This window comes from Ancylobacter sp. WKF20, from assembly GCF_029760895.1.
GTDB lineage: Bacteria > Pseudomonadota > Alphaproteobacteria > Rhizobiales > Xanthobacteraceae > Ancylobacter.
Window position 1 is genome coordinate 3,915,220 of the sequence record NZ_CP121679.1, and the last position, 715,018, is coordinate 4,630,237.

The window sequence follows — 715,018 nt, forward strand, 5'->3', positions numbered from 1 at the left end:
GTATCGACAAGCTGGACGCTCCTCGATGCTGTCAACGGATGATCCTTGGGGGCAACAATCATAAGCGTGTCGCGTCGATAAATCCTCGTTTCCAGGCCGGAATGTGATACATGTCCAGAGAAAACGGCGATATCTGCTGCGCCATTGGCGACGGCTTCTACATTCTTTGTACTGATCTCCTCCCTTAGGTCGATCCGAACATCTGGGCGGCCTCGTAGAAAATCGGCGATATCTTCGGGAATAAACTGCGTAACCGAGGAGGTGTTGGCGAAGATGCGCACAAGCCCCTTCGACCCACTGGAATACTCGCTGACCTCAGCATCCAGTCGGTTCAGGACCTCGCAGAGCTCCCGGACACGTCGGTAAAGTGCCTGCCCCGCCGGCGTTGGTTCAACACCGTCACGCCGCCTGTAAAGCAGCATGGTGCCGGTGCCAAATTCCAGATCCGAGATCCGTTTACTCACGGCAGACGCCGCGATGTTATTCGTCCTGGCCGCGTGAGCGATGTTCCCGAGCTCGACCGCCGAGGCGAACAGTTTCAGAGACAGGAGGTCGTGATCGCTCATGCGCACATTCCATCAAGCTCGCAGGCACGCTTCCTTCCGAAGCATCGGTAGCCTGGCGAAGGGGTCTTGACACCGACGCGACCCGCTCGGGCCATCGTCCAGCATCCTGCCAGCCATCGCGGCTGACGATGGCCACGGTACTGAATCAACAGTTCCGCCCTCTGGCAAGTCATCCAATATGGACACGACAACAACCATAAATCAGCCTGGGGGAAACGATGAAAACCACATTACTCGCCGCCGTTTCAGCCGCCATGATTGCGGCGCTGGGTATCTGCGCGGGCGATGCCCTGGCGCAGAACTATCCGACCAAGCCTGTCACCATCATCGTGCCGTCTGCGCCCGGCGGCACAACCGACATCGCCGCGCGGCTGGTCGCCGAAGGGCTGTCGAAGCACTACGGCAAGTCGTTCGTTGTGGAGAACAAGGGTGGTGCCAGCGGTAATATAGGTATCACCGAGGCATCGCGCGCGCGGCCTGATGGCTACACGCTCCTTCTGACCTATTCAGGATATCAGGTTAACAATCCGGCGCTCTTCAAGAGCCTTGCCTGGGATCCCATCAAGAGCTTTGTGCCGGTCGCGCTGGTACTGAAAGCTCCGCACGTTATCTTGGTAAGCAAGGATCTGCCCGTCAATACACTGCAGGAATTCGTCGCTTACGCCAAATCAAAGAACGGCTCCGTTACTTACGCCTCGTCGGGGCCTGGTTCGATCCAGCATATCGGTGGCGAGCAGCTCGCGCAGCTGACGGGCATCAAGATGATCCACGTGCCCTATAAGGGGGCAGGCCCGGCGCTGACGGATCTGTTGGCGGGCTCGGTGAACCTCTTCATCACCACGCCCCCCTCGGCGGTCGGGCACATCAGCTCCGGCGCCGTGAAGGGGCTCGCCATAGCGGCCCCGGAACGGCATCCGCTGCTGCCGAACGTTCCGACCACGGCCGAAGCCGGTGTCCCCGGTCTTGAGCTCACGGCCTGGTTCGCGATGTATGCACCCGCCGGTACGCCAAAGGCGATCGTCGACGACCTGTCAGCACAGATCAAAACCTTGGTCGAAAGCGAGGACTTCAAGGCGCAGGCCGCCAAGCAGGGCGCCTATGCTGTCTTTTTGGGGGCGGACGAGCTTGGGGAATTCACGCAGCAGGAGCTGAAGGTCTGGGGCGAGGTGATCCGCAAGGCCAATATCACGCTCGAATAGATGCTTCCGTGAAGATGCCTTCCTGAAGTGGAGGTCTGCATCGACGCTCGCCGATGAGGCGAGCTGGCGTCACATGCCATGTCGGGAGCTCAGCATGCACCTGCGAAACACCAAGAACTTGGTCGGCGGACTTGGCCTCGTAGCCATCGCGGTAGTATTCTGGCTGCAAATGGGGTCGCTGCCGCTGCTGCGCGGCACAAGTCTCGGTTCTGGCGGCCTGCCCAAACTCAGCGCGGCCGTCCTTGCACTATTCGGCATTTGGTTCTGCTACCGCGCCTTTGTTGATGCTGCAGATGAGGCCCAAGGGCCGCTGGCCCTGCGGGGCATGGCCGCGATAGGCGTGGCCGTCCTGGTCTTCGCCTTCGGTCTCGAAACCTTCGGACTGTTCGCCACCGGCGCCGCAGCCACCTTCATCGCCGGTCTCGCCGCGACGGACTGCAAGGCGTGGGAACTGGTGACGTTCCCCTTCATCCTGTCGGGACTTTGCGTTCTTATCTTCGTGAAGCTGCTCGGCATCTCCGCGCCGATCTGGCCGATGTTCTGAGGGACCGTCATGGATCTCCTTCACAATCTCGGCGTCGGTTTCTCTGTCGCCCTTTCTCTGAACAATCTCGGCTTTTGCCTCATCGGCGTGCTGTTGGGCACTCTGGTCGGGGTGCTGCCCGGACTGGGCACGACGGCGACGATCGCCATCCTGCTGCCGCTGACCTTCCAGCTAGATTCCACCGGCTCCCTGATCATGCTGGCGGGCATCTACTACGGCGCGCAGTATGGTGGTTCCACCACTGCGATCCTGGTGAACATGCCCGGCGAAGGCACGTCAGTCATGACGGCGGTCGATGGCTACCAGATGGCGCGGCGCGGACGGGCAGGTGCCGCACTCGCCACCGCGGCGCTGGCGTCTTTTGCGGCGGGAACGCTCGCGACCCTCGTCATCAGTCTGTTCGGGCCCTTGCTCGCGCGGGCCGCCCTTTCCTTCGGGCCGCCGGAATATTTTTCCCTCATGGTGTTCGGCTTCACCATGGCGATCGTAGTCGCCGCCGGCAGCCTCATGAAAGCCGGTGCCATGGTGTTCCTTGGCCTGCTGCTTGGCGCTGTCGGAACCGATATCGAGACTGGGGCCGAGCGGATGACCTTCGGCTTGATAGATCTTTATGACGGTGTCGAGTTTGCCGTCGTCGCGGTGGGGCTCTATGGCATCGCGGAGATTCTTGCCAATGTGGCCACCCCGGAAAAGCGCACCGTGCTCGCGGGCAAGCTCAGCAATCTGTGGCCCTCGCACGATGATTTCCGTCGGGGGACTCCGGCAGCCCTGCGAGGCTCTGTCATAGGATCGATCCTCGGGATACTTCCCGGCAACGGAGCGGTCCTGGCGCCCTTCGTTTCCTACGCCACAGAGAAATCGTTCTCCAAGCAGAAGCGGGAGTTTGGCCAGGGGGCCGTCGAAGGTGTCGCCGGGCCGGAGGCTGCCAATAATGCCGCCGCGCAGACCGCGTTCATCCCCATGCTCACACTGGGGCTTCCGCCCAACGCCGTCATGGCGGTGATGATCGGGGCGATGATGATACAAGGGATCACCCCCGGTCCCCAGGTGATGACAGCGCGGCCCGATCTGTTCTGGGGTCTCATCGCCAGCATGTGGATCGGCAACCTGCTCCTGCTCGTTATCAATCTGCCGCTGATCGGCATCTGGGTGCAGTTGTTGCGGGTGCCGTTCCGCATGCTTTTCCCGTCGATCATACTGATCTGCTTTATCGGTGTGTATTCGCTAAGAAACTCCACCTTTGACGTTCTGATGGTCGGTGTATTCGGGCTTCTCGGCTACGCCATGGTCAAGCTCCAGTTCGAGCGGACGCCGTTCGTCATCGCGTTCATATTGGGCGATATGATGGAGGAGAAGCTGCGCCAGTCCCTCCTCATCGGACAGGGAGACGTGACGGTCTTTTTCACTCGGCCGCTCAGCCTGATTATGCTTCTCGCATCGGTGGGATTGATCGTTCTCGCGCTGCTGCCGGCAATCCGTAAGAGGCGCGACGAGGCCTTCGTCGACGAAGATTAACAAGCCCGGTCCTGCCGCACCGGCCAAACAGATTGGACCACAGAGATGGCTGTGAAACTGAGCCGCATCGACCATTTCGTGCTGACTGTCGCAGATATCGACGCCTCCTGCGCCTTCTATTCAATGGCACTCGGCATGGATGTTGTCACATTCGGACAAGGCCGCAAGGCACTACAGTTCGGCCAACAGAAGATCAACCTTCATCAGGCCGGCAAGGAATTCGAGCCCAAGGCGGCCAAACCTACTCAAGGGTCCGGCGACTTTTGCCTCATTTCCGAGACGTCCGTCGCGGAGATTGCTGCCCATCTGGTCCGGAGCGGCATCGCAATCGAAGAGGGGCCAGTGACGCGTACCGGCGCGACGGGTCCAATCATCTCGATCTACATCAGGGATCCCGATCAGAATCTTGTCGAGGTGTCGAACTATCTGGCGTGAGTTCGTCGCCTGTCAGTGTGACAGGCCAACGCGCTGACTGGATTGGCTAACGTCGTGCATCGCGACGGCCGCTATCGTGAAGCGTGGCTTCATGCTGTTGCGGGAGTGGGGCAATATTCCAATACAGCCATCTGCTGTGGCCGAGAAATGCCGTCCAATAATTCTTTCATTGGTGTCGTGCTGGTATGTAATCTTCGAATAGATAGAAATAGAGACATCATAAAATTAATGTTCGACCGTACGTCGACGGTTGCGCGTAATTGCTTGCGCGGAGCGGGAGAGGGTTAACGATATGACCATAAGCAGAGAGGGCGGCGGCGCCGCCTCGGGGCCTCTTGCCGGAATGACTGTCCTTGAGCTCGGCTGCTACATTGCTGGCCCGTTCGCGGCGCGCCTGCTCGCCGATCTCGGTGCAACCGTTATCAAGATTGAGACGCCAGACGGCGGCGATCCGGTTCGCACCTGGGGGGAGATGCAGGGAGGAAAGTCAATCTGGTGGTCGGTTCATGGTCGTAACAAAAAGAGCGTCACCATCAATGTAAAGACGCCGGAGGGACGTGGTCTGGTGCTTGATCTCGTTAAGCACGCCCGGATCATCGTCGAGAACTTCAAGCCGGGCCAGATCGAAAGGTGGGGCATTGGCCCGGACGAGATGGTCAAGGCCAACCCCACCGCCGTGTTGGTGCGTATCTCCGGCTACGGCCAGACCGGCCCCATCGCTCAGAATCCCTGTTTTGGAGTGATCGGCGAGGCTATCGGTGGCCTTCGTCACCTCACCGATCAGCCGCCTGGCACGCATGAATTGCCGCCGGTCCGCACGGGCGTGAGCCTCGGCGATAGTCTTGCGGGCGTCTATGCGGCGATGGCGGCGCTGGCGGCGGTCCACGAACAGGACAACAGCGAGAGCCCCGTATTTCGCACCGTCGACGTGTCGCTGACGGAGTCGGTCTTGAGCCTTCTTGAAGGCTGCGTGCCGGAATACGGGCTGCTGGGTAAAATTCGCCAGCCGACCGGCTCCACGCTGCCGACCAACGCGCCGTCGAACGCCTATCCGACCAAGGATGGCGCATGGATGCTGATCGCTGCCAATTCCAACCCGCTGTGGGCCAAACTCGCTGGCCTGATGGGTAGGCCGGAGCTCGCGGATACGCCGGCTTATCGAACTAACGTCGAGCGTGTGCAGAACGTTCGTCAGCTTGATGCCATGATCGCTGACTGGACGAGGACGATCGACAGCGCCGACCTGGCGCTAAGGCTCGAGGCAGCCAAGATACCCTCGTCCAAGATCTACACGGTGGAGGACATCTGCTCCGATGCACAGTACCGCGCCCGCGACATGATCGCCCCAGTCGACGATCCCAACTTCGGCCAAGTGCTTCATCCCGGAGTCGTACCTGTCATATCCGGCTTCGACCGCCGGTCCGCGATACGCTGGCCGGGCCCCGACCTGGGCGCCCATACCCGTGAGGTGCTCCAGCATCTAGTTGGCTTGTCGCCGGAAAGCATCGCCGAACTCGAACAGCAGGGTGTCGTATGATGGATCGCGTTACGCTGTGCGAGGTCGCCCCGCGCGATGGGTTCCAACCCGTTCGGACATTTATCCCAACGGAAAGCAAGATCGAGACGGTGAAGCGCTTGGCCGCGTCGGGTCTCGACCGCATCGAGATCGGCGCTTTTGTGAGCCCGAAGGCTATTCCGCAGATGGCGGACATCCGCGAGGTATGGGCTGCAACGAGAGACCAAGACACGTTCCGCCCGTCGGTCCTCGTTCCGAACGCGAAGGGCGCGGAACTGGCGCTTGAACAGGGTCTCAAGGAGATCGTCTTTGTGCTGTCGGTCTCCGAGAGCCACAACCGCTCCAATGTAGCACGGTCAGTCGCGGAATCGATGGGTGAACTCAGGGCGTTGATTGAACGTCTCGACGAGGTTCAGGGCGGGTTTCTTCGCGTCAACCTAGCGACCTGTTTCGATTGTCCCTTTGAAGGCACAATTGCACGTGAGCGCGTCACGGCTTTGGTTGCCGCCATCTCTCCGTTGCGGGCGCAGATTGAATACGGCATTTGCGACACCACGGGTCGGGCCAATCCGGCGCAGGTCGCGGCCCTGTTCGCCGCGCTCGTTCCCGTCGTTGGCGCGGCAGGGCAGGATCTTGCCTTCCATGGCCACGACACATTCGGTCTCGGTGTCGCGAATGCGCTCTACGCATATCAGGCCGGTGTGCGCATCTTCGACGCGGCGGCTGGAGGTCTCGGCGGATGCCCCTTTGCGCCGGGCGCTTCCGGCAATACGGCAACCGAAGATCTCATCTTCGCGTTCGAGAACATGGGCATAGCGACCGGCGTCAATCTCAATGCCCTTCTCGACGCGGCCGGATATGTGGCGTCCCTTGACCCTCCGTCGTCGGGAGGACATCTCACCCGGGTGCCCCGCGGCCGGGCGCTCGGGCCGGCCCACAAGTCCCCGACCGAAATCGTTGACTGCTCTGCTGGTTAGCTATTCTCAGTAGCTTATTCCTGCATACAATATCGGCGACCGCGGCCGATTAAGCGCGAATCCGGAACGCTGGGCAGTTAGTTACGTCGGCCAGATAGCTAGATCATTGCAGACGAACTCCGTTTCGTGGACATTTTTGACGTCGGAAAACTCGGCATAAGCTAACTGGTGGCGCATCTCTTCTGTAGCGATAACAGCCGTCTTCGATGTTCGACTTAGCTGAAGCATTTGGCTTCAGTGCCCAAGATTCGTCCAACGCGCCGGAGCCCGGATGGCTGCGCCGTTTTCACCTTCGATCGAATTGCGCCACCTGCGCTATTTCGTGGCGGCCGCCGAGCACGGAAGCTTCCGAAGAGCCGGAGTAGCACTCGATGTCAAGGAATCGTCCATCAGCCGGAGTGTTCGCGATCTTGAAGACGAGATCGGCGTCTCGCTGTTCATCCGGCACTCAAGCGGGGTGAACCTCACTCTGGCGGGGCAGCGCTTTCTGAACCGCACGCGCCAAGCGCTCGATCAAATCCGTGAGGCAACCGTGGAGGCGGCCGCGCTCGGGCGGGCCGAGGAAGGCCATCTTAAAATTGGCCTGTTCTCCAATCTGTCGTCCGGCTTTCTGCGCGACCTGTTCCAGACCTATGACAGCCGCTATTCGGGCGTTCACATCGACTTTGTCGAAGCGTCGGCCGAAAGCCACGCGGCCGCGATGCGGCGGTTTGATCTCGACGCCGCATTCGTGCTGGGCCGGCAAAGCTGGCCGGACTGTGATGCGATTTCCGCGTGGAGCGAACCACTACTGTTCGCGCTGCCGCGGCTTCATCCTTTGGTCCAGAGGGATGTGCTGTCCTGGCGCGATCTCGTGGATGAGACCTTTCTTGTCCGCACCGAAGGCTCCGGCAATGAGGTGCGCGGTTTTCTTGAGCGGAAGTTTCGGGAACTCGACATTTCGCCGCGCATCAGCACGCAGCAGGTCGCGCGCTATAGCCTTCTCGGTCTCGTCGCCACGGGGCGTGGAATCGTGCCGGTGCTTGAGTCGGAAACGGTCATCGGTCTGCCTGAGGTGGTATTTCGGCCTCTCGCTCGCGAGGTGATCCCGTTTTCAATGATCTACTCGCCTCGCAACGACAATCCGGCGGTGCGCACTTTGCTCAGCCTCACACGGAAGATGGCACAGGACCGGGCTGCGACGCGCTGATGCTCGTAGCGTCGGCAGCCTGGCGCCGCGCCTTGGCGAATTCGCGATCGGTGGCGATGAAACGCTCCAGCATGGGCACGATAAGCTTCACGGGATCCGGGGCCGGCTCGCCGGTTTCCCGCGCGAGCACCTCGGCATAGGCAACAAGATCGCGGTGCAGTGCGCCGGGTAGTGACAGAGCCACCCTCAGCGGCTTGTCGTTCGTGATGGGTCCGAGTTTGAGCTTCGCCATGGTCAGTACCTGTAGGCTTCGAGGACGAGGTCACGGGTGACCATGACCCGCACCGGAAATCCCGGTCGGATCGTCAGGGTCGGCGCGACGTTTAACTGCCGACGGATGATCTCCTGGCCGACATCGTTGATGGTGTCCTGCGCCCCGCTCTGCAGCGCCTCGATCACTTCGTCCTCATCATCCATAGCGAGCTCGGCGCTGACGGAGAGCAGCGTCGAGAGACCGACCGCCTTAGCGAGATCCCACCCGTGCATGTCGACGCCATCCTCAAGGCCGGCATAGCCCTGCGCATCCGTGCCTGGCTGGCGCTCGAGTACGATGGAGCGGCCATTGGGGAAGATCAGCCGGTTCCAGACCAGCAGGATGCGGCGTTGGCCGAAGCCGACGCCATTGTCATATTGGCCCAGCAGCCGCGTACCCTGGGGGATGAGCAGGATGCGGCCGGTGGGACTGTCATAGACGTTCTCGGTTACCTGCGCGGTAATCGGGCCCGGAAGGTCGGAACGTATGCCGGTGATCAGCGCGGCGGGGATGACGGCACCCGCCTGCAGCACATAAGGCGATGCCGGTGCCATGACGCGATCGGTCGCGACGACGCGCCGATCCACAGTGGCATTGAGGAAGTCAAGCTGGCGATCCTGGGGTGAGGACGTGCCGCCCGGCCCGACGGTGCCAAGGCCGCTGAAGTCGGAAGCACTCGCCACTGACGACGCCGGCGCGCGTGCCTGCACCGCCTGGAAAAAGACGCGGCTGGTCCGCGCGGCTTCCTGTTCGGCAAGACGCCGCTGCTGCTCGGGATCGACCTGTGGCGCCGTCAGTGTCGGCGGCACGACGGGCTGGCCGCGGCTCTGCGCCTCAAGGATCGGCCGGCCGAGATCGCCCGGCAGCGGCGGACCCAGGATCGGCCCGGTGTAGTCCCGCGGCAGGCCGGCAAGGCCATCGGCCGTGGAGCGGTTCTGGGTGGAGTAGAGCTCCTCGCCGCTAGTGCCCTTGTCGCGACCCTGCAGCGCATAGATCAGGGCGCCGCCTATGCCGAGGCTGACAACCAGCCCGGCGCCAGCGAGGACCTTGCGCGAGAGACGCGTGACGCGCGGCGGTTCGGGACGCAGCCGCATCGCCGCGGCGTGATCGGTGGTCGGAGCGCCGAGGTCCGCCGCGAGGTCATGATTGTCGGGGCTGCTCATGATGCTGGCCTCCCGTCCGTCCGCTCGACCCGCACCTTCTGCGGACGCTCACCGCCGCCGAGGCGGAGCTCTGCCGCACCGAATAGCCGGTCGACAATCAGGATATTCTGGTGGATGCGGCTATTGACGATCTGGGCTTCACCATCCGCGCCAATGACGAAGATCGGCGGCATCTCGCCCTGCACTATGCCACGCGGGAACTCGACATAGACCTTACGCCCATCGTCATAGACGGCCATCGGCCGCCAGGGTGGCGTGTCTCCAGAGAGCGCGTAGCGGTAGTTGCGAGCCGTGAAACTGGGGATTACAGGCGTCGGCGGAACACTGGCGCGCTGCGCTCCCGGACCCTGCGGATAGGCCCAGGCGACGGCCGGCATATAGGGCGTCTCGCCGGCGCGCAGCTCGATCATGTAGCTGCGCCGGTCGGTGGTGATGACGAGATTGGTGGAGATGTCCGCCCGCGTCGGCTTCACCAGCACATGCACGCGCCGGCTTGCACCTTCGCCGCTCTCGGTGTCCCCGATGATCCAGCGGGCGGTGTCGCCCGCCGCTATGGGGCCGGCGCCGGTCAGGCTCTCGCCCGGCTCCAGCGCGATATTGGTGATCTGCCCGGGCGCGGCATAGACCTGATAGAGTGCACCCTCGCTCCAGGGATAGATCTGGATGGCGTTGTAATAGCCCTCGCGGCGCGGCTCGACGCGGGCCGCCGCATTGGCGTTCTCCACACGGGCGATGGGCGTTTTGGCGTCCGTGCCGCCCTTGGCCGGCGTCCAGGCGGGCGGCGTGTGGAGCGGGCGCGGCCGGTCATCCGCAACCACTGTCGGCACCGTCGGCAGCGCCGGCACGTCACTGTCATAGCTGATCTGGGGCGGCTTCGGTGCCGAGGCGCAGCCGCCCAGCGCGGTGGCCGACAGCAGGAGAATCGCAAAGGCGGATTGGCGGAAAGCCGGAGATGCGGGTTTACGGAAGGACGTTTTCACGGGCTCATCTCCCGCGACCAGCTGATGGCGTTCACATAGATGCCGAGGGGATTGGTGCGCAGCCGCTCGGCATCGCGCGGCGGCTGAATCACCAGGGTCAGGATCGCGCTCCAGCGCTCGGTGGCGGCGAGCTGGCCGTCCTCATAGCGCCGCTCGACCCAGGCGAGACGGAAGGAATCCGGCGAGGCGCGGATCACGCTGGAGACCTCGACGGCGATCTGCTGCTTGCCGACCCGCGTGAAGGGATCATTGGCCCGGGCATAATCGTTGAGCGCGGCGGCTCCGCGATCAGTGGTGAACTCATAGGCCTGAAGCCAGTTCTGCCTGACGATCACAGGATCCGCCGGCAGGCTGCGCACCTGCTCGATGAAGCGGGCGAGATGCCAGGCGATCTGCGGATCGGTTGGGCGATAATCGCCGGTGGCGGGTCCAACGGCCTGCGTCTGGCCGAGACGATCGACCTCGACCACCCAAGGCACAACGCTGCCCCTCGTCGATTGCCAGATCAGCACGGATGCAAAGCCGACTGAGAGGAACAAGCTACCAAAGGCCATTAGCCGCCAGTTCTTGGCCTGCACCCGGGCCGAACCGATGCGCTCGTCCCAGACCTGGGCTGCCTTCTGATAGGGTGTGACCGGCTCGGGCGAGGTGCCGTAATGGGTGGCGGGTCGCTTGAAGAGGCTCATGAGCGGTCGCTCTCACTGAGGGAGACGGAAGAGCCGCCGGCAGGGCTGTCGCCGGAGCGCACAGCATGGGCGGCGGCGGAGACGCCATGGCGAAGGGACTGGCCGCGCTTCATGCGCTTGGCCCAATCGGGGACCTCGCCGGCCGAGGAAGCCGAGGCCGTGCCGCTGACGGCGTTCGCGAGCGGTGACACGGCGGCGGAGCCTGCGGCCCGCGCGACGCCACCGATACCTGAGGCGACACCCGCTATGCCGGACTGGCCGGCCGCACCGATGCTATAGGCCGTCGCGCCTCCGCGCGCCGCAGCCGCCGTCGCCGAGAGCGCGGCCCCGCCGCCTCGGGCGGCGAGGCTGGCGGCACCGCCAGCGGCCAGTATGGCACCACCTGCGGCGAGGCCCGTGCCGACAGCGGCCCCCGCGCTCAGCTGCGGACCACCGGAAACAAGGCCGGCGGCAATGCCGGGACCGAAAATGCCGAGGCCGAGCAGGGACAGCGCGGCCAGCACGATGGCCATCGCATCGTCGATGGTCGGCGTCTGTCCACCAAATCCCGCGGTGAACTGACCGAACAGGGTGGAGCCGATGCCGATAATGACAGCGAGCACCATGACCTTGATGCCGGAGGATACGACATTCCCCAGCACCCGTTCGGCCATGAAGGCGGTCTTGCCGAACAGGCCGAAGGGGATCAGCACGAAGCCGGCGAGCGTCGTCAGCTTGAACTCGATCAGGGTGACGAAGAGCTGGACGGCAAGGATGAAGAAGGAGAGCAGCACCAGCGCCCAGGCAAAAAGCAGGCAGGCGATCTGGATGAAGTTCTCGAAGAAGGCGACCCAGCCCATCAGGTCCGAGATCGACTCGAGCAAGGGACGGCCGGCATCCAGCCCGGTCTGCGCCACCTTGCCCGGACGCATCAGATCGCTGACGGAAAATGCCGTTCCTGAGCCCTTGAGCCCGAGCCCGGCAAAGCTCTCGAAGACGATGCGGGCGAGGGTGTTCCAGTTGCCGATGATGTAGGCGAAGACGCCAACGAACAGCGTCTTCTTGATGAGCCGGGCGATGACGTCGTCATCCGCGCCCCACGACCAGAACAGCGCCGCCAGCGTCACGTCGATGACGATGAGCGTGGTGGCGATGAAGGCGACCTCGCCGCCGAGCAGGCCGAAGCCGCTGTCGATATAGGAGGTGAAGACCCCGAGGAAGTTGTCGATGACGCCGGTGCCGCCCATCTTAGCGGCCTTCGTTCGACACGGGACGCCCGAGGAACCGGTCTCGCGTCTGCGCCCAGACCTTCAGGCACGCGGTGTCCTGTGCGGCGACCTCTCCCAATTGCTGACACCGCCGCTGCTCATCGCGCAAAGGATCGCGCGTCGCCTCGACCGTCCGAAGGGGCGAAGGCTCCGGCGTCTTCTCCTCCCGGCTCATCTCCACGACCGCCACCGTGCCGGCGATGGCCACGAAGATTACCGCCCCGAGCCGGGCCAGCAGGACTGCGTCCATGTCGGCCTCCCTCAGTTGCTGAACATGCGGGCATTGCCGGCCTGATAGCCGGCGCCCGGCGTGAGGAAGCGCCGGCGCTGCTCGCGGCCCTGCTCGGCGGCGGTCGCGCGTTCCGCCTCGGACAGCGCCGCGGCGCGCCCATTGGCGGACATCACCGCGATCAGGTCGGAGAGCTGTTGCGACTGCAAGGCGAGCAACTGGTTGCCAGCCTGCGTGGCCTGAAGCGCGCCCGTGGCGCCCTGGCTCTGACTGAGAAGGGTCGCCATCTCGGCCTTGTTGGCGTCGACATTGCCAACGACGCCGGCCTGCACGCGCAGTGCATCCTGCAGCCCCCCAACCGTGGTCTGCCAGCGCACGCGCGCCCCGGCGACGAGTTCGGCATCGGAGGCCGAGAGCGGGATAGTGCCATAGCGCTGCTGGAAGACCTGATCGATCTGGCCAACATCGAAAGCGAGGCTCTGCGCCTGTCCCAGCAGCTGCTGGGTACGCTGGACCGATTGCAGGATCTGCTGCAGCGAGGAATGCGGCAGGCTGGCGAGATTGCGCGCCTGGTTGATCAGCATCTGCGCTTCGTTCTGCAGCGAGGTGATCTGATGGTTGATCTGCTCCAGGGCGCGCGCCGCCGCCAATATGTTCTGCGTGTAGTTCCAGGGGTCATGGACGATGTCCAAGGCCACAGCCGGCGTTATGAGGAGCGGCGTGATGAGGGGCGGCGCGACGATGGGCGCCGCAAGTAGCAGGGCGACATACGCCGCTCGGCAGGTTTGCGCAGGCCGTGCCCTCATTGACGGGCCTCCTCGGTGCTGTACGTGACGATGGTGAGGTTGGGAAGGAGGTCGGCGGCCCAGCCGAGGCCGCGATGACGCAGCCAGGCGTCCAGGAAGCCGTCGCGACCCTGATCCGCGACGATCTTGCTGATGGCCTGTTGGTCGGTCTTGGAGGACGCCGCGCATAGCGCCAGCGCAACGTCGGAGAGACCCAGCTCGAACAGACGGTTGCCCCGCCGCGACTGGCAGTAATAGTCGCGCTTGGGGGTCGCCCGCGCGAGGATCTCGATCTGGCGGTCGTTCAGGCCGAAGCGGCGATAGATGGCGGTGATCTGTGGCTCGATGGCCCGTTCATTGGGCAGCAGAAGACGTGTCGGGCAGCTCTCGATAATCGCCGGGGCAATGGCGCTGCCATCAATGTCGGACAGCGACTGCGTGGCGAAGATCACGCTGGCGTTCTTCTTGCGCAGCGTCTTCAGCCATTCGCGCAGCTGACCGGCGAAGGCCTCATCGTCCAGCGCCAGCCAGCCTTCATCGATGATGATGAGGGTTGGCGATCCATCGAGCCGATCCTCGATCCGGTGGAACAGATAAGCCAGCACCGCCGGCGCGGCCTCCGTGCCGATCAGCCCCTCGGTCTCGAAGGCTTGGACCGTGGCCGCGCCCAGATGCTCGCTCTCCGCATCCAGCAGCCGCCCCCAGGCGCCACCCAGGCAGTAGGGACGCAGAGCCTGTTTGAGATCGTTGGACGGCAGGAGGACGCAGAGCCCTGTCAGCGTGCGCTCGTCGACCGGCGCCGAGGCGAGCGAGGTCAACGCCGTCCAGATATGCTCCTTCACCTGCGGCGTGATGGAAACACCTTCGCGGGTGAGGATCGCGTTCAGCCAGTCGGCGGCCCAGGCGCGCTCGGCAGCCTCATCAATGCGCGCCAGCGGCTGGAGCGCGACAGTCTCCGCGCTCCCCTCGCTAACCCCGCCGCCGAGATCGTGCCAGTCCGCTCCACAAGCCAGCGCCGCGGCCCGGATCGAGCCGCCGAAATCAAAGGCGAACACCAGGGCACCGGCGTAGCGCCGGAACTGCAAGGCCATCAGCGCCAGTAGCACGGACTTGCCCGCCCCGGTCGGTCCGACAACGAGGGTATGGCCGACATCGCCCACATGGAGGCAGAACCGGAACGGGGTCGAGCCCTCGGTCTTGCCGAACAGCAGCGGCGGTGCATCGAAATGCGCATCGCGGCTCTCGCCGGCCCACACCGCTGACAGCGGGATCATGTGGGCGAGATTGAGCGTCGAGATCGGCGGCTGGCGGACATTGGCGTACACGTGGCCCGGCAAAGATCCGAGCCAGGCGTCCACGGCGTTGATGGTCTCGGTCATCACCGTGAAGTCGCGGCCTTGGATGACCTTCTCGATCCGCCGCAGCTTCTCGTCGGCGATGCGGGGATCGGCGTCCCACACCGTCACCGTCGCGGTGACATAGGCGACGCCGGCGTGGTCCGCGCCGAGCTCTTGAAGCGCGAGGTCGGCATCTTCAGCCTTGTTGGCGGCATCCGAGTCCACGAGGACGGAGGCCTCGTTGGTCATCACCTCCTTCAGGATGGCGGCAATGGATTTGCGCTTGGCGAACCACTGGCGGCGGATCCTGGTGAGCAGTCGGACCGCATCCGTCTTGTCGAGCAGGATCGCCCGGGTGGACCAGCGATAGGGAAAGGCCAGCCGGTTGAGGTCATCCAGAAGACCCGGCGTCGTCGCCGTCGGAAAGCCGGTGATGGTCAGGACACGCAGATGCTGGTCGCCAAGGCGCGGTTCCAGCCCGCCGGTGAGCGGCTGATCGGCGAGAAGGGCGTCGAGATAGATTGGTGTCTCTGGAACGCGGACACGGTGCCGCTGTGTCGAGACACAACCATGCAGGTAGGTCAGCGTCTCGCCGTCATCGAGCCAGCGGCATTCCGGCATGAAGGCGTCGATAAGGTTGAGGAGCCGATCGGTTCGGTCGGCAAAGCCACGCAACGTCTCATGGGGATCAAGCCCCGCCTTGTCCCGCCCTTCATAAAGCCAGCCTTCGGTGCGCGCGGCATCCTCGGCCGGCGGGAGGAAGGTGAAGGTCAGGAAGTAGCTCGACTCGAAATGGCTGCCCGCCTGCTCGAAATCAGCACGCCGCTCGGCATCGACCAGAGCGGAGGCGGCATCGGGGAAGGTGCTCGCCGGATAGGTCGCGGCGGCATGGCGCTGCGCCTCCACAAAGATCGCCCATCCCGAGCCGAGACGGCGGAAGGCGTTGTTCAGCCTCCCGGCGACCGCGACGAGTTCGGCGGGCACGGCGCTGTCGAGGTCCGGCCCCCGAAAACGCGCCGTGCGCTGGAACGAGCCGTCCTTGTTCAACACGATGCCGGACGCGACCAGCGCCGCCCAGGGCAGGAAATCGGCAAGGCGCCGGTTTTGGCGGCGATACTCGGAAAGGTTCATCATCTCGGCACCCCGCTCAGACGGAGAGGTGCGCGGGGATGCGGAGATGCCGGCGCACCACCTCGACGAAAAGCGGATCGCGCTTCGCCGCCCACATCGCCGCGACATGGCCGATCATCCCGATGGCGAGACCGACCAGCCAGAGACGCAGGCCGAGACCCACGGCCCCGGCAAGCGTGCCATTGACGATGGCGATGGCACGCGGCGCGCCACCGAGCAGGATCGGCTCGGTCAGCGCCCGATGGAGCGGCACGCTGAAGCCGGGGACCTCAATCGGCTCCGCCATCACACCAGCGCCCCACCGCCGAAGGAGAAAAAGGACAGGAAGAAGCTCGAGGCGGCGAAGGCGATCGAAAGGCCGAACACGATCTGGATCAGCCGACGGAAGCCACCCGACGTGTCGCCAAAGGCCAGCGCGAGGCCGGTCGAGATGATGACGATGACGGCGACGATCTTGGCGACCGGCCCCTCGATCGACTGAAGGATGGATTCGAGCGGCGCCTCCCACGGCATGGAGGAACCGGCCGCCTGCGCACGGACCGCCACGCTGAGGTTGAGGCTGGTGGCCAAAGTGATTAGGCCGGTCATGTGGTGAAGACGACGCGATCGCATCATCAGGGATCTCCGTTGAGGATCGGGGTGACGCGGTAATCGCCATCGGGGCCCAGGCCATCGACCGAGGCGAGCTCAATGAGCCGCCGGGCCGATCCACGGCCCGCAAGGACGGCCACGACATTGATGGTCTCGGCGATCAGCGCCCGCGGGACGGTGACGACGGCTTCCTGAATGAGCTGCTCCATCCGCCGCAGGGCGCCCATGGCACTGCCGGCATGGAGGGTGCCAATGCCGCCGGGATGGCCGGTGCCCCAGGCTTTCAGGAGGTCGAGCGCCTCGGCGCCGCGCACCTCGCCAATGGCGATGCGGTCCGGACGCAGCCGCAGCGCCGATCGCACAAGGTCTCCGAGCAAAGCAACACCATCCTTGGTCCGTAGCGCCACGAGGTTCGGCGCGTCGCATTGCAGCTCGCGCGTATCCTCGATGAGGACGACGCGATCGTCTGTCTTGGCGACTTCGGCGAGCAGCGCATTGGTCAGCGTGGTCTTGCCCGTCGAGGTGCCGCCCGCGACGAGGATATTGGCGCGAGAGGCGACACCCTGGCGCAGCGCGTCGGCCTGTCCTGCGGACATGATCCCAGCGCGGACATAGTCTTCGAGCGTGAAGACCGCGACGGCGGGTTTGCGGATGGAGAACGTCGGGGCCGCCACGACCGGCGGCAACAATCCCTCGAACCGTTCTCCCGTCTCGGGTAGTTCGGCTGAAACGCGCGGGGTGCCAGCGTGAACCTCGGCGCCGACATGGTGCGCGACGAGCCGAACAATGCGCTCGCCGTCAGCGGGCGAGAGCCGTCCACCCGTGTCTGACAGTCCCTCCGAGAGCCGGTCGATCCACAGCCGCCCGTCCGGGTTCAGCATCACTTCGACAACGGACGGGTCTTCCAGATGCCGGGCGATCGCCGGACCCAGCGCCGTGCGCAGCATCCGCGCGCCGCGGGCAAAACCCTGATGATGATGTGATGCCGCCATGCGAACCCCGACGTGCCGGGGTTCTGACGATCTCACCCCGGGTGGGGATGATTAAAAGAGCCCGATATTGGGCCGGTTCAACAGGTTTCCATCCGCGTCGCAGCGTGGCGTGCAATGACAGGCGAAGGGCGGAGGTGCTATGCGGTGATCGGAAGCGGCACAGGGAGCCTCCGCTTCACGGCTTGAAACAAGGCTCCCTGTGCCCGCACAGACAATGAGAATATAGCCGCTCGATCAGTCGGGGGGAGTGATAGCGTGGCTCTGCCGTGAGCGATAGGATGACTATCTATCAATCACATATTCGCTATTATATGAGCTATAGAGAGGGCTTCTATCGCTCATGGTGTGGAACTGGACGCAGCACAGCTGGCCGTATTTTGCTTATGATCCGGTCGCCCTCGAACCGCTGGAGCGGCGGTTTCTGCTGCTCACCGGCGAGGTGATCGGTGCGGTCCGGCATGTCAGCGAGGGCGAGCGGGACCTGCTGCGGATCGAACTCCTCAGCGATGAGGCGGTCAAGACCAGCGCGATCGAAGGGGAGACCCTGGATCGCCTCAGCGTGCAATCCTCCCTGCGCCGTCAGCTCGGCCTCGACACCGACAATCGCAACGTGAGGCCGAAGGAACGGGGCATCGCGGAGATGATGGTCGATCTCTATCGGAGCTGGGCCGATCCCCTCGACGCCGATACGCTATTCCGCTGGCACCGCATGCTGATGGCGGATAGCCGGCATCTGGAAACGATCGGCGGCTACCGTCGCCATGAAGAGGCGATGCAGATCGTGTCCGGCCGCCAGGATCGGCCTATCGTGCATTTCGAGGCGCCGCCATCCTCCCGGGTTCCGGAAGAGATGGCTGCCTATCTAACGTGGTTCAATGGCTCGGCCCCGGGCGGTGAGACGCCCTTGCCGGCACTTACCCGGGCCGGGATCGGGCATCTCTATTTCGAGAGCATCCATCCCTTCGAGGACGGCAATGGCCGCATCGGCCGAACCCTCGCTGAAAAATCGCTTGCCCAGAACATCGGGCAGCCGACCCTGATCGCACTCGCCCATACCATCGAGCAGCATCGCAAGGCCTATTATGACCAGCTCGAAATTCACCAGCGGACGCTCGATGTCACTGCTTGGCTGCTCTATTTCGCCGAAACGATCATCGCGGCCCAGAAGACCACGCTCGGCCGCGTCGCCTTCCTCATCGCCAAGGCGCATTTCTACGATCGCTTCCGCGACAAGATGAACGAACGGCAGGAGAAGGTGATCGCCCGCCTGTTCCGCGAGGGCCCCGGTGGCTTCACGGGCGGCCTGAGCGCGGAAAACTACCTCGCGATCACAGGCACCTCACGCCCCACCGCCACGCGCGACCTGCACGATCTGGTCGAGAAAGGCGCCCTGACGCGCACCGGCGAGCGCCGCTACACACGCTACTACCTGAACCTGCAGGGTGTGGCTGGATAGTTACGGGCGGCAACGTCAGTGGCGCAACCGTTCTGTCCTTTCGATCGCCCAGGGGGCATCCACTTCAACCTGCAGGATGCGCCATAAGCGGAAGGCCGCTGCGGCTATCGCGAATAGCCGGTTTGGGGCCGTAAACTGACTGGCGGGTTCGCAAGAGGAAGTCCAGAAAAGCAGACAACGTCCGAAACAGACAATTCGTCCGACGCTGATCGGGCGCGCCGACAGAGCGGCGACGCCGGTCTCGAAGGCTTCGCAGAGCTGCTTGAGACGGGATTCGGACTCCCTCAACATGGAACTGCGTAAATGGCGGGAGGAGCCGCAACGAGGCTAGGCAGCTACAGTCTGGGGAGGCCCGCCGGCGCGCGCACCGGACAGGCACCGCCCTGTGGCGCGCCGCCCCCGCGACTCAGGCGGCGGTAAAGCCATTGTCGACGAAGAGGTGGGTGCCAGTGACGAAGCTCGCCTCGTCACTGGCGAGGAACAGCGCGGCGCGCGCCACCTCTTCCGGCTCGCCGATGCGCCCCTGCTGCATCGCCAGCGTGGCCTCGGAGACATCCACCCCGAGCCGGGAGAGCTCCTCCACCTCGCGCAGGCCGTGCGGCGTGCGGATGAAGCCCGGACAGACCGCGTTGCAGCGGATGCCCCGGTCGCGGAACTCAACCGCGATGGCGCGGGCGAACTGGTGGCAGGCGCCCTTGGTGGTGTCGTACAGCACCTCCATGGGCGTTGCCGCCACGGCCGAGATGGAGGACGTGCAGACGATGGACCCGCCGCCGGCCGCGATCATCTGCGGCAGCACCGCGCGGGTCATGAGGAACATCGACCGCACATTCACCGCGTGCAACCACTCCCACTCCTCCAGCGTCGTCTCAAGGAACGGCTTGATGACGATCGAACCGGCATGGTTGAACAGCACCGTCACGGCGCCGTGACGCTCGGTGGCGGTCGCGACCGCCTCCTTCACCTGTGTCTCGTCCGAGACATCCGCGGCGATGAAGCTCGCCGTGCCTCCGGCGGCGAGGATATCGCCCACCGTCGCCTCGCCCGCCGCCACATTGCGGTCGATGACGCAGACCTTCGCGCCTTCCGCGGCGAACAGCCGGGAGGCGGCGCCCCCCATGCCGGTCGCCCCGCCGGAAATGATCGCGACCTTGCCTGCCAGTTTCCCAGCCATGAAACGCTCCCATTGAATGTCGGCTGAAAAAGCGGCGCGGCGGCCAGCGCCGCACCGGAGGATGTGTCGCGGGGTACCGCGGTTGTGGCGCGCACTACTCGCCGAGTGGGCGGCCGCGCGTGCCGCCGGAGACCGCGAACTCCTCCTCGGGCGAGAGCACAAGGCGGTGGCGGCGGTAGAAGGCGAAATAGGCGAGGCCGATCAGGTACCAGGCCGCCGCGGCGACCGCCGCCCAGCGGTAGAGCGGATCGAGGAACTGATAGGCCAGGGTAACCACACAGATCAGGATCGTCACATATGCGCCGAAGCGGCCGAACGGGCTCACGAAAGGCCGGGCAATGCTGGGATAGAGCGTGCGCAGGCGCAGGAAGGAAAAGCTCTGCAGGATGTAGGACACCATGCCGGCGAACACGATCATGCTCACCAGGAAGCCGCCCATGAAGGCGACATTGTCCTTGCCGCCGAGGAACCACACCAGCAGCAGCATGCCCAGCGCCATGGCGGAACCCGCCGCGAGCGCGAGGTTCGGCGTCTGGGTGCGGGCGCTCGTTACCGACAGGCCCGTCGGCAGATAGCCGGCGCGCGATAGCGAGTAGACGTTGCGGCCCGAGGCGAAGGAGCCCGCGAAGAAGCTCGCTGCCAGACCCAGCACCGCGATGGCAGCGAACAGCTTGGCCCAGCCATCGCCGAAGATGTGGCGGAAGCCGTCGAGCAGCGGCTCGCCGGAGCTGCCGAGCGCATGGGCCCCCGGCAGGGTGGCGGCGCCGAAGAACAGCACGCCGAGCGCCAGCAGGATGAGCGTGACAATGGAGAGGATCAGCGCGCGCGGCATGTCGCGCGTGGGGTTCTTCGCCTCCTCGGCCGTGAGCGGCAGCTGTTCGACCGCCAGGAACATGTAGACGGCGAAAGGCAGGGATAGCATGACCCCGGTGAAACCGAAGGGTAGCCACGGGCCGTTGCCGCCCTCGATGAGCGCCCCGTCCGGCGCGATGTTGAGCGCGTTGCGCGCGACATCCACATGAGGAATGGCGACGAGGAAGAAGAAGGCCAGCACCAGCATGGCCGCGACCGTCACCCACACCACCACGCGCATGGAGAGTTCCAGCCCACGGATGGACAGGCCCAGCATGGCGGCATAGCCCAGCACCCACCACAGTGGCAGCCAGCTGTCCGGCGTGCCGAAGATGGCACTGAGATAGGCGCTCATGAAGAACATATTGGCGGCGGGCGCGAGGACGAACTCGATGTTCTCGGCGAGGCCGGTGGTGAAGCCGCCCCAGGGCCCGAGCGCGGTGCGCGCGAAGGAGTAGGCGCCTCCCGTGTGCGGCAGGGCCGCGCTCATCTCGCCGATGGAGGAGCACAGGCAGATATAGAGGAAACCGATGATGGCGGTGGCGATCAGCATGCCGCCGAAGCCGCCCTGCGCGAGGCCGATGTTCCAGCCGGAATATTCGCCCGCGATCACCGCGCCGACGCCCATCATCCACAGGGTGAAGAGCCCTGCATGGCGCTTGAGTTGGCGCTTCTCGAAATAGCCGTCGCCGACCGGCTGGTAGGTCACCCCGCCGGCCGATGGGGCAGCGCTCACCGCGTCCGTTGTCATGTGTGTTCCCCGGATGGAAGGGCTTGCCTTGCAGCCCGATTTATTGGCACGCTTATCTTCCCGGCAGTTCCGGACGTCGCCCATATCCCCAAAGAGGTAGGTCGCGCACCCTCGGCGCGTCCGGCCGCTCCATCCATGCAAGGCAAATGACGGCCCTGGCTTCCTCCCCCGACACCTGGAACGCCATGGCGCCGGAGCTGGTGGCGCGCATCGGTACGCCCGATTTCGCGCCGGGTCTGGCGGTAGCGCTGGGCTCGCTCGCGCCGTTCGATCTCGATTGCGTCTTCGCCTATCCCGGCCAGGACCGACCGCGCCTGCTGCATGACGGACTGAAGGGTATTTCCTCGGCGCCGGTGATGCAGAACTATATGGACGGCACCTACCTGCTCGACGCGGTCTACACGTCCTGCCTGCGCCGGGTGCCGACGGGTGTCTATCGCTTGGCAGACCTGGCGCCCGACGATTTCTTCGAGGGGGAATATTACAACTCGCCCGACGTGCATCCCTGCATATCGATGGAGAGCGGGGCTCTGGCGGAGGAAGTGGTCTTCCTCGTGCCCGTCGGCAGCCGGGTCTATCTCGCCTATTCGCTGATGCGGCAGAACGCCAGCGGGCCGTTCTCGGACGAGGCCTTCGGCCGCCTCATAACCACCGCCCCGTTGGTCACGGCAATGATGGCGAGCCACTGGCGGCAGGTGGGTGAGGCCGAGGAGCGCTCGGCCGCGAGCCCGCCTCCCGCCACGGAGGAAGCGATGGAACTCGCCTTCCGCACCTTTCTGCCGACCCGCCTCACACCGCGCGAGCAGACCATCGTCAGTCTGGTGCTGCGCGGCCATTCAAGCCTGTCGATCGGCAACCTCCTCGACATTGCCGAGGGCACGGTGAAGATCCACCGCAAGAACCTCTATGCCAAGCTCGGCATTTCCAGCCAGACCGAACTGTTCAATCTGTTCCTGAAGCACATTCTGAAGGAAGGTGCCGGATCGTCGAAGCGGTAGGCGGCTTCTATCGACGCGCCGTTTCGTCAGGGTGCCGCGAGCCGGTTTGCGTCGTCTACGCCTCGTCCTCGGCGAAGACCTTGTCGCGCTTGCCGCGAATGCTGGGCAGAGCCGCCACCGCCAGGATAACCACGCCTATGCCGAGGAGCACGGCGGAGATCGGGTTCTGGACGAAGACTGACGGATCGCCGTGAGCGATGATAAGCGCGCGGCGCAGGTGCTCCTCCAGCAGGCCGCCAAGGACGAAGCCGAGCAACAGCGGAGCGGGCTCGCAGCCGCATCGGATAAGGGCGTAGCCGAGCACGCCGAAGACGATCACAGCGTAGACGTCGAACGGGTTGCTGTTGATCGAGTAGCAGCCGATGGCGGCGAAGGTGACGATGGCGGGAAACAGGGCGCGGTAAGGCACGGATAGCAGCTTCACCCACACCCCGATCAGCGGCAGGTTGAGCACCACCAGCATGACGTTGCCGATCCACATCGAGGCGACGATGCCCCAGAAGAGTTCCGGCTGGGAGGAGATCACCTTGGGGCCGGGCACGATGCCCTGCAGGATGAAGGCGCCCAGGATCAGCGCCATCACCGGATGGGCGGGAATGCCCAGCGTCAGCAGCGGAATGAAGGAGGTCTGGGCGGCGGCGTTATTGGCGCTCTCCGGGCCCGCCACGCCCTCAATGGCGCCATGACCGAACTGCTCGGGGTGCTTCGACGTGTTCTTCTCCACCGCGTAGCTGGCGAAGGAGGCGAGTACATGCCCGCCGCCCGGCAGGATGCCGAGGATGGAGCCGAGGACGGTGCCGCGCAGGACGGGTGCCGCGATCTGGCCAAACTCCTTCCGGCTGAGCCACAGATGGGTGACGTGCTTGATCCCCACTTCGCGACCGCGCTCGTCCTCCAGGTTGCGGAAGATCTCCGCCACGCCGAACACGCCGACGGCGATCGAGACGAAGTTGATGCCGCCATAGAGCTCAAGCTGGCCCAGCGTGAAGCGCGGCGTGCCCGTGTAGGCGTCCTGCCCGACGGTCGCGAGCACCAGACCGAGGACGATCATGCCCAGCGCCTTCAGCACGGAGCCATGCGCTAGCGAGATCGAGACCAGCAGTCCGAGGACGATCAGCGCGAAATATTCCGGCGACCCGAAGCGGATCGCCACGCTGGCCAGCGGCGGCGCCGCCATGGCGAGCAGAAGAGTGGCGACACTGCCGGCGAAGAACGAGCCCAGCGCCGCCGTGGCCAGCGCCTGCCCTGCCCGTCCCCGCCGCGCCATCTGGTAGCCATCAACCGCGGTCACGGCGGACGAACTCTCGCCCGGCAGGTTGATCAAAATGGCGGTGGTGGAGCCACCATACTGCGCGCCGTAATAGATGCCCGAGAGCATGATGAGCGCCGTCACCGGCGAGAAGGTGAAGGTGATGGGCAGCAGCATGGCGATGGTGGCCGTCGGGCCGATGCCCGGCAGCACGCCCACCAGTGTTCCCAGCAGCACGCCGACGAAACACCAGATGATGTTGACCGGCGAGAACGCGGTCTCAAAGCCCAGCGCCAGATTCGACAGAAGTTCCATCACTCACCTCACCGTCCGAAGACCGGGCCGAAGCTCGGCAGGTTGATGCCAAGGCCCAGCTTGAACACCGCGAAACACAGGAGGCTCATGACGGCGGCGATGGCGAGAGCAGCGGCGAGCGAGTTCTGTGTGGACGAGAGGGCGGTCAGTGCGGTGCAGAGGAAGACGACAGGCACGAGGCCGAGATCATCGCTGGCATAGCCGAACAGGAACAGCGACAGGCAGACAAGGACGATCGCCCGCCACGGTACCGCCCTAGCGTGGTGCTCGGCATGTGAGCTCCAGTACTGGAGCCCGATGGCGGCCCCGAGGGCAAACAGCAGCACCGATAGCACCACCGGGAAAAGCCCCGGACCCACCTGACCGCCGGCGCCGAGGTCGTAATGCCGCGCCTCGCTGCCAAAGAAGAGGGCCAGGGTGATGAATATCGCCCCGACATAGAGGTCGTTGCGCGATCGTTGCTTGTCAGTCGTCGACATGGAGTGCCTCTCGGCTGGGCGCGTTTCGGGCAGCTTGCGGACTTTGCCGCCATGGAGGCATGGCGAGTGGCAGGCCGCCCAGGAGCCGAATGCCGGGCAGGCGGAGGAGCGCCCGCCCGGTATCCATAAGCTGCGGTCAGTTGGAGGATTTGAGCAGGGCCTCGAGCCGTGCGGTCTCCGCCTTGAAATGCGCATCGAGGGCCGCAGGGGTTGCCTCGTTCGGCTCGACGGGAACCGTGCCCAGCGCAGCGAAGCGCTCAATGACCAGAGGATCCTTCAGTGCCGCCTGAAGCGCCTGCGACAGCCGGACACGGGCCGCCTCGGGTGTGCCCTTTGGCGCCCAGACCGCATGCCAGGCGGTGATCTCGAAATCCTTCAGGCCGCTCTCGCTCAGTGTCGGAAGGTCCGGCAGAACGGCGATGCGCTTGGGCGTGGTCACGCCGAACGCCTTGATCTCGCCGCCCTTGATCTGGTTGGTTGTGTTGGTGGTCTGGTCGCACATGAGGTCGATGCGCTTGCCGATCAGATCGGTCATCGCCGGCCCGGATCCGGGATAGGGAACCTTGGTGAGCTTGGCGCCCGTGGCCTGCTCCAGCATCTGGGCGCACAGGTGCGAGACCGCGCCCACGCCCGCGGTGCCGATGGTCAGCGACGTGCCCGGCTGCTTCATGAGCGTGAGCAGCTCGGCCATGTTGTTCGCCTTGAGATCGCTCCGGCCGACAAGCGTCATCGGCACTTCGGTCACGAGGCCGACGGAGGTGAGCTCGGAGGGCTTGTAGGGCAGTGCCGGATAGAGCGCGGCAAAGGTCGAGACGCCGATATGATAGAGCAGCAGCGTGTAGCCGTCGGGTGCCGCCTTGGCGACCTGGCCCGTGCCGAGCGAGCCGCCCGCGCCGCCCTTGTTCTCGATCAGCACCTGCTGGCCGAGATTGGCGCTCATCGCCTGGCCGACCAGCCGCGCGACGGTGTCGCTGGGCCCGCCGGCTGCGGCCGGGACGAGAATGGTCACGGGCTTGGTGGGGAACGCATCCTGCGCCAGGGCGAGGTGCGCGGGCGCGGCCAGCGTGGCGAGCAGGGCGCCGGTAGCGAGCATGTGGCGTATCATGGTGAACCTCCCTTATTTTCGTTGGTTCGCGTGCAGTCCTGTTAGCAAGCACGTCGTCGGATGGCACCCGGGCGGAGATCCCCTCTCCGTCCGAGCACCAGAACTGTCGCGCGGTCAGGCGTTGGCGGCCTGAATGGCCTCGATCACGCCGGCGGTGACATCCGCCGTGCGGGCGGTGCCGCCAAGGTCGGGCGTGTGGAAGCGCGTATCGCCGGTGACGCGTTCAATGGCGTTCATCAGTCGGTCAGCCGCGGGCTTCTCGCCCAGATGCTCCAGCATCATCACCGACGACCAGAAGGTGCCAACCGGATTGGCGATGCCCCTGCCGGTGATGTCGAAGGCCGAGCCGTGGATCGGCTCGAACATGGAGGGGAAATTCCTCTCGGGATTGAGATTGGCCGTCGGCGCGATGCCGAGCGAGCCAGCCAGGGCGGCGGCGAGGTCCGACAGGATGTCGGCGTGCAGATTGGTGGCGACGATGGTGTCGAGGCTCTCCGGCTTCATCACCATGCGCACGGTCATGGCATCGACCAGCATCTTGTCCCAGGTCACATCCGGGAACTCGGCGGCCACTTCGGTCGCCACGTCATCCCACATCACCATGGCATGGCGCTGGGCGTTCGACTTGGTGACGACGGTGAGATGCTTGCGCGGACGCGAGCGGGCGAGCTGGAAAGCGAAGCGGATGATGCGCTCGACGCCGCCACGGGTGAACATCGCCACATCCGTGGCCACTTCCAGCGCCTGCCCGCGATGGACGCGCCCGCCGACGCCGGCATATTCGCCCTCCGAGTTCTCGCGGATGATGACCCAGTCCAGTTCCGGGCCCTGCACCGTGCGTAGCGGCGAGGTGATGCCGGGCAGGATGCGGGTCGGGCGCACATTGGCATATTGGTCGAAGGGCTGGCAGATGTTGAGCCGCAGGCCCCAGAGCGTGATGTGGTCGGGGATTTCGGGATGGCCGGCCGAGCCGAACAGAATCGCGTCATGATGACGGATCAGGTCGCGGCCGTTCCCCGGCATCATCACGCCATGCCGCTTATAGTACTCGCCGCCCCAGTCGAAATGATCGAATTGGAAGGCGAAGCTGCCCTCGCGGGCGGCGGTGGCGTGCAGAACCTCCACACCGGCCGAAATCACCTCGCCGCCGATGCCGTCGCCGGGAATGGCCGCGATCTTGTAGGTCTTCATCGAAGGTTCTCCAGAACACTAGGTAAAATCAGCGGTCGAGACGGCACACCGCAGGTGCGGGCCCTTTCGCCAAGAGCGCGGCCGCCGCGCGCCATCAAGGCCGGCGCCTTGCCGCGCGCGTTGCGCCGGCGTGTCGGAAGGTGTGGAGGGAGCAACCGGTACCGGCTGCGAAGGGGCGTGCATCGGCACGCCCGCGCCTGTGCGCGGCATCTCATCGTCCTCCCCAGGTCGTCATCGGCGCTTGTAAGCGCGCCTGTTGCACCAATCCTAGGGCGGTCGAACGTGTCCTTTAATCAGGCCTGGATTATATAATTTATTGAAATAATCTGAGCCGCACGAGATGGGGCAGGCCATGGATCTTCATCAGCTCAGATGCTTCGTTGCTGTCGCCGACGAGCTCCATTTCGGCCGTGCCGCGCGGCGGATGGACTTGATGCCGGCAGCTTTCGGTCGCCACGTGCAACTGCTGGAGGAATCACTGGGCACTCGCCTTTTCGTCCGCACCACGCGCAGCGTCGCACTCACCGATGATGGAATGTCTCTGCTGACGGACGCGCGCACCCTGCTGCAAGCGGCCGACACGATGGCACTCCGGTTCCGCGAGCGGGTGCGGCTAAATGCGACGACGCTGCGCCTCGGGGCGGTGGATACCGCCGCAGCTGGCCTGGTGCCGATGCTTCTGCATGATTTCCGCGCCCAAAGACCTGACGTCGTCGTCGAGCTTGTGGAGGACAAGACGATTGGCCTGCTGCCGCGCCTGCTGTCCGGTCGGCTTGATCTCGCCCTTATCCGGCCGCCGACCCAGCTCGCCCGCCAAATTGAGCTGCGACATCTGCTGCGCGAAAGCGTGGTCGTGGCCGTTCAGAGCGACCATGCCCTCGCAGGGCGTGCATGCGTCACTGTTCACGAGCTGGCGGACGAGCCGCTGATCGTGCCCAATCGGCGCCTGCGCCCGCACAGTCACGATCTCACCATCAAGCTGTTCGCGCAGGAGGGGCTAAGGCCCATTATCACGCAAGTCGCCGGTGAGAAGCAGACGATTGTTGGGCTCGTCGCCGCCGGCCTCGGCGTTGCGTTGGTCCCGCGATGGACTTCGCGCATGGGCGTCGCCGGCGTGGCTTACGTGCCGCTCTCCTTCTCCGGGTCGGAAGAGCTGAACGTCCTGCCTTTGGCCGCTGCCTGGATGGGTGGCTCTCGCGACCCCATCCGCGATGAGATGCTGCAATTGCTGAGCGACAATCTCAGCCGCTACCGGGCCGAGGCTTAGGATGACTGCGGCTCATGTGCCTCCGCCATTCTCCACTATTCTCCGTGCCGGGTGACCACGAGCGCGCGCAGCGCGGTGACGGTGGCATCGGGCGCCGGCTCTGCGACAAGTCTGGGCGACTGCTGTGTGAGGCTTTGCGATGGAGAACTGACTAAGGACGATGACATCGCAATGGCTCATGCGTGCCGCAGCGGTCGCCACGCATGCATCATGGCCGGCGCCGTCACTGGCTTTATCCGCCGCTGTGCTCGAGCGAGACGTGCTGGCAGGTGTATCATCGACGGCCTACGTCGGCGGTTTCGTCGATGCCGCCGGCTTCATGGCGCGGGCCGGCCTGTTCGCCTCCCATGTCACCGGCAGATTCGTGCTAATCGGCGAGCAGCGTGCCACCGGCACTGACGGCGGCGGCACGCTGCTCGCCGCTGACGATCTTCGCGCAGGCGAGTGTCGACGCCGTCGACATCTGGCTCGGCACGAAGGTTGATCAAGGCAACCCGGCCAAGGGGCGCCTATGGTGCATGGCTGAGGCCGTCGGCAGCTTCTCCCTCGGGGCGCTCGCGGGCGCCGTAGGCTTCGCGCTCTTCGTCATCGCGTGCATCGCGATGCCGATCTTGGTGCTGCTCAATCTCTTCGCGCTGCTCGGACCAGAGACTGCCGGCAAGACGCGGGGCTTGAAGGCACAATCATCAAGCGCGCTTGTTCTTAAATCGAGGGCTGGTTGCAGCGAAAAGCTAGTGTCCGTTTGGGTTGAGGTCAGTTGGGCGTCAGAAGCGGAAGTTCACCACGGCGATGACGAATGGCCGGTTTGGGTGATATTCGGGATGGCGGCAGAGAAGAGCAAATGACCGCAATGGGGCCGAGAGCGGACTGTCCGGTTTGGGATGCCGCTTTGCAGATAGCAGCCGTTCTGCATCCGACCCCATCCCGGTCGTTCAGCGGCTCGTGAGTAGTCCCTGAAAGCTGCCAATCGTCTTGACTTCGCCTCTGGCACAGTTGGAGCCGAGAGCGGCATGTTCGCTTCTAATGACATGCTGCGTTCTACTTGGACGTCTCCGCTCCTTAGCCTGACTGTGTATCTGCCGCTTAAAGTCAACATTTTCATGTTAGCTCAGCTTAGGAGCCAGTGTGATTAGGCACAATTTTCTGTAATTCTCGGCAAGATTGCATCGCATCAATGGGGGTAAGATGTTGGACGACGAAAACCGCCGCCTCATAATGGATCGGCTTGGCGGGGCGGTGGATGATCTCGTAGCGGACTTGTACTCAGACACCGCAGGCGGTGTCAGTGTGGTGCAGGAAGCCGAGATCACGTCGCGATTGTGCCAGCGCCTGGAAGACAGGTTGGATAACTCGCAGGCAGGAGAATATATCTTTCGAGTAATAGCCCAGTCATTGCCGGATCGCGGCCCAAACTCGATGGAAAAGCTTTTCGGCGCGGACCTCTTCCTGTCGATCTCGCTCGATGGGGCTGACGGCTTTGACAAAGGCATTTTTATCCAGGCGAAGTATGACCGCAACATCAACCGCACCGAACTGAAAGATGCTTGCCGCCGTATGGAGGCAATAGCAGAACGCCAAGGCGTTTACGTCTGGGTGTATGAACCTGATGGCGTCAAAGTGCTGTCATCGCACCAGGTGGGTCAGATGAAGCAAAACTCTCTCGCCGGAATCCAACCACGGACGATGACCGGCTTCACTGGGCGCATCTTGGATTGTTATGCGGGCAGTCGAGCCTGGGGGATTCCGTCTATTGGAGACCGGCGCAAATTAGTAGCTGAACGCCTACTTGAAGCGAGAGCGAGCAATCTCCTGGACATCAAACTGAAAAAGGATCGAGGCTAACGACCGAAACGCCTGGTCGTCGTGACGGATAAACCCCATGCTTGTCGATATTTTTGCTCGCCGATACGAAGGAGTTCAGCTTCGTGCAGCGTTTGAAGAGCGGGACAGTCGCCTGCTTGTCCAATCGTTCCGTATCCTGGCGGAAGACCTGGCGCCTTATTATCTGGATGGTCAGGAGAACTCTGCATCCGTCAGTTTCTGGACGACGCTTGAAAGCAGCCTGTCACGCGAACTTGGCGTGAAAGAGCTTTCCCAACACTGGTCATATTATACCACCAACGGGCGATTTCAGACGTTCAAAAGTACCCTGCTTTCGGTCTGCGAGAAGTGGCTGACCCAGCCCCCTGCCGGTTCACCAGATACCCACTTAAAGGAGCGGTTGAGCCTCATCGAACTTGGCTTCCGCGCCAAGGAAGCCGATATTGCAGCAATGAATGCTAGGGATGTAACGGATGGCGAGAAGCTACTTGCCTCGCTCACCCGCCCAGGACTGAGAGTGCCTGGAAATCCAGAAGACGGTGCCCGCGCTCGACGCGCTATGCGAACAAAGGCATTTCAAACCGCTGTAGACGAATTGAACACTCGCTTCCGACAAGCCAGATATCCTTTGAATTACCATAACGGCTTCATTCAGATAGTGACCGACGATCTGGTGCAGATCGAGGTTGAGACCCCCTTTTGGTCTCTCCTAGCAGCCCCACAATGGCAAAACGTTGATATCGACATGAAAGAGGCGCTCGACCTCCGCGACAGCGACGGCAGGGACCCTGCTTTTTATGCGGCACGAGCGTTGGAAAGCACGATCAAAATCATCTCCGACACCAAAGGGTGGACGCACGGAAAAGAGAGGGGCGCCCACAATTATATTGATAACCTCTGCTCTAAGACAAATGCCTTCATAGTCCCTTGGGAAAGCGCCTCGATCAAAGACTTCTTCACCCACGTTCGAAATCCATTCGGGCATGGGGCTGGTAGCTCAACCATGCCGTCGCTGACGAGACCACAAACAGAATGGGCAATCGAGTTCAGTATGAGCTGGATAAAGAACCTAATCCGGCGCATGTAGTGGTGCTTGTCGGCTTCCGTATCTTCGCAATTGGCGCTTTCCTGAAAGGAAACGGCGGCTCTCAGGCGATGACACCTATTGCTTCAATGGCGGACATGAGGGCGCGCTGCTATCACACTACAGCATACTCCAACGTCGCCTTTTGCACGGATGCCGTCCAATACCGAACAGTCTCCTTCCCACCCCCAGCCGGTCATCGCAGCGGGAGATCCTCATCATCAGCGCAACGGCGCAATCGGGGCCGGGAGCTGACTGGCCGGTTTTGGCTGCCGTTGTGCATACAGCCTGAACCGCCCCGCGTTTTCTAGACGCCCTCGGCTTTGGCTTTGTACTGCCGTTCGAACTCGATGGGCGACAGCATCCCATTCCGTGCGTGCTTGCGGGTGGGGTTGTAGAACATCTCGATGTAATCGAACACGTCCCCGCGTGCCTCGTCGCGCGTGCGGTAGACCTTGCGGCGGATACGCTCGCGCTTGAGCAGGTTGAAAAAGCTCTCGGCGACGGCGTTGTCATGGCAGTTGCCGCGACGGCTCATCGACGGCTGCAGATCGTGGTGTTTCAGGAACGAAGCCCACTCCATGCTGGTGAACTGGCTTCCCTGGTCCGAATGCACCAACACACGCTCCTTCGGCTTACGTCGCCAGACGGCAGCCAGCAGCGCCTGAAGCACGACGTTGGTCGTCTGCCGGGCCTGCATGGACCAGCCGACGACGCGGCGGGAGAAAAGATCGATCACGACCGCCAGATAGGCGAAGCCCTCATGGGTGCGGATATAGGTGATGTCGGTCACCCAGGCCTTGTCAGGCGCCTCCACGTCGAACCGGCGATCGAGCGTGTTGTCGACGGCCAGGGACGGCTTGCCGGCATAGTGGCCGGGGCGGCGCTTGTAGCCGATCTGCGCCCGGATGCCGGCAAGTCGCGTCAGCCGCGCAACCCGGTTTGGGCAGCAGCTCTCGCCCATGTCCGCCAGATCGTCGTGAAGCTTACGATAGCCATAGACCTTGCCGCTCTCGCTCCATGCCGCGCGGATCAGCTCGATCTGTCGTTGGTCCTCCCGAGCGCGCCTGCTCAGCGGATCCTTCAGCCAGGCGTAAAAGCCGCTGGGCTGGACACGCAGGCACCGACACATGGCGCGGATCGAAAACTGCAGGCGATGCGCGGCGATGAACGCGTACTTCACTTTGCATCCTTGGCGAAGTACGCGGCCGCTTTTTTTAGGATGTCGCGCTCCTCCGTCACGCGCTGCAACTCGCGCTTCAGCCGGCGGACCTCGGCAGCCTGATCGTCATCGCGGGCCACGGCGGCAGGCTTGCCGTACCGTTTCCTCCACTCGTAGAGCGAGTACTTGCTGATCCCTAGCCGCGCCGCCACCTCCGCAACCGGATAGCCCCGCTCGGTGATCTGAAGGACCGCGTCGCGTTTGAAGTCCTCGGTGAAGTTCGCTTTGCCCATCGGGGCCTCCTTGCCTCAAAATTTAGGGAAGAAGGCGTCCAGGAATCTAGGGGCGGTTCATGCCGCTATCCGGCGACGATCCAGTTTCTGCTCTTGGCGCAACGTCGAAGGTCATACTGGCCGAGCGTTTAGTCCCAGCGTCACGGCGGCGGCCGCAAGGGTTGGAAGGGTGAAGCGATCGAGAAGCCATCCCGCGTACGGACGCGCCTCATGAGGTGAAAGGCGGCGTGTTCGATGGCTTGCGGGTCGGCAGTTGGCCCGATCACGAGTTGGCGAATACCGAGATAGATGTCTTCGACTGCAGGCAGGTCAAAGTTGACATAGGGGATTACTTTCGTCCCGGCCGGCCGGTCTAGGATCTGGCGTCCCCCCCCTAAGACGCCGCGAGGTTGCTCGACCGTGACGCAGCGCCACTCGACCTCCTCCGAGAATGCCGGGTGCTTGATGAATGCTGCTACCTCGGCGATCCAACGGTCAATAGCCGAAGTTTGACGACCGGAAATCAACATCCCCCTCACTTCTTCACCAAGCGTCTCGTCCTCTGAGTCAAGCTCTAGCTGCGCCGCTTGCTCAAGACGCGTGGGCAGCTCCCGGCAGCGCTCCCTGAGCCAAGACGAAAACCGTTCGTCCTCAGGCCGGCCGTACGCTTCGGCCCAGTAGTAGTGGACTCGGCCGCATACGAAGGCCTGTTCGCGAGCCCGCTCCATTAGGTGTTTGAGATCGAAGCCAATCGCGATTGCGCCGTCTCGTCGGCCATATGCTCGCCACTGTGAGAGCACGTTCCCCTTCCGGCAGAAGGACGCGGAGAGGACGTACCAAGTCCCGTGGCCGCGTATCATCATCGCGATCGATATCAGCACCCTCTGCCGGAGGTCTTCCGACCAGGTCTCCGTTCCCTCTCCGTAAGCTAGCACCATCTCCAGGATCTCAAGGCCGAAGGTGAACTCCGTCCGATCATTGAGGAAGCGGTAATCCGAAGCCCAGACCCCCTCACTTTCGATGATGCCACGAAGGCCGGAAAGATCGGTATAGTGATACACGAGGCGGTCTGAGATTCTGTTGTACTCGAGGCCAAGCCCGTCGAGTTGGACGAGGGCGAGGTGCCTCTCAAGAGCATCGTGTGCAGTGAGAGCGGTTACGGGACCTGTCGATCTCGGTAAGAGCATGCTTCCGATGTTCCAAGCGAAGGGATTGTGTTGTCTTAGGACTCAGACCGTCTTAACCCGGCGATCAACTGCACGTCAGACTCAGATGATGGATGATAACACGCGCGGTTTCATGTCCACGTTGCCGGCGCGATCGAATCTGGAAAAGACGGCGGTGGACGCACGCCGAATGCCTGCTTTCTGGCTCTCATCCAAGGTCGGCTTCTGGCGCAACCATGACCTCCAGAGCAGTAAACGAAACGTCTGCTTTCGGGAAATCGCAAGTCCGATCTCTGCGGCCGAGATGGCGGCGCGTTGCTGAACGAAGCCTCGCCCCTCTCGGCACAGTCTGATGCTGCCCCGTCGCAATGAACACAATCCTCAGCCCCCACTTATCAACGCACCGCCCTTACAATAGGGTGGCAACGTGGGGTGCTCATGGCCGCGTTTGATCTGGCAGAACTCAGAGACGATAGCTTCGTCATCCATTTCGGCGGAGAGGCGCACGACCTCGATGCTGAGACGTTCAGCAATACGCTGCTGGCATTGGCGGCAACCGTTGAAGCCATCAACTCCATTATCAATCCGGGCTTTTCCGCTGAACTCCGCGTCGAAGAAGTCGGTCCTGGCAGCTTCCGGGTACGCCTCCGGAAGACAACAGCATCGCTAAAGAATCTGTTTTCAGACCGGCGCGTCGAAGCCATCATTCTCTCGCTTGTTGCCAGCTTACTATACGATGCATTAAAGGGAGGCGCGCCGCCGCCCGTCATTGTCGTGAACACGAACGAGGTGATCGTCGAGTATCAAGGCAATACGGTCGTGGTGCCGCGGGTTGTGTATGAAGCGAAGGCAAAGGTCGAGAAATCTACTGAAGTACGACGAGGTTTGACGCGTACCATTGAAGCCGTTGAGAAGGATCCAAGGGTTTATTCATTTGGCATTACGGCCGACCTGTCAGACCCCGTTCCGCTTATTGAGATCCCTCGCGCCAAATTCCTACAGGTGAAAGAGCACCTGCAACCTCTGCCTGACACGGAACGCCGCTTCGTCGATGAGGAAACTAGGGTTGTCGTGCACAAAGCGGTGTTTGAGAAGTCCGGTCGGAAGTGGGAATTCATATGGCAAGGAAGACGAATTTCCGCGCCCATCAGCGATATGGCATTTTTCGATAGCCTGAAGTCGCGTACAATTTCCATTGCTCAGGGCGATACGTTTGATGCTGTGCTGCGCATCTACCAGTCACGAGATCCATTCTCGGGCGTATGGATGCACGATAGCTACGAGATCGTGCGAATGGGCACCAAGGTCGCCTCAGCCGATCCGACTGTAAAGCTTGATATCTGACTTCACTGCTGCCGGCCATTGACTGACCGCGATGGGCGTCCTCGCACGTAACTTCAAGGAGCCTCGCGGCGGGCTCTCTCAACCACCAGCAGCGGCGAGCGGGTCGTGTTTCGCATGTCGCAGCCGCAGGTCTCAATGGCCGCATCGACCTAGGGTGTAGGTCAAGACGTGTCACCGGCGGTCGAACTGGGGGCGTGTCCGCTATTGGGGTGCGCGGCTGCACGGCAAACGTCTGAAATCGGGGCGCTTTCCTGACAGATGGCTTCGGAGCCGATTGCGGTCTTTCCGGTTCCACCGCAAAAACGGAAAAAGCCCGACATGCTGCGTTTGACCGCATTGCGGCCGTCCACGCCCTGCCGAAGCCATGGCAGCTTCGACCGGCAGCGGTCGCTCGTTGAGTGAAAGCGGAGTGGCCGCTACCTCATCCAGCTTCGCCGCTTATCCTGCTCCTCTAGCATCGTTGAGTCGTTGATAAGGATGAGAGTCAAGGTTTCGTCGGGACCGGATCGCATGGTTTGTTCTTGCACCTCGAACCGATCAGCGTCCCTGCGATCAAACCATGCATCGGCTCCAATCTTCCGCGGAATGGAATCATCCTGATTCTCACCGAATTGAACGCCGAAGGCGAAGCTCTCTGCATGGAGGAAGTCTTGTGGGAACCACTTCTGTGGCACGCTGGGGGCGCGGGTGAACCATTTCCGGCCTTTGGGGCCGTGACAGACGAGGAGGGCGGGAGAGTGGTCGCTCTCGACGAGACGGATCGCGGTTGCGGGGCGGCTGGTTTTGAACATATCGGCGAGCGCGTTGACCGCCTTGAAGGTGAGCTTTCCCTGCTGACGGGCAAGCGGCTTGAAGAGGTAATGGGGCATCAGAAGATCGGCGGCGTAGCCGTCGGCCGCCCGTTCCGGCGACAGCGCGTCGCGCGGCCGGTACTCCTCAAGGCGGCAGGCAAGGCACTTGCCGCGATGATGGTGCCAATGCCCCAATTCGTGCGCGATCGAGAATCGCTTGCGCCGATAGGCGCTGTTGGCGTTGACGGTGATGATCGCCTCGTCGCCATGGCCGATGATCCTAGCCTCGCAGCCATCGAGCGGGCGAAACCGGACCCTTGCATTGACATGGTAGGCAATCGCCTCAAGGTCGATCTCGTCCGGTTCGGTGATCCCTAACTCCTGAAGGAGCCGTTCGGCATGCGAGACCGCCATCAGGGCTTTCCGCCCTGGTCGTCGGGAGGAAGGGCCCCAAGCTCCCGCAGGTCGTCGAGCATTCCGAGAATGTCGTGGTCGGAAAGCTCGCTCTCTTTCCGCGCGGCGAGCGTCACCCGCTGGGGGATGCCTGGCGTATTCGCGACGGCGCGCAGCCGCATACGCGCCGCCTCCATGTCGATCGGGCCGGACGACGCGACCGGCACCGGACTGCGGCTCGCGGCGGCACCTGCCTTGGCGGCGGCGAGGCGCTTCTTGTTAGCGACTAGGACGCTCTTATCGAAGAGCTCGCGCATTTCGGCCGCGTGGCGATCGGGATCGCCGTGCGTGTCACGGAGTTCGGCCAGAATGTCCTCGTCGGACGTGTTGAGAATGTCATCGACAAGGGCATCGGCCAGCCGGTTGAGCGCATTACGCTCCTTTTTGTCGTTGCCGGTCATGGCTTCCATCCCTCGGGGTACTGCTTGTCAATCCTGCGGCGGATCAGCTTGCGCTTGCTGTCGTAGGCGGTCTTGTCGAGACCGGACAACTCGCGCAACTCCTCCGCATTCATCTCCTCCATCATGCCTTCGACCATGATCTGGGCGACCGGATCATCGTCGAAATTGGCGAGAATATTCCGGCGAAGAAGACCGGCCTCCTCCTCGTCAATCAACCAGTCCTCGGCGGAGAGCGCCGGATCGGGATAGTTCACGGCTTTCGGCAAGGCCTCGCCGGTCTTGGCGACGATCGAAACCAGCGGCAGCCGGTGTTCGACCTTTTCACCCTCGCCATCGGCGATGCTGCGCATGGCCTCGGCAAGGAACTTCACTACATCGACGTGGGCCGGACAGGTGCGGCCATCAAGGGCGCGGACGAACGCCTCCTGTAGGAGGTCTTTCGGCCCGATCTGGGGCCGTGCGTAGTAATTGGCGACTTTCCGCAGGCGCGCCCAATCGGCGGACGTGAGGGTGCGGATCGCGTCGGCGATCTCGTCACGGTTGCGATGGGTGGCGACCTGGCCTGAATTCACGCCATGGCACTCCTTTCGATTTTAGTATGCGGGAAGAAAACCGTCGCGCGGACATGCGCGGCGATGTCCGCGACCGGCTCCGGCTTCCGCATAGGGAGTCAGGACGCAATTCCGGCCTTGCCCGGCCCAGCGTCGAAACCGGTCAAGGAGACCCATATGATCTATGCAATCAACTACGATCTGAAGCGTCCGGGCCAGAATTATGACGCGTTATACGACGCGATCAAGAACTGCGGCTCGTCGTGGTGGCATTTTCTCGGATCGACCTGGCTGGTCGATACCGGCCTCGATGCCAAGGGCGTCTGGGACCGCATCGCGCCGCACGTCGACAAGAACGACTTCTTCCTCGTGATCGGCGTGACCCGCGAATACCAAGGCTGGCTGCCGCCGGAAGCCTGGAACTGGATCAATAGCCGCCAGCTGAAGATGGCGGCGTGAGGAGACCAACATGCGCGTTCAAGGTGCCGTAATCCGCGAGCAAGGGCAGACCTTCGCCGTCGTCATCGTCAAGCCGCACGTCGTCCAGAACCGTGCGGCGGCGGCCGATGCCATTCAGGGCTTCACGCCGGTCTTCGGCGTACCCGTCGTTTTGATGGCGCAGGATGGGCGTGGCCGTCCGACCTTCTACGGTCGCTCCGACATCGCCAAGTTCATGTCCGGGGTGCCGCTGCATGCAATCCCATGGCGGGAGTACACGATCAACTGACTAGTGGCATACTGCCATTTTTGGCGGTGGGCATACTCGTAGACGGCCCACCGCAATTCCAATCTACCAATTGATATATTCGTGCGCGTTACCCTTGCTCCCATTCTCTCCGTCTGATGCCAGAGGCTAAGAATCCGTTTCTGGGCTCTGAACAAAGCCCAAGCAAGGAGAGTCGACTTCCGCTTTGAGCGTCGCACGACCGCCAGCGGTGGGTCTGCGATGTCCGCTTCCGGGAAGCGTCAGCGTCAGCTTTAGCGACTGACACCGGGGCGCAAAGCAGACGTCGCTGACGGGGCCCTTAATGGGCGCTATAGGTCAACTTCGGCCTCCTCCGTCTCTCTCTGTGCCTACAACATCCTCCTCGATCTCCTGCCGCAGCTGTGGCCCTTTCGCCAGGCGCCGGCCGAGCGCGCGGGTGTATGCTGCGTAGCGCTCGGAGAGCTTAGCCCGCGCGGCCTGGGCCGCGGGTTCGGGCAGCGCGGGGGTGGTGGCGAGCCAGAAGCGGATGAAGGTGGCGAAAGCCTCGGTCGAGATGCCGAGATCCCGCTCCAGCCGCGCGAGACGACGATCGATCTGACCGAGGCGCCGAGCAAGAGCGGCCTCTTGGCGCTCGGCGCTGTCGGGTGACAGGAAGGAGGCGATCGCGGCCTGAGCGATCAGGGACATGGACTGGTCGCGCTGGGCGGCGTAGTGGGCCAGCATGTCCATGATGTCGGGCTCGAGATAGACGGAGATCTGCGCTTTCTTCGTGCGACCTGCCATGGCGATCACAGCTCCATGCCGTCATTGGGATTGAGGCTGACCTGTCTGGCCACGCCTTGCATGAGGCCGGTCATGCGCCGGTTGCGAGTGGCGATGTCCTCCATCTCGTCGTCGCGATCCGTGTCGAACTCGAACTCGAACTCGTTCTCGATGGGCTGGCTTTTCTCGACAGGCTTCACGCGGCTGAGCTCGGGCTGATGCCGGTGCTCGGAGCCGGTCGGATCATCGTCTCGACTTTCGACGGCGGCGCTCTTGCCGGCGCCGCTCCGGGGGCTGGGCACCGGAAGCGCAGTCCAGTCATCGTTTTGGACGGTCGAACTGCGAGAGCGCGTTGGCGGCGGCAGGAGCCGGTCCCGGAGGCGCGCGTCCTCGTAGTAGCGGGCCTTCTTTGCTCGGATAGGCGGGGTGCCGGCGACCATGACGATCTCGTCCGTGGGCGGCAGCTGCATGATCTCGCCGGGGGTGAGCAGCGGGCGGGCGGTCTCCGAGCGGGACACCATGAGATGGCCGAGCCAGGGCGAGAGACGGTGGCCGGCATAGTTCTTCATCGCCTTCATCTCGGTGGCGGTGCCGAGCGCATCGGAGACGCGTTTGGCGGTGCGCTCGTCGTTCGTGGCGAAGCTCACGCGGACATGGCAGTTGTCGAGGATCGAGTTGTTCGGCCCATAGGCCTTCTCGATTTGGTTCAGCGACTGGGCGATGAGGAAGGCTTTCAGGCCATAGCCGGCCATGAAGGCCAGCGCGGACTCAAAGAAGTCGAGGCGGCCGAGCGCGGGAAACTCGTCAAGCATGAGCAGCAGCCGATGGCGTCCGCCCTTGGCCTGCAGGTCTTCGGTGAGGCGCCGGCCGATCTGGTTGAGGAGGAGGCGGATCAGCGGCTTGGTGCGGTTGATGTCGGAAGGTGGCACCACGAGGTAGAGCGTTGTCGGGACCTTACCGCCGACGATATCGGCGATGCGCCAGTCGCAGCGCCGCGTCACCTCGGCAATCACCGGATCGCGGTAGAGGCCGAGAAAGGACATGGCGGTGGAGAGCACGCCCGAGCGTTCATTGTCGGACTTGTTCAGCAGTTCGCGGGCGGCGCTGGCGATGACGGGATGAGGACCCGCCTCGCCGAGATGGGCCGTCTTCATCATGGCGTCGAGCGTGGTCTCGATCGGCCGCTTCGGATCGGAGAGGAAGGCGGCGACGCCGGCGAGCGTCTTGTCCGTCTCGGCATAGAGCACGTGGAGGATGGCACCGACGAGCAGCGCGTGGCTGGTCTTTTCCCAGTGGTTCCGCTTTTCCAGCGAGCCTTCAGGGTCCACCAAGATGTCGGCGATGTTCTGGACGTCACGCACTTCCCATTCGCCGCGGCGCACCTCGAGCAGCGGGTTGTAGGCGGCGGACCTGGCGTTGGTCGGATCGAACAGCAGCACGCGGCCATGCCGGGCGCGGAAGCCGGCGGTGAGGTGCCAGTTCTCGCCCTTGATGTCATGGACGATCGCCGATCCCGGCCAGGTCAGCAGCGAAGGCACAACCAGGCCGACACCCTTGCCGGAGCGGGTCGGCGCGAAGCACAGCACATGCTCGGGCCCGTCATGGCGCAGATAGTCCCGTTCATACCGGCCGAGGACGACGCCATCGGTGCCGAGGAGCCCGGCAGCGCGAACCTCCGCCTTTTCTGCCCAGCGCGCCGAACCATAGGTCTCGACCTTTGAGGCCTCCCGCGCCCGCCACACCGACAGGGCAATGGCAACCGTGATGGAGAGGAAGCCGCCGGAGGCGGCGATCAGTGCGCCTCGGAAGAACACGTCCGGTGCATAGGCGTCGAAAAAGTACCACCACCAGAAGAAGGCCGGCGGATAGTAGACCGTCAACCCGAGCCACTCGAACCATGGCGCACCCAGCTGCGCCTGAAAGCCAAGGGTCCAAGCCACATATTGTGTAGCGCCCCAGATGGCCGCCAGCACGATGAGCAGGACGGCGAGGATCTGCCCCCAGAGGATTTTCGTCGCCGACATGGTGATGGTCCTTCTCTCGGGTCAGAGGCCAAGGCCGCGCTTGCGGCCGAAACTCCAGTCCACGCCACCATCGTCACGGGCGACGCCGGAGACATGCTTGCCGAGCTGGCGTTCCAGCGAGGGCGACCAGGGCACGAGCTGGAATCCGAGCCCGTCATCGAGCATGGCGAAGCGACCGGACGCGAGCACAAGGCGCTGGCGGTAGGTGCCGGCGACATACTCGCCGGTGCCGGACTTATTGAACGGCAGGCCGGTCTCTGCGGCGAGCTTCTCTCCCACGGCCTCCAGTTCCCGGCGGCGGAGCGTGTCGATGAGATTACGGACGAAGACGATCCGCCGTCCCTGCCGTTCGGCCAGACCCTCGCGGATGAGATGCTCGGCGCGTCGGTCGAGTGCCTGGCTCACCTCGGCGCCGAAGCCGCCATCCGACAGAGCGATGGGGTCACGCGCAATGGCCTGTCGGTCGAGCCAGGTGGCGCCGGTGGCCGTGACCTGGTGGGCGAGATCCAGATCGGAGCGCACTGCGAGCGCCACGCGCCGTTTGCCGTGCGCGTCGTCGAATGTGCGCAGATCGACGATGGAGCCCGGCGCGCCATCGCCAGCGGCATCAAGGTCGGGCAGCCGGATGTGATGGGACCGCCCGTCCACGCCATCGACGATGGCATAGGCAGAGGCGTGGAGTTCATCATCGAGACCGCGCGCGACCAGCCGGCCGATGACGGGCACGTCGAGGCTCTCGGCGGCGAGGACATAGCTCGCGGTGCCGCGCTCGATCCCCCGCTCGGTCAGGGCGCGGTGCATGCGCTTGATGATGTCGCCGCGCTCACCGAACGCGCGTAGGGTGGCCTCGGCTTCCGGCTCCATCATCCATTGGGCGTTGCCGATCTCCTTGGCGAGGCCGAGCGTCTCGAGTTTGCGAAGGCGCCCGATCTTCAGCGCATGGTGTTCGTCCGGCTGTCGCCCGGGGACGGGCGCCATGTCCATGATGCCGCTTTCCCGGGTCTCGCGGAGAAGGTGGCGGTCGAGCTCTGTCCAGCGCTCGGCCTCGATCTGGCGTTCCAAACTTCGGTGGATATCGAGTTCGGTGCGGGGGCCGAGCTCCTGGGTTATCAGGTCACGGGCGCGATCGCGCATACCCTCCTTAATGTAGTCGCGGGAGATCACGAGGTCCTGGCCGTCGTCGCGGCGACCCCGGACGATCAGATGGACATGGGGATGCTCGGTGTTCCAGTGATCGACGGCGACCCAGTCGAGACCGGTGCCGAGGTCCTTCTCCATCTGACGGGCGAGATCGCGGGTGAAGGCCCGCAGGTCCTCCATCTCCAACGCATCGTCAGGCGAGACGATGAATCGGAAATGGTGGCGGTCCTCGCGGCAGCGCTCGGTGAAGGCGTCGACATCCACGCTCTCGATCTCGGGACCGAACATTTGCGCCTTTTCACCGTCACGGGTCACGCCCTCGCGGCGGAGATAGGTGAGGTGCTGGCCCAGCGAGCCGGCACGGGCTGCGTGTCTGACGACGCGTGCCTTCATCACGGCGCCGCGTGAGCGCGACGTGATCCGTCGGCTGGCCTGAAGGCTGGCGACCTGTCCGCTGCCGAAACGCAAGCGGTTGCCGGAGGTGACCTTGCCGAAGCGAGAGACCCCGCCGCCGGCCTTCCGGGCTGCGGCGAGCGCTTGGGCGACGAAGGGGCGGGCCTGCTGGGCGCTGGTCGAGCGGATGCGGCCGGGACGGACGCGGAACTCGCGGTCATCGCTCATGGCGAAGCCTCGCAATGTGCAGAATATCGTTGATGCAGTGCCATTTGCGGCACGCGCAAACCTTGTGGTTCGGCTCCGCAAGGTGCCGAAGTCGCAGAAAAGACGTGCAGAAACAACACCCCGACCGCCGCGCAATGTGCGCTCTTTTATCCTGCCATCGTGCGGTCGTGATTCCTGTTCCACGCCTCCTCCCCCTCCATGGAGCGCCAGAGCCCGACAGGGCGCGAAAGTGGGTCAGCCTCGTCATGGCGCGCTCCGTGATGGCAACGGTGTAACGAAGAGCGCTCCGGATCGCGGCGCGAGGAGCGTGGCATTGGCTGGATCGCTGCGCGCGGGCGGCGCGGCGAACAGCGGCGCCTCGCGCCAGCTTTGCGCCATTGGCCGCCCCAATTCGGTGGCGCCAGCTGCAGACTCTTTGTCGATGATCGGCGCCAGAGCCGCGATGTACGTGCGTGTCTCCGGCGGGAGCGGCTTGCCGGCAAGCGACGCCTCATAGCGCGCAGGCCCGGCATTATAGGCTGCGAGCATGGCGCGGATGCTGCCATAGCGGTCATGGAGCTGGCGCAGATAGGCGGCGCCGGCGAGTATGTTGTCGCGCGGGTCGAACGGATCAGCGCCGAGACCGTGATGGACGCGAAGCTCGTTCCAGGTCGTGGGCATGATCTGCATCAGCCCCATGGCACCGGCCGATGAGACGGCGCGCGGATCGCCGCCGCTCTCGGCTTGCATGACCGCACGGATCCAGCCGGCCGGAAGCTCGAAGCGCTGCGCAGCCTCGTCGATATGGGCGGCGTAGGACGTGACGGAGTACGCCGCAGTTGGCGTCAAAGGTTGCGCGCTGGCAGAGCCAGGCGATGCACCGCCGGTCAACAGTCCGGATGCGAGAAAGAGCGCAGCGCGACGCATGTCAGCGCACCGCCGCGCGCCAGATGAAGTCACTGTTGCCGGCTTCATCCGTGAGGAGTGGCATTGCACGGCCGATGACGGTGCCGTCTGAAATCGGCCCGAAATACCGTCCGTCGAGACTGTCGCTGACGTCCGGGTTCATCAGGAATAGATGTCCGGGAGCGATACGCCGGCAGCCCTGCCAGACCGGCAGGTCTCGGCCCACGCGATCGCGCCGACGGGCTTCGCCGAGTGGCACGCCATCGACGGTGATGGCGTTGCCGAGGCGACAGACATCCTGTCCCGGAAGCCCCATCACGCGCTTCAACATAGGCGTGCCTTCGCCGATATAGCCGCGCCCGATGAGGAACGCGGCGAGCGGCGATGGCGGCATCACCGCGACCAGATCGGTGATCTCGAGAGCATCGGCCGGGTGGAGAGAATAGAGTCCGACAGGAACGCTCGCCGAGACATTCCAGATCAGCTTGAGCGGCGTCGGCAGCGTGGCGGCATAGGCCATACCGACGCTGGCGACCGTCGTCATGATCACATAGGCGGCGCGGTTCATTGTCCGCACTCCCGCCGTTTCAGCCACGCCTGATGACGCTCTATCGTGTAGGCGCGTGGCTCGAAGCCGACGCTGATGCGATGGGCGACATGCCCCCAGTGATCAGGGGCGACGGTTGCTGCATCGATGCCGATCGCCTCGATGGCGTCGATGTGCTGCAGGATTTTCTCGACCTTCGGCCAGCCATCCACCCGCAGCAGAATCTCGCCGCCGGGACGCACGAAGGGCAGCGTCTGGTAGCCCTCGCCCGGCGCCACGCAGCGCACGATGTCGAGGCGGGAGGCGACGGTGCCGAAGTCGTTCGACGCCCACCGGACAAAGGCGAAGATGCAGCCGGGAGGGAAGGAGAGCATGCGCCGGCGGCGATCTAATAGCTGCTCATGCGCGTGATGGCCGAAGCGGATCCAGTTCTCGATGCGCTTCTCGATATGGGTCAGCTCGACATGGGGCATGGCATCGGATGGGGGCACAGGAGCGAATGCCGTGCTTGCCGCAGGGGATGCAAACGCCGCGCTCATGGCTGGTCTCCTGGTGTGGGAGGGAATTCGCGCGCGAGCAGGTCGCGCAGCATCTCGGCGACGGTGACGCCGCGGCGGAAGGCGGCGACCTTGATCCGCCCGCGCAGGTCGGGCGTCACATCGATGGTGAGGCGCGCGGTGAACGGGGCGCCGGGCCGGTGTTCGGTTGAGACATCGGCCGCCTTGATCCAGTGCTCGGGATCAGCCGGTCGGGAGGCAAAGTCGCTGCGGATCGGGCGCTCGCTCATGGCGCGCGCCTCCCGAGGTCGAGACCATTGATCTCGGCGGCGAGCGCAGCGATCTCGCGCGTGGCTGGCCCCGCATCGTCGCGCTCGAAGACGAGACGGCCGGATAGCGCGGCCGCCGCAAAGGCGATGCGCTGACCGATGGTGCTGGCGAGCACCGGGGGATCATGGTCAGCCAGCGTCCGTGCGGTCTCGCGGGCGAGAACGGTACGCGCGCCGCAGCGGTTCAGGACGAACCGGACCAACAGCGCCGGGCGGTAGATGCGCGCCTCGCGGATCAGCGCCAGCATCTCGGCCGAGGCCCATCCATCGAAGGGCGAGGGCTGCACGGGGATCAGCACCAGATCGGCAGCGAGCAACGCCGAGCGCATCAGCCCGGCGACGCGGGGCGGTCCATCGATGACGATGTGATCGGCGCCACGCGCAAGCTCGGGCGCCTCCCGGTGCAGGGTGTCGCGGGCGAGCCCAACGACACCGAACAGCCGTGGCAATGCCTCACGGCTGCGCTGCTGCGACCAGTCAAGGCTGGAGCCCTGTGGATCGGCGTCGATCAGGGTTATCCGCTGTCCCTGCCGAGCCCATTGCCCGGCGAGATGCAACGCCAGCGTCGTCTTGCCGACCCCGCCTTTCTGGTTGAGGAGCGCGACGATCATGGCGCGCTCCGCACGTTCAGCGGCGACACACGCGTCGTAGTAGAATGGCGTAGTTCCGTTAGAAGGATTCCGAAGGAATCCGGGTTAGAGAAGTTACTGACGCCGGAAGCCTCTGATTCAGAAGACTGAATCGTCGATTCTGGTCCCCGATAGCACGAGGATCCGGTCCCTGATGGCACGAAGGTGCTGGTCCCCGATAGCACGAGATGATTCACAGCTTGTCCCCAGATCGGATGGCTGCGACACGGCGGCGGGTTGGCAGGGCAAGGCGTCCAGTGTCGATCTCGGCGAAGGACAGGAGGTCGGCACCGTCCGTCTGGCGGCGCATGCCGAGCCGGTAGCCGGGCAGCGCCTGGCGGTCGACGATCGCGCGCAGGTCATAGGCGAAGTGCTTGAGGGGCGAGAGGCTGCCGGATTTGGCGTGGAGGTGAGCGACGTCGAAGCTCCAGCCGTGGTCCTGGTGCCCGCCATGCTTGCGCACCAGGCGGTAGAGCCAGCGCTCCAGCCCGCCCGTCAGCCCGAAATAAGCGCGGTCGATGGTAAGCACGAGCGCATCGTCGAGCACGGCGCGGTAGAACCAGTCCGGCAGGATGAGGTCGACACCATCCGGCCGGCCGCTGCGGTCGGTGCGCTCCTGCCATTCATTGATCCAGGAGAAGCGGTGGCGGCGTCCCTCCGCCGGCTGGCGGATGGTGGTCGAGACCGTCGTGGACTGGAGACGGTCGAGCGCGGCCTTGAGGCGCTGATAATCCCGCAGCGAGGTGCCTCGCCCGACAAAGGTGAGGATCTCATAGGGCGTCGCCGCCATCAGGCGCGAGGTGCGAAGCCCCGCGTCGCGCGCCTCGACGATCTGGCTGGCGGCCCAGATGAGGATGTCGGCGTCCCAGATCGTCGCCATGCCCTGGTCGGGCACGGCCTCGACGCGGATGGCGACAGGACCGGCCCGGAAATCGATCGGCGCGACGCGCGGCGTCTTGGAGAGGGAGAAGAAGGGATAGGCCATGAGATCCTGCGCGTCGCGGGGGGCGACATCGCCGGGCCGAGAGCGGAACAGATCGAGCTGTTCGCGCTCCGAGGGGGAACTGGGCGATAGCGCCATGGCGCATCACCGGGACACAGAGCCGGCCGAGGCGGCGGCAGGGCCGGCGTGCCGCTTGGCCGGCAAGACGGTGCCGCGCGGATCGGAGGTCGAGGTGACCGTGCCGCGCTCGGTCCAAGCCTGGAGGTCGTCGATGGAATAAACGACGCGCCCGCCCAGCTTGCGATAGGCGGGACCGGTGCCATAGGTGCGGTGCTTCTCAAGCGTGCGGGCCGACAGGCTTAGGAACGCGGCGGCTTCCTTGGTACGCAGGTAGCGCGGCGGGAGGGTGGCGAGATCGGGTCGCATGGAGCGGGCCTCCGTGGGCGTGGCGGGAGCCGCCGGAGTGCGGCGGCGGACGGTGACCACGGTGGCGGAGGAGGAATGTCGGGAGGGATGGGGAAGATTGGGGGGCTAAAATCCCCACCCCTTCACGCCCGGCGACGACGACGGAACAGCCGCAGATAGCCGCCGGCGATGAGGCCGGTGCCGCCTTCCACGAGGCCTATGACGCGGTCGCGCAGGGGAGACGTCTTCCAGGGATCAGCCAAGACACGCTCTGTGCCCAACAGGGCAATGGCGATGTCACGGTAGCTCGCGCCCCGGTTCCGTCCGTCGCAGGCCTGAAGCATCAGCCGCAGGCGTCCGCGCTGCTGGCGGGTCATACGGGTGTCGGGTGGCACGGGCTTCCCACGGTGCGCATGCCAGAGGCGGTTCAGGGCCTCAATGCGGCCAGACAGGTCATCATCGAAGGGGATCAGAGCGGCGATCGGCGCGCCAGCTGCTACGCCGGAAAGCAGAAGGTGCGGCGGGACCGCATGATCAGGTGGTTCGGCAGGCACTGCTTAAGGCACTGTCCCGGGGCGCAGCAGTTGGTCGGGAAGCGCGGTAAGGATGGTGACGGCCGGGTTGATCCGCGGGGACCAGTGGACGGGCTGACGGGTCGCGGGGAGCGAGGGATTGGCCGCGAAATCGTAGCCCCCAGCGATGCTCGACCTCTGCGGGGAGAGGTGCAGTTGCCCTGTCGGCATTTACAAGGTCTCGATAGGCCTGCTGGTAGGATGGGTCCCGCCTCAGGCATTCCCAGGCCAGTCCCTCCACCGAGAGATCATCGAAATAGTCGTAGGTCCGACTGTCTCGCCAGCGCGACGTATCGGGCTTCATGAGCGACTCCCAAACGGTGCATGCCGTTGGGATCAGCAATTAAGGATTGCATCACGAGGCGAAACTCACCGCACGCGCAACAGGTGATGCTGCGCGCGCATCACCTGGACCGGGGCGCTTCAGTTGACGCGATGTGGGAGCAGATCGCGATAGCCTGTCTGGGCCAGCCAGCGGGCGCGCTCGAGATGGCTATCATGGACCGCGCGGGCGCGGGCAGGTTCCTGCGCCGGATCAATCCCGAACAGGACGACCACCACTTCCTGCCAGTCGGCCCCCTCGGCGGTCGCGTCGAGCAGGCGCATATAGAGCTTGATATGGGTGCGGTCATAGGCGGTCAGTTTCTGACCCGACGGCGCCCTATCCTCAAACGCCTTGGCCACGTCCATGCCCCGCAGGCTGCCGTTTCTTCTGTCGCAAGCCAAGCCGTCGGCGACGGTGTGAGGTTGCGTTTGGAAACATTCTACCATGCGCACTCGCAAAGCCGAACGCCGGTTCACCGGTTAGGACACCTGATCCACTGTCCCTTTAATGCGGAGGACGAGAGGGGCGAAGGGACCCCTGAAACACGGCGGTCCAAGCTATGTAGAGAATACTCCGTGGTGAAATACTCATCAAGCGACTGCTCTCTCGGTCATGGAGATCCGAGAGGTGTTCGCGCGCAATCTGAAGGCCTTGCGGCTGGCCAAAGGGCTGTCGCAGGAGGAGCTTGCGCACCTCGCGGATATCGATCGCACCTATATCAGTTCGCTCGAGCGGTGCGTCTACAACGCCAGCATCGATGTGGTGGAGCGGCTCGCCTCGGTTCTCGGCGTCGAGGCCTCCGACCTGCTCCTGCGTCGGCCGAAAGAGCCGGCCGTGATCGATCCTGAGGATGACAAGTAGGGCTCGATTTTAGCCGTCTCGATATTCGCTACTTGCCGATGGAGCGCGTCCCCGGCCTTGGTGCCGGGGACGCGATCTGCGCTTCAGTCACCACGCCGTCCGTTGGGGCGCGACCAGATCAGCGAGAAGCCTTCACCGTCCTCGTCGTCGAACAGGTTGGCGTAGATCGGAGCGGTGAAGCTCGGGTCGTCGAGCTTGAGGCCCAGATAGTCGCGACCTTCGGTGGAGCGCTTGGACCAGGCGGCGCCGATCTCGGCGCGGCCGACCAGCACCCGGTGGCTGGGGGCGTTCTCGCCGGTGGCGCGGGTATCGGGGATGATGCGCACGCCCCGGGCCTGCACGCTGAGGGTGACGATGTCGCCGGTGAACTCGTTGGTGCCGGTCTTCTTGAAGGTGCCGATGGTGGCCATGTTCCGTCTCCGTCCTGTCTCCTGAGCCCGCACCATTGCGGCCTCGATGGCGATCGGGAGGCCGGAGGCGAGCGACGCCACATCGCCTCGGGGTCCCCGTCGCGCTGGCGCGATGGGGTGAGGATTGCGACCGCAGCGCAGCGGAGGACGGCGCAGGCGCGACTTTGTTGCTGCGCGAGGAATGACGGCGATCCGGGGTCCCCGCGCAGCGCGCGGGGTGGGCGTCGGCAGGGGAAGAAAGTCGAGCCCAGCCGTTGTGGCATAGGCGCTCGAGGCGCAGCCGTCCTTCGGCCAGATCAGGCCATTGAAGAGGCCGTTTGGAGCGGGCACGGACGGATGGATGAGGAGACGGTTTGGCCTCGGGCCGGATATCGAGACCCGACCAGCCTGCATCGGCGGAAGATACCCTGAGCTTGGCCAAGCTGCGCATTCCCCGTCCCGCCAACGTCGCGAATGCTCTGCCCCGAGGGGGCTTTCGACTGCGACGCGGCCGCGTCCTCCCCGCGCACCAATCTTGCCGCATCGTAGGGCGAAGCCGGCGCGCCGGATCTCCGCTCCCTCCCGGCCCGACCGATTGACGCGGACCCTAACCCATTCGCCGTCTGGTGCGCCGAGCGGCTATCGCGGTGTCAGGGAGGGGAGCTGTGTCCGTCAGAAGGGCCGAACGCTTTCGTGTCAGTGATGCGGACGAAGGCGACGATGCCGACCACGCCGGCTCCGATGATCGAAAGCACCATCTGCCACAGCTGGGAGGGCATGGTGTACTTAACGATGCCATGGGTGGCGTGGAAGCCTGCCGCCACGGCCGGGACGACGAACACGGCAGCGATGATCAGACGCGCCCAGATCGGGCGGACGATCGCGAATAGGAACTGACCGAGGGCGTAAGTCAGGCCAGCGGCGGCAAGGCCGACCACAACGCCGAGCCATCCGGCGCCGGTGCCATAGGCCCATGTGCCCGCCGTTATGCCCGAAAACAGTGGTAACGCGAATACCGCCAGCGTGAAGAGCAGCCAGCAGAAGAATGCGATTGTCACCATGCTGAGGAGAATGCCGATGAAGATCATGGGAGCGGCTCCATAAAATCAGATCGAAGCGCCTCCACCACCACGATGGACCGGCGGGATTGGCGTCGGCGGCAGAGCACGACCGCACGCCACTTCCGCTGATCACGGCCGCCTGTTTGGCTCTCAGGAGGCGAAGGGGTCGATTTCGCGGACGATGGCGGCTTCATCGCCGTCATATTCGGCCGCCGGGGTAACGGAGAGCGTGCCGTCGCCGGCGCGGAAGATGACGACGGTGGCCATCAGGGTGGTGGCGAGGCTGAAGGCGAAGGCGTGAGCGATCTGGGCGGACATCGACCTGGCTCCTGAGCGAGCGGAGGTCCATCCCCGCTGACAGGCGCCCGAAAGGGCCGGTCGCTGGCCGCAATCACCGCGTGAGGCGCAGCCGGAGCGGCGGCACGCGCAGCGTAGTCCGACCCTTCATGGGTTGATGGCGTCAGGCCATCGGCTGGACCCAAGGATCAGCGTCGTAAAGCGGGGGTGGTCGTCCGGTCAGGAGACCGTGATGGCGGGTTGCCGCGCTGGCAGGTCGTCAGCGTTCCACGTTCCACGGATTGATGACCGCCACACCGGCGGCGTCGAATGCGCTGGTATCGCGCGTGGCCACAGCAAAGCCCCGAGAGGCTGCGATCGCCGCGATATAGCCGTCGGGCGTCGGAAAGCCCTTGCCGGTCGCACGCGCCTTCACGGCGAGGTCGGCATAGCGTCGTGCGGCAGCGACATCGAACGGCAGGACACGGTCGGCGAACAGCTCCATCACCCCGTCCAGGGCCTCCGTGAGCCTGTCCTTGCGCTTGCCCGCGGGCAGCGCACCGATGCCGTACAACAGTTCGGCGATGGTGACGCTGGAGAGATAGAGCGTCTCGGCCGCCTGATCGTCGAGCCACGCCCGCACGGTGTCGTCGGGCGTGGGCTTCATCGCCTCCGAGATGACATTGGTGTCGAGAAGGATCATTCGAAGCTCATGGGCTCGGCAGGCGTCCTGTCGCGCGCCGGGTTGAGGGCGTCGATGTCCTCATTGGTCAGGCCGAGGCGGCGGGTGCGCTCCGCGAGCTCCGTCCCGAGCCGGAGGCGCGTGTCAGGGCGAACGGCGCTCTCCAGGATGTCGCGCATCTCAGCTTCGGTGCTGCGGCCATGCTGGGCCGCGCGCACCTTCAAGGCGCGGTGCGTTGCCTCGGATAGGTTGCGGATCGTCACTGCGGGCATGATGGCGCCTCCAGTAAGGCTGATAGCGTTGATAGCAAAATAGAGAGTTTGCCATCACATTCAAGGCGCCGTGGTTGGCGGCGCTTATGCGCCACCAGACCCGAACCGATAGACCGGAATGCCCATCTTACGGGCCTTGTCGGCCAGATTGTCCTGAATGCCCGTGCCGGGAAAGATCACGACCCCGATCGGCACGACGTTCAGCATCTGGTCGTTGCGCTTGAAGGGCGCCGCCTTGGCGTGCTTCGTCCAGTCAGGCTTGAAGGCCACCTGTGACACCTTGCGGCTGTCGGCCCAGAGGGACGCGATCTTTTCGGCGCCCTTTGGCGAGCCGCCATGCAGCAGCACCATGTCCGGGTGCTTGGCGTGGATCTGATCGAGCTTGGCCCAGATCTGCCTGTGATCGGCGGTGTCGCCACCCGAGAAGGCGATCTTCGGGCCGACGGGCACAAGCACCTCGTTATCCGCGCGCCGCCGGGCGGCGAGGAAATCCCGGCTATCGATCAGCGACGCGGTGAGATGGCGATGGTTGACCCGTGATCCGGCCCGTGGCGTCCAGGGCGAGCCGGTGGCGATGCGATAGCGGTCGGCGGCGGCCTCGCGGAAGGTTTCCATGCCATCGCGCCGGCCGATCAGGTTCATGCCGATGTCGATCAGGCGCTCGAGCTCTAGGGACTTCACTTCGGAGCCGTCCTGTTCACGCTGAAGCTGCTTCTGGGTCTGCTCGTTGTCGTCGAGCTTCTGTTCGATCCGGTCCACGGCGCGGTGGAACATGTTGACGGTCGACCAGAGGAGATCGGGAAGGTCAGCATCGAGGCTGGTGTCGGTAATCGTGGCGGCGAGGGCATCGAAGATGTCGGCAATGGCGCCTTCGATGAGACGGTCCTCCGGTGGCGGGCGCTGGTCGCGTTCGTCCTCGGAAGGACGGTAACCGTGGAGCTGCATTTCCTGGATCAGGTGGTCGGTCGGAGATGACACGTGGTCCGGCTCGTGGCCGTCATGCGCGCTCATGGGATGCTCCGTCGGCTTGGACCGCTTGCCGTGGCGGCCTTCATGGCGACGAAGCCGTCGGGCGGGACGGACCTGCACCCGGAGCGCGGGCATGGTCCCCGAAAGTGGGAACCGGTTTCGGGACAAGACCATGCCGGAAAAGCGCACAGGGCCGCAGCGGCAGCGGAGGATGGCGACAAGCCGGCGATTTTGCTTCGCGATGGAAAGCGGCCTGAAGGCCGCGCCGGAAAATCGTCGGCGGCAGCCATTGCCGATCCGTCCCGGCTGACGGCCGATCGCCCTCTCGAAGGCGCAAGGCGCGGTCCTCTTGCCGTGACTGACGCATCCTTGCGGGTATGGCAGCCACGTCTCGCGGTTCAGCCCGTTCCGGTTATGGGGCCAGGCTCATGAAGCGCGCCACGTCCTCCGGGGCGAGTTGCATCCGAACACACGCCCGCAGCGCATCCCTACCGAGCCGCTGGAGATCCTCGTTGAAGTCCCCGAGCACTGGCGACAATGGGATGGCCTCGATGCCTTCGGCTTTCGCCCGTTCGATCAACGTGTCCCGCGCGGCGTCACCGGCAGGATCGTTGTCGCGGACGATATAGAGCCGACTCAAGGCAGGCGGGAAGAGGATGGCGGCCAGATGCGCGGCCGAGAGCGCTGGCATAATCGGCATATCGGGAAGGATCTGCCGCAGCGAAAGCATGGTCTCGATGCCTTCGCCCGCCGCCATCACGCTGTCGGGCACGCCGATGCGAACGGTGGACCCAAGCAAATCCCCCATCGCCTTGCGCGGCGTGTCGACCGGAGCCTTATCCGAGCCTTCGGGCGCGAGCCAGGTGCGGTGTGCGCCGGTGATCCTGCCGGAGAGATCGGTGACGGCGGCGATCATGGCGGGCCAGGTCTCGGTCGGGCCGCCGTCAGGCTTGTAGTAGCAGCGTGGATGAAAGCGCAGATTTCCGGTTCCGTGCAGAAGCGTAATGCCGCGTCGGCGCAGATACGTCTCTGCAAGCGTCCCGGCGAGGGGCTGCGATATGGCGAATAGCCGGCGCGCGGCTTCGATGGCCCCTGATCGACCCGACATGACATGGCGGCGTGGTGCTGCGGGCTCCGGTCCGGGATGCGGCAGGCTGAGGAATGTCCGCGCTTCCTCGGCAACGTCAGCAAAGTCGAGGAGTCCCAGCGATCCGCGGATGACGTCGAGGAGATCGCCGTGCTCGCCGGTGGCGGCATCGGTCCATTTGCCCGCCGGGCCCTTTGCGGATGCCTGGAGGCGGACAAAGAGCGAGCGGCCGGGCGTGTTTCTGATATCGCCGACCAGCCAGTAGCGGCCCTCCCGGCGCCCATTGGAGAGATAGTGACGGCACACGGCCTCGGCCCGATCGGCGAGCCGGCGCGACAGATCGTGAGCAATCCCGGGCATGGCGAGCTTTTCAAAAGCAAAGGCCCGCCGACAGAGCCGGCGGGCCGAGGTTCAGGATCGTGTTGAGGCTTACTCCGCCGCCACGGCAGGGGGGATGTCCGTGGTGTCTTCAGTATCCTCAACACCCTCGTCTTCGCCCACGGCCGTTGTGCCGTCCTGCGCCGCCGTTTCTTCGCCTTCCGCCGGTTCGGCTCCGCGCAGCGGTTCCGGCAGCCAGCCGGTGTCAGCCAGCAGCGTTTCGGCCTCGCGGGCCATGTCGCCCTTCTTCAAGTGCGCGATGCGCTCCGCCGCGCGCGGCCCCTTGGCCTCGCTCACCGCCTGCAGAATGCGGGCCTTGGTGACCCGGCCGAGAAAATTGTCCACGGTGGGCTTCCACCCGGCGATCGCCATGTCGAGATCGACAGCGCGTGCGAGCTGATCAGCATGGCTGAGCGCGCGCGGGCGCCGGTTCCAGGCTTCATGGACGGCGTTCACCGACAGGCTCACGACATGGGCGAACAGGCCGGAGCGGCTGTCGCTGTCCCAATCCCGCAGCGCCTCCCAGAGATCGGCCGAGTCCTTCGGCAGAACCTTGGCCCAGCCTTCATGCCGGGCGTGGATCGCCGCGGCCGAGGCGCTGTCGTTCAGCCCCGGTCCCTGCGCGCTGAACGCGACGCTCTTCAGGTCGAGCTCGAGGCAGCTATCCGAGCCGTAACGGTAGAAGCTCTTCAGCGTCAGGGCATGCAGGGCCGCGAGGAAGGCGACGTCCGGCCGTTCGCCCAGCGCCTGGCGCAGGCCGAGCGTGCGATGCGAGGTCAGCTCGGTCATCAGCCGGTCCGAGAGCGCAGACAGCCCTTCGTCCTCCTCGGGTTCGGGCATCGGGGCATCTGCGATGACGGCCTCGCCGGTACGCATGGCCGCAGTTGCGGCAAGGCGCGGCCCGCCGTCTTCCGCGACGACTTCGGGCTCCACCGGTAGTTCGTCCTCAGGCCGGACATAGCCGCGCTCAATGCGCACCGTGCCATCATGGGCGATGCTGACGAAGGCGCCGGCGCGCGCCATCTCCGCCGGATCGAGGGTGATCGGACGCGCCTCGAAGGCTTCGATCGCCGTCTCGATCTCGCCGAGCCGCACATCGACATCGTCCGGCAACTCGTCCGCCTCGGCGTATTCCGTGGAGAGGCGATCATATTCTGCCTGCAGGGCGTCGCGGCCGGCTTCTTCTTCGGCGGTGAGCGGGATGGTCTCACCACGCAGTTGGCGCAGGCCGTAGGTGTGGCCATAGGCGAAGTCGGGGGCCATCTCGACCCACTTCCACCCCTCAGTGGTGACAGCGTCCGCCTCGGCCTTGAGCTTCTCGGTCACCAGCCGGTCGACGAGCGCGACATCCTGCAACCAGCCGCCGTCATCGCCCTGGAACAGGTCGCGCAGGATAGTGCCGCCGGCCTCGACATAGGCCTCAAGGCCGATGAACTGGGCGCGCTTGTCGCACGCGCGAACCACCCCTTCGGTCAGCATGCGGCGGATGGCATAGGGCTGCTTATCATAGGAGGTCTTCAGCCGCTCGAAGACCTGCTCCTGACGCGCATGGTCGCCGGAGACGGTGAGGGCCATAAGCTGGTCGAGCGTCAGGCCGTCCTCGGCATAGACCTCCAGCAGAACCGGCGAGACCGAGGCGAGCTTCAGGCGCTGCTTGACCACGCCGACGGAGACGAAGAAGGCGGCGGCGATCTCTTCCTCGGACTGCCCCTTCTCGCGCAGGGCGAGGAAGGCGCGGAACTGGTCGAGCGGATGCAGCGGTGCGCGCTGGACGTTCTCGGCGAGCGAATCCTCCTCGGCGATGCCGCCCTCCCGGATGACGCAGGGCACCGGCGCAGTCTTGGCGAGCCGCTTCTGCTTCACCAGCAATTCCAACGCCCGATAGCGCCGCCCGCCGGCCGGGATCTCGAACATGCCGGTCTCTACGCCGGCATCATTGACGACAGGCCGGACGCTGAGGCCCTGCAGCAGGCCACGACGGGCGATATCCTCGGCCAGTTCCTCGATCGAAACCCCGGCCTTGATGCGCCGGACGTTCGACTGGCTGAGCAGGAGCTTGTTGAAGGGGATGTCACGCGAGGGCGAGAGCGTGATCTTCTGAACATTGGTCGCCATGGAAGGCACCTCCGCAACGGGCGGCCGGAGCCTCTCTCTCGGCCTCTAACCCGTCACGCAGCGCAGCGCCGCCCTCTCACTCTGGAGGGCGACGCCGCAGAACCGCAGATCCGCACTAGCGGAAAGCCAGAGACAGGGATCTCCGCATCTCCGGCTTTCCGGAAATCAGGTCGCCCGATCGAGCAGCTTCTTGGCCCGGCCCTCAAGGTCGAGCCGCGCATCCTGGTGGGGCTTGTCGCGTGCGACCGCCGTGATGCCCTGGACGAAGTCGAAGATGCTCTCGGGCTTGCGCCCTTCCTCGGCCAGTACCGTGTCGATGATCTTGGCCGTCTCGGCCCTGGAGAAGCCCCGGTTGCGCAGGAAGTCGCTGCGGTCCTCGTCGGTGCGCGCGACGATCTTCTCGCGTGCCGCCTTGATGCCGTTGACGAAGGGCATGGGCGAGGAATTGGCGAAGCGGGTCAGCGCCGGTGCCGCCTCATTGGCGAAGCGCGAGGCCGCGTATTTGGAGTGGCGGATGGTGATTTCCTGGAAGTCCTCGACGCCCCAGAGATTACGGTTCTGGCACACGGCACGCAGATAGAAGCTCGCGATGCCGAGCGTCTTGGCGCCGACCTCCGAGTTCCAGCAATAGAAGCCCCGGAAATAGAGGTCCGGCGAGCCGTCGGGCAGCCGCCCGGCCTCGATCGGGTTGAGATCATCCACTAGGAACACGAACACGTCGCGGTCGGAAGCGTAGAGCGTCGTCGTATCCTTGGTGATGTCGACACGCGGATTATAGACGCCCGTCGACCAGTCGAGCGCGCCCGGCACCTTCCACCGTGTGTCGCCGGTGCCGTTGCCGGCAATGCGCTGCGCCGCTTCGACCAGCTCGTGATCATAGATCCGGCCGTAGTCCGGGCCGGTCACCGCGCGCAGCTCGACGCGGCCATTGTCGCTCTCATAGGTCTTGATCTGCTCTGCGCGGTGCGCGGTCAGCCCATATTGCAGATTGATGCCGGCCAGCGCAGCGGGAAGCTGGCGCAGATAGGCGGCTGGCGCGCCGATCTGAGCCGCGAGCTGGCCGAAGGACCAATGGTTCGGCTCGACGGGGGCATCCGCCCCGGGCAGCACCAGCGCCAACCGCTCGGCATTGGAGCGGCTCGCCTCCACATGGATGCGGGACGTCTCCACAAGGCGCGACCGGCTGTGATCGGCCCTGCCCCGCACCATCGCGGCCAGTTCGCCGAGTGACAGGAACCGCTCATCATCCGGCCGGGAGAACCACTCCGACGACACGCGCCCGACCCGCTCGCCGCGCGTTACCTCCACCTTGTAGCCGCCACTGGTGTCGCGACCGGCATCCAGAACCTGCATGTTCATGGGGATCAACCTCCATGACGGGCGCCGGAAGCCTCTCTCCCGACCCTCAACCCGTCACGGAATCTCGTCCACCCTCTGACTCTAGGGGCCGTATCGCATTGATCCTCTGCCTGAACACGAGTGAAAGTGATGACCGCATCTAAACGCAGGCCGTAGACGAGGTTCTCAGCCCCACTTCATCTCGCCGGTGGCGACCTTCGAGCCGATGTCGAGCGCGACGCCCATGCCGAGACCGGGGAAGCGGGCGATCATCGCGGACTTGAGCGCGGCGGAGTCCTGGGCCTTGGCGAGTTCTTCCTCGAAGGCGAGGAGATAGGCCTTGGTGTATTCGATACCCGAAAGATCGGTGGCGGCGCCCGGCACCATGTGACCGGGCACGACGACAGCCGGCTTGAGGGCCGCGATCTTGTCCAGATTGGCGATCCAAGCGGCGCGCTGTTCCTTGGTCGGCGTGTCGGCGGTCCAGACATACACGCCGGAGAAGATCATTACCCCGCCCAACACCGCATTCAGCGACGGCACGAAGAGATAACGGCGGTTGGCCAGCCCTTCCGCCGGCACGATCTCGACGGTCTCGCCGTCGACGGTGAGCGAGGGGCCATCGAACACCTCGGGGATGATGACGTCGGCCAGTGTCTGCGGGCCGTTCTCCTTGAGCTGGGGTCCCCACACCGCGAGCTTCTTCTCCACGCTCGCCTTAATAGCGGCGACCGTCTCGGATGCGGCGATTACCTTCGCGTTCGGGAAAGCCTCCTTGATCGGCTTGAGACTGAAGTAATAATCGGGATCGGACTGGCTGACATAGATGGCGGTGAGCGTCTTGCCGCTGGCCTTGATCGCCTCGGCCACCGCCCGCCCGTCGGGATAGGAGAAGCCGCCGTCGATCAGCAGCGCCTCGGTGGCGCCGGTGATGAGTACGGGCGCGCGATAGAAGCCTTTTTCCCCGGCGGCGAAATGCTTCCAGGACAACCCGCCAGCGGCATGGCCGAGACCTGCGGGAGCAAAGGCAGCGGCGGCGCCAGCGGCGAGGGTGGTTTTCATGAGGGATCTCCGGGTGAGCATGGGTGCCTCCAGATCGGGCGATGGAATGGAAAAATGCGGGGCAGAGGGGCGCCCCGCCGATGGCGCGGGCTCAGGCCGCCTTCAGTTCGGCGACCAGCATGTCCATGCTGCCGAACAGGGCGCTGGCCCGCACGAGCCGGCGGCGGTCTCCCGCACCGACAATGATGGCCGGAACGCCCTCGGCACCGAGCCGGCGCATCTCGCCGCGTGCGGTCTCGACGCGTGAGCGATACGCCGCCATCACCGCCTCGTCGGGCGTTTCAAGACGGTCGGCGATCTCCGGCATGTCCAGGCTCCGCAGCACCTGTGCGAGGACGGTGACGTCGGTGATGTCGCGGCCCTCCACATACCGGGCGTGCTGGATGGCCTTGAGTGCTTCGAACACCCGCTCCGGGGCGGTGATGGCAACCGCGATGACCGCCAGCGTCGCCGGGCCGGAATCGAACAGGCGTGTGCGGTCTGCCAACACCTTGTGACGATAGGCGTCGCTGAAGGGCAAGCCGGTCAGCCGGGCTATGCGCTGGTCATTGCTCCACGCATAATCCGCGAAGCCCGCATCCATCGGGCGGGCGCCGGTCCCGGCGAAGAGGCCGGTTGGCGCCAGCTCAACACCCAGATCCGGCTCGCGGATCAGGGTTTCCAGCGTCGCGGATGCGCCGTAGCACCAGCCACAGAGCGGATCGAACAGATAGGTGATGCGAGTCTGCTTGGTCATGGCCGTCTCCTCCGCCAAGGAAATGGCACGGGGAGACTGGCCATGAAAGACCAACAAAAATGACACTCTGTGTGCTAATAACAAACAGTTATGCCAACCGATCGCGTGCAATCATAAACCTCAACCGCTTGGCCTATTTTACCGCAGTCGTTGACACCGGCTCGTTCACCCGCGCCGCCGAGCGGCTCGGCATCACCAAGGCGGTGGTGAGCCAGCAGGTCGCGCAGTTGGAACGGGATTTGGGGACCAGTCTGCTGGTGCGCACGACGCGGCAGGTTCGGCCCACCGAGGCCGGCAGGATGTTTCACGCGCGTTGCGTGATGATCCTGCGCGACGCGGAAGACGCGTTTGATGAACAGGCTCAGGCCGCGACGGCGCCGACGGGCACGCTGCGCATCACCGCCCCGAACGACTACGGCACGGCCCTTGTCGCCCCGCTCGCCTCGGCCTTCACCGCCCACTTTCCGGCCTGCCGGGTGGAGTTGACGCTGAGCGACGACACGGTTGATCTCGTTTCCGGCCGCATCGATCTGGCCATCCGTGTCGGCTGGCTGGTGGATTCCAGTCTTCAGGCGCGCAAAATCGGTTCCTTCGACCAGTTGCTGGTCGCGAGCCCCGTCTTCGCAGATCGCATCGCACCGCTGCGCGCACCGGAAGATCTGGGTTCCTTGCCCTTCATCGCCAATCTCGCCCTGCGCGAACCCTTGCTCTGGTCCTTCACGCGTAGTGACCTCGATCGGCAGACCGCACGCCTGCAGGCGACCATTGCCATCGACACGACACCCGGCGTGCTCGCGGCGGTGAAGGCCGGCGGTGGGCTTTCCATCCTGCCGGATTTTCTCGTGGCGGAGGATCTGGCAGCCGGGCGACTGATCCATGTGCTGCCCGCGTGGCAACTGCCGTCCGGCGGCATCCACACGGTCTATCCCACCGCACGATTCCGCCCGCCCAAGGTGACAGCCTTCGTTGATATGCTCGTGGCGGCGCAGAAGGAGAGGTTCTTCGTCACAGTGCCGCTGGAGTAGCTGCGTGGGTTCGCAAGGCACGTGTGTTGATTTCCGTTGAGAAGTGACCCTGGATCTCCACTGAAAGGTGCCCCAGGTTAATGGTGGTCTGGGTGGCACCGTGACCCTTCTTGAGCGACAGTCCCGGCTGGCTGCGGTCGAGCGCCTGGAGCTGCGATTTCTCGTCGATGCTCAGCGTCAAAGCATGGGCCGGCGGGCTGAGATAGAGCCCGCCCACATCGTGCAATTTCTCGACAAAGGCGGGATCGTTTGAGAGCTTGAACTTCCGCCAACGACGCGGGGCCAGGCCATGGCCCTTCCAAATCTTCTGCACCATGGAGACCGCCAGTCCCGCCAACTTGGCCATGGCCCGCGCGGTCCAGGGGGGCCGTCGCGCATGCGCGAGTGGAGCACACCAGGGCGCCAAACGGAAACCACCAACGGACTTCTTCGTCTCGGTCCATCCACTATGCTCAGGACTCAGCAATCAGAGCCAGAAGATGACGGTGTCGGCGATACAAATTGCCGAGAAGAAGCTGTGAGCGCAACGGTCGTAGTGAACCGCCCCTAGATTCCTGGACGCCTTCTTCCCTAAATTTTGAGGCAAGGAGGCCCCGATGGGCAAAGCGAACTTCACCGAGGACTTCAAACGCGACGCGGTCCTTCAGATCACCGAGCGGGGCTATCCGGTTGCGGAGGTGGCGGCGCGGCTAGGGATCAGCAAGTACTCGCTCTACGAGTGGAGGAAACGGTACGGCAAGCCTGCCGCCGTGGCCCGCGATGACGATCAGGCTGCCGAGGTCCGCCGGCTGAAGCGCGAGTTGCAGCGCGTGACGGAGGAGCGCGACATCCTAAAAAAAGCGGCCGCGTACTTCGCCAAGGATGCAAAGTGAAGTACGCGTTCATCGCCGCGCATCGCCTGCAGTTTTCGATCCGCGCCATGTGTCGGTGCCTGCGTGTCCAGCCCAGCGGCTTTTACGCCTGGCTGAAGGATCCGCTGAGCAGGCGCGCTCGGGAGGACCAACGACAGATCGAGCTGATCCGCGCGGCATGGAGCGAGAGCGGCAAGGTCTATGGCTATCGTAAGCTTCACGACGATCTGGCGGACATGGGCGAGAGCTGCTGCCCAAACCGGGTTGCGCGGCTGACGCGACTTGCCGGCATCCGGGCGCAGATCGGCTACAAGCGCCGCCCCGGCCACTATGCCGGCAAGCCGTCCCTGGCCGTCGACAACACGCTCGATCGCCGGTTCGACGTGGAGGCGCCTGACAAGGCCTGGGTGACCGACATCACCTATATCCGCACCCATGAGGGCTTCGCCTATCTGGCGGTCGTGATCGATCTTTTCTCCCGCCGCGTCGTCGGCTGGTCCATGCAGGCCCGGCAGACGACCAACGTCGTGCTTCAGGCGCTGCTGGCTGCCGTCTGGCGACGTAAGCCGAAGGAGCGTGTGTTGGTGCATTCGGACCAGGGAAGCCAGTTCACCAGCATGGAGTGGGCTTCGTTCCTGAAACACCACGATCTGCAGCCGTCGATGAGCCGTCGCGGCAACTGCCATGACAACGCCGTCGCCGAGAGCTTTTTCAACCTGCTCAAGCGCGAGCGTATCCGCCGCAAGGTCTACCGCACGCGCGACGAGGCACGCGGGGACGTGTTCGATTACATCGAGATGTTCTACAACCCCACCCGCAAGCACGCACGGAATGGGATGCTGTCGCCCATCGAGTTCGAACGGCAGTACAAAGCCAAAGCCGAGGGCGTCTAGAAAACGCGGGGCGGTTCATAGCGTGTGGCGATGCGGCGCCATGCTGCCAAGGATCAGGCCGGCGTTCGCGCGGCTGTCGACCGTGCGAGCAGGATACCCGCGAAGCCCGCCAGCACTGAGCCGAGCACGATCATCCCGACGGTGGTGGACCCATGGCCGAGAGCACCCACCAGCAGGGTCATCACCGCGCCTACAGTCATCTGGATCGTTCCAAACAGACTGGAAGCGGCACCGACCGCGGTCCGGTCTACGCCAATGGCGAGCGTCGCGGCACCCGGTACGGCGAAGCCGCCGGAGCAGGTCAGCAGGAAGAGCGGTAGGACGAGGCTTGCCAGACTGTCTGGCATCAGCAGCCGGCCGGTCAGGAACAGCAGGGCGCCCGCGACTGTGCCGAGCGATCCCGCGAGGGCGAGACGTTCCGACGGCAAGCGCCGCGCCGCAGAGCGCGCAGCCAGCGCGCCCATCACCGAGCCGGCGACGACCGTGAGGTAGATCAGGCCGATCTTCGAGGCGGCGCGCGGAAGCTCCTCCGGCAGCAGGAAGGGCAGGGCGGTGTAGAAGGCGTAGACGCTGACGGTGGCGGTGGCGCCGCCCAGGCTGTAGCCGATGAAGGCGGGCTGGCCAGCGAGCCGCAGCAACACGCGGCCGATCGCGCGCAGGTCGAGCGCGGCGCGTGGGCCCTGGTGGGTCTCGGGCAGGTCGCGGTAGATCATTAGGGTGATCAGCCCGCCCGCCGCCAACAAAGCGAGGAAGGCGGCGCGCCAGCCCGCGAGCGCCTGGAGATAGGTGCCCGCCAGCGGCGCCAGCGCGGAGGAGAGCGTGATCGCCAGCGTCAGCAGCGCCAGCGAGCCGGCGGCCTGCGCGGCCGGAAGAGTCTCGCGCACCACGGCGCGCCCGACCACCAGCGCGGCGCAGCCGCCGACGGCCTGAAGGACGCGCCCGACCAGCAGCATCGGCAGGGTCGACGCCACAAGGGCGATCAACACGCCGAGGAGGTACATGGCGAGGCCGCCGAGCAGCACGGGACGCCGGCCGAAACGGTCCGAGAGCGGCCCGTGAACCAGTTGCCCTAGGGCCAGCCCGATCAGGTACAGCGTGATCGAGAGCTGGATCTCGGCCGTGCCGACGCCGAGCGCCAGTGCCGCCGCCGGCAGAGCCGGCACGAAGACGTGCATCGAGAAGGTCGGCAGTGCCGTCGCGACGGCCAGCAGGCGGATGTCGGCAGGGGGCACGGCCGAGCCGCCCCCGGCGTCAGCCACGGCGCCGCGTCACGAACTTGTCGCGCAGATAGGCCTGAAGCCCCTCCGTGCCACCCTCGGCGCCGAAGCCGCTGTCCTTGAAGCCGCCGAACGGCACCTCGGCCATGGCGTGGCCGAAATGGTTGATCGAGATGGTGCCGGCCTCCAGCTCGTCGCCAATCCGCTCGGCTTCCTCCAGATCGCGCGTGAAGGCATAGGCGCCGAGCGCGTAAGGCAGGCGGTTGGCCTCCGCGAGGGCGGCGTCGAGCCCCGCCACACGGTTGACGACGGCGATCGGGCCGAACGGTTCCTCATTCATGATCCGGGCGCCGAGCGGAACGTCGGCCAGCAGGGTCGGTGCATAGAAGAAGCCCTGATTACCCAGTCGCTCGCCACCCGTGACAACCCGCGCGCCATGTTTGCGGGCGTCCTGCACGAAGGCGTCGATCGCCTCGACCCGCCGCGCATGGGCGAGCGGGCCCATCTGCGTGCCGGCGGTGGCGCCGGGGCCGACATTGAGGGCTGAGGCGCGGCTGGAGAAGCCGTCGATGAACGCCTCGAACACCGCCTCATCCACCAGAAAGCGGGTCGGCGAGGCGCAGACTTGCCCGGCATTACGGAATTTGGTGACGGCGGCAAGCGTCGCGGCTCCGGCGACATCGGCCTTTGCCGTCACGATAAAGGGGGCGTGGCCGCCCAGTTCCATGGTGGACCGCTTGAGATGGCGCGCGACGAGCGCGGCAAGATGCCGGCCGACCGGGACCGAGCCGGTGAAGGAGACCTTCTGGATCACCGGGGAGGCGATGAGATGCTCGGAAATCTCCGCCGGCACGCCGAAGAGCAGGTTGACGACGCCGGTCGGCACGCCCGCCTCCTCGAAGCAGCGCACCAGCTCGATGGCCGAGGTCGGTGTCTCTTCCGGCGCCTTGGCGATGATCGAGCAGCCCGCTGCCAGCGCGCTGGCAATCTTGCGCACCAACTGGTTCACTGGGAAGTTCCAGGGGCTGAACGCCGCGACCGGGCCGACCGGTTCTTTCTTGACGAGCTGGGTCACCTCCGGCGCGCGGGCGGGAATGAGGCGGCCATAGGCGCGCCGGCCTTCCTCGGCATTCCATTCAATGTGTTCGACGGCGGCGAGGGCTTCCATCCGGGCTTCCGCCAGCGGCTTGCCCTGCTCGGCGGTGATGGCGGCGGCGATGATCTCCGCCCGTTCGCGCACCAGCGCGGCGGCGCGCCGCAGGATGGCCGAGCGCTCATAGGCGCTGACCTTCTTCCATACCGCAAAGCCCCGCTCCGCCGCCGCGAGCGCGCGCTCAAGATCGGCCACCTCGGCGAAGGCGACCTCGCCCGTCGCAAGGCCTGTCGCCGGGTCGAGCACGGTGCCGCGGCGCGAACCGGATCCGGCGGTCCAGGCGCCGTCGATGAAGAGAGAGGCGGTCATGTGGGGAGTTCCGGCAAAAGGCGCGGGTCGCCGCTACGAAGGGCGGCGGTGGCGCGAGGAAGAGCTGGCGTGAAAATCGCCGCTCTCCCGCCGGTTAGCTTTGCAAATCGCGCCAGATTGATTGCTGAATGCGCCAGTCTGGGCGTGCGAGGGGGGCTGTCAGCCGGTGCGAACGCGGCGCATCTGTTTGGCGTAGCCGCTGGGCGCGGAGCCGGTCCAGCTCTTGAACGCGCGCGAGAGCACCGCACCGTCGGCATAGCCCGCGCTCATGGCGATCGAGGTGAGCGAGCCGCGCTTGCTATGTCCCAGCAAGGTCTCGGCGACGCGGCGGCGCTGCGCCTTGACCAGATCGCGGAAGCTCACCCCTTCCTCCGCGAGGCGGCGTTGGAGGCTGCGCGAGGACAGCCCGAGCTCGCGCGCGACGACCGTGACCGTCACTGGCCGGGTGCCGAGGCAGCGGGCGATGACGAGGGCGGCATCCTGTGCGATCCCGCTTTCGCCGCGCATCGCCTCGGTCACGTCCCGCAGATGGCTTTCGATGAGCGGCATCAGCGCGAAATTCAGCCGCGCGGCCTTCTGATCGAGATCGGCATGGCGGATGACGATCTTGCTGACGGGCTGTTCGAAGAACACCGGCGCGCGGAAGATCGCCTCGTACTGGCGGCGCTGCGCCTTGGCGCCGTGCTCGAAATGCACCTCGAGCGGTGCCCAGCCCATGCCCATGCGCAGGCGGATCAGGCCGCAAATATTGGCCAGGGAGTGTTCGATATCCTGCCGGGCGCTCGAGGCGTCCGGGATGTCCAGCCGGTAGATATAATCCGCGCCGATGTCGCCGGCGGCGAGCTGGATGGTCCAGCCCTCCTGCATGGCGCGCGCCCAGGCCGAGAAGGCGGCGAGCGCGGCCCCCAGCGTCGGCGAGGTCGTCATCATCAGGTTGAGCGAGCCGAGCTGGTCCGGCCGCAACTCCGCCCCCAGCCGGAGGCCGAGGGCGCAATCGCCCACGAGATCTGCCGCCTCTTCGCAGAAGGCGATGAAGTCGCTGAGCGGCACCCGCCGATAGGCGTCCTCGAGATCGGCGGGGTTGAGATTATGGCGCGCCAGAACGGGCGCGGCGTCGATGCCGCGGTGCCGGATCGCTTCGGCGAAGGGCGTCAGAAGATAGGAGCGGATTCGGGCCGGCGACGCGGCCTTGGTCGCCCGCCGTCCCAGGGTGGCCGTGTCGGGAAGCATCTCGGACATGAACGTGCGACAGGCAAGAATCGCGCCGTCTTTCAGCGTTCATGGCGTCATCTGCAATAAAGCTGGCGCGCTTTGCAAAGAAAGGCGGGCGAGCGGCGGCAATTATGATCTCACCGATTGGGTGATCGACGCCCGATCGTCGCCAAGAGGACCGCGGCTTCCGCCATGCTCAATGCCAATTCGCCTTACCTTCGCGACATCCGCTTCCACCTGCACACGCAGACCGATGCGCGCGTGCATGAAGAAACCGGGCCGTTCATCGCCCGCCAGGGTGACGGTGTCTTCATCATCGACCCGGAAGGCAACCGGCTGCTGGAAGGCATGGCAGGCCTGTGGTGCACCTCGCTCGGCTTCAGCGAGAAGCGCCTCGCCGACGCCGCCTATGCCCAGATGTTGCGCATGCCCTATCACCAGAACTTCGCGCATCGCTCCAGCGATCCGGTGATCGACCTCGCCGAGGCGCTGATCGCCCGCGCGCCGCAGCCCATGTCCAAGGTCATGTTCCTCGGCTCCGGCTCCGAGGCGGTGGATACCGCGATCAAGGTCGCGTGGTACTACAACGCCGCGCGCGGCAAGACCCAGAAGCGCAAGATCATCGGCCGCATGCGCGGCTATCATGGCTCGACCATCGGCTCGGCGAGCCTGACGGGCCTGCCCAATATGCATCAGGGCTGGGGCCTGCCGCTGCCGGGCTTCTTCCACGTTTCCTGCCCGCATTTCTACCGCGAAGGCCTGCCGGGGGAGACCGAGGAGGCCTTTGCCACCCGCCTCGCCAACGAGCTGGACGCGCTCATCGAACGCGAGGGAGCGGACACCGTCGCGGCTTTCTTTGCCGAGCCGGTAATGGGCACGGGTGGCGTCATCATCCCGCCGGCCACCTATTTCGAGAAGATCCAGGCCGTCCTGAAGAAGCACGACGTGCTGCTGGTCGCCGATGAGGTGATCTGCGGTTTCGGACGCACCGGCACCTATTGGGGCTGCGACACATTCGCGATCACGCCGGATATGGTGACCTGCGCCAAGGGGCTGTCCTCGGCCTATCTGCCGATCTCCGGCCTGATGCTATCGGACGCGATCTATCAGGTCATCGCCGACCAAACCCATGCGCTGGGCGGCTTCGGCCATGGCTTCACCTATGGCGGCCATCCGGTCTCTGCCGCGGTCGCGTTGGAGACGCTGAAGCTTTATGACGAATACGACATCCTCGCCAATGTCCAGGCGCAGGGCGCTCGGCTGGCGGCGGGGCTGGCAGCGCTGGGCGACCATCCGCTGGTGGGCGAAGTCCGCGCCATCGGGCTGATGGCGGCGATCGAGATCGTCGCGGACAAGCAGAGCCGTGCCTCGTTCCCGCTGCCGGCCAAGGTGCCGGTGCGGCTCGGCGAGCTGGTGAAGAAGCGCGGCGTGCTGCTGCGTCCGCTCGGCCAGTCGCTGTGTTTCGCGCCGCCGCTGATCGTCAAGGAGACTGAAATCGCGATGATCATCAAGGCTGTAGCGGAGTCGCTCGACGAGCTCGCCGGCGAGCTGCGCGCCGAGGGCACCTGGCCTTCGACGCGATCCTCGGCCACGAACTGAGGCGCGCCATGACCGATACGCCGCCCATCGTCGCTTTCGACAAGGTCAGCAAGACCTATGACGAGAAGAGCTGGATCGTCGACAATCTGTCGCTCGATATCCGGGCGGGCGAGTTCCTGACCCTGCTCGGGCCCTCGGGCTCGGGCAAGACGACGACCCTGATGATGCTGGCCGGGTTCGAGACCCCCGACCATGGCCGCATCCTGATGGACGGGCGGGACATCGTCCCGCTCGCTCCCCACAAGCGCGACATGGGCGTGGTCTTCCAGAGCTACGCCCTGTTCCCGCATATGAGCGTGGACGAGAATATCGAATTTCCCCTTGTGGCACGAGGAGTTGCGGCCGGTGAGCGGCGGCGCCGTGTGGCCGAGGCGCTCGATCTCGTCCAGCTCGGGGCGCTGGGCGGCCGGCGGCCGGGCCAGCTCTCCGGCGGCCAGCAGCAGCGCATCGCGCTCGCCCGCGCGCTGGTCTACCGCCCGCGCCTCGTGCTGATGGACGAGCCGCTGGGCGCCCTCGACAAGGCGCTTCGCCTGCATATGCAGACCGAAATAAAGCAGCTTCATCAGCAGCTTGGACTCACCTTCGTCTATGTCACCCATGACCAGGACGAGGCGCTCACCATGTCCGACCGCATCGCGATCTTCCATCAGGGCAAGATCGCGCAGCTGGGCGGGCCGGAGGAACTCTATAACCGGCCGCGCGACGTGTTCGTCGCCGGCTTCCTCGGCCAGACAAATCTGCTGACCGGTCGGTACGATGGGGTGGACGATCAGTGCAGTGTGATCCGTCTTGCGGATGGCACGGCGCTGCGCGCGCAGCGCCCCGAGGAGGGCGCCTTCACCCTCGGCCAGACGGTCAACGCCGCCATCCGCCCCGAGCGCATCCGCCTCGCGCCGGCGGGGGCGGCGGGGCCGGCGGCGGACGGCGCGGTCCTTGCCGGGCCGGTCACCTCCTGCGTGTTCCATGGCGACCACCTGACCCTTCATGTCGACATTCTCGGCCGCGACGTCGTGGCCAAGATCAATCCTGGCGAGACCGGCGCGCTGCCCGTTCCCGGCGAGATCGTGCGCCTGCTGCTGCCCAGCCGCGTCACCCTCGCCCTCGCCTGACCTTTCCGCCGACCACCCCGATCAACACCCCCCGGAGGTTCCTCATGTCGCGTTGCCTGCGTCTTTCCACCCTCCTGGCCACCGGCGTCCTCGCCGGGGCGCTGCTGTCCCCGCCCGGCGCCGCGCAGGCGCGGGATCTCACCGTGATCTCCTGGGGCGGCACCTTTCAGGACGCCCAGCGGGATCTCTTCTTCACCCCCTTTGCCACCGCGACCGGCAACAAGGTTGTCGACGATAGCTGGGATGGCGGCATCGGCATCCTGCGCACCAAGACCGCCAATGGCGATGGCGGCTGGGATTTGGTCGAGGTCGAGTCCGAGGAACTGGAGCTGGGCTGCCAGGAAGGTATCTTCCAGAAGCTCGACGTGACCCGCATCGGCGGCAAGGACGCCTATCTGCCGGGCACGGTCAGCGAGTGCGGCGTCGGCGCGGTGATCTACAATTTCGTGCTCGGCTACGACAAGAACGCGGTCAAGGGCACGCCGTCCGGCTGGGGCGACTTCTTCGACCTCGCCAAATTCCCCGGCAAGCGCGCGCTGCGCCAGGGGCCGAAGGGCAATCTGGAGATCGCCCTCATGGCCGACGGCGTCGCTCCCGCCGATGTCTACAAGGTGCTGGGCACGCCCGAGGGCGTCGACCGCGCGTTCAAGAAGCTCGACAGCATCAAGCCGCAGCTCGTCTTCTGGAAGTCCGGCGCGCAGCCCGGCCAGATGATGTCGTCGGGCGACGTGGTGATGACCTCCTCCTATAATGGCCGCCTCACCAACGCGATCAACAAGGACAAGAAGCCCTTCGGCATCGTCTGGAACGAGTCGCTGCAGACCGTCGACAGCTGGGTGATCCTTTCCACCTCGCCCCATGTCGATGAGGCCTACAAGCTGCTGGCCTTCCTCGGCACGCCGGAGCGGCAGGCGAAGCTGCCGGCCTATCAGCCGATCGGCGTCACTGCTGTCGCCGCCATTCCGCTGGTCGATCCGGTCCTTGCAAAGGATCTGCCGAGCACGCCGGCCAATGCCAGCAACGTGCTGAAGATCGACGACGCCTTCTGGATCGACCATGTTGACGGCCTCGGCGAGCGCTGGACCGTCTGGTCGGCGCAGAAGTGAACGCCCGCGAGAGATGAGACGACGCGCGTGACCACGACCCCGCCGCTGCGCAAGCGCCGCAACCGCGCCGATACGATCCGGGCCTATGCCCTGATCGCACCGCTGATGCTGTTGCTGATCGGAACCTTCCTGATCCCGCTCGGCTTCGTGGTCGCGCGCAGCGTGCTCGACACCGAGCTCGACGCCGCCCTGCCGGCGACGAGCCGCGTGCTCGCCGCCTGGGACGGGCGCGACCTGCCGCCGCCCGTCGTCTTCGACGCGCTGGCACAGGATCTGAAGGCGGTGCCCGTCACCGCCCTCAATGAGGTCTCGCGCCGCCTCTCCTATGAGAATGCCGGCTTCCGTGCCCTGCTGGCGGGCGCGCGGCGCGCGCTCGGCACGCCCACAGCCTTCACGGATCCGCGCTGGAAGGAGACGGCCACCTGGCAGGCGATGAAGCGCGCCACCGGCCCGGCCAATGCCTTCTACCTGCTGACCGCGCTCGATCTGCGCCGCGACTTCGACGCCGGACCGCCGGGCGTGGCGCAGACGCCCTCGGGCGGGGTCTATCGCGATATCCTGATACGGACCCTATCCATCGCTACGGTCACGACGCTGATCTGCGTGGTGCTGGCCTTCCCGCTCTGCGCCTTTCTCGCCCGGCGCTCGGAGCGCACGCGCAACCTCCTGCTATTTCTCGTGCTGCTGCCGTTCTGGACGGCGACGCTGGTGCGCACCACCGCCTGGATGGTGCTGCTGCAGGATCGCGGCGTGGTGAACCAGATGCTGCTGGCGCTCGGCGCCATCTCCGAGCCGCTCCACCTCATGTACAACCGCCTGGGCGTCATCGTCGCCATGGTGCATGTGATGTTGCCCTTCATGATCTTCCCGCTGCTCGCCTCGATGCGCGCGGTCGATGCCCGGCTCATGCGCGCCGCCGCCTCGCTCGGTGCCGGGCCGTGGCACAGCTTCCGCCGGGTCTACCTGCCGCAGGTGCTGCCGGGGCTGATGGCCGGGAGCCTGATGGTGTTCATCGTCACGCTCGGCTTCTACATCACGCCCACGCTGCTCGGCGGGCCGGGCGACCAGATGATCAGCTTCTACATCGCGCAATTCACCACCGGGACGCTCAACTGGGGCCTGGCGGCTGCGCTGAGCGTTATCCTGCTGATCGTCACCGGCGGTCTCTACGCGCTGCAGACCAGCCTCAATCGCCGCTATGGAGGTGCCCGATGAGCGATGTGGTTCGCCATACCGGCCATCGCTCCCGCAAGCGGTTGTTCGGCGCCCTGAACGGGCTGCTGGCGGCGTTCGTGCTCGCCTTCCTGATCGCCCCGGTGCTGGTGGTGCTGCCGCTGTCCTTCAGCGCCGATCGCTATCTGGCCTTCCCCATCACCGGGCTGACGACGGGCTGGTACGCCGAGTTCTTCGGTTCCGAGCGCTGGCTCACCGCGCTCGGCAACAGCGTCGGCATCGCGGTTATCTCGACCGTGCTGTCGGTGACGCTCGGTTCCATGGCCGCGCTCGGCCTCTCCCATCCGGGCCTTCCGGGCCGGCGCACCATCGAGTTCCTCCTGGTGGCGCCGATGATCCTGCCGGCGGTGATCGTCGGCGTCGGCATGTATTTCGTGTTCGCCCAGCTGGGGCTGACGTCGACCTATCCCGGCCTCATCCTCGCGCACACGACGCTGGCCGTGCCCTTCGTCGTGGTGGCGGTAGGGGCGGCGATGGCGGGTTTCGACCGCCGGCTGCTCTGGGCCGCCGCCAGCCTCGGGGCGCCGCCCTGGATGCGCTTCCGCCGGGTGACGCTGCCGATCATCCTGCCCGGCATGTTTTCCGGCGCGCTGTTCGCCTTCTCAACCTCGATCGACGAGGTGGTGGTGACGCTGTTCATCGCCGGCCCCGGCCAGCGCACGTTGCCGCGCGAGATGTTCACCGCCACGCGCGAGCAGCTCACGCCCACCTTGCTCGCCGCTGCCGGCCTGTTGATGCTCATCGCCTCGCTGCTCCTCTTCGCCTCCACCTGGGTGAGCGGGTCGAAGCGCAGGGGGTAGGCAGGCACCGATCCTCCCCCGGTTTTGTGGACACCCATCTTCGCTTTTGCGAGCTGCGCAGGAAAGTTCTGTGGGCACACAGCGCCAGCGTTCCCAGAGGCGTTCTAGCAGGAGACCGTTGACTGGGTGACCTCCAGCGACCTTTTCCGCCTGGCAGGTGGCACAGCAACGGGGGCTGCACGAGACAGTGCTGCGCAGGCGGGTGAGAGACTTCGCCCCACAGGTGCCGGGGCGGACGCCGGCCGACCCCACGGCGGAAAAACGCCCGTTTCAGATGAGAGAATGAGCGCCTGCGGATGGAGCGCGACATCGGAAATAAGAGGCCGCGCTCATCTTCGGAGCGGCCTGCCGATGAAGTTCGGGTTCGTCGAGGAGCATCGCGATGCGTGGCCGGTCCGTGCGATGTGCGCCATTCTTACCCGATCGCTCCCAACAGGCTCGCGGCAATCATGGCAACGGCCCCACACCCGCTCTGGGTTGCGGACATCACCTGCGCCCCCACAGGCGAAGGTTGGTTCTAACTCGCCGACGTGCTCGACATGCACAACCGCAACCTTGCCACCGGCCAACACGATCCGGAAGCTGTTTGCGTGTTTGAAATTCGCATGATATATCATGCGCCATGACAGGGTGCTGTCAGCTCCCATAATCCATCCAGGGAAGGTCGACGATGTCGCGCAGCGGAAAACACTATATCGAGAGTCTCCGGGACGGTCGCGAAATCTACATCAACGGTGAGTTGGTCTCGAACCATGTCGATCATCCCGCTTTCCGTGGGGCGATCCGGTCGGCCGCGAAGCTCTATGATTACCAGGCCGCAAATCCGGATGAGATGACGTTCACCACGCCCACCGGCAAGCAGGTGAACCGCTCCTGGGAGCTGCCGGACAGTCGTGAAAAGCTGGTAAAGCGCGGGCTTGCCGCGCAGGCTTGGGCGCGCGAGACCTGTGGCTGGCTTGGCCGCTCGCCGGACCATGTCCCGGCGGCGCTCACCGGCATGATCACGCATATCGACGTTTTCGAAAATTACGACAAGAAGCGCGCCGACGCCCTGCGGGGCTATTACGAATATGCGCGCGACCGCGATTTGGCGATGACCTATACCATCGTCAACCCGCAGGGGGACCGCTCCAAGCTCGCCGGCGAGCACGATGACAAGTACCACAGCCTCGGCGTGGTGGATGAGGATGCCGAGGGCATCACGGTGCGCGGCGCCAAGATGCTGGGCACCTCCGCCCCGCTCGCTGAGGAGGTGCTGGTCGGTGTCCAGAATCCGCTGAAGGAAGGCGTCGACGACATCTACGCGCTGTCCTTCGCCATGCCGCTGGCCACCAAGGGGATCAAGATCCTCTCGCGCAAATCCTACGAGTTCGATGCGCACTCCGAATTCGACAACCCGCTGGCCTCGCATTTCGACGAGAACGACGCCGTCATTTATTTCGACGACGTGAAGGTGCCGTGGGAGCGCGTGTTCATCTACAAGAAGACCTCCATGTGCCGGGCGCAGTTCCATGCCACGGCCGCCGAAATCCTGATGAACACGCAGAGCCAGGCCCGCTATACGGTCAAGCTCAAGTTCCTCGCCGGCCTCGCCAGCCGCATCGCCGAGACCACCGGCGTCATCAACTTTCCGGCCATCCAGCAGGAGCTCGGCAACCTTGCCTCTCAAGCGATGATCGTCGACGGCATGTTCCGCTCGCTGATCCACGATCCCATCGAGCGCAATGGCTACTTCTTCCCGCGGCAACTGCAGATCTACACCACCCAGTGCTACGGCCAGGATCTCTATCCGGGCTTCGTCACCGCGATCCGTAAGCTGGCGGGCGGCGGGGTGATCATGCTGCCCTCGGGCGTCGAGGACTTCGACAATCCCGAGCTTGCCCGGCTGATCGGCAAGACGCAGTATTCTTCGGTTCGCAGTCCGGAAGAGCGCGTGAAGGTGATGAAGCTCGCCTGGGATGCGCTCGGCTCGGAGTTCGGCTCGCGCCACACCCAGTATGAGATGTTCTACAACGGGCCGCACTTTGCCGCTCAGCTGCGCGTCTTCGGCGCCTTCGACTGGAAGGACGCCGGCGGCATGGTCGACAATCTTCTCGGCAGCTATTCGCGGGAAAGCAGCCAGCGCGAGGCGGCGGAATGAGCGGCGGCACTCCTGTGCCAGTGGCTGAGGCTCCGCCTGAGGGCGGGGCGATCAGCTTCGACAATTTTCGAAAGGGTATGCGTCGGTTGGTGGGCGCGGTCAACGTCATCACCACCGCGCATGAGGGGCGGCTGCATGGCCTGACTGCGACGGCGGTGTGCTCGCTCTCTGGCGAGCCGCCGCGCCTGCTCGCCTGCGTCAACGTCGTCGGCAAGACGTTCGAGTACATCCTGCAATCGCGACGCATGGGCGTGAACGTACTTGGCCATCGCCATGTCGAGCTGGCGCGGCGTTTCGCCAACATGACCGACATTGGCCCGGAACAGCGCTTCGCCGATGCTCACTGGATCACGCCCCATTCCGGCGCACCGGTGCTGGCCGATGCATTGGTCGGCTTCGACTGCAAGGTCGACGAGATTTTCGTCACACCGTCTCACGGCGTGATCATCGGCGAAATCAAACATGTGACTTTTGGTCCGGACGGGCCGCCGCTGCTCTACGCCGGCGGCAGCTTCACCACTGTACATCCCGATAACGTCGCCTGAGTTCAGCTTCCGAGAGGTTCACCTCCATGAACATTCAAATCCGTCCCGCTGCGGCGGACATCCTCGTCTCGCTCGGCCTGAAGGATGTGAATCCGGGCGCCTGCCACGGCCCGGACGGCTGGTCCGCCGCTGACCCGGCAAATGCTTTTGCTTCAATCAATCCTGCCACCGAGCAGCCCATTGCCCTGATCACCCCCGCCACCCAGGCGGAGATGACCAGGGCAATCGATGTGGCTGCCGAGACCTTCAAGAGCTGGCGGATGGTGCCCGCGCCCAAGCGTGGCGAGTTGATTGGGCGGATCGGCGAACTGCTGCACGCCAACAAGGACGCGCTCGGCGCGCTGCTGGCACTCGAGACCGGCAAGTCGCTGACAGAAGGGAAGGGCGAGATCGGCGAGATGGTCGACATGGCGAAGTTCGCCGTCGGCCAGTCGCGCATGCTCTACGGCTTTACCATGCAGTCGCAGCGCGACGAGCACCGCATGTATGACCAGTGGCTGCCGCTCGGGGTGGTCGGCATCATCACCGCCTATAATTTCCCGGCCGCGCCATGGTCGTGGAACGCTTTGGTCGCGGCAATCTGCGGCAACACCGTGGTGTGGAAGCCGAGCCCGAAGGTGGCACTCCCCGCCATTGCCATCCAGCATCTGTGCAACCAGGCGATGGCGGAACTCGGCTATCCCGGCGTGTTCTCGCTGGTGATCCCCTCCGACGAGACGATCTCGGAGTCGCTGGTGCGCGACAAGCGCGTGTCGCTCGTCTCCTTTACCGGCTCCAGCGGTATCGGCCGCAAGGTGGCCCAGATCGTCAGCGGCGATCTCGGCCGCCGCCACCTGCTCGAATGCTCCGGCAACAATGGTTGCATCCTCGACGAGACCGCCGATCTCGACCTCTCGATCGCCGCCATCACCTTTGGTGCACTGGGCACTACAGGCCAGCGTTGCACCAGCACGCGCCGTCTCATCGTCCACAAGAGCCGCACCAAGGAAGTCGTGGAGCGCCTGAAGCGGGCCTATGACAAGGTCAAGGTGGGTGACCCCTTCACGCCCGGCACTCTCATTGGCCCGATCATCGACAAGCCTGCCGTGGCCGCGTTCGAGAAGGCGGTGGCCGAGGCCAAGGCGCTGGGCGGCGAGGTGGTCTATGGAGGCAACATCATTCCCGGACCCGGCTATTTCGTCGAGCCAACCATCATCCTCGCCAAAAACGAGTGGCCCTGCGTCCAGCACGAGACCTTCGCTCCCATCCTCTATGTCATCGAGTATGAGACGTTCGACGAGGCGCTCGACATCCATAACAGCGTGCCGCAGGGGCTCGCCTCCGGCATCCAGAGCACCGATATCCGCCACATCGAGGCCTTCCTCTCCGCGCGGGGCTCCGACTGCGGCATTGCCAAGGTGAACATGGGCACCACCGGTGCTGACATCGGGGCCGCCTTCGGTGGCGAGAAGGAAACCGGTGGAGGGCGCGCCTCGGGCTCGGAGTCCTGGAAGGCCTACATGCGGCGCCAGAGCGTGGCTATCAACTGGGGCAGTGAGACGCCCTGGCGCAAGCTGCTGCAAGACTGACACGAGACGGGGATGGAGATGCCGACCGATCCGCCCACCGGCCCAGTCGCCGACTATCTATCCCCGACCCGCCTCGACGAAGCGCTGACTATTCTCGCCGGCGGCTCGGCTCGTCCGCTTGCTGGCGGGGTGGAATGGGCACGGCGCGCCGGAACGGGCGAGGCGCTTGGTACGCTGGTCGATCTCGGCGGCATCGCCGAGCTCGACCGGCTGTTTGCCCACCCCAAGATCGGTCTCAGCATCGGCGCGAGCGTGAGACTGCGCGCGCTTGGCGCGGATATCTGGGTTGCCAAACGCTGGGCGGCTCTGCACGAGGCGGTGGAGCAGATCGTGCCGCCACAACTCCACAACATGGCGACGGTGGTCGGCAATTTGTGCGCGGCTGATCCCTGCTACGACCTTCCCGTGGCGCTCGCCACGCATCGGGCGTGGCTGCGGATCGAGGCGGCCCGCGCCGCCCCGCGCGAGGTCGCCATCACCGACTTCTATCCTTCGCCCGGTTTGAGTGTGCTGCGCCCGGGCGAGCTCGTCACCGCTATCCTCGCACCGCGTCCGAGCCCGGACGCCGGCAGCGCCTTCCGCAAGATTGGCGCGGGATCGGACAAGGTGTGTGCGGCCGCCTATGTGGCACTCGACACCGTGAACGACCGCATCGTCGAGGTCAGTCTCGCTGTCAGCGGCGCGACCGGGCCGATCCGGCTCCTCGCGGTTGAGGCCGCAATGCCTGGCCTGGCGGATGCTTCCGGAACCTATGCGGAAGCGGCGGCCCATGCGATGGAAGCCCTTGACGGGGCCGGTGCCGCGCCCGCCGACACGGTGCGCCGTCGCTGGCTGCAGGTGCTGATGCGTGACGCCCTCGAACAGGCGGCCAGCCGCGCCCGCTCGCGCCACGATCCATTTGACGACCATGCCTCGCTGATGGAGGAACGTTGATGACGGACGCCATCCTGCAGCTCACCGTCAATGGCACGACCCACCGATGTGTGGCTCGGCCCGGCGACCTTCTCAGCACCGTGCTGGTGCGTGAACTGGGGCTCACCTCGGTGCGTCCGGAGCCCGACAGCGGCGCGATCGGCACCAGTACGGTGCTGCTGGACGGCGCGCCCGTGCTCGCCTCGCTCATGCTGGCCCGGCAGGCGAAGGGGCGCACGATAACCACGGCCGAAGGCTTGCACGGCGAGGGGGGAGGCGAGCACCCGCTACGGCGCAGCTTCCACGCCCATGGGGTCGATACGCTCGATGGCGCGCCGGGACTGCTGGTCGCCGCTGCGGCGTTGCTGGCGGCCAATCCACGCCCGACGGTGGAGGATGTCCGCCGCGGACTCGCGGGCAATTTGTGCGGTGGCACGGGCTATCGCCACATCGTCGCCGCGGTCCAGGAGGCTGCGGGCGATATCGTCAATGCACGCGAGGTGCAGTCATGAACAAGACGGCAGGTCTCGCGGCAACACGGATCGCCGAGCAGAAGCGGGTCGCTTGCTTCACAGAGGCGAGTCGGGCGGTCGACGCAGCCGCGCGTGACGCCCAGCGATCGCCGCTCGAACACAGGCAGGTGCAGGGCGGCAGTGATGCACTGATCGCCTGCCTCGCCACCAGGGAGCTGTGCCACGGCTGGGAAGAGGCCCGTGGGAGGCCACACATTGTTGACCGCCGCTACCGTCGCGGTATCGGGCTGGCAAGCGCCGCCGACGGCGGCAGCGATGTGCCGCTGGTCGTTCTCGTTGAGGCCGTCGTGGATATGGACACCGGAGTGGCCAGCGTGCTGCGCCTGACGCTCGCCTTTGCCACGCCAGCGGGAGCAGGCACTGCGCCGCTGCGACGCGCGGTGGAAGCTGGAGTCGTACAGGGGCTGGTGCATGCGCTGCGCGCCAGCGGGGAGGAGCCGGCGACCTGGCACGGTTGCGGTCTTGCCGGCGCCGAACTGCTCCCCTCGGTCTACGACATGCCGCACATGGAGATGGTCGAGGTGCCCCTGGCGGGTCCGCCCCTCATGCCGGAAGATGTGCGGGACGCGGCGATGAACGTTGCCGCCGCAGCGCTCACCGCCGCGCTTCGTGAGGCTACCGGGCTCGACAGCCTGATGCCGCCGGTGCTGCCGGCCGTGCTTCTGGCCCACATAATGGCGGGTGCCGGCACGGTGGATGCTTCATATGTCTAGACAGTTGTTCTGATATATCATAATGTCATTAGGTTGCCTTTGGAGGTCGCTTTACCCATGACTCGCATTCGGCTGGAAGAGGTCGCCTACACCGCCTATCAGGTTCCTGACCTCGATCTGATGGAGCGTTTCCTCATCGACTTCGGCATGATGCGTTCGGCCCGGACCGAGGACGCGCTCTATATGCGCGGTACCGGAGCGGCGCATCACATCCATGTCTCCTACAAAGGGCCGGAGAACAAGTTCATCGGCGGCGGCTGGAATGTGGGCAGCCTGGATGAGTTGAACAAGGCGACGCAGATTCCCGGCGCTTCCGGCGTCGAGCCCATCAACGGCCCTGGCGGGGGCTGGCGCGTAACGCTGAAAACGCCGTCTGGCCATAATATCTGGCTCGAATACGGCGTGGCGAGCGTGGTCGAGCTGCCGGCGCGGCGCTCCTACCGCATGAACGTCTTTTCCGAGCATCTGCGCTTCAACAGCGCTGTCCGCCAGCGTGCCGAGCCAACTCCGGTGCTGCGCGTGGGTCATTTCGTGCTCTGGGTGCCGGACGCGAAGACGGAGATCGACTGGTTCGTCAAATATTTCGAACTCATCCCCTCTGATCATCTTTGCGCCCCGGGCGATCCTGACCCGATCGTCATGGGGAGCTTCCTGCGCCATGATCGCGGGCAGGAGTTCGTCGAGCATCATTGCATTCTCATCAGCCAGTCGAAGAATTTCGGCTGCCACCACACTTCATTCGAGGTCTTGGACCTCGACGCTGTGGTCGCCGGGCACGAATATCTCGTCCAGAATGGCTGGACACTGGATGCGGGCTATGGCCGCCACTATCTCGGTAGCCTGATCTACGACTACTGGCTGGATCCGTTCGGTAACCGCATCGAGCACTATACCGATACGGATTTGGTGAATGACGATTATAATCCGGTGTTCTTTGTCGGCACGGCCGATGAAACCACCCAATGGGGCATGGCTCCTCCGCCGTCTTTCTTCGACTGAGCGCACCGAAACAACCCGACCGACATGTGCTGCCCCAGACAACGGGGGCAGTTATGGACGACTTTTATCGTCTGAGGAGAGACATCGATGACCCTGGAAGTCTTGATCGACACCACCACCCTTGACCCCGATAAGTGGATCGATTTCCCGGAATATGGCTTCCGTCAGTATTTTCTCTGGAAGCATCCCACGACAGGCGCCAGCATCGCGCTTCTTGATTTCGCCGCTGGCGGCGGGATTCCGGTGAAGCACTCTCATGCCTCGAACCAGTTCATGTACTGCCTTGAAGGTGAATACAGCTACACGGATTCGGCGATGGTTCTGCAGCCGGGAAGTTTCTACATGAATCCGAAGGACCATCCGCATGGGCCGACGACAGCACTTAAGCGGTCGTTGTTGGTGGAGGTCTATGACGGTCCTCACTATTATGAGAAGCCTGTATTCCACACCGATGAAACGATCGGTGATTTCCTCGCCAAGGCGTGAAGTAGCGCGCGTCCAGATCGGAAAAGAATGAGCACCATTCGACGCATTGTGGCGCCCTCGGTGACCGAGGCGAAGCCCGGATTGTGGTCCAACTGCTTGGCGGTTGGTTCTATCGCCTATATTTCTGGGCTGACAGCCCGCGGCAAAGACTTTAACGTCATTGCCGATACTGATGAGTACGAGCAAAGTCGCATTATCTTCGAGAAGATGAAGGCACTGGTCGAGGCAGCAGGTGGTCGTATGGCGGACATCGTCAAGCTGACGATTTTCGTTACCAACATTGCCGAGCGCGAGAAAGTCTGGGCGGCGCGCCGAGAGTTCTTTACCGGCGATTTCCCATGCGCATCACTCGTGCAGGTTGCTGCACTGGCGAGCCCGGAAATTCTTGTCGAGATCGAAGCCATCGCCCATCTCGGAGCCAGTGCCGGCTGAGCCTCCGTCTACCATCGGTCCGCCCGGGGGGAGAGTGATCTGGATTGTCGCATCCATGTGTGCAATATGCTGAAATATTATGCGCACATCTTCAATCAGATACGAGGTTGGTAAATGGCTGCCGCTCTAGTCGCGACCGGGGAAAACCGGCAGGCCTCGGCTCCGCGCAAGCGCAGGGCGTCGGCCCCGAAAGGGGGCTCTCTCACGGAGCATGCCTATCAGCTGATCAAGGAGCGAATCATCTCGGCCAAATACGTGCCGGGTCAATTTCTCCAGGAGGCACGCATCTGCGCCGACCTGAAGCTCGGCCGTACGCCGGTGCATCAAGCTCTGCACCGGTTGCATCAAGAGGGCCTGCTGGACATCATTCCGCGTAAGGGCATCCTCATACGCACCGAGTCATTGGCCGAGATATTCATGGCGCTCGAGGCGCGTATGCTGATCGAGCCCTATTTCGCCGAGCAGTGTGCCGAACGAGCGTCCACCGCGGAGATGGCCGAGATTGAGTCATTGATGGCGCAGTATCGCAAACTACAGAAGGACGGCGACAAAGCGCCGATGATGGAAGTCGATCGACGCTTCCACGCCGCCATCGCCCAAGTCGGCGGCAATTCGCTGCTTGTGGAGTTTCTGCGTCCCATACAGGAGAGGATGTCGCGCATGTGGTTCCTGCCTCATTGGCAGGCGCGCGACTACAGCGTGACCGAGGCGGAGCATGACAAGCTGATGCAGGCGCTGAAGAGCCGTGACGGGAAGGCGGCCGCCGATGCCATGCGCGAGCACATTGAATCGCTTCGGCGGCGAATTATGTCGGCCAAGATCTAGTCGGCGCGTTCGCGCGGGGGCGTCCGCGAGCACGATGACGATGTTTTACGCGGTTACGTGCCGCATCACGGAGGGTGGATCATGACGGCGTATTTCATTGCCCACGGAACGGTCAAGGATCCGGAGAAGCTGCAGCTATACATCGAGCGAGCGGGGCCCTATGTCGCCGCCGCTGGAGGGGAGTTCGTGTCAACTGGCGAACTCGCCGATGTTCTTATTGGCGAGCATACGCATAAGCGTATCTCCATCTTCCGCTTTCCGGACGCCAAGGCAGCGCGTAGCTGGTTCGACACCGAGGAATATCAAGGCCTGCGTCACCTGCGTAACGAAGCCGCCGATTTCACCTTCCTCGTCTTCGAAGAAACCTTCGGGCCGAACTGATCTGGTGCTGTGGCTTCTGGTTGCCGGAAGGGCCTTTCATTCATGATTCTCTACGAAGTGGCCGGAGCGGACGACCGTCGGCTTTCGCCCTATTGCTGGCGCGTTAAATGGGCGCTGGCCCACAAGGGCCTGGCGTTCGAGACGGCGCCGCTCGCCTACACCCAGATCGCAACCGTCGGCGACGGCAGTTTTACCCGCGTGCCCATACTCGACACTGGCGGTGAATGGTGGATCGAGAGTTTCGATATCGCGCGCCGTCTCGATGCGGCCTATCCGGATCGGCCATCCTTGATGCGCGGCGAGTCGGGGCTGTCCTTTGCGCGGTTCCTCGACGGGTGGACTGAGTCAATGATCCATAACCCGACCTTCGGGATGGTCGCCGCCGACATGTGGGGGCGCCTGCAAGAGGTCGACAAGCCCTATTTCCGGCGGTCTCGGGAGAGCTTTCTCGGCGTGCCGCTGGAGGTCGCAGAGGAGGGGAGGGCGGAACGTCTTCCCGCTTTTCACGAAGGGTTGGCGCCGCTCGCCACGCTGCTTGCCGGTCAGCCTTTTCTCGGTGGTGACGGTCCCGATTATGGCGACTACATCGTCGCGAGCGCCTTCCGTTGGCTGGCCGTCGTGAGTGATCTCAACCTCCTGCCGTCGGCAGGTCCGATCCCTGCCTGGCTCGCCCGGCTTGCGGGCCGGTGCGGCTAAGCTTGATGGCCTTCTCGACGAACATCCAAGGCATGTACTCCCACGTCCCAGCCGATTGGCGCCAGCACCTCGCGCGCGTAGGAAAGGGGCGTCTCCTCTAGCGCCGTTCCCATAATGGCGTTCCACGTGGTGAGGAAGCTCATCATGGCCATCAGCGCCGTCAAGGTGAGGAGGGCGGGCTGGTCGAAATGGACGGAGAGCGCGGCGAAGGCTGCCCCGTCCACACTGCCGGGAGTGGTGGCGGCTGCGGCGCAGAAGGAGAGTAGAGTTCTCTCGCGCGCATCGTAGATATCGCTGTCTGGTGCGAAGATGCTGACGACCTTCACGCGTGGGATGCCATGGCGTTCGGCGTTCAGCGCACAATGCGCGGCGCTGTAGGGTGCTCGCCGATACATGGTGAAGGCGTAAGCGGCAAAGTCGCGGACGGCAGGGTCGAGCGTGGGCGCATACCAGGCCGCCTCGTGCATCAGCCCGACAGCGGTGAGCAGCCCCGCGTCGCGCCCTAACATGAACAGGCTGCGCGAGACATAGCCCTGATCCTGCTCGAGCGTTGCGAAGACATGTTCAAACTCGGGCATGTCTTCCCGCGATCGGCGCTGCAGTCGTTCGCCCATGGCTCATCTCTCGGTTAGTCGGGATATCGCATCGGTGGCAAGAGCCGCGCGCGTCACGGTGCATTCGCTTGAACGGCGGCTTTAATCTTGACGATCTTTCGCTGAACGCAGCCATCGTTCGACCTTCCCGATTCAGGGGGAATGCACGATTTTTCATAGGGATAGGCTACGTTCGTGAAGTGCGCGGGATCGTGCGTTGCCTCGTTGACAAGGCGAGAGACCTTGATACTATCATGATATATCAAATGCACTAGAGGGGTGCTTATAATGAATATCACTGTCAAGCTGGGTCGTTTCTGCTTGGGGGTCGCAATGGCCGCGAGCGCCCTGGTCGTCATGGCGCCTGGGTTGCGTGCTGATACGGCAGGCTGGAGCTTCCCTGTGCTCGTGCAGGATCCGCCGCGCAAGACGGGCGTCGAGCCGTTCGTTGGCAAGCCGGTGGACTATCAGGCGCTGTCGCCCAAGGATGTGACCAAGAAGTGGAACATCTGCTATCTGGTGCCGCACACCACCAACGACATCATGCGCGCTTATCTGTATGGTGCGGTCGAAGAGGCCAAGCGTCTTGGCGCCAAACTGACCATCTATGATGCTGGCGGCTATGGCAATGTCGACAAGCAACTCGCCCAGTTCGACGATTGTGTAACGCTCGGTGCCGATGCGATCATCGTCTTCGCCGTGTCGACCAGTGGCCTCAGCCAGAAGATCCGTGAGGCCCGTGCCAAGGGCGTCGTGGTGGTCGACAACAATGTCGGCGTCGACACCGAGGCCGATGCGCGCGTCGTCGTGAGCTACACCGGCGTCGGTGAGAAGATCGGTAAGGTTCTGGCAGAGAAGCATCCCGCCGGTTCCGGCAAGGTCTCCGTGGTCGTGATGCCCGGGCCGGCCGGAATTCCATGGGCTGAAGACTCCGTTATCGGCTTCAAGCAGGCAGTGAAAGGCTCCGACGTCGTGATCGAAAAGGTGGTCTACGGTCAGGCCGGCCGTCTCGACCAGCAGCCGCTCGTCGAAGATGTGCTCGTTACCTATCCCAAGCTGAATTACATCATCGGAATGGGTAGCTCGACCGAAGCCGCCATCAACAGTCTGCGCGAACAGGGGCGCGTGGGTGAGGTCGGCCTCTATGCCACCTTCCTCACGCCCGATCTGATGCCGTCGATCCGCAAGGGCGACGTCGCCGGCGTCGTCGTCGAGAACTCGGTCATCATCGACAAGCTGTTGATCGACATGACGGTGCGGGCGCTCGAAAAGAAGCTGACTTACAAGGATGCGATCCCCGACGTGACGCTGGTCGACAAGTCAACGCTCGACAAGGCTATCGAAGCCAATGTCGCTCCGTCGACCTGGAAGGTGCAGTTCAAGGTCGACTGAGTGAGGGCTAAAGGGGAGGGAAGGCTTCGGTGTTCCCTCCCATCAGAAGCATCGCCTAAACGACGTTGAAAAGGAACTGAGATGGCCAGGATCGAGCCACTGATGCGCGAAGATCTTCCTGAATTCGAGCCTATCTTCCAGGGGATGATCGATTCCATCGGTTATATTCCCAACAGTTTTCTGACCATGGCGCGTGATCCCGCGATCCTGAAGGCGGCGGGTGCCCTGTCCGACGCCTCATGGTATCCCGATACGGTGAGCGAGCCGGTGCGCCGCCTCGTTACCTGGGCCTATAGCCAGTTTGCCGGGGTGCCCTACAGCTCTGCTCACTGTGCCTGCGGTGCGCCGGAACTCGGTCTGTCGCTGGAGAAGATCCTAGCGATCCAGGACTACGAGACCTCGCCCCTCTATGACAGTGCCGAGCGGGCTCTGCTTCGGCTGTGCCGTCATGCGGCGCGCACGCCCTCGGAAGTCACCGATGCCGATGTCAAAGATGTCGTGACGCATTTCGGCGAGAAGCGCACGCTCTTCATCGTCGGGCTTATTTGCTACATGGCCTACCTCAACAAGTGGAATGAGATTCTCGCCACCACTCTTGAGGATCAGCCGCTGGCCTGGGCGCGCGAGCATCTCGCACCCATTGGCTGGCGTCTCGACCAGTAAGATGCCGCGTATAGCGCCCGCCCGGCCCGAGGATCTTCCCGCGTTTCGGGACGTCATCGCCGCGGTTCTTGCCGATCACGGCTACATCCCGAACAGCTTCCTGACCATGGGTCGCGAACCGGCTATCCTACGGGGCATCGGGATCTGCGCCGACGCCTTCATGTATGTGGACACGCCGCCGGATTCGATCCGGCGCCTCGTCTCCTTCGCCTACAGCTTCTTTGCTGGCGCAATGTACAGTACGGCTCATACCGGGTGCAGCGCCGCGCAGTTCGGCGTACCGCCGGAGAAGTTGCGGGCCGTGCCGAATTTCGAGACCAGCCCACTCTTCGATGAGGCGGAGCGGGCGGCGCTGCGCCTCTGCCGCGCCGCCGCTCGCAAGCCCGCGGAGGTCACCGACCGGCACCTCGATGAACTCGGGCGCCATTTCAACGGCTCAGACCTTCTGCGCATCGTCGGCATCATCGCCTGGCATGCGTTTCTCAATAGCTGGAACGATATTTGCGGTACGGCGCTCGAGCCGCAGCCGCGCGCCTTTGCCGAGGCCGAGCTGGCCGCCATTGGGTGGCACATTTGCATTCATGACTGAGGAAAACAGGCCGCGATGAGTACCGCCTTGCAACGTCTTGACGACATGTCGGCCGGCTCAACGGCGGACGCATCCGATGGCGCCCCACCGCCTCGCCTGCGCATGGCCGGCGTTAGCAAGTCCTTCGGCAATGTCCACGCGCTGCGCGGCATGGACTTCGAACTGCGTGCCGGCGAAGTCCACATGCTGTTTGGCGAGAACGGCGCCGGCAAGTCGACGCTGATCAACGTGATCTGCGGTGCACTGCGCCCGGACCGCGGCACTGTCACTCTCGACGGCGAGGAACTGAGTTTCCGCGACGTGCATGATGCGCGCCGCCATGGCATCTCCGCGATGTTTCAGGAGTTCAGCCTCGCCCCCTCGCTGACCGTTGAGGAGAATCTCTTTCTTGGCAGCGAGCCGCGCTGGTGCGGCCCCTTCATCCGCATGGGCGCAAGACGGCGCAAGGCGTGGGAAATCTTCCAGCGCTTCGGTCTTACGTTGGATCCCAGGGCGCTGGTGCATCACCTGTCGCGCGCCGAGCAGCAGATGGTCGAGCTTGCCAAGGCGCTGCTCACCAACCCGAGGATCCTCATCCTCGACGAACCGACCGCCTCTCTGTCCGAACGTGAGACCGAACTCCTGTTCGAGCTTGTGAGGCGGCTGCGGGGGGAAGGGGTGGGTATCGTCTACATTACCCACCGCCTGTCCGAGATCCGCGAAATTGGCGACCGCATCACGGTGATGCGCGACGGCCAGCTCATCGCCACCGTGCCCGCGGACATCGACCATGAGCGGCTGGTCGAGCTGATGACAGGCCGTCCGGTCGAGCAGTTCTATCCGCACATCGAGACGACGTCCGGCGCCCGGCTGCTGGAAGTGAGTGGCCTCGCCACCACCGACGGCACCGTGCAGGAGGCCTCGATCGAGGCGCGCGCGGGCGAGATCGTCGGGCTTGCCGGCCTCGTGGGCTGCGGCAAGTCCGAGATCGGCCGCGCAGTGTTCGGCTTGTGCGAGATCGCCGCCGGCCGCGTGATGCTGGACGGCCAGCCGGTGGCGCGGCCGAACCCGCGCGCCATGCTGAATGCCGGCCTGTGCTACATTACTTCGGATCGGCGCAGCGAGGGTCTGATGCTTCTGCGCTCGACGCAGGAGAACATCACACTCTCCAGCCTCGCCAAGCCCGAGCTGTCGCGCATGGGATGGCTGCGGCTCGGTGCCGAAAAGCGCCTCGCCAGCGAGATGGGCGGGCGCATGAGCGTGCGGCCCTTCGACCTCCGGCGTCATGTCGGTACCTACTCCGGTGGCAACCAGCAAAAGATCCTCATCGCTCGGGCGCTCGCCCGCTCCGCCCGCGTTTTCATCTTCGACGAGCCGACGGTGGGCATTGATGTCTCGGCGCGTGTCGAAGTCTACGGCTTCATGAAGCAGCTCGTGGAAGAGGGCGCAGCGGTGATCATCATTAGTTCGGATCTTCCCGAGGTGATGCACATGAGCCAGCGCCTCTATGTCGTGCGGGCCGGCTACGTCGTCGACCACATGAAAAGGTCCGAGATCAACGAAAAGCGAATCCTCGCCGGGTTCTTCGACACGCAAGGAAACTGACATGAGCGTTCATACGCAACCGGTCGCGACCGGTACGACGCCCGGCGTCAGCCTCAAGGCAAGCACGCGCTGGATCTTCGTCAATCTCGGCATTCTGCCGATCCTGCTGATCGCCGCCATGCTGTTCTTCGCGCTGCAGGAGGAGCGTTTCCTCTCCAGCGGCAACCTGTTCAATGTCGGACGGCAGTCGACCTTCCTGATCATTCTCGCCATGGGGCAGATGATCGTGATCCTCACCGCCGGACTTGATCTCTCCGCAGGCTCAACGGTCGGCTTTTCCGGCGTGGTCTCGGCGCTGGTGCTGCTCGCGGTGCTGCGCGGTCATCCCGATGCCATCGTGCTGGCAGCGCTCGCCTCGGTTGCGGCCGGCCTGGCGGCGGGCCTTCTGGTTGGAGCGGTAAACGGGTTCGGGGTCGCGGTGCTCGGCGTCTCGCCCTTCATGATGACGCTCGGCACCAGCACGAGCCTGGTCGGCATCGCGCTGACCCTGACGCAGGGCCTGCCAGTGACTGGCGTTCCCGACGATTTCATGCGCGTGTTCGGCTATGGCCGCTTCGTCGGCCTTGCCCCGCCGATGATCGCCACGCTCGTGCTGTTCGTGGTGGTGTGGGTGCTACTCAACCGCACTACGGTCGGGCGCTATTTCTACGCTGTCGGCTCCAACATGCGCTCGGCGCAGCTTTCGGGCATCGCCACCAAGCGCCAGCTCTTCCTCGCCTACATCCTCTCCAGCCTGATGGCGGCCGTGGTCGGCATCCTGTTCGTCGCCCGCTCCGGCTCGGCGGAGGCGCTGAACGGCCAGCCCTTCACCTTGCAGGCGGTGGCGGCGTGCGTGATCGGCGGCATCTCGCTCTTCGGTGGCGTCGGGCGGGTGCGCGACGTGGTGCTCGGCGCGCTGTTCATCACGTTGCTGACCAATGGCATGAACCTCATCCGCGTCGAATCCTATGTTCAGCAGATCGTGCTCGGCGCGGTGCTGATCCTGTCGCTGGTCGCGGACCAGATTCGCATCAAATTCTTCGCCTGATCCGGCACAGCCGGACACCATTGGGAGCCACTAGAATGGGCAGCGGGTACTGGGTCGATCTCATCGGCCGTCTGGGAATTGCCTTCTATTTTATCTGGGCCACCTGGTTCAACTACACGTCCTGGGGACACCATATCTCCGAGTTCAACCGCATCGGCGTAGGCCCGGCGGCCCCTGCTTTGGTGCTGGGGCTCATCGCGTCGTTCGTCGGGGCCGTGCTGCTGCTCATACCCGGTACGGTTGTCTATGGCGCAGCGATCCTCATCGTCTTCACCGCACTCGCCGATGCGTTGTTCCACCGCTACTGGACCTACCCCGATCCGCACGAGCAAGTCATTCACAAGTTCTTCTTGTTCGAGCACGTCGCATTGATCGGCGGCTTGCTGGCGGTCATCGCCCCACGCCTCGGCTGAGGTCCCCTATCGACCGCCAATGAAAAACCCGCGACGGGCGTCCGTCGCGGGTTTTCTTGTTCGGGTCGGTGGCGGGCCGCGTCAGGCGGCGGCCGCACTCGCCGAGCGAGTGGCCTTGATGTGGTCCGCCGTCATAAGGGCGGCGGCGACGGTTGTGAAGGTTGGGTTGGCGCCGCTCGGCACGGCGAGGGTGGCGTTACCCGCCGCATACAGGTTGTCGTAGTTCCAGAAGCGGCCGTTGCGGTCGACGACGCTGGTGCCATCCGGCTTCGGGCCCATGCGGCACGAGCCCATGAGATGGGCGGAGCCACCGGCTTTGTAGAGGACAGGGAACCAGCCCTGGCGTGTGTCCGACACGGCGGCACTGACGAGGTAGTTTTCAGCGGCAGCGGCGGCGATGCGGCGTTGGTCCGCCTCGGAGTGCACCAGCGTGACCGCAACCTCCGGCAGGCCAAATCCATCCGAGGCGGTCGCAGAAAACTGTATCCGATTGTCCGGATTCACCTCCATCGCGACAAAGGTGGCCACATCGGCGCCGTCCTCGTCGCGCGTGCCGGCCGGTGGCGTCTGCGGGAAGCGGAACACTTCGTTCTGGAACGGATGGTCCTTGCTGAATGGCACCCACACCGAGAACAGCGGATCATTGGCGGGAACCTCGGCGACAATCTCCGGCTTCAGCAGAACGCGGGTAGAGATGATCGGGTGGTCGAGAATGTAGCGGCCGAGCGCCGGACCGGCATCCACCTTCGAGGCGGCGACGATCTGCGGGGTCGCTATAGGCCCGGCGGCGATCACGACCGCATCGGCGTTGACGGTGATTTCCTCGCCGCCAGCCGCCGGGGCGATGACGAGCCCGGTCGCACGACTTCCAGTGGCCTCGATGCGGCGCACGACATGATCGGTGATGAGGGTGAGGTTGTCCGGGTTATACTCGCCGGCGAGCAGGTCGTCGGCGCCGGTGAATTTGAGGCCCGTCGGCGTCTCGCGCACGGCGATCGGCATGTGCTGCACCGGCCGGCCGGTGAGGTCACGGCCGATGGCGGCAGTCACGCGGTCGAGGATGCGGCCGGCGCGCACGCCGCGCCCGAAGATGTCGGCATTGGCGTGAAGCAGCGCCGCAGAGCGGGTGAGATAGGGTGTCCATTCGTCAACACTCATCCACTCGGGCAATTCAGCAACGTCCGGGTAGGGCAGGTTCGAGCAGAAGATCGAAAACATGCCGCCCACGCCGTGAGACACCCATAGCCCGTCGAGCCCCTTGATCGGACCGTTCGCCTTGCAGGGGTAGACCCATTCCTTGGCGATGATCTTGCCGAAATCGGCCAGTGCCGCCTCCGAGGTGTCGAGGTTGCGGCCGTGCAGGCCCGGCGCACCGAACCGAACCGGACCGGCCTCGACGACAACCACGCGCGCTCCGGCGCGCAGAAGTTCGCCCGCTACCGTCGCTCCGCCGGCACCAGAACCCGCGATAACGACATCTGCATCGATGCGCTTGCTCATCAATCCACTCCTTCGCACCCAGCTAAAACATCATGTGCATGTCGCGGCCCCGCCGGATTGACGGCGCCGTTGCAGACGCTCGTGCCGGCCGATCATTGGCCCTCACCATCTGGCGCCAAGCGTGCCCGGAACTCACTTGCCCTGACATGCGTCTAGATATATTACATGAGTATCACTGGAGTGGAAGTGGTCTCAACTTCCCGTATTATCTGAATGTATCGAGCTGGGGGAACTGATGAAGCTGTTGCGCCATGGTCCGGCCGGACAGGAGAAGCCCGGGCTCCTCGATGCGACCGGCGCCATTCGTGATCTGTCCGGCTTTGTCGCCGACATTAACGGCGCTTCACTCGCGCCCGACGCCCTTGCCTGGCTCGCAGCCCTTGATCCGGCAACGCTGCCGCTGGTGCCGGGCCGGCCGCGTTTGGGCGCCTGTGTCGGGGCGGTGCGGAAGTTTGTCTGCATTGGTCTCAACTATGCCGACCATGCCGCCGAAACCGGCAAGAGTGTGCCATCGGAGCCGGTGATCTTCCTGAAGGCCACCACAGCGATCTGCGGCCCGGATGATCCCTATGAAATTCCGCGCGGCAGCACCAAGACCGACTGGGAGGTCGAGCTCGGCATCGTCATCGGCACCCGAGCCAAGTACGTTTCCGAAGCGCAGGCATTGGACCACGTCGCTGGCTATTGCCTGGTCAATGACGGCTCAGAACGAGCCTTCCAATCCGAGCGGCAAGGGCAGTGGACCAAGGGCAAGAGCCATGACAGCTTTGGCCCCATCGGGCCCTGGATGGTCACGCGGGACGAGATTCCCGACCCTCACGAACTCGGCATCTGGTGTGAGGTCGATGGCCACCGCTATCAGGATGGCAACACCCGCACCATGGTGTTTCAGGTTGCCTATCTGGTTTCCTATCTCAGCCAGTTCATGACGCTCGAACCCGGCGATATCATTGCCACTGGCACGCCGCCCGGGGTCGGCCTTGGTCTGCGCCCGCAGGTCTTTCTGAAAGCCGGCCAGACGGTGCGCCTCGGCATTGACGGGCTCGGCGTGCAAGAGCACGTCACCGTCCAGGCCTGATGCTCCGTGCGTCTTCCCACCCTCGCGACCATGAGCCCTCCATGACCGCCACCTCGTCGACCGATGTGCCGCCGACCACGATCTCCGAGCAGACCATCGCGCTCCTGAAGACCGTCAACGTCTCGACGCTGACCAACTGCCTGCTGCGCCGCGGTTTCCGTAACCAGTTTCTGCACGGGGTAGCGCCGCTCGATCCGGCGCTGCCAAACATGGTCGGCCCGGCCTTCACCTTGCGCTTCATTCCCTCGCGCGAGGATCTCGACACAATGGCGAACTACCAGCTCGATACGCATGTGCAGCGGCGTGCCATCGAGGAGTGTCCCTCCGGCGCCGTACTGGTGGTGGATAGTCGGGGCGATTCTCGCGCCGCCTCGGCCGGCGATCTGCTCATCGCCCGGCTGAAGGCTCGTGGCTGTGCCGGCATCGTTACCGATGGTGGCTATCGCGACCTGCCGGGTATCCGACGGACCGGGCTGCCGTCCTATCAGGCCCAGACGGCCTCTCCCGCGACACCGATCACTCTGCACCCGGCCGATCTCAACTTGCCGATCGGCTGCGCGGGCGTGGCCGTCTATCCCGGAGATATCGTGGTGGGCGATGCCGAGGGCGTGGTGATCGTTCCCGCCCATGTCGCCGCAGAAGTGGCGGAGGAGGCTGCGGCCGTCGTCGCTTATGAGGAGTTCGCCGAGGAGAAGATCAACGAGGGACGCTCGATCTTCGGCCTGTTTCCGGCGACCGAGGCCAGCCGCCGCGAATACGACGCGTGGAAGGCCACGCGGTCCTGAAGGTGAAAGAGAGTTCGATCATGTATGTGGTTGCGGGGGTATCCGGTCAGACCGGGAAAGCGACGGCAGAGGCTGTGCTGGCCGCCGGACTGAAGTTGCGCGTCGTCGTCCGTTCCGACGAGCGTGGCAAGGTCTGGGCGGCGAGGGGCGCCGAGGTCGCCGTAGCTGACCTGACCAATCCGGCGGCGCTGACCGCGGCTCTGAATGGCGCGGAGGCCGCCTATTTGCTGAACCCCCCGGCCTATGGCGAGGCTGATCCGTTCGGACGCGCGGTCGCCGTCGCTGATGCCGTCGCCACAGCCGTCGAAGCCTCCGACCTGAAGAAGCTCATCTTCCTGTCGTCCATTTCAGCGCACCTGCCGGCTGGCAATGGCATGATCCACTCAAATCATCTCATCGAGCAGCATCTGAAAGGCCTGTCGCGCCCCGTCGCCTTCCTGCGTCCGGGCTATTTCATGGAGAACTGGCTACACGTGATGGCGCCGGTGCGGGATGCAGGCGTGCTTCCATCCATGCTCGCACTTGATCGTCCCGTCCCTATGGTGACTGTGGCGGATATTGGCGCGATGGCGGCGAAGATGCTCACGGAGACCTGGATGGGTCGCCGGATCGTCGAACTCGCCGGCCCAACCAACCTGGCGCCCGAGGCGTTGGCCCGCCTGCTCGCGGCTGAGCTCGGCCGCCCGGTAACCCCGATCTCGGTGCCACGCGAGCAATGGTCGGCGATCTTTGCCGCCAGCGGAATGAGCCCGCGCACCGTGGCGGCCTTCATCGAGATGTTCGATGGCTTCAACAGCGGGCATATCCGCTTCGAGGGCGCGCAGCCGCGGCGGGGGCAGGAGACACCGGCTAAAGCGGCCGCAGCGCTCGTCGCCTCCACAACTCACTAGGAAAACCACTATGACCGCAGTCAACAAGGCGCTCGTCGCGTCGTTCTACGATGCGTTCAATCGCGAGGACGCAGCGCTGTTCCGCACTATCCTCTCTTCGGACTGGAAAGATCATCCGGAGGCTCCCGGACAGAAGCCGGGACCCGACGGACTCATCGATGTCGTTGCCGCCTTTCGCGGAGCCTTTGAAGGGCTGGTCATCACGCCCGAGCAGGTGGTTGCGGAAGACGATCACGTCGTGGTGCGCATCCGGCTTGAGGGCCGGCATGTGAAGCCGTTCTTCGGCCATTCCCCCTCTGGTCGCCAGGTGACGTTTTCAGGAATGGACATGCATCGGCTGCGCGACGGCCGTATCGCGGAAACGTGGCACTTCGAACATTTCGATGTGACGTCGGTCTAACGTCTGCTCTTCCATTCTGTTGGTATGGGCTTGGAGCGCTGGCCACAAATCAAGTAACCACAATGCGCGCGGTGGCCCATTGACCATCGAGTGGGCGGTATCGCTGACGATCTAGAGGAACGGCGGGAGAGCGGGTGAATGTCGCGGTGCTTGCGCGCCCGTAGGTCTCAGCACACGCGCATGACTGCACCAGTGTCGAGCCGTTTCACGTAATCCACCACGCGGCCGTTCCAATGATAAGCGAAATGCGCGCCCTGCGTCGGAATCGGCACGACATCGGGCCAGAACACGGCGATGCAGTGTCCATGGGAATATCGTACGCTTGGCCACGTGACACCGTTCGACCCCTCGGTCCGCCGAGCGGCACCAAATACCTGGGACGCCGTGTAATCATTCGGGTCCAGCAAGTCGGTCCTGCCTGCTGCGTCGTCCAACTCGGCATCGACCGAGCCGATCAACTCCCGGAACTGTGACGTCCACCCGGGCGGCTCGTCGGTGGCGAGCATCATTCGCCTATGGTGGTGAATGGTCTCAGCGATAGCCACTTCGGTGCAGTCGCCTGCGTAATAGATGCCGAATGAGCCGTCAGTGAAGCGGCCCGGCCGTAGGGGTGAGCAGTGGACGAAGGGCGCCATGACCCAACTGGCGCCGGGCCCGGTTATTCGGCGGGCCGCGGGTACCTTGGCGAGATCGCCGATGCTCTCGCGGATGCGCGGGTTGAACTTGGCTTCAGCTGAGGCGAGCGCCTCCCAGTCGGCCGGATCCGCAATATCCTCGAACAGATCGATGGGCGGATGAATCGAACGTATGATGCGGACAGTACGTGGCCAGACCACGCGGCGGACGCGCACGGTCACCATGCACCGCGCTCAGCGTCGAGATAGGCCCGCAGGTCGATCAGATCGGTAATCTCGCCACGCATCATGATGTCGAGCGCGCTTCGCCCGTCGAAGTTTGTATTCGGCTTGCGAATCCAAACATAGCCCCGCATCGGATCGCTGAAGAGGTAACGAAGCCCCTTATGGATGCCCATCAGGATGGCCATGCGGGCGCGCAAGTCGCGGTCGATCCGCCCGATACTGCCCTCCTTCCAGCGAGCCCAGGTGCGCTGAGCCATATCGCCTAGCAGGGTTCGGGCCTCAATGTCGCTCAGTTGCCACGCCCGAAACAGGTTCACCGTCGCGCGAGCAAGAGCGGCGGCTTCCGCATCAGTGATCGCGGGGATGTCGGGTCGGGAAGCGGTTGGCTGGATCGTGGCAAACTGCATGGCGAAACCTAATTGGCATAAAAATAATCATTAAATGCCATTTGGCAAGAGGCGGTGATTGAAGGTTCGCAAGCCACAGTCACGCCGCTATGCGGGAGGCTGCTATTGCTCGCGGCGCCGCCCCCGGACCGAGCCGGGAGCGAACTGTCTGATCCTTGCAGGTCAGTTCGCCAATCGATCCGAACATCGTGTCGCTGATCGCCTGCTGTTGGGTCCGAGGATGATGCTCAAGCAGCTTGTGCCGAGAAATGTAGCCGGCATTCACCCCCGGAATGGCGTGGTTCATCAACAAGCGGGCGTCAAACTCGGATACTCCAGCTGATGAAACGAGCGTCCGGAAGGTCTGACGTAGATCGTTACCCCACTTCGCCAGAACGCGCCGTGCCTCCTTCTGCTCGGCGAGATGTCCACTGTCACTCTCTGCTGGGAACAGCCATTGCGTGGCCTCACGCGGATAGAGATGCCGACCAAACGCATCAACCGCAGAAGGCACAAAACCATCTGCCGCAACAATGGTACATCAAACGCTCGGTCCGCACCGCCTTTCGGCCGTGGGATATGAAGCACTCGGCGGCGAAGGTCGAGATGGTGCGGTTTAGCCTCCATGAGTGCCGCCGTCGGCCGGCTGCCCGACAACAGCGAGAACATGTGGAATTCGCGACGAATGGGATTGGGCAGCGCTGCGACCTGCTGAAACCACTGCGGCAGGTCATTCAGTCCCATTGCTGTGCTGCGGCGCTGCTCCGAGTTCCAGTAAACGGCGCTGGCGGGGTTGTCTGTCGGTAGATAGCGATGCGCCTTGCGCGCGTGGTTATAGACGGCTCGCAGCGTCCGCATGCTGCCGTTTGCAATGTAAGGGCCATGCTCCGCCGTTATCTCATCGTGCCGTGCAATGACCTTGCTGGGATCGTCGGCGAGGACTTTCAATGGAAGATCAAGCCAATCCTTGAAGAGACGCTCTATGTGATCGCGGTAACCTTCGATCGTTCCTGCGCTCCGACCCTTTCGGACAAGGTGCGCATCACGATAGCGCTCCCAAGCCTCCTGAAGGGTAACCCCTTGGGGAATTGCATCACGCTGCCCAATAAAATCGATCCCAAGAGATGCGCGTGCCGGTGACGTTGCCCGGAATGGGGCGATCTCAGTTCACTTACTGACCTGTCGTTGAGGAGAATACGTATGTCGGCCATAGCGCAATCCCAGCGAATCCAATGCTTGGCCTTTCGGGCGCGCCATTTCACTGTCAACATCAACGGCTTGAACCACACCGCGTGAGCGGTTTCCGTCGCGCGACGGTCGCGGCATGCGCCGCCCGAGGCGCGGACCCGGCGCGCTATTGCCGTTCCAACAGATCGCGTCCAGCAGCAAGGCCCGGCGCTGAGACGCCGGCCTCGTCGAGTTGGGCGATCATGTGGTTCACGAGATTGATGCCGCCAGGCGAGAGGCGCGGGTGTTTGTAGAACAGCCCGACGCGGATCTCGGCCAGTGGCGGGAAGCCGTCGGCCTCGGCCAGCACGCGCATCCCCGGCAGCAGGGTGTAGCGCGTGAGGGCGCTGACGCCGAGACCGCTCACCACCGCGTTCTGCAGCCCGGCAATGCCCGCGCCTGAATAGGCCACCCGCCAGCGCAGCCGTGCTGCATCGAGTGCCTGGATCATCCGCGCGCGGTAGACGCAGCCTTCGGGATGGGCCGCCAGGGGAATGCCACGGCTGGTGTCGAGCCGCGCGTCGTCCGCCGCTGCCCAGATCGGCCGCTCGACCCAGGAGCGGGAGAGGTGGCGCGTATCCTCATTGTTGACCATAGCGACCGCGAGATCGAGCTCGTCGGCGCGCAGGCGATCGAGAATCTCGGCGGACCAGCCGCAATGCAGCTCCAGCATGAGCTCGGGGTGCTGGCGTGTGTAATCGGTAATGACGCCCTGCAGAAAGGCGACGGCATAGTCGTTCGGCAGGCCGACGCGGATCACGCCGGACATCGTCGTCCGGTTGAAATAGGACGCCGCTTCGTCATTGAGCCGCAGGATCTCGCGCGCATAGGTGAGCAGCACCTCCCCCTCGCCGGTGAGCTGCAGGTTGCGGCCGACCTGCCGGATCAGCGGGGCGCCGACCAGTTCCTCGAGCCGGCGGATCTGCAGCGAGATGGCGGGCTGGGTGCGGCCGAGCGCCTCGCCGGCGCGGGTGTAGGCGCCGAGATCGACGACGCAGACAAAGGCGCGCAGGAGATCAGTCTGGAAGTTGGTGATGGCGCGCATTCATATCCATCGCTGATGGATGGGGGATACGCATAAGCCTTTCATATCGCCGGGGCGGCGACAATTGCTGTCGGGCTGGAGGTCGGGAGCGGCCGACCCGGTGGTCGCCGCTCCCCATCCTCAGTTGCGGATGATGTTGTGCTCGGGGCCGAAGGGGAAGCCGGTGATGTTCTCCGCGCCATCCTCGGTGACGATGAGGATGTCGTGCTCGCGATAGCCGCCGGCGCCGGGCAGGCCCTGCGGCAGCATCACCATCGGCTCCATCGAGACGACCATGCCGGGCTTGAGCTCGGTGTGGATGTCCTCGCGCAGTTCCACGCCGGCCTCGCGGCCATAATAGTGGCTGAGCACGCCGAAGGAGTGGCCATAGCCGAAGGAGCGGTACTTCAGCAGATCCCACTGCCGGTACATGTGGTTGAGCTCCAGCGCGATCTCGCTGCACTTGGCGCCCGGCTTGATGAGGTCGAGGCCGCGCCGGTGAACGGCGACGTTCTTCTCCCAGATGTCGAGGCTCACATCGTCGACATGGTCGCAGAACAGCGTGCGCTCCAGCGCGGTGTAGTAGCCGAAGATCATTGGGAAGGTGTTGAGCGAAAGGATGTCGCCGGACTGTACGACCCGGTTGGTCACCGGGTTATGGGCGCCGTCGGTGTTGATGCCGGACTGGAACCACGTCCAGCTGTCCATCAGTTCGACGAAGGGGAAGGACTTGGCGATCTCGCGCACCATGGCGCCGGTCGCGGTGAGCGCCACCTCATGCTCGGGAACGCCGGCCTTCACCGCCGCCACGCAGGCCGCCCCGCCGACATCGGCGATGCGGGCGCCTTCGCGGATGAGTTTCTGCTCTTCCGCCGACTTGATGGTGCGCATCCACATGGAGGGCTGGCTGATGTCGACGAATGCCACGCCGGGCAGCGCTTCCTCGAGCTGCCGCAGGAAATCGAGGCTCACCTGATCGAACTCGATGCCGATGCGGCGCGCGCCCGGGGTGAGCTGGCGCACCGCGCGGTAGAAATTGTCCCGCCGCCAGTCGGTGTAGGTGATGTTGTCGCTGGCGCTGCGCCGCCAGGGCTGGCCGCCGTCGATGCCGGCGGAGATCGTCGTCGCCTTGTCGTGGTCGATCACCATGCCGTAGCGCCGACCGAACGAGCAGTAGAGCCAGCCGGAATAGTAGTTGATGCCGTGATATGAGGTGAACAGCGCCGCATCGACATCGTTCTCCGCCATCCAGCCGCGCACGGCTGACTGCCGACGCTTCATTTCGGCATCGGAGAAGGGGGAGAATTCCTTCTCGCCATTATGCCATTGCATCACATGCAGCATGTCGTCGGTCATTGCAGCGCTCCAGCCTGGACGGGGTGTTGCGCGACGCTAACGGCGGACCGGGCATAGGGGTAATTTATTGGAGCAATAGGAGTATTTCGGAAATTTATACCGCAGCCCGATCGGGCTGTGTCTGATCCTATGTGCCTCGTTTCGGCACGGCCGATGGCGCTCACTGCGTTGGCGCGCTTTGCCATGTTTTTGTTGCATTGCACCTAAACGAAAGTTCGATTCTTTCGGATTTTTGCCCGTTGCGGCTGCGTGAGGTTTCAGTTAGCGTCAATATGAAGATAAAAACGAAAGCGCTCCTGACCTAAAGGAGCCAGGCCTTGGGAGACGCCGCGTGGACGCTCGCACGCTCGATCCGCTTTATGACCTTGCCATCATCGGTGGCGGGATCAATGGCTGCGGCATTGCCCGCGACGCGGCCGGCCGCGGCGCGTCTGTCGTGCTGTTCGAGAAGGGCGATTTCGCCGGCGCGACCTCTTCCGCCTCGACCAAGTTGATCCATGGCGGCCTGCGCTATCTCGAGCATTACGAGTTCCGTCTGGTGCGCGAGGCGCTGATGGAACGCGAAGTGCTCTGGAAGATCGCGCCGCACATCATCTGGCCGCTGCGCTTCGTGCTGCCGCATCATAAGGGCCTGCGCCCGGCCTGGCTGCTGCGCCTCGGCCTGTTCATCTATGACCATCTGGGCGGCCGCAAGCTGCTGCCGGCCACCCGCACGCTGGACCTGACGCGCGACCCGACCGGCAAGCCGCTGCGCGAGGGCTATAGCCGCGGTTTCGAATATTCCGACTGCTGGGTCGAGGACAGCCGGCTCGTCGTGCTCAACGCGCTTGATGCCGCCGAGCGTGGCGCGGACATCCGGCCGCGCTGCCGGGTCGTCGGCGCGACGCGGGGCGCCGACCACTGGCAGATCGAGGTCGAGCAGGATGGCGAGCGCTCCACCGTCCGGGCGCGCGTTCTGGTGAACGCCGCCGGGCCGTGGGTGCATGAGGTGCTGGCGCAGGTCGTGCGGGTGAACTCGCCGGCCAATGTCCGCCTCGTGCAGGGCAGCCACATCGTGGTGCCCAAGCTCTATGACCATGACCGCGCCTATATTTTCCAGAACGCGGACGGCCGTATCATCTTCGCCGTGCCCTATGAGCACGACTTCACGCTGATCGGCACGACGGATCGCGATTTCGGCCAGACCCCGGCCCAGCCGGTCGCCAGCGCGGAGGAGATTTCCTATCTCTGCGCCGCCGCCAGCGAGTATTTCCGCGCGCCGATCACCCCGGAACAGGTGGTGTGGACCTATTCCGGCGTGCGCCCGCTCTATGATGACGGTGCCTCCAAGGCGCAGGAAGCCACCCGCGACTATGTGCTGGAGATGGAAGAGGGCGAGGGGCGCCCGCCCTTGCTGTCCGTCTTCGGCGGCAAGATCACCACCTATCGCCGCCTCGCCGAACACGCGCTGGAAAAGCTCGGGGCCTTCCTGCCCGGCGCCTCCAAAGTGTCCTGGACCGGCAAGGAGCCGCTGCCTGGCGGCGATTTCCCGGTGGGTGAGCCGGTGCGCATCGTCGCACAGATCAAGCGCGCCCATCCCTGGCTCGACGAACGTCTGGCTCGCCGTCTGGTCGTTGCCTATGGCACGCGTGCCCTGCGTCTGCTTGACGGGACGCGCAGCGCGGCCGATCTCGGCCGGGTGTTCGGCGCCGATCTCACCGAGGCGGAGGTGCTTTACCTGATGCGTGAGGAATGGGCTCGCACCGCCGAGGATGTGCTCTGGCGCCGCTCCAAGCTGGGCCTGCGCTTCTCGGCCGAACAGATCGCCGCGCTCGATGAGTTCATGCGCGAGAAGGCGTCGCAGCGCCCGATGACGGTCGCGGTGCAGGGAGGCCAGTCGTGACGCTTCAGCTCGAGAATGTCAGCCGCGTCGTCGGCGGCGTCACCCATATCCGCGATGTGTCGCTCAAGCTGGAGCGCGGCAGCCTCAATGTGCTGCTCGGCGCCACGCTGTCCGGCAAGACCAGCCTGATGCGCCTGATGGCCGGCCTCGATGCGCCGACCTCGGGCCGCGTGCTGGTCGATGGTAAGGACGTCACCGGCTTCACCGTGAAGAAGCGCTCGGTGGCGATGGTCTACCAGCAGTTCATCAACTACCCCGCCTTGACGGTGTATGAGAACATCGCCTCGCCGCTGCGCGTGGCCGGCCTGCCCAAGGCGGAAATCGAGTCGCGTGTCGCCGAGGCGGCTCGGCTCCTGAAGCTCACGCCCTATCTGCAGCGCCGCCCGCTGGAAATGTCCGGCGGCCAGCAGCAGCGCTGTGCCATTGCCCGCGCGCTGGTGAAGCGCGCTGATCTCGTGTTGCTCGACGAGCCGCTGGCCAATCTCGACTATAAGCTCCGCGAGGAACTGCGCGAAGAACTGCCGCGCATCTTCGCCTCGACCGGTGCGGTCTTCGTCTACGCGACGACTGAACCCATGGAAGCGCTGCTGCTTGGCGGCAGCACGGCGACGCTGCTGGAGGGGCGCCTCACCCAGTTCGGCCTGACCGCCGAGGTCTATCGCCGTCCGAGCGACCTCGCCACTGCCGGCGTCTTCTCCGATCCGCCGCTGAACACACTCACCGCCACCAAAAGCGCGGGCGTGGTGCAGCTGGAGACCGGCGCGTCCATCCCGGTCACCGGTGCCTTCGCCGAGGTGCCCGACGGCCGCTACACGATCGGCGTGCGCGCGCATCATCTGCAGGTTGAGGCGGGCGGCGAACATGACGGGCACGCGCAGAGCGCCGCCGCGGCGCCGGGCGCGCGCTTCCGCCTGCGCGCGGGCGTTACCGTCGCCGAGATCACCGGCTCGGAGACCTATCTGCACATGGAGATGGGGCAGACGCCGCTGATCGCGCTTCTGCCGGGTATCCGGTCGCTGGAGCCGGGAGCGGCGGTCGATGTGCTCGTCGATCCCAACGAAATCCTTCTGTTCGATTCCACCGGCGCGCGCGCCGGCCGCGCTCTCGACGCGGCAGCCTGACGGAGACGCGCGATGGCCAGCATCACCCTCGACCATCTCGCCCATGCCTACCGGCCCAATCCGCAGGGCCCGCAGGACTATGCGCTGAAGGAAATCAATCACGTCTGGCGACAGGGCGGCGCCTATGCGCTGCTCGGGCCCTCGGGCTGCGGCAAGACCACGCTGCTCAACATCATCTCCGGGCTGGTGACGCCGACGAACGGGCGCATCCTGTTCGACGGGCGCGACGTGACTCATCTGCCGACCGAGGCGCGCAACATCGCTCAGGTGTTCCAGTTCCCCGTCGTCTACGACACGATGACGGTGCGCCAGAACCTTGCCTTTCCGCTCAAGAACCGCGGCGTGCCGCGTGCCGACATCGACCGGCGTGTCGAGGAAATCGCCAGCCGGCTCGACATGAGCGCCGTGCTCGACCGCAAGGCGCAGAACCTCACCGCCGACGCCAAGCAGAAGATCTCGCTCGGCCGTGGCCTCGTCCGCTCGGACGTCGCCGCCATCCTGTTCGACGAGCCGCTGACGGTCATCGACCCGCATCTGAAGTGGCAGCTGCGCTCCTCGCTGAAGGAACTGCACCGCGCGCTCGACCTCACCATGATCTACGTCACCCACGACCAGACGGAGGCGCTGACCTTCGCCGATACGGTGGTGGTGATGCATGATGGCGCGGTGGTGCAGACCGGCACGCCGGAAGAACTGTTCATCCGCCCCGCCCACACCTTCGTCGGCCACTTCATTGGCTCGCCTGGCATGAATGTGTTGGCGGCCTCCGTCGAGGGCCGCACCGCCCGCATCGGTGGGGCGCAGGGCGTCACCGTCGATCTCGCCCGTGCCTACCCGGCCCTGCCGGTGGGGGCGAAGATCGAGCTCGGCGTGCGGCCGGAATTCGCCCATCTCGCCCCGGCGGGGACGGGTCTGCCGGTCAGCGTGACGCGCATCGACGATCTCGGCCGCACGCGCATCGCCCGTGTGGAGATCGCCGGCCTTCCCGCTGCCGTGCGGGTGCCGGAGGGCGTGAGCCCCACCGGCGCGGAAGCCGGGCTCATTCTCGATCCGCAGCAGGTCCACATCTATGCCGACGGCGCTCTGGTCGCGGGCGAAGGGGGCGCATGATGGAAAAGCCGCTGAACAACCGCGCCTGGCTGCTGGTCGCGCCAGTTTTCCTGATCGTCGCCTTCTCGGCCATCCTGCCGCTGATGACGGTCGTGAACTACTCCGTGCAGGATACGTTCGGGAACAACCAGTTCTTCTGGAACGGGCTCGGCTGGTTCCAGGAGCTGCTCGATCCTTCGACCGAGCTGGGCGGGCGCTTCTTCGACGCGCTGTGGCGCAACTTGCTGTTCTCCGCCGTCATTCTCGCCATCGAGGTGCCGCTCGGCATCCTCGTCGCGCTTTCCATGCCGCGCGATGGCTGGAAGGTTGCCGCGACGCTGGTGCTGATGGCGCTGCCGCTGCTTATCCCGTGGAACGTGGTCGGCACGATCTGGCAGGTCTTCGCCCGCGCCGATATCGGCCTCGCCGGCTGGGCGCTCAACGCGCTGGGCATCCCCTATAATTACACGGGCGACGTGCTCTCGGCCTGGCTCACCCTTGTGGTGATGGATGTCTGGCACTGGACCAGCCTCGTGGCGCTGCTGTGCTATGCCGGCCTGAAGTCGATCCCCGACGCCTATTACCAGGCCGCCCGCATCGACGGCGCCTCGCGCTGGGCGGTCTTCACCACCATCCAGCTGCCGAAGATGAAGCGGGTGCTGCTGATCGCCGTGCTGCTGCGCTTCATGGACAGCTTCATGATCTACACCGAGCCCTTCGTCCTCACCGGCGGCGGACCGGGCAACGCCACGACCTTCCTGTCCATCGACCTCGTCAAGCTCGCCCTGGGTCAGTTCGACCTCGGCAAGGCGGCGGCGATGTCCCTCGTCTACAACCTCATCGTGCTCGCCGTGTGCTGGGTCTTCTACACCGTGATGACCCACGCCGGCACCGAGCGCCCGGCCAAGGAGATCGCGTCGTGAACTCCTCCTCGCGCGGCGGCACCGTCGTGATGGTGCTCTATCTCGTCTTCCTCATGTTGCCGATCTACTGGTTGGTCAACATGAGCCTGAAGACCAATTACGAGATCAACACCACGGTCTCGCTCTGGCCGCAGGCCATCACCTTCGAGCACTACATCAAGATCTTCACCGATTCGAGCTGGTATTCGGGCTACATCAACTCGCTGACCTATGTGGTGCTGAACACCATCATCTCGATCAGCCTTGCCCTGCCCGCCGCCTACGCCTTCTCGCGCTACACCTTCGTGGGCGACAAGCACCTGTTCTTCTGGCTGCTGTCGAACCGCATGGCGCCGCCGGCGGTGTTCGCGCTACCCTTCTTCAATCTCTATTCCGCCATCGGCCTGTTCGACACGCCCTGGGCGGTGGCGCTGGCGCATTGCCTGTTCAACGTGCCGCTGGCGGTGTGGATCCTCGAAGGCTTCATGTCCGGCGTGCCACGCGAGATCGACGAGACGGCGGCGATCGACGGCTACTCGTTCCCGCGCTTCTTCGTGAAGATCTTCATGCCGCTGATCGCGAGCGGCATCGGCGTCGCGGCGTTCTTCTGCTTCATGTTCTCCTGGGTGGAACTGCTGCTCGCCCGCACGCTCACCGCCACCAACGCCAAGCCCATCGCGGTGACGATGACCCGCACCGTCTCGGCGGCCGGCATGGATTGGGGCCTGCTCGCGGCAGCGGGGGTGCTCACCATCATCCCGGGCGCGCTGGTGATCTGGTTCGTGCGCAACTACATCGCCAAGGGCTTCGCCCTCGGGCGGGTGTGAGGAGGCCGGCATGGACGATTTCAGCACCCGCCTCACTGAAAACACCGCCTGGATGGCGTGGACCTGGCAAACCGGCGTGTTCTTCGCGCTGATCGCCACGGTGCTCATCATCTTCACCGTGATCGCGGTGTGGCGGCCGGAGCGTGCCCGTGTCGGCGTGCTCCGCATTCCCACCACGCGCGGCGACCGGCTGTTCATCACGCTGCTCGGCAGCGCCTTCATCAATCTCGCCTGGCTCGCCCTGGTGGGGCCCGAACTCGGCTGGGCGCTCGCGCTCTGCCTTGTCTACGCACTGGCGGTGTTCCGCCTCGTGTGACGCTCGCAAAGCGGCGGTAGGCCGCGACATTCTCGAATGAGACGGGAGGAAGCCATGAAGACGAAGACACGCCGAACGAGACTGATGGTGGCGGCCAGCGCGCTGGCGCTGCTGGCCTTTGCCGCGCCGGTGCTTGTGTCATCCGCGCGTGCGGATGAGGCGGCGGCGAAGAAGTGGATCGATGCGGAATTCCAGCCCTCGACGCTGTCCAAGGACGAGCAGCTGAAGGAACTCCAGTGGTTCATCAAGGCTGCCGAGCCCTTCAAGGGCATGGAGATCAACGTCGTCTCCGAGACCATCACCACGCATGAATACGAGGCCAAGGTCCTCGCCAAGGCGTTCTCCGAGATCACCGGGATCAAGCTCACCCACGACCTCATCCAGGAAGGTGACGTGGTCGAGAAGATCCAGACCCAGATGCAGTCGGGCAAGAACATCTACGATGCGTGGGTGAACGATTCCGACCTCATCGGCACGCATTTCCGCTACAAGCAGGCCGTGCCGCTGACCGACTGGATGGCTGGCGAGGGCAAGGACGTCACCTCCCCGACGCTCGACCTCAAGGACTTCATCGGCCTCAGCTTCACCACGGCGCCGGACGGCAAGCTCTACCAGCTGCCCGACCAGCAGTTCGCCAACCTCTACTGGTTCCGCTACGACTGGTTCACCAACCCGGACTACAAGGCCCGCTTCAAGGCCAAGTACGGCTATGAGCTCGGCGTGCCGGTGAACTGGTCGGCCTATGAGGACATCGCCGACTTCTTCACCAACGATGTGAAGGAGATCGACGGCGTCAAGGTCTATGGCAACATGGACTACGGCAAGAAGGACCCCTCGCTCGGCTGGCGCTTCACCGATGCGTGGCTGTCCATGGCCGGCAATGGCGATCGCGGCCTGCCGAACGGCAAGCCGGTCGACGAATGGGGCATCCGCATGGAAGGCTGCCGCCCGACCGGCTCCTCGGTGGAGCGCGGTGGCGACACCAACGGCCCGGCGGCGGTCTATTCGATCGTCAAGTATATCGAGTGGCTGAAGAAGTACACGCCGCCACAGGCGCTCGGCATGACCTTCTCCGAGGCCGGCCCGGTGCCGGCGCAGGGCACCATCGCCCAGCAGATGTTCTGGTACACCGCCTTCACCGCCGACATGGTGAAGCCCGGCCTGCCGGTGATGAACGCCGACGGCACGCCGAAGTGGCGCATGGCCCCCTCGCCGAAGGGCGCCTACTGGAAGGACGGCATGAAGCTCGGCTACCAGGATGTGGGTTCCTGGACGCTGCTCAAGTCCACCCCGGTGGACCGGCGCAAGGCGGCCTGGCTCTATGCGCAGTTCGTGACGTCGAAGACCGTGTCGCTGAAGAAGAGCATGGTGGGCCTGACCTTCATCCGCGAGAGCGATATCTGGTCGCCGGCGATGACCGAGCGGGCGCCCAAGCTCGGCGGCCTCGTCGAGTTCTACCGCTCGCCGGCCCGCGTGCAGTGGTCGCCGACCGGCTCGAACGTGCCGGACTACCCCAAGCTCGCGCAGCTCTGGTGGCAGAACATCGGTGACGCGTCCTCGGGTGCCAAGACCCCGCAGGCGGCGATGGACGCGCTGGCGGCGGCGCAGGACTCGGTGATGGAGCGCCTGGAGCGTTCCGGCGTGCAGGGCGAGTGCGGCCCGAAGCTGAACGCCAAGAAGCCGATGGAGTACTGGGTCGAGCTCGCCAAGAAGGAAGGCAACCTCGCCCCGCAGCCCAAGCTCGCCAACGAAAAGCCCAAGGGCGAGACCATCGACTACGACGCCCTCATCAAGTCCTGGCCCGCAACACCCCCGACCAAGAACTGAGCGTCCTGACGTGACGTACGCCCTCTCCCCGCATGGGGAGAGGGCGCTGCCTTTTAGGGCAGGCTCTCCCGCGACTTTTCCTTCCGATCATGGCAGATGGTGCCGCCCTGCGTGCCGGCCCGCTTGCTGCCGCCCCTTGAGCGCCGGCAGGCGCCGGGCTCCGATGCGCCCGCAGCCTTCGAGGTGACGTCATGAGTTCCTATCTGCTTGCGATCGACCAGGGCACCACCTCCTCGCGTGCCATCCTGTTTCGGCCCGACACCTCCATCGCCGCCATGGCGCAGCAGGAGTTTCCCCAGCATTTCCCGGCCTCTGGCTGGGTCGAGCATGAGGCGGAGGATCTCTGGCAGACCACACTCGCCACCTGCCGCGAGGCCATCGCCAAGGCGGGCGCCAGCGCCGCCGACATCGCCTCCATCGGCATCACCAATCAGCGCGAGACCACCGTTGTGTGGGACCGCCGCACCGGCACGGCGATCTACCGCGCCATTGTCTGGCAGGACCGCCGCACCGCCGAACTCTGCGCCAAGCTGCGCGCCGAAGGGCATGAGCCCATGGTGAGCGAGCGCACCGGCCTCATCCTCGATCCCTATTTCTCCGGCACTAAGATCAGCTGGATCCTCGACCATGTGCCGGGCGCGCGTGCGCGCGCTGAGCGGGGCGAGCTCGCTTTCGGCACGGTTGATTCCTGGCTCTTGTGGAAGCTCACCGGCGGCGAGGTCCACGCGACCGATGCGACCAATGCCGCGCGCACGCTGCTGTTCAACATCCGCACCGGGGAGTGGGACGAGGACATGCTGGCGCTCTTGCGTGTGCCGCGTTCCATCCTGCCGGAGGTGAAGGATTCCGCCGCCGCCTTCGGCACCACGCGGCCGGAATTCTTCGGCGGCGCCATCGCCATTGGCGGCATCGCCGGCGACCAGCAGGCGGCGACCGTCGGTCAGGCCTGTTTCCAGCCGGGCATGATCAAGTCGACCTATGGCACGGGCTGCTTCGTGCTGCTCAACACCGGCGACACGCCGGTCGCCTCGTCCAACCGGCTGCTCACCACCATCGCCTATCAGATCGCCGGCAAGCGGACCTATGCCCTTGAAGGATCTATCTTTGTTGCCGGCGCGGCGGTGCAGTGGCTGCGCGATGGGCTCGGCATCATCGGCACCTCGGCCGAGAGCGAGGCGCTGGCCGAGACTGCCGATCCGGCGCAGCAGATCTATCTCGTGCCGGCCTTTGTCGGCCTCGGCGCGCCGCACTGGAATCCGGATGTGCGCGGCGCGATCTTCGGCCTGACGCGCGCCACCACGCGGGCGGAGTTTGCGCTCGCGGCGCTGGAAAGTGTTTGTTATCAGACCTCTGACCTGCTGGAAGCGATGCGCGCCGACTGGAAACAGGCGAGCGGCAAGGCGTCGGCGCGGGCGACCGTGCTGCGCGTCGATGGCGGGATGGCGGCCTCAAATCTCGCCATGCAGCGCCTCTCCGACCTGCTCGCGGCGCCGGTCGACCGGCCGGTGGTGCGCGAGACGACGGCGCTGGGCGCGGCCTATCTCGCTGGTTTTCAAGCCGGAATCCTGCCGGCGCCGGAGCGCTTCGCCGATAGCTGGCGGCTCGACCGGCGTTTCATGCCGACCATGGCGCCGGAGACCCGCACCGCCAAGCTCGCCGGCTGGCAGGACGCGGTGCGCCGCCTGACGATGCCCTGATGACGGGTTTTCACCGCCCACGGGGCGGTGGAGTGTCAGTGCAGTGAGGTGGAGTGTCAGGCCAGTGTGTGCGGATGCGGCCGCGCTGTCTGGCGCGTCGCGCCGACGGCATGCGGGCTGGCGGTTGCGGCGCGGCTTGGCTATTGCAAGGGCGGATTGACGTCCGCCGCCCTTGCCCGAATCCCTGCCGACCCCTGCCAAGGAATCCCCCCGCCCGTGCCCGACCTCGCCCAGACCGTCCGTGAGATCGCTGAGGAGATGCGCGCCCGCCCTGATCGCGGCGAGGTGGCGACCTATATCCCCGAGCTCGCCACTGTCGATCCCGCGGCCTTCGGCATCGCCGTGGTGGACGCGGATGGGCAGGTTGCGGCGGGCGGCGATTGCGACGTGCCGTTCTCCATCCAGAGTGTCTCCAAGGTCTTCACCCTCACCTTGGCGCTGGGCAAGATCGGCGACCGGCTGTGGCGGCGGGTCGGGCGCGAGCCGTCGGGCAGCCCGTTCAACTCTATCGTCCAGCTCGAGGCCGAGCACGGCGTGCCGCGCAACCCCTTCATCAATGCCGGCGCTATCGCCGTCACCGACGCCATCCTCTCCGGCCACCAGCCGCGCGAGGCGCTGGGCGAGATCCTGCGCTTCCTGCATTTCGTGGCGGAGGACACCAACATCTCCATCGACGACAAGGTGGCGGCGTCCGAGCAGCGCACCGGCTTCCGCAACCGGGCGCTGGCCAATTACATGAAGGCCTTCGGTGTTCTGGAGAATCCGGTCGACTACACGTTGGGCGTGTATTTCCATCATTGCGCGATCGCGATGACCTGCCGCCAGCTCGCCATGGCCGGGCGGTTCCTCGCCCATGGCGGGCGCAACCCGTCGACCGGCTATTCGGTGGTGTCGCCGGAGCGGGCGCGGCGCATCAATGCGGTGATGCTGACCTGCGGCCATTATGACGGCTCGGGCGAGTTCGCCTATCGCGTCGGCCTGCCGGGCAAGAGCGGGGTGGGCGGGGGCATTCTGGCGGTGGCGCCGCGCCGGGCATCGATCGCGGTATGGTCGCCGGGGCTGGACGCCAGCGGCAATTCCCATCTCGGGCGCATCGCGCTGGAATTGCTGACGCAGCGCATGGGCTGGTCGATCTTCGGCTGAGCCGTTCGGTGGCCGCCGTCATCACACGGCGCGTCAGAAACCACGGCACGTCAGAAACAAAGAGGGCCGGACGTCAGGTCGCCGGCCCTCTGGGAATCGCTGCTGGTGAACGCGGTGCGCGTTGCTGTCTCATGAGGGGCACGCGGACCGATGTCAGTTCTTGCGCCCCGTATCTTCCTTGATCGCGTCCTCATGATACCAGCTGCCGAAGCAGATGGCCGGCACCTGGGCGGCTTCGCGCCGCGCGCGGTCGTCCGCGGAGCGGCTGGTTGCGCCGGCCCGCCCGCCGACCGGGAACTGGTAGATCGTCGCACTCTCGCGATGAACGCTGGCACTCATCCTGTTTTCTCCTTGTTCGGCTGCGCGTTCCCGCATCAGCCCTTGGCGGCATAATAGCACGTTCGGCATGGCGTAGGTACTAAATGCACAATTTGCGATCACAAGAAGATCATAAATTGTGCAGCGCCGAGATGGTCGGTCCTCGTGCCATCGACTAACGGCGTCCTTGGCAGTTTGGTTGCGCAGGCTTTCGCGAGGCTGGCGGTTTCCGGGTGCTATCTTGCGGAGGCGAGGCGTGTTTTGCCGGTGGCCGGTTCCGCGCGCCCGTCCGCGGGCGGATCTGGCGCTCCCCCGTCGCGTGCTCGTGAAGCTTCTGGCGGCTCATCGTGGCGCGTGCTGGCCGGAGTTGGCACGCGTCCTGCTTGTAGTTGGCAGCCGTTGGCGGTCGACCGACTTCTCGCGCGGCCGGCGAAGTGACCGGGGGGCCTGCGGCACCGGTCTTAAGCTTGTGAGAGATACGCAATGACGAAGTACAAACTCGAGTACATCTGGCTCGACGGCTACAAGCCGACGCCGAACCTGCGTGGCAAGACGCAGATCAAGGAATTCGACCACTTCCCCTCGCTCGAGGAACTCCCGCTGTGGGGCTTTGACGGCTCGTCGACCCAGCAGGCCGAAGGCCACAGCTCGGATTGCGTGCTCAAGCCGGTCGCGGTCTACCCGGATCCGGCCCGCAAGAACGGCGCCCTGGTGATGTGCGAAGTGATGATGCCCGATGGCGTTACCCCGCACGCGACCAACACCCGCGCCACCATTCTTGACGATGAAGGCGCATGGTTCGGCTTCGAGCAGGAATACTTCTTCTACAAGGACGGCCGTCCGCTCGGCTTCCCCGAGCATGGCTATCCCGCGCCGCAGGGCCCGTACTACACCGGCGTCGGCTACAAGAATGTCGGCGACGTCGCCCGCGAGATCGTGGAAGAGCATCTCGAGCTCTGCCTCGAGGCCGGCATCAACCACGAAGGCATCAACGCGGAAGTCGCGAAGGGCCAGTGGGAATTCCAGATTTTCGGCAAGGGCTCCAAGAAGGCCGCTGACGAGGTGTGGATCGCCCGTTACCTGCTGCTCCGCCTGACCGAACAGTATGGCGTGGACATCGAGTTCCACTGCAAGCCGCTCGGCGACACCGACTGGAACGGCTCGGGCATGCACGCCAACTTCTCCACGAAGTATCTGCGTGAAGTCGGCGGCAAGGAGTACTTCGAGGCTCTGATGGCTGCCTTCGCCAAGAACTGGAAGGAGCACATCGACGTCTACGGTCCGGACAACCACCTGCGTCTGACCGGCAAGCACGAGACCGCCCCGTGGAACAAGTTCTCCTACGGTGTGGCCGATCGTGGCGCGTCGATCCGCGTTCCGCACAGCTTCGTGCGCAATGACTACAAGGGCTATCTCGAGGATCGCCGCCCGAACTCCCAGGGCGACCCCTATGCCATCGCCTCGCAGATCCTGAAGACCATTTCGGAAGTCCCCACCGCGGCCGTCGCGGCGGCGTGATCCTGAGGAAGGCGCCCGGCCATCGCCCGGGCGCCTTTCTTCCGGCGGACTTCAGGAGCCCTCGCGGGCTCCGACAAGCTCCCGAGACGCAGCGCGTCTCCCCTCAAGCCAGCCCTTCGGGGCTGGCTTTTTGTTTTTGATCCGGTGGTTCGCTGCCGCCCGGTGCGCTGCCGGCGGCCTCAGAGATAGGGCGAGGCGAGCCAGATGGCGCGGTTGCGCAGGCGCTTGAGGAAGGGGCGCTCGCGCAGGGTTGCGAGTGTCTCCGGCGTCGCCGCCGCCATCATCGCCCCGATGCGCGCTTCCACCGCCCCGGCGATGGCGGTGTGGTACAGCTCGAGATCCAGCTCGAAATTGAGCCTGAGGCTGCGCGGGTCCAGATTGGACGAGCCGACATAGGCCCAGGTGCCGTCCACCGCCATCAGCTTGGAATGGTCGAACATGCCGCCGGCGCGCCAGACCCGGCATTCGCCTTCCAGCACCTGGTCGAGCTGCGCGGTCATCGCGTAATCGACGAGCTTGAGGTTGTTGGCGGAGGGGATGACGATATCCACCTCCACGCCGCGCCGCCCGGCCACCGCGAGCGCGCCAATGAGCTGCTGATCGGGCAGGAAATAGGGCGAGCAGATGCGCACCCGGCTCTGCGCCATGGCGAGCGCGCCCATGATGATGTTGTGGGCGCAGGCGATGTTACGGTCGGGCCCCGAAGGCACCACGCGCACCGCCACCTCGCCGCGCGGCGGGCCTTCCGGCGCCTCCGCCCAGGCGGCGCCGTCGAGCACCTCGCCGGTGGTGAAGGACCAGTCCTGGCAGAACACGGTCAGCAGCTGCTCGACCGCCGGACCCTCGATGCGGAAATGCGTGTCGCGCGCGGGATCGTCGCCGGCATAGCGGCTGGTGAACTGCGCGCGGATGTTCATGCCGCCGGTGAAGCCGAGTTCGCCGTCGACGATCAGCATCTTTCGGTGGCTGCGCAGATTGGCGTAGGGCAGGCGCAAGCCGATGAGATTGCCCATGAAAAGCGCCGTGGTCACGCCGCCCTGGTGCAGCCGGCCGACGATGGAGGGGCGCGAATAGCGCGCGCCGATGGCGTCGATCAGCACCCGCACGGCGACGCCGCGGCGCTGGGCGGCGATGAGGGCATCGGCGACCTCAACGCCGACGGCGTCATTGTCGAAGATGTAGGTCGACATGGCGATGTGGCGCCGGGCCGTGCGGATCGCCGCCAGCATGTCTGGGTAAGCCTCGTCGCCGCTGTCGAGCAGGCGCACCGCATTGCCGGTGGTGAGCGGATGGGTGCTCACCCGGTCGCCCAGCCGCTTCATCGCCGAGAGGCCGGGCGAGAGCGAGATGGCGATGGGCGGGCGCTCGTGATGATGGCGCCGGTGCTGGCTGGCGCGCCGCCGCCCGGCCGCCGTCTTGCGGATCCGGTTGATACCGGCAACGAGATAGAGGAAGGCGCCGATCACCGGCGAGAGCAGGATCACGCCGACCCAGCCAATGGCGGCGCGCACATCGTCCTTGGTCATGGCGGCATGGATCGCCGCGACGACGCCGATCAGGGTCGAGACGACCAGGAAGATGTGCGGCCAGTAGGTCGACCAGAAGGTGTACATGCGCGATCCCGGTGCGGCGGTGGAAGCGTGCGGAGCCCGCCGCTTCTAGGCTGTAGCCGGTAAGTTCCGCGCCGTCATCTGGGCGGTAAGGGGCCGCCGCGTCGGGCGGCCCCTCTCATATCCAGACGCGCGCCTCAGCTCGCCGCGCGCAGCGGCTCGCCGGCCGTGGTGTCCGCCGCCGGCTCCAGCGCGTTGGCGATGGCCTCGTCGACGCGCTCCAGCCAGATGAACTCCAGCCGCTCGCGGGCATCCGTGGGGATGTCGTCATAGTCGCGCCGGTTGCGGGCCGGCAGCATGACGCGGGTGAGGCCGGCGCGTGCGGCGGCGACCACCTTCTCCTTGATGCCGCCGACCGGCAGGACGAGACCGCGCAACGAGATCTCGCCCGTCATCGCCGTGTCCTTGCGCACGGTGCGGCCGGAGAGCAGCGAGACCAGCGCGGTGAACATCGCGACGCCCGCGCTCGGCCCGTCCTTCGGGGTCGCCCCCGCCGGCACATGCACGTGGACGTCGTTGCTGGCGAACACCGCCGGGTCGATGCCGAACTCGGCGGCGCGGCTTTTCACCAGGCTCATCGCCGCCTGCGCGCTCTCCTTCATCACGTCGCCGAGCTGCCCGGTGAGGATCAGCCCGCCCCGGCCGGGCACCTTGGTCGCCTCGATGAACAGGATGTCGCCGCCCACCGGCGTCCAGGCGAGGCCCGTGGCGACGCCGGGGGTGGAGACGCGCAGCGCCACCTCGTCCTCGAAGACCGGCGGGCCGATCAGTTCGGGCAGCCGATCCGCGGTGATCTCGGCGTGATCCGCCGTGCCCTCGGCGATGTCGACGGCGACATGGCGCACGACGCGCCCCACCTCGCGCTCGAGATTGCGCACGCCCGCTTCCCGCGTATAGGCGCGGATGAGGGCGCGCAGCGCGTCGTCCTCGATCTCCACCTGTTCCGGCGTGACGCCATTGGCTTCGAGCTGGCGGCGCACGAGGTAGCGGCGGGCGATCTCCAGCTTCTCGCTGTCGGTGTAGCCCGACAAAGTGATGATCTCCATGCGGTCGCGCAGCGGGCCGGGAATGGTGTCCAGCATGTTGGCGGTGGCGATGAAGACGACGCGCGACAGGTCAAAGGGCACACCGAGATAATTGTCGCGGAACGTGCCGTTCTGCTCGGGGTCGAGCACCTCCAGCATGGCGGCCGAGGGGTCGCCCTGGATGCCGGAACCCATCTTGTCGATCTCGTCCAGCATCATCACGCAGTCGCGGGTGCCCGCCTTGCGGATGCCCTGGATGATGTTGCCGGGCAGCGCGCCGACATAGGTGCGCCGGTGGCCGCGAATCTCCGCCTCGTCATGCACGCCGCCGAGCGAGACGCGGACGAATTTGCGGCCCATGGCGCGGGCAATGGACTGGCCAAGCGAGGTCTTGCCGACGCCGGGCGGACCGGCGAAGCACAGGATCGGCGCCTTGCCGTTCGGCGCGAGCTTGCGCACGGCGAGATATTCGACGATGCGGCGCTTGATCTTGTCGAGGCCGAAATGGTCGGCGTCGAGCACGCGGCGCGCCTCGGCGATGTCGATCGGCGGGGTCTCCGGCAGCTTCCACGGCAGGGCGATCAGCCAGTCGAGATAGGTGCGGATCATGCCGTATTCGGCGCTGGCGTCCTGCATGCGGCGCAGCCGGCCGAGCTCCTTGCGGGCCATCTGCTCGACATCCGCCGGCATGCCGGCCTCGGTGATGGCGGCGTCGAGATCGGCGATCTCCTGGCTGTTGCCGCCATCCTCGCCGAGCTGCTTCTGGATCGCCGCCATCTGCTCGCGCAGCAGCACCTCGCGCTGGCGTTCATCCAGCGACGCCTTGGTCTGCTTGCTGATCTCCTGCGACAGCCGGAGCACCTCGATGCGGTGGGCGAGCAGGCGCGAGACCTTGTTCATGCGGGCGACGATGTCGACCGTCTCCAGCATCTCCTGCTTCTCGTCCGGCGAGATGTCGAGATAGGCGGCGACGAGGTCGGCAAGGCCCGAGGGCGAGTTCGCCCCGCGCACGGCGGCCATCAGCTCCGGCGGCACCTGCGGCAGCAGTTCCAGCGCCTCGCTGGCCTGGGTCTGGAGATGGACGAAGCGCGCCTCGATCTCCGAGCTCGGCTCGACGGCCTCGTCGATCCGCGTCACCCGCGCGGTGATGAAGGGCTTTTCGCGCACGAACTCGTCGACGCGGAAGCGCTGCTCACCCTGGCAGACCAGATGATGCGTGCCGTCCGGCGCGGTGACGTAGCGCAGGATGTTGGCGACGACGCCCATGCGGTGCAGCTCGGTCGGGCCGGGCTCTTCGGTCGCCGCGTCGCGCTGCATGAGGATGCCGACCGGCCGGCCCTCGCGGGCGGCCTGCTGGGCGGCGGCGATGGAGGCGGGGCGGGCTACCGCGACCGGCATCACCACGCCGGGAAACAGCACGAGGCTGCGCACCGGCAGGATGATGAGCTGGTCGGCCGGCACGGTGGCGCCATTGGCGCCGTTGGCGCTGGCGGCCGTGCCGCCATTGCTGGCGCCGGAGCCACCGGCCGTCTCGGCCATGCGCAGGGGGACGTTCCTGAAGTCGGGATGTCTCATGATCTCTCCCCCTCTCACAGCTTGCGCAGCACGATGGCGAGGCAGCCATTGACGACGCGCGGACGCGCGACCTCGTACCGCCCGGCGGGCAGGCCGAGATGGCGCTCGAAGCGGCCCTGCGGCAGCTCCATGCGGTGAATGGTGGCGCGGTGGAACTCGGCCGGCAGGATGCGCTCGCCGGCAATGGTCAGCACGCCGTTCTGAATGGTGGCGGTCATCCGCTCGGGATCGACGCCGGGGAGGGCGGCGAGCACGATAAGCTCGCGCTCGGTCTCCAGCACGTCGACCGGCGGCTCCCAGCAGGGCGCGCGGTGGCGCACCGGCGCCTCCGCCAGCCGCGCCGGCTGGAACATCTCGCGGTGCATGCGTTCGGCGCGATTGAGCATCTCGATCGCGTCCGACCACATCCAGGCGCGGGGGTCAGATTTCGTCATGGGGTTCTCCTGGGCGGTCCCGTCGCAAGTCCCTTGGGGGCCGCCTCTGCGCTGATATGGGATCGGATCGCGCCGCCGCCAGAGAAAGGCACGCCGCCGCCACGGCGGGCCTTCGCGGGGCGGCATATCGGCAATTCACGCCAGCGTGAGCGGGTCCGCGCGAGTTATGACGCCGGCGCGGCTGGGCCGCGCCAGTTATGGCAACTCGGCGGCAGAGCTGCGCGTGCTCCGCATGGCAGCCAACTGTGCCGAGCGGTAGTCGGCGCGGCATTGCCGCTGGGGCATTAATGAAATATTACCCAAACAGTTCTAGCCTTGGCGTGATCAGCGTCCCGCAAGGTCGATGGCCGACACGGGCGGGGGCTGTTCGCGACCGTGGATGACCTGTACAGTCCGGGTGTGACCCGGGCCGGGCCTGCTCGTCGCCTGTATCGCCATGTGAGTAGAGACGCCTGATGCGGCTTGTCGGAACTTTCATCCTTGGCTCGGCCAGCCTCGTCGCCGTGGCGGTGGCTGCCGCCTGGGTGTCCAGCGCTTTCGTGCCGACCCCGGCCGATGCGGCGCGCGCCGAGCCCGAGCTGCGGATGCAGCAGGCGGCTCCCGCGCCTTTCGCGGTCGAGGTTGAGGATGTGCCGGTGGCGGCGCCGCTTTTCAGCGTGACCGACATCCGCAATTTCTATTCGTCCGGCGAGATCGCCCAGCCCAAGGACTGGCTGTTCCGCCATGAGATCATGCCGGTGCGCCCGACCGTGATGGCCGCGCTGCCGGTGCCGGCGCCGGATGCCCCCTCCGCCGCGGCGCCGAGTGTCGAGACCGTCGTCACTGTGCCGCTGCCGCCGACCAAGCCGCTCTTCGCCGGCGGCGTGACGCCCGGTGATTCGACCGAAGACGCGCTGACCCTCGCCCCGCTGCCGCCCAAGAAGCCGGACGCGCCGGCGCAGATGGCCATGCTGCCGCCCTCGCTGCCCGAGGACGAGGCGCCGGAAGCCGCGCCCGAGACCCCGGCCGAGACGCAGCCGCTGGCCAAGGACGAGCTGCGCTACCCGACCCCCGAGGACCGGTTCGCCATCTACGACATCAAGGCGCGCAAGCTCTATCTGCCGAACGGCAAGAAGCTTGAGGCGCATTCGGGCTATGGCGACAAGTTCGACGACGTGCGCTACGTCCACGTGAAGATGTACGGGCCGACCCCGCCCAACCGCTACAAGCTGCGGATGCGCGAGGCGCTGTTCCACGGTACCGAGGCGGTGCGCCTGCTGCCGGTGGGCGACGGCAAGATGTATGGCCGCACCGGCTTCCTGCTGCACCCCTATCTGCTCGGGCCGCGCGGCGATTCCAATGGCTGCATCTCGCTCGCCGATTACGACGCCTTCCTCGCCGCCTTCAAGAAGGGCGAGGTGCAGGAAGTGATCGTGGTCGAGGCGATGCCGAAGTCGGCCGAGCCGACGAGCCCGCTGATTTCCTGGCTGACCGGCAAGAAGAGCTGATTTCCTCGCCGTCTTGGCGTCCACGCCGACACCCCCGGTCGCGCGGCTCGGTACTGCGGCGCCGCGCGTTTTGGCTCGCGTCTTTGGTCGAATCAGGAATCGCTTCGCCGGCTCTTGAAAGCGGCCCCCTGCTGCTGCGATGCTTGTGCAATGCAGCAAGGAGGCCGAGCCGTGAGCGAACCCGATTTCAGCGAAGGCGCCGCCTATGTGCGCGGCCGCTTCGTGCCTCTGGCGCAGGCGGCGGTGCCGGTGACCGACTGGGGCTTCAGCCGCTCCGACGTGGTCTATGACGTCGTCCATGTCTATCGCGGCGGCTTTTTTCGCCTTTCCGACCATCTCGATCGCTTCCATCGCGCCATGGCGGCGCGCCAGCTCGCCCCGGCCGAGAGCCGGGAGGAGATGGAGACGGTGCTGCACCGCTGCGTCGCGCTCGCCGGGCTCGACGATGCCTATGTCTCGATGATGACGCTGCGCGGGCGCCCGCGCGTGCGCGGCTCGCGTCGCCCGGCCGATTGCGACAATCATTTCATGGCCTATGCCGCGCCCTGGATCGACGTGATCCCACCGGAGGTGCAGGCGCGCGGCGCGCATCTGATGATCGCCTCCAACCCGCGCATCCCCGATGCCAGCGTCGATCCGACGGTGAAGAACTTCCAGTGGAGCGACCTCACCACCAGCGTGCTGGAGGCCCATGCGCATAATTACGACACCTCGGTGCTGTGCGACGCGGACGGCTTCGTCACCGAGGGGCCGGGCTTCAACGTGTTCATCGTGCAGGACGGGCGGATCGTCACGCCGGACCGTGGCAGCCTGCAGGGCATCACCCGCCGCTCGGTGCTGGATATCTGCGCCGAGCTCGGCATCGAGGCGGCGATCGCCCCGGTGACCCGCGCCATGCTGGAGAATGCCGACGAGGTGTTCGCCGCCACCACGGCGGGCGGCGTCATGCCGGTCGCCCGGATCGGCACGGCTTCGGGCGTGCGTATCCTCGGCAATGACCGGCCCGGCCCGATCTCGGCGCTGATCCGCGAGGAATACTGGAAGCGCCACGAGGCCGGCTGGCACATGACGCCGGTGCGGCGGGAACTCGCCGCCCCGTTCACCGGCGATCCCGATCCGCTCGCCGACCTGCCGGCGACGCTGTAGAACGGGCGCGGTACACCGCCGCACAGGGTTTTCGCATGTCCACGCTTCACGCCGGCTACTTCACCGACGGCCTCGCCGCCGATCCCGAACTCGCGGCCGCCATCAATGGCGAACTGGCCCGCCAGCGCGATGGCATCGAGCTGATCGCCTCCGAGAACATCGTCTCCCGCCTGGTGCTGGAGGCGCAGGGCTCGGTGCTGACCAACAAGACGGTCGAGGGGCTGGCCTATGCGCGCTATTATGGCGGGGCGGAATTCGCCGACGCCATCGAGGCGCTGGCGCTGGAACGGGCCAAGCGCCTGTTCGGCGCGCGCTTCGCCAATGTGCAGCCGCATTCCGGCTCCAACGCCAATGCCGGCGTGTTTCTCGGCCTCTTGAAGCTCGGCGACACCATCCTGTCGATGGACACGGCGGCGGGCGGGCATATCAGCCATGGCCACCCGGCGACGCTGACCGGGCGCGACTACACCATCGTGCGCTACGGGGTGAGCCGGGAGAGCGAGCGGATCGAACTCGACGCGCTGCGCCAGCTGGCGCTGGACCACCGGCCGAAAATGATCGTCGCCGGCGGCTCGGCCTACCCCTTTGCGCTGGATTTCAAGGGGATGCGCGCCATTGCCGACGAGGTGGGCGCGCTGTTCATGGTCGATATGGCCCATTTCGCCGGACTGGTGGCGAGCGGGCTCTACCCCGACCCGCTGCCGCACGCCCATGTGGTGACCTCGACCACCTATAAGTCGCTGCGCGGCGCGCGCGGCGGGCTGGTGCTGTGGAACGATCCCGAGCTGTCCGACCGGATCAATTACGGCATTTTCCCCGGCGTGCAGGGCTCGGTGATGATGCATGCGGTGGCCGGCAAGGCCGCCTGTTTCGGCGAGGCGCTGCGGCCGGAATTCACCGCCTATAACCGCGCCGTGCTGGAGAATGCCCGCACGCTCGCCGCCACGCTGGCGCAGGCCGGGCTGCGGATCGTCGGCGGTGGCACCGATTGCGGGCTGATGCTGGTCGATCTTTCCCCGCTCGGCGTCACCGGCGATGTCGCGGCCAAGGCGCTGGAAAAGGCGGGGCTGGCGGTCAACAAGAACCTCATCCCGTTCGACACGCGCCCGCCCGAGGCGCCCTCGGGGCTGCGGCTCTCGTCCAATGCCGGCACGGCGCGCGGCTTCGGCACGGCCGAATTCGCCACCATCGCCGGCTGGATCGCCGCCATCTGCCGCGCCCCGCAGGACACGGCGCTGCTCGAGCGCCTGCACGACGAGGTGCGCGCGCTCTGCGCCCGCTTCCCCATCTATTAAGGGTCAGTCCCGCGCCAGCGCCACCACCGGGTCGAGCTTGGAGGCGCTGCGCGCCGGCAGGAAGCCGAACACGATGCCGATCAGGCTCGAACAGGCCACCGCCGCGACGATGGAGGTGGTGGAGTAGATCAGGCTGAAGCCGAGCCCGGCGAAGCTGAAGGCCAGCCCAAAGGCGAGCGCCAGCGCGATGCCGAGCACGCCGCCGAGCAGGCACACCACCACCGCCTCGGTGAGGAATTGCTGGAGGATGTTGCTCTGGCGCGCTCCCACCGCCATGCGCACGCCGATCTCGCCGACCCGCTCGGAGACTGAGACCAGCATGATGTTCATCACCCCGATGCCGCCGACGATGAGCGAGATCACCGCGATGGCGGCGATCAGCAAGGTGAGCGCCTGCGTGGTCGCGGTGATGGTGCGGCGGATGTCGTCGGTGTTGATGATGAAGAAGTCCTTGGTGCCGTGGCGCTGGGTGAGGAAGGTGGTCACCGCCTGCTCGGCATAGGCGCTCTCCACCTCGTCGCGCACCTTCAGCGTGATCGAGCGCAGCGAGGTCGAGCCGAGAAAGCGCGTCTGCACGCTGGTATAGGGCAGATAGAGCGAGAGGTTCTGGCTGGAGCCGAAGCCGCCCTGCTGGGTCTGGGTGACGCCGACCACCCGCGCCGGCACGGTGCCGATGAAGATCACCTGCCCGAGCGGCGACAGGCCCAGCTCGTCGAACAGCGCCTTGCGGGTGTTCTCGTCGATGACGACATCGAGCGCCCGCTCGGCCACGCTCTGCGCGTCGAAGAAGCGGCCGGTGGCGAGCTTGGTGCCCTTGGCGGCGAAATACTGCTCGCTCACCCCGTTGACCAGCGCGCTCGCCTCCTTGGCGCCGAAGCGCACGGTGCTGGAGGTCGAGACGGTGGGCGTTGCCGCCGCGACATAGGGCTGGCGCGCGAGTTCGCGCGCATCCGCCACCACCAGCGTGGTGATCTTGCCCGAGCGCGTGTCGCCGAAATCCTTGCCGGCGAAGATCTCGATCGTGTTGGTGCCGAGCCCGGCAATGTTGGACAGCACCACCTGCCGCGAGCCCTCGCCGAGCGCGACGACGCACACCACCGAGGCGATGCCGATGATGATGCCGAGCATGGTCAGCGCCGTGCGCAGGCGGTGCGCGTTCATCGAGCGCAGCGCCATGCGGAACGCTTCGCCGAACTGGCCGAAGGCGCTGCGCCACGACAGGGAAGCGCGCGGCACCCGTGCCGGCGGCGCGGCCGGGTGCTCAATGGGGGCATCGGGCCGGGTGCGGCGGTCGGCGATGATCGCCCCGTCGCTGATCTCGATGATGCGCTCGGCGCGGTTGGCGACGCTCATGTCGTGGGTGACGATGATGACGGTGCGGCCCTCGGCGTGCAGCTCGCCGAGGATCTTCAGCACTTCCTCGCCGCTCTGCCGGTCGAGCGCGCCGGTCGGCTCGTCGGCGAGGATGACGTCGGCGCCGTTCATCAGCGCGCGGGCGATGGAGACGCGCTGCTGCTGTCCGCCGGAAAGCTGGCCCGGCCGGTGCCGCAGCCGGTCGCCCATGCCGAGCCGGCCGAGCAGGGCGCTGGCGCGCTCCTGCCGCTGCTGCGCCGAGCGGCCGGCATAGATGGCGGGCATCTCGACATTACCCAGCGCGGTCAGCTCGGACAGCAGCTGGTAGCGCTGGAAGATGAAGCCGAAATGCTCGCGCCGCAGTGCCGCCAGCTCGTCCGCACCGAGGCTCGATGTCTCCGTGCCGCCGATGCGGTAGCGCCCGGCGCTCGCCCGGTCGAGGCAGCCGAGAATGTTCATCAGCGTCGACTTGCCGGAGCCCGAGGCGCCGACGATGGCGACCATCTCGCCGGCGCGGATGGCGAGGTTGATGTCCTTGAGCACGGTGATCGTGCCCTCGCCGGCCTGGAAGTCGCGGCGCAACCCCTCAAGCACGATCAGCGGCTCGCCCGGCGCTGGCGCACCGTCGGGCGCGGCTCCTTGGGGGGTATCGTTCAGTAGCTTTCCCATGGCGATCTCACATGCCGCCGCCAGGCGGCGGGCCGGGCATGCGCGCCGTAGCCACCGGCAGGTTCGCCGTGTCGCCGGTGACCACGCGTTCGCCCTCGTTGAGGCCCGAGCGCACCTCGGCGAAGGTCTTGTCGTTGAGGCCGATGGCAACCTGCCGCGTCTCGACCTGCCCGGCCGAGGTGAGCACGCGCACCGCATAGAGCCCGTCCGCCCCGCGCGCGCCGAGCGCCATGGCGGGAACCAGCAGCGCGCCCTTGGCCGCGCCGGTGACGATGTGGACCTCGGCGGTCATGTAAGTGCGCAGCCGCCCGTCCGGGTTCGGCACTTCCAGCACGCCATTGTAATAGATGGCCGAGGACGAGGAGCTGGACGAGCTTGAGGAGGAGGTGCTGCTGGTGGTCGAACTGCTGAAGCTCTCATCGCTCTTGATCGAGACCGGCGCCGGCTCGATGGACAGCAAATCCGCCTCGTAGCGCCGGTCGCGGTCGCCGAGAATGGTGAACCAGGCCCGCTGGCCGGGGGCGGTCTGTACGACGTCCGCCTCGGAGATTTCCGCCCGCACCAGCATCCGGTCGAGCTGGCCGAGCACCACGATGGTGGGGGCGGACTGGCTGGCATTCACCGTCTGGCCCTGCTGGCTGACGATGGCGAGCACGGTGCCGTCGCTCGGCGCGGTGATGCGGGTATAGCCGAGATTGGCCTGCGCGGTTTCCACCGCGACTTCCGCCTCGACGATCTGCGCCTTCAGCGCCTCGATCTGCGCCAGCGTCGCCTTCACATCCGCGTCCGCCGCCTCGTAATCGGCCTGCGAGACGATCTTGGAGGTGACCATCTCGCTCTGGCGCTTGAGGATCATCTGGTTGCGGTAGAGCACCGCTTCCTTCTCGGCGAGCTGGGCCCGCACATCGGCGAGCGAGGCCTGCGAGGTGCGCAGCGAGTTGATCTGGGTGACCGAGTCGATCTCGGCCAGCAAGTCCCCCGCCTTCACCGTGTCGCCGAGCTTGACCAGCACGCGGGTGATGCGGCCGGACGCCTGCGCGCCGACGGCGACGAGGTTCGCCGGCTTCAGCGTGCCGCTGGCCAGCACCGCCACCTCGATGTCGCCGCGCGTGACGGGCGCCGTCACCAGGCTCGCCGCCGGATCGCGTGCCGTGTAGCGCGAGGCGATATAGCCACCGGCGAGCAGGGCCAGGACGAGGGCGGCGAGGAGAATCTTCGAGGGGCGGGACATGAGGTTGCGTCGTCTCTCCGGTCGGTCACGAGCCGAACAGATAGGCACGATGCGTGTCTCGCGTAGTTCCCATCATGGATGTGTGTTCGCGCCGGAGGCGATATTATTTCCGAAGGTTGCGATCGCGGCGCTGGCAATGCTGGTTTGCGAAATTCTCCGGCAATGGCCGACACGTCCGGCTACAGAGGGGCCATGACGGACATGAACAGAGCCGATGCCGAGACCGGCCCGCACATTCTCGTGGTCGATGACGACCAGGAGATCCGCAAGCTTCTCGGACGCTATCTCACCGGCCAGGCGTTCCGCGTGACGCTGGCCGAGACCGGGCGCGAGGCCGAGCGCCAGCTCGCCAATGGGCGTTTCGATCTCGTGGTGCTCGACCTGATGCTGCCGGACACGTCCGGCCTCGATCTGTGCCGCTCCTTCCGCACACAGTCCAACATCCCCATCATCCTGCTCACCGCGCTGAAGGAGGATGTGGACCGCATCATCGGGCTGGAGATCGGCGCGGATGACTATCTCGGCAAGCCGTTCAACCCGCGCGAGCTGGTGGCGCGCATCCGCGCCGTGCTTCGGCGCACCCATCTGCGCGAGGAAGCCACCAGCGAGCCCCGGCCCGGCCGGCTGCGCTTCGCCGGCTTCACCGCCGACCCGACGCTGCGCCGGGTGTGGGACAGCGAAGGCGCGGAGATCGTGTTCACCGGCGCCGAGTTCGACCTGCTGCTCGCCTTCATCGAGCGGCCCGGCCGGATGCTTTCGCGCGAGCAGCTGCTCGACATCACCCAGGGGCGCGGCTCCAGCGGCTTCGACCGCTCGATCGACGTGCTGATCAGCCGGCTGCGCCGCAAGCTGGGTGACGCCGGCAATTTCCAGATCATCAAGACCCTGCGCAATGGCGGCTACCAGCTCGCCGCGCGGGTGGAGATCGTCGCCGGCGAGGATGGCGAGGCGGAATGACCAGTTTCCGCACCCGCGTCACCGCGCTGCTGGTCGGCGCGGTGCTGATCGTGGTGGCGCTGGCCACCGGCCTCTCCCTCGCTTTGCTGCCGCCGCCGCCCTTCCGCGAATTCGACGACGCCGTCGCCGGGCAGATCGCGCTGCTGATGGATCTCGCCGCGCGCACCCCCGACGCCATGCCGGACCTTGGCAATGCCCGCCTCGCCGACGCCCCGGTCGCGGGGCCGCAGGTGCCGGGCCCGCCCGACGGCATCGCCGCCGCCCTGGCGCGGCGCGGCATTGCCACCGACATACGGGTGAGCGATGTACCGGGCGAGACCTGGCCCGTCCTCTCCGCGCGCCTGCCCACCGGGCGCTGGGTCGTGATGTCCCTGCCCATGCCGCCCCCGCATGGCGGCAATGAATGGGTCTTCGTCGGCTGGGTGCTGATCATCGCGCTCGGCACCACGCTGGTCGTCGTCGCGGCGGTGCGCCGGCTCACCCGGCCGCTCGCCTTGTTACAGGAGGCCGCCGCCGCCATCGGCCCAGATGGCGAGCTGGCGCCGCTGAAGGAGAAGGGCCCGAGCGAGGTGCGCGCCGCCGCCACCGCGATCAACCGCCTCTCCGCCCGGCTGAAGGAGGCGATGGAGAGCCGCATGCGCCTCGTCGCGGCCGCCGGGCACGATCTGCGCACGCCGATGACGCGGATGCGCCTGCGCGCCGAGTTCCTGCCCGATCACGAGCGCGCCGCCTGGATCGCGGACCTTGATGAGCTCGACCGCATTGCCGACAGCGCCATCCGCCTCGTGCGCGAGGAGGTGGCCGGCGGCGCGGGCGAGGAAGTCCGGCTCGACACGCTGGTGTCGGAGGTGACGACCGAACTCGCCGTGCTCGGGATGAAGGTGACACTCGCCGCGCAGGTGCCGGGGAGCATCACCGGCCGGCCGCTGGCGCTGCGGCGGGCGCTGCGCAACCTCATCATCAACGCCGCCACCCACGGGCAGGGCGCGACGGTGCGCCTGCATGTCGACACCGCCCAGGCGGTGGTCGAGGTGGAGGATCGCGGGCCGGGCATTCCCGAGGCGCTGCTGCCGCGCGTCTTCGAGCCGTTCTTCCGCATCGACCCCGCCCGCAGCGCGCCCACACCCGGTGCCGGCCTTGGCCTTGCCATCGCCCATGAGATCGTCGCCCGCCACGGCGGCACGCTCAGCTTGCGCAATCTCAGCCCGGGCCTGCTTCAGACGGCGGTCTTTCCGCTGCGCACCGAGGCGTGAGCGGGACGGGCGCGGCGGAGATTGTGCGGGGCGCGCGGGGCGGCTAGAGGATCAGGCGTCCTCTCCGTCCCGCCGAAAGAGCCTGCCGCATGAACGAGAACAGCCCGGCCGCCGGTGTCGCCGCGCAGCTTGCCGCGCGCATCGAGGCCAAGAGCGCCGTGATCGGCATCATCGGCCTCGGCTATGTCGGCCTGCCGCTGGCGCTGGTGGCTGTGGAAGCGGGCTTCCCGGTCATCGGCCTCGACATCAACCCGCGCCGGGTCGCCGAGATCGCCGCCGGCCGGCAGGTCATCAAATACATCCCCGCCGCGCGGATGGAGAGCGCGCTCGCCACCGGCCGCTTCACCGCGACGACCGATTTCGACCGCCTCGCCGAGTGCGACGCCATCATCATCTGCGTGCCGACGCCGCTGACCCGCCAGCGCGAGCCGGACCTGTCTTTTGTGGCCGACACTGCCCGCGCCATTGCTCGCACCCTGCGGCCGGGCCAGCTCGTGGTGCTGGAATCGACGACCTGGCCCGGCACGACGGTGGAGGTGGTGAAGCCGATCCTCGAGGCGGGCGGGCTGGTCTCCGGCCGCGATGTCTTCCTCGCCTTCTCGCCCGAGCGCGAGGATCCCGGCAATGCCAGCTTCTCCACCGCCACCATCCCGAAGGTGGTGGGCGGCGACGGGGCGGTGGCCGGCGGGCTGGCGCAGGCGCTGTACCGTCCGCTGGTGAGCAAGGTGGTGCCGGTCTCGTCGACGCAGGTGGCCGAGGCCGCCAAGCTGACCGAGAACATCTTCCGCTCGGTCAACATCGCGCTGGTGAACGAGCTCAAGAGCGTCTACGGCGCCATGGGCATCGACATCTGGGAGGTGATGGAGGCGGCGGCGACCAAGCCGTTCGGCTTCATGCCGTTCTATCCCGGTCCCGGTCTGGGCGGGCACTGCATCCCTATCGACCCGTTCTATTTGACCTGGAAGGCGCGCGAATTCGACATCGAGACGCGCTTCATCGAGTTGGCCGGGCAGATCAACACGCGCATGCCCTACATCGTCGTCGACCGTCTCGCCGAGGCGCTGGACCGCCATGCCGGGCGCGGGCTCGCCGGGGCGCGCATCCTCGTGCTCGGCGCCGCCTACAAGAAGAATGTCGACGACGTCCGCGAAAGCCCGGCGCTCAAGCTGATGGAGCTGATCGACGAGCGCGGCGGCCTCTGCGAATTTCATGACCCCTTCGTCGCCGCCCTGCCGCCGACCCGCCGCCACGCGCAGCTCAACGGCAAGGCCTCGCAGCCGCTGACCGTCGATCTCGTCAAGGGCGTCGATGCGGTGCTGGTCGCCACCGATCATGACGAGGTGGACTATGCGCTGGTGGCCCAGCACGCGCGCGTCATTGTCGACACGCGCAACGTCTTCACCCGCCTGAACCTGGCCCCGGCGGTGCTGGTCAAGGCGTAAGCGCGCGGCTCACTGGGCCTTGGCGGTCACTTCACCTTGGCGCAGGTCTCGCTCGACGCGACATCGGTGCAGGCCGGGCCGCGGCGGAACTCATCGTAATAGATGCGCCAGATATTATCCCGACCCGCCCGGTAGGGGCCGAATTTGAAATACAAGTGCTCGCCGAGCTGCGGGCCCTCATGGCCGATCTTGCCGGTGATGGTGGCGATCCACTGGCCGTTGACGACGATTTCGATGCGCCCATCACCCTGCGGGCCGGGTTTCACCAGAAAGACGAAATCCACCCAGCCCGAGGCAAGTGCGGGCAGGGTGCCGCCGCGCGGGGTCACGATGAGGTCGGGCGTGCAGCCGCCAAAGCCGCCGGCGACCGCGTCGGGGCCGCCCGGCTCGATGGCGACCAGCGCGCGGAACTGGTTGTACTCGTCCGGCGCGGTGGTGACCGCCTCGCCCGGACGGCACCCCGAGGGGCGCTCGGCCGTGCCGCGCGCGGCATAGGCGCCGGTATCGGTGTCGATGGTGATGGCGAGCTTGCCCTCCATCAGGCGCAGCGCCAGCAGCGGGCTGTAATCGCCCATGGCGCCGGGATCGATCTCGCGCTTCCACTGCGCCATGACATAGCGGTGGCGCTCGGGCGGGATCGGCTCCGCCATCTTCATCGAGAAGGCGTACCAGACCGGGTCGCCATAGCGCACGAGGATGTCGGGCTTCTCCCAGACCTCGGCGCGCTCGCTGCACAGCTCATTGTCCGGCGGGCATTGCGGGCGCACCGACAGGTCGATGGCGCCTTTGCCGGAACGCACGACCTCGGACTGGAATGTGTGGGTGCCGGCGCCCTGCTCGCGATTGTTCTTGTAATAGAGGCCGCCGCCGGGCGCGAAGTCGCTGCCCTCGAAGCCGTCATAGAGGATGATGTTCTGCCCGTCCGCCCCGGCGGCCCTGCCGGCGGAGGAAAGGGATACCGAACCCAGCATGGCCAGTGCGACGAGACCGGCGAGAGGGCGGCGGGATGAGCGAAAACCGAGCGGGCGCAGGGACTTCATGCTAGCCTGTCATCATTTCGTGATGGCGCGTGCGCTTGTCAGCAGGGCTGACTATTTATGACGGTCGGAATCTTAAGCTCTCCCTAGGAAAGGCGTAAAGGCCTTGGCCGGTAACTTCTTCCGTTACGTCTGGCGGCACAGCCGGCGCGAGCAATTGATCGTGCTGATGTTCGTGCTCGTCTCGCTGCCCTTCTATTGGTGGTCGCTCGACGTTCCCAAGCGCATCGTCAACGAAGCCATTCAGGGCGACGTCTTCGCCCATGGCGAGACCTCCGCTCGCCTGTTCGACATCACCCTGTCGCTGCCCGATTTCCTCGGCGGCTGGAGCTGGCACGTCACCGACGGGGTGATGCTCGCCCAGGTGCCCTATCTGTTCGCGCTGAGCATGGTTTTCCTCGTGCTCACGCTGATCAATGGCTGGTTCAAATACGTCATCAACATCCGCAAGGGCGTGCTCGGCGAGCGGATGCTGCGGCGGCTGCGCTTCGAGCTGTTCGCCCTCGCCATGCGCTTCCGCCCGGAGGATGTGCGCACCACCAAATCGGCCGAGGTCACCTCGATGATCAAGGACGAGGTGGAGCCGATCGGCGGGTTCTTCGGCGAGGCCTTCATCACCCCGGCCTTTCTCGGCACGCAGGCACTGACCGCCATGGCGTTCATCCTGACGCAGAATCTGTGGCTGGGAACGCTGGCGCTGGCGCTTATCCTCGTGCAGGGCATTGTCATCCCGCATCTGCGGCGCGAGCAGATCCGCCTCGGGCGGATGCGCCAGCTTGAATCGCGCGTGCTCGCCGGGCGCATCGGCGAGATGGTGGAGGCCGCGCCAGCCCTGCATGTCTACGGCGTCACCGGCTACACCGCCTCGGAGATCGGCAAGCGTCTCGGCACGCTGTTCGACATCCGCCTGCGGCTCTACCGCCGCAAATTCGCGGTGAAGTACCTCAACAACCTGCTGGCGCAGCTCACGCCCTTCATCTTCTACACGCTGGGCGGCTATCTCGCGCTGCAGGGCAAGCTCGACATCGGCCAGCTGGTCGCCGTTATCGCCGCCTATCGCGACCTGCCGACCCCGATCAAGGAACTGATCGACTGGGACCAGCAGCGCGCCGACGTGACGGTGAAATATGAGCAGGTGGTCGGGGCCTTCTCCAAGGAATTCCTGATGCCGAAGGAGCCGGCCGAGCCGCCGGCGCCGATCCCAGCCGACGCCCCGATCACGCTGGTCGGCCTGCGCGTCGTCAACGGGCGCGGCATCGTGCAGGTGGACCGCATGTCCGCCGCCATCGCCCGCCCGGCGCGTGTCGCGCTGGTCGGGCCCACGGGGAGCGCCCGGGACGTGATCCCCAAGGTGCTCGGCCGGCAGGTCACCGACTATCAGGGCAGCGCCACCCTCGGCAGCCACGAGATCGGCACGATGAACGACGCCGAGGCGAGCTCGGCGCTGCTCTATGTCTCCGGCGAGCCCTACATCATGTCCGGCACCATCCGGGACAATCTATGCCTCGCCTTGCGCCGCGCGACGCCGCCGGAGGAGGAGCCGAAGGACAGCTGGGCGCGCTACTGGCGCGACGAGGCGCGGATGACGGAGAACCCCACCGTCTCCCCGGAGGCCGACTGGATCGACTATCGCGGCTTCGGCATCGAGGGGCCGGAGGCGCTCAACGCCGCCATCGTCGCCGCGCTGCGCGTGGTGCGCGGCTATGACGACATCTTCCGCGTCGGCATGAGCAGCCGGCTCGGCGACGAACTCGACCCGGCGGTGGCGGCGCGGCTGCTGGAGGCGCGCGGGGCGATCCTCGCGCGTGTCGAGGCCAAGGGCATGGGCGGCTTTGTCGAGACCTTCATGCCCGACCACTTCAACACCAGTGCTTCGATCGGCGTGAACCTGCTGTTCGGCGTGTCCATCGGCTCGCGTTTTGCGCCGGAGAACCTGGCGCATGACCCGTTCGTGCGCTCGATCATCGCCGCCGAGGCGCTGGTCGGTCCGCTGACCGCTATCGGGCTGAAAATGGTGGAGACGGTGGCGGAAGCCTTCCAGGGCCTCGCCGCCAACAACCCGCTGCGCGAGCGCTACTCCTTCATCGACGAAGCTGAGCTGGGCGAATTGTGGCCGCAGCTCCAGCAGACCTGGCAGCGCGGCCAGCGCCGGCAGTTCTCGCCGGAGCTGCGCGACAAGCTGATCGGCTACGCGCTGATGTATGTCGAGCCGCAGCACCGGCTGAACCTGATCGACGACCAACTCGTCGCCCGCGTGCTGCGGGCGCGGGCGAGCTTCCGCGAATTCCTGCCGGCGGCCGATGCCGACCAGATCGAGTTCTACGATCCCGGCCGGCTGATGCCGTCGGCCTCGATCCGCGACAATTTGCTGTTCGGCCGCATCCGCTACGGCAAGGTGCATATGCGCGAGAAGATCGTCGCTGCCGCCGCGCAGGTGCTGGACGAGCTGGATCTCGAGACCTTCGTGGTCTCGCGCGGCCTCGATCAGGAGGCGGGACCGGGCGGGCGCCTGCTCTCGCCGCAGCAGCGCGTGACGGTGCAACTCGCCCGCGCCATGCTGCGCCGGCCGGATATTCTCATCCTCGACGGCGCCCTCTCTAGCTTCGGAGCCGGAGAGGCGCATATGATCATGGAGAATATTTTTGCGGCGATGTCCGGGAAAACCGTCATTGCCACGCAGTCGAACGATGATGAACTTGGTGCGTTCGATATGGTGATGACGTTCGAGGGAGCGAAACTCACCGGCATCGAACGCAAGGGAGGTGCCGAGGCGGCATCGCCCGAGGAGAGGGAGTCGGCGCCGCAGGCGGCGTCCGTTCCCAAGGAGGCTGTGAAATGACCATCGAGGACGAGGTCCGGTCCCTCCAGAAGTTCCGGATGTTCCACAATGTCGAGACCGCCAAGCTCAAGCTGATGGCGATGATCGCCGACCGGGTGGTGTTCCATCCCGGTGAGGTGATCTATGCGCAGGGCGATGCCTCGGACGCGGTCTACATCGTGCTGGACGGCCAGTTCAAAGTGTCGCTCAACACCAGCGCCGGCGTGATCGACTTCGCCGAGCATGTGCGCGGCGCGCTGCTGGGCGAGGCGGGCGTGCTGTGCGACCAGGTGCGCATGGCCACCATCACCGCCGAGACGACGGTGACGGCGCTGCGCATCGACCGCGAGCCCTTCCTGCAGCTGCTGCACGAATCCCAGCCCTTCAACCATGCGGTGATGCGCGAGCTCGGCCGGCAGATCATGGACCTCAACAACATCTGCGCCCAGCTGGTCCAGCGCCTGCCCAAGGGCACGCCGGCGGCCGATGCGGGGCGCCACATCGCCGCTCCACCGACATCGCCGGTGCATTGACCGCTCCATGGCGCTGACCTCGACCACTCCCCCAGCCGAGGCGGCGATTGGAACGCGCGGGGATCTGCGCGATCTTCCCTGGGCGTGCATGGCGCGGCTGTGGTCCGGCATCGTGCTGTTCGTCTTCGTGCTGACGCACCTGTTGAACCACGCTGTCGGCATCTTCGGCGTCGGGGCAATGGAATATGCCCAGCAATGGCGCTGGCTGCTCTGGCAGTCCTGGCCGGGCACGGTGCTGCTCTATGGCTCGGTCGCCATCCACATGGTGCTGTCCGCCTACCGCATCACGCTGCGGCGCACCTGGCGGATGCCGAAGGACGAGGCATGGCAGATCGTCTCCGGCCTCGCCATTCCGTTCCTGATCGTCGGCCACATCGTGAACACCCGCGTCGCCGGCTCCTGGTTCGGCGCCGATATCGGCTATCAGGGCGTGCTCGTTCGCATGTTCCCGGCGGCGGTGTTCTCGCAGTCCATGCTGCTCATCATGTCGTGGAGCCATGGGGTGATCGGCCTGCACCACGCGCTGCGCTACCAGCACTGGTATCGCAGCGCGCGGGTTGCCGGGCTCGTGCTGGCGGTGCTGATCCCCTTCCTCGCCATGGCGGGCTTCATCGCCGCCGGGCGCGAGGCAGCGCAGGCCGGCCCGCCGGCGCCGCGCACGCCCGAGCAGCAGGCCGGTCTCGACCGCATCGACATGATGCTGACCAGCGGCGTCGCCGGCTTCGCGCTCGGCTTTGTCGGGCTGATGGGCGTGTTCTACATCCGCCGCCGCGTCGGCAACACCATCACCATCACCTATCGCGGCTACGGCCCGGTGGACGTGCCCTCCGGCACCTCGGTGCTGGAGGCGAGCCGGATGCACCACATCCCGCACCCCTCGACCTGCCGCGGCCGCGGGCGCTGCTCGACCTGCCGGGTGCAGATCCTCGCCGGCGCCGATGAGCTTCCCGAGCCCTTCGGCGCCGAGCGCGCGGTGCTGGCGAGCATCGGCGCGCCCAGCTCGGTGCGCCTCGCCTGCCAGATCCGCCCGGCGCACAGCCTGTCGGTGCGCGTGCTGATGCCGGTGCTCGGCCATCGCTTTGGCGGCGATCTCGACGCGGAAGCGCGCGAATGGGCGATGGAGCGCGATGCCACCGTGCTGGTGCTCGATGTGCGCGCCTTCACCACGCTTACCCATAACCGCCTGCCCTATGAGATCGCCGTTCTGGTCAACCGCTTCTCCGCCGAGATGACGCAGACGGTGGAGAGCCATGGCGGGCGCGTCGACCAGATGTTCGGCGACGGGCTGATGGCGGTGTTCGACGCCTCGGACAAGCCGGCAAGCGGCGCCCGCGCCGCGCTGCGCGCCGCCCGCGACATGGCGCGGGTGCTCGATCTGCTGAACTCGGAAATGCGCGGCGTGCTGCCGATCCCGATCCGTGCCGGCATCGGCGTGCATACCGGCTCCATCGTGCTGGCCCGCGTCGGCGACGGGCTGGATGACAATCTCATCCGCGCCATCGGTAATACAGTGGCGGTGTCCTTCGCGCTGGAAGCGGCCTCGAAGGAGTTCCTGGCCGATTACGTGATCTCGGCCGAGACGGCCAAGGCATCGGGTTTCGATTTCTCGCAGCTGCAGCCGCGTGAGGTGACGGTGGATTCCAACGGCATGAGCGTGACCGCCTATGCGGTGCCGGACGCGGCGACGCTCGACGCGGTCATGGCCGGCGGGGTAATGCTCGGTATGCTCGGAGCGGCGAGGGGCTAGCGCGTGGCAAGGCCGGGAGAAGAGGACAAGGTGATGCCATCCTCGGGGGCGGGCACGGATGTGCTGCGCATCGAGGATCTGAGGATTTCCTTCGTCACCCATGGCCAGCTCACCGAGGTGGTCAAGGGCGTGTCGCTGCGCGTGCCGGCCGGCAAGACCGTGGCGCTGGTCGGCGAGAGCGGATCGGGCAAGACCGTGATCTCGCAGGCCATCATGGGCCTGCTGCCGCGCAACGGCGTGGTCGAGGGCGGGCGCATCCTGTTCGCCGATCCCGCCCCCGGCGGCAAGACGCTGGACATCGCCACCCTCTCGCGCGACGGGCGGACCATCCGCAAGCTGCGCGGTGGGCGCATCGGCATGATTTTCCAGGAGCCGATGTCCTCGCTCTCGCCGGTCCACACCATCGGCAACCAGATCGAGGAGGCGCTCCAGCTTCACCGGCCGCATCCGCGCCGCGACGCGCGGGCGGTGACGGAGAAGATGCTGGGGCTGGTGGGCTTTCGCGACCCGCACCGCTCCTATGACCAGTACCCATTCGAGCTGTCCGGCGGCCTGCGCCAGCGCGCCATGCTGGCCATGGCGCTGATCTGCCAGCCGGCGCTGCTCATCGCCGACGAACCGACCACGGCGCTCGATGTCACCATCCAGGCGCAGGTGCTCAAGCTGATGAAGGATCTCCAGGCCGAAATGGGCATGGCGATCCTCCTCATCACCCATGACCTCGGCGTCGTCGCCAACATGGCCGACGAGGTGGTGGTGGTCTATCGCGGGCAGGTGATGGAAGCCGGCACGGTGGATGACGTGTTCCGCCACCCGGAGCACCCCTATCTCAAGGCGCTGCTGAAGGCCTCGCCGGATTTCGACATGAAGCCGGGCGAGCGGCTGGTGGCGCTGCGCGAGGTGGCCCCCGTCCTGCCCAAGGGCTTCGGTCGCCGGGAGACCAACGCCAACACACCGGCGCTGCTCACCGTGCGCAACCTGCGCAAGAGCTATGGCGCGAAGAACAACCGCGTCGTCGCGGTGGAGGATGTCAGCTTCGACGTGGCGCGCGGCCAGTGCCTCGGGCTGGTCGGCGAGAGCGGCTCGGGCAAGACCACGGTCGGCCACATGATCATGCGCTCGCGCAGCGCCGATGGCGGCTCGGTCGTGTTCAATGACGGGTCCGGGCCGGTGGATGTGCTGGCGCTGAACGAAGCGCAGCTGCGCGATTTCCGCCCGCGCATGCAGATGATCTTCCAGGATCCGGTGTCCTCGCTCTCCCCGCGCATGACCGTGCTCGACATCATCCGCGAGCCGCTGATCATCCAGAACCGCGGCACTGAGGCCGAGCAGAAGCGCCGGGCGGTGGAGCTGATGGAATGCGTCGGGCTCGATCCGCGCTTTCTCAGCCGCTACCCGCACAGCTTCTCCGGCGGCCAGCGCCAGCGCATCGGCATCGCCCGCGCCCTCGCGCTCAACCCGGACCTCATCATCTGCGACGAGCCGGTCTCGGCGCTCGACGTCTCCGTGCAGGCGCAGGTGCTGAACCTGCTGAAAGACCTTCAGGCCTCGCTCGGCCTCACCTATTTCTTCATCTCGCATAATCTCGCGGTGGTGCACTACATGGCGGCGCGCATCGCGGTGATGGCGCGCGGGCGCCTCGTCGAGATCGGCCCGCGCGAGGCGATCTTCCACCGCCCGGCGCATCCCTATACGCGCACCCTGCTCAAGGCCGTGCCGCTGCCCGATCTCGACCGGCGGCTGGATTTCGCCACCTGCGTGCCCACCGGCGGCGCGTCCGACCCGGCCAGCTGGCCGGAGGAGTTCCGCCCGGCGGGGGCGGGGCGGCTCGGGCTGATCGACCTCGGCGGCGGCCATTGCGTGCTGGCCGACCAGGACTGCACCGCCCGCGACCTGACGGCGGCGTGAGGGCGACATGCGGCGGTGCCTTCCCCTGAGCCTGTTACTCGCTTTTCTCGCGGCGCTGACGAGCGTGCGGGCAGAGGCGCGCGGGCGCGACCTCTCCAAGGAGCCGCCGGTCTTCGTGCGCGCCATTCTGGAAGGGCAGCTTCCCCCGCTGGCCGAGCGCCTGCCGGAAAACCCGCGCGTGATCGACCTGCCCGCCCTGGGCCGCACGCCCGGCCACTATGGCGGCACGCTGCGCATGCTGATGGGCGACCAGAAGGACATCCGCTTCGTCACCATTTACGGCTATGCCCGGCTCGTGGTGTTCGACACCCAGGGCAACCTCGTGCCGGACATTCTCGACAGCGTGGACGTGCAGGAGGGCCGGATCTTCACCCTGCATCTGCGCAAGGGCCATCGCTGGTCGGACGGCGAGCCCTTCACGGCGGAGGACTTCCGCTACTGGTGGGAGGATGTCGCCAATAATGACCGGCTCAGCCCCGGCGGGCCGCCTATGCAGATGGTGGTGCAGGGCGAGGCCGCCCGCTTCGAGGTGATCGACGCCACCACGGTGCGCTACAGCTGGTCGATGCCCAATCCGGGCTTCCTGCCGGCGCTGGCGGGCGCGCAGCCGCTCGTCATCGCCATGCCCGCCCATTACATGGAGCAGTTCCACCAGAAATACGCCGATCCGCTTAAGCTCTCGGCGCTGATCAAGCTGGAGCGGGTGAAGGACTGGACGGCGCTGCATGACCGCATGGCGCGCGCTTACCGGCCGGAGAACCCGGATCTGCCGCTGCTCGGACCGTGGGTCCCGAAGACCGAACCGCCGGCGGAGTTCTTCATCTTCAAGCGCAACCCGTTCTACCACCGGGTGGATGAGGAGGGCCGGCAGCTGCCCTATATCGACGAGATCACCATGTCGATCGGCACCTCCTCGCTGATCCCGGCCAAGGTGACGGCGGGCGGAGCGGACCTGCAGGCGCGCTACATCTCCTTCGCCGATTACACCTTCCTCAAGGCCGCCGAGGCGCGCGGCCATTACAAGGTGCGGCTCTGGGAGCGCGGCGAGGGCGCCTTCGTGGCGCTGGCGCCCAATCTCAATGTGAAGGACGCGACGTGGCGCGCGCTGCTGCGCAATGTCGATGTGCGCCGCGCGCTCTCCGTGGCGATCAACCGGCACGACATCAACCAGGTGATCTTCTTCGGCCTCGGCCATGAAGGCGCCAACACGGTCATCCCCGGCAGCCCGCTCTACAAGGAGAGCTACGACCAGGCCTGGTCGCAATATGACCCGGCGCTCGCCAACAAGCTGCTCGACGCCGCCGGCCTCGACAAGCGCGACAGCGACGGCTTCCGCCTGCTGCCCGACGGGCGGCGGGCGGAGATCACCGTGGAGACCTCCGGCGACAACATGGAGGAGACCGACATCCTCGAACTGGTCGCCCATGACTGGTACAAGGTCGGCATCCGCCTCTTCGTGCGCGGCACCCAGCGCGACCTGCTGCGCCGCGGCGTCATCGCCGGCAATGTGATGATGGCGGTGTGGCCCGGCATGGACAACGCCATTCCCGGCCCGGACATGTCGCCCGACGCGCTGGCGCCGACCAATTCCATGCAGTTCCAGTGGCCGCTCTGGGGCCAATATGTCGACAGCAGCGGCCGCGAGGGCGAGAAGCCCGCTCTGCCGGCGGCGCAGGAACTGATCGACCTCGCGAAGAAGTGGCGCCAGTCCATCACCAGCGCGGAGCGCGCCGCCATCTGGACGCGGATGCTGGAGATCAATGCCGACGAGGTGTTCACCATCGGCATCGTCAACCGCATCTCCCAGCCGGTGATCGTCAGCGACAAGCTGCGCAACGTGCCCGATGTCGGCATCTACAGCTTCGAGCCGGGCGCCTATTTCGGCATGTACATGCCCGACACCTTCTGGTTCGACGACGGAACCTCCACGCTCGACGTGACCAGGGATTGAGCCATGCTGCTGCGCTACATCCTCCGCCGCGTGCTCATCATGATCCCGACGCTGCTGGTCACCAGCGCGCTGATCTTCACCGTGATGGAGCTGCCGCCGAGCGACTATTTCGAGACCTATGTCGCGGAAATGGCGGCGCAGGGCGAGAAGGCGGACACCAGCCGCATCGAGTTCCTCAAGCGCGAATATGGCTTCGACAAGCCCGCCATCGAGCGCTACTTCCTCTGGGTCACCGGCTTCGTGCAGGGCGATTTCGGCTACTCCTTCGAGTACGAAATGCCGGTGCGCGACGTGGTCGGCGAGCGCCTGGCCCTCACCGTGCTGGTCTCGGTCTGCACCATCCTGATGACCTGGGCCGTCGCCTTCCCGATCGGCATCTATTCGGCCACCCACCAATATAGCTGGGGCGATTACGGGCTGACCTTCCTCGGCCTGCTCGGCATCGCCGTGCCGCACTTCCTGCTGGCGCTGATCTTCATGTATTTCGCCAATGTGTGGTTCGGCCTCTCCATTGGCGGGCTGATGGACCCGGTCTATTTCAACCAGCCGATGAGCTGGGCGAAGGCGCAGTCGATCCTCGCCCATCTCTGGATTCCCGTCATCATCATCGGCGCCGGCGGCACCGGGACGATGGTGCGCGCCATCCGCGCCAATCTGCTCGACGAGCTGCAGAAGCAGTATTACGTGACCGCCAAGGCCAAGGGCCTGCCGCCGGGCAAGGCGCTGCGCAAATACCCGCTGCGCATGTCGCTCAACTTCTTCGTCTCGCACATTGGCGACGTGCTGCCGAGCATCGTCTCCGGCTCGGAGCTGACCGCCGTCGTGCTCTCGCTGCAGACCACCGGGCCGCTGCTGCTGCGCGCGCTGCAGAGCCAGGACATGTATCTGGCCGGCTCCTTCCTCTTGTTCCTGTCCTGCCTCACGGTCGTCGGCGTGCTGATCTCCGACATCGCGCTCGCCTTCCTGGATCCGCGCATCCGGCTTCAGGGGGGCAGCACGAAATGAGCGCGCCCGCCGCCCCCGATCTCGCGTCCGCCTTGCCGCCGGCCGGCGCGCCGCTGCCGCATTACGTCGCTACCGGCGCCTTCGACCCCAAGGCGATGGAGCCGATGACCCCTGAGCAGGAGCGGGTCACCCTCGCCTCCCAGCTCACGCTGATGTGGTGGAAGTTCAAGCGCCACCGGCTGGCGCTCGCTTCCGGCATCTTCCTCGCCGTGCTCTATGCGGCGATCCTGATCTGCGAATTCCTCGCGCCCTATAACTACCAGGAGCGCCATACCGACTTCATCCGCAGCCCGCCGCAGGCTATCCACCTGTTCCATGAAGGCAGCTTCATCGGGCCGTTCACCTATGGGCTGAAATACAAGCTCGACATGGACACGCTGCGCCGGACCTACACCGAGGACACCAGCCGCGTGTACCCGGTGCGGTTCTTCTGCCGGGGCGACCGCTACCAGTTCTGGGGGCTCATCGAAGGCAACCGGCACCTGATGTGTCCGGGCGAGGGCGGCACGCTGTTCCTGCTCGGCACCGACCGGCTGGGCCGCGACATGCTCTCGCGCCTCATCTATGGCGCGCGCATCTCGCTGACCATCGGCCTCATCGGCATCGCCGTGAGCTTCACGCTCGGCGTCGTGATCGGCGGTCTCGCCGGCTATTATGGCGGGCTGTTCGATCTTCTGGTGCAGCGGGTGATCGAGGTCGTGCAGTCGCTGCCGCATATCCCGCTCTGGCTGGCGCTCTCTTCCATCATGCCGCCAAGCTGGAGCCCGATCGTGGTCTATTTCGGCATCACCGTCATCCTCGGCCTGATGGACTGGACCGGGCTCGCCCGCGCCGTGCGCTCCAAGCTTCTGTCGCTGCGCGAGGATGATTATGTCGTCGCCGCCCAGCTCATGGGCGCGCGCACGCCGCGCATCGTGTTCCGCCATCTCGTGCCCGGCTTCATGAGCCACCTCATCGCCATGGCGACCATCGCCATTCCCTCGATGATCCTCGGCGAGACCGCGCTGTCCTTCCTCGGCCTCGGCCTGCGCCCGCCGATCACAAGCTGGGGGGTGATGCTGAACGAGGCGCAGAACATCAACATCGTCGTGCTCTATCCCTGGCTGATCCTGCCGGTGGTGCCGGTGATCGCGGTGATCCTCGCCTTCAACTTCCTCGGCGACGGCCTGCGCGACGCGGCCGACCCCTATCGCTGAGTTGGGAAACCGCATGTCCGAAATCTCGACGTCTGGCCTGTCGCGCCTTGAGAAGACGCTGTTCCGGCTGGAGGCGCAGCATGCCTGCCTTGGCTATGCCTTTGACGCCATCGCCACTCTCCCCGGCCCGGTGGTGGAATTCGGCCTCGGCCTCGGTCGCACCTTCGATCACCTGCGCCGCCATCTGCCGGACCGGGAGATCTACGTCTTCGACCGGGTGAACAAGGCCTATTCCGACTGCCAGCCGGACCCGGCGCATCTCATCCTCGGCGAGATCGAGGAAACGCTGCCCCCGCTCGCCCTGCGCCTTGCCGGGAGAGTGGTGCTGGCCAATGCGGATCTCGGCTCGTTCGATCGCGAGAGCAACCGGGCGGTGGCGGCGATGTCCGCCCGCCTGCTGCCGCCGCTCATCGCGCCGGGCGGGTTCATCATGTCCGACCTGCCGCTGGAACTGCCCGGTTTCGAGACAGTGCCGCTGCCGGCCGGGGCGCGCGAGGGGCGCTATTATCTCTACCGGCGTCCGGTCTCAAGCTGATCGCCCAGCGCGACGAAGCGCGCGGCGCCTGAATCCAGCAGCCGGCCGATCATCGTGTCGAGGAAGCGGTCGATCCAGCCATCATGCACGAGGTGGTGGGTGAGCAGGCCGATAGGCTCCAGCGTGCCCGGCGGTGATGCCAGTTCCTCGGTGATGAGGCCGGCCATCAGGTCGATCAGCCCGGCCTCGTCGGCGAGTCCGCCGCCGCCCTTCCAGTCGATCGGATCCCAATGGGTGTTGAGCGCGACCAGCCCCGGCGCAGCCTCGCGCGTCGTGCGGCGCTTGAAGGTGGAGAGCGCGGCATAGCCCTCATTCGCCAGCATGGGCAGGAGCGCCGGCGCGATGCGGTTCCAGGGCGGCACGAAGACCGGCAGCGCCTGCGCGCCGAACGTCGCCTCGATCCGTTCGCGGGCGCTGTGGGCTTCGACGGCCATCACCTCGGCAAGGCGATGCGCGCCGAATTCGGCCTTCTTCTGATCGGCCGGGGCGTGGTTTTCATGGGCGAGACCGTGCACGAGCACGTCGACGCGCCGCTCCTCCCGCAGCCGTGCGGCCAGCGCCGGGGTGGCGCGGGCGGGGATGACGGCGAGCGAGAGCGGCACCTGCCAGCGGGCGGCGCGGGCGAGCAGCGCGTCGAGCGCCGGGGTTGGAGCCACAGCGTCATCGTCGCGCCACCAGAAATCGAGGATGCGCCCGGCCGCGCGGGCTTGCGCGAGCACAGCATCCAGCCGCTGCCATGCGGCCTCCACCCGGTCGCGGTGGGCGAGAAGGTCGCTCAGCACGGTCGCGGTGCGGGAGGCGCCGTCGCGGCCGATGGCGGACCAGTCGGGCCGGGGGGCGGCGAGGAGATCGCGAGCGGCTTCGGTCAATGCCGGCGCCGTCAGCGTCTCCAGCGCCAGCACGCGGGCAAGGCCGCGCCGGGCGAGTTCGCCGGCGCGCAGGGTCTGTTCCTTCTCCGCCCCCTCCGCGAAGGGCACGAGAATGGCGCGCGCATTGGCGGCGGCAAGGTCCAGCACCGTGTTGTAGCCGGCCTGACTGATCGACAGCGCCGCGCGGGCGAGCAGCGCCGGAAAGTCCGGTCGCGCCCGCTCCACCACCATATTGAGCGGGGCAAGCGTGGCGAGCGCATCGAAGGCTTCCGGCGAGACACCCGCGCCGATCAGCAGGCGCCAGCGCCGCTCCGGCATCAGGCGGGCCGCCTCCACCGTCAGCCGGGCAAGCGGCAGGCCGGCCGCCGAGCCGCCACCGGAGACGAGAATCTCGTCGGTGCCGTCAGGACCGGTCGCCTCTGCCGCCCGCGCGCCGTCATGCACATAGCCGGTCTCGATCAGCCGCCGTTCCAGCGCCGGCGTGCTCGGCCAGGAGGCGCTGAGCGGCACGACACCGGCGGCGCCGTGGAACAGCACGCCGTCATAGAAGGCCCCTAACTTGGCGAGGGCCTGTTCCGCCCGGTGCGGCCGCGAGGGCGGGTTCAGCACGTCGCGGATCGAGCCGAGGATGAGCGGGCGCGGCGTCTGGTTCTGGGCATGGGCGAGCAGGGCGTCGAACTCCGACGCCAGCGAGCGGCGGCCGAGCGGGTAGAGCTCGGTGATGAGCACATCGGGTGCCGCCGCATCGAAGGCGGCCAACAGCGCCCCGCGCCGCGCGGCGAAGTGGCCTGCATCCGCCAGCACGCCCGGCGCCGCATAGAGCGTGGCGAAATCCGTGCCGACGCAATGGACCGGGGGAAGCTGGACGAGGGTGCAGCCTTGCGTGTTGACGGTCGCGGCCGGGCGCCCGCCCGAGACCAGCGTGACCGCCCATCCCGCGCCGGCTAGCGCGCGTCCCACCGCCGCCATGCGGGCGAGATGGCCGACGCCGAGCAGATGCGTCACGGCGATCAAGAGGCGCGGGCGGCGGGATGAATCTGTCATGGGGCTCATTCTGCACAGCCCTGCGGCAAGGCGATGTCACAGGCGCCAAATGCCGCCTTCAGGGTCGCTGCCGCCTTGGGCAGGTCACGCTCGGCGGCGATGAAGCGGGCGGCGGCCTCGCCCATGGCGCGCCGGCGCGCCGGGGTGGTGATGAGGTCGATCAGCGCCGCGCGGAAGGCGGGGATGTCGCCGGCGGGAGTGATGAGGCCGGTCGTGCCGGGGAGCATCGTGTCGGCGATGCCGCCATAGCCGCTGGCGAGGCAGGGCAGGCCATGCGCCTGCGCTTCCAGATACACCGCGCCGAACGCCTCGTTCACACCCGGCCAGACGAAGACATCGGACGCATGGAACAGGGCGCCGAGCGCCGCGCGATCGGTGATTGCGCCATGGAAGCGCACGCGGCCCCCGAAACGCACGAAGGCGGTCTCGACCTCGGCGCGCGCCGGGCCGTCGCCGATGATGTCGAGCGTCCAGGGCGCCTCGACGCCGGCCAGCGCCTGCGCCAGCTGGCGGTAGGAGGCGAGCTTGTCGCCCGGCCGCATCATGGCCAGCGTGACGAGGCGGGTCGGCCCGGCGTCGCGTGGTTCGGCAGCCGCCCCGGCCAGGGGCCAGTCGGCAAGATCGAGGAAGGGCTTGAGATCGATGACACGCTGATGCAGGGGGCGCAGCCGGTCCAGCACCTCGCGGTCGGCGGCTGTGGGCGTGAGGATGAGCGTCGCCGCGTCCATCGCCGCCTCCGCCCGTGCGTGGCCTTCCGCGAAGGGGCCCGTCGCGCGCTTCGGGGCGCGCGAAGCTTCCGCGATCACATAGGGCACGCCGAGTTGTGCCGCGAGGGCGGGGCCGATCAGGTCCGGCGCCTTGTAATAGACGTGGTAGGTGAAGACGCAGGCGATCTCCGCCGGCCGGGTGGCGGCGAGGATGCGCTCCACCTCCTGCGCCGCTTCCCGCTCCAGCGCCGCCCAGTCCACCCGTGCCGGATCGGTATGGAAGCTGCGGAAGGGGGAGGCCAGCTCCGCCTCATAGCCGCTATGGCGCAGCAGCTTGAGGAACAGCCGCGCCATGGTCCTGTCGCCCGAGGGCACCGGGTGGTCCGGCGATTTCAGCGGCGCGAGGAACAGGCAGCGCATGGCTCAGGCGCGGGCCGGGGCGGAAGGCGCGTCGGCCGACTGCCGCATCCGGGTCTCCAGCCGGTCTATGCCTGCCTCGAAGGTGAAATCGGCGACGAGCCGCGCCCGCGCCGCCTCTCCGAGTTCGCGTCGCCGGTCGGGAGCGGCGATCAGCGCTGCCAGCGCCGCCGCCAGCGCTGGCGCGTCGGCCGGCGGCACCAGAAGGCCGTTCTCGCCATCGGTGACGAATTCCGGCACGCCGGCAAAGCGGGTGGAGACGATGGGCAGCGCCTGCGTGGCGGCTTCCATGATGACATTGGGCAGGCCGTCGCGGTCGCCATCCTCGCCCGGCTGGCTCGGCAGCACGAAGAGATCGGCTTCGCGCAGCGCGGCGATCACCGCCGTCTGCGCCTGACTGCCGCGCCACTCGATGCGTCCGGCAATGCCGAGCCGCTCCGCCTGCTCCTTCAGCGGCGCGATGAGCGGGCCTGTGCCGATATGCACCAGCCGCCAGTTGAGCGCGGGCGGAAGGCTGCCGAGCGCGGTGAGCAGCGTGTCGAAGCCCTTCTTGGCGACGGCGCGCCCGACCGCGACCAGCCGCACCGGGTCGGCGGGGTCGCTGCCATCCGCTTGCCGATCGCGCACGGGCGGGGCGGGGAAGCGGTCGAGATCGAGGCCATGATAGACCAGCTCGACCTTTCGGGCCGATGTGCCCGCGACGCGGGTGAGCTCGCGCCAGCCATCGGCGGTGCAGGTCACGCCCCAGGCGGCATCCGCGATCTTCTCGCGCCGTTCCCATTCCGGGGTGGTCCAGATGTCCTTGGCATGGGCGGAGAAGGAGAAGCTGCGCCCGGTCAGCAGCGCCGCGTAGCGCGTCACCGAGCCCGGCGTGTGCAGAAAATGCACATGCAGATGGCTAATAGCGGGATCCAGCTCGCGGGCGAGCACGCAGGCCTGCCCGAGCCGCCGCATCCGGTTCGGCGTCGGGTCGCGGGCGAGATCGCGCAGGAAGACCCGCATCAGCTCGCGAAAGCGCAGGCGGCGCACCGCATGGACAAAGCCCTTGAGGACGCGGCGCGGATCGTCCTTCAGATATTCCGGCAAATAGAGCAGCCGCGCGCTGATCGCCTCATGCATCGGGTGCCGGTAGCGATCGGTCGGGCGGCGCAGCGACCAGATGTCGAAGGCGAAGCCCCGCCGCTCCAGCTCCAGGATTTCCTGGGCGATGAAGGTCTCGGACAGGCGCGGATAGCCCTTCAGCACGATGGCAAGGCGCGGGCCGGGCGGGGCATCCGGGGCAGGCTCGGTGGGCCGGGCGCCCTCCGGGCGCGCCGTTCCCGGCGGGGAACGCTCGAGCAAGTCAGCCCCCGACGCCGAGCGACGCGGCACGCTGCGCCTGCGCCCCCAGATGCGGGCCGAGATGGTCGGCGATGCGGGTGAGGCCGTCCAGCACGCCGGGCATATTGGCCTGCGAGGGGGCGGGCTGGCCGCGCAGGGCGGTGAGCGCCTGCGCCATCACCAGCGGGTCGCGCTCGGCCTCGCCGGCTTCCACCGGATCGACCAGCATGCGCACGAGGCCGAGCTTTTCGGCGCGCGTGGCGCGGATGAGCTGTTCTTGGCGCGGGCGCGAGCGCGGCACCAGCAGCGCCGGCTTGTCGAAGGAGAGGATCTCGCAAAACGTGTTGTAGCCGCCCATGGCGACCACGGCGGTGGCCCGGCTCATCAGCCGCTCGATCTTGGGATCGAAGGTGATGGCGTCGACCTTGGGCAGCCGCTCGATGCGCTCCATGAACTGCCCGCGCTGCTTGTTCGACAGGAAGGGGCCGAAGGTGATGACGGCGGGCAGCGGAATGTCCGGCGCCGCCTCATAGGCGGAGATCACCCAGTCGATCAGGCCGGCGCCGTCGGCACCGCCACCGGTGGTGACGAGGATGAAGGGGCCCTTGGTGGCGCGCGGGTAGCGCATCGCGGCGGCCCCGCCCGGCACGGAGCGGCGCAGATAGCCGGTATAGACGATGCGCGAATGCAAATCGGCCGGCATGGGGATGCCCTCGAGCGGGCGGTAGAACTCCTCGGCGCCATAGACCAGCACGTCGTCGTAATAATCGGTCATGGCGCGGATGGCGCCCTTGTCGTGCCACTCGGCGCGAATGACGTCCGGGCTGTCCAGCACGTCGCGAATGCCGATGATGCGGCGCGTGCCCATGCTGCCCATCAGCTTCAGGCTCGGCAGCAGCTCGCCGCGAAAGCCGGCGGGCTCCTTGTCGGCGATGAAGATGTCCGGCCGGAAGGATTCCGCCGTCTGGCGGATCAGCGCCTCGCGGATGGCGGTGACCTCGGCGACGTCGAGCCGGAGATTGGCGCTGGCGTAGCTGCCATTCTCGCTCTTGGCGACGCCCGGCACATGCACGAAGTCGATGCCCGGCGCGAAATTGAAGCTGCCGGCGAGCGAGGAGCCGGAGATGATGAGCACCGAGAGGTCACCATGGGCCGCGACCAGCGCATTGGCGATGGCGCGCGAGCGGCGGATGTGCCCCAGCCCATAGGTGTCGTGGCTGTACATCAGGATGCGCGGCGTCCCGCGGCCCGGCCGGGAGAGCTCAGGCTGGGGAGCGGGGACGGGTGCGCGTTCCATCAAGATACCCAATAGAGGATCGTCGCGGCTGCCCGGCCTGCACCCAGCGAGACGGCGACAATCCATTCCGAGATTAAGAATGATCGTAAGACGAGGGGCGTGCCGCTGTCGAGACTATCGGGAAACCGCGCCTTGCATAACTGCTAAACATTTTATCAGCGTGTCCGCGCGGCACTGCACAGCGGCGTCAGCGAAGCCGCACGGCAGTACGATAACCGCCCGCCGCGCGGGTGCATGCCGACGTTTCGACTTCGCACGGCGACGGTTGCTTTTCCCCGCGCGGGCGGCGATCGATGTGTGCAGACAGGATCACACAGCAAGGAGACAGCCGGATGAAGCTCGTTCGCTACGGTGAGGTCGGCCGGGAAAAGCCGGGCCTGGTGGATGGCGCCGGCGTGCTGCGCGATCTCTCCGACTACATTGCCGACATCACCGGCGAGGCGCTGCTGCCGGAGAGCCTCGCCCGCCTTGCCGCGCTCGATCCGGCCGAATTGCCGGCGGTGGAGGGCTCCCCGCGCCTTGGGGCGCCGGTGGGCGGCATCGGCAAGTTCGTCTGCGTCGGCCTCAATTATTCCGACCATGCCGAGGAGGCCGGCATGCCCATCCCCACCGAGCCGGTGCTGTTCATGAAGCCGACGAGCTGCATCGTCGGGCCGAATGACGATGTGGAAATCCCGCGCGGCTCGGAAAAGACCGACTGGGAGGTCGAGCTCGGCATCATCATCGGCAAGCCCGCAAAATATGTGGCGGTCGAGGACGCCTATGCCCATGTCGCCGGCTACTGCATCGTCAATGACGTCTCCGAGCGCGCCTTCCAGCTGGAGCGCGGCGGGCAGTGGGACAAGGGCAAGGGCTGTGACACTTTCGGACCTATCGGCCCATGGCTGGTCACGACCGACGAGATCCCCGACCCGCACGTGCTCGATATGTGGCTGGAGGTGGACGGCAGGCGCTTCCAGAGCGGCTCGACGCGCACGATGATCTTCAGCGTGCCGTTCATCGTCTCCTATATCAGCCAGTTCATGAGCCTCCAGCCGGGCGACATCATCACCACCGGCACGCCGCCGGGTGTCGGGCTCGGCCACAAGCCGCCGGTCTATCTCAAGGCCGGACAGACCATGCACCTGTTCATTGCCGGCCTTGGCGAGCAGCGCCAGCGGGCGGTGCCGGCGCGCTGAACGCTCGCTCACGCGGCGGCCGGCCTCAGGCCGAGCCGCGGGGCGAGGAGATGGTCGAGCGAAAACCGGCCCGGCCCATAAGCGAGGATGATGAGCAGGCAGGCGGCCCAGGTGCCGTGGGTCGGCCAGGCGCCGGGATAGACGAGGAGCTGGATCACCAGCGTCATGCCGAGCAGCGCCAGGGCTGAGAGCCGGCTGGCGAGGCCGAGTACCAGCAGCACCGGGAACAGGTGCTCGGCCAGCGCCGCGAGATGCGCGGCGATGACGGGGCTGACGAGGGGGAGCTGGTACTCGGTCTCGAACAGGAAGACCGCGCTGTCGGTCACCATGAAGCCGTCCACCTTGGTCTGGCCGGACTGCCAGAACACGCCGGCGATGGAGAGCCGGGCGATGAGCGCGATGAGATCATCAGGGATTCGCCCGGCGAGGGCGCGGCCGGTCAGGAGCAGGCGGGCAATCTCAGTCATGGGACGCTCCGGTGAAAGCCCCGCTGGCGAGGGTGAGCGCGAGCGTGGCGGACAGATCAAAAGCGGCGGTGGCCTGCGCTCCCAGCGCGACAGCGTCCGAGAGCGTGAGGCCCTCAGTCAGCGCGGCGATGAAGGCGCTAGCGCCTGCCGGCAGGCGGTGGATCTCGACGGTGAGATGGGGGCGGGTGACGAGCGCGTCCTCGCCCTGCCAATGCTCGATCGGGGCGGGCGTGATCTCCCCGGCATTCATCGCCCAGATCGTCACCACCGGATGGTGGGAGCGCAGAAGGGCGAGTGCGGGGTGCGGGGTGAAGCGCAGCCCCGCCACCTGCTCCGGCGCCAGCCCGGCAAGCATCGCCGGATCGAGCGGGGCGGCGTCGGCGGCGTGGTAAGCGCGGCTACGGGCCTCTTCCAGCCGGGCGACATCCGGCAGATAGGGCAGGCTCTCCGCCGGCTCGAAACCGTTGAGAAAATCCGCGAACTCACCGCCATAGGTCATCATCAGCGGCGAGCGCGGGGGATGGGCGCCGACATAGAGCCGGGCGAGGGCGGCGAAGAAATCGTCGCCGACAATGGCTTTCACCGCCGGATAGCGGGCGCCGAGCGCCTCCATCAGGCTGACGGTGACATTGTTGCGGTAGACCGCGAAGCGCCGCGCAGGCGTGCCGCCATGCCACGCGGCCAGGCCGTCGGGCACTGGCTGCGCCGGGTCGGCGAGGGCGGCGGCAAAGGCGGTCTGCGTCGCGGCGGGGTCGAGGTTCATGGCCGCCTCACGCCGCCTGCCGCCGGGTTCGCGCGAGCAGGGCGTCTGCCGCTTCCGCTTCGGCCCGCAGTACCGGCCAGTCCGGCACGTCATTGTCCCATTCGATGAGGGTGGCGATGGGGCCGGTGCGGGCGATCACCTCGGCATAGAGCGCCCAGACCTCGTCCGTCACCGGTGTATCATGGCTGTCGATCAAGAGCGGCGCGCCATGGTCGTCCACCGTCGCGGCATGGCCGCTGAGATGGATCTCGCGCACCTCGGCCAGTGGAAAGCGCGCGAGATAAGCGCGCGGGTCGAGATGATGGTTGGTGGCGGCGACAAGCACATTGTTCACGTCGAGCAGCAGCCCGCAGCCGGTGCGCCGCGCGAGCTGAGCGAGGAAATCGGTCTCCTCGATGGTGCTGGCGGCGAAGCTCACATAGGTCGCCGGGTTCTCCAGCAGCATGGGGCGGCCGAGCGTTTCCTGCACGAGGTCGATGTGATCGGCGACGCGTTCCAGAGTCTCGCGCGTATAGGGCAGAGGCAGCAGGTCGTTGAGGAACACGCTGTCATGGCTCGACCAGGCGAGATGCTCGGAAAAGCTCTCGGGCTCGTAGCGGGCGCACAGCGTGCGCAGCCGGCTAAGATGATCCCGGTCCAACGGCTGCATCGAGCCGATGGAGAGGCCCACGCCGTGGATCGACAGGGCGTAATCGGCCCTGAGGCGTGTGAGCTGGGCGTGGGGCGGGCCGCCCGCGCCCATGTAATTCTCCGCATGAACCTCGAAGAAGCCGAGTGGCTGGCGCTCGGCAGTGATGGCGGCGAAGTGCTCCGGCTTGAAGCCGACGCCGGGACGCGGGGGAAGGATGCTCGGGATCATGGCGGTTCGCTCGCGTGAGTGGGACGCGGCGCGGCATTGTCGCCACTGGACAAGGCCGCGCCGCCGGGTGTGCGGGCTGAGCGGGGCGCGACCTCAGGTCGGGGCCGGGCCGGCCGTCAGCGAACCCATGCCGTTCGGGGTCTTCATGGTCGTGCAGGTGCCGGCGGGAACCAGCTTCCAGGCGTTCTTCTGGTAGTCGACCTTGGAGGTGCCGGCGCAGGTGGTGCCGGGGCCGGCGGCGCAGTCATTCTGCCCCTTCAGGGCGACGCCGAAGCACTTTTCCTTGTCGGCGGCATGGGCGGCGGGCGCGGCAAGGGTGGCGATGGCGGTGGCGAGCGAACCCGCCAGCGCCAGGGTGGCGACGCTGTTCTTCATGGGATGATCTCCGTTGGGATCGGCCATGGCGGGCCGACACCACAGCTACGCGGGCCCCCCATCCGTCGTTACACTGGCACCGCGAATCTTTTTTCAGCGCGTGGGATCGGGCGCCCTGCCGGCTCCTGCCGGGAGCCCGCGGCCTCGGCTCCACATAAAGTTCATGGGCCTGTAACAATGTGCCGCCCGCCCGCGTAATGGGGATGACGTGACGCAAGCGAGCCGGGAAGCGGAGTGGGCCGAATGGATGCGCCGGGCAAACGCCGGTGACAGCCACGCCTATCGCTGTTTCCTCGCAGCGGTGACGCCGCATCTGCGCGCCATTGCCCGCCGCCGCTGCCGGGCGTTCGGCGCCTCGGAGAGTGACGTCGAGGATGTCGTGCAGGAGGTGCTGCTGGCGGTGCACCTCAAGCGCGGGACGTGGGATCCCGCGCGCCCGATCGGGCCGTGGCTCTCGACCATCGTGCGCAACAAGCTGATCGACAGCCTGCGGCGGCGCGGCCGGGAGGCGACGACGCCGATCGATGACGTCATGGAGATATTGGAAGCCGAGCCGGCCGCCGATCCCGGCGACCGGATCGACGTGGAACAGCTGCTGGAGCAGCTCAAGGATCCGCAGCGCGACATCGTGCGCTCCATCTCGCTCAAGGGCGAGGGGGTGCGCGAGACGGCGGCGCGGTTGCAGATGAGCGAGGGCGCCGTGCGCGTGGCGCTGCACCGCGCCTTGAAGACGCTGGCGCGGCTTTACCGGAGTGAGGAAGCGTGAAAACCGACGAGCTGATCAGCCTGCTGGCGCAGGATGCCCCGGTGAGGGGACGCCTCGGCGCGGTCCTCGCGCTCGCCCTCGCAGGCGGGGCGGCGGCGGCGCTGGCGCTTCTGGGAGGGACGATCGGGCTACGGCCGGACCTTGCCAGTGCGCTGGAGACCAGCCGTGTCCTGTTCAAGATCAGCTTCACGCTGCTGCTCGCGGTTCTCGCGGGCTGGGTATTGTTCCGTGTCGGGCGGCCGGGCCTGAAGCTGCGCCCGCGCCTGCGGCTTCTGTTTCTGCCGCTCGGCCTGCTGCTTCTGGCCGTGTCGGCCGAGCTCGTGGCGTTACCCCGCGCGCGCTGGATGGAGGGCTTGGAAGGGCTGCACGCCAGTTTCTGCCTTGTCTTCATCCCGCTCGTATCGGTCGCGCCTCTGGTCGCGATCCTCTGGGCGCTGCGGGCCTCCGCGCCGTCCGATCCCGGCTTTGCCGGCGCGGCGGCCGGGCTGGCGGCGGGTGCCATCGGTGCGGCGGTCTATGCGCTGCATTGCCCGGATGACAGCCCGCTTTTCGTCGCCACTTGGTACAGCCTCGCCATCCTGATCGTCAGCGCCGCCGGCTATGTGGCCGGCCGTCGCCTGCTGCGCTGGTAGACGCAGAAAGGCCGGCCCCAGGGGCCGGCCTTTCGTCATCGCGGGGGCGGGGGTCAGCCCTTGATGAAGGCGAGGATGTCCGGGTTGACGACATCGGCATGGGTTGTGAGCATGCCGTGCGGGAAGCCCGGATAGATCTTGAGCGTCGGGTTCGGCAGCAGCTTCGCCTGCAGTTCGGCGGCCTCCTTGTAGGGCACGATCTGGTCGTCATCGCCCTGCAGCACGAGGGTCGGCACGGTCATCGCCTTGAGGTCGGCCGTCTGGTCGGTCTCGGAGAAGGCCTTGATGCCATCGTAATGCGCCTTGGCGGCGCCCATCATGCCCTGGCGCCACCAATTATTGATCACGCCCTGCGAGACCTTCGCGCCTTCGCGGTTGAAGCCGTAGAACGGCCCGGCGGCGACATCGAGGAAGAACTGCGCGCGGTTGGCGGCGAGCGCGGCGCGGAAGCCGTCGAACACCTCGATCGGCAGGCCACCCGGATAGGCCTCGGTCTTCAGCATGATCGGCGGCACGGCGGCGACCAGCACAGCCTTGGCGACGCGGCCCTGCGGAATGCCGTACTTCGCCACATAGCGCGCGACCTGCCCGCCGCCGGTGGAATGGCCGATATGGACGGCGTTCTTCAGGTCGAGATGCTCGACCACGGCCGAGACGTCGGCGGCGTAGTGGTCCATGTCATGACCGTCGCTGACCTGCGACGAGCGGCCATGGCCGCGGCGGTCGCTGGCGACCACGCGGTAGCCATTGGCCAGGAAGAACATCATCTGCGTGTCCCAGTCGTCCGCCGAGAGCGGCCAGCCGTGGTGGAAGACGATGGGCTGGGCGTTCTTCGGACCCCAGTCCTTGTAGAAGATTTCGACGCCGTCCTTGGTGGTGACGTAACCCATGGTCGTGGTCCTTTCAGCGGAAGAGGAAGAGGTGGACGCCGTGGTGGCGGCGAAGGCCGGCAGGCTCGGCAGGGCCGCAAGGGCGGCGGCGCTGGCACCGAGCGCGAGAACGTCGCGGCGGGAGGCGGCGGGCAGGGCAAGGTGCGGATCGGTCACGGTTCGGCTCCCGGTGCGGGTCTGTGGAAGAGGTCGCGGAACGGGCCGGGTGATGGGACGCCAAGGTAGGGCGCGGGCCGCGGCCGGCAATCCGGCGAAAGGTGCGGCGGCGGTACACCTGAGGATGAGGATACCATCCTCAGGTATGAGGCCGGTTCAGCCGCGGCCGCGATTGGCCGCGCGCCACTGATAGGGCGTATCGCCGACGAAACGGCGGAACACGGTGGTGAAGTGCGCCTGCGTCTGGAAGCCGACCGCCAGGGCGATCTCCACCAGCGGGTCGCGGGTCTCCACCAGCATCTGCTGGGCGCGCTCGATGCGCTGGCGCAGCAGATATTCATGCGGGCGCAGCCCGGTCAGCACACGGAATTGGGCGGCGAAATGCATCCGGCTGAGCCCGGCGGCGTTGGCCATGTCGGCCAGCGTGATGCTCGTGCCCAGATGCTCCTCGACATAGGCGGCCACCCGCTTGAAACGCCATTTCGGCAGGCCGGATTTCGGCCGGCGCGGTTCGCGGATGGGGGCCTCGGCGTCGACCTGCGGCTCGGGGGCGACGAAGAGGGGGGCGCCCGACAGGTCTTCGGCATCGCTGCCCGCGAGGCGGGCGACGATGGCTAGGCGCAGCGCATCGGCGTAGAGCCCGCCGAAGCCGCCGGCGGATGCGGCCGGATCGCTCCCGATCTCGTCCAGCGCGCGGGACAGACGGCGCACCACCGGGTCGCTGGCGCTTGCCAGTCCGGCGCGCTCGCCGTCGGTGAACAGGCCGAGATAGCGGTCGAAGGCGGCCGGCGGCACTTCGAGGCGGAGCCTGGCGTCATCCGCCGGCTCGCGCCGGGCGCCGGGCGTGGAGATCGCCACCACGACGCCCATATGGCCGAGCTCGACCGACAGGCGATCGCGGCCGGGACGCGCGGCTGCGTGGGACGGATAGGTGGCGAGAGGCAGCGGCGCGGGCGGCGGGGGCGCGACGTGGAGTGACATGGCGGGAACTCCTTGATCCTCATGCGGTGTGATCAGAGAGTATTTCCCGGGGCCAGAAGCTCCATTCTACGGTGGGTTCCGCCGCCTATATGATGAGTGTGACGTACAGATACCTTGGTATGAAAAAAGGTATTCAGTTACTTATTCAGCGCGGAGTCAGCGGCCCTTTGGGTGCCGCGCCCATGAAGGCGACGACCAGCAGGCCGGCCAGCGCCGCCCAATAACTGACGCGGAATCCGTCGATATAGGCGAGCACATTGGCCTCGCGCGCCACCAGTTGGGCGAGTGTGCCGATGCCGCGCGCGGTGGCGAGCTGGCTCGACCCGCCCGCGCCGCTGAAGCTGCCGGCGAGCCCCTGCACTGCCCCGTCCACCGTCCCGCTCGACGCCGAGACGTGGAGGCCGAGGAGATAGGAGTGCAGCTGCTCGCGCTGGCGCAGCAGCGTCGCCATCAGGCTCAGCCCCATCTCCGCCCCGCCGAGCCGGAGCACCTGCACATGGGCGGCGACCGAGGTGGAGAGCTTCGGGTCGGAATTGGCGAGGATGTAGACGACGGCGGCGAGGAAGGTGAAGGCCTGCCCGACGGACTGGATCAGCAGGATGGGCAGGAAGGTCCAGGGCGACCATTCATGGGTGATCGTCGTGCCCAGCTCGCCCGCCACCGCGAAGGCGGCGAAGCCGATGAGGAGGCTGAGGCGGGCGTCGAACCGCCTGATCGCCATTACCGCCACCGGCATGAGCAGGACCAGCGGCACCGCCGTGCCCAACACCAGCGGTCTGCCGATCTCCTCCGGCCGCAACCCGGCGACCGCCACGAGGAAGTTCGGCACCAGATAGCTGTTGGAGATGCTGGCGACGTCGAAGCAGAGGATGGCGAGGAAGGCCAGCAGCACGTTGCGGCTGGCGATCACCGTGTGGCTGGCCCAGGGATTGGCCACCAGCTGCTCATTGATGAAAAAGCCGATGACCAGCGCGGCGCCCGCCGCCAGCAGCGTCAGGATGAGGCCCGATTGCAGCCAGTCGAGCCGGTTACCCTGGTCGAGGGCGATATAGATCAGCGCCCAGCCGGTGCCGAGCAGCGCCATGCCGCCCCAGTCCGCCCGCTCCAGCAGGCCGATGTCGATGCGGGCCGGCGGCGTCCCCGCACGGATCAGCAGGCCGATGAGCGGGGCGAGGATCACGTCCTGCCAGTACACCCACTGCCAGCCGAGATGCTCGACATAGAACCCGACCAGGGCGACGCCCACGCTCTGCGAGAAGGCGAGGCGGAAGCAGTAGATGGCGATGGCCGGCACCCACCAGCTGATCGGCAGCCGGCGGAAGATGATCATGATGGTGGCGGGTATGAACACGCCGAGCAGCAGCCCGCGCAGCGCATGCAGCACGACCAGCATCTCGAAGCCCTGCGCCGACGGGATGATCAAGCAAAGCAGCGCATAGGCGAGGCTCGGCCAGAACAGCACGCGCCCGACGCCGAAGGTGGCGGCGAGCCAGGGCACAGCGGGCGCGATGAAGATTTGCGGCGCGGTGGCAACCGTGCTCAGCCAGGCGCCCTGGTCGAAGCTCAGCTCGAAGGCGCCGCGCAGATCCGGCAGGCCGATGGAAAAGAGCCGCGTGTCGAAGCCGACGATGAAGGAGCCGAGCAGCACCGCCGCCGCCGCCAGCACCGGCTGGATCAGCGGCTTGGCGTCAGGGGACAGCAAGGGGCCGCTGATGATCAGCCCGGTGCGGCCGGTGAGCCGCCCCCACAGCACGGTCAAGGGGCGAGCGGCGGCGCTCATGGCGCAGCCGGCGTGGCCGAGGCGACGTGCTCCTCGACATGGATGCGCGCCTCCACCGACATGCCGGCGCGCAGGCGCGCCACCAGCGGCTGGCCGGGATCGAAGGCGATGCGCACGGGGATGCGCTGCACCACCTTGGTGAAATTGCCCGTGGCATTGTCGGGCGGCAGCAGGGCGAAGACCGCGCCGCTGGCCGGGGAGACGCGCTCCACATGGCCGGCGAGGGTCTGGCCGGGGAAAGTGTCCACCGTCACGTCCACCCGCTGACCGGGCGCCACATGGGTCAGCTGGGTCTCCTTGAAGTTCGCGCGGACATAGACGTTGGGGATCGGCACGGCGGCGATCAGGTTGGTGCCGACGTTCACATAATCGCCCACCTGCACCAGCCGTGCGCTAACCGTGCCGTCGAACGGCGCGACCACCGTGGTGTAGCCGAGCTTGAGCTGGGCTGTCTGCAGGTTGGCCTTCGCGCCGTCGAGCGTTGCGTGCAGCGCGCCTTCCTCACCGATGAGCACGTCGAGCTGGCGCTTCTGCGCCTCGATAGCGGCTTCCGCCTCGCGGACATCGGCATTCGCCTTGGCGAGATTGGCGGTGGCCTGCTGGAGACGCTGCTGCGTGCCGGCGATGCCGCCATCGACGAGGGCCTGCTGGCGGTTGAACTCCTCCTCCATCTCGGTGGCGACGGCCTTGGCCGAGACGAACTGCGCCTGTGCCTGCACGATGAGGGCGCGCTGGAGTTCTTCCTGATTGGCGAGGTTGGCAAGCGCCGCCGCCGCGCCGTCGACGCTCGCCTGCGCGCCGGCAAGGCTCGCCTGATAGTCGGCGGGATCGATCTCGACGAGCGGCTGGCCGGCCTTCACCGTCTGGTAGTCGTCGACCAGAACCTTCAGCACATTGCCGGTGATGCGGGCGCTCAGCGTGGAGACGTCGGCCTCGACATAGGCGTCGTCCGTGGTTTGCGTCGGCCGATTGCTCGCCCATTGCGCCCAGTTGCCATTGGCGAAGGCCAGCAGCGCGCCGACGAGGAGAATGGCGAGCAGCGGGATGGCGAGCCGCTTCAGCCCGGCCCCCACGACATTCGCAGGCTCCGGCGCGGGCGGGCTGGGGGACGGTGTCTCGCGAAGGGTCGTGTCGGCGGCAGGCATGGCAGCAGGTCCGTTCACATGACGAGGGCCGGACCACCCGGCCCGGCCCTCGCATTATGACGACCTCGCCGGATGACCCTTCCGGGATGCCACTTCGCCGGCGCGCCGTGCGGGCGGAAAATCGCCCGGTCTCACCGGGCGTGGCGGACGACGACCTGCCAGAGCTGGATCGCCGCACCGATGGCGGCGAAGGCGAGGCCGGCGAGGCTGACCAGTTCCCAGCCGCCGCGCTGCCAGGCAAGCGTCGCCACTGCCGAGCCGATCGCGCCGCCGAGGAACATCGAGCCCATCAGCACGGTGTTGAGCCGGGCCCGCGCGGCCGGGCGCAGGGCGAAGACGATGTGCTGGTTGGAGACCAGCGCGCCCTGCAGGCCGAAATCGAGCAGCACGACGCCGACGATTAGTCCGGCGAGCGAGCCCCAGAGGCCGAACACGATCCACGACGCCAGCGTGATGACCGCACCGGCGACGACGGCATGCGTCGGGCCGTGCCGGTCGGCGAAACGGCCGGCGAGGGGGGCGGCGAGGACGCCGGCGGCGCCGATCAGGCCGAACAGGCCGGCGACATCCGCGCCGAGACCGAATTCCGGCTGCTCCAGACGGAAGGCGAGGATGGTCCAGAAGGCGGTGAAGGAAGCGAACAGGGCGGCCTGGGTCAAGGCGGCGAGGCGCAGCGCGGGGAATTCGACCCAGAGATGGCCGATGGAGCGCAGCAGGCGGCCGTAGCTCAGCGTTGAATCCGGCGCGCTGTGCGGCAGGATCATCGCCATGAGCCCGGCGGCGGCGAGCGCCAGCGGCACGGCCAGCCAGAACATGTCGCGCCAGCCTGCATGGGTGGCGACCAGCCCGGCCAGCGTGCGGCTGAGCAGGATGCCGGTGAGCAGCCCCGCCATCACCGTGCCGACGGTGGCACCCCGGCGTTCCGGCGCGGCCAGATGCGCGGCGAGCGGGACGATCTGCTGCGCCACCGTCGCGCCAACGCCGACGGCGAAGGAGGCGGCGAGGATGAGTCCGGCGCTCGGGGCCATGGCCACGAGGGCAAGGGCGAGGGCGATGAGGACGAACTGGCCGACGATGAGGCTGCGGCGTTCGATCAGGTCGCCGAGCGGCACGATGAGGAACAGGCCGGCGGCATAGCCGAGCTGCGTCGCCGTCGGGATCGCGGCGGTCAGCGCGCCCGGCAGGTCTTGCTCGATAACCGCGAGCATGGGCTGGTTGTAATAGATGTTGGCGACCGCGAGGCCGGCGGCGGCCGCCATGGCGAAGGTGGTGCCGGTGCCGAGGGTCGCCTCGCCAGCGGAGGCCGGGGTGGGCGCCATCTCGTGGGCGGTGTTCGGGGTGGACATGGGTTTCTCCTAGGCCGGGCGCCGGGGATGGGGAATCCCGCGCGGCGCCGTCGCTGTTTCGGCCATGGAGATAGAGCTAGCGCGCCCGGCGTTATAGTGTCTTGTTCAGATACACGACTATAACGGATTGCGTTACACGCCGTTTGAACGGGTCAGGGGATGCTGGATCTCGCCGCCGTCACGTTGCTGGTCGAGCTTGCCGCTGCCGGGAGTCTGGCGGGCGCGGCGCGGCGGCTGCATCTCTCGCCCATGGCGGCGAGCCGCCTGCTGGCCAAGCTCGAGCAGGAGCTGGGTGTGCGGCTGGTGCAGCGCACGACCCGCTCGCTCTCCTTCACCGATGACGGCCTTGCCTTCCTGCCGCATGCCCAGACTTTGGTGGAGGATCAGGCGGCGGCGCTCGCCAGCCTGCGCGGGCGTAGCGCGGCCCCGAGCGGGCTCTTGCGCGTCAGCGCCTCGCTGGCCTTCGGGCGCAAGGTGCTGGCCCCGCTTGTCGTCGAGTTCATGCAGGCCCATCCGCGCATCGAGGTGGAACTGCAACTCAGCGATAAGGTGGTCGACATCGTCGCCGAGGGGCTCGATATCGGCATCCGCATCGCCGATCTCCCCGACACCAGCCTCATCGCCCGCAAGGTCGCCGACAGCCCGCGCCTCTTGCTCGCGGCGCCCGCTTATCTCGCCCGCGCCGGCGCCCCGCAGCGGCTCGACGATCTTGCCGCCCATACCTGCCTCACCTCCAGCATCATCCCGCACTGGGTGTTCCGGACCGAGAGCGGGCGACGGCGGATGAGCGTGCGCGGCCGCTTCTCGGCCAATTCGCTCGATGCGGTGCAGGAAGCCTGCGTCGGGGGGCTCGGCATCGCCTATCTGTCGCATTGGCACGCCCGCGAGGAACTGGCGAGCGGGCGGCTGACCGACATTGCGCTCGTGGATGCGCAGACCGAGCCGCTGACCATCTGGGCGGTCTACCCGACACGGCGGCTGGTCCCGGCCAAGGTGCGTCTGTTCATCGACGCGCTCGGCGCCTGGCTGGCGCGGCAAGGCTGATCTATTCGGCGAGGCCCGCAACCAGTGCCGGTAGCCGGATCGCCACGCGCCCGCCGCCGTCCGTCTCGTCCGCCGGGATGATGACGATCTCGCCGTCATGCGCACCAATGATGGTGCGGCACATGGCGAGGCCCAGCCCCATGCCGTTGGCCTTGGTGGTGAAGAACGGCTCAAAGGCCTTGGCGGCAGCCTCGCTGGTGAAGCCCGGGCCGGTGTCGCTCACCTCGATGGCGATGCCGCGCGCCGTGCGGCTGGTGGTGAGCCGGATCTGCCGTTCGGCGCTGCCGCTGCCGGCCATGGCCTGCGCGGCATTGACCATGAGATTGATCAGCACCTGCTGCAGCAGGATGCGGTCGCCGCGCACCAGCGTGCCGGGGGCGGCAAGCGTGGGCTGCAGCGTCACGGCATGGGCCGCGAGCTCCGGCTGCACGAGATGGATCGCTTCCTCGATCAGCGGGTCGAGGTCGAGCGGCACGCGGTCGGGCTCCACCTTGCTCATGAAGGAGCGCACCCGGCGCACCACCTCGGAGGCGCGGCGCGCGGCGATGGCCGCCTCGCGGATCGAGGCCCGCACCTCGTCGAGATCGGGCGGGTTGCGGTCCATCCAGCGGCTGGCCGCGTCCGCGTGAAGCGTGATGGCGGCGAGCGGCTGGTTGATCTCATGGGCGATGGAGGCCGAGACCTCGCCGATGGTCGCTGCGCGCCGCGTATGGTCGAGCTGGTCGCGCGTGCGCTGGAGCGTCTCCTGCACTCGCACGCGCTCGGTGATGTTGAGGACGCTGGCCTGCACGCAGTCCAGCGCGCCGTCCGGCGGGAAGTTGAAGGCGACAATGACGCGCAGCAGATCGCCGGCGCGGGTGCGCAGCGTGGCCTCCGCCTCCCAGGTCGGCACATTGGCGTCGAGCGCGATGAGGAAGCCGGCGAAGCGGGCGACGTCGTCTTCGAGGAATTCATGCAGCGAGGTGAAGAACTCCTCCTTGGAGCCCACACCCATCATGCGCAGCGCCGTGGTGTTCACGTCGATGATGCGCACGGAATTGCGCATGCGCCGCACGAAGTCGGGATTGTCCGCCAGATAGGCCGGCAGATCGTCAACGCCATTGGCGCGGAGCGCCTCCAGCTCCGCCTTCATCGGGCGCAGATCGTGCTCCCAGATCGCCACGGCGAGATTCTCGAAGATGGTGCGGTAGCGCCGCTCGCTGCGGCGCAGCGCCTCCTCGGCGGTCGTGCGGGTGGTGATGTCGGTGTTGCTCTCCAGCGTGCGCCCGCCGCGTCGGCCGATATCGGCGCGGCGCAGCCAGCGGCTGAGCGCCCGGACCTCGCGCCCTTCGCGTGTCGTCTGGGTGATCTCGCCTTCCCACGCCCCGGTGAGGGCAAGGCTGGCCTCGATCTCCTCGCGGGGCTGGGGAAAGCGCGTGGCGAGCAGCTCATGCGCGTCACGCCCGTGAACCTCGTCGAAGCTCCAGCCATAGAGCCGTTCCGCGCCGCGATTCCAGTAGATCACCCGTCCCGCCGCGTCGCTGAGGCAGATCGCGTCATGGGTGACGTCGAGCAGCTCCGCCTGGCCTTCCAGCGCCCGCTGGTCGGCATGGCGCGACAGCATGAGGAAGCTGGTGGCGATAAGCGCGGCGAGGCTGATGAGCAGGCGGAGCGAGGCATCGAGATGGCCATGCAGGCCGTGCATGAAGGCGAAGCTGGAGAGCGTCAGGATCGCGCAGAGCGCCGCGGACGTGAGAATGGCACGGCGCGAGCCGCCTTCGCCGACGATGATGAGCACGAGCACATAGAGCACCGCCACCGCGCTGCCGAGCGTGGTGAAGGTGTCGATGGCGAAGATCGTGCCTGCCAGCAGAAAGGCACCTGCATAGCGGCATCGTGCGGCGCGCGAGTCCGGCGTCGTCCCCCGTCGCATGCTGATCGATCGGTCCCAATTGCAGCGTGCGCGATAATAACGCGTCCGCGCACGCCGTCATGCTCTGCCCGCGGATGGTTTCTCTATCTCAAAGTATAGGTTTCCCGAAGGAGAGCCAGCGTCGGCCTGTCCGGTCAGGCGGTTGCGCGGGCGACCGCGCGCAGCAGGTCGACGAGGATGTCGACCTCGCGCGGCCCGTCATAGCGTTCGCCGTTGATGAACAGGCTCGGCGTGCCGTTCACGCCGCTGCGCACGCCGCCGATGAAGTCGCGGCGCACGGCCGCGTCATGGCTGCCCTCCAGCGTCGCGCGGATGCTGGCGGCGTCGAGGCCGACGGCGGCGCCGTAGCGGGCGAGACTGGCAGTGTCGAGCGCATCCTGGTGCTCATAGAGCAGGTCGTGCATCGGCCAGAACTGGCCGATGCCGGCCGCCGCTTCCGCCATGCCGGCCGCCTGCACCGCGTGCGGATGGGCCTCGGCCAGCGGGAAGTTGCGGAAGACGAAGCGCAGCTCGTCGCCCATCAGGCGCTGCACTTCCTTGAGGACCGGGTAGGCCTCGCCGCAATAGGGGCATTCATAGTCGCCATATTCGACAAGGGTCACCGGGGCGTCGGCGGGGCCCTGCGCGTGGTCATGCGGGCCGACCGGCGGGGTGAGGGTGCCATGGGCGATGTTTCCCTGCGCGCTCATGTTGTGGTCTCCTTCTGTGGCGCGAGGGCCTCGAGGGCGGTGAGGATGCCGTCGGCGCCGGGGTTCAGCCCGACGGGAGAGACGTAGCTCCAGCGGATGACGCCGGCGCCGTCGATGACGAACAACGCGCGTTCGCTGGTGCCCTCATGGGGGCGATAGACGCCATAGCTCTGCGCCACGCCGCCCTTCGGCTCGAAATCGGCGAGCAGCGGGAAATGCAGGCCGCGATCATGGGCGAAGGCGGCGTGGCACCAAACGCCATCGGTCGAGATGCCCACGAGATGCGCGCCATGGCGACGGAATTCGGGGAGGATCTCGTTATAGAGGCCCATCTGGTCGCCGCAGACCGGGCTCCAGTCCGCCGGGTAGAAAGCGAGGATGACCGGGGAGCCGGCGAGGTCCGACAGGGACAGCATCTGGTCCGGCGTCGAGGGCAAGGTGAAGTCGGGGGCCGCGACGCCGGCGGCGAGCGCGGTGGCGCCGTGCGTGTGGAGCGCAGTCATGCACGCCTCCTATGCGGTGGTGCGGACTCTTGGGTGGTGCGGTGTCGCCCGCGGGATGAGGGGACGGGGCGGCCGGGACCGGCCGCCCCGGTCAGTGATTGGAGCGCGTGGTCTCGTAGAGGAACCAGCTGCGGCGCTCGGCCTCGTCGATCCAGACCTCGATCAGGCTGGTGGAGGCGACGTCGTTATATTCCTCGCACACCGCATGGGCCGCGCGCAGGAAGCCGGTGAGCCGGCGGTTGTCCTCGGCGAGCTCGGCCAGCATGTCCGGCGCGGTAACGTAATCGGCGTCATTGTCCGACAGGCGCTGCAGGCGGGAGATGTGGCCGATGGAGCGCAGCGTGGTGCCGCCGACCTTGCGGGCCCGTTCGGCCAGCGCATCGGTGGTGGCGAAGATCTGGTCGCCCTGCTCGTCCAGCATCAGGTGGTAGTCGCGGAAATGCGGGCCGGACAGGTGCCAGTGGAAGTTCTTCGTCTTGAGATAGAGCGCGAACATGTCGGCGAGCACGCCGGTGAGGGCGGCGGCGATGTCGCGCGTGGCATCCGCGCCGAGATCGGTGGGGGTGCGCAGCGGCGCCATCTGGCGGGTCTTTGCCGTGTCGGTCATGGGTCTTACTCCGGGAGCGGATCGTGCGGCGCCGGGTGGCGGATGACACCGCCCCGGCCCTGACACGACACAGGCTAGGCGCCCTGCCGGCGGCCCGAAATCGGCTCTAGGGGTGCCGGTCTCATACTTGGGTGTGCCCGGCACCCGCTCGTTGAGCCGCAGAAACAAAAACGCCGGCACACGGTGCCGGCGTGAGGTGGACGGGAGGAGGAGAGAGGGGTCAGTGCGTGCCGAGCGCCGCGTCGAGGCAGGCGATCATCTCGCTGCCGTCAAAGGGCTTGGCGAGGAACCCGACCGCGCCGGCCTCGGTGACCTGACGGCGGATGCGGTCCTCGGGGAAGGCGGTGATGAAGATCAGCGGCGTCGACCGGCCGCGGGCGCGCAGCGTCGCCTGCAGCTCCACGCCGCTCATGCCAGGCATCTGCACGTCGGTGATGACGCAATCGGGCGCTTCCTCGGCCTCGGCGCGCAGGAAATCCTCGGCGGAGGCAAAGGTCCGGGAGAGCAGGCCCAGCGATCGGACGAGGCTGGCGGTCGCCACGCGAACCGACTCGTCGTCATCAATGATCGCGACCATCGGGAATTGGCGCACGATGAAATCCTTTCAGCCCGGCGCTCGATGACCCACGGTCTCGTGCCGAACCTTCGTCTTTATGGCGCCCCCGCCCGTGGAAGGAAATCATATCAAGGTTTGCCGGTGTTATCTTTTCGCCCCCGAGAGCCCCAGCGTTTCCGCCATGCGCACGAGATCGGCCAGCGAGCGGGCGCCCATCTTGCGCATCACATGGCCGCGGTGAATCTTCACGGTGATCTCACTCAGCCCGATCTCGCCGGCGACCTGCTTGTTCATGAGGCCCGAGGTGACGAGCGCCATCACCTCCTTCTCGCGCGACGTCAGCGTTTCATAAAGCTGCTGCACGCCCGCCACCGCCTGATCGGCCTGCCGGCGGGCCTTGTCCTGCTCGATGGCGGCCGCGACCGCATCGAGAATGTCCTGGTCGCGGAACGGCTTGGTGAGGAAGTCCACGGCCCCCGCCTTCATCGCCCGCACGGTCATCGGGATATCGCCATAGCCGGTCATGAAGATCACCGGCATGTGCATGCCCGAGCGGACGAGCTGCGACTGGAAGTCGAGGCCGCTGACGCCGGGCAGGCGGATGTCCAGCACGAGGCAGCGCGGCACGTCGGGGAGGGCGGCGGCGAGGAATTCGGCCGCCGAGCCGAACAGCTCGACCTTCAGGCCGATGGAGCGGAACAGGCTGGAAAGCGCCTCGCGCAGGCCCGCATCATCGTCGACGACGATCACCAGCGGATCAGCGGATGCGGGGCGGGGGCTGCGCGGGGGAGGGGTCAGGCTCACGCGCGGGGCTCCTTCACTGCGGGCAGGACAATGGCGAATGTCATGCCGCGCTCGGCGTTTCGGGTGGCGTCGATGCGCCCGCCATGGGTCTCGATGAGCGAGCGGCTGATCGACAGGCCAAGGCCCATGCCATCGGGCTTGGAGGTGTAGAACGGCTCGAACAGATGCGTCAGCCCGTCATCGTCGACGCCGGTCCCATTATCGGTCAACGCGACCCGCACCACCGGGCCGTCGAGGCCGGCGTCGAGACCGGAGCGCAGCAGCAGCCGACGCGGGCGCGGCGTGCCCTCCATCGCCTGCGCGGCATTGATCGCGAGGTTGATGATCACCTGCTGCAGCTGCACCCGGTCGCCGGACACGGCGGGCAGGCCCTCGGTGAGATCCAGGGTGACGGTGACTTTATGGCGCGCCAGCTCGCGCTCGATGAGGGCGAGGCTTTCGGTGACGAGGGCGTTGAGATCGAGCAGCTCATGCCGCCCGGACTGCCGGCGGGAGAGGGCGCGCAGCCGCGCCACCACATCGCCGGCGCGGCGGCCATTGGCGATCATCCGCTCCACCGAGGCCAGCGCCTCGCCGACATCCGGCTCCGGCCGGCGCAGCCAGCGCAGGCACGCTTCGCCATTGGTGACGATGGCGGCGAGTGGCTGGTTCACCTCATGGGCGATGGAGGCGGTGAGCTGGCCGAGCGTCGCCATGCGGGTCACATGGGTCAGTTCGCCCTGCGCCTTGTCCAGCCGGTCCTGCGCGGCCTTGCGCGCGGTGATGTCGTTATTGGTCTCCATGATCGCCTGCGCCCGGCCCTGCGGGTCGCGGTGCAGCGCCCAGCGGCTGGCGACGATCACGCGCGAGCCATCCTTGCGGGCGTGGCGCAGCTCGCCCTCCCAGCGCCCGTCGCGTTCCAGCTCGGCGACGGCCGCTTCGAGCGAGACCGGAAAGCCGGTGCGCAGCAGCTCGGCCGCGCGGTGGCCGATCGCTTCCGCGGCGGTCCAGCCATAAAGCTCCTCGGCGCCGCGGTTCCAGTACAGGATGGTGTCCCCGGCATCGCGCACCAGGATCGCGTCATGCGTCAGGTCGAGCAAGGCGGCTTGGTCGCGCAGCGCGTCGCCGGCGCGCCGGTTGCGCAGCGAGAGCAGCGTGGTGACGACGATGGCGGAGATGGCGACGCAGGCCCGCGCCACCGCCTCCGGCTCGAACCGGACATTATGGACGGTGAGGAAGCTGATCGAGGTGAGGACGATGCACAGACCGCCCACGGCGAGGATGCCGCGCGTGTTGAGTACATCCGCCAGCAGCATCACCACGGCGACATACAGCACCGCCACCGCCATATCGAGCGGGGTCAGCGTGTCCACGAGGAAGATGGCAAGACCCAGCAGCCCGGCGAGCAGCGGAATCAAAGCCGACCGGGCGCCGTGCTGGAGGGCGAGCGGCGTCATGCGCACGTTCTCGCCGCGCGTGCGGGATCGTGGGCGGCGGCGGGGCGGGGGTGAACGCGCAAGCACATGGCGCCAGTCTACCAGCTTCCCCGGGCGCGCTGCGTATACATAGGTATGTCACTCTTGGATGAACGTATCGCTCATCTGCCCCAGGTTGAATTGAACCCAGCGCCGAAACCGTCAGAGTGGGGGGCACAGAGGCAGGTGGGCGCCTTTCCTCCGAGACGGGCGCTCGGTTCAACGAGGTGAAAACATGGCCGCCAACGTCGCCGATCTCATCGTCTCCACGCTTCACCAGACCGGGGTCCGACGCATCTATGGCGTCGTCGGGGACAGCCTGAACGGGCTCACCGAAGCCATCCGCGAGACCGGCGCGCTGGACTGGGTGCATGTGCGCCATGAGGAGACGGCGGCCTTCGCGGCCTCCGCCGAGGCTCAGCTCACCGGGCAGCTCGCGGTCTGCGCCGGCTCCTGCGGGCCGGGCAATCTCCATCTCATCAACGGCCTGTTCGATGCCCAGCGCAGCCGCACGCCGGTGCTCGCTATCGCCGCGCAGATCCCCTCGCAGGAAATTGGCGGCGGCTATTTCCAGGAAACTCACCCGCAGAACCTGTTCCAGGAATGCAGCGTCTATTGCGAGCTGGTCTCCAGCCCCGAGCAGATGCCCTATGTGCTGGAAAACGCCATCCGCGCCGCTGTCGGCAAGCGGGGCGTTGCGGTGGTGGTCATCCCCGGCGATGTGGCGCTGAAGCCGGCGCCGGCCCGCAAGAGCGCGCCCAATGCCGGCCTGCTGCCGCCCGCGCCGCGCGTGGTGCCGGCCGAGGGCGAGATCGATGCGCTGGCGCATCTGCTCAACAATGCGGGCAGCGTCACCCTGTTCTGCGGGCGCGGCTGCGCCGGTGCGCATGAGCCGCTGATGGCGCTGGCCGAAAAGCTCAAGAGCCCCATCGTCCATGCGCTCGGCGGCAAGGAATTCGTCGAGTACGACAATCCCTATGATGTCGGCATGACCGGCTTCATCGGCTTCTCCTCCGGCTATGAGGCGATGCACGATTGCGACGTGCTGCTGCTCTTGGGGACCGACTTCCCCTACAAGCAGTTCTTCCCCTCCGATATTACCATCGCGCAGATCGACGTGCGGCCCGAGCAGCTCGGGCGGCGCTGCAAGCTCGACCTCGGCCTCGTCGGCGATGTCGGGCTGACCATCGACGCGCTGCTGCCGAAGCTCCAGGCCAAGGCCGACCGCACCCATCTCGACACGATGGTGGAAAAATACCGCAAGGTACGGGCCGGCCTCGATGACCTCGCCACCGGCACGGCCGGGCGCCCGCCGATCCACCCGCAATATCTCGCGCGGCTGGTCAGCGAGGCGGCGGCGGAGGACGCGGTGTTCACCTTCGATGTCGGCACCCCGACCATCTGGGCCGCGCGCTACCTCAAGATGAACGGCAAGCGCCGTCTTCTCGGCTCGCTGGCGCACGGTTCCATGGCCAATGCGATGCCGCACGCCATCGGCGCGCAGGCGGCCTATCCCGGCCGGCAGGTGGTGTCGCTCTCCGGCGATGGCGGCTTCACCATGCTGATGGGCGACCTCATCACGCTGACCCAGCAGAAGCTGCCGGTGAAGGTGGTCATCTTCAACAACGGCACGCTCGGCTTCGTCGCGCTGGAGATGAAGGCCAACGGCTTCGTCGAGATCGGCACCAATCTCGACAATCCCGACTTCGGGGCCATGGCCCGCGCCATGGGCATTCACGGGGTGCGGGTGGAAGACCCCGGCGACCTGCCGGCCGCCGTCAAGGAGGTGCTGGCGCATGACGGGCCGGCGGTGCTCGATGTCGTCACCGCCACGCAGGAGCTCTCCATGCCGCCGACCATCGGGCTGGAGCAGGCCAAGGGCTTCGGCCTGTGGATGATCCGGGCGGTGATGAGCGGGCGCGGCGACGAGGTGCTCGACCTCGCGCGCACCAATCTGCTGCCCCGTTGAGGGTGCGCCGGAACCCGCGCCGCCGCGCGCGGGTTCTTCCTACGAGGAGGATTGCACCATGACCCATATTCGCTACGAGATCGTCGAACATGACGGCGGCTGGGCCTACAAGCTCGGCGATGTCTTCTCCGAAACGCACCCGACCCATGAAGGTGCGCTGAACGCCGCCCGCGACGCCGCTGCCCGCCAGTCCATGCCCGGCGAGACGCGCCCGATCCTCTATCAGGATGCACACGGCGCCTGGCATGAGGAGACCGCGCAGGGCTTCGACCGACCGGAAACCGAGGTCTCCGACACCGAACCGAACGGGGCCGCCAAGGCCTGACAGCGCTCGCCTCATGGCGGGTTGATGCAGGTATATTGATACTAGTAGGTGGGGGCTTCGGGCCCCGTTTTCATGAGCGTCGTCAGCTGCGGGCGAGGGCGAGCAGCCGGTCGAGCGCGGGCCCGTCGCCGAGCGCTGCCGCCTTCTCGCGCGGGGTGAGCAGGCGCAGCGCCTCGTCGAGGCGGCTGGCATCCGCCACCTTGGCGCGGGCAACGAGGCGTTCGGGCGCGTAGTCGCCCGCCGGGCGTTCGGCTGCCGGCAGCATTCGCCGATGCGCGGCGAGCAGAACCGGGTCGCCCGCGAGCCGCTGAACGGCTTCCCCTTCGCCCGCCTCGGCCGCAAGCTGCCGGGCGAGCACGAAGGCGCGGGTCAGCACCGGCGGCGGGGCGCGCTCCTCCGGTGTCGTCAATATGGCGCGGAAGACGAGCGGCCAGCGCGTGCTGGTCCACACCACCAGTGGCACGGCGAGCACGAGGCCGAGCACCACGGGCAGCATCCACAGGAACAGCGGCAGCGAGATCGCCAGCGCCGCCCCGCCGAGCGCCATGCCGAACAGGGTGTGCGGCAGGAAATGGCGCAGCGTCGGGCCGAGCGCCACCGTGCCGTCATCGCGCCGCTGCGGATTCCAGCCACCATCGCGGCCGGCGAGAATGGTCGCCACCGCCGAGGACTGGGCGAGCATCATGACCGGCGCGGCAAGGCCGGCGATCAGCGTCTCGCCGATCATGCCGAAAAAGGCGAGGATGCCGCCGCCAAAGGCGCGGCGGGTCGGCCCATCGGTCAGCATGACGAGGTAGGCGATCACCTTCGGCAGCAGCAGCACACCCATCGTGCCGACGAACACCCAGGCGGCGCGGATCGGGTCCTGCGCCGGCCAGTTGGGGAACAGCGAGAATTCCGAGGGGAAATAGTCCGGCGGCACGAAGCGCGCCTGCAGCGCGGTGAGCAGGCCGGCGATCAGCATGATGAGCCAGAGCGGAGCGGTAATATAAGACCCGATGCCGGTCAGCAGATGGATGCGGCTCACCGGGTGAAGCCCGCGCGCCGGCAGCACGGCGGTGTGCTGGAGATTGCCCTGGCACCAGCGCCGGTCGCGCACGGCGAGATCGGTGAGGGCGGGCGGGCCTTCCTCATAGGAGCCCTTCAGCCAGGGCACCATATGCACTGCCCAGCCGCCGCGCCGGATCAGCGCCGCCTCGATGAAATCATGGCTGAGAATGTGCCCGCCAAAGGGTTTGCGGCCCTTCAGATGCGGCAGGCCGGCGCTGCCGGCGAAGGCGCGGGTGCGGATGATGGCGTTGTGGCCCCAGTAATTGCTGTCCGGCCCATGCCACCAGGCGAGGCCCTCCGCCAGCATCGGCCCATAGAGCCGCCCGGCGAATTGCTGCATGCGGGAAAACAGCGTGCGCCCGCCGACGATGACCGGCAGCGTCTGGATCAGCCCGACATGGGGGTGGCGTTCCATGGCGCCGGCGATGGCGAGGATGCAGTCCCCGGTCATCACGCTATCGGCGTCGAGCACCAGCATGGCCTCATAGGCCCCGCCGAAGCGCGTGACCCATTCGCCGATATTGCCGGCCTTGCGGTCGATGTTTTTCGGGCGGCGGCGGTAAAATATGCGGGAATGGCCGCCGGTGCGTTCGCGCAAGGCGAGGAAGGCGGCTTCCTCGGCGATCCACACATCGGCATCGGTGGTGTCGCTGAGGATGAAGAAGTCGAAAGCGTCGATGGCGCCGGTCGCCTCCACCGATTCATAGGTCGCCTGCAGCCCGGCGAAGATGCGCGCGGGCGCCTCATTATAGGTCGGCATGAGAATGGCGGTGCGCTGCGTCAGCGGGCCGGGCGTCGCCGTGGCGATGCCGAGCGGGTCAACGCGCCGGCCGAGCATGGCGATGGCGCCGGCCAAGGCATTGGTGAAGGAGAAGCCGATCCAGGCGAACAGCACGACGAACAGCGCCAGCACCACGCCTTCCAGCACCGTCAGCCCGCCGACATCGAGCACGAGATACATCTCATGCGCGGCGAACATCGTCAGGACGGCGGCGCCGAGGAACACGAAGGCCCGGCGCAGCCACAAGGCGAGCCGCGGTCCCGGCGGATGGGACGCGCGCGGCGCCTGCCAGAGCGATTGGACGGGCATGGCGAGCGGTGCCTCGGGGGGCAGGGCATCCGTAAGGGCGGCCGGGGCGTCGTGGCCGAGCGCCGGCGCGCGCTCCAGCGTCACGCCGTCCATCGGTAGACCCAGCTTTCGGCCATCTTCTCCTCGCCGCGCAGCATTTCCGCGCGCAGCTCGGACAGATCCGCGCCCTTCGGCTCGAAGGTGAAGGCGATGCGCCAGCCTTCAATGTCCGGGTGACGCTGGAGCACGACATTGGAGACCGTGCCAGTGCCAGCGGTGACGCGGGCCGAGAGGCCTTCCGGCGGCAGGTTCTTGATACTGTCGCCCACGAGATCGAGCACGAACTGGCGGCGCTCGGCATTGCCGCCGACGCGGGTGAGTCCGAAGCGGCCGAGTTCCGGCCGGTCCGGGCTGTCCCAGCCCCAATGCAGGCGGTAGGTATAAAAATACTCCCGCCCCTTGCGCAGCGGCTCCTTGGGCCGCCAATAGGTGACGATGTTGTCGTGGACTTCCTCCGGGGTGGGGATTTCCACCAGATGCACGGCGCCCTCGCCCCAATCGCCGATCGGCTCGACCCAGACGCTCGGGCGCCGCTCATAGCGTGCTTCCAGATCCTGATAGTCGAAGAAGGAGCGCTGCCGCTGCATCAGCCCGAAGCCGCGGATATTCGTTGATTCAAAAGAGGAAATCTGCAGCCGCTTGGGGTTGGAGAGCGGGCGCCACAGCCGCTCGCCATTGCCGGTGACGATGGCGAGACCATCGGCGTCGCACACCATCGGGCGGAAATCGTCGATGCCGTCGCGGTCATTCGGCCCGAACATGAACATGCTGGTGAGCGAGGCGAGTCCCGCCTTGTCGACATCAGTGCGGGGATACAGCGTCATCTCCACCGTCATCACGGTCGAGGTGCCCGGCCGGATGGTGAAGCGGTGCGCGGCGGCGCAGCTCGGGCTGTCGAGCAGGGCGTGGACGACGATGGAATCGACGCCCGCGCGGGGTTCCTCGATCCAGAACGCCTTGAAAATGGGGAATTCCTCGCCCGAGGAATCCGCTGTCTTGATGGCGAGGCCGCGCGCCGAGGTGCCGTAGACCTGATCCTTGCCGAGGGCGCGGAAATAGCTCGCCCCTTGGAACACCGCGACCTCGTCCAGATAATCCGGCCGGTTGATCGGGCTGTGCAGGCGAAAGCCTGAGAAATCGAGGTCCAGCTTGGGGTCGGGCGGCTGCAGCCCATGCTCGAAGCGGAACAGGCCGGGCACGTACTCGACGCGCCGCGCCTCGCCCTGGGTGACCGTGTAGATCTCGACCTTGTCGCGGAACAGGAAGCCGCGATGCAGCAGCTGCGCCTCGAACGGCGTGCCCTGGCCGCGCCACAGCGACCGATCCGGGTTGAAGCGGATATTGCGGTACTGGTCGTAGCTGAGGTCGTTGAGTTCCTTGGGCAATTGCCGGTCGGGACTGGCATAGGGGCGCGCCGCCAGCTCGCGCGCGAGCTGGCGCACGGTCTGGGCGTCGAAGCGGCTGGGCTTGTCGGCCTGCGCCTCCGCGTCTTCGCGGGTCGCGGGCCAGATGCCCGAGCCTGTTACCGCCAGAATGGCCGCTCCCAGAAGAACGTCGCGCCGCCGCATACTCACCCTCGTTCGCTGCCCGCGCACCGTTGGTGCGGTGCAACCTCGACAAGCCGCAAGACGGTGCCCGGTTCCATCGCCCACCGGCTTTATGCGGCGAGGGTTGCGCGCGCGGCGGCGGTGGGATCAGCCTTTGTGAAGGATCACAAGGGGATAGAGGGCATCGCGGGGGATCGGGGCGGTGCCGGGCTCCAGCGCCATGCCCTCCAGCGTGCGCCAGCCGGGCTCCGCCGGGGCGGGGAGGGCGAGGGCATCGGCGGCCTCCGGCGGCAGGCGGGTGGGCACGATGACCCGCACCGCCTGATCGCCCTGGCGCCGCTCGAAGCCGAACCAGCCCCAATCGGAGGCTGGCAGGTCGAGCGGGCGATAGTCGCCTTCCGTCAGCGCGCGGTTGGCGCGGCGCAGATTAAGCAGGAGGTGTGAAAATACCAGCTTCTCGGCATCGGCATCGCTCTCGTCGCGTGCGCCGGCTTCGAGCGCGGCGCTGCGGCGCTCCCAATCGACGGGGCGGCGATTATCCGGGTCGACCAGCGAGAAATCGCGGAATTCCGTTCCCTGATAGATATCTGGCGTGCCCGGCAAGGTGAGCTGGAGCGCGGTCTGGGCTAGGCTGACGAGGCGGGTGGCGGGGGCGAGCGCCTCCACCAGCGCTTCCAGCGCCTGCCGCACCGGGGCGCCGCGTTCCTCGGTGAGAATGGCGGCGCTGAACGCCTTGGCGGCGCCCTCATAGGCCTCGTCCGGCGTCTCCCAGTTGGAGTGCCGCTTGGCCTCGCGCAGCGCCTTGGTGAGGTAGCCGTCCATGCGCTCCGGCGAGATCGGCCAGGCCGACAAAAGCGTTTGCAGGATAAGCACTTGGTCGATGGCGTCGGGCATCACCCGCCCGTCCTCGGTTACCACCAGATTGCCGAGCACCGGCTCCTGCGTCGCCAGGAAGTTCAGCCACAGCGACGGGCGCTGGCTGAGCGCGTCGAGCCTAGCGCGGGTGTCGGGGCCGCGCTTGGTGTCGTGCGTCGCTAGTGGATTGAGATCGCGACGCTTTTCCACCGCGCGGGCGGTGAAGATGGCGTGCACCTCCTGCGGCGAACGGGCGGGGTGGTCGAGGCTGGAGCCGACCTCATTGACGGAGAGCAGGATCGGCGTGCGGTAGAGTTCGGTATCTTCATACCCCTTCGCCATGGCCGGCCCGCCGAGCTGCTGGAAGCGCACGCGGAATTGCCGGTCGCTGTCGTTCTGCGGCGCGGCCATGCGATCGAGCAGCACCTGCGCGGCCGCCGTGGTCAGCGGGTCTTCCGCCGCCGCGACGGCCGCGCCGATCTTCTGCCAAATGGCTGAATCTTCAGGAGAATAATCGTCCGTGGCATAGGAGCGGTAGACCGGGCAATGCACCAGCAGAGCGACCACGGCGTTGCGGATCGCGGTCTCGGTCAGGTCGCCCGCCTTCATCTCCGTGTCGAGCCCGTCGCGGGCGAGGGTGGTCAGCGTCTCCACTTCCGTGGAAAGGCTCGCCTCCAGTACCTGCTTCTTGGCGCTGGCGAGGCGGGTGGTGGCGGTGCCGGTAACAAGATGCCGCTCGCGCAGCGCCTCCTCGAAGGCAGCGTAGCCTTCGGAGGCGACGAACAGGCCATTGATGTCGTTCAGCCGTTCATAGCCGGTGGTGCCGTCGATCGGCCAGTCGCGCAGGCTCTCGCCCGGCTCGAGGATCTTCTCGATGACGATGAGCACGTCCGGTCCGACGGCCTTTCGCAAGCGATCGCAATAGGTTGCGGGGTCAACGAGGCCGTCGATATGGTCGACGCGCAGGCCATGGACGAGGCCGCGGCGGACGAGATCGAGCGGCAGGCGGTGAACCAGCTCGAACACTTCGGGGTCTTCGACGCGCACGCCGGCGAGATCGGTGATGTTGAAGAAGCGCCGGTAATTCAGGTCATGCGCCGCCGTGCGCCACCAGGCGAGGCGCCAGTGCTGGGCTTCGAGCAGGGAGGTAATATCTGCTTCCGCCAGCACCGTGTCGAAGGCCAGCCGGGTCACCGGATCGAGCCCGGACAGGTCGATCCGGCCCCCCTGAAACCGCGTGGAGGATGAGTGCAGTGTGGTGGACGATGAGGCCAATCTGTCCAGCGCATTGGCCGATCTGTCCGATGTGTCCGGGCTCTCCGCCGCGGCCGCGATGTGGACGGCGGCCGGCAGGCGGGCGACCAGTTCGGCGATGCTCTCCTGCCGCAGCGGGAAGCGCTGCTCGCCATAGACCACTACGTCGATGCCGCCGCGTGCCTCATTGACCGCGAGGGTGATCTGCCCGGCCTCGATGGTCGCCTGCAAGGGATCGCCGAGCACGGGTAGCACCAGCCGGCCCTTGTCCCAGGCGACGTCGAAAATGCGGGCGGCGGGGCTGTCGGGGCCGCCTTCCAGCATGTTGAGCCAGAACGGGTTCTGGGTGGAGGCGGCCATGTGGTTCGGCACGATGTCGATGATGAGCCCCATGCCGTGCCGCTTGAGCGCCGCGCACAGGCTGAGCAGCCCGTCCTCGCCGCCTAGCTCCGGGTTCACCCTTGTGGGGTCGGCGACGTCATAGCCATGGGTCGAGCCCGCCACCGCGAGGGTGATCGGCGAGGCGTAGAGGTGGCTGATGCCGAGCCGGGCGAGATAGGGCACCAGCGCCTCGGCCTTGCTGAACGGGAAGTCGCGGTGGAACTGCAGCCGGTAGGTGGCCGAGAGGGAGGGCATCGGGGCGGGCGTCATCGTCATCGGGCGGGCAAGCTCCAGAAGGCGGCGGCGACGGGGCCGAGGGCGAGCCGGCCGGGGGCGGGCTGGGCCATCGAGCCGACGCGGGCATCCGGCGGCTCGGAAGGGGCGTGAATGGTGCTGCGGCTGTCCTGAAGGTTGAGCGCCATGACGAGCTCGCCGCCCTCATAGCGCCAGCGGGCGAGCAGGGCGTCGCCGCTGCGCTCGACTTCCGATCCGCGATAGGCGGTGGCGGTGATCGGCCACACGAGGCGGCGGCGAGTCTCCGCGAGGCTCGCGAAGGCCGCCAGTTCCGCCCGTGCCTTCTCGGACGCCAGCGCCTCATCGGTGATGACGGCGGAGCGGAAGGTCGCCTCGTCCAGCGGGTCGGGGAATTCCGCCTCGCCATGGGCTTTGAAGAAGTCGCCGAACTCGGCCTTGCGCCCCTTGCGCACCGCGTCGGCCAGCTCGCCCTCGAAGTCGCAGAAGAACGGGAAGGGCGTCGGCAGCAGGGCTTCCTCGCCTTGGAACAGCATGGGGATTTCCGGCGACAGCATCAGCACGAAGCGCAGCACGGCAAGGCGTTCGGCCGCCAGCGAGCCGGCGAGCCGGTCGCCCAGCGGGCGGTTGCCGATATGGTCGTGGTTCTGCACGAAGCTGACGAAGGCATCGGGCGGCAGGTGATCGGACTTCGTGCCGCGCGGATGGCCGTCCGCGTCCGGGTACGGGTCGCCCTGATAGACGAAGCCCTGCCCAAGCGCGCGCGCGGCGGCCTCGGTGGCGTCCTTCGCATAGGGCGCGTAATAGCCGGTGGTCTCGCCCGAGCCGAGCACATGCAGCGCGTGGTGCCAGTCGTCGTTCCACTGCGCGGTGTAGAGCGTGTCCTCGCGGATCAGCCATTCGGCGATGTTGTCGTGGTTCTCCAGCACGAGGAAGGCGTCGGGCCGCACCGCGCGACAGGCCATTGCCAGTTCGCGCAGGAAGGTTTCCGCGCCATCGGTGGCGAGGGCGTGGACGGCGTCGAAGCGCAGGCCATCGAAGCCGAAATCGGCCAGCCAATAGGCGGCGTTCTGGCTGAAGAAGTCCCGCACCAGCGGGTTCTCAAGATCGATCGCCGGACCCCAGGGGGTGGAGATGTCCTCCCGGAAGAAGCTCTTGGCGTAGAGCGGCAGGTAATTCCCGCTCGGGCCGAAATGGTTGTAGACCACGTCCAGCATCACGCCGAGGCCGCGCGCATGGGCGGCGTCGATCAGCGCGCGCAGGTCATCCGGCGTGCCATAGGCGCGGTCCGGCGCGTAAAGCAGCACCCCGTCATAGCCCCAGTTGCGCCGGCCGGGGAAATCGTTGACCGGCATCAGCTCGATCACGGTGAAGCCGGCGTCGCGGTAATGGTCGAGCCGCTCGATGAGGCCGAGAAACGTGCCGGCCGGGGTGGCCGTTCCCACATGCACCTCGGCGATCACCGCCTCATGCCAGGGCTTCGACCAGTCGCGGGGAAGGTTCGCGGGCGGGGCAACCAGCACGCTCCAGCCATCGGCGTCCTCCGCCTGCATGCGCGAGGCCGGATCCGGCACCGGCTGATCACCGATGCGGAAACGGTAGCGCGCGCCGGGGGCGAGGCCGTCTACTTCGCCGGCAAAAAATCCGTCATCCGTGCGGGTGAGGGCGAGGGGCGCCCGCCCCTCGATCTCCACTTCGACCCCCGGCACGTCCGGCGCTAAGAGGCGGAAGCGGGCGCCCGAAGCGGTCAGCTCCGGGCCGAAGTGGCGAGAGGTGTGGCGGCGCGGGGTGTCGTTCATTCCCGCCATTCCCAGACCAGCAGGGTGCGCGCCGGCAGGGTGAAGCTCTGCCCGCCGCCGAGCCTGCCACCTTCAAGATCGTCGCCCGTGGCGAGAACGGCCTCCCAGCCGCCGGACTGCACCGGCGGGGAGACGACCTCGACATCGACATGCGAGGAATTCAGCATGATGGCCAGCGAGGGCTCGTCGGGCATCACCGGGGCGAGGCGCACGGTGATGCATTTGGAGTGCGGGTTGGCCCAGTCCTCCTCGCGCATCCGCTCGCCGGCCGTGTTGAACCAGGCGACATCCGGCTGGCCCATCTCATTGCGCGCGCCGGTGAGGAACTCCGGGCGCGACAGCGAGGAGTGGCGCTTGCGCAGATCGGCAAGGCGGGCGACGAAGGCCGGCAGCTCCGGGTCGTCATTCGACCAGTCGACCCAGCCGATCTCGTTGTCCTGGCAATAGGCGTTGTTGTTGCCGCCCTGCGAGTTGGAGCGCTCATCGCCCGCCAGCAGCATGGGCACGCCCTGGCTGAGGAACAGTGTGGCGATCAGATTGCGCTTCTGGCGGCGGCGCAGCGCGTTGATGCCCTCATCCTCGGTCTCGCCCTCGACGCCGCAATTCCAGCTCTTGTTGTCGTCGTGACCGTCGCGGTTGCCCTCGCCATTCGCCTCATTGTGCTTGTCGTTGTAGGTGACGAGGTCGTGCAGGGTGAAGCCGTCATGGGCGGTGATGAAGTTCACGCTCGACCACGGCCGGCGGCGGCCTTCCGAGAAGATGTCCTGCGAGGCGGCGAAGCGCGTGGCGAAGGCGCCGATCAGCCCTTCCGAGCCGCACCAGAACTCGCGGACCTTGTCGCGGTAGTCGCCGTTCCACTCCGAGAAGCCGGGCGGGAAGGCGCCGAGCTGGTAGCCGCCGGGGCCGATATCCCACGGCTCGGCGATCAGCTTCAGGCCGCCGAGGGTGGGATCCTGAAGGATGGCGTTGAAGAAGGCGTGGCCGGGATCGAAGCCGGTCGGGCGGCGCCCGAGCGTGGTGGCGAGATCGAAGCGGAAGCCATCAATGCCATAGGTGCCGGCCCACATGCGCAGTGAGTCCATCACCATCTGCAGCACGCGCGGATGATCGGTGTTCAGCGAATTGCCGCAGCCGGTCATGTCGTCATAGTAGCGGGGATTGCCGGGCAGGGTCCGGTAGTAGGAGGCGTTGTCGATGCCCTTGAAGGAGAGCATCGGCCCGAGATGATTGCCCTCGCAGCTGTGGTTGTAGACCACGTCGAGAATGATCTCGATGCCGGCCTGGTGCAGCCGGTCGACCGCCTCGCCGATCGCTTCCAGCCCGTCCTCGCCGAGATAGCGCGGCTCCGGCGCGAAGAAGTTCAGCGTGTTGTAGCCCCAGTAATTGGACAGGCCGGAATCGACGAGGTGGCGGTCCTGCGCGAAGGCGTGGACCGGCAGCAGTTCCACGGCGGTGACCCCGAGGCCGGCGATGTAGTCGACGAATTCCGGCTGGCCGAGCGCGGTGAAGGTGCCGCGGATCGATTCCGGGATCATCGGGTGGCGCATGGTGAGGCCGCGCACATGGCCTTCATAGATGACGGTCTTGGCCCAGGAGACGCGCGGATGGCCGGTCGAGGCCATCGGCGTGCCGGCGACCACGCGGGCCTTGGGCATGAAGGGCGCGCTGTCGCGCTCGTCCATCACGAGGTCGGCGTCGTCGCCCGCGCCGATCGTGTAGCCATAGAGCGCATCATCCCATTTGATGTTGCCGACCAGCATCCGCGCATAGGGGTCGAGCAGCAGCTTGTTGGCGTTGAAGCGGTGGCCGGCCTCCGGCGCCCAGGGGCCATGAACGCGCCAGCCATAGACCTGCCCGCGCCCGACGCCCGGCAGATGGCAGTGCCAGACGCCGTTGGTGCATTCATGCAGGTCGATCCGCTCGACCTCGGTCTCGCCATAGCGGTCGAACAGGCAGAGCGTGACGCCGGTCGCGTTGTCGGAGAACAGGGCGAAATTGGTGCCCGTGCTGTCAACCGTGACACCGAGCGGAAAGGCGGAGCCGGGCAGGACCGTGCGCATGCGGGGGCGGTACTCGTTTCAGGTTGAGGGTGCCTGTAAACGACGCCGCCCCGCCCCGCGTTCCTCCCCGTGGCTCCAGAATTTTCGCCGCGTCCGCCGGGCGGCTCAGCCCTTCGCGTCGTCCCGCGCCGTGCGGGTGCGCTCGAGGAAGCTGACCAGCGAGGCGCAGGCGCCGAGAATATGCTCGCGCGTGAGGCGCGCGGCAGTGTCGGCGTCGCGGGCGATGCAGGCGTCCAATATGCCCTCATGCTCGCGGCGGGCGCGGGCCATGCCGTCTGTCAGCACCAGCTGGGCGCGCAGATAGCGGTCCACGCGGTCGAGCGCGGTGCGGATGGTCTGCAGGTAATAGGGCCGCCCTGCCGCCTCATAGAGCGTGTAGTGGAACTGCCGGTTCAGCTCGCCCCAATGCGAGGAATCCGGCTCGGTGGAGAAGGCGTGGGCGTAGCTTTTCGCCGTCTCCAGCCCGGCGGCGGAGATGCGCTCGACCGAATAGCGCAGGATTTCCGGCTCCAGCAGCGCGCGGAACTCGAAGATTTCGCGGATCTCGTCGATGGACAGGGTGGTGACGACGGCGCCGCGGTAGCGCTGGGTCGAGACGAGGCCCTGTTCCTCGAGCCGGGTCAGCGCCTCGCGCACCGGGATGCGGCTGACGTTGAACATCTTGGCGATGTGGTCCTGGCGGAGCGTCTGGCCCTCGGTGATGTCGCCCTTGGCGATGGCCTCGCGCAGCGCGTCGAAGATCACGTCCGAGGCGGATGCCATCTGGGCGATGTCCGTTGCCTTGACCTTCACCTGATCCCCTCCGGCCTGCGCCGCGCGTCTGTCTGCGGGCCGCGATTCGAGCGGCCCTTCTGATTGTACCCACACTGCAATTTCGCCCGCAGCGAGGCCAGAGCCTCACCGGCAGGCATGGAGGCGCCGTGCCCAAGAAATTCGCAGCGTATGCTGTAAAAAGGATATTGCAACTTGGATCCAAAAATTGGAAGCTCCCTCCGCCGCCGCTGACGAGCCCGGGACGCAGCCATCGGGAAGAGCCCCGAAGGTCGCGTTCCACCCGCCGAGGGCGGCCCAGAATCACGGGACACCTTCCAAAAGGAGAGCCGTCATGGCCAAGGCATTCGGCGCACTCGCCGCCGCGGTACTCACGCTCGCTTGCGCGCTCCCCGCGCAGGCCGACAAGCTCGACGACATCATCGCTTCCGGCACGCTGCGCTGCGCGGTGGTGCTCGACTTCCCGCCCATGGGCTCGCGCGACGCCAGCAACAACCCGATCGGCTTCGACGTCGATTACTGCAACGACCTCGCCAAGGCGCTGGGCGTGAAGGCCGAGGTCGTCGAGACCCCGTTCCCCGACCGCATTCCCGCGCTGGTCTCCGGCCGCGTCGATGTCGGCGTCGCCTCGACCTCCGACACGCTGGAGCGCGCCAAGACCGCCGGCTTCACCATTCCCTACTTCGCCTTCAAGATGGTGGTGCTGACCAAGGACGGTCTCGGCATCAAGGATTACGCCGACCTGAAGGGCAAGAAGACCGGCTCGGTCTCCGGCACCTTCGAGGCGCTGGCGCTGGAGAAAGACGTGAAGGCCTGGGGCGCCGGCACCACCTTCCGCGCCTACCAGAACCAGGCCGACGTGTTCCTCGCGTTGGCGCAGGGCCAGATCGACGCCACGGTGGTCACCTCCACCGTCGCCGCCGCCACCGTGAAGGACGGCAAGTTCAAGGGCCTGATGATGGGCGGCGATGCGCCCTATGACATCGACTATGTCGCGCTGATCGCCCTGCGCAACGAGCAGGGCCTCATCAACTACCTGAACCTGTTCATCAACCAGCAGGTCCGCACCGGCCGCTACAAGGCGCTCTACGACAAGTGGATCGGCCTCGGCACCGCACCCGACCTGACCGTGCCCGGCGTCTATCGCTGAGCGCCGCCTAACGTCATCCCGGACGGCCGGCAGGCCGATCCGGGATCGTCCGCAGGATTTGCGAGCGATCCCGGCTCTCCGCTTCGCGGAGCTTGCCCTTGGGCTTGCCAAAGGCAAGACCCGAGGGGCCAGGATGACGAACTGAGATCCTCCTTGCAGATCCCGATCGAGCCGGACTGACAAGAACCATGAACTACACCTTTCACTGGCTGCCGGCGTTCCGTGCGCTGCCCGACATGCTGTGGGGCGCGCTGGTGACGCTTGAGGTCGCCGTGCTCTCCATGCTGCTCGGCGTGTTCTTCGCCGTGCTGCTGGCGCTGGGCTCGGGCTCGAAGTACCGCGTGCTGCGGGGCCTCGCCACGAGCTGGATCGAGCTGGCCCGCAACACGCCGGCGCTGTTCCAGATCTACATGGCCTATTTCGGCCTCGGCTCGCTCGGCATCCATCTCGACAGCTTCCCGGCGCTGCTCGCCGGCATCACCTTCAACAATGCCGGCTATCTCGCCGAGACCTTCCGCGGCGGCCTGCGCGCCGTGCCGCCGACGCAAGTGCGCGCCGCCCGCTCGCTCGGCATGGGGCAGATCCAGGCCTTCCGGCTGATCGTGCTGCCGCAGATGTTCCGCGTGGTGTTCTACCCGCTGACCAACCAGATGGTGTGGGCGATCCTGATGACCTCGCTCGGCGTCATCGTCGGGCTGAACAACGACCTCACCGGCGTGACGCAGGAGCTGAATGTCCGCTCCTTCCGTACCTTCGAATATTTCGCGCTGGCGGCGGTGATTTATTACCTGCTCGCCAAGCTCGTCACCCTCTCCGCCCGCCTTCTGGCGTGGCGCCTGTTCCGCTACTGAGGAGATCCGCCGATGTTCTCCTCCATCTCCACGTTCGTCGCCTCGCTGTTCGACACCTCCTTCTCGCTGAACGACCTGATGTTCATGCTGAAGGGCGCCGGGGTGACGCTGGCGCTCACCTTCTGGGCGGTGCTGGGCGGCACGCTGCTCGGCATCGTGTTCGGCGTCATCCGCGCCATCGCGCCCTGGTGGGTAAACCTGCCCATCGGCATCGTGCTCGACGTGTTCCGCTCCATCCCGCTGCTGATCCAGCTGGTGCTGGCCAACTCGTTCAAGACCATCATCGGCATTCGCTGGGATTCCTTCACCGTCGGCTGCGTGGTACTGGCGCTCTACACCTGCGCCTACTGCACGGAGATCGTGCGCTCGGGCTTCCTCGCCGTGCCGCCGACCACCCGGCGCGCCGCCCGCTCGCTCGGCCTGAGCTGGACGCAGGATCTCACCGCCATCGTCTTCCCGATCGCGCTGCGCGTCGCCCTGCCGAGCTGGATCGGCCTGACGCTCGGCGTGATGAAGGACACCGCCATGGTGTGGTGGATCGGCGTGGTCGAGCTCCTGCGCTCCTCGCAGGTCATCGTCACCCGCATCCAGGAGCCGCTCTTCGTGCTCTCCATCGCCGGGCTGATCTATTTCCTGATGAGCTTCCCCATCGCCCGCCTCGGGGCGCGGCTGGAGAAGCGCTGGCGCGAAAACGACTGAGAAAACCCATGTCGATCGAGATCAAGGACGTTCACAAATCCTTCGGCGCGCTGGACGTGGTCAAGGGCGTCACCATGACCGTCGAGAAGGGCGAGGTCGTCTCCGTCATCGGCGGGTCGGGCTCGGGCAAGTCGACCCTGCTCATGTGCATCAACGGGCTGGAGCCGATCAATGCGGGTCACATCCTCGTCGACGGCACCGATGTCCATGCCCGCGGCACCGACCTCAACAAGCTGCGCCGCAAGATCGGCATCGTCTTCCAGCAGTGGAACGCGTTCCCTCATCTGACCGTGCTGGAAAACGTGATGCTGGCCCCGCGAAAAGTGCTCGGCAAGTCACGCGCCGAGGCCGAGGCCATCGCGGTGGAAAAGCTCTCCCATGTCGGCCTGGCCGAGAAGCTGAAGGTCTATCCCTCCCGGCTTTCCGGCGGCCAGCAGCAGCGCATGGCGATTGCCCGCGCGCTCGCCATGTCGCCCGACTACATGCTGTTCGACGAGGTGACCTCGGCTCTCGACCCGCAGCTGGTCGGCGAGGTATTGGACACGATGAGGCTCCTGTCTTCCGAGGGCATGACGATGATCGTGGTGACCCATGAGATCGCCTTTGCCCGCGAGGTCTCGAACCGCGTGGCCTTCTTCCACAAGGGCCGGATCCACGAGATCGGCCCGCCGGCGCAGGTGATCGGCGCTCCCCGCGAGCCCGAGACCGTCGCCTTCCTCAAATCCGTCCTCTGAGAACCCGGACGATCCCTTTCAACGATTCAGGAGTGCTTCCCATGTGGCAGGGCGTCTTTCCCGCCGTAACCGCCAAGTTCAACGCCGACGACACGCTCGACCATGCCGAGATGGAGCGCTGCTTCGCGTTCCAGATCGCCTCCGGCGTTGACGGCATCATCGTCAATGGCTCGCTCGGCGAAGGCCCGATGCTCTCCCATGACGAGCGCCTGGCCGTGCTGAAGACCGCCAAGTCCGTGGCGGGCGGCAAGCCGGTGCTGATGACCATTGCGGATGCCGCGACGCGCGACTGCGCGAGCCTTGCCAAGCGCGCCGCCAGCGCCGGGGCGGACGGGCTGATGATCGTGCCGAGCCTCGTCTACCACACCAACCCGAAGGAGACGGTGGGCACGCTCTCGGCGATCGCTCAGGCCGCCGACCTGCCGGTGATGATCTATTCCAACCGCGTCGCCTATCGGGTGGATGTCACGGTCGAGATCATGGCTGAGCTCGCCAAGGACAAGCGCTTCGTCGCGGTGAAGGAATCCTCCGACGACATCCGCCGCACCATCGACCTGCAGAACGCCTTTGGCGACCGCTTCGACATCTTCACCGGCGTCGACAACCTCGCTTATGAGGCGCTAGCCGTCGGCGCGGTCGGCTGGGTCGCCGGCCTCGTGGTGGCCTTCCCGGAAGAGACCGTCGCGCTCTACCGGCTGATGAAGCAGAAGCGCTATGACGAGGCGCTGGTGCTTTATCGCTGGTTCCGCCCGCTGCTCGACCTCGATGTGTCCAGCTACCTCGTGCAGAACCTGAAGCTCGTCGAGGCGATCGTGACCGGCACGACTGAGCGCGTGCGCGCCCCGCGCCTGCCGCTCGAAGGCGCCCAGCGTGCGCTCGTCGAGAAGATCGTCGCGGACGCGCTGGCGAACCGCCCGGCGCTCGCCAAGGCGGCGTGAGGGAGCGTCGCCTCCGGCCGGGATCACGTCATCCCGGCCAAGGCGAAGCCGAAGAGCCGGGATCGCCACCCGGATTATGACGCGATCCCGGATACGGCCTGTGGCCGTTCCGGGATGACGACCTCCAGCGCGGTAATGAGCGTGCCCTCATCTTCCCCTCCGAACGACATCGCCGTCATCGGCGCCGGCATTGTCGGCCTCGCCTGCGCCTTTCATCTGCAGGCGGCCGGTTGCTCGGTCGTGCTGGTGGAACGCGGCGGCATTGCCGAGGGGGCGAGCTTCGGCAATGCCGGCGCCTTCGCCTTCACCGACATCTTGCCGCTGGCCTCGCCGGGAATTCTGCGCAAGGCACCGGGGTGGCTCATCGACCCGCTCGGGCCGCTCGCCATTCCGCCCGCCTATGCGCTGAACATCGCGCCGTGGCTGCTGCGCTTCTGGCGCGCCAGCTTGCCGGACCGTTACGCCCATTCGCTGAGCGTGCAGAGCGCGATGATGCGCCTTGCCGCCAGCGCAATGGCGGAGATGGTGGCGGGCGCCGGGCTCGCCTCGCATGTGCGCGCCGATGGCAATCTCCAGCTCTATGAGAGCGAGGCCGAGCTTGCCGCCGCGCAGCCGGGCTGGGACGCACGGGCGAAGGAGGGCATCGCCTTCGAGCATGTGCGCGGCGAACGCCTCGCGCAGCTTCAGCCGGGCCTTGCCCCGCGCTTTGTCGCCGGCACCTTCACGCCGAACTGGAAGACGGTGGCGGACCCCTATCATTTCGCCCTCGCTCTGTTCGAGCAGGTGATGGCGCGCGGCGCCCGCATCGTCAGCGGGGAGGTGGTGGCCATCGAGCCGCAGACCGCCGGCGTGAGCCTGCGCCTCACGGACGGTACGACGATCAACGCCGCGCAGGCGGTGCTTGCCGGCGGCGCCTGGTCGCGCCCGCTCGCCGCGGCGCTGGGGGACCGCGTGCCGCTGGAGACCGAGCGCGGCTACAACACAACCTTGCCGCCCGGTGCCTTCGATGTGCGGCGCCAGCTCACCTTTGGCGGGCACGGCTTCGTCGTCACCCCGCTCTCCACCGGCATCCGCGTCGGCGGGGCGGTGGAGCTGGGCGGGCTGAAGGCGCCGCCGAACTACAAGCGCTCGCAGGCCATGCTGACCAAGGCCGCCGCCTTCCTGCCGGGGCTGAAGACGACGGGCGGCACGCAATGGATGGGCTTTCGCCCCTCGCTGCCGGATTCGCTCCCCGTCATCGGCCGGGCGAGCGCCGATCCGCGCATCATCCACGCCTTCGGCCATGGCCATCTCGGCCTGACCCAGAGCGCGGCGACCGGCCGGCTGGTGGCCGAGCTTGCCACCGGGCGACCGCTATCGCTTGATCTCTCCCCCTTCCGCCCGACACGCTTCTGACGAGACCCACATGGCGCGACACAGCTTCTTCTGCATAGACGGCCACACCTGCGGCAATCCCGTGCGTCTGGTGGCGGGCGGCGGGCCGAACCTCACCGGTTCGACCATGATCGAGAAGCGCGCCCATTTCCTGAGGGAGTTCGACTGGATCCGCACCGGGCTGATGTTCGAGCCGCGCGGCCACGACATGATGTCGGGCTCGATCCTCTACCCGCCGACGCGGCCCGATTGCGATGTCGCCATCCTGTTCATCGAGACCTCGGGCTGCCTGCCCATGTGCGGCCACGGCACCATCGGCACGGTGACGATGGCGATCGAGCACGGCCTCGTCACGCCGAAGACGCCGGGCGTCCTGATGCTCGACACCCCCGCCGGCGTGGTGAAGGCCGAGTACACGCAGGTCGGCCAATATGTGGAGGAGGTGCGCATCACCAATGTGCCCGGCTTCCTCTACGCGCAGGGCCTGACCGCCGAATGCCCGGAGATCGGCGAGGTGACGGTGGATGTCGCCTATGGCGGCAATTTCTACGCCATCGTCGAGCCGCAGCCCGCCTTCCGCGACATGGCCGATTTCACCGCCGGCCAGCTCGTCGGCATGAGCCCCGGCCTGCGCAAGGCGCTGAACGCGAAGTACGACTTCGTCCATCCCGAGAAGCCGGAGATCCGCGGCCTCTCGCACATCCTGTGGACCGGCGCTGCCCGCCACCCGGAAGCGCAGGCGCGCAACGCGGTGTTCTATGGCGACAAGGCGATCGACCGCTCGCCCTGCGGCACCGGCACCTCCGCGCGCATGGCGCAGCTCGCCGCCCTCGGCCAGCTCCGCGTCGGCGATGATTTCGTGCATGAGAGCATCATCGGCTCACTGTTCAAGGGCCGCGTCGAGGCTGCCGTCAAGGTGGGCGAGCGCGACGCGATCATCCCCTCCATCGGCGGCTGGGCGCGGATGACCGGCTACAACACCATCTTCATCGACGACCGCGACCCCTTCGCCCACGGCTTCGTCGTGGTGTGAGGAAAGGTGCGGGCGCTCCGCGCGCGGCAACGGCAGAAACGGAAACCACCATGAAGATCACCGGCATCAAGGCCTACAAGGTCGGGCTCCCGCTCCGGGAAGGCCGCTACAACTGGTCGAACGGCAATTTCATCGAGGTGTTCGATTCCACCGTCGTCGCCGTGGAGACCGATGCCGGCATCACCGGCTATGCCGAATGCTGCCCGCTCGGCTCGGCCTATCTGCCGGCCTATGCCCATGGCGTGCGCGCCGGCCTCGAGGAACTCGGCCCCAAGGTGATCGGCCTCGACCCGACCGATCTCAACGTGCTGAACCGCCACATGGACGCGGTGCTGCGCGGCCACCCCTATGTGAAGGCGCCGATCGACATCGCCTGCTGGGACATTCTCGGCAAGGCGACCGGGCTGCCGGTCTACAAGCTGCTGGGCGGCGCGGCGCAGGAAAAGATCGCCCTCTACCGCGCCATCTCGCAGGAGGCGCCGGAGGTGATGGCGAAGAAGATCGCCGGCTACAAGGCCGAGGGCTACACCAAGTTCCAGCTGAAAGTGGGCGGCGATGCCGATCAGGACATCGACCGCATCCGCGCCACCCGCGAAATCCTGGACCCCACCGACATTCTGGTCGCCGATGCCAATACCGGCTGGACGCGGGCGGAAGCCGCGCGCATCTGCGCCGAGGTGGCGGACCTCGATGTCTATATCGAGCAGCCCTGCCCGACCTATGAGGAGTGCCTGTCGGTGCGCGCCCGCACCGCGCGGCCCTTCGTACTCGACGAGGTGATCGACGGCGTCGGTACGCTGATGAAGGCGCTGGCGGACGACGCCATGGACATCATCAATCTGAAGATCTCCAAGGTCGGCGGCCTCACCAAGGCGCGGCTGATGCGCGACATCTGCGTCGCCTCGGGCACGCCGATGACCATCGAGGACACCTGGGGCGGCGACATCGTCACCGCCACCATCGCCCATCTCGCCCGCTCGACGCCGGAGGAGTTCTGCTTCTCGGCGACCGATTTCAACAGCTACGGCACGGTCGACATCGCCCAAGGCGCGCCCAAGCGCGACCACGGCTTCATGACCGCATCCGACGCGCCGGGCCTCGGCATCGAGCCCATCTTCGCCGCGCTCGGCGAGCCGGTGGTGGTGATCGGCTGAAAACTTTCGCTCCCTCTCCCCGACGGGGAGAGGGTCGGGGTGAGGGGTCTTCGACGCTCCGCAATCGTGGCGCCCCTCACCGACCCGCTTCGCGGGCCACCTCTCCCCGACGTGGAGAGGGTTAAGTTGTCGCTCCCGCCCACCCACGAGGCCCGCCATGCGCTCATCCAAGGTCATCCATGTCGTCGGCTGTCATGCGGAAGGCGAGGTGGGCGATGTCATTGTCGGCGGTGTCGCGCCGCCGCCGGGCGATACCGTGTGGGCGCAGTCGCGTTTTATCGCCAGCGACAACACGCTGCGCAATTTCGTGCTGCAGGAACCGCGCGGCGGGGTGTTCCGCCATGTGAACCTCTTGGTGCCGCCGAAGAACCCGCAGGCGGTGGCGGCCTTCATCATCATGGAGCCGGAAGACACCCCGCCCATGTCCGGCTCGAACTCGATCTGCGTCGCCACCGTGCTGCTCGACACCGGCATCGTGCCGATGGTCGAGCCGGAAACCCATATGGTGCTGGAGGCGCCGGGCGGGCTGATCGAGGCGACCGCCTATTGCCGGGACGGCAAGGCCGAGCGGATCAAGGTGACCAACCATCCCTCCTTCGCCGACAAGCTCGACGCGCAGCTGGAGGTGGAGGGGCTCGGCACGCTCACCGTCGACACCGCCTATGGCGGCGACAGCTTCGTCATCGTCGACGCTCATGCGCTCGGCTTCTCCATCCGGCCCGACGAGGCGAAGGATCTCGCCGAGACCGGCATGAAGATCGTCAAGGCCGCGAACCGCCAGCTGGGGTTCAGGCACCCGGAGAATGCCGACTGGAACCACATCTCGTTCTGCAAGTTCGCCGCGCCGGTCGAGGTGGTCGACGGGGTGAAGCAGGGGGCGAACGCGGTGGCGATCCGGCCCGGCAAGATCGACCGCTCGCCCACCGGCACCGGCTGCTCGGCCCGCATGGCGGTGCTGCACGCCAAGGGGCAGCTCGGCGTCGGAGAGACCTTCATCGGCCGCTCGATCATCGATTCCCGCTTCGATTGCCGGATCGAGGCCACGACCACGCTGGGCGGGCGCCCGGCGATCATCCCCTCCATCATGGGGCGGGCCTTCGTCACGCACCTGTCGCAGCTCATGCTCGATCCTGCCGACCCCTGGCCGACCGGCTATCGCCTCGCCGATACCTGGCCGGTCTGGACGCAGGATTGAACGCGTGAGCGACCAGCCGACCCAAGCCGACCCCGTCCGCCTCTCGCTCGAAGAGGTCCACGCCTTCTGCGAGGGCACACTGCGCGCGGCGGGTCTCAGCGAGCCTCATGCGCAGGCCATCGCCCGCTCGATCACCCGCGCCGAGGCGGATGAGTGCCGCTCGCACGGGCTTTACCGGCTGATCGGCTATGTCGCCTCGGTGCGCAGCGGCAAGGCCGCGCGCGAGGCGCTGCCGGAACTCGTCACGGCGGCGCCGGCGGTGCTGCGCGTCGAGGCGCGGCGCGGCTTCGCCCCGCTGGCGGTCGAGACCGGCGTGCCCGCGCTGATCGCCGCCGCCCGGCGCACCGGCATCGCCGCTCTGGCGATCCATGAGTGCTACCACTTCTCCGCGCTGTGGGCGGATATCGAGCCGGTGGTGGAGGCGGGGCTGGCGGCCTGGTGCTTCACCATCGGCCAGTGCTGCGTCGCCCCGCCGGGCGGCACCACGGCGCTGCTTGGCACCAACCCGCTGGCCTTTGGCTGGCCGGGCCCGCAGCGCCGGCCGTTTATCTTCGATTTCGCCACCAGCGCCGCGGCGCGCGGCGAGGTGGAGCTGAAGCACCGGGCGGGCGAGGCGATCCCGCAGGGCTGGGCCATCGGCCCGGACGGGGCGCCGACCACCGATCCGGCGGCGGCGCTGGCCGGCGCACTGCTGCCCTTTGGCGGCCATAAGGGCTTCGCGCTCTCGCTGATGGTGGAGCTGGTCGCCGGCCCGCTGATCGGCGATCTCACCAGCCGGCAGGCGCGGGCGGTGGAGAATGGCGATGGTGGCCCCCCGCTTGGCGGCGAGTTGCTGATCGCGCTCGATCCGGCGGTGTTCGGGGTGGAGGATCTGCCGGCCCGCCTCGGCGTGGCGCGGGAGATCTTTTCGCTCGCCAAGGCCCAGCCCGGCGTGCGCCTGCCGGCCGAGCGGCGCTATGCGGCGCGGGCGCGCACGCGGGAGGAGGGCGTCACTGTCCCGGCCGCGCTCTACCGCGAGCTTCTCGACCTGCGCGGCTGAAAGATCAGGGGCGCGGTTCCAACCCCTTGGCGATGAGGGTGAAGGCGCGGCGCAGATAAACCCGCCAGTCCGGGAAGGCCGGCCATTCCCAGTCATGACCGGCCGCGCCGGCGAGCGGGCTGAAGCCTGTGTCCAGCAGCACCCGCGCGGCGACCGGCGCATCGGTGTTCGCCACCCGCCCCAGCGCCTGCTGGCGCTTCAGCCAGGCGACGAGCATGGCATGGGCGGAATCGCGCCCGCGCGTCTCCACCAGCGCGCGCAGCTCCGGGAAAGCCACGCCATCCACCATGATCGCGCGCACGAAGGCGATGCGGGCGCGGTTTTCCTCGTCGCTGATATCGACGCGGAAGACGCGCTCCAGCGCCTCGACCAGCGGCAGCGCGTCCCATTCCGGGCGGGTGTCGATCATCGACTGGCGGTGCGCGTCGATGATCGCGCCGGTCAGCTCCAGCTTGCTGGGGAACAGGCGGTACAGTGTCTTCTTGGATATTCGGCAACGCGCGGCCACCTCGTCCATGTTCATGCCGCTGTAACCGCGGTCGCAGAACAGGTCGAACGCCTGCGCGACGATCCTCTCCTTTTGTTGATCGTCGGGAATGACTTTCGGTCGGCCGCGAAGTTTGACTGAAGATGGAGGGAGGGCGCCGAGTGTCATTTTTCGTCTCTGCTATGCATCCTGGAAACGTAGGGCAACGCTCGGAAATGGAAACGCTAGTTTGACAGCACCGCCGTTCTTAAATATAGATACTCTTAAGTTTCTTAAATAGCGAGGGCTCCTGTGGCCTCCCCGAACCGCGTTTCGTCCACCGTGCCTTTCGCCGCTTCCTGCTCCCCGGCGTGCCGCCGCCGCCTGCTGGCCGGGCTGTGGGTCGGCCTCATCGCCACCACGCTCCTCGCCGGCTGCGACGGCCAGCAGCAGGCCGGTTCCGGGCCGGGCGGTCCGGGCACGCAGGGGCGTCCGCAGGTCGGCGTGGTGACGGTGCACCCGCAATCGGTGGCGATCACCGCCGAGATGCCTGGCCGGACGGTGGCCTCGCTGGTCGCCGAGGTGCGCCCGCAGGTCGGCGGCATCATCAAGGAGCGGCTCTTCGAGGAGGGCGCCGAGGTCAAGGCGGGCGACGGGCTCTACCAGATCGACCCGGCGAGCTATCAGGCGACCTATGACAGCGCGGTCGCCAGCCAGCAGAAGGCCGAGGCGGCGGTGCCCAGCGCCCAGTCCAAGGTCGACCGCTATGAGGGGCTGATCAAGCAGAACGCCGTCAGCAAACAGGATTATGACGACGCCATCGCCTCGCTCGCCCAGGCCAAGGCCGAGGTGGCCGGGGCCAAGGCCGATGTCGACACCGCCCGCATCAACCTGAACTACACCCGGATCACCGCCCCCATCGGCGGGCGCATCGACAAGTCGACCCTGACCCCCGGCGCGCTGGTGACGGCGAGCCAGGACACCGCGCTCACCACCATCCGCACGCTCGACCCGATCAATGTCGACGTCACCCAGTCGAGCACCAATCTGCTCAACCTGCGGCAGGCGATCCGCGACGGGCGCATCAAGATCAGCGGCGACAGCGTGCAGGTGCGGCTCATGCTCGACAATGGCCAGCTCTACCCGCTGCCGGGCACGCTGGAATTCACCTCCGCCTATGTCGACACGACGACCGGCACCTATGGCGTGCGCGCGCAGTTCCCCAACCCGGACCGGCTGCTGCTGCCCGGCATGTATGTGCGCGCCATCATCGAGGAAGGCGTCGCGCCCAACAGCTACCTCGTTCCCCAGCGCGGCGTGACGCGCAACACCAAGGGCGAGCCGGTGGCGCTGGTGGTCAATGCCGATAACAAGGTCGAGCAGCGCGTGCTCAGCGTCGGGCGCAGCGTCGGCAATAACTGGCTGGTCGATACCGGCGTCAAGGATGGCGACCGCGTCATCGTCGAGGGCAGCCAGTTCGCCCGCCCCGGCCAGGACGTGACACCGGTTGACGTGGTGGTCGACGAGACCACCGGCGAGGTGCGCGAGCGCGGCCAGCAGAGTGCCGCCCCGGCCGCCAGCGAAGCCGTCGCGCAAGGCGAGGCCCGCACGGGCGCCGCCGGCGCCGGCACCTCCACGGCGAACTGAAAGCGCGCTCCATGTCCCGTTTCTTCATCGACCGCCCGGTCTTCGCCTGGGTCATCGCGCTGCTGATCATGCTCGGCGGCGTGCTGGCGCTGAACACCCTGCCGATCGCGCAATACCCGCAGATCGCCCCGACCACGGTGAGCGTCACCGCCTCCTATCCCGGCGCCGACGCGCAGACCGTCGAGAACTCGGTGACCAAGGTCATCGAGCAGGGCATGACCGGCATCGACAATCTCGACTACATGTCGGCGACCTCGACCTCGACGGGTCAGGCGACGATCACGCTCACCTTCACCAACGCCGCCGATCCCGACATCGCGCAGATGCAGGTGCAGAACAAGCTGCAGCTGGTCACGGCGCAGTTGCCGAGCGTGGTGCAGACCAATGGCATCTCGGTCGAGAAGGCCTCGGACGGCTTCCTGCTGGTCATCGGCTTCGTGTCGACCGACGGGCGCCTGTCGTCCACCGACGTGTCGGACTATGTCGACTCGACCCTCAACGACACGCTGAAGCGCATCGAGGGCGTCGGCTCCACCACGCTGTTCGGCTCCTCCTACGCCATGCGCATCTGGCTCGACCCGGAGAAGTTGTCCAAGTACCAGCTCATGCCGGGCGACGTGACGAGCGCCATCGAGGCGCAGAACACGCAGGTCTCGGCTGGCCAGCTCGGCGGCCTGCCGGCCCGCAGCGGCCAGCAGCTCAACGCCACCGTCACCGCGCGCTCGCGCCTGCAGACCCCCGAGCAGTTCCGCAACATCATCCTCAAGAGCACCACGGACGGCTCGCTGGTGCGCATCAACGATGTCGCGGATGTCGAGCTGGCGGCGGAGAGCTTCACCACCTCCTCGCGCTACAATGGCAAGCCGGCCGGCGGCCTCGCCATCAACCTCGGCACCGGCGCCAACGCCATCGCCACCGCCGAGCGGGTCAAGGCGGCGCTGGAGCGGATGAAGCCGACCTTCCCGGAAGGCGTCGAGGTCGTCTATCCCTACGACACCACGCCCTTCGTCGTGCTCTCCATCGAGGAAGTGGTGCGCACGCTGGCCGAGGCCATCGTCCTCGTCTTCATCGTGATGTTCGTCTTCCTGCAGAGCTTCCGGGCGACGCTCATCCCCTCGCTCGCCGTGCCGGTCGTGCTGCTCGGCACCTTCGGCGTGCTGGCGCTGTTCGGCTACTCGATCAACACGCTCACCATGTTCGCCATGGTGCTGGCCATCGGCCTGCTCGTCGACGACGCCATCGTCGTGGTCGAGAATGTCGAGCGCGTGATGGAGGAGGAGGGGCTATCCCCCAAGGAGGCCACCCGCAAGTCGATGGGCGAGATCACCGGCGCGCTGGTCGGCATCGCCACCGTGCTCTCGGCGGTGTTCATCCCCATGGCCTTCTTCGGCGGGTCGGTGGGCGTGATCTACCGCCAGTTCTCCGTCACCATCGTCTCGGCGATGATCCTGTCGGTGCTGGTGGCGCTGATCCTCACCCCCGCGCTCTGCGCCACGCTGTTGCGCCCGGTGCAGCACGGGGCCAAGCAGACCGGGTTTGCGGGCTGGTTCAACCGCAATTTCGAGCGCGGCACGCGGGCCTATCGCACCGGCACGGCCGGTGTGGTGGCGCGCAGCGGGCGCTTCCTCGTGCTGTTCCTCGCCATCGCCGTGGCGATGGGCTGGATGTTCGTGCGGCTGCCCTCCTCCTTCCTGCCGGAAGAGGACCAGGGCATCCTCATCACCATGGTGCAACTGCCGGCCGGCGCCACCTCGGACCGTACCGAGAAGGTGCTGGACACGGTGCGCCGCCACTTTCTCGAGGATGAGAAGGACGCGGTCGAAGGCGTGTTCAGCGTCAACGGCTTCGGCTTCAGCGGCCAGGGCCAGAATCTCGGCATCGCCTTCGTGCGGCTGAAGCCGTTCGATGAGCGCAAGTCGCCCACCCTGTCCTCGCAGGCGGTCGCCGGGCGCGCCATGGCCAAGCTGCATGTGCGCGACGCCATGGTGTTCACCCTCATGCCCCCGGCCATTCAGGGCATGGGCAATACGGGCGGCTTCAGCGTCTATCTCCAGGACATCACCGGCGGCGGCCATGAGAAGCTGATGGCCGCGCGCAACCAGGTGCTGGGCATGGCGGCGCAGGACCACCGCCTTGTCGCCACCCGCCCGAACGGGCTGGAGGACGAGCCGCAATTCGTCGTCGACATCGACCAGGAGAAGGCGAGCGCGCTCGGCGTCTCGCTGGCCGACATCAACGACACGCTCTCCACCGCCTGGGGCAGCAGCTATGTGAACGACTTCCTCGACCGTGGCCGCGTGAAGAAGGTCTATCTCCAGTCGGCGGCCGCCTTCCGCATGCAGCCGGAAGACCTCGCCAAATGGGAGGTGCGCAACGCCTCCGGGACCATGGTGCCGTTCTCCGCCTTCGCCTCGACCCACTGGACCTATGGCTCGCCTCGTCTGGAGCGCTTCAACGGCTCCTCGGCGGTGGAGATCCAGGGCCAGGCGGCGCCCGGCATTTCCTCGGGCGATGCCATGACGGCGATGGACGACATCATCGGCCGGCTGCCGGCGGGCTATGGCCATGAATGGACCGGCCTGTCGCATCAGGAGCGGCTTTCGGCCAACCAGGCGACGGCGCTCTACACCATCTCGCTGCTGGTCGTCTTCCTCTGCCTCGCCGCGCTCTATGAGAGTTGGTCGATCCCCTTCGCGGTGCTGATGTCGGTGCCGATCGGCATCTTCGGCGCGCTGCTTGCCGCGACGATGTTCGGCCAGACCAACGACGTCTATTTCAAGGTCGGCCTGCTCACCACCATCGGCCTCGCGGCGAAGAACGCCATTCTCATCGTCGAGTTCGCCATTGAGCGGCAGGCGCATGGGATGGGGCTGGTCGAGGCGACGCTCGACGCGGCGCGCCAGCGCCTGCGCCCAATCCTGATGACCTCGCTCGCCTTCATCCTCGGCGTGACGCCGCTCGCCATCGCCAGCGGCGCCGGCTCGGGCGCGCAGAATGCCATCGGCATCGGCGTGATGGGCGGCATGATCGCCGCCACCGTGCTCGGCGTGTTCTTCGTGCCGCTGCTCTTCGTCGTGGTGCGCCGCATCTTCCCCGGCAAGAAGCCGGAGACGACCGAGGGGGCCGCGCCCGATGGCGGCGCGGCGAGCCCGCCCCCGGCCGGGGAGGCGCGCGATGCCCATGCGAGCTGATCTTTCGCGGGTTGATCCGTCTCCTCTCTCTCCCGGGTCGGCCACTCGGCCGGCCGCCCCCTCCCGTCCCGCGCTGTTCTCCCGCCTGTCAGGTGTGCCGATGACGATCCCGACCGCCTCCCGTCCCCTTCAGGCGTCGCGCCTTGCCGGCGCGCTGCTCGTCGCCGGCCTGCTCGGCGGCTGCGCCGTCGGCCCGGACTACAGCGCACCGTCCCTCCAGCTCCCGGCCAAATGGGGTTCGGCGAAGCAGGCGGTTTCTGTCACCGGTAACGAGGCCGACAACAAGCCGCCGCAGCTCGGCCGCTGGTGGGAAAAGCTCGGCGACAAGACGCTGAACGGGCTGGTCGATCAGGCGGTCGCCGGCAATCTCGACGTCGCCACCGCCAAGGCCCGCGTGCGGCAGGCCCGCGCTACCCGCCAGCAGGCGATGGCCGCGCTCGCCCCGACGCTGACCGGCTCGGGCAGCTACAGCCGCGCCGACAATGGCAGCAACGTCTCCGACACCGGCGACGTGACGGTCTCCGGCCCGTTCGACACCTTCAACCTCGGCGCCAATGCGAGCTGGGAGCTCGACCTGTTCGGCGAGAACCGCCGCGCCGCCGAGGCGGCGACCTATGGGCTCGACGCCTCCGAGGAGACGCTGCGCAACACGCTGCTGACGCTGATCGGCGATGTCGCAACCTATTATGTCGAGGCGCGCGGCTATCAGGCGCGGGCGGAACTCGCCCGCCGCACCGCCGCCTCGCAGCGCGAGACCGCCGCGCTCACCCGCACCAAGCTGCAAGTCGGCTCCGCCTCGGCGGTCGATGTCGCCAATGCCGAGGGACAGGCCGCGAGCACCGAGGCGAATATTCCCGAGCTGGAGTCGAGCTACCAGCAGACCGTGCACCAGCTCGCCATCTTGCTCGGCCAGCCGCCGAGCGCGCTCAACGACGTGATGAAGCGCAGCGCGCCGATCCCGACGCCGGCCAATGCCGTGCCGCGCGGCGTGCCGGCCAATGTGCTGCTGTCGCGCCCCGATGTGCGCCTCGCCGAGCGGCAATATGCGCAATACACCGCCAAGATCGGCCAGGCCGAGGCGGCGCGCTATCCCGATGTCAGCCTCACGGGCGAGGTATCGACCTCGGCCGCCAAGGTCGGCGACCTCGCCAAGAGCTCGTCGATCAGCTGGAGCTTCGGCCCGAGCGTGAGCATCCCGATCTTCAACGCCGGCCAGCTCAAGGCGGCGGTGGACTATGCGCAGGCCCAGCGCGACGAGTACTTCCTGACCTACCGCGCGGCGGTGCTGACCGCGCTGCAGGACGTCGAGAACGCCAGCGTCTCGCTGCAGCAGGAGCGCATCAAGTACCGGAGCCTCGATTCCTCGGCGAAGTCCTACCGCGAGGCGGCCTCGCTCTCGCGCACGCTCTATCAGAGCGGCTCGTCGAGCTTCCTCGACGTGCTGACCGCCGAGCGCTCCTCCTACTCGGCCGACGACACGCTGCTGCAAAGCCGCGTCGCCATCGCGACCGACTATGTCTCGCTCAACAAGGCGCTGGGCGGCGGCTGGCCGGGCACGGTGGATGACCGCACGCCGGTCATCGTCGACAAGGACATGGCCCCGCGCCTCGTCTCGCTCGACAAGACCGGCCTCAAGCCGCGCGATCCCGAGAACCAGGGTTTCGACCAGGCCTTCGCGCATTGAGGCTGTTCGCGCCCTAGAGGCCGTTTGTCCCTCAAGGCGCGGCGGGTCAGTCCTGCCGCGCCCAGACGATGCCGTCGGGATGGTCCAGCGCCGCATCCAGTGGCATCGGGCGGCCGGTGAGAAAGCCCTGCACATGGTCGCCGCCGAGGCTTTCAAAGGCGGCGAGCACGTCGGGCGCCTCGACCCCCTCGCCAATGACCGACATGCCCAGCGCATGGGCAAGGTCCACCATGACCGCGACGATCTTGCGCGCGCGGGGCTTGGTCGCCAGCTCGACCATGAAGGACCGGTCGATCTTCAGCACATCGGCCGGCAGGTGCTGGAGATAGCTGAACGAGGAATAACCCGTTCCGAAATCGTCGATGGCGACGTGGCAGCCGATTTCCTTGAGCTGCTGGATCTTCTGCGCGGCGACGTCGGGCTGGGCCAGCAGCGTGCTTTCGGTCAGTTCCAGATGCAGCATCGTGCCGGGCACGCCATGGCGCGCGAGCAGGGCGGCGATCCGCTCGGCAAGGTCAGGCACGGTGAGCTGCGAGGCGGCGAGGTTGACCGCGACGAAGCGCGGCGGCTGGCCGGCGGCCTGGCGCATGGCGTTCCACTGCGCGCAGGCGGCAAGGGCCTGGTCGAGAATGCGTTCGCCCACCTGGTCGATCAGGCCGGCGGTCTCGGCCAGCGGGATGAAGTCGGTCGGTGCCACCGGCCCCAGACGCGGATGGCGCCAGCGGGCCAGCGCCTCGAAACCGACAACGCGGCCGCTGCGGCTCTCCACCACCGGCTGGAACATCGGGTGTATGTCGCCGTCACTCGCCGCCAGCGCCTCGCGCAGTGCGACCTCCATGGCGAGGCGCTGCTGGTGATCGGCGCGCAGCGAGCGGTCGAAGATCTGGAACGGGCCATCGAGGGACGTGCCCTCGGCGCATGACGCCATTTCCGCGTCACGCAGCACCTGGTCGGCCGGGCCGGGGCCGGCGGCCAACCCCATGCGGGCGTGCAGGAAAAAACGCCGCCCCTCTACCTCCACGGGCGCCTGCAGCAGCGCGGCCATCTCCTCGGCCAGCGGCTCGGGCAGCACGCCGGCGTTGACGACGATGGCGAACTCGCTCTCGCTCGTGCGGGCGAGTGTCGCGTTTCCCGGCAGTTGCGGGAGCAGCCGGTCCGCGATGGCGCGGATCAGCTGCCGGATGAAGTCGTCCCCGAGCGAGGCTCGCAGAATGGCGAGTTCCGGCAGACGCAGCACCAGGGCGCCGGCGACGGCCTCACCATCATCGCGCACCCGTTTGAGCAACCCGGCTCGGTTCGGCAGGCCGGTCAGCGTGTCGGTATAGGCGAGGCGTTCGAGCGCCTCGCGCGCGCGGATGCGATCGGAGATGTTACGCACATAGGCGGTAAACAGCCGGCGGTGGCCGGCCTTGATTTCGGTGATGGCGAGTTCGATGGGGAAAATCCGCCCCTCGCGATCAATGGCGTCGACCTCGATGCGGCGGCCGAGAATCTGCGACTGCCCGCTGGCGAGATAGCGGGTCATGCCGGCCCGGTGGGCCGCACGCGCTGCCGGCGGAACGATGGTCTCGCCAAGCGGGCGGCCCATCACCTCCTCCCTGCGAAAGCCGAACATGGCTTCCGCCGCCGGGTTGAAGTCGACGATCTGCCCGGCTTCGTCGATGGTGACGATGCCGTCGAGCGCCGCCGCCAGCATGGCAAGCCGCGTCGCCTCGCTGAGCGAGCTTTGGCCGCGCGATCGGTCCACCGCGAGGGCAATGAGTTCGGTAAGCGCCTGCAAACCGGCGCGTTCCTCGCTCGTCCAGACGCGCGCGGGGTCATCGGAGCTGATGCAGAAATGCCCCCACCAGCGCCCGTCCACCATCACCGGCACGCTGTAGAAGCTGACGACCTCCGCCGCCTGGAAGAAGGCGCGCAGATAGCCGGTGAGATCGTCCGTGCGGCCCTCGATCATCTCGCCGCGCGTGCGCCGCTCCGCCCAGTCGCGCTGGAGCGCGTCGGCCTCGTCCGGCCGTATGGGCGGGTGGGTGTTGCCGGCGAGCAGGGGAAGCCCCGCGCGGGCCCAGTCGATCCGGCAGGTGACGCCGAGCCCGGCCGTCTGGCCGCTATGGACCTCGAACAGCGCGGCGCGGCTCAGCGCGAGGTCGGCGCCGAGGCGGGCGAGCAGCGGGGCGAGATCGTCTTCCCAGGGGCGGTGATGGGACAGGCCGGCAATGAATCCGCTCATGAACGAGAGCAGGCCGCTGGCGGTGGTCCCGCCCGCCGCTGCGGCTCCGCCTGCCCCGCCCGGCGCATCGATTGCCGCGTCCACGCCGCGATACTCCCGCCCCTGCCAACCGCGCCCCGCGGTCGGCAGGGATCATTAGGTACACGTCATACGCGGTATTGCTATACAAAGGTTCTCGCCATCAGCCGCGCAGCATCGCCTCGGCCTCGTCCAGCGCTTTGGTGCAGGCGGCGCTGTCACCGGACCGGTCGGCTTGCTTGGCGCGGCTCATCGCATCGCTGAGCATGCCGGCGTTGGACGCCTGGCCCTGTGCCGCGGTGCCGCTGCCGGCGGTCTGCGCCCGCACATCGGCGGGGGAGGCGGCGCGGGTGCCGAGCGTCTCGTTCATGCCGGAGGTGCCGCCGGTGCCCGGCGCCTCGCCGGCCTTGGGCACGCCGGCATCGGGCGCGGTGGTGGCGGCGGGGCTCGCGCCGGTCGGGCCCGAGCCGGCATCCTTGGCCGAGAGCTGCTTGTCGAGCGTGGCGATGCGCTCGGTGCAGGGGCCGGCGAGCGCGCCAGTGGCGCCGCCGAGCAGGGAGAGGGCGAGCAGGCCGGCGCCGGCGGCGCGCAGGCGGGACGGGGATGTGATGGCGGTCATATTGGTCATGGCGATCCTCCTGGGCATGGAATGACGGGCCGTTCGTCGCGGCCTTTATGGGCATCGCGCGTCAGTGCGCGGCAGGAGGACAACGGCGCCAGGGCAGGCACGTTCCGTTACGGTAGCCGGCTGGCGGCGGCCACTCAGTGGGCCGGGCGCCGGCCGGCGATTTTGGAACGTCCACCGGCGGTGGGGCTTAACCCCGTGACCCACGACACATGACCTTCCCGGAGTGCCCGATGCCCGCCCGTTTGCGTCCCGTCTCGTCCCGTCTCACCCCGCCGCTGCTTGCCGGCGCCTGCCTGCTCGCCCTCGCCGCCTGCAGCGAGGCGCCGAGCGTGCCCGAGAGCGCCGAATACGGGCCGAACCCCACCCTGCCTGAGCCGCACAGCTCGCTCATTCCGACGCTGAAGGTCGCCGAGGCGGTGGGCTGGCCCGAGGGAGCTGCGCCGACGCCGGCGGCTGGCTTTACCGTCACCGCCTTCGCGCGCGGCCTTGATCATCCGCGCTGGCTCTATGAGCTGCCGAATGGCGACGTGCTGGTGGCCGAGAGCAATGCCCCGCCCAAGCCCGAGGGCAAGACCGGCGGCATTCGCGGCTGGGTGCAGGGCATCGTGATGGGCTGGGCCGGCGCGAAAGTGCCGAGCGCCAACCGAATCTCGCTGCTGCGCGATGCCGATGGCGACGGCACGGCGGAAATGAAGACGGTCTTCCTCTCCGGCCTGACCTCGCCCTTCGGCATGGCGCTGGTCGGCGACCAGTTCTATGTCGCCAATGCCGATGCGGTGGTGCGCTTCCCCTATAGGGAAGGCGAGACACAGATCACCGCTCCCGCCACCAAGGTCGCGGACCTGCCCGCCGGGCGCAACCATCACTGGACCAAGAGCCTGGTCGCCAGCGAGGATGGCTCGAAGCTCTATGTCGGCGTCGGCTCCAATTCCAACGCGGCCGAGAACGGCATGCCGGAGGAGGAGAACCGCGCGGCCGTGCTGGAGATCGACACGGCGAGCGGCCAGAGCCGCGTCTTCGCCGGCGGCCTGCGCAACCCGGTCGGCATCGACTGGAACCCGGCCACCGGCCAGCTCTGGGTGTCGGTGAATGAGCGCGACGAGATCGGCGATCATCTCGTGCCCGACTACATGACCAGTGTGCGCGAGGGCGGCTTCTATGGCTGGCCCTATTCCTATTACGGCCAGAACGTGGATGAGCGCGTGCAGCCGCAGCGCCCCGAACTCGTCGCGAGCGCCCTCAAGCCGGATTACGCGCTGGGCGCCCACACCGCCTCGCTCGGCCTGACCTTCGTTGACAACCCGGCCTTTGGCGAGCGTTTCCAGAACGGCGCCATCATCGGCCAGCACGGCTCATGGAACCGCTCCGAGCGTGCCGGTTACCGGGTGATCTTCGTGCCCTTCGCCGATGGCAAGCCGTCCGGCATGCCGCAGGAATTGCTGACCGGCTTCCTCAACACCGATGGCGAGGCGCAGGGCCGTCCGGTCGGCGTCCGCGTCGACCAGCGTGGCGGGCTGCTGGTCGCCGATGATGTCGGCAATGTCATCTGGCGCCTGACCCCGCAGCAGGGACAGGCCGCCGGCGCGGTACCGGCCGCGGGCGGCTAGTTGCGCAGCCCCGGCGCTTCCTGGCCTGTGCGGGCGACATATTCGGTGTAGCCGCCGCCATATTGGTGGATGCCGTCCGGTGTGATCTCCAGCACGCGGTTCGACAGCGCGGCGAGGAAGTGCCGGTCATGGCTGACGAACAGCATGGTGCCTTCATAGTCAGCCAGCGCGGCGATCAGCATTTCCTTGGTGCCGATGTCGAGATGGTTGGTCGGCTCGTCGAGCACGAGGAAGTTCGGCGGGTCGTAGAGCATGCGCGCCATGGCGAGGCGCGCCTTCTCGCCGCCCGACAGCACCCGGCACTTCTTCTCGACGTCGTCGCCGGAAAAGCCGAAGCAGCCGGCAAGTGAGCGCAGGGAGCCCTGTCCGGCCTGCGGGAAGGCGTCTTCCAGCGTTTCGAACACGGTGCGCTCGCCTTCCAGCACCTCCATGGCGTGCTGGGCGAAATAGCCCATCTTCACGCTGCCACCGACCGCGACGGTGCCGGCGTCCGGCGTCGTCTCGCCGGCGATGAGCTTGAGCAAGGTGGACTTGCCCGCGCCGTTCACCCCCATCACCGCCCAGCGCTCGCGCCGGCGCACATGGAAGTCCAGCCCGTCATAGATGCGGCGGGCACCATAGGCCTTGTGGATGTTCTTCAGGCTCGCCACGTCCTCGCCCGAGCGCGGCGGCGGCTGGAAATCGAAGGCGACCGACTGGCGCCGGCGCGGGGGCTCGACGCGCTCGATCTTGTCGAGCTTCTTAACCCGGCTCTGCACCTGCGCGGCATGCGAGGCGCGGGCCTTGAAGCGCTCGATGAAGGCGATCTCCTTGGCGAGCATCGCCTGCTGGCGCTCGAACTGCGCCTGCTGCTGCTTTTCGGCCAGCGCGCGCTGCTGGGCATAGAAATCATAATTGCCGGAATAGGAGATGAGCGCGCCGCCCTCGATCTCGACGACCTTGGTGACGATGCGGTTCATGAAGGCGCGGTCATGCGAGGTCATCATCAGCGCGCCGTCGAAATTCTTCAGGAACGCCTCCAGCCAGATCAGGCTCTCAATGTCGAGATGGTTGGAGGGTTCGTCGAGCAGCATCACGTCCGGCCGCATGAGCAGGATGCGGGCGAGCGCGACGCGCATCTTCCAGCCGCCGGAGAGGCGGCCGACATCGCCATCGATCATCTCCTGCGAGAAGCCGAGACCCGCCAGCACTTCCGCCGCGCGGCCTTCCAGCGAATAGCCGTCCAGCTCCTCGAAGCGCGCCTGCACCTCGCCATAGCGCTCGATGACGGCGTCCATCTCGTCCGCCCGGTCGGGATCGACCATGGCGGCTTCCAGCTCGCGCAGCTCGGCGGCAATAGCGCTCACCGGGCCGGCGCCGTCCATCACCTCGGCGAGCACCGAGCGGCCGGCCATCTCGCCGACATCCTGGCTGAAATAGCCGATGGTGGTGCCGCGATCGACCGAGACCTGACCCTCATCGGGGGCTTCCTGCCCGGTGACGAGGCGGAACAGCGTGGTCTTGCCGGCGCCGTTGGGGCCGACGAGGCCGATCTTCTCGCCCTTGAGCAGCGAGGCGGAGGCCTCGATGAAGACGATCTGCTTGCCGTTCTGCTTGCCGATGGAGTCGAGGCGGATCATGTCGCGGGGGCGTCCTGATAAAATGCTGCCGCGCGATTAGGGCATTTGGCTCTCTAAGGAAAGCGCGGGCACGCCGGACCATGCTATCGCATGGCTCCATGACCTTGCTGTTGCGCCTTCTTCGCCTGCCGCTCGACATTCTCCTGACGCTCCTCGTCCTCATCGACGAGGCCGCGCGCCCGCTCTACCGGCCACTGCTGCGCTGGGTCGCCGGGCTGCGCATCATGCAGCGCTTCGAGCGCTGGGTTGGGGGGCTGCCGCGCCTTGCCATCCTCATCCTGCTCGCTATCCCCTTCTGCTTCGCCGAGCCGCTGAAATTCGTCGCGCTGTTCTGGATGGCGGAGGGGCACGCCCGCACGGGTCTGGTAACGCTGGTGCTGGCCTATCTCGCGAGCTTCGTCATTGTCGAGCGCATCTACCGCGCCGGCGAGGCCAAGCTGATGACCTATGGCTGGTTCGCCTTCGTCATGGAGCGGCTCATCGCCATCCGCGCCACCCTCATCGCCTGGGCGCGGGCGACGGCCATCTTCCGGCTGGTGGAGCGTGCGCGCCAGCGCGTGCGCGGCTGGTTCGGGCGCTGAGCGGCTGGACAGGCGCCCCCGCCCTCCGCGAAGCTGCGCGCCCCACGCGGCACAGGAGAGGCGACATGGCGACGGTACGGCTGATGAGCGACGAGGAGGCCGCGGCGAACCCGGCGGTGGCGGCGGTGTTCGACGACATCCGCGCCACCCGCAACTCCGACTTCATCAATAATTTCTGGCGGGCGCTGGCGCATGATCCGGCCGCGCTCGCGCGGACCTGGGCGAGCCTCAAGGCGATCATGGTGGCGGACGGCCCGCTCGACCCGCTGACGCGCGAGCTGATCTACATCGCCGTCTCCACCGCCAATGGCTGCTCCTACTGCATCCACTCCCACACCGCCGCCGCCAAGGCCAAGGGCATGAGCGACGCGCAGCACCATCACCTCCTCGCCATCATCGGCATGGCGGCGCAGACCAACGCGCTGGTGACCGCGCTCCAGGTGCCGGTGGACGCGGCGTTTCAGGTGGGGTGAGGGTCCGGCGATTGCCGGCAAGAACCCACGTGTCCGAAGGTTGCGCAAAGCGCATGGCGCGACTTCCGCAGCGTCACGGGGTGACCTACGATGTTGCTGCGGCACCTCCGCAGGAAGCGGAAGACCGCAGCATGTTGGGGGCGTGGCATGATGCGCGGAACGGTGGGGTGTCTGATCGTCGGCCTGTGCGCTACCGCGTTCGGGCCGGCCGGGGCACAGGACTCCGCGTCCATACCGCTGCATCAGTTCTACAAGACCGCGCATCCTGACGAGATCAGCTACAATCCCTATTATTATGCCAATGTCGCGATCGGGAATCCTGGCAACAGCGTCAATCATGTGCTCGTGGATACGGGGTCGACCGGGCTCTACATACTGGAATCCGATCTCGACCTGGGCAGCTACACGGCAACAAGCACGCGCTTCGACTATTCCTACTCGAGCGGCAACCGCTTCAAGGGGTATATGGGCTACGGCACCGTTTACTTCCTTGGAGTGAAGGACGCGGACGGGCACGACATCACCCTCGGCACCAGCGCGCCGATCGCGTTCGGCGTGATCACCGATTCCACCTGCAAGGACAGCAAGCCAGACTGCGGCGGCCTGCGGGCGATTTCTGCCGCCACTAACCCGAACAATTACGGCTGGAACGTCAATCAGGCCGGCACGATGGGCATCGCCTATCAGGGCGGGCAGGACATTTTCAACCCGCTCGGCCAGTTGCCCGGCACCTATGCCAACGGCTTCATCTTCGCGGCCAATGAGGCGACCAGCAGCGCGCAGCCAGTGCTGGTGGTCGGGCTCAACAGCGACAATACCGCAGGCTACGTCTTCACGCCCTTCCAGTCGCAGGGCTTGACCGGCGGCAATATCGGCCTGCCCGCCTGGAACACCAAGAGCGTCCTCACCTGCTTCACCGCGCAAGGCTCGACGGGTTGCTTGCAGAGCGTGTTCGATTCGGGTGCCGACAAGGCGACCTTCGAGACCGAGGCGACGGGTGGGCCTAACTCTTCCTATTCCGGCTGGGTCACCGGGCCGGTGACGATCGGCGTCAACGGGCTGCTGTCCTTCACCTCCGATCTCGGCTCATACAAATATGAGAACGAGCACGGCTCGACGCCGGGCTACAACACGGGTAACGAGGTCTTCCTCTACTACACCGTCGCCTATGACTATCTGAACGGGCGCATCGGTTTCCGCCCGGTCAGCGTCATCGCCGCCGGACAAACCCAGTTCACCGATGACAGTGAACTCGGCCTGCCCGGTACGGCGGTGATGGTGCTGGGCGAGATGGAACTTGGACCTGGCTTCGTCTCGGACCGTGCCATCAACCTCGCGCGGTCGAGCTATCTCGATCTCGGTGCTCCCGTTCTGCGGATCAACGGCTCGGCGACGCTCAACGGCTCGCTCTCGTCCGATGGCAGCGGTGAGGTGGTGCTGGACGGCGTGTCCGATCAGGCGAACACGCTGACGCTGAACGGTGTGAGCCTGTTCGATCGCGAGACCCCGATCACCGTCAAGAATCTCGCCCTCTCCGTGAACGGCATCCTGCCGGGCGCGCTGAGTGTAGCCCAGCACGCCTCGCTCGGCGGCACCGGCATCATCGTTGGCAGCCTCGATGTGGGGAACGGGGCCATTGTCGCCCCCGGCAATTCCATCGGCACGCTGACCGTTGTCGGCGATGTGACGATGCGGGCGAACTCCACCTTGTCCATCGAACTCGGCGCGCCCGGCGTGAGCGACCGGCTGGTGGTATTCGGCGACGTGAATTTCGAGGACATCAGCCTGAACTTCACCAAGATGCCCAACACGACGCTGGGCATCGGCAATTACACCATCGTCTCCGCCACCGGCACCGTCACCGGCGGGTTCGGCAGCATCACCGGGCCGAGCTTCGGCTCGCTCAGCGCGGAATTCCCGTTCCTGCTGGCCTCGCTCTCGACCTCGGCCTCCTCCTTCGCCATCGACCTCACCCGCAGCTCGGTGAGCTACACCAGCGCCGCGCTGACGCCGAACGAAATGGCGGTGGCAACGGTGGCCGACGGGCTCTCCGCCGACAGCCCGGTGAATGTCGCCCTCTCGGGCCTCGATCTCTCCACCGCGCCCGCCGCGCTCAACAGCCTCGCCGGCGAGATCCACGCCTCGCTGCAATCGAGCCTGCAGCAGCAATCCTTCTATCTGCGCGATGCCGCGCTCTTGCGCCTGCGCCAGAGCTTCGCCGCACCGGGCGAGCCGGCCGGTACGCCCGCCCCGGCGCAGCCGCTGCTGCCGGGCTCGCAGGCGACCGTCTGGGGGCAGGCCTTCGGGGCCTGGGGCGATACGGATGGCGACGGCAACGCCGCCCCCGTCTCGCGCTCGCTCGACGGCTTCATCTTCGGCGTCGACCGTCCGGTGGATTTCGGCGGCTGGCAGACGCGTATCGGCCTCGTCGGCGGCTATGAGAATGCCGATATCGACGTCGACGACGTCGCCTCCTCCGCCTCGGTCGACAGCTATGATGTCGGCATCTATGGCGGCGCGCGGCTCGGCGATCTCGGCCTGCGCGTCGGTGCGAGCTATAGCTGGCACGACATCGCCACCAGCCGCACCGTCGCCTTCGGCAATCTCGTGAACGGCCTCACCGCCGATTATGACGGCGCCACCACCCAGGTCTTCGGCGAGGTCGGCTACGACATCCATCTCGGCGCGACGACGCTGCAACCCTTCGTCAGCCTCGCCTATGTCCATCTCGACACGGACAGCTTCACCGAGACCGGTGGCGCCGCGGCGCTGCTGGGCGAGGCGGAGACCTTCGCCACCAGCTATGGCGTGCTCGGTCTGCGGCTCAACCACCTGTTCACACTGGCCAATGGCAGGCCGCTAGCGGTGACGGCGGCGCTCGGCTGGCAGCGCGCCTTTGGCGACCTCACCCCGGAGGCCACGGCGGCCTTCGCGGGCAGCGACGCCTTCACCGTGGCCGGCGCGCCCATCGCGGAGAATGCGGCGCTGATCGACCTCGGCGTCGCCTACAAGCCGAGCGAGAATTTCAGCCTCGGCCTGTCCTATGTCGGCCAGCTCGCCTCCTCCGCCACCGACAACGCCATCAAGGGCTCGCTGACCATCCGCTTCTGAGGGGAGAGGGGCCGGTCACGCCGGCTCCTCCTCCTCCATCTCCGGCGGGATTTCCTGCACCGCTTCGCGCGTCGGCTGGTGGGTGAAGCCGCGGATCGGCGCGGTGGGCTGGAAGTCGCGGGTGATCTCGACCGGGCTCTGCACATAGGCGGTCACCAGCTCGGCCAGCGAGCGCAGCGCGTGCATGTGAATGCGCTCATAGCCATGCGAGGCATCAACGCCGAAGGTGATGAGCGCCGTGCGCACATCCGCCCCCGCCACCACGGCGCTGGCCGAATCCGAGCGGTAATAGCGGAACACGTCCTTCTGGTAGCGAATGTCGTTGGCGCGGCAGAGCTCGGTGAGTTTCCTCGTGAGGTGGTAGTCGAACGGGCCGCTCTGGTCGGCGGCGGCGATGGTGACGCCGAACTCGTCGGAATTCTGGCCAGGCGCCGTGGTGCCATTGTCGAGGACGACGAGCGAGGCGACATCCGGCGTCAGCAGCGCCGAAGCGCCGACGCCGACTTCCTCCGCAATCGAGAACAGCCAGTGAATGTCCACCGGCGTCTGCGCGCCTTCCTCGGTCAGCGCCTTCAGCGCCGCCAGCATCACCGCGACGCCGGCCTTGTCGTCGAGATGGCGCGAGACGATGAAGCCGCTGTCGAGGAATTCCGGCTGCGGGTCGATGGCGATGATGTCGCCGACCTCGAAGCCGAGCCGGGCGAGGTCGCCCTCATTGCGGGCGCGCGCGTCGACCCGCATCTCCACATAGTCCCAGCCAATGGGAAGCTGGTCCACTTCCTCATTGAAGGTGTGGCCGGAGGCCTTGAGCGGCAGGATGGTGCCGCGATAGCCGCCCTTCTCGGTGAAGACCGTGCCGCGCGCGCCCTCCGCGAAGCGAGCGGACCAGGTGCCGATGGGCACCACCGCGAGGCGGCCATTCGGCTTCAGGCTCTTGACCTGCGCGCCCAATGTGTCGACGTGCGCGACCAGCGCCCGCGCGCCGAGCGGCGTCCCGCCCGGCCGGATCGCCCGGATGGCGCCGCGGCGGGTGAGCTCGACCTCAAGTCCGAAGCCGGCGAGTTCCTTCGCCACGAAGCGGGCGATGGTGTCGATATAGCCGGTGGGGCTCGGGATGCTCAGCAGCCTGCGCAGCACCTTGGCGAGATAGTCGGCGTCGATCTTCAGCCGGCTCATCAATCAGCCCGCCCCGTGGGCGCCTCCAGCACCTGCCGCACGCCGGCGGGAATGGCGAGCGGGAACAGCAGGTCGATGAAGCGTTCGGCCGTCGGTTGCGGTTCGTGATTGGCGAGGCCCGGCCGCTCATTGGCCTCGATGAAGGCATAGTCCGGTTCGCTCGGCGAGACGACCATGAGATCGACGCCGACCACGGGGATGTCGATGGCGCGGGCCACCTTGATGGCCGCTTCCACCAGCTGGGGATGCACCATGTCGGTCACGTCATGGATGGTGCCGCCGGTGTGCAGATTGGCGGTGCGGCGGACCTTCAGCTCCTGCCCGGCATCGAGGACGGCGTCGAAGCTGTGTCCGGTGTCGCGCACGATGCGCTCGGTCTCTGCATCGAGCGGGATGCGCGATTCCCCGCCCGTCGCGGCGGCGCGGCGGCGGCTCTGCGTCTCGATCAGCGCGCGGATGGTGCTGCGCCCATCGCCCACCACCAGAGCCGGGCGGCGGATGGCGGCGGCCACCACGCGGTAATTGATGACGACGAGGCGCAGATCCTCGCCCTCGACGCATTGCTCGATCAGCACCTCCTCGGAGATGGTCCGGGCTTCGCTGATGGCGGCTTCCATCGCGTCGAGCGAGGTGATGCCGACACTGACGCCGCGCCCCTGCTCGCCGCGCGCCGGCTTCACCACGAGCCGCCCATGGCGTTTGAGGAAGGCGACGATCTCCTCCATCGGCGCGCTCGTGCTGAGCTGCTCGGGCACTCGCACGCCCGCTTCCGCCACCACGCGGCGGGTCACGCTCTTGTCGTCGCAGATCGACATGGCGACCGCCGAAGTGAGGTCCGACAGGCTCTCCCGGCAGCGCACCGAACGGGCGCCGAAGGTCAGCCGGAAGAAGCCGGTCGCCGGGTCGGTTGCCTCGACGAGGATGCCGCGCCGGCGCGCCTCGTTGATGATGATCTGGGCGTAGGGGTTGAAGCCCTCCGACGGGTCGGGCCCGGCAAACAGGCGCTCATTGATCGGGTTCTTGCGCTTCACCGTGAAATAGGGCGCGCGCGCGAAGCCGAGCTTCTCATAAAGCGCGATGGCCTGGGCGTTGTCGTGCATCACGGTGAGGTCGAGAAAGGCCGCGCCTTCCTCCGCCATGTGGTCGGCGAGCCGGCGCACCAGCGCCTCGCCAATGCCAGGCTGACGCGCCTGCGGATCGACCGCAAGGCACCAGAGCGAGGCGCCGCGCTCGGCATCGCCAAAGGCGCGGGCGTGATCGACACCCGTCACCGTGCCGATGATGCGCCCGCTCGCCTCGTCCTCGGCGACGAGATAGGTCAGCGGGTCGGGATCGCGCGCGGCGCGGAAGAATTCGAGCGGCGCTGTCACCATGCCGCGCGCGGCATAGATGCGGTTCACCGCCTGCGCATCCATGTCGGAGGCGAGGGCGCGGATGGTGAAGCCGGAGATGGTCCGCTCGGCCGCCGGGGGCGCGGCGAGATCGAGCCGGTAGGTGTGGGAAGGGTCGAGGAACACCTCCTGCGGCGCCTGCGCCAGCAGCACGTGCGGGTCCTGCACATAGACCGCGATGTCGCGCCGGTCCGGCCCTTCCTCGCGCAGCGTGGCGATGAGGTCGGGCATATCGGTGAAGGTCTGGCCGAAGATCAGCCGTCCCCAGCCCATGTCGAAGGCGCAGGCGGGGAGAGTCCCGGTGGCGGCGTCACCCGGCAGCGAAAAGGTGTGCGTGGCGTTCATCATGGAGGCACCCGTCATGGTTTCATCGCGCATCGGTTCAGACCCCGTGCGACTGGAGCCACATCTCCAGCAGCGAGACCTGCCAGAGCTCGGAGCCGCGCAGCGGCGTGATGTGGGAGACCGGGTCGGCGAGCAGCGTGTCGAGATAGTCCGGCCGGAACAGGCCGCGCTCGCGCGCCGCCTGCGAGCCGAGCACGTCGCGGACCATGTCGAGATAGGGGCCGGAAATGTATTTGAGCTGCGGCACCGGGAAATAGCCCTTGGGCCGGTCGATCACCTCATGCGGCACGACAAGACGGGCGGCTTCCTTCAGCACACCCTTGCCGCCCTGCGCGAGCTTGAACTCCGGCGGAATGGTCGCGGCGAGTTCGGCCAGCTCATGGTCGAGGAAGGGCACGCGCGCTTCCAGCCCCCAGGCCATGGTCATGCTGTCGACGCGCTTGACGGGGTCGTCGACCAGCATGACCTGGCTGTCGAGGCGCAGCGCCCGGTCCACCGGGGTGTCGGCGCCCTCGGCCATCAGATGGGCGGCGACCAGATCGCGGCTGGCATCGGTCTCGGCCATCCAGTCTGGGGAAAGCTGGCGGGCCAGCGTGGCGTGGTCGCGATCGAAGAACAGCCGGGCGTAATCGCCGACGACATCGGCGCTGTCGGCGAGCGGCGGGTACCAGTGATAGCCGGCGAACACCTCGTCGGCGCCCTGGCCCGACTGAACCACCTTGATCGACTTCGAGACCTCGCGCGAGAGCAGGTAGAAGCCGATATTGTCGTAGGAGACCATGGGCTCGGACATGGCGTGGATGGTGTCCGGCAGCGCGCCCATCAGGTCGGAGGACGGCACGAAGATCTTGTGGTGGTCGGTGCCGAAGGTCTTGGCGATGAGGTCGGAATAGACGAACTCGTCGCCCTTCTCGCCATTGGCCTCCTCGAAGCCGATCGAATAGGTGGCAAGGTTCGCCTGACCTTCCTGCGCCAGCAGCCCGACGATGATAGAGGAATCCACGCCGCCCGAGAGCAGCACGCCCACCGGCACATCCGCCACCATGCGCCGACGCACGGCGGTACGCAGCGCGTCCAGCACGCGGTCGCGCCAGTCCTGCATGATGAGGCCGGCATCCCCCTCGCGCCGTTGATGCGGCGGGCGCCAATAGACGCGCTCGGTGAAGGAGCCGTCCGGCGCGTAGCGCCGCAGCGTGGCCGGCGGCAATTTGCGAACGCCATTGAGAATGGTGCGCGGCGGCGGCACCACGGCGTGGAAGCTCATATAGTTGTGCAGCGCCGCCCGGTCGATGGATCTGTCGATGTCGCCCGCCGCCAGCAGCGCCGGCAGGCTTGAGGCGATGCGCAGGCGCTTGTCGCCTTCGGCATAATAGAGCGGCTTGATGCCGAAACGGTCGCGCGCCAGCGTCACCGTCCCACTCGCATGGTCGTGAATGGCAAAGGCGAACATGCCGTGGAAGCGCGCGACGCAGGTTTCGCCCCAGGCGTGGAAGGCCTTGAGGATCACCTCGGTGTCGCCCGACGAGGTGAAGCGGTAGCCGTGCCCTTCCAGCTCGGCACGCAGCTCCGGGTAATTATAGATGCAGCCATTGAAGGTGAGGGTGAGGCCCAGCTCCTCATCCACCATGGGCTGCGCGGCCTTGTCGGAAAGGTCGATGATCTTGAGCCGCCGATGGCCGAAGGCAACGCGGCCGCGCGCCTCAAGTCCCGCGCCATCCGGCCCGCGCGGGGCCAGCACATCCATCATGGACGCGACGGCGCGTGTGTCGGCGGGGCCACCATCGAAGCGAATGTCACCGGCGATTCCACACATGCTGGGTTCGGTCTCCTGTGGGGAGCACCCAAGGTCGGCACAGCCGTACCGCGTCGGGCGCGCATCGGTGGAGACAACACCCCGATCCGTGGATCGTTCAGAAAAAGGTACTATTAAACCTTATCGGGCGTATCAGGCCGCAAACGCAAACGGCCCGGTCCTTGCGGGCCGGGCCGTTTTTTCATCGCGTGAGCGCGGGGAGAGGCGTCACTCCGCCGGGGCGGGAGCCGCGTGCGGGGGCAGGGCGCGCTCATCCTCGGCGGCGAGGTCGGAGACGTCCTCCGGCAGCTTGCCGGCCAGCGCCGCCTTGAAGCGGGCCGCATCGAACTCGCCTTCCCAGCGGGCGACGACGACGGTGGCGACCGCGTTGCCGATGAAGTTGGTCACCGCGCGGCATTCCGACATGAAGCGGTCGATGCCGAGGATCAGCGCCATGCCGGCCACCGGCACGGCGGGGACGACGGAAAGCGTCGCCGCCAGCGTGATGAAGCCGGCGCCGGTGATGCCCGCCGCCCCCTTGGAGGAGAGCATAGCGACCAGCAGCAGGAGGATCTGCTCCTCGAGCGAGAGCGGGATGTCCATCGCCTGCGCGATGAACAGCGCCGCCAGCGTCATGTAGATGTTGGTGCCATCGAGGTTGAAGGAATAGCCGGTGGGGACCACGAGGCCGACGACCGAGCGCTTGCAGCCCGCCGCTTCCATCTTCTCCATCAGGCTCGGCAGCGCGGCCTCCGAGGAGGAAGTGCCGATGACGAGGAGGATCTCCTCCTTGATGTAGCGGATCAGCGCGAGGATCGAGAAGCCGTTGTAGCGGCAGACCGCGCCGAGCACGACGAGGATGAACACCGCCGCCGTGAGATAGAAGGTGGCGATCAGCATGGCGAGGTTCGCCACCGAGCCGATGCCGTATTTGCCGATGGTGAAGGCCATCGCGCCGAAGGCGCCGATGGGGGCGGCCTTCATCAGGATCGCCACCAGCTTGAACACCGGGGCGGTGAGGTTCTGCAGGAAGTCGGTGACCGGCTTGCCGCGCTCGCCGACCATGGCCAGCGCCGTGCCGAACAGCACGGAGAAGAACAGCACCTGCAGGATGTCGCCGGAGGCGAAGGCGCCGACCACCGTGTCCGGGATGATGTTCTGCAGGAAGCCGACAATGGTCGTGTCATGCGCCTTGGCGGCGTAGGTCTGCACCGCCTTGGTGTCGAGCGTCGCCGGGTCGATATGCAGGCCCGTGCCGGGCTGGATGACATTGCCGATGATGAGGCCGACGATCAGCGCCAGCGTCGAGAAGCACAGGAAGTACAGCATCGCCTTGCCGGCGACACGCCCGACCTTGTGCATGTCGCTCATGCCGGCAATGCCGGTGGCGACGGTGAGGAAGATCACCGGGGCGATGATCATCTTCACCAGCTTGATGAAGGCATCGCCGAGCGGCTTCAGCGCCGCGCCGGTGTCCGGCCAGAAATGCCCGACCGTCATGCCGAGCGCGATGGCGAGTAGCACCTGGAAATAGAGCTGCTGGTAGAACTTCTTCGGGGCGGCGGGTGCGGGATGGGTTCCGGCGGCAGCCGGCTGCAGAATGAGCGCCATGGGTGTCCTCCAAGACAGGGTGTGTTTTTGCTTTTGGCGAAAATGCGCATCCCCGTTCGCAACCCGCGTGCCAGTCCGATTTTGTGAAATAGAAGTCAGTAAAATCAATAATTTGAAGAGATTTTTAGCGGTGGCCTCAGGAGGAGTTGTGCGGAAATCCGCACATGACCTGCTTGATCAATGCGGGAATTCGCGCAAGATGGGGCATGGCCGATGCCCTCCCGCCTGCCGATCCCGATGCCCCGCTGACCGGCGCGAGCGAGCCGCCCGCGCGCTGGCCATGGCTGGTCTTCGCGGCGATCGCGCTGGCTCTGGTCGCGGTGGCGCTGGTGAGCGCGGCCAATCTCGGGCGCAGCCGCGCCGTGGCCGGTGTGCGCGCGCAGGCCGAGAATGCGGCGACACTGGCGATCGCCGTGCTGCGCGGCGAGCTGGAGAAGCAGCGCGCCGTCCCGCTGATCCTCGCCCGCGACCCGGATGTACGGCGCGCGCTGGCGGGGGGCGATCCCCATGCGCTCGATACCAAGTTTTCCGCGATCGCCCGCGAGACCCGCGCCTCCGTCATCTACCTGCTCGACACGCGCGGCGTCGCCATCGCCGCCTCGAACTGGGACGAGCCGGCGAGCTTCGTCGGCAGCGACTATTCCTTCCGCGACTATTACCGCAAGGCCATGGCGGAGGGTGGGGCCGAGCAGTTCGCGCTCGGCACGGTCAGCAACCGGCCCGGCCTCTACATCACCAGCCGCGTCGACGGCGCGGCGGGTCCGCTCGGCGTCCTCGTGGTCAAGGTCGAGTTCCCCCAGGTCGAGGCCGACTGGAAGGCGCTGGGCGGGCAGATCTATGTCACCGACCGCCGGGGTGTCGTGCTGCTCTCGACCGTCGAGGCCTGGCGCTTCCATGTCGAGCAGCCACTCCCGCCGGCGGAGGTCGCGGAGATTCGCCGCTCGCTGCAATTCGGCGCCGCCCCGCTCGCCCCGCTGCCCTTCACCCGGCGCGGCGATCTCGTGGAGGCGACGGGCCTCGGCGGGCGCTTTGTCGAGGCCCGCACGGCCGTGCCGACCACCGGGTGGACGCTTGACGTGCTGCTGCCGGTCGACCGCGCTATCGCCACGGAGCGGGCCGGGCTCCAGCTCATCGCCGCGCTGCTGCTGATGCCCGGCCTCGGCCTCGCCGCCGAGCTGATGCGCCGCCGCCGCCGGGCGCAGGCGCGCCGCCTTGCCGATGCCCGCGTCAAGGCCGAGTTGGAGCAGCGGGTGGAAGCTCGCACGGCTGAGCTCGCCGGTGCCAATGCGCGGCTGATGGAGGAAATGGCCGAGCGCGCCCGTGCCCAGGAGCGCCTGTCGGATGCCCGCGAGGAACTGGCCAAGGCGAACCGGCTGGCAACGCTCGGCCAGGTTTCCGCTGGCGTCGCTCATGAGATCAACCAGCCGCTCGCCGCCATCCGCACCTATGCGGAGAATGCCCGCGCCTTTCTGAAGCGCGGCGCGCCGGAAGGGGCGGAAGGGGCGCTCGGACGCATCGTCGGACTCACGGAGAGGGTCGGGGCGATCACCGACACGCTGCGCGGTTTCGCCCGGCGCGGCGATGGCGCGGTGGAGCCGACCCCGCTCGCCGACGCGATTTCCGGCGCGCTGATGATCCTCGACGCGCCGCTCCGCCAGTCCGGCATCCGCCCGGTCGTCACCGCGATCCCGGCGGAACTGAGGGTGATGGGCCGGCGGGTGGAGCTGGAACAGGTGCTGGTGAATCTGATGCGCAACGCCATCGAGGCGCTGGCGGGTGCGCCGCCGGCTCATTCGGCCGCGCCGGCCCTGTCGCTCGGCGTGCGGATGGAGGGGCATGAGGTGGTCATCACCGTCACGGATAACGGGCCGGGCATGAGCGAGGCGCAAGTGGCCGGGCTGTTCACGCCGTTCCGCTCCTCCAAGGCCAAGGGCCTCGGGCTCGGCCTTGTCATCTGCCAGGACATCGTCGCCCGTTTTGGGGGGACGCTCACGGCGGCCTGCCGGCCCGGCGAGGGCTGCGTCTTCACCATCGTGCTGCGGAGGGCCCCCTGATGAGCGTGATCGACCTGTCCGCCGTCGATGTTGCTTTTGTCGATGATGACGAGGATCTGCGCGACGCCAATGTGCAGGCGCTGCAGCTCGCGGGCCTGCGCGCCGCGCCCTTCGCCGCCGCGGCTGACCTCCTGGACCGGCTCACCCCGGATTTTCCCGGCGTCGTCGTCACCGATGTGCGCATGCCCGGCATGAACGGCATCGAGCTGTTCCGCCATATCCGTGCGCTCGATGCGGACATTCCCGTGGTGGTGATCTCCGGCCATGCCGATATCGCCATGGCGGTGGAGGCGATGAGCGAGGGCGCCTACGACTTCATCGCCAAGCCCTATGCCGGCGAGCGCCTCGCCGAGACGCTGCGCCGGGCGCTGGAGAAGCGGGCGCTGGTGATGGAGAACCGCCGCCTGCGGGCTCTCGCCGCCGCCGACGAAGGGGACAGCGCGCTGATCGGCGAGACGCCTTCCATGCAGCGCCTGCGCCAGATGATCCGCGACCTTGCCGATGTCGATGTCGATGTTCTGGTGCTGGGCGAGACCGGCACCGGCAAGGAGGTGGTGGCGAATTTGCTGCACCGGCTCGGCCGTCGCGGCACCCGGCCCTTCGTCGCGCTCAATTGCGGTGGCCTGCCGGAGACGGTGATCGAGAGCGAATTGTTCGGCTATGAGGCCGGTGCCTTCACCGGGGCGCAGAAGAAGCGCATCGGCCGCATCGAGCATTCCAGCGGCGGCACGCTGTTCCTCGACGAGCTGGAGAGCATGGCGGTCAGCGCGCAGGTGAAGCTGCTGCGCGTGCTGGAAACCCGCGAGATCGCCCCGCTCGGCTCCAACGAGCTGCGCCCGGTCGATCTGCGCGTGGTGGCGGCGACCAAGATCGACCTCGCCGACCCGCAGGCACGCGGCGATTTCCGCGCCGACCTGTTCTACCGGCTCAATGTCGTGACGCTGCGCATTCCGCCCTTGCGCGAGCGCCGGCGCGACGTGCCGCTGCTCTTTGCCCAGTTCCTCGCCCGCGCCGCCCGCAAATATGGCCGCGAGGTGCCGAAGCTCGGCCGTGCGGTGGAGCGCCATCTGGTCGAGAACGACTGGGCGGGCAATGTGCGCGAGCTCGTGCATTTCGCCGAGCGCGTGGCGCTGGGCCTCGACGAGGCGACCCCGCCCGCCAGTGCCGCGACCGGGCGGCCCGGCCAGAGCCTGCCGGAGCGGCTCGGCACGATCGAGGCGAACCTCATCCGTGAGGCGCTGGAGCGCCATGGCGGGGATGTGCGCGCAACCATCGAGGCGCTCGGCATTCCCCGCAAGACGTTCTACGACAAGCTCGCCCGCTACGGTATCGCGCGCGCGGCCTATGAGAGCGAGCGTTAGGGGCCGGCGGCGGCGTGAACCTTGCTAGGCGAAGGCTCCCTCGCAGGAGTGCCGACGCGTGAAATACTGCCCGCAGCGGGAGCCGAGCCCGCTCCCTTTTTCGCCCTTCAAGAGCTGCACCGTGCCGCGCCCCATCGGCTGGCTGTCCAGCGTCAGCCGGTCAGGTGTCGAGAACATCGCGCCCTACAGCCAGTGGCAGAACCTGACCTTCGACCCGCCCATGGTGATGTTCTCGGCCAACCAGTACCCGGACGGACGGCGCAAGGACACGGTGGTCAATGCCGAGGAGACCGGCTGGTTCGTCTGGAACATGGCGACCTACGCGCTGCGCGAGGCGGTGAATATCAGCGCCATGGCGCTGCCGCCGGAGGAGAGCGAGTTCGACCGGCTCAGCGTCACTCGCGACTATGCCGACAATGCGCCGATCCCGATGGTGCGGGAGAGCCCGGTGAAGTTCGAGTGCCGCTATCTCAGCACGCACCGGCTGAAGGGCAACTCGCCGGTCGGCAGTATCGACATCGTCTTCGCGCAGGTGGAGACCATCCATATCGACGACAGCGTGATCCTGCCCGACGGGCGGCTGGATATCGCCTCGATCCAGCCGATCGCCCGGCTGGGCTATTTCGACTACACGGTGGTTCGCGACATTTTCGAAATGCGCGTGCCCGGCTCCGATGCTGATGCGCAGGCGGGCCTGGAGGGGCGGGCGACGCTCTGATCCCGGCCTGGGCGTGCTTCAGTCGGCCAGCAGCGCGGCGAGGAGGAGGCGGACGGCCTGGGCGAAATCCTCGATCCGCATCGCCTCGTCGGGATTGTGGCTACCATTCTGGTTGCGCACGAAAATGAGCGCGGCCGGCACGCCGCGATTGGCGAAGACGGAGGTGTCGTGCCCGGCCCCGCTCGGCATCTCCACCGCGCCGATGCCTTCGCTGGCGGCGGCCGCCACCAACTGGCTCCGCAGCGCGGCGTCGAGCATCGCTGGCGCGCTTCCCGTCTTCTGGCCGAAATCGAAACGCACGCCGCGCCGCTGCGCGATCACCGCTGCATGGGCCATCAGCTCGTCGTGAAGGCGCGCCAGCACGGCGGGGCTCTCGCTGCGCACATCGAGGCAGAAGCCGATCTCACCGGGCACCTTGGAGAAGGCGTGCTGCGCCGTGTCGGTGCCGACCTCGCCAAAGGTGAGGGTGGCGCGCAGCCCGTCGCGCTCCAGTCCGTCCCAGCTCGTCTCCAGCGCGGCGACGAGATCGGCGAAGGCGACCACCGAGTCCTGCCGGTAGGCGCGCGGCACCGCCCCGGAATGGCCGTAAGCGCCGAGGCAGCGCGCCTTGCGGTAGCGGAACGAGCCGGCAATGCCGGTGACGAGGCCGAGGGGCACGTCCTCCCTCTCCAGAACCGGCCCCTGCTCGATATGCACCTCGATGAAGCCGTGGATATAAGCGGGATCGAGATAGGCCGTCCCGGCTTCCACCGCCTCGGGATCAAAGCCGAGCGCCGCCATATGGGCGCGCAAGGTTTGGCCAGTATCGGCGCGCACCGTCTCCAGCGCCTCGGGCGGCAGCAGGCCGAAGGCGGCGCGGCTGCCGAGATAGGACACTGGAAACCAGGTGCTCTCCTCGGCGCGGATCACCATCACCGTGAGATCGCGCACCGGCGTCCGACCCGTATCGCGCAGCGCTTTCACCACGGCGAGCCCCGCCAGCACCCCGGCGGCGCCGTCGTAATTGCCGCCATGCGGCACGCTGTCGATATGCGAGCCGATGATCCAGCGGGGCAGCGACGGGTCGGTGCCGGGAAGGGTGAGATAGAGGTTGCCGGCAGCGTCCACCGCTTCGCTCAATCCAAGCTCGGCGCCGACGCGCCTTACCAGCGCATGGGCGAATTCCTCGCCCTCGCCATAGGCGGCGCGGGTGATGCCGGGTGCGTCGGTGGTGTGGGCGCGCAGTTCCTCGAACAGCGCCTCGGCGAGGCGGATGGCGTGGGCGATCATGCGCCGGGCCCGGCGGGGGCGTGCTGCCACGCTTCGGGGTTCACCAGATGCGGCGGGCGCTGGCCGGCGAGCACATCCACCACCTGCCGCGCCAGCGCCGTCGCCGTGCGCCGCAGCGCCGCCTCGCTGGAGCCAGCGACATGCGGGGTGAGCACGACATTGTCGAGCCCGATCAGCGGCGAGGAAGGTGGCAGGGGCTCCCGCGCGAACACGTCGAGCCCGGCGCCACCGATGCGGCGGGCGATCAGCGCTTCGGCCAGCGCCGCCTCGTCGATCACCGCGCCGCGCGCGGTGTTGATGAGGAAGGCGGTCGGCTTCATGCGGGCGAGCTCGGCCCGACCGATCAGCCCGCGCGTGCCCGCGCCGCCGGGCAGGTGCAGCGAGACGATGTCGGCCTGCTCCAGCATGCGGCCGAGATCGGCGACATGGAGGAAGCCGGCCTCCGCCACCGCCGGATCGTCCGCCCGTCGGGTCCAGACCACCACCTCCATGCCAAGCGCGCGGGCAAGGCGCGCGGTCTCGCGGCCGATGGCGCCGAAGCCGACGACGCCAAAGGTGGCGCCTTCCAGCTCCATGAAGCTCGTGCGGTATTTGAACGTGCCGTCGCTGGCGCGTGCCGCGCTATCGCCCGGCCCGATCTGCTTCGCCAGATGAAACGCGAGCGCCAGCGTGTGCTCGGCTACCGAGCGCGCATTGGCGCCGGGCGTGTTGACCACGGCGATGCCGCGCGCGGTGGCGGCCGCAAGGTCGATCCCGTCCACCCCCACGCCATGCACGCCGATGACCTTGAGGCCCGGCGCCGCATCCATCAGCCCGGCGTCGATCGGCGCGTCGCGGGTGATGAGCGCCGCAACGCCGCGGACATCCTCCACAAGCGCCGCCCGCTCCAGCGAGGTGGCGAGCCGCACCTGATGCCCGGCCGCCGCCATGAGATCGGGGCCGGCGGCGTGGATGCGCTGGAGGATCAGGCAGGAGGCGCTCATGGGATCTTTCGGTCAGATGCCGCGGATCGCGCCGCCATCGACCCGCACGGTCGAGCCGGTGACGTAACTGGCGCGGGCGCTGGCGAGGAACGTCACCACATCGGCGAATTCCTGCGGCGTGCCGTAGCGGCCCATCGGGATGGTGCCACGCGAGGCGGCGGCCACCTCGTCCACGCTCTTTCCGGTGCGCCCGGCGGCCGCGGCGTCGAGCTCGTCCACCCGCTGGGTATGGATGCGGCCCGGCAGGACGGAGTTCACCGTCACCCCGTCGGCGGCGACTTCGGCGGCAAGCGTCTTGGCCCAGCCGACGATGGAGGCGCGCAGCGCGTTGGAAATGCCGAGATTGGGGATGGGCTGGGCGACGCCGGACGAGACGATGTTGACGATGCGCCCGAAGCCCCGCGCCCGCATGCCCGGCAGGAGCCGCGCGGTGACGAGGAAAATGGCATTCACCATCGTCTCGAACTGCGCGCTCCAGACCTGCGGCGCGACGCCGGCGACCGGGCCGGGCGGCGGGCCGCCGGAATTATTGACGAGGATGTCGATGGGCTCGCTGGCGAGAAGGTCCAGCGCCGTCTCCAGCGCCGCCCGGTCGGCGAGGTCGAGCTGGAGCACCCGCGCGTTGCCGCCGCTCGCGCGGATGCCGGCGGCGGCCTCTTCCAGCGCCACCACATTGCGCCCGGCGAGGATGACGCTCGCCCCCTCGGCGGCAAGTGTCTGCGCGCTGGCAAGGCCAAGCCCCCGGCTGGCGCCGAGCACCAGCGCGGTGCGTCCGTGAAGTCCGAGATCCATGATGCCCTCCCGATCAGCCGTGCAGCTTGCGCTGGAGGCGGGCCATCAGCTCGCCCAGCTCCTGATGGTCGCGCGCCGTCAGCTTCGGGCCGGGATGGCGGGTGTCGGAACAGGCGATGATGCCGCGCCGCTTCAGCACTTCCTTGCGCACGGCGAGGCCGAAGCCGAGCTGCTGCTCATGGCGCAGGATCGGCAGATAGAGGTCGAACAGGTCTTCCGCACCTTCCACGTCGCCGGCATGGAACTTCTCGACCACGCCCACCAGCATCTCGGGATAGGCGAAGCCCGTCATCGCCCCATCGGCGCCGCGGCGCAGCTCCTGCGGGAGATAGAGCCCGCCATTGCCGACGAGGATGGAGACGCGCCGGCCCTCGCCCTTGTCGGAGCGCTCGCGCATCTTGGTGATCTTGGACAGGCCCGAGCCCTCTTCATGCTTGAGCATGACGAAGTTCGGGAAGGCGTCGATCAGCCGGTGCAGAACGGCGACCGAGCTCACCGTGTTGCTGGTCTGCGGGTAGTCCTGATAGCAGACCGGCACATCCGGCCCGAGGCGGGTGAGCACCTCCGACCAATAGCCGAAGACCTGGTCGTCGGTCTTGAGGAAGGGCTGCGGCGCGATCATCAGGCCGGCGGCGCCGAGGTCCATCGCCTCCCTGGCGAAGCGCACGAGATTGTCGGTGCCGGGGTTCGAGGCGCCGACCACGATGGGCTTGCGGCCATCGACGCGCTTCATGACATGGGTCAGGAACGCCTTCGCCTCGGTCGGAGCCAGCTTGAACGCCTCGCCAAGCACGCCGAGGATGGTGATGCCGGTGACGCCGCATTCCAGATAGAAGTCGATCAGCGAGTCCGTGCTGTCGAAGTCGATGTCCCCCGTCGGCGTGAACGGGGTCGGAGCGATGATGTAGACGCCCCGCGTGGTCTCGTTGATCGTTTCGACCGCCATGATCGTTCCTCAGATGGCGCGGAGCTTCTCGATGATGCTCAGCTTTACGTTTTCGATATGGGTATGGACGCCGGCGCGGGCCGCCTCGCGGTCCTCGCGGCGCAGCGCGTCGATGATGGCAATATGCTCGCGGTGGCCAATCTCGAAGCGCTCGGGCACACGATCCAGATTGAACATGTGCGTTTTCAGGCGCAGGTCCTGAATCTGTTTGGCCAGCACCGCATTGCCGCTGCGGCTGGCGAACAGGCCGTGCAGCCGGCTGTCCAGCGCCCAATCGGCTTCCGCGCTCGGGATGGGGTCGTCGAGAAGCGCGCGGATATCGGCCTCCAGCGTGTCGAGCTCCGCCAGCGGAACGCGGCCGGTTGCGAGGCCGACCGCTTCCATCTCCAGGATCTGGCGCACATGCAGCGTCTCGATCAGCTCGCGGGTGGAGAATTCCTTGACCACCAGCACGCCGCCGGGCTTGCGGGTGATGAAACCCTCGCTCTCCAGCCGGTTCAGCGCGTCGCGCACCGGGGTGCGGGAAATCGCCAGTGCCTCGGCGAGGCGACGCTCCTGCAGCACCGAGCCGACGGGAATCTCGCGGCGGATCAGCCGGTCGAGCAGGTCGTTATAGGCTTTCTGGCCGAGGCTTTCCTCGCGCGGATCGGCGACGGGCGTCGGGCGGGCGGTCAGGGGCATGGACGACTCTGCGGCACGGCCGGGGCTTTTGGCGGGGGGCGCCCGGCCGGGAAGGGGACCGGCCGGGCGCAGGCACGAAGGGCGATCAGAACTGGGTCTTGATCGGGTCCTTCGGCGCAGGCGAGTAGCCGATCAAGGGCGTGGTGAGCTTGGCATAAGTACCGTCGGCGATCATGTCCGCCAGCGCCTTGTTCACCGCCTTCACGAGGTTCGGCTTGCCCTTCTTGAAGGGGAAGCCCTTCTGGATGTGGCTGAGATAGTCCGGCACCAGCACCAGCGGCAGCTTGGAGGCCTCGATGGCGTAGGCGGCGGCGATGGAGTCGGTGATGACCGCGTCGATCTGGCCGTTCACCAGATCCTGGATGGCGTCGGATTCGGCCTTGTAGCTCTTGGCCACGGCGCCGCGTTCCTCGGCCAGCTTCAGCCAGGTGGAGGAAACCAGCACGCCCACCGTCTTGCCCTTGATGTCGGCAGGCGTCTTGATGGTGGAGTCCTTCTTCACCACCACGCGGCCGCCCGATTCCAGCCAGCCATCGGCGAACATGACCTGCTTCTGGCGTTCGGCGGTGATGTCCATGGCGTCGGAGGCGAAGTCGTACTGGTCGGCGGCGAGGCCGACGAGCAGCGCCTCCCACTTGATGATGACCGGCTCATATTTGAGGTTCAGCCGGCGGGCGATTTCCTTGCCGACGCGGATCTCGAGCCCGTCCAGCTCGCCATCTGGGGCGCGCATGGAGAAGGGCGGGTAGGTGCCTTCGGTGGCGATGAGCAGCGTGCCGGGCTTGATCAGCTCCAGCTCCTGCGCGCCGGCCGGCGTGGTGAGGCTGCCGGCAAGGAGGCCGCCGACGAGAGCGGCGGCAAGCACGGGAAGAAGTGTCAGACGCATTGTTTTATCCCCTCTGTCGTCTGCTGTCGGTCGTCAACGGCGCGCGGGTGCGCAGCCGGTCCGCTCGAGGCGGGGGTGAGCCCGCCCGATTTCACGTCCGCCCGGCTGTCATGTCCGGGCGACACCGGCCGCGCGCAGCGCCAGCAGCTCGGCCATGACGGTGGCCGCAAGCAGCGCGGTGGTCTGGGCCGGCTGGTCATAGGGCGGGCACAGCTCCACCACGTCGGCGCCGACGAGGTTCACGCCCTCGATGCGGCGCAACAGGTCGAGCGCCTCGCGCGCGCTGGGCCCCCCGGCTTCCGGCGTCTGCACGGCCGGGGCGAAGGCGGGGTCGACGAAGTCGAGATCGAAGGTGAGATAGGCCGGCGCGCCGGCGGTGCGCTCCGCGATGCGGGCGGCGAGCGCGGGAATGCCCATGGCGAACATCTCGTCGGTGGTCACGACCTCATAGCCGAGCTCGACCGACTGGCTGACGTCGTCCGCCTTGAACAGCGAGCCGCGCATGCCGATCTGGATCGAGCGGGAGGGATCGACGATGCCTTCCTCCACCGCGCGGCGGAACGGCGTGCCGGCGCTGTAGCGCTTGCCGGCGAAATACTTGTCCCAGGTGTCGGAATGCGAGTCGAACTGGATCAGCGCCAGCGGCCCGTGGGTGGCGGCGACGGCACGCAGCGCCGCCAGCGTTACCGAATGATCGCCGCCAATGCCGAAGGGCGTCACGCCCGCCTCGACCACCGCGCGCACGGCGAGCTCCAGCCGCTCCAGCGATTCTTCCTCATAGCCCGGCACGACGGCGGCATCCCCCGCATCGGCGCAGGCCAGCGTCTCGAACACGTTAATGTTCCGATAGGGGTTGATCGGGCGTAGCATGATCGACATCGCCCGCACCGCATTGGGTGCGAAGCGCGCGCCGGTGCGGAACGGCGCCCCGGAATCCGAGGGCAGGCCGAGAATGGCGGCGTCGAGACCCTTCAGTGTCGTCGCCTGCGGCAGCCGCATGAAGGTCGGCACGCCGCAGAAGCGCGGGGTTTCCAGCGAGTCGATGGGCAGCACGCTCATCTTGAATGTCCTTTCACAGCGAGCGGGCGTAATGCCGCTCGAGCCGAGCCGCGGCCTGCGAGATGAGGGTGGTCATCACGAGGTAAATAACCGCGGTGGCGATGTAGAACTCGAACGGGCGGAAGGTCGTGGCGATGATGGTCTGCGAGTAGAGCGTGAGCTCGACGACGGTGATGGTGGAGAGCAGCGAGGTGTTCTTCACCATGGTGATCGCCTCGTTGGTCACGGGCGGCAGGATCACGCGGAAGACCTGGGGCAGGATGATACGGCTCATCATCTGCCAGCGGCCCATGCCGAGCGCCTGCGCGGACTCGGTCTGCCCCTTCGGGATGGCCGAGAGGCCAGCGCGGACGATCTCCGCGACATAGGCCCCCCCATTGACGCCGAGCGCGATCACGCCGGCGGTGAAGGGCGAGAGGCGCAGGCCAAGCTGCGGCAGGCCGAAATAGATGATGAAAATCTGGATCAGCGTCGGCGTGCCGCGAATGAACCAGATGTAGAAGCCGCTCGCCTCGCGCAGCGCCCGAAACCGGGAGACCTTGCCGAGCGCGGCGAGGAGGCCGCATAGCCAGCTCACCAGGATCGCCAGAATGGAGAGCACCAGCACGATCCAGCTCGCGCTGAGGAAGCCGGGAACATAGGGCGCGAAGCCTTCCCACCAGGTCGCGATCATGGCCGGGCTCCCTGCACCGTCGCCGGCGCGGCATAGGCATCCTCATGCAGCACGCGGCGCAGGAACTGCTGCAACCGCTCGCTCTTGGGCTGGCGCAGCACCTCGCGCGGCGGCCCGTCCTCGGCGATCACGCCCTGGTCGAAGAAGATCACGCGGTTGGAGACCTCGCGGGCAAAGCCGATCTCATGGGTGACGAGCAGCATGGTCATGCCCTCGCCGGCGAGGCTCGCCATCAAGGCCAGCACCTCGCCGACCAGCTCCGGGTCGAGCGCGGAGGTCACCTCGTCGAACAGCATCAGGCGCGGCTGCATGGCGAGCGCGCGGACGATGGCGACGCGCTGCTGCTGGCCGCCGGAGAGTTTTGAGGGGTAGGCGTGGCGCTTCTCGGCGAGGCCGATGCGGGCGAGCAAAGCTTCCGCCTTGGCGACGGCTTCCGCGCGCGGCTCGCCCTTCACTCGGATGGGGGCCTCGATGACGTTTTCCAGCACTGTCATATGCGGCCAGAGATTGTAGCTTTGGAACACCATGCCGATGCGCGCCCGCAGATCACGCAGCTGCGCGGCATTGGGGGCGCGGCGGGCGCCCGGCTCATAGTCGAAATGGACGTCGCCGAAATCCATCGTGCCGCCGCTCGGCGTTTCCAGCACGTTGATGCAGCGCAGGAAGGTGCTCTTGCCGGAGCCGGAGGCGCCGATGATCGACACCACCTCGCCGGCATGCACATCCAGCGAGACGCCTTTCAGCACCTGATGCGCGCCGAAGCTCTTGGTGAGGTCGCGGATGCGGATGAGCGGTTCACCGGCCATCAGGCGCTCCCCGCCGGAGAAAAGATGTCGATCAGGCAGTCGCGCGGCGTGCGGTCCTCGCCATTGATCGGGGTGATGTCCTGCGGGCAGCAGGAGAAGGCCATGATGATGTCGGCCTCGGCTTGCAGCACGAGGTAGGAGCCGGGTTTGGAGGCCGGAAGCAGCCTGTCGAGCGAGCCGTCGGCCCGCACATCCACGCACATGAAGAAATTGGCCGGTGCCGGCGTGACGGGGAAGCTGATGCCGAGTTCGGCCAGCCCCTCATGCAGATTGTCGGCGCAGGAGCGGTGATAGCCGGTGACGCCGAGCTGGCGGTAGATGTCGGCATTGCAGGCGCAGAGCAGCGTGTCGTGGCGGCCCGAGGAGGTGTCCTCGACGATGGACACCAGCGGCCGGCGCTTCGTGCTGACCAGCGGCGTGTTGCTTGTGACATGCACGGTCGAATGGACGGACCGGAAATTGTCCATCGAGGTGAACTCGTAAATGTCGGCCTGAGTGAAGGCCCAGAAGTCGATGGCCTGCGTGCCGAAAGGGTTGGTCAGCTTCAGCCGCTGCCCCGCGCGCATCCGCACCGCCTTGCCGGTGCCGGCGGCGAGGACGAGGGAGTCGTCGAGCCGATAGTCCATCGCATCCTCACGCTTCACGCCGTCCGCCGAGGGGCAGGGCGCGCCTTGACCCAGCGTTGCCCGCTATAGTCATCTAACGCATTGATATTTTTGGGTATACCGATGGAATGCAAGCGGCATTTTTAATCAGCTCATGCCTCAAAGCTGAGCATTGCGGCGCCGCCGGCGCGAGGGGAGCCAGCGTGCCGCCGCACCCGAGCGGGGCTTCGAGGGAGCCGCAACCCTCTGCCGCCGCTGCCGTTTGAGCGGGTCCACCGACCCGCCTTCTGCCCGGCCTTGGCGGCTTGGCACATATCTGGAAAAGAGGGGCGCTCGCTCCCGCCCGCTGACGGAAGAACGTGCATGATGACGACAGCCACCCCTCTCGCCCCCGAGGCCCCCCGCCTGCTCGATGCCGGCGAGAGCGGGCTCGTCATCGAGTTCGGCGATGCCATCGACGAGGACGTGAACCGGCGGGTCATCGCGCTGGCGGCGGCGCTGGAGGCGCTTTGCCTGCCGGGCCTGCGCGAGGTGGTGCCGACCTATCGCTCGGCCCTCGTCCTGTTCGACCCGCTCCTTCTGCCGCGCCACGAACTGCGGGCGGCGGTGCTGGAGCTCGCAACGCAGGACCATGCCGCCGAAGCGACAGGCACGGTGTGGCGCGTGCCGGTGCTTTATGGCGGCGCCCATGGGGTCGATCTCGACGCGGTGGCGCGGCTGCACGGGTTCACGACCGATGAGGTGATCGGTCTGCACAGTGGCGCCAACTACCGGGTCTATATGATCGGCTTCGCGCCCGGCTTCGCCTATCTCGGGGGCCTGCCCGAGCCTATCCACACCAGCCGGCGCACCGATCCGCGGCTGAAGACCCCGCCGCGCAGCATCTCCATTGGCGGGCGGCAGGCGGCCATCTCCCCGCCGCTGGAAATCCCCAGCGGCTGGCACCTGCTCGGCCAGACGCCGGTGCGCTCCTATGACCCGGCCCGCACGGAGCGCCCCTTTCTCTTCGCCGCCGGGGACACGATCCGCTTCGTCCCCATTGCGGCGGCCGAGTACGACGCGCTCTGCCGCGCGGCGGAACAGGGCGCGCTCATCGCCGAGGCGGAGGCGGCGTGATGGCTGCTTTGCGCATCGACCGGCCGGGCCTGTTCTCCAGCCTCCAGGACATGGGGCGCTTCGGCTATCAGCGCTTCGGCATTTCCGCCTCGGGGGCGATGGACACGCTCGCGCTGCAGGCGGCGAACCTGCTCGTGGGCAATCCGCGCGGCAGGGCGGCGGTGGAACTCACCATGCTCGGCCTCTCCGCCGTGGTGGAGGAGGGGCCCGTGCGCTTCGCATTGGCGGGCGCCGACATGACCCTCCGCATCAATGATTGCCCGGCGGAGAGCTGGCAGTCGCATGCTTTGTCCCCCGGTGACCGTCTCGACATCGGCGCCGCGCGCACGGGAATGCGCGCCTATCTCGCCATTGCCGGCGGCTTTGATGTTCCCCCGACGCTCGGCAGCCTCTCGACCCATTCGCGTTCCGCTATCGGCGGGCTGGAAGGGCGCGCGCTGCGCACGGGCGATCTTCTGCCGCTGAACGGCGTGCCGGCCGGCCCGTTGCTCATGCTAGCGGACGCCCATCGCCCGCGCGCCCACGGCCCGATCCGCGTCGTTCTCGGCCCGCAGGACGATTTCTTCACTCCCGCCGGCATCGCCACCTTCCTCGGTTCGGAGTACCGCGTCACTGACAAGGCCGACCGCATGGGTGCGCAGCTCGACGGTCCCGCCATCGAGCACGCGGCCGGATTCAACATCGTCTCCGACGGCATCATGAATGGCTCGATCCAGGTGCCCGGCAATGGCCGCCCGCTGGTGCTGCTGGCCGACCGGCAGAGCACCGGTGGCTACCCGAAGATCGCCACTGTCATTGGCCCCGACCTCTGGCGGCTCGGCCAGGCCCGCCCCGGCGACACGTTGCGCTTTGCCGCGATCAGCCCCGATGAGGCGCAGGCGGCGGCTGAGGCGCAGGAACGGCTCATCGCGGGCCTGCCCGCCGCCATGAGCGAGCCGCCCCCGCCGGGCGCGGAGCTTTCCAGCGAACGTCTTCTCGCCCACAACCTCATCGGCGGCGTCTGCTCGGCGCTCGATCCGCTGCCCCTCTGACGGAGCCTGCCATGACCAAGATCGACCTCAATTGCGACATGGGCGAAGGTTTCGGAGTCTATTCACTGGGCGACGACGCGGCGATGCTGGAGATCGTCACCTCCGCCAACATCGCCTGCGGCTTCCACGCCGGTGACCCGCTGGTGATGGCCGACACGCTCGCCGGCGCCAAGGCGCGCGGCGTTGGCTGCGGCGCCCATCCGAGTTTCATGGATCTTTGGGGGTTTGGCCGTCGGCCTATCCTCGGGCAGAGCCCGGCCGATATCGAGAAGCAGCTCATCTACCAGATCGGCGCGCTACAGGCATTGGCTGCGGCGCAGGGCCAGCGGCTCACCCATGTGAAAACCCATGGCTCGCTCGGCAACATGGCCAATGAGGACATCGACCTCGCCCGCGCCGTCGCCCGCGCCATCCGGGCGGTGGACCGCGATTTCATCTTCGTGGTGATGCCGGGCCTTCCGACCGAGCGGGCCGGCGAGGCAGCGGGTTTGAGGCTCGCCCGCGAGATCTATGCCGACCGCGCCTATGCCGCGAACGGCAACCTCGCCTCCCGCAAGCTCCCCGGCGCCGTGCTGCACGATGCCGAGGCTGCCGCCGCGCGCATCCTCGCCATCGTCGAGACCGGCGAAGTGACCGCGCTCGACGGCACCCGCATCAAGGTCCGCGCCGACACGGTCTGCGTCCATGGCGACACCGCCGACGCCGTGGCGATGGCACGCGCGGTCAAGACCCGTCTGATCGGCGCGGGCTATGAGGTGCGGCCCATGGGCGAGTGGCTGTAGCGGGGAAGGGGAACGCTGCGATCATTCAGCCACCAGCCAGCGGGCCACCGGATGCAAGTCGGGACGTGTATGGTTTGGGACTAGATGGCGGAGGGAGCGTCCGAAATACTACGTGTCGCCTCAATTCGCCTGAGTTCGTAAAGCCGTTGAAATATCGATATTTATTCCCGCGCCATGCTACCAGAGTTCGTCGCCGTTCGCTAGAATGACGATCTGTGGGTGGGGTAGGGGGTGGGGTAGCGATGGCCAAGGCGACTAACAAGCTGTCGGCTCGATCCGTGACGGCAATCACCGATCCCGGTCGTCATTCAGATGGCGGCGGACTCTATCTTCAGGTCGCTCCGACTGGTGCAAAGTCCTGGCTGTTCATGTTCAAGCGGGAGGGCAAACGCTCGGAGTTGGGGCTGGGCTCCGTACGTGACGTGTCGCTGGCCGAAGCCCGCCAGAAGGCTGCCGATGCTCGCAAGATCGTTGATGCCGGAAAAAGCCCACTGGAAGAGCGCCGTGCCGTTGAGGCCGCCCGAAAGGCACAGGTGGACAAGCCGACCTTTGGAGAGGTGGCAGATCGTCTGATCGAGAGCATCGCTCCGGGGTTTCGGAATGCCAAGCATCTCGATCAATGGCGAATGACGCTCGGTCCCACCTATTGCTCCTCGATACGCGGCACTCCGGTAGATGCCATCACTACCGAGGATATTTTGGCCTTACTGATGCCGATCTGGACGAAGAAGGCCGAGACCGCCTCCCGCATCCGTGGCCGGATCGAGCGGGTGCTTGATGCCGCCAGGGCGAAGGGCCTGCGTTCAGGAGAGAACCCGGCACTGTGGCGCGGCCATCTCGATAGCCTGCTGCCAAAGCGCCAGAAGCTACAGCGGGGTCATCATGCGGCGATGCCCTATGCAGAGATGCCGGCCTTCATCGCAACCCTTCAAGACAGTGAGGGCGTGACCGCCCGTGCTCTTGAATTCCTGATCCTGACAGCCGCCCGCTCCGGTGAGGCTAGAGAGGTGCGATGGCGAGAGATCGATCTGAAGGCAAAGATATGGACGGTCCCCGCCCATCGCATGAAGGCGGGACGTGAGCACCGAGTGCCGCTCTCGGATCGGGCCGCCAGACTCCTGACCGGAATGAAGCTGCCGGGCTCTGAAGCCGATGCCTTTGTGTTTCCGGGAGCCCGAAAGGCTAAACCCTTATCCGTCATGGCTTTCGATATGCAATTGCGACGAATGGATTGCGACTGCACCGTTCACGGTTTCCGTTCGACATTCCGCGATTGGGTTGGCGAAGAGACCGCCTTCCCACGTGAGGTTGCCGAAGCCGCATTGGCCCACACGGTAGGCGATGAGGTCGAGCGCGCCTATCGCCGTGGGGATGCATTGGAGAAGCGGCGCAAGCTCATGGAGGCTTGGGCCTCCCATTGTGCGGGTGAGGATGCTCAGCAAGACACACGATTGAGCGAAGACGTTGCGGATCTCATCATTTTTTCAGGGGAACAAGGGGAACGGGGGGTACAGAACTGATATTGTTATCGAAAACTTGTTCCCCATGGATTTTCCGACTTGGGTAACGAGGGGAACAACCTCTTTGGCGGGATCACGAGGTAGACGCGGAGCGGAAAGCGCTCAACGGATATGGCCAAGTGCGTGTCTGAAAGTCCGGTGTGGGGCCGTATCCGGAATGGCGGCTTTTGGCGTCAGACCAGTCAAGACCGGCCGTCGTGGTTAGCTGACGTGGCATTCTGAGCTGACTCATCTCGCCAGTTGGGAACGTCCGTTGTCGGGAGGGGTGTCACTCCCTAGGGGAGCGGATTAATCGTCTTATATCAGTACTTTAGACAGCCCAACCTGATGCTTCCTGTTCGTTGAAGCGCCAGGTTATTTTGCGGGATTTCCCAACCTGTCTCGCTCGGCAATATCCGCGAAGGCATATTGACGAATGAGCTGCGCCCTGTCTGTTCGATAAGCAGACGCAGGAAGAGAAGGTGAAGTTGTGACTGAAGGAGCCGCTCAATATAAACGCGCGATGCCTATATTCAGTGACGTCTCCACTGAAAGCCCATGACCGTCCGCGTCGACAATATCAGACGGTCGTGGAGCATGAATAAACCAAGCGCTAGCTGCCACTTAGATGGACCGCAAAGCTCTCCGAGTTACGTTCATGGAACCTTACCTTGGGGATCGTCAAATACAATCCGAGTTCCATAGCGCGCGTCTGCGCCGAACGTATTCAATTCCGCATCAGTAATCAATTCGTCCCGCGTTTTCCAGGCGTAACGAAATACGTCTCCGTCGGGTCCATTGATATTGTCCGACTGACCTCGGTATAGCGTTATATTTTCTGTCGCCGTAGATACGATCATTATTTTTATAACCGCATGATCTCTATTATAAAAAGTGCTTCTCATCAGTGCAACTCGCTATTTGTTGTAACTACATGCAGCTGCGGCATTAGATATTCGAAGGTCCGCCAAGTTAGTTCATAAGTCAAGCTCTCGGACGACTTATGAAAGTGATCATAGCTACCTGTGTCACCGTTCCAGTGCTTGTCAGTGATGATTGCGGAGCCCTCAAACGTTGTCACACGCACCGTCCCTGCCCGCGCCGAACACTTGTACCCCGCCTCCTGCGACGGCGAAAGCGAGAGCTTGGAAAAATCGCGCGAATGATTGGATCGAGAAATGGGAGAAGTCGTATTTCATTATGAATCGCATTCCACCGCACAGGCATATCCAAAAGATGCGGCGTGCAACGGATATTATCAACTGAAATTACCTTAGGAGTTGTATTCCTTTGGATATCGGTAGCCGCGTCGGGGCGCGCGTAGCTTTCTCGAATGGTCGTCCACAACTCTTTGTGGATACTGCGAGGATGATGCGAAAGCCGGATAGTAGGGCTGTTGAGTGGTTTCCCGAGAAATTCCCGAGTTCCATTGAGGTCCAGGATCTAACCTGGTGGAAAAAATCAAGATCGCACTGCGGCGATCCGCCTTCTAAGCGGCAGATCGCTGGTTCGAGTCTAGCCGCGGTCGCCAACTAAGTTATTGATATTGTAGCTATGTTTGCCACGGTAGAAGTTGCTGAGTGTGGAGCAAGACGAGCACGAGTACGCTGCATTTTCAGGCTGCGTGACATAGAGCCCCGAGAACGTCCCGAGCAGTAGGCTGGGCGGCTAAGCGTCTCGGGAGCGCGAGTGGGCCTGGCAGGGCGACTTGTCTGGGGGGGGGGGCGTGGGTTCGAGTTCCGGCACTCCGACCATCTAACTGCTTGGTATTTAAAGAGAACATCCCCTGATGAGTGCACTGCCCGCGGCAGCAAAAATGAAACCGTTGGGCAACAAATGTCCCATAACGGCGCCGAGTCTCCCGAAAAAAGTCCCGAAGTGCTCCGCATATGACGGGATTGCCTGCGCTGATGCCGCTCATGTCGACGGCCTGCGCAGAACATCGTAGGTGGGCTGTAATGCGGAGCGCGAGAGAAGCCATTCCTGATCCCGAGGAAATCGCGATGATGATCGCTGCCTCAGAGGCACTGCTCGCACGGGAGCCCGAACGCATCGGCTCCGCCAGGAGCACTATGCATCTCATCCGAATCAGGTTGGTGATGGACGGTGCCGCCGATGCATCAGTGACGGCGCTGAACCGCTACATCGCCCGACTCGACGCTCACCTCCGTCGGGGTCTCCATGCGACTCTGCATCTCGTGAGCGACCATATCGAGTAGATAGACGAGGTCGGTCCATCCGTGAGCCTCGCAAATGTAACGGATGTCCCGCACCCGGTCGCAGACCTCGGCCTTGATATCGCACTGCCCTGCCACTCCCGACATCGCTGCTCTCCTAGGCTATGCGACCGCGCCATATTCAGAAATATTGGCACAAACTGTGAAATATAAAACGATCATCTGCATAGCTGCGTACAATCCCGGGCCGTGTCTGCCGCTCTCCCACCCATCTCTGGTTCCGCGCGCCGTTGAGCGTGGCGAGGGCGGTGCAGCCGCTGTCCCGGAAGATGCTTTCCAGATCGTGTCTAGGCCGACCGCAGTACCTAATCTACGAGTCCTTGCGTCGCGCGTTGAGCCCACCCGTACGGTGTAAGCAGTCCCAGCCATTGCTCTCGTCAGTGTCGGCAAATACGAAGGGTCCGGTCGGACCACGCTTGCCACACCGCTGGCACTTCACCTTTGCCTTAGATCATGGATGGTCTCACCCGGCCGCGCGAGCAGACCCATCATCGCTTCGCGCATATAAACCGTCCTGTGCCCACAGGAGCGCTGTAAGCCAACAAGTGGGGATTCGGCGGTTCGCATGAACATAAAATGAACGTGGACGACGTGCGGTCCACGGCAATGGCATGTCGCGCCGGATCTCTGATCGGCAGTTGGGGTGGGGGCTTCGATCGTCCGAGAGTTATCAGAAGTGCAACCTCGGTGGCTTCATCGGGACCGCAGGGAGGATCCGTCGCGTCTCTGGCGCATCATTGATCACCACGACGCGGGGCAGCCCCTCGGACCGTAGGAATAATCCCGCCTATTGCCGCTGCGGAAGATGCTGGTTCCTCGCTGACTACAGAGCGCTGGGATGGTAGCAGTCTTGGCGGAACATCACGGCCAGGTTCGTCCGGCATTTCCAGGCCTTAGAGGAGCGGTATGAAGATCAGCGGCTTTCCCGAATTCTGGAGCCTGCTTTCTCGCACGCGGCGGCGCGAGTTCGTCGTGCTGCTGGGCCTCCAGTTCATTCTCAGCGTGCTTGAATTCTTCGCGGTAGGCGCGGTGCCCGCCTATGTCCTGCTGATTAGCCGATCAGAAGAGATAATGGCCATGCCTCGTGTCAGCGGGTGGCTGAATGTCGTAGGCATCGACGACGTAACGACTCTACTTTATGTTGGCGGGCTAGGACTCATTGCACTTTTTTTGCTCCGAGGCCTATTCAATCTGATTGTTCTAAAAGTACAATCACGCTTTATGGCTAGTATTGGGGGTGACGTTTCACTTCAGTTGTTTACGGCCTATTTGCATGCGCCCTACCTGTTTCACCTCACGCGCAACTCAGCTCACTTTGTTCACTTAGTAATCAATGAAACTGTTCGTATGGGTGGAAACTATCTCCTGCCGTTGCTGACAGCAGCGCAGGCGCTATTCATCATAATCGCACTGACATTGCTCGTCTTGGTGGCGGATCCGATGCTCGCGCTGGTGCTTGGCGTTACGGCAGGAGGGGCCTGCTTCCTTTTTGTTCGCACCAAGCGTGAGACGCTTGGCCGAGTCGGTGCAGAGGTTAGCCTGCGCAATCGCCTATTGACACAGACGCTGAATGAGGGTCTGGGCTCATTCAAACACACTCGCCTACGGGCACTTGAAGGAGATGTCCGGCAAGAGTTCGAGCACCATGCCGAAGTACGCGAGGAAGCTCAGCGGACCATGCGTTTCAACCAAGGCCTGTCCAAGCCGGTCTTTGAGACGGTCGGCTTGACAGCGTTGATTCTGCTGGTCTTCGTCATGCTGCTGCAGGGGCGTTCGCCTGATCTAGTCGTGCCTACGCTGGCACTAATGGGATCGGTGGCAGTGAGGATGTTGCCTACACTCAACCAACTAGCGGTTGGCCTCAATACGATGCGCTCTAACACCGCAACATTGGTCAATCTGGTCAATGAATATAGGGTGCTGGGCATCGGGCCCGATGAGCCTTCTTTCGACGCGGCGGCGACCACCAAGCCCCTAGCAATGGGCGACATCGTCTTCACCGACGTGACCTATCGATACCCCGGCCAGAACCACGACGCGCTGCAGAGTCTGTCACTAACCATCCCCGCTGGCAGCTCGGTGGCCTTTGTCGGGCCGACGGGCTCGGGCAAAACCACGGCCATCGACGTGATGTTGGGATTCCTTGCCTATAGCGGCGGCGACATCACCGTCGGCGGCCGCTCCATCAGAGAGAACATGGCTGGCTGGCAGCGGCTCATCGGCTATATCCCGCAGGCCATCTACCTCACCGATGCCTCGATCCGCCGCAACGTCGCGCTCGGCGTGCCGGAGGACGAAATCGACGATGCCGCCATCTGGCGCGCGCTGGAGGCGGCGCAGCTCGCCGATTATATCCGGGGGCTGCCCGAGGGGCTTCAGACCAATGTCGGCGAGCGCGGCGTGCGGCTCTCCGGTGGCCAGCGCCAGCGTGTCGGCATCGCCCGCGCGCTGTACTTCGCTCCGGAAGTTCTGATCCTCGACGAGGCCACAGCGGCTCTCGACAACGCCACCGAGCGTCGCTTGATGGCGGCGATCGAAAAGGCCAAGAGCGGCCGCACGCTAGTGATGATTGCTCACCGCCTGTCGACCGTGCGCAATTGCGACCGCATCTTCTTTATCAAGGCGGGCCTCGTCGCTGCGACCGGCACGTATGACGAGCTAATCGAGAACTGCCCAGAATTTCGAGATATGGCTTATTCAGGCAATTCCGTCAGTGTAGAAGGCGATCTGCTCGACAATCAACGCCAATGATGTCGATGGGAGACTCCGCTTTCCGGGCGAGCTAGCTTCTTCTGATCTGGCGCATTAGCTTGTTTTTCAAGCGAGCCCAGACGCTTGGATGCGCCATGACACGTCCGAGGGGCGAGCTTTGGACAATAAAATCTGCGTAGATTTCACCAAAGTTCCAATCTTGATTCAGTGTTGCTCTAAGCAAGTCGGGCCGATAGATGTGTTGATGCCCATCTAGGTCGGACACAGGTACAAAAGTGGACAAAAGTATCCGCCAAAAATCTGCAGATAGAAGATTTGTCCCGCACGACATGAAATCACCAACTGCGGAGGTGTCGTTTCTATAGAGTGGAGCCACGAATGGCTTATGTAAGTATGTCACGTTTTTGCCAAAGTACTTGGCCTCTACGCCTACGCTAGAGCTTACGGTAATTACATCGCTTAGATTGGGGTCCGAAAGAAGAGAGTATACGTTTGCGCTCGTCTCATATGTATTCGCGCACCTGTTTTTAACCTTTTCAAACACCTCTGCGGATCGTTTCAGAGGGTGGTGCTTGAACGCAACGACGTCGTCGGGTTTATAGAGCGCGACCAATTTCTCCCCGATCCAGTCTTGAGAGACTATTGCGCCATCGCGGAATAAGCTCCTATCGTCGTGGGTCTGTGCTGCAAAAAGCCGAAAATCGGCCCTGTCGGCCGACCGGCGACGACTCGCAAAATAAGCAGTGATAAACCCTGCATGCTCAAAGCAGATAGCCTCGCGCATGCAGAGCTTAGCCAAGCCCTGGTGGATGCCAGATATGTTCGTGCTCACAGCAAAAGCGATGTCATCCAAGAACCGGACGGGGTGCGTTAGGATGCAGATATAAGGGACGTCCCATTCGGTAAGTGCCGCGCACATCGCATTCGACAACTCGAAACCAACGACAATCTTCCCCTGAAAAAGGGAGGCATAGCGCTCGGACACATTCTTGGGAAAGGCAGCAGAGAGCTCCGCCCAAGCTGATAGTGAAGGACGGAGACCGGCTGCATCATAGATATCACTGCACTTCAGTGGACTATTGTCGTGCCTTAAAAGTCCGGGGTATGTACCTGTCGCCGCAAAGATTGGGAACTTTAATAGAGCGTGAAGCCAACTGATATTCCTGTCTTGGTTTCCACTACCTCCACCCGCTGATAGTCGAAAAATATCTCCCGTAACTATAACTTCTTTCACCGGCGCGCCCCCGCTAAATGGATTGGTCAAGCCTTTGCCACCGCGTCAAACGCCTGAAGGCGGGCGATGAGTGCCTCGAACTGGTTCAGCGGCACCATGTTCGGCCCGTCGGACGGTGCCTTGTCCGGGTCGGGGTGGGTTTCGATGAACAGGCCGGCGACGCCGACCGCCACCGCTGCCCGCGCCAGCACCGGCACGAATTCGCGCTGCCCACCGGAGGAGGTGCCCTGGCCGCCCGGCTGCTGCACGGAGTGGGTGGCGTCGAAGATCACCGGCGCGCCGGTCTGCTCGGCCATGATGGGCAGCGAACGCATGTCGGTGACCAGCGTGTTGTAGCCGAAGGAGGCGCCGCGCTCGGTCACCAGCACGTTCGGGTTGCCCGAATCGGTGAGCTTGGCGACCACGTTCTTCATGTCCCAGGGGGCGAGGAACTGGCCCTTCTTCACATTCACCACCTTGCCGGTCGCAGCCGCGGCGATGAGCAGGTCGGTCTGGCGGCACAGGAAGGCGGGAATCTGCAGCACGTCGACCACTTCCGCCACCGGGGCGCATTGGTCGTCATCATGCACGTCGGTCAGCACCGGCATGCCGTAGCGCTCGCGAATCTCGGCGAAGATCGGCAGCGCCGCCTTCATGCCCATGCCGCGCGCGCCCTTGATCGAGGTGCGGTTGGCCTTGTCGAAGGAGGTCTTGAACACCACGCCGATGCCGCGGCGCGTGGCGATCTCCTTGATCGCGGCGGCGCATTCCAGCGCGTGCTCGCGGCTCTCCATCTGGCACGGGCCGGCGATCAGCGCGATCGGCAGATCATTGCCGAAGCGCACCTCGCCGAGGGTGACGATGGCATTGGCGGAAACGCCGCTCATGGGAAGTCCTCGCGAAAATGGGCGGGCAGGGTCAGATGACGCCGGCGCGCAGGAGATCGTGAATGTGCAGGATGCCGACCGGCACGCCGTCGCGCACCGCGAAGAGCACGGTGATCTGCGTGCGGCTCATAAGGCCCAACGCGGCGCTGGCCAGCTCATCCGGCGCGACGGTGAGCGGGGAGGCCGTCATCACCGTCTCGACCGGATGGCTCAGCAGGTCACCGCTCATGTGGCGGCGCAGATCGCCATCCGTCACCACTCCCACAAGCACCCCGTCTGCCGTCACGCCGCAGCAGCCGAAGCGCTTGCCGGTGATTTCGATCAGCGCGGCGCTCATCGGCGTGCCCCGCGCGACCAGCGGGACGCTGTCCTCGCCATGCATGAGGTCGGCGACCTTGAGCAGGCGCGCGCCGAGCTTGCCGCCGGGGTGGAAGACGCGGAAATCGGAGGCTGAGAAGCCGCGCCGCTCCAGTAGCGTAACGGCCAGCGCATCGCCGGCGGCGAGCTGGAGCAGAGTGGAGGTGGTGGGCGCGAGCCCGTTCGGGCAGGCTTCCTCGACCTTGGGCAGCGCCAGCACGACATCGGCGGCGCGCCCGAGCGTGCTGTCGGCATTGCAGGTGATGGCGATCAGCGGCACGGCGAAGCGGCGCGCATAATGCACGATGTCGCTCAGCTCGGCCGTCTCGCCGGACCAGGAAAGGGCGAGCAGCACGTCGTCCGGCGTCACCATGCCGAGATCGCCATGGCTCGCCTCGGCGGCGTGCATGAACAGTGAGGGGGTGCCGGTGGAGGCAAAGGTCGCGGCGAGCTTGCGGCCGATATGTCCGCTCTTGCCCATACCGGTGACGATGACGCGGCCACGGGAGGCCTCGATGGAGCGGATCGCGCGCTCCATCCCGTCGCCAAGTTGGCCGGTGATAGCTTCGGCCATTGCCTTCAAGCCATTGGCTTCGATGGCCCATGTACGCCTGAAGCTAGAGCGCAAGACAGCCGATTCTGCCTGTTCTTTCTGCAACAATGCCCGCCCCTTTTGACCCTACGGCTGAAAACGGCCGCTGCTGCCCGCCACTACCGTATCGCAGCAAATACCCTGCCACTTGCCTCTTGGAAATAGCCCGTTACCTTGTAATGGACATGACGAGCCCCAAGCGAGCCTCCTGGGAAGCAGTCCTATTGAAATGGTTATCGCATTCCGGACCACAACGATGATCTGTTCAAATCCGAGTTGCGGCGAAGGATTTCTAATCAAAGAGCGAATCGTTGATGTGGGCGGGAAGCGTTATGACCTTATACTTTGCCCATATTGTCGGCATTTCAATGGTGAATACCGCACAAACGGGTTCATAACGACGCGGCGAGTGGATAGCGTACTCGCGACTAACTCGAATAACTGATGCCCTCTCATCGAGATCGTTTTGTGAATATTATCTTGATTCCGGCCCGCATGGCCTCGACCAGGCTACCCGGCAAGCCGCTGGCCGATGTCGGCGGCCGCCCCATGATCGTCGAGGTGGCGCGACGTTCCGCTGCAGCATGTGTCGGGCGCGTTGTGGTCGCCACCGACGATGCGGCGGTGTTCGCGGCTGTGGATGCCGCCGGATTCGAGGTGGTGATGACCCGCGCCGATCACGCGTCGGGCTCGGACCGAATCTTCGAGGCGCTCACCGCCATCGACCCCGAGGGCCGGGCCGGGCGCATCGTCAATGTGCAGGGCGACCTGCCGACCATCGACCCGGCGCTGATCCGCGCGGCGGTGGATCTGCTCGACGACGACGCCGTCGATATAGGCACGCTGACCGCCGAGATTACCGACCCGCATGAGCGCACCAACCCGAATGTGGTGAAGGTGGTCGGCAGCGCGCTGACCCCTGACCGGCTGCGCGCGCTCTATTTCACCCGCGCCACTGCCCCTCATGGCGAGGGCCCGCTGTTCCACCATATCGGCCTCTACGCCTATCGCCGCGCCGCGCTGGAGCGCTTCGTCAGTCTGCCGCCCTCGCCGCTGGAAAGCCGCGAGAAGCTGGAGCAGCTGCGCGCGCTTGAGGCCGGCATGCGCATCGATGTCGCCATCGTCGACACGGTGCCGCTCGGCGTCGATACGCCGGAGGATCTCGTCAAGGCGCGTGAGGTGATTGCAAACGTGCTTCGATAGGGGGATATCTCGCATCGCGTGTGCGGCCGAGCTTCGGAGGCGGAATGTTCTGGTGGAAATCGCGAATGGAGCGTTTGTTAAATGAGGTGCTCCCCTCAGAGCTGTTCGATATTCGGAGAGATGGCATCGGGTCAATCGAATTGGCTGGCCGAAGGCTCGATCTTGATCTGTCTCATGTTCACGAGCGCCGATATCTTGTTGATTACTTATTCAAGCGCTATAATCCAGACGTCGCGCTGCTTTCTGCGCTGATCAATACCGTAACTATAGCAGGTGATAGTGTCCTTGACGTAGGCGCCAACATAGGGCTTACGGCGTTGCTTTTTTTGGGGGGCGGTGCTCGGTCCGTAACAGCGGTAGAGCCAAAGCCTGACCTTTTCGAGAGGTTAAAGCGACTTGACCCGGCTGTAAGTGTTATTCCCTCTGCCCTAAACAATACGTCGGGCACGGTTCAACTTGCTGTGGCTGCTCACAACAACGAAACTCATACATTGATGAGTGGCCCTAGCCGGCCTCGTCCACCGGCTGCTGTTTCTGAGTATATCCCTGTAAGTGCAATGACTCTGGATGATGTTTGTCCAGAAGAGCATTTCAATATCTGGAAATTGTCAGTTGAAGGCGCGGAGGTGCGTATCCTTGATGGAGCTCGTGGCTCCTTTTATGCACGTCCTCCTCGGTGTATTATTGTCACTTCAGATCAAGATCGTATCCGTAAAATTGCAAAAATGTTGGCCCCGACTCACCCCTATCAGTATCGAGCGTTGTTGAGGTCTGATGCATGCTCACTGACCTTCGTCCCTGTGAGCCTTCCGCACGCGCACGTAACATTTGAACCAACCAAACAGATATTCGTGTTCATGTCGATCAGTGCCGATTCGAATCTATTGTTCCGATGACAAAAAGCCCCGCGCGCGCTCTTGCGAACGGCGGGGTAAGTCTCTGCGGCCAATTCGAGCGTGCCCGGACAGGTGGGCGCACCGCAGGTGCAGGGATCGGTTCCGGCGGCCATCCGCACGGTCGCGAGGATCTCTCAGAGTCCCTGTCGCTCCAGATGATCGAGGAAGTGTGCCGGACCGGTCGGCGGCGCGGCCTTCCGGACGCGGCGCACCTCCCGCAGAATAAGCCTGGCGCGCTCCTCCCACTGGTCTGGCGTGCCGATGCCAGACCAGCCCGGCCCGCTTATGAGCAGGCGGTCGACGGGGCCGTGATACGCTGCGCTGAAACCGGCGAGCTCAGTGGTCAACTGATCCTTAGCCAATGCCGCACCCAATTGACTGCGAGATCGCCCGCATAGACAAGCACCCCGCCGATCGACATCCCGCCCATGGCGACGAGCGCGAGGAATCCCACCCCGATCGCCTTCATGCGCTTGAATTCGTCGGTCTGCGGCTTGATGTCGTCGGCAAGGGCCCGCTCGATGGTATCGAACCGCGCTTCGCTCTTGTCCCGGTGCTGCGCTGAGACGGCCACGTCGACCGCGACGGCGGTCTTCAACCCGGACACTTCGTCGCGAAGCACCTCTTGAGCCCGTAGCACATCGCGCAGCAGGCCGATCACCTGGTCGTTGCTGTCGCCCATCAGCGTGCGCCCTCATAGCCAATCTTAACCTCGCCATACCAAGCGCGGCCCTGTTCAAGCCGCCCGTTCGCCAGAGCGAGGGCGCTATAGGTCCGCGCTAGCGCGACGCGTGCATCCATGCCGGCGGCGATCTTGGGCGAGGTGACAGGCGCCAGCCATTCGGGCACGGCGGGGAGCGTGACCGGCGTGGGCTTAGGGCTTGCCGCCGAGCACGCCGCGCAGGTCAGCAGCAGAGAGAGCGCAGCGGCTATCCGCAGGGCGCGCGGCAAGTTCGGCCTCATAGGCGTCGATCCTGTGCTGGTTGGCTTCGAGGGTTTCGTCGAGGATCGCAGCCCGGCGCGAGGCGTCGGAAGCGGCCTCGGTGACGGCAGCGAGGTCGCGCTTGACCGCAGCGAGCTCCTGCCGCAGCGCATCGGCCTCACACGCCGCCTGCGCGCCGGCATAGCCGCCGAGATAGCAGGCGTAGCCGATTAGGCCGCCCGGCTCTTTCCCTTCAAACCCGGATGCCCCGATGAAACTCACCCTCGAACGCGCCCCCTTCCTCGCCGCCTCGCCGCGCTCGGCCGCGCCTCGCGGGTCGTCGAGCGGCGCAACACCATCCCGATACTGGCAAACCTCCGCCTCAAGGCGGAAGGCAGCCGGCTCATCATCACCGCCACGGATCTCGACATCGAGATCACCCAGAGTCTGTGGGAGGAGGCGGTGCAGGTCGCCACGCTGGGCGAGATCACCGCGCCCGCCCACACGCTGCACGAGATCGTCAAGAAGCTGCCCGAGGGCGCGCAGATCCAGCTTGAAGTCACCGGCGACCGCAGCACCCTCACGGTGCGCGCCGGCCGCTCGCGGTTCTCGCTGCAGACCCTGCCGGTGACCGACTTCCCGGACCTCACCGCCGCGCCCGCGGGCGCGAAGCTAGCCTTGCCCGGCAAAGCCTTCGCCGAGGCGCTCGGCCGGGTGGAGTTCGCCATCTCCACCGAGGAGACGCGCTACTACCTCAATGGCATCTTCATCCACCGGGCCGCGCTGCCGGAAGGCGATCACCGGCTGACGCTGGTGGCGACGGATGGGCACCGCCTCTCGCTGGTGCGCCTGCCGGGCGACGCCGCCCCGATCCCCGAGGAGATGCCGGGCGTAATCCTGCCGCGCAAGGCCGTCGGCGAGGTGAAGCGGCTGGCGGAGGAGGCGGGCGCGGACCCGCTGCACATCGAGGTGTCCGCCACCAAGCTCGCGGCCGAACATGGCGGCGTGCGCGTCGTCACCAAGCTGATCGACGGCACCTTCCCCGATTATGGCCGCGTCATCCCGTTCGGCAACGCCAGGCTCGCCACCGCCGCGCGCGCGGAGCTCGCCGCCGCCGCCGACCGCGTCGGCACCCTGTCGCGCGATCGCGGCAAGGCCGTGAAGTTCATCTTCGGCTCCGGCGGCCTTGTGCTGGAAGCCACCAACCCAGAATCCGGCTCGGCGCGCGACGAGATCGACTGCGCCTTCACCGATGACGAAATCATCATCGGTTTCAACGGCCGCTATGTCGGCGATGTGCTCAAGGCCGACGACGCCCCGCAGGTCGAGATCGCGCTGAACGATCCCGGCAGCCCCACCATCTTCCGCCGCCCCGGCTCCACCGACGCCCTGTGCGTCCTCATGCCGATGAGGGTCTGATGATGAACCAGACCTGCAACAGCTGCATTTGGTGGCACCCGAACGATGCCACGCGCGAGCAGGGCGCCTGCCGCCGCCGCGAGCCGCGCCTCGTGCTCTCCCGCCAGTCCGATGCCCGCAGCGCCGTCTGGCCGCCCGTGGCGGCCGACGCCTGGTGCGGCGAGTACCGCCACAACCCCAACACCCCGCAGCCGGAGGGCCGCGCCGATGTCTGACACCGAACGCCTGTGCTGGGCCGCCTTCGTTGCCGACGAGATCATGCCGACGGGCCTTGCGCACCCCGACAAATGGATTGCCGGGCGCTGTGAGGCCGGGTGGATCATCGGCCCCAAGGCCCGGCGGGAGCGTATCGATTATGGCTGCATGATCGTGCAGCCGGGCGCCGAGGTTCTGTTCATGTGGCATGAGCCGCGCGGCGCGCGCGACATGCTCGTCAAGGGCGATGGCACGTACCGCCTTGTCGGCTTCGATCCCGGCGACTGGACGGGCGTCTATGATGCGGCCGCCCTTGAGAACCTCGCTGACACGCTGGAGGAGTTCGCGCGCGGCTGCGTCGATCTCTATGAGATCGCGCCCGATGACGAGATCGCCGTCGAGGCCCGGTTCAGCAAATGGACCGAGGAGCGTTTCTGGCTCGAAGTGAGGGATAACACGCCGCGCTTCGTTACCGTGGCCCCCAAGGGCGCCATGGTCAGCGCCGCGCCGGAGGGCCCGGCCTGAACCTCCTGGCTCGTTGCCGTCGAAGGTGTTCTCAATGTTTCGCTATATCGTAGCCCCCGCCTTTGCCGCTCTTCTGCTCACCACTCCGGGAGCGGCTGACATCTATGTGCTGGACGGCGATACCATTGTCGTCGACCGGGAGCACATTCGCCTGGTGGGGTTCAATGCGCCCGAGACGCGTAACGCGCAGTGCGAGGCGGAGCGCGAGCTCGGCTATCACGCCAAGGCGCGGCTGCACGAACTGCTCACCGCCGCCTGCGGCCCGCTGGCGCGCGCACCGGCCGCGTGCCTCAGGCTCGAACGGCTGCCAGCGCCTGATCGCTACGGCCGCTCGCTCGCCCGCCTCATCGTGCAGGGCAGGGACGTAGCAACAATCCTCGTCAGTGAGGGGGTGGCGGAACCCTATGACTGTCCCGCCGGCCATTGTCCCCGCCGGCGCAACTGGTGTGGAGGGTAGGATGGTTGAACCCCGCGCGCGTCGCGCTGAGATCCTTCCTCCGTCGCTACCGCCGCGCGGGCTCTCCCGTGTCGTCGCCGCGGCATACATCGGCATCTCCCCACCCCTGTTCGATGAGATGGTGCGGGATGGGCGCATGCCCTCGCCAAAGCTGATCAACTCACGCATCGTGTGGGACCGGGTGGCACTCGATCGCGCCTTCGAGGCGCTGCCCCAGCGCGATTCCGGTTGTGATCCGGATTCCGATGGATGGGCGGACTACCAGTGACCGCGCTGCGCCTGAAATACGTCGACCGTTTCGTCGACCGGAACGGAATAGCCCGACACTATTTCCGCCGGCCAGGAGGCAAACGCACGCCCCTGCCGGGCCTGCCAGGCTCTGCCGAGTTCATGGAAGCTTATCGCCTCGCTCTGGCTGACGACACGCCGGAACCGAAGAAGCAGCGCGGCGCTGAGGGATCGCTCGACCGCCTCCTGGGCGAGTATTTCGCCAGCCCGGATTATCTGCGTCTCGCCTCTTCGACCCGCAGCGCCTATCGCCGGGTGATGGAGCGTTGGCTGGTCGATGAGAAGATCGGCCATCGCCCCGCGCGCGGGCTGCAGCGCGAACATGTGCTGAAGATGATCGCGAAGCGGGTTGAGACGCCCGGTGCGGCGAACGATCTGCTGAAAAAGATTCGTGTTCTCATGCGATTCGCCATCGATCTTAAATGGCGACGTGATGATCCCACGGTGCGCGTGAAGCGCTACGCTAGCTCGGAGTTCCACACATGGACCGAGCCGCAGATTGCCGCCTATGAGAAGAAGTGGGCGGTCGGCACCAAGGAGCGGCTTGCTTTCGCGTTGTTGCTCTACACCGGTCAGCGGCGGAGCGACGTGCCGCGCATGTCCTGGCGCGACATAGACGACGGCCTTATCCGCGTCGTGCAGCAAAAGACGGGCGCAAAGCTCTGGATCCCGATCCATGCCCAGCTGCGCGCGGTGCTCGCGGCGCAGCCGAAAGAGCACGTTTCCATCCTGGTGACGGAATACGGCAAGCCGTTCAGCACGGCCGGCTTCGGCAACTGGATGGCCGAGCGAATCGAGAAGGCTGGTTTGCCGACGGAGTGCGTCCCGCACGGCTTACGAAAAGCCGCGGCACGCCGCCTGGCCGAAGCCGGCTGTTCGGCGAACGAAATCGCCTCGATAACCGGCCACAAGACGCTGGCCGAGGTCGAGCGCTACACCCGAGAAGCGGACCAGAAACGCCTTGCAAAGGCCGCGATGCACCGGCTTGCGGAACAGGATCGGAACAGAAATTCCCAAACGGAGGTCGACGATTTGGGAAAAACCCGAAATTCGCGAGATTAATCAACGCGAAAAATCAAGGGTGGCTGCGCCCTAGGGGAGTCGAACGCCGCTCTAACCTGAATCTTCGCTTCCGTAGGGAAAGACCGAGTTTCGACAAAGACGGCGCGCCATTGGCGAACGGTAGAAAGCGCGGGCTTGTGGACCTTGGCTGTTCCGATACCGACGATCTCTCCCTACATTCATCGCCAATGTCGAAAACCAGACCCTCCACGCCCAAGGTGAAAGCGCCGCGAATGCTTGCGACTGGCGGCGGCAACGCGACTGCGTCCGGCGTGAACTTCCAGCAGAGCCTTGGTGGGCTGTTCGGGCTCTGGATGCTGACTGAGACGCCGATCGACCCGCGCCTTCAACTCGGCAGCGCCATCGTCACCAGCATTCGCATGGAAACCGAGGCGCCCCTGGACGACACCTTCGCCGCGACGAGCGACGGCGGTGTCATTTGTGGCCAAGCCAAGAACACCCTCTCTCTGTCCGAGATCCTCGAAAGCGAGTTCGGAAAGACGGTCGATCAGATCGTGCGTCAGTTCCGGCTCTGCCGTGACGGTAAAGGCGACCTCGGATGGAACCGGCCGCTCGACCCGTCCAAAGATCGATTGCTGATCGCCGTCGGGCCCGGCTCGCCGGCGACCACCCGCGTCAACCTGGCGAAGGGCCTGGAGGCCCGACGGCAGCCCGGCGCACCGGTGCTCACGGCTGGCGAGACCACGGCGCTCGCGCAGTTCGACACCTGCGTCCGCCTCGCCTGGGCCATCGCCGCGCCGGGCGAACCGCTGACTGAAGACGTCCTCCTTTCGATTTCGCGCCTCACCTATGTCTATACGATCGACCCTGAAGGTTCCGACCGAACCGCTTGGGCCGCCGCCTTGGGGTCAGTCCTGAAGGCGCCGGCGGACGCCCCGACGGTTATCAACTTGCTGGAGCGGGTCGCAGGAGACCTGATGGCTGCGCGCGGCGGCCGAACCCTTCACGCACTCCGCACCGACCTGATGGCCCGCGGCGCCCAGCTCGCGGCTCGGCCCGACTATCGCAAAGATATCGCAGCGCTTACGGCCTACTCGCTGCAAACCGAACAGACCTTAGCCGGTTTGGAGGTCGTTGAAGCCGAGACGGGTATGCCCGTCGGCATTGCTCGCCACTGCCAGGCTGCGGTCAATGCGGCGGCACTCAGCGGCGACCTGTTGCTGATCGGTGAGCCCGGCGCCGGCAAAAGCGCGGTGATTAACGCCCTCGGGCGTGCCCTTCGCGCGAAGGGCAACGACGTGGTCCAGATGGCGGTCGACCGGTTCTCAGTCGAGTCGCTGGAAGGTCTGTCTCGCGCCCTCGGTCTGGAGCATGATCTGCCGGCGGTGCTGGGTGCGTGGGACGGGCCGGAACCCGCCTTCCTCTTGATCGACGCGCTGGACGCGAGTCGCGGCGGATCGGGGGAGGCGGCGTTCAAGCGGCTCGTCGAGTCCGTCGTGGAACTGGGCGGGCGATGGACCGTGATCGCTTCCATTCGGACGTTCGATCTGCGGCTGGGACAGAATTTCCGAAGCCTCTTCGGGGGAACACCCCCTGACAGAGCCCTCCAAGGTGACGGGTTCGCCAACGTGCGGCACGTTCAGGTGCCGCCCTGGTCCGAAAGCGAATTCGCGGAATTGCTCGCCAGGGCGCCGCGGCTGGCGGACGTGCTCCAGAACAGCACCGCCAAGCTGCGGGAGCTGGCCATGGTGCCGTTCAACACCCGCCTTCTCGCCGATCTGGTCGCGACCGGCACCATCAGCCAAGACTTTTGGGCCATCGACTCCCAGATCACGCTGCTGAACCTCTATTGGGACCGCCGCGTGCGGGACCACGGGGTCGCAGCCGAGGTTTGCCTGCGTTCGGTCGTCGAGGACATGGTCGCCAACCGCGCCTTGAGGGCTCAGCGGGTTAAGGTGGCCGCCGCCAACCCCGCCATCCTGGACACCTTGACCGGCGAGGGCGTGCTGGTCGTCACCAACGGCGAGCGATCGGTCCAATTCCGGCACCATCTTCTGTTTGACTACGTCGCCAGCCGCGTGTTCCTCGACCCCGATGGCGTCGTTGACGGCAGCGCGACCTTCCCCAAGGCGGAAGGGCTTGGTCTCGTCCTCGCCCCCGCCATGGGCTTTCTGCTTCAGTCACTCTGGGCTGAAGACGCCGATCACAATCGGTTCTGGACCGCGGTCAGCAACCTCTTGGGCCGCGCGGACTGCGATCCGGTGATCCGCAGCATCGCCGCTCGAATGGCGGCCGAACTGCCGACGACCACCGGCGACATCGATGCCTTCGCAAAGGCGATCGGCGCGGAAGTGGCTCCCGCCGTCGCCGCCCTTCCCCACGTCGCCGGTGCCATGGCGGTTCGGCTTGAGGATGAGCCCGGGATTCCCCTGGCGCCGTGGGTTCATCTCCAGCTTCAGCTGTCAAGGAGGCCAGGGTCAAACGCCGGCGTGCTGCGAATGATGGCGTACATGCTGACCGAGCGCGTTCAAGATCCGGCCTTGCGGGCGGATATGGGATCGGCGGTCAGGGCGCTCCTAGCCCACGGCTACACCTTGGACGACACGCAAAGCTTAGCCACCCCCGCGATCGGCTTCGTGGCTGATACCATCGCGACAGACGTGGACGCATCCGTGGCCTTGCTGCGTGCGGCGCTGACCGATGATCGCTTCGACCGATTTGCGCCCCAGGAACTGCCCGCGCTGGCGCGGAAGATCGACGCCATCGCCAAGGCCTCGCCGGCATTCGCGGCGGAAATCTACGAGAGCGCCTTCGCGCGCCAGGTAAGCGACGACCGTAAAACCTCCATGGGCAGCGGTCGAATTCTCAACCTGACCTCCAACGCCCGGCAGGACTTCGAGTCATCGCGGTGGTCACTCAAGGAATACTTCCCTCGGTTCCTAGACGCGTCGCCGGTCGCGGCGACCCAAGCTTTGCTGGTAGCGCTCGCTGGTTACGTTGCGCGCGCGCACTCCCTTTCAGAAGGGGTGAACCCGCTCCAAGTCAATGTCGCTGGTGATGTGGTGCATCTCCGGCAGGACCTCAGTTACATCTGGGCCCATGAGGTCCACCCTAAACACGCCCACGACGCCGACGCCCTGTTGTCGCAATTCGAGACCTGGCTCGAGACCGGCGACGAGGCGGGGGTTTTGGCATCGGTCGAACATGCTGTGCGCGAAGGCAGTCTCGCCGTCATGTGGTCGCGACTCTTCATGGCGGCTACGGCCCGGGGCGGCGCCCTGGCTGAACGGCTACTTCCGTATGCAGCGCGACCCGAGTTCTTGATCACACCCGACACGCGCAAGGACTCCATCGACCTCTTGGCGGCTCAATATGATGGGCTATTGGTCGAAGCGCGCGAAGCGCTTGAGGGCGAGCTCGTCGATCACCCCTTCGACGATTTTCTCCACCCGAAGGCCGCGAAAGAGGGGTTTCTCCGGCGTCTCTTCGCCACCATCGGCGCTGAACGCCTGACGACTCAAGCAGCCCGCGACATCCTGGCCGCGGCTCCTGAGACCGAGATTGCCAACAACCGGCTCCACAAAGTCGAGGTCAGCTGGGGCAAGGCCGACGACGATTTCTACTGGCTCAGCGAGGAGAACAAGGCGAACCCAATCGTACGCGAGACCGGCGCAGAGCTTGACCGGGCTCGCCGCGCACTGGGCTTGGAAGGCGACCGCAAGGGTCCCGTCGAGTCCGTGACCGAAGCACTCGCAGCGCTGACGGCGCTCAAGGCCCGCTTGGACAGCGGCGCCATCCCAGACGACTCCCTAGTGCACCGAGCGGAGGGCACGTTCGCGGAAGGCGTTCATAAGGTGGTCAACTCCAGCCACGTGTCGGCTGACACGCCGGCGGAGTTGATCGACCAACTCCTGAGCTGGATCGAGTACGCCAGCCATCTCAAAAATCCGGAGGTCGAGGACGATACCGAGGCCAAGTTCGAGGAATTTTCGAGTTGGGGTTCGCCCTCGGCGAGGCTTGAGGCGGCGGAAGCGGCGCTCGACCTTTGCCTGAAACGGCCTGAGGTTTACCCAGGGCTGGAGCCGGTGATTGACCGCGTCTTAGCCGATCCCCATCCCGCCGTTCGCTTGAGCGCCGCCCTTCATTTGATCCGTATCTGGGAGATGGATCGCGCGGGATTCTGGGCGCGAGCGACCCGTCTGGTCGAGGTCGAGGAAAATCGGAGCGTTCTGGATAGCTACGTCTGCAACTGCTTGAGCAACATCCAATGGCAGGAAGCAGCGCGTCCGGTTGCCGACCTCATCATGATTTTGATTGAGCGGTGCCCGGCAAGCGACCGGCGCAACGCGACGATCCGCGGACATTTGGTTCAGATGACACTCCAGTTTTGGCTGCGGTTCGGCTTCACGGACGCCGAGGAGCATGTCCGAGGCTGGTTTGCACAGACGGTCGACAACGTAGAAGAGGTCCGCGATGCGATTCAGTGGATGCGGGCGGCCTACACGGCCGGCTTGCGGGGCCCGGAGGATCCAGACCCGGCTCGAGATCGAGCGACGGCCATCGAGTTGACCATCCAGGCGGTTTCTCAGGCGGGCGACTTCCTGACCCACTATGCCACGCTCTCAGCTCCCACCGAGGCGGAGATTGAGCGCGCCCGGAGCGCGATGAATATCATCGATACCGTCTGCCAGCAGCTCTACTTCAGCTCGGGCGCGTTCCAACATGGGGACCGGACCCCCCCACCGACAACAGTGGAAGGCTCCGCTGTTTTCCTTCACGAGACGGCGCCCATCCTGCGCCAGCCCGGCGAACACGGCGGGCCGCACACGGTCTACTATCTGATCCAGTTGCTGGCGCACCTGGTCGAAGCCGATCCCGCCGGCGTGTTCGATCTCATCGCCTTCGCCGTTCTCAAGGGCGGGCAGCAAACCGGCTACCAATTCGAGAGCTTGGCGGCGGACCTCATGGTGAAGCTGGTCGGGCGCTACCTCGCCGACCACAAGGAAATCTTCGACGATCCGCAACGACGAACCGCGCTCGTCGACACGCTGGAAGTGTTCGTTGCGGCCGGCTGGCCATCAATCCGTCGGCTCTTCTATCGGCTTCCAGAGCTGCTGCAGTAGACGATTATCGTTCATCACACTGCGCTGAGATTGGGATAACGGCCACACACTGTGCGGCCCTAGTTGCGGGCTCGCATGGCGCGAATGTCCGGTTAGCGGCTTATTCCCAAAGACCGCTTCTGGCGCATCCATGACCTGTACAGCGGTAAGCAGCAGCGTCTGCTTTCAGGAAATCGCAGGTCCGATCTCTACGGCCGAGATGGTGGCGCGTTAGGGTCGACGCGCAACGGCGACTTGAACTGCAGCTATCTCGGAAGCGCTGACTAGAGGCGGACGGTCAGTTCCCCACCCCCAGGCGGTCATTGCCGCGGGAGATCGCTTTCACAAGCGCGACGGCGCAATCGGGGCCGGGAGGAGACTGTCAGCTTTTAGGAATAGGGCGCGGGAAAGTAGACATAACGCGCGCGTTCAACACGATCTTGATTTCGAGTCTTGCTCGGTGGGCCGCGTCCGACGATGATGATCACTACGTCTACGCTATAGCACGCTAACGCCGCACGTTTCCCGGATTAGCCAAAAAAGAGGCCGTATTGCTGATGAGCGGATAGGGTGGTTTCGGCACCGCCTCGAATAGCAAATTTTGCGAGAAGCCATAGCGCTCGAGAAAAGAAGTAAATTATGACGTAATCGCAGGCATGATTGACTTCCTGCCTTTTGCCTCCGCTTGCGTCAGCTCCGTCGTGTGTCTGATTTTGAACAAGCCCGTATCGCAGACTTCGTCGGCGCGGCGCGGGTCACCGTCGGCTTAGCTGGTTCTGTCGTAGCTATCCCTTCTGCGAAAGCTCGCGATGCAGGAAATCATTCAGGCGTTCGACCGCCACGGTTGGCGCGGTCGGATTTCGCAATATGCCGATCTCCAGATCGTCCAACGCTGGAAGCCCTTCCTTGTCGCCAATGATGCGCAGTGATGGGGGCACGCTGCACAGCGCAAGGCCGGCGACCGCAAGACCAGCCTGCACAACCGCGACAAGTCCAAGCAGACTGGCACTGGAATAGGTGCTGCGATAGGCGCGCCCGTTGTCCCCAAGCGTCTTCAGAAGTTTGATCCTGGCCGTGCAGCCGGATTCGAACAATGCCACCGGAAGAGGATCGACCTCCCAGGGCGCATGGTTTGGCGAGGCAACCCAGACGAACCGCTCCTGCCGGACGACCTTCACCGGCTGATCGGGAAGCCGGGTTACGATCGCGAGATCCACCCGTCCATTCTCGACGGCCTTCGTCAATGCAGCCGATGGCTCGCAGACCAATTCCACCGTGACCAAAGGATGCTCAGCCCCGAATCTTGCCAGCACAGGCGGGAGCAGGAAGGCCGCATAATCGTCGGGAACACCGAGGCGGACGCACCCGGTTTCTTCCGGGCGGCTGATGCTGGTCCAGGCCTCGTCCGAGAGTTTCAACAACCGGCGGGCATAGATCAGAAGGTCCGCGCCGGCTGTGTTCGGGACGACCGCTTTCGGACCCCGGACGAGGAGTTGTTTGCCGACAGCCTGCTCCAGCCGCTGCATCTGCATGCTCACGGCGGACTGGCTGCGTCCGATCCTTGGAGCGGCATTGGAGAAGCTCCCCGTTTCAGCGACGGCGATAAAAGTCTTCAGGAGATCAAGATCGAGGGGCGATGGCATAACGCTATCAGTATATCGAATAGGGATGGACAAATCTATTCGTTTGATTGGAGGCGGCCATATCGCGCAATACTCCTTTTGCTTCAAGAAAGGGGTTCCATGGGACAAACGGCGACAGTCCGATTTCCAGCAGCCAGTCTGGCATTGGCCATGGCCATCATCGGGACCGTTGGGGCCTTTGCGACGGAGGCGGGTCTCGATCCGATTACGACCGTCTTCTGGCGCTGCGCATTCGGGGCCGCGTTTCTTGGAATTTGGTGTCTGTGGCGCGGCGACCTTCCGGATCGCAGCCTTTCCTTCACAAGACTGGCCATCGCAGCGCTCGGCGGCGTCTGCATGGTGTTGAGCTGGACGGCTTTCTTCGCCGGCTTTGCCATGACCTCAATCGCCACGACAACCATAGTCTACCATATCCAGCCGTTCTTCGTGGTTCTGATCGGCGTCCTCTTCCTCAAAGAGCGGATCACGCTCGACCAGATACTCTGGATGGCCGGCGCTTTCGGCGGCGTCGTGTTGGCCAGCGGATTTGTGGTCTCGCCCGCACCGATCAGCCAAACATGGGCGCTCGGGATCGGACTGACACTGGGAGCCGCGCTGCTCTACGCCATCGCAACAATTCTCGCCAAAGGACTCGGCGAACAACGGCCGGAGATCACGACGCTTTGCCAGACTGTCGTCGGCATCGTGCTGCTTGCGCCATTTGCCGATCTTGTCCGGCCTGTCTCCCTGTCCTCCTGGGGGTGGCTGGCAGGAATCGGCGTCCTGCACACGGGCATCGCCTATGTGCTGATGTACTCCGCCTATCCCCGGCTGACGACGCCGGTCATTGGCGTGCTGACTTTCATCTATCCGTTGGTCGCCATCGTCATTGATTGGGCCATCTACGATCACCCGCTCGGGGTCGCGCAGGCAGCGGGCATGATCCTGATCGCGCTCGGAACCTTGGGCGTCCGACTGGGCTGGCGCTTACCGATCCGCAACGCTTCGTCAGCCTCAAGGCCTCGGTAAATCTCTACCCCCGATCGAAAAACGGGGCCTCGCGATCAGTCCTGTCGTCGTCGCATCGACGTTCTTAACGACACTTCGCGTTAACGCTAACGGAACGTCATCGAAGGCGTGCAGGACGCAATGAAGGTGGTCCATGCAGCAATCGCGCGCAATATCGCACTATGGCGTCGAATCGACGGGGCTGGCGGGCCGCGAACAATAAAGATGGGAACTACGTCTACGCCATAGCCACCTGAGACGCGCTACGGCTCTCTAATGCGGTGGGTTGGCCGTGCCGGAATGGATGGAATTGGACGAAGATAAGGTCGGCTCTCAATCCTAGCGATGGCATGGACGGGCCGTCTACGGTCCGGCGCTTCTAAGCGGTGAAGCTTGGAAGCCATCGTTGCAGAGCCGGTTCAAGCCCAGACGCTACCTTCGCTGGGCATAGCATAGGTACCGCTCGCAACGTTGCACGTGCCGTAGCAATCCGGCACGAGACGCGAATGTTATCGGAAACAGCGATTTGTCTGGTAGCTTGACGATGGCATCCATCCTCATTCGGCATTGAGCGACGGGCACTTGCAATCTTGCAGGATTTCGTGCCGGTAAGCCTGTCGCAAAGGGGGCTTCATGTTCGATATCGCAGCAGGCTGGATGGCGCGGCTAGGGTCGGCGATCATTCCCGACAAAAGCAAGGAGCCCGGATGGATCGTCGACAGCCAAGTCGACCAGGCGTTTGTGGAGCCAACACTCAAGATCTTGCAGGGTGATCCCACCACCGCCCGTATCTTGATCATCGCAGCGCCCGGCGCAGTGGGCAAGAGCACCTATGCCCGCTCCATCGGCGCCCGCGCGAATGCCGTACTCGTCGATCTCGCTCAGACCGAACCGCTGGGTGGCAACTTCTTCGTGGGCGGTATCGCCAATGCATTCGGCTACGAGGCGTTGGCCGACGTCGCCAACGGCCGGATTGCCCTTGTGGTGGATGCCCTCGACGAGGCTCAGTTGCGCTCGGGCAGCGAGGGGTTTTCTGCTGGCCTGCTCGATCTGTGCAAGATCGTTCAAAATTCCTCGGCCCTGCCGGCTACCCTTCTCGGCCGCGCGGCAGCGGCGGAAGAGGCGTGGCTGATTTTGAGCGAAGCCGGGCTCGATCCGTGCCTACTGCAGATAGACTATTTCGACGAAGAGCAGTCCAAGCAGGTCATCAGACGCCGGCTGCCAGTGATCGCTGACACCCGCGACGCGATGCGGACGGCTTTCGGCAAACATGAAGAGAAGTTCGTCGAACTCGCGCTCGCAACCCGCGAGAAGTTGACGAGCACGCCAAGCGGCAACGAACAGCGGTTCGCGGGATATGCGCCCGTTCTGGATGCCATCTGCACTTATGCGCTCGGCGAGGGCGACTTGAACCCTAGCACGCGACTATCGAACCTCGCCGCCGAGAGCGCAATCAACCTCATCGTCCAGATCGCGACCAGCATCCTGGAACGCGAGCAGACCAAACTCACCTCGCAGATCGAACCGCCGCCGGCGGGCATAGACCTGTCATCACTGTACACTCCGGACGAGCAGCTACGTAGGATTGCCGCGATCCTGCTTGGCTCTGATGCGCCTGCGGGCCTCTCGATCTCAGATGCTGCCTTCAGGCAGGTCTACGAAGGCATGGTCGCCGAGTTCACGCCTCAGCACCCGTTCCTCGATCCACGCGGCGGCCCCTCAAACGCGGCGTTCGCCGCTTATCTGCTCGTCTGGGCCATCACCACGGGAAGCGCAAAGCCGGATGCCCGACGGATGCTGGCATCGAATCCGACGTTCGGGTCCGGCCTGTTCTTCGAGATGTACATGAGCTGGCTCGGGCGTTCGGCCGAGAACCTGCTGGCGCTCGAGGATGTGGGGTCGCTCTACGGCTCGTTCGCGAGCCAGGCTGCACAGGGCGAGCGCCCAACGCTCGACGTGAGCGCCGAACCGGGCGACGCGACCGCCGACGTCGAGTTCGAGATGACACCTCCGGCTGACAGCTCGGTCGACGTCGGTAGGAGCTACGGACCCTACACAAGCGCAATCGACGGCATCCTCGAATTCAAGGGGCCTGTCGGCGGACTGCGAATAATGGCCCCCGTCTCGGTCATCATAGGCGACGGTCGCACGGCAAGCATCACCAGCCCGGTCGAAATCGACGTGGAAGGTTTCGAGATCGATGCGCGCGAGCTTCGCGTGTTCAAGTCGACCGTCGGCGATGATGTCGGGCTCGGGCGGGTGACGTTGGAGGCGCTCGATGCCTCCGTAGGACGTGTCGAACGCATCTTTCTTCATGGAGCGCAGTTGCAAGCCACCTTCCCCGGTGCCCGCGCTCATCCTTGGGCGGACTATGCCGTCAATAAGCAGGTGGCGCCAAACCCGAGGATCGCCTCCCTCAGGCGGCGCGCGCGCAAGGTACTCACTTCGTTCCGTTCGCACAGCAAGGGCGCTATGGTCCGCCTAGCCGCGAAGATCGAGCACGCGAGGATGATGAAGGAAGGGCAGGACGGGCCCCAACTACTTCAGCGGCTGCGCGATGACGGCATCTTGACGACGTTCGATGCCGGAAAATTCTACGTCTTGCATCCTGACAAGCTCGCCCAGCACTTCAATATGGATTACCAGGCGCTGCATCTTCAGCGCTGGACAGACGAGGCGGACGCCTATCTCTCATCGATCGGCGGGTAATGGTCGCCAAGACTGGGCGCGCGACATCGAGACGCTCCGCCCCGCTTGCGGGACGAACGCGGGAAACCAGCGCGGCGCTGCAATGCGCCGCGTGCGCAAGGGTATCTGCCGGATCGGAGGGGATTCGAACCCCTACATTGAAATTGTCTTTCGGCGTTTGGCGCGGCCATAAGCAATGTCCGTTTTCAGGAAGTCCCATTATTACGCGAACGACCGACATGGCGGCGCTTTGCTGACAAATCGAACCGTGTTCTCAATCTTGGAGTATCTTCGTCCTCCGCATTGTATCGCGGGCCACGTTGAAGAGCTTGCTAGCGCCCGCACGGTCGGTCGGCTTGTTGCTCAACCGGGCGATGAGCTCGGCTCGCGCTTCTATGACCCTGCTATCAGGGGCCACGCACCGTGCGGCGTGCATGAGCAGGTCGAAAGCACTCCTGACATCTGTCGCGCTTGGGAGCTCATCCAGGGCTTCCAGAGCCGCTACGGTGTCATCGAGGGCTCTTCGCTCAAGCCAGCTAGCCAAGGGGGCGTTGAGCTCACCGGAAGCTGACATCATCCTCGCGTGCCGGAGCAGGAGCTCTTTTGCCTGCCGCTCATACGTGGTGTGGAGAGCGAGGCGCAGATCCGCCGCCGCAGCCACAACCGAGGCATGCCACTCAGCATGCAGCGCCCGGTCGACCAAATCCCGCGCCTGATGTCGCCCAACAAGCGCTGCAACCCCAACAACTGACCCGAGAATCAAGGCGCCGGCGGGGCCGATGGCAATGAGGCCGATCAGGCTGCCGCCCAGCTTGCCCGCGGCGGCCAGGCCGCTGCGGATCGACAGGTCAATCAGCAGCCAGGAGGGAAGGTCGTTCAGCGGGATCTCGCCCTTCGCGGCTTTGATCCCGCCACGGCCGAGGCCGACGATGGCGGCGAAAAGGGGAAGGTCCGGCGACGCCAGCGCCTCGGCGGCGACAAGCGTTCTAGACACGAGTTCCTCCACCGTTCCCAGATCAAACCCGTCGACCGTGGTGACGCGATCGGCCCACCACTTGCCGCCAGCCACAGCCATCGCGGCCAGCTCGTTATCCGCAATGACGGGGATGTCCGGATAGGTCGCAAAATGGTGCTCGAGTAGCGACAGGCTGGTCCCGCATTTTACCTGCACCGGTAAGCCATCCACGATCAGGTCAAAGCCTGGCATTGTGCTGTTCGCGGCAAGTTCGACTGCGTGGCCCTCATCAATAAGCCGGGCCATGACGACCTGCTCTGCGGTGTAGCCCCTCAGTTGGATCCTAGCGCCGCTGGACATGAACGCGGAGACGTGGGCGGCCAAGTCGAGTGGACAGGTGAGCTCCAGCGTCCGCACGAAGTCGGCGGCTGAAAGCACCGTCGGATCGATCGCCGCCGCGTGGAACAACATGTCACCCGCCGTGAGTCCGCCGAGCACGACCTCATCGATCTCAGGTGCGCCTTTCCTCGGCTCCAGCATCTGGCCCCAGGATCCTGGGGGCGCCTGATGTGCCGGTGGAAGCGGCCTTCCGAGCTTCTGTTCAACTGCCTGGTGTTTTGCCCGGAGGTCGGTCAGCTGCTGGCGTGAAAGGTGCGGCAGCTCGGATGGGGTTAACCGAGGTAGGGCACGGAAAGCTGAAACCAGGTCGGCCATGCCGGCTTGGCGGTCCTGGAAGCCCCTGAGGGCGAGAAGCACCACCAGGCGGCTGGCCACCGTCGCCCGCACCGATATGGCCTGCCGTCCAAGCATGTACACGCCGGCGGCGCCTCCCGCCGCGAGGGTGACGGGATTGGCCATGACGGCAAGGAAGGACACCAGCGCAGGGCCGCTCACGAAGGGCAGGAATGCGGAGAGCTGTGCCGCAAGGATATACGGCGCAAAACCCGTCGCTCCAACCGTAGCCGCCGCGGCTGCCCAGCCGCCTCCCGCCGTAACCGCGGCGGCCATGCCTGTCTGGCCGGACTGAATGGCCGCAACAATAGCGGGGTCAGATATTGTCGCTGGCGAAATCGCAGCCAAGCCGCCCAATATCGCCTTCATTTCAACCGCGACTACGTCGGGGAAGGAGGGGGCCTTGTCAACGCGACTGCCGGTTAGTCCGCGTGCCAGATCAGCGACGCCGTCCCAGAGGCGGCGTGCAGAGGTCCGTTCATCTTGGCTTTGCTCTTCAGGGGACACACGCCCCAGCCGTTCCGCCGCGAGCACCCCCATGGCGGATGCGGCCTCGCGGGTCCGGCGGACCGAAAGCGGCAGGGGCACTGTGGCGCCGAGGGCGTCGCCAAACTCCATCCAAAGCCGATGCCGGAGGGCATCTGTCGGGGTGGGGCTTTCGCTCAGGCTTTCGGCGATCTGTGTCACCCGGACACTCGCTTCCGCGGTGTCGATGCCCAGTCTGCGCGTCACATCCGCCAACGTTCCTCGGGCAAGCTGGATGGCGCTGGTTACCTCCAAAATGGCGAGCAGTCCGCAGATTTCTTTTCGATCGGCGAGCCCCAAGCCTGCTGCAAAGCAGTCGGGGCTGATGGCAGGGGTCGCTCCATCCGAGATTGCATGCGTCATCGCCTGAGGGTGCCACAGTCCAGTGTGTAGAGCCTAATCCTAGATTGGAGCTGCGGGACAATTGCAGTCGCAGATTGCGGCCGCTCTCAGCGCGGAGCTCGGCGCATTGCCACATTGTCGACGGTTGTCGTCCCGATAGCTCCGCAATTCCTCCAGGCGCATGCCAGCCGCCCCGATTCCGTCGTCTTTGCTGACATCTAACGGCAGACGAAGGAAGGAAAGACGGTTGTTCCGTTCGAGAACCGTAACTTTCTGTGTCGTCTTGAGTATCAAGAGCCGCGGCCGCTTTCCGGCCTCGTCTGGCCCGACTGCCGCTGCAGCCAGGCGCGATTGATCAACGAAGGCGTGCCTAATCTTGGCGGTCAAGGTTGCGGTGGTTGCCCAGTGCCCCGAGCTGGTGACGGCTCTTCACGAGAGCATCGCACCTGAAATTTCGGAGATGAATCGTCAGCGCAGCCGCGGCGGCCCCGAGCGCTGATCGCGTCCCGGAGGTTGGCCGGACGGGCGTTGGCCAGTCAATCAAGGGGCGCTGGACGAACAGGTCGGGGTGTGATTGGGGATAGCCATGAGTTCGGCACACCCTACCTCATCCGAACCGCAGCGATCGCCTTCGCCGGAAGACGTCGTCGACCGCGTCATCCGCCATTCGCGTGCGATCCTTGCCTGTGATCCGACCGAGGCTGACGCGGCCCACCGCGCACTGACCCTCATTCGCGCGGATCTGGCTGCACGGGGGGCGACCGGTTCGCAGCTGGAGGAACTCGACGCCTTCCTGCACGGTCTTCGGCAACAGCCGGGCCCGCTGCATTCATGAAAGCCGAGATGACCTCCTGTTCGGCCATCGCCATCAGGTAGGCGGCAACACCCCAAGCCGGTGCCTTGACGGCGTGGTCCTGGATTGCGGTTCTCAGTTCCGAGACCCTTCGCAGAAGTTCCTGCGGTTCCATGTCGTTTTCCCCCTGGTTTAGTCGTGCTTTCATGCGGCGGCGCTACCGAGGGCGAGGGGGCATCGCGGTTTCAGCGACAAGGTGAGGGCCGGCGGCACCAGTGTGATGGACGGCTTCGGAGCGTCAGGTGGCGCCCGCATCAGTACGTCGGCCTCGAAGGCCGCCGCGAGTTCGAGCGCGATGACCTGAAGCTCGAGCATGGCCATGCCCAGGCCGACACAGGCCCGCGGTCCCGCCCCAAATGGAATATAAGCCCGGCTGGTCGGTTGCCTTGAGGGATCAAAGCGCTCGGGCTCCGGCCAGAAGCGGGCGTCGCGGTGCATGTGCCACGGGCTGATCAGGAGAGAAGTCCCGCGCCGGAAGGTATGACCGGCAATCTGAACCTTGCTGGCCTTAACCTCCCGCGAGAACCACCAGGCCGCCGGATAGAGCCGGAGCACTTCGCGGACCACGCCCAGGCTGACCGAGGCTGTCGGCAGGTCGCTGGCACGGAGCTCACCGCCGGGACCGGTGCAGCGTGCGGCTTCTTCGGCAAGAGACCGTGCCAATTCGGCATCGGCGGCAACATGGTAGAGCAGCCAGGCCGCCACGCTGCCGGTCGTGTGGTGTCCCGCGAGCAGGATCATCAACACCTCGTCCTCGAGGTCGCGATCCGACAGGCCGAGCCCGTTCAGTGACGCGAGCAGGCTGCTCGCGGTGGCTCTTGCCCGGGTCCGCCGCACCACGGATGCCATGATGGTCCGCGCCGTGCGCAGCCGCCGGCGGTTGCTGATCCAGGTCCAGGGCGCCGGTGGACCAATCCGGAACATGCCTTCGGCGAGATCGTCCTCGACCAGCTTCACGGCGTTGAGCAGGGCCGCTTCATCGCTGCTCGACAGCACGCCCTCGCCGAACAGCACATTGGCGATGATGCGGAGGGCCAGCGCGGCGCTGACCTGATGGGCGTCGAAACTGTCCTCGCGCAGCAGCCGCGCGAAGGTCCCGCGCACCAGAGCCGATATCTGCGGCACATAGGTGGACGCGGTCCCCCGGGCGATCTGCCTGTGCAGCGTCGCCCGACGTTCTTTCTGGTCCGGCCCGCTCGTGGTTAGCGAGCTCTTTCCGACGATGGCGCGAAGCTTGTAGATGAGGCGACCCTTGTCGATGTCGGTCCCATCCATCTTCAAGATGGGCTTCACTAGATCGGGGTCCGTGACCAGATAGACCGGGAAGGGGGCAAGGCGCAGTCGCACGAAGGGTCCCTTGGCGTTGCGTCCCCTCTCGTCCAGCAGGCCAAGTGCGTCACGCCGGAATGCTTGCAGATCTGAGAACCAGTGTTGCATCGGCTATGTCCACCGTGTGGTTGCAGATGAGAAACCGGTCGAGGACGTCCGGATCCTGATCGCCTATCGGGATCTCGCCGGCGACCGCCTCGATGGAGCGGCCATGGATGGTGACGCCGATCTGCTGGGGCGGGCCGTAGCGCCGTGTCCGGATCCCCAGCCGGCGCAGGAGGCGCTCATGGGCGGTGTCGACGACCGCCACCAGGGCCCGGGCGCGTTGCTGGCGGGCGAAATGGAACATGAGTCCATAGGTCAGCGCCTGGTGCCGCGTGCCACCCAGGCGCGTCACCTCCCATGCATCCGGCCGCCGTGGATAGCTCGCCAGCGTGGCGAGCTGCGGAAAGACGGTCAGGCCGAGATAGGGGCGTTCCGTCGGTAGTGCCCTAAAGCCACCGATGACCTCATTCTCTTCGAAAAGGACGCAGTAGACGGCTTCACCGCCATCGAACTCATCTCGTTCGTAACCGTCGTCAGTCTGAAGGGGCCAGCCCAACTGTTCGACAAAATAGAAATGCCGGAAGCGGCTGAATGCCTGAAAACTTCCCGGGTCGTCATTCTCCATAAAGATCGCAGCGTGTAATCTTCGGACCGGACATTGCATATCGGCACCTGCCCCCTGATGCTTCAATGCGGGACAAGGTGCTGGACACTCCGAAAGCGGGCAATCACGGGAATCCGTGAGTTTGGGCACTTCATGCACATTGAAGAGAGCATCAGTGCGATCGAGGCGTGCGAGAGCTATGATGAACTTCGCACGACGCTGCAGACGATAATCGAGAACTACGGCTTTGCGGCTTTTAATTTCATGGACACAGGCCATCCGCACCTGGATATGCCGTTTACCGACGGCACCTCAGGGCATGCCTGGGAGGCCGACTATCAGGGCAATCGTTTCGTTCATTCCGATCTGTGGGTCGCCAACGCGCGCCGAAGCAACATGCCGTTCTCCTGGGGCTCGCTGGCGCTCCCTCCGCAGCTCGGTGTCAGAAAGCCCGGCGCGGTCAAGCTCATGGAGGCTGCCGCCGATCATCGTTGGTCGGAAGGGCTGGTCATTCCGTTCCATTTCACTGACGAGATCGGCCGCCTCTACTCCTGCCTGGTCGTTCTGTTCTGGAAGGACCGGCTGCAGCGGTTCATGACGACGTTCACGCTCAAGCGCCACGAGCTCCACGTGGTGATGATCTATTGGATGCAGCGGGCCGTGGAGCTGAAGCGGGCCGACTTTCGGCCGCGCTCGTCGACTTTCGGGGGCAGCGCGGTGCGGAGCGCGACCGAAGCGGCGCCCCTGTCCGACAAGGAGCGGGAGGTGGTTGCCTGGGCGGCCCGCGGCAAGACGACCTCCGGCACTGCGGACATCATGGGCGTCTCGGAGGCGACGGCGGAGACGCATATGCGAAATGCCATGCGCAAGCTCGGCGCGGAGAACCGGACCCACGCGGTCGCCATCGCAATCTATCGCGGATTGATCGACATCTGACCCATGGGGCGGCACGCTTTGGCCTTCGAGGAGCCCAGCGTGTTTCACGCGGTGACAAGCGCTAAAGTCGCTCTCGCAGCTCATGGAGGCGTCCATGGCTGACATCACCCTTCGCCACAGTGCCGGCGTCGACGATTTGGAATTCCGCTTCATCGTTTCCAGGCGGCGGATCGAGCCGGAATGCTTATTCTCGCAGATCGAGATGCAGTTCGAATGGCTCGCGGGCGAGAATAGCGATGGCTTTGATGCAGCGAGGCGTTTGACTTTCGACGAAATTCTGAGACTCAAGCGGATGATCGACGCTGCGCTTGATGAGCGGGTCAAGCTCCGGGCGGCGAGCTGAAGCGATGCATTAGGCGCTCCAATCCTATATTCACGACTTGGAGCGCCATCCGTCCCGATCACGCAAGGCTCAGTCGTCTATGTCTGATGAAAAGAAGAAGAATATGATCCGACCTACTTTGCCCGATGCGCCCGATGTTTCTCTTTCGGCGGCACTGGAGTACGCCCTCTATCGCGACCCAGACGAAGTCGAGCGTGTTGACGAGAGATCTTTCTATCGGGCTCTCAACGCGGCGGCGCGAGGTGGAAAGGTCAGATTCTGGGGCTTCAAACATGAAAATCTCGCCTTCGAACTCGAGTTCGGCCCCAAGAATATCGTCCCTAGAGAAATCGATCCGACTTATTTCGCGGCAGACGACAGCGCTGCCATGAGAGGATTTGACCCAGAATACAATCGCATCAATGCGTTTTGTTTCACCGAATCCGCCGAAATTCTTCAAAAAATTCTCGATGAAATCGCTGAATCTGATCCGAGAGGGTACGAATCATACTCCAATGTTCGTGTAAAGAGAGACGGATTCGTTATGTTTGTAGAAAGTATAGAGGCCGGCGCTGGTATGAGAGTGGTATCAGATATTCTCATGCCCGAGATTTCATATGCAGGCGTTGTGTATCCAAATATGCCAAGCGCGCAGTCAAATAAAATTCGCAACGCAATTTTTGCGTTGTGGGGAGCGTCGGCACTGATACCAGACGAAAAGCCGAAGAAAGAAATAAAAAGCGATATTATTGAACATATTAACAATAAAAAAGGGGAGGGCGATGTGAATTTTTCTGCTGACGACAAAACCATAAGAAATACTATTAAATTAATGCGTGAAGCGGAGGGCTGAGGCATCCATCTTTGCTTCCCCCCCCCCTGGTTGGCGTTTCGGTCGTGCAGTGGGGGCGGGGCATCCCCTTCTTTCCCTGCATTTCCCCAACATTCCCCAGCGATTCTAGCCCACCCTCTGCATCGTTCCCTGCGAACCGGCGCGTATCCAGCCGGCTCGCCAACGATGCGAGACAGACATGACGGTTTCTCTTTCGATCCCCGAGGCGGTAAAGGCCAGCGGTATCGGCCGCACGACGATCTTCGACATGATCAAATCTGGGCGATTGCCGGCCAAGAAGCTCGGCGCACGCACGATCATCCTTCATAGTGACCTTGAAGCATTCGTCGCCAATCTTCCCTCCCGCGTCCCGAGCAAGTGACGGGAGGCGGGCATGGAGAAAAGAGCGAAACACCGTCAGCGCTGCAACGCTGACTGTACCAATCAAGATGATCTTAGCCGATACATCTGCTCAGAATTCATCCCCACCGTTAAATGCCTGCATGACGCTGGGCTTGATGATCGCTTCGGCGCTTTGATTCCTCAGGTCACCCCTAAGCTTTGGTGGTCGATGGCGCTCTGCATGCCGCCTGCCAATCAGGGGGATCAGATCTACTGGGGGGGCGGATTTCTTGGGAAGGGCTCGTCCGGATACGGCGACGGCTCTTTCAAGGATGCGATATGCGCAGCCTTCAATAAGGTTGATTACTACGCAACCAAGAACATAGCAGTGGGTGTGCAAGTCCATCTGCCAATGACTAGCAAGCTCGATCCGAATTTGAGGGCCGTGACGGTGTTGCCCGTAGCGAGCAATTATTGGTCTGCGTTCACGATGACGAAGACGAGTGGTTGGCAGCCAATCGTGGAACGCATGACGCGAGCGGTGGCCTTTAAAGAGGCTGACGAATTCACCGAGTTCGCCGGATTTAACGGTTTCATCACCGTGTACCCTCCGCCCGTCGCTCAGCCTTAGCGCCAGTGGCCGGGTTCGCCTGGCCACTCCCCTCTTCCTTTCTGCTCTCGGCCTACGCCAATCGCTACGGGCCACTCAAAGGCATATCTAAATGACTACCACGACATGCGGGCCACTCCAGCAGGATGACATCCTCCAGCGACGGCGGAATGTCTGGGCGAACGGTTTCCGCCCGGTTCCTGTCAGAACTGGCGAGAAGGTGCCGGCGGAAGCGAAGTGGCCCGATCGCGCCCGGCTGAACCCACCGGCGTGCGTTGGGCCTGATGCCGCCATATCGGATGCCGCGCTCAATACCGGCATTCTCGCTGACGGGCTCTCCGCAATTGATGCCGATATTGACGACGAGGCAACTGCCGAAGCTGTGTGGCGGCTGGCAACGGACATGTTGGGTGAAGCGCCCGTGCGCTTTCGGGACGACAGCCATAGGTTCCTCCTTTTGTATCGGGCGGCAGAGGGCGAACCTCGCAAGCTGGTGATCCGGGGTGAGGACGGTGCCGTCGAGGTGCTGGGGCGCGGACAACAGTTCGTTGCCTTTGGCTGGCACCCGAGCGGCGCCGAGTATCGGTGGTCCGCGGACTCGCCGGAAACTCGGCACCGCGATAAGCTTATGCCCGTCACGGAGCAACAGGTCGCCGAGTTCTTGGCCGCTTGCGCTCCCATCATCGACGCTCAGCCCTTCGATGCCACGCCTTCGACTGTCTCCGTTTCCACATCGACCATCGCTGCTCCTTCAGGGGTAACCACGGCCTGGGGTCGAGCGGCGATGGATGCCGAATGCGATCGCATCGCTTGCGCCGCGCCCGGCACTCAGTCGGACACATTGGCGAGCGCCGCTTACAAAGTCGGCCAGCGTATCGCCTCAGGCGAAATCGTTCGCGATGATGCGGAGCGCGCCCTGCTCGCAGCCGGGATGCAGATGACCAACGGCAATCCGAAGCGACGTTGGTCCCAGCGAGGCGTGCTGGACGTCATAAAGCGCCAGATCGATGCTGGCTTTGGAAGCCCGATAGGGCCGGATCGCATTGCAGATCGTGTTTTCGTAGATCTGGACGGGAGCTTTGACCGGAAGCCCGAGCCCGCCGATAGCAAGCCCGCCTCCATGCCGACCAGGGTGCCGATTGTTCCAGTGCCTGCCGATGCGCCGGTCATGGGGTTCAAGCATCCCAAATGGGGCGAACCGCAGTGGACTTGGCCCTATCGCGATGCCGCCGGGCAGCTTGTGGGCTATGTCGTCCGCTGGTCAGCGTCCGATGTCGATCCGGAGCACGTCGCGCACATCACTTATTGTGATCTGGGGCCGGGCAAGCGCGCGGCATGGCGCATGAAGCCGATGCCGGCGCCTCGGCCAATGTTCAACTTGCCGGCGATCCTATCGCGTCCTGATGCACCGGTGCTGATCTGCCCCGACGAATGGTCGGTTGAGGCGGCGACGATGCTGATGCCGGATATGGTGGCGACCACGACGGCGCACGATACCAAGTCGCCCGCATTGACGGACTTCAGTCCTATCATCGGCAGGTCGATCATCCTGGTGCCGACGATTGGCCGCGAGGGCCAGGCTTGGGCTGACATGATCGCCGATCAATCCGCCAGGGCTGGGGCGGGCAATGTGAAGGCGCTCGATCTCACCCGCGTTGCTGGCGGCATTTTGGGGGATGCGCCTCCCCCTGACGACGGGTGGGGTATCGTCGATGCTGTCGATGCGGGAGTGACCGCAGAGGTATTGGCCGACCTGATAAAGACTGATGCTGAAGTGATCAGTTTTCACCTAGACGAGCGGCAGAAGCGGAATGTCGATGCCGTGTTGAACCCTGAATTGGTGCTCGCTGCCGAGGAGGTATTACCTTTATTCAAGTCGGACTCGACAGGCGTCTTCAAGCTCTGCGAATTTAAAGAGATGGGCGAGTCGCGGCGTGAATATCGCTGGTTCTGCTCGCCATTGACCGTTGTTGCTCAGACGCGTGACGCGGATGGCCGGAATTGGGGTCGACTTCTGCGCGTTCTCGACCGCGATGGTCGCTCCAGCGAATGGGCAATGCCCATGGAGTTGTTGGCGGGTGATGGTTCGGAGTATCGGCGCGAATTGCTGCGCATGGGATTGATCCCGGCGCCCGGCAACAAAGCGCGAGAGCACCTTCACGAGTTTATCTGTACCCAGCGCCCGAAGCAGAAGGCCCGGTGCGTGTCGCGCACCGGCTGGCACGGTCGGACCTATGTCACTGTTGACCAGGCGATAGACTCTGGCTCCGCCAGCGAACAGTTGCTGTTGCAGACGGCCGTGCCGCCCGATCATCCGTTCCGCACAGCCGGAAGTCTCTCGCACTGGCAACAAGACGTCGCCCGGTACGCGGTCGGTAACTCTCGCCTCGGGCTGGCCATCTCGGCGGCGCTCGCCGCGCCGCTACTTTATCCGCTCGATGCTGAGGGAGGCGGCTTCCATCTGCGCGGTGGATCCTCAACCGGAAAGAGCACCGCGCTCGTTGTCGGCGGATCGGTTTGGGGAGGTGGTGGCCTCAACGGATTTTTGCGCACATGGCGCGCTACCACGAACGGTCTCGAAGGCGTTGCCGCGCTTCATTGCGATGCGCTGCTCTGCCTCGACGAGATGGGCCAAGTCGATGGTCGTGAGGCTGGCTCGATCGCCTACATGCTGGCAAATGGCACGGGGAAGTCGCGGGCTGGACGATCCGGCGAAGCGCGGTCTGCCGCGAGTTGGCGCGTCCTGTTCCTGTCAAGCGGCGAGGTCAGCCTTGCCGATAAACTCGCTGAAGATGGCCGCGCCCGGCGTGCGGCTGCCGGCCAGGAGGTGAGGATCGTCGACATCCCTGCCGATGCCGGCGGCGGTCTCGGGCTGTTCGAGGATCTGCACGGCTTCGACACTGCCGACGGCTTCTCCCGTCATTTGAAGACCGCCGCCGCCCGACATTATGGCCACGCCAGTCGTGCCTTCCTAAAGATGGTCGTGGAGCGCTTCGACGATGTGCAGCGAGATGCGCGTGCCTTCTGTGATCAATTTGTCCGCGATCATTGTCCTGATGGAGCGGATGGACAGATCAGTCGGGTCGCAGCTCGGTTCGGCCTGGTCGCTGCCGCTGGTGAAATCGCGCGAGAAGCAGGCACCCTGCCTTGGCCGGAAGGCGAGGCTATGCGGGCGGCGGCGCAGTGCTTCCACAACTGGCTGGCACAGCGAGGCGGTATTGAGCCAGCGGAAGAGCGGAACGCCATCGCACAGGTGCGCCACTTCATCGAACAGCACGGCGCCTCGCGGTTCGAACCGATCGGGGATGTGCGAGACCATGCCGAAACGCGCGTGATCAATCGGGTGGGATTTCGGGTCGGTGATGCCAGCAATGGCTACGAGTACATCGTCCTGCCAGAGGCATGGAAAACCGACATCTGCGCCGGAATGGACGCGTCTTTTGTCACCAAAGTCCTGGCAAAGCGCGGATTTCTCAAGGTTGGAAGCGACGGGAAGGCCCAAACCAAGTACCGGCTACCGGGATTTAAGCAGTCTGTACGCTGCTACGTGCTCAGCTCGACAATCATTGAAGGCGCGGAGTCGTAGGCGCGCAGGCGCTAGCAAGCGGCGTCTTGCCGTCATCCAATTTGTTCCCCTTGTTCCCCAAGTCGGAAATGCGGGGGGAACAGAAATTCGACAACGATATCAGTTGTGTACCCCTTGTTCCCCCTGTTCCTCGCGAAAACACGATATAAGTGAGACGTCTCATGACCCGCAGCAGTTTGACGGCCAAGCAGCAGCGTTTCGCTGAAGAGTATCTCGTTGATCTCAATGCCACCCAGGCGGCACGCCGGGCCGGCTACAGCCCAAACACGGCGGCGGATATTGGACGGCAGCTCATCCGAAAAACTCCGGTTGCAGTGCGGATTCAGGCCGCCATGGCGGAGCGGTCGGCTCGTACCGAGATCACTCAGGACCGAGTGCTGAAGGAAGTCGCTCGCCTCGCCTTTCTCGACATCCGCAAGGCGTTCAACGCGGACGGCACGATGAAGCCGCTCCACGAGATGGACGACGACACAGCCGCCGCCCTGGCTGGCCTTGATGCGATCGAGCAGCGTGAAGATGGTGCGCTGGTTGGGACCATCAAGAAGCTGAAGCTCTCCGACAAGAAGGGCGCCCTCGAACTGCTGATGCGCCACATGGGTATGCTGAACGACAAGATGCGTGTGCAGGGCGACACGGAGAACCCCATCGCTCTGCTCGTGAAGCAGTGCCAGGGCAGCGCGCTTCCCGTCGTCGCCAATCCCCCACCGGACGACGACGAATGATGGTCAGCGCCATAATCACACCAGACAACAGGGCGGAGGCCACGGGCTAGCCGCCCTTTCTATTCGCGGGCGTTCGCCCCAATTCGCTGCAATGCCTGTCGACGGGTGGGGTATGCGGTGGGGTAAGTGAAATTTACGATCTGAAATATCCTGATATTTTAAGATATTAGAGAAAAATTTTGGCGGAGGGAGCGGGATTCGAACCCGCGATACGGTTTCCCGTATACACACTTTCCAGGCGTGCGCCTTCAACCACTCGGCCACCCCTCCGTCGGCGGGCATAGGGCCCGGCGTCTCTTGGGCGGCGCTTGCGTCGCCCGCTGAGAAGGCGCGGAATATAGCGAAGAGTGTCGCTCTGGCAAGCGGGCGCCAGTGTAAAGCGTGGGACGGCCCCGCCTTTTCCGCAACTTCGCGAGGGCGCGCATCCGGGACGTCTACCGGCGCAAGGGCGCGGGTCAGCCCGAACCGCGTCGCGGCCCGGATCGCGTCCCGCTCAGTTGCCGGCCGGCGTGGTCGCCGTGATCGTGCAGGTCGCCGCGTCGGCGCTCGCACCCATCAGGTGAACCTGATCCTGGCCCTTGTCGCCCGGCACGATGTTGAAGATCGTCGTGCTGGCCGAGCCGGCGGCCTTGCCCTTGGCGGTGAAGGCGCAGGTCACCACGGCCGAGCCGATGGTGGCGTTGGTGCCGTTGGTGATCGATACCCCCATCACCGAGCCCACCGGATCGGTGAAGATGTCGCCCTGGTGGAGCTTGAGCGCGGGGTCGGCGGCGTGCGCGGGCAGCGCGGCCAGTGTGAAAAACAGGGCGGCCCCGAGGGCCAGGGTGGCGCGGATAGGGGCGGCGGGGGTCGTCATGCGGGCTCCCTTGCACGGCAAATCAGGTGACGGAGGTCGGCGGCGCCGGCGGCGCCGGGCGGCCGCCCGTGGACCGGTCGCCCCGGCTGCGTCAACGGCCACTCCTTACCAGTACAACCCGCGCGCCTCGCCGCCTAGTCGGTCGTTGCGCGCCCGGTCGCCTCCAGTCGGGCGAGTTGGTCGCGCGTATAGAAGCGGTCGGGGATGCGACACGACCATCGGCGCGGCTGAGTCGGGCGGAACGCGGCCGCTCCACAGCTCGCTCCTCGCGGTTTCTGTGACGGTAAGACTACGCTCGTCTGAGGGATTTACTAGGTTGTCGTAGAATAATCGTACAACTAGACAAGCCTAATGCGACCGGTATATTTCTGCCGTCGAGTGTGGGCTCGCGAGGGGAATGTGATGATCTCGGCTATGCGTCTGTCGGTGCCAGCGGCCAGGATGGCCGGCATCCTCGGTGTGGCGGCGCTCGCCGGGCTCCTAGGGGCCTGTACGGAAGAGAACAAATATGTTCCCCCGCCGCCGGCCAAGGTCAGCGTGGTGCAGCCGCTGAAGCAGGCGGTCACTCGCTACCTCGAATTCACCGGCAATACCGCCGCCATCAACAGCGTCGATCTCGTCGCCCGCGTCGAGGGCTTCCTGATGTCGATCGACTATCAGGACGGCAAGGTGGTCAAGAAGGGCGACCGGCTCTTCCTGATCCAGCAGGACACCTATCAGGCCGATCTCGACCAGGCGAAGGCGCAGCTCGCCTCCGCCAATGCCCAGCTCATCAACGCCAAGGCCGAGTACAGCCGCCAGTCGACGCTCGGCCAGCAGGACTTCGCCTCGCAGGCGGTGGTCGACAAGGCCCGCGCGGCGATGGATCAGGCGCAGGCCTCGGTCGATGCCGCCAAGGCCAATATCGAGATCGCGCAGATCAATCTCGGCTACACCACCGTCACGGCGCCCTTCGACGGCATCGTCACCCGGCATCTGGCCGATGTCGGCCAGCTGGTCGGACACGGCCAGCCGACGACGCTTGCCACCATCGTGCAGATGGACCCGATCTACGCCTATTTCAACATTGGCGAGAACCAGGTCCTGCGCATCAAGGAGGCGCTGGCCGCGCGCGGGCGCACCATCGAGGACGTCAAGCAAGTCGAGGTCGATATCGGCCTGCAGAACGAGGGCGACGCCTACCCGCACAAGGGCCGGCTCGACTATGTCGCGCCCGAGGTCGATCCCTCCACCGGCACGCTGCTGGTGCGCGGCCTGTTCGACAACAAGGATCTGAGCCTGCTGCCCGGCCTGTTCATCCGCGTGCGCGTGCCGGCCCAGCAGATCCCGGACGCGCTGCTGGTCGACGACACCGCCGTCGGCACGGCGCAGCAGGGCAGCTATGTGCTGGTCGTCAACAAGGACAATGTGGTCGAGCAGAAGATCGTCACCACCGGCCAGCAGATGGGCCAGTACCGGGTAATCGAGTCGGGCCTCTCGGCCGATGACCGGGTGGTGGTGGGCGGCATCCAGCGCGCCATTCCCGGCGCCAAGGTCGATCCGCAGCTGACGCAGGCCGCGCCCATCGCGGCGACGGTGAATCCCGCGGCGCCCGCGGCCAGCCCGGCCGCCACCCCTGCGCCTGCGGCCAAGCCCGCGCCGTGAGCCCGTTCCGCGCCGGCGGCCTCGCCCCCGGCGCGCATCCCGATCACGCCTGACGCCGCCGATACCTGACGCTGCTCCGTCCCGACCGAACCCAAGGCCCGCGCCATGATCTCACGCTTCTTCATCGAACGGCCGGTTCTCGCCAACGTGCTGGCGCTGGTCTTCGTGCTGATCGGTAGCGTGGCGCTGCTGACGCTGCCGGTGGCGCAATATCCCAACGTCGTCCCGCCGACCGTGCAGGTGACGACGCTCTATCCGGGCGCCAGCGCCCGCACGCTGGTGGACACGGTGGCCCTGCCGATCGAGCAGCAGGTTAACGGCGTCCAGGGCATGCTCTACATGCAGTCGACCAGCGCGTCGGACGGCACCTACACGCTGACCGTGACCTTCGCGATCGGCACGGACCCGGACTTCGCGCAGGTTCTCGTCCAGAACCGTGTCGCCATCGCCATGTCCTCGCTGCCGCAGGCGGTGCAGTTGCAGGGCGTGACGACGCAGAAGAAGTCGACGGCGATCCTGCAATTCGTCACGCTCTACTCGCCGAACAACACCTATGACAGCCTGTTCCTGGCGAATTTCGGCATCATCAACCTGCAGGACGAAATCGCCCGCCTCAACGGCGTCGGCAATGTCAACGTGTTCGGCGCCGGCCAGTACGCCATGCGCATGTGGCTCGACCCGAACCAGCTTCAGGCGCGCGGGCTGACGCCGCAGGACGTCGTCAACGCCGTGCAGCAGCAGAGCCAGGAGGTCGCCTCGGGCGTCGTCGGCATGCCGCCGGTGCCGAAGGGCCAGAACTTCCAGTACACGATGAACATCGCCGGCCGGCTGAACGATGCCGCCGATTACGAGAACATCATCGTCAAGGTCAGCAATGCCGATGGCGGCCGCATCACCCGGCTGCGCGACGTGGCGCGGGTTGAGCTCGGCGCGCAGACCTACAGTCAGGTCTTCACCTTCAACGGCCAGCCGGCGGCGGCGCTCGGCATCTACCAGCTTCCCGAGGCCAACTCGCTGCAGGTGGCGACGGAAGTCCGCGCCAAGATGGTCGAGCTGTCCAAGACCTTCCCGCCGGACCTCGCCTATCAGGTACCGTTCGACACCACGGTGTTCGTCAACGCCTCGGTGAAGGAGGTCTACAAGACGCTGTTCGAGGCCGGCATCCTCGTGCTCATCGTCATCCTGGTCTTCCTGCAGGACTGGCGCGCGACGCTGGTGCCGGCGACCACGGTGCCGGTCACCATCATCGGCACCTTCGCCGCCATGTCGGCGATGGGCTTCACGGTGAACCTGTCGACCCTGTTCGCCATCGTGCTCGCCATCGGCATCGTGGTGGACGACGCCATCGTCATCGTCGAAGGCGTGGCGCGCCACATCGAGAAGGGACTGCCCGGCCGCCTCGCCGCCGAGAAGGCGATGGACGAGCTGTTCGGGCCGATCATCGGCATCACGCTGGTGCTGATGTCGGTGTTCATCCCGGCTGCCTTCATGCCGGGCCTTACCGGCCAGCTCTACCAGCAATTCGCCCTCGTCATCGCCGCCACCGCCTTCATCTCGGCGATCAACGCGATGACGCTGAAGCCGACCCAGTGCGCCCTGTGGTTGCGTCCGCCGGTGCCGCCGGAAAAGCGCAATGCGTTCTACCGCGGCTTCAACGCGGTCTATGACAGGGCCGAGCACTGGTATGCCGGCCTCATCCGCCACATGGTGAAGGTGAGCTACCTCACCACCGCCGTCGCCCTCGTGCTGATCGGCGTCGCCATCTGGGGCCTCACCCGCGTGCCCACCGGCTTCCTGCCGACCGAGGACCAGGGCTATGTGCTGATCGGTGCGCAGCTCCCCGACGCCGCCTCGCTCCAGCGCACGACCGAGGTGATGGAGAAGATCTCCGCCATCGCCGGCAAGACGCCGGGCGTGGAGAACGTCATCTCGATCTCCGGCGTGTCGGTGCTCGACAACAACGCCACCCTGCCCAATGCCGGCGTCGCCTATGTGATGCTCAAGGACTGGGACGTGCGCGACAAGGCGGGCCAGGGCCTGCTCTACATCTATGAGACACTGAACCGCGAGCTGCAGCAGATCGACGAAGCCGCGACCTTCGTGCTGGTGCCGCCGCCCATTCAAGGCATCGGCAATGCCTCCGGTTTCACCATGATGGTGGAATCGAAGAATGGCAGCTTCGATTTCATGGAGCTGCAGAGCCTGACGCAGGCGATCGTGCAGAACGCCTCGTCGCAGTCCTCGCTGCAGCGTCTCAGCACTTCGTTCCGCGCCAATGTGCCCCAGCTCTTCCTGCAGATCGACCGCGTGAAGGCGGAGACGCTGGGCGTCACCGTCGGCCAGGTGTTCTCCACCGTGCAGGGCTATGTCGGCTCGACCTATGTCACGCAGTTCAACCAGTTCGGCCAGACCTTCCAGGCCTATATCCAGGCCGAGGCCGATTTCCGCCGCACGCCGGAAGAGATCCTGAACCTCAAGATCCGCACGCCCTCGGGCGAGATGGTGCCGCTTGGCACGCTGGCCAAGGTGGAGCCGGCCTTCGGCCCGCCGCTGATCACGCTCTATAACCTCTACCCGGCCTCCACCATCGTCGGCGCGGCAGCCACCGGCTTCAGCTCCGGCCAGGCGCTCGACGTGATGGGGCAGGTGGCGAGCCAGACCCTGCCGCCGGGCACGGGCTATGAGTGGAGCGCCATGTCCTATCAGGAGGAAGTGGTCGGCAACGAGGTCTATTACGTCTTCGGCCTCGCCATCCTGCTGGTCTATTTCGTGCTCGCCGGTCAGTACGAAAGCTGGATCCTGCCGCTCTCCGTGCTGCTCGCCGTGCCGCTGGCGCTGCTCGGCACGGTCGGCGCGCTCACCGGCCTCGGCGTCGCCAACAACCTCTACACCCAGATCGGCCTCATCCTGCTGATCGCCCTCTCCGCGAAGAACGCGATCCTCATCGTCGAATTCGCCCGCGAGAAACGGGCGGAGGGCATGGAGATCATGGAGGCGGCGGTGGAGGCGGCACGGCTGCGTTTCCGCCCGATCCTGATGACCTCCTTCGCCTTCATCCTCGGCGTGCTGCCGCTGGTGCTGGCGACCGGCGCGGGCGCCAATTCGCGCAAGTCGATCGGCATCGCGGTGTTCTCCGGCATGCTCGCCTCGACCTGCCTCGCGGTTCTGTTCGTGCCGTCCTTCTACGCGGTGCTGCAGCGCTTCGAGGAGTGGCGCAGCCGGGGCAAGGGCACGGCGCCGGCCGGCCATGAGCCGCCCTCTGGCGAGCCCCCCGCCGCGCCCCACCCGGCCACTTGATATGGCCAGCGCCTCATTAAGCGGCAGGGAACTGACGCTTCATGAGGCGGTTGCCGATCTGCGCCGCTGCCGCGGGCGATCATCGCTGCGGCGCGTCGCGACGCTGCGCTATCCTTGGCCTCGCCCGCCCATACGGCATGATTCCTGCGTCCTTCAGGCCGGAGGCGTCGTGCCGCTTGTCGGGCGCGAGGCTTTTCGCTCCGGCGCCCCGGCGCCGGTCAAGCGCCGCGTGCGGGTCCGCTGTTCAGTTGGGTGCCTATGACAATCTTCGCCAGCCTGCATCACGTCACCGCCTATAAATACGACCAGCCGGTGACCCTCGGCCCCCAGATCATCCGGCTGCGTCCCGCGCCGCATTGCCGAACGCCGGTGAAGAGCTATTCGCTCAAGGTCACGCCCTCCAACCACTTCGTGAACTGGCAGCAGGATCCGTTCGGCAACTGGATGGCGCGCTACGTCTTCCCGGAGCCGACCACCGAGTTCCGCGTCGAGGTCGACCTCATCGCGGACATGACGGTCTACAACCCGTTCGACTTCTTCGTGGAGGAGTTCGCGGAGACGCTTCCCTTCACCTACCCGCCGGCGCTGGCCAAGGAGCTGATCCCCTATCTCGAGCCGGAAGCCGGTGGCCCGGAACTCGACGCCTATGTCGAGTCTGTACGGCCGAAGGGCGAGGTGGCGACGGTCGACTTCCTCGTCGAGCTCAACCAGAAGCTCCAGCAGCGCGTCGGCTATGTCATTCGCATGGAGCCGGGCGTGCAGACGCCGGACGAGACGCTGGCGCTCGCCGCGGGCTCCTGCCGCGACTCCGGCTGGCTGCTGGTGCAGATCCTGCGCCGCCTCGGCCTCGCCGCGCGCTTCGTCTCCGGCTACCTCATCCAGTTGAAGCCGGATGTAAAGGCGCTGGATGGCCCGACCGGCACGGAGGTCGATTTCACCGACCTGCACGCCTGGTGCGAAGTCTACCTGCCCGGCGCCGGCTGGATCGGCTTCGACCCGACCTCGGGCCTGCTCTGCGGCGAGAGCCATCTGCCGCTCTGCGCGACGCCCAATTATGTCTCCGCCGCCGCGATCACTGGCGGCTTCACCGCGCCCGAGGGCACGCAGACCGCCTTCGAGTTCGACATGCGGGTCACCCGCGTCGCCGAGAAGCCGCGCGTGACGCTGCCCTTCTCCGACGAGGCCTGGGCCGCGCTCGACGCGCTCGGCGACAAGGTGGATGCCGATCTTGCCGCGCAGGATGTCCGCCTCACCATGGGCGGCGAGCCGACCTTCATCTCCATTGACGACTATCAGGGCGCCGAGTGGAACACCTCCGCCGTCGGCCCGACCAAGCGGATGCGCGCGGATGACCTGATCCGCCGCCTGCGCAAGCGCTTCGCGCCGGGCGGCATGCTGCATTACGGCCAAGGCAAGTGGTATCCCGGCGAGAGCCTGCCGCGCTGGACCTTCTCGCTCTACTGGCGCAAGGACGGCAAGCCGATCTGGCGCGACCCGGCGCTGGTGGCGACCGAGAACATTTCCGGTGCGACGGTCGATGAGGCGCGGGGCTTCACCGAGAACCTCGCCACCCGTCTCGGCCTCGGCACCGACTTTGTCGAGCCCGCCTTCGAGGATCCCGGCCACTGGATTCTCAAGGAAGGCGACCTGCCGGAAAATGTCACCACGGGGGATTCCAAGCTCGACGATCCGGAAGAGCGTTCGCGCATCGCCCGCGTCTTCGAGCGCGGCCTCGGCCGGCCCACCGGCTATGTGCTGCCGGTGCAGCGCTGGCAGGCGCGCTCCTCGCGCGGCTGGGTCAGCGAGAAGTGGCGCTTCCGACGCGGCAAGCTGTTCCTGGTGCCCGGCGACAGCCCGGTCGGCTTCCGCCTGCCGCTCGCCGCGCTGCCCTGGGTGCCGCCGGCCGCCTATCCTTATGTTCATCCGGCCGATCCGATGGCGATCACCGGCGACCTGCCGGACGCTGAATCGCTGCACCAGCTCTACCGCCGCATGACGGTCGATGAGGGCCAGCAGGACAAGGTGAACCAGGTGCTCACCGGCACCGGCTCGGTCCGCACCGCCATCGCCATCGAGCCGCGCGACGGGCGGCTCTGCGTGTTCATGCCGCCGACCGAGCGGCTGGAGGACTATCTGGAGCTGCTCGCCGCCGTCGAGGTCACCGCAGCCGAGCTAAAGCTGCCGGTGCATATCGAGGGCTACACGCCCCCGGTCGATCCGCGGCTCAACGTCATTCGCGTCGCGCCCGATCCGGGCGTGATCGAGGTGAACGTCCACCCGGCCAGCAACTGGAAGACCTGCGTCGAGATCACCCGCGATCTCTATGAGGAGGCCCGCCTCTCCCGCCTCGGCACCGAGAAGTTCATGGTGGATGGGCGCCACACCGGTACGGGCGGCGGCAACCATGTGGTGGTCGGCGGCGCCACTCCGGCGGACAGTCCGTTCCTGCGCCGGCCGGACTTGCTCAAGAGCCTCGTCACCTATTGGCAGCGCCACCCCTCGCTGTCCTACCTGTTCTCCGGCCTGTTCATCGGCCCGACCAGCCAGGCCCCGCGCATCGACGAGGCGCGGCACGATTCGCTCTATGAGCTGGAAATCGCCATGGCGAACGTGCCGACCCCCGGCAAGGGGCCGACACCGCCGCCCTGGCTGGTCGACCGGCTGTTCCGCAACCTGCTGACCGATGTGACGGGCAACACCCACCGCTCGGAAATCTGCATCGACAAGCTGTTCTCGCCGGACGGCCCGACCGGCCGCCTCGGCCTCGTCGAGTTCCGCTCCTTCGAGATGCCGCCGGACTGGCGCATGAGCCTTGCCCAGCAACTTCTGCTGCGCGCGCTCATCGCCTGGTTCTGGCGCGAGCCGCAGGAGGGCCCGCTCGCCCGCTGGGGTACGGCGCTCGCCGACCGCTTCATGCTGGAGCACTTCGTCTGGGCCGATTTCATGGACGTGATCCACGATCTCGGCCGCGCCGGCTACCGCATCGACCCGCTCTGGTTCGAGGCGCAGCGCGAGTTCCGCTTCCCCTATTTCGGGCAGGTCGAGCATGGCGGCGTCTCGCTGGAGCTGCGACAGGCGCTGGAGCCCTGGCATGTGCTCGGCGAGGAGGGCGCGGTCGGCGGCACGGTGCGCTTCGTCGATTCCTCGGTGGAGCGGCTTCAGGCCCGCGTGCAGGGGCTGAACCCGATCCGCCACGTCGTCACCTGCAATGGACGGCGCCTGCCGCTGTTGCCGACGGGCCGTTTCGGCGAATATGTCGCCGGCGTGCGCTTCAAGGCGTGGCAGCCGGCGTCGGGCCTGCATCCGACCATTCCCGTCCACGCGCCGCTGACCTTCGACATCGTCGATCTGTGGTCCAACCGCTCGCTGGGCGGCTGCGTGTATCATGTGGCGCATCCGGGCGGACGCAACTACGATACCTTCCCGGTGAACTCCTATGAGGCACAGGCGCGCCGCCTCGCGCGCTTCCAGGATTTCGGCCACACGCCCGGTTATCTGTTCGTGCCGCCGGAAGAGCCTTCGGGCGAATTCCCCGCGACACTCGACCTCAGGCGCCCGCCGCGCCTGTGAGTGCGGGCCGGCCTGCCGCCGGCCCGGTTGCCTTTCTGTGGTGAAGCCTCGCCTCGCCACCGCCGTCGGCTTGCCTCGAGCAAGCTCGGGCGCGCATAGAGGAGCCCATGCCCAGACGTAGTGACCCGCAGGCGCTCACCCGCCGCTTCGAGGAGGAAGCGGTCGACGCGTTGCTGGCGGGATACAAGCCGCTCCCCGGTGTCCACGACGAACTCGTCGGTGCCGACGGGCGCCCGCGCGCGCATTGGCACGCGCTGCTGGCGGCGCTGGCGGAAATGGGCGTCGAGGAAGTGCAGCGCCGCTTCCAGGCGGCCGACCGGCACCTCTACCGCTCCGGCGTGTTCTACCGCGTCTATGACGATCCCAATGGCGGCGAGCGCCCCTGGCCGATCTCGCACCTGCCGCTGGTGATCGACGGCGCGGAATGGCGCGCCATCGAGCGCGGCATCATCCAGCGCGCGCAGCTTCTCGAAAGCGTACTCGCCGACATTTACGGGCCGGGCAATCTCGTCCAGTCCGGCGCGCTGCCGGCGGCGGCGATCATGGGCAGTCCGGATTTCCTGCGCCCGCTGGTCGGGGTCGATCCGCATGGCGGCAGCTTCCTGCGCATCTATGCCGCCGATATCGGCCGCGGCCCGGACGGGCAATGGTGGGTGATTTCCGACCGTACCCAGTCGCCCTCGGGCGCCGGCTACGCGCTGGAGAACCGCATCGCCATCTCCCGCGCTTTGCCGGACCTGTCGCGCTCGCTCAATGTCGTGCGCCTCGCCGGCTACTTCCAGGCGCTGCGCGCCGGGCTGACCCGGCTCGACCGCTCGGGCGAGGGCAGGGTGGGGCTGCTCACTCCCGGCCCGCTGAACGAGACCTATTTCGAGCACGCCTATCTCGCGCGCTATCTCGGCTTCGTGCTGCTGGAAGGTGAAGACCTCACCGTCCGCGACAACCTCGTCTATGTGCGCACCGTCGCCGGGCTGAAGCGCGTCGACGTTCTGCTGCGCCGCCTCGATTCCGACTATGCCGACCCGCTGGAGCTGAACCCGCGCTCCCGGCTCGGCATTCCCGGCCTCGTGCAGGCGATCCGCTCGGGCGGCGTCGCGGTGGCCAATGCCGTCGGCGCGGGCGTCGTCGAGGCCAATGCGCTGATGGGCTTCATGCCGCGCCTCGGCAAGCGCGTGCTGGGCGAGAACCTGCTGCTGCCGAACGTTGCCACCTGGTGGTGCGGGCAGGAGGCCGAGCGCGAGCGCGTGCTCGACGAACTGGACGATCTGGTCATCTCCCCGGCCTTCCGGCGCACGCTGCCCGGCGTGCTCGACCAGGGCTCGACCATCGGCGCCGATCTCGACAAGCAAGGCCGCGCCAAGCTGGAGGCGGCGATACGCGCGCGCGGCGTCGATTTCGTCGGCCAGGAGGCGGCGCGCCTGTCCACCATGCCGGTCTGGCACGATGGCAAGCTGGAGCCGCGCCCGTTCATTCTGCGCATCTTCGCGGCGGCGACGGAGCACGGCTGGAAGGTCATGCCCGGCGGCTTCTGCCGCGTCTCAGACACTCTCGACGCTCGCGCCGTCACCATGCAGGGCGGCGGCCGCTCGGCCGATGTGTGGGTGCTCGACGACACGCCGGTGGAGCAGACCACGCTTCTGCCGGCGGTGGACCGCGTCGAGATCAAGCGCCAGACCGGCCCGCTGCCCAGCCGCGCGGCGGATAATTTCTTCTGGCTGGGGCGCTATGTCGAACGCGCCGAGATGACGCTGCGCCTGCTGCGCACGCTGGTCGGCCGGCTGTCCTCCTCGGCCGAGGGCGGCGGCTCCTCGGTCGCCAAGCTCATGGCGCTGCTGCAGTCCTGGGGCGCGGTGCCGGACGAACTCGGCCGCGTGCGCCCCGCCCGCCATGCGCTCGCCGCGCTCACCCGCCGCGACCTGCCGGGCGCGGTGCCGAACCTCATCGAAGCCGCCCGGCAGTCGGCCTCCGTCATCCGCGACCGGTTGTCGCCGGATGCGTGGCGCACGCTGGCGGACCTCGTCGTGCTCATCAATGAGCGCCTCTCCGCCGCCGAGCCGGACACCTATGAGCGGGCCGACCGGGCGCTGCGGGCGCTCGCCGCCTTCTCCGGTCTCGCCTCGGAAAACATGAACCGACTGGCGGGCTGGCGCTTTCTCGATCTTGGCCGCCGCATCGAGCGCGCCATCGCCACCTGCCGCTTCGCCCGCGCGCTGGGCGAGGAGCCGACCGCCGGCACGCTCGACGTGCTGCTGGAACTCTGCGACAGCCAGATCACCTACCGCTCACGCTATGTGATGGTGGAAAGCCGCGCCCCGGTGCTCGATCTCGTGCTGCTGGAGCCGGTGAACCCGCGCTCGCTCGCCTACCAGATCGACGCCATCATGGCCCATCTCGACCAGTTGCCCGGCCATCTCGGCGACGAGCCGCCCCCGCCCGAGGAGCGCCTCGCCGCGCGCCTTGCCGCCTCGATGAAGGCGTTCGACGCCATCGAGTTCGACGACGCCCGGCTGCGCGAGGTGGAGGCGCATCTGATGGAGCTCTCCAACGAGGTGGCCGAGCGTTATTTCATCCATCGCCTGCCGGTCGAGACGCCCTGGGATCTCCTGGCGTAAGATTTGGCGTAGGATCGGGCCATGTTCTACGACATCCACCAGACCACGACCTATTCCTATGCCTTCCCGGTGCCGGTCGCCCGCCATGTCGTGCGCATGGTGCCGGTGGACCGGCTGGGCCAGCGCGTGGTGGCGAGCCATTTCACCGTCGAGCCCGAGCCGGTGGAGTGGACCGACACGCGCGACTTCTTCGGCAACCATGTCGTGCATATCCGCATCGAGACGCCGCACACCGATTTCAAGGTGCACACCCGCGCCCGCGTCGAGGTGACCCCCGCCACCTGCTGGGACGAGGACGCCTCGCCGGAATGGGAGGATGTGCGCAGCGCCTCAGGCGCCGTGCTGGATGTCTCGCCGGCCTCGCCGGCGCATTTCATCTTCCCCAGCCTGCTGGTGCCGCTGAGCCCGCCCATCACCGATTGGGCGGCCGAGAGCTTCCCGGCCGGGCGCCCGATGCTGGCTGGCGCGGTCGAGCTGATGAACCGGCTCTATGACGAGTTCACCTATGATTCGCGCGCCACGGATGTCTCCACCCCGGCGCTGGAGGCTTTCACCATCCGGCGCGGCGTCTGCCAGGACTTCGCCCATATCATGATCGCCGGCCTGCGCGGGCTCGGCCTGCCCGCCGCCTATGTCTCCGGCTTTCTGCGGACCGAGCCGCCGCCCGGCAAGGAGCGCCTGCAGGGGGCGGACGCCACCCATGCCTGGGTCGCAGTGTGGTGCGGCGCGGCTATCGGCTGGGTTGGGCTCGACCCGACCAACGCGCTGCGCGTCTCGACCGACCATGTCGTGCTGGCGGTGGGGCGCGACTATGCCGATGTCGCGCCGATCGGCGGCGTGCTGCTCGGCTCGGGCCGGCAGAGGCTGAGCGTGGCGGTGGATGTGATCCCGGTGCCGGACAAGCCCGCCGTGGCGACCCCGCCCGCCGCGCCGGAGGCGTGAGGGGCGCGCGCGACAGCGTTCCCCTTCCGCGCTAGAGAGGATACCCGGCCCGGGGCGAATCGGGCGGTTCGACGGATGCGCCATCGCCATGACCGACGCTGCCCGCCACCCGGCCGGCCCACCCAATGCTGCTGATCCACCCGCGACCGGCGTGCTCGCCGGCCTTGCCGTCTATCTGCGCCCGCGCGTCATCGCCATTCTGCTGCTCGGCTTCTCCTCCGGCCTGCCGCTGGCGCTTTCCGGCTCGACGCTGCTGATCTGGATGCGCGAGGCGGGGGTTGACCTCACCACCATCGGCCTGTTCGCGCTGGTCGGCACGCCCTATGCCATCAAGTTCCTCTGGGCGCCGGTGGTCGACGCGCTGCCCGTTCCGCTGCTCTCGCGCTGGCTCGGGCGGCGGCGCGGCTGGATGGTGTTCGCCCAGCTGCTGCTCGCTGGCGCCATCTGCCTGCTGGCGAGCGTCGATCCGCGCGCCGCGCCGTGGCTGGTCGCCTTCGCCGCGCTGCTGGTCGCCGCTGCCTCGGCGACGCAGGACATCGTGATCGACGCCTACCGCGTCGAGCGCCTCGACCTCTCCGAGCAGGCCGCCGGCATGGCCGCCTATGTCTTCGCCTACCGGGTGGGGATGCTGGTCTCGACTGCCGGTGCGCTGTTCCTCGTGACCTTTATCCAGGACGGTTTCGGGCTCGACGCCGCGGCCGCGTGGCGCTGGGGCTACCTCGCCATGGCCGGTTGCGTCGGCATCGGTCTTGTCACCACGCTCTGCTCGGGCGAGCCCACCTCGACGGCGGGGCGCGAGACGGCGGCGCAGGCCGCCGAGTCGCCGGTGAAGCGCGTGCTGCGCGCGGCGATCAGCGCCTTCACCGAATTCCTCGGCCAGCCGCTCGCCCTCGCCATCCTCGCCTTCGTGGTGCTCTACAAATTTTGCGACGCCTTTGCCGGCGCCATGACCGCGCCCTTCGTCATCGACCTCGGCTTCACCCGCACCGATTACGCGGCCATCGTGAAGGGCCTCGGCCTCGGCGCGACGCTGGTCGGCGGCATTGTCGGCGGCATGGCGGCGCGGGCCCTCCCGCTTCCCACCATGCTGTGGATCGGCGCCATCCTGCAGAGCGCCTCGAACCTCTCCTTCGCCTGGCTGGCGACGCAGGGGCATGACTACACCGCCCTGTCGATCGCCATCGTCGCGGAGAACTTCACCGGCGCCATCGGCACGGTGATCTTCGTCGCCTATCTCTCGGGCCTCTGCCGCAACCCGCTGCACACGGCGACGCAATACGCGCTGCTCACCGCGCTGGCGGCGACCGGGCGGACCTATCTCGCCGCCTCGGCCGGCTATGTGGCGACGGAGCTCGGCTGGTTCTGGTTCTTCGCCGGCTCGCTCATCGCCGCCGTGCCGAGCCTCATCCTGCTCGCCTATCTGCAGGCGCGCGGGCATTTCCGCACGCTGGCGGCGGCGTCCTAGAGGCTGGTGCGGGCGCGGATGGCGGCCGAGAGCGTGCCCTCGTCGAGATAATCGAGTTCGCCGCCCACCGGCACGCCCTGCGCGAGGCGGGTGACCTTCACCCCGCTCTCGCGCAGCAGCTCGGTGACGTAATGGGCGGTGGTCTGCGCATCCACCGTGGCGCCGAGCGCCAGCAGCACCTCGCTGACCTCCCCGCCTTGCACGCGCGCCATCAGCGTCGTGAGGTTCAGCTCGTCCGGCCCAATGCCGTCGAGCGGGGAGAGCGTGCCGCCCAGCACATGGTAGCGGGCATTGAGCGCGCCCGCCCGCTCCAGCGCCCACAGGTCGGCGACATCCGCCACCACGATCAGCAGCGTCGGGTCGCGGGTTTCGTCGGTGCAGACCGAACAAGGGTCGCGTACGTCGAGATTGCCGCAGACCCGGCAGGTGGCGATCTTGCCGAGCACGTCCTGCATCGCACCGGCAAGCGGGCTCATCAACTGCTCGCGCTTCTTGATGAGCTGCAGCGCCGCGCGCCGGGCCGAGCGCGGCCCGAGGCCGGGCACGCGGGCGAGCAGCTGGATGAGGCGTTCGATCTCGGGTCCGGCGACGGCGCGGGGCATGGGATCCTCATCGCCGCGGATCGGCGCGGCAGGGGTGGGCACGGCTCACCTCTAGCGCAGGCCGGTCACCCCCGCCAACCCGCCGCGCACGCCCCGTCGGCGGCTCTGCGCCCCGGCAGCGCGCGTGATCACATCGGCACCAGCGAAATCCGGTTTCGCTCGACACCAGGGGAGGGCGTTGCTAACCGGGGGATCACTTCATTCAAGCCGCAGGGAAGACCGATGCCGACGACGAAAGCCGCCGCCACCGCCGCCTTGTCCGCCGCCCTCCTGTTCGTGGGCGCGGCGCCCGCCCTCGCCGCACCGGGCGCGGGCATCGAAGGCGCCACCCTGCCGCTGCTCTGGGGCATTCCCTTTGTCGGGATGCTGCTCTCCATCGCCATTCTGCCGCTGCTGGCCGGCCATTTCTGGCACCATCATTACGGCAAGGTCGCGCTGTTCTGGGGGCTCGCCTTCCTCGTGCCCTTCGTCGCGGTCTATGGCACGGGGCTGGCGACCTATGAGGTCGTCCACGCCGCGACGCTGGAATACATCCCCTTCATCATCCTCTTGTTCTCGCTCTTCACCATTTCCGGCGGCATCCTGCTCACCGGCAATCTGCGTGGCAGCCCGGCGGTGAATACCGGCCTTCTTGCCACCGGCATGGTGCTGGCGAGCTTCATCGGCACGACCGGCGCCTCCATGGTGCTGATCCGCCCGCTGCTGCGCGCCAATGACGACCGGCGCTACAACGTCCACATCGTCGTGTTCTTCATTTTCCTCGTATCGAACATTGGCGGCTCGCTGACGCCGCTGGGTGATCCGCCGCTGTTCCTCGGCTTCCTCAAGGGCGTCGACTTCTTCTGGACGACCCGGCACCTGTTCCACGACACGGCGGTGATCGGGGCGATCCTGCTCGTCGCCTTCTTCCTGCTCGACCGCTATTTCTACGCGCGCGAGGAGAAGCTGCCGCCCAAGGCCGATCCGACCCCGGAGACGGAGAGCCTCGGCCTGCGCGGCAAGCGCAACATCCCGCTGCTCGGCGGCGTGATCGCGGCGATCCTGATGAGCGCGCTGTGGAAGCCCGGCATCGAGTTCGACATTCTCGGCACCCATGTGGCGCTGCCCTCCATCGTGCGCGATGTCACGCTGGTCGCGCTTGCCGGCGTGTCGCTCTGGATCACCCCGGCCTTCATCCGCGAGCGCAACGGCTTCGACTGGGAGCCGATCCGCGAGGTGGCCAAGCTCTTCGCCGCGATCTTCCTCACCATCATTCCGGTGATCGCCATCCTGAAGGCTGGCTCGAACGGCGCGCTGGCCCCGCTGGTCGCCCTCGTCACCGATCCGGCGGGCGAGCCGGTGAATGCCGGCTATTTCTGGATGACCGGTCTGCTCTCCGGCTTCCTCGACAACGCGCCGACCTATCTCGTCTTCTTCAACCTCGCCGGCGGCGACCCGCAGCTCTTGATGACGAAATATGCGGTGACGCTGGAGGCGATCTCGGCTGGCGCGGTGTTCATGGGCGCGCTCACCTATATCGGCAACGCGCCGAACTTCATGGTGCTCGCCATCGCCAAAAGCCGCGGCGTCGCCATGCCGAGCTTCTTCGGCTACATGGCGTGGTCCTTCATCTTTCTGATGCCCTGCTTCGCGCTGCTGACCTGGCTCTATTTCCTCTGAGCCGGGCGGCCGTCCTCAACCCTGTGCGCCTGTCGCCAGATAGGGGCGCAGGGTGGTGGTGAACCAGCGCGTGAGCAGCGCCTTCTCGAAGCGCAGCGGATCAACCGAGCGCACCGCCACCGGGTCCATCAGATAGTTCAGGCTGCGGATGGTCTCCTCGCCGCGCGCGAGCACGCGCCCGTCCCGGCGCAGCGTGTAGGCGAGCTTGATCGACGGCCAGGTATCCTCGCGCATCACCCGCAGCGTGCCGGTGCGTGAGGCGAGCGGGTTGATCATGCCGGCGAGGTCGAGATTGAGAACGCTCACCTCCAGCGTGTCGCCGGGCGGCAGCCGCGTGGCGGCGAGCCGCTCGATGATGCGGGTAAGCCCTTCCAGCGTGAGGCGCTGGTCGACCGGCGCCCAGCCGAGATTGCCGTCCGTGTAGTTCTGCGGCGCGACAAAGGTGATGCGCGCCGTGCCCGCCTGCGCTGATGCGGGGATGAACCCCGCAAGGGCAGTGCCGAGGGCAGCAGCGAGAATGAGGGCACGGGCGGCGTGGCGCATGGTGGGCCTCCATGGCGGGAGGCCCATGCTGCCATCATTCGGCGGCGATGGCCAAGCTTGGCTGAGCGCCGCGCACCTCGTCATCGACCAGGCCCTCGAAGCGGGCGAAATTGTTGCTGAAGCGGATGACGAGCTGGCGCGCGGTCTTGGCGTAGTCCATGCGGCTCGCCCAGCTGCGGGCGGGGTCGAGCAGCCGGGCATCGACGCCCTCGACCGCCTTCGGGACCATGAAGCCGAAATGCGGATCGGTGCGCCATTCGCCGGCCTCCAGCGTGCCATCGAGCGCGGCGGCGACCAGACGGCGGCTGGTCTCCAGCGGCACGCGCCGCCCGGTGCCGGCCTTGCCGCCGACCCAGCCGGTATTCACCAGCCAGCAGCTCAGCCCTTCCTGCGCGACCAGCGGGCGCAGCAGCGCGCTGCTGCGGGCCGGGTGCGTGGCGAGGAAGGGGGCGCCGAAGCCGGCGGCGAAGGCGGCCTGCGCTTCCTCGACGCCGGCCGCGCTCTCGGGCAGGCGGGCGCTGTAGCCGGACAGAAAATGATAGATCGCCTGCGCCGGGGTCAGCCGGGCGATGGGCGGGAGGATGCCGGTCGTGTCGCAGCTGAGCAGGAACAGCGCGCGCGGCGCGCGCCCCGTGGAGGCGGCGGCGCCGATCGCGGCGAGCGGGAAGGCGGCGCGGGGATTTTCCGTCGGGCTGTCGGCTCCGAGCAGCGGCGCGCGGCTCTCCGGGTCGAGCGGGACGTTCTCGAGCACGGTGCCGAAGCGCGCGAGGCCGGCAAACAGCGCCGGGTCATCCTCGGCGCTGAGGTGATCGGCCCGCACATAGGCGCCGCTCTCCAGCGCGCGAATGCCTTCCGCGCGCCAGCCGAGCCCGCCATCGGCGATCAGCACGCGGCCATCCGCGCTGGCGAGCGCGGTCTTGCCGGTGCCGGGAAGGCCGACGAACAGCGCCGTCTCGCCCGCTTCATCCACGCTCGCGGCGGCGCAGAGCGGCAGCGTGCCGCTGTCGGGCAGCATGTGGCCGAGCGCGGTGAGCAGGGCGGCGCGGATCTCGCCGGCATGGGCGGTGCCGGCGATCAGCACCAGACCAGCGGCGAGATCGGCGGCGATGACGGTCGCGCTGCGCACGCCGTATTTCTCCGGCTCGGCCTTGAAGCTCGGCACGCAGAGGAGCGTGAGGCGCGGCGTGGCGCTGGTAATGGCGTCGGCCTCGAGCGGGCGCAGCAGGTTGCGCAGGGTGAGCGCGTGCCAGGCGTGCTCGGTCAGCACCCGTACCGGCACGTCGTCTGCCAGCACATCCTGCGCGAACAGCGTGCGCGTGCTCGCATGGGCGAGGAAATCAGTCTTGAAAGTGTCGAAGGCGTCGCGGGTGAGGGCGTTGGCGCTCTCCCAGTCCACGCTCTCCTCGGTGTCGGCTTCGCGCACGATGTAGCGGTCGGCCTCGCTCAGATGGCGGTGGGCGCCGCTGTCGGCGACCAGCGCCCCGGTCGCCGAAAGGCGCGTCTCGCCGCGGGCGATGGAGCGCTCATAAAGGGCGGCCTCGGTGAGGTTCCAGAACAGCTTGCCGGTGCCGTCCAGCCCAAGGGCTTCAAGGCCATGCTGCTCGTTACGCGTGCCAGACTGTTGCAAGGTCGGCTCCTCCTGACGCGGGACATACAGGGGCACCGGGTGCTCCCAGGCGCGTTTTTCGCCGATCTTCCGGGTCGATTGTGTGACGAAACCGGGCCCAAGCGATGGTCATAGGTTAAGGCCGGGCCCGGCGCGCCCGCCTATTGGGGCGAATCCACCGGGGCGCCACGGGCCTTGGTGGCCAGTTCCACAAGGATTTCCCGCATCGCGCGGGCCGTGGTGGCGCGGCGGGGAAAATCGAGCCGGCGCACTTCCGTGCCGGACATCAGGTCGCAGCCGGCGGGGTCGATGCCGATCATCCGCCAGTCGCCCGGCCCGGTGCCGATGAGGTGCATGGCATAGAGAGTGATGGCGTCGCGGTGGTCCTCGTTCATATGGGCGACCGCGCTCTCCTCCGCCGCCAGCATCTCGCCCGCGTCCGAGGTGTCGAGGATGAGGTCGTCGCGGCTGACATCGGTGATGCGGCCGAAGCCGGCGACGAGGTGCGCGCTCGTCACCTCCACCCGGTAAAAGGCGAAATCGGCGAAGCCGGCGAACATCGCCGCGTCGGGGTGGCGGGCGAGGAAGCGGCGCCGCGCCATCTCGATCTCATCGGTCTCACTTAGCCTGACTGCACACCCCATCACACCGGCGCGCGCGCCCTGAAGCTCGTCGCCGGAGCGCCGTTCATCGAGCAGAAGCGACACCCGGCCATCGGCGAGGATATTGCGCGTATGCCGCGCCAGGGTGGACAGGAGCAGGATCGGCGTGCCGTCTGGCAATGTCGCGACCTGCACCAGCGACGCATAGGGGCCGCCCTCGGTGTCGAGCGTCGCCAGCGCGCCGATCCGTGCCTCGCGCAGCAACCGGCGCGTGGCGGCGGGTCCGTCGAAGGACGGGGCGGGATTGGGGGTAGCTGGGATAACGGGCGCGGCGGCGGCCATGAAATTCCTCCATTGCCATAGGCGGTTGGCGGGGCGGGGGAGAGTCGTGCTCCCGCAGCTTCCCGTTCGTCAAGCCAAGCTCGCGGCATCGTGCGGCACGGATATGCGGGAGCCGTGGACCGCGCGATTGGCTATATGGCGTGAAACGCGCTATTTCTGTTGAATCAGTTTGCCTGTCACATTATGGCCACGGCGGCACGGTTCACCCGCAGGCTGCTTCAACTACCGCCGCCGAACAGGAAAGTGTTCCGATGCCGACCATCGCTCTCGTCGACGACGATCGCAACATCCTCACCTCCGTGTCGATCGCCCTCGAGTCGGAAGGCTACCGCATCCAGACCTATACCGATGGCGCCACCGCGCTGGACGGCTTCAAGACCAGCCCGCCGGACCTCGCCATCTTCGATATCAAGATGCCGCGCATGGACGGCATGGAGCTGCTGCGCCGCCTGCGCCAGAAGAGCGACATGCCGGTGATCTTCCTCACCTCCAAGGATGACGAGATTGACGAGCTGTTCGGCCTCAAGATGGGTGCCGACGACTTCATCAAGAAGCCCTTCTCCCAGCGCCTGCTGGTCGAGCGGGTGAAGGCGGTGCTGCGCCGCGTTTCGCCCAAGGACGGCACGCTGCCGCGCGAGACCGACAGCGCCAAGGTGCTGGAGCGCGGCCAGCTGCGCATGGATCCCGAGCGCCACACCTGCACCTGGAAGGGCGAGAACGTCACGCTGACCGTCACCGAGTTCCTGATCCTTCAGGCGCTGGCGACCCGGCCGGGCGTGGTCAAGAGCCGCAACGCGCTGATGGACGCGGCCTATGATGATCAGGTCTATGTCGACGACCGCACCATCGACAGCCACATCAAGCGCCTGCGCAAGAAGTTCAAGGTGGTCGACGACAATTTCGAGATGATCGAGACGCTCTACGGCGTCGGCTACCGCTTCAAGGAGTAGCGGCCTCTTGCTCGATCCCGCATCCAACCGGCCCCCGGCCGAGGACGAGGATCCGCGCGACGGCATCGAGGGCCCGGACGACGACGCGCCGCGCAAGGGGCGGGTTGCCGGCCTCATCGGCGCCGCCGGGCGGCTGCGCAATTTCGTCGCCTTCCAGAGCTTCTCCAGCCTCACCCGCCGCATCGTCCTGCTGAATCTCGTCGGCATGTGCGCGCTGGTGTCGGGCATCCTTTATCTGTCGGAGTTCCGCGCCGGGCTGATCGACGCGCGGGTGCAGAGCCTGCTGGTGCAGGGCGAGATCATTGCCGCCGCCATCGCCGGCTCCGCCCAGGTCGAGACCAACGCCATCACTATCGACCCCGAACGGCTTTTGGAGCTGCGGGCCGGCGAGAGCTATGGTCCCGGCGAGGACGGCTTCGCGCCGCTGGAATTCCCCATCAATCCCGAGCGCGTCGCCCCGGTGCTGAAGCGCCTCGTCGAGCCGACCGGCACGAGCGCGCGCATCTATGACCGCGATGGCGGCCTGCTGCTCGATTCCCGCTCGCTCTATTCCAAGGGCGAGATCCTGCGCTTCGAGATGTCGGCGCCGACCGAGCGGCGGCCGAACTGGTTCGAGAAGACCTGGAACCGGCTCAAGCTCTGGTTCGAGCGCGGGGATCTGCCGCTCTACAAGGATCTCGGCCCCAATAACGGCAAGGGTTATGCGGAAGTCGCCGCCGCGCTCGAGGGCCGCAATGCCTATGCGGTGCAGGTGAATGACCGCGGCCAGGTCATCGTCTCGGTCGCCGTGCCGGTGCAGCGCTTCCGGGCCGTTCTGGGCGCGCTGCTGCTCTCGACCCAGAGCGAGGAGATCGAGCAGGCGGTTGCCGCCGAGCGGCTCGTCATCGTGCGCGTCTTCCTCGTCGCCATGGCGGTGATGGTCGTGGTTTCGCTGCTGCTCGCCAGCACCATCGCAGGCCCGGTGCGCAAGCTGGCGGATGCCGCCGAGCGGGTGCGCCGGCGTACCCGCTCGCGCGTCGAGATCCCGGACTTCACCCGCCGCTCCGACGAGATCGGCCATCTGTCCGGCGCGCTGCGCGACATGACGGATGCGCTCTATTCGCGCATCGAGGCGATCGAGAGCTTCGCGGCCGACGTCTCGCACGAGCTGAAGAACCCGCTGACCTCCCTGCGCTCCGCCGTGGAGACGCTGCCGCTGGCTAAGAGCGACACGTCGCGCGCGCGGCTGCTCGAGGTCATCCAGCACGATGTGAAGCGGCTCGACCGGCTCATCACCGATATCTCCGATGCCTCGCGGCTCGACGCCGAGTTGCAGCGTCAGGAGGCCGAGCCGGTCGATCTCACCCGCCTGCTGACCACCGTCACCAGCGTGCACAACGATGTGAGGCGGGGCGACGGGGTGAGCGTCAAGCTCACCTTCGAGCCGGCAGCCGGCGTCACGGGCGGCTTCATCGTGCTCGGCCACGATTCCCGCCTCGGCCAGGTCATCAACAACCTCATCGACAATGCCCGCTCCTTCTCGCCCAAGGGCGGCGAGGTGCGGGTGACCTGCCGGCGGCTCAGGGACGCGGTGGAGATCATCGTCGACGATGACGGGCCGGGCATTCCACCCCACGCCCTCGCGCGCATCTTCGAGCGCTTTTACACGGATCGTCCCGAGGAGCAGGGCTTCGGGCAGAATTCCGGCTTGGGCCTGTCGATCTCCAAGCAGATCGTCGATGCCCATGCCGGCCGCATCTGGGCCGAGAACCGGGCGGCGACCTCGGGCGAGGCGACGGGCAAGGCCAAGCCCAAGGGCCGCGCCCGAAAGCCGGCGGTCGAGGTTGCCGATGATGGGGCGGGGCCACGGCCGGCCGGCGCCCGCTTCATCGTCCATCTGCCGGCGGCCTGACCATGGACAGCCCGACGCTCCACGCCTCCTGCGTCAGCGTCGGCGGGCGCGGTGTGTTGATCCGGGGCGCCTCCGGGGCGGGCAAGTCGCATCTCGCCTTCGCCCTCATCCTCGCCGGCGGTTCGGGCCGGGTGCCACCGACCGAGCTCGTGGCGGATGATCGCGTGCATGTGAACGCGCTCGACGGGCGGCTGGTCGCTACCGCGCCGCACGCTCTGGCCGGGCTCATCGAAATTCGCGGCGCGGGCCTGCGCCGATTGCCGCATGTCGCTGAGGTGTCTCTCCATCTCGTGGTCGATCTCGACGCGCCCGACGCGGCCCGCCTGCCGGCGCCGGAAGCTTGCCGTTGCGTGATTTCCGGCATCGAACTGGCGCGCCTACCGGTGCTGCGCGCGGGGGACGCCCTCCAGCAGGTTCTTGCGTGCCTGCTCACCGATCCGGCGCCGGGCTAGGTCGCTCACCGGAATATGCTTCGAGTTTCTGCCCTTACGCCCTTGCCATTCGTGTGCGCTGCAACGATGATGAGCGCCCCATGAAGAGGGGTGCTTCTGAATTGATCATTCAGGAGGTCCCGCGCAGAGATGCACTTGTGCCGTAGGCGGGCGCGGCGGAGCAGAATGATAGGTCTCGTACTCGTAACGCACGGACGCCTGGCCAGCGAATTCCGTTCAGCTCTTGAACACGTCATGGGACCGCAATCCCAGCTTGAGACGATCACGATCGGCCCTGACGACGACATCGAGCAGCGCCGCAACGACATTGTCGGCGCGGTCGAGGCGGTGAACAGCGGCGGTGGCGTGGTCATTCTCACCGACATGTTCGGCGGCACGCCCTCCAACCTTGCCATTTCCGTCATGACCTCGCCCGATATCGAGGTCGTCGCCGGTATCAACCTGCCCATGCTGGTCAAGCTCGCCACCGTGCGCGGAGAGGTGCCGATGGCCGAGGCGGTGGTGCAGGCGCAGGATGCCGGGCGCAAATACATCAACATCGCCAGCCGGGTGCTTGCGGGCAAATGATGGACACGTCGGTCGCCCTCACGCGTGAGCTGTCCATCGTCAACAAGCGCGGCCTGCATGCGCGCGCCTCCGCCAAATTCGTCCAGACCGTCGAGCGCTTCGACGCCGATGTGCGCGTCACGCGCTGCGGCGAGACGGTTGGCGGCACGTCCATCATGGGCCTGATGATGCTGGCCGCCGCGCCGGGCACCTCCATCGAGGTCGCCGCCTCCGGGCGGGAGGCGCAGGCCGTGATCGAGGCGCTGACCCATCTCATCGCCGACCGCTTCGGCGAAGACGAGTAGCAGCCAGCCGCCGGGCCGGGCCGCGGCGCCCTTCCCCCGCCTCCATCGCCAATCCCTCCAGACTGGAAGCGTCTCGCATGGCGCGGGCATCGTCGTGCCGGTAAAACCGGGATCGATCCCATGGGTTCGTCACGCGACATAAAGACATCTTTATGTCGTTATTGCTATGCCAGGCTGTAGCTGGTAAACCGCATGCCGAACCCGTCACCCGTCAGGAAGAGCTTTCATGGCCCTCGCCAGCGAATACATCGTCAAGGACATCGGCCTCGCCGATTTCGGCCGTAAGGAAATCGATCTGGCCGAGACCGAGATGCCGGGCCTCATGGCCATCCGTGCGGAATATGGTCCGTCGCAGCCGCTCAAGGGCGCGCGCATCGCCGGCTCCCTGCACATGACCATCCAGACCGCCGTGCTGATCGAGACGCTGAAGGCGCTCGGCGCGGATGTGCGCTGGGTCTCGTGCAACATCTTCTCGACCCAGGACCACGCCGCGGCCGCCATCGCCGCCGCCGGCACGCCGGTCTTCGCCTTCAAGGGCGAGACGCTGGTCGAGTACTGGGACTTCACCGCCAAGCTGTTCGACTGGCATGATGGCGGCGTGCCGAACATGATCCTCGACGATGGCGGGGATGCCACCATGCTGGTGCATCACGGCCTGCGCGCCGAGAATGGCGACACCGCCTTCCTCGACCAGGCCGAATCCGAGGAAGAGGTGATCTTCTTCGCCCTCATCAAGAAGCTGCTGGCCGAGAAGCCGAAGGGCTGGTTCGCGCAGGTCGCCGCTTCCATCAAGGGCGTCTCGGAAGAGACCACCACGGGCGTGCACCGCCTCTACAAGCTCGCCGAGCAGGGCAAGCTGCTGTTCCCGGCGATCAACGTCAATGACAGCGTCACCAAGTCGAAGTTCGACAACCTCTATGGCTGCCGCGAGTCGCTGGTCGACGCCATCCGTCGCGGCACCGACGTGATGCTGGCCGGCAAGGTCGCCTTCGTCGCCGGCTTCGGCGATGTCGGCAAGGGCTCGGCCGCTTCGCTGCGCCAGGCCGGCGCGCGCGTCATCGTCTCCGAGGTCGATCCGATCTGCGCCCTGCAGGCGTCGATGGAAGGCTATGAGGTGGCGACCATCGAGGACGCCTTCTCCCGCGCCGACATCTATGTCACCGCGACCGGCAACCGCGACATCATCACCGTCGATCACATGCGGCAGATGAAGGACCGGGCCATCGTCTGCAACATCGGCCACTTCGACAATGAGATCCAGGTCGCGGGTCTCAAGAACTTCAAGTGGAACAACATCAAGCCCCAGGTCGACGAGATCGAGTTCCCGTCGGGCAACCGCATCATCCTGCTGTCGGAAGGCCGTCTGGTGAACCTTGGCAACGCCATGGGCCACCCGTCCTTCGTGATGTCGTCCTCCTTCGCCAACCAGACGCTGGCGCAGATCGAACTCTGGGCCAACCCGGGCAAGTACGAGAAGAAGGTCTACACCCTGCCGAAGTTCCTCGACGAGAAGGTCGCCGCGCTGCACCTCGAGAAGCTCGGCGTGAAGCTTACCAAGCTGCGCCCCGAGCAGGCCGACTATATCGGCGTGCCCGTCGAGGGCCCCTTCAAGCCGGACCACTACCGCTACTGATCGGCCGTTCTCGGCTGGACATGAAAAGGGCGCCGCGAGGCGCCCTTTTTTATGCCGGTTGAGCCGGAGTAATCGGGGCGAGATGCGTGTAGCGCGCGCCGAGGCGGATCGCGACCAGTTCCCATATCTGCCGCAGGCGATGGACGTGCAGGTCATCCACCATGACTTCGAAGAGGTGAATGAGGTCCGCGTCCCCAAGGCGGCTCGTTGCCGCCGTAGTGCGCGCGGGCGAGGGGCGGGGTACGCCATCGGGTGCTGCTGGGCCGGCAGCAACCGCGGGGGCAGCGGCATCTGCGGGGCCTGCCGCTTGGTTCTGCTGTTGTCCTGCACCGTTTGCGGCGGCACGCGGATCTTCGGGTTCGGCGAAACGCTCGGATGACCATTTGAAGATGACCTGAGCCAGATCGCGGCGGATTGCCGGGGTCGCTCGCGGGTCAATGGTGGCCCGCTCGAGATCGAAGATGGTGCGAATGTTGCGCGAGCGGAGCGCGACGAAGCCCTCGGCGCCGACGATGGTGCAAAGCTGCGCCTGCGCCACCCAGTCGATCGCCTCATAGAAGCCGAAGGGCGTCTCGACGTGCAACATGATGGGGTTGAACGTCGCAAGGTTCTGCACGTCGAAGATCTGCTGGTCCTGCAGCCGGAAGGCGATCGCGGAGTCGATGCCGTCGATCATTTCGAGTGGTACGACGGGTGTCTTTTCCAGTAGATCGCTGCGATAGCCCTTCAGGGGCAGAGACAGTTTGGAAACCAGCAGGCGCAGGCCCAGATCGGGCAGGAAGCCGATCAGGAAGGCGATGCCGTACCAGAGTCCGCTCGCCGCGGACATGCTCGGCACCGCGGGCGCGATGCGCCAGAGCGCGACCACGCAGACCACGGCGAACAGCATGTTCATTGTGACGCGAAGAAAGGTCTGCGGTCCCAGCTCGAAATTCGTGACCGCACGCAGCAGGTAGGTCAGCGAGAAAAGAATGGCGCCGGCAAAGGTGAACGCGACCACGGTGAGACTGCGCACCATCTGGCAGGAGGTCATGTCATAGGGGCAAGGCTCCGGGGCGACCACGCTCGCCTCATCCGTGCCATTTGTCGGGGCTGAGGCAAGGTTCTGAGGCGCCGGAGCCGGCGGCGCTGCACCGGCCTGCGCCTGAACAACGCCAGCGGCAGATGCGGATGGTGTGACCGGCTTGCCATCCTGCGCCCCTGTGCAGTCGGGCCAGCAGCTAAGCCCATCGGCGAGAAGGAGGATTGGGCCGATCTTCGGGGCCTGGTCTTTCGTCACCACGTCGCTCAGCGGTGTGAAGATGACGGAGAGACCTATCGTCGAGAGGACGACATAGGGGATAGCGCTGAGATAGATCTGCCAGGAGGAAAACTCCAGACTTCTTCCATCATACTTGGACTTCACAAACTCGAAGGACGGCGATGTATCGGTCTCGAATCCGAAGGCCTGTGCGATTTCCTGCACCAGTGAATAGCGTTCGCGCCGGAGGTTGTTCCTGATCTTGATGACGATGAATGGCAGAACCAGTGCAACGAGCAAGGCAACGATCTGGTCGTATGTTGCATCCAGCGGATTCATGACAGGGCGCCCCTTCCCAACCAAGGCCCCATGCTAGACGCGTTATAGTCAAATATGCAACTTAAAGTTTAACTTAGATAAGTCACAACCCTCGTTGCATGAACACCAGATCGAGCCTCTGGCCGAACTTGGTGCCGATGCCGGGCATCCGGCCCGTTTCCACGAAGCCGAGGCGGGTGTGCAAGGCGAGGGAGGCGGTGTTGCCGCCGGTGATGCCGCCGATCATCACCTTCTTGCCGATGGCGCGGGCGGGCTCGAACAGCGCTTCCACCAGCTTGCCGCCAAGGCCACGTCCGCGCGCGTGCTCGGCGACATAGACCGAGTGCTCGACGCTGATGCGGAAGCCGTCAAAGGGGCGGAAATCGCCGAAGCTCGCATATCCCAGCACCTCGTCGCCCTCGGCCGCGACGATGACCGGGTAGGATTTGGCGCGGCGGTCGGCCAGCCAGGCGCTGCGGTTGGCGAGGTCGGTCGGCGTGTCGTTCCAGATCGCCGTCGAGTGCAGCACGGCATGGTTGTAGATGGCGAGAATGCCCGGCAGGTCGTGGGCGGTGGCGTCACGCAGGATCATCATGTCTCTCCCGGCGCGGGCGGCGCCTGCCGCAGGGTCATCGCGGATGCGCCCGATTCCGGCCTCGGTGGGAATCTATAGGATGGACGCTGGAATGTCGGCCATCGGCCCCCATATCCGGGAAAAGTGGCAGTACCGCCCAGGAGGAAAGACCAAAAGGATGAACTCGAGCGATCCCTTCGACCGTATGCGCTTCACCGTCCGGCGGGTGAGCTGGTGGCAGGTGGCCGTGGTCGTCGCCGTGGCTCTGGCCGTCGGCATTGCGCTGGCGCTGGTGGCGGCGAGCGTGTTCCTCGTGGTCTTCCCGATCATTGCCATCGCCGGCATTGCTTACCGCCTGTTCGGCGGTCGCAAGCGCCCGGCGGGCGGCGCCACGGTGATCGACGCGGAATACCGCATCCTCTCGCCGGAGGAGGCCGCCCGCGAGCGCGAGGCGGCGTGGGATCCGAACCGGCGCCTGCGCTGAGCGGACGCCGGTCCCGGCACTCACGTCTCGGCGCAGGTCACGTCTCGGCGCAGGTCACGTCTCGGCGCAGGTCACTTCTCGACGAAGGCCTTCTCGATCACGAAGTCGCCCGGCTCCGTGGTCGAGCCTTCCTCGAAGCCGCGCTCCTTGAGGATGACGCGCATGTCGTCGAGCAGCTGCGGGCTGCCGCACAGCATGACGCGGTCGTCTTCCTTGTCGAGCGGCGGCAGGCCGAGATCCTCGAACAGCTTGCCCGAGGTGATCAGGTCGGTGATGCGGCCCTGGTTGCGATAGGGCTCGCGCGTCACGGTCGGGTAATAGACCAGCTTCTCGCGCACCAGCTCGCCGAAGAACTCATTGTCCGGCAGCTCGTTTTCGATGAAGTCCTGATAGGCGAGCTCGCCCACGGTGCGCACGCCGTGCACCAGGATCACCTTCTCGTAAGCCTCGTAGGTCTCCGGATCCTTGATCAGGCTCATGAAGGGCGCGAGGCCCGTGCCGGTGGAGAGCAGATAGAGCCGGCGGCCGGGGACGAGATAATCCACCAGCAGCGTGCCGGTCGGCTTGCGCCCGACAATCACCTCGTCACCCACCTTGAGGTGCTGGAGACGCGAGGTCAGCGGGCCGTTCTGCACCTTGATGGAGAAGAACTCGAGGGTCTCCTCGTAATTGGCGCTGGCGATGGAATAGGCGCGCAGCAGCGGCTTGCCGTCGACCGGCAGCCCGATCATCACGAATTGCCCGTTCTTGAAGCGCAGCGCCGGGTCGCGCGTCGTGGTGAAGGTGAACAGATTGTCCGTCCAGTGATGCACCGACAGGACGCGTTCGTGATGCAGGTTGCTCATTTACAAACCGTCTAAGTGAAAACTTCCAAACAAACCGGAAGTCCATGTAATTCCCTGGCGCACCCTTTACTGCGCAATCGCCGGCCTGTCGACCCTTCTGAACGCAGGCCTTGCCGGCGGAGAGCGGGCGCGCCACATCACCCTGGCCGCCTTCTGCGCCCCTTCCATGAGTCAGGTCAATGTTCAGTCACATCATCCTCGGTGCCCGCGACCTCCCCCTTCTCACCGGCTTCTACGACAAGGTGCTGGCACCGCTCGGGCTCACGCGCGTGGATGAGCCCTCCGATGGCGGGCCGGATGGCGCCATGTGGGTGATGCCGGGCAGCCGCTGGCCACAATTCTTCGTGCAACTGCCGTTCAACGGGCTGCCCGCCACCTGGGGCAATGGCACGCAGGTCAGCTTCGCCGCCCCGTCCCCGGCGGCGGTCGATGCGGCCTGGCAGGCAGCGATCGAGGCGGGCGGGGTCGACGAGGGCAAGCCGGGCCTGCGCCCGAACTATGCGCCCGACTATTACGGTGCCTATTTCCGCGATCCCGAGGGCAACAAGATCTGCGTGGTGCATCTGGCCGCGCTGGAGCACCTCACCATCCGCGCCTGAAGCCGGACCTCAGGCGTCGGGCGGCGCGACGCCCGGCCCGCGCTTGTGCTCATACATGGCGAAGTCGGCGCGCTTGACCACCTGCTCCAGCCGCTCGCCGGCCATGCTGGTCGCCATGCCCATCGAGACCGAAAGGGTGGTGGCGGAATAGAACTGGTTGTTGAGCTCGATCAGCTTGCCGATGTTCTCGATCACGCCCTGACCGCCCGCCGCATCGACGCCCGGCAGGAGGATGGCGAACTCGTCGCCGCCGATGCGGGCGGCGCAGCTCGGGCGATCCACCGCCTTGGCGAGCACCTCGCCGGCCCGGCGCAGCAGCGTGTCGCCGGCGGCATGTCCGAGCTGGTCGTTGACCAGCTTCAGATTGTTCAGGTCCACCATGATGATGGTGACCGGGAAGGGGCCCTTGCGCTCCAGCCGGTTCAGCTCGTCGGCATAGAAGGAGCGGTTGTAGAGCTTGGTCAGCACGTCGTGCTGGCCGAGATATTCGAGATAGGCCTCGGCCTTCTTGCGCGCGGTGATGTCGGTGAGCGCGACCTGCACCAGCGACCAGTCCTGCTCGCGCCCCGGCAGCACCGAGAATTGCAGGTGCACATGCAGCTCGTCGCCGCCGAGCGTGTAGTTCACCACCTCGCGCTGGTGGAACAGCTTGCCGTTCCACAGTTCGATGAGCTGCTCGCGGAAATGCCGGTGCATCTCGTCGCGGAAGACGGCGCCCATACGCGCGATCAGGTCGGCCTTCGTCGCCGCGCCGAACATGTCGAGCGTGTGCTGGTTCACGTCGAGGACGCGCACCTCGCTGATGCAGCGCTCGACGAATTCGGGGTGGACATCCGTGAAGACGCGCAGATCGGTAATGCCGCGCTGGCGCACGTCGTCGAGCAGGTTCTTGATGCTGGAGAAGTCCTCCACCCAGAGCGAGACCGGCGAGTGCTCGAACAGGCCGCGCGCGTAGATTTCCGCTTGCGCCGCCTGCCGGCGCGCGGTTTCGCGGCTGCTCACATCCTCCACCGCGAGAAGCACCCGTTCCAGGCTCTCCTCATAGCCGGGCAGAACCTGGCCCTTGAGCTGGATGTCGAGGCGTTGGCCCGACAGGGTGTAGTTCACCGTGTGGCTGGCGAAGCTGCGATGCCCGTCCCAGAGCTGCGACAGCTCCTCGATGTGCGTCTTCAGCATGTCGTAGCGGAACACCTGGTCGAGATGGGCGACGAGGTGATCGAGGCTTCTCGCCTCGAACAGGTCGAGCGTGCGCTGGTTCACCTTGAGCACACGGATACGCCGTGAGCACTCCGCCACCCGGTCCGGCCGCCCGCGCAGATGCTCGCGCAGCGAGGTCACGCCCTCGGCCCGCCATTGCTCGAACAACGTCTTCACCGCGCTGAAATCCTCAAGCCAGAGCGAGATCGGCGCGAGGTCGAACATCATGGCATCGGTGCGGGCATCGGTCGTGTCGGCGGTCGCCATATCGGGAGAGAATTTCAGCATCAGCGACCATCATGCGTGCCGGCAGATACGTGCCGGTGTTCAGCGATGACCCGCAGATATAACCAATGTCCGCGCGAAATCGGCACTACCGAGGCACCGCAGCCGCATCTTGATAGGCGTTACCTATGCTCCAGCGCCCGCTATCGGCGCTGATGGACGGGCAAAGGGGCGCCGCGCTATAGGCAGATGACCAGCGAGGGCAGGTTCATGAGCGACATCGTCTGTATTTCCCCGATCGACGGCACCGAACTGGCCCGCCGCCCGGCCGCCAACGATTCCGCCACTGCCGCAGCGTTGGAGGCGGCCCGCACCGCCCAGCGCGACTGGCGGCAGGTGCCGATCGCCGAGCGCTCCGCCTATGTGCTGCGTTTCCTCGATGCCATGCTAGCGATGAATCAGGAGATCGTGCCCGAACTCGCCCAGCAGATGGGCCGGCCGGTGCGCAATGGCGGCGAGTTTCGCGGCTTCGAGGAGCGTGTGCGCTATGTGGTGGAAATGGCCGCGCGTGGCGCGCTGGATCCCGTCGTGCCGCACGATGCGCGCGAGGGCTTCCGCCGCTATGTGAAGCGCGACCCGCTCGGCATCGTGCTGGTCGTCGCGCCGTGGAACTACCCCTATCTCACTGCGGTGAACACCATTGCCCCGGCGCTCATCGCCGGCAATGCGGTGCTGCTGAAGCACGCGGCGCAGACCATTCTGGTCGGCGAGCGCTTCCAGATGGCGATGGACCGCGCCGGCCTGCCCAAGGGCCTGTTCACCAATCTCGTGCTGACCCACGACCAGACCTCGCGCCTCATCGGCTCGGGTGCGGTCGATTTCGTCAATTTCACCGGCTCGGTGGAGGGCGGGCGCGCCATCGAGCGCGCGGCGGCGGGCACGTTCACGCCGCTGGGGCTTGAGCTCGGCGGCAAGGATCCCGCCTATGTGCGCGCCGATGCCGACCTCGCCTTCGCGGTGGAGAACCTTGTCGACGGCGCGTTCTACAATTCCGGCCAGTGCTGCTGCGGCATCGAGCGCATCTATGTGCATGAGAGCCTCTATGACCGCTTCGTCGAGGGCTTCGTCGATCTCACCGCCGGCTATGTGCTCGGCAACCCGCTGGACGAGGCGACCACGCTCGGCCCCATGGCGCAGGGCCGCTTCGCCGACCTGATCCGCGGCCAGATCGCCGAGGCCGTCGGCAAGGGCGCGACCGCCCATATCGACCCCGCCCGCTTCCCCGCCAACCGCGCGGGCACGCCCTATCTCGCCCCGCAGGTGCTCACCGGCGTCGATCATTCCATGTCGGTGATGACGCAGGAGAGCTTCGGCCCGGTGGTCGGAATCATGAAGGTGGCGGACGACGCCGAGGCGCTGACGCTGATGAATGACAGCGTCTACGGCCTCACCGCCTCGATCTGGACGGCGGATGTCGAGGCCGCCGAGGCGCTCGGCAACGAGATCGAGACCGGCACCGTGTTCATGAACCGCTGCGACTATCTCGATCCTGGCCTCGCCTGGACCGGGGTGAAGGACACCGGGCGCGGCGCCACGCTCTCGCGCATCGGCTTCGAGATGCTCACCCGGCCGAAGTCATTTCACCTGCGCCACGGCTGAGCCGCCGTATCGCCGCGCGGCCTCGATGGCGAGGCCGGTGCCGACCGAGCCGAACGTGTCGCCCTCCACCACCCGCGCGTCCGGCAGGGCGGCGGTGATGGCGGTGCGCACATGGGCGAGGCGCGTCGAGCCGCCGGTGAGGAACAGCGCGTCGATATCGTCGCCCGTGAGGCGAGCCTGCGACAGGCACAGCGCGATGCGCCCAGCGATGCGCTCGGCCAGCGCGCTGGTATGCGCCTCCAGCTCCTCCGGCGTGATGCCGAGCGAGAGGCCGGCCTCCAGCCAGCCGAGCTCGATCTCGGCGCGCGGCGCGTCGGTGAGGGCGATCTTGGCCTCTTCCGCCGCCATGGCGAGCGTATGGCCGCGTTGCTCTTCGACCACGCGGATCAGCCGCTCGACCAGCGCCGGGTTGGCCGCCTCGCGCCGCACTTCGGTCAGCTCGCGCAGGGTCTTGGCGGTGTAGAGCCGGTTGATGCTCGACCAGGTGGCGAGCTCGTGGAAATAGCCGCTCGGGACATCCCGGCCCGCCCGCTTCATCGGGCTGCGGAAGCCGAGCAGCGGCATCAGCGTGCCGAGCGAGAGGTAGCGGTCGAAATCCGTGCCGCCGATGCGCACGCCGTCATTGGCGAGAATGTCGTCGTCCCGCTCGGCCTGGCGCGCCCGAGCGGGCCCAAGGCGGACGATGGAAAAATCCGAGGTGCCGCCGCCAATATCGGCGATCAGCGCGATCTGCTCGTCGCCCACCTGCTGCTCATAGTCGAGCGCGGCAGCGATGGGCTCGAACTGGGTGGAGATGGCCGAAAAACCCGCGCCCTCCGCGATGGCGCGCAGCGCCTCCTCGGCCTTGCGGTTGGCGGCCGCATCGTCATCGACGAAGAACACCGGCCGGCCGAGCACCACCTGTTCGAGAGCGGTCCCCGTGCTCGCCTCCGCGCGGGCCTTCACCGTCTTCAAGAAATCCCCGATGACATCGCGGAAGCCGATGGCGCGGCGGCCGATCTGCGTCTTCTCCTCAATCAGCGGGCTGCCGAGCACCGCCTTGAGGCTGCGCATCAGCCGGCCATTCTCGCCGGCGACATAGCGCGCCATGGCGTCGCGGCCGATGGAGAGCGTGCCGGCGGGATCGTAGAACACCGCGCTCGGCACCGTCACCTTGCCATCCTCCAGCGGGGCAAGCGTCGGCGCGCCGGCCCGCCACAGGCCGAGCGTGGTGTTGGAGGTGCCGAAATCGAGGCCGCAGAACGCCATGGGAACTCCTGAGCTGCAGATGCGGGCATGGCGGCCGCGCGGGTGGTCGGTGAGGGCAGCCTCGCTAGCTGCTTCGGAGCGATTGATCAATTGACGTCAGGTTGAGGAGGCGGCACACCGGGGGCGGAAAAGGGAGCGTGCCATGACGATGCATCAATGGACCATGAAGCACTCGATCGCCGCCGTGGTGATCCTGCTGGTGGCGGTCGGCGCCTTCCTGTTCAGCTGGACCTGACGTCGGCGGAAATTGCGCCGGCCTTCTGGTGCACGTCACAATCGGCGCCTATCTGAAGCCGACGTGGAGCCCGGTGATCGGGCATCCGTGAGGAGTTGGTTCGCCTTGCCCAGCGATTTCTCGTCCGACGACACGACGGTGCGCGACCCCGTGCCGGCAACGGCGGACGGTTCCGCGGAGGCGACGGACGATACCGTCCGCCTGTCGGATGTGCTGAGCCGCATCGCCAACGATACCAGCCGCGAGCGCATCGCGGTGGGCGATCTGCTGCACGCGATGCAGGAACGCGCCTTCGGGCCGCTGATGCTGATCTTCGCGCTGCCGAATGTGCTGCCGACCCCGCCGGGAACCTCGACCATTCTCGGCGCGCCGCTGATCTTCCTCACCGCGCAGCTCGCGCTCGGCATGCAGCCCTGGCTGCCGGGGGTGATCGCCGGGCGCTCCATCGCGCGTAGTGACTTCGCCAGCTTCATCGACAAGGCCGTGCCCTGGCTCGCCAAGGCGGAGCGCTTGCTTCAGCCGCGCTTCGGTGCGCTGGCGCATCCGCCGGCCGAATATGTGATCGGCATCATGTGTTTCGTGCTGGCGATCGTGCTGGTGCTGCCGATCCCGCTCGGCAACATGCTGCCGGCGCTCGCCATCTGCATTCTCGCGCTCGGCATATTGGAGCGCGACGGCATCTGGATCCTCGCCGGCATGGCGCTGGCCTTCGGATCGCTGGGCGTTGTGTCCGGCGTCATCTGGGCGTTCCTGCAGACCGCCCTTTATCTCATCAAGAGCTTCCTCGTCTGAGGCTCAGCCGCTCAGGCGGGCGCTCTCCAGAGCGCGGGCGAGCATCAGCATGCATTCCTCCGCCTGCTCCTGCCCGGTGACGTCACCGCGCAGCCGCTGGGCGATGTCGCGCAGGTCGCGAATGGCCACGTCCACGGCGGTGAACAGGTCGATGTCGAAGTCGTCGGGCTCGGGCTCACGGACGCGGGCCGGGAAGGGAATGACGTTACTCATACGAAACTCGTGCGGGGCGAATCGACCATTCGATGCCCACCAAGATTCGCCGCAATTGGTTAACGTCGCCCTTGCGGTAGCGGATGCGGGCCATCCATACATGGCCTAATTGACTGTAAATTGAATGCATAAATGTTTGCAGTCATTCATTGACTTGATGGCGTCCCGCGCGCATTTCCAAGGCGGCGCCGATGGGACGCGCCGCCGCCCATGACGGGAGAGACCAGCATGTCCGCGCGCGAATGGCCGAGGCTGTCGCCCTTTGAGACCGGTGTGAAGGGGCGCTGCCCCCGTTGCGGGCAGGGGCATCTGTTCGACGGCTTCCTGGCCCTGGCGCCGCGCTGCGAGGTCTGCGAGCTCGATTATTCCTTCGCCGATCCGGCGGATGGGCCGGCCTTCTTCGTCATCTGCTTTGTCTGCATCCCGGCCGTGCTGTTCGGCATCTGGCTGGAGGTCGCCTATCAGGTGCCCTATTGGGTCCACCTTTTCACCACCCTGCCGGTGCTGTTGCTGACTTGCATCCCGCCCCTGCGCCCGCTCAAGGGCTGGCTGGTGGCGAGCCAATATTATTACAAGGCCGAGGAGGGCCGCCTCGCCCCCGCCGACCGGCCCGAGGTGGTGGGAGATGCCGCGCCGGAAGCGCCGGGTCGCTGAACCTCAGCGCCCGCCGGTCTCCCGGAAGCGCGCCGGCCGAACCCCGGCGGCGGCGAGATCCTCGGCGCATTCCGCCGAGGCGAGATAGGCCAGCTCGTGCTCGCGCGGCTCCAGCAGCGGGTCGAGGCGGCGCAGTTCCTCATCGACCGTGCCGGGATGGCAGTGCACCAGCACCCGCTCGCCCGGCCCCTGCAGCGCCGCGCGGAAGACGGTGCGGAAGCCGGGCTCCGGCCCGAAATCATACAGGCCCCGGAAACTGTCATTGGTCGCGATGCCGGCGGTGGCGGCGCGCCGGGCGGTGCCGGCGGTCAACGTGCCGATGAGCAGCGCCTTGCGCCAGCCATGCCCGCGCCGCCGCGCCCAGGCCGCCGGTTCGCGGCAATTGCGCAGCCAGACATCCCTGCCGCCATAGCGGCGCGAAAGTTCTTCCACCACGATCTCGCGGATGCCCGGCAGGCCATGGGCGTGCTGGTGGCCGTCGAGAAAATCGGGCGGCGCCCCCCATTCATCCTCGAAAGCGTCGAGCTGGGCGCGCAGTTCGTCGTGAATGGCGGCGCGTGGCAGCGTGCCGGCGAAGGCGCGCAGGATCAGTGATCCGATTTCCGGCAGGCGCCCGTCCCGCGCCAGCCCCCGCGCCAAGGTGAGCGGGCGCTGGCCGGTGAGGGTGAAATGCAGGCCGACATCGGCCGGGTGCTGGCGGATGAGCGCGCGGAAATCGCCCGCGCGGGCCCGCCAGCCCGCCATGCCGGTCATCGCCCCGGTCGCGGAAAGCCGCCGCTGCGCAATCAGGCGCTCAATTGCATCGCAAACGCCCATGCTCAAACCGTAATCATCGGCGCAAACTACTATTGCCGTGCCGTCATCATCCATGGGTTTCGTCACGCCTAACAAACTTCACAATCCGATTTTACGTCTTCGCAAGCTTCAGAACAGCCAAAACTGCTCTAAAGAATTGACAGGTGGCCTTCCCTGACGGTAGGCGTCAAGTAAAACCAGCGACGAAAACATGCCGGACATGCACCCTGCGGAAGCTCGCCTGATCTCCATCGTCGTCCCCGTGTACAATGAGGCGAGCTGCCTGCGCGCGCTCCATGCCCGGCTCTGCGCCGTGCTGGATGCCGAGCCCGGCATCGCGCGCGAGCTGATCTTCGTCGATGACGGCAGCCGCGACGACAGCTTCGCCACGCTGATCGAACTCGGCCGCGCCGACCCCACCGTGAAGGCGATGCGCTTCGCCCGCAATTTCGGCAAGGAGGCGGCGATGGCCGCCGGCTTGCGCGCCGCGGTCGGCGACATGGTCGTGCTGATGGACTCCGATCTCCAGCACCCGCCCGAGGTCATCCCGCAGATGATCGCCCGCTGGCGCGCTGGCGCCCAGATGGTGATCGCCGTGCGCCGCTCGCGCGACACCGATCCCTTCTCCCGCCGCCTGCTGACGCGCGGCTTCTACCATTTCTTCCACGCCCTCTCCGAGGTCGACATCCCCGAGGGCGCCGGCGACTTCCGCCTGTTCGACCGCCGCGTGGTCGATGCGATCAACGCGCTGCCCGAGCGCAACCGCTTCATGAAGGGCATCACCAGCTGGGTCGGCTTCCGCCAGGAAGAGATCGAGTTCGAAGTGGCCGAGCGCGCCGGCGGCGTCAGCTCGTTCAACCTCATCCGCCTGCTGCGCTACGCCTTTGACGGGCTGTCCTCCTTCTCCATGGTGCCGCTGCGCGTCTGGTCCTTCATCGGCGTGCTGCTGGCCGGCCTGTCGGGCCTCTACGGGATCTATCTCATCGGCGAGGCGCTGGTGTTCGGCGTGCGCACGCCGGGCTTCCCGACCATCATGGTCAGCATGCTCTTCGTCTCGGGCGTGCAGCTCATCAGCCTCGGCGTGATGGGCGAGTATATCGGGCGCATCTTCACCGAGGTGAAGCGCCGTCCGCTCTACCTGATCGCCGACGAGATCGGCTTCACGCCGGCGGCACTGGGCTCCACCGCGCTGACGTCACCCGCCTTTGCTCATGCTGCCGCTGATCACGGTGCGCAGACTCCCTCGCTCGTGCCGGACGGTCGTATCTCGTGAGTGTTTCCCCGTCCTTTCCGTCGGCCGCGGCCGAGAGGCCGCGCCTTGCGCCGGTGCGTTCCAGGCTGGCGCGCCTGTGGCGCTCGGCCACCCTGACGCGCGTGGCGAGCCTCACCGTCTTCGCGGGCATCGCCGCCTTCATCCTGCTGACCTTCCGCGATTACGGGATTAGCAATGACGAGCCGGTGCAGCACGCCTATGGGCAGCTTCTGCTCAACTGGTACGCCAGCGGCTTCTCCGACGAGAGCGCCTTCCACTACATCAACCTCTACCTCTATGGCGGGCTGTTCGACCTGATCGCCGCCGGGCTCCAGCCCTATGTGCCGCTTCCGCTCTATGAGTGGCGGCATCTGCTCTCGGCCAGCTTCGGCTTTGTCGGGCTGATCGGCGTGTGGCGCCTCGCCCGCCTGCTGGCCGGGGAGAAGGCCGGCATCCTCGCCGTGCTGATGCTCGGCGTGACCGGCATGTATGGCGGGGCGATGTTCACCCACACCAAGGACGTGCCCTTCGCGGCGATGATGGTGTGGAGCCTCTACTGCATCGCCGCGCTCGGCGCGCGCCTGCCGGAGCTGCCGAGCTGGCGGCTGGTGGTCGGCCTCGGCGTCTCGGTCGGCTGCGCGCTCGGCCTGCGCGTCGGCGGTGTCTTCGCCGTGTTCTACCTGATGGTGACGATTGCCGTCGGCACCGCGCTGCTGCGCGACCTGTGGCTGCCAGTGCGCCTGCTGCCGCGCCTCATCGTCTCCGGCCTGATCGCGCTCGCCATCATGGCGGTGACCTGGCCGTGGTCGGTGCTGCCGCCGAGCAACTTCTTCACGGCGATGGGCGCCTTCAACAATTTCGCCTTCGACCTGAAGACGCTGTTCAATGGCGAGACGCTGCCGATCGACCAGCTGCCGCCGACCTATATGTCGGAATATCTGCTGATCAAGCTGCCCGAGATCACGCTGATGGGCCTCGTCGCCGCGCTGGCCATGGCGGGCGTCGCGCTGCTGCGCCTCGCGCGCGAGGTGCGCCGCGAGGGGACGGCGAACCTGCTGGCGCGCCACCCGCGCCGCCTGCTCGCTCTGCTGCCGGTGATGCTGGCGGTGGCTGTGCCGGTGCTGTTCACCCTCATCGACCATCCCCCGCTCTATAACGGCATCCGGCATTTCCTCTTCGTCCTGCCGCCGGTCACCGTGCTCGCCGCCTTCGGCCTCACGGCGGCCTGGCGGATGCTGGCGGCGGCCGGCCCGCTGCCGGGTATCGCCTTCGCGACTCTCGCCGTGGGCCTGTTCGGCTTCAACGCCGACACCTTCGCGCGACTGCATCCCTATCAGTATGTCGGCTACAACCAGCTCGTCGGCGGCACCGCCGGCGCCTGGGGCCGCTTCGAGGGCGACTATTGGGGCGCAAGCCTGGAGGAGGCGAGCGTCACCCTGCTGCACGGCCTCGCGCAGGAAGCGGCCGCCGCGCCGGGCAAGGCGCCGCTGCACTACAAGGTCGCGGTCTGCGCCGAGGACGTGCAGGTCTCGACCCATCTCGGCCCGGAATTCGAGATGGTCGAGGACTGGGACGACGCCGATTTCGTCATCTCCGCCCGCAATGTCGGCTGCGACAACGTGCCGGGCCTGACCTACGCCACGATCAGCCGGATGGGCGTGCCGATGGCGAGCGTGTTCGACGTGCGCGGCAAGAACCCGCCCATCGAACTGCCGGTGCAGATCCCGGACGATGACGGCTGGGGCATCGATTTCAACGCGCCCGCCGTGTCGATGCAGGAGGCGGTTGGCCCGCAGGTGGCCAAGGCCAAACCGTGAGCGGGGCGCTACCGCAGGGAGTGACGACGCGCGCGGCGCTCTTGGCCCGCGCCCGCCACATCCTGCTCTTCGCCGCGCTGGGCGCGCTCGGCACGCTCGCTCATTACGCGGTGCTGATCGGTCTCGTGCAGGGCGGCCTTACCGGTCCCGTGCTCGGTTCCACCGCCGGTTTCCTGACCGGCGGGCTGGTGAACTACCAGCTCAGCCGGCGCGTCATCTTCCGGTCCAGCAAGGGGCATGTCGAGGCAGCCGGCAAGTTCTTCACCGTGGCCGGCCTCGGCCTCGTCATCAATGCCGCGCTGATGGCGCTGCTGACCGGCCCGCTCGGCGCGCCCTATCTGCCGGCCCAGATCCTCGTCACCGGCCTTCTCGTGCTCTGGCACTATGCCGGCAACGCCATCTGGACCTTCCGCGAGAGCGGCCGGGCCGCCCCGCCTTCGTCTTAAGGCAGCCTCCCCACGCGAAGCCTGTCGCGCGCGCCCGATTTGATGCTAGACGGGAGCAAAGCCGGGCGCCATTCAGCCGCGCCCGATCAACAGGTGAGGAGAGCGCACATGGCCGGCCGTTTCGACGACTGGGACAAGGACGACAAGGGCCATCTCAAGGTGTGGCCGATGCAGGCCTTCACCACCGCCCTGTTCGGCACGGAAAAGGTGGGGCTGCGCATCGAGATCGGCACCAGCGCGCCCAAGCCCGGCGAACCGGTGCCGGCCCTCCAGCTCGTGCTCGATCCCGCGCAGGTGCGCCAGCTCGCCGAAGCCCTTGCGGAAGCCGAGGCACGCCTTGCCGACGCACATTTCACCGCGCTCGCGACCTCCCGGCCGGGCAATGCGTGACGCCTGAACGGGCCGGCGGGCGAATCCCGCCGGGCCCTCACTCCGTCGGCCTCAGGCCGCCAGGAACTGCGCGTCGGCCTGATCGAGGCGGCGGCGGATCTGGGTGACGATCATCTGATCGTCCGGCACGCAATTGTCGTAGGTCAGCCGCTCGCCCTTGCGCACCGGCTTTACCACGCGGGCGCGCTCGGCGAGGCCGAGGGGCAGAGCGAGGCTGTCGCGCGCGTCGCGCCAACCCATCGTGTAGCCGCGATAATCATACTCGCCGATTCGCCCGAGCACGTCGCCGGGGGCGAGGTCGCGCTTGGCGAGCGCGGTGCATTCGGCCACGGGATGGTCGAGCACCTCCATGTCGGGCGCCCGGTGCATCACCGCGCGCATCGCCGAGAGCGGCACTTCGAGGCTGGTGAGGTGATAGGGACGGATCAGCGCGAAGCACGGGCCGGGGCCGACCTTGAGGTCCGCCATGCGCTCCATCACGCGCGGGTGGCGCGGCTTGACGATGCAGAACACGCCGGGCGCCACGCCCTTGCCGAGGGTGAAGTCGACGACGCCCGAGCGAGAGAGGATGCCGCCATCCTCCTTGGTGCAGAGCACCTGCGCCAGCACATCGCGATCCGCCGCCGGGCCATGCATGCCCGGCACATCCGGCACGAGGCCGGTGGCGTTGGCGAGCGCGGCCATCTCCACCATGGTCTTGGAGCCGTCGACGAACTCGACCAGCATGCGCGGGTTCATGTTCCGGGCCTTCGCCTCTTCCTCGAACTCGTCGGGAATGGCGTCGGGCTTGAAGGCGTTGTTCTTCGCCTTGCCGGCGCAGACGATCTCGAAGCCGAGCGACTGGGCGAAGCCGATCAGTTCCACCGTGGCGGCGGGCTCGTCGCCGGCGGCGCCGGTGAGCACCACGCCGGCCTTGCGCGCTTCCTGCTTGAGGAAGCGGCCAATGGTGATGTCGGCCTCGACGCTGAGCAGCACCACATGCTTGCCGTTGCGGATCGCCTCCAGCGAGACGATGGTGCCGATATTCGGGCTGCCGGTGGCGTCAATCACCACGTCGATATGCCCGGCCGCGCACATGGCACGGTAGTCGTCGGTGATGGCGAACTTGCCGGTCTCGATGGCGCGGTCGATCTGCCCGCTGGTGCCGACGGAGACGATGTCCTCGCGGGCATGGCCGGCCATCAGCGCGGCGTCGATCGCGGTCTGTGCGTTGAGTTCGACCACGGCGCCGATGCGCACACCCGGCATCAGCGCGGCCTGCACGATGAGGTCGGTGCCCATCTGCCCGGCGCCGGCGAGCCCGATGGTCACCGGCCCGTGCTTGGCGGTCCACTGTTCCAGTTCGGCGGCGAAGCCCGACCGTACGATGCCGCTAGCCCCGAGCATACGCTCAACCCTTCCTTCCGGCCCTGCCGCCGGCCAGGCCGGCGCACAGCAGTCTTGGTATTCGACAATGGTCTTCGGTACTCGACATTTCGCCGGAGGCAAATAGGCCGAGCGCAAGATGGATCAGTCTTCTGGACCCGTCGTCCCGATCAGTCCTCCGCGCCCACCGCCTTCAGAACGGCGGCGGCTGTCACCTCGTCGGTGATGAAGACGGTGGGGCGCAGCATGCGCAGCGCGCCGAGCACCGCCGCCGTCTTGCCCGGCCCGCCGGAGGTGAGGATGCGCTCGGGCGTTGCCTGCAGCGTCTCGATCGGGATCGACATGACCCGGCTGTTTACCGGGTGGTCGACGGGGCGCCCGTCAATGTCGATGAAATTGTAGACCACGTCGCCCACCGCGCCGGCGGCGATCAGCGATGCCCAGTCGGCCTGCGAGAAGAAGCCGAAGCGCAGCGAGGTGCTCTCCGTCTCCATCTCGCCGACGCTCAGCACCACCGCGTCCATCTCGCGCGCGAGATTATAGACGGTGCCGAGGCCGCAGCGCTCGATCAGCGCCTTCTTGGTCTCGATGCTGTCGACAATGGCCGGGGCGGCGATGAGGTGGCAGTCGGCCTGGAAGATGCGCGAGAGCTGCCAGGCGAATTCCGAGGGGTTGTACTGGCGGGCCTTGGTGATGCCGCCGAGCAGCGAGATCACCTGCAGGTTCGACACCGCCTTCTCGTCGATGAAGCCGAGCGCGCGCATCAAGGTGCGCCCCCAGCCGAAGCCGATCTTCATGTCGGGGCGGATGAGGTCGGAGATCACCTGTCCGGTGGCGGCACCGATGGCGCTGGTCGGGTCGGCGAGCGGGCCGGAGAGCGGGGCAACCACCGCCTCGCGCAGGCCGAACGCCTTCTGCAGGCCCATTTCCAGCCGCGGCAGCTCGGCGATCTCGCGGCTGAGCGAGATCTTCACCTCGTTGAGCTGGCGGGCATCGGCGAGCAGGCGCACCACGGTGACGCGGCCAATGTCCAGCGCGTCGGCGATGGCGCTCTGCGTCATGCCCTCGACATAATACATCCAGGCGGCGCGCAGCCGCAGCCGGGCCGAGCGGCGCCCGGTGACGCTGAGATCGCCGGCGGCGGGTTCGGCCAAGCCGGTCGGCTTGGTCGTGGCAGCCCCTCCCGACATTCGCATTCCCCCGGAGACATGAGTTCACCCTGCTATAGAGGACGGCGCGCCCTTCATCAAATGGCCTGCCACAATCGGGGCGCCGTCAAACCGCCGCAGCGTTACGCAGAATCCCGCTTGTGGTTGCATCGTGCGCGAGGCACGCTGCCATGCACGTTCGCCGCACCCGGCGAAGAGGTCTCCGGTCGCCGATGTCCAACGACGAAACATTGAAGCTCGATCATTTCCTCTGCTTTGCGGTCTATTCGGCGAACCACGCCTTCAACCGCGTCTACAAGCCGATCCTCGACCGGCTGGGCCTGACCTACCCGCAGTTCATCGCCATGGTGACGCTGTGGACCGAGGATGGCCTGACCGTCGGCCAGATCGGCGAGCGGGTGCTGCTGGAGACCAACACGCTGACCCCGCTGCTGAAGCGGCTGGAGAGCGCCGGCCATGTCCGCCGCGTGCGCGACGCCGCCGATGAGCGGCAGGTGCGCATCTTCCTCACCGACAAGGGCCGCGCGCTGCGCGCGGAGGCGGAGGGCGTGCCGACCGAGATCGGCATCTGCCTCGATCGCGACCCCGCCGCCATCGCCGACCTGACCGGCGAGCTGACGCGGATGCGCAACACGCTGCTGGCGCGCGTCAAGCCGTAAGGCCGGCCGCCTCCGGCAACTCGGCCTGATGCCCGGCGCCGCCTTCGATGAAGCGGCGGTGCCGGCCGATTTCCACCGCGAGAAAGTCTAGAAAGGCCCGCACGCGCGGCGAATGGCGCAGATCCGGGTGGGTCAGCAGCCAGAGATCCGCCGCATAATCGTCATTGGGCGGGCCGAGCCGCACCAGGGCAGGGCGGGCGTCGCCGATGAGGCAGGGCAGGTGGCCGATGCCGACCCCGCTTTCCACCGCCTCCGCCAGCCCAAGCACGCTGTTGATCTTGTAGGCGACGCGGTCGGGGGCGACGTTTTCCTGCACGAACTTCACCGCCTTCAGCGTGCCGAGCGTGTCGCCGAGCGAGACCCAGTCGCGCGCTGCCAGCTCCTCCAGCTTCACCGCTGCCGGATCGGGGAAGTCGCTCGCCCGGCCATAGAGCGCCCACGCGATGCGGGCGACGCGGCGGCCGACGAGGTTCTCCGGCGGGTGGTCGGTGGCGCGTACCGCGACATCGGCGTCGCGCTTGGAGAGGTTGAGCGGCTGGTTGCTCAGCACGATGTCGAGCCGCACTTCCGGGTAGCGCTCGCGGAAGGTCGCCAGCATCGGCATCAGCAGGTGGATCAGTAGCGAATCCGGCGTCGTCACCCGCAACTCGCCCGAGGGCGCCGGCTCGCGCCCGGCGAGCTTGCGGCCGACCGAGGTGATCTCCTCGTCGAGCCGGTTGGCGAGCGCCACAAGTTCCTCGCCGGCCGGGGTCAGGGCGTAGCCGGTGCGGTGGCGCTCGAACAGCAGCGCGCCGAGCTGCTCCTCGATCTGCTTCAGCCGGCGGAACACGGTGGAATGGTTCACGCCGATGGAGGCGGCCGCCGCCGGCAGGCCCTTGGCGTCCGCCACCGCCTTGATGAGGCGGAAATCGTCCCAGGCCAGGTTCTTGAATGGCTCGGCCATGGGCCCCTCCGTCCGTGCGGCAGCTCGGCTCCCTGCCCGCAAAGCGTTGCGAGCTAAGGAAAAACGACAATTCAGCGTGGGGACACCATAGCAGCCAAGTCGTCATTGCGTCAACGCAAACGAAAGTAGATGGCATTGCGTCGCTGCCGGTTTATCTCTTGTCCCAACAGAGCGCGGTTGGCGCTCCCTGAGAGGGCAAGATCATGAACCGCAATGGCATCCATCATGTTACGGCGATCGCCGGCAATGCGCGCCGCAATGTCGAATTCTACACCCGCACGCTCGGCCTGCGCCTGGTTAAGAAGACCGTCAATTTCGACGATCCCGGCACCTATCACTTCTATTATGGCGACGAGGCGGGTTCGCCCGGCACCATCCTCACCTTCTTCCCGTGGGACCATGTGGCGCCCGGCCGGCTCGGCGTCGGCGAGACGCAGGAGACCGCGTTCCGCGTGCCGGCCGCCTCGATCGGCTACTGGACGCACCGCTTTGTCGAGAATGGCGTCGCCCATAGCGCGCCCGTCAAGCGCTTCGGCGAGACCGTGCTGTCCTTCAAGGATCCGCACGGCATGCGGCTCGCGCTGGTCGGTGTCACCGGCGCCGAGAATGAGCCGGCCTGGCTCGGCACGGACGTGCCGGCCGAGCACGCCATTCGCGGCTTCCACTCGGTGAACCTCCTGCTCGCCGAGGCCGCGCCCACCGGCGCCATCCTCACCGACATCTTCGGCTTCACCGAGATCGGCCGGGAGGGCTCGCTGGTGCGCTTCAAGGCCGAGGGCACGGAAATCGGCGGCATCGTCGATATCCACGAGGCCGGCGGCTTCCTCCCCGCCCGCATGGGTGGCGGCTCGGTGCATCACATCGCCTTCCGCGCGGCGGATGATGCGGCCGAATTCGCCATGGTGAAGAAGCTGCAGGAGAACCACGGCATCCGCACCACGGAGCAGAAGGACCGCAACTACTTCCGGTCCGTCTACTTCCGCGAGCCCGGCCATGTGCTGTTCGAGATCGCGACCGACGTTCCCGGCTTCGCCGCCGACGAGCCGGCCGCCCAGCTCGGCCAGGCGCTGAAGCTCCCCGATTTCCTGGAGAGCCGCCGCGCCCAGATCGAGGCCGTGCTGCCGGAGATCGCCTGATCCCGACCTCTACCCGCCCGCCATTTCCGGCGGGCGGGACCTCTTTCCCGCCAGGAGGCCGTCATGAGCGTCAACGCTCCGCTGTCCCGTGCATCCGCCAATGCCGAACTCTCCTTTCTCCACCGCTTCGAGCCGGGCGGCGATCCCGCCGCCACGCCGCTGCTGCTGCTGCACGGCACGGGCGGCGACGAGAACGACCTGATCCAGCTCGGCCGGATGATCGCGCCCGACGCGCCGCTCGTCTCCCCGCGCGGCAAGGTGATGGAAGGCGGCATGCCGCGCTTCTTCCGTCGCCTGCGCGAGGGTGTGTTCGACGAGGCGGATGTGCGCCGGCGCGCGGGTGAACTCGCCGCCTTCGTCGCGGAAGCCCGCGCCGCCTATGGGCTGGCCGCGCCCATCGCGGTCGGCTTTTCCAACGGCGCCAACATCGCCGCCGCGACGCTCCTCACCCAGCCGGGCGTGCTCGCGGGTGCGGTGCTCTTGCGCGCCATGGTGCCGCTGGCCGAGCCGCCCGCGGCGGACCTCGCCGGCACGTCGGTCCTGCTGCTCTCCGGCGGCATGGACCCGATCGTGCCGGAGGAGAACGCCGCCCGCCTCGCTGGCCAGCTCACAACGGCCGGCGCGCGGCTCGATCACCGCACGCTTCCCGTCGGCCATGGCCTGTCGCAGGCGGACCTGACGCTCGCCCGGGACTGGCTTGCCGCTCTCGGCAAGCCGCGCGGCTGACACGATCCGGCGGTTCTCGACGGAACCGCCGGCCTTCCCGCGCATTGCCGCCACGGCGCGTGCATCACCATCGCACCGCGCCGTGGTGTTTTGCGGGAGGGATGGCCATGCGGTGGGAAGATTTCCGGCGCAGCAGCAATGTGGAAGACCGGCGCGGCAGCGGAGGCTTCAGCGGCGGCGGCTTGCCGGGTGGTCGCGGCGGGCTCGGCATTGGCGGGTTGATCATTGTCGGCCTCATCGCCTGGGCCACCGGCATCAACCCGGCCGTGCTGATCGGCGGCGCGGAAATCCTCATGGGTGGCGGCGAGACGAGCCAGAGCGCGCCGCAGCAGCCATCGGCGAGCCGCACCCCGCCGCAAGACCAACAGGGCCAGTTCGTCAGCGCCGTGCTCGCGCAGACCGAGGATGTGTGGACCCAGCAGTTCAAGGCGCAGGGCGGGACCTACCGCCCGCCCGGCCTCGTGCTGTTCACGAACGGCACCCGCTCGGCCTGCGGCACCGCCCAGTCGGCCATGGGCCCGTTCTACTGCCCCACCGACCGGAAGGTGTATATCGACCTCGCCTTTTTCGAGGAGATGAAGCGCCGCTTCCGCGCGCCCGGCGATTTCGCGCAGGCCTATGTCATCGCCCATGAGGTCGGCCATCACGTCGAGAACCAGCTTGGCATTCTCGGCGAGGTGCAGCAGCGCCAGCGCCAGCTCTCGCGCACCGAGGCGAACGCGCTCTCCGTCCGCGTCGAGCTGATGGCCGATTGCCTCGCCGGCGTGTGGGCGCATCACGCGAACGCGCAGTGGCGCATTCTCGAGGACGGCGATATTGAGGAGGCGCTGAACGCCGCTTCCGCCATCGGCGACGACCGGTTGCAGAAGCAGGCGCAGGGCTATGCCGTGCCCGACAGCTTCACCCACGGCACCTCCGCCCAGCGCGCGCGCTGGTTTAAGCGGGGGCTGGACACCGGCTCGATGACGCAGTGCAACGCCATCGAGAGCCGCAGCATCTGAGGATCAGGCCGCATGAGCGCCGCGAGCGAGACGTCCGACAAGGCCCTTTCCGAGAAAGCCTTCATCCCGCTCGCCATCGCGGTGCTCACCATCTCCGATACCCGCACGCTCGCCGATGACCGCTCGGGCAACACGCTGGTGGAGCGGCTGGAGGGCGCCGGCCATCGCCTCGCCGCCCGGACCATCGTGACGGATGACGTGGACGCCATTCGCGGGCAGGTGGCGGCGTGGATCGCCGATCCGGCCATCGACGTGGTCATCACCACCGGCGGCACCGGCTTCACCGGCCGCGACGTGACGCCGGAGGCGGTGGAACCCTTGTTCGAGAAGCGCATGGAGGGCTTCTCGACCGTGTTCCACATGATCTCCTTCCAGAAGATCGGCACCTCGACGCTGCAAAGTCGCGCCACCGCCGGCACGGCGAACGCGACCTACATTTTCTGCCTGCCCGGCTCGCCCGGCGCCTGCCGCGACGGCTGGGACGGCATCCTCGCCCAGCAGCTCGACATCCGTCACAAGCCCTGCAATTTCGTGGAAATCCTGCCCCGGCTGGACGAGCACCTGAAGCGCGGCAAGCTGCGCGCCTCCTGAGACCTGCCCGGAAGCTCAGCCTTCCGGCAGCAGCATCTGCGAGCGCAGCAGCACGAGCCGGCCGCGCCCGATGCGGGCGGCGAGCCGGCGCGGGGACTGCGCGCCCGCCTCATGCTCGCCCAGCGCCTCATAGAAGCGGCGATGGATCAGCAGGCCCTGCTCGGGCCGCGCCCGGCCGGTCAGCGCGTAACGCGCCACCGCCGCCGCTTCCTTCAGCCGGGGGGCGACGCCGAAACCATCGAGCGCCAGCCGGAAGGTCGCCGCGCGGCGGTCCATGGCGCCCATGCGCTCGACCTGGTCGATGAAGCCGCGCACCTCGCGCGTCCAGCCTTCCTGCACGAGGCCGGCCGGCTGGAGGAACATCAGCCAGGGCGTGCGCGCCGTCGCCGCGCCAAGGCGCAGGCGTGCGCCGAGATCGGCCGGGCCGCGCAGATATTCGCAGCCTGCCGCGTCCGCGATCTCCGCCACATCCGCCGATTCGCGCCCATCCACCAGCAGAACCTCGCGCACCACGCCAGTGGCGGCGCCCGGTACCAGTGCGGCGAGGGTCGGGATGAGGAAGCTGGCGGTTTCGGTCGTGGGAATGACGATCGAGATCACGCGGCAGAGCACCTCGACGGAACGCGCTATGGATTGGCGCATAAGGGTTTTGGGCGAGCGACGTTCTGCCTATAGCACCACATTCCCAGCGTATAGCGCCCTCCGTCACTTTTCGACATATGTTCTTGATATGTTCTCATGGGGGGACTAAAAATCACTCATGGAACAGCGCACCTCCTCCCCCTCTCCGGACCGTCCGGTGGCCGTTACCGCCGGCGCGCCGCCCGCCCGCAAGCCCCGCGCCACGCCGCGTCGTCTCGGGCGGCTGGTGGAGGAGCGCGAGGCCGCTGAGCGGGCCGCCCGCGAGGCGGCAGGGCGCGACCTCACGGGCCTTTCCGAGATCGATATCGTGCCCCCCGTGCCGCCGCAGGCCCGCTTTGTCGAGGGCGAGCGCCGGCGCGGGCGCGGCGCGCTCTCCAACGCCGCCGGCCGCTTCGAGCCGACGGCGCGCGAGGCCTTCGACGATGGCTGGCAGAGCCTCGATGATTTGCCGGCCTTCCGCACCAGCGTGACGGTGGAGAAGCCGCGCACCATCATCACCCGCAACGATTCGCCCGATGTCGGCTTTGATCGCTCGATCAACCCTTATCGCGGCTGCGAGCATGGCTGCGTCTACTGCTTTGCCCGGCCGACCCATGCCTATCAGGGCCTGTCCGCCGGGCTGGATTTCGAGACCAAGCTGTTCGCCAAGCCGGACGCGCCCGAGCTGCTGGCCAAGGAACTGGCGAAGCCCGGCTATGAGCCGCGTACCATCGCGCTCGGCATCAACACCGATGGCTACCAGCCGATCGAGAAGGAATGGCGCCTCACCCGCCGCATCCTCGAAGTGCTCCGCGATTTCGGCCATCCGGTCGGCATTGTCACGAAATCCGCGCTGGTGCTGCGCGATCTGGATATTCTCGCGCCCATGGCGGAACGCGGGCTGGTCAAGGTCGCGCTGTCCATCACCACGCTCGACCACAAGCTCGCCCGCATCATGGAACCGCGCGCCGCGACGCCGCAGCGGCGCCTCGAGGCGGTGCGCCGGCTCAGCGAGGCGGGAGTGCCGACCGCTGTTCTGGTCGCGCCGGTCATTCCCGCCGTGACCGATGCCGAGATGGAGCGCATCCTCGACGCCGCGGTGGCGGCGGGGGCGCAGGAGGCTGGCTATGTCATGCTGCGCGTGCCGCTCGAGATCCGCGACCTGTTCAAGGAATGGCTGCTCGCCCATTTCCCGGATCGCTACCGCCATGTGCTGTCGCTGCTCAAGGAGCTGCATGGCGGCAAGGAGTATGATTCCGCCTTCGGCCAGCGCATGACCGGCAGCGGGCCCTATGCCTGGACGCTTGCCCGCCGCTTCGAGATCGCCAGCGAGCGGCTCGGCCTCAACCGGCGCCATCTGCGGCTGACCACGCGCCATTTCCACCGCCCGCCGCAGAAGGGCGAGCAATTGTCGCTGTTTGGAGAAAGCGCATGATCGGCGCGGCGATGCAGGGGCTGAAGGTCGCGGCGCTCAAGGCGACCGAGGGGGCCACGGTGGGGGCGGGCATGGCGCGTGCCGTGCCGCCGCTGGCACTCTCGCTGGTGACGCTCGGCGTCGCCGAACTCGCCCGCGCCATCGCCTTCTACGAGGCGCTGGGCCTTGAGCGGCGGGTCCGGCAGGCCGAGGGCGTCGCCTTCTTCGCCTGCGGCACGGTGATGCTCTCGCTCTACCCGCGCCACGAGCTCGCCACCGATGCCGGCATGCTCGCCGGGCGCGCCGGCCAGTTCGGCGGCGTGGTGCTGGCCTGCAACCGGGCGAGCCGCGCCGAGGTGGACACGACGCTGATCCGCGCGGTGGCCGCCGGCGGGCGCGCGCTGCGCCCCGCGCAGGCGACCTTCTGGGGCGGCTATGCCGGCTATGTCGCCGACCCCGACGGCCACCCCTGGGAGATCGCCCACAATCCCGGCTTCGCCCTCGGCTCCGACGGACGGCTTACCTTGCCGGAGTAGGGCGGGCCGCGATGCAAAAAGCCCGGCGCTGAGGCCGGGCTTTTCAAAGAGCGGGGTGCCGGGCGGCGTGCCTTGTCCTGCCGGATGAGGCGCCGGGCTCAGCTCGGCGTCCGCGTCACTGCGCCAGCAGCGGGGCGAGTTCCTTGTCGAGCTGTTCCGGGCTCATCGCGCCGGAAACCTTCTTGCCGTTGATGAAGAAGGTCGGCGTCGAATCGATGCCGAAATCCTTCGCCCCGCGCTCGGCGATCTTGTTGATGTTGTCGGCCAGCGCCTGGTCGGAGAGGCAGGCGTTGAACTGCTGCTCGGTCATGCCGCTCTGCTTGGCGATGGCGAGCAGTGCCTGCGCCGGGTTGTTGGTGAAGGCCCAGCTCTTCTGGGTCTCGAACAGCGTGTCGGTCATCGGGTAGTACTTCCCGTCGCCGGCGCAGCGCGCGAGCATGAAGGCGGCCTTGGCGACGATGTCGAGCGGGAATTCGCGCAGGATGAACTTCACCTTGCCGGTGTCGATGTATTTCTCCTTGAGCACCGGATAGGTGGTCTCGTGGAAATGCGCGCAGTGGCCGCAGGTCATCGAGGCGTATTCGACGATGGTCACCGGCGCGTCGGCCTTGCCGAGCACATTGTCGGGCAGGGCGCCCGGCGCCATCAGCTGCGCGGTGTCGACCGTCTGCGCCTCGGCGCGACCGATGAAGGAGAAGCGCTCGGCGCCGAGGCTTTCCGGGCTCGCCAGCGCCACCAGCGCGGCGGTGGTGAGGGCGGCGGCACCCAGCCCTTCGAGGAGGCGGCGGCGATCAATCATGGAGGGTCTCCGAAGGGAAGGCCGGCCCTCTCGGCCGGCGTTGAGCTCTAGCGCCTACAGGCAGCGCGCGATCATGGCAACGGTACGGCAGGCGGGCGCCTTGTCACCGCTGCGTGAAGATTGGCCGCACCCCCGGCGCCGGGGACGTGGGCGGCGCCGCGCGCCGGCGGGCGACCAGCGCGCCGAGCCGGGCGAGGGCCTCGGCCAGCGCGGGATCCTCAAACGTGCCGAGCTTTCCCGCCACCGCCGCGCATTCGGCGGCGCCGGGCTCGACGAAGCGCGGGCGCACGGGGCGGCGCACCGGCACTGGCCCCTGGCGCAGCGCCAGCCGGCCGATGCAGCGCCAGCCGAAATAGCGGTTCACCCGCTCGATCACGACGGGCGCATCGTGCTGCAATTCGATGGCATAGCCGCCCTCGACCCGGATGTGCAGCACGCCCGGCTCGGGGCTGTCCTGCCGGCTCGGCCAGGCGAGCTTGATCGGCACGGCGCGGGCGGCGAGCGCCTCCCCGACGATGTCGGCCCAGCGCGTGACGATTTCCACCGAGGCGAGGCCGCGCTGCCGGCAGCTCTCGGCGATGGTCGCGTCGATCAGGTCGGCAAGCGGTTGAGGTGCGCGGCGCGGGGGCATGAGGGCGATCGGTCAGTGAGGGCGGCGGGACATCAATTCAAGGGACGGCGGTCCGGCGGGGCTTGCCGGGCGTATCGGCACGGCCCACCTTGGCGCCGCCGGAACCCAACATCGCATGCCCGCCCGTCCCGATAAAGCCACCCGCCGCCGCACCGCCGCCCCCTTCGTCGAGCCAGCCCCCGCGGCGCGGCCCGATCCCGCCTTGCTGCTCGCCTGGTATGACCGGCACCGGCGCACGCTGCCCTGGCGCGCCGCCCCGGGCCTGCGGCAGGATCCCTACCGGGTGTTTCTCTCCGAGATCATGCTGCAGCAGACCACGGTGGTGACGGTGCGGCCCTATTACGAGGCCTTCCTCGTCCGCTGGCCGACGGTGGCGGATCTTGCCGCCGCGCCGCTCGAGGAGGTGCTCTCCGCCTGGGCGGGGCTCGGCTATTACGCCCGCGCCCGCAATCTGCACGCCTGCGCCCGCGCAGTGGCCGAGCACTATAATGGGCGCTTCCCGGACACGGAGGCGGCGCTGCTCGAACTGCCGGGCATCGGCCCCTATACGGCAGCCGCTATCGCCTCCATCGCCTATGAGCGCCCGGCCGCGCCGGTGGATGGCAATTGGGAGCGCGTCATCGCCCGCCTCTTCGCGGTGGAGGCGCCGCTGCCCAAGGCGAAGCCCCGCCTGCGCGCGCTCGGCCTGACGCTGCTGCCCGAGGCCCGCTTCGGCGATTTCGCGCAGGCGATGATGGATCTCGGCGCCACCATCTGCACCCCGCGCAAGCCCGCCTGCGCGCTCTGCCCATGGCGCGAGCCCTGCGCGGCGCGGGCGGAAGGCGAGCCGGAGCGCTACCCGCTGAAGCTGGCCAAGGCCGCGCGCCCCACCCGGCAGGGCGTCGCCTTCCTTGCCGTGCGGGCGGATGGCGCGGTGCTCACGCGCTCGCGCCCGCCGCAAGGACTGCTCGGCGGCATGAGCGAGGTGCCCTCGACGCCGTGGGAGGCGGAGAGCCCGGCCAACCCGTCCACCGACGCGCCGCTGCGGGCGGACTGGCGGGTGCTGAACGCGCCCGTGACCCACGTCTTCAGCCATTTCGCGCTGGAATTGACAGTCTGGCGGGCCGATCTGCCGGCCGGCACGCCGGCGCCTGCCGGCCATCGTTGGGTGGCGCCGGCGGGGTTCGACGCGGAGGCGTTTCCGAGCGTGATGCGCAAGGTGCTCGACCGGCTCTGAGCCCGGCCCGCCAATGACATACCTGTGATCAGCGCAACCCGCGCCCGTCCGCCGCGTTATCCCGACGACCGCAACATGCGGAAGAAACAGGAGAACGCATCATGGGTAGCACCGCTGACAAGGCGAAGGGCATGGCCAATGAGGCCATCGGCAACGTGAAGCAGGGCGTCGGCAAGGCCACGGGCAATGATCGCCTGCGCGTCGAAGGCGCGGCCCAGGAGCTCAAGGGCGAGGGCCAGCAGGCCAAGGGCGAGATCAAGGATGCGGTGAAGAAGGCCGGCAATCTCTGAGCCGCGACGCATCCTGGAAACGACGAGGCCGCCCCACCGGGCGGCCTTTTTGTTGGTTCAGTCCATCAGCCCGATATGGCCGGGCAGGGCGGCGATGCGGGCGAGCCAGGCCTGCACGCCGTGGAAGCCGGCGAGGTCATAGCCGCCTTCCTCCGCCGTGTGCGTGTAGGCATAGAGCGCGATATCGGCGACGCTGAAGGCGTTGCCCGCCAGCCAGTCGGCGCCGGCGAGCCGCGTTTCCATTACGCCCAGCGCGCGGTTGCCGGCCTCCAGAAGCTGCGCCAGCCGCTCGGGTGTCGCCAGATGCGCCCGCTCCTCATAGGTCAGCAGCGCCCGCCGCACGGCCAGCGCCGGCTCATGGCTGTACTGCTCGAAGAACATCCACTCATAAACCTTACCGCGCCCGTAGCGGTCCGCCGGCACGAGCGGGCTGCCCTCGGCGAGGTAGAGCAGGATGGCGTTTGATTCGGCGAGAAAGCGGCCATCCTCCAGTTCCACCGTCGGCAGCTTGCCGATGGGGTTCTTGGCGAGGAAATCCGGGTGGCGGGCCGAGCCGTCGCGCGCGGACATGGTGACGCGCTTCAGCGCCACGCCCAGATGCGCGGCGGCGAGCCGGACCTTGTAGCTGTTGCCGGAATCCGGCACGTCATAGAGCGTGATCACCCCGCTCACTCCGCCGCCATCGCCATTTCCGAGCGCACGGCGGCGCGCAGCGAATCGATCGGGCGCAGCCCTTCGCGGGTCTCGATGTGCCAGTAGGTCCAGCCATTGCAGGCTTCCAGCCCCTGCGCGATGGCGCCGGCGCGGTGGATCGAGCCGACCTGGCCGAGGCCGGGCGCGGTCTCCAGCGACAGCATGCCGTCGGCGCGCACCAGCGCCCGCACCCGGTGCTTGGCGTCGGTGAGGAAGGTGCCGGGCGCCAGCATGCCGCGCTCGATCAGCGCATTGAAGGCGATGCGCGGCGCCTCGCGGGCGGAGGGTGCCGGGGCGAGCGCGGCCTCGGGCAGCGGCTCCACCGCGTCGATGCGCACCTGCGCGGCATCCGCATAGGTCGCATCGCGCTCAATGCCGATGAAGCGGCGGCCGAGGCGCTTGGCCACCGCCGCCGTGGTGCCCGAGCCGAGGAACGGGTCGAGGATCACGTCGCCGGGCTTTGACGCGGCGAGCATCACCCGCGCGAGCAGCGCCTCGGGCTTCTGCGTCGGGTGCACCTTGTGGCCGGTCTCGTCCTTCAGCCGCTCATGGCCCGAGCAGATCGGGAACAGCCAGTCGGAGCGCATCTGCACATCCTCATTGGCCGCCTTCAGCGCCTCGTAATTGAAGGTGTAGCCCTTGCCGCCGGGGTCGCGCGCGGCCCAGATCAGCGTCTCATGCGCGTTGGTGAAGCGCCGGCCGCGGAAGTTCGGCATCGGGTTGGTCTTGCGCCAGACGATGTCGTTGAGGATCCAGAAGTCGAGATCCTGCAGCATCGCCCCGACGCGGAAGATGTTGTGATAGGAGCCGATCACCCAGAGCGTGCCGGTGGGCTTGAGCACGCGGCGCGCCGCCAAGAGCCAGGCGCGGGTGAAGGCGTCATAGGCGGCGAAGCTCTCGAACTTGTCCCAGTCGTCATCCACCGCATCGACCCGGCTCTCGTCCGGGCGCTTCAGCTCGCCGCCGAGCTGGAGATTGTAGGGCGGGTCGGCGAAGATCATGTCGACCGAGCGCGGCGGCAGCTTTGCCAGCTCCGCGACACAGTCGCCGCGCAGGATGGTGTCGAGGGGCAAACCGCCGGCGTTGGCGCCACCCGCCGGGGCGGAATGGACGAGACTGACGCGGGATGCCCGGCGGGCCTCCCCATTTCGAACCACCTTCATGGACGGCTACCCGACGCTCGATGACGCAACAGAACTGATTTCCACAATCTCCGCTGGTCAGGGTAAAGACGGGGTAAAGCGCCACCTGAACTTTCTCCCTGTCCCGTCCATAAAGCGTCAACCACGCTCGCCGGAGTCCGCCGCTTGGCCGAAACCGCGCTTCCCGCCGCCCCATCCCCCGCTACCCCCCTCGCGCCCCCGGTGCTCCCTCCGCCCGGCCGCTGGCATGGTGATGGGCTGATCTCCCGCTCGGTGCGCTTCGCCCTGACCGTGATGGCGCCGGTGGCGCTCGGCCTGCTGATCGGCCTCAATGTCTGGCTGATCTACGCCATGGTCACCTGCATCCTCGCCTTCACTCTGGATACGGGCGGGCCGGCCCGCGAGCGGCTGGTGTGGATGGCGATCGCCGGCGCGGTGGTGCTGGCGGGGAGCGGGCTCGGCACGCTGGTGGCCGGCCATATGGCACTCACCGTGATCGCCTTCGCGGCCGTGGGGGTGATCTATGCGCTGGTGGAGAGCCTGCACCAGAGCGCCGCCTTCGCCGCGCGCTTTGCCTGCCTGACGCTGGCCATCGGCGCGCTTTACGCCCCGCTTCAGCTCGTCGATGTCGGCGCGGTCGTCGCCTTCGCGCTCTATGCGTGGGTCGTCTCGCTCGCCTGGGACGTGGTCGTCGGCGTCTGGCGCCCTTCCGCCGCGCCGACGCTGCGCCACTTGATGGTGCGGTTGCGGGCGACCGAGCGGCGGCGCTGGATTTTTGCCGCGGCGGTGGCGATCGCCGTGCCCGGCGCCTTCCTCACCAGCCTCGCCCTCGGGCTGCACCGGCCCTATTGGGCGCTGATCGCGGTGGTTCTGGTGCTGCGGGCGGACGCGATGGCGAGCCGACGGCTGATGGCGCAGATGCTGGCCGGCACCGCGCTCGGCGTCCTCGCGGCGCTCGGCTTTGGCTGGGCCTTCCCGTCCCACACCGCCGCGCTGCTCGGCATGGTGGTGGCGGCGCTGGTGCGCTGGCCGGCGCATCAGTATCACGGCGCGCTGGGCAATGCCGCGCTCACCGTCTTCATCATGCTGCTCCTGGAATTCGTCGCTGGCGGCGTCACCGGCGCGGCGCATGACATCATCGAGCGGCTGATCGACATGGGGATCGGCTGCGTCTTCGCCCTGCTCGCGCTGGGCCTCGACCGGCTGGCGCTGCGGGCCCTCAAGCCTCGCGCCCGCCGGCCCGTCTGACGGTGGCCGTCAGGGCACCAGCCAGAGCACCGGCAGCCAGCCCTGAGCCTGCGCCATCTCGATGCCCTCGGCGAGCGGGATGGCGGCGAGGAACACGCAGGCATCGAGGAAGGTGCGCACCACCAGGTGCGTGTTGATTTCCAGCGTGCTGACATTCTGCCAGAGCCGGAAATTCGGGATGAAGCGCGGCACTCGCGCCTTGTAGGCGAGATAGGGCTCGCCGAATTTCGCGCTGAGGAAGCGCTCCTCCTTGCGCACCACGATGGAGAAGACCAGCACGGTCAGCAGCGTGGCGGCCAGCGCCGCCGTGAGATTGCCGAACTGCGCGCCGGCGCCGGCCGCGCCGATGAAGGAGAAGACATAAAGCGGGTTGCGGCAGATCGAGTAGGGGCCGACCGCCACCACCTCGCTCTTCTTGCGCCCGCCAATATAGAGCGAGCTCCAGGTGCGGCCGATGATGGCGACCAGCAGCAGCCCGAAGCCGATGGTCTCGATGATCTCGTGCAGGCCGTCCTCACTGGCGTCCGGCCAGAGCGAGTGGCTGAACAGCAGCACGCTGAACGACGCGGCCCCGAGACCGAACAGCACGAGCTTGCGTATGTGCTGGACGGCGCCGATGTCGAGAAGCGGCGCGGCCTTGGGTGTGTCACTCATCTGTCGCCAATCAGGTTTAGAGTCTTTCCAAACCTATCATGGCGCATGCCGGCTTTTTTCAGGCGGCAGGTGCGATTTTACGCCACGCGCGATGCCGGGTTGTAGAGCTGAGCCGGTAGCCGTCGGTCGCGCAGCGCCAGGCCCCCCAGCACCAGCGCGAAGCCCAGCGCGTGATAGAGGTGCAGCGCCTCGCCGAGCACCCCGACCGCCAGCCCCGCGCCGAACACCGGCATGAGCTGGAGGAACTGGCCCGCCCGCGTCGGGCCGAGCACGGCGACCCCCTTCGCCCACAGCACGAAACCGAGCGTCGGCAGGCTCGCCACATAGAGGATGAGCAGCCCGGCCGTCCCGGCTTCCCGCGCGTCGACGGCGAGCGGCGTGGTCGCCAGTTCCCAGGCGGCGACCGGGGCGAGGGCGATGAGGCCGAAGGGAATGCTCACGGTGAGCGCCGCCGCCGCCGACAGGCCGACGGGGAAGCGTTTCAGCAGCACCGCATAGAGCGCGAAGGCGCTGATGCCGAGGAACAGCACGAGATCGCCGCCGTGGAAATCCAGCCGCGCCAGCGTGCCAATATCCCCGCGCAGCACGATGAAGGCGACGCCGGCGCTGGAGACGGCCAGCGCCAGGCGCGAGCGGGCGCTGGTGCGCTCGCCGAGGATCAGCCAGCCGAACAGCCCGACCACGATGGGCGCGGCCGAGCCGATGATCGAGCCATTGACCAGGCTGGTATGGGCAAGGCCGGCATAGATCAGCACGGTGAAGACGGCGATGTTGAGCACCCCCGCCGCCAGCCAGAGCGGCCAGCGGCGCAGGATCTCCGCCCGCTGCCCGGCGATCTCGCGGAAGGTGAAGGGGGCGAGCAGGGCCAGCGCCAGCAGCCAGCGCGCGGCGGAAAAGGTCGCCGGCGGCAGGATGTCGGCGGCGAGGCGCCCGGCGAGGAAATTGCCCGACCACAGCAGCGCGGCGCCGGCCAGCGCCAATGTCGCGAGAGTGGTGGGGGAGGCGGAAAGCTGCCGGCGCACCGGGCGGGCGGTGCGGGACACCAGAGGCGTGAGCGTGTCTGCGACGAAGGCCATGACGCGTCTCCCGGGTGGTGAAGGACAATCAGCCGAACTAGGTCAGTGTAGTTGACCTAATGCGGCATGTCCTTGCGTTCTCGGGAGGCGGCGCAGCCTCGCGCGGCAGAATCTGCCGTCAGGGCCGCTTTTTTGCGCTCGCGCTTTCGCTGCTCGTTTTCTCGGCAGGGTTTTCCGGCGCGGCGGGGAGGGCGCGCAGATGGTCGAGCGGCAGTCGGGCGCGCTCCTTCACCCGCTTCAGCGCCAGCGAGGAGCGCACGCCGCGCACGCCGGGCAGGCCCATGAGGATGGCGTGGGCGAAATGGGCGAAGCCTTCCAGATCCTCGCAGACCACATGCAGCATGTAGTCGCTGTCGCCGGTCACGCTGTAGCAGGCGACGACCTGCGGCAGCGCCAGCACCGCCGCCTCGAAATCGCGCGCCGCCTCCTCGACCTGCCGTTCCAGATGCACATGGATGAAGGCCATCACCCCGAGCCCGAGCTTTGAGGCATCAAGCCGCGCCTCATAGCCGGCGATCAACCCTTCCTCCTCCAGCCGGCGGGTGCGCCTCAGGCACGGCGAGGGCGAGAGGCCGATGCGCTCGGAGAGTTCCTGATTGGTCAGGCGCCCATCCTCCTGCAATTCACGGAGAATGCGCAGATCGAACATATCCAGCGTCGGTACGCGCATGCTCTGCCTCCCGTTGCGTCATCAGCGGCAGGATCGGTCGCCAGAGGGGAGAATGGCGGCAGGGCATGGCGCGGCGCAACTCAACTTTGGTCAGGGAGGCTGACTTAATAACCTTTGATCTGCCGTCATCCCGGCCCCTCGGGTCTTGCCCTGGCAAGCCCAAGGGCAAGCTTCTCGAAGCCGCAGAGCCGGGATCGTCTGGCATCTTGGTCGCGATCCCGGATCGGCCTGCGGCCGTCCGGGATGACGGAAAAGCCTCCAAAAATCCCAACATCTCGTGGATCGCTTCTCCCGAAACACTTGAACTTGTGGGTGCCGCGCGGCACGCTGGAGGCATGAAATTCACCCGGCTGCGTGTCACCGGCTTCAAGACCTTCGTGGAGCCGACCGAGATGCTCATCGAGCCCGGCCTGACGGGCGTGGTGGGCCCGAATGGCTGTGGCAAGTCGAACCTCGTCGAGGCGCTACGCTGGGTGATGGGCGAAAGCTCCTACAAGGCGATGCGCGCCGAAGGCATGGATGACGTCATCTTTGGCGGCTCCACCACGCGGCCCGCGCGCAACTCCGCCGAGGTGGTGCTCACCGTCGATAATGGCGACCGCTCCGCCCCCGCCGTGTTCAACGACGCGGACCTGCTCGAGATCTCCCGCCGCATCGAGCGCGAATCCGGCTCGGCCTACCGCATCAATGGGCGCGAGGTGCGCGCGCGCGACGTGCAGATCCTGTTCGCCGACGCCTCTTCCGGCTCGCGCTCGCCCTCCATGGTGCGGCAGGGGCAGATCGGCGAGATCGTCGGCGCCAAGCCCGCCGCCCGCCGCCGCCTGCTGGAAGAAGCGGCGGGCGTCGCCGGGCTTCATGCCCGCCGGCACGAGGCGGAGACGCGCCTGCGCGCCGCCGAGACCAACCTCACCCGGCTCGACGACGTGATCGGCCAGATCACCGGTCAGCTCGACGCGCTGCGCCGCCAGTCGCGCCAGGCGAGCCGCTACCGCGTGGTCTCCGGCGACATCCGCAAGGCCGAGGCGACGCTGCTCTGGCTGCGCTGGCGGGAAGCCGTCGGCGCGTTGGAGGAGGCCGCCCGCACCCATGATCTCGCGGTGCGCGAGGTGGCGGAGGCCACCCGCCTGCAGGGCGAGGCCGCGCGCGCCGCTGCCGTCGCCGCCCATGAGCTCCCGCCGCTGCGCGAGGCCGATGCGGTGTCCGCCGCGACGCTCCAGCGCCTCACCCTCGCGCGCGGCGAACTGGAGCGCGAGGAAGCCCGCGCCGGCCAGCGCCGCGAGGAACTCGACCGGCGCCTTGCCCAGCTTGCCGGCGACATGGAGCGCGAGCGGTCCCTTGCCGCCGACGCGCAAGGGGTGCTCGCCCGCCTGACCGACGAGGCGGAGGAACTGGCGGCAGCGCAGGAAGCCGTTGCCATCGAGGATGAGGAAGCGGTCTATGCCCGCGAGGAGGCCGCCGCCGCGCTCGCCGCCTCCGAGCGTGCCTTCGCCGAAGCGACCGCCGCCCATGCCGAGCAGGCCGCCCGGCGCGGCGCGCTGGAGCGGGCGCGGCGCGAGGCCGGCGAGCGCCTCGCGCGCCTCACCCGCGACGTCGCCACGCTCACGGAGCAGCACCGCCAAGTCGAAAGCCTCGCCGGCGCCGAGCGGCTCGACGAGCTGCGCGAGCGCGCCGAGATGGCGCAGGAAGCCTTCACAGAGGCGGAGATCGCCGCGCAGGAGGCGGAGGTCGCCCATAGCGAGGCCCGCGCCGCGCTCGATCATGCCCGCCGCCCGCTGGCCGAGGCCGAGCGCGCCGCCCAGCGGCTCGACACCGAGGCCCGCACGCTGGCCAAGCTCCTCGATGTCGGCACGCCCCGCCGCTGGGCGCCGGTGCTCGATTCGATCCGCGCCGCGCGCGGCTATGAGGCGGCGCTGGGGGCGGCGCTCGGCGATGATCTCGATGCGCCGGCCGACCCGTCCTCGCCGGTCCATTGGGCGCTGGTGCCGTCGGACGGCGATGCCCCGCTGCCCGCGGGTGTCTCCCCGCTCGCCGCCCATGTCGAGGCGCCCGCCGTGCTCGCCCGCCGCCTCGCGCAGATTGGCGTGGTCGCGCGGGAGGAGGGCGCGGCGCTTGCCGCCGAGCTGCGGCCCGGCCAGCGCCTCGTCTCCCGCGAGGGCGACCTCTGGCGCTGGGACGGGCTGACCGCCGCCGCCGACGCGCCCACCGCCGCCGCCCGGCGCCTCGCCGAGCGCAACCGCCTCGCCGATATCGAGGCCGAGCTGATCGGCGCCCGCGCCGAGGTGGCGAGCCGCCGCAAGGCGCTGGAGGCGGTGGAAGCCGCCCTGCGCGCCGCCGGATCGCGCGAGAACGCCGCCCGCGAGGCCCGACGCCAGTCGCTCCGCGCCATGGAGACAACGCGCGAGGAACTCGCCCGCGCCGAGCGGCAGGCGTCCGAGCAGGCGGCCAGGCTTTCCGCGCTCGCCGCCAATCTGGAGCGGGCCGAGATCGAGCGCGAGGCGGCGCTGAGCGCGGGTGAGGAGATCGAGGCGCAGCTCACCGAGGTCGCCCCGCCAGTGGAGAGCGAGGCGGCGCTGGCCGAGGCCCGCGCCCGCGTGGCTCAGGATCGTGCCGTGCTGGCCGAGCTGCGCGCCCGCGCGGACGGCCTCGCCCGCGAGCGCGAGCAGCGCACCCGGCGCCTTGCCGCCATCGCCGAGGAGCAGCGCGGCTGGCGCGCCCGCGCCGAGGGCACCGGCGAGCGTGTCGCGGCGCTGGAAGCGCGCATCGAGGAAGTGGCCTTTGAGTGCGAGGATCTGGAGGAGGCGCCCGCGCGCTTCGCCGCCCGCCGCCGGGCGCTGCTGGACGAAATCGCCAAAGCCGAGGCCGCGCGGCGCGAATCGGGCGACCGCCTCGCCGCCGCCGAGAGCGCGCAGGCGGAGAGCGACCGGGCCGCGCGTGCCGCGCTCGATGCTCTCGCTGGTGCCCGCGAGGCCAGCGCCCGCGCCGAGGCGCGCATCGAGGCGACCCGCCAGCGCCGCGAGGATCTGGTGCGCGAGATCGCCGACATGCTGGACGGCCCGCCCGAGAGCGCCCGCGATATCGCCGGGCTCAACGGTGATTCGCCGCTGCCGGAGGCTTCGGGTGTCGAGGCCGATCTCGACCGGCTGAAGCGCGAGCGCGAGCGGCTGGGCGCAGTCAATCTGCGGGCCGAGGAGGAATTGTCGGAGGTGGAGAGCCGCCAGCAGGGCCTCGCCGCCGAGCGCGAGGACCTGACCGAGGCGATCAAGCGGCTGCGTCAGGGCATTTACAGCCTCAATCGCGAGGCCCGCGAGCGGCTTCAGGCCAGCTTCACCGTGGTCGACGGCCATTTCCGCCAGCTGTTCGGCACGCTGTTCGGCGGCGGCGAGGCGCAGCTGATTCTCACCGATTCGGACGATCCGCTGGAGGCCGGGCTCGACATCATCGCCAAGCCGCCCGGCAAGAAGCCGCAATCGCTCTCGCTGCTCTCCGGCGGCGAGCAGGCGCTGACCGCCATGGCGCTGATCTTCGCGGTGTTCCTCACCAATCCGGCGCCGATCTGCGTGCTGGATGAGGTGGATGCGCCGCTCGACGACGCCAATGTCGAGCGATTCTGCAACCTTCTGGACGAGATGCAGCGCCTCACCGAGACGCGCTTCCTCACCATCACCCACAACCCGATCACCATGAGCCGCATGAACCGGCTGTTCGGCGTCACCATGGCCGAGCGCGGCATCTCCAAGCTGGTCTCGGTCGATCTCGCCACCGCCGAGAGCTTCCGCGAGGCGAGCTGAGGCGGCGCCACGGGGCACGCCACGCCGCCGTGGACAGCGCGGGCGCTGCGGCGATTGCCGTATTGGGTTCCGCGCTCTGGTATGCCAAACACCACAAGACGGCTTCCCTTGGTGCGCCGCGGCATGGGATTGCCTGCGACAGAGCGTCCACCTTTCCGATTTTCGTTGTGTTTACAGACACTTAAAAGATGACTTCACATCCTTGACACCCCTAGGGCCGAACACTATGGTGCGCCCGGTTTCGGGGATGGGAAATCCTTCTCCGGCAAAGCCCGAGCGCAGATCAATGGACGACCGACGCAAAACGGACGGCCAGAAGAACTCGGGGGAGCCGGACCTCTCCGATGCCGAGCTCTCCGGCAGGCTGAGCGGACTTGGCAGCGCCATCGACAAGGTGCGCGCCGAACGCCGGGCTGAGGAGAAGGCGGCGACGCCCGATCGGACGTCGGCGACGGCGGGCATGACATTGGCCTTCCGCCTGGGGGCTGAGTTCGTGGCCGGTGTACTGGTCGGTGCCGGCCTCGGCTGGGGCGTCGACTATCTCTTCGGCACCGCGCCGTGGGGCATGATCGTGTTGCTGCTGTTCGGCTTCGGTGCCGGCATTTTCAACATGATGCGCGCCGCTGGCGAGACGGGCCGCAAAAAGCCGCCTCAAGGCGGTTGACGGGTTTCGGGCGATCGGCCATCCGGCGGATCGGCAGCATATTTCGACGGTGCCGGCCTTGCGGACGGTGCCTTTAGGCGGGGACGGGCGCTTCTGAGGCGCCGTGTTGAGGGCAGCGACCGGCATGGCCAGTGGCAGCGTGATTGATCCGATCCATCAGTTCCAGATCATCAAGATCGTGGATCTGGGGGCGCCGGGCGGCGTGCAGCTCGCCTTCACCAACTCCGCGGCCTTCATGTTCGGCATCGTGGCGCTGGTGTTCTTCTTCCTCACCTTCGCGACGCGCGGGCGCACTCTGGTGCCGAGCCGGCTGCAGTCTCTGGCGGAAGTCTCCTACGAATTCGTGGCCTCGATGGTCCGGTCCACGGCCGGCAATGAGGGCATGAAGTTCTTCCCGCTGGTCTTCTCGCTCTTCATGTTCGTGCTGGTCGCCAACTTCGTTGGCATGATCCCGTACACCTTCACGGTCACCAGCCATCTCGTCGTCACCGCCATGCTGGCGCTGATCGTCATCCTGACGGTCATCATCTACGGCTTCGTGCGGCACGGCACCCACTTCCTCCACCTCTTCGTGCCGTCGGGCGTTCCGGCCTTCCTGCTGCCCTTCATGGTCGTGATCGAGGTCATCTCCTTCCTCTCGCGCCCGATCAGCCTGTCGCTGCGTCTGTTCGCCAACATGCTGGCGGGCCACATCGCCATGAAGGTGTTCGCCGGCTTCATCGTGATGATGAGCGCCACGGGCGTCGCCGGCATCCTCGGCGCGACCCTGCCGCTCGCCATGGTGGTGGCGCTGACCGCGCTCGAATTCCTCGTCGCTTTCCTGCAGGCCTACGTCTTCGCGGTGCTGACCTGCATCTATCTCAACGACGCGCTCCATCCCGGTCACTGACCGGCGCGTCGCGGGACACTCATCCAGCCTTCAACTCAATCTTGCGAATTCAATAGGAGAAGACCATGGATCCGATCGCCGCCAAGTTCCTCGGTGCCGGTCTCGCCTGTCTCGGCATGGGCCTCGCCGCCATCGGCGTCGGTAACATCTTCGGCAACTTCCTGTCGGGCGCCCTGCGCAACCCGTCGGCGGCCGATGGCCAGTTCGCCCGCGCCTTCATCGGCGCGGCGCTCGCGGAAGGTCTCGGCATCTTCGCGCTCGTCGTCGCCCTCGTCCTGCTCTTCGTGGTCTGACGCATCCTGCGGTTGGTTGCGGGCGCGCCCACCCGGCGCGCCCCGTCCGTTTTGATCGAGGAAGCCTGAACCATGTCCGAGACCCAGGGTCCGGCCGGCACCTTCGTCATCGCCCAGGCGGAAACGCCGGCGGCGCATGGCGCGGCGTCCGGTCACGGCGTCGAAATCCAGGTTCCGCCGGGCGAGGCGCACGGTGGGGGCTTCCCGCCCTTCGACGCCCATACCTTCCCCTCGCAGATCATCTGGCTGGCGATCGCCTTCGGCGCGCTCTACCTGCTGATGAGCCGCATCGCCCTGCCGCGCATCGCCACCATCCTGGAAGAGCGTCACGATCGCATCGCTGACGACCTCGAGGAGGCCGGCAAGCTGAAGGGCGAGAGCGAGGCGGCGGCCACGGCCTATGAGCAGGCGCTCGCCAGCGCCCGCAACAAGGCCCACGGCATCGCCACCGAAACCCGCGATTCGCTCGCGGCGGAGGCCGAGACGCGCCGCAAGGCGCTCGAGGCCGAGCTCGCCGCCAAGCTGGCGGCGGCCGAGGCGCAGATCGCGGCCACCAAGACGTCGGCCATGGCCAATGTCCGCGGCATCGCCGTCGACGCGGCCGGCGCCATCGTCCACCAGCTGATCGGCACCGTCCCCGCCCCGCAGGCGGTTGAGGCGGCGGTCGATCAGGCCACCAAGAGCTGAGGTCGCGGAAATGGGTACAGCGGAACTCTGGGTCGCCGTCGCCTTCGTGATCTTCATGGGGCTCGTGATCCGCGCCGGCGCCTTCTCCGGCATGGCCGCGAAGCTTGACGCCCGTGGCGAACGCATCCGCCAGGAGCTCGAGGAAGCCCGCCGGCTGAAGGAAGAGGCGCAGAAGCTCGTCGCCGAGTATAAGCGCCGCCAGCGCGAGGCCGAGGCGGAGGCGGAAGCCATCGTCACCACGGCGCGCGCCGAGGCCGAGCGTCTCGCCACCGAGGCGAAGCAGAAGCTCGACGACCTCATCACCCGCCGCACCAAGATGGCCGAGCAGAAGATCGCCCAGGCCGAGGCGCAGGCGCTGGCCGATGTGAAGGCCGCGGCCGCCGAGGCGGCGGTGAAGGCGGCGGAAACGCTGCTCACCGCCCAGCTCGTCGGCGACGCCGCCGAGCGCGTGACCGCCGAGGCGCTGGGCGAGGTCAAGTCCAAGCTCAACTGAGCCGGGCTCCGCTTCCTCACCACGACACGATCAATGCCCGGCCTCGCGCCGGGCATTTTCGTTTGGGGCTGAGCCCGGTCTCCACGGCCACCGTGGTTTCCCCGTCATCCCGGACGGCCAAAGGCCGATCCGGGATCGCGTGCCGCTACCGCGAGCCACCGTTCACGCGCGTCGACCCTTCCCATCTTGCCGCGTCACGCTGGCCGTCGGGAAGTCGTGGATCCCTGGGCCAAGCCCAGGGATGACGTTGTCTCTGGCGGTTCGCGGTCTGTGGCGGGTTCCTGCCTCTGGGGGGTCGGGGCATCCGAAGTGGATGGCCTCAACGACGTGTCGCCCGGCTCCCGCGCCATCTGGAGCATCGTCCCGTCTGGAACACCGTCATGGCCGGGCTTGACCCGGCCATCCACGACTTCGGTTCCGCCGGCCACTGGCCCCGCCGCGCCGCTTTCCCACCGCCCGCGCCGTGCCGGCGCCGTATCCCTGCGCCGCCATCCCGGACGGCCAAAGGCCGATCCGGGATCGCGTGCCGGCACGTCGCACGGCCGTTGACGCCGCGCGTGGCCGTTGAAGTGCGCAACCGATCCCGGCTCTGCGCTGCGCTCCGGCCGGGATGACGACGGCGGAAAGGTGCCGGGCCCGCCGCGCGCTGTGTTCCGGCCGGGATGACGATGAGGGCAGGGCGCGGCGGTTGGGTTCACACCCCCGCACCCACCACCCCTCGCGCCCGCTCAGCTCGTCCAGCGGCGGGGGCGGTAGAAGGTGTGCTCGCCGATGCGGTCGAGCTTGCGCATCTCGCTCAGCCAGTTCGGGCGCACCGACTGGGCGTGGTAATGCGTGGCGCGGCCGACCTTGTCGTCCCAGACCAGCCCATCCAGCATCTCGGCGGCGATTTCCTGCGCCTGCTTCCATAGGCGCGGCTCGGTCACCACGTCCTTGATGTTGTCGCAGGCGAAGGTGAATTGGCAGGCCAACTTGCGGTTGGCGTTCTGGTAGACCGCGCGGCAGATGTCGGCGGGGTAATACCCGGAGAACACCCGGTTGATCACCACCTGCGCCACCGCCACCTGGCCCCGGCGCGGCTCGCCCCGGCTCTCGAAATAGACCGCTTCCGCCAGGCACTTCTCCGAACGCTCGCGGCGCTTGCCGGTGAGGCCGAGCCGTTCGGCCGGGCTCGGGCCACTGGCGAGGCGTGAGCCGTCCGCGCCCTCGCTCTTGGCCGCCGTGGTGGTGCCGCCGGGTGGGGCGGGCGGGGCCGGCGGGCTGAGCGGCAAGGCGAGGCCGTCCTGATGCAGGAAGGGCTGCGGCGGTAGCGCGGCGGTGTCGTAGCCGAACACATAGGAGGCCTGCCGGTAGAGCGGCAGGGCGGCGTCGGCGGCGACCGCCTCGTCGATGTCGAGGCCACCGGACAGGTCGCGCCCGAGTTCGCCAGCGGCGAGGTCGCCGAGGCTGCCGCCCATCCCCTCATCCAGGCCGGTGCGGGTGGCTGGCGCGTCGGCGGCGAGCGCGCGCTCCAACTGGCTCGGGTCGCCGGTCGGATCGCCGGCGGAGAGCGAATCGACGCCGGCATGGTCGAGCGCGGCGAGATCGCGCGGGGTGCTCGCCTCTTCCGTCTCGGCCGGGTCGGTGCCGAGCCCGGCAAGGGTGGTGATGGGAAGGCCGGTGCCCGTGCCGACGCCGCTGCCGGTGGTCGCCAGCAACTCGGTGCCGGTCCCGGTGCCCGTGCCGCTGCCGACAAGGCCCGGCCCGGTGGACTGGCCAGCGCTGGCGAAGGGGTCGGCCGGGTCGGTGATCTCGACCGGCAGGCGGTCGCCCTTGTGGCCGCGCTCCACCACCAGCGCCAGCGGCGCCTCGGGCGGCGGCTCGGCGATGGCCGAACCGGTGAGGAGCGAGGAGCGGGCGGGCCAGGCGAAGGCGGCGGCCTTCAGCGTGTGCACCGGCCCAGCGAGAATGGAGAGGCGCGCGCGCTCGGCAACGCCGGGCTGGTGGGCGAGGCGGCCGGCAATGTCCTGCAGCCCGATGGCACTGCTGCCGCCCGCCACCATCAGCCCCGCCAGCAGGGCGCAGCGCAGCCCGGACCGGAGAGGACCGTGGAGAGACCGGCGACGACCGATGGAACCCGACATGAGCAACGCCTACGCAAACCTCGGACGCGTGACCGCCCTGCCACAGGCAAGCCGGCGCGGCCGCATGCTTATGGTTGTCGCGTATTAACCTTGCTCGACGGTTAATTCCGGAGAGTCAGCCGCTCTGCGTTGGGCTCGACGCCGGCCTCAGCGCGGGGCGGCGGCGCGGCGCAGCCGGTCGGCGATGGCCTCGCCCAGCCCATGGCCGGGCAGGGTGACAACCGCGATGCCCGCCGCGCCGCTGGCATCCAGCACGCGCAGCAAAGCGAAGAGCGAGGCGGCGGCCTCGGTGAGATCGCCGGAGGGGCTGAGATCGGCCACGGCGACCGCCCCCTCGCTCCCCGGAGGCCGGGCGCCGGCGAAGGTGAGCAGCGCCTCGCCGGGGCGCACATCACCAGCGTCGAGCCGCACGCGAGCATTCGGCGCGTAATGCGAGGCGAGCATCCCCGGCGCCAGCGGGGCGTCCTCGTCCTCCGCCACTGGCGCGCGGGCGGCGAGCGGGGCACCGAGCGCTTCCTCGATGGCCTCGCGCGCGAGCCCGCCCGGTCGCAGCATCACCGGCACGTCGCCGGTGCAGTCGAGAATGGTCGATTCGACGCCGACCCGGCTCGCTCCGGCATCGAGCACGAGATCGATCCGCCCGTCGAGATCGGCCATCACATGGTCGGCCGAGGTCGGCGAAACATGGCCGGAGCGGTTGGCGCTCGGCGCGGCGATGGGACGCCCGGCCGCCCGCAGCACCGCCTGCGCGACGGGGTGGGCCGGCACGCGGATGGCGACGCTGGTGAGGCCGGCGCGCGCCAGTTCGCTCGTCGCCTCGGGGATGGCCGGCACCACCAGCGTCAGCGGCCCCGGCCAGAAGCGGGCGGCGAGCGCCTCGGCGGCGGGCGTGAGATGGCCGACGCGGCGGGCGGCCGCGACATCCGGCACATGGGCGATGAGCGGGTTGAAGGAGGGCCGGCCCTTGGCGGCGTAGAGGCTGGCGACGGCGCGCGGGTCGGTGGCGTCGCAGGCGAGGCCATAGACCGTCTCCGTCGGCAGCGCGACCAGCCCGCCGTCGCGCAGCACGCGCGCGGCCTCGGCGATGCCGGCGGCATCGGCGGGCAAATGGCGGGTCGGGCGCGGGGGCGTGGTCATAATCTCTCCGGTCTGGCGGGCTCGATAGGCCCGCGCCGGGTCGCGGTCAACGGCGCGCTGAACGGGGAGGGCGGCGCGGAGAGGCGAGGCGCGGGCGGGAAAAATCGGCGGGCGGCCCCTTGCCCCGCTGGTCGCGGCTGCCGACGTGGCATATCGTCCACCATCATTGGAACTGGAATGAGCTCATTCCCGGCCGGACCGTCACCGACAAGAAGCCGACGCCAAACGGCAACGCGACCCAAGGAATGCCATGACCACGCTGCTGATCGCGCATGATGCCTGCCTCGACCATCTCACCCCCGCCGGCCATCCCGAGCGGCCGGACCGCGTGCGGGTGCTGAACCGCGTCTTCGAGGCCGAGGCCTTCGCCACGCTTGCCCGCGAGCAGGCGCCGCTCGGCGCGCGCGAGGACATCATCCGCGTCCACCCGGAGGATTTCGTCGAGGCGCTGGAAGCCGCCGTGCCGACCGAGGGGCTGGTGCGCATCGACGGCGACACGGTGATGTCGCCCGGCACCTTCGAGGCGATCTCGCGCGGCGTCGGCGGCGCGGTGCTGGCGGTCGATGAGGTGCTGTCGGGCAAGGTGTCGAACGCCTTCGTCTCCATGCGCCCGCCCGGCCACCATGCCGAGACGCGCACGCCCATGGGCTTCTGCCTGTTCAACAATGTCGCCATCGCCGCCCGCCACGCGCAGAAGGTGCACGGCCTCGGGCGCGTCGCCATCGTCGATTTCGACGTGCATCACGGCAATGGCACGCAGGAGATCTTCTTCTCCGATCCGAGCGTGATGTACGCCTCGACCCACCAGATGCCGCTGTTTCCCGGCACCGGCTCGGTCGGCGAGCGCGGCACCACGGACAACATCGTCAACGCGCCGCTGCGCTCGGGCGATGGCGGCGAGGCGTTCCGCGAGGCGTTCGAGAGCCGCATCTTGCCGCGCCTCACGGCGTTCGGGCCGGAACTCATCATCCTCTCCGCCGGCTTCGACGCCCATACGCGCGACCCGCTGGCCAACATCAACCTGCTGGAAGACGATTTCAGCTGGGTCACCAAGAAGCTGATGGACGTGGCCGACAAGCAGTGCGGCGGCAAGCTGGTCTCGGTGCTGGAGGGCGGCTACGACCTCGAAGGCCTCGCCCGCTCGGCCTCGGCGCACGTTATGGCGCTCATGCGGGGCTAACGCCCCTCCCGGCGGCGCCCGCCGGGGGTGAGTTGGCGGGCGCGAGCCTGTATAAGTGGCCGACTCACGGATCACAGGAGGCTCGGATGAGCGCAGCGACCACCCCGGACCTCGCCGATGTCAGCGGGCTGAGCTTCGAGCGGGCGCTGGCCGAGCTCGAATCCATCGTCGGCAAGCTGGAGAAGGGCGACGTTCCGCTTGAGGAATCCATCGCCCTCTATGCGCGCGGCGAGGCGCTGAAGGCCCGTTGCGACGCGCTCCTGAAGGACGCCGAGGCGCGGGTCGAGAAGATCACGCAGGGCTCCGACGGCCGCGCCACCGGCACCGTGCCGCTCGACGGCGAGTGAGCCCAGGCGGCCCGCTGAGCGGCGCATGATCCGGCTCCGCGCCCATCATCTGCTGTGCCTGCTCACCTATGTCGGGCGGGGCTACACCCCCGCTTTCGTCGCCCAGTACAGCGCCATCGTCGCTCGGCTGAATGCGGGGGAGGGCGCGGTGCTGGTCGAGGGGCCGGACGACATCTGCGCGCCCATGCTCGACAGCGGCCATCATTGCCGTGAACCGCGCATCACCACGCGCGATGCGCTGGCCCGCGAGGCGGTCGCCGCCGCGCTCGGGCAGGCCGTCGCGCCGGGCGACACGATCCCGCTCGATGCCGCAACCGTCGCTCGCCTGCGCGAAAACTTCGCCGCCGGGACGATACGCGCGGCCTGCGCCGCCTGCCAATGGGACGGGCTGTGCTCAAACATCGCCGCGGGCGGTTTTTCCCGCACGCGGCTGACGGGTGCGCCCGCCTAGCTTGCGGCGCGCGCCCGGCAGTCCGGGTTGAACACCCGCACGGTGGAGGCCGGGTTGCGCGCTAGCGGGCCCGGCGGGCGCACCGGGCGGCGCACCAGCTCGCCGCCGCAATTGGGGCAGACGCCGCCGAGCACATCGCCCGCGCAGTCCACGCAGAAGGTGCACTCGAAGGTGCAGATCATCGCCTCCCGCGTATCCGCCGGCAGGTCGCGGTCGCAGCACTCGCAGTTCGGACGCAGTTCCAGCACGGCGCTCTCCCGATCAGTAGACACCCGGCAGCAGGCGGGCGGTCCGCGCGCTATAGGCGCGGTATTCCTCGCCGAAGGTGTCCAGCATCATCTGCTCTTCGCGCCCGACGCGGAAGAGGTAGAGGATGCCGAAACCGATCACCCCGGCCGGGCCGGCGATGACATTCGGGATCAGGATGAGCTGGGCGATCGCCCACAGGAAGAAGGCGGAATACATCGGGTGGCGCACATAGCGGTAGACGCCGCCGGTGATCAGCTTGTGGCTGTCCTTGATCTCCAGCGTCACCGACCAGTTCTTGCCGAGATCCTTGTGGGTGCGGCGGAACAGCCAGAGCGCGGCGATGAAGGCGAGCGTGCCGAGCGCGAACTGCACCGGCGAATAAGGGTAGTTGGCGCCATCGAACACATGCGAGGTCGCCCAGAACAGCGGGACGATGCCGAGCCCCAGCGTCGAGCAGGAGAGCAGGATCAGCTCGCGCAGCCGGTCGCGCGCATCGACCACGCGCTCGCGCTTCACCTTGCGCTCGAAAGGAAGGCGGATGACGTACCAGCCGATCACACCGATGGCCCAGACGATCTTGGCGGCGAGGATGAGGTTCATGGAGTTCCCGTCATTCAGGCGATCAGCGCGCCATCGATCAGGCTACCGTCTTGGGCGAAGCGGCCCAGCGGTCCTTCGGCGCGCGCGGTGAGGTCGGCAAAGGCCAGCGGGCCGAGCGCGACCATGAAATAGTCGTAGGAGGCCTGCCGCTCATTGGCCAGCAGGAACTGGTAGTGCACCCGCATCGGCCGCTTGCGCACGCGCTTCAGCTTTTCCGGCGAGAGCATGTGCTTGATGTTGGCGTTGCGCAGCAAGGGCTGGCTGCCCTCGATCCGCTCGAAGCCGGCGGTGCGCAGCGTCACCGGGTGGAATTTGTAGAAATTGATCGCGTCGTGCCGGCCCTGATACTCGACCCAAATGAGGCCGTGCGTGTTGGCTACGCGAGCCGCCTGCCGGCGCACTTTTTCGCCGCGCGCGTGCAGAGCAAGCTTGGGAATGGTGGCGCCACAGGTCATCAGGCACAGCCGCGCCGGCCCGTCGGCCAGATGCGGGTCGCGGTCGAGCGCCCGGTCGAGCACGCCGAGCATCAAGGTCGCCCCGAGGCTGTGGCCGACGAGCACGATCTCGTCATAGGCGCCGGTCTGCGCCGCCGTCACCAGCACGCCGGCGAAGTCGTCGAGCCGGGCATCGACGCTCGGCGTCGCGTCATGCAGGTAGTTGCGGGCGAGATCCCAGTCGTCGAGCGCCTGATGCAGCCGCCAGTAGCGGCCCGGCCAGCGGAACAGGCCGAAAAACGTCGCCACCCCCGCTCCCACGCCGGCCAGTGCGGCCAGCACCGCGCCGAGTGTGCCGGCCAGCAGCCAATAGGCAAGACCCCCGGCGACCAGCCCGCCCAGCGCGAACAGCCAGACCATCACATAGGGAAAGAAGAAGAAGAAGCCGTAGCGCGGGCTGGCGCGGAAATAGCCGCGCGCGGCGCCCCCGAACAGAAAATCGGTCAGCCCGCCAAGCCCGCGCCACAGCCGCACCGGGTCCGGCCGGTCGTCGAGCGCGCGCACGATGTCGTCCCAGCACAGGATGCGGTAATCGGTCTGGCTGCGCCAGTTCGGCCCTTCGGTCGTCACGTCCCAGCGGGCGAAGGGGCGGGTGCCGTCATCGCCGCGCGGGGCGACCTCCACCTTGAACGACCACAGCTTGGCGAAGCGCCCCGCCTGGTTGGCGAAACGTCCATGGTGATAATCCATCGGCGTCGGGTCATGGCCGGGCAGGAACAGCACGAGGCGGCGCGTGCCGACGCGCGGCGCCGGGCCGCCTGCGGCCCTCGCCCCGGATGCCGCCCGGTCCGCCGCTCCGTCTGCCGCTTCGTTAACCACGTCGTTCATGCGTCCCGGTTCTAGCCGAACCGTTCGGTCCGATCCAACATTTGTGACGGGACGCCGTTTCGTCTCCACACTCTTGCTCGGCTTTGCCGTGTAACGATCGCACGGCGCCGCGGGCCAGAGCCCGCCCATTCCCGTATAATGCCGATGAGCGCCGGCATAGCTTCCGGGCGCCGCGCGTTGCGCCTGCTGGGGGCTTTGTGTATGCCCTTGAACTTCGTCCATGGCATCGCATCTGCCTTGGATGAGCCGTTACCGGAGACGTCCTTGACCCGTCCTTCCACGCCGCTTCTCGACACCGTCCGCCTGCCGGCCGATCTGCGCCGTCTGCCGGACGACAAGCTGCCGCAGCTTGCGGCCGAGCTGAGGGCGGAGATGATCGACGCGGTCTCGGTCACCGGCGGTCATCTGGGCGCCGGCCTTGGCGTGGTCGAGCTCACCGTGGCGCTGCATCACGTCTTCGATACGCCCAATGACCGGCTGATCTGGGATGTCGGCCACCAGTGCTACCCGCACAAGATTCTCACCGGCCGGCGCGAGCGCATCCGCACGCTGCGGCAGGGCGGCGGGCTCTCCGGCTTCACCAACCGCAGCGAGAGCGAGTACGACCCCTTCGGCGCGGGCCATTCCTCCACCTCGATCTCCGCCGGCCTCGGCATGGCCGTGGCGCGCGATCTCGAGGCGGCGAAGGCTTTGGGCGCCGCCCCGCGCAATGTGGTCGCCGTCATCGGCGACGGCGCCATGTCGGCGGGCATGGCCTATGAGGCGATGAACAATGCCGGCGCCATGGATTCCCGCCTCATCGTCATCCTCAACGACAATGACATGTCGATCGCGCCCCCGGTCGGCGCCATGTCGGCCTATCTCGCCCGGCTGATTTCCGGGCGCACCTACCGCTCGCTGCGCGAGACCGCCAAGCAGCTCGCCAGCAACCTGCCGAAATTCTTCGGCCGGCAGGCGGCGCGGGCGGAGGAGTTCGCGCGCGGCTTCTGGACCGGCGGCACGCTGTTCGAGGAACTCGGCTTCTACTATGTCGGGCCGATTGACGGGCACAATCTCGACCATCTCCTCCCCGTGCTGCGCAATGCGCGCGACAGCGAGACTGGGCCGATCCTGGTCCATGTCGTCACCCAGAAGGGCAAGGGCTACGCCCCCGCCGAAGCCTCGGCCGACAAATATCACGGCGTGCAGCGCTTCGATGTCGCCACCGGCACGCAGCGCAAGGCGGTCTCCAACGCCCCGACCTATACCAGCGTCTTCGCCGAGAGCCTGATCAGCGAGGCCAGGCGCGACGACAAGATCGTCGCCATCAACGCCGCCATGCCGGCCGGCACCGGGCTCGATCTGTTCGGTCAGGCCTTCCCCGAGCGCAGCTTCGATGTCGGCATCGCCGAGCAGCATGCCGTCACCTTCGCCGCCGGTCTGGCGACGGAAGGCTACAAGCCATTCTGCGCGATCTACTCCACCTTCCTGCAGCGCGCCTATGACCAGATCGTGCATGACGTGGCGATCCAGCGCCTGCCGGTGCGCTTCGCCATCGACCGCGCCGGGCTGGTTGGCGCGGATGGCGCGACCCATGTCGGCGCCTTCGACGTGCCGATGCTCGCCTGCCTGCCGGGCATGGTGGTGATGGCCGCCGCCGACGAGGCGGAACTGGTGCATATGGTCGCCACCGCCGCCGCCTATGATGAGGGCCCCATCGCCTTCCGCTACCCGCGCGGTGAGGGCGTTGGCGTCGAGCGGCCCGAGCGCGGCATTCCGCTGGAGATCGGCCGGGGCCGCGTGCTGCGCGAGGGCTCCAAGATCGCGCTGCTCTCGCTCGGCACCCGGCTTGCCGCCTGCCTCAACGCCGCCGAGCAGCTTGCCGGCTTCGGCCTGTCCGCCACCGTCGCGGATGCCCGCTTCGCCAAGCCGATCGACCGCGACCTCGTGCTGCGCCTCGCGCGGGAGCATGAGGTGCTGATGGTGGTGGAAGAGGGCGCCATTGGCGGCTTCGGCAGCCATGTGCTGACCCTGCTGGCGGAAGCCGGCGCGCTCGACCGGGGGCTGAAGGTGCGCACCCTCGCTCTGCCGGACCTGTTCATCGACCATGATTCGCCGGCCGTTCAGATGAAGCAGGCCGGGCTCGACGCGGACGGCATCATTCGCGGCGTCTTCGCGGCGCTCGGGGCCGATGAGGAAGCCCGCCTCACTCTGCTGCGCGGCTGAGCGCCAATGTCCGCGCAGGAGCCGCCCGCCGCGCCCACCCGCGACCGGGCCGACCGGGTGCTGGTGGCGCGCGGCCTGTTCGACAGCCGCGCCCGCGCCCAGGCCGCCATCGCCGCCGGGCTCGTGCGGGTCGCCGGCCGCGTCCTCGCCAAGCCCTCCGAGACCATTGCCAGCGACGCGGTGATCGAGGCGCAGGAAGCCTATGAATGGGTCTCCCGCGCCGGCCTCAAGCTCGTCGCCGCGCTCGATGCCGCCGGGCTCGACGTGACCGGGCGGGAGGCGCTGGATGTCGGCGCCTCGACCGGCGGCTTCACGCAGGTGCTGCTGGCGCGCGGCGCCGCCCGCGTGCACGCCGTGGATGTCGGGCGCGACCAGATTCATAGCCGGCTACGCGATGATCCCCGCGTCGTCTCGCGCGAGGCGACGGATATTCGCGACCTCGCCCCCGGCGATCTGCCGGCGGCGGGCATCATCACCATCGACGTCAGCTTCATCTCGCTCGAGGCCGTGCTGCCGGCCGCGCTCGCCCATGCCCAGCCCGGCGCCGATCTCGTCGCGCTGGTGAAGCCGCAATTCGAGGTCGGCCGCGACAAGCTCTCCAAGGGCGGCATCGTGAAGGATGCGCAGGCCCGGCAGGCGGCAGTCGAGCGGATCGAGGCGCGGCTGACCGGGCTCGGCTGGCGGGTGAGTCACAAGCTCGCCTCGCCGATTCTCGGCGGCGACGGCAATGAGGAATTCCTCCTCGTGGCCAGTCATCTCGTGGCCCGGCAGGGGGAGAGCTGAGCCATGGCGCGCGGCACGCGACACACACTGGCCTCACCGGCCACCGAACCCGCACACACTGCACCGACTGTTCACCTCACTGCACTGACCATCCACCATCTCGGTCAGCGCGGCGACGGTGTCGCGCAGACCGAAAATGGCCCGGTCTATGTGCCGCTGGCGCTGCCCGGCGAGGTGGTGGAGGCGGAGGTGAGCGGGGATCGCGGCAAGCTCCTTTCCATCCTCCAGCCGAGCCCGGAGCGGGTCGCGCCGGTGTGCCGCCATGTCGGCCAGTGCGGCGGCTGCGCGCTCCAGCACTGGGAGGTGTCAAAATACCACGCATGGAAGCGCGGGCTGGTGGAAGAGGCGCTCATCCGCGCCGGATTGTCCACGGATATCAAGGAATTAATCCCCGCCCATGGCGAGGGCCGGCGCCGCGCCGTGTTCCATGCCCGCTCCACTGGCGGCAGCGCGGCGCGCGGTAACGATATACTGGCGGTGGGCTTTGCCGGGCGGCGCAGCCACGCCATCGTCGCCATCGATGCCTGCCCGATCCTCGCCCCCGGCCTCGACGGCGCGCTGCCGGCGGCCTGGGCGGTGGCGCAACTTCTGGCCCCGCTCGCCAAGCCGCTCGACATTCAGGTGACGGCGACGGAAACCGGCCTCGACATGGATGTGCGCGGCAGCGGCCCCTTGAAGACGGCGCTGGTCGCGCGCCTCGCCGATATCGCCGGCCAGCACCGCCTCGCCCGTCTCACCCGCCATGGCGAACTCGTGCTCCAGCGGGAACCTCCCATGATTTCAATGGGTTCGGCCCGCGTGACGCTGCCGCCCGGCTCTTTCCTGCAGGCCACCGCCGCCGGCGAGGAGACGCTGGCGGGGCTGGTTCTGGAGGCCACCAAGGGCGCGGCTCGGGTGGCGGACCTGTTCAGCGGCGTCGGCACCTTCGCGTTGCGGCTCGCCCGCAAGGCACGGGTGAGCGCCTATGAATATTCCGAGCCTGCCATTGATGCCCTTAATCGCGCCACGCGCGGCGTCTCCGGCCTGAAGCCGGTGACCGGCGAGGTGCGCGACCTGTTCCGCCGCCCGCTTTATCCGTTGGAACTCAAGAACTTCGACGCCGTGGTGTTCGACCCGCCGCGCCAGGGCGCGGAGGCGCAGGCCCAGCAGCTCGCCCAGAGCAAGGTGCCGCTGGTGGTGGGCGTGTCCTGCGATCCCGTGAGCTTCGCCCGCGATGCCAAGATCTTGACCGACAAGGGGTTTCGGCTGGAAAGCGTCACCCCGGTCGACCAGTTCCTCTATTCCACTCATGTGGAGCTGGTCGGGGTGTTTCGGCGCTGACGGTGTTTTAATACCTTAATTGCCCCAGCGCTCCATCCACATGCGCTCGCCAATGGTGCAGGACACCCGCTTCTGGTCCGCCGCGCGGTGGATCATCTGCGGTTTCGGCGGCACCACGCCGGCGACTTCCAGCACCAGCTTGGTCTTGATCGCGTCGGCGAATTCATGCGTGCCGCGCACCGGAATGACGAAGGCGCCGGGCCCGCCGATCACGCAGTCCTCGTAATAGATATCGAGCTGGCCGATATCGAGCATGGAGCCGGCCGGCTCCTTCAGCATCAGCGGTAACCCGTTAATGGTGATGCCGCGCTTCACCACCGCGTCGCGCGTCGGCTCGACCATTGGTCCCTGATTGTTGGTGCCGTCGCCGGAAATGTCGATGACCCGGCGCAAACCCTTGAATCTGTTGCGGTCCAGCAGGTCGGCGCTGAACTCCATGGCGCCGGAAATCGAGGTGCGGTAGACCCGTCGCAACGGCGCCGCGCGGATCGCCTCGGCAAAGCGCGCGGCATCCGCGGCACCGCCGACCACCATCCAGTCGACCACCAGCTTCTGCTCCTCCGCCCCCGCCCATTCGACATAGGCCAGGGCCACGCGGCCATGCGGGCCGAGCTTGAGCGCGTTGAGGAATTCCGGCGAGGTGACCGCGCGGCTGTAGCCGTCGCGCTGGAGCGCGAGCTCGTCGAGGTCCATCGAGTAGGAGATGTCGACGGCGAGTACCAGCTCGACATCCACCGGCTCCACGGCGGAACCCTGCGCCCGCGCCGGAGCGCCGACGCACACACTCAAGGCGAGCGCGCAGGCCAGCCCAACCGTCGCCGTCCACAACCTCACGCACGACATCGCGACCTCCGTCCATGACGGGAACACGACGTGTCAGAGACGCGTCAGCGAAAGGGTGACACGGGTCGGGGGCGGCCCAAAGCTGAAATTTCAGGCCCTTACCGCCCCAAGCGATGCCATTCGCGTGAGCGGGCTCAGGCGTCCAGTACCTCGGTGCCGGTGATCTCGATGCCGAAGCCGGCGACGCCGACATAGGTGCGCGCGCGGGACGCCAGCAACCGTATCGAGGAAATGCCGAGATCGCGCAGGATCTGCGCCCCGAGCCCGACCTCGCGCCAGCTCTCGTCGCGCAGCCGCGCGCTGTCGGCGGCGTTGCCATCCGGCCCCACCGAGTTCACCGGAACGCCCGTGGTGCCGTCGCGCAGATAGACCAGCACGCCGCGTCCCTCGGCCTTGATGCGCTCCAGCGAGGCGCGGATCGCCTTGCCGCCGGTGAACACGTCGCCAATCGGGTCCGCGCGGTGCAATCGTACCAGCACGTCGCGCCCGTCGCCGATCTTGCCGTGGACGAGGGCGATATGGTTCACCGGCTCGAAGGGCGTGACATAGGAGATGGCGTGCATGTCGCCGACCACGGTCGGCGCGCTGAATTCCGCCGCCCGGCTCACCAGCTTCTCGCGCATCTGGCGGTAGGCAATGAGATCGGCCACCGAAATGCGGGTGAGGTTGTGCTGGGCGGCGAAGTCGGTGACCTTTGGCCCCCGCATCACCGTACCATCGTCATTCACCAGCTCGCAGATGACGCCGACCGGTTCGAGATCGGCGAGTCGGCACAGATCGACCGCCGCCTCGGTATGGCCCGAGCGCATCAGCACCCCGCCTTCCTTGGCGATCAGCGGGAAGATGTGGCCCGGCCGCACGAAATCCGCCGCGCCGGCATTGGGGTTGGCGAGGCCGCGCACCGTGGCGGTGCGGTCCTCGGCGGAGATGCCGGTGGTGGTGCCGTGCTTGTAATCGACGGAAATGGTGAAGGCGGTGGCGTGCGGCGCGTCATTGTCCGTCACCATCGGGTTCAGCCGCAGCCGCTTGGCGTGCTCGGCCGGCAGCGGGGTGCAGACGATGCCGGAGGTGTGGCGCACGATGAAGGCGAGCTTTTCCGGGGTGGCGTGAACCGCCGCGACGATGAGGTCGCCCTCATTCTCGCGGTCGTCATCATCCGTCACCACCAGCATCTCGCCGCGCGCGAACGCCTCGATTGCCGCCTGAACGCGGGCCTGCAGATTGTCGCTCATCATTGCCATCTCGACGCTATCGATCCCGAGAAAGTCGTTGGGGGTGACCGCGCCGCCGGTGATGGCGGCGATCCGGCTTCCCACGTCACGGGAGACCCAGGCTTGCTGGTCGTTGCACAGGGCGGTGATGCTGGCCGGCGACAGGCCGACGCTGCGCGCGAAGGCGCTACGCGTCGTTCCTGTCATGGCGAGCCAATCCGCAAGCTTCATGCAGCAAGCATAGGCGCGGCGAAATTCACTGGCAATGAAAAAGCGAGCCCCTTTCAGTCATACTGAAGGGTTGCCGTCGCCTCAGCGCGGAAAGGGCCATACAGGCGGCGTGCCGACCTGGGCGCGGGCGCGCAACAGGTGGTCGGCCAGCACGCAGGCGACCATCGCCTCGCCCACCGGCACGGCGCGAATGCCGACGCAGGGGTCGTGCCGGCCCTTGGTCACGATATCGGCGTCGTCGCCGTATCGTGTTACCGTCTTGCGCGGCGTGAGGATGGACGAGGTCGGCTTCACCGCGAAGCGCACCACCACCGGCTGGCCGGTCGAGATGCCGCCGAGAATGCCGCCGGCATGGTTGGCGAGGAAGACCGGCCTGCCGTCATTGCCCATGCGCATCTCGTCGGCATTGTCCTCGCCGGTGAGGGTGGCGCTCGCGAAGCCCTCGCCGATCTCGACGCCCTTCACCGCGTTGATGCTCATCAGCGCCCCCGCCAGATCCGCGTCCAGCTTGCCATAGAGCGGCGCGCCGAGGCCGGGCGGCACGCCTTCGGCGATCACCTCGATGACGGCGCCGACCGAGGAGCCGCTTTTGCGGATGCCGTCGAGATAGGTCTCCATCCGCGCGGCAGCCTGCGCATCCGGGCAGAAGAACGGGTTGCGGCCGATCTCGGCGCTGTCCCAATTGGCGCGGTCGATGGTGATCTCGCCCATCTGCACCAGCGCGCCAGTGACGGTGACGCCCTCCAGCACCTTGGCGGCCAGCGCGCCGGCGGCGACGCGCACGGCGGTCTCGCGGGCGGAGGAGCGCCCGCCGCCGCGATGGTCGCGCAGACCGTATTTCACGTCATAGGCATAGTCGGCATGGCCGGGCCGGTAGCTCTCGGCGATCTGCGCATAGTCCTTGGAGCGCTGGTCGACATTCTCGATCAGCAGGGCGATGGGCGTGCCGGTGGTAATATGAGACCCGTCTTCCTGCGGCAGCGTGCCGGAGAGCACCTTCACCTCGTCCGGCTCGCGGCGCTGGGTGGTGAAGCGCGACTGGCCGGGACGGCGCTTGTCCAGCGCTTCCTGGATTTCCTCCAGCCGGAAGCGGATGCCGGGCGGGCAGCCATCCACCACCCCGCCGATCGCCGGCCCGTGGCTTTCGCCGAAGGTGGTGACACGAAACAGCTGGCCGAAGGTGTTGAACGACATGGACGGGGCCCGGACTGGGAGGGGGTGAGGGCTTCTAGGCCCAGCGCGCGCGGGCGTCAAACCGCGTCATCCGCACGGCCGGGCACGGGAAATTCGGGCGGCGCCATGGTCAAGGCGGCGGCGCTGCCCCATAATAGGCGCACAGTTCACCCTCACGGACCCAATGCCTCTCTTTGAAATCGCCGTCGTTGTCCTGCTTGTGCTGATCAACGGCGTCCTCGCCATGGCCGAGCTCTCAGTGGTCTCGGCCCGTCCCGCCCGTTTGCGGGCCATGGCGGATAAAGGCTCGCGCGGTGCCCGCATCGCGCTGTCCCTCGCCGCCGATCCCGGCCGCTTCCTCTCCACCGTCCAGATCGGCATCACGCTGATCGGCATCCTCGCCGGCGCCTTCTCCGGCGCCACGCTGGGCGGCCGGCTCGGCGAATGGCTGCGCGAGCTCGGCCTGTCGCCCGGTCTCGCCGATGGCCTCGGCTATTCGCTGGTGGTGGCCGCCATCACCTATATCTCGCTGATCCTCGGCGAGCTGATCCCCAAGCGCCTCGCCTTGCAGAGCCCGGAGAAGCTGGCGACCCTCGTCGCCCCCGGTATGATGTTACTGTCGCGCGTCGCCGCGCCGGCGGTGTGGCTGCTCGATATCTCCTCACGCGCCGTGTTGCGGCTGTTGGGCGAACAGAGCAAGGGCGAGGACGGTAACGTCACCGACGAGGAAATCCGCGCCATCGTCGCCGAGGCGGAGAGCGCCGGCGTGATCGACCCGGATGAGCGCCGGATGATCGCGGGCGTCATGCGCCTCGCCGATCGCCCGGTCCGCGCGGTGATGACGCCTCGCACCGAGGTCGACTGGATCGACCTGACGGACGACCCGGAGGCGGTGCGCCAGACCATTCGCGAGACCCGCCACACCCGCATGCCCGCCTGCGAGGGCACGCCGGAAGAGCCCACCGGCGTCATCGACATTCGCGACCTGCTGGAAGCCTATCTGAACGGCGAAACCCCGGACCCGCGCCATTATGTGAAGCCGGGGGCGGTGCTGGTGGAGACCGCCGGCGCGCTCGACGCGATGAAGTTGCTGCGCCACGCGGAATCCCCGCTGGCGCTGGTAGTCGACGAATATGGTTCGATGGTCGGCGTGCTGACCCCGGCGGACCTGCTCGACACCATCGCCGGCTCGGTTGTGTTCGATGAGGGCGGGCAGGTGAAGCCCGACGTGGTCGAGCGCGCCGATGGCAGCTATCTGGTGGCGGGATCGACGCCGGTGGACGAGCTGGCGGAGGTGCTGGGCATCCGGCTGCCGCAGGAGGCCGGCTTTCATACGGCGGCGGGCTTCGTGCTGCACGAGCTCAAGAGGCTGCCGCAGGAAGGCGCCGTGTTCGAGACGCTGGGCTGGCGCTTCGAGGTGGTGGATATGGACGGGCGGCGGGTGGACAAGATCCTTGTCGGCCGTGCCGTGGTGCCGCGCCGGCGGGCGCCGGTGATGGGCTGACGCCTCAGCGCGCCGCCCGGTCGATGGTTATCGTGGCGGCGGCATTCGCCTCCCCGCCATAGCGGGCGCTGAGCCCGGCCACCACCGTGACGATGGCGATGGCGAGTGCGGCGGCGATCAGCCCGTATTCCAGGCCGGTGCTGTGCCCGCGGCGGGCAACCGCAGCGCGCCGCCGCATGTCGCGACCGATCAGCTCCCTGTCAACCAGCTCTCTCATGGGCCTACTCTGCTTGCGCTGTCTTTGCCGATATCTGTCTTCGGACAGATTTTGTTGTGGGCTTAGCCTGCGCCGCAGATGTTGACCGCGCGTTAAATCGCTCGCTCCATGCCGTTTGGCGGGGCGGTTACTGCCTCCGTGGTTAATGCTTTGCAGCCGTTTCGTTGAGGATTCGATGCAACGCGCCCCGCTCGCTGCGCGTCAGCTATGTCGGGTCAGCTGCGCGGTTTGGCGCGGCGCGTCGGCTCGGCATTGGCCGGGTCGTCCGGCCAGGGATGGCGGGGGTAGCGCCCGCGCATGTCGGCGCGCACGTCACGCCAGGAGCCGGCCCAGAAGGCCGGCAGGTCGCGCGTGAGCTGGATCGGCCGGTGCGCCGGTGAGAGCAGCGCCAGCGTCAGCGGCACGCGGCCCTGCGCGAGGCTCGGATGGGTCTTGAGGCCAAAAAGTTCCTGCACCCGCACGCTCAGCATCGGCCCGCCCTCGGCGGCGTAGTCGACGGGTATTTTGCTACCCGTTGGCACCTCGATATGGGTCGGCGCCTCCGCGTCGAGCCGGGCGGCGAGATCCCACGGCAGCAGCGCGGTCAGCGCCTGACCGAGGCGGCTGGCGTCGATCTGCGTGAGGCTGGTCGCCCCGTCGAGCTGCGGGGCCAGCCAGTCCTCCACCGTCTCCGCCATCTGCTCCCAGGACAGGTCCGGCCAGGTCTCCGGCAGGCGGGCATGGAGGAAGCGCACCCGGTCGAGCCATTGACGCTGGTGATCCGACCAGCCGAGCCGTTCCAGCCCCCGCGCCTGCGCCGCCTGCGCGAGTGCCCGCGCCGTCTCCGGCCCGGCCTTCACCGCTGCCGGGCGCTCGGCGAGCACCAGCCCGCCGAGGCGGCGCAGCTGCCGGGCCCGTAGCGCGCCGGCGGCGGTGTCGAAGCTGGTCTCGACGGCCTGCGTGATGGCGTCGCCGAACTCGGCTTCCAGCTCCGCCTCGGTGAGCTCCGCCGCCAGCAGGATGCGCGCCTCATCCGCCGTGCCGGTCAGCTCCGCCACGGCGAGATAGGGCGCGCGGGCCAGCGCCGCGGCGGTGTCGATCGCGGCGCCGCGCCCATTGGCCAGCACGAAGCGCCGCCCGTCGCCGCGCGCCCGCGCCACGCGGTCGGGAAAGGCCAGCGCCAGCAGGGCAGCGGGGGAGGGTGAGGTATCATGATGCTGCGCGCGGCTGGCGAGGCCCTCGGCCTCCCGGGCCCAGCGCTCGGCGAGGCGTCGCGCTTCCTCCGTCCGCCGTCCGTTGTCGCGCGCGAAGCCGTCCAGCCGGTGGGCGAGGTCGACGCCATCCCCGCCCAGCCCGCGTTCCGACACGATGGCGGCAATGCGGCCCGCCAAGAGCCCGGCGCCCCGCGCGGCGCCGTCGATCACCATGCGGGCGAGGCGCGGCTCCAGTGGCAGGCGCGCCATGGCCCGGCCGCGCTCGCTCGCCTGCCCGTGGGCATCGAGCGCGCCGAGCGTGCGCAGCAGCGTCTGCGCCTCCCGCCAGGCCGCGTCGGGCGGCGGATCGAGAAAGGCCAGCGCCCCCGGCTCGCGCACGCCCCAGACGGCGAGGTCGAGCACGAGGCGGGAGAGGTCGGCGGCGAGGATTTCCGGCGCGGCGAAGGCCGGCAGGCTCGCCGTTTCCGGCTCGTTCCAGAGCCGCAGGCACACGCCGGGCGCCGTGCGTCCGGCGCGACCCCGGCGCTGGTCGGCGGCGGCGCGTGAGACCCGCACCGTCTCCAGCCGCGTCAGCCCGACGCCCGGCTCGAAGCGCGGCACGCGGGCAAACCCGCTGTCGATGACGACCCGCACGCCCTCTATGGTCAGGCTGGTCTCGGCGATGGAGGTCGCCAGCACCACCTTGCGCCGCCCGGCCGGCGAGGGCGCGATGGCAAGGTCCTGCTCGCGCGGGTCGAGCGCGCCGTAGAGCGGGGCGATGTCCACCGACGGGTCGCGGATCGCCTCGCGCAGCAGGCGCTCGGTGCGGCGGATCTCGCCGGCGCCGGGCAGGAAGGCGAGGATGGAGCCGGCCTCGCTGGCGAGCGCGCGCTGCACCGCCTCCGCGATCTGCCGGTCGATGGGCGCGCGCGGGTCGCGGCCGAGATAGCGGGTCTCGACCGGAAAGGCGCGGCCGAGGCTCTCGATCACCGGCGCGTCGGCTCCGAGCAGGCGGGCGACACGGGCGCCGTCCAGCGTCGCGGACATGACCAGAAGCCGCAAATCCTCGCGCAGCGCCCCCTGGGCGTCGAGGGCGAGGGCAAGGCCGAGATCGGCGTCGAGGCTGCGCTCGTGGAACTCGTCGAACAGCACGGCGGCGACGCCGGACAGCTCCGGGTCGTCCAGCATCATGCGGGTGAAGATGCCCTCGGTGATGACCTCGATGCGGGTCGCGCGGCCGACCTTGGAACCGAAGCGGGCGCGGTAGCCGACCGTCTGGCCCGCGCTCTCGCCCAGCGTCGCGGCCATGCGCTCGGCGGCGGCGCGGGCGGCGATGCGGCGGGGCTCCAGCACGAGGATCTTGCGGCCTTCGACCCACGGCTCGTCGAGCAAGGCGAGCGGCACGCGCGTCGTCTTGCCGGCGCCGGGCGGGGCGACCAGCACGGCGGCGTTGCGCGCGCGCAGGGCGGCGGTCAGTCCGGGCAGGGCGTCGTCAATGGGGAGGGGCAGGTCGAAGGCGCGCATGGCGCCCGCTCATAGCAGAAATATGCGCCGGCCGTCGCTGCGTCCGGGTCATCCAATAAACGTCATCCCGGAATGGCCGTCGGCCATATCCGGGATCGCGTGAGAGGGGCCGCAGAACGATCCCGGCTCGCGCTCGGCGCGGCCGGGATGACCTCCTCATAGAGGGCCGGGATGACGTGAAGGCCTGCCGGCCTTACATCACCGCGTCGATGGTCCGGCCGATCTTCTCGACCAGTTCACCCACCTGCGACTCGCTGATGATGAGCGGCGGGCTCACCGCGATGGTGTCGCCGGTGACGCGGAACATCACGTCCTGCTCGTGGAAGCCGTGCTCCATCGCCTCATAGCCGCGCTTGCCGGGGGTCTCGGGCTTGGGGGCCATGTCGAAGGCGGCGACCAGGCCGACGGTGCGGATGTCGAGCACGCCGGGCTTGCCCTTCAGGCTCATCACCGCGTCGGCGAAGATCGGCTCCATGGCGCGGGAGCGCTCGAACAGGGCTTCGTCGCGGTAGACGTCCAACGTCGCCAGCGAGGCGGCGCAGGCCAGCGGATGGCCGGAATAGGTGTAGCCGTGGAACAGCTCGATCACATGCTCCGGGCCGTTCATGAAGGTGTCGTAGATGTGCTTGCGCACGATCACGCCGCCCATCGGCACCGCGCCGGAGGTCACGCCCTTGGCGAAGGTGATCATGTCCGGCACCACGCCGTAGCGCTCGGCGGCGAAGGGGAAGCCGAGGCGGCCGAAGCCGGTGATGACTTCGTCGAAGATCAGCAGGATGCCGTACTTGTCGCAGATCTCGCGCAGGCGCTTGAGATAGCCCTTGGGCGCGGGCAGGCCGCCGGTGGAGCCGGCCATCGGCTCGACGATGACGGCGGCGATGGTCTGCGCGTCATGCAGGGCGACGATGCCCTCCAGCGCCTCGGCGCGCTCGGCGCCCCATTCCGGCTCGCCCTTGGAGAAGGCCTGCTTCTCGCGGTCATAGGTGTGCGGCAGGTGGTCGGCGCCGGCCAGCAGGCTGCCGAAGAAGCGGCGGTTCGGCGAGATGCCGCCGACCGTGATGCCGCCGAAGCCGACGCCGTGATAGCCGCGCTCGCGGCCGATGAGGCGGGTGCGGGTGCCCTTGCCGGTCACGGCATGGAAGGCCAGCGCGATCTTCAGCGCGGTGTCGCCGGCTTCGGAGCCGGAGTTGCAGAAGAACACATGATCGAGATCGCCCGGCGCCAGCTCGGCAATGCGCGAGGCCGCCTTGAAGGCCAGCGGGTGGCCGAACTGGAAGGTCGGGGCGAAGTCCATCTCCGCCGCCTGCTTCTGGATCGCGGCGACGATGGGCGCGCGGTTGTGGCCGGCATTGGAGCACCACAGGCCGGCGGAACCGTCGAGGATCGCCCGGCCCTCCGGCGTGTAATAGTGCATGTCCTTCGCCTTGGACACCATGCGCGGGCGGCGCTTGAAGGCGCGGTTCGCGGTGAAGCCCATCCAGAACGCCTCGAGGTCGTTCGGGGTGGTGGTGGCGAGATCGTAATCATAGGCGACGGACATGATGAGCTCCGGTAGACGGTCCATAGGTGGGGGCCGCGCTTTTCATCATGTATAATGCGTGAGCACGCTCGCGCTCACGAGAAATAATTATGATGTGATCACTTTCCTTTCTGGCGTGGCGCCCAAGCGCCCCCTGGCACCGGTCGCGCACCCGTTCCGCGCCTTGTTTCACGCCGGGCGGAGGCGTGCGGCAGGGGTGGTCATGAACTTGCCGCACAGCGCGTTACAGTCACCCTGCGTCACGTTATTTGGTCGACAAGCGCATCCCGCTGGCCTACCGGGAGCGTGCATTCCGTTCACAGGACAGCCCGATGTCCGATAGCCCCACAGCCGATAGCGCGGCCACACCGGTGGCCGCCGGCGGCGACGCGCCGATCGAGCCGCCGCCTGAGGCGGTGCGCCGGGCTTTGGCGCAGGTGCTGGAGTCGGAAGAGCTGCGCTCCTCGCCGCAGCTCTCCACCATCCTGCGCTTCATCGTCGAGGCGACGCTGCAGGGCCGGGCCGACGCCATCAAGGGCTACACGATCGCGGTCGAGGCGCTGGGCCGCGACGCCTCCTTCGACCCGCAGACCGATCCCATCGTCCGCGTCGAGGCCACCCGGCTGCGCCGGGCGCTGGAGCGCTACTACGCCGGCGCGGGGGCGGGCGACGAGATCGAGATCGCTGTTCCTCGCGGTAGTTATGTACCTCAATTCATTCTCCGACGCGGTAGCGAGGCGCCGCTCGCGCCTGAGACCGAGCCGGCCGGCGAGGCGGAGGATGGGTCTCCGCCGGACGCACCCCTCCCTCCCGCGCTGCCCGAAAGCGGTCGCACACCGGCCGCCCGCCGCCGCCTGCCGCGGCTGGTCGCCCTCGGCACGCTTTTCCTGCTCGCCGTTCTCATCGTCACCGCCTTCACCGTCGACATGGTCGATCCGGTCGGCTGGCGCGCGCTGGTCTCCAGCGCCGCGCTGAAGCCGGTGGAGCGCGCCAACCGGCTGGGCATGCCGATGATCGAGGTGCGGGCCTTCGATTCCACCGGCGGCAAGCCGCTGCCGCCGAGCGAGATCACCGGCTCGGCCGGCGTCGTCACCAGCGGCGACTTCACCGCCCGCGCGCTGGAGGTGCGGGTGCGCGACGCGCTCGCCCATTTCGACCTGCTCGACGTGCTGGCGAGCCCGGATGTGCGCCCCGCGCTCGATTGCGGGCCGGGCAGCAACTCGCCGCATTCGGTGTTCGCGCTGGGCGGGCTGGTGGAGAACCATGACGATGGCAGCATCTCGCTACTGCTGCGGCTTTCCGACATGTGCGACGGCACCATCGTCTGGTCGCGCGAGTTCGACAGCCTGAAGCGCGGCGGCGACGCCACCGCTTCGGAAATCGCGCTGGTGCGCGACATCATGGCGGCGATCGCCGAGCCCTACGGCATCATCCAGGCGCGGGCGCGGGCGCAGGTGATGGCGGCCGGCGGCGTGGCCAATGCCGGCCCCTATGGCTGCGTGCTGCTGGCCTATTCCTACTGGCGCTCCTATCGGCCGGAGGAGCATGAGCGGGCGCGCACCTGCCTTGAAGCCGCCGTGGCGGCCGATCGCGGCTTCGCGCTGGGCTATGCGCTGCTGGCCGAGCTGACGCTCGACGAGATCCGCAACGGCGCCGCGGCGGCCTCGCCCAAGCCCGCCGCGAACCGCGCGCTGGCCGCCGCCGAGCAGGCGGTGGAGCTCGCGCCGACCAGCGCGCTTGCCCAGCGTGCGCTGATGCATGTGCATTTCTTCCGGGGCGAGCGGGGCGGGGTGCTGGCCGCCGGCGAGGCGGCGCTGGCGCTCAATCCGTATGACGTCGACGTGCTGGCCGATTTCGGCGGGCAGCTCATCCTGTTCGGCGAGGTCGAGCGGGGCGAAGCGATGCTGGCGAGCGCCACCAAGATCGCGCCGGGCATGCCGCCGGCGGTGGATTATTACCAGGTGATCGCCGCCTATCTGCGCGGCGACGCGCCGGCCGCGGCGGCTGCCGCCGACCAGCTGATGGGCGAGGGCTATGCGCCGGGCCTGCTTGCCCGCGCGCTTGCCGCCCATCTCGCCGGCGAGGAAGAAGCGGCCCGCGCCGATATCCGCCGGCTCACAGAAGTCGTGCCGCTCTGGGCCACCGACCCGGACGCCATGGTCGCCCGCTTCTTTCCGCGCGCCGAGATCGCCCGGCAGGTGCGCGAGGATCTGATCGCGCTTGGCCTGCCCATGCGTAAGACCTCCGCTGCCGCCAACTGAACCTGCAAGGTTCGGCCTTGGTCGCGTAGCGCGCCGGCGGCGAACGCGCTATGAGGCTGTTCCCACCTCCTGCCTTCCCCGTTGCCGCCTTTCCCTTTGCAGCTCTGCCGGATGCTTCCCATGTCGCACAGCTATGATCTCGCCATTGTCGGCGCGGGAGTCGTTGGTCTGGGTCACGCGATCGCGGCGCTGCGGCGCGGGCTCAAGGTGGTGGTGATCGACCGTGACGCGCAGGCTAATGGCGCCTCGATCCGCAATTTCGGTTTCGTCACCGTCACCGGCCAGCAGCGCGGCGAATGCTGGCGTCGCGCGGTGCGCTCGCGCGACATCTGGGCCGAGATCGCGCCCCAGGCCGGCATCGAGGTCATCCATCGCGGCCTGCTGGTCGCCGGGCGCCGGCCCGAGGCGATGCCGGTGCTGGAAGCCTTCCGGGCGACGGAAATGGGCGAGGGCTGCGAGCTGCTCACGCCCGACGAGGCCCGCGCACGCCTTCCGGCACTCACCGGCGAGCTTTCCGGCGCGCTGTGGAGCCCGCACGACATGCGGGTGGAATCGCGCCACGCCATCCCCAAACTCGCCGCGTGGCTTGCCGGGCAGGGCGTCACCTTCCGCCGCGAGACTGCAGTAACCGGCGTCGAGCCCGGCAAGGTCCACACCTCCGGCGGCACCGTCACCGCGGCGCGCATCGTTGTCGCGCCGGGCGATGATTTTCACACGCTGTTCGAGGATCGCTTCAAGCTCTACGGCGTCACCCGCTGCAAGCTGCACATGCTGCGCGTCAGCGATCCCGCGCTTGGCACGCTGCCCGGCTCGGTGATGACCGACCTCTCGCTCGGCCGCTATCTGGGCTATGCGGAACTGCCCGAGGCCGAGCCGCTGAAGCGCCGCCTGGCCGTTGAGCAGGCCGCGCATCTGGAGCATGGCGTTCATCTCATCGTCGTGCAGTCGGCCGATGGTTCACTGGTGGTGGGTGACAGTCATCATTATGGCGCCACGCCCGATCCCTTCGCGCCGGAGTTCGTCGATGAGCTGATCCTGGACGAATATGCCGCGCTGTTCGGGCGCCGGCCGCACGTCACGGAACGCTGGATCGGCACCTATGCCTCGGCGAGCGACCGGCTCGCCTTCATCGACCGGCCGCATGACGACATCCGCCTCGTGGTGGTGACCAGCGGCACCGGCGCTTCCACCGGCTTTGCCATCGCCGAGGAAGCGGTGGCGGAGCTGTTCGGCTGATCGTCTCACCTTTTGAGGACTGGACCATGCTCAAGGCGCTGATTCTGGACTGGGCCGGCACGGCCGTTGATTTCGGCTCGCGCGCCCCGATGGGCGCCTTTGTCGAAGCCTTCGCGCGCTTCGGCGTGACGGTCTCCATCGAGGAGGCGCGTGGGCCGATGGGCCTGCCCAAGCGCGACCATGTGGCGAGCCTGATCTACAGCCCGGCCATCGCGCCGCGCTGGCAGGAGGCGCACGGCGCTGCCCCGACCGAGGCCGATGTCGATCGTGTGCTCGCCGTGTTCGAGCCGCTCAATGTCGAAGTCATTCCGCGCCATGCCGACCTCATTCCCGGCCTGCTCGACGTGGTCGCGGAAGCCCGCCGGCGCGGCATGAAGATCGGCTCCACCACGGGCTATACCCGCCCGATCATGGAAAAGCTGATGCCGCTCGCCGCCAGCGCCGGCTATGCGCCGGACAATGTGGTCTGCGCCGGCGATCTCGCGGCGGGGCGGCCGAGCCCGTTGATGATGTACCGCACCTTCGCCGATATCGGCGTGTGGCCGCCGAGCGCCTGCGTGAAGCTCGACGATACCGAGCCGGGCATCGCCGAAGGGCTGGCGGCCGGCACCTGGACGGTGGGTCTGGCTTTGTCCGGTAATGCCGCCGGCCTCTCCAAGGCCGAGCTCGACCGGCTCTCGCCGGATGAGCGCGCCGCGCTGCGCAAGCGCGCGACCGACAAGCTCGCGGGTGCGGGCGCGCATTTCGTCATCGACACGGTGGCGGACCTGCTGCCGGTGCTCGACGCCATCGAGGCACGCCTTGCCGCCGGGCTGCGGCCCTGATCCTCAGGCCAGCGCGCCCGACACCAGCACGCCCGCCAGCGCGGCGGTGAGCATCAGCCCGTCATGGGCGGCGAGTTGCAGGCGGGTCGGGCGACCCGCCTCATGCAGCATCAGCGTCGCCCCGCACATGGCGAGCGACCAGCCGGCGCCGACGCACAGAAAGGCCGTCCCGATGCCGAGCGCATCGGGTGCAATTCGCACCATCCCGGCCGCACCGAGGCAGAGGGTGAGCGCGAGAGCAGCCAGCCGCGCTGCGCCGAGCCGGCCGGCCAGCGCGCCGCCGGCCAGCGCCGGGGCGTACATCGCCACCACATGCCAGGCGACGAGGCCGGAGACCAGCGGCACGCCGACGCCGCAGCCGACCAGCGCCAGCGGCGCGCCGGCCATGGCGGAGGTCATCGCCCCCCAGGCCAGCGCCCCGATCAGCGTCGGCAGGGCGAGCGCGCGCCAGGCCAAGGGCGCGGGCACCGCGCGTGCGGCGGTGGCCTCGACGGTGAAGTCGGCATGGGAAAACCGCGCCTCCGGCAGCATCACAGCGAAGGCGAGCGCGCCGAGCTGGGCGAGGGCGGCGAGGATCAGCGTGCCGGCGAAGCTGTAGGGCACGAACAAAGCTTCCGCCCGCTCGGCCAGCAGCGGGCCGGCAAGGCCCGCCAGCGCGCCGGCACCGATCAGCCGGGCGACCGCTCCCGGCCGGCCGGCCGCTTCCGCGCCGAAGGCGGCGGCGTGGCGGTAGAACATGCCGAAGCCTTGAGCGGCGCCGAGCCAGAAGGCGCCGACGACCAGCAGCGGAAAGGCCGCCGCCATCACCGCATAGGCGCAGATGAGCCCGCCGGCTATGCCGAGGCTCGCCCCCAGCGCGAAGCCGGCGCGGCGGCCAAAGCCATCGAGCAGCAGGCTGGCGGGAAGGCTCGCCAGCGCCGCCCCGGCGAGGAAGGCGGCGAGCGGCAGGCCGGCGGCGGGGATCAGCCCGCCCAGCGCATGGGTGGGCGCCAGCATGGCGCCGGCCAGCGGCAGTGCGCCCAGCGTCAGCGCCTGCGCCAGCACCACGAGGGCGAAGCCGGCGGCAAGCGGCAGCGCCCCGGCGCGGCGGCGCAGCGCCAGCGGCGCGTCCTCAGGGCAGGCGCAGCCAAGCCGGCCGGCGCGCAGCCCCTCCGCCTCGGCGCCGAACAGGTCGCCCGCGCTCATGGCCGCCTCGGGCCTTGGGCCGGCGGGGCGAGGTCGTCATCGTTCAGCACCCGCAGCGCGGCGCCGTCGAGATCGTCATATTGCCCGCTGCGCAGCGACCACAGGAAGGCGAGCAGGCCGAGAAGCCCGAGGCCGAGGGCGGCGGGGACCAGATAGAGCAGGATGGTCATCGGGCCCCCTTGATGCCGATGCGGGCGCGCAGCGCATTGAGCGTGACGATCACCGAGGAGCCGGACATGGCGAGCGCGGCGATGAGCGGCGTCACCAGCCCGGAAATGGCGAGCGGCACGGCGATGAGATTGTAGACGACCGCGATCAACAGGTTCTCGCGCATCAGCGCCCGCGCCTTGGCGGCGACCGCCAGCGCGGTTTCGACCGGGGCGAGCCGGTCACCGAGGAACACGGCGTCGGCATGGGCGCGGGTCACATCCGCCGCGGTGATCGGCGAGAGCGAGACATGGGCGCTGGCCAGCGAAGGCGCGTCATTCAGGCCGTCGCCGACCATCAGCACGCGGTGGCCCTCGCTGGCGAGGGTGTCGAGCACGGCGATCTTGCCGGCGGGGCGGGTCTGCGACCACCAGTCGGTGACGCCGAGCGTGGCGGCGACGGGGGCGACGGCTTCCTCGCGGTCGCCTGAGAGCAGCACGACATGGAGGCCGGTGCCGCGCGGCCCACCGGAGGTCTTCAGGCGGCTCACCACGGCCTGCGCATCCGGCCGCAGCGCCTGGCGGATCTCCAGTACCGCCGTGCGCTCGCCGAGCCGCACCGCCACCAGCGAGGTGTCCGCCGCGTGCGGGGCATCGTCGGCGCAGCCGCAGAAGGCCGGGCTGCCGAGCCGCGCGACGCGCCCGTTGATCGTCGCCTCAAGGCCGAAGCCTGAGGTCTCGCGCGCCGCCGCCACCGGCACGGCGTCCGGCCGCAGGGCGGCAATGGCGCGGGCGAGCGGGTGGGTGCTGGCGAGCGCCAGCCGCGCGGCGGCATCCATCAGATCGGGAGGGATGGCGGCGGCGTTGGCGACGCTCGGCTCCGGCAGAGTGAGCGTGCCCGTCTTGTCGAAGGCGACGGTATCGACCTCGGCCAGCCGCTCGAAAGCGTCGCCGGAATTGAGCAGGATGCCGTGGCGCATCAGCGTGCCGGCGGCGACCACCTGCACGGCGGGCACCGCCAGCGCCAGCGCACAGGGGCAGGTGATGATGAGCACGGCGACGGCGATCAGCACCGCCTGATGCAGCGAGGCACCGGCGATCAGCCAGCCGATCAGCGAGAAAAGCGCGGTTGCGTGGACCACCGGCGCGTAGAGCCGCGCGGCCCGGTCGGCGAGGCGCACATAGCGCCCGCGCGCCGTCGCCGCCTTGTCGAGCAGCCGCTCGATCTCGTCGAGAAACGTGTCCTCGCCTGCTGCCGTGGTGCGCAGCCGCAGCGCGCCATCCTGCACGAGGCTGCCGGCATGGACCATGGCGCCGGCCTCCACCGGGCGGGGCAGCGTCTCGCCGGTGACGAGGCTCTCATCCACCGCTGCGCGGCCGGAGACCACGATGCCGTCCACCGGTGCCCGCTCGCCCGCGCTCACCATCACCTCGTCACCCGCCACCACGGCGGCGGCGGGAACGGTGACGAGGCTGCCATCGGGCGCGAAGCGGCGCGCGCTCACCGCCTTCAGCGCGGCGAGATTGCCGGCCTCGGCCCGCGTCTTGCGGCGCATGGCATGGTCGAGATAGCGGCCGGTCAGCAGGAAGAAGAGCAGCATCACGGCGGAATCGAAATAGGCGTGCTCGGCATGGTTCAGCGTCTCGAAGACCGAGACGCCGAGAGCCAGCATGACGCCGAGCGTGATCGGCACGTCCATGTTGAGCGAGCGCGACTTCAGCGCCCGCAGTGCGCTCTGGAAGAAGGGCTGTCCGGCATAGGCGGCGGCCGGCAGCGCGATCACCGCCGACAGCCAATGGAACAGGTCGCGCGTCTCCGGGGTGATGTCGGTGGCGTTGCCCGACCAGATCGAGACCGAGAGCAGCATGATGTTCATCGCCGCGAAGCCCGCGACCGCGAGGCAGCGTAGCAAATGCCGGGCATTGGCGTGCTCGATGGCTTCCAGCCGGTCCGCCTCGAACGGGTAGGCGCGGTAGCCGATCCGCCCGAGCGCGTCGAGTACCGCTTCGGGGCGTGCTTTCTCGCGCGCCGCCCAGCCGACGGTGAGGCGGTGGGCGGTGTAGTTCAGCCGGGCGCGGGCGACACCGTCCAGCGCCTCGGCCGCGTCCTCGATCTCGTCGATGCAGGCGGCGCAGTCGATGCCTTCGATGGCGAACGCCATCTCCGCCCCGCCACCGGCCTCCTCGCGCAGGAACAGCGAGAAATCGCGCGGCGCTTCAGCCGGCGTCGGCGCAGCGATGGCCGGTGCCGGCTCGGCCGCACGGGGAAAGGCGATCACCTGCGCGCCCATGCGAGTGCCCTAGCGCACGATGATGCGGTTCATCGAGCGGTAGACCCGCTCGCCGCCGCGCGTGAAGTCGATCACCAGCTCCCACTGGCCGGCCGGAATATCGCTAGGCGCGCTCCACTGGCCCGCGGCGAGCTCGCTTGGCGTCAGCACCATGTCGAGTTTGCGGTTGGTCGGGTGATGCAGCTCCACGGCGAGATCGACGCCGTCGAGCGGCAGGCCCATCGCGTCGCGCGCGCTCACTACTACGCGGGACGGCTCGACATGGGCGTCGACCTGCCAGCGCAGCTGGGCCTGCGCTGCCGCGGCCTCGCTGTCGCGGCGGAAGTCGAGCCCGGCCTTATAGGAGCTTTCTGTTTCCACGCCGCCGAAGCTGGTCACCGCCGCACGCACCAGGAAGAAATTGGCGGCGAAGACGATGCCGAAGAAGCCGAGGAAGATGGCGAGCACAGTGCGCCCGGTGATCTGGCGCCCGGTGATCGGACGGCCGGCGGGCCCGGCGGCATCGGTGACGTCATAGGCCATGGCGGTTCTCCTCAGGGGCCCTTGAAGTGGTCGGGGGCCGTGCTCGCCTGGCCGGCGGCGACGTCGGTGATGGTGAAGGTCGCGGGAAGCGAGGCGTTGGCCGGCAGCTTGGCGTGGGTCGAGACCAGCACGCGCAGCTCATAGGTCTGGTCCGGTCCGACCTCGACCACCGGCTGGTCATTGACCATCGTGCTCACCCCGCCGGCGACTTCGAGCCGGGCGTCCGGCACGCCGGCCACCGAAATGGCGAAGCGGCGCGGCTGGTTCAGCTTGTTGACGATGCGCAGCGTGTAGGCGTTGCGGATCGAGCCATCCGAGAGCTGGACGAAGAGCGGGTTGCGGTCATGCAGCACCGAGACGCTCTCCGTGGTCCGCGCGGCGAGCGTGTAGAGCATGATGCCGCCGATCAGCGCGATCAGCGCGAGATAGAGCACGGTGCGCGCGCGGAAGATGCGGGTGATCGGCGCCTGCCCCTTGATGCGGCGCTGCACGTTCATCTCGGTGTCGTAGGCGATCAGCGCCGTGGGGCGGCCGACCTTCTTCATCACCGTGTCGCAGGCGTCGATGCACAGGCCGCACTGGATGCAGGCGAGCTGGCTGCCGAGGCGAATGTCGACGCCCGTCGGGCAGGCGGAGACGCACTGCCGGCAGTCGATGCAGTCGCCGGCCGGCAGGCCCTCGCGCTTCAGCGCCTCGGTCTTCTTGAAGGAGCCGCGCGGCTCGCCCCGGTCATAGCGATAGGTGACGTTGAGCGCGTATTCGTCGGTCAGCGCCGCCTGGATGCGCGGCCACGGGCACATATAGGTGCACACCTGCTCGCGCATGTGGCCGGCGAGCACATAGGTGGTGAAGGTGAGGATGCCGATCCACAGATAGGCGACGGCCGGGCCCTGGCCCTTGAGGAGCTGCAGGGTCAGCGTCGGCGCGTCGGCGAAATAAAGCACCCAGGCGCCGCCGGTCCACCACGCGACCATCAGCCAGAGGAAATGCTTGGACGCGGCCTCAAAGGCGCGCTGGGCGCGCGAGGCGTGCTTGAGCTTCTCGCGGCGCTGGCGCGGATCGCCCTCGACCATGCGCTCGATGGCCTGGAACAGGTCGGTCCACACGGTCTGCGGGCACAGATAGCCGCACCACAGCCGGCCGGCGACGGCGTTCATCAGGAACAGCACCAGCGCGGCGAGGATCAGCAGCCCGGTGACGTAATAAATTTCCTGCGGCCAGATCTCGATGAAGAAGAAGTAGAAGCGGCCATTGACCAGATCGACCAGCACCGCCTGGGAGGGGGCGTTCGGGCCGCGGTCCCAGCGCAGGAAGGGCAGCAGGTAATAAATGCCGAGCGTGATGACGAGCAGCATCCACTTGATGCGGCGGAACGTGCCGTGGACGGCGATCGGGTAGATCTTGCGGCGCGCCTCATAGAGCGGTCCGTCGATCTCGGTGTCCACGGTCTGCGGTTTTGTTGCCACGTTCATCGTCTTCCCCGGGCACGGCGACAGCTTCTTTTAGGGCTTCGAAGCTACGCCTTTGATCCGGTCGATGACGGGCGGGAAAATGCTTATGCGGCGGCACGCCACGGTCCGCCACGACGTGCCAGGCTTCCCTCACGCCGTCATCCCGGACGGTCCGCTGGACCGATCCGGGAGAGGTGTCGGGCCGCGCGCGCCCTTCAGCGCGCGCCGGCATGCCGGTCTCCGATCAGGCGTCGCCACCGGATCGGAAAGGGTTCTTACTGGCCGCCACCTAGCGCGTGGACATAGACGGTCAGCGCCTTGATGGTCGTCGGGTCGAGGCGCGTGCCCCAGGCCGGCATGATGCCGCCGCGGCCATTGGTCAGCGTGGCTATCACGCTGTCGCGGCCGGAGCCATACAGCCAGATGCCGTCGGTGAGGTTCGGCGCGCCGAGCTCGATATTGCCCTTGGCGTCGGCGCCGTGGCAGGCGGCGCAGTTCGCCTCGAACACTTCCTTGCCCTTGGCGAGGTCGGGGGTGACACCCGCCGGCACCGGCAGGTTGCTGAGCGAGCGGACATAATCCGCCACCGCGACGATCTCCGGGCGCTGCAGGATGCCGTCGCGGCCGAAGGCGGGCATGTCGCCGACATGCGCGTCCGGGTCCGCCGAGCGGATGCCGTGCAGCAGGGTCTGCTGGATCTGCTCCAGCGAGCCGCCCCACATCCAGTCGTCGTCATTCAGGTTCGGGTAGCCCTTGGCACCGCCGCCGCCCGCGCCATGGCAGGGCGCGCAATTATTGGCGAAGGCCGCGCGGCCCTGCGCCCGGGCGAAGGAGAGCAGCTCCGGCGTGCTTTCGATCTGCTCCAGCGAGGCGGCCGCCAGCTTGTCGGCGAAGACGGCGCGCTGCGCGGTGAGGTCGGCAAGCTGCACCTGCACCGCATCGCGCGACTTCCAGCCGAGCACGCCGCTCGTATAGGAGCTGACCAGCGGCCAGGCCGGGTACACGATCCAATAGCCCACCGCCCAGACGATGGTGAGGTAGAAGACCCACAGCCACCAGCGCGGCAGGGGGGTGTTCAGCTCGCGGATGCCGTCCCACTCGTGGCCGGTCGTCGCGACGCCGCTGATGGCGTCCACATCGGGTTTGTGAATATCGGCCATGATGTCAGTCCTCGCTCAGAGGCAGGCGGGCGGCGTGGTCGAACTGCGCCTTGCGCGAGGGCGAGAGCGCATAGACCAGCACGCAGAGGAAAAGGCCCACGAAGTAGAGAAGCCCCCAGGTCTGGGCGAATTCGGCGAGGGCGCGATAGGTCTCGTTCATGTCCATCTCCCTCAGCGAATATTCGCCTTGTCGTCATAGAGCTTGAAGTCGACCATGGTGCCGAGCGCCTGGAGATAGGCGATCAGCGCGTCGGCTTCGGTGATTTCCTTCGGGTTGCCGTCGAAGTCGCGGACATGGGCGCCGGGGTAGCGCTTCTGCAGCTCCGCCGCGTCGCCATCCAGGGTCGCCTGGAGGCGCAGGTCGGCGATCGCCTTTTCCTTCATCTCGTCCGTGTAGGGCACGCCGAGGATGGCGTTGACCGCGACGTCCTCGCCGATGTTCTCGTATTTCAGCGGCGTCTTTTCCAGGAACGGGTAGCCCGGCATGATCGAGCCCGGCACCACCGAGCGCGGATCGGCGAGGTGCTGGCGCTGCCACTCGTCGGAATACTTCTCACCGACGCGGGCAAGGTCCGGCCCGGTGCGCTTGGAGCCCCACTGGAACGGGTGGTCATACATGCTCTCGGCCGCCAGCGAGTAGTGGCCGTAGCGTTCCACCTCGTCGCGCAGCGGGCGGATCATCTGCGAGTGGCAGTTGTAGCAGCCCTCGCGGACATAGATGTTGCGCCCGGCGAGCTCGAGCGGCGTGTAGGGGCGCACGCCGGAGACGGTCTCGATCGTGCTCTTGAGGTAGAAGAGCGGTACGATCTCGACGAGCCCGCCGACCGAGATCACCAGCAGGATGCCGATGATCAGCCAGATCGAGTTCTTCTCGAAGAAGGCGTGCTTGGCCCAGAAGGACTTCTTGGGGGATGCGGCCAGTTCAGCCATGTGTCTGTCCTCACTCAGCCGGCACGAGGGACGGGGTCCGCACGCCGGTGTCGGCTTCGACGGTTCCCGGCTGGCGGATGGTCATGAAGATGTTGAAGGCCATCAGCAGGGCGCCGATCAGGAACAGCACGCCGCCCAGCGCCCGGATGATGTAGAAGGGGTGCATCGCCTCGACGGTCTCGATGAAGGAGTATTCGAGGAAGCCGAGCGAGGTGTAGGCGCGCCACATCAAGCCCTGCAGGATGCCCGCCACCCACATCGACGAGATGTAGAAGACGATGCCGATGGTGGAGATCCAGAAGTGCCAGTTGACGAGGCGCAGCGAGTAGAGCTCGCGCTTCTGCCAGAGCCACGGCACCAGGCAGTAGATCGCGCCGAAGGAGATGTAGGCGACCCAGCCCAGCGCGCCGGAATGGACGTGGCCGATGGTCCAGTCGGTGTAGTGGCTGAGCGAGTTCACCGCCTTCACCGACATCAGCGGACCCTCGAAGGTCGACATGCCGTAGAAGGCGACCGAGACCACCATCAGGCGCAGCACCGGGTCGGTGCGCAGCTTGTCCCAGGCGCCGGAGAGGGTCATCAGGCCGTTGATCATGCCGCCCCAGGAGGGCATCCACAGCATGATCGAGAAGGTCATGCCCAGCGTCTGCGCCCAGTCGGGCAGGGCGGTGTAGTGCAGGTGATGCGGGCCGGCCCAGATATAGAGGAAGATGATCGCCCAGAAATGCACGATCGACAGCCGGTAGGAGTAGACCGGCCGCTCGGCGCGCTTGGGGATGAAGTAGTACATGATGGCGAGGAAGCCGGCGGTCAGGAAGAAGCCGACCGCGTTATGGCCGTACCACCACTGCACCATCGCATCCTGCACGCCCGCCCAGACGATGTAGGACTTGGGCGAGAACACCGAGATCGGGATGCTGGCATTGTTGCCGAGATGCAGCACGGCGATGGTGACGATGAAGGCGAGGTAGAACCAGTTCGCCACATAGATATGCGGCTCCTGCCGGCGCCACAGCGTGGCGAGGAAGACCAGCAGATAGGTCACCCACACGACGGTCAGCCACAGGTCGGCGTACCATTCCGGCTCGGCGTATTCCTTGCCCTGGGTGATGCCGAGCAGATAGCCCGTGCCGGCGATGACGATGAAGAAGTTGTAGCCGAGCACGACGAACCACGGCGCCAGATAGCCGGCGAGCCGGGCGCGCGAGGTGCGCTGCACCACATAGAAAGAGGTCGCCAGCAGCACATTGCCGCCGAAGGCGAAGATCACCGCCGAGGTGTGCAGCGGCCGCAGCCGTCCGAAGGCGGTCCAGGGCAGGTCGAAATTCAGCACCGGAAAGGCAAGTTGGAAGGCGATGACGACGCCGACCAGGAAGCCGGCAATGCCCCAGAACACCGCCGCGATGGTTGCGAACTTCACAGGCCCGAAATTGTAGTTCGGCTTGCCGTCGATGGTCAGCGCCGGCAGCTCGGCCGGGCGGTCCATGTAGCGGTTGAGGATGACGAACACCGTCGCCAGGCTCGCAAAGGCCGACAGATAGGCGTGGAAGGCATAGGCGCTGTCCTGCGCCTTCGCCGCCACGGTGATGGTTGAGAGGGCGAGAAGGGCGAAGACGACGGCAAGGCCACCCTCGCCGAATGTCAGACTCTTCTTTGCGCCCCCGGCGACGCTGCTTTGCTGCGACATCAGACCCTCCTCGCCCGGATCCTGGTGGCGTGCCCACATCAGACCTGGAACGACTCCATTTTTCCGGCTGGAGCTTTCGCGCTGCGGGAAGGTCGCGGCCTTGATGCAGGTCAAGGCTAGGTGTCTTCACGGACGCGCGAGGCGGCGGCGCAATGCCGCGCCGCAGCAGGGCTTTCACAGTGTCGCCCGCCATGGGGTTGCCCGCGCCCGGCGCGGGCGTCTAAGAGGGGGCGGCGCGCATATGGGTGCGCGGGGCTCTGGGGCGATGAGGTCGACGTGCTGCGCATGATCCGCTTCCTGCTGCGCTTTCTCGGCATCTGGCTGATGGCCGGCGGCTTCGTCGCGCTGGTGCTGGACGGGGTGCGCTCCATCGCCTCGGCCGAGCTGGTCGCCACCCCGCTCGGCGTCACCTGGCTCGCCACCCATGAGGAGAGCCTCGCCGCCTTCCAGCAATGGATCGGCGACAGGCTGCCGGCGGGCACATGGGATCTGGTGGTCGCGCCGATCCTTCAGGCCCCGCTCTTTCTCGTGCTGGCGGTGATCGGCCTCGTGCTCATGCTGCTGGGCCGTCCGCGCGCCGACTGACGCGGTTCGCGAGGGGGTCGCGCGGCCTCGACCCTCGCAAAAATCGCTCGCGATACTTACATTGGCGCCATCCAACGCGAGGACGCGCCATGTTCTTCTTCAAGAAGAGTCCCGAAATGCCGACCCCCGCCGAGGCGCTGCCCGGCCGGTCGCGCCCGCTTCCCACCGCCACCCACCATTTCGTCAACAAGCGCCCGCTCAAGGGGCCCTATCCCGAGGGTCTGGAGACCGCGATCTTTGGCCTCGGCTGCTTCTGGGGCGCCGAGCGCAAGTTCTGGCAGACGCCCGGCGTCTGGGTCACCGCCGTCGGCTACATCAACGGCATCACCCCGAACCCGACCTATGAGGAGACCTGCACCGGCCTCACCGGCCATGCCGAGGCGGTGCTGGTGGTCTTCGATCCCGCGCAGGTGAGCTATGAGCAGCTTCTCAAGCTGTTCTGGGAGATCCACGACCCGACGCAGGGCATGCGCCAGGGCAATGATGTCGGCACCACCTACCGCTCGGGCATCTACGCTACCTCGCCCGCGCAGAAGGCCGCCGCCGAGGCGAGCCGCGCCGCCTATGACGTGGCGCTGAAGGCCAATGGCTACCCGCCGATCACCACCGAGATCGTCGAGGCGCCGGTGTTCTATTTCGCCGAGGAGTACCACCAGCAGTACCTCGCCAAGAACCCGAACGGCTATTGCGCGCTCAGCGGCACCGGCGTCTCCTGCCCGATCGGCACCGGCGTCACCGCCTGAAGCCTGCGGGCGGGGGCGTACCCGCCGCCCGATCTTCCCGTGTGGGGGTGTCGATTGTTGATCGCATCGCCGGCGGCACCTTCCGCCGGGCGGGGCGGCGGACGTAGTCTCGGGCCATCGTAGCCACCCGCGAGGGACCGCCGTGACCGCCCGCCTGACACCCCGCTTCTTCCTCGCCGCCCTCGTGGCGGCGCTCCCCTTCGCCGTGCCGAGCGTACAGGCCCAGTCGCCCGCGCCGCCGGTGCCGCAACTACCCGCGACGCTGCGCGATGCGCGCTATTGCGAGATCGTGCCGGTTCATGTGACCCGCGAGGGGCTGCGCGCCTCGGTCTACAACACGCTCGGCTTCGACGACTGCCCGGCCGACAAATGGGAGGCGCTCACCCGTCTCCAGCTGTTCCGCCAGTTCGATACGCTCGCCGTGGTGATGAACGGGCCGCGCCATTTCATCATGGACGGCATCAGCGCCACCGGTGCCACCAAGACCGGCGAGGTCATCACAATCGGCGGCATCACGCTGGCCAAGCGCGCCGAGGTGGGCCTGTCCCTGCATCAGGTGATGGGGCCGGCCTATACCGAGCAAACCATAGAGCGCGACACCACCTACCGCTTCGATGCCGGCAAGCCGGTCTTCACCCTCACCGCGCCGGACGGGGCGGTCTATGTGATGCAGTCCTACGCCCAGATCGTCGACCCGGCGCTCACCTATGCCGACTTGCCGGCGCTTGGCGCCAAGCTGAAGCTGCCCGCCGGCTGGAGCTATGGCACGCGCACGCCCGACGCCGACCTGCTGCTCACCGCCAGCGGCACGGCAACGGTGGTTCAGGACGACCTGAAGAACACCTACCAGAAGATGCCGCCGCGCTGAGCGCGGGGCTCCGAGACGCGGCGCCGGCCCGATGGAAGGCCGGCGTTCGCCTAGGGGCCTTGCCGCCGGGCGGGCGCCGTGTCACCCCTTCGCAGTCGCGAAAGGGAGTGGACCCGCCCCATGCAGAAGCTTATCGAACGCTTCATCTTCATCAGCCGCTGGATCATGGCGCCGTTCTATATCGGGCTTGTCATTGCGCTGCTGGTGCTGCTGTTCAAGTTCGGCCATGAGCTGTTCCACTTTGTCACCCATGCCTATGCCTCGGATGAGGCCGACATCATCCTCGGCCTGCTCGCGCTGATCGACCTCACCTTCACTGGCAGCCTGGTCATCATCGTGATCTTCTCGGGTTATGAGAATTTCGTCTCGCGCATTGATGCCGAGGGCCATGAAAACTGGCCGGAATGGATGACCAAGGTGGACTTTGCCGGGCTGAAGCAGAAGCTGCTCGCCTCCATCGTCGCCATCTCCGCCATTGCCCTGCTCAAGGCCTTCATGAATCTCGACAAGGGCGTGGACGAGAAGCAGCTCATGTGGCTGGTCATCATCCACATGGTGTTCGTCGTCTCCGGCGTGGTGCTGGCCTGGACCGACCGGCTGTCGGAAAAGGGGCACTGAATTTACCGGACGATACACGTTTATTGATTTCAATGGACGTAAAGTCTGTGTAATAAGCGCCATTCCCTACGCGAGCCCGACCGACCCGCCATGAGCACCGATACGCCGCCGCCCGCCCCGTCCCGCCGCGCCGCCCCGAATGGGGCGCGCATGGCGCCGCTGGCGCGCCTGCCGGTGTTCTTCACGCTGGAGGGGCGGCGCGTCGTGCTGGCCGGCGGCTCGGAAGCTGCCGCCTGGAAGGCCGAACTGCTCGCCGCCGCCGGCGCCGACCTTCTCGTCTATGCCGCCGAGTTCTGCGAGGATCTGCACGCGCTGGCCAGCGCCCCGCCCGCCGGCGCGATCACGCTCATCGCCCGCGACTGGGCGCCGGACGATCTGGCCGGCGCGGCGCTCGCCATCGGCGCGCTGGAGGAAGAGGACGACTGCGCCCGCTTCCGCGCCGCCGCGCAGGCCGCCGGGGTGCCGGTGAACGTGGTCGACAAGCCCGCCTATTGCGATTTCGCCTTCGGCGCCATCGTCAACCGCTCGCCGCTGGTGGTCGGCATCTCCACCGACGGTGCCGCCCCGGTGTTCGGCCAGGCGGTGCGTGCCAAGATCGAGGCGGTGATCCCGCAGGGCTTCAAGCGCTGGGCCGAGGCGGCGCGCCAGTGGCGCCCGGCGGTGCAGGCGCTGGAGCTGTCCTATCAGGGCCGCCGCCGCTTCTGGGAGCGTTTCACCGGCGCGGCGCTGGAAGCGCCCGAGGAGGAGCCCTCCGAGGCGCTCAAGGCGGAACTGCTTGCTGACGCGCAGACCGGGCGCAGCGATTCCCCGCGCGGCTCGGTCGCGCTGGTCGGCGCCGGGCCGGGCGACCCGGAGCTGCTGACGCTGAAGGCCGTCCGCGTGCTGCAATCGGCCGATGTCGTGCTCTATGACGATCTCGTCGCCCCGGCGGTGCTGGATGTCGCCCGGCGCGAGGCGCGCAAGATGCTGGTCGGCAAGACCGGCTACAAGCCCTCCTGCAAGCAGGACGACATCAATGCGCTGATGGTGGCGCTGGCGAAGCAAGGCAAGCGCGTGGTCCGCCTCAAGGGCGGCGACCCGATGGTGTTCGGGCGCGCCGGCGAGGAGATCACGGAGGCCCGCAAGGCCGGCCTGCCGGTCGAGGTGGTGCCCGGCATCACCGCCGCGCAGGGCGCTGCGAGCCGGCTCGCCACCTCGCTCACCCATCGCGACCATGCCCGCCGGCTGCAATTCGTCACCGCCCATGCGCGCGACGGCAAGCTGCCGCGCGATCTCGACTGGGGCGCGCTGGCGGACCCGGCCGCGACCACGGTGGTCTACATGCCCCAGCGCACCTGGGGGGAACTCGCGGCCAAGGCCATGGCGGCCGGGCTCGATCCGGCGACGCCGGCCATCGCCATCTTCGCCGCCACCCGCCCGCAGGAGCGGCAGGTGCCGGCGACGGTGGGCACGCTGGCCGGGGCGCTTGAGCAGGCGGTTGCCGACGGCGCCACCGGCCCCTGCCTCGTCCTGTTCGGCCACGCGCTCGGCGAAGCCCCCGCCTTCGCCGCGCTGGACGCCACGACCGACGCGCAGGCCGCGCAGGGCTGACGCGCCGTCTGCGTCATCCCGGACGGCCGGAGGCCGATCCGGGATCGCATGCCCCGTGAGCACTGTCATGAGCGACGTCATCCCCGGGCTTGGCCCGGGGATCCACGACTTTGGCTGGGCGCGACAGTCGGGAAGTCGTGGATGGCCGGGCCAAGCCCGGCCATGACGCCGTGAGACGGTTCACGACAGGCGGGACGTGTGCTCCCGCCGTTCCGTCAGCCGATCCGCGCTTCCAGCTTCGCGTAGAGCGGGTTTTCGGCCGCGAAGACATAGTCGAGCGGGCCGACTGATACCGTCGACGCCCCCTTCTCGCGCAGGAACACGGCGAGGCCGTGCAGCGTGTCGGGCGGGCAGTGCAGCGTAACCATGCCGGACGAGGTCGGCGCGCCGAAGGGCGCGGTGCAGCGGAAGCGGCGCACCGCCTCGCTCACCACCACGCTGTCGCAGGCGGTGAAGCGCGTCTTCACCTCGCGCATGGTGGCCGCGCGCTTTGCCGCCGTCACCCGGTCGAGCAGCGCCCGCGCCGCCGCCCGCGCGCCCGCGTTCCAGTCGGCCGAGAGCGAGGCAACCAGATTGGCCTCGGAGCGCAGGATCACCCCGTCATCCACCACCTTCAGCGCGTTCGCCGCCAGCGTCGAGCCGGTGGTGGTGATGTCGACGATCAGCTCCGCCGTGCCGGCCGCCGGCGTGCCTTCGGTGGCGCCCAGGCTTTCGACGATGCGGTAATCGACGATGCCGTGCCGGGCGAAGAAGGCGCGGGTGAGGGTGAGATATTTGGTCGCCACCCGCATGCGCCGGCCACGGCTGGCGTGGAAATGCGTCGCCACATCGTCGAGGTCGCGCATGGTGCGCACGTCGATCCAGGCCTGCGGCACCGCCACCACGACATTGGCGTGGCCGAAGCCGAGGCCCTCCACCAGCAGCACCTTGGAATCGGCGTCGGGAATGCTCTCGCGCACCAGATCCTCGCCGGTGACGCCGAGATGCACGGCGCCCGCCGCGAGCTGGCTGGCGATCTCGGAGGCGGAGAGATAGGCGACCTCCACCCCCTCGACGCCCGATAGCGTGCCGCGATAGTCGCGCGCCCCGCGCGACTGGTTCAGCGTCATGCCGGCGCGGCCGAAGAAGCCGGTGGCGTTTTCCTGCAGCCGGCCCTTGGAGGGAACGGCGACGATAAGGGGCGATGTCATTGGCGCGCCTCCACGGCGTCGAGGCGGTCGAGCCAGACGGCGAAACCGACCGCCGGCACGGGCTCCGGCGCGCCGAGCCGGGCGAGCAGCCCGTCATAGCGCCCGCCGGCGACCAGTGGCGCGCCGTTTCCATTCTCGTGCAGCTCGAACACCATGCCGCTGTAATAGTCGAGCGGCCGGCCGAAGGCGGCGGCGAAGGACAGGCGCTCGGGCTCGATGCCCTGCGCGGCGATGAAATTGGTGCGGCTCTCGAAGCTGTCGAGCGCGGCGGCAAGGTCCAGCCCCGCCTCGTCGGCCAGCGCCCGCAGCGCGCCGGCGGCGGCGTCGGGATTGCCCTGAATGGCGAGATAGCGCTCGAGCACCGCGACCTTCTCGGGCGCCAGCCCCTCCGCGTCACCGGGGGCGGCCTGCTCCAGGAAGCGCTCGGCGATTTCTGAGACGGTGCGGCCGGCCACCGTGGTGATGCCGGCGATGGACAGCAGGTCCGCCACCAGCGCGCGGGCGGCGGCGGGGTCGGAGCCGGCCAGCGCCGAGAGCACGCCGGCATGGGCGGAAACGCCGCCGGCTTCCGGGCGCTGCTTCAGCGCCTCGAGATCGGCGCGCAGATCGCCGGAGCGGGCGAAATCCTTCATCAGCCGGCGCCGCCAGCCGGGCGGCAGGTCAAGCGCGTCGAGCAGGGCGGCGAACAGCCCGGCATCGCCGAGGCGGATGGTCGGGTCGATCACGCCCCAGAGCGCGGCCGTCTCCAGCCCCAGCGCCAGAAGCTCGGCATCGGCGGCTTCGCGATCCGTGCGGCCGAAGGATTCCACACCCGCCTGCAACAGCTCGCCCTGCGCCACATCCGAGCGGAACACCGGGCCGAGATAGGCGAAATCGCGCGGCTGGGCGGCACCGTCGGCGATGTAGAGGCGGCACACGGGCAAAGTGAGGTCCGGCCGCAGGCAGAGCTCGCGCCCCTCCGGGTCGGTGGTGATGAACATGGTCCGCCGCATTTCCTCGCCGGAGAGGTCGAGAAAGGCGTCGGCCGGCTGGAGCACCGGCGGCTCGACACGCGCGAATCCGGCCCGCGCATAGAGCGCGAGCAAGTCGTCGGCGTGGCTCATTTCGGCGGGCATGGGGCTCTGGTCCGCTGCGATCAGTCGAGGAGCGCCCGGCGGGCGCGCCGCGCGCTTCTAGCAAAGGGGGCGGGCCCGGTCCATGCACGGCACATGACATGGTTGCCGCACGGGGGCGTTCCCCATTCCTCCCACCGTCATCCCGGACGGCCGAAGGCCGATCCGGGATCGGGGGGCGCCTCGTTCGGGCGGCCTCCCACCCCTCACGCCGTCATCCCCGGGCTTGGCCCGGGGATCCACGACTTTGGGCCGGCGCAGCGGCGGGAAGTCGTGGATGGCCGGGCCAAGCCCGGCCATGACGGCGTGAGGGTGTAGGGCGCCGCGCCAGAGTTGAATGGAAGCCGTCCCCCGGCTCACGTCCGGGGCCGGGATGCCGCCCCCCGTGACGCCGGCCCCTTTGTGAAGCGTCATCCCGGACGGCCGAAGGCCGAGCCGGGATCGCGTGCCGCCAGTCGGTCCCGCAAACGCACCCGCACCAAAACCGCCCCTCCCTCCGCCCACACCAAAACCCCCGCGCCGCGTCGCGGCCGGGGTTCTGCGTCAGGCACCGACAGCCCAAAGAAGGGCGCGCGGGGCACCGGGGCGGACGCCAACGGCGGCCGCCTGCACCTTTGTTTTAAAAGGTGGTGCAAGCCTTCACTCAGCCAACCGACGCGCCGCTCCCGGCGCCCCGCACGCGGTGTTTTATGGCTTGCTCCGAATGGCCCCTGGAGGAGTCAGACTTGTTATCCTCCACTGAAGGCGGCGCCCACGCGCTTGAAGGCGCGTAGCATCCCGCCCGTGAACGGCGCTACGCCGCACGGGAACACCCGACTTGGGCCGCGACGCCTTCGGGTGCGTTAAGCCCGCCGACGCCGCCACCGCCCCCATCCCCCACGCCGGCCGCTCCGGACGCTCCGGACGCTCCGGACGCTCCGGACGCTCCGGACGCACCCCTCGGTGGGGACAGGTACGGGTAGGATGACGGAGATTGGGGTGAATGTCTAGGTTTTTTTTCCTACAAGCCTTGTTTGCCGTCGTCTCTGTTTCCGTCATCCCGGACGGCCAAAGGCCGAGCCGGGATCGCGCTCCGACTTGATCACGCGGTTCCCGCCCTCACGCCGTCATCCCCGGGCTTGGCCCGGGGATCCACGACTTCGGTCGGGCGCCACGAGAGGCAAGTCGTGGATGGCCGGGTCAAGCCCGGCCATGACGCCGTGCAGGTGGTGATGATGCGCTCTATGAGCCCCTTCGGCCCGCGATCCCGGCTCTCCGCTACGCTGCGGCCGGGATGACGATGGGATGGGGGATGGCGGCAACCTATAGCCGTCATCCCGGACGGCCAAAGGCCGATCCGGGATCGCGTGCCGCCTTCGCTCACGCGGTCCCCACCCTCACGCCGTCATCCCCGGGCTTGGGCCGGGGATCCACGACTTGGGCCGGGCGCGACAGCGGCAAGTCGTGGATGGCCGGGTCAAGCCCGGCCATGACGCTGTGCAGGTGGTGATGATGCGCCCGATGAGCCCCATCGGCCCGCGATCCCGGCTCTCCGCTACGCTGCGGCCGGGATGACGATGGGATGGGGGATGGCGGCAACCTATAGCCGTCATCCCGGACGGCCAAAGGCCGATCCGGGATCGCGTGCCGCCTTCGCTCACGCGGCTCCCACCCTTACGCCGTCATCCCCGGGCTTGGCCCGGGGATCCACGACTTGGGCCGGGCGCGACGAGGAAGTCGTGGATGGCCGGGTCAAGCCCGGTCCTGACGCTGTGCCGGGGGAGGCAGCGTCGCTTCCGAGGTTGCGTGCCCGCGGGCCGCGCCTTTCCCGGCCGTCCCGCTTGCCGCCGGCCGTAGCGGGAACGCGGACCTCGTCCCTCTGGCAACGCCCCGAGGTGGCGCCTATCTCACCGCCGCACGCATTTCCCATGAGGACGGTTCATCATGAAAGGCGCCATCAAAGAGCTCTCCAGCTGGTTCGAGGCCCATGGTCTCAACCCCGCCGATTTCCGCCTGCGGCTGGAGGCGCGCAGCATTGCCGCGCAGCGCGACGCGCTGAAGGCCTTCAAGGCGGATGTGGAGCCGCATCTCGCTCCGCCCGCCGCGCCGCACCGCAAGGGCACGCTGGAGGGGGTGGAGATCTCCGTCGAGGGGCCGCTGCACGGCTTCTGAGACGCGCCACCTACTCGCCCCGCCTACTCGCCCCGCCGTCGGGCGTTCAGCCGGTTGAGGACGTCGAGGAACACCGAGATAAAGAAGAACGAGGCGAGGAACATCAGGATCGCGTAGAGCGCGAAGCTCTCCGCGATCGCGGGGTAGCGCGCTTCGAGCGAGGCGGTGGCGAGGAAGCCGGCGCCGGCGCCCAAGCCGCCGGCGAGCGCGCTGGTGGCGCGGGAGCTGAGCGGGAACAGCGCCATGGCCCGCCCCTTTAGCCCAGCGCCGCGCCGTGCGGCACGCCGTGATGGTCGAGCACCTCGATCACCTTGGCCACCAGTTCGGCCTCGGCACAGGAAAACTGCGCCGGGCGGCTCTCGCGCCATTCCGCATTGTCGGTGATGGCGGCGGCGGCCTTGGCGCCCTCGATCAGATCCTTGATCTGCACCGTGCCGGCGGCCCGCTCGTCTGAGCCCTGGATGACCACGCAGGGCGAGTTGCGCCGGTCGGCATATTTGAACTGGTTGCCGAGATTCTTCGGGTTGCCGAGATACATCTCGGCGCGGATGCCGCTGTTACGCAACTGCGCCACGAGGCCCATATAATGGGCCGTCTGGTCGCGATCCATGACCACCACCACGACCGGGCCGAACTCGGGTTTGGCTTCCGTTTTCAGATAGGAGAGCGCGGAAGCGAGGCGCGAGACGCCGATGGAGAAACCGGTCGCTGGCACCGCCTCGCCGCGGAAGCGGCCGACCAGCCCGTCATAGCGCCCGCCGCCGCCGACCGAGCCAAAGCGCACCGGGCGGCCCTTCTCGTCCGAGACGGTAAAGGTCAGCTCGGCCTCGAAGACCGGGCCGGTGTAATATTCAAGGCCGCGGACGACGGAGGGGTCGATGCGGATTCGCTCTTGATAGCCGGCTCCGTTCACCAGCGCCTCGATCTCGTCCAGTTCGCGGCGTCCGTCGAGATAGGTCGCGCTGGCCGGAACAAATTCGCCACCGCCGGGGGTGAGCATGGACAGGACAACCTGCGTCTGCCCCTCATCCAGCCCCGCGCCCTTGGTGAAATCCCCGCTCTTGGCCTCGGGGTTCTCCCAGCGGCCGGGGCCGAGCAGGTCGCGCACGCCGTCAATGCCGACCTTGTCAAACTTGTCGATGGCGCGCAGCACGGTGAGGCGGCGGCCGGCATTTTCCTCGCCGCCGAGGCCGATGGCCTCCAGCACGCCGTCCAGCACTTTGCGGTTATTGACCTTGATGACGAACTGGCCCTTGAGGCCCAGCGCTTCCAGCGTGTCGGCCATCATCATGCAGATCTCGGCATCCGCCGCGACGGTGGGGGCGCCCACCGTGTCGGCGTCGAACTGCATGAACTGGCGGAAGCGGCCGGGGCCGGGCTTCTCGTTGCGGAACACCCAGCCGGCCCGGTAGGAGCGGAAGGGTTTGGGCAGCTTGTCGAAATTCTCCGCCACATGGCGGGCGAGCGGGGCGGTCAGGTCGTAGCGCAGCGACAGCCACTGCTCGTCATCGTCCTGGAAGGAGAACACGCCCTCATTCGGCCGGTCCTGATCGGGCAGGAATTTGCCGAGCGCGTCGGTGTATTCGATGAAGGGAGTTTCCAGCGCCTCGAAGCCGTAGAGCTCATAGACCTTGCGGATGGTCTCCAGCATGGCGCGCGTGGCGCCGAGCTCGGCCGGCCCGCGATCGGCAAAGCCGCGCGGCATCCGCGCCTTGAGTTTGCTGGGCTTGTCCTTGGCCATGGCACCGTCCTTCAAGAGTATCGGCGCGGTTTAGAGGAAGGGGCGCAACCCGGCAAGACGCGGGGTGTTGTGTGGGCGCGCGGGCGGGTGCTCACGGGCCGGCATGGGGGCCGGGGCCATCTTGACGCTCGGGTGCATTTTATGTAAGTGATCGTTCACTAACAAAATGCGGGAGGCTCCGCCTTGTTCACCCGGCTGATGACGTCACGGCGCTTCGCGCCGCTTTTCTGGTGCCAGTTCTTCTCCGCCTTCAACGACAATTTCGTGAAGAACGCCATGGCGCTCCTCATCCTCTACGGCCTCGCCTCGACGGCGGAGACCGGCGGGGCGCTGGTGACGCTGGCGGGCGGCGTGTTCATCCTGCCCTTCTTCCTGTTCTCCAGCCTCGGCGGGCAACTGGCCGACCGCTACGACAAGGCGCTGATCGCCCGCCGGCTGAAATTCGCCGAGATCTGGATCGTGCTCGTCGCCTCCTCCGGCTTCGTGCTCGGCTCGCTGCCGCTGCTGTTCATCGGCCTGTTCCTGATGGGCACGCTGAGCGCGCTGTTCGGGCCGGTGAAATACGGCATCCTGCCCGACCATCTCGCCCGCGATGAGCTGGTCTCCGGCAATGCGCTGGTGGAGATGGCGACCTTCGCCGCCATTCTCGGCGGCACGGTCGGCGGCGCCATCGCCGTCACCCATACGCATGACTGGGCGGTGGCCGGCTTCACCTTCGTCTTCGCGGTGATCTGCTGGCTGAGCGCGCGGGCCATTCCGCACACGGCGGAAGGCGCGCCCGATCTCAAGATCGACGCCAACATCTGGCGCAGCACGGTGGCGCTGATTTCCGAGCTGCGCGCCACCCCCGCCATCTGGCGCGGCACGCTCATCGTCTCCTGGTTCTGGCTGGTCGGCGCTGTGGTGCTGGCGCTGCTGCCGACGCTGGTGAAGGAAGATGTCGGCGGCACGGAAGGCGTCGTCACGCTGTTCCTGCTGCTGTTCACTGTCGGCGTTGCCATCGGCTCCACGCTGGCGGCCAAGCTCTCCGAAGGGCGCATATTGCTGGCGCTGGTGCCGTTCGCCGGCTTCGTCATGGCGGGCTTCGCGCTGTTCCTCGGCGCGCATTTCGCCGCGCTGACGCCCGCCGCCGAGCCGATCGGCTGGTATGATTTCCTCACCTCGGATGTCGGCCTGCTGGCCGCGCTCGGACTTGTCGGCCTCGCCGCCGCGGGCGGCGCCTTCGTGGTGCCGACCTTCGCCTTCGTGCAGGCGGAAGCGGGCGAGGATCGCCGCGCCCGCGTCATCGCCGGCAATAACGTGCTGAACGCCGCCTTCATGACGGTGGGCGCGGTGGTGGTCGCCGGTCTTCAGGCCGCCGGCGTCGGCGCGCCGGCGCTGCTGGCGCTTATCGGCGTGACGACGCTCGTCGCCGCCTTCCTGACGGCGCGGGCCTTCCGCGGCCATGTGCTGCGCGACCTGATCCGCCTCGTTTTCCGCGTCGCCTTCCGCGTGGAGGTGAAGGGCGCCGAGCATCTGAAGGCCGCCGGGCCCGGCTCGGTCATCGCCATCAACCATGTGAGCTTCCTCGACGCGCCGCTCATCATGGCGCTGCTCGACCACGACCCGATCTTCGCGGTCGATGCGGGCATCGCCGAGCGGTGGTGGATCAAGCCGTTCCTCAAGCTGGTCCGCGCCTTCCCGCTCGACCCCACTCGCCCGCTGGCGACGCGCGACCTCATCCGCCTCGTCCAGCAGGGCGAGCGGCTGGTGATCTTCCCGGAGGGGCGCATCACCGTCACCGGCTCGATCATGAAGATCTATGACGGCTCGGCGCTGGTGGCCGACAAGGCGAAGGCGCCGGTGGTGCCGGTGCGCATCGAGGGGCTGGAGCAGACCTATTTCTCGCGCCTCACCCCGGACCAGACGCGCAAGCGCCTGTTCCCCAAGGTGCGCGTCACCATCCTGCCGCCGCAGCGCATCGAGCTCGACCCGGAGCTGTTCGGCCGCAAGCGCCGGCGCGCGGCGGGCGCGGCGCTCTACGACATCATGTCGGACCTAATCTTCGAGACCTCGCACACCGACCAGACCATCTATCAGGCGGTGAAGGAGGCGGGCGAGCGGCTCGGCATGGGGCGCCTCGTGGTGGAAGATCCGCTCGGCACCGCGCTCACCTACCGCAAGCTGGTGCTCGGCGCGCGCATCCTCGGCGACAAGCTGGCAGAGGTCACCGAACGTGGCGAGAAGGTCGGCGTGCTGCTGCCCAACGCAGCGGGCATCGCCGTCGTGCTGATGGGCCTGTCCCGCCATGGCCGCGTGCCGGTGATGCTGAACTACACCGCCGGCGCCGTGAACCTCGTCGCGGCCTGCAAGGCGGCTCAGGTGAAGATCGTCGTCGCCTCCCAGGCCTTCATCGACAAGGCGCGGCTGGAGGCGGAGGTGGCCGAGCTGTCGAAGCATGTGCGCGTGCTGCTCACCGAGGATCTGCGCGCCCAGGTCACCGGCGCCGACAAGTTCAAGGCGTTGCTGCCGCTGCCCGACCCCAAGCCCGCCCACCCGGACGAGCCGGCCTTCATCCTGTTCACCTCGGGCTCGGAAGGCAGTCCCAAGGGCGTCGTGCTCTCCCACCGCAACATCCTGACCAATGTGGCGCAGGTGGCGGCGCGGATCGACTTCTCGCCGGCCGACATCATGTTCAACGTGCTGCCGGTGTTCCATTCCTTCGGCCTCACCGGCGGGCTGATCCTGCCGATGGTGTCGGGCCTCAAGACCTATCTCTACCCCTCGCCGCTGCACTACCGGATCATCCCGGAACTGGTCTACGCCACCAACGCCACCGCCATTGTCGGCACCGACACCTTCCTCATGGGCTATGCCCGCACGGCCAACCCCTATGATTTCCGCTCGCTGCGCTTCGTGGTGGCCGGCGCCGAGCCGGTGAAGACGGAGACGCGGCGTGTGTGGATGGAGAAGTTCGGCCACCGCATTCTGGAGGGTTATGGCGTGACCGAATGCGCGCCGGTGCTGGCGGTGAACACGCCGATGTTCAACCGCGCCGGCACGGTGGGCCGGATGCTGCCGGGCATCGAGCATGTGCTGGAGCCGATGACGGGGATCGAGGAAGGCGGGCGGCTGCGCGTGCGCGGGCCGAACATCATGCTCGGCTATATCCGCGCCGAGGCGCCGGGCGTCCTCGAGCCACCGGAGGAGGGCTGGTACGACACCGGCGACATCGTCGCGCTGGACGAGGAGGGCTTCGTCGCCATTCGCGGCCGGGTCAAGCGCTTCGCCAAGATCGCCGGCGAGATGATCTCGCTCGCTGCCATCGACGCCATGGTGGCCGCGCTGCGGCCGGATGCGGAGCATGTCGCGGTCGCCATTCCCGACGCCAAGCGCGGCGAGCGTATCCTCCTGCTCACCACCGCCACCGACCTCACCCGCGCGGCCCTGCAGGCGCACGGGCGCGAGATTGGCGTGACCGAGCTGATGATCCCGGCCGAGATCCTGCCCATGGACAGCCTGCCGCTGCTCGGCACCGGCAAGGTGGACTTCACCAAGGCGCGCGTCATGGCGCTGGAGATGATCGCCGCCCGCAACGTCACGGCGGGCGGGGCTGGAGGCCCGGCATGAGCCTTCGCCCCGCGCGCCCCGTGGCCCGAGCCGCCTCCACCGCGCCCCGGCGCGGCCGGGACGGGACGGAGACGCGCGCGCGGATTGAGGCGGAGGCGCTGGCTCTGTTCGCGGCCAAGGGCGTGGACGGCACTTCGGTGCGCGACATCGCGCAGGCGGCCGGCCTGTCGGAAGGGGCGCTCTACCGCCACTTCCCCTCCAAGGAGGAACTGGCGCGCGAGCTATTCCTGTCCCGCTACGCCACGCTCGCCCGCGACATCAGCGCGGTCGATGCGGGCGGTGGCACGCTGGCGGAGAAGATCGCCACGGTGGTGGGGCTCGCCTGCCGGCTGTTCGATGCCGAGCCGGCGCTGTTCGCCTACCTGCTCATCCACCAGCACGACCATCTGCGCTACGTGCCGGACACGCCGGAGGGCAATGTGGTGGAAGCGGTGGCGCGCCTGATGCGCGGCGCGGGATTGTCCGGCGAGGGCGCGACGCTCACCGCCGCCATGGCGCTGGGCTGCGTGGTGCAGCCGGCGGTGTTCGCGCTCTATGGCCGCCTCGACGGCCCGCTCGCCCCCCGCGCCGGCGAGATCGCCAGCGCCGTCATGGCGCTGGTGGAGCGGGCCAAGGCCGGCTGACGCGCCGGCTTGTCCCGACGCTTCACATCATGATCGCGAGGCGCCGGCCTGGCCGGCGCGCGCTTCTCAGAACAGCTTCATGCCGGGCGGGATCGGCAGGCCGGCGGTGAGCGCCTGCGTCTTCTCCTGGATCAGCCGCTCGCCCTTGGCGCGGGCTTCCGCGTGGGCGGCGACGATGAGGTCTTCGAGAATCTCGGCCTCGTCGGGATTAAGCAGGCTCGGGTCGATGCGGATCGCCTTCAGCGCGCCCTTGGCGGTGAGGCGCACCGTGACCATGCCGCCGCCCGAGGCGCCGTCCACCTCGATGCTTTCCAGTTCGGCCTGCATCTGTTCCATGCGGGCCTGCATCTCCTTCACCTTGGACATCATGCCGAGAAGGTCTTTCATGCGAGGCTCCCTTTAAAAATCCAGATCATCGTCCGGGCCGGCATCGTCGCGCGCGGCCATCATTTCGTAATCGTCGAGCGAGCCCGGCGGCGGGCCCTCATCGGCGACCTGCGTGCGCACATCCACCACCGAGGCGCCGGGGAAGCGGGCGAGCACGGCGGCTACCAGCGGGTCGGCGCGCACATCGGTGAGCAGCGTTTCGCGGGCGGACTTGGCCTGCTCGGCCAGCGTCGCCTCACCCTCCTCGCGGGAGAGCGCGACCAGCCAGCGCTTGCCGGTCCAGTCGGAAATCTTGGTCTGAAGCTCCTGCACCAGCGCCATGGAGGCACCCGGCGCGAGGGAGAATTCCAGCTTGCCGTCCTCGAAGGAGACCGGGCGCACCTGGTTCTCCAGCGCGAACTTGGCCTTGAGGTCGCGCTTCTGCGTCGCGAGCACCACGAGATCGGCGAGGGTGTTGACCCCGACGCTGGGCTTGGCTTCCGTCCGCCCTGCGGGCTGCGGCGTGCCGCGCGCGGCAACCGACAGATGGCTCGCCGCCACGGGCGCCGAGGATGGCGCGGCGCTTGGGGCGGCGCTCGGGGCGGCAAAGCGCGGGGCCGCCATGGCGGTGGCCGCCGAGCCGCCGGAAGATGAACCACCCGACGATCCCCCACCCGACGATCCGCCGCCACCGGAGGGCGGGCGGGCGGGCGCATCGTCCGCGCTGTCGCGCAGGCGGCGCAGCGCCTCGTCGGGGGTCGGCAGGTCGCTGGCATAGGCGAGGCGCACCAGCACCATTTCCGCCGCCTGCATGGGCTTGGCCGCCTGCTGCACCTCGGCGAGGCCGCGATTGAGCATCTGCCACGCCCGCGAGAGCACCCGCATGGACAGGCCATTGGCGAACTCGCGCCCCCGCGTGCGCTCGGCCTCGATCAGCGAGGGATCGTCCGCCGTCTGCGGCAGGATCTTCAGCTTGGTGACGAGATGGGTGAACTCGGCGAGGTCGGTCAGCACCACCGCCGGGTCGGCGCCGCTGTCATATTGCTCGCGCAGCTCGGTCAGCGCCTGGCCGATATCGCCCTTCATCAGCGCCTCGAACAGGTCGATGACCCGCCCGCGATCGGCGAGGCCGAGCAGGGAGCGCACCTGTTCGCCATGCACGGACCCGCCGGCATGGGCGATGGCCTGATCGAGCAGCGAGAGCGCGTCGCGCACCGAGCCTTCCGCCGCGCGGGCGACGAGGCTCAGCGCCTCCACATCAATGCCGACGCCTTCCGCGTCGCAGATGCCGCGCAGGTGCCGCGCCATCGTCCCGGCATCGACACGGCGCAGGTCGAAGCGCTGCGTGCGCGAGAGCACGGTCACCGGCACCTTGCGGATTTCCGTGGTGGCGAAGATGAACTTCACATGCTCGGGCGGCTCCTCCAACGTCTTCAACAGGCCGTTGAAGGCGGCGGTGGAGAGCATGTGCACTTCGTCGATGATGAAGACCTTGTAGCGCGCCAGCACCGGCTTGTAGCGGGCAGCCTCGATGATCTCGCGGATGTCGCCAATGCCGGTGTTGGACGCCGCGTCCATCTCCTGCACGTCGACATGCCGGCTTTCGATGATGTCGCGGCAATGCCGGCCGAGCACGGGCATGTCGAGCGTCGGAGCGCCCCCCCCGGCGGGACCGTCCGCCGGCTCGTAATTCAGCGCCCGGGCCAGGATGCGGGCGGTGGTGGTCTTGCCGACGCCGCGCACGCCCGTGAGGATATAGGCCTGCGCGATGCGGCCCGAGCTGAAGGCGTTCTTCAGCGTGCGGACCATCGCCTCCTGGCCGATCAAGTCGGCGAAGGTCTGCGGCCGGTATTTGCGGGCGAGCACGCGATAGGGCGTCACCGCGCCGCGCACGCTCTGCGGGGCCTCGCCGAGATCGAAACCGGGGGAGGCATCGACGTCTTCGGCTGCCGGAAGATCGTGGCTGTCCGCGCTCATGGTCCCTCGCTGCTGGCCCCTTCATATCATCGCGGGGAGCCGATAGGGCAACCGGGCCGGCGCCGGGGTGGGGAAAAATCGGTGGGGCTGGCGAGCGCCGGCGCTCAGCCACTGACGGACGCGCGGCGGGACAGCCGCCACAGCGCATAGGCGCCGCCGAGCGACAGCGCGGCGATGGCGGTCACGATCACGCCGTCGAGGAAGGTGTCATGCGGCAGCCGTGTCACGGCGGCGAGGCCGGTGAGCAGCACCACGGCGATGCCGCCGCGCGCCGCGCCAAGGCCATTGCGGCGCTCCGAGATACGCTCGCCGCTCGCCATGGCCGCTTCATCCGTCCTGCGGGAAAGGGTGGGAGGCTGGACAGAGACCCGAGACCGGGCTCGTTGGGGCTGCTTCCTTCCGGACCTGACCCGGTTGGCGAGTGGCTCGTCCACCGCCAACCTCCCGGCGCCTATATCGGGCAGATGGGAGCGGGATGCAAGGGGCGCTCGGTTGCACACCACGGTCTTGGGTCGTTCCTACGCTCTAATCTGCGCACCTCGATTCTGATAGTCTTGATACCTTCGCGCCAACCGATAGAGACGACTTGGTCTGCCGTGCCCTCTTCCAACCCGCCCTTTGTGACTCTCTATTATTTCAGCAAGCTTAACATTAAACAATGGAATTAGTAAAATGTCTGAAGTGTCGGGAGACATCTTAAGATCATTTGATGTTTCTCTCAGATAATCATTAAAACTTTCAATTTTTGTACGAATTAAATCTCCATCAAAAAAACCAATGCAGTCTTTTATCTTTTGTATTGAATTAATATTCATTATTTTTAATTGATCAAATAAATGTCCAGAGTTCAGGGATGGCGTGTTTATTTGGAAGTTTTCTTTCAATTTTGTAACAAAATCATGTATGTCTGCAAATGGGCCTTCATTTTGTTCAGTTCTCTTTTCAAAAGCTGAAATAAGACGCGATATGAATTCGTCTCCTAAACGAACATTTTGTCCGAGTGCGCGCAATAAAAATCTTTCATCTTCAGATGGACTGCCAATTGTTGGCTTGTAAACAATATCGTGCTCGATCTCATTCCATACGTGGGATATCATTGTGCATATTTGTATTTCGCAACTAATATCATCCAAGTTATCGTAAATTCCAATCAATTCATCATCTGGCAAATAAACTTGTGAATGTATTGATCGATAAAAATTATTAGAATTAGTTAAATTTTTATCTTTATTTTCGGTTCTTATCGATCTTTCAATTTCATCACTAAATGATTTTTTTAACAAGCTTTCTACCAGTGCGCAATCTTCAAATCTATAAGTTGCCACTCGTACTCCAGCTAAGTCGCTGATGCTATCAAATATTTCATCGACTGTTTGGTAGTTTCGCGTGTCTTGCAAAGAAAAGCGTCGCAACTTCCCTTCAAATGATTTTACGGTTTTTGATCTGAATGTGACCTGTGCGCGAATGGCGTTCTCTTCGCATATGTCTGTTCTACAAATTTCAGCAACGCGTTCTGCAAGCTTAGAGTATCGATCGCGCTCTCGCTGATATCTCTTCACTGCGACATCGATCAGTGCTTCGGAAAATGGCATGGAAAGTCCATATTTAAAGCGTTACATATTTGATGTTCAGTGAATTTATATCACGTTGCAAGTCAAGTGTTCACCTCCCCCCAAACCCGTCCGTCGCCCGTATCAGCCGATCGAGGATGCCCGGCTCGCAATAGGCGTGGCCGGCGCCCTCGATGAGGTGGAACTCGGCCTGCGGCCAGGCCTTGTGCAGCTCCCAGGCGTAGCGGGCGGGGCAGGGCATGTCGTAGCGGCCATGCACGATGACGCCGGGAATGCCGGCGAGCTTGTGCGCATTGTTGAGGAGCTGGCGGTCCTCCAGCCAGGCATCGTGGAAGAAATAGTGGTTCTCGATGCGCGAGAAGGCGAGCGCGAAATGCCCGTCATGCCAGGGCGCGGTGAAGGCGGGGTTGGGCAGCAGCGTGATGGTCTCGCCCTCCCAGATCGCCCAGGCCTTGGCGGCCTCGATCTTCACCGCCTCGTCCTCGCTGGTGAGCAAGGCGCGGTAAGCGCGGATCGGGTCGGCGCGCTCGGCGTCGGTCTTCAGCGGCGCGAGGAAGCGTTCCCATTTGTCGGGGAACATTTCGGAGACGCCGAAGCGGTAGTACCAGTCGAGTTCCGGGCGGGTGACGGTGTAGATGCCGCGCAGGATGAGTTCGGAGACCCGCTCGGGGTGCGTCTCGGCGTAGGCGAGCGCCAGCGTCGAGCCCCAGGAGCCGCCGAACACCTGCCATGTGGCGAAGCCGAATTTCTCCCGCAGCCGCTCGATATCGGCGACGAGATGCCAGGTCGTGTTGTTGGTGAGGTCGGCATAGGGCGTCGAGCGCCCGCAGCCCCGCTGGTCGAACAGCACGACCTCGTAGCGCGCGGGATCGAACAGCCGGCGATAATCCGGGGAGATGCCGGCGCCCGGCCCGCCATGCAGGAACACGGCGGGCTTGCCGCCCTTGGTGCCGACGCGCTCGTAATAGATCGCGTGCCCGTCGCCGACATCGAGCATCCCGCTCTCGAAGGGTTCGATGGCGGGGTAGAGGGTGCGCAGTTCGCTCATGACGGCCTTCGGGATGGTGTCGGGGTGGGGGAATCAGCCGACCCTAGTGTAGCGGCAGGTCGGCGGAGACGTTAAATTACTATAATACCAACAAACTCATCCTTTCGCCGTGGCATCGCCCGGCCGGCGCGGCTATAGCTCCCCGGCCGGCTCGGGCGTGCGCCGGCAGGGCTCGCCAGAGCGAGCGGATGAGGGCAGGGCATGAGCGAGGCATCCGGGTTCGGGCTTGATCCACGGCTGGAGGCCGACACGTTTCCGGTCGGCGATCTCAGCCTTTGTACCGTGCGGCTGATGAATGATGCGCGCTTTCCCTGGCTGATCCTCGTGCCGCGCCAGCCGGACCTTGCCGAGCTGATCGACCTCGACGACGCGGCGCGGGCCCAGCTCACCACGGAGATCGACGCGGCGAGCCGGGTGCTGAAGGCGGCGACCGGCTGCGACAAGCTGAATGTCGCGGCGCTCGGCAATATGGTGCGCCAGCTCCACATCCATGTGATCGCCCGCTTCACCTCGGACGCCGCCTGGCCCGGCCCGGTCTGGGGCGTGGGGCAGCGCAAGGACTATGCGGCGCCGCAGGCCATGGTGCTGGCCGGCCGGCTGCGCCGCGAATTGGGGTGTGCCTGATGGCGACGCACAGTCTCGGCCTCTGGCCGCATCTCGGCTATGTCGGCAACCGGCTCAACCGCGCCAGCGAGCGGCGCAGCGAGGCGCCGACCCTGTTGCGCGACGAGCGCAGCCGGGTGTGCCTGATCTCCGGCGAGAGCATCGTGCTCCGGCGCCGCCCCGAGGCGGGGGAAGGCGCAGGCGCTTATGACGCGCTGTTCGGCATCAGCCACGCCATCTCGCTCGGCGGCAGGCTGAGCGAGGCGTGCCTGCTGGGTCTTGCCGATGACGTGCCGCATTTCGTGCTGCCGCTGCACCCGGCGGCGCTCGACCAGCTCACCACGCGCGACGATCTCCTGGTGACCGATCTGCGCAGCATCGCGGTGCAGGATCTCGTCTCGCAGGAGCAGCTTGGGGAGCTTGCCTGCGCCAAGTCGATGCTGGCCTGGCACGCGCGGCGGACCTTCTGTTCCAATTGCGGCCATACGCTCGATGTGGTCGAGGGCGGCTGGCGGCGCGAATGCCCGAATTGCGGCGCGCAGCACTTTCCGCGCACCGACCCGGTGGTCATCATGCTGGTGGTGGATGGCGACGCGTGCCTGCTCGGCCGCTCCGCCCGCTTCGCGCCGGGCATGTGGTCCTGCCTCGCCGGCTTTGTCGAGCCGGGCGAGACCTTCGAGCAGGCGGTGCAGCGTGAGACGCTGGAGGAAGCGGGCATCCACACCCGCGCGGTGCGCTATCTCGCCTCCCAGCCCTGGCCCTTCCCGATGTCGGTGATGATCGGCATGCACGCGCAGGCCCTGTCGCGCGAGATCACCATCGATCCGAACGAGCTGGAAGCCGCGCGCTGGTTCCACCGCGATGAGGCCGCGCAGCTGCTGACCCGCACCCATCCGGACGGCCTCACCGCCCCGCCGGCCATGGCGATCGCCCACCACCTCATCCGCGCTTTCGTGGAAGGTCGCGACCCGCCGCTGGGGTGAGCCTCAGAGCTTCGCGAGGGCGGCGACGTCCCACCTCTCGCGCGGTCACAGCAAGAGCCCTCTACCTCGTCATCCCGGACGGCCAAAGGCCGATCCGGGATCGCGTGCCGCATTCTTCACGCGGTCAGCGCCTTCACGCCGTCATCCCCGGGCAGGTGTTAACCGATGCCGACACACCCTTCTGAGCGAGATCTGAGGCCGGTCGACTCCCGGGAGATGCAGCCGGTTCGGACGGCGTCGACTAGTATTCGCCGATCAGGGCCATGTTCTGCCGCCTCATGGCATGCATGCGGGCGTCGTCCATTCCCGCGTGATCGAGACCAGTTTGACGCCGTTCTTCGCCAGCTTGCGGACGTAAAACTCCAGCTTGGTATGATCACCGAAGAAGCGGCCGATGCGGCCGGCCCCACATAGGTCTCGACCAGCCGATAGCCGCGCGCAGGGCAATACGCCTCGTCCTTCCGCTTCTGGCCGGCGATCGAGACATCATCATCCGTCTGGCGCGCGCAGGGTCGGTTCGGGACGCCGCTCGGTTTCCGGTTGCATGCCGCGGATCGCCCGCCGGGCGTCGCCGGGCGCGGCTTCTGCCGCCAGCTCCGGATTTCCCAATGAACGCGGCGCGACGTAGTCGTTGCCGCCCCTATTGCGTCCAGACCCGCCGATCCAGGCGGCGCGCAGCTCCAGCTGGTCCGCCTCAGAACCTGAGGGAGAACTGCGCCCAGAAGGCGTTCTGGCTGGCCTGCGAGGCAAGCTGCCCGGAATAGTTCACCTGGATGGAGGCGAGGTCCGAGAGAGCATAGGCAATCCCTGCTCCCACCACGAAGGTATCCTCGGCGAGAGGAACGCCCTGCGTGGTGAAGAGCGTCGCGCCATCCAGGAAGCGCATGTTGGCGGTGGGGGTCGTGTCGCCAAAAGCATGCTGCCAGCCCAGGGTCACGCTCGGGGTGAGGGCGCGCCCGCCCATAAGGAAGCTTGTCGCCACCCGCGCGCCCAGCGTTGTGTAGAGCGTGCTCATGCTCTCCACATTGATCGCCAGACCCGCTCCATTGGTGCCGCTCTCATTGGTCGAGCCGCTGGAGACGTTGACATAAGCCAGACCCGCAAAGGGCTCGAACTCATAGGCCCCGAAAGCCAGCCGGTAGCTGGCCTCGCCGAACACCTGTGTCGTGCCCAGTGTGTAGCTTCCGCTCTCCGTTCCAGAGAAGCCGGTGAAGGCGACGGTGCGCGTCACGTCGATGTCGTGCCAGCTATAGGATGCGCCGCCTCGCAGCCCGAGCGCGCCGAACTGGCCACCGAGATAGACGCCCACATCGTAGCTATCCATCGAGCCGAAGGACGAGGCCGCATCGACATCGAACTGGGTCTCGCTGAAGCCCGCCACAATGCCCGCCCGCACATTGCCGCCAATGTCCGCGTCGACACCGGCCAGGAAGCCGCCCATGGACGAGGAGATGGTCGAGGCATTGCCATCACCGTAGGCATCGCCCCAAGCCCCGTAGCCCTGTGCCCACAGGATCGGGGTGAGATCCTTGCCAAGGGCCGCCGTGGCCGGCCCGGCGGCCTTCGCCGCATAGGAGAGGGCGCCAGTCTCGTCATCCGTCGCGGACTGGCGCAACCGCGCACCCACGGCATCGCGCAGATAGATGCTCTCCTGCTGGATGACCGTGCTCACCGAGGGATAGATCTCGCCCGAGAGCTGGTTCAGCGCCGGCGCCACCTGCGAATCCGTGAGGCCATAGAGGGCCTCGAGCACCGGATTGGTATCGCTCAGTTGCTGCGCCGCCACCGCCACATTGATCTCGTTGGCGGTCTGCGCATAGTCCACCAGCTGCATGCCGTTATAGACGAAGCTCAGATAGACGTTCTGCGCATCATAAGTGAGGGACGGCGTCAGGAAGGCATAATTGGAGGTCACACTTCCAAACGTGCCCGTCAGCGTTCCCGCCGTGCTCAGGATCGTCACCTGCCCGCTACGGGCATAGCTGCCCTCGGTCGCATTCACGACGACGCTGGCCCCGGAGGACACGGTCACATCGCCGGTGGCGACGATGAGGTCGTGGGCGCCTTCCGGCGTCAGGTCCACCGCGTAGACGGACCCCGCATTGAAAGCGACGGTTCCGTTCACCGTGAGCGTGCCCGGTGAATAGCCCGGCGCCGCCGTGCCCCCGCTATTGACCGTGAGCCCGCCAATGGTCGCCGTGCCGCTCAGAACGCCGCCGCTATTGACCGTGAAGGGCGAGGTGGTGGTTGTGCCCGAGCTCAACTCGACGGTGCTGCCGTCCACCGCGACCGCCCCGGTATAGGGCGCCGAGAACTCCACCGTGCCCCCGGCGAAGATCACCGCACCCGAGCCGGTGATGCTTCCCGTGAACGCGTAACTGTCGGACCGGTTGAACACCAGGATACCGTCGTTGACGATGTTGCCGATGATGGAGCCAGTCGTCCCGCCATCGCCGATCTGGAGCGTGCCCGCCGTTATGCTGGTCGTTCCCGTATAGGTGTTCGTGCCAGTCAGGATGAGCGTTCCGGTGCCGGTCTTGTCCAGATTGCCGCCACCGGAGATCACGCCCGAGAGAATGAGCGTCTCGGCCGCATCCACCGCGATGGCCGCATCGGAGGGCGCGGACACCACGTCGGCGAGCAGCACATTGTTGGCGAGGGTGAAGCTGCCGCTCGCGCGCAGGGTGGCGCCCCGGTCGATGGTCACGGCGCCCGTACCCAGCGCCTGCCCGGATGCGATGCGCAGCGTGCCCGCGCCTACGGTGGTCCCGCCGGAATAGGTGTTCACGCCCGTCAGGGCGAGTTCACCGCTACCCAGCTGCGTGACCGAGCCGGTGCCCGAGATCACGCCGTCGAAACTCGTCGTGTCCGACCGGTTGAAAACGAGCGCGGCGTTGTTCACCACATCGCCCAGGATCGCGCCCGACGCGCCGCCCGCGCCGATCTGGAGCGTACCGCCGGAAATGGTGGTGCCGCCCGTATAGGTGTTGGCTCCCGACAGGATCAGCGTTCCGAGATCCGTCTTCTCAAAGCCCGCGGAGCCGGCGAGGACGCTTTCGATGGTCGCTTCCGTGGCGGCGCCCGCCTCGGTGCCGTCGCCCACGCGGATCGTCGCGCGGCCCGTGCCGGTGAGCGTGATCGCGGCGCCCGTCACCAGATAGCCGCTGTCCACGAACTGCATGCCGCTGGCGGTGACCGCCCCGTTGCTGGCGTCCACCGTGACAGTGCCCGAAATGCCCTGGAACACGGCGAAATTGCCGTTCCAGTCCTGCGCTATGGTGCCGGAGGCATTGGTCCAGTTGGTCTGGCTGGCCGCCGTCCATGTGCCGGTGCCGCCTTCCACGGTCTGGGTGGCGGTGGTGTAGGGGCCGTTCCAGAACAGGGTGGGGCTGCCCGTGGTCTCGACCACCAGGTTCACCTGTCCCGCCACAGAGGTCTGCACGCCGCCGAGCAGGCCATCCGAAAGGGAGGCCACATCGAGCCCGTTGTCGGTCAGGCTGCCGGTGTAACTGGCGAGGCGATAGATGCCGGCGCCGAAGCTCGGGGCCTGGGTCACGTTCAGCGTGCCGTCCAGCGTCACATTGCCGTTCACCGTGAACACGCCGCTGCCGGAGGGGGCGCCGAGCGTGACGTTCAGGTTTGACCCCGACTGCATATCGAGCCCGCCCATGGTCAGGCCCGTGGGCTGTCCGCCCTCCAGCGTGCCGCCATAGAGCAGGTGGACGGTCTGCGCCACGCTGCCCGTACCGGAAAGGCTCGCGCCATCCCCCACCGAGACGTCGCCCGCCACGCTGCCGGTGAGGGCGACCGTGCCGCCGCTGAGGGTGGTCGTGCCCGTATAGGTGTTCTCACCGCTCAGGGTGAGCGTGCCGGAGCCGACCTTGGTGAGGCCGCCAGTTCCGGACAGGATACCCGAGAAGGTACCGGAGCTGTTGTCAGCGCCCACGGACAGCGTCGCCGCGTTCATCTGCACGGTGCCGCCGCCGCTGATCGCGCCGAGTTCCTTGGTGCCGGTCATCTGGAGGTCGAGGGTCGCTCCGCTCGCCACCGATATGGCGCTGAAGTCCGCCAGCGCGGCATTGCCCTGCGCCACCAGCGTCCCGGCGGAGACCGTGGTCGTGCCCGTAGAGGTGTTGGTCCCGCTCAAGGTAAGCGTGCCAGCGCCCGTCTTGGTCAGGCCCCCCGTGCCGGAGAGCGTGCCGGAGAAGCTGGAACTGGTGCCGTCGCCACCCGCGGTGAGGGTGTGGCTGCCCAGCGCGACAGTGCCCGCGCCGGCGAGGGAGCCGACAGTCTCATCTGCATCGTCGAGCGACAGGGTCGCGCCCGCGCCGACGGTCAGGCGCGCGCCATCGGCCAGCGAGGCGCCGCCGCTGATGGCCAGCGTTCCGGCAGAGACCGTGGTCGCCCCGGTGAAGCTGTTGGTTCCCGTGAGCGTCAGGGTGCCCGCGCCCTGCTTGGTCAGCGTGCCCGTGCCGGAAATGGCGTCGGCATAGGTGAGGTTGTCGGACCGATCGAAGACCAGCGCGGCATTGTTCAGGATGGGGCCGGCCAGCGCGCCGGAGGTGCCGCCGTCACCCAGTTGGAGCGTGCCCGCCGCAATCGTCGTGGTGCCCGTGAAGCTGCTGGTCCCCGTCAGGATAAGCGTGCCCGAGCCCGCCTGGGTGAGGTCGCCGTCACCGGAAATGACCCCGCTGAAGGTAAGGCTGTCCGTGCGGTTGAAGGCGAGCGTTGCACCCGAGGCCACCGCCACATCGCCGAGAATGCTGCCGGTGCTGCCGCCATCGCCGATCTGCAGCGTGCCGGCCGAGACGGTGGTATCGCCCGTATAGGTATTGGTCGCCGTCAGGACCAGGGTGCCGAGGTCCGTCTTCTCGAGGCCGGTGGTGCCCTCGAGCACCGAACCGATGGTCGCCACATAGCTGGCCCCATCGGCGCTGCCGTCGCCCACCCGGATCTGCGTCTGGCCGCTGGCGGCGGCGAGCGTAATCGTGCCGGAGGTGAGCGAATAGCCGTCCACCATGAACTGCATGCCGGTGGCGGAAACCGTGCCGGAAACAGTCACCTGCCCCGCCGTGCCGGCAAACGCCGCGAACTCGCTGTTCCACGCCACCGACTGGTTGAGCGGAGAGGTCAGCCAGTTGGTCGCGGCGAGGCTGGAGGACCAGGTGCCACTGCCGCCATGGATCGTTCCATCCGGCGTCGTGGTTGTGCCGTTCCAGTAGAGCAGGTCGCCATCGAGCACGTTAAGGTTCACGTGGTTGGGCACCACGCTGATGGAATAGGCATAATTCGACGGTGTGGAGCCAAGCTCAAGACCGTTATCGGCGACCATCGTCGTGTAGTCGATGAGGCGGTACACGCCGAGTGCAATAGCCCCGGTGTTGCTGATGTTCAGCACGCCATCCAGCGTCAGGCTGGTGGCCTGGAGCACGCCGACACCGGTATTGGCGCCAAGCACCACATCGACATTGGCGCTGTCCGACAAGGTCAGCGCGGTCATGGACAGGCCGTAGAGGCCGGGCGTGCTGGTGGGCGCGGCGCGGATCGTGCCGCCATCCTGCACGCTCACCGTGCCGTTGACCGCGGCGCCGGCGGTGCCGCTCGTCTCGCCCTGCAACGTGGCGCCGCTGGCGACGGTGATGTTGCTGGCGAGGGAAACGCCGCTCAGGATTTCCAGCGTGCCGGCGGAGACGGTGGTGCCGCCGGCCGCGCTGTTCGCGCCGGTCAGGGTCAGCTTGCCGCTGCCCTGCTGCACGAGAGACCCGCTGCCGGTGATGGCCCCGGCGGCGACCACATCGTCCGAGCGGTTGAACGCCACCGTCCCGCTATTGGCGATGGCGCCCGCGATCGACCCGGTGGTTCCGCCATCGCCAATCTGCAGCGTGCCGGTAGAGACGGTAGTTGCACCCGTATAGGTGTTGTCCCCGCTGAGGATCACCGTACCGGAACCGGCCTGTGTCAGCGCGCCGCTGCCGGACAGCACGCCGGATAAGGTGACGCTATCCGAGCGATTGATGACCAGCGTGCCGTTATTGGCGATGTCGCCGCCGATGCTGCCGCTCACGCCGCCATCGCCGATCTGGAGCGTGCCCGCCGAAATGGTGGTTCCGCCGGTATAGGTGCCAGGGGCGGTCACGATCAGCGTGCCGGCGCCGGTCTTGTTCAGGCCCGCGTTGCCCGCGAGGGTCGAGCTGATGGTGGCCGAGAGGCCGCTTTCCACCAGGATGGAGGGGACCGCGCCGGCGGCAAAGGCCGCAAGCTCGATCGAGCTGCCGGTCACCTCATAGCCATTCACCAGGAATTCCAGCCCCGCCACTTGCGGCGAGCTGCTGCCGCTCACGATGACCATGCCGCCCGTGCCGGCGAACACCGCGAGCCCACCCTGGCCCCAGGCGTCCGCGCTGGAGCCGGCCTCGTTCGTCCAGTTGGTGGTGGCCGCGGCCACGTCCCACGTGCCGGAGCCACCCACCACGGCGGAACCGCCGGAGGTTGTCGTGCTCCCGTTCCACCACTGCCCCGCCGCGACGACCAGGTTCACCTGCCCGCTGGTGGACGTGTCCACCGCGTAGAGGCTGTGCGCGGGGGCTGTTCCCACTTCGAGCCCGTTATCAGTGAGGGTGCTGCCATAGTTGATCAGGCGGTAAGTGCCGGTGGCGAAGCCGGCGCCCGCCGTGATGTCGAGCACGCCGTCCAGCGTCAGGCTGCCGCCCAGCCCCACCGCGGCCGTGGTGGTGGGCGCGCCCGCGGTGAAGGCAAACGTCGACGTGGCGCCGAGCGTCAGGGCGCCCGCCGTGAAGAGATTGCCGCTCGCGCCGGTCAGTGTGGCGCCGTCCGCAACGGTGAGCGTCCCGCTGACGATGCCGGAGCTGGTGCTGGCAAAGGTGGCGCCGGCGTTGACGGTGATATCGCCGGACACGACGCCCGTCAGCGACAGCGTGCCGGCGGTCACGGTGGTCGGCCCGGTGCTGGAATTGGTGCCGGTGAACGTCAGCGTCCCGGCCCCCGCCTTCTCCATGGAGCCCGTTCCGGTAATGGTCCCGGAATAGGAGAGGTCGTCAGAGCGGTTGAAGATCAGCGCGGCATTATTGGTGATGTTGCCGGAAAGGGAGCCGGTGGCGCCGCCATTGCCGATCTGCAGTGTGCCATCGGAGATGGTGGTGCCGCCGGTGATGCCTGCCGCGCCGGTGAGGATGAGCGTACCCGCGCCGGTCTTCTCCAGCCCGTCGCTTCCGGAGAGGTCGGAGCCGATGGTGGCCGTGAGCCCGGTGCCCACAAGAATGGCGGGAACCGTGCCCGGCGCGAAGGCGGTGACGGTGATCTGGCCGCCAGTAACGGTATAGCCGTCGGTCAAGAACTGAATGCCCGCCACTTGCGGCGCCGTGGCGCCGCTGACGGTAACGGTGCCCGCCGTACCGGCGAACAGTGCTAGACCGACCTGCCCCCAGGCATCGGCGCTCGAGCCTGCCGCATTGGTCCAGTTGGTGGTGGCCGCCGCCACATCCCACGTCCCGTTCCCCCCAGCCACGGAGGAACCGCCGGCTGTCGTCACCGAGCCGTTCCACCACTGGCCCACGGCGACGGCCAGGTTCACCTGTCCGCTGGTGGCAGTGTCGAGATAGTACAGGCTGTCCGACGAGGTGGTGCCCAGCGTCAGACCGTTATTGGTGAGGGTGCCGCCATACGTGATGACGCGGTAGGTGCCGCTGGCAAAGCCGGTGCCCGCGCTGACGTCCAGCGTGCCACCGAGGACGAGGTTGCCGGTCACGCTCACCGCTGCGGTGGTCGGGGGAGTACCGGCGGTGAAATCGATTGTTGAGCCGGACGCGAGCGACAGCCCCCCGACGGTAAACAGGTTGCCGCTCGTGGCCGCCAGCGTCCCGCCGCTCTCGATGGTGAGCGTGCCGGCGACGAGGCCGGTGCTTGTGCCGACGAAGGTGGCGCCGGAACTGACGGTGACATTGCCGGCCATCCCGCCCGTGAGCGCCAGCGTGCCGGCTGAAACGGTGGTGAGCCCGGTGCTTGAGTTGGTGCCGGCGAACGTCAGCGTGCCGGCCCCAGCCTTCTGCAGGGTGCCGGTGCCGGAAATGGTCCCGGAATAGGAAATGTCGTCGGAGCGGTTGAAGATCAGCGCGGCATTGTTGGTGATGTTCCCGGAGATCGACCCCGTTGTCCCACCATTGCCGAGTTGGAGCGTGCCACCCGAGATGGTGGTGCCGCCGCTGTAACTGCTGTCCCCGGTCAGGGTGAAGGTGCCGGTGCCGGCCTTGGTAAGACCGAGGCTGTCACCCTGGCCCGGCGCGGACAGTGTGCCGGAGAAGGTGGTGCTGGTATTGTTCCCGCCGGCCGTCAGGACACGGCTGCCCCCCGTGGCGATGACGCTGCCCGCGCCGCTCAGGGAGCCGATGGTCTCGGACGCCGCAAGCGTCAGTGTGGCCCCCGAATCCACCGTGACCAAAGCGGTATCTGCGATCGCCGCTCCTCCGGAAACGGTCAGGGAGCCGCCGGAGACCCGATAGGTGCCAGTGGAGCTGTTCGTGCCCGCCAGCGTGAGCGTGCCGGTTCCCACCTTGGTGAGGGTTCCACTCCCGGTGATACTGCCCGAGAATGTGCCGCTACCGTCCCCAAGACCGATGGTGAGTTGCGTCGCGCCCAGCTGCAGAAATGCGGTGCCGGTCCCTCCGACCCCGTCATTGAGCACCTTGATGCTCTTGCTGCCGCTGCCGCTGAAGGTCAGTTGCGTGCCGGCGCTGAGATTGACGGAGGATGCAGAAGCGATCGATCCCGTCGTGTTCACCAGCAGGGTGCCGCTCTGAAGGTTGAGAGCCCCCGTGAACGTGTTCGCGCCGCTGAGCGTTAGCGTGCCGCTGCCCGCCTTGCTGAAGGCCCCGTCGCCGGAGAGGATTCCGGAGAACGTGGTGGAGTTGTTGTTGCCACCTGCCGTGAGCGTCTGGCTTGACGCCAAGGACACGGCACCGGCTCCCGCCAGCGAGCCGATGGTCTCATTGCCCGTGACCGACAGCGTGCCCCCGGTCGCCACCGTGACCGCGCTGGAATCACCGATGGCAGAGCCGCCCGAGGCCACGAGCGTGCCGCCCGTGATGCTGGTCCCGCCGCTATAGGTGTTGGTGCCGGAGAGCGTCAGCGTGCCGGTTCCGGACACGGTGAGCCCGCCCGCGCCGGTGATGTTGCCGGAGAGCGTCTGCGCGGCGGAGGAGCCGTAATCGAACGTGGTGCCCGAGGCGAGGGAGAGGGCACCGGCATAGCTGCCCGTGCCGAGGGTGCCCGCGCCGGAAACCGTCAGCGTTCCCGCCGTGAGGGTGGTGTCGCCCGTATAGGTGTTGGCTCCGGACAGAACCAGCGCGCCGTCGCCGATCTTCTCCAGACCATTGGAACCCGCCAGCGGGGCGGAGATGGTAGCCGTGGTGCTCGAGCCGACCACATTGACCTGCGGCGTGGTGGAGCCGTTCAGGAGGGTGAGCGCATCACCGGCAATCGTATAGCCCGATGTCTCGAACTTCAGCCCCTTGGCGGAGACCGCGCCGGACGTGGCGTCCACCGTCACCGTCCCCGCCGTGCCGGCGAAGATGGCGGTGAGGGTGGGGTCGGACACCACACGCGTCGTGCCGGATGAGTTCGTCCAGTTGGTGACGCCGCTCGCCGCCGCCGTCCAAGTGCCGTCGCCGCCGACGATCGGGCCGGAACTGCCTGTGGTGGTGGTGCCGTTCCAGTAGATCTCGGTTAGTGCATTGCCCGTGACGATCAGAAACACCTGCCCGGGGAAGGTGTTGGTGTCGATCGAGTACTGGAATTCGCTCGGCGCGGCGCCGATGGTGAGGCCGCTGCCCAGCAGACTGTTGGCATAGCTGACAATCACATAGGCGCCGGCATCCATGCCGCCGCCATTTATGATGTTCAGCGTGCCGTTGAGGGTCACAGACCCGTTCTGCAGCGCGATGAGTTCCGGCAGTCCCGTCGACGAGCCGAGGGTCAGGTTCAGCGTGCTGCCCGTGTTCAGCACCAGATCAGACTGTCCGGAAAGGGCGAAGGAGCTGGTGGTCTGAGCAACCGAAAGCTGGCCACCACTATTGACCGTGATCGTGCCCCCCACGGTTGCCGTGTGCGAGCTGTTGGTCGGGGTCGCCAGGATGCCACCGCTCTCCACCGTGACGGCGCCCGGAATCGTGCCAAGAGTGCTGGCACTGCCGAGTTGGAGAGTGCCGCTCTTGACCGTCCAGTTCGTCTGGGGCGAGGAGCCGGTGACTCCAGGCCCGTTGGTCAGGATCCAGGTGCCGGTCGTGTCCACCGCAAATTCGGTGAAGCCGGAGTAGGAGTAGGTGGATGTGACGCTACCGCCCAGATCGATCTGGCCGAGGTCGAAGACGCCGCCCGCGCCGCCCCATCTCAGCGTGTTGACGGTCTGATTTGCGGTTGTTGCCACCACATTTCCGGTGATGGTCGCGTAGGTGGAGCCCGACGAGCCCCCGCTCCCGAGCAGGACCAGCGTGTTCGTGGTTGGAGTGTTGTCACCGTTTTCGAGGTAGATGGCGTCGGCACGCACGCCATTGCCATCGAGGCCGCCGGCAATCGTCGCTGCGACATCGAGAGTGATGGTCGTGGAGTTGACGGGGTCGTAGAAATAGCCCTCCAGCCCCCTGCCGCCGAGGCCGGCCGTGCCAGTACCGTTCCCGCCGAGGATTTGCCCGGAGAGGACGGTGATGTCCGAGACACCGCCACCCAGCACGAGGCCGGCGCCGCCGCCCATGCTGGCACCGTTGGTAGCGGTCCCTGCATCGCCGCCCTTGACGGTGGCGCCGGCCTGGATGGTCATGACAAGGTTGTTGGCGAGAATGCCGTAGCCGCCCAAGGAATAGCTCGTGGTCGAGGCATCGCCCGAATTGCCGCCTGTCACAGTGCCGTTGACAACAATATTGCCGGATTCGCCGATGAACATACCGTAGCCGCCCGAGCCGCTCGGTCCTGCCGCGTTGCTGCCTCCGTTGCCGCCCGTGACGGCCCCATCAATTGTAATTGTGCCGGTCAAGATGTTGGCTTCAATGCCGCGGCCACCGTCGGCGCCCTGGGACAATGCCGTCGCATCGGCTCCGGCGCCGCCGGTCACAAAGGCATTGAGGGTCAGGTCCAGGGTAGCGCCCAGAATCGCTGTGCCACCGGGACCGGCATTGCTGTTGGTCTTTAATGACGCTCCACCCTGACCACCAAAGACGGCTCCATTGATGGTGGCCGTCGCGGTGGTTCCGGTCGCGAACTCGATGCCGGAGCCGCCGATTCCGCCGTTCGCGCCACTTCCGCCGGCTCCGCCTGTGATGACCAGATTGACTGAAGAGGTGAAGGTGATGTCCTGACCGAAATAAAGGCCGACACCTCCTGAGCCGCCTCCGCCCGCGACATCCGCGGTGGAACCTGCGCCACCCGCGCCACCCGCGCCACCCGTGAGTGTGAAGGTTGCCGCGGACCAGTCGAGTAAGCCCGCGTTGTTGCCGAGAATGAGGGCTGCGGCAGCGCCGGCGCCGCCACCCCCGCCAAAGGATCCCGCGGTCCCGTCGCTACCATTGCCGCCGGTTAGACTCGTCGCGACGCCGCTGCCGTCACCGACATAGGTATGGCTGCCGCCGGCGCCGCCATCGCCACCGGTGCCGGCGCCTGACCCGCCCGCCCCGCCGGTAGCGCCGGCACCGCCGCCACCGCCGCTGCCATTTCCGCCGCCCGCGCCGCCAGCTCCGCCGGTTCCACCGGCCTGATAATTGTCGAAGCCTCTCGTGCCGGCCGTTGCGCCGCTGCCCCCTGCACCTTCGCCACCGCTACCGCTAGCGAGCGCCGGATGAGCCAACAGCGACACGGCGAGGAGTGGCACGAGGGCGGACGTGCGCATCAGGGTCTTGCGCAAACGGTCGCGTCCAGGTCCAGAATCACGCGAACCGAAACTTGAATGCGATCCCGCCACCACGACGCCCACCCCGAAACAAAAAGTCGAAACCGGCTTTCCCCAAGCCCGGTTCGTATTCATCGCGCACTTGCTCTGCGCGCTCCTGTGGCCCGACGAGATGGTCTGTCTTCAGGCGCGCATCTTCGGCAATGTCCGGAAAGATAACGGGTCGATGGTATTTATCAACCATCGACGCGCACGTGCGGGCTTCCGAACCAGAGCTCTTGCCTGAGTTTGTCCGAGCAACGGGCGCGCAGCCGTCGGCATGTGATCGAGCACCTAAGCCCTTGATATTGAAGATGTATCAGGGTTGACGTGAAATTGGGCGGCGAGCGGTGCGCAGAATGTCCCATGCGCGGGTATGATTATGCTGTCCACAAGAACCCGCGCGCCTATGGAAGGCGCACCATGTTGTCCGGCCTGATGTTCTGCGGATGCTGTGACCAGCCCTATGTCCTCCGGGCCAGGACCGCTCTTGCTGCACCAGCCACCTCATGGGCACTGGCTGCACCAACAGCCGGACCGTCACACGAGACAAGCTTGACGCGCGCGTGGCAACGGCCTGACGAACCGGCTCATGGCGCCTGACAAGGCGGCCGAGGCGATGCGGGCCTTCGCCGAAGAGACCAACCGCCTCAACCGGGAGCGTCGGACTTCCTGCGAATCTGACCGGCATGAGCTGAGCCAGATCGAAGCGTCCATCCGCTAGATCGTCGCCGTCATCGAGCAGGGCCGCGTCCAACGGGCGCTGCTGGACCGACTGACGGCTCTGGAGGCCAAGCAGGCCGAACTCCAGGAGCGGCTCGCCAAGGCTCCGGTCGACGTCCCGGACCTCTATCCCACCATCGCCGAGCTCTATCGCCGCAAGGTCGAGAGGCTAACCGAGGCCCTCGACCATCCGCAGGACCGCTACGAGGCGATTGACGCCATCCGCCAACGCGTCACCCGTGTCGTGCTCACACCGGGTGCAAAGCGTGGGGAAGTGCAAGCCGTGCGGCATGGTGACATCGTCGCCATTGCGGACTGGGTATCGCAGGAAGCAGACACACCGCGCAAAACTGGTCACCGCACCCATCGCGCCCGCACTCTCGCACGAGTATCGGAACCGGTGCTGACGGTGCGGGCATGGCGGAAGGAGCGCCAAGCGATCCCGGCTCTCCGGCTTCGCGGAGCCTGCCCTTGGGCCTGCCGAAGGCAAGACCCGAGGGGCCGGGATGACGGCAGTGCGGGCGTGTACGGCAGGGCGGGATGTGAGGGCCGTATGAAAAGGCCGGATAACGGAGCTGCCCCGCGTCAGTCGCGCGTCCAGGGCAGGAAGTGCTTGGAGAGTTTCAGCCCCTGCGCCTGATAATTCGAGCCGAGAGCCTCGCCATAGAGGGTGCGGGGGCGCTCGATCATGCGCTCATAGACGAGGCGGCCGACGATCTGGCCGTCTTCCAGGATGAACGGCACCTCGCGCGAGCGCACCTCCAGCACGGCGCGCGCGCCATTATGCGGGCTGTTGTGGCCCCCGGCGGCGTCATGGCCGAATCCGGGATCGAAGAAGCCGGCATAGTGCACGCGGAACTCGCCGACCAGCGGGTCGAACGGCACCATCTCGGCGGCATGGCTCGGCGGCACATGCACGGCTTCCTTGGAGGCGAGGATGTAGAAGGCGTCGGGGTCGAGCACCAGCTCGCGCCGGCCGCGCGTCACCAGCGGCTCCCAGAAATCCTCGACCTCGCAGGCGGCGCGCCTGTCCACGTCGATCACCGCCGTGTGCCGCTTGGCGCGGAAGCCGAGCAGACCGCCAAAGCCAGCACCGGACAGATCGACGCTCACCGCGATGCCGCCGCCCGCCGTGTCGGGCGTCGCGCTGTCAACCAGCCGGTCAGCGGTGTTGAGGGCGGCGAGCGCGGCCTCGTCGAGGCGCGCATCGCCCCGCCGGAAGCGGATCTGCGACAGGCGCGAGCCGCGCCGCACCAGGATGGGGAAGGTGCGCGGGCTGATCTCCAGATAGAGCTTGCCCTCATAGCCGGCCGGCACCACGTCGAAGGCGCGCGAGCGGTCGGCGATGACGCGGGTGAACACGTCGAGCCGGCCGGTGGAGCTTTTCGGATTGGCCGAGGCGGCGATGTCGGAGGGCAGCGCCAGCGCTTCTTCCAGTTCGACCAGATAGACGCAGCCCGTCTCCAGCACTTCGCCCTCGGTGAGGTCGAGCCTGTGCAAAGCGAGCCGGGCCAGCCGGTCCGCCACCGTCTCGCTCGGGCCGGGCAGGAAGCTCGCGCGGATGCGCCAGGCGGTCGGGCCGAGGCGCAGATCGAGGCTGGCGGGCTGGACCTGGTCGCTGTCGAACGGGCGCGCGAGGTGGATGGCGCCGCGCGCGGCCAGAGCCTCGATGGCATGGCCAGGCAGGATGCCCTCGCCGATCAGACCCGAATGCGCCACGTCGCCCGCTCCACTCAGCTGCCGCGCGCGGTCCAGCCTCGCGCAAGTTCCGTTCGGTTTAACGGACGCGCCCCTTGACGCCAAGCCGGGTGCGGGAGTAATCCCGCCGGGAACGTGGTCATTTGAGCCGGCCGGCTTGCCGCCACGCTAAATAAGGTTGCTAAAAAGGTCGGGGCCGCGCAGCGCATGCGCGTGGGCGTTCCCGGTCTGTCGAGAGATAGCGGAGCCGCCCGATGAGCCAGAACGACAAGCTTTCCCCCGCCGAGATCGCCCAGCTTCGTCCCGATACCCGCCTCGTGCAGGGCGGCATCCTGCGCTCGCCCTTCGGCGAGACCGCCGAGGCGCTCTACCTGACGCAGGGCTATGTCTACGACACCGCCGAGCAGGCGGAGGCGCGCTTCAAGGGCGATGATCCCGGCTTCATCTACACGCGCTATTCCAACCCGACGGCGGCTATGTTCGAGACCCGCCTCGCGCTGCTCGAAGGCGCCGAGGTGGCGCGCGCCACGGCATCCGGCATGGCGGCGGTGACCGCCTCGCTGCTGTGCCAGCTCAAGGCTGGCGACCATGTGGTGGCGGCCCGCGCGCTGTTCGGCTCCTGCCGCTATGTGATCGAGGAATTGCTGCCGCGCTTCGGCGTCGCCACCACGCTGGTCGATGGCACGGACCTCTCCGCCTGGCAGGCGGCGGTGCGGCCGGAGACCAAGGTGTTCTTCCTGGAGAGCCCGACCAACCCGACGCTGGAACTGGTCGATATCGCCGGCGTCGCGGCGATCTCCAAGGCGGCGGGCGCCTGCCTCATCGTCGACAACGTGTTCGCCACGCCCATGCTGCAGAGCCCGCTGACGCTCGGCGCGGATGTCGTCGTCTATTCCGCCACCAAGCACATTGACGGGCAGGGCCGGTGCCTTGCCGGCGTCGTGCTGTGCTCGGAGAAATTCCTCACCGACCATCTCCAGACCTTCCTGCGCCAGACCGGCCCCTCCGTCTCGCCCTTCAATGCCTGGGTGATGCTGAAGGGGCTGGAGACGCTGCCGCTGCGGGTCGAGCGGTCGCAGGCGACGGCGGGCGCGCTGGCCGACCGGCTGGCCGCGCAGGGCAAGATCGGCAAGGTGATCTACCCCTACCGCGCCGATCACCCGCAGCATGAGCTGGCCAAGCGCCAGATGCGCGGTGGCGGCACGCTGGTGACCTTCGAGGTCGCGGGCGGCAAGGCCGGCGCCTTCCGCTTCCTCAACGCGCTGAAGGTGGTGCGCATCTCCAACAATCTGGGCGACGCCAAGAGCCTCGTCACCCACCCGGCGACCACGACGCACCAGCGCTTCTCCCCCGAGGCGCGGGCCGAGATGGGGATTTCCGACGGCATGGTGCGCCTGTCGGTCGGCCTCGAACATGTGGACGACCTCTCCGAGGATGTCATCCGGGCGCTCGCCGCCGTCTGATACCCTGGCAAAAGGCCGCGGCCGACCAATTCGTGACCGGCCGCGGCTTGTCTTGCCTGGGCTCCGCCTTTCATAAAGAAACGACAACAGCGGAGGATCGGCATGTATCGGGCGACGACGAGAGGCGTTCAGGTAACGGTGACGCCGCGCTTCGCCCCGGAGCGTTCCGATCCGGAGCGTGGCCAGTATTTCTGGGCCTATACAGTGGATATCCTCAATCTCGGGGTGGAGACCGTGCAGCTGCGTGCCCGGCGCTGGATCATCACCGATGCGCTCGGCCGGGTGCAGGAAGTGCGCGGCGCGGGGGTCGTCGGCGAGCAGCCGGTGCTGCCGCCCGGCGGTCATTTCGAATATACGAGCGGCGTGCCGCTGCCGACCGCCACCGGCATCATGGAAGGCAGCTACGATATGGTGACGCAGGCCGGCGATGCCTTCGACGCCGCCGTGCCGCCCTTCTCGCTCGACCTGCCCGGTCTCGCCCGCACGCTCAACTGAGTTGTGCCCCCGGCGCGGCGCTGCTTCCGGCGGGCCGGCGAAGCGGCTATGGTGCGGATAGAGTGACGGCTTACCTGTCGCCGAGCCGCCCACCAGCCCCGCTTTCGCCGCCGAGCCCTTCCGCCTTGAGCAACGGTCTGCCCCACTCGTGATCGACCTGCGCCCGATCGCCGCCATTCTGGGCGTCCTGCTCGCCGTGCTGGGCACGACCATGATGATCCCCGCTCTGGTGGATCTCATCGCCGGGGAGCGGGATTTTCTCGTCTACGCCGCCACCGCCGTCATTACCGCCTTTGTCGGCCTCTCCCTCTGGCTCGCCGGCCGCTCCGGTGAGGTCGAACGGCTCAGCATCCGCCAGGCCTTCGTGCTGACGGCGGCGAGCTGGGTGGTGCTCTCCGCCTTCGCCGCGGTCCCGTTCATGTGGGCGGAGACGGATCTGAGCTTCACCGACGCCTATTTCGAGGCGATGAGCGGGCTCACCACCACGGGCGCGACGGTGATCTCCGGTCTCGATGACCGCCCGCCCGGCGTGCTGATCTGGCGCGCCTTCCTGCACTGGTATGGCGGCATCGGCATCATCGTCATGGCGATGGCGCTTCTGCCCATGCTGCGCATCGGCGGCATGCAGCTGTTTCGCGCCGAATCCTCCGACAAGTCCGAGAAGGTGCTGCCGCGCGCGGCGCAGATGGCCAAGGGCATTCTCGGCAGCTACCTGCTGCTCACCTTCGCCTGCGCGCTGACCTATGCCTTTCTCGGCATGAGCGTGTTCGACGCGGTGGCGCACGCCATGGCGACGATCTCGACCGGCGGCTTCTCTACCCACGACGCCTCCATCGGCTTCTTCAAGAGCCCGGCCATCGACTATGCGGCGATCGTCTTCATGATCTCCGGCTCGCTGCCCTTCGTGCTCTATGTGCGGGTGCTGGCCGGTGACTTCAGCCGCATCTTCGCCAATGCCGAGGTGCGGCTGTTCTTCGCGCTGGTGGCGGTGTTCACGCTGATCTCGACGGTCCAGCAGGTGAACGGCGGCATCGCGGTGGGCGAGACGGCGCTGCGCCAGGCGCTGTTCACGGTGGTGTCGCTGATGTCGACCACCGGCTTCGTCGCGGTGGACTACACCCATTGGGGCCCACTGAGCGACGCGCTGTTTTTCACCGTGCTGTTCCTCGGCGCCTGCACCGGCTCCACCGCCGGCGGCATGAAGACCTTCCGCATCGCCATTCTCGGCTCGGCGCTGGTGCAGCATCTCAAGCGCATCATCTACCCGAGCGGCGTTTTTCCGGCGCGCTATGGCGGCAAGCCGATCGGCGATGATGTGGTGGCGTCGGTGCTGTCCTTCGCCTTCCTTTATCTGACGAGCTTCCTCGTCATCGGCATCGCCATCAACATTCTCGGCTTCGATCTCATCACGGCCTTTTCCGCCAGCATCACCGCGCTGGCCAATGCCGGCCCCGGCCTCGGGCCCATCGTCGGGCCGGCGATGAACTTCGCCGGTCTGCCGGACAGCGTGATCTGGCTGCTCTCCTTCGCCATGCTGCTCGGGCGGCTGGAATTGTTCACCGTTCTCGTGCTGATCCTGCCGAGTTTCTGGCGGCGCTAGTTGGGCGGTGCAGCAAAGCCCTTTATGCTGGCGACCTGACCGCGACGGGGACCGCCTTATGCTTGCCGCACGAACGACGACCGAGGAACTGCTCGCCTACCTCGTCGCCTTCGACACCACGAGCCGCAACTCCAACCTCGCGCTGATCGACTTCGTGCGCGACTACCTCGCCGCCTATGGCGTGGAGAGCGTCATCATTCCCGATGCGAGCGGGCAGAAGGCCAGCCTCTTCGCCACCATCGGACCGAAGGGCGTGGGCGGCGTCTGCCTCTCCGGCCATTCCGACGTGGTGCCGGTGGACGGCCAGCCCTGGACCACCGATCCGTTCACGCTCACGCCGAAGGACGACCGGGTCTATGGCCGGGGCTCCTGCGACATGAAGGGCTTCATCGCCACCTGCCTCGCCATGGTGCCGCAGATGACGGCGGCAAAGCTGGCGACGCCGATCCATCTTCTGGTGTCCTATGACGAGGAGATCGGCTGCACCGGCGTGGTTCCGGCGGTGCGCCGGCTCGGCGTCGATCTGCCGCTGCCCCGCGCCTGCATCGTCGGCGAGCCGACCTCGATGCGGGTGGTGGACGCGCACAAATCGGGCATCGCCTATATGACGACGGTGACCGGGCGCGAGGCGCATTCCTCCATGCCGCAGCTCGGCGCCAATGCGATCTTCGCCGCCGCCGAGCTGATCGGCGAACTCGACCGCACCCGCGCGGAGCTGATCGCCGCCGGCGATGCCAGCGGGCGCTTCGACCCGCCCAACACCACGCTGCAGGTCACGGTGATCGAGGGCGGCACCGCCGGCAACATCGTGCCGCGCCAATGCGCCATCCGCTGGAATGTGCGCGGCCTGCCCGATTTCGACGAGGAGGCGCTGCTCGCGCGCTTCACCGCCTTCGCGGAAGGCACGGTGCTGCCGAAGCTGCGTGCCTCGGCGCCCGAGGCCAGCATCACCACCGATTTCATCTACAGGGTGCCGCCGCTGGCGCCGCAGACCGGCTCGGAGGCCGAGCTTCTGGCGCTGCGCCTCGCCGGGCAGAACCGCACCTACACCGTCGCCTATGGCACGGAGGGCGGTCATTTCCAGGCGCAGGGCATCCCGACCGTGATCTGCGGACCGGGCTCCATCGACCAGGCGCACAAGCCCGACGAGTTCATCGAGGTGAGCCAGCTGCGCGCCTGCGAGCGGTTCCTCAGCGGGCTGATCGCCGAGTGCGTGGGGTAGAGCCTTCCAGGGTCACGTCATCCCGGACGGCCGGAGGCGAAGGTCGGCGGGCATGGCGCCTCATACGCCGTCATCCCGGACGGCCGGAGGCCGATCCGGGATCGCGTGCCGTGTTGAGCGCATAAGGTGGAGCGGAAGACGATCCCGGCTCTCCGGCTTCGCCTGCGGCCGGGATGACGCCTCATGAGGGAGAGGTGACGATCCCGGCTCAGCACCCCGCGGGGTTCCGGCCGGGATGACGCCAGGTCGCGTCCGCGGGGGAACACTCGGCCTTGCCGTCAGTTCCCCGCGGCGGCCTCGCCGGTCTCGTCCGGCCCCACCACTTCCTCCGCCGTGAAGCCGTAGTTCCGGCCGCAGAACTCGCAGGTGACGGTGATGCGGCCGTCCTCGACCAGACTCTCCCGCTCCTCATGGGAGAAGCTGGCGAGCACGTTCTTCACGCGCTCCTGCGAGCAGGAGCATTTGGCGACGACGTCCTCGGCGTCGAAGACGCGCACGCCGCGCTCATGGAACAGGCGATAAAGCAGCCGCTCGCTGGAGAGGTCGCTGTCGACCAGCTCGATATCCTCCAGCGTGGCGACCAGCGACTGCGCCTCCATCCAGGCATCGTCGTCGTCTCTCTCCGGCAGTTCGGTGCCTTCCGGCGCGTCGCCCGGATGCAGATCGACCGGGCGCAGGCGCCCGCCCTCGGTCGGCAGGAACTGCACCATCAGCCCACCGGCGCGCCAGGAGGAGGCGGCCCCGCCGGGGCGCATCTCCTCGGCGACCGCGAGGCGCACGCGGGTGGGAATCTGCTCGGACTGGGTGAAATACTGGTGCGCGGCCGCCTCCAGTCCCGCGCCTTCCAGCGCCACCACGCCCTGATAGCGGTTGACGCTCAGGCCCTGGTCGATCGTCATGGCCAGATGGCCGTGGCCGAGCAGCGCGCCGCTGTCCATGCCGAGGCCCGCCGCCTGAAGCGCGGCGAGGCGCTCGGCGTCGAAGCGGGCATAGGCGCGCACATCCTGCGGCGCGGTGAAGTCCACCACCAGCAGGTCGACCGGCCCGTCCGTGCGGGTCTGCAGGATGAAGCGGCCGGAGATCTTCAGCGTCGAGCCGAGCAGCACGGTGAGGGCCACGGCTTCGCCCAGCAGGCGCTTCACCACGGACGGGTAATCGTGATGGGCGAGCACGGCGTCGAGCGTCGCACCCAGGCGCACGACACGCCCGCGCACGTCGAGCCCGTCGACGTGGAAGGGGGTCACGCGGTCGTCCACCGCCTCGGCGGAGGGCGGGCGGGAGGGAAAGTCGATATGTTCTGTCATGTCGCCCGCCCATATGGGTGCGAGGTGGGATTTTCGCGAGGGCCCGCGCGAGAAGGGCGTGCGCAGCGCTTATCCCGGATCGCCGTGAGGCTGATCCGGGATCCGGTGAAGTCAGCCATGGCCCGGAGGGCGGGCCTTCAGGCGGCCGCGCCCTCGAGGCACCAGGCGAGGATGCCCTTCTGCGCGTGCAGCCGGTTCTCCGCCTCGTCGAACACCACCGATTGCGGGCCGTCCATCACCTCGTCGGTGACTTCCTCGCCGCGATGGGCGGGAAGGCAGTGCATGAAGATGGCGTCCTTGGCGGCGCGCCGCATCAGCGCGCCATTGACCTGGAACGGCTTCAGCAGATTGTGCCGACGCTCGGCCTCGGCATCGCCCATCGACACCCAGGTGTCGGTGACGACGCAGTCCGCGCCTTCCACCGCCGCCTCGGCCTGGTGGCCGAAGTTCACCTTCGCGCCGGTCTTCTTCACCCACTCGACCAGCGCCGGGCGCGGGGCGAGCTCGGGCGGGGTCGCGACGTTGAGCGCGAAGTCGAAGCGCTCGGCCGCGTGGACCCAGGAGGTCAGCACATTGTTGGCGTCGCCGGTCCATGCGACGGTGCGCCCGCTGATCGGGCCCTTGTGCTCCTCGAAGGTCATCACATCCGCCATGATCTGGCAGGGATGGCTCTCGCGGGTGAGGCCGTTGATGACCGGCACGCTGGCATGGGCCGCCAGTTCCTCAAGCGCCTTGTGGTCGAGGATGCGGATCATGATGGCGTCGACATAGCGCGAGAGCACCTTGGCCGTGTCGGCGATGGTCTCGCCGCGGCCGAGCTGCATTTCCGCGCCGGTGAGCATGATGGTCTCGCCGCCGAGCTGGCGCATCGCGACATCGAAGGAGATGCGCGTGCGCGTCGAGGGCTGGTCGAACACCATGGCCAGTACCTTGCCGGCGAAAGGCTTCTCGGCGGCGACCTCGCGGCGGCGGCTCTTGAGGTCGTGCGAGAAGCGCATCAGCGCCCGCAGTTCGTCGGCCGAGAGGACGTCGAGGTCGAGAAAATGCTTCACGGCGCTGGCCGTGCTTCCATTCGTGCCGCTCATGCTGCCGCTCCCTTCACGGCGCCGGCCTCAAGGCCGCTTTCGATCTTCGTGCAGGCGGCGTCGAGCCGCGTGAAGGCCGCGTCGATTTCCGCCGCGCCGATGGTGAGCGGGGGCAGAAGGCGGACCACATTGTCGCTCGCCGCCGGCACCAGCATGCCCTCTTCGCGCAGCGCGGCGATGAGGTCGGTGTTCGGCACATGGGTGCGAATGCCCAGCAGCAGGCCCTCGCCGCGGATCTCGTCGATCACGCGCGGGTGGCGGTCCTTCAGCTCGGCGAGCTTCTGGCGCAGCCGCCCGGCGGTGTCCTGCACCTGGTCGAGGAAGCCATCGGCCAGCACCACGTCGAGCACCGCATTGGCGACCGACATGGCGAGCGGGTTGCCGCCATAGGTCGAGCCATGGGTGCCGGCCGTCATGCCGCGCGCGGCTTCTTCCGTCGCGAGGCACGCGCCGACCGGGAAGCCTCCGCCAATGCCCTTGGCCACCGCCATGATGTCCGGCGTGATGCCGGCCCATTCATGAGCGAACAGCCGGCCGGTGCGCCCGACGCCGCACTGCACCTCGTCGAGGATCAGCAGGATGCCATGGGCGCCGCACAGCGCGCGCAGCTCGCGCAGGAAGCCCCAAGAGGCCGAGCGCACGCCGCCCTCGCCCTGCACCGGCTCGATGAGGATGCCGGCGGTCTCCGGCGTGATCGCGGCCTTCACCGCGTCGAGATCACCGAAGGGCACATGGTCGAAGCCGGGCATCTCGGGGCCGAAGCCTTCGAGATATTTGGCGTTGCCGGCGGCGGCGATGGTCGCGAGCGTGCGGCCATGGAAGGCGCCGTTGAAGGCGATGATGCGGTTACGCTCACCATGGCCACCGGCGAAATGGTACTTGCGCGCCATCTTGATGGCGCACTCCAGCGCTTCCGCACCGGAATTGGTGAAGAACATGGTGTCGGCGAAGGTCGCTTGCGTGAGCCGCTGGGCGAGGCGTTCGCCACCCTCGATGCGGAACACGTTGGAGATGTGCCAGAGCTTGCCGGCCTGCTCGGTGAGCGCGGCGACGAGATGCGGGTGGGCGTGGCCCAGCACATTCACGGCGATGCCGGCGGTGAAGTCGAGATATCGCTGCCCGTCGCGCGTGAACAGCCAGGCGCCTTCGCCCCGCTCGAATACGAGGTTCACACGGTTATAGGTCGGCAGGACGGGGTCGATCACCACTCCCCTCCATCTCTTCTTCAAATGCCCCAGCGATCAGACAGGGGCAGGCCCAAAACGAAACGTGCCGCCCTTGCGGGGGCGGCACCCGAGAGCGCAGATTTTATAGAAGAACCCTTGAGGGTCAATATTGCGACGGGGACTCGCGGCCTCAAGGGGGCAGGAAAGGGCGGGTCCGGCGCGCGGACCCGCTTTTCGCTCACTCCTGCTCGGCCTCGAAGATCCACAGCTCCAGCGTCGGCTGCGGCTTGCCGGGAATGTCGGTCATGCCGAGAAAGGCCGGGATCCGGCGCTTCTGCTCTTCGCTGAGCGCGGCGACCAGCGGCTTGGCGGCGCTGATGACGGACTTGAGGTCCGCCGCCCGCGCGGCTTCCGCGTCGGCGACGCGCTCCAGCACGTCGAGGAAGTTCTGCGCCGGCTCCGCCTTGGCGCGGGCAACCGCCCGGTCATTGGCATTCTTGGCGGCCTGGCGCAGGGCGGCCTCGACCGGCGTCCAGAGCTTTTCCTGGTCCGGCTTGAGGCCGATCACCGTCTTCAGCGCGATCAGCCGGGCGTCGAGCGCGGCCTGGGCGTCGGCCTCGCTGTAGATGTCGACCATGGTGATCGCCGGTTCCGCCGGCGGCGTTGCCTGCGCGGCCGCCGGCAGCGCGAAGGCGAGCGACAGAGCGGCGCCCGCCAGCAGGCGGGTCGTGAGGGGGGCAGTACGTGTCATGATGGCTTCTCCGCGCGGATGATCAGGGACGGTAGCCGCCATCGGGCAGCGGGCCGTGATACGGCGTGTCGCGGCAATGGCCCCAGGGACCGCGCCAGAAGCCGGGCGGGCAGCCATTGCCGTAATAGACCGGCGCGCCGGCCGGGCCGGCAAAGCCGCCGCCGGGCAGGGGACCGTGATAGGGGGTGTCGCGGCACCCGCCCCATGGGCCACGCCAGAAGCCGGGGCCGCAGCCCTGTGCCACCGGAATGATCTCGGCCTGGGGTGTCGGGAGGGAGGGGGCAAGCGGGGCGGCGCCAGCGGGAACCGCCGTGAACGCGGCCAGGGCGGCACCCGCAAGGGCGCCGAGGAGCGGCTTCATCTGAAACTCCATCAAGGGACGGGCACGACGGGCCATCCATGCGCGCCGCCCGGCGCAAGCACAACAAGCCGAGGCGGTTCTGGGTTCATTTCGGAGCCGTTCTAGACTACGGAAGGTGCAAACCGGGGATTGTGCGGATCAAAATACCGGCGGGGTGGCGAGAGCGCCCGACTCAAGTTATTGATCCGACTCATATCCTTTCCCGAGTGTTGCGGCGCGGACTCTCAACTGGGGAAAACGATCGTTTCGGACGTGAACCTACTGTCCGCGAGTCTGCGCATATTGTAGCCTTCTCCTCGTCAGATACGACATCTCGTGCGGCGGCATTCCCAGTGGCGTTATGCGGCGTTTCTTCCCGGCCGGGGTTCTCGGCCGGAAGGCCACGGGATTCCGCCTGCTGGGCGGCGAGCGAAGGAGGCACAGCGATGAACTGGACGGATGAGCGCGTCGAGCTGCTCAAGAAACTCTGGTCCGAGGGCCTCTCGGCCAGTCAGATCGCCGCGGAGCTCGGGGGCGTCACCCGTAACGCCGTCATCGGCAAGGTTCACCGGCTCGGCCTGTCGGGCCGCGCCAAGGCAGTGGCCGCGCCGGCCGCCCGTCCGCGCAAGCCGCGCCCGACCACCAGCGCCCCGGCGGCCCGCCCGATGGTTCAGGGCAACACGGCTCTCGCCCCGGTCCTGCACCCGGTGATCGAGCCCGAGCCGGTCGAAATGCCCGATCCGGTTGCCAATGTCGTGCCGATGGCCGACCGCTGCACCATTCTGAACCTCACCGAATTCACCTGCCGCTGGCCGGTGGGCGATCCGGGCAAGGCGGACTTCTTCTATTGCGGCAGCCGCACCAAGACCGGCTTGCCCTATTGCGCCTATCACGCGCGCATCGCCTACCAGCCGGTCCAGGACCGCAACCGCCGCCGCGTGGCGCGCTGAACGTCACGCGCTGATCGCAGCGCGTTGGTCTTTTAGCCGCTGCGGAATGCACCGTGGCGGCAAAACCTGGCTGACGCCCGGCCCGCAGGGCGCCATAATGGCGCCCGGATTTCCCGGCCCGGTGGACTGATGCTCTTCCGCCCTGCGCAGCCTCCCGCCCCGAAACGCGCCCCGCCGCGGGCCACCCGTCCTGTCGTGGTGGAGCCCGCGAGCTTCCGCGTGCGGGTCGGCGTCGAGGAAATCCCCGTCACGCTGCGCCGCAATCCCCGCGCCCGCCGCTACACGCTGCGTGTGCGGGCGGCGACGCGCGACGTGGTGCTGACCCTGCCGGCGCGCGGCACGCTGAACGAGGCCTATGATTTCGCCCGCCGCCATGCCGGCTGGATCAAGGTGCGGCTGGACAAGCTGCCGCAAACCGTCGCCTTCGCGCCCGGCGCGGTGATCCCGCTGCGCGGCGTGTCCCACCGCATCGTTCATGCGCCGGCCGCGCGCGGCACGGTGTGGACCGGCGAGGCGGAAGGCGGGCCGGCGCTCATGGTCGCCGGCGAGGCGGCCCACGTCGCCCGGCGCGTCACCGATTTTCTCAAGCGCGAGGCCAAGCGCGATCTCATCGAGGCGTCCCGCCGCCATGCCGCCGAGCTGGGGGTGACGATCACCCGCGTCACGCTGCGCGACACGGCCAGCCGCTGGGGCTCTTGCTCGGCGCAGGGCGCGCTGTCCTATTCCTGGCGGCTGATCTTTGCCCCGCCGGAGGTGCTCGACTATCTCGCCGCCCATGAGGTGGCGCACCGGCGCGAGATGAACCATGGCCCGCGCTTCTGGGCGACGGTCGACCGGCTGTTTCCGGCGCGCGAGCGGGCGGAAGCGTGGCTGAAGGCGCATGGCGCGGAACTTCACCGCTACGGCGCGGAAGACTGAGCCTGCCTCGGCCGAGGGTCAGCTTCGACCGAACAGCTTTTCCATCAGCCAGTTGTCGAGGCCCGGCTTCGGCGCGCTGCGCGTGGCGGGCTGCGGGCCGCCGGTGACCACCGGTTCGTCCGGCACCTCGCCCGGCGGAACCGTGCCACCCGGCAGATAGGTGCCCGCGCCGGGCAGGGCGACGGGCGGCATGTCCTTGTGCGCCGCTTTCATCACCTGGCTCCAGATGTCGACCGGCAGGCCGGAGCCGCCGGCCTTCTTGGTCGGCGAGGCATCGTCATTGCCGAGCCACACGCCGGCGACGAAGCGGCCGGTATAGCCGAGGAACCAGGCGTCGCGGTAATCCTGGCTGGTGCCGGTCTTGCCCGCCGCCGGCCAGCCCGGCAGGTCCGCCCGCCGCGCCGTGCCGACCACCAGCACGTCCTGCATCATGCGGTTCATCATCGCCACATGCGGCGGCGCCATCACCATGCCGCGGCTCGGCTGGGCATAGGCGTGGAGCACCGTGCCGGACTTGTCGCGCACCCGTTCGATGACATGGGGCGTGATGCCGATGCCGCCATTGGCGAAGGGCGCATAGGCGCTCGCCATCTCCAAGAGCGAGACTTCCGACGTGCCGAGCGCGATGGAGGCGTTGGGCTCGAGCTTGGAGGTGATGCCGAGCCGGTGCGCGGTCTTGATGACCTCTTCGGGCCCGACTTCCAGCGCGAGGCGCACGGCGACGGTGTTGAGCGAGAAGGCGAGCGCCGTCTTCAGCTCCACCGGGCCGCGATAATCCTTGGAGAAATTCTCCGGCTTCCAGCCCTTGATCTGGATCGGCGCGTCCTCGCGCACGCTCTCGGGCGTGAGCCCGCGCTCCATGGCGGTGAGGTAGACGAAGGGCTTGAAGGAGGAGCCCGGCTGGCGTTTCGCCGTGATGGCGCGGTTGAACTGGCTCTCCTCATAGGAGCGCCCGCCGACCAGCGCCCGCACGCCGCCATCGGTGTCCATCACCACCACGGCGCCCTGCTCGACGCCGAACTTCTTGCCGCTCTTGGCCAGCGTGTCCTTCAGCGCCCGGTCCGCCGCCGCCTGCAGGCTCGGCTCGATGGTGGTCTGGACGATGATGTCCTGCGTGATCGGCCCGACGATGGATTTGAGCTGCTCCATCACCCAGTCGGCGACATAGCCGGTGGAATCCGGTCCCTGGCCCTTGGCCAGTGTCGCCGGGCGGGCGAGCGCGGCCTGCTGCATCTCGCCCGAGATGAAGCCCGCGTCACGCATCGCCGCCAGCACCACCTCGGCGCGGGCCTGCGCGCCATCGAGATTCCGGGTCGGGGCGAGGGAGGAGGGGGATTTGACGAGGCCGGCCAGCATCGCCGCTTCCGACAGCGTGACCTGCCGCGCGGACTTGCCGAAATAGCGCTGCGCGGCGGCCTCGACGCCATAGGCGCCCGCGCCGAAATAGACGCGGTTCATATAGAGTTCGAGGATCTCGTTCTTCGAGTATTTGGTCTCCAGCCAGATCGACAGGATCAGTTCCTGGATCTTGCGCGAGAGGGTGCGCTCCTGTGTCAGGAACAGGTTCTTGGCGAGCTGCTGGGTCAGCGTCGAGCCGCCCTCGCGCAGCCGGCCGGCGGTGAGGTTGACCACCACGGCGCGGGCAAGGCCCAGCGGGTCGAGGCCGAAATGCGCATAGAAGCGCCGGTCCTCGATGGCGACGAAAGCCTGCGGCAGATAGGGCGGCAGCGCGCGCAGCGGCACATTCGCCCCGCCCATCTCGCCGCGCGTGGCGATCGCCTTGCCGTCCGCGCCCTGGATGATGACCGTGGGCGGCCGCTCGGGAATGGCGAGGTTCTGGATGGGCGGGAGCTGGCTCGCCTCATAGAAGATGAGGCCGCCCACCGCGATCACGCCCCAGAGGCCGAGGACCACGCCCCAATAGAGCAGCCGACTGATGAGCCCGCGCTTGCGGCCCCGCCCGCGCCCGCCGCCGGAGGCGCCGCGCGCGCGGCCTTTGCTGCTGCCGGCGCTGTCCTTGGCGTCCCCCTTGCGGGCCTTGCCGCTGGAGGCGCGCTCGCGGGCGAGGGGCGCGGAGGCCACCGTCGGGCGGTCGTCGGCGGTCAGGCGCAGGTCGCCGTCGAAGCCGGGCGTGCCCAGCACCGGCTCCCGCCGCTCGATCTGACCGCGCCGTCCGAACATGAAACGCAACACCCCCAAGCCCCACCGGTAAACGAACCCTAAATGACGGCGTTTAAAGGGGGGTTAAGCGGAGAGATTGCGGCGTGGGGGGCCGGCTCGCGCCTCAGCCGGCCGGCAGGCGCAGCAGGGCTTCGGCGTTGCGGCGGCAGACCTTGTCGCGCACCGTCTCGTCGATCGCCGCGTTCTCGATGAAGCGGGCGGCGGTGGCGGAGTCCTCATAGGGGTAGTCGATGGAGAACAGCACCCGGTCCTCGCCCAGCGCCGAGAGCGCGGCGATGAGCGGCACGTCGGCGCATTGGCCGGAGGTGGTGACGTAGACATTGCTGCGCAGATAATGCGAGGGCGGCGCGGCGAGCGGGCGGTTGCCGGTGGTCAGCGCCGCCCGGCTGTCGAGGCGCCAGAGCACATAGGGCAGGGTCTCGCCCATATGGCCGAGAATGAGCCTGGCGCGCGGGTAGCGGTCGAACACCCCGGCAAAGACCAGCCGCAGCGCGTGCGAGGCGGTCTCGAAGGTCCATTCCCAGGTCGGCTTCAGCAGCTCGTCGCAGCCTTCCAGCACATAGGGCTTCACGAAGCTGTCGTCGGGATGCAAATAGAGCGGCACGTCGAGCGCCTCGAGCCGCTCCCAGAACGGGGCGAAGCGCGGGTCGTCGAGATAGACGCCGAGCGTGTGGCCATTGACCATGGCGCCGACGAAACCGAGCTCGCGCACGCAGCGTTCCAGCTCGTCGGCGGCGCCCAGGGGATCCTGCAGAGCGAGATGCGCGAAGCCGGCATAGCGGTCCGGCCGGCGCTGAATCTCCGTGGCGAGGAGGTCGTTCGCCAGCCGCGCGCCGCGCAGCGCGACGGCGGTGTCGCGCTCGATCTGCACCCCCGGACCGGAGAGCGAGAGCACCGCCCGGCCGACCCCCGCCGCGTCCATGGCGGCGAGCCGCCGCTCGCCGAAATCCGAGAGCTGGGCGACGATGTCGGCATAGACCCCCGGTGTCACCTTCGGCATGGCGTGGGCGAGATAGTCGAGGAAAGCCGGGAAGACGACGTGTTCTTCAAGCGCGATCTTCATGGGGTCGTCTCCGGGAGGGGAAAGGGTCAGAAGCCCGCGATCAGCGTCCACCAGCCGAAGGCGGTGAGCATGGAGAGCGGCACGCCGATGCCGATCAGCGCGGCGATCAGGTCGGGTTCGAGATCGTTGTCCATGGCGATGACGCTGGCGCCGAGCATGGGCGGCATGGCCATTTCCAGCATGGCGATTTTCGCCACCGGGTCCGAGGTGTCGCCGAGCGCGGCATACATCCCGATGAGCAGCGCCGGGGCGAGGAGCAGCCGGTGCGTGAGCCCCACGCTGAGCGGCGCCAGATGGTGCTTCAGCCGGTCGATGCGCAGCGCGTAGCCCACGGCGGCGAGTGCCAGCGGCGTGAGCGTGGCAGCCAGCGCGGTGACGATCTGGTCGAGCCAGTCCGGCCGGTCGAGATGGTTGGTGGCGAAGGCGATGAGGATGGCGATGAAGGGCGGGAAGGTGGCGATGCGCTTGCCCACGGCCTTCAGGTCCAGCCGGCCCTCGCTCGCCACCGCCGCGATGGCAAGGCCCAGCGTCGAGAGCGCGAGATAGGAGCCGAACAGGTCGATGACGATGCCGAGGCCCAGCCACTGGCTGCCCGCGAAGGCGGCGATCATCGGCAGGCCGACAAAGGAGGTGTTGCCCCAGCCCGCGCCGAGGATCAGCGCCCCGGTGCGCCCGCGCGACCAGCCGAGCGCCCGGCACAGCGGCACCAGCACGGCGATGGCGACAGCCACGCCCAGCCACGGCGTCGCCGCCGCCAGCCACCAGTCGGGATGGACGGTGAGCTTGTGAAAACTCTCCAGCGCCGCCGCCGGCAGCGCGACATTGATCACCCAGCCGGACAGCACCTTGCCGGCATTGTCCGGCAGCCGCCCGCTCCAGCGCAGCACCACGCCCAAGGCGAGGCACACCAATATCAGCGCGATCTCATGCACGCGGCAGCTCCCGGAAGGGTCGACGGGATGTCGATACCGCGCCGGGCGCGCCGGTGCCAGCGGGCTTTACGCCGCGTTCGCCTCGTCGTCCGCGTCGAGCACCGCGAGGAGGGCGCGGCGGATGGCGGAGTGGCGGGCGGCGCCCATGATCTTCGCGCCCATCAGGTCGGTGACGTAGAACACGTCGACCGCCCGCTCGCCGAAGGTCGCCACATGCGCCGAGGCGATGTTGAGGTTGAGGCGCGAGAGCGTCTGGGTGAGGCCGTAGAGCAGGCCCGGCCGGTCGAGGCCGGAGACCTCCACCACCGTGTGCTTGTTCGACCACGAATTGTTCAGCGTCACCTCGGGCTCGACGGTGAAGGCGCGCGGGCGCTTGGTGAGCTTCTTCGCCACCACCTCGGGCAGCCGGATCTCGCCCGACAGCGCCTTCTCGATGGCGCCGGCGATGCGGTCGGCGCGGCGCAGCTCGTCCTCGTCGCGCTCGAAGGCGCGGGTGAGCGAGATGGTGTCGAGCGCCCGCCCATCCGTCGTGGTGCTGATCTGCGCGTCGACGATATGCGCCCCGGCGCTGGCGCAGGCGCCAGCGATGACGGCCAGCAGCTTGGGATGGTCCGGCGCGAAGACGGTGAGCTCGGTGATGCCGCGCGCCGGGTCGGTCTTGGTCGCGGTGGCGAGCGCGCGGCCCGCCGTCTCGGCCTCGACGATGAAGCGGGCATGGGCGACCTGCTGGTCGCGGTCGGTCTGCAGCCAGTAGGACGGGTAGTGACGCGCGGCATAGGCCTCGAGCGCCGGCGCCTCCCAGTCCTTCATGGCGGCGCGGAACTCGGCCTGCGCGCGGCCGACGCGCTGGGAGCGGTTGCTCTCCGAGAAGCCGCCGGTGACCACCGGCTCGGTCTCGTAATAGAGCGTGCGCAGGAGCTGGGATTTCCAGTTGTTCCACACGCCCGGCCCGACCGCGGCAATGTCGGCGGTGGTGAGGATTTCCAGGAGCCGCATCCGTTCGAGGCTCTGCACCACGGCGGCGAAGTTCTCGATGGTCTTGCGGTCGGAGAGATCGCGCGACTGCGCGATGGTGGACATGGTGAGGTGCTGCTCGATCAGCCAGGCCACCGTGTCCGTGTCGCTCGGCGACAGGCCGAAGCGCGGGCACAGCTTGCGGGCGACGCGGGCGCCGGCGACCGAGTGGTCCTCCGGCCGGCCCTTGGCGATGTCGTGCAGGAAGGTCGCGACATAGAGCAGCTGGCGGTTCTTGATCTGCTGCATCAGCTCGTTGGCGAGGCCGAAATCCGGCCGGTCGCCCTGCTCGATGCGCGCGAGCACGCCGATGGAGCGGATGAGATGCTCGTCCACCGTGTAGGAGTGGTACATGTTGAACTGCATCATCGCGACGACGCGGCCGAATTCCGGCACGAAGCGGCCGAGCACGCCGGTCTCGTTCATCCGCCGCAGCACGATCTCGGCGCTGTCGCGCGAGCACAGGATTTCCAGAAATAGCCGGTTGGCTTCGGGGTGCTCGCGCACCCGCGCGTCGATCAGCTTCAGCGAGCGGGTGGCGAGGCGCATCGCGTCCGGGTGGAAGGCGAGGCCGTGCTTGCCGGCGAGGTGAAAGATGCGGATCAGGTTGACCGGATCACGGCCGAAAGCGCTGGAATCGGCGACATTGATGCGGTCATTGTCGACGATGAAATCCGTCGTTTCCTTGAAGTTGCGGCGCGGCGAGCGGCGCAGCCGGGCGATCATCCGGTTGAGGCGCGGCACCGGCTTGTCGTGGCGGTCCTCCAGCGCGGCGGAGACGATGGCGGTGAGGTCGCCGACATCCTTCGCCACGAGGAAATAGTGCTTCATGAAGCGTTCGACGTCGCGCATGCCGGGATGCGAGACATAGCCGAGGCGCTCGGCCATTTCCCGCTGCACGTCGAAGGACAGGCGCTCTTCCGCCTTGCCGGTGACGAAGTGAAGATGGCAGCGCACCGACCAGAGGAAATCCTCGCAGCGGCGGAAGATGCGGGCTTCCTCATCGGTGAACACGCCCTTGGCGACGAGTTCGCGCGTCTCGTGGACGCGGTAGACATATTTGGCGATCCAGAACAGCGTGTGCAGGTCGCGCAGGCCGCCCTTGCCGTCCTTCACATTGGGCTCGACCACATAGCGCGACTGGCCGCCGCGCTTCAGCCGGTCCTCGCGCTCGGTGAGCTTGGCGGCGACGAATTCGGCGGCCGTGCCCTGCACCACTTCCGCATCGAAGCGCGAGGTGAGCTCGTTGAACAGGGCCCGCTCGCCGAGCAGCAGCCGCGCCTCGAGAATGCCGGTGCGGATCGTCATGTCGGCGCGGGCCTGGCGGATGCACTCGTCGACCGAGCGCGTGGCGTGGCCGACCTTCAGCCCCATGTCCCAGAGCACATAGAGCATGGCCTCGGCGACGCTCTCGCCCCAGGCGGTCTGCTTGTAGGGCAGGAGGAACAGGATGTCGGTGTCCGAGCCCGGCGCCATCAGCCCGCGTCCATAACCGCCGACGGCGATGATCGCCATGCGCTCGGAGGTCGACGGGTTGTCGGAGGGGTAGAGGTAGCGCACGACCAGCTCATGTACGAGCTGGATGATCTCGTCCTGCAGCCGCGACAGCCGCTCGGCGCAGCGCCGGCCGGAGCCTTCCTCCATCAGCCAGCGCTCGGCGGTCTTGTGGCCCTGCTGGTAGGCGAGCTTGAGCCGGCGGGCCAGCTGGCCGCGCAGCTCGATCTCGCGGCCCGAGGCGGGCCCCTGCATGACGGAGGCGGCGAGGGCGGAGAGTTCCACCCGCATCGCGTCGAGATCGAAGAGCTCGCGGAAGGGATGGTCGGCGCGGCGGCGGCGGGGCTCGGTCATGTCGGGGTCCGGCTGGTCACCCCCCGCTTTACCCGATCCGCGCGGCCGCGTCATCGGGCGCCGCATCCTCCCTCGCCAGGTGGCCGGGCAGGGCGGAAACGCCAACTGGGAAACGCGACATGCCCGGCCACCTCACACGGGATGGCCGGGCATGTCCGTCCTGACGGGCGCGGCGGGCGCGGCCGTCGCTAGACGAGATCCCCGGCGCCAGGCCGGGGATCGGTAGGTGATGCGCGAGGTCAGTTGGTGGTCGCGGGAGCGGCGGTGCCGGTCGTGCTGGAGGCTTCGCTGCGATTGTCGTCCAGCGACTTGAACTCGGGTGCCGAGTTCAGCTCTTCCTTGGTCAGGGCGACGACGATCTTCTGGCCGTTGTCGGTCGGGGTCGGGGTCAGCGAGTCGAAGGAGACCGCGACCGGCTTGGCGCCGATGCCAAGGAAGCCGCCGACATCGATCACCGCCGCGACGATGGAGCCGTCACGGTCGATCACCACGTCGCTGATCGAGCCGAGCGACTCGTCATTGGAGGTGACGACGGCGGTGCCCATCAGGTCCGAGCCGAGCCACTGGCCGCTGGACTGGGTGCTGACGAACTTCGGCGTCGCCGGAACCGTGGTCTGGGCGGCGCTCGACGTGCCAGACGGGGCGGCGCTGTTGTTCATGGTGCCGGTCGGGGAGTTCGGCATCTCGGAGGCGGGCGCCTGCGGGGTGCCGGCGTCGGGGGCGACCGGGGAAGCGGCGGGCGGGGTCGTGCTGCCGGGCGTCGCGCTCTGCGCGAAGGCCACCGCGGGAGCCAGCGACAGGGCGGCGACGGCCGTGAGGGTCACGAACTTGTTGGTCATCGTCTTTCTCCTGTACGTAATATCGAGGAAGGCGCGGCCATTTCGGCTGCTTGCAAAGTAAACGTTGAAGCTTTACGTTTGTTCCTTCGTGAGTATTACGTTGCGTCAGAAGACAATATTACCAATCATCTCGGCCGATGCGACGCAAATGGTCAGGTCTTCGGTCGCGAGGCTGGAACGAGTGGGGCCGAGGGCCGAAACGCAGCCTTTCGGCGGGCGCGCGGCGCGGGCAGGCTGAAGCTCCGGGGCGTTCTGCGCGGTCGCCGCGCCATTGGCGCCGACGGAGGAGAGAGCGGGCGCGCCCGGCAGCACGTTCTTCGCCATCATGGAGCTGCCGACCGGCGCCGGCGGGATGCGCAGATCAAGCCGCGCGCCTTTGGTGGAGCGGTTCACCATTTGCGCCTGCGTCGGCAGTTCGCGCGGTCCCTGAACCATCGCCGCGTTCACCGTTGCGGCCGTCACCGCATGGGACGCGGTGCTGGACCCCAGCGCCACCGCGGCGACCGGGATCGCCAGCGCGAAGCCGCAGACGGCGCCGATGAGATAGGAGGGGGACTTTCCGGCGGCACGGACAAAGGCGTTCATGGTGCTTCTCCACCCCGATGCCCGGAACGGCGGCCATGACGGGCCTCACCGTGCGCGGCCCGTGGCCCCGCCGGATCGTCGTCCGCGAGCAGTGATCCTGAAAAAATGTGGGAGAGAGCTAAGCAGCGTCCCCCGTATCGAATGGTTAACGCGCGTAAAACGCCGCGAGTTCCCGCGCCGGAAATAGGGCGCGGCTTTTTTCAAGCGATGGGGCGGAAAAGGGCTGGGGTGTTGGTCTGCGTCGCCGCCGGCGGGAGTCAGCGACTGGCGGTGACGTGCGGTTCGGGTACGGTCACATGGCAGGAAAGGCCGCTCGGGGCGAAGTCCAGCTCAACGGTGCCGTCGAGCGCGCGCGCGAGGTTGCGCTCGATGACCAGCGAGCCGAAACCGCGCCCGCGCGGCTGCTCCACAGGCGGGCCGCCGCTTTCCGTCCAGGACAGTTCGAACCCGCCGCCCGCGTCGGCCGGGCGCCGCGCCCAGACAATGGAGACATGGCCGGTCGGCACCGACAGCGCGCCATATTTCGCCGCGTTGGTGGAGAGTTCGTGCAGCGCGAGGCCGATATTCTGCGCCGCCTCGGGCTTGAGGAAGATGTCCGGCCCCTCGACCGACACCTGGCTGTTCTCGCGGTCGATGTGATGGCCGAGCTGCGAGCGCACCATGTCGGTGAGCGAGGCGCCGTGCCAGCCTTCCTGCACCAGCAGGTCATGCGAGCGGGCGAGCGCCTGCAGGCGGGCGCTGAAGATCTCGACGAAATCGTCGATCGAGCCGGCATGGCGGGCGGTTTGCCGCGCCATGGCCTGGATGACGGCGAGCAGGTTCTTCGAGCGATGCGTCAGCTCGCGCATGAGCAGGCGCAGATGCTGCTCATTCTCCTTGCGGTCGGTGACATCCACCACCGCGCCGGTGAGGCCGACCGTGACGCCGGAAAGGTCGCGCAGCGGCTCGACATGCACGTCGTACCAGCGCTTGGCTCCGTCCTCGTCGACCTCGGCCTCGCCCTTGCGCGGCTCGGTTGCGCCGAGCGCCTCGCGCTTCAGCAGCGAAATCGCCTGCGCCTGCGCCTCGCCCAGCAGATCCGCATCGGTTGCGCCGACCGCCATGTCGACGGGATGGCCGAAGAGCGGCTTGCTTACCGAGGTGTAGCGAAGGTTCCGGTCCTGGGTGAAGATCGCGACATTGGAGCCGCGCAGCGCCATCTCATAGCGCTGCAGCACCGTGGCGAGCTCCAGCGTCAGACGGCGCTGCTCTTGCGCCACCCGCGCGGGGGTCGGCAGATCGGCGAGCGCACGCAGATTGAGCCACAGCGCCACGGCACCGACAGCATTGACCAGCGCGAGGCCGGTGCGGACGATGGTCTGCATCCCCTGCGGCACGCGGCTGTCCCACGTCACCATCAGCGTCAACAGCCCGACCAGCAGCAGAAGCACGCCGAACAGGCAGCCAAGCAGTTTCATGCGCCCGGACAAATCCCGGCGCAGGATCATCAGATAGAAAATGCCGGCCGACATCGCGAAGCACGACAGGATCGTCGTCCACCGCGAAACGATGTCGATAAGGCTCAGATCGAGCGACATGAATGAACCGGGTCAGGCGGTGGCGCGCTGCTCCCGCGGGCGAGCCTTGCGCTCGAAGAACAGCGCCTGGCTGATCACGGCGGCGACGGTGGAGGGCTGGAACGGCTTGGCGATGAGGAAGGCCGGTTCCGGCCGCACGCCGGTGAGGAAGCGCTCGGGATAGGCGGTGATGAAGATCACCGGCACTTCCACGCCCTCGATCAGCTCATTCACCGCTTCGAGCCCCGACGAGCCGTCGGCGAGCTGGATGTCGGCGAGGATCAGGCCCGGCGCCTTGCGGCGGGCGAGGCTGACAGCTTCCGAATGGGTGCGGGCGATGCCGCTGACGCGGTGGCCGAGGCCCTCGACGAGACCTTCGAGGTCCAGCGCGATGAAGGGTTCGTCCTCGATGATCAGCACCTCGGTGGCGATCTCGGCGGCGAGCTCACGGCCGGCATCCTCGACGAGGTTGCGCAGCGTGGGCACGTCGATGTCCAGCACGGAGGAGGCGTCTTCCTCGCTGAAGCCCTCCAGCGACACCAGAAGGAACGCCTGCCGCACCATCGGCGTTATATGGCCAAGGCGGCGCTCGCCCTGAACTTCGGCGGAGGCCGGGTCGATCTCGGCGTTGATGGCGACCGAGTTCCACAGGCGGGTCAGCAGACGGTAGAGCGCCACGCGCGGCTCGACCTGACGGTCCAGCGTCGAGGGATCGGCGATCAGCGTTTCCAGCATGGCGGTGACATAGGCGTCGCCAGCCGACTGGTTGCCGCTGAGCGCGCGGGCATAGCGGCGCAGGAACGGCAAATGCTGCGCGACAAGTTGCGAGGTGCTCACACGCGTCTCCCCAAAGTGCGAAAAGGCAAGCGACGGTTAACGCCATATGAGGGGCATGGTTCCATACTGCCGCAAGAATAAAATTTAAATTTGCATCGGCTCTGGAACCAGTCGCCTCGACCGCCGTTATGCCGGGGTAGCGAGCGACGGAGCCGACCTCCCCTTTCCGCTTTTGGTGGCTCAATGTCGGGAAAACACAAGATGAATGACGAGCAGTCCGGGGGACATGCGGTCAGCGCGGAAGCGCTGGGCAAGACCCCTATGGCAGGGGGCGCGGGCAGCGCTCTCGGCACCGACATCCAGGGCAAGATCGGCCAGCATCTGCGCGCCATGTATGACGACGTGGTGCGGCAGGGCGTGCCCGATCGTTTCCTCGACCTTCTTTCGCAGCTCGATCAGCCGGCCAAGGATCCCAAGGCCGGTGAGGGCGGAGGCGAGAAGTGAGCCAGTTCGATCCCGTGCTGCGCGATGAGATCATCGCGGCCATTCCGAATCTGCGCGCGTTCGCCATTTCGCTGAGCGGCAATGTCGACCGCGCCGACGATCTGGTGCAGGAGACGCTGCTGCGGGCCTTCGCCAACATCAACAGCTTCCGCACCGGGACCAACCTGCCGGCGTGGCTGTTCACCATCCTGCGCAACCTGTTCCGTTCGGAATACCGCAAGCGCCGCCGCGAGGTGCCCGATTCCGACGGCGCCTTCGCCGCGACGCTGACCACCAATCCCGACCAGAACACCCATCTGGATTTCGAGGATTTCCGCACGGCGCTCGACAAGCTGCCGCCGGACCAGCGCGAGGCGCTCGTGCTCGTGGGTGCCTCTGGCTTCTCCTATGAGGAAGCCGCTGAGATCTGCCAATGCGCGGTCGGCACCATCAAGAGCCGCGTGAACCGGGCGCGCAAGCGTCTGGGCGAATTGCTCGCGATCGAAGATGCCGGGGATTTCGGCCCCGACAAGACGACCCAGGCCATCATGGCGGCCAGCGACCGGCTCTGAGCCGGACCCTCTCCTCTTCCCTCCATCCCCGATCCCGACCCGACCTGCCATCGCGGGAGCGTGGAACTGTGCCCGGCGTTCACCGTCCGGCCCGGTTCCGCGCTCCCGCCGCCTGCGTTTGGGGTGCGTCGCTCGATACAAGAACGCCCCCGGTTGTGGCCGGGGGCGTTTCACAGTGTCGGGCCGTGAGGGACGATCAGGGCGCCCGGCTCGAGCGGCCGCGGAGCATGCCGACCACGGCGGAAACCAGGAACAGGATGATCGCCACGAAGAAGATGATCTTGGCGATTTCGATCGCCGTGCCGGCGATGCCGCCGAAGCCGAGAACCGCCGCGATCAGCGCGACGACGAGGAAGGTCAGAGCCCAACCCAGCATGGTGTGCCTCCAGATGTGAGGCGGCGTCGTCGCCGCCGTGCAAGCTGCGGCAGATGCCGCGTCGCCCTGACAACTTGGAGAGAGGCACCAGGTTCCCGTCGGGTCGGCGTCGCGCCTTAGATGCGGCCGGTCAGCGCCGGGGCCACCGCCTTGGCCTCCGCCACCAGCGCGGTGACGATCGGCGTCATCGGCTCGCGGTCGAGCACCACGAGGCCCATCTGGTGCGAAACTTCCGGCGAGACGATGGGAATGGAGCGGATGCTGGCCGGAAAGGCGAACACATCCGCCAGCGTCTTGGCGACGACGCTCGCCCATTTGCCGGTGCGTACATGCGAGAGCAGGGCGATGGTGGAGTTGGCCTCCAGCATCGGCGTGACGGTGTGTCCGGCCTCCGCCAGCTGCTTGTCGACGATGCGGCGGTTCTGCATGTCGGGGGTGAGCAGGCAGAGCGGCACCTGGCCGATCTCCGCCCAGGTCACGCTCGTCCGGTCGCCCAGCGGGGAATCGACCGAGGTGAGGAAGCGATAGCCTTCCTTGTAGAGCGGGACCGTCTTCAGCCGGCCGACGGGATCATTGTCGAGATAGGTGATGCCAGCATCGGCCTCGAGATTCTCGATGAGCCGCAGCACCTCGTTCGAGCTCGCCGACATCAGCGTGAAGCGCACATCGGCATGCTTCTCGTGGAAGGGCGTGGTGAGCTCGGAGAGCATGGGCATGGCGGTCGGGATGGCGGCGATGCGCAGATGGCCGGACAGGCCCTTGCGCATGCCGGCGATTTCCTGGCGCATGGCGCGCACATCGCCGATGACGCGGCGCGCCCATTGCAGCGCGCGCTCACCCTCCGGCGTGAAGCCGATGAAGCGCGAGCCGCGCTCGACGAGGCGCACGCCGAGCTGTTCCTCGAGCTGCTTGAGGCCGGCGGAGAGGGTCGGCTGGGTGACGCCGCACGCTTCGGCGGCGCGGCCGAAATGGCGCTCCTTGGCGAGCGCCAGCAGAAGTTCAAACCGATCGATCACGCAACGCTTCCTGACGGGTACGATAGAACGTTTCTATCAGACTATCAGATTCCGCTTCAGATACGAATTCGACCGATTACAGACGCTGGGGAAACTCACAGGCAAGCGGGGGCGGTGCGACCCTGAGCGCGTCATCCCCGGGCTTGGCCCGGGGATCCATGACTTGGGCCGGGCGCGAAGGGGAAGGCGTGGATGGCCGGGCCAAGCCCGGCCATGACGGCGCATGGGGACGGTCGCCGCCTATGGCCGAGGCGGGACGACGCGCGGGAGAGCGGCGCGCCTTACTCCGCCGCGCCGCGGATCTGTCGCAGGCCCTCGCCCATGGGGAGTGGCGGCGTCTCGGCGGGGATGGGCTCGCCGTCGAATTCGAGCTGCTCGATGCGCGCGCCGCGCTTGGCGATCTTGTCGGCGGAGGTCAGCGCCTGCGACACGTCGTCGGTCACCTGGCCGAAATGCTTCTGCAGATTGCCCACCCGGTCCCGCAGCCGCATCACGTCGGCGACCAGCTTGCCGCATTCGGCGCGGATGAGGTCGGCCTGCTCGCGCATCCGCGCATCCTTGCAGATCGCCTGCACCACCTGCACCGCCAGCATCAGCAGCGAGGGCGAGACGAGGATGACGCGGGCGCGGAAGGCCTGCTGGATCACGTCGTCGAAATGCTCGTGCAGTTCGCCATAGACGGACTCCGACGGCACGAACATCATGGCGATGTCCTGCGTCTCGCCGCTGATGAGGTAGCGCTCGGCGATGTCCTTCACATGCTTGCCGACATCGGCCTTGAGCCGCGTCTCGGCCTGCTTGCGCGCTTCCGCCGTCGGCGCCTCGCGATAGGCGGTGACGGCCTCCAGCGGGAATTTGGAATCGACCAGTAGCGGGCGCTTGTCGCCGGGCAGGAAGATCGCGCAGTCGGCGCGCCGTCCATTGCCCAGCGTGTGCTGGAAGGCGAAGCTGTCGCGCGGCAGGCCGTCGGCGATGATCGCCTGCAGCCGGCCCTCGCCGAAGGCGCCGCGCGCCTGCTTGTTGGACAGCGTCTCGCGCAGGCTCATCACCTGCCCGGAGAGTTCGCCAAGGCTCGCCCGCGCCTGATCGACAAGGGCGAGGCGCTCATTGAGCTTGGCGAGGTTCTCATGCGTCGCCTCGGCCGAGCGCGCGAGGCTTTCGCCGACCCGGTGCGAGGAGGCGTCCAGCCGCTCGGCCACCGCGCGGGCGAGCTCGCCCTGGCGCTGCGCCAGCACCTCGGCCATCGACTGCACGCGCCCGACGGTCTCCGCCTGCGTGCGCGCGAGCTCGATCAGCCGCGTTTCCAGGTCTTCCGCCCGGCGGGCCTGCTCGTCCGCTTCCTCGGCGCTGTGCCGTGCCGCGCGCGAGACCGCCCGCAGAACGGCGAGCAGCAGCAGGAAGCCGAGCGCCGCGCCGGCGATCAGCGCATGGGCGAGGGTCACGGGCTGCGTGCCGATAACAAAGAGAAGCTGATCCATCGCGCGCTTTTAGCAGATTCTCGTCAAAGTGCGAACGGAGAGTGAACATCCATCCCCATCCGCGCACCGCCTCCGTTGACCGGAAAACGGCCAGCCCTTATCTGGACGCCATGTCGATACGCTCCTTGGTCATTCTCCCCGATTCCCGCCTGCGGCTCATCTCCGATCCGGTGACGCGCGTGGATGCGCGCGTGCGCGCGATCGTCGAGGACATGTTCGAGACCATGTATGACGCGCCGGGCATCGGCCTTGCCGCCATCCAGGTTGGCATTCCCGAGCGCATCGTCACCGTCGATGTCGGCCGGCGCGAGCGCGAGGATGATAGCGAGGACGCCAAGAACCCGATCGCGCTGATCAATCCCGAGATCATCGGCGCCTCCGAGGAACTGTCGGTCTATCAGGAAGGCTGCCTGTCGATCCCGGAATATTATGCCGATGTCGAGCGCCCGGCGCGGGTGAAGGTCCGCTACATGGACCTGAACGGCGAGACGCGCGAGATCGACGCCGAGGGTCTGCTCGCCACCTGCGTGCAGCACGAGATCGACCATCTCAACGGTGTGCTGTTCATCGACCACATCTCCAAGCTGAAGCGGGATCGGGTGATGACCAAATTCACCAAGCTCGCCAAGCAGAAGGAACGCGACGGCGACTGAGCCCGTCCGCGGTCCGCGCATCATCACCGGGGGCACTCATGCGCATCGTCTTCATGGGCACGCCCGATTTCGCGGTGTCGACGCTCGCCGAGATCGTCGGCACCGGCCATGAGGTCGTCGCCTGCTACACGCGCGCCCCGGCGGCGGGCGGGCGGCGCGGTCTCGATCTCGTGCCCTCGCCCGTGCACCGCGCGGCGGAAAAGCTCGGCGTGCCCGTGCTGACGCCCGCGAGCTTGCGCACGCCCGAGGCGGCGGAGACCTTCGCCGCCCATGAGGCCGATGTCGCCGTGGTCGTCGCCTATGGCCGCATCTTGCCGCAGAACATTCTCGACCTGCCCACGCTCGGCTGCCTGAACCTGCACGCCTCGCTGCTGCCGCGCTGGCGCGGCGCGGCGCCGATCCAGCGCGCCATCATGGCGGGGGATGCCGAGAGCGGCGTCGCGGTGATGAAGATGGAAGCCGGGCTCGATACCGGCCCGGTCGGCCTCGTCGAGCGCGTCGCCATCGGCCCGGACATGACGGCGGGCGAGCTGCACGACCGGCTGATGATCGTCGGCGCGGACCTGATGGGCCGGGCGCTGGCAGCGCTGGAGCGCGGCGGTCTCGACTTCCGTCCGCAGCCGGCGGAGGGCGTGACCTATGCCGCCAAGATCGACAAAAGCGAGACCCGCATCGACTGGAGCCGCCCGGCCAAGGCGGTGCACGACCATATTCGCGGCCTGTCGCCCTTTCCCGGTGCGTGGTTCGAGCTGGACGGCGCGCGGGTGAAGGTGCTGCGCTCGACGCTGGCAGCAGGGGCCGGCGCGCCGGGCACGGTGCTGGGCGATGATCTCACCATCGCCTGCGGCGAGGGCGAAGGGGCGGGCGCGGTGCGCCTCACCGAGGTTCAGAAGGCCGGCAGCCGCGCCCTGCCGGCGGACGAGTTTCTGCGCGGCGCGGCGTTGGAAAAGGGCAGGGTACTCGCATGAGCAAGGCAGGCATCACCATCCGTCCACTGGTGGCGGAGGACTACGCCGTGTGGGCGCCGCTCTGGCAGGCCTATCTCACCTTCTATGAGGCGAGCCTGCCGGAGGAGACGAGCCGCACCAGCTTCGCCCGCCTGACCGATCCGGCCGAGCCGATGTGGGGCGCGCTGGCTTTCGAGGGCGAGACGCCGCTCGGCCTCGTCCATGCGCTGTCCCATCGCTCGACCTGGAGCGTGCAGGATTATTGCTATCTGAACGACCTGTTCGTCAGCCCCGCCGCGCGCGGCAAGGGCGTGGGCCGGACGCTGATCGAGCATGTCTATGCCGAGGCGGCCCGGCGGGGCTGCGCGGATGTGTATTGGCTCACGCATGAGACCAACAGCACCGCGCAGCGCCTCTACAACACGCTGGCCGACCGGCCGGGCTTCATCGAGTACCGCAAGAAGCTCGGCTGAACCAAGCTCGCCTGAACCAAGCTCGGTTGATCGGCCAGATGCGGTGTCATCTGGGCCCTACTCCGACGTCATCCCCGGGCTTGACCCGGGGATCCACGACGTTTCCGGCCGCTACAGGTCAAAGGCGTGGATGGCCGGGCCAAGCCCGGCCATGACGGTCCATGGGTGGACCATGGCGGTCCCCTGCCCAATGTCCTCCCGGCTTGATCCGGGAATCCACGACGCCTTCGGCACGGCGGGGTGGAGCCGTGCCTCACAGCGCGGCGAGGGCCGGGGTGTTGGCGGCGAGCCACTCCGCGAAGGACCGCGGCTGGCGGCCGGTCAGGCGGACAAAGTCGCCGGTGATCTCGGCGACCCGGCCGGCCGCGGTGTTCGTATCGAAGGACGCGAACACCCGCGCCAGCGGCTCGGGCAGGCCGGCATGGACCATGCCCTGCACCAGCCCTTCGAGCGGCACCTGCACCACCGCGATCGGCTTGCCGATGGCCGCGCTCACCGCGCTGGCGATCTCCGCCTTGGTCAGCGCCTGCGGGCCGGAGAGCGTGTAGGTCGCCTTGCCGCTCTCGCTGCCGGCCAGAACCTTGGCGGCGGCGAAGGCGAGGTCGTCGCGGGCGATGTCGGCGCTGCCCTGGCCTTCATCGGCCGTGTACCAGCTGCCCGACGCGATGGCCGCCGGCAGGAAGGCGAACAGGTTCTCGAAGTACCAATGGTTGCGCAGCACGGTCCAGCCGGGGAGGGCGCTGGCCGCGAGGGCCTTTTCCGTGCCCTCATGGTCGGGCGCGAGCAGCAGCGGCGAGTTCTCCGGCTTCGGCGCGGAGATGTAGACGACGTGGCTCACGCCCGCCGCTTCCAGCCCGGCGATGGCCGCCTGATGCTGGGCGAGGCGGCGGCCCGGCCGGTCGAGCGCATCGGTGCTGATGAGCAGGGCGCGGCCGACGCCGGCAAAGGCGGGGGCAAAGGTGCTGGCGTCCTCGAAATCCAGCGCGCGCACATGGACGCCCTTGGCGGCCCAGTCGGCGAGCTTGGCGGGATCGCGCGTGCCCGCGACGATGCGGGAGGGGGCGACGCCCAGCTCCTGAGTCAGATGAGCCAGAACGAGCTGGCCGAACTGGCCGGAGGCCCCGGTCACCAGAAGTAGATCAGTCATGTCAGCCTCAACGCGTGGTGAACTTGATGCGCGGCACGCTAGCGTCCATACTCTCTAATGGAAAGTACGCACCTTTTGGTTAGTATGGCCGGTGCGGGGAAGGTAAGGACGCGATGAGCCTGGATCGGGAAACCTTCAAGGAGCGGGTCCGGCGCGGCGAGCTGCGCGCGACCGACTGCCCCTCGCGCGAGGTGCTCAAGCATGTGAGCAGCCTGTGGGGCACGCTGTGCCTGCTCATCCTGCGCGACGGCACGATGCGCTTCAGCGAGCTGCGCCGCATGGCGGCGGGGGTGAGCGAGAAGATGCTGGCGCAGACGCTGCGCCTTCTGGAGGAGGACGGCTTCGTCGTGCGCCGCTCCTTCCCTGTCGTGCCGCCGCATGTCGAATACAGCCTGACGCCGATGGGCCGGGAGGTCGCCGATCATCTGGGCACGCTGACCGACTGGATCGAGGGCAATGTCCACCGCATCCTCGGGCACCGCCAGTCGGCGGAGGCGGCGGGAACGGCCGGGGAAAGCCCCCGGCCGTGAGCGGCGATGCGCGGCAAGGACGGACGCCCGCGCCGGGCGTCGCGCCGCGTCTTGCGCCTTACTTGCCCGGCTGGGGCACCACGCGCAGATAGGGCTTCAGCGTCTTCCAGCCGCCGGGGAACTTCTCCTTGGCTGCCTCGTCGCTAACCGCCGGCACGATGATGACGTCGTCGCCATCCTTCCAGTTCGCCGGCGTGGCGACCGAGTGCTGGGCGGTGAGCTGGAGCGAATCGATCACCCGCAGGATCTCGTCGAAGTTGCGCCCCGCGCTCGCCGGGTAGGTGAGCGAGAGCTTCAGCTTCTTGTCCGGCCCGACGATGAACACCGAGCGCACCGTCATCGTGTCGGAGGCGTTGGGGTGGATCATGTCGTAGAGGCCGGAGACTGTGCGGTCCTGATCGGCGATCAGCGGGAAGTTCGGCGCGAAGCCCTGCGTCTCGGCGATGTCGTCGGCCCATTTGGCGTGCGCGTCGAGCGGATCGACCGACAGGCCGATGACCTTCACATTGCGCCGGTCGAATTCCGGCTTCAGCCGCGCCACCTGGCCGAGTTCGGTGGTGCAGACCGGGGTGAAGTTCTTCGGGTGCGAGAACAGCACGCCCCAGGACGAGCCGAGCCACTCATGGAAGCGGATCGGACCTTCGGTCGTCTGGGCTTCAAAATCGGGAACCACGTCTCCCAGGCGGATGGTCATCGCTCTCTCCATAAGTTGGCCGAGCCGGAGGGCTCCGTGCCTTAAGTGCGATTAGTATATGTAGTAACTATGATAATCGGCATTTCCATCCGTAGGAACCCCGTTCGCGCCCTCACACGGTACTTTTGGAACCGGTCCTAGCCTCGTGCGTTGAAGGGGGCGATTGTTGACGGGCGGCCTTCGGGCAGGCCCGACAGGACAGGGCCCAGTCTGGAGAGGGAAATCATGTTCAAGGTCATTGCCATCTGCGCCATCGCGCTCAGCGCGGCCGCCTGCACCACCACAGAGCGCCGCACCGCGGGCGGCGCGCTGATCGGCGGCGGCACCGGTGCCGTCATTGGCGGCATCGCCGGCGGCGGCACGGGCGCGGCGATCGGTGGCGCCATCGGCGCGGGCACCGGCGCCGTGATCGGCGCGGCGACCTCGCCGGGCGACTGCTACGCCCGCGATGCCTATGGCCGCACCGTGAGCGTGCCCTGCCGCTACTGACCGAGCCCTTGAGGCGCGACGGAATCGGCCCCTGCGGGGGCCGTTTCTATGTGGATGGCCCGCCTGTGGATAAGCGGCTACTGGCTGGCCCAGAGCACGCGCGCGATCCAGGCGATCTCGCCTTCCGTGAAGCTGCGGTCGGGGTGCTCCGGGTTGAGCGAGCGCAGTTCCACTGTGCGCGTGGTGCGGCGCTTCAGTTCCTTGGCCAGCACCTCGCCCTCGCGCGTCTTCACGATCACCCGGTCGCCCCGCCGCACCGGCGCCGCCGGGGAGACCACCACGACATCGCCGTCGCGGTAGAGCGGCAGCATGGAATCGCCGGCGATCTCCAGCGCATAGGCGTGCTCGTCGCCCACATTGGGAAAGGCGATCTCGTCCCACGAGCCACCGACCGGAAAGCCGGCATCGTCGAAATAGCCGCCCGCGCCCGCCTGCGCGAAGCCGATGAGCGGGATCGCCCGGCGCCCCGCCGTCGCCCCTTCGATGAGTGCCATGAAGTCATCGAGGCTGGTCGCGGTCGCCGCGAGGATCTTGGCGATGCTCTCGGTCGAGGGCCAGCGCAGATGCCCGTCAGCCGTGGTGCGCTTGGAGCGGTTGAAGGTGGTCGCGTCGAGGCCGGCGCGCTTGGCCAGCGCCGAGGGGCTCAGCCCATGGCGCTCGGCCAGCCGGTCAATGGCCCGCCAGATCTGCGGATGAGTCAGCACAATGCACCGCCGCCGGAATTTTGTCGGATGAATAGGAATTATACCCTATTCTCGCCAAAGTCCAGCCGCCTCGCGCGCCATGCGTGCGCACGACTTCGCCGTTGCCAGCTCACCAGAGCGGGGCTAGAGCGGGCGCGACCCCGCCGCAGCAGGATGAAGTCCCGTGAGTCAGCCCCCCGCTCTCGTCTACAAGATCGTGCCGCGCGCGCTGTGGCAGCCGGCGGAAGAGGCCGGGCGCTTTGACGGCGCGCCGGTGGACCTTGCCGACGGCTTCATCCATTTCTCGACGGAAGCGCAGGTGGCCGAGACCGCCGCCCGCCATTTCGCTGGGCAGGACGATCTGCTGCTGGTGGCCATCCGCACCGAACGGCTCGATCCCGCCGCGCTGCGCTTCGAGCCTTCGCGCGGCGGCGATCTGTTTCCCCATCTCTACGCCCCGCTCGATCTCGCGGCCGTCGCCTGGGTGCGCGACCTGCCGTTGGGCGAGCATGGGCGCCACCTCTTTCCCGCGTTCGAGGGCTGAATCATGCGTGCGCTGCTCGATCTCGCGCTTCCCTTCGCCCGGCTGATCGACCCGGAAACCGCGCATGGCCTTGCCATAAGCGCGCTCTCCCGCCTGCCGGCCGGCCCCGCCCCGGCGGATGATCCGCGCCTCGCGGTGGACGCTTTCGGCCTGCGCTTCCCGAACCCGGTGGGCCTCGCCGCCGGCTTCGACAAGGAGGCCGAGGTGCCGGACGCGATGCTCGGCGCCGGCTTCGGCTTCGTCGAGGTGGGCACCATCACGCCGCGCCCGCAGCCCGGCAATCCGCGCCCACGCAATTTCCGCCTCGTCGAGGACCGCGCGGTCATCAACCGCTATGGCTTCAACAGCGGCGGCCATGGCCCGGCGAAAGCGCGGCTCGCCGCGCGGCGCGGCCGGGCGGGGATCGTCGGCGTCAATGTCGGGGCGAACAAGGACAGCAGCGACCGCGCCGCCGACTATGTCTCGGGCATCCGCGCCTTTGCCGGCCTCGCCAGCTATTTCACCGCCAACGTCTCCTCCCCCAACACACCGGGTCTGCGCGACCTGCAGGAGGAGAGCGCGCTGGATGATCTGCTTGCCCGCGTTATCGCCGCGCGCGACGAGGCGGCGCCGGGCATCCCGCTGCTCCTGAAGATCGCCCCCGATCTCGCGCTAGCCCATCTCGACGGGGTGGTGGAGGTGGCGAGACGCCGGCGGATCGACGGGCTGATCGTCTCCAACACCACCATTTCTCGCCCGCCCACCCTGCGCGCGGCGGCGAAAAGCGAGACCGGCGGGCTCTCCGGCCGCCCGCTCTTTGCGCTCTCCACCCGGATGCTGGCGGAGACCTATCTGCGCGTCGATGGCGCCTTCCCGCTGATCGGCGTCGGCGGCATTGACAGCCCGCAGACCGCGCTCGCCAAGATCGAGGCCGGGGCGAGCCTGATCCAGCTCTATTCGAGCCTCGTCTATGAAGGGCTGGGGCTGGCCGAGCGGATCAAGGCGGGGCTTGTCGCGCATCTTGCCCGCGAGAAGACGACGCTTGCCGCGCTGACCGGCCGCAACGCCGCCGCTCTGGCGCGCGAGCCGTTCCCCGGCTGAGGCTGGCGAGGCTCGGCGCGCCTACCCCATGCCGGCGTTCAGCCCATGCAGGCATTTTCCTGCGCGCTGTAGCCGGCGGGGCGGGGGGCGTTCTTCTGCGGCTGGCCGCGCCCGAGCGCGCCGTCCGAGCGGGCCCGCAGATAGATGAAGATGGCGTCGAGATAGCACATCACATTGGGGTTGGTGCCGAAGGCGGGCATGACCAGATCCTGGCTCACGCTGACATTCTGCTTGCCGTTCACCACCGTGTCGCGAAAGGCGTCATAGTCGAGCGCCTTCAGCGCATCGACCAGCGAGGGCGCGAAGCTGGAGCCCAGCCCGTCCGGCCCGTGGCATTGCAGGCAGTTGGCGGCGTAGCGGATGTAGCCGACCGAGGTGTACCAGTCGACCGTGCCGTCGGGTTCGATCTTGAAGGTCGGGTTGCCGGCCTTGTCGCTATATTCCCCGTCGCTGACGCTGGCCGGCGTCGGGTCGCCTGAGCCATCCGCCGCGAGCGGTGAGGCGAGGGCGAGAAGCAGGGCGGCCGCCGCCCCGAAGGCGGCGCCGGTGCGTGGCGTGGTCATGATCACTCCCTCATCCCCGGCTTCTTGCCGTCCGGGGATCACGGAGCCTCCCGCCGCGCGGGCGGGCCGTCAAGCCGGGCGGGTCAGCGGCCGCGATTGGCGAGGCGCATGATGATCCACAGCGGGATGACGATCACCGCGCCGAGCACGAAATAGCGCCACAGCCGTTCCACCGCCTCGAAGCTGAAATGGAACAGATGCCGCACCAGGCTTTCCAGGCTGGCGAAGATGTTCATCGGGTCGAGGCCGAGGGCGGAGAGGATGACGCCGACCACCAGCGAGAGCAGCAGCAGCCGGATGAGCACCCAGAGCGGCGAGCCGCCCATCCAGCGGGCGAGCTGATTATCGGCCATGATCTACGCTCCTTCGGCAGTCGTTGGCGCCTTCCCTAGCACGCCGGCGGCGGGGTTGGGAGCGGCGCGGCGGGGGGCGCTGCCCTCCTCGCCGATCATCGCTTCCAGCGTCGCTAGCCGGTCGGCCTCGCCCGGCGGCTTGTCCCAGCGCAGCCGGGCGATGCGGGGGAAGCGCATGGCAAGGCCCGAGCGGTGGCGGGTCGAGCGCGCCAGCCCCTCAAAGGCGACTTCGACCACCAGCCCCTCGCTGGCGGTATGCACCACCTCGCGCACCGGGCCGAAGCGGTTCACCGTGTGGCGGCGCACGAAGCGGTCGATCTCGATCAACTCGGCATCGGTGAAGCCGAAATAGGCCTTGCCGACCGGCACCAACTCGCCCTCGCCGGAACGCTCCCCGGTCCACACCCCGAAGGTGTAGTCGGAATAATAGGAGGAGCGTTTGCCATGGCCGCGCTGGGCGTACATCAGCACGGCATCGACGCTGTGCGGGTCACGCTTCCATTTCCACCACGGGCCCTTGGGACGTCCGGGCAGATAAGGCGTATCGGCGCGCTTCAGCATCACGCCCTCCACCGCTTCCGCATCCTCCCCCGCGCCATGGGAGGCCGGGTCGGCACGGGCGCTCGCCAGCTCGTCCCAGCTCGCGAAGGGCACGAGGGGGGAGAGGTCGAGACGGCCTTCGGCGGGGTGCGTGGCGATCAGCGCGGCGAGCCGGGCGCGGCGCGCCTCGAAGGGCAGGTCGCGCAAATCCTCCCCCGCCTCGACCAGGAGATCATAGGCGCGGATATGGGCGGGGAACTCCGCGATCAGTTTGGCGGAGACCACCTTCCGGTTCAGCCGCTGCTGCAACACGTTGAAGGACTGCACCCGCCCCTCGCGCAGGATCAGCAATTCGCCATCCACCGCGCCGTCAAAGGCCAGCGCCTCGGCAAGGTCCGGGAAGGCGCCGGAAATATCCTCGCCGGTGCGGCTGTAGAGCCGGGTGACATGCCGGCCATCCGGCCCGGCGGACCGCACCGCCTGCACGCGGATGCCGTCCCATTTCCATTCGGCGCGGAAAGCGGCGGGGTCGAGCGCGGCGAAATCGGCATCCTCGATGGGGTGGGAAAGCATCACCGGGCGGAACGGGGCGGGGTCCTCGGTCTCGGGCTTCTCGCCGTGCCCCTCCGCCCAGGCGAACAGCGCCTCATAGGGCGGGGCGAGGCCCGGCCAGACCAGCTCGATCTCGTCCGGCGTGCGTTCGCCCAGCGCCGCCACCGCGGTCTTGGCGAGGCGCGCGGACACGCCGATGCGCAGCCCGCCGGTGATGAGCTTCAACAGCGCCCAGCGCCCGGTCTCGTCCAGCCGGTCGAGCAGCGAGGCCAGCACCGCGGGCATCTCCGCCCGGCCCATATGGGTGAAGGTGTGGACGATGGCGGAGAGCGGCGGCGGCTCGGTGTCGTTGCGGCCGTGCGGCGCTGGCCACATCAGCGCGACGGTCTCGGAGAGGTCGCCGACATAATCATAGGACAGCGCGAACAGCACCGGGTCGGTGCGCTCCATGATGAGCTGGCGGATCAGCCCCGGCTTGGCGTTGCGGAACGACAGCGCCCCGGTGAGCGCGGCCAGCGCCCAGCCGCGCTCGGGGTCCGGCGTGTGGCGGAAATAATCGGCGATGAGCCGGATCTTCCCGTTGCGGCGCGGCTCATAAACGAGGCGGTCGAGAAGCGCGGCGAAGCGGTTCATGCCGTGCCATCCGCGATCGCGGTGGCCTCGGCGGCGGCGTTCTCCGCCTCTTCCTCGCCATAACCGACCATGTGCAGCGGGCGGGCGCGCAGGCCGGCAAGCCCGGCCCAATGCACCAGCGCGTCCTCCTGCCCATGGGTGACCCAGAGCTCCTCGCAGCCCGTGGCGAGGATGGAGGCCTGAAGATCGTCCCAGTCGGCGTGGTCGGAAATGATCAGAGGCAGCTCGACGCCGTTCTGCCGGGCGCGGGCGCGGATGCGCATCCAGCCCGAGGCGAAGGCGGTGACGGGGTCGGGGAAACGCCGCGACCACACATCGGTGAGCGAACTTGGCGGGCAGAGCACCACCGCGCCGGCGAGCTCCGCCCCCTTCAGCCCGCGCGCCGGGCAAACCGCGCCGAGGTCGATACCCTCGGCCTGATAATAGGCGGTGAGCTTTTCCATCGCGCCATGCAGCAGGATCGGCCGCTCATGCCCGGCGGCGCGCAGCAGCGCCATCACCCGCTGCGCCTTGCCGAGCGCATAGGCGCCGACGAGATGCGCCCGCTCCGGGAACAGCGCGAGCGATTGCATCAGCTTGGCGATCTCGTCGGCCGGCTCGGGATGTCGGAACACCGGCAGGCCGAAAGTCGCCTCGGAGATGAAGACATGGCAGCGCACCGGCTCGAAGGGCAAAGCGGTCGGGTCGGCGCCCGGCTTGTAGTCCCCGGAGGCGACGATGCGGCAGCCGTCCTTTTCCAGCAGGATCTGCGCCGAGCCGAGAATATGCCCGGCCGGGTAAAAGGTGACGGTCACGCCGTTGACGCGCGTGCTCTCGCCATAGGCGGCCGCCTGTGTCGAGCCGGCGAAGGTCTCGCCATAGCGGATCGCCATGATGTCGAGCGTCTGCCGCGTCGCCAGCACGGCGCCGTGGCCGGCGCGGGCATGGTCGGAATGGCCATGGGTGATGAGCGCCCGCGGCACGGGGCGGGTCGGGTCGATGAAGAAATCGCCGGCCGGCGAATAGAGGCCTTGGGGCGTGGAGTGGAGAAGCTCTTCCGGGCGCATCGCCAACGATATATAGGGCGGCGCCGCGACTTTCCGCGAGCCCCCTGAAAGAACCTCTCATGAGCGCCGCCCGGCTGATCCTCTCTTCCGGTGACCCTCTGGTCGACCGCCGGATGGACTGGGCGCGCGCCCTCATAGTCGAGGGCAATCCGGGCGATGCCGCCGCCCTGCTCGACGAGGCCTTGCAGCGCGCCGACCACTACGCGCCCGGCTGGTTCCTGCTCGGCGAGGCGCGCGAGGCGATGGGCGAGTTTGAGGCGGCGCGGGCCGCCTATGAGCGCGCGCTCGATCTCGACCCTGCCGACACGCTGGGTGCGGGCCTGCATGTTGTGCGCCTCGGCGGCACGCTGCCGGAGGCAGGCGGGGCGGGAACGGGTTTCGGCATGAGTGAAGCCTATGTGCGCACCCTGTTCGACCAGTATGCCGACCGCTTCGACGCCGCGCTGGCCCGGCTCGGCTATCGCGGGCCGGAGCTGATCGACGCGGCCCTTTCCGACGCCTGCGCCGCGCTCGCGCGGCCCTATGCCTTCGGGCGCGGGCTGGATCTCGGCTGCGGCACTGGGCTGGTGGCGGCGCGGCTTGCCGATCATGTCGGCGCGCTGGAAGGCGTCGATCTCTCGCCCAACATGATCGCGCTGGCGCAGCGCCGCGGCGTCTATGAGCGCGCGGTGGCGGGCGAGATGGTCGCCTTCCTCGCGGCCCGCCCGGCGCAGGAGGTGGACCTCATCTTCGCTGGCGACGCCTTCTGCTATCTTGATGATCTCGGCCCCATCCTCACCGAGAGCGCCCGCGTGCTGGAGCCCGGCGGGCTGCTGGCCTTCACCGTCGAGACCCATGACGGCGCCGGCATCCTGCTGCGCGACACGCTGCGCTTCGCCCATGCCGAGATTTACGTGCGCGCGGCGCTGGCCGAGGCTGGCCTCGCGCTGATCTCCTGCGCCGGGCAGTCGACGCGGACGGAGAAGGAGCAACCGGTGCCGGGGCTGGTGGTGGTGGCGGTGAAAGCCGTCTAGTCGTCATCCCGGCCGGAGGCGAAGCCGGAGAGCCGGGATCGCGTGCCGAAAGCGCTCATCATCGGACAACGATCCCGGATATTGCCTGCGGCAATTCCGGGATGACGCTTTCAATCGAAGCAGCGTCATGGCCGGGCTTGTCCCGGTCCTCCGGGCCTTTCGCTCCGTCCACACACCCGGGAAGTCGTGGATGCCCGGGCCAAGCCCGGGCATGACGGTGTGCGAGGCGGCAGGTGCTCCGGCACGCGCCCCCCTCGCAATTCCCTCCCGGCGCATTAGCTTTGCGCGGTGCCCTCACGCGATTCCGCCCCTGACGATCTTCTGCCCGAAAGCTTCCGCCGCTGGTTCGCCGGGCGGGGCTGGGCGCCGCGTGCGCATCAGCTGGAACTGCTGGAGAAGGCGCGCGACGGGCGCTCCACCCTGCTGATCGCCCCCACCGGCGCCGGCAAGACGCTGGCGGGCTTTCTGCCGACCCTCGTCGATCTCGCCCAGCGCCCGGTGGTGCGCAACAGCGTGCGCCCGCCCGGCATCCACACGCTCTACATCTCCCCGCTGAAGGCGCTGGCGGTGGATGTCGCCCGCAATCTGGAGCGGCCGGCGGAGGAAATGCGCCTGCCGATCCGCATCGAATCGCGCACCGGCGACACCCCGGCCTCGCGCCGCCAGCGCCAGCGCCGCGACCCGCCGGATATCCTGCTCACCACGCCCGAGCAGATCGCCCTGCTGCTTGCCTCCGCCGACGCCGAGCCGTTGTTCGGCGACCTCAAGCGCATCGTGCTGGACGAACTCCACGCCCTCGCCGGCTCCAAGCGGGGCGACCTGCTGAGCCTCGGCCTCGCCCGGCTGCGGGCGCTCGCCCCGTTGGCGCAGACGGTCGGCCTTTCCGCCACGGTGGCCGATCCCGACACGCTGCGCCGCTGGCTGGTGCCGCAGACCGGCGGTCAGGAGATGGGCGACATGGTGGTGGCGGAGGCCGGCGCGGCGCCGGATCTCTCCATGCTGGAGAGCGCCGCCCATGTGCCCTGGGCCGGGCACACCGCCCGCCACGCGCTGAAGGAAATCTACCGGCTCATCACCGCCAACACGACGACGCTGGTCTTCGTCAACACGCGCATGCAGGCCGAGCTGCTGTTCCAGGAGCTCTGGCACATCAATGACGACAATCTGCCGATCGCCCTGCATCACGGCTCGCTCGACGTCGCCCAGCGCCGCAAGGTGGAGGCGGCGATGGGCGAGGGGCGGCTGAAGGCGGTGGTCTGCACCTCCTCGCTCGATCTCGGCATTGACTGGGGCGCGGTCGATCTCGTCATCAATGTCGGCGCGCCCAAGGGCTCCTCGCGCCTCATGCAGCGCATCGGCCGGGCCAATCACCGGTTGGATGAGCCCTCTCGCGCCGTGCTGGTGCCGGCGAACCGCTTCGAGGTTCTGGAATGCCGCGCCGCGCTGGAGGCGGTGCGCGCGGGGGCGCAGGACAGCGCGGTGATCCGCTCCGGGGCGCTCGATGTGCTCGCCCAGCATATTCTCGGCATGTGCTGCGCCGGGCCGGTGAGCGCGGATGATCTCTACCGCGAGGTCGTCTCCGCCGAGCCCTATGCGGAGCTGACCCGCACGGATTTCGACGACACGCTCGATTTCGTCGCCACCGGCGGCTATGCGCTGCGCGCCTATGAGCGTTTCGCCCGCATCCGCCGCATGAAGGATGGCCGCTGGCGCGTCGCCAACCCGCAAATGGCGCAGCAATACCGGCTCAACGTCGGCACCATCGTCGAATCCACCATGCTCAAGGTCCGCCTTGCGGGAGCCAAGGCGCGCTATGGCGGGCGGGTGCTGGGCGAGGTGGAGGAATATTTCGCCGAGCAGCTCAGCCCCGGCGACACCTTTGTCTTCGCCGGCGAGGTGCTGGCCTTCCTGACCATTGCCGAGAACGAGGTGCGCGTCACCCGCACGCAGGCGACCGACCCCCGCGTGCCCTCCTATGCCGGCGGCAAGTTCCCGCTCTCCACCTTCCTCGCCGCCCGCGTGCGCGCGCTGCTGGCCGAGCCCGCGCGCTGGGCGAGCCTGCCCGACCAGGTGCGCGACTGGCTGGAGCTGCAGAAATGGCGCTCGCGCCTGCCGGGTCGCGAGGATCTGCTGATCGAGACCTTTCCACGCGGCGGGCGGCATTACCTCGTCGCCTACCCCTTTGAGGGCCGGCTCGCCCACCAGACGCTCGGCATGCTGCTCACCCGCCGGCTCGACCGCGCGCGGCTGAACCCGCTCGGCTTCATGGCCAATGACTATGCCATCGCCATTTACGGCATGTCCGATCTCTCGCTGGCCATTGCCGATGGGCGGCTCTCGCTGGACGGCCTGTTCGACGCCGACATGCTCGGCGACGATCTCGAGGACTGGCTGGCGGAATCCTCGCTGATGAAGCGCACCTTCCGGCAATGCGCGGTCATTGGCGGGCTGATCGAGCGGCGCTTTCCCGGCCAGGAGAAGAACTCCCGGCAGGTCACCATGTCCACCGACCTCATTTATGACGTGCTCCGCCGGCATGAGCCCGGCCATGTGCTCTTGCGCGCGGCGCGGGCGGACGCGGCGACCGGTCTTCTGGACATTCGCCGCCTCTCCGACATGCTGATGCGCATTCGCGGGCGAATCGATCATGTGCCGCTGGCGCGCGTCTCCCCGCTCGCCGTGCCGGTCATGCTGGAGATCGGCCGCGAGCGCGTGGCGGGCGAGGCGTCTGAAGCCCTGCTCGCCGAGGCCGAGGACGAACTGATCCGGGAGGCGATGAGTGGCGCAGGTGGTCGCGCAGACGGCGGATGAGGCGGTGGGCGCGGGCGACGAGTTCGCCCTCGCCGGCGCGCGCCTCGTGCTCGACTGCGCCGGCGCGCTGTACTGGCCTGCCGAGCGGATGCTGATCGCCGCCGACCTGCATCTGGAGAAGGGCTCGTCCTTCGCCGCGCGCGGCGTGCCGCTGCCGCCCTATGACACCCGCGCCACGCTCGCTCTGCTCAGCGAGATCGTCGGGCGCTGGAACCCACGCCGCCTCGTCCTGCTCGGCGACAGCTTTCACGACCGGCGCGGTGCCGAACGGCTCGGCCCGCTGGAGCGCGGGCAGCTCGCCGACCTCATGCGCGGGCGCGAAGTGGTGTGGGTCGCCGGCAATCACGATCCCGATCCCATGCCCGGCCTCGGCGGCACGCCGGCGGAGGAACTGCGCGTCGGTCCGCTCGTCTTACGCCATGAGCCTTCCGCCCATCCGGTGACCGGCGAAATCGCCGGCCATCTGCACCCGGTGGCGCGGCTCGTGGTGCGCGGGCGCGCGCTGCGGCGGCGCTGTTTCGCGAGCGACGGGGCGCGCCTCGTCATGCCGGCGCTCGGCGCCTATGCGGGGGGATTGAACATTCGCGATGCGGCGGTGGCCGGGCTGTTCGCCGGGGATTTCGCCGCCCATCTGGTCGGGGGCGCGCGCATCTACCGCTTCGCCCACCATGCCTGCCTGCCGGATCGCTAGGCGCTCGCTCGCCCGCGATCAGCGCGAGGCGGTCTTCTTCGGGGTCGTGCCGTCGGCGGTCCAGTCCGAGCCATTGGCCTTGGCATCGACCAGGGTCGGCGTCCATTTGGCGATGGCGGCACGGGCGCTCGCCAGCGCCTTGGCGTCGATCTTGCCGGCGATCTCGTCGCGCTTCACCGCCGCTTCCGCGTCGCCCGCCGCCGCCGCCAGCGAGAACCAGCGCCAGGCCTGCGGCAGGTCCACCGCGACGCCGAAGCCGCGCGCATAGAGCACGGCGAGATTATACTGGCTGTCGCGCACGCCGCGCTCGGCGGCGCGGGCGAACCACTGGGCGGCCGTGCGGTAATCGGGCTGGCCATCGACACCGGCGGCGAGCAGCACGCCGAGATTATGCATGGCCCGCACATTGCCGGCATTGGCGGCCTGCTCATAGAGCTGGCGGGCGCGGGCGACATCGCGCGCCACCCCGTCGAGGCCCTTCTCATAGATCGCGCCGAGCCGGTAGGCGGCCGGCACCGAGCCATTGGCGGCGGCGAACTCGAACCATTCGGCGGCGCGGGCGGGGCTGGCGGTCACGCCGATCCCGTCGAGGAAGCGGTGGCCGATCTCATAGCCGGCGGCCGGGTCGCCCGCGAGCGCAGCCGAGCGCAGGCCCTGCCCGCCAATCGCGGCCGGCAGGTCCGAGGGCACGAACAGGCTGGAAGACGGGCCGGGCAGCGGCGTCGGCGCCTCGCTCGGGGTCGCCTCGGGCGCGGGGGCGGGCGCCGGGATCACCTGCGGCGTCACGCTGCGCGGCGCGCCGATGGAGCCGGTGATGTCGTCGGGCGACGGCTGCGAGCCGGGCGCGGCCGTGGGCGCCGCCGGGCGGGCGACATTGGTCGGTGCCGCCACCGGCGCCCGGGCGCGCAGCTGCGCCTCGCGCATGGTGGTGAGCAGGTGCCAGGAGCCATAGGCCATGGCCGAGCCGCACATGCCGATCAGCAGCATGGCGCGGATGCGGGCGAGCCAGCGCCGGCTCGCGGAGACCGGCCGGGGCCGCTGAAGACGGTCGCCGATGCGGCTGTGCATTTCCGGCAGCACGACGGAGGCGGGCTGCGTCGCCCGGCGGGCCTGGGCGATGAACTGGGTGCGGCTCGGCGCGCCGGTCCCCCGCGCCTCGGTCTCCTCATCCTCGCTCACGCGGGCGTTGGCGTCATAGGCGTAGTCATCGCCCAGCGCGCCGATCAGCGCCCCCTCATCCGGCTCGAAGGCGGGGGATGCGGGCGCGGCGGCGACGGGAGCGGCGACATGAGCGGGGGCGACCGGCGCCGGCGCGGCTTCTGGCGCCATTTGCGGCGTGACGAAGGCGGCGGCGACTTCGGGGGAGCGCGAGAGCTCCTCCAGCGCCGCGCGCATGAGCTGCGGCTCGAAGGGCTTGGGGATTGAGGCCGGCGGCGGGGTGAAGATGGGCTGCGGCTCGGCCGCCACAGACGGGGCCGGGGCGTGCGGGGGCGCGGCGGGCGCCTCCATGGAGGCCACCGGCGCGGCAGCGGGAGCGCTTGCGGCCGCGCGGTTCGCCTCGATGGCGGCGATCTCGCGCTTCAGCAATTGCCCGCCCGTGCCGCCGCCGCGCGGCCGGTGGCCGGCATTGGCGAGGATGGTGGCGCGGGTCTCTTCCATCTGGATGAACAGGTCGTTCACCGCGCGTTCGATGGTGGCGAGCTGGCCGCCGATCTTCGCCGCCGGGTCGCCAGCGGAATCGAGCTTCTCGGCGATGGCGGCGACCTGCCGGCTCAGCGCATCGAAGCGCGGGCCGTGATCGGGCATCGCCACCGGGCGCTCGATGCGCTCGATGCGATCCGCGAGGCCCCGGATCAGCGGCTCGACCTCAGCCGGCACCTCGCGGCGCACGCTGGCGAGGCCGTTCTGGATCGAATCGAGGCGGCTGAAAATGTCGCCGAGCGGGATGGTGGGCGCCGGCTGGTTGCCGATCCGGTCGGCGAGATGGTCGATGCGGCGCTCGATCTGGCCGACGGCGGAGCGGATCATCGCCTCGTCCACCACCGGCATCTGGCTCACCTTGGCGGCGAGCAGCGCCACCTGCTCGGCGAGCAGGCGCAGCGCGTCGGTCGACAGCGCGCGGCCGAGAAGGTCGCGGATCTCGCTCGCCTGCGCCTGAAGGCGGGCGATGGCGGCGCCGTCGACGCTCTTGGCGTTGACGATGTCGATCTTGCGCTCAAGCGTCTCGATGCGGCCGATCAGCACCGCCGGGTGCTCCGGCAGCTTGAGCGAGCCGATCATCTCGCGCATCGCGCCAAGGCTGGCGCGCATGTCCTCATCGCCGAGCTGGGCGCGTTCGGCGCGCTCGGCGAGGCGGGTTACGGTGCGCTGGAGGTCGTCCACCGCGCGGCGCGGGGCGAGTTCGCCGACGCTCGCGCGCATCTCGCCAAGCTCGCGCTGCAGCGCGCCGATCTGCTCATTGATGAGCAGGGGACGCGGCGCGGCGGCGCCGGCGGGCGGCGTCATCGGGGCCGAGGGCGGGGAGGGGATGCGGCGCTCGCGGCCAGCCTCGCCGCGTATATCGCGGGAATAGTCGTGGCTCGCCTCGCGGGCCGGCTCGCGCAGCGTCTCGCGGGAAGCGTCGAGCTCGTTCTGGCGCGCGGCGATCTCCGCTACCGCCGCCTCGATCGCCGCCGGGCCGGGCACGGTATCGGCGAAACGGGCGAGCGGATCGGTCAGCCGGGCGCTGCTCGCGAGCGGCGCGCTGACGGACGGGGCGCTGGCGAGGGGCTGGCCGGCGCGGGCCAGCGTCTCGGCGGTGCGCACGATCTCGTTCGCGCGCCGGTCGAAATACTGGTTGGACGCGCTCGCCATCGGAGCGCTCGCCATCCCCGCCGACGCGGCGGCGCGCTGGCGCGGGGCGTTCATCGAATCGAGGCGCTCATTGATCTGGCGCAGCGCGGCATCGAGCCGGTTCTCGGCGGAAGGTGCCGGCGGCGCGGGGCGCGCGGTCGCCATCCCCGTGGTCGCCGTCGCATAGCTGTCCATGCGCAGCGCCTCGCGGCGCGGCTCGACGGGGCGGGCCTCGACGGGGTGGGGGTCGGTGAGCCCGGCGGACACGCTTGCCGGGGCGGCGCTGACCAGACGGTCGATCACGCCGGACAGCTCCTGCACACGGCGCTGGAGATCATCCACCGTGCCGCCGACGGCGTTCGCCGTCTGCATCGCCCCGGCATTGGAGGCGAGAAGCTGGTCCTTCAGCCACTGGTCGAGCGGCAGGCCGGCCTGGCGTGCGGCCTCGCTCATCGCTCGCCATGCTTCGGGCGCGATGTGGCCCGTCGTCGAAGGGGCGCCTTGCCTCACCTGGGGTCTCCGTCGCATCGGCGCGGGCGGGGCGAGAATCGCCACCTCCAGCGCTGGAGCTCATGCGACCGACTGTTCAATTTCTTGGTAAATGTCGCGTTAATGCGCTACCGGCGATTAACCACGACGTGGCGACGCCCCTGAAAAACCGGCCGAGCCGTCGCCTCGCTCCGCTTTTGAGCGTCGCGGCGGGCCGCATCATGCCAGCGCGTGACCCACGGACTTCGCGAATGAGTCGGCGGCCGGTGCCTTTCCCCGCATTGCCCCCATGTCCGAAGGTAAACTCGACGCCCCTTACACCGCTTAACGCTGCGGTTTTGGCGCGCGCCGCATTCTCGCCGTAATCCGAAAAGGCGATTGGTAACAGGCTGTTGAGGGTCCGTTTAACAGTAAGTTGCCCTAAGGGAGGGTGCGACTTTCTCCCCTAGCGGAAGCCGGTCTGCGAGACTGCGTCAACTTCACTGACGTGTCCCCGTCAAAACCCCCTGGAGTCGCCCCGATGGATTTCTCCTCTTTTGAAGCCGATCGCGCCGTCGATGCCTCGCTCACCAGCAGCGAGACCCAGTACTTCACCATTGGCGATCTCGCCCGTGAGTTCGATGTGACGCTGCGCGCCCTGCGCTTCTATGAGGACAAGGGCCTCCTGTCGCCGCGCCGCGAGGGCCTGACCCGCCTTTACACCGCCGCCGAGCGCGCCCGCCTCGCCATCATCCTCAAGGGCAAGAAGCTCGGCTTCACCCTCGCCGAGATCAAGGCGATGGTCGCCCTGCGCGAAGGTTCGGCCATGCCGAATGGTGGCCTGGCGCTCACCCGCGAGAAGTGCGCCGAGCAGCTCGCCCTTCTCGAGCAGCAGAAGGTCGAGATCGACGAGGCCATCGACGAGCTCCGCCAGATGGTTGCCGCCTTCCCGGCCCGCGTCGCCGCCTGATTTCGGGCGCTTACGCTTCTCTCCTCGATTGTCCGTTCGGCGGCGCTCCCTCGTGGGGCGCCGCTGGCGTTTTGAGGGGGTGCTTTGCGCGGGAGCGGGCGGTGCTTTAGCGTTCGCGGCATGATTCCGGCGCCCGCCTGAGCGCCGCAGCCCGAGGCGCCCATGTCCACCTCCGCTTCCACCTCCCGTTCCATCGACTATTATTTCTCCACCCAGAGCCCCTGGGCCTTCATCGGCTTTCCGCTGTTCCTCGACATTGCCGCCCGCCACGGCGCCCGGATCAATTTCAAGCCGGTGCTGCTCGGCGAGCTGTTCGCTGAAACCGGTGGCCTGCCGCTGCCCAAGCGCCACCCGGCGCGCCAGCGCTACCGGTTTCTGGAGCTGAAGCGCTGGCGCCTGGCGCGCGGCCTCGATTTCCATATCAGCCCGGCGCACTGGCCGTTCGACCCGAACCTCGCCGACCGGCTCATCATCGCCGCCCAGCTTGCCGGGCATGACCCGGCCCCGCTGGTCGCCCGCCTCGGCGCCGGAATCTGGCAGCGTCAGGAGAACATGGCCGATGCGGCGACGCTGTCCGCCGTGCTCGCCGAGCTCGGCCTGCCTGCGAGCCTGATCGAGAGCGCGCAGGGCGAGCGCACGCTGACCATCTACAAGGGCAATCACGATGCCGCGGTGGAGGCTGACGTCTTCGGCTCGCCTTCCTATGTCCTAGATGGTGAGGTGTTCTGGGGACAGGACCGGCTCGATCTGCTTGACGCCGCCCTCGCCAGCGGCCGCGCGCCGTTCACGCCCTGACCAAGCGCCATCGCTGGTGGCGCCCTGCACGACGGAGGACCACCATGAAGGCGCTTCGCCACCTCGCCGCCCTTGCCGCCGTCGCCGCGCTCCCTTGTCTCGCGGTGGCGTCGCCGGCCCTCGCCCAGGCGGGCGCCACGACGGCCACCCCCGGCACGACGCCTGGCGCAGCGGCGCCCGCGCCATCCGGCCCTGCCGCTCCCGCGCCGGGCTTCAGCCTGCAGGCGGTCGAGGGCGGCGTGTTGAAGCTCGACACGCGCTCGGGCGCCCTGTCCTTCTGCTCGGCCAAAGCGGGCGCTTATGTCTGCGAGGCGGTGCCGGAGGATCGCGCGGCGCTGGAGGCGGAGATCAGCCGCCTTCAGGCCCGGATCGCCGAGCTGGAGAAGGGTCGCGCCGGCGTGCCGGACATCATGGCTCAGCCCAAGGACGGCGCGCCGGACGCGCCGATGACCGAGGAAGCCCGCAAGCGGCTCGACGAGGCGCTCGATGTCGCCGAAATCGCCTTCCGCCGCTTCATGGAGATGGTGAACCGCCTGCGCGGCGAGCAGGCCGGGCAGGGCGAGAAGCTCTGAACTCGCCCCACGCCTTCAGCAGGCGCTGATGAAGGCGTGGCTGCGTGCCAGCGCCTGATCGGCCAGCGTGCCGGGAAAGCCGATGAACACATGGCAGCCGCCGGGATAGACGGCGAGCTCGGCCGCATTGCCCGCCGCCAGCCAGCGCGGCGCGAGGAACAGCGTGTCGTCGAGCAATGCGTCACGCGTGCCCACGGTGAACAGCGCCGGCGGCAGGCCCTTGAGATCGGCGTGCAGCGGGGAGATGTCGGGATCGGCGATGTTGCCGCCCTCGCGCAGATAGTGGCCGACGAAGACGTTGATATCGCGGGTGTTGAGCACCAGGGGCTCGTCGCCCCACTGCCGCGCGCTCGGCGTCAGGCCGAGGTCGTAGCAGCCGGCGGTGAGATTGGCCGCCCGGAAGGGGGTGAGCCCGTGCCGGTCGCGCAGCCGCAGCAGTGTCGCCACCGCGAGATTGCCGCCCGCCGATTCGCCGCCAATGGCGAAGCGCTCGGTGCCGAAGCGCCCCAGGCCCTCGCGCACCAGCCAGAGCGCCGCCGCCTCGCAATCATCCGGCGCCGCCGGCCAGGGTTGCTCGGGGGCAAGGCCATAATCGGCGGAGACCACGGCAAAGCCGGTGCGCTCGACGAAGCGGTGATTGATGCCGTCATTCTCCCGCGCCGAGCCGAGGCACCAGCCGCCGCCATGGATGTGCAGATAGACGCCCTTGGGCGGCGTCGGCGGGGTGAGGATGCGCAGCGCCACCGGCCCGCGCTTGCCCTCGATCTCAATCACCTGCGCATAGGGGCTCTCCGGCGCGAGGGGGAACGGACCCTTGCCCTCCAGCCGCAGTTTGCGCAGCATCGCCATGGGAAACACCCAGCGGTCTGGCACGGCGCTGAGCGCCTTGACGATGGCCGCATTGAGCGCGCGCGTATCGGAGGCGATGGCGGCCGGGTCGAACACCGACGGATCGAGCGTCAGCGCGGCGGCATTACGGGCCGTGGAAGTGTCGGCGAGGGCGGACGACATGAACGAGGCGCGCTCCGTGAACGGGAGTGGATTGGGTCTGTCACCGGGGGCTGAACGGGCCTATCCAAACCCAGCCGGGCACGTTCGTCCAGCTTACCTTAAGGCAAGGAGGTATCCCCATGAGCCGCATCCGCGCCGGCGAGATCCGCGAAACCCTTGTCACGCGCCGGGTCTCGACCGTTCTGAGCGTCGACACGAAGGGCCGCTCCTTCACCGAGGTGACGGGGGCGGTCAGCCAGTTTCTCGCCACGATTGGCGCCGGCGACGGGGAGGTGAGCCTGTTCTGCCGGCACACCTCGGCCTCGCTCACCATCCAGGAGAATGCCAGCCCCGAGGTGCAGCTGGATCTTCTCACCGCGCTCGACCGCCTCGCCCCGGAACATGCCGGCTGGGTGCATGATCTCGAAGGCCCGGATGACATGCCCGCCCATGTGAAGAGCGTGCTAACCGGCATCCATCTAGCCATTCCCGTGATGAGTGGGCGCATGGCGCTCGGCACCTGGCAGGGCATCTACCTCATCGAGCACCGCGCGCGGGCGCATCGGCGCGACTTGGTGGTGGCGTTTGTCGGCGATGGTGGGTGACGGCCGTTCCGCCGGCCTCGCGCCTCAGGGCGCCGCCGCCTCCGGCCGTATAAAAACAATGACGCCGCCGACCGTGATCTCGCGGTAGCCCGCCGCCCGCAGCGCGTCGAGATAACGTTTGGCCCAGACTGGCACGCGGGAGATGTCCGTGCCGTTCACCGCCCAGTCATAGATGATAACCACCGGCGTTCTGGCGCTCAGCGTCTTCGCGATGGTCCGGTCGATCCAGCCGGGATCGGTCAGCAGGAAGCTGTCATCGGCGTAGAACTCGCGCAGCAGCATGCGCCGGTCGCTGATGAAGGCGACGCCCGGGCAGAAGGGCAGGCAGACGATGCGCTCGCCCGGCGCGGAATGGGCCTCGATGAGGGTTTTCAGTTCGCCCAGCAGGGCCTTGTCCTCGGCGGGCACATAGCGCGTCTCGCCCGTCGCGATCGTGAAGGGCTGGTCAGCGCCATAGGAGCGGGTGATCGCGCCGGTGCCGGGCAGGGTGAGGCCGATGCCGCCATAGACCGCCAGCGAGGCGATGATGACGAGCGCGAAAAGCCAGCCGACCAGCCGCAGCCAGAGCCGCCGCGCCCGGCCATAGCGCTGCCCGGTCAGGATGTCGCCGCCGCTCACCTGCCAGGCGAAGATGGCCATCAGCGCGATGTAGCCCGGCATGAAATTGGCGACATGCGGCAGGTCCGGCCGGAACAGCATGTAATGGGGAAACGAGGCCAGCGGCACGACGAACAGCGCGGCCGCCAGCACCAGATGGTCGAAGCCCCGCGCCGGCGAGGCGAAGGCGCGCAGGGCCGCGCCGCCAAGCTGGATCAGCACGAAGGCAGCGAGGCCGACCACCGGCGCATAGACCGCGAAGGCGTAGCCGGCGGCCTCCCAGGAGCCTTCCCAGATCGTCGCGACCGGCGGGCGCTGCATCAGCGTGCCCGCATCCGCCGGCACGGCGTCCGGGTTCGTTTCCGAACTCGGCAGCAGGAACTGCGCCATGGTGCGAGGATAGGCCAGCACGTCGTCGACCATGAGGCCGAGATAGCCGCCCTTGAGGGCCATGACGGCCACGGGCAGCAGCACGATCGCCAGGGTTGCCAGCGCGATCGCCGCCAGCCTCAGCAGGCGTTGGCGCCCCTGCACGATCCCGGTCAGCACCAGCAGGCCGATGAAGGGCAGGCTGAAGGCGTAGCCGAAGTCCGGCCGGATGAGGAAGGTGAGGGCCAGGGCGACCGCCGCCGGCACCACCTCCCGCCCCGAAAGCGCGCGCCAGTGCAGCGCCATGCCCGCGAGCGTGAAGAGATTGATGAGGGTGCAGAAGCCGTAGAACGCCGTCGGGGGAAAATTCGGCACCAGCGCCGCCAGCAGGCCGGCAAGCACGCCGGCGATCCAGCTTTGGGTGACCCGATGAACCGCAGCGAAGACAAACGCTGCCGTCAGCGCCATGAAGGCAAAGAACACCAGCTGAGCCAGTAGAAAGCTCGGGCCGAATAGCGCAAACAGCCACTCGCCGATCTTGTACCAGAACAGCCCGTAGCCGTAGCGGATATCGTGCGGCGATGTACCTGTGAGAAGTTCCTTGGCAACCTGCGCGAAGTTGCCGTCATCGCCGATATTTAGCGAATAGCTAATGTATTGAGCATAATATGAATAAGAGAAAATGAGAATAAAGCAAAAACCAATCACCGTAAGGAGATTTTTGTGCACTATGGATCTATAATCATTGGGCATGTGGCGTACACACTTGTGATCCAGTGTCTATTTTCGTAATCAATACGAGTTAAATCGTGGAAAAATCAAAGAAATTATCAAAAGCGCGTCAATCAAAAGATTGCCAATGATATGCCGGTTGTTTATGGTTATTTCTGAAAATCGTCAAGTTTGTTGTTGCCGCCGATGCCGCTGAACACTCATTCCTCTCCGGGAGCCGGCACGGGTTCCACGCATCGCTTCGGCTATGAATGGGGCCATTACAGCGAGATGCGTCCCCTCTATGAGACGCAGTTCCGGCGCTGGACCCCGTTCATGGCGCCCGAGGACTGGGTGGGGAAGACGTTCATCGATGTCGGCTGTGGCATGGGCCGCAACAGCTACTGGCCGATGACCTATGGCGCGGCCGGCGGGCTCGCGATCGACCTCGACGAGAACAGCCTCGCCTCCGCCCGCCGCAACCTCGCGCCCTTCCCGACCCTCGCTGTGGAGCGGTGCAGCGCCTATGAGCTGGACGGGCGCTCCAGCTACGACATCGCCTTTTCCATCGGTGTCATTCATCATGTCGAGGATCCCGACCTCGCCCTCGCCAATATGGTGCGGTCGGTGAAACCGGGTGGCCTCGTGATGATCTGGGTGTATGGGCTGGAGAATAACCGCTGGATCGTCCACTTCTTCTCGCCCTTGCGGCGCCTTCTCTTCAGCCGCCTGCCCATCGGCGTGACGCATGCCATGTCCGTGGTGCCGGCGGCGCTGCTCTGGCTGGCCTTGCGGCTTGGCCTCAGCCGGATCGAGTATTTCCGGCTCATCCGCCAGTTCGATTTCGCGCACCTGCGCTCCATCGTGTTCGACCAGATGCTGCCGGAGATCGCCCATTACTGGTCGCGCGACGAGGTCGAGGCGCTCATGCGGCGCGCCGGGCTCGCGGATGTCGAATTGTCCTGGGTCAATGAAATGTCCTGGGCGGCGAAGGGGCGGCGGCCCGTCGGCGGGCCGGGTTGAGGCCAATGACGCGCGGACCGGCGGGGCCGGGGGCGTCCGGCGCGGCGCCGGAGCGTCTCCTGCTCATCAACCACGAATACCCGCCGATCGGCGGCGGCGCCGGCAACGCGACGGAAAATCTCGCGCGCGAGCTCGCCGGGCTCGGGGCCGAGGTGCGGGTGATCACCGCGCGTTACGGCGGCCTTCCAGCCCGCGAGACGACGGCCGAGGGGGTGGAGGTCATCCGCATCCCGGCGTTGCGCCGCCGGCGCGAGCGCAGCTCCATCCTGGAAATGCTGAGCTTCATGGCGAGCTCGCTGGTCTATGTCCCCCTTCATGCCGCCCGGTGGCGGCCTTCCGCGACCATCGCTTTTTTCGGTCTGCCGGCCGGCCCGTCCGCCTGGCTGGCGCGGTGGGTGAGCGGGGCGCCCTATATCGTCTCGCTGCGCGGCGGCGACGTGCCGGGTTTCCAATACAGCGGCATCGGCGTCTATCACCGGCTGACCGGGCCGGTGATCGGTTTCCTATGGCGGCGGGCGGCGGCGGTGGTCGCCAATAGCGAGGGGCTGGCGGACCTCGCCCGGCGCTTTGCGCCCGATGTCGCCATCTCCCTCATCCCCAACGGGGTCGACGCCGGCCGCTTCGTGCCGGCGCCGGCCTCGGCGCCGGGGGAGGCGATGCGGCTGGTCATCGTCGGCCGCCTCGTCCACCAGAAGGGCATCGACAGCCTGCTCACCGCCATGGCGCGGGCCGGCGTGCCGCTCACCCTTGAGATCGTCGGCGATGGCGAGGCGCGGGCGGAGCTCGAGGCGCAGCCCGCCGCCCTCGGCATTGCCGGGCGTGTCACCTTCACCGGCTGGCTCGACCGCGCGCATCTGCCGGCGGTCTATGCCGGGGCTGATCTGTTCGTCTTCCCCTCGCGCGACGAGGGCATGCCCAATGTCGTGCTGGAGGCGATGGCCGCGGGGCTGCCGGTCATCGGCAGCGACATCGCGGGCAACCGCGATCTCATCGTCCCGGAGGAGACGGGGCTGCTCGTGCCGGTGGACGATCCCGACGCTCTGGCGCGGGCGCTGGCGCGGCTGCAGGGCGATCCGGCCCGCCGCCGGCGGATGGGCGCGGCCGGGCGCGCGCGGGTGGAAGCGCATTTTTCGTGGCGCGAGGCCGCGCGGCGCTATTGCGCGCTGGTGAGCGGGATGCGTGCGGCTAACGCCGCGCGCGATTGACAGGGCATCGCCATGACGTCCAAGTGCAACGCATATCAGGAGTAGGCCAGGTGGGCGCCGAGTTGCACAATCGAGAGGAAAGCTCCCCTCAGGACCGCTCCCCCCAGGACCGCGCCATCGCCTTCGATTTCGGCGAGAACTGGAGCGATTATTCGCGCGACGTGCTCGATTCCGGCCGTCTCGACGCCGCCGCCGCCAGCATGGCGGAACTGATCGGCGCGGACGCCATCCTTGGCAAGCGCCTGTGCGATGTCGGCTCGGGCTCCGGCCTGTTCAGCCTCGCCGCCGCGCGTCTCGGCGCCGCCTCGGTGATCGGCTTCGACATCAACGCCCGCGCGGTCGAGGTGGCCCGCGCCAATCTCCAGCGCCTGATCCCCGAAGCGGCCGGGACGGTCTCCTTCGTCCAGGGCTCGGCCCTCGATGCCGGCTTCATCGACGGTCTCGGCCGGTTCGACACGGTCTATGCCTGGGGCTCGCTGCACCATACCGGGCAGATGTGGCCGGCGATCACCAATGCGAGCCGGCTCGTCGGCCCCGACGGCACCTTCGTGCTGGCGATCTATAACCGGCACTGGACCTCGCCGATCTGGACGCCGATCAAGATCCTCTACAATGTCGCGCCGCGTTTCCTGAAGTCGCTCGCCAATGTGCTGTTCGGCGGTCTGATCTATCTGGCCGTGCTGCTGAAAACGCGGTCCTCGCCGCTGCGCAAGGAGCGCGGCATGGATTTCTGGTACGACGTCATCGACTGGCTGGGTGGCTATCCCTACGAATATGCGGGCATCGCCGAAGTGCAGGCGCGGGTGGAATTTCTCGGCTTCCGTCTGGAAAAGGTCGTGCCGCCGCGTGTGCCCACGGGCTGCAACGAGTTTGTGTTTCGCCGAGTTGATCTTGCGCAGGGTGACGGAAAATGACTGAGGCGGTATCCGGTCCCGGCGACGTCGATTACGACCAGAACTGGGACACGCGCTGGAACGACATGCGCCGCTTCGGCCCCACCGGCCGGCATCTGCGCAACATCGTGCGCACCCTCATCGAGGATCTTCCCTATGAGACCGTGCTGGATGTCGGCTGCGGCCAGGGCTCGATGCTGCAAAGCCTGATGCCGCTGCGCCCCGCCGCGCGCTACACCGGCATCGACTTCTCCGAGGGCGCGCTCAAGGTTGCCCGCGAGCGCGCGCCGGGGGCGGAATTCATGGCGTTCGATGTGCTCAACGGTACGCTCGACCGGCGCCATGATCTCGTTCTCTGCACCGATGTCGTCGAGCATATCGAGGACGACGTCACCGCCATCCGCAACATCGCGGCGATGACTGGCAAATACCTGCTCGTCTCCACGCTTCAGGGCACGATGCGGCCTTATGAGTACAAGGTCGGGCACTACCGCAATTACGCGCATGGCGAGCTTCAGGCAAAGATCGAGGCCAATGGCCTCAAGGTCCGCCGCGTGGTGCAGTGGGGCTTTCCGTTCTTCTCGCCGCTCTACCGCGACCTGTTCCGCGCCACCGGCCTCAATGTGACGCAGGGCACCTATGGCCCCGTGCGCCGGCTGCTGTCGCTGGTGCTCTACGGTGTTTTCAGCCTGAATTCGTGGCGCAAGGGCGACTATATCTTCGTGCTGGCCGAGCGGCCGTAAACGGGCGCTAGAGCTTTGACGCATTTTCTTCACGCGAACCGGAATCCACTTCGCTCGAAAATGCTCTACCGCCCCCGCGCGTGGCCCCAGAAATTGGGGTAGAGCGGCATCGGGAAATAGTTTGACGCGCGCAGGATGACGAGCCCGGTCCAGCCCAGCGTCTGGCGCACATGGTCGCGCTTGAACGCGGTGTCCAGGCTGTTGCGCTCGATGATGATCTCCGCGAAGCCGGCCCTCCGCAACAGCCGCCGCAGGCTCCCATAGGTCTGTAGCGAGCAATGCTCGGTGAACATCCAGCGCAGCTTTTCGCGGGTGAACAGGCGCAGCGCGATGATCCAGTAGGGCACGTCGATGACGATGTTCGGCGTCTGGAACACCAGCAGCCCGCCCGGCCGCAGAAGGGTTTTCACCTTCGTCATATAGCCGTCGATGTCCTTGATGTGCTCGATGACGTCGAACATGGTGATGACGTCGAACGTCCCGGCCTCGAACGGCAGGCGGTCGCCGTCATAGGCAGTCAGCCGCCCCTTCAGCGCGGGATAGGCGGCCTCGCCCTCGATGATGGCGTCGGCATCGACATCGAGCCCGGCGACGTCCTCATAGCCACGGCGCCGCAGGTTCTCGAGAAAGCTGCCATGCCGGCAGCCAATATCGAGCAGGCGGGCATTGCGCGGCACACCCAGCGTCTCGAAATAGGTGACGCAGGACGCCGTGTCGCCGCGCTCATGGGGAAGGCACGCGATCTCCATGGTCCGCCCCTCAGTTGCGCTTGCGCAGGTGGAGGACGATCGGCGTCTCCCACCGCAGATGCCGCGCCGCCCACAGGACGAGATCGAGCGCGCCGACGCGGTGGATCAGCCGGGCGATCCGCTTCACGCTGCGCAGCGAGGCCCATTCGGAGAATTCGAGCGTGCGCAGCCGCCGCTCGAACACGTCCCAGCCCCAGCCCAGAATCTCGATCTCGTCCCGGTGCGGGCGCAGCCAGGCTTCGATCTTGCGGTGCGACACCAGATTGAGCGTGTCGATATAGGCGGGATCGCGCCCGAGCGCGCGGACATAGAGCTTGGCCATGCCAGGGGTCATGTGCGGCAACCAGGGCAGGCCGTAATGACCCTCCCACCACGAGCCGTAATTCGGCACCACGAAGAGCAGATGGCCACCCGGCTTCAGCACGCGCAAAGATTCGCTGAGCACCGCCTGCGGGTCGCGCACATGCTCCAGCACGTTGGACGAATAGACGAGATCGAAGCTGGCGTCGGGATAGGGATTCTCCTCGCCGGCGGCATCGAGGATCAGCTCGTCCGGCAGGCCGTAATGCGCCAGCAGCGCGCGGGAGACGGCGAAGATGGAGCTGTACTCGGCCGAGCTCGGCTCGATGCCCCAGATGTCCAGCCCATGGGCGACGCGCCCGCGCGCCACCACGAGGCCGGTGCCGGAGCCGACCTCGAGGATGCGCTTGCCGGCAAGGTCGCCCGTGCGCCGCATCTCGGCGATCTGCTCATCCGCCCGCGAGGGCGAGAGCATGTCGGCCACCACGGTTTCCACCGGGATGCGGGTGACGCCGCCGGCAAAACCCGTCGCGATATAGCCCTGCGCGAGGATCTGGCCGAGCGCGTCCCAGTCCGGCTCGCCGGGGGCCTGTGCCGCGCTCATGCCTGCGCCTGCTTCACGGCGCGCACCACGAAGATCGTCGCGCTCTTCATGCGGCCGAGCCGGTCCTGGATGCAGCTCGCCTCGAACCCGTTGCGCCGGAACAGATCGAGGATTTCCTCGATCGAATAGAAGGTCTTGTAGGGCGGGTAATACCAGTCATCGACCTGCGCCTGTATCGAGACATTGTCGTCGCGGCGGTTGATCTCCTGCCCGCGCAGCCGGCAGACCAGATTGGTCAGCCCGGCGAAGAAATCGAGCACCAGCTTCTTGCGGCGCGGCGTGTTCATGAAGCGCCGGCAGAAATGCCGCACACCCTGATGCACCGGGGAGAGCCAGGTTTTCAGGTAAAGCCCGAGATAGACCGTGCCGCCGGGTGCGGTGGCGCGCATCAGATTGTGCATCACCTTCATCGGGTCGGGCGCCATCATCGCGACGCCCCAGCACCAGACGAGATCGAAGGCGCGGAATTCGGGCGCCAGCGTCTGAAGATCCTGATGGTGGAAGCTGATATTGCCGCGCCCGAAGCGGGCGGCCTGCTCGCGCGCGGTGGCGAGGCTGTCGGTCGACAGGTCCACCGCCGTTACCGTGTCGGCGAGCTCCGAGAGCACGACGCTGCAGATGCCATGCCCGCAGCCGGCATCGAGGGCGCGCCCGACCTGCCGCTCGGTGATCGTCTCCAGCATGTAGGCCTTGGTCTTCTCATAGATCGGCACATGCTTCGGCCAGAATTCGTCGTAGAATTCCTTGGTATCAAGATCGATCACGCCCATCCTCCCCGGCATCCCTGTTGTCTAGAAAATCGGCTCTTCCTGAACGGGAAGGACCGGTGCGCGGTCGGGCTCGAAATTGAGTTTCGACTTGATGGGGTAGTGCGCCTCATGCTGGAGGCCGAAATAGACGCGGACCAGCAGCTCCGCCAGCAGCCCCATCAGCGTGCACATGACGCCGGTGATGAAGCTCAGCGTCACCAGCAGCGGCAGCGGCGTCTGCACGAGCGAAATCTCATGCGCGAATTTGAGATAGATCGCGTAGATCCCTGCCAGAACGGCGAGCACCATGAAGGCGAGGCCGATGAGGCCGAAGACGTAGATCGGCTTGGTCGCGTACTGGGTCAGGAACTTCACCACCATCAGGTCCAAAAGGACTTTCAGGATACGGTTCAGCCCGTATTTCGACTGGCCGAACCGGCGCGGATGATGCGCCACCGGAATCTCGGTGATGCGCCCGCCCTGCCAATGGGCGTAGATCGGCACGAAGCGGTGCATCTCGCCATAGAGCCGGAAGCCCTGGAGAACCTCGCGGCGGTAGGCCTTCAGCGTGCAGCCATAGTCGCGCAGCTTCACGCCCGAGACCTTGGAGATCAGCCAGTTGGCGATGCGGCTGGGGAAGGTGCGGCGCACGAAATTGTCCTGCCGCGCCTGCCGCCAGCCGGACACGACGTCGTAGCCGTCGCTCAGCTTGGCGACCAGCCGCGCGATGTCCTTGGGGTCGTTCTGCAGGTCGCCGTCCATCGGGACGATGATCGCCCCGCGCGCATGGTCGATCCCCGCCATGGTGGCGGCGGTCTGGCCGAGATTGCGCCGGAAATTGATCACGCGCACCCGCGCATCCCCGGCGGCGACCGCGCTCAGCTTGGCTTCCGTGCCATCGCGCGAGCCATCATTGACGAAGATGACCTCAAACGGTTTGCCCAGCGCCTCAAGCGCCGGTTGCAGCGCCTGCCAGAGCGGGAAAATGTTCTCGTCCTCGTTGAAGACGGGGATGAGCACCGAAATATACACCGCCTCGCGCATCAGCCGCGCCTCGTCCCGCAGGAGGCCGGCACGCTGCTGTCATGGCGCTCACGCGCGGGGCCTGTGACGGCGCGGCGCGTCCGGCCTCGCCGCAAGGTAACGGCAGATGCGGGCGGGTTGTTCATCCGGCCTTCCGCAGAGGCTGTCATCGCGGCGCGCGGCGGTCGCGCGCCAGAACCAGAAGATCGCATGACAGTCCGATACCCCCGAAGATGATCTGGACGCCGAGCAGCGCCAGGCCCAGAGCCAAAGCGGCTTCGGAGCCGACGCCGAACATGTCGAGCAGCCCGATCAGCGACGCTTCGCGTAACCCCAGCCCGGCCAGGGCGACAGGCGCCAGAAGAATGATGGTCAGGGCGCCGAGAATGACGCACCAGGCGAGGAAGCCCAGCTCGATACCCAGTCCACGCGCGAGCATCAACGTGCCCGCGACGGACAGAAATTGTGCGATCAGCCCCCATGCCAGCGACAGAAACACCAAGCCGGGACGTTTCACAAGGTCCTGCCAGTTTCTCAGGAAGTCGATCAGGTGACGGCCAAGTCGAGCGCGCCAGCCTGTTGTCGGGTCTTTCAGCACATAGGCGACGAGCGGGCGGAGCAGCCGCCGCGAGCCCATCATCGCGGCGAGGGCGGCGAGGGCACTGATGCCGATCAAGGCCGCCAGCATGAGCCCGACGCCGCGGCCGAGCGGCAGGGCGGTGAGCCCGGCGAGCAGCATCACCAGCACGCTGGCCAGGCCGGTCACCTTGTCGAAGGTGACCGAGGAGGCGGCGCGGCTGAAGCCCGTGCCGGGCGCGCGCCCGAGGCGGAAGGCCTTCACCGCGTCGCCAGCGAGCTGGCCCGGCAACATCAGCGCATAGGCCTGCGCCAGCAGCGTGAAGCCGAGAAGTTGCCACAGGCTCCTTTGCGGCAGGAGGACGCGCAGCTTGGCGGCGTTGCTCAGGTGCACGAGAAAATACAGGCCGAGCGCGGCGAGGCCATGAACCGGCTCAAGGCTCCCCAACCGTGCCAGCGTGCCCGGCAGATCCACGGTCATCAGCAGGAGGACGAGGATGATGACGCTGACGGCGGCTTGTAAGCGCAGGAGCATGACGGGCCGCTTCAATGGGTCGGACCAAGCGGCGGTCTGCGGACACTTTACGGCTCGCCCGCGCGCACTCGACACATGCTGAGTACCGCCATATGCGTGAGTCGGCAACGTGCGGTTACAAAGCGAAAGCCCTGCGCCGCGGGTGACACGCCGCGCCGTGGCGGTCTCATGGGGATCCGGTGCCCGGCGCGATTCGCGCCGGTGCATGGGGAGGTGGAGAGCGGGCATGTGTGGGATCGCCGGTTTTGTGGGGCCGGGCACGGGCGCGGACCTGCGCGCCATGACCGATGCGCTGCAGCACCGGGGACCGGACGACAGCGGCACCTATGAGGATCGCAGCCTGCCCGGCGCGCCAGTACAACTGGGCTTCCGGCGGCTCGCCATTGTCGATCTGGAGGGCGGGCGCCAGCCCATGCAGACCGCCGATGGCGCGCTGGTCGTCGTCTTCAATGGCGAGATCTACAATCATGTCGAGCTGCGCGCCGCGCTGGAGCAGAGCGGCCACCGCTTCGAGACCGATCATTCCGACACCGAGGTGCTGCTCCATGGCTATCGCCAGTGGGGGGAGGGGCTGGTCGAGCGCCTGAGCGGCATGTTCGCCTTCTGCGTCTATGACCGCCGGGCCGGGCGCCTGCTGCTGGCGCGCGATCATTTCGGCAAGAAGCCGCTGTTCTACGCCCGCACGCGGGAGGGGTTCGTCTTCGCCTCGGAGGCGACGGCGCTGCTGCGGCACCCGTCGGTGTCGGACGCGGTCGATGCCGAGGCGGTGCTGAAATATTTCGCCTATGGCTTCGTGCCGGCGCCCCGCTCGATCTACCGCGACATCGCCAAGCTGCCCGGCGGCTGCCTGATGAGCGTCGATCTCGCCACCGGGCAGATGCAGACCCGCCGCTATTGGGAATACCGCATGGCGGTGGACGATCCCCCGCCCGGCAGCATTGAGGATTGGGCCGAGGAACTGCGCCATCTGCTCGGCCAGGCCGTCGAGCGCCGCCTCGCCGCCGATGTGCCGCTCGGCTTCTTCCTCTCGGGCGGCATCGACAGCACGGCGGTGGTCGCGCTGGCGGCGGCGCGCCGCGATCCGGCGAGCATGAAGACCTACACGATCGGCTTCAACGAGCCGAGCTATGATGAATCGGCGATCGCCGCCGCCATGGCCCGCCATTACGGCACCGACCATCACGCCACCACGCTCGACCTCGATCTGGCGGCCCGGATGATGCCGCAGCTGCTGCGCGGGCTCGACGACCCGATCGCCGATGCCTCGATCCTGCCGACGCATCTGCTGTGCGGCTTCGCCCGGCGGGACGTGACGGTCGCGCTCAGCGGCGACGGGGGCGACGAGCTGTTCGCCGGCTACGACACCTTCGCCGCCCTGCGCACCGCGCGGGCCTATCACCGCCTGGTGCCCGGCTGGGCGCATCGCGGCATCAGCGCCGCCGCCGAGTATCTGCCGCGCTCGGACGCCAATATGAGCCTCGATTTCAAGATCCGCCGGGCGCTGCGCGGGCTCGGCCACGCGCCGGCGCACTGGATGCCGTCCTGGCTCGGGCCCGCCAGCCTTGAGGACATGGCGCGCCTGTTCGGCACCACGCTCGATCCGCACGCGCTCTATGAGGAGGCGGAGGCGCTGTGGGCGAGCGGCGCCAGCCCGCACGATGTCGACCGCTCGCTGGAATATTACGGCCGCTTCTATTTGGGCGAGAACCTGCTCATCAAGGCCGACCGCGCCAGCATGCTGGCCTCGCTCGAGGTGCGCTCGCCCTTCCTCGATCGCGATCTCGTCGCCTTCGCCAGCCGCCTGCCGGCCTCGGTGAAGATGCGGGGCGGGGTGCGCAAATGGATCCTCAAAAAGGCCATGGCGCCGCTCGTGCCCGCGCAGATTCTCGACCGGCCGAAAAAGGGCTTCGGCATTCCGGTCTCGCGCTGGCTGCGCCACATGGAGCTACCCTCGCGCGACGCCAGCGCCCGCCTCGGGCTCGATCACGCGACGCTGGAGGGCTACTGGAGCGACCACCGCAAGGGCCGGGCCGACCATCGAGGTTTGCTCTGGGCCGCCGTCGTGCTCGCCACCATGCTGGACCGGCCCTGATGATGGGCTGACGACGCGCGGCCTCGACCATAAACCGTCTCAGGGCGCCCCCGGAGCCTCAGGCCGCACATAGACCGTCACATTATCAACGGTGATCGCCCGGTAGCCCGCCGCCAGCAGCGCGTCGAGATAACGTTTGGCCCAGACCGGCACACGCGAGATGTCGGTGGCGTTCACCGCCCAGTCGTAGACCACCACCACCGGCGTCCTGGCGCTCAGCGTCTTCGCGATGGTCCGGTCGATCCAGCCGGGATCGGTCAGCAGGAAGCTGTCATCGGCATAGAATTCGCGCAGCAGCATGCGCCGGTCGCTGATGAAGGCAATGCCGGGGCAGAAGGGCAGGCAGACGATACGCTCGCCCGGCGCGGAATGGGCCTCCACGAGGGCTTTCACCTGGCTGAGCAGGGCCTTGTCCGCCGGCGTGACATAGCGGGTTTCCCCCGTGGCGATCTGGAACGGTTGGTCAGCGCCATAGGACCGGGTGATCGCGCCGGTGCCGGGCAGGATCAGCCCGATGGCGCCGTAAAGCGCCAGGGAAGCGCCGATGACGAGCGCGAAAAGCCAGCCGATCAGTCGCAGCCAGAGCCGCCGCGCCCGGCCATAGCGCTGCCCGGTGAGTATGTCGCCGCCGCTCACCTGCCAGGCGAAGATGGCCATCAGCGCGATGTAGCCAGGCATGAAATTGGCGACATGCGGCAGGTCCGGGCGGAACAGCATGTAATGGGGAAACGAGGCCAGCGGCACGACGAACAGCGCGGCCGCCAGCACCAGATGGTCGAAGGCGCGGGCCGGCGAGGCGAGGGCAAGCGCCGCCGCACGGCCGACCTGCACCAGCGCGAAAGCAGCGAGGCCGACCACCGGCGCATAGACCGCGAAGGCGTAGCCGGCGGCCTCCCAGGAGCCTTCCCAGATCGTTGCGACCGGCGGGCGCTGCAGCAGGGTGCCCGCCCCCTCGGGCACGTCGACCGGCGTGGCGGTGGAACTGCGGAACAACAATTGCGCGATGGTGCGGGAATAGCTGAGCACATCGTCCACGACGAGCCCGAGATAACCGCCCTGCGCCGCCACGACGGCAAACGGCAACACCACAAGCGCCATAGTTATCACGGCGATGGCCGCAAGCCGCAGCAGCCGCCATCCACCCTGCACGAAGCCGGTCAGCACCAGCAGGCCGAGAAAGGGCAGGCTGAAGGCGTAGCCGAAATCCGCCCGCATGAGAAAGGTGATTGCCAGCGCCGCCGCCGCTGGAGCGACCTCCCGCCCTGACAGGCGCCGCCAGCGCAGCGCCATACCGGTCAGGGTGTAGAAGTTGATGAGCGTGCAGAAGCCGTAAAACGCCGCGGGCGGAAAATTCGGCACCAGCGCCGCCAGCAGGCCGGCAAGGGTGGCCAGCATGCCGTTATGGGTGATGCGATGAACGCCCGCGAAGACAAATGCGGCGGTCAGCGCCATGAAGGCAAAGAAGACAACCTGACCGATGAGGAAGGCCGGACCGAAGAGAGCCGTGAGAAACTCGCCGATCTTGTACCAGAACAGCCCATAAATGTACCATATGTCGCCCGGTGGGGTGCCGGACATAAGCTCTTTGATGACCTGTACGTAATTGCCATCATCGGCGATATTCAAATAATGGAAAATATACTGTGAATAATAGGCGGCGGCGAACGCGCAGATAAAGAGAAAACCAATGGCTCTTATGGAGCCTTCTGTCAGTCGTTTCGAGTTTGCAGGGATCATTGAATGTCTGGTCTTTGATCGCTTGAACACCGGATGAGCAGGATTAGAGCGGCCGGAAAATCGAAATAAGTAGGGAAATGAACGTTCATATACGCTTACATTCTGCAATCTATTGAAGATTTTTCGCCAGGGCTGTCAAGTTTGTTAGGGAACCTCGCCCGGTCGGCTCGGGGCCGTTACGGGAGGGCCGTGGCGGCGTGAGGGGCGGGGCGGTGACGGCCTTGTCGCGGTGGATCGCCTGTACCGGGCGCATCGGCGCGAATTGGTAGTGGCGTTTGTCGGCGATGCTCACTAAACGTCGGTGAAATGGGCTCCTGCACGCGACCCGCGCAAGACGGGCAAGGGCGGGGTCTGACCATGATCGCGGCGCGGCCTGCCGAGAGGGCGGGGCGCGCAGGTTGAAGGGGCCTCTGCGAAGTGGATATGACGACGAGTTTCCGGCTGGTGATCGCCGACGACCACCCGCTGTTCCGTGGCGCGCTGCGCGAGGCGGTCTGCCGCCAGTTTCCCGCTGTCGAGCTGTTCGAGGCCGGCGGCTTCGAGGATCTTCAGGGCCTTCTGGAGCGCGAGAGCGACATCGACCTCGTGCTGCTCGATCTCTCCATGCCCGGCGTGCGCGGCTTTTCCGGCCTGATGTATTTGCGCGCGCAATATCCCGGCGTGCCGGTGGTGGTGGTTTCCGCCCATGAGGAGGCCGGCGTCATCCGCTCCTGCATGGAGTTCGGCGCCTCCGGCTTCATCCCCAAGACCGCCTCGGTGGACACGATGCGCGCGGCGGTCGCCGCCGTGCTGGAGGGGCGCACCTGGACGCCGCCGGACATCGACCTGTCGGGCGCCACCGACAAGGAGGGGCAGGCCCTCGTCGCCCGCCTCGCCACCCTCACGCCGCAGCAGGTGCGGGTGCTGATGATGCTGTCCGAGGGGCTGCTCAACAAGCAGATCGCCTATGAGCTCGGCGTCTCCGAGGCCACGGTTAAGGCGCATGTCTCTGCCATCCTGCAGAAACTCGGCGTCGAGAGCCGCACCCAGGCGGTGATCGCCGCCGCCAAGATCGAAGGCGGCAACTGGGCGCAGGCGACCGGCTGAGGCCGCCGCGCCCGCCCGGCGCCCGGCAAGGCAGTGGACAGCGGCACGGAGAGTGGCCCCTTGACCATCGACGTGCACGAAGGGATCGCGGCCATCCAGGCCGTCAATGCCATCCCCGCCATCCTTCAGGTGGTGTGCGAGACCACCGGCCTCGGCTTCGCCGCCGTCGCCTGCGTGACCGAACAGCGCTGGGTGGCCGGGGCGGTGCGCGATGGCGTCGGCTTCGGCATGAAGCCGGGTGACGAACTGCCCATCGCCACCACCTTCTGCGACCGCGTGCGAAGCTCGCATGTGGAAGTGGTGTTCGACGATGCGGCGAACGACCCCGCCTATTGCGGCGATCCGATCACCCAGCTCTACGGCATCGCCAGCTACATCTCGGTGCCGATCGTGCTGGCCGATGGTCGCTTCTTCGGCACGCTCTGCGCGCTCGACAGCCGCCCGGCGCAGCTGACCACAGGCCCCACCGTGCCGATGTTCCGGCTCTTCGCCCAGCTCATCGCCCGCCATGTCGAGGATCAGATGCTGGTGGTCGCGAGCCGCGCCGAGCTCGCCGAACTGCACGAGACCCATGAGCTGCGCGAGCAGTTCATTGCCGTGCTCGGCCATGATCTGCGCAGCCCCATCGCCGCCATTCAGGGCGCGGCGCGCCTGCTGGCGCGCGAGCCGCAGAGCGCGCGGGCGCTGACGGTGATCGAGCTGCTGCAGCAGACCAGCGGGCGCATGGCGCGCCTCGTCGATCACCTGCTCGATCTGGCGCGTGGCCGCCTCGCCGGCGGGCTCGACCTCACCCAGGATGCCAGCCGCCCGCTGGCCGCGACGCTCGACCAAGTGGTCGCCGAGACGCGCGCGGCCTATCCCGGCCGCGAGATCCGCGCGCTCTGCACGCTCGATCGGCCGGTGCTGGTGGACCATGCGCGCCTCGCGCAGCTTCTCGCCAACCTGCTCAACAATGCCGTCATCCATGGCGCCGAGGACCAGCCGATCGAGGTCCGCGCCGGGCTTGATGAGGAGGGCGCCTTCCGCCTCAGCGTCGCCAATGGCGGCGCGCCGATCCCGGTGGATGTGCAGACGCAGCTCTTCCGGCCCTATTATCGCGGAAGGGGCGGCAGCAATCAGGGTCTCGGCCTCGGCCTCTACATCGCCGCGCAGATCGCCCAGGCCCATGGCGGCACGCTCACCGTCGCCTCCGACGCGCACGCCACCCGCTTCACCTTCCGCCTGCCGCTGGCGGGGTGAGGGGCCGTCGCTTCACAGCGCGATGCTTGCGCCGCTGGGCGATGAGGGTTGTCAGTACCCTCTCGAATAGGAGTAGATTTAGATGGCCGTCATTGCCCGCTGTGCCTACGCACTGCTGTATCCGCGTCAGATGCGTCACTGATATTGACCAGTTCGGCAAGCTTGGCCGCGACCTCTGCCATCGTGTCCTCTGTCGTACTAAGCCCGCTGCGCGAGCCGAGTAAGGGGCTTTCCTCGCGGAGGGCCTCGAAGGTTGTGCCGTGAACAATGGGGACGAGCTGATCACGCGCCAGAAGTGCCGACAGCTCCTTGTCTGCGATGCTTTCCCCTTTTATGCGGCGCAGAAAGTTGGAAGTAACTAGTACGATGCCAACCCTCGATTTTGCCAATCCCTTGTCTATCTCTCGAAGCAAGGATGTGCCCAATTGCACATCTTTTTCACTGAACCAGACGGAAACGCCACGTAGCTCGAGTTGATCATGCAATTCCTTTGCTGGTCCAAATCGGTCATCCCATGCATGGCAAAGGAAGAAGTCTCGAAGATCAGGTACTGTTGCTCGACTCTCAACATTACGTCGGACGGGTTCCAGAGCCCTAACTTCCGCAGGCGTATAATATACCCCCGAACTCGCCCTAGCCCACCTCGGACGGGAACTGCGCGCTGAACCGCCTCCACTAATCCGACCACTTCCGTTGCTGGATGACGATCCATACGATGAGTAAGAAGGTGAACTGTAAGCATAGCTGCCGTAACTGCCGCGGCCCCATCCTCCACCTCGACATGCAGGGCACTTCGATGCTGCGTATGACGAGCTATGGCCTCTTACTGGTGCGGTGCATCTAGCCATCTTTGGATTTCACCTCTGTAAGGTCGATTCCTTGAATTATAGCGCTTACTAGAGAATCTGCGTGCAGTATTTTGAAATTCACGCGATTTTTGAACTGATAGATGGCGTGAGCGCAAAATTGCGGCGGCCATTTGCTGGAGCGCGCTATGTTATTGATCGCTAACGATCACAACGGAACCAGATCTCGATCTGCTATCGTGCCCCGCGGAAGCAAAAGTTAATTCGGCGCCCCTACTCCGCCGCCGCGCGCGTGGCGCGCCATTGGGCGAGGAGGGCGCGCAGGGCGGCGGGGCGGACGGGCTTGTTCAGCACCTCCATCTCGGTCTCGCGCGCGGTGTCGCGCACCTTCTTCGAGCGGTCGGCGGTGATGAGCACGGCGGGCAGGCCCTGATCGAGCTTCCAGCGTAGCTGCTTGGTGGCCTCGATGCCGTCGCCCTCGTCGAGATGGTAGTCGACCAGCAGCACGTCCGGCGCGATCTTCAGCTCGCGCAGCGTCGCCAGCGCCTCGGTGACGTCGGCCGCCTTCACCACGCGGCAGCCCCAGCCGGAGAGCAGCGTTTCCATGCCGTCGAGGATCGCCGGCTCATTGTCGATGCACAGCACGGTCAGCGCCTCCAGCGTCGCGGCGGGGGCGGTGCGGGGCAGGGAGCGCGGCGCCTCGGCGGGAATGGGCGGGGCCGAGGGCACCTCCACCGCGAAGGCGCTGCCGCGGCCGGGCGTCGAGGCCAGCGTGATCGGGTGGTCGAGCACGCGAGCGATGCGCTCGACGATGGACAGGCCCAGCCCCAGCCCGCGCGCGGCCTTCGCGCCCTGGTCGAGCCGCTGGAACTCCTGGAAAATCACCTTCTGCTTGGCGGCGGGAATGCCGAGCCCGCTGTCCAGCACCTGGATGCGCAGCCGCCCGCGCCGGTGGCGCACGCCGATCAGCACCCGCCCGCGCGGGGTGTATTTGATCGCGTTGGAGACGAGGTTCTGCAGCAGGCGCCGCAGCAGCCGGCGGTCCGAGCGCACCGCCGCCGAGCTGGTGACGAAGGTGAGGCGCAGCCCCTTCTCCTTCGCCAGCGGGGCGAATTCCAGTTCGAGCTGGCGGAAGATGTCGTCGAGCCGGAAGGCGCCGACCTCGGGCTTCAGCGCCCCGGCATCGAGGCGGGAAATGTCGAGCAGCGCGCCGAGGATCTCCTCCACCGCCTCGAGCGAGGCGTCGACATTGCGGGCGAGGCGGGAATCCTCGCCCGCCTGCGCCTGCTCGACGAGGCTGGTGGCGTAGAGCCGGGCGGCGTTGAGCGGCTGGAGGATGTCGTGGCTGGCGGCGGCGAGGAAGCGGGTCTTGGAGATATTGGCCTCGTCGGCCTCGGATTTGGCCTGGGCGAGCTGGGTGTTGAGGTTTTCCAGCGCCTTGGTGCGCTCGCGCACGCGCCGCTCCAGCGTCTCGTTCGCCCGCTCCAGCGCCTCGGCGGCCTCGACGGTGGGGGTGATGTCGTTGAAGGTCACGACCACGCCGCCATCGGGCATGGTGTTGACGCGCACCTCCATCACCACGCCGCGCGGGGCGAGGCGCTCCTGGAAGGTGACGTTGCGCCGGGCGTAGCGGCCGAGCTTCTCGCGCACGATCTCCTCCACCGGCCCCGGCCCGAACACGCCGCTGGCGGCGTTGAAGCGGATCATCTCGTCCATGCCGACGCCGATGCGCACGATCTCCGGCGGCAGATCCAGCATGTCGCCGAACTGCCGGTTCCAGCAGATGAGGCGCAGATCGCGGTCGAACACGGCGATGCCCTGGCGCACATGGTCGAGCGCGGTCTGCAGGATCTCGCGGTTGTACTGGATGGCGGCGGAGGCATCGTCGAGCAGCTTCAGCGCCGCCTTGGTGGAGACGGTGCGCTTCCTCAGCATCAGCGACAGCACGAGCCGCGAGGAGGCCGCGCCGATGGCCGAGGCGAGCAAATGCTCGGCATAGCGGATGAGCTGGAAATCCGCCTCGCGGTTCGGCTCCAGCGTCAGCCCGCGCATGGCCGAGACGCTCTCGAAGGAGGCGCGGGTGCGCTCCTCGCCGAGATAGCGCGCCACCGTGCCGATCAGCTCGCCCACCGTCACCGGCGAGCGCCAGAGCCGGAAGCTCGGCGCCGAGGGCGCGCGGTCCGCCTCGACGAAGACGCTGGCCTGCAGCCGCTCGATCGGCCGGGGCTGGCGCGCCAGCGAGCCGATGAAGAAGAAGATGACGTTGACCGTCAGGCTCCACATCACGCCATGGGCGAGCGGCCCGGCGTTGACGCCCAGCAGCGCCTGCGGGCGCAGCCAGCCGAGCCCGAACGGCCCCTCGGTCAGCAGCGCGCGGGTGAACAGGCCGGAATCGACCAGGCTCGGCAGCAGCAGCGTGTAGGCCCACAGCGCGATGCCGGCGGCGATGCCGGTGATGGCGCCGAGCGCCGTGCCGCGCCGCCAGATCAGCCCGAGCAGCAGCGCCGGGCCGAACTGCGCCACCGCGGCGAAGGACAGCAGGCCGATCTGCGCGAGCTGCGCCTCGCCGGTCAGCCGGTAATAGAGATAGGCCAGCAGCAATATGGCGAAGATGGCGATGCGCCGCACGGTGAGCAGGCGCAGCCCCATATCGGTGAGCGCGCTGTCCTCGCCATAGGGGCGCGCCTCGCCGGGGCCCCCGCCGCGCCGCAGCAGTCCTGTCGCCTCCGCCCCGCGCCGCCCGCGCACGAGGAGCGGCATGAAGATGTCGTTGGACACCATCACCGCCAGCGCCACCGTCTCGACGATCACCATGGCGGTCGCCGCCGACAGCCCGCCGACAAAGGCCACCAGCGCCATCACCTTGGAGCCGGCCGAGAGCGGCAGCGTCAGCACATACATGTCGCCGTCGATGAAGCCGGGCGGGAAGGAGATCAGCCCGGCGACCGCGATGGGAATGACGAACAGGTTGATGAGCACGAGATAGAGCGGGAACAGCCACGCCGCCGTGCGGATCTCCGCTTCCGAGGTGTTCTCCACCACCGCGACATGGAACTGACGCGGCAGCAGCAGGATGGCGAGCGCCGAGAGCAGCGTCATCACCGCCCAGTTGCTGGCGGAAAACCCTTCCGTCAGCACCGGCAGCACGCCCTTGTCGGCCGCCTGCGCGAACAGGTCGAACGGCCCGGAAAACATCACGAAGGTGACGAACAGCCCGACCGCGAGAAAGCTCACCAGCTTGACGATGGATTCCGTCGCCACCGCCAGCATCAGCCCTTCCTGATGCTCGGTCGCGTCGATATGGCGGGTGCCGAACAGCACGGCGAACACCGCCATGGCGACCGCGATCATCAGCGCGAGGTCGCCGACCAGCGGGTAATGCAGGCCGAGCCCGTCGAAATCGCCGAGCAGGGCGACGAGCGAGGCTGACACCGCCTTCAGCTGCAGGGCGATATAGGGCAGCGAGCCGACGATCGCGACCACCGCCACCAGCGCGGCGACGCCCTGGCTCTTGCCGTAGCGCGCGGCGATGAAGTCGGCGATGGAGGTGATGTTCTGCGCCTTGGCGAGCCGCACCAGCCGCAGCAGGAACGGCGCGCCGAGCGCGAAGACCAGCATCGGCCCGACATAGATGGTGAGGAAGTTCACCCCCTGCGTGGTGGCGAGCCCGACCGAGCCGAAGAAGGTCCAGGAGGTGCAGTAGACCGCCAGCGACAGCGCATAGATGTAAGGCCGCCCCTTGCGCCCCCGCGGCACGCGCGCCACCCGCCGGTCCCCAAAGCTCGCCACCGCGAACAGGAAGCCGACATAGACGAGGGCGACGGTGATGATGACCCAGGCCTGAAGCATGGGGTCTCCGGGGAAAGCGCCGTCAGGGGCGGCGCGGTGGCGTCAGGCGCGATGAAACAAGATGCGCTGTATGGCAAGCGATCTGCTTTTATGCGCCGGAGGGGAAGGGCGGGCAAGCGGGAGGCGAGGGGAGGTGCGGTGGGCCACACACTGCTGAAGCGCTGAGAAAGACGCTCTCAGCACTCGAATCGGCCTCTCATTCTGCCCTCGTTTCATCGTGAGGCTGCGAGGGCGGAGCAGAACGGATGAGTAGATCGAGCGCCCTATCCGCCAACTCTCGCCTCTCGAAAACGGTGTACCCCGCGTTCCGGCGATCGAATACCTCCCAAGCGATGGAGCCTCGGCGGGAGATTAGAAATCCCGCCATGGCCCACCGATCAGGATCCTGTGGATCAAACCACTGCTCCTGATCAGGAAGGGCTCCCTTGGGATGCAGCGGGATACGATCTTTCTTCCCAAAGCCTTCCACCTTGATGTGTCGCTCGACCTCAAATTTTGCCAAGGGGACGCGAACAACGGAAAGGTCGTCGCGTAAGCGCACTCGCGATTCGATGTTGTCGCCAATGCGTCGGTCAACCAGAACCCGAAATACTTCATAGGCGTTGAGGACCCAAAGGTTCGAAAATTTTGCCTGAATGTCGGCTGCATTGAACGGTTCTTCGCCTTCAATACCCAAAAAGCGTTCGTCCTCAACTTGCCGCAGAAGCATGTCGAGCTTTCCGAGTTGCTGAATAGCTGGAATTAGGGGAAGCAAGTTCCCAGAGCTATGCCCACTGGCCTTGATCCAGCGCCGGTGCGCCTCGGCCTGCCTTGCTGTCGCAATGGCAAAGCTGGCGCAGAGGTAGCTTGTCGCTGATACCGGGCTCATCACTACCTCGGGGCTTGATAGAGTTGAATTCGAGTAGAACTTTTAGGAGACCACAATTCTCATACCATGCCTTGATGCTTCGACGCTTTGGCGCGCCGGGCGACGATAGCCAAGGTGTCGATCGTGGGATTTTATAAACAGCAATGGCGGATTTGGGTTGCTTTTGCTTATCTTGAACCTTTTGCGTCTCTTCGCGACCCATTGGTGTAGAGTATTCCCTTCCTGCACTAATGCGAGGTCTAGGTTCAGGGATAGCCTCATGCGGGTCTCGGCGGATGGAGCGCTTTTGTACGCTGCGGGCATCATGTCCCCTGGAAAGGGACGTGCTTAGTGAGGGCGAGGCTCGCTCCCCGACCCTTGCCGCCGCCCGCGTACCGCCCCACAATCCACCGGGGACTGTCGCGACGCAGGGGTGCGCATGAGCAAGGTGTTGAACGAATTCCGCCAATTCGCGGTGAAGGGCAATGTGGTCGATCTCGCCATCGGCGTGATCATCGGCGCGGCCTTCGGGCAGATCGTGTCGTCCATCGTCTCGGATCTGTTCATGCCGCTCGTCGGCGCGGTGTCGGGCGGGCTCGACTTCTCCAACCACTTCATCGGCCTGTCGTCGAACGTTACCGCTACTTCGCTCGCCGCCGCGCGCGAGCAGGGCGCGGTGTTCGCCTATGGCCACTTCCTCACGGTCTGCATCAATTTCCTCATCATCGCGTGGATCCTGTTCCTGGTGGTGAAGGGCATCAACCGGCTGCGCCGTGACGCCCAGCACGAGCCGCCGCCGCCGGCCCCGCCGAGCAAGGAAGAGATCCTGCTGACCGAAATCCGCGATTTGCTCGCGCGCAAAACGCAGTGACGCGCGCCGCGCGCAAAGCGTACCGGCGCGCCGCGCGCGAAGCCTCATCGCGTCCGACAGCGTCAGCGCGTTGGCGCCAAAATGGGCTGTCATCGCGGCTGCACAGCTTCTAATCTGAGGGGGATCGGGACCGCGTGCCGGCCCGCCCCCTTTGAGACCTGTGCCCGATGACCCTCGCCAGCCCCACCGCCGATCTCGTGCCGGAAACCGCGCCTTATCTGCACGAGCCCTTCCCGCACACGCCCTTCGACGGCACGCGCAAGCCCTTCTCCATCGCGCTCGCCCCGCTCGACCTCGCCGAGTGGATCGAGCCCGACGCGAAGCTCGCCGCGACGCTGACCGAGCGCGCCGCGCTGATGCGTGACAAGCGCGATGTGGTGTTCCGCGCGGAGGCGGGGACGGAAGACGCGCAGCGCGAGGTGCTGGAGCTCTTGGTGGAGCACCTCACCCAGCGCTTCCCCGACCAGTACCGGCTGGAGGGCCGCCGGCTCGACGTGCTGGCGACGGGGGCGCGCTTTGATCTCGACGACCCCGCGCGGCTCCCGCTCGACACCGCCAGCCACATCGTCTCCGACGATCTCGTTCTGCTCATGCCGAGCGAGGGCGGCTACCGGCTGGTGGCGGCGGCGTTGTGCTTCCCCTCGGCCTGGTCGCTGGCGGAGAAGTTCGGCCTCACCATGGACGGGGTGCATGAGAAGGTGCCGGGCTATCCGACCAAGCTCGCCCGCGTGATGAACCGCATCTTCGAGAATCTGAAGGTCGACCAGCCGGTGTGGCGGGTGAACTGGTCGATCTACCCGGACGCGGCGCTGCACCACCCTGAATCGAAGGAGCGCCCGCGCGCCTGGTTCGACGACCCCGCCAATCTCGCGCCCGAAGCCTTTGTGCGCGTCGAGCGCCAGACGCTGCGCCGCCTGCCGCAGACCGGGGCGCTGCTCTTCACCATCCGCATCCATGTCGACCCGTTCGACGCCTTCCGCCGCCACCCGGAAGGCCGCGCGCTCGCCGCCTCGCTGCGCGAGCAGATCCTGGCGCTCGACCCGGACCAGCTCGCCTACAAGGCGCTGACCGAGCATCGCGATGCGGTGGCGCGGGCACTGGAGATGATCGCTACAGCCGGCTAAGCTCACCCTTCCGTTAAGGGAGGGGCGCATGGTCTTCTGGTTTCCGCTGCTGTTCTGGGCCGCCGCCCTTCTGGTCGCCGGGGTGATGATCGGGCGCGGCCCGCGTCCCATCACCCTCGCCCGCATCCTCGAGCAGCTGCTGCGCTGGATCCTCGTCTTCCCCGCCGGCCTCATGGGGCTATGGGCGTTCTCCGGCCATGTCTTCGTGCCCGATCAGGTCGCCGCCTCCATTGGCTGGGCGCCGAGCCCGTTCCAGTTCGAGGTCGGCATGGCCAATCTCGGCATCGGTCTTGCCGCGCTGATCGGCGCCTTCCTCGGCTCGCCGGGCTTCCGCGCGGCGGTGGGGGTGATGATGCTCGGCTTCCTCGGTGGGGCGGGTGTCGGCCATCTCATCCAGATCAGCGACACCGGCAACATGGCCGCCGGCAATGCCGGGCCGATCCTCTACACCGATTTCGCCACGCCGCTGGCGGTGCTCGGCCTCTTGCTGATCCAGCGCCTCTTGGTGCGCGTACCGAAGGCGTGATCCGCGGGACGTGATCTCTGCTTGCGTCCGGCCGGGCACGCCCTATCTGCTGGGCACCCAGCGAGGCCCTCTTGTCCGATCATCCTGACACGCCCCACGACCGCGAAGGCAACCGCCTCGCCGCCCGCGCCGCCCGTTACGCCCGCGTCGGCACCCGCGTCGGCGGGGTCGCCGCGCGCATCGCCGGCACCCGCCTGTTCGGCCTCGACGACAAGACCGGCAACGCCGCCGCGCTCGCCGCCGCGCTGGGCGGGCTCAAAGGGCCGATCATGAAGGTCGCCCAGCTCATGGCGACCATCCCCGACGCGCTGCCGCCGGAATATGCCGCCGAGCTCGCCACGCTGCAGAGCCAGGCGCCGCCCATGGGCTGGGCCTTCGTCAAGCGCCGCATGATGGCCGAGCTCGGGCCGGACTGGATGTCCCGCTTCCGTGAGTTCGGCAAGGAGCCCGCCGCCGCCGCCTCGCTCGGCCAGGTGCACCGCGCGGTGAGCCTCGAGGGCGCCGCGCTCGCCTGCAAGCTGCAATACCCGGACATGCAGTCCGCCGTGGAGGCCGATCTGCGCCAGCTCGGCGTCGTCCTCGCCATTCATCGCCGCATGGACCCGGCCATCGACACCAGCGAGATCGCGCAGGAAATCGGCGCCCGCGTGCGCGAGGAGCTGGACTACAAGCGCGAGGCCGCCCATGCCGGCCTCTATGCCGAGATCCTCAAGGGGCATCCCACGGTGCGCGTGCCGCGCGTCCACCCGTCGCTCTCCACCGGCCGCCTGCTGACGATGGACTGGCTGGACGGCCGGCGCATGCTCGATTTCGTCGATCACGGGCTGGAGGAGCGCAACCGCCTGGCGCGCGCCATGTTCACCGCCTGGTGGCTGCCCTTCGCCCGCTTCGGCGTCATCCATGGCGACCCGCATCTGGGCAATTACACCGTGTTCGAGGAGGAGGGGGCGCCCGCCGGCATCAACCTCTTGGATTATGGCTGCATCCGCGTCTTCCCACCCAGTTTCGTCGGCGCGGTGGTCGATCTCTATCGCGGTCTGCAAGAGGGCGACGAAGCCCGCATCGTCCATGCCTATGAGACTTGGGGCTTCCGCGGCCTCAAGCGCGATCTGATCGAGGTGCTCAACATCTGGGCCCGCTTCATCTATGGCCCGCTGCTCGATGACCGCGTGCGCACCATCGCCGATGGCGTCTCGCCCGGCGAATATGGCCGGCGCGAGGCCTTCCGCGTGCATCAGGCGCTGAAGGAAAAGGGCCCGGTCAAGGTGCCCCGCGAATTCGTCTTCATGGACCGCGCCGCCATCGGCCTTGGCGGGGTGTTCCTGCATCTGAAGGCCGAGATGAACTTCCACGCGCTGTTCGAGGAAGCCATTGCCGGCTTCGATGTGGAGGAGGTCGCCGCGCGTCAGGCCGCCGCGCTCGGCCGCGCCGGCCTCGCCTGAGGCCCTCTGTCCCACCCCCTCCGTCTCGCCTCACCTGCGCGGTTTTTGCCGGAGCCGCGACGGCAGGTGCCGTTGCCGCTGCCCCCGTCTTCCGCTAAAGCGGAGGACCACATCATTCTTTGGGAGGGGGTCGACATGGCCGATCACGGAGCGCCCGAATACGCCACCGCCACGGGCAACGACTATGGCGCGCATAAGGGCACCTACCACTTCTTCGTGAAGTTCACGCTGGTGAGCACCGTCGCCCTGTGCTGCTTCATGATCGCCTTCGCGATTGGCGGCGTGAACGGCCATTGGGGTCTGTTCACCCTCGGCACGCTGGCGTCCTGCGCCGTCGCCGCCATCGGCCTCGCCTCGGAGAACGGCCAGCCCAAGCTGCTGTTCGGCCTGCTCGGCCTGCTGCTCCTGACGCTGATCATCACCTCCTGAGCTGAAACATGCGTATCACGATTGTCAAAGAGAGCTCTGCTGGGGAGCCACGGGTTTCGGCGTCTTTGGAGACGGTGAAGCGTTTTGTTGGTCTGGGTGCGGAGGTTGTGGTTGCGTCGGGGGCGGGGCTCGCTTCGGGCGTGAGCGATGCGGAGTTTTCCGGCGCCGGGGCGAGCATTGCGGCGGATAATGCGGCGGCGGTGGCCGGCGCGGATGTCGTGCTGGCGGTGCGCCGGCCGGAGGCGGCGGCGCTCAAGGGCGTGAAGCCCGGCGCGCTGGTGATCGCCATCGCCGACCCCTATGGCAACGAGGCGGCTCTTGCCGAGATCGCGGCGACGGGCGCCAGCCTGTTCGCCATGGAGCTGATGCCGCGCATTACCCGCGCGCAGGTGATGGACGTGCTGTCCTCGCAGGCGAACCTTGCCGGCTACCGCGCGGTGATCGACGCCTCCGCCGAGTTCGGCCGGGCCTTCCCGATGATGATGACGGCGGCCGGCACGGTGCCGGCGGCGCGCGTCTTCGTCATGGGCGCGGGGGTCGCGGGCCTTCAGGCGATCGCCACCGCCCGGCGCCTCGGCGCGGTGGTGTCGGCGACCGATGTGCGCCCGGCGGCGAAGGAACAGGTCGAGTCTCTCGGGGCGAAGTTCATCGCGGTCGAGGACGAGGAGTTCAAGCAGGCCGAGACGGCGGGCGGCTACGCCAAGCAGATGTCGGCGGAGTATCAGGCGAAGCAAGCGGCGCTGACGGCGAGCCACATCGCCAAGCAGGACATCGTCATCACCACGGCGCTGATCCCCGGCCGTCCGGCCCCCAAGCTGGTGTCGGCCGAGATGGTCGCGGCGATGAAGGCGGGCTCGGTGATCGTCGACCTCGCGGTGGAGCGCGGCGGCAATGTGGTCGGCGCGGTGCCGGGCGAAGTCGTGACGACCGACAATGGCGTCAAGATCGTCGGCCATCTCAACGTGCCCGGGCGCCTCGCGGCGACCGCCTCGCAGCTCTACGCCAAGAACCTCTACGCCTTCGTCGAGACGCTGATCGACAAGGGGTCGAAGGCCCTTGCCGTGAAGTGGGACGACGAGCTGGTGAAGGCGACGCTGCTGACCAAGGACGGGGCCATCGTGCACCCGAACTTCAAGCCGGCCGAGGCGGCCGCGAGCGCGGCCTGACCGCGCCGGCCTCTCCCAACCAGCCTTTGTCATCCCCGGGCTTGACCCGGGGATCCAGCCGGCCCGACGGGGCGACGCCGCAGGACGGTGCGCCCGGTCGTGGATCCCCGGGTCAAGCCCGGGGATGACGGCGAGAGGGCGGGGATGACGGCCGGGAGGGGCGCAGGACCGCCGAGCGACACGACATCCGGGCGGTTGCGCCCATACGACCAACATCCGGGCGGTTGCGCCCGGCACCTTCAGGGGACAGGCCGGTCGCGGCGCGGCAGACACCGCGACCCGGCGTCGAGGCTTCAGGGGATTAGGACATGGCCAATCCGGTAGCGGGCGATCCGATCGCCCAGAACGCGGTGGAGGGCGCGCGCACCGCCGCGGAAGTGGCGCGGCAGGCGGCGGAGGCGGCGCAGGCCTATGCGGACGCGGCGGCCCAGCATTATGCGGAGATCGCGGGGAACGCGGCGCACGCCTTGTCGGGCGGGGCGATCGACCCCTTCGTGTTCCGCCTCGCCATCTTCGTGCTGGCGGTGTTCGTCGGCTATTACGTGGTGTGGTCGGTGACGCCCGCGCTGCACACGCCGCTGATGAGCGTGACCAACGCCATCTCCTCGGTGATCGTGGTCGGCGCGCTCCTGGCGGTCGGCGTCGACACGGTGGCGGAAGGCACGGGCTGGGCGCGGGGCTTCGGCTTCCTCGGCCTCATTCTGGCGGCGGTGAACATCTTCGGCGGGTTCCTGGTGACCAGCCGCATGCTCGCCATGTACTCGAAGAAGAAGTGAGGGCGCCCCGATGAACGCCAATATCGTCGCGCTGCTCTACCTCGTCTCGGGCGTCCTGTTCATCATGGCGCTGCGCGGGCTCTCCAGCCCGGCCACCTCGCGCCAGGGCAACCTGTTCGGCATGGTCGGCATGACCATCGCCATCCTGACGACGCTCGCGGCCTCGCCGCCGGCGGGTCTGGGCGGCTGGGCGCTGGTGATCGGCGGCCTCGCCATTGGCGGCGGCGCCGGCGCCTATATCGCCAAGAACATCGCCATGACGCAGATGCCGCAGCTGGTCGCGGCCTTCCACTCGCTGGTGGGTCTGGCCGCGGTGATGGTGGCGGCGGCCGCGCTCTACGCGCCGGAAGCCTTCAACATCGGCCTGCCCGGCGAGATCCACGCCCAGGCGCTGATCGAGATGAGCCTCGGTGTCGCCATCGGCGCCATCACCTTTACCGGTTCGGTGATCGCCTTCGCCAAGCTCAACGGCAATATGAGCGGCAAGCCGATCCTGCTGCCGGCCCGCCACTTCATCAACATCGCGCTGGCCGCGCTGATCGTGGTGCTGATCGGCGTGCTCACCGTGACCGAGAGCCACACCGTGTTCTGGCTGATCGTCATCGCCAGCCTGATCTTCGGCGGCCTCCTGATCATCCCGATCGGCGGGGCGGACATGCCGGTCGTCGTCTCGATGCTGAACTCCTACTCCGGCTGGGCGGCGGCGGGCATCGGCTTCACGCTTGGCAACACGGCGCTGATCATCACCGGCGCGCTGGTCGGCTCCTCCGGCGCGATCCTGTCCTACATCATGTGCAAGGGCATGAACCGCAGCTTCGTCTCGGTGATCCTCGGCGGCTTCGGCGGCGACGCCGCGGCAGGCCCGGCGGGCGCGGTCGAGACGCGGCCGGTCAAGCAGGGCTCGGCGGAGGACGCGGCCTTCATCATGAAGAACGCGGCCAAGGTCATCATCGTGCCCGGCTACGGCATGGCGGTCGCGCAGGCGCAGCACGCGCTGCGCGAGATGGCGGACCGGCTGAAGGACGAGGGCGTCGAGGTGAAGTACGCCATCCACCCGGTGGCGGGCCGCATGCCCGGGCACATGAACGTGCTGCTGGCCGAGGCCAACGTGCCCTATGACGAGGTGTTCGAGCTCGAGGACATCAACTCGGAGTTCGCTCAAGCCGACGTCGCCTTCGTCATCGGCGCCAATGACGTGACCAACCCGGCGGCGAAGACCGACCCGACCTCGGCGATCTACGGCATGCCGATCCTGGACGTGGAAAAGGCCAAGACCGTGCTGTTCATCAAGCGCGGCATGGCGGCCGGCTATGCGGGCGTGGAGAACGAGCTGTTCTTCCGCGACAACACCATGATGCTCTTCGCCGACGCCAAGAAGATGGTCGAGGATATCGTCAAGAACCTCGGCCATTGAGCAAGGCTGGACGCATCGGCCAGTGGCGACACACACTGGCCTGATCGTCCACCTGACTGCACTGACACGCCACGCTGAAAACACCGAAAAGGCCGGGCCCCCGCCCGGCCTTTTTGCTGCGCGGCGCCGCCTCCCTGACGCAGCGGCACTCCGTGCTGCGCTGCCGCGACTCTTTTGATTGACGCAAAGGTGTAATGCATACCAGACTTCGACTTAAGACTAGGACGTGACCAGCCGCCGTGATCCCGAACCCTTGAGGAAACGCCATGCTCGTCGCCGATCTGATGAAGCTGAAAAGCGCCCGCGTGCCGACCATCCGCATGACGGAAACCATTGAAATGGCAGCGACTTTGCTCAACCGCGAGCGCATCGGCGCGGTCGTGGTGAAGGACGCCTGCGGCTCGGAGGGTGTCACCGTCGTCGGAATCTTCTCCGAGCGCGACGTGGTCCGCGCCGTCGCCGAGAAGGGCCTGGCGGCGCTGAAGACCCCGGTCGCCGACCTCATGTCGCGCAACATGATCTCCTGCACCATGGAGGACAGCGTCGACCATGTCCGCGCGCTGATGGACACCCATCATGTCCGCCATCTGCCGGTGCTGCAGGAGCACCAGCTGGTCGGCGTGCTCAGCATCCGCGACATCCTCTCCCACGACGTCCGCCGCGCCGCGGTGCTGGCCGATGCGTCCGCCGCGCATCTTGCGCCGCTCGCGGCGGGCGACGCGCTGCCGGCGTAAGTCACTCATCGCGCAATAAAAAAACCGCCCGGCTTGTACCGGGCGGTTGGTCGTTTTGGTGAGGCCCCGGCTCAGAAAGCGGGCGAATGGTCCTGCCGCATCGGCGCGGCTTCCATCTGGTGCACGCGGTCGATCACCGCCTTCTGCACCTTCTCGAAGGCCCGCACCTCGATCTGCCGCACGCGCTCGCGCGACACGCCGAACTCGGCGGCGAGGTCTTCCAGCGTCATCGGATCGTCCGACAGGCGCCGGGCCTCGAAGATGCGGCGCTCGCGGTCATTGAGCACCGAGAGGGCGCCCGACAGCGCGCTGCGCCGGTTGTCCATCTCCTCATGCTCGACCAGCGAAGTCTCCTGATCCTCGCGATCATCCTGCAGCCAGTCCTGCCATTCACCCCCACCGTCCAGATCGCCCCGCAACGGCGCATTCAGCGACGCGTCGCCGGACAGGCGGCGGTTCATGTCGATCACGTCCTGCTCGGTGACGCCGAGCTTGGTGGCGATCTGCTGCACCTGGTCGGGGCGCAGGTCGCCTTCCTCCAGAGCGGAAATCTGGCTCTTCGCCTTGCGAAGATTGAAGAAAAGCTTCTTCTGCGCCGCCGTCGTGCCCATCTTCACGAGGCTCCACGACCGCAGTATGTACTCCTGGATCGAGGCCTTGATCCACCACATGGCGTAGGTCGCGAGGCGGAAGCCCTTCTCGGGCTCGAACCGCTTCACCGCCTGCATGAGGCCGACATTGCCTTCGGAGATGACTTCGGAAATCGGCAGGCCGTAGCCGCGATAGCCCATGGCGATCTTCGCCACGAGACGCAGATGGCTGGTGACCAGCTTGTGCGCGGCATCGGGGTCCTCATGCTCGCGCCAACGCTTGGCGAGCATGTACTCCTCCTGCGGCTCCAGCATCGGAAAACGCCGGATCTCCGCGAGATAATGCGACAGGCCGCCCTCGGTCGACGGCAGGCTCATCGTGGAACGGGCCATAATGCACCCTCCTTCTTCTCGGTCCCCGTCATTGGGCGACCGCCTGCGGCCGCTGACGCCAACCGCAACGCTATCATAGCAGGACCGGAGCGGTTTTGCGAAAGCGCAACGCGACGACCGGTCACGAAGCGTTGAGTGGGCGTCACTGCTTGTACGGGCCATCAGCCCTCGGAGATCAACGCCGCGTGGAGGGCCGCGAGTTCCGCCGGAAGCGGGCTCTCGAAGCTGAGAAAGGCGCCCGTGCGCGGGTGCTCGAAGCCGAGGCGGGCGGCATGAAGCGCTTGACGCCCAAGGCTTTCCAGCTGTTCCCGCGCCACTAGGCCGAGCCGGTTGGCCTTGGTGCGCTGGCCCCCGCCATAAACCGCGTCGCCCAGCAGCGCATGGCCGATATGGGCCATGTGCACGCGGATCTGATGGGTGCGCCCGGTTTCCAATCGGCACTCCACCAGCGCGGCGAGCGGGCGGCCCTCGCGGTCATCGAAGCTCTCGAGCCGCGTCCAATGGGTGATGGCAAAACGCCCGCTGGCCCGCACGGCGATGCGCTCGCGCGCCACCGGATGACGGCCGAGCGGCGCATCGACCGTGCCGCTCGGCAGTTCCGGCGTGCCCCAGACGAAGGCGAGATAGGCCCGCTCCAGCGGGCCGGTGCGCCCATGGTCGGCGAATTGCGCGGCAAGTGCCTGATGCGCCCGGTCGTTCTTGGCGACCACGAGAAGGCCCGACGTGTCCTTGTCGAGCCGGTGGACGATCCCCGGCCGGCGCACCCCGCCAATGCCGGAAAGGCTGGCGCCGCAATGATGCAGCAGGGCGTTGACCAGCGTGCTGTCCGGGTTGCCCGGTGCCGGGTGGACAACCATCCCCGCCGGCTTGTCGATGACGATGAGGTCCTCGTCCTCATGGACGATGACGAGGGGAATATCCTGCGCCACCGGTTCCGCCGGCTCGGCCGGCGGCACCTCGACGGTGAAGCGGGCGCCGGTGCTCACCTTGGCCGAACCGCCACTGAGCGGGCGGCCGTCGCGGCTCACCCGGCCGTCGGCGATGAGGGCCTGGAGCCGCGTGCGGCTGAGGTCGGGAAGATGCCGGGCGAGCACGCGATCGAGCCGCAGGCCTTCATCCTCGGGCCCGGCGGTGATATCGACGCGCATCGCCACCTCGGCGGCGACCTCGTCCCCCTCGTCCAACAACTCGTCCGGTGCCAATGACTTCTCCTGTTTCAGACGACGACAAGCTCGATCCGGCGCAGGAGCGCGTGCTGCGCAAGCTGCGCGGCTTCGCGGCCGTTTCCGGCCTGCTCATGGGCTTCGGCTTTCTCGCCCTCTTCGGGGCTATCGGATACAGGGTCGTGGTCGGTTGGAAAAGCACGCCGTCCGAATTCACCGGCATGATCCAGTTGCCGAAGGGCGCCGAGGTGCGGTCCGCTGTGATTTCCGGCGATCTGATCGCGGTGACCCTGACCCGCGAAGGCCGGGTAGAGACCCGCTTCTTCGACCTCGCCACCCGCGCCCCGCGCGGCGCCATCGGCTTTGCCAGCGAGCCGTGATGCCGGGCCTGTTATCCCCAGCCCGCCGACAAAATGCGCCAGCCGGGCACGAGGCGCCTTGATCCAGCGGCCGAATGGCTCTAATAGACCGCCCTGCCTAGATGCGCCCATCGTCTAGCGGTCAGGACGTCGCCCTCTCACGGCGAAAACCGGGGTTCGATTCCCCGTGGGCGCGCCAGCATCTCGGATTGTACATCTCCGGTCCGATGTCGTTGCAGAATGCAACTGCGGTAGATATTCGTCGTCACTGTAGATGCAGCACTGCCGGAATTCGCTGGCTACCGGCGACATGGCGCTGTCATGATCGCGTTGGCGCACGTGACAGCAAACGCCACCGCCTGCTTGACGCGAACGATCCCCTGAAGCACTCGACACTCGTTTGATGAGCTTCAGACCGGTCAAAATCCCATCGCGGCCCCATCACTGCGGGGGTCTCCCGCGCCTTCGAGCGTGGCGTCGGGGCGGCGGACGATGGCGCCGGCATGGCCCATCATCGCGTCGAAGGCGGGTACCGTCTCCACATCGTGCCCAGCGTGGCGCAGGGCGGCGATGAGGTCCGGCGGGAAGCGATCCTCGAGCTTGAGCGTCACGGTCTCCGCCCCCCAGGTCCGGCCGAGCAGCCAGCGCGGGGCGGTGATCGCCGCCTGAAGCTCCTGCCCGAACAGGCCGTAGCGCGAGAACAGCGCCGCCTGGGTTTGCGGCTGTCCCTCGCCGCCCATCGTGCCATAGACCATGTGCCGGCCATCCGCGAAGCTCGCCATGGCGGGGTTCAGCGTATGGAAGGGCTTGCGGCCGGGCGCAAGAACGCGCGGCCCGTTTCCTGTCAGCGCAAAACTTGAGCCGCGATTTTGCCAGACGATGCCGGTCTGCGGCAGCACGACGCCGGAGCCGAACTCGAAATAGATGCTCTGGATGAAGCTGGCCGCGAGGCCGGTGCCGTCGATGGCGCCGAGCCAGACTGTATCGCCGGCGGAAGGCGGCGCCGGCCAGGACAGCGCCCGCGCTGGGTCGATGCGCTCCGCCAGGCTATCGAGCACGCCGTCGGTTAGGAAAGCGCGCGGGTCTTCGCTCATCGCATCGGGGTCGCCGACCACGCGGTCGCGCACGAGGAACGCCTGCTTGGTCGCCTCGATGAGCCCATGCAGATGGGCGAAGCCTTCTGCCTCCCGCACGCCGAGCCGGCTGAAAATCCCGAGGATCATCAGCGAGGCCAGCCCCTGTGTCGGCGGCGGGAAGTTGAATAGCCGGATGCCGGGCAGGTCGACATGCAGCGGGGTGACGCGCGTGGCATGGCAGGCGGAGAGATCATCGAGCGTCACCGGTGCGCCGGCGGCAGCCAGATCATGGGCGATGTCGCGGGCGAGCGGGCCACGGTAGAAGCTCTCCGTGCCCTCGCGGCCGAGCCGCTCCAGCGTCTCGCCCAGCGCGGGCAGCCTCATCGTCGCGCCGGTGGCCGGTGCGGCGCCGTCCGCGAGAAAGACATCGGTAAAGCCCGATATATCAGCGAGTTCCGGCAGCTTGTCGGCGGTGAGCTGGCTCTGGCTGGCCGTTACGGCGAAGCCGTTGCGGGCGTGCCAGACCGCATCCTCCAGAAGGCGGGCGAGCGGCAGGCGGCCGCCGCGTTCAACGCTCACCCGCAGCGCCTCGCCCCAACCGGCAACGGTGCCAGCCGTCGTGTTGGCGGCCAGAGGTCCACGCTGCGGGATCGCCGTCAGGCCCGCTTTCGCGTAGAGCTCGGGTGTCGCGGCCGTGGCGGCGCGGCTGCAGGCATCAATGCCGACCGGGGTTTCGCCCGGCGCGCCGATCAGCCAGAAGCCATCGCCGCCAATCGCCGTCATGTGCGGGTAGACAACCGCCAGGGCGGCGGCCATGGCCACCGTGGCCTCGACCGCATTGCCGCCCTCGCGCAGCACGCGCAGCCCCGCCTCGCTCGCCAGATGATGCGGCGAGGTCACCATGCCCCGGCGGGCACGCACCGTGTTCAGCATGTCACGCGCTCTCTACCAGCCGATCGCCGTGGGCAGCCAGGTGGCCACCGTGGGGAAGGTGAAGACGAGAGCGACCGCGATCAGCTGCAGCGCGATGAAGGGCACCACGCCGCGATAGATGTCGGCGGTGCGCACCTCGGGCGGGGCGACGCCCCGCAGGTAGAACAGCGCCCAGCCGAAGGGAGGCGTGAGGAACGACGTCTGAAGCACGGTGGCGATTAGCGCCGCCGCCCAAACGAGATCCACGCCGGCGTTCTGCATCAGCGGCAGGAACATCGGCACCACGATGTAGCTGATCTCGATCCACTCGATGAAGAAACCGAGCACGAAGATAATCAGCAGCATGAAGATCAGGATGCCGTCCGTCCCGCCGGGAACCAGCGCGAAGGCATCATGCACCAGCCGCTCGCCGCCGAGGCCACGGAAGGACAGCGCGAAGACCTGCGAGCAGATCAGCACGAAGAACATCATGGCGGTGATGCGGGCGGTGGATTGCACCGTGTCCACCAGCGTCTTCAGCGTGAACCGGCCGGCGACCGCGGCGACCAGGATGGAGCCGAGCGCGCCCATGCTGGCGGCTTCCGTCGGCGCGGCGATGCCGCCAATGATCGAGCCGAGCACCGCCAGCACCAGGCCGATCGGCGGCAGGCCCACCTTCAGCGCCTTCAGCCACAGCTCCTTGCGCGGCATGGCCCGCCGCTCCTCGAGCGGAATGGCGGGCACCTTGTCCGGCCAGATGATGCCGACGGCGAGCATGTAGACACAGAAGATGCCGGTCAGAAGCAGGCCCGGCATCAGCGCGGCCGCGAACAGCGTGCCGACCGACTCGCCGAGAATGTCCGCCAGCAGGATGAGGATGGTCGAGGGCGGGATCAGTTGGCCGAGCGTGCCGGAGGCGCAGATGGCCCCGCAGGACAGACTCTTGTCATAGCCGCGCCGCAGCAGCGTCGGCAGGGTGAGCAGGCCGAGCGTGACGATGGTGGCGCCGACAATGCCGGTGGTCGCGCCCATCATCATCCCGACCAGAATGATGCCGAGCCCCATGCCGCCGCGCAAGCCGCCGGAGAGATGGCCGATCACCTCCATCAGCTCGTCGGCGAGGCGCGACTTCTCCAGCATCACGCCCATGAAGACGAAAAGCGGGATGGCGATGAGCGTGTAATTGGCCGTGACGCCGTAGATGCGCGCCGGCAGCAGGCTGAACAGCGTCGTGCCGAAGCCGAGCCAGCCGAAAAAGAAGCCACTGATCGCCAGGGTGAGCGCCACCGGCACGCCCACGAACAGCATGACGAAGAAAGACGCGATGCAGGCGATCGCCAAAATTTCATTATAGGGCATTGGCGGAAACCTGCTCCGGCGGCTGCGCCGGTGGAGTGCTGACCGGGGAAAGAAGGGCGGCGAGCGCGCGGGCCGTCGCGGCGAGACTCTGCAGCAGCAGCAGCGCGAAACCCGCGGGAATCATCGCCTTGAGGATGAAGCGGTAGGGCAGACCGCCGGGGTCGGGCGAGCCCTCGCTGATCCGGTAGGACTGGGCCACATAGCGCCAGGACAGGAGGATGATGATGACCGAGAGAGCCACGACCGCGAGGGCCGAGAACAGGTCGATCCCCTGCTGCACGCGCGGCGGCAACCGTGCGAACAGGATGTCCACCCGCACATGGCCTTCATGTTTGATGGTGTAGGCGATGCACAGCAGGGTAAGCGGCGACATCAGGTGCCACTCCAGCTCCTGCATGGCCACCGAGCCGGTGTTGAAGGCGTAGCGCATCAGCACATTGCCGGCCATGACGAGGACGAGCGCGAAGCCCGTCCACGCCGCGAGCCAGCCACAGGCCTCGACGATCACGTCGAGGCCACGGGCGAATTTTTCAAGCATGGCGTTCACGGAGATTGAACTCATGAGCCCTTGCGGATCTGCGTCTGATAGACGGCTTCCGAGAGCCCGGCCCACTGGCTGTGCTCGGCGGCGAACTTGCTGAAGGAGTCGTAGACCTTCTTCACCTTCGGATCGGCAGCGGCCATGCCGTCGAGCGTGGTCTTGGTGACCTCGCGCAGCTTGTCGACCACCGCGGCGGGGTAGGGCGCGGCGATCACGCCCTGGTTCTTCACGAGATCGGTCATCGCCTCGCCATTGGTCGCCTCGCACCAGGTGTGGCTGAGCACATTGCAGGCCATGGCGGCGGCGCGGACGATCTCCTTGAGATCATCCGGCAGGCTTTCCCACGCGGCCTTGTTGATGACGAGCTCGGTGACGTTGCTCGGCTCGTGCCAGCCGGTGGTGTAGTAGTACTTGGCCGCCTTCTGCAGGCCGAGGCGCCGGTCCTGATAGGGGCCGACGAATTCGGCCGCGTCGATCACGCCGCGCTCCAGCGCCGGGAAGATCTCGCCGCCGGGCAGCAGCTTCACATCGACGCCGAGCTGCGCATAGACCTTCCCGGCAAGGCCGGGAATTCGCATCTTCAGGCCCTTGAAGTCCTCGACCTTCTCGATCGGCTTGCGGAACCAGCCGGACATCTGCACGCCGGTATTGCCGAGCGGCATCGGCACCAGGTTGAAGGGCTCGTAAAGCTCCTCCCACAGCTTGAGGCCGCCGCCGTGATAGATCCAGGCGTTCTGGCCCTGGAAGTTCAGGCCGAAGGGCACGCAGGTGAAGAACTGCGCCGCCGGCACCTTGCCGGCCCAGAAATAGGAGTTGGCGGCGTTCATCTCGACCGTGCCGGAGGACACCGCGTCGAAGCCTTCCAGCGCCGGGATCAGTTCACCCGCGGCGAAATGCTGGATGGTCAGCCGTCCGCCGGACATCTTGCCGACGAGGTCGCAGAAATAGGTCGGGCTGCCGGGCCCGGTGACATAGAAGGGCGCCCCCGGACCATAGGCGTTGGTCATCTTCCAGCTGAAGCTCTGCTGGGCGCGCGCGACATGCGGCGCGGCAATGGTGGCGACGGCGGCCGTACCGGCGAGACCGGCGCCCAGGAATCCACGACGATCCATTGTTGTTCCCCTTGTCCGGATGGCGCCACATGCGGCGCCGTGATCGGGCGCCACTAAGCCGGTGCGGCGCAGCATCGGCAATGCCCCTAAAAAGGCAAATGCGCCGTTGGCGTGATGGGGGTGTTACTTTGTAAGTATGAAAAACTCATATAATTCAATATTTTAAATCAGGATGACGAGGAATTGTGCATCGCGGAGCACTCGCGTTGCGACAAGTTTTTGTGCGCCATTCGTCAAAGTGCTTCACTGGAGATCGGGCGCCGCCTGCGCCATTTCTCGCCCATGAGTTTCGCTTCCATGAACCGAGCCGTTCCCATCTCGATCAACGCCTTTCCCGCCTCCAAGCAGGAGGCGGCATGGCGGGAAACGCTGGCCTCGCTGGGGCTCGTCGCGCAACGTACCCATGCCGACGCCTTCCATTTCGGCGAGATTTCGATCAAGCGTTCGCCCACGCAGGCGACCTTTGCCCTGCTGCGCTCCAGTGCGCAGAATCTGGCGGCCTTGGCCAAGGGGGCGCTGAAGTCACGGGAGCCGCAGGGGAGCGAGGCGGCGATTCTCATCGGCTTCGTGACCTATGGGCGCGGTCACCTCACCGATTCCGGCCGGCGCGCCGCCGAATTCGCCGATGGCGACCTCTGGGTGTGCGACCTGGCCATGCCCTTTTCAGTCCAGTTCCGCAATGATTTCGAGCTGCTGCTGCTGTGTCTGCCGCGGGAGCGGCTGGTCGGCCGGTTCGGCCGCGCCGCGACCGTGCCGACGCTGGTGCTCGGGGAGACCGTTTCGGCGGCCGTCGCCCGGCCGCTGATGCGGGCACTGGCCGCGCATTTCGCGGTGATGGAGGATGGCGACGTGATGGCCGCCGAGCCGGCGATCACCGAACTCGTCCTTTCCGCGCTGCTGGCGGAGGCGCGGCCAGAGGAGGATAACGCGACCCAGGTGCAGGCGGCGCATTTCGCCCGCATCTGCGCCCAGATCGAGGCGCGCCTGCGCGAACCGGAGCTGTCGGTGAACGATATCGCCAGCGCGGAAGGCCTTTCCGCCCGCTATATTCAGCGGCTATTCGAGGGACAGGACCGCTCCTTCTCCGATCATGTGCGTCACCGTCGGCTGGAGCAGTGCCGGCTCGATCTGGTGAACCCCCAGCATGCGGACCGCTCCATCGCCGAGATCGGCTTCCGTTGGGGCTTCGCGGATCAGGCGCATTTCAGCCGTGTGTTCAGCGCCGCCTATGGCATCTCACCCCGCGACTACCGCAAGTCTTCCGGCGCGACGGTGGAAACCCGGTGGACCCGGGGGCGCCCCATGCATTCCGGCTCACGCCCCGTCCGTCCCGCTCCAGCGGCGGCCGTCGGCGCCGATGTGCCGGACCTTCCGGCACCGGTGCGCCCGCGCGAGCTCGTCGAACCCGGTCATCATCATCTGCCTGTGTCGCGCGATACGGTGCATTGGGGCTATCTCTCGCGCACCATCCCCCCCGCCCTGCGCGTGCGCTCGGGCGCGCAGGTAACCATCGAGACCCTGACTCAGCACGCCTATGACGATCATGAGCGGATGATCGCCGGCGATCCCGGCGCGGAGAGCGTGTTTCGCTGGACCGCCGACTACAAGGCTGTCGACCGTCGCGGCGCCGGGCCGGTGAACGCGTCCATCTTCGGACGTGGCGCCGGAGAGGGCTTCGGCGTGCATATCTGCACGGGCCCCATCTTCGTCCACGGCGCCGAACCGGGCGACGTGCTGGAAGTGGAGATTCTCGACCTGAAGCCGCGCCCCAGCGCCAACCCCGCCTATGCCGGCTATGCCTTTGGCTCCAACGCCGCGGCGGCGTGGGGCTTTCACCATGACGATGTTCTCGATGAGCCGCGCAAGCGCGAGGTCATCACCATCTACCGCACCGATGCCGACGGAGAGAGCGGGTTCGCGGAGGCGGTCTACTCCTTCCGCTGGGCACCGCAGACCGACCCGTTCGGCGTCGTGCACGAAACCATCGACTACCCCGGCGTCCCCGTCGATCAGAGCCGAATCGAGAAGCGCGAGAAGGTGCTGACGGGCGTGCGAATTCCCGTCCGCCCGCATTTCGGTTTCATCGCGGTGGCCCCCCGCGAGAGCGACATGGTGGATTCGGTGCCACCCGGCTATTTCGGCGGCAATATCGACAATTGGCGCGCCGGCAAAGGCTCCTCCGTCTACCTGCCGGTGGCCGTGCCCGGCGCGTTGCTCTCCATCGGAGATCCGCATCTGGCGCAGGGCGACGGCGAGATCAGCGGGACAGCGCTGGAATGCTCGCTGACAGGCGAAGTCCGCCTCGTGCTGCATAAGCGCGGGGAGACCCAGAAATCCTTCCTCAACGGTCTTGGCGCGCCGCTGATCGAGACGCCCGACGCCTGGCTGCTGCATGGTTTCAGCTACACGAACTACCTGCGCGAACTCGGTCGCAACGCTCAGTCCGAGGTTTTCAAGCGCTCATCGCTCAGCCGTGCGCTGCGCAGCGCTTTCCGCGCCACCCGCAAATTCCTGATGGAACGCTATGGGCTCGACGAAGATGAGGCGATCTCGCTGATGTCGGTCGCGGTGGACTTCGGCGTCACCCAAGTGGCTGATGGCAACTGGGGCGTCCACGCAAAGGTCAGCAAGTCGATTTTTCCATAGAGCGCGGCGGCTTCCTACGGTCCCACTCGCAGCGGACATCGCGCCGGGCAAACTGCCGGAGACGGTGGTGGAGCAACACGCCCCCGCCGCCGCGCGTCTATGCCGCCCTGTATGGCGATATAGGTGCGCGCGCCGGCTTTCAGCAGGGCGAAGGAGAGAAGCTGTCCGGCCTTCACCGCAAAAGCAGTCCAGAGCGGCTGCTCGATGCCATTGAGGCGGGGCGGCAGCTCGGCGCCGGTGATGGCGGCGAGCGCGTCGGCGGAGAAACGGCCACAATGGGCGGACAATCTGGTGCTGCCGCACAGCTGAGGGAGATGATCGCGGCACGATCCATGATCGTGTTCCCGTCTGCCCGCGCATGCGCAACCGAGACGGTTACAACTCCGGCCGTCACATCCCAAGGAAGGTCTGTCCGGCCTCGTCACCGCGAGGCCGTCGCGCGGCGGATCCTGGCCGGGATGTAAAACGCCCGGCCTTCTCCACCTCAGCGCCGCTCGGACCAGTCCCGCAGGCGATACCAGGCCGCCACGATGGGCACGAACCAGGGATTGCCGGAATAAAGCGGCACCGCGGTGAACTGGTCACGATCAAAGGCGGTCGGTTGGTTCTGCCGCCCGAGTATCTTCTGGGCGGTCTGGTAGCCAAGATAGGACATCAGCGCGACGCCGTTGCCATTGCAGCCGGCGGCGAAGTCGGAGTTATCGCGCTTACCCATATGGGCGACCTTGTCTGCGGTCATGCCGACAAAGCCGCTCCAGGCATGGGTGATCTTGTAGGCTTTCAGTTCAGGCCAGATCTCGGTCATCCGCTCATAGATCGCCGGCGCCGCCTCACGGTCGTCGCGCTCGAAGAAACCGGGGCGCGAGCCGAACAGGATGCGGCTGCCATCGGGCGAGGGGCGGCTGTAGATCACATCGCGCCGGGTGTCGGAGATCATCCGCGCCTTCGGGATCAGGGTCTCGATGAGATCAGGGGGCAGGGGCTCGGTGGCGATCTGATAGCTCTTCACCGGTACGACGCGCCGGGCGAGCTCGGGGTGGCCGTCCTTGCGGGTATAGCCATTGGTCGCGCTGACGACATGCCGGGCGAGGATGTCGCCGCGTTCGGTCGGCACGAGCTTCATCCCGTCGGCGGCATCGCGCACCGGTCCTGCCTTGGCATGCGAGCGCAGCTTGACGCCGGCCTTGCGTGCCCTTTCTCGCAGCGCGCGATGGTACTTGCCCGGGTGCAGCCCGCCATACTCGTCGACGACCATGCCGCCATAGTAGTAATCGGAGCCGATCACCTGACGCTGCGTGCCGCGGTCGTAGAAATGGACGTTCACGCCGGTCTTCTCGGCGAGAATCCGTCCGTTCCGCCAGGTCGGCTCGACCAGCGAGCGGGCATGGGCGCCGAAGAAGCGGCCGGTAATGGCGAGGTCGGCATCGAGCCCTTCCCCCTGAATCAGGGTCTGGAGATAGTCGAAGGACGAGATGCTGTCGCCGATCATGCGGTCGAACAGTTCGGGATCTATGCCCTTGATGGCGCCGCCGACCACCAGTTTCTGACCGCTCGACACCATGCCGCCGGAGCGGGTGGAGCCGCCTTCACCGAGGCGGCCGCCATCGATGACGACCACGTCGAGCCCGGCGCGGGCGAGTTCGGTCGCGGCGTTCAGCCCGGCATAGCCCGAGCCGATAACGACCGCATCGGCGCGGGTAGGAAGCGGGTCGAGATCGGTCTCCGGCGCGGCGGCTTCCCACCAATAGGGCTCGGCCTTGAAGCCTTCCGCGAAGATGTCTGCTGCCGACATGGCACTGCCTCTGCTTGAAGGGGCGCCCGCGGCTCAACCGGCCGTGCCGCCGCCCCGATGGCGGCGATGGGCGCCCTGAATGCGGGGAAAAGCTCGCCGGCGCCCTGCATCCGGGGCCAGCCTTTCGGTGCGTCTCTCAGAGCACCTGTCCGAGGAATTCGCGGGTGCGCGCGTCCTGCGGCGCGTCGAATATCTGCGCCGGCGGGCCGCTCTCGACGATGCGGCCATGGTCGGTGAAGCAGACACGATCCGCCACTTCGCGGGCGAATTTCATCTCGTGGGTGACGAGGATGCAGGTCAGCCCCTCGTCGACCAGCTCGCGAATGGCGGTGAGCACTTCCTTGACCGTTTCCGGATCAAGGGCCGCCGTCACCTCATCGAACAGGATCACCTGCGGCTCCATGGCGAGCGCGCGGGCGATGGCGACGCGCTGCTGCTGCCCGCCGGAAAGCTGGCCGGGATAGGCATCCGCCTTGTTGGACAGGCGCACCTTGGCGAGGAGGCGATGGGCGCGCGCCTCGACCTCGCGAGGGTCGTGGCCGAGCACCTGGACCGGCGCCATCATGATGTTCTGCAGCGCGGTGCGGTGAGGAAACAGATTATACTGCTGGAACACCATCGACACCTGATGGCGCAGCGGGCGCATCTGTTTCTCGGTGCGCAGCTTGTGAACTTCATGCGTGCCGACGCGGATGCTGCCGGCGTCGATGGGGATCAGGCCGTTGATGCAGCGCAGGATGGTCGACTTGCCCGACCCCGACGGGCCGATGATGCACACCGCCTCGCCATCCTTCACGCTCAGCGAGATGCCCTTGAGCACCTGAAAGGAGCCGAAGCTCTTGGTGACGCTATCGAGTTCGATCAGCGCATCGGCGCGGTTCATAGGGCATCTCCCTTGACCGACTGTTCCATCCGGCGCGCCAGCAGCGCGATCGGGTAGCAATAGGCGAAGAACAGGAACAGGGTGGTGATGTAGAAATAGACGATGACCCGCTCGTTCTCCATCGAGAGCAGCGTATTCAGCGTCGTGACGACGTCCTGAATGCCCGTCACCGTCGCCAGTGACGTGGCAATCATCAGAAGTGCATAGAGGTTCATCCAGCCAGGGATCATCCGCCGCAAGGCCTGCGGCAGGATGATGCGGCCATAGATGGCCATGGGCATGTAGCCGAGTGCGCGCGCGGCCTCCCATTGCCCGGAATGGATCGACTGCACCGCGCCGCGAATGATCTCCGCGAAGTTCGCCCCCGTCGGCAAAGCAAGGCCGATCAGCGCTTTCGCGAAGGCCGGCACGGCGATGCTCACCCCGAACAGGCGCACATTGAACGGGATGATGTAGAGCATCGCGAAGAGCAGCACGATCCAGGGCGAATTGCGCAGGAAGTTCATGATGAAGAAGCAGGGCAGGCGCACCAGCCGGCTCTTCGCCATCATGCCGAAGGCGAGCAGAGTGCCCAGCACCGCCGCCAGGGCCATCGATCCCAGGCCGAGGAAGATGTTCAGCACGAAGCCGCCGGTCAGCGGCCAGCCATCGCCGGAGCCGGTGAGCAGCAGCGGCAGGCGCATCCACACCCGATGCCAATGCGCGGCGCCGCCGGACAGCGCGTCCGCGGTGATCCATGCCGCCAGCGTGAGCACGATGCCAAGCTGCACCAGCCGCTTCTTCTCGTGATAGCTCAGGGGCCACTGCATCTCAGTTGCCCTTGCCGTAGCCGGGGAAGGCGAGCGCGCGTTCGATACGCGAGAGGCCCCAGGAGAGAAGGCTGACCAGCGTCACATAGATGAGCAGCACGAGGATCATGACCTCGGCGGTGCGGAACGTGTCGTTGTAGATTTGCCCGGCATAATAGACGAGCTCCGGCACGGTAATCACCGAGGCCTGCGAGGTGGTCTTGAACAGGTTGGTCAGGATGTTGGTGAGGGCGGGCAGGCAAATGCGGCTGGCGATCGGCACCTCGATGCGCCGGAAGCGTGCCCAGCGGCTGTAGCCGAGCGAGCGCGCCGCCTCGGTGACGGCGCGGGGCAGGCTGTCCAACCCCGAGCGGAAGGCCTCGATGCACAGGGCGCCACCGAACAGGCTCAGAGAGACAAGGGCGCAATCGAAGGCAGAGAGCAGCGGCACGCTGAGCCCGGTTGCCGGATCGGTCACCCGCAGGCCGATGGTGCTTAGCGTGAAGTAGAAGAACAGCATCTGCAGCAGCGGCGGTGTGTTGCGAAACAGCTCGACGAACAGCTCGATCAGAGCGTCGAGCCAGGCGATGCGCAGGGTGAGGGCCAGCGCACCGAAGCCGCCGATGAGGACGGCGATCGCCGAGGAGGTGAGCGCCAGGGCGATGGTGTTGAGCGTCCCGCGGAGCAGCCACCCCTGATAGACCGGGTCGCTCAGCCAGGAATAATCGAGACCGAACACGGGCGGGACTCCACGAGGCGGGGGGTCAAGGCTTCAGCTTCGCGGCAGCGGCCTTGGCACGCTCGGCGATGTAGGCGGAGTGCGGCATGCCGTAGGTGGTTTCCCACTCCACCAGCTTGCCCTCGGCCTCGGCCTTGGTGATCGCCTTGTTCACGGCCTCGCGGAACGCGTCGTCACCCTTACGGATGCCGGCGGCCTGCGGGATATACTCATAGGGATCGACGGCGATCTTGTAGTCGGCCCATTCGGCTTCCTCGGTCTTCTTGCGCAGGGTCATGTCGTCGAAGACGAAGCCGACGCAGCGATTGTCCTTGAGCGCGCGATAGGCTTCCGGCTGCGTCTTGAAGGCGGTCAGCTGGATGCCAAGATCCTCGGTCAGGTGCTTGTTGTAGTAGGAGCCCTGAATGCCGCAGAGCGTCAGACCCTTCAGCTCTTCCCACTTGGAGAAGGTCGCGGCCTTGGAGGCGATGACCGACGGGCCCGGGGCCGAGACGTAGTATTCCGAGAAGTCGATGACCTTGGCACGGTCGGCGGTGACGCCGAGGGTGGCGAAGATGATGTCGATACGCCCGGAGTTGAGGAACTCGATGCGGTTGGCCGCCACCACCGGCACGAGCTCGACCTTGCCCTCGGGGCCCAGCAGTTCCTTGGCGACGTATTTGCCGAGCTCCACCTCGAAACCGACGATCTCACCCTTGTCGTTGAGGAAGCCATAGGGCGGATAGTCGTTCTTCACGCCGATGGTCAGCGTGCCCTTGGACTTTGCGTCGGCGAGCGTGTCGGCGCTGGCCGCGCCGATGCCGAACGTCACCGCAAGTGCAGCGGCAATGGTCAGGATGGAAGTTCTCACGTTACGGCCCTCTGGTTCTGGTTGAGCATGACGTCGCGTGGCGAGAGCGGCGAAGTTGCGAACAAGACGGCTCATCGCCGACATGATCAAAATTTGGCCGGTGTCTCGCGTGCCTGTTTTTTAAACATTGATCACGAGAAAATCTCATAATACAAGTCGTCATCTCAGCGTTTATCATCATGTGGTAAAATGACCCTCGCATCAGCCAACGGCTCCCAATTGCTGGACCGCGCGGCCCTTCTGCTGGACCTCATCGCCGATGGCGCGACCGATGGCATGACGCTCAAGGATCTGGTGCAGCAGTCGGGCCTCAACACCGCCACCTGCCACCGCATCCTCAACACGCTGGTCGGGCATCGGCTTCTGGCCCGGGACGACAAGCGCAAACGCTACCGGCTCGGCGCCAAGATGTTCGTCTATGGTGCCCGTGCCGCCCGTGGTCCGGGGCTCATCAGCCGCTGCGAAATCAGCCTGACGCGGCTGCGCAAGAAGACCGGCGAGACCACCCATCTCATGGCCCGCCACAACCACGATTCCATCTGCCTCGACCGGCGCGACGGCGAATGCGTGGTGCAGACGCTGACCGGTTCCATTGGTGGCTCCGTGCCGCTCGGGGCGGGGCCGGGCAGTATCGCCGTGCTGGCCTTTCTTGAGCGCGAGGAGCAGGACTTCATCCTGCGCGCCAATGAACCCCGTTTTGCCGCCTTCCGTGACCTGCCCCTCAGCAAGGTGGAGCGGTTGATCGGCGAGACGCAGGCGCGCGGCTTTGCGATCGACATCGGCGAACTGATCCCCGGCATTGCAGGTGTCGCCATGCCGATCCTCGATGAGGCTGGCGTGCCGGTGGCCTCGCTCGGTTTCACCTTCCTCTGCGCCAAGATCGTCCCTGGCTTCGTCGAGGCCTATGCCAGCCTGTTGCGGACCGAGATCGACCTGATCGAGAGCCGCAACTGATCTGCGTTCAGAACGATTCCTCCAGCGTCCAGTTGACCGCGAATTCGGCGACGCTCGACGTGTTCGGCAGTTCAATGAGGAAGCGGATAGCGCGGCCGATATCGGCCGGGTCGGTCAGTTCCTCGGCGCTGCGCGTGGTGAGCGGCAGTCCCATATCGGTCGCCACGAAGCCGGGACAGACGGCGGTGGCGCGAATGCCTTTGTCGAAGCCGGTGTGCCGCAACGCATGGGCAAGGCCGGTGGCGGCGAATTTGGACACCGAATAGAGGCTCGATATCGCCGACTTCACCCGCTTGCCGGAGAGCGAGGAGACGATGATCACGCGCCCACGCCCGCAGGCGGCGAGATCGTCCCAGGCCGCTTTCGCGAGACGCCGCGGCGCGGCGACGTGCACCTCCATCAGCCGGGCGAGCTCGTCGTCCTCGGCGGCGATGACGTCCTTGCGGATCATGATGCCGGCATTCGCCACCACGGCATCGATTCCACCAAAGCGTGCCCGCGCCTCGGCCACCCAACGCTCCGCCGCGCCGGGATCGGTCGCTTCATAGGCGCAGGCCTGCACCGCGCCGGGCCCCTCGCTGGCCCACGCGGGAAGCGCCGGTTCGCGCATGCCGAGCGAAACGTTCCAGCCAGCCTGCATCATCGCGCGGCCGGTCGCGGCGCCAATGCCGCGCCCGCCGCCGGAAATGAGGACGGTACGTTTGGTCATGACAGGCCTCTCAGGCGTGGGGCGGCAGGTCGGCACCCTCGCGCCGTGCCGCGCGGGTGTCGGTGTAGCGGAAGTAGCGGAGCCTCAGCTTCGGCGCGTAATCCATGTAGAAGGGCGCGGCTTCCAACGGCTCGATGCGGAGCGAGAGATCGGCCTCGGGCACGCCCATGGCCCACTCCGCGAGAATGCCGCCCAGCATCGAACCGGTTGGCACGCCGCGTCCCGACAGGCCGGTCAGCGCCACGACGCCCGGCGCCAGACCGAACAGGCGCGGCACGGTGCGCACCTGCATGTCGAGTTCGCCGTACCAGAAATATTCCCAGCGAATGGGTCCGGTGATCTGCGGGTGCAGCCAGCGCAGCCGGTCCGCCATCACCTGATGGGTGTAGGCCATGTCAGTGCCGCGCGCGCCCATCGGGAACATGGAGGCGACGATGCGGCCCTCGGCATTGTATTTGTAGACGTAGATGTCGCCGCGCCCGTCGTGCATCGTGGTGTTCTGCGGCAGCACGCGGGCGCGCAATTCCGGGTCGAGCGGCTGGGTGGCACACACGAAGACCTTGAGGATCTTGAAGCTGCGGTCGAGCTTCGGCCACGCCTTTACGGTATAGGCCCCGGTCGCGAAGATCACCTTGTCGGCGATCACCTCGCCGCCCGGCGTCCGCACCTTCCAGCGCAAGCCTTCCGGTTCGATGTCTTCGGCCGGCGACTGCGTGAAGAGCGTCGCCCCTTCCTGCAGGACGGCGCGGGCGAGGCCGCGGGCATAGCCGAGCGGATTCATGTGCCCGGCTTCTTCGTGGAACCAGCCGGCATGGAAGCGCGGGCTGCCGGTGAGCGCGGTCACTTCGTCGCGGTCCAGCAGCCGGGTGCGGGCGCCGACGGCGTTGTACTGCTCGACCTTGCCCTTGAGTATGTCGACCGCGCCGGGACGCAAGGCGCCCATGACATAACCGTTCTGCTGCCACTCGCAGTCGATCTGGTAGTCGCGGATCATCGCCGAGACGCGGTCATTGGCGCGGGTCTGGCGGTGGATCAGCCGCTCAGCCCAGGGCTCGCCGAGGATCTTGCGCAGCGCGGGGATGCTGTAATAGCTGAAGGTCGGCGTGCAATGGCCGGCATTGCGGCCGGAGCCGCCAAAGCCCGCCTCCTGCGCTTCCAGCAGCACGACCTTCACCCCCTGTCGGGCGAGCTCGAGCGCCGTGGTCAGGCCGGTGAAACCCGCCCCGACGATGCAGACATCGGCACTCACGCGCCCTTCGAGGGGCGCCGTCACCGGAGCGGAGGCTGCGGTCGCGTGCCAAAGCGTGGTGGTGAACGGAGAGAACTTGCTCATCGTCGCTCCTGCCGTGGCAGGCTCCGAAATCATGGATGTCGGTAGCCGACCATATTCCCGGCGGGAGCGCCAATATTATTCCACGATGAGAATTTCAGATGATGATATTCTTATATTGTGGAAGTTTGCCTTACCTCTGCGGCGCAAGGAGGAGGCCGGATGTTGCAGTTTCGTTGTCGAATTCGTCGCTGTCAGCCGGCGCATCAGTCGAGTGACCTCGGCCGCTCGCGTCGGTTCGGCAGTTCGTCATCCGCCTGAGATGACGTGATGGGCAGCTGTAACTTCGACTATCGGGTCGTTATCCGCCCACTGCCCGCGCGAGAGCCATCGTTGCTTTAGGTAAGGGGTTCTGGGACTATTCGGGCGCAGCTGAAGTTGATTGTGCAGATGATGCGTTACCGTTGCCGTGGCTTGAGATTGATTGCCGGTTTCACCCTGGCGCTGGCGTTCCCGACCCTGTTCGCCTTCGCGCAGAACGATCCCGCGCCGCCGTCTCCCCGCAAGGACATCGTGGTTTGGGATGTTCCGGCGTTCGATGCCCTGCCGGATGACGAGACCGGTCGGCTCGCCCGCTATGGTCGCTCCATCATCGAGGCGACCTATGCGCATATCGGCCCGGACGTCGCCGATCCCGCGGCCCGCTATGCCGGCAACAATCTGGCCTGCGCGAACTGCCACTTGCGCGGCGGGTTGAAGAAGTTTGGCCTGCCTCTGGTCGCGGCGTCCGCCGATTATCCGGCCTACAGCACGCGCAGTGGCGAGGTCGGTTCGCTGTTTGACCGGGTCAATCAATGCCTGAAGCGCAGCATGAACGGGCGGCCGATGCCGGCGGATGATCGCGCGATGCAGGCGATCCTTGCCTATCTCGACGTCCTCTCGACCAACATTCCAGCCGAGGCGAGGATCATCGGGGACGGCCCGGGCGGGATGCCAGAGCTGGATCGCGCGGCCGACCCGTCGCGCGGCGCCGCCGTCTATGCCCGCGTCTGCGCCGACTGCCATCGCCGCGACGGGCTCGGCGTCCGGCGCAACGAGGCGCTTCCGGCCATGGGCTATGCTGTCCCGCCCTTGTGGGGCCCGGACAGCTTCAACGATGGAGCAGGGACCGCGCGGCTGATCATGCTGGCCAACTTCGTCCACGACAACATGCCGAACGGGACATCCTGGGTTGCCCCGACCTTGAACCCCGAGGATGCGTGGGACGTGGCGGCCTTCGTGCTGTCGCAACCCCGGCCGCAACTGGCAGGCATTGATCGCGATTTCCCCGACCTTCTGCTGAAACCCGTCGATGCGGCCTATCCGCCTTTCGCCGACAGCTTCTCCGTCGCGCAGCACCGCTACGGCCCCTTCGCACCGATCAGGGCCGAAATCGCCCGGCTGAAAGAAAGCCGCCGGGAAGTGCCCAACCCGAACCTGCGGTGACAAGATCGGGCGGGAGGGTGCCATCCCTCGTGCCCACTCGGCGGAGGTGACCGGGGGCTCAGTAATGTTCGTAGCGCGAGCGGGAGGCGAGGGCGCCGGGCCCTCCCCCAGAACCGGATGCCCGGAGCTGCACACTCAGCCTCGCAGTGAAGCCGCTCTCGCGGCCCGCCGTGGCCAAACTGGCGCCGCCTCGCCTTAGGCCTGACCGAACGGAGCCCTGCCCGGCGTTCCTCTGCCCGCAGGCCCGCCCGGTGTCTTTATCGGCGAGGAATCAGGCGGTATGTAAAGACGATAATGAGAGTGCCGCCTGCCACGAATCTCATCGAGGCGGGTACCGCGGGGGGAGTGATCAGTTGTCCAGAGCTGCGCATGCGGCGTTCGCCGCCAGTCTGCTGTTGTGCTCAAGCGCCACCGTCAGCACCGCTCTTGCCGATTCGGTCTACTGGCAGGGCGGAACCAGTTCCGACTGGTTCACCGATGCGAACTGGGTGTGGGACGGCCATGCGCCCGGCCCCTCCGATGAGGCGCGGATCAACGAGGCCTCCCCAAATAGCCCGATCATTTCCTCGACCGGCGCGACGGCTGGCACGCTCTTCATCGGCGTGACCTCCACCACCGGCACCTTGACCATCGACGGGACCGGCGCGGCCGCCTCGCTCGCCACCACGACCACCACGCTCGGCAATACGGGGGGATCGCTCGGGTCGCTGCTCGTCACCGGGTCGCAGGCCAGCTGGACCAATAGCGGCGCGGCCTATATCGGCAATGCGGGCGATGGCACCGTCACCATCACCGGCGACGGCGCGCAGGCCACCATCCAGGACACGCTCTATATCGGCGCGGGCGGTGGCAAGGGCACCGTGACGCTGGAAGACAAGGGCGCACTGGACGTCACCAACACCCTGTTCGTCGGCTATGCCGCGTCGAGCGTCATCAGCGAACTCGTCGTCACGTCCGGCACGGTCACCAGCGGCGCGGCCACGCTGGCCGATGGCGTCGGCTCGAAGGGCTCGGCCTCCGTCACCAGCGCCGATTCCTCCTGGACCAATACCGGCCTGATGACGGTCGGCGGCGGTGGTGTCGGCTCTCTGACCATCTCCGGTGGCGGCACGGTGGATACCGGCAGCGCCGGTGTCGGCAATCTCAACAGCGCGAACGGAAGCTTCGTCACGGTGACCGGCTCGGGCAGTGCCTGGACCGTGACCGGCGACCTGTTCATCGGCAATTTCGGCGATACCACGCTGACCATCGAGGATGCCGGCAAGGTCACGAGCGCAACCTCGATCATCGCCCGTCTCGCCGGCAGCACCAGTTCGGCGACGGTCACCGGCGCGGGTTCGCTCTGGGAGGCGGGCGACCTGCGCGTGGGTGGCTTCAATGGCGCCACCTCCGATCTTGGTGGCGACGGCACGCTGACCATCGAGGCTGGCGGCAAGGTCAGCACGAGCGCGGTCAGCGCCGGCGACGTCAGCGGGGCGAGCGGCACCATCAACGTGACGGGTAGCGGCTCGCTGCTGGAGTCCACCGGCCGCATCTTCATCGGCAGCGCCGGCACGGGCGAGATCACGGTGGAGGACGGGGCCGATGTAACCAGCGTCGGCGCCAATTTCGCCAATGAGGCCAACAGCACGGCGACGGCGACCCTCACCGGCACTGGCTCGACCTGGACGAGCACCGCCAACATCTATGTCGGCAATTTCGGCGACGCCACGCTCTCGGTGCTCTTGGGGGCCACGCTTTCCGGCGTCGACGGCTATGTCGGCACCGAGCTCGGCTCCGTCAGCTCCGCCACGATCGACGGCGCGGGTTCGGTCTGGAGCAATTCTGGGGATTTCCTCGTCGGCCACAGCGCCGGCTCGGCGGGCACGGTCACCATTTCCGACGGCGGCAAGATCACTGATGTCCAGGGCCTGCTCGGCGATCTCACCGGCTCCTCCGGCACCATGACGGTGACCGGCGCGGGTTCGCGCTGGGAAAATACGAGCGATCTCAATGTCGGGCGTTTCGGCACTGGCGACCTGACCATTTCCGATGGCGGCGTGGTTGTCAGCAATCGCAGCTATCTCGGCAATGAGGAGAGCGGTTCCGGCACGGTGCTGATCACCGGCGCCGGTTCCAACTGGACCACGACCACCGGGCGCCTGTTCGTCGGCACCGATGGCGACGGCGAGCTCACCCTCACCGACAGCGGCTCGGTGACGACCCGCGAAGTCGTCATCGCCTATGGGGCCAACAGCACGGGCACGCTCAATATCGGCGCGGCGCAGGGCGACACGGCGGCGCTGGCCGGCACCATCGACGCGCCCTCCGTGGTGTTCGGCGACGGGACGGGACGCCTCGTCTTCAACTTCTCCGATGCCAGCTACACCTTCTCCTCGACCATCAGCGGAAACGGGGCGCTTTATCTCGCGGGCAACACGCTCACCCTGAGCGGCGCCAACAGTTTCAGCGGCGGCGTCACGGTCGCCGCCGGCACGCTGATCGGCAGCACGGCCAGCCTCGGCACCGGCGACATCGTCAATAACGGCACGGTGCAGTTCGCGCAGACCACCACCGGGACCTATGCCGGCGAAATTTCCGGCTCGGGCGCGCTGGTGAAGACCGGTGCGGGCACACTGATCCTGACCGGCGACAACAGCTATACCGGCGGCACCACCATCTCCGAGGGCACGCTGCAGATCGGTAATGGCGGCACGACGGGCTCGGTCATCGGCAGCATCGTCAACAATGCCGCGCTGGTGTTCTACCGGTCCGATACCTATGACTTCCCCGGCACCATCACCGGTTTGGGCTCGGTCACCATCCTCGGTGGCACGGTCAATTTCACCGGCGCCGGTGGCTATAACGGACCGATCGCGGTCGAGGATGCCAGCCTCGTTCTGGCGGCGAACTCCAGCACGGGCTCGACCTTCACCATCGAGAGCGGTGCTACGATTGGCGGCACCGGCACCATTGGCGGGCTCACCGTGCTGAGCGGTGGTACGGTCGCTCCCGGTTACTCGCCGGGTACGATCACCGTCGCCGGCGATGTCAGCTTCGCGGCCGGCTCGACCTACGCGGTCGAAATCTGGGCGGATGGCACGCATGACCTGATCAGCGCGACCGGTATCGCGACCCTGTCGGGCGGCACCGTCGCGGTGCTGGCGCAGGCCGGGTACGCGAATCCGCTGGCCACCTACACGATCCTGACCGCGCAGGGCGGGGTGACCGGCACCTTCGACAGCGTCACTACCAATTATGCCTATCTCACGCCGTCGCTAAGCTATGATTCCAGCACGGTCTACCTGACGCTGGCGCGCAACGATGTGCGCTTTGCTTCCCTGGCGCAGACGCCGAACGAGACGGCGACCGCCAACGCCACGGAATCGCTCGGCCTCGGCAATGCGGTCTATGACGCGGTGCTCCAGCTCACGGCATCCGAAGCGCCGAACGCGTTCGACCAGCTCTCCGGCGAGGTGCATGCCTCGACCCAGAGCCTGTTCATGGAACAGTCCTCGCTGATCCGCGGCGCGCTGAATGACCGCCTGCGGGCGGCGCAGGGCGGCGTCGGGGCCTCCGCCGGCACGGTGGTGAACGTCGTCGAGACCTCCTCGGGCGCGCTGGCCTATGCGGCGCCTGCCCCCTCGAAGGTGCAGGTCGCGGCGGATCTGAGCATGCCGGTGAAGGCGGCGCCCGCCCTGGCGCCGGTCGAGCGCTTCGCGCTGTGGTCGACCGCCTTCGGCAATTGGGGCGACATGAACGGCAATTCCAACGCCGCCGGCGTCACCGATTCCACCGGCGGCTTCCTGATCGGCGCCGACACATTGGTGGGCGACGGCTGGCGCCTCGGCGTGGCCGGCGGCTACAGCTACACCGATTTCTCGATCTCCGGGCGCAACTCCTCCGGCTCCAGCGACAACTGGCATATCGGCCTTTATGGCGGCAACGCCTGGGGTCCGCTCGCGCTGCGCACCGGCGTCGCCTATACGTGGCAGGACATCTCGACCAACCGCTCGGTCGCCTTCACCGGCTATTCCGACAGCCTGTCGGCCGATTACGGCGCCGGCACGGTGCAGGCCTTCGGCGAACTCGGCTACCGCATTGACGCCGCCGGCATCGCCTTCGAGCCCTTCGCCAACCTCTCTTATGTCAGCCTGCACCAGGACGGCTACACGGAAGAGGGTGGCGCGGCGGCGCTGACCGGCGACTCCCAGACCATGGACACCACCTTCACCACGCTGGGCCTGCGCCTCGCCAAGGAGGTGGCGTTCGGCTCGACGGCGGCGACGCTGCGCGGGGCGCTGGGCTGGCGCCATGCGTTCGGCGATATCGACCCGACGGTGACGCAGGCCTTTGCCGGCTCGAGCGCCTTCACCGTCACCGGCGCGCCGATCGCCGAGGACGCGGCGGTGGTGGAAGCCGGGCTCGACGTGCTGATCAGCGCCACCGCGACGCTCGGCATCGCCTATACCGGGCAGTATGGCGACGGCGTCAGCGAGAACGGCTTCAACGCACGGCTGAGCGTCAGGTTTTGAGGGGAGGCCTCGGTACCCTGACGGGGGCGGATGTCAGAGATTGTTTCAGACAATTTCATTGACGCCGCCAATGATGCGGTGTGACTAGATCACACATGGCTATGTGGTGGACAAGGCCGTCACGCTCCGAGCGTGCACGCCTTTATGGGAGTTGTCCCACGCCGTAGCCATTAAGATCTGTCCACCCGTATCGCCGAAGGCGCGCCGATTGTCCGAGCTCTTGATCCTCACGCCATGGATTTCGAGGGCGATGTCGAGGGCTTGGCGAGGCCTGATCCTCAGGTGCCACGCCCGCGGGCCGTCCTTGGCCGGCTTCGCCATTCTGATGCTTGCGCTGCACCTGCTGGGCGCGGGCGTGCCGATGGCCGAGGCCGCGCCCGATGCCGCGCCGCCGCTGGAGCTGGCAGGGGACCGTGCTTCAGTCAGCCTCACCGGCCATCTCGACGTCTTCTTCGACCCTGATGGCAGCCGCAGCCTCGACGACATACGGGCGTCGGATGCGGCTTTCCGGCCGGTGAGGGGCAGTTTCAATGCGAGCTACACCCGCGTCGGAGCCTGGTGGCTGCGCGTGACGCTGGCGCCTCAGCCTGCCGCTGCTGGCCCCTGGTGGCTGGAAATCACCGCGCCCTATACCGACCATATCCGTGTTTACGCTCCGGACATGGACGCGCAGGGGCATGTCGTTGCGATGGAGAAGGAAACCGGCGCCATCGTCGCGCCGGAAGAGCGCGAGCTCTTCACCTATACCAATGCGGTGCGCCTGCATCTGCTGCCCGACCAGCCAACGACGGTCTATCTGCGGATCTGGGGCCAGCGCTCCATCAGCGCGGATCTGACGCTGTGGCGGCCGTCGGAGTTGATGCGGCATCTGGCGGTCAGCACGGTGTTCGTCGCGCTGGGGATCGGCGCAGCCTTCATCATGTGCATCGGCTCGCTGGTGATGGCGGTGACGCTCGGCCGTTCGGCCTTCGCCTGGTACGGCGCCTATGTCGGGGCCGTCTCCTACGTCTTCCTCGGCAATAGCGGCCTCAGTCGGGTGGTGCTGAGCGGCGTGCCGCCCGATACCATCATCCTGATCCACAATGTGGTCGGCAATTTCAGCGTGACGGCTGCGGCCTTCATGCTCCGCGCCATTTTCGGCACGCGCCAGCATCATCGCTGGGTCAACGCGGTATTGATCGCCATCGCCATCTTCGCGGCGTGCTGCATGCCGGTCTCGGCCGCCGGTCACTACATTCTGATCGCACCCTATGTGATGGTCTGCATCATTGCGCTCGCGCTGATGGCACCCTGGCTGGCCATCAAGCAGCTGCGGCGTGGCGAGCGTGCGGCGATCTGGTTCCTCATGGGCTTCGGCGTTTACGCCGCCGCCACGATCTGGTTCGCCCTGGTGGTTCTCGGCATTGCGCCCCTGACCCGCTTCATGACCTGGGGCTACCAGACGGCGGGCTTCTTCCTGATGGTGGCGGTCTTCGCCGGTCTTGCCGCCGCCATGCAGGCGGGCGCGCGGGAGCGGCGGCGGCTGGAGGTGCAGCTTCTGGAGGCCTCTCGCAGCAATGAGCGCGAGCTGGAGCTGGCCGTGCGCCAGCGCACCGCTGCGCTGCATGAGGAGATCGAGGCCCGCAGCCGCGCGGAACAGGCTCTGCGCCAGGCGCTCAAGGAGCAGCGCAACTTCCTGGCCATGGTCAGCCATGAGTTCCGAACGCCGCTGGCGACGATGCGCCTGTCGGTGGCATTGCTACGGGAGGGGCTTGAGGGCGCCGCCGAGATGGTGCGCGCCGAGCGCGCCAAGATCGAGCGGGCGGTGCTGCGCATGTCGAGCCTGATCGACACTTTCCTCGCCGATGAATGGCTGCAGCACGCGGCGATGATCATCCAGCGCAAGCCGGTCGATCTCGCCCAGCTGGTGAGCGAATCTGCCGCCGAGCACGCGCTCCAGGCTCCCGGACGAATCCATGTCGCGCCCATGTCGCCGCTGGAGATTGAAGGGGATGCGGTGTTGCTGCGCACGGCGATCGACAATCTCATCGGCAATGCCGTCAAGCACACGCAGGGCGCGGTCCGCCTCTCCCTTGAGGCACAGCCCGAGGCCGCGCTGATCGTGGTCGAGGACGAGGGCACGGGCATAGCTGCGCAGGAGCGCACCGAGATTTTTGCGCGCTTCTACCGCTCGGCCGCGGCGATGAACCGGCCGGGCACCGGGCTCGGGCTGCATCTCAGCCAGATGATTGCCGAACGACATGGCGGGACTATTTCGGTAGGTGACGCTGGCGGGGGCGGGAGCCGATTCGAACTGCGCCTGCCGCGTGGCCTTGCGGGGGGCCCACCGATCACCGAGGCCATGCTGGCCCGGACCGTATGAGGATGACGATGCCCGCCCATGTTCTGATCATCGAAGACGACGGTGATCTGCGCGACAGTCTTGTTCAACTTCTGGAAGCGGATGGGTGCCGCGTCCTCGCCCTGGCCGATGGCACCGAACTCGATGCGGCGCTGCCGGGGTTTCCCGCCGACGTGGTCATTCTGGACATAAACTTGCCGGGCCAGGATGGATTCAAGCTCGCCGAAGCACTGCTGGCGCGCCCTGAGATGGGCATTATCATGCTCACTGGCCGCACCGGGGCCGAGGATCGCCTGCAGGGCCTCAGTCTGGGGGCGGACCATTATCTGACCAAGCCGGTCGATCCCGCGGAACTGCGGCTCATGGTCCGCAACCTCGCCCGCCGCGTCGCTGCCATTGCCCGGCCACAACCCGACGCCGGCGCGGACGATGTGTGGCGGTTCGTTTCGGTCCAATGGTGCCTCATCGCGCCGGGCGGCACCTCGGTGTCGCTCTCGGCGGCCGAGCATTTCCTGCTGAGCCGGCTCTTCAAAACACCGGGCCAGCCGGTCCCGCGCCAGCAGCTCGTGGCCAATGGTCGCTCCAGCTCGGCCGAGACCATCGGGCGCGGGCTTGATCTCGTCGTCTTCCGCCTGCGCCGTAAGGTGCTGCAGGAAGCCGGCGAGGCCCTTCCCATCGCCTCCGCGCGCAGCATCGGTTACGTCTTCACCGGCCGTGTGCGGCTCTCAACCGACGCCTAGCCCGCGACTTGCCGAGCACGGGGGCGTTCGCCTCCCGTAGCGTTCAGCCCTGCGCGATCAGCCGCATCGCGGCGTCGCCGTCGATGATGAGGCCGTTGACGATGCCGCTGGCGAGCAGCGCCGCGGCGGCGCGGGTCTTCTCCGGGCTCGCCACCATCAGCACAACGTTCAGGCCGCGCAGCACGTCGAAGGGCACGGCGAGAGTACGCTCATTCAGCGGGTGATCGACCGGGCGGCCCTGCGCATCGAAGAAGATGCCGTTGGTGTCGCCCACGGCCCCCGCGCGGTGCAGGCTTTCGAGGTCAGCGACGGTGAGCATGCCCTGCCGGCGCAGCAGCGCGCCTTCCTCCAGTTCGCCGACGCTGATCATGCACAGCGTCGCTGTGCCGGCGATGGCGAGCGCCTTCGCCACCTGGCGCTGGGAGAGCAGCACCTGCTTGTCCTCCACCGTGTCGGCGATGAACGGCACGGGCAGGAAATAGCCCTCGCCGCCGGTGCGCTTGGCCAGCATGTGGACCAGCTCGAACGGGTTGAAGGCGGAATTGGCGGTCAGCGAGCCCATCAGCGAGATGAACCGCGCATTCGGCGCGCTGACGCCCGCCATGTGCAGCGTCATCTGCTCGAGCGTGCGGCCCCAGCCGAGCCCGACGGTCGCCGGCTCGTCGCGGGCGAGGTGGGCGCGCAGATGATTGGCGCCGAGCAGGCCGACGGCGCGAAAGGCCACCTTCTGCGCCGGTGAGAGCCCCGCCCGGTCTCCCGCCTCGGGCGCTGATTGGCGGTCGAGGCCGAGATCGAGCGCCGGCGTCGCCTGGCAGAAATCGAGCCCGAAGCGCCGGCGCAGCGCCTCTTCCACCGGCACCATGCCGGCGAGCTGGCGGTCGACGGTGATCGAGACCACCCCTTCCTCCAGCGCATCGGCCAGCAGGCGGTTGACCCGCGCCCGCGTCAGGCCGAGCCGTTCGGCGGTCTCGGCCTGGTTCAGGCCCCCCACATGGTAGAGCCAGGCGGCCTTCACCATCAGCGTATCGTCGGTCTCGTCCATCGGTCCTCGTGCGCCGTCCTTGTGACAAATGTAATTCATCTTGACGTTTGTATCGAGCCTGAACTAGCCTCTCCGCAACGCCCGACAGAGGCGGTCGACACATCCTGCGCCAGGCCGGCGCAGTTAGGGAGAGACTGTAAAATGCCATTCCGAGCAATGAAGAACTGCGTCCTCGGCGCTGTCGCCGCCGCGACCGTGATGGCGGCGGTGCCGGCCTTCGCGCTGGACATCGCCTGGGTGCATTCCAACGCTGCCGCCCAGTCCGAGCAGCGCGTGAAGGCCGGCTTCCAGGCCTGGCTGAAGGAGACCGGCAAGTCCGACTGGCGCGTCGCCTATCTCGACAGCGGCGGCTCCGGCGAGAAGACCGCCGCCAACATCCAGGATGCCGCCTCGCGCGGCGTCGGCGCCATCATCATCTCCATGGCCGATCTGCGGGCGTCCTCGGCCGCGATCAAGGAAGCCGTGGCGCAGAAGATCCCGATCTTCACCGTCGACAGCGGGTCGGTTGACGGCACGCTGGTGGACGTGACCACCAACAATTGGGCGATGAGCGCCACGGTCTCGCCCTTCTTCCTCAACGAGCTCGGCAAGAACCCGAAGATCATCTTCCTGCGCATGGCCGAGCATCACGGCACCCGCAAGCGCGGCGAGACCATGGCGACCGTGCTGAAGGAATACCCGGACGTGAAGGTGCTGGCCGAGCACAATATCGACTACACCGCCTTCTTCGAGGACACGACGCGCACGATGCAGGACTATGTGACCCGCTTCGGCGACCAGATCGACGGCGTGTGGGCGCCGTGGGACGAGCCGGCCCAGGCGGCGCTGAACGCGCTGAAGGCGGGCGGCAACACCCACGCCAAGGTCATCGGCATTGACGGCCACCCGCAGGCGATCGCCGAGGTCTGCAAGCCCGGCAGCCAGATGATCGCCACCATCAGCCAGCCCTTCGAGAAGATGGGCGCGCAGACCGGCGAATGGATCGAGGACATCGTGGTCGAGAAGAAGCCGGCCGCCGACGTCATTCCCTCCAAGGTCGTCTATCTCGACGCCCCGCTCGTCACCAAGGCGAACTGCAAGGACTTCCTCCCGAAGTGAGCCCTTGGGACGGCCGGCGCGCCCCAGGCGCCGGCCGTTCTCTTTCGCCAGCGGAGGCAGCGGCCATGGCCATCGAACTCACCGATATCATCATGGACTATCCCGGCACGCGGGCGCTCGACCGCGTCAGCGTCGCCTTTCGCACGGATGAGGTCCATGGCCTGATCGGCGAGAACGGCGCCGGCAAGACCACGCTGGTCTCCATTCTTGGCGGCAGCCGCCTGCCCAGCGAGGGCCGGATGACGCTCGACGGCGAGGAGGTTCGCCTTACCTCGCCGGGCGAGGCGCTGGCGCGCGGCATCGCCCATGTCTCGCAGGAAGGCAGCCTCGTGCCCAGCCTCACCGGCGCGGAGAACATCCTGCTCGGCAACGAGCCGCGCTACCCCGGTGGCATCGTCCGGCGCGGTGCGCTGCGCGATCAGGCTCGCGCGCTGATGGCGCGCTGGTTCCCTGACCTCACCATCGACCTCGACCAGCCGGTCGAGACGCTGCCCTATGCCGACCAGAAGATCATCGAGATCGTCCGCGCGCTGCGCGGGCGCATCCGCGTCCTCATTCTCGACGAGCCGACCGCGACGCTGCCCGCGCGCGAGAAGGAGCGGCTCTGGGCGATCATCCGCCGCCTGCCGGCGCAGGGCGTCGGCGTCGTGCTGATCAGCCATTTCCTCTCCGAGATCATCGCGCTGTCCGACCGCATCACCGTGCTGCGCGACGGGCGCCTGATCCGCACCTTCCCGGCCGCCGGGGCGAGCGAGGGCGAACTGACGGCGCTAATGCTCCAGCGCGGGCACGGCCCCTCCGATGGCGCCGAGCGGGACCGGCGGGGCGGGGCCCTCGGCGCGCCGGTTGTCGAGGTCTCGAACTGGCGGATCCCGGAAGCCGAGGTCGGCGCCTTCCACATTCGGGCCGGCGAGATCGTCGGCCTCATCGGCCTCACCGGCTCCGGCCATTTCGCCTTCGCCCGCTCGCTCTATGACGCGCCGGACCTTATCGGCGGCACGCTGCGCCTCGGCGGCGAGGTCATGCCGCAGGTCACCGCGCATGCGATGCGCCGGCGCGGTGTCGCCTTCATCCCCGACCACCGCATGATCCACTCGCTGATCGGCGAGTGGAGCGCGCGCGAGAACCTCGCCATGGTGCATCCCGAGGCCGGCGCCTTCGGGGCGCTCGGCATCCTCAGCCCGCGCCGCGAGAGCGCCGAGGCGCGCGCGGTGATGGCACGCCTGTCCGTCAAGGCCTCCTCGACCGAGCAGGCGGTGGGCGAGCTCTCCGGCGGCAACAAGCAGAAGATTTCCATCGGCAAATGGCTCTACGGCGCCAAGGGCCGCTACCGCCTTATGATTTTCGTCGAGCCCACAGAGGGCGTCGACATCGGCGCCAAGCGCGAGATCCACGCTTTGCTGCGCGGCCTCGCCGCCGAGGGCACGGCGATCCTTGTCGCCTCTTCCGACCTTATCGAGATCGCGGAGCTCTCCACCCGCGTCGTATCCTTCGTCAACGGGCAAGCCCTCGGAGACCTCGCATGGCCCAACTTCTCGGAACAGAGCTTCATCGCGGCGATGTCGGGGGCGCGGGCATGAGTGCACCCGCCGCGACGCCGCGCACCGGGGAAACCGCCCGCCAGCGCAAGCAGCTCTTCCTGCGCTATTCGACGCTGGTCGTGCTCGTGCTGCTGTTCATCGGCTTCTCGCTGGGTGTCGACCGCTTCCTGACCACCTCGAACCTGCTGAACATTCTCCAGCAGATCTCGATGCTGACCATCGTCGCCATCGGCCTCACCTTCGGCTTCGCCGCGCGGGAGATGGACCTGTCGGTCGGCTTCATGGCGGGGCTTGCCGGCCTCATCGCGCCGACCCTGCTGGTGGCCGGCTGGTCGCTGCCGGTCGCGCTCGCCGCCGGGCTGGGGGCGGGCCTCGCCGTGGGTCTCGTCAACGCCCTGCTGGTGACGATTGTCGGCGTGCCCTCGCTCATCGCCACCCTCGCCATGGGATCGATCCTGTTCGGCGTGAACTTCCTGCTCTCCGGCGGGCGGGCGATCTATGGCGGCCTGCCCGACAGCTATCTGGTGCTCGGGCAGGGGCGGCTCTTCGGCATCCCGGTGCTCGCCTTCATCATGTTCGGCGCGGTGATCCTCGCCTGGTTCGTCATGGAGCGCACCATTGTCGGGCGCTACATCTATGCGGTGGGCGGCAACCTGAAAGCCGCCGAGCTTTCCGGCATTCGCGGCCGGCGCTACCGCCAGCTCGCGCTGGTGATCTGCAGCCTGTTCGCGGCCACCGCCGGCATCCTGCTCTCGGCCCGCCTCGGCTCCGGCCAGCCCAATGCCGGGCAGGACTATCTGCTCGACGGCCTCGCCACCGTGTTCATCGGCATGACCATGTTCCGGCCGGGCACGGCGACCATCGCCGGCACCTTCTTCGGCGCGCTGTTCATCGGCGTCATCAATAACGGGCTGAACCTCATTGGCCTCGACACCTACATCCAGAGCATCGTGAAGGGCGTCATCATCATCGTCGCCGTCGCGATCGTCTCCCGCACCACCAAGCTGAAGCTCCTCTGAGCGAACGTGCGTCATCAAGGACCAGTCCCCGTCATGACCGACACCCGATCCGCCTCCCCGCCTGCCGGGACCAACACCGATCTCCTCGGCCTGTACCGGACCATGCGGCGCATCCGCACCTTCGAGGAGCGCGTCGGCGAACTCTTCGTGCGCGGCCTCTCCGCCGGCTCCATGCTGCATCTGTCGATCGGCGAGGAATCGGCGGCGGCGGGCGTCGCCAGCGCCATGCGGCCGGAGGACACCTTCACCACCCATCACCGCGGCCACGGCATCTTCCTCGCCCGCGGCGCCGATCCGTCGCGGATGATGGCGGAGATCGCTGGCAAGGAAACCGGCTACTGCGCCGGCAAGGGCGGTTCGATGCACATTGCCGACATGGCGCTCGGCCATCTCGGCGCCAACGCCATTGTCGGCGGCGGCATCCCGGCGGTTGTCGGGGCGGGCCTGTCGGCCAAGCGGCTGAAGACCGGCAGCGTGTCGATCGCCTTCTTCGGCGATGGGGCGATGGGCCAGGGCATTCTCTATGAGAGCATGAACATGGCGGCGCTCTGGGAGCTGCCGGTGCTGTTCGTCTGCATCAACAATCAGTACGGCATGGGCACCCGCGTCGATCAGGCGACGCGCAACGAGGCGTTCGACGAGCGCGCCCGCGCTTTCGGCCTGCAGGGCGCCATGGTCGATGGCAATGACGTGGAAGCGGTGGCCGCGACCGCCAAGGATCTGGTCGATGCCGCCCGCGCCGGCAAGCCGGGCTTTCTCGCCGTCTCCTGCTACCGCTTCTTCGGCCATGCCCGCATGGACAAGAGCCCCTACCGCGCCGAGGAAGAGGAGCTCGCCGGCCGCCAGCGCGACCCGGTGAAACATGCCCGCGCCGCCCTGCTGGAGCGGGGCCTCGCCCCGGAGAGCGCGCTCGACGCGCTCGACACCGAGATCGCCGCCGAGATGGACGCGACGATTGACTTCGCCGCCGCCTCCCCGGCGCCGCCGCTCGCCTCCATGTTCCGCGACGTGTTCGCCGTCGGCGAGCCCGAACCCGAGCCTGTCCGCACCCGGCTCGACCGCGTTCTGTCCAAGGAAATCCGCTGATGGTCCAGATCACCTACCGCGACGCGCTGCGTCAGGCGCTTATCGACGCGATGGAAGCGGATGAGCGCGTCATCGTCATCGGTGAGGAAGTCGGCCGCTATGGCGGCGCCTATGGCGTGACCAAGGGCCTGATCGACACGTTCGGCGGCGACCGGCTGATCGACACGCCGATCTCCGAGCCGGCGATCATCGGTGCCGCTGTCGGCGCGGCGATGACCGGCCTGCGCCCCGTCGCCGAGCTGATGTATGTCGACTTCCTCGGCATGACCATGGACCAGCTCACCAACCAGGCGGCCAAGATCCGCTACATGTTCGGCGGGCAGATCGGCGTGCCGATGGTGCTGCGCACGCAGGGCGGCACGGGCCGCTCCGCCGGCGCGCAGCATTCGCAGAGCCTTGAGGCCTGGGTGATGCACATGCCCGGCCTGCGCCTCGTCATGCCCGCCACCGCCGAGGACGCCTATCACCTGCTGCGCCACGCGCTGACCATGCCGGACCCGGTCGTGTTCATCGAGCACAAGGCGCTCTACACCCGCAAGGAAGAGGCCGACCTCACCACCGCGAAGCTGCCCTGGGGCAAGGCGGCGGTGCGCCGCGACGGTAAGGACGTGGTCATCGTCACCTATTCCCGGCAGGTGCATTACGCGCTCGAGGCCGCCGAGACGCTGGCGAAAGAGGGCATCGAGGCGACGGTGATCGACCTGCGCACCCTCAACCCGCTCGACATGGACACGGTGATCGCGCACGTCGAGAAGATCGGCCGGGTGGCCGTGGTCTCGGAAGGCCCGCTGACCGCTGGCGTCGCCGCCGAGCTGTCGGCGCGCATCACCGAGGAATGCTTCGACTTCCTGCACGACCCGGTGATCCGCATCGCCGGCGAGGACATCCCGATCTCCGTGTCGCAGGAGCTGGAAGCGGGCAGCGTGCCGTCCCCGGCGCTGATCGGGGACGCCGTGCGGCGGCTGCTGTCATGAGCGCCGCCATTCTCACCATGCCCCGTCTCGGCGAGACGATGGAGGAGGGGCGGATCGTCGGCTGGCTGATCGCCGAGGGCGATGCCTTCAAGCGCGGCGACCCGATCCTCGAAATCGAGACCGACAAGACCGTGGCCGAGCTGCCCGCCCTGACCGATGGCGTGCTGGCCGAAAAGCTGGTCGCGCCCGGCGACATGATCGTCGTCGGCGCCCCCATCGCCCGGCTGAAGGGCGAGGACGGCGCGAGCCCCGCGCCAGTCGCCAGCGGGCGCGTCACCCGCACCCTCGCCATGCCGCGCCTCGGCGAGACCATGGATGAAGGGCGCATCGTCGGCTGGATGGTTCAGCCGGGCGCCGCCTTCAAGCGCGGCGACGGGTTGTTCGAGATCGAGACCGACAAGACGGTTGCCGAATTTCCCGCGCTGATGGACGGCACGCTCATCGAGACGCTGGTGGAGCTCGGCTCCATGGTGCCGGTCGGCGCGCCGCTGGCGCGGGTGGAAATCGCGGCGGCCGACGCCGGGATGGAAGGCTTCCTTCCCGACGCGGCCGCGGCGGTTTCGCCCGCTCCGCCCGCAACCCCACCGGCCCCCTCCGCGCCCACTCCTGCCCCGGTGACATCGGCTTCCGTGGCGAGCGGTCATGATGCGCCCGTACCGGTATCGCTCGATCCGGCCGCACCCCGGCGCGCGACCCCCATCGCCCGGCGGCTCGCCGCGCGGGCAGGGATCGATCTCGCCAGCCTGCGCGGCACCGGCCGGCGTGGGCGCATCGAGGCGCGTGATGTCGAAGCGGCGCTGGCGGGCGGGGCTGTCGCCGCGCCGGGCGCCATCGCCTTCGATCGCCATGGCACGCCGGGCGCGGCGCGGCGGGCGCTGCTGCTGCACGGCTTCGCTGGTGACCGCACCACCTTCGCCGCCTTCGCCACCCAGCTTGGCCGCGCCGGTTATGACGTGTTGGTGCCGGACCTGCCGGGCCATGGTGCGACCGCATTGGAAGCTACCAGCGCGGCCGATCTTTCCGCGCCGCTGCCGGGCTTTCTCGCCGCGCAACGCTTCGCCCCGACCGAGATTGTCGCCCATTCGCTGGGCGCCGTCGCGGCGGTGGCGCTGGCGGAGACGCTGCCGGGCGTGCAGCGCCTCACGCTGCTCTGCCCCGCCGGGCTTGAGCTCGCCATTGATGGCGATTTCATCGCCGGCATGGCCGCGCGACCCTCACCCGGCGCGCTGCGCCATTTGCTGCGGCGCCTCACCGCCCGCCCGGCCGGGCTGTCCGATGCCGCCGTCGCCGGTCTTGCCGCGACGCTCGGTGCCGGCCGGCTCACGGCGCTCGCCGATGACGCTTTCGGTCCGGGTGGCCAGCAGGTCGACATCGTCGAGCCGCTCACCCGCCTGTCCCGGCGCATGAGCGTGCGTCTCGTCATCGGGCTGGAGGACCGCATCATCCCGTGGACGCAGGTGGCCGTGGCGCCCTCGCGGGTCGCCATCCACCTCATCGCCGGCGCCGGCCACATGCCGCATTGGGACCAGCCCGGCGAGGTTCTCGCGCTGTTTGAAGGAGATCCCGCATGAGCAGCGAGCTGAAGGAGGTTCACGCCCGCCTCGGGCATTTCGCCAAGGCCGTGCCCGAGGTCGCCGCCGGCTTTCGCCAGCTGAGCAAGGCGGCGGGCGCGGCGGGGCGCTTCACCCCGGCGCAGAAGGAGCTGTTCGCCGCCGTCTTCGGCGTGGTGCGTGGCTGTGAGGACTGCGTGGTCTATCACGTCGATGCCGCCCGCCGTCTTGGTGCCGCGCGCGAGGATCTGCTCGAACTGCTCGCCGTCGCCGTGGAAATGGGCGGCGGTCCGGCCATGGTCTACGGCGCCAAGGCGCTGAAGGCCTTTGACGACGCCAACTGACCGCACGCGATAACGGGTTGCGACGGGAGATCAACTCCCGCGAGCCTCTGGAGGAAACGATATGGCCTATGTGGTCGCCGTCGACGGCGGAACCGAGAGCCTGCGCGCCGGCGTCTATGACCCGTCCGGCGCTTGCCTCGGGCAGGCGAGCCATCCCTATGGCACGGAATTCGCGCCGGGCGCGCGCGCCGAGCAGAACCCGGAGGACTGGTGGACGGCGCTCGGCATCGCCACCAAGGCGGCGCTGGCGAAAGCCGGCGTTGACCCGCAGGCGGTGGAGGCGATCTGCCTCACCACCACCTCCTGCACCGTGGTCGCGCTCGATGCTGAGGGCAACGCGCTGCGCCCGGCGCTTCTATGGATGGATGTGCGCGCCGGCGAGGAAGCGCAGGCCGTGCTTGCCACCGGCGATCCGGCGCTGGCGGCGAACGGGGCTGGGCGCGGGCCGGTCTCGGCGGAGTGGATGATCCCCAAGGCGCTCTGGCTGAAGCGCCATGAGCCGCACATTTTCGAGCGCGCCGTCACCATCGGCGAGTATCAGGACTTCATGACCATCCGCCTCACCGGGCGGCGGGTCGCCTCGCTCAACAATGCCTCCATCCGCTGGCACTACGCCACGACGCGCGAGGGCTTCGCGGCCTCGCTGGTGACGGCGCTGGGGCTTGAGGCGCTGCTCGACAAATGGCCGCCCGAGGTCGCCGCGCCGGGGGCCGTGATCGGCACGCTCACCGCGCGCGCGGCCGAGCATATCGGCCTGCATAGCGGGGTGAAGCTCGTGCAGGGTGGCGCCGATGCGCTGATCGGCATGATCGGCCTCGGCGTCGCCAAGCCCGGCCAGCTCGCGCTCATCACCGGTTCCTCGCATCTGCAGTTCGGCGTGTCGGACCGCGAGGTGCATCACCCCGGCCTGTGGGGCTCCTATCCCGACGCGGTCTACCCGGCCCGCCACATCATTGAGGGCGGGCAGACCTCGACCGGCTCGATCCTGCAATGGATGAAGCGGCTGATGGGCGGAACGATGGACCTCGACGCGCTCAACACCGCCGCCGCGCGGCTCGAGCCGGGCTGCGACGGGCTGATCGTGCAGGACCACTTTCAGGGCAACCGCACGCCCTATGTCGACCCGCTCTCACGCGGGGCGGTGATCGGCCTGACGCTGGCGCATGGGCCGGAGCACATCTTCCGCGCCATCATCGAGGGCATCTCCTTCGGCACCCGCGCCATTCTCGACCAGATGGCGGAGGCCGGCTTCCGCTCGACCGAGCTGACGGTCGGCGGCGGGGCGACCGCCTCCGAGCTGTGGTTGCAGATCCATGCCGACACGTCGGGCCTGCCGGTCTGCGTGCCCGCCTCCAGCGCGGCGCCCTCCGTGGGCGCCGCCGTGCTCGCCGCCCATGGCGCAGGTCACTTCGCCTCCATCGACGAGGGCATCGCCGCCATGGTGCGACCTGGCCGGCGCATTGAGCCCCGCGCCCGCGAGGCCACCCGCTATGACGAGATCTACCAGCGCTACCGGGCGCTCTACCCGGCGCTGAAGAACCTTCCCGCGACGTCGACCGGGGCCGCCCGATGAACGCGTTCCGGTTGGACGGCCGGCTGGCACTGGTCACTGGCGGGGCGCGGGGGATCGGCGCGGCGATCTGCACCCGTTTCGCCAGCGCCGGCGCTCATGTCATCGTCGCCGACCGCGATGTCGCGGCGGCCGAGGCGCTCGCCGGCGCGCTGCGTGCCGAGGGCGGCACGGCTGACGCCCTCGCGCTCGACGTGACGGACCGCGCCGGTATCGCCGACGCGCTGGCGAGCCTGCGCGCACGCCACGGTGTGCCGCATATCCTCGTCAACAATGCCGGCATCGTCCGCAACGCGCCGGCGGCGGAGATGAGCGTGGAGGACTGGTCGGCGGTGATCGACGTCGATCTCAACGGCGTCTTCCACTGCGCCCAGCTGATCAGCGGCGCCATGGTGGCGGAGGGGCGCGGGGCCATCGTCAATGTGTCCTCCATGTGCGGGGAGATCGTCGTCCATCCACAGCCGCAAATCGCCTACAACGCCGCGAAGGCGGGCGTGAACATGCTCACCAAGTCGCTCGCCGTGGAATGGGCGCGCCGGGGCGTGCGGGTCAATGCGGTGGCGCCCGGCTACACCGCGACCGAGCTCACTCTCGCCGGCCGCAGCAATCCCGACTGGTTCAATGTGTGGCTCGACCGCACGCCGATGGGCCGTCTCGGCGAGCCGCACGAGATCGCCGATGCCGTGCTGTTCCTCGCCAGCGATGCCGCCAGCTTCATCACCGGCGCCGTCCTCGCGGTGGATGGCGGCTACACAGCCCTTTGAGGAGACTTCCTATGGCTTCCACCGACACCGCCCGCGTCGCGCTCGTCACCGGCGCCAGCCGTGGCATTGGCCGGGCCATCGCGCTCGGCCTCGCTGAACGCGGCTATGATCTCGTGGTGAACGACATTTCTCGTCAGGCCGAGGCGCTGGCCTCGCTGGTCGGCGAGATCGAGGCGGGCGGGCGACGCGCCCTCGCGCTCCACGCCGATGTCAGCTCCAAGGCCGAGGTGACGGCGATGGTGGCTGAGGCCATCGCCTGGGCCGGTCATGTCGAGGCGGTGGTGAACAATGCCGGCATCCTCATCACCAGCCCGGTCGCGACGCTGGACGAAGGCGTCTGGGACGCGGTGATGGACGTGAACGCCAAAGGCAGCTTCCTCGTCATCCAGGCGCTGCTGCCGCATATGCGCGCGCGCCGCTATGGCCGCATCGTCAACATCGCCTCGATCGGCGGCAAGCAGGGCGCGCCGGAGCAGGCGCATTATTCCGCCTCCAAGGCCGCCATCATGGGCTTCACCCGCGTGCTGGCGCAGGAGGTCGGCGCGGAGGGCATCACCGCCAATTGCGTTTGTCCGGGCATCATCCTCACCGATATGGGCCGCACCAATCTGGAGGATCCGGCGATCAAGGCGCGCTGGACCGCCAACACCGCCATGCGCCGCATCGGCGCGCCGGAGGATGTGGTCGGACCGGTCGCCTTCTTCGCCTCCGACGATGCCGGCTTCGTCACCGGCCAGACGCTGAACGTCGATGGCGGCATCGTCTTCGACTGAGGTGCTGAGACTGAGGCGCCGCGTTTCGCGCGACGCCTCTTGGCTACCGCTTACGGAAGGTCGGGGCTGATCTTCCAGTCGCGCAGCTTGTAGACCGTGCCGGGGCGCGGGCGCGGCGTGTCGCCGCCTTCGCGCAGGCGCCGCTTGAAGCTGTGAATGGGCGTGGCGAGGTCGTCGACCCGCACTTCCACCACGGACGGTCCGTCATAGGCGAAGGCGGCATCGAGCGCCGGGCCGAGTTCGTCGGGCTTCTCGACATAGAACCCCTTCAACCCGAGCCCGCTCGCCGCCGCCGCGAAATTGGGGTGGCAGCTCTGGCTCTCCAGCAGCGCCGACTGCACGTTCTTGAAGAAGATGTCCTGCCAGAGCTGGATCCAGCCAAGCCGGCCATTGTTCAGCACGACATTGACGACCTTCTGGTTGCGCTGCGCCTGCGTCGCCAGTTCGCCGATCGTGTAGGAGAAGGCGCCGTCGCCGGCCACGGTGACGATGCGAGTACCCGGCCGGGTCTCGGCCGCGCCGATGGCGGCGGGAATGGCATAGCCGAGCCCGCCCTGGCCGCGCGCATAAAGGAAGGAGCGGCCGGGCCGGCGCGCCGGGATGTAGTTGGCGATCCAGCCGGCGGAGAAGCTGGCGTCGGAGACGACGATATCGTCCAGCTCCAGCCGCGCCGCCACCTCGTCCATGACGCGGGCGGGATGGAGCAGAAGCTGCTCGCTTTCGATCTCCGTGCGCTTCTGTCGCTCGCCTTCGGCCTTCAGCTCGGCGATGCGCGCCGCCCAGTCGGGATGTGTCTGCGCGGGGAGGGCGGCGTTGAGGAGGGTCAGCGCCTCGCGCACATCGCCCAGCAGGGCGACGGTCGGCAGGAAGGTGCGGCCATGCTCGTTGGGGTCGCAGTCGATGGTGATGGTCGCCTGCTCGGGCAGCGGCAGGGTCCAGTTCATCGCGGTGTTCTGGCTCGCCTTGGAGCCGCACCAGATGACGAGATCGGCTTCCTTGATCAGCTCGATCGCCGCCCAGGAACCGAGTGGGTTGAGCGTGCCGCCCGCATAGCTCGCCGTCTCCGCCACCGCGCCGCGCCCGGTGAGGCTGGTCACGGCGAGGCCGCCGAGCCTTTCGGCGAAGTCGGAGGCTTGCGTGCAGGCGAGCGCCCCGTGCACGCCGCCGCCGAACACCACCGCCGGGCGCTTCGCCCGTTCGATCAGCGCCACCGCCTCGGCCACGGAGGAGGACACCGGTGCCGAGCGCAGGAACGGGGCCTGTATGGCGCGCTCATCAATGCCGATGCGGATCTCTTCCTCGTTCCACTCCGCGTCGAAGATGTCGTGCGGGATGATCAGCGCCACCGGGCCGGGGCGCGGCGAGGTGGCGACGCGGAAGGCGGTGCGGATGAGCTCGGGCAGCGCCGCCTTGGAGGGCACCAGCCAGCTGTCCTTGGTGATAGTCTTGAAGAAGGAGAGCTGGTCGAAGCCCTGAGAAGCGATGCCCTTGTCCTTCAGCGAGAGCCAGTCGAGCGGCAGCTCGCCGACAATGCCGATCATCGGCACCGAGGCGTTCAGCGCCTCGATGAAGCCGGCCGGCAGGAGATTGGCGCCGGGCCCGACGGTGACATCGCACACGCCGGGCTTGCCGGTCAGGCGCGCATAGGCGTCGGCGGCATAGGCCGCGTTGCGCTCGTCGCGCATCAGCACATGACGAATGCGGTCGGTGCGGCGGGAAATGCCGTCATGCAGCGCCGTGGTCTGCCCGCCCGGCATGCCGAACACCAGCTCGACGCCGTAACGCGCGAGCATCTCGGCCACCAGATCACCCATATGGGCCATGGAACTCTCCTTGGGATCACGAAAAGCGCGCGGTCCGCGTCGGGGCGGATCAGTGCGCGCGGGCAAGTGTCGCCTTGCTCTCTGTTTGGCATAATTCAGTTACGATTGAATTTTGTCAATGGCGAGTTTCAGTGGACATTGGCATACGCCATGAGGCATGAGCCGAGAGGTGAGCCGATGGGCAGGGGAGGGGCGGCATGGCGAAGCGGATAGAGCGTGGCGGCGCGGCGGAACGCGCGCCCGAGGACACGCAATTCGCGCTCGATCCGGTGCTGACGGCGGCCTGGCTCTATTATGAGGAAGGGCTGAAGCAGGATGAGATCGCCAGCCGCTTCGGCATCTCGCGGGCGAGCGTGTTCAACCTGCTGCAGAAGGCGCGCGACGAGGGCGTGGTCAGCGTCTCGCTCGACATCGACCGCATCCGGGCGCTGCGTCTTGCCCGCACGTTGAGCGAGGCGACGGGTCTCGCGGAGTGCTACATCGTTCCCGCCGAGGGCAATGACCGGCCGGTGGCCGAGCGCATCGCCGGGCTCGGCGCGCGGCTGCTGGAGCGGCGGATCACCGCCGACAGCGTGCTCGGCGTCGCCTGGGGGCGCACGGTCATGGCGCTCTCGCAGGCATTGGCCTCTCTCAACCTGCCGAGCACCACCATCGCGCAGATCACCGGCAGCGCCATCGGCACCTATGATTTCTCGCCGGAGCTCTGCACCTCCAACATCGCGCTGAAGGTGGGCGGGCGCTGCGTGAACATGCTGGCGCCGGGCATCGTCTCCAGCGCCGAGATGAAGCAGCGCCTGATGGTGGAGCCCATCGTCGCCCAGCATTTCGCGCTGCTGCGCGCCTGCGACATCACGCTGTTCGGGGTGACCGATCTCGGCGAGGGCACCTCGCTGATGCATAGCGGCTTCATGACCGAGCCGACGCTGGCCGATTACCGCGCCCATGGCGCCGTCGGGTTCGTCTCGGGCTACTTCTTCGATCAGGCTGGCCGTCCGGTGCTCACCGGCCTCGACGACCGGCACCTCTCCATGCCGCGCGAGGATTTCCTCGCCGTGCCCACGCGCATCTGCGTCGGCGGCGGTCCGTCCAAGGTCGAGGCGATCGCCGCCATGCTGCGGGGCGGATATGCCAATGTGCTGGTGACCGACGAGACCACCGCCCGCGCCGTGCTGGCGGCCTGAGCCGGGGCGGTCATTTCACAATGAAATGCAGCCGCGCCTGATCGGTGCGGTAGACCGCCGTGTAATACTCCACCGGCTCGTCGGTCTGCATATAGGTGACGGATTCGATGGCGATCACCGGGGAGCCGGCGGGGATTTCCAGCAGCTCCGCCTGTTCCGGCGTCGCGGTCGCCGCTTCCAGCCAGCGCTCGGCGCGCTTCATGGTGATGCCGTAGCGCCGGGCCAGCGTGTCATAGAGAGAGCGGTTGTGCATCGGCACCTGCTCGAAGCCCGGCGTCAGGCGCTGGGTGATGAAGGTGTGCACGAGAATGCGCGGCATGCCGTCGACGCTCAGCACGCGGTCGAGCGCCACCACCGGCTCCTCCGGCCCGAGACGCAGCATCTGGCGCACATGGTCGGTCGGGCTCACCAGCTCCTGCCGGAGAATCGTGCGGCTGACCGAGTGGTTGGTGTGATGCAGCTCGCCGGAGAAGCCGATATTCGAGCCGAGGAAGCCGTGATCGTCGCGCTTGGCGGCGACAAAGGCGCCCTTGCCCTGGAGCTTGTAGATCACCCGCTCGGAGACGAGCTGGTTCAGCGCCTCGCGCACCACGGTGCGGGAGACGCCCAAGCTCTCGCATAGCTCGGATTCGGAGGGCAGACGGGCATTGTCCGGCAGCTTCTCGGTGACGATCAGGTTCAGCAGCGCCGCCTTGACCTGCGACCAGAGCGGCAGGCCGGAGCCATTGCCGCGCAGGCCGTTGTCCCGCTCCGCCAGACTCCGCAGCGTCGGCAGAAGATCGGTCTCGGGGCTGGCGGAACGGCGACGCGGCTGGTTCATAAGGTCCTTTCCGGCAGAGAATGCCGCGTGGCGATCAGCGCGTCGGTGGCGACCACCTCCTCGGCGATGCGCGCCTGCGACCAGCCCAGAGCCGCACCGGCCACCGCGCCGAGTTCGGCGATGGCGGCGTGGCTCGCCTGGCCCAGCAGCGCGATCTGCGTGCGGCGAAGCACGATGTCCTCGAGCCGCACCACGCGCTCCTCGCGGGCGATGGCGGTGATCTCCTGATACGAATAGTCGGGAAGCGTCGTCAACGGAATCTCGACCGCCGGCACGATGCCCTCAAGGCGCGCGGCAGCGGCGGTGCCGTAGCGCTCGAACAGCACCTGCGCGCGGGCGGGCGTGATGCCGAAGCGGTTGGCGAGGCCGGCGATGTGGCGCTCCACATCGCGCGGCCAGTCGGCGCCGCCGCCAATGGCGAGTCCGGCCGTGCCGCGCTGCCGGGGGCGACCCAGATGCTCCAGCACCTGATCGGCGATCTGCTCGGCGCAGGCGCGGAACGTCGTCCATTTGCCGCCGACCAGCGATAGCACGGGGAAGGGGCGCCCGGCCTCCGGCGGGAAGACGCGGATCGAATGATCCCGGCTGATCGCCCCGGCAACGCCCTCGCTGGCGGGCAGCGGGCGGATGCCGGCATAGGTGTGGACGATTTCCTCACGCGCAAGCCGCATGGACGGCATGACCAGCGCCATCACCTCGAACAGATAGTCGATCTCTGCGTCCGAGCAGACGGTGTCGCCGGGATCGTCGGTCCGCAGATCCGTGGTGCCGACCAGCGCGTGGTTGTCGTCGAGCGGATAGGCGAGGCAGATGCGGTGGTCCGGGGTCTCGAAATAGATCATGCAGCCGGCGAGGCTCTCGACCAGGGCGCGGTTGCGCAGCACGAGATGCGAGCCCTTGGTGCCGCCGATCAGCCGCTCGCCAATGCCGAAGCGCCCGTCCACCTCATCGACGCGGGCGCCGGCGCAATTGACCACCAGCCGGGGAGTGACGCTGAAGCGCTCCCCGCTCAGCACGTCTTCCAGCTCGACCTGCCCGCCCTCGCGCCCGGCGACGCGCAGATAGGTGGCAGCGGCGGCGCCGGGGCAGGCGGCCTCGGCCTGTGCGACGAGTTCAATGCCGAGGCGCTCGGGGGCGGTGAGGCGGGCGTCGTAATATTCGGCGACATAGCGCGTGGCGGGCGCCAGCGCCGGCATCTCAGCACGGAACTCGCGGCGCGGCACCATGCGGTGATTGGGCATGGTCTGGTCGCGCCGGTTGAACAGGTCGTAGAGCCTGAGGCCGAGCGCCACCACGAGCGCACCCTTCGGGCCCGGTGTCTGGATCCAGCCGAAGAAACGCCCGATCGAGGCCAGCGCACCGCTGAACTGGTCGGCGATGGGCACGCGCACGCGGATCGGCCGGACGAGATGCGGCGCGTCGAGCAGCAGGCGGTTGCGCTCCTCCACCGACTCGCGGACCAGCGAGAACTCGCCGATTTCGAGATAGCGCAGCCCGCCATGGATCAGCCGGGACGAGGCGGCGCTGGTGGCGGAGCAGATGTCGCCCATGTCGACGAGAAGCGACGGCACGCCCTGCAGCGCCAGATCGCGGAACACCCCGACGCCATTGATGCCGGCCCCGATGATCAGCACCTCGGGCGCGATCTGGCCGGAGCGCAGAGCGGCGAGAATGGCGTCACGGGACTGCATGGGGCGCTCCTGTTGGGCTCGGCCGGCGGGAGTGGCGGTTCCGGCCGCCGCCCTGCCGGCAGGGTGGCTGTCATTGCGCCAACTCATAATGACAAGTGAGAACGACCATAACGGCGCTGTCCTGTCAATCCGCGCGTTTCATCGGATAAATACGCTGCATTGCATCATTTTTAGAGTGCGGTGAAAGCAGTTGACGGCCGAAGCGCCGTCGATATGATCAAACATGTAATTACGTGTTGAGCTTCGGCAAACGAAGCCGCGCCGGCTATGTTCGGCTCCTGGAGGACGCCATGAGGGAACGCCTGATCGGCATTGATGCCGGCGGGACGATGACGAAGGCCGCCCTGTTCGATCTGGACGGCCGCGAACTCGCCTGTGAACGCCGACCCAACCAGATGCTGTTTCCCGGGCCCGGCCACACCGAGCGCGATCCCGAGCGCATGTGGCAGGCGGCGTGCGAATCCATCGCCTCGGTGCTGGAGACCACCGGCACCTCGCCCGACGACGTGCTCGGCGTGTCCTGCTCGGGCTATGGCAGCGGCATCTACCTGACCGACCGCAACGGCGACCCGGTGCGGCCCGGCGTCGTCTCCACCGACAGCCGCGCCGCCGATCTAGTGGCCGAGTGGGAAGGCAATGGGCGGGCGGGGGTGACCGCCCGGCGCATCCAGCAGCGCGTCTGGCCGGGACAGGCCATCGCGCTGATGGCATGGTTCTCCAAGCACGAGCCGGAAACGGTGGCGCGCACCGAGCGCGTGCTGTTCTGCAAGGACTTTTTGCGCGGGCGGCTGTGCGGCGATTTCTCCACCGACCCGACCGATGCCGGCATCGCCGGCGCGATCGACGTGGAGCGCGGCCAATATGCCCGCGAGATGTTCCGTGATCTCGGCATCGCCGGCTGGCTCGACGTGATGCCGGAGATCGGCCCCTCCGCCGAGGTGGTCGGTCGTGTCACGCAGGGCGCGGCGCGCCAGACCGGCCTCAAGGAAGGCACGCCCGTCATTCGCGGCGTGGTCGATGTCGCCGCCGCGGCGCTGGCCTCCGGCGTGGTGACGCCCGACCGCCTGTCGATGATCGCCGGCACGTTCAGCATCAACTCGACCTTGCATGGTGAGCCCCGGCTTTCCGTGCCGCCCTTCCTGCAAATGCCCTATCCGGTCGGCGGGCAGGTGCTGGCGACCGAAGGGGCGGCGACCTCCGCCTCCAATTTCGAGTGGTTCTGCCGCGAGATCCTCGATGCCGAGGCGGCGCGCGCGCTGTCCAACGGCGCCTCGGTCTATGACGTGTGCAACGACTATGTGCGTGACGCGCTCGACCGCGAGAACGACATCCTGTTCCTGCCCTATCTGTTCGGCGGGCCGGGCGGGGCTCCGGCGGGCCTGCTCGGCCTGAAGCGCTCCGACAAGCTGGGCGACGTGCTGCGCGGCATCTTCGAGGGCATCGCCTATGCCCATCGCGTCGATATTGAGCGCCTGCTCTCGGGCTATGACGCGGCGACGCCCACGACGATCCGTCTCGCCGGCGGCGCCTCGCGCAGCGCGATCTGGGCACAGATCTTCGCCGATGTGCTCGGCTTGCCGGTCGAGGTGACCGATGGCACCGAACTCGGCGCACGCGGCGTCGCCATCGCCTCGGCGGTCGCGATCGGCGCCTACCCGAATTTCGAGACCGCCATCGAGCGCATGGTGCGGGTGCGCGAGCGCTGGGAGCCGTCGCCCGCCCAGCATGACGTCCATGACCGCAAATATGCGCGTTTCCTCGGCCTGACCCGCGCTCTGGCGCGGGACTGGCCGCCGCCTGAGCGCCGGTAGCCCTTAGGGCCCACCGGCCCCGTGCCGCGCGCGACAAGGCGTTGCGCGCGTGTGAACCGTCATGCCCCCACACCGGCGGGATGGCGAGCCGTCAGACACGTCCCCCGCAATGAGGCGCAGATGTCGTTGTCGCTCCAGCAGATTTCATTGACGGTCGGTGGGCAGGACCACCTGCGGGACATCGACCTGACCCTGGGACGGGGCACGGTCAACGTGCTGCTGGGCCCGACGCGCGCGGGCAAGACCTCGCTTATGCGCGTCATGGCCGGGCTGGATCCACCCACGTCAGGTCGTCTCATCGCCGATGGGCGCGACGTTACCGGCCTGCCAGTCAAGAAGCGCTCGGTGGCGATGGTCTACCAGCAGTTCATCAATTACCCCGCGCTCAGCGTCTACGAGAACATCGCCTCGCCGCTGCGCGTGCGCGGCGCGCCGAAGGCCGAGATCGATCGGCGGGTGCGCGAGGCCGCCGCGATGCTGAAGCTGGAGGCGCATCTGAAGAAGACGCCGCTTCAGCTCTCCGGCGGCCAGCAGCAGCGCTGCGCCATTGCCCGCGCCGTCGTCCGGCAGGCCGATCTCGTGCTGCTCGACGAGCCGCTGGCCAATCTCGACTACAAGCTGCGCGAGGAACTGCGCGAGGAATTGCCGCGCATCTTCGCCGAGACCAACGCCATCTTCGTCTACGCCACCACCGAGCCGTCCGAAGCGCTCATGCTCGGCGGCAACACTGCCTGCCTGTCGCAGGGGCGCCTGTTGCAGTTCGGCCCGGCCGTTGAGGTCTATCGCCGCCCGCTCACCCTCGCCGCGGCGCAGACCTTTTCCGACCCGCCGATGAATGTGGCCGACGCGCAGAAGCGCGACGGTCGGCTCCTTCTGCCCGGCGGCACGGTGCTGCCGGCGGAGGGCGCGCTGGCCGCGCTGGCTGATGGCCCTTACCGGATCGGCGTGCGCGCCCATCATTTGCGGCTCGCGGCGGGGGCGGGGAACCTCACCGTCACGGGAACGGTCGACGTCACCGAGATCACCGGCTCGGAGAGCTACATCCACATCCATGCCGGCCCGCTGCGCTGGGTGGCGCTGGTGGCCGGCGTTCATGAGCTCGAGCCGGGCGCGCCGATCGCCGTGCATGTCGATCCGGCCCGGCTCTTCGTTTTCGATCCCGACGGTCGCGTGGTCATCACCCCCGACGGGGCGGCCGATGGCGCAACCCCGCGCATGGGAGGCTGACATGGCCCGCATCGAACTCGTCGATCTCGCCCACGCCTACTGGACGCACGCGCAACCCTCGGACTACGCGCTGAAGCCGATGACCACCACCTGGCGGCAGGGCGGTGCCTATGCGCTGCTCGGGCCTTCGGGTTGCGGCAAGACCACGCTGCTCAACATCATCTCCGGGCTGGTGACGCCCTCGCATGGGAAGGTGCTGTTCGACGGCGTCGACGTCACCCACATGCCGACCGAGCGGCGTAATATCGCTCAAGTGTTCCAGTTCCCGGTCGTCTACGACACGATGACCGTGTTCGAGAACCTCGCCTTCCCGCTGCGCAATCGCGGGCTGGACAACCGGGCGGTGGACGCCCGCGTGCGCGAGATCGCCGGTCTGCTCGACCTCACGCCCGAGCTTGGCCGCCGGGCCCGCGGCCTCGGCGCCGATGCCAAGCAGAAGATCTCGCTCGGGCGCGGGCTCGTGCGGCCGGACGTGGCGGCGGTGTTGTTCGACGAGCCGCTCACCGTCATCGACCCCGCGCTGAAATGGGAGCTGCGCTCCAAGCTCAAGGCGCTGCATCGCGCGCTCGACGTCACCATGATCTATGTGACGCACGACCAGACGGAGGCGCTGACCTTCGCCGATACCGTCGTGGTGATGCATGACGGCGCCATCGTGCAGGCGGGGCGGCCGGATGAACTCTATGACCGCCCCGCCCACACCTTTGTCGGCCATTTCATCGGCTCGCCCGGCATGAATTTCCTGCCCGCGCAGGTCGAGGGCGCGCGGGCGCGGGTAGGCGGGGCGACGCTTCCGCTGGCGCGCGACTATCCCTCGCTCAGGGCGGCGACGAAGCTGGAGATCGGCATCCGCCCCGATCATCTCAGCCTCACCCCGGCCGGCGGCCATCCCGCCAAGCTTGAGCGCGTCGAGGATCTCGGCCGCGTGCGCTACGCCCGCGTTCTGTTCGAGGGGCGCCGGCTCGCCGCGCTGGTACCCGAGGGCGAGCCCCCGCCGAACGGGCCCGAGGTGCGCATCGCCTTCGATCCCGCGCGCATCCACGTCTATGCCGACAACCTGCTGGTGGGCGAGCCATGACCAAATCCGTCGACAACCGCGCCTGGTTTCTGGTGCTGCCGGTGTTCGCGCTGGTGGCCTTCAACGCCATCCTGCCGCTGATGACGGTGGTGAACTATTCGTTCCAGGACTCCTTCGGCAACAATCAGTTCTTCTGGAACGGCATCGGCTGGTATCAGGAGTTGCTGGACCCTTCGAGCGAGCTCGGCGGGCGTTTCTTCGACGCGCTCGGCCGCTCTGCCGCCTTTTCCCTCGGCATTCTCGCCATCGAGGTGCCGCTCGGCATCCTCGTCGCGCTCTGCATGCCGCGCGAGGGCACGCAACTCGCCATCGGCCTCGTCATTATGGCGCTGCCGCTGCTGGTGCCGTGGAACGTCGTCGGCATGATCTGGCTGCTCTACACGCGCAGCGACATCGGCCTGTTCGGCTGGCTCATCAACGCGGTCGGCATCGACTTCAACGCCACCCGCAGCGCCGCCCAGGCGTGGCTGGTGCTGGTTGCGATGGATGTCTGGCACTGGACGAGCCTTGTGGCGCTGCTCTGCTTCGCCGGGCTCAAGTCGATCCCCGACGCCTACTACCAGGCCGCGCGGATCGACGGCGCCTCGCGCCTCGCCATCTTCCGCTACATCGAGCTGCCAAAGCTTGGCCGGGTGCTGATGATCGGCGTGCTGCTGCGCTTCATGGACAGCTTCATGATCTACACCGAGCCCTTCGTGGTGACCGGCGGCGGCCCCGGCAATTCGACCACCGTGCTCTCCATCGACCTCGTCAAGATCGCCCTCGGCCAGTTCGACCTCGGCAAGGCGGCGGCGATGTCGATCGTCTACACCCTCATCGTGCTGACCGTGTGCTGGGTGTTCTACACGGTCCTCGTCACCCGCGATGGCCCGACCCAAGACAGCCCGGAGGCCCGCTCATGACCCGCCGGATCATCTTCTACGCCTATCTCGTCTGCCTGATGCTGCCGCTCTACTGGCTCATCAACCTGTCCTTCAAAGGCAACATTGAAATCTCGACGACCATGACGCTGTGGCCGAGCGAGCCGACGCTGCGCAACTACGCCATCATCTTCACCTCACCGGAATGGTTCGACGGGTTCCGCTTCTCGCTGACCTATGTCGCGCTCAACACGGTGATCTCGATCAGCGTGGCGCTGCCGGCGGCCTATGCCTTCTCGCGCTACAGCTTTCTCGGCGACAAGCACCTGTTCTTCTGGCTGCTGACCAACCGCATGGCGCCGGCGGCGGTGTTCGCGCTGCCCTATTTCAACCTGTACTCGTCCATCGGGCTGTTCGACAGCGTGTGGGCCGTGGCCCTCGCCCACTGCATCTTCAACGTGCCGCTGGCGGTGTGGATCCTGGAAGGCTTCATCTCCGGCGTGCCGCGCGAGATCGACGAGACCGCGCGGATCGACGGCTATTCCTTCCCGCGCTTCTTCGTGAAGATCTTCATGCCGCTCATCGCCAACGGCATCGGTGTCGCGGCCTTCTTCTGCTTCATGTTCTCCTGGGTCGAGCTATTGCTCGCCCGCACGCTGACCAACAGCAAGGCGATCTCCTCGATCATGACGCGCTCGGTGTCGGCCTCCGGCATCGACTGGGGCCTTCTGGCGGCGGCCGGTGTGCTGACGCTGATCCCCGGCGCGCTGGTCATCTGGTTCGTGCGCAACCACATCGCCAAGGGCTTCGCCCTCGGGCGGGTGTGAGGGAGGCCATCATGCAGGCAATCCTCGATTCCATCGCCGAGAACACGCAGTGGATGGCGTGGACCTGGCCCACCGGCCTGTTCTTCATCGCCCTTGCCATGACGCTCGCCGGGATGACCTGGCTGGCGGCCGCCCGGCCGGAAGTCGGCCGCGTCGGCGTGCTACGCTTTGCCACCACGCGCGGTGATCGCCTGTTCGTCGCGCTGCTGGGCGCGGCCTTCATCCATCTCGGCTGGATCGCGCTTGTCGGGCCCGATCTCGGCTGGGCCACCGGCCTGTCGTTTCTCTGGGCGCTGGCCGTCTTCCGCTGGGTCTGACACCCCGACGGCCCGAGCCTTCCAAGGACTGGCGGATGCGCTGACCGCCAGCCCGATACAAGAGCGGCGCCCCCCCCCCCGGAACCCAAGGAAACGGCCAATGAAGACCATGTCACGCCGAACGAGACTGATGGTGGCGGCCAGCGCGCTGGCGCTGCTGGCCTTTGCCGCGCCGGTGCTTGTGTCATCCGCGCGCGCGGATGAGGCGGCGGCGAAGAAGTGGATCGACGCGGAGTTCCAGCCCTCGACGCTGTCCAAGGACGAGCAGCTGAAGGAACTCCAGTGGTTCATCAAGGCCGCCGAGCCCTTCAAGGGCATGGAGATCAACGTCGTCTCCGAGACCATCACGACGCATGAATACGAGGCCAAGGTCCTCGCCAAGGCGTTCTCCGAGATCACCGGGATCAAGCTCACCCACGACCTCATCCAGGAAGGTGACGTCGTCGAGAAGATCCAGACGCAGATGCAGTCGGGCAAGAACATCTACGATGCGTGGGTGAACGATTCCGACCTCATCGGCACGCATTTCCGCTACAAGCAGGCGGTGCCGCTGACCGACTGGATGGCCGGCGAGGGCAAGGACGTCACCTCCCCGACGCTCGACCTCAAGGACTTCATCGGCCTCAGCTTCACCACGGCGCCGGACGGCAAGCTCTACCAGCTGCCCGACCAGCAGTTCGCCAACCTTTACTGGTTCCGCTACGACTGGTTCACCAACCCGGACTACAAGGCCCGCTTCAAGGCCAAGTACGGCTATGAGCTCGGCGTGCCGGTGAACTGGTCGGCCTATGAGGACATCGCCGACTTCTTCACCAATGATGTGAAGGAGATCGACGGCGTCAAGGTCTATGGCAACATGGACTACGGCAAGAAGGACCCCTCGCTCGGCTGGCGCTTCACCGATGCGTGGCTGTCCATGGCCGGCAATGGCGATCGCGGCCTGCCGAACGGCAAGCCAGTCGATGAATGGGGCATCCGCATGGAAGGCTGCCGCCCGACCGGCTCCTCGGTGGAGCGCGGTGGCGACACCAACGGCCCGGCGGCGGTCTATTCGATCGTCAAGTATATCGAGTGGCTGAAGAAGTACACGCCGCCGCAGGCGCTCGGCATGACCTTCTCCGAGGCTGGCCCGGTGCCGGCGCAGGGCACCATCGCCCAGCAGATGTTCTGGTACACCGCCTTCACCGCCGACATGGTGAAGCCCGGCCTGCCGGTGATGAACGCCGACGGCACGCCGAAGTGGCGCATGGCCCCCTCGCCGAAGGGCGCCTACTGGAAGGACGGCATGAAGCTCGGCTACCAGGATGTGGGTTCCTGGACGCTCTTGAAGTCCACCCCGGTGGACCGGCGCAAGGCGGCCTGGCTCTATGCGCAGTTCGTGACGTCGAAGACCGTGTCGCTGAAGAAGAGCATGGTGGGCCTGACCTTCATCCGCGAGAGCGATATCTGGTCGCCGGCGATGACCGAGCGGGCGCCCAAGCTCGGCGGCCTCGTCGAGTTCTACCGCTCGCCGGCCCGCGTGCAGTGGTCGCCGACCGGCTCGAACGTGCCGGACTACCCCAAGCTCGCGCAGCTGTGGTGGCAGAACATCGGTGACGCGTCCTCGGGCGCCAAGACCCCGCAGGCGGCGATGGACGCGCTGGCGGCGGCGCAGGACTCGGTGATGGAGCGCCTGGAGCGTTCCGGCGTGCAGGGCGAGTGCGGCCCGAAGCTGAACGCCAAGAAGCCGATGGAGTACTGGGTCGAGCTCGCCAAGAAGGAAGGCAACCTCGCCCCGCAGCCCAAGCTCGCCAACGAAAAGCCCAAGGGCGAGACCATCGACTACGACGCCCTCATCAAGTCCTGGCCCGCAACACCCCCGACCAAGAACTGAGCTTCCTGACGTGACGCACGCCCTCTCCCCGCATGGGGGGAGGGCGCTGCCTTCTGGGGCAGGCTTCCCCGGTGAGCGCCGTTCAGGTGCCGACGAAGACGCTCATCTGCCGCACCAGCATCATGCCGACGGTCGCGCCGGCATCCTGCAGGCCGACCGTCTTCTGCTGGAAGGCGGCGGCCTTGCCGTGCTGGGCGACCATGGCCTTGGTGCGCTCCAGCGCCGCCGCCGCCTCGTCCGCCGCCGCCTTCAGCGCCGGGCCGAGCGCGGCGCCGCTTGCGGCCTGCGCTTCCAGCACCCCGGCGACGGGATCGAGCACGTCGAGAATGGTCTTGTCGCCGAGCTTGGCCTTGCCGCGCTCGGCGATGCCGGTGGCATAGGCGCGCCAGAAGGCGGCGGCCTCGGCGGTGCCGATAGCGTCCTTGCCTTCCAGCACCTTGGAGCCGCGCAGGAAGCCGGTGGCGGTGAGCGTGCCCATGGTGGAGGGCGCGGTCTTCGCCATGATCGCCCCGGCCGAGCGCAGCAGCTTGGAGAGGCCGGCGCCGGCGCCTTCCACGCTCACCGTCTCGGCGGCGGCGGCGAAGGACTTGGACATGGTGATGCCGAGATCGCTGTCGCCCACCTTGCCGTCGAGCGCGATGAGGAAGTCGCGCTCGGCCGCGAACAGGTCGCGCCAGCTCTGAAACAGGCCGATCAGCTCCTCGGCGCGCAGGGTCTCGTGAGCCATCGTCTCAGCCCTTGTAATGCGCGAAGAACGGGGTGTTCACCGGGGCGGCGATCAGCGGGTCGAGCTCGGCGTCGAGCTTGAGCACGGAGATCGAGGCGCCGGCCATTTCCATGGCCGTGGCGAACTCGCCGATCCAGACATATTTCACCTTGGAGCCCTTCGCCTCAAACAGCTGCGAGACGCGGCGGAACAGAATGTAGAGTTCTTCCTTCGGCGTGCCGCCGAGGCCGTTGACCAGCACGGCGAACTCGTCGCCGGCGCCCGCTTCCACTTCCGCGAAGACGCGGGCCATCATCTGGTCCACCACTTCGTCGGCGGGCGCCAGTTTGGAGCGGCTGATGCCGGGCTCGCCATGGATGCCCATGCCGATCTCCATCTCGTCCTCGCCGACGGAGAAGGTGGCGTGGCCGACTTCCGGCACGACGCAGCTCGACAGCGCGACGCCGATGGTGCGCACATTGGCGCGGGCCTTGTCGGCGATGCGGTGAACCTCGTCGAGCGACAGGCCATTGGCCGCCGCCGCGCCCGCCGCCTTGTAGACGAAGAAGATGCCGGCGACGCCGCGCCGCTTGTGCTCCTCGCCCACCACCGAGGAGGCGATGTCGTCATTGCCGACGACCTGCATCACGCGGATGCCGTCGAGATCCGCCAGTTCGGCGGCCATGTCGAAATTGATGATGTCGCCGGTGTAGTTGCCATAGATGTAGAGAACGCCGGCGCCCTGGTCGATGTACTTGGTCACCTCGTGCATCTGGTCGGCGCTGGGCGACTGGAACACGCCGCCGACGGCACAGCCATCCAGCATGTTCTCGCCGACATAGCCGAGGAACAGCGGCAGATGGCCCGAGCCGCCGCCGGTGGCGATGCCGACCTTGCCGGCCTTGGGCTTGGCGACAACAAGGCAACGCCGGTCGTCATTCACATAGGTGACTTGCGGGTGAGCCCGGTAGATGCCGTCGAGCATCTCGTCGACGAAGTGCGCCGGATCGTTGAGAAACTTCTTCATGGGATCCTCTTCAGAGCTCGAATGGGGGCGCGGGGACGGGTCAGGACTTCTTCTGGCAGAACATGAAGAAAGCGGCGGCGAGCAGGATGAAGGCGCCGACCACCACGCGCTGCCAGGTGGAGGGAATGCCCACCATCACCAGCACGCTGTTGACGACGACCACCAGCAGCACGCCCAGCAGCGTGCCGATCACCGAGCCGGTGCCACCGGTGATGCGCGCGCCGCCCAGCACCACGGCGGCGATGACGTTGATCTCGCTGCCGACGAGATCGAACGGGTTGGACTGCCGGTTGGCGCAGGTGTGGATGATGCCGGCGAGCCCCGCGAGGCCGCCCGCATAGGCGAACAGGAAGATATGGATGGTCTTCAGGCTGTAGCCGAGCCGCTCGGCCACGCTCGCATTGCCGCCTAGCGCGAAGATGGCGCGGCCCATCAGCGTGCGGTTCAGCATCCACCAGGTCAGCAGCGCCGCCGCCGGCAGGACGAGGAAGTAGAACGGCATGGTGATGGTGCGCCCATCGCCGGATTCGAACTGGAACAGCGGCATGCGGCCGAAGGCGCCCATCTGCGGCGGCAGCGACATGATCCAGACCGTACCGATGAAGGCGAGCAGGATGCCGCGAAACAGATATTGCGTGCCGATGGTGACGATCAGCGAGGGCACTTTGAGGTGATGCACCAGCAGCCCGTTCACCACGCCGAGCAGCGCCCCGCCGAGCACCGAGAGCGGCAGGATGACCGCGATCGGCAGGTCCGGCAGGTGGTTCTTCACCAGGAGCGTCATCGAATACATGGTGAAGGCGGCGATGGCGGTGAAGGACACGTCGATGCCGCCGGCCGCCAGGATGATGAACACGCCGAGCGCGAACAGCCCCATCACCACGCTGGCGCGGCCGATATCCACCAGCGAGGAGGGCTGGAGGAAGGCGGGATTGAGCAGGGAGACAGTGACGCAGATCGCCACCAGAAGGATGAAGGTGATGATCTCCGGCCGGCGGCGCACCAGCTCGATCAGCGGGTTGATGCGCGGGGCGGTGGCGCCGCCCTCCTGAAGGTCGATCGCGCTCATCGGGCGGCCTCTGTCGCAAGGCCGGGCTTCGACGCCAGCATGGCCTGGTAAATCTGGTCCTCGTCGGTCGCGGTCGCATCGAAATCGGCGACGATGCTGCCGGCATTCATGACGAGGATGCGGTCGCAGTTCTGCAGCAGCTCGGGCAGGTCGTCGCTGATGATGACGAGGCCCATGCCGGCCTCCGCGAGCTGCTGGATTACGCGGTAGATCGTGTCCTTCGAGCCGACATCGACGCCCACCGTGGGCCCGTGCAGCACGAGCAGCTTCGGTTTGATCGACAGCCAGCGGCCGATGAGTACGCGCTGCTGGTTGCCGCCCGAGAGGGAGCTGACCGGCAGGTCGATATTGCGGGTGTTGAGGCGCATGTCCTGCGCGATCTGGTCGGCCAGCGCCCGGCCCTTGGCCTTATCGACGATGCCAAGCCCGTTGGCGAGGTCCCGCACCACGAGGGCGATCTCGTTCTCGAAGATCGACTTGTCGAGGAACAGCCCTTCCGCGAGGCGGTCCTCCGGCACATAGCCGATGCCGAGCCGGATGGCGTGGGCGGGGTGGCCGATGGTCTCGGCCCTGCCGTCGATGCGGATGCGCCCCTCGCTCGCGGGGGTGACGCCGGCCATGGCGGTGGCGAGCTCGTTGCGGCCGGAATCGGCGAGGCCGGTGATGCCGAGGATCTCGCCCTTGCGGACGGTGAAGCTCACCCGGCCGAGATTGGGCGGCTGCGCCAGTCCTTCGGCGGCGAAGAGTTCCTCGCTGCCCGGCGCTCCGGTGCGGTAGCGCGCGGCGTCGATCTGCCGACCGGTCATCAGCTCGGCGAGGTCGTGCTTGCTGTAATCGGCGAGCGGGCCCTGCGCGACGCATTGCCCGTCGCGGAACACGATGGCATGGCCGCCGATGCGGTAGCACTCCTCGAGCTTGTGGGTGACGAACAGCACCGCCACGCCCTCCGCGCGCAGGCGCTCGACCACGAGGATGAGATTGTCCACCTCGCGGCGTGTCAGCGAGGTCGTCGGCTCGTCCATGATGACCATCTTCGCCTTCGTGGCGATGGCGCGGGCGATGGCGACGAGCTGGCGCTGGGCGAGCGGCAGGTCGGAGACGATGGTGGAGAGATAGGTCCGCGCGGTCGGCAGGCCGACGCGGGCCAGCGCCGCCTCGGCGGTCTGGCGCAGGCGCGTGCGGTCGAAAAGCCGCGCGAGGCGCCCGCCGCTGGCGACGAGCTGCTCGTTCAGCGCGACATTCTCGGCGACGGTGAGGTTGGGCAGCAGCGACAGGTCCTGATAGACGGTCTCGATGCCGGCGGCGAGCGACTGGATCGGATTCAGCGCGCGGTAGCTGCGCCCGTCGAGGATGATCTCGCCCTCATCGGGGGCATGCGCCCCGGACATGATCTTGATGACGGTGCTCTTGCCGCAGCCATTCTCGCCGAGCAGGTGATAGGCCTCGCCGGGCCGGATGGTGAAGCCGACGCCGCGCAGCGCGTGGACGCCGCCGAAACGCTTGTGGATGCCACGCAGCTCCAGAAAGGGGCGCGCGGGATCGGCAGACCGGACGGGGGCGGTGGAAGCGTGGGACACGGGGCTTTCCCTGACACCGGGTGCGGCGCGCGCCATGGGCGCGGGCGGAGAGCACGGGAGATGGCGCGGGGAGCGCGCGATCACGCTCCCCGGCCGGTCGGTCTCGGCGATCAGAAGAGGTATTCCTTGTAGTTCGCCTTGTCGGCCAGGACCATGCCGTTGCCGATGATCAGCACGCCGACGCCCGGACCCTTGGTGACCTTCACCTTCTCATAGCCGGGCACGCCGAGATTGGCGCCGTCCTCGATCTTCTTGCCGGCGATCAGGCTCTTGGCGACCGAGTTCATCGCCATGCCGGCCTTCTGCGGATCCCAGAAGCCGATGGCGGTGATGGCCCCGGACTCCAGCAGGTCCGCCGAGGGGTTGGGCAGGCCGGTGCCGACCAGGCACACCTTGCCGGAGAGGCCGGCCTCGTCGATGGCACGGCCGACGCCGAGCACGTCATTGCCGGCCGAGGTCTGGAAGCCCTTGATGTCCGGATGCTTGCGCAGGATTTCCTTGGCCTTCTCATAGGTGGCGTTGGCGTCGTCGAAGGACTCGTTATTGGCGTCCACCAGAACCATGTCCGGGTGCTTGGACTTGGCATTGGCCTCGCCCGCGCCGACCCACTGCATGTGGGTGCGGCTGCCGACCGAGCCGACGAAGGTGGTCCACTTGCCCTTGCCGCCCATGCAGGTGGCGAGGCGCTCGTTCAGCGCGCGGCCGTAATCGGCATTGTCGAAGGCCTCGACATCGGCGTGGGTGTTCTTCTGGTTGTCGGCCTCATGGGTCACGACGATGATCCCGCGGTCCATGGCGCGCTTCAGCGTGCCTTCCAGCACGGACGGGTCCATCGGCACCACGGCGAGACCGTTCACGCCCTTGGCGACGAGATCGTTGACGATCTGGAGCTGCTGGGCCGCGTCGGCGGTGGCCGGGCCATACTGGGTGGCGACGACGTCCGGGTTGTCCTTCTGGAACTGCTTGACGCCGGTTTCCATGCGGTCAAACCACGGAATGCCGCTGATCTTCACCACGGTGGCAATGACCGGCTTGTTCTGCGCCATCAGCGCGCCGGCCGAGCCGGCGACGAGGGCGAGCGCCACGGCGGAGCCGAGCAGCACCTTCTTCGAGAGAGCTCCCATAGATTCCTCCATTATTGTTGTCACCCTCATGATCCGTTTCGATGCGTGAGGGGTTCGCATCACACGAGCTTCTTGCTCTTGTTGGGGGTCAGCAGGCCGACCACGTTGTAGCGGCCGACCGCCAGGAAGGTCAGAAGCAGCGCGCCCCAGGCGAAGTCGCGGACGAAGTTCGACAGACCGCCGAAATTCAGCATGCTCGACATGAGCTGGAGCGCGATGGTCGCCATGACCACGCAGATCACCCGGCCATAGCCGCCCTCGGGGCGCACGCCGGCCATGACCGCGATGAGGATGGCGATCAGCAGATAGGACGTGCCGTAGTCCCACTTCACATTGACGTTGCGGGCCGCGATCATGATGCCGGCGAGGCCCGAGAGCAGGCCGCTGGTGGCATAGGTCGCGATCAGCACGCCGGTCTTGGGAAAGCCGGCATAGGCCGCCGCCTTCGGGTTGGTGCCCATCAGCATCAGCCACAGGCCGAACGGCGTGAATTTGAGCGCGGCGGCGATCAGCCCGGCGACGCCGACGAAGATCAGGAAGCTGTAGGGCACGCCGAAGACGAGGCCGTTGCCGATCTCGGACAGCAGCTCCGGGCTGCCGACCGCCACCGCCCGGCCATCCGACACCACCACGGCGATGCCGGTGAACAGCATCTGCGTGCCGAGCGTGCAGAGGATCGGCGTGATGTTCATCCGGCTGATCAGCAGGCCGTTGATCGTCCCGCCGATGAGGCCGATCGCCAGCGCCCCGGCGATGAAGGCGAGCGAGAAGGCGGTCTCGCTGTCGGTGCTCGACAGGACCGAGCCAACCAGCACGGCGGAGGCGACGCCGGAGAGATTGGCGAGCGCGATGCCGGAGAGGTCGATGCCGCCATTGCCCGCGCACATGGCCAGCATCACGCCGATGGCGAGCAGGCCAATCTCCGGCAATTGCCCGGCCATGGACTGCAGATTGAACGGGGAGAGGAAGGTGCCGCCGGAAATGGCCGCGCCGAGGGCAAGCAGCGCCGCATTGATGACGACGAGCATGACCAACTGGCCGCTGGTTGTCCTCATGGCCTCCTCCCGGGGAGTTGTCTCACTGGTTCGGTGCGGGATCGATTTAGTAAAATATGTCCCGCTTCACTAAATCCGTAGCAAAGGCTTTCGAGCCGCGCAAGCCGCCTTCTGGGGGCGGTCGTTCACGTTCGCGGCGAGCGTGTCAGGGCTCCGCCGGTCCGGATGTCTGAGGCCTGCCTGTTGCCCGATTGAGAGGCGTGCCCATCCTTCGAGCGTCCTTTCATGGCTAAAAACGCTTGATAGGTCAGCCTTTCTCACCGATTCTGGCTGGCGCGGCGGTTGCAGGGTGTCAAAGTGGGTTGTGGTCGCCCGGCGGGCGCCTCGTCCTCGGGGGTATCAGAGGGCAGTGTCGCCGGCGGCGCCTCGCCTCGGGCGTGGAAGGCTGTTGCGCCACCGGATTTTTTGGCTTACCCCTCGTAAAAGGGCTTCAATGTTTACTAAACAAAATGCGCGTTCCGTCGCGTAGGGCCCAGAGGACAGACGCCCGACCATGACCCGCAAGTCCTTCACCATCCGGGACATCGCCACGGCCGCGGGGGTTTCGCCGGCCACGGTGTCGCTCGTGCTCAACGGCAAGGGCGAGATCTCGGCGGATACGCGCACCCGCGTGCTGGAGGCCGCCGCGCGGCTGAACTATGTGCCGCGCCTCGTGCGGTCCGGTCCGGCCAAGCCACGCACGGACGGCGCCGGGACGATCCGCTTCCTCAAGATCGCCCGCCACGGCCACACGGTGAACCGCGACCACAACGTCTTCATCTCCGACTATATCGACGGCATGTCGGCCGAGGCGACGCGGCGGGGCTACACGCTGGAAGTCGTCACTCATGAGGGCCAGAGCGCCAGCGCCATCGCCGAAAGCCTCGCCTCCGCCCCGGCCAGCGGGGTGATCGCGCTCGGCACCGAAATGTCGGAGACCGATATTCGCGTGCTGCAGGGCGTGGGCCGGCCCATCGTGTTCATCGACACGTTCTTCGACGTGATCGAGGCCAATTTCGTCAACATGAACAATGAGGATGCCGTCCATCAGGTGCTGGCGCGGCTGCGCCAGCAGGGCTTCCGGCGCCTCGGCTTCGTCGCCAGCCCGGTCGACACGACGAATTTCCGGCTGCGGCAGGAGGCGTTCCACCGCAACATGGCGCGCCTCGGCGTGCCCGTGGACCCCGCCCATATCCTCGCCGTCGAATCCACGCTCGACGGCGCCTACGCCGATGCGGTGGCGGCGCTGACGCGGGGCATCGCGCTGGCGGACGCCTATTTCTGCACGAATGACGTGATCGCCTATGGCTTCATCAAGGCGCTGCGCGAGTTCGGCGTCCGTATCCCCGAGGATGTCGGCGTGGTCGGCTTCGACAATCTGCCGGTCGGCGCGACCATGGACCCGGCGCTCACCACCATCGACGTGTCGAAGCGCAAGATCGGCAATCTCGCCGTCACCGTGCTGGACGATCTCATCCACGCCGCCGAGCCGCCCCCGCCGGTGAAGATCATGGTCGGTGCCCGCCTGGTGGCGCGGCTGAGCGACCGTGGCCCCGCCGATCCGCGCCCGGTGCCGACCGCCGTGCGCCGGCGCGGCATCACCGAAACGGCATCAGGTTCCCGATGAGCAGCCCCACCACCCACCGTCTTGCCCTTCTCCACACTGTCCCGGCGCTGGCGCCGGCGCTGCGCCCCCGCCTCGAGGCGGCGCTGCCGGGCTGGAGCTTCACCGACATCGTCGATGAAAGCCTGCTGGCCGAAACCATTCGCGAGGGGCGCCTGACCGAGGCGACGAGGGCGCGGCTGGGGCAGCATCTGTCCGCCGCGAGCGGGCAGGCCGACGCCATCCTCGTCACCTGCTCGACGCTAGGCGAGGCGGTGGACGCGCTGGCGCCGCGCATCAGCGTGCCGGTGTTCCGCATCGACCGCGGAATGGCCGAGGCTGCCGTGCAGCGCGCGCGGCGCATCGGCGTGCTCGCCACGCTGCCGACGACGCTCGGCCCGACCGGCCGGCTCATCCGTGACGCCGGCCGCTCCGTCGAGGTGACCGAGCATCTGTGCGAAGGCGCCTTTGCGCGCCTCGCCGCCGGTGACCGCGCCGGCCATGACGCGATGGTGCAGGCCGGTTTCGCCGCGCTCGCCCCGCAGGTCGATCTCGTCGTGCTGGCGCAGGCCTCGATGGCCAACGCGCTGGCGGGGCACGAGGGTGATGTCCCCGTGCTCACCAGCCCGGCGCCCGGCATCGCCGCCGTCGCCGCCGCGCTGACCTCGCTTTCGGCCTGAACGGCCGCACCGACAAAAACACCGGGAGACGCCAGATGAAGTACCGCACGCTCGGCCGCTCCGGCCTCAAGGTTTCCGCGCTCTCCATGGGCACCTTCTCCTTCGGCGGGGTCGGCGCCTTCGCCAAGGTGGCCAATCACGGCGTGCCGGAAGCGCGCCGGCTGGTCGATACCTGTATTGATGGCGGCATCAACGTCATCGACACCGCCAACATGTACTCGCTCGGCCGCTCGGAGGAGATCGTCGGCGAGGTGCTGGAAGGGCGGCGCGACCGGGTGCTGATTTCGTCCAAGGCGCGGATGCGCATCGGCGACGGGCCGAATGACGAGGGCGTCTCGCGCTATCACCTGATCCGCGAATGCGAGCGCAGTCTCAAGCGCCTGCGCACCGACCATATCGACATCTATTTCCTGCACGAATGGGACGGCATCACTCCGCTGGAGGAGATGCTCTCGGCGCTCGACGCGCTGATGCGCGCCGGCAAGATCCGCTATATCGGCTGCTCCAACTATTCCGGCTGGCATGTGATGAAGGCGCTCGGCATTGCCGAGGCGAAAAACCTGCCGCGCTTCGTCACCCAGCAGATCCACTACACGCTGGAAGCCCGCGAGGCGGAGTATGAGCTGCTGCCGATCGCCGTCGATCAGGGCGTCGGCGTGATGGTGTGGAGCCCGCTGGCGGCCGGCCTGCTCTCCGGCGCCTTCGCCCGCGACAAGTTCCCCGCCGATTCCCGTCAGGCCGCCGGCTGGACCGAGCCGCCGATCCGCGATGCCGAGCGGTTGTGGTCCATCGTCGACGTGCTGAACGAGATCGCGGCGGCGCGCGGCGTCACCGCGGCGCAGGTCTCCATCGCCTGGACGCTGTCGCGGCCCGGCATCGCCTCGCTGGTGGTCGGCGGGACGCAGGAGAGCCATTTCCGCGACAACATCGCCGCCGTCGATCTGGAACTGACGGGCGACGAGCTGGAGCGGCTGAACCAGGTCAGCCGGCCGCCCTATCTCTACCCCTATTGGCACCAGCACAATTTCGCCCGCGACCGCTTCAGCCCGGCCGACTGGGCGCTGCACGCCAGCTATGAGGATCTCGGTCAGGTCTGACCGAAACGCGCGAGGCTCCGCTCAGGGGAGGGCGTGGGTCGAGCCACGCTCGATCAGCGTGCCGGCGAGCAGGATGGTGCGCGTCGGCGCGGTGGGCGCCTTCAGGCGTTGGAACAGCAGCGCCATCGCCTCGCGCCCGAAGGTCTCGACCGGCTGCTCGATCACGGTGAGGCCGGGCTCGACGAGCTCGGTCCACGCCTCATTGTCGAAGCCGGCAATGGCGAGGTCGCGCGGGATGGAGAGGCCGAGCCGGCGTGCGGCGCGGCACAGGCCGAGCAGGAACAGCCCGTTGCTGACGATGATGGCGTCCGGCCGCTCGGCCTCGCCGAGCCACGCGACGGCGGCGTCCTCGGCCGACTGCGCCAGCGGTGTGATCATCCGCGCCTGTGGGGCAAGCCCGCGCGCGCTCATCGCCGCGACATAGCCCGCCTCGCGCTCAAGGCCCGTCGTGCTGGTCGAGCCGAACAGCCCGCCAATGCGCCGGTAGCCGCGCTCGGCGAGGTGATCCACCAGCCGGGCGCTGGCGCCGCGATTGTCCAGCACCACCGTGTCGAACTCGCCGGAGGCGGCGGCGCGGTCGATCAGCACCACCGGATAGTCGAAATTCTGCGCCCGCAGCCCGCCAATGGTCGCGCGGGTGGGGGCGAAGATCAGCCCGGTCACCCGCTCTTCCTGCATCAGCCGCAGATAAAGCGCCTCGCGCTCGGGATCCTCGCCGGTATTGCACAGGATGACCCGCATCCCCGCGCCATAGGCGGCGTCCTCCACCGCGCGGCTGACCGCCGTGAAGAACGGGTTGCGGATGTCGGCGACGATCAGGCCGATGGTCTGGCTGCGCTGCGAACGCAGGCGTCGGGCGGAAAGGTTGGGGCGATAGCCGGTGGCCTTCACCGCCGCCTCGACCTGCCGGCGCACTTCCGCGCTCACCGGCCCCTTGCCCAGAGCGCGCGAGACGGTGGACACCGAGACGCCCGCCAGCCGGGCTACGTCCTTGATATTGGCGGTCATCACTTGAGAACGATTTCACTGAAGGCCCATTATCCTAGGCCGATTGGGCCGGCGATCAAGCGATCAGACTCCTGTGAATCCGACTTATGACAGCGAAAATTGCCCAGAATCCTTTTGACAAGCGTTGTGGAAACGATACCACTTCACGCAAAGAAAATTCTGGGAGGATGACAAATGTCCATCGCCGCCGCCCGAATGATGTCGCCCGCCGGCAGTGAGCTGCTGCCGATCACCATGATTCGTCTGGCCGCTCATCCGGCCGACAAGGACGCCGCCATCGCCGAGGCCGCGCAGATGCTGGTCGCCGCCGGCTATGTCGAGGCCGGCTATGCCCAGAGCATGGCGCGCCGCGAGGCGGTGGCGAACACCTTCCTCGGCCATGGCGTCGCCATCCCGCACGGGCTCGGCGAGGACCGCCACCTCGTCCGCAAGAACGGCCTCGCCATCCTTCAGGTGCCCGCGGGCGTGACGTGGAATGACGGGCAGACCGCCCATCTCGTCGTCGCCATCGCCGCGCAGTCCGACACGCACATCACCGTGCTGCGCCGCCTGACCCGGCTGTTGCAGGACAGCGAGTTGCTGGCCCGCCTCGCCACCACGGACGATGCCGCGCTGATCGCGAATGCGCTCGGCTCGGACGAGCCCGCGCAGGCCGCGCCGGCGCAGGCGGCCACCGATCTCGCGATCTCCTTCGACTGGACGGTGGATTACCCCACCGGCCTGCATGCCCGCCCCGCGAGCGCCTGGGTGGAGACCGCCCGACGCTTCGGCGCGCAGCTGCGCGTGCGCAATGGCGCGGTTGCTGCCGACCCGAAGAACCTTATCGCGCTGCTCCAGCTCGGCCTGCGTGCGGGCGAAGCTGTGACCATTTCCGCCGAGGGCACGGACGACGAGGCGGCGCTCGCCGCGCTGCGTGCCACCATCACCAGCCTCAGCGCGCAGGAAAAGGCCGATGCGGCTGTTGCCGCCAGCCGTGCCAAGCAGTCCGCGCGCGCCGGCTGGACACCGCCGGCGGGGCTTTCCGCCCTTAGCGGCGCCCCCGCCGCGCCGGGCCTCGCCATCGCTCCCCTCCATGTCATCGCCGCCAGCGCGACCGAGATCCCTGATCGCCCGGTCGCCCTGACCGAGGGCGCGGCGCTGCTTCAGGAAGCGCTGACCCACACCCGCCAGCAGCTTCAGGCGCTTGCCGATGACACCGCCCGCCGCCTCGGCGCGACGGATGCCGGCATCTTCAAGGCGCAGGCCGAACTGTTGGGGGATTCCGACCTCATCACCCGCACCTGCCAGCTCATGGTCGATGGCCATGGCGTCGCCTTCGCCTGGCACGCCGTCATCGAGCAGGTGGCGGAAGAACTCGCCGGTGTCGGCAATCCCGTGCTTGCCGCGCGCGCGGCCGATCTGCGCGATGTCGGCCAGCGCGTGCTCGGCCATATCGACCCGGCGCTGAAGGCGGGCTCGCTGCGCGACCTGCCGGACGAGCCTTGCATTCTCGTCGCCGCCGATCTCTCGCCCTCCGACACGGCCGGGCTCGACCCGGCGCGCGTCGTCGGCATCGCCACCGCGCAGGGCGGGCCGACCTCGCACACCGCCATCCTCGCCCGCACGCTCGGCGTGCCCGCGCTGGTCGGCGGCGGGGCGGCGCTGCTCGATCTGCCCTCCGGCACGCCGGCCATTCTCGATGGCGGCGCCGGCCGGCTCTATCTCCAGCCGGACGCGGACGCCCTTGCCTCGGCCCGCGCTTTCGATGCCGCCCGCGCCGCCGAGCGCGCCCGCGAGGAAGAAGCCCGCGCGCTGCCGGCCCGCACCACCGATGGCACCGAGATCAGCATCGGCGCCAATATCAACCTGCCGGATCAGGCGGCCTTCGCGCTCGCGCAGGGCGCGGAAGGCGTCGGGCTGATGCGCACCGAGTTCCTGTTCCTCGAGCGCAGCGCCACGCCGAGCGAGGACGAGCAGTACGCGATCTACCGCGCCATGTCGCAGGCGCTGGGCGGGCGCCAGCTCATCGTCCGCACGCTCGATATTGGCGGCGACAAGCAGGTGGCCCATCTCAATCTGCCGCATGAGGAAAACCCGTTCCTCGGCGTGCGCGGCGCCCGCCTGCTGCTGCGCCGGCCGGATTTGCTGGAGCCGCAGCTCCGCGCCCTCTACCGCGCGGCGAAGGACGGCGCCGAGATCCTCATCATGTTCCCGATGATCACCTCGCTCGGCGAACTTCTCGCTTTGCGCCAGATCAGCGAGCGCATCCGCGAGGAACTCGATGCCCCGACCGTGCCGCTCGGCATCATGATCGAGGTGCCGGCCGCCGCCATCCAGGCGGAATCGCTGGCGGCGCATGCCGACTTCTTCTCCATCGGCACCAACGACCTCACCCAGTACACCCTCGCCATCGACCGGCAGAACCCGCAGCTCGCGCAGGAGGTCGACAGTCTCCATCCGGCGGTGCTGCGCCTCATCAAGGCGACGGTGGATGGCGCCCGCGTGCATGGCCGCTGGGTCGGCGTGTGCGGCGGCATTGCCGGCGAACCCTTCGGGGCGGCGCTGCTGGCAGGGCTGGGCTGTAGCGAGCTTTCCATGACCCCGCGCGAGGTGCCCGGCGTCAAGGCGCGGCTGCGCGCCGCCTCCATGACCGACCTTGCCGCGCTGGCGGAAAAGGCGCTGGCCTGCGAGAGCGGCGAGGAGGTGCGCGCGCTGGACGGGGGGCACGCATGAGCCCCGCCGCTGCGCCCGATATCGTCACCCTCACGCTCAACCCGGCCATCGACCAGACGGTGACGGTGGAGCATCTGGCCCCCGGCCATGTCCACCGCGCCGTCGCCGTGCGCTATGACGCGGGTGGCAAGGGCGTGAACGTCGCCGCCTGTCTCGCCGATTGGGGGCTGAAGGTCGCCGCCGCCGGCCTGCTCGGCGCCGCCAATGCCGCCCCCTTCGAGGCGCTGTTCGCCGCCAAGTCCATCGCCGACCGCTTCCGCCGCGTGCCGGGCGAGACCCGCACCAATATCAAGCTGCTCGACCGCAGCAGCGGCGAGACCACGGATGTGAACCTGCCGGGCTTCCCGGCCGAGACCAGCGCGCTCGCCGAGGTCGAGGCCGATCTCGCCCGTCTCGCCCGGCCGTACGGGCTGGTCGTGCTCTCCGGCAGCCTGCCGGAAGGGGCGCCGCCGGACATCTATGCCCGCCTTGTCGCGCGCCTGCGCGGGGAGGGCGCCCGCGTGGTGCTCGACACCAGCGGCCTGCCGCTCACCCATGCGCTGGCCGGTACGCCGCCGACCCTCGTCAAGCCGAACCGGCGCGAGCTGGAAGTGTGGGCCGGCCGCCCGCTCGATGACCGGGCGGACCTGCTCGCCGTGGCGCAGCGCCTTTGCGCCGCCGGCATCACCTATGTCGTGGTCTCGCTCGGCGCCGATGGGGCGCTGTTCGTCAGCGCCGACGAGGCGTTGCACGCCCGCGCGCCGGAAGTCACCGGCGGCAGCTCGGTCGGTGCCGGGGACGCCATGGTCGCCGGTCTCGTCGCGGGTCTGCATGAGGGGCGCGGCCTTGAGGGTCTCGCCCGGCTCGGTACCGCCTTCGCGGTGGGCAAGCTCGGCCTGCCCGGCGCCAACCTGCCCGCCGCCACGGTGATCGAGAGCATCGCCGCCGCCGTCGCCATCCAGCCGGCCGCCATCTGGGCGGCCGCGCACGCCGCCATCGCCTGAACCCGCATCCATCATCGCCGCACCGGGCACAGACCCGACGGAACACGGGCAAAAGCCCGCAGGGGAGGACATCATGACAGCCTTGATCGCCGTGATCGGCGCGCAGGAGACGACCGTTCACGCCACCCTCGCCGCCGAGGCGCTGCGCAAGGCCGCGCGCAGCCTCGGCCAGGCGCTGGTGGTCGAGCTGCGCGGCACGCCCGCCCGGCTCTCGGCCAATGAGATCGCCGCGGCGAGCGCGGTGCTGCTGGTCGGCAATGGCGATCTCGATGAGAGCCGCTTCGGCGCGCTGCCGCGCCTCACCGACAGCGTCGCGAACGTGCTGGCCGATGCCGGCGGCGTTCTCGCCCGTCTGGCGGCGAGCGCCGCGAGCAACCCGGCCGTCCCCGCCCCGGCGGCCGCTCCCGCCGCCTCGCCGGCGGCGAGCGGCCCGAAGAAGATCGTCGCCATCACCTCCTGCCCGACCGGCATCGCCCACACCTTCATGGCGGCCGAGGGCCTGCAGAACGCCGCCAAGGCGCTCGGCCATTCCATCCGCGTGGAGACGCAGGGCTCGGTCGGCGCGCAGGACGCGCTGACGGCGGAGGAAATCGCCGCCGCCGATCTCGTCATCATCGCCGCCGACAAGGTGGTGGAGCTCTCCCGCTTCGGCGGCAAGCGCGTCTTCCAAACGCCGACCAAGCCGGCCATCACCGACGGGCAGAACCTCGTGCGCCGCGCCTTCGAGGAAGCGCGCCTGCAGGCCGCCCCCGGCGCGGGCCTCGCCGATGCCGCTGCCGCCGCCAAGGCCGAGCGTGCGGTGAAGACCGGCCCCTACAAGCACCTGATGACCGGCGTGTCCTTCATGCTGCCCTTCGTGGTGGCGGGCGGCCTGCTGATCGCGGTCGCCTTCGCGCTCGGCGGCATCTACGCCTATGACGACGCGCATAAGGGCACGCTGGCCTACGACCTGTTCCAGATCGGCGCCAAGGGCGCCTTCGCGCTGATGGTGCCGGTACTGGCCGGTTATATCGCCTTCTCCATCGCCGACCGGCCGGGTCTCGCGCCGGGCATGATCGGCGGCATGGTGGCGGCCAATCTCGGCGCCGGCTTCCTCGGCGGCATCGTCGCCGGCTTCATCGCCGGCTATGGCACCGAGTTCCTCAACCGCTCCATCAAGCTGCCGCGCAACCTTGCGGGGCTGAAGCCGGTGCTGATCCTGCCGATCCTCGGCACGCTGCTGACCGGCCTACTGATGATCTACGTGGTCGGTGGTCCCACCGCCCAGCTGCTGACGGCCGTCACCGAATGGCTGCGCAGCATGCAGGGCACCAGCGCCATCATTCTCGGCATCATCATCGGCGGCATGATGGCCTTCGACATGGGCGGGCCGATCAACAAGGCGGCCTACACCTTCGCCACCGGCCTCATCGCCAGCCAGGTCTACACGCCGATGGCCGCCGCCATGGTCGCCGGCATGACGCCCCCGCTCGCCCTCGCCCTCGCCGCCCAGCTCTTCCCCAACCGCTTCACGGCGGAAGAGCGCGAGGCGCGCAGCGCTGCCTCGGTGCTTGGCCTCGCCTTCGTGACGGAGGGGGCCATTCCCTTCGCCGCCCGCGACCCGCTGCGCGTCATCCCTTCTCTGGTGGTCGGCTCTGCCGTGGCCGGGGCGATCTCCATGGCCATCGGCGCCGAGCTGCGCGTGCCCCATGGCGGCATCTTCGTGCTGCCGATCCCCAATGCGGTGAGCCATCTCGGCGGCTACATCGTCGCGCTCGTCGCCGGTACGCTGGTCACCACGGCCCTGCTGCGCGTGCTGAAGAAGCCGATCGCCGCCTGAGCGCGGTGCCTCTTATTACCCGCCGGATTCCAGCGTCCGGCGGGTGACCTGCCAGCCCTTGAGATGATGGGTACGCAGGATTTCCCGCAGCAGCGCGCCCTCGCGCTGCTGCAGCGCGTCGAGGATCTGCGCATGTTCCGCCACCGCCCGCGCCCAGCGCTCGGGTGAGCGGTTGCCGGCGAAGCGGTAACGGCGGATGCGGGCGCTCTCGGTGCGGTACACCCGCGACAGAGCCGCATTGTGCGCGCCATCGACGATGCGCTGGTGAATGTCCTGATTGAGGTGGAAATAACCCATCAGGTCGCCCGCTCTCTGGCACGCAAGCATGCGGGCGTGCAGCCCGGCGATGGCCTCGATCTCCTCCGGCGTCGCCCGCGCGCAGGCAAGTTCCGCCGCCACGCTCTCCAGTCCGATCAGCACCTCGATCGCCGCCTCGACCTCGGCGAGCGACAGCGCCACCACCTCCGCGCCCCGATTGGGCACGATGCGCACCAGCCCTTCCGCCTCCAGGATCTTGAACGCCTCGCGCAGCGGCGTGCGGGTGACGCCGAGTCGCTCGGTCAGCATGCGCTCGGAGATGCGCGCCCCGGCCGCCAGCTCGCCGGCGATGATCATGTCGCGGATGCGCTCGACCACCCGCATCGCCGCCCGGCCGCGCGGCAAGGCGGAGGTGGCGACGTCGTCGGCGGTGTCCGGGGCTTCATCGTCAAGTTGCATGCAATAGGTCTCTCATATCTGCCTTTTGACGTCCACCGACTTGACGCATCGGTACAATTGCATTCAATATGACGGAAAGAAGCGATGAATAAGGCTCCTGCCCTGCCTTTGGCGGGCTGATTGCCGACAAAAATCGCTGGGAGAGGGCAGGGGACCGGTTTCCATCAGGCCGGACGTCGCCTGCTGCATGCAACGCCAACGCCGCGCGGGATTCGCCTCACGCCTCAGTCCGGCGCGCGCGGGTGACAAAGGGACGGCCATGAACTTCCACCGCTACTTCGCCACTGAGCGCCCGCCGGTCGAGACCTGCATCGTCGGCACGGGCGGCTTTGGCCGCAGCTTCCTGGCGCAGGGCCTCCGCGTGCCGATGATGCGGGCGCGCGTGGCGGTGGACCGCGAGGCGGACATTGCCGCCGCCTCGCTCAAGGCGGTGGGCATCGCGCCGCGCCGCATCCATATCTGCCGCAGCGCCGCCGAGGCCAAAGCCGCCTATGAGGCCGGCGATTTCATCGCGGCGGATGATCTCGCTTTGGTGCTCGATCTGCCCATCGAGGTCGTCGTCGAGGCGACCGGCCACCCGGAGGCGGGCGCCCGCCATTCCCGCCTCGCCATCGAGGCCGGGCGCCATCTCGCCCTTGTCTCCAAGGAGGTGGACAGCGTCATCGGCCCGGTGCTGGCGCATCTGGCGGCCGAGCGCGGGCGCGTCGCGACGCCGGTGGATGGCGACCAGCCGAGCCTGCTGATCGGCCTCATCACCTGGGCGCAGACGCTGGGGCTGGAGATTATCGCCGCCGGCAAGTCGAGCGAATATGACTTCACCTTCGATGCCGCCAGCGGCCTCGTCACCAGCAATGGCCGCACGCTGGCCGCGCCGGGCTTCCGCGACGCCTGGGCGCTGGGCGAGCGCCCGGTGGCGGACATCGTCGCGGCCCGTGCCGCCGCTGCTGCCGCCTTGCCGCAGCGGGCGGTGCCGGATCTGTGCGAGCTTCTTGTCGTCGCCAACGCCACCGGCTTCACGCCCGACCGCCCGGACCTGCACGCCCCCATCGCCCGCATCCCGGAAGTGCCCACCGTGCTCTCACTGGCGGAGGAGGGCGGTCTGCTCGCCGGCGAGCGGCGGCTCGACGTGTTCCATTGCCTGCGCGCGCCGGATGAGGCGAGCTTCGCCGGCGGGGTGTTCGTGCTGGTGCGCTGCACCGATGCGGACAGCTGGGCCATGCTGGCGGAGAAGGGGCATCCGGTGAGCCGCAGTGGCCGCACGGCGATGATCTACATTCCCCGCCATCTGCTGGGCGTCGAGGCGGCGACCAGCGTGCTGGAGGCGGCGCTGCGCGGGGCTTCCAGCGGCGGTCTCGCGCCACGCCCGCATCTCGATCTCGTGGCGCGGGCAACGCGCGATCTTGCCGCCGGCAGCGTGCTGGAGATGGGCGGCCATCATCACACGATCGAGGGCACGCAGGCCGAGCTGGTGCCCGGCGCGCCGCTTGAGGAGGATACGCCCGCGCCCTTCTACCTCGCGGCCAATTGCCGTCTGGCCCGGCCGGTGGCGCGTGGGCAGGCCATCACCTTTGGCGACATCGAGGTGCCCGAGGGGTCCGAACTTCTGGCGCTGCGTCGCCGGCAGGATGCGCTGTTCTTCGGCGCACCGGCACCGGCACCGGCGCGCGTCGCGGAGGCGGTGTGATGGCGAGCGCGGCCCGGCGGGTCGTCGCCTCAGAGCGCGGCGCGGGTCTCCGGGCGCAGCTTCATCGCCTGCAGCGTGGTCTCGTGCACGCGGGTGATGTGCCGGTTCATCGCCGCTGCCGCCGCATCCGCGTCATGCGCGGTCAACGCCGCGAGGATGAGGCGGTGATCGTCGATCGAGACGCGCACCGCGCCCGGCACCAGCAGCGCCACGCGGCGATAGGCCAGCGCGTAGCCATAGGCATCGACCAGGAAATGCGCGAGCAGCTCATTGCCGCCGGCACGGTAGATGAGCTGGTGAAACTCGGCGTCGGAGATCTGGAAGCGGACGGGATCCTCGCTCATCGCGTCCTGCGCCTCGACGAGGCCGGCGAGGCGCTGCAGCGTATCGGCATCGATGCGCGTCGCCGCCTCGCGCACCACGAAGCCTTCGACCAACTGGCGGGCGCGGTAGACATCTTCCGCGCCATAGCGCGACAGCTCGGTCGCGTCGGCGAATTGCGAGTGGCCGAAGCCTTCCGTGCCGATGATGCGGGTGCGCGCGCCCTGCGAAATCTCCACCATGCCGATGGCGGCGAGCATCTGCACCGCGCCGCGTACCGTCTCGCGGCTGACATCGAGCATCTGCGCCAGCTCGCGCTCGCTGGGCAGCTCGTCGCCCACCCGCAGCAGGCCGGACTGGATCATATGCGCGATGCGCTCGGCGATCTGCTCGCGCATGGTGCGTTTGGACAGTTGCTGCTTGAGAGCCGGCAAATCCTGCAACATGCGCGTGTACGTCCCCCCGGTCGTGTCTCGGCCTGTTTCGTGGCGCGCCTTGGCGGGCGACGCTCGCGAATAGTAGCCCGGCGCGGGCTCCTGTCATTATTCTAAACATTTTTTGCGATTGGTCTACTGGACTGGTGACCGGTCCAGTTGACAAGTTGGACGACCCTAGCCAGATTGGCGCTCACAACGGCGCCCAAGACCGTTTCGGATGGAAACCACCCAAGGAGATCTGCGATGCGCCTCACCATCGCGACGGCCCCCATGGCCGCGTGCCTCGCTGCCGCCAGCCTTGTCGCCACCAGTCTCGTAGCCGGCTCAGTTCCTGCCGCCGCCGACTGGCAGCCGAACCGCCCGGTGGAGTTCATCGTCGCCTCCGGCCCCGGCGGCGGCACCGACCAGTTCGCCCGCCTGATCCAGTCGATCATCCAGAAGCACGAGCTGATGAGCGTGCCGGTGGTCGTCTCCAACAAGGGCGGCGGCGCCGGCTCGGAAGCCTTCGTCTATGGCAAGGGCGCGGCTGGCGACGCCACCAAGGTAGTCTTCGGCACCAATAATGAGTGGCTGCTGCCGCTGGTGACCAAGGTCGGCTACCAGAGCAGCGACCTGCGCCCCGTCGCCTCCATGGCGGTGGACGAGTTCATCCTGTGGACCAACACCGAGACGCCCTACAAGACCGCGGCCGAGTTCATCGCCGCCGCCCGCACGCAGGAAGGCGGCCTCAAGGTCGCCGGCAGCCAGTCCAAGGACACCGACCAGATCCTGGTGCGGCGCCTGGAGAAAGCGGCGGGCGTGAAGTTCACCTATGTGCCCTTCAAGTCCGGCGGCGAGGCGGCGGTGCAGCTCGCCGGCGCGCATGTGCAGGCCAACACCAACAATCCGCAGGAGAATGTCGGCCAGTGGAAGGCTGGCAAGGTGCGCCCGCTCTGCGTCTTCGCCCCGCAGCGGCTCACCTATAAGGAAGTTGTCGCCGACAACATGTCCTGGGCCGACATCCCGACCTGCGTCGAGGCGGGCATTCCGCTCGAAAGCTACCAGATGCCGCGCACCGTGTGGCTGCCCAAGGACACCACCGACGAGCAGGTCGCCTATTACGCGGGCGTGCTCGACAAGGTGCGCCAGGCGCCCGAGTGGAAGGACTGGCTCGCCCGCACCTCGCAGAGCGAATCCTTCGTCACCGGCGCCGCGCTCGCCGACACCATCAAGCAGGACGAGGCGAAGAACCGCGTCCAGTTCGCCGAGGATGGCTGGCTCGTCAACTGAGCCCGCCGGCCGCTCCTCCCGCGGAGTCTTCTCGGCACAGCCCCCTCGTGTCGAGCCAGTCGCGTCTGGAGCCCTTGGGTGCCGGCCCGTCCGGCACCTCCTTTATCCCGCGCGGGACACCGCGCCCCCTGTCATGACCCGGACCCTGAGCGATGCTGGCACGACGGCGATCGATGGAACTCGGCACCGCGGTGGCGGTCGCCATCTTTGGCGGCATCGTCGCCACGGAGAGCCTCGGCCATGACACGGGCTGGGGCGAGACCGGGCCGGGCGCCGGCTATTTCCCCTTCCGCATCGGCCTCCTCCTGATCGCGGTCAGCGTCGGCATCTTCCTGCAGGCGCTGAAGTCGGACCGCGAGGAGAGCTTTGTCTCCCGCGAGGAGCTGGCCTCCAGCCTCGCCGTCTTCGTCCCGACGGCGGTGCTGGTCGCCGTCATGCCGTGGCTCGGCTGCTACGTGCCGTCTTTCGCCTATCTGGTCTTCATGATGCGGCGCCATGGCGGCTATCCGTGGCTGCGCTCGCTCGCCACCTCCGCCACCGTCATCGCCGTGTTCTTCGCCGTCTTCGAGCTCTGGTTCCGCGTGCCGCTGGCCAAGGGACCGCTCGAAAACGCCCTCGGCATCTACTGAGGACGCTGGCCTATGTCCGATTTCGCCTCGCTCCTCGTCGGTTTCCAGACCGCCTTCACCACCTATCATATCGCCATCATGGTGGGTGGCGTGCTGCTCGGCATCCTGGTTGGCGTGCTCCCCGGCCTCGGCGCGCCGAACGGCGTGTCGCTGCTGCTGCCGCTGACCTTCTCGATGGATCCGGTCAGCGCCATCATCCTGCTCTCCTCCATGTATTGGGGCGCGCTGTTCGGCGGCTCGACCACGTCGATCCTGTTCAACATCCCCGGCGAGCCGTCCTCCGTCGCCACGACCTTCGACGGCTACCCGATGGCCCGCGCCGGCAAGCCGACCGAGGCGCTGGCCACCGCCTTCAGCGCCGCCGGCTTCGGCGCGCTGGTCGGCGTGATTCTGGTGACGCTGCTCGCCAACTCCATCGCCGGCATCGCGCTGCGCTTCTCCTCGCCGGAATACTTCGCCGTCTATCTTCTCGCCTTCTGCAGCTTCATCGGCATGGGCGGCGGCAACCCGCTGAAGACCGCCGCCTCGCTGCTGATCGGCCTGTCGCTGGCGGCGGTGGGCATGGACACGGTGTCCGGCGAGATGCGCCTCACCTTCGGCAGCGACCAGCTGATCAAGGGCGTCACCTTCCTCGTGGCGGTGATCGGCCTGTTCGGCATCGGCGAGATCCTCATCACCGTCGAGCAGGGCCTGAAATTCGACGGCATCCGCACCAAGGTCGATCTCGCGACCGTGTTCCGCACCATGGCCTCCATGCCGCGCCACTGGCTGGCGCTGATCCGCTCGACCATTATCGGCTGCTGGATGGGCATCACGCCGGGCGGGCCGACGGCGGCCTCCTTCATGTCCTATGGCGTCGCCCGCCGCTTCTCGCGCCGGCGCGATCATTTCGGCACTGGCGAGCCCGAGGGCATCGTCTCGCCCGAGGCGGCCGATCACTCGGCCGGCGTCTCGGCGCTGCTGCCCATGCTGGCGCTCGGCGTGCCCGGCTCGGCCACGGCGGCGGTGATGATGGGCGGGCTGATGATCTGGGGTCTCCAGCCCGGCCCGATGCTCTTCGTCGAGCAGCATGATTTCGTCTGGGGCCTCATCGCCTCCATGTACCTCGCCAATATCGTGGCGGTGGTGCTGGTGCTGGCGACCGTGCCGCTGTTCTCCTCGATCCTGCGCATCCCCTTCGCCATCATCGGGCCGCTGATCATCGTGGTCTGCCTCACCGGCGCCTACACGGTCTCGAACAGCATGTTCGACGTGGTGCTGGCCATGGTGTTCGGCGTCATCGGCTACGTCTTCAAGAAGCTCGACTACCCCATCGCCCCGCTCGTGCTCGCCATGGTGCTCGGCGACAAAGCGGAGGATGCGTTCCGCCAGTCGATGATCCTCTCGGACGGCTCGCTCGGCGTGTTCTGGAGCACCTCGATCGCCGGCACGCTGACCACGCTCGCCTTCGCCCTCGTTCTCTGGCCGCTCGCCGCGCGCTGTGTCGCCTGGCTGGCCGCCCGCCGCTCCCTTGCCTGAAGGAGATCCTGATGAAGCCCCGCATTGCCGTCGTTCTCGGCGACCCCGCCGGCATCGGTCCCGAGCTGGTCGCCCGCCTCATCAGCGACCCCGCCAACCGCGAGCGCGCCGACTTCCTCATCATCGCCGACCGGGCGGAGCTGGAGGAGGGGATGCGCATCGCCGGGGTGCGTTTCGACTACACGCTGACCACCGATCCGCGCGCCCATGACCGCGCGCCCGAGACCGCGCCCGGCACGCCGGTGCTGTGGGACTTCCGCGGCGCGGCCAACGCCCCGTTCGAGCGCGCCGTCGCCACCGCCAATGGCGGACGCTATGCGCTCGACACGCTGCAACAGGCCATCGACCTCACCGTCGACGGCGTCACCGATGCGGTGTGTTTCGCCCCGCTCAACAAGCATTCCATGCATCTGGCCGGCCTCGCCCATGCCGACGAGACCCACTGGTTCGCCGAACTGCTCCAGCCCAACGGCCCGTTTGGCGAGCTCAACACGCTGGACGGGCTGTGGACCAGCCGCGTCACCAGCCATGTGGCGCTGAAGGAGGTGTCGGACCTCATCACCGAGGAGAAGATCCTCGGCGCCATCCGCCTCGCCAGCACGACGCTGCAAAAGGCGGGCGTGGCCGAGCCGCGCATCGCGGTGTGCGGGCTCAACCCGCATAATGGCGACAATGGCAGCTTCGGCCGCGAGGAAATCGACGTCATCGGCCCCGCCGTCGAGGCCGCAAAGGCGCAGGGTTTCCCGGTCATCGGCATGTACCCGGCCGACACGATCTTCCTGCGCGCCAAGGAGGTCGACGCTATCGTCACCATGTATCACGACCAGGGCCAGATCGCGATGAAGCTCATGGGCTTCTCGCGCGGCGTCACCGTGCATGGCGGCCTGCCCATTCCCATCGCCACGCCCGCCCATGGCACCGCCTTCGACATTTATGGCGAGGGCAAAGCCAATGTCGGCGCCACCCAGGCCGCCTTCGACATCCTCTGCGCCATGGCGCAGACCCGCCGCGCCACCCCGCGCGCGGCCTGAACCCTTCCCGCTCCGCCAACGCTCCCCGTGTGTCCCATGAAGATCAAGAACGTCCGCACCCGCGTCTTTGAATGGAAGGGCAAGGTCGTCCCTCCGGCCCGCAACTTCTGCACCAACGCCGCCGACCAGCTTTTCGAGCGCGGCGACAATATGGGCAGCTTCCGCTTCCATGGCTGGCTGGTCTGCGAGATCGAGACCGAGGACGGCACGGTCGGCATCGGCAATGCCGCGCTCTCCCCGCGCGTCACCAAGGCGGCGATCGACGAGTATTACGCCCCGCTGCTCATCGGCGAGGATCCGTTCGACAACGAGTATATCTGGCAGAAGATGTACCGCCGCTCGCATGCCTGGGGCCGCAAGGGCGTCGGCATGACCGCGATGAGCGCCATCGACATCGCCATCTGGGACCTGATGGGCAAGGAGGTCGGCAAGCCGGTCTTCAAGCTGCTGGGCGGGCGCACCAAGGAGAAGATCCGCTGCTACGCCTCCAAGCTCTACGGCCAGCCGCTGGATGACCTCGCCCGCGAGGCGCAGTCCTATGTCGATCAGGGCTTCGACTCGGTGAAGATGCGCTTCGGCTGGGGCCCGCAGGACGGCCCGGCCGGCATGAAGAAGAACATCGACCTGGTGCGCACCGTGCGCGAGGTGATCGGCCCCGACCGTGACCTCATGTGCGAATGCTACATGGGCTGGACCTTCGAATACGCCAAGCGGATGCTGCGCCTGCTCGAGCCCTTCAACATCCGCTGGCTGGAAGAGCCGGTGATCGCCGACGACATCGAGGGCTACAAGGAGCTGCGCAAGCTCGGCGTGCTGCCGATCTCGGGCGGCGAGCATGAGTTCACGCTGGCCGGCTTCCAGCAGCTCGTCGACCAGCGCGCGGTGGACGTGATCCAGTATGACACCAACCGCGTCGGCGGCATCACCGCCGCCCGCAAGATCAACGCGCTGGCCGAGGCCTATTCGATCCCGGTCATCCCCCATGCCGGCCAGATGCACAATTATCACCTGACCATGTCGACGCTCGCCTCGCCCATGGCCGAGTTCTTCCCGGTGCATGACGTCGAGGTCGGCAACGAGCTGTTCTATTACATCTTCAAGGGCGACCCGCAGCCCGAGAACGGCTTCCTCCAGCTCGACGACAACCTGCCGGGCCTCGGCATCGAGCTGTCCGACGAGCACCTCAAGGACTTCAACATCATCGAGTGACGCGCGCCAACGCGGCACGATCTCGGGCGCGCCCTCGACGGCGCGCCCCCATCCATAAAGGGGAAACGCCAATGCTCCGTCTCGATCGCCGTACCTTCCTCGCCACCGGCGCCGCCGCGCTTGCCGCCGCCGGTGCCGGCTCCCGCGCGCTGGCGCAGGCGCCCATCAAGCTGCGCTTCGGCCATCCGCACCCGGAGGTCGATTCCTGGCACCGCGCCGGACTGCGCTTCGCCGAACTGGTCAAGGAGAAGACCGGCGGCGCGGTCATCGTCGAGGTCTACGCCAATGGCGCGCTCGGCAACGACCAGACCATGATCGCCGGCACGCGCGGCGGCACGCTCGATCTGTGTCTCACCGGCAACCCGTTCTTCACCGGCCTCGCCCCGCAGCTCAACGTGCTGGACCTGCCCTATCTGTTCCACGACCGCGCCCATGTCGCGCGCGTGCTGGACGGGCCGATCGGCAACGAACTGCGCGCCCAGCTTGAACCGTCGGGCCTCAAGGCGCTCGCCACCTGGGAGGTGGGCTGGCGCAACGTCACCAATAACCGCCGCGCCGTCACCGTGCCCGCCGACATGAAGGGCCTGAAGATCCGCACCACGCCGAACCCCGCCCATATCGAGGCGTTCAAGCTGCTCGGCGCGGTGCCGACCCCGATGGCCTTCACCGAGCTGTTCACCGCGCTGGAGATGGGCTCCATCGACGGGCAGGAAAACCCGGTCACGCTCATCCTCAACGCCAAGTTCTACGAGGTGCAGAAGAACCTCTCGCTGACCAGGCACGCCTTCACCACGGCGCCGCTGGTGATGAACAAGGCGAAGTTCGACGGCCTCACCGAAGCGCAGCGCGGCGCCATTCTCGCGGCGGCTGCCGAGGCGGCGACGATCCAGCGGCAGATGAACGTCGATGCCGAGGGCACCAGCCTTGCCGCGCTCAAGGAGCACGGCATGAAGGTGGTCGAGACCGTCGACATCCCCGCCTTCCGCGCCATCGTCGCCGACAAGGTGAAGGCGGACTTCATCGCCAAGTTCGGGCCCACCCTGCCCGAGCAGATCGCCGCCGCGGCGAGCTGACGGAAGGCCGGTCCGATGCGCATCGTCGATCTCAGCATGCCCGTGGAAAGCCATTTCCGCTGGGCGCCGGAAGTCCTGGTAAAGGGCGACATCGCGGCGGGCGACCAGTTCCGGGTCACCCGCCTCGCCACCACCTGCCACGGCTTCTCCCATGTCGATGCGCCCGCGCATTTCGTCGCCCATGCCCCGACCATCGAGGCCACCCCGCTGGACCGGGTGGTCGGGGCCTGCCGGGTGCTCGACCTCTCGGCCTGTGCCGACGACGCGCCCATCGGACCGGAGGCGCTGGCGAGCGCCGATCCCGGCGGGGCGGAGGGCGAGATCCTGCTGCTCGCCACCCGCTGGAGCGCCCGGCGCGACTACAAGACGCCGGAGTTCTGGACTGAGGCGCCGTGGCTGACGCGCGAGGCGGCGGAATGGCTGCTCGCCCGCCGCCCGAGCGCGGTCGCCTTCGATTTCCCGCAGGACTACCCGATCCGCCTGCTGCTCAAGGGCGAGAGCGTGCCCTCGGCCGAGCATGTCACGCATGACGTGCTGCTGCGCGCCGGTGTCACCTTGATCGAGTACGTCATCAACACCGCCGAGCTGCGCACCCCGCGCGTTCTGTTCAGCGCCGCGCCGCTGCTCATTCCCAATGCCGACGGCGCCCCCGCGCGCATCTACGCCATTGAGGGCCTCGATGTCTGAGCCCCGCTCCCCTCAGACCCGCCAGCTGCGGCGCGCGGTCGATCTCGGCTTTCGCGGCATCGAACTGCTGCTGGTTGGCCTGCTCGGCGTCATGGTCGTGCTGGTCTTCGGCAATGTCGTCATGCGCTATGTCTTCGACAGCGGCATCACCATCGCCGACGAGATGTCGCGCCTGCTTTTCGTCTGGATCACCTTCCTCGGCGCCATCACGGTGATGCGGCAGAAGGGCCATCTCGGCGTCGACATGTTCGTCGTCGCCCTGCCGCGCGCCGGGCGCTGGCTCTGCCGCATCGTCGCGGACCTTCTCTCACTCGCCTGCGCCGTGCTGCTGGCGGTCGGCGCCTATGACCAGACGCTGCTCAATCTCGGCAATCTGCTGCCGGTGTCCGAACTGTCCACCGCCTATGTCTACGCGGCGGCGATGGTTTCCGGCGTGGGGCTGACGCTGCTCATTCTCGGTGATCTCATCGAGGTCATCCTCGGCGGGCCCGGTGGTCCGGCGATGGATCCCAATGTGGCGGAGGGCGTGTCGTGACCGTCGCGATCTTCTCCCTCGTCCTACTGGGCTCGATCTTCCTCGGCATGCCCATCGCCTTTGCGCTGATCATCACCGCCGGCGCGCTGATGTGGCATCTCGGCGCCTTCGACTGGCAGCTCATCGCGCTGCAGATGGTCAATGGCGCGGACAGCTTCCCGCTGCTCGCCATCCCCTTCTTCCTTCTGGCGGGCGAAGCGATGAATGCCGGCGGCCTGTCGCGGCGGCTGGTCAATCTCGGCCTGGCGCTGGTCGGCCATCTGCGCGGCGGGCTCGGCTATGTCGCCATCATCACCGCCATCCTGCTCGCCTCCATGTCCGGCTCGGCCATCGCCGACACGGCGGCGCTGGCCTCCATGCTGCTGCCGGTGATGCGGCAGGCGGGCTATGATGTCGGGCGTTCCTCCGGCCTCATCGCCTCCGGCGGCATCATCGCCCCGGTGCTCTCGCCCTCCATCGGCTACATCGTGTTCGGCGTGATCGGCGGCGTGTCGATCACCCGGCTGTTCCTCACCGGCATCGTGCCCGGCCTGCTGCTCGGCCTCGCGCTGGCCGTCGCCTGGTGGATCGTCTCGCAGCGCGACAAGGTCGCCATCCTGCCGCGCCAAAGCTGGGGCGAGGCGGGCCGCGCCTTCCTCGACGCGCTGCTGGCGCTCGGCCTGCCCATCATCATCATCGGCGGCCTCAAGGGCGGCATCTTCACCCCGACCGAGGCGGCGGTGGTGGCGGCGGTCTATGCCGTGGTGGTCGGCAGCTTCATCTATCGCGAGCTGACCCCGGCCAAGCTCGTCCACGCCATGCTGATGGCGGTGCGCACCACGGCGGCGGTGATGTTCCTCGTCGCGGCGGCCTCGGTCTCGGCCTATCTCATCGCCATCGCCAACATCCCGGCCGAGGTGACGGCGCTGCTGGAGCCGTTCCGCGACAACCCGATCGAGCTGATGATCGTCATCATGCTGCTGGTGGTGATCATCGGCACGGCGCTGGATTTCATCCCCACCATCCTCATCCTCACCCCGGTGCTGATGCCGCTCGTCAAATCGTCGGGGATTGACCCGGTCTATTTCGGGGTATTGTTCGTGATGAACAACGCCATCGGCCTCATCACCCCGCCGGTCGGCACGGTGCTGAACGTCGTCTCGGCGGTGGGCAAGGTGGATCTGGCGCTCGCCATCAAGGGCGTGTGGCCGTTCCTCATCGCCCAGCTCATCGTGCTGGCGCTGCTCACTCTGTTCCCCGCGCTGGTGCTGGTGCCCGCGCGCTTCCTCTACTGACCGCGCCGCGCGGCGAAGGACTGACCATGAGCGCTGTGTTCCGCAATTTCATCGGCGGTGAATGGGTCGAGGGCTTTGAAGCCGTCGCGAACATCAACCCGTCCGACACCGGCGACGTGATCGGCCATTACGCCCGCACCGACGCCGCCGGCCTCAACGCGGCGGTGGAGGCGGCGAAGGCGGCCTTCCCCGGCTGGTCGCGCAGCGTGCCCTATGCCCGGCACGAGATCCTCAAGAAGATCGCCGACGAGATTTTCGCCCGCAAGGACGAGCTCGGCCGGCTGCTGTCGCGCGAGGAAGGCAAGACGCTGGCCGAGGGCATCGGCGAAGTCACGCGCGCCGGGCAGATCTTCTCCTTCTTCGCCGGCGAGTGCCTGCGCCTTGCCGGCGAGACGCTGGCCTCCGTCCGGCCCGGCGTCGGGGTGGAGGTGACGCGCGAGCCGCTCGGCATCATCGGCCTCATCACGCCGTGGAACTTCCCCATCGCCATTCCCGCCTGGAAGATCGCCCCGGCGCTGGCCTATGGAAACTGCGTCGTCTTCAAGCCGGCCGAGCTGGTGCCGGGCTCGGCCTGGGCGCTTGCCGACATCATTTCCCGCGCCGGCGTGCCGGCGGGCGTGTTCAACCTCGTCATGGGCTCGGGCTCCAAGGTCGGGCAGGCCATGCTCGACCACCCCGACATTGCCGGCATCTCCTTCACCGGGTCGGTCGGCACGGGCCGGCGCGTGGCGGCGGCGGGGGCGGCGCGCTTTGCCCGCGTCCAGCTCGAAATGGGCGGCAAGAACCCGCTGGTGGTGCTCGACGATGCCGAGCTCAGCGTCGCCGTCGATTGCGCGGTGAATGGCGCTTTCTTCTCCACCGGCCAGCGCTGCACGGCGTCGAGCCGGTTCATCGTCACCGACGCCATCCATGACCGCTTCATCGCCGCGCTCACCGAGCGCCTTGCCGCGCTGAAGGTGGACGACGCGCTCGACGCCACCACGCAGATCGGCCCGGTGGTGGATGAGAGCCAGCTCGCGCAGGATCTCGACTACATCGCCCTTGCCGCTAAGGAAGGCGGCCGCCTTGCCTTTGGCGGTGCCCGGCTCGAGCGCGCCAAGCCCGGCTTCTACCTCCAGCCGGCGCTGTTCACCGAGACGACCCCCGCCATGCGCATCAACCGCGAGGAAGTGTTCGGCCCGGTCGCTTCCGTCATCCGCGTTGGGGATTACGAGGAGGCGCTGGCGGTGGCCAATGGCAGCGAGTTCGGCCTCTCGGCCGGCATCTGCACGACGAGCCTCAAGCACGCCACCCATTTCAAGCGCAACGTCGAGGCCGGCATGGTGATGGTGAACCTGCCCACCGCCGGCGTCGATTTCCACGTCCCGTTCGGCGGCCGCAAGGGCTCGTCCTATGGGCCGCGCGAGCAGGGCAGCTATGCCCGCGAATTCTACACCGTGGTGAAGACCGCCTATACGCTCGCCTGACCGGAGCCCGCCTCATGAAGATCCTCATCCTCGGCGCCGCCGGCATGATCGGCCGCAAGCTGCTCGACCGCCTTGCCGCCCAGCCCGTGCTGGGCGGCACCGCGATCACCGGCGCGGTGCTGCATGATGTGGTGGAGGCGGTGCCGCCCGCCGGCCTGCCCTTCGCCACCGAAGTGCTGACCGGCGATTATGCGGCGCCCGGCGTCGCCGAAAAGCTGATCGCCGGCCGCCCGAGGGTGATCTTCCATCTCGCCTCCATCGTTTCGGGCGAGGCGGAGGCGCGCTTCGAGGAAGGCTACCGCATCAATCTCGACGGCACGCGGGCGCTGTTCGAGGCGATCCGCGCGGTCGAGGGTTACACGCCGCGCCTGATCTACACCTCCTCGCTCGCCGTGTTCGGCACGCCCTTCCCGGCGGTGGTGGACGATGATTTCCTCACCGCGCCGGCCTCCTCCTATGGCGTGCAAAAGGTCATCGGTGAGCTCCTGCTGGCGGATTATTCCCGCAAGGGCTTCCTTGACGGCGTGGCGCTGCGCCTGCCGACCATCTGCGTGCGGCCGGGCAAGCCCAATGCGGCGCTGTCCGGCTTCATCTCCGGCATCATCCGCGAGCCGCTGAACGGCGTGGAGGCCGTGCTGCCGGTGGAGGAGAGCTTGCGCGTCTGGATCGCCTCGCCGCGCGCGGCGGTGGGCTATCTGCTGCATGCCGCAACGCTCGACACCGCCCCGCTCGGCGCCCGCCGCAGCCTCAACATGCCCGGCGTCTCCGTCACCCTTGGCGAGCAGATCGAGGCGCTGCGCGCCCATGCCGGCGAGGCGGCGGTGCGGCTCATCCGCCGCCAGCCCGACCCGGTGGTGGCGCGCGTGGTCGGCGGCTGGCCGCAGGCCTTCACGGCGGCGCGGGCTCTGGCGCTCGGCTTCACCGGGGATGACGGTTTTGCCGGCATTCTCGACGCCTATCTCACCGAGGATTTCCGGTCGGCCGCCTGAGGCCCGCCTTCCTCGTCCTCATCCTTTGATCCCGTCCCGTGTCCAAGGTGCCCATCATGCCCGCGTCTCCTCGCTACTCCGGTGTCTTCCCGGTCGCGCCCACGGTGTTCGATGCCGCGGGGCGGCTTGATCTGGAGGGCCAGAAGCGCGCCGTCGATTTCATGATCGACGCCGGCTCGCACGGGCTGTGCATCCTCGCCAATTTCTCCGAGCAGTTCGTGCTCACCGATGACGAGCGCGATCAGGTGATGAGGACCGTGCTGGAGCATGTCGCCGGCCGCGTGCCGGTGATCGTCACCACCACCCACTTCTCCACCTTCGTCTGCGCCGAGCGTTCGAAGCGCGCGCAGGAGATGGGCGCGGCCATGGTCATGGTCATGCCGCCCTATCACGGCGCCACCTTCCGGGTGCCCGAGGCGCAGGTCTATGAGTTCTATCGCGGGGTCTCCGACGCGATCCGCATCCCGATCATGGTGCAGGACGCCCCGGTCGCCGGCACGCCGCTCTCCGTGCCGTTCCTGGCGAAGATGGCGGCCGAGATCGAGAACCTCGCTTATTTCAAGATCGAGGTGCCCGGTGCCGCGAACAAGCTGCGGGCGCTGATCGAGGCGGGCGGGGCGGCGATCGAGGGTCCGTGGGACGGCGAGGAGGCGATCACGCTGATGGCCGATCTCGACGCCGGCGCCACCGGCGCCATGACCGGCGGCGGCTACCCCGACGGCATCCGCGCGATTATCGACCCGTATGTCGCGGGCGACCGGGAGGCGGCGGTCGACGCCTATATGCGCTGGCTGCCGCTGATCAATTACGAGAACCGGCAGGCGGGGCTGGCGGCGGCCAAGATCCTCATGCAGGCGGGCGGGGTGATCCAGCACGACACGCTGCGCGCCCCGCTGCCGCCGGTGCACCCGGCGACCCGCGCCGGCCTCCTGGAGATCGCCCGCCGCCTCGACCCGCTCGTGCTGCGCTGGGGGAAGTGATGGGCGAGATCAGACCGCACAGACTGGCCTCATCGGCCTGATCGTCCACCTCACTGCACTGACCAGTCACGCTCTCAATAGAAGGGCGGGCCCCACGGGGCGTAGTCAAAGGCGGCCTGCTGGTTCAGCATCGCCGCCATTTCCTGCTCGCTGGCCAGCCGCTGCTGAAGAGCAAGCTGCTGGTAGGCCGAGTAATTGTCCATGGTTCCATAATACAGGCAACCGCAGATCGTTGGATCGGGATAGACGAAGACCGGCTGGCCGTTCTTGTTCAGCACGGAAAACTTGTTCGGCGGCAGCTTCTTCAGCGAGGCGATGCGGGCCGGAGTGTCGGCCGGGCGCAGCTGGAAACCGGCTGCCGCGAGCAGGTTGTCCTTGTTCTGGACCTCCGCCTTCTGCGTCGACGCACACCCGGCCACCGCGAGGCCGAGCAGGGCGATGGCGGCAAGTGATTGACGTTTCACGCGATTATCCTCCGGCGGCGGTTGGCTGTCGGCCATGCTAGGCGCGGGCAGGTGCCGTGTCGATCCATGGATGAGGTGTCATGATACGGATTTGCCGATTATGGTTACGGTCGTCGCCGCACACAATCGCGCGACAAGCAGGGCAAGTGTTCACTAGCCGACATTCGCCGTGGGCCGCTCATGTTAGCTTTCATCATGACACAAAATACGGAGCTACGCGCCCGCGCACTCTGCGCCGTCGACCTTCTGGCGGCGGAGCGGCGGCCGGCCGATCTGGTGGCGGCGGTGGAGCGCTACTGGCCTGTGGTTGCTCGCGAAATCGAGGCGGGCATCTGCGACGCCGGCCTCCCGCCGCCGGAGGATATGGAGCGGCGCGCGGAAGAATATCGCCGCTTGATCGGCTGACGCGGCGCCCCTGTCGGCCGGCGTCCTGTACCTCTCACCCGGCATTTAGCCGTCTGTAGACCTCTCTCCTGCAGCAAGACTTGCCTGAAGCTTGCGGTGCCGACGACAGGGGCCTTGTTCTGCCCACAATGACGCACTACATCATGCAGGTCGACTGATCGACACGCGCGGCTCCTTTCGGTGATGCCGCTGCTTTTTCTGACAATTCCGAGAGAGACGCCGAGCACGCGCCCGATGGGCTTCGCGCCGGCATTAGGATTCACGTGACCACGACCACTCTGCGCGGCGCCCTGCGTCGCCCCACGTTTGCCGCTTCCCAGCCCCGCTCGCCGGAAGACTGGAAGCCCGAGCCCTGCCTGCTCACGCGTGAGCAGCTCCGGGCCATCATCATCGAACAGCTCGGCTGACGCGACGGGCGGCGGGCGCTGTCGCGCCCCCGCCCCACGCTCACTGATCGCGCGCAGGAATGCGCGCATCACGCCTTTTCATGGCCCAAGGCGGGCCTCTCCATGGGCGCGGCCCGGCGGATACGCTATCCTGCCTCCCCCGCTTCGCGTTCCATGAGCCTCCCATGCCGGCCTCCGCCTCGCCCTTCCGTCCCGCTCCCTCCCTGCTCGACCATATCCGCCCGCAGGCCCTTGCCTTGCCGGAGAGCGGCATCGTCGAGGTGATGAACTATGGGCGTCGCCGCGAGGGTCTCATCCCGCTCTGGGCGGGCGAGGGCGATTTGCCGACCCCCTCCTTCATCAGCGAAGCCGCGACGCGCGCGCTTGCGGCGGGCGAGACCTTCTACACCTGGCAGCGCGGCATCCCCGAGCTGCGCGCCGCCATCGCCGCCTATATGACGCGCATCTATGGCGTGCCGGAGGATCTTGAGCGCTATCATGTGACCGGTTCGGGCATGCAGGCGATCCAGATCGCGCTGGCGCTAACCCTTTCGGCCGGCGAGGAAATCCTCATTCCCTCGCCCTCCTGGCCGAATGCCGCCGCCGCCGCCGAAGTGATCGGCGCCCGGCCCATTCCCGTGCCGCTGTCCTTCGATCCCGCGCGCGGTTTCTGGCTTGACCTCGACCAGCTTGAGGACGCGATCACCCCGCGCACGCGCGTCATCTTCATCAATTCCCCGGCCAACCCGACCGGCTTCGTCGCGCCCACGCAGACGCTGCGCGGCGTGCTCGACATCGCCCGTCGCCACGGGTTGTGGATCATCGCCGACGAGATTTATGGCCGCTTCTATTTCGAGGAGGGCGGGCTGGCTCCGTCCTTCCACGAGGTGATGGAGCCCGAGGACCGTATTCTGTTCGTGCAGACCTTCTCGAAGAACTGGGCGATGACCGGCTGGCGGCTCGGCTGGATCGAGGCGCATCCCTCGCTCGGCCAGGTGCTGGAGAACCTCATCCAGTACTCCACCTCAGGCGTTGCTGCCTTCATGCAGCGCGCCGGCGTAACCGCGCTGGAGCGCGGCGAGAGCTTCCTGACCCATCAGATCGAGCGGGCGCGGCGCGGGCGCGATATCGTCGCGCAGGGCCTCGCGACCTCCAACCGCGTGCGCTTCGCCAGCCCGCCCGGTGCCTTCTACATGTTCTTCGCCGTGGAGGGCGAGGACGACACCCGCAAGCTGGCGCTGCGGCTGGTGGACGAGGCCGGCATCGGCCTTGCGCCGGGCACCGCCTTCGGCCCGGGCGGCGAGGCCTATCTGCGCATGTGCTTCGCGCGCGGCGAGACTCAGATCACCGAGGCGACCGACCGGCTGGTGACGTGGCTCAAGAAGTAACACCGCACCGGAAACGCGACCTTGCGTTGTAGGAAGCCGAAAGAACAGGTTGCCCCCGGCTGGCGGCGATAGCAGACTGACCCCATGCGTGATTTCAGTTCGTCGCCCGCCCAGCGCGATCTGCCGACGGTTTCCGATGCGCGTCTGGCGTCCGTGCTCGACACGGCGGCCGACGGCATCATCGTGATTGATGATCGCGCGCGCATCCTCGTCTTCAACAAGGCGTGCGAGCAGATGTTCGGCATCTGCGCCGCCGATGCGGTCGGGCAGAACGTCAAGCTGGTGATGCCGACCGAATATGCGGCCGATCACGACCAGTATGTCGCCAGCTACATCAGCACCGGCGTGAAGAAGATCATTGGCATCGGCCGTGAGGTGCGCGGCCGGCATGCCGACGGCACGGTGTTCCCGCTGGAGCTTTCCGTCGGCGAGGCGGCAACGCCGGACGGGCGGCAGTTTATCGGCATCCTGCGCGATCTGCGCCCGCGCAAGGAAAGCGAGCAGCGTCTCGCCGATCTGCAGAGCGAGCTGGTGCATCTTGCCCGCGTCTCCGCCATTGACGAGATGGGCGCGGCCATCGCCCATGAGCTCAACCAGCCGCTGACGGCGCTGATGCTCTATCTGCAGGCCATCCGCCGGGCCCATTCCAAGGGCGTCGACATCAACAGGATGGTCGGCGACATCCTCGACAAGGCGACGGGCGAGGCCGAGCGCGCCGGCCACATCATCCAGCGCATGCGGCAATTCGTCGAGAAGCGCGATCCCGAGCGGCATCTGCGCAATCTCGATCCGCTGGTCGACGAGGCGATCGACCTCACCTTGCTCGGCCAGACCCACCGCGTGCGCATCATCCGCGAGACGTCGGGCAACCTGCCGGATGTGTCGGTGGATCCGGTTCAGATCCAGCAGATCGTGGTCAATCTCGTGCGCAACGGCATCGAGGCGGCCGCCCAGACGAGCGAGCCGGCGCTGCGCGTCAGCACGCGCGTGGCGGACGGGGCGGTGCGGATCGAGGTGCAGGACAACGGCTCCGGTATCGCGCCGGAGGCATTGCCGAAGCTGTTCGAGGCCTTTGCCAGTTCAAAACGTCGCGGCATGGGGCTCGGGCTTGCGATTTCACGGACGATCGCCCAGAACCACGGCGGAGACCTGATGGTCGACCCCGGTGGCAACGGCAAGGGGGCATGCTTCGCCCTGGTGCTGCCGGTAGCCCGGCCCGCGGCGCCAGCCGAGGTCGGATAAAGGGGAACGAGATGGCACAGATGGGTGAAGTCTTCATCGTGGACGATGATTCGGCCGTCCGCGATGCGCTGTCGCTCGTGCTCAGCCTTGAGGGCTATCACGTGCGCGGCTTCTCCGATGGCGCGGCGTTCCTCTCCGTCGCCCGCACCCATGTTCCCTCCTGCGTCGTGCTCGACGTCCACATGCCCGGCCGTTCCGGCCTCGACATTCTGAAGGAGCTGGAGGCGGACCGTTACCCCGCCCCGATCTTCATCATTTCCGGCCAGGGCGATATTCCGATGGCGGTGGACGCCATCCGCCATGGGGCGCTCGATTTCATCGAGAAGCCGTTCGACGCGGATACCGTGGTCGAGCGCGTGCGCGACGCCATTGACGCGCATCAGCGCCGCACCTCCGCCGAGCCCGCGGACCTGCTCTCCGCGCATTTCCCCGGCCATGACCTGCTGACCCCGCGCGAGCGCGAGGTGCTCGTGCAGATCGCCTCCGGCGCGTCGAACAAGGAAGCCGGCCGCGTCCTCGGCATCTCGCCGCGCACCATCGAGGTGCACCGCGCGCGCATCATGGAGAAGCTCGGCGCCAAGAATGCGGCCGATCTCGTGCGCATCGTGCTGAAGGACATGCGTGCCTAGCATCAGGTAATATACGGCCATCTACGCATCCCTACGAATGGCTAAACGGGAAGGACTTCCGCACCTTCAGGGGCAAATTGCGGGAGAACGCCCTGTGCGAGTTCATGTTGTTGAGGATGATGCGGGCGTGAGCGATTCGCTCGGCCTGATCCTCGCCAACCTCGGCTACGAGGTGGTCTCATACCCCGACGCGGAAAGCCTGTTCCGGGCCTCGCCACCGGCGGGAAGCGACACGGTGATCGTCGATCTCAGCCTGCCCGGCATCTCCGGCGGACAGGCCGTGCGCTGGTTGCAGAAGCTGGCCGAGCCGCCGAGCGTGGTGGTCATCAGCGGCCAGTCGCAAAGCGCCATCGACCACCAGTTGCGTGGGCTGAAGCCCGTCGGCGTGGTCCGCAAGCCGCTCAATGTCGAAAGCCTCGCGCGCGCCATTCCCACCCACTGAGCCTTCAAGCCGTCAGTGAGCGCTCACGTCCGGCCGCCGGATCGCGGGCCCGTGCCTGTGCTTTTGCCCGGTGAGCGCCGCCCTTTAGGGAATGTCCTTACGCAGCCCACCGAACTGTGTGACGCCCCGGTGCTCTCTAAGGTTGATCCAGATCAGCTGCGGAGGGCCAGATGCGCCAGATCATCGAAGAACGCACCGGTAGCTATTCGCGCCACGCCGCCGCGCCGGAGACGCATACCGGGCATCTGCGCGTGGCCCCGCATGTCACCGTGCTGCATGAGGGCGATACCGCCCGCCGCATCATGGAAGTGGTGGAAGGCGCGGTGATGCTCACCAAGCTGCTGCCGGACGGGCGCCGCCAGGTGGTCGAACTGCTCGGCCCCGGCGACGTGTTCGGCCTCGCGGCCTGCGATGTCTATGCCTGCTCGGCGGAGACGCTGACCGCCGCCGTCATCACCACCCATGACCGGGGTGCGCTGGAGCGTGACCCCATGCTCGCCGCCCGCCTGCTGCGACGCTTCGAGGCGCAGCTCTGCGCGATGCACTCCCACGCGCTGGTGCTCGGCCGCATGTCGGCGCTGGAGCGCGTCGCCTTCTTTCTGCTGCGGCTGATGCCGGAGGGTGTCGTCGGCGGCACGCTGCACCTGTCCATGACCCGGCAGGAGATCGCCGACTTCCTCGGGCTGACGCTGGAAACCGTCAGCCGCGCCTTCTCCGAGCTGAAGCGCCGGGGTCTGGTCGCGCTGCTGCGCGCGGACGAGGTGCAGATCAATGATCGCGGCAGCATGCGCCGCCTTGCCGGCGCCGCCTGAGACCGGCGCCGCGCCTTCCTCCTCAAGCGGCCCTTCAGAACCAAAAGGCCCCGCCAGATCGGCGGGGCCTTTTTTGCTGGCTAGATGAGCGTGCGGCGTGTTCAGACCGCGACCGAGTGCCGGGCGCCGGCCTGCAGCCGCGCGTCGAGGGCGGCGGCGGCGAGACGGACGAAAGGCCGGCCGAACGACGTCATGGCGATGCGCTTTCCCTCGATCTCCAGCAGCCCGTCCGCCACCAGCGGGGCAAGGCGCGGGGCGGCCTCGGCCAGCGTATAGGCGTCGAGATCGACCGCGAGGTCGCACATCAGCCGCTCGATCAGCGCGCCGCGCTTCACATCATCCGGTGTGAAGGCGATGCCGCGCACGGTGGAGAATCTTCCGGCGTCAATCGCGCGGATGTAGGAGGCGGAATCCGGGGCGTTCTGGGTGAATCCCTGCGGCAGCCGGCTGATCGCCGACGCGCCGAGGCCGATGAGCGCATCGGCCGCGTCGACCGTGTAGCCCTGGAAGTTGCGATGCAGCCGCCCCGCCGCCGCCGCGACCGCCATCGGATCGTGCGGACGCGCAAAATGGTCAAGCCCCACAGGTACATAGCTGGCCGCCACCAGAACCTCCCGCGCGGCTTCCGCCTGGTCGAGGCGGGTGGCGGCGCCGGGGAGGGCGGTCTGGTCGATGAGTTTCTGATTCGGTCGCACCCACGGCACATGGGCGTAGCCGAACAAAGCGAGCCGCTCGGGCGCGAGCAGCGTGGCGAGTTGCGCGGTGCGGCGCACATCGCGCTCGGTCTGGTGCGGCAGGCCGTACATCAGATCGAGATTGACCGCGCTAACCCCCGCTTCCCGCACGAGTTTCACCGCCCGCTCGACCGTGCCGAAGGGCTGCACGCGGCCAATGGCGGACTGCACATGGACGCTGAAATCCTGCACGCCGAAGCTCACCCGGTCGACCCCGATGGCGCCCAGCGCATCGGCGAGGGCCTCGTCGGTCTCGCGCGGATCGAGTTCGATGGCGTGTTCGATCAGGCCAGTGAGATCAAACTCGTCATTGATCCGGTCGAACAGGCGCTTCAGCGCTTCCGGCCCGATCAGGCTCGGCGTGCCCCCGCCCCAGGCGATGTGCGTGACCGTCCTCCCGCCGGCCGCGGCGGCGACGAGGCCGATCTCGCGCTCCAGCCGCGCGGCATAGGCGGCGACCGGCGCGGGCCGGCGCGTCGCCTTGGTGGTGCAGCCGCAATAGTAGCAGAGCGAGGGGCAGAACGGGACGTGGAGGTAAAGCGACAGCGTCGCGTCTTCCGGCAGCGCGGCGAGCCATTGCGCGTGCTCGCTCGCCCCTATGGCACCGGAGAAATGCGGCGCCGTGGGGTAGGAGGTGTAGCGCGGAACCGCGCGCTCGGCATGGAAGAGAGCTGAACTATGCATGATCGAGATTTGACCCCGCCGCCGGTTGGGCGCATTGATCCGGCGCAAATCCCCCGCCCGCTACGCATTCGCGCGTAGTCCTCCCGCGCGCCGTTCTCCTCGTTCCATGCCGCTGATTCCAAAGCTCTCGCGTCCCGGCTATTCCCCTCGCGACTTCCTGTGGTGGGCCCTCACCCTCGCCCTCGCCTTTGCCGGCGGCGCGCTGTTCGCTGGCGTCGGCATGCCCGCCGGCTGGCTGTCGGGCGCGCTGGTGGCAACGGCGGTGGCGGCGCTGTTCGGCGCGCCGGTGGGCGTGGAAAGCAATGTGCGCGTGGTCACCTATGTGCTGCTTGGCACCTCCATGGGCTCGGCCATCACGCCCGAGACGCTGCACGGCCTGTCCACCTGGCCGGTGACGATGGTGGTGCTGCTCGTCTCCGTGCCGGTGATGATGCTGGCGGTGACGCTCTATCTTGAGAAGGTCGCCGGCTGGGACCGGCGCAGCGCCTTTTTCGGCGCCGCGCCCGGCGCGCTCTCCACCGTGCTGATCATGGCGGAAAGCTCGGGGGCGGATACGCGCCGCGTGGTGTTCAGCCAGTCCTTGCGGCTCTTCGTGCTGGTGGCGCTGCTGCCGGCGGCGCTGGGCGGGCTTGGCCATCAGCCGGCCGGCACGCTGCCGATCAACCCGGTGGTGCCGGACTGGACCAGCTTCTTTCTTTCCATCGGCGTCGGCGTGCTCGGCGCCTTCCTCGCGGAGAAGGCGCGTTTTCCCGGCGGCACCATGGTCGGGGCGATGCTGGCGAGCGGCGTCGTTCACGGCGCCGGGCTGATTGAAGGCCGGCTGCCGGATCTCCTGCTGATCGTCAGCTTCGTCATTCTCGGCGCCAATTCCGGCAGCCGCTTCGCCGGCACCAAGGCGCAGACGCTGCGCCGTTTCTTCATCGACGCGCTGGGCGCGCTGGTGGTCGCCATCGCCATTTCGGTCGCCTTTTCGGCACTGGGGGCGTGGCTCTCGGGCGAGCCGCTGGCGAAGGTACTGGTGGCCTATGTGCCCGGCGCGCTGGAGGCGATGACCATCATGGCCTTCGTGCTCGGGCTCGATCCGGCCTTCGTCGCCGCGCACCACCTTGCGCGCTTCGTCGGGCTGGCGCTGCTGATCCCGGTGATCGCCCGGCTGTTCTTCGGCCCGCCGGTGGCGCCGGTCGTCTCCGAGGATGAGGCGCCGCCGCTCGACGAGAGCGAGCCGAAGGACTGAGGGCGGCCGCCCTCCTAAGAACGCGGCCTATTCGGCCGGGTTTTAATCGTTAAGGGAAAGCGGCCTATTCGGCCGCTTGCGCCTGCGCGACGAAGGGCAGGCCGAGCCGGGTCCACACATCCACCAGCGCGCTCGCCAGATGCGCCACCAAGGCATCGTCATGGAACGGGCCAGGGGTGATGCGCAGCCGCTCCGTGCCGCGCGGCACGGTGGGGTAGTTGATCGGCTGGATATAGATGCCGTGGTCTTCCAGCAGCATGTCGCTGGCGGCCTTGCAGGCGGTGGCATCGCCCACCATCACCGGCACGATATGGGTTTCGGTCACGACCTGCGGCAGGCCAGCGCGGTCGAGCGCACGCTTGACCTTGGCGACCTGCGCCTGCTGGCGAGCGCGTTCAGTGCCGGAATTCTTGAGGTGACGCACCGAGGCCGCCGCCGCGGCGGCGACCGCCGGGGGCAGGGCGGTTGTGAAGATGAAGCCCGGCGCGTAGGAGCGCACGGCATCGACCACCGCGCCGCTCGCGGCGATATAGCCGCCGACCACGCCAAACGCCTTGCCCAGCGTGCCCTCGATCACATCGACGCGGTGCATCACCCCGTCGCGCTCGGCAAGGCCGGCGCCGCGCGGGCCATACATGCCGACGGCATGGACCTCGTCGAGATAAGTCATCGCGCCATAGCGCTCGGCGAGGTCGCAGATCGCGCCGATGGGGGCGACATCGCCATCCATCGAATAGACGCTCTCGAACACGATGAGCTTGGGCCGATCGCCGGCGGCGCGCAGCAGCTCTTCGAGATGGGCGAGGTCGTTATGGCGAAAAACCTGCTTGTCGCGGCCCGCCTGGCGCACGCCCTCGATCATCGAGTTATGGTTCAGCGCATCCGACAGGATGAGGCAGTCGGGGATCAGCTTGGCGAGGGTGGAAATGCCGGTCTGGTTCGACACATAGCCGGAGGTGAAGACCAGCGCGCCGTCCTTGCCGTGCAGGTCGGCAAGTTCGGATTCCAGCTCGACGATGGCGTGGCTGTTGCCGGAAATGTTGCGCGTGCCGCCCGCGCCCGCGCCGGCCTGCCGGGCGGTGGCGCACATGGCCTCGACCACGCTCTCATGGCAGCCCATGCCGAGATAGTCGTTCGAGCACCAGATGACGATGTCGCGGGCGCCTTCCGGCGTGTGCCACACCGCATGGGGGAAGCGGGCGGTGTCGCGCTCGATCTCGGCGAAGGTGCGGTAGCGCCGCTCGGTCTTGAGCGTCTCGACGGCGGTCTCGAACAAGCGGGCGTAGTCGGAAGGTGCGTAAACCATGGGCATCCACTCCGGCGCTCGCGCTCTGATCGCGAGCACCTGTCGAGGGCACCATGAACTTTGGAGGCGTTCCGATCAACCCGCGAAACCACGGACGCGGCGATCGGGCGCGCTTAACCGAAAGGCCGCCGCCTCACGTCTCCGCGAGCGCGCGCACCTGCGCCAGCGTCAGCGGCAGGGAAGTGCGGCCGTCGAAATAGACGAAACGCAAGGTTTTCCGGCGGGAGGTCATGGCCGCCGGCAGCGGGTCATAGCGGAAGGTTCCCCCGCCCAGATGCGGCATGACCGCGCCGACATCGGTGGTCTCGCTGGTCTCGACGCGCAGCAGGCTCACCCGCACGCCCTCCGTCGTCACCGCGTCGAACGGCACGCGGGCAAGGCGCAGGAAGCTCGTCGGATCGCTCGCGCTGGCGAAGCTTTCGACGAACGCTTTCTCCACCAGATCGAGATCGGGCTCGACATGGACATGGTCGTCCGCCTCGGGCGGCTCCGGCAGATGCGGCGTCTGCCACTGCGCCGTGCGGCGCGGGCCATGGCCGTGATTATGGCCGGCGCTGTGGGCATGGGCGTGCGACTCGGCGTGCGCGTGGGAGCGGCCTCCCGCGCCATGGTCGTGATGATGGTCGTGCCCGCGATGCATGGCGGTGCTCCTCAAGAGTGTCGTCATCCCGGATGCAGCGCCCATCGGGCGCGGAAATCCGGGATCGCGCGCCGAAAGCGGCGCCCTTTGTCCTGGCCGCGATCCCGGATCGGCCCGGTGGGCCGTCCGGGATGACGACAATGGCGCTCTAGAAACTCACCGGCTTGTCGATGATGTGCTTGTGGCTGCCGAGCTTGCCATGGGCGAGCATGGAGCCGAGCGCTTCCACCACCACGCGGGTGCCGAACAGGGCGGTGATGTCCGAGGTGTCGTAGGGCGGGGACACTTCCACCACTTCAAGGCCGCACAGCCCCTCGGCGGCGACCAGGCCAAGAATCTTCAGCGCCTCGCGCGGCAGGAAGCCGCCCGGCTCCGGCCAGCCGGTGCCCGGCACGAAGCCGCAGTCGATGCTGTCCACGTCGAAGGAGATATAGACCGCGTCGGCGTCCTTCCAAGCGAGTTCGAGGGCGATCTCGGCCGCCTTCTCAAGACCTATCTTCTCGATGTCGTCGATAGTCAGCACGTTGGTGCCGCGCTTGCGGGCCTCCTGCACGCCGTAGCGCGGAACCTGCCAGCCGCCAATGCCGAGCTGGACCAGGTTCTTCGGCGAGACGTTGGGCAGGTTCGTCGCCCAGTACCAGGGCGTGGTGTGCATGCGCTCATCGAGATCCTTTTCCTGGATGTCGATGTGGCGGTCGAAATGGATGATGCCGATGCGCTTGGAGGTGCATTCGGCGATGCCGCGCACGCAGGGGAAGCCGATCGAATGGTCGCCGCCGAGCATGATCGGCAGCGCGCCCGACGAGAAGACGTGGCTGACGCCCTTGGAGATCTGGTCGAAGCTCTTTTCCAGATTCGCCGGAATGGTGAACACGTCGCCGACATCGCACAGCGTCATCTGCTCGCGCAGGTCGACGCCGAGTTCGTAATTATAGGGCGTGTAGAGCGCGGAGATGCGGCGGATGCCCTGCGGCCCGAAGCGCGTGCCCGGCCGGTAGGTGGTGCCTGAATCGAAGGGAATGCCCATGACGGCGGCGTCGTATTTGCCGACATCGCGGACATTCTCGACGTAAGGGGCCTTCATGAAGGTGTTGATGCCGGCGAAATGCGGCAGCTCGCCGCGCGCGAAGGTCGGGATCGACTTGTCGTTGATCGATTCCGCGCCGGGCAGGCCCATGTCGAGGGCCCATTGCTGCTCGCGGCGCCAGCCATCCTCGGAGAGCTTCTCCTCGGATTCCAGCGCCTTCCAGCCCTGCGTTCCCTTGATCTCGAAATTGGGGTGGTGGCGGCGGGCGCGGTCCGGCGTGCCGGCAAGGCCGGCGATGCGGTGGGCGCGGGTGGGATGGGCGCGGCTGGAATGGGAACGCATCCGGCGTCTCTCCTTGCGATCAGTCCTTCGGCACGACCGCACCCTGTGGCGGCGCGGTCCATTCTGCGAGGAAGTCTCGGAGGAGGCCTGAACTGCGAAAGGCCTCCGCCGCGATCCCGTCGCGCGAGCCTCCCGGGCTTTTGTCCCGCCGTGGACCCGGCGCATGTGGTGGGACGCATCCCGCCGCCGGGCTGTCCCTCTCGGACCAGCCGCGCCAAAGATGCATGATCTTGCGGCGCCGGAACCCTAGGGACATTTTTCAGGATAGAGGGGCTCCCGGCGGACCGGAAGCCCGGATTCTGGTCAGCGACCGCTGAAAGTTTCGGCGCTCAGATCACGCCGGTCAGCAGGCCGACGCCAATCAGCGCGACGCCCGCGCCGAGCGCCTGGGTGAGGCGCGGCGCGCGGGCCGAGCCGATCAGCGTGCCGAGGCCGATGCCGGCCATGTGCAGGAGAGCCGTGGCCAGCATGAAGCCGGCGGCATAGGCGAGGCTAGATGCATCCGCCGGCATTTCCGCGCCATGGGCGTGGCCGTGGAAGATGGCGAACACGCCGACCACCGCCATGGCGGCGCCGAGCGGCCAGTTCTTCCAGCCGAGCGCTACCGCCCCGCCGAGCACGACGATGGAGAGGGTGATGCCGAGCTCGACGAAGGGCACGTCGATGCCCGCCATGCCGAGGAAGCCGCCCAGCGCCATCAGCGCGACGAAGGTGGCCGGTACCGCCCAGATCGCGCGCCCGCCGAGCTGCGCGGCGAAGATGCCGACGGCGACCATGGCGAGCACATGGTCGAGCCCGCCGACCGGGTGCATGAAGCCGTGCACCAGCCCGTCGGCCTCGCCATGGCCGGTGTGGGCGAAGGCGAGCGAGGGGACGAGGGCGAGCGCGCCGGCAAACGTGGCGCGGACCAGAGCGAGCCGGGAGAATTTCGGGGCGAGGTTGGACATGACGTTCCCTGTTGCAAGGGCAGGCCGCCTTCGGGTCATCCCGGTGCGTACGTCTGCAAAGGCCGAATGAACACGCGGCAGGTTACGCGGTCGCGGCGCGCGTTCAACCCGCCGCGACCTGTCCTGCCGCCTTGTCCCATACAAGCTTCGTGCCGTGTGGGTGGTCCGGGCTACCTACTTCGTGCCGAAGATGCGGTCGCCGGCATCGCCGATGCCCGGCACGATATAGCCGTGGTCGTTGAGGTGGCTGTCCACGGCGGCGGTGTAGACGGTAACGTCCGGGTGCGCGTCGTGCAGCGTCTTCAGGCCCTCGGGCGCGGCGATCAGGCAGACGAACTTGATCGACTGGCAGCCCGCCGCCTTCACCTCGGATACCGCCGCCGCCGCCGAATTGCCGGTCGCCAGCATCGGGTCGAGCACGATGGCGGTGCGCTCGGAAATGTCGCGCGGGAGCTTGAGATAATACTCGACCGCCGCCAGCGAGACCGGGTCGCGGTAGAGCCCGACATGGCCGACGCGCGCCGCCGGCAGGATTTCCAGCATCCCTTCGAGAATGCCGCCGCCGGCGCGCAGCACCGAGACGAGGCAGAGCTTCTTGCCCGCCACCACCGGCGCCATCATCGTTTCCAGCGGGGTCTCGATCTCCACCAGCTCCAGCGGCATGTCGCGCGTCACCTCATAGGCGAGCAGCATGCTGATCTCCCGCAGCAGCAGGCGGAACTCGTTCGCCGGCGTGCGCGAGCGGCGCATCAGGGTGAGCTTGTGCTGGATGAGCGGGTGATCGACCACCACGGTGGTCGGCGGCAGCTCGCGGGTGGCGGAGGAGGGCGTAACCGGTGTGGGCGCGTTCATGGGCGGCGAACTCGTGTGCAAGGGGCGTGGCGGGTTCGGCGGACGCCGACAGGCCAGCCGCCAGCTTCCCACAGCGTAGCGGAAAGCGCGACGGTCGATACAAGAATCGGACCAGTTCGTCTGAAATTTTTTGCGCCGACCCCCATCACCCCCTTGCGGAGCGGCGCGAATGGCGCTCACATTCAGTGCTTCCCGAGAGCCGGCGCCCGGCCGGACGAGAAGCGAGCTGCCCATGTCCGTCAATGCCAATGCAGGCGGTCGTCCCCGCAACCACATCGTTCTCACCTCGCATGGCGCGCCCACCGGCGTTGCCGCCGGCGGCCCCGTCCTGAACTGGGGCGCCCCGACGCCGGCCGAGCGCGGTCCCGTCGTCGCCACCCTCACCGATCCCAAGCACCGCAACGCCATCGGCGCCCATGCCGGCGGCTATTCGGTGTACCGTGCGCTGGCCATTGCGGCGGGCGCGCTGCCGGCGGATTTCCGCGCCGACCTGACAAACACCGCGCCGTCCGACGCCATCGGCCCGCACCCGCAATGGGGCGATGCCGGCAAGATCGTCTCGCTCGATCCGTGGGGGCACCTCACCGGCGAAGTCTTTGGCGCCGAGCTGACGGCGGGCATGGATGTGCGCCCGAGCATCGCCATCACCCGCGCGCATATCGACATGCCGGAAATCCGCGACGCGCTGCGCGCCGGCCGTCTGCAGGTCGATGGCGACATTATCGGGCCGAAGGGCGATGTGCGCGTCACCAAGGCGGCGATCGAGCCGGTCTGGTATCTGCCGGGCATCGCCGAGCGTTTCGGCGTCGCGGAGGGCGCGCTGCGCCGCGCTTTGTTCGAGCACACGGGCGGCATGTTCCCGGAACTGGTCACGCGCGGCGACCTCAAGGTGTTCCTGCCGCCTATCGGCGGCATGACGCTCTATATGTTCGGCGAGCCCTCGCGCATCGGCGACGGCGTCACTCCGCTCGCCTGCCGCGTGCATGACGAGTGCAACGGCTCGGACGTGTTCTCCTCCGACATCTGCACCTGCCGGCCCTATCTCGCCCATGGCATCGAGATGTGCGTGGAGATGGCGCAGAAGGGCGGCGTCGGCCTCGTGGTCTATAACCGCAAGGAAGGCCGGGCGCTCGGCGAGGTGACGAAGTTCCTCGTCTACAATGCCCGCAAGCGGCAGGAGGGCGGCGACCTGCCCGACACCTATTTCAAGCGCACCGAATGCGTCGCCGGCGTGCAGGACATGCGCTTCCAGGAACTGATGCCGGACGTGTTCCACTGGCTCGGCATCACCCGCATCGACCGCTTCGCCTCGATGAGCGACATGAAGTTCAACGCCCTGCAGCGCGCGGGCATCGAGGTGATCGAGCGCGTGCCGATCCCCGCCGAGCTGATCCCGCCCGATGCCCGCGTCGAGATGGAGGCCAAGGTCTCCGCCGGCTATTACGGCGTCGGCTTCGAGAGCCAGTACGACGCCACGCAGGGCCGGGCGCTGGAGGAGTGAGGGGCTGGCTTCCCGCGGCTCGTCATCCCGGACATGGCGCAGCCATGAGCCGGGATCGCTCCCGAGCTTTCCTGCGATCCCGGATCGGGCCGCTGGCCCGTCCGGGATGACGGTTTCTTTCCCACCTGCGCGTCGCCGCTGATCGCGTGTTTCCCTCATCCCCAGGCTTGACCCGGGGATCCATGGCCGGGAGCGCCCGGTCGTTTCGTCCCCTGGATGGCCGGGTCCCGCTCGCCCATGAGGGATTGCCAGAAGAGACTGACAGCATGACCCCGCCCGAACTTCTCGCCCTGCGCTCCCCGGCCGCCGTGCGGGCGCGCTGCCATAGCGTGCTCGACCATGTGCTGGCCGGGCACTCGCCGCATTTCACCGTCGACGAGGGCGCGCTCGCGGAGGTCGCGGACTATGTGGCCGAGGTGACGCGCGCGGATTATCCGACGCTCGACATCCCCTATCACAGCCGCTGGCGGCATTTCGCGGCGGGCGGGGTCGACCGCTGGGCGGCGCTGGAGGCGGAGCTGGGCGCCATTGAGCCGGCCGAGCGCGCCCGCATCATGATCGACCTCGCCATGGTCAGCGTGCTGCTCGACGCCGGCGCCGGGGATGCCTGGCGCTACCGCGAGGCGGAGACCGGGCTCACCGTCACGCGCTCGGAAGGGCTGGCGGTGGCGAGCCTGCGCATGTTCGAGGCGGGCGGCTTTTCCTCCGATCCCGCGCAGAAGCTGCGGGTCGACGCGCCCGCTCTCATCGCGCTCGCTGCCGGCACGCTCGGCGTCTATTTCCAAGTGACGGCCGACAACCCGCTGGTGGGGCTGGAAGGGCGCGCCTTGCTGCTGAACCGGCTTGGCCGGGCGCTGGCGGCGCGGCCGGACCTGTTCCGCGACGGCGCGCTGCGGCCCGGCGGGCTTTATGACGCGCTGGCGCCCACCGCCAAGGTCGGCCGGCTGCCCGCCGCCGCCATCCTCGAAGCGCTGCTCGACGCCTTTTCGGTGATCTGGCCGGCCGGGCTTGAGGTGGACGGGCTGGCGCTCGGCGATGTCGGCCGGCACACGGCGATCACCGTGCCCGACCGTTCAGTCGGGCTGGTGCCGTTCCACAAGCTCTCGCAATGGCTGACCTATTCGCTCTTGGAGCCGTTCGAGGCGGCGGGCCTCGCCATCACCGATCTCGACGCGCTGACCGGCCTGCCGGAATACCGCAATGGCGGGCTGCTGGTCGATCTCGGCGCCATCGTGCCGCGCCATCCCGTCGACCCCGCGCAGAAGCACGCGGTCTCCTCCGAGATGATCGTGGAGTGGCGGGCGCTCACTGTGGCGCTGCTCGACCGGCTGGCTGACCCGGTGCGCGAGCGGCTGGGGCTGGAGGCGGCGGATTTCCCACTCGCCAAGATGCTGCAGGGCGGCACCTGGACAGCGGGGCGCCGCATCGCCGCGACGCGCCGCCCCCCGGCCGGCCCGCCGCCCATCGCGATTGATGCGGACGGGACGGTGTTCTAAATCCCGGTCTCGCGCTGATAAGCGAAGCGTCATCCCGGACGGCCAACGGCCGATCCGGGATCGCGCGCAAGGTGGTTGGCGATCCCGGCTCTGCGCTGCGCTTCGGCCGGGATGACGGCCTTGGTTCAACCGCCCCTCAGTCGATCTGCGCGCCCGACGCCTTCACGATCGGTGCCCATTTGGCGATTTCCTTCTTCACATGCTCGCCGAGCTGCTCGGGCGTGGAGCCAACCGGCTTGGCGCTGAAATCGGCGAGGCGCGCCTGCACCTTCGGGTCGGCCAGCGCCTTGTTGGCGGCGGCGTTCAGCGTGGCGATCACCTCCGGCGGCGTGCCGGCGGGGGCGAAGAGGGCGTTCCACGTATAGGTCTCATAGCCCGGCACCGCCTCGGCGATGGTCGGCACGTCCGGGAAGGACGAGGCCTTCTCCGTCGTCGTCACGCCCAGGGCGCGCAGCTTGCCGCTCTTGATGTGCGAGGAGGAGGAGGGGAGGTTGTCGAACATGATCGGCACCTGGCCGGAGAGCACGTCGACCAGCGCCGGGCCGGCGCCCTGATAGGGGATGTGCTGCATGTCGACGCCGGCCATGCTCTTGAACAGCTCGCCCGACAGGTGCAGCGGCGTGCCATTGCCCGAGGAGGCGTAGCTGTACTTGCCCGGCTCCTTCTTGAGCAGGACGATGAGTTCTTCCGTCGTCTTGGCCGGGAAGTTCGGATTCACCACCAGCACGTTCGGCACCACGGCGAGCAGCGAGATCGGGGCGAAGCTCGTTACCGGGTCATAGGGCATCTTCTTGTAGATGGCCGGGTTCAGCGCATGGGTGGCGACCGTGCCCATGAGGATGGTGTAGCCATCGGGCGCGGCCTTGGCGACCTGCGCGGCGCCGAGATTGCCGCCCGCACCGCCCTTGTTCTCGACGACCACGGTTTGGCCGAGCTCGGCGCTCATGCGCTCGGCGATGAGGCGGCCGACAAGGTCGGTCGAGCCGCCCGCGGCGAAGGGCACGACGAGCGTGACGGGCCGGGTGGGGAAGGTCTGCGCGGTCGCGGGGCCGAGCGCGAGGAGGCCGGCAAGAGCGGTGGCCGCGGCGGCGGCGAGGGTGCGGATCATGGGCGTGTCTCCCTTCATGACGAGGATTGTCGGCGGCGAGCCGGGCGCGCATCTTGATGTGGCGTTGACGTAAGGGTGCGCCATTTGCCCCGCTCGCTCAATGCCGGGGCCGTCCGACAAAAGGCTAGGGCGGATTGGATACGATTCAATGCCGACTTGTATCCCGTTTAGGCACTGGCAGAATGCTCTGCCCAATTGCTGGGCGACGCGGGCGGTGCCTTTCCGTTTGAAGATGGCTCGCGCCGCGACTTCCCGTGCCCGCGCCCGCCGGGCGTGCGTTGGCACACGGCTTGCGAGACGGGTGGCCTCATGATCGCGGAGGGCGTGTCGAGGGCATGACCAAGGGCGCCGATATCGAACTCATCAGCGTTACCAAGCGCTATGGTGCCGCGCTCGCGGTCGACCGCGTGTCGCTGAAAATCCCCGCCGGCACTTATTGCTGCCTGCTCGGCCCCTCCGGCTGCGGCAAGACCACGACGCTGCGCATGGTCGCCGGCCATGAGAGCATCAGCGAGGGCGATGTCCGGCTCGGCGAGACGGTCGTCACCGACCTGCCGCCGGCCAAGCGCGGCACGGCGATGATGTTCCAGAGCTACGCGCTCTTCCCCCATCTCGACATCGTCGACAACGTCGCCTTCTCGCTGAAGATGAAGGGCGTCAACAAGGCTGTCCGCCGCGCCAAGGCGATGGAGATGCTCAAGCTGGTGCAGATGGACCATCTGGCCGAGCGGCGCCCGGCGCAGCTCTCCGGCGGCCAGCAGCAGCGCGTCGCGCTCGCCCGCGCGCTCATTACCGACCCGCAGGCGCTGCTGCTCGACGAGCCGCTCTCCGCGCTCGATCCCTTCCTGAAGATCAAGGTGCGGCAGGAGCTGAAGAAGCTCCAGCTCCAGCTCGGCATCTCCTTCATCCATGTCACCCACAGTCAGGAGGAGGCGATGGCGCTCTCCGATCTCGTGGTGGTGATGAATGGCGGGCGCATCGAGCAGGCGGCAACGCCGCGCGAAGTCTTCAACCGGCCGGCCACCGCCTTCGTCGCCCGCTTCATGGGCGACCATAATGTGCTCGCCGGCCGGGTGAGCCGCGTGGCCGAGGGCTCCGCGACCTTCGAGGTGCCCGGCGGGGCGTCCTTCACCGTGCCGGACACGGACGGGCTGGAGGCGGGCGCGCCGGTGGAGATCGCCGTGCGCACCGACCGCATCCGCCTCGGCGAGGGCGCTGCACCGGGCTGCGGCCTCACCGGCCTCGTGCAGAACATCGAATATCACGGGCAGAAGGTGCAGGTGGCGCTCGCCGCCCCCGGCGTCGACGAGTTCGCCGTTCAGGTACCCGAGACCGCCTTTTTCGCCGCGCCCCTGTCCATCGGGGATGCGGTGCCGCTCGCCTGGACCGCGCAGGACGTCCACCTGCTCAAGCCCTCGCCCTCCGCCTGACGCCTGAACCCTGCTTTCGCCTTCGCCTGACATCGGACCATTGACGGCGCACCCGCCGAACAACGCTCGGGAGACTTGAATGAGCAAGAAGACCACGGATCGTACCGGCGCGGGCAAGGGCCTCAGCCGCCGTCAGCTTCTCAAGGGCGCGGCGGCCGCCGCGGGCGGTGTCGCCCTCGGCAGCGGCGCCGTCACCGGCTTCCCCACCATCTGGGCGCAGAACCCGATCACGCTGCGCCAGTTCGGCACCGGCGTGTCGAACCTCAACGCTATCGCCGAGAAGTGCAAGGCAGACCTCGGCATCACCCTGCAGATGACCGCGCTCGATTCCGACGCCGTGTCGCAGCGCGTGGTGACGCAGGCCAACAGCTTCGACATCGCCGATATCGAGTACTGGATCTGCAAGAAGGTCTTCGCCGCCGGCACGCTGCAGCCGATGGATGTGAAGAAGATCAAGTATTACGACCAGATCGTGCCGATCTTCACCACCGGCAAGCTCACCCCGACCTCGAAGATCGCGCAGGGCACCGCGCCCAGCACCGTCGGCTTCGTCGAGGGCCCGGAGTCCAAGACCTTCGCCAAGGCGCCGACCGAGTGGATGACCCTCATCCCCACCATCTACAACGCCGACACGCTGGGCATCCGCCCCGATCTCGTCGGCCGGCCGATCAAGAACTGGAAGGACATTCTCGACCCCGCCTTCAAGGGCAAGACCTCGATCCTGAACATCCCGTCCATCGGCATCATGGACGCGGCGATGATCTGCGAGAGCGCCGGCATCATCAAGTATGGCGACAAGGGCAACATGACCAAGGCGGAGATCGACACCACGATCGATTTCCTCATCAAGACCAAGAAGGCCGGCCAGTTCCGCGCCTTCTGGAAGACCTTCGACGAGAGCGTGAACCTCATGGCCTCGGGCGAGGTGGTCATCCAGTCCATGTGGTCGCCGGCGGTGGCGGCGGTGCGCTCGAAGGGCATTCCCTGCGTCTACCAGCCGCTGGAAGAAGGCTACCGCGCCTGGGGCGGCGGCCTCGGCATCGCCAAGCACCTCAAGGGCGCGCAGCTCGACGCCGCCTATGAGTACATCAACTGGTATCTGTCCGGCTGGGTCGGCGCCTATCTCAACCGGCAGGGCTACTACTCCGCCGTGCTCTCCACCGCCGAGAAGAACATGACGCCGGACGAATGGGCGTTCTGGATGCTCGGCCAGCCGGCCAAGACCGACATCCTCTCGCCGGAAGGCAAGGTGATGTACACGGCCGGCGCGGTGCGCGACGGCGGCTCCTTCGAGCAGCGCATGGGCGCGGTCGCCTGCTGGAACTCGGTGATGGACGAAGATCGCTACATGGTCCGCCGCTGGAACGAGTTCATCGCGGCGTGAGGACCGGTACGCCGTCATGGCCGGGCTTGGCCCGGCCATCCACGCCTTCCGGGGCGGACGGCGACCAAGACGTGGATCCCCGGGCCAAGCCCGGGGATGACGTTCCCGAGGACTGAAGCCGCCACCGGAAGCCCCCATGACTCTCTCCCGGATCGCCCCCTATCTCCAGGCGACGCCGCTCACGGCGATCCTTGCGGCGTTTCTCGTGCTGCCCATCGCCACCATCGTGATGGTGAGCTTCTGGGACTACGACTCGATCCAGATCTTCCCGGCCTTCGTCTTCACCAATTACGAGGAATCGCTCACCTCGCCGGTGACGTGGAGTACCTATCTCAACACGCTGAAATACACCGTCATCGTCTGGGCGGTGACGCTGGTGATCGGCTTCTGGGTCGCCTACTACCTCGCCTTCCACATCCGCTCGGCGACGATGCAGATGGTGCTGTTCCTGGTCTGCACCATCCCGTTCCTGACCTCGAACATCATCCGCATGATCTCGTGGATTCCGTTCCTCGGCCGCAACGGGCTGCTCAACCAGACGCTGATGCATCTCGGGATCATCGACCAGCCGCTGGAGTTCCTGCTGTTCTCGGACTTCGCGGTGGTGCTCGCCATGGTGCACCTCTACACGCTGTTCATGGTGACGCCGATCTTCAACACGCTGATGCGCATCGACCGCGCGCTGATCGAGGCGGCGCGGGACGCGGGCGCCAATGGCCTGCAGATCCTTACCAATGTCATCATTCCGCTGGCCAAGCCCGGCATCGCCATCGGCTCGATCTTCGTGGTGACGCTGGTGATGGGCGACTTCATCACCGTGCGCTTCATGTCCGGCGGGCAATCGGCCTCGGTTGGGCTGATGATGGCGAACCAGATCGCGCTGCTGCAATACCCGGCGGCGGCGGCGAATGCCGTGATCCTGCTGGTGCTCGTGCTGCTGATGGTCGGCGCCATCCTGCGCATCGTCAACATCCGCAAGGAGCTGTGAGATGGCCGGCATCTGTATTGACCGCCGTCATCCCGGCCGCAGGCGAAGCCGCAGAGCCGGGATCGCTCCCGTGATCGGGCGCGCGATCCCGGATACGGCCTGTCGGCCGTTCCGGGATGACGATGATGGGGTGGCGGGCCTGTCGAGCGGGAGAGGGCGATCATGAACTCCGAGCGTCGCGGCCCCGGCTTCTATGTGCTCACCGCCTTCTTCGTGCTGTTCGTGCTGTTCCTCTACGGCCCGATGACGACGATCTTCATCCTGTCCTTCCAGGGGCCGAATGGCGGGCTCACCTTCCCGATGAATGGCGTCTCGCTGCGCTGGTTCGAGAATCTGCTGTTCGAGCAGCAGGCGGTGGGCGATTTCGGCGGGGCCTTCGCGCGCTCGCTGATGCTGGGCGTGATGACCATGCTGACCACGGTGGTGGTCTCGCTGCTTGCGGGCCTCGCCTTCCGCCGGCGCTTCCTCGGCTCCGGCCCGCTGTTCTACCTGACCATCGCCAGCCTGATCGTGCCCTCGATCCTGATCTCGCTCGGCATCGGCCTCGCCTTCAATGTGTTCGGGCTGGAGACCGCCTGGTACTCGTCCGGCTTCGGCGCGCACCTCACCTGGACGCTGCCCTTCGGCCTGCTGATCATGTTCGCGGTCTTCAACCGCTTCAACCCGGCCTATGAGGAGGCCGCGCGCGATCTGGGCGCCACGCCCTGGCAGACCTTCGCCCATGTGGTGCTGCCGATCATCCTGCCGAGCCTCGTCGGCGTCGGCCTGTTCGGCTTCACCCTGTCCTATGACGAGTTCGCCCGCTCGCTGATGACGGCCGGCACCTTCAACACGCTGCCGCTCGAAATCTACGGCATGACCACCAATGTCACGACGCCCGTGCTCTACGCGCTCGGCACGGTGACGACGGTCTTCTCCATGGCGGTGATCCTGATCGCGCTCGCCGTCATCGCCGTGCTGCGCAAGCGCCGGGCCCGCCGCCTCGCCGGCTGAACCGTACGCGCGCCTGCTGTGTGTCGGTAGGGAACCGGATGGTTCCCTCTCCGGTTGGTGTCCAAAATAGCCCCGGACGGTGAGAGCCGATCCGAAGGGCGGACCCCTGGGAGGACCACCATGAACATCTGCACCAGCGACCGGAGCATCTGCGACCTCTTGAAGGAAGTGGCCAAGGACGACCGCAAGCACGCGCTGACCATCAAGCTGCGCAGCGGCGAGCTGATCACCGCCTACGGCCCCATCGAGGTCGCCGACCGCTTCATGCTCTGCCGGCTGCATGACGGCAATTATCAGGGCAGCCAGCTCATCTCGCTCGACACGGTCGAATTCATCCGCTGAAGGCGCGCTCGCCTGGCCTCGGCCGTGCTCAGGCGATGCTGCGCGCCGCCTTGCGAAGCTCATGCGTCGCGCTCTCGACCTGCTGCGTCGAGTTGGCGATGGCGCTCATATTGCGGGTGATGGTGGCGACGCCCTCGGCGGCGATCTGCATGCTGTGCGACATGTCGCGTGCCACCGCCGACTGCTCTTCCACCGCGCCGGCAATGCCGGTCGAGATTTCGTTGATGTCGCCGATGCGCCGGGCGATGGCCGCGAGCGCGGTCACCGTCTCCTGCGTGCAGCGCTGCACCGCCGCGATCTGGGTGGTGATCTCGCCGGTCGCCTGCGCGGTCTGGCTGGCGAGGTCCTTCACCTCGGTCGCGACCACGCTGAAGCCGCGCCCCGCCTCGCCCGCGCGCGCGGCCTCGATGGTGGCGTTGAGCGCGAGAAGGTTGGTCTGGGCGGCGATCCGGTTGATCAGGTCGATGATATGGCCGATGCGCTGGGCGGCGTCGGCAAGGCCGGCCACCACCGCATTGGTGCGCTCGCCTTCGGTCACCGCGTCGCGGGAGATGTCGAGCGCGATGTTCACCTGACGGCTGATTTCCTCCACCGACGCGGAAAGCTCCTCGGCGCCCGAGGCAACCGCATTGACGCTGGTGGAGGTCTGGCTGGTCGCGTCCACCGCGCTCGCGGCCTGCCGTGTGGTGTCGCTGATCTCGCGCGAAATGCTCTCGATATCGGCGCTGATCGTGGTTTGCGCGCTCTCGCGCCGGCGCCGCTCCAGCACCTGGGTGGTGGTGTCGGTGGCGAACTTCACCACCTTGGTGAGCCGGCAGGCCGGATCATAGACCGGGTTGTAGGAGGCCTGGATCCAGACCTCGCGCCCGCCCTTGCCCATGCGGCGGAACTCGCCCGCCTGGAACTCGCCGCGGCCGAGCTTCGCCCAGAACTGGCGGTAGGCTTGGCTCTCCCGCTCCTCGGGCGCGACAAACATGGCGTGGTGGCGCCCGCGGATCTCGTCCAGCGTATAACCGACGGCGGCGAGGAAATTGGCGTTCGCCGTCAGCACATGGCCATCCGGCGTGAATTCGATGATCGCCTGCGACTTGCCGACCGCCTGAAGCAGGCTGCCATATTCGGCCTGGATGAGCTTCTGCTGCGTCACATCGGTGGCGAACTTCACCACCTTGACCACCTTGCCACCGACGACGATCGGGTTGTAGGTCGCCTGGATGAAAATCGGCCGTCCGTCCTTGGCCACGCGCTGGAACTCGGCCGATTTGTGGTGGCCGGCCCGCAATTCGTCCCAGAACTGCCGGTACTCCGCGCTCGCGGCCTCATGGGGCTGGACGAACCGCGCATGCGGCTGATCCACGATCTCGTCGAGCGCGTAGCCCATCACCGAGAGAAAATTGGCATTGGCGTGGAGGACGCGGCCGTCCGGCGTGAATTCGATGATGGCGAGCGAGCGGTCGAGAGCATCGAGCGTATGCTGGGCGTCGCGACGGGAAAACAGGCGCATGCAGGAATCTCCACCCGCCGTCTACGCGCGGCAGATGGTGATGGCGTAGGAAGGCAGGCTTGCGTCGGGATGGTGTGTCGAACGCGACAGGTCCTTGCTGCGTCATCCCGGTTCGAGCCCGGCGGCCGACTGTCTGGGCCTCGACGCGTTGGCCGGGTTTCGAGGTGCGCACGGTCGAGCCGGGGTGGAACGGAAATGGCGAGATGCCGACATCGACCGGCCGACATGCGACGCAGGCGGCACGCGCGACATCGATCTTCCGCTACGCCACTTGTGATTGTTCTCCGTCGCCCGGCAAGGGCAGAGTTCTACCGCTGCGGGTCTTCCAGCAAGGCCGGGCGATCTTGTTGCTGATGAGGTGCACGATGCGCGCGATTCCCCTCCTGTCCACCGCGGCCGGTCTGGCTCTTGCGGCGAGCCTTGTCCCGCTGGCCCCCGCCGCCGCGCAGTCCCGCCCGGATTCGCTGCGCCTCACCTGCGCCGCCACGAGCGCGCTGGTGCGCCAGCAGGGCGCCGTGGTCATCGGCACCGGCCCCAACATCTATGACCGCTATGTGAGCAACCAGAGCTACTGCGCGGCCGACCAGACCACCGCCCCCGCCTGGCTGCAGACCGCCGACCAGAACCAGTGCTTCATCGGCTACCACTGCCGCGAGCGCCTGCTCCGCGAGCGGTGAGGGTGCGCGGCTCAGCGAGGCGCGCCCGGTTCGGAACCTAGGCGGGCTCCAGCACCCCGTCGGGTACCTGACCAAAGGAGGCGATCAGCACCGGCGGATCGGCATCGCCGCTCTCGGGCTCGACATCGGTCGAGAACGCAATGGCGCCAAGCTTCACGAGGCTCATGCGCTCGGCGATGCGCGCCGCATCGGCGGCATTGCGCACCTCCATCGGCAGGCCCGCCTTTATCGCCCCGCGCTTGCCGGCCACGAAGGGCTGGACGACATAGAAGGTCTTCTTGGGCATGGCCGACTCCTGAGTTGCGGCACTCTGGCGTCAGTCGAGTGAACAAAGCAAGAACCATCGACGTCGCATCGCGGGAATTCGCGCTCGCGGCGACGGGGGAAGGGCCATCGGCACAGGAAGGCCAACGCCCCGCGGCACCCGCGCCCAATGTATGTTGCCATGGATCTCAGCGTGCCCGTCGATCAAACGCCGGGTCGCGGCATGCCCATCACCGTGGCGATCAACGTCATCACGCCATGGTGGCCGGGCCGTGCCGTGGAGATGGGAGTCGGTCGACCGAATTCGGTCGCTGCTGTCACTGAAACTGTCACAGGGACCAACGCCTGCCGCCGCAACCCCTTGGGGCGGCTGGTGCTGCGAGAGAGGATTGAACTCTCGACCTCTCCCTTACCAAGGGAGTGCTCTACCACTGAGCTACCGCAGCATCGGTGCGTGGCGGGTGTGCCGCCGAAGCGCGGGGACGTTTGCCACAGTGTGCCGGCCGGCGCAAGCGTCGCGGCGGGGATTCCCCAAGCTTGACACAAGGCCGGACGCGCCGCCCCGGTCCGCGCGCTCGTCGACGCGACCCGCAGGGGCCGGCGCAGGGGCCGGCGCCGGGGCGGGCAGGGTGCGACAGGCGCGGTCCTGCTGCCGCCCGACAACATCCCTCGCCAAGCCCCACACCGCGCCCGCTGTCACGCCCCGTGCCAAGCGCCCGCCAAACTCCGGCCCAGCCGCGCGCCGTCGGGTCATGGCCGATTCGGTGGGAGAGGCGTCGCGAGGCGAGGGGGCCCTTGGCCGCCTCCGCTCCCCATCGCCACTGGCCCGCCCGGCCGTGCCGGCGCGGCGGGCGGAGGAAAGCCTTTTCTCCCGCAGCGGGCGGCGCTAAGGCAGAAGCCCCGACTGCGACGCGATGAGGGACGCGACCACGATGAGCCCGCCGGATGATGCCGAGCGCGCGGCGCGCCTTGCGGCGGCGCTGCGGGAAAATCTCAAGCGCCGCAAGGCGCAGTCGAAAGGGCGGGCAGCCTCGCCCGGCGCCGACGCCGCGCCGGGCGAGGGGGCGGCGGAGCCGGTCCTCGCGGGTGAGGGCGAGGCGCCGCCCTCGGCTACCGCTGTTTCTCCCGCCAAGATCGGCGGCTGAAACCGGCGGCTGATGCCGCGCGTTGTGTGGCCTCGCCACTCGCGCTAGACCCTTTGGGAAATGTAGCCGGCGTCGGCGTCACGAATCGGCCTCATCGGCCGGCCATGTCGCCCGGACCGTCGCCAACGCGGCCCGCAGGACGGGCGCGCCGTCCTTCCGGGCGCTAAGGAGAACTGACCTTCATGGACCGCATCCGCATCGTCGGCGGCAACCCGCTCAACGGCACCATCCCGATCTCCGGCGCCAAGAACGCCGCTTTGCCGCTGATGATCGCCGGCCTGCTCACCGACGAGAAGCTGGTGCTGGAGAATGTGCCGCGCCTCGCCGATGTCGCGCTGCTCCAGCGCATCCTCGGCAATCACGGCATCGACATCACGGTGAACGGCAAGCGGCGCGGCGATGATGCCTATGCCGGCCAGACCATGGAGATCGACGCCCGCGTCATCGTCGACACCACCGCGCCCTATGAGCTGGTCTCGAAAATGCGCGCGAGCTTCTGGGTCATCGGCCCGCTGCTGGCGCGCATGGGCCAGGCCAAGGTCTCGCTGCCCGGCGGCTGCGCCATCGGCACGCGCCCGGTCGATTTCCACCTCGACGCGCTGCGCGCGCTGGGCGCCGAGATTGAGATCGACGCGGGCTATGTGCTCGCCCGCGCCCCCAAGGGGCTGAAGGGCGCGCGCATCGACTTCCCGAAGGTCTCGGTCGGCGCCACCCATACGGCGCTCATGGCGGCGAGCCTCGCCGATGGCGAGACCATTATCGAGAACGCCGCGCGCGAGCCGGAAATCGTCGATGTCGCCGACTGCATCAACGCCATGGGCGGGCGCATCGAGGGGCAGGGCACCTCGACCATCCGCATTATCGGCGTGCCGCGCCTCAAGGGCGCGCGCCATTCCGTGCTGCCGGACCGCATCGAGACCGGCACCTATGCCATGGCGGTGGCGATGACCGGCGGCGACGTGCTGCTCGCCGGCGCCCGCGCGGACCTTCTGGAATCGGCGCTCGACACGCTGCGCCAGGCCGGTGCCGAGGTGACGGTGTCGAATGAGGGGCTGCGGGTGAAGCGCAACGGCGCGGGGATTTCCCCGGTCGAGGTGTCGACCGCGCCCTATCCGGGCTTCCCGACCGACCTTCAGGCGCAGCTCATGGCGCTGACGACGCGGGCGCGCGGCACCTCGAAGATCACCGAGACGATCTTCGAGAACCGCTTCATGCATGTGCAGGAGCTCGCCCGCCTCGGCGCGCGCATCCATCTCGACGGCGAGACCGCCACCATCGAGGGCGTGGAGAAGCTCACCGGCGCGCCGGTGATGGCGACGGATCTGCGCGCCTCGGTGTCGCTGGTCATCGGCGCGCTGGCGGCCGAGGGCGAGAGCATGATCCACCGCGTCTACCACCTCGACCGCGGTTTCGAGCGGCTGGAGGAAAAGCTCTCCACCTGCGGCGCGCAGATCGAGCGCATCGCCGGCTGAGGCCGGTGGGGGGCCCGGCGCCCCGCTTGTGCCGGAAGGCTCCCAACACGAGCACGGTCATCCCCGGACCTGACCCGGGGATCCACGACGTAGCTGGGCGGATAGGTCGGCTGAGCGTATGGCGCTTCGCGAGTCTCTCCTGGGCCCCGGATCATCATTGCGCTGCGCGCAACTCGTCCGGGGAACGGATGAGGGCGGTGGCACGAGGTAGGCCCTCGTCGCGCGCGCCCGCCCGCTCGTGTCCCGGCCCAGCGACGGCGAAGCCGGAGCGCCGAGCCGGGACCCAGCGCCGGACTCTTTGGCAACCCCCGATACCCTTCCCAACCCATAGACCGTCATCCCCGGGCCTGACCCGGGGATCCACGCCTTCCCTCCCGCCCTCGTGTCCAAAAGTCGTGGATGGCCGGGCCAAGCCCGGCCATGACGGCGTGACACTGGCGGACTCCCCACTCCCGCACTCCTCACTCCCTCCGCCCCAAGCCCTCCGCCCCAACACACCCTCCCACCCCTTGCCAGCCGGCGCTTCCAACGCCATCTGCCGCTCACAGGTTGCGGCGCGGGACGCCGCGTGTGATGGCGGGGACGCGGCTTGCGGGCGCGCTCCGACCGACGTGGCGGAGACGAAGATCATGGCCGGACTGAAACTGATCGCGCTGGACGCGGAAGACCTTGCCGTTCTCTCGGTGCATATGCAGGACGCGGTGGTGAGCATCGGCGAGATGACCTATCTGCCGAAGGAGCGCCGCTTCGTCATGCTCGCCAATCGCTTCGACTGGGAGAAGGCCATCCAGGCCGAGGCGATGGCCGATCCCGAGGCGCCCCTCGGCGTCGCGGCGCGGGCGGCGCCCTGCGTGCGGCGCCGCTCCGGGCTGCGCGTCGAACGGGTGCTGGCGGCGCGGCTGCGCGGCATCGACCTGAAGAACAAGCAGGCCGTGCTCAACCTTCTCGCCATGAAGTTCGAGGAAAACGCGGCGCCCTCCGGCACGGTGAGCTTCCTGTTCTCCGGCGGCGGCGAGGTGCAGCTCGATGTCGAGTGCATGGAAGCCGGCCTTGAGGATCTCGGGCCCGCCTGGGACGCCGCCGGCACCCCCTGCCACGACGTCGAGTGAGGGGACGTGGAATGAGGCCCGCGCCCGGCGGGTCGGGACGCCCTCCCCGGGGCCTTGGCGCGACGCCGCGCGAACCCGCTGAGGCGTCTGCGCGCAATCGTCCCTCGCAGGCCCCTTGTCTTATGACGGCGCGGTTGCGATAGGACGGGCTGGCCCGCATGCGTGCCCGCCTCATGGCAGGTGCCGCGCCGGGTCGCGCTTCCGTTGATCGCGTCCCGCAGGTGCCGTCATGCCGCTTCGCCTCTCCACCGCCGCCCCGGATTTCGCCGAGCGCTTCCAGGCCTTTCTCGGCACCAAGCGGGAGGTGTCGCAGGATGTCGCCGACGCGGTGGCCCGCATCATCAACGAGGTGCGCGCGCGCGGCGACGCGGCGCTGATCGATTTTTCCCGCCAGTTCGACCGGGTGGACCTCGCCACAATCGGCATCCGCGTGACGGAAGCCGAGATCGACGCGGCGGTGGCGGCGGCCGATCCGGCGACGCGCGAGGCGCTGGCTTTCGCCCATGAGCGCATCCGCTCCCACCATGCCCGCCAGTTGCCCGCCAGCGGGCGCTATGTCGATGCCGCCGGTGTCGAGCTCGGCCATCGCTGGACAGCGGTGGACGCGGTCGGCCTCTATGTGCCCGGCGGCACGGCGGCCTATCCGTCCTCCGTGCTCATGAACGCCGTGCCGGCCAAGGTCGCGGGTGTGGAGCGCCTCGCCATGGTGGTGCCCTCGCCCGATGGGCAGCTCAACCCGCTGGTGCTGGCCGCCGCGCGGCTCGCCGGCGTCGATGAGGTGTACCGCGTCGGCGGGGCGCAGGCGGTGGCCGCGCTCGCCTATGGCACGCAAACCATCGCCCCCGTCGCCAAGATCGTCGGACCGGGCAATGCCTATGTCGCCGCCGCCAAGCGCCATGTCTTCGGCACGGTCGGCATCGACATGGTGGCCGGCCCTTCCGAGGTGCTGGTGATCGCCGATGGCCATCAGAACCCCGACTGGATCGCCGCCGATCTGCTCGCGCAGGCCGAGCACGACACCGCCGCGCAGTCGATCCTGATGACGGATGATGCCGCGCTCGCCGACGCCGTCATCGCCGCCGTGGAGCGCCAGCTCGCCACCCTGCCGCGCCGCGACATTGCCAGTGCGAGCTGGGCCGATTACGGCGCGGTGATCCTGCTGCGGAGCCTCGATGAAGCGCCCGCGCTTTCCGACCGCATCGCCCCCGAGCATCTGGAAATCATGGCGGCGGATGCCGAGGCACTGGTCGAGCGTATCCGCCATGCCGGCGCGATCTTCATCGGAGCGCATACGCCGGAGGCCATTGGCGACTATGTCGGCGGCTCCAACCATGTGCTGCCCACCGCGCGCTCGGCCCGCTTCTCCTCGGGCCTCAACGTGCTCGACTTCATGAAGCGCACCTCGATCCTCAAATGCGGGCGGGAGCAGCTGCGCGCGCTCGGCCCGGCCGCCATCGCGCTCGGTGAGGCGGAGGGGCTCGGCGCCCATGCCCGCTCCGTCGCGATCCGGCTGAACCTCTGACGGAGGGGCCATGGCGGACGGCGACGATCCGGTCGGCGACGACCCCACGATTGACGATCCTCACGCCGCCACCCGCCGCCTCGCGGCGGTGACGCTCGATCCCGCGTCGATCGGGCGGGCCAATCGCGACGTCGAGCATGAGCGCGCCGTCGCCATTTACGACCTGCTGGAAGAAAACAGCTTCGCCCCGCTGGGCGATGACGCGCCCGGCCCCTATGGCCTTGCCATCTCGCTGGTCGAGGGGCGGCTGGTGCTCGACATCACCCGCACGGATGGCGCGCCCGTGGTGCAGCACCATCTCTCGCTCTCGCCGCTGCGCAAGGTGGTGCGCGACTATTTCCTGGTCTGCGAAAGCTATTACTCCGCCATCCGCACCTCCAGCCCCTCGCAGATCGAGGCGATCGACATGGGCCGGCGCGGTTTGCACAATGAAGGCTCGGAGGTGCTGCGCGAGCGGCTAAAGGACAAGATCGCGCTCGATTTCGGCACCGCCCGGCGTCTGTTCACGCTGGTCTGCGCCCTGCACTGGAGGGGGTGAGGGTGGACGCCCCCCGCGCGCCGCTTGCCGACCTCATGGCCGACCCTTTTGCGGGGCCCACGCGCCGCGAGCGTCCGCAATCGGTGCTGTTCATGTGCGGGCAGAATGTGGTGCGCTCGCCCATGGCGGCGGTGCTCGCCCGCCATCTGTTCGGGCGCTCGCTCTATGTCGGCTCGGCCGGCGTCATCCGGGGCGAGGTTGATCCCTTCGTGCAGGCGGCCATCGACGAGATCGGCCTCGACCTCAGCCGCCACCGGCCGCAGACGCTGGAGGAGCTGGAGGAGAATGAGGGCCTCGCCTTCGACCTCGTCATCACCCTCTCGCCCGACGCCCATCACCGCGCGCTGGAGCTGACCCGCACCAACGCCATCGACGTGGAATACTGGCCGACGCCCGACCCCTCGCTGGAGAGCGGCAATCGCGAGCAGCGCATGGACGCCTACCGCACCGTGCGCGACGAGCTGGAGACGCGGATCAAGCGACGCTTCCGCCCCTGAACCTTGGTCACACTGGCCTGACTGGTCACCTCATCGGCCTGACTGTTCACCTGACTGCACCAATAAGCCGTTCAATTTTGACCCGGATTGCACTAGCGTGCGGCCCGACACGACCGCCCGATCATCCGGCGGAATCAGGAGTTTCCTTGCGTGAATGCCCGTCCCCGCCTGGTGCTGGCCTCCGGCTCGCCGCGTCGCCTGGCGCTGCTGGCCCAAGCCGGAATCGAACCCGAAGCCCTTCTCCCGGCCGATATTGACGAAACGCCCGAGCGCGGGGAGCTGCCCCGGCGTCTCGCGCAACGCCTTGCGCAACAAAAGCTTTTAGCCGCGGACGCCCGGCGCAAGATCACTGGGGAGTATGATGGCACCTATTTGCTCGCCGCCGATACGGTGGTGGCGGTGGGCCGGCGCATCCTTCCCAAGCCCGAGACCAGCGACGAGGCGGCGGACTGCCTGCGCCTGCTCTCCGGCCGCGCCCATCGGGTCTATACCGGCATCGCGCTGATGACCCCGAAGGGCGGCGTGCGCGCCCGTCTGGTCGAAACCCGCGTGCGTTTCAAGCGTTTGTCCCGCGAGGAACTCGACGCCTACATCGCCTCGCGCGAATGGCAGGGCAAGGCGGGAGGCTATGCGATTCAAGGACTTGCGGGCACATTCGTGATCAAGCTGGTCGGCTCCTACACCAATGTGGTCGGCCTGCCGCTGGCTGAGACCGTCGCCCTGCTGGCGGGCGAGCGCTACCCGGTATTGCAGCGCTGGGGGCATCCGGCGTGAGGGATGAGATCCGCCATGGCCGATGACGCGCCCAACCCGCTCGCCGGCAAGCCGTGCCCGATCTGCGGCAAGGCCATGGTAGAAAAATACCGCCCGTTCTGCTCCAGTCGCTGCGCCGATCTCGACCTCCACCGCTGGCTCACCGGCAGCTACGCCATCCCCCTCACCGAGAATGACGACGAGGACGGCGAGGAGCCGTCCCTCGCCCCCGCGACGCCGCGCGAGAGGTGAGGGCAGGGCCCGGCAGCGGGGCGCGAGAGGGGCGACGTGCCTCCGCGCTCAACGTCTTGTCTTTCCAACCGATTTCAGCGTGCCACGCACCGCCTGCGGCGATCACGGCGCGACGGGCGCTGGGCAGGCGCGGTTGTTGGAGGTTTTATGTTACCTTCACACAAGGGTTGGGGAAAAGCCGGCATTTTCCTGGCCCGGACATATGGACAGCCGGGGAACGAGACTCTATAACCCGCCCGCTCCGCACGGCCACGGCCGTTGCCGGCTACGCCCAGGTAGCTCAGTTGGTAGAGCATGCGACTGAAAATCGCAGTGTCGGCGGTTCGACTCCGTCCCTGGGCACCATCACTTCGGGAAAGTTGTTTTCCGACAAAGGTTTAACCTCATTTTTCGTCCCACTTTTAGCTGCCGTCGAAAGCGGTGGGACAATTCTGTTCGCTGCGAGGCGCTGTTGAGCGGCCTGCGCGAGCCGCCTCTGGCTCGCCGATCGTGTGTAACGGTCCACCTCCTTTGAGGTGCGATGACCAGTGAAGGCCATGATCTCGCGATCGCTGGCGCCATCCTCGGCGAGCTTGGCAGAGAAGTATTTGCGCAGGCCATGCGCCGAGCGACCCACCAGCTTCGCGTCCCTGCACCAGTCGCGAAACTTGTTGCCGAAGGCGGCGGTGGAGGCGAAGGGCCGCCCGAAATCGGTAACGAGGAAAGTCTCCCGGCCGGGAGGCTGGGCAGCGAGCACCGCGCCCAGTTCGTCGCTTATCGGCAGGGTGAGTGTCACCGGTTTGTGCCGGCGATTCTTCCACTGTGTGAAGGTGATGCTTCCGTCGTGGACCATGCCTGGCCCCAGCCGGTGGACATCTGAAATGCGCTGGCCGAACTCAAGGAAAAGCATGAGCGCGAGGCGCGCCATGGAGCCTTCCGGATGCGCCTCGCGGAACTTCGCAACGTCAGTTTCCGTCCATGCGGGAATGCCATCCGGCAGCACCTTGGGAAGATAGGGCACGTCCTTGGCAGGGTTGGAGTCGGCCAACTTGCGCGTGATCGCGAAAGCGAAAATTTGCCTGAGTGCCTTTACCATCGAATTTGCAGCGCCGGGGGTCGCAGCGCGCTTGTCGCGGAGCCCGAGGACATGGCGAGAGAGTAGGGATCGCGACGGAAGGTCCCCAAAGGTCTTCTTGCCGTTGGCCGTGGTCTCCTGACAGAGGCGTTCGAGGACGGAGCGGCGCACCCGCCGTGTCGTCTCATCCAATCCCTTGAACTCGGCGCTCGCAAAATAGCGCTCGCACAGCTGGCGGAGGGAACCGGAGAGGGCGGCGGTCTTCACCTGCCGCCCATCTGCCTTGCCGGGCGCACGGCCCGCCAAGGCATCGCTGTAGGCCGACCAGAACGCCGCCGTGCCGTATTCCTCGCGAATGCGGATCTTCGGCTTACCGGGCACGCGCACGTACCAGCGCACGTTGCCGTGTCTGTCCGTGTCGCGCGAGAGGTGGGGCGGGTTTGGTCGGGGCATCTTAGCCAATCGCCTCATCCCAAGGGTTGGTGTCTTCCATCGCCGTCTCCAGCGGGGGCAGCGGAGCGGACTCAGCCGGCGCGGACATGACGACGATCTTGCCGTCGAGGTCGATTTCAACCCGCGCCTGGACGCCGGCATTCTGCGCGCCCTTGAAGGCGCGCGTAACCTCGGCTGCCGTGAAGCGTGCGCGGATGCGTGCCATACCAACGCCCTCCTTCACACGCTGACGCCGTTGAGGCGCACGCGGATGTTCGCGGCATCGGCAGCGGCAGCGGCGAGGGCAACGCCGATGAGGCTATTGCCCGAGGCAGTGCCCGTCGCGGCCTTCGCCGTATCGTCCCAGTACACCTTGGCGCCAGCCGCCAGCGCGCCGCTGCCGGTCTTCGGCAAGTCGAACACGCCGCGTGTGGAGATCTCCACTGCCGCGCCGGCTGCAGCCGGGCCGATGGCCACGCCGAAGAGCGAGCCGACGAGGACGCCGGCGCCGGAGCCGAGCCCGCCGGCCGGCGCCGTCACGGGCACAATGTCGCCGGTCTGAATGAAGTTCTTCATGTCACAGCCCCTTGCTGGTGTTGAAGTAGACGACGCGGGGCCGTGCGGGTCCGGCGCCGAGGCGGGCGTCACAGGCGGCGCGGAGCCGTTCAAGCTCCGCGTCGAGGGCTTCGGGATTGGCGGCGGTGAAGCGCACGCGGCGCCTGGTGAGCGGCGAGGTGATTTCCACCTCCTCCTGCCGCTCGCCTGCGATTAGCCGCAGCTTGAAGGCGTACAGCGCCTCGTAGAGTGCGCACGGATCGTTCGTGTCGAGGCTCTGGCCGCCGAGAGTGATCGTGCTCATCACGCCCCCGGATTTTTTACGAGGCCACGGAAGTCGATCACGCCGCAGCCGAAGTCGAGCCCCGCCGCGACCTTCACGGCGCGGGTGTTGAAATCGATCTCGGTGCGGATCTGCGGGCCCTCGGCGCCGGCCACATAGCCGTAGACAATGCAGGGAGCCGAAGTCGGATCGGCGGCGATGTACCAGCCATTGCCGACGATGTTGGCATCTACGATGAGCTCCATCGTCCCCGCCCACGGGTTCACGTCCCCGCTCTTGGTGGCTGTGATGGCGGCCACCACTTGGCGGGCGCCGAGCTCCATGTCGGGTCCGACGATGAGGAAGCGCGGGGAGAGATTCAGCGCCAGCCCATCGAGGCTCTTCTGCTTGCGCAGCGCGCTCACGCTGGCATGGATCTGCGGCGCGCCGTTAATGGCCGAGCCAGTAACGAGGTTGCCATGGTCCGCGTGGAACAGGGCCTTGCTGTCCGACATCAGCGGTGCGCCGGTGAGCAGCGCATAGACCATACGGTTCTCGTCGGCAGCGGCGCCTATGGCGATCATCGAGGAGAAGTCGGCGACTGCCGATAGATCGTCATTTGCCATGGCGCGGTAGCCGATGCTGATGCCAGCATTGTATTCTTTTGCCGACACCTGCTCCCGGTTCTCGGAAATGGTGCCGTACTTCACCTCTCCGTTCTCGCCGATTTCCTTGAAACGCGGAAAGTCGCCCACCCGCAGGAAGTTGTGCGGCTTGAAGTCGTTGAAGCTGCGCCGCGCCGCCCACGCGCGATAGGTCGGCTCGGCCGCCTGGTAGTTCGCCAGCAGGCTTTTGTTCGCCGCGTCCGCCAGCAGGAGGGGGAAATCCCCCGTCGAATGGGCGCCGACAGCGCGCTCGATCAGGGCGTGCTGATCGTTCAGGTTCACGCGGTCGCCGCGCGCATGGGCGAGCGTGCCGACCATGTTCAGTGTGCGATAACCCACATACTCGCGGGCGCGGCCTTCCAGTTTGCACCGGCCGGGATTGATCCGGTGTGCGATGGCATCAGCCATGGCCGAACGGATCGCCACCGGGTCCGTGTGGTCATGCAGGATGGTGATCGTCGGCGGCGTCCCGCGTAGCGCCTGCAGCGGGGCACTGCGGGCCTGCATGGCGGCGAAGGCAGCGGCGCTGGCGGCCTCGGCCGTCGCGCCGGCATCGATCTGCCCATCGGTCCATGCCTGGTCGAGACCAGCGAGGGAGGCGATGGTGCGGATCTGCGCATTGACGGCGGCCCGTTCCGCGGACGCCGTGAGGTTGGGGGCCGCCGCGGCGGGCGGGGTGGACAGAGCCGGCGGGTTGGTCGGCTCGGTGGGGGCCGTCATGGTTACACCTCGTATGGTGGCCTGGCGGTCGGCGGGAATGGGGACGATGGACAGTTCGGCCGGGGTCCAGCGCATCGCGGTCTTCACGCGCTGTCCGCCTTCGGTCGTCTCGGTCCAATCGAATACGGTGTAGCCGACGGAGACACCCCTGAGGTGCCCGTCGAGAACATCCTGAATGATCGTCTCGACATCCGGCCGCCGGGACATCCTGATGATCGCGCGGGCCTCTCGGTTCCCGCCGACCGTCCATGCTTTGAGGACGGAGCCCAGCACGTCAGTCAGGATGCCCCGGCGGTGGCTGTTCAGGACGGGAGCGCCGATGAAGGGCGCCCAGTCCTGATTCAGTGAAAGCCGCTCGAGGAAGGGGCCGCGCGCGTCCTGGCGTTCGACCGTGGCGCCCGTCGAGAACACCACTTCAAAGGTGCGCTCGTCCGGGTTCCAGCTGGTCGCCGCCAGAGGAGCGCGGCGGGTGATGAATTCGACAGGCGCGTTCATGCGCGTTTCCTTCCACGCTTCGCCTGGCGCTCATCGAGGGTATGGCGCACATCGTCGAGCCAGTACTGCGCCGCCTTTTCCATCCGCCGGAGTTCATCCACGGACGGGTGCCCGCGCCTCAGCAGCGGAAATGCCTTGCGGTGAAAGCCCTGCCAGAGCGGTTGGATAAGATCCTCCCTCATGCCGTGGTGCCTTCCGGCTGCGGCACCTTGACGGGCGAGGTGAAGGTGAGGCCGAGCGCCTTTTCACGGGCGCGGTCGGCGGCGATCTCGGCATCAAGGGTGCCCACATCCATGCCGCGCGCCGCGACGGCTTCCCGGCGGCTCATCAGCCCGGCATTGATGGCGTCGACTTCCGCCTGAACGTCCTTGGCGGGGTCCACCCAAGGCTGCTTGGGGGTGATCCAGCGCACCGGGACGGGATCCTCGAGGCGCCCGTCGATTCGGCCCGCGAGCCGTTCCACCGTCACCCAGTGCTTCCACGTCGGGCGCAGCATCTGGAACACGATCACATTGTGCTGGATGGTCTCGATGCGCTGGCGCCAGCTGACGATGCCGGCACGGATGGAGCTATAGTTCACCTGCGAGAGGTCGCCCGTCATCACCTCATAAGGCAGGCCGAGACCGGCCGCGATCTCGTGCAGGGTGATGCGGGCGAATTCGTTCGCCTCCTCGGCGATTGCCGGCGGGTTGGAGAAGGTCACATCCTTCCCGGGCGGCAGCACCACCATGGCGCCGGGTTCAAGACTGCCGATCACGGCATCACCCTGCATCTCGCCAGCGAAGGGCGTGGTGCCATCCTGCGTGGTGATGACCCCCGCCAGAAGGGCGCCGATCTTCTGCCGGGTGATCTGCGCACCGTGCCATTCATCATGCTCGGCGATGCGCAGCACCACGGGGGCGAACCACGAAATGCCTCGCACCTGACCGGGAAAGTCCGGCCGGAAGAGATGGATGACATCCTCGGCCGGCACCCGCACCGGGTTCATGTTTGCCGGCATGGCGAGTTCATAGCGCTGCGGCTTGATCCAGTAGGCAACGCGGGTGCCGATCGCGTCGAATTCCACGCCGTTGATGATGGCGCCGCCATCCGGCAGCGGGCGGGTCAGCGAGCCGTCGAGCTGGTCGGGATCAAGCACGCGGATGCGCAGGCCGGCACGCGTAACTGTGCGCACCGCCAGTCCCTCGCCATCCACCACCATGCTGCCGACTAGCAGAGCACAGAGGCCGGGGAAGTCCGTCAGCCAGTCAGCGTCCGCCTCGTCGGTCCACGCCGTCCAGCGATCCGATATCGGCCCAGTGAGAGCCGGCCAGATTCCGCTGCCGACCAGCGCCGCCACCCATGCGGCCTTGGCGGCGGCAGCGTGCGGATTGTTCGCTACAAGGTAGCGGGCGCGTTGCATCAGCGGCTGGCGGGCCGCCTGCACCGCTGCCTGCGGGTTCGGCATCTTGCCCCAGCCGAAGGTGCGGCGGCCGGCGCCCGCTCCCTCGAAGGAACGACGGCGCAAGCCGATCGCGGCGAGCGAACGGTCAATCACACGTCTGGCTATGCCGACCGAGTAAGCCATCAATCAGGAGCCCCGAATGGAGCGCGCCTTGAGACGCAGCTTCAGCCGCTCGTCGATGCGGGCCAGGAGCGTCGTCAGGTTCAGGGCGGGGATGTCGTCGAACCGTTCCCGCACAATCTCCTTCATTTCTTCGGAGCCGGCCGAGTAGAGCTTCCTTTCGATCAGCTCGGCCTGTGCCTCGCCAAGGCTGCGGTCGCCCGTGAGGATGACGAGCGCGGCGCCGGGGACTGGCTCGTTCTCGTACAGCAGGAAAGTCGGCTTCGCCGGGTCGCGGCTGATGAAGTCCTCATCGAAGAAGATCGTGGGATAGTCGACGATCCGGGCGAGGTCCTTTGGTGCACCATCGGGATAGTCCGCATCCTCGAAACTGGTGCCGCCGAAAATGATCGCATGGCGCTCATCATCGGGCAGGTTGTTGATCTTCTTGTTGCCACGGCTGTTACCCGACAGTTCGCGGGCCAGGCCGAGGAAGACGGCGCGGCTGATATCCCGCCCGCGCCGAACGCCGATGCTCATGAGCAGCGCGTGCTCGACGATGTGCGCGTAGCGATACTCGCCCCCACCGGGGCCTGGGGCGGCGCGTCGGGGAAGAATGCTCGAGCGCGCGCGCGTGACTTCTCGCTGATGGTTGGCGAATTTCGGGTGCTGCAGGGCGTACCCCACATCCCCGGAAGAGTAGGTTGCCGTCAGAATCTGGTGAAACATGTGCCGTCTCCGCCTCTTATATGTGGGCAAGCTACACTGATTCGATCCTAATTGGAATTCGATAAAGTGGGGCAATTCCACATTTTTAGCGGGGTCCTCGCCAGGGTCACGGCTCAGAGATCCATGAGCTCTTTCGCCCTATCAGCGAGCCTTTTTGCTCTCTCCAGGATATCGAAATGGGCAAAGCTAACGTTGTCGTATAGCTCCTGCCTGATCTTAAAGACGATCTCGTCGTGATCGGGATGAACGCTGTTCTTCTCGATGCTGATTATCCGATGGAATATAGCTTCGAAATGATACTGAGAGATGGACGCCATCCGTGCCAGCGACAGAACATCGTCGAGAAACTTCGTCTCTTCAGCAAGTTTCTCGCTCATGGCCGCGCCCCCGAAGGAAGGGGAATGGGATCCTCACGGCAGACGAGGCCGGCACCGTAGCGCTGGTGAAAAGAGTCGGCCGTGACCGACACCATGGCCACCCTCCCGGACATGACGGGGCTCTCCGAAAGGACCGGAGAGGCAAAGGCCTCCGGCTTAGGCAGCTCAACGATCGGCCGTTGATAAGCGCCGGGATAAATCTCGGCGAGCGCCGCCTCGATCTCCTTAAGAGCTCGCGCGAGGCGCTCTTGAGGTGGGGTGGCCAGCGTAACGATACTCGCGGGAACCGCTACAAGTGCCGCGCCAAGCCAAAGCGCCTGGCGCCGGTCAGAAACCACACGCTCCCGTTCGCGAACATGGCTGTCCATGCGCGTGCTCCTGTGATAGTACTGATTTAAGTGCACTGTCCTGATAGCAGTGCAAACGCCAGTACGTCAACAGGAATTCAGGACATTGTACTGATGATTGCCGTTCAGTGCCGCATGGCCCGCGCCGCCTTGGGTTGGGGGGTGCGCGATCTGGCCAGAGAGGCTAACGTCTCGATCGATACGATCACCCGCTTGGAGAAGGGCGAGGCGCTTCTGCCTCGAACCGTCGAAGCGATTCAGCGGGCCCTGGAAGAGGCCGGCGTGATCTTCGTCGCAGAGAACGGTGAGGGTCCTGGCGTCCGCTTGCGCAAGCGGTAGAGTGATGCCCCAAAAGTCATGCCGACGGGCGCTTGTGCTGATGGATGCCGCTTCCCCCAACGTATTCTTGTCGCTCTACGAGTGGCGCCCCCGCGACAGGATGACGCCAGCGGAGAATTTCCTCACAGAGGCGCTTGTCTATGTGCTGCGCACCAATGTTGAATTGCGAGTCGCTTGGGTCAAGTTGTTGACCGATCGTGACCCTGATCCGGCCACGATCAAAATCGTAACACGTGCGTCTTACGATGTTGTCGACGGTGCGACGATATATCCTGACATTGACATTTGCGGGCGTTTTTTAGACAAAACTGAGTTCACTATTATAATCGAAAACAAATGGAATTCACCATATAGTAAAGATCAATTAGATAAATACTGTTTAATAATCAAGGATAATATTAATCCATTTGTTGTATTCATATGTGCGGCTTTCAACGATTACAATCAGGCGCGCACTTATGTGCCGCCCAAAGCGGGCATAGGCTTTAAGGCGCTACGCTGGGAAGATGTGTATGCATTCCTAAATTCAGCCGAAAGCCGCAATGGTCTTCTAGGGGAGTTGATCGAGTTCATGGATCGTCACGCTCTGAGCGCTCGCCCCCCAATTACAGCCTTGATGATTCAGGCGTATCTCGAAAGCAGAAATTTTCTATCCAGGCTTCAGCGCCTCGCCGAAAAGCTCCTTATGGAGCACGAATGGGAGAACATTCCCGAGCGCAACCGCGCATCAGCGCCCTACCGCATTCGTGATGTCTATGGGCGCGTGGCTATCGAGTTCGCTCCCGAAGACTGGAATGGCGCGATCACAATCGGTTTTCTTTACAACAACGGCGACCACGGGGTTCCATTCGCGGACGGTACTGCAAACAGCATCGACATCATGCTGCGGATCGAGGCCGATCCGGCTCTTGGCGATCGCCGCACTGAGGTCTTGAAGGTTCTGGCAGCCAGGCGTGGAGGTGTTGCCTCGGCTGGGGGCGTCGTTCGCTTGCTGGGAGACCGGGAGAACAAGAACCGCCATACACTCTTCATCGTGCAACGTTCGCTGCTCGACGTTATCGGGGAGATGACGACAGAGCGCGAGCAGGCGCAGGCGATCTATAACCAGGCGAACGCGTGGCTTGAGGCACTGTTCAATGATGGTCAACTTGCTGCCGCGCTGGAAACCCTCAGGAGGTGCCTCCCAAAAGCGTCGCGGAGTATGCCATAAGAATGACGATGTGCGTCGATCACCGGGTGCGAGAAAGCTAAAGCGAGCGATTGGGCGTGCTAGTGGACCTGCAGAGGGATGGAGGCGGCGCGGCAACGTCGCTACAAATTTAGGAACGGGGGAACTCCTCCGCCGGCTTCGTGCCAAAGACCTGCAGGATCGCGAACTTCAAAAGCGACCATGGCCTGGTCAGCAGGGAAGCGTTCATCAGCGCCGATAGCAGTGTGAAACAGCATCCGTGCCCGCCCTAAAAGATGCGTCGGTAGGGCGTCCTGCAGAGTTTGCAGTTTTTAGTGCTTGTGGCTCTGTTGCCAGGGTAGTTATAAACATGATGAACCTTAATAACGTTCGTGCCGTCCGATGAGTGTTGTGCTGCCACCTGTTATGATTGGTGAGCTCCGCCAGCTGCTGGCATCGGCAATTTCCGATTTCAAAGCATATGACCTTCCCGCGCTCTGCCGTCGGCTCAATCTTGCCGACGGCGAGGAGCAGGAAGCGTATGCAAGCAAGTTCAAGTATGCGCACAGACGGCTGATGGAGGTCTCAGCAGAGCAGGTTGTTTCCTGCGCGCGCCAATTTCTAGCCGAACGCGAAAACTTCGGGCTTGCCGAACTATTGGCCAAGATTGATGAGCAGGCAGGTCCAGCGGTCACGGCGCTCACCCGGCGGCGCCTCATCGCCCTATTCGATGAGCTACCGATTGCGTGCGATGTCGGAGACCTTGAGCTCCTGGGGACGCTCTGGCCGCTGTCATCCCTGCCCGCTCCACAGCCGAGCAGGGAAGCGACGCTTGAAGATTACCTGTACCGACACACGGTGGCTAATGACGACTTCGGGGCACGGGGCGTGCTGGAGGTTCTCGGGATCCTCACCTGCTCGCAGAAACAGCTGTTCAAGTTTCTCGCGGCCGTCACGGGGCCTGACGCCAGATCGGGCGCCGATCAGAGTGCACTGGCCGAGAAGGTCGACGCCCTGTTGCGCCATGATGGCTTTACCTTGGCGCTGGCGGGGAGGGTATCGGGAAGCCCGTTCTATTCAGTTAAGCCTGTCCCCACCGGATCCCCGGCGGACGAGAGCATATCGGCAGCGCTCGCCGCATTCGATCCGACCCATGTGCACGAGCGCTGGACAATGGCTATGGAGCGCCGCGCTTCAGAGCCGGCAGGCGCGATCACGCTTGCCCGCACCTTGCTGGAGGATGTCTGCAAATGGATCCTCGATCAGGCCGGGAATACTTGGCAGGAGACGGACGACCTACCGACGCTTTACCGCAAACTTTCTAAGGTCCTGAAGCTCGCGCCTGACGACCACACCGAACAGATCTTCAAGCAAATACTAGGAAGCTGTCAATCAGTTGTGGAATCGCTGGGTGCGTTACGCAACAAATTGAGCGACGCACACAGCCCTGGTCCGAAACGTGCTCGCCCCCAAGCGCGGCATGCCGAGCTCGCGGTAAATCTCGCCGGCGCGATGGCAACGTTTCTGGTAGCCACTTGGGAAGCTCGGCGTGTTGACGCGGGGGACCAATCAGCATCGCTGAGCACTCCCAGCGGAAGCGGTCAGGTAAACGGATAACGGAGGATCGAAATGAAAGTGTCGATCGGCGGCATCACCCGCCCGATATAGCTTGGCAGCGATGTCGGGCGTGACGGCATGTTCCCGAGCCGTTCGAGGGGGCGCCCAACTGCCCGTGCCTCGCGGAGTCCTCTATTTCTAGCAGAGGCACGCCATGGCATTCACTACTTCCGCGACCACCTGCCGCTCGAAGCCGCCGAACGGTACATCGAGCGTGCGAAGGAGCGCTTGCCGTCGCTCGGACGGGGACGGGAAATTGGGTCCGCTGAAGTTTGATCGGCGGCCTTTATTTTTCTCTTCGCCTCGGGACCATCGGTTTCGACTTGGGCTCATAAGCCTTAAGACCTGCGTCCCCGGTCACAATTTCGACCGCATAGCCCGCTCTTGCGTAGAATTCGGCGACATCTTTGATTGTCGCGTCGCCAATCGATGTCCGTGCAGCTGCAAGATTCGGCCATTTCAAAGCAAGCTCCTTTAGGTTTTCTGCTCCCCACAAGTCGGCCTGATCGGTGAACGCAGCCCAAGGGCTCTCGCCGTCTGCAGCAGATGAAATGAAAGCTGACAACCGCTTAGCAACATTGTGCCGATCGCCATTCGCTTGCGATATATGATTACCTGTCTCTATGATAGTAGCCAGAGGAAGAACCCTGACCGCGCCCGCGCGTTGTTCGAGAAGAGCGCTGACTCTTTCATTATTCCAGCGATCAGCATCGCTTCCGCAAGTTTCTTTTCCTGGCACATCAAGAAGGCAACATAGGACAGATGTATCAATAATTAATACGGTTGACCCCATGATCAAAATCCAGAACTTTGATTGATGAGGGCCTTCTCTATAAGCCCTTGACTGGACAATCGCCCGACAGGTCCTTGAGCTAATAGCTTAGGCAATAGCTTTATATCTTCAAGGAGAGTTAGCTTTGTCTCGCCACTCTCCGGGTCGCGATGCGCAACTGTGATAAACGGCACCCGTTCCGGACCCAGCGCATCGAGAAGCGCCGGATTATGCGTCGTTACCATCACGTCGACGGATCGTTCCCCCCCGACTTCGGCTAGCATATTGACCAGAAGTTGTGACCGCGAAGGGTGCAGGCCATTATCGACTTCCTCAATAACTAGCAAGCTGTTTTCAGGTCGAGTAAGCAGCGCTGTCAGTATTGCTAAAAATCGAAGGGTTCCGTCAGATATGCCTCGTGCATCAACCAAGCCATGGGCTCCGTCGGGGCCGTAACTCTCCTCGCAATAAAGCATAGCGTCTGAGGCAAATTTACCTACAGTTTCCGCAAAAACTTTATTGATGTCACGTTCAGGCAGCTTGGAGACATATTTTGTAAGTGTGCTTTCGACCGCCCTTTTCGTTTCATCGGGAAGAGCAGCCAGAACGCCCGCAATATTTCCTGCATCTGGCAGAAGGCGGTCCGCTAGCGGTGAAAAGCCACGCATATGAGAGGGGATAGGATCAAGTATGAAGATGCTGCGAAGTGCGGCAAGGGCCAGATCGACCCCCTCTTTGGTGTCGGCTAAGGCCTGCTGTCCAAACAACTGAAAAAGCACGCTGCTAGCGCGGCTAAGTTGGCGAGGGGTTCCCCGCTTTGAATTGTAGAGCCTAGCGGTAATGGTGGGACTTTCCGGGGCGACTGGATCAGTCCAGAACAGTGCAACCCTGCTCGGCTTTGAGCCCCTTCTTCCGTTCTTGTCAAGTCGATATCGGATTCGATGGAGCTGTTCAGATGTAACCTCACCTTGCTTTTGATTTATTCGACATTCTATTTTGTATTCTAAATCTTGTATGTCATTTGCCCGCAACGTTACGCCAATGGAAAATATATCCCCAGGTCGTTGAGGGGCCCACTCGATGCCGCCGCGGAGCGGCGCAAATGCCGTGTCGCCCTGCAGAGCTGCAGTAATCATCGCGCCATTCGCAATTCGGTTAAGGAACGAAAGCGCGTCAAGGATATTTGATTTTCCGCTAGAATTTGTTCCAATCAAAATAGTTATTGGATCAATATTTAGTGTTGCTGATCCAATACTTTTCCAGCGTTCTACGGTCAGTGATGTAAGCACGGGCAGCTCCGCATTTGGCGTAAGGAGGCTAACACGATTTTAGTTCCAATGGGGACTCGTGGATTGGAGCGTTCTCGCGGCCTCCCATGTCCGGGCAGCCGCAGGCTTATGCGTTACAACAGACATCCTCGTCGCTGTGTCCGTGTCGTAGTCACGAATTGGGCCCTACGGCAGAGTTAACGAGGCGCAGCAATCGCGAGAGTGGTCCAACGTCACGGGGGACGCCGGTTGATTTCGGCCCCTCACCCCACCCAGCTCGACCGCACCACAGCCGGCGCCCTGCGCGCCACGTCGCCGGCAACCTCCGGCCCGGTAATCCCAGCCCGCACCTCCGCCCCCTCGGCCTTTCCCACCATATCCGCCAGGCTCATCCCGGCGGCGTAAAGCCCATGTAGCGCCGCCGTGGCGTAAACCCGGCAGTCCAGCGGCTCATTACGCACGCCTGGGTCCGGCACCCATTCGATGCGGGCTACGCCCTTGGTGTAGCGGCGCACCGGGCGCTCGGCGACGAGGCCGGTGAACCAGTGATAATCACGCTCGGCTGGCCAGTGGCAGGCGCCGGGGCCGCCATCGTCGATGCGCAGGCGCGAGAGCAGCCCGTGCTTGAGCGTGTCGACCCCGACAATGTGGACGGGCGCGAGGCTGGCGCTGCGCAGCTTGGGCGGGCGCTTCGGCCAGGGCGGCACGCCCGGCCCGCCTCGGCCCTTTATCGCCCATATGCGGCGATTGAGCCGCTCGGCGGAGAAGCGCATCACCTGGTCGGTGCGGTGCCCGCCGGAATCGATGGCGACGGCGAGCACGGGAAGGTCGGGGAGAGCCTTCGGGTGGCGGAAGCGCCGGGCGAGAAGCCGGTCAAGCGCTGCCCACACTTCCGGGCGCGAGGTGTCACCATGGATGATTTCATAGTCGAGCGACCAGCTGGCCTCGCCCCGCCCCCATCCGACAAACTCCACCTCGATGCGGTCGTCCTGGGTATCAACGCCGGCGGTTATGACGGCGACGCCTTCCGGCAGAAGCTCAGTCCATGGCGGATCGCAGGGGAGGCCACGGGCGGCGAGCGTGTCCGGCGCCAGCGGTGCCATGTCCCGGTCCTCATAGGCCTCGCCGAGCTTCAGATTAGTCCATGTCTTCATCCGCGCCGGGTCGCGCTTGGACGTGAGGAAATCGGCGGCGATCTCTCCCCAGCTTTCAAAGGGCGAGTACAGCGCGGAGAGGTGGAAGCCAGCGGTGAGCCCGTCTCCCTCGGCCGTGGCGCGCCATTCGCCCTTCGCCAGCATCGCCGGCTTGTCCGCCTCCTCGATCACGCCGCCGCAGGCCGCGCAGGTATAGAACGCCTTGCGCGGCTCGCCTTCTGGCCAAGTCACGCCGCGCCAGCTTAGTGCCTGGTGCGTGCCGCAATGCGGGCAGGGCACGAAGTAGCGGCGTTGATCGCTCTCGGCATAGGCCTTCTCGATGCGCGACACCCCGGCCTCCGTCGGGGTGGAGATGAGGAAGATCTTGCGCCGGCCCCTGAACGTCACCGTGCGCTGCACCGCCAACGCTACCGGATCGCCCTCGCCATCGGCATCGGCCGGGAAGGCGTCCACCTCGTCAAGCACGAGGTAGCGCGCCGGGGTGGAGCGCAGGCCGGTGGCGGAGTTGGCGCCGGTCATGATGAGCGCGCCTCCGGGAAATTCCTTCAGCCCGACCGTATTGCCTGGATCCTTGGAACGAGCCGGCGCGATGCGCGAGCGCAGCGCGGGCGTGCCTTCGATCAACGGCTCGATGCGGGTGCGCGAGTTGCGGCGCACCATGTCGATCGACGGCCACACGGCGAGGATCAGCCCCGGCGCGTGGGCCACCCAATAGCCGATGGCATTGAGCCCCGCCTCGGTGCCGCCGGTCTGTGCGCCCTTCATCAGCACCACCCGTTCGACGGGGGAGGCTGTGGAAAGGCAATCCATGATCTCGGCGAGATAGGGCACGCGGGAGGTACGCCACGGGCCCGGCTCGGCATTGGTGCCCGGCAGGGTGCGGTTCGCGTCCGCCCAGTCGGTCACAGTCATCTGCAGTTCCGGCCGCAGCCCCTGCCGCCAGGCCGCGTCCACCAGCTCGGCGGTGAGTTCTGCGAGCGTCATCTGCGCAAGGTCAGTCATCGGAGAATGCCTCCAGGGGCAAATCGGCCAGGGTGACGAGCTGGGCGCGCACCAGCCGGTCGAGCACGGCGACGGTAGCGGCGAGGTCGGCGCCGGTCGTGGAAGCGATCTCCGGTGCCGCACGGTTCACCCAGCCGAGCCAGGCGTCGCGCTCGAGGCGGGCGCGGCTCTCGATGGTGCGGAGCGTCGCGGCCCGGTCGATCAGCGTCCGCCCCATCCGCTCGGCCTTTAGCCGGGCGATCTCCGCCTCCGCTGCGTCGCGTACCGCACGATGCGAGACAAGGGCGGACGGTGCGGAAGGCATTTCGAGCGAGGCGCGCCGCCGGTTCGGGTCGACGTTCTCGGCCACCCACGCCTTGCCCCGCGCAACATGGATGCGCCCGTTCGGCTCGACGGGAAGCCCGCTGGCGATGAGTTGCGAGACGCGGCCCGCCGAGACGCCGATCGCCTCGGCGAAGCCCTTCTTGGAGAGGGTTTCCGCTGGCTTGCCGGTCACGTCACCGAACAGGGGAGAGCTATGCAAATCCTGCATCCTCAACCCTTTCTCAAGCCGGAGACTTTAGGGCTCAAATCCCCTCCGTCTAGCGAAGTCCTGCGCTCGGCCCGACCCGTATGCCTCCCTGTGGGGAGGACCCGCGACAGCCGCCGCAGCTCCGCCTCGATCTCCGACTTGGCTTCGTGGAAGGCTTCGGGGTGACGATGCGAGGGAACGAGGCTGCGAACTCGGTTCGCCAGCTCTTCCAGCGCCTGCCCAGTCAATTCGCGAGTGGTTCCCGACGGACACTGACGCACTGACGCACTCCGACGCAGTTCTGTATATGAGGGGGGTGCGTGTGCGCGCGCGTGTACGCACGTACGGTTTATGGAAACTGCGTCGGAGTGCGTCAGTGCGTCGGGGTGCGTCAGACGCAATTGGCTCTTGAGCTTCACCGTCCGCCTCCCTCGATCGGCCCAAACCAGCGCTCGCCATTCGGCCCACGGGGGACACGGCCCCAGCCAAGGCGTTCGAGGCAGGCGGCGATGCGCCGTTGATCGGCCGTGCCGATCCTCGGTGTCTCAATGTTCAGGGCGTAGAGGGCCACGTCCTTGACGGTGACGCGCGTCTTGCCGAGCAGCCATGGGCCGATGATCTCCTCCCATGCATCGGCTTCGAAGCGGGCTTCCTGCTGAGGTTTGATGTGCTCGCGCTCGAAATCCGCGCTTGGCCACCATCGACGACCTGCCAGATAGAGCTGGTACGCTTCGGCAAAGAGATGGTCGCGATCGCGAAGCAGTGCATTCGGATCGATCTTCCCGACCTTGACCGGCCAGAAGCGCCGCCCGCCCGTTTCATCACGCAGGTACGTCGACTTGTTCGTCGTGCCGATGAATACGCACTGACGAGGCTGGTCGACCTCCATGCGCCCATAGGGCGGCCGATAGCGCTCCACGGCGCGGGTAATGAACGCCTTGAGCGCTGCGTCTTCCACCTTGCCGATAGCGGACAGCTCCGCAATCTCGATCAGCCATTTGCCGCGTAGATGCAGGCTCGCATCTTTGCCGCTGGTCACGTCTGGCATGTTGTCCGAGAACCACTCGCCGCCGAGGATCCTGCAGGCGCTCGACTTCATCGCGCCCTGCGGTCCTTCCAGCACCAGCATGTAGTCCGCCTTGCAGCCCGGTTCGAAGATGCGGGCCACCATGGCGATAAGAAACATGCTGCCGATCTGCGACGTGTAGAGCGTCGGCTCGCAGCCGAGATAGGTCTGCAGCCAGGTCACTACTCGCGGCTGGCCGTCCCAAACCAGCGCCTCGATGTAATCGCGCACGGGGTGGAAAGCGCGCTCGTGCGCGATGATGTCGACGGCCTGGTAAGTCGTGTCCTTGCCGAGGCGCGGCAGTCCGCCGTCCTGCAGATATTCCTGCAGGCGGTTCACGTCGTTGTCGCACACCTGGCGCGGCTGGAAGTCGTCATCCGGCAGCGCATCACCCTCGCCGGGCGCAGGCACCGGGCTTTCGAGGATCAATGACGAGCGGAAGGCATCATAGGCGAAGATCTTGGCGACGCCCGGATCGTGGCGCAGAGCATGCGCCGCGTTGGCTAGGTTGCCGAGCGGCTGGCCCTTATCGTCCTTTGTGCAGTCCGCGAGCCAGCCGGAAATGGGCTGCTTTCCCGGCTTGGGCGAGGGCACCGACTTGTTCCGATTGGATGCCGCCGGCGCGCTAGTCGCCTCCTCAGGGAAAACAATACTGAGGATCGACTGATCGATGTCGGCTCGCTTCCGAGCCGCATGTCCGCCCTCGTGATCGACGATATTGGCGGTCATTCGTCGTCGCCCTCCGGTGGGAATACCCCATCGGAAAAGCCTTTCGGATCAGTGGCCGATTTTGCGTCCCACTTGTCCGTAACCACCTTGGAATGTGGTTCCTCTTTGGCGCCGTCCCTGGCACCATTTCCTCGCTTTGGGTAGCTCGCCAAAGCTCAGAAACCCTGAAATTTATTTGACTTAGCTGACCTCAAAGCATGCCAGCTTCGGCTGGATGTTAGGTATTTTTATACCCCTATCCGGCGCGCGATTAGGTGGTCCATCGACGCTTGTCCTCGGCGGCAGGTGCCGCACGTGCCGAAGATACCGGAACCCTCCGGCAGTGGAGATTACGCGGTCGATTAACCACTCGTTAACCTAGATTAACTGAATCTATCCCTCAGTTGGGGAGATTCGTTTCGTGAACGCTGTCAGTCAAACCGGGCCGTCGATCCGTTTCCGTGGACGCTCGTTCATGGCGATGACGCTGGTGGCCGATGTGCCGCTGGAGGCGTGGCTGGTCGATTTCGACGTGTGGCTGCAGCGCTCCCCCGGTTTCTTCAAGGGCCGCACCGTCGTTCTGGACCTCGCCGACACGGCGCAGAGCAAGCCCGATGTCGAACGCTGGATCGGCGAACTGGCGACGCGCGGCGTCCGGTTGGTCGGGCTCGAAGGCGTCCGTCCGAGCCTGGTGGATGCCGCCATGCCGCCCATCCTGCGCGGCGGGCGTGACAGCACGCTGCCGATGATCGACGTCGCGGTTTCCCCGGAACCGCCGCGCAAGCCCGTCGAGCCGGCCAACCTGCTGGTCGAGCGGCGCGTGCGCTCCGGCCAGTCCATCGTCTGCCTCGAAGGCGATGTGACGATTATCGGCTCGGTCGGCGCCGGCGCCGAGATCATCGCCGGCGGCTCGATCCATGTTTACGGAACCCTCGCTGGCCGTGCCATCGCCGGCGCGACCTTCGGCGCCACGGCGCAGATCTTCTGCACCAAGCTCGACGCCGAGCTGCTGGCGGTGGACGGCATCTACCGCACCGCTGAGGACATTGACGACGCCTTCCGGGGCAAGGCGGTCCGCGTATCGACCGAAGACGAGACCCTGCGAATTACAGCGCTTTAGGAGCGAAACAAGACATGGCTAAGATCATCACAGTCACGTCGGGAAAGGGTGGCGTCGGTAAAACGACGACGACCGCCGCCATCGGCGCTGCCCTGGCCCGCACCGGCGACAAGGTTGTCGTCGTCGATTTCGACGTCGGGCTTCGCAACCTCGACCTGATCATGGGCGCCGAGCGCCGGGTCGTTTACGACTTCGTCAACGTCATCCAGGGCGATGCCCGGCTGCCGCAGGCGCTGATCAAGGACAAGCGGCTGGATTCGCTGTTCCTGCTGCCGGCCTCGCAGACGCGGGACAAGGATGCGCTCACGGAAGAAGGCGTCGACCGGGTCATCGGCCTGCTGTCGCAGCATTTCGACTGGGTCATCTGCGACAGCCCGGCCGGCATCGAGCGCGGCGCGACGCTCGCCATGCGCCATGCCGAGATCGCCATCGTCGTCACCAACCCGGAAGTCTCGTCGGTGCGCGACAGCGACCGCATCGTCGGCATCCTCGATTCCAAGACGCTGAGGGCCGAGCGCGGCGAGACGGTGGACAAGCGCCTGCTGCTCACCCGCTACGATCCGGTCCGCGCGGCGCGCGGTGACATGCTGAAGACCGAGGACGTTCTGGAAATCCTGTCGCTGCCGCTGCTCGGCATCGTCCCCGAGAGCAATGACGTGCTCAAGGCGTCCAATATGGGCGTCCCGGTCTCCATCCATGACCCGAACAGCGCGCCGGCCCGCGCCTATCAGGACGCGGCGCGGCGCCTCAAGGGCGAGGACGTCGCCATGGAACTGCCGCGGCAGCGTGGTGGTCTGTTCAGCAAGCTCCTGCGGAGGGCGGCATGACCTTGTGGAAACGCTTCTTCTCTCACGGCAGCGCCCCCCAGGCGCGGGAACGGCTGCAGATCCTGCTGTCGCATGAGCGCCAGGTGCTGGGCGGCGACGATCTGCTCTCGCGCCTGCGCGAGGACATCCTGGCCGTGGTCGCCAAGCATGTGCCCTGCGAGCAGGACAATGTGAAGGTGCGCCTGGAACGCGGCACGCCGATGTCGATCCTCGAGATCGAGGTCGAGGTGCGCGGCGACGTCAATCTGTCGGCCAGCCGCGCCGCCTGACAGCACGCACGAAAAGCCTGCCATCTGCGATGTGAAGCCCGGGACCGGCAGCGGCTCCGGGCTTCCTGCGTATGGAGGGCAGGGCGGGGAGATCGCGGCCGTCCGTCATGGTAGACGAGCGCATGGTCGCACGCTTCACCCTCGCTGAACCTGCTCGCTGCCAGCAGGAAATCAAGAAGAGCCGCTTCATCGCCATTGCCGGTCCCGTGGCGGACGAAGCGGCGGCGAAGGCCTTCATCGCGGCACAGTCGGACCCGGCGGCCAATCACAATTGCTGGGCATGGCGCATCGGCCAGAGCTACCGTTTCAACGACGATGGCGAGCCCAGCGGGACCGCCGGCAAGCCGATCCTCGCGGCCATTGACGGGCAACACCTCGATCATGTCGCCATTGTCGTCACGCGCTGGTTCGGCGGCATCCTTCTGGGCAGCGGCGGCCTGATCCGGGCCTATGGCGGCACCGCGGCGCTGTGCGTGCGCGAGGCCGGCAAGGTGGCGCTCATCGCGACCGTCGCCGGCACGCTCACCTGCGGGTTCAGCGATCTCGCGCTGGTGCAGGCGAGGCTCGGCGCGTTGGCGGGCGTGCTGGTGACGGTTCAGACCTTCACTGACAGTGGCGCGATCCTCGCCGTGTCTGCGCCGCAGGCGGAGGCCGGCAGCGTGGACCGGCTGCTGGCGGATCTGACCAGCGGGCGATGCCTGATCCGGTGGGACGAATAGGCCCAGGGCAAGCGCCGCCGGCCCCCTATCCGGCCGCCAACACCCTCAGTGCTGCCATGTCGAGCAGCGCACCGCGCGTGCCGATGACGGCGGCGGCGACGCGGTGGGCGTGCGCGACGGCCTCGGCCGGCGGGTGGCCGGCAAGGCGGGCGCTGATATAGCCGGCGTTGAAGCTGTCGCCGGCGCCGGTGGTGTCGAGCGGCTGGTCGACGCGCTCGGCCGGAAGGCTCAGCGTCTCGCCCCCAGTGACGAGCGTGCAGGGCTCGGCGCCGTCCTTCACCACGATCTCCTCCACCCCATAGCCGGCGATGCGGCGGGCGGCGTCGCCCGGCGTGGCGTCGCCGAACAGGCCAGCTTCGTCCGGGAAGGTCGGCAGGGCGATGGTGGCAGCGCGGTAGCCGGCCTCGATGCCGGCGCGCAGCGCGTCCGGCCCCGCCCACAGGCGCGGGCGTACATTGGCGTCAAAGGCGATCATTGCGCCCGCCGCCCGCGCCTCGGCCAGCGCCTCGAACAGGGTCGCGCGGTGCTCCGGCGCGAGGATGGCGAGGGTGATGCCGGAGAAGTAGATGCAGCGCGCTCCCGCGAGGCCGGCGCGCAGCATTGCGGGATCGGCGGCGAGCAGCTTGGCGGCGGAGGTGTCGCGCCAATAGGTGAAGGTGCGCTCATGGCCCTGCAGCGCGATCATGTAGAGCCCCACCGGCCGGCCGGGCACGCGGCCGATATGGCGGGTGTCGATGCCGGCGTCGCCGATGAAACGGACCATCTCGTCGGACGGCGTGTCGTCACCGACGCAGGTGAGGTAGCGCACGCGGACATCGGGGCCGGAAAGGCCGCGCACGCCCCAGGCGGTGTTCAGCGTATCGCCGGCGAAGCCGCGCCGGTACAGCCCCTCGGCGGTAACGGCGAGTTCGATCATGCATTCGCCGATGCTGACAAAAAGCTGGCTCACGGGGCAACTCCGGCGGGCGCGTCATCAGGGAACGGCCCGAATCTGATGGAACGCTGAAGGGTAGCGCGGGCGGTGCGCAGGTGCTTGCGGCAGCGCGCGTCGATGGCGCGCGGGTCGCGGCTGCGCAGCGCCTGGATGTAGTCGAGATGCTCCAGCAGCGCGGTGGTGTTGCGCTGCTTCTCGTCGCCCTTGTTCCACTGATAGGTGTAGTGGAACAGGGTCGAGATCACGTCGTAGAAGTCGATGATGAAGCGGTTCTCCGATGTCTCGTGGATGACCCGGTGCAGCCGCTCGTCCAGCGCGGGAAAGCGCGGATAGTCCGTGTCGATATTGGCGAGCAAGGCGTGGTGATCCTGCTCGATGGCGTCGAGCTCGCGCCAGGGCGGGGAATCGTCCGGCAGCTCGATGAAGCTGCGGGTGGCGCGCAGCTCGAACAGCTCGCGCACATCGTAGACTTCCGTGGCGAAGGCCGGGGTGACCCCCTTGAACAGCCAGGCGCTGTTGGGGCGGCGCTCCAGCAGGCCGAAATGCTGGAAGCGGGCGAGGTGCTCGCGGATCGTCGTCGTCGAGGTGCCGAACTGGCGGGCGAGCTCGGCGGAGTTCAGCAATTGCCCGGCGCGGAAGTCGCCCTGCAGGATCCATTGCATGAAGTGCCGCTCGACCGCCGCGCCGGCCGAGAGCGTCTGCGTGTCCGGGAAATAGTCACCCTCGCCCGGGTGGCGGGCGAGGCTGCGCTGGCCGGCGGGGCCTTTGACTATGCCCTGCTCGTCGAGCGCGGCCAGCACCGCGCGCACGGTGGTGCGGCTGACCTCAAGCCTCTGCGCCAGCTCGCTTTCTGACGGCAGGATGGCGCCCACCGACAGCCCCGACAAACGCCGAAGGCAGCGGTTAAAGCTGCTCTTGAAGACGGAGTTTCCCTTCATGCCCGGCCGGCCCCTTTGCGTCTCCCCAACGGCGTCGTACGAAGCGTGCCGTTTTTTTTACATTAAAAACAGATTGACAGCGCGCGTCCAGCGTGGATTTTTGTATTTAAAAGACGGCCAATAAGAACCATTCTTGGGTGAGGAAGCGATCATGTTGCTCAACGGCGACAGCCGAAATCCGTGTGCCTGCCAGCCTGTCGATGTCCGCGCGGTCCGTCCGTGCGGAGCAGGCCGGGTGCTGCCCGCGTGACCCGGCGTATCCTTCAGTTCGGAACCAGCCGTTTCCTGCAGGCCCATGTGGCGCTGTTCGTCCATGAGGCGCGCCAGCAGGGGCAGGACATCGGCCCGATCACCGTGGTGCAGGCCTCCGGCTCGGCCGATCGCGCCGGCCGCGTCGCCGCCTTTGGCCGTCCCGAGGGCTATCCGGTGATCATTCGCGGCATGGTCGAGGGCGCCCCGGTCGAGCGGACCGTGCAGGTGACCGCCGTCGATCAGGGCCTGTCCGCCGCCGCCGACTGGCCGGCGCTCACCCGCCTCTTCGCGCAGGAGGCGGAGATCGTCGTCTCCAATATGGGCGATGCCGGCTACCGCGTCGCCGATGAGGATCAGGGCCCGGCGCTGCTGTCGGGCGCGGTGCCGGTCTCCTTCCCCGGCAAGCTGACCGCGCTGCTTCATGCCCGCTGGCAAGCGGGTGGGCGAGCGCTCACCGTGCTGCCCTGCGAACTCATCAACCGCAATGGCGAGGTGCTCGGCGCCGCCGTGCAGGCGCTCGCCGCCACCAGCGGCGCGCCGGCCGCCTTCGGCGACTGGATCGCGACCTCGGTGATCTTCGCCAACACGCTGGTCGACCGCATCGTCTCCGAGCCGATCGAGCCGGTCGGCGCGGTGGCCGAGCCTTATGCGCTCTGGGCCATCGAGCGCCGCGCCGGCCTCGACCTGCCGTTCAGCCATCCCTGCGTGACGCTGACCGACGATCTCGAGCCCTTCGAGCGGCTCAAGCTGCACATCCTCAATCTCGGCCACACCGTGCTGGCGGAGATCTGGGCAAGCGAGGGGAGGGCGCCGGGCGAGACGGTGCGGGCCATCCTCGCCGATGACGCCATCCGCGCACGGCTCGACGCGCTCTATGCGCAGGAGGTCATCCCCGGCTTTGCCGCGCGGGGCATGGAAGCGGAAGCCCGCGCCTATGTCGGCGTGACGCTCGACCGCTTCCGCAACCCGTTCCTCGATCACCGCATCGCCGACATCGCGCAGAACCACGCGGTGAAAGTCGAGCGGCGGCTGGGCGCCTTCCTCGACTGGATCGCCGGCCAGCCCGGCGCTCCGGCGACCCCGGTGCTGTCGGCCATCGTCGCCCTGCACAGCGCGGAGCCGGTGGCATGACCTATCAGTTCGATTTCAGTTCGCTCTGGGCCTATTGGCCGGAATTCCTGCAGGGCGCCTGGCTCACGCTGCAGCTTTCCGCGGTCTCCACCGTGCTCGGTTTCGTGCTCGGCACGCTCTGCGCCATCGGCCGGTCGGATGGGCCGCGCTGGGTGCGCTTTCTGGTGGCGAGCTATGTGGAGATCATCCGCAACACGCCGCTGCTGGTGCAGGTGTTCATCGTCTATTTCGGCATCGCCACGCTGGGCATCCGGGTGTCCGCCAACATGGCGGCGGTGATCGCGCTGGTGGTGAACGTCGCCGCCTATACCTGCGAGATCGTCCGTGCCGGCCTCGAGTCGGTGCACAAGTCGCAGCTCGAGGCGGCGGACTGCCTCGGCCTGTCGCGGCCGCAGATCTACTGGCACGTCATTATCCGTCCGGCGATCGAGCGGGTCTATCCGGCGCTGACCAGCCAGTATGTGCTGCTGATGCTGGCCTCCTCCATCACCTCGCAGATTTCGGCGGAGGAACTCACCGCCGTCGCCAACCGCATCCAGTCCGACACCTTCCGGTCCTTCGAGACCTACATCGTGGTCGGGCTGATCTATCTCGCCCTGTCTTTCGTGGTGCGCATCGCGCTGGGGCTGTTCGGCCTCGTGGTGTTCGTGCGCCGGCGCAAGCTCGGCACGGCGCTGTGAGGGTCTGATCCATGCCGAGTTTCAGCCTCATCCACCTGCAATTCCTCGGCTGGGCCGCGCTGTGGACGCTCGGCCTGTCCGCCATCGCCTTCATCGGCGGCGGCCTGGTCGGCTTCACCGTGGCGCTTATGCGCATCTCCTCGAACCGCGTGCTGCGCTACGCGGCGATCGGCTACATCCAGATCGTGCAGGGCACGCCGCTGCTGATCCTGCTGTTCCTGATCTATTTCGGCATCGCCATTGTCGGCTTCCAGGAAGTGCCGGCGCTGTTCGCGGCGGGGCTAGGCCTCACCATCTACGCGTCGGGCTTCCTCGCCGAGATCTGGCGCGGCTGCCTGCAATCGGTGCCGAAGACCCAGTGGGAGGCGGCCGAGTGCCTCGCGCTCACCCCCTGGCAGCGCATGACGCGGGTGATCCTGCCGCAGGCGATGCGCATCGCCACGCCCCCGACGGTCGGCTTCCTCGTGCAGATCGTCAAGAACACCTCGCTGGCCTCCGTGGTCGGGTTCGTCGAACTCGCGCAGGCCGGCAAGCTCATCAACAACTCGATCTTCGAGCCCTTCACCGTCTTCATGGTCGTGGCGGCGATCTACTTCGCGATCTGCTTCCCGCTGTCGACCTGGAGCCGGAGGCTGGAAAGGAAGCTCAATGTCGGCCGTGGTTAAACTCGAGAACGTTCACAAGAGCTTCGGCGCCCACAAGGTGCTGGACGGCGTGACCTTCACGGTCGGCCGCGGCGAGGTGGCGGCAGTGATCGGCCAGTCCGGCTCCGGCAAGTCGACGGCCCTGCGCTGCATCAACGCGCTGGAGACCATCGACGACGGCACGATCGACGTGTGCGGCCACGCCGTGCACGACCCCAAGCTCGACCGCCGCTCGCTGCGCCGCGACGTCGGCATCGTGTTCCAGAGCTACAACCTGTTCCCGCACCTCACCGCCGAGCAGAACATCATGCTGGCGCCGAGCTGCGTGAAGAAGGTGGGCAAGGCCGAGGCGCGCGATCTCGCCCAGGACGTGCTGCGCCGCGTCGGCCTCGCGGAGAAGGCCGGGCACTATCCCGAGCAGCTCTCCGGCGGCCAGCAGCAGCGCGTCGCCATCGCCCGCTCGCTCGCCATGCAGCCCAAGCTGATGCTGTTCGACGAGGTGACCTCGGCGCTCGATCCGCAACTGACCGGCGAGGTGCTGAAGGTCATGGAAGACCTCGCCCGCGGCGGCATGACGATGATCCTCGTCACCCATGAGATGGCCTTCGCCCGCAAGGTCGCGAGCCAGGTCGTCTACATGCACAAGGGCAAGGTCTGGGAGACCGGGCCCGGCTCCATGCTGGAGAGCCCGAAGACCCGTGAACTCGCCGAGTTCGTCGGCTCCGGCCTCTGACATCCCCGGCGCCCTTAACGCCAATCCGGCGCCGGTTCCGCATCAACGCATAATGCCAACACGTCCCTGGGAGGGCACCATGAACCGCCGCGCATTCCTCACCGCCACCGCCATTGCCGGCCTCGCCGGCAGCTTCGGCCTGCCGAGCCTCGCCAAGGCCGATACGCTCGACGACATCAAGAAGCGCGGCAAGCTCCTGGTCGCCATCGATCTCGGCTCCCCGCCCTTCGGCATGGCCGACGCGCAGATGCAGCCGACCGGTTCGGACGTGGAGAGCGCGCGCCTGCTCGCCGCCCATCTCGGCGTGCCGCTGGAGATCGTGCAGGTCACCAGCCCGAACCGCGTGCCCTTCCTGCTCACCGGCAAGGCCGACATCGTCATGGCCTCCTTCTCGGTGAACGAGGAGCGCAAGAAGGTCATCGACTTCTCCGACGCCTATGGCGTGATCCAGATCGTCGTCGCTGCCCCCAAGGGCGCCGCGATCAAGACGGTCGAGGATCTGGCCGGCAAGCGCATCGGCACCACGCGCGGCTCGACCAACGACAAGGAAGTCACCGCGCAGGTGAAGAACGCCGAAATCGTTCGCTATGACGACGACGCGACCCTCATCACCGCGCTGGTCTCCGGCCAGGTGGACGTGATGGGCTCCTCGCCGCAGGTGATGGCGGCGGTGAACCAGCGCCGTCCCAACGACCCGTTCGAGACCAAGCTGGTGCTGAAGACCAACCCCTATGCCATCGGCCTGCGCAAGGGCGAGGACAAGCTGCGCGTCGCGCTCAATGAGTGGATCGCGCAGGATCTCGCCAATGGGAAACTGCGCGAGATCTACCTCAAGTACAACGGCGTGCCGCTGCCGCAGACCCTGCCGGCCACCAACTGACGAGCCTCCCGACTGCGGCCCGGTGATCCCGGCACCATGCCTCTCCCCGGGCCGCATATTTCTCCGCTTCGATACCGCCCCGGAAAGCCCGCGCCATGAAAGCCCTGATCTGCGAAGAACCCGGCCGCCTCTCGGTCATCAGCCGTCCCGAGCCGGTGCCGGCGGCGGGCGAGGCGCTGATCCGCATCCGCCGGGTGGGCATCTGCGGCACGGACTTCCATATCTATAAGGGCCAGCACCCCTTCCTCGAATATCCCCGCGTCATGGGTCACGAGCTCTCCGGCACGGTGGAGAGCGCGCCGGCGGGCAGCGGCCTCGCCAAGGGGCAGAACGTCTATATCGTGCCGTACCTGTCCTGCGGCACCTGCCATGCCTGCCGCAAGGGCGTGAACAATGCCTGCATGAACATCAACGTGCTCGGCGTGCACCGCGATGGCGGCATGGCCGAATTCCTCTGCGTGCCCGTGCAGAACGTCGTGCCGGCCGGCTCCGCCTCGCTGGACGAGGCGGCGATGATCGAGTTCCTCGCCATCGGCGCCCATGGCGTGAAGCGCGGCGGCATCACCGCGCAGGACCGCGTGCTGGTGGTCGGCTCCGGCCCCATCGGCATGTCCGCCATCATTTTCGCCAAGGCGCGCGGGGCGCATGTGACGGTGATGGACCTGCGCGAGGACCGCATCGGCTTCACCATCAACGAGCTGGGCGCCGACCAGATGCTGATCGCCGATGCCTCCGCCGAGGCGGAAGCCAAGCGGCTGACTGGCGGCGACTTCTACGATGTGGTGATCGACGCCACCGGCAACGCGGCCGCCATGCAGCGCGGCTTCGGCTTCCTCGCCCATGCCGGCCGCTATGTGCTGGTGAGCGTGGTGCGCACCGACATCACCTTCTCCGACCCGGAATTCCACAAGCGCGAGGCGACGCTGTTCGCCAGCCGTAACGCGCAGGCCGACGACTTCGCCGAGGTCGTCCGGCAGATGGAGGCCGGCAAGGTGCCGACCAAGGCGCTGAACACCCATCGCGGCCCGCTGAGCGAGGCGCCCGGCCTGTTCGACGCCTGGCTGAAGCCCGAGGCGGGTGTCATCAAGGCCATATTGGAAGTCTGAGCCCATGGCCGTTCCCCGCATCCTGCGCCTTGGCGACGCCGACAATGTCGTGATCGCCGTCGACAGCCTCCCGGCGGGCGCCACTGTCACGGCGGATGTCGTGGCCGCGCGGCAGATCCCCAAGGGCCACAAGGTGGCCTCCCGCGCCATTGCCGCAGGTGAGGCGATCCGCAAGTTCGGCCAGGTCATCGGCTTTGCCGGCGCCGACATCGCCCCGGGGGACTGGGTGCACGAGCACAATGTCGTGCTGCAGGATTTCGAGCGCGACTATGCCTTCGCCGCCGAGGCCCGGCCCGATACCGGCCTTTTGCCGGGCGAGGCGCCGGCGAGCTTTCAGGGGTTCCGTCGCGCCGATGGGCGGGTCGGCACGCGCAACTATATCGGCATCCTCTCCTCGGTGAACTGCTCGGCGACGGTGGCCGACTTCATCGCCGACGCGGTGACGCGCTCGGGCGTGCTGGCAGATTACCCGAACATTGACGGCGTGGTCGCCTTCACCCACGGCACGGGCTGCGGCATGGCCTCCAAGGGTGAGGAGTTCGATATTCTCGCCCGCACCCAATGGGGCTATGCCAGCCACCCGAACTTCGCCTCGATCCTCGTGGTCGGGCTCGGCTGCGAGGTGTTCCAGATCCCGCGCATGATGAAGCAGTACGGCATCGTCGAGGGGCCGCATTTCCAGACGCTGACCATTCAGGAGAATGGCGGCACGCGCCAGTCCATCGAGACCGGCGTCGCCAAGATCCGCGAGATGCTGCCCTATGCCAATGCCAGCGTGCGCGAGACCGTGCCGGCCTCCGAGCTGGTGCTGGCGCTGCAATGCGGCGGCTCGGACGGCTATTCGGGCCTCACCGCCAACCCGGCGCTCGGCGCGGCGGTCGACCTCTTGGTGCGCCATGGCGGCACGGCGATCCTCTCCGAGACGCCGGAGATCTTCGGCGCCGAGCATCTGCTCACCCGCCGCGCCGAGAGCGAGGCAGTCGGGCGCAAGATCGTCGATCTTATTGAATGGTGGACGCAGTACGCCGCCCGCGCCGGCGGCGAGCTGAACAACAACCCCTCGCCGGGCAACAAGGCGGGCGGGCTCACCACCATTCTGGAGAAGTCGCTCGGCGCGGTCGCCAAGGGCGGCACCTCGACCCTGCGCGGCGTCTATCGCTACGCCGAGCGGATCGACCGCCGGGGCTTCGTCTATATGGACACGCCCGGCTACGACCCGGTGGCGGCGACTGGGCAGGTGGCCGGCGGGGCGAACATGCTGTGCTTCACCACCGGGCGCGGCTCGGCCTATGGCTGCAAGCCCACCCCGTCGGTCAAGCTCGCGACGAATTCCGACCTCTTCCGGCGGATGGAGGAGGATATGGACATCAATTGCGGCGATGTGCTCGACGGCGTGTCGATCGAGGCCAAGGGCCGCGAGATCTTCGAGGCCGTGCTCGCCATCGCCTCCGGCCAGCGCTCGAAGTCCGAACTGCTCGGCTATGGCCGCAACGAGTTCGTGCCCTGGCAGCTCGGCGCGGTGATGTAGGCGCCCGTCGGGCGGAACGGGTCGGCGCCTCGCGTGTTCTTGCCTCACACAGGTGAGGAGCCGGACCATGAGTGAGCGCGACGAGCAGATCAAGGCGAAGGCGCACGAGCTGTGGCTCGCGGAGGGCTGCCCGACCGGCCGCGAGATCGAGCACTGGCAGCAGGCGGCGGCGCTGGTCGAGACCGACGACGCGGACATGCCCAGCGCCGGGCCGCATGCCCGGCCGGACCTCGTCAACGAGGATGCCACCCCCGGCACCGGCATGCTGCCGGATGTCGGCAGCGACGATCCCAACCAGCAGCCCTCGGGCTGACTTCCCTAGATTTCCAAAGCGCCCGCCCTCGATTACCTCGCGGGGGAACCATGCGGCGCGCCGTGGCGTTCCACCTCGGGATACAGTCGAGGTGGAGAGCCGATGATGCAGCATGTGGGTGAGGATAGGGGCGCGGCAATCGCGCTGATCGTCATGGGGCCATCGAGCATCGGCAAGACCACGACTGCTAGAATGCTCGCCGAGGTCCTTGGCTGGCCCTATGCCGAGGGCGACACCTTCCACCCGGCGGCCAACATCGCCAAGATGTCGAAGGGCGTCCCGCTGAACGATGATGACCGCGCGCCCTGGCTGGACAAGATCCGCGCCTATATCGACGCCGAGGCGGCGGGCGGGCGCAATGTCATCATCACCTGCTCGGCGCTGAAGCGGACCTACCGCGACACGCTGCGCCAGGCAAAGGCCGATGTGCGCTTTGTCGAATTAATCGCCGACCGCGCTCTGGTCGCCGACCGCATGGCCCATCGCACCGGTCATTTCATGCCGCCCTCGCTGCTCGATTCCCAGTTCGATACGCTCGAAGACCTCGGCGCGGACGAGCGCGGGGTGCAGGTCACCGTCGACGTGCCTCCTGACCAGGTCGTCGCCCGCGCTCTGGACGGGCTGGGGCTCACCGACCGTGCGGCGCATCCCGCCGCGACCGAGCGTGTGCAGGCGGGGAGCTGACGGGTGGAAAATTTCCAACAGACGCTCGGCATCGGACCGCTACTTGCCATCGTCATTGGCGCGATCGTCCTCCTCCTCGTCCTCATCATCCAGTTCCGCGTCCACGCCTTCGTCGCCCTGATCCTGGTCAGCCTGCTCACCGCCGTGGTGGCTGGCATCCCGCCGCAGGCGATCCTGACGACGATCACCTCCTCCTTCGGCTCGACGCTGGGCGGGGTGGCGCTGCTCGTCGGCCTCGGCGCCATGCTGGGGCGCTTGCTCGAGGTGTCCGGCGGTGCGCAGGCGCTTGCCGATGACCTCGTCAACCGCTTCGGCGAGAAGCGCGCGCCGTTGGCGCTCGGCATCGCCTCGCTGATCTTCGGCTTCCCGATCTTCTTCGATGCCGGCCTCGTGGTGATGCTGCCGGTGGTGTTCACCGTGGCGCGGCGGCTTGGCGGCGGGCTGCTGCTCTACGGCATTCCCGTCGCGACCGCCTTTTCCGTCATGCATGTCTTCGTGCCGCCGCATCCCGGCCCCGTGGCCGCGGCCGAACTGCTCGGCGCCGATGTCGGGCTGCTGGTGCTGGTGGGGCTTGCCGTCGCCATCCCGACCTGGATCGTCGCCGGCTGGCTGTTCGGCCACTGGATCGGCCAGCGCGTGGTGCTGCCGGTGCCCGACATCCTCTCCGGCGGCGCGCCGGCCGAGCCGCCGGCGAACCCGCCGAGCTCCGGCACGGTGGTCGGTCTTCTGTTGCTGCCGCTGGTCCTCATCTTCATCAATACCGGGCTGGACTTTGCCCGCGCGCAGGGCTGGGTGAACAGCGACGCCGGCTGGTTCCAGCTTGCCCGCACCATCGGCGCGACGCCGGTGGCGCTGCTGATCGCCGTGCTGGTCGCCTCCTATGTGCTCGGCCCCCGGCGTGGGCGCGATGCGTCGAGCGTCGAGCGCACGCTGGATTCCGCGCTCGGCCCGGTTTGCTCGATCATCCTCGTGACGGGCGCCGGTGGCATGTTTGGCGGGGTGCTGCGGGCTTCCGGTATTGGCGACGCGCTGGCCGACGGCATGGCCTATATCGGCCTACCGATCTTCGTCGCGGGCTTCCTCATCGCCACCGCGCTGCGCGTCGCGCAGGGCTCGGCCACCGTCGCGCTCATCACTGCCGCGGGTTTGGTGCAGCCGGCGGTGCAGGCGGCCGGCTATCAGGGAGCGGATCTCGCCGCCATCGTCGTCGCGCTCGCCGCCGGCTCGGTCATGCTCTCGCATGTGAACGATTCCGGCTTCTGGCTGGTCGGTCGCTTCTTCAACATGGACATCAAGACCACCTTCAAGACCTGGACCGTGATGCAGACATTGGTCGGTTTGATGGGTTTTGCCCTGTCGGGACTGATCTTCTGGCTGGCCTGATGATGCTGTGATGGGGGCGGCCTTGGCTTTTGCCGGCTGCCCTCACTATGGTCGCGGCCCTGTCCCATCGATTCCGGGAACCGCATGAGCGCCACGACCGATACCGCCGTCACCGCCCGCATCGCCCAGCAGATCGCCGGGGAGATCAGCGCCCGCCCGCAGCAGGCGCTGGCCGCCATCGCGCTGCTCGACGAAGGCGCAACCGTGCCCTTCATTGCGCGCTACCGCAAGGAAGTGACGGGTGGTCTCGACGACACGCAGCTGCGCCTGCTCGGCGAGCGGCTGGTCTATCTGCGCGAGCTGGAAGCCCGCCGCAGCGCCATCACCGAGTCCATCCGCCAGCAGGGCAAGCTCACAGATGCGCTGGAAGGCGCGATCGCCGGCGCCGTTACCAAGGCGGAGCTGGAAGACATTTATCTTCCCTACAAGCCCAAGCGCCGCAACCGCGCCGATATCGCCCGCGAGCGTGGCCTTGGCCCGCTGGCCGACGCCATCCTCGCCGACCGCGCGCTGGTGCCGGCCGAGCTCGCGGCCGGCTACCTCACCGAGGAGGTGCCGGATGTGAAGGCGGCGCTGGAAGGCGCGCGCGACATCATCTCCGAGCAGTTCGCGCAGAATGCCGAACTCCTGGGTCGCCTGCGCGCCCATCTGCGCGCGCGCGCCGTCATCCATGCCCGCGTGGTGGACGGCAAGCAGGACGCCGGCGCCAAGTTCTCCGACTATTTCGACCATGCGGAGAAATGGGCGGGCATGCCGAGCCACCGGGCGCTGGCCATGCTGCGCGGGCGCAATGAAGAGGTGCTGACGCTCGACGTCGAGGTCGATCTTGACGATCCCGCGCCGATCAAACCGGTGGTGCAGATCATCGCCCACGCCTGCGGCATCGGCTCGCGCCTGCCGGGCGATGCCTGGCTGATGGAGGTTGCCGGTTGGACCTGGCGGGTGAAGCTCTCGCTCAGCCTGTCCATCGACCTGATGAGCGAATTGCGCGCCCGCGCCGAGACCGAGGCGATCGAGGTCTTCGCCCGCAATCTCAAGGACCTGCTGCTGGCCGCGCCTGCGGGCTCGCGCGCCACGATGGGGCTCGATCCCGGCATCCGCACCGGTGTGAAGGTGGCGATTGTTGACGGCACCGGCAAGCTGCTCGCCACCTCCACCGTCTATCCCTTCCCGCCCAAGAACGATGTGCGCGGCACGCAGGCCGAGCTCGCCAGCCTCATCCGCCAGCACCGCGTCGAGCTCATCGCCATCGGCAATGGCACGGGCAGCCGCGAGACGGAGAAGCTGGTGGCGGACATGCTTGCCATGCTGCCCGTGCCCGAGGGCGGGGTGAAGCCGATCAAGGTCGTGGTGTCGGAAGCCGGTGCCTCGGTCTATTCCGCCTCCGAGGCGGCCGCCGCCGAGTTCCCCGGTCTCGATGTGTCGCTGCGCGGCGCTGTCTCCATCGCCCGCCGCCTGCAGGATCCGCTGGCCGAGCTGGTGAAGATCGACCCGAAGTCCATCGGCGTCGGGCAGTACCAGCACGATGTCGACCAGTACCATCTCGCCCGCGCGCTCGACGCGGTGGTGGAGGATGCGGTGAACGCGGTCGGCGTCGATCTCAACACGGCGTCGGCCTCGCTGCTGGCTCGCGTGTCCGGTCTCGGCACCTCGCTGGCGGAAGCCATTGTCGCTCACCGCGATGCGAACGGCCCCTTCGCCAGCCGCAAGCAGCTCATGAGCGTCGCCCGGCTCGGGCCGCGCACCTTCGAGCAATGCGCCGGCTTCCTGCGTATTCGCGATGGCGCCGAGCCGCTTGATTCCTCCGCCGTGCACCCGGAGGCCTATGGAGTGGCGCGCAAGATCGTCGCCGCCTGCGGGCGCGATCTGCGCACGCTGATGGGCGACAGCGCGGCCCTGAAGGCGATCGATCCGCGCAGCTTCGTGGATGAGCGCTTCGGCCTGCCGACGGTGCGGGACATCATCGCCGAACTGGAAAAGCCCGGCCGCGATCCGCGCCCGGCCTTTAAGACCGCGACCTTCGCGGACGGCGTCGACGACATGAAGGATCTCAAGCCCGGCATGTTGCTGGAGGGCACGGTGACCAATGTCGCGGCCTTCGGCGCCTTCGTCGATATCGGCGTGCATCAGGACGGGCTGGTGCACGTCTCCCAGCTCGCCGACCGCTTCGTGAAGGACGCCCATGAGGTGGTGAAGGTCGGCGATGTGGTGAAGGTGCGGGTGCTGGAGGTGGATCTCAAGCGCAAGCGCATCAGCCTATCGCTCCGCAAGGACGCAGCGCCGGGTGGCGCGGGCGGTCGTGAGGCCAGCCGCGAGCCAGCGCGCGACAAGGCGCCGACCGGCCGCGCGGAGGCTGCCCGGCCCGGCCGAAGCGACCCGCCGCGTGGCGGGCGCGAGGCGGCCCGGAACGAGGCGCCCGGTGCGCTGGGTGCCGCCCTGCTGGACGCGCTGCGGCGGAAGTAGGCGGCCGGTAACGCGACGTCGGCGGTATCAGGGCGCCGACGTCTCCGGGATGGGCCGTGCTAGGTCAGTCACCCAGCGTAAGGAAGCATGGATCGACGGCATGTGGCGCGTACCCGATCATCCCGCGAATGAGGCCGAGCGGCTCGCGGTTCTTGAGGCGCTCGCCATAATGGACACCCCGCGCGATGAACGCTTCGATCGGATCGCCTGGCTGGCCCAGAACGTCTACGGCGCCGATGTCGCGTTCGTCAGCTTCATTGACGGAGCGTCGCAATGGATGAAGGCCTGCAGCGGGCCGGGGCTGTCGTCGACCATCGCCCGTGACCGTTCCGTCTGCCAGCACATCATCGCCTCCGGCGAGCCATTGATGTCGCCGGATCTCCAGACCGATGCGCGCTTCGCCGGCCACCCCTCCGTGCCGCATCTGCCCTTCCGCTTCTATGCCGGCGTGCCGCTGCTGCTCACGCCGGATCTCGCGGTTGGCAGCGTTTGTGTGCTCCGGCGCGAGCCGGCGCGCCCGCGCGCGCCCTTCGATTTCGCGCCGCTGCAGGCGCTTGCCGCCATCGCGCTCGACGCCCTTGAGCTCTGGCGGCGAAACGAGAACTTGGCGCAGGAATCACGTCTTGATGCCCTGACCGGCCTGACCAATCGCCGTGGTTTCGACGAGGCGCTGCTGCGTCTGGCCGGGCGCTGCCTGCGCACCAGCGAACCGCTGGCCTTGCTGCTGATCGATGTCGATCACTTCAAGGCGATCAACGACCAGCTCGGTCACCCCGCCGGTGATGAGGTTCTGCGCCGCCTTGGCGCCACGCTGGCCGGGACGCGCGTACGGGTGGAGGATGTCATCGCCCGCTATGGTGGCGAGGAATTCGCGCTGCTGCTGCCCGGCAGCAACGCTGAAGCGGCAGGACAGCTCGCGGTCGGCATTCGGCAGACGATCGCCTCGTCCGGCGCCGTGCGGCCGGATGGCCGCGCCGTGACCGTCAGCATCGGCGTTGCCGTGCTTGAGGGCGGGGAGGGCGATGCGCCGTCGCTGATCGCGGCGGCCGACAACGCGCTCTACCGCGCCAAGCGGCAGGGGCGCGACTGCGTTGTCGAGGCGCCAACGGGGACCGGGCGTTCGGTGGCGGCGACGCGGTAAGTTCAGCGCGGTGTCGTCACGGGGACGGCATACCACTTCTGCAGCGCCTGCTCGAAGCTATCGGTGGCGCGGACAAGCAGCTCCCGGTCCGTGCTACGGGCCGCCCGAATGAGGTTGTCGATGACATCGTCAACCTCCGGGGCGCTTCCGGGCACATGGTCGTTCAGGCTGGCGAGCGCGTCGAGAATGGTCACGAAGGCGCGCGGGGGCTCCCCCGCCACGAGAACAGGGCGGGCGAGCGGCGTGTGAAGCTCGGTTTGCGAGCTGATGGGCGGGCAAAGTTGTACCGGCACGGGCTCCTCCTTTTCCGCCTTGGCTGGCGGTAGTTCGGCACGTCGGCACGGCATGGATCAGAAAGGGACGACTCGATATGGCGCAGCGGCGATCCGAACCGCTGGCGGTCTTCAGCCGGCGCTGCGGGCGGTCGCCGGTATCGCGGCCTTGCTGGCGGGCTTGACGCGGACGCGGGGTGCCTTCGCGCTGGCCGGGCTGGCCTTGGCGGCCTCACTGGCGATCTGGCGGGTTGCAGCATCGGCGGCCTCGCGTTCGAGGCGGGCCTGCTTCAGGCGCTCGGTCTTGGCTTCGCGCTGCGCGGTCTCCTGCTCGATCATCGACATGGCGATGCGCGAGACAGCCTCGGCCTTGCTTTCAGTGCGCGAGAGCGTGGGCTTGAACGGGGTATCGCGGGTCGGCTTGGTCATCCCTCGTTCCCTTCAAAAACAGAAAAGGCCGGGTGAGCCCCGGCCTTCTCGAAGCATGGTGGCCCGCCGGTAAAACCAGGCGCGGGACGAAAGATCACGCGGCCTGGAGGTTGCCGGCCGACTGCTTGCCCGTGCGGCGATCAGCCAGCACTTCGAAGGAGATCTTCTGGCCTTCGTTCAGGCTGGACATGCCAGCGCGCTCGACCGCCGAAATATGAACGAACACATCCGGGCCGCCGTTGTCCGGCTGGATGAAACCATAGCCCTTCTGGCCGTTGAACCACTTCACAGTACCTGTCGCCATGACGAATTCCTTTCAGTCGACATAGATATTTTCTCGTCTGCGCGGCCGCAGACGTTACGCTGGCATCGATTTGAGAGGAAGTTCGCCGACGCGCAAAGCTGCGCAAAACAAAGTTCAACGTCCAAGATCGATGCAGATACAGTACAGGGTTGCAAGCACTATTACAACCCCGACGCCACTTTATTTTGCCTCGGAGGGGGCAGCCGGGCGCGGTGCGCGCGGGTTCAGCGGCTTCTTCTTGGGAGCTGCGATCAGGCCGTCACGCACTGCCTGCTTGCGGGCCGCCTTACGGGCGCGGCGCACCGCTTCGGCGTCTTCACGGTTGCGGCGCTCGGACGGCTTTTCATAGGCGCGGCGGGCTTTCATTTCCCGGAACACGCCTTCGCGCTGCATCTTCTTTTTGAGAACTCTCAGGGCTTGGTCGACATTGTTGTCGCGTACGAGAACCTGCAATTCCTATCCCATCTCATGCAGCCGCGCGGGGCAACTGCCAATTCAAAGGGCCCGCCGACATGGCAAGCCCTTCCTATATGGGCCTGTTGGTGCCGCGAAGGAAGGGGTTTGGCGCGAATTGCCGCCAGCCGCCGATCAAGCCGCGACGTGACGGCTTGAAAACGGCGAGGATCCGTGTCTAATATATCAATATATGTTGAGATATTGAGGTGTTGTTATGGAGGCCTCGGCCGAGGAAGCGCGGGCTATCGCCGCCTTCGGGGCGCTGGCGCAGGAAACCCGCTTGCGCATCGTGCGTCTCTTGGTGACCGCCGGCCCGGAAGGACTCGCCGCCGGCGTGATTGGCGAGGCGATGGGCGGGGCATCCTCCTCACGCATGTCCTTTCATCTCGGGCAGCTTGAGCAGGCCGGGCTCGTCGCGTCGCGACGGGAGGGCCGCTCCATCCTCTACAGCGCGGCCTTCCCGGCACTGGCCGATCTCGTCGACTTCCTCATGCGCGACTGCTGCGGCGGCCATCCGCAAGTGTGCCAGCCGGCGGTCGCCGCCCTCTCCACCATCACCTGCTGTGAGCCCGCGAAAGGCGCCACCCATGGCTGAAGCCACCACGTCTCCTCGTGTTTTCAATGTGCTGTTCCTGTGCACCGGCAATTCCGCGCGCTCGGTCCTGGCGGAGAGCATCCTTGCAAAGGATGGCGCGGGGCGCTTCCGCGCCTTCTCGGCGGGCAGCCAGCCCAAGGGCGCGGTGAATCCCTTCGCCGTCGAGGTACTGCGCAGCTACGACTACCCGACCGACGGGTTGCGTTCGAAGAGCTGGGCGGAGTTTGCCGCGCACGACGCGCCGGTGATGGACTTCGTCTTCACGGTCTGTGACAGCGCGGCCGGCGAAGCCTGCCCGGTCTGGCCGGGCCATCCGGTCACGGCCCATTGGGGGATTGAAGATCCCGCCGCGGTCGAGGGCACCGATGTGCAGAAGCTCGCCGCCTTCGTCACGGCGTTTCGCTACATGAAGAACCGGGTCGACGCGTTCGCGGCGCTGCCGGTGGCGATGCTCGACAAGGTCTCGCTGCAGGCGCGGCTCGCCGAGATCGGCCGTCTCTCCGGCGCGACCAGCCCGCGCACGAGCGCGGCGTGAGCGGTCCCATGGACATCGTCATCTATCACAACCCCGATTGCGGCACCTCGCGCAACGCGCTGGCGCTCATCCGCCATGCGGGTATCGAACCGCATGTGGTCGAGTATCTGAAGTCGCCCCCCTCGCGCGCGCTGCTGGAGCAGCTGCTCGCGCGGACGGGGAAGCCGGTGCGCGCGGCGCTACGCGAGAAGGGCACACCCTTCGCCGAACTGGGGCTCGGCGATCCCGCCCTGTCCGACGCCCAGCTCATCGACGCGATGATGGCGCATCCGATCCTGATCAACCGGCCGCTGGTGGTCTCGCCGCTCGGCGTCAAGCTGTGCCGTCCGTCCGAGACGGTGCTCGACGTGCTTCCCGTCGTCCCCAACGCCGACATAGCCAAGGACGACGGCACGCTGTTCCTGCGCGACGAGCAGGTGGCCGCGACGGAGCCGCGACTTGCCAAGGCCCTGCGCGATGCCGGGCTGCCAACGCAGGATCTGCCCGTCAGCCCCGGGCGCTTCTTCAGCTTCCGTACGCTGGGCGGGCGCCTCATCGGCTATGGCGGCTTCGAGCCGTATGGAGACGACGTGTTGCTGCGCTCGCTGCTCGTGAAGGATAGCGAGCGCGGTCAGGGCCTCGGTCGCAACATGGTCCTGCTGCTGCTCTCCCGCGCCTTCGATCTCGGCGCCCGCAAGGCCTGGGTGCTCACCGAGGGCGCCGCCGGCTGGTTCGAGACGAACGGTTTCAAGGCGCAGCCGCGTGAGGCCGCGCCGCCCGCCATCGCCGCTACCCCGCAGGCTGCCGCTCTCTGCCCGGCTTCCGCGCGGCTGCTGTCCCGCTCCATCGCGCTCTAGAGGCCGTCATGTCCACCTTTGAACGCTATCTCACCCTCTGGGTGGCGGCCTGCATCGTCGCGGGCGTGGCACTGGGCCATTTTCTGCCCGGCCTGTTCCACGCGATCGGCGCGGCGGAGATCGCCAATGTGAACCTGCCAGTGGCGGTGCTGATCTGGCTGATGATCATCCCCATGCTGCTGAAGATCGACTTCGCCGCGCTGGGCGAGGTCAGCCGCCACTGGCGCGGCATTGGCGTGACGCTGTTCGTCAACTGGGCGGTGAAGCCGTTCTCCATGGCGCTGCTGGGCTGGCTGTTCATCGGCTGGCTGTTTCGCCCGCTGCTGCCGGCGGACCAGATCGACAGCTATATCGCCGGGCTGATCATTCTTGCCGCCGCGCCCTGCACGGCCATGGTGTTCGTCTGGTCGAACCTGACCAAGGGCGAGCCGCATTTCACGCTGAGCCAGGTGGCGCTGAACGATGCCATCATGGTGGTCGCCTTCGCCCCCATCGTCGCCCTGCTGCTGGGGCTATCGGCCATCACCGTGCCCTGGGGAACGCTGGTGCTCTCGGTGGTGCTCTACATCGTAGTGCCGGTGATCGTGGCCCAGCTGCTTCGCCGGCGCCTTCTGGCGACGGGAGGGCCGGCGGCGCTCGACCGGGTACTGGCGCGCCTCGGCCCGGCTTCACTGGTCTCGCTGCTGGCCACGCTGGTGCTGCTATTCGCCTTCCAGGGGGAACAGATCATCGCCCAGCCTATGGTGATCGCCCTGCTGGCCGTGCCGATCCTCATCCAGGTCTATTTCAATTCGGGCCTCGCCTATCTGCTCAACCGGATCAGCGGCGAGCAGCATTGCGTCGCCGGCCCCTCCGCGCTGATCGGGGCCTCCAACTTTTTCGAGCTGGCGGTGGCGGCGGCGATCAGCCTGTTCGGCTTCCAGTCCGGCGCCGCGTTGGCGACGGTGGTCGGCGTGCTGATCGAGGTGCCGGTGATGCTCTCGGTGGTCTACATCGTCAACCGCTCCAAGGGCTGGTACGAGCGCGGCTCGGCGGTGCGAGCGGCGCCGCTGCAGGAGCCGCGCTGATGGCGCAGGATCTGCCGAACCTCGTCGACGCCCATGTCGTCACGCCCACCATGCAGGCGCTGACGACAACCCCGTCCACCCATCCGCCGCGCATCCTTCTGCTCTACGGCTCGCTGCGGGAGCGTTCCTACAGCCGCTTTCTCGCGCTGGAGGCCGAACGCCTGCTCCGCCATTTCGGCGCGGAGACGCGGGTGTTCGATCCCCACGGTCTGCCGCTGCCCGATGGCGTTCCGGCCGATCATCCCAAGGTGCAGGAATTGCGGGCGCTGTCGCTCTGGTCGGAGGGACAGGTCTGGGTGAGCCCCGAGCGGCACGGCGCCATGACGGCGGTGATGAAGGCGCAGATCGACTGGATACCGCTCGCCGAGGGGGCGGTACGTCCGACGCAGGGGCGCACGCTCGCGGTGATGCAGGTCAGCGGCGGGTCGCAAAGCTTCAACGCGGTCAACCAGATGCGCGTGCTCGGCCGGTGGATGCGGATGGTAACCATCCCCAATCAGTCCTCGGTCGCGAAGGCTTATGAGGAGTTCGATGAGTCCGGCCGGATGCGTCCCTCCGCCTATTACGACCGGGTGGTCGACGTGATGGAGGAGCTGGTGAAGTTCACCCTGCTGACCCGCGACGTGTCGGGCCATCTCACCGACCGCTACAGCGAGCGCAAGGAGGCGGCGGAGGCGCTCGCCGCCCGCGCCGGGCTGGCGTCGATCTGAGCATGCGGCCCCGGCTGGAGATCACCGCGCTGGGCGTGTCCCAGATCATCGGCTACGGCACGCTCTATTACAGCTTCAGTCTGCTGGCGCCATCGATGGCGCAGGGTTTCGGCTGGCCGATGGAGTGGCTCTACGCCGCCCTCTCGCTCGCCTTGCTGAGCGGTGGCCTGGTCGCGCCCTTTGTGGGCCGGGCGATTGATCGCTACGGTGCCGCCCGGCTGATGGCGGCCGGTTCGATAGCGGCAGCGCTGACCCTTGTCGCGGGTGCGGTGGCGCCCTCCGGCCCGGTCTTCGCCCTCGCGCTTATCGCCATGGAGATGGCCTCCACACTGGTGCAGTACGGCGCCGCCTTCCCGTTGCTGAGCCAGCGGCATGGCGCCGGGGCTCAGCGTAGCATCGTCTATCTCACGCTGATTGCCGGCTTTGCCTCGACCCTGTTCTGGCCGCTCACCGCCTCGCTGGAGCACGCGCTGGACTGGCGGCAGGTGTATCTTCTGTTTGCGCTCAGCCATCTTCTCATCGCCCTGCCGATCCATCTCTGGCTGGCGCGCCCGTTGCGGCGCCTCGCGGGGGAGGCGGGAGCGCCGGCCATGGTGGTGCGGCCATCGGCTCGGGGGCGGTTGCCGGAGGCATGGCGCAGGCATGGCTTCGTGCTGATGGCCCTGGCCTTTGCTCTTCAGAGCTTCGTCAGTTCGGCTGTGTTGGTGCACATGGTGCCGATGCTGGGAGGGCTCGGCATCGGAACCTTGGCGGTGCTCGCCGGAACATTGTTCGGCCCGGCGCAGGTCGCGAGCCGGCTGGTCAACATGATGCTGGGCCGCGACTTGCCGCAATTCGCGCTGGCCATGATATCGGCCGGGCTGCTGCCGGCATCGCTGCTGCTGCTCGTGACCACCGCCCCCTCCTTCATCGGCGCCGTCACCTTTGCCCTGCTGTTCGGCATGGGCAATGGGCTGTACAGCATCGTCGGCGGGACGCTGCCGCTGGAGTTGTTCGGCGCGGCCGGCTTCGGCGCCCGTCAGGGCGAGGTGACGGCCATCCGCCTGATCGTCGGCGCCACCGCACCCTTCGCCTTTGCCGTGATGATGGAAATGATGGGGACGGTGTTCGCCATCGTCATCACCAGCCTCATAGGGTCCGGCGCGGTTCTGGCTCTCTTCGCTGTCGGCCGGCTCACGCGGAGCCGGCCGGCATAGGCCTCTTTCCCCTATAGGGGCGCATCATTCCAACGGGAGCGGTTGGCTCAGGCCGCCCGCACCGTGTCAAGGAAGCGCTGCAGCTCGTTCTGGAGCTGACGCGATTGCTCGTTCAGCGCGGAGGACGCGGAGAGCACGTCGCCTGCCGCCGCGCCGGTCTGCTTGGCGGTGTTGGCCACATCGGTGATGTGGCTGCTCACCGAGTTGGTGCCGCTGGCGGCCTGATCGACGTTGCGCACGATTTCGCGCGTCGCCATGCCCTGCTCCTCCACCGCCGTGGCGATGCTCGCCGCGACGTCGCTCATCTGCCGGATCTGCTGGCCGACGCCGAGGATCACGCCGACCGCGTCCTTGGTGGTGCTCTGGATGGCGCGGATCTGGCTCGCGATCTCATCCGTCGCCTTGGCCGTCTGGTCGGCGAGGTTCTTCACCTCGGCGGCGACCACCGCGAAGCCGCGTCCCGCCTCGCCCGCCCGCGCCGCCTCGATGGTGGCGTTGAGGGCGAGAAGGTTGGTCTGGGCGGCGATGGCGTTGATCAGTTCCAGCACGTCGCCGATGCGCGCGGCGCCCTGTGAGAGTTCCTGCATCACCGCGCCGGTCTTCTCCGCTTCCTTGACCGCGCTGGCCGACATGGCCGCGGACTGTTCGACCTGGCGTGAGATCTCGTCGACCGAGGCGCCGAGTTCCTCGGCCGAGGAGGCGACGATGATGACGTTGGTCGAGGCTTCCTCCGCCGCCGCCGCCACAGCGGTGGACTGCGAGGAGGTCTGGTCGGCGGCCGAGGACATCTGCCGTGCGGTGCGATGCAGGGTCTCCGAGGCGGTGCTGACCTGGGCGACAATGCCGCCGACGCTCGCCTCGAAGCGACTCGCGAGTTCCAGCATGGCCTGGCGGCGCTGGAGTTCGGCCGTGCGGCGGCTCTCCTGTGCCTCCTCTTCCATCCGGGCGTTCCGCAGCAGGCTGTCCTTGAACACCAGCAGTGCACGCGCCATGGAGCCGATCTCGTCCTGACGACCGGTGCCGGGCACCTCGGCGGCGAGGTTGCCGCTGGCGAGTTCGCCCATGGTCCGGGTCAGGTGGGAGATCGGCGCGACGATGCGGCGGGCGACCACCAGCAGGCCGACCAGCGCGAGGCCGAGGGAAATGGCCAGCACGATGCCGTAGAGCACGACGCCGCTCTCGGCGCGCGCCTCGGTTGCCTGCGCCGTGCTGGCGAGGTTGTCGAGGGCGATACCGGCGATGGCGGCGATGTTGTTGAGGCCGATCTCGACCGCCTCACGCCAGGTGGTGAGCTCGACATCGGCCGGCTGGCCGCTGCTCAGACGCGCCACCAGCCCGTCGCGCAGCGTGCGGAAGCTGCCGGTGAAGTAGCTCGCCTGCGCCGCGTCGACCGCCTGCTTCAGGCTGTCCGGCGCGTTCGGCGCCGCCGCGATGTCGCGCACCGCCGCCCAGGCGAGATCGGCCTTGGCGTCGTTGACGGTGAGGGTGCGTACATCCTCGGCGGAGAAGGCGCGCTTCTGGGCCAGCGCGGCGTTGAACAGCAGCGTGCTCATGCCGGCATGGTTGCGGGTGGTCCAGGCCATGGCGCGGGCGAGGATGAGCTGCGACAGCGCCGGGTCCAGCGAGCGGATGCGGCTCTCGATATCGGTCGAGGTCTTGTCGAGCGTGGCAAGCAGCTTGCTGCCCTCATCCATCCACTTCGGTCCGAGCGTCTTGTCCCGGCCCTCAAGCGGCAGCTTGATCTGCGCATCGACCTCGGCGCGCAGTGCCTTCACCTTGTCGAACTGCGCCTTGAGGGAGGCACCGAGTTCGCTGAAGGCGGGATCGGCGGCCTCACCGACGAGCCCCTCGATCGCCGCGTCGACCGCCGGCGTCACGCGGGCACGGCGTTCCATGCCCTTGGCGATGCTGCGGCCATTCTCGGCCGGCGCAAGGGTGAGGGCGGTGTTCAGCTCGCCGCGCTCGAAGCGGAAATTGGCGAGGCCTTCGAACAGATTGCGGTCGATCTGCGCGAGCGACGTCACTTCGCGGGCGGCGCCCAGCGTGCGGTAGGAAGTGTTCAGGGCCTCAAAACAGAGCGCGGCCAGCAACACGCTCAGTATGCCGAAGAGCGTCAGAAGAGTTGTCTTGATGGAGATGCGCATGGTTCCGGCCAATCATGATGATTTGGCCGGATGGAACCGCGACAGGCTGGCCCCAGGCTTGCGCCGGCGGGCCGGCCCGGTTCAGGCGACGTGCGCCAGTGCCTCGATCACCGGACGGTACTCGGAGACGGCACCAAAAATGCCGCCCTCGCTGCGGATCGTGTCGATGGCCGCGCGGTGATTGGCCTCGGCCGTTGCGGCACAGCAATCGGCGATGAGCAGCGGCTCGAAGCCGCGATCGGTCGCCTCGCGCAGGGTCGAATGCACGCACACATCCGTCGTCACGCCGCAAATGATGAGGTGACGGATGCCGCGCGTCACCAGCAGGCGCTCCAGATCGGTGGCGTAGAAGGCGCCGAAACCGGGCTTGTCCACCACCGGCTCGCCGGGCGCCGGCGCCAGCTCCGGCACGATGTCCCATCCGGGTTCGCCGCGCACCAGCAGACGCCCGAGCGGGCCGGGCGCCCCGATCTCGGCACCGGCAAGACGGGAGCGGAAGCGCTTCTGCGGCAGCAGGTCGGACAGATCGGGCCGGTGGCCTTCGCGGGTGTAGATCACAAAGCCGCCAAAGGCGCGCACGGCCGCGCGCAGGGCGACAATACGCGGGATGAGCGCGGCGGCGGGCGTAACGTCATAGCCCATGGCCCCCACATAGCCCGCCGGGTCGCAGAAATCGCGCTGCATATCGATGATGATCAGCGCGGTGGTCGCCGGGGCAAGGTCGCCGCCATGCGGCCAGTCATAGGGATCGGACGGAAGGCGGGCCATGCGCTCGGTTCCGAAAAATGGATAGCGAAAATCACCTAACACGCCCGGCCCACCGGTGCAGCCGGTCACGAACCTCGTGGTACAAGGCAACCGATGATGGACGTGGGGCAGCGACTCTTCCATGATCGTTCGGCCCGCCTGCGGGCGCGGCCTGATCCGGGCTTTCCACCATTGCGGGACGTGACATGGAGCCAAGGGCCGAACGGCTGCCGCTCGAAGGTCTGATCGACATCCTTCTCGTCGAGGACGACGCGCCGACGCGCGAGCGCCTGAGCGACGCTTTGGCCGCCGCCAGCGACTTCGCGGTGACCAGCGTAGCCAATCTCACCGATGCGCTGGCCAAGCTCGATGAGGGCATGCCGCGCATCCTGCTGACCGATCTGCAATTGCCGGACGGGCATGGAATCGAACTCATCCGCCGCGTGCGGCGGGACTCGCCGGGCACCGACATCATGGTCATCTCCATTCTCGGTGACGAGGAGAGCGTGATCGCCGCGATCACCGCCGGCGCGACGGGCTATCTGCTGAAGGATGCCTTCCAGACCGATGTCGCCGCCACGGTGCGCGAGCTGGCGTTGGGCCACTCGCCCATCTCGGCCTCCATCGCCCGCTACATCGTGCGCCGCACACAGGCCAGCCTCCAGCCGGGCCCGGAGGTCGAGCGCCGGCCGACGCTCAACACGGCGCGCCTGACCGCGCGCGAGATCGACATTCTCTGGGGCATCGCCAAGGGTTTCAGCTATGCCGATATCGCCGAGCATCTGGGCCTGTCGCGCCAGACCGTGCCCGGTCACATCAAGAGCATCTACCGCAAGCTCGAGGTGAATACGCGCGGCGAAGCCGTGTTCGAGGCCGTGCAGCAGGGGCTGATCCGGCTGTGATCGATCCGGTAGCGCTCGCTGTCGGACCTGGCGTGAGCATCGCCGGGCCGTGGCGGCGCGCGGGCGTTTTCCTTCTGCTCCAGCTTTTGACGCTGTCCGCCTGCCTGTGGCTGTTCACCCTCTCGCCACCGACGCCGCCCAGCGACTACGCGATTACCAGCGCGACGCTCGTTCAGGACGGGCATGCGCAGGAGGTGCAGCTTCCTTATTCGCTCCCCTCCACCTTCACCATGGCCGACCCGCCGGTGTTCACGGCGACGTTCCAATACTGGCCTGACGCCGCCGCCACGCCCTGGTCGCTGATGCTGCCGCGTTTCGGCAATGCCGTGGAGGTGGCGATCAACGGGCAGGTCGTGCTGGACACGCGCCTTGATCCCGAGGCGAACCGCCACCTGAACAACATCTCGGTGATGGCGGTGATCCCGAGCGCCACCCTGCGGGCGGGCGACAACACGCTGTCCGTGCGGCTGTTCGTATGGGGGCCGCTGCGCGGCTATCTGGATTGCGTGTTTGTCGGCCCGAGCAGCGAACTGCGCCCGGCTTTCCGCACGCGCAGCTTCCTCTTCACCACGCTGCCGCTGATCTTCAAGGCGTGGCAGGGCATCCTCGCGGTGATCCTCGCCATCATGTGGCTCAACCGGCGGCATGATGTGGCCTATGGGGTGCTCGCCATCGCCATGGTCCTCGGCGTCGTGCAGGGGCTCACCATCACCCCGCTCTCTGGAAGTCCGCAGTCCAGCCTTTCGGTGCTGCTGGGAGCGACCACGCCGCTCGAGACGGCGCTGATGTTCGTCTTCGTCAGCCTGTTCTTTCGCGGGCGCGTGCCGCTCTGGACGCCCATCCTCTTTCTCCCCGCGCTCGCCATTGTCGGCTTCGCCATCTACGGCGACCCCTGGCTGCTGCGCTGGGTCTACGCGCTGTTTGGCGTCCCCGCGGGCGGCATCATGGTGTGTCTCTGCCTCGGCGTGGTGGCGCAGCGCGCTCTGCGGAAAGGCGATGCGGTGAGCCTGAGCCTGAGCTGCGCGCTCACCGTCGTGCTCGCCGCCTGGATCTACGACATGCTGGTGGCGGCCGACTTCATCCACCATGGGCGCATCTTCCTCGCGCGCAATTCCTATTCCTTCCTGCTGGTCACCATCGGCGCCGGTCTCACCTGGCGCTTCGCTCACGCGCTGAACGAGGTGGACAATTTCGCCCACCGCATGGTCGAACTGGTGGGCGAGGCGGAGGAAAAGGTGCGCGCCAGCTTCGCCCGCGAGGAGGAGCGCTCGCGCGCCATCGCGCTTGCCGCCGAGCGCGCCCGGCTCATGCGCGACCTGCACGATGGTCTCGGCGGTCAGTTGATGAGCATCGTGGCCTTGAGCGAGCGCGGTGCCGAGGGTGAGCGCATCAATCAGGCGGCGCGCGCGGCGCTGCGGGAATTGCGCCTCGTCATCGAAGCCATGGACGATATGGGCGGCGATCTCCTGCTGGCGCTGGGAAGCTGGCGCGAGCGCGCGCAGGCGCAGCTCCGCTCGCACGGCATCCGCCTCGACTGGCAGGCCGAGCAGCAGGGGCTGCCGATTCACCCGGAACTGCGCCCCTGGCACGTCATCCAAATCGTGCGGATCCTCGACGAGGCGATCACCAACGCCGCCCGGCATTCCGGCGCGACGCGCGTGCTGGTGCGGCTCGGCAGCGGCACGGAGCCTGATGACCATGCGGCCCCGATCGTCGGCGGCGGGTGGATCCGCGTCAGCGACAATGGCCGCGGACTGGCGACGCGGCTCGGCGCGCCGACGCCCCCCCGGCAGGGCAGGGGCCTTGCCAATATGCGCACCCGCGCGGCGATGTGCGGCGCGAAGCTGGACATCATCAGCGACGCCGCAGGTACCTCCATCCGGTTGGCGCTGCCCCTGACCCTCCCCGCCGCACCGCTAACGGAGCCGCTGGCGGGCGCCTGAGGCGGGGGAGGCGGCACCTCGCCGCCGGCGCGTTCCCGCCCTGCATTGAGATCGCCCGGCAAAGCCGCGATGATGCCGCGCCCCGGCGGCCGGGGTGACGGAGATTCGTTCCTATGCTCAACGGCCTGCTGCGCCATCCGGTCAGCTTGATCGTGGGTGTCGTGCTGGCGCTGTTCGCGCTGTACGAGATCAGCGTGCGCTACTTCGCCTACACGGCCGATGCCTATGTGATGAGCGACATCGTCGTGGTGTCGTCGGAGATCGAGGGGCCGGTCTCACGCCTCGCCGTGCAGAACAATGACAGCGTGACCGCCGGACAGCTGCTCTTCGCGATCGAGACGACGCCCTATCAGCTCAAGGTGCAGGAGACCCAGGCCGCGCTCCAGCAGGCGCAGGCCGATCTTGACCTCGCCCGCGACGAGGTGAAATCAGCGCAGGCCGGCGTCGTCTCCGCGCAGGCGGTGCTCACCAATGCGCAGGCGCAGCTCGCGCGGGTGAAGTCGCTGTCCACCGACGGCTTCTCCACGGAGGCGAGCCTTGACGTCGCCACCCGCGACGTCGCCACCGCCACCGCCAATGTGCAGACCGCGCAGGCGGCGCTCGACGTTTCGAACCGACGCGTCGCGGTCGCCATCGCCACCATTGCGGCGGCGCAGGCGGCGCTCGCCAAGGCGCAGTACGATCTCTCAAAGACCACGGTCTCCGCGCCGGAACCGGGCCGCGTGGCGCCGTTCACCACGCGGGTTGGCGACTATCTCCAGCCCGGCACCGAGGTGCTGGCGGTGGTGACGGGTCATCGCCGCCGCGTGGTGGCGAACGTGCCCGAGCGCCATCTCGCGCGTATCCAGCCCGGCCAGTCCGTCTGGCTCACGCTCGGCTCGGACCCCTGGGTGATCCATCATGGCCGGGTCAGCGGCATCGCCGCCGGCGTGGCGCGCTCACAGGACAACCCGCAGGTCCTGCCCTATGTCGACCCGACCACTGACTGGGTGCGCCTGCCACGGCGCTTCCCCATCGAGATCACCATCGACGACTGGCCGGAGACGCTCGGCCTGTTCAATGGCGCGGATGCGCGCGTGCTGATCTGGTTCTGACGCCATGGACAAGGGGGTCGATGACGTCACCCGACAGGCTTTCGCCACCGCCTCGGGTGTCCTCGCCGCCGTCTACATCGCGCTGCATATGGGGCTGGACGAGCCCTATTGGGCCGCGCTCAGCGTGATGATCATTGCCAATGTCGACCGCGACGCGCTGTTCACCAAGGGCGTGCTGCGCATTGCTGGCACCTTCATCGGGGTCTCGTCCGGCTATGTCATCGGCCAGTTCATGGAAGGCCTGCCGTTTCAGCAGGCGGCGCTGGTGATGATCGCGGCCGGTGTCGGCACCTATGGCCGCCAGCGCAGCGCCTATGGCTATGCCTGGTTCTATGGCGCGCTGACCTTCGCGCTGGTGATGCTCTACACCATGGTCCAACCGCAGGACCTCTACAGCTTCGCGCATTACCGCTGCTACGAGATCGTCATCGGGGTGACCTGCGGCACGCTGGCCAACTGGGCGCTGGGGCCGCGCGCGGGCGAGCTTCCCGCCCATCTCGTGGCCCAGCAGGCGGCGACGACGGCGGAGAACGCGCTGTGGCAGGCCATCGTCGCGGCCGTGGGCGCGCTGACCATCATCCTCACCTGGTCCCAGTTCGACCTGCCGCAACTGCCTCAGGTGCTGATTTCCAGCCTCATTGTGGTGGACAGCGACCCGATCGCCACCCGCCATCGCGGCGCGCAGCGCATTTTCGGCTGCATCATCGGCGGGACGGCGGCGCTCTTGGTGATCGCGTTGGACGCGACGCTGCAATGGTGGTGGACGGCGATGCTGTTTCTCGGCGTCTTCAGCTTCGCCCGCATCCACCTCACCAAATCGGCGCAGGCCTATATCGGCACGCAGTCGGCCATCGCCTATCTGGTGACGATGGTCAGCGCCGGCCCGCCGACTTCCATGGCACCGCCGGTGGAGCGGCTGGTGGGCATCATCATCGGGGTGAGCATCATGACGGTGTTGGTCTGGGCCTTTAACCCGAAGGCGGTCGCGCCCAAGACAGTGTGAAGCAAGACAGCGTAAATTATTGCCGACCGGGAGGCTCGCATCGAACCTCAAGGGGGGCGGGATGAGGCGCGACGCCTCCTCCCGGCCGGCGGCGGGGCTTACTCCGCGGGGAGAGGTGCGGGATGGGCCTCGCCATGCTGGCGCAGGGGACGGTTGCCCGCCAACCTGCGAAGCAGGACGTAGAAGACCGGCGTGAGGAACAGGCCGAAGAAGGTCACGCCGATCATGCCGGCGAACACCGCGACGCCCATCGCGTGCCGCATCTCGGCGCCCGCGCCGCTCGAGAGCACCAGCGGCAGCACGCCCATGATGAAGGCGAAGGAGGTCATCAGGATCGGCCGCAGGCGCAGCCGGCTCGCCTCGATCGCCGCCTCCACCGGCTTGCGGCCGGCAAATTCCAGCTCGCGGGCGAATTCCACGATCAGGATGGCGTTCTTCGCGGAGAGGCCGACGAGGACGACGAGGCCGATCTGGGTGAAGATGTTGTTGTCCCCACCCCCGAGCCACACGCCGAACAGCGCCGCGAGGATGCCGGTCGGCACGATCATGATGATCGCGATAGGCAGTGTCAGGCTCTCATACTGTGCCGCCAGCACCAGGAAGACGAGCAGGATGGCGAGCGGGAACACCAACACGGCGGAGTTGCCGGCGAGGATTTCCTGATAGGTGAGGTCGGTCCATTCATACGCGAAGCCGGGTGGCAGCACCTCGGCGGCGATGCGCTGCGCGGCGGCCTGCGCCTGGCCGGACGAATAGCCCGGCGCGGGCGAGGCGTTCACATCCGCCGTGAGGAAGCCGTTATAGCGCATGGCGCGCTCCGGCCCGGCGGTGGCCTCGACATTCAGCAGCGCCGCGAGCGGGATCATCTCGCCGGTGAGCGAGCGGACCTTGAGCTTGCCGATGTCCTCGGGCTTGGCGCGATAGGCGGCATCCGCCTGCGCGCGGACCGAGTAGGTGCGGCCGAACTTGTTGAAGTCGTTCACATAGAGCGAGCCGAGATAGACCTGCAGCGTCTCGAACACCGACTGGATCGGCACGCCGAGCTGGCGGGCCTTGGTGCGGTCCACATTGGCGAAGAGCTGCGGCACGTTGATCTGGAAGGTGGTGAACTGGCCGACCAGCTCCGGCGCCTGCATGGCCTTGGCCATGAAGGCGTTGGTCACCTGCGCGAGCTGCTCATAGCCGCGTCCCGCCCGGTCCTCGATCTGCAGCTTGAAGCCGCCGACCACGCCCAGCCCCTGCACCGGCGGGGGCGGGAACATGGCGATGAACGCATCCTGGATCGCGCCATACTTCTGGTTCAGCGACATGGCGATGGCGCCGGCCGAAAGCTCGGGCGTGGTGCGCTCCTCGAAGGGCTTCAACACCGAGAAGACGATGCCGGCATTGGACGAGTTGGAGAAGCCGGCGATGGACAGGCCCGGGAAGGCGACCGCGCTTTCCACGCCGGGTTCGGCCAGCGTGATCTCCGTCATGCGGCGGATCACGTCCTCGGTCCGGTCAAGCGTGGCGCCGTCGGGTAGCTGGGCGAAGCCGACGAGGTACTGCTTGTCCTGCATCGGCACGAAGCCGCCCGGTACCGCCTGGAACAGCCACCAGGTTGCGCCCAGCATGACCGCATAGATGATCATGACCAGGCTCTTGATCTTCAGCACGCCGCCGACGCCCCGGCCATAGCCGTTCGAGCCGCGCGAGAAGGCCCAGTTGAAGCCGCGGAAGAACCAGCCGAACAGCGCATTGATGACCCGCTGCAGCGCGTCGGGCTCGGCATGGTGGCCCTTCAGCAGCAGCGCGGCGAGCGCCGGGGAGAGGGTGAGCGAGTTGATCGCCGAGATGACCGTCGAGATGGCCACGGTCAGCGCGAACTGCCGGTAGAACTGGCCGGACAGGCCGGAGATGAAGGCGAGCGGCACGAACACCGCGACCAGCACCAGGGCGATGGCGATGATCGGGCCGGACACCTCGCTCATTGCCTGATAGGCGGCGGCGCGGGGCGACAGACCGTTCTCGATATTGCGCTCGACATTCTCCACCACGACGATCGCGTCGTCGACGACGATGCCGATGGCGAGCACGAGGCCGAACAGGCTCAGCGCGTTAATCGAGAAGCCGAACACATACATCACCGCGAAGGTGCCGACGATCGAGACCGGCACGGCCAGCAGCGGGATGATCGAGGCGCGCCAGGTCTGGAGGAAGACGACCACGACGATGACGACCAGCAGCACCGCCTCGAACAGGGTGTGGATGACCGCCTCGATGGAGGCATCGACGAAGCGGGTCGTGTCGTAGACGATGGCGTAGTCCACGCCTTCCGGCATGGTCTTCTTCACCTCGTCCATCGTCGCGCGGACGTTGTCGGCGATTTCCAGCGCGTTGGAGCCGGGCGCCTGGAACACGCCGATGCCGACCGCCGCCTTGTTGTCGAGCAGTGAGCGCAGCGCGTAGTCGGCGGCGCCGAGCTCGATGCGGGCGACATCGCGCAGGCGAACCACCTGACCATTGGCGCCGGTCTTCACGACGATGTCGCCGAATTCCTCTTCGGTCTCAAGACGGCCCTGGGCATTGACCGAGAGCTGGAGATCAACGCCCGGCATGGCGGGCGAGGCACCGACGATGCCGGCGGCGGCCTGCACGTTCTGGGCGCGGATCTCGCTCACCACATCGCCGGCGGAGAGGCCGTGCTCGGCGATCTTCTGCGGGTCGAGCCAGACGCGCATGGAGTAGTCGCCGGCGCCGAAGATCTCGATCTGCCCGACACCGGAGATGCGAGCGAGCCGGTCCTTCACGTTCAGCACTGCGTAGTTGCGCAGATAGGTGATATCGTACCGGTCATTCGGCGAGACCAGATGCACCACCATGATGAAGTTCGGCGAGCTCTTCGCCGTGGTGATGCCGAGGCTACGCACCTCTTCCGGCAGGCGCGGCTCGGCCTGCGCGACGCGGTTCTGCACGAGCTGCGTCGCCTTGTCGGGGTCGGTGCCGAGCTTGAAGGTGACGGTCAGCGTCATCACGCCATCCGTCGTCGCCTGCGAGGACATGTAGAGCATGTCCTCGACGCCGTTGATCTGTTCCTCAATCGGCGTCGCCACGGTGGCGGCGATGACCTTGGGGCTGGCGCCGGGATATTGTGCGCGCACGATGACCTGCGGCGGCACGACCTCCGGGTATTCGGAGATCGGCATGACACGCAGCGCGAGCAGGCCGGCGACGAAGATGAGCACCGACAGGACGCCCGCAAAGATCGGCCGGTCGATGAAGAATCGCGAAAAATTCATGGTGTCCTCCCCCCGATCAAGCGGCGCTCAGCGCGCCGCCACCGAGGTGTTGGGATCCGTCGGCGCGGCGGAGGCGGTTTCCATCGGCACGACCTCAGGCGCGACCACCGCGCCAGGCCGTACGCGCTGGAGGCCGTTGACGACGACGCGCTCGCCATCCTTCAGGCCGCGCGTGACCACCCGCAGGCCCTCGCTGGCCGCGCCAAGCTTCACTTCGCGGTAGGTGGCCTTGTTGTCCTCGCCGACCACGAAGACGAACTTCTTGTCCTGATCGGTGCCGATGGCGCGTTCATTGATGACGAGGGCCGGCTCAGTCTTGGCGCGGCCCATGCGAACGCGGGCGAACTGGCCGGGCACGAGGCGTCCGTCGGGATTGTCGAACACCGCCCGCACGCGGAACGTGCCCGTGGCCGCATCCACCTGATTGTCGATGAATTGCAGCTTGCCGCGCACCGCCTTGCCGCCGGTGCTGGCGGTTGTGATCTCCACCGGGATCTGGTCGATATGGCTGAGCACATCGGCCTCGCCAATGGAGGTGAGGGCGTCGGCGACCGCGTTCTCATCCGCGTCGAAGCCGACATAGATCGGATCGACCGACACCAGCGTGGTCAGCACGGGCGATGTCGGGCCGGCCACCACCAGATTGCCGACGGTGACGTCGAGCCGGCCAATGCGACCATCCACGGGGGCGCGGACCTCGGTGTAGCCGAGATCGAGCCTGGCGGTCTGCACGGCGGCTTCGGCGGCCCGCAGATTGGCCACCGCCTCGCGGTAGGTGTTGGTGCGCTGGTCGAGATCGCGCACGGAGACGACGCGATTGTCGACAAGCTGCTTGCCGCGATCCAACTCGGTCTTGGCGAAATCGACCTGGGCGGCGGAGGAATCGCGCATGGCCTCGGCGCGGTTCAGCGCGGCGACATAGGGCTCGGGGTCGATGGTGACGAGCAGGTCGCCCTGCTTCACCAGCGCGCCCTCCCGGAAATGCACCGTCTTCACCGCGCCGCCGACGCGCGGGCGCAGCTCGACACGCTCCACGGCCACGAGACGGCCGGAAAACTCGTCCCAGCGCATGGTGTCACGCGACTTCAGTACCGCGACAGAGACCGGCATGGCCGGAGGCGCGCCGGCCTCGGCGGCGGGTGGGTCGGTGGCGAGCGCGGTGCTGATCGGCCAGGCCACCCAGACGGCGGCGGCGGTGGCCAGCGCGGCAAGGCTCAGAACCGCACCGCGCTCCAGCCAGGGCCGGCGCGGCAAGGCGAGGTTACGACCATCCCGGGCGATCTCGGTGGGGGCAGCGGGTTGAGGTGTACGAGCGTCGAGCATGCTCATGGCGGTCTCCAAAGGCCTCAGGCCTGAATTGTGGCGGCGGCCGGGACGCATCCCCCGGCGAGAAAGGCGGTGAAAAGCGAGGTCAGGTTGTGGGCCCAGAGCGGCAGTTCCGTGCCGGGAAGCACGGGGTCTCCCTCCTCCCGCACGACATGGGCCTCGACCTGGACCCCGCATTCGGTAAGGCGACGCCCATAGGCCACGCTCTCATCCCTCATCGGGCAGGTATCGGAGGTGACGATGAGCGCCGGCGGAATGCCGCCGAGGCGGCGCGAGCCGAGCGGGGCGGCGTAGGGGTGGGCGGCCTTGTCGGCCGAGCCGAGATAGAGATGCCAGCCATCCGCCCAGCGGCAGCCGGCTTCGCCCACCCCGGCGGCCCTTACCGAACCTGTGCCGAGGCAGGGGTCCAGCATAGGCGAGATGAGGATCTGCCCGGCGATGGGCGGGTGGTGCTGGTCGCGCGCCATCAGTGTCAGCGCCGTGGCGATGTTGGCTCCTGCCTCCTCGCCGGCGACGAACAGCCGGGCGCCGCGACCGGCCCATGTCGTCCGCTGCCGATGCAGCAGCTCGAGCGCGGCGTAGCTGACATTGAGCGCGGCCGGGAAGGGGTGTTCCGGTGCGAGGGGGTAGTCGAGCGACACCACCGTCGCGCCCGCCGCGGCCAAACTTCGGCAGATGGCGACGCTGCAGTCGAGATCGCCGCAGGTGAAGGTCCCGCCATGCAGATGAAGCACGATGGCGGGCGATGTTTTCGGGCGGTTCGGCGCTGATGCAGGGCTGGCCGGCGCATAGACGCGCACCTGCCGCGGCGTGCCGCCACAGTCGAGCGTCCGTTCCTGCCAATGCGTTTCCATAAGCCCACCCTTCGGCGGGTGGCACAATTCAGCCACCCGATTTCCGCATTGCGGTGCAGCAACATGTAGGACAAGGCATCTAGCGAAAAAATAGCAGCTATGTGATTACATTATTCACATACAGAAATAATACGGGCTCCCAATGGACCAGATTGCGGCGATGCGGGCCTATGTGCGGGTGGTCGAGTCGGGGAGTTTCACCCGCGCCGCCGACCTGCTCGATATGCCCAAGCCCACCGTCACCAAGCTGATCCAGCAGCTTGAGGCACATCTGCGGACCAAGTTGCTCAATCGCACGACGCGCCGGGTCGGCGTCACCCCCGACGGGGCCGCTTACTATGAACGCGCATTGACCCTGCTCTCCGATCTCGACGAACTCGACGGCTCGATGACGCGCTCGCAGACCAGCCCCGCCGGGCGGCTGCGGGTCGATGTGTCCTCATCGCTGGCGCTGTTCGCGCTGATCCCGGCGCTGCCGGATTTCCATGCGCGCTATCCCGACATCACGCTCGATCTCGGCGTGTCCGACCGGCCGGTGGATTTGGTGGCGGAGAATGTCGACTGCGCCATTCGCGGCGGCGATCTCGTCGACCCCAGCCTGATCGCCCGGCGCATCGGCGAGGTGCGGCTCGTGTTGTGCGCCGCCCCCCGCTATATAGCCGATCACGGCATGCCCACGCACCCCGACGAACTGGCCCATGGCCACAAGGTGGTCGGCTATTTCAGCGCCCGCACCGGCCGGCGCATCGCCTTCGATGTGATGCGCGGGGAGGAAAGCTACGACCTCGATCTGCCCTATACGGTGGCAACCAACGATTCCACCGCCTATCTCGCCGCCGGGCTCGCGGGTCTCGGCATCGCGCAGGCGATCGAGCCGACCGTCCTGCCCTATATCGAGGCCGGCGCGCTGGTGCGCGTGCTGCCGGAGTGGACCAGCGCACCGGTCGTTCTGCACGTCGTCTACGCGCCGAACCGGCATCTGAGCAGCCGATTGCGCGTCTTCGTCGACTGGGTGGCGGATCTGTTCACCACCAACCGGGTCTATCGCCGGCCGGGCACGGCGATGTCGCTTTTCGCCGTTCCCGGCGTCAGTGCGTGACGCCGAGAAACTGCTGAAGCTCCGGCGTCTTCGGGTTGGCGAACACTTCGCCGGGCGGCCCGATCTCGTGCACGCGGCCCTGATGCATGAAGACGACACGCGAGCAGACGTCGCGGGCGAAGCGCATTTCGTGCGTCACCATCATCAGCGTCATGCCCTCGCTCGCGAGTTCCTTCACCACCGCCAGCACCTCGTTGACCAGTTCCGGGTCGAGTGCCGAGGTGATCTCGTCGCAGAGCAGGGCGATGGGCTGCATGGCGAGCGCGCGGGCAATGGCGACGCGCTGCTGCTGGCCGCCGGAAAGCTGGTCGGGATAGGCGTCGAATTTGTGCCCGAGGCCGACACGCTCGAGCATCTTCTTCGCCATCTCCTCGGCTTCAGCCTTCGGCGTCTTCTTCACCACCATCTGCGAGAGGATGACGTTGCGCCCGGCGGTGAGGTGCGGGAACAGGTTGAAGCTCTGGAAGATCATGCCGACCTTGAGGCGCAGCGCCTTGAGGTGCAGTTCGTCCGGCAGCAATTGCGCGCCGGCCACCGAGATCGAGCCCTCATCGATGGTCTCCAGCCCGTTGATGCAGCGCAGCAGCGTCGACTTGCCGGAACCCGATTTGCCGATGATGGCGATCACCTCGCCCGGCTCGACGTCGATATTGATGCCCTTCAGCACTTCGTTGTCGCCGAAGCGCTTCTTCACTTCAGTGATTTCGATGAGCGACATTGAGCTTCCTCTCGAGGATTTGCGAGGATTTGGACAGCGGCCAGCACAGGCAGAAATAGATCAACGCCACGAAGCCATAGACGGTGAAGGGCTCGAAGGTGGCGTTCGTTACCATCGTACCGGCCTTGGACAGCTCCACGAAGCCGATGATCGAGGTCAGCGCCGTGCCCTTCACCACCTGCACGGAAAAGCCGACGGTGGGCGGCACGGCGATGCGCAGCGCCTGCGGCAGGATCACCCAGCGCATTTGCTGCATGTAACCCATGCCGAGGCTGGCGGAGGCTTCCCACTGGCCGCGCGTGATGGACTCGACGCAGCCGCGCCAGATTTCGGTGAGGAAGGCCGCGCTCCATAGGACGAGCGCGACGCCCGCCGCGAGCCAGGCCGGCACGTCAATGCCGAACAGGCCAAGGCCGAAGAAGGCGAGGAAGAGCTGCATCAGCAGCGGCGTGCCCTGAAAGAGCTCGACATAGACCTTCACGAAGGCCTGTCCCGCCCGGTTGTTGCCGATGCGCAGCAGCAGGAGCAGCGCGCCGACAATGGCGCCGCCGATGAAGGAGACGAGGGAAAGCAGCACGGTCCAGCGCGCCGCGAGCAGCAGGTTGCGCAGGATGTCCCAGGTGGTGAAATCGTTCATCGCCGCCTCCTCACCGTACCGCGCGCTTGGGGAACAGCACCCAGCCCAGTCCGCGCAGCGCCTGCCGCAGCAGGATGGCGAGGGCGAGGTAGATCAGCGTCGAGACGAAATAAGCCTCGAAGGCGCGGAAGGTGCGCGACTGGATGAAATTGGCCGCGAAGGTCAGATCCTCCGCCGCGATCTGCGACACCGCCGCCGAGCCGAGCATGACGATGACGACCTGCGAGGACAGCGCCGGCCAGATGCGCTGGAGTGACGGTATCAGCACGACATGGCGGAAGGTCTCGATCCGGCTCATGCCGAGGCTCGCCCCGGCCTCGAACTGGCCCCGCGGCGTCGCCTGGATACCGGCGCGGATGATCTCGCAGCTATAGGCGCCGAGATTGATCACCATGGCGAGGTTGGCCGCCGGCAGCTCGCCCATGCGCAGGCCGAGCGCGGGCAGGCCGAAGAAGATGAAGAAGAGCTGGATCAGGAAGGGCGTGTTGCGGATCAGCTCGACATAGGCGGCGACGAGCGGGCGCAGATAGCTTGGCCCCAGCGCGCGGGCCCAGGCGCAGAAGATGCCGAAGGTGACGCCCAGCAGGCCGCCGACCAGCGTGAGTTCAACGGTGATGCCGATGCCCTTGGTGAGGACCGGCCAATAGGCGCCGATCCAGCCGAAATCGAAGCTGTAAGCCATGCCGGAGTCTCCCGAGCGGGTGCGCCGGGCCGCCAGGGCGGCGACCCGGCGGGGCGGATCAGAGATCGGCGGGGAGCTTGGTGCCGAGCCACTTCTGGGCGATCGCCTCGAGCGCGCCGTCCTTCTTGGCGGTGGCGATGATGGCGTCCACCTTGGCGAGCAGGGCGGGCTCGTTCTTGTTCAGGCCGATGTAGCAGGGCGAGTTCTTGATGAGGAACTTGATCTCCGGGCGCTTGGGCGGGTTGCGCTCCAGGATCGCGGCGGCGACCACATTGCCGGTGGCGACCAGCTCGACCTGGCCCGACAGGAAGGCGGAGATGGTGCCGTTATTATCTTCATACCGCTTGATGGTGACATCCGCCGGGGCGATCTTGGTGAGTTCCAGATCCTCCACCGCGCCGCGCGTCACGCCGACCGTCTTGCCCGAAAGGCCGGCGGCGTCCTTCACCGCGACGTCCGCCGGGCCGAAAACGCCATTGTAGAAAGGCGCATAGGCGGCGGAGAAGTCGATCACCTTCTCGCGGTCAGGGTTCTTGCCGAGCGAGGAGATGACCAGATCGACCTTGTTGGTCTGCAGATACGGAATGCGGTTGGCGCTGGTGACCGGCACCAGCTCCAGCTTCACGCCGAGCTTGTCGGCGATCAGCTTGGCGACATCAACATCATACCCCTTGGGCTGCATGTCGGCGCCGACGCTGCCGAAGGGCGGGAAGTCCTGCGGGACGGCGATGCGGATGACCTTGTTGGTCTCGATGGTGGCGAGCGCGTCGGCGTGGGCCGGAAGCGGGAGCTGCGCGGCGGCGGCGACCAGCGCGCCGGCGGCGAGGGCGAGAAGGGTACGACGGTTCATGACTCAGTCCTCTCTGTGTGCGGTATGATGATGCGGATGGGTATGCGGTACGGACGGGGCGTTGCCCGTGAAGGTGGTCGGCGAGAGCAATTCGCGCAGGCCCGCCAGCGGGTCCGGCTTGGTGGTCAGGTCGAGCCCGGCCTCGACCTTGGTGATGTGCTCGCCCATCAGCCGCGCCGCGCGGGCGAGATCGCCCGCCGCCATGGCGGCGACGATGTCCTCATGGTCGTGGCTCGATTCCTCGGCCTTCTCGGTCGGCTGGTAGAGCATCGAGATCAGCGTTGTGCGCGCCGTGAGGTCGCGGATGATCTCGGTCAGCAGGCGGTTGCCCAGCGCATCCGCTAGATGGATGTGGAAGTCGCCGAGCAGGCAGGTGCGGGCATGGACGTCGCCCGAGGCGACGGCATCGCGCTCGATGGCGATATGGGCCTGAAGGCTTTCAAGTACCGCCGGCGGGACGGATTGCAGCGTCTGAAGGAGGCCGACCTCGATCACCCGGCGGGTCTGGAAGGCTTCGCGCGCTTCCTCGGCGGAGGGCTCGACGACATACCAGCCGCGCCGGGCGCTGACCTGCACCACGCCGCGCGTTTCCAGCCGCATCATCGCCTCGCGCACGCGGGTGCGCGACACGCTGAACAGATCCGCCAGCTTCTGCTCGCCCAGCCTTGTGCCCGGCGCGATGCGCCCGGCAAGGATGGCCGACAGGATGGCTTCTTCGATATTGGCCGTGGCCGGGTTCATCACGCTTGCCTACAAAACTTGTATACAAGGCTTGTAAGCAATGGGCGTGCCAAGGAGGTGGCCTACCCATGCGGGGGACGGCCGTCGGGCGCGAAATCTTCAGCAATTACAATGCTATAGCGATGCTGCGTGCCGACGCGGACGTCAGTCCTCCCTCCGGGCGTGAAAGACGCCTGCGCGTTTGAGCGTCGCTCATGGCGCGTTTTCGGTCAGCATTCAGCGGCCCGATGTCTACTCCGCCGCCGCCTTGGCGTGCCCGAGCCGGTCGGCCAGCTTCTCCACCAGCTCGGCCGCGGCATCCGCGATCACCGTGCCGGGCGGGTAGATCGCTTCCGCCCCGGCGGCGAAGACGGCGTCGTAATCCTGCGGAGGTACGACTCCACCGACGACGATCATGATGTCCGGCCGCCCTTCCGCCGCCAGCGCCGCCTTTACCTGCGGCACCAGGGTGAGATGCCCGGCGGCCAGCGACGAGATGCCGATGACATGCACGTCATTCTCCACCGCCTGCCGCGCGGCTTCCTCGGGCGTGGCGAAGAGGGGGCCGATATCGACGTCGAAGCCGAGATCGGCGAAGGCGGAGGCGATAACCTTCTGGCCGCGGTCGTGGCCATCCTGCCCGACCTTGGCGACGAGGATGCGCGGGCGGCGACCTTCCTCGTGCTCGAAGGCATCGACGCGCGCCCGCACGCGGGCCACCTTGTCGGTCATGGCGCCAGCCTCCCTCTTGTAAACCCCTGTCACCGCGCGGATTTCCGCCCGGTGCCGGCCGAAGACGCGCTCCAGCGCATCGGAAATCTCGCCCACCGTCGCCTTGGCGCGCGCCGCGTCGATGGCGAGCGCCAGCAGGTTGCCATTGCCGGCGGCGCCATTTTGCAGCGCCTCAAGGGCGGCGTTCAAGGCGACAGGATCGCGCTCGGCCTTGAGGCGCCGCAGCTTCTCCAGCTGGGCGCCGCGCACGGCGGAATTGTCGACCCGGAGCACGTCGATGGCGTCCTCCCGCTCGGAGAGGTATTTATTTACCCCGACAACGGTCTGCATGCCGGAATCGATCCGCGCCTGTGTGGTGGCGGCGGCTTCCTCGATGCGCAGCTTGGGGATGCCGGCGTCGATGGCCTTGGCCATGCCGCCGAGCGCCTCGACCTCGGCGATGTGGGCGAGCGCCTTGGCGGCGAGATCAGCGGTCAGGCGCTCGACATAGAAGGAGCCGCCCCAGGGGTCGATGGCGCGAGTGGTGCCGCTCTCCTGTTGCAGGAGGATCTGCGTGTTGCGGGCGATGCGGGCGGAAAAATCCGTTGGCAGGGCAAGGGCTTCGTCGAGCGCATTGGTGTGCAGCGACTGGGTAAGGCCCTGCGTCGCCGCCATCGCCTCCACCATGGTGCGCATGACATTGTTGAACACGTCCTGCGCGGTGAGGCTCCAGCCCGAGGTCTGCGAATGGGTGCGCAGCGGCAGCGACTTCGGGTTCTGCGCGCCGAGATCCGTCATCAGCCGCGTCCAGATCAGCCGGGCGGCGCGCAGCTTCGCCACTTCCATGAAGAAGTTCATGCCGATCGCCCAGAAGAAGGACAGGCGCGGCGCGAAGGCGTCGATGGGCAGGCCCGCCTTGATGCCGGCGCGGGCATATTCCAACCCGTCGGCGAGCGTGTAGGCGAGCTCCAGATCCTGCGTCGCCCCGGCTTCCTGCATGTGATAGCCAGAGATCGAGATCGAGTTGAAGCGCGGCATCTCCTTGGAAGTAAAGGCGAAAATGTCGGAGATGATGCGCATGGAAGGCGTCGGCGGGTAGATATAGGTGTTGCGGACCATGAACTCCTTGAGGATGTCGTTCTGGATGGTCCCGGAGAGCTGGGCTGGCCGCACGCCCTGCTCCTCCGCCGCGACGACATAGAGCGCGAGCACAGGTAACACCGCACCGTTCATCGTCATCGACACGCTCATCTGGTCGAGCGGGATGCCGGAGAACAGCGTGCGCATGTCGTAGATGGAATCGATGGCGACGCCTGCCATGCCGACATCGCCGGCGACGCGCGGGTGGTCGCTGTCATAGCCACGATGGGTGGCGAGGTCGAAGGCGACCGACAGGCCCTTCTGCCCGGCGGCGAGGTTGCGCCGGTAGAAGGCGTTGGAATCCTCCGCCGTGGAGAAGCCGGCATATTGCCGGATGGTCCAGGGCTGGGTCGCGAACATGGTCGGGTACGGCCCGCGCAGGAAGGGCGCGAGGCCGGGATAGCTGTCGATAAAGCCAAGTCCCTCAATATCTTGCAGGCCATAGACGGGCTTGACCGGGATGTGCTCCGGGGTCATCCAGACCTCGCCCGAGGCCGGGGCGTCGAGCCGCGGCGGGGTCCAGCCGAGGCTGGAGAAATCGGGGATGCGGCTCATCGGACGCCCTCCTGAGGGCGGTGAGCCGGGCGCCTCAAGCCTTGCGCGCCACCCACGACCCCGTGCAGTTCTTCACCGGCGAGACCCATTGGCCCGAAGCCGTATCGCCGCGCACCAGCCCGGTCGCGTCCACCGTCTCGTCCCCGCGCACCACGCGAATGACGATGGCGCCCAGCGGGTTCACCGAGCCGCTGGCTTCCGCTACCGGTATCATACCACCATAGCTGATCTGGCCATCTTCCACCGCCAGCTTGAATTCCATGCGCTTCGAGCACGGCCCGGTGGCCGGCACGGTGGCGACCTGCCAAATGCCGTCGTGCCGGCCGATATCGGCGGAAGCGGTCGTGTCCTGGGCCATTACCGGCAGCACCAGCATGGCCCCGATCGCCGCGCCGCCCAAGGCGTGTTTCAGCGTGATCATGGCATTTCCCTGAGTTCGCGGTCCTTTGCCCGCCCTCAGGGAAACCGGCGCGTGGGGTCATGGTTCCGCTCCCCGCCGCACACCGAGCCGTGACTGCACGGCATTGAGCGCCGCCAGCAAATCGCATCCGGTATAAAAATACCCCTCAACGCCCGCCGCCTGCCACGCCGCTTCCTGCGCGCCCGGCCGGCCGGCGAGATAGAGCGCCGTCGCGCCGACCTCTTTCAGCGCGGCGGCAATGTTAAGTCCTTGCGATTCATAGAGTTCGTCCGAGCCGCACAGGCAGGCGATGCGGGCACCGGAGGCGCGGAAGGCCGCTGCGAGGTCCGTCGGGGTCTCCGTGGTCACCGTGGCAATGCCGCCGGCTTCGAAGGCGGCGCGGGCGAAACCGAGGCGGGCGGTGTAGTCGGCGGGCGTGCCGAGCGGGGCGAGGAAGACGGTCGGCGCCGGATGGGTGGCAAGCGCCGCCGCGCGCAGCGCCTCGAAGGGCTCCGCGTCGCGGTAGGGTAACACCGGATCGCTCAGCAGCGCGCCCTCGGTCGGCGCCTCGTGGGGAAGACGGGGCGCGGGGGCGAGGACCGCCGGCACCGCCTCGCCCAAAAGCGGAAATTCCGATGTTCCCGTAAGGGGTAAGCGGCGCGTGGCGATGTCCCTGGCGCGCTGCTCGCGGGTCGCTTTGAGGCGGCGCTGCCAGGCGCCGGAGGTGAGGCTCTCCACCATGCCGCCCTCGCGCTCAATGGCACGAAACAGCTCCCAGCCGGTGGCGGCGAGCTGCTCGGTGCGCTCCTCGATAGCGCCCGCCCCGGCGCCGGGATCGGCGACGCGGTGGATGTTGGCTTCCTCGATGAGGATGATCTGCGTGTTGCGCGCGAGCCGCCGGGCGCTGGCGTCAGGTAGGCCGAGGGCTTGCGTAAAAGGCAACACGCTCAAGCTGTTAGCGCCGCCGACACCGGCCGCGAAGGCGGCGATGGTGCCGCGCAGGAGGTTCACATAGGGGTCGAACCGGGTGAGCGAGCGCCACGCGGTCTCCATATGGATCGCGACCGGCACACCCTCGACGCCGCAGGCTTTCAGCAGCGCCGCCCAGAGCTGGCGGAAGGCGCGGGGCTTGGCCTGAGTGGCGAACTGGTCGGTATCGGCGGTCAGTGTGACCTCGATACAGGCGGCGGCCTGTTCGAGACTGAGCCCGGCGGCTTCCAGCGCCCTGAGATACGCCAGCGCGGTGGCGAGCACGGCGGCGAGTTCCTGCGCGTCCGACGCCCCGCCCTCGTGGTGCAGGCGCCCGTCCGCGCGCACCATCGGCTGGGAAAAGCCACGCGAGATCAAGGTGTTGACAGTCTGGCCGAGACGCGCCGACAGCCCGTCCCATTCAATGGGTGCGGCGCCTAAGGCGGCGAAATCGCCGATCGGGTCGAGCCCGAAGCGGATGTCGAGCTTGTCCGCCGCCACCCCTTCATAGAGCCGGGCCAGCGCCAGCGCGACGTCGCGGCCCTGATAGCGGCCCGCCTCGATGCGGATGGTAACCAGTTCCGGCAGCACGTCCTTGAGCGTCGCTGCCAGGCCCTCATGGCTCAGGGGCAGGCCGAAGCCACGGGCGGAGGGAGCGGAGGCGAAGACCAGCGAGATGCCGCTGGCGCCGCCGTTAAGGTCTTCCAATATCTGCTGATTTGCCAAAGCCGGGTCGTCGTGGTCGACCCGTGTGATCACCTGCCACGGCGCCCCGGCCGGCCGCCCGGCGATGGGAGCGGCGTCGCCCCGGCGCTCAGGCAGGGCGTCCAGCGTGATGCGGTCATAGGTTACCGTCTGCATCCGCTTTTCGTACGGAGCGCCCTTCAGAACAGCCTCGACGAGCTTCAGCCAATCGGCCCGCGTGGCGGGCGGAAAGTCGTGGAGTGTCGGTGCAGTGAGGTGGAGCATCAGTGCAGTCCGTCCAGGAAAAGCGGCGTGTCAGTGCAGTGTGTGCGGGCTCAGGCGAACTCCAGAATGACGGCGTCGACGGCGAGGCTGTCGCCCGCCTTGGCGAGGATGGTTTTCACCGTCGCGTCGCGCTCGGCGCGCAGCACGTTTTCCATCTTCATTGCCTCGACGATGGCGAGCGCCTCGCCGGCCTTCACCTCCTGTCCCTCGCTCACCGCGATGGAGACGACGAGGCCGGGCATCGGGCAGAGCAGCTGCTTGCCGCTTCCGGCCTGCTGCTTCTCCGGCATGAGGGCGGCAAGCTCGGCTTCGCGGTTGGTGTAGACCACCGCCTCCACCGCCACGCCGCGATAGGCGAGGCTGACGCCATTGAGGCGGGGGCGCACCTGCACGGCCAGCGCCTCCTCGTCATAAACGCCGTTCCACACCGGCTCGCCGGGATGCCAGCCGGAGCGCAACTCATGCGTGCCGGCGGGGCGGCCGGATTCATCCAGGAAGGTGACGATGAAGCCGCCGGCCGCGCGGTCGACCTCGCAGCGCAAAGCGAGATCGCCGATGCGCACCACGCGCTGATGCTCGAACACCACCGCCCGGCCCGCGAGCTGACCGCTGATCTTGCGCTTGCGGGCATTGCCGACATTGTCGATCACGGCCGCCACCGCCGCCAGCTTGCGGGCGAGCGCCGGGGTCAGCGCCGCACCTAGGAAGCCCGCGCGATATTCCTCGGCGATGAAGCCGGTGGAAAGCCGCCCTTCCTTCCAGCGCGGATGGTCCATCAGCGCGGCGAGGAAGGGGATATTGTGCTGGATGCCATCAATGACGAAGGCGTCGAGCGCCTCCGATTGCGCTGCGATGGCCGCCGCGCGCGTCGGGGCGTGGGTGACAAGCTTGGCGATCATCGGGTCGTAGAACAGCGAGATTTCGCCGCCCTCATAGACGCCGGTATCGTTGCGCACGGTGACGCCCTCGCTCACGCTCTCCGCCGGGGGGCGGTAGCGGGTGAGCCGGCCAATGGAGGGCAGGAAGCCGCGATAGGGATCCTCGGCATAGACGCGGCTTTCCACCGCCCAGCCGGTGAGCTTCACCGCGTCCTGCGTGATGGACAGGGGCTCGCCCGCCGCGACGCGGATCATCTGCTCGACGAGGTCGATGCCGGTTACCAGCTCCGTGACGGGGTGCTCGACCTGAAGGCGGGTGTTCATTTCGAGGAAATAGAACGACTTGTCCTGCCCGGCGACGAACTCCACCGTGCCGGCGGAATCGTAGTTCACCGCCTTGGCCAGCGCGACCGCCTGCTCGCCCATCTTGCGACGGGTCGCCTCGTCGAGCAGCGGGGAGGGGGCTTCCTCGATGACCTTCTGGTTGCGGCGCTGGATCGAGCATTCGCGCTCGCCGAGATAGATGACATTGCCGTGCTTGTCGCCGAGCACCTGAATTTCGATGTGGCGCGGCTCGACGATGAACTTCTCGACGAACACCCGGTCATCGCCGAAGGAGGATTTGGCCTCCGAGCGGGCGCGATCGAACCCTTCCTGCACCTCGTCGCGGGAATTCGCGATGCGCATGCCCTTGCCGCCGCCACCGGCCGAGGCCTTGATCATCACGGGATAGCCGATCTCGTCGGCGATGCGGGCGGCGTGGCCGGCATCCTCGATCACGCCGAGATAGCCCGGCACGGTGGAGACATTCGCCGCCGCCGCCGCCTTCTTGGATTCGATCTTGTCGCCCATCGCCTCGATGGCTTGCGGGTTGGGCCCGATGAAGACGATACTGGCCTCCTTCAGCGCCTGCGCGAAGGCGGCGCGCTCGGAGAGGAAGCCATAGCCGGGATGCACCGCCTCGGCCCCGGTCTGCCGGCAGGCCTCGATGATCTTGTCGATGACCAGATAGGACTGCGCGGCGGGGGCGGGGCCGATATGCACCGCCTCGTCCGCCATCTCCACATGCAGCGCGTCCTTGTCGGCATCGGAATAGACCGCGACGGTCTTGATGCCCATGCGCCGCGCGGTCTTGATGACCCGGCAGGCGATTTCGCCACGGTTGGCGATGAGGATCTTGGAGAACATGGGCTGCGGCCTCTGGTAGCGCGGCTTCACTCGGTCCGGTCGTCATGGCCGGGCTTGGCCCGGCCATCCATGTCTTGTCGCTGCTCAGGCGGACGTCGTGGATGCCCGGGCCAGGCCCGGGCATGACGTTGCGCTAGAGCGGCAGATTGTCGTGCTTCTTCATGGGCGTCTCGACCTTCTTCGAGGCGAGCATGGCGAGCGCGCGGGCGATGCGTTTGCGGGTGGAGCGCGGGGCGATCACCTCGTCGATATAGCCGCGCTCGGCGGCGACAAAGGGCGAGAGGAAGCGCTCCTCATATTCCCTGGTGCGCGCGGCGATCTTCTCGGGATCGTCGATGTCGGCGCGGAAGATGATCTCCACCGCCCCTTTGGCGCCCATCACCGCGATCTGCGCGGTCGGCCAGGCATAGTTCACATCGCCGCCGACATGCTTGGAGGCCATCACGTCATAGGCGCCGCCAAAAGCCTTGCGGGTGATGACGGTGACCAGCGGCACGGTGGCTTGGCTATAGGCAAACAGCAGCTTGGCGCCGTGTTTGATCAGCCCGCCATATTCCTGCGCCGTGCCGGGCAGGAAGCCGGGCACGTCGACGAAGGTCACGATCGGGATCTCGAAGGCGTCGCAGAAGCGCACGAAGCGGGCGGCCTTGCGCGAGGCGTCGGAATCCAGCACGCCGGCCAGCACCATGGGCTGGTTGGCGACGATGCCGACCGTCTTGCCCTCGACGCGGCCGAAGCCGGTGAGGATGTTCTTCGCAAAGGCCGCCTGAATCTCGAAGAAGTCGCCCTCGTCGACCACCTTGGCGATCAGCTCCTTCATGTCATAGGGCTTGTTCGGATTGTCCGGCACCAGCGTGTCGAGCGAGGGGTCGAGCCGCTCGCCATCGTCATAGCTCGGCCAGGCCGGCACGCCGGAGAGGTTGCTGGCGGGCAGGAAGTCGATCAGCCGGCGCATCTGCAACAGGCACTCGACATCATTCTCATAGGCGCCGTCGGCGACGGAGGATTTCGAGGTGTGGACCTTGGCGCCGCCGAGTTCCTCCGACGTCACGGTCTCGTTGGTGACGGTCTTCACCACATCCGGCCCGGTGACGAACATGTAGGAGCTGTCGCGCACCATGAAGATGAAGTCGGTCATGGCGGGGGAATAGACGTCGCCGCCGGCGCAGGGGCCCATGATGACGGAAATCTGCGGGATGACGCCGGAGGCCAGCACATTGCGCCGGAACACCTCGCCATAGCCGCCGAGCGCGGCGACGCCTTCCTGGATGCGCGCCCCGCCGGCATCGAACAGGCCGATGATCGGCGCGCGGGTCTTCAGCGCCATGTCCTGGATCTTGGTGATCTTCGCCGCATGCGCTTCCGATAGCGAGCCGCCGAACACGGTGAAGTCCTTGGCGAAGACGAAGACCTTGCGACCATTCACCGTGCCCCAGCCGGTGACGACGCCGTCGCCGGGGGTCTTCACCTTTTCCATGCCGAAATCGGTGCAGCGGTGCTGCACGAAGGTGTCGAATTCCTCGAAGGAGCCGGTGTCGAGCAAGAGGTCGATGCGCTCGCGGGCGGTGAGCTTGCCGCGCTTGTGCTGGGCCTCGACACGCTTCTCGCCGCCGCCAAGGCGGGCGCCGGCGCGGCGCTGTTCCAGCTCATCCAGAATATGCTTCATGGCGCGGGCTCCTTGGGCGGTGGTGCTGTGGGGATGTTCTAGGCCCTTGCGGGACAAAACATAAGCTGTGAAAATGCGGATCGTGAAACTGTAAAAATTTCACAAAATCGACGGTGGGGGCGCGGATGCTGCTCCCTCTCCCCGTGGGGGAGAGGGTTGGGGTGAGGGGGCTCAACGCTTCGCAACCGGCTATGCCCTCACCGACCCGCTTCGCGGGCCACCTCTCCGTCGAAGCCGGATGTTTCCGGCTTCGGTTGCCGGGAGTCGAACTCGGCTACAGCCGAGTTCGGGCGGGGAGAGGAAAGGGGAGAGGCTTCTGCGGGAAGAAATATCATGTCCAAGAAAGTCTTCGCCGGCCATGCGGTGCGCAATCTGCGCGAGCGGCAGGGGCTGACGCAGATGGATTTCGCCCGGCGGCTCTCGCTGTCGCCGAGCTACATCAACCAGATCGAGAGCAACCAGCGCCCGGTGACGGCGGCGGTGCTGCTCGCCATCAGCCGCACCTTCGATCTCGACATCACCCGCTTCGGCGCCGACGATCTCGACCGCATCGTCGCCGATCTGCGCGAGGCGCTGGCCGACCCGGTGTTTCGCGGGCTGGAGCCGAGCCTGCAGGACCTGAAGAACGCCACCACCCACGCCCCCGCCTTCGCCCATGCCTTTCTACGCCTGCATGGCGCGCTGCGGCGCATGGAGGAGCGGCGCGCCGCGCTCGACGATGCGGTGGTCTCGGTCGCCCGCGAGGTGGATGGCGAGACGCGCAGCCTCGCGCCCTATGAGGAGGTGCGCGACCATTTCCATTACATCGACAATTACGTCGACGGGCTCGACCGTGCGGCGGAGGAGCGGGCGGAGGCGCTGGATCTCTTCGCCCGCGAGGATGCCGCGCGCGTGCTCGCCCAGCATCTGCGCCAGCGCCACGACATCACGGTGGACCTCGCCCCAGCCGAGGAGGCCGACGCCCCGCTCGTCGCCTATGACCGCTACCGCCGGGTGGCGACGCTGGCGCGCACCCTTGATCCGGCGAGCCGCGCCTTCCGCCTCGCCGCGCTGATCGCCCGTTTCGAGCAGAGCGAGTTGATCGACCAGCATGTGATCGACGCCGGCTTTCGCTCGCCCACCGCGCGCGAGGTCTGCCGGCTTTCCTTGCAGAACTACTATGCCGGTGCCCTGATACTGCCCTATCGGCGCTTCGCCCGGCTGGCGCGCGAGAAGCGGCACGACCTCGATCTGCTCAGCCTCGTCACCGGGGCGAGCCTGGAACAGGTGTGCCACCGGCTCTCCACCCTGCAGCGGCCGGGGGAAAAGGGCATTCCGTTCTATTTCCTCAAGGTCGACCGCGCCGGCAATGTCATCAAGCGGCACAGCGCGACGCGCTTCCAGTTCGCCCGCTATGGCGGCGCCTGCCCGGTATGGAACGTGCACGAGGCGTTCGAGCAGCCGGCCCGCACGCTGGTGCAGATCGGCGCCATGCCGGACGGGGTGCGTTATCTCTGCCTCGCCCGCGGCGCCTCCAAGCCCGCCACGCGCTTCGGCGCGCGAGAACGCCGCTTCGCGCTCGGCATCGGCTGCGAGCTCTCTTACGCGGCCGAGCTCGTCTATGCCGATGGGCTCGATCTGCGCAGCGCCGCGCCGGCGCTGCTGGGCGTGAATTGCCGCATCTGCCCGCGCCCCAACTGCCCCGAACGCGCCTTCCCCCCACTCGACCGCGACATCGTGCTCGACCCGGACCGCCGGGGCGTGGTGCCCTTCGCGGTCAGGGAGGGGTGAGGGGGCGCACGGCCATCGTCATCCCGGCCGGAGCGTAGCGCAGAGCCGGGATCGCGGGCCGCCGGCCTTCAGCGACGATGCCCGCATGGGCCACGATCCCGGCTCGGCCTGCGGCCGTCCGGGATGACGGTTAAGGCCGAGCCCCCCGCCTCAGCGCGGCTCGCGGGGGTAGATGATGATCGACAGATAGGTCATCGGCCGCACCAGCAATTCCTCCGGCCCGTGCGTGCCGGCGGAATCGAACAGCAGCGAATCGCCCGGGCGCAGATGGTAGGTGCGGTCGCCGTGGCGGTAATTCACCTCGCCGGTGAGCATGTGGATGAACTCCACCCCGGCATGGCGGAAGCCGGTATAGGGCACGGCTTCCTCGCTCAGCGTGATGAGATAGGGCTCGACCACCACCTCGCCGCCTAGCGCATGGCCGAGCAACTCATATTGATGGCCGACCTTGGTGCCGCGCCGCTCGATATGCACGCCTTGCCCCGCCGGCACGAAGGAGCAGTCGCGCTTCTCCTCGAAGCTGGAGAACAGCGTCGAGATCGGCACGTTCAGCACGTTGGAGATCGACTGGAGCGTGGAGAGCGAGGGCGAGATCAGCCCGTTCTCGATCTTGGAGAGCATGCCGACCGAGATGCCGGCGGCGGCGGCGAGATCGGAGACGGTGAGGTCGAGATCGCGGCGGATGGTGCGGACCTGAAGGCCGAGCGCCTGTTCCAGCGTGCGCTCATTGGCGTTCGGCGCGCCGGAACCCGTGTTCAGCTCCTCCACCACATCCTCGACCCTGCCCTTGCTCCGCTTCGCCTCGCTCAATGCCCTGCTCCCTCGCGCCGCCCCACCCGATGGGAAACGTTTCACCGGCAAAAGCAAGCCCAATGCAAGCCCAATCCGCTAGGTGCGATGAAATGGTGCGGGCTGAAGACTGTCATCGGTCCTTGGCATTCATCGTGCATCGACTTGGTTCAACTATCCCCGGCTTCCTCCAGGTAGTGGCGCTTCCATGTACGACTTCGACATGATTGTCATCGGCAGCGGCCCGTCCGGACGACGCGCCGCCGTGCAATCCGCCAAGATCGGCAAATCCGTGCTGGTGGTGGAAAAGGGCCGCCGCGTCGGCGGTGTCTCCGTCCACACCGGCACCATCCCCTCCAAGACGCTGCGCGAGACGGTGCTGAACCTCTCCGGCTGGCGCGAGCGCGGCTTCTACGGCCGCGGCTACCGGGTGAAGCAGGATATCGGCGCGCCCGATTTGATGATCCGCCTGCACAAGACACTCGATCACGAGGTCGAGGTGCTCGAACATCAGTTCAGCCGCAATGGCGTGAAGACCGCGCGCGGCGAGGCGCGATTCCTCGATCCGCACCGCATCGAGATCACCACCGAAAGCGGTGAGGTCTCCAGCGTCACCGGCGCGCATGTGCTGATCGCCTGCGGCACCCGGCCCTTCCGGCCGGACTATGTGCCCTTCAACGGCACCAGCGTGTTCGACAGCGACGAGATCGTCGAGCTGCCGCGCCTGCCGCGCAGCCTCGCGGTGATCGGCGCCGGGGTGATCGGCGTCGAATATGCCAGCATCTTCAGCGCGCTCGATGTCGCGGTGACGCTGATCGAGCCGCGCGCCACCTTCCTCGACTTCATCGACAAGGAGCTGATCGAGGAATTCGTGCATGAGCTGCGCGACCGCAATGTCGGGCTGCGGCTCGGCTCGGCGGTGACCTCGATCGAACTCGGCAAGGACGACCGGCCGATCTGCAAGCTGGCCGACGGGCGCACCGTGCAGTCCGACATGCTGCTCTTCGCCGCCGGGCGCGTCGGCGCCACGGATCGGCTCAATCTCGGCGCTGCCGGGCTGTCGGTCGATCATCGCGGCCGCGTCACGGTCGAGCCGAAGACGCTGCAGACCAGCGTGCCGCATATCTACGCCGCCGGCGACGTGATCGGCTTCCCGAGCCTCGCCTCCACCTCCATGGAGCAGGGGCGCCTTGCCGCCTGCCACGCTTTCGGGCTGGAGCCTCCGCCGCCGCCCGAGTTCTTCCCCTATGGCATCTATGCGGTGCCGGAAATCTCCACCGTCGGCATGAGCGAGGAAGAGGTGCGCCGGCGCGAGATTCCCTATGAATGCGGCATCGCCCGTTTCCGCGAGACCTCGCGCGGCCACATCATGGGGCTGAATAACGGGATGATGAAGATGATCTTCTCGACCAAGACCCGCCGCCTGCTCGGCGTGCATATCGTAGGGGAAGGCGCGACCGAGCTCATCCATATCGGCCAGGCGGTGCTGAACCTGAAGGGCACGATCGACTATTTCATCGAGAACACCTTCAACTACCCGACCCTCGCCGAAGCCTACAAGATCGCCGGCCTGGACGCCTGGAACCGCATGCCGAAGGTGTGAGGGGGCTAAAGACGAGTGACGTCGAGGCGGCTCAGCAGATCGTCCGCCGCGAATTCGCCGGTGATGACGGCGACGAATTGATCGGCGAGCGCGGGATCGTCCTCGTTTTTCAGCGCCAACCCGTTCAGCGCGAAGAAGGCGAGCATGGAAAACCATGCCGCGCGTTTGTTGCCCTGTTCGAACGGGTGATTGCGGGCAATTGCCAGCGCGAGATGCAGGCCAAGCGCGGCTGGATCATCCCCGGCGCCATAATGCCAACGCTGGCGGGGCGCCATCACCGCCGATTCCAATAGGCCTTCGTCGCGCAGGAGATATGGCTCGCCGGAAGATTCGACGACCGCACGGGCAATGTCCTCGATTTGCGCGATCTCAAGCCAGAGCCGCTCCGGCGGCATTATTCAGCCAGGCGCGCGGCCACCTTCTGCCACCGCTTGAGCGCGGCTTTGGTGAAGGCCTTGGCGTCGAAGTCCTGACCGGGTTCAACCTTATAATCGATGCCGCCTTCGCTAAGGGCGGCATTGGTGCGGGCGAGACCTGCGTCAGCATCGCTGTCCCGAGCGCGCCGGTCTTCTCCGGCGGTCGCGTCAACTTGGGTCAGGCGAAGGTCACGAGCGGTGTTCATGAAAGTAATATAGCGAGGACTCGGCTTTCCGCCTACCCCACCAGCCGCGTCGCCGCTGTCAGCGTGTTCTGCAAGAGGCAGGCGATGGTCATGGGGCCGACGCCGCCGGGGACCGGGGTGATGGCGCCGGCGATGCCCTGCGCTTCGTCGAAGGCGATATCGCCGACGAGGCGCGTGCCGCCGCCGGGCTTCTCGACGCGGTTGATGCCGACATCAATGACGGTGGCGCCGGGCTTGATCCAGCTGCCGCGGATCATCTCCGGCCGGCCGACCGCGCCGATGAGGATGTCGGCGCGCCGGCAGACCTCCGGCAAATCGCGGGTGCGCGAATGGGCGATGGTGACGGTGCAGTCCTCGCGCAGCAGGAGCTGGGCGAGCGGCTTGCCGACGATGTTGGAGCGGCCGACCACCACCGCCTCCAGCCCGGCAAGGCTGCCGAGCTGGTCCTTCAGCAGCATCACGCAGCCGAGCGGGGTGCAGGGCACGAGCGCGTCCAGCCCCACGGCGAGGCGGCCGGCATTGACCACATGGAAGCCGTCGACATCCTTGGCGGGGTCGATGGTGGCGAGCACCGCCTGCGCGTCGATATGGCCGGGCAGGGGGAGCTGCACGAGGATGCCGTGCACCGCCGGATCGGCGTTGAGCTGGCGCACCAGCGCGAGCACGGCGTCCTGCGTCGTCTCGGCGGGCAGTTTGTGCTCGATCGAGGCCATGCCGGCCTCAAGCGTCTGCTTGCCCTTGTTGCGGACATAGACCGCGCTCGCCGGGTCTTCCCCGACCAGCACCACGGCGAGGCCGGGCTTCACGCCGGTGCGGGCTTCAAAGGCGGCGACCTCGGTGGCGACGCGGCCGCGCAGGCCTTCCGCGAAGGCCTTGCCGTCGATCAGGCGGGTCTCGGTCATGGCGGCTCCTCAGTCGCGCAACCTTCAGTCGCGGAAGACCACGGTCTTGTGGCCGTTGATCAGCACGCGGTCATCGAGGTGCCAGGCGAGCGCCCGGGCCAGCACGCGGCGCTCGATGTCGCGGCCCTTGCGCACGAGATCCTCGGCCGAGTCCTGATGGGTGATGCGCTCCACATCCTGCTCGATGATCGGGCCTTCGTCGAGATCGGAGGTGACATAGTGGGCGGTGGCGCCGATCAGCTTCACGCCGCGCGCATGGGCCTGGTGATAGGGCTTGGCGCCCTTGAAGCCGGGCAGGAAGGAGTGGTGGATGTTGATGCAGCGGCCCGACAGCTTGGCCGACAGCCCGTCCGAGAGCACCTGCATGTAGCGGGCGAGCACGGCGATCTCGGCGCCCGACTTCTGGAACAGGTCCCAGAGCTGGGCCTCCTGCTCCATCTTGGTTTCCTTGGTGATCGGCAGATAGTGGAAGGGGATACCGTCGAAATCCAGATGCGCGTAGGTCTCGCGCGGGTAGTTGGCGATGATGCCGGTGATGTCCATCGGGATTTCGCCGATGCGCCAGCGATAGAGCAGGTCGGCGAGGCAATGGTCGAATTTGGAGACCAGCAGCATCACCTTGCGCTTGCCGCCGCGCGGGCGGATGCGCCAGGCGAAGCCGAAGCTCTGCGCCACCGGCTCGAACTCGCCCTTCAGCGCCTCCAGCGTGCCGGCCGGGGCGGAGAACATGACGCGCATGAAGAAGCGGCCGCTCTCGGTGTCGTCGAACTGCTGCGCTTCCAGGATGTTGCCGCCACGCTCGAACAGGAAGGTGGCGACGGCCGCCACGATGCCCGGCCGGTCGGGGCAGGAGAGGGTGAGGACGTAGGTCTCTTTTGCGTCGGTCATCGGTACTCTCGTCGCAGGGCCCGCGGCACGGCGGCGCGCTCGGCGGGCTTTTAAGGGAGATGCGGGGCTCAGGGAAGCGCGCGGCGCGCCGCCATCAACCTCGGACATCGAGCCGGAGGCCGAATTCCGCGCCGGAGGCGACGAGAAAGCGGCAGAATGCCGCGAGATAGGAGCGCAGCACGAGGAGGCGGAAGCTCTCCGGCCCGGTGCGCCAGAGCGTGACGCCGATATGAGCGAGCACGGTGGTCGCCACATCGCCCGCGCGGAACACGGCCGGGTCGAGGTCGATCAGCGCGCCCTTGGCGAGCAGCCATTCCATCTTCGGGCCGGCGAGGTCGAGCACGATATAGCCGTCCGACTGCTCGGTGACGGCGGCGAGCGGACCGGCCGCCTCGCGCAGGTGCGTGGCGAGGCCCGCATCCTCCGCCAGCGCGATCCAGCGGCCGGGGCCCATGCCGATGAAGCTCGGCGCCGTGCCGCTGAGGCGCGGGGCGTCCGCCACCGGGGCGCCGAACGTTTCCGCGAGCCGGCGGCCGAGCGCGGGCGCCTGCCCCTTGCGGGCGACGAGGGTGGCGAGGGCGAGGCCCTCGACGAGGCGGGCCGTCGCGCCCGGCGTCCCGGCGCGGCCGTAATGGCCGGAGGGCGGCACCCGGTCGATCGGGATGCCGGCGAGCGGGTCATGGGTCGAAAGTTCAGCCACGTAGACGCTCCCCTGCCGGATCGATGAAGCCGGGCGCGCAGACCTCGACCTCGAAATCATTGCCGCGCACCGGATCGAAGGCCCGCACCCGCTCACCGATACGCGCCGGGCCGTTCTTCAGGAAGCCGAGCCCGATCCAGTGGCCGAGATGCGGCGAATAGGCGACGGAGCTCATATAGCCTTCGTCATTCTCCACCCGCGTGACAGCGCCGGGCGACAGGAAATGCGCCCCGGCGCGCAGGCGGTCGGCGCGGTTCACCGGCTTGAAGCCGACAAAGCTGGGCCGGTCGGGATCGGTGAGGCCGGGACGCGCCGCCATGGTGCGGCCGATATAGTCCTTCTTGGTCGAGGCCATCCGTCCCATGCCGAGATCGCCAGCGGTGGTCTGGCCGGTCAGCTCATTGCCGGACACATGGCCCTTTTCGATGCGCAGCACGCCCAGCGCCTCAATGCCATAGGGGGTGATGCCGAACGCCTCGCCCGCTTTCATCAAGGCGTCGGCCAGCGCCGCGCCGTGGCGGGCGGGGACGGCGATCTCATAGCCCAGCTCGCCGGAGAAGGAGAGGCGGAACAGCCGGGCCGGCACGCCGCCCATCACCGCGCCCTCGATGGCGCCCATGAAGGGCAGGCCCTCATTCGAGACATCGACCCCGGCATCGACGATGCGGGCGAGCACGTCCCTCGCGCGGGGGCCGGCGAGCGCAATCTGCGCCCACTGGTCGGAGACCGAGGCAATGGCGACATCGAGTTCCGGCCACAGCACCTGCAGGCAGAATTCGAGGTGCTGATAGACCTTGGCCGCGTTCACCGTGGTGGTGGTCATCACATAATGCTCGGGCGCGAGGCGGGCGGTGGTGCCGTCATCCATCACCATGCCGTCCTCGCGCAGCATCACGCCGTAGCGCGCCTTGCCGACACCGAGCTGGGCGAAGCCGTTGATATAGACCCGGTCGAGGAAGGCGCCGACATCGGGGCCCTGCAGGTCGATCTTGCCGAAGGTCGAGACGTCGATGAGACCCACGGACGCCCGCACCGCCGTCACCTCGCGCGAGACGGCCTCCAGCCAGTCCTTCTCGCCGGGACGCGGGAAATACTGCGCGCGCAGCCAGGCACCGGTCTCGATGAAGACGGCGCCCTGCGCCCGCGCCCATTCATGCGTCGGGGTGAGGCGGACGGGGCGGAAATCCTTGCCCCGATGGTGGCCCGCCAGCGCGCCGAGCGAGACCGGCGTGTAGGGCGGGCGGAAGATGGTGGTGCCGGTCTCGGCGATCCCCTGCCCGGTGAGGCTCGCCATGATGGCAAGGCCGGTGACGTTCGACGTGCGGCCCTGATCGGTCGCCATGCCCAGCGTGGTGTAGCGCTTGAGATGCTCGACCGAGCGGAAGCCCTCCGTGTGGGCGATGGACACGTCCTTCGCCGTCACGTCGTTCTGCAGGTCGACAAAGGCCGGGCCGACCGACTCCGCCACATGCCAGAAGGCGGCTGCCGCGCCGGGCGTGTCCTGTGCCTTGGGCGTCGCGATCTCTGGCGCCGTGCTGCCGACATCGGCGGCGGCCTTGGCGCCGAGGGCGAGGCCCTCGCGCAGCGCGCCGCCAAGGCTGAACGTGCCGGCCGCCGCGCCCGCGACCTCAAGGCCGGGCGGGCAGGTGCCGGGCACGAAGGCGGCAAGCGCCTCGTTCCACACCGGCTTGCCGCCATGGTGGCAGGTCAGATGCACCGAGGGCGACCAGCCGCCGGAGACGGCGAGCGTCTCCGTGGCGAAGCGCTCGCGGCGCCCATTGGCGATCACGTCGACATGGGTGAGGAGCTTACCCTTGGTGCCGACGATGCGGCCATCAAGCAGCGTGCGGATGCCGAGCGTGCCGGCCTCGCGGGTCAGCGCCGGGGCGACCTCGCGGCGCACATCGACGATGGCCGTGACGCGCGCGCCGGCCCGCTGCGCCTCGAAGGCGCCGCGCCAGGCGTCGTCATTATTGGCGAAGACGACGGTGTTCGTGCCGGTCGCCACGCCGAAGCGGTTGGCATAGGCGCGCACGGCGCCGGCCAGCATCACGCCCGGCCGGTCATTGCCGCCGAACACGATGGGCCGCTCGGTCGCGCCCGCTGCCAGCACGGCGCGGGTGGCGACGATGCGCCAGAGCCGCTGGCGCGGCTGGAACGGGCCGGGGGTAGGCAGATGATCGGCGACGCGCTCCAGCGCGCCATAGGTGCCGGCGTCATAGACGCCGAACACCGTGGTGCGGGTCATCACCCGCACATTGGGCAGGCTCTCCAACTCGGCGCGACTACGGGCGGCAAAGACCGCGCCCGCCATGCCGTCCACTTCCAGCGCCTCGGCATTGAGCCGGCCGCCGGGCAGGAAATCCTCATCGGCGAGGATGACGCGCGCCCCGGCACGGCCGGCGGCCAGCGCCGCCATCAGCCCGGCCGGGCCGGCGCCGATGATGAGCACGTCGCAGAAGGTGGTGAGCTTCTCGTAATGGTCGGGGTCCGCCTCGTCGGCGGCGCGCCCGAGCCCGGCGGCGCGGCGGATCACCGGCTCGTAGAGCTTTTCCCACAGCGCGGCCGGCCACATGAAGGTCTTGTAGTAGAAGCCGGCGCCGAGGAAGGGCGAGAGCAGCCCATTAATGCTGAGCAGGTCGTGATCGAGCGAGGGCCAGCGGTTCTGGCTGGCCGCTTCCAGCCCGTCATAGAGCTCGGCGACGGTGGCGCGGGTGTTGGGCTCGCGCCGCGCGCCGGAGCGCAACTCGACCAGCGCGTTCGGCTCCTCGACGCCGGCGGAGAAGATGCCGCGCGGGCGGTGATATTTGAAGGAGCGGCCGACGAGGCGCACATCGTTCGCCAGCAGCGCCGAGGCGAGCGTGTCGCCCTCATGGCCGCGATAGAGCTTGCCGTCGAAGGTGAAGGCGAGGGGACGGGCGCGGTCGATCAGACCGCCGACGGGAAGGCGGCTCATACGGGCTCTCCCGAGGTCGCCACATCGCGCGCCAGCGTGGCGCCGCCGATCGCGTGGGTGCGGGTGTCGCGGGCGACCTTCACCCACTGGCGGCAGCCTTGCGCGTGATACCACCACTCCTCATGCGCCCCGACCGGGTTGGTGCGCTGATAGACATAGTCGAAGAAGCGGCCTTCCGCGTCCGGCGCGGCCGGGTCGGGCCGCGTCAGCGTGGCGTCGCCGAGATAGGCGAATTCATGGGCGTCGCGCGCGCCGCAATAGGGGCAGGGAATGCGCATCAGTACATCTCTCCCCGCGCCAGCGGGCCGGTAAATGGATGATGGGTCGTCATGGCCGGGCTTGGCCCGGCCATCCACGACTTGGACGACCCGGCCAAGGTGGGCGATGCCCGTCCAGCCAAAGGCGTGGATGCCCGGCCCAAGGCCGGGCATGACGGCGGCTCATGCGGGAGCGCAGGCGTCATCACCATCATCAGTGCAGGTTCGGCTGGGCGCCGACTCCCTTTTCGTCGATGAGGTGGCCGGTGCGGAAGCGGTCGAGGCGGAAGGCGGCGCCGACCTTGTGCGGCTCGTCCTTCGCCAGCAGATGGGCGAAGCACCAGCCCGAGGCCGGGGTCGCCTTGAAGCCGCCATAGCACCAGCCGGCATTGAGATAGAGGCCGGGAATGGGCGTGTGGTCGATGATGGGCGAGCCGTCCATCGACATGTCCATGATGCCGCCCCACATGCGCAGGAGGCGCAGCCGGCCGATGCGCGGCATCAAGGCCATGCCGCCTTCCGCCACATCCTCCACCACCGGCAGATTGCCGCGCTGGGCGTAGGAGTTGTAGCCGTCAATGTCGCCGCCGAAGACGAGGCCGCCCTTGTCGGACTGGCTGATATAGAAATGCCCGGCGCCGAAGGTGATGACGCCGTCCACCATCGGCTTCAGCCCTTCCGAGACGAAGGCCTGCAGCACATGGCTTTCGATCGGCAGGCGGGTGAGCCCGGCCTGCGCCGCGACGCGCGAGGTGGAGCCGGCGACCGCGAGGCCGACCTTTTTCGCCCGGATCGCGCCGCGCGTGGTCTCGACCCCGGTGATGGCGTCGCCCTCACGCAAGAAGCCGGTGACTTCGCAGTTCTGGATGATGTCGACGCCGAGGCTGTCCGCACCGCGGGCATAGCCCCAGACCACCGCGTCGTGGCGCGCTGTGCCGGCGCGGCGCTGCATCAGCCCGCCCTGGATGGGGAAGCGCGCATTGTCGAAATCGAGGAAGGGGTACATGGCGCGCACGCCGTCGCGGTCGAGCAGCTCGGAATCGGCACCGTTGAGCCGCATGGCGTTGCCGCGTCGCGCATAGGCGTCGCGCTGGGCGTCGGAATGGTAGAGGTTGAGGATGCCGCGCTGGCTGACCATCGCGTTGTAGTTCAGCTCCTGCTCCAGCCCCTCCCAGAGCTTCATCGACCATTCGTAGAACGGCTCGTTGCCCGGAAGGAGATAGTTGGAGCGGATGATGGTGGTGTTCCGCCCGGCATTGCCGGAGCCGATATAGCCCTTCTCGATCACCGCCACGTTGCGGATGCCGTGGACGCGGGCGAGGTAATAGGCGGTCGCCAGCCCATGCCCGCCACCACCGACGATGATGACGTCATAGGCGGGCTTCGGCGCGGCATCCCGCCAGGCTGGTTTCCAGCCCTTCTGCCCGGTGAGGCCATTGGTGAGGAGGCTCAGGAAGGAATAGCGCATGGACGGCTCGCTGAAGGGTTGCTCAAGCTATAGTACGGGCCGATTGCGCTGGTAATATAAGTTTGAGTTATAGTGCTGATGCGTCGAGCCTAGTGCCGTCATGGCCGGGCTTGGCCCGGCCATCCATGACTTTGGCTGCGCGGGGGTGAGAACAGGCGTGGATGCCCGGGCCAAGCCCGGGCATGACGAAAGAACGGGACTATCATGGCCGACACGCTTCCCTTCGACCTGCGGGCGCTGGAGATCTTCCTCGCCGTCTGCGACGCCGGCTCCATGGCGGAGGCGGCGCGGCGGCTTACGCTCACCCAGCCGGCGATCTCGCAGGCGGTGGCGGAGATGGAAAAGCGCATCGGCGTGCAGCTTTTCGACCGCTCGGCCCGGCCCCTGGCGCTCACCGGCGCGGGCGGGGCGCTGCGCCAGCGGGCGAGCGCGCTGCTCTCGGAAGCCCGGCAGATCGCCCCGCTGCTGCGCGAGGCCGAGCATGCCCGCCTGCCGCTGTTGCGCGCCGGGCTGGTCGATTCGCTCTCGCGCGCGCTGATGGGGCCGCTGGCGCGGGCGCTGGGCGAACGGGCCGAGCAGGTCTCGCTGCTCTCGGGCCTGACCGCCTCCCATGCCGGGGCGCTGCTGACCCGCCAGCTCGACCTTCTGGTGGGGGCGGACGAGCTCGACGAGATCGAGGGGCTGGAGCGCTGGCCGCTGCTCTCCGAGCCCTATCTGCTGCTGATGCCGGCGGACCGCCCGGTCCCGGCACGGGCCGGCGATCTGGAGGAGCTGGCGCGGGCGCTGCCGCTGGTGCGCTACTCCGCCCGCTCCAAGACCGGCATGGAGATCGAGCGCCATCTGCGCCGCCTGCGGCTCGATCTGCCGCGCCCGCTGGAGTTCGACACGCCCTATGGGGTGACGGCGGCGGTGGCGGATGGGGCGGGCTTCGCCATCACCACGCCGCTCTGCCTGGTGGAAGCGGGGCTGGCGCTGGACGGCTTCGCCTGCCGGCCGCTGCCGGGGCCGGGCCTGACGCGCCATCTCACGCTGATCGCCCGCCGTCAGGAATTGGGGCGCCTGCCGCGCGAGATCGCCGGCGTCTGCCGCGACAAGCTGGAGGCGCTGCGCCCGGCGGTTATCGCGCTGGCGGGCGACGCGCTGGCGCGGGAGTTCCGGGTGGAGGGGTGAGCCCCGTTTCCCGGCCCAGCGGAGGCGAAGCCGGAGCGCCGAGCCGGGATCCAGCGCAAAACGCCGCCGGAGGCGCTTCAACAAGGGTTTGGCCGCTGCGCGACGTCTCTCCTGGGTCCCGGATCAGCGCCACGCTCTGCGTGGCTTGTCCGGGACACGTGGTTCACCCCGCATACCGCTTCAGCGCCAGAACGGCGTTGAGGCCGCCAAAGGCGAAGCTGGAGGAGATCGCGGTCTCGATGGCCGCCGGGCGCGCGGCGTTGGGCACGCAGTCGAGGTCGCATTCCGGGTCGGGCTCGGTGAAGCCCATGGTGGGCGGCAGGAAGCCCTCGCGCAGCGCCAGCACGCTGGTGACGAAATCCAGCGCGCCCGAGGCGTTCATCGTGTGGCCGTACTGCGATTTCGACGAGGAGACCGGCAGCTTGTCGAGATGCGCGCCGAACACCTGGCGCAGCGCGGCGGTCTCGGTCTTGTCGTTCAGCGCCGTGGCGGTGCCGTGGGCGCTGACATAATCGACCTGTTCCGGGGCGAGGCCGGCATCTTCCAGCGCGAAGCGCATGGCGGCGGCGGCGCTGTCGCGGTCGGGAGCGGTGATGTCCTTGCCGTCGGCACTCATGCCGAAGCCGATCAGCTCGGCATGGATGGTGGCGCCGCGCGCCAGCGCCCGGTCCATATTCTCCAGCACCACGGCGCCGGCGCCCTCGCCGATGACGAGGCCGGCGCGGTCCTTGGAGAACGGCCGGCAGGCTTCCGGCGCCAGCACGCGCAGCGCCTCCCAGCTCTTCAGCATGCCGTAGGTGAGCTGCGATTCGCCCCCGCCGGCGATGGCGACATCGAGCATCCCGCCACGGATCATCTGGAAGGCGGTGCCGATGGCGTGGGCGGCCGACGAACAGGCGGAGGCGATGGCGAAGGCGGGGCCGTGAATGCCGAGATCCATCGTCACATGGCTCACCTGCCCGCTCGGCATGGCGCGCGGCACGGTGAAGGGATGCGGGCGCGGGGCCTGCTCCAGATAGAGCTTGCGGTAGCTGTCATCGACCGCGTGGAAGCCGACCGAGGCGGCGTAGATCGCCCCGACCCGGTGGCGGGCGACACCTTCCAGCGCCGGGCCGGCATCGGCCAGCGCCTGGCGCGCGGCGACGACGGCGAATTGCGAGGTGCGGTCGAGCAGGCCGAGCTGGCGCGGGTCGAAATGGTCTTCCGCCACGAAACCCCGCACCTCGGCCGAGATCTTCGTCTTCATGGCGGAGACGTCGACACCCTGCGTCGGGCCGATACCGACCGTGCCGGCACGCAGCCCCGCGAGGTGCGCGGCGACATCGAGACCGAGGGCCGAGAGCGAGCCCAGCCCGGTGACGGCGACGCGGGCGCTCATCCGGCCGAGACGGCGCTGCGCGCCTTCTTCGCGGCCAGCAGGGCGGCGACATGCTCGACCAGCGTGCCGACGGTCACCTCGGTGCCGTTCAGCGGGCCGTCATTCGGCACTTCGATGCCGAAATGGGTTTCCAGCTTGAAGATGGTCTCGATCAGGTCGAGCGAGGAAATGCCGAGCTCGGCGATCGGCGTGTCCGCCGTCAACAGGCTCGGGTCGACGCCCACTTCGCCGGCAAGGTACGCGACGATTTCGGCAATGGCGGGGTCGTCAGTCTGCATCGGTCTGCCTGGGTTCAAACGTTGCGGAGCGCCGTCCGCCCCGGACGGCCTTCCCATGAGGTGTGGTAGCACAAACAGGGCGGGTGCAAGAACCCACGGGAACGCACGGGCATAGGCGAGCCTCATGTCCGTTGCGCGACAGCGGACGGCGTGCCCTTACCCTCACGGCACCGCGCCCGTGCTCGCCCCGGTGGCATGGGCGCGCATGAGCTGGGAGAGATAGAGCAGCGAGGATTTCGGCGTGCGGACCTGCGTGTCGAAATCCACATGGGTGACGCCGAAGCGCCGCCTCTTGCCTTCCGCCCATTCGAAATTGTCCAAGAGCGACCAGACGAAATAGCCGTTCAGCGCGCAGCCCTGGCCGATGGCGCGGGCGCAGGCGTCGAGATGCGCCTTGATGTAGGCGGTGCGCTCGGGGTCGGCCACCACGCCATTGGCGGGGGCGGGATCCTCGTAGCAGGCGCCGTTCTCGGTGATGAAAACCGGCGGGTTGCCATACTGGTCGCGCAGCCGGGCGAGCACGGCGACCAGCCCGTCGGCGCTGATCGGCCAGCCGAGCAAGGTGCGCGGCGTGCCCTCGGGCACCGCGCCATAGCCGGCCTGCGCCAGGAAGGCGGCGGGGTCGTGCTTGATCCAGGACGGGCCGTAATAGTTCACGCCGAGGAAATCCACGGGCACGCGGATCGCCTGCAGGTCGCCGGCCTGCACCAGCGGGGCGAAGGTTTGCTCGAAGGCGGCGGGGTAGCGGCCGAGGAACAGCGGGTCGAGATTGATCGTGTTCCAGCACGCGTCGAAACGCTGCGCGGCGGCGATGTCCTGCGGCTGCTGCGAGGAGGGGAAGATCGGCTGCAGCGAGAACACGGTGCCGAGCTTGAGATCCGAGCGCTGGGCGCGAAGCGCCGTGATGCCGACGCCCTGCGCGAGATTCTGGTGGTGCTGGGCGCGCACATAGCTGTCCCAGCCGGTGAGGCCCGGCGCGTGATTGCCGAAGCCATGGCCGAAAATGGCGTGGACCGAGGGCTCGTTCAGCATCGCCCAGGGCTTCACCCGGTCGCCGAGCCGTTCGACGCAGGCGCGCGCATAATCGGCGAACCAGTTGGCGATGTCGCGATTGTGCCAGCCGCCCCGGTCCTGCAGCGCCTGCGGCAGGTCCCAATGGTAGAGGCAGGCCATGGGCAGGATGTTGTTGGCCAGCAGCCGGTCGACCAGACGGTCGTAGAAATCCAGCCCCTTGTCGTTCACCGCGCCGGTGCCGTCCGGCATGACGCGCGGCCAGGCGATGGAGAAGCGGTAGGCTTGAAAACCCATCTTCGCCATCAGCCCCACATCCTCGGCATAGAGGTTGTAGTGGTTGCAGGCGACGTCGCCATTGGTGCCGTCCGCGATGCGGCCCGGCGTGTGCGAGAAGGTGTCCCAGATGGAGGGCTTGCGGCCATCCGCCGTCACCGCGCCCTCGATCTGGTAGGCCGAGGTGGAGGCGCCCCAGACGAAGCCGGGCGGGATGCGGGCGGCGCCGGCCGGCGGGGCAGCGGGCAGGGTGGTGGTCTGGGCGAGACCCGCGCCCGCCAGCGCAGGCAGAGCGGCGGTCGCGGCGGCGGAGGCGAGGAAGTCACGGCGTCGAAGCATCGGTGCTCCTTCGGGGCCTCGAAAGGGATCAGGCGGTGATGGCGCGCAGCGCCACCAGCAGGATCGCGGCAACCAGCCCCTGCGCCAGCGTGACCAGCGAGAAGCGCGCGATCACGCTGCCGGCGGGAAGCCGCGCCGCCTGCCCAACCAGCCAGAAGAATCCGTCATTAATGTGCGAGGCGCCCATCGCCCCCGCGCCGATGGCCAGCGCGGCGAGCGCGCGGCCCATCGGATCGCCGAGGCCGAGGGGGGCAAGCAGCTCCATCATCATGCCGGCGGCGGTGATGGCGGCGACGAGCGAGGAGCCCTGCAGGGTCTTCACAACGGCGGCGAGGGCGAAGGGCAGCAGCAGCGCCAGCGCGCCGGCGGGGGCGTAGGGGATGAGGCGCTCGGCGTTCATCTCCGCCATGCCGGTCTCCTGCGCGATCTTGGCAAGGCCGCCGGCGGCGCCGATGAGCAGGACAAGGCCGGCGACGCGGGTGATCGCCCGGCCGGCCCAGCCGCTCTCGGTGAGCCCGCCGCGCTCCCAGTGCCAGCTCAGCAGCAGGAGAAGGCCGGTGCCGGCGAGCAGCAGCACGACGGGGCGTCCGAGGGCGATGAGGAATTCGCGGTTTGACCCGCCGCCCAAGGGCTCCGAGGCGATGTCGCCGAGCGACTGGGTGACGAGCAGCGCGACGAGCCCGAGGCTGACGGCCCACAGCGCCAGCGCGCCGCGCCGGGGGGCGTGCATGGTCTCGCCGTCGATCAGCGGGGCGGTATCGACCGGCACCGGCGCGTCGCTCGTGGTCGCGCGGGCGATAAACACGCCGAGCAGCGTCAGCAGGATGGCGAGCGGCAGGCCGATGGCCAGCGTCAGCCGCCAGTCGGCGCCGAGAATGGTGAAGCTCGCCAGCATGACCGGGGCGGGGACCAGGAGGCCATGGCCGGCGGAGAGCGACAGGCCGAGCACCAGCGCCGAGCGCGAACTATCCCCGCCAAGGCCGCGCCGCAGCGGGTTGAGTAGGGCGAAGGCGGCTGCCGGCGCGGAGGCGACGCTGGCGATGAGGCCGAGCACCGCGAGCGGCAAAGAGCGGCGGGTGCGCCCGGCGGCGCGGGCCTGCAACCGCGCGGTGGCGCCCGTCGCGTCGGCGATCTCGGCCATGAAGGCGGCGCCGACGACGATGAGGCCGAGCGCGTTGAGGCTCTGGCCGAAGCCGAGGCTGAACGCCTTCGCAACATGGCTGGTCGACATGCCCGCCGCATAGCCGAAGCCGATGGCGGACAGCGTCAATGCGAGAAAGGGCTGGACCCGTCCGCGCTGGGCGAGCAGCAACAGCGCGAGGACGGCGAGGGCGAAGAAGGCGGCCTGCTGAAGCGACATGTGCGGGAAAAGCCGGGCGGGACACTCCCCCTCGCTTAGCCCGCCCCGCGCCGGGTGTCCATGTGCCCTTGGGTGGGGGCGGGGTAGCCACCGGCACGCCGTCATCCCCGGACTTGGTCCGGGGATCCACGACTTCGGGCTGGGCGCTGCGGGGCAAGTCGTGGATGGCCGGGCCAAGCCCGGCCATGACGTTGGTCATGGTGATTCCGGTCGGACATGGCTATGCGACAACAACCGGCACGCCGTCATCCCCGGACTTGGTCCGGGGATCCACGACTTCGGCCTGGGCGCTGCGGGGCAAGTCGTGGATGGCCGGGCCAAGCCCGGCCATGACGTTGGCCATGACGTTGTTGGGGGTGGGCGGCCGGCACTCCGCTCACCGCGCCATTGCCCGCGCGCGGCGGCTTGACTAGGTTGCCGGCCTCGGCAGCAGGCATCGGTTTCCGCGCGCATGGTCTCGACGACGCTTTCCCGTCTCAAAACCCGTTCCCGTTCGGGCGCTCTGCTCGCGGGCCTCGCCGCGCTGATGCTGGCGGGGGCACCCGTGCGGGCGCAGGACGGCGCGGGTGTTGGCACATCCCCGGCGCCCGCTGGAGCGAGCACGCAGGCCGCCGCGCCCATAGCCTCCCCCGCCGCCGGCTTCATCCGCACGGAGGGCACGCGCTTCGTGCGGCCGGACGGCTCCACCTTCCCGGTGCGCGGCATGAGCTTCGGCAACTGGCTGCTGCCCGAAGGCTACATGTTCAAGTTCAAGGTCCACCGCTCGCCGCGCGAGATCGAGGACGTGATTTCCTGTCTCGCCGGCCCGGAGGAGGCCGCGCGCTTCTGGAAGGCGTTCCGCGAGGTCTATATCCAGGAGCCGGACCTCGCCTTCATGCAGGCGGCGGGCTTCACCACCGTGCGCATTCCCCTGCACTGGAAGTTCTTCCTCGACCCCGCCGACCCCTCCAAGATCGACCCGACCGGCGAGGGCTGGGCGCTGATCGACCGTGTGCTCGGCTGGGCGAAGGCGCATGACATCAAGGTCATTCTCGACATCCACGCCGCGCCGGGCGGGCAGACCGGGGTGAACCATGATGACGGCGTCGGCTATCCGCTGACCTTCTACGTGCCGGAATTCCAGCGCCGCACCATCACGCTGTGGCGCGCCATCGCCGAGCGCTACCGCGACAACACGACGGTGCTGGCCTATGACCTGCTCAACGAGCCGATCTCGCCCTATCACGACACGGACTTTCTGAACCCGCGCCTCGAGCCGCTGTACCAGAAGATCGCGGCGGCCATTCGCGAAGTGGACCCGAACCACCCGATCATTCTGGCGGCGGCGCAGTGGAGCACCAATTTCGGCGTGTTCGGCCCGCCCTTCGACGACAACCTCGCCTACACTTACCACAAGTTTTGGGCGAGCCCGGAGCGGCGCGAGGTGCAGGATTATGTGAACTTCGCCAATCGCTGGGGCGTGCCGATCTTCCTCGGCGAGACCGGCGAGCTCACCGACGAGTGGAACGCCAAGTACCGGGCGATGAATGAGCGCTTCGGCATCGGCTGGAGCTTCTGGACCTTCAAGAATCTCGATTCCCGCTCCACCGTCGTCTCCATCACCAAGCCGGAGGGCTGGGACGCCATCGCCGCCTTCGGCTCGGCGCCGCGCGATGAGTGGGACGCGATGCCGAAGCCCTCGCGCGATCAGGTGAAGGCGACGCTCGACGCCTATATCGAGAACGCCAAATTCGCCAACGCCACCGTCAACCGCGGCTATGTCGCCTCGCTCGGCCTGACCGCGCCGTGAGGGGCTGAAAGAGGAACGCCCTTCCGTGACCAACCCGCTTTTTGACCTGATCCGCGCCGGCCAGCCCGACCTCACCCGCCCCTTCCTGGAGACGGCGGAAGGCCGCGTCTTCACCTATGGCGATCTCGACCGGCGCTCGGCGCAATACGCCAATGCACTGGTCACGCTGGGGCTCCAGCCCGGCGACCGGGTGGCGCTGCAGGTGGAAAAGAGCGCCGAGGCGATCTTCGCCTATCTCGGCACGGTGCGGGCGGGCGGCGTGTTCCTGCCGCTCAACACCGCCTATACCGGGCCGGAGATCGCCTATTTCCTCGGCGATGCGCAGCCGGCCCTGTTCGTCTGCGATCCCGCGCAGGAGGCGGCGCTCGTCCCGGTCGCGCAGGCGCAGGGCGTCGCGCGGCTGCTCACGCTCGGCGCGGATGGACGGGGCACGCTGGCGGATGCCGCCGATGCGGCGAGCGAGAGCTTCGCGGATGTCGCGCGCGGGGCGGATGACCTCGCCGCGCTGCTCTACACCTCCGGCACCACCGGCCGCTCCAAGGGGGCGATGCTCACCCAGGGCAATCTCATCTCCAATGCGCGCGCCCTGGTGGAGGCGTGGCGCTACACGGCCGATGACGTGCTGATCCACGCGCTGCCGATCTTCCACACCCACGGCCTGTTCGTCGCCACCAATGTGACGCTGGCGGCGGGCGCCTCGATGATCTTCCTGCCGAAGCTCGACCCCGAGCTCATCATCCGCCTGATGGACCGGGCAAGCGTGCTGATGGGGGTGCCGACCTTCTACACGCGGCTGCTGAAGTCGCCGAAGCTGACGCGCGAGGCGGCGGCGGGGATGCGGCTGTTCATCTCCGGCTCGGCGCCGCTGCTGGCCGAGACGCATCGCGACTGGCATGCCCGCACCGGCCACGCCATTCTCGAACGCTACGGCATGACCGAAACCAACATGAACACCTCCAACCCCTATGAGGGCGAGCGGCGCGCCGGCACGGTGGGCTTTCCCTTGCCGGGGGTGAGCGTGCGGGTGGTCGACGCGCAGAACGGGCGCGAGCTGATCCATGGCGCCATCGGCATGATCGAGGTAAAGGGGCCGAACGTCTTCAAGGGCTATTGGCGGATGCCCGAGAAGACGGCGGCGGAGTTCCATGATGGCTGGTTCGTCACCGGCGATCTCGGCCTGATCGACGAACGCGGCTATGTCCACATCGTCGGGCGCGGCAAGGACCTTGTCATCACCGGCGGCTACAATGTCTACCCGAAGGAAGTGGAGAGCGAGATCGACGCGCTGGACGGCGTGATCGAGAGCGCGGTGATCGGCGTCGCCCATCCCGATTTTGGCGAGGGGGTGACGGCGGTGGTGGTCGCCCGCTCCGATGCCGGCCTCAGCGAGGCCGCCGTGCTCGCCGCGCTGGAAGCGCGCCTTGCCCGCTACAAGCTGCCCAAGCGGGTGTTCTTTGCCGACGACCTGCCGCGCAACACCATGGGCAAGGTGCAGAAGAACGTGCTGCGCGAGCAGTATAAGGGGTTGTATGGCGGGTAGGGGGCCGGCGGCCACTCCCGCGCGCGGACCAACCGCGTCGCGGTGAGCCTGCTGCTCGCCCGTGCCATCTACTGGCCGTCATGGCCGGGCTTGACCCGGCCATCCACGCCTTCCCGACCCTCACCCCTGGCCAAAGTCGTGGATCCCCGGGTCAAGCCCGGGGATGACGGTGTGGGTGCGGCGCGCGCGCTCAGCCCTTCAGCTTGCCGAGAACCTCGATCAGCTCGGACACCTTGGCGCGCTGCTGGTCGGCGTCGCCGGAGGTGATGGCGTGCTCGACGCAGTGCGCGACGTGATCGCGCAGCACCTCTTCTTCCACCTTCTTCAACGCCGCCCGCACCGCCGCCACCTGGGTGACGATGTCGATGCAGTAGCGGTTGTCCTCGACCATGCGGGAGAGGCCCCGTACCTGTCCCTCGATGCGGTTCAGCCGTTTCAGGCAGGCGGTGCGTGTGTCGTTCTGCATGCTTGTCATATACCCATGCGGGGTATATATCGCAAGCCATAGATACCCATATGGGGTATATGTGGCGCGTTCGGGCGCGCCCGCCCGACGGAGGATGCGATGAGCCACACCCAGAAGGATCACGCCCACCATGCGGACGGCTCGTCGCGCGGCGAGGCCGGCGGGTGCTGCGGTGGCAAGGAGCCGCACGATTCCGCGAACCCGCCGCACGCCGCCCATGATCATCCCGGCGCGGGCGACGACCATTCGCAGCATTCCGCATGCTGCGGCGGGAAGGGGCATGATTCCGGCGCGCACGCTTCCCACGATCACGCTTCCCACGATCACGCCTCTCATGACCACGCCGCCTGTGGCCACGCCCATATGGCGAAGGACCCGGTCTGCGGCATGGATGTCGACCCGCACACGGCGCAGCACCGGGCCGAGCATGGCGGGCGCACCTATTATTTCTGCTGCAATGGCTGCCGCACCAAATTCGTCGCCGACCCCGGCAAATATCTGGAAGGACGCGCGGATGCGGAGCCGGTGCCGGAGGGCACGGAATTCACCTGCCCGATGCACCCGGAGATCGTGCAGGTCGGGCCGGGCACCTGCCCGATCTGCGGCATGGCGCTGGAGCCGATGCTGGTCAGCCTCGATGACGGGCCGAACCATGAACTGATCGACATGACCCGGCGGTTCTGGATCGGCCTCGCGCTGACCCTGCCGGTGTTCGCGCTGGAAATGGGCGCGCATCTCGTACCCGCGCTGCATCACCTCGTGCCGCCGGCCATCTCCGCCTGGGTCCAGCTCGCGCTGGCGACGCCCGTTGTGCTGTGGGCCGGGGCGCCGTTCTTCGTGCGCGGCTGGCAGTCGGTGGTGACGCGCCATCTCAACATGTTCACGCTGATCGCCATCGGCACCGGCGTTGCCTATGGCTACAGCCTCATGGCCGTGTTCGCGCCCGGCCTGTTCCCGGCGACCTTCCGTGGGCCGGACGGGACGGTCGCGGTCTATTTCGAGGCGGCGGCGGTCATTACCGTGCTGGTGCTGCTCGGCCAGGTGCTGGAGCTGCAGGCGCGCGAACAGACCTCGGGGGCGCTGAAGGCCCTGCTCGACCTCGCGCCGAAGACCGCCCGCCGCCTCAATGCTGATGGCAGCGAGGCGGAAGTGCCGCTCGCGGACATTCTGGTGGGCGACCATCTGCGCGTGCGGCCGGGCGAGAAGGTGCCGGTGGACGGGCGGGTGATTGAGGGCCGCTCGGCGGTGGAGGAGGCGCTGGTCACCGGCGAATCCATGCCGGTCACCAAGGCGGAAGGCGACGCCGTGATCGGCGGCACGCTCAACCGCTCGGGTGGGCTCGTCATCGTCGCGGAGAAGGTGGGGCGCGACACCATGCTCGCGCGCATCGTGCAGATGGTGGCGGAAGCGCAGCGCTCGCGCGCACCGATCCAGCGCCTTGCTGATCGCGTCGCCGGCTGGTTCGTGCCGCTGGTGGTCGCCTGCGCGCTGCTTGCCTTCGCCGCCTGGGCCACCTTTGGGCCGGAGCCGCGATTCTCCCATGCGTTGCTGGCGGCGGTGGCGGTGCTGATCATCGCCTGTCCCTGCGCACTGGGCCTCGCCACGCCGATGTCGATCATGGTCGGCATGGGGCGCGGCGCGCAGATGGGCGTGCTCATCAAGAATGCCGAGGCGCTGGAGCGGCTGGAGCGGGTGGATACGTTGGTGGTCGACAAAACCGGCACGCTGACCGAGGGCGCGCCCTCGCTGACGCAGATCATTACCGCTGAAGGTTACGCGGAGGACGAGGTGCTCGCCCTCGCTGCCGCCGTGGAGCGCCCCTCCGAGCACCCGCTAGCCCGCGCCGTGGTGGCGGCGGCCGAGGCGCGCGGGCTGGAGATCGCCAAGGTACGCGGCTTTGACAGCCCCATCGGCAAGGGCGCCTATGGGCTGGTGGCGGGCAAGCGCGTCGTGCTCGGCAGCGCGGAGTTTCTCAACGAACTGGGCATCGACCCGGTCCCGCTCACCGTCCAAGCCGACGAACTGCGCCGCGAGGGGGCGAGCGCCATTCTCATGGCGATCAACGGCAAGCTGGCGGCGGCCCTCGCCATCGCCGACCCGATCAAGGCGACGACCCCGCAGGCCTTGAGCGACCTCGCGGCGGAAGGCATCCGCGTGGTCATGCTCACCGGCGACAACCGCACGACGGCGGAAGCGGTCGCGCGCCGGCTCGGCATCACCGAGATCGAGGCCGAGGTGGCGCCCGACCAGAAGGCGGCGGTGGTGGCGCGGCTCAAGGCCGAGGGACGTGTCGTCGCCATGGCCGGCGACGGGGTGAATGACGCGCCCGCGCTCGCCGGGGCCGATGTTGGCATCGCCATGGGCTCGGGCACGGATGTCGCGATTGAAAGCGCGGGCGTCACGCTGCTGCGTGGCGACCTCGGCGCCATCGTCCGCGCGCGCCGGCTGTCGCAGGCGACGATGCGCAACATAAGGCAAAACCTGTTCTTCGCCTTCGCTTACAACGCGGCGGGCGTGCCGATCGCGGCGGGCGTGCTGTACCCGATCTTCGGCCTGCTGCTCTCGCCCATGGTGGCGGCGCTCGCCATGTCGCTCTCCTCGGTCAGCGTCATCGCCAACGCGCTGCGGCTACGGGCAGTGCGGCTGTAGGGGCAAGTTGTAGAAGCGCCCGCGTCGCGGGCGGCGTCTTTCGCTCGATCCCGGATCGCCTTCCGCTGACGCTCCGGGCGTCCGTGAAGGGTGGGACAATGTCCGGCGCTCCTTCCGTTCCCCGGACGAGGTGCGCGCAGCGCACCGATGATCCGGGGCCCAGGGGAGAATCTTTGACCGAAACTCCTGGCTCCCTGCCCCACAAGAAAAACCCCGCCCCCGGGATGTGCACCGGAGGCGGGGCGGGAGCCGGAAGGGAAGCGGCTCCTATTTTCCCGGACGGGTGGAGGGCCCGGGGCGGGGTCTCGTAAGGGCGCCTTACGCGGCGGCGATCACTCGGCCGCCATACGCAGCAGCGGCGCGGGGGCCTCGACCGGCAGCGCGTCGGCCACCTTGGCGGCGATGATCTCGGCGGTGGCGCAGGAGAGCGTCCAGCCGAGATGGCCATGGCCGGTGTTGTAGAACACGCCGGGCTTCGCGCCGGCGGCGACGCGCGGCATCATGTCCGGCATCATCGGGCGCAGGCCGGCCCAGGGCACGACCTTCTCGGTCGAGACGCCCGGAAACAGCTTGCGCACCCAGTCGGTGAGCGGGCGGATGCGGTCCGCGCGGATGTCGCGGTTCTCGCCGTTGAACTCGGCGGTGCCAGCGACGCGGAAGCGGTCCTTGCCGAGGCGCGAGGTGACGATCTTGGTCTTGTCGTCCAGGAGGCTCACCCAGGGGGCGGACTTCTGGCTGCGCTCGTCGTCGAGATTGACCGTGATCGAGTAGCCCTTCACGGGGTAGATGTTCACCCGGTCGCCAAGGCCGGCGGCGATGGCGCGCGAGCCGATGCCGGCGCAGACCACGACCGCATCGAAGCCCAGCACTTCGCGGCGCGGGGCGGCGTCTTCCGCGTCCGGGGCGAGGGTGAGGGTGATGTCGACGCCCGTGCCGTCCCGGCCCTTGCCGGTGTGGACGACGCTCTCGACCGACGCCTCATTGACGAAGCGCACGCCGCGGGCGCGGCAGACTTCCGCCAGGCCGAAGGTGAATTTGTGGATGTCGCCGGTGGAATCGGACTCGGTGTAGAAGCCGCCATAGAACTGGCCGTGCAGCGTCGGCTCGATGGCGCGGATCTCGGAAGGCGTCACCTCGCGGCGCTCAAGCCCGCCCTTGGCGTAGAGGCCGGAGACCATGCGGGCATGATCCTGGGCTTCCTTGTCGCGGTAGATGTGCAGGATGCCGCGCTTCTCAAGATTGAAGTCGATGCCCTCGCGCGCGGCGATGTCGAACATGAACTGCCGAGCCTGGATGGCGAGGCGCGTGGTCTCGACCGTGTTGGCGGTGTAGTTCGGGATGTTGGCGAGGAACTCGGCCATCCAGCTATATTTGTGCCAGGAGGGCTTGGGGTTCATCAGCAGCGGGGCGTCGGGCGTGAACATCCACTTGATGCCCTTGAGCACCGTGGACCACGAGTTCCATACCTCGGCATTGGAGGCGGAGAGCTGCCCGCCATTGGCGAAAGAGGTTTCCATCGCCGCATAACGCTGGCGATCAATGACGGTGACGTCATAGCCCTTTTCATTCAGGGCGTAAGCGGTGGTGATGCCGGTGATACCGGCGCCGACAACGGCAATCTGGCGCATGGGAGGCTCCCGCGCTTGAGGACGACATGACCGGGCGCGCGACAAAGCGCTAAACCGGCCGGCTGTCCCCAATCTGTCGCGGTACCTGAGAGCTCGCCCCGTGATGGCCTGGCTCGCGCCATGCCGCCTCGGGCTTCCCCTTCGGTGGACGTCCAGCAGCCTGTCGGCGCCGACGCCTCTCTCCAGATGTCCTGACTATGCGGTCCCTGGTGCCTGAGAGTTTCCTGGGGGGTTGCTCCGTCGGCGCCGACACATGTCCGGGAGGACTGTCGGTCTCTCCCGCATAATCATTATCAGACGGCTATATGCATCGCACAAAAGCATGCCTCATTCAAGGGCAGGCAAGCGCCCTCGCGCCGTGTTGAGGCTGCGACCTTGGGAGGGGGAGGCGCGCGCGGGAGGCTGTAGGCAGTTTGCCGAAGAGTCTCCCCTGGGTCCCGGATCGGCGCTGCAGTACCTGCAGCTTGTCCGGGAAACGCGGCCTGCCATCCGTGTCCCGGACCAGCGGAGGCGAAGCCGGAGCGCCGAGCCGGGACCCAGCGCAAAAGCCCTTCAGCCCAATCGCCCTCCCTCACGCCTCCGCCGCATCGAGCCCCAGATCGAGGATCGGCGCGGAGTGGGTGATCCAGCCGACGGAGATGAGGTCTACGCCGCTCGCGGCGATAGGGCCGACGGTCTCGGCGGAGACGCGGCCGGACGCCTCGGTGATCGCCCGCCCGCCGACGAGGGCGACCGCCTCGGTGAGCTGCGCAGGGTTCATATTGTCGAGCAGCACGGCATCGACGCCCTCGGCGAGCGCCTCGTGCAGCTGGGTGAGCGTGTCGACCTCCACCTCGATCTTCACCATGTGGCCGGCAAAGGCCTTGGCGGCGCGGATGGCGGGGGCGACGCCGCCGGCGACGGCGATGTGGTTGTCCTTGATCAGCACCGCATCATCGAGGCCGAAGCGGTGGTTGGAGCCGCCCCCCGCCTTCACCGCGTGCTTTTCCAGCGCGCGCAGGCCGGGCGTCGTCTTGCGGGTGCAGACGATCTGCGCCTTGCCGTTTGCGCGGGCGATGGCGACGAGCCCCGCCGTCGCGGTGGCGATGCCGGACATGCGGCAGGCAATATTGAGCGCCACCCGCTCGGCGGTGAGGATGGCGCGCGCCGAGCCTTCCACCCGCAGCACCACGTCGCCGGGCGCCACCGCGTGGCCGTCGCCCCGCTCCACCGTGACCGTGAGCGCGGGGTCGACAAGGTTGAAGGCGATCACCGCGGCGTCGATGCCGGCGAGCACGCCGTTCTGCCGCGCCGCCATCACCGCGGTGAAGCGGGCTTCGGTGGGGATCACCGCCTCGCTGGTAATGTCCCCGGCGCGGCCGAGATCTTCCAGGAGCGCGGCGCGCACGACGGGTTCGACCAGCAGGCGGGGGAGGGGAGAAAGAGGCATAGGATCACTCACAGTCGCTGGCGTCATGGCCGGGCTTGGCCCGGCCATCCACGCCTTCCTGTCGGCGCGGGTGGGAAATCATGGATGCCCGGGCCAAGCCCGGGCATGACAAAGAAGGCTCACGCCACCCGCCGCACCTCGGCGTGGCGGAGGTCGTCGAGGCGGGTCTCCGAATGGCGGGCCACCGCGGCCGGGCTGGCATGGTCAGCACGGTAATGGCCGCCCCGGCTTTCCACCCGGCGCAGCGCCGCTTCCGCGACCATGAGCGCGACGAGGGAGAGATCGTCGCCGTCGCGATCGGCCAGGGTGCCGAGGCGGGCGGCGGCTTCCTCCAGCCCGGCGGCCTCGCGGACCACGCCGACCTTCAGGTCCATCAACGCACGGATCTCGGCGCGGGCCGGAGAGAGCGGGCGCGCCGGCGCAGGCGGGGCGATGCGGCCGATGGTGGCGGCCTTACTCACGATGTCGTCGGCGATCCAGCCGGCATAGGCGAGGGCTTCCAGGAGCGAGTTGCTGGCGAGCCGGTTGGCGCCGTGCAGGCCGGTGGAGGCCACCTCGCCGCAAGCCCACAGGCCGGGCAGGCTGGAGCGGCCGGTCTCGTCCACGCGGATGCCGCCCATATGGTAATGCGCCGCCGGACGCACGGGGATGGGCGCCGCCGCCGGGTCGAGCCCATGGGCCCGGCACAGCGCGACCACGCCGGGAAAGCGGTGCTCGATGTCCCGCAGCCGTGCGTCCAGCACGACCTGCCGGCCGGCGGCGATCTCCGCGAAGATGGCGCGCGCCACGACATCGCGCGGGGCGAGCTCCTGGCCGGGCACGTCCAGCATGAAGCGTTCGCCGCGCGCGTTGAACAGCTTGGCGCCTTCCCCGCGCAGCGCCTCGGTGGCGAGCGGCATCGGGTCGGCGCCAACAGCCATGGCGGTCGGGTGGAACTGCACGAACTCCATGTCGCGCAGCACCGCCCCCGCGCGGGCCGCGAGGGCGAGGCCCGAGCCGGTGGCGCCGAGCGGGTTGGTGGTCGAGCCATAGAGCCCGCCGAGCCCGCCGGTCGCCAGCACCACGGCGCGGGCCGGCAGGGCCTCGATGGCGCCGTTGCGGTCGCGCAGGGCGATGCCGGCGACGCGGCCAGTGTCGTCGCGCAGCAATTCGGCGGCGCGACGGCCCTCGATCACGGTGATGGACGGGCAGGCGCGGGCGGCGCGGGCGAGCGTTTCCAGCACCACGCGGCCGGTGCCGTCGCCTTCGGCATGGACAATGCGGCGGCGCGAATGCGCGGCTTCCAGCCCCAGTGCGAGGCTTCCATTGGCGTTGCGGTCGAAGGGGGTGCCGATTTCGACCAGCCAGTCTATGGCGGCGGGAGCGGCGCCCGCGACGCGGCGCGCGACCAGCGGCTCGGAGAGCCCGGCGCCGGCGGCCAGTGTGTCGATGGCGTGGAAGTCCGGCCGGTCGTCGTCGCCAATGGCGGCGGCGATGCCGCCCTGCGCCCAGCCGGTGGCGGCCTCCGCGCCGAGGGGAGCGGCGGTGACCAGCGTGACGGCAAGCGGTGCGAGGCGCAGCGCGGTGGCCAGACCGGCGACGCCGGCCCCGACCACGACGATGGTGTCAGGCGAAAGGCTCACAAGCGGCACTCCCGAGCGGGGTTCGGCCAAGGGTTCAGCGCAAGGGTTCAGCGCAAAGGTTCAGCGGATGGCGAGCATGCGCTCCACCGCCGCGCGGGCGCGGTCGGCGACGGCGGGGTCGATCTCCACCTGCGGGCCCATCGTCTCCAGCGCGCGGCGGATGGCCGGCAGGGTGATGCGGCGCATATGCGGGCACAGATTGCAGGGGCGCACGAACTCGATATCCGGGTGGTTCACCGCGACATTGTCGGCCATCGAGCACTCGGTGATGAGTACCACGCGGGCCGGCTTTTCGTCGCGGACATAATCGGCCATGCCGGCGGTGGAGCCGGCATAATCGGCCTCCGCCACCACTTCCGGCGGGCATTCGGGATGGGCGAGCACGATCACGCCGGGGTGGGCGTCGCGCAGGTCGCGGATGTCCTGCGGGGTGAAGCGCTCATGCACCTCGCAATGGCCCTTCCAGGCGATCAGCTCCAGCTCGGGAACCTCCTTCTGGACGTTCTGTGCGAGATATTCGTCCGGCAGCATGAGGATGCGGTTGACGCCCCATTCCTTCGCCACGGCGCGCACCACCTTCACGGCATTGCCGGAGGTGCAGCAATAATCGCTCTCGGCCTTCACCTCGGCGGAGGTGTTGACATAGGTGACCACCGGCACGCCCGGATAATGCTTGCGCAGCAGGCGGATATCCTCCGCCGTGATGCTCTCGGCGAGCGAGCAGCCGGCCGCCATGTCCGGCATCAGCACGGTCTTGCCGGGGTTCAGCAGCTTGGCGGTTTCCGCCATGAAGTGCACGCCGGCCATGACGATGACATCGGCGTCCACCGTCACCGCCTCGCGGGCCAGCGCCAGGCTGTCGCCGACAATGTCCGCCACCGTGTTGAAGATCTCCGGCGCCTGGTAGTTGTGGCCGAGGATGACGGCGTTCTTCTCGCGCTTCAGGCGCTCGATCGCCGCGACCTCATGGGCGATAAGCGGCCATTCGGCGGGCGTGATGTGCTTGGCCACGCGGGCATAAAGATGCGGCAGCGGCAGGCCGGAGGCCGGCTCGCCGGTGAAGGCGGCGGCGCTGAAATCGGTGTCGGCGCGGGCGGCGGTTATGTCCAGCATCGCGTCCCCCTTATGCTCGGTATGAGTATAACTCGGGCCAAAGAAGACCGGGCTCACGCCCGGCACATGAGCTTATGCTAGGACTGAGCATAAGTCGCTGTCAACTGCCTGTCACAAAGCTCGTCCGGTGGCCGGGAACCGGCGCCCGCCCCACCGCGTTGCGACGGGGCGACCTCGCGTCGAAAGGGCCGGCTTCATGGCGCAGCACAGTTTCTGGAAGGGCTATCTGAAACTGTCCCTCGTCACCTGCCCGGTGACGATGATGACGGCGACCTCCGAGTCCGAAAAGGTGCGTTTTCATACGCTTAACCGTGCCACCGGCAACCGGGTCGAGGGCATCTATGTCGATGACGAGACCGGCCGCGCGGTGGATGAGGACGATCAGGCGCGCGGCTATGAGCGCGGGCCGGGCGAGTTCGTCCTGCTGGAGGACGAGGATCTTGCGGCGGTGGCGCTGGAGAGCACGCGCACCATCGACATCGAGATGTTTGTGCCGGCCGACAGCGTGCAATGGCTCTGGTACGACACGCCGCATTTCCTTACGCCCAACGATCCCGTCGGTGAGGAGGCCTTCGCCGTTATCCGCGAGGCGATGGCGGCAACGGGCACGGTGGGTATCGCCCGCCTTGTGCTCTACCGGCGCGAGCGTCCGGTGATGCTGGAACCGCGCGGGCGCGGCATCGTGCTGTGGACCCTGCGTTATGCCGACGAGGTGCGCCCGCCCGAAGGCTATTTCGACGACATCGACGCCCGGCCCGAGGCGCCGCTGGTCGATCTCGTCGCCAAACTCATCGACAAGCGCACGCGGAAATGGGAGCCGAGCCTCGTCCATGATCCGCTGCAGGACAATCTCAAGGCGCTGATCGCGTCGAAGAAAAAGAACCGCCGTCGCTCGGCCCCGCGCAAGGGTAAGGAGGAGCCGGAGGCGCCGACCAACGTCGTCAACATCATGGACGCGTTGAAGAAAAGCCTCGCCAGCGAGAAGGGCGCCCGCCCCCGCAAATAGCGCGCGCTAGGGCTCGTCTGAGGTTTCCCGGTTGGGCGGTTCCACACTCGGGCGGGGCCCGTCCGCACGCGATTCCAGAACGCGCTCCAGCGGCAGGACAAGGGCGAGCAGCACCAGCGTCACCACCAGCGCGAGGACGATGAGGTGCCAGGACGCCAGCGCGCAGGCGACGCCGAGGGCGGCGGTCACCCAGACCGTGGCGGCGGTGGTCAGGCCATGGATTTCCAGATCGCGGTGATTGCGCAGCACGACGCCGGCGCCGAGGAAGCCGATGCCGGTCATCACGCCCTGGATGATGCCCTGCACCACGCGGCTCATGGCATCGGGATCCTCGGCCATGCCCTCCACGCGCACGGCGGTGAGCGAGATCAGCGCCGCGCCCATGCAGACGAGGCCGAGCGTGCGCATGCCCGTCGGCTTGCCGCGCAGATCGCGGTTGATGCCGATCAGCATGCCGCAGGCGACCGCCATGAGCAGCCGCAGCAGCGCTTCAACATCCTCGGGCGGCAGGAAATAACCGATATCGGGCATGGCCTTAGCGCCGTCCCCGCCGGCGCTTGGCCAGCTCCGGCAACGGCGTGGCGCTGGCGCGGAAATCCTCCCACGGGTCGCGGTCGAGATTGGCGAGCCGGGTGGGGACGTTCGCCAGCGTGAACTGCGCTCCGCCGGTGAGGGCGTCGATCTCTTCCCACGCCACCGGCATGGCGACACCCGCTCCGGCGCGGGCGCGGGTGCCATAGGGGGCGATGGCGGTGGCGCCGCGGCCGTTGCGCAGATAGTCGATGAAGATGCGTCCCTCGCGCTTCGCCTTGGTGGCGATGGCGATGTAGCGGTCCGGCTCATCGCCCGCCATGGCCTCGGCGATGGCCTTGGCGAAGCCCTTCATTTCGTCCCACCCGGCCTTCGGCTTCAGCGGGACGACGACGTGTAACCCCTTGCCACCAGACGTTTTTACGAAAGCCGGCAGCCCCGCCTGCTCCAGCCGCCACCGCACCTCTTTCGCCCCCGCGACGACATCCGCCCAGCCAAGCTCCGGGCTGGGGTCTAGGTCGAAGATCATGGTATCCGGGGCTTCCAGGCTTTCGAGGGGCGCGCCCCAGGGGTGGATTTCCAGCGCGCCGGCCTGCACGAGGGCGAGGAGGCCGTCGCGGTCCTCGATGAACAGCATCTCCTCGCCATCGGTGTCCCGGGCCACCTTGATCGCCTTGTTCATGCCGCGCCAGCTGTGCTTCTGGAAGAAGCAAGCCTTTGAAATTCCATCAGGACAGCGCAGCAAGGCGAGCGGGCGGGCGACGATGTGGGGGGCGATGAAGCGCCAGATTTCCGCGTAATACTCCGCCAGGCCCTGTTTGGTGATGCCGTCCTCGGGCCAGTAGACGCGGTCGGGATGGGTGAGCTTCACCGCGCTTTTAAGCGTGGCCGGTGAGTGCAGTGAGGTGGACGATGAGGCCGATGAGGTGGACGATGTGTCCGGCGCCGGCGCCTCGCGGACGATCTCGCGCGCCGGCTTGTCCTCGCGCAGGCCGCGAAACGCCGCGTGACGCAGATTCTGGTCGCCGGTCCAGCCGCGGAACTCGACTTCGGCCACACGCTCCGGCTTCACGAAGGTGACGCCCCGCCGCGCCTCCGCCGTCAGCTTGTCGGCGAAGGGGCTGCGCTCGCGCGCGAGGGCGCTGAGGTCGCGGTAGAGCTCGGCGGCGATGCGATGTGAGAAGCCGGTGCCGACCCGCCCGACATAGCGCAGCTTGCCGTCCTCATGCACGCCCAGCACCAGCGAGCCGATGGCGTTGGCCATGGCGGTGGAGGGCACGAAGCCGCCAATGACGAATTCCTGCCGCTCGGCGCATTTCGACTTCACCCAGTCCTTGCCGCGGCCAGAGCGGTAGCGCCCATCCGCGCGCTTCGACACCAGACCTTCGAGGCTGAGGCGGCAGGCATGGCGCAGCAGGGTGGCACCGTCGACCTCGAAAGGCTCGCTGACACGCAGGGGCGCAGGCGCGTCCTTCAATAGCGCCGCCAGCGCCTGCTTGCGGGCGAGCAGCGTCTCCCCCGTGAGATCGCGGCCGTCGAGATGCAGCAGGTCGAAGGCGTAGAATTTAAAGCGGTCGCTGCGCCCTTCCGACAGGTCTTCCTGAAGCGCGGCGAAATGCGAGGCGCCCGACGGCGTCTCCACCACGAGTTCGCCGTCGATGAGCGCGGTCTGCGCCGGCAAGGCGAGCAGCGCGTCGGCCAGCGCCGTGCCGAAGCGTTCCGTCCAGTCGAGGCCCGAGCGGGTGAGCAGGCGAAGCCGGTCCTTGCCGCTGGCGCCGTGGTCGATGCGGGCCTGAAGCCGGTAGCCGTCGAACTTGATCTCGTGGATCCAGCCCGCCCCCGCCGGGGCCTTCGCCACCAGCGTCGCCAGTTGCGGGGCGACGAAATCGGGCAGTTTGTCGGCGCCCGCCTGCTTGCCGCGCGCCTTTTTGGCGCGCGCGGAGGTGGAGGAAGGGTAGGCGTCGGCGGAGGGTGTCGCGGATGGCGCCGGCGCCGCTGTGCCCGTGGCGTCGCCCGTGGTCTCTGCGTCGGTGGTGTTGGCGTCGCTGGCGTTGGCTTCAGCAGCCTTGACTTCAGTAGCCCTGGCTTCGCTGGCCTTGGCCGGCCTCGTCAGCCGGGAAGCCTTGGCCGTCTTGGTGATCGTGGCCGTCTTGGCCGCCGTCTTCGTCCTGCTCTTGTGCGCCGGCGCGTCCTCGGCGATCTCGTCCAGCGTGCGGCCGGTCTTCACCGAATCCGGGGCTTCCTCCAGAATATCCGGCGCGGCCTTGGTCCGCGCGGCCGCATCGTCGGCTTTGAACAGCAGCCAGCTTTCCTGCGTCTCGCCGCGCCGCTTGGGCATCCGCACGAGATGCCAGTGGCCGGAGAGCTTTTCGCCGCGCAGCTCGAAGTCGAGATGGCCCTTCTTGTAGCCCTTGCGCGGGTCGCCCTTGGGGATCCAGCTCCCGCTGTCCCACAGCATCACCGTGCCGCCGCCATACTGGCCCTTGGGAATGGTTCCCTCGAAGCTGCCATAGTCGAGCGGGTGGTCCTCCACATGCACGGCAAGGCGCTTCTCGCCCGGCACGAGGCTCGGGCCGCGCGTCACCGCCCAGCTCTTCAGCACCCCGTCCATTTCCAGCCGGAGATCGTAATGCAGCCGGCGGGCGGCGTGTTTCTGGACGAGATAGGCATGGCCCGCGCCTTTGCCTTCCGCCCCAGCCGGCTCGGCGGTGAGGGTGAAATCGCGCTTGGCGCGGTAGGTGTCGAGGGCCATGGCGCGTCAGCCCGCCTTGCGCGTGGTGGTCGAGGCGCGGCGCCGGGCGGCTGTGCCGGTTTTCGCGGGGTTTTTGGCGGCGCTCTTGGCGCCGGCTTTCGACGATTTCTTCGCCGCCGTCCGCTTGGTGGGTGCCGTCGCGTCCTTATCGCTCGCCTTGCCTGCTGCCTTGCCCATGCCAGCGCTCTGGCGCAGCGCCTCCATCAGATCGACCACCTTGCCCTTCTTTGGCGTCTTCGGCGCCTTGATCGGGCGGCCCTCGATCTTGGCGCGCACCAGCTCGGCCAGCGCCGCCTCATAGGCGTCGTGGAAATTGTCGGGCTGGAAGGTGCCGGCCTTGGTGGAGATGATGTGCCGGGCGAGATCGAGCATCTCGCCCTCGATCTTCACATCCTTGATGTCCGCGAACGCCTCCTGCGCCGAGCGCACCTCGTAATCATGGTTCAGCGTGGTGGCGATGATGCCGTCATCATAGGCGCGGATCAGCACGGTGCGCGGGCGGCGGAACAGCACGGCGCTGGCGAGCGCCACCACCTTGCGTCGGCGCAGCCCCTCGCGGATGACGGCGAAGGTCGCTTCCGAGGCATCGTCGGTCGGGCGGACATAATAGGGCTTGTCGAAATAGAGGTCGTCCACCTGCGCGCAGGGCAGGAAGGTGTCGATGGCGAGCGTCTTGTCGCCCTGCGGCATGACCTCGGCCACTTCCTCCGGCTCCAGCACGATGTATTCGCCCGAGGCGACCTCATAGCCCTTCACCTGATCCTCGCGCTCCACCGTCTCCTCGGTTTCCGGATCGATGAATCGGCGGCGCAGGCGATGGCCGGTCTTGCGGTTGACCATGTTGAGGCTGACGCGCTCATTGGCCGACACCGCCGTGTAAAGGCCGATGCCGCAAACCAGCTCGTCGAGCTTGAGGAAGCCCTTCCATGTCGCGCGCGGGCTCATGGCAGCACCCTGCGGCGCGCGCCGGGGCGGCGGTTCGGGCGGGCGAGGGGCATGGGACGGTCTCCACGGGATGACGCTATCCCATTAAGGCGTCATGACCGGGACTCGTTCCATCAGGGGGGCGCCATGAGGGGTGCGCCATAAGCGGGGCGCGCGTGCGCCCGCGCGGGGCTCATCCGGCCTGAATGCGACGGATCAGCGCCTCGACGGCGGCGGGGTAGCCCTCTGGCCCGAGGCCGATGATGCAGCCGGTCACCGCCGCCGCCAGCGGGGCGTGGTGGCGGAAGCTCTCGCGGGTGAACACGTTGCTGACATGCACCTGGATCGCCGGCTTCTTCACCGCCGACAGCGCGTCCAGGATCGCGATGGAGGTGTAGGACAGGCTGCCGGCATTGATGACGATGCCATTCGCCTTGGTGCGCGCCTCCTGGATCCAGTCCACCAGCACGCCCTCATGGTTGGACTGGCGGAAATCCACCGTGCCGCCGAGGCTCTCGGCGCGGGCGCGGCAGGCGGCGCCGATATCGTCCAGCGTGAGCGTGCCATAGGGGCCGGCCGGGTCGAGGCCGTAGAGGTTCGTGTTGGCGCCGCTGAGGACGAAAATATGCGGGCTGCTCACGGGATCTGATCCTGCGCGCCGATCGCCGCCAGCGCCGCGCGGGCCACCTCGACATCCTCCGCGCCCTTGCCCGAACCGACGCCAATGCCGCCAACGCATACGCCGTCGATGATGATGGGCAGGCCGCCTTCCAGATTGGTCAGGCGCTGGCCGGCGGCGAGCGAGAGCTTGATCTCGTCCGCCGGGTTCAGCCGCGAGGTCGGCTGGCGGTGCGAGGCGGCGGTGATGGCCTTCGACAGCGAGGTCTCGCGCGACAGCAGCTTGGCCCCGTCCATGCGCACGAAAGCGAGGAGATTGCCGCCCTCGTCGACGATATTGATGTTCTGCGGCACGCCCATCTCTGTCGCCTTGGCGACGGCGGCGGCGAGCATTTTCAGCGCGCCCTCATGGGTGAGCTTCAGGGCCGGGCGGGTGACAGACATCAGGGCCTCGCTTCTGGGTGGGTCGTCATCCCGGACGGGCGATCAGCCCGATCCGGGATCGTGTGACAAGAGCGGCACGCGATCCCGGCTCAACGCTTCGCAGAGCCTGCCCTTGGGCTTGCCGAAGGCAAGGCCCGAGGGGCTGGGATGACGCCTATGCGCCGCCTCACTCGTCGCCCGGCACGCCATAGGCGGGGGCGGTGGAGGGGTTGAGCGCGCGGGTGACATAGGCGTCCATCTGCGGCACCCAGAGCGCCCAGAGCGCGGCGAACTCGGCCATGACGTCGCCGTCCGACCAGTCGATGCGCAGATCGGCCACCGGCCAGCCGACCTTGTCGACCAGCAGCATGCCGACCGAATGCACCGGGCCTTCCTCGCCGCCTGCCGCGACCGCCGCCTGCATGGCGGCGACCAGCCGGTCGCCGAGGCCGGCCTCGGGGCTCGCCTCGAAGGCGGCGATCATCGCTTTGGGCACGTCGTGCGACGCCAGCAGATTGCCGGCGGCGGCGGCATCCGCGCCATAGGCGATGGCGTGGGTGCCGAGCGTCTTCGCCCCCGAATGGCCGGCGGCGGGGCCGTCGCGCCCGAGGATCACCACCTGCCGGTAGTCGAAGAAATCGGAGGTCGCGCGGAGCTTTTCCAGCACCTCGGCAGCCGGCCGGCCCTCAGCCAGCAGGTCAAGCCCGCGCGGGCCGAGCATCGGGTCGGTGATGTTCTGCGTCGCCACCACGCCGACGCCGGCGCGGGCATGGGCGCAGCGCGCCGCCACCGCCGGCGAGGAGGAGGAAACGGCGATGCCGAACATGCCGGTGCGGGCGCAGCGGGCGGAGATGGAAAAGGTCACGCGCGCTCTCCGGTCAGGCGGCGTCGGGGATGACGGCGGTCACCTCGATCTCGACCAGCCATTCCGGCCGGGCGAGCGCGGGCACGACGAGGCCGGTGGAGCAGGGGAACACGCCGCCGAGCCACTTGCCCATCTCCAGATACACCGCCTCGCGGTAGCGGATGTCGGTGAGGTAGACGACGATGCGGCAGATATGGCCGAGCTCGCTGCCGGCTTCTTCCAGCAGCATCTTGATGTTGGCCATCGCCTTCTCGGCCTGCCTGCCGGCATCGCCGATATGGACGCTCTCGCGGGTGTCGAGGTCCTGCGCCACCTGGCCGCGCAGGAACACCATGGTGCCGCGCGCCACGACGCCCTGGCTGAGGTCGTTGTTCAGCTTCTGCTCGGGATAGGTCTCTTTGGTGTTGAACGGGCGGATGCGGGTATGGGTCGGCATGTCGGTCACTCTTTTCCGGTTCAGGCGAAAGCGGGTCAGGTGGATGCAAAAGGGCGGCCGAGATGGCCGGCGAGGCGGGTCATCATCGTGCCGGCGGCGCCAAGTTCGTCGCGGCCGATCCACTCATCCGCCTTGTGGGCGCGGCCGATATCGCCGGGACCGCAGACGAGGGTGGGAATGCCGGCCCGCGCATAGAGCCCCGCTTCGGTGCCGAAGGCGAGGGTGACGGGCGCGCCATTATCGCCGGCGAGCGCCGCGACAAGGCGGGTGGCGGGGCTGCCCTCGGGGGTGTCGAGGCCGGGATAGTCGCTGAGCGTCTCCATCGCGATCCCCGCCTCCGGCGCCTGCGCCACCAGCCGGGCGCGGGCCTCGTCGATGATGAGGGCGATGCGGGCGTTGAGGCCGTCGATGTCGGTGCCCGGCAAAGTGCGCGCCTCGAATTCCATCACCGCCCGGTCCGGCACGAGGTTGAGCGCGCTGCCGCCATGCAGCGAGCCGACATGCACGCTGGTCCAGGGCGGGTCGAAGGTGTCGTTGGTTTCGGTGCGGAGCGAGCGGCCGAGCACGCCGAGGCCGACGGTGATCTCGGCCGCCGCCTCCACGGCATTGGCCGCGCGGTTGACCAGCGCCGAATGCCCGCCGCGCCCGGTGATCGTCAGCCGGCGGGCGAACTTGCCCTTATGGGCGCGGGCGACCTTGAGCGCGGTGGGCTCGCCGACGATGCAGAGCGCCGGCGGCACGGGGAGCGCGGCGACCTCAGCCACCAGATCGGGCGCGCCGAGGCAGCCCAGTTCCTCGTCATAGGAAAAGCAGAGGTGCACGGGCGTGTGCGTCGCCGTCTGGCGGAACAGCGGCACATGGGCGAGCACGACGGCAAGGAAGCCCTTCATGTCGCTGCTGCCGCGCCCATAGAGCCGGCCGTCCCGCTCGGTGAGCGTCCACGGGTCGCTCGACCAGTCCTGCCCGGCGACCGGCACGACATCGGTATGGGCGGAGAGCGCGACGCCGGGTCGGTCGACGGGGCCGATGGTGGCGAGCAGCGAGGCCTTGCTGCCATCCGCATTCGGAATGCGGCGGGCGGTGATGCCCTCGCTTGCCAGATAGGCCTCGATGTAATCGACGATGGGCAAATTGGAGCGCGCGCTCTCGCTGGGAAAGGCGACGAGATCGGCGAGGAGGCTCACCGTGCGGGCAAGCATGGCTGCATCAAGCGTCGCCTCGTCAAACGTCGCCGCATCCGCGGACGAGGGGGAGCCAGCGGCGGGGGTGGCGGCGACGGCCTGAATGCTCATGCGTCTCAAGCGACCTGAAGGTGGTGATAGGCGCGGTTGGAATAGACCAGCGGGCGGGCCTCGGCGGTTTCCAGCGCCATCACCTCGCCGGCGATGATGTGGTGCGTGCCGAAGTTGAACACGCTGGCGATTCGGCAGTCGAAGCGGCAGAGCGCGCCCTTGAGCAGGGGCGCGCCGGTGTGAAGCGCGTCCCAGTCGGCGATGGCGAAGCGGTCCTCGCGATGCTCCGGGATCAGCCCGGCGAAGCAGTCGGCGATGCGGTGCTGGTCATGGGCGAGGATGTTGGCGGCGAACACGCCGTTCTCCAGCAGCGCCGCCAGCACGCGCGCGTCCTTGTGCAGGCAGAACAGCACCGAGGGCGGCTCCATGGAGAGCGAGCACAGGCTCGAGACGGTGACGCCGCCACGCCCGGCGGCGCCATTGGTTGTCACCACGGTGACGCCGGAGGCGGTACGCCCCATGGCGCTGCGGAACTGGGCGGCGTCGATCGTGCTCATGGTGCTCATCCCTTGCCGGTGCGTTCCCTGCCGGCGTGTCCCGTGCGGGCTCACGCCTTGATCGGCTCGCCCATCACCTTGTCCGACAGGCCGGCGGCCTTGCGGACGAAGTCGAGCGGGCCGTCGAAATCGAAGGAATTGTAGACCGCGTTCAGATGGTTGAAGTGCGGCGCCTGCGCGAACTGCACGAAGGTCAGGCGGTGGCCGGCATAGTCGGAGTTGAGCAGGTCGCGGGCGAAGGCGAGCAGCTTGCGCCGGTCCTCCGATTCCCACTGCTTGTTCAGCGAGTAGAACTTCTTCAGCCAGTGGCCCGAGCCCTCGGCCTCGAAGGCGGCCGAGTTCGGCGTGACGCAGATCTGGCCGCCGCACAGCTCGCGGGCGATGTGCATCATCGCCGGCAGGTTGGAGCAGGCATGCACGCGCCCGGCATATAGCATGGACTGGTTGGGCATGAGCAGCCCGCCCGGGCTCTTCTCCGCCAGGGTGATCGAGGCGGTGAGGTGGGCGTTGATGCCCTCGCGGTAGCAGACGAGATCGGCCAGCTTCTCGCGCACCGACTGGAGCTTGTCGAGGCCGGTCTGCCGGGCGTTCCACATCGCCGCGCCGATCATCATGTCGGCGACATAGAGCAGGCGGTGGACATAGGGGAAGGCCGAGTAGCGGTGCAGCGTGGCGCGGATGTACTGCGCCGCCTTGGTGTGCCGGTAGAAGAACACGTTCTCCCAGGGGATCAGCACGTTGTCGAAGATGACGAGGGATTCGACCTCGTCGAACTTGTTGGCGAGCGGGTAGTCCTTCGGGTTGGTGCGGCCGGCGAAGGAGGAGCGGCAGATCTGCTTCACGCCCGGCGCGCCCATGTCGATGATGCCGCCCACGGCATAATCGGACAGCTTGTCATTGGTCCATGCACCGACGGTCGGCTTCAGGAAAGCTTGGTCTGCGTAAGCTGCCGCCGTCTCGTACTTCGCGCCCCGGATCACGATGCCCGCATCGGTCTCCTTCACGACATGCACCATCATGTCGGGATCCTGTTCCTGGGGCGGGAGGGAACGGTCGCCCTTCGGATCCGTGTTGGCCGAAATATGGAAGATGTCGTTGTCGAAAATGTTCTGAACGTGCCTGTCGACATTCTCGGCAAAGCGCGGGTCGAACTCCGCCAGAACGTCGCGGCCGTCGATGAGGGACCACACCTCGCCGATGGTCTCGTCGCCGACGCGGGTGACGACGCCACCGATGTCCTGCATCACCGTGTCCACGGCGGTGAGCTTGTCGGTCCAGTCCTTGGTCTCGCGGGGCGGCTTATAGAAGATCGTGTTGCGCTTGTTGTCCTCAACATAGGTGAGGCGATCCTGATACCGGGCCTCGTGCGCCATGTCGTACATGCGGGCACGGACGTCGACGATCGGCTTGAAGGACGGGTGCTGGGTGACGTCGGTCACCCGCTCGCCGTCCATCCAGATCTCACGACCGTCCTGAAGCCCCTGCCGGTATTCGTCGCCTGTACGGATCATTTCGTGCATCCTTTTCCTGTGAGGAAATATTGTGCGACCTGGATGGATCAGTAAAATATTTTCAACCGTTGTGCGGCATAGAAAAAACCGATGAACGTCTCGCTCCGCGCTCTGCGCTACGTCGTGACCACCGCCGACTTCGGTAATCTGACCGAGGCCGCGAAGCATCTGAACGTCTCCCAGCCCTCCATCTCGGCGGCCATCGCCCAGTTCGAGGCTGATTGCGGCGTGCAGCTCTTCGTCCGGCACCATGCAAAAGGCGTGACGACCACCATCGCCGGCACGCGCATCATCAACGAGGCGCGGTTGCTGCTGAACCATGCCCGCGACTTCGGCCAGAACGCCCGCGCCATGGCCGACGAGGTGCGCGGCGAGATCACGGTCGGCTGCTTCTGGACCATCGCCACTCACTTCATGCCGAGCCTGCTCTCGCGCTTCGCCGAGACCCATCCGGGCATCAGCATCAGCCTCGACGAGGGCGATCAGCAGCAGATTCTCGACGCGATCATCGCCGGCCGGACCGAGCTGGCGATTTCCTACGAGTTCGCGCGCCCGGACGAGGTGATGGCCGAGCCGCTCACCGAACTGCCGCCCTATGCGGTGCTGCACCCCGACCACCCGCTGGCCGCGCGCGAGCGCATCAGCCTGCTGGAGCTGCGGGACGACCCGTTCATCCTGCTCGACCTGCCGCATTCGCGCGACTACTTCATGAGCCTGTTCAACACGCTCGGCATCGACCCGAGGATCGCGTTCCGCTCGCGGGCCTATGACCTGACGCGCGGTCTGGTCGGTCATGGGCGCGGCTATACGATCCAGAACGTGCTGCCGCGCACGCAGATCACCCATGATGGCGGACGCGTGGTCGCCGTGCCGCTGACCGACGCGCTGGAGCCGGTACGCCTCGTCGCCCTCAAGCTGCGCCGGCAGGCGCCGCGTCCGGCGGTGGAAGTCTTCGCCCGCCACCTCAAGGCCAGCTTCTCGGCCGGCGGCATGTTCGAGCCGGGCACGCTCACCCCGCGCAGCACGGTGCGCTGACGGGCGCTTGATAGGCGGTGCCGATGCAGATCATCGGCAATCTGTCTGCCGCCTATGCACTTTGCCAATGCCCGGCCGTTGCCGGTCGCGCCGTCGCCTCGCTAGTGTCCGCCAGTCCCGAATCCGGGGCGTGAGCGGCGGCCGGCAAAGGCAGGCGATGAGTGCATTGAAAGTTCTCACGGTGTCCGACTACACGGTGACACCCTGGAAGAATGGTGGCGGGATCACCCAGGACGTGCTGCTGCTGCCGCAAGGCGCGAGCCAGGATGATTTCGACATCCGCGTGAGCCTCGCGCCCATCGTCACCGAGGGCCCGTTCTCCTCCTTCCCCGGCATTGACCGCCACATCACCCTGCTCACCACCGAGCGGCTGGAACTGGTGTTCGCGACCCAGACCCGCAGCCTCGCGCGCCTGCAGCCGCTCCATTTCGACAGCGTGCAGCAGCCGGTCTCGCGGCTGCCGGACGGCGCCGTGCGCGTGCTCAACGTGATGACGCGGCGCGGGCGCTGGAACGCGCAGGTCATGCCCGCCACGGGCGACAACGCGCCCCTGCTCGCCGCGCCCGAAGGCGGGCTGGTCGTGCTGCACGCAGTGAGCGGCACCTGGCAGGTCGGCGACCGGCTCGGCGCGGCGCTCGTTCACCCCGGAGAAACACTGGTCGGGCGCGATGACGCGACGCTGCGCGCGAGCTGCGACCCCTCGGGCGAGGCGATCATCGCCTTTCTCTCCCCCGCCGGCGCCCGTTGACCGGCGACGTCAGCGCAACTGACATCTCCCTTGCCGCCGCCCGCGCGGGGCGACAGGATCGCACTCCCGCCCGTTTCTCCCGTCCCCCACAGCCTGAGGCCCGACATGAGCCGTGATGCCCTCGTTTTCTACAGCGCGGTCGATGATTCCGTGGCCTGGCGCGAGGCGCTGGCGGCGGAGCTGCCGGATCTCGATTTCCGCGTCGAGCCGGATCTGGGCGACCCGGCCGATATCCGCTACGCGCTGTGCTGGACGCCGCCGAAGGGCTTCTTCGCGCGCTTTCCCAATCTCCAGCTCGTGACCAACCTCGGCGCCGGCGTCGATGCGCTGGTGCGCCGCGACGACCTCGCCCCGGTGAAGTTCTCGCGCCTGTCCGATCCCGGCATGGTGCAGATGATGACGAGCTACATCGTCTTCGCGGTCACCCGCTATGCCCGCGACATCCCGGTCTATGAGCGCGCCAAGCGCCGGGGGGAGTGGGAGTATGTCCATCCGCGCGCGCTCTCCGACATCACGGTGGCGGTGCTCGGCCTTGGCGAGCTGGGCGGGCCGGCGGCGCGCACGCTGGCGAGCATGGGCTTCACGGTGAGCGGCTGGTCGCGCACGCCGAAGGACATTCCGGGCGTCACGTCCCACACCGGCCGCGAGGGGCTGGAGCGGGTGCTGGCCGAGAACGAGATCATCGTCAGCCTCGTCCCGCTGACGCTCGACACGCAGCGCCTCCTCGGCGCGGATGAATTCGCGCTCATGCGCAAGGGCGTGAAGTTCGTCAACGCCTCGCGCGGGGCGGTGGTGGACGAGGCGGCGCTGATCGAGGCGCTGGCCTCCGGTCATATTGGCGAGGCGACGCTCGACGTGTTCGAGACCGAGCCGCTGCCGGCCGGCCACCCGCTCTGGGCGTTCGAGAATGTGCTGGTCACCCCGCACATGGCGAGCATCACCGTGCCCAAGCTCGCCGCGCGCGATGTCGCCGAGAGCATCCGCCGCGTGCGCCAGGGCCTGCCGCCGCTGCACGAGGTAGACCCGGCGCGCGGCTACTGAGCCGCCGCTCGGGCCTTTATGCGAGCACCGTCTCGGCGTCGGCCGGGCGGTGGAACAGGAAGCCCTGATACATGGTGGCGCCAAGCTCGCGCAGCTTGGCGAGCTGCACCTCGTCCTCCACGCCCTCGGCCACGAGTTCGAGGCCGAGCGAATTGGCGATGGAGATGGCGGCCTTCATCAGCGCCTTGTCGATCGGGTCGCGCAGCAGGTCGCGCGTCACCGTCCAGTCGATCTTGATGCCGTCCACCGGCAGGCGCTTGAGCGACTCGAAGGAATTGTAGCCATTGCCGAAATCGTCGAGATAGACGTGCACGCCGCGCGCCCGCAGCTCGGTGAGGAAGGTGGCGATCTCGCCGAGGTCTTCCACCCCCTCGGTCTCCGTCACCTCGATGCGCAGCGCCGCCTCGACGCCGGGATGCAGGTCCAGCATGTCCATGAGGTTGCGCTGGAAGGCGACGTCGGCCAGCGAATGCGCGCCGATGTTCATCGACACATATTGATGCGCGCCGCGCTGGATCAGCCGCATGGCGTAATCGATGGCATGACGGCACACCCAGGCGTCGATCCGACCCATCAGCCCGAGCCGCTGGGCGGCGGGCAGGAACTGCGCCGGCTGGCACCAGCTGCCGGTCTCGTCGACCAGGCGGATCAGCGCCTCATAACCGAGCACGGCATGGTTCTGGTCGACGATGGCCTGAAGGTGCATGTGGAAGCGGTCGAGCTCCAGCCCGAGCTGGATGCGCTCGGCCCAGCTCATGCGCTGGCGCGTGCTGTTCACCTTCGGGTCGCCGAGATCGTAAAGCTGCACCCGGTCGCGCCCGGATTCCTTGGCGACGTAGCAGGCCGTGTCGGCGGCGGCGAGCAGGCTGGAGACCGAGCCCGGCGTGCCGTTCGCCCGCACCAGGCCGATGCTGAGGCCGAGGGTGAAGGACCGCGCACCGATATGGAACGGGTTGTTGTGCACGGCGGTGTTGATGCGGCGGGCGATGCGCAGCGCGTCGCGTTCGTCGATGTCGGTCAGCATCATCGCGAACTCGTCGCCGCCGACGCGCACCAGCAGGTCGTCGCCGCGCAGCTGGCCGCGCAGGAACTGGGCGACCTCGCGCAGCAATTCATCCGCCGCCGCATGGCCGACCGCGTCGTTCACGCCCTTGAAGTGGTCGATGTCGATGATGCCGACCCAGATGTTGCGCGGGTCGCGGTCGCGCAGAAGCTGGTCGAGACGCTCTTCCAGCGCGAAGCGGTTCGGCAGGCCGGTCAGCATGTCGCTGCGCGCCTGCAGGGCGACGAGGCGGGCGAAATCGGCCAGCGCCTCGGTCTGCTGGCGCAATTGCTCGCGCACATTGATGAGTTCGCTCTCGCGCCGCTTCTGCGAGGTCACGTCGGTCCAGACGCCGACGGTACAGCCATTGGCGATGCGCCGGTGGCTGGCGAGCATCCAGTTGCCGTCGCGCAGCGGGATTTCCGCGCGCAGCTCCGGTGACCGCCGGGCGCGCTCCAGCACGTCGTCGACCGGGCCGGTGCCCTCGGCGAACAACCCGCGGCGCTGCGCTTCCCGCAACAGGTCGGCGAGGTAGGCCCCGGTGGTGAGCTCAAGGCCGACCGCGCCGAAAATCAGCCGCAGGCAGGTGTTGGACAGCACGATCCGCTCGTCGGGGTCGAGCAGCAGGAAGCCCTCATGGATGCCGTCAATGGCTTCCAGCAGCTTGGCCTCGGCCTGCTTGATCTGGGTAACGTCGCTCCACAGCGAGATGATGCCGCCGTCGGGCGTGCGGCATTCGCGGACCTGGACGACGCCGCCATTCTCCAGATCGATCTCGAAGGGCGTCCCGTCGGCGGTCGCGTGGCGGCGCATGCGTTCGGCGACATAAGTCTCCGGCTGCTCGACCCGCGACCACTCGCCGCTGGGCACCGAGGCGAGCGCGTAAAAGGTGAAGCCGTGCAGATCGCCGAGCTGCTCGAGAAAGGGAAACTGCTCGACGAACCGGCGGTTGTGGATCAGCAGGCGGTCCTGCGCATCGAAGAGCGCGAAGCCATCCGCCATGGAGTCGAGGGCGGCAACCAGCATGGAGAAGCGGGAATCGACGGGCTGCCCTTCACGCATCAGCTGCGGATCCGGCTTGCTGGTCTGTCCGGATTTGACCATAACCAATTGGACCGCCTGCTCATCTCGCGCTTCATGGGCCGTGGTTAAGACCTTCGATCGCGCATCCTCGTCAAGAGGCCGGTTGCCTCTACAACCAACCGCGCGGGCATTTGATTACTAATCGTTACGCGGAGCAAGCCAACCACGATGGATTGTTTTGAATTTAAGGGCATCAAGGTTTACACATTTCTCGGCCAATGGTGACCCAGCGGCATGCCCCCATGACATTATGCGGCACGCGGGATAACCCATGCGCTGGATCCTTGGAGCCACCATAGTCCTGCTGCTGGCTGCGGCGATCGGCCTATGGGCGCGCCACGGTGCCGCCGTTTTCTTCGACATCGTGGCGGCCGGCATAGCCTACTGCTTCTGAGCGTCAGCCTCCCGCGGCGCCGGGCGAGGCATCAAGATGAGGGTCCCCTCCGCCATGGCCAGTCGCCGCGTTCTCCTGCTTCTTTCGGCCTTCGTCGTGGGTGCCGTCATCATCGTCGCCGGTGCGCTGGCGCTGCTGCCGCGTGGAACGGCGCCCGCCACCCCGGTCGCCATCGGCGGCGCCTTCCAGCTTGTCGATCAGGATGGGCAGACGGTGACGCAGGAGACCTTCAACGGCGAGACCATGCTGGTGTTCTTCGGCTTCACCCATTGCCCGGACATCTGCCCGACGACGCTATTCGAGATGTCGCAGCTCTTCGAGGAGCTGGGGCCGGACGCGCGCAAGGCGGCGGGGCTGTTCATCACCGTCGATCCCGAGCGCGACAACCCGGAAACCATGAAGGCCTATCTCGGCAGCTTCCACCCGAGCATTCAGGGCCTGACCGGGACGCCGGAGCAGGTGGCGGCGGCGATCAAGGCCTACCGCGCCTATGCCAAGAAGGTGCCGACCCAGGGCGGCGACTACACGATGGACCACACCGCCATCGTCTATCTGATGGGCAAGGACGGCCAGTTCATCGCGCCCTTCAACCTCAAGCGTCCGCCGGCTGAAGCCGCGGCTGATCTGCGCCGCTATTTGTGACCCGGCCGAGGCGCCGGCGGCGCGGCCGGCGGCGCGAGGTGCGGGCGAGGCCGTGGTCGGTCTTCTCCCAGTGCTCGGGGGCGATGACGAGCTGGCCGACCGCCCGCCACGCCGCCAGCGACATCATCAGCCAGTAGAGCGGCATCAGCGCCAGCGTGCCGGCGATGCGCCCCATGCCGCGCCGGTGCATGCCGAGCCCGGTGCACATCAGCGCGCTGACATAGCCGATGATCAGCACGAGGCTGCCCAGCCCGCTGATCACCGCCAGTGTCGGCGACCCCGCCCGCACCTGCGCCAGGGTGATGTCGCGCAGCAGGGCGATGAGGAAGAAGGGGTGAACCAGCGCCGCCCCCACGCCGCCGACCATGAGGAACAGGAAGGCGATGGTGGCGACGCAGCCCGCCTCGCGCAGCAGGGCCTGGGGCTGGCGCCCATGCACCAGCAGGGTCTGCATCCATCCCTTGTACCAGCGCGTGCGCTGGCGCAGCCAGGCGGCGAAGCGCCGGGGCGCCTCCTCGTCCGTGGTCGAGGCCGTGACCTCGGTGCGCCAGCCCAGCCGGGCGAGGCGCAGGCCGAGATCGGCATCCTCGGTGACATTGTGCGGATCCCAGCCGCCCACCGCCTCCAGCGCCGCGCGGCGGAAATGGTTCGAGGTGCCGCCGAGCGGGAAGGGAATGCGGCTCGCCCCCAGCATGGGCAGCAGCACGTCGAAATGCCCGGCATATTCGGCGGCGAATTGCCGGGTGATCCAGCCATCGTCGAGATTGTCGATGGCGAGCTGCGCCTGCACGCAGCCGAGCCGGTCATCCCGTGCCAGAAAGAAGCGTGTGCAGACCCGGCGCAGTTGCAGCGGGTCGGGCTGGTCCTCCGCGTCATAGACGCCGATCAACGTGCCGCGGGCGAAAGGCAGCGCGGCGTTGAGCGCCTTGGGCTTGGTGCGCGGGCCGATACCGGGCGCCGTGATGATCTCCAGATGCGCCGGCAGGCGCTGGCCGGCGAGGGCGCGCGCGGTCTCGCCATCGTCCGCCTCCACCACCAGAAGCACCTGCAGCTTCTCGCGCGGGTAGTCGATGGCCAGCAGCGCCTCGACCAGTTGCGCCACCACCCGTGCCTCGCGGTAGAGCGGGATGATGAGGGTGTAGCGCGGCAGGGAGCGGTCGGCGCGCCAGGGCGGGTCCGGCGGCTCCGGCGGGCTGATGACGGCGGCGAGGCGCAGGCAGTTCCAGCCGAGCAGTATCGTGCCGATGCCAAGGGCGAGGGCGATGGCGAGGGGCGCCGGCGCGCTGTGCAGCAGCAGCGGCACCAGCGCGAGGATGAGCGCGGCGAGGGCGAAGATGAGGCGGGAGGGGCCGAGCGTGCCGGCGCTGAGCCGGGGGCTGCGCTCGATCAGCCCATAGGCGGCCTGCCGCGCCAGCGTCGGGCCATGGCGACGGCGCACATGGGCGGCGAGGCGTTCGGGCGTGGTGAGGGCGATGCCCTCGCGCAGCGCCGGTCGGGCGGCAAGGCGCGCGGCGAGCTGGCGCAGGCTGTCGCCGCGGGCCGCCAGCACCAGCCGCCCCGGCGCCGTGCGGAGGATTCCGCTGTGCAGCAGCGCGACCAGATCGGCCGGGGAGGGGCGCGGGGACGGGGGTGCCTCGACGCCATCCAGCCGGGTGAAGGCGATGCCGAGGCGGCGCGCGCTCGCTTGCGCGGCCTGATCGGGCGTGACGACGCCGGCGGCGATCAGCACCTCGTCGGCGCCGACGCCGATGAGCCGGGCGCGGCGCTGGGCATAGGCGAGGTCGCCCGGCTCCACGGTGCCGGCGAGGCCCGCCAGCTCGACCGGCAGGGACGCGGCGAGATCGTCGCCGGGAACGCGCATTTCCAGCTGCGGACGCATTTCGGATCCCGTGCGGGCTGGAGGACACTCGCCTAAGCCGCCGCGCCGCGATACAAGCGGCGCGTGATGGCGTGGCAAGGCAAGGACGAGGCCAGATTGAACGCTCGAACGGCACGGCGTCGGCTGTCGCAGCGGGCTGCGATGATGCTGGTATCCGGTATTATGGCACTGGGGGCGGCGCATGCCCAGAGCCCGGCGCCCTCCGCCGCGCCCTCGGTTGCCTCGCCGTCGGTGACGTTGCCGTCGGTGGCGGTGCCCGGCTTCTGGGACCCGAACCGGCGTCCCGAGCGGCCGGACGTGACGCGCCTGCCGACGCAGATCCGCTTCGCCACCACCGATGATTTCCCGCCCTTCAGCTTCCGCGACGAGAATGGCCGCCCGGCCGGCTTCAACGTCGACATCGCCCGCGCCATCTGCACCGAGCTCGCCATCACCTGCACGCTGGAGGTGACGGCCTTCGACCAGCTCGTGCCGGCGCTCGCGGAGGGCAAGGCCGACGCCGCCATCGCCGGCATCGCGGTGACGCCGGCGACGCGCGAGGTGCTGGATTTCAGCGACCGCTATTTCCGCTCGCCCGCCCGCTTCGTGGCGCGGCGCGCCGACGGCGTGAGCGACGTGTCGCCCGATGCGGTGGCGAGCCGCAAGGTGGCGGTGGTCGCTGGCACGGCGCATGAGGCCTATCTGCGCGACTTCTTCGCCGAGGCGGCGGTGCGCGGCTTCCCCACCCCCGAGGCGGCGCGCGAGGCGCTGCAGAAGGGCGAGGTGGACCTGTTGTTCGGCGACGGCGTGCAGCTCGCGCTCTGGCTCAACGGCACGTCCTCCGCCAATTGCTGCGCCTTTGTCGGCGGGCCCTTCACCGAGAGCCTGTATTTCGGCGAGGGCATGGGTATCGCGGTCAAACCCGGCAACGAGGCGCTGCGCCAGTCGCTCAACTACGCGCTGGCCCGGCTGTGGGAGCAGGGAGTCTATACCGACCTCTATCTGCGCTGGTTCCCGATCAGCGTTTATTGACGCGGGCGGCTCCACTACCTAGAGCATGGCGCGTGCGCCCGGCCTGTCCGGGCCGCCGCCCCTTTTCCGACCGCTAAGCCCAGGAGGGCAGACC

The 715,018-nt window shown here is 67.3% G+C and carries 641 protein-coding genes, 4 tRNA genes, 1 other RNA gene, 4 pseudogenes and 3 riboswitches (1 of these 653 cut by a window edge); of the genes and pseudogenes, 334 read left to right on the forward strand and 316 right to left on the reverse strand.

Annotation, left to right across the window (positions count from 1 at the left end):
• Nucleotides 1–566, reverse strand: partial view of a LysR family transcriptional regulator gene (locus tag AncyloWKF20_RS18110; RefSeq protein ID WP_279315351.1) — the 5' portion only. 325 nt of this gene lie to the left of the window's left edge; the window shows 566 of its 891 coding nt (coding positions 1–566); its start codon is at nt 564–566; its stop codon lies off the left edge, out of view.
• Between the two features lie 218 nt (nt 567–784).
• On the opposite strand from AncyloWKF20_RS18110, the gene AncyloWKF20_RS18115 reads away from it, so the two are divergent.
• From AncyloWKF20_RS18115 to AncyloWKF20_RS18145, 7 genes are all read left to right on the forward strand, one after another.
• Nucleotides 785–1,765, forward strand: a complete 981-nt coding sequence (locus tag AncyloWKF20_RS18115) for a tripartite tricarboxylate transporter substrate binding protein (RefSeq protein WP_279315352.1) — start codon at nt 785–787, stop codon at nt 1,763–1,765.
• 94 nt (nt 1,766–1,859) lie between these two features.
• The gene (locus AncyloWKF20_RS18120) at nt 1,860–2,309 is read left to right on the forward strand and encodes a tripartite tricarboxylate transporter TctB family protein (RefSeq protein ID WP_279315353.1); all 450 of its coding nucleotides are present in this window, start codon (nt 1,860–1,862) and stop codon (nt 2,307–2,309) included.
• Nucleotides 2,310–2,318: 9 nt separating this feature from the next.
• Nucleotides 2,319–3,824 (forward strand): tripartite tricarboxylate transporter permease, encoded by a 1,506-nt coding sequence (locus tag AncyloWKF20_RS18125; protein ID WP_279315354.1) that lies wholly within the window; start codon nt 2,319–2,321, stop codon nt 3,822–3,824.
• A 51-nt stretch (nt 3,825–3,875) separates the two neighbouring features.
• Complete coding sequence (locus tag AncyloWKF20_RS18130; protein WP_279318021.1) at nt 3,876–4,259, forward strand: VOC family protein; 384 nt, start codon at nt 3,876–3,878, stop codon at nt 4,257–4,259.
• A 292-nt stretch (nt 4,260–4,551) separates the two neighbouring features.
• Entirely contained in the window at nt 4,552–5,796 is a 1,245-nt protein-coding gene (locus tag AncyloWKF20_RS18135) for a CaiB/BaiF CoA-transferase family protein (RefSeq protein ID WP_279315355.1), read from the forward strand.
• Nucleotides 5,793–6,752, forward strand: a complete 960-nt coding sequence (locus AncyloWKF20_RS18140) for a hydroxymethylglutaryl-CoA lyase (protein WP_279315356.1) — start codon at nt 5,793–5,795, stop codon at nt 6,750–6,752. The genes AncyloWKF20_RS18135 and AncyloWKF20_RS18140 overlap by 4 nt, the downstream gene beginning before the upstream one ends.
• Before the next feature lie 271 nt (nt 6,753–7,023).
• On the forward strand, nt 7,024–7,941 hold the full coding sequence (locus AncyloWKF20_RS18145; protein ID WP_279315357.1) for a LysR substrate-binding domain-containing protein: 918 nt from the start codon (nt 7,024–7,026) through the stop codon (nt 7,939–7,941).
• On the opposite strand, the gene AncyloWKF20_RS18150 is transcribed toward AncyloWKF20_RS18145, so the two are convergent.
• Genes AncyloWKF20_RS18150 through trbB form a run of 11 tightly spaced genes read right to left on the reverse strand, consistent with a single transcriptional unit; the run spans nt 7,901 to nt 17,335 of the window.
• Complete coding sequence (locus AncyloWKF20_RS18150; RefSeq protein WP_279315358.1) at nt 7,901–8,173, reverse strand: DUF2274 domain-containing protein; 273 nt, start codon at nt 8,171–8,173, stop codon at nt 7,901–7,903. The genes AncyloWKF20_RS18145 and AncyloWKF20_RS18150 overlap by 41 nt on opposite strands.
• Before the next feature lie 2 nt (nt 8,174–8,175).
• On the reverse strand, nt 8,176–9,357 hold the full coding sequence (locus AncyloWKF20_RS18155) for a TrbI/VirB10 family protein (protein WP_279315359.1): 1,182 nt from the start codon (nt 9,355–9,357) through the stop codon (nt 8,176–8,178).
• Nucleotides 9,354–10,337 carry a P-type conjugative transfer protein TrbG gene (gene trbG, locus AncyloWKF20_RS18160; protein ID WP_279315360.1) on the reverse strand — a complete coding sequence of 328 codons (984 nt, stop codon included), beginning with the start codon at nt 10,335–10,337 and terminating at the stop codon, nt 9,354–9,356. The genes AncyloWKF20_RS18155 and trbG overlap by 4 nt, the downstream gene beginning before the upstream one ends.
• Nucleotides 10,334–11,023 carry a conjugal transfer protein TrbF gene (gene trbF / locus AncyloWKF20_RS18165; RefSeq protein ID WP_279315361.1) on the reverse strand — a complete coding sequence of 230 codons (690 nt, stop codon included), beginning with the start codon at nt 11,021–11,023 and terminating at the stop codon, nt 10,334–10,336. The genes trbG and trbF overlap by 4 nt, the downstream gene beginning before the upstream one ends.
• Nucleotides 11,020–12,249, reverse strand: coding sequence for a P-type conjugative transfer protein TrbL (gene trbL, locus AncyloWKF20_RS18170; protein ID WP_279315362.1), 1,230 nt, complete (start codon nt 12,247–12,249; stop codon nt 11,020–11,022). Before trbL ends, trbF begins: the two co-directional genes overlap by 4 nt.
• 1 nt (nt 12,250) lies before the next feature.
• On the reverse strand, nt 12,251–12,520 hold the full coding sequence (trbK-alt, locus tag AncyloWKF20_RS18175) for a putative entry exclusion protein TrbK-alt (RefSeq protein WP_279315363.1): 270 nt from the start codon (nt 12,518–12,520) through the stop codon (nt 12,251–12,253).
• An 11-nt stretch (nt 12,521–12,531) separates the two neighbouring features.
• The gene (gene trbJ / locus AncyloWKF20_RS18180) at nt 12,532–13,305 is read right to left on the reverse strand and encodes a P-type conjugative transfer protein TrbJ (protein WP_279315364.1); all 774 of its coding nucleotides are present in this window, start codon (nt 13,303–13,305) and stop codon (nt 12,532–12,534) included.
• Nucleotides 13,302–15,755 (reverse strand): conjugal transfer protein TrbE, encoded by a 2,454-nt coding sequence (trbE, locus tag AncyloWKF20_RS18185; RefSeq protein ID WP_279315365.1) that lies wholly within the window; start codon nt 15,753–15,755, stop codon nt 13,302–13,304. The genes trbJ and trbE overlap by 4 nt, the downstream gene beginning before the upstream one ends.
• 13 nt (nt 15,756–15,768) lie before the next feature.
• Nucleotides 15,769–16,038 carry a VirB3 family type IV secretion system protein gene (locus tag AncyloWKF20_RS18190; RefSeq protein WP_279315366.1) on the reverse strand — a complete coding sequence of 90 codons (270 nt, stop codon included), beginning with the start codon at nt 16,036–16,038 and terminating at the stop codon, nt 15,769–15,771.
• Nucleotides 16,038–16,340: a TrbC/VirB2 family protein gene (locus AncyloWKF20_RS18195; RefSeq protein WP_279318022.1), complete on the reverse strand. Its 303-nt coding sequence runs from the start codon at nt 16,338–16,340 to the stop codon at nt 16,038–16,040. The genes AncyloWKF20_RS18190 and AncyloWKF20_RS18195 overlap by 1 nt, the downstream gene beginning before the upstream one ends.
• 26 nt (nt 16,341–16,366) lie before the next feature.
• Nucleotides 16,367–17,335 carry a P-type conjugative transfer ATPase TrbB gene (gene trbB / locus AncyloWKF20_RS18200; RefSeq protein WP_279315367.1) on the reverse strand — a complete coding sequence of 323 codons (969 nt, stop codon included), beginning with the start codon at nt 17,333–17,335 and terminating at the stop codon, nt 16,367–16,369.
• 340 nt (nt 17,336–17,675) lie between these two features.
• Between trbB and AncyloWKF20_RS18205 the strand changes: the two genes are divergently transcribed.
• Nucleotides 17,676–18,791, forward strand: coding sequence for a Fic family protein (locus tag AncyloWKF20_RS18205; protein ID WP_279315368.1), 1,116 nt, complete (start codon nt 17,676–17,678; stop codon nt 18,789–18,791).
• A 406-nt stretch (nt 18,792–19,197) separates the two neighbouring features.
• Here AncyloWKF20_RS18205 and AncyloWKF20_RS18210 read toward each other — a convergent pair whose 3' ends face one another.
• Together AncyloWKF20_RS18210 and AncyloWKF20_RS18215 are read right to left on the reverse strand one after the other, a co-directional pair.
• Nucleotides 19,198–19,965, reverse strand: coding sequence for an SDR family NAD(P)-dependent oxidoreductase (locus AncyloWKF20_RS18210; RefSeq protein WP_279315369.1), 768 nt, complete (start codon nt 19,963–19,965; stop codon nt 19,198–19,200).
• A 94-nt stretch (nt 19,966–20,059) separates the two neighbouring features.
• A complete protein-coding gene (locus tag AncyloWKF20_RS18215) occupies nt 20,060–21,568 on the reverse strand; it encodes an amino acid permease (protein WP_279315370.1) in 1,509 nt (502 codons plus the stop codon).
• A 146-nt stretch (nt 21,569–21,714) separates the two neighbouring features.
• On the opposite strand from AncyloWKF20_RS18215, the gene AncyloWKF20_RS18220 reads away from it, so the two are divergent.
• Nucleotides 21,715–22,566, forward strand: coding sequence for a LuxR C-terminal-related transcriptional regulator (locus tag AncyloWKF20_RS18220; protein ID WP_279315371.1), 852 nt, complete (start codon nt 21,715–21,717; stop codon nt 22,564–22,566).
• A 55-nt stretch (nt 22,567–22,621) separates the two neighbouring features.
• Here AncyloWKF20_RS18220 and AncyloWKF20_RS18225 read toward each other — a convergent pair whose 3' ends face one another.
• The 4 genes from AncyloWKF20_RS18225 to AncyloWKF20_RS18240 form a co-directional block, all read right to left on the reverse strand.
• Complete coding sequence (locus AncyloWKF20_RS18225) at nt 22,622–24,130, reverse strand: tripartite tricarboxylate transporter permease (RefSeq protein ID WP_279315372.1); 1,509 nt, start codon at nt 24,128–24,130, stop codon at nt 22,622–22,624.
• Nucleotides 24,131–24,138: 8 nt separating this feature from the next.
• Nucleotides 24,139–24,609 (reverse strand): tripartite tricarboxylate transporter TctB family protein, encoded by a 471-nt coding sequence (locus AncyloWKF20_RS18230; protein WP_279315373.1) that lies wholly within the window; start codon nt 24,607–24,609, stop codon nt 24,139–24,141.
• Between the two features lie 136 nt (nt 24,610–24,745).
• Nucleotides 24,746–25,714, reverse strand: coding sequence for a tripartite tricarboxylate transporter substrate-binding protein (locus tag AncyloWKF20_RS18235; RefSeq protein WP_279315374.1), 969 nt, complete (start codon nt 25,712–25,714; stop codon nt 24,746–24,748).
• A 114-nt stretch (nt 25,715–25,828) separates the two neighbouring features.
• Nucleotides 25,829–26,905: a tartrate dehydrogenase gene (locus AncyloWKF20_RS18240; RefSeq protein ID WP_279315375.1), complete on the reverse strand. Its 1,077-nt coding sequence runs from the start codon at nt 26,903–26,905 to the stop codon at nt 25,829–25,831.
• 352 nt (nt 26,906–27,257) lie between these two features.
• Here AncyloWKF20_RS18240 and AncyloWKF20_RS18245 point away from each other — a divergent pair, with 352 nt between their 5' ends.
• The 5 genes from AncyloWKF20_RS18245 (at nt 27,258) to AncyloWKF20_RS18260 (ending at nt 31,080) form a co-directional block, all read left to right on the forward strand.
• Entirely contained in the window at nt 27,258–28,172 is a 915-nt protein-coding gene (locus AncyloWKF20_RS18245; protein WP_279315376.1) for a LysR family transcriptional regulator, read from the forward strand.
• A gap of 178 nt (nt 28,173–28,350) precedes the next feature.
• Complete coding sequence (locus AncyloWKF20_RS21365; protein ID WP_347710394.1) at nt 28,351–28,656, forward strand: DUF1275 family protein; 306 nt, start codon at nt 28,351–28,353, stop codon at nt 28,654–28,656.
• Complete coding sequence (locus AncyloWKF20_RS18250; RefSeq protein WP_279318051.1) at nt 28,556–29,017, forward strand: hypothetical protein; 462 nt, start codon at nt 28,556–28,558, stop codon at nt 29,015–29,017. Before AncyloWKF20_RS21365 ends, AncyloWKF20_RS18250 begins: the two co-directional genes overlap by 101 nt.
• 340 nt (nt 29,018–29,357) lie before the next feature.
• Nucleotides 29,358–30,014 (forward strand): hypothetical protein, encoded by a 657-nt coding sequence (locus tag AncyloWKF20_RS18255; RefSeq protein WP_279315377.1) that lies wholly within the window; start codon nt 29,358–29,360, stop codon nt 30,012–30,014.
• A gap of 37 nt (nt 30,015–30,051) precedes the next feature.
• The gene (locus AncyloWKF20_RS18260; protein ID WP_279315378.1) at nt 30,052–31,080 is read left to right on the forward strand and encodes a hypothetical protein; all 1,029 of its coding nucleotides are present in this window, start codon (nt 30,052–30,054) and stop codon (nt 31,078–31,080) included.
• 304 nt (nt 31,081–31,384) lie between these two features.
• Here the strand turns inward: AncyloWKF20_RS18260 and AncyloWKF20_RS18265 are convergent.
• Nucleotides 31,385–32,532, reverse strand: a protein-coding gene (locus AncyloWKF20_RS18265) for an IS3 family transposase (RefSeq protein WP_279314132.1) whose coding sequence is annotated in 2 segments (ribosomal slippage) — nt 31,385–32,298 and nt 32,298–32,532 — 1,149 coding nt in all. Because the reading frame shifts where the segments join, the coding sequence is not laid out codon by codon here.
• 140 nt (nt 32,533–32,672) lie between these two features.
• The gene (locus AncyloWKF20_RS18270; RefSeq protein WP_279315379.1) at nt 32,673–33,698 is read right to left on the reverse strand and encodes a DUF2971 domain-containing protein; all 1,026 of its coding nucleotides are present in this window, start codon (nt 33,696–33,698) and stop codon (nt 32,673–32,675) included.
• A gap of 85 nt (nt 33,699–33,783) precedes the next feature.
• Here AncyloWKF20_RS18270 and AncyloWKF20_RS18275 point away from each other — a divergent pair, with 85 nt between their 5' ends.
• On the forward strand, nt 33,784–33,999 hold the full coding sequence (locus AncyloWKF20_RS18275) for a hypothetical protein (RefSeq protein ID WP_279315380.1): 216 nt from the start codon (nt 33,784–33,786) through the stop codon (nt 33,997–33,999).
• Nucleotides 34,000–34,115: 116 nt separating this feature from the next.
• Complete coding sequence (locus AncyloWKF20_RS18280) at nt 34,116–35,021, forward strand: hypothetical protein (protein ID WP_279315381.1); 906 nt, start codon at nt 34,116–34,118, stop codon at nt 35,019–35,021.
• Nucleotides 35,022–35,437: 416 nt separating this feature from the next.
• On the opposite strand, the gene AncyloWKF20_RS18285 is transcribed toward AncyloWKF20_RS18280, so the two are convergent.
• Genes AncyloWKF20_RS18285 through AncyloWKF20_RS18295 form a run of 3 tightly spaced genes read right to left on the reverse strand, consistent with a single transcriptional unit; the run spans nt 35,438 to nt 37,238 of the window.
• Nucleotides 35,438–36,226 (reverse strand): ImmA/IrrE family metallo-endopeptidase, encoded by a 789-nt coding sequence (locus AncyloWKF20_RS18285; RefSeq protein WP_279315382.1) that lies wholly within the window; start codon nt 36,224–36,226, stop codon nt 35,438–35,440.
• Nucleotides 36,226–36,666, reverse strand: coding sequence for a hypothetical protein (locus AncyloWKF20_RS18290; protein ID WP_279315383.1), 441 nt, complete (start codon nt 36,664–36,666; stop codon nt 36,226–36,228). Before AncyloWKF20_RS18290 ends, AncyloWKF20_RS18285 begins: the two co-directional genes overlap by 1 nt.
• Nucleotides 36,663–37,238, reverse strand: coding sequence for an RNA polymerase subunit sigma-24 (locus AncyloWKF20_RS18295; RefSeq protein WP_279315384.1), 576 nt, complete (start codon nt 37,236–37,238; stop codon nt 36,663–36,665). The genes AncyloWKF20_RS18290 and AncyloWKF20_RS18295 overlap by 4 nt, the downstream gene beginning before the upstream one ends.
• Before the next feature lie 3 nt (nt 37,239–37,241).
• Here AncyloWKF20_RS18295 and AncyloWKF20_RS18300 point away from each other — a divergent pair, with 3 nt between their 5' ends.
• Entirely contained in the window at nt 37,242–37,676 is a 435-nt protein-coding gene (locus AncyloWKF20_RS18300) for a hypothetical protein (RefSeq protein ID WP_279315385.1), read from the forward strand.
• A 10-nt stretch (nt 37,677–37,686) separates the two neighbouring features.
• Nucleotides 37,687–37,944, forward strand: a complete 258-nt coding sequence (locus tag AncyloWKF20_RS18305; protein ID WP_279315386.1) for a hypothetical protein — start codon at nt 37,687–37,689, stop codon at nt 37,942–37,944.
• Between the two features lie 315 nt (nt 37,945–38,259).
• Here AncyloWKF20_RS18305 and AncyloWKF20_RS18310 read toward each other — a convergent pair whose 3' ends face one another.
• The 13 genes from AncyloWKF20_RS18310 to AncyloWKF20_RS18370 all read right to left on the reverse strand — a co-directional run bounded on the left by AncyloWKF20_RS18310 (nt 38,260) and on the right by AncyloWKF20_RS18370 (nt 47,967).
• A complete protein-coding gene (locus AncyloWKF20_RS18310; protein ID WP_279315387.1) occupies nt 38,260–38,706 on the reverse strand; it encodes a CopG family transcriptional regulator in 447 nt (148 codons plus the stop codon).
• Between the two features lie 5 nt (nt 38,707–38,711).
• Nucleotides 38,712–40,709, reverse strand: a complete 1,998-nt coding sequence (locus AncyloWKF20_RS18315; protein WP_279315388.1) for a conjugal transfer protein TraG — start codon at nt 40,707–40,709, stop codon at nt 38,712–38,714.
• Nucleotides 40,710–40,730: 21 nt separating this feature from the next.
• Nucleotides 40,731–42,470, reverse strand: a complete 1,740-nt coding sequence (locus AncyloWKF20_RS18320) for a VirD2 family relaxase/mobilization nuclease (protein ID WP_279318023.1) — start codon at nt 42,468–42,470, stop codon at nt 40,731–40,733.
• Nucleotides 42,471–42,713: 243 nt separating this feature from the next.
• Nucleotides 42,714–43,376 (reverse strand): lytic transglycosylase domain-containing protein, encoded by a 663-nt coding sequence (locus tag AncyloWKF20_RS18325; RefSeq protein WP_279315389.1) that lies wholly within the window; start codon nt 43,374–43,376, stop codon nt 42,714–42,716.
• A gap of 1 nt (nt 43,377) precedes the next feature.
• Nucleotides 43,378–43,923: a conjugative transfer signal peptidase TraF gene (gene traF, locus AncyloWKF20_RS18330; RefSeq protein ID WP_279315390.1), complete on the reverse strand. Its 546-nt coding sequence runs from the start codon at nt 43,921–43,923 to the stop codon at nt 43,378–43,380.
• The gene (locus tag AncyloWKF20_RS18335) at nt 43,920–44,441 is read right to left on the reverse strand and encodes a DUF2840 domain-containing protein (RefSeq protein ID WP_279315391.1); all 522 of its coding nucleotides are present in this window, start codon (nt 44,439–44,441) and stop codon (nt 43,920–43,922) included. The genes traF and AncyloWKF20_RS18335 overlap by 4 nt, the downstream gene beginning before the upstream one ends.
• Entirely contained in the window at nt 44,438–44,689 is a 252-nt protein-coding gene (locus AncyloWKF20_RS18340) for a hypothetical protein (RefSeq protein ID WP_279315392.1), read from the reverse strand. The genes AncyloWKF20_RS18335 and AncyloWKF20_RS18340 overlap by 4 nt, the downstream gene beginning before the upstream one ends.
• Complete coding sequence (gene parA, locus AncyloWKF20_RS18345; RefSeq protein ID WP_279315393.1) at nt 44,686–45,339, reverse strand: ParA family partition ATPase; 654 nt, start codon at nt 45,337–45,339, stop codon at nt 44,686–44,688. Before parA ends, AncyloWKF20_RS18340 begins: the two co-directional genes overlap by 4 nt.
• A 211-nt stretch (nt 45,340–45,550) precedes the next feature.
• Nucleotides 45,551–46,438: a replication initiator protein A gene (locus AncyloWKF20_RS18350; RefSeq protein WP_279315394.1), complete on the reverse strand. Its 888-nt coding sequence runs from the start codon at nt 46,436–46,438 to the stop codon at nt 45,551–45,553.
• Nucleotides 46,439–46,444: 6 nt separating this feature from the next.
• Nucleotides 46,445–46,726, reverse strand: coding sequence for a helix-turn-helix domain-containing protein (locus AncyloWKF20_RS18355; RefSeq protein WP_279315395.1), 282 nt, complete (start codon nt 46,724–46,726; stop codon nt 46,445–46,447).
• 122 nt (nt 46,727–46,848) lie between these two features.
• Nucleotides 46,849–47,259 carry a DUF2285 domain-containing protein gene (locus AncyloWKF20_RS18360; protein WP_279315396.1) on the reverse strand — a complete coding sequence of 137 codons (411 nt, stop codon included), beginning with the start codon at nt 47,257–47,259 and terminating at the stop codon, nt 46,849–46,851.
• Nucleotides 47,240–47,581, reverse strand: coding sequence for a DUF6499 domain-containing protein (locus AncyloWKF20_RS18365; RefSeq protein ID WP_279315397.1), 342 nt, complete (start codon nt 47,579–47,581; stop codon nt 47,240–47,242). The genes AncyloWKF20_RS18360 and AncyloWKF20_RS18365 overlap by 20 nt, the downstream gene beginning before the upstream one ends.
• Before the next feature lie 119 nt (nt 47,582–47,700).
• Nucleotides 47,701–47,967: a DUF2285 domain-containing protein gene (locus tag AncyloWKF20_RS18370; protein WP_279315398.1), complete on the reverse strand. Its 267-nt coding sequence runs from the start codon at nt 47,965–47,967 to the stop codon at nt 47,701–47,703.
• Between the two features lie 247 nt (nt 47,968–48,214).
• Between AncyloWKF20_RS18370 and AncyloWKF20_RS18375 the strand changes: the two genes are divergently transcribed.
• Entirely contained in the window at nt 48,215–48,463 is a 249-nt protein-coding gene (locus AncyloWKF20_RS18375) for a helix-turn-helix transcriptional regulator (protein ID WP_279315399.1), read from the forward strand.
• Nucleotides 48,464–48,546: 83 nt separating this feature from the next.
• Here the strand turns inward: AncyloWKF20_RS18375 and AncyloWKF20_RS18380 are convergent, their stop codons facing one another.
• From AncyloWKF20_RS18380 to AncyloWKF20_RS18430, 11 genes are all read right to left on the reverse strand, one after another.
• On the reverse strand, nt 48,547–48,873 hold the full coding sequence (locus AncyloWKF20_RS18380; protein WP_279315400.1) for a DUF736 domain-containing protein: 327 nt from the start codon (nt 48,871–48,873) through the stop codon (nt 48,547–48,549).
• A gap of 629 nt (nt 48,874–49,502) precedes the next feature.
• Complete coding sequence (locus AncyloWKF20_RS18385; protein WP_279315401.1) at nt 49,503–49,940, reverse strand: hypothetical protein; 438 nt, start codon at nt 49,938–49,940, stop codon at nt 49,503–49,505.
• 123 nt (nt 49,941–50,063) lie between these two features.
• Nucleotides 50,064–50,231: a hypothetical protein gene (locus AncyloWKF20_RS18390; protein WP_018387548.1), complete on the reverse strand. Its 168-nt coding sequence runs from the start codon at nt 50,229–50,231 to the stop codon at nt 50,064–50,066.
• A 238-nt stretch (nt 50,232–50,469) separates the two neighbouring features.
• Entirely contained in the window at nt 50,470–50,892 is a 423-nt protein-coding gene (locus AncyloWKF20_RS18395; RefSeq protein WP_279315402.1) for a type II toxin-antitoxin system VapC family toxin, read from the reverse strand.
• A complete protein-coding gene (locus AncyloWKF20_RS18400; protein WP_279315403.1) occupies nt 50,889–51,143 on the reverse strand; it encodes a plasmid stabilization protein in 255 nt (84 codons plus the stop codon). The genes AncyloWKF20_RS18395 and AncyloWKF20_RS18400 overlap by 4 nt, the downstream gene beginning before the upstream one ends.
• A gap of 84 nt (nt 51,144–51,227) precedes the next feature.
• Nucleotides 51,228–52,154 (reverse strand): DUF2493 domain-containing protein, encoded by a 927-nt coding sequence (locus AncyloWKF20_RS18405; RefSeq protein WP_279315404.1) that lies wholly within the window; start codon nt 52,152–52,154, stop codon nt 51,228–51,230.
• Between the two features lie 370 nt (nt 52,155–52,524).
• Nucleotides 52,525–53,559 (reverse strand): toprim domain-containing protein, encoded by a 1,035-nt coding sequence (locus AncyloWKF20_RS18410; protein ID WP_279315405.1) that lies wholly within the window; start codon nt 53,557–53,559, stop codon nt 52,525–52,527.
• 69 nt (nt 53,560–53,628) lie between these two features.
• Nucleotides 53,629–55,692 carry a ParB/Srx family N-terminal domain-containing protein gene (locus AncyloWKF20_RS18415; RefSeq protein ID WP_279315406.1) on the reverse strand — a complete coding sequence of 688 codons (2,064 nt, stop codon included), beginning with the start codon at nt 55,690–55,692 and terminating at the stop codon, nt 53,629–53,631.
• Nucleotides 55,693–55,857: 165 nt separating this feature from the next.
• Nucleotides 55,858–57,051, reverse strand: coding sequence for a DUF932 domain-containing protein (locus tag AncyloWKF20_RS18420; RefSeq protein WP_279315407.1), 1,194 nt, complete (start codon nt 57,049–57,051; stop codon nt 55,858–55,860).
• Nucleotides 57,052–57,216: 165 nt separating this feature from the next.
• Entirely contained in the window at nt 57,217–58,113 is an 897-nt protein-coding gene (locus AncyloWKF20_RS18425; protein ID WP_279315408.1) for an MBL fold metallo-hydrolase, read from the reverse strand.
• A gap of 70 nt (nt 58,114–58,183) precedes the next feature.
• On the reverse strand, nt 58,184–58,828 hold the full coding sequence (locus AncyloWKF20_RS18430; protein ID WP_279315409.1) for a DsbA family protein: 645 nt from the start codon (nt 58,826–58,828) through the stop codon (nt 58,184–58,186).
• Nucleotides 58,829–58,887: 59 nt separating this feature from the next.
• Between AncyloWKF20_RS18430 and AncyloWKF20_RS18435 the strand changes: the two genes are divergently transcribed.
• Nucleotides 58,888–59,853: a LysR family transcriptional regulator gene (locus AncyloWKF20_RS18435; RefSeq protein WP_279315410.1), complete on the forward strand. Its 966-nt coding sequence runs from the start codon at nt 58,888–58,890 to the stop codon at nt 59,851–59,853.
• Nucleotides 59,854–59,956: 103 nt separating this feature from the next.
• Here AncyloWKF20_RS18435 and AncyloWKF20_RS18440 read toward each other — a convergent pair.
• Nucleotides 59,957–60,214: pseudogene (locus tag AncyloWKF20_RS18440) on the reverse strand (IS630 family transposase); the annotation flags it as partial.
• A 235-nt stretch (nt 60,215–60,449) separates the two neighbouring features.
• Between AncyloWKF20_RS18440 and AncyloWKF20_RS18445 the strand changes: the two are divergent.
• Nucleotides 60,450–61,597, forward strand: a protein-coding gene (locus AncyloWKF20_RS18445) for an IS3 family transposase (protein ID WP_279314132.1) whose coding sequence is annotated in 2 segments (ribosomal slippage) — nt 60,450–60,684 and nt 60,684–61,597 — 1,149 coding nt in all. Because the reading frame shifts where the segments join, the coding sequence is not laid out codon by codon here.
• A 53-nt stretch (nt 61,598–61,650) separates the two neighbouring features.
• On the opposite strand, the gene AncyloWKF20_RS18450 is transcribed toward AncyloWKF20_RS18445, so the two are convergent.
• The 3 genes from AncyloWKF20_RS18450 to AncyloWKF20_RS18460 form a co-directional block, all read right to left on the reverse strand.
• The gene (locus AncyloWKF20_RS18450; protein ID WP_279315411.1) at nt 61,651–62,856 is read right to left on the reverse strand and encodes a Bcr/CflA family efflux MFS transporter; all 1,206 of its coding nucleotides are present in this window, start codon (nt 62,854–62,856) and stop codon (nt 61,651–61,653) included.
• On the reverse strand, nt 62,849–64,276 hold the full coding sequence (locus AncyloWKF20_RS18455) for an NAD-dependent succinate-semialdehyde dehydrogenase (protein WP_279315412.1): 1,428 nt from the start codon (nt 64,274–64,276) through the stop codon (nt 62,849–62,851). Before AncyloWKF20_RS18455 ends, AncyloWKF20_RS18450 begins: the two co-directional genes overlap by 8 nt.
• Before the next feature lie 159 nt (nt 64,277–64,435).
• On the reverse strand, nt 64,436–65,515 hold the full coding sequence (locus AncyloWKF20_RS18460; RefSeq protein ID WP_279315413.1) for an AraC family transcriptional regulator: 1,080 nt from the start codon (nt 65,513–65,515) through the stop codon (nt 64,436–64,438).
• Nucleotides 65,516–65,680: 165 nt separating this feature from the next.
• On the opposite strand from AncyloWKF20_RS18460, the gene AncyloWKF20_RS18465 reads away from it, so the two are divergent.
• The 18 genes and pseudogenes from AncyloWKF20_RS18465 to AncyloWKF20_RS18550 all read left to right on the forward strand — a co-directional run bounded on the left by AncyloWKF20_RS18465 (nt 65,681) and on the right by AncyloWKF20_RS18550 (nt 81,565).
• The gene (locus tag AncyloWKF20_RS18465; protein WP_279315414.1) at nt 65,681–67,087 is read left to right on the forward strand and encodes an aminotransferase; all 1,407 of its coding nucleotides are present in this window, start codon (nt 65,681–65,683) and stop codon (nt 67,085–67,087) included.
• An 8-nt stretch (nt 67,088–67,095) separates the two neighbouring features.
• Nucleotides 67,096–68,196, forward strand: coding sequence for an ABC transporter ATP-binding protein (locus tag AncyloWKF20_RS18470; protein WP_279315415.1), 1,101 nt, complete (start codon nt 67,096–67,098; stop codon nt 68,194–68,196).
• Between the two features lie 44 nt (nt 68,197–68,240).
• On the forward strand, nt 68,241–69,302 hold the full coding sequence (locus AncyloWKF20_RS18475) for an ABC transporter substrate-binding protein (RefSeq protein ID WP_279315416.1): 1,062 nt from the start codon (nt 68,241–68,243) through the stop codon (nt 69,300–69,302).
• A gap of 27 nt (nt 69,303–69,329) precedes the next feature.
• On the forward strand, nt 69,330–70,517 hold the full coding sequence (locus AncyloWKF20_RS18480) for an ABC transporter permease (RefSeq protein WP_279315417.1): 1,188 nt from the start codon (nt 69,330–69,332) through the stop codon (nt 70,515–70,517).
• The gene (locus tag AncyloWKF20_RS18485; protein ID WP_279315418.1) at nt 70,514–71,335 is read left to right on the forward strand and encodes an ABC transporter permease; all 822 of its coding nucleotides are present in this window, start codon (nt 70,514–70,516) and stop codon (nt 71,333–71,335) included. Before AncyloWKF20_RS18480 ends, AncyloWKF20_RS18485 begins: the two co-directional genes overlap by 4 nt.
• Before the next feature lie 126 nt (nt 71,336–71,461).
• A pseudogene (locus AncyloWKF20_RS18490) lies at nt 71,462–71,853 on the forward strand (hypothetical protein); the annotation flags it as partial.
• Nucleotides 71,854–72,005: 152 nt separating this feature from the next.
• Nucleotides 72,006–73,475 (forward strand): 4-hydroxyphenylacetate 3-hydroxylase N-terminal domain-containing protein, encoded by a 1,470-nt coding sequence (locus tag AncyloWKF20_RS18495; protein ID WP_279315419.1) that lies wholly within the window; start codon nt 72,006–72,008, stop codon nt 73,473–73,475.
• Nucleotides 73,472–74,020, forward strand: coding sequence for a flavin reductase family protein (locus AncyloWKF20_RS18500; RefSeq protein WP_279315420.1), 549 nt, complete (start codon nt 73,472–73,474; stop codon nt 74,018–74,020). The genes AncyloWKF20_RS18495 and AncyloWKF20_RS18500 overlap by 4 nt, the downstream gene beginning before the upstream one ends.
• A 26-nt stretch (nt 74,021–74,046) precedes the next feature.
• On the forward strand, nt 74,047–75,588 hold the full coding sequence (locus AncyloWKF20_RS18505) for an aldehyde dehydrogenase family protein (protein WP_279315421.1): 1,542 nt from the start codon (nt 74,047–74,049) through the stop codon (nt 75,586–75,588).
• 12 nt (nt 75,589–75,600) lie between these two features.
• Complete coding sequence (locus AncyloWKF20_RS18510; protein ID WP_279315422.1) at nt 75,601–76,521, forward strand: FAD binding domain-containing protein; 921 nt, start codon at nt 75,601–75,603, stop codon at nt 76,519–76,521.
• Nucleotides 76,521–77,012: a 2Fe-2S iron-sulfur cluster-binding protein gene (locus AncyloWKF20_RS18515; RefSeq protein WP_279315423.1), complete on the forward strand. Its 492-nt coding sequence runs from the start codon at nt 76,521–76,523 to the stop codon at nt 77,010–77,012. The genes AncyloWKF20_RS18510 and AncyloWKF20_RS18515 overlap by 1 nt, the downstream gene beginning before the upstream one ends.
• Entirely contained in the window at nt 77,009–77,746 is a 738-nt protein-coding gene (locus tag AncyloWKF20_RS18520; protein ID WP_279315424.1) for a hypothetical protein, read from the forward strand. Before AncyloWKF20_RS18515 ends, AncyloWKF20_RS18520 begins: the two co-directional genes overlap by 4 nt.
• Before the next feature lie 57 nt (nt 77,747–77,803).
• Nucleotides 77,804–78,745 (forward strand): VOC family protein, encoded by a 942-nt coding sequence (locus tag AncyloWKF20_RS18525; protein WP_279315425.1) that lies wholly within the window; start codon nt 77,804–77,806, stop codon nt 78,743–78,745.
• Nucleotides 78,746–78,832: 87 nt separating this feature from the next.
• Nucleotides 78,833–79,231, forward strand: coding sequence for a cupin domain-containing protein (locus AncyloWKF20_RS18530; RefSeq protein ID WP_279315426.1), 399 nt, complete (start codon nt 78,833–78,835; stop codon nt 79,229–79,231).
• Between the two features lie 27 nt (nt 79,232–79,258).
• Nucleotides 79,259–79,663 carry a RidA family protein gene (locus AncyloWKF20_RS18535; RefSeq protein ID WP_279315427.1) on the forward strand — a complete coding sequence of 135 codons (405 nt, stop codon included), beginning with the start codon at nt 79,259–79,261 and terminating at the stop codon, nt 79,661–79,663.
• 114 nt (nt 79,664–79,777) lie between these two features.
• Nucleotides 79,778–80,488, forward strand: coding sequence for a GntR family transcriptional regulator (locus tag AncyloWKF20_RS18540; RefSeq protein WP_279315428.1), 711 nt, complete (start codon nt 79,778–79,780; stop codon nt 80,486–80,488).
• An 81-nt stretch (nt 80,489–80,569) separates the two neighbouring features.
• Entirely contained in the window at nt 80,570–80,869 is a 300-nt protein-coding gene (locus AncyloWKF20_RS18545) for a DUF1330 domain-containing protein (RefSeq protein WP_279315429.1), read from the forward strand.
• Between the two features lie 42 nt (nt 80,870–80,911).
• Complete coding sequence (locus tag AncyloWKF20_RS18550; RefSeq protein WP_279315430.1) at nt 80,912–81,565, forward strand: glutathione S-transferase N-terminal domain-containing protein; 654 nt, start codon at nt 80,912–80,914, stop codon at nt 81,563–81,565.
• Here the strand turns inward: AncyloWKF20_RS18550 and AncyloWKF20_RS18555 are convergent.
• Complete coding sequence (locus AncyloWKF20_RS18555) at nt 81,562–82,179, reverse strand: hypothetical protein (RefSeq protein ID WP_279315431.1); 618 nt, start codon at nt 82,177–82,179, stop codon at nt 81,562–81,564. The two genes, AncyloWKF20_RS18550 and AncyloWKF20_RS18555, sit on opposite strands and share 4 nt — an antisense overlap.
• Before the next feature lie 267 nt (nt 82,180–82,446).
• Here AncyloWKF20_RS18555 and torT point away from each other — a divergent pair, with 267 nt between their 5' ends.
• The 6 genes from torT (at nt 82,447) to AncyloWKF20_RS18585 (ending at nt 87,826) form a co-directional block, all read left to right on the forward strand.
• Nucleotides 82,447–83,550, forward strand: coding sequence for a TMAO reductase system periplasmic protein TorT (gene torT / locus AncyloWKF20_RS18560; RefSeq protein ID WP_279315432.1), 1,104 nt, complete (start codon nt 82,447–82,449; stop codon nt 83,548–83,550).
• An 81-nt stretch (nt 83,551–83,631) separates the two neighbouring features.
• Nucleotides 83,632–84,213: a carboxymuconolactone decarboxylase family protein gene (locus AncyloWKF20_RS18565; RefSeq protein WP_279315433.1), complete on the forward strand. Its 582-nt coding sequence runs from the start codon at nt 83,632–83,634 to the stop codon at nt 84,211–84,213.
• Nucleotides 84,191–84,802 carry a carboxymuconolactone decarboxylase family protein gene (locus AncyloWKF20_RS18570; RefSeq protein ID WP_279315434.1) on the forward strand — a complete coding sequence of 204 codons (612 nt, stop codon included), beginning with the start codon at nt 84,191–84,193 and terminating at the stop codon, nt 84,800–84,802. Before AncyloWKF20_RS18565 ends, AncyloWKF20_RS18570 begins: the two co-directional genes overlap by 23 nt.
• Before the next feature lie 15 nt (nt 84,803–84,817).
• Entirely contained in the window at nt 84,818–86,386 is a 1,569-nt protein-coding gene (locus AncyloWKF20_RS18575) for a sugar ABC transporter ATP-binding protein (RefSeq protein WP_279315435.1), read from the forward strand.
• A 1-nt stretch (nt 86,387) separates the two neighbouring features.
• Entirely contained in the window at nt 86,388–87,413 is a 1,026-nt protein-coding gene (locus AncyloWKF20_RS18580; RefSeq protein WP_279315436.1) for an ABC transporter permease, read from the forward strand.
• Between the two features lie 35 nt (nt 87,414–87,448).
• Nucleotides 87,449–87,826 (forward strand): DoxX family protein, encoded by a 378-nt coding sequence (locus tag AncyloWKF20_RS18585; protein ID WP_279315437.1) that lies wholly within the window; start codon nt 87,449–87,451, stop codon nt 87,824–87,826.
• 81 nt (nt 87,827–87,907) lie between these two features.
• On the opposite strand, the gene AncyloWKF20_RS18590 is transcribed toward AncyloWKF20_RS18585, so the two are convergent.
• The gene (locus AncyloWKF20_RS18590; protein WP_279315438.1) at nt 87,908–89,326 is read right to left on the reverse strand and encodes a GMC oxidoreductase; all 1,419 of its coding nucleotides are present in this window, start codon (nt 89,324–89,326) and stop codon (nt 87,908–87,910) included.
• 235 nt (nt 89,327–89,561) lie between these two features.
• Here AncyloWKF20_RS18590 and AncyloWKF20_RS18595 point away from each other — a divergent pair, with 235 nt between their 5' ends.
• The 4 genes from AncyloWKF20_RS18595 to AncyloWKF20_RS18610 are packed head-to-tail and all read left to right on the forward strand — an operon-like array spanning nt 89,562 to nt 92,479.
• Complete coding sequence (locus tag AncyloWKF20_RS18595) at nt 89,562–90,404, forward strand: fumarylacetoacetate hydrolase family protein (protein WP_279315439.1); 843 nt, start codon at nt 89,562–89,564, stop codon at nt 90,402–90,404.
• A gap of 41 nt (nt 90,405–90,445) precedes the next feature.
• Nucleotides 90,446–91,189 (forward strand): ribonuclease activity regulator RraA, encoded by a 744-nt coding sequence (locus AncyloWKF20_RS18600; protein WP_279315440.1) that lies wholly within the window; start codon nt 90,446–90,448, stop codon nt 91,187–91,189.
• Nucleotides 91,168–92,079, forward strand: coding sequence for an NmrA family NAD(P)-binding protein (locus AncyloWKF20_RS18605; RefSeq protein ID WP_279315441.1), 912 nt, complete (start codon nt 91,168–91,170; stop codon nt 92,077–92,079). The genes AncyloWKF20_RS18600 and AncyloWKF20_RS18605 overlap by 22 nt, the downstream gene beginning before the upstream one ends.
• 10 nt (nt 92,080–92,089) lie before the next feature.
• Nucleotides 92,090–92,479 (forward strand): ester cyclase, encoded by a 390-nt coding sequence (locus AncyloWKF20_RS18610; RefSeq protein ID WP_279315442.1) that lies wholly within the window; start codon nt 92,090–92,092, stop codon nt 92,477–92,479.
• A gap of 167 nt (nt 92,480–92,646) precedes the next feature.
• Here AncyloWKF20_RS18610 and AncyloWKF20_RS18615 read toward each other — a convergent pair whose 3' ends face one another.
• The 5 genes from AncyloWKF20_RS18615 to AncyloWKF20_RS18635 all read right to left on the reverse strand — a co-directional run bounded on the left by AncyloWKF20_RS18615 (nt 92,647) and on the right by AncyloWKF20_RS18635 (nt 97,332).
• Entirely contained in the window at nt 92,647–93,339 is a 693-nt protein-coding gene (locus AncyloWKF20_RS18615; RefSeq protein WP_279315443.1) for an RES family NAD+ phosphorylase, read from the reverse strand.
• Nucleotides 93,333–93,746, reverse strand: a complete 414-nt coding sequence (locus AncyloWKF20_RS18620) for an MbcA/ParS/Xre antitoxin family protein (RefSeq protein WP_279315444.1) — start codon at nt 93,744–93,746, stop codon at nt 93,333–93,335. The genes AncyloWKF20_RS18615 and AncyloWKF20_RS18620 overlap by 7 nt, the downstream gene beginning before the upstream one ends.
• A 285-nt stretch (nt 93,747–94,031) precedes the next feature.
• A complete protein-coding gene (locus AncyloWKF20_RS18625) occupies nt 94,032–94,673 on the reverse strand; it encodes a hypothetical protein (protein WP_347710382.1) in 642 nt (213 codons plus the stop codon).
• A 406-nt stretch (nt 94,674–95,079) separates the two neighbouring features.
• A complete protein-coding gene (locus AncyloWKF20_RS18630) occupies nt 95,080–95,997 on the reverse strand; it encodes a LysR substrate-binding domain-containing protein (protein ID WP_279315445.1) in 918 nt (305 codons plus the stop codon).
• A 120-nt stretch (nt 95,998–96,117) separates the two neighbouring features.
• Nucleotides 96,118–97,332: a M24 family metallopeptidase gene (locus tag AncyloWKF20_RS18635; protein WP_279315446.1), complete on the reverse strand. Its 1,215-nt coding sequence runs from the start codon at nt 97,330–97,332 to the stop codon at nt 96,118–96,120.
• Nucleotides 97,333–97,663: 331 nt separating this feature from the next.
• Between AncyloWKF20_RS18635 and glpD the strand changes: the two genes are divergently transcribed.
• The 9 genes from glpD to AncyloWKF20_RS18680 all read left to right on the forward strand — a co-directional run bounded on the left by glpD (nt 97,664) and on the right by AncyloWKF20_RS18680 (nt 108,136).
• Nucleotides 97,664–99,214, forward strand: coding sequence for a glycerol-3-phosphate dehydrogenase (glpD, locus tag AncyloWKF20_RS18640; protein ID WP_279315447.1), 1,551 nt, complete (start codon nt 97,664–97,666; stop codon nt 99,212–99,214).
• A complete protein-coding gene (locus tag AncyloWKF20_RS18645) occupies nt 99,211–100,335 on the forward strand; it encodes an ABC transporter ATP-binding protein (RefSeq protein ID WP_279315448.1) in 1,125 nt (374 codons plus the stop codon). Before glpD ends, AncyloWKF20_RS18645 begins: the two co-directional genes overlap by 4 nt.
• 12 nt (nt 100,336–100,347) lie before the next feature.
• A complete protein-coding gene (locus AncyloWKF20_RS18650) occupies nt 100,348–101,445 on the forward strand; it encodes an ABC transporter ATP-binding protein (RefSeq protein WP_279315449.1) in 1,098 nt (365 codons plus the stop codon).
• Complete coding sequence (locus AncyloWKF20_RS18655; protein WP_279318024.1) at nt 101,445–102,347, forward strand: sugar ABC transporter permease; 903 nt, start codon at nt 101,445–101,447, stop codon at nt 102,345–102,347. The genes AncyloWKF20_RS18650 and AncyloWKF20_RS18655 overlap by 1 nt, the downstream gene beginning before the upstream one ends.
• Nucleotides 102,348–102,376: 29 nt before the next feature.
• Nucleotides 102,377–103,153 carry a carbohydrate ABC transporter permease gene (locus tag AncyloWKF20_RS18660; RefSeq protein WP_267585567.1) on the forward strand — a complete coding sequence of 259 codons (777 nt, stop codon included), beginning with the start codon at nt 102,377–102,379 and terminating at the stop codon, nt 103,151–103,153.
• Nucleotides 103,154–103,163: 10 nt separating this feature from the next.
• Nucleotides 103,164–103,469, forward strand: a complete 306-nt coding sequence (locus AncyloWKF20_RS18665) for a DUF2160 domain-containing protein (RefSeq protein WP_279315450.1) — start codon at nt 103,164–103,166, stop codon at nt 103,467–103,469.
• Nucleotides 103,470–103,523: 54 nt separating this feature from the next.
• Nucleotides 103,524–105,296 (forward strand): ABC transporter substrate-binding protein, encoded by a 1,773-nt coding sequence (locus tag AncyloWKF20_RS18670; protein WP_279315451.1) that lies wholly within the window; start codon nt 103,524–103,526, stop codon nt 105,294–105,296.
• A gap of 191 nt (nt 105,297–105,487) precedes the next feature.
• Entirely contained in the window at nt 105,488–106,993 is a 1,506-nt protein-coding gene (glpK, locus tag AncyloWKF20_RS18675; RefSeq protein ID WP_267584108.1) for a glycerol kinase GlpK, read from the forward strand.
• Nucleotides 106,994–107,209: 216 nt separating this feature from the next.
• A complete protein-coding gene (locus AncyloWKF20_RS18680; RefSeq protein WP_279315452.1) occupies nt 107,210–108,136 on the forward strand; it encodes a glutaminase in 927 nt (308 codons plus the stop codon).
• 153 nt (nt 108,137–108,289) lie between these two features.
• Here AncyloWKF20_RS18680 and AncyloWKF20_RS18685 read toward each other — a convergent pair whose 3' ends face one another.
• Nucleotides 108,290–108,475 (reverse strand): DUF2735 domain-containing protein, encoded by a 186-nt coding sequence (locus tag AncyloWKF20_RS18685; protein ID WP_279315453.1) that lies wholly within the window; start codon nt 108,473–108,475, stop codon nt 108,290–108,292.
• 462 nt (nt 108,476–108,937) lie between these two features.
• On the opposite strand from AncyloWKF20_RS18685, the gene AncyloWKF20_RS18690 reads away from it, so the two are divergent.
• Nucleotides 108,938–109,972, forward strand: coding sequence for a glutamine synthetase beta-grasp domain-containing protein (locus tag AncyloWKF20_RS18690; protein ID WP_279315454.1), 1,035 nt, complete (start codon nt 108,938–108,940; stop codon nt 109,970–109,972).
• Between the two features lie 179 nt (nt 109,973–110,151).
• On the opposite strand, the gene AncyloWKF20_RS18695 is transcribed toward AncyloWKF20_RS18690, so the two are convergent.
• From AncyloWKF20_RS18695 to AncyloWKF20_RS18705, 3 genes are all read right to left on the reverse strand, one after another.
• Complete coding sequence (locus tag AncyloWKF20_RS18695) at nt 110,152–111,585, reverse strand: phospholipase D-like domain-containing protein (RefSeq protein WP_279315455.1); 1,434 nt, start codon at nt 111,583–111,585, stop codon at nt 110,152–110,154.
• 134 nt (nt 111,586–111,719) lie between these two features.
• Nucleotides 111,720–114,182, reverse strand: a complete 2,463-nt coding sequence (gene lon / locus AncyloWKF20_RS18700; RefSeq protein ID WP_279315456.1) for an endopeptidase La — start codon at nt 114,180–114,182, stop codon at nt 111,720–111,722.
• A gap of 14 nt (nt 114,183–114,196) precedes the next feature.
• A complete protein-coding gene (locus AncyloWKF20_RS18705; protein ID WP_279315457.1) occupies nt 114,197–114,616 on the reverse strand; it encodes an Hsp20/alpha crystallin family protein in 420 nt (139 codons plus the stop codon).
• A 455-nt stretch (nt 114,617–115,071) separates the two neighbouring features.
• Between AncyloWKF20_RS18705 and AncyloWKF20_RS18710 the strand changes: the two genes are divergently transcribed.
• The 3 genes from AncyloWKF20_RS18710 (at nt 115,072) to glyA (ending at nt 118,544) form a co-directional block, all read left to right on the forward strand.
• Nucleotides 115,072–116,103: a DUF2778 domain-containing protein gene (locus AncyloWKF20_RS18710; protein ID WP_279315458.1), complete on the forward strand. Its 1,032-nt coding sequence runs from the start codon at nt 115,072–115,074 to the stop codon at nt 116,101–116,103.
• Nucleotides 116,104–116,274: 171 nt separating this feature from the next.
• On the forward strand, nt 116,275–117,249 hold the full coding sequence (locus AncyloWKF20_RS18715) for an aminotransferase class IV (RefSeq protein ID WP_279315459.1): 975 nt from the start codon (nt 116,275–116,277) through the stop codon (nt 117,247–117,249).
• Nucleotides 117,250–117,284: 35 nt separating this feature from the next.
• Complete coding sequence (gene glyA, locus AncyloWKF20_RS18720; protein ID WP_279315460.1) at nt 117,285–118,544, forward strand: serine hydroxymethyltransferase; 1,260 nt, start codon at nt 117,285–117,287, stop codon at nt 118,542–118,544.
• Between the two features lie 3 nt (nt 118,545–118,547).
• On the opposite strand, the gene AncyloWKF20_RS18725 is transcribed toward glyA, so the two are convergent.
• A complete protein-coding gene (locus AncyloWKF20_RS18725; RefSeq protein WP_279315461.1) occupies nt 118,548–120,566 on the reverse strand; it encodes a MacB family efflux pump subunit in 2,019 nt (672 codons plus the stop codon).
• A 7-nt stretch (nt 120,567–120,573) separates the two neighbouring features.
• Nucleotides 120,574–121,797, reverse strand: a complete 1,224-nt coding sequence (locus tag AncyloWKF20_RS18730) for an efflux RND transporter periplasmic adaptor subunit (protein ID WP_279315462.1) — start codon at nt 121,795–121,797, stop codon at nt 120,574–120,576.
• Between the two features lie 201 nt (nt 121,798–121,998).
• On the opposite strand from AncyloWKF20_RS18730, the gene AncyloWKF20_RS18735 reads away from it, so the two are divergent.
• From AncyloWKF20_RS18735 to AncyloWKF20_RS18745, 3 genes are all read left to right on the forward strand, one after another.
• On the forward strand, nt 121,999–122,754 hold the full coding sequence (locus AncyloWKF20_RS18735; protein ID WP_279315463.1) for a response regulator transcription factor: 756 nt from the start codon (nt 121,999–122,001) through the stop codon (nt 122,752–122,754).
• Nucleotides 122,751–124,007 carry an ATP-binding protein gene (locus AncyloWKF20_RS18740; RefSeq protein ID WP_279315464.1) on the forward strand — a complete coding sequence of 419 codons (1,257 nt, stop codon included), beginning with the start codon at nt 122,751–122,753 and terminating at the stop codon, nt 124,005–124,007. Before AncyloWKF20_RS18735 ends, AncyloWKF20_RS18740 begins: the two co-directional genes overlap by 4 nt.
• An 89-nt stretch (nt 124,008–124,096) precedes the next feature.
• Nucleotides 124,097–125,449 carry a nucleotide sugar dehydrogenase gene (locus AncyloWKF20_RS18745; protein WP_279315465.1) on the forward strand — a complete coding sequence of 451 codons (1,353 nt, stop codon included), beginning with the start codon at nt 124,097–124,099 and terminating at the stop codon, nt 125,447–125,449.
• A gap of 26 nt (nt 125,450–125,475) precedes the next feature.
• On the opposite strand, the gene AncyloWKF20_RS18750 is transcribed toward AncyloWKF20_RS18745, so the two are convergent.
• Nucleotides 125,476–126,489, reverse strand: coding sequence for a polysaccharide lyase (locus AncyloWKF20_RS18750; protein WP_279315466.1), 1,014 nt, complete (start codon nt 126,487–126,489; stop codon nt 125,476–125,478).
• 103 nt (nt 126,490–126,592) lie between these two features.
• Between AncyloWKF20_RS18750 and AncyloWKF20_RS18755 the strand changes: the two genes are divergently transcribed.
• Genes AncyloWKF20_RS18755 through AncyloWKF20_RS18790 form a run of 8 tightly spaced genes read left to right on the forward strand, consistent with a single transcriptional unit; the run spans nt 126,593 to nt 138,179 of the window.
• Nucleotides 126,593–129,325 carry an ABC transporter ATP-binding protein/permease gene (locus tag AncyloWKF20_RS18755; protein ID WP_279315467.1) on the forward strand — a complete coding sequence of 911 codons (2,733 nt, stop codon included), beginning with the start codon at nt 126,593–126,595 and terminating at the stop codon, nt 129,323–129,325.
• Nucleotides 129,322–129,837, forward strand: a complete 516-nt coding sequence (locus AncyloWKF20_RS18760; RefSeq protein WP_279315468.1) for a cyclic nucleotide-binding domain-containing protein — start codon at nt 129,322–129,324, stop codon at nt 129,835–129,837. The genes AncyloWKF20_RS18755 and AncyloWKF20_RS18760 overlap by 4 nt, the downstream gene beginning before the upstream one ends.
• Nucleotides 129,838–129,844: 7 nt before the next feature.
• Nucleotides 129,845–131,584, forward strand: a complete 1,740-nt coding sequence (locus tag AncyloWKF20_RS18765) for an adenylate/guanylate cyclase domain-containing protein (RefSeq protein WP_279315469.1) — start codon at nt 129,845–129,847, stop codon at nt 131,582–131,584.
• A gap of 33 nt (nt 131,585–131,617) precedes the next feature.
• On the forward strand, nt 131,618–133,492 hold the full coding sequence (locus AncyloWKF20_RS18770; protein ID WP_279315471.1) for an ABC transporter ATP-binding protein: 1,875 nt from the start codon (nt 131,618–131,620) through the stop codon (nt 133,490–133,492).
• A gap of 7 nt (nt 133,493–133,499) precedes the next feature.
• Complete coding sequence (locus AncyloWKF20_RS18775) at nt 133,500–135,443, forward strand: ABC transporter substrate-binding protein (RefSeq protein ID WP_279315472.1); 1,944 nt, start codon at nt 133,500–133,502, stop codon at nt 135,441–135,443.
• Nucleotides 135,444–135,449: 6 nt separating this feature from the next.
• The gene (locus AncyloWKF20_RS18780; RefSeq protein WP_279318025.1) at nt 135,450–136,448 is read left to right on the forward strand and encodes an ABC transporter permease; all 999 of its coding nucleotides are present in this window, start codon (nt 135,450–135,452) and stop codon (nt 136,446–136,448) included.
• Nucleotides 136,445–137,644: an ABC transporter permease gene (locus tag AncyloWKF20_RS18785; protein ID WP_279315473.1), complete on the forward strand. Its 1,200-nt coding sequence runs from the start codon at nt 136,445–136,447 to the stop codon at nt 137,642–137,644. The genes AncyloWKF20_RS18780 and AncyloWKF20_RS18785 overlap by 4 nt, the downstream gene beginning before the upstream one ends.
• Before the next feature lie 13 nt (nt 137,645–137,657).
• On the forward strand, nt 137,658–138,179 hold the full coding sequence (locus AncyloWKF20_RS18790; protein ID WP_279315474.1) for a class I SAM-dependent methyltransferase: 522 nt from the start codon (nt 137,658–137,660) through the stop codon (nt 138,177–138,179).
• Here the strand turns inward: AncyloWKF20_RS18790 and AncyloWKF20_RS18795 are convergent.
• Genes AncyloWKF20_RS18795 through AncyloWKF20_RS18810 form a run of 4 tightly spaced genes read right to left on the reverse strand, consistent with a single transcriptional unit; the run spans nt 138,155 to nt 143,833 of the window.
• Nucleotides 138,155–140,092, reverse strand: coding sequence for a glycosyltransferase (locus tag AncyloWKF20_RS18795; protein ID WP_279315475.1), 1,938 nt, complete (start codon nt 140,090–140,092; stop codon nt 138,155–138,157). The two genes, AncyloWKF20_RS18790 and AncyloWKF20_RS18795, sit on opposite strands and share 25 nt — an antisense overlap.
• 5 nt (nt 140,093–140,097) lie before the next feature.
• Nucleotides 140,098–141,219, reverse strand: coding sequence for a glycosyltransferase family 4 protein (locus tag AncyloWKF20_RS18800; RefSeq protein ID WP_279315476.1), 1,122 nt, complete (start codon nt 141,217–141,219; stop codon nt 140,098–140,100).
• 3 nt (nt 141,220–141,222) lie between these two features.
• Nucleotides 141,223–142,557 (reverse strand): glycosyltransferase, encoded by a 1,335-nt coding sequence (locus tag AncyloWKF20_RS18805; RefSeq protein WP_347710383.1) that lies wholly within the window; start codon nt 142,555–142,557, stop codon nt 141,223–141,225.
• A gap of 1 nt (nt 142,558) precedes the next feature.
• Complete coding sequence (locus AncyloWKF20_RS18810; protein ID WP_279315477.1) at nt 142,559–143,833, reverse strand: glycosyltransferase; 1,275 nt, start codon at nt 143,831–143,833, stop codon at nt 142,559–142,561.
• Nucleotides 143,834–144,165: 332 nt separating this feature from the next.
• Between AncyloWKF20_RS18810 and AncyloWKF20_RS18815 the strand changes: the two genes are divergently transcribed.
• Complete coding sequence (locus AncyloWKF20_RS18815) at nt 144,166–145,011, forward strand: fumarylacetoacetate hydrolase family protein (protein WP_279315478.1); 846 nt, start codon at nt 144,166–144,168, stop codon at nt 145,009–145,011.
• An 8-nt stretch (nt 145,012–145,019) separates the two neighbouring features.
• Here AncyloWKF20_RS18815 and AncyloWKF20_RS18820 read toward each other — a convergent pair whose 3' ends face one another.
• The 4 genes from AncyloWKF20_RS18820 to AncyloWKF20_RS18835 all read right to left on the reverse strand — a co-directional run bounded on the left by AncyloWKF20_RS18820 (nt 145,020) and on the right by AncyloWKF20_RS18835 (nt 147,475).
• Nucleotides 145,020–145,478, reverse strand: coding sequence for a DoxX family protein (locus tag AncyloWKF20_RS18820; RefSeq protein ID WP_279315479.1), 459 nt, complete (start codon nt 145,476–145,478; stop codon nt 145,020–145,022).
• On the reverse strand, nt 145,471–146,241 hold the full coding sequence (locus AncyloWKF20_RS18825; RefSeq protein ID WP_279315480.1) for a DNA-binding domain-containing protein: 771 nt from the start codon (nt 146,239–146,241) through the stop codon (nt 145,471–145,473). Before AncyloWKF20_RS18825 ends, AncyloWKF20_RS18820 begins: the two co-directional genes overlap by 8 nt.
• 7 nt (nt 146,242–146,248) lie before the next feature.
• Complete coding sequence (locus tag AncyloWKF20_RS18830; protein WP_279315481.1) at nt 146,249–147,100, reverse strand: DUF692 domain-containing protein; 852 nt, start codon at nt 147,098–147,100, stop codon at nt 146,249–146,251.
• Nucleotides 147,101–147,193: 93 nt separating this feature from the next.
• Nucleotides 147,194–147,475, reverse strand: a complete 282-nt coding sequence (locus AncyloWKF20_RS18835) for a DUF2282 domain-containing protein (protein ID WP_279315482.1) — start codon at nt 147,473–147,475, stop codon at nt 147,194–147,196.
• Nucleotides 147,476–147,683: 208 nt separating this feature from the next.
• Here AncyloWKF20_RS18835 and AncyloWKF20_RS18840 point away from each other — a divergent pair, with 208 nt between their 5' ends.
• Together AncyloWKF20_RS18840 and AncyloWKF20_RS18845 are read left to right on the forward strand one after the other, a co-directional pair.
• Nucleotides 147,684–148,241, forward strand: coding sequence for a sigma-70 family RNA polymerase sigma factor (locus AncyloWKF20_RS18840; RefSeq protein WP_279315483.1), 558 nt, complete (start codon nt 147,684–147,686; stop codon nt 148,239–148,241).
• Nucleotides 148,238–148,873 carry a DUF1109 domain-containing protein gene (locus AncyloWKF20_RS18845; protein ID WP_279315484.1) on the forward strand — a complete coding sequence of 212 codons (636 nt, stop codon included), beginning with the start codon at nt 148,238–148,240 and terminating at the stop codon, nt 148,871–148,873. The genes AncyloWKF20_RS18840 and AncyloWKF20_RS18845 overlap by 4 nt, the downstream gene beginning before the upstream one ends.
• A gap of 53 nt (nt 148,874–148,926) precedes the next feature.
• Here the strand turns inward: AncyloWKF20_RS18845 and AncyloWKF20_RS18850 are convergent, their stop codons facing one another.
• The 5 genes from AncyloWKF20_RS18850 to AncyloWKF20_RS18870 all read right to left on the reverse strand — a co-directional run bounded on the left by AncyloWKF20_RS18850 (nt 148,927) and on the right by AncyloWKF20_RS18870 (nt 155,144).
• Nucleotides 148,927–149,763, reverse strand: coding sequence for an alpha/beta hydrolase (locus tag AncyloWKF20_RS18850; protein ID WP_279318027.1), 837 nt, complete (start codon nt 149,761–149,763; stop codon nt 148,927–148,929).
• Nucleotides 149,764–150,075: 312 nt separating this feature from the next.
• Complete coding sequence (locus AncyloWKF20_RS18855) at nt 150,076–150,900, reverse strand: AraC family transcriptional regulator (RefSeq protein WP_279315485.1); 825 nt, start codon at nt 150,898–150,900, stop codon at nt 150,076–150,078.
• 145 nt (nt 150,901–151,045) lie between these two features.
• Nucleotides 151,046–152,680 (reverse strand): MFS transporter, encoded by a 1,635-nt coding sequence (locus tag AncyloWKF20_RS18860; RefSeq protein WP_279315486.1) that lies wholly within the window; start codon nt 152,678–152,680, stop codon nt 151,046–151,048.
• On the reverse strand, nt 152,677–153,825 hold the full coding sequence (locus AncyloWKF20_RS18865; RefSeq protein WP_279315487.1) for an HlyD family secretion protein: 1,149 nt from the start codon (nt 153,823–153,825) through the stop codon (nt 152,677–152,679). The genes AncyloWKF20_RS18860 and AncyloWKF20_RS18865 overlap by 4 nt, the downstream gene beginning before the upstream one ends.
• 131 nt (nt 153,826–153,956) lie before the next feature.
• Entirely contained in the window at nt 153,957–155,144 is a 1,188-nt protein-coding gene (locus AncyloWKF20_RS18870) for an MFS transporter (RefSeq protein ID WP_279318028.1), read from the reverse strand.
• Between the two features lie 186 nt (nt 155,145–155,330).
• On the opposite strand from AncyloWKF20_RS18870, the gene AncyloWKF20_RS18875 reads away from it, so the two are divergent.
• Nucleotides 155,331–156,215, forward strand: a complete 885-nt coding sequence (locus AncyloWKF20_RS18875; protein ID WP_279315488.1) for a LysR family transcriptional regulator — start codon at nt 155,331–155,333, stop codon at nt 156,213–156,215.
• 1 nt (nt 156,216) lies between these two features.
• On the opposite strand, the gene AncyloWKF20_RS18880 is transcribed toward AncyloWKF20_RS18875, so the two are convergent.
• From AncyloWKF20_RS18880 to AncyloWKF20_RS18910, 7 genes are all read right to left on the reverse strand, one after another.
• Nucleotides 156,217–158,127 (reverse strand): ATP-binding protein, encoded by a 1,911-nt coding sequence (locus AncyloWKF20_RS18880; RefSeq protein WP_279315489.1) that lies wholly within the window; start codon nt 158,125–158,127, stop codon nt 156,217–156,219.
• Between the two features lie 134 nt (nt 158,128–158,261).
• Nucleotides 158,262–158,816 carry a DsbA family protein gene (locus tag AncyloWKF20_RS18885; protein WP_279315490.1) on the reverse strand — a complete coding sequence of 185 codons (555 nt, stop codon included), beginning with the start codon at nt 158,814–158,816 and terminating at the stop codon, nt 158,262–158,264.
• Complete coding sequence (locus tag AncyloWKF20_RS18890; RefSeq protein WP_279315491.1) at nt 158,813–159,319, reverse strand: redoxin domain-containing protein; 507 nt, start codon at nt 159,317–159,319, stop codon at nt 158,813–158,815. Before AncyloWKF20_RS18890 ends, AncyloWKF20_RS18885 begins: the two co-directional genes overlap by 4 nt.
• Nucleotides 159,320–159,410: 91 nt before the next feature.
• A complete protein-coding gene (locus AncyloWKF20_RS18895; protein ID WP_279315492.1) occupies nt 159,411–159,926 on the reverse strand; it encodes a DNA starvation/stationary phase protection protein in 516 nt (171 codons plus the stop codon).
• 220 nt (nt 159,927–160,146) lie between these two features.
• Complete coding sequence (locus AncyloWKF20_RS18900; RefSeq protein ID WP_267585561.1) at nt 160,147–160,503, reverse strand: response regulator; 357 nt, start codon at nt 160,501–160,503, stop codon at nt 160,147–160,149.
• Nucleotides 160,504–160,626: 123 nt separating this feature from the next.
• Nucleotides 160,627–161,280 (reverse strand): response regulator transcription factor, encoded by a 654-nt coding sequence (locus AncyloWKF20_RS18905; protein ID WP_279318029.1) that lies wholly within the window; start codon nt 161,278–161,280, stop codon nt 160,627–160,629.
• A 2-nt stretch (nt 161,281–161,282) separates the two neighbouring features.
• The gene (locus AncyloWKF20_RS18910; RefSeq protein WP_279315493.1) at nt 161,283–162,722 is read right to left on the reverse strand and encodes an ATP-binding protein; all 1,440 of its coding nucleotides are present in this window, start codon (nt 162,720–162,722) and stop codon (nt 161,283–161,285) included.
• A 253-nt stretch (nt 162,723–162,975) separates the two neighbouring features.
• Here AncyloWKF20_RS18910 and poxB point away from each other — a divergent pair, with 253 nt between their 5' ends.
• Together poxB and AncyloWKF20_RS18920 are read left to right on the forward strand one after the other, a co-directional pair.
• Nucleotides 162,976–164,709: a ubiquinone-dependent pyruvate dehydrogenase gene (gene poxB / locus AncyloWKF20_RS18915; protein WP_279315494.1), complete on the forward strand. Its 1,734-nt coding sequence runs from the start codon at nt 162,976–162,978 to the stop codon at nt 164,707–164,709.
• A 58-nt stretch (nt 164,710–164,767) separates the two neighbouring features.
• The gene (locus AncyloWKF20_RS18920) at nt 164,768–165,034 is read left to right on the forward strand and encodes a DUF2188 domain-containing protein (RefSeq protein WP_279315495.1); all 267 of its coding nucleotides are present in this window, start codon (nt 164,768–164,770) and stop codon (nt 165,032–165,034) included.
• Between the two features lie 82 nt (nt 165,035–165,116).
• Here AncyloWKF20_RS18920 and mdoH read toward each other — a convergent pair whose 3' ends face one another.
• The 6 genes from mdoH to AncyloWKF20_RS18950 all read right to left on the reverse strand — a co-directional run bounded on the left by mdoH (nt 165,117) and on the right by AncyloWKF20_RS18950 (nt 176,153).
• Nucleotides 165,117–167,267 carry a glucans biosynthesis glucosyltransferase MdoH gene (gene mdoH / locus AncyloWKF20_RS18925; protein WP_279315496.1) on the reverse strand — a complete coding sequence of 717 codons (2,151 nt, stop codon included), beginning with the start codon at nt 167,265–167,267 and terminating at the stop codon, nt 165,117–165,119.
• Nucleotides 167,255–168,781, reverse strand: a complete 1,527-nt coding sequence (locus tag AncyloWKF20_RS18930; protein ID WP_279315497.1) for a glucan biosynthesis protein G — start codon at nt 168,779–168,781, stop codon at nt 167,255–167,257. Before AncyloWKF20_RS18930 ends, mdoH begins: the two co-directional genes overlap by 13 nt.
• 126 nt (nt 168,782–168,907) lie before the next feature.
• Nucleotides 168,908–171,526: a malto-oligosyltrehalose synthase gene (treY, locus tag AncyloWKF20_RS18935; protein WP_279315498.1), complete on the reverse strand. Its 2,619-nt coding sequence runs from the start codon at nt 171,524–171,526 to the stop codon at nt 168,908–168,910.
• Nucleotides 171,523–173,301: a malto-oligosyltrehalose trehalohydrolase gene (gene treZ, locus AncyloWKF20_RS18940; protein ID WP_279315499.1), complete on the reverse strand. Its 1,779-nt coding sequence runs from the start codon at nt 173,299–173,301 to the stop codon at nt 171,523–171,525. Before treZ ends, treY begins: the two co-directional genes overlap by 4 nt.
• A complete protein-coding gene (gene glgX, locus AncyloWKF20_RS18945; protein ID WP_279315500.1) occupies nt 173,298–175,361 on the reverse strand; it encodes a glycogen debranching protein GlgX in 2,064 nt (687 codons plus the stop codon). Before glgX ends, treZ begins: the two co-directional genes overlap by 4 nt.
• A gap of 105 nt (nt 175,362–175,466) precedes the next feature.
• Complete coding sequence (locus AncyloWKF20_RS18950; protein ID WP_279315501.1) at nt 175,467–176,153, reverse strand: GntR family transcriptional regulator; 687 nt, start codon at nt 176,151–176,153, stop codon at nt 175,467–175,469.
• Between the two features lie 313 nt (nt 176,154–176,466).
• On the opposite strand from AncyloWKF20_RS18950, the gene AncyloWKF20_RS18955 reads away from it, so the two are divergent.
• The 10 genes from AncyloWKF20_RS18955 to AncyloWKF20_RS19000 all read left to right on the forward strand — a co-directional run bounded on the left by AncyloWKF20_RS18955 (nt 176,467) and on the right by AncyloWKF20_RS19000 (nt 186,299).
• Nucleotides 176,467–177,282 (forward strand): transporter substrate-binding domain-containing protein, encoded by an 816-nt coding sequence (locus AncyloWKF20_RS18955; protein ID WP_279315502.1) that lies wholly within the window; start codon nt 176,467–176,469, stop codon nt 177,280–177,282.
• Between the two features lie 188 nt (nt 177,283–177,470).
• Nucleotides 177,471–178,133, forward strand: a complete 663-nt coding sequence (locus tag AncyloWKF20_RS18960; protein ID WP_279315503.1) for an amino acid ABC transporter permease — start codon at nt 177,471–177,473, stop codon at nt 178,131–178,133.
• 45 nt (nt 178,134–178,178) lie between these two features.
• On the forward strand, nt 178,179–178,832 hold the full coding sequence (locus tag AncyloWKF20_RS18965) for an amino acid ABC transporter permease (RefSeq protein WP_267585559.1): 654 nt from the start codon (nt 178,179–178,181) through the stop codon (nt 178,830–178,832).
• Nucleotides 178,833–178,840: 8 nt separating this feature from the next.
• Nucleotides 178,841–179,566 carry an amino acid ABC transporter ATP-binding protein gene (locus AncyloWKF20_RS18970; protein ID WP_279315505.1) on the forward strand — a complete coding sequence of 242 codons (726 nt, stop codon included), beginning with the start codon at nt 178,841–178,843 and terminating at the stop codon, nt 179,564–179,566.
• Nucleotides 179,567–179,607: 41 nt separating this feature from the next.
• Nucleotides 179,608–180,504, forward strand: coding sequence for a dihydrodipicolinate synthase family protein (locus tag AncyloWKF20_RS18975; protein WP_213754810.1), 897 nt, complete (start codon nt 179,608–179,610; stop codon nt 180,502–180,504).
• Between the two features lie 135 nt (nt 180,505–180,639).
• Nucleotides 180,640–181,899 carry an FAD-binding oxidoreductase gene (locus AncyloWKF20_RS18980; RefSeq protein ID WP_279318030.1) on the forward strand — a complete coding sequence of 420 codons (1,260 nt, stop codon included), beginning with the start codon at nt 180,640–180,642 and terminating at the stop codon, nt 181,897–181,899.
• A gap of 10 nt (nt 181,900–181,909) precedes the next feature.
• Nucleotides 181,910–182,911 (forward strand): 4-hydroxyproline epimerase, encoded by a 1,002-nt coding sequence (locus tag AncyloWKF20_RS18985; RefSeq protein WP_279315506.1) that lies wholly within the window; start codon nt 181,910–181,912, stop codon nt 182,909–182,911.
• 50 nt (nt 182,912–182,961) lie between these two features.
• Nucleotides 182,962–184,065 (forward strand): cis-3-hydroxy-L-proline dehydratase, encoded by a 1,104-nt coding sequence (locus tag AncyloWKF20_RS18990; RefSeq protein WP_279315507.1) that lies wholly within the window; start codon nt 182,962–182,964, stop codon nt 184,063–184,065.
• A 157-nt stretch (nt 184,066–184,222) separates the two neighbouring features.
• Nucleotides 184,223–185,260, forward strand: coding sequence for a proline racemase family protein (locus tag AncyloWKF20_RS18995; RefSeq protein ID WP_279315508.1), 1,038 nt, complete (start codon nt 184,223–184,225; stop codon nt 185,258–185,260).
• Nucleotides 185,261–185,264: 4 nt separating this feature from the next.
• Complete coding sequence (locus AncyloWKF20_RS19000; RefSeq protein ID WP_279315509.1) at nt 185,265–186,299, forward strand: Ldh family oxidoreductase; 1,035 nt, start codon at nt 185,265–185,267, stop codon at nt 186,297–186,299.
• A gap of 4 nt (nt 186,300–186,303) precedes the next feature.
• Here AncyloWKF20_RS19000 and AncyloWKF20_RS19005 read toward each other — a convergent pair whose 3' ends face one another.
• Complete coding sequence (locus tag AncyloWKF20_RS19005; RefSeq protein ID WP_279315510.1) at nt 186,304–186,954, reverse strand: TetR/AcrR family transcriptional regulator; 651 nt, start codon at nt 186,952–186,954, stop codon at nt 186,304–186,306.
• 195 nt (nt 186,955–187,149) lie between these two features.
• Here AncyloWKF20_RS19005 and AncyloWKF20_RS19010 point away from each other — a divergent pair, with 195 nt between their 5' ends.
• The 3 genes from AncyloWKF20_RS19010 (at nt 187,150) to AncyloWKF20_RS19020 (ending at nt 193,287) form a co-directional block, all read left to right on the forward strand.
• Nucleotides 187,150–188,412 (forward strand): efflux RND transporter periplasmic adaptor subunit, encoded by a 1,263-nt coding sequence (locus tag AncyloWKF20_RS19010; RefSeq protein ID WP_279318031.1) that lies wholly within the window; start codon nt 187,150–187,152, stop codon nt 188,410–188,412.
• Between the two features lie 11 nt (nt 188,413–188,423).
• Nucleotides 188,424–191,603: an efflux RND transporter permease subunit gene (locus AncyloWKF20_RS19015; RefSeq protein ID WP_279315511.1), complete on the forward strand. Its 3,180-nt coding sequence runs from the start codon at nt 188,424–188,426 to the stop codon at nt 191,601–191,603.
• A 100-nt stretch (nt 191,604–191,703) separates the two neighbouring features.
• Entirely contained in the window at nt 191,704–193,287 is a 1,584-nt protein-coding gene (locus AncyloWKF20_RS19020) for an efflux transporter outer membrane subunit (RefSeq protein ID WP_279315512.1), read from the forward strand.
• Between the two features lie 46 nt (nt 193,288–193,333).
• Here the strand turns inward: AncyloWKF20_RS19020 and AncyloWKF20_RS19025 are convergent, their stop codons facing one another.
• Nucleotides 193,334–195,598: an EAL domain-containing protein gene (locus AncyloWKF20_RS19025; protein WP_279315513.1), complete on the reverse strand. Its 2,265-nt coding sequence runs from the start codon at nt 195,596–195,598 to the stop codon at nt 193,334–193,336.
• 97 nt (nt 195,599–195,695) lie between these two features.
• Nucleotides 195,696–196,160 (reverse strand): hypothetical protein, encoded by a 465-nt coding sequence (locus AncyloWKF20_RS19030; protein WP_279315514.1) that lies wholly within the window; start codon nt 196,158–196,160, stop codon nt 195,696–195,698.
• A 230-nt stretch (nt 196,161–196,390) separates the two neighbouring features.
• Here AncyloWKF20_RS19030 and AncyloWKF20_RS19035 point away from each other — a divergent pair, with 230 nt between their 5' ends.
• Entirely contained in the window at nt 196,391–197,767 is a 1,377-nt protein-coding gene (locus AncyloWKF20_RS19035) for a sorbosone dehydrogenase family protein (protein ID WP_279315515.1), read from the forward strand.
• On the opposite strand, the gene AncyloWKF20_RS19040 is transcribed toward AncyloWKF20_RS19035, so the two are convergent.
• Nucleotides 197,764–199,386: an ABC-F family ATP-binding cassette domain-containing protein gene (locus AncyloWKF20_RS19040; protein ID WP_279315516.1), complete on the reverse strand. Its 1,623-nt coding sequence runs from the start codon at nt 199,384–199,386 to the stop codon at nt 197,764–197,766. The two genes, AncyloWKF20_RS19035 and AncyloWKF20_RS19040, sit on opposite strands and share 4 nt — an antisense overlap.
• 98 nt (nt 199,387–199,484) lie before the next feature.
• On the opposite strand from AncyloWKF20_RS19040, the gene AncyloWKF20_RS19045 reads away from it, so the two are divergent.
• From AncyloWKF20_RS19045 to AncyloWKF20_RS19055, 3 genes are all read left to right on the forward strand, one after another.
• Nucleotides 199,485–199,967 (forward strand): hypothetical protein, encoded by a 483-nt coding sequence (locus AncyloWKF20_RS19045; RefSeq protein ID WP_279315517.1) that lies wholly within the window; start codon nt 199,485–199,487, stop codon nt 199,965–199,967.
• Between the two features lie 65 nt (nt 199,968–200,032).
• Nucleotides 200,033–200,440 (forward strand): carboxymuconolactone decarboxylase family protein, encoded by a 408-nt coding sequence (locus AncyloWKF20_RS19050; RefSeq protein ID WP_279315518.1) that lies wholly within the window; start codon nt 200,033–200,035, stop codon nt 200,438–200,440.
• A 147-nt stretch (nt 200,441–200,587) separates the two neighbouring features.
• Nucleotides 200,588–203,551 (forward strand): autotransporter domain-containing protein, encoded by a 2,964-nt coding sequence (locus tag AncyloWKF20_RS19055; protein ID WP_279315519.1) that lies wholly within the window; start codon nt 200,588–200,590, stop codon nt 203,549–203,551.
• A 15-nt stretch (nt 203,552–203,566) separates the two neighbouring features.
• Here the strand turns inward: AncyloWKF20_RS19055 and AncyloWKF20_RS19060 are convergent, their stop codons facing one another.
• The 4 genes from AncyloWKF20_RS19060 to AncyloWKF20_RS19075 form a co-directional block, all read right to left on the reverse strand.
• The gene (locus AncyloWKF20_RS19060) at nt 203,567–204,727 is read right to left on the reverse strand and encodes an osmoprotectant NAGGN system M42 family peptidase (protein WP_279315520.1); all 1,161 of its coding nucleotides are present in this window, start codon (nt 204,725–204,727) and stop codon (nt 203,567–203,569) included.
• Entirely contained in the window at nt 204,727–206,391 is a 1,665-nt protein-coding gene (gene ngg / locus AncyloWKF20_RS19065; RefSeq protein ID WP_279318032.1) for an N-acetylglutaminylglutamine synthetase, read from the reverse strand. The genes AncyloWKF20_RS19060 and ngg overlap by 1 nt, the downstream gene beginning before the upstream one ends.
• Before the next feature lie 109 nt (nt 206,392–206,500).
• Nucleotides 206,501–208,276, reverse strand: coding sequence for an N-acetylglutaminylglutamine amidotransferase (locus AncyloWKF20_RS19070; protein ID WP_279315521.1), 1,776 nt, complete (start codon nt 208,274–208,276; stop codon nt 206,501–206,503).
• Between the two features lie 207 nt (nt 208,277–208,483).
• Nucleotides 208,484–209,866 (reverse strand): dicarboxylate/amino acid:cation symporter, encoded by a 1,383-nt coding sequence (locus tag AncyloWKF20_RS19075; protein ID WP_279315522.1) that lies wholly within the window; start codon nt 209,864–209,866, stop codon nt 208,484–208,486.
• A gap of 206 nt (nt 209,867–210,072) precedes the next feature.
• Between AncyloWKF20_RS19075 and AncyloWKF20_RS19080 the strand changes: the two genes are divergently transcribed.
• The 3 genes from AncyloWKF20_RS19080 (at nt 210,073) to AncyloWKF20_RS19090 (ending at nt 213,999) form a co-directional block, all read left to right on the forward strand.
• Nucleotides 210,073–211,920 (forward strand): ATP-binding protein, encoded by a 1,848-nt coding sequence (locus AncyloWKF20_RS19080; RefSeq protein WP_279315523.1) that lies wholly within the window; start codon nt 210,073–210,075, stop codon nt 211,918–211,920.
• Nucleotides 211,920–213,281, forward strand: coding sequence for a sigma-54 dependent transcriptional regulator (locus AncyloWKF20_RS19085; protein WP_279315524.1), 1,362 nt, complete (start codon nt 211,920–211,922; stop codon nt 213,279–213,281). The genes AncyloWKF20_RS19080 and AncyloWKF20_RS19085 overlap by 1 nt, the downstream gene beginning before the upstream one ends.
• 121 nt (nt 213,282–213,402) lie before the next feature.
• The gene (locus AncyloWKF20_RS19090; protein ID WP_279315525.1) at nt 213,403–213,999 is read left to right on the forward strand and encodes a flavin reductase family protein; all 597 of its coding nucleotides are present in this window, start codon (nt 213,403–213,405) and stop codon (nt 213,997–213,999) included.
• Nucleotides 214,000–214,017: 18 nt separating this feature from the next.
• On the opposite strand, the gene AncyloWKF20_RS19095 is transcribed toward AncyloWKF20_RS19090, so the two are convergent.
• The 10 genes from AncyloWKF20_RS19095 to AncyloWKF20_RS19140 all read right to left on the reverse strand — a co-directional run bounded on the left by AncyloWKF20_RS19095 (nt 214,018) and on the right by AncyloWKF20_RS19140 (nt 222,738).
• Entirely contained in the window at nt 214,018–215,268 is a 1,251-nt protein-coding gene (locus AncyloWKF20_RS19095; protein ID WP_279315526.1) for a Zn-dependent hydrolase, read from the reverse strand.
• Nucleotides 215,265–216,251: a hydroxyacid dehydrogenase gene (locus tag AncyloWKF20_RS19100; RefSeq protein WP_279315527.1), complete on the reverse strand. Its 987-nt coding sequence runs from the start codon at nt 216,249–216,251 to the stop codon at nt 215,265–215,267. The genes AncyloWKF20_RS19095 and AncyloWKF20_RS19100 overlap by 4 nt, the downstream gene beginning before the upstream one ends.
• Before the next feature lie 12 nt (nt 216,252–216,263).
• Nucleotides 216,264–217,043, reverse strand: a complete 780-nt coding sequence (locus tag AncyloWKF20_RS19105) for an SDR family oxidoreductase (RefSeq protein WP_279315528.1) — start codon at nt 217,041–217,043, stop codon at nt 216,264–216,266.
• Nucleotides 217,044–217,056: 13 nt separating this feature from the next.
• A complete protein-coding gene (locus AncyloWKF20_RS19110) occupies nt 217,057–217,989 on the reverse strand; it encodes a dihydrodipicolinate synthase family protein (protein ID WP_279315529.1) in 933 nt (310 codons plus the stop codon).
• Between the two features lie 9 nt (nt 217,990–217,998).
• On the reverse strand, nt 217,999–218,670 hold the full coding sequence (locus tag AncyloWKF20_RS19115) for a GntR family transcriptional regulator (RefSeq protein ID WP_279315531.1): 672 nt from the start codon (nt 218,668–218,670) through the stop codon (nt 217,999–218,001).
• A gap of 85 nt (nt 218,671–218,755) precedes the next feature.
• A complete protein-coding gene (locus AncyloWKF20_RS19120; protein WP_279315532.1) occupies nt 218,756–219,556 on the reverse strand; it encodes a transporter substrate-binding domain-containing protein in 801 nt (266 codons plus the stop codon).
• A 108-nt stretch (nt 219,557–219,664) separates the two neighbouring features.
• On the reverse strand, nt 219,665–220,615 hold the full coding sequence (speB, locus tag AncyloWKF20_RS19125) for an agmatinase (RefSeq protein WP_279315533.1): 951 nt from the start codon (nt 220,613–220,615) through the stop codon (nt 219,665–219,667).
• A gap of 13 nt (nt 220,616–220,628) precedes the next feature.
• A complete protein-coding gene (locus AncyloWKF20_RS19130; protein WP_279315534.1) occupies nt 220,629–221,288 on the reverse strand; it encodes an amino acid ABC transporter permease in 660 nt (219 codons plus the stop codon).
• The gene (locus AncyloWKF20_RS19135) at nt 221,285–222,094 is read right to left on the reverse strand and encodes an amino acid ABC transporter ATP-binding protein (RefSeq protein ID WP_279315535.1); all 810 of its coding nucleotides are present in this window, start codon (nt 222,092–222,094) and stop codon (nt 221,285–221,287) included. The genes AncyloWKF20_RS19130 and AncyloWKF20_RS19135 overlap by 4 nt, the downstream gene beginning before the upstream one ends.
• The gene (locus AncyloWKF20_RS19140) at nt 222,094–222,738 is read right to left on the reverse strand and encodes an urea carboxylase-associated family protein (RefSeq protein ID WP_279315536.1); all 645 of its coding nucleotides are present in this window, start codon (nt 222,736–222,738) and stop codon (nt 222,094–222,096) included. The genes AncyloWKF20_RS19135 and AncyloWKF20_RS19140 overlap by 1 nt, the downstream gene beginning before the upstream one ends.
• 324 nt (nt 222,739–223,062) lie before the next feature.
• Here AncyloWKF20_RS19140 and pxpB point away from each other — a divergent pair, with 324 nt between their 5' ends.
• The 4 genes from pxpB (at nt 223,063) to AncyloWKF20_RS19160 (ending at nt 227,148) form a co-directional block, all read left to right on the forward strand.
• Nucleotides 223,063–223,815: a 5-oxoprolinase subunit PxpB gene (pxpB, locus tag AncyloWKF20_RS19145; protein WP_279315537.1), complete on the forward strand. Its 753-nt coding sequence runs from the start codon at nt 223,063–223,065 to the stop codon at nt 223,813–223,815.
• Entirely contained in the window at nt 223,815–224,846 is a 1,032-nt protein-coding gene (locus AncyloWKF20_RS19150; protein WP_279315538.1) for a biotin-dependent carboxyltransferase family protein, read from the forward strand. The genes pxpB and AncyloWKF20_RS19150 overlap by 1 nt, the downstream gene beginning before the upstream one ends.
• A gap of 11 nt (nt 224,847–224,857) precedes the next feature.
• Complete coding sequence (locus tag AncyloWKF20_RS19155) at nt 224,858–225,628, forward strand: LamB/YcsF family protein (protein ID WP_279315539.1); 771 nt, start codon at nt 224,858–224,860, stop codon at nt 225,626–225,628.
• Between the two features lie 242 nt (nt 225,629–225,870).
• Nucleotides 225,871–227,148: a site-specific integrase gene (locus AncyloWKF20_RS19160; protein WP_279315540.1), complete on the forward strand. Its 1,278-nt coding sequence runs from the start codon at nt 225,871–225,873 to the stop codon at nt 227,146–227,148.
• A gap of 2,099 nt (nt 227,149–229,247) precedes the next feature.
• Here the strand turns inward: AncyloWKF20_RS19160 and AncyloWKF20_RS19165 are convergent.
• The gene (locus tag AncyloWKF20_RS19165; RefSeq protein WP_279315541.1) at nt 229,248–229,451 is read right to left on the reverse strand and encodes a hypothetical protein; all 204 of its coding nucleotides are present in this window, start codon (nt 229,449–229,451) and stop codon (nt 229,248–229,250) included.
• Between the two features lie 819 nt (nt 229,452–230,270).
• Here AncyloWKF20_RS19165 and AncyloWKF20_RS19170 point away from each other — a divergent pair.
• A complete protein-coding gene (locus AncyloWKF20_RS19170; protein WP_279315542.1) occupies nt 230,271–232,115 on the forward strand; it encodes an ABC transporter ATP-binding protein in 1,845 nt (614 codons plus the stop codon).
• A gap of 31 nt (nt 232,116–232,146) precedes the next feature.
• Here AncyloWKF20_RS19170 and AncyloWKF20_RS19175 read toward each other — a convergent pair whose 3' ends face one another.
• From AncyloWKF20_RS19175 to AncyloWKF20_RS19185, 3 genes are read right to left on the reverse strand one after another with little or no spacing between them, the layout of a single operon-like run.
• Complete coding sequence (locus AncyloWKF20_RS19175) at nt 232,147–233,340, reverse strand: hypothetical protein (RefSeq protein ID WP_279315543.1); 1,194 nt, start codon at nt 233,338–233,340, stop codon at nt 232,147–232,149.
• A complete protein-coding gene (kdsA, locus tag AncyloWKF20_RS19180) occupies nt 233,337–234,176 on the reverse strand; it encodes a 3-deoxy-8-phosphooctulonate synthase (protein ID WP_279315544.1) in 840 nt (279 codons plus the stop codon). Before kdsA ends, AncyloWKF20_RS19175 begins: the two co-directional genes overlap by 4 nt.
• 31 nt (nt 234,177–234,207) lie before the next feature.
• Nucleotides 234,208–235,107: a KpsF/GutQ family sugar-phosphate isomerase gene (locus tag AncyloWKF20_RS19185; RefSeq protein ID WP_279315545.1), complete on the reverse strand. Its 900-nt coding sequence runs from the start codon at nt 235,105–235,107 to the stop codon at nt 234,208–234,210.
• Between the two features lie 462 nt (nt 235,108–235,569).
• Between AncyloWKF20_RS19185 and AncyloWKF20_RS19190 the strand changes: the two genes are divergently transcribed.
• Nucleotides 235,570–236,328 (forward strand): 3-deoxy-manno-octulosonate cytidylyltransferase, encoded by a 759-nt coding sequence (locus AncyloWKF20_RS19190; protein WP_279315546.1) that lies wholly within the window; start codon nt 235,570–235,572, stop codon nt 236,326–236,328.
• A 44-nt stretch (nt 236,329–236,372) separates the two neighbouring features.
• Nucleotides 236,373–237,224 (forward strand): FkbM family methyltransferase, encoded by an 852-nt coding sequence (locus AncyloWKF20_RS19195; protein ID WP_279315547.1) that lies wholly within the window; start codon nt 236,373–236,375, stop codon nt 237,222–237,224.
• A gap of 134 nt (nt 237,225–237,358) precedes the next feature.
• Here the strand turns inward: AncyloWKF20_RS19195 and AncyloWKF20_RS19200 are convergent, their stop codons facing one another.
• Genes AncyloWKF20_RS19200 through AncyloWKF20_RS19215 form a run of 4 tightly spaced genes read right to left on the reverse strand, consistent with a single transcriptional unit; the run spans nt 237,359 to nt 238,428 of the window.
• Complete coding sequence (locus AncyloWKF20_RS19200) at nt 237,359–237,571, reverse strand: hypothetical protein (protein ID WP_279315548.1); 213 nt, start codon at nt 237,569–237,571, stop codon at nt 237,359–237,361.
• Nucleotides 237,568–237,906, reverse strand: a complete 339-nt coding sequence (locus tag AncyloWKF20_RS19205; protein WP_279315549.1) for a hypothetical protein — start codon at nt 237,904–237,906, stop codon at nt 237,568–237,570. Before AncyloWKF20_RS19205 ends, AncyloWKF20_RS19200 begins: the two co-directional genes overlap by 4 nt.
• A complete protein-coding gene (locus AncyloWKF20_RS19210) occupies nt 237,906–238,073 on the reverse strand; it encodes a hypothetical protein (protein WP_279315550.1) in 168 nt (55 codons plus the stop codon). The genes AncyloWKF20_RS19205 and AncyloWKF20_RS19210 overlap by 1 nt, the downstream gene beginning before the upstream one ends.
• A gap of 25 nt (nt 238,074–238,098) precedes the next feature.
• Nucleotides 238,099–238,428 (reverse strand): hypothetical protein, encoded by a 330-nt coding sequence (locus tag AncyloWKF20_RS19215; RefSeq protein ID WP_279315551.1) that lies wholly within the window; start codon nt 238,426–238,428, stop codon nt 238,099–238,101.
• Here AncyloWKF20_RS19215 and dnaN point away from each other — a divergent pair.
• From dnaN to AncyloWKF20_RS19250, 7 genes and pseudogenes are all read left to right on the forward strand, one after another.
• Nucleotides 238,418–239,565 (forward strand): annotated as a pseudogene (gene dnaN / locus AncyloWKF20_RS19220) (DNA polymerase III subunit beta). The gene AncyloWKF20_RS19215 and the pseudogene dnaN sit on opposite strands and share 11 nt — an antisense overlap.
• Nucleotides 239,565–239,780 carry a hypothetical protein gene (locus AncyloWKF20_RS19225; RefSeq protein WP_279315552.1) on the forward strand — a complete coding sequence of 72 codons (216 nt, stop codon included), beginning with the start codon at nt 239,565–239,567 and terminating at the stop codon, nt 239,778–239,780. The pseudogene dnaN and the gene AncyloWKF20_RS19225 overlap by 1 nt, the downstream one beginning before the upstream one ends.
• Nucleotides 239,773–240,285: a hypothetical protein gene (locus tag AncyloWKF20_RS19230; protein WP_279315553.1), complete on the forward strand. Its 513-nt coding sequence runs from the start codon at nt 239,773–239,775 to the stop codon at nt 240,283–240,285. Before AncyloWKF20_RS19225 ends, AncyloWKF20_RS19230 begins: the two co-directional genes overlap by 8 nt.
• A gap of 34 nt (nt 240,286–240,319) precedes the next feature.
• Nucleotides 240,320–240,742, forward strand: coding sequence for a thermonuclease family protein (locus AncyloWKF20_RS19235; protein ID WP_279315554.1), 423 nt, complete (start codon nt 240,320–240,322; stop codon nt 240,740–240,742).
• A gap of 1 nt (nt 240,743) precedes the next feature.
• Nucleotides 240,744–241,010: a hypothetical protein gene (locus tag AncyloWKF20_RS19240; RefSeq protein ID WP_279315555.1), complete on the forward strand. Its 267-nt coding sequence runs from the start codon at nt 240,744–240,746 to the stop codon at nt 241,008–241,010.
• Nucleotides 241,007–242,092, forward strand: a complete 1,086-nt coding sequence (locus AncyloWKF20_RS19245) for a site-specific integrase (RefSeq protein ID WP_279315557.1) — start codon at nt 241,007–241,009, stop codon at nt 242,090–242,092. Before AncyloWKF20_RS19240 ends, AncyloWKF20_RS19245 begins: the two co-directional genes overlap by 4 nt.
• A 233-nt stretch (nt 242,093–242,325) precedes the next feature.
• Complete coding sequence (locus tag AncyloWKF20_RS19250) at nt 242,326–247,176, forward strand: hypothetical protein (RefSeq protein ID WP_279315558.1); 4,851 nt, start codon at nt 242,326–242,328, stop codon at nt 247,174–247,176.
• A 764-nt stretch (nt 247,177–247,940) separates the two neighbouring features.
• On the opposite strand, the gene AncyloWKF20_RS19255 is transcribed toward AncyloWKF20_RS19250, so the two are convergent.
• Nucleotides 247,941–248,798 carry a LysR substrate-binding domain-containing protein gene (locus tag AncyloWKF20_RS19255; protein ID WP_279315559.1) on the reverse strand — a complete coding sequence of 286 codons (858 nt, stop codon included), beginning with the start codon at nt 248,796–248,798 and terminating at the stop codon, nt 247,941–247,943.
• 150 nt (nt 248,799–248,948) lie between these two features.
• On the opposite strand from AncyloWKF20_RS19255, the gene AncyloWKF20_RS19260 reads away from it, so the two are divergent.
• Nucleotides 248,949–249,806: a DMT family transporter gene (locus AncyloWKF20_RS19260; RefSeq protein WP_279315560.1), complete on the forward strand. Its 858-nt coding sequence runs from the start codon at nt 248,949–248,951 to the stop codon at nt 249,804–249,806.
• Between the two features lie 612 nt (nt 249,807–250,418).
• The gene (locus AncyloWKF20_RS19265) at nt 250,419–252,494 is read left to right on the forward strand and encodes a hypothetical protein (RefSeq protein ID WP_279315562.1); all 2,076 of its coding nucleotides are present in this window, start codon (nt 250,419–250,421) and stop codon (nt 252,492–252,494) included.
• A gap of 253 nt (nt 252,495–252,747) precedes the next feature.
• Here AncyloWKF20_RS19265 and AncyloWKF20_RS19270 read toward each other — a convergent pair whose 3' ends face one another.
• Complete coding sequence (locus tag AncyloWKF20_RS19270) at nt 252,748–254,985, reverse strand: hypothetical protein (RefSeq protein ID WP_279315563.1); 2,238 nt, start codon at nt 254,983–254,985, stop codon at nt 252,748–252,750.
• Nucleotides 254,986–255,613: 628 nt separating this feature from the next.
• On the opposite strand from AncyloWKF20_RS19270, the gene AncyloWKF20_RS19275 reads away from it, so the two are divergent.
• The gene (locus AncyloWKF20_RS19275) at nt 255,614–255,862 is read left to right on the forward strand and encodes a hypothetical protein (RefSeq protein WP_279315564.1); all 249 of its coding nucleotides are present in this window, start codon (nt 255,614–255,616) and stop codon (nt 255,860–255,862) included.
• Between the two features lie 162 nt (nt 255,863–256,024).
• On the opposite strand, the gene AncyloWKF20_RS19280 is transcribed toward AncyloWKF20_RS19275, so the two are convergent.
• Together AncyloWKF20_RS19280 and AncyloWKF20_RS19285 are read right to left on the reverse strand one after the other, a co-directional pair.
• Nucleotides 256,025–257,317 carry a cytochrome P450 gene (locus tag AncyloWKF20_RS19280; RefSeq protein WP_279315565.1) on the reverse strand — a complete coding sequence of 431 codons (1,293 nt, stop codon included), beginning with the start codon at nt 257,315–257,317 and terminating at the stop codon, nt 256,025–256,027.
• The gene (locus AncyloWKF20_RS19285) at nt 257,277–257,879 is read right to left on the reverse strand and encodes an acyl-homoserine-lactone synthase (RefSeq protein WP_279315566.1); all 603 of its coding nucleotides are present in this window, start codon (nt 257,877–257,879) and stop codon (nt 257,277–257,279) included. Before AncyloWKF20_RS19285 ends, AncyloWKF20_RS19280 begins: the two co-directional genes overlap by 41 nt.
• Nucleotides 257,880–258,011: 132 nt before the next feature.
• On the opposite strand from AncyloWKF20_RS19285, the gene AncyloWKF20_RS19290 reads away from it, so the two are divergent.
• From AncyloWKF20_RS19290 to AncyloWKF20_RS19320, 7 genes are all read left to right on the forward strand, one after another.
• Nucleotides 258,012–258,794: a LuxR C-terminal-related transcriptional regulator gene (locus AncyloWKF20_RS19290; RefSeq protein WP_279315567.1), complete on the forward strand. Its 783-nt coding sequence runs from the start codon at nt 258,012–258,014 to the stop codon at nt 258,792–258,794.
• Nucleotides 258,795–258,888: 94 nt separating this feature from the next.
• On the forward strand, nt 258,889–259,137 hold the full coding sequence (locus AncyloWKF20_RS19295; RefSeq protein ID WP_279315568.1) for a hypothetical protein: 249 nt from the start codon (nt 258,889–258,891) through the stop codon (nt 259,135–259,137).
• A 79-nt stretch (nt 259,138–259,216) separates the two neighbouring features.
• Nucleotides 259,217–259,969, forward strand: a complete 753-nt coding sequence (locus tag AncyloWKF20_RS19300) for a hypothetical protein (protein ID WP_279315569.1) — start codon at nt 259,217–259,219, stop codon at nt 259,967–259,969.
• 178 nt (nt 259,970–260,147) lie between these two features.
• Nucleotides 260,148–260,330, forward strand: coding sequence for a helix-turn-helix domain-containing protein (locus tag AncyloWKF20_RS19305; RefSeq protein ID WP_279315570.1), 183 nt, complete (start codon nt 260,148–260,150; stop codon nt 260,328–260,330).
• Nucleotides 260,331–260,342: 12 nt separating this feature from the next.
• On the forward strand, nt 260,343–260,921 hold the full coding sequence (locus AncyloWKF20_RS19310; protein ID WP_279315571.1) for a hypothetical protein: 579 nt from the start codon (nt 260,343–260,345) through the stop codon (nt 260,919–260,921).
• 91 nt (nt 260,922–261,012) lie between these two features.
• Nucleotides 261,013–264,486 (forward strand): DUF927 domain-containing protein, encoded by a 3,474-nt coding sequence (locus tag AncyloWKF20_RS19315; RefSeq protein WP_279315572.1) that lies wholly within the window; start codon nt 261,013–261,015, stop codon nt 264,484–264,486.
• Between the two features lie 161 nt (nt 264,487–264,647).
• Complete coding sequence (locus AncyloWKF20_RS19320; RefSeq protein WP_279315573.1) at nt 264,648–265,208, forward strand: terminase small subunit; 561 nt, start codon at nt 264,648–264,650, stop codon at nt 265,206–265,208.
• Nucleotides 265,209–265,388: 180 nt separating this feature from the next.
• On the opposite strand, the gene AncyloWKF20_RS19325 is transcribed toward AncyloWKF20_RS19320, so the two are convergent.
• Together AncyloWKF20_RS19325 and AncyloWKF20_RS19330 are read right to left on the reverse strand one after the other, a co-directional pair.
• Nucleotides 265,389–265,478: transfer RNA gene (locus tag AncyloWKF20_RS19325), tRNA-Ser, on the reverse strand.
• A 223-nt stretch (nt 265,479–265,701) separates the two neighbouring features.
• Nucleotides 265,702–266,064, reverse strand: a complete 363-nt coding sequence (locus AncyloWKF20_RS19330) for a hypothetical protein (RefSeq protein WP_279315574.1) — start codon at nt 266,062–266,064, stop codon at nt 265,702–265,704.
• A 441-nt stretch (nt 266,065–266,505) separates the two neighbouring features.
• Here AncyloWKF20_RS19330 and AncyloWKF20_RS19335 point away from each other — a divergent pair, with 441 nt between their 5' ends.
• From AncyloWKF20_RS19335 to AncyloWKF20_RS19360, 6 genes are all read left to right on the forward strand, one after another.
• Nucleotides 266,506–267,708, forward strand: coding sequence for an efflux RND transporter periplasmic adaptor subunit (locus AncyloWKF20_RS19335; protein WP_279318033.1), 1,203 nt, complete (start codon nt 266,506–266,508; stop codon nt 267,706–267,708).
• Between the two features lie 105 nt (nt 267,709–267,813).
• Nucleotides 267,814–271,005 (forward strand): multidrug efflux RND transporter permease subunit, encoded by a 3,192-nt coding sequence (locus tag AncyloWKF20_RS19340; RefSeq protein ID WP_279315575.1) that lies wholly within the window; start codon nt 267,814–267,816, stop codon nt 271,003–271,005.
• A 258-nt stretch (nt 271,006–271,263) separates the two neighbouring features.
• Nucleotides 271,264–274,575: a transglutaminase family protein gene (locus AncyloWKF20_RS19345; RefSeq protein WP_279315576.1), complete on the forward strand. Its 3,312-nt coding sequence runs from the start codon at nt 271,264–271,266 to the stop codon at nt 274,573–274,575.
• A 107-nt stretch (nt 274,576–274,682) separates the two neighbouring features.
• Nucleotides 274,683–277,187 carry a circularly permuted type 2 ATP-grasp protein gene (locus tag AncyloWKF20_RS19350; RefSeq protein ID WP_279315577.1) on the forward strand — a complete coding sequence of 835 codons (2,505 nt, stop codon included), beginning with the start codon at nt 274,683–274,685 and terminating at the stop codon, nt 277,185–277,187.
• A 21-nt stretch (nt 277,188–277,208) separates the two neighbouring features.
• Nucleotides 277,209–278,129, forward strand: coding sequence for a transglutaminase family protein (locus AncyloWKF20_RS19355; protein ID WP_279315578.1), 921 nt, complete (start codon nt 277,209–277,211; stop codon nt 278,127–278,129).
• Nucleotides 278,130–278,217: 88 nt separating this feature from the next.
• Nucleotides 278,218–279,594, forward strand: coding sequence for an MFS transporter (locus AncyloWKF20_RS19360; RefSeq protein ID WP_279315579.1), 1,377 nt, complete (start codon nt 278,218–278,220; stop codon nt 279,592–279,594).
• On the opposite strand, the gene recR is transcribed toward AncyloWKF20_RS19360, so the two are convergent.
• On the reverse strand, nt 279,591–280,196 hold the full coding sequence (gene recR, locus AncyloWKF20_RS19365) for a recombination mediator RecR (protein WP_279315580.1): 606 nt from the start codon (nt 280,194–280,196) through the stop codon (nt 279,591–279,593). The genes AncyloWKF20_RS19360 and recR overlap by 4 nt on opposite strands.
• A 222-nt stretch (nt 280,197–280,418) precedes the next feature.
• Here recR and AncyloWKF20_RS19370 point away from each other — a divergent pair, with 222 nt between their 5' ends.
• A complete protein-coding gene (locus tag AncyloWKF20_RS19370; RefSeq protein WP_279315581.1) occupies nt 280,419–281,855 on the forward strand; it encodes a sodium:proton antiporter in 1,437 nt (478 codons plus the stop codon).
• A gap of 15 nt (nt 281,856–281,870) precedes the next feature.
• Here the strand turns inward: AncyloWKF20_RS19370 and AncyloWKF20_RS19375 are convergent, their stop codons facing one another.
• The 3 genes from AncyloWKF20_RS19375 to AncyloWKF20_RS19385 form a co-directional block, all read right to left on the reverse strand.
• On the reverse strand, nt 281,871–282,398 hold the full coding sequence (locus AncyloWKF20_RS19375; protein ID WP_279315582.1) for a DUF3016 domain-containing protein: 528 nt from the start codon (nt 282,396–282,398) through the stop codon (nt 281,871–281,873).
• Between the two features lie 34 nt (nt 282,399–282,432).
• Nucleotides 282,433–284,061 (reverse strand): phosphoenolpyruvate carboxykinase (ATP), encoded by a 1,629-nt coding sequence (locus AncyloWKF20_RS19380; RefSeq protein ID WP_279315583.1) that lies wholly within the window; start codon nt 284,059–284,061, stop codon nt 282,433–282,435.
• Nucleotides 284,062–284,165: 104 nt separating this feature from the next.
• Nucleotides 284,166–284,948 carry a DUF2470 domain-containing protein gene (locus AncyloWKF20_RS19385; protein ID WP_279315584.1) on the reverse strand — a complete coding sequence of 261 codons (783 nt, stop codon included), beginning with the start codon at nt 284,946–284,948 and terminating at the stop codon, nt 284,166–284,168.
• 251 nt (nt 284,949–285,199) lie between these two features.
• Here AncyloWKF20_RS19385 and AncyloWKF20_RS19390 point away from each other — a divergent pair, with 251 nt between their 5' ends.
• From AncyloWKF20_RS19390 to ahcY, 6 genes are all read left to right on the forward strand, one after another.
• Complete coding sequence (locus tag AncyloWKF20_RS19390; protein WP_267583969.1) at nt 285,200–285,898, forward strand: response regulator transcription factor; 699 nt, start codon at nt 285,200–285,202, stop codon at nt 285,896–285,898.
• Nucleotides 285,899–285,905: 7 nt separating this feature from the next.
• Nucleotides 285,906–287,789 (forward strand): sensor histidine kinase, encoded by a 1,884-nt coding sequence (locus AncyloWKF20_RS19395; protein ID WP_279315585.1) that lies wholly within the window; start codon nt 285,906–285,908, stop codon nt 287,787–287,789.
• Between the two features lie 2 nt (nt 287,790–287,791).
• Complete coding sequence (locus AncyloWKF20_RS19400) at nt 287,792–288,241, forward strand: HPr kinase/phosphatase C-terminal domain-containing protein (RefSeq protein WP_279315586.1); 450 nt, start codon at nt 287,792–287,794, stop codon at nt 288,239–288,241.
• A gap of 165 nt (nt 288,242–288,406) precedes the next feature.
• On the forward strand, nt 288,407–288,808 hold the full coding sequence (locus tag AncyloWKF20_RS19405; RefSeq protein ID WP_279315587.1) for a PTS sugar transporter subunit IIA: 402 nt from the start codon (nt 288,407–288,409) through the stop codon (nt 288,806–288,808).
• Nucleotides 288,805–289,092 (forward strand): HPr family phosphocarrier protein, encoded by a 288-nt coding sequence (locus AncyloWKF20_RS19410; protein ID WP_279315588.1) that lies wholly within the window; start codon nt 288,805–288,807, stop codon nt 289,090–289,092. The genes AncyloWKF20_RS19405 and AncyloWKF20_RS19410 overlap by 4 nt, the downstream gene beginning before the upstream one ends.
• A gap of 226 nt (nt 289,093–289,318) precedes the next feature.
• Nucleotides 289,319–290,725 (forward strand): adenosylhomocysteinase, encoded by a 1,407-nt coding sequence (gene ahcY / locus AncyloWKF20_RS19415; protein WP_279315589.1) that lies wholly within the window; start codon nt 289,319–289,321, stop codon nt 290,723–290,725.
• Between the two features lie 49 nt (nt 290,726–290,774).
• Here ahcY and AncyloWKF20_RS19420 read toward each other — a convergent pair whose 3' ends face one another.
• Both AncyloWKF20_RS19420 and AncyloWKF20_RS19425 read right to left on the reverse strand, forming a co-directional pair.
• Complete coding sequence (locus tag AncyloWKF20_RS19420) at nt 290,775–292,304, reverse strand: hypothetical protein (RefSeq protein ID WP_279315590.1); 1,530 nt, start codon at nt 292,302–292,304, stop codon at nt 290,775–290,777.
• An 82-nt stretch (nt 292,305–292,386) separates the two neighbouring features.
• Nucleotides 292,387–292,875: a GNAT family N-acetyltransferase gene (locus AncyloWKF20_RS19425; RefSeq protein ID WP_279318034.1), complete on the reverse strand. Its 489-nt coding sequence runs from the start codon at nt 292,873–292,875 to the stop codon at nt 292,387–292,389.
• A gap of 160 nt (nt 292,876–293,035) precedes the next feature.
• Here AncyloWKF20_RS19425 and AncyloWKF20_RS19430 point away from each other — a divergent pair, with 160 nt between their 5' ends.
• The gene (locus AncyloWKF20_RS19430; protein ID WP_279315591.1) at nt 293,036–293,341 is read left to right on the forward strand and encodes a hypothetical protein; all 306 of its coding nucleotides are present in this window, start codon (nt 293,036–293,038) and stop codon (nt 293,339–293,341) included.
• 71 nt (nt 293,342–293,412) lie between these two features.
• On the opposite strand, the gene AncyloWKF20_RS19435 is transcribed toward AncyloWKF20_RS19430, so the two are convergent.
• Nucleotides 293,413–294,186 carry a ferredoxin--NADP reductase gene (locus tag AncyloWKF20_RS19435; RefSeq protein WP_279315592.1) on the reverse strand — a complete coding sequence of 258 codons (774 nt, stop codon included), beginning with the start codon at nt 294,184–294,186 and terminating at the stop codon, nt 293,413–293,415.
• Between the two features lie 179 nt (nt 294,187–294,365).
• On the opposite strand from AncyloWKF20_RS19435, the gene AncyloWKF20_RS19440 reads away from it, so the two are divergent.
• Nucleotides 294,366–294,785, forward strand: a complete 420-nt coding sequence (locus AncyloWKF20_RS19440; protein ID WP_279315593.1) for a VOC family protein — start codon at nt 294,366–294,368, stop codon at nt 294,783–294,785.
• Between the two features lie 9 nt (nt 294,786–294,794).
• Here AncyloWKF20_RS19440 and AncyloWKF20_RS19445 read toward each other — a convergent pair whose 3' ends face one another.
• Nucleotides 294,795–296,249, reverse strand: coding sequence for a sensor domain-containing diguanylate cyclase (locus AncyloWKF20_RS19445; protein WP_279318035.1), 1,455 nt, complete (start codon nt 296,247–296,249; stop codon nt 294,795–294,797).
• 228 nt (nt 296,250–296,477) lie between these two features.
• On the opposite strand from AncyloWKF20_RS19445, the gene AncyloWKF20_RS19450 reads away from it, so the two are divergent.
• Nucleotides 296,478–297,866 carry an aldehyde dehydrogenase family protein gene (locus tag AncyloWKF20_RS19450; RefSeq protein ID WP_279315594.1) on the forward strand — a complete coding sequence of 463 codons (1,389 nt, stop codon included), beginning with the start codon at nt 296,478–296,480 and terminating at the stop codon, nt 297,864–297,866.
• On the opposite strand, the gene AncyloWKF20_RS19455 is transcribed toward AncyloWKF20_RS19450, so the two are convergent.
• The gene (locus AncyloWKF20_RS19455) at nt 297,843–299,114 is read right to left on the reverse strand and encodes an Hsp70 family protein (RefSeq protein WP_279315595.1); all 1,272 of its coding nucleotides are present in this window, start codon (nt 299,112–299,114) and stop codon (nt 297,843–297,845) included. The two genes, AncyloWKF20_RS19450 and AncyloWKF20_RS19455, sit on opposite strands and share 24 nt — an antisense overlap.
• Before the next feature lie 340 nt (nt 299,115–299,454).
• Between AncyloWKF20_RS19455 and AncyloWKF20_RS19460 the strand changes: the two genes are divergently transcribed.
• Entirely contained in the window at nt 299,455–300,141 is a 687-nt protein-coding gene (locus tag AncyloWKF20_RS19460; RefSeq protein WP_279315596.1) for an exopolysaccharide biosynthesis protein, read from the forward strand.
• Between the two features lie 3 nt (nt 300,142–300,144).
• Here the strand turns inward: AncyloWKF20_RS19460 and AncyloWKF20_RS19465 are convergent, their stop codons facing one another.
• Nucleotides 300,145–300,354, reverse strand: a complete 210-nt coding sequence (locus AncyloWKF20_RS19465) for a hypothetical protein (protein WP_279315597.1) — start codon at nt 300,352–300,354, stop codon at nt 300,145–300,147.
• Nucleotides 300,355–300,582: 228 nt separating this feature from the next.
• Here AncyloWKF20_RS19465 and AncyloWKF20_RS19470 point away from each other — a divergent pair, with 228 nt between their 5' ends.
• Nucleotides 300,583–301,008, forward strand: a complete 426-nt coding sequence (locus tag AncyloWKF20_RS19470) for a DUF983 domain-containing protein (protein WP_279315598.1) — start codon at nt 300,583–300,585, stop codon at nt 301,006–301,008.
• A 3-nt stretch (nt 301,009–301,011) separates the two neighbouring features.
• Here AncyloWKF20_RS19470 and AncyloWKF20_RS19475 read toward each other — a convergent pair whose 3' ends face one another.
• On the reverse strand, nt 301,012–301,890 hold the full coding sequence (locus tag AncyloWKF20_RS19475; RefSeq protein WP_279315599.1) for a ChbG/HpnK family deacetylase: 879 nt from the start codon (nt 301,888–301,890) through the stop codon (nt 301,012–301,014).
• 124 nt (nt 301,891–302,014) lie between these two features.
• Between AncyloWKF20_RS19475 and AncyloWKF20_RS19480 the strand changes: the two genes are divergently transcribed.
• From AncyloWKF20_RS19480 to AncyloWKF20_RS19495, 4 genes are all read left to right on the forward strand, one after another.
• On the forward strand, nt 302,015–303,076 hold the full coding sequence (locus AncyloWKF20_RS19480) for a glycosyltransferase family 2 protein (protein ID WP_279315600.1): 1,062 nt from the start codon (nt 302,015–302,017) through the stop codon (nt 303,074–303,076).
• 53 nt (nt 303,077–303,129) lie between these two features.
• Nucleotides 303,130–304,872, forward strand: a complete 1,743-nt coding sequence (locus tag AncyloWKF20_RS19485; RefSeq protein ID WP_279315601.1) for a hypothetical protein — start codon at nt 303,130–303,132, stop codon at nt 304,870–304,872.
• Entirely contained in the window at nt 304,869–305,318 is a 450-nt protein-coding gene (locus tag AncyloWKF20_RS19490; protein WP_279315602.1) for a GtrA family protein, read from the forward strand. The genes AncyloWKF20_RS19485 and AncyloWKF20_RS19490 overlap by 4 nt, the downstream gene beginning before the upstream one ends.
• A gap of 108 nt (nt 305,319–305,426) precedes the next feature.
• On the forward strand, nt 305,427–305,708 hold the full coding sequence (locus AncyloWKF20_RS19495) for a hypothetical protein (protein ID WP_267583952.1): 282 nt from the start codon (nt 305,427–305,429) through the stop codon (nt 305,706–305,708).
• A gap of 51 nt (nt 305,709–305,759) precedes the next feature.
• On the opposite strand, the gene AncyloWKF20_RS19500 is transcribed toward AncyloWKF20_RS19495, so the two are convergent.
• Together AncyloWKF20_RS19500 and AncyloWKF20_RS19505 are read right to left on the reverse strand one after the other, a co-directional pair.
• Complete coding sequence (locus tag AncyloWKF20_RS19500) at nt 305,760–307,094, reverse strand: homoserine dehydrogenase (RefSeq protein ID WP_267583951.1); 1,335 nt, start codon at nt 307,092–307,094, stop codon at nt 305,760–305,762.
• Between the two features lie 149 nt (nt 307,095–307,243).
• The gene (locus tag AncyloWKF20_RS19505; protein WP_279315603.1) at nt 307,244–308,263 is read right to left on the reverse strand and encodes a sugar-binding transcriptional regulator; all 1,020 of its coding nucleotides are present in this window, start codon (nt 308,261–308,263) and stop codon (nt 307,244–307,246) included.
• Between the two features lie 191 nt (nt 308,264–308,454).
• On the opposite strand from AncyloWKF20_RS19505, the gene AncyloWKF20_RS19510 reads away from it, so the two are divergent.
• A complete protein-coding gene (locus AncyloWKF20_RS19510; RefSeq protein ID WP_279315604.1) occupies nt 308,455–308,901 on the forward strand; it encodes a MarR family transcriptional regulator in 447 nt (148 codons plus the stop codon).
• On the opposite strand, the gene AncyloWKF20_RS19515 is transcribed toward AncyloWKF20_RS19510, so the two are convergent.
• Nucleotides 308,891–309,844, reverse strand: coding sequence for a LysR family transcriptional regulator (locus tag AncyloWKF20_RS19515; protein WP_279315605.1), 954 nt, complete (start codon nt 309,842–309,844; stop codon nt 308,891–308,893). The genes AncyloWKF20_RS19510 and AncyloWKF20_RS19515 overlap by 11 nt on opposite strands.
• A gap of 203 nt (nt 309,845–310,047) precedes the next feature.
• Here AncyloWKF20_RS19515 and AncyloWKF20_RS19520 point away from each other — a divergent pair, with 203 nt between their 5' ends.
• From AncyloWKF20_RS19520 to moaB, 4 genes are all read left to right on the forward strand, one after another.
• The gene (locus AncyloWKF20_RS19520; RefSeq protein WP_279315606.1) at nt 310,048–310,980 is read left to right on the forward strand and encodes a ring-cleaving dioxygenase; all 933 of its coding nucleotides are present in this window, start codon (nt 310,048–310,050) and stop codon (nt 310,978–310,980) included.
• Between the two features lie 63 nt (nt 310,981–311,043).
• On the forward strand, nt 311,044–311,706 hold the full coding sequence (locus AncyloWKF20_RS19525; protein ID WP_279315607.1) for an alpha/beta hydrolase: 663 nt from the start codon (nt 311,044–311,046) through the stop codon (nt 311,704–311,706).
• A gap of 107 nt (nt 311,707–311,813) precedes the next feature.
• Nucleotides 311,814–312,707 (forward strand): zinc metallopeptidase, encoded by an 894-nt coding sequence (locus tag AncyloWKF20_RS19530; protein ID WP_279315608.1) that lies wholly within the window; start codon nt 311,814–311,816, stop codon nt 312,705–312,707.
• A gap of 12 nt (nt 312,708–312,719) precedes the next feature.
• Nucleotides 312,720–313,298 (forward strand): molybdenum cofactor biosynthesis protein B, encoded by a 579-nt coding sequence (gene moaB / locus AncyloWKF20_RS19535; protein ID WP_279315610.1) that lies wholly within the window; start codon nt 312,720–312,722, stop codon nt 313,296–313,298.
• A 15-nt stretch (nt 313,299–313,313) separates the two neighbouring features.
• On the opposite strand, the gene AncyloWKF20_RS19540 is transcribed toward moaB, so the two are convergent.
• Entirely contained in the window at nt 313,314–313,940 is a 627-nt protein-coding gene (locus AncyloWKF20_RS19540) for a glycosyl transferase (RefSeq protein ID WP_279315611.1), read from the reverse strand.
• A 118-nt stretch (nt 313,941–314,058) separates the two neighbouring features.
• Between AncyloWKF20_RS19540 and AncyloWKF20_RS19545 the strand changes: the two genes are divergently transcribed.
• The gene (locus AncyloWKF20_RS19545; protein WP_279315612.1) at nt 314,059–315,354 is read left to right on the forward strand and encodes a PA0069 family radical SAM protein; all 1,296 of its coding nucleotides are present in this window, start codon (nt 314,059–314,061) and stop codon (nt 315,352–315,354) included.
• On the forward strand, nt 315,351–315,869 hold the full coding sequence (locus AncyloWKF20_RS19550; RefSeq protein ID WP_347710384.1) for a VOC family protein: 519 nt from the start codon (nt 315,351–315,353) through the stop codon (nt 315,867–315,869). The genes AncyloWKF20_RS19545 and AncyloWKF20_RS19550 overlap by 4 nt, the downstream gene beginning before the upstream one ends.
• Nucleotides 315,870–315,984: 115 nt before the next feature.
• On the opposite strand, the gene AncyloWKF20_RS19555 is transcribed toward AncyloWKF20_RS19550, so the two are convergent.
• Nucleotides 315,985–316,668: a DsbA family protein gene (locus AncyloWKF20_RS19555; RefSeq protein ID WP_279315613.1), complete on the reverse strand. Its 684-nt coding sequence runs from the start codon at nt 316,666–316,668 to the stop codon at nt 315,985–315,987.
• A 103-nt stretch (nt 316,669–316,771) separates the two neighbouring features.
• Nucleotides 316,772–317,299, reverse strand: a complete 528-nt coding sequence (locus AncyloWKF20_RS19560; RefSeq protein ID WP_279315614.1) for a DciA family protein — start codon at nt 317,297–317,299, stop codon at nt 316,772–316,774.
• Between the two features lie 115 nt (nt 317,300–317,414).
• Here AncyloWKF20_RS19560 and mutY point away from each other — a divergent pair, with 115 nt between their 5' ends.
• Nucleotides 317,415–318,515 carry an A/G-specific adenine glycosylase gene (gene mutY / locus AncyloWKF20_RS19565; protein WP_279315615.1) on the forward strand — a complete coding sequence of 367 codons (1,101 nt, stop codon included), beginning with the start codon at nt 317,415–317,417 and terminating at the stop codon, nt 318,513–318,515.
• A gap of 101 nt (nt 318,516–318,616) precedes the next feature.
• A complete protein-coding gene (locus AncyloWKF20_RS19570) occupies nt 318,617–318,805 on the forward strand; it encodes a CsbD family protein (RefSeq protein WP_279315616.1) in 189 nt (62 codons plus the stop codon).
• Nucleotides 318,806–318,862: 57 nt separating this feature from the next.
• Here AncyloWKF20_RS19570 and AncyloWKF20_RS19575 read toward each other — a convergent pair whose 3' ends face one another.
• Nucleotides 318,863–319,468, reverse strand: a complete 606-nt coding sequence (locus AncyloWKF20_RS19575) for a glutathione S-transferase family protein (RefSeq protein ID WP_279318037.1) — start codon at nt 319,466–319,468, stop codon at nt 318,863–318,865.
• Nucleotides 319,469–319,473: 5 nt separating this feature from the next.
• On the reverse strand, nt 319,474–320,661 hold the full coding sequence (locus AncyloWKF20_RS19580) for a site-specific DNA-methyltransferase (protein ID WP_279315617.1): 1,188 nt from the start codon (nt 320,659–320,661) through the stop codon (nt 319,474–319,476).
• Nucleotides 320,662–320,805: 144 nt separating this feature from the next.
• Here AncyloWKF20_RS19580 and AncyloWKF20_RS19585 point away from each other — a divergent pair, with 144 nt between their 5' ends.
• On the forward strand, nt 320,806–321,888 hold the full coding sequence (locus AncyloWKF20_RS19585) for an FUSC family protein (protein ID WP_279315618.1): 1,083 nt from the start codon (nt 320,806–320,808) through the stop codon (nt 321,886–321,888).
• A 9-nt stretch (nt 321,889–321,897) separates the two neighbouring features.
• On the opposite strand, the gene AncyloWKF20_RS19590 is transcribed toward AncyloWKF20_RS19585, so the two are convergent.
• The 3 genes from AncyloWKF20_RS19590 to AncyloWKF20_RS19600 form a co-directional block, all read right to left on the reverse strand.
• The gene (locus AncyloWKF20_RS19590) at nt 321,898–322,542 is read right to left on the reverse strand and encodes an isoprenylcysteine carboxylmethyltransferase family protein (protein WP_279315619.1); all 645 of its coding nucleotides are present in this window, start codon (nt 322,540–322,542) and stop codon (nt 321,898–321,900) included.
• A 77-nt stretch (nt 322,543–322,619) separates the two neighbouring features.
• On the reverse strand, nt 322,620–323,618 hold the full coding sequence (locus AncyloWKF20_RS19595) for a DMT family transporter (protein WP_279315620.1): 999 nt from the start codon (nt 323,616–323,618) through the stop codon (nt 322,620–322,622).
• 118 nt (nt 323,619–323,736) lie between these two features.
• A complete protein-coding gene (locus AncyloWKF20_RS19600; protein WP_279315621.1) occupies nt 323,737–324,288 on the reverse strand; it encodes an Lrp/AsnC family transcriptional regulator in 552 nt (183 codons plus the stop codon).
• Between the two features lie 335 nt (nt 324,289–324,623).
• Between AncyloWKF20_RS19600 and AncyloWKF20_RS19605 the strand changes: the two genes are divergently transcribed.
• The 6 genes from AncyloWKF20_RS19605 to AncyloWKF20_RS19630 all read left to right on the forward strand — a co-directional run bounded on the left by AncyloWKF20_RS19605 (nt 324,624) and on the right by AncyloWKF20_RS19630 (nt 331,102).
• Nucleotides 324,624–328,076 carry an AAA family ATPase gene (locus AncyloWKF20_RS19605; protein ID WP_279315622.1) on the forward strand — a complete coding sequence of 1,151 codons (3,453 nt, stop codon included), beginning with the start codon at nt 324,624–324,626 and terminating at the stop codon, nt 328,074–328,076.
• A 286-nt stretch (nt 328,077–328,362) separates the two neighbouring features.
• Nucleotides 328,363–328,740: an AtpZ/AtpI family protein gene (locus AncyloWKF20_RS19610; protein ID WP_279315623.1), complete on the forward strand. Its 378-nt coding sequence runs from the start codon at nt 328,363–328,365 to the stop codon at nt 328,738–328,740.
• Between the two features lie 139 nt (nt 328,741–328,879).
• Nucleotides 328,880–329,629 (forward strand): F0F1 ATP synthase subunit A, encoded by a 750-nt coding sequence (locus tag AncyloWKF20_RS19615; RefSeq protein ID WP_279318038.1) that lies wholly within the window; start codon nt 328,880–328,882, stop codon nt 329,627–329,629.
• Between the two features lie 65 nt (nt 329,630–329,694).
• Nucleotides 329,695–329,922, forward strand: coding sequence for a F0F1 ATP synthase subunit C (locus AncyloWKF20_RS19620; RefSeq protein ID WP_013169186.1), 228 nt, complete (start codon nt 329,695–329,697; stop codon nt 329,920–329,922).
• A gap of 72 nt (nt 329,923–329,994) precedes the next feature.
• Nucleotides 329,995–330,609 (forward strand): F0F1 ATP synthase subunit B, encoded by a 615-nt coding sequence (locus tag AncyloWKF20_RS19625; protein WP_279315624.1) that lies wholly within the window; start codon nt 329,995–329,997, stop codon nt 330,607–330,609.
• A 10-nt stretch (nt 330,610–330,619) separates the two neighbouring features.
• A complete protein-coding gene (locus tag AncyloWKF20_RS19630) occupies nt 330,620–331,102 on the forward strand; it encodes an ATP F0F1 synthase subunit B (RefSeq protein ID WP_279315625.1) in 483 nt (160 codons plus the stop codon).
• A 728-nt stretch (nt 331,103–331,830) separates the two neighbouring features.
• On the opposite strand, the gene AncyloWKF20_RS19635 is transcribed toward AncyloWKF20_RS19630, so the two are convergent.
• The gene (locus AncyloWKF20_RS19635) at nt 331,831–333,225 is read right to left on the reverse strand and encodes a cell wall hydrolase (protein ID WP_279315626.1); all 1,395 of its coding nucleotides are present in this window, start codon (nt 333,223–333,225) and stop codon (nt 331,831–331,833) included.
• A 147-nt stretch (nt 333,226–333,372) separates the two neighbouring features.
• The gene (locus AncyloWKF20_RS19640) at nt 333,373–334,362 is read right to left on the reverse strand and encodes an L-threonylcarbamoyladenylate synthase (RefSeq protein WP_279315627.1); all 990 of its coding nucleotides are present in this window, start codon (nt 334,360–334,362) and stop codon (nt 333,373–333,375) included.
• 250 nt (nt 334,363–334,612) lie between these two features.
• Between AncyloWKF20_RS19640 and AncyloWKF20_RS19645 the strand changes: the two genes are divergently transcribed.
• The 3 genes from AncyloWKF20_RS19645 to AncyloWKF20_RS19655 all read left to right on the forward strand — a co-directional run bounded on the left by AncyloWKF20_RS19645 (nt 334,613) and on the right by AncyloWKF20_RS19655 (nt 336,340).
• Nucleotides 334,613–335,542, forward strand: a complete 930-nt coding sequence (locus AncyloWKF20_RS19645; RefSeq protein ID WP_279315628.1) for a histone deacetylase family protein — start codon at nt 334,613–334,615, stop codon at nt 335,540–335,542.
• An 86-nt stretch (nt 335,543–335,628) separates the two neighbouring features.
• On the forward strand, nt 335,629–335,889 hold the full coding sequence (locus AncyloWKF20_RS19650; protein WP_267583922.1) for an exodeoxyribonuclease VII small subunit: 261 nt from the start codon (nt 335,629–335,631) through the stop codon (nt 335,887–335,889).
• 25 nt (nt 335,890–335,914) lie between these two features.
• On the forward strand, nt 335,915–336,340 hold the full coding sequence (locus AncyloWKF20_RS19655; protein WP_279315629.1) for a DUF1284 domain-containing protein: 426 nt from the start codon (nt 335,915–335,917) through the stop codon (nt 336,338–336,340).
• On the opposite strand, the gene AncyloWKF20_RS19660 is transcribed toward AncyloWKF20_RS19655, so the two are convergent.
• From AncyloWKF20_RS19660 to AncyloWKF20_RS19670, 3 genes are read right to left on the reverse strand one after another with little or no spacing between them, the layout of a single operon-like run.
• Nucleotides 336,337–336,588 carry a DUF1272 domain-containing protein gene (locus AncyloWKF20_RS19660; RefSeq protein ID WP_279315630.1) on the reverse strand — a complete coding sequence of 84 codons (252 nt, stop codon included), beginning with the start codon at nt 336,586–336,588 and terminating at the stop codon, nt 336,337–336,339. The two genes, AncyloWKF20_RS19655 and AncyloWKF20_RS19660, sit on opposite strands and share 4 nt — an antisense overlap.
• A gap of 13 nt (nt 336,589–336,601) precedes the next feature.
• The gene (locus AncyloWKF20_RS19665) at nt 336,602–337,189 is read right to left on the reverse strand and encodes a protein-S-isoprenylcysteine O-methyltransferase (RefSeq protein ID WP_279315631.1); all 588 of its coding nucleotides are present in this window, start codon (nt 337,187–337,189) and stop codon (nt 336,602–336,604) included.
• A 14-nt stretch (nt 337,190–337,203) separates the two neighbouring features.
• On the reverse strand, nt 337,204–338,511 hold the full coding sequence (locus AncyloWKF20_RS19670; RefSeq protein ID WP_279315632.1) for a hypothetical protein: 1,308 nt from the start codon (nt 338,509–338,511) through the stop codon (nt 337,204–337,206).
• Between the two features lie 264 nt (nt 338,512–338,775).
• Between AncyloWKF20_RS19670 and dxs the strand changes: the two genes are divergently transcribed.
• From dxs to AncyloWKF20_RS19685, 3 genes are read left to right on the forward strand one after another with little or no spacing between them, the layout of a single operon-like run.
• Nucleotides 338,776–340,716 (forward strand): 1-deoxy-D-xylulose-5-phosphate synthase, encoded by a 1,941-nt coding sequence (dxs, locus tag AncyloWKF20_RS19675; RefSeq protein ID WP_279315634.1) that lies wholly within the window; start codon nt 338,776–338,778, stop codon nt 340,714–340,716.
• 6 nt (nt 340,717–340,722) lie between these two features.
• On the forward strand, nt 340,723–341,499 hold the full coding sequence (locus AncyloWKF20_RS19680; protein ID WP_279315635.1) for a TlyA family RNA methyltransferase: 777 nt from the start codon (nt 340,723–340,725) through the stop codon (nt 341,497–341,499).
• A gap of 3 nt (nt 341,500–341,502) precedes the next feature.
• Entirely contained in the window at nt 341,503–342,819 is a 1,317-nt protein-coding gene (locus tag AncyloWKF20_RS19685) for an RNA methyltransferase (RefSeq protein WP_279315636.1), read from the forward strand.
• A gap of 15 nt (nt 342,820–342,834) precedes the next feature.
• Here AncyloWKF20_RS19685 and AncyloWKF20_RS19690 read toward each other — a convergent pair whose 3' ends face one another.
• The 3 genes from AncyloWKF20_RS19690 to aroC all read right to left on the reverse strand — a co-directional run bounded on the left by AncyloWKF20_RS19690 (nt 342,835) and on the right by aroC (nt 346,298).
• A complete protein-coding gene (locus AncyloWKF20_RS19690) occupies nt 342,835–343,662 on the reverse strand; it encodes a DUF1194 domain-containing protein (RefSeq protein WP_279315637.1) in 828 nt (275 codons plus the stop codon).
• A 134-nt stretch (nt 343,663–343,796) separates the two neighbouring features.
• A complete protein-coding gene (ribB, locus tag AncyloWKF20_RS19695) occupies nt 343,797–345,104 on the reverse strand; it encodes a 3,4-dihydroxy-2-butanone-4-phosphate synthase (protein WP_279315638.1) in 1,308 nt (435 codons plus the stop codon).
• Nucleotides 345,105–345,185: 81 nt separating this feature from the next.
• Nucleotides 345,186–346,298: a chorismate synthase gene (gene aroC, locus AncyloWKF20_RS19700; RefSeq protein ID WP_279315639.1), complete on the reverse strand. Its 1,113-nt coding sequence runs from the start codon at nt 346,296–346,298 to the stop codon at nt 345,186–345,188.
• A gap of 163 nt (nt 346,299–346,461) precedes the next feature.
• Between aroC and AncyloWKF20_RS19705 the strand changes: the two genes are divergently transcribed.
• The gene (locus tag AncyloWKF20_RS19705) at nt 346,462–347,781 is read left to right on the forward strand and encodes a hemolysin family protein (RefSeq protein ID WP_279315640.1); all 1,320 of its coding nucleotides are present in this window, start codon (nt 346,462–346,464) and stop codon (nt 347,779–347,781) included.
• Between the two features lie 4 nt (nt 347,782–347,785).
• Here the strand turns inward: AncyloWKF20_RS19705 and AncyloWKF20_RS19710 are convergent, their stop codons facing one another.
• From AncyloWKF20_RS19710 to AncyloWKF20_RS19720, 3 genes are all read right to left on the reverse strand, one after another.
• Entirely contained in the window at nt 347,786–347,998 is a 213-nt protein-coding gene (locus AncyloWKF20_RS19710; protein WP_279315641.1) for a hypothetical protein, read from the reverse strand.
• Between the two features lie 215 nt (nt 347,999–348,213).
• Entirely contained in the window at nt 348,214–350,694 is a 2,481-nt protein-coding gene (gene hrpB / locus AncyloWKF20_RS19715) for an ATP-dependent helicase HrpB (RefSeq protein ID WP_279315642.1), read from the reverse strand.
• Between the two features lie 193 nt (nt 350,695–350,887).
• Nucleotides 350,888–352,234 carry an aspartate aminotransferase family protein gene (locus AncyloWKF20_RS19720; RefSeq protein WP_279315643.1) on the reverse strand — a complete coding sequence of 449 codons (1,347 nt, stop codon included), beginning with the start codon at nt 352,232–352,234 and terminating at the stop codon, nt 350,888–350,890.
• Between the two features lie 311 nt (nt 352,235–352,545).
• Between AncyloWKF20_RS19720 and AncyloWKF20_RS19725 the strand changes: the two genes are divergently transcribed.
• The 3 genes from AncyloWKF20_RS19725 (at nt 352,546) to phnX (ending at nt 356,534) form a co-directional block, all read left to right on the forward strand.
• Nucleotides 352,546–354,474, forward strand: coding sequence for a hypothetical protein (locus AncyloWKF20_RS19725; RefSeq protein ID WP_279315644.1), 1,929 nt, complete (start codon nt 352,546–352,548; stop codon nt 354,472–354,474).
• Nucleotides 354,475–354,594: 120 nt separating this feature from the next.
• Nucleotides 354,595–355,710, forward strand: a complete 1,116-nt coding sequence (locus tag AncyloWKF20_RS19730; protein WP_279315645.1) for a TIGR03364 family FAD-dependent oxidoreductase — start codon at nt 354,595–354,597, stop codon at nt 355,708–355,710.
• 26 nt (nt 355,711–355,736) lie between these two features.
• Entirely contained in the window at nt 355,737–356,534 is a 798-nt protein-coding gene (gene phnX, locus AncyloWKF20_RS19735; RefSeq protein ID WP_279315646.1) for a phosphonoacetaldehyde hydrolase, read from the forward strand.
• Nucleotides 356,535–356,537: 3 nt separating this feature from the next.
• On the opposite strand, the gene AncyloWKF20_RS19740 is transcribed toward phnX, so the two are convergent.
• The 9 genes from AncyloWKF20_RS19740 to ccoN form a co-directional block, all read right to left on the reverse strand.
• Nucleotides 356,538–357,719: a hypothetical protein gene (locus tag AncyloWKF20_RS19740; RefSeq protein ID WP_279315647.1), complete on the reverse strand. Its 1,182-nt coding sequence runs from the start codon at nt 357,717–357,719 to the stop codon at nt 356,538–356,540.
• Nucleotides 357,716–357,889: a cbb3-type cytochrome oxidase assembly protein CcoS gene (gene ccoS / locus AncyloWKF20_RS19745; protein ID WP_279315648.1), complete on the reverse strand. Its 174-nt coding sequence runs from the start codon at nt 357,887–357,889 to the stop codon at nt 357,716–357,718. The genes AncyloWKF20_RS19740 and ccoS overlap by 4 nt, the downstream gene beginning before the upstream one ends.
• Entirely contained in the window at nt 357,886–360,156 is a 2,271-nt protein-coding gene (locus tag AncyloWKF20_RS19750) for a heavy metal translocating P-type ATPase (protein WP_279315649.1), read from the reverse strand. Before AncyloWKF20_RS19750 ends, ccoS begins: the two co-directional genes overlap by 4 nt.
• A 9-nt stretch (nt 360,157–360,165) precedes the next feature.
• On the reverse strand, nt 360,166–360,678 hold the full coding sequence (locus AncyloWKF20_RS19755; protein WP_279315650.1) for a FixH family protein: 513 nt from the start codon (nt 360,676–360,678) through the stop codon (nt 360,166–360,168).
• A gap of 11 nt (nt 360,679–360,689) precedes the next feature.
• The gene (gene ccoG / locus AncyloWKF20_RS19760; protein WP_279315651.1) at nt 360,690–362,150 is read right to left on the reverse strand and encodes a cytochrome c oxidase accessory protein CcoG; all 1,461 of its coding nucleotides are present in this window, start codon (nt 362,148–362,150) and stop codon (nt 360,690–360,692) included.
• Between the two features lie 254 nt (nt 362,151–362,404).
• On the reverse strand, nt 362,405–363,289 hold the full coding sequence (ccoP, locus tag AncyloWKF20_RS19765) for a cytochrome-c oxidase, cbb3-type subunit III (protein WP_279315652.1): 885 nt from the start codon (nt 363,287–363,289) through the stop codon (nt 362,405–362,407).
• A gap of 4 nt (nt 363,290–363,293) precedes the next feature.
• Entirely contained in the window at nt 363,294–363,449 is a 156-nt protein-coding gene (locus tag AncyloWKF20_RS19770) for a cbb3-type cytochrome c oxidase subunit 3 (protein ID WP_267583899.1), read from the reverse strand.
• An 11-nt stretch (nt 363,450–363,460) separates the two neighbouring features.
• A complete protein-coding gene (gene ccoO / locus AncyloWKF20_RS19775) occupies nt 363,461–364,219 on the reverse strand; it encodes a cytochrome-c oxidase, cbb3-type subunit II (RefSeq protein WP_279315653.1) in 759 nt (252 codons plus the stop codon).
• A 10-nt stretch (nt 364,220–364,229) separates the two neighbouring features.
• A complete protein-coding gene (gene ccoN, locus AncyloWKF20_RS19780; RefSeq protein ID WP_279315654.1) occupies nt 364,230–365,906 on the reverse strand; it encodes a cytochrome-c oxidase, cbb3-type subunit I in 1,677 nt (558 codons plus the stop codon).
• Nucleotides 365,907–366,191: 285 nt separating this feature from the next.
• Here ccoN and AncyloWKF20_RS19785 point away from each other — a divergent pair, with 285 nt between their 5' ends.
• The 5 genes from AncyloWKF20_RS19785 to cysG all read left to right on the forward strand — a co-directional run bounded on the left by AncyloWKF20_RS19785 (nt 366,192) and on the right by cysG (nt 370,310).
• Nucleotides 366,192–366,491: a hypothetical protein gene (locus tag AncyloWKF20_RS19785; protein ID WP_279318039.1), complete on the forward strand. Its 300-nt coding sequence runs from the start codon at nt 366,192–366,194 to the stop codon at nt 366,489–366,491.
• Nucleotides 366,492–366,580: 89 nt separating this feature from the next.
• Nucleotides 366,581–367,234: a peptide-methionine (S)-S-oxide reductase MsrA gene (msrA, locus tag AncyloWKF20_RS19790; protein ID WP_279315655.1), complete on the forward strand. Its 654-nt coding sequence runs from the start codon at nt 366,581–366,583 to the stop codon at nt 367,232–367,234.
• A 142-nt stretch (nt 367,235–367,376) separates the two neighbouring features.
• Nucleotides 367,377–368,102: a hypothetical protein gene (locus tag AncyloWKF20_RS19795; RefSeq protein WP_279315656.1), complete on the forward strand. Its 726-nt coding sequence runs from the start codon at nt 367,377–367,379 to the stop codon at nt 368,100–368,102.
• A 120-nt stretch (nt 368,103–368,222) separates the two neighbouring features.
• Complete coding sequence (locus AncyloWKF20_RS19800) at nt 368,223–368,720, forward strand: TIGR00645 family protein (protein ID WP_279315657.1); 498 nt, start codon at nt 368,223–368,225, stop codon at nt 368,718–368,720.
• Nucleotides 368,721–368,810: 90 nt separating this feature from the next.
• The gene (gene cysG, locus AncyloWKF20_RS19805) at nt 368,811–370,310 is read left to right on the forward strand and encodes a siroheme synthase CysG (protein ID WP_279315658.1); all 1,500 of its coding nucleotides are present in this window, start codon (nt 368,811–368,813) and stop codon (nt 370,308–370,310) included.
• 215 nt (nt 370,311–370,525) lie between these two features.
• Here cysG and hisG read toward each other — a convergent pair whose 3' ends face one another.
• Together hisG and AncyloWKF20_RS19815 are read right to left on the reverse strand one after the other, a co-directional pair.
• On the reverse strand, nt 370,526–371,500 hold the full coding sequence (gene hisG / locus AncyloWKF20_RS19810) for an ATP phosphoribosyltransferase (RefSeq protein WP_279315659.1): 975 nt from the start codon (nt 371,498–371,500) through the stop codon (nt 370,526–370,528).
• Nucleotides 371,497–372,615, reverse strand: a complete 1,119-nt coding sequence (locus AncyloWKF20_RS19815; protein WP_279315660.1) for an ATP phosphoribosyltransferase regulatory subunit — start codon at nt 372,613–372,615, stop codon at nt 371,497–371,499. Before AncyloWKF20_RS19815 ends, hisG begins: the two co-directional genes overlap by 4 nt.
• A gap of 1,920 nt (nt 372,616–374,535) precedes the next feature.
• Here AncyloWKF20_RS19815 and AncyloWKF20_RS19820 point away from each other — a divergent pair.
• Nucleotides 374,536–374,763 (forward strand): hypothetical protein, encoded by a 228-nt coding sequence (locus tag AncyloWKF20_RS19820; protein ID WP_279315661.1) that lies wholly within the window; start codon nt 374,536–374,538, stop codon nt 374,761–374,763.
• A 23-nt stretch (nt 374,764–374,786) separates the two neighbouring features.
• Here the strand turns inward: AncyloWKF20_RS19820 and AncyloWKF20_RS19825 are convergent, their stop codons facing one another.
• Nucleotides 374,787–375,008: a hypothetical protein gene (locus AncyloWKF20_RS19825; RefSeq protein WP_279315662.1), complete on the reverse strand. Its 222-nt coding sequence runs from the start codon at nt 375,006–375,008 to the stop codon at nt 374,787–374,789.
• Nucleotides 375,009–375,019: 11 nt separating this feature from the next.
• Complete coding sequence (gene hisS / locus AncyloWKF20_RS19830) at nt 375,020–376,504, reverse strand: histidine--tRNA ligase (protein ID WP_279315663.1); 1,485 nt, start codon at nt 376,502–376,504, stop codon at nt 375,020–375,022.
• A gap of 183 nt (nt 376,505–376,687) precedes the next feature.
• Here hisS and AncyloWKF20_RS19835 point away from each other — a divergent pair, with 183 nt between their 5' ends.
• Together AncyloWKF20_RS19835 and AncyloWKF20_RS19840 are read left to right on the forward strand one after the other, a co-directional pair.
• Complete coding sequence (locus AncyloWKF20_RS19835) at nt 376,688–380,113, forward strand: acyl-[ACP]--phospholipid O-acyltransferase (RefSeq protein ID WP_279315664.1); 3,426 nt, start codon at nt 376,688–376,690, stop codon at nt 380,111–380,113.
• Complete coding sequence (locus AncyloWKF20_RS19840) at nt 380,110–380,736, forward strand: TetR/AcrR family transcriptional regulator (protein ID WP_279315665.1); 627 nt, start codon at nt 380,110–380,112, stop codon at nt 380,734–380,736. The genes AncyloWKF20_RS19835 and AncyloWKF20_RS19840 overlap by 4 nt, the downstream gene beginning before the upstream one ends.
• Nucleotides 380,737–380,802: 66 nt before the next feature.
• Here AncyloWKF20_RS19840 and AncyloWKF20_RS19845 read toward each other — a convergent pair whose 3' ends face one another.
• The 6 genes from AncyloWKF20_RS19845 to pip all read right to left on the reverse strand — a co-directional run bounded on the left by AncyloWKF20_RS19845 (nt 380,803) and on the right by pip (nt 385,698).
• Nucleotides 380,803–381,123 carry a YbaB/EbfC family nucleoid-associated protein gene (locus AncyloWKF20_RS19845; protein WP_279315666.1) on the reverse strand — a complete coding sequence of 107 codons (321 nt, stop codon included), beginning with the start codon at nt 381,121–381,123 and terminating at the stop codon, nt 380,803–380,805.
• A 12-nt stretch (nt 381,124–381,135) separates the two neighbouring features.
• Nucleotides 381,136–383,079: a DNA polymerase III subunit gamma/tau gene (locus AncyloWKF20_RS19850; RefSeq protein ID WP_279315667.1), complete on the reverse strand. Its 1,944-nt coding sequence runs from the start codon at nt 383,077–383,079 to the stop codon at nt 381,136–381,138.
• 104 nt (nt 383,080–383,183) lie between these two features.
• The gene (locus AncyloWKF20_RS19855) at nt 383,184–383,399 is read right to left on the reverse strand and encodes a hypothetical protein (RefSeq protein ID WP_279315668.1); all 216 of its coding nucleotides are present in this window, start codon (nt 383,397–383,399) and stop codon (nt 383,184–383,186) included.
• A gap of 27 nt (nt 383,400–383,426) precedes the next feature.
• Nucleotides 383,427–383,525: signal recognition particle sRNA small type (gene ffs / locus AncyloWKF20_RS19860), an RNA gene on the reverse strand.
• 72 nt (nt 383,526–383,597) lie between these two features.
• Nucleotides 383,598–384,671: a hypothetical protein gene (locus AncyloWKF20_RS19865; protein ID WP_279315669.1), complete on the reverse strand. Its 1,074-nt coding sequence runs from the start codon at nt 384,669–384,671 to the stop codon at nt 383,598–383,600.
• A gap of 70 nt (nt 384,672–384,741) precedes the next feature.
• On the reverse strand, nt 384,742–385,698 hold the full coding sequence (gene pip / locus AncyloWKF20_RS19870; RefSeq protein WP_279315670.1) for a prolyl aminopeptidase: 957 nt from the start codon (nt 385,696–385,698) through the stop codon (nt 384,742–384,744).
• Between the two features lie 201 nt (nt 385,699–385,899).
• Here pip and AncyloWKF20_RS19875 point away from each other — a divergent pair, with 201 nt between their 5' ends.
• A complete protein-coding gene (locus AncyloWKF20_RS19875; RefSeq protein ID WP_279315671.1) occupies nt 385,900–386,322 on the forward strand; it encodes an HIT domain-containing protein in 423 nt (140 codons plus the stop codon).
• Nucleotides 386,322–387,284 carry an NAD(+) diphosphatase gene (gene nudC / locus AncyloWKF20_RS19880; RefSeq protein ID WP_279315672.1) on the forward strand — a complete coding sequence of 321 codons (963 nt, stop codon included), beginning with the start codon at nt 386,322–386,324 and terminating at the stop codon, nt 387,282–387,284. Before AncyloWKF20_RS19875 ends, nudC begins: the two co-directional genes overlap by 1 nt.
• A gap of 694 nt (nt 387,285–387,978) precedes the next feature.
• On the opposite strand, the gene AncyloWKF20_RS19885 is transcribed toward nudC, so the two are convergent.
• Both AncyloWKF20_RS19885 and AncyloWKF20_RS19890 read right to left on the reverse strand, forming a co-directional pair.
• The gene (locus tag AncyloWKF20_RS19885; RefSeq protein ID WP_279315673.1) at nt 387,979–399,174 is read right to left on the reverse strand and encodes an autotransporter-associated beta strand repeat-containing protein; all 11,196 of its coding nucleotides are present in this window, start codon (nt 399,172–399,174) and stop codon (nt 387,979–387,981) included.
• Between the two features lie 37 nt (nt 399,175–399,211).
• The gene (locus AncyloWKF20_RS19890; protein ID WP_279315674.1) at nt 399,212–399,418 is read right to left on the reverse strand and encodes a hypothetical protein; all 207 of its coding nucleotides are present in this window, start codon (nt 399,416–399,418) and stop codon (nt 399,212–399,214) included.
• A gap of 387 nt (nt 399,419–399,805) precedes the next feature.
• Between AncyloWKF20_RS19890 and AncyloWKF20_RS19895 the strand changes: the two genes are divergently transcribed.
• Nucleotides 399,806–399,937, forward strand: a complete 132-nt coding sequence (locus tag AncyloWKF20_RS19895; protein WP_279315675.1) for a hypothetical protein — start codon at nt 399,806–399,808, stop codon at nt 399,935–399,937.
• A 584-nt stretch (nt 399,938–400,521) separates the two neighbouring features.
• Here the strand turns inward: AncyloWKF20_RS19895 and AncyloWKF20_RS19900 are convergent.
• Nucleotides 400,522–401,655 carry a 2'-deoxycytidine 5'-triphosphate deaminase gene (locus tag AncyloWKF20_RS19900; protein WP_279315676.1) on the reverse strand — a complete coding sequence of 378 codons (1,134 nt, stop codon included), beginning with the start codon at nt 401,653–401,655 and terminating at the stop codon, nt 400,522–400,524.
• A 104-nt stretch (nt 401,656–401,759) separates the two neighbouring features.
• Nucleotides 401,760–401,840: riboswitch (SAM riboswitch) on the forward strand.
• Nucleotides 401,841–401,888: 48 nt separating this feature from the next.
• Between AncyloWKF20_RS19900 and AncyloWKF20_RS19905 the strand changes: the two genes are divergently transcribed.
• The 4 genes from AncyloWKF20_RS19905 to argE (AncyloWKF20_RS19920) all read left to right on the forward strand — a co-directional run bounded on the left by AncyloWKF20_RS19905 (nt 401,889) and on the right by argE (AncyloWKF20_RS19920) (nt 406,414).
• The gene (locus AncyloWKF20_RS19905; protein ID WP_279315677.1) at nt 401,889–403,097 is read left to right on the forward strand and encodes an O-succinylhomoserine sulfhydrylase; all 1,209 of its coding nucleotides are present in this window, start codon (nt 401,889–401,891) and stop codon (nt 403,095–403,097) included.
• Between the two features lie 102 nt (nt 403,098–403,199).
• Complete coding sequence (gene apaG / locus AncyloWKF20_RS19910; RefSeq protein ID WP_279315678.1) at nt 403,200–403,592, forward strand: Co2+/Mg2+ efflux protein ApaG; 393 nt, start codon at nt 403,200–403,202, stop codon at nt 403,590–403,592.
• A gap of 148 nt (nt 403,593–403,740) precedes the next feature.
• On the forward strand, nt 403,741–405,192 hold the full coding sequence (locus AncyloWKF20_RS19915; protein ID WP_279315679.1) for a TrkH family potassium uptake protein: 1,452 nt from the start codon (nt 403,741–403,743) through the stop codon (nt 405,190–405,192).
• Between the two features lie 58 nt (nt 405,193–405,250).
• A complete protein-coding gene (gene argE / locus AncyloWKF20_RS19920) occupies nt 405,251–406,414 on the forward strand; it encodes an acetylornithine deacetylase (protein WP_279315680.1) in 1,164 nt (387 codons plus the stop codon).
• Nucleotides 406,415–406,692: 278 nt separating this feature from the next.
• On the opposite strand, the gene AncyloWKF20_RS19925 is transcribed toward argE (AncyloWKF20_RS19920), so the two are convergent.
• From AncyloWKF20_RS19925 to AncyloWKF20_RS19945, 5 genes are all read right to left on the reverse strand, one after another.
• Nucleotides 406,693–407,718, reverse strand: coding sequence for an Hsp33 family molecular chaperone (locus AncyloWKF20_RS19925; protein WP_279315681.1), 1,026 nt, complete (start codon nt 407,716–407,718; stop codon nt 406,693–406,695).
• 137 nt (nt 407,719–407,855) lie between these two features.
• Complete coding sequence (argF, locus tag AncyloWKF20_RS19930; RefSeq protein ID WP_279315682.1) at nt 407,856–408,803, reverse strand: ornithine carbamoyltransferase; 948 nt, start codon at nt 408,801–408,803, stop codon at nt 407,856–407,858.
• A complete protein-coding gene (locus AncyloWKF20_RS19935; RefSeq protein ID WP_279315683.1) occupies nt 408,800–410,008 on the reverse strand; it encodes an aspartate aminotransferase family protein in 1,209 nt (402 codons plus the stop codon). Before AncyloWKF20_RS19935 ends, argF begins: the two co-directional genes overlap by 4 nt.
• A gap of 199 nt (nt 410,009–410,207) precedes the next feature.
• Nucleotides 410,208–410,720 (reverse strand): Spy/CpxP family protein refolding chaperone, encoded by a 513-nt coding sequence (locus AncyloWKF20_RS19940; RefSeq protein WP_279315684.1) that lies wholly within the window; start codon nt 410,718–410,720, stop codon nt 410,208–410,210.
• A 22-nt stretch (nt 410,721–410,742) separates the two neighbouring features.
• Nucleotides 410,743–411,081, reverse strand: a complete 339-nt coding sequence (locus tag AncyloWKF20_RS19945) for a hypothetical protein (RefSeq protein ID WP_279315685.1) — start codon at nt 411,079–411,081, stop codon at nt 410,743–410,745.
• Between the two features lie 425 nt (nt 411,082–411,506).
• Here AncyloWKF20_RS19945 and AncyloWKF20_RS19950 point away from each other — a divergent pair, with 425 nt between their 5' ends.
• Together AncyloWKF20_RS19950 and AncyloWKF20_RS19955 are read left to right on the forward strand one after the other, a co-directional pair.
• Nucleotides 411,507–412,010 (forward strand): GcrA family cell cycle regulator, encoded by a 504-nt coding sequence (locus AncyloWKF20_RS19950; RefSeq protein ID WP_279315686.1) that lies wholly within the window; start codon nt 411,507–411,509, stop codon nt 412,008–412,010.
• A gap of 129 nt (nt 412,011–412,139) precedes the next feature.
• A complete protein-coding gene (locus tag AncyloWKF20_RS19955) occupies nt 412,140–412,928 on the forward strand; it encodes a SprT family zinc-dependent metalloprotease (RefSeq protein WP_279315687.1) in 789 nt (262 codons plus the stop codon).
• Between the two features lie 18 nt (nt 412,929–412,946).
• Here AncyloWKF20_RS19955 and AncyloWKF20_RS19960 read toward each other — a convergent pair whose 3' ends face one another.
• The 8 genes from AncyloWKF20_RS19960 to AncyloWKF20_RS19995 form a co-directional block, all read right to left on the reverse strand.
• The gene (locus tag AncyloWKF20_RS19960) at nt 412,947–415,109 is read right to left on the reverse strand and encodes a penicillin-binding protein 1A (RefSeq protein ID WP_279315688.1); all 2,163 of its coding nucleotides are present in this window, start codon (nt 415,107–415,109) and stop codon (nt 412,947–412,949) included.
• A 103-nt stretch (nt 415,110–415,212) separates the two neighbouring features.
• Nucleotides 415,213–416,172, reverse strand: coding sequence for an amidohydrolase family protein (locus tag AncyloWKF20_RS19965; protein ID WP_279315689.1), 960 nt, complete (start codon nt 416,170–416,172; stop codon nt 415,213–415,215).
• A 26-nt stretch (nt 416,173–416,198) separates the two neighbouring features.
• A complete protein-coding gene (locus AncyloWKF20_RS19970; RefSeq protein WP_279315690.1) occupies nt 416,199–417,104 on the reverse strand; it encodes an AEC family transporter in 906 nt (301 codons plus the stop codon).
• Nucleotides 417,105–417,170: 66 nt separating this feature from the next.
• On the reverse strand, nt 417,171–419,966 hold the full coding sequence (locus AncyloWKF20_RS19975) for a [protein-PII] uridylyltransferase (protein WP_279315691.1): 2,796 nt from the start codon (nt 419,964–419,966) through the stop codon (nt 417,171–417,173).
• A gap of 239 nt (nt 419,967–420,205) precedes the next feature.
• Nucleotides 420,206–420,805, reverse strand: a complete 600-nt coding sequence (locus AncyloWKF20_RS19980) for a PRC-barrel domain-containing protein (protein ID WP_279315692.1) — start codon at nt 420,803–420,805, stop codon at nt 420,206–420,208.
• Between the two features lie 105 nt (nt 420,806–420,910).
• Nucleotides 420,911–421,390, reverse strand: coding sequence for a hypothetical protein (locus tag AncyloWKF20_RS19985; RefSeq protein WP_279315693.1), 480 nt, complete (start codon nt 421,388–421,390; stop codon nt 420,911–420,913).
• Between the two features lie 257 nt (nt 421,391–421,647).
• A complete protein-coding gene (locus AncyloWKF20_RS19990) occupies nt 421,648–422,967 on the reverse strand; it encodes an HWE histidine kinase domain-containing protein (protein WP_279315694.1) in 1,320 nt (439 codons plus the stop codon).
• Nucleotides 422,968–422,979: 12 nt separating this feature from the next.
• On the reverse strand, nt 422,980–423,783 hold the full coding sequence (locus AncyloWKF20_RS19995) for a response regulator (RefSeq protein ID WP_279315695.1): 804 nt from the start codon (nt 423,781–423,783) through the stop codon (nt 422,980–422,982).
• A 261-nt stretch (nt 423,784–424,044) separates the two neighbouring features.
• Between AncyloWKF20_RS19995 and AncyloWKF20_RS20000 the strand changes: the two genes are divergently transcribed.
• Both AncyloWKF20_RS20000 and AncyloWKF20_RS20005 read left to right on the forward strand, forming a co-directional pair.
• Nucleotides 424,045–424,227, forward strand: coding sequence for a NepR family anti-sigma factor (locus AncyloWKF20_RS20000; RefSeq protein ID WP_279318040.1), 183 nt, complete (start codon nt 424,045–424,047; stop codon nt 424,225–424,227).
• Nucleotides 424,224–424,778, forward strand: coding sequence for a sigma-70 family RNA polymerase sigma factor (locus AncyloWKF20_RS20005; protein WP_279315696.1), 555 nt, complete (start codon nt 424,224–424,226; stop codon nt 424,776–424,778). The genes AncyloWKF20_RS20000 and AncyloWKF20_RS20005 overlap by 4 nt, the downstream gene beginning before the upstream one ends.
• A 196-nt stretch (nt 424,779–424,974) precedes the next feature.
• On the opposite strand, the gene AncyloWKF20_RS20010 is transcribed toward AncyloWKF20_RS20005, so the two are convergent.
• From AncyloWKF20_RS20010 to rmuC, 3 genes are all read right to left on the reverse strand, one after another.
• Entirely contained in the window at nt 424,975–425,154 is a 180-nt protein-coding gene (locus AncyloWKF20_RS20010; RefSeq protein WP_267583804.1) for a DUF1328 domain-containing protein, read from the reverse strand.
• A gap of 116 nt (nt 425,155–425,270) precedes the next feature.
• A complete protein-coding gene (locus AncyloWKF20_RS20015; RefSeq protein WP_279315697.1) occupies nt 425,271–426,170 on the reverse strand; it encodes a LysR family transcriptional regulator in 900 nt (299 codons plus the stop codon).
• A gap of 281 nt (nt 426,171–426,451) precedes the next feature.
• The gene (rmuC, locus tag AncyloWKF20_RS20020) at nt 426,452–427,648 is read right to left on the reverse strand and encodes a DNA recombination protein RmuC (protein ID WP_279315698.1); all 1,197 of its coding nucleotides are present in this window, start codon (nt 427,646–427,648) and stop codon (nt 426,452–426,454) included.
• A gap of 110 nt (nt 427,649–427,758) precedes the next feature.
• On the opposite strand from rmuC, the gene def reads away from it, so the two are divergent.
• Genes def through AncyloWKF20_RS20035 form a run of 3 tightly spaced genes read left to right on the forward strand, consistent with a single transcriptional unit; the run spans nt 427,759 to nt 429,721 of the window.
• Entirely contained in the window at nt 427,759–428,301 is a 543-nt protein-coding gene (def, locus tag AncyloWKF20_RS20025) for a peptide deformylase (protein ID WP_279315699.1), read from the forward strand.
• A 38-nt stretch (nt 428,302–428,339) separates the two neighbouring features.
• Nucleotides 428,340–429,269 carry a methionyl-tRNA formyltransferase gene (fmt, locus tag AncyloWKF20_RS20030; protein ID WP_279315700.1) on the forward strand — a complete coding sequence of 310 codons (930 nt, stop codon included), beginning with the start codon at nt 428,340–428,342 and terminating at the stop codon, nt 429,267–429,269.
• Nucleotides 429,266–429,721, forward strand: a complete 456-nt coding sequence (locus AncyloWKF20_RS20035) for a GNAT family N-acetyltransferase (RefSeq protein ID WP_279315701.1) — start codon at nt 429,266–429,268, stop codon at nt 429,719–429,721. The genes fmt and AncyloWKF20_RS20035 overlap by 4 nt, the downstream gene beginning before the upstream one ends.
• A gap of 253 nt (nt 429,722–429,974) precedes the next feature.
• Here the strand turns inward: AncyloWKF20_RS20035 and AncyloWKF20_RS20040 are convergent, their stop codons facing one another.
• Nucleotides 429,975–430,868 carry an SDR family oxidoreductase gene (locus tag AncyloWKF20_RS20040; protein ID WP_279315702.1) on the reverse strand — a complete coding sequence of 298 codons (894 nt, stop codon included), beginning with the start codon at nt 430,866–430,868 and terminating at the stop codon, nt 429,975–429,977.
• Nucleotides 430,869–430,981: 113 nt separating this feature from the next.
• Here AncyloWKF20_RS20040 and AncyloWKF20_RS20045 point away from each other — a divergent pair, with 113 nt between their 5' ends.
• On the forward strand, nt 430,982–431,398 hold the full coding sequence (locus tag AncyloWKF20_RS20045; protein ID WP_279315703.1) for a helix-turn-helix domain-containing protein: 417 nt from the start codon (nt 430,982–430,984) through the stop codon (nt 431,396–431,398).
• Nucleotides 431,399–431,456: 58 nt separating this feature from the next.
• On the opposite strand, the gene AncyloWKF20_RS20050 is transcribed toward AncyloWKF20_RS20045, so the two are convergent.
• Nucleotides 431,457–432,092, reverse strand: a complete 636-nt coding sequence (locus tag AncyloWKF20_RS20050; protein WP_279315704.1) for a peroxiredoxin — start codon at nt 432,090–432,092, stop codon at nt 431,457–431,459.
• A gap of 225 nt (nt 432,093–432,317) precedes the next feature.
• Between AncyloWKF20_RS20050 and AncyloWKF20_RS20055 the strand changes: the two genes are divergently transcribed.
• The gene (locus tag AncyloWKF20_RS20055; RefSeq protein WP_267583795.1) at nt 432,318–432,581 is read left to right on the forward strand and encodes a hypothetical protein; all 264 of its coding nucleotides are present in this window, start codon (nt 432,318–432,320) and stop codon (nt 432,579–432,581) included.
• Between the two features lie 77 nt (nt 432,582–432,658).
• Here AncyloWKF20_RS20055 and AncyloWKF20_RS20060 read toward each other — a convergent pair whose 3' ends face one another.
• Nucleotides 432,659–433,285, reverse strand: coding sequence for a helix-turn-helix transcriptional regulator (locus AncyloWKF20_RS20060; protein ID WP_279315705.1), 627 nt, complete (start codon nt 433,283–433,285; stop codon nt 432,659–432,661).
• A 163-nt stretch (nt 433,286–433,448) separates the two neighbouring features.
• On the opposite strand from AncyloWKF20_RS20060, the gene AncyloWKF20_RS20065 reads away from it, so the two are divergent.
• Both AncyloWKF20_RS20065 and AncyloWKF20_RS20070 read left to right on the forward strand, forming a co-directional pair.
• Entirely contained in the window at nt 433,449–433,808 is a 360-nt protein-coding gene (locus AncyloWKF20_RS20065; protein WP_279315706.1) for a DUF952 domain-containing protein, read from the forward strand.
• A 3-nt stretch (nt 433,809–433,811) separates the two neighbouring features.
• Complete coding sequence (locus AncyloWKF20_RS20070) at nt 433,812–434,888, forward strand: quinone-dependent dihydroorotate dehydrogenase (protein WP_279315707.1); 1,077 nt, start codon at nt 433,812–433,814, stop codon at nt 434,886–434,888.
• A 38-nt stretch (nt 434,889–434,926) separates the two neighbouring features.
• Here AncyloWKF20_RS20070 and AncyloWKF20_RS20075 read toward each other — a convergent pair whose 3' ends face one another.
• The 4 genes from AncyloWKF20_RS20075 to AncyloWKF20_RS20090 all read right to left on the reverse strand — a co-directional run bounded on the left by AncyloWKF20_RS20075 (nt 434,927) and on the right by AncyloWKF20_RS20090 (nt 438,575).
• Nucleotides 434,927–435,451, reverse strand: a complete 525-nt coding sequence (locus AncyloWKF20_RS20075) for a c-type cytochrome, methanol metabolism-related (protein WP_279315708.1) — start codon at nt 435,449–435,451, stop codon at nt 434,927–434,929.
• An 83-nt stretch (nt 435,452–435,534) separates the two neighbouring features.
• Nucleotides 435,535–435,804 carry a DUF6460 domain-containing protein gene (locus AncyloWKF20_RS20080; protein ID WP_279315709.1) on the reverse strand — a complete coding sequence of 90 codons (270 nt, stop codon included), beginning with the start codon at nt 435,802–435,804 and terminating at the stop codon, nt 435,535–435,537.
• A 3-nt stretch (nt 435,805–435,807) separates the two neighbouring features.
• Nucleotides 435,808–437,529: a cisplatin damage response ATP-dependent DNA ligase gene (locus AncyloWKF20_RS20085; protein ID WP_279315710.1), complete on the reverse strand. Its 1,722-nt coding sequence runs from the start codon at nt 437,527–437,529 to the stop codon at nt 435,808–435,810.
• Entirely contained in the window at nt 437,526–438,575 is a 1,050-nt protein-coding gene (locus tag AncyloWKF20_RS20090; protein WP_279318041.1) for a ligase-associated DNA damage response exonuclease, read from the reverse strand. The genes AncyloWKF20_RS20085 and AncyloWKF20_RS20090 overlap by 4 nt, the downstream gene beginning before the upstream one ends.
• 59 nt (nt 438,576–438,634) lie before the next feature.
• On the opposite strand from AncyloWKF20_RS20090, the gene AncyloWKF20_RS20095 reads away from it, so the two are divergent.
• The 3 genes from AncyloWKF20_RS20095 (at nt 438,635) to pdeM (ending at nt 443,090) form a co-directional block, all read left to right on the forward strand.
• Nucleotides 438,635–439,588, forward strand: a complete 954-nt coding sequence (locus AncyloWKF20_RS20095; RefSeq protein WP_279315711.1) for a methyltransferase domain-containing protein — start codon at nt 438,635–438,637, stop codon at nt 439,586–439,588.
• 288 nt (nt 439,589–439,876) lie between these two features.
• On the forward strand, nt 439,877–442,399 hold the full coding sequence (locus AncyloWKF20_RS20100; RefSeq protein ID WP_279315712.1) for a ligase-associated DNA damage response DEXH box helicase: 2,523 nt from the start codon (nt 439,877–439,879) through the stop codon (nt 442,397–442,399).
• The gene (gene pdeM, locus AncyloWKF20_RS20105; protein WP_347710395.1) at nt 442,377–443,090 is read left to right on the forward strand and encodes a ligase-associated DNA damage response endonuclease PdeM; all 714 of its coding nucleotides are present in this window, start codon (nt 442,377–442,379) and stop codon (nt 443,088–443,090) included. Before AncyloWKF20_RS20100 ends, pdeM begins: the two co-directional genes overlap by 23 nt.
• An 18-nt stretch (nt 443,091–443,108) precedes the next feature.
• On the opposite strand, the gene AncyloWKF20_RS20110 is transcribed toward pdeM, so the two are convergent.
• Nucleotides 443,109–446,375 (reverse strand): hypothetical protein, encoded by a 3,267-nt coding sequence (locus AncyloWKF20_RS20110; protein WP_279315714.1) that lies wholly within the window; start codon nt 446,373–446,375, stop codon nt 443,109–443,111.
• A 556-nt stretch (nt 446,376–446,931) separates the two neighbouring features.
• Here AncyloWKF20_RS20110 and AncyloWKF20_RS20115 point away from each other — a divergent pair.
• From AncyloWKF20_RS20115 to AncyloWKF20_RS20125, 3 genes are all read left to right on the forward strand, one after another.
• The gene (locus AncyloWKF20_RS20115) at nt 446,932–447,360 is read left to right on the forward strand and encodes a MerR family DNA-binding transcriptional regulator (RefSeq protein WP_279315715.1); all 429 of its coding nucleotides are present in this window, start codon (nt 446,932–446,934) and stop codon (nt 447,358–447,360) included.
• 162 nt (nt 447,361–447,522) lie between these two features.
• On the forward strand, nt 447,523–448,155 hold the full coding sequence (locus AncyloWKF20_RS20120; protein ID WP_279315716.1) for a 2-hydroxychromene-2-carboxylate isomerase: 633 nt from the start codon (nt 447,523–447,525) through the stop codon (nt 448,153–448,155).
• Between the two features lie 44 nt (nt 448,156–448,199).
• Nucleotides 448,200–448,727, forward strand: a complete 528-nt coding sequence (locus AncyloWKF20_RS20125) for a hypothetical protein (RefSeq protein WP_279315717.1) — start codon at nt 448,200–448,202, stop codon at nt 448,725–448,727.
• 15 nt (nt 448,728–448,742) lie between these two features.
• On the opposite strand, the gene AncyloWKF20_RS20130 is transcribed toward AncyloWKF20_RS20125, so the two are convergent.
• Entirely contained in the window at nt 448,743–449,738 is a 996-nt protein-coding gene (locus tag AncyloWKF20_RS20130) for an alpha/beta hydrolase (RefSeq protein ID WP_279315718.1), read from the reverse strand.
• Nucleotides 449,739–449,857: 119 nt separating this feature from the next.
• Here AncyloWKF20_RS20130 and AncyloWKF20_RS20135 point away from each other — a divergent pair, with 119 nt between their 5' ends.
• Complete coding sequence (locus AncyloWKF20_RS20135; RefSeq protein ID WP_279315719.1) at nt 449,858–450,322, forward strand: secondary thiamine-phosphate synthase enzyme YjbQ; 465 nt, start codon at nt 449,858–449,860, stop codon at nt 450,320–450,322.
• 24 nt (nt 450,323–450,346) lie between these two features.
• On the opposite strand, the gene AncyloWKF20_RS20140 is transcribed toward AncyloWKF20_RS20135, so the two are convergent.
• Nucleotides 450,347–451,996: a hypothetical protein gene (locus AncyloWKF20_RS20140; RefSeq protein ID WP_279315721.1), complete on the reverse strand. Its 1,650-nt coding sequence runs from the start codon at nt 451,994–451,996 to the stop codon at nt 450,347–450,349.
• Nucleotides 451,997–452,206: 210 nt separating this feature from the next.
• On the opposite strand from AncyloWKF20_RS20140, the gene AncyloWKF20_RS20145 reads away from it, so the two are divergent.
• The 4 genes from AncyloWKF20_RS20145 to AncyloWKF20_RS20160 are packed head-to-tail and all read left to right on the forward strand — an operon-like array spanning nt 452,207 to nt 455,863.
• A complete protein-coding gene (locus AncyloWKF20_RS20145; protein WP_279315722.1) occupies nt 452,207–453,022 on the forward strand; it encodes a class I SAM-dependent methyltransferase in 816 nt (271 codons plus the stop codon).
• A gap of 5 nt (nt 453,023–453,027) precedes the next feature.
• Nucleotides 453,028–454,227: a glycosyltransferase family 4 protein gene (locus AncyloWKF20_RS20150; protein WP_279315723.1), complete on the forward strand. Its 1,200-nt coding sequence runs from the start codon at nt 453,028–453,030 to the stop codon at nt 454,225–454,227.
• A 50-nt stretch (nt 454,228–454,277) separates the two neighbouring features.
• Nucleotides 454,278–455,141 (forward strand): class I SAM-dependent methyltransferase, encoded by an 864-nt coding sequence (locus AncyloWKF20_RS20155; protein ID WP_279315724.1) that lies wholly within the window; start codon nt 454,278–454,280, stop codon nt 455,139–455,141.
• A complete protein-coding gene (locus AncyloWKF20_RS20160; protein WP_279315725.1) occupies nt 455,138–455,863 on the forward strand; it encodes a class I SAM-dependent methyltransferase in 726 nt (241 codons plus the stop codon). Before AncyloWKF20_RS20155 ends, AncyloWKF20_RS20160 begins: the two co-directional genes overlap by 4 nt.
• Nucleotides 455,864–455,928: 65 nt before the next feature.
• Here AncyloWKF20_RS20160 and AncyloWKF20_RS20165 read toward each other — a convergent pair whose 3' ends face one another.
• The 5 genes from AncyloWKF20_RS20165 to AncyloWKF20_RS20185 form a co-directional block, all read right to left on the reverse strand.
• Nucleotides 455,929–456,612: a class I SAM-dependent methyltransferase gene (locus AncyloWKF20_RS20165; RefSeq protein ID WP_279315726.1), complete on the reverse strand. Its 684-nt coding sequence runs from the start codon at nt 456,610–456,612 to the stop codon at nt 455,929–455,931.
• A gap of 10 nt (nt 456,613–456,622) precedes the next feature.
• Complete coding sequence (locus AncyloWKF20_RS20170; protein ID WP_279315727.1) at nt 456,623–457,516, reverse strand: class I SAM-dependent methyltransferase; 894 nt, start codon at nt 457,514–457,516, stop codon at nt 456,623–456,625.
• Nucleotides 457,513–458,280, reverse strand: coding sequence for a class I SAM-dependent methyltransferase (locus AncyloWKF20_RS20175; RefSeq protein ID WP_279315728.1), 768 nt, complete (start codon nt 458,278–458,280; stop codon nt 457,513–457,515). Before AncyloWKF20_RS20175 ends, AncyloWKF20_RS20170 begins: the two co-directional genes overlap by 4 nt.
• Nucleotides 458,281–458,307: 27 nt before the next feature.
• On the reverse strand, nt 458,308–459,309 hold the full coding sequence (locus AncyloWKF20_RS20180; RefSeq protein WP_279315729.1) for a glycosyltransferase family 2 protein: 1,002 nt from the start codon (nt 459,307–459,309) through the stop codon (nt 458,308–458,310).
• Nucleotides 459,310–459,454: 145 nt separating this feature from the next.
• Nucleotides 459,455–460,399: a lysylphosphatidylglycerol synthase transmembrane domain-containing protein gene (locus tag AncyloWKF20_RS20185; RefSeq protein ID WP_279315730.1), complete on the reverse strand. Its 945-nt coding sequence runs from the start codon at nt 460,397–460,399 to the stop codon at nt 459,455–459,457.
• Nucleotides 460,400–460,625: 226 nt separating this feature from the next.
• On the opposite strand from AncyloWKF20_RS20185, the gene asnB reads away from it, so the two are divergent.
• Nucleotides 460,626–462,491, forward strand: coding sequence for an asparagine synthase (glutamine-hydrolyzing) (asnB, locus tag AncyloWKF20_RS20190; RefSeq protein ID WP_279315731.1), 1,866 nt, complete (start codon nt 460,626–460,628; stop codon nt 462,489–462,491).
• A gap of 39 nt (nt 462,492–462,530) precedes the next feature.
• Here the strand turns inward: asnB and AncyloWKF20_RS20195 are convergent, their stop codons facing one another.
• The gene (locus AncyloWKF20_RS20195; protein ID WP_279315732.1) at nt 462,531–464,228 is read right to left on the reverse strand and encodes a hypothetical protein; all 1,698 of its coding nucleotides are present in this window, start codon (nt 464,226–464,228) and stop codon (nt 462,531–462,533) included.
• Between the two features lie 423 nt (nt 464,229–464,651).
• Between AncyloWKF20_RS20195 and AncyloWKF20_RS20200 the strand changes: the two genes are divergently transcribed.
• Complete coding sequence (locus AncyloWKF20_RS20200) at nt 464,652–465,314, forward strand: response regulator transcription factor (RefSeq protein WP_279315733.1); 663 nt, start codon at nt 464,652–464,654, stop codon at nt 465,312–465,314.
• Nucleotides 465,315–465,374: 60 nt separating this feature from the next.
• The gene (locus AncyloWKF20_RS20205) at nt 465,375–466,553 is read left to right on the forward strand and encodes an ATP-binding protein (RefSeq protein WP_279315734.1); all 1,179 of its coding nucleotides are present in this window, start codon (nt 465,375–465,377) and stop codon (nt 466,551–466,553) included.
• An 89-nt stretch (nt 466,554–466,642) separates the two neighbouring features.
• Here AncyloWKF20_RS20205 and AncyloWKF20_RS20210 read toward each other — a convergent pair whose 3' ends face one another.
• The 3 genes from AncyloWKF20_RS20210 to AncyloWKF20_RS20220 all read right to left on the reverse strand — a co-directional run bounded on the left by AncyloWKF20_RS20210 (nt 466,643) and on the right by AncyloWKF20_RS20220 (nt 472,076).
• Nucleotides 466,643–467,401 (reverse strand): toll/interleukin-1 receptor domain-containing protein, encoded by a 759-nt coding sequence (locus tag AncyloWKF20_RS20210; protein ID WP_279315735.1) that lies wholly within the window; start codon nt 467,399–467,401, stop codon nt 466,643–466,645.
• 231 nt (nt 467,402–467,632) lie between these two features.
• Nucleotides 467,633–471,208 carry a hybrid sensor histidine kinase/response regulator gene (locus tag AncyloWKF20_RS20215; RefSeq protein WP_279315736.1) on the reverse strand — a complete coding sequence of 1,192 codons (3,576 nt, stop codon included), beginning with the start codon at nt 471,206–471,208 and terminating at the stop codon, nt 467,633–467,635.
• 196 nt (nt 471,209–471,404) lie between these two features.
• The gene (locus AncyloWKF20_RS20220; RefSeq protein ID WP_279315737.1) at nt 471,405–472,076 is read right to left on the reverse strand and encodes a hypothetical protein; all 672 of its coding nucleotides are present in this window, start codon (nt 472,074–472,076) and stop codon (nt 471,405–471,407) included.
• A 427-nt stretch (nt 472,077–472,503) separates the two neighbouring features.
• On the opposite strand from AncyloWKF20_RS20220, the gene mscL reads away from it, so the two are divergent.
• The 9 genes from mscL (at nt 472,504) to AncyloWKF20_RS20265 (ending at nt 480,537) form a co-directional block, all read left to right on the forward strand.
• A complete protein-coding gene (gene mscL / locus AncyloWKF20_RS20225) occupies nt 472,504–472,926 on the forward strand; it encodes a large conductance mechanosensitive channel protein MscL (RefSeq protein ID WP_279318042.1) in 423 nt (140 codons plus the stop codon).
• A 167-nt stretch (nt 472,927–473,093) separates the two neighbouring features.
• On the forward strand, nt 473,094–474,050 hold the full coding sequence (locus AncyloWKF20_RS20230; protein WP_279315738.1) for a DUF3445 domain-containing protein: 957 nt from the start codon (nt 473,094–473,096) through the stop codon (nt 474,048–474,050).
• Between the two features lie 28 nt (nt 474,051–474,078).
• Entirely contained in the window at nt 474,079–474,576 is a 498-nt protein-coding gene (locus AncyloWKF20_RS20235) for a DUF6790 family protein (RefSeq protein ID WP_279315739.1), read from the forward strand.
• A gap of 71 nt (nt 474,577–474,647) precedes the next feature.
• Entirely contained in the window at nt 474,648–476,018 is a 1,371-nt protein-coding gene (locus tag AncyloWKF20_RS20240; protein ID WP_279315740.1) for an AarF/ABC1/UbiB kinase family protein, read from the forward strand.
• Between the two features lie 135 nt (nt 476,019–476,153).
• The gene (locus AncyloWKF20_RS20245; protein WP_267583761.1) at nt 476,154–476,447 is read left to right on the forward strand and encodes an aa3-type cytochrome c oxidase subunit IV; all 294 of its coding nucleotides are present in this window, start codon (nt 476,154–476,156) and stop codon (nt 476,445–476,447) included.
• Between the two features lie 8 nt (nt 476,448–476,455).
• On the forward strand, nt 476,456–477,613 hold the full coding sequence (locus tag AncyloWKF20_RS20250) for a Re/Si-specific NAD(P)(+) transhydrogenase subunit alpha (protein ID WP_279315741.1): 1,158 nt from the start codon (nt 476,456–476,458) through the stop codon (nt 477,611–477,613).
• A gap of 308 nt (nt 477,614–477,921) precedes the next feature.
• Nucleotides 477,922–478,389, forward strand: a complete 468-nt coding sequence (locus AncyloWKF20_RS20255) for a proton-translocating transhydrogenase family protein (protein ID WP_279314529.1) — start codon at nt 477,922–477,924, stop codon at nt 478,387–478,389.
• Nucleotides 478,390–478,399: 10 nt separating this feature from the next.
• Nucleotides 478,400–479,803: an NAD(P)(+) transhydrogenase (Re/Si-specific) subunit beta gene (locus tag AncyloWKF20_RS20260; RefSeq protein ID WP_279314528.1), complete on the forward strand. Its 1,404-nt coding sequence runs from the start codon at nt 478,400–478,402 to the stop codon at nt 479,801–479,803.
• Nucleotides 479,804–480,069: 266 nt separating this feature from the next.
• Nucleotides 480,070–480,537, forward strand: a complete 468-nt coding sequence (locus AncyloWKF20_RS20265; protein ID WP_279315742.1) for a CBS domain-containing protein — start codon at nt 480,070–480,072, stop codon at nt 480,535–480,537.
• Nucleotides 480,538–480,608: 71 nt separating this feature from the next.
• Here AncyloWKF20_RS20265 and rpoH read toward each other — a convergent pair whose 3' ends face one another.
• Entirely contained in the window at nt 480,609–481,520 is a 912-nt protein-coding gene (gene rpoH / locus AncyloWKF20_RS20270) for an RNA polymerase sigma factor RpoH (protein WP_267583756.1), read from the reverse strand.
• Between the two features lie 161 nt (nt 481,521–481,681).
• A complete protein-coding gene (locus AncyloWKF20_RS20275; protein ID WP_279318043.1) occupies nt 481,682–482,668 on the reverse strand; it encodes an RluA family pseudouridine synthase in 987 nt (328 codons plus the stop codon).
• A gap of 104 nt (nt 482,669–482,772) precedes the next feature.
• On the opposite strand from AncyloWKF20_RS20275, the gene AncyloWKF20_RS20280 reads away from it, so the two are divergent.
• A complete protein-coding gene (locus tag AncyloWKF20_RS20280) occupies nt 482,773–483,063 on the forward strand; it encodes a hypothetical protein (protein ID WP_267583754.1) in 291 nt (96 codons plus the stop codon).
• 103 nt (nt 483,064–483,166) lie between these two features.
• A tRNA-Glu gene (locus AncyloWKF20_RS20285) sits at nt 483,167–483,241 on the forward strand.
• 220 nt (nt 483,242–483,461) lie between these two features.
• Here the strand turns inward: AncyloWKF20_RS20285 and AncyloWKF20_RS20290 are convergent.
• From AncyloWKF20_RS20290 to dctP, 4 genes are read right to left on the reverse strand one after another with little or no spacing between them, the layout of a single operon-like run.
• Nucleotides 483,462–485,051: a gamma-glutamyltransferase family protein gene (locus AncyloWKF20_RS20290; RefSeq protein WP_279315743.1), complete on the reverse strand. Its 1,590-nt coding sequence runs from the start codon at nt 485,049–485,051 to the stop codon at nt 483,462–483,464.
• Nucleotides 485,052–485,063: 12 nt separating this feature from the next.
• Nucleotides 485,064–486,389 (reverse strand): TRAP transporter large permease subunit, encoded by a 1,326-nt coding sequence (locus AncyloWKF20_RS20295; protein WP_279315744.1) that lies wholly within the window; start codon nt 486,387–486,389, stop codon nt 485,064–485,066.
• Nucleotides 486,379–486,951, reverse strand: coding sequence for a TRAP transporter small permease subunit (locus AncyloWKF20_RS20300; protein WP_279315745.1), 573 nt, complete (start codon nt 486,949–486,951; stop codon nt 486,379–486,381). The genes AncyloWKF20_RS20295 and AncyloWKF20_RS20300 overlap by 11 nt, the downstream gene beginning before the upstream one ends.
• Entirely contained in the window at nt 486,948–488,042 is a 1,095-nt protein-coding gene (gene dctP / locus AncyloWKF20_RS20305) for a TRAP transporter substrate-binding protein DctP (protein WP_279315746.1), read from the reverse strand. The genes AncyloWKF20_RS20300 and dctP overlap by 4 nt, the downstream gene beginning before the upstream one ends.
• A 297-nt stretch (nt 488,043–488,339) precedes the next feature.
• On the opposite strand from dctP, the gene AncyloWKF20_RS20310 reads away from it, so the two are divergent.
• A complete protein-coding gene (locus AncyloWKF20_RS20310; protein ID WP_279315747.1) occupies nt 488,340–490,688 on the forward strand; it encodes an acetamidase/formamidase family protein in 2,349 nt (782 codons plus the stop codon).
• A 14-nt stretch (nt 490,689–490,702) separates the two neighbouring features.
• Here AncyloWKF20_RS20310 and AncyloWKF20_RS20315 read toward each other — a convergent pair whose 3' ends face one another.
• From AncyloWKF20_RS20315 to AncyloWKF20_RS20340, 6 genes are all read right to left on the reverse strand, one after another.
• Nucleotides 490,703–491,113: a hypothetical protein gene (locus AncyloWKF20_RS20315; RefSeq protein WP_279315748.1), complete on the reverse strand. Its 411-nt coding sequence runs from the start codon at nt 491,111–491,113 to the stop codon at nt 490,703–490,705.
• A gap of 59 nt (nt 491,114–491,172) precedes the next feature.
• The gene (locus tag AncyloWKF20_RS20320; protein ID WP_279315749.1) at nt 491,173–492,480 is read right to left on the reverse strand and encodes an FAD-dependent oxidoreductase; all 1,308 of its coding nucleotides are present in this window, start codon (nt 492,478–492,480) and stop codon (nt 491,173–491,175) included.
• A gap of 136 nt (nt 492,481–492,616) precedes the next feature.
• Nucleotides 492,617–493,363, reverse strand: coding sequence for an amino acid ABC transporter ATP-binding protein (locus AncyloWKF20_RS20325; protein WP_279315750.1), 747 nt, complete (start codon nt 493,361–493,363; stop codon nt 492,617–492,619).
• Nucleotides 493,360–494,172, reverse strand: coding sequence for an ABC transporter permease subunit (locus AncyloWKF20_RS20330; protein ID WP_279315751.1), 813 nt, complete (start codon nt 494,170–494,172; stop codon nt 493,360–493,362). Before AncyloWKF20_RS20330 ends, AncyloWKF20_RS20325 begins: the two co-directional genes overlap by 4 nt.
• A gap of 1 nt (nt 494,173) precedes the next feature.
• Nucleotides 494,174–494,890: an amino acid ABC transporter permease gene (locus tag AncyloWKF20_RS20335; RefSeq protein ID WP_279315752.1), complete on the reverse strand. Its 717-nt coding sequence runs from the start codon at nt 494,888–494,890 to the stop codon at nt 494,174–494,176.
• Between the two features lie 25 nt (nt 494,891–494,915).
• Entirely contained in the window at nt 494,916–495,740 is an 825-nt protein-coding gene (locus tag AncyloWKF20_RS20340) for a transporter substrate-binding domain-containing protein (RefSeq protein ID WP_279315753.1), read from the reverse strand.
• Between the two features lie 189 nt (nt 495,741–495,929).
• Here AncyloWKF20_RS20340 and AncyloWKF20_RS20345 point away from each other — a divergent pair, with 189 nt between their 5' ends.
• Complete coding sequence (locus AncyloWKF20_RS20345; protein WP_279315754.1) at nt 495,930–496,694, forward strand: IclR family transcriptional regulator; 765 nt, start codon at nt 495,930–495,932, stop codon at nt 496,692–496,694.
• A 7-nt stretch (nt 496,695–496,701) separates the two neighbouring features.
• Here the strand turns inward: AncyloWKF20_RS20345 and AncyloWKF20_RS20350 are convergent, their stop codons facing one another.
• Both AncyloWKF20_RS20350 and AncyloWKF20_RS20355 read right to left on the reverse strand, forming a co-directional pair.
• Complete coding sequence (locus tag AncyloWKF20_RS20350) at nt 496,702–497,403, reverse strand: SDR family NAD(P)-dependent oxidoreductase (RefSeq protein ID WP_279315755.1); 702 nt, start codon at nt 497,401–497,403, stop codon at nt 496,702–496,704.
• Between the two features lie 10 nt (nt 497,404–497,413).
• The gene (locus tag AncyloWKF20_RS20355; RefSeq protein ID WP_279315756.1) at nt 497,414–498,736 is read right to left on the reverse strand and encodes an FAD-binding oxidoreductase; all 1,323 of its coding nucleotides are present in this window, start codon (nt 498,734–498,736) and stop codon (nt 497,414–497,416) included.
• Between AncyloWKF20_RS20355 and AncyloWKF20_RS20360 the strand changes: the two genes are divergently transcribed.
• The 5 genes from AncyloWKF20_RS20360 to AncyloWKF20_RS20380 all read left to right on the forward strand — a co-directional run bounded on the left by AncyloWKF20_RS20360 (nt 498,729) and on the right by AncyloWKF20_RS20380 (nt 507,753).
• A complete protein-coding gene (locus AncyloWKF20_RS20360) occupies nt 498,729–499,004 on the forward strand; it encodes a hypothetical protein (RefSeq protein WP_279315757.1) in 276 nt (91 codons plus the stop codon). The two genes, AncyloWKF20_RS20355 and AncyloWKF20_RS20360, sit on opposite strands and share 8 nt — an antisense overlap.
• 119 nt (nt 499,005–499,123) lie before the next feature.
• Entirely contained in the window at nt 499,124–500,158 is a 1,035-nt protein-coding gene (locus AncyloWKF20_RS20365) for a c-type cytochrome (protein ID WP_279315759.1), read from the forward strand.
• A gap of 353 nt (nt 500,159–500,511) precedes the next feature.
• Nucleotides 500,512–504,672 (forward strand): autotransporter domain-containing protein, encoded by a 4,161-nt coding sequence (locus AncyloWKF20_RS20370; protein ID WP_279315760.1) that lies wholly within the window; start codon nt 500,512–500,514, stop codon nt 504,670–504,672.
• Nucleotides 504,673–504,778: 106 nt separating this feature from the next.
• Nucleotides 504,779–507,034 (forward strand): sensor histidine kinase, encoded by a 2,256-nt coding sequence (locus AncyloWKF20_RS20375; protein WP_279315761.1) that lies wholly within the window; start codon nt 504,779–504,781, stop codon nt 507,032–507,034.
• Nucleotides 507,035–507,042: 8 nt separating this feature from the next.
• Nucleotides 507,043–507,753 (forward strand): response regulator transcription factor, encoded by a 711-nt coding sequence (locus tag AncyloWKF20_RS20380; protein WP_279315762.1) that lies wholly within the window; start codon nt 507,043–507,045, stop codon nt 507,751–507,753.
• 43 nt (nt 507,754–507,796) lie between these two features.
• Here the strand turns inward: AncyloWKF20_RS20380 and AncyloWKF20_RS20385 are convergent, their stop codons facing one another.
• Entirely contained in the window at nt 507,797–508,795 is a 999-nt protein-coding gene (locus AncyloWKF20_RS20385) for a sugar-binding domain-containing protein (protein ID WP_279315763.1), read from the reverse strand.
• A 141-nt stretch (nt 508,796–508,936) separates the two neighbouring features.
• Here AncyloWKF20_RS20385 and AncyloWKF20_RS20390 point away from each other — a divergent pair, with 141 nt between their 5' ends.
• The 10 genes from AncyloWKF20_RS20390 (at nt 508,937) to fabG (AncyloWKF20_RS20435) (ending at nt 519,514) form a co-directional block, all read left to right on the forward strand.
• A complete protein-coding gene (locus AncyloWKF20_RS20390; RefSeq protein WP_279315764.1) occupies nt 508,937–509,893 on the forward strand; it encodes a sugar ABC transporter substrate-binding protein in 957 nt (318 codons plus the stop codon).
• 65 nt (nt 509,894–509,958) lie between these two features.
• A complete protein-coding gene (locus AncyloWKF20_RS20395; RefSeq protein ID WP_279315765.1) occupies nt 509,959–511,473 on the forward strand; it encodes a sugar ABC transporter ATP-binding protein in 1,515 nt (504 codons plus the stop codon).
• Complete coding sequence (locus AncyloWKF20_RS20400; RefSeq protein ID WP_279315766.1) at nt 511,470–512,453, forward strand: ABC transporter permease; 984 nt, start codon at nt 511,470–511,472, stop codon at nt 512,451–512,453. The genes AncyloWKF20_RS20395 and AncyloWKF20_RS20400 overlap by 4 nt, the downstream gene beginning before the upstream one ends.
• Nucleotides 512,454–512,486: 33 nt before the next feature.
• Nucleotides 512,487–513,539 (forward strand): thiamine pyrophosphate-dependent dehydrogenase E1 component subunit alpha, encoded by a 1,053-nt coding sequence (locus AncyloWKF20_RS20405; RefSeq protein ID WP_279315767.1) that lies wholly within the window; start codon nt 512,487–512,489, stop codon nt 513,537–513,539.
• Nucleotides 513,539–514,513, forward strand: a complete 975-nt coding sequence (locus AncyloWKF20_RS20410) for an alpha-ketoacid dehydrogenase subunit beta (RefSeq protein WP_279315768.1) — start codon at nt 513,539–513,541, stop codon at nt 514,511–514,513. Before AncyloWKF20_RS20405 ends, AncyloWKF20_RS20410 begins: the two co-directional genes overlap by 1 nt.
• Nucleotides 514,510–516,084, forward strand: coding sequence for an alpha/beta fold hydrolase (locus AncyloWKF20_RS20415; protein ID WP_279315769.1), 1,575 nt, complete (start codon nt 514,510–514,512; stop codon nt 516,082–516,084). Before AncyloWKF20_RS20410 ends, AncyloWKF20_RS20415 begins: the two co-directional genes overlap by 4 nt.
• Nucleotides 516,081–516,407 carry a carboxymuconolactone decarboxylase family protein gene (locus AncyloWKF20_RS20420; RefSeq protein WP_279315770.1) on the forward strand — a complete coding sequence of 109 codons (327 nt, stop codon included), beginning with the start codon at nt 516,081–516,083 and terminating at the stop codon, nt 516,405–516,407. Before AncyloWKF20_RS20415 ends, AncyloWKF20_RS20420 begins: the two co-directional genes overlap by 4 nt.
• Nucleotides 516,408–516,468: 61 nt before the next feature.
• On the forward strand, nt 516,469–517,980 hold the full coding sequence (locus AncyloWKF20_RS20425) for an FGGY-family carbohydrate kinase (protein ID WP_279315771.1): 1,512 nt from the start codon (nt 516,469–516,471) through the stop codon (nt 517,978–517,980).
• Nucleotides 517,977–518,741: a 3-oxoacyl-ACP reductase FabG gene (gene fabG / locus AncyloWKF20_RS20430; RefSeq protein WP_279315772.1), complete on the forward strand. Its 765-nt coding sequence runs from the start codon at nt 517,977–517,979 to the stop codon at nt 518,739–518,741. Before AncyloWKF20_RS20425 ends, fabG (AncyloWKF20_RS20430) begins: the two co-directional genes overlap by 4 nt.
• Before the next feature lie 11 nt (nt 518,742–518,752).
• Nucleotides 518,753–519,514, forward strand: a complete 762-nt coding sequence (fabG, locus tag AncyloWKF20_RS20435) for a 3-oxoacyl-ACP reductase FabG (protein ID WP_279315773.1) — start codon at nt 518,753–518,755, stop codon at nt 519,512–519,514.
• 50 nt (nt 519,515–519,564) lie between these two features.
• Here fabG (AncyloWKF20_RS20435) and AncyloWKF20_RS20440 read toward each other — a convergent pair whose 3' ends face one another.
• On the reverse strand, nt 519,565–521,337 hold the full coding sequence (locus tag AncyloWKF20_RS20440) for a thiamine pyrophosphate-binding protein (protein ID WP_279315774.1): 1,773 nt from the start codon (nt 521,335–521,337) through the stop codon (nt 519,565–519,567).
• A 197-nt stretch (nt 521,338–521,534) separates the two neighbouring features.
• Between AncyloWKF20_RS20440 and AncyloWKF20_RS20445 the strand changes: the two genes are divergently transcribed.
• Complete coding sequence (locus AncyloWKF20_RS20445) at nt 521,535–522,518, forward strand: sugar-binding transcriptional regulator (RefSeq protein WP_279315775.1); 984 nt, start codon at nt 521,535–521,537, stop codon at nt 522,516–522,518.
• Nucleotides 522,519–522,528: 10 nt separating this feature from the next.
• Here the strand turns inward: AncyloWKF20_RS20445 and AncyloWKF20_RS20450 are convergent, their stop codons facing one another.
• The gene (locus AncyloWKF20_RS20450; protein ID WP_279315776.1) at nt 522,529–523,338 is read right to left on the reverse strand and encodes a GntR family transcriptional regulator; all 810 of its coding nucleotides are present in this window, start codon (nt 523,336–523,338) and stop codon (nt 522,529–522,531) included.
• Nucleotides 523,335–525,029 (reverse strand): glycerol-3-phosphate dehydrogenase/oxidase, encoded by a 1,695-nt coding sequence (locus AncyloWKF20_RS20455; protein WP_279315777.1) that lies wholly within the window; start codon nt 525,027–525,029, stop codon nt 523,335–523,337. The genes AncyloWKF20_RS20450 and AncyloWKF20_RS20455 overlap by 4 nt, the downstream gene beginning before the upstream one ends.
• A gap of 290 nt (nt 525,030–525,319) precedes the next feature.
• Here AncyloWKF20_RS20455 and AncyloWKF20_RS20460 point away from each other — a divergent pair, with 290 nt between their 5' ends.
• From AncyloWKF20_RS20460 to AncyloWKF20_RS20490, 7 genes are all read left to right on the forward strand, one after another.
• A complete protein-coding gene (locus AncyloWKF20_RS20460; protein WP_279315778.1) occupies nt 525,320–526,840 on the forward strand; it encodes a carbohydrate kinase in 1,521 nt (506 codons plus the stop codon).
• A 120-nt stretch (nt 526,841–526,960) separates the two neighbouring features.
• Nucleotides 526,961–528,067 (forward strand): ABC transporter ATP-binding protein, encoded by a 1,107-nt coding sequence (locus AncyloWKF20_RS20465; protein WP_279315779.1) that lies wholly within the window; start codon nt 526,961–526,963, stop codon nt 528,065–528,067.
• 1 nt (nt 528,068) lies between these two features.
• The gene (locus AncyloWKF20_RS20470; protein WP_279315780.1) at nt 528,069–529,145 is read left to right on the forward strand and encodes an ABC transporter ATP-binding protein; all 1,077 of its coding nucleotides are present in this window, start codon (nt 528,069–528,071) and stop codon (nt 529,143–529,145) included.
• Nucleotides 529,142–530,047 (forward strand): sugar ABC transporter permease, encoded by a 906-nt coding sequence (locus tag AncyloWKF20_RS20475; RefSeq protein ID WP_279315781.1) that lies wholly within the window; start codon nt 529,142–529,144, stop codon nt 530,045–530,047. The genes AncyloWKF20_RS20470 and AncyloWKF20_RS20475 overlap by 4 nt, the downstream gene beginning before the upstream one ends.
• Nucleotides 530,044–530,832 carry a carbohydrate ABC transporter permease gene (locus AncyloWKF20_RS20480; protein WP_279315782.1) on the forward strand — a complete coding sequence of 263 codons (789 nt, stop codon included), beginning with the start codon at nt 530,044–530,046 and terminating at the stop codon, nt 530,830–530,832. Before AncyloWKF20_RS20475 ends, AncyloWKF20_RS20480 begins: the two co-directional genes overlap by 4 nt.
• 11 nt (nt 530,833–530,843) lie before the next feature.
• Nucleotides 530,844–531,149 (forward strand): DUF2160 domain-containing protein, encoded by a 306-nt coding sequence (locus AncyloWKF20_RS20485; RefSeq protein ID WP_279315783.1) that lies wholly within the window; start codon nt 530,844–530,846, stop codon nt 531,147–531,149.
• Nucleotides 531,150–531,249: 100 nt separating this feature from the next.
• Nucleotides 531,250–533,022: an ABC transporter substrate-binding protein gene (locus AncyloWKF20_RS20490; protein ID WP_279315784.1), complete on the forward strand. Its 1,773-nt coding sequence runs from the start codon at nt 531,250–531,252 to the stop codon at nt 533,020–533,022.
• A gap of 82 nt (nt 533,023–533,104) precedes the next feature.
• On the opposite strand, the gene AncyloWKF20_RS20495 is transcribed toward AncyloWKF20_RS20490, so the two are convergent.
• The 6 genes from AncyloWKF20_RS20495 to AncyloWKF20_RS20520 all read right to left on the reverse strand — a co-directional run bounded on the left by AncyloWKF20_RS20495 (nt 533,105) and on the right by AncyloWKF20_RS20520 (nt 539,580).
• Nucleotides 533,105–533,749, reverse strand: a complete 645-nt coding sequence (locus AncyloWKF20_RS20495) for a dihydroxyacetone kinase subunit L (protein WP_279315785.1) — start codon at nt 533,747–533,749, stop codon at nt 533,105–533,107.
• Nucleotides 533,750–533,753: 4 nt separating this feature from the next.
• Nucleotides 533,754–534,755 carry a dihydroxyacetone kinase subunit DhaK gene (locus AncyloWKF20_RS20500; protein ID WP_279315786.1) on the reverse strand — a complete coding sequence of 334 codons (1,002 nt, stop codon included), beginning with the start codon at nt 534,753–534,755 and terminating at the stop codon, nt 533,754–533,756.
• A gap of 40 nt (nt 534,756–534,795) precedes the next feature.
• Entirely contained in the window at nt 534,796–535,824 is a 1,029-nt protein-coding gene (locus tag AncyloWKF20_RS20505; RefSeq protein WP_279315787.1) for an ABC transporter permease, read from the reverse strand.
• Nucleotides 535,821–537,401, reverse strand: coding sequence for a sugar ABC transporter ATP-binding protein (locus AncyloWKF20_RS20510; protein WP_279315788.1), 1,581 nt, complete (start codon nt 537,399–537,401; stop codon nt 535,821–535,823). Before AncyloWKF20_RS20510 ends, AncyloWKF20_RS20505 begins: the two co-directional genes overlap by 4 nt.
• 110 nt (nt 537,402–537,511) lie before the next feature.
• Complete coding sequence (locus tag AncyloWKF20_RS20515) at nt 537,512–538,525, reverse strand: substrate-binding domain-containing protein (protein WP_267583727.1); 1,014 nt, start codon at nt 538,523–538,525, stop codon at nt 537,512–537,514.
• A 59-nt stretch (nt 538,526–538,584) separates the two neighbouring features.
• Complete coding sequence (locus tag AncyloWKF20_RS20520; protein ID WP_279315789.1) at nt 538,585–539,580, reverse strand: ABC transporter permease; 996 nt, start codon at nt 539,578–539,580, stop codon at nt 538,585–538,587.
• Nucleotides 539,581–540,073: 493 nt separating this feature from the next.
• Between AncyloWKF20_RS20520 and AncyloWKF20_RS20525 the strand changes: the two genes are divergently transcribed.
• The 3 genes from AncyloWKF20_RS20525 to AncyloWKF20_RS20535 are packed head-to-tail and all read left to right on the forward strand — an operon-like array spanning nt 540,074 to nt 542,939.
• Nucleotides 540,074–541,186: a LacI family DNA-binding transcriptional regulator gene (locus tag AncyloWKF20_RS20525; protein ID WP_279315790.1), complete on the forward strand. Its 1,113-nt coding sequence runs from the start codon at nt 540,074–540,076 to the stop codon at nt 541,184–541,186.
• Entirely contained in the window at nt 541,183–541,842 is a 660-nt protein-coding gene (locus AncyloWKF20_RS20530) for an aspartate/glutamate racemase family protein (protein ID WP_279315791.1), read from the forward strand. Before AncyloWKF20_RS20525 ends, AncyloWKF20_RS20530 begins: the two co-directional genes overlap by 4 nt.
• A 35-nt stretch (nt 541,843–541,877) precedes the next feature.
• On the forward strand, nt 541,878–542,939 hold the full coding sequence (locus AncyloWKF20_RS20535; protein ID WP_279315792.1) for an aldo/keto reductase: 1,062 nt from the start codon (nt 541,878–541,880) through the stop codon (nt 542,937–542,939).
• Between the two features lie 21 nt (nt 542,940–542,960).
• On the opposite strand, the gene AncyloWKF20_RS20540 is transcribed toward AncyloWKF20_RS20535, so the two are convergent.
• The gene (locus AncyloWKF20_RS20540) at nt 542,961–543,947 is read right to left on the reverse strand and encodes a LacI family DNA-binding transcriptional regulator (protein ID WP_279315793.1); all 987 of its coding nucleotides are present in this window, start codon (nt 543,945–543,947) and stop codon (nt 542,961–542,963) included.
• Nucleotides 543,948–544,121: 174 nt separating this feature from the next.
• Between AncyloWKF20_RS20540 and ptsP the strand changes: the two genes are divergently transcribed.
• The 3 genes from ptsP to AncyloWKF20_RS20555 all read left to right on the forward strand — a co-directional run bounded on the left by ptsP (nt 544,122) and on the right by AncyloWKF20_RS20555 (nt 549,461).
• A complete protein-coding gene (gene ptsP, locus AncyloWKF20_RS20545) occupies nt 544,122–546,659 on the forward strand; it encodes a phosphoenolpyruvate--protein phosphotransferase (RefSeq protein ID WP_279315794.1) in 2,538 nt (845 codons plus the stop codon).
• Nucleotides 546,656–547,642: a 1-phosphofructokinase gene (gene pfkB, locus AncyloWKF20_RS20550; RefSeq protein ID WP_279315795.1), complete on the forward strand. Its 987-nt coding sequence runs from the start codon at nt 546,656–546,658 to the stop codon at nt 547,640–547,642. The genes ptsP and pfkB overlap by 4 nt, the downstream gene beginning before the upstream one ends.
• Before the next feature lie 73 nt (nt 547,643–547,715).
• On the forward strand, nt 547,716–549,461 hold the full coding sequence (locus AncyloWKF20_RS20555; protein ID WP_279315796.1) for a fructose-specific PTS transporter subunit EIIC: 1,746 nt from the start codon (nt 547,716–547,718) through the stop codon (nt 549,459–549,461).
• Nucleotides 549,462–549,476: 15 nt separating this feature from the next.
• Here the strand turns inward: AncyloWKF20_RS20555 and AncyloWKF20_RS20560 are convergent, their stop codons facing one another.
• Entirely contained in the window at nt 549,477–550,178 is a 702-nt protein-coding gene (locus tag AncyloWKF20_RS20560; RefSeq protein ID WP_279315797.1) for a GntR family transcriptional regulator, read from the reverse strand.
• A 259-nt stretch (nt 550,179–550,437) separates the two neighbouring features.
• Here AncyloWKF20_RS20560 and AncyloWKF20_RS20565 point away from each other — a divergent pair, with 259 nt between their 5' ends.
• Entirely contained in the window at nt 550,438–551,862 is a 1,425-nt protein-coding gene (locus tag AncyloWKF20_RS20565) for a flagellar biosynthesis protein FlgA (protein ID WP_279315798.1), read from the forward strand.
• A 29-nt stretch (nt 551,863–551,891) separates the two neighbouring features.
• On the opposite strand, the gene AncyloWKF20_RS20570 is transcribed toward AncyloWKF20_RS20565, so the two are convergent.
• Nucleotides 551,892–552,629 (reverse strand): FCD domain-containing protein, encoded by a 738-nt coding sequence (locus AncyloWKF20_RS20570; RefSeq protein ID WP_279315799.1) that lies wholly within the window; start codon nt 552,627–552,629, stop codon nt 551,892–551,894.
• A gap of 234 nt (nt 552,630–552,863) precedes the next feature.
• Here AncyloWKF20_RS20570 and AncyloWKF20_RS20575 point away from each other — a divergent pair, with 234 nt between their 5' ends.
• The 12 genes from AncyloWKF20_RS20575 (at nt 552,864) to AncyloWKF20_RS20630 (ending at nt 565,280) form a co-directional block, all read left to right on the forward strand.
• Entirely contained in the window at nt 552,864–553,889 is a 1,026-nt protein-coding gene (locus AncyloWKF20_RS20575) for a tripartite tricarboxylate transporter substrate binding protein (RefSeq protein WP_279315800.1), read from the forward strand.
• A gap of 173 nt (nt 553,890–554,062) precedes the next feature.
• Nucleotides 554,063–554,518 carry a tripartite tricarboxylate transporter TctB family protein gene (locus AncyloWKF20_RS20580; RefSeq protein ID WP_279315801.1) on the forward strand — a complete coding sequence of 152 codons (456 nt, stop codon included), beginning with the start codon at nt 554,063–554,065 and terminating at the stop codon, nt 554,516–554,518.
• Nucleotides 554,519–554,530: 12 nt separating this feature from the next.
• On the forward strand, nt 554,531–556,036 hold the full coding sequence (locus AncyloWKF20_RS20585; protein ID WP_279315802.1) for a tripartite tricarboxylate transporter permease: 1,506 nt from the start codon (nt 554,531–554,533) through the stop codon (nt 556,034–556,036).
• 11 nt (nt 556,037–556,047) lie between these two features.
• Complete coding sequence (locus AncyloWKF20_RS20590) at nt 556,048–557,067, forward strand: 4-hydroxythreonine-4-phosphate dehydrogenase PdxA (RefSeq protein ID WP_279315803.1); 1,020 nt, start codon at nt 556,048–556,050, stop codon at nt 557,065–557,067.
• A 36-nt stretch (nt 557,068–557,103) separates the two neighbouring features.
• Complete coding sequence (locus AncyloWKF20_RS20595) at nt 557,104–558,276, forward strand: L-rhamnonate dehydratase (protein ID WP_279315804.1); 1,173 nt, start codon at nt 557,104–557,106, stop codon at nt 558,274–558,276.
• A 71-nt stretch (nt 558,277–558,347) separates the two neighbouring features.
• On the forward strand, nt 558,348–559,349 hold the full coding sequence (locus AncyloWKF20_RS20600) for a TRAP transporter substrate-binding protein (RefSeq protein ID WP_279315805.1): 1,002 nt from the start codon (nt 558,348–558,350) through the stop codon (nt 559,347–559,349).
• A gap of 15 nt (nt 559,350–559,364) precedes the next feature.
• On the forward strand, nt 559,365–560,036 hold the full coding sequence (locus tag AncyloWKF20_RS20605) for a cyclase family protein (RefSeq protein ID WP_279315806.1): 672 nt from the start codon (nt 559,365–559,367) through the stop codon (nt 560,034–560,036).
• Nucleotides 560,029–560,571 carry a TRAP transporter small permease gene (locus AncyloWKF20_RS20610; RefSeq protein ID WP_279315807.1) on the forward strand — a complete coding sequence of 181 codons (543 nt, stop codon included), beginning with the start codon at nt 560,029–560,031 and terminating at the stop codon, nt 560,569–560,571. The genes AncyloWKF20_RS20605 and AncyloWKF20_RS20610 overlap by 8 nt, the downstream gene beginning before the upstream one ends.
• Nucleotides 560,568–561,845: a TRAP transporter large permease subunit gene (locus AncyloWKF20_RS20615; RefSeq protein WP_279315808.1), complete on the forward strand. Its 1,278-nt coding sequence runs from the start codon at nt 560,568–560,570 to the stop codon at nt 561,843–561,845. The genes AncyloWKF20_RS20610 and AncyloWKF20_RS20615 overlap by 4 nt, the downstream gene beginning before the upstream one ends.
• A gap of 26 nt (nt 561,846–561,871) precedes the next feature.
• Entirely contained in the window at nt 561,872–563,311 is a 1,440-nt protein-coding gene (locus tag AncyloWKF20_RS20620) for an aldehyde dehydrogenase family protein (RefSeq protein ID WP_279315809.1), read from the forward strand.
• 14 nt (nt 563,312–563,325) lie between these two features.
• Nucleotides 563,326–564,300 (forward strand): D-erythronate dehydrogenase, encoded by a 975-nt coding sequence (gene denD / locus AncyloWKF20_RS20625; RefSeq protein WP_279315810.1) that lies wholly within the window; start codon nt 563,326–563,328, stop codon nt 564,298–564,300.
• Between the two features lie 56 nt (nt 564,301–564,356).
• Nucleotides 564,357–565,280 (forward strand): dihydrodipicolinate synthase family protein, encoded by a 924-nt coding sequence (locus AncyloWKF20_RS20630; protein WP_279315811.1) that lies wholly within the window; start codon nt 564,357–564,359, stop codon nt 565,278–565,280.
• Nucleotides 565,281–565,354: 74 nt separating this feature from the next.
• Here the strand turns inward: AncyloWKF20_RS20630 and AncyloWKF20_RS20635 are convergent, their stop codons facing one another.
• Nucleotides 565,355–565,744, reverse strand: a complete 390-nt coding sequence (locus AncyloWKF20_RS20635) for a hypothetical protein (RefSeq protein ID WP_267583704.1) — start codon at nt 565,742–565,744, stop codon at nt 565,355–565,357.
• 195 nt (nt 565,745–565,939) lie between these two features.
• On the opposite strand from AncyloWKF20_RS20635, the gene AncyloWKF20_RS20640 reads away from it, so the two are divergent.
• The 7 genes from AncyloWKF20_RS20640 (at nt 565,940) to AncyloWKF20_RS20670 (ending at nt 571,048) form a co-directional block, all read left to right on the forward strand.
• Nucleotides 565,940–566,149 (forward strand): hypothetical protein, encoded by a 210-nt coding sequence (locus AncyloWKF20_RS20640; protein ID WP_279315812.1) that lies wholly within the window; start codon nt 565,940–565,942, stop codon nt 566,147–566,149.
• 263 nt (nt 566,150–566,412) lie between these two features.
• Entirely contained in the window at nt 566,413–566,556 is a 144-nt protein-coding gene (locus AncyloWKF20_RS20645; RefSeq protein ID WP_279315813.1) for a hypothetical protein, read from the forward strand.
• Between the two features lie 164 nt (nt 566,557–566,720).
• Nucleotides 566,721–567,923 (forward strand): pyridoxal phosphate-dependent aminotransferase, encoded by a 1,203-nt coding sequence (locus AncyloWKF20_RS20650; protein WP_279315814.1) that lies wholly within the window; start codon nt 566,721–566,723, stop codon nt 567,921–567,923.
• 84 nt (nt 567,924–568,007) lie between these two features.
• A complete protein-coding gene (locus tag AncyloWKF20_RS20655; protein ID WP_279315815.1) occupies nt 568,008–569,165 on the forward strand; it encodes an ATP-binding protein in 1,158 nt (385 codons plus the stop codon).
• 11 nt (nt 569,166–569,176) lie between these two features.
• Nucleotides 569,177–569,794 carry a response regulator gene (locus tag AncyloWKF20_RS20660; protein WP_279315816.1) on the forward strand — a complete coding sequence of 206 codons (618 nt, stop codon included), beginning with the start codon at nt 569,177–569,179 and terminating at the stop codon, nt 569,792–569,794.
• A 37-nt stretch (nt 569,795–569,831) separates the two neighbouring features.
• On the forward strand, nt 569,832–570,236 hold the full coding sequence (locus AncyloWKF20_RS20665; RefSeq protein WP_279315817.1) for a response regulator: 405 nt from the start codon (nt 569,832–569,834) through the stop codon (nt 570,234–570,236).
• A gap of 170 nt (nt 570,237–570,406) precedes the next feature.
• A complete protein-coding gene (locus AncyloWKF20_RS20670; RefSeq protein ID WP_279315818.1) occupies nt 570,407–571,048 on the forward strand; it encodes a helix-turn-helix domain-containing protein in 642 nt (213 codons plus the stop codon).
• 101 nt (nt 571,049–571,149) lie between these two features.
• On the opposite strand, the gene hemN is transcribed toward AncyloWKF20_RS20670, so the two are convergent.
• A complete protein-coding gene (gene hemN / locus AncyloWKF20_RS20675; protein ID WP_279315819.1) occupies nt 571,150–572,466 on the reverse strand; it encodes an oxygen-independent coproporphyrinogen III oxidase in 1,317 nt (438 codons plus the stop codon).
• Between the two features lie 106 nt (nt 572,467–572,572).
• Here hemN and AncyloWKF20_RS20680 point away from each other — a divergent pair, with 106 nt between their 5' ends.
• Entirely contained in the window at nt 572,573–573,700 is a 1,128-nt protein-coding gene (locus AncyloWKF20_RS20680) for an AbrB family transcriptional regulator (RefSeq protein WP_279315820.1), read from the forward strand.
• 64 nt (nt 573,701–573,764) lie between these two features.
• Here the strand turns inward: AncyloWKF20_RS20680 and hemA are convergent, their stop codons facing one another.
• The 5 genes from hemA to upp all read right to left on the reverse strand — a co-directional run bounded on the left by hemA (nt 573,765) and on the right by upp (nt 578,814).
• A complete protein-coding gene (hemA, locus tag AncyloWKF20_RS20685; RefSeq protein ID WP_279315821.1) occupies nt 573,765–575,006 on the reverse strand; it encodes a 5-aminolevulinate synthase in 1,242 nt (413 codons plus the stop codon).
• A 133-nt stretch (nt 575,007–575,139) separates the two neighbouring features.
• Complete coding sequence (locus tag AncyloWKF20_RS20690; RefSeq protein ID WP_279315822.1) at nt 575,140–575,646, reverse strand: hypothetical protein; 507 nt, start codon at nt 575,644–575,646, stop codon at nt 575,140–575,142.
• 148 nt (nt 575,647–575,794) lie between these two features.
• Nucleotides 575,795–577,015 carry an agmatinase family protein gene (locus tag AncyloWKF20_RS20695; protein WP_279315823.1) on the reverse strand — a complete coding sequence of 407 codons (1,221 nt, stop codon included), beginning with the start codon at nt 577,013–577,015 and terminating at the stop codon, nt 575,795–575,797.
• A gap of 127 nt (nt 577,016–577,142) precedes the next feature.
• A riboswitch (guanidine-I (ykkC/yxkD leader) is annotated at nt 577,143–577,276 on the reverse strand.
• Nucleotides 577,277–577,344: 68 nt separating this feature from the next.
• Complete coding sequence (locus AncyloWKF20_RS20700) at nt 577,345–577,962, reverse strand: HupE/UreJ family protein (RefSeq protein WP_279315824.1); 618 nt, start codon at nt 577,960–577,962, stop codon at nt 577,345–577,347.
• A 174-nt stretch (nt 577,963–578,136) separates the two neighbouring features.
• Complete coding sequence (gene upp, locus AncyloWKF20_RS20705) at nt 578,137–578,814, reverse strand: uracil phosphoribosyltransferase (RefSeq protein ID WP_279315825.1); 678 nt, start codon at nt 578,812–578,814, stop codon at nt 578,137–578,139.
• Between the two features lie 232 nt (nt 578,815–579,046).
• Between upp and AncyloWKF20_RS20710 the strand changes: the two genes are divergently transcribed.
• The gene (locus AncyloWKF20_RS20710; RefSeq protein WP_279315826.1) at nt 579,047–580,315 is read left to right on the forward strand and encodes a GTP cyclohydrolase II; all 1,269 of its coding nucleotides are present in this window, start codon (nt 579,047–579,049) and stop codon (nt 580,313–580,315) included.
• A gap of 266 nt (nt 580,316–580,581) precedes the next feature.
• The gene (locus tag AncyloWKF20_RS20715) at nt 580,582–581,811 is read left to right on the forward strand and encodes a URC4/urg3 family protein (protein WP_279315827.1); all 1,230 of its coding nucleotides are present in this window, start codon (nt 580,582–580,584) and stop codon (nt 581,809–581,811) included.
• 136 nt (nt 581,812–581,947) lie between these two features.
• On the opposite strand, the gene AncyloWKF20_RS20720 is transcribed toward AncyloWKF20_RS20715, so the two are convergent.
• Nucleotides 581,948–582,919: a tripartite tricarboxylate transporter substrate binding protein gene (locus AncyloWKF20_RS20720; protein WP_279315828.1), complete on the reverse strand. Its 972-nt coding sequence runs from the start codon at nt 582,917–582,919 to the stop codon at nt 581,948–581,950.
• 335 nt (nt 582,920–583,254) lie between these two features.
• On the opposite strand from AncyloWKF20_RS20720, the gene AncyloWKF20_RS20725 reads away from it, so the two are divergent.
• The 5 genes from AncyloWKF20_RS20725 (at nt 583,255) to AncyloWKF20_RS20745 (ending at nt 588,056) form a co-directional block, all read left to right on the forward strand.
• Nucleotides 583,255–584,349 carry an ABC transporter ATP-binding protein gene (locus AncyloWKF20_RS20725; protein WP_279315829.1) on the forward strand — a complete coding sequence of 365 codons (1,095 nt, stop codon included), beginning with the start codon at nt 583,255–583,257 and terminating at the stop codon, nt 584,347–584,349.
• A 79-nt stretch (nt 584,350–584,428) separates the two neighbouring features.
• The gene (locus AncyloWKF20_RS20730) at nt 584,429–585,733 is read left to right on the forward strand and encodes a PotD/PotF family extracellular solute-binding protein (RefSeq protein ID WP_279315830.1); all 1,305 of its coding nucleotides are present in this window, start codon (nt 584,429–584,431) and stop codon (nt 585,731–585,733) included.
• Nucleotides 585,734–585,869: 136 nt separating this feature from the next.
• Nucleotides 585,870–586,721: an ABC transporter permease gene (locus AncyloWKF20_RS20735; RefSeq protein WP_279315831.1), complete on the forward strand. Its 852-nt coding sequence runs from the start codon at nt 585,870–585,872 to the stop codon at nt 586,719–586,721.
• 162 nt (nt 586,722–586,883) lie between these two features.
• Nucleotides 586,884–587,714: an ABC transporter permease gene (locus tag AncyloWKF20_RS20740; protein WP_267583679.1), complete on the forward strand. Its 831-nt coding sequence runs from the start codon at nt 586,884–586,886 to the stop codon at nt 587,712–587,714.
• Between the two features lie 120 nt (nt 587,715–587,834).
• Nucleotides 587,835–588,056 (forward strand): hypothetical protein, encoded by a 222-nt coding sequence (locus tag AncyloWKF20_RS20745; protein ID WP_279315832.1) that lies wholly within the window; start codon nt 587,835–587,837, stop codon nt 588,054–588,056.
• 28 nt (nt 588,057–588,084) lie between these two features.
• Here the strand turns inward: AncyloWKF20_RS20745 and AncyloWKF20_RS20750 are convergent, their stop codons facing one another.
• On the reverse strand, nt 588,085–589,560 hold the full coding sequence (locus AncyloWKF20_RS20750) for a PAS domain-containing methyl-accepting chemotaxis protein (protein WP_279315833.1): 1,476 nt from the start codon (nt 589,558–589,560) through the stop codon (nt 588,085–588,087).
• A 365-nt stretch (nt 589,561–589,925) separates the two neighbouring features.
• Between AncyloWKF20_RS20750 and AncyloWKF20_RS20755 the strand changes: the two genes are divergently transcribed.
• Nucleotides 589,926–590,237 carry a hypothetical protein gene (locus tag AncyloWKF20_RS20755; RefSeq protein ID WP_279315834.1) on the forward strand — a complete coding sequence of 104 codons (312 nt, stop codon included), beginning with the start codon at nt 589,926–589,928 and terminating at the stop codon, nt 590,235–590,237.
• Nucleotides 590,238–590,274: 37 nt separating this feature from the next.
• On the opposite strand, the gene AncyloWKF20_RS20760 is transcribed toward AncyloWKF20_RS20755, so the two are convergent.
• Both AncyloWKF20_RS20760 and AncyloWKF20_RS20765 read right to left on the reverse strand, forming a co-directional pair.
• Nucleotides 590,275–590,523, reverse strand: a complete 249-nt coding sequence (locus AncyloWKF20_RS20760; RefSeq protein ID WP_267583675.1) for a hypothetical protein — start codon at nt 590,521–590,523, stop codon at nt 590,275–590,277.
• Between the two features lie 349 nt (nt 590,524–590,872).
• Nucleotides 590,873–590,947, reverse strand: a tRNA-Thr gene (locus AncyloWKF20_RS20765).
• 486 nt (nt 590,948–591,433) lie between these two features.
• Here AncyloWKF20_RS20765 and AncyloWKF20_RS20770 point away from each other — a divergent pair.
• The 9 genes from AncyloWKF20_RS20770 (at nt 591,434) to AncyloWKF20_RS20810 (ending at nt 598,134) form a co-directional block, all read left to right on the forward strand.
• Nucleotides 591,434–591,646, forward strand: a complete 213-nt coding sequence (locus AncyloWKF20_RS20770) for a hypothetical protein (RefSeq protein WP_279315835.1) — start codon at nt 591,434–591,436, stop codon at nt 591,644–591,646.
• 182 nt (nt 591,647–591,828) lie between these two features.
• Nucleotides 591,829–593,118: a UDP-N-acetylglucosamine 1-carboxyvinyltransferase gene (gene murA / locus AncyloWKF20_RS20775; RefSeq protein WP_279315836.1), complete on the forward strand. Its 1,290-nt coding sequence runs from the start codon at nt 591,829–591,831 to the stop codon at nt 593,116–593,118.
• Between the two features lie 629 nt (nt 593,119–593,747).
• Nucleotides 593,748–594,227, forward strand: a complete 480-nt coding sequence (locus AncyloWKF20_RS20780) for a DUF2948 family protein (RefSeq protein WP_279315837.1) — start codon at nt 593,748–593,750, stop codon at nt 594,225–594,227.
• 229 nt (nt 594,228–594,456) lie between these two features.
• Nucleotides 594,457–595,749, forward strand: a complete 1,293-nt coding sequence (gene hisD, locus AncyloWKF20_RS20785; RefSeq protein ID WP_279315838.1) for a histidinol dehydrogenase — start codon at nt 594,457–594,459, stop codon at nt 595,747–595,749.
• A 10-nt stretch (nt 595,750–595,759) separates the two neighbouring features.
• On the forward strand, nt 595,760–596,287 hold the full coding sequence (locus tag AncyloWKF20_RS20790; protein ID WP_279315839.1) for a UPF0262 family protein: 528 nt from the start codon (nt 595,760–595,762) through the stop codon (nt 596,285–596,287).
• A 35-nt stretch (nt 596,288–596,322) separates the two neighbouring features.
• Entirely contained in the window at nt 596,323–596,784 is a 462-nt protein-coding gene (locus AncyloWKF20_RS20795; protein WP_279318044.1) for a low molecular weight phosphatase family protein, read from the forward strand.
• A 150-nt stretch (nt 596,785–596,934) separates the two neighbouring features.
• Nucleotides 596,935–597,558 carry a Maf-like protein gene (locus AncyloWKF20_RS20800; RefSeq protein ID WP_279315840.1) on the forward strand — a complete coding sequence of 208 codons (624 nt, stop codon included), beginning with the start codon at nt 596,935–596,937 and terminating at the stop codon, nt 597,556–597,558.
• Between the two features lie 15 nt (nt 597,559–597,573).
• A complete protein-coding gene (gene yacG / locus AncyloWKF20_RS20805; RefSeq protein ID WP_279315841.1) occupies nt 597,574–597,789 on the forward strand; it encodes a DNA gyrase inhibitor YacG in 216 nt (71 codons plus the stop codon).
• 269 nt (nt 597,790–598,058) lie between these two features.
• Nucleotides 598,059–598,134 (forward strand) — tRNA-Phe (locus AncyloWKF20_RS20810).
• Between the two features lie 190 nt (nt 598,135–598,324).
• Here the strand turns inward: AncyloWKF20_RS20810 and AncyloWKF20_RS21370 are convergent.
• The 9 genes and pseudogenes from AncyloWKF20_RS21370 to AncyloWKF20_RS20855 form a co-directional block, all read right to left on the reverse strand.
• Nucleotides 598,325–599,314, reverse strand: a pseudogene (locus AncyloWKF20_RS21370) (tyrosine-type recombinase/integrase); the annotation flags it as partial.
• A complete protein-coding gene (locus AncyloWKF20_RS20820; RefSeq protein ID WP_279315842.1) occupies nt 599,298–599,501 on the reverse strand; it encodes a hypothetical protein in 204 nt (67 codons plus the stop codon). The pseudogene AncyloWKF20_RS21370 and the gene AncyloWKF20_RS20820, both read right to left, overlap by 17 nt.
• 14 nt (nt 599,502–599,515) lie before the next feature.
• Nucleotides 599,516–599,851, reverse strand: a complete 336-nt coding sequence (locus tag AncyloWKF20_RS20825) for a DUF2190 family protein (RefSeq protein WP_279315843.1) — start codon at nt 599,849–599,851, stop codon at nt 599,516–599,518.
• Nucleotide 599,852: 1 nt separating this feature from the next.
• Entirely contained in the window at nt 599,853–600,134 is a 282-nt protein-coding gene (locus AncyloWKF20_RS20830) for a hypothetical protein (protein ID WP_279315844.1), read from the reverse strand.
• The gene (locus tag AncyloWKF20_RS20835; RefSeq protein ID WP_279315845.1) at nt 600,134–601,972 is read right to left on the reverse strand and encodes a prohead protease/major capsid protein fusion protein; all 1,839 of its coding nucleotides are present in this window, start codon (nt 601,970–601,972) and stop codon (nt 600,134–600,136) included. The genes AncyloWKF20_RS20830 and AncyloWKF20_RS20835 overlap by 1 nt, the downstream gene beginning before the upstream one ends.
• Before the next feature lie 178 nt (nt 601,973–602,150).
• Nucleotides 602,151–603,509: a phage portal protein gene (locus tag AncyloWKF20_RS20840; RefSeq protein WP_279315846.1), complete on the reverse strand. Its 1,359-nt coding sequence runs from the start codon at nt 603,507–603,509 to the stop codon at nt 602,151–602,153.
• Nucleotides 603,510–603,542: 33 nt separating this feature from the next.
• A complete protein-coding gene (locus AncyloWKF20_RS20845) occupies nt 603,543–604,244 on the reverse strand; it encodes a hypothetical protein (protein WP_279315847.1) in 702 nt (233 codons plus the stop codon).
• Between the two features lie 113 nt (nt 604,245–604,357).
• On the reverse strand, nt 604,358–604,621 hold the full coding sequence (locus tag AncyloWKF20_RS20850; protein ID WP_279315848.1) for a hypothetical protein: 264 nt from the start codon (nt 604,619–604,621) through the stop codon (nt 604,358–604,360).
• Nucleotides 604,618–604,989, reverse strand: a complete 372-nt coding sequence (locus AncyloWKF20_RS20855; protein WP_279315849.1) for a hypothetical protein — start codon at nt 604,987–604,989, stop codon at nt 604,618–604,620. Before AncyloWKF20_RS20855 ends, AncyloWKF20_RS20850 begins: the two co-directional genes overlap by 4 nt.
• Nucleotides 604,990–605,082: 93 nt before the next feature.
• Here AncyloWKF20_RS20855 and AncyloWKF20_RS20860 point away from each other — a divergent pair, with 93 nt between their 5' ends.
• The 3 genes from AncyloWKF20_RS20860 (at nt 605,083) to AncyloWKF20_RS20870 (ending at nt 608,092) form a co-directional block, all read left to right on the forward strand.
• A complete protein-coding gene (locus AncyloWKF20_RS20860; protein ID WP_279315850.1) occupies nt 605,083–605,307 on the forward strand; it encodes a helix-turn-helix transcriptional regulator in 225 nt (74 codons plus the stop codon).
• Between the two features lie 40 nt (nt 605,308–605,347).
• Nucleotides 605,348–606,517 (forward strand): PD-(D/E)XK nuclease family protein, encoded by a 1,170-nt coding sequence (locus AncyloWKF20_RS20865; protein ID WP_279315851.1) that lies wholly within the window; start codon nt 605,348–605,350, stop codon nt 606,515–606,517.
• A gap of 360 nt (nt 606,518–606,877) precedes the next feature.
• The gene (locus tag AncyloWKF20_RS20870; protein ID WP_279315852.1) at nt 606,878–608,092 is read left to right on the forward strand and encodes an abortive infection family protein; all 1,215 of its coding nucleotides are present in this window, start codon (nt 606,878–606,880) and stop codon (nt 608,090–608,092) included.
• A gap of 286 nt (nt 608,093–608,378) precedes the next feature.
• On the opposite strand, the gene AncyloWKF20_RS20875 is transcribed toward AncyloWKF20_RS20870, so the two are convergent.
• The 5 genes from AncyloWKF20_RS20875 to AncyloWKF20_RS20895 all read right to left on the reverse strand — a co-directional run bounded on the left by AncyloWKF20_RS20875 (nt 608,379) and on the right by AncyloWKF20_RS20895 (nt 614,594).
• On the reverse strand, nt 608,379–608,885 hold the full coding sequence (locus AncyloWKF20_RS20875; protein ID WP_279315853.1) for a hypothetical protein: 507 nt from the start codon (nt 608,883–608,885) through the stop codon (nt 608,379–608,381).
• Between the two features lie 2 nt (nt 608,886–608,887).
• A complete protein-coding gene (locus AncyloWKF20_RS20880; protein ID WP_279315854.1) occupies nt 608,888–610,153 on the reverse strand; it encodes an ATP-binding protein in 1,266 nt (421 codons plus the stop codon).
• Between the two features lie 242 nt (nt 610,154–610,395).
• Entirely contained in the window at nt 610,396–612,288 is a 1,893-nt protein-coding gene (locus AncyloWKF20_RS20885; RefSeq protein ID WP_279315855.1) for a phage terminase large subunit family protein, read from the reverse strand.
• Entirely contained in the window at nt 612,281–612,811 is a 531-nt protein-coding gene (locus AncyloWKF20_RS20890; protein ID WP_279315856.1) for a hypothetical protein, read from the reverse strand. The genes AncyloWKF20_RS20885 and AncyloWKF20_RS20890 overlap by 8 nt, the downstream gene beginning before the upstream one ends.
• A 403-nt stretch (nt 612,812–613,214) precedes the next feature.
• Entirely contained in the window at nt 613,215–614,594 is a 1,380-nt protein-coding gene (locus AncyloWKF20_RS20895; protein WP_279315857.1) for a virulence-associated E family protein, read from the reverse strand.
• A 454-nt stretch (nt 614,595–615,048) separates the two neighbouring features.
• Here AncyloWKF20_RS20895 and minC point away from each other — a divergent pair, with 454 nt between their 5' ends.
• The 4 genes from minC to AncyloWKF20_RS20915 all read left to right on the forward strand — a co-directional run bounded on the left by minC (nt 615,049) and on the right by AncyloWKF20_RS20915 (nt 617,508).
• The gene (minC, locus tag AncyloWKF20_RS20900; RefSeq protein WP_279315858.1) at nt 615,049–615,693 is read left to right on the forward strand and encodes a septum site-determining protein MinC; all 645 of its coding nucleotides are present in this window, start codon (nt 615,049–615,051) and stop codon (nt 615,691–615,693) included.
• 14 nt (nt 615,694–615,707) lie between these two features.
• Nucleotides 615,708–616,520 (forward strand): septum site-determining protein MinD, encoded by an 813-nt coding sequence (minD, locus tag AncyloWKF20_RS20905; protein ID WP_279315859.1) that lies wholly within the window; start codon nt 615,708–615,710, stop codon nt 616,518–616,520.
• Entirely contained in the window at nt 616,517–616,789 is a 273-nt protein-coding gene (gene minE / locus AncyloWKF20_RS20910) for a cell division topological specificity factor MinE (protein ID WP_267583620.1), read from the forward strand. Before minD ends, minE begins: the two co-directional genes overlap by 4 nt.
• Before the next feature lie 122 nt (nt 616,790–616,911).
• Nucleotides 616,912–617,508 carry an IMPACT family protein gene (locus tag AncyloWKF20_RS20915; RefSeq protein ID WP_279315860.1) on the forward strand — a complete coding sequence of 199 codons (597 nt, stop codon included), beginning with the start codon at nt 616,912–616,914 and terminating at the stop codon, nt 617,506–617,508.
• A gap of 25 nt (nt 617,509–617,533) precedes the next feature.
• Here the strand turns inward: AncyloWKF20_RS20915 and AncyloWKF20_RS20920 are convergent, their stop codons facing one another.
• Nucleotides 617,534–618,457: a sugar kinase gene (locus tag AncyloWKF20_RS20920; protein ID WP_279315861.1), complete on the reverse strand. Its 924-nt coding sequence runs from the start codon at nt 618,455–618,457 to the stop codon at nt 617,534–617,536.
• The gene (locus AncyloWKF20_RS20925) at nt 618,454–619,380 is read right to left on the reverse strand and encodes a GntR family transcriptional regulator (protein ID WP_279315862.1); all 927 of its coding nucleotides are present in this window, start codon (nt 619,378–619,380) and stop codon (nt 618,454–618,456) included. The genes AncyloWKF20_RS20920 and AncyloWKF20_RS20925 overlap by 4 nt, the downstream gene beginning before the upstream one ends.
• 246 nt (nt 619,381–619,626) lie before the next feature.
• On the opposite strand from AncyloWKF20_RS20925, the gene AncyloWKF20_RS20930 reads away from it, so the two are divergent.
• The 12 genes from AncyloWKF20_RS20930 to AncyloWKF20_RS20985 all read left to right on the forward strand — a co-directional run bounded on the left by AncyloWKF20_RS20930 (nt 619,627) and on the right by AncyloWKF20_RS20985 (nt 632,318).
• Complete coding sequence (locus tag AncyloWKF20_RS20930; protein ID WP_279315863.1) at nt 619,627–620,763, forward strand: mannitol dehydrogenase family protein; 1,137 nt, start codon at nt 619,627–619,629, stop codon at nt 620,761–620,763.
• Entirely contained in the window at nt 620,760–621,443 is a 684-nt protein-coding gene (locus tag AncyloWKF20_RS20935) for an amino acid ABC transporter permease (protein WP_267583612.1), read from the forward strand. Before AncyloWKF20_RS20930 ends, AncyloWKF20_RS20935 begins: the two co-directional genes overlap by 4 nt.
• Nucleotides 621,444–621,454: 11 nt before the next feature.
• Nucleotides 621,455–622,108 (forward strand): amino acid ABC transporter permease, encoded by a 654-nt coding sequence (locus AncyloWKF20_RS20940; protein WP_279315864.1) that lies wholly within the window; start codon nt 621,455–621,457, stop codon nt 622,106–622,108.
• On the forward strand, nt 622,092–622,820 hold the full coding sequence (locus AncyloWKF20_RS20945) for an amino acid ABC transporter ATP-binding protein (RefSeq protein ID WP_279315865.1): 729 nt from the start codon (nt 622,092–622,094) through the stop codon (nt 622,818–622,820). Before AncyloWKF20_RS20940 ends, AncyloWKF20_RS20945 begins: the two co-directional genes overlap by 17 nt.
• Nucleotides 622,821–622,899: 79 nt before the next feature.
• Nucleotides 622,900–623,700, forward strand: coding sequence for a transporter substrate-binding domain-containing protein (locus AncyloWKF20_RS20950; protein WP_279315866.1), 801 nt, complete (start codon nt 622,900–622,902; stop codon nt 623,698–623,700).
• A 95-nt stretch (nt 623,701–623,795) separates the two neighbouring features.
• Entirely contained in the window at nt 623,796–624,806 is a 1,011-nt protein-coding gene (locus AncyloWKF20_RS20955) for a zinc-binding alcohol dehydrogenase family protein (protein WP_279315867.1), read from the forward strand.
• A gap of 4 nt (nt 624,807–624,810) precedes the next feature.
• Nucleotides 624,811–626,334, forward strand: a complete 1,524-nt coding sequence (locus AncyloWKF20_RS20960; RefSeq protein WP_279315868.1) for an altronate dehydratase family protein — start codon at nt 624,811–624,813, stop codon at nt 626,332–626,334.
• A 67-nt stretch (nt 626,335–626,401) separates the two neighbouring features.
• Nucleotides 626,402–626,647, forward strand: a complete 246-nt coding sequence (locus AncyloWKF20_RS20965) for a DUF2934 domain-containing protein (RefSeq protein WP_279315869.1) — start codon at nt 626,402–626,404, stop codon at nt 626,645–626,647.
• A 102-nt stretch (nt 626,648–626,749) separates the two neighbouring features.
• Entirely contained in the window at nt 626,750–627,331 is a 582-nt protein-coding gene (locus AncyloWKF20_RS20970; protein WP_279315870.1) for a gluconokinase, read from the forward strand.
• A gap of 3 nt (nt 627,332–627,334) precedes the next feature.
• A complete protein-coding gene (locus AncyloWKF20_RS20975) occupies nt 627,335–628,714 on the forward strand; it encodes a gluconate:H+ symporter (protein ID WP_279315871.1) in 1,380 nt (459 codons plus the stop codon).
• Nucleotides 628,715–628,798: 84 nt separating this feature from the next.
• Nucleotides 628,799–631,177 (forward strand): Tex family protein, encoded by a 2,379-nt coding sequence (locus AncyloWKF20_RS20980; RefSeq protein WP_279315872.1) that lies wholly within the window; start codon nt 628,799–628,801, stop codon nt 631,175–631,177.
• A 100-nt stretch (nt 631,178–631,277) separates the two neighbouring features.
• Complete coding sequence (locus AncyloWKF20_RS20985) at nt 631,278–632,318, forward strand: sensor domain-containing diguanylate cyclase (RefSeq protein WP_279315873.1); 1,041 nt, start codon at nt 631,278–631,280, stop codon at nt 632,316–632,318.
• A 2-nt stretch (nt 632,319–632,320) separates the two neighbouring features.
• On the opposite strand, the gene AncyloWKF20_RS20990 is transcribed toward AncyloWKF20_RS20985, so the two are convergent.
• The 4 genes from AncyloWKF20_RS20990 to rpsU all read right to left on the reverse strand — a co-directional run bounded on the left by AncyloWKF20_RS20990 (nt 632,321) and on the right by rpsU (nt 633,776).
• Complete coding sequence (locus AncyloWKF20_RS20990; protein ID WP_279315874.1) at nt 632,321–632,611, reverse strand: hypothetical protein; 291 nt, start codon at nt 632,609–632,611, stop codon at nt 632,321–632,323.
• A 111-nt stretch (nt 632,612–632,722) separates the two neighbouring features.
• Nucleotides 632,723–633,019 carry a hypothetical protein gene (locus tag AncyloWKF20_RS20995; protein ID WP_279315875.1) on the reverse strand — a complete coding sequence of 99 codons (297 nt, stop codon included), beginning with the start codon at nt 633,017–633,019 and terminating at the stop codon, nt 632,723–632,725.
• A 94-nt stretch (nt 633,020–633,113) separates the two neighbouring features.
• Complete coding sequence (locus AncyloWKF20_RS21000; protein WP_267583600.1) at nt 633,114–633,323, reverse strand: cold-shock protein; 210 nt, start codon at nt 633,321–633,323, stop codon at nt 633,114–633,116.
• A gap of 180 nt (nt 633,324–633,503) precedes the next feature.
• On the reverse strand, nt 633,504–633,776 hold the full coding sequence (rpsU, locus tag AncyloWKF20_RS21005; protein ID WP_267583599.1) for a 30S ribosomal protein S21: 273 nt from the start codon (nt 633,774–633,776) through the stop codon (nt 633,504–633,506).
• A 217-nt stretch (nt 633,777–633,993) separates the two neighbouring features.
• Here rpsU and AncyloWKF20_RS21010 point away from each other — a divergent pair, with 217 nt between their 5' ends.
• The 6 genes from AncyloWKF20_RS21010 to arsK are packed head-to-tail and all read left to right on the forward strand — an operon-like array spanning nt 633,994 to nt 638,718.
• Nucleotides 633,994–634,374 carry a metalloregulator ArsR/SmtB family transcription factor gene (locus tag AncyloWKF20_RS21010; RefSeq protein WP_279315876.1) on the forward strand — a complete coding sequence of 127 codons (381 nt, stop codon included), beginning with the start codon at nt 633,994–633,996 and terminating at the stop codon, nt 634,372–634,374.
• A complete protein-coding gene (locus AncyloWKF20_RS21015; protein WP_279315877.1) occupies nt 634,367–634,909 on the forward strand; it encodes an arsenate reductase ArsC in 543 nt (180 codons plus the stop codon). Before AncyloWKF20_RS21010 ends, AncyloWKF20_RS21015 begins: the two co-directional genes overlap by 8 nt.
• Nucleotides 634,906–635,745: an arsenate reductase (glutaredoxin) gene (gene arsC, locus AncyloWKF20_RS21020; protein ID WP_279315878.1), complete on the forward strand. Its 840-nt coding sequence runs from the start codon at nt 634,906–634,908 to the stop codon at nt 635,743–635,745. The genes AncyloWKF20_RS21015 and arsC overlap by 4 nt, the downstream gene beginning before the upstream one ends.
• An 8-nt stretch (nt 635,746–635,753) precedes the next feature.
• Nucleotides 635,754–636,812 (forward strand): ACR3 family arsenite efflux transporter, encoded by a 1,059-nt coding sequence (gene arsB, locus AncyloWKF20_RS21025; protein ID WP_279315879.1) that lies wholly within the window; start codon nt 635,754–635,756, stop codon nt 636,810–636,812.
• Nucleotides 636,812–637,522 carry an arsenical resistance protein ArsH gene (arsH, locus tag AncyloWKF20_RS21030; protein ID WP_279315880.1) on the forward strand — a complete coding sequence of 237 codons (711 nt, stop codon included), beginning with the start codon at nt 636,812–636,814 and terminating at the stop codon, nt 637,520–637,522. Before arsB ends, arsH begins: the two co-directional genes overlap by 1 nt.
• A gap of 2 nt (nt 637,523–637,524) precedes the next feature.
• Entirely contained in the window at nt 637,525–638,718 is a 1,194-nt protein-coding gene (gene arsK / locus AncyloWKF20_RS21035) for an arsenite efflux MFS transporter ArsK (RefSeq protein ID WP_279315881.1), read from the forward strand.
• Nucleotides 638,719–638,765: 47 nt separating this feature from the next.
• On the opposite strand, the gene AncyloWKF20_RS21040 is transcribed toward arsK, so the two are convergent.
• Together AncyloWKF20_RS21040 and AncyloWKF20_RS21045 are read right to left on the reverse strand one after the other, a co-directional pair.
• A complete protein-coding gene (locus AncyloWKF20_RS21040; protein WP_279315882.1) occupies nt 638,766–640,862 on the reverse strand; it encodes a HAMP domain-containing methyl-accepting chemotaxis protein in 2,097 nt (698 codons plus the stop codon).
• 81 nt (nt 640,863–640,943) lie between these two features.
• Nucleotides 640,944–641,630 carry a cysteine hydrolase gene (locus tag AncyloWKF20_RS21045; RefSeq protein WP_279315883.1) on the reverse strand — a complete coding sequence of 229 codons (687 nt, stop codon included), beginning with the start codon at nt 641,628–641,630 and terminating at the stop codon, nt 640,944–640,946.
• Between the two features lie 185 nt (nt 641,631–641,815).
• On the opposite strand from AncyloWKF20_RS21045, the gene AncyloWKF20_RS21050 reads away from it, so the two are divergent.
• The 4 genes from AncyloWKF20_RS21050 (at nt 641,816) to AncyloWKF20_RS21065 (ending at nt 646,551) form a co-directional block, all read left to right on the forward strand.
• Nucleotides 641,816–642,511 (forward strand): response regulator transcription factor, encoded by a 696-nt coding sequence (locus AncyloWKF20_RS21050; protein ID WP_267583591.1) that lies wholly within the window; start codon nt 641,816–641,818, stop codon nt 642,509–642,511.
• A 32-nt stretch (nt 642,512–642,543) separates the two neighbouring features.
• The gene (locus AncyloWKF20_RS21055; protein ID WP_279315884.1) at nt 642,544–644,454 is read left to right on the forward strand and encodes an ATP-binding protein; all 1,911 of its coding nucleotides are present in this window, start codon (nt 642,544–642,546) and stop codon (nt 644,452–644,454) included.
• A gap of 113 nt (nt 644,455–644,567) precedes the next feature.
• Nucleotides 644,568–645,548, forward strand: coding sequence for an efflux RND transporter periplasmic adaptor subunit (locus tag AncyloWKF20_RS21060; RefSeq protein WP_279315885.1), 981 nt, complete (start codon nt 644,568–644,570; stop codon nt 645,546–645,548).
• 4 nt (nt 645,549–645,552) lie between these two features.
• A complete protein-coding gene (locus AncyloWKF20_RS21065) occupies nt 645,553–646,551 on the forward strand; it encodes an FUSC family protein (RefSeq protein WP_279315887.1) in 999 nt (332 codons plus the stop codon).
• Nucleotides 646,552–646,649: 98 nt separating this feature from the next.
• On the opposite strand, the gene AncyloWKF20_RS21070 is transcribed toward AncyloWKF20_RS21065, so the two are convergent.
• From AncyloWKF20_RS21070 to AncyloWKF20_RS21080, 3 genes are read right to left on the reverse strand one after another with little or no spacing between them, the layout of a single operon-like run.
• Nucleotides 646,650–649,829, reverse strand: coding sequence for an efflux RND transporter permease subunit (locus tag AncyloWKF20_RS21070; RefSeq protein WP_279315888.1), 3,180 nt, complete (start codon nt 649,827–649,829; stop codon nt 646,650–646,652).
• Between the two features lie 27 nt (nt 649,830–649,856).
• Complete coding sequence (locus AncyloWKF20_RS21075) at nt 649,857–651,158, reverse strand: efflux RND transporter periplasmic adaptor subunit (RefSeq protein WP_279315889.1); 1,302 nt, start codon at nt 651,156–651,158, stop codon at nt 649,857–649,859.
• Between the two features lie 17 nt (nt 651,159–651,175).
• A complete protein-coding gene (locus tag AncyloWKF20_RS21080; RefSeq protein WP_279315890.1) occupies nt 651,176–652,009 on the reverse strand; it encodes an alpha/beta hydrolase in 834 nt (277 codons plus the stop codon).
• A 142-nt stretch (nt 652,010–652,151) separates the two neighbouring features.
• Here AncyloWKF20_RS21080 and AncyloWKF20_RS21085 point away from each other — a divergent pair, with 142 nt between their 5' ends.
• Nucleotides 652,152–653,108 carry a LysR family transcriptional regulator gene (locus tag AncyloWKF20_RS21085; protein WP_279315891.1) on the forward strand — a complete coding sequence of 319 codons (957 nt, stop codon included), beginning with the start codon at nt 652,152–652,154 and terminating at the stop codon, nt 653,106–653,108.
• Here the strand turns inward: AncyloWKF20_RS21085 and AncyloWKF20_RS21090 are convergent.
• From AncyloWKF20_RS21090 to AncyloWKF20_RS21135, 10 genes are all read right to left on the reverse strand, one after another.
• Nucleotides 653,098–653,826, reverse strand: a complete 729-nt coding sequence (locus AncyloWKF20_RS21090; RefSeq protein WP_279315892.1) for an amino acid ABC transporter ATP-binding protein — start codon at nt 653,824–653,826, stop codon at nt 653,098–653,100. The two genes, AncyloWKF20_RS21085 and AncyloWKF20_RS21090, sit on opposite strands and share 11 nt — an antisense overlap.
• Nucleotides 653,804–654,463, reverse strand: coding sequence for an amino acid ABC transporter permease (locus AncyloWKF20_RS21095; RefSeq protein WP_279315893.1), 660 nt, complete (start codon nt 654,461–654,463; stop codon nt 653,804–653,806). The genes AncyloWKF20_RS21090 and AncyloWKF20_RS21095 overlap by 23 nt, the downstream gene beginning before the upstream one ends.
• 10 nt (nt 654,464–654,473) lie before the next feature.
• The gene (locus AncyloWKF20_RS21100) at nt 654,474–655,145 is read right to left on the reverse strand and encodes an amino acid ABC transporter permease (protein ID WP_279315894.1); all 672 of its coding nucleotides are present in this window, start codon (nt 655,143–655,145) and stop codon (nt 654,474–654,476) included.
• Between the two features lie 58 nt (nt 655,146–655,203).
• Nucleotides 655,204–655,995, reverse strand: coding sequence for a transporter substrate-binding domain-containing protein (locus tag AncyloWKF20_RS21105; protein ID WP_279315895.1), 792 nt, complete (start codon nt 655,993–655,995; stop codon nt 655,204–655,206).
• Between the two features lie 3 nt (nt 655,996–655,998).
• Entirely contained in the window at nt 655,999–656,736 is a 738-nt protein-coding gene (locus AncyloWKF20_RS21110) for a GntR family transcriptional regulator (protein WP_279315896.1), read from the reverse strand.
• A 231-nt stretch (nt 656,737–656,967) separates the two neighbouring features.
• The gene (gene scpA / locus AncyloWKF20_RS21115; protein WP_279315897.1) at nt 656,968–659,121 is read right to left on the reverse strand and encodes a methylmalonyl-CoA mutase; all 2,154 of its coding nucleotides are present in this window, start codon (nt 659,119–659,121) and stop codon (nt 656,968–656,970) included.
• A gap of 34 nt (nt 659,122–659,155) precedes the next feature.
• Nucleotides 659,156–659,542, reverse strand: coding sequence for a hypothetical protein (locus tag AncyloWKF20_RS21120; RefSeq protein ID WP_279315898.1), 387 nt, complete (start codon nt 659,540–659,542; stop codon nt 659,156–659,158).
• 57 nt (nt 659,543–659,599) lie between these two features.
• Nucleotides 659,600–661,459 (reverse strand): methylmalonyl-CoA mutase family protein, encoded by a 1,860-nt coding sequence (locus AncyloWKF20_RS21125; protein WP_279315899.1) that lies wholly within the window; start codon nt 661,457–661,459, stop codon nt 659,600–659,602.
• A 50-nt stretch (nt 661,460–661,509) separates the two neighbouring features.
• A complete protein-coding gene (locus tag AncyloWKF20_RS21130; RefSeq protein WP_279315900.1) occupies nt 661,510–663,525 on the reverse strand; it encodes an acetyl/propionyl/methylcrotonyl-CoA carboxylase subunit alpha in 2,016 nt (671 codons plus the stop codon).
• A gap of 133 nt (nt 663,526–663,658) precedes the next feature.
• The gene (locus AncyloWKF20_RS21135; RefSeq protein ID WP_279315901.1) at nt 663,659–665,191 is read right to left on the reverse strand and encodes an acyl-CoA carboxylase subunit beta; all 1,533 of its coding nucleotides are present in this window, start codon (nt 665,189–665,191) and stop codon (nt 663,659–663,661) included.
• Between the two features lie 333 nt (nt 665,192–665,524).
• Here AncyloWKF20_RS21135 and AncyloWKF20_RS21140 point away from each other — a divergent pair, with 333 nt between their 5' ends.
• Nucleotides 665,525–666,961, forward strand: coding sequence for a short-chain fatty acyl-CoA regulator family protein (locus AncyloWKF20_RS21140; protein ID WP_279315902.1), 1,437 nt, complete (start codon nt 665,525–665,527; stop codon nt 666,959–666,961).
• A 150-nt stretch (nt 666,962–667,111) separates the two neighbouring features.
• Here the strand turns inward: AncyloWKF20_RS21140 and AncyloWKF20_RS21145 are convergent, their stop codons facing one another.
• Entirely contained in the window at nt 667,112–667,771 is a 660-nt protein-coding gene (locus AncyloWKF20_RS21145; protein WP_279315903.1) for an XRE family transcriptional regulator, read from the reverse strand.
• A 187-nt stretch (nt 667,772–667,958) separates the two neighbouring features.
• Between AncyloWKF20_RS21145 and sthA the strand changes: the two genes are divergently transcribed.
• The gene (sthA, locus tag AncyloWKF20_RS21150; protein WP_279315904.1) at nt 667,959–669,353 is read left to right on the forward strand and encodes a Si-specific NAD(P)(+) transhydrogenase; all 1,395 of its coding nucleotides are present in this window, start codon (nt 667,959–667,961) and stop codon (nt 669,351–669,353) included.
• Between the two features lie 5 nt (nt 669,354–669,358).
• Here sthA and AncyloWKF20_RS21155 read toward each other — a convergent pair whose 3' ends face one another.
• The 8 genes from AncyloWKF20_RS21155 to AncyloWKF20_RS21190 form a co-directional block, all read right to left on the reverse strand.
• Entirely contained in the window at nt 669,359–669,748 is a 390-nt protein-coding gene (locus tag AncyloWKF20_RS21155) for a Fic family protein (protein WP_279315905.1), read from the reverse strand.
• Nucleotides 669,748–669,975 (reverse strand): hypothetical protein, encoded by a 228-nt coding sequence (locus AncyloWKF20_RS21160; protein ID WP_279315906.1) that lies wholly within the window; start codon nt 669,973–669,975, stop codon nt 669,748–669,750. The genes AncyloWKF20_RS21155 and AncyloWKF20_RS21160 overlap by 1 nt, the downstream gene beginning before the upstream one ends.
• Nucleotides 669,976–670,007: 32 nt before the next feature.
• Complete coding sequence (gene folD, locus AncyloWKF20_RS21165; RefSeq protein ID WP_279315907.1) at nt 670,008–670,877, reverse strand: bifunctional methylenetetrahydrofolate dehydrogenase/methenyltetrahydrofolate cyclohydrolase FolD; 870 nt, start codon at nt 670,875–670,877, stop codon at nt 670,008–670,010.
• Nucleotides 670,878–670,901: 24 nt separating this feature from the next.
• Entirely contained in the window at nt 670,902–671,765 is an 864-nt protein-coding gene (purU, locus tag AncyloWKF20_RS21170; protein ID WP_279315908.1) for a formyltetrahydrofolate deformylase, read from the reverse strand.
• Between the two features lie 94 nt (nt 671,766–671,859).
• Nucleotides 671,860–672,465 (reverse strand): sarcosine oxidase subunit gamma family protein, encoded by a 606-nt coding sequence (locus tag AncyloWKF20_RS21175; protein WP_279315909.1) that lies wholly within the window; start codon nt 672,463–672,465, stop codon nt 671,860–671,862.
• On the reverse strand, nt 672,458–675,421 hold the full coding sequence (locus AncyloWKF20_RS21180) for a sarcosine oxidase subunit alpha family protein (RefSeq protein ID WP_279315910.1): 2,964 nt from the start codon (nt 675,419–675,421) through the stop codon (nt 672,458–672,460). The genes AncyloWKF20_RS21175 and AncyloWKF20_RS21180 overlap by 8 nt, the downstream gene beginning before the upstream one ends.
• Nucleotides 675,418–675,699, reverse strand: a complete 282-nt coding sequence (locus tag AncyloWKF20_RS21185) for a sarcosine oxidase subunit delta (RefSeq protein WP_279318045.1) — start codon at nt 675,697–675,699, stop codon at nt 675,418–675,420. The genes AncyloWKF20_RS21180 and AncyloWKF20_RS21185 overlap by 4 nt, the downstream gene beginning before the upstream one ends.
• Nucleotides 675,700–675,892: 193 nt before the next feature.
• A complete protein-coding gene (locus AncyloWKF20_RS21190; protein ID WP_279315911.1) occupies nt 675,893–677,146 on the reverse strand; it encodes a sarcosine oxidase subunit beta family protein in 1,254 nt (417 codons plus the stop codon).
• Between the two features lie 204 nt (nt 677,147–677,350).
• On the opposite strand from AncyloWKF20_RS21190, the gene AncyloWKF20_RS21195 reads away from it, so the two are divergent.
• Nucleotides 677,351–678,316 (forward strand): LysR family transcriptional regulator, encoded by a 966-nt coding sequence (locus tag AncyloWKF20_RS21195; protein WP_279315912.1) that lies wholly within the window; start codon nt 677,351–677,353, stop codon nt 678,314–678,316.
• 163 nt (nt 678,317–678,479) lie between these two features.
• Here AncyloWKF20_RS21195 and AncyloWKF20_RS21200 read toward each other — a convergent pair whose 3' ends face one another.
• The 4 genes from AncyloWKF20_RS21200 to AncyloWKF20_RS21215 all read right to left on the reverse strand — a co-directional run bounded on the left by AncyloWKF20_RS21200 (nt 678,480) and on the right by AncyloWKF20_RS21215 (nt 682,958).
• A complete protein-coding gene (locus AncyloWKF20_RS21200) occupies nt 678,480–679,694 on the reverse strand; it encodes a beta-ketoacyl-[acyl-carrier-protein] synthase family protein (RefSeq protein WP_279315913.1) in 1,215 nt (404 codons plus the stop codon).
• A complete protein-coding gene (locus AncyloWKF20_RS21205; RefSeq protein WP_279315914.1) occupies nt 679,691–679,972 on the reverse strand; it encodes an acyl carrier protein in 282 nt (93 codons plus the stop codon). The genes AncyloWKF20_RS21200 and AncyloWKF20_RS21205 overlap by 4 nt, the downstream gene beginning before the upstream one ends.
• 162 nt (nt 679,973–680,134) lie before the next feature.
• Nucleotides 680,135–681,598 (reverse strand): GH1 family beta-glucosidase, encoded by a 1,464-nt coding sequence (locus AncyloWKF20_RS21210; protein ID WP_279315915.1) that lies wholly within the window; start codon nt 681,596–681,598, stop codon nt 680,135–680,137.
• A 28-nt stretch (nt 681,599–681,626) separates the two neighbouring features.
• Nucleotides 681,627–682,958, reverse strand: a complete 1,332-nt coding sequence (locus tag AncyloWKF20_RS21215; protein WP_279315916.1) for a GntP family permease — start codon at nt 682,956–682,958, stop codon at nt 681,627–681,629.
• A 451-nt stretch (nt 682,959–683,409) separates the two neighbouring features.
• On the opposite strand from AncyloWKF20_RS21215, the gene AncyloWKF20_RS21220 reads away from it, so the two are divergent.
• Complete coding sequence (locus AncyloWKF20_RS21220) at nt 683,410–684,747, forward strand: glycoside hydrolase family 5 protein (protein WP_279315917.1); 1,338 nt, start codon at nt 683,410–683,412, stop codon at nt 684,745–684,747.
• 25 nt (nt 684,748–684,772) lie between these two features.
• Nucleotides 684,773–686,287, forward strand: coding sequence for a malonyl-CoA synthase (locus AncyloWKF20_RS21225; protein WP_279315918.1), 1,515 nt, complete (start codon nt 684,773–684,775; stop codon nt 686,285–686,287).
• Between the two features lie 190 nt (nt 686,288–686,477).
• On the opposite strand, the gene AncyloWKF20_RS21230 is transcribed toward AncyloWKF20_RS21225, so the two are convergent.
• Entirely contained in the window at nt 686,478–686,753 is a 276-nt protein-coding gene (locus AncyloWKF20_RS21230) for a metal-sensitive transcriptional regulator (protein ID WP_267583545.1), read from the reverse strand.
• 363 nt (nt 686,754–687,116) lie between these two features.
• Between AncyloWKF20_RS21230 and AncyloWKF20_RS21235 the strand changes: the two genes are divergently transcribed.
• Nucleotides 687,117–689,402, forward strand: a complete 2,286-nt coding sequence (locus AncyloWKF20_RS21235; protein WP_279318046.1) for a heavy metal translocating P-type ATPase — start codon at nt 687,117–687,119, stop codon at nt 689,400–689,402.
• 332 nt (nt 689,403–689,734) lie between these two features.
• On the opposite strand, the gene AncyloWKF20_RS21240 is transcribed toward AncyloWKF20_RS21235, so the two are convergent.
• From AncyloWKF20_RS21240 to nadA, 4 genes are all read right to left on the reverse strand, one after another.
• Complete coding sequence (locus AncyloWKF20_RS21240; protein WP_279315919.1) at nt 689,735–691,030, reverse strand: D-amino acid dehydrogenase; 1,296 nt, start codon at nt 691,028–691,030, stop codon at nt 689,735–689,737.
• A 190-nt stretch (nt 691,031–691,220) separates the two neighbouring features.
• A riboswitch (glycine riboswitch) is annotated at nt 691,221–691,322 on the reverse strand.
• A 279-nt stretch (nt 691,323–691,601) separates the two neighbouring features.
• Nucleotides 691,602–692,459 carry a carboxylating nicotinate-nucleotide diphosphorylase gene (gene nadC, locus AncyloWKF20_RS21245; RefSeq protein WP_279315920.1) on the reverse strand — a complete coding sequence of 286 codons (858 nt, stop codon included), beginning with the start codon at nt 692,457–692,459 and terminating at the stop codon, nt 691,602–691,604.
• A gap of 119 nt (nt 692,460–692,578) precedes the next feature.
• Nucleotides 692,579–694,090 (reverse strand): L-aspartate oxidase, encoded by a 1,512-nt coding sequence (locus AncyloWKF20_RS21250; RefSeq protein WP_279315921.1) that lies wholly within the window; start codon nt 694,088–694,090, stop codon nt 692,579–692,581.
• Between the two features lie 51 nt (nt 694,091–694,141).
• Nucleotides 694,142–695,194, reverse strand: a complete 1,053-nt coding sequence (gene nadA, locus AncyloWKF20_RS21255) for a quinolinate synthase NadA (protein ID WP_279315922.1) — start codon at nt 695,192–695,194, stop codon at nt 694,142–694,144.
• A gap of 196 nt (nt 695,195–695,390) precedes the next feature.
• Here nadA and AncyloWKF20_RS21260 point away from each other — a divergent pair, with 196 nt between their 5' ends.
• Nucleotides 695,391–696,200 (forward strand): Ku protein, encoded by an 810-nt coding sequence (locus AncyloWKF20_RS21260; protein WP_279315923.1) that lies wholly within the window; start codon nt 695,391–695,393, stop codon nt 696,198–696,200.
• Nucleotides 696,201–696,206: 6 nt separating this feature from the next.
• On the opposite strand, the gene AncyloWKF20_RS21265 is transcribed toward AncyloWKF20_RS21260, so the two are convergent.
• From AncyloWKF20_RS21265 to AncyloWKF20_RS21310, 10 genes are all read right to left on the reverse strand, one after another.
• Nucleotides 696,207–696,731 (reverse strand): MgtC/SapB family protein, encoded by a 525-nt coding sequence (locus AncyloWKF20_RS21265; protein WP_279315924.1) that lies wholly within the window; start codon nt 696,729–696,731, stop codon nt 696,207–696,209.
• A gap of 4 nt (nt 696,732–696,735) precedes the next feature.
• A complete protein-coding gene (ligD, locus tag AncyloWKF20_RS21270; RefSeq protein ID WP_279315925.1) occupies nt 696,736–699,483 on the reverse strand; it encodes a DNA ligase D in 2,748 nt (915 codons plus the stop codon).
• A gap of 6 nt (nt 699,484–699,489) precedes the next feature.
• On the reverse strand, nt 699,490–700,428 hold the full coding sequence (locus tag AncyloWKF20_RS21275; RefSeq protein ID WP_279315926.1) for a Ku protein: 939 nt from the start codon (nt 700,426–700,428) through the stop codon (nt 699,490–699,492).
• 172 nt (nt 700,429–700,600) lie between these two features.
• Entirely contained in the window at nt 700,601–701,047 is a 447-nt protein-coding gene (locus tag AncyloWKF20_RS21280; protein WP_279315927.1) for a 3-dehydroquinate dehydratase, read from the reverse strand.
• The gene (locus tag AncyloWKF20_RS21285; protein WP_279315928.1) at nt 701,044–701,469 is read right to left on the reverse strand and encodes a heme-binding protein; all 426 of its coding nucleotides are present in this window, start codon (nt 701,467–701,469) and stop codon (nt 701,044–701,046) included. The genes AncyloWKF20_RS21280 and AncyloWKF20_RS21285 overlap by 4 nt, the downstream gene beginning before the upstream one ends.
• Nucleotides 701,470–701,635: 166 nt before the next feature.
• The gene (locus AncyloWKF20_RS21290; protein ID WP_279315929.1) at nt 701,636–702,313 is read right to left on the reverse strand and encodes a DUF1028 domain-containing protein; all 678 of its coding nucleotides are present in this window, start codon (nt 702,311–702,313) and stop codon (nt 701,636–701,638) included.
• A 13-nt stretch (nt 702,314–702,326) separates the two neighbouring features.
• Complete coding sequence (locus AncyloWKF20_RS21295) at nt 702,327–702,749, reverse strand: RidA family protein (protein ID WP_279315930.1); 423 nt, start codon at nt 702,747–702,749, stop codon at nt 702,327–702,329.
• Between the two features lie 35 nt (nt 702,750–702,784).
• On the reverse strand, nt 702,785–704,041 hold the full coding sequence (gene argE / locus AncyloWKF20_RS21300) for an acetylornithine deacetylase (protein WP_279315931.1): 1,257 nt from the start codon (nt 704,039–704,041) through the stop codon (nt 702,785–702,787).
• 5 nt (nt 704,042–704,046) lie between these two features.
• Nucleotides 704,047–704,538 carry a flavin reductase family protein gene (locus AncyloWKF20_RS21305; RefSeq protein WP_279315932.1) on the reverse strand — a complete coding sequence of 164 codons (492 nt, stop codon included), beginning with the start codon at nt 704,536–704,538 and terminating at the stop codon, nt 704,047–704,049.
• 50 nt (nt 704,539–704,588) lie between these two features.
• Nucleotides 704,589–706,049, reverse strand: coding sequence for a 4-hydroxyphenylacetate 3-hydroxylase family protein (locus AncyloWKF20_RS21310; RefSeq protein ID WP_267583525.1), 1,461 nt, complete (start codon nt 706,047–706,049; stop codon nt 704,589–704,591).
• 90 nt (nt 706,050–706,139) lie between these two features.
• Here AncyloWKF20_RS21310 and AncyloWKF20_RS21315 point away from each other — a divergent pair, with 90 nt between their 5' ends.
• The 3 genes from AncyloWKF20_RS21315 (at nt 706,140) to AncyloWKF20_RS21325 (ending at nt 708,873) form a co-directional block, all read left to right on the forward strand.
• A complete protein-coding gene (locus AncyloWKF20_RS21315; RefSeq protein WP_279315933.1) occupies nt 706,140–707,084 on the forward strand; it encodes a LysR family transcriptional regulator in 945 nt (314 codons plus the stop codon).
• A 157-nt stretch (nt 707,085–707,241) separates the two neighbouring features.
• Nucleotides 707,242–707,832: a HutD family protein gene (locus AncyloWKF20_RS21320; protein ID WP_279315934.1), complete on the forward strand. Its 591-nt coding sequence runs from the start codon at nt 707,242–707,244 to the stop codon at nt 707,830–707,832.
• Between the two features lie 105 nt (nt 707,833–707,937).
• Nucleotides 707,938–708,873, forward strand: coding sequence for a glyoxylate/hydroxypyruvate reductase A (locus AncyloWKF20_RS21325; protein ID WP_279315935.1), 936 nt, complete (start codon nt 707,938–707,940; stop codon nt 708,871–708,873).
• 16 nt (nt 708,874–708,889) lie between these two features.
• Here the strand turns inward: AncyloWKF20_RS21325 and AncyloWKF20_RS21330 are convergent, their stop codons facing one another.
• Entirely contained in the window at nt 708,890–710,977 is a 2,088-nt protein-coding gene (locus tag AncyloWKF20_RS21330; protein ID WP_279315936.1) for an EAL domain-containing protein, read from the reverse strand.
• 292 nt (nt 710,978–711,269) lie between these two features.
• Here AncyloWKF20_RS21330 and AncyloWKF20_RS21335 point away from each other — a divergent pair, with 292 nt between their 5' ends.
• Together AncyloWKF20_RS21335 and AncyloWKF20_RS21340 are read left to right on the forward strand one after the other, a co-directional pair.
• Nucleotides 711,270–711,392: a hypothetical protein gene (locus AncyloWKF20_RS21335; RefSeq protein ID WP_279315937.1), complete on the forward strand. Its 123-nt coding sequence runs from the start codon at nt 711,270–711,272 to the stop codon at nt 711,390–711,392.
• Between the two features lie 54 nt (nt 711,393–711,446).
• Complete coding sequence (locus tag AncyloWKF20_RS21340) at nt 711,447–712,034, forward strand: SCO family protein (protein WP_279315938.1); 588 nt, start codon at nt 711,447–711,449, stop codon at nt 712,032–712,034.
• Here AncyloWKF20_RS21340 and AncyloWKF20_RS21345 read toward each other — a convergent pair.
• On the reverse strand, nt 711,985–713,913 hold the full coding sequence (locus AncyloWKF20_RS21345; RefSeq protein WP_279315939.1) for a glycosyltransferase: 1,929 nt from the start codon (nt 713,911–713,913) through the stop codon (nt 711,985–711,987). The genes AncyloWKF20_RS21340 and AncyloWKF20_RS21345 overlap by 50 nt on opposite strands.
• A 141-nt stretch (nt 713,914–714,054) precedes the next feature.
• On the opposite strand from AncyloWKF20_RS21345, the gene AncyloWKF20_RS21350 reads away from it, so the two are divergent.
• Nucleotides 714,055–714,924, forward strand: coding sequence for a transporter substrate-binding domain-containing protein (locus AncyloWKF20_RS21350; RefSeq protein WP_279315940.1), 870 nt, complete (start codon nt 714,055–714,057; stop codon nt 714,922–714,924).
• The last annotated feature ends 94 nt before the right edge of the window (nt 714,925–715,018 follow it).

Coding starts and splice junctions, on each gene's coding strand:
- AncyloWKF20_RS18115 (WP_279315352.1), top strand. CDS start 785: ATGAAAACCACATTACTCGCCGCCGTTTCAGCCGCCATGATTGCGGCG.
- AncyloWKF20_RS18120 (WP_279315353.1), top strand. CDS start 1,860: ATGCACCTGCGAAACACCAAGAACTTGGTCGGCGGACTTGGCCTCGTA.
- AncyloWKF20_RS18125 (WP_279315354.1), top strand. CDS start 2,319: ATGGATCTCCTTCACAATCTCGGCGTCGGTTTCTCTGTCGCCCTTTCT.
- AncyloWKF20_RS18135 (WP_279315355.1), top strand. CDS start 4,552: ATGACCATAAGCAGAGAGGGCGGCGGCGCCGCCTCGGGGCCTCTTGCC.
- AncyloWKF20_RS18140 (WP_279315356.1), top strand. CDS start 5,793: ATGATGGATCGCGTTACGCTGTGCGAGGTCGCCCCGCGCGATGGGTTC.
- AncyloWKF20_RS18145 (WP_279315357.1), top strand. CDS start 7,024: ATGGCTGCGCCGTTTTCACCTTCGATCGAATTGCGCCACCTGCGCTAT.
- AncyloWKF20_RS18150 (WP_279315358.1), bottom strand. CDS start 8,173: ATGGCGAAGCTCAAACTCGGACCCATCACGAACGACAAGCCGCTGAGG.
- AncyloWKF20_RS18155 (WP_279315359.1), bottom strand. CDS start 9,357: ATGAGCAGCCCCGACAATCATGACCTCGCGGCGGACCTCGGCGCTCCG.
- trbF (WP_279315361.1), bottom strand. CDS start 11,023: ATGAGCCTCTTCAAGCGACCCGCCACCCATTACGGCACCTCGCCCGAG.
- trbL (WP_279315362.1), bottom strand. CDS start 12,249: ATGGGCGGCACCGGCGTCATCGACAACTTCCTCGGGGTCTTCACCTCC.
- trbK-alt (WP_279315363.1), bottom strand. CDS start 12,520: ATGGACGCAGTCCTGCTGGCCCGGCTCGGGGCGGTAATCTTCGTGGCC.
- trbJ (WP_279315364.1), bottom strand. CDS start 13,305: ATGAGGGCACGGCCTGCGCAAACCTGCCGAGCGGCGTATGTCGCCCTG.
- trbE (WP_279315365.1), bottom strand. CDS start 15,755: ATGATGAACCTTTCCGAGTATCGCCGCCAAAACCGGCGCCTTGCCGAT.
- AncyloWKF20_RS18190 (WP_279315366.1), bottom strand. CDS start 16,038: ATGGCGGAGCCGATTGAGGTCCCCGGCTTCAGCGTGCCGCTCCATCGG.
- AncyloWKF20_RS18195 (WP_279318022.1), bottom strand. CDS start 16,340: ATGACCGGCCTAATCACTTTGGCCACCAGCCTCAACCTCAGCGTGGCG.
- trbB (WP_279315367.1), bottom strand. CDS start 17,335: ATGGCGGCATCACATCATCATCAGGGTTTTGCCCGCGGCGCGCGGATG.
- AncyloWKF20_RS18205 (WP_279315368.1), top strand. CDS start 17,676: ATGGTGTGGAACTGGACGCAGCACAGCTGGCCGTATTTTGCTTATGAT.
- AncyloWKF20_RS18210 (WP_279315369.1), bottom strand. CDS start 19,965: ATGGCTGGGAAACTGGCAGGCAAGGTCGCGATCATTTCCGGCGGGGCG.
- AncyloWKF20_RS18215 (WP_279315370.1), bottom strand. CDS start 21,568: ATGACAACGGACGCGGTGAGCGCTGCCCCATCGGCCGGCGGGGTGACC.
- AncyloWKF20_RS18220 (WP_279315371.1), top strand. CDS start 21,715: ATGACGGCCCTGGCTTCCTCCCCCGACACCTGGAACGCCATGGCGCCG.
- AncyloWKF20_RS18225 (WP_279315372.1), bottom strand. CDS start 24,130: ATGGAACTTCTGTCGAATCTGGCGCTGGGCTTTGAGACCGCGTTCTCG.
- AncyloWKF20_RS18230 (WP_279315373.1), bottom strand. CDS start 24,609: ATGTCGACGACTGACAAGCAACGATCGCGCAACGACCTCTATGTCGGG.
- AncyloWKF20_RS18235 (WP_279315374.1), bottom strand. CDS start 25,714: ATGATACGCCACATGCTCGCTACCGGCGCCCTGCTCGCCACGCTGGCC.
- AncyloWKF20_RS18240 (WP_279315375.1), bottom strand. CDS start 26,905: ATGAAGACCTACAAGATCGCGGCCATTCCCGGCGACGGCATCGGCGGC.
- AncyloWKF20_RS18245 (WP_279315376.1), top strand. CDS start 27,258: ATGGATCTTCATCAGCTCAGATGCTTCGTTGCTGTCGCCGACGAGCTC.
- AncyloWKF20_RS21365 (WP_347710394.1), top strand. CDS start 28,351: ATGCGTGCCGCAGCGGTCGCCACGCATGCATCATGGCCGGCGCCGTCA.
- AncyloWKF20_RS18255 (WP_279315377.1), top strand. CDS start 29,358: ATGTTGGACGACGAAAACCGCCGCCTCATAATGGATCGGCTTGGCGGG.
- AncyloWKF20_RS18260 (WP_279315378.1), top strand. CDS start 30,052: ATGCTTGTCGATATTTTTGCTCGCCGATACGAAGGAGTTCAGCTTCGT.
- AncyloWKF20_RS18270 (WP_279315379.1), bottom strand. CDS start 33,698: ATGCTCTTACCGAGATCGACAGGTCCCGTAACCGCTCTCACTGCACAC.
- AncyloWKF20_RS18275 (WP_279315380.1), top strand. CDS start 33,784: ATGATGGATGATAACACGCGCGGTTTCATGTCCACGTTGCCGGCGCGA.
- AncyloWKF20_RS18280 (WP_279315381.1), top strand. CDS start 34,116: ATGGCCGCGTTTGATCTGGCAGAACTCAGAGACGATAGCTTCGTCATC.
- AncyloWKF20_RS18285 (WP_279315382.1), bottom strand. CDS start 36,226: ATGGCGGTCTCGCATGCCGAACGGCTCCTTCAGGAGTTAGGGATCACC.
- AncyloWKF20_RS18290 (WP_279315383.1), bottom strand. CDS start 36,666: ATGACCGGCAACGACAAAAAGGAGCGTAATGCGCTCAACCGGCTGGCC.
- AncyloWKF20_RS18300 (WP_279315385.1), top strand. CDS start 37,242: ATGGCACTCCTTTCGATTTTAGTATGCGGGAAGAAAACCGTCGCGCGG.
- AncyloWKF20_RS18305 (WP_279315386.1), top strand. CDS start 37,687: ATGCGCGTTCAAGGTGCCGTAATCCGCGAGCAAGGGCAGACCTTCGCC.
- AncyloWKF20_RS18310 (WP_279315387.1), bottom strand. CDS start 38,706: ATGGCAGGTCGCACGAAGAAAGCGCAGATCTCCGTCTATCTCGAGCCC.
- AncyloWKF20_RS18315 (WP_279315388.1), bottom strand. CDS start 40,709: ATGTCGGCGACGAAAATCCTCTGGGGGCAGATCCTCGCCGTCCTGCTC.
- AncyloWKF20_RS18320 (WP_279318023.1), bottom strand. CDS start 42,470: ATGAGCGATGACCGCGAGTTCCGCGTCCGTCCCGGCCGCATCCGCTCG.
- AncyloWKF20_RS18325 (WP_279315389.1), bottom strand. CDS start 43,376: ATGCGTCGCGCTGCGCTCTTTCTCGCATCCGGACTGTTGACCGGCGGT.
- traF (WP_279315390.1), bottom strand. CDS start 43,923: ATGAACCGCGCCGCCTATGTGATCATGACGACGGTCGCCAGCGTCGGT.
- AncyloWKF20_RS18335 (WP_279315391.1), bottom strand. CDS start 44,441: ATGAGCGCGGCGTTTGCATCCCCTGCGGCAAGCACGGCATTCGCTCCT.
- AncyloWKF20_RS18340 (WP_279315392.1), bottom strand. CDS start 44,689: ATGAGCGAGCGCCCGATCCGCAGCGACTTTGCCTCCCGACCGGCTGAT.
- parA (WP_279315393.1), bottom strand. CDS start 45,339: ATGATCGTCGCGCTCCTCAACCAGAAAGGCGGGGTCGGCAAGACGACG.
- AncyloWKF20_RS18350 (WP_279315394.1), bottom strand. CDS start 46,438: ATGGCGCTATCGCCCAGTTCCCCCTCGGAGCGCGAACAGCTCGATCTG.
- AncyloWKF20_RS18355 (WP_279315395.1), bottom strand. CDS start 46,726: ATGCGACCCGATCTCGCCACCCTCCCGCCGCGCTACCTGCGTACCAAG.
- AncyloWKF20_RS18365 (WP_279315397.1), bottom strand. CDS start 47,581: ATGAAGCCCGATACGTCGCGCTGGCGAGACAGTCGGACCTACGACTAT.
- AncyloWKF20_RS18370 (WP_279315398.1), bottom strand. CDS start 47,967: ATGGACGTGGCCAAGGCGTTTGAGGATAGGGCGCCGTCGGGTCAGAAA.
- AncyloWKF20_RS18375 (WP_279315399.1), top strand. CDS start 48,215: ATGGAGATCCGAGAGGTGTTCGCGCGCAATCTGAAGGCCTTGCGGCTG.
- AncyloWKF20_RS18380 (WP_279315400.1), bottom strand. CDS start 48,873: ATGGCCACCATCGGCACCTTCAAGAAGACCGGCACCAACGAGTTCACC.
- AncyloWKF20_RS18385 (WP_279315401.1), bottom strand. CDS start 49,940: ATGATCTTCATCGGCATTCTCCTCAGCATGGTGACAATCGCATTCTTC.
- AncyloWKF20_RS18390 (WP_018387548.1), bottom strand. CDS start 50,231: ATGTCCGCCCAGATCGCTCACGCCTTCGCCTTCAGCCTCGCCACCACC.
- AncyloWKF20_RS18395 (WP_279315402.1), bottom strand. CDS start 50,892: ATGATCCTTCTCGACACCAATGTCATCTCGGAGGCGATGAAGCCCACG.
- AncyloWKF20_RS18400 (WP_279315403.1), bottom strand. CDS start 51,143: ATGCCCGCAGTGACGATCCGCAACCTATCCGAGGCAACGCACCGCGCC.
- AncyloWKF20_RS18405 (WP_279315404.1), bottom strand. CDS start 52,154: ATGAGCGCGCATGACGGCCACGAGCCGGACCACGTGTCATCTCCGACC.
- AncyloWKF20_RS18410 (WP_279315405.1), bottom strand. CDS start 53,559: ATGCCCGGGATTGCTCACGATCTGTCGCGCCGGCTCGCCGATCGGGCC.
- AncyloWKF20_RS18415 (WP_279315406.1), bottom strand. CDS start 55,692: ATGGCGACCAATGTTCAGAAGATCACGCTCTCGCCCTCGCGTGACATC.
- AncyloWKF20_RS18420 (WP_279315407.1), bottom strand. CDS start 57,051: ATGAACATGCAGGTTCTGGATGCCGGTCGCGACACCAGTGGCGGCTAC.
- AncyloWKF20_RS18425 (WP_279315408.1), bottom strand. CDS start 58,113: ATGCTCACCCGGAGATCCCTCATGAAAACCACCCTCGCCGCTGGCGCC.
- AncyloWKF20_RS18430 (WP_279315409.1), bottom strand. CDS start 58,828: ATGACCAAGCAGACTCGCATCACCTATCTGTTCGATCCGCTCTGTGGC.
- AncyloWKF20_RS18435 (WP_279315410.1), top strand. CDS start 58,888: ATGACACTCTGTGTGCTAATAACAAACAGTTATGCCAACCGATCGCGT.
- AncyloWKF20_RS18455 (WP_279315412.1), bottom strand. CDS start 64,276: ATGACCGCCTCTCTCTTCATCGACGGCGCCTGGACCGCCGGATCCGGT.
- AncyloWKF20_RS18460 (WP_279315413.1), bottom strand. CDS start 65,515: ATGTCCGAGATGCTTCCCGACACGGCCACCCTGGGACGGCGGGCGACC.
- AncyloWKF20_RS18465 (WP_279315414.1), top strand. CDS start 65,681: ATGCTCAATGCCAATTCGCCTTACCTTCGCGACATCCGCTTCCACCTG.
- AncyloWKF20_RS18470 (WP_279315415.1), top strand. CDS start 67,096: ATGACCGATACGCCGCCCATCGTCGCTTTCGACAAGGTCAGCAAGACC.
- AncyloWKF20_RS18475 (WP_279315416.1), top strand. CDS start 68,241: ATGTCGCGTTGCCTGCGTCTTTCCACCCTCCTGGCCACCGGCGTCCTC.
- AncyloWKF20_RS18485 (WP_279315418.1), top strand. CDS start 70,514: ATGAGCGATGTGGTTCGCCATACCGGCCATCGCTCCCGCAAGCGGTTG.
- AncyloWKF20_RS18495 (WP_279315419.1), top strand. CDS start 72,006: ATGTCGCGCAGCGGAAAACACTATATCGAGAGTCTCCGGGACGGTCGC.
- AncyloWKF20_RS18500 (WP_279315420.1), top strand. CDS start 73,472: ATGAGCGGCGGCACTCCTGTGCCAGTGGCTGAGGCTCCGCCTGAGGGC.
- AncyloWKF20_RS18505 (WP_279315421.1), top strand. CDS start 74,047: ATGAACATTCAAATCCGTCCCGCTGCGGCGGACATCCTCGTCTCGCTC.
- AncyloWKF20_RS18510 (WP_279315422.1), top strand. CDS start 75,601: ATGGAGATGCCGACCGATCCGCCCACCGGCCCAGTCGCCGACTATCTA.
- AncyloWKF20_RS18515 (WP_279315423.1), top strand. CDS start 76,521: ATGACGGACGCCATCCTGCAGCTCACCGTCAATGGCACGACCCACCGA.
- AncyloWKF20_RS18520 (WP_279315424.1), top strand. CDS start 77,009: ATGAACAAGACGGCAGGTCTCGCGGCAACACGGATCGCCGAGCAGAAG.
- AncyloWKF20_RS18525 (WP_279315425.1), top strand. CDS start 77,804: ATGACTCGCATTCGGCTGGAAGAGGTCGCCTACACCGCCTATCAGGTT.
- AncyloWKF20_RS18530 (WP_279315426.1), top strand. CDS start 78,833: ATGACCCTGGAAGTCTTGATCGACACCACCACCCTTGACCCCGATAAG.
- AncyloWKF20_RS18535 (WP_279315427.1), top strand. CDS start 79,259: ATGAGCACCATTCGACGCATTGTGGCGCCCTCGGTGACCGAGGCGAAG.
- AncyloWKF20_RS18540 (WP_279315428.1), top strand. CDS start 79,778: ATGGCTGCCGCTCTAGTCGCGACCGGGGAAAACCGGCAGGCCTCGGCT.
- AncyloWKF20_RS18545 (WP_279315429.1), top strand. CDS start 80,570: ATGACGGCGTATTTCATTGCCCACGGAACGGTCAAGGATCCGGAGAAG.
- AncyloWKF20_RS18550 (WP_279315430.1), top strand. CDS start 80,912: ATGATTCTCTACGAAGTGGCCGGAGCGGACGACCGTCGGCTTTCGCCC.
- AncyloWKF20_RS18555 (WP_279315431.1), bottom strand. CDS start 82,179: ATGGGCGAACGACTGCAGCGCCGATCGCGGGAAGACATGCCCGAGTTT.
- torT (WP_279315432.1), top strand. CDS start 82,447: ATGAATATCACTGTCAAGCTGGGTCGTTTCTGCTTGGGGGTCGCAATG.
- AncyloWKF20_RS18565 (WP_279315433.1), top strand. CDS start 83,632: ATGGCCAGGATCGAGCCACTGATGCGCGAAGATCTTCCTGAATTCGAG.
- AncyloWKF20_RS18575 (WP_279315435.1), top strand. CDS start 84,818: ATGAGTACCGCCTTGCAACGTCTTGACGACATGTCGGCCGGCTCAACG.
- AncyloWKF20_RS18580 (WP_279315436.1), top strand. CDS start 86,388: ATGAGCGTTCATACGCAACCGGTCGCGACCGGTACGACGCCCGGCGTC.
- AncyloWKF20_RS18585 (WP_279315437.1), top strand. CDS start 87,449: ATGGGCAGCGGGTACTGGGTCGATCTCATCGGCCGTCTGGGAATTGCC.
- AncyloWKF20_RS18590 (WP_279315438.1), bottom strand. CDS start 89,326: ATGAGCAAGCGCATCGATGCAGATGTCGTTATCGCGGGTTCTGGTGCC.
- AncyloWKF20_RS18595 (WP_279315439.1), top strand. CDS start 89,562: ATGAAGCTGTTGCGCCATGGTCCGGCCGGACAGGAGAAGCCCGGGCTC.
- AncyloWKF20_RS18600 (WP_279315440.1), top strand. CDS start 90,446: ATGACCGCCACCTCGTCGACCGATGTGCCGCCGACCACGATCTCCGAG.
- AncyloWKF20_RS18610 (WP_279315442.1), top strand. CDS start 92,090: ATGACCGCAGTCAACAAGGCGCTCGTCGCGTCGTTCTACGATGCGTTC.
- AncyloWKF20_RS18615 (WP_279315443.1), bottom strand. CDS start 93,339: ATGGTGACCGTGCGCGTCCGCCGCGTGGTCTGGCCACGTACTGTCCGC.
- AncyloWKF20_RS18620 (WP_279315444.1), bottom strand. CDS start 93,746: ATGCAGTTTGCCACGATCCAGCCAACCGCTTCCCGACCCGACATCCCC.
- AncyloWKF20_RS18630 (WP_279315445.1), bottom strand. CDS start 95,997: ATGCGCGCCATCACCAACTTCCAGACTGATCTCCTGCGCGCCTTTGTC.
- AncyloWKF20_RS18635 (WP_279315446.1), bottom strand. CDS start 97,332: ATGACCGACGACATGCTGCATGTGATGCAATGGCATAATGGCGAGAAG.
- AncyloWKF20_RS18650 (WP_279315449.1), top strand. CDS start 100,348: ATGGCCAGCATCACCCTCGACCATCTCGCCCATGCCTACCGGCCCAAT.
- AncyloWKF20_RS18655 (WP_279318024.1), top strand. CDS start 101,445: ATGGAAAAGCCGCTGAACAACCGCGCCTGGCTGCTGGTCGCGCCAGTT.
- AncyloWKF20_RS18660 (WP_267585567.1), top strand. CDS start 102,377: ATGGTGCTCTATCTCGTCTTCCTCATGTTGCCGATCTACTGGTTGGTC.
- AncyloWKF20_RS18665 (WP_279315450.1), top strand. CDS start 103,164: ATGGACGATTTCAGCACCCGCCTCACTGAAAACACCGCCTGGATGGCG.
- AncyloWKF20_RS18670 (WP_279315451.1), top strand. CDS start 103,524: ATGAAGACGAAGACACGCCGAACGAGACTGATGGTGGCGGCCAGCGCG.
- glpK (WP_267584108.1), top strand. CDS start 105,488: ATGAGTTCCTATCTGCTTGCGATCGACCAGGGCACCACCTCCTCGCGT.
- AncyloWKF20_RS18685 (WP_279315453.1), bottom strand. CDS start 108,475: ATGAGTGCCAGCGTTCATCGCGAGAGTGCGACGATCTACCAGTTCCCG.
- AncyloWKF20_RS18690 (WP_279315454.1), top strand. CDS start 108,938: ATGACGAAGTACAAACTCGAGTACATCTGGCTCGACGGCTACAAGCCG.
- AncyloWKF20_RS18695 (WP_279315455.1), bottom strand. CDS start 111,585: ATGTACACCTTCTGGTCGACCTACTGGCCGCACATCTTCCTGGTCGTC.
- lon (WP_279315456.1), bottom strand. CDS start 114,182: ATGAGACATCCCGACTTCAGGAACGTCCCCCTGCGCATGGCCGAGACG.
- AncyloWKF20_RS18705 (WP_279315457.1), bottom strand. CDS start 114,616: ATGACGAAATCTGACCCCCGCGCCTGGATGTGGTCGGACGCGATCGAG.
- AncyloWKF20_RS18710 (WP_279315458.1), top strand. CDS start 115,072: ATGCGGCTTGTCGGAACTTTCATCCTTGGCTCGGCCAGCCTCGTCGCC.
- glyA (WP_279315460.1), top strand. CDS start 117,285: ATGTCCACGCTTCACGCCGGCTACTTCACCGACGGCCTCGCCGCCGAT.
- AncyloWKF20_RS18725 (WP_279315461.1), bottom strand. CDS start 120,566: ATGGGAAAGCTACTGAACGATACCCCCCAAGGAGCCGCGCCCGACGGT.
- AncyloWKF20_RS18730 (WP_279315462.1), bottom strand. CDS start 121,797: ATGTCCCGCCCCTCGAAGATTCTCCTCGCCGCCCTCGTCCTGGCCCTG.
- AncyloWKF20_RS18735 (WP_279315463.1), top strand. CDS start 121,999: ATGAACAGAGCCGATGCCGAGACCGGCCCGCACATTCTCGTGGTCGAT.
- AncyloWKF20_RS18740 (WP_279315464.1), top strand. CDS start 122,751: ATGACCAGTTTCCGCACCCGCGTCACCGCGCTGCTGGTCGGCGCGGTG.
- AncyloWKF20_RS18745 (WP_279315465.1), top strand. CDS start 124,097: ATGAACGAGAACAGCCCGGCCGCCGGTGTCGCCGCGCAGCTTGCCGCG.
- AncyloWKF20_RS18750 (WP_279315466.1), bottom strand. CDS start 126,489: ATGAAGTCCCTGCGCCCGCTCGGTTTTCGCTCATCCCGCCGCCCTCTC.
- AncyloWKF20_RS18760 (WP_279315468.1), top strand. CDS start 129,322: ATGACCATCGAGGACGAGGTCCGGTCCCTCCAGAAGTTCCGGATGTTC.
- AncyloWKF20_RS18765 (WP_279315469.1), top strand. CDS start 129,845: ATGGCGCTGACCTCGACCACTCCCCCAGCCGAGGCGGCGATTGGAACG.
- AncyloWKF20_RS18770 (WP_279315471.1), top strand. CDS start 131,618: ATGCCATCCTCGGGGGCGGGCACGGATGTGCTGCGCATCGAGGATCTG.
- AncyloWKF20_RS18775 (WP_279315472.1), top strand. CDS start 133,500: ATGCGGCGGTGCCTTCCCCTGAGCCTGTTACTCGCTTTTCTCGCGGCG.
- AncyloWKF20_RS18785 (WP_279315473.1), top strand. CDS start 136,445: ATGAGCGCGCCCGCCGCCCCCGATCTCGCGTCCGCCTTGCCGCCGGCC.
- AncyloWKF20_RS18790 (WP_279315474.1), top strand. CDS start 137,658: ATGTCCGAAATCTCGACGTCTGGCCTGTCGCGCCTTGAGAAGACGCTG.
- AncyloWKF20_RS18795 (WP_279315475.1), bottom strand. CDS start 140,092: ATGACAGATTCATCCCGCCGCCCGCGCCTCTTGATCGCCGTGACGCAT.
- AncyloWKF20_RS18800 (WP_279315476.1), bottom strand. CDS start 141,219: ATGCGCTGCCTGTTCCTCGCGCCGCTGAAATCGCCGGACCACCCGGTG.
- AncyloWKF20_RS18810 (WP_279315477.1), bottom strand. CDS start 143,833: ATGGAACGCGCACCCGTCCCCGCTCCCCAGCCTGAGCTCTCCCGGCCG.
- AncyloWKF20_RS18815 (WP_279315478.1), top strand. CDS start 144,166: ATGAAGCTCGTTCGCTACGGTGAGGTCGGCCGGGAAAAGCCGGGCCTG.
- AncyloWKF20_RS18820 (WP_279315479.1), bottom strand. CDS start 145,478: ATGACTGAGATTGCCCGCCTGCTCCTGACCGGCCGCGCCCTCGCCGGG.
- AncyloWKF20_RS18825 (WP_279315480.1), bottom strand. CDS start 146,241: ATGAACCTCGACCCCGCCGCGACGCAGACCGCCTTTGCCGCCGCCCTC.
- AncyloWKF20_RS18830 (WP_279315481.1), bottom strand. CDS start 147,100: ATGATCCCGAGCATCCTTCCCCCGCGTCCCGGCGTCGGCTTCAAGCCG.
- AncyloWKF20_RS18835 (WP_279315482.1), bottom strand. CDS start 147,475: ATGAAGAACAGCGTCGCCACCCTGGCGCTGGCGGGTTCGCTCGCCACC.
- AncyloWKF20_RS18850 (WP_279318027.1), bottom strand. CDS start 149,763: ATGGGTTACGTCACCACCAAGGACGGCGTCGAAATCTTCTACAAGGAC.
- AncyloWKF20_RS18855 (WP_279315485.1), bottom strand. CDS start 150,900: ATGTCACTCCACGTCGCGCCCCCGCCGCCCGCGCCGCTGCCTCTCGCC.
- AncyloWKF20_RS18860 (WP_279315486.1), bottom strand. CDS start 152,680: ATGAGCGCCGCCGCTCGCCCCTTGACCGTGCTGTGGGGGCGGCTCACC.
- AncyloWKF20_RS18865 (WP_279315487.1), bottom strand. CDS start 153,825: ATGCCTGCCGCCGACACGACCCTTCGCGAGACACCGTCCCCCAGCCCG.
- AncyloWKF20_RS18870 (WP_279318028.1), bottom strand. CDS start 155,144: ATGGCGCCCACCCCGGCCTCCGCTGGCGAGGCGACCCTCGGCACCGGC.
- AncyloWKF20_RS18875 (WP_279315488.1), top strand. CDS start 155,331: ATGCTGGATCTCGCCGCCGTCACGTTGCTGGTCGAGCTTGCCGCTGCC.
- AncyloWKF20_RS18880 (WP_279315489.1), bottom strand. CDS start 158,127: ATGCGACGGGGGACGACGCCGGACTCGCGCGCCGCACGATGCCGCTAT.
- AncyloWKF20_RS18885 (WP_279315490.1), bottom strand. CDS start 158,816: ATGAGCGCGCAGGGAAACATCGCCCATGGCACCCTCACCCCGCCGGTC.
- AncyloWKF20_RS18890 (WP_279315491.1), bottom strand. CDS start 159,319: ATGACTGCGCTCCACACGCACGGCGCCACCGCGCTCGCCGCCGGCGTC.
- AncyloWKF20_RS18895 (WP_279315492.1), bottom strand. CDS start 159,926: ATGACCGACACGGCAAAGACCCGCCAGATGGCGCCGCTGCGCACCCCC.
- AncyloWKF20_RS18900 (WP_267585561.1), bottom strand. CDS start 160,503: ATGGTCGCGATCATTGATGACGACGAGTCGGTTCGCGTGGCGACCGCC.
- AncyloWKF20_RS18910 (WP_279315493.1), bottom strand. CDS start 162,722: ATGACGCCGCTCGCCCTCCAGCACGGCGCCCGGTCGGCTTTGATTCCG.
- poxB (WP_279315494.1), top strand. CDS start 162,976: ATGGCCGCCAACGTCGCCGATCTCATCGTCTCCACGCTTCACCAGACC.
- AncyloWKF20_RS18920 (WP_279315495.1), top strand. CDS start 164,768: ATGACCCATATTCGCTACGAGATCGTCGAACATGACGGCGGCTGGGCC.
- mdoH (WP_279315496.1), bottom strand. CDS start 167,267: ATGGACGGCGTGACGCTGGAGCGCGCGCCGGCGCTCGGCCACGACGCC.
- AncyloWKF20_RS18930 (WP_279315497.1), bottom strand. CDS start 168,781: ATGCGGCGGCGCGACGTTCTTCTGGGAGCGGCCATTCTGGCGGTAACA.
- treY (WP_279315498.1), bottom strand. CDS start 171,526: ATGACGATGACGCCCGCCCCGATGCCCTCCCTCTCGGCCACCTACCGG.
- treZ (WP_279315499.1), bottom strand. CDS start 173,301: ATGAACGACACCCCGCGCCGCCACACCTCTCGCCACTTCGGCCCGGAG.
- glgX (WP_279315500.1), bottom strand. CDS start 175,361: ATGCGCACGGTCCTGCCCGGCTCCGCCTTTCCGCTCGGTGTCACGGTT.
- AncyloWKF20_RS18955 (WP_279315502.1), top strand. CDS start 176,467: ATGGCCAAGGCATTCGGCGCACTCGCCGCCGCGGTACTCACGCTCGCT.
- AncyloWKF20_RS18960 (WP_279315503.1), top strand. CDS start 177,471: ATGAACTACACCTTTCACTGGCTGCCGGCGTTCCGTGCGCTGCCCGAC.
- AncyloWKF20_RS18970 (WP_279315505.1), top strand. CDS start 178,841: ATGTCGATCGAGATCAAGGACGTTCACAAATCCTTCGGCGCGCTGGAC.
- AncyloWKF20_RS18975 (WP_213754810.1), top strand. CDS start 179,608: ATGTGGCAGGGCGTCTTTCCCGCCGTAACCGCCAAGTTCAACGCCGAC.
- AncyloWKF20_RS18980 (WP_279318030.1), top strand. CDS start 180,640: ATGAGCGTGCCCTCATCTTCCCCTCCGAACGACATCGCCGTCATCGGC.
- AncyloWKF20_RS18985 (WP_279315506.1), top strand. CDS start 181,910: ATGGCGCGACACAGCTTCTTCTGCATAGACGGCCACACCTGCGGCAAT.
- AncyloWKF20_RS18990 (WP_279315507.1), top strand. CDS start 182,962: ATGAAGATCACCGGCATCAAGGCCTACAAGGTCGGGCTCCCGCTCCGG.
- AncyloWKF20_RS18995 (WP_279315508.1), top strand. CDS start 184,223: ATGCGCTCATCCAAGGTCATCCATGTCGTCGGCTGTCATGCGGAAGGC.
- AncyloWKF20_RS19005 (WP_279315510.1), bottom strand. CDS start 186,954: ATGACACTCGGCGCCCTCCCTCCATCTTCAGTCAAACTTCGCGGCCGA.
- AncyloWKF20_RS19015 (WP_279315511.1), top strand. CDS start 188,424: ATGTCCCGTTTCTTCATCGACCGCCCGGTCTTCGCCTGGGTCATCGCG.
- AncyloWKF20_RS19020 (WP_279315512.1), top strand. CDS start 191,704: ATGACGATCCCGACCGCCTCCCGTCCCCTTCAGGCGTCGCGCCTTGCC.
- AncyloWKF20_RS19030 (WP_279315514.1), bottom strand. CDS start 196,160: ATGACCAATATGACCGCCATCACATCCCCGTCCCGCCTGCGCGCCGCC.
- AncyloWKF20_RS19035 (WP_279315515.1), top strand. CDS start 196,391: ATGCCCGCCCGTTTGCGTCCCGTCTCGTCCCGTCTCACCCCGCCGCTG.
- AncyloWKF20_RS19040 (WP_279315516.1), bottom strand. CDS start 199,386: ATGATCCGCCTCGACTCCATCGGCAAGCAGAACGGCAAGCAGATCGTC.
- AncyloWKF20_RS19045 (WP_279315517.1), top strand. CDS start 199,485: ATGACCTTGCTGTTGCGCCTTCTTCGCCTGCCGCTCGACATTCTCCTG.
- AncyloWKF20_RS19050 (WP_279315518.1), top strand. CDS start 200,033: ATGGCGACGGTACGGCTGATGAGCGACGAGGAGGCCGCGGCGAACCCG.
- AncyloWKF20_RS19055 (WP_279315519.1), top strand. CDS start 200,588: ATGATGCGCGGAACGGTGGGGTGTCTGATCGTCGGCCTGTGCGCTACC.
- AncyloWKF20_RS19060 (WP_279315520.1), bottom strand. CDS start 204,727: ATGAGCCGGCTGAAGATCGACGCCGACTATCTCGCCAAGGTGCTGCGC.
- ngg (WP_279318032.1), bottom strand. CDS start 206,391: ATGGGCTGGGGACGGCTGATCTTCGGCCAGACCTTCACCGATATGCCC.
- AncyloWKF20_RS19070 (WP_279315521.1), bottom strand. CDS start 208,276: ATGTGTGGAATCGCCGGTGACATTCGCTTCGATGGTGGCCCCGCCGAC.
- AncyloWKF20_RS19075 (WP_279315522.1), bottom strand. CDS start 209,866: ATGGCGCTCATTCTGCAGCCGGCTGCCGCCGGAACCCATCCCGCACCC.
- AncyloWKF20_RS19080 (WP_279315523.1), top strand. CDS start 210,073: ATGGCCGATGCCCTCCCGCCTGCCGATCCCGATGCCCCGCTGACCGGC.
- AncyloWKF20_RS19085 (WP_279315524.1), top strand. CDS start 211,920: ATGAGCGTGATCGACCTGTCCGCCGTCGATGTTGCTTTTGTCGATGAT.
- AncyloWKF20_RS19095 (WP_279315526.1), bottom strand. CDS start 215,268: ATGATCGCCCACGCCATCCGCCTCGCCGAGGCGCTGTTCGAGGAACTG.
- AncyloWKF20_RS19100 (WP_279315527.1), bottom strand. CDS start 216,251: ATGAGCGCCTCCTGCCTGATCCTCCAGCGCATCCACGCCGCCGGCCCC.
- AncyloWKF20_RS19105 (WP_279315528.1), bottom strand. CDS start 217,043: ATGGATCTCGGACTTCACGGACGCACCGCGCTGGTGCTCGGCGCCAGC.
- AncyloWKF20_RS19110 (WP_279315529.1), bottom strand. CDS start 217,989: ATGGCGGTCGAAACGATCAACGAGACCACGCGGGGCGTCTACATCATC.
- AncyloWKF20_RS19115 (WP_279315531.1), bottom strand. CDS start 218,670: ATGCCCCTGACCGCCCGCCCGACGCCCGTCGCCGATCCGCGCGAGGAA.
- AncyloWKF20_RS19120 (WP_279315532.1), bottom strand. CDS start 219,556: ATGCGTCTGACACTTCTTCCCGTGCTTGCCGCCGCTCTCGTCGGCGGC.
- speB (WP_279315533.1), bottom strand. CDS start 220,615: ATGAGCGTGCTGCCCATCGACTCGCTGGAAACCCCGCGCTTCTGCGGC.
- AncyloWKF20_RS19130 (WP_279315534.1), bottom strand. CDS start 221,288: ATGATCGCGACCTGGTGGGAAGGCTTCGCGCCCTATGTTCCCGGCTTC.
- AncyloWKF20_RS19135 (WP_279315535.1), bottom strand. CDS start 222,094: ATGGCCGGTGAACCGCTCATCCGCATCCGCGACCTCACCAAGAGCTTC.
- pxpB (WP_279315537.1), top strand. CDS start 223,063: ATGATGACGACAGCCACCCCTCTCGCCCCCGAGGCCCCCCGCCTGCTC.
- AncyloWKF20_RS19150 (WP_279315538.1), top strand. CDS start 223,815: ATGGCTGCTTTGCGCATCGACCGGCCGGGCCTGTTCTCCAGCCTCCAG.
- AncyloWKF20_RS19155 (WP_279315539.1), top strand. CDS start 224,858: ATGACCAAGATCGACCTCAATTGCGACATGGGCGAAGGTTTCGGAGTC.
- AncyloWKF20_RS19160 (WP_279315540.1), top strand. CDS start 225,871: ATGGCCAAGGCGACTAACAAGCTGTCGGCTCGATCCGTGACGGCAATC.
- AncyloWKF20_RS19165 (WP_279315541.1), bottom strand. CDS start 229,451: ATGTCGGGAGTGGCAGGGCAGTGCGATATCAAGGCCGAGGTCTGCGAC.
- AncyloWKF20_RS19170 (WP_279315542.1), top strand. CDS start 230,271: ATGAAGATCAGCGGCTTTCCCGAATTCTGGAGCCTGCTTTCTCGCACG.
- kdsA (WP_279315544.1), bottom strand. CDS start 234,176: ATGAGCGGCGTTTCCGCCAATGCCATCGTCACCCTCGGCGAGGTGCGC.
- AncyloWKF20_RS19185 (WP_279315545.1), bottom strand. CDS start 235,107: ATGGCCGAAGCTATCACCGGCCAACTTGGCGACGGGATGGAGCGCGCG.
- AncyloWKF20_RS19190 (WP_279315546.1), top strand. CDS start 235,570: ATGCCCTCTCATCGAGATCGTTTTGTGAATATTATCTTGATTCCGGCC.
- AncyloWKF20_RS19195 (WP_279315547.1), top strand. CDS start 236,373: ATGTTCTGGTGGAAATCGCGAATGGAGCGTTTGTTAAATGAGGTGCTC.
- AncyloWKF20_RS19205 (WP_279315549.1), bottom strand. CDS start 237,906: ATGGGCGACAGCAACGACCAGGTGATCGGCCTGCTGCGCGATGTGCTA.
- AncyloWKF20_RS19225 (WP_279315552.1), top strand. CDS start 239,565: ATGATGAACCAGACCTGCAACAGCTGCATTTGGTGGCACCCGAACGAT.
- AncyloWKF20_RS19230 (WP_279315553.1), top strand. CDS start 239,773: ATGTCTGACACCGAACGCCTGTGCTGGGCCGCCTTCGTTGCCGACGAG.
- AncyloWKF20_RS19235 (WP_279315554.1), top strand. CDS start 240,320: ATGTTTCGCTATATCGTAGCCCCCGCCTTTGCCGCTCTTCTGCTCACC.
- AncyloWKF20_RS19240 (WP_279315555.1), top strand. CDS start 240,744: ATGGTTGAACCCCGCGCGCGTCGCGCTGAGATCCTTCCTCCGTCGCTA.
- AncyloWKF20_RS19250 (WP_279315558.1), top strand. CDS start 242,326: ATGCTTGCGACTGGCGGCGGCAACGCGACTGCGTCCGGCGTGAACTTC.
- AncyloWKF20_RS19255 (WP_279315559.1), bottom strand. CDS start 248,798: ATGCCATCGCCCCTCGATCTTGATCTCCTGAAGACTTTTATCGCCGTC.
- AncyloWKF20_RS19260 (WP_279315560.1), top strand. CDS start 248,949: ATGGCCATCATCGGGACCGTTGGGGCCTTTGCGACGGAGGCGGGTCTC.
- AncyloWKF20_RS19265 (WP_279315562.1), top strand. CDS start 250,419: ATGTTCGATATCGCAGCAGGCTGGATGGCGCGGCTAGGGTCGGCGATC.
- AncyloWKF20_RS19275 (WP_279315564.1), top strand. CDS start 255,614: ATGAGTTCGGCACACCCTACCTCATCCGAACCGCAGCGATCGCCTTCG.
- AncyloWKF20_RS19280 (WP_279315565.1), bottom strand. CDS start 257,317: ATGCAACACTGGTTCTCAGATCTGCAAGCATTCCGGCGTGACGCACTT.
- AncyloWKF20_RS19285 (WP_279315566.1), bottom strand. CDS start 257,879: ATGGAGAATGACGACCCGGGAAGTTTTCAGGCATTCAGCCGCTTCCGG.
- AncyloWKF20_RS19290 (WP_279315567.1), top strand. CDS start 258,012: ATGCACATTGAAGAGAGCATCAGTGCGATCGAGGCGTGCGAGAGCTAT.
- AncyloWKF20_RS19295 (WP_279315568.1), top strand. CDS start 258,889: ATGGCTGACATCACCCTTCGCCACAGTGCCGGCGTCGACGATTTGGAA.
- AncyloWKF20_RS19300 (WP_279315569.1), top strand. CDS start 259,217: ATGTCTGATGAAAAGAAGAAGAATATGATCCGACCTACTTTGCCCGAT.
- AncyloWKF20_RS19305 (WP_279315570.1), top strand. CDS start 260,148: ATGACGGTTTCTCTTTCGATCCCCGAGGCGGTAAAGGCCAGCGGTATC.
- AncyloWKF20_RS19310 (WP_279315571.1), top strand. CDS start 260,343: ATGGAGAAAAGAGCGAAACACCGTCAGCGCTGCAACGCTGACTGTACC.
- AncyloWKF20_RS19315 (WP_279315572.1), top strand. CDS start 261,013: ATGACTACCACGACATGCGGGCCACTCCAGCAGGATGACATCCTCCAG.
- AncyloWKF20_RS19320 (WP_279315573.1), top strand. CDS start 264,648: ATGACCCGCAGCAGTTTGACGGCCAAGCAGCAGCGTTTCGCTGAAGAG.
- AncyloWKF20_RS19330 (WP_279315574.1), bottom strand. CDS start 266,064: ATGACGACCCCCGCCGCCCCTATCCGCGCCACCCTGGCCCTCGGGGCC.
- AncyloWKF20_RS19335 (WP_279318033.1), top strand. CDS start 266,506: ATGGCCGGCATCCTCGGTGTGGCGGCGCTCGCCGGGCTCCTAGGGGCC.
- AncyloWKF20_RS19340 (WP_279315575.1), top strand. CDS start 267,814: ATGATCTCACGCTTCTTCATCGAACGGCCGGTTCTCGCCAACGTGCTG.
- AncyloWKF20_RS19345 (WP_279315576.1), top strand. CDS start 271,264: ATGACAATCTTCGCCAGCCTGCATCACGTCACCGCCTATAAATACGAC.
- AncyloWKF20_RS19350 (WP_279315577.1), top strand. CDS start 274,683: ATGCCCAGACGTAGTGACCCGCAGGCGCTCACCCGCCGCTTCGAGGAG.
- AncyloWKF20_RS19355 (WP_279315578.1), top strand. CDS start 277,209: ATGTTCTACGACATCCACCAGACCACGACCTATTCCTATGCCTTCCCG.
- AncyloWKF20_RS19360 (WP_279315579.1), top strand. CDS start 278,218: ATGACCGACGCTGCCCGCCACCCGGCCGGCCCACCCAATGCTGCTGAT.
- recR (WP_279315580.1), bottom strand. CDS start 280,196: ATGCCCCGCGCCGTCGCCGGACCCGAGATCGAACGCCTCATCCAGCTG.
- AncyloWKF20_RS19370 (WP_279315581.1), top strand. CDS start 280,419: ATGCCGACGACGAAAGCCGCCGCCACCGCCGCCTTGTCCGCCGCCCTC.
- AncyloWKF20_RS19375 (WP_279315582.1), bottom strand. CDS start 282,398: ATGCGCCACGCCGCCCGTGCCCTCATTCTCGCTGCTGCCCTCGGCACT.
- AncyloWKF20_RS19385 (WP_279315584.1), bottom strand. CDS start 284,948: ATGGCCGCCGCCGCGCCCGTTATCCCAGCTACCCCCAATCCCGCCCCG.
- AncyloWKF20_RS19390 (WP_267583969.1), top strand. CDS start 285,200: ATGCCGACCATCGCTCTCGTCGACGACGATCGCAACATCCTCACCTCC.
- AncyloWKF20_RS19400 (WP_279315586.1), top strand. CDS start 287,792: ATGGACAGCCCGACGCTCCACGCCTCCTGCGTCAGCGTCGGCGGGCGC.
- AncyloWKF20_RS19405 (WP_279315587.1), top strand. CDS start 288,407: ATGATAGGTCTCGTACTCGTAACGCACGGACGCCTGGCCAGCGAATTC.
- AncyloWKF20_RS19410 (WP_279315588.1), top strand. CDS start 288,805: ATGATGGACACGTCGGTCGCCCTCACGCGTGAGCTGTCCATCGTCAAC.
- ahcY (WP_279315589.1), top strand. CDS start 289,319: ATGGCCCTCGCCAGCGAATACATCGTCAAGGACATCGGCCTCGCCGAT.
- AncyloWKF20_RS19420 (WP_279315590.1), bottom strand. CDS start 292,304: ATGAATCCGCTGGATGCAACATACGACCAGATCGTTGCCTTGCTCGTT.
- AncyloWKF20_RS19425 (WP_279318034.1), bottom strand. CDS start 292,875: ATGATCCTGCGTGACGCCACCGCCCACGACCTGCCGGGCATTCTCGCC.
- AncyloWKF20_RS19430 (WP_279315591.1), top strand. CDS start 293,036: ATGAACTCGAGCGATCCCTTCGACCGTATGCGCTTCACCGTCCGGCGG.
- AncyloWKF20_RS19435 (WP_279315592.1), bottom strand. CDS start 294,186: ATGAGCAACCTGCATCACGAACGCGTCCTGTCGGTGCATCACTGGACG.
- AncyloWKF20_RS19440 (WP_279315593.1), top strand. CDS start 294,366: ATGTTCAGTCACATCATCCTCGGTGCCCGCGACCTCCCCCTTCTCACC.
- AncyloWKF20_RS19445 (WP_279318035.1), bottom strand. CDS start 296,249: ATGGCGACCGCCGACACGACCGATGCCCGCACCGATGCCATGATGTTC.
- AncyloWKF20_RS19450 (WP_279315594.1), top strand. CDS start 296,478: ATGAGCGACATCGTCTGTATTTCCCCGATCGACGGCACCGAACTGGCC.
- AncyloWKF20_RS19455 (WP_279315595.1), bottom strand. CDS start 299,114: ATGGCGTTCTGCGGCCTCGATTTCGGCACCTCCAACACCACGCTCGGC.
- AncyloWKF20_RS19465 (WP_279315597.1), bottom strand. CDS start 300,354: ATGAGTAACGTCATTCCCTTCCCGGCCCGCGTCCGTGAGCCCGAGCCC.
- AncyloWKF20_RS19470 (WP_279315598.1), top strand. CDS start 300,583: ATGTCCGCGCGCGAATGGCCGAGGCTGTCGCCCTTTGAGACCGGTGTG.
- AncyloWKF20_RS19480 (WP_279315600.1), top strand. CDS start 302,015: ATGCCGGACATGCACCCTGCGGAAGCTCGCCTGATCTCCATCGTCGTC.
- AncyloWKF20_RS19495 (WP_267583952.1), top strand. CDS start 305,427: ATGGCCGGCCGTTTCGACGACTGGGACAAGGACGACAAGGGCCATCTC.
- AncyloWKF20_RS19500 (WP_267583951.1), bottom strand. CDS start 307,094: ATGCTCGGGGCTAGCGGCATCGTACGGTCGGGCTTCGCCGCCGAACTG.
- AncyloWKF20_RS19505 (WP_279315603.1), bottom strand. CDS start 308,263: ATGTCGGGAGGGGCTGCCACGACCAAGCCGACCGGCTTGGCCGAACCC.
- AncyloWKF20_RS19510 (WP_279315604.1), top strand. CDS start 308,455: ATGTCCAACGACGAAACATTGAAGCTCGATCATTTCCTCTGCTTTGCG.
- AncyloWKF20_RS19515 (WP_279315605.1), bottom strand. CDS start 309,844: ATGGCCGAGCCATTCAAGAACCTGGCCTGGGACGATTTCCGCCTCATC.
- AncyloWKF20_RS19520 (WP_279315606.1), top strand. CDS start 310,048: ATGAACCGCAATGGCATCCATCATGTTACGGCGATCGCCGGCAATGCG.
- AncyloWKF20_RS19525 (WP_279315607.1), top strand. CDS start 311,044: ATGAGCGTCAACGCTCCGCTGTCCCGTGCATCCGCCAATGCCGAACTC.
- AncyloWKF20_RS19530 (WP_279315608.1), top strand. CDS start 311,814: ATGCGGTGGGAAGATTTCCGGCGCAGCAGCAATGTGGAAGACCGGCGC.
- moaB (WP_279315610.1), top strand. CDS start 312,720: ATGAGCGCCGCGAGCGAGACGTCCGACAAGGCCCTTTCCGAGAAAGCC.
- AncyloWKF20_RS19540 (WP_279315611.1), bottom strand. CDS start 313,940: ATGCGCCAATCCATAGCGCGTTCCGTCGAGGTGCTCTGCCGCGTGATC.
- AncyloWKF20_RS19545 (WP_279315612.1), top strand. CDS start 314,059: ATGGAACAGCGCACCTCCTCCCCCTCTCCGGACCGTCCGGTGGCCGTT.
- AncyloWKF20_RS19550 (WP_347710384.1), top strand. CDS start 315,351: ATGATCGGCGCGGCGATGCAGGGGCTGAAGGTCGCGGCGCTCAAGGCG.
- AncyloWKF20_RS19555 (WP_279315613.1), bottom strand. CDS start 316,668: ATGATTGATCGCCGCCGCCTCCTCGAAGGGCTGGGTGCCGCCGCCCTC.
- AncyloWKF20_RS19560 (WP_279315614.1), bottom strand. CDS start 317,299: ATGCCCCCGCGCCGCGCACCTCAACCGCTTGCCGACCTGATCGACGCG.
- mutY (WP_279315615.1), top strand. CDS start 317,415: ATGCCCGCCCGTCCCGATAAAGCCACCCGCCGCCGCACCGCCGCCCCC.
- AncyloWKF20_RS19570 (WP_279315616.1), top strand. CDS start 318,617: ATGGGTAGCACCGCTGACAAGGCGAAGGGCATGGCCAATGAGGCCATC.
- AncyloWKF20_RS19580 (WP_279315617.1), bottom strand. CDS start 320,661: ATGAAGGTGGTTCGAAATGGGGAGGCCCGCCGGGCATCCCGCGTCAGT.
- AncyloWKF20_RS19590 (WP_279315619.1), bottom strand. CDS start 322,542: ATGAGTGACACACCCAAGGCCGCGCCGCTTCTCGACATCGGCGCCGTC.
- AncyloWKF20_RS19595 (WP_279315620.1), bottom strand. CDS start 323,618: ATGGCCTTCGTCGCAGACACGCTCACGCCTCTGGTGTCCCGCACCGCC.
- AncyloWKF20_RS19600 (WP_279315621.1), bottom strand. CDS start 324,288: ATGCGCGTACCGACGCTGGATATGTTCGATCTGCGCATTCTCCGTGAA.
- AncyloWKF20_RS19605 (WP_279315622.1), top strand. CDS start 324,624: ATGAAATTCACCCGGCTGCGTGTCACCGGCTTCAAGACCTTCGTGGAG.
- AncyloWKF20_RS19610 (WP_279315623.1), top strand. CDS start 328,363: ATGGACGACCGACGCAAAACGGACGGCCAGAAGAACTCGGGGGAGCCG.
- AncyloWKF20_RS19620 (WP_013169186.1), top strand. CDS start 329,695: ATGGATCCGATCGCCGCCAAGTTCCTCGGTGCCGGTCTCGCCTGTCTC.
- AncyloWKF20_RS19625 (WP_279315624.1), top strand. CDS start 329,995: ATGTCCGAGACCCAGGGTCCGGCCGGCACCTTCGTCATCGCCCAGGCG.
- AncyloWKF20_RS19630 (WP_279315625.1), top strand. CDS start 330,620: ATGGGTACAGCGGAACTCTGGGTCGCCGTCGCCTTCGTGATCTTCATG.
- AncyloWKF20_RS19635 (WP_279315626.1), bottom strand. CDS start 333,225: ATGTCGGGTTCCATCGGTCGTCGCCGGTCTCTCCACGGTCCTCTCCGG.
- AncyloWKF20_RS19640 (WP_279315627.1), bottom strand. CDS start 334,362: ATGACCACGCCCCCGCGCCCGACCCGCCATTTGCCCGCCGATGCCGCC.
- AncyloWKF20_RS19645 (WP_279315628.1), top strand. CDS start 334,613: ATGACCACGCTGCTGATCGCGCATGATGCCTGCCTCGACCATCTCACC.
- AncyloWKF20_RS19650 (WP_267583922.1), top strand. CDS start 335,629: ATGAGCGCAGCGACCACCCCGGACCTCGCCGATGTCAGCGGGCTGAGC.
- AncyloWKF20_RS19655 (WP_279315629.1), top strand. CDS start 335,915: ATGATCCGGCTCCGCGCCCATCATCTGCTGTGCCTGCTCACCTATGTC.
- AncyloWKF20_RS19665 (WP_279315631.1), bottom strand. CDS start 337,189: ATGAACCTCATCCTCGCCGCCAAGATCGTCTGGGCCATCGGTGTGATC.
- AncyloWKF20_RS19670 (WP_279315632.1), bottom strand. CDS start 338,511: ATGAACGACGTGGTTAACGAAGCGGCAGACGGAGCGGCGGACCGGGCG.
- AncyloWKF20_RS19680 (WP_279315635.1), top strand. CDS start 340,723: ATGTCCGCGCAGGAGCCGCCCGCCGCGCCCACCCGCGACCGGGCCGAC.
- AncyloWKF20_RS19685 (WP_279315636.1), top strand. CDS start 341,503: ATGGCGCGCGGCACGCGACACACACTGGCCTCACCGGCCACCGAACCC.
- AncyloWKF20_RS19690 (WP_279315637.1), bottom strand. CDS start 343,662: ATGTCGTGCGTGAGGTTGTGGACGGCGACGGTTGGGCTGGCCTGCGCG.
- ribB (WP_279315638.1), bottom strand. CDS start 345,104: ATGAAGCTTGCGGATTGGCTCGCCATGACAGGAACGACGCGTAGCGCC.
- aroC (WP_279315639.1), bottom strand. CDS start 346,298: ATGTCGTTCAACACCTTCGGCCAGCTGTTTCGTGTCACCACCTTCGGC.
- AncyloWKF20_RS19705 (WP_279315640.1), top strand. CDS start 346,462: ATGCCTCTCTTTGAAATCGCCGTCGTTGTCCTGCTTGTGCTGATCAAC.
- AncyloWKF20_RS19710 (WP_279315641.1), bottom strand. CDS start 347,998: ATGAGAGAGCTGGTTGACAGGGAGCTGATCGGTCGCGACATGCGGCGG.
- hrpB (WP_279315642.1), bottom strand. CDS start 350,694: ATGCGCGCCTTCGACCTGCCCCTCCCCATTGACGACGCCCTGCCCGGA.
- AncyloWKF20_RS19720 (WP_279315643.1), bottom strand. CDS start 352,234: ATGTCCGTCGCCTATGATTACGATCTCGCCACCACCACCCCGAACGAC.
- AncyloWKF20_RS19725 (WP_279315644.1), top strand. CDS start 352,546: ATGTCCGATAGCCCCACAGCCGATAGCGCGGCCACACCGGTGGCCGCC.
- AncyloWKF20_RS19730 (WP_279315645.1), top strand. CDS start 354,595: ATGTCGCACAGCTATGATCTCGCCATTGTCGGCGCGGGAGTCGTTGGT.
- phnX (WP_279315646.1), top strand. CDS start 355,737: ATGCTCAAGGCGCTGATTCTGGACTGGGCCGGCACGGCCGTTGATTTC.
- AncyloWKF20_RS19740 (WP_279315647.1), bottom strand. CDS start 357,719: ATGAGCGCGGGCGACCTGTTCGGCGCCGAGGCGGAGGGGCTGCGCGCC.
- ccoS (WP_279315648.1), bottom strand. CDS start 357,889: ATGACCATCCTGCTCTATCTGGTCCCCGCCGCCCTCGGCCTCGGGCTT.
- AncyloWKF20_RS19750 (WP_279315649.1), bottom strand. CDS start 360,156: ATGGGCGCGCAGGTGATCGCCTTTCCCCGTGCGGCCGAGCCGGCACCG.
- AncyloWKF20_RS19755 (WP_279315650.1), bottom strand. CDS start 360,678: ATGGCCTATGACGTCACCGATGCCGCCGGGCCCGCCGGCCGTCCGATC.
- ccoG (WP_279315651.1), bottom strand. CDS start 362,150: ATGAACGTGGCAACAAAACCGCAGACCGTGGACACCGAGATCGACGGA.
- ccoP (WP_279315652.1), bottom strand. CDS start 363,289: ATGGCCGATATTCACAAACCCGATGTGGACGCCATCAGCGGCGTCGCG.
- AncyloWKF20_RS19770 (WP_267583899.1), bottom strand. CDS start 363,449: ATGAACGAGACCTATCGCGCCCTCGCCGAATTCGCCCAGACCTGGGGG.
- ccoO (WP_279315653.1), bottom strand. CDS start 364,219: ATGGCTGAACTGGCCGCATCCCCCAAGAAGTCCTTCTGGGCCAAGCAC.
- ccoN (WP_279315654.1), bottom strand. CDS start 365,906: ATGTCGCAGCAAAGCAGCGTCGCCGGGGGCGCAAAGAAGAGTCTGACA.
- AncyloWKF20_RS19785 (WP_279318039.1), top strand. CDS start 366,192: ATGATCCGCTTCCTGCTGCGCTTTCTCGGCATCTGGCTGATGGCCGGC.
- msrA (WP_279315655.1), top strand. CDS start 366,581: ATGTTCTTCTTCAAGAAGAGTCCCGAAATGCCGACCCCCGCCGAGGCG.
- AncyloWKF20_RS19800 (WP_279315657.1), top strand. CDS start 368,223: ATGCAGAAGCTTATCGAACGCTTCATCTTCATCAGCCGCTGGATCATG.
- cysG (WP_279315658.1), top strand. CDS start 368,811: ATGAGCACCGATACGCCGCCGCCCGCCCCGTCCCGCCGCGCCGCCCCG.
- hisG (WP_279315659.1), bottom strand. CDS start 371,500: ATGACATCGCCCCTTATCGTCGCCGTTCCCTCCAAGGGCCGGCTGCAG.
- AncyloWKF20_RS19815 (WP_279315660.1), bottom strand. CDS start 372,615: ATGCCCGCCGAAATGAGCCACGCCGACGACTTGCTCGCGCTCTATGCG.
- AncyloWKF20_RS19820 (WP_279315661.1), top strand. CDS start 374,536: ATGAAAGGCGCCATCAAAGAGCTCTCCAGCTGGTTCGAGGCCCATGGT.
- AncyloWKF20_RS19825 (WP_279315662.1), bottom strand. CDS start 375,008: ATGGCGCTGTTCCCGCTCAGCTCCCGCGCCACCAGCGCGCTCGCCGGC.
- hisS (WP_279315663.1), bottom strand. CDS start 376,504: ATGGCCAAGGACAAGCCCAGCAAACTCAAGGCGCGGATGCCGCGCGGC.
- AncyloWKF20_RS19840 (WP_279315665.1), top strand. CDS start 380,110: ATGAGCCTTCGCCCCGCGCGCCCCGTGGCCCGAGCCGCCTCCACCGCG.
- AncyloWKF20_RS19845 (WP_279315666.1), bottom strand. CDS start 381,123: ATGAAAGACCTTCTCGGCATGATGTCCAAGGTGAAGGAGATGCAGGCC.
- AncyloWKF20_RS19850 (WP_279315667.1), bottom strand. CDS start 383,079: ATGAGCGCGGACAGCCACGATCTTCCGGCAGCCGAAGACGTCGATGCC.
- AncyloWKF20_RS19855 (WP_279315668.1), bottom strand. CDS start 383,399: ATGGCGAGCGGCGAGCGTATCTCGGAGCGCCGCAATGGCCTTGGCGCG.
- AncyloWKF20_RS19865 (WP_279315669.1), bottom strand. CDS start 384,671: ATGCCATTTTCCGAAGCACTGATCGATGTCGCAGTGAAGAGATATCAG.
- pip (WP_279315670.1), bottom strand. CDS start 385,698: ATGAGCGAACTGCGCACCCTCTACCCCGCCATCGAACCCTTCGAGAGC.
- AncyloWKF20_RS19875 (WP_279315671.1), top strand. CDS start 385,900: ATGAGCGAGGCATCCGGGTTCGGGCTTGATCCACGGCTGGAGGCCGAC.
- nudC (WP_279315672.1), top strand. CDS start 386,322: ATGGCGACGCACAGTCTCGGCCTCTGGCCGCATCTCGGCTATGTCGGC.
- AncyloWKF20_RS19885 (WP_279315673.1), bottom strand. CDS start 399,174: ATGCGCACGTCCGCCCTCGTGCCACTCCTCGCCGTGTCGCTGTTGGCT.
- AncyloWKF20_RS19890 (WP_279315674.1), bottom strand. CDS start 399,418: ATGGTTGATAAATACCATCGACCCGTTATCTTTCCGGACATTGCCGAA.
- AncyloWKF20_RS19895 (WP_279315675.1), top strand. CDS start 399,806: ATGGCGCCTGACAAGGCGGCCGAGGCGATGCGGGCCTTCGCCGAAGAG.
- AncyloWKF20_RS19905 (WP_279315677.1), top strand. CDS start 401,889: ATGAGCCAGAACGACAAGCTTTCCCCCGCCGAGATCGCCCAGCTTCGT.
- apaG (WP_279315678.1), top strand. CDS start 403,200: ATGTATCGGGCGACGACGAGAGGCGTTCAGGTAACGGTGACGCCGCGC.
- argE (WP_279315680.1), top strand. CDS start 405,251: ATGCTTGCCGCACGAACGACGACCGAGGAACTGCTCGCCTACCTCGTC.
- AncyloWKF20_RS19925 (WP_279315681.1), bottom strand. CDS start 407,718: ATGACAGAACATATCGACTTTCCCTCCCGCCCGCCCTCCGCCGAGGCG.
- argF (WP_279315682.1), bottom strand. CDS start 408,803: ATGAGCGGCACGAATGGAAGCACGGCCAGCGCCGTGAAGCATTTTCTC.
- AncyloWKF20_RS19940 (WP_279315684.1), bottom strand. CDS start 410,720: ATGACACGTACTGCCCCCCTCACGACCCGCCTGCTGGCGGGCGCCGCT.
- AncyloWKF20_RS19945 (WP_279315685.1), bottom strand. CDS start 411,081: ATGAAGCCGCTCCTCGGCGCCCTTGCGGGTGCCGCCCTGGCCGCGTTC.
- AncyloWKF20_RS19950 (WP_279315686.1), top strand. CDS start 411,507: ATGAACTGGACGGATGAGCGCGTCGAGCTGCTCAAGAAACTCTGGTCC.
- AncyloWKF20_RS19955 (WP_279315687.1), top strand. CDS start 412,140: ATGCTCTTCCGCCCTGCGCAGCCTCCCGCCCCGAAACGCGCCCCGCCG.
- AncyloWKF20_RS19960 (WP_279315688.1), bottom strand. CDS start 415,109: ATGTTCGGACGGCGCGGTCAGATCGAGCGGCGGGAGCCGGTGCTGGGC.
- AncyloWKF20_RS19965 (WP_279315689.1), bottom strand. CDS start 416,172: ATGAAGATCGCGCTTGAAGAACACGTCGTCTTCCCGGCTTTCCTCGAC.
- AncyloWKF20_RS19975 (WP_279315691.1), bottom strand. CDS start 419,966: ATGACCGAGCCCCGCCGCCGCCGCGCCGACCATCCCTTCCGCGAGCTC.
- AncyloWKF20_RS19980 (WP_279315692.1), bottom strand. CDS start 420,805: ATGACCAACAAGTTCGTGACCCTCACGGCCGTCGCCGCCCTGTCGCTG.
- AncyloWKF20_RS19985 (WP_279315693.1), bottom strand. CDS start 421,390: ATGAACGCCTTTGTCCGTGCCGCCGGAAAGTCCCCCTCCTATCTCATC.
- AncyloWKF20_RS19990 (WP_279315694.1), bottom strand. CDS start 422,967: ATGTCGCTCGATCTGAGCCTTATCGACATCGTTTCGCGGTGGACGACG.
- AncyloWKF20_RS20000 (WP_279318040.1), top strand. CDS start 424,045: ATGGCAGGGGGCGCGGGCAGCGCTCTCGGCACCGACATCCAGGGCAAG.
- AncyloWKF20_RS20010 (WP_267583804.1), bottom strand. CDS start 425,154: ATGCTGGGTTGGGCTCTGACCTTCCTCGTCGTCGCGCTGATCGCGGCG.
- rmuC (WP_279315698.1), bottom strand. CDS start 427,648: ATGGATCAGCTTCTCTTTGTTATCGGCACGCAGCCCGTGACCCTCGCC.
- def (WP_279315699.1), top strand. CDS start 427,759: ATGTCGATACGCTCCTTGGTCATTCTCCCCGATTCCCGCCTGCGGCTC.
- fmt (WP_279315700.1), top strand. CDS start 428,340: ATGCGCATCGTCTTCATGGGCACGCCCGATTTCGCGGTGTCGACGCTC.
- AncyloWKF20_RS20035 (WP_279315701.1), top strand. CDS start 429,266: ATGAGCAAGGCAGGCATCACCATCCGTCCACTGGTGGCGGAGGACTAC.
- AncyloWKF20_RS20040 (WP_279315702.1), bottom strand. CDS start 430,868: ATGACTGATCTACTTCTGGTGACCGGGGCCTCCGGCCAGTTCGGCCAG.
- AncyloWKF20_RS20045 (WP_279315703.1), top strand. CDS start 430,982: ATGAGCCTGGATCGGGAAACCTTCAAGGAGCGGGTCCGGCGCGGCGAG.
- AncyloWKF20_RS20050 (WP_279315704.1), bottom strand. CDS start 432,092: ATGACCATCCGCCTGGGAGACGTGGTTCCCGATTTTGAAGCCCAGACG.
- AncyloWKF20_RS20055 (WP_267583795.1), top strand. CDS start 432,318: ATGTTCAAGGTCATTGCCATCTGCGCCATCGCGCTCAGCGCGGCCGCC.
- AncyloWKF20_RS20070 (WP_279315707.1), top strand. CDS start 433,812: ATGCGTGCGCTGCTCGATCTCGCGCTTCCCTTCGCCCGGCTGATCGAC.
- AncyloWKF20_RS20075 (WP_279315708.1), bottom strand. CDS start 435,451: ATGACCACGCCACGCACCGGCGCCGCCTTCGGGGCGGCGGCCGCCCTG.
- AncyloWKF20_RS20080 (WP_279315709.1), bottom strand. CDS start 435,804: ATGGCCGATAATCAGCTCGCCCGCTGGATGGGCGGCTCGCCGCTCTGG.
- AncyloWKF20_RS20085 (WP_279315710.1), bottom strand. CDS start 437,529: ATGAACCGCTTCGCCGCGCTTCTCGACCGCCTCGTTTATGAGCCGCGC.
- AncyloWKF20_RS20090 (WP_279318041.1), bottom strand. CDS start 438,575: ATGCGCCCGGAAGAGCTTCTCCACTCCACGCCCCAAGGCCTCTATTCG.
- AncyloWKF20_RS20095 (WP_279315711.1), top strand. CDS start 438,635: ATGAGCGCCGCCCGGCTGATCCTCTCTTCCGGTGACCCTCTGGTCGAC.
- AncyloWKF20_RS20110 (WP_279315714.1), bottom strand. CDS start 446,375: ATGAGCGAGGCCGCACGCCAGGCCGGCCTGCCGCTCGACCAGTGGCTG.
- AncyloWKF20_RS20115 (WP_279315715.1), top strand. CDS start 446,932: ATGGATTTCTCCTCTTTTGAAGCCGATCGCGCCGTCGATGCCTCGCTC.
- AncyloWKF20_RS20120 (WP_279315716.1), top strand. CDS start 447,523: ATGTCCACCTCCGCTTCCACCTCCCGTTCCATCGACTATTATTTCTCC.
- AncyloWKF20_RS20125 (WP_279315717.1), top strand. CDS start 448,200: ATGAAGGCGCTTCGCCACCTCGCCGCCCTTGCCGCCGTCGCCGCGCTC.
- AncyloWKF20_RS20130 (WP_279315718.1), bottom strand. CDS start 449,738: ATGTCGTCCGCCCTCGCCGACACTTCCACGGCCCGTAATGCCGCCGCG.
- AncyloWKF20_RS20135 (WP_279315719.1), top strand. CDS start 449,858: ATGAGCCGCATCCGCGCCGGCGAGATCCGCGAAACCCTTGTCACGCGC.
- AncyloWKF20_RS20145 (WP_279315722.1), top strand. CDS start 452,207: ATGCCGCTGAACACTCATTCCTCTCCGGGAGCCGGCACGGGTTCCACG.
- AncyloWKF20_RS20150 (WP_279315723.1), top strand. CDS start 453,028: ATGACGCGCGGACCGGCGGGGCCGGGGGCGTCCGGCGCGGCGCCGGAG.
- AncyloWKF20_RS20160 (WP_279315725.1), top strand. CDS start 455,138: ATGACTGAGGCGGTATCCGGTCCCGGCGACGTCGATTACGACCAGAAC.
- AncyloWKF20_RS20165 (WP_279315726.1), bottom strand. CDS start 456,612: ATGGAGATCGCGTGCCTTCCCCATGAGCGCGGCGACACGGCGTCCTGC.
- AncyloWKF20_RS20170 (WP_279315727.1), bottom strand. CDS start 457,516: ATGAGCGCGGCACAGGCCCCCGGCGAGCCGGACTGGGACGCGCTCGGC.
- AncyloWKF20_RS20180 (WP_279315729.1), bottom strand. CDS start 459,309: ATGCGCGAGGCGGTGTATATTTCGGTGCTCATCCCCGTCTTCAACGAG.
- AncyloWKF20_RS20185 (WP_279315730.1), bottom strand. CDS start 460,399: ATGCTCCTGCGCTTACAAGCCGCCGTCAGCGTCATCATCCTCGTCCTC.
- asnB (WP_279315731.1), top strand. CDS start 460,626: ATGTGTGGGATCGCCGGTTTTGTGGGGCCGGGCACGGGCGCGGACCTG.
- AncyloWKF20_RS20195 (WP_279315732.1), bottom strand. CDS start 464,228: ATGATCCCTGCAAACTCGAAACGACTGACAGAAGGCTCCATAAGAGCC.
- AncyloWKF20_RS20200 (WP_279315733.1), top strand. CDS start 464,652: ATGACGACGAGTTTCCGGCTGGTGATCGCCGACGACCACCCGCTGTTC.
- AncyloWKF20_RS20210 (WP_279315735.1), bottom strand. CDS start 467,401: ATGGCTAGATGCACCGCACCAGTAAGAGGCCATAGCTCGTCATACGCA.
- AncyloWKF20_RS20215 (WP_279315736.1), bottom strand. CDS start 471,208: ATGCTTCAGGCCTGGGTCATCATCACCGTCGCCCTCGTCTATGTCGGC.
- AncyloWKF20_RS20220 (WP_279315737.1), bottom strand. CDS start 472,076: ATGAGCCCGGTATCAGCGACAAGCTACCTCTGCGCCAGCTTTGCCATT.
- AncyloWKF20_RS20230 (WP_279315738.1), top strand. CDS start 473,094: ATGACCCTCGCCAGCCCCACCGCCGATCTCGTGCCGGAAACCGCGCCT.
- AncyloWKF20_RS20235 (WP_279315739.1), top strand. CDS start 474,079: ATGGTCTTCTGGTTTCCGCTGCTGTTCTGGGCCGCCGCCCTTCTGGTC.
- AncyloWKF20_RS20245 (WP_267583761.1), top strand. CDS start 476,154: ATGGCCGATCACGGAGCGCCCGAATACGCCACCGCCACGGGCAACGAC.
- AncyloWKF20_RS20250 (WP_279315741.1), top strand. CDS start 476,456: ATGCGTATCACGATTGTCAAAGAGAGCTCTGCTGGGGAGCCACGGGTT.
- AncyloWKF20_RS20255 (WP_279314529.1), top strand. CDS start 477,922: ATGGCCAATCCGGTAGCGGGCGATCCGATCGCCCAGAACGCGGTGGAG.
- AncyloWKF20_RS20260 (WP_279314528.1), top strand. CDS start 478,400: ATGAACGCCAATATCGTCGCGCTGCTCTACCTCGTCTCGGGCGTCCTG.
- AncyloWKF20_RS20265 (WP_279315742.1), top strand. CDS start 480,070: ATGCTCGTCGCCGATCTGATGAAGCTGAAAAGCGCCCGCGTGCCGACC.
- rpoH (WP_267583756.1), bottom strand. CDS start 481,520: ATGGCCCGTTCCACGATGAGCCTGCCGTCGACCGAGGGCGGCCTGTCG.
- AncyloWKF20_RS20275 (WP_279318043.1), bottom strand. CDS start 482,668: ATGCGCGTCGATATCACCGCCGGGCCCGAGGATGAAGGCCTGCGGCTC.
- AncyloWKF20_RS20290 (WP_279315743.1), bottom strand. CDS start 485,051: ATGCTGAACACGGTGCGTGCCCGCCGGGGCATGGTGACCTCGCCGCAT.
- AncyloWKF20_RS20295 (WP_279315744.1), bottom strand. CDS start 486,389: ATGCCCTATAATGAAATTTTGGCGATCGCCTGCATCGCGTCTTTCTTC.
- AncyloWKF20_RS20300 (WP_279315745.1), bottom strand. CDS start 486,951: ATGAGTTCAATCTCCGTGAACGCCATGCTTGAAAAATTCGCCCGTGGC.
- dctP (WP_279315746.1), bottom strand. CDS start 488,042: ATGGATCGTCGTGGATTCCTGGGCGCCGGTCTCGCCGGTACGGCCGCC.
- AncyloWKF20_RS20310 (WP_279315747.1), top strand. CDS start 488,340: ATGAACCGAGCCGTTCCCATCTCGATCAACGCCTTTCCCGCCTCCAAG.
- AncyloWKF20_RS20320 (WP_279315749.1), bottom strand. CDS start 492,480: ATGTCGGCAGCAGACATCTTCGCGGAAGGCTTCAAGGCCGAGCCCTAT.
- AncyloWKF20_RS20325 (WP_279315750.1), bottom strand. CDS start 493,363: ATGAACCGCGCCGATGCGCTGATCGAACTCGATAGCGTCACCAAGAGC.
- AncyloWKF20_RS20330 (WP_279315751.1), bottom strand. CDS start 494,172: ATGCAGTGGCCCCTGAGCTATCACGAGAAGAAGCGGCTGGTGCAGCTT.
- AncyloWKF20_RS20345 (WP_279315754.1), top strand. CDS start 495,930: ATGACCCTCGCATCAGCCAACGGCTCCCAATTGCTGGACCGCGCGGCC.
- AncyloWKF20_RS20350 (WP_279315755.1), bottom strand. CDS start 497,403: ATGACCAAACGTACCGTCCTCATTTCCGGCGGCGGGCGCGGCATTGGC.
- AncyloWKF20_RS20355 (WP_279315756.1), bottom strand. CDS start 498,736: ATGAGCAAGTTCTCTCCGTTCACCACCACGCTTTGGCACGCGACCGCA.
- AncyloWKF20_RS20365 (WP_279315759.1), top strand. CDS start 499,124: ATGATGCGTTACCGTTGCCGTGGCTTGAGATTGATTGCCGGTTTCACC.
- AncyloWKF20_RS20380 (WP_279315762.1), top strand. CDS start 507,043: ATGCCCGCCCATGTTCTGATCATCGAAGACGACGGTGATCTGCGCGAC.
- AncyloWKF20_RS20385 (WP_279315763.1), bottom strand. CDS start 508,795: ATGGACGAGACCGACGATACGCTGATGGTGAAGGCCGCCTGGCTCTAC.
- AncyloWKF20_RS20390 (WP_279315764.1), top strand. CDS start 508,937: ATGCCATTCCGAGCAATGAAGAACTGCGTCCTCGGCGCTGTCGCCGCC.
- AncyloWKF20_RS20395 (WP_279315765.1), top strand. CDS start 509,959: ATGGCCATCGAACTCACCGATATCATCATGGACTATCCCGGCACGCGG.
- AncyloWKF20_RS20400 (WP_279315766.1), top strand. CDS start 511,470: ATGAGTGCACCCGCCGCGACGCCGCGCACCGGGGAAACCGCCCGCCAG.
- AncyloWKF20_RS20405 (WP_279315767.1), top strand. CDS start 512,487: ATGACCGACACCCGATCCGCCTCCCCGCCTGCCGGGACCAACACCGAT.
- AncyloWKF20_RS20410 (WP_279315768.1), top strand. CDS start 513,539: ATGGTCCAGATCACCTACCGCGACGCGCTGCGTCAGGCGCTTATCGAC.
- AncyloWKF20_RS20415 (WP_279315769.1), top strand. CDS start 514,510: ATGAGCGCCGCCATTCTCACCATGCCCCGTCTCGGCGAGACGATGGAG.
- AncyloWKF20_RS20420 (WP_279315770.1), top strand. CDS start 516,081: ATGAGCAGCGAGCTGAAGGAGGTTCACGCCCGCCTCGGGCATTTCGCC.
- AncyloWKF20_RS20425 (WP_279315771.1), top strand. CDS start 516,469: ATGGCCTATGTGGTCGCCGTCGACGGCGGAACCGAGAGCCTGCGCGCC.
- fabG (WP_279315772.1), top strand. CDS start 517,977: ATGAACGCGTTCCGGTTGGACGGCCGGCTGGCACTGGTCACTGGCGGG.
- fabG (WP_279315773.1), top strand. CDS start 518,753: ATGGCTTCCACCGACACCGCCCGCGTCGCGCTCGTCACCGGCGCCAGC.
- AncyloWKF20_RS20440 (WP_279315774.1), bottom strand. CDS start 521,337: ATGGCCCATATGGGTGATCTGGTGGCCGAGATGCTCGCGCGTTACGGC.
- AncyloWKF20_RS20445 (WP_279315775.1), top strand. CDS start 521,535: ATGGCGAAGCGGATAGAGCGTGGCGGCGCGGCGGAACGCGCGCCCGAG.
- AncyloWKF20_RS20450 (WP_279315776.1), bottom strand. CDS start 523,338: ATGAACCAGCCGCGTCGCCGTTCCGCCAGCCCCGAGACCGATCTTCTG.
- AncyloWKF20_RS20455 (WP_279315777.1), bottom strand. CDS start 525,029: ATGCAGTCCCGTGACGCCATTCTCGCCGCTCTGCGCTCCGGCCAGATC.
- AncyloWKF20_RS20460 (WP_279315778.1), top strand. CDS start 525,320: ATGAGGGAACGCCTGATCGGCATTGATGCCGGCGGGACGATGACGAAG.
- AncyloWKF20_RS20465 (WP_279315779.1), top strand. CDS start 526,961: ATGTCGTTGTCGCTCCAGCAGATTTCATTGACGGTCGGTGGGCAGGAC.
- AncyloWKF20_RS20470 (WP_279315780.1), top strand. CDS start 528,069: ATGGCCCGCATCGAACTCGTCGATCTCGCCCACGCCTACTGGACGCAC.
- AncyloWKF20_RS20475 (WP_279315781.1), top strand. CDS start 529,142: ATGACCAAATCCGTCGACAACCGCGCCTGGTTTCTGGTGCTGCCGGTG.
- AncyloWKF20_RS20480 (WP_279315782.1), top strand. CDS start 530,044: ATGACCCGCCGGATCATCTTCTACGCCTATCTCGTCTGCCTGATGCTG.
- AncyloWKF20_RS20485 (WP_279315783.1), top strand. CDS start 530,844: ATGCAGGCAATCCTCGATTCCATCGCCGAGAACACGCAGTGGATGGCG.
- AncyloWKF20_RS20490 (WP_279315784.1), top strand. CDS start 531,250: ATGAAGACCATGTCACGCCGAACGAGACTGATGGTGGCGGCCAGCGCG.
- AncyloWKF20_RS20495 (WP_279315785.1), bottom strand. CDS start 533,749: ATGGCTCACGAGACCCTGCGCGCCGAGGAGCTGATCGGCCTGTTTCAG.
- AncyloWKF20_RS20500 (WP_279315786.1), bottom strand. CDS start 534,755: ATGAAGAAGTTTCTCAACGATCCGGCGCACTTCGTCGACGAGATGCTC.
- AncyloWKF20_RS20505 (WP_279315787.1), bottom strand. CDS start 535,824: ATGAGCGCGATCGACCTTCAGGAGGGCGGCGCCACCGCCCCGCGCATC.
- AncyloWKF20_RS20515 (WP_267583727.1), bottom strand. CDS start 538,525: ATGGGAGCTCTCTCGAAGAAGGTGCTGCTCGGCTCCGCCGTGGCGCTC.
- AncyloWKF20_RS20520 (WP_279315789.1), bottom strand. CDS start 539,580: ATGAGGACAACCAGCGGCCAGTTGGTCATGCTCGTCGTCATCAATGCG.
- AncyloWKF20_RS20525 (WP_279315790.1), top strand. CDS start 540,074: ATGACCCGCAAGTCCTTCACCATCCGGGACATCGCCACGGCCGCGGGG.
- AncyloWKF20_RS20530 (WP_279315791.1), top strand. CDS start 541,183: ATGAGCAGCCCCACCACCCACCGTCTTGCCCTTCTCCACACTGTCCCG.
- AncyloWKF20_RS20535 (WP_279315792.1), top strand. CDS start 541,878: ATGAAGTACCGCACGCTCGGCCGCTCCGGCCTCAAGGTTTCCGCGCTC.
- AncyloWKF20_RS20540 (WP_279315793.1), bottom strand. CDS start 543,947: ATGACCGCCAATATCAAGGACGTAGCCCGGCTGGCGGGCGTCTCGGTG.
- ptsP (WP_279315794.1), top strand. CDS start 544,122: ATGTCCATCGCCGCCGCCCGAATGATGTCGCCCGCCGGCAGTGAGCTG.
- pfkB (WP_279315795.1), top strand. CDS start 546,656: ATGAGCCCCGCCGCTGCGCCCGATATCGTCACCCTCACGCTCAACCCG.
- AncyloWKF20_RS20555 (WP_279315796.1), top strand. CDS start 547,716: ATGACAGCCTTGATCGCCGTGATCGGCGCGCAGGAGACGACCGTTCAC.
- AncyloWKF20_RS20560 (WP_279315797.1), bottom strand. CDS start 550,178: ATGCAACTTGACGATGAAGCCCCGGACACCGCCGACGACGTCGCCACC.
- AncyloWKF20_RS20565 (WP_279315798.1), top strand. CDS start 550,438: ATGAACTTCCACCGCTACTTCGCCACTGAGCGCCCGCCGGTCGAGACC.
- AncyloWKF20_RS20570 (WP_279315799.1), bottom strand. CDS start 552,629: ATGTTGCAGGATTTGCCGGCTCTCAAGCAGCAACTGTCCAAACGCACC.
- AncyloWKF20_RS20575 (WP_279315800.1), top strand. CDS start 552,864: ATGCGCCTCACCATCGCGACGGCCCCCATGGCCGCGTGCCTCGCTGCC.
- AncyloWKF20_RS20580 (WP_279315801.1), top strand. CDS start 554,063: ATGGAACTCGGCACCGCGGTGGCGGTCGCCATCTTTGGCGGCATCGTC.
- AncyloWKF20_RS20585 (WP_279315802.1), top strand. CDS start 554,531: ATGTCCGATTTCGCCTCGCTCCTCGTCGGTTTCCAGACCGCCTTCACC.
- AncyloWKF20_RS20590 (WP_279315803.1), top strand. CDS start 556,048: ATGAAGCCCCGCATTGCCGTCGTTCTCGGCGACCCCGCCGGCATCGGT.
- AncyloWKF20_RS20595 (WP_279315804.1), top strand. CDS start 557,104: ATGAAGATCAAGAACGTCCGCACCCGCGTCTTTGAATGGAAGGGCAAG.
- AncyloWKF20_RS20600 (WP_279315805.1), top strand. CDS start 558,348: ATGCTCCGTCTCGATCGCCGTACCTTCCTCGCCACCGGCGCCGCCGCG.
- AncyloWKF20_RS20605 (WP_279315806.1), top strand. CDS start 559,365: ATGCGCATCGTCGATCTCAGCATGCCCGTGGAAAGCCATTTCCGCTGG.
- AncyloWKF20_RS20610 (WP_279315807.1), top strand. CDS start 560,029: ATGTCTGAGCCCCGCTCCCCTCAGACCCGCCAGCTGCGGCGCGCGGTC.
- AncyloWKF20_RS20620 (WP_279315809.1), top strand. CDS start 561,872: ATGAGCGCTGTGTTCCGCAATTTCATCGGCGGTGAATGGGTCGAGGGC.
- denD (WP_279315810.1), top strand. CDS start 563,326: ATGAAGATCCTCATCCTCGGCGCCGCCGGCATGATCGGCCGCAAGCTG.
- AncyloWKF20_RS20630 (WP_279315811.1), top strand. CDS start 564,357: ATGCCCGCGTCTCCTCGCTACTCCGGTGTCTTCCCGGTCGCGCCCACG.
- AncyloWKF20_RS20640 (WP_279315812.1), top strand. CDS start 565,940: ATGACACAAAATACGGAGCTACGCGCCCGCGCACTCTGCGCCGTCGAC.
- AncyloWKF20_RS20650 (WP_279315814.1), top strand. CDS start 566,721: ATGCCGGCCTCCGCCTCGCCCTTCCGTCCCGCTCCCTCCCTGCTCGAC.
- AncyloWKF20_RS20655 (WP_279315815.1), top strand. CDS start 568,008: ATGCGTGATTTCAGTTCGTCGCCCGCCCAGCGCGATCTGCCGACGGTT.
- AncyloWKF20_RS20660 (WP_279315816.1), top strand. CDS start 569,177: ATGGCACAGATGGGTGAAGTCTTCATCGTGGACGATGATTCGGCCGTC.
- AncyloWKF20_RS20665 (WP_279315817.1), top strand. CDS start 569,832: ATGGCTAAACGGGAAGGACTTCCGCACCTTCAGGGGCAAATTGCGGGA.
- AncyloWKF20_RS20670 (WP_279315818.1), top strand. CDS start 570,407: ATGCGCCAGATCATCGAAGAACGCACCGGTAGCTATTCGCGCCACGCC.
- hemN (WP_279315819.1), bottom strand. CDS start 572,466: ATGCATAGTTCAGCTCTCTTCCATGCCGAGCGCGCGGTTCCGCGCTAC.
- AncyloWKF20_RS20680 (WP_279315820.1), top strand. CDS start 572,573: ATGCCGCTGATTCCAAAGCTCTCGCGTCCCGGCTATTCCCCTCGCGAC.
- hemA (WP_279315821.1), bottom strand. CDS start 575,006: ATGGTTTACGCACCTTCCGACTACGCCCGCTTGTTCGAGACCGCCGTC.
- AncyloWKF20_RS20690 (WP_279315822.1), bottom strand. CDS start 575,646: ATGCATCGCGGGCACGACCATCATCACGACCATGGCGCGGGAGGCCGC.
- AncyloWKF20_RS20695 (WP_279315823.1), bottom strand. CDS start 577,015: ATGCGTTCCCATTCCAGCCGCGCCCATCCCACCCGCGCCCACCGCATC.
- AncyloWKF20_RS20700 (WP_279315824.1), bottom strand. CDS start 577,962: ATGTCCAACCTCGCCCCGAAATTCTCCCGGCTCGCTCTGGTCCGCGCC.
- upp (WP_279315825.1), bottom strand. CDS start 578,814: ATGAACGCGCCCACACCGGTTACGCCCTCCTCCGCCACCCGCGAGCTG.
- AncyloWKF20_RS20710 (WP_279315826.1), top strand. CDS start 579,047: ATGTCCGTCAATGCCAATGCAGGCGGTCGTCCCCGCAACCACATCGTT.
- AncyloWKF20_RS20715 (WP_279315827.1), top strand. CDS start 580,582: ATGACCCCGCCCGAACTTCTCGCCCTGCGCTCCCCGGCCGCCGTGCGG.
- AncyloWKF20_RS20720 (WP_279315828.1), bottom strand. CDS start 582,919: ATGATCCGCACCCTCGCCGCCGCCGCGGCCACCGCTCTTGCCGGCCTC.
- AncyloWKF20_RS20725 (WP_279315829.1), top strand. CDS start 583,255: ATGACCAAGGGCGCCGATATCGAACTCATCAGCGTTACCAAGCGCTAT.
- AncyloWKF20_RS20730 (WP_279315830.1), top strand. CDS start 584,429: ATGAGCAAGAAGACCACGGATCGTACCGGCGCGGGCAAGGGCCTCAGC.
- AncyloWKF20_RS20735 (WP_279315831.1), top strand. CDS start 585,870: ATGACTCTCTCCCGGATCGCCCCCTATCTCCAGGCGACGCCGCTCACG.
- AncyloWKF20_RS20740 (WP_267583679.1), top strand. CDS start 586,884: ATGAACTCCGAGCGTCGCGGCCCCGGCTTCTATGTGCTCACCGCCTTC.
- AncyloWKF20_RS20745 (WP_279315832.1), top strand. CDS start 587,835: ATGAACATCTGCACCAGCGACCGGAGCATCTGCGACCTCTTGAAGGAA.
- AncyloWKF20_RS20750 (WP_279315833.1), bottom strand. CDS start 589,560: ATGCGCCTGTTTTCCCGTCGCGACGCCCAGCATACGCTCGATGCTCTC.
- AncyloWKF20_RS20755 (WP_279315834.1), top strand. CDS start 589,926: ATGCGCGCGATTCCCCTCCTGTCCACCGCGGCCGGTCTGGCTCTTGCG.
- AncyloWKF20_RS20760 (WP_267583675.1), bottom strand. CDS start 590,523: ATGCCCAAGAAGACCTTCTATGTCGTCCAGCCCTTCGTGGCCGGCAAG.
- AncyloWKF20_RS20770 (WP_279315835.1), top strand. CDS start 591,434: ATGAGCCCGCCGGATGATGCCGAGCGCGCGGCGCGCCTTGCGGCGGCG.
- murA (WP_279315836.1), top strand. CDS start 591,829: ATGGACCGCATCCGCATCGTCGGCGGCAACCCGCTCAACGGCACCATC.
- AncyloWKF20_RS20780 (WP_279315837.1), top strand. CDS start 593,748: ATGGCCGGACTGAAACTGATCGCGCTGGACGCGGAAGACCTTGCCGTT.
- hisD (WP_279315838.1), top strand. CDS start 594,457: ATGCCGCTTCGCCTCTCCACCGCCGCCCCGGATTTCGCCGAGCGCTTC.
- AncyloWKF20_RS20790 (WP_279315839.1), top strand. CDS start 595,760: ATGGCGGACGGCGACGATCCGGTCGGCGACGACCCCACGATTGACGAT.
- AncyloWKF20_RS20795 (WP_279318044.1), top strand. CDS start 596,323: ATGGCCGACCCTTTTGCGGGGCCCACGCGCCGCGAGCGTCCGCAATCG.
- yacG (WP_279315841.1), top strand. CDS start 597,574: ATGGCCGATGACGCGCCCAACCCGCTCGCCGGCAAGCCGTGCCCGATC.
- AncyloWKF20_RS20820 (WP_279315842.1), bottom strand. CDS start 599,501: ATGGCACGCATCCGCGCACGCTTCACGGCAGCCGAGGTTACGCGCGCC.
- AncyloWKF20_RS20825 (WP_279315843.1), bottom strand. CDS start 599,851: ATGAAGAACTTCATTCAGACCGGCGACATTGTGCCCGTGACGGCGCCG.
- AncyloWKF20_RS20830 (WP_279315844.1), bottom strand. CDS start 600,134: ATGAGCACGATCACTCTCGGCGGCCAGAGCCTCGACACGAACGATCCG.
- AncyloWKF20_RS20835 (WP_279315845.1), bottom strand. CDS start 601,972: ATGAACGCGCCTGTCGAATTCATCACCCGCCGCGCTCCTCTGGCGGCG.
- AncyloWKF20_RS20845 (WP_279315847.1), bottom strand. CDS start 604,244: ATGTTTCACCAGATTCTGACGGCAACCTACTCTTCCGGGGATGTGGGG.
- AncyloWKF20_RS20850 (WP_279315848.1), bottom strand. CDS start 604,621: ATGAGCGAGAAACTTGCTGAAGAGACGAAGTTTCTCGACGATGTTCTG.
- AncyloWKF20_RS20855 (WP_279315849.1), bottom strand. CDS start 604,989: ATGGACAGCCATGTTCGCGAACGGGAGCGTGTGGTTTCTGACCGGCGC.
- AncyloWKF20_RS20860 (WP_279315850.1), top strand. CDS start 605,083: ATGATTGCCGTTCAGTGCCGCATGGCCCGCGCCGCCTTGGGTTGGGGG.
- AncyloWKF20_RS20865 (WP_279315851.1), top strand. CDS start 605,348: ATGGATGCCGCTTCCCCCAACGTATTCTTGTCGCTCTACGAGTGGCGC.
- AncyloWKF20_RS20870 (WP_279315852.1), top strand. CDS start 606,878: ATGAGTGTTGTGCTGCCACCTGTTATGATTGGTGAGCTCCGCCAGCTG.
- AncyloWKF20_RS20875 (WP_279315853.1), bottom strand. CDS start 608,885: ATGGGGTCAACCGTATTAATTATTGATACATCTGTCCTATGTTGCCTT.
- AncyloWKF20_RS20885 (WP_279315855.1), bottom strand. CDS start 612,288: ATGACTGACCTTGCGCAGATGACGCTCGCAGAACTCACCGCCGAGCTG.
- AncyloWKF20_RS20895 (WP_279315857.1), bottom strand. CDS start 614,594: ATGACCGCCAATATCGTCGATCACGAGGGCGGACATGCGGCTCGGAAG.
- minC (WP_279315858.1), top strand. CDS start 615,049: ATGGCGATGACGCTGGTGGCCGATGTGCCGCTGGAGGCGTGGCTGGTC.
- minD (WP_279315859.1), top strand. CDS start 615,708: ATGGCTAAGATCATCACAGTCACGTCGGGAAAGGGTGGCGTCGGTAAA.
- minE (WP_267583620.1), top strand. CDS start 616,517: ATGACCTTGTGGAAACGCTTCTTCTCTCACGGCAGCGCCCCCCAGGCG.
- AncyloWKF20_RS20915 (WP_279315860.1), top strand. CDS start 616,912: ATGGTCGCACGCTTCACCCTCGCTGAACCTGCTCGCTGCCAGCAGGAA.
- AncyloWKF20_RS20925 (WP_279315862.1), bottom strand. CDS start 619,380: ATGAAGGGAAACTCCGTCTTCAAGAGCAGCTTTAACCGCTGCCTTCGG.
- AncyloWKF20_RS20935 (WP_267583612.1), top strand. CDS start 620,760: ATGACCTATCAGTTCGATTTCAGTTCGCTCTGGGCCTATTGGCCGGAA.
- AncyloWKF20_RS20940 (WP_279315864.1), top strand. CDS start 621,455: ATGCCGAGTTTCAGCCTCATCCACCTGCAATTCCTCGGCTGGGCCGCG.
- AncyloWKF20_RS20945 (WP_279315865.1), top strand. CDS start 622,092: ATGTCGGCCGTGGTTAAACTCGAGAACGTTCACAAGAGCTTCGGCGCC.
- AncyloWKF20_RS20950 (WP_279315866.1), top strand. CDS start 622,900: ATGAACCGCCGCGCATTCCTCACCGCCACCGCCATTGCCGGCCTCGCC.
- AncyloWKF20_RS20955 (WP_279315867.1), top strand. CDS start 623,796: ATGAAAGCCCTGATCTGCGAAGAACCCGGCCGCCTCTCGGTCATCAGC.
- AncyloWKF20_RS20960 (WP_279315868.1), top strand. CDS start 624,811: ATGGCCGTTCCCCGCATCCTGCGCCTTGGCGACGCCGACAATGTCGTG.
- AncyloWKF20_RS20965 (WP_279315869.1), top strand. CDS start 626,402: ATGAGTGAGCGCGACGAGCAGATCAAGGCGAAGGCGCACGAGCTGTGG.
- AncyloWKF20_RS20970 (WP_279315870.1), top strand. CDS start 626,750: ATGATGCAGCATGTGGGTGAGGATAGGGGCGCGGCAATCGCGCTGATC.
- AncyloWKF20_RS20980 (WP_279315872.1), top strand. CDS start 628,799: ATGAGCGCCACGACCGATACCGCCGTCACCGCCCGCATCGCCCAGCAG.
- AncyloWKF20_RS20985 (WP_279315873.1), top strand. CDS start 631,278: ATGTGGCGCGTACCCGATCATCCCGCGAATGAGGCCGAGCGGCTCGCG.
- AncyloWKF20_RS20995 (WP_279315875.1), bottom strand. CDS start 633,019: ATGACCAAGCCGACCCGCGATACCCCGTTCAAGCCCACGCTCTCGCGC.
- AncyloWKF20_RS21000 (WP_267583600.1), bottom strand. CDS start 633,323: ATGGCGACAGGTACTGTGAAGTGGTTCAACGGCCAGAAGGGCTATGGT.
- AncyloWKF20_RS21010 (WP_279315876.1), top strand. CDS start 633,994: ATGGAGGCCTCGGCCGAGGAAGCGCGGGCTATCGCCGCCTTCGGGGCG.
- AncyloWKF20_RS21015 (WP_279315877.1), top strand. CDS start 634,367: ATGGCTGAAGCCACCACGTCTCCTCGTGTTTTCAATGTGCTGTTCCTG.
- arsB (WP_279315879.1), top strand. CDS start 635,754: ATGTCCACCTTTGAACGCTATCTCACCCTCTGGGTGGCGGCCTGCATC.
- arsH (WP_279315880.1), top strand. CDS start 636,812: ATGGCGCAGGATCTGCCGAACCTCGTCGACGCCCATGTCGTCACGCCC.
- arsK (WP_279315881.1), top strand. CDS start 637,525: ATGCGGCCCCGGCTGGAGATCACCGCGCTGGGCGTGTCCCAGATCATC.
- AncyloWKF20_RS21040 (WP_279315882.1), bottom strand. CDS start 640,862: ATGCGCATCTCCATCAAGACAACTCTTCTGACGCTCTTCGGCATACTG.
- AncyloWKF20_RS21045 (WP_279315883.1), bottom strand. CDS start 641,630: ATGGCCCGCCTTCCGTCCGATCCCTATGACTGGCCGCATGGCGGCGAC.
- AncyloWKF20_RS21050 (WP_267583591.1), top strand. CDS start 641,816: ATGGAGCCAAGGGCCGAACGGCTGCCGCTCGAAGGTCTGATCGACATC.
- AncyloWKF20_RS21060 (WP_279315885.1), top strand. CDS start 644,568: ATGCTCAACGGCCTGCTGCGCCATCCGGTCAGCTTGATCGTGGGTGTC.
- AncyloWKF20_RS21065 (WP_279315887.1), top strand. CDS start 645,553: ATGGACAAGGGGGTCGATGACGTCACCCGACAGGCTTTCGCCACCGCC.
- AncyloWKF20_RS21070 (WP_279315888.1), bottom strand. CDS start 649,829: ATGAATTTTTCGCGATTCTTCATCGACCGGCCGATCTTTGCGGGCGTC.
- AncyloWKF20_RS21075 (WP_279315889.1), bottom strand. CDS start 651,158: ATGAGCATGCTCGACGCTCGTACACCTCAACCCGCTGCCCCCACCGAG.
- AncyloWKF20_RS21080 (WP_279315890.1), bottom strand. CDS start 652,009: ATGGAAACGCATTGGCAGGAACGGACGCTCGACTGTGGCGGCACGCCG.
- AncyloWKF20_RS21085 (WP_279315891.1), top strand. CDS start 652,152: ATGGACCAGATTGCGGCGATGCGGGCCTATGTGCGGGTGGTCGAGTCG.
- AncyloWKF20_RS21090 (WP_279315892.1), bottom strand. CDS start 653,826: ATGTCGCTCATCGAAATCACTGAAGTGAAGAAGCGCTTCGGCGACAAC.
- AncyloWKF20_RS21095 (WP_279315893.1), bottom strand. CDS start 654,463: ATGAACGATTTCACCACCTGGGACATCCTGCGCAACCTGCTGCTCGCG.
- AncyloWKF20_RS21100 (WP_279315894.1), bottom strand. CDS start 655,145: ATGGCTTACAGCTTCGATTTCGGCTGGATCGGCGCCTATTGGCCGGTC.
- AncyloWKF20_RS21105 (WP_279315895.1), bottom strand. CDS start 655,995: ATGAACCGTCGTACCCTTCTCGCCCTCGCCGCCGGCGCGCTGGTCGCC.
- AncyloWKF20_RS21110 (WP_279315896.1), bottom strand. CDS start 656,736: ATGAACCCGGCCACGGCCAATATCGAAGAAGCCATCCTGTCGGCCATC.
- scpA (WP_279315897.1), bottom strand. CDS start 659,121: ATGAGCCGCATCCCCGATTTCTCCAGCCTCGGCTGGACCCCGCCGCGG.
- AncyloWKF20_RS21120 (WP_279315898.1), bottom strand. CDS start 659,542: ATGATCACGCTGAAACACGCCTTGGGCGGCGCGGCGATCGGGGCCATG.
- AncyloWKF20_RS21125 (WP_279315899.1), bottom strand. CDS start 661,459: ATGCTCCACCTCACTGCACCGACACTCCACGACTTTCCGCCCGCCACG.
- AncyloWKF20_RS21130 (WP_279315900.1), bottom strand. CDS start 663,525: ATGTTCTCCAAGATCCTCATCGCCAACCGTGGCGAAATCGCCTGCCGG.
- AncyloWKF20_RS21135 (WP_279315901.1), bottom strand. CDS start 665,191: ATGAAGCATATTCTGGATGAGCTGGAACAGCGCCGCGCCGGCGCCCGC.
- AncyloWKF20_RS21140 (WP_279315902.1), top strand. CDS start 665,525: ATGTCCAAGAAAGTCTTCGCCGGCCATGCGGTGCGCAATCTGCGCGAG.
- sthA (WP_279315904.1), top strand. CDS start 667,959: ATGTACGACTTCGACATGATTGTCATCGGCAGCGGCCCGTCCGGACGA.
- AncyloWKF20_RS21155 (WP_279315905.1), bottom strand. CDS start 669,748: ATGCCGCCGGAGCGGCTCTGGCTTGAGATCGCGCAAATCGAGGACATT.
- AncyloWKF20_RS21160 (WP_279315906.1), bottom strand. CDS start 669,975: ATGAACACCGCTCGTGACCTTCGCCTGACCCAAGTTGACGCGACCGCC.
- folD (WP_279315907.1), bottom strand. CDS start 670,877: ATGACCGAGACCCGCCTGATCGACGGCAAGGCCTTCGCGGAAGGCCTG.
- purU (WP_279315908.1), bottom strand. CDS start 671,765: ATGACCGACGCAAAAGAGACCTACGTCCTCACCCTCTCCTGCCCCGAC.
- AncyloWKF20_RS21180 (WP_279315910.1), bottom strand. CDS start 675,421: ATGAGCCGCCTTCCCGTCGGCGGTCTGATCGACCGCGCCCGTCCCCTC.
- AncyloWKF20_RS21185 (WP_279318045.1), bottom strand. CDS start 675,699: ATGCGCATTCCCTGCCCCTATTGCGGCGCGCGCGACGCCCATGAATTC.
- AncyloWKF20_RS21190 (WP_279315911.1), bottom strand. CDS start 677,146: ATGCGCTATTCCTTCCTGAGCCTCCTCACCAATGGCCTCACCGGGCAG.
- AncyloWKF20_RS21195 (WP_279315912.1), top strand. CDS start 677,351: ATGGCCGACACGCTTCCCTTCGACCTGCGGGCGCTGGAGATCTTCCTC.
- AncyloWKF20_RS21200 (WP_279315913.1), bottom strand. CDS start 679,694: ATGAGCGCCCGCGTCGCCGTCACCGGGCTGGGCTCGCTCTCGGCCCTC.
- AncyloWKF20_RS21205 (WP_279315914.1), bottom strand. CDS start 679,972: ATGCAGACTGACGACCCCGCCATTGCCGAAATCGTCGCGTACCTTGCC.
- AncyloWKF20_RS21210 (WP_279315915.1), bottom strand. CDS start 681,598: ATGCTTCGACGCCGTGACTTCCTCGCCTCCGCCGCCGCGACCGCCGCT.
- AncyloWKF20_RS21215 (WP_279315916.1), bottom strand. CDS start 682,958: ATGTCGCTTCAGCAGGCCGCCTTCTTCGCCCTCGCCGTCCTCGCGCTG.
- AncyloWKF20_RS21220 (WP_279315917.1), top strand. CDS start 683,410: ATGGTCTCGACGACGCTTTCCCGTCTCAAAACCCGTTCCCGTTCGGGC.
- AncyloWKF20_RS21230 (WP_267583545.1), bottom strand. CDS start 686,753: ATGCAGAACGACACACGCACCGCCTGCCTGAAACGGCTGAACCGCATC.
- AncyloWKF20_RS21235 (WP_279318046.1), top strand. CDS start 687,117: ATGGCGAAGGACCCGGTCTGCGGCATGGATGTCGACCCGCACACGGCG.
- AncyloWKF20_RS21240 (WP_279315919.1), bottom strand. CDS start 691,030: ATGCGCCAGATTGCCGTTGTCGGCGCCGGTATCACCGGCATCACCACC.
- nadC (WP_279315920.1), bottom strand. CDS start 692,459: ATGCCTCTTTCTCCCCTCCCCCGCCTGCTGGTCGAACCCGTCGTGCGC.
- nadA (WP_279315922.1), bottom strand. CDS start 695,194: ATGCTGGACATAACCGCCGCCCGCGCCGACACCGATTTCAGCGCCGCC.
- AncyloWKF20_RS21260 (WP_279315923.1), top strand. CDS start 695,391: ATGGCGCAGCACAGTTTCTGGAAGGGCTATCTGAAACTGTCCCTCGTC.
- AncyloWKF20_RS21265 (WP_279315924.1), bottom strand. CDS start 696,731: ATGCCCGATATCGGTTATTTCCTGCCGCCCGAGGATGTTGAAGCGCTG.
- ligD (WP_279315925.1), bottom strand. CDS start 699,483: ATGGCCCTCGACACCTACCGCGCCAAGCGCGATTTCACCCTCACCGCC.
- AncyloWKF20_RS21275 (WP_279315926.1), bottom strand. CDS start 700,428: ATGAGCCCGCGCGCGACATGGAAGGGCTTCCTCAAGCTCGACGAGCTG.
- AncyloWKF20_RS21285 (WP_279315928.1), bottom strand. CDS start 701,469: ATGTCTGTCACCCGCCCGGCCCTGAAGCTCACCCATGAGGGCGCGCTG.
- AncyloWKF20_RS21295 (WP_279315930.1), bottom strand. CDS start 702,749: ATGCCGACCCATACCCGCATCCGCCCGTTCAACACCAAAGAGACCTAT.
- argE (WP_279315931.1), bottom strand. CDS start 704,041: ATGAGCATTCAGGCCGTCGCCGCCACCCCCGCCGCTGGCTCCCCCTCG.
- AncyloWKF20_RS21305 (WP_279315932.1), bottom strand. CDS start 704,538: ATGAGCACGATCGACGCCGCCCAGTTCCGCAGCGCCATGGGGCGTACC.
- AncyloWKF20_RS21310 (WP_267583525.1), bottom strand. CDS start 706,049: ATGATCCGTACAGGCGACGAATACCGGCAGGGGCTTCAGGACGGTCGT.
- AncyloWKF20_RS21315 (WP_279315933.1), top strand. CDS start 706,140: ATGAACGTCTCGCTCCGCGCTCTGCGCTACGTCGTGACCACCGCCGAC.
- AncyloWKF20_RS21320 (WP_279315934.1), top strand. CDS start 707,242: ATGAGTGCATTGAAAGTTCTCACGGTGTCCGACTACACGGTGACACCC.
- AncyloWKF20_RS21325 (WP_279315935.1), top strand. CDS start 707,938: ATGAGCCGTGATGCCCTCGTTTTCTACAGCGCGGTCGATGATTCCGTG.
- AncyloWKF20_RS21330 (WP_279315936.1), bottom strand. CDS start 710,977: ATGCGTGAAGGGCAGCCCGTCGATTCCCGCTTCTCCATGCTGGTTGCC.
- AncyloWKF20_RS21335 (WP_279315937.1), top strand. CDS start 711,270: ATGCGCTGGATCCTTGGAGCCACCATAGTCCTGCTGCTGGCTGCGGCG.
- AncyloWKF20_RS21340 (WP_279315938.1), top strand. CDS start 711,447: ATGGCCAGTCGCCGCGTTCTCCTGCTTCTTTCGGCCTTCGTCGTGGGT.
- AncyloWKF20_RS21345 (WP_279315939.1), bottom strand. CDS start 713,913: ATGCGTCCGCAGCTGGAAATGCGCGTTCCCGGCGACGATCTCGCCGCG.
- AncyloWKF20_RS21350 (WP_279315940.1), top strand. CDS start 714,055: ATGATGCTGGTATCCGGTATTATGGCACTGGGGGCGGCGCATGCCCAG.